Genomic DNA, 666,169 nt, shown 5'->3' with positions numbered 1-666,169 from the left:
ACCCTGAACGCCCTGCTCGTAATAGCCAAGCGCCTTGTGGCGATCGAGGCCGAGAGCCTCGCCCTGTCGGTAAAGGTCACCGAGCCTAGCCGCCGCAGCTGGCCTGCCCTTTTCAAGCGCTTTCGTAAAGAGATCGATCGCTTTGGCGATATCCTTCGGAACAAGCTTGCCGTCACGATAGATGTTGGCGAGGCCGATCATTGCGCCGGCATCGCCAGCCTCAACGCCCTGCCGGTAATAGCCGACGGCCTTCGCGGGATCGAGGCCGACCTCGTCTCCCCTGAGATAGAGCGCCGCCAGCGCCGACACCGCCCAAGTGCCGCCGGCGGCGATGATCTCCTCATAGAGCGCAACAGCCTTCGGAATATCGCGACCGACCAGCACGCCTTCGGCATAGAGCGCGGCCATGCCTGCCTTGGCCCCGGCATCGCCACCCTGAACGCCCTGCTCGTAATAGCCAAGCGCCTTGTGGCGATCGAGGCCGAGAGCCTCGCCCTGTCGGTAAAGGTCACCGAGCCTAGCCGCCGCAGCTGGCCTGCCCTTTTCAAGCGCTTTCGTATAGAGATCGATCGCTTTGGCGATATCCTTCGGAACAAGCTTGCCGTCACGATAAAGATCACCCGCCGCCACTGACGCGACCGGATCGCCTTCTCGAGCCATGGCCTCGATGCCGGCAACCGCGGATGTGAGGTCATCCCCCGCCTTTGCCGCCTTTATCGTCGCCAGGAACGCCTTCAAAGACCGCTGCTCCGGCGTGTTTGCCGCATTTTGCTCCTTGCTGTCTTGGTCTTGTTGCGAAAAGGATGGAGCGGCGCCAAAAATTGCCAATCCAAGCGCGCAGCCTGCAAGAATGGATTTGTGATCCAGTATCATGGTAAAACCCCGCCGGTTCAATGAGAGCAAATATAACTTTGACGCGCAACTAGTATTCTTGAAGTATATTTATAATCTGAAAATACAACGGGAAACCGTTATGTGAATTCTGTTTATATTTCTTTTAAACCACCAACTTTGCCAATAGACAATATGCAACTTATGATTTATTATCATGCGTCGCTTCGCTGACCGCGAGTGTCCGCTTTCTGCGTCACGCCCTGACTATTTCATCTCGCACGTGCGAAATAGCCCCTATGAAATCGTGTTTAATTATGTGAAAACACTTACAGGGACGCAAGCCAATACGGGCCACTAAAGGCGTTCAGAAATAAATTTTAGTTTATCGCAGGTTGTTAAAAATACCCAAAAATGGGTCTGCGAATGAATACCGACTGGTGTATCGTCGGGGCCGTTTAGGCCAAAGCATCTGAAGCAAGCCGTTGTTTTAAACGGTGAATCTTATTTTTTTATTACAGTCGAATGCTCTCTGCCTTCGACTGAAAATTTTTAAAACTTCAAAGGAATATTGCATGAAAATAGCAATCTTCGGCCTCGGTTACGTGGGCTTCACCGCCATGTGCTGCATTGCAAAAGAAGGCCACCACGTCGTCGGTTTCGATGTCAGTGAAAAAAAAGTGAACCAAATCAATCAAGGTATCGCGCCAATCACCGAACCGGGCGTCGATATCCTGCTGCGCGAAGGCCTGGAAGCCGGCAGGATTTCCGCCCATACCGAAATCAGGCGCCATCTCAACGAATGTGACATGGCCATCGTCTGCGTCGGGACCCCCAGTGCCCCGGATGGCTCGCACAACATGACCTATATCGCCGAGGTCACGCGCCAGATCGCCGCCGCCGTCGGCCAGAACAGAACGTCGCCGCTGACCGTCGTCTATCGCTCGACCATCCGTCCGGGAACGGTCGAAGGGCTGATCGCGCCGATCTTCGCCGCCGAACTGGGCGAGGCTTTCGACCGCTGCATCGAGCTTGTCTACAATCCGGAATTCCTGCGGGAATCCTCGGCCGTCCAGGACTATTTCGATCCGCCCAAGATCGTCATCGGCACGGTCGACGGCAAGCCGAATGCGCGGATGGATGAGCTCAACCGGAATATCAAGGCGCCGACCTTCTACGTGCGCCTCGGCGAATCCGAGATCACCAAATTCGTCGACAACACCTGGCATGCCGTCAAGGTCGCGTATGCCAACGAGATCGGCCGCATCTGCCTGCAGCTCGGCCTCAGTGCGGCCAAGGTGCACGAGATCTTCGTCTCCGACACCAAACTCAACATTTCGCCTTACTATACCCGGCCCGGCGGCGCCTTCGGCGGCTCCTGCCTGCCCAAGGATGTGCGCGCGATGCAATATATCGCCGCCGATTGCGGCGCCCATACGCATCTGGTCGATGCGCTCCTGCGCTCCAACGAGGCGCACAAATACCGGCTGTTCCAGCATGTGACGCGTGACCTGGCGCCGGGCTCCAGGGTTCTGCTCGTCGGCCTCGCCTTCAAGGCGGAGACCGACGACCTGCGCGAAAGCCCCAATATCGACCTTGCCCGCGGATTGCTGCGCGAGGGCTACAAGCTGTCGATCTTCGATCCGGCGATCGACGCGACCAAGCTCGTCGGCGCCAATCTGGGCTACGCCTATACGCAGATTCCGACTTTGTCGCAGTTGCTGGTAACGAAGGAAACCGCCGAGGCGACGACCTACGACCGCGTCATCACGACCAATCTCACCTACAGGAAGATCAACCTCGAGAAGAATGGCGATATCGTCAATCTGAACTCTCTTTCCTGAGGAGGCGGCGATGGACACGGCCCCTCTGAACAGCAACACAGCCACCCACGCCCGCACCGAGGCCGTCTCCGGCGCTCTTTCCGGCAGAAAGGTGCTGATCATCGTCGAAAACCTGCCCGTGCCCTTCGACCGGCGGGTGTGGCAGGAGGCAAGGACCTTGCGTGCCGCCGGCGCCGAAGTCGCCATCATCTGCCCGACCGGCAAGGGCTATACGGCGCGCTACGAACATCTCGACGGTATCCACATCTACCGCCACCCCCTGCCCCTCGATGCCGGCGGGGCACTTGGCTATTTCCTCGAATACGGCGCGGCGCTGACCTGGGAAACGTTCCTCGCCTGGAAGATCCTGTTCCGCCACGGCTTCGATACGCTGCACGGGTGCAACCCGCCGGACCTGATCTTCCTCGTCGCCTGGCAGTTCAAGCTCATCGGCAAGCGCTATATTTTCGATCATCACGACATCAATCCGGAACTCTACGAGGCCAAGTTCAACAAACGCGGCTTCTTCTGGCGGCTGATGTGCCTGTTCGAATGGCTGACCTTCAAGACGGCGGACACCGTCATCTCGACAAACGAGAGCTACAAGAAGATTGCGATCGAGCGCGGCGGCAAGCTGGCGAAGGACATCTTCGTCGTGCGCAGCGGCCCGGACCTTTCCCGCGTCAAAGCGGTGGCGCCGAACCCGGCGCTGAAGAACGGGCGCGAATTCCTGGTCGGCTATGTCGGCGTCATGGGCGATCAGGAAGGTATCGACCTCTTGCTCGAGGCCGCGCGTCATATCGTCTATGGTCTCGGGCGCAAGGATATCCAGTTCGCGCTCGTCGGCGGCGGCCCGAGCCTTGTCGCGCTGCAGGCCATGTCGGAAAAGATGGGCCTTGCCGACTATGTGACCTTTACCGGCCGCGCGCCGGATCAGACGCTGTTCGAGGTGCTGTCGACCTCCGACGTCTGCGTCAATCCGGATCGCGTCAACCCGATGAACGACAAGTCGACGATGAACAAGATCCTTGAATACATGGCCGTCGGCAAGCCGATCGTCCAGTTCGACGTCACTGAAGACCGCTTCAGCGCCCAGGAAGCCTCGCTCTACGCCAAGGCGAACGATCCCGTGGATTTCGCCGAAAAGATCACCGACCTGCTCGCCGACCCGAATCGCCGCACAAGAATGGGCGCTTTCGGCCGCAACCGTGTGGAGACACAGATGGCCTGGACGTACGAGGTGCCGAAGCTGATCGCGGCTTATAAGAATGCGGTCAAAAGGCGGGACTGAAATGTCGATGGCACAGATATCAGCGTCCCCGGAACAAGCCATTGGCAGGCCGGCCAACTACGCCAGCAACTTGGTTGCCTTGGCGACCCTCCTACAATTGCTCCAAATCTTTCTGTTCTTCATCATCGGTCCGGAAATGCGATATGCCCTCGCAGGTTCAGCCACCTGCCTGGTCGCCTTCGCCTGCCTGATATCTCGGCCAAATACCAACTCGACTACCCATGCTTGGTTTTTCATTCTGTCGATGATTTTCTGCTGGGTGCTCGCGGTTGGCAGCGGAGGTGACTTTTCGCCAGCCAGCGCAGCGCAGCAACTTGCCATTCCCCTGTGGTTGATCGCGGGCCTCTCGGTCGACGTGCGGCAATGGCAAAAACACATTTCTGTTGGTCTCGGTCTAGTCGCTTTCTATGCGTTTTATCTGGCAATGACGGGACCGACTTACTCCGTGGGCTACATCGAGAGACCTGCAAATCTAGTCGATTTCGAGGGACCGCATCTTAGCGCCTACATTGTTGGCGGCATATTCTTGTATTATCTCCAAGACCTGAATAAGAGCCCGATCTTTAGTGTCAAAGGCCTGCTGAGGACGCTTGTTATTCTACTCTGCGCGTATCTGATCGTCGAATATCAGGTACGGACAGTCCAGGTTCTAGTTGCAGTTTATCTGGCGTCATCTCCGTTTATAAAATTAAAGATATCTAATCTAGTTAAGATTTCTGCAATAGTGATTGCCCTTCAGTTAGCATTTCTGGCGCTTCTCGTCGCCAGCTACTATCTGGACTTCACCCAATTCTCATCAGGCCGCACCAGCGTTTATGCCGAACGTATAGACATCATCTCGGCGCGACCGCTCGCCACGCTTTTCTTCGGCACAGGAGCTGGGACAGATCTGGTGGTCAGCTCCGCGTGGTGGTGGGATGCTAAGAACTCGCACAATGATTTTCTAAGTGTATTGTACGAACGCGGACTGCTTGGTTTTCTGTCTCTTATAGCACTATTTTCGTCTATCATCTTTACTAGAAGCAAAATTTCACCGCTCGCCTTAAGCATATTCTCCGCATCTGTTCTTAGTAACGGTCTCCTTGCTAGACCTCTTGCGTTTTTTATCTACGCTCTGATCGTTTCACTTAGCCTGCGAGACATCACGGACGGTTCTATAAATACACATGCTCAGAGCACTTCCTTATGAAAACCTTTCTGACAGATAGCGTTGTCGTTCTTTTCTTAAGAATGGCAGGCATTCTTGTAAACTTGGCGATATTCGTCGCCATTGCAAACAAGCTTTCCACAACTGACGTCGGCGCTTTTTCGCTGATATCGACCGTGGCCGTCATCGCGCGATATTTGGGCCCGCTCGGCTTCGATCAAGTGGCGATCAAGATCATTCCCCGATACATCTTGGATAATGACACTGCTTCCATTCAGAACCTTCATGCCAGCTCTCTTGCGTTTATAATTTTCAGCTCGGCAATTGTTTCTGCCCTATCCGTTTTCTTGTACAGCCATGCAACCGAACAATTTTTTCATTTGGGTCTGTACTTCATATTCATTGGGGTCGTTACTTCGTGTGCAATATCAGGTTTGTGCGCAGGAATTCTCCGCGGACACGGCAGAGTCTTCTCAGCATTTCTTCCAGATTCGTTTTTGTCCTATCTCATAACAGCCATCTGCTGTGTTTATCTGGTCTATACAGAGGAACTGACTCTCGAGCGTTCGCTTGTGAGCGCCGCCCTCGGGTATGCCTGCGCGGCATTGCTGCAGTTGGCTTCGCTCGCCAAGATTTCCCTCAAACTCCCGTTTCCGCGGGAATATCGGGCACCCTTTCGCGACGCATTTTCGATGTGGACAGTGCAAGCAGCCAATCTTCTGCAATCCCGCTCAGCCGTTTATTTTGCCTACGTGCTAGGCACGGCAACGACGGCAGCGTTGATGGATACAGCCGCAAGGGTTGCGCTCCTGCCAACGCTCGTCACGTGGGCCATCGGATCGATAGCCGCCCCGCAACTGGTAAAATATTCCGCTCAGAACAAGCGCGGTGAAGTCCAGAAGTTGATCTTAGTGAGCACTTGGGCCTCGTTCATCCCATCGGTTCTCACACTTGTCGTCTATTTTGCCTTCGGAAGATTGGCGCTAAGCACTTTTTTTCCGCAGGAATACCTTCTTTCCTACTGGCCGACCTTGATTTGCCTTGGCGCCATGACCATCAATGCCTCCACGTCAATATGTTCGACATATCTGATATACTCGGGGAAGCAGGCAGTTGTTTTTGCATTCACCGTAATCTCCGCGGCAACATTCTTTATATCTGGTTTTATCATAAGCATATATGACGTATTAATCGGGATATCACTATCAACATTACTTTCAGTCGCCGTTAGAGACTTTGGTATAATGCTGTATCTCGCCCAAACGGAGAAATTATACAGCGGCGTTTGGGATCCGCGAGGGATTTCCCTGTTGGCGACGCTACTGAAAGAGAGGAGTCAACAATGGCTGCCATAAACGAGTTCTACTGTGCCGCACGGCGATCGCAAAAACTCGGTATCCCGCTCATTCCTCGTCTGCTGGAGTATTCCATTCGAATCTTATTCCAAGCCGCTATTCCCGCACGCGCGCAGATTGCGAAATCCGTGTACTTTCATCACAGCGGTCTGGGCGTCGTCATCAATGGCCGTTCAGTCATTGAGGAGGACTGCGAAATCGGGGTGCACGTCGTCTTGGGCGGAAAAGCTCCAGTAGTGGGGGCGCCCTACCTTGAAAGGGGCGTCATCGTGCACGCCGGCGCAAAAATCATAGGGCCGGTACGAATTGGCGCAGGAAGCGTCGTCGCAGCCAACGCAGTCGTCACGACCGACATGCCTGCGAACTGCCTCATTGCAGGGGTTCCCGCAGTCGTCAAACGCTCGGGGGTTGATAACAGCATTTATCGGCATGACGCGCCACCTGTCGCGTCACCAACCGTCAGTGCCGTGAATTCATGACAACGACGAGTTTTTCTGCATGACCAACCGCCCTCTAGATGTCTTGATTGCCACCCCCCTCGGCAAAGGCGGGATGGGGGGCATTGACCGGATTATGGATGAAGTTCGGGCCGTAGCGCGGCGGAAACCGGACGCGCGGGTCCGTGTGAGGTTTAGCACGACACGCGGCCAGGGCAGTATTCTTCTTGCTCCGCTCCATCTGGCTCTGTTCCTGTTACGCATGACGCTGCTGAAAGTCAGCGGGCGAATAGACATCCTTCACATCAACCTTTCCAGCCACGGAAGCGTGCGGCGCAAAACGGTCGCGGCCCGGTGGGCCCGGCTGCTTGGCATACCTTACATCATCCACCTTCACGGCTCCCGTTTCAGGCAGTTCTGGGACGAAAGTCCTGCAAGGCGAGCTGGTGGGATAGCGGCGATGTTTGCATCCGCATCCCGCATCATCGTTCTTGGGAACGTCTGGAAGAGGTTCATTTCCGAAAAGGTTCCGGGAGTCGCGAAGCGTATCGTCATCGTGCCCAACGCCGCGCCCAAACCGGTCCTTGCGCCCGTAAAGGACGAAACCGGCAGCCTGCGCATCCTGTTTCTGGGCAAAATAGGGACGCGCAAGGGTGTGCCTCAACTCGTCGAGGCGCTGTCGATGCTCCCGAAAGATGGTACCTGGCGCGCGATTATCGCTGGTGATGGGGACGTGGAGGAGACGCGTCAGGAAATCGAGCGGCTGGCGCTGTCGGACTATGTCGTTCTGCCCGGATGGGTCGGACCAAGGCAGGTTGCCGATCTGCTGTCTAGGTCCGACGTGCTTATATTGCCTTCCTTCGACGAAAACCTGCCGATGTCGGTCATTGAAGGAATGGCCGCTGGACTTGCTGTGGTCGCAACACCAGTCGGCGCCGTGGAGGATATCATCACACACGGCAAAACCGGTCTGCTCGTGCCGCCCGGAGACGCCAAGGCGATAGCGGCCTCGATCTCGCTGCTCCTGCAGCAACCCCAGATGCGGAACGACTTGGGAGAAAATGCAGAGCGTCTGCACGCGGCCAAACTCGAGATCGGCATGTATTTTGAACGGCTTATCGAGGTGTGGACGGAAACTCTTACGGACAATTCTTAATCAAGTCGCGAAGCGGCCCATCACCCTGATTTCTGATTCTGACCTATTGAATTTGTGATCGCTGGAGAGACCAATGCCTGTTTTACAATCCCGTCCCTCACTCTGGCGATCAAGTCATGCCATCCATATCTTGGTGACAGCAATTGCATGTCTTTTCCTTGGCCATCAGCCTGGCCGTGCGGCAGATGATTGCGACATCTACGAAACACGCATCGTGACGACACCCGCCCCACCGCAATGGGTGCCGACATATCAGCGCTTCGATGTGATGATGGCGCGATTCCCAGCAAAGGCCGAGGTCGTCCTTTTTGGCGACTCCCTGGCCGAAGGGTGGCCCGAGGAATCGGTCAGATCAATTTTTCCGGGCAGCAAAGCCGGCAACCTCGGTGTTGGCGGCGATCTCATTCAAAACGCCCTCTGGGGTCTGGAACAGATGCCTGTTTCCAAGATTTCCCCCAAAGCGATCGTGATGATCCTTGGCACCAACAATCTCAAGGCACGCTCCAAGCCCTGCGCCATCATGGCAGGCCTGGCGAAAACAGTCGAAAAGCTGCATGAAATTTGGCCGCAGGCCATCATCTACATGTTTACAATTCCACCGCGTGGCCAAATCTTCAACGACTTTGAGACTGACCGCCAGGAGGTCAACGCCTTTATCGAAACGATACCATCTCACAGCAACTATGTTCGCGCCGTGAGCGGTTTCGACGATATGATCACATGTGAAATGAGGGGAACCAATCAGTTGCAAGAATGGTTTCCAACCTATTTTCCCGACGTATGCGCGAACTTCAGCAAGGACAACCTGCATTTGAGCCGATCTGGCTATGATGTGCTGGCGAGCATCCTGAAACAAGGAAGCAACTAGCCGTGTCCTTCTCCTGGTACATAAACCGGCTTCGCGCCATGAGCCCGGCTGAGATCGTTCACCGGGTTGGGGAAAAGGCGAAGAAGACACGGGCGCGCGGGCGGCTCGAAGGGTCGAAGCGGTATGTTCTGCCGGGTCCGATGCCGGTGCTGCCGGGCCTTGCGAAAATCCTTGCCGGGGCATCGGAGCCGCTCAGGAAGGAGATTGGCGATGCCGCCCGGTTCATCCTGTCGGGTCATTTCGAGGCGCTCGGCGTCGCCTGGCCGCGGCGCGACCTGTCAAACCAGTTTCCGCCGGAGGTGTGGCGGCTCGATCCCGTTACCGGCGGGCTCTGGCCGGGAGCGGACAAATATTGCTTCGACATTCCCTATCGCCACGAGCGCAAGCTCGGCGACATCAAATATGCCTGGGAATTCAACCGCCTGCAGTTCCTGCAGCCGGTGGCGGCGCATGCATGCCTGACCGGAGACCGCGAAGCGCTGGCGTTCATCGAGAGCGCGATTGCAAGCTGGTATCATGCCAATCCGCCGTTTCGCGGCCTCGGCTGGAATTCAGGCATCGAGCTTTCCTTGCGCGCCATCAGCCTGCTCATCGTTGCGAGCTTCTGCGGATCGTCGCTTTCGCCTGCATGCACCGCGCAGATCCGCGCGATCCTGCATGCGCATCAGGTGTGGATGTCGCGTTATCCGTCGCGCTTTTCGTCGGCCAACAACCATCTCGTCGCGGAAGTCGCCGGCGAGTTCCTCATCGCCCGCGCCATGCCGGAACTGCCGCAGGCCAAGAAGCTCGAGGACAAGATGCGCCGCCTGCTCGCCCGGGAAGTGTCGAAGCAGATCCTCGCCGACGGCGTCGGCGCCGAACAGTCACCGACCTATGGCGCCTTCACGGTAGAATTCGTCCTGCTCTGCAGCCTGGTCGCGAGGCAAAGCGGTCAGCCGCTCGGCCCGAAGGTTGATGCGCGGCTGATGCAGTTTGCCGAATATATCGCCTGGCTTTCCAATGCTGACGGCCGCATTCCCAGCATCTGCGACGACGACGAGGGCCGCGTCATTACGCTGGCGCGACATGAACCCGCCTATGCTGCCTCGGTCGCAGCAGCGGTTACCGGCCATCTGGGCAAGCCACCGGTGGGGCCGCGACCGCCGGAATACGATCTGCGTGACGCGCTTTTCGGCTCCGCTACGACCGGCGGCGCTTTGCCGTCAGGATTGCGCACGTTTGCCGATGGCGGCTATACGATCATCCGCGAAGGCAAGGCCCGCCGTGAACTTAGCATCGTGTTCGATCATGCGCCGCTCGGCTATCTCTCGATCGCCGCCCATGGCCATGCCGATGCGCTGTCGATAATCGTCAGCATCGATGGCGCGCCGCTGTTCGTCGATCCTGGCACCTACCTCTACCACGCCGGCGGCGAGTGGCGGGACTGGTTCCGTGGCACCCGTGCCCACAACACGCTCAACATCGGCGGCGCCGACCAGAGCACGATGTCTGGCTCCTTCAACTGGTCGCACAAAGCCGCCACCACATTGGAAAGCGCGACCGGCGGAGAAAACTGGTCGGTCGTTGCAAGCCACGATGGCTATCGGAAAAGGTTTGGTGCCGAGCATCGCCGCACCCTGTCTTCGACGCCGGCGGGCTTCGCGATCCGTGACGAGCTGACCGGCACCGTTGGCCTGGAGGCGGAGATCGTCTTCCAACTGGCGCCCGAATGGCACGCGCAGCTGAAGGACGGCGCCGTCCTGATTTCGAAAGGCGGGGAAACGATTGCGATCCTGTCCTTCAAGGCGCCCGGGGACATTGCCATTAAGGCGGGTGGCGACATCGGCGAAGGCGGCTGGCATTCCCCGGCTTTCGGGATAAAGGTGGAAGCGGTGCGGATAAGCTGGCGCGGCCTCGTTCCACCGGATGGAGTCACCACCACGCTATCGCTTGTACCGGCGCGATAAAGCGCTGCCCGGCTGCTGCCCCTACGCGCCGCGCGTCGAACCTGTCGCGCAAAGGGGCGCTCGGCATGCTGCATAATTTCCATCCGAATTATGCAGGCAGCAGCCGCGGGCGCCTCAACCCGTCATTTGCGTTTCATGGCCTCAGCCAGCGCAGCGCCGAAAGCGCCCTGCGACGGGGCCTGCGGCTTCGGCTGCGGCGCACGGGCCTGGTGCTGGCGGCCCTGGTGATCTGCCTTTGCGTCGCCTCTCGCCTCGCGGCCGCCTTGCTCTGCGGCGCCGTCCTTGCGCATGGTTAGTCCGATGCGCTTGCGGGGGACATCGACCTCGGTAACGCGCACCTTGACGACATCGCCGGCCTTGACCACCTCATGCGGATCCTTGACGAAGCGGTCGGCGAGCTGGGAAACGTGGACCAGCCCGTCCTGGTGAACGCCGATATCGACGAAGGCGCCAAAGGCTGCGACATTGGTGACGGTGCCTTCCAGCAGCATGCCGGGCTTCAGGTCCTTGATGTCGTCGATGCCATCGGCAAAGGTCGCGGTCTTGAAGCTTGGGCGCGGGTCGCGGCCGGGCTTTTCAAGTTCGGCGAGAATATCCTTGACCGTCGGCAGGCCGAAGCGCTCGTCGACGAAGGCGCGCGGGTCGAGGCTTTTCAGGATGGCGCTGTCGCCCATGATGGCGCGCACATCGCGACCGCAGGCGGCGACGATCTTCTTCGCCACGCCATAGGCTTCCGGATGCACGGAGGATGCATCCAGCGGCTCCTTGCCATTGGGGATGCGCAGGAAACCGGCGCATTGCTCAAAGGTGCGGGCGCCGAGCCGCGGCACCTTCATCAGTTCCCTGCGGCTCTCGAAGGGGCCGGTCGCATCGCGGTGGGCAACGATCGCCTCGGCAGACGATTTGCCGAGACCGGAGACACGGGCAAGCAGCGGCGCCGAAGCGGTATTCAGATCGACGCCGACTGCGTTCACCGCATCTTCGACGACGGCGTCGAGCGAGCGGCTCAGACGGCTCTGGTCGACATCGTGCTGATATTGGCCGACGCCGATCGATTTCGGCTCGATCTTCACCAGTTCGGCCAGCGGATCCTGCAGGCGGCGGGCAATCGAGACGGCCCCGCGCAGGGACACATCGAGGCCCGGGAATTCGTCAGCGGCCGCTTGCGAGGCAGAATAGACCGAAGCGCCGGCCTCCGAGACGATGACCTTGGTGGGCTTCGGTCCCGCCGGCAGCTGGCCGAGCATGTCGGCGACGAGGCGTTCCGTCTCGCGGCTGCCCGTGCCGTTGCCGATGGCGATCAGTTCGATCGCATGTTTGCGCACGAGGCTCGCGAGCTCTGCCTGGGCGCCGCGAATGTCGTTCTTCGGCGGGAACGGATAGACGGTCGTCGTCTCTAGCAGCTTGCCGGTGCCGTCGACGACTGCGACCTTGACGCCTGTGCGGATACCGGGATCGAGGCCCATCGTCGCGCGCGAACCGGCGGGAGCAGCAAGCAGCAGATCCTTCAGATTGCGGGCGAAGACATGGATCGCCTCCTCTTCCGCCCGTTCACGCATTTCGCGCATCAGATCGAGCGACAGCGACATCGACAGCTTGACGCGCCAGGTCCAGCCGATCACTTCCATCAGCCACTTGTCGCCCGGCAGCGTGCCGCCGACGTTGTAGGCGGTGGCGATGATACGCTCGACCGGCTTGACCGGCGAGGTGTCGTCCTGATCGACAACAATATCGACGGAGAGGAACTCCTCGTTCCAGCCGCGCAACATGGCAAGCGCCCGGTGGCCGGCAACGGTTGCCCAGCGTTCGGAGTGATCGAAATAGTCGGAGAATTTGGCGCCCGCCTCCTGCTTGCCGTCGACCACCTTGGCGCGCAAAAACGCGACCTGCCGCATATGGGCGCGCAGGCGGCCGAGCAGGTCGGCATTTTCGGTGATCCCCTCGGCAATGATGTCGCGGGCACCATCGAGTGCCGTCTTGACGTCCGGCACTTCCGCCGTGATGAAGGCCGATGCGCGGTCTGGCGGCGCGACGGAGCGGTCGGCCAGAATAGCCTGCGCCAGCGGCCCCAGTCCGCGCTCGCGGGCGATTTCCGCCTTGGTTCGCCGCTTCGGCTTGTAGGGCAGGTAGATATCTTCCAGTTCCGCCTTCGTCGTGACGGCGGCGATCTTGGCTTCCAGCTCTTCCGTCAGCTTGTCCTGACTGCGGATCGAATCGAGGATCGAGATGCGGCGGGCTTCCAGTTCGCGCAGATAGACGAGACGTTCGGCCAGATCACGCAATTGCGTGTCGTCCAGGCCGCCGGTCACCTCCTTGCGATAACGGGCGATGAACGGAACGGTGGCGCCCTCGTCAAGCAACTCGATGGCTGCAATCACCTGCGCAGGCGCGGCCTTGATTTCCTGGGCGATGAGAACGGCAATGGGCTTTGATGGCAGGGGCATGGCATTCCGTGATCTGATGAGGTGGCAGGGACCATAGAGGCACATGCGATCAAGGCCAAGTGAAGGCGGTCACCAGCCAGCAGGCGTCCACAGAAGGATGAGGCCGTCCCCTGCCCCGCAGGCGGCTCAGAACTCGACCGGCTCCAGCGGCGGACGCGTCTTTTCGAACTCGCGCAGCGCCGCCTCGCGCTCGCCGATATAGTTGCGGGTATAAGGCACTGCGTCCTGCTCGCGCGAAAGCTGGAGCTGGAAGATCAGCAGCTTGTCGTAGATGAAGGCCGTTTCGGACGCCGCCAGATAGAACTCCCACATGCGGAAGAAGCGCTCGTCATAGAGCCGGATCGCCTCCTCCTTGCGCGCCGTGAAGCGGTCGCGCCAGGCCCGCAGCGTCCGGGCATAATGCATCGGCAGGATCTCGATATCCTTGATCATCAGCCGCGCCTTCTCGACTGCCGGCACGACCTCCGACAGGGCCGGCATATAGCCGCCGGGAAAGATGTATTTCTCGATCCAGGGGTTGGTCGCCCAAGGTTTTTCCGCCTGGCCGATCGAATGCAGGAGCATCACCCCCTTTGGCGCAAGGAGCTCTGCCATCTTGCTGAAGAAATTGCCGTAATTGGCCATGCCGACATGCTCGAACATGCCAACGGAGACGATGCGGTCGAACTTTTGGTTCGCCATGGTCCGATAGTCCTGCAATTCGAAGCGAACGCGGCCGGCGAGCCCGCGCTTTGCCGCCCGCCCGCGGGAAACCTTCAATTGCTCCTCACTGAGCGTGATGCCGGTGACCTCGACGCCCGAAGATTCGGCAAGATACATCGCCATGCCGCCCCAGCCGGAGCCGACATCCAGCACGCTTTGGCCCGGTTCCAGCAGCAGCTTTGCGGCGATGTGGCGCTTCTTCGCCGTCTGCGCCTCATCGAGGCTGATGTCGGGCGGATCGAAATAAGCGCAGGAGTATTGCCAATCCTGATCGAGAAACAGATCGAACAGCTTGCCATCGAGATCGTAGTGATGGGCGACATTGTGCCTGTTGCGATTGACCGGAAGGCGGCTTTTGACCTGCTGCTCGGCGACATGCAGAAGGGCGGTGACCGTGTTGCTGACGGTTGCTGCCCGTTCGAGCCCATTGGCCTTCATCATCGAAATGACGTCGAAAATGTTGCCTTCATCGATGACGACGCGCCCGTCGACATACATCTCGCCGAATTTCAGGCCCGGATCGCGCAGGATCGCCTTTTCGGCCTCTTCATCGATCATCCGCAGTGCAACAGGCTCGCCGGAGCCATCACCCAGGACAGCCTGCTCTCCAGAAGAAAGGGCAATGCGCAGATTGCCTTTTTGAACCAGCCGGCGAAGCAGCTTCAGAAATGTCGTGCTCATTCCAGACCTCGACCACAGCCCATCGGATCGTTCCGCTGGATATTCACGGGGTGTCGGTCTCGCGTGTCGCCGGAAAATCCGGGGACGGGAAACCGGAGCTGGAACGCCATTGGCGCCGCCGGAAACAAGCCGGGCTGGAAGCTGTCGTGACACCGCCAGTCGGCATGCCAAGCAGATCGTCTGGGCGCTCCCGATCGCGAACCTTATCCATCAGAACGGGTATAAACTAGCGCGGTTTCGCCTTTTCGCAATGGCCGCGGCAAGTCCATGGGCAATTTATTTTCTTAGTAAGCAAAGGAAATCAAAGGGTAACCACACCGCGACCGTCGAGACGAGCCCTGTCGTGCGGCCGATCGAGATCAAGCAAGGGGCCGAGCGGCACGATCTTCGTCGGATTGATATGAACGAGAGAATAATAGCCCCGCTTGATGTGATCGATCCGCACCGTGTCGCGGATGCCCGGCCACTGGTAAATCTCCCGCAAATAGTTCGACAGGTTCGGATAATCCTCCAGCCGCCGCAGATTGCATTTGAAAGCGCCGTGATAGGCGCAATCGAAGCGGATCAGTGTCACGAACAGGCGGATATCGGCCTCGGTGAAGTGGACGCCGGCAATGTAGCGGCTCTGCGAGAGGTGCGCTTCGATCGTATCGAGCATGTCAAAGAGGCTCGTCACGGCCTCCTCATAGGCAGATTGCGTCTTGGCGAAACCGGCCCGGTAGACGCCGTTGTTGACTTTCTCATAGATCGGCGCGTTCCAGCGGTCGATTTCCCGGCGCAGCGTCTCCGGGTAGAAATCGAGCCTGTTGCCCGTCAGATGATTGAAGGCCGTGTTGAGGATACGAATGATATCGGCGGATTCGTTGTTGACGATGCGGCCTTCCTTCCGGTCCCAAAGTACCGGGACGGAGACCTTGCCGGTATAATGCGGGTCGGATGCCGTGTAGAGCTCGTGCTGATAGCGAATCTTCGGGACGTGCGGGCCGGCGTCCTGCGGCTCGGCATAGGTCCAGCCGTTTTCGCCGAGCTCCGGCTCGGCGATGGACACGGACACAACCTCCTGCAGGCCTTTCAGGTTGCGCATCATCAGCGTGCGCGACGCCCAGGGGCAGATGAAGGCGACGAACAACTGGTAGCGCCCAGCTTCGGCGGAAAGCGCCGGCTGGCCATCGGGTCCCGGCGTGGCGTCGGCCGTGATCCAGTTGTGGAAGCGGGTGGGTTCGCGATGAAAGGCGCCGTCCTTCATCTCGCTGGCAGCGACATCGCCCGTTTCCCATTTTCCATCGACCAGTTGCGGCATCGTGGCTGTCCTCTTTGATCCGAAACGCCGGGCGCTTCATTTTGTTCTGCATACCCATGCGCGGGCAGGCGCGACAAGGCGGTGTTTGCTCGACAGACTGTTCGACGATCGACACAGAGCGCCGGACTGGCGGCTCCGTCTTGACGCGGAGTGCATATGTCGGTATTTCTCGACATATGGACAATAAAAACGCCGTCAATGCTTTTGCAGCTCTCGCCCAGGGCACTCGCCTGGATGCCTTCCGGCTGCTCGTCTCCCGCGAACCCGGTGGCCTGCCCGCTGGGGAAATCGCCCGGCTGCTTGGCATTCCGCACAACACCATGTCGACGCATCTGGCGACCCTTCAGCGGGCGGGCCTCATCACGGCGGAGCGGCAAAGCCGGTCCATCGTCTACCGCGCCAGCCTCGACAGCCTGCGCGCTGTCGTGACGTTTCTTCTCAAGGATTGCTGCGCCGGCCATCCGGATCTCTGCGCGCCGCTGATTGCGGACCTCGTCCCCTGCTGTAGTCCAAAGGAAAAAGCCAATGCCTGACCGAATATACAACGTGCTCTTCCTGTGCACCGGAAACTCAGCCCGTTCCATTCTCGCCGAGGCTATTCTGAATGCCGAAGGTAAAGGCCGCTTCAAGGCCTATTCGGCCGGCAGCTATCCGAAGGGGACCGTTCATCCGCTCGCCCTGAGAGAACTGCGCGCGCTTGGCTATCCGTCCACCGGCCTCAGTTCCAAGAGCTGGGACGTCTTTGCCGCCGACGGAGCGCCGCAGATGGATTTTATCTTTACGGTTTGCGACAGCGCGGCCGGTGAAGCCTGCCCTGTCTGGCTCGGACACCCGATGACGGCGCATTGGGGCGTCGAGGATCCTGCAGCCGTGGAAGGCAGCGAGTTCGAGAAGGAGCGCGCCTTCTCGCAGGCCGCACGGTTCCTGAAAAACCGCATCATGGCGTTTCTCGCCCTGCCACACAGCTCGATCGACAAGCTGGCAATGGAAACGCACCTACGCCAGATCGGCGCCATGGAAGGGGCAACGATCAGCCCGGCGAAGGCAGGGTGATGTCCGCATTCAACTTGCAACGCCGCGTCTTTGCCGAAGCGCTCGGAACCTGCCTGCTGGTCGCGACCGTGGTCGGATCGGGCATCATGGCCGATACGTTGACGGATGATGTCGCGCTGTCCCTGCTCGGCAACACGCTCGCGACCGGCGCCATCCTGGTGGCGCTGATCACCATCTTCGGGCCGATCTCCGGTGCGCATTTCAACCCGGCCGTCTCACTGGTTTTCGCGCTGAAACGCCAATTGCCCCGGCGTGAGCTGGCATTGTACGTCGTCGCACAATGCCTGGGCGGCATCGCCGGCACGGTCGCGGCGCATCTGATGTTCGATCTGGCGCCGGTCGAGGCCTCGCTGAAGGTGCGAACCGGAGGCGCACAATGGTTTTCGGAAGGCGTGGCCACGTTCGGCCTTGTCGCCGTGATCCTCGGCGGCATCCGGTCCGATCCGAAAACCGTGCCGTGGCTGGTCGGGCTCTACATCACCGCCGCCTACTGGTTCACGGCGTCCACCTCCTTTGCCAATCCCGCCGTGGCGATGGCGCGATCACTGACCAACACATTTTCGGGCATTCGCCCGCTCGATCTCCCGGGCTTCGTCCTCGCGGAAATTCTGGGGGCTCTTTGCGCCCTTGCCCTGATGAACTGGCTGCTGCGGCAGCCCTCCGCCAACGCGTAGCCACCCACATCCGAGGCCATCATGACCGTTACCATCTATCACAATCCCGATTGCGGCACCTCCCGCAACACGCTCGCAATGATCCGCAATGCGGGCATCGAACCCACAGTGATCGAATATCTAAGCACCCCGCCAAGCCGCGACGCATTGAAAGCGATGATCGCCGATGCCGGGCTCAGTGTGCGCGAGGCCATCCGCGAAAAGGGAACGCCGTTCGACGAGCTCGGCCTTGCCGATCCCGCACTTGACGATGACGCGCTTCTGGACGCGATGCTGGTGCATCCGATCCTGATCAATCGGCCCTTCGTCATCACGCCGATCGGCACACGGCTTTGCCGGCCGTCCGAAGTCGTTCTCGATATCCTGCCGGAGACACACAAGGGGCCCTTCGCCAAGGAGGATGGCGAACAGGTGCTCGATACCGAGGGCAAGCGCCTTGTCTGATCTGCCGGCAGCGCACGAGCAGCACCTGCGCCTGCCTGACCGCGAGGCGCTGCGCCGGCCGTTCTCGACGCATCCGCCGCGCATTCTCATCCTTTATGGCTCGCTTCGAACCGTATCCTACAGCCGCCTGCTGGCCGAGGAAGCCGGGCGCCTGCTTACGCATTTCGGCGCGGAGGTCCGCTTCTTCAATCCGGAGGGCCTGCCCCTGCCCGATGCAGCTCCAGCCGGCCATCCGAAGGTGCAGGAACTCAGGGACCTCTCGCAATGGTCGGAGGGCCAGGTCTGGGTGAGCCCGGAGCGGCACGGTGCCATGAGCGGCATCATGAAGGCCCAGATCGACTGGATTCCGCTTTCGGTCGGCTCGATCCGCCCGACGCAGGGGCGCACGCTTGCGGTCATGCAGGTCTCGGGCGGTTCGCAAAGCTTCAACGCCGTCAACCAGATGCGCATTCTCGGACGCTGGATGCGGATGATCACCATTCCCAACCAGTCCTCCGTTGCCAAGGCCTTTCAGGAATTCGATGCGAATGGCCGGATGAAACCGTCCTCCTATTACGATCGCGTGGTCGACGTGACGGAGGAACTGGTGAAATTCACACTGCTGACGCGCGACATCTCCGGCTACCTCACCGACCGCTACAGCGAGCGCAAGGAAGATGCGGAGAAACTCGAGCGGCGCGTCGGCTTGAAGGCCATATGAGACAGGAAAAAGGCGCCGTTGCCAGCGCCTCTTTTTACTTCGGGAACTCCAGTCCCATTTCGCGGAAGCGCTCGGGGTCGTCGCCCCAGTTTTCGCGAACCTTGACGAACAGGAACAGGTGGACCGGCTGTTCGAGGATTTCGGAGAGTTCCTTGCGCGAGGCCATGGAGATCGCCTTGATCGCCTCGCCATTCTTGCCGAGCGCGATCTTCTTCTGGCTGTCACGCTCGACATAGATCACCTGCTCGATGCGCACCGAGCCGTCCTTGCGCTCTTCCCATTTCTCCGTCTCGACATGCGAGGAATAGGGGAGTTCCTGGTGCAGCCTCAGGAAGAGCTTCTCGCGGGTGATTTCCGCAGCGAGCTGGCGCATCGGCAGATCGGAAATCTGATCCTCCGGATAGTACCAGGGACCTTCAGGCAGCTTCATCGCGAGATAGTCGAGCACATCGTCGCAACCGGAGCCGTTCAGCGCCGAAATCATGAACGTGCGTTCGAATTCGACATATTCGTTGGCGGCGGCTGCGAGCTTCAGCAGGTCTTCGCGCGAAACCTGGTCGATCTTGTTGAGGACCAGCATCTTCGGCTGTTCGACTTCCTTCAAGCCTTCAAGGATCGTCTCGGCGTCGCCTTTCAGCCCGCGCTCGCTGTCGATCAGCATCATGATGGCGTCGGCATCCTTGGCGCCGCCCCAGGCGGTTGTCACCATCGCGCGGTCGAGACGGCGGCGGGGCTTGAAGATGCCTGGCGTGTCCATGAAGACGATCTGCGCCTGTTTGTGGATGGCAATGCCACGCACGATGGCGCGCGTCGTCTGTACCTTGTGGCTGACGATCGACACCTTGGCGCCAACCAGGCGGTTGACCAGCGTGGACTTGCCGGCATTCGTGGCGCCGATCAGCGCCACGAATCCGGAACGGGTGGCAGCGCCTTCGGCTGCGGCGGTCTCTACAGTATCTTCGCTCATCGTATCCGTAATTTCCGATTGTGCGCCGGGCGCCGCAACGGCGCGCAGGATCGCATGCTATCAAAGGATTGCCTGATCTTCAGGAGGATTTTCCTCTACAGATCAGGCGCCGTCACTGACTTCCAGACGCCTTCCCGCTCAAGGATCTTCGTGGCCGCCACCTGTTCGGCGGCACGCTTGGAGCGGTCGATGCCGGTTGCCGGCGCAATGCCTGGTATCTCCACCGTCACCGTGAAACGCGGATCGTGATCCGGTCCGGACCGGTCGTCGATACGGTAGCTCGGCGTCACGCCGAACTTGGCATGTGCCCATTCCTGCAGTTCGGTCTTGGCATCGCGGCGTGCACCATCGACCCGGCTTGCCCGCGCCGACCAGTGGCGCTGGACGAACCCCCGCGCCGCTTCCAGGCCGCCATCGAGATAGATCGCCGCGATCAGCGACTCTACCACATCGGCCCGCACATTCAGCATGTGTTTTCCGGTGAGTTTCTTGACGTCGGCACCGGTGCGGATGAAGAGATGCAGCGACAGCGCATCGGCAATGAGCGCGCAACTTTCGGCGCTGACCAACTGGTTCAGACGAACGGAAAGCTCGCCTTCGCTCGCCTCCTTGAACGTGTCGAACAACAACTCGGCGACACAGAGCCCGAGGACCCGGTCGCCGAGGAATTCCAGCCGTTCGTAGTTGGAGCCCTTGGCATTGCGGGCGCTGGCATGGGTCAGCGCCCGGTCGAGCCGTTCCTTCTGAACGAAGCTGTAGCCGATCGCAGCTTCAAGGCGCTCCCGGTCCTGCGTGTTCAGCGGACGGCCCTTACTCATTCGACGGCCTTGAAAAGGCGGTCGTAGCGAAGGTTCGTCGGCCACTTCCACACTTCGCGGAACGAGGTGTCGTGGCCGAGCGAGAAGAAGATCATGCTGGCGCGGCCGACCAGGTTCTGGGCGGGCACGAAACCGACATCGAAACGGCTGTCGGCCGAGTTGTCGCGGTTGTCGCCCATCATGAAATAGTGGCCTTCCGGAACGATGAACTCGCGGGTGTTGTCGCCGCGCGTATCCGGGAACTGGTCCAGCGTGTCAAAGCTCACGCCGTTGTCCAGCGTCTCGCGATAGACCGGAACCTCAGCGCCCGTGTCGTATTGGTCGTCGGCGCGGAAGGCACCGTCCGGCACACGCGGAACGGGCTTGTCGTTGACGTAGAGAATGCTGTCGCGAACCTGGATCCTGTCGCCCGGCAGACCGATCAGGCGCTTGATGTAGTCGATGTCCGGGTTCGGCGGGAAACGGAAGACTACGACATCACCGCGCTTGGGCTCGCTGGCGAAAATCCGGCCGCTGAACAGGTCCGGCGCGAACGGCAGGGAATATTTGGAATAGCCGTAGGCGAACTTGTTGACGAAGATGTAGTCGCCGACAAGCAGCGTCGGCATCATCGAACCGGAGGGAATGGTGAACGGCTGGAAGAAGACGGTGCGGATCACCACAGCCAAGAGAAGCGCCTGGATAATGACCTTGACGTTTTCCCAAAGGCCACTCTGCTTCTTTTCTATTTTCTCTGCCACGCCGTCGTTCCTTGATCTGATCATTGCTCGCACCATGTCCGTGTCGAACGAAGATATTGCCTGTGGTCTGTGTGCGAACGTAATTTCACGCAGGTTGCTCGACAGATATTTGCGCACGCCCATTTTCGGTCCGCTTCATGTGGACATGCTCTAAACGCTTCCTTTATCCGGGGCAACGGGCAGAGCTTCGATTATCACGAAGGCCTGCGCCAGAGGGAAGTCATCGGTGATGGTGAGGTGGATGACGCCGCGATGGCCGGCCGGCAGCATTGCCGCAAGCCTTTCGGCAGCACCGCCGGTCAGTTGCATCGTTGGCTTGCCGCCCGGAAGATTGACGACACCCATGTCCTTCCAGAACACGCCCTGCGCCATGCCCGTTCCGAGCGCCTTGGCACAGGCCTCCTTCGCCGCAAACCGCTTGGCATAGGATTCGGCGCGGTTTTTCCGGCCCTCGGATTTGCGGATTTCAATTCCGGTAAAACAGCGCTGGCTGAACCGCTCGCCGAAACGCTCGAGCGAGTTTTCAATCCGCCTGATATCGATCAGGTCACTGCCGATGCCGATAATCATTGAAACGAAAATACCTTATCTGGAGTGGAGGCGAGCCTCGCTGGACAAGAGCAAACGGACAGCCGCCTGCCAAGTTAAAAATTCGTGAGAATCAAGGCCCGTTTGCCGATCCCGCCGGATGCTGTGCCTTGCCGGACCGCCGGACCTGGCGGCGGGACTGGAAGAGTTTGGCGGCGTAGAAGGTCAGAACATAGAAAGCCGCAGCACTTGCGGCTGCAATGGGCACCGAGCCGATCAGCATCGGCCTGAGCAAAGGCTCCCACAAATGCGCCAGCTCGAGATGGCTCAGCCTATGGACAATCTCTTCCCCGGTCAGCGCACCACTGCCGCCGGCACCAAGCATCACCACGCCCACCTCGTAGGTCGCGACGAGAATGACCGGAATGGTCAGCGGGTTGGCAAGCGTGGTCGCTATACCGGCCGCGATCAGATTGCCCGACAAGAGATAGGCAACAGCAAGAGCGATGAGGATGTGAAAGCCGATAAACGGCGTTGCCGAAGACGCAGCCCCGGCAGCAACGCCGACGGCGATGGAATGCGGAGAGGACGATAGCCGCAACACGCGCATCGACAAGTACCGCACGCCGCGGGAAAAGCCCTTTCGCGGCCACAGAAACTCACGGAGCCTTCCCGACAAGGTTGCGGGCTTCTTGCGTCTGAACAACATGCTGTCCTGATAGACGATGCGGATGTGACTGTTCAATGGCGGCGACGGGAAAATCGGCATTCCGGGCGCGGCCAAGCGCGATTTGCCGCAGAGGCGATCACGCCCGGCGTGCGCGGCGCCTGCACCTCATGCGCAGGAGCCCAGTCTGACATGCGTTTGTCGCATACGTCCCGGCGGCCTGCAGCCGCAGGCAGCCGGACGGCAGCATGACTTAGAAGGAGTTACGGAACAGGCCGCGGTCAACCTGACGCTGACGGTATTCCAGATCGATCCGGTCGAGCGAACCATTGAGATAGTTCATTTCGCGCTCTTCGACGGACGGTACGCGCAGGGCGCCAGTGATTTTCTTCAGTTGCTTAAACATGGTAAACCTCTTTTCGTTTACCTCCCGATGCTGAAGATAGATGAGGCAGAGCTTATTCACCAGAGCTACAAAGAGGCGGCAGCCATGCAACAGGCGCATGACGCGCGCCCTTCCGCACCGAAATTGCATATTTTGAGGGCAATTGCCGTCCGACTATGCTGACCTGCCGCCGATCACGGTCGAATGTAGACGTAGCCTTCGGTCTGAAGCTTCGCGATACGAACGACGCCGCCCTCGTCGGCGCGGACAAAGCCGGGCAGCAGATCGGCGACCTGCAGGTTCTGCGCCGTCATCGTATTGCCGCAGGCGGCCATGCGAACCCCGTCCCCGCTTATCCTGGCCACCTGCGCGGCGGTTTTGGGATTGGCCTTGATCTTGCGAAAAAGAGTCAGTGCCGGGCCGTGCACCACCAGCACGATATCCACCGCCTGGGGGCCGCCCATGCCATCTATATGGTTGCGGATATTGCCAAGCACAAACATCACCTTCTCGGTATCGGCAAGGTGATAGACCACCTTCTGCCTCCCGGGGCCAGGCGATGCCGTCGCAGCGGACGCGACGCGTCCGGCAAAGAGCGCGGCAAGCGGCGCAGTCAGAGCGCGCGTGAAGACAGTCCGGCGTTTGATCGACATGACGCCCCCCTCAATGCGCCGCGAGGAGAGCGGCTTTGGTTTGCTCGTCGATAGCAAGCGGCAGGCAGGTGGAAAGTGCCGTGCGGTCAAGGCGGAAAATCTTGTCGTCCGATCCGAACTTGGCGCCCTCGGGAAGGTCGCTCAATTCCTCCTCGCTCTGATCGTCGCTGACCCGCGCGCCATCGGGAATATCGAGAAGAATGGAATTCCTGTCCTTGATGCGAACACCGATGGTACCGCCATCGCAATCGATGCCGCAGTGCAGGGCCTGCTTCCCGTCCGTGCCGGCAGCGCAGCCGCCATAGGCGCTGTAGGGCCGCTTCAACTGGCGGAAATTCACCGACATGCCCAGAATATACTGGCGGCCGGCACCACTTTCATCCTCGTAGCTATCCACGAAAACCATCATGTCGCGGACATTCTGATCAGGATGACTGGCGAGATGCGCCTTGGTATAGGTCCGGGCATAGCAGGCATAGGCCTTCTCCTTGCCGATATCGCGCCCAAACAATTGAAGATTGGCATCTGCCGCAGTCGAAAAATCCGCGGGCAAACACAGGACAACACCGAAAGCCAGTGCTCGCCGCAATACACGCATTGCACCCTCCGTCCGCGAAGGATGGCATGTTCCCACGAAGCAGCGCTTTGCACAACCGATCATTCAGGAGCGGAAGAGACGAGGTTTTTCCTGTTCGGCAGCGCCGTAAAAGCGCGTCATTCGAAGACGCGCTTGACGGTGGAAACGCTGGGCAATTCACGGATTTGCGTGATCAGGTGGTTGAGTTGGCGCAGATCCCATACTTCGAGATCAAGCTGGAACTCGCTGAAATCCGCAGCCACCCGGCCCATCGACAGGGTGCGGATGTTGATGTCGCTGGTGGCAATCGACTGGGCGATCTCGGCAAGCGTGCCCGGTTCGTTCAACGCGTTGATCTGTATGCGCGCCATGAAGCGGGTGTTGTTCGCTTCGTCGAGGTCCCAGCGCACATCGATCCAGCGCTCCGGCTCGTCATCGAACTTCTGCAGGCTGGGCGACTGGATCGGGTAGATCGTGATACCCTTGTCCCTTTCCATGATGCCGACGATGCGGTCCCCCGGCACGGCACCCGAGGCGCTGAAATGAACTTCGGCATTGCCCGAGAGCCCGCGAATCGGCAGCGCTTCGGGCCCCTCGCCCTCGAGCATGTCGAACATGTCCTTCGGCCGGTTCGGCAGCTTGAACACCATGCCGGCGGCGCTGCGCATGTTGAACCAGCCCTCGTCCTGCGGCTTTATCGTAACGCGCTCGTCCTGATGATCTGGGAACACGGCGCGCAGCACGTCGAGCGAGGAAAGCTCGCCGCGACCGACGGATGCGATCGCGTCCTCGATATCCTTGTGGCCGAGACGATGCAGGACCGGCTTCATCGCCTCGCGGGTAAACGACTTGCCCGCCCGCTCGAAGGTGCGTTCGAGAATGCGGTAGCCTAGCCCTGAATATTGCTTGCGCACCGCAGCACGCGTAGCGCGGCGGATGGCGGCCCGCGCCTTGCCGGTGACGACGATTTCCTCCCAGGCCGGCGGCGGAACCTGGATGCCGGAGCGGACGATCTCGACTTCGTCACCGTTGGTCAGCCGCGTAACCAAAGGCATGATGCGGCCGTTGATCTTGGCGCCGACGCAGGTGTCGCCGATATTGGTATGCACCGCATAGGCGAAGTCGATCGGTGTTGCGCCGCGCGGCAGCGCGATCAGCTGCCCTTTCGGGGTGAAACAGAAGACCTGGTCCTGGAAGAGTTCAAGCTTGGTATGCTCGAGAAACTCTTCCGGATTGTCGCCTTCCGCCAGCGACTCGATCGTCCGGCGCAGCCAGGAATAGGCGTTCGACTTCGGCGAAAGCTTCGTGTCGCCGGCCGGCTCGACGCTGTCCTTGTAAAGCGTATGAGCGGCAATGCCGTATTCGGCGACCTCATGCATGTGCCGCGTGCGGATCTGCAGTTCGATGCGCTGGCGGGATGGCCCGACGATCGTCGTATGAATCGACTGATAGTCGTTCTGCTTCGGCGTCGAGATATAGTCCTTGAACCGTCCCGGCACGACGCGCCAGCGCGTATGGACGATGCCGAGTGCGCGGTAGCAGTCGGGTATGTCCGCAACGATGATGCGGAAGCCCCAGACGTCGGACAGTTGCTCGAAGGAGAGCGACTTCGACTGCATCTTCTTGAAGACGGAATACGGTTTCTTCTGCCGTCCCTTGACGACAGCGCCCACCAGACCGCGTGCGAGAATGAGCTCGCCAAGTTCGTCCTCGATCTTCTTGATCAACCCTTCATTCCGCGCCGACAATTCGCCAAGGCGGCGCGTAACCGTCTCGAATGCTTCGGGATTGATATGGCGGAAGGAGAGGTTCTCGAGTTCCTCACGCATGTCCTGCATACCCATGCGCCCGGCCAGCGGCGCGTAGATATCCATCGTCTCTTCGGAGATCCGGGCGCGCTTTTCCGCCGACATGTGGTCAAGCGTGCGCATATTGTGCAGCCGGTCGGCGAGCTTGACCAGCAGCACGCGTACGTCGTCGGAAATCGCCAGAAGCAGCTTGCGCAGGTTTTCCGCCTGCTTGGCTTTTTTGGTGACCAGATCGAGCTTCTTGATCTTGGTCAGCCCCTCGACAAGCGCGCCGATATCCTCGCCGAACAGGTCGTCGATCTCGGCGCGTGTCGCCGTCGTATCCTCGATCGTGTCGTGCAGCAACGCAACCGCGATTGTCGATTCATCGAGATGCATCTCGGTGAGGATCGCAGCGACTTCGAGCGGATGGGAAATATAGGGGTCGCCGCTCGCCCGCTTCTGCTGGCCATGCTTCTGCATGGCGTAAACATAGGCCTTGTTCAGCAGCGCTTCGTTTACATCGGGCTTGTATTTCTGAACGCGCTCAACGAGCTCGTATTGGCGCATCATCCGCTAGCGGCTCCAGGAGATATCCGGAAAAGAAAAAGTGCGCCAATCATAGGAGTGGCGCACTGCTTTGCAAATACCGGCACGCGATTTCTGAACGAAAACGCGGCATTGCGTCAGAGCGTCGCATCCGGCGAAGGCCGGATGGCGTACAGGCTCAATAGTCGTCGCTTTTTTCCGGCGGAACCAGGCCCTCGATGCCGGCCAGTAGCTCTTCTTCCGACATGCGGTCGAAGGTGATCGGCTCCGGCTGATCATCGTCCTCAGCCGTTTCGGCAAAGGCCGCAGCGGCGTCGCCGCCGAGCATCGAGGCCGGATCGGGCTCGGGCTCGTCCACTTCGACATGTTTCTGCAGCGAGTGGATCAGGTCTTCCTTCAGGTCGCCGGGAGACAGCGTCTCCTCAGCAATCTCGCGCAAAGCCACGACCGGGTTCTTGTCGTTGTCGCGATCGACGGTGATCGCCGCACCCTGCGAGATCAGGCGGGCGCGATGGCTTGCCAGCAGGACGAGTTCGAAACGGTTATCGACTTTGTCGATGCAATCTTCAACAGTGACGCGGGCCATGGCCTGTCCTTTGGGTCTCAAGAGCGCAGCTTCAATCGAGGATACCCTGAAATGATCCGTCGCTTGCGCTGATTAACAAGATCGGAACCCGGCCAGCCGTCGGCCAGACGGTATGCGTGGCTCCGATTTCAGGAATTAAACTGCCCGATACAGTCAAAAGCACCAAAATTCAAGCTTTTCCTGCATTTCAAAAAAAGATATCCGCGCATATTCGGCGGCGACCATATTGCCGTGCCGAAAGGGGCGCCGCGCAGCTGCGTGCTCAGCCGATAGGCGTTGGGCATCCTCATAAATGATGATTGAATCCCACTAAAGCTCGTTGTCGGTCCGGTAGGGGGATATGGCCTACACAGCATGTAGGATAGGCAACCCGGCAAAAAGAATCCCAAATAAAGCCACAAATTTCCCATTTTTAAAAAAAAAGTGCGAAAATTAGCTATTCCACCCAGAATTTTCTTAGACTAAAGCAAATTCCTGGTTGAATGACAGAGCATGGACGAACTCTTTTAGATGGCTAGCATATGCTCGATTCTTAATGTAAGCGGGATATTCCGCCACTGGTGCCCATTCGCGCGTGGCCAGGTTGAAAATCAAAAAACATTGAGACAACAAAAAGGATAAAACGATGTTCGACCCCCGCGAAAAAATCGCCTTGTTCATCGACGGCGCAAACCTCTACGCGGCCTCGAAAAGCCTTGGTTTCGACATTGACTATCGCAAGCTGCTCAAGGCTTTCCAGAAGCGCGGCTATCTTCTTCGCGCCTATTATTACACGGCACTGATCGATGACCAGGAATACTCGTCCATCCGCCCGCTGATCGACTGGTTAGACTATAACGGTTACAAGGTGGTGACGAAGCCTGCGAAGGAATTCACCGATTCGCTCGGTCGGCGCAAGATCAAGGGGAATATGGACATCGAACTGGCCATCGACGCGATGGAACAGTCCGAAACGGTTGATCATCTTGTAATCTTCTCCGGCGACGGAGACTTCACGACGCTGGTCGAAGCGCTACAGCGCAAGGGGCGCAAAGTCTCGGTGGTCTCGACCATGTCGACACAGCCGCCGATGATCGCCGACGACCTGCGCCGCCAGGCCGATCATTTCATCGAACTGGTCAGCCTCAAGGCGGAAGTCGGCCGCGATCCCTCCGAGCGAGCGCCCCGTGTCGTCGAACCGGTTGCAGTCAGCGATGACGCCACCGAATGAACGGCAGAGGAGCGGTTTTGGGCCGCTCCTTTTTCTTTGAAACCATCGCAGATAATCAGTGATCCTTCAGAAGCCTGCTCTTCTGCCGGTTCCAGTCGCGCTCTTTCTCGCTCTCACGCTTGTCGTGCAGCTTCTTGCCCTTGCCGAGCGCCAGTTCGAGCTTCGCCCTGCCCTGATCGTTGAAATAGATCTTCAGCGGAATGAGCGTCATGCCCTCGCGGTTGATCGCGCTCTGAAGCCGGCTGGCCTCCCGTTTCGACAAAAGCAGCTTGCGGCGGCGGCGCGGCTCATGATTGAAGCGGTTCGCCTGCAGATATTCCGGCAGATAGGAATTGATCAGCCACATCTCGCCGCCCTCATCCGTGGCGTAGGATTCGGCGATATTGGCTTTGCCCTCGCGCAACGACTTGACCTCGGTGCCAGTCAGAACCAGACCGGCCTCGTAGGTGTCGATGATCTCGTAATTGAAGCGGGCCTTGCGGTTCTCCGCGACAATTCTCTTGACCACACGTTGGCTGCCCTTGGGTGCCATCAGTTCATAAGCCCCGCATGGCGAAGTGCTGCATCGATGGCGGTTTCGGTCGAAGGCTCGAGCGTCGGCAGCAGCGGCGAACGGACGGTGCGGCTCATCCGGCGCAGCCGGTTCAGCGCATATTTGGCGCCGCAAAGACCGGGCTCCATGAAGATGGCTTTGTGCAGCGGCATCAGCTTGTCCTGATATTCCAGTGCCTTGGCATAATCGCCTGCAAGCGTCGCCTCCTGGAATTCGGCACAAAGTCGCGGCGCGACATTGGCCGTAACAGAGATACAGCCGACGCCGCCATGAGCGTTGAAACCCAGCGCCGTCGCGTCCTCGCCCGAAAGCTGGACGAAGCCGGACCCGCAGGCCATGCGCTGCTCGGAAACACGCTCGATCTTGCCGGTCGCATCCTTGACACCCATGATAGACGGGTAGGCCTTGTGAAGGGCCGCCATCGTCTCGACGCTCATGTCCACCACCGAACGACCCGGAATATTGTAGATGACGATGGGCAGCTTCACACTCTCGGCGATCGCCGCATAATGCGCGAAAAGGCCCTTCTGGGTCGGCTTGTTATAGTAGGGGGTGACCACCAGAATAGCATCGGCACCGGCCTTTTCGGCGTGCTGCGCCAGTTCGACGGCCTCCGTCGTGTTGTTGGAGCCCGCACCTGCGATTACCGGCACGCGTTTTGCCGCGGTCTCGATGCACAGTTCAACCACGCGTTTGTGCTCGGCATGCGACAGGGTCGGCGATTCACCGGTGGTGCCGACCGGCACAAGGCCGTGACTGCCTTCGCTGATCTGCCATTCGACATGCGCGGCAAAACTATCCGTATCGACTGCTCCGGAAGCGGTGAACGGGGTGACGAGAGCGGGAATGGACCCCTTGAACATGCACGACTCCTGACGGCGCCCGGGAAGCTTGAAACCAACCCACGCTTTGGCCGCATTTCATGGTTAGAAAACTGGCGCACCATAATCATGTGAGGTGCCTGCGGCAAGCACTCTATCGCGCCATTCATCGCCGGTTCCCTTCAATTTCCCCGGCATCAGCGGCGTTTTTATGCATTTCAGGGCGCAACCGCCTGCTGGCGTGGACGTGCCGATATTTATGGGATCGAATGGCAGCGGGTAACCTTTCGTTAGCAATTGCATCGCCAAATGAGACACGAACACGGGGTAGCGTGGGGTTCCTGATGCCTGGACTGTTGTCTCGCCGGACGATTGCGATGCTTGGCGCATCTGCGTTCGCGTTCCTCGCCGCCGGCGCATCCGCGCAGGAAAACCAAGCCCCGCTACCGCGCTTCAAGCCTCAGATTCTCGCGAAAACCAACCGACCACCTGCTCACGACGTCACCGGCTCGATCGCTTCGGCGAGCGCTGCGGTGCCGATCGACACAAACCTCAAGACGGGGCTCGATGCCCTTTCCAGCAGGGATGCGAAAAGTGCCATAGCGGCCCGCGACGCCATGGCCAAGGGCACGCTCGACCGCCACATCCTTACCTGGGCGATCGCCGTTTCCGGCCAGAAAGGTGTTCCCTCCTATGAAATCGCGCAGGCTCAGCGCGAGTTGAAGGGCTGGCCGGGACTGGGCGCGCTGCGGGCCAATTCCGAACGCGCCCTTTACCGCGAGAATCCGCCGGCCTCCGACGTGCTCTCGGCCTTTGGCACGACGCGACCGGAAACCGCCGAAGGCACCATTATCCTTGCCCGTTCACTGCAGGCGAAGGGAGACACGGACGCGGCTGCGAAAATGCTGCGCGTCCTTTGGTCGAAAGACGCTCTCGACAAGGACACCGAAACCAGGATTCTTGCAGAATTTCCGAGCCTGCTCACCACCGCCGATCACAAGCGTCGAATGGAAATGCTGCTCTATCGCGGTCGTCTGGATCAGGCTGGCCGCTTCAGTGATCTCGGCAAGGCCCAGTCGCTCTATCGCGCCTTCGTGGCCGTTGCGAAAAAAGCCAAGAATGCCGCAGCGCTCATCGCCGCCGTCGATCCTTCATGGGCAAAGGAACCGGCCTACCTGTTCATTCGCGTCGAATATCTGCGCAGCCAGGAAAAATACGAGGAAGCGGCGAAGCTGCTCGCCGACCTTCCTAAAGACAAGACTGCCCTCGTCAATCCCGCAGAGTGGTGGGTCGAGCAGCGGATCATCAGCCGGGGACTGCTCGACCAGGGCAAGTTCAAGGCCGCCTACCGGATCGCGGCGAACCACGTTGCAGCCGATCCGGCGGACATCGTCGACGCAGAATTTCATGCCGGCTGGTATGCGCTGCGCGGGCTGGAGGATGCCCCAACCGCCGCCCGGCATTTCCAGCGCATCCTGCAGACGTCCAACAGGCCGATCTCGGTTTCGCGTGCCTGGTACTGGCTCGGCCGCGCCGCGGAAGCCGGCGCACCCGGCAATGCCGATGACTTTTATGCCAAGGCAGCCACCCTGCCCGGCACCTTTTATGGCCAGCTTGCGGCTGCCCGTCTCGGCCGGAAGTCACTGAATGTCACCTATCCGTCGCCGAGCGCCGAGGATCGTTTGCGATTCGAGAGCCGCGAGGCGGTTCGCGCCATCGCGCGCCTTGAAGCCGCCGGCCACGGCTGGCGCGCCGACAGTCTTTATCGGGCGCTTGCGGAAGAGCTGACGAGCCCGGGAGAACTGGCAATCCTTGCCGCGCGGGCGGAAAAGTCCGGGGGGCATCAGCTGTCGCTGCAGATCGGCAAACTCGCCTTCGGCCGCGGCATCGATGTCGCAGCCCTCGCCTTCCCGATCGGCGTCATTCCGGCAACCGCGAACATCAGCGGCTCCGGAAAGGCGCTTGCCTATGCAATCGCACGGCAGGAAAGCGCCTTCAATCCCGCAGCCATTTCCCCCGCCAACGCGCGCGGACTGCTGCAGATTCTTCCCGGCACGGCGAAAGGCGTCGCCGGGCGCCATGGACTTGCCTATTCCAAGGAGCGGTTGACGACCGATGCAGCGTACAATGCGACGCTCGGCTCACACTATCTCGGCGAACAGATTGATGATTTCGGCGGCTCGTATATTCTCACCTTCATAGCCTACAACGCCGGCCCCCGCCGCGTTCCCGAGTGGATCAACCGCTATGGCGACCCGCGCGGCAAGTCGATCGACGATGTCGTCGATTGGATTGAACGAATTCCCTTCGCCGAAACCCGCAACTATGTGCAGCGGGTGATGGAAAACTACCAGGTCTACAAGTCTCGACTGGGGCAGACGGCCGATATCGTCAGTGATCTGCGCATTGGGCGTTAATGGACATTTTCCATAAGCCCATGAAGTTGATCTGCGGCCTGATCAGCTGAAAACCAGACGCAGTCCCTCTTTCCGCCGCGTCGCTATCCGTTATGGTTCACCCATCTGAAATGAAGGGAGACCCCGTGACACATTCGACCAAGGCCGGTTTTACGGAACGTTTTTTCTCGGCAAGCGACGGCTTGCAGCTCTATGCCCGTGACTACGGGCACGACAACCCGCAGGCGAAGGCGGCTCTACCGATCGTTTGCCTGGCCGGCCTCAGCCGCAACAGCCGCGACTTCCACCTGCTGGCGGAGCAACTCTCTGCCCATCCGCAAAAGCCGCACCGCGTCGTTGCGCTCGACTATCGCGGTCGGGGCTTTTCCGCCTGGGACCCGGAAAAGAGCCACTATCAGCTTGCGGTCGAGGCCGAGGACGTGCTCACGGCGTGCGCGGTGCTCGATGTTGAGCAGGCAATATTCATCGGAACGTCCCGCGGCGGCCTGATCCTCCACCTGCTTGCCGCGATGCGCCCAACCTTGCTGCGGGGCGTCATTCTCAACGACATCGGCCCGGTCATCGAAACTGCCGGCCTGCTCCTGATCCGCCAGTATCTGGAGGCGCAGCCGGTTTTGCATTCCTGGCAAGAGGCGGGCGAAAGTCTGAAGCGTGTGCACGGCGCTTCGTTCCCGGCCCTTGATGAGGCGGACTGGAATGACATGGCAAAGGCGATCTTCAGGGAAAAGCACGGCATGATCGTCGCGGATTTCGATCCTGCCCTGATCGAGCCGCTGAGAGGCATCAGCGAGAACAGCCCGATGGCGGACCTCTGGCCGCTCTACGAAGCACTGAAACCGGTGCCCTTGATGACGATCCGGGGAGAAAACTCGTCAATCCTGTCGCCGGCGACATTCGCCGAAATGGCTAAACGGCATCCGTGCATGCGATCGGTTACCTCTGTCGGCCAGGGTCACGCTCCGCTCCTCCACCGCCCGGATCTGCTCATCGAAATCCGGGACTTCATCAACGGGATTTTATAGGAGCATCGCCGCCGCCACGACTTGAGGCCGAGAGGCGTCAGAACGGAAAAAGCCCGGCCGAAAGGCCGGGCTTTCCATCACTGACCGAGGTCAGATCAGATTAGAAGTCGCGCTGCAGACGGAGGAAACCGGTCCAACGGTTGTCTTCCGAACCAGTCAGGACGTTGTCTTCCTCGTCAGCTTCGGTGTAGTTGACGGTCGCAAGCGTACGCAGACCTTCCGTGATCTGGTAACCAGCGGTTACACCAACGCGCCATGCATCAACACCGCCGTCGAAGTCGCCCGAGTTATTACCAATGGCGTCAAGCGTCTGGACGTCGCCGAAGTACTGAGCAGCCGGGGTGATGAAGAACTTGTCGGTTGCCTGGATCTTGTATTCGGCAGCAACAGTCCACTCAGCCGTGTCGTAGAAGTAGTTCGGATCCGTCGAGTAGACACCTGCGATGCCGAACGTGCCCGGGCCGAGTTCAGCGGTCAACAGGGCGCGGAAGGCAGCTTCTTCAACGTTGAAGTCGTAGGAGCCGATGATCTGAGCCGTGACACCACCGAGCGTGAAGCCGAGAAGACCGCTTACGCCGACGTCATCGTTGGTGGCCTGTCCATCGTCGGAATAACCGAGCGTCGAACCACGAAGTTCGTCAACAGCAACACCAACCTGGAACGTGCCACCGTCGTAGGTGTAACGGATAGCGTTGGTCAGGGTGTTAGCAGAACCGATCGAGTCGGTTTCGCCCGAAAGACCATCGTCCCACCAGTTGTAGAAGTAACCAACGTCGAAGCCAGCGATGTTGATCCAAGCGCCGTCGAGGTGGGTGTCACCGTTGTCGTTGGTTTCCAGGTTGATGTAACCGGACAGAGCGCCGTATTCGGTGTCGCTCTTAGCTGCGAAGGTCAGGTAGCCGCGGGTCAGCGGGTTCCAGTCAGCGGTGCCGTTGTAGTCTTCGTCATAAGCGATCTGCGTACGGACGTAGCCGCCGATCTTGAGGCAGGTTTCGGTGCCCGGGATGTAGAAGTAGCCGGTGCCGAAAGCGTCGCAAACGCGAACGTATTCCAGGGGCTCCGGCTCAGCAGCTACGATAGCGTCAGCTGCCTGGGCGCCGGATACTACTGCGAGAGCCGCAGCGGAGCCGAGAAGAAGGCTCTTGATGTTCATTTCTGACCTCCAGTCAAAAGTTTCAAACGGGTCTGGGTATTTTGCTGAAGGACAGCGTTCCCTGCCCCATCCCCAACATTTAAGAAGTCGGACGATCAACCGCCCTTGCTTCCGGAGTTGAAAATACAAGACCGGACCGTCTGCGCAATCACCAACTTGCGAGTTCATGCAGTTTGATACGCCCTTCCCCCTGCGCTGTTGCTGAAACGACACAAAATCGCCTCAAGCACCCGGAAGTTGTTAACAAGGGGTTAAGAAAATCCTTTGTTCACCGCAGCTTAGCAGGCCGGCTCGACGCTCGCTGCGTGTCATAACGAGGCAGAAATGGGGCAAAACCGGCGCAAGAAGGAAGATTCGCAACTCATCTTAAGCCGGGAGACGGCGCCTTGCGAACACGATCAAAGGGCATGGGAGGGTGGAATCAGATGCACATGCGAACATGAAGCGAAGAGATTCGCAGAATCACCTGACCAGGCGGAGGAGGGCGCTGAGTTGACCTACTCGATTGGTGGAAGACGCGGCACGACCGCGCAAGAACTGATCGCTTCAGGCGTGGGTGAGCTGAGGTTAACAAACTTAATAGTCAGCGGTGGTTTTTAGGGAGAGTATGTGACCCGGCCCGATCGCTTGAGCCTGATCGGCGCAGGAGGAAAATCTGGTGGCCTCATCCCCATCCCGGGAGAGGCCATCTTTTTTAGCAAGTATCTATGGAGAGTAGTGTGGCCCCATTCCCGCCTTACAACGCCTTTGAGATTCGGCTGATGCGGGACGCCTTGGCCACTTGGTGTGGCAGGCACTATGTCCGCAGCGAGAGTGAAGTCGGACAAGATGTTGCGATGCATATCCTGCGCCTGATGGCGTCGAGAAGATGCACGAAGAGGCAGATTTTGGAGCATCTCGAAACTCTCGAACTGCTCAACTGATGCGTTCCCCGCAATTCCGCTGGCGGTGCCTTTTCGTTTGGCGCACTGGCTGCAGCGCGTTCCCCTGCGTTGCTTCACCAATGCCTGGAACAGGCGGTCGCCAATGTCCATGAATGCGACGGCCCTCCTCGGTGGACCAACCGGCCCGCACCGCGCCCTCCAGCAACTGTAGCATGCTGCCCTCTAAGGCTTCCTGGCAAGCCTCATGAGAGTATGCGAGGCGCGAAGGCATCACAACGAATGAGTGGCGGCATGAATTCTGCCGTCTCGCCTGGTCACGGCCAGATTTCGTCTTTCAGGGACTATGATTCGATCGACCGGAACCAAAGCGTATTTTTGACGTTGGTCATGTATGGGTCCGCTGGGGATTTCATGACGTAAACTTTAGGGCCCGCTGTCTGCAGACAGCGGGCCCATGCCACCACCCGCCCTCTTTGGTGGCGGCATCAAGTTCGGCATCACTGATCCAAGACACCGTCCTCTTATGCCTTAGGAGACCAGTTGCTCACCACGAGCGGCGATCCGCCCGTAGATGTCGTGGACCGGCTCACGCAACTGAAAAGCGCGGCGGACCCCACGGGGCAGAAGCGCCTTCAGGTGCTCGCGACCCGAATCCATCCCCACAATGGGTGCGTACGGCGCCATCGCACGGTGTTGATCGCCGGGATAAAGGCGCGCGTATTCACCGAAGTTCGCGAAGCCTTCGATGTTGTTGGCCGTGAGAAGGAACGTCTCGGCCGGGACGCCCTCGGCCAAGATCACATCATGGCTGTCGAGCACGATCTGGTAATACTCGATCGTCTCGCGGTGCGGAGCGGGTGCAATCGAAGTCCCGTTGACCAGGTCCCTCACCCTTATCAGTACGCCATCCATCAACAGCGCGTGGCCGGGAGAGAGATAGAGATCCCGACGAGGCGTGCTGTGGCCAAGGGCGTGCCGGCAGATGCGGATCGGCACGACGGTATCGTTCCAGGATGAACCGTTCCGCTGGTAGGCGTGGCGACCGATAAATTTGACCGCCCGGGCTTTGCCTCCCACCGTTGCGACGCGTTCGCCGATGTGAAGATCCTCGATGAAGACCTCGCCTGTCGGGGTCATGATGGAGGTGCCTCGCAGAAAGCACATCGGGCTGCCGCCGGACTGGCCGTGCCCTCCCGACTGGCCATGCCCCCCGGAGGGCCCATGGCCCTGGCCAGGGGAACCGCCGCCGGTTTTCCACCACGCCTTTCCCTTGGCGTGTGCAGTCGAAGGCGACAAAGCCGCTGCTACGAGAGCGATCTTTGCTGTCGCCGCAGTCGCCAATCCGAGGAAGTGGCGCCGCGCGCGATTAGGCTGCACATTCGGTTCTTTGCCTGACATGACCAGCCCTTTCGGAGTTGCCCGGTTTAAGGATGCACGTGCGAATTTTGCGCTCGATCGTCTTGTCTGGATATCTCCCTATTCGTCCATTCGGACAACCAAAAGGAGTATTTGAAACGGGACCTTGGTCCCATAAATCAGGCAGACTTTCGTCTGATAGATTGGAGAAAAGGTCCGATCCTGTTGCAAGCTGGAACCAAATCTCTTCTTCGCGGTTCACGAACTGCCGCGCCAATACCGGGGCGGCATGCAAAGCCCCTTCTTCTGGCCCGCTGTGGAAAAGCAGCGGGCCATTTTCGCAGCAGCACAAGGCTTCTTCGTCCTGTGAACGCTTCCGCTCCTGGCTGCGACGGGGTTAGGCGCATCCGTGGCTACCACAATTGTATCGTTGTTTTTCCGCGTGGTTCTACTCGTCGATCCGATAAATCGTCGCGACGTCGTGGATTTCGTGCAGGCCTTTGAAGGACGGATGGCGCAGCTTACCGTCCGGCGTCCAGGCCGGATACTCAACCTCGGCCGCGAGCAGCGGCGCGGTGAAGACTGCAGCCTTCCGCCTGATTTTCACTGTCGGTGCCGTTGTTACAATCTCCTTGAGCAACTCGCGCAGCTTCACCGACGTGCCGTGCGTAAAGCCGGTGCCGACGCCGCCGACAAAGACGAGGCCGTCACCCTAGCGCGCCGCCAGTAGGAGCCGGCCTATCGTACCCGGCCCGCTGCAGGAGCCCGGAGTCGGACCGTCCCCGCTCGTCGAGCACCACGGCTTCGCCGTCAAGGATCGCTGCCTTCAACGGCAGGCGTCGCGCCTGCTCGACGATCGATGAAAGCGATCGGCCCAATCATGGCCCCAGCGTGTCAACATCCGCACGCCAGTCGGCTCGATGTGGAGAGTCGCGCGATAACCGTCGCATTTGACGTCGAAGGCCCACTGTCGGCCGATCGGCGGCTTCGAGGCTAGAAGCGCCAAGCATGGTTCAATGCGAATCGGCATCGGGTCTGAGGGCGTCGACGACTTCGAAACGCTTCGTGCCACGGCAATACTCAGGCATCCCCGGTGCGCAGTAGCTGGGTGATGCGCTCCTCGGTCATACCCCTGCGGAATGCATCCAGGATTAAAAGAGCCAGTTCCTCGCCTTGTGGGCTGTCAAGCTTGATCGAGCGACGAGCGCATTCAGCATTGAGAACGCGTCTCATCATGGCGATCGCGCCTTCATCAATGATTTCGTCGGGAAGCATTGTGGCTCTCCCTAAAAGGCGAAAGCACAATCATCTTCCAAGCGCCGGATGCCTATTGATCGGCCGGCGACGAGACATTGTACGCCTTGATAGGGGAAAGTGATAATGAATTAGAAGGCCGCCGTAGCGGGCTTTAAGAACCCGTTGAGAGTTTGCCCCTAGCAACTGAAAACGTTGAAGGAGGTTTTTGACAGGGTCCTGCAAAAACGGGTTTTTGCAATTCTCGCTGTCAAAATTGCAAAACCGCGCGTCACGCTACAGGGACAAATGGATGACTGGCGGAGAAGAAGGGATTCGAACCCTCGATACCCTTTCGGGTATACTCCCTTAGCAGGGGAGCGCCTTCGACCACTCGGCCACCTCTCCGTTAGCGCCTGACTAGAGTCAGGAGCCCTTCATTGCAAGGGATTTTTGCGTTTGACCGCTACAAAGTTGAATTTTCGGCACTGAACGACGGCACAGATGCAGTCTCCGGCAAGAGCCGGCCAAGCCCGTCTGCGGCCAGTCTCGTCGCCTTGCCGTGCCCTTGTTCGGCAAAGGTCCAATTGCCTGCGCCCCCTTTGCCGATTGCCCGCCGCCGACGTTTTGCGGTAGTGCTTGCCTTTGGAGTCCGCCCTCGCCCGAGGCTCGGGCCGTGAAGAACACCTTGGGAGCATAATGTGAACAGCGACAGCAAACCGGAGACGCACGTGACGATCGAAAAACGCCGCAATGGGCGATGGGCTTTCGTCCTCAGGCGCGGCGCCGTGGTCTATCCCGCCACCGGCCAGTTCACCAGCCAGTTGCAGGCGCATGCCGCCGGCCAGGCGGCGCTCAAAGCCCTGGAAAACAAGCGCTAACCCACGGCACCTCGCCGTCGGATCGCACCAAGGCCGGGGCTGATTGCTCATCCCCGGCTTTGGTTTTCGATCTATCTGATATCGCTCAGCTCTTTTTCGCCAACCGATCCATCGCATTCTGGGTGGCTGCGCCAAAGTCGCCGTCGAGCGGGCCGCTGTAATAGCCGCGCTCCCGGAGCAGCGCCTGGATCTCCTTGCGGAACGCCGGCGTGAAGTTGTTCGGAGAAGTCTTCATCTCCTGCAGCTTTGCCGGATCGCCGCCTTCGACGCTGGCCGCTGCCCAGCGGGCCGCTTCCTTGGGGTCGGCCTTCGTGCCGAGGCCGAAATCATAGAGACGGCTGAGATTGCCCATGGCATAGGCGCTGCCGGCATTTGCAGCCATTTCATACCAGTTACGGGCCTGCACATAGTCCTGCGGCACGCCGTTGCCGACGTCGTAGAACCAGCCGAGCAGCGCCATCGAATAGGAATCGCCGACATTGGCGGCCTTCTCGTACCACTTCTTGGCTTCGGTATAGTCTTGCGTCGTGCCCAGCCCGTTCTGGTAGGCCCAGCCGAGCGAGGACATGGCATTCGCATCGCCGGCGTCGGCCGCTTTCTGATACCAGAAGAGCGATTGATTGAAGTCCTTCGCGACGCCGTTTCCTTCGCGGTAGAACCAGCCGATCGTCGCCATGGCATTGGCATAGCCCTGGTTGGCCGATGCCTGATACCACTTCAGCGCCTCGGCATAATCTTGGCGAACGCCGCCGTAACCTTCGCGATAGAGCCAGCCGAGCGATGCCTGGGCATAGGAATTGCCGGCATTGGCGGCCTGCTCGAACATCTGCTTGCCCCTTTCGATATCGACAGGGCCATCCGTGCCGTAGATCGAGAACCAGGCGAGGTTCGTCAGCCCGTACATATTGCCGCCGTCGGCGGCCTTCTGGTAGTTGCGCCGCGCTTCGACATAATTGCGACCGGCGTCATGGGCGCGGCCGAGCATATTGACGAGCATCATGTCATCAGGATTTTCGTTGACCGCCTGGGCGCAGGCGGTGAGCGCGCGGGCCGAATCGATCTTCAGGAAATTGACGCCGAGGAAGCCCGGCATGGATTGCGGCTCGCCCGCCAGCAGATAGCAGTCGCGCGATGCCTGCGTATCCTTGCCGGTCTGGGAGATATTGAGCCCCTTCTTCGGCTCGAGCGCGGCGATCTGCGTTTCAGCCTCGGCCTTGTGCCTGCTTTCGGGATAGCGCTCGATGAAGCGGGTGAGCGCCGCAGCGTCCGTCGATTGCTTCAGCGCTTCCCAGGCGATCTCGTCCGGCGTCGCGGTCGAGGTCTGCTCCGCTTCGGTCAAAAGCTTCAGCTTCTTTTCAGCCAGCATCTTGTAGACCGGGTCCGATCCATGCTTGGCGAGGAAGACCTCGATCAGGTCCTTGTCGGCGAGATCGCGGATGTTCTGCCAGTCGGCGGCAGCCGCCGATTGCCCGTTCGGCGAGACTTCCTCCCGCGTGTTGCCATTGTTGGTGACGTTGACGTTGACCTCCCTGATGTTGAGGAAGATCTGGGCGCCGCCGAGCGAGCCATAGACAAAGGGTTCCTGACCGCGATTGGTGACGGATACCACCTCGTCGCGGACCTTGCCGAGCGCTATGCGCACATCGACGCCGGGCTCCGTCAGGTATTTGGACAGTGCCGTTGCAAAGGGACTGTTCTTGCCCTCGCCGTCCATGGCGACAGTGCCGGCCTTCGAGGCGAAGGCAACGAGCAGATCGGCCGACTCAGGCTCGACGCGGGCGAGACCGCGACTGACGGCGCGGGTCGAGATCGACCGCGTCATCGACTGCTCGAACGGGTTGTTGCGGCAGGCGTCGAGAATGACCAGCTTCAGCCGCGTCGCGCCCTCCAGCGAGCGCTGGACACGATCGAGCGGAACGGCCTCGTCTTCCACATCCTTGTCGCTCTTCAAGGCAACATCGACCGGCAGAAGAAAATTCTGGCCGTTCATCTCCATGCCATGACCGGAGTAGTAGATGATTGCGACTTCGGCACCGGTGGCCGCATCTTCGAAATCGCGCAGGGCCCGAACCATGGAGGCGCGGTCGACGTCGTGAACCGTCTTGACCTCGTCGAAGCCGGCCTCCTCGAAGGAGGCCTTCATCAATTCGACATCGTTGGCGGGATTGTTCAGCTGCGATGTCGCCTCATATTTTTCGTTGCCGATCAGAAGCGCGACCCGCTTTGCAGCCTCGGCGGCGCCGGCGTGAAACACGAAAACAGAAAGTGACAGAACAAGGATCGGCACCCAGCGCCGAAAATAAGCTTCGAACATGTTTTTCCCTCCGCTTGCGCAGCAGGCCCGGACGTTTCGCGCCCCCGCAAACCGCACAAACATATTTCCCAGATTTTCGCGCGGTCGCCGCCGCGCTTTCACGAAACTATTACGTATGGCCCACCCTGTTTCAATGTCCGCTTTTGCGCTTTTTTAAGCAAGCCAGAAGACAAGACCGTGAAAGCCGCAAGGTCAGGACAAGGCTGGTCGCAGAAACTGCTACCATAACAATATGGAGCGGCTCAAACGCGAAGCGCGCCCCCAGCATAAATTGCAGAAACCATGAGAAGCGGCAAACGCCGTCATCTTTTCCGGAGTTTCCGATGTCGATGGTGATGCATCTCGCCGAGGCAAAGCCGGGCCAAAAGAGCACAAGCCACAAGCACTATTATATCGAGCGCCCATGCCGCATCCTCGTCATCGGGCAGCACCTGAAGACCAAGACCAAATACCAGTGCCTGCTGCGCCATATATCCATCGGCGGCGCCATGCTGGATTTCAACGCCAACATTCTCTTGCCGAAGCATTTCTTCCTGGAGATCGACGGATTCCGGGAAGAAATCGGCTGTTCGCAGGTTCACCGCTACAATTTCGAACTCGGCGTGCGCTTCAACATGCAACTGGCGCCCGAATTCATCAGCCGGCTGATCCGAATGAACTTTACCAGTGGCCTGCTCTGACCCGGAGCCCGCCCCTGCGGCCATCATCGTGTGCCCAATCAGCGCTGAGAATCAGCCAAGCCGAAGCGACATTGTCCGGCAAATTAAGCCCTCATTAAATTTTTAGCGAATGCTTTCAAAGGATTGCAATATCCGTAAAGGATTCTGCGTGCACCGCCGTTGCAGTCAGGAGGAGGCAAGGGTGGAGAAATGCGACGGCGGGCAGCTCTGATCTATGATCCGCAGCCCATCGCTACCGAGGAGTGGTGATGCAGAATTCGACGATGTACTCCGTGGTTGGCTCCAAGCTTTACGAGGAGCGCTTCGAGCGATTCTCCATCGGGCAGGCCGGCACGCTGATGGCCGTGAGGCCGGCGCTGGGCGGCGTGTCGACCCGCACCTGCAAGATGCTGGAAATTTCACGCGGCGGCGCCGCCCTCATGGTCAACACCACGATCGGCTTGCCCCAGCACTATTATCTTACCATCGTCGGCACCAAGAGACGCATCGGCTGCGCCGAAATCTTCCGCAGCGACCATCGCATCCAGGTGCATTTCATCAAGCCGATCGACGAGGAATTCCTGCATGAAATCGTCCGCTACGAGTTCTTCACCGGGAACAATCTGAAAAAACACTGACAGCTCACCGACGAAGAGGGACGCGGGGCGGCATTTCGAACATGGATTCGGTTTCCAGAGCGATCAAACGTCGCTAGTGTCCCCTGCGGTTTCATCCATCGTCAGGCTCGATCACAGCATGTCCGCATTTTCCCGCTTTACGCCACTCGTTTCCTCTCTGCCCTCCACCATTCCCTTTGTCGGACCCGAAGCGATCGAGCGACAGCGCGGCCGTTCGGTCAAGGCGCGGATCGGCGCCAACGAAAACGGTTTCGGTCCGGCTCCTTCGGTTCTCAAAGCCATGAGCGAGGCGGCAACCGGCGTCTGGAAATACAACGACCCGGAAAATTTCGATCTTAAACAGGCGCTCGCCCGCCATCTCGGCACTGCGCCGGAGAACTTGGCTATCGGCGAAGGCATCGACGGACTTCTCGGGCAGATCGTCCGGATGGTGATCGAGCCTGGCCTGCCGGTCGTCACCTCGCTCGGCGGCTACCCCACCTTCAACTTCCACGTCGCCGGTCACGGCGGTCGGCTGGTGACGGTGCCCTATGTCGATGACCGCGAGGATCTCGACGGTCTGCTGGCGGCGGTCAGACAAGAAGACGCGCCGCTCGTCTACTTCGCCAATCCGGACAATCCGATGGGCAGCTGGTGGGATGCCGACAGCGTCGTCGCCTTTGCCAAGGCGCTGCCCGAGACATGCCTGCTGGTGCTCGACGAAGCCTATGGAGAGACCGCACCGGCGGGCACCATTCCCTCGATCGCATCGCTGATCGACATGCCGAACGTAGTCCGCACCCGTACCTTCTCCAAGGCCTATGGCCTGGCGGGTGCGCGCGTCGGCTATGTCATCAGCACTCCGGGAACGGCGCAGGCCTTCGACAAGATCCGCAACCATTTCGGCATGAACAGGATCGGCACCGCAGCAGCGCTCGCGGCGCTGGCGGATCGTGATTATCTGACGGAAGTGCTGGAGAACATCGCTGCGTCGCGCGACAGGATTGCCGGCATCGCCCTCAAGAACGGGCTGCAGCCCCTGCCCTCGGCGACGAATTTCGTGGCCATCGATTGCGGGCGGGATGCGGTGTTTGCGCGCGCGATCGTCGATCGGCTGATGGAGGATCACGGCGTCTTCATCCGCATGCCGGGCGTGGCGCCGCTCAACCGCTGCATCCGCATCAGCACCGGGCCGGAGGCGGATATGGCGCTTCTGGAGGAAGCGCTGCCGAAGGTGATCGAGGCAATAGGCAATAGGCAATAGGCAAGTCGCTACCGCCTACTGCCTGCCTCATCTCAATGCATGGTCATCCAGTCGCGGGCGGCGCGCAGGGCCGCGGCAAGATCGGTCTTGCTCATGGTCATCGCCAGATCCGCGCGCAGCGCCGCTGCGCGGTCGGAGCCCTTGATAGCCGCGATGTTGAGCCACTTGTGTGCGGCGACGAGATCGATGTCGCAACCACGCCCGGTTGCATACATCAAGCCCATTTCGCAAAGGACGTCAGCGCGGTTTTCGCCGCCCATCGCGGCATCCGAAGCATTCTGAATGTCAAAGCGTGCCATTTTCTATGTCCCTGTTTGCCTTGTTGGTTGCTCAGCGCAGTCCCTGTTTTTTGCCTTTTCAGGCGCCTTGGGGCCGAGCCGTCTTCTGCAGCTTTCGGTTCCCAAGGGTTTTCGGCGGGGTGTTCTCCCCTGCTCGTCTTATGGGTTTGAGTATGCCGCAGTCGTTTCAATACACGCTTAAAATGCATGATTAATTTGAGGCAAACAAAGTTCAAACGATTGGTAAAATTGGGTTGTCGTTAAACATCGGACCCCTTTGAAACGTTGGCTTTTGTCTCAATCTTTACGGAAAATTCAAATTCCGATTTCAACCAATCGCTAACCACGCAAATCGGTCGGCTGCCGCAAACCAAAAAACGCCCGGGCGCGGGAGAGGCGAGGTTCTGCGGAACTTCAGGCGGGAAACAGGTTCTTCCCTTATTTACGTTTACGTTCGCGTAAGCTATTTTTCCCGGCGTTGAGCGGTAAGGAGACCGGCTCAGGCAACATTTCGCCCAGGCCATGCGGGAAACGGATGGTCATCCGGCGAGCTTTATGGGAGGAACTACATGATCCGCATATTCATTCTGGCTGCAGCCATGACGCTGGGCGCGACCACCGCGGGCTTTGCCGCCGAACCGATCGTCGGCAACTGGAAGACGGCGAGCGGCGAGACGGCCGCCATCGCGTCCTGCGGCGGTGCTTACTGCATCACGTTGACGACAGGAAAGCACGCCGGCAAGCGCATCGGCAGCATGAACGGCAGTGGTGACAGCTATACGGGCGAGATCACCGATCCTGCCAACGACAAGACCTATAGCGGTTCGGCGTCGATCCAGGGCACTTCGCTGAAAATGCAGGGCTGTGTCTTGAAGGTGCTCTGCAAGTCGCAAACCTGGACGCGGATGTAATCAAACAGGACATCCGGCAGGAAGCGGCCGGCCGGATGTCGCTTCATTTTCAGCGGGCCTTCTGACGGAACAGAATTTTCCGGCCTTGCCTGTCCTACGACCGGTGTTTCTGCCGCTCCCGCACTTTCCTGTCGAGACATCGAGCCCCTCTGGACGCCCGAGCCGGGCGCGAACTGCTCGCCCTTCCCGATACGTGTATTTGCCTCGTGGGCCCAATTCATCGCGGACGACGGTATCTTCCAGCCGTTCCGGGGCTGGCCAGCAAAAGAGTGCGATCGGGCAGCCATCCGCCGCACGGCGCGAAGATGAACGGGAGATGAACCGGGGTATCAGCAACAGTTCAGTTTGCCTGTGCGAAAAGGCCATCATCGCGTTGAACCCCGACCGACAAACCCCACAAACGGACAAAGCCATGGACATTCTCGCACGCCGCCTCACCATCATCAGCATGCTCATGGTCGTCTTCGCGATCACGCTTGCGGCCGCCGTCAGCGCCGACACACAGCGCCGCCGCCACAACTTTGCAGGCTCGATCGCCGACTGCACCGTGCATACAGCGCAGTTCTGCGAACAGGCCAAGCTCTAAAGGCCAGAAACGATGTCTTCCCTCGCCCGTACCGCAACCATCGCCCTGCGCATGCTGACGCTTGCAGCCCTGCTGATGGCGCCAGTGGGTGCAATCGCCTACAGCAAGGCCTCCGGGCTTGGCATCGGCAAGCAGGGAGCCGGCCTCGTTCTTTTTGTTACACTTCAGCGCCAGTCCATGACCTGATTCTGGCGGCGCAGATGATTCACTTGCGCGCTTAAATCTTCTGCCTTCCTATATCGCGCCCAGGAAGGACCACCATGCCCATCGCAGCATTCGCCATCTATGCCCTTGCCGCCCTTGCGGAAATCGCCGGCTGCTTCGCCTTCTGGGCGTGGCTGAAGCTCGACAAGCCCATGTGGTGGCTCTTGCCTGGCATGGCAAGCCTTGCGCTCTTCGCCTGGCTACTCTCGTTGATCGATACGACGGCTGCCGGACGCGCCTACGCCGCCTATGGCGGGATCTATATCGCCGCCTCGCTGGCCTGGCTATGGACCGTCGAGGGTGTGCGGCCGGATCGCTGGGACGTGAGCGGCGTGACGCTTGCCATTGCCGGCACCGCCATCATCCTTGCCGGCCCGCGTTGAGCGGCTTTTGCCGAACGGCGCCTGTGCATTCAAATCTTGTCGTTTGCTTGTAAAAGACGCCATCCTATAATGCCGCATGAACAAACGAATCTCTTCCCTCTCCGCCCTTTCCGTCGCCACCCCGGATGCCTTCGAGCCGCAGACGTTCGATGACCCTGCCGCCGCCGTCGGCGCCTTGTCGGCGCTCTACGAGCGCAACACCAAATTCCTCGTCGATGCCTTTACCGAACTCGGACGCACCGGGACGCCGATCTCGCGCTATCGCGCCTGCTATCCGCAGGTCAGCATCGAGACCAGCAGCTTCAGCCATGTCGATTCGCGCCTGTCCTACGGCTATGTCAGCGCGCCGGGCGTCTATACGACGACGGTCACGCGGCCGGAACTGTTCCGGCACTATCTCAAGGAACAGCTCGGCCTGTTGATCCGCAGCCACGGTATCGGCGTGACCGTCTCCGAATCGGCGACGCCGATACCGCTGCATTTCGCTTTCAAGGAAGGGGCCTATGTCGAAGCCGCGATGGCTGAAAACATCGACGTGCCGCTGCGCGACCTGTTCGACACGCCGGACCTGACGACCACGGACGACGAAATCGCCAACGGCTCCTACGAGCCGGGCCCGGGCGAGCCCTCGCCGCTGGCGCCGTTCACCGCCCAGCGCATCGACTATTCGCTGGCTCGCCTCAGCCACTATACGGCAACCAGCGCGAAACATTTCCAGAATTTCGTGCTGTTCACCAACTACCAGTTCTACGTCGATGAATTCTGCGCCTGGGCGCGCCAGCAGATGGCGGAAGGCGGCAATGGCTACACCTTCTTCGTCGAGCCGGGCAACATCATCACGCCTGCCGGATCAGACAAGCCCGAATCGGACCTGACGCTCGCCCGCCTGCCGCAGATGCCGGCCTACCATCTGAAGAAGAAGGGGCACGGCGGCATCACCCTCGTCAACATCGGCGTCGGACCTTCCAATGCCAAGACGATAACCGACCACATCGCGGTGCTCAGACCCCATGCCTGGCTGATGCTCGGCCATTGCGCGGGCCTTCGCAACAGCCAGACGCTCGGCGACTACGTGCTGGCACACGCCTATGTGCGCGAGGACCACGTGCTCGACGACGACCTGCCCGTCTGGGTGCCGATCCCGGCACTCGCCGAGGTTCAGGTGGCGATGCAGGACGCTGTGGCGGAAATCACTGGCTATGAAGGCTACGATCTGAAGCGGATCATGCGGACGGGAACGGTCGCGACGATCGACAACCGCAACTGGGAACTGCGCGACCAGCGCGGTCCGGTGAAGCGGCTGTCGCAATCGCGCGCCATCGCGCTCGACATGGAATCGGCCACTGTTGCGGCCAACGGATTCCGTTTCCGCGTGCCGTATGGAACGCTGCTCTGCGTCTCCGACAAGCCGCTGCATGGCGAATTGAAGCTGCCGGGCATGGCGACGGCTTTTTACAAGACTCAGGTCAGCCAGCATCTTCAGATCGGTATCCTGGCCTTGCAGAAGCTCGCGGCCATGCCGAAGGAAAAGCTGCATTCGCGCAAACTACGCAGCTTCTTCGAGACGGCGTTCCAGTGACGCCTCAGCGTCGCGGCGACAGCGCAATCGACAGCAGCGTGCCGACAACCGCCGACACGATGATCAACAGATGTGCGTTGACACTGGCGCCCGCGAGCAGATCAAAAGCGGCCCCCTTCGCGGAAGCGCCGAACGAGATCGCCCCCGCGGTGATGCCGGCCGGATAGGTGCCGACACCAGCCGGCGCGTGAACCGGCAGCACCGACGACAACTCGCCGCCCAGAGCGCCACCGAAACAGGCCCCGAGCGGCGCAACGCCCATGGTGAACAGCACCCAGGCAAGCACCGCGACCTTGGTCGACCAGTTGAGAACCGTCATCAGCCATGCCCGCACGAAGACAACAGCATTCGCCGGCAGGCCGGCCTCTATTTCTTCGAGCAACTTGCCGAGCTTTTCCGGCAGCCGGCGCTCGACGAACCCGAGGGTGCTGCCCTTCAGGAAAAACAGAAGCAGCGGCAACACCAGGAACATTCCCCACAGAGGCCAGCCGAGACGCTGATCATCGTGTTCCAGCACAAGGCCGACCCCGGCTGCGGCAAACAGGGCATGCAGGTCGAGCATGCGCATGAGCAGCAGTGCCGAGGTGCTGCGCGCCAGCGGGACGGCGAATTCAGAGCGCATGAGCAAGGGAAAGCTGGTTTCCCCCGCGCGGAAGGGCAGCATGATGTTCAGAAGATTGTGGACCTGCGTCACGCGCAGAAGCTGGAGGAAGCGGCCGCGGGTCTCCTTGGGAAAATAATCGTAGATTCGGTAGCAGCGGATGAAGTAGGTGCCGACCAGCAGTGCCAGCGCCGAAAGCACCTGGACAATGCCGATCTCCGCCCACTGCCGCAAAAGCGTCGGCCAGCCCCAGATCCACTGGACGAAGACGGCATAAACAGCGACGGCCAGCAGAGAGACCAAGGTCATCCGGTTGCGGACAAGCCACGCGCCCCGGCTGGCATCCCCTTCTGCATTCATATATTTGCTACTTTCCTGTCCGGTGCTATGGGATCATCGGTGGTTATCACGAGAACCCGGGCAAGAGAACCTGCTGCGTTATTAGAGGCTTTGGATATTGGACCCCATCTTGCAAGCAAACAGGGCGGAAACCGTCGTGACTGACGCGATCGAATTGTCGGTGGTCGTGCCGATCTATAACGAGGAGGAAAGCGTCGGTCCGCTGGTCGTGCGCATCCGCGAGGCCATGGCCAAATTCGGACGCAGCTGGGAGCTGATTCTCGTCGACGACGGAAGTACCGACGCGACGCTGGCGAATGCGCGCAAGGAACTCGCCGATTCCAGCGTGCGCCTGCGGATCGTCGAATTGCAGCGCAATTTCGGACAGACCGCAGCGATGCAGGCCGGCATCGATACCGCCACCGGGCGGTTGATCGCGACGCTGGACGGCGACTTGCAGAACGATCCGCGCGATATCCCGGCCATGGTCGAAGCGATCGAGGCACGCGAGCTCGACCTCCTGGTCGGTTGGCGCAAGAACCGGCAGGACGGGCTTTTCCTGCGCAAGATCCCCTCGTGGTGCGCCAACTACCTGATCGGCAAGATCACCGGCGTCAAGCTGCACGACTACGGCTGCAGCCTGAAGATCTACCAGGCATCGATCATCAAGCAGGTCAAACTGATGGGCGAAATGCACCGGTTCATCCCAGCCTGGGTTGCCGGCGTCGTGCCGAGCAGCCGGATCGGCGAAATGCCGGTCAGCCATCATGCCCGCCAGCACGGCACATCGAAATACGGGATTTCGCGGACCTTCCGCGTCATCCTCGATCTGCTCTCCGTGCTGTTCTTCATGCGCTACAAGGCGCGGCCGGGACATTTCTTCGGCTCGATCGGCCTTGCGGCGGGCGCGCTCAGCACGATCATCCTGCTCTACCTCTTCGCCGACAAGTTTCTGCTCGGCAACGATATCGGCGCAAGGCCGATGCTGATCGTCGGGGTCATGCTGTTCCTCTCCTCCGTCCAGCTCATCACCACCGGCATTCTCGCGGAAATGATGGCGCGCATCTATTCGGGTGAAAACGACACCCCGCCCTATATCGTGCGCAAGGTCTTCGGCGGGGATGCTCCGAACACCTGAACGCCCTGCCGCCTGAAGGCGGCAGGCTATGGTCCGACGAGTACCTTCAATTCGCCCGGATGGATACGCAGGGCGACGTCGCGGCCGACCGGCAGCAATTCGCCATCGATGACGCAGTTGGTCTTGTACCGCGCAATGGGAAAATGCAGGTCGACGGCGGTTACGCTCATTTCGGTGATCAGCGGGCTTTCACGAAACCTTCCGCGCAGGATGTCAAAGACCAGCTTGGCGACCCCAGCCGGCTTCAGGGGCGGCGCCGTATAGAAGCCGAGATGCCCACTGGTCAGGTCATCGGCAAACATCAAAGCGTTCGGGCCGAAATGATTGTTGGAGATGGAGATGGCCGAGACCTCGCGCCGTTCATGAATACCATCGACATCGAACTCGATCTCGAACTCCGGGGGATTGAAGATCACGCCGACTGCAGCGCGCGCGCTGGCGCGGATTTTGCCGAGCCGCGAGGCAAAGCTGTAGGATTCCCGATAGCGTATCATGCGGGCATGCAAACCCATGGAAAACTGATGCACGAAGGCACGGCCGTCGGCGCTGCCGATATCGGCTTCGGTGATCCTGCCGTCAGCCAGCACCTCCACCACCTTCCAGATGTCGAGCGGCAGTTTCAGCGATCGGGCAAACAGGTTCATCGTACCGGCCGGAACGACGCCCAGTGGCATGCCGTTCTTCCAGGCAACGCCCGCCGCCGCGGAGATCGTGCCATCCCCGCCGCCGGCGATCATGGCATCGAGGTCATCGCGTCTGGCCGCCTTTTCGAGGGTTTCGCCCATCTCGCTACCGGAGACGACGACGATTTCGATGTCGTGGCCCCTTGCGCGAAAAACCTCTTCGGCCTTCCGGCTGTAGGCTTCCATATCCGTTGCCCGGAAGGTTCCTCCGTCTCGATTGAAAATGGCCTTGATCTTCATCCGTTGTCCTTATCGCCATGCCGGCAAACACCATATGGGGGTTCGCGCCGCAAATTTCAGCGCTTGAACAGCAAGCGACCGCGGCTGAAGCGTAATTGAAGGCCGATCGCAGGCATGGAAGCGTGGCGGCTGTTGTCACGACGACCCCGTGTGGTAGAACCCCGCGCGGTCCCTGCGCAAAGGTCATCCAGCATGAATTCGCTTGTCGAAAAACTCGAAACGCGACCCAGCACGTTCATCCTGCTGATCGGCGGCTATTTCCTGCTCAATCTCATCGTTCGCATCTGTCTGCCGAATTCCCTGGAAATGGACGAGGCCGGGCAAATCCTGATGAGCCAGTGGTATGCTCTCGGATATGACACGCAGCCGCCGTTCTTCAACTGGGTGCAGCACGCGGTCATCGACGGCATCGGGCAGTCCCTTTTTGCCCTGAGCCTGGTCAAGAACCTATTCCTGTTCCTGAGTTATGTCTTCTACTACCGCGCCGCCCGGGAGGTGCTCGCGAACAAGTCCCTGGCCGTCGCCGCTGCCCTTGGCCTGCTGACTATTCCGGAAATCGGCTGGTTGGCGCAACGCGATCTCACCCATTCGAACGCCTCGCTTTTCGCAGCCTGTCTGTTTGTCTACGGGCTGTTCCGGACGCTCGAGCGGCCGACGCTCGCCACCTATCTGGTGACCGGCATCGCCATCGGCGTCGGGCTGATATCGAAATATAATTTCTCCATTCTGTGCTTCTGCGCCTTTATCGCCGTGCTTGTCAGCCCAGCCTATCGTTCGCGGCTGTTCGATGCGCGCATCCTCTTCACCGCCGCGGTGGCGCTGGCGATCGTTCTGCCGCATGCGTTCTGGCTGTTCCAGAATTTCGAGATCGCCTCGCATGACACGGTCGGAAAGCTGGCGGCAGATGCCGAGGGCGGCACGCTGGCGCAGATCGCCCGCGGTCTCGGGGAACTTCCGGTGACACTGCTGAGCTTCTGTGCGCTGACCGTCGTGGTATTTGCTTCGACCTTTCACGCCGGCTTCTGGCCGTCGATGCGGGCGGGGAACGCCAAGACGCGGCTGATCGAGACGATGTTTCTGGTCCTGCTCGTCTTCCTGCTTTTCATGGTGCTTTTCATGGGCACCGCGCAGATGAAGGTCCGCTGGGTGTCGCCCGTGCTGTTCCTGCTGCCGATGTACCTGTGCATGAAGATCGACGCCTCGGGCACACCGATTGGCGATTTCCTGCGGCGTTTCATGCCGGTCATTCTCATGCTGATGATCCTCATTCCAGCGTCGCTGTTCCTGCGAATAACGGCCGCGGGCGTGATGAACTCGCATCCGAAACTGACCGTGCCATATCAGGCATTCATCGAGGAAACCGTCAAGAAACCGGCCGTCGCCCCAGCCCTGGTGATCGCGCAGGACGCTTTCATGGCCGGCAATATCCGCATGCAACTGCCGCACACGCCGGTGGATACGGAAACCTACCGGCTCTACAGCCCGCCTTTCTCGTGGTCGAAGGACAGCCCGATTCTTCTGGTCTGGCGTCACGACGGAAACGATGAGGCCCGGGTCCCCGCGCGGCTCGAGGCCCGCCTCAAGCAGCGCATCGGCGTGCTTCCTCCGCTGCAACCGCAGACGATCGCCCTGCCCTTCATCTATGGGAGCGGCCGCGATCTATTCCATTTCGGCTATGCCTGGGTTCGAAAACCCTGATCGGCTGGTGCAAACCGGATTTCGGGCGCACCCGGAACGAGGCTTTGCGCAGTTCCCGCAGGAACCCCGGATCTTCTCTGGCGCGAATAAACAGGAGACAGCGCGGCACACCGGGGAGCCTCCCGAACCGGTGACGCTGCGTTGCCCCGGAGACCGGTCGAAAGCCCGCGACAGCGACCGGTTCCGGGGCGTTTTTCACCTGTCACCGGAGAGAAAAATGCCTTTCACTATTGATTCCATTGTCGGATCCCGCCCGTTCGGCTATCTGGCGCGCGCTATCCTGACCTACATGTTCTGGGCAAGCGGCCTTGCCAAGCTCGTCGATTTCAACGCCGGCGTCGCCGAGATGTCGCATTTCGGGCTCGAACCCGCGACGCTCTTCAACACAGCCGTCATCGTCACCGAGCTCGGCGGATCGGCGCTGATCATCGCCAACCGCTGGACCTGGCTCGGCGCCGGCGCGCTTGCGGTCTTTACCCTTCTTACGATCCCAATCGCCCATACCTTCTGGACCATGCAGGAGCCGATCAAGACGCTCGAATTCTACGTGGTCATGGAGCACATCACGGTGATCGGCGGCCTGATGGTGGTTGCCTGGAAATCGGCACCGCAGCGCGAGCGCGCGGCTGTTTCGCGGTCGGATTTCGCTGAACTCAACGCCTAACGCTGCTGAACTCGGGCCGATTACAATCACCTGCCGGAGATTCTCCGGCAGGTGATGTCGTTATTGCGGCTCCGGCAGCTTTAGCGTTCCGCCGGTCTTGATCGTGCGGATGGCGAAATTGGAGCGGATGTCGGCAACACCCGGCAGCGCAAGCAGGGTTTCCGTCAGCAAGGTTTCATAGGCTGCAAGGTCGGCGACCACCACTTCGGCCAGAAAATCGGCGCTGCCGGAAATCAGGAAACAGGAGACAACCTCCGGGATGGCGAGCAGCGCCTCCTGCTGCAAGCGTGCATTTTCCTGGCTGTGGCGCCCGACCTTGATTTCGACGAAGACGGTGAGCCCAAGGCCAACCTGCTTGCGGTCGATGTCAGCCCGGTAACCGCGCAGCACGCCGGATTTTTCCAGATTGCGGATGCGCCTCAGACAGGGCGATGGAGACAGGTTCACCCGCTCGGCGATTTCCACATTCGTCGCGCGCGCGTCCTCCTGCAGGATGCGCAGGATGGCAATATCGAATTTATCCAGATTTGGCATACTTATCAACCCAACTTGGAATTATTAGCAGATAATTGCTTACAGCATAATTTCAAAAGCATAAATCGCAAGGACATGCCTGCCCCTCCGGCGCTAGATTTTCTTTCAGACGAACAGATTTTCGATCACGAAACAGAAGGTTGGCCCGATGAACACGCTCGCCGTTGCCCGCATGTATTCACCCTCGACCACGACCGGCTACATCGGCGGAAGCGTCACCGTCCTCATTTGGGCGAGCTGGATCCTGGCGACCCGTCACAGCGCCACGACGCCGCTCGGGACGATCGATATCGGCCTCATTCGCTATGGTGTCCCCGCCGGGGTCCTCGCGCCGGTTTGGTGGCGCCTCGGGCTTCTGCCGAAAGGCGTTCCGCTCTCCCTTCTCGCCCTGATGGTCGCGGGCTCCGGCGCCCTGTTCTTCCAGTTAACCACCTTTGCGATCCACGCCACGCCGGCCGCCTCCGCCGGTATCCTGCTTGGGGGATCGATGCCGCTCGCGGCCGCGCTGATCGGCGTTTTCGTATTCCGCGAACGGCCCGATGCCCGCCGCTGGCTCGGCCTTGCCGCCATCGTCGCGGGCGTCGGCATTCTTCTGTCCAGCAGCCTGTCGAGCGCCGGCATTCCCTGGACGAGTTTCATCCTGCTGCCTGGCTCTGCCCTCCTCTGGGCAAGCTATACCCACGCGTTCAAGCGCTCGGGGCTCACCGCCGTCGAAGCAGGTGCCGTCATCGCCATCTGGTCGTTTCTGATCCATCTTGGCCTGGCGCTCATCCATGGAACGTCCCTCGCGGTCACCCCGGCCAATGAAATCGCACTGCAGGTGATGAGCCAAGGCGTCCTGTCGGGACTGACGGCCATGGTCGCCTATGGAATGGCCGTGCGGGCACTGGGCGGGACGCAGGCCGCAGCCTTCACCGCGATCACGCCGGTCCTTGCCACGTTGGGCGGTGGAGTGTTGCTGGGAGAGGAGATCGGCCTGTTCGAGATCAGTGCAGCCGTCATTACCGGCATGGGCGTGGCCCTGTCGACGGGGCTTTTCTCCCCGAAGCGCTGAACGGTTCCGGCTGTCTGCGGTGCCGCGTCTTCCGCCTCTGCATTAGTCTGGTCGCTAAGGAAGAAAACGCCGCCAGTTCTTCTTTGGCGGCGTTTGCCGGTATTGATCGTCAGCCGTGGATGATTTCGCGGTGGCGCTGCAGCCGTTTTCCGTAAGCCTGGCTTACCCGGTCGAAGATGATCGCGATACCGACGATCGCCAAACCGTTGAAGATACCGAGCGTGAAATACTGGTTGGCAATAGCCTTGAGAACCGGCTGGCCGAGACCCTGCACCCCAATCATCGAGGCGATGACCACCATGGCGAGCGCCATCATGATCGTCTGGTTGATACCGGCCATGATGGTGGGCAGCGCAAGAGGCATCTGCACGTTCTTCAGCTTCTGCCAGTTGGAGGAACCGAAGGCATCGGCAGCCTCGAGCACATCCTTGTCGACAAGGCGAATGCCGAGATTGGTCAGCCGGATCATCGGCGGGATCGCATAGATGACGACGGCGATAAGACCGGGCACCTTGCCGATGCCGAGAAGCATGACGACGGGGATCAGATAGACGAAGCTGGGCATAGTCTGCATCACGTCGAGCACGGGATTGACCGCGTTCTGCAGCCGGTCGGAGCGCGACATGGCAATGCCGATCGGAATGCCGATGGCGATCGAGAGCACGGTACAGACGAAAATCATCGACACCGTCTTCATCGTATCGTCCCACATGTCGAAATAGCCGATTACCACGAGGGTCGCGATGCAGGCAGCAACGATCTTCCAGTTCCGGCTCGCAAACCACGCAACCAAGGCGATCAAGATCAGGATGATCGGCCATGGCGTGCGCGTCATGAAGCGTTCGGAGTGGATCAGAAAGAACTGCAGCGGCTCGAAGATCGCCTCGATCCCATCGCCATAGGCGCGGGTGAAGGCGCGAAAGCCTTCGTCGATGGCTTTCTTCAGATTGCGCAGCGAATCGTCATTCATGTGCGGAAATTTGGTGAGCCAATCCATGCCGGTCCCCTTTTTCGTTATGCAACGACGCCGGCCCTTTCCTGAGGCCGGACACCGCAAAAACAGAAGGTCCGGCGCACCACAAAGGCGCGCCGGACCTTCATCATCGGATCAGAGTGCAGCCTTGATCTTCTCGGCAGCTTCCTTCGAGACCCATGGGGTCCACAGCGCTTCGTTTTCCTCGAGGAAATGCTTGGCGCCGTCTTCACCGCTTGCCTGGTTCTCGGTCATCCAGGCCATCAGGCCGTTGACCGTATCATTCGTCCAGGAGCGCTTGTTGAGATAGGCCGTGACATCCTCGCCGGCACGCTCAGCAAAGGCCTTGGTAACCAGGGTCTGAACCCTGTCCTTCGGCCAGTCGTTCTTCTTCGGATCCGGGCATTCAGCAACGGTGTTGCAACGTTTCCATTCGGCCGGGTCCGCCGGAACGCCGTGATCGAGTTTGACCATCTTATATTTACCGAGAAGGGCCGTCGGCGCCCAGTAGTAGCCGACCCAGCCTTCCTTGCCTTCGTAGGCCTTGGCGATCGAACCATCAAGGCCGGCGGCAGAACCCGTGTCGACCAGGGTGAAGTTGGCCGCTTCGGCGCCATAGGCCTTGTAGAGCTGCGAGGTGACGACCGTGCCGCCCCAGCCCTGCGGACCGTTGTGTATCGCGCCCTTGCTCTTGTCTTCCGGGTCCGGGAAGAGTTCGGGATGCTTCAATACGTCATCAATCGTCTTGATGTCGGGGTGGGCGTCGGCGATGTATTTCGGAATCCACCAGCCCTGCACGCCGCCGTCGGACAACGACATCGCGGCGCCAACCAGCTTTCCTTCGTCAAAACCGCGCTTGACGACGTCGGGGAGCAGGTCGATCCAACCTTCCGGCGCGACGTCCGGCTCGCCCTTTTCGATCATCGAGGTGATCGTCGGCACCGTATCACCGACGATGATGTCCGCGTTACAGCCGTAGCCCTCGCTCAAAATGAACTTGTCGAGGTTCGCCAATACTTCGGCGCTCTGCCAGTTCATGCTGGCGATCGTCACGTCGCCGCATTCGGCGGCAAAAGCCGCGTTGCCGAGCGCCAGCAGGCCGATGGCGAGACTGGTCGTTGCAAGAAGATGTTTCATGTCGGTTCCCTCTTTATAGGCGGTGTATGTGACGCCCACGAGATCCGGCAGCACCGCCGCAGCCGGCTTCATGATCCGGACAGGCGGGATCACGTCCCTCCTGCCTCCACTATCAACTTTTGCAGCTATACAGGGGAATGCCGCTCACCTTGCGCCTGCCCCTGCTCCAACTGCGCCATTCCAATCAGATTATCGCGGGGGGATGCAAAAACAATGGCGTACGGGCGCCGATCGGCACCGGTCACGGTTTGAAACGAGCAAATTTTGGCGCCGATCAGGCCTGCAGCACGATCACACGACCGCCGACCTCGGCGCGTTCATAGAGATCGATAACATCATGATTGAGCATGCGGATGCAGCCGCTCGACACAGCGTGACCGATGGTTTGCGGCTGATTGGTGCCGTGGATGCGGAACATGGTGTCGTGGCCGTTGCGGTAGAGATAGACGGCACGCGCACCAAGCGGATTGTGCAGCCCGCCCGGCACGCCGCCAGCATATCGCAGGTTCCGTTCCGGTTCGCGGCGGATCATGTTTGCCGTCGGCGTCCAGCTCGGCCATTCCGCCTTACGGCCGATATAGGCCGAACCAGCGAGCGCATAGCCCTCACGCCCGACGCCGATACCGTAGCGCATCGCCCGACCGCCACCGAGAACGTAGTAGAGCCGGCGCGCCGGCGTATCAATGACGATGGTGCCGGCCTCATATGGGGTTTCGTAAGCCACCTCCCGGCGCCGCAGTTCAGGCTTGATTCTTTCCAGTGGCATGGCTGGCAAGGGAAACTGCTCGCCTGGCCGGGCTGCGTAGTTGGCGGCATGGTTCGGGCCACTGGCGGCGCAGCCAGCCAGAAGACCAGATAAGCTCAAAAGCAGGCCGCGGCGGGTGAGCGACATCGAACGGTCCTTAAGATCAGGTTGGCGCGCCCGACGTTAAGGAAAACATGGTTAATGCATGGTTAAAATCTGCAAAGATTGGACGCAGAGCTCGGGCGTGCGACGGTCACATGTTCGGATAGACCGGCCCTTCGCCGCCTTGCGGCGGCACCCAGTTGATGTTCTGGTTGGGGTCCTTGATATCGCAGGTCTTGCAGTGCACGCAGTTCTGGGCGTTGATGACGAAGACGTCCTCTCCGTCCTTCTCCACCCATTCATAGACGCCGGCCGGACAGTAGCGCGTCGACGGGCCGGCATAGATGTCGTGCTCGGAGCGCTTCTGCAGGTCCATGTCCTTCACCTTGAGGTGGACCGGCTGGTCTTCCTCGTGGTTGGTGTTCGACAGGAACACCGAGGAGAGACGGTCGAAGGTCAAGACGCCGTCCGGCTTCGGATAGGCGATCGGCTTGTGCTGCGCGGCCGGCTCCAGCGATTGGGCGTCGGTCTTGCCGTGCTTCAGTGTGCCGAAGAAGGAGAAGCCGAACAACGTGTTCGTCCACATGTCGAGACCGCCGAGCGCGACGCCGACCGCCGTGCCGAACTTCGACCACAGCGGCTTGACGTTGCGCACCTTCTTCAGGTCCTGGCCGATGGCGCTGTCGCGCCAGCCGTTCTCGATCTCGATGATCTCGTCATTGGCCCGGCCGCTCGCAATTGCTGTCGCGAGCTTTTCGGCCGCAAGAATGCCGGACAGCACCGCATTGTGGCTGCCCTTGATGCGCGGCACGTTGACGAAACCGGCCGAACAGCCGATCAGCGCGCCGCCCGGGAAGGAAAGCTTCGGCACCGACTGGTAGCCGCCCTCCGTGATCGCACGCGCGCCGTAGGACAGCCGCTTGCCGCCCGCAAACGTGCCGCGGATCGCGGGGTGCGTCTTGAAGCGCTGGAATTCCTCGAAGGGGTAGAGATAGGGATTCTTGTAGTTGAGGTGGACGACGAAGCCGACGGCGACGAGATTGTCTTCCAGATGGTAGAGGAACGAACCGCCGCCGGTCTTCATCCCGAGCGGCCAGCCGAAGGAATGCTGCACCAGGCCCTGTTTGTGGTTTTCCGGCTTGACCTGCCAGAGCTCCTTGATACCAATGCCAAATTTCTGCGGCTCGCGGTTCCTGGAAAGATCGTATTTGGCGATCAGCTCTTTGGCGAGCGAGCCGCGCACGCCCTCGCCGATCAGCGTGTACTTGCCGAGAAGCTCCATGCCGCGGGCAAAGTTCGGGCCGGGCTCGCCGTTCTTCGCGATACCCATGTCGCCGGTGGCAACGCCAATCACCGCGCCCTGATCATTGTAGAGCACTTCGGTGGCGGCAAAACCCGGATAGATCTCGACGCCGAGCGCTTCCGCCTTTTCGGCGAGCCACCGACAGACGAGGCCGAGCGAGACAATGTAGTTGCCGTGGTTGTTCATCAATGGCGGCATCAGAAAGTTCGGCAGGCGGATGGAGCCGGCAGGGCCGAGCAGCAGGAACTGGTCGTCCTTGACCTCGGTCTTGAAGGGATGCCCCTCCTCCTCGCGCCAGCCCGGCAACAGCCGGTCGATGCCGATCGGATCGACGACCGCGCCCGAGAGAATATGCGCGCCGACTTCCGAGCCCTTTTCCAGGACGACGACGGACAGTTCCGGATTGACCTGCTTCAGCCGGATAGCCGCTGCAAGACCTGCAGGCCCCGCTCCGACGATCACTACGTCGAATTCCATGCTCTCGCGTTCGGGCAGCTCTTGCTCGGTCATCAGAAAGTCTCCAGTCCTGTACCCGGAATTCTTGCCCGGTTTTGTTCCCAATTGTGCCTTCCGTCATGGCAAATACGGCCCGACTTGTCGAGCCGGTCTGCGACAGCGGTCGCGCGCATTTGCGCAGGAGGTCATGCAGCAGCGCTAGGAATATTTTACGTGCACGTAAACGTCAAGAATGGCACTGCTTGCCGTCCGGCCGAAAACGGTATTTCTTCCTCGCTGCAGATATCCTTTGGCCTGCGCATGAGGCGACGATGTGTCGCTGACGACAATGATTGCGATTTGAACTTGCTCGTGAGGAGTTCACCTGGCCACGTCCCTTCATCCGTATGGCTCAAGCGCCGTATAAGTTGAAAATTGAGAGAGAGAGAGAGAGAGAGAGAGAGAGAGAGAGAGAGAGAGAGAGCAGGCTGCTGCCATTGCGGCTTTGAGCAATACCTGATGCAGCTCCGCGAGGGTTTTCGTCACGCCCGCCTTGCTTTGGACTACAGCCCATGCGAAGAGGCGCCCTCCAAATAGACCAGCCCTGCGCCATCAAGCCATCCCGGCTGCCGACCAGGGCATTCGGGCCTGACGCGTGCTGGCTGCCAGAAAGTTCGCCGCCCTGCCGGCGGGAACGATCACGGAGACACTCATGGCCAAGGCCCTCGGCTTCGATTTCGGCACGACAAATTCGGTGCTCGCCGCCTCGCATGGCGACACGACGCGATCGCTGAGTTTTGCCAGCACGGCCGGAACCAATGATTCCATGCGCACGGCCCTGTCCTTCATGAAGCACGCGCAGCTGGGTGCTGCGGCGGTGAAGATCGAGGCTGGACAGGCGGCGATCCAGCAGTTCATCGACAATCCGGGCGAAGTGCGCTTCCTGCAGTCGATCAAGACCTTTGCTGCAAGCCCGCTCTTCCAGGGCACGCTGATCTTTGCCCGGCGCCATGGCTTCGAGGATCTGATGCGCTCCTTCCTTTCGCGGATCGCCGACTATGCCGGCGATGGCTGGAAGCAGGAGTACCGCCGAATCGTCGTCGGCCGGCCGGTCCGCTTTGCCGGCAGCAACCCGGATGACTCGCTGGCGCTCGAACGTTACGCCCGGGCTCTGTCGTCGTTCGATTTTCCGGAGGTTCACTATGTCTATGAACCGGTGGCGGCGGCCTTCTATTTTGCCCGGAACCTGAAGAAGGATGCGACGGTGCTGGTCGCCGATTTCGGCGGCGGCACGACGGACTATTCGATCATCCGCTTCGAAAGCCATGCGGGCGCGCTGACAGCCGTTCCGGTCGGCCATTCCGGCGTTGGCGTTGCCGGCGATCATTTCGATTTCCGCATCATCGACAATGTCGTTTCGCCGCTGATCGGCAAAGGCAGCCAGTTCAAGAGCTTCGACAAGCTGCTCGACGTGCCCTCGAGCTACTATGCCAATTTCGGCCGCTGGAACCAGCTGTCGATCTTCAAGACGCTGAAGGATTTTGCCGACCTGAAGCAGCTGGTGCGCTCGGCGGTCGAGCCGGAAAAGCTCGAAACCTTCATCGATCTCGTCGAGCACGACGAGGGCTATCCGCTGTACCAGGCGGTTTCGGCCACCAAGATGCGGCTGTCGCGCGATGAGGAAACCGAGTTCTACTTCGCCCCGCTCGGCGAAAAGAGCCGGCAAACCGTGCGCCGCAGCGATTTCGAAAGCTGGATCGCGCCCGATCTCACCCGGATCGAGGAGGCGCTGGACGAGGTGCTGGCTACGACGAACACGCCCGCCGGCAGTATCGACAAGGTGTTCCTGACCGGTGGCACGTCCTTCGTGCCCGCCATCCGCCGGCTCTTCGAGAACCGATTCGCCGGCGACCGCATCGAAAGCGGCGGGGAACTACTGTCGATCGCCCACGGACTGGCGCTGATCGGCGAGCGCGACGATATCGAGCGCTGGACGGCCATGGCCGCCTGAATTGGCAGAGGATGCGGGACTTTTCCGCTTTCCCGGCGATCGGCACTTCTATAGAAGGTAGAGCATGATCTCCACAGACAGGATGAGCCCGGCCGAACTTGCCGCCCTTCTGCATTTCCATGCGGAAGCGGGCGTCGAATGGCTGCTGGAACAGGATCCGGTCGATCGTTTCGCGGAGTTCGCGCAGGCAAGGGTGGCGCGTGGCAACGCCGGCTCGCAAGCCGTGCAAAAATTGCAAACCTCCGGACAGAATGACACGCCACGCCCGGTGACAAATCGGGACACTCCCGGTTCATCCGGCAATCGCGTCACCGCGCCACCGGCCGGCGCGCCGCACATGGCAATACCGGACGAGCAGGCTATCGCCGAAGCCCGTTTCGCGGCCGAAGCGGCCCGCTCGCTTGCCGAACTGAAGAGCGCCATGGAGGCCTTTTCCGGCTGCAATCTCAAAAACAGCGCCCGCAACATGGTATTTGCCGACGGCGACCCGTCGTCCGGCATCATGGTGATCGGCCCGATGCCGAACGGCGACGATGATCGGGAAGGCGTTCCCTTTTCCGGAAAGCAGGGACAGATGCTGGACCGCATGCTGGCAGCGATCGGGCTGGACCGGAGGGCGGTGCTCGTCACCAACGTCATTCCCTGGCGACCGCCGGGGAATCGCGTGCCCTCGCCGCGCGAAACCGACATCTGCCGGCCGTTTATCGTGCGCCAGATCCTGCTGGCGGAGCCCCGGCATCTGCTCATTCTTGGTAATTTCGCCGGCCGCTTCTTCTTCGGCGGCAGCGACACGATCCACCACATGCGCGGCGAATGGCGCGACATTTCAGTCGGCGGGCCGGCCGGCGGACTGACCATTCCGGCGCTTGCGACGCTCCATCCGCAGGACCTGATGTCAGCCCCGGCGAGCAAGCGGTTGGCCTGGCAGGACCTGCTGGCGTTTCGCGCGCGGATTCGCGGTTAAGGGTGTCTGAACGGCAGTCTGCCTGATTTGTGAACAAACAATGAATTGAGCCATGCGGTCGGCGCATATCAGCAACGCGAAATAATGCATTGCGGAATCGATGCTGCATCGCAATATACAATCACGGGAGGACTGGAATAAGGAACTGAACCATGACCGCCCGTTTTCGTCCTCTGCACAGCGGCTTTGAGACGCTCCGCCACGCCGGCTCGGCGCTTCGTACGCCGCTCGCCAGCTTCGGCTCGGCTGCGAACGAACAGATGACTGCCGCAGGCTACGGCCGCAGCACGCGCCCGGCGCAGATCTTTTCCGAATTCATCCAGCGTTGATTTACTGCCGCGCTTGCGCGCGGTTTAGCTGCCAAGATTTCGAAAGCCCGTCCATGTCCGCTTCCATCCGCGCCCTGATCGACACCGTCGCAGACATCGGCACTGCCGTGCGCGCCTCGCGCGAATATAGCCGCCTGAGCTTGGATGCACGGGCAAGGCACGTAGACCGGCTCGCCAACAGCGCGTTCCTGCCGAAATAAGTCGGTCACCACGCATAAGTCCCCATCGCCTGTTCTGCGCCACGCCCTGTCGCAATCGACAGGGCAGGAGAAATTGGTTAGAGCCACACTCGTCCTTCGAATCCAGGGGCGGCCCGCGGTGCAATGCCAAACGCCTGACCACGCAATCCGCTCCAACCTGTTTTCAGCGCCTGCCTGACCGCTTGACAAAGATCAAGCAGCCGGCGAATGCGCCCCGGGAGCGTCCATGCTGGCCAGCCTCAGATCCGTGTTCAGCCTGATCCTTTCGACGCTGCTGATGATGATCGGCTTTGGTTTGGCGAGCTACGTCCTGCCGGTGCGCTCGGTAATCGAGGGTTGGTCGACGCTGATCATCTCGCTGATCGCCACCGGCTATACGCTCGGCTTCACCCTCTCCTGCATCGTCACCCCGAAGTTCGTGGCGCGCGTCGGTCATGTCCGGGTCTTTGCCGCGCTAATCACCCTGCTCAGCATCGCCATCCTGATGTGCGGCCTGGTGGTCGACTGGCGCGCCTGGATCTTCTTTCGCGCCATCTCCGGCTTTGCCATTGCGGGAAGCTATCTGGTCATCGAGAGCTGGCTGAACGAACGGGTGACCAATGAAAACCGCGGCATGCTGTTTTCCGTTTATCTGATCACCACCATGGTCGGAACCATCGGCGGGCAGTATCTCGTGCCGTTGGGCGACCCAACGAATTCCTCGCTCTTCATCCTCTGCGGCGTCCTGTTTTCGCTGGCACTTTTGCCGACGGCGCTATCCTCGTCCGCCATGCCGGCGCCGCCGGCACAGGCCAATTTCGACGTGCCGGGCCTTTTCCGTCGCTCGCCGGTCGCGGTCGTCGGCGCCTTCCTCGCCGGTGCCATGGCCGGTGCCTGGCTCAATCTCGGCGGCGTCTTCACCCAGAAAATCGGGCTTTCGACCGCCGAAGGCGCGACCTTGCTGGCAGCCCTTCTCACCGGCAGCGCGATCTCGCAGATCCCGATCGGCCGGGCGTCCGACAGAATGGACCGCCGCATCGTCATGGTCGCCTGCGGTATCGTCGGGGTCGTGTCCTGCCTCGCCATGGTCGCTTTCGTCGACGCAAGCCCGATGGTGCTCTACGTGATCGCCGCCCTCGTCGGCTCGGTGGTGTTTCCGATCTATGCGCTCAATGTCGCCCATGCCAACGATCTTGCCCGGCCCAACGAATATGTCGAGGTCTCCTCGGGCATGATGATCACCTATGGCATCGGCACGATTTCAGGCCCGTTGATGGTCGGCCCCGTGATGGACCGGTTCGGCCCCCCTGCGCTTTTCGTGGTGCTTGCGCTCTATTTCGCGCTCTACGCCGCCTATGCGACATTGCGCATCGCCCGGCGCAGCCAAAAGGATGGCCTAGTCGCGAAGACCGACTTCCAGGCAAACACCGTGCCGACGCCGGGCACGGAAGCGGTGAACGCGATGAACCAGGCGATACGGCCGGCCGGCCTCGTCGAAGACGATACGGCCCCGGTTACGTCATCCTGACCCTGCCATACTGGCTTTATCCCTGTGGCGTGACGTGCTTGCGCACGCCCCTGCGTTCGAGACCGAGCTGGTGCTCCCGGAAAATGATGAAAATGCCCGCGCCCACCACGATCGCCGTGCCGATCAGCATGACACCGGTCGGCACGTCGTCGAAAAGGAAATAGCCGATGATCAGGCCGAGGATGATCGAGGTGTATTCGAAGGGTGCGATGGTCGACATGTCGGCATAGCGGTAGCTCTGCGTCAGGAGGATCTGCGCCACGCCGCCGCAGAAACCTGCCGCCATCAAAAGCAGGAAGGAGTTCCACGGCAGCGGCTCCCAGCCGAAGGGTAGCGTCAGCAGCGAGAAGCAGGAGGCCGACAGCGAGAAATAGAGCACGATCGTGTGCGTGCGCTCCTTGGCGACCAGTTTTCTCACCAGCACCATGGCGACCGCCCCGAGCGTTGCCGATAAAAGCACCGAAATTGCGCCAAGCGCCTCGCCCGCTCCGATATCGCCGTCGCGCAGCAATGTCAGGCGCGGCCAGGTGATGATCACGACGCCGACAAGGCCGATCAGGACCGCCGACCAACGATAGACCCGCACGGTCTCTTTGAGAAAGACCGCCGCAAAGACGACAGCGAGCAGCGGCATCGCATAGCCGATGGCGATCGCTTCCGGCAGCGGCAGATGCACCAGGCCATAAAAGCCGCAGCCCATGGAGAGGATGCCGATGAAGCCGCGCGCCAGATGGCCGAAAATGTCCCTGGTGTAAAAGGCTGTGCGCAGATGGCCCTTGAAAGCCAGGTAACCGAGGATCGGCACCATGGCGAAGGCCGAGCGGTAGAAGGTAATCTGGCCCGTGGCGATCCCCGTACCGGACGCCTTGATCAGCGTCGACATGCAGACGAAAACCAGCACGGACAGGACCTTGAGGGAAATGCCCTTCATCGGGTGAGAAAAATCGGCATCCATAGGCGGCACGCTCAGCGGACAAGACGGCAGCGAGCCGAAAGCAAAAGCACGACGGGCTGCGAGGGAGGATGCGAGCGGAGAATCCGTCGCTCAGGCGGGGTTAGTCTAGCGCGCGATGAACGGGATGGGCGATCAATTTTCTTGATGTGAGGCGGAAATATTTGATGCCTCCGCATCAATGGCCTAGGCTGGAACCGGCAGCAGAAGTGCCGTGATCCGTCTGTGGGTCGACGAACACGAGCCGGCAAGCAAATTTGCGCGATCTGTGCCAAAAAGAACCGCCCGATTTAAATATTGTTAGGGCGAATTTCGTAAGTCTCTGATGCAAGACCTGGGAGCGGGACAGATCGGACAGGCCGGAACACAGCATCGGCCACCGAGAAAAACCAATCCCACCACCCGAAGCTCCGCAGGATGCGCAGCCTCTTCACGACGACCAAGCCTCCTCCCGAGCATATAGCGGGAGATGCCAGCGGGACAAACGATGCGGACAGATACGGGCGAAATCATTCATCTGGAAGACTACCGGCCAACGGATTTCGTCCTCGAGAGAGTGGATCTCACCTTTGAACTTGACCCCAGGGAAACCAAGGTCGAAGCGCGGCTGATCTTCCACCGGCGCGAGGGCGTCAGCCCGGATGCGCCACTGATCCTCGATGGCGACGAATTGAAGATGACGGGCCTGTTGTTCGATCAGGAAGAAATCCTGGCGGCAAATTACGACGTGGCCGACGACAGCCTGACCATCCGCAACCTCCCGGCAACTGCCCCGTTCGAGATCACCATCACGACGGAAGTCAATCCGGAAGCCAATACGAAGCTGATGGGGCTCTATCGTACCAGCAATGTCTATTGTACCCAGTGCGAAGCCGAGGGCTTCCGGCGCATCACCTATTTCCCCGACCGCCCCGACGTGCTCGCGGTCTATACCGTCAACATCATTGCGGACAAGCAGACCGCGCCGCTGCTCCTGGCGAACGGCAATTATCTCGGCGGTGCCAGTATGGGCGACGGCCGGCATTTTGCGGCCTGGTTCGATCCGCACCCGAAGCCGAGCTACCTCTTCGCGCTGGTCGCCGGTGATCTCGGCGTCGTCGAAGACACCTTCACAACCATGTCCGGCCGCGAAGTAGCCTTGAGAATCTACGTCGAGCACGGCAAGGAGCCGCGCGCGGCCTACGCCATGGACGCGCTGAAGCGCTCGATGAAGTGGGACGAGGAAGTCTTCGGGCGCGAATACGATCTCGACATCTTCATGATCGTCGCCGTCTCCGACTTCAACATGGGCGCCATGGAGAACAAGGGGCTGAACGTCTTCAACGACAAATACGTCCTTGCCGATCCGCAGACCGCGACCGATGCCGATTACGCCAATATCGAGGCGATCATCGCGCATGAATATTTCCACAACTGGACCGGCAACCGCATCACGTGTCGTGATTGGTTCCAGTTGTGCCTCAAGGAAGGCCTGACCGTCTATCGCGACCACGAATTCTCCGCCGACCAGCGCTCGCGCACGGTCAAGCGGGTTGCCGAGGTTCGCCACCTGAAGGCCGAACAGTTCCCGGAGGACGCAGGGCCCCTGGCGCATCCGGTTCGTCCGACAAAATACCGGGAAATCAACAACTTCTACACGACGACGGTTTACGAAAAGGGCAGCGAAGTCACGCGCATGCTCGCGACGGTGCTCGGCCCGGACCTCTTCAAGAAAGGCATGGACCTGTATTTCGACCGCCACGACGGCCAGGCGGTGACGATCGAGGATTTTGTCGCCTGCTTTGCCGAAGTCAGCAAGCGCGACATGACTCAGTTCTCGCTGTGGTATCATCAGGCCGGCACGCCGCTGGTGACCGCTTCGACCGCCTATGACGCGGCCAAACAGGTCTTCACGCTATCGCTCGAGCAGATGGTGCCGCCGACGCCCGGGCAGAGCACCAAGGAGCCGATGCACATTCCTCTCAGGGTCGGACTGTTGCTGGAGGACGGCTCAGAAGCCGCCCTTTCTTCCGCCACCGGCGCAGAAGTCACCGGCGACGTCATCCACCTCGTTGAGCGCAAGCAGACCGTTACCTTCACCGGCATCGTCTCGCGTCCGGTACTGTCGCTCAACCGCGGCTTCTCCGCGCCGATCAACCTGCATTTCGAGCAGACGCCGGCCGATCGCGCCCATATTGCCCGGCATGAAAGCGACCTCTTCGCCCGCTGGCAGGCCCTGAACGACCTCGCCCTGCCGAATCTGGTGGCAGCGACGGCCATTGCCAGAGAAGGCGCAAAAGCTGAATGCGACCGGGCGCTGATTGATGCGCTGCTCGCGGCGGCGGCCGATGCAAGGCTCGAGCCCGCCTTCCGGGCTCAGGCACTGGCTTTGCCAAGCGAAGCCGACGTTGCGCGTGAGATCGGCAGCAACAACAACCCGGATGCCATCCACGCCGGACGTCAGGACATCATGACGGCAATCGCGAAAGCGGGCCGGGATATCTTTTCGACGCTCGCGGACGAAATGGTGGTCGATGGCCCCTTCAGCCCGGATGCTGCAAGTGCCGGACGCCGGGCACTGCGCAATACGGCCCTCTCCTATCTTGTCTATGCCGAAAACCAGCCCGACCGCGCGCTGGACGCATTCAAGTCGGCCAACAACATGACCGATCTCAGCCAGGCACTAACCATCCTCGCCCACCGTTTCCCTGACGACAGGAAGACGGTCGAAGCGCTGTCCGCCTTCAAGGCGCGCTTTGGCGACAATGCCCTGGTCATCGACAAGTGGTTCACCATCCAGGCGACGATCCCCGGGGCGGATGCGCTCGGCCGCGTCAGGACGTTGATGGCCGATCCGCTGTTCAACAGCACCAATCCGAACCGGGTCAGGGCATTGGTCGGCACCTTCGCCTTCTCCAACCCGACCGGCTTCAACCGGGCCGACGGCGAAGGCTACCGCTTCCTCGCGCGCCAGATCCTCGACATCGACCCGCGCAATCCGCAGCTGGCAGCACGCATCCTGACCTCGATGCGCTCGTGGCGGTCGCTGGAGGACGTACGCGCCGAGCATGCGCTCAACGCATTGCGCGAGATCGCCGCAGCGCCGAAGCTCTCCGTCGATGTCAGCGACATCGTCGAGCGAATGCTCAAAGGGTAGGAATTATCAGCGGATGCCGCGTCAAACCCCGCCATCGCGGGGTTCTTTCGTCTCTGTCGACGAGAGTATCATTTTCCAATGACGATAAATGGTTAATAAAGTTTTACATTTTCCACTGGACAAGCCGAATCACAATTGATTCATTGGGTCAGGTTCGAGCGAGCGGCGCATCGAATCACATGAGGACCTACAGAATTGACGAAGATGGCGGAAGCGCAGCGGGGACGCGCGGCCGGTGAGCGGTTGCGGCCAAAATTTCCGGGTTTCCTGAACCTGGACAAGGACGTCATCCAGCACGCACGGATTTTCAGGGAGCCGGCAGCGCTGCGTCTTGCGCGCGCAGAGCCGCTGCTGAAGCGTTCCATCCCGATCCTGATCACCGCCTTTCTGCTCGTCGTCGCAATTTCCCGCGTCAACGGCATCATGGTCGAACATGCTCGCATGGAGGCAAGTTCGCGCCAGGCGACGGTTCTCGCCGCCGCGACGGCGAGCGCGGCGCTGCAGGAAGACGCCGTTGCCCTGTTCGACAAGGCGCAACGATGGGATGTGGAGCGGCGGCTCGGCACCTTCCTGCCACCGGATGTGCTCGAGCCCGGCGCCTTTGTTTTGACCATCCGCAATGACGGGCGAATTTTCGCAAGTTCCCCAGAGGGCGCCGCCTATACCGGCCGCACGCTTGCGGCCATCGCCCCGGAAATCGCCGCCTTTCAGTATTTCGGCGAGCGCTCGACGGTGATGAAGACCTTCATCGGCGACGTCGAGCATGTCGTCGCGCTGATGCAGGTGCCGGGTGATGCCGGGACATTGCTCGTTGCGACGCCGCTGTCGCGGCTCGAAAAGCTGTGGCGCGACGAAGTTTCGTTGAACGTCACGTTGTTTGCGGGCATCTCGGCCATCCTGCTCGTCGTGCTCTATGCCTATTACATCCAGGCCAAGCGCGCGCGCGATGCGGACCAGATTTTTGCCGAAAGCAACCTGCGCGTCGAAACGGCGCTGTCGCGCGGCCGCTGCGGCCTTTGGGATTTCGACATGCCGAACCGGCGCCTGTTCTGGTCGCGGTCGATGTACGAGATGCTCGGCATGGCGCCGCAGAGCAGCGTGCTCTCCTTCGGCGACGCCGCCCGGCTGATGCATCCGGATGACGGCAGCATCTACAAGGTAGCGCGTACCATCGCCAAGGGCGACGCCCGACAGATCGACCAGGTCTTCCGGATGCGCCATGCCGAAGGCCACTATGTTTGGATGCGCGCCCGCGCGCAGGTGATCCGCACGGCGTCAGGCCGCGTGCATCTGATCGGGATCGCCATGGACGTCACCGAGCAGCATCGGCTGGCCCAGCGCTACGCGGAAGCCGATCAGCGGCTGGCCGACGCCATCGAATGCACCTCCGAGGCCTTCGTGCTGTGGGACAAGAACGATCGCCTCGTGATGTGCAACACCCACTATCAGCAGGCCTACAACCTGCCTGACCACGTTCTCGTGCCAGGCACCGAACGTTCCGTCGTCAACGCGGCCGCAGCCCGCCCGATAATCGAGCGGCGGATCGCCGATCCCGACCGGTCCAACCACTCGCAGACATCCGAAGTCCAGCTCGCCGACCAGCGCTGGCTGCAGATCAACGATCGTCGCACGCGCGACGGCGGTTTGGTCTCCGTCGGCACGGATATTACGCTGCTGAAGCGCCATCAGGTTCGCCTGCGCGAATCCGAGCGGCGTCTCATGGCGACCATCGGCGACCTCTCGACCTCGCGCATCACGCTTGAGCGCCAGAAGGCCGAACTCTCGATTGCGAATGCCAATTATCAGGCCGAGAAGGAACGGGCCGAAGCGGCAAACCGGGCCAAGTCCGAATTCCTTGCCAACATGTCGCATGAACTGCGCACGCCGCTGAACGCCATTCTCGGCTTCTCCGAAATCCTGCAGAACAAGATGTTCGGCCCACTCGGCTCCGAGAAATACGACGAATATTCCCACGACATTCATGACAGTGGCAAACATCTGCTGAACGTCATCAACGACATCCTCGACATGTCGAAGATCGAGGCGGGGCAGATGAAGATCAACCGCGAGACAATCGATCTTGCACCGCTGATCGAGGAGACACTGCGCTTCACCACCATTCCGGCGAAGCAGAAGAGCATCTGCGTCGACCAGCAGGTTTCCTCCGGCCTGACGCTTGTCGCGGATCGGCGGGCGATGAAGCAGATCCTGCTCAATCTCCTGTCGAATGCCGTGAAGTTCACCAATGAAGGCGGCAAGATTTCGCTCAGGGCCCGCAAGGTGGCGGGCGCGGTCACACTCACCATCGCCGACACCGGCATCGGCATCCCACGGGCGGCGCTCCAGAAAATCGGCCAGCCCTTCGAACAGGTGCAGAGCCAGTATGCCAAGAGCAAGGGCGGCTCCGGACTGGGCCTTGCGATTTCGCGGTCGCTGACGAGCCTGCATGGCGGGGCGATGCGGATTCATTCGGTGGAAAACATCGGCACGATCATCTCGCTGCGCATCCCCGATACGGATCCGAGCGCCGGAGGTGGCTGCGCTACCGCATAATTCCTCAAATCGGCATCGATTTGAGGAATTTATCCAGCAGTTTCAAAGTGCCGCAGCGTCCCTTGCGGTCATGTCTGGCGCGCGGCGCTGCAGGGCTTGACGACCGCCTGAAATATCCGGCGCACGGCCTTGGAGAGGCGACGGATATCCGCCTCCAGCACCTTGACGTCCGGCATGTCGGTCGCACGGCAGAGCAGATCGATCAGGCCCGCCGGAGCGTCCTTCATCTCGAAGTCACCGTCCAGGCACAGCCTGACGATCTGCGAGAGGCTGGTAAACAGCGCCAGCGCCTCCTGGATGGTCTCCAGATCGGCAGGCGCGATCAACGCCGGCCCAAGCGCCTGCAGCACATCGGCCGTCGACGTCCCGCTCGGCGGCACGTCGCCGCCCCGAGCCGGTGCGACCAGCATGAGATATTGGGCGATGAATTCGATGTCGACCAACCCGCCCGGAATGAGCTTGAAATCCCAGACATCACTCGGTGGCTTTTCCTTGTCGATCAGCTCGCGCATCTCCGCGACATCCGCCGCGATTTTTCCGATATCACGCGTCTGGCCGAGCACTTCGCGAAAAATCGTGTTCGCCTCCGCGATCAGACTATCGTCGCCGCAGAGTGCCCGCGCGCGGGTCAGCGCCATGTGCTCCCAGGTCCACGCTTCTTCCCGCTGGTATTTTGCGAAGGCATTGATGCGCGTCGCAACCGGCCCCTTGTTCCCCGACGGGCGCAGCCGCATATCGACTTCATAGAGTACGCCTTCGGCGGTGGGGGCCGAGAGGGCCGAGATCAGCCTCTGCGTGATGCGCGTGAAATAGCGGACGGAATCGAGCGGCTTTGGACCATTCGATTCAAAGGCCGTCTCGTCATGGTCGTAGAGCAGGATGATATCGACATCCGAGCCGGCGGTCAGTTCGTGGCTGCCGAGCTTGCCCATGCCGACGACGGCGACGCGCCCTCCGGGGAACTTTCCGTGCGCAGCTTCCACCTCAAGCAGCACGGCCTCAAGTGTTGCCGCGATGATCAGGTCGGCAAGGTCGGTGAGCGCATACCCCGCCCGCACGCCGGTGATCACACCTGTCAGGAGCCGGATCCCGATCAGGAATCGCTGCTCGGACGCGGTGATACGCAATCGGTCGAGAATGTCCTCGTAGTGGCGGGCGCCGGAAAGGAAGCCGTTGATGCGCTCGGCCAGATAATCCCGCGTCGGCAATTCGACGAGCAGGCGCGGATCCAGCATGCCGTCGAAGACGTGCGGCTTGCTGGCGATGATATCGGCAAGCCGCGGCGCCGAAGACATGATGTTGACGATCAGCGACAGCAGCCCCGGATTGTTGCCGAGCAGCGAGAAAAGCTGGATGCCGGCCGGCAGGCCCGCGATGAAATGGTCGAAACGCAGCAGCGCCTCGTCGGCCCGCTTGTTTTCCCCGAAGACGCGTAGAAGCTGCGGTGTGAGTTCCGTCAGCCGTTCGCGCGCCTCCACCGATTGGGTCGCGCGGTATCGGCCATAGTGCCAGGTGCGGATGGTCCGGGAAATGTCCTGCGGCCGCTCGAACCCGAGTTTCCTCAGGGTTTCCAAGGTATCCGGATCGTCCCTCTGGCCGGTGAAGACGAGGTTGCCCGTCTCCGCCGAAAGCCTCGCCTCCTGCTCGAAAAGCTGGGCATAGCGGCGCTCCACCGTCTTCAACACCCGCGACAGCTCTGCCGAAAACGATGCGACGTCGGCGAAGCCCATCATGTAGGCGATACGCTTGAGTTCCGCCTCCGTCGTCGGCAGCACATGCGTCTGCTCGTCGCGGACCATCTGGACGCGGTGCTCGACATCGCGCAGGAACCAGTAGGCGGAAATCAGTTCCTCGGCGGTTTTCCCATCGATCCAGTTTGCCCGCGCCAATCCTTCGAGCATCGGCTCGGTCGCGCGCCGCCTGAGTTCCGCCATTCGCCCGCCGGCAATCAGCTGCTGCGTCTGGACGAAGAACTCGATCTCGCGGATGCCGCCGCGCCCGAGCTTGATGTTGTGACCCTTGACGGCAATCTCGCCATGCCCCTTGTGGGCGTGGATCTGCCGTTTGATCGAATGGATGTCGGCGATCGCGGCATAGTCGAGATATTTGCGAAACACGAAAGGCGTCAGTTCGCGCAGGAACGCCTCGCCGGCCTTGAGATCGCCAGCAACAGGCCGCGCCTTGATGAATGCCGCGCGCTCCCAGTTCTGCCCCCTGCTCTCATAGTAAAGCATGGCGGCATCCACCGGAATGGCGAGCGGTGTCGCGCCGGGGTCGGGCCGCAGCCGCAGGTCCGTGCGGAAGACATAACCGTCACCGGTCCGCTCCTGCAATATGCGGATCATCCGGCGCAGCAACCGGCCGAAGGTCTCCGGCGCGTCCTGGGGATCGATGATCAGCGGCGCCTGCGGCTCGTAGAAGACGACGAGATCGATATCGGAAGAATAGTTCAGCTCGAATGCGCCGAGCTTGCCCATGCCGAGAACCACGACACCAGAGCCTTCGCTCGGTTGCTGTATATCGATCACGTTGAGCTTGCCGGCGTCATGCGCGCTGAGCAGCAGGTGATTGATCGTCGCCGAGACGGCAGCACTTGCGAAGGCGCTCAGCCAGCGTGTCGTTTCGCGCACATCGAACAGGCGTGAAAGATCGGCGAGTGCCATGGCGAATGCGATGTCGCGCTTGGCATTTCTCAGCCGCGCCATGATCTCGGCGTCCGACAGGGCCTTGCCGCCCTCGCCCCCCTTCCAGGCGTTGCGTGCCGTTTCGATACAGTCGCCGAGATGGTCTGTGATCGGGCCGGCAAGAGCCCGCACGAGCACTTGCGGATGAGCGAGCGCGGTATCACGCAGATAGGGAGACAGCGAGAAGGCCGCGACGATGAAGTCCTTCAGCGGCGTTTGCGAGGCCAGCAGGCTGGCAATTTCGGGATGCAGTTTGCCGATATCCTTGAGGCTGGAAAGGACGGACTTCGCATCCGCCTGACTCATCGGCCGCAGGGTGCATGTGGCGATATTCGCCAAACGCCGCATATCCGTCTGCATCGTCGCCCTCCCAAGCAGGTTTCGAAAACCTCAGCCGCTCCCTACTCCCATGCCTATCAGCCGGAAGGCGCCGCGAAAACCATGCTGGCGGTCAAACCGCGATTGTTTTCACCGTCCGCCTCCGTATCGCTCAATTCGAGGCGCCCTTGATGCATCTCCATCACCGCTTCGACGAGCGACAGGCCAAGACCGGTTCCGGGCTTGCTGCGGCTTTCGTCGAGCCGTACGAAGCGCCCGACGACATCGCCGCGTTTGTCCGCCGGAATGCCGGGCCCATGATCCGCCACCGACACCGTGATCGTCCCGTCCCGTTTCGCAAGGCTGACCTTGATCAGCGGATTGTCGCTGCCCTCGGAATATTTGATGGCGTTGTCGATGAGGTTGCCGAGCGCCTGCCCGATCAGTTCACGATTGCCGGACACGTGGATGTCGGGCGGTACATCGGCTTCCAGTTTCAGCGCCCTTTCGTCGGCCACCGGCTCGTAAAGCTCGACGCAATCGGCAACGCTCTGCGAAAGGTCGACATCGCTCATTTCCGCAGCCGCCGAACCCGCCTCGACGCGCGAAATCATCAAGAGCGCGTTGAACGTACGGATCAGTTGGTCGGATTCGCCGATGATCTCTTCCAGTGAAGCCCGGTAACCTGCAGTCGTCGCCTTGTGCGCCAGTGCGGCTTCGGCCTTGTTGCGCAGACGCGTGAGAGGCGTCTTCAGGTCGTGGGCGATGTTGTCGGACACCTGCCGCAAGCCTTCGTTCAGCTTTTCGATCCGGCCCAGCATGGCGTTGAGAGATTCCGAAAGCCGGTCGAACTCATCTCCGGAACCGCTCGTTGGCAGCCGCTGCGACAGGTCGCCCGCCATGATCCGCGTGCTGGCGTCCGACATGCGGTCGATCCGCTTCAGTGCGTTGCGACCGATGGCAAACCAGATGATCAGCGCGCCGATCCCCATGATGCCGAGAGCAACGACGAGCGCCTGGCGCACAAGCACGCGGAACTTCTCCGGTTCCTGCAGGTCGCGGCCGACCAGGATGCGCAGCCCATTGTTCAGCACCAGAACATGCGCAAGCGCCACATGGGTTTCCTTGCGGCTTTCGTCAGTGTAGCGCTGATAGCGGAAGGCTTCGCCCGTCCAGCCCTCCTGGTCGAGAAACCCGGGCTGCAGCGAAGCAACGTTGCCGGCAAGGATTTCGCCGGTCGGCCCGGCAATGACATAGAGATTGGCGCCAGGCTGCCGCGCCCGGCGCTCCAGCGTCCGCAGCAAGCCATTGACGCCCGCCCTGCTGTATATCTCCTCGATCTGGGAAACTTCCGCCGTCACGGCATCCCTCGTCTGGTGTTCCAGCAGCCGCTGCGACATCGCCGTGACGTAGAAGACGAGAAAGGCCGCGCAAAGCGCAAACAACAGGAGATAGAGAGCCGATAGGCGAACGGCAGTCGTGCGAAAAAGGACGCGCAGTCTGCTCATGCGTCCGTGTGTCCGTCTTCCTTGATCATGTAGCCGGCACCGCGAACAGTGCGCAGCAGCGGCTGGTCAAAGTCCTTCTCGATCTTCGAGCGCAACCGCGACACGTGTACGTCAATGACGTTGGTCTGCGGATCGAAATGATAGTCCCAGACATTCTCCAGCAGCATCGTGCGTGTTACGACCTGACCGGCATTCTTCATCAGATATTCGAGCAACCGGAATTCGCGGGGTTGCAGGAGAAGTTCCCGCCCCTGACGGCGCACCGTATGCGAGAGCCGGTCGAGTTCCAGATCGCCGACGCGATACACCATGTCCTGCTCCGGCGTACCCTTGCGGCGGCCAAGCACCTCGACGCGCGCGAGAAGCTCGTTGAAGGCATAGGGTTTAGGCAGGTAGTCGTCACCGCCGGCGCGCAGGCCGGTCACCCGGTCGTCGACCTGGCCAAGGGCCGACAGGATCAGCACCGGCGTATGAATGCCCTTGCGTCGCAATTCGGAAATGACGGAAAGCCCGTCGCGGCGCGGCAGCATTCGGTCGATGACCAGCACGTCGTAACTATTCTCGGTGGCCATGAACAGGCCGCTTTCGCCATCGCTCGCATGATCCGAGACGATCCCCGCCTCGCGAAACGCCTTCGCAAGATAGGCGGCGGCCTCAAGGTCATCTTCGATAATCAGAATCTTCATGCGGGTGACCATAGTCCCGGACCCCTGTCTTTCACAACCGGTTTGCCTTGGCGAGCTCATGTCCGCCTGCGCGTCGTGCAGCAGTAAAGGCATGGCCTGAAACGCGGGCGCCGCGAAACCTTCGGAGGGTCCGCGGCGCCGGGTTGCTCGATGGGCCGTGTCAGCCCTGGCTGATCGGCAGCGCCACGAAGCGGCTGGCGTTATCGGCCTCGATCTGGAACAACGCCTTGGTGCGGCCGTCCTTCTTGGCTTCCTCGATCACCTTGAGGATGTCGTCGGCCGACTTTACCTCCTGATTGTTGACGGAGACGATCTTCTCGCCTTCCTTCAGCCCGCGGTCGCTGGCGTCGGAGTCCGGATCTACCGAGGAGATGGTCACGCCCTCGCCGTCTTCCGAGGGCGTCACGGTGACGCCGAGGTCAGCCAGCGCCTTCTCGCTCGAAGGCAGCTGTTCTTCCTGCTGCTGCTGGTCGCTACCGGCTGAGGCGTCCTTGTTGTCGGCCGGCAGTGCGCCGATTTCCAGCTTGACGCTCTCGGCCTTGCCGTCGCGCCACAGGGCAACATCGACGCTCGTGCCTGGGCGCATCATGGCGATCTTGCGCGCCAGTTCACGCGGTCCCTTGATCATGTCGCCATTGACGGCAGTGATCACGTCGCCCTTCTTGATACCGGCCTTTTCACCCGGAGAACCGGCCTGCGGTTCTACGACCAGTGCGCCGCTGGCTTCCGCAAGACCGAGCGATTCAGCAACATCCTTGTCGACCGGCTGGATCTGCACGCCGAGCCAACCGCGGGAAACTTCGCCGTCCTTTATCAGATCGGCCACCACATCCTTGGCAACGGATGCCGGGATGGCAAAGGCGATACCGACGTTGCCACCCGAGGGCGAAAAGATCGCGGTGTTGATGCCGACGACTTCGCCGTTGAGGTTGAAGGTCGGACCACCCGAGTTGCCGCGGTTCACAGCTGCATCGACCTGCAGGTAATCGTCATATGGGCCGGAGCCGATATCACGGCCACGCGCCGAAATGATGCCGGAGGTGACGGTACCGCCCAGTCCGAATGGGTTGCCGACGGCCACGACCCAATCACCGACACGCACCTTGCTGTCGTCAGCCCAGGTGACAAAAGTGAATTTGCGCTTGTCGTCGACCTTGAGGACGGCGAGATCGGTGCGGCTGTCCTTGCCGACCAGTTTCGCATTGAGTTCTGAGCCGTCGTTCAGGATAACGGTGAATGCCGAACCGTCGGAAACGACGTGGTTGTTGGTGACGAGGTAGCCGTCCTCGGAGATGAAGAAGCCGGATCCCTGCGATGTCGGGCGCAGACGGCCGGGCTTGCCTTCGCGCGGGCCATGGCCTCGCTCGGCGCGCCTGTCGTTATCGCCGTTCGGGCCGCCGAATTCCTTGAAGAAGCGCTTCAGCGGGTGGTCATCCGGCAGTTCGTCCAGGCCGCGGCCGCCGAAATCGAAGCTGAAGCCGCCGCCCGCCTCGTCGGAAACAGGGTTGGCGCGGGACTGGACGCGTACGGAAACGACGGCCGGCGAAACGGCGTCAACCACATTGGCAAAGCTTGGAACCTGAGGCGCTTCGACCTTCACCGCCGCGGCAAAGGAGTGGGTGACGGCGGCGGGGATGCCGGTCGAAAGCATGACGGCCGCGAGACCAGCGACGGTCGAGGTCTTCAGAACGGTCTTGAGGGAGGGACGCAGTGCGTTTGTCGTAAACATCCGATTTGCCTTTTCTCTTCATGTATCTGGCTGACTGGAGGAACAGCCGTTGAGAAAAGGGATAGCCGAACGCACCTTACCGACTTGTGTCCGCAAAATGAACTTTTGGTAATGTTGGCTCAGTAGTGGGTAGTGGAAGAAAGACGCGCCTCATCGCCAGTCGCAACGGCTCACGACCCACTACTCACTGTTCCTCAGCACGGCATCCAGCCTGGCCTGCTCTTCTGGCGAGAGCGGCGTTCCGGTCGCCCTGCCGCTGCGTCGCCGGGCGGAAACGATCATCACCGCCACGCCCGCCGCGAGCAGAACGATCGGCGCGCCCCACAAAAGCAGCGTCTTCGTCTCGAGGCGGGGCTTGAGCAGCACGAATTCGCCGTAGCGCGACACGACATAGTCGATGACAGCTTCATCCGAGTCACCGGCGGCGATCCGCTCGCGCACAAGCACCCGCAGGTCCTTGGCCAGTTCCGCATTCGAATCGTCGATCGACTGGTTCTGGCAGACCATGCAGCGCAGTTGCGCCGAAAGCGCCCGTGCGCGCGCCTCGAGCGCCGGGTCAGCCAGAACCTCGTCCGGGTTGACGGCGAAGACCGGCGACGCGGACAGCAACAGCAAGATAACGTAGACCAGCCGCCGGATCATTGCGCAGGCTCCAGAACCGGTCTCTTCTGTTTCCTCGCCCGCGACGGCGCACCGATCCGCAGCCGCCGGTCGCTCAGCGAGACCGCGCCGCCCATCATCATCACGAGTGCTCCACCCCAGATGCAGAGGATCATCGGCTTCCACCAGATCCGCACGACAACGCCGCCATCCGCCATGCCATCACCAAGCGACACATAGAGCTGGCTCAGGCCGAACGTCTTGATGCCGGCCTCGGTCGTCGGCATCCGCCGCGCCGTGTAAAGACGTTTCGACGACCACATCTCGGTCACGACCACGCCCGCCCGCATGACGCTGAAATGCCCGGACTGCTCGGTGTAATTGGGACCCTTGCCGTCCCGCAATCCATCGAAGCGCAGCGTATATCCGCCCGCGTCGGCCGTCATCCCCGGCTTCATTTCGACGATATGCTCCGTCTCGAAGGCGGTGACCGCAACGATGCCGATCAGCGTGACGCCCAGACCGATATGGGCCAGCGCCGTTCCGAAAACCGAACGCGGCAATCCGGCAAGGCGCCGAATCGCCGCGGATCCCGCCACCCTGCCGATACCCGAGCGCAGGAACAGTTCGGTCAGCGAGCCGGCGATCATGTAGGCGCCCAGCACCAGCCCCGCCAGCGCCATGATCGGCCCGCCATGCTGCGCATAGTAGATCGCGCAGCCCGCAACCAGACCGATCGCCACCGCCGCGAACAGCCGCTGTCCAGCCCCGAGCAGGTCGCCGCGTTTCCAGGCCAGCAACGGCCCGAAAGGCACCGCCAGAAGCAGCGGCAGCATCAGCAGCCCGAAAGTCATGTTGAAGAAAGGCGCGCCGACAGAGATTTTCGAACCCGTCAGCGCCTCGAGCACCAGTGGATAGAGCGTGCCGGTCAACACGGTTGCTGCGGCGGTCGTCAGGATCAGGTTGTTGAGAACCAGCGCCCCCTCGCGTGAAATCGGCGAAAACAGCCCACCCGCCTTGAGATGCGCTGCGCGGAACGCAAACAGCGAGAAGGCGCCGCCAATGAAGAGAATCAGGATCACCAGAATGAAGACGCCGCGCGTCGGATCGGTCGCAAAGGCGTGAACCGAGGTGAGCACGCCGGAGCGGACGAGGAACGTGCCGAGCAGCGACATCGAGAAGGTGAGGATCGCAAGCAGCACTGTCCAGATCTTCAGGGCTTCGCGCTTCTCCATCACCAGCGCCGAATGAAGCAGCGCGGTCCCGGCAAGCCAGGGAATGAAGGAGGCGTTCTCGACCGGATCCCAGAACCACCAGCCGCCCCAGCCAAGCTCGTAATAGGCCCAGTAGGACCCCATCGCGATCCCCGCCGTCAGAGAGGTCCAGGCGGCGAGCGTCCAGGGTCGCACCCAGCGCGCCCAGGCCGCATCGATGCGGCCCTCGATCAGGGCGGCGACAGCAAAGGAAAAACAGACGGAAAATCCGACATAGCCGAGGTAAAGCAACGGCGGATGGATGGCCAGCCCGATATCCTGCAGCACCGGGTTGAGGTCGCGTCCCTCGCCCGGCACGTCGACGAGCCGGTTGAACGGGTTCGACGTCAAGAGAATGAACAGCGAAAAGGCGCTCGCGATCCAGGCCTGGACGGCAAGCACATTGGCCTTCAACGTGTCGGGCAGGTTGTGCCCGAACACCGCGACCAGGGCCGAAAAGAACGTCAGGATCAGCATCCACAGCAGCATGGAACCTTCGTGATTGCCCCAGACGCCGGAGAACTTGTAGATCAGCGGTATCTGCGAATGCGAATTTTCCCAGACGTTCTGCACGGAAAAATCCGAGGTCACATGCGCATAGGTGAGAACGCCGAAGGAAAGCGCGACGAGCAGGAAGGTCGCCTTCGCCGCGACCGTGCCGATCTCCATCAGCGCCCGGTCGCCACGCGCTGCGCCGAAGACGGGCATGATCGCCTGCAGGACCGACACGCCAAGCGCCAATACCAGCGCGTAATGACCGAGCTCGATGATCATTGGATGTTTTCCTTGCCCCCGAGCGATACGCCCTGCGCCTTCAGCCGGTCTGCGACATCCTTCGGCATATAGGTCTCGTCATGCTTGGCGAGCACCGTATCGGCGACGAAGACGGGGCTGCCGGCAACGAAAGCTCCTTCGGCGACGACGCCCTGCCCCTCGCGAAAGAGATCCGGAAGAATGCCCGTGTATGTCACCGGCACGCGATCGAGCGTATCGGTCACGCTGAAGCTCACCGTCATGCCGTCGCCGCGCTTGACCGATCCCGCCTCGACCAGCCCGCCCAGCCGGATGCGGGTGCCCGGCGCCAGATGCGCCTTGGCAAGGTCGCCGGGAACATAGAAATAGGCAACGGCCTGGCTGAAGGCGAACATCACCAGAAGTACGGCAGCGATGATGAAGCTAACGCCGCCGCCGATGATTGCCAGACGCTTCTGCTTGCGGGTCACTTCACGCCTCCATCGGCCGTCAGGCCGAGTTCACCTGCCAAAGCCAGCAATTGTTTGCCCTGTTCGCCCTCGGCCGGAAAGACGCTCAGCCCCTGTTTCAAGGCCTCGGCAGCCTTGTCCTTTTGGCCAAGCACGGAATAGGAACGGATGATCCGCATCCATCCATCGAAGTTTTTCGGATCGTTCTTCAGTTTTTCGGCAAGGCTCGCGACCATGCCCTCGATCATGGCCGTCCGGTCGCCTGCATTCATGGTCTGCGCTGCCGCGACGTCGTCTGCCGTCGGGTTGCCCAATGCGGTACCCGGCTGTTCAGCGGAGGCGGCAGCGCCGCCGGCCTTGAGACTGGCGATATGCTCATTGACGAGCGGCAGCCACGGCGCGTCCGCCGGCGATGCCTTGATGATTTCCTGGAACGCCGCAAGCGCTTCCGGCGCCTTGCCTTCCTGCTTCAGGGCCAGCGCCAGATAGAATTGCGCGCGCGGATCGTTCGGCTCGATCGCCAGTGATTTCTGCAGCGCCTCCTGCGCCTCGTTGGTGATCAAGCCGCCGGAAAGCGCAATCAGGCTTTCGGCATAGCCGCCGAGCCGCGCGGGCGTCGGTCCGAGAATACGAAGTGCGTTGCGGAAAGCGGCGGCGGCATCCTCGATCCGGCCGCTGCGATAGTAGATCGGCGCCAGAACATCCCATCCCGCCCCGTCTTCCGGATTGGCGACAAGCTGCTGCTCGGCGCGCGCGATCAGGATATTCATGTCGTCGCCCGGGTTCGCCAACCGCGCCGCCAGCGGGGCGTCCGGCAGGTCCGGATTTCCCGTCCGCAGGTAAAGACAGAGGCCGATGGCGGGCAGAGCGAGAACGACGGCGATCTGCGCCATCCGGTTGCTCCGCCGCGCTGGCTCAGCGGGTCCAGCTGCCTTTACCGCTTCGGTCGCAGCGAGCAGTCGGCGCGCCACTTCGGCGCGGGCGAATTGCGCATCCTCGCCGGAAATCAGGCCATTCTTCTCGTCGCGCTTCAGCTCCTCGAGCTGGTCGCGATAGACCTCGACGTCATGGGATTGCGGAACCTCTGCGCCGGCGGCGGCACGCAGCAGCGGAAGGAGCAGGACGGCGGCAACAGCCGCTGTCAGGATGGCAACGAGGATCCAGAACAGCATGTGCGCTCAATTACTATGCGCGACACACCATTCCAATCGGAAAACGCTAAATGACGGAGATTTGAGGCGTTTCGCCGCAATAGGCACACGCCATGTCAAGTCAGCGGCGTCCAGGTGCCGTTCGCATTGCGGCAGGCGGCACCGCGCGCGACGCTTTCCTGGCCTTTGATCGTCACCGTATGGCTGTATTGACGGCAGTTCTGCGAGCCGACCTGATAGGGGGCCGCGGCAACGACCGTGCCACTGATGCCCGACCCCTCCCAGACGACCGGCTGTCCGCCACGCGCCACCTCCAGGGCGCGGTATTCTGCTTCCAGCGCCCGCTGGCGATCGGCCTTGCTGATCGAAAGACCGGCCGTGCGCCCGATCACGCCGCCGCCCAGTGCCGCGATATAGGACGCCGAGGTTTCCGGCGTCATGGTAGCAGCGGTCTTGCCGGCATCACGCGACGCGGTGCCGCAACCGCTGAGCAGCAGCGACACTGCAATCAGGCACGCGGCTGCGGGAGCGGATAAGAGCGTGGTGAAACGGGCCAGGTTCTTCATCGTGCGGGCTAGCTCTCGCGATTTCCGTTGCATCGGCAGGCCGCGGCCGGCGAAACACCGATTCCATGGCTGACCATCTTTTTACATTCCGCGCCCGGGCAAGCAACAAAGGGCAAGCTCAAAGCTGAACCGTTTGAAGATTTTGCCCGTAACTCTGTCAAAAAAGTCACGCCACGCGTTAGCGGCCGTTCCATCATGAAACAGCCGGCAGCAGGAGGCGGGCATTGAGCCCGCCACGCTCGCCACGCGACAACTCGAGCGTCCCTTGATACTCGCCGGCAATCTCGCTGACGATCGACAGTCCGAGCCCCGTGCCCGGCTTGCTTTCGTCCAGCCGCCTGCCGCGTTTGACTGCAACGGCGATCTGCTCCGGCTCGAGACCCGGCCCGTCGTCGTCCACGTCGATCGAAATCCAGTTTCGCCGCCCCGGGTCCTTGCCTTGCAAGCCCTCCGGTGCGCTCTGCACGGTGACGCGAACCTGCTCTGTGGCGTAGCGAGCGGCATTGTCGAGAAGGTTGCCGACCGTTTCCTCAACGTCCTGCTGCTCCATGGCGAGGATCAGTCCGGGTGGAGAGACCGTCAGCAGGAAGGTCTTCTCCGGATGCAGCCGACGCATGACCCGAACCAGCCGCTCCAAGACCGGCTCGACCTCGGTGCGCGCCAGCACCGACTCGCGCTGGGCGGCGATCCGCGCTCGGTTGAGATAGGACTGAACCTGCAGTTGCATGGATTCGGCCTGCATCCTGATGAGGTCGCCGTGTGGCGCCTCGAGCACCCGCGCCTCGTTCATGAGAACCGCAATCGGCGTCTTCAGCGAATGGGCGAGATTGCCGACCTGCATGCGGGCTCGCTCGATGATGCGGCGGTTGCTATCGATAAGCGCGTTGACTTCACTCGCCAGTGGCTGGATTTCGCGCGGAAACTCCCCGTCCAGCCGCTCGCTCTCGCCGGCGCGGATCTTTTCGAGCGAGCGGCGCGCCTGATCGAGCGGTCTGAGGCCGAAGAGGATCGCCAGCGCATTCATGCCGAGGCCGCCGAAGCCGAAGATCGACAGCGCCAGATAGAGATTGCGGTTGAAATCGTTGATGTCGGCTTCCAGCACGTCACGATTGCCCGCAACCCGGAAGCGGGCGGTATGGCCCTGGATATCAAGGACCACTTCCGTCTCGGCCACTTCGACTTCGTTGTTGAAGGAATCGACCGTCGTATAGAAGCGCTCGTAGCGAATATCGAAGGGAACCTCGTCGAGGCTTGCGATCGGCAGCTTGCCCGAACCGAGCGACGTGGACAGCAAGGGCGGTGTATTGAATTCGCCGATCGGCTCGACGATCCAGTACCAGCCTGTCTGCGGCTGCGAAAACCGCAGGTCGCCCAGCTGCGGGCTGCCGGCCAGCTCCGATTTGTCGTTGACGACGATCGAATTGATGACGTTGTAGAGCTGCGCGCGCAGCAGATCCTGAAAACCGCGCTCGGAGCCCTGCCGGTAGAGCGCCGAGATCACAACGCCGATGACCACCAGCGCCGCGACCGCCCAGACTGTCGAGACGAGCAGCACGCGCGCGGTGAGTGATTGCGGGCGCAGCCTCATGGGCAGGATCGATCCTGCGGAGGGAAAGACGGTTCGCGCGCCTGGCCAGCGCATCGGCGAGCGTCATGCCCAGGCGTAGCAATTGTAGAGAACCCGGTGGTTTCGGTCATGTCGATCCCGCTCAGGATTTGGCTTCCTTGCTGGCCATGCCCGGCGGCTGCATGCGATAGCCGAGGCCGCGCACGGTCTCGATCAGGTCGTTGCCGATCTTCTTGCGCAGCCTGCCGACGAAGACCTCGATGGTGTTGGAATCGCGGTCGAAATCCTGGTCGTACATATGCTCGACCAGTTCCGTGCGCGAAACCACCTGTCCCATATGGTGCATCAGGTAGGAGAGCAGCCGGAATTCGTGCGACGTCAGCTTCAGCGCCACGCCATCGACCGTCGCCTTGGACCCCTTGGTGTCCAGCCGCACAGGTCCGCAGACGATCTCCGATGTTGCATGCCCGGCAGCCCGCCGGATCAGCGCACGAATGCGCGCCAGGACCTCTTCGACGTGGAACGGTTTCGTCACATAATCGTCGGCACCCGCGTCGATGCCGGCGACCTTGTCGCTCCAGCGATCACGCGCCGTGAGGATCAGGACAGGCATTGCCTTGCCGGCGCTGCGCCATTTTTCAAGCACGGTGACACCGTCCATCTCGGGCAGGCCGATATCGAGAATGACCGCATCATAGGGCTCGCCATCACCGAGATAATGGCCTTCTTCGCCATCAAAGGCCTGATCGACGACATAGCCCGCTTCCTTCAACGTATCCGTCAGCTGACGGTTGAGGTTGACGTCGTCTTCGACCACCAGAATGCGCATGAACTGACCTTTTCCCTTCAGCGAGCGCTCATCCGCCGGATTGAGCTGCGCGCTGCCACACGAGACTCGAATGAATATCCTATTCGGTCCGGTTGGAGAACAGTTTCGATGTCGGTGCCTGCGGCTCCTACATCGGCACCCGCATCGTGACCTTCTTCGGGCGGCCGCCATTCCCGGGAATGAGCACGGTCACGACGCATTGACCGTCACCGGTCGGCTGCGCGGACAAGAGTTCGCCGCCGGTCTTGGCCACGACCTCGGCCGCAGCCTCCCCGCAATCGCCATCCACCTCGACAACCGCCGATGGCACGACAATCGCTGGCGGCGCGAATCCGGAAAGGCCCGCTGCTAGCGTTGCTATGATCAAGGGTGAGGACATGGACGCACTTTCAACTTGGGAAGCATCATTGCAAATTAAATAAACGATGCAGTCTGAATGGCAAATGAATGTCGGCCTAACGCCGTGGTTTCCCAAGGCGTTGCGGCAATTCTCTAGCGCAATCGCTTTCTCGCCGAAATACGGCCCCAGATCGCCACCAGCCCGCCCGCCGCCGCAGCAAGCGCGGTCAGGCTGTCCACCAACCCGCCCTGCTCGTCCGCGGCTATCTCCACACCGAGAAGATGGCTGCACGACGCAAGGATCGCAACCACGCCGCCCCACACAGTCTTCGACATATACCAGTTCTTCAGTTCACCCATCGCATCTTGCCTTTCCAGTTTGCTGTTTGCTTCCGTCACAGGTTCAGCACCGCCTGCGCCGCTACCCCGAGGGCAACCTTCTGCCCCTTCTGTCGCACGCGGACCGACAAAGCCGTCTGCGTCGCACCGAAATCGGCGATTTGCGAACCAGGCAGATAGTCAAAGACCGGTTCGGAGACATCCACCGCCCGCCTCACTGTCCCGCCGTCGAGAATTTCGAGACGATAGCGCTCCGCCGGTTCGTCGAGCGCGATGTCGCCGTCCAGCCAGTGATCGGCATCGCGGCGGGCGCAGCGGGTCCAGGTGATCCGGATGCCGCCGCTCACTAAGCGCCGTGCCCGCAAGTGCACCGGCGCAAGCGGCGTTTCGGCCCTCAAGCCACCGGCGAAGGCGAACGGCCCGACCGGGCCTGTCGTCTGTCCTCCCGCCTCCACGATCCAGTTGATCATCCGCCCGGCCTCGTCGACACTCAGTCCGAGCGGTTTGAGAGCCCCATTCAGCACGACCAGCGGCGCGCCCGCGGCCGCGCCCGCCTTCATCGCATCCGTGGTACCGTTGAGCCCGCGCAGAAGCTCGAAAAGCCGCCAGCGCCCGGAGGCGATTTCCTCGGCAACACGGAAACCGATGATTTCCCAGACACCGTTGGCCGCCAGGACCGCCAGGCGGTTCTGCCCGTTCAGGACGGCAAGACGATCTACCGAAGACAGGCCGCCGAAATGCAGGTCGAGCGTGATCGTCCGGGCCGCATCGAACCGGCCCAGCACCCCTGCGGCCAGGGCTTCTACGAGAACGCCCGTCTGCGACGGCTGGTCCAGCCTCGCGCGCGCCTGATACCCTTCGGTCGTCGCCGACGACGACAGCAGAGCGGTGCGCCAGGGCCGCGCAAAAACCGCGCCCCGGGCAAAGCTGGCCGCCTCGCCGGCCTCGTATTGCGGCAGATCCATCAGATGCACGATCGGCGAAAACCCGTCCGAGGGCGTGCGTGGCGGATCGACGGAGCGCTGCTGCGGGCTCGGCCCGCCACCGCTCGACGGCACGAAGGCCCGTGCCTCGATGGAGCGCACCGCCCCATCCTCGATCCGGCCGACGATGAAGTTTCCTGCCGGCCCGTCGCCAGGCGCCCCTTCGTTGGACGCCCCGCCTTCGAATGCAATGACATCGCCCGGCTCGATGTCGATCGCCGCCGGCGAAAGCGAAAAGCGGATGCTGCGGCGCGACACCTGATGATCCCGAAGCGCATCCTCCACGGCCGATGCGGCGGCACCGTCATGCATCACGCCCGGCACGGAGAGCCGCAGGACCCGGTCATTCGCAGGCGTCACGCGCCGCAACCTGGTCGTTGCCCGCTCATAGGCATTCACCGGATCCAGATGATCGAGAATGGCCTCACCGCCGAAATCGCTGTCATGGCCGCGCATCTCCTCGAACAGCGGCTGCCTGTCGATGTCCGCCAGAACCGAAATCGGCCGCGCCGCTGACGCCTGCTTCATGCGCGACCGAAACCGCAGGGTCGCGCCGTCTTCCACCGCGTCGATCTGCAGTGCCGCCATCAGCGGCTCCAGCACGTCCCTGGCCGAGGCCTGCTCCGATTGCACATAGCCGCCGAGATCACCGCTGACGAGCCGCGTGTCGCCGGCGTTAAAACCATGATCGGCAAGGATGGCGGCAATCACGTCCGCTGCCGTCGACGCCCCCAGCCGTCCATTCAGCCAGTGCCCGGTCTGCCAGTTGCCGCCATCGGCCCAGAGTTCCGTATTCTCCGGAAAGGCAGGCGCCGGCCGCGCGTCCCAGGTCCAGACGAACATGTGATCCGGATCGACGCTTTCAGGCGCATCCGGCCCCTGCCAGAAGGCATGCTGCGCTTCGAGAAACCGCCGTTGCATGGCGTCGCAGCGGGCGCCGTTCGAGAAATACGGAACCGCCGTCTCCGACGATTTCGGATCGGTGAAGACGTTCGGCTGATTAGCCCCCTTGTCGACCGCCGGGCAGCCAAGCTCGGTGAACCAGACGGGCTTGGAGGCTGGAACCCATGCGCTTGGCATTGGCTCCTCTGCACCGCCCACCCGGCTGCGATGCGCCTGCCTCCACCAATTGGCAATGTCCTTGTAGCGATAGACCCACGGCTTGCCCGCCAGCCCGTCCCTGATCGGCGTGCGGAAGCGGGCGCGGCGATCCGCATCATCTGCATAGTACCAGTCATAGCCCTCGCCGGACGCGACCATCGCCCGCATCGCGTCGGCGTCTTCGGCAAGCGCAAACCCATCCGGGTTGCCCGCGGAAAGATCGCCATCACGCCAATCGGACAGCGGCATGTAGTTGTCGATACCGACGGCGTCGATATCGGCCGATGCCCAGAGCGGATCGAGATTGTAGTGGACATCGCCGGAACCATCGGCCGGGTGATAGCCGAAATACTCGCTCCAGTCGGCGCCGTAGGTCAGCTTGGTCCCCGCGCCGAGAATGGCCCGGACATCGCCCGCCAGCCCGATCAGCTGCTCGACGAAAGGAAACGCGCCCGCCCCGTCGCGCAACTGTGTCAGCCCGCGCAGTTCCGAACCGATGATGAAGCCCTCGACGCCGCCCGCCGCATCCGCCAGCACCGCATAGTGTAGAATGAGGCGCCGATACCCCTCGTCGGCAGCCGCCGACGTCACCGAGGACCCGGATACCGAAAAATCCCCGGCGTCCGCTGCCCCGCAGAACGCTTCGACCTGCGCTCGCGCTGCCGCGGTCCGGTCAGCGCTCCCCGGTAGTCCCGGCGCCGGATAGGACGTGATTCGCCCGCGCCACGGATAAGCCGGCTGGCCCGTCCCGCCATAGGGGTTCGGCAGCGTGTTGCCGTCCGGAATATCCATCATCACAAAGGGATAGAGATAGACCTTGAGCCCGCGCGCCTTCAGGTCGGCGATGGCCGCCACGACGCTTGCATCGCTCGGGGTGCCGCCATAGGCCGGACCGCCGTCGTTCCGGCTGACCACCATCGCGCTGCCGCGCGCTATACCCGAGACCGACCAGGGCCGGCTTTCGTCGGCGCGCGCCGCCGTCTCGACACCCGGAAGGATCCGGCAATGGCCCGCCCTGAGATCCGTGCCGAACCAGGAAACCACGAGGGCGACGCGCTCAAGGTTCGGGCACAGAGCCTGCAACTCGTCGATCGACGCCCGCCAGTCCGAGCTCGCGTGAAAGACATTGCGGTTGATCAGCCGGCTCGCGCCGGCGCCCGTCTTCTCCGTGACTACGGACGGATCGTAGCCATGCTCGCTCGAGCCCGGAATGATCGTCACCGCCCGGATCGCGCTCTCCAGCCTGCCAACCGGCCGCAGCACCTCGAACTGGATCACCGGAATGCGGTTGCCGTAGCCATCAAGCGGAAAGCGCTCGAACACCGCATAGGCAAGACCCCGATAGGCCGGCGCCTTGCCCGCTCCCTGCTTGGCCTCGATCAGGGGATCGGGGAGCTGGTCCTGCGTTCCAGGATGGAGCCGCATCTCGACCCCGGTCAGGTCGATCTCGCGCCCGTCCGCCCAGACCCGCCGCACGCAGGCGATCTCGCCCTCGCAAATGCCGAGCGCGAAATTGGCATAATATCGAAAGGCTTCGACACGGGGCCCGCTCGCCTTGCCGCCCTGCCGCTCGACGCGCACCTCCTCTTCGAACCGCGTCGCCCAGATCAGCGTGCCGCCGATCCGTACGGTTCCATAGGCGCGCGTGATCGCCGTCCCTTCCTCCGCCCCCGGTATGCGTGCATCGCCGAGGCGCGCGCCGGATATCGTCGTCATCCCGTTGATGATCGAGCGGTCGACGATAGACCCGGCAAGCGCGCCGGCAGCGCGGCCCAGCACCGCGCCGACCGGACCGAATACGCTGCCGAGTGCAGCGCCGGCCGCCTGCAGAAGAATGGTTGCCATGAATGTCAGACCTTTTCGGGAAAACGAAACACCCCGGCGATCCGTCGCCGCCAGGAAGGCACGAGCGCCGATTCGATCACCGCCGCCTGCTCGTAGGCATGGATAAACCGGTCGCCAGCGCTTAAGATTCCGGCATGCTTGGCCGGCAGGTCCGGCCGCCAGCAGAACAGCAGCAGGTCACCCGGCCGCATCTCCGCCACCGAAAGCTCGGCCCCGAAATGCCGCCGTGCCGCGTCCCGCAGCCGATCCTCGCCGCTGCGTTCCGCCCAATCCGGCTGATAGGCCGGCGGCGTTTCCGGCTCGGCGCCATGAATCTCCCGCCAGACGCCCCGAACCAGCCCCAGGCAATCGCATCCGACCCCCTTGAGGCTCGCCTGATGCCGATAGGGCGTCCCGATCCAGCCGCACGCAATCTCAACAATCCGATCCGCAAATGCCGACGATACATCCTCCGCCTGAAGGCGTTCTCCCTCTTCTCCCCGCCGGGGAGAAGGTGGCGCGAAGCGCCGGATGAGGGGGGCGGCGCAAGACGCCGGAGCATCGTGATCCGCCGAACTCGCTTCACTCATAGAGCGGCCGCCCGTCATGCACCGTATCCCCATCCGCATAGCCGAACGCGAAATCCGTCCCGGGCATGTGCGGAAATCCTTGAAAGTTCACCGAATTGGAAAATTTCCGGCGACAGGTGGCAAAACTCTTGTCGCAGCCCGCCGTCACCGTAAACGTATCCCCGACGGCAAGCGGCAGTGGCGGCGGCAGCCAGAGCGACAGCGTCACCGCGCCGCCTTCTTTCCGGTGGTCCTCGATATCGCAAACATGCCCCGCATTCGCTCCCCTCAGGAAGCGAAACACGCCGTACCGATAAAATCCCGCTTTCGCCGCATTGAGCCCCGTCACCCGCAGCCGCGTCTCGTCAAGAACGGCCACAACCGCCCCCTCGCCGCGATAAGCCGGATCGCCCAGATTGATCTTGCAGCGTCCGTCGCCAAGCGTGGCATCGCAGGGTCGCCCGTAAATCCGTCCCTGCACCTGATCCAGCCGATGCGTCAGCCGCCGCAGCTCCGCGCGAAACGCGCCACCCGCCCGCGTCACATCGCCGATTTCCTGCACCCTGAGCAGCACATGCTGCCCCGGCGCTTGCCAGTTCACCTGGAACACCTCGACTTGGGCACCGTCATAGCGGCCGGCGAGCACATCCGCCTCGCTGATCGCCGCACTCGAAAATCCGCCCGTAACCTCGCCAGCCTCGACCGAAAGCCCGTTCGCCGCCTCGCTGTCGGCCGCCTGGAAGCCGCTGGCGGCCAGAAAATTCGTCCCGGCGAAAGCAAGGTCATGATCATGCTCGGTAAATCCAAGCACGACGCCATCGCGCCGCGTCACCCGCCAGCAATGGCACATCGTCGTCACGTCACCCGAAAGATGCGCGGCAAGTGCCGCAGGAAGCGTTTTCATGGCTTGATCTCCACCAGGGGAATCGATGGGATACGCCCGGCCTGGAATTGCGCCAGATCGATATCGATCCGGTCGGTATCGAAGCGCACCGGCACATCGAACTCGTAGCCGGCCCGAACGGCCGCGCCGCTCGCCGGAATTTTTGCGGGGATGAACGTCACGCGCCCCGTCATTGCATCGAGCGCAAAGTCGCCCGGCGCCGCCCGAACGCCGCCCACCGAAACGGCGACGCTCCCAGCCACCGGCTTTGCGATCTCGCGAATGCTCACGCCGCCTGTATCGCCATAGGTCTTGATCAGCTGGAACGTGGCAGTCACGCCGTCCCCCGTCCCGATCCCCTGGTCGTTCGCGTTCACCGTGCCGCCGGGCGCACAGGACTTGAAATCGACCGGATCGCGAAACCGGAAGCCATGAAGCTGTCCCGCCCGCGCCTCGAAAAATTCAAGCACGGCATAAAGGTCGGCGATCGACCTGATCCCCGAACCCGCATCATAGTGCCGGCGTGCATCGAGCCAGCGCCGGTTGCGGTTTTCCCGCCCGTTCGAAAGACTGACGATATCCGTCCGCCTGACCGGCCCGCCGCTCGTCCCGAGCGCCAGGCGCAAGGGAAACCGGACCTCGTGAAATCCTGTTGGCATGATGTTTTCCGTTGTGGGTGGAATCGGTTGGCTGAAAATCTTCACAGATCGCTGGATAGAACGGCAGCGGAATGCCCCTTATCAGGCACGTTCTCTTTGGCTGCGAAAAGACGGGACAAGGCAGACGACGGGAGAGACTTAGGTCCGGTCGCCAACTGCAATGTGGAATTGAACGCCAGCTTGGAACCGAAACCACTGGTGTTTGTCGGATTCGATTGCGGCGAAAGTCCTATCTTGCGATATTGCGAAAATCAGAGGCCCCCTTCAATCGGGAGTTCGCGACAATATCATCTGGAAAAGCGAGCTGCGGTCATGTTGAGGCAAGGCACTACAAAATTTACATTTCAACAGGTTGATGTTTTCGCCTCGCGGCCCCTGCGAGGCAACCCGCTGGCCGTCGTAGCTGGCGCTGACGCATTGACCGACGCGGAGATGGCCGCTTTCGCCAATTGGACGAACCTCAGCGAGACGACTTTTCTGCTGCAACCGAAAGCGGCTCATGCGGATTATCGCGTCCGGATTTTTACGCCCGTGCGTGAGCTGCCTTTCGCAGGCCACCCTACCTTGGGAAGTTGCCACGTATGGTTGGCTTCCGGCGGGAAGTCTAGCGGGAGCGAGATTATCCAGGAGTGCGAAGCGGGCCTTATCAGAATACGCCGTGACAAAGATCGGCTTTCCTTCGCGGCGCCGGAGTTGCGTCGTTCCGGGCCTCTGGAGCCCGAAATTTTTACGCAGGTTATCAAGGGGTTGCATCTTGCTGCCGACGTGATCATCGATGCGAACTGGGTGGATAATGGCCCCGGTTGGCTGGTAGTGCTGTTACGCTCCAAGGACGACGTTCTGGCGTTACGTCCGGATTTTTCAGTTCTGTCCGGCCTACGGGTCGGTGTCGTTGCCCCCTGGGATCCGGGGAAAGACGGGCGGGACGCCGATTTCGAGGTGCGCGCTTTTTCAGCTGCCGGTTTTGAAGACCCAGTGACCGGCAGCCTGAATGCGGGCATCGCCCAATGGCTGATCGGCAGCGGCATCGCGCCTTCAGCCTATGTCGCGAGCCAAGGTACTGTTCTGGGGAGGGCGGGGCGCGTCCATGTGGAACAAGTCGATGACGAAATTTGGATAGGCGGCAATGTTGCGACATGCATCGAGGGCAGTGTAACCCTCTAAAATTCAGCGACTGCCAGTTGCGACAGACAATCCATCAGCGTTCCACATTTTAGTTGGGGGCTGGGGTCAGAGGCAGGGACATTCTGAAGACGGGCGAGAGAGCGCTGCCTCACACCCCCCGCCGCCCGCGCCCGACCGTGCGCGTCAGCATCGCGGCGATCTGCCCCTCCGACTTGCGAAAGCTCTGCGCGTCGGATGCCGTGACGTTGAAGACGACATTCATCGGCGCCGCACCGCCCGAAGCGGCCACGCCAAGAGCGCCATCGGATCCGCGTTTCAGCGGCAGGATCGCCTCCGATCCCGCCTCGCCCATCAGCCCCATCTCCCCGGCCATCGGAAAATAGGTGGGCGTGGAAACGACGCCGCCGGCGGCAAACGGCGTCACCCGCCCGGGCACCCCGCCATCGGCAAAGGCTGTCGTCCCACCAAGGCTCCCCGTGAGCCCCGACAGGGCGGAACCAAGCAGCCCCTCCAGCGGCTTCAGGCCCGCCGAAAGCGCGATCTCCGTCAGCCTCAGCCCAGCGCTGCGCAAGACCTCTTCCAGCCCCTTGCCGCCGCGTGTCGCCGAAGTGAGCGCCCCCGTCAGCGCCGAGCCGAACGAGCGGGATCGCCCCTCCAGATCGTCGAGCACGTCCCTCAACGCCTCCGCATCGCCCGTGGCTGCGGAAAAATCCGTTTCGATGGTCATTGTTTCTCCTTCTAGTGAATAGTGAATAGTGAATAGTGAATGAAACCACTTTGCTATTCCTTGGCGGCAATATTAATTATTCATTATTTTCTACTCACTAACTCACTACTCACTACTCACTATTCGCTATTCGCTATCCGGAAACGCCCCCATCAGCGCCTCCAGCCCGGCCCGCTCCGGCACCGCGGCGCGCGGCCGCAACCCGCCCAAAGCCGCCTGCAACTCGCGCGGCGTCATCGCCCAGAAGTCCTTCGCTGGCAGCCGCAGCAGGCAAAGGCCGGCATGCATCGCCGCGTCCCATGGAAAGGGTTGAGGCCCCCCCTCGCCCGCTGCGGCCCTCAAGGGTTTGGCGCATCCTCCGCCCCGCCGAAGGTTGCCGTCAGCAATTCGGCCGTCAGCCGCGCCAGCCCGGCAATGCCGCCCTTAACGCTCATCACCGCCACGTCCTCGTCGGAGACCAGATTGCCGCCGCCGCGCAAGCCGGCGCCAAGGATGCGGATCATATCGTCCGCCTTCAGCCGCCCGGAGGAAAAACGCGCCGCCAGCGCCATCAGATTGTCGGCCGCAAAGGCCGTTTCCAGCTCGGCAAGGCTCCCGAGCGTCAGGCAGAGAATCCGCCGCTCGCCGTCGATCACCGCCTCCACCTCGCCGCGATGCCAGTTGGCGCGGCCTGTAGCCACATTGTGCCGCGCCATCAGAGCGCCGTAAAGGTCAAGGCGCCGGCGGATTCGAGCGCGATCTCGAACAGGATCTCGCCATCGTACTGGCCGGAATATTCAAGCGCCGTCACCTGGAACGCACCGGTCAGCGTACCGAAATCGGGGATGACGATCTGCCAGGCAAGGATCGATCCGTTGAAGAAGGCAGCACGCACCAGCGCATCCGAACTCTGGTCCTTGAAAATACCGGCGCCGGAGACCGACGCCCGCTGCACGCCCGCCCCGCCCAGCAGTTCCCGCCACCGCCCCGCCGATTCCGCGTCCGTCGCATCGACGGTCTCGGCATTGAACGCCAGCCGTTTGGAGCGAAGTCCCGCCACCGTCACGTAGCTGCCGCCATTGTCGATCTTCAACAGAAGATCCTTTCCCTTCTGCGCCACCATGCCCTGATCCTTCCTGAAACGATAAAGGCGCCCGCGAAGGCGCCGACAACATGCTCCTCAGCGAAACGTCACTCCGTCACCGCCCGAAACACCATTTCCGCGACATGCCCCTTCGCCTTGGCGTCCCTGCCGGTCCGGGTGCGCCGGTGAAGCAGGCTGACGAGCGAGAAGCCGGCAAGGTCGAGCGCGGCGTCATCCAGCAAGGCGCGCACGCGCGCCGCAATTTCCTGCGCCGCCCGGTTGCCGCCTTCGCCAGTGCGGACCTTAAGCGTCACAAAGTGTTCTTCGCCCACCTCGCTCGCCGTCGAGGCGTCGCGGCTCTCCAGGCCGGCAATCAAGATGCCGGGCCGGTGCGACCCCGTCTGCAGATGATCCCCTACGCCGCCATCCCCGAGCAGCACGATCAACTCGGCGTCGCCCGCAAGCCTCTGGTAGATCGCCTTTTGCAAGGCCGCAGCAGCGCTCATCGTCCCTCCTCCGTGCAGTCACACACCAGGTAGCGCCCTGTCTCGTCCGGGTCGCGAAAGGCCCGCACAGCGAAGATCCGCAGGCCCTTGCGAAACCGCATGCCCGCCTCGAGGTCATCGCGGAACCGGATCCAGATGCGATGCGTCACGGTAAAGACCTGCTCGTCAGCGCGCTCTTCGTGCCCGGAGGAAACCGGCTCGATCCGCGCCCAAAGCGAGGTGACGACGGAAAAACCCGTGACGACGCCGCCCTGCCCGTCGCTCACGTCATCGCGTCTCTCCAGTTCCAGGCGCGCCGACATCTGCCCCGGATCGAGGGTGATCGCCCGCATGGTCAAAGCCCCCGCCGGCGAAACGGCGCGATCAGCCGGTCGTATCCGGCCGGCACCGCCGCCGGCTGGTCGTCCGCGACAACCGCGCCACGGAACTCGCAGAGCAGCGCCACGTGCAGCAGCATCGCCCGCTTCAGCGTGTCCGGCACGTCGGCGCCGGTTGCGCCGAAACCGGCGGAAAAGTCGATTTCGATGCCATGCATCGCCCGTCCCGGCGAGGGCTGCTTGGGCAGGACGAGCCGCGCCGGCCGCGCCTGCCCGTCAAGCACGAAGCCGGAAACCTCGATCTCTCCCGGCATGCCCGCCGCATCGTAAACCGTAACTGCATCAATCGTTTGCACCGGCCCTCTGACAATCTGAATCACCCGCGACGGCGGCCAGTCGTCGAGATAAAGCCGGAAGCTGCGCGTCAACAGCGCCAGCCCGGTCTCCCGCTCCAGATGCTCGCGCACCGTGCGGATCAGGGATGAAATCAGCGGGTCCTCGGCCACAGTGTCGAGGCGCAGATGCGCCTTCGTCTCGGCAAGCGTCAGCGGCTCGCCGATGGGCGGCGTCAGTTCACGAATGGTCATGGAGATCTCCGTCGAGAGCAATTCCAGCGAGCCTTTTCGGCGGCTCGGAGAACACGGAAATGCTCGAAAGGCACGAAAAGATGGACGGACGCGGTGGGAGGGGTGCCGCGTCCGTCCCTGCGCCAGCGGCAGGGAAAACCGCCGGCGCGAAGGCTTGCGCCCCTTCGAGAAAGGGCCGCCTTACGTTTTTTCAAGATGCCGCGAATTTGACGAGCTTGATAGCCTCGAAATTTTGCACTCCGCCGCCGACGCGCTTGGTCGTGTAGAACAGCACGTAAGGCTTGGCGGAATAGGGATCGCGCAGCACCCGCACGCCAGTGCGGTCGACGACGAGATAGCCGGCGGCGAAATTGCCGAAGGCGATCGAGGTGCTGCCCGCCGCGATGTCCGGCATGTCCTCGGCCTCGGCGATCGGGAAGCCCATCAGGGAGGCCTGCTGGCCGGCCGTCGCCGGCGGCCGCCACAGGTAGTTGCCGTCGGCGTCCTTGAATTTGCGGATCTCGGCCTGCGTCTTGCGGTTCATCACGAACGAAGCATTCTGCCGGTGCCCCGCCTTCAGCGCATAGATCGTGTCGATCAGCGTATCGGACGGGCCGCTCGCCTTGAAGGCGCCGCTCGCACCCGTGGCGATATAGCCGATATTGCCCCAGCTCCAGCCGCTCTCCGCGACATTGGTGTAGCTCAGGAAACCCTTCGGCTTGTTGGTGCCGTCGCCGTTGACGAAGGCCGTGCCTTCCTGCTCGCCGAAGGCAATGTCCACCTCCGAGGCGATCCAGTTCTCGATATCGACCGCCGCATCGTCGAGCAGCGCTGCCGTTGCCGCCGGCATGGCGTAGAGTTCCATCGTCGGAAAGGACAGCTCGGCCAGTTGCGGCGTCGTCGTCTGCGGCCGCGCCGCGGTTTCCGCCACCCAGCCGGTCGCCATGCCGGCAAGCGCAAACGGCTTCTTCAGCACCGCACCCGAAACCTGCCGGACCGTCGCCATCGCCCGGATCGGCGAGACCACTGAAAGGCGGCGGCCGATCTCGGTGTCGGTCTCGTTCGGCACCAGATAGCCGCCGTCGCTCGCCGAGCCGATCGACAGCGCCTTGGCCTCCAGCTCGCGCAGAGCCTGCTCGTCGCCGCGGCGGATGTAGCTTTCGAAGGCCGCCTTGTGCTCCGACGCCTCCAGGCTTGCCTCACCGCTGCGGCCGAGCGCGGGCCGCGCCTTCTTCAGCGCCATCTGGTCGATCAGCCGCTTCTGCTCGTCCATGGCGCGGCTGATGCGGTCCATCTTGTCACGGGTGACGACATCGGCAGTCAGCTTGCCTTCCAGTTCGCAAAGCCGCCGGTCATTGGTTTCCTTGAACGCCTCGAAGGCACCCATGAAATCCTCGAAGGCGGCGGTCATCGTCTCCGGGCCCATCTTGATCTCAGGGGCACCCTTGATCTTGATCTCCGCTGCCACACTGCTCGTCCTGCTCATTGGCATTTCCTTCTTGTCAGAGCTTCATCATCCGGGCCGCCCGCCGCATGGTGCGCACGAGCTCCGTTTCCTTGTCGCGGAAGAACCGCGCGTTCTTGACGTTCGACACCCGCGCCGAAGGCAGCATCGGAAAGGTGACGATCGAGATTTCCCACAGGTCGGCCTCGAGGATGCGGCGCACGCCGCCCCTGTCGGTCTTCGCCTTGACGGTCTGGAAGCCGATCGACAGCCCGTCGAGGGCGCCAGCCTTCATCAGCTGGTGCACTTCCTGGGCGCGGGCGACGCCGGGCGAAAGCAGCCCCTCGACATAGAGCCCGCGCGCGTCCTCGCGAATCGTCTTCCAGGCGCCGAGCGGCTCGCCCGGATCGTGCTGGAACAGCATGCGCACGCCACCGGCGCCACGCCGGGCAAGCGATTGCGAAAACGCCCCCGGCTCGATCGCGTCCTTGCCGAGATCGACCTCGCCGAAGATGCTGGCATAGCCGGAAAAGCGCCCCTCGCCGGTCACACCAGAAAGCGTCAGATTGGCAAACTTCTTCGTTCGCCAGACAGGCAAGCTGTCGGTCGTCATGGGTATTCTCCAATGTTTGATTGTTTGCGTGGGCTGGCGAAGAGCGAGTAGCGAGTAGCGAGTAGCGAGTAGTGAGTAGCGAGTAGTGAGTAGTGAGTAGTGAGTAGTGAGTAGTGAGTGTGCGGCAAGCAGCCAACGACAGCCGCTGCAACGCCCGTGAACCCCTATTCGCTATTCGCTATTCGCTATTCGCTACTCACTACTCGCTACTCACTCACTCCCTCTTCCCAAACCTCTCCGCCACCCGCACCGCAGCCCCCAGCGCCCACCAGGCGAGAAGACTTGCCGCGGCCGATCCGGTCAGCATCACCTCGGTGCCGGACAGGCTGCCGTCGATGCCGAGCCTGGAGACGATCCAGAGCCCCGCCGGTCCGCCGAAGATCAGTCCGCAGGCCATGCCGGTGAAGAAGCGGGAACCCGCCTCGCGCTTCCCCTTGGGCAGCATGTAGACAAGCGACACGGCAGCACCGGCCGCCGAGCCGATACCCTTGGCGGCCCAAAGGCCAGGGTCATTGCCAAAATCAGCCATTTGTTAAGCCCTTGATGCTACTGTTGGATTTGGTCATGGCTCAGGTTGGGCGATCTTCCTGTCGAAGGTCCGCCGCCGCCTGACCTCGCGTCCGCTGGGGCGGTTTTTGCGAATCTTTTGAATCGCTTGAGCTGGAATGCCTTAGAAAAGGATTCAATCGCTTCACTCATTGAATCAATGCCGAGCAGTCGGCGTGAGGTCGCGCACGCAAGCCATTGATAAACCAGGAACTCGGTTAGGGCTCAGCGCACGCCGCTACGCCTCGAAATCGTCCGGCAGCTCATCGTTTTGATCCGGGACGCGCGGATTCTGCCGTCCGTGCCGAATGGCAAGGATCACAATCGCGCCGCCAGTCTCGACATAGTCCAGGATATAAGGCGCCGACACATAACGCCGCACACCCGGTATCATCGGCATCGCCTCTCCAGCATGGGGATAGTCACCGATAATCTCTGCGGCCTTCCTGATCTGCCGTGCCGTCGCCCTCGCCGCCCTTTTGTCAAAACGCCCGAGATAGGTTTGCTCCGACCTGAGATAAGCCAGAGCTCGATCGGAAAAGCGGACCTTCATCAGGCGGCGTCGTCTTCAGCAAGGCGATCGAGTTCGTTCAGAACAACGTCCTCGTCATGGACCTTGCCCTCTTTCACATCTTGGAGACCTTGTGCGATCTCCAGAATGTCTGCACCTTCGTTGAGAAGATAGTAACGCAGGGCCCGAACCATCACCCAGCTACGGGATCGTTCGGCCGTTGCGGCGATTGTCTCGATATCGGCGAGGATATCGACCGGCAGACGCAGCGCGATCGGATCGGACAGAACAGGCTTTGTCATCATCGCCTCCATTTGTTATACGCCGTATAACAAAATATCAGTGATCATCCCGGCCCTCAATACCCCACCGCCTGCCGCTTCTCCTCGTCGGTCAGGAAATCCGCGTCCTTCACCCTGGCCCAGACGTCGCTGCGCTCCCCCGTCAACCCCGTCACCTGGTCGAGATCCGGCACCAGTTTCAGCGTCTCGCCGAACCGCGCCGACAGCCAGCCGGAGAGCGCCGAGGCGGTGCGGCCGATCAACGGCAGCACCGTCAGCCGGTAAAAGGCCCGGTTGGCCTCCTGGTAGTTGGCATAGGTGTTGTCCCCGGGAATGCCGATCAGCATCGGCGGCACGCCGAAGGCGAGCGCGATATCGCGTGCCGCGCCGTTCTTCGCCTCGACGAAATCCATGTCCTTCGGCGAAAGCCCCATCGCCTTCCAGTCGAGCCCGCCTTCGAGCAAGAGCGGCCGCCCAGCCCTGATCGGCCCGGAATAGCCCTCGTCGAGCTCCGTCTTCAGCCGGTCATACTGGTCGGCGGACAGATTGCCGCCCTCCTTCGGCTGATAGACGAGCGCTCCCGAAGGCCTGGCCGAATTGTCGAGCAGCGACTTGTTCCAGGTCGCCGCCGCATTGGAGAGATCGAGCGCCATCTGCGCTGCCGCAAGCGGCGGAAATCCGAGATGATCGTCGAGCGGGTGAAAGAGCCTGAGGTGCAGGAGCCCGCCCTCACCCGCCGCGATCCGCCTGAGATGGTTGCCGACCCGGTAGTCATAGGCCTCCGGCCAGCCGTCCCGTCCTTCGCGGATGCTTACCCGGTCCGGCCGTAAGAGATGCAGTTCGCGCAGTTCTTCGCCGATGATGACCGCATCGACATAGGCATTGCCGGAGAGCAGCAGGTGGCCGTAGAGCGTCTCCAGGAAATCGACCCCGGCCATGCGGCCGTTGGGCCGCGCCAGGAGCGAAAGCAATGGGTGCTCGCTTCGCTCCCCGGTTCCTTCGTAAAGCAGCAGCGGCACCGCTGCCGCCGCTTCCGAAATCAGCCTTACCGCCCGGTGCGCCACCGGGTTCCTCATGAAGCCCTCGCGCGCCAGTGCCGCATAGGACCGCCCGGTCCAGTGCGCCCGCCCCTCATGCGCAATCGCGATGAAGCCGGACACGGCCTTGGTTTCGGCCACGCGCTCGCTCTCTGCCGCGCGCCGCCACGGCAGACGAAATGGATGTTTCATTGTCTCGATCCTCGAATATACCGATGGGTTGACAAGGAAGCGCTTCCCGCTTGCCCCTCACCCCTGCCCCTCTCCCCGCAGGCGGGGAGAGGGAAACGCGGAGTTTGCCGCTTGTCCCTTCTACCCGTTTTGACGGGGAGAAGGTGGCCGGCAGGCCGGATGAGGGGCAGCACGGTGGCATCATTCGACGCACAGTGCCTTAAACAGCAGACCGGCCGACCGCCGGCGGCACGCCCGATGCGAGCCGGAGCGCTGCGAGATACCGCCGGCCGTAGCTCGCCACCAGCTCCGCCTTGTCGCGGCCGTTGATGATCCGCCGCGCGCCCGTCCAGCAGTCTCGCGAAAGAGAGAAATAGTCGGAAAGCCTCTTGCCGGTAAAGGCCCCGCTCTGCATGCCGGCAAACAGGATATCGACGGCGACCGTGAGCTCCATCGCCCGCTCCGGATGGGTGAGCAGGTCGATCCCTGTCGCCTGCGCCATCGTCGCGTAGTTGACCCTGTGCGTCAGTTGCACCAGCCCGCGCCCGAGCCAGCTCTTGCCCTCGCCGTCGCGCCGCCAATAGGGCGTCGACACCGAAGGCAGTCCGCCCTTGCGAAACTGCGCCTCCAGAATGGCGATCGCCCGCTCGTCGCTCGTGGCGAAGGTTTCGCGCACAGGCTGCATCGTCCGGCCCGTCTCGTGATGTGCCGTGGCCAGCATATAGGCGAGCCAGCGCCTGTCGGCCGGCTCCGGCATCCGCGCCCAGCGATCGAGAATCGCCGCCAGTCCATCCACCTGGCCCCGCTTCAAGGCACCGTCGAAGAGTGATGCACGTACTGCTTTGAAAAACACCGTCCGATCCACCGCTGGTCTTCCTCCGACGCCATGATCATGTTGAAAAAAGTCGTGACGCTAAATCGATTGAACTAATTTAAATCGTTTAATCCGTTTAATCTGCTGATTTACTTTGCCTTCGCGATGTGGAATTTGAAGATGGCAAGATGATATTGCCCTTTCATCGAGGAGGTTCGCATGAACGCAGAGACCAAGATCCCGGCCGACGCCACCCGCGCGACCGTTCCACAGCATATCCTTGACCGCTTCGAAAACGTCTGGCAGCAGATGCGCATCAACGCCTCCTCCACGCAAAAGCTGCCCACCGGCACCGACGACAAGCGCTGATCCTTCCATCCCTGTTTTTTGACCGCCAGCGGCGCTGAGCACGGAACCTTTCGGCGCCGCCACCGTTACCGGACGTTGCAAATATCAAGGAGAGGATGCCCATGCCGGCCCAGCCAATTTCCCAGGCCCAGTTCGAACGCCTCGAAAGCGAATGGCGCCAGATGCGCGAAAGCGCCGCGGCCAGCCCCAAACCGTCCACCGTCACGCCGCGCAAATAATCGCGCGTCCACCTCCCCTTGGGGGAGGGTCGGAGCGAAGCTCCGGGGTGGGGTGACCTTCCGCGACACGCAATGGATCATCCCCCGCAGCTCGTTGCGACATCCCCTCAAGGATAGAGCTATTGCGGCTTGCTCCCTCTTCTCCCCAGAAGGTGGCGCGAAGCGCCGGATGAGGGGGCCGGCTGGCGCTGAAATTGCCGCCCCTCATCGCCTCGCATACGCTCGGCACTTCTCCCCGCTGGGGAGAAGAGGGAGACGGTCGCAACCGCCTTCGCTCCATATGTGGCGCCCCTCTCAAGGAGAGATATCGCGACGTGACAGGGATAATTCGCAAGCGCTCTTGTCAGTTCACTTTGCTAGCACCGTCAAATCCCCCTGACTCGCGGTTCGCCGCCGCCTTCCAGCATCAGCGCCGTCAGCGCCCAGACCAGCGCATCGAGCCGGTCCGGCGAGCGTCCCGATGACAGCCCGTCCGGCCCGAAATCGCACATCTGGTCCTCGAGCGCCGGAAACGAGCCGGCATGCACCACCCGCCCCTGCTCGTAGAGCGCTGCAACCGGTTCGGCTCGCAGCCATTTTCCGCGCGAGGCCCTCACCGCCGTCACCGGCAGCCCGGCGTCGATGCCCTTCAGCACCGCCTGCACCATGTCGCCGCCCTGGTTGACCTCGGCCACGATCCGGTCGGCATCGAAGCGGCGATAGGCCTTGACCACGGCACCCGCCCATCCGGCCGGGCTCGCGCCCTCGACCGAGCAGTCCGCCAGGACGACGCCGCGCCCGGTCCGGTCGAGCCCTGCCACAATGATACCGCAACAGGAGTCCCGGCCGACGCCTGAGGGCGGATCGACCGCGACGACGATGCGGCCGAGCGGCCCGGCGTCGCGCAGTTTCAATGCCTCGATCGCCGAGCGCGACCAGAGCGCGTCGTCGCGATCCTCGATCATCTCCCCGTCGAGTTCCTGTCGCCCCAGTCGCGTGCCGCCATAACGCCCGGCCATGGCGTCGAGAAATCCCGGCGCCAGGTTTGCGGCATTGTCGCTGGTGCGGATCCTGCAGGTCGCCGTGCCGGGATCGGCGATCAGCGCCTTCAGCACCGGCACCGGCCGCGGCGTCGTCGTCACCAGCGCCCGCGGATCGCTGCCCAGCCTCAAGGCAAACTGCAGCATGTCCCATGTTTCCTGCCCGTGTTTCCATTTGCCGAGTTCGTCGCACCAGGCATAGTCGAACTGCGGCCCGCGCAGGCTTTCCGGGTCCTCGGAGGAAAAGATCTGCGCCACCGTGCCGTTCGGCCAGACGAGCCTGCGCCGCGATGCCTCGAATTCCGGCCGGTTCTTCCAGGCGATCCGGCAGATGCCGGAAACGCCGTCGATCATCACCTCGCGTGCGTCGCCCAGCGTCTCTGCCACCAGCGCGATCCGCAAACCCGGCCGCGCGCCCGCCAGTTGCTGCACCCATTCGGCGCCCGCCCGCGTCTTGCCCGAGCCGCGCCCGCCCATCAGGAGCCAGACCCGCCACTCGCCCGGCGGCGGCCTTTGCTCGGCGCGGCACAAACGCCGCCAGTCCCGGCGGTAGCGAAGGAGGAACGCCCGTTCGGCGGTGCGGATAGCGGAGGACGGCGGCCTCACGAGACGCCCCGGCGCGGGACTTCCGCCCGAGTCCGCCCCGTCTTGCGCCATCGCCGGCAGTGAAGTCTGAACGCTTGCGGCCGGGCCATCCGGTTCCTCGCGCCCGGTCGCATCGGGCACGGGCCCATTTTCGTACGGAGATCGATGGCGTTCTTGCGCGCCCCCGCCGCCGCTTCGTGGCATCTCCGCCTCGAAGAGTAAGTCAGGGAGCGAGCGGCCGGCCTCGTGCCGATCTCCCCCCTTGAGCGGGAGATGCCCGGCAGGGCAGTGAGGGGTCGAAACGTTCGAAATGTCATCTCCGGAGCACACCGCATTGGTTTCCGTCTGCAGCGTTCGCGCACCTGCCCGGTCGAGTATCCCCTGCAGCGTCCCGGTTGCGCGGCGGAAATCGGCGTCGATCCCCTGCGCGCCGTAGATGAACTCCGCCGTGATCTTCCCGATCTTAAGGCACCCTTTCTTCGTCCGAAGCCGGTCCTTGCGCAGTTCCGGGCGGGCTGTCGCCGGCGGTGCCGAGGCTGCGTCGGGCGCCCCCGCCGTCATCATCGGCGCTCTTGTTCGGTCCGGCACGGCTGGAGAGGCGGGCATCGACGCGCGCTTCGATGCCAAGCTCGATTTCGGCAACGAAGGTTTCATACGCTTCCTCGTCGAAGGCGGCTTCTGCCTGGACCTGCCTGTCATGCGTAATCGTCCTCTGCAGGCTGTCGATCTTTTCCAGCGTCCGCACGATCAGCGACATCGCCTCGATGCTCGCCTTGGCGTCGGCCTGAATCAGCTTGCGGTCGATGTCGCCCTCGGCCCCGGTCTCCCGCTCGCGCGCCGCCTCGCGCAGCCGCTGGAACTGCTGCATCTGTTCGCGCAGTTCCTTGGTCATGCCGTTCAGCATGTCCTGCAGGTCGTCGAGCGAGGTGCTCTCGGCCTTCCTGTCGAGAATGACGTGCCGCGCCAGCGCCTCAAGTTCCGCCTCGCCGCCCGGCCGCAAGCCATCATAGACCGGCGCCTTCGACCAGAAACCGAAGAGCTCCGGATCGAAATCCAGATCAGACGTCATGGCAATGTCCTTGAAAACAGCGTCGTTACGCTGATGGCGGTGTCGCCACCCTCCCCCTTGAGGATAGGGTGGGAGCCAAGCTCCGGGGGTGGGGTGACGCTTACGAAGAGAGCGAAGCCGCCATCCCACCCGCACTTCTCCGACTGTACCGTAACCCTATCAAACCACCGTGACGCCGTCAAGGATTATTTTCCTATTCCTGACAATTTTTCGTAATTTTGCACATTGAACGAGGCGTGATACTCTTTCCGGCATGAGAGCCGAGGACTTGGAAAAGCGGGCTCTGAGCCTGCCAGGCGCGGTCGAAAGCGCCCATTTCGGCAAACGCGACTTCCGCGTTGGCAAGCGTATCTTCATGTCCCTGCCGGAAGCCGGTCGGGCCGTTTTCAAGTTCACCCCCGATCAGCAGAAGATGCTTCTCGAAACCGAGCCCGGCGTCTGTGCCGCCGTCCCGGGCGGCTGGGGCGAGAAGGGCTGGACCTCCGTCTGGTTCGCCGATGCCGACGAAGACATCATCGACCACGTGATGGAAACCGCCTGGCGCAACGTCGCCCCGAAGACCCTGCAGAAGATCGAGGAAACCCTGCAGCAATCCGAGCAGCTTGCCGAATAGCCTACCGTTTTGCCTCGGCCTCCACCGTCAGCGGCCAGTCGACCAGATAGTCCTCGAAATCCTCGACATCGACGTCATCCTCCGACACGGTGCGGCCGCGCGCCGAAATGCCGGCCTGGTGCACCGTCTCCGGGTCTCCGGACACCAGCGGGTGCCACCAGTAGAGATCGTGCCCGTCGCGCACCAGCCGGTAGGCGCAGGTCGGCGGCAGCCAGCTCAGCGTGTCGACCTCCTCCGGCGTCAGCTGGATGCAGTCGGGCACGGTCGCCTGCCGGTTCGGATAGTCCTTGCAGCGACAGCTCTCGCCGTCGAGCAGCGTGCAGCCGATATTGGTCCAGGCGACCTCGCCCGTGTCCCAGTCCTCCAGCTTGTTGAGGCAACAGAGCCCGCAGCCGTCGCAGAGGCTTTCCCACTCCGCATTCGTCATTTCGGCCAGGCTTTTCATCTTCCAGAAGGGCTCGGCGCCCATGATCCTGATACTTTCCTGCGTTTGATCTAGAGCATGATGCCGAAAAGTGTTTGCGGTTTTCGGACGACATCATGCTCTATACCTTTGATTCTAGAGCGGATTCAGATTTCAAATCGATGCGACCTGAAATCACCCGGCTCTCGTGACATTTTACAAAAGATTGCCGGTTTTTTAAGGCTCATTATCGATATCGCCGTAGAATAGAAACCCGCCCCATGCAAATATCGCCCCGGGGGCACTCATGCAAATATCGCCCCGGGGGCACTACAGTAGCTGCGAGACCGCCGTGCACAATCCACGCGAAGACGACAACCGGATGGAGGAGGACCGCGTCCCGCAGCAGGACCGCCCGAGGAAGCGTCATATCCTGCTGCGCATCGACAGCTGGATCGATTCCACCGTCTGGAATGCCGGCTTCCGCCTCGGCGTCTGGTGGGAGGACATCACCATCTTCTTCCGGCGCTTTACCGTGCGCGGCTGGAAGAAGGCGCTGTTCGAGGTGCTCGGCGAATGCATGACCTGGGGCACCGCCGGCTCCGTGCTGATGCTGGCGCTGGCGCTGCCGGCCTTCGAGGAGACCAAGGGCAACTGGCGCGCGCAGAGCGATTTTGCCGTCACCTTCCTTGACCGCTACGGCAACGAGATCGGCCATCGCGGCATCATCCACGAAGATTCCGTGCCGATCGACGAATTGCCCGATACGCTGATCAAGGCGGTGCTGGCGACCGAGGACCGCCGCTTCTTCGATCATTACGGCATCGACTTCCTCGGCCTTTCGCGCGCCATTTCCGAGAACGCCCGCGCCGGCGGCGTCGTCCAGGGCGGCTCGACGCTCACTCAGCAGCTCGCCAAGAACCTGTTCCTGTCGAACGAGCGCACCATCGAGCGCAAGATCAAGGAAGCCTTCCTCGCCGTCTGGCTGGAATGCAACCTTTCGAAGAAGGAGATCCTCCGGCTCTATCTCGACCGCGCCTATATGGGTGGCGGCACGTTTGGCGCAGCCGCCGCCTCGCAGTTCTATTTCGGCAAGAACATCACCGATATCAATCTGGCCGAAAGCGCCATGCTTGCCGGCCTGTTCAAGGCGCCGGCGCGCTATGCGCCGCATGTCAACCTGCCGGCCGCCCGTGCCCGCGCCAACGAGGTCCTGACCAACCTCGTTCAGGGCGGCCTGATGACCGAGGGCCAGGTGATCGCCGCCCGCCTCAATCCGGCGACCGTCATCGACCGCGCCCAGGTCCAGGCCCCCGACTTCTTCCTCGACTGGGCCTTCGACGAGGTGCAGCGCATCGCCGCGCCCTTTGCCCAGCATTCGCTCATCGTGCGTACGACGATCGACATGGGACTGCAGCAGGCAGCCGAGGAATCCGTCGAATCCAGTCTTCGGCAATATGGCGAAAGCTACAAGGTCAAGCAGGGCGCCATGGTGATGATCGAAAACGGCGGCGCCGTGCGCGCCATGGTCGGCGGCAGGGACTATGGCGAAAGCCAGTTCAACCGCGCCACCAAGGCGCTGCGCCAGCCGGGCTCGTCGTTCAAGGTCTACACCTACACAGCCGCGATGGAAAAAGGCTTCAAGCCGGACTCGGTGATCAGCGACGCGCCGGTCACCTGGCGGGGCTGGTCGCCGCAGAACTACGCCCGCAGCTATTCCGGCCGCGTCACGCTGCTGACCGCCATCGCCAAGTCGATCAACACCGTGCCCGTCCGCCTCGCCAAGGACGAGCTCGGCACCGAGATCATCGCCGCCACCGCCAGAAAGATGGGCGTCGAAACCCCGATCCGCACCGACAAGACCATGCCGCTCGGCACCTCGGAAGTCACGGTCCTCGATCAGGCGACCGCCTACGCCGTCTTCCCCGCCGGCGGCCTTGAGGCCCGCCGCCACGGCATCAGCCAGATCCTCAATTACGACGGCGACATCCTCTACGACTTCAGCCGCGACGCGCCACCGGCCAGGCGGGTCGTGAGCGAAGAAGCCAATGCCAACATGAACTTCATGCTGACCCAGATCCCGATCATCGGCACCGCCCGCAAGGCGGCCCTCGACAACGGCATCGTCGTCGGCGGCAAGACCGGCACGACGCAGGCCTATCGCGACGCCTGGTTCGTCGGCTTCACCGGCGATTACACGACCGCCGTCTGGTTCGGCAATGACGACTACACGTCGACCAACAACATGACCGGCGGCTCGTTGCCGGCCATGACCTTCAAGCGGCTGATGGATTATGCCGAGCAGGGCATCGAGCATCGCGCCATCCCCGGCATCGAAAACCCGCTGCCGGGCCCCGATACCAGGAAGAAGGAGGCGCAGGTCGCCGCCAACAAGCCCGAGGACGAAAACGCGCTGCCGCCGCTCGTGCGCCCACGCTCGCTGTCGTCCGACGTCACCCGACTGTTGAAATCGATCGCCGAGAAATTCAACACCACGCCTCCCCTGAAGGCGGCGCCCACCGACCTGCCCGGCAAGGTCGCGGTAATCGACCCGCAACGCACCGGCGAGATCGTCAAGGGAGGGCGCAATGCGGGGCGCTGACGTTTTCTCTTCCGTTGCAGCCGGAATGACAGGTCTCTCCTCAGGTCACCCCCCTCTGTCACTGCGTGTTCGGCGCGGGAGCGTTCACGTGATGTATGCTTGGTGTAATCCGCTCTGTGGGCAACTCGGCAATTCGCCGCTCACCCCCCTCTGTCACTGCGTGACATCTCCCCCTCAAGGGGGGAGATCGGAGGCGGCGGTCCTTTTGCCAGAACGGCGGCGACAGAGCTTGCGGCAAGCGCTATGGCTTCGTGTGCAACCGGCAAGGTGCAGCTTGCTCCGGCCAATCTCCCCCCTTGAGGGGGAGATGTCACGCAGTGACAGAGGGGGGTATCGTTCCGCATTTTCGAAACCGTCGCGTTCCCCGCAAATCCCCCAGATTCCCCGGTAGCCTCTCTTGTTCCGCATCCCCCTCCTTGTTGCCCTTGCCCTGTGCGTCGCCTTCGGCGTCGGCATCGTCTCGACCGTCTCCGCCCTGAAGGCGACCGTCGGTTTCGGGGCGATCGCGCTTGGACCCTGGGTCGCCTTTCCGGATGCGCAGACGGCAAATGCCGATCCTTATGCCAAGGCGCACCGGGCGCGGGCGGGAAAGCTGCTCTATGGCGGTGCCGAAGGCCTGCAGTTCACCGCATCCATCGACAGCGACGGTCAGAAGCTTTCCTCCGGCTGCACCTACGATATCACCGGCGTCACGCCGCCCGCCCGTTTCTGGACGCTCTATGCGACCACTGCCAACGACCAGCCGATGAAGACCGATCCGGCGCTTCCGGGCGCGATCAATGCCTGGACCGTTCTCAGACGGCCGGACAGTTCCTTCATCATCCACGTCTCCCCGGTCGCGCAGCCCGATAACTGGCTGGCGGTCCGCCGCATGGGCGCCTTCAAGCTGGTATTGACGCTGCTCGACACGCCAACCGCCGGTTCCTCGGGCCTCATCGATCTCGCCATGCCGAAGATCGTCAAGACGGGGTGCGCGGATGCGTAGCGTTCTCTTCGCCATCCTCGTCGGCCTCGTCGGCGCAGCACTGCTGCACATCGTCATCGTGCTTGCACTGCCGCAATTCACCGGCAAGGATGCCTATAGCCGGGTGCTCGGTCTCTACGAGATGGACAGTTTCTTCGCGCTCGGCAATGAGCCGGGAACGACCGGCCTTGCCAATGAGGATCCGTTCCTGCGCGTTGCCGTCTGCGGCTTTTCGGTGAGTTCCGGCCCCGCCCGGTTCCTCGCCAAGGGTTCGGTCCCCTTCTGGTCGCTATCGATCTACGACGCGAATTCCAACGAGATTTTCAGCATGAACGACCACACCGCCGTCAACGGCAATCTCGATCTGGTCCTAGCGACGCCGATCCAGCTGGTCGACCTCAGAAAAACGCCGTCAGAAAGCCTCGCCCAGTCGATCATGGTCGAAATGCCGGAGGAGGAAGGTTACGCCGTGTTGCGGGCACTCGCCCCGACCGACAGTTTCCAGGAGCCCGCGCGCAATTTTCTCGCCGAATCGAGCTGCGAGCCGTTCCGCCGCTGAGGCACGAAATCGTTGGCCTGGCCTATGCCGACAGCCGGCGGCCAGCCTCGTCCTTGATGCGCTTGATCATCGAGCGCAGGCCGTTGGCGCGCTGGGCGGTCAGATACTCGATCAGGCCCATGCGGCCGAACAGGTCGAGCGCGTCGATCTTGAGGATGTCCGAGGCAGGCTTGCCGGAAAAGATCGACAGCACGATGGCGACGAGGCCGCGCACGATATGGGCGTCCGATTCCCCTTCGAAGGTGAGGATCGGATCGCTTGCGCTGTCGGCATGGGTGACGAGCCAGACCTGGCTGGCGCAGCCCTGCACCTTGGCCTCGGCCGTGCGCTTCTCCTCAGGCATCTCCGGCAGCTTGCGGCCGAGCTCGATGACATAGCTCATGCGGTCCTGCCAATCGTCCAGATAGGAGCAATTGTCGATGATTTCGGCAAGCGGCGTGATCCGCGATGTGTTCACCTGGTCCATGCCCTTCATATAGGCGCGATGCCGAGGAGTGTGAAGCGCTTTTAGAAAACACCTCGTTCCGCAATCGATCCATGGTTTGGCCGGCACAGGCGACGGTCGAAAGAAAGGCCGTGAGGGATGGGCGTTGCTCACGACGGCGTTTAAACGCCGTTCAGGCAGTCATGAAGGCCGAACCGGCGCGGTTTATTTCGCCGGTACCATTTTCGGTTCGAGGCGCTTCTCCGGCACGGGTATCCTGTTGAAGACGGGCTCTGCTTGCGCGCCGGCCGGTTCTTCAGCCGTGACAGCCGCCGCCGGGTCGGCCGCGGTGATGGTGCCGGTCGTCACCGTGTCGCTGGGTTCGGCGAATTGCTGGTCGAGGAAGAGATAGGCGATCTTTGCGCCTTCGCGGGCGCGGTGGCCGAGTGCCACGAAGGTTTGCGCGCCCTTTTCGCAGACATCCGGCTTCTCGACGCAGAGCGCGCTGATATAGCCGAAGGCCTCCGTGGCAGCCGACATCGTGTCGCCGACATCGACCTTCGGCCCCTTGTCAAGCGTCGCGCTGCTCGACGGGTCGAGGAACGGCAGAAGCACCAGCACCAGCGAAAACCAGAATGTTCCCTTGATCAGAAACCACATTGTTTTGCCCAATCCTTTGGTCCGGCCATTGGTCCGGCGCCGGACGTCCGGTCTTTGCCGGATTCGCTTCCTGGCGCCTTGTCATCACACCTTAGGAGGGGATTTAGAACATGCCTTTGCCAAAACCGTTCGCATTTGCACCGTCTTTTCGTAAAATTGTCGATATCGGCATTTGAACCGCATTTTATGTGCATTTTACGGTTTGCCATTAAGGATCGTGGCGGAGCCGCAGGTTTCAGTCCAGCAAACGCAGGCTTCGCGGAAGACGAGCGCTGCCCCAAAGGTTAACATGGCGGAAAAAATCGCCTGAAATCCGCTGCTTACGCCCCATTAACCACAAAAGACGAAGCCGTCTGGATTTGTCCCGGAATGGGATTTTCCGGCGATTCCGCGGGTTTTGTGGCGATTTGATTTATCCTTTCATTAAGCCGCGGGTGCGAAATTCGGACGTGGGAAGTCATCGTCCGCCAAGGCCATTTTCAGGCCCGAGATGACGGCCTCGCATAAGGCGGAACCATGATGGATTCCGGCAAAAGAACGAGCGTACAGGGTTAAACGTGAGCGTATTGCGTAACATTGCTGGAAGGATGGCATCCCGCGTGGATGACGCCGCGCGCGCCTGGCTGCCGCGCCAGGTCGCCGGCGAGCCGGAGAGACGCCGCGAACTTGCCGTTGTCCGCGCCGTCGCCGCCAGCGCGCTTGTTGCCTTCCCTTCCGTGCCGCTGGCGCTGTCGGCTGTCCTGCCGGTTTCGCTGGCCTTGCCGGTCGGCGCCGCGTTGGTCGCCGCCGCCGGGCTGGTTTCGGCTGCGGGCGGCATCGCCTATGCGCGCAGCCTTCCGCCGCTGATGCCGCAGGCCGGGCCGCACCCAGCCCCTGCCGACACCGGCGCGCGGCATTATGATTGCTTCGCCGGCCTCGTCACGATCCATGATGTCAGGGGCTCGGTCACTGGAATTCACGGCCGCGACGCGGAATCCTATCTGGCCTGGATGCGCAATCCGATGGGTCGCGGCTTCATCGAGCAGGTCCACGTTTCCGACCGGATTCACTTCCTGCAGGCGATCGACGAATTGCGCCAGGGCAACCGCCAGGCGACGATCGATATCCGCTTCGAGCGGCCGAATGCCTTTGCCGGGGGCGAGCAGTTCGTCCACATGCGCTGCGAGATGACCGCACTCGGCCGCGGCGAGGAGCCGCTTGCGGCCATCCTCGTCCAGTCGCGCGACGTGTCCGAGGAGGCGCGGCTGCGGGCCGAGGCCGTGCAGAAGACCCGGCTCGCCGAAACCGCCAATGACGCCAAGACCCGCTTCCTGGCAGCGGTCAGCCACGAACTGCGCACGCCGCTCAACGCCATTCTCGGTTTTTCCGACATCCTTGCGGGCGAATATTTCGGCAAGCTCGAAAACGACCGCCAGCGGGAATATGTGGCGCTGATCAACCAGTCGGGCGCCCATCTCCTGTCGGTCGTCAACACCATGCTCGACATGAGCAAGATCGAGGCGGGCCGCTACGAGCTGATGCCCGAGCCGTTCCGCGTCGCCGATGTCGTCAATGCCTGCGAAGCGATGCTCGGGCTGCAGGCGCGCGAAAAGGGCGTGCAGCTGACCAGCCGCATCATGCGCTCGGTGGGCGAGGTCAATGCCGACCAGCGTGCCCTCCAGCAGATCCTGATCAATCTCGTCGGCAATGCGATCAAGTTCACCGACCGCGGCGGCCTCGTCACCATCGATGGCGAGGCCTCCGGCGGCAACCTGAAGCTCACCGTCAGCGATACGGGCATCGGCATCGCCGAAAGCAAGCTCGCGACGCTCGGCCAGCCCTTCGTGCAGATCCAGAACGATTATACCCGCAGGTATGAGGGAACCGGCCTCGGCCTGTCGCTGGTCAAGGGCCTGGTGTCGCTGCATGGCGGCCAGTTCGAGTTGCGCAGCCGTTCCGGCGAGGGAACGGTGATCACCGTCACAATTCCGCTCGATGGCTCCGGCATCCGTCTCGCTGACGAGCAGGAAGTTGTGGAACAGACAATGGTAGAGTTTCCGCCGCGCCTGAAGGAGCGCACAAGAGAGGTAACGAACGGGGACACGACGAACGGCCGGGGCCTTGCGGACACCGACCGGGTGCCGGGTGACGTGAAGATTGGAGGCGCCGGTCGTGACGGCTCGCAAGCGAAAACCGCCTGAGCGGAAAAAGAAGGCGCAGCGCGGCCCGGCCCTTGTGGTGCTCGGCCTTGCGACGCGCGGTCTCGTCTTCGCCGGTCGGCTGGCCTCGCGCAATCCGGGCCGTTTCGGCGGCTCTGCCGCTTTCGTGGTGGCGTTCAGTTTCGTCGCGGCAAATGCGATGTGGTACCAGCCGGGCGCCCATCCTTCGCCGCTCCTGCGCACCCGCCTGCCGTTCACCCATCCGCAGACCGCCGGTCTCGACGAGGAACCGGCCGGCGCTTCGCCGCGTAAGGTGACGACCTTCGTCATCCAGCGGGAGGATGAAACCGCCGCGGCGAAGATCGACGAGCCGAAGCCGGAGCCCGCAACGGAGGCGGCGCAGGTCCAGCCGGTAGCAGCGCCGGTCGCGGGCTCGGCACTGGTCATGAGCATCCAGAAGGAATTGGCCCGCCGCGGCCTTTATGACGGTCCGGCCGATGGCAAGACCGGCCCGAAGACCGCAGCCGCGATCCTGCGTTACGAAAAGCAGGCCGGCCGCCCGGAAACCGGCGCTGCCAGCGAAACGCTGCTCGCAGCGCTGCAAAACGAGCCGGCGACGCAAAAGACGCGGACCGCCGCCGCCCGCCCGGCCGAACGGCCCTACGGGAACGTCAAGGACGGCAAGGGCGAACTCGACCCGGTCGCCGCCGCGATCCGCAACGCCGAGGTCGATCCCCAGTTCATTCCCAAGGTCGATATCCCCGCCTCGAGCGAACTGGTGATGAACATCCAGAAGGGCCTGAGCAACCTCGCCTATACCGACGTCTCGATCGACGGCGTCGCCGGCGAGCAGACCCGCTCGGCCATCCGACATTTCGAAAAGCACTACCGTCTGCCCGAAACCGGCCAGCCGAGCGACAAGGTGCTGAAGAAGATGAAGGAAATCGGCGCGCTCTGAGGTGTTGCGCCAGCGGGGACTACCGAAACTCCTCACCCTCACCCTGCAATTTCCTCCTTAGATCGATTCCGATTTAAGGAATCATGCAGTAATCCTGCCCCGGCAAGCGGCAGTGCTGTCCCATATGGAGTGTGGGCGTTTGCGGCTTGCTGCCTCTTCTCCCCGCCGGGGAGAAGTGCCGAGCGCATGCGAGGCGATGAGGGGTTTCTCGGCGATCTCGGTGCCAGCCGTCCCCCTCGCCGGATGCCAGCAATCGCCACCCCATTTGCGCCGCAGCCCGCCCCGGTGTATCTGCCTGCCATGCGTCTGAAATCCGAACTCTTCGTCTCCGCTCTGCTGCGCCGGGTCTTCAACCTCGGCGGCTATGCGGCCGTGCTGCGCAAGGGCGCCGAAGAGGCCGGGGCGATTTTCATCCGGCAGCGGTCGCGGCTTGGCACGGAAACGCTCTATGCCCCGGCGCCGCAGAGTTTTTTCGATGGTCCGGTGCCGGGCCGCCTGTTCGAGATCCGGCTGCAGGAGGCGGACGGCGAGACGGTCGAACAGGCGATTGCCCGCGAGATCCGCTTCGATCCGGATTGCTGGGTTGTGGAAATCGAGGTCGAGAGCCGCGGCGACCTGTTCGATGTCGCCGCCGAAAAGGACGGCTGACGTTCAACGCCTGCGGCCGAAAGCCTGCTGCTGCGGCAACGTGCTGCCGCGTGGGGTGGTTTCCCTGGCGGCCGGCAACCGGCGCGGATCGGCGCCGCGCTCGGGCGCAAGATAGGGCAGGTGTTCGGCCCCCGCCTGTTCCTCGTCGGTGCGCAGCCAGGCCTGCAGGCGGACGTGGCTCGCTTCTGGGGTGAGCGACGACAGGAGGGCTTCGCTACGCGTGGTGCCGCCCAAGCGTTCTGCCAGATCCGGATAAAGCGAGCCGAGCACGAAGAGGCTGTCTTCGCGCCTCATGCCGAGCGCCGTCAGCGCGATGGCAAGATGCTGGCCGGAGACATCGAGCAGGATGCGCTCGCCGAGCTCCGGGCTGGTCGACAGGGCGGCCGCAAGGCTGGCGGCGAAAAGATTGGCCTCGCCGGAGCGGGCGAAGCGGACAAGAAGCGCCTCGTGGAGCGGGCTCAGCGGTTCAAGGGCGGGACCGGCCGGCGGCTCCTGTCTGGTTGCGCGGGCCAGCGCCTTGATGTCGCCGCGCAGTTTTTCTTCACGACGCAGCTTCGCCGTGGTCATGTCCGACGCGACGGCCTCCGACAGGCGCCTGTCCGCCGCGGCCGGCACGTCGAGTGGTCTGACGGGGCCACTGGCCATCTGACGGCGCTCGACCAGCGCATCGACGACATTGACCGACAGGTTTTCGCGCCGGGCAATCGCGGTGGCGTGGGCCGGACCCTGGGCACGGATGATCTGCAAGAGGGTTGCGTCGTCGACCGAGGTCGAGCGGGTGAGGAAAATCGCGGCAATGGAAATCGGCGCGTTGCCGATGACGAGCGCCACCGATTGCGGCACGTGCGGGCATTGCGAGAGAGCGGCGGCGGCCTGGCGACGGGCTTCGTCGCTGGAGGCGGCAAACAGCGGTTCGAACAGTTCGGCAAATTGCTTGAGGTCGGACCTGCGCGGATGGCGCAATCCCTCGAAACCGGTCACGGTCGCCATCAGGACAACGTCCTTCAGTCGTCCTGCCTGCGGCCTTTCCAACTCACGAAACCGGTCCGCCACGGATACCACCCACTCGTACGCACACCACTGTCCCGATTTCGGACAAACGGTCTTTCCGCTCATCCGCAGGGATATCGAACTCTCAGGCAAAATCGCAGGGCGCCAATTCGAAACCCGTGGCCGCCGCCAGTGTCAATCACGCCAAAGCGCTGAAAACACTGGCATTGACACTGTTCAAGCCGACCCTGCCGATCATGGCTGAATGATTGAGGAAGAGTACAGCGACGTGGTTAACATTTCGTTTACCGATCGCCAAGCACGCCCTCAGGGCATGTTTACGCGCAGTGCTGCAGGATATCGCCTGGGCCACGGGGTGCATCAGATCGCAGAATGGGCGGCCCGCAAGCCGCCCGTCGCAATGCTTGTGAGAAACCGGTCAGTTGCAGTTGTCGTCGGCCGGCCGGCAACGTCGACGCGGGCGATCCCCGTCACGCGAGCGCGCGCCGCGCAATTCCCGCATTTCCTCACGGCGCTGGCGCTCGGCGGCGCTACGATCCCCGTCACGCGAGCGCGTGGCGCGCAATTCCCGCATTTCCTCGCGGCGCTGGCGCTGGCGCTCGGCGCGGCTACGATCCCCGTCACGCGAGCGCGTGCCGCGCAATTCCCGCATTTCCTCGCGGCGCTGGCGCTCGGCGCGGAGACGATCGCGGTCCCGGCGCGGACGTTCGATATTGCCATCGTCGTCGCGTGAGCGGCGCTCGCGTATGGCGCGCTCGCGAGCCGCTTCCCGGAATTCCCGAACTTCCTCGCGGCGCTGGCGCTCGGCGCGGACGCGATCACCGTCGCGTTCCCGGCGCTCGATGCGCTCACGGCGGGATTGTTCGATGGAACTCCCGTCGTCATCGCTGCGGCGCGCGCGATCGAAACGTTCATAGTCGCGGCGGATGCGGCGATCGCGCTGATCGCGGTCCCCGTCCGTATCGCGGCGGTAGTAATCGCGGTTGCGGTAACGGTCGCGATAATAATCCCGATCCCTGTAGAAGTCGCGGTCGCGGTAGTAACGATCCCAATAGCTTCCAATTTCGAAGGTCACGAACGGAATGCCGAGCGTATCGTAATAATAGGGCTCCAGATAAACGAGGCTTTCCCCGTACTCGACCTGGACATAGCGGGAGGCGACCCAGCCGCGGCCTTCATAAAAGGATACGTCGCACCAGGGGACTTCGGAGAGGCAGCCGTGAATCTCCACCGACGTGCCGAGCGGAATGACGGTGACCGCCGGATAGGCCGTGCTCGGTCCCGAGCGCATATTGACATTGGCGGTAGCAAAGCCTGGTGTCGCCTGTGCGGCGGCCGGCAGGAGCAAGGCTGCGAGCGCCAGCACGGCGGCCTTCATCGTCTGTTGTATCGTCATTCGGTTTCCATCCTGTCTGGCGTCAGCCAACGCCGCCGTCGAATCCATCCTGTTTGCGCAAAGACCGTTGTTTTCATGTCTTTTTTGAGATGGCATCGTTCAACACCGCATGTGCTTTCCAAAGAAACGCGAAAGCACGCCCTTCGTTCCCGAAACCGGGCGGGGAACGCCCTGCCCCCGGATCGGTGATGCGCGAAAAACCGCCGGAACCAAAGACAGGCTGGCGCGTTGTCACGGCGTTGGAAAAAGGAGCCATGAGATGGTCGAAAAGAAATTCGCATCGGTACCGAACCAGGCCGAAGTCGAAGCGAGTGCCGCAAAGGTCGATCTCGACACGCAGATCTCCGACTTGCGCGCCGAGATTACCCGGCTGACGGAATCCGTTTCAGCCATCCGCTCGGGGGCGAAGGCCGTGGTGACCTCGGAGGCCGAGGTGCTCACCGAACGGTTGAAGGAGCGTGTCCGCGAAGAACCCGTATCAACGCTGCTGGCAGTCGCAGGCGTCGCTTTCGTCGTCGGTTTGCTGGCAAGGCGCTGACTGCCCGCATGAACTGTTCCTTTGGTAACGGCGGCGCGCCGTCTACGCGTCTATTTTCATGTTCGAAGGCGCAAGGCTTTGTCCGGTGGTAACTCCGGGCAAATTGCCAAGAAAACAGGGATTCTATCCCTAGGATTGGGGCTTTGACGGTTAAGGAGCTATTAACTATCGTATGGCTCAATCGGCCAGCTTGAGATCACCTCGTCAAAGGCGACCCGCTTTCACGAATGGCATGAAGAAGGAGCAATCGAGAAAGGCGCAGATGTCCGGGCGAAAGCTTGAGGAACGCGCCGGCCCCCAGAACGGGCAGGGTGAAATACGGTAGTTCATCCGTCTCAACCAGTTTTTGGAGACGAGCATGGCAGAAGTTATTCGCATAGAGGACCGCCTGACGCGAGCACCGCCGAAACCGGCCATGGGTCCGGTTGCGCCGGGCAACGGCGTGATCCTGTTGTTCACCGGCATCCGCTATGAGCGGCTCGATGGCTACAGGGGTGCAACGCCGAAGCCGGCTCCCGGACAGCCAAAGAAGCATTGAGACTTCTTAGCCGCTGCGTCGCCCCCACGCACGTCTCAGGACAGCGGCCCCCCTACAACACCCGCGCGACAGGCTCCCTCTTCCCCCGCGGGGAGAAGTGCCGAGCGTATGCGAGGCGATGAGGGGGTTTCTCCCAATCTCGGCGCCAGCCGTCCCCCTCATCCGGCGCTTCGCGCCACCTTCTCCCCGCGGGAGAGAAGAGGGGAGCAAGCCGCAACATGCCGCCGTGTGTCATCCATCCTTGATACCTGTCACCAGGCCACTGGCATCCGGACGATAACCCTCCGCGCCCCAGGCATGGCTTTGCCTGCCGGCCGGTCGCGGCGGCGCATAGTGGCGGGCAAGCGTCATCAGGGCGGCGCGCAACATCAGCTTGGCGGAACGCGCCGGCCATTGCCGCTCCCGCTCGACGAGTTCCAGCCCCTTCTGGAAGCAGCAGACATCGAGCGCGACGCCGCAAAGTTCCGGGCCGATCGCCTCCATCGCCCTGCCGACCCGCATGCGGGCGGCAAGCGCGGTATCGCAGAGGTCGGCCGTGCCGGCCCCTCCCCTTGTCTTGGTGGTCAGCCGCGGTTCGTAGGCCATGGTCAGGCGCGGCTGCAACTGCGCCCGGGTGAAATCGACATGCAGCCGCTCTCCCGCGGCAATCGCTTCGGGGGGCAGGAAGGCCTGGCCCGACTTCTCCTTCAGCCGGGCAATGGCTCCGAGCGGTGATTCCAGCGCGTTGACCCGTGCAGTCTGGCGGACGCCATCGACGGAAACGGTCCGGTTTTCAATTTCGCGATGCTGCTCCTGAAATGCGTCGTCCGGCGCAAGCAGGGCGCGGCGCAGAAAGGCCTGGGCCTCGGCCGTGGCGCGAACGCGGTTAGCCTCGCAGAGGATGAGCCCCGACGCGCAGGCCCGGTCCAGCGCGCCGTGCGGGAAATGCCGCGGCGGCCGGTCCTTGCCGGCGCTCAGCGTCACGCCTCCCTGCCCGGGCTCGACGACGACAACCGGATGGCTTGCCGCGTATCGGACGAGGCGGACGATCGTCTTGGCATCAACGGCCTCACTCATGCTCGCGGCCTCCCGGCGCACCGAAAACCGAGATGACGACGCGCTCGACAGAGGCGATGAAATCGTCGAAGGCGGGATCGTCGCGGCGGTCCTCGACGACATGGCAGGCATGGCTGACCGTCGTGCGATCGCGCCGGAACGCATAGCCGATATCGGTGAGCGAAATCTGCAGCACGACATGGCAGACATACATGGAGATCTGCCGGACATGGCAGCTGGTGCGGCGGCGGTCGCGCCTCAGCGGAACCCTCTCGCCCACCAGCATCACCATCTCGGCCGTCAACTGGCGCACGATCCGGCAACGCAGATGAACGGCAACGGGCAAGACCGGCCCCCAGGGCTCGACAATGCTGAGCCCATCGCCCGATGGCGAAGCCGACTTGATTTCCAGATGCCGGCGCCGTGTCATCACGGCGCGGGTGCGGTTCGGCGGCGTCAAACGGGGGGTGAAAAGAGGGGCAGCTTTGCTGGGGGGCATGATTTACTCCTTAGAATAGGAATTAATTCATACACCCTAGTGCGAATGCGGGGATAAAGGAAACGGCCTTTCAGCAACCAACCGTTGTTTTTTCGAGGTTTTTAATCATTTCCCTGAAGAAAATAGGTATATTTTCCTCGCTCCGCAAATCTGATGTCGCTCTGTAGCAACACGCGGACGGCAAGAACCGGCCAGGTCTCGCCTCGCCGGTTTGTCTTTCACAAGGGCCGAAAGCGCCCGGCCCTTATTTGCCGCGGCGCTTGCGGCGCTGGCCGAGACCCATCTCCTTGGCGAGGCGCGAACGCGCTTCGGCATAGGCCGGAGCCACCATCGGATAGTCTGCCGGCAGATCCCATTTCTCGCGGTACTCTTCCGGCGACAGGCTGTGGTGGGTCATCAGGTGGCGTTTCAGCGACTTGAAGGTGCCACCGCATTCCAGGCAGGTGATCTGGTCATCCTGAACCGACTTGCGCACGGACACGGCCGGCTTCGGCTTTTCAACGGCAACAACGACCGGAGCCGGGCTGTTGGTGTTGTTCAGGGCGGCGTGCACATCGCCGATCAGCGTCGAGAGTTCGGCGACCGGTACGACATGATTGCTGACATAGGCTGCAACGATCTCAGCGGTGAGTTCAACCAGAAGATCGTGGCCCGAGCCAAGCGTTAGATCCGTCATTCTTTCTTTCTCCTATCGGATTTCTTCCATATGTTCGCGACGGGTATCGCGAACACAACCAAAACATGCGAAGAAAATGTCCGAAAACCGCTATAATCGGCTTTCACCCGAAGGATTACCCTCGACTGAAACCGTAAAACCGCGGCAAGCTCTCATATTACTCCTAATTCCGGAGTTTGAATACATCGCCAAAGCGCCGGAAAATAACGGCACCTCAAAGCAACGATCACTATTCACAACCCATGCTGGAATTTCGATACGAATTAATATGGTATTGGACACTTTGCCATTACTCGCTTAACACCGTTCGAAGAAAAGTCCAATAATAATTTATGCGAGATCTAGCCTATTGATCTTGACGCGCGACGCAAAGCATATCCGGCACGGAAAAATTACGTTACATTCCTAAAAACGACACACCGCTGTGTTGCGGCGAGAGTGATTCTCTACGTCCTATGTGCTGTAATGGTTGCTGAATTCAGAGCCTGTCGGACTTCTGCTTTGCCAGGGGTAATTGGTCGGTAACGGACAGATTGGTCAGCCTGTAGCCCGCCTGATGCGCGGCCTTGGCAAGAAGATGGGCTGAAACCGGCGCCGTCAGGACGAAGAAGGCGAAACCGGCAAGCGCCCTGAGCAGGATGGCGATATCGAGGGCGTGCAGGCCGGCGGCCAGCAGCAAAAGGCCGGAGCCGATTGTGCCGGCCTTCGACGCCGCATGCATGCGCGTATAGAGATCCGGAAAGCGCAAAAGTCCAAGCGCTGCGAGCAGGCTGAAGATCGAGCCAGCCACCAGAAGCGCGCTGACGGCGCTCGCCACAAGCATATCCGGACCGGCGCTCATCGGCGGCCTCCCTTTTTCTGGCGCCGCGGCGGTGCCAGGGCCTTGCCCCGCTTCGGCACTGCCGCTGCACGGCTGTCGGCCCCGGCGGATTCCGGCGACAGGCCGCGCGCCAGAATGAAGCGGGCAAAGGCCACGGTCGCGAGAAAGCCGACGAGGCTCAGCGCAATGGCGATGTCGATATAGAGATTGAAGCCGCTGCGGATGGCGATGACGGCGATGAAGCCGATGGCGTTGGCGACCAGCATGTCGAGCCCGAGCACCCGGTCGGGCAGGGTCGGGCCGCGCACGATGCGCGCCACAGTCAGCAACAGGCCGAGCGACAGCGCGACGAGCGCGAAGGTGGTCGAGAATGAAAGAATAGCGGACGCGCTCATACCGGAAACGCCTCCCGGATGCGGCGTTCGAAGCCGGAAGAGATCGCCCGCCTCTCGGCCGCCGGATCGTGACAGGAGAGCGCGTGCACATAGAGCATCGTGCGGTCGTCCGAGACATCGACCGACAAGGTGCCGGGCGTGAGCGTGATCAGATTGGCGAGAAGGGTGATCTCGAAATCGCGCGTGATTGTCAGCGGATAGGCAAAGATGCCCGGCCGCAGCCGCATGTTCGGCCTGAGCACCACGACCGCGACCTTGATCGCCGACAGCATCAGTTCCTTGAAGAACAGCCCTGCCAGCAGCAGCAGCTTTATCGGGCGGACGCGATGGAGGCTGGCCGGCAACTGCTCGCGCACCAAAAGCAGCGACATCGCACCAATGGCAAAGCCGAGTGCCAGGTTGTGCAGGGTGAAGCTGCCGGTGACGAACGCCCAGACCAGGGTCAGCAGCAGATTGACGACGATGAATCTCATGGCGCTAAATCTCATGGCGCGCTCCCGGCTGGAAAGACGGAATGGAGATAGGCGGACGGTTCGTCGAGCGTCAAGGCGGCCTCATGGACGAGGCCGAGCAATGTTTGCGGAAACAGGCCGATCAGGACGCTGACCGCCGTCAGGGCGATGAGCGGCAGGAGCGCCGTCGCCGGCACTGCGTCCTGTGCCGACGGTGCGGCCGCGGCCGCCGGGCGCCAGTAGGCGAGCAGGAACAGGCGCCCCGTGGCAATCATCGTCAGGAAGCCGGTGAAAAGCAGCGCCGCCGCCAGCCAACCGGCGCCGCCGTCGAGCGCCGCCTTGACCAGCATCACCTTCGGCCAGAAGCCGGAAAACGGCGGCAGGCCGGAGACCGCGAAGAACAGCATCAGCGACAACGCGGAAAACAGCGCATGGCGCGCATAGAGACCGCTGAGCGACGCCATCGAAAAGCCGCCGCCGAGACGGGCGGCAAGGCCAGCCGCCAGATAGAGCGCCGTCATTACCACCATCGAATGCAGCGCGTAGAAGACCGCGCCGCCGATGCCGCCCGGGCCGCCGAGGGCAATACCGGCAAGCATGGAGCCGATACCGGAAATGACGAGATAGCCGAGCAGCCGGCGCGTGTCGGTCTGCGCCAGCGCCCCGAGTGCGCCGGTGATCATCGTGAGCGCGCCGACGGCTGCGATGACGAGGCTGAGGTCGTCCCGCTCGAGCGGAAACAGCATGACGGAAACGCGGATCAGCGCATAGATGCCGACCTTGGTCAGCAGCCCGGCAAACAGTGCCGACACGACGATACGCGGCGTATGATAGGAGGCGGGCAGCCAGAAGTTCACCGGAAAGGCTGCCGCCTTCATGGCAAAGGCAAAGACAAAGAGCGCAATCAGCGTCGTCAGCGGTGCCGTCTCTCGCAACGGTCCGGCCTTGGCCGCGATGTCGGCCATGTTGAGCGTGCCGAAGATGCCGTAGAGATAGCCGGTGGCGATCAGGAACAGCGTCGTGCCTACGAGGTTGAGAAAGCCGTATTTCACTGCCCCGTCGATCTGCTCGCGCTCCGCGCCGAGCACCAGGAGACCGAAGGACGAGATCAGCAAGACCTCGAACCAGACGTAGAGGTTGAAGATGTCGCCGGTCAGGAAGGCGCCGCTGACGCCGGCCATCAGAAGCATCAGAAAGGGATAGAAGCCGTAGCGACGGCCGCCGTCGTTGATGTCGGTGACGGCGGCAACGGCGCCGGCGAGCGCCACCACGGCCGCAATGAGTGCAAACAGCGCGCCCGTCAGATCGACCGTGAACGCGATGCCGAAAGGCGGCAGCCAGCGCCCCATGACCATGGTCACCGGACCGTTTTGCGCGACATGCCACAGGAGGGTGGCATCGAGCCCGGCAAGAATGCCAAGCGCGGCAACGGCGATTGGCGGGTGGAGAAAGGTCCGGTGCCGCACCATCATCAGCACGGCGCCGATGCCGATGCACCAGGCAACCGGCAGGATCACCAGCCAGTCGACCGCTGCCACCGGCTTAAGAACCAGCGCTGCGGACAGATCGACGGGAGGCGAGGAAACGGCCATGGCTGCGTCAGTATCCCAGCGGCGGCAGCGGGGTGCCGTCCGGCTCGGCCACCCGCATCTCGTCGGTGTTGTCGGTGCCAAGCGTGCTGTAGGCACGCCAGGAGAGCACCAGCAGGAAGGCGAAGAACGAGAAGGAAATCACGATCGCCGTCAGGATCAGGGCCTGCGGCAGCGGGTTGGCCACCGGCCCGGCCGGCACGTCGAGACCCGGCCCGATCACCGGCGGCACTTCACGCATGATCCGGCCGCTGGTGAAGATCAGCAGGTTGACGGCATTGCCGAGAATGACGACGCCCATCAGCATGCGGATGATGAACTTCGACATCATGAGATAGATGGCGATCGTCAGGAAGATGCCGGTGAGAAGCGAAAAAACGGGTTCCATCAATCCTCTCCCCGTTCCTCGAGCGACAAGGCGACGGAGGTCACCGCGCCGACGACGACCAGGTAGACGCCGATATCAAAGGTCATGACGCTCGACAGCGGCACCTCTTCGCCGAGGATGACCGGATAGATCCAAAGCCCCGTCATGAACGGCACATGGAACACCATCGACACGAGGCCGGACAGTGTCGAAAGCATGAGCCCTGCCCCGGCGATGGCCAGCGGATGAAAGACGATCGCCCGGCGCACGGTTTCGACGCCGAAGGCGATGCCGTAGATCGACAGGGCGGCAACCGCGATCAGCCCGCCGATGAAGCCGCCACCCGGCTCGTTGTGGCCGCGCAAAAGCACGAAAATCGAAAACAGCACCATCAGCCCGACGATAAGCGGCGCGACGGTGCGCAAGATCAGCGATCTCATCGGCTCGCCTCCTCCGCATCGGGATCATTGTCGGCGATGCGCCGCAGCGAGCCGGCCCGCAGCCTGACGAGCGACAGGATCGCCAGCGCGGCGATCATCACCACGGCGATCTCGCCGAGCGTGTCGGTGCCGCGGAAATCGACGATGATGACGTTCACCACATTGGCGCCGTGGGCGATCGTCTTCGAATACTGATTGAAGAAATCGCTGAGCCCCGTGTCGAACGGCGCTTGCGTCACCTTGAGCAGAAAGAGCGTCGCGCCGAGCCCGCAGGCAAGCGCGATCGCCGCATCCGGCAGGCTCTCGCGCAGCGGGCGGTGGTCGGAGGGCGAGAGCCTCAGCCGCGTCATCACCAACGCGAGGATGACGACGGCGAGCGTTTCGATCATGAACTGGGTGAAGGCAAGATCCGGCGCGCCGTAGAGGAGGAAGATCACCGCCACCGAAAAGCCCTGGATACCGAGCGAGACGATCGCCGTCAGCCGGTCCTGCGCCAGAATTACCGCGACAAGCCCGATCACGGCGATTGCCATGATGGCGAGCTCGTGCAGCGGGATATCCTGCGGGAAGACCGGCGCGCGCGCCAGTTCGCCGTAGAGGAAGGGCGGTACGATGAGCACGACCGCCAGCAGGGTGAAGGTGGCGGTCATATAGATGTCGAGCCGGCCAGTCTGCAGCCGCCGGGTGACGGCGCAAGACAGCCGGACGAGGCCGCGCATCGCCTGGTCGAAGCCGCGATCCGGCCCCCAGCCGATGGCGGCGAGAGCGGCGGCGATGGCCGCGCGAAGCCGTGCAAGCCTGAGATAGAAACCGATGCCGAGCAGAACGGTAAGGGTCGAGAGTGCCGCCGGAACGCCGAAATGCGGCGCCAGCGAGATGGTCACCACCCGCGCCTCGCCGGCAATGGCGGATGCCATCGGCGACGTGATCAGTTGATGCACAGTGCCGGAAAGGAGTGCGACCGCCAGCCCCATCAGCGCCAGAACGGCAGGGCCGAGCCAGAGCAACAGGGGAGCCTCGTGTGCGGCCTGCGGCGTTTCGACCCGTTTGCCGATGAACGGCTTCAGCGCCACGGCGAAGGCGGCGGCAAACATCAGCGCATTGCCGACAACGGCCAGCGCCGCAAAAATGATCGCGCGACCGTCGAAGGCGTACAGCGCGGCATAGACCTCTTCCTTGGCCAGGAAGCCGAAGAACGGCGGCAACCCGCCCATCGAAGCGGCCGACGCGAGCGCTGCGGCGAAGGTCAGCGGCATGGCGGACCGCAGGCCGCCCAGCCGCGTCACGTCGCGCATGCCCGTTTCGTGGTCGATAGAGCCCGCCACCATGAACAGCGCCCCCTTGAACAGGCAATGCGCCACCAGATAGAGCGCTGCCGCCTCGATCGCGTAGGGCGCGCCGAAGCCGGTCAGGAGAACCAGAAGGCCGAGCGACGACACCGTCGTATAGGCGAGCATCAGCTTCAGATCGGTCTGACGCACCGCCAGGAGCGCGCCGATGATGAGGGTCGCGGCGCCGAACACCGGCAGGATGATCTGCCAGGCCGGCGTGCCGCCGAGCACCGGGTAAAGCCGCATCAACAGATAGACCCCGGCTTTCACCATGGTCGCCGAATGCAGATAGGCCGACACCGGGGTTGGCGCCTCCATGGCGTTCGGCAGCCAGAAATGGAAGGGGAACTGCGCCGATTTGGTGAAGGCGCCGCCGAGCACGAGGATCAGCGCCGCCAGATAGAGCGGGCTTGCCTTGACCTGCGGGGCAAACGCGGTGAGCAGCGAAAACTGGCTGATGCCGGTCATGTTCCACAGGATGATCAGCCCGGCGAGCAGGAACAGCCCCCCGCCGCCCGTCACCACCAGCGCCTGCAGGGCTGCGCGGCGGGCGGCCTCGCGCTGATGGTCGAAACCGATCAGCAGGAAGGAGGTGATCGAGGTCAGCTCCCAGAAGATGAACAGCATCAGGAAACTGTCGGAGGCCACCAGACCCAGCATAGAGCCCATGAACATCAGGAGGAACGAGAAGAACCGGCCCTGATGCGGATGCCCCTTCAGGTAGCCGCCGGAGTAAAGCACGATCAGAGCGCCGATGCCGGAAATCAACAGCATGAAGGTCAGCGACAGCCCGTCGATCAGCCAGGAGAAGCGCACCTGGAACGAAGGCACCCAGGCATAGCCGCCGGTCACCACCTCGCCGCGAGCAATCTCAGCCGAGAAGCCGGTAAGATGCAGGAAGATCGCCACGGGCACGAGCGCCAGCGCCCAGGCGGCGTTGTGACCGAGGATGCGGGTGACCAGCGGCGCGACGATCGCGCCCAGGAACGGCAAAAGGAGAGCCAGAAATGTCAGATCGGCGACACTCATGGGTCCGATTGGTCCTTTCAAGGGTTGCGGGCTGCGGGGTGGCAGGAGACGGCAAGGAAGCTCGGCGAACGAACTACTGATGCGAATACTCTTGGGGATAAGCCAAGAGAGCAACGAACTCAAGCTTGTGGCCGGAAAAACGGCCCCTCTCCTCCGATTGCCGCAGCCGAACAATCGGACGCTGCAGCGGGGCGATTGCCGGAGCGCCGCAAGCTTCCTATATCTGCAGCAAATCAGGGGAGAGACCGATGAACGACACCAGCACCTTGAAGATCTTCAAGACCGATGAGGAATGGCGGGCGCAGCTGACGCCGGAACAGTACCGGATCACCCGCCAGCACGGCACCGAGCGCGCTTTCTCGAGCCCGGATTTCGACTTGAGCAAGAAGGGTGTCTATCACTGCGTCTGCTGCAACCGGCCGCTCTATCGCTCGCAGGCGAAGTTCAATTCCGGCACCGGCTGGCCGAGCTTCTACGAACCGATCTCGGTGGACGCCGTGACGACACATCACGACACGTCCTATGGCATGAGCCGGACGGAAATCCGCTGCGCCGATTGCGACGCCCATCTCGGTCACGTCTTCCCCGACGGCCCGCCGCCCACCGGCCTGCGCTACTGCATGAACGGGGTTGCCCTGACCTTTGAGGAGGAGTGAGCCGCCGACCGGGCGGCACAGTCCGTCAGGATGGCAGCCTGGTGGCGCCGATGCTCATCTCTGGCGCTTGCGGCATGCCGAACAGATGCGCAAACAGCGCATAAAGACAGAGCACCAATACGGCCAGCGCCATCAAGGGAACGAACACGAAGACGAGGATGATCGACCAATTGCGCCCCGGTGTCGGCTCTGCGTCCGCCTCGCTCCAGAGGGGAACGCCCGTGTCGTCGACGTGATGCTTGGAAGGTTCGCCTGAAACCCTGCGGCTTGCCGCATTCCCTGGTTCTGTCACTGCCCCTCCTTTTGGCGATTGTCCGCCGCTTTGACACGATACACATGTTTCCTCCGGCAAGTCTTCGATATGACTATATCGTAAACCGACCGGCGATTTCAGGGTTGCCACTTGCCCCTCCATGATTTTAGGGGGAAGCAGTCTTTTTTCAACCCACAGTGTACTGCTTAGTTTTACTACACATAAATTTCCACTGCTCCCGGGTCTCTAGGAAGACCGAATGGCGGATGCGACAATTGAAGACCGGATGGCCGATGCGACAAATTAAGGAGCCGACCTTGAGACATGCGCTGTTGCTGACGGCAACCCTTTGCACGATTTCGCCCGCACTCGCCGCGGACGATTGGACGAGCTATTCCAATTCGCGCTTCGGATATAGTGCAGCCGTGCCGCCCGGCTTCACGCTGGGCAAGGAGGCCGACAACGGCGACGGGGCGACCTTTCGCTCGGATGACGGGCGTTCCGAGCTTTCGCTCTACGGCACCATGCTCGAAACCGGCGAATTTGCCGGGGAGGCCCGAAAGCGCCTCGACGCGGACCGGGCGGCCGGATGGACGATCACCTATGACAAGGTGACGAACGGCTGGGCGAGCTATTCCGGCGCGCGATCGGCCGATATTCTCTATGTCCGCGGCATCGCTCTTTGCGACGGCAACGCCGCCTATTTTCACCTTCGCTACCCGCGCGACCGGTTGAAGACGTTCAACAGCGTCATCGGCCGGTTGGTGAAATCGTTGCGGCCGGCCGCGGGATGCGAACAGGCGCCGCAACAGGCTCCGGGTGCCGCGCAGCACTGACAGCCACCGTTAGATTTCCGAGGTCAGGCCGAAGCGCTGCTGATGCAGGTGAGCACGGCGGAATAGTGCACGGCAGACGCGATGACCACGAAGCCGTGCCAGATGGCGTTCTGGAAACGCAGCTTTTCCCAGACATGGAAGATGACGCCGCAGGAGTAGAGGATCCCGCCGATCACGATGAGGATCAGCGTCGTCTCCGTCAGTTGCGACAGGAGCGGACCGGCGGCGAACACGCCGCTCCAGCCCATGGCGAGATACATGAGGATCGCCACCTTGTCGAAGCGACCCGGAAAGACGCATTTGATCAGCACCCCGACAAAGGCGATCGTCCAGATGCCGATCAGCAGGCCGAACAGACAGGGATCGTCCCAGCCGCGCTGCAAAAAAGGCGTATAGGTGGCGGCGATCAGCACGAAGATCGACGAATGGTCGACGCGCCGCAGGACCAGTTTGGTGCGCGATATCGGATAGAGATTGTAGAGGAAGGAGATCGAGAGCGTCACCACCAGCCCGGCGCCGTAGATCCACGCGGCAGCCAACTGGCCGGACGTACTCCAGACCGTGGCGTAGAAGATCATCGCCGTGACGCCGATCAGGGCAAAGGCGAGACCGACCCCGTGGACCACGCCGTCGGCAATCAGTTCAGAACGATCGTAGTTCCATTTGATGCCCTTGATTTCCACCAGAGCCCCTCGACACTTCGTCCGGCTTCACGATGTTGCCGGCACATCACCCACCATGATGACCGATATCGCGCCGCCACACTGCGTGGCAGTCCTGCCAATGTGCCATAGACAGCAGCGTCGAAACAGAGCCGGAGGATCAAACTTTGCGACAGATCGACATTTCACCGGAGGGTGTGCTGAAGATCAGAGCTTGCCGGCTGCGGCGATAATCTCGGCCGCGGTCGGGAAAACGCCGATGCTGTTTGGCCCGTCCTGCGCCTCGATTTGCGCCCAGCCGACAATGCCCTGCGCATTCACCAGGAAGTGGCCGACCAGTTGCGTGCCGTGGTTTGCGAAAATCTTCTTGTCGGCTTCGTCGAGCTCGAATCCGTCCTTCGCATTGAGGACGGTGTTGGCTTCCATCGGCGGCACCGGCTCTGGCATTTCGCCGCCGGGATTGATGCGGGCGCCCGCGAAATCCGCCATTGTCGTCCGCAATGGCCATTCCGACCGCTCGCTGCTGCCATCGGGCAAGAACTCGACGCGTGGCACGCCGAAGGCCCGGTGCGTGCGGCAGTCCGGGTCGCACAGAAGCGTCACCGGCGTCGGCTGGTAGCGGAAATAGAGGCGCGCGCGCTCGAGCGGCGTATTGATGACGGCCAGCGTCTCGACGCCCATGGCCTGCAGCGCGGGCTGCAGGCTGGAAAGCTGTCCGACCTGACGCCGGCAGAAGGGGCAGTGCAGGCCGCGATAGAAGCCGATGAGGAACGGCCGGCCCAGCAGGCTGGCGAGAGAGGCCAAACCCTCGCGATTGGCGGCGGGAAGCACGAATGCGGGCGCGGCCTCTCCCGGCTGCAGCGGGCGGATTCGGTCTGTCATGAAAACATTCCTTCGCTCTGACGCTCCGATTGGCGACGGCGCTGAACGCCGGCAGCGCCTCGATCCCCACTGTACCGGAGATCGCGCTTTCACACTATCGGATCATGTGCCCGAGGTGCCGAACGGCCAATTCACCCGGGCGCAGTAAGCCGCGCCCGGCAATCCCGGTTCAGCGATCGATCAGCACGGCGCATTTGCAGTGGCTGGCGACGCGGCTTGCGGTCGAGCCAATGAAGTAGTCGATCAGGCCCGGCCGGTGCGAGGCGATGATGACCAGGTCAGCCTCCATCTCCTCCGCAAAGGCGTTGATGACACCGGCTGCGCCGCCGACGCGGATTTCGACGCGGCCCTTGACGCCGTGCTTCTGCTTGAGCTCCATCAGCGTGTTCATCGCATGCTTGCGGGATGCCTCGACCATTTCCAGCGGAAAGTCGACAATCATGTAGCCCTGCGCATAGGCATTCAGATCCTCGACGACATTCAGGAGAATGATTTCGCCGCCCTCGTCCAGCAGCGACTTGGCGCGCTCCAGCACCGTTTCGCCATGCTCCAGCTGGTCCATGGCGATCGGGACGATGATTCTCGAATACATGACTGTCCTCCCTCGGGTTCGCCGCGCCGGTGGAGAGGCAGGATATCCCGCCTCCCGGGCCATTGTTTTCACCGACCCTCGCTGCCTGGCGCGAATAATTAGAATATAGGTGTGTCTGGGAAAAAGTCACAACCGGGCATGCGGTCGCAGGCGATTGTCAACAGGGCGAGAACGGTACTTCCTCAATACGCCACCTTTCGTGGACGCCGCAGGCGCGCCATATAATCTCCCAGGAGTTTCAGAGGGGAACGCGCCATGGCCGGCTTCGACAGACGCACCTTCATCAAGCTGTCGGCGACAGCGCTGGCAACGGGAACCGCCGCAGCCCCAACCAGGGCAGAAAGCACGACAATGACAGAGCACGCCGCAACACACGCCGTCCGCATGCCGGCCTATATCGATCACTCGCATCTGGTGGTTCGCGACCTGCCGATGGTATCGTCATGGTATCAGCAAATCATGGGCCTGACGCCGATGGACAAGACGGCGAGCGGCGAGACGCTCGGCGTTGCCGGGCGACCGCTTCTGACGCTGACGACGCAGGGTAATGCCACCGTTGCGCCGCGTAATGCGCCGGGCCTGTTCCACACGGCCTTCCTGGTTCCTGATCGCGCCGAACTTGGCCGCTGGCTCGCCCATATCGCCCACAACAACGTGCCGCTGCAGGGCGCATCCGACCATCTGGTGAGCGAGGCGATCTATCTCGGGGACCCCGAGGGCAACGGCATCGAAGTCTATCGCGACCGGCCGCGGCAGGAATGGAACTATATCGAGGACGGCATGGTGAAGATGGCGACGCTGCCGCTTGACCTGCAGGCGCTCTACGACGAGGCGCCGAAGGACACATGGGGCGGCATGGCGGACGGCACGGCGATCGGCCATATCCACCTGCAGGTCTCCGACATTCCGCAGGCCAATGCCTTCTTCCGCGACGTGCTTGGGCTCGACCTGATGGCGACCTACCCCGGCGCCAGCTTCTTCGCCTCGGGCAAGTATCACCACCATGTCGCCGCCAATATCTGGAATTCGCGCGGCGCGCCGAAACGGCAGGGCACCATGACCGGCCTTGCGGATTACACCGTGCATTTCAACGACCCGGCCAAGCTCGAGACGGCGATCACCAGGCTCGACGCGCTGGAAATCCCAGTGACACGCACCGGCGCCGCCGCCTCGCTCGTCGACCCTTGGGGCATCGGGCTGAAGCTGGTGGCCTGACGGCCAAATCTCAGTGCGTCGCGCCGGAGCCGCCGACGGCGACGATCGCAAAGGGCTGGCCCTTCACCGGAATTGTCGCCGTTTGCTGAAGGCTGTCGGTCGCGATCATCCGCACCAGGCCATGGCGGGGTCGGTGATGGCGATGCGATCGCCGGCAACCGCGAGCCGCGGACGCGGGTCACGCCAATGTCCATCCTTGCTGTAGGGTTCGGTGACGGTTGCCGAACGGGTGATCTTGCCGCTGACGACATCCAGCAGATGGAGCTTGCCGTCCTCGGTCAGGATATAGGCGCTTCGGGCATCGGCCGGGTCCAGAATGAAGTCGACGCGCCGGGTCGCAAGTTCAACGAGGCGGTAGGGTCTGTCGCTATCGGGGTCGATCAGCACGACCTTGTCCTCGCCGTAGTTGCCGAGAAAGAATTGCATCGACTTGCCGCCGAGCAAGGTGGAAACCTTGCCTTCCGGCAGGTCGTCGCCATAGGCCAGCATCGCAAGCTTCGGCCCGTCGATCCCGGCCGGGCGGGCGACGAGAACTCCCTCCTCGCAGCCGAAGGCGACGAGACGCGCCGAGGTTGCTTCGCCATGCAGGCCCATGCAGGCGGCAACATCGCCACGCTGCTTGCCTGACCGGTCGAGGATGCGCAGGCCAAGCCGTGGCGGCAGTTCGTCCGGCTTGGCCTCGGCGCTCATGTCGGGGACGGAAACGAGGACGTTGCCGCCCATCGGCACGGCCACGCCATGGTGCGGCGCGGTGGTGTCCAGGCTTGCAATCTCGGCCTTGCCTTCGATCAGCGCGCTCTCGCGCATCAGGTCCGTCTTGCCGCCCCGATCGTAGAAAATCGCCACGTCGTCTCCGTGGGTCACCACATGGCCCGGCTTCTTTCCGTTGATCGCGCCCGCCAGCAACTTCGGCTCGGTGACGTCGATATCGCGGTGCTCGCCATGGTCCGAGAGGGCGATGCCGGTCGATATCACGTTGACAATGTCCTTATCCCCCTGAACGGCGAAGACCGTTTTGCCGCTGTCGCTGGCGGATAGCGCGGCAAAGCCGCTGATATCGAACCGTGCAAGTTCGCGGCCGCTTTCGGCATCGAGCGCCCGCACGACCGGTTGCGTGTGATCGGCAACGAAGAGCCGCCATGTCTCCTTGCTGTCGTCGGCGAATGTCGGAAGGGGGGAAAGCGCCGTTACCGCCGCGACCGCCGCAGCCTGCATCGGCTTGCCAAGCTGGATCCGCATCAAAATCTCCTGCGCGAGTTAATGTAATAACGTTACACTTCTCCTGTTATAAAGTTACACATGCATTGTCCAGCCACAAAATTCCGGCCGGCGATCCGATGTCGCCGCGTGCCCCAATCGCGAGCGACGAGGCTCAGGACGGCATTGATAAACGTGCTGGCGCGCTTCGCGCATCCGTCCTCGGAAGGCGCATAGCACGCACGTGCAGCGGCGATACGCCAAAGGGCCGGATAATTTCAGGTCGAATCACGGTACCCGACTGCATCGGGAGTACCCCTCTGCCCTGCTGGGCATCTCCCCCTCAAGGCAGGGCAATCACCCACGGAGTGAATGCGATTGCGGCGAGCCCCCTCTTCTCCCCCGCGGGGAGAAGTGCCGAGCGCATGCGAGGCGATGAGGGGTCTTCGGCGATCTCGGCGCCAGCCGCCCCCTCATCCGGCGCTTCGCGCCACCTTCTCCCCGGCGGGGAGAAGAGGGAGCGAGACCCAAATTCCTGCCCGGCAGGCAGAGGGGATGAGACTACCGTATCGTGTGCCGTAAGGTCGAATGCCGCTCACCCTTTTCGGCACCTAACGGCCGCAGGCCGCCGCCCGTCCGAGCAGGAAGGTTCTTTCGCGCTCGTTGCGCGTGAGCGCGGCAGCGCGCTCGAACTCTGCCCCGGCCTCCACCAGAAGGCCAGCGCGGAACAGGAAATCGCCTTTCGCCGCCGGCAGCAGCGCGTAGTCGCGCAAGGCACCCGCCTGCTCGATCTCGCTCAGGAGGGCAAGGCCGGCCTCGGGCCCGAAGGCCATGCTGTGGGCAACCGCCCGGTTGAGGTCGACCACCGGCGAGGGCATGACAGCTCGCAGCTTATCGTAGAGCGCGGCGATCCTCTGCCAATCCGTCTCCTCTGCCTTTTTCGCTCTTGCATGGCAGGCGGCGAGTGCGGCCTGCAGGGTATAGCGACCGCCCGCGCCGCCGAGCGCTTCGGCGCGCTCCAGCGCGGCAAGCCCCAGGCGGATCAACAGCTGGTCCCAGCGGGCGCGGTTCTGTTCGGTCAACGGAACCGGCGAGCCGTCCGGCGCAATTCGGGCGTTGAGGCGCGAGGCCTGGATTTCCATCAAGGCGAGAAGGCCGAAGACCTCTGGCTCGCCCGGCGCCAGACCGGCGAGGATGCGGCCAAGGCGCTGGGCCTCGGCGCAGAGCGCCGGACGGATCAGGTCTTCGCCGGAGGTCGCCGCATAGCCCTCGTTAAAGATCAGGTAGATGACCTCGAGCACCGAGGCGAGACGTTCTTCCCGCTCCGGCCCGCGCGGGACTTCGTAGGTCAGGCCGGCCTTGCCGAGCGTCTTCTTGGCCCGAACGATGCGCTGGGCGATGGTCGCTTCACTGGTGAGGAAGGCACGGGCGATCTCGTCGGTCGTCAGCCCGCCGATCAGGCGCAGCGTCAGCGCCGCGCGCGCCTCGGGCGAGAGCACCGGGTGGCAGGCGGTGAAGATCAGGCCGAGCAGCTCATCGCCAAGGTCGTCATCCATGGCCGCCTCGATGTCCGCGACGGGGTCGGCACCTTCGTCTTCCAGATCGCGGCCGATCTCGGCGTGCTTGCGCGCCAGCATCTTGCTGCGGCGGAAGCCGTCGATGGCCCGGCGCTTGGCAGCGGCCATCAGCCAGGCGCCCGGGTTTTTCGGCACCCCGGTTTTCGGCCATTCGGACAGGGCTGCCACCAGGGCGTCCTGGGCCAGGTCTTCGGCGAGGTTCACGTCCCGCACCATTCGCACGAGGCCCGCGATGAGCCTTGCCTGTTCGATCCGGAACACGGTCTCGATGGTCTGGTGGATTTCCGTCGCCGCCATGCTTCCCGCTTACGGGAGGTGTAAGGGCCACGTCAAGCGGCAGGGCGACAGGTCGATTCGATCTCGCACGACGCGACAGCGGCCGTCTCACCCCCCTCTGCCCTAGGGCTATGGCTATGGAGCGAAGACGATTTCGCCAAACTCCCTCTTCTTCCCCGCGGGGAGAAGTGCCGAGCGTATGCGAGGCGATGAGGGGGTTTTCTCGGCGCCAGCCGCCCCCTCATCCGGCCCTTCGGGCCACCTTCTCCCCGCCGGGGAGAAGAGGGAGCAAGCCGCCGGCTCTAGTGGCCGGCCAGCTTCTGGCGCTGACGCTCCTCCTGCTCGGCGAGTTCCGGCGTCAGGGCATCGCCGAAGTCGGCGGCCTCGAATACCTGGCGGATCTCGAGTTCGCTCGGGCCCGGCATCGGATTGGGGCAGCGCTTGGCCCACTCCACCGCTTCGGCCATGTCCTTCACTTCCCAGATCCAGAAGCCGGCGACCAGTTCACGGGTCTCGGCGAAGGGGCCGTCGATCACGGTGCGGCTGGGACCGTCGAATGCGATACGCTTGCCTTTCGACGAGGGATGCAGCCCCTCGCCCGCCAGCATGACGCCGGCATTGATCAGTTCCTCGTTGAACTTGACCATCGCCTCCATAAGCTCGGTCGAGGGCATGATCCCCGCTTCGCTCTCCTTCGTCGCCTTTACCATGACTATGACACGCATCGTCTTTCTCCTCTCGTTGACGGAGGCCACATCGACCTTCCTCTTCCTACGACGAACGAGTGCCGGCACAATCGACATGCCGGCGAGATTTTTCGTGAAAAAGTTTCAGGTCGTCGTCCCCGGGGCGTCGGGCTGAGACTGGCGGTCTTAAACCCCCGCGTCAGCCCAGTCGCATTGGAAGGCCAGCACGGGCTTCGCAAATCCTTTCAGCCGCCGGCGGGTCGCGTGACCGAAGAAATCGGCGGTGCCGTACTCTCGAAAAATGTTCTCCGACACCAGAATCTGGTCGCTGGAGGCCGCAGCGCACAATCGAGCGGCAAGCTGCACGGTGGAGCCGAACAGGTCGCGGCTGTCCTCGATCGGCTCGCCGCAATCCAGTCCGATGCGAACATGAATGGGCTCAGAGTTGCCGAGGTTGTAGCGTTTGAATTCCTGCTGAATGGCCACAGCGCAATCGACAGCCGCGGATGTCGCGGCGAACGTCGCCATGATGCCGTCGCCGGTGTGCTTCACCTCGCGGCCCGAGGAATGGCCAAGACATCTGCGCACGATGGCATCATGCGCCCTGACCAGTTCGGTCGCCATGCGGTCGCCGAGCCGCGACGTCATTGCGGTCGAGCCGACGATGTCGGTGAACAGGATTGCCCGATGGCCGCAATCCATTTCGCCCGAGGATTGCCCCGGGGCCCGCTCAGGGTCCTGTATCCGGCCGAGAAACGCCTCGACTGCCGACAACGCGACCTCGACAATCTCGCCGGCGATGTAGCCATGCGCCTCGCGGTGCACGCATTGGGCCGTTTCCGCGTCGGGCGCATCCACGAGGCAAAACACGGTTCCACGTTGCTGGTCGAACCAGTAGGTCAGGAACTTGACCCCATACCGATCCTGTATCTCGATATCCCTGCGGTGCGCCTCGGCGGCGTCGGCCGCGGTGATTGCCGAAAAGTCGTGCCTGTCCATGAATATAGCCATATGCGCCTCCTGCTCTGAAGCCTCAGCCCACAAGGAAGGTTTCATTCTACGACCTGGACGCAGCCCGGTCCACCTTTCGGGCGGTTTGTGAGGCCGGCGCCTTCCCAGCGCGGCAACACAAATGCATGAGGGGAGGACGTTGCCATCCTCCCCTCACCCTTGCCGTTTGCCTGCTCGCCGCCGCTCAGGCCGCGTAACGGGTGCGTTGCTGCGGTTGTGAATGCGATACGCGGCTCTGCTCCTCCAGATTGAAGCGGGCTAGCAGGGTCTGGAGCTGACGGCTTTCTTCGGCGAGCGTCTCGCTGGCAGCCGTCGTCTCCTCGACCATGGCGGCGTTCTTCTGCGTCATCTGGTCCATGTGGTTGACGGAGGTGTTGATTTCGGCAAGCGCGGTCGACTGTTCGCGCGCCGCCGTGGCGATGCTTTCGACGTGGTCGTTGACGCGCAGGACGAGCTGCTCGATTTCCAGAAGCGCATCGCCTGTCGCCCGGACGAGCGAGACGCCGCCTTCCACTTCCGAGGCAGACGCGCTGATCAGCGTCTTGATCTCCTTGGCGGCATTGGCCGAGCGCTGCGCCAGTTCGCGCACTTCCTGGGCTACGACGGCGAAGCCGCGGCCAGCCTCGCCTGCGCGGGCCGCCTCGACACCGGCGTTGAGGGCAAGCAGGTTGGTCTGGAAGGCGATCTCGTCGATGACGCCGATGATCTGGCTGATCCGGCTCGACGAGCCCTCGATGCGGCTCATGGCGCTGACGGCATCGCGGACGATCGCGCCCGACTTGCCGGCGCTCTCCTTCGTCTCCCGCACCATGTCGCGGGCTTCGTTGGCGCGCAAGGAGGAGGCGCGGACGGTGGCGGTGATCTCGTCCAATGCGGCGGCGGTTTCCTCGAGCGCGGCGGCCTGCTGCTCGGTGCGCTTGGAGAGGTCGTTGGCGGCGGAGCTCAGTTCGGCGGAGCTTTCCTTGATGGTGCCGGCAGCACCGCGCACATTCTGCATGGTCGAGCGCAGCGTCACCATCGTGGAATTGACGTTCTGCTGCAGCTCGGCGAAGGCGCCCTGGAACTGGCCCTCCATGCTCTGCGACAGATCGGCGTCGGCAAGGGCGGCAATGACGCGGCGCACTTCCGCGACGGCGCTGTCGATGCTGTCGACCAGTTCGTTGACGCTGCCGGCGAAGCGGTTGAGATCGTCGTTCTGGTAATCCTTGCCGATGCGGCCGGTGAAATCGCCGGCGACGGCGGCCGCGACGACGGCGCTGATGCTCGATTGCAGATCGCTGCTCAGCGCATGGAGGGCCGCTTCCTGCGCCTTCATGTCGCGCATCGCCAGCGCATTGCGGCGGAACACTTCGACGGCACGGGCCATTTCGCCGATCTCGTCCCTGCGTTCGGCGTCCGTGCCGGTGCTGTCGAGGTTGCCCTCGGCAAGGCGGCTCATGGCGGCCGTCAGAGCGCGAACCGGTGCAGCAATCCCCCGGCGCGCGACGAGAAGGCTCGCCACTGCGCCGAGCACGATGCAGGCTGCGGCCGATGCGATGGCGATAACCAATGCCAGCGACGAGGACTGAAGGGCGTCGGCGCGGGCAGTCGCAAGCGCCCCGCCCGAATAGGTGCTGTATTCCTTGACGGCGCTGGTGACGGTCTTCTGCGCGGCGAGCGCCTTGTCGAGGCCGGCCTTGATCGCGGCTGCGTCCTTGCCGTTCTTCTCGGCGACATCGACCATGGCGCGGATTTCGCCAAAATAGGTCTCGAGCGTCGCGCGGATCGTCTGCAGTTGCTTGAGTTCCGTTGCATCGGCTGCCGCTTCGATCTTCGGCAGGCGCTCGAGCATTTCCTTGGCGCGCTTTTCGGTTTCCGCGCGGAAATCGGCCGCCTTTTCCGGCTGGGCGGCAAGCTGGTAGGTCATGCGGCTGATGGCGATGATGTCGACGCGCAGGTCCATCGCCTCGCGAGCGACTTCCTCCTTGTAGCCAACCGATACGATCGCCGATTCGAGCGCCGAAATCCCCCGCGCTCCGACAAAGGCGATGACCAGCGAAGAGAGCCCCATGACGAACACGACAAGGCCGATCTTCTGGAGAATGGAGAGATTGCGAAACGTCATGACGAAACTCCGGCGGGAGCGATTTCCCGCAAGCTGAACGAAAATGGGGGGTCAAGGCATGATGCCTCTGGCAGGGCGCAGAAAGGGAACATCGCGCGCTGCGGTGCAATCTGAAGGAATTGCGCTAACGTACGGTTAAAGCTCTTCTATGTGAGCCGCTGGCCGGCCGACCGGAACGGTCACAATATACGACAATCTTGGGAATACCCCCTCTGTCACTTCGTGACATCTCCCCCCTCAAGGGGGGAGATCGGGCGCAAGAGGCCAGCCCACGCCAATCTCCCCCCTTGAGGGGGAGATGCCGGCAGGGCAGAGGGGGGTGAAAAGGCCACATGCGTGATAAACACGACCTCCCGCAACGGGCGACGCGCGACTTTGTTCGGGCTGTCTGCGCTATCGCGCGAGCTTTTTCCTTGAACCTTGGGCACCCGGCCTCTATCTCCGGTCTACACCCCTCGCATTTTTCCCGGAGTCATCCTTGTCCATATTCAACCACCTGCCCGCTGCTCCCGTCGCTCCGAAAAAGCCGGTGACCGATACCCGCCATGGCATCACCCGGACGGACGACTATGCCTGGCTGCGTGCCGACAACTGGCAGGCGATGTTCAAGGATCCATCGATCCTCGATCCGGAAATCCGCAAGCACCTGGAAGCCGAGAACGCCTACATGAAGGCGGCGATGGCCGATACCGAGGCGCTGCAGAAGCAGTTGTTTGCCGAGATGAAGGGCCGCATCAAGGAAGATGACAGTTCCGTGCCGGTGAAGGACGGGCCTTTCGCCTACGGCACCTTCTTCGTCACCGGCGGCGAACAGCCGCGTTATTTCCGCATCCCCCGCGATGGCGGCGCACGCACCGTTCTGCTCGACGGCGACAAGGAAGGCGCCGGCAAGGCCTATTTCCGGCTTGCCGGCATCGACCACACGAGCGACCACAGCCGCGGCCTCTGGGGCTATGACGACAAGGGTTCGGAATATTACACGCTGCGCGTCCGTGATCTCTCAACCGGCGAGGACCTTGAAGACATCATCGAAAACACCGGCGGCGGCGGCGCCTGGGCGCCGGACGGCAAGAGCTTCTTCTACACCGTGCTCGACGACAACCACCGGCCTTCAAAAATCTTCCACCACATCGTCGGCACGCCGCAGAGCGACGACCGGCTGGTCTACGAGGAGGAGGATCCGGGTTTCTTCATGGGCGTTGGCGGTTCGATGCTCGACGACTTCATTTACATCGACATCCACGACCACGAGACCAGCGAATATCTGCTGATCCCGACGAGCGACCTCAACGCGACGCCGCAAATGGTCTCGGCGCGCGAAACGGGGCTCGAATATTCCATGACCGAGGGCGGCGATGTCTTCTACATCCTGACCAATGCCGACGGCGCCAAGGATTTCAAGATCATGCAGACGCCGGTTGACAAACCGGGCCGCGAAAACTGGACCGACGTCGTGCCGCACACGCCGGGCCGGCTGATCATCAGCCACATGGCCTTTGCCCGCCATCTCGTCTGGCTGGAGCGGGAAAACGGCCTGCCGCAGATCAAGATCCGCGACCGCAGGAGCGGCGAGGAACACGCGATCGCCTTTGCCGAGGAAGCCTACTCGCTTGGCCTCTCCGGTGCCGGCGAATACGACACCGACGTCATCCGCTTCTCCTATTCGTCGATGACGACGCCGAGCCAGCTCTACGACTACGACATGGCGACGCGCGAGCGCACGCTCCTGAAGACGCAGGAAGTGCCCTCCGGCCACAATATCGACGACTACGTCACCCGCCGCGTCATGGCGCCATCCTGGGATGGTGCGGAGGTGCCCGTGACCCTGCTCTATCGCAAGGATACGCCGCTCGACGGCTCGGCCCCCTGCCTGCTCTACGGCTACGGCGCCTATGGCATCAGCATTCCGGCCGGTTTCAACACCAACTGCCTGTCGCTCGCCGACCGCGGCTTCGTCTATGCCATCGCCCATATCCGCGGCGGCAAGGACAAGGGCTTCCAGTGGTACGAAGACGGCAAGATGGAGAAGAAGACCAATACTTTCAATGACTTCATCGCGGCGGCCGACTATTTGAATCAACAGAAGTTCACCTCTTACCCAAACATCGTCGCCGAGGGCGGTTCGGCCGGCGGCATGCTGATGGGCGCGATCGCCAACATGGCGCCGGAGAAGTTCAAGGGCATCATCGCCGCCGTCCCCTTCGTCGATGTCTTGAACACCATGCTCGACGACACGCTGCCGCTCACCCCGCCGGAATGGCCGGAATGGGGCAACCCGATCGAGAGCAGGGCAGCCTACGAGCGCATGGCAGCCTACAGCCCCTATGACAACGTTGCGGAAAAGCCCTACCCGGCCATCCTGGCGCTCGGCGGCCTCACCGACCCGCGCGTCACCTATTGGGAACCAGCCAAATGGGTGGCCAAGCTGCGCGAGAAGACCACCGGCTCCGAGCCGATCCTGATGAAGACCAATATGGACGCCGGCCACGGCGGCGCCTCGGGGCGCTTCCAGCGGCTGGAGGAGATCGCCTTCGAATATGCGTTCGCGATCAAGGTGGCGGGGAAGATGTGAGGGGGCGAAGGGCGGCCGCCGCGCACGACCCGACACCCCTGCACACCCAACTCCGGGAGGAACCATGCCCGTCCATATCGCTCTTCTGCGCGCCATCAATGTCGGCGGAACCGGCAAGCTTGCCATGGCCGACCTCAAGGCGGTCTGTGAGAAGGCCGGCTTCTCGGACGTGAAAACCTATATCCAGAGCGGCAATGTGCTGTTCCGCTCGGACCTCGCCGCCGCTAATGCCGCGAAAGTTCTGGATATGGCACTCGCCGAGATGATGGGCAAGGCGCCGGGTGTGATGGTGCGCAGCCGCAGCCAACTGGAAAAGATCGCCAAGAACAATCCCTTCCCTGACGCCAAGCCGAACTACCTGATGGTCAACTTCCTGCCGGAGAAAGCGCCTGCCGATGCGCTCGACAATCTCGTCGCGCCCGACGGCGAGGAGGTGCATGTCGCCGGCCACGAGATCTACGTGCATTATCCGAACGGCTCGGGCCGCTCGAAACTGAAGCTGCCAGCGCTGATGCCTGCGACATCGCGCAATCTCAATACCGTGCGCAAATTGGCAGAGCTTGCCGCGGAGATGGAGGCCGGCTGAGCCTTCACGCGTGCTGGCCACGCGAATTGGCGCCGGCATCAACGATGACGGCCGCTTCGCCCCACCGCCTGCGGATTATTTTCGACACACCTAATGAATTAAGCCGAGCGCTCGTGCTATAGTCTGGCTTTAGAACCAGATGGGAAGCACGGGTACGTGGGTGAGCCCCAGGTGGAACGCAGGTTGGCGGCTATTATGGCTGCCGACGTCATGGGCTTCAGCCGGCTGATGGGAGCCGATGAAGCCGGGACGGCGCGTGCGCTGCGCGTCCACCGGGAGGCTATGTCGCCGATCATCACGGAACACGGCGGTCGGATCGTAAAGACCATCGGCGACGGCGTGTTATTGGAGTTTCCGTCAGTCGTCGCCGCGGTCTCGTGCGCAGCCGCCATCCAGAGGTTGATGGCCGAGCGAAATGCCGTGGCGCCCGCCGATCAGCGGATGCTGTTTCGTGTCGGCATCAATCTCGGCGACGTCCTGATCGAGGGCGACGACATCCTGGGCGACGGTGTCAATGTGGCGGCCCGGCTGGAGGAGATTTCCGAAGCCGGCGGCATCTGTATCTCGGAAGACGTGCACCGACAGATCGACGGCAAGGTCGATCTCAACTTTGTCGATATGGGGGTGCAGCACCTCAAGAATATCGCGCGCCCGCTGCGAACCTACCGGGCGTATCTCGATCAGATCATGCCGTCGCGAGCGCCCGTGCTCGCGCTGCCGGACCGGCCATCGATCGCCGTACTGCCGTTTGGCAACATGAGCAGCGATCCGGCACAGGACTATTTCGGCGACGGCATCGTCGAAGAGATCATCATCGGCCTGTCGCGCATTCGTTGGCTCTTCGTCATCGCGCGCAATTCCAGCTTCACCTACAAGGGGCGTGCCGTCGACGTGAAGCACGTCGGGCGCGAATTGGGCGTGCGCTATGTGCTCGAGGGCAGCGTGCGCAGGGCGGCCAACCGGGTGCGCATCTCTGCCGAACTTGTCGAGGCCGCCACGGGCATGCACATTTGGGCGGATCGCTTCGAGGGGGGGATTGAAGACATTTTCGAGCTTCAGGACCATGTAACCGCAAACGTGGTCGGCGCCATCGGCCCGAAACTCGAGCAGGCTGAAATCGAGCGGGCCAAGCGCAAGCCCACCGAGAATCTCGACGCCTATGATTACTTCCTGCGCGGCATGGCAGCCCTGCATCGCTGGAGCCGCGAGGCCAACAACGAGGCTCTGCGGCTGTTTTACCGCGCCATCGAGCTCGACCCGGAATTTGCCGCAGCCTACGGCATGGCGGCCCGCTGCTATTCGCAGCGCAAGGCAAGTGGCTGGATGGTCGACCGCGCGCACGAGACTGCCGAGACCGAGCGGCTGGCCCGCCGGGCCGCGGCTTTGGGCAAGGATGACGCAGTGGCGCTCTCCACCGCCGGCATCGCCTTTACCTATGTTCTCGGCGCACTCGACCATGGCGCTGACTTGTTGCAGCGTGCTCTTGCACTCAATCCCAATTGGGCCCCAACATGGCTGTTCAGCGGTTGGGCCGGGATTTGGCGTGGCGAACCGGAGGTGGCACTCGATCATCTCGCGCGGGCCATGCGCCTGAACCCGCAGGACCCCCAGATGTTCAATGCGCAAGCCGCAATGGCCGCCGCCTACTTCTTTGCCGGCCGATATGACGACGCGTCGGCGTGGGCACGCGCGGCCATTCGCGAGCAGCCGGTCCACTTCATCGCAACCTGCGTCGCTGCAGCAAGCCATGCGCTGGCCGGACAAGCTGAGGAGGCAGCGGAGGCGATGACGCGATTGCGTCAGCTCGATCCCGACTTCCGCCTGTCGAGTCTCAGCGATCTCTTCCCGATCCGGCGACCGGAGGATAGAGCGCGGTGGGCCGATGGCCTGCGAAATGCAGGCCTGCCACCGTGACGGCTCACGTCACACGAGCCCTCTCACGCGTGCTGGCCCGGCTGGAACAGCAATTTCACGAAGCTGCGGAACACGAGAATCTGGCCCGGTAGGCTTTGCGGCTCCTTCAGTGCCTTCGACAGCACGATGCCGCCTTCGATCACCGTCGAGACCATGTCGGCGAGCTGGTCCACGTCGAACTGCTCGCGCGGCGTGTAGACGGCGAAAATCTCATCGAACATGCCGCGGAAGCGGCGCCTCCAGGTCAACGCCGCCTGGCGGTTGATCTCCTGAATTTCCCTGTCGAAGAGCCGCTCGTAATAGCAGATGGTCGCAACCAGGCAGCCCGGATGGCCGTTAGGCAGGTCGGACAACAATTCCGACAAAAGCTTCAGCCCGAGGAGAAAGGATTGCAGCGGATCGTCCATCAGGTCGCGCGCGCGGCTAAAGATTTCGTCGTAGATCCGCTCGTCGTTTTCGATGTAGCGGTTCAGCAGCGCCTTGGCGAGCTCGTTCTTGTCGCGGAAATGGTAGAAGAAACCGCTCTTGGTGATGCCGGTCTCGGCGATCAGTTCCTCGATCGACGTGCCGCCGAAGCCCTTCTGCAAAACCGCGGCCTCAGCCACATCAAGGATGCGGGTACGCGTCTCCTCGCCCTTGCGCATGTGCTCTCCTGTACCGCCGGTACGGTTTTGCCTGGGCGACGATGGAAACGATTTTTCGCCCCGCCGCCCACCCTGCCCAAAAACATTTGATATTGCTGAATTTTTTATAATCTCTCGCCAGTATACCGCAAGTCCTCTATTTTAGCAGGAGATAAAACGGCAAGAATCCTCGCACCTGGCGACGCCTTTCGACGCTGCCGCCAACGACAAGGGAGGATGAAGACCGTGAGCAAATACAGACACGACCTGCCGCACCTGAAGGGTGGCATATTCCTGGCCGACGGCGGCATGGAAACAACGCTTATCTTCCACGAGGGCGCCGACCTGCCGCATTTCGCGGCTTTCGTCCTTCTGGCCGACCAAGCCGGGCGGAAGCAACTGAAGGACTATTACACCCGCTACCTCGATATTGCCGCAAGCGGAAAAAGCGGTTTCGTACTGGATACCGCAACATGGAGAGCCAATCCGGATTGGGGTGACAAGCTCGGCTACAGCGCTGAAGCACTTAAGGCAGCCAACGAGGATGCCGTCGAGCTCCTCAGCGAACTTCGCGCCGAGTACGAACGGCCGGGTATGGCGATCATCATCAACGGCGCGATCGGCCCGCGCGGAGACGGCTACAAGGCTGGCAAGATGGATGCCGACGAGGCGGAGGCCTATCACGCAACCCAGATCGACACCTTTGCCGGCACCGATGCAGACATGATCACAGCGCTTACGCTGACCAGCATCGACGAGGCGGTCGGCATCGCCCGCGCTGCCAGGCGGATGGAGATGCCGTGCGCGATTTCCTTTACGGTCGAAACGGACGGCAATCTTGTCACCGGCAGGACGCTGAGGCAGGCGATCGAGGCGGTGGATGCCGCGACCGCCGCCTATCCGCTCTACTACATGATCAATTGCGCCCATCCGAGCCATTTCGACGATGTCGTCGCAGGCGACGGGGCGTGGCTGAAACGGATCGGCGGTATCCGCGCCAATGCCTCGAAGATGAGCCATCAGGAACTCGACGAAAGCGAGACGCTGGATGCCGGCGATCCCGCCGACCTCGGCCGGCGCTACCGGCAACTCACGCGCCACATGCCGCAACTCAGGGTCCTCGGGGGCTGCTGCGGCACCGATCACCGGCATGTGGCTGCCATCTGCGAAGCCTGCTTTTCAGACAATCGATTGAGCGCCTGACGTTGAATTTCCCCTTCGATCCGGTGGATCGAAGGGCGAAAACTGGTCAGGAGCGATATGCATCCCGTGGCGGCGGCCAGCATTGCCCCGGCGTCACGAGCGCAATCTCAGGTTGCTTTGCTTAATCATGACCACTATCCTCATGATTGTGAATCCAGACAATCCTAACGAATTGCTTAATTCTTTACACATTAGCGATGCGTAATGTTTTTCTTCATTGCCAGTCCAAATAGAGGGGGTAGCTATGCGGTGGCCATTGAAGACATGCATCGATCATTTCCTCGATGACGAATCCGGTAATTTCGCCACTCTTACCGCCATCGCATTCGTTCCGGTCATCGGAACCGCCGCGATGGTGATCGACCTTGGAGCCGCCTACGTCGAAGCAACGAAACTGCAGGCGGCGCTCGACAGCACGGCCCTTTCGGCAGTCCGATCCTTCGGGGAAGGGTCCAGCGAAGAAGAAGCGACCAAGCAAGCAAGCGCGGTGTTCTTCGGCAATTTTACCGTTCCGCAAAATTCCGAGCCGCTGCCCGAGGAAGACGAGCTGTCGAGTTTCAGCCTGTCACTCGCGCATGGCGCGCTCGAGGACACGGCAACGGCGGCCTACGGGTTTAGCTACAAACCCATGTTTCTGGAGCGGCTTCCCTTCGAAATCAGCAAGCGCGCCATTGCCGCCCGGGTGCCGGGAACAGAGGCGTGCATTCTTGCCCTTCACTCGACAAAATACCGGGCCTTCGAAGTCAGCGGCAGCGCCAATATCGATATGAGCGGCTGTACCATCACCGCCAACTCCACCGATGGGCAGGCGATTTATGTCGGCGGCTCGGGCAGCCTGAAGGCCGAATGCCTGTATTCTGCGGGAGGCATATCGATCGACCCCGCTGCCGTGCAACTGGCCTGTCCGGCTCCGCACGAGAAATCGTCTCGGGTTCCGGATCCGTTCAAGTACAAAAAACTCCCGGCCGCGGGCGAGTGGGTAGACCTTTCCGGTTGCGGTCAAAACTTCGTCAACGGCGGCGGCGGCAACGGAGATTGCAATGGCACCGGCAAGACTCCGAAAAACAACGCCGATTACGTCGTCACCTTGAAGCCCGGGACCTACGGGAGCCTCGAGCTCAAGGGCGCAATCAAGCTGGAGCCCGGCAACTATCTCATAGATGGCGGCTCCCTGCAGTTGACCAGCCAATCGGTGGTGACCGGTTCCGGCGTCACGTTTTTCCTGCTCGACGATGCCAAGCTCGTCATTCACGGCGGTGCAACGTTCCACATCACGCCATCGCTCTCAGGAACCTGGGCCGGGTTTTCCATCGTCTCGGAGCATGGCAACACGGAACCAGCCGTGATCAACGGCAACAGCGCATCCTCGCTGACCGGGATCGTCTACATGCCGGACACGCAGGAGATCCAGTATTCCGGAAACGGTGCCACGGGCGGAGAATGCATTCGCCTGATCGCGCAGGAAATCACCCTTACCGGAAACAGCTATTTCAAGATGAACTGCGATCCGGAACTGGCAAACATGAAAATCAACAATCCCGGAGCGATCCGTCTCGTGCAATGACGTGGACGCCGCCATGCCGGCCCCTCGACAGCGCACAGCAATCTGCCCATGGATCGAAAGGGTTGCGACAATCTCCTCTTCTCCCCCCAGCGGGGAGAAGTGCCGAGCGTATGCGAGGCGATGAGGGGGTTTTTCGACCAGCTCTACGTCAGCCGCCCTCCAACGGCCTTCGGGCCACCTTCTCCCCGCCGGGGACAAGAGGCGAAAAGCCGACGCACGATATCGCCAGGGATCCATCGGCCAGCGGCGAGGGCCTTGCAATGCGGGCCCGCACGCACGATATCCGGCTGACCTTCAGCTTGCGAATGCGCTATCATCCGCAAGCCGATGACGGACACGGCTTCCGATGGAGATCAGGCGGCATGGACCATACCCAACCGAAATCGGAAACAACGACTGCGATTGCACCGATCCCGTTCGACAACAGCTATGCGCGGCTGCCGGCGCATTTTCTCGCGCGTGTCCATCCGACGCCGGTGGCGGAACCGTGGCTGATCAAGTTCAACCGGCCGCTGGCTGAAGAGCTCGGCCTCGATGCAGATACGCTGGAACGCGATGGCGCCCAGGTCTTTTCCGGCAACAGCGTTCCGCAAGGCGCCGAGCCGCTCGGCATGGCCTATGCCGGGCACCAGTTCGGCCAGTTCGTGCCGCTGCTCGGCGACGGGCGGGCGATCCTGCTTGGCGAAGTGATCGACAGGAACGGCGTGCGCCGTGACATCCAGCTGAAAGGCGCCGGCAAGACCCCCTACTCCCGCCGCGGTGACGGACGCGCCGCGCTCGGGCCGGTGCTGCGGGAATATATCGTCAGCGAGGCGATGCATGCGCTCGGCATTCCCTCAACCCGGGCATTGGCGGCCGTCGTCACCGGCGAGCCGGTCTACCGTGAACGCGTACTGCCCGGTGCCGTCTTCACCCGCGTCGCAGCCAGCCATATCCGCGTCGGCACCTTCCAGTTTCTTGCCGCGCGCGGCGATACCGAAGGTGTCAAGACGCTGGCGGACTACGTGATCGACAGGCACTACCCGCAGATCAAGGGACAGGAGCGCCCCTATCTGGCGCTGCTTGAGACGGTCGGGGGCGCCCAAGCGGCGCTGATTGCGCGCTGGCTTGGCGTCGGCTTCATCCATGGCGTGATGAACACCGACAATTGCGCCATCTCCGGCGAGACGATCGACTTCGGCCCTTGCGCCTTTCTGGACGCCTATGATCCGGCCAAGGTGTTCTCCTCGATCGACCAGGGCGGGCGCTATGCCTATGCCAGCCAGCCGGCGATCGGCCAGTGGAACCTGGCGCGGCTGGCCGAAACGCTGCTGCCGCTCCTCGACCCGGAGCCATCCGAAGCGGTCAATCTCGCCAACGACGTGATCGCCGGTTACGGTCCGCGCTTCCAGGCCCATTGGCTCGCCGGCATGAAAGCCAAGATCGGCCTGATCGGCGAAGAAGACGGCGACCTTGATCTTGTCCAGGGACTGCTGAGGCTGATGAAGGAAGGACAGGCGGATTTCACCCTGACCTTCCGGCGGTTAGCCGACGCGGCCGAGAGCGACACGGCAGAGCACGCCTTTGCTGCCGCCTTCTCCGACCCGGCGGCTGTCGCCCCCTGGCTTGCCGAATGGCGCGCCCGGCTGTCGCGCGAGGCACAAGCGCCGCACGACCGGGCACAGGCGATGCGGCTGGTCAACCCGGCCTACATTCCGCGCAACCACCGCATCGAACAGGCCATCCGCGCAGCCGAGGACGAGGGCGACTTCTCGCTGTTCGAGGCGCTGCTTTCCGTGCTTGCGAAACCTTATGAGGAGCAGCCCGGCTTTTCGGCCTACGCCGCGCCGCCGGCCCCCGCCGAGGAAGTGTTCCGCACGTTCTGCGGCACGTGATGACGAGCAGCCGGCGGGTGCCGGCGGCTCGCCTCAAAGCGCCTATTCCCAGGCCGTGCCTCCGGTTGCCGCGCAGCCATAAGGCGGCAGCTGAGCGCTGAAATTCGCCTTCAGCCGGGCGCAGCCCCATTTGCGCAGCGGCTCCGGCATGCGGCTGTTGAGCTCAATGCCCACCTCGTCCAGCGGATCGCTGGTATTGGTGACATAGATCCACCAGCGCCCACCGATGACGCAGAGGCCGGCAACAACCGCAACCAGGAGAGCAAACAGCAGTCTCTTCATATCAGCCTCGTTGTGAATCACGACGCAGATGATCTACTGCATAGCCTTGAAAAGCGGAATCGATTTGAGACGTTATGCAGGCCTTTGAAAGTGCTACAGCGCCCTTTGCGCGTTCGGCGCCGGGCTATTTCGGATCTCGGCCAAAGTCCTTTCGCAATTCGCCCTTTGCCTCCTCGAGAACCTTCCTTTGCTTGCGGGGCAGGTTCCTGCCGGCGCGGTTGATGTAGAAATTCAGCATCGACATGGCAGATCGAAACGGGTTGGATTTGCGCCGGTCGCTCGCCTCGGCCGAATGTTTGAGGGATCGCGCGATTTCCTCCGGGTCATGGGAGCGGAACACATCCTTTTCCAGATCCATGGCATTGCTGGTCTCGGTCACATGCCGCGACCATTTCCGGTGCTTCTTTTTCGGCATTGTCGGCTCCATCGATCGTTTCGAAGAAAAACCCGCAAGCGCGCTGCCTGGTTCCGTCCATACCCGTCAGGCCATCCCGGCGATCAACTTGCCGACCTCGGCAAAGACAGGCTCGAGTTCCTTCACCGGCTTTGGCGCTTCGGCGATATAGACGGAAGCCAGGATCGTCTGGCCCTTGGGCGGACGCATGAAGCCGACATCGCCCGCTTCCCCATGGCCGCTGGTGCCGGTCTTCTCGCCGATCGTCCAGTTGGCGGGAAGCCCTGCCCTCAGCCGCCGGTCGCCCGTCCGGTTGGCGACGAGCCAGGCGGCGAACTGGTCGCGGGAGGACGGCGACAGCACGTCTTCGAGCAGCAGTTTTCCAAGAGTGCGCATCATCGCCGCCGGTGTCGTCGTATCGCGCGGATCGCCGGGCTTTGCCTCGTTGAGGGCGGGCTCGGTGCGGTCGAGCCGCGTCGTCTCGTCGCCGATCGAGCGCAGCCAGGCCGTCAGACCGTCCGGTCCGCCAAAACTTGCCAGAATGAGGTTGGCGGCGGCATTGTCGCTGTAGGTGACGGCGGCATCGCAGAGTTCACCGACCGTCATCGTGCCGCCGACGTGTTTTTCGGCGACCGGCGAATGGGCGTGAAGATCCGCCTTCGAGACGACAATGCGCCGGCCGAGCTTTTCCTCACCCTTGTCGACACGCGCCAGCACGAAGGCAGCGGCAAGCGCCTTGAAGGTCGAGCACATGGCGAACCGTTCGTCCTGCCGGCGACCGAAGGAGACGTTGCTCCTGGTATCGAGGACGCAAACGCCGAGGCGGCCGCCGGTGCGCTTTTCGAGCGCGGCAAGCTGTTTCTCGATGTCTTTCCCGGCGGAAAAGGCCGGACCGGCACCGAGGCTGGCGATGGGCAGAAGCAGGCTGGAGCCGAGGATGAAGGAGCGGCGTTTGAACGTGATCGACATGCGGCGGGTTCTCCCATGATGAATCCGGAAACGACAGCAAACCTTTGATAAGAAAAACGAATATTAGCCGTTCATCCATAGCATGGCGCTGTCGCTGCAATTACCGGTATGCAGCGAATGTGGCTGCTCTTTGCTGGAAAGATGGCGTCCCGCAATCTTGTTTCGACCACAAGAATTAACGGTGGCACGATTTCCGGTTGACAAAATTCCCGAAAAGGCGAAATTGCCCGCCATGATCAGAACCGCAAACATCGCCCGCTGGTATTTTACGCTGCTCCCATAGGTGCGGCTGACTGATCTCGTTCAACAAGCCGCCATCAGGCGGCTTTTGTTTTGGACGGCACCTGATGGCGGCAAGCCATTCAGGAGCCTCGACATGCTGCAGACCGCAATCCCGACACTTCATGCCCATCCGGCCACCCGCGCGCCGATGGTGACGATCCGCGCCGCCAAGAGCCGCGATCTCGCCGAACTTCGCGAAATGATTGCCGAGCTTGCCGCCCATCACGGCGACACCGCTGCCGTCACCCCGGAGCACCTGGAACGCGACCTGTTCGGCCGCACGCCGTGGATCACCGCACTGGTTGCCGAAGCCGGCGGCGAACTGATCGGCTACACCATTCTCGTGCCGCTCTACCGCGCCCAGCAGGGCGCCCGCGGCATGGAGTTGCACCAGCTCTACGTCCGCCCGGCTCATCGCGGCACCGGCATCGGCCGCCACCTCGTCGGAAAGGCCCGCGAACAGGCCCGCATGGCCGGCGCGACCTACCTCTCCGTCAGCGCTGCTACGGGCAATTTCCAGGCACACCGGTTCTACGAATCGGAAAACTTCACGCCCGGCCCGGTGACCGGCATGCGCTATCTGCAGGCGCTGGCGTGAAGCGGCGCGCACCGGCATGCGATTTCCGGCGCAGTTGCTCGCTCCCAGGAATAACAGCGTTGATTTATACACATTGATGTGTATAAATCAACGCATGCCTGAGCTCCGATGTCATCACCGCGCTGAGAAAAGACGGCTGGTTCGAGGTGGCGAGAAAAGGCAGTCATATCCAGTTCAAGCATGCGGACAAGCCGGGTCGCGTTACGGTCCCTCATCCCAAGCGCGACATTCCCATCGGAACGCTCAAAAGCATCGAAAAGCAAGCCGGCCTGAAACTGAGGTAGCTCCATGCGCCATTATATCGGACTGATCCATAAGGACACTGACAGCGACTACGGCGTGTCTTTCCCCGATTTCCCAGGTGTGATTTCTGCGGGGGCCGATCTTGACGAAGCACGGCGCATGGCGGAGGAGGCTCTGGCATTACATCTCGAAGGCCTCATCGAGGACGGACTACCGATTGTGGAACCTTCCAGCCTCGAAGCCGTGATGGCTGACCCGGACAATAGAAGGGGTGTCGCTATCCTCGTCGCGTTCAAGCCAGACGCGAAGAAGGCGGTGCGCGTGAACGTGACGTTACCGGAAGAAGTGCTACGACAGATCGACCGTTTCGCCGAAGCGAACGGGCTGACACGATCCGGCTTTATCGCGCGCGCCGCGCTTCATGAGATCAACCGCAGCGACGCAGCCTGAGGGGAAACGGGCATTTCCCCGGCTGTAAAGCCGTTCCGAAATTTTCAGCCATTCCCTATGCGGCGCAGGAATTCTCTGGCGGCTCGAAAACTTTCTACTTCTGCGCCGAGAGAGAACCTCACGCGCGACCCCGTTGGCTTCAACCACGGTACAGCCGGCAGCGATGAGCAGACCTTCTATATCCGCCCACTCCACGGTGCCTGAAACAGGATCCCTGAAAACCGCAGCGAGGGTCTTCCTGTGTCTGCTGTTCATCGCGGCATCAAAGTTATGCTAGCAAAAAAATGCAAGCGTTGCGCTACTCCCGCGTCGGTACCGCCTTCAGATAGGCGGCGATCGCCTCGCGGTCGCCTGCCGGCAGTCTGGCGAGGTTCTTCTGCACCTCGACCATCGAGCCACCGACCGAATCGAAATCGGGCGTGAAGCCGGTCTCGAGATAGGTGACGATATCGCTCTCGCTCCATGCGCCGATGCTCTTCGAGCCCGGGGTGATGTTGGGAATGCGGCCTTCGCCTTCCGGGTTTGGCGCACCGGCCAGCCATCGGTCGGCCTCGAAGCCGCCGAGGGTGTTGCGCGGGGTGTGGCATTCGCCGCAGTGACCGGGGCCTTCGACCAGATATTGGCCGCGGGCGAGCTTCGGATTGCCGGTGTCGACCGTCACGCGCGGCTTGTCGGTGAAGAACAGGAGCTTCCAGGCGCCGAGAACCAGGCGGAGGTCGTAGGGAAACGGCAGATCATGCGGCGGCGCAACATTGGTGCTTTTCGGCAGGGTCTTCAGGAAGCCCCAGAGGTCATTGACGTCCTTGGACGTCAGCCGGGCATAGGAGCCATAGGGAAAGGAGGGGTAGAGATGTTCACCGTTCCGGCCGACGCCGCGCGTCATCGCATCGCCGAATTCAGCGAGCGTCCAGCTGCCGATACCGGCCGATTCATCCGGCGAAATATTGGGAACATGGAAGGTGCCGAACGGGCTCTTCAGCGGCAGCCCGCCGGTCAGCACCAGCCTGGCGTCGCCTTCCGATTTCGACGTCGCGTGACAACTGGTGCAGCCGCCCGCCCAGAAGACCTGCTCGCCGTTGGCGAGATCCGGTTCGCCGAGCCCCTCCCAATGGGAGACCGGCCACGGCTCGGGCTTGGTCAGGAACCAGGCGACGCCACCGGCCATCGCGCCGAACAGCACCACCGCCGACACCAGCTTGCGAACCCGTGCGCCCATCCGCGCCATCCTCCCGCCTTCTTGCAAAACATGACAGCGCCGCTTTCTCCCTCTTCTCCCCCGCGGGGAGAAGTGCCGAGCGCATGCAAGGCGATGAGGGGGCGTCCGGCACAAGACTGGCGCTTCGCGCACCCCCTCATCTGCCCTTCGGGCATCTTCTCCCCGCCGGGGAGAAGAGGGAGACTGCCGCCTCCTTCGTTCACAGATCCAAATGCGATAGCCCAGCCGTTGCGGGAAATGTCACAATCAAGACTCTCGTGCACCGGCACGGCACGGCATCGAACCATTTCTAGCTGGAAACGACCCGCCGCCTCATTTCTTGAGGCGGTAGGTCTCGTGACAGCCGCCGCAATTCTTGCCGATCACGCCGAGCGCTGCACCGACACCGGCCTGGTCGGCGGGAAGCTGGGCGAGTGTCGCGTCGACATCAGCGCCAAGCTTGGCTGCCTTGGCCTTGAAGTCGTCCATGTTCTCCCAGATCTTCGGGCTGGCTTCCGATTCCATTCCGGTTTCCGAACCGGGCGGGAACTGATCGGGGAAGGCTTTGGTGTTTTTGCTGATCGTTTCCAGCGACGCCTTGACGACGGCGCTGTCATAGGGTTTTTCGCCCTTGGCGATGGCCACGAGTGCGCCCGTCGATTGGCCGACCCCCTTCATCAGCGCCTGGCGGACCACTTGCGGTTCGTCTGCTGCCGTAACGGCGCCAGCGACGCCGGCAATGCAGGCGATGGCGGTTGCGAAAAGCACGGCTCTCAATTTCATGAAATTCTCCCTGTCCGACATGGCCGTCACAGTGACCGGTGCGACCATTCCTCTCGATGCGCCGGCATGATTGCATTTTGCGTTCACGAGGGAAGTAACTTTTTTTTGAGATCGAGTTTATGAGCAACCGCCGCAACAGACTGAATTAACGGGAGTTTGTAACTCCAGTTTCCGTGGTGCAGCCTTCACGCAACGGACGTCCAGCCCTGCCAGGCGGTCAATGCGGCGACGACGATCAGCACCACGCCTGCCGCCTTGCCGACCAGCGCCGTCGCCCGCGGGCTGGCGATGAGCACGTCGCGGCTGCGCCCGGCGGCAAGCGCAAGGCTGCCATAGACAGTGAGTTGGGTGACCGAGATCATGATCGCCATGATCAGCGCCTGCGACCAAAGGGGGCCAAACTGCGGCTTCAGAAATTGCGGATAGACGGCCAGCATGAACAGGTAGGCTTTGGGATTGAGGATGCTGGTCAAGGCGCCACGGCGAAAGCTCGTCCAGAGCGACAGCCGGGCGCCCGGCTCGACCGAGGCGATGGCGATGCTGCTTCTCACAAGGGAAAGGCCGATCCAGGCGATATAGGCGGCCCCAAGCAGCAGCAGCAGGTTGAAGAGTTGCGGCACCATGTGCAAAAGCAGGCCGACGCCAAGCGCCGCATAGAGCGTATGGAACACGCCGCCCGCCATGATGCCCGCCGTCGCCGTCAAGCCGGACGCCCGGCCGCCCGTCAAAGCATTGGCCATGACGAAGACCATGTCCATGCCCGGCACAATGATGATGCCGAAGAGAAGGGTGAAGAAGAGCCAGAGATTTTCCGCGTAGGTCATGTCAGTTGTCCGTCTATCCAGAGATGTGCGCAGTGAACGCAGCGTTTGTTTTTCAAACACTTGAGGACGTGGTATAGCGTCGCCCAACTGACAGGGTTCTGTCAGGAGCGTTTCGCGCAACGAGGAAAACCATGCGCAAGGCATCGCGACTGTTCGAGATCATCCAGATCCTGCGGCTGGCGACAAAACCGGTGACGGCAGCGCAGATCGCCGAAAGCCTCGAAGTCACCGTCCGTTCGATCTACCGCGACATTGCAGCGCTGCAGGCGATGCGGGTGCCGATCGAGGGCGGGCGCGGCATCGGCTACATTCTCCGACCCGGCTTCGACCTGCCGCCGCTGATGTTTTCGATCGAGGAGACGGAGGCGATCGTGCTGGCCCTCGCGCTCCTCGAGCGCACCGGCGACGAGGAACTGAAGGACGCCGCCAAGCGCGTCAGCCAGAAGATCGCCGGCGCCCTGCCCGCACCGCTCAGGCCGCCCATGCGCTCCAAGGCTCTGCATGCCTGGGGGACGATCGCGCCGCCGCCCTCAGGGCTCGACCTCGCCCTGGCGCGCCGGGCGATCCGTGACGAGCAGAAACTGCTGATCGACTATCGCGACGAGCGCGAGAGGCCAAGCCAGCGCACGATCCGGCCGCTGGCGCTGATCTATTATTCGGCGACCGCGGTCGTGGTTGCCTGGTGCGAACTGCGCACCGCCATCCGCAACTTCCGCGCCGACCGGGTGGAGCGTTGCGAGGCGACCGACAGCCATTTTCGCGGCGAAGGCGACGGCTTGCGGGATCTGTGGATCAGGGGATGGCAGGTGAACGGGATGGCGCCAACAGGGTTGGATGCTGCAGAATCACGGATCGGATAGGCCATCCGTCGATGGATCCTCGGGTCAAGCCCGAGGATGACGGAGGGGAGGAATCCGGCGTGGAAAATCGGATATCTCCGAGGTCGGGGTGGCTGCTTTTGGTGGATCCCCCCGAAAGGTCGTCATCCTCGGGCTTGACCCGAGGATCCACTCCCAGGGCGGCGCGCACGCCGGCGCCGAACCGGTAGTTCTGGTTCGATTGCCCCGTCAGTGCATCATCGCCAGCGCGGCGGTGAAGAAATCCTCGCCGCCGAAGTTTCCTGACTTCAGCGCCAGCAGCATGTCGCCTTGAGCATTTCCGACCGTGCGCAGAACAGGCACGCCGGGGGCGATTTCCGGGCCGATCAGGAAGGCTGGAATGGCGAGCCTGTCGACCGCAGCACCGGAGGTTTCGCCGCCGGCGACGACCAGGCGCCGCACGCCCCGTGCCACCAGTTCGGCGGCGATGATCGAGGTTGCGGTTTCGATCGCGTGGCCGGAGGCGTCGCGTCCGTATTGCGCTTGCAGCCGGGACACGGTTTCAGGTGCCGCACTCGCGGCGACGACAACGGGGCCGGCGGAAATGCGGTCTCCCGCCCAGGAAATCGCCCTGGCAATCTCGTCGGGACCGGCAAGCAGTTTTTCCGGGTCGAGCCGCAGGACGGGCATCGACCGTTCGGCGACCTCAAGCTGTTGTAACGTTGCCCTGGAGCAGCTGCCGGCAACGATGGCCGAAAGCCCGCCGACGGGGCGAATGGCGTCCGCCGTCGTCGCCACCGCGGACGATACCCGGCCGGAGCGGACGAGTGCACGGGCAAGGCCAAGCCCGAGACCCGATGCGCCGGTGGACACCGGCGTTTCGAGCGCGATCGCGCCGAGTGTCTCCAGATCGCGTTCGAAGACCGCATCGGCTATCGCGGACCTGACACCCGCCGCGCGCAGGGCCTCGAGCCGGGCTCTGACCGCATCGGCTCCCGCCCCGATCGACGCCAGATCGACAAGCCCGACTTCGCCACGCGACTGTCTCGCCATCACCCGAACGAGATTGGCGTCGTGCATCGGATTGAGCGGGTGATCCTTGAGCGGGCTTTCGTTCAGCGGCTGCCCGCCGACGAAGAGGTGGCCGAGATACACGGTGCGGCCCGTTTCCGGAAAGGCTGGCGTCACCAGCACAAGCCCGCCGCCCGCGGCCTCGCTCAATGCCTCGGTGACCGGACCGATATTGCCGGCATCGGTGGAATCGAAGGTCGAACAGATCTTGTACAGCACATGCGCCGCGCCGCGCCCACGCAGCCACCGTTCGGCCTTGGTCGCCGCCGCCACGGCGTCGGCGGCCGCGACCGAGCGGATCTTCAGGGAAACGACAACCGCGTCGACGTCCGGCAGCGAGAGCGACGGATCGGGGATTCCGACCGTCTGCACCGTGCGCAGGCCGTTCTTCGTCAGCGTGTTAGCGAGATCGGACGCGCCCGTATAATCGTCAGCGATTGATCCGAGCAATATAGCCATCGTCTAGCTCCGTGCAAAAGGTCTGAACCAGCCAAGGCCGTCCAGCGTGTGGCCGCGCGGGATGTATTCGCAGCCGATGAAACCGTCATAACCAAGGCGGTCGATTTCCTTAAACAGGTAGGGATAGTTGAGCTCCTCCCCATCCGGCTCGTTGCGTGACGGCACGCTGGCGATCTGTATATGACCGGTGATCGGCATGAGGCGGCGCAAGGCCATCGTCACGTCACCATGAATGATCTGGCGGTGATAGATGTCGAACTGCAGCTTAAGGTTCGGCAGGCCGAGGTCTGCGATCAGTTTTTCGGCCGCACCGAAATCATTGAGGAAATATCCCGGCATGTTTCGCCCGTTGATCGGCTCAAGCAGGAGGTCGATGCCCTTTTCCGCAAGCCGACCGGCAGCGTGGGCGACGGAGCGGCGGTAGGATGAGGCCGCATCCTCGTCATGGGGATCGGCAAGACCGGCCATGAGATGCAACCGCCTGACGCCGGTCGCTGCCGCATAATCCAGCGCCCGCTCGACATCCGACGTCAATGCGTCGAACCGTCCGGGAAGCGCCGCGATGCCCCGCTCGCCTCCTGCCCAGTCGCCCGGCGGCAGGTTGAACAAGGCCTGCTGCAGATTGTTGCGGGCAAGCCGCTCGGCGATTGCCTCCGGCGGGGCTTCATAGGGAAAGAGATATTCGACGGCGGCAAAGCCGGCATCGGCCGCGGCGTCGAAGCGGTCGAGGAACGGCCATTCGTTGAACATCATCGTCAGGTTGGCAGCGAAAACCGGCATGGTGGCGTTCCTTTACTGCTTCTCCGGCTCTTTGGCCGCACCGGGCAACTGGGCGCCCGAGAGTTGGGCGTAGAGGCGCGCCAGCGAGGAATCGTCGTCACGACCCATGCCGGCACCCGACGCGGCGAGATACATCTGCAGGGCAGCGGCCGCCAGCGGCACCGGATAGCGCTCCGAACGGGCCATGTCCTGGACGATGCCAAGATCCTTGACGAAAATCTCGATGCTGCTCAAGGGAGTATAGTCTCCGGCCAGCACATGCGGCACGCGGTTTTCGAACATCCATGAATTGCCGGCAGAGGCGGTGATCACCTCATAGACCTTGTCGAGGTCGAGGCCTTGCCTGGCGGCAAACGTGATCGCCTCGCAGGCAGCCGCGATGTGCACGCCAGCCAGAAGCTGGTTGATCATCTTGAAGGCGGCGCCGGTTCCGGCCGCGTCGCCGAGCTCGTAGACCTTGCCGGCCATGGCGTCGAGACCTGGGCGGGCGGTGTCGAACGCCTGCTTGGAGCCGGATGCCATGATCGTCAGTGCGCCGCTCGCCGCCTTGGCGGCGCCACCCGAAATCGGTGCGTCGAGATAATGCAGGCCGAGAGCCTCCGTCCGTTGGGACAGGTCGCGGGCGACAGCCGGATCCATGGTTGCCGAGGAGATGAAGACGGCTCCGGGCTTCATCGTGGCCGCGACGCCCTCGGGGCCGAACAGCACTGCCTCGGTCTGCGCGCCGTTGACGACGACGGAGACGACAATGTCGGCGTCCCTTGCCGCGGCGGCGGGTGTGGCTGCGCCGCGTCCGCCGTCGGCGATGAAGCGATCCACCGCCGCGGGCGTGATGTCATATCCGACGACGTTAAGACCGGCGCGCTTCATCGACCGGGCCATTCCAAGGCCCATGGAACCAAGACCGATGACGGCCGCGACGACGGCGGGGCCGGAGTTTTCAGCAAGCGGTGACATGGCGATTTTCTCCAGTCTTGTCAGGGAAGAGCCGCCCCTCCGGATGTGGCCACCCGGAGGGGTCGATGTCTAGAGCATGATGCCGAAAAGTGTAAGCGGTTTTCGGACGACATCATGCTCTACTTCTTTGATTCTAGAGCGGATTCAGATTTTAGGTCAATTCGACCTAAAATCATCCGGCTCTAGCGATTGACGGTTTTTGCCGGCACCGTCAACACGGCCAGCGAGCCGATCACCAGCGCTGCGGCCAGCAGATACATGCCGGCGCTATTGGTGCCGGTGAAGTCCTTCAGATAGCCGACGAGGAACGGCCCGAGGAAGCCGGCAAGATTTCCGACCGAATTGATCCAGGCGATCCCGGCCGCGGCGCCCGTACCGGCGAGAAAGGCGGTCGGAAGCGACCAGAACAGCGGCGCGCAACTGATGGCGCCCGCAGCGGCCAGCGAGAGGCAGACGATCGAAACCGTCGTGCTCGTTGCCATGGTCGCCGCGACAAAGCCACCGGCGGCGATGAGCGCCGGGATGACGAGGTGCCACCGCCGTTCGCGCAGCCGGTCGGCGGAGCGTCCGAGCCCCAGCATGGCGACGAAGGTGCAGATGTAGGGGATCGCGGAAATCAGGCCGATGTTCAGGTTTCCGGTGACGCCGGAGGCCTTGACGATCGACGGCATCCAGAAATTCAGGCCGTATTGTCCAAGCACGAAGCAGAAATAGATCAGGCACATCAGCCAGACCCGGCGGTCCGTCAGGGTTGCGGCAATGCTGTGGGGGCTCGAGACCTTGGCCCGGTTTTCGGCTTCGATATTGGCCGTCAGAACGGCCTTTTCGTCTTCGTCCAGCCATTTCGCGGCCCGGATGTTATCGTTGAGGTAGAAGAAGGTGGCGACGCCGAAAAGGATGGCCGGGATGGCCTCGATCAGGAACATCCACTGCCAGCCGGAAAGACCGTGCGTGCCGTGGAAACTATCCATCAGGAGGCCAGAAAGCGGATTGCCGAAAATGGCGGATATCGGGATGGCCGACATGAACGTGGTGATGATCCGCGCGCGGCGATGGGCCGGATACCAGGCGGTCAGGTACAAGATGATGCCGGGGAAAAATCCGGCCTCGGCAACGCCCAGCAGGAAACGAAGGACATAAAAGACGGTTTCCGACGAGGTGAACATGAAGGCGGCGGAAATGATGCCCCAGGTGATCATGATGCGGGCGATCCACACACGCGCACCGACCTTGTTCATGATGACGTTGCTCGGCACTTCAAACAGAAAATAGCCGATGAAGAAAATGCCTGCGCCGATGCCGTAGGCGGCTTCCGAGAGGCCGAGCTCGCTCGACATCTGCAGCTTGGCGAAGCCGACATTGACGCGATCGAGATAGGCAACCACGTAGCACAGCATCAAAAAGGGAACGATTCTCCAGAATACCTTGCCATAGGCACGGTCTTCCACCGCCTGGACGGCGTACGCGCCATCGACGGGCGCCTGCGTTTGCAGCGTCATGATTTTCTCCTCCAAAGAGTTGCCGCGGTCTCTGTCGGTTCCTCCCGCGGCACGCCAAGCCATCATTTGGCAGCGCTGCCATTTTCTTTACTGCATTTTGGCAGCGCTGCCAACACGAAATTGGTAGCGCTGCCAAAAAAATCTTGCTTCTTGGCGGCAGTGGTGAAAAATGGTGGCTGCGCGGAGATCTTCGGGTGGACATGCCGCTACCCGAGGCGGCCGCCGACAGCCTGGATCGAAGTTGTGACGATGGAATTGAAACATCAGGCGACGGTAACGCTTGCCGAGGTTGCAGATGCAGCAGGCGTCGGCGAGAGCACGGTTTCGCGCGTGCTGCGCAACCACGGTTCGTTTTCCGGCAAGACGCGGGACCGGGTGATGGCCGCCGTCGAGCGGCTCGGCTATGTGCCGAACCGGATTGCAGGAACGCTCGCCTCCACGGCTTCGCGCCTTGTCGCCTTCGTCATTCCCTCGCTGTCAAACATCGTCTTTCCCGATGTGCTGCGCGGCGCCAGCGCCGTTCTGGAGGAAAACCGGTACCAGGCGGTTTTCTCCGTCACCGACTATGATCCGACAAAGGAGGAAGCGCTCGCCGCCGCGATGCTCGCCTGGCGGCCGGCGGCGGTGATGCTGGCGGGATACGAGCACACCGAGGGTACGGTGAAGATGCTGCGAGCGAGCGGTTGCCGGATCGTGGAAATGCTCGACGTCGACGGCGATGCGCTTGATCTGGCGGTCGGCTTCTCGAACGGCGCGGCCGGACGCGAAAGCGCAGCGTTCCTGCTCAAGCGGGGCTATCGCCGGATGGGCTATGTCGGCCACGACCTCACCCGCGACACCCGCGCCGGCAAGCGCTTTGCCGGCTTTTGCGAAACACTCGCAACGGGCGGCGCGCCCCTCGCCGACCGCGAAATTCTTGCCGGGGCATCATCGGTGGAGAACGGCAGGCTGGGGCTGGAGCGGTTGCTTGCCCGCACCCCCGACCTCGATGCGGTTTATTTCTCCAACGACGACATGGCGCTCGGCGGTTATTTCCACTGTCTGGCGCGGGGCATCCCGATCCCCGGACAGCTTGCCATCTTCGGCTATAACGGGCTGGATATCGGTCGTGCGACGCCGCAGCCGCTGTCGACCATCCGCACGCCGCGCGTGGCGACCGGTCAGGTGGCCGCACAGCTTGTCGTCACCAATGCGCCACCCCAGGTGGTCGATCTCGGCTTCGAACTGATCGAAGGGGCCACCGCCTGACACCGGAGTTGTGTAAAAACAAGAAGATGGAGAGGTTCAGGGATTCTAGCGGCACAGGACACGACAAGACCGCGAATGAGGCCGTTCTGCCCCTCACCCTAACCCTCTCCCCGCAGGCGGGGAGAGGGGACGTCCCCGGCTTAACTGCTGGAGAATGGCGATGCGGGTGCGGCAAGCTTCCTTCTCCCCGTGCACGGGGAGAAGGTGCCCGGCAGGGCGGATGAGGGGCCATGACGACAGCCGGCCACTGTCGTGTACTGTGAACTGAACCGCGCTCATACTGGAGGAAAAATCATGTCCGACGCGCGCCTGCGTGAGGAAATCTGCCGCTACGGCCGCTCGCTGTTCGAGCGCGGGCTGACGCCCGGTTCGTCGGGCAACATATCGCTGCGGCTGGAGGACGGCGGCTGGCTGGTCACGCCGACCAACGCCTCGCTCGGCTTCCTCGACCCGGCCCGCATCTCACGGCTGGATGCCGAAGGCCGGCTCCTTGCCGGCGACAAGCCGACCAAGGAAATTCCGCTTCATACCGCGCTTTACGACACACGCGGCAGCGCCCGCGCCATCGTCCATCTGCACTCCACCCACGCGGTGGCGCTGACCATGCTGCCGGAGATCGATCCGCGCGCCGCCCTGCCCCCGATGACGCCCTATTATCTCATGCGTGCCGGCGAAACCGCACTGGTGCCCTATTACCGTCCCGGCGATCCGGCAGTGGCTGACGCGATCCGCGGGCTGGCGGGGAAATATTCGTCGGTGCTCCTGGCCAATCACGGGCCGGTCGTCGCCGGCGACAGCCTGGAGGCGGCGGTTTTCGCGACCGAGGAACTGGAGGAGACGGCGAAGCTCTATCTCTTGCTGCGCAATCTCAACCCCCGTTATCTCAGCCCGGCGCAGGTGAGCGATCTCGTCAAGACCTTCGGCCTCGACCTGCCCTCGCATCACGACCACGACCACGATTGAACCAGCTGCTGCGTAATTCCTCAAAGCAGAATCCTTTTGAGACAGGGTTATCGCCCACGGAGCCAAGGCGGTGACGGCAAGCTCCCTCTTCTCCCCCGCGGGGAGAAGTGCCGAGCGCATGCGAGGCGATGAGGGGGTTTCTCGGCAATCTCGGCACAAGCCGCCCCCTCATCCGGCGCTTCGCGCCACCTTCTCCCCGCCGGGGAGAAGAGGGAGAAAGCCGCAAAAGGCGGACAGTCATTCCTTCACCGCGCCGGTCATGGACGACACGTAATAATCGACGAAGAAGGAATAGAGGATCACCACCGGCAGCGAGCCGAACAGCGCGCCCGCCATCAGCGCGCCCCATTCGAACACGTCGCCGCGCACCAACTCGGTCAGCACGCCCACGGGCACGGTCTTGTTTTCGGAGGACTGGATGAAGGTCAGCGCATAGATGAACTCGTTCCAGGACAGCGTGAAGGCGAAGATGCCGGCCGAAATCAGCCCGGGGACGGCAAGCGGCAGGATGATCTTGGTCAGGATCTGCCAGCGCGTCGCGCCGTCCACCAGCGCGCTTTCCTCGAGTTCGAACGGGATCGACCGGAAATAGCCCATCAACAGCCAGGTGCAGAAGGGAATGAGGAAGGTCGGATAGGTAAAGATCAGCGCCAGCCTGGAATCGTAGATACCGAACTTGAAGACGATGAAAGCCAACGGAATGAACAGGATCGACGGCGGCACGAGATAGGCGAGAAAGATCAGCAGTCCCACCGGCCGCGAGCCCGAGAACCGCACCCGCTCGATCGCGTAGGCCGCAAAGACGGATGCCGCCAGCGACAGGAATGTCGAGCAGGTCGCCACCAGCATCGTGTTCCACAGCCAGCCCGGATAGGAAGTCTCGAACAGCAGGTACTTGATATGATCGAGCGTCGGGCCGACCACCCAGAAGGGGCTGTAATTGGTATAGTCGGTCAGCTGCGAATTCGGCTTGATCGCGGTGATCGCCATCCAGTAGAACGGAAAGAGCAGGACGAAGACGAACACCGCCATCGGCAGATAAACCATCACGATCCTGCGCGGCAGGCGGTTGAGATAGGTCATGCCCTGTACATCGTCGGTCAGAACGGCCTCTTCGGATTTCACGGTCATCGTCATTCTCCCCAATCAATCCTGGCCGCCCTGCTGCCATTTGCGGCGTTGCAGGCCGAAGAAGCTGAACATGATGGCAGCAAGCAGGAAGGGGATCATCGCAACCGCGATCGCGGCCCCCTCGCCCAACTGTCCGCCGGGAATGCCGCGCTGGAAGGAGAGCGTCGCCATCAGATGCGTCGCATTCACCGGCCCGCCCTTGGTAAGCACGTAGATGAGCTGGAAGTCGGTAAACGTGAACAGCACCGAAAAGGTCATGACCACGGCAATGATCGGCGTCAGCATCGGCAGCGTGACGTAGCGAAAGCGTTGCCAGCTCGTCGCGCCGTCCAGCGACGCTGCCTCCTGCAGCGAGACCGGGATGGTCTGCAAGCCGGCGAGCAGCGAGATGGCGACGAAGGGAATGCCGCGCCAGACATTGGCAGCGATCACCGAGGCACGGGCATTTTCCGGGTCGCCCAGGAAGTTTATCGGGCTGTCGATCACGCCGAGCTGCATCAGCGACCAGGAGAGGATCGAGAACTGCGAATCGTAGATCCACCAGAAGGCCAGCGCCGAGAGCACGGTCGGAACGACCCAGGGCAAGAGCACGATCGCCCGGAAGAAGGATTTGAACGGCAGGTTCTCGTTCAACAGCAGCGCCAGCCAGAGCCCGAAGACGAACTTCAGCACCGAAGCGACGATCGTGTAGAGAAGCGTGTTGAAGACCGAGAGCCAGAAGACCGAGTCCTCGGCCAGGAAGACATAGTTCTCGAGCCCGATGAACACCCCGTCACGGCCGATGCGCGTATCGGTGAAGCCGAGCCAGACGCCCAGACCAAGCGGATAGGTCAGGAAGCACACAAGGAAAACCGCGGCCGGCAGCATGAACAGGAAACCGATCATGTTCCTGTTCTGCATGAGCGAAGCCATCGCCGAAGGCGGCTTCCTGGACGACACGCTGGACATCGGACATCTCCCTTAGAACGAATTGCGCAATGCGTAGCGGCGGGCCATCGCCGCCGATACTCTGTCTTGGCGTTTCTGCGGTTCCACTGCCTACGACGGTGGCCGCCTTACCCCCTCTGCTGCCGGGCATCTCCCCCTCAAGGGGAGAGATTGGCGTGGGGCTGGCCTCTCGCTCCCGATCTCCCCCCTTGAGGGGGAGATGTCACGAAGTGACAGAGGGGGTATTCCGGTGCTGTCACGTACTGCGCCCTGAAAGCTCCTAGACCCTGTAGTAGCGGTTGGCCCGGCGCTCGGCCTCGACAACCGCCTCTTCCGGTGTCATCTGCCCCGTGACCGCGGAGGCAAACATGTCGACCAGCACATAGTCGGCCATCACGCCGGCGGACGCATAGCCGAGCGGGCCGGCATAGCCGTTGGGACGCAGCGTTTCGGAGGCGCGCGCATAGGGCGCGTGGATCGGGTCGGACGTCCAGACCGGATTGTCGGCGAAAGCCTTGAGGGGCTGGCAGCAATAGGCACTGGAGCCCGTGATCCAGGCATTCATCTGGTCGGCCTCCATCATGAACTTGATATAGGCCTTGGCCGCTTCCGGATATTTCGTGTGGTTGAACAAGAGCAGCGAGCTCGTCTGATGCAGTTCGACGCTCTGGCCGACCGGTCCGATCGGGAAGTTGGTGGTGCGGATGTCGGCCGCGAGTTCCGCAGTCGCCGGATCCTTCTTCGACGCATAGTAAAGCGAGACGCCGTTTGCCGTCAGCGACACCTGGCCGGCCAGAAAGGCGCGGTTGTTGTTGATGTCGAGCCAGCTCTCGGTGCCCGGAATGAAGGTCTCGTACAACGCCTTGGCGTAGTTGATCGCCTTCAGCGTCTCGGGGCTGTTGATGACGACCTTGCCGCCCTCGTCGACCATCTTGCCGCCATGGCTCCAGAGCAGCCAGTGGGCATAGTTGTTGCCGTCGCCGACGGCCTTGCCGTGCGGGAAACCGGCCGGTGTTCCCTTGGCCTTCATGGCCTTGCAGAGCTCGAGGAACCCGTCCGTGTCCTTCGGAAACTCGCTGAACCCGGCCGCCTTCATGTGGCTGTCACGGTAGCAGACAGCGTTGCCGATGGCGGTCAGCGGCATGGCGATGAACTTGTCTCCGCGCGTCGCATAACCCTTCACGCCATCGTACCAGCCGCCGTATTTTCCGCCGAGATAATTGGCGAGCTCGGTCAGATCGACGAGCTTGTCGGGATATTGGTGGGCGTCGTCAAACCAGCACATCACCAGATCGGGGCCCGAACCGACATTGGCGGCAACGGCTGCCTTCGGGCGAATGTCTTCCCAGCTTTCCTTGTCGATGCGGACCTCGACCCCAGTCGCTTCCGTGAATTTCGCGGTGTTGGCAAGCCATGCATCCTCGTCGCCCTTGACGAAGGGTGTCCAGCGCAACAGCCTGAGGCTCGCGCCTTCCTCCGGCTTGTAGACCGGCTCCGCACCTTGCGCGAAAGACGGGCGGATGCCGAAAGGCGAAAGCCCGGCGATACCCGCCAGCGCGGCGGATGCGGTGAGAAAATCGCGTCTCTTGAAAGTCATAATGCTCCTCCTGGTGACAACGGGACATCATCCTTTCCGGCACCCGCCGTCCCGTATGGCGAATGCTGCAACGAGGTGTTCCGGCTGGCCGGAACCTCGACCCGAGACCGGTTGCGCCGGGGCTCCTCTTGCCCGACGCAGCGGCAACGGGGCGGTATCAGTCGATCAGCCGTACTCCGGTTTCGGCGTCGAACAGGTGGACATGATCGGCATCGATCGACAAATGTATTGCCTCCCCGGGCCGGGCGGTCACGCGCTCGCGGAAAACGCAGGTGACGTCAGTCCCGCCGAAGCGAACGATCAGCTGTGTCTCGTAGCCGGTGGGCTCGATGACCGCGACAGTGACGGCAAACCCGTTCGGGTCGAGCGCCATATATTCCGGCCGCAGACCGTAGATGAGGTCACGCCCCCTTGCCGCCGATGGCGGCCGCGCGACCGGCAATGCCATGCCGTCGGCTGCGATGAAGCTGTTCGGATTTTGCGGATCCAACCTGCCCTTGATCATGTTCATCGCCGGCGAGCCGATGAAACCGGCGACGAAAAGATTGGCGGGGCTGTCGTAGAGATCGAGCGGCGCGCCGATCTGCTCGACGATGCCGTCATGCATGACGACGATCTTGTCGGCCATGGTCATCGCCTCGATCTGGTCGTGCGTGACATAGACGGTTGTCGTCTTCAGCCGCTGGTGCAGTTCCTTGATCTCGGCGCGCATGGCCACCCGCAGTTTCGCGTCAAGGTTGGAGAGCGGCTCGTCGAACAGAAACACCTGCGGATCGCGCACGATCGCCCTGCCCATGGCGACGCGCTGGCGCTGGCCGCCGGAGAGCTGGCGCGGGTAGCGGTCGAGCAGTTTCGTAAGCCCCAGAATTCCGGCCGCGATGCCGACACGCTTGTCGATCTCAGCCTTTGACGAGCCGTTCAGCATCAGCGAGAACGCCATGTTGTCGGCGACGGTCATGTGCGGATAAAGCGCATAGTTCTGGAACACCATGGCGATGTCCCGATCCTTGGGCGGCAGGGCGTTGACCACCTTGTCGCCGATGCGGATCTCGCCGGCCGATATGTTTTCGAGACCCGCCAGCATTCGCAGAAGCGTCGACTTCCCGCAGCCGGACGGACCGACAAGGATGACGAATTCGCCGTCCTCGATTTCGATGTTCACTCCCTTGATGACGGGAAAGGCTCCGAATGATTTTCTGACATCGACGAAATCAACGCCTGCCATGTGCTTTCCTCCCATATGAATTTCATCTGAAACAGGCGATTGTCCGGCGGCCTCTCCTCATGCCGTTCTCGGACGCCCTCCGGTTCCTCGACTTAGCCCCGCCCGACCAGCGGCATCTTCGTCGCCATCACCGTCATCGTCAGCACGTTGGCCTCCAGCGGCAGGCTCGCCATGTAGACGACGGCGTCAGCGATATGGTTGACCGGGATCGTCGGCTCACTGGCGGTCTCGCCATTTGCCTGCAGCACCCCGGAACTCATTTTCGACGTCATGTCGGTCGCCGCATTGCCGATGTCGATCTGGCCGCAGGCAATGTCATATTGCCGCCCATCGAGGGCGGTCGACTTTGTCAGCCCGGTGATCGCATGCTTCGTCGCGGTATAGGGCGCGGAATTCGGCCGCGGCGCCTGGGCCGAGATCGAGCCGTTGTTGATGATCCTGCCGCCGCGCGGCGCTTGCGCCTTCATCAGCCGGAATGCCTGTTGCGTACACAGAAAGGCTCCCGTCAGGTTCGCGGCGAGAATGCCGCTCCACTGCTCGAAGGTCACCTCTTCCACCGGCACGGGCGGGACGTTGGAGCCGGCATTGTTGACCAGGAGGTCGAGCCGGCCGAACTCGGTGCGGATCGCTTCGAAAAGGCGGGCGACCGCATTGGGATCGCCGATATCGGCCCTCACCGCACGCACGGTGCCGCCCGTTTGCGACGCCATGTCGCCGGCGGCTTTCTCGAGCACCTCGGCGCGCCGGCCGGTGATGACCACGGTAAAACCCTCGGCGCTCAGGGCTTCGGCAATGCCGCGGCCGACACCGGTGCCGCCGCCTGTCACCAATGCAATCTTGCCGTCGCCGGACTTCGAACCACGCGCCATGTCAGATCTGTCCTCCGAGTTCGTCTTCGATATGGATCCTGATGATCTCGTCGAAGTTGGTTTCGGCCTTGAACCCGAGTTCGGCCGCGCGCCGCGCCTCGAAATCGGTCGGCCAGCCGGCGACAATGGAGCGGATGACCGGGTCCGGCTTGCGACGGATCAGCTTGACCGCCTTATCACCGGCGACGCGCCGCAGCGCTTCAATCTCCTCGCCGACGAGGGCAGACAGGCCGGGCATGGTCAGATTCCGCCTCGGTCCGATCGCCGACGTCTCCATCCGTGCGGCATGGACGAAGAAACCGACCGCCGAACGCGGGCTTGCAAACCAGTGGCGCACGTCCTCGTCGACCGGCAACACCGCCTCCTGGCCGGCGAGCGGCTCGCGCAGGATATTGGAAAAGAAACCGGATGCCGCCTTGTTGGGTTTGCCGGGGCGGATGCAGATTGTAGGCAGGCGGATGCCGACGCCATCGAAGATGCCGCGCCGCGAATAGTCGGCCAGCAGCAGTTCGCAGATCGCCTTTTGCGTGCCGTAGCTCGTCAGCGGCGTGGTGAAGAACTCGTCGCCGATCTTGTCGGGGAACGGCTGGCCGAAGACGGCGATCGACGAGGCAAAGATGACGCGTGGAATGTAGGGCTCCCGCAGCCCCTCATGGCGGATCGCCTCGAAGAGCGCCCGCGTTCCGTCAAGGTTGACCTGGTAGCCCTTGTCGAAATCGGCCTCCGCCTCGCCGGAAACGATCGCCGCGAGATGGAAGATCACGCCGGGCCGCAAGGCGACGAGTTTCTCGGCGGCGCCGTCCTTGGAAAGGTCAAGCGCAAGCGGCGTCGCTATTGCCGACAGCGATGGCGGCACCGGAGGCTCGATGACGTCCACCAGCGTCAGCTTGCCGATGTCGTAGCCCAGTGCACCTGCCTCAAGGGCAAACTTTTCCACCAGCTTGCGGCCGATCATTCCAGCCGCGCCAATTACCATGACATGCATTCTCGGCAATCTCCCTGTCACCCGCCCGCCAGCGCCGCGCGTCAAAAGTGACGCGCTAAGGACGCTGCCTTTTGAAATCACTGCACAACCGGATCAGCCGGCCGTCCCGCTGTTGTTCCTTTCCACCTCCATTGCTCCCTCAGGTCAGCAGTTCCTTCGTCGTGTCGTAGATCCGGGTGAGGTGTTGGCGAAATGCGGCAACCACAGCCTCCCGGTCACGCCGGGCGAGCGCCTCGACGATCTCGATGTGGTCTTGGTAACTCGCGCCTATTGCGCCCGGCCGCGACATGGCGCTGCGCCGGTAGTTCATCATGTAGGTGTAGAGATCGGTGACGAAATCGGAGAGCAGCGGATTGCCGCAGGCCCGGTAGATCGCCGCATGGAATTCGCGGTCGCAGATCAGGAAGCGCATGGCGTCGTCGCCGCAGAGCTTCTGCGCGTCGAGCAAGCTTCTGAGCTTGCTCATCGTGTCGTCGCCTACCCTCTCGGCCGCATCGCCGACGACCTTCAGCTCGATATGCAGCCGGGCCGCGTGAACGTCCTCGAGATCGTAGCTGTCGATGGCGCTGGGTGAGGCAATGGTAACGGTGAGATGGCTGAGGTCGACGTTGCAGACGCGCGTGCGGCTGCCCTGGGACACCTCGACGATGCCGCGCGCGGCAAGCGTCTGAATGGCGCCGCGCACCGTCTCCCTGCTGACATGAAGCACATTGGCGAGTTCGCGCTCGCCCGGCAGCACGTCGCCGGGGCGCAGCATGTTGGTGGCGATCAGCACCATCAGCTTCTCGACGATGACGTCGCGCGTCGTGCGTCGATCCAGGCTCTGCCCGACCTTCGGCATCTGCGTGAGTATCGGGCTGCCTTCCATCGGCGTCTCCAACTGACCCACTGGTTGGTCCAGCAGATCAGTTGCGATGGAACTGCCAAAAGACTGCCGCGTCAAGCAACTTCGTCGCTGCACCGCATCAAATCTTTGCACGTCTTACGTGTATATGCCACCTAGCCGCAATGCAAGCCTTTGCTGCGCTTGGGCCGCAACGGTCCTGAAGGGCGCGCCTGTCGTGCCGGGCACTACCCGCGCTGAAATGCGCGGCTCCTCAAAGCCTTCGCAGCAAGGCACGGCCGATCGCTTTAGGCGGTTCGCTGCGCAGGACAAGCGACGTCGTCACCGCTCCGTATCGGGCGATCGTGTCGACGATCGTCTCCAGTTCCCCCGGTGTCGGAACCAGCACCTTCAGGAGAAAGCAATCCTCGCCGGTGAGGCGCAGAACCTCCATGACGTGCGGCATTTCGGAAAACAGCTTGAGGCAGGCGCGAATATGCTCATGCGTCGTGCGCAGCCGAACGACCGCCATCATCCCGAGCCCGAGCGCCGCAGCGTCGATGCGCGCCGTGTAGCCGCAGATGATGCCCTTCTCCTCCAGCCGCTTGACCCGCTCCGATGTCGCGGGCTGGGAGAGCCCGACACGGCGCCCCAGTTCCGAAATCGCGATGCGCCCGTTTTCCTGCATCACTTCGATGATGGCGATATCGGTCGGATCGAGCGCGGACCGGTCCGTTTCGGCAGTTTCCATGTTTCACCTTCAATCCATCGGCAATCGGCAGCGTTTTCCGATGAGTTCTCATTCAAAACCGGCCGCGTGTCCATCATCCTCGCAAAATCGCCGACATTTCACGGAGAGACCATGACGGACATCATCATTCTGCCGGGAATCGGCGGATCGGGCGAAGGCCATTGGCAGACGCATTGGCAAAAGACACATCCGCGGATGCGGCGCTTCCGGCCATCGGACTGGGACCGGCCGGACCGCAACGACTGGATCGCTGCGCTGGAGCGCGAGGTCAAGCTGTCGCCGGCCCCGCCCTTGCTGGTGGCGCACAGTCTCGCCTGCCTGCTCGTCGCGCACTGGCAGCAGGCATCGGCTCTGCCCGTCGCCGGAGCGTTTCTGGTCGCGGTTCCCGATCCGCGCACGCAAGCCTTCCCGCAGGAAGCATGCGACTTCATCGATCCGCCCGCCGGTCCGTTGCGCATGCCGTCGTTGATCGTTGCCAGCAGCAACGATCCATTTGGTACGCCGCGCTATGCGAGGGAACGGGCCGAGGCGTGGGGGAGCGGCCTCGTCGACATCGGCGCGGCCGGCCACGTCAACGGTCAAAGCGGCCTCGGCGACTGGCCGCATGGCATGAACCTGCTGACGGCGTTTGCGACCGGGCTTGCGGCGGCGCGCCGCTGAGGCAGATGGCACAAAAAACCCGGCATCGCTGCCGGGTTTCGTGTCGTCGTAACGGGGAAACTTATGCGGCGGCTTCGTAGAGCTCGAGCACGTAATCCCAGTTGATCAGGCTGTCGACGAAGGCTTCGAGGTACTTCGGACGGGCGTTGCGGTAATCGATATAGTAGGAATGTTCCCAGACATCGACGCCGAGGATCGGCGACGCCCCATGGACCAGCGGGTTTTCGCCGTTCGGGGTCTTGGAGATTTCAAGCTTGCCGTTCTTGACCGAGAGCCAGGCCCAGCCCGAGCCGAACTGGCCGGTGCCGGCTGCGATGAAATCGGCACGGAACTTGTCATAGCCGCCGAGATCGGACTTGATGGCCGCGTCGAGCTTGGCCGGAAGCGCGGTGCCGCCGCCGCCCTTCTTCATCCATTTCCAGAAGTGCACGTGGTTGTAGTGCTGGCCGGCATTGTTGAACAGCGGCTGGTTGGTGCCGTAGGACTTCTTGACGATTTCTTCCAGCGACAGACCGGAGAGACCGGCTTCCTCGGCAAGCTTGTTGCCGTTGGTCACGTAAGCGAGGTGGTGCTTGTCGTGGTGATACTCGAGCGTTTCGCGCGACATGTACGGCGCAAGCGCGTCGTAGTCGTAAGGCAGGTTCGGCAATTCGAAAGCCATGATGGTATCTCCTCTTCGTGGCGGGGTCCATGAAAGCCGGGTTGGAATTCATGTAAGAAATCGGTGAGGCGGAACATAGGGACCACCGCTGAAACAGGCAACCGCCGCCATGCCAAATTTCGCTACAGCCATGGAAAATACTTCTCGCGCCTGATTGTTCCATGCCGCGCCATCGCACCGGAACACAACCGGTCAACCTCAGCAACTTCGACCCGCCGCGACGTCCCTGCCGCATTCGCCGGCCAACCTGCATGGGTGGAGGCAAAGCTCGACACAGCCGGCGCACGACCAATTTGCGCGGGTAGTGCCTTAATTTCGATTGCGCAAACGCCTGGGCCATATAAGTTCTATGCGGCCCGGCCGGCATCGCTTCGATGCGCGACATCCCGGCGCCAGGCGTTCAGGTCTGCATATTTCATTCGGCGTTCGAAAATCATTCAATCGCGCAAGAGGAATTTTCCATGGCCAATCCCTTGTCCACGCTCGGCATCATCCATACCGTGATCAGCGTCGCGCCCGTTGTCGCCGGCCTCTATGGCTTTTCCAGATACGGGGCGATCCGCCCGACAACCGATTCCGGGCGGATCTATGTCATCACGCTGGTGCTTTCCGCCCTCACCTCCTTCGGGCTGTCGAGCACAGGCGGCTTCAATGCCGGGCATGCGATCGGCATCCTTGCGATCCTCTCCGTCGTCTTCTCGCTAATCATCGCAAGGCTCGGCTGGTTCGGCCGCCTCAACCGCTATCTGCAGGCGCTGTCGATGTCGTTCACCTTCTTCCTGCTCATCGTGCCGGCGATCAACGAGACGCTGTCGCGCCTGCCGCCCGCAAACCCGATCGGCAACGGACCGGAATCGGCCCCGGTGCAGACCGTGACGGCCGTCTGGGCGGTGATTTTCCTGATCGGAATCTGTCTGCAGGCCTGGACGATGCACCGCCGGCCGGGCAGCACGGCTCTGCCGGCCTGATCGCCAGCCAGCGGGCGCAGGGGACGCGGCCCCAGCCTTGATTTCGCCGGTATTTTAAGGGTTTGTTAAGGCAAACCAGCCGGAGAAACCCCATGGCGCTCGGCGCATCTCATCGCTTGCAGGACGGCATCGATGCCGTCGAAACCATGACGCGCTTTGCGCTCGCCGTTCTGGCGCTCGCATCCGGCGTCTACACCTATCTCGGGGTCCGCTCCATCCTCGATGGTTCGGCGACTGCGGTCTTCTTTGCGGCGCTGATCTATTCCAGCGCCGTCTCCGTCGCCATCTACGCCTTCTGGACCTATATGGCGCGGTTCTATCCGCATGTGACCGGAACTGCCGGCCGCGGCGCGATGCTCGGAGTCATGGCGCTCGGCTGCGCAATGATCATCGCCATGTCGAGCTGGCTGAACGCAGCCGCCCTTGCCGGTTCGGCCGCGCTGGAACAACATCTGGCGGAAACGCTGGAGGACTATACGACAGATCTCGACCAGGCCCACCAGAATGCGCTTGCCGCGCAAAGCCTGCTCCCCGACATCCAGCGCACGCAGGAGCGCTTCCAGCGGCTGGCCGCACAGGAGCGCGACACCGGCGCGCTGACGGGCACGACCGGAGCCGGCAGCGTGGTGCAGCTTCTCACTCAGATGGCAGCGCAACTTACCGAACTCGAAAACAACATCGCCGCCTCGCGCGAGCGCGTCAGCACGCTTTTCGACGAGGGACGCAAGCACTTGGAAACGATGCGGTCGCTTGTCTCGGCGCCAGGCGTGATCGACCCCCGCGCCGATCAGTTCTCCGCAGAGGTCGTGCTTCTGTCCGGTGTCATCACCTCGCTGGAGCAGACCTCCATCGCGCCCTCGGTCAAGCGCGCTGCTGACGACCTCTCGCTCGGCTTCATCGCTCCCGTGGCCGACGGCCAGGCGGCCGACCTTGTGACGCGGCAGGATCAGGTGATGGAAACGATCCGCTCTTCTGTTGCAGCCCAAAGCAAGGTGCTGTCACAGGCGGCCGACGAAATCCTTGCCCGCAAACCCGTGGCCGAACGGCGCTTCGTTCCGCTTTCCTCGGCCGAGGCGGTGTTGCGCTATGCGGCCGATTTCATTCCAAGCTGGGCGGGCGCGATATCGATCGACCTTTTGCCGGCCGTCCTCGTTTTCATGCTGTCGATCGTGCATTCCGCACTCCGCCGCCAGGAGCAGCGGCTGCCCTTTGCCGAACGCATCACCGCCGCCGAGCTTCTGGAGGCGCTGGACGTACAAAGGGCGTTGCAGTCAAGCGGCGTGGATATCGATGCCGCGCTTGCCGGCGCCGAGGCGAAGGAGCAGTCGAACATCGCCAGCTTCGATATCTCCGGCAAGGGGCCGCGCAAATGAAGGAATCGCGCCAATGATCGACCGCGCGCGGCTCGAAGGGTTTGGGCAGCGGCTGAAGACCTATCTCCTGTCTGCCGATGACGGGACGCTGATGCGCCATGCCTTCCAGGCGCTGCTCGCCACCGCCGTGGTCTTCATCATCATCGACTGGAACGAGCTCAGCGCCGCCAACCGGGACCTGCCGGGGTTCGACCCGATGCGGCCGGAAACAGTGCCCGTGCTGCCGCCGGCACTGACCGACGGCGAGCCGCAGAATGCGCCATCCGACGTCACCGCCGATCCGCAGACGCTCAAGCAGCCGATCCGCTTCGAGCTTCAGCCCGGCGGCATCCTCTCGGCGCAGGGTTCGATCGACCCGGGCGCTGCCGGTCGCTTCGCCCAGGAGATCGAGGCGCGCGGCGAATATGTGAAAACAGTGCTGCTCAACTCGCCCGGCGGCGCCGTCGGCGATGCGCTCGCCATCTCGAAGCTGATCCGCGAGAAGAAGCTCGGCACCAAGGTCGCAAGCGGCGCGCTCTGCGCCTCCTCCTGCCCGATCATCATGGCCGGCGGCGTGACGCGCGAGGCCGACAAGGCCGCCGTCGTCGGCGTCCACCAGATCTTCAACGGCTCGACGGAAAAGCTCTCGGCCGAGCGCGCCATGTCGGACGCGCAAAAGACGACCGCTGACGTCAACCGCCATCTGGAGGAGATGGGCGTCAAGTCCGGTGTCTGGCTGCACGCACTCGAGACGCCGCCGGACCGGCTCTACTATCTGACGCCGCAGGAGATGAAGCAGTTTGCGCTGACAACGGATGGGGCGGCGCCGGTGGCGGAGGCGAAGTAGCCGCGGGGCTTGCCGGCACTCCTTATTCGGCTGCCGCCGCGCCAGCGGAACCAGCCTCAACAGCCTCCTTTACCGCCAGTTCGGCCATGGCGAGAGCAGCCTCGCGGGTCCGGGCGGCGGCAACGAAGCGGCCGTTGTGGCAGAAGCTCGCCCCCTTCACCCCGCACACCGCCTCCAGATCACCATTGGTCAACCCGGCCCAGGCGGCCGGCAGATCGGCCCGCACCTCGAAGCCTTCGTCGGCGCGGCGGATGGTGGTCAGGCACCAATCCCTGTCGCGCGGATGGACGACGAACAGCAGGTGGTCGGCGCCCGCCTTGACGATGGCGGGACGGAACGGCATCCCCATCGGCAGCTCGAGGACACGCGCTTCGCCCGCCGCCACGATCGCCTGGTGCACCAGCGCCTCGGCCCGCAGCTTGGCGGCACTCTGGGCGATCCTTGCCTCGACGAGACTGCGGGCAACGGCCAATGCCACGTGGAAAGCGCGATCGTCGGCTTCAGGATCGGTCTCGTCGAAGACGGGCTTCAAGGTTTCCAACAGCGCAGGCAAGGTGAGCCCCGCCAGCTTTCCGGCAACGGCGGGGCTGAGCGCTCCATTGTCGACCAGGTCGACCGGCAGCACGAAGCTCGTATCGAAAGAGCCATGGATCGTCTCGACATGCGCTTGCGGAACACCGCAGGCGGCGAGATAGTCGCGGCCATAGTGCTTCCAGACCAATCCGAACGAACTGTAGGGCTGGCCGTCGTCGCGCAGCGGCGCACCGCGCTGATGATGATCGAAGATGCGCGCATCGGGATCATAGGCGCCGCCGACATCGTAGATGATGCGGTCTTGACGGGCTGCGAGCCATTCCGGCGCCCGGCTGCGGACGATGCGCGCCTCAGGGAAAAGCCGGGTGAGGACGACGCTGGACAACAGCTCGTCGGCATGGAAGCCACCGGAATGGGTGACGAGGAATTCTGGGATCATGCCGGGATACGCCTTGTGCCTGCGGAGGTTTTCTTGAGACGCACCAGATAGCCATTGCGGGATGCGAGCTCAACCCGTCATTTGCGTAGTGGGGGTGCGGAGTGGAGACTTTCCCGCGGATCCGGAGGGAGGCTTGGTGGGTCGGAAGCGGTCATTGAGCACGTGATCGCACGGACGGATGGGCTGTGAATCGATTGCTCGATCTCGCCTACCGTCGAAATGAAGTGAGATTTTCGAGTGCCCCGAAAGCAGATGAAGCTTCATACTTCTTTCTTTGATCGTTAAGCCACCCCATATTCTTAAACTTTATCTCAATCGCTTGTTTTGATACCTCAAAATGCGATGATAACCGCGACAGCAACTCATTGTATGCCTGATAGTTCCAAGGCTGATCATCAACGAAGATATACCCATGTCCTCTGTCCCTGATGTCGAGGTCACGTCTATATTCAGCAGTCTTAATGGAGAATGGCCGATCAGGCAGGATCAGTTCCGAGGAGAATGCATTTGCCTGGAACTCAAGGCGTTCATAATTAAGACTTTTCTTACTCTGACTGTGGATAAGCAAATCGCTCTCAATTACGTTTTCCGATCGCAAATACCCATCGTGTTTCAAACAAAAATGACCAATTTCATGTCCGATAGTAAATCGTTCGCGATTTCCGTCTTCGTGGGCATTTATTTGAATTAATCTGCGGGTGAAGTTTGCCGATCCTAATATCAAGTTGCCATCTGCATCCTTGACCAAATGATTTGTGAACTGCAGGTCTATGGACAGTTCATCGCATATTTGTTGAAGATCGACCCGACCACCTTGGTAACCGATTTGCTCCAGAATAGCTCGAGCAGATTTCTTTATATCGTAGACGGGAACGTATCGAACGGCAGTCGGGGCGGTGTGATTAGCGCTTCCACTACCAACAGACAGCTCTGGATCAAGACTTCGCAAGAATTGCGCGATGGAACCAAAAAAGCATCCATCATGATAGCCAGAGAATTTTAAGGACTTGCCGGGGTGCTCGTTCCGGAAGATTTGCGACTCTACAAAGTTATTTTCGAGACTTAACCCTCCTCGGCGCTCGGCAATGATATCCAGGCCGTTCTCGTCGTATTTCACGATACCCATTTTGCTGCTTCTGGCGACCTTGTCCGCTCCAGATTGCAGTTGTGAGGACACGACAATGATACCTTTGTGTGCGTGTTTGAATATACGACCGATCTTCGCTGAGAAGTCGTTCACAGCCGTTTCGGGAACATTGCCGCTGTAATTCTTACACTCGAAAACGACGGATAGATGGGGCTCCAAGCCGCCTTGGCGATAGACTTCAACAACAACGTCGAACTCAACGTCGTCGTCCCTCTCTTTGCAGAAATACTTTTTCTTTTTAAAAATTTTGCAGTTCGTTGGCGGATACGTTTCAAAAACAAGCTCTCCCCGACTTTGTTGGTCGAGCAGAAATCGATGGAAGTCGTCTTCGAGCCTATTACCCTTACTTGTGGAATTCACGACTTGTCCCCGAATTTGGCGCAACCGCAGGACGATCATTCCATCTTTTATGCCAAATTGCTATCATCAACAGGCTTTAGGAGCGACTTGGTTCAAGGCGTGCCAGAACCGCCGAACAATGTGGCTCGCGCTATTCGATTCAATCGCATAGATGTCACCTTCGGAGCCAGAAATGGCCATCGGCACGAGCACGCCTATGGGACTGTAAACTCGATTTTTCGGGCTCCGATATAGAAGCCACCGGCGCGACCGCTGGCCCGGCAGCCCAAGTTCAAGGAGGGGTCGGCAAGCGCCGGCCACAGTCCATGCACAACATCGAAACAGGCTTGTTCCTGGGGCGGTTGCCCTATGCAAAAGTCGGCACCGATCGCGATCCAATCCTCGTGATTAGTGGCGGACAGGGTTTCATGATGAAGCCTGACAGCGCGCGCCTTGCCAAGGATGCGAGACGTATTGCCCGCATCCTGCCCGACAACCGCAGCTTTGTCCTCATTGGCTACGATCCGGCGCCGGCCAACCTCTCGGTTGCAGGGCTTGCGCGTGATATCAACGCCGTCATCCTGCAGCACTTCGGCCGCCAATCGACGCTGTTGGGCATCTCCTACGGAGCGGTCGTTGCTGCGCATGTCGCCACTCGCTTCCCTGACAGCGTCGGCAAGCTGGTGCTGATGGCCGGCGCCCATGAATTCTCCACCGATGGCCGGCTAAGGCTCATCCGGCAAGCCGAACTGGCGCGCAAGGGCCTCTTGAAACCGCTGATACAGGAATTTACCTCCGTCTTCCGCAGACCGTGGCTCAACCTGTTGCTTTGGTTTCGCATCGGCCTGGGAGGCAACCGCCTCGTCAGCAAGCTTGGCCGGCGTGAGGTTATCGTCCGGTATCTGGAGGCAATGCTGAAAAGCGAGCTGCCCGCATCGGACCTCAAGAGTGTGACCGCAGACACGCTGATCATCGGAGGAAGCCGGGACCAGTTTTTCGCCGGAACGATGCCAATGGCAGCTCAAGCCATTCCCGCGGCCAAGCTGGTGATGTTTGACGGCGAAACACATATGGTCCCCGTCGAACGGGCTGGAAAGGTCAAAGCACAACTGGCGGCATTCTTTCGTCGGGACTAAAGCGCATCGCGATCTTTCAGATACGCTTGTCGCGCTTCAGGTCTGTGTTTTTACGCATGTCGTTTGCGCAAAACCGCTGCACACTTTTGCGCGACATGCTTTAGAGGCTAATTAGGGGCAAGGCGCTGCAGTCTGGTAGAGTCCGCAACGGGGGCCAGAGCCAGTCCCTTGCCCCCCTGTCGCCAAGAAGCCATCCGCTTGCCGCGCAGGTGGCTGACCTGCAGCGTCCTCACAAATCCTGCCGGCCCGTCGAGTGCGCCCAGTCCATGTACAAATCCTTCGCCTTGGCGGCGATCGGGCCTGATTGCAGGTCGCGGTCGTCGAGGCGGGTGACGGGGACGACCTTGGAATAGTTGCCGGTGGTGAAGATTTCGTCGGCGGTTTCGAAATCGGAGAGCGTCAGGGTGGTCTCCACCACGTCGAAGCCGGCGTCGCGCAGCAGCGTCATGACGCGCAAGCGGGTGATGCCGGCGAGGAAGGTCTTGTTGGCGGCCGGCGTGAAGACCACGCCGTCCTTGACCATGAAGACGTTTGACACGGGCTTGAGACCGAGCGCCAGCGCCGAGCGGTTTGATGCGCTGGCAATGAAGGTCGAGATCCGGCGCGATGCCGTCGAACCAGCGGGCGCAGCCGCTCCGCCGACGATCACATCGTAATCCATCATCTCAAGGCTTTCCCGCGATCGGCTCACCAATCAGATTGCGCCCACTTTGATTTTCGAACCGTCGACGAGTCGCGACAGGCGGAAGGGTGTGGGATCGATGCAGGGCGTATCGTTCGTAACCAGGTCGGCCGCCAATCTGCCGATGCCGGGTCCAAGTCCGAAGCCATGACCAGAGCATCCCGCGGCCAAATATAGGCCTTTTACGCCATCGGCCTGCGAGATGACCGGCACCGCATCGGGAGTGAAATCCACATAGGCTCCCCAGCTGTCGGCGATTTCCACTCCAGCCAAAGCTGGAAACTGCTCCTTCACCCGCTTCAAGATGGCGGCGGCCGTCCGACGGTTCGGAGACGGGTCAAGTATGCGCGTCTTCTCGAAGGGCGATATCCCACTCCCGCTCCAGCTTCCGAACGCCTCCGGACCCTTGAAAAAGGATTCGCCGATCCCGAACTGGACCGCCTTCAGACGCTTCACGAACATAGGCATGAACCAGCGCGCATAGCGAAGGCCTTGTGGCGTGATGTCGAGCATCGCTCGGCCGCTGATCGCAAGCGTGTAGCTGCCGTCCAACCTGCGGGTGAGCGCAACTTCCGGCGTATAGATCGCCTCACCAAGATTGGCCATGGGCCGGGTACGAAGAGCGGTCTGACGCACGCTTGCTTGCGGAAAGAGCACGCCGTGTTGGCGGCAAAACATCGACGTCCATGCACCGCCCGCGCAGAGGACCGCCTCTGTTCGGATCAGGCCTTTTTCGGTGATCACACCGGACACCGCCCCGTTCGCCAGGTCAAGGCCTCGCGCAGCACATTCCTGGTGGATCGTCGCGCCGAATTTCCGAGCACCCTCGGCGATCGTCGGCGCTGCTATCGAAGGCTCGCCCTTGCCATCGTCGACGGAATGGACCCCACCGAGCCATCGGCGGCCGTTGGCCGGGATCGCCGCAGCGGCCTCTTCGGCGCTCAGCATCCTGGTATTGACGTTGAAGCGCCGGGCCAAGTCACGCCAGCTTTCCCATTCGGCCAGCTGCTTCGGGTTATCTGTCGCGTAGAGCAAACCGCATCGGCGAAATCCGACATCCTCGCCGATCTTGGACTGAAACTCACTCCACAGCTGCAAGGCGACGCCTGATAGCGGCAGCTCCCGCTCATCGCGATTCTGCTGGCGACACCAACCCCAATTGCGGCTCGACTGTTCGCAGCCGACGCGACCCTTTTCGACCAAGGCAACCGACAGGCCCCGCTCTGCGAGCAAAAATGCCGCCGTTGCACCGATAATGCCGCCACCGATGACGACGACATCCGCCTTGGCGGGAAGCTCTTGATCGCTGTGTATTCGTTTGAGAAGAGGAGACATGGAGGCTGTCCTGAAGTGATTGGGCCGAGACATTCGGCAGTCTTTGCTGCCTTTCGGCAGGGAACGGTGGACGAAGTGCTGCTCTAAAGACCTTTATCCTTGGTCACCTGGACCAGAGTTTTCTATCATCGTGCGACCTCGGCATGAGCCCAAAAGCTATCTGAGGTCGGTGCGCAGAATGCATCGAGTGGGGATGCGCAGGCAGCGGAAAATTCCGTTTCGGTGGTGGCAACAGTCAAAACTGCCGCGCTGGGCACGATAGGCTAAGGAACATTGTCGGCAGCGTATCTTGAGCCATTACGGGCTAAGGACAGGTTCAATCGGTCTCATTCATTCCCGCCTGCATCAGTCTAAAATGAAGAGCGGCACGAACAGAAGCAGAGTCTAAACGCCATGACGACTGACAATGAGCTCCCCAAGCTCGCGATGATCCATACGGTCCCCGGCATCATTCCCGTGTTCAATGACCTCGTAGGTCTGCATCTGCGGGACTGGCGCTCGTTCAACATGGTGGATGAGAGTTTGTTGGCGAACACGATCCGCGAAGGCGCGCTATCCCATCAGACGATGCGGCGGCTTTTGACTCAGATTTGGTCTGCGGTGGATGCAGGGGCCTCGGCAGTGCTCGTCACGTGTTCCTCACTCGGCCCTGCTGTCGACGCCGCGCTGCCCCTGTGCCCCGTACCGCTCTTCCGCGTTGATGATGGGATGGCAATCGAGGCGCTACGGCGTGGCAGCCGAATTGGCGTCCTGGCGACCCTGGCGTCCACGCTGCGCCCGACGACCGGCTTGATAGAACGCCACGCCGAGACGATGGGTCTCAATGTCTCGCTGACCAGCCGTCTTTGTGAGGGGGCGTTTGATAAATTGCGAAGCGGGGACAGGGCGGCACATGATGCAATGATCCGCCAAGGTCTTGCCTCTCTCGTTGACAGCGTCGATGTGGTTGTTCTTGCCCAGGCATCGATGGCAAATGCCCTGAATGAGATGTCCGAGACCAGCGTGCCGATACTGACCAGTCCCGAACTCGGTGTACTGCACATCGCTTCCGCCCTGAATGCCCACCCCCACGTCAAGGAAAACGTTAACGGTTAAGGTGCGGCTGACCTGCAGGCGGCCACCCAAACATGCGTTGAAACCAGGATACCTGGCGGAGCGAACGTAGCAGGCTCCTGGCTCGGCGCCGTGATACGGTCGGCGTCTCATTTTGGCGCGAAGCGGTCATTTGCACCGAGATCGGCAACCGGCAGCTTCGGGCCAGAGCCTGCCCTGCCGCCAGGAAGAAGCCATCCGCTTGCCGCGCGGATGGCGGCATCCTCACAAATCCTGCCGGCCCGTCGAGTGCGCCCAGTCCATGTACAAATCCTTCGCCTTGGCGGCGATCGGGCCTGATTGCAGGTCGCGGTCGTCGAGGCGGGTGACGGGGACGACCTTGGAATAGTTGCCGGTGGTGAAGATTTCGTCGGCGGTTTCGAAATCGGAAAGGGTCAGGGTGGTCTCGACCACGTCGAAGCCGGCGTCGCGCAGCAGTGTCATGACGCGCAAGCGGGTGATGCCGGCGAGGAAGGTCCTGTTGGCGGCCGGCGTGAAGACGACGCCGTCCTTGACCATGAAGACGTTTGACGAGCCGGTCTCGGCGATATTGCCGAGCATGTCGCGCACCAGCGCATTGTCGAAGCCGCGCGTGCGGGCCTCGGCCAGGATGCGGCCGTTGTTGGGGTAGAGGCAGCCGGCCTTGGCATCGGTCGGCATGCATTCGATCGTCGGCCGGCGGAAGGGGGAAACGGTGACCGACATGCCGCCGTGGCCGCCGCCCATCGGCGCCTCGAACAGGCAGAGCGCGAAACGGGTCGATTCCGGATCGACCGTGACGACGCTTCCTGCCGAGCCATGCTCGCCCCAGTACATCGGCTTGATGTAGACGGCGGTCTTGCCGTCGAATTTCTTGCAGCCCTCCCAGGCAAGAGCCTCGATATCCTCGGCCGTCACCACGGGCTTGAGGCCGAGCGCTAAGGCCGAGCGGTTGACGCGCTGGCAATGCAGGTCGAGATCGGGCGCGATGCCGTCGAACCAGCGGGCGCCGTCGAACACCGTCGAGCCGAGCCACATGGCATGCGAGGTCGGGCCGATCAGCGGCGGATTGCCGGAAAGCCACTCGCCGTCGACATAGGTCCAGGTGGTACTGCGCGGGGATGTATCGACGGCCATGACGGTCTCCTGTTTTTCATCTTTCTGATATCCGCAATAGCCGGAAAATCGAGAAACGGGGTAAATAGGTACATCAAAAAAAGTCATGCCGTCCAATCTGGATCGGATGACACCGCTCGCATAGTCTGCCGCGCGAAAGAAAAGGACCCGCTCGATGAAAGCCATGTATTACGACGCCTTCGGCAAGATGCCCGATATCCGCATGCTGCCGGACCCGACCCCGAGCAAGGACGGCGTCGTCATCAAGGTCGAGGCGACCGGGCTCTGCCGCAGCGACTGGCATGGCTGGATGGGCCATGATCCCGATATCACCCTGCCGCACGTGCCGGGGCATGAACTGGCCGGCACCGTCTCCGCCAAGGGCAAGGGCGTCATGCGCTACAAGGTCGGCGACCGGGTGACCGTTCCCTTCGTCTCCGGCTGCGGCCGCTGCGGCGAGTGTCATTCCGGCAATGCCCAGGTCTGCCCGAACCAGTTCCAGCCGGGCTTCACCCATTGGGGCTCGTTTGCCGAATATGTCGCCATCGACTATGCCGACCAGAACCTCGTGCATCTGCCCGACACCCTCGACTACGCCACCGCCGCCAGCCTCGGCTGCCGCTTTGCCACCTCGTTCCGCGCCATCGTCGACCAGGGCCGCGTGCGCGGCGGCGAATGGGTGGCGGTGCATGGCTGCGGCGGCGTCGGGCTGTCGGCGATCATGATCGCGTCGGCGCTCGGCGCCAATGTCATCGGCATCGACATTGCCGAGACGAAGCTTTCCTTCGCCCGCGAGGTCGGCGCCGTCGCCACCATCGACGGCAGCGTCACCGGCGATATCGCAGAAGCCGTGCGCGAGATCACCAAGGGCGGCGCCCATGTCTCGATCGATGCGCTCGGCTCGCCCGTCACCTGCTTCAACTCGATCAAGAATCTCCGCCGCCGCGGCCGTCATGTGCAGGTCGGCCTGATGCTCGGCGAACATGCGGCACCGCAGATCCCGATGGCCCAGGTGATCGGCCACGAGCTCGAAATCTACGGCAGCCACGGCATGCAGGCCTGGCGCTACGAGGCGATGATGGCGATGCTCGAAACCGGCAAGCTCAACCCGAAAAAGTTGATCGGCCGGCACATCAGCCTCGACGAGGCCGTGCCGGCGCTGATGACGATGGACACGGCGCAGGATCTGGGAATCAGCGTGATCACGCAGTTTTAGTTTTCAGGCCAAGGCCCGGCCGATACGCGCAAAACCGCGGCGACCATTCCGGCCCCTCACAACTTCCATTCTGAGTGACGCGCCCTATTTCAACCATGGTCGCGGCGACGCGTCGTTGTGTGGTGGAGTGATAAATGGCATCATCCATGCTGATCGGTATTCTGATCACGTTTCTCGTCATTGTGCTTGTTCTCTACCTTGTTGGGAGGCTGCCGATCGACGGCCGTACCAAGCAGGTCGTGCAGATCATCGTGATCATCATCGGCATTGTTTCGCTGCTGAAATATCTCGCGGTCTTTTGACGGCGACGGGGAGAGCAATCATGGCGCCCCTAGCCGGAGCGTCAGGACCTGGCCAGCCGGCGGGCGAGGATACCGCGCCGGATGGTCAGGGCAAGCTTGCCTGCGATGATGCCGGCCACGGCCCCCACGGCCTTGACCAGGGCGTCGTCTGGTCGCGCATGCCGGGTCGGGGAAAGTTCCTGCAGCGTTTCGATCGCGAATGACGAGAAGACGAGAAAGAGCGCCAGCGACATCCATCTCCTCGGATAGGCGACGGCGAAAACAGCACCCGCCAGGAAAAACGCGGCGGCGCGGTCCAATCCCACCGACGTCAATGTATGGGGGCGAAGTCCAATGGGCGAGACGGTCACGAATACGAGCGCGGCCAGCACGACCCATGCCAGCCATTTGAAAAACTTCTTTGTCATCATGGCGTCACAATAGCGGACGGCATTTATATTGCAACGCACAATGGCTATTGCGGCGCGCATCCGCCTGGTGGTGGCGGCCCGGGCCTCCACCACCCTTGCGCGATGATCCGGCTTTTTTCACTTTCCCCTTCCCGGCAGCGCCGCTATTTTCATATCGGCAATGGAATCAATGAGGAGACCATGGCACTTGCAGTTGAAAGGCGGACGGCTGAAAAGCAGGCGGACGCGCTTTATGCGCCCTTGCTCGACGGCAATCCTTCCCACCCGAACGGCTGGCCGATCCGGGTGATCGTCGCCTCGCAGACCGAGGCGCGACACAATCGGGCGCTCTGGGCACCGAGCCACCTGATCTCAATCCGGGCGCCGGGAACCAAGCTTCTGTCGATGATCGATCTGCCGGCGGAGCGGCATCTGGAGCTTCTGTTCGGCGACGCCACCGATCCCGACGAGCCTGAAGCGGCGCGGGCCGACGCGATCGAACGGGCCTTCGCCTTTATCGACAGCCTGCCGGAGGACGCGCATCTGCTCGTCCATTGTTTGAGGGGCATCGGCCGCTCGACGGCGCTGACGCTCGGCATTCTCGCCCGCTACATGGAACCGGACGAAGCGGCGGCAGCACTGCATGGGCTGAGGCCGGAGGCCAAACCCAACCGGCATGTGACCGGTCTTTGCGACACGGCGCTCGGGCTCAAGGGACGGCTGGCCAAACAGGCGCTCAGGTTTCCGGCCAAGGTCTGGAAACCGGCAAAAAGTTGAGCCGCTTTCTCTTGAAGAATGATTGTGCAACGCACAATTTTTTGACATGATCCCGGCAAAGAAACCGTATTGAAGCGGCGATAAGGCGGCCGGCTCCCTTTGGCATTTGAAAAGGGCCGGCGCGAAGGAAATGACGGGAGGTTTTTTGATGTCTCATGCGGCCTATGTCTTCGATGCCTATGGCACCCTGTTTGACGTTCACGCGGCCGTGCGCAAACATGCGGGCGAGATGGGGCCGGACGGCCAGGCCTTTTCCGACCTCTGGCGCGCCAAGCAGCTCGAATATTCCTGGATCCGGACGCTGATGGGGGCGCATGCGGATTTCTGGACGCTGACCGAGCAGGCGCTGGACCATGCCTTTGCGCGGTTTCCGTCCGCCGACCCGAAGCTCAAGGCCTCGCTGCTCGACGCCTATTGGCATCTGGACTGCTATCCGGAAGTGCCGAGCGTGTTGAAAAGCCTCAAGAGCCGCGGTGCGCGTATCGCCATCCTGTCGAACGGCACGCCGCAGATGCTGCAATCGGCGGTCAAGAAGGCCGGTCTCGACCTGATCATCGACGACATCTTCTCCGTCGAGACGGTGCGCGCCTTCAAGACCGCGCCCGCGGTCTATGACATGGTGACGACGACCTACCGGCTCTATCCGAACGCCGTCTCGTTCCAGTCGTCCAACCGCTGGGACGTTGCCGGCGCCACCAAATTCGGCTTCCGCACCGTTTGGATCAATCGCAACAATATGCCGGACGAGTATTCCGAGTTCGGCCCGTCTCTGATCCTCCCCACGCTGGAAAGCCTGTAGCGCGCACGGTTAATTTTTGTTTCGCGCGTCTCGTTACCGCAAAACCGCCGCAGACTTTTGGGTAACATGTGACGCTGCACAACTCCTTGAACTGCAATCGATCCAAGGGAAAATTATTTAGCAGATCAAAGGGTTACAGCGTCCTTTGCGCGTCTGGGGACGCGGCAGTGCTGTGCGCCGAAGGAGAAAGCCGATGGCCTGGTCCGCCGAGCAATACATGAAATTCGAGGACGAGCGCACCTGGCCGGCGCGTGATCTTTTGGCACATGTGCCGAACCTGCCCGAGGGCGCCCTCTACGATCTCGGCTGCGGCCCCGGCAATTCGACGGAACTCGTCCAGGACCGCTTCCCGGCCTATCTTCTGACGGGTGTCGACAGCGACGAGAACATGCTCTCGGCAGCGCGCAAGCGGCTGGCGCATACCCGCTTCGAAAAAGGCGACCTGGCGCGCTGGGCACCACGCGAACCGGCGGCGCTCTTTTTCGCCAACGCGGTGTTCCAATGGGTGCCGGACCACCTCGATGTCTTCGACCGGCTGATGGACGACCTTATCCCCGGCGGCACCCTTGCCGTACAGATGCCGGACAATCTCGACGAACCGACGCACGCCATCATGCGCGAGCTGGCGGAAGATCCCCGCTTCAGCGAATTCTACGTCAACCATGGCCGCCGCAGCGCCCTTGCCGCCCCGTCCGTCTATCTCGACCGGCTGGCACCGAAATCGATCAAGATCGATGTCTGGCATACGATCTATTATCATCGGCTGGCCAATGCCGAAGCGATCGTCGAGTGGGTGCAGGGCACAGGCCTTCGCCCCTATCTCGACGCCCTGCCGCCGGCTGCGCGCGAGGCCTATCTCGCCGCCTATCTCCGGCGGATCCGGGAGGCCTATCCGCCGCTCGCCGACGGGCATGTGCTGTTGAAATTCCCGCGGCTGTTTCTGGTGGCGGTCAGGCTCTAGCATCGCGCTTTAGCCAATAAGAACAATTGCCCCTCTGGCGCGGCGGGCCGGTTCAGGGCATCCTGTGCGAGCCGAGAATTGTGCTTATGGCAGGGGAGGACCGCTCATGCGCTGCTTTACTGTACTTGGACCCTCGCAAACCGGAAAATCGACAGTCGTGGAAAAGCTCGGCTCGCTGGAGGGCGCACCGAGAAAATCCAATTCCCCCTACGGGTTGAACCTGACGGAATTCACCTTCGGAAGCGAACCGTGGTGCGCGCTCGATGCGCCCGGGGGCAACGAAGCGCTGGTGCATGCGCAGCACGCGCTTCTTGCCAGCGATGCCTGCATCCTGTGTGTTTCGCCCGCCCCCGAGGAGGCCGTGCTGGCCGCCCCCTATCTGCGGGTGATCGAGGCTTCGGGAACGCCGTGCATCCTCTTCGTCAACCGCATGGACGAGCCGAGGGGGCGGCTCAGGGACGTGATCGCAGCCCTTCAGGACTATGCCGGCCACACGCTTCTGCTGCGTCAGATTCCGATCCGCGAGGGTGACAGGATCGTCGGCAGTTGCGACCTGATTTCGGAACGGGCGTGGCGCTACCGCGAAGGCCAGACGTCAGCGCTGATCGCGATCCCCGAAAGCGCAACTGAGCGCGAGCATGAGGCGCGCACCGAGCTTTTGGAACATCTGTCGGAATTCGACGACTGGCTTCTCGAGGAGCTGATAGAAGACCGCGAGCCGCCCAGCGATGCGCTCTATGCCATTTCCGCGCGCGTCCTGAAGGAAAACAAGATCATCCCGGTGCTGATCGGTGCCGCCAGCCATGGCAACGGCATGATGCGGCTGATGAAGGCGCTGCGCCATGAGGCGCCGCCTGTCGAGGCGCTTCGCGAGCGCCTTGCCCGCGCAGCCAATATCGACAACGGCAAGCTGGCGGCCGTGAGCTTCCATGCCTATCATCGTCAGAATGTCGGCAAGACCGTGCTCGTGCGCGCGCTGGGCGAGGGCCTGAAGCAAGGCGCGTCGCTCGGCAGTGCCACGCTCGGGGCCGTGCAGGATCCCGCCAACGGCCGGTCCAACGCGCCGTTCGTCCCGGCGGCGGGAGACGTTTTCGCGACGGTCAAGTCCGACCACCTGCCCGTTCCCTCGCTTTTGACAACCGATGCGACGATGTCCCCGCCGGAGTGGACGGAAGCAGCAACGCCGATGCTCGAGCGGATCCTCGTGCCGGGCAGCGAGCGGGATGAGAACAAGCTCTCCGAAACGCTGGCCAAACTTTCCGAGACGGACCGCGGCCTGAAGGTCCGCCAAGAGGAAGGGACCGGCGCCCAGCTCGTCTGCACCCAAGGGCCGGTGCACCTGCGCGATCTCTGCCGAACCCTGTCCGACGTCTTTCACATCGCCGTCACCGACCGACCACCCAGCCCGATCTACCGCGAGACGATATCGAAGCCGTCGGAGGTCCACTACCGCCATCGCAAGCAGACTGGCGGTGCCGGGCAATTCGCCGACGTGAAACTGAGCATCCACCCCAACGAGCGCGGGCAGGGATTTACCTTTGCGGAAACCGTCAAGGGCGGCGTCGTTCCACGCAACTACATCCCCGCCGTCGAAGCGGGCGCGCGCGAGGCGATGGAGAAGGGTCCGCTCGGCTTTGAGGTCATCGACGTCGGCGTGACGCTGACCGACGGCCAGCACCACACCGTCGACAGCTCGGAATACGCGTTTCGGACGGCGGCGAAAATGGGTGTGCGGCAGGCGCTGGCCGAAGGATCGGCCGTGCTGATGCAGCCGGTCTTCCGCAGCGAAATTCACATTCCGTCGGTCTATTCGGGCAGCCTCGTGCAGATCGTCTCGGCGCTCAAGGGTCAGGTTCTCGGCTTCGACCGGGATGAGACCGCCAAGGGTTGGGACATCTTCCGGGCCCTCGTTCCCGGCGGTGCGCTCGACGAACTGGCGCGAGCGCTGCGCTCGGCAACGCAAGGCATCGGCTATTTCTCCAAGACCTTCGATCATTTCGAGGAACTGTACGGCAAGGAAGCCGACGCCATCGTCAGGGCGCATGGGACGCAACGCGCCGAACACTGAAGCGCCGCAACACGTCGAATGCATCCGCGTTTCCGCTTCGCGGTTACGATAGCGAGGCGATGGCCGGCCCGTGGATCGACCTGATCTCCTCTGCCACAAGCTGCTGCAGCCGCCACAGGTTGCGGTCGCGGATGCCGAAATCCTCGAGGTGAGAAACGGTATTGTAGAGATATTCCGCGCAGGATCCGAAATGACCGCAGGCGCGCGCCAGGATGCCCGCGACCTCATCCAGCGGCCGGCGGGAGAGAATGCGCTCGCCCTTCGCGCCGACCCAGAAACCCAAGGCTCGGCATGGGCCGCTCTCGGATTTTACCGGCAGCCACCGGACGGCGTCGATATTTTCGAAGGAACTGACTTCCCGCCGCAGCATGCGCTCGATCTGCCCGACGCGATCGCCGTCCGGCAGGCGATAGATCACACCGTCGCATCGCCCGCCGCGCTCCAGTGCCATCATCAAGCCCGGCTGCTCATGCGAGCCGCGCCAGCGATTGATATGCAGACAGAAGGACCGGTGCCAGCCGAACGCGGTCGCCCGCTGCCTGTCGATCGCCTCGAACTCCGGCTTCCAGATCAGCGAGCCGTAGGCAAACACCCACAGCGGCTGCCCGTGGCTCTCCCGCTCGAGCCGTTCGGCGAGGTCCCTGTAGCCTTCGTCGGTAATGGCGGTCCAGCGCCCGTCGGGACCTGGATCGACAATGTCGCGGTGACAGAGCGCCACGAGATCAGGCGTCAGGGACATTTTTCGCAGTCTGGGCATCGGGAATTAGGACTAGCACGGCAAGAGAAGGATGGGGAGGATCATGCCGCACCACATTTGCCAGAGCCATCCTGCCAGTCAAGCCATAAGAGAGATGCGGGGTAACCCGACAATGCCCTCATACCCGCTCGGCCAGAAAGTCGATGAACGCCCGGATGCGGGCCGCGAGATGCTCATGGCCCGCAAAGACCGCATAGAACTGTTCCGGCTCGATCGGATTGTACTCCTTCAGCACCTCGACCAGAGCGCCGCTTTCGAGATCCCGCTCGACGTGGAATTTGCCGATGCGGGCAATACCCAGCCCCTGCAGGCAGAGATGCCGGGCGATCGAGCCACTCGCCGCCTGCACATTGCCTAAAGCCGGGCTCAGATAGACTGAGGCACCGCCGGGATCGCGAAACGGCCATTCGCCAGGCGTCTTGCCGAAGGTGAAGGCGATGCAATTGTGCGCTGCCAGGTCTGCGGGTGTCTTCGGCTGGCCGCGGCGGTCGATATACCCCGGCGTGGCCACCGTGATGCGATGGCTGTCGAGCAGCTTCCTCGCCTTCAGGGACGAATCACGCATCGGGCCGACGCGGATCGCCACGTCGGTTCGCTCCTCGATCAGGTCGATGAGGCTGTCCGATAGCGACAGTTCGAGCCGGACCTCCGGATAGAGCGCCAGGAATTCACCGGCAAGCGGCAGGATGTAGCATTCGCCGAAGCCGACCGAGGCATTGACACGCAGCAGGCCGCGCGGCGTTGCCCGGCCACCCTCGGCGACAAGCCGCTCGGTCTCGGCGATGTCTGCGAGGATGCGCTGCGCCCGGGCGAGATAGATTTCCCCTTCCACCGTTAGAAGCAGCGAGCGGGTCGTGCGTACCAGAAGGCGCGTACCCAAGCGATCCTCGATGCGGGTGACGAGCTTGCTGACGGCGGAGGGCGACAGCTTCAGCCGCCGCCCGGCTGCGGAAAAACTCTGCAATTCCGCCGCCGCGACGAACACCTCCATCTCCCCTGCCCTATTGTCCATCCACCCTCACCCTATGAATTCATTTCACAGGTATTTATCCATTCATCTCGATTATCGCGCAAGTCCCTTTGATCCATAGTCCGCCCAACGAAACCAGCGGCGGCCCGGAGATCCTGTGTGCCGCCGCCAAACCCAAGCCCGGCTCCCACGGGCGACCAAAGGTGCTCCCATGCCACTTGCCCTCTATGCACTGACGATCGCGGCCTATGCGATCGGAACCACGGAATTCGTCATTGTCGGCCTGTTGCCGACGGTTGCCACCGATCTCGCCATCACCTTGCCGCTCGCCGGGCTGATCGTGTCGATCTATGCGCTCGGCGTTACCTTCGGCGCGCCGATCCTCACCGCCCTGACCGGCCGGATCGAGCGCAAGCCGCTGCTTCTCGGCCTGATGATGCTGTTCATTGCCGGCAACACGCTGTCGGCACTCAGCCCCTCCTATGAAATGCTGCTCGTCGGCCGCATCCTCTCCGCCTTCTCGCACGGCGTGTTCTTCTCCGTCGGCGCGACCATTGCCGCCGAGCTCGTGCCGGCCAACCGCCGCGCCTCGGCCATCGCGCTGATGTTCATGGGCCTGACGGTCGCCATCGTCACCGGCGTTCCCCTCGGCACCGTCATTGGCCAGACCTTAGGCTGGCGCGCCACCTTCTGGGCCGTCGCAGGGCTTGGCGCCATCGCGCTGACCGCAATCGCCGCGCTTTTGCCGTCAACGCTGTCCAAGGCGGCCCCCGCCAGCATTCTCGACCAGGTCCGCGTGCTCGGCTCGGGCCGCCTGCTCCTCGTCTTCGGCATGACGGCGCTCGGCTATGGCGGCACCTTCGTTACCTTCACCTTCCTTGCGCCGATGCTTGAAGAGGTCAGCGGCTTTGCCGCCTCCTCCGTCAGCCTGGTGCTCGTGCTCTATGGCCTTGCGATTGCTGCAGGAAACATCGTCGGCGGCCGCATCGCCGACCGCAGTCCGGTAAAGGCGCTGACCTTTCTGTTTGCGGCCCAGGCTGCGGTTCTGGCGCTGTTCACCTTCACCTCGGTCTCGACGATCCCTGCCCTGATCACCCTTGCGGCCCTCGGCTTCCTGTCCTTTGCCAACGTGCCCGGCCTGCAGCTCTATGTCGTGCAACTGGCCAAGCAGCACCGCCCCGGCGCAGTCGATGTCGCCTCGGCACTCAATATCGCCGCCTTCAATCTCGGCATTGCCGCCGGCGCCTGGATCGGCGGCCTGGTGGTCGCCTCGCCGCTCGGTCTGCAGGCGACACCATGGGTGGGGGCAATTCTTGTTGCCGGCGCGCTGGTTCTCACCCTGGTCAGCAGCATGCTGGATCGCAGGCTCGAGCCCGTTGCCCAGACCGCCTGACGGAAAAGCGGCCAACCCCGGCCGGCTTGACCCGATCCCCGCCTGCCACATCTATAGGCCTGTTTCATCCAAAACGCCCGGCACTACAGGCCGGGCGGCCTCGAAAAGGGAAAACTTCATGCAACCGATCGTCAACGCCAACGGCGCCGCCATTCCCGCCCTCGGCTTCGGCACCTTCCGCATGCCCGGCCCGGACGTGCTGCGCATCGTGCCGGAAGCCCTGAAGATTGGCTTTCGCCATGTCGATACCGCGCAGATCTACGGCAACGAAGCGGAAGTCGGCACCGCCATACAGCAGTCGGGCGTGCCGCGCGCCGATATCTTCCTCACGACCAAGGTCTGGGTCGACAATTACAGGCAAGGCGCTTTTTCGGCTTCCGTCGACGAAAGCCTGCAGAAGCTGAAAACCGACTATGTCGATCTCCTGCTGCTGCACTGGCCGGGAAGCCCGGTGCCGCTTGCCGAGCAGATCGAGCGCCTGAACGCCGTCCATGAGACCGGCAAGGTCCGCCACATCGGCGTCAGCAACTTCAACACCCACCAGATGGACGAGGCCGCACGGCTGAGCGCGGCACCACTGGTCACCAACCAGGTCGAATATCACCCTTACCTCGACCAGTTGAAGGTGCTGGAGGACGCCGACCGTCTCGGCATGTCGATCACCGCCTACTACGCCATGGCCGACGGCCGCGTGCCGAGGGATCCGGTGCTTAACGACATCGGCAGCCATCATGGCAAGACCGCCGCGCAGGTGGTGCTGCGCTGGCTGATACAGCAGCACGGCGTCGTCGCCCTGACGAAAACCGCAACGCAGTCGCGGCTCGCGGAGAATTTCGGCATTTTCGATTTCGTGCTGTCGACCGACGAGATGAAGGCGATCCACCTGCTCGCCGAGCCGGATGGCCGCATCGTCAACCCACAGGGCCTCGCCCCCGTCTGGGACAAGGCCGCCTGAAAGACGCTCGCCTCTGCCCGCCCCTGTGGCGGGTGGAGAGCGGTAAATTGTCTTGCCCTCACATCGCAGAACCGCAAGAGGGATTTCTCACGCCGCCGGCGCGACGACCGCGACGTTTATCGGCGAGCGGATCTTGAAGCCGATTGTCTGATAAAGCGCGATGGCGGCCGTGTTCGTCACATAGGCGTGGAGATAGGGCTGATCGCCCTTCGCGAAGATCTGTCCCGCGACGAACCGCGACAGCAACCGCGCGAGCCCTTTGCCGCGGACGTCGGGATGGGTGCAGACGCCGCTCAGTTCCGTGTATCCCGGCTGCTTCATCCGCTCTCCCGCCATGGCGACAAGCCGGCCATCGATCTTGACGCCCCAGAAATTGCCGAACGCCTGTGCCCGGATGGAAAAAGGTCCCGGCTTCGTCAGGGTGGCCAGCGCCAGCATCTCCGCGGCATCGGCTTCGCCCAGCTGCTCGATGCGCGGGTCGGATAGCAGGGGTAGGTGCTGTTGCGCCGTCATCTGGACAAGATCGGCGGTGGAGAGGATCTGCAGGCCTCGTGGTAGAACGATTTCGTTTGCCTCTGCCAGCAGAAGCATTTCGTCGCCGGCCACAAGCCGGCCGAGCGCTTCGAGGCTCTCTTGCCGGTCATCGCGAGCAGCAGCAAAGGCGCTGACGGATGGCTGATAGCGTCTTGCCAGGGAACTGCCTTCGGCAAGGGCCGCATGGCGGGTCGCGAGGGCACTCCAGATCGGCCGGTCGAGGATATGGCTCATCTCAACACCCGTTTGTTTCAAGGTTTCGGTTCACGCCGGTTGAGCGGCAGAGCGGTAAGCCCGTCTTCGATCGCTGCCAGTTGATCGAGCAGCGGACCATCGAGCTTGCCGCAGAGGTCGGCGACAGCCGCTTCGATGCGCGGCCAGATCGCTTCTTTTGCTTCATCCACCAGCCGCTGCCCCTGCGCCGTAAGGCTGACGAACTTGCGGCGCTGATCATCCGGCGCCGGTTCCGCGCGCAGCACCCCGAGATCGACGAGTTGCGCGATGCTGCGGGTCACGCCGGGCTGGCTCACACCCAGCGCATCGGCCAAATCGCCGACCGCCAGCGGACCAAGCCGCTCGACCGCAGCGAGGAGCGGATACTGGCTTGCAGCGATTTCGACGCCCATCTCATCGATGATCTTCTGGGTGTCCGCTTGCAGGCGTTCGCCGATCCGCTTCATGCGGGTACCGAGGCTCAGGAAGCCGAAAGCACGAACGACATCTTCAGCCATGTGGTCACTCCGATTTATATAACGCGTTATATAACGTCGCATATATAATGTCAAGAATGCCGTCCGACGAAGACATCGCCCTGTCGGCGATGGCAAAATCCTGTTGAAGACGAAATATCGGCGTTGCTGATTTCAGATGGACGATCGGCCGGCCATTCCGATGCTGACCTCGCCCCGCGCGATTCTCATCGAGTTCGCGTTTCCGGGCTTGCGAGCTTCCCGCTCTCCACCTTGCCCCGCTCGGGGAAGATTCAAGGGCCGCTTGCTGATCGCCGGAAGTGCTGCCTTTGCGCCTGCCTATGCAGTGGGTGCGACGGGCACCGTCATGGATCTTTCGGCCCGTCCACCGCACGATCCGGGGCGGGCTGGTGCTGCCTGTATTCACGGCCGCTTGCACGCCTGGAAGCGGCCGTGAACGATCTCGAAACCGCCTTGATCAGACGAACTGGCTGAGGCCCGGCACCGAAGCGACGACTTCGTCGACGACGTCTGCACCGGCCTTTTCCTTGGCATAGCCGATGGTTTCCTTGGCAAGGGCGGTGATCTCGCCCATGCCGAGGCCCTGCGACATCAGTTGCTGGCCGAGCGCCATGACACCGCCGCCGGCGCCGACTGCGCTCAGGAGACCGCCGAGCAGGCCACCGCCATTGCCCGAGCCTTCGCCATTGAACTTGGCGACCATTTCGGAAGCCCCGGGAATGGCTTCGATCATCTTGGCGACCGGGCCGTCGGCGGCTTCGCGCTGCAGGAAGCCGAGCATCATGCCGATGGCCTTTTCAGCCGTTGCCGGGTCGATACCGACATTGTCCGCAACGCGGGTGATCAGTTCGTTCATTGGGGATTCTCCTCGTGTTTTTTGACGTTGACGTCAACGTAAATTATCTCGGCTTGAAACTCAAGCGCCGTTCGAACCGCTGTCCACAGCGCGAGCCCGGCCATCGTTTCATGCCTCGGCGGCGAATACAATGCGGCCATGGGGCGCGCTCGGCCCCCGCCCCGCTACAATCCTTCTGTTGCCGGTGGCAAGCACTGCTCCTATAACATCCCTTGGAAAACAATGTGATGAAACCCGCGCCGTTCGGCGAGCCCGCGGCTTTCATGGTAAAATGGAGACAGAACCCTATGCTCGAGGACGGGAAGCTCTACATCGGCACCAGCCGGAAGCCGGACGACACGATCAACAAGCCCGAATATCTCGATTTCAAGTTCGGCAACCGCCATGGCCTGATCACCGGGGCAACCGGCACCGGCAAGACGGTGACGCTGCAGATCCTGGCGGAAAGCTTTTCCAATGCCGGCGTGCCGGTGTTCTGCGCCGACGTGAAGGGCGACCTCTCGGGCATCGGCGCGATCGGCGAGGAGAAGGACTGGGTGAGGAAGCGGGTCGAGCAAATCGGCTTTAGCGATTTCAGCTTCCAGGAATTTCCGGTGATCTTCTGGGATCTCTATGGCGAAAAAGGCCACCGCGTGCGCGCCACCGTCTCCGAGATGGGGCCGCTGCTTCTCTCCCGCCTGATGAATGCCAGCGACGCGCAGGAGGGCGTGATCAACATCGCCTTCAAGATCGCCGACGAAGGCGGCCTGCCGCTGCTCGACCTCAAGGATTTCCAGGCGCTGCTCACCTATATGGGCGAGAATGCCACCGAGCTTTCCAGCAAATACGGCTTCATCTCGAAATCCTCGACCGGCTCGATCCAGCGCGAACTTCTGATCCTCGAGCAGCAGGGCGCCGAGCACTTTTTCGGCGAGCCGGCGCTCAAGGTTTCTGACATCATGCGCACGACCCGCGACGGCCGCGGCGCGATCTCGGTGCTGTCCGCCGACAAGCTGATGATGAACCCCCGCCTCTACGGCACCTTCCTGCTCTGGCTGATGTCGGAACTGTTCGAGGAACTGCCGGAGGTCGGCGATCCGGACAAGCCCAAGCTGGTGTTCTTCTTCGACGAGGCGCACCTCCTGTTCAACGATGCGCCGAAGGTGCTGCTCGAGCGCATCGAGCAGGTGGTGCGGCTGATCCGCTCCAAGGGCGTCGGCGTCTATTTCGTCACCCAGAACCCGCTCGACGTCCCGGACACGGTGCTGGCGCAGCTCGGCAACCGCGTCCAGCATGCGCTGCGCGCCTATACGCCGCGCGAGCAGAAGGCGGTGAAGACGGCGGCCGACACCTTCCGCCCGAACCCGGACTTCGACTGTGCAACGGTCATTACCAATCTCGGCACCGGCGAGGCACTGGTCTCCACCCTCGAAGGCAAGGGCTCGCCGTCGATGGTCGAGCGCACGCTGATCCGCCCGCCCTCGAGCCGCGTCGGGCCGCTGACGGAGGCCGAGCGCGCCGACATCATGAAGATCAGCCCGGTGGCCGGCCTCTACGACGAGGATTTCGACCGGGAATCGGCCTACGAACTCTTGGCCAAGCGCGCCGCCAAGGCGGCGGAACAGGCGCAAGCCGCACGCGAAGCCGAAGAAGCGCCGCCCGCCTCCGGCGGCAGCCGCTGGACCCTGCCCGGCTTCGGCGACGACGAGCCGGCTTCGACTGAGGCAAGGCCGCGCGCCCGCTCCGGCTACCAGCGCGAAACCATCGCCGAAGCCGCGATGAAATCCGTCGCCCGCACGGTGGCATCCTCGCTCGGCCGAGCCCTGGTGCGCGGGATTTTGGGGAGCTTGAAGCGGTAGCGAGCCGTCGGGTTCTGGAAATGAAAACGGCGGCTCCGGATGGGCCGCCGTCTTGATTCTGCCCGGTGATCAGGAAGATGCTTTCCAACTACAAAAAAAGCCCGGTGGATCGCTCCCCGGGCTTTGTCATTCAAGATCGTTTGTCGCTCAGGCGAGCGTCGCCGGGATTTCCGTCGCGGTGCGCAGCGCGTGGCTGTAGGGGCAGACGATGTGGGCGGCGGCGACCAGCTTTTCGCCGGTTTCGCGGTCGATGCCCGGCAGGTTCACGGAAATCGAGGGATTGATGTAGAAGCCGGTGCCGTCCTCGCGCGGGCCGATGCCGACGGTTGCGGTCACGCTGGCGTCATCCGGGATCTTCACTTTTTCCTTGCCGGCGACGAACTTCAGCGCGCCGAGGAAGCAGGCGGAATAGCCGGCCGCAAAGAGCTGTTCCGGATTGGTGCCGGTGGCGCCGTCGCCCCCGAGTTCCTTCGGAACGGTCAGCGTAACATCGAGAACGCCGTTTTCGCTGACGGCACGGCCGGCACGGCCACCGGTTGCGGATGCCTTGGTGGTGTAGAGGATGGGCATGGTCAGTCTCCTTGTTTCCAGGCGGTTGTTTGCGGGGCAGTTGGTTTGTCCGAACTTTCAATAGCGCATAATTAAATTTGACGCAATATAATTTTGCAAATTGCAAACCATCGGCAAAACTGCGAGGATACTCGGTATGACCGACGATAGTGACACGCGTAAGGACGATCTCAAGGACGGCGAGGCCCTGGCGCTCGGCCAGCAGCTCTGTTTTGCCGTCTATTCCGTGGCGCATGCGTTCAACCGCACCTACAAGCCGCTGCTCGACCGCTTCGGCCTTACCTACCCGCAATATCTCGTGCTTCTGGCGCTCTGGCAGCACGACAACATGACCGTCAAAGGCATTGGCGAGGAGCTGGGGCTGGATTCCGGCACATTGTCGCCGCTGCTCAAGCGGCTGGAAACGGCCGGCTTCGTCAGCCGCACGCGCGACAAGGGCGACGAGCGGCAGGTGATCATCGCGCTGACTGAAAAAGGCGTGGCGCTGAAGACCGAGGCCTTCGGAATCCTGATGGAAATCGGCAAGGCGACCGGATGCAGCATGAAGGAAGCCGCCGCCCTGCGCTCGGCGCTGCACGACCTCAACCGGCATCTCGACGAGCACAACGGGGTTTAGCGCCTGCTGCGTGGCCACGGCAGTTGCGATGTTCTACGGCGCCGCTGGCGCAGCTCCGCACGACACGACAGGAAATCCCCCTCCGGTACTTGGTGATATCTCCCACAAGGGCAGGCCAATCGCATGCTTCCTCTTCTCCCCCGCGGGGAGAAGGTGGCGCGAAGCGCCGGATGAGGGGGGCGGCTGGCGCCGAAATTGCCGAGAAACCCCCTCATCGCCTCGCATAAGCTCGGCACTTCTCCCCGCCGGGGAGAAGAGGGAGTTTGGCGCAATCGCCTTCGCTCCTATGCGATTGTCCTACCCCCAAAAAAAGGGAGATCTGAGCAAGAGGCCGCCCCCGCGCCAATCTCCCAATCGAGGGGGAGATGCCCGGCAGGGCAAAAGGGGTGAGGCGGCCACTGTCGCGGACTGTGACGGCAGCCTGCGCACCCACCCGGGCGAAAAGTTTCAGATCACCAGGATCGGCGCGCCAGTGCGGACGCGGTCGTAGAGATCGATAACGTCCTGGTTGATGAGCCGCACGCAACCCGAGGAAACGGCCTTGCCGATCGATTGCCATTCCGGCGACCCGTGCAGGCGGTAGAGCGTGTCCTCGCCGTTCTGGAAGATATACATCGCCCGCGCGCCCAGCGGATTGTCGATGCCCGGGGGCATGCCGCCATTGGCGATCGAATATTGTGCCAGTTGCGGCTGGCGGGCCACCATCTCGTTCGGCGGCTTCCAGCGCGGCCATTTCTGTTTCCACTGGATCACCCCCCTGCCCGACCAGGCAAACCCCTCGCGGCCGATGCCGACGCCGTAGCGCATGGCGGAACCGTCGGACTGGATCAGATAGAGGAAGCGCTCGCCGGTATCGACGATGATCGTGCCCGGCTTCTCGCCGAAGGTGTTGGGCACCTCCTGGCGATAGTAGCGCGCATCGATCTGCTGATAGGGGACCGCCGGGATATTGAAACCTTCGTCGACCTTTGGCCCGTACATCTCGGCATAATAGGCCGATTGCGCCGGCAGGCCGCTCGGCTCACCGCCATAGACCGGCCCCTCCAGTTCCGCCCCGTAGCGCGGATCGCTGAAACGGCCCTCCAGCGCCGGATTGCGGAAATAGGGCGCGGTTTCGGCACGAAACCGGTCGGTGTTCATCGAGGAGGTGCATCCGGCAAGGCCGGCCGAGGCCACGGCAAGCCCGGAGATGTTGAGAAATTGCCGGCGGGAGAGCGATTTGGACAGTGTCATTGAACTCTATATATGGCGTTGACGCGGATTGGCGAAGGCGTAGCCGAAAACGCCACGCAAAAATCATTGCTCCGGCAGTATCCACCGGTCCCCGCCACAAGTATGGCAATTGCGGCTGGATCGGGGCTTGCGCCGATCAAGGCTCTTCACAACTGTGAGAGCGTTGTCGACCGTGTCCAGACCGCAACAGTCCGGCGGCGCGTTGGCGGGCGAAATGTCCTTTGACATTCATATCATTGGGTTCTTATGGCGCCCCGATATTTATTTATCATGAATTATAGAGGTTGAGTCATTCGATCTGCTGCAATGTGTGCGGGAACGCCCACCGTACTGGAGAAAATCATGGCGCCGCATTGTCAAAGGCCAGCGAGCAGGGTGACGAATTCAGTCGGGGCCACCGGCCGACTGACGAAATAGCCCTGCACGTCGTCACAGCCGCTGGCCTGCAGGAAATCGACCTGCGCCTGGGTTTCCACTCCTTCGGCAATCACCTCGATCTGCAGCTTTTGCGCAAGCGAGATAATTGCGCCGGTAATCGCCATGTCGTCGGCATCGCCCGGAACATGCTGAACGAAGGATTGGTCGATCTTCAGCCGCCGGACGGGAAAGCTCTTCAGTGCGCTGAGGCTCGAATAGCCGGTGCCGAAATCGTCGATGGCCAGATGGACGCCGAGCGCTTCAAGCTCGTGCATGGTGGCGATCGCCGCGCCGACATCCTGCATGATCAGGCTTTCGGTGAGCTCCAATTCGAGGTACCGGGCCTCCAGCCCGCTTTCCTCAAGCGCTTGCGCAACCCGCGACACCCAGTTGCGTTCGCGGAACTGGCGGGCGGAAACGTTGACGCTGACGACGATGGGCGGCAGGCCTTCGTCTTGCCAGGCCCTGTTCTGCCGGCAGGCCTCGTTCAGAACCCAGTCGCCGATCGGCACGATCAGCCCTGTCTCCTCGGCCAGCGGGATGATGTCCGCCGGCGCGACAAGGCCCCGCTCGGGGTGCTGCCAGCGCAGGAGCGATTCGGCGGCGAAAATCCTGCCGGTCTTCAGGTTCATCTCTGGTTGATAGTGCAGCACGAATTCGCCGCGGGCGACGGCATCACGCAGTTCCTCGTGCCGCCGCAGCTTTGCGCGCACCTTCGCCGCCATTTCGGCGTCAAACAGTTGCAGGTTGTTGCGGCCGACTTCCTTGGCCCTGTACATGGCCGAGTCGGCGTTGGCCAGCAGCTCGGTCGCCGTCTGGCCATGGTCGGGATAACAGACGACGCCCATGCTGCAGCTGACCTGCAGGCTGCGCCCCGAAAGAACGAGCGGAGCGCCGATTGCTGCGCGAATGGTCTCGAGCCTTGAGGTTACGACGCCGCTATCCGGCGGCAGGCCGGTCAGCAGAATGATGAATTCATCGCCGCCGACACGCACGATCATGTCCGACTTGCGCACGCAGGCCAGCATGCGGCCGGCGGCGATACGCAGGAGTTCATCACCGGCGTGATGACCCATCGTATCGTTGATCAGCTTGAAATTGTCCAGATCGAGAAAGGCGAGCGCCACCCACTGGCCGGTGATGCGCGCCTGCTGCAGGGCGGTGGCGACGCAGCTGTCGAACAACACCCGGTTCGGCAATCCGGTCAGCGCGTCGTGATGCGCCATGAACTGGATGCGCTCTTCCGATTGCTGGCGCTCGATGGCGATGCCGGCCAGATGCGCCGCCATCGAAATCAGTTCGTTCTGTTCGGCCGACGGCAGGCCGACCGCGTGAGAATAGAGTGCGAAGGTTCCAAGCACCTTGCCTTGATAGGACAGGATTGGCGTCGACCAGCAGGAGCGATAGCCGAATGGCCGCACGAAATCGGCATGGCCTTCCCACAGCGGGTCGGACAGAATGTCGGCGACGAAGACGGGCTCGCCGCGCCAGGCGGCAGTGCCGCACGATCCGACCCTCGGGCCGATTTCAATGCCGTTGACGGCCTCGCAATAGGCCTCGTCGAGACCGGGTGCCGCGCCGGTCACAAGTTGGCGGCCGTCCTCCGAGAGAAGCAGGATGGAGCCGATGACGCCGGGCAGCTGCGCCTCGATCAGCAGGATCAGTTCGTTGAAGAATTTGTCCAGCGGCGTGCCCGTAGCGATCATCTCCAGCAGCCGGGCCTGGCCGAGCATGAGCCGCTCCGCTCTCTTGCGGTCGCTGATGTCGCGCGAGACGCCGACGGTGCCGATGGTTACACCCTGCTTGTTGCGCAGCGGCACCTTGGAAGTCATCAACCAGCGCTCGTAGCCCTTGTCGATGAACGCCCGCTCCTCCATTCCGAAGATCGGGCTGCCCGTCTCGATGACCTGCCGTTCAGCCTGGACCGTTTTGGCGACCATGTCGTGCGGATGCAGGTCGTAGTCGGTCTTGCCGACGAGTTCCTCCATTTTCGTGAAGCCATTGTCGATGACGGTTGCGCGGTTGGCGATCAGGAACCGGCCTTCGAGATCCTTGGCGTAGATGTAATCGGGAACGTGATTGACCATCGTCTCGAGCCAATAATGACGGTCGGCGATGTCTGTCTGGGAGGTAAACAAGCGTGAGACTTCCGCCGCCAGACGCTGGCCTGCGGCCATCAGGCGTTGCGTGTCGTCATTGCTGGCGACCTTGGCACCGCTGTCCCTGCGAGAGTAGTCCAAGTTTTTCGTCAAGCAAGCCTCCGCACACAGGTTCACCGTCCAAGCTGTCTTCCTGATTTCTCGCCCCGATTTCTACCAGCCAGAAGTTATCCTTTACTAAAGAAGTATTTTCCAATGGACGAATACTGCTGCTGTCTTGCTGAATTCCAATGCTTCGTCCAGTCTGTCTGCACAATTCCGTAGCATCTCGGGACAGGCCGACATTGGCATGTTTCATGCACTGTCCACGCAAAGGATTTGCCATGCTCAATCGTCGCCTGCTTCTGTCTTCGATCGCCTCCACGCTCTTCTGCACGGCGGCAGGCCCTTGCCTGGCTGCAAAACTGAAACCGGCGCAGGATGGCCTGCGGGGTACGATCGATATTTCCGGCTACGGTGTCGGTCCCGATGCCTCTGCTGATCAAAGCGAGGCGTTCAACCGTCTCCTGCAGGAGGCGGCGGCCCGTGGCATGCCTGTCTTTCTCCCGGCCGGCGACTATGTGCTGTCCGACATCACGCTGCCCGACGATCTCTGGCTGGGCGGCGTGCCCGGCCGCACCCGGCTGGTCCATGCCGGCAGCGGCGGCTTTCTGAGCGGCGAAGGGCTGAGGCGGCTGACGCTGTCTGGTCTGGTCTTCGAGGGCGGCGGCAAGGCTCTTGGAGAAAAAACCCAAGGGTTGATCAACCTGAGTGGCGTCGCCAATCTGGCGATCGAAAACTGCGCCATCATCGGCTCATCGAAACACGGCATCAATGCCGAGCATTGCGGCGGCCGAATCGACGGCAACGGCATCTCGCAGGCTGCAGGCAGCGGCATCTATGCGGTCGAAAGCGAAAAACTCTCGATCACCGCCAACACCGTTGTCGACTGCGGCAATGGCGGCATCCTCGTGCATCGCTGGAAGGCTTCGCAAGACGGTACGATGGTCCGCGGCAATCGCGTGGCGCGCATAGGTGCCCGGGATGGCGGAACGGGCGAGAACGGTAACGGCATCAATGTCTTCCGCGCGGCAAACGTGATGGTAACGGACAACCACATCTCCGATTGCGCCTTTTCCGCCATTCGCGCCAACGCCGCCACCGATATCCAAATCGTCGGCAACCAGTGTCTGCATTCCGGCGAAACGGCCATCTATTCCGAATTCGGCTTCCGGGGCGCGATTGTCACCGGCAACCTGATCGACGGTGCCGCCAATGGCATCCTGATCGTCAATTTCAACGAAGGCGGCAGGCTGGCGGTCGTCAGCGACAACATCATCCGCAACCTGCATGTCGATGGCCCCTATGTTCACGACGGCGCCGGTTTCGGCCTTGGCATCGCGGTGGAGGCGGACACGACCGTGACCGGCAACGTCATCGAGAACGCGCCGAAATGGGGGCTGATGTTCGGCTGGGGGCCCTATCTGCGCGATGTCGTTGCGACCGGTAATTTCGTGCGAAATGCCGGCGGCGGCTGCGCCGTCACGGTGGTCGAAGGGTCGGGCACCGCGCTGATCGCCAACAACCTGTTTCAGGATGTCAGGGAGGGAGGCATCCTCGGCTATCGCTGGAACGAGAAGGTCACGGGCGATCTTCTCAGGAGCGAAAGCGAGAGCTTCGCGCATCTCACCCTCTCCGGCAACCGGCTCCGCTGAAAACATCAAAAGATTTCATGGCTGACATCAGCGCCGACGGCTTCAAGCGCGGACAAGCCTGCCGTACCCTGCCGTGAATTTCAGCCAAAGGGGAATAGCCATGCTGACGATCTACGGCGTCTACTGCTCGCGCGCCTCGCGTAACTATTGGATGGCGGAAGAGCTGGGCATTCCGTTCAAATCGGTGCCGGTCATCCAGGCGCGGCTCGTCGCCGATCCGCTGGCGCCCGATGCCCGGCTCAACACGAAATCTGCGTCGTTTCTGGCCGTCAACCCGATGGGCAAGATCCCGGCCATGGAGGATGACGGTCTCGTACTGACGGAATCGCTGGCCAGCAATCTCTACCTCGCGCGCAAGCATGGCGGGCCGCTCGCGCCCGCCGATCTGCGCGAGGAAGGCGAGGTGCTGGCCTGGACGCTCTGGGCGGCAAGCGAGGTCGAGCCCCATACGGTCGAGATTGTGCTGACCTACGATAATGCCCGTGAGGACACGCCGGAGGGCATGGCTATCATCGAAACGTCGGTCAAGGCGCTGGAGCGGCCCCTGGCGCGGCTGGAAGCGCATCTGCAAACGCAGGACTACGTCGTCGGCGGTCGCTTCACCGTCGCCGATCTCAATCTTGCGGAAGTGATGCGCTACGCCATGACCGAGACCTATCTCCTTGACCGGCATCCAAAGATCAAGGCTTGGCTCGCCCGCTGCCACGCCCGGCCGGCCTTCGAGAAGATGATGGCCGGCCGGCGCAAGGAGGCGGAGGCCGCCTGACACTCCGCGCATTGCAGCCATGACAACCGGCGCGTCGTGCTTTACGTCAGGTCGTCAGTCATGGCGAACACGGCTTCGGCCCACGCGTATAAACCTGATCGCCACGCTCGCATTCGCGCTGCCGGCAGGCGACGCGAGATCCATTTTCAACGTACCGCGCAACCACTCGCCTTCATGCATCTGCCGTCTGCAGACGACCGCGGGTGGGCAAGTCACGACCGCGGTCGATCGCACGCCGGAAAACGCCGTGCCTTGCCTGTCATTGCTGCCACGGAGCCTGGACTTGCGACCTGCGGCGTCCGGTCATGACGGCCTGTTGCGAAAACGCTATTCTCACTAATATACAGCCATCGAATCACCCTATCTCTGCCGACGCAACACACTCCGACTTCTGCATCGAGACATGATGAGTTACGTAAAGCAGTCAAACCTCAGCATGGCGAACGCAGAAGCGGACGAGTTGACGGAACGCTATGCAGGGTGGAAAATGCCGGCCATCGTCGAGCCTCTTCGCCCGGGTGATCGTATTTCAATCGATTGCATGTGTCGCTCCGTTCGGACGAAGCCGCATGATGCGGTACGCTACACCGCCTGGCAAAGCCATTGCCGATCCGGCATGAAACTCATCTCAAACGCCCCGCCGGATCAGGTCGTCCTGTTCCTCCAATCTTCCGGTGCGCTGGAACTGGATGATGGGCGGGAGCGGCATTTTCTGACCTCGGCTACCGGCTTCGTCGCCCCCATGCCGCGGATCGAGTCTCTCGTCTTCCATGAGAACCGGAGCCATTTGGCCATTGCGTGGCAAAAATCGATGCTCGTCGGCGTCCTGAGCGAATTGATCGACGCACCCGTCACCGGTGAGCTTGAAATAACTGGCAAGCTTGATCTGACAACGCCCCACGGCTCCTGTATTGCGAGGCTTAGCAGTCTTATCTGGGACTATCTTGACACGAATGCGGGCCACAGTTTTTCATCGGCCGCCCCCGATCTGTTGGTTCGGGCTTTGATGCTGCTTGTCCTGCAAAACGTGCCGCACAGCTACCACGAGCGGTTGACGGGACCGATCTCTCCGGCGATACCGCGAAAACTGAAGCGGGCTATCGAGTATATGCACGCCAACGCAGCGTCGCCAATGACGGTTTCGGAAATCGCGCGCGAGGCGGGAACGACGGTACGGTCGCTGCAGACGGCTTTTCAGCAGTTCAAGGACATGACGCCGTCAGACTATCTGCGCGCCATTCGCCTGGAGGGCGTGCGCAAAGCACTGCTGAGTGGGGGGGATGTGCTATCGATCGCCGACATAGCAAGGAATTGGGGCTTCCTTCACATGGGGCGCTTTGCGGCGAGCTATCATCAGTCGTTCGGCGAGATGCCCTCGGAGACCGTGCGACGGCAGGGGAGGAGCAACTAGCTCTCGAAGCGGACGCCACTTGCCCGACAGGCGGCGCCGGGAGCCCGCTCACGCAAAGCCGAGACGCTGCATGCTCTCGGCGATCTCGTCGCGCACCCACTGCTTGAAGGCCAATACCGTCTTCGTTTCGCGGCGCGACGGCGGGGTGACGAAATAATGCGCAAACCCCGTCTTCACTCGGACTGAGTACGGGACGACCAACCGCCCCTCGACGATTGAATAACCGGCCAGCGTCTGCCAGGCGAGCATGACGCCCTGGCCGGCAATTGCGGCGTCGAGGCAGAGCGATGCGTCGTTGAACACATGCCGCGCGACCATCTTCTCGCCGGACAAGCCGACTTCGCACAGCCAGGTTTCCCAGCTGAACATCGAGCGGCCGTCGATCACAGCCGGAACGTCCAGAACATCCCTCGGTTCCTTTAGTTTTTCTGCAATCGCCGGACAGCAGACCGGGAAGATCTCCTGCTCCAGCAGCAATTCGGCCTTGACCCCCGGCCAGTTGCCCGACCCGACCCGAATGCCGACATCGACGCCGGCGCTTTCCAGATTGACCAGAGCCGTCGTCGCATCGATGCGCAGGCGGATATCCGGATGTTTCTCGGTAAAATGATCCAGCCGATGAACCAGCCAGCGTGCCGCGAAAACCGGGGCGACCGAGATCGTCAGGATCGTCTCGTCACGCCTGCGGGCCGAGGCAACCGCGTGATCCAGCATTTCGAATCCGCCGGTCAGCCGCGGCAGGAAGCTCTCGCCGAAAAGGGTCGGCACGAGGCCGCGCGGGCTGCGTTCGAAAAGGATGCGGCCGAGCTGCTTTTCTGCCTTGATGATCTGCTGGCTGACCGCGCCGATGGTGACGCCCAGTTCTTCAGCCGCCGCCTGCAGCGAGCCGAGACGGCCCGCCGCTTCGACGGCGCGCAAACCATTAAGGTGAACGGCGTTCAAATCCTTCATATAGTTTTTCTATAGTACGGTCGCGGCAAACTCAATTGAAATTGTCTTTCGGAGGAGGATTATGGCGTCACCGAACAAGGATGGTGATGCCATGTTGAAGCTTTTCTCCATACTCGACAAGCTGCGCTCCATACCGGCATATGAAGACACGAAGGCCGCCTGGGTTTCCGACCCGTTGCGTCATCCCGATATTGAGCGCATGGACGCGCGGCAACTCGGCGACCTGCCCTTTCCCGGCCCTGGGATCCGCGCGGTACCGCGCCATTGCGCAGATGTCTGCCGCGCCTGAGCTTGCGTGGATCGCCCCGGCATCAGAAACTGCGCTCAATCGTGAGGGACCCATGAGCGGCGGTCAGGAGACGGATTTCGAGCGCGTAACGAGGCTGGCCCGGGCGGCCGGCCTTCCGGAAGTGACGCTCGGCACCAGCTACGGCACACCGGCGCTCGAGGTCCGTGGCAAGAGTTTCGTGCGCATCAGGCATGCGGGCATCCTCGTCGTCATGTGTGCGCTCGAGGAGAAGGAAATGCTGATGGAGGCGGAGCCTGATCTCTATTTCGAGACCGATCACTACAAGGGCTGGCCGGCCATGCTGGTCCGTCTCGCGGCGATCAGCGACGCGGACCTGACGCAACGACTTCTTGCCGCCTGGCGGCAAAAGGCGCCGAAGCGGCTTGCCGCCAGCTTCGGCCATGGCGCGTAGAGCGCCGCGCGTCGAACATGACGTCATAGTACAGACAGTCGCCGTCTCACCCCCCTCTGCCCTGCCGGACATCTCCCCCTCAAGGGGGAGATTGGCATGGCGCCGGCCTCTTACTCCCGATCTCCCCCCTTGAGGGGGAGATGTCATGAAGTGACAGAGGGGGTATCTTCGATGCCGGAACTACGCAGCAGATTTTCAGCCCTCCAAAGCAGCGAGGACCTCTTTGACGGCCGGGCGCTCGGCCATGCGCCGGCGATGATCAAGGACCTTCGGGAAGCGTGCGGGATCGACACCGTCGCCTTCCAGCCAGCCGGCAAGCGTGAACAGGTAGGGATCGGCGATCGAATAGTTTTCGCCCATCACCCAGGGGCCGGCGAACATGCCGGTTTCGATCAGCTCGAAGCAGTCGCTCATGTTGCTCGCAACCTTCAGCGTCATCGCCTCGATCGCCGCCGGATCATCGGCCCAGCGGGCGCCGCGGCGCTTGTGCGCATGGGCCACATGCACGGTCGAGCAGAGATAGGAATTGAAGGACTGTATGCGGGCGAACGCGAACGGATCGGAGGGCACGCCGATCGGCGACCCTGGAAAGCTCTGGCCGATATAGGCGAGGATCGCCGGCGTTTCGGTGAGCACACCGTGATCCGTCACCAGCGCCGGCACGCGGCCTTTCGGATTGACGCGCAGGAACTCGGGCGAACGCTGCTCCTGCCGTGAGAAATCAACGCGTTGCACTTCATAGCGTGCGCCGGATTCCTCAAGCGCGATATGCGAGGCGAGCGAGCAGGTGCCCGGCGTGAAAAAAAGCTTCAGCATCTCATTCTCCATCCTTTGCCGGCGACGGCCGGCCGTTCCAGGCGCAAGTGATAACAATCGCGCCGGTTGTTTGCCAGCCGGCTCGACGCCGATCACGCCATTGTGGTCAGAGCGCAGCCCGGCCTCCGGACAGCATTCTCCGCCCCTTGATTCCCGCGCGCTCCCAATGTCTACAGCCTGGATTTCGCGGGGCAGCCTTCGGCTGTGCCGATCGATCAGATCCTTTTAACGGAAGGCAGCTATCAGCCGAAAGCCTCGGTGACGCGGACATCGCCGACATGGATGCCGTTCCAGTTCCTCATCGAATGGTTGGCCAGGGCCATCAGGCTGGCATGCAGTTCGGGCTCGTCGCGGAAAAACCGGGCGAGTGTTGCAGCCACCATGGCCTCGGCGGCACGGGTCGTGCCGTCCTCGCATTTGAGCGCAATCCCGACGCCTTGTTCCGGGATGGCAGCGCAGAACACGCCTTCGGCCCCGGTCTTGGCGAAGATGCGGCCGGGTGCCGCCTGCATCAGGCGGGTGCAGGCGCGCTTCGTGCCGGCGACATAGAAGGGTTCGGCCATGCAGGCCTCGATCAATCGCTTCGACGCCTTCGCGCGCACCGGCTGCAGCCCGTGACCCGTGACCATCCTGGCAAAACCATGCGCAAGACCCTTGAGCGGCACGGCATAAGTGGGGATCGAGCAGCCGTCGATACCGCAATTGTCATGCGCGAGCGCGGCCCCCGTCAGGCCCTCCATCACGCCGCGAATTTCACGCTGCAGCGGATGGTCATAGGTGACATAGCCGGCCGTCTCCTCGCCGCCATGGCAGCAGGCGCAGATGAAGCCGGCATGCTTGCCCGAGCAATTGTTGTGGAGTTGCGTCGGATATTTGAGCGACCGCGCCTGGGCAATGATCGTATCCTGATTGAACGACCAGTGCTCGCCGCATTCGAGCGCCGAGACATCCCGGCCCGCTGCCGCCAGCATCGCTGCGGCCAGCGCCACATGCTCCGGCTCACCGCTGTGCGAGGCGCAGGCGAGCGCCAGTTCCTTGTTGCCGAATCCGTAGGCGTCGGCGGCACCCGTCTCCATCAACGGCAGGGCCTGCATCGCCTTGCAGGCCGAGCGCGGAAAGACGGCTGCATCGCTCTCACCCAGCGAAAAGACGGTTTCACCTGAACCGTCGACCACAACCACCATGCCGCGATGATGGCTCTCGACCAGATTGCCGCGGGTGACTTCGACAAGGACCGGGTTCGACATGCTCATGCCCTCAAAAATCCAATTTCTGCCTGTGTCTTTAGACCAAGATCGCGCAACACAACAACCGGACCCGCGCATGAAATTTCTTCGCAGGCTGCTTCTCGCCTTCCTGTTCCTCTATCTCCTGCCGGCACTCGCTTCAGCCGGCTGGTGGTACGTCAAGGAACGGCCAGGAAGCTGGCGGGAGGCTGACTGGTCGTCGGCCAACATCCTGCCGAAACCGGGCGACGACAAGGCGGCGGCGATCTACGTCTTCTCCGCCACCACCGGCGGCATGAAGGGCGCCGTCGCCAGCCATTCCTGGATCGTCACCAAGGGAGAGGGCGACACGACCTATAACCGCTATGACAAGGTCGGCTGGGGGTCGCCCATCCGCCGCAACGGCTACGCCGCCGACGCCAAATGGTATTCCAACAGGCCGCACCTGGTCGTCAGCGTAAAGGGCGAGGAAGCGACGCGGCTGATCCCGAACATCGAGAAGGCCATCCAGTCCTACCCCTATTCCAAACCCGGCGCCTACCGCATCTGGCCGGGACCGAACTCCAATACCTTCGTCGCCCACGTGCTGCGTTGCGTGCCGCAACTGGGCGCCGTATTGCCGCCGGACCCCGTCGGACGCGACTATCTGCCGGAAGGCAAGCTGTTTGCCATCGACGCCGATGGGCTCGACATGCATGCCACGCTTTACGGACTGCTGGGGATTTCTGCCGGCATCCGCAGCGGACTGGAGGTGCATGTCATGGGCCTGGTCGCCGGCCTCGACATCATGCGCCCGGCGGTCAAGATACCGGCGCTGGGACGGTTCGGGGTGTGAGGGCGAGAACAGACAATTCCATTCGAACAATTCGAATGCATGCCTCGAAAGTGATCATAGTGTATGCTATGAGAACAAAAACGGATTTGGGAGCAAGCAAGTGACTATTTCCATTCGCCTTTCTGAAGATGTCGAGAAGCAGTTGGAACGGCTCGCCCGTGAAACCGGACAAACCAAGGAATTTTATGTTCATCAGTTTATAGCGCAAGGGCTCCAGGACAGAGAAGATTACAATCTTGCCGCAGATATCGCCGCGCGCGTTCGCAGCGGAGAAGAAGCTGTTTACTCTCTTGCCGAGGTAAGGAAAGACCTTGGTCTGGACGATTGAGATCACGGCAAGAGCGCGCAAAAGCATCAACAATCTGGACAAACAAACCGCGATCCGCATCCTTTCCTTTCTTTCGGATAGACTTGCAGCGAATGAAAATCCTCGCCAACTTGGTAAACAACTAACCGGCCCGCTCAAGCACTATTGGAGCTACCGTGTCGGCGACTATCGCCTTTTGTGCGAGATCATTGACACGCAATTGATTGTGCTGGTTCTCGAAGTTGGCAATCGCCGAGAAATCTACCGCTGAAATCAAAAGACAACCGGGCTGCGGCTATCGTCCGCAGGACAAACAAAAAGGGCCGCCCAGGGCGGCCCTCCATGAGTTTTGGCCAGGTAACGGGCCCGGACCGCACAAGGTGCGACCCGCAGGAAGGCTGGGTTCAGAACGAGGGCTGCCTCGTTTCCGCCACCACAATTCCCATGTCCGTTACGAGGTTCGAAAGCTCATTAGACACTGGATCACCTTCCTTTCTTTACGTTGAAGATGACTTCAAGGTAGTCCGATTCGCTCCGATTGCAAGGGCGGCGATCTTAGACTTTCGCTACAACATCATGACGATCTTGCCAATGTGATCGCCGGCCTCGATCAGCCGGTGCGCCTCGACAACGTTCGAGAACGGCACTACAGCGTGCATGACCGGCGCGACATCGCCCTCATCCAGCAGCGGCCAGACATTGTCGAGAAGATCGTCGCGGATCGCCTCCTTCTCGACCGCCGTGCGCGGGCGCATGGCCGAGCCCATGACATGCAGACGCTTGCTGAGGATCGGGGCGATATTGGCTTTTTCCACCGAGGCACCGCCGAGGAAGGCGATGATCGACAGGCGGCCGTCCTTGGCCAGCGAACCAATGTTGCGATCGAAATAGGGCGCTCCGACCATATCGAGGATGACATCGACGCCGCGGCCGCCGGTTTCCTCAAGGACAACCGCCTTGAAATCCTCTTCGCGATAGTTGATTGCGCGCCGCGCGCCGAGCGAAACGCAGGCGTCGCACTTGGCCCTGGCTCCGGCGGTGACGAAAACCTCGGCGCCAAAGGCGCGAGCGAGCTGGATGGCCGTGGTGCCGATGCCGCTCGAGCCGCCATGGATGAGGATCTTCTCGCCCTCCACCAGATCGGCCATCTGGAAGACATTGGCCCAGACGGTGAAGAATGTTTCTGGCAGGGCCGCGGCGCGGGCGGCGTCATAGCCCCTCGGCCAAGGCAAGGCCTGTGTCGCCGGCAGGGCGCAGAATTCGGCATAGCCGCCGCCATTGGCAAGACCACAGACCTTGTCTCCGATCGTAAAACCCTCGGCGCCCTCGCCCAGCGCCACCACTTCACCGGCAACCTCGAGCCCGAGGATCGGGCTTGCACCCGGCGGCGGCGGATAATGGCCCTGCCGCTGCAGCACGTCCGGGCGATTGACGCCGGCAGCCTCGACCCGGATCAGCATGTCGCCGGGCCTGATTTCAGGCAGCGGACCGCGCGCCAGCACCATCTTTTCCGGCCCGCCAGGAGACGGTAGATCGACATAGGTCATTTCGGTCGGCAGGGTCACGGCCTTGTCCTCGCATTCTTCGTGGCGATTTATCTAGCGCGGGAACGTAGAACGGCAAAGCCGTGTTTTGGCCGCCGGCATCGCCTGCGGCACGATGAGATAATGCGGCAAAACCATAGCGGCCCGTTTTCTTTTTCAGCCGTCGCGGACGGCGATCAGGACGCCGCCACCGAACGTATCGAAGACTAGACCTGTTTCGCTTTCCTTTGCCCTGCTCTTGATTTCGGCGATGTGGGTGCTGACGGCCTGGGCATCGGAAAAGACAAAACCTTCCGGCAGGATCAGCACCGCGATCGAGCAGCGCATCAAGGGGAAGATCGTCGGTTCGCCACTGCGGCCATGGCCGGTCATGTAGCCTGCCTGCTGATGTTGCTGGGAATAGAGCTGGCGAACGTCGCTGCGGAACTCGGACAGAAGCCGCGTCAGCACAGCGCCCACCTCCTCCTGCGTTGAGCCACGGACGCCGATGAAGAAATCATCGCCGCCGACATGGCCCAGAAATTTTTCCTCGCCGATGAAATGCCGACGCATCAGGGCGGCGAACAGCGAGATGGCGAGGTCGCCTTTCTGGAAGCCGTAGTGATCGTTGAAGGGCTTGAAGCTGTCGAAGTCGCAATAGCAGAGATAGCGGGCTTCATCGCCGTCGAGCACTGCGTCCTGCACGTGGTCGCGGATGGCGCGGTTACCGGGCAGGCCGGTCAGCGGGTTCTGTTCCTGGGCATTCTTCAATTGCTTTTCGCTGATGATCTTCAGAAGCGACGCGGCCGACAGCACGCCGGCATAGCGCATATTCTCCGTCAGGATGACGCAATCGCTGCCGTCCATGCCGGCAAAGATCTTCAGCATCTCGTCGGCCGGCGTTTCCAGATCAGCTATCGGCGCCGGACTGACGAAATGCGAGATGTGGCGCTGGTACATATGGTTCTTCAAAAGGTCGCGGCCGAAGGGATGATAGATCATCTCCTTGACGTGATACTCGTGCAGCACGCCGCGCGGCTCGCCATTGGCGTTGAGCACCGGAAAGAAACTGCGCTGCGGCGAGCGCCGGAACAGTTCGAACACCGAGTCCAGATCGTCGTTCTCGCGCAGCGCCGGAACCTGCTCGATCTGCTTGCGGATAAGGATGCTGTCGAGCGAGGTCGAGTGGCGGCGGGCGCCGGCCCCCTGTTCCAGATGCGGATAGGCGGGCTGCAGATCGGCGAAATGCACCGTCGGGCGGGCGACGAAATAACCCTGGACGAGATCGCAGCCAAGATCGCGGCAGGTGGCGAATTCCGCCGCCGTCTCGACGCCCTCGGCAATGACGCGGGTGCCAAGCACATGGGCGGTATTGACCGTATGGCGCACGAGATGGCGCTTGCGCGGGCTGGCCTCGATACCGCAGATGAAATGCCGGTCGATCTTCACGTAGTCCACCGGCTGGTCGCAAAGCAGCTTCAACCCGTTGAAGCCGACGCCGAAATCGTCGATCGCCAGCTTGAATCCGGCAAGCCGCAGGCGCTTCATCAGCCCGGAAAAATCCGGCATCTTGCCGCTGTCGAAGCGCTCGGAAAGTTCAAAACAGATCGACGACGGCGGGATGTTGGCGCGCTTCAGGTGAATGCCGAGCCGCTCGACGAGATCGCCCTCCAGCCCGATCAGGCGGCTGTCGAAATTGACGAACAGGGTGCGTGAAGCGAAATCCGGCAGGCTGGCGAAACCGGCGAAGGCGCGGGTGTTGATCATGTGTTCCAGCGCCAGGAGTTGCCCCGCCGCCTCCGCCTTGTCGAGCAGTTCGAGCGGCGACTTGAAGCCCAGCCGTTCGAAGCCACGCATCAGGGTCTCGTAACCGAAAACAGCGCCGGTGGCGATCTCGGCAATCGGCTGGAAGGCGGTCTCGATCGCGAGCTTCGCCAGATTGACGATCTGATCGTCGCCGAAGCGGCGCAGGGAAAGCATTTCGGCGGCGGACATGCGCAGACTCCGGATCGGAAACAAGATTGCGCAAAGATCGCTTCCGGGCTTAAATTTTCCGTTTCCCCTGCGTGACAGTTTTGTGAAAGTTCAATGACCGCCGCAAGTTAGCCGCCAGGCACTATCACTTTTTCAAGCGACCAAAACCACTGTTCAGCCCTTGGCGAGAACCCCGAAGGCAATCAGGGCAAGGCCCTGCATCACCAGGTCGATGGCGAGGAACAGGCCGAGGATCCACAGGCTGTTGACCGGCCAGCCGGCGGCGATGACGAGGCCTGCCAGCGCCGTTATCACGCCGCCGAGCGCAATCCATCCCCAGCCTTTGAGCGGCCGCAGATTGAGGGCGGACCAGATGCGCAACCCGCCGGCAACCATCAGCGCCACCGCCATCAGCAAGGTAAGAACCGCAGACGCCAGGAGCGGATTGAGAAAGGCGAAAACACCGGCGACGGTGTAACAGCCGCCGCTGAGGATCCAGTACACCACCCGCTCCCATCCCCTGACGCGGAAGGCCTGGGCAAGATGCAGCAGGCCGCCTGCCAGCATGACGATGCCCACGGTGTAGACGGAGGCGACGGTGGCGGCGAGCACATTGCCGAAGGCGATCCCGCCGCCCATGATCATCAGCACGCCGAGCGCCACGAACCATCCCCATTTTTCGCGGGCAGCCTGTTTTCCGGTGGGGTCGAATGCCTGAGCCATAATGCAACCTCCAATTATCCATGGGCGATCGCTTAACTAGAGCGGCATTCTACGACTAAATCAAAGGGAAAGATTTGGATTATTTTTATTGATTGACGGATCAATCAAAAATACACTGCTCTTGTAAAGAGGGGTCGAGAATGCCGAAAATCGGGATGGAACCGGTGCGCCGCAAGGCTCTGGTGGACGCAGCGCTTCGCGTGATCGGCGATCAGGGCACGCTGGCGGTTACCATGTCGGATATTGCCCGCAACGCCGGCGTTTCGGCGGCGCTTGCGCACCATTATTTCGGCAGCAAGGAACAACTGCTCACCGAGACGATCCGCTCGCTTCTGAAGCAGCTGCGCGCCGATGCCGTGACGGCGCTCGCGGCAGCGAAAACCGCGCGCGAACGGCTTTCGGCCATCGTCCGCGTCAGCTTCCACGCCGACCAGTTCGCGCCGGAAACGATTGCCGCCTGGCTGGCCTTTTACTCGCAAGCCCAGTGTTCGGACGAGACCCGGCGTTTCCTCGTCATCTATGCCCGCCGGCTAAGGTCGAATCTGGTGGCCAATTTGAAGGCGCTGTGTGGCGCGGATGATGCGGTGCGCGTCGCCGAGGGTACCGCTGCGATGATCGACGGGCTCTATATTCGCCGGGCGCTCGGTTCCTCGCCGGTGACGGCGGAAGCCTCCATCGCCCTGACCGACGACTATATCACGCTCAGCCTGAATGCACTTGAAAGGCAAGGATACGCTGCATGACTGCTCGCCGGCCTAACATACTGATCATCATGGTCGATCAGCTGAACGGAAAGTTCTTTCCGGACGGCCCGGCGGAGTTCCTGCATGCGCCGCACATGAAGGCGCTCGCCAAACGCTCAGCGCGTTTCCGCAACAACTACACGTCCTCGCCGCTCTGTGCCCCTGCCCGCGCCTCCTTCATGGCCGGGCAATTGCCGAGCCGCACGCAGGTCTATGACAACGCGGCCGAATACGTCTCCTCGATCCCGACCTATGCGCATCACCTGCGCCGCGCCGGCTATTACACGGCGCTGTCCGGCAAGATGCACTTCGTCGGCCCGGACCAGTTGCACGGCTTCGAGGAACGGCTGACGACGGACATCTATCCGGCCGATTTCGGCTGGACGCCGGACTATCGCAAGCCGGGCGAGCGGATCGACTGGTGGTATCACAATCTCGGCTCCGTCACCGGCGCCGGTATCGCCGAAATCACCAACCAGATGGAATATGACGACGAGGTGGCCTTCCTCGCCAACCAGAAGCTCTATCAGCTTTCGCGCGAGCAGGACGATGCGAACCGGCGCCCCTGGGCGGTGACCGTTTCGTTCACCCATCCGCACGACCCCTATGTGGCGCGCCGCAAATTCTGGGATCTCTACGAGGGCTGCGCGCATCTTGCGCCAGAGCTTGGCGCGATTTCCTTTGCCGAACAGGACCCGCATTCCCAACGCCTGATGCTCGCCTGCGACTACGAGAGCTTCGCCGTGACGAAGGAAAACATCCGCCGGTCGCGCCAGGCCTATTTCGCCAATATCTCCTATCTCGACGAGAAGGTGGGCGAACTGCTCGACACGCTGACCCGGACGCGGATGCTGGACGACACGCTGATCCTGTTCTGCTCGGACCATGGCGACATGCTTGGCGAGCGCGGCCTCTGGTTCAAGATGAGCTTCTTCGAGGGCTCTGCCCGCGTGCCGTTGATGATCGCCGGCCCCGGCGTTACACCCGGCCTGCATCTGGCGCCCGTCTCCAATCTCGACGTGACGCCGACGCTGTGCGATCTCGCCGGCATCTCGATGGACGAGATCATGCCCTGGACCGACGGCGAGAGCCTCGTGCCGGTGATCAACGGCGCAGAGCGCGTGACGCCGGTCTTGATGGAATACGCCGCCGAAGGCTCCTATGCACCGCTCGTCTCGATTCGCGAGGGCAAGTGGAAATATGTCCATTGCGCGCTCGATCCTGACCAGCTTTTCGATCTTCATGCGGATCCGCTGGAACGCACCAATCTTGCCAGGGATCCCACCGATCCGGTGATCAAGGCGACGCTCGACGCCTTCCGGCAGATGCGCGAGGCGCGCTGGGACATGGATGCCTTCGACGCTGCAGTCCGGCAGAGCCAGGCGCGGCGCTGGGTGGTCTATGAGGCCTTGCGCAACGGCGCCTATTATCCCTGGGACCACCAGCCGCTGCAGAAGGCGTCCGAGCGCTACATGCGCAACCACATGAATCTCGACGATCTCGAAGAATCCAAACGCTTTCCGCGAGGGGAATAAGATGAAAGCCCAACCGCCAGCCTCCCACTTCATCGACGGCGAATACGTCGAGGACACCGCGGGCACGCCATTCGACAGCATCTATCCGGCGACCGGCGAAGTGATCGCACGGCTGCATGCCGCCACGCCCGCCATCGTCGAAAAGGCGATCGCCGCCGCCAAGCGCGCGCAGGGCGAATGGGCAGCATTAAGCCCGATGGCGCGCGGCCGTATCCTCAAGCGCGCGGCAGAAATCATGCGCGAGCGCAACCGCGAGCTCTCGGAACTCGAGACTCTCGACACCGGCAAGCCGATCCAGGAAACCATTGTCGCCGATCCGACCTCCGGCGCGGACGCCTTCGAATTCTTCGGCGGCGTCGCGGCTGCAGCGCTGAACGGCGACTATATTCCGCTGGGCGGCGATTTTGCCTTCACCAAGCGCGTGCCGCTCGGCGTCTGCGTCGGCATCGGCGCCTGGAACTATCCGCAGCAGATCGCCTGCTGGAAGGGTGCGCCGGCGCTCGTCGCCGGCAATGCGATGGTGTTCAAGCCCTCCGAAAACACGCCGCTCGGCGCGCTGAAGATCGCCGAGATCCTGATTGAAGCGGGCCTGCCGAAGGGCCTCTACAACGTCATCCAGGGCGACCGGACGACGGGGCCGCTGCTCGTCAACCACAAGGATGTCGCCAAGGTGTCGCTCACCGGCTCCGTCGAGACCGGCAAGAAAGTCGCGGGCGCTGCGGCATCGAGCCTCAAGCACGTGACGATGGAGCTCGGCGGCAAGTCGCCGCTGATCGTCTTCGACGATGCCGATCTCGAAAGCGCCATCGGTGGCGCCATGCTCGGCAACTTCTACTCGACCGGCCAGGTCTGCTCGAACGGCACGCGCGTCTTCGTGCAGAAGGGTATCAGGGACAGGTTCCTGTCGCGCCTCAAGGAGCGCACCGAAAAGATCGTCATCGGCGACCCGATGGATGAGGCGACCCAGCTTGGCCCGATGGTGTCTCGCGCCCAGCTCGACAAGGTCTTTTCCTATATCGAAAGGGGCAAGGCCGAAGGAGCGACGCTTTTGACCGGCGGCGGCATTCCGAACAATGTGTCCGCAGAAGGCACCTACATCCAGCCAACCGTCTTTGCCGATGTGACCGACGAGATGACGATCTGCCGCGAAGAGATCTTCGGGCCGGTAATGTGTGTGCTCGACTTCGACAACGAGGAGGAGGTGATCGCCCGCGCGAACGGCACCGAGTTCGGGCTTTCGGCCGGCGTCTTCACCTCGGACCTTACCCGCGCGCACCGCGTCGTCGACCAGTTGGAAGCCGGGACGCTGTGGATCAACACCTACAATCTGGCGCCTGTGGAAGTGCCGTTCGGCGGCTCGAAGCAGTCCGGTTTCGGGCGGGAAAATTCGCTGGCGGCGCTCAATCACTACACGGAGCTGAAGAGCGTCTATGTGGCGATGGGGAAGGTCGAGGCGCCGTATTGAGGGAAAGCCCCTCATCCGGCCTCCTTTTCTAAGAGGAAGGGCGGCCACCTTCTCACCGTGAACGGGGAGAAGGGACAAGCGGCAAGCTCCGTTATCCTCCTCTCCCCACTCGCGGGGGAGAGGGCCAGGGTGAGGAGCAATCATTTCGTACTTGGGAACAGCGCAATGCAACAGGCAGACTTCATCATTATTGGTTCGGGCTCCGCCGGCTCCGCCCTCGCCTACCGCCTCTCGGAGGACGGCAAGAACACCGTCATGGTGCTGGAATATGGCGGCAGCGATTTCGGGCCGTTCATCCAGATGCCGGCGGCGCTGGCCTGGCCGATGAGCATGAAGCGCTACAACTGGGGCTATCTCTCCGAGCCCGAGCCGAACCTCAACAATCGGCGCATCACCGCACCCCGCGGCAAGGTGATCGGCGGCTCGTCGTCGATCAACGGGCTCGTCTATGTGCGCGGCCATGCCGAGGACTTCAACCGCTGGGAGGAGCTTGGCGCGCAGGGGTGGGCCTATGCCGACGTCCTGCCCTATTTCAAGCGCCAGGAAACCTCGCAGGGTGGCGAGGCAGGCTGGCGCGGCACGGACGGTCCGCTGCACGTCAAGCGCGGACCACTGAAGAACCCGCTGTTTCACGCCTTCGTCGAGGCCGGCAAGCAGGCCGGCTTCGAGTTGACGGACGACTATAACGGCTCCAAGCAGGAAGGCTTCGGCCACATGGAGCAGACGGTCTGGCAGGGGCGCCGTTGGTCGACTGCCAATGCCTATCTGAAGCCGGCGATGAAGCGGCCGAACGTCGAACTCGTCCGCTGCTTCGCCCGCAAGCTGGTGATCGAAAATGGCCGCGCCGTCGGCGTCGAGATCGATCGCGGCGGCAAGATCGAGGTGGTGAGGGCCAATCGTGAGGTGATCGTCTCGGCCTCTTCCTTCAACTCGCCCAAACTGCTGATGCTCTCCGGCATCGGTCCGGCCCAACACCTGCAGGACATGGGCATCGAGGTGAAGGTCGACCGGCCGGGCGTCGGCGCCAACCTGCAGGACCACATGGAATTCTATTTCCAGCAGATCTCGACCAAGCCGGTCTCGCTCTATTCCTGGCTGCCGTGGTTCTGGCAGGGTGTTGCCGGCGCGCAGTGGCTGTTCCTCAAGCGGGGTCTCGGCATTTCCAACCAGTTCGAGGCCTGCGCCTTTGTCCGTTCGGCGCCCGGCGTCAAGCAGCCGGACATCCAGTATCACTTCCTGCCCGTTGCCATCAGCTATGACGGCAAGGCGGCGGCCAACACGCATGGCTTCCAGGCCCATGTCGGCTACAACCTGTCGAAATCGCGCGGCAACGTCACACTGCGCTCCGCCGATCCGATGGCCGATCCGGTCATCCGCTTCAATTATATGAGCCATCCCGAGGACTGGGAGAAGTTCCGCCACTGCGTCCGCCTGACGCGCGAAATCTTCGGCCAGAAGGCTTTCGATCCCTATCGCGGGCCGGAGATCCAGCCAGGTGAAGCGGTCCAGAGCGACGAGCAGATCGACGCGTTCCTGCGCGAGCATCTGGAAAGCGCCTATCATCCCTGCGGCACCTGCAAGATGGGCTCGCGCAACGATCCGATGGCCGTCGTCGACCCGGAAACCCGCGTCATCGGCGTCGATGGCCTGCGCGTTGCCGACAGCTCGATCTTCCCGCACGTGACTTACGGCAACCTCAACGCCCCCTCGATCATGACCGGCGAGAAGGCGGCCGACCATATTCTCGGCAAGGGCATGCTGGCGCGCAGCAACCAGGAGCCCTGGATCAACCCGCGCTGGGCGGTGAGCGACCGGTAGGAGGGCTCAGTGGTAGTCGTCCTCGCGCTGATGGCGCACCGCGAGGACGGTGACGGTATCGCTGTCTTCTATTTCGAAGAGAGCGACGTGCCCTGACGATCCGAACGGAATCAGCAGTTCGCGCAGAAATGCGTCGTCGCCGGCGGCCCGCCGGCAACTAAATGGAAATTGCGCGAGCGTAGCCATCGCCTTTTCGATCGCATAGTAAGCTCGCGTTGCCGCTTCCTCGTCACGCTCCAGCAAGTAGGCGTAAAGACGTTTCAAATCGTCTCGTGCCTTTGGAGCCAGCTTGACCGAATAGGTCATTTTGCGCTTTTTTCGGCAAGCTTGGCGTCAAGCATCCCTTTGAGTTCAGCCAAGACCTCTTCGGCGCCATAGTAAACGCCTGTGCGCTTTGCCTCTTCCCGCGCCTTCAGCCCCCGCGCAATGAACTCGGCCTGTGTCTTCCGATAGTAAATCTGCGACCGCAGCGAGTTTTCGACAAAGGCCGAGAGAGTCTCGCCCTCTTTCAGCACGCTTTCGGCGGCGGCGCGCAATTCAGGATCGACGCGCAGCGAGGGAATGGTAGCGGTCTTCATGAGGGAATGCTCCGTGCGTTGCAATTGCGATGCATGATATAGTCCACGACGGAAAGACATTCAACTGAATCAGAAGGCCGGACGACAAGCGCCCGGCCCTGAACATTGTTCTACGCTTGACGATCAGACGAAGAAGAAGTCGTTGCGGTGCAGGTCGGCAAGCTCGACACCCTTCAGAACGATCGAGCCGTCGCCGTAGTCGATCGTCACGCCGAGCGAGCTTTCCGTCGCGTTCGCCGTCACATTGGCGAAGGACGACAGAAGGGTCTTTTCAAGGACGAGAACGTCGGAGACCGCGGTACCCGCGGAGAAATCCGTGATGACAGTGCGCCCGATCGAGGTTCCGAACAGGAAGGTGTCGCTGCCGGCGCCGCCGGTCAGCGTGTCATTGCCGAGGCTCGCCGTCAGGCGGTCATTGCCGGCGCCGCCGTTCAGTCCGTCGTTGCCCGCTTCGCCGTAAAGCTTGTCGTTACCGGCCTCGCCATAAAGCTTGTCGTTGCCGAGACCACCCTTGATAGTGTCGTTGCCGGTGCCGCCCTTGACGATGTCGTTGCCGTCCTGGCCGAAGAGCGTATCGGCTCCGCCGCCGCCAACGAGGGTGTCATTGCCGCCGGCGCCCTTGAGCCTGTCATTGTGGTCGTAGCCGCGGAAAACGTCGTTGCCGGAGCTTCCCTCGAAAACCAGCGAGTCGGTCTTGAGGTAGTCGAGCAGCAGCGTGGTCGTCGAGCCGGTGAGTTCGCTGCGGATGCCTTCCGCCAGGCTGCTGTCGGCGATATCGAGGCCGGTGATCGCGACCTCGGTCGTCTGGGTGAAGGTGCGTGTCGTCGTGTCGAGCGTGACAGCAGAACCGAAGGTGACGGCGTCGAGGCTGCCCGTGACGGTATGCGTCGTCATGTTGTAGCTCCACGCCGTGTCGTCGGCTCCGAACACGACGCCGTAGCCGGAGGAGTCGGTGGCGGCATACTCCTCACCGGAAATGCCGTTCGCGCCGCTGAACTGGCCGCGCCCGGACGCAACGAAATCGTTGGCGAACTCAGTGAGATAGGTGAGAAGATTGATGCCTGTGCCGTCGGCATTCACGTCGGTTGCTGTGATGGTGATCGTCATTGGAAGTACCCCAGAAATATGAACGACCGAGGCCTATTTTAAGATGACTTATTTTGTCAAGTTAATACGATGTAAACTGGACATTTTTTATCATATTTTGGCTTCCACTCCATTCCGCTCGGTATCGATTACAAAAAACCGATCCAGCGGCCGGCAAGCAGCGCCCCGAGCCACAGGAAGAAGGACAGGAAAGCACACAGCCGGACGAGACCACCCGCAGGCGCGCCGGTTGCGACGGCGCCCCACGCGCCGCTCATATGCAGGTAGCCGAGATTGACGATGGCGGCAGCGATCAGCGCAAGCTTGATGAGAAAGGCCGGGTTGGCGAGATAATGGGCCGGGCGCACCGTAAAAAGCCAGAACCCGGACAGAACCGCAAGCACGACGCCGCAGGCCGCGGCGCGCGACAGGAAAGGCCCGATCGCTGGGACTGGCGGCGCGCGCAACAGGCCCATGAGCCGCAGATCGAGCGGCAGGATGGCACCAACGATCAGCCCGATGCCAAGGATATGCGCGGCATTCACGAACAGATAGGCGATACTGAAGCGACGCAGCAATGCTGCGCCGGGCCATCCGGCAAGCCATTGCAGCAGGTCCGGCCAGCTCATCAATTCGTTTGGATCCGATCCGGATAGATGTCGTAAACCTTGCCCGACACGGTGATCCGCACAGCTTTCATTCTCTTTTCGTCGGGATCGAGCGACCGATTGCCGAGAACGACGATCGGGTCGCCTATCTTGGCCGCGCCCTCGACGAAACCCGACCGTTCCGTCAACCGCGGATTACCGAGCTCGACCAGCCAGACGCCATCCTTTTCCGTGGCGACGTTCAGCGTCGGATGCGGCGGTGCCATCGAAATTTCACGAATGGTACCCGTAAGCTCAATCTGATCGGCCTCTGCCCAGGACCAGCCGTGATGGCCATAGGCGCTGGCGGCAAACAGCATGGCGACAAGGCTGCCGGCAACAACACGGGTTGGAAATAATCCAGCCATCTCACGTCCCTCCTTGCGACAGGCGATGCGGCAAAATTGGCGCCGGTGATGAAAAGGGAAAGGGAGATCACCGATTTTTGAATGGAAGAAGCCGCCACTGCGCTGGCTTTCACGCGCGGTCTTCGACGCATCATCTCCAGCCGGCTGCCAGGTGAGAATAATCTATCAATTTACTAGGTTTTCTTAGAATTTTCCCCTTCGGAGAGATATTTGCTCTGATCCGCCGCGTTTAGAAATCCGTTTTTCTGTCTTTTGTCGCATCGGGCTGCGATATTCCGGGACAACAGTATCAGGATTTCCCCCCATGACATCCGCATCACTCAAAAATCGCGCCTCGGCGCTGAACAAGCAGCTCGAAAGCCTCGACCTTGCCGGCCGGCTGGCTCTGGTCGCGGGTCTTGGGGGCAAGGCGGTCTTTACCACCAGCCTCGGCATCGAGGATCAGGTGATCACCGCCGCGATCGGTTCGCACAAGCTCGGCATAGAGGTCTCGACGCTCGAGACCGGCCGCCTCTTCAACGAGACCGTCGCCCTGATCGACGAGACCGAAGAAACCTACGGCATCCTGATCAAGCGCTTTTACCCCGAGCAGGACGACATCGACGCCTTTGCCGCCAAGTACGGCATGAACGGTTTCTACGACAGCGTCGAGGCCAGACATGCCTGTTGTGGCGCGCGCAAGGTGAAGCCTCTTGCGCGCGCACTCGAAGGGGCATCCTTCTGGATCACCGGCCTGCGCCGTGGCCAGTCGGGCAATCGCGCCGATACGCCGTTTGCCGAAGCCGACCTCGACCGTGGCCTGATCAAGATCAATCCGCTGGCCGACTGGGATATCGAGACGATCCGCGCCCATGTGGCCGCCGAGGAGATCCCGGTCAATCCGCTGCACGCCCGCGGTTATCCCTCGATCGGCTGCGAGCCCTGCACCCGGGCCATCAAGCCGGGCGAGCCCGAGCGGGCCGGCCGCTGGTGGTGGGAAAACGACGAGAAGCGCGAATGCGGCCTTCACGTGCCGGATGCCGCCGCTTCCGCCATCCCGCAATCGACACCTCTTGCAAGCAGTCTTGTGCGATAACCCGCGCGGCTTGCCACACAGACACTCCCGGAGACTTGAAATGCCTCTTACCCTTCCGGAAACGGAACTGCATAATCCACAAACGGCCAAGACGCCGCTCGATCCGCATCTGAAGGCGCTCGAGAACGAAGCGATCCACATCTTCCGCGAAGTGGCCGCCGAGTTCGACAAGCCGGTGATGCTCTATTCGGTCGGCAAGGATTCGTCCGTGCTGCTGCATCTGGCGCGCAAGGCCTTCTATCCGGGACGCGTGCCCTTCCCGCTCTTGCACGTCAACACCGGCTGGAAATTCGCCGAGATGATCTCCTTCCGCGACGAGATCGTGGAAAAATACGATCTCGACCTGGTGGAGCACATCAACCCGCGCGGCGCTGCCGAAAACGTCACCCCCTTCTCCCATGGTTCGGCGCTCTATACCGACATCATGAAGACCGAGGCTCTGCGCCAGGCGCTGGACGCCGGCGGCTATGACGCGGCCTTCGGCGGCGCCCGCCGCGACGAGGAAGCCTCCCGCGCCAAGGAACGCATCTATTCCTTCCGGACGCCGGATCACCGCTGGGACCCGCGCAACCAGCGCCCGGAACTCTGGAACATCTACAACGGCATGATCCGCAAGGGCGAAAGCGTGCGCGCCTTCCCGCTGTCGAACTGGACCGAAGTCGATATCTGGCGCTACATCCAGGCCGAAGACATTCCGATCGTGCCGCTCTACTTCGCCAAGAAGCGCCCCATCGTCGAGCGCGACGGCATGATGATCCTGGCCGAGGATCCGCGGCTGGAACTGCTGCCCGGCGAAGTCAAGCGCGAGGAAGTCATCCGCTTCCGCACGCTCGGCTGCTTCCCGCTGACCGGCGCCATCCGCTCGCAAGCTTTGACCCTCGACGATATCATCTCAGAACTCGAAACCGCGACCGTTTCCGAACGCCAGGGCCGCGCCATCGACCGTGACCAGTCCGGCTCGATGGAGAAGAAAAAACGCGAAGGATACTTCTGATGACCGCTCAAGCCGTAGCACAGTCCGCAGCCGCCGAGGCAAAGAGCGGAACCGTCACAGCCTTTCCGGCCGTTGAGCCCGCCAAAGCGGTGCGCGACACGCGCCCGCTGCGCCTCATCACCTGCGGCAGCGTCGACGACGGAAAGTCCACCCTGATAGGCCGCCTGCTCTGGGATACCAAGGCCGTCAAGGAAGACCAGGCCGCGACGCTGCGCCGTGACAGTGGCAAGCAGAACGATCTCGGCCTGCCCGATTTCGCACTTCTGCTCGACGGTCTTCAGGCCGAGCGCGAACAGGGCATCACCATCGATGTCGCCTATCGCTACTTCGCCACCGACAAGCGCTCCTTCATCGTCGCCGACACGCCCGGTCATGAGCAATATACCCGCAACATGGCCACCGGCGCCTCGACGGCCGATCTCGCCGTGCTGCTGGTCGACGCCCGCGTCGGCCTGCTCGAGCAGACCCGCCGGCACGCCACGATCGCAACGCTGATGGGCATCAAGCAGTTCGTGCTTGCCGTCAACAAGATCGACCTGACGGGTTACGACCGCGCCCGCTTCGAGGCGATCAGCCACGAGTTCAAGGAACTGGCGCTGTCGCTCGGCGTGCGCCAGATCAACGCTATCCCGGTCTCGGCGCTGAAGGGCGAAAACGTCGTTTACGACGGCAAGGCCTCGATGCCCTGGTACGAAGGCCCGACTCTGGTCGAGGTGCTGGAACTGGCGACGGTGCGCTCCGCCCAGACCGTCGGCTTCCGCCTGCCGGTGCAGCGCGTCTCCCGCCCCGGCGAAAGCTTCCGCGGCTATCAGGGCACGGTTGCCGGCGGCTCGGTAAAGCCCGGCGATTCGGTCGTCATCCTGCCGTCCGGCATGGTCGCCAACGTCACCAAGATCGTCACCTTCGACCTGGTGCGCAACGCTGCCGTCGCCGGGGACGCGATCACGCTCGTCCTCGACCGTCAGGTGGACGTGTCGCGCGGCGACATGATCGTTTCGCTCGAAAGCCAGCCGCAGACCGGCGTCGCCTTCGATGCACAGCTCGTTGCGCTGCAGCCGGATGGCATCCAGCCCGGCAAACGCTACTGGCTGAAGAGCGGTTCGCGCCGCCAGCGCGTCACGGTGCAGCCGTCCAGCCTGCTTGACCTGAAAAGCGGCAAGTGGAACCACCACACCGATGCGCTCGCCATGAACGCCATCGGCAAGGTGCACCTCTCCTTCGACGAGCAGGCCGTATTCGACAGTTACGAGCAGAACCGCACCACCGGCGCCTTCATCCTGATCGACCCCGACACCAACAACACGGTGGCCGGCGGCATGATCACCGCCAAGCGGGCCTCGCTCTCCGGCATCCACACCGAAGAGGGCCGCGTCATCCTCTCGCTGCCTGCCGATCTCGCCGACCAGCTGATGGCAACCGAACTGTTCGCCAACCGCCGCGAGGAAGCCGAAATCCGCCGCGTGAGCGCTGGCAAGGCGAGCGAGATCTTCGACGACATCGACGGTTGATTGCCATCGCTTTCCAGACAGGAGGAAGGGGCCACGCGGCCCCTTTTCTTTTTTTACAGGGGTCTGAGCCCAAGATGGCCGGGACCCGTGGCTGGAATTGATCGCATCGAAACAGGTTGACGACGCGGGTGTGGTCCCTCACTCCAGCACCCAAGTCGCCCTCCCCGCTTGTGGGGAGGGCGACTTGGGTGGGCGGCAAGGCGAGTGTGTCATGGAAGGGCCGAGACCGCGGTGCGATTTCGGCCGACCGCTATCAGACAACGAAAAAATCGTCGGCGCCCAGCAATGTACCGCGGGCAATACAAACAAATTTCACTGCGGCATCGCCGCCCTTGCCGTCCGCGTCGAACAGCAGGGCACCGGAGGTCTCGTTGTAGATGATGCGGTCGTCAGTGTCGGCGGCGGTCTTGCCGATCACGAAGGAACCGGCATCCAGCACGCCTTCCGCAACGCCGGCAAAGACGGCGCTGTCCAGCCGGAACACATCGTCGGCGGAACTGAAGTCGACAATCCGATCGCTGTTTTTCGGGGCAAGCAGGGCGCCGAAAACGAAGGCATCGCTGCCTGCGCCGCCGGTCAGCCTGTCGCGCCCCGCGCCGCCGCTAAGGACGTCGTCACCGGCATCGCCGAAAATATGATCACAGCCACTTCCGCCGGCAATTTCATCATTGCCCGCGCCGCCGCGCAGGCGATCGCTTCCCTCGCCGCCGTCGAGCGTATCGTTGAACAGGCTGCCGGCGATCCGGTCGTCGCCACCGTTGGCGCTGACGAGCACGGCGTGATCGTAAGCGGCGTAGCTGATCGTCTCCGCGGCGTCGGTCAAGACGACGTATTCAGGCGGCGGGGCAATCGTGATGGTGATGGTCGCCAGGTTGCTGTTGCCCTGGCCGTCGGTGGCGTAAACGGTGAAACTGTCGGTGCCAGTGAAACCGGCTTCGGGCACGTAGTCGAAATAGTTGCCGCTCAGATAATCCTGGTGGTAGTGCAGGCTACCGGCATATTCCCCCTGAGGAAACGGGTAATAGCCGCTGTCATAGCGCGTCTCCTGCTCGAGCGTTCCATGAGCCGGTCCTTCGACGACGACGAATTTCAACAGATCGAAATCCACGTCCGCCGCGTCGAACTTGATATCGTCGAGCGATTGGCCTGGCGAAAGCGTGAAGCTGAGATCGGTGACGATCGGAGCATGATTGACGAAGGTGTCGGGGAGAAGCACGCCGTCGTCCAGTATGAGCTGGTGCTCGCCGTACTGGGTGTTTTCGCCGCCGAAATACTCGTTCGCGCCCCGCCAGGTAACAACAATGTCGTCTGCGCTCCCGGCCGCAACGGAGACGACGTCCGTCGAAAGATAGGCCGCCTGCTTGGACAAGGTTCGGATGTAATTGCCTTCGTTGTCGAAAACATGCGTCTCCAGCGTCGTGAAGACATGGGTCCGGCCGTCATTGGTAAAGGTGGTGACGGTAAAGAAGCCGTCGAAAACATCCACGGAAGCCAAATCGACCCAGCCGAAGAAATAATCCTCGCGCGCTCCAACCGGACCGGTCACATCGCCGTCCGGCTCTGTTATCGTAAAGAGAATTGCACTCTGGCTCTCGTTATTACTGTCTTCCCATACAGTCAGCTCACTTCCGTTGCTCAAGACGGGCATAGGCTTCTTCCTTTGTTACGTGGAGGACAGGGGCGCGAACAGCCTTTCCGCGGCCGGTGAAACCAGCATTGCGGACAGGCACCGGAACCTATCCGCAATCGCAACGGCCTGGCAACCCGAGTTCGCGCCGGGATGGAGGACGCTCACCGAGATGAAAACAGGCTATCGAAGAAGAAGCGCCGTGCCGTACATGCCCGCCGCAAAAACCGTGTGGGCGGCGAGGTTCAGGAGGCGCACCCGATTGGCGTTCGGCAGCTTCGAGGCCGCCCAGCCGAGACCGAGCCCCGGCTGCAACAGGAACCAGCCCGCCCCGACAGTGACAATGCCGACGGCCCAGGCGGGAAGGAATGTCGGCGCTTCGAGCCAGGCGGCGCCCGCCAGGGCGACAAGCAGGAGGCCATAGAGGATGCCGACGGCATAGTGGCCGATCCATCCGAGGGCCAGTTCATGCTCATAGGGCGTGGCCTTGCCGATATCGTCGTGGAAGACTTTTCCGCAGCGAAGATGCCAGAACCACCGCCGACCGGCGCCCAGTTCGGCCATCGCTGGCCGGGCAGGAAGGACAAGAGAATGGCCCAAAGATCCATGAGAATCGTGCCGCCGACGCCGACAGCCACGCTACGCCAAAGGATATCGAACATGGGCAACCCGGCTCCTGATAATGCGCCGGACAGGCGAGCCACCTGTCTGAAGGCGCTGCGTGAGCCGGGAGGGAATTGATGGCGCGCATCTGCGGGCAGGCCTGAACTGCAGTTGCAAAGCCGTTGTAGTTCATCTCTGGTTTTTCGGTCAAGAAAGACGACGTCGACAGGTGACGGCACAGGCCATGGGATCGAGGAGTTGCGGCTGCACAATGATCCAACGTTCCGGCAGAACGCCGCCAACGCCTGCTGAAGCCGCAAGGTCATAGCATGAGGAAAAGCCCGCCCACCAAGGGTTTTCGAAATCACCTAAGGATTTCCGTGGGTTCAAGCTGGTCGGAGTGAGAGGATTCGAACCTCCGACCCCGTCGTCCCGAACGACGTGCGCTACCAGGCTGCGCTACACTCCGTGACCAGCGGCGCCTCTATAGAACAGCATTTTCCTTTCGACAAGCAGCAAAATCGAAAAATCGCAAAGTCGGATAAAAACAATGCGGTAAGCCGGCCTTGGCTGTGAACAACTGCAGCCAACGGCCAGCGCCGCCGCTTCGCCCTCACCGTAACCCCCTCCCGCTTGGGGGGAGAGGAGACCGAGGATGCCGCCCGGTCCTTCTCCCCGTCGAAACGGGAGACGGTGCCCGGCAGGGCGGCGATGGCGCACATCGCCGTCTGCAGATGCCGAAACGCCTGCTCGCTGGGGCGTTTCGGCAACGCTTGCGAATTTATGCGCGGGACTGCGCATAGAAGTCGTTCTGGCGATTTTCTTTCGACGGCTTTGGCGTTACAGGCAGGGTCGAAAGCCTTGGCCGCCCGCGTGTTGCGCCGCCTTGGCCGCGCCACTTTCAGAACGAACGCCAAAGGGACTTGAGACATGAATTTCCGCTTGATGACCGTCGCCGGCCTTGCGCTGGCGCTTGCCGGCTGCACGACCACGGGACCGGCTCGAAATGCCGTCGAATCGCGCTGGAACGGCCAGCCGGCCGGCACTTTCTTCGCCCAGTTCGGCCCGCCGCAATCCGACGTCGAGAGCGGCGACATGACGGTCTATTCCTGGAAGGGCGGCTACAAGAAGCGCACGGTCCCGGCGCAGTATGCCGAAGGCAAGGACGGCAAGAAGGGCAAGAAGATCGCCTCTGCCCGTACCGAGTTCCTCAGCTGTTCCGTCCAGCTGACGGTCTCCTCCGACTATGTCATCCGTTCGGTGCATGTGCTCGGCGACCGCAAGACCTCGACCGGCCCGAGCTGGTGCGACGAGTTCCTGGCCGGCGACAAGGCGAAGTAGCGCCAGCGCGTCCAAGCCACATCGTGCGCCCGCCGGTCCCGCCGGCGGGTTTATTTTTTGCCCGGCTTCCATCGCTCTCTATGGCCTTGACCGGCCGGACGTCTGCCCCACCTCTCTCGGTAGAAACGCGCCGCATTCGAGGGAGGAAACAATGAGGAAGGTCGTTGCCGCAACATTCTTGAGCCTGGACGGCGTCATGCAGGCCCCCGGCGGACCGGACGAGGATCCGACCGGCGGTTTCACCCTTGGCGGCTGGACCGTCAACTACTGGGATGAGGTGACGCGCGAGGCGATCGCCGAGACATTCTCCGAGCCGTTCGACCTTCTGCTCGGCCGCAAGACCTACGAAATCTTCGCCGCCTACTGGCCGTATGTCGACAAAGACGACGCGATCGGCTCATTGTTCAACCCGGCGACCAAATATGTGGCCAGCCGATCGGCGCAGCCGCTTGCCTGGCAGAATTCCGTGGCGATCAACGGCGATGTCACCGCCGCGGTGAAGCAGCTCAAGCACGGCGACGGCCCGGTGCTTCTGTTGCAGGGATCCGGCGACCTCATCCAGACCCTACTTGCCGCCGACCTTATCGACGAATTCCGACTGCTGATCTTCCCGCTCCTGCTCGGCCGCGGCAAGCGCCTGTTCGGCAAGGGCACTATCCCGGCGGCGCTGAAGCTGACGAAATCGAAGGTCTCGACGACAGGTGTGACGATCAACACCTACGTGCGCGAGGGCGAGATCCAGACCGGCTCGTTTGCGGCGCAGGAACCCTCGGCGGCGGAAATCGAGCGGCGGGCGCGGATGGCGCGCGAGGGGTGATGTTGGCGGGCTTTGATCAAATCAGGGCGCCGCGCCATGGGCCGTTCGGAGTATTTGCGGCCTTGCTGGTCCACCGATAGTATAGATTTAACTAATGTAAGGCTCCGACTACACTTTGGCGCAGACCTTTGGGGAAAGGATCATGCGTCAGCGCCAGTTCCATCGAAAGCAGCAGCACGGCTCCCTGCTTGCTTCCGTAGCAGCCGCCCCCGGGGTGGTGCTGGGCCTCATTGCGGTCAGTGCCGCCGGCATCATGAGCGCCGACGACCTGCTTTTGTCGCTCAGCGGCACAGCGCAAGCCTGCAACATCAAGGGCAATATCACCATCGAGACCGGGGAACGGATTTTCCATGTTCCCGGACAGGAATATTACAGCGCGACGAAGATCAGCCCGCAATATGGCGAGCGGTGGTTTTGCTCCGAGGCCGAGGCCTGGGCGGCGGGATGGCGCAAGGCGCGGAATTGAGGATGGGTTGGCTGGGGCGCCAGGATTCGAACCTGGGAATGCCGGTACCAAAAACCGGTGCCTTACCGCTTGGCGACGCCCCAACGTCTGGCGCAAAGCGGATCGCCCGGCCAAATCGTGCGCCGGTTTAGCAAGGTTGAAAGCAGGCGACAACGGCTAAGTTGGGCTTTGGGCGGAATTTTCCCATCCTGGCATCAGGTGAGAGCCCCTCATCCGGCCTTCTGGCCACCTTCTCCCCGTGAACGGGGAGAAGGTGACAAGCGGCAACCTCTATCGTCCCCTCTCCCTGCTTGCGGGGAGAGGGCCAGGGTGAGGGGCCGTTCTCGACCCCATCGAGGGTCGTTCATGGAGATAGGACAACGCGTTGATAAGACGCCAGACGCTCCGCGAAATCCATTCCTGTCATACGCTTTATGCGCTAGGGTCCGGCGACAAACCGGAGACCGTCATGAGCATTTTTCGCGCCCGACCGCCCGCCAAGCAGACGCTGCTACTCGATGACGATGTGGTGCGGATCACCCGATGGGATTTCGAGCCGGGGGCCGATACCGGGCATCATGTGCATGGCATGGGCTATGTCGTCGTGCCGATGACCGACTGCCGCTTCCTGCTCGAGGAGCCTGGCGGCGAGCGGCGCGTGGACATCGCCAAGGGGGCGGCCTACCGGCGCGAGCCGGGCGTCGAGCACAATGTGATCAATGCCGGCAAGGAATTCATGTCGTTCATCGAAATCGAATACAAGTGAAGAGACGGCGTATGGAAGGCCCTGACTTCGACCTCGACTTCCAGCCGGCCCATGGCGAGGCCGTGACGGTGGCGGACGGCGTCCAGCGCATCACCGTCAACAATCCCGGCCCCTTCACCTTCCATGGTACCAACAGCTATATCGTCGGAAACAAGTCCGTCGCGGTGATCGACCCCGGGCCGGAGGACGAGGCGCATTTCCAGGCGCTGATGACGGCGCTGAAGGGGCGCGAGGTCACCCATATCGCCGTCAGCCATACGCATCGCGACCACTCGCCGCTCGCCGGCCGCCTCAAGGCCGAGACCGGCGCGCTGATCGTCGCCGAAGGCCCGCACCGGGCGGCAAGGCTGCTGCACGAGGGCGAGGTCAACCCCTTTGCCGAAAGCTCCGATATCGAGTTTGCGCCGGACATCCGGCTGATGGACGGTGACACCGTGGAGGGTGACGGCTGGTCGCTGACGGCGCTGCTGACACCCGGCCACACCGCCAACCACGCGGCCTTCGTGCTCGGCGACACCGCGCCGGGGGATACAGGCATCGTCTTTTCCGCCGATCACGTCATGGCCTGGGCGACTTCGATCGTGGCACCGCCGGACGGATCGATGACCGACTATATGGCATCGCTGGAAAAGCTGCTTGGCCGCGACGACCGGCTCTACCTGCCCGGCCATGGCGGTCCGGTGACGGACCCCGCCGCCTTCCTGCGGGGCCTGAGGGCGCACCGGCGGATGCGTGAGCGCGCCGTGCTGGAGCGGGTGCGCGCCGGCGACAGCCTGATTACGGAGATGGTCAAGGTGATCTACGCGACCACCGATCCGCGGCTGCATGGAGCGGCGGCGCTTTCGGTTTTTGCCCATATCGAAGACCTGGTCGAGCGCGGTCAGGTCGAGACGAACGGTCCGCCATCGCTCGCCGGCACCTATCGCCTGGCGGCGGGAGGCGCGACCTGATGCCTTCGCGTCCGGCCTACAGCTACCGCAGCGATCCGGCGGTGCCCGCCTTTGCCGACGATCAGCCGATCATCGTCTTCGACGGCGAATGCATCTTCTGCTCCGGCTGGGTGAACTTCGTGCTGCGGCATGACAGGCAAGGCCGCTACCGCTTCCTCACGGCCCAATCGCCGCTCGGCGAGGCGCTCTACCGGCATTACGGGCTCGACGGCCGCAACTACGAAACCAACATGCTGATCGAAAATGGTCTTGCCTTCCTGAAATCGGAGGGATCGCTGCGGATGGCAGCAGGTCTGGGCTTCCCCTTCAACCTCGTTTCCGTGCTGCGTCTCATCCCCCGGCCACTGCGCGACACGCTCTACGAACTGGTGGCGCGCCACCGCTACCGCATCGCCGGCAGGCGCAATGCCTGTTTCGTGCCAGCACCGGAGCATCGAGGCCGGTTCATCGCGTGAACGCAGAGCGCTTGCGCGTCCTCGTCCTCGGCGGCTACGGCACCTTCGGCGGCAGGCTGGCACGGCTGCTTTGCGACGAGCCGCGGCTGACGCTGCTGATTGCCGGGCGGTCGCCCGGCAAGGCAATGGCCTTCGCCGCCGCGCTTCGAGCCCGGGCAGCGGCTGAACCTGTCAGGATGGGCCGCTGCGGCGACGCCCCGATCGGCGCTGTAGCGGCTGGCTAGCTGATCAATCGCCGGCGATGCCCAGCAGTTCAGCGTCGAGCGCATGCAGGAACTGGTTGGCAAAAGCGGCGCTGAGGCCGAGATCGTGCGGGCCGTAGCGGGAGGCCACGCGCATGTCGACGAAGGTCGTCTCGGCCTCTTCGCGCAAGCGGATGAGCACATCGAAACGGAAGCCGACGATCAGCGTGCGCCATTCGCCCTGCAGCAATATATCGGAGGAGCGCGGCCCGGCGGTCATCTCGCCCGGCATCGTCTGCGGCCGCGACAGCGGGATCGGCACGTCGCCGGGTTCGCTGTCGGCCGGCGCCGTAGCGTCCGGCTTGACCGCCATGTCCTCCAGGTCCGGCCTGGCGTTTTCGACACCCTCTTCGGCAACGATGCTGATGCCGGTTTTTTCCGCGACGATCTTCACGCCCTGGAAGACGCGGTCAAGGGCGCCGTCATAGCGGCGGCCGGTCAGCCCGGGATAGGCCGCGATCTGGGCTTCCCGGTCTTCCGGCGTCACCACGGCGGGACGTTCGAGCCAGCCCTGCACGGCATCCGGCGGCTTGATCCAGAGTGGCGGCGTCACGGTATCTGTGCTGACATCGTAGATCGCCGGCTTGGAAAAATATTCGTTGAGCGCCAAGCCTGCAACACCGAGCGGCGCGGCTGCATACAAGACCGCCACGAAGGAGGCGACGCCGCCGACTGCCGCGACCTGCCAGAGCCGGACGAAGCCGATGGCGGCAAGCATGACGGCAACGGCCGCCAATGCCGCCGAAAACACCATGAGCGCCACGAAATGCGGTGTGATCAGCGGGCCGAAACGATGCGCCAGCAGCGCGGCAGCGAAGAGACCGAAGGCAATGCGGGCGATCCTGCGCGCCCAGCGGGCGGCATGAGACGTGGGGCGCTCATACTTGATCATCATCTGGCAGAATCAATCCCTGGGCCGGACGTGGCAGCTTCTTCTTCTGTTTAGAGCAAGATGGCGAGAGGTGTGAAGCGGTTTTCGGCAAGATCATCGACGACCGGCGAATGAGACAGGCAAGTGCATGCAAGTATTGGCACCTCGGCTCGCGCCGTAAATTCGCCATTCTCGTTAATCATGTGTTGAGAACGGGGATCAGGCGTGTTTCCCGGTTCTCAACTCGCTGGACCGGTTTGCACAGACATCAAATTTTCCGGGCACCGGGGAAGCGGCCGCTTTCCGGAACCTGAAAGGAGAGAGAGCATGCTGTCATCCGAAACCAAGCAGGAAGCAACCGCGACCCAGGCTGCCGTGCCGCCATCGGATGCGAGCCTGACGATGGAACTCCTGGAACTCGAGCTTTCGCTGGACGGCTTCACTACCGGCGCCGAGGGTTTTGCGGCCCATGTCCGCGCTGCCGCCGCAGCAATCGACGGCGCCTTGCTGTTTGAACTGCCCGCGTCAGGGCTGATTGCCGATTGCGACAGAATCGCGGTCCTGCGCATTCCGCAGGACGGCAGCATGGCGATGACCACCGTCTTTGCCTGCCTGGAGAGCGACGGAACGACGATCCGCATCGAAAAGCCGAACGAGGAAACGGCGGACCTGAAGAATTTTGCCGAAGCTTTTGTGGATGTGCTGCAACGCATCTGATAGTTGATCGGATCTCCAGGACATCACGGGGACCGATCATGCATGCTCGAAATATCCTGTTGCTGGCGGCACTTGGCGCGATCCTTTCCGGCTGTGTGTCGATGACGCCGGAAGAGCGCCGCGCCGCCGACGAAAAGACCTGTCTGTCCTACGGCTTCCGCCGCAACACCGACGCCCTTGCAACCTGCCTGCAGCGCATCGAACTCGACCGCCGAGCGGAATCGCGGGCTTTCCGTTACGGCAACGATGCCATGCTGTGGGGTTGGGACAGACCGGTCATCGTCTACCGCTAATGGCGGCAAAGCTCCCCTTGTGGCAAGAAATTTCCCGTTTTACGCGAATGGGCGCGCGCTTTTGCTTTGGCAAACGCGATTCGTGCCTATGATGGCTGCGGACATCGACCGGGAGAATTTCATGACAGTCGTGCTGAAGATATTGTGCGCCTTCCTCATCCTTTCTGCAGCACCCGCCCTTGCGGCAGAACGCTGGCAGGAACTGCCCGACCCGGCCCCGCTGCCGCAAGCGGCAAAGACGGGGAAGGCTCCCGTCAACGGCGTCGAACTGCACTACGCCGTGTATGGCTCCGGCCCGCCGGTGCTCCTGATCCATGGCGGTCTTGGATACAGCGAGATTTGGGGCGCGCAGGTGGCCGATCTTTCGAAGGATCATACGGTCATCATCGCCGACAGCCGCGGCCATGGCCGCTCGACCCGCAATGCCGAACCCTACAGCTATGACCTGATGGCATCAGACTATCTTGCCCTGCTCGACTATCTGAAGATCGAAAAGGTGGCGCTGGTCGGCTGGAGCGACGGCGGCATCATCGGCATCGACATCGCCGTTCATCATCCCGAGCGTCTGACGAAGCTCTTCGCGCAAGCTGCCAATTCCAAGGTGGATGGCGTCATTCCGACCGTGATGGAGGACAAGACCTTTGCCCACTATGTCGAGAAGGCCGGCGAAGTCTACAGGAAGATCTCGCCCACACCGACGGAATACGACGCCTTCGTCACCCAGATCGGCAACATGTGGGCGAGCCAGCCGAACTGGACCGACGACGACCTGAAGACGATCACCACGCCGACCGCGATCGTGCTGGGTGATCACGACGAGGCGATCAGCCGCGAGCATACGGACTATCTGGCAAAGACCATTCCCGGCGCCAAACTGGTTATCCTCGAAAACGCCAGCCATTTCGCCATGCTGCAGGACCCGGAAGGGTACAACAGGGCGGTGCGGGCGTTTATTGATCAGTAACTCCAGGCCGGATCGGCGGCGATTAACGCGCCGGAGGCCATCCGCGCGCTCGCCCGGACATGAAGCTCTGCACATTCGACCGGGCCGAGTGTGAGGCCTGCGGGGATGAGGGGCTGCCCGCCAGTCAGGCGTAACCGTGGAGACGCAAGCCTCCTTACCCCTTGCCGTTGATTGCCGCCTGCGCGGCCGCGAGCCGTGCGATCGGCACGCGGAAGGGCGAGCAGGAGACGTAGTCGAGGCCGGTTTCCTCGCAGAAGCGGATGGATTCCGGATCGCCGCCGTGTTCGCCGCAGATGCCGAGCTTCAGGCCGTTCTTGGAGCGGCGGCCACGTTCGGCGGCGATCTGGATCAGTTCGCCAACGCCATCGAAGTCGAGCGAGACGAACGGGTCCTTCTCGACGATGCCCTTCTGGATGTAGGTGTTGAGGAACTGTGCGGCGTCGTCGCGGGAGATGCCGAAGGTGGTCTGCGTCAGGTCGTTGGTGCCGAAGGAAAAGAAATCGGCGGATTCGGCGATCACATGGGCGCGCAAGGCCGCGCGCGGCAACTCGATCATGGTGCCGACGAGATATTCGATGTCGATCCCCGACTCGCCGATCACCTCCCTGGCCACGGCGTCGATGCACGCCTTGACGTAATCGAGTTCGGATTTCAGGCCGACCAGAGGCACCATGATTTCCGGCACGACCGCAGCGCCGGTCTCGCGGGCAGCCTGCACGGCCGCCTCGAAGATGGCGCGGGCCTGCATTTCGGCGATCTCGGGGTAGGAGATCGCCAACCGGCAGCCGCGATGGCCGAGCATCGGGTTGAACTCATGCAATTCCTCGACCCGCTCGCGCAGTTCGGAAGGCTTGAGGTCGAGCACGGCCGAGACATCGGCGATCTCCTCCTCGGTCTTCGGCAGGAACTCATGCAGCGGCGGATCGAGCAGACGGATCGTCACCGGCAGGCCGTGCATGATCTCGAAGAGTTCCGTGAAGTCCGAGCGCTGCATCGGCAGCAGCTTGGCAAGCGACGCGCGCCGTCCGGCCTCGTCGCTGGCCAGGATCATTTCGCGCATGACATTAATGCGGTCGCCTTCGAAGAACATGTGCTCGGTGCGGCAGAGACCGATCCCTTCGGCGCCGAAGGAGCGGGCGGCGCGGGCATCGGCCGGGGTTTCGGCATTGGTGCGTACGGTCATCCGGCGGCTGGCGTCGGCCCAGGCCATGATCTTGCCGAAATCGCCGGAAAGCTCCGGCTGCAGCATCGGGATTTCACCTTTCAGCACCTGGCCCGAGGAACCGTCGATGGTGATGACGTCGCCCTTCTTCAAAGTGATGGCGGGAGCAAGGAGCAGTTCGTTGCGCGCATCGACGCGCAGATTGCCGGCGCCGGAGACACAAGGGATTCCCATGCCGCGCGCCACGACGGCCGCATGGCTGGTCATGCCGCCCCGCGAGGTCAGGATGCCTTGGGCCGCGTGCATGCCATGAATGTCCTCGGGGCTCGTCTCGACGCGCACCAGGATGACCTTGCGGCCTTCCTTCTGCGCCATCACGGCCTCTTCCGAGGTAAAGACGATCTCCCCCGTTGCGGCTCCCGGCGAGGCGGGCAGACCGGAACCGATGATGTCGCGCCGGGCATGCGGATCGATGGTCGGGTGTAGCAGTTGGTCGAGCGAAGCCGCATCGATGCGGGCGACCGCCTGCTCCTTGGTGATCATCTTGGCTTCGGCCATGTCGACGGCAATCTTCAGCGCCGCCTTGGCTGTGCGCTTGCCAGAGCGGGTCTGCAACATCCAGAGCTTGCCGCGCTCGATGGTGAATTCCAGATCCTGCATGTCGCGGTAGTGCGCTTCCAGCTTGTTGCAGATCGCCTTGAACTCCTCGAAGGCTTCCGGCATCAGCTTTTCCAGCGACGGCTTGTCGGAGCCGGAGGCGATGCGGGCCGCCTCGGTGATGTTCTGCGGCGTGCGGATGCCGGCGACGACATCCTCGCCCTGCGCATTGACGAGGAACTCGCCGTAAAGCTCGTTCTCGCCTGTCGAAGGGTTGCGGGTAAAGGCAACGCCGGTCGCCGACGTATTGCCGAGATTGCCGAAGACCATCGCCTGCACGTTGACGGCTGTGCCCCACCCGGCCGGAATATTGTGCAGATGACGATAGGTGATGGCCCGCGGGTTCATCCAGCTGGCAAAGACGGCGCCGATCGCGCCCCAGAGCTGCACTTCCGGATCCTGCGGAAAAGCCTCGCCGAGTTCCTCCTCGATTACCCGCTTGTAGAGCGAGATGACGTGCTGCCATTCGACGGCGGAAAGCTCGGTATCGTTTTCATGGCCAAGACGGCCCTTCTCGTCCTCGAGGATTTCCTCGAAAACCTCGTGATCGAGCCCCATCACCACATCGGCATACATCTGGATGAAGCGGCGATAGCTGTCCCAGGCGAACCGCGCGTCGCCCGCATCATGGCCGAGCGCCTCCACGGTGTGATCGTTGAGACCGAGATTGAGGACTGTATCCATCATGCCGGGCATCGAGGCGCGCGCGCCGGAGCGCACGGACAGGAGCAGCGGGTGTTGCGTATCGCCGAAGCGCCGGCCGGTAATCGCCTCCATCTTCTCGATGCCGGCTTTAACCTGGCTCCTCAATTCCTCGGAAATGGCGCGGCCGTCATCATAGTAGCGCGCGCAGGCATCGGTGATGATCGTCAGTCCCGGAGGCACCGGCAGGCCGAGATTGCACATCTCCGCCAGATTGGCACCCTTGCCACCGAGGTGATCGCGATCACCCGCACTTCCTTCGGCTTCTCCCCCGCCGAAGGTATAAACCCATTTCGTCATGCCCATTCTCCACCCATACGGCTCCCACCTGACGCTACATTATCCTCTTCAGGTTTAAAATGCATCGGTGGCAGAATTTTGCTGCATTGCAGCAAATCTTGAGAAAAAAGTGTGATGGGCGAACAAACTAAGGCGTCAGGCCGCGGCTCGGCAGCGGCTCAACCGTGCTTTTTCCGGTGCTGGCCATTTCACACGCGGCCGGGTTCGCTAAGCGGGATGGTACCGGCCGCATCCACGTAGAGCGGGGCGCAAGCCCTGAGCAGCAAAAGGTATCAGCTCGTGAAATCCGTCAAGCTTCAAGTCCTCGACAGTCGATACCCGCCTATCCGAAAGGCGTAACCGGTACCCTAAGTCCCAGACATGAAAAATCTTCTTATCAACTGAAGAAATATCTAGGATAAACAGCCGCACGCATCTCGCCTGGATTTGACAGGCGATCGATCGCTGCTTCGAACAATGCTTTTGTCACTATGCAAGAAACGATGAATTTTTCGCGGCCGCCAGGCGTTTCCTGATGGATGGGAGAGCGTTTCAAAATGCAGGAGATCGCAAAACGGCTGTCGGTGGTACTGGCGATTGTCTTGTTTGCGGGTGTTTGGGCATCTCATTCGGCAGACGGCCGGCGGCTTGCTCTTGTTATCGGCAGTTCGGCCTATGAGGCGGCCGGCAATCTGCCAAATGCCACAAGCGACGCAAGGAAGTTCGGCGCATTCCTCTCCAGCCAGGGATTCGACACGGAAATCATCACGGACGCAGACCGCCGGGAGTTGGCCGAGGCCGTGTCGCGCTTCGCCCGCAAGATAGACAACGACGACGTCGCTCTCTTCTATTTCGCCGGCCATGGCATGCAGTTGCGCGGCGAAAACTATCTCGTCGGCACTGACGCACGGCTTGCGAACGAATTCGACGTCGCTGCCGAGACGCTGGCGCTCACGGATGTCATCGGGGCAATCGAAAAGAAGGCGAAGATCGCCCTCTTCTTCCTCGATGCATGCCGCAACAACCCGCTTGCCAACCGTCTCAACGAACAAGTGGAGGGCGCCACCCGAAGTATGGCGACACGTGGACTGGCGCCCGTCGAAACCGAAAGCGCGGGCACGATGGTCGCGTTCGCGGCAGCCCCCGGACAGGTCGCGTTGGACGGGCGCGGCAAGAACTCCCCCTTTACCACGGCGCTGATCGGTCATCTCGCCGGCCCCGGTCTCGAAATCGGCACCGCGTTCAAGAGGGTGATCCGCGACGTTCGAAAGGCAACAGACGGCAAGCAGTCGCCGCAGATACTGTCATCGCTTTCTTTGGAGTTCTATTTCAACACCGTGCTGCCGGAGGACGAGCAAGCGCCGGTTGCCACCCCGGCTATCGACCCCGAAGCGGTGGAGGCCGAGGCTGATTTCCAAAAGGCATTACGGATCAATACGCCGCGCATCTGGAAGTTCTTTCTCGCCACGCATCGCAGCGGGGAAAAGGCCAATCTCGCCCGGCAAATACTGTCGGTCATGGAGCCAACGGCCCTTCCGCCCCTGTTCCCGACACCTGAGCAAGCCGAGAACGAACTCGCCCTTAACAGGACTGATAGAAGCAAGATTCAGCTGGCTCTTGCCGCAAAAGGCTTCGGTGCGGGAACCGCGGACGGCGTGTTTGGCGCGCAGACTCGCAAGGCCATCACCGGCTATCAGAAATCCGTCGGCATTACCGGTAGTGGCTATCTCAATGAAAAGACGGCGGAGGCGCTCGGGATCAACGTGACCAGGGCCGAGGACGGCCTTTACTCCTCGCCCATGGCGCGGCTCTACATGCCGAAGGATTTCACAGGGTTGGAGACGGATCAGCGCGTCTGGAAGGCAATCGACTGCGACCCGTGGCAGGAAAAAGTCTACGGCTCGTTCGAAGGACATATGTACGTGGTTATACATGCACGGTGGACGACGTGGAAATCGGCGGATATGGGAGCCAAACGCTGCGGCGGGCATTTGGCAACGATTGGCTCAAAGGAGGAAAACGAATTTGTCGTCTCGCTCTTCAGCAAGGACGACCGCTTGTTCGATTCCAACTATGAAGCGTCATGGAACGGCACTTACAAGAACGGACCGTGGATCGGCCTGATCCAGGACGAAAAGGGCGCTGAACCCAAGGGGGGCTGGCGCTGGGTAACCGGCGAGGCGATGACCTTCACGAAGTGGCTGCAAGGCATGCCCAATGAACACAAGCCGGGCGACGATTTCGGCATGTATTACAACCACGCTTCCGGCAAACGCGATCCGAAGGATTTGCCGGTCGAGACCTGGGACGACATGGGGCCACCGAACTCGACCAACAGTTACGTCATCGAATTCGAATGATCACACCGCTTCGCGCAGCTGCTCTGCCGTCTGCAGATCGACCGAGACGAGCTGGGAGACGCCCTGCTCGGCCATGGTGACGCCGAACAGGCGGTTCATGCGGGCCATGGTAATCGGATTGTGGGTGATGATGACGAAGCGGGTCTCCGTCGAGGCGGCCATCTCGTCCATCAGGTTGCAGTAGCGCTCGACATTGTGGTCGTCGAGCGGCGCGTCCACTTCGTCGAGCACGCAGATCGGCGCCGGGTTGGTGAGGAACACCGCAAAGATCAGCGCCATCGCCGTCAGCGCCTGTTCGCCGCCGGACAACAGCGTCATCGTCTGCGGCTTCTTGCCGGGGGGCCGGGCAAGGATTTCGAGGCCGGCATCGAGAGGATCGTCGCTCTCGATCAGTTGCAATTCGGCCGTGCCGCCACCGAACAGGTGGGTAAACAGCCTCTGGAACTGGGCATTGACGACATCGAAAGCGGCGAGAAGGCGTTCGCGGCCCTCGCGATTGAGATTCTGGATTGCCGAGCGCAGCTTGCGGATCGCGTCGATCACGTCCTCGCGCTCCCGCAGCATGGCATCGAGCTTGTCGGAGAGTTCCTTCTGCTCTTCCTCGGCCCTGAGATTGACCGCGCCGAGGCGCTCGCGCTCGATCTTCAACCGTTCCAGATCACGCTCAATCTGGCGCATGTCCGGCAGATCGCCGTCGACCAAAAGGCCGGTCAGGCGCATCACTTCATGCGGCGCGCAATTCACCGCTTCGCGAATGCGGGCTTCGACCTCAACCCGCTTTTCGCGGGCCGAAACGAGGCGCTCCTCCGCACGGCCGCGTTTTTCACGCGTTTCGGCGAGCTGCGATAGCGCCGTCGCTGCCAGCCGGTCGGCATCGCGCTGGCGGGTTTCGGCGCCGGCGAGAAGGTCCGCTGCCTGCCGGCGCGCCTCTTCCGCCTTCGACAACTCGTTCATCAATGCCCGACGCTTCTCGTCGAATTCGTCCGGCGCTTCGAGGAGTTCCTCCGCCTCCTCGCGGGCTTCGCTTTCGCGCTCGCGCAGAGTTGCGATATGCTCCTCAGCACTCGCTGCCCGGGCGTTCCAGGTCTGCCGCTCGGCGGCGATTGCCCGGATGCGGCGTTCCCGCGCCTCGTTTTCCCGGGCAAGGCCATCGTTGACCGCGCGCGCTTCGGCAACCCGCGCCCGATCGGTCGCAACGGTTGTCATCTGGCCGTTCAGCATGCGTTCGAGTTCACCGAGATCCGGCGCATCTTCCAACGCCTCGCGGGCGCCTTCCATCTGCTCGCCGATTTCCTCGGCCTGCAGGGCAAGGTGGCTCGTCGTTTCCGAGAGAACCGCGCGGCGGCGGATGAGATCGCCGGACGCCCGCTCGGCAGCCGCCAGCGCATCGCGCGCCTCGGCGAGCTTGCGCACGACCATGCGCTGCTCATCCCGTGACAACCGCAGCCGTTCGTCTTCGGCGCGGATGCGTGCGGCGGCGGCGGCAAGGTCCGTCTCGCGCAATTCCAGCTGATGGCGGGCATCGACAAGTTCGCCTTCGAGTTCGGCCAGCCGGTTCCTCTGCTCGAGCCGCAACGCCGCCGCACTCGGCGCATCGGCGCCGGTCACATGGCCGTCCCAGCGCCACACGGCACCCTGTCGTGTCACCAGACGCTGGCCGGCCTTGAGCTGAGGCAGCAGCGCCTCGGCCGTCGCGTCGCTGTCGACAATGCCGATCTGGCGCAGGCCGCGCTGGAGCGCCTGCGGTGCGCGTACGTGCGCGGTCAACGACACCGCGCCTTCCGGCAATTCCGGATCGTCCGGCCCCTCGCCCGCCATGCGCCAGTGAGCCGGCGCGTTCAGGTCGAGGGGCGATTCCAGATCGTCGCCAAGCGCGGCGCCGAGGGCGGTCTCGAAACCGCGATCGACCTGCATGTCATCGACGACCGGAGGGGCGGAACCCTGTATCGCCGTGGCTTCCAGCATGCGGCGGATCGTGCGCGCTTCCGTCTCGATGCCGTTCAGCCGGGCGCGGGCCGCCTCGACCGGTGGGCGGGCCGCAACTTCGTCCATACGCGCGGCGTTCAATGCGTCTTCTATCTCGGCGATGGCGTTTTCAGCCTGCTCCAGCGCCGCCTCGGCCGCCTCGACCTCCTCGCGCTTTTCCTGCGGATCGGGAAGTGTCGAAATCTGCCGGTCGAGGTCGTCGAGATCGCGGTTCTGGTCGGACAACTGCCGGGCAAGCCGGGCCTGCCGCTCGGAGAGATCGCGGATGGTCTTTTCGAGCTGGTTGCGCGCCGCCTGTGCCTCGGCCTTTTCGGCGGTCAGAAGCCCCAGGTGACGCTCGCTTTCGCCCAGCGCTTCGGTCGCCTCGGCTAGCCGCTCGCGCGCGTCCTCCGCCCGCTCGCCGGCTTCGGCCAGGAGGTCGGCAAGCTCGCTTTCCTCTTCGTCCAGCCGGGCGAGAATACCGGCATTGTCGGCCACGAGACGCTCCTCGCGGATGATGTCCTCGGCAAGCTGCGACAGGCGGCGCTGCAACTCGTCGCGGCGGCGCAGGATGCGGCCGGCGTCTTCCTCGAGCTGCGACTTGGCGATCTGCAGCCGCTGCAGGGCGGCCGCCGCGCGCGCCTCGCCTTCGCGCAGTTCCGGCAGCTTCAGGCTGGCGATGCCTTGTGCCTTGGCCGCCTCCATCTGCGCCTGCGCCTTTTCGGCAACGAGCGACGTCGCCTGGTTGAGGTGGCTGTCCGCCTCCGCTTCGGCGTCTTTCGCCTGCACCCAGCGGATATGCAAGAGCATCGCCTCATGACGGCGGATATCGGCCGACAGCATCTTGAAACGATTGGCCTGGCGTGACTGGCGCTTCAGGCTTTCGATCTGGCTTTCGAGCTGGGAGGTGACGTCCTCCAGCCGCTCCAGATTGGTTTCGGCTCCCCTCAGGCGCAGCTCGGCCTCGTGCCGTCGCGAATGCAGGCCCGAAATGCCGGCGGCCTCTTCCAGCAGTTGGCGGCGGGCTTGCGGCTTGGCGGCGATCAGTTCGCCAATCCGTCCCTGCCCGACCATCGACGGCGAGCGTGCGCCGGTCGAGGCGTCGGCGAACAGGAGCTGCACATCCTTGGCGCGGGCTTCCTTGCCATTGATACGATAGATCGAGCCGTTCTCGCGCTCGATGCGCCGCGTCACCTGGATCTCGTCGCTGTCGTTGAAGGCGGCGGGCGCCGTGCGGTCGGAATTGTCGAGATAAAGGCCCACTTCGGCAGTGTTGCGGGCCGGGCGCTTGCCGGAACCGGAAAAAATCACGTCGTCCATGCCCGACGCGCGCATGTTCTTGTAGGAGTTTTCCCCCATCACCCAGCGCAGCGCTTCGACGAGATTGGACTTGCCGCAGCCATTCGGCCCCACGACGCCGGTCAGCCCCCGCTCGATGACGAATTCGGAGGGTTCAACGAAGGACTTGAAACCGAGAAGACGAAGTTTTGTGAACTTCATGGTGCCGCTGCTTTCGAGTTCGGGGCAGCATACCCCCCTCTGTCACTACGTGACATCTCCCCCTCAAGGGGGGAGATCAGATGCGACAACAACTTCGCCAGGCCAGATGAAATGGGGCGTGGAGCAAATGCGACAGCTCCTTGGGGAACTGGGGCAGATCGGCGTCCTCCAATCTCCCCCCAGATGTCCCGAAGGGACAGGGGGGGGTGACCCGCCACGGATGCGAAAAATGAAAAAACGGGCGCACTGAGGCGCCCGTCGGTCATTTCGTCGAAACGCGAAGGTTCAGAGGTTCTTGTCGATAAGGGCCGACATGGTTTCAACCGACATGTCTCCGGAATACTGCTTGCCGTTGATGAAGAAGGTCGGGGTCGACTGGACGTTGAAGTCCTTGGCGCCCTTCTGCATTGTCGCGTTCACATCATCGAGAAGTTTCTGGTTCGTCAAGCAGGCCTCGAAGCTCTCCTGTGTAAAACCGGCGAGTTTCGACATCTGCAGCAGTGCGTCGCGGCCATTCGGGGCCGCAGCCCAGGTCTCCTGCTGCTTGAACAGCATCGAGACCATCGGGAAATACTGGCCTTCCGGTGCGCAGCGCGCCAGCATGAAGGCAGCCGCTGCGCGCGGATCGAACGGGAACTCGCGCACGACGAAACGAACCTTGCCGCTGTCGACATACTTCGTCTTGATCGCGTCGAAGGTTTTGTTGTGGAAGGCTGCGCAGTGCGGGCAGGTCATCGACATATATTCGACGATGGTGACCGGCGCATCCGCCTTGCCGATCGACATTTCCGGCAGCGGGCCCGGCTCCATCAGCTTGGCGACATCGACTTCGCCCTGGACCTCGGGCAGCTCGGCCTTGGCCGGTGCTGCGGCCTGCGCCATCTGCGTCTGGTTGGCGTCAGCGGTGGCGGGCTTCATGGCCGACGACATGGTCGAGGAAGTCGTCGTGCCGTCGGCGGGCTTAACTTCGGTCTTCGTCGCGGCCATCATCGAGCCGTCTGCCGGCTTGACCTCGGTCTTTGCGGCCGTTTCGGTCGTTTCCTTTGCCGGAGCGCTTGAAGCCGCGTCCTTCTTCTCATCGCTGCAGGCGGCGAGCGTCACGGCAATGGCGGCCACGGCAACGGCGCTCAGGAGACGCTTGGAAGGGCTCATTTCAGAAAAGGACATTGGTTTCACCTGTATGAGGGGATGAATGAAAACGGTCGAAAATTCGATAACTTGCCTTGCCGGAGGCGACAAGGCCCTGCCGCTCACCAAAGTTCAAACAATTGTGACCGGCTGATGATCCCCGCGTCATTTTTTGCGAGACGACAGCACGGCAGTGCCAAGCCGCTTCAAGGCCGCCTTCAGCGCATCGCTCTCGATGCCATCGACCATCTCCTCCAGATGCCGTGCCCGCTCGCCGGTCAGGGGCTTGGGTTTGCGATTGCGCTTCGGCGGCGGGGCGACCGGCTTTTGCACGATCCGCATCTGGTTGATCGCCGGAAAACCGAAGAAGCCGTTGATCCGCTGGATCAGTTCGCCCTGCGCATGAGTGAGGAACAGGGCGCGCGCGCCTTCGCAGGCAACCGTCAGCACACCGGGCTGATAGCCGCCCTCGCCCGCCGTTTCCGAGGCGCGCCGCGGCCAGGCGATCTTTTCCGGCCGGGTGCAATCGGCAAACTCCTCGCCGGCGATCTCGTCCCAGGAGCCGAGCAGCAGCGTATTGATACCCGCGCGCTTGGCGAGTACCGGGTCGATCAGGCCGTTGGCGATTTCGCTGATCTGGACGACGCCCTTGCGGGTATAAGGTTGTTTCAACAGAACGGCTTTCGATTCTCGATTTCGCCTTGAAGGATGGCGAACACTTCTCCAAGTATAGGCCCCGACCAATCTTCCGGCAAATGATGCAGCAGACATTCAAAGCGGCCGATGCGGCCAACCGGCTTCTTGCCTGGTACGACCGGCACCACCGCGACCTGCCCTGGCGGGTCTCGCCGCCGATGGCAAGGGACGGCGTGGTCGCCGATCCCTATCACGTCTGGCTGTCGGAAGTGATGCTGCAGCAGACCACGGTGCAGGCGGTCAAACCGTATTTCCACAGGTTCCTGTCTCTCTGGCCCAAGGTTACGGACCTGGCGGCGGCGGACACGGAAGAGGTGATGAAGGCCTGGGCGGGGCTTGGCTACTACGCCCGGGCGCGCAACCTGAAGAAATGCGCCGAGGCCGTCGCCGGCAATCACCAGGGCGTTTTTCCGGATACCGAGGAGGGTCTGAAGGCGCTGCCGGGGATCGGCGACTATACGGCGGCGGCCGTTGCGGCCATTGCCTTCAACCGCCAGAGCGCCGTGCTCGACGGCAATGTCGAGCGGGTGATTTCGCGGCTGCATGCGATCGAAACGCCGCTGCCGATTGCCAAGCCGCAAATGCGGGCGCTGGTGGCCAAGATGACACCGGCGGACAGGCCGGGCGATTTCGCTCAAGGCATGATGGACCTCGGCGCGACGATCTGCACGCCGAAACGGCCGGCCTGCGCTCTCTGTCCCTTCAACGATATCTGTACGGCGCTGAAGACCGCCGATCCGGAGACATATCCGCGCAAGGCCGCCAGGAAGGACAAGCCGCTGCGTGTCGGTGCTGCCTTCGTCGCCAGTTGCCCGGAAGGCGCGATCTATCTGCGCAAACGCGTCGAAACCGGCCTGCTGGGCGGCATGACCGAGGTACCGGGCACAGCCTGGACAGCGCGACTCGACGGCGAAACCTCGGTCGAGGCGCAGCCTTTTGCCGCCGGGTGGGAACCCTGCGGCACGATCACGCATGTTTTTACGCATTTTGAATTGCGCTTGTCGGTCTATCGCGCGAATGTCGCCAACCGGAACAAAAGCGGAAACGGCTGGTGGGAGCCGCTTGCCTCGCTGGAGGAGCAGGCGCTGCCGACCGTCATGAAAAAAGCAATCGCCCAGGCTATACCGAATGCCTTCCGCGGCAAGCGTGCCCAAGCCCGGGAACCGAGGAACACGTGATGCGCAGCGTCGAGATCCGCCACATCGTCTTCGATATCGGCAAGGTGCTGATCCATTACGATCCCGATATTCCGTTCAGCCGGATCATTCCCGACGAGGCGGAGCGCAAATGGTTCTTCGCCAATGTCTGCACCCATGACTGGAACATCGAGCAGGACCGCGGCCGCGACTGGCGCGAGGCGGAAGACCAGCTGATCGCCGAGCATCCGGCGCATGAGGAAAGCATTCGCGCCTTCCGCAAGCACTGGCACGAGATGGTGCCGCATGCCTATGTCGAATGCGTTTCGATCATGGAATGCCTGATCGCCAACGGCTACGACGTGACGCTTCTGACCAATTTCGCTTCCGACACCTTCAAGGAGGCGCAGAAGCTCTATCCGTTTTTGACCCTGCCGCGCGGCGTCACGGTTTCAGCGGAGGCGGGGCTGATCAAGCCGGACGTGGCGATCTACCAGACGCATGCCGAGGCCTTCGGCCTTGATCCTTCCGCAACGCTGTTCATCGACGACAACATGGTCAATGTCGAAGGCGCGCGGGCGGCGGGGTGGCATGCCGTGCTTTTCACCGACCCGCAGACGTTGAAGGCCGACCTTCTGGCCTACGGGGTCAATGTGTGAAATGGATGCCACGCCTGCGCTCGATACCGTCGCGCTGGTGAGGCGGTTTCATGCCGCCATCAGCATGCTCGATTTCGCCGCGATAGAGGCTTTCTTCACGGAGGATGCGACCTATTCCTCCGGCAAGATCGGCGGCCTCAAGGGACGCGCCGACATCATGGCGGCGTTTCGGCGCTATTTCGCCGAATATTCCGACCAGGTCGCCGAAGACAGCCTGATCGAACCGCTGTCTGCCGTTTCGGCCCGCTCGATCTGGCACCTGACAGCCACCAGCACGCTGACTGGAAAACAACTGCAGCGAGAGGGCGTTGAGGTCGTGATCTTCAACCGGGACGGCAGGATCGTCAGCGTCGAGGTCACCGACCGCTGACACGAAAAGCCCTTTTTCATATCATCAAATCGCCGCAATTGGTTCAGTTCTCATTCACCTTCATGGTCACATGATCTGCTTCAGAATTCAGCGGTTTAACAGGAAGGCATAGCATCATGGCAACGACGATATACGGCACCGACGGCGACGATATTATCCAGCAGAACAGCAAGGTCGATCTTACCGTCTACGGTCGTGGCGGCGACGACGATATCTATCTCAATCGCACCGATGACCTGGGCGGCTTCAACTATGTGGACGCGGGAACCGGCCATGACTACGTGCTGAACTACTTCGAAGGCGGCAACGAGATCCTTCTCGGCGACGGCAACGACCTCTACGTCGCCGACATCCGCGCAGGCGACGCGAGCGAGCACGACATTGTCGAAGGCGGCGCCGGCAACGACAAGTTCGTCGTCGATAGCGAGGAGAGCGACTATTACGGAGAATCCGGCAACGACACCTTCAAGTCGGTCGGCTTCGACAACTATTTCAACGGCGGCAGCGGCACAGATACGATCAGCTACCAGTTGCAGGACGAATATAGCTCCCAGCGCGGCAAGGGCGTGACGATCGACCTCGGCGCACAGGAGGCGACGACCGGCGGCGACCATGTCGAAGACCTGATCAGCATCGAGAACGCTATCGGCACGAACTATGGCGAAGACGACATCACCGGCAGTTCCGGTCGCAATGTCCTCAAGGGCCTTGCTGACGACGACATTCTCGAAGGCCTCGGCGGAAACGACGACCTCTATGGGGGCTCCGGCGACGACGACCTCGAGGGCGACTCCGGCGATGACCTCCTGGTCGGCGGCACGGGCTTCGACTTCCTGACCGGCGGCACCGGCGAGGATACGTTCGACTTCAATTCGATCCGCGAATCGGTCGTCGGCTCGAGGCGCGATGTCATCACCGACTTCCACCGCTCCGAACTGGATGTCGTCGATCTTTCGACGATCGACGCCAATGAACTGATCGGCGGCAACCAGAGTTTCACCTTCATCGGCGGGTTGAGGTTCCACGGCGAGGCCGGCGAATTGCGGTTCATCAGCGGCGCCATCTCCGGCGATACCGACGGCGACAGCGTTGCCGACTTCCAGATCAAGGTAAGCAACATCACCAAGATGTTTGCCGACGACTTTTTCGTCTAAGCCGGCGGCAATTTCTCGACGTGTCGAAGGGCTCCGCCATTGGCGGGGCCTTTTGTTTTGTACCGTGACGAAAGCCAGCAACACAGCAGCAACAGCTTCGAGAATACCCCCCTCTGTCACTTCGTGACATCTCCCCCTCAAGGGGGGAGATCGGGAATACCAGTGCCAGCCCACGCCAATCTCCCCCCTTGAGGGGGAGATGCCCGGCAGGGCAGAGGGGGTAAGGCGGCCACTGCCGTACTGTGACCCGAAAACAGAAACGCCCAGGAGCCTTGCGGATCCTGGGCGTGTAAGTCTCCCTCCGGGACTGAAGGTACGAAACCGGACGAAAACTATCTCTAGAACAGGGCAGCCTGGGCACCGTCCTGCCGGCCAATTTGCGGGTTTCCCCGCGCGTCTCGCGTGGTTGATCACGCGGCCGTCTTGGCTGCGCTCAAAGTATCCGCGGGATGGTTAAATTGTTCTAAAGGCCATGCAATCAGAGAGAGTTTCGGCTACGAATTGTCCCGCCGGACGTCGATGTAGACGCTGACGCCGCGCCTCCCTGCGGATAGCGCGGCGTCAGGAATGCTTTCAATTGTCCTGCAGTCTGCTCAGTTGAGCTTGGCCATGTCGCTGCGGATGACGGCGCGCAGGTCGTCGATGGGCCTGAGCGACGTGCCGTCTTCATAGTGCCAGAAGGTCCAGCCGTTGCAGGCGTCGAGACCTTGCACCCTGGCGCCGAGGCGATGGATCGAGCCCGCCTCGCCGCCGCTTGCCACAGTGCCGTCGGCACGGACGATGGCGCTATAGCGGCGCTTCGCATCGGTCAGCACGGTGCCCGGCTTGATCATGCCGCTCTCGATCAGCGTGTTGAAGGCGACGCGCGGTTCGGCCTTCTTGCCGGTCATGACCGACAGCGTGGCCTTGCCGAGCGGCTCGACGGCGGCGATGCGCTCGGCGGCGGCATCGATATAGCTCTGCTCGCGCTCGATACCGACGAAGTGGCGGCCGAGGCGCTTGGCGACGGCACCGGTCGTGCCGGACCCGAAGAAGGGATCGAGCACCACGTCACCCGGCTTGGTCGAGGCCATCAGGATACGGGCAAGCAGCGCTTCCGGCTTCTGGGTCGGGTGCACCTTTTTGCCCTCGTCATCCTTCAGCCGCTCGCCGCCCGAGCAGATCGGAAACAGCCAGTCGGAACGCATCTGCACGTCGTCGTTCGACGCCTTCAGGGCATCGTAATTGAAGGTGTAGCCCTTGCCCTTGGCATTCGGGCTTGCCCAGATCAGCGTCTCATGGGCGTTCTGGAACCGGCGGCCCTTGAAGTTCGGCATCGGGTTGGTCTTGCGCCAGATGATGTCGTTGAGGATCCAGAAGTTCAGGTCCTGCAACGTCGCGCCGACGCGGAAAATGTTGTGGTATGAACCGATGACCCAGAGCGTGCCGGTCGGCTTCAACACGCGGCGGCAGGCGAGCAGCCAGGCACGGGTGAAGGCGTCATAGGCCTCGAAGGAAGCGAACTGGTCCCACTCGTCATCGACCGCGTCGACCAGCGACTGGTCAGGCCGGGTGAGCGCCCCGCCGAGTTGGAGATTGTATGGCGGGTCGGCAAAGACGACATCGACGGAATTATCGGGAAGCGCTTCGAGCGCCGCGACGCAATCGCCCTTGATGATGGAATCGAGCCAGCTTGCAGGGCGGGCGCCGCGGGAGATTTCGGCCAACGAAACGACTGATGACATGGACAACTCGCTATCACGCTTACTCGGAACTGATTTCACCGCTTATGGTTACCGAACTTGGTTACCAAATGCTGAAGGCGGGCGCGGAATTTGCAGCGTCCCCTCGCCCCGCCATTCGTTCGCCAGACTTACGGCTGCGCTCCCTGCTGTTTCCTTCTCTCCTCATGATATGCCTGGCTGTCTTCCGGTGCCTCGTCTCGCTCCGTCATTCCGTAGTCACGGATGACGCTCGCGATGCGCAGTCGGTAGTCGGAAAAAGTGCTAGTGCGGCCCGCATGCTGGGCTGCCCGATGCTCGGGGCCGTTGCGCCAGGTGGCGATCGCCTCCTCGTCGCGCCAGAAGGACAGGGACAGGATCTTGCCCGGCATCTTCAGGCTCTCGAACCGCTCGATCGACAGGAAGCCGTCGATCTTTTCGAGACGCGCATGCAGCTGCGCGGCAAGCTCGAGATAGGCGCTGCGCCGGTCATCGGCAGGCGTGACCTCGAAGATGACGGCGATCACGGCGAAATCCCCTTGGCATGCGGCAGCGAAACGTTCTTCAGGAAAATCCGGTCCTCCTTGAGGATGAACCGCTCGCTTTTGGCGAACTGGTAGTTCTCCGCACCGAGTGGATCGGCGGCAAGCCTGGCGCGATAGGCTTCGTAGGCGGCAAGGCTCTCGATATTATAGACGCCATAGGCGGTGGTGGCCGAACCCTCGTGCGGCCCGAAATAGCCGATCAGGTCGGCGCCGTTGCGCGGGATCGCCTGGCCCCAGTTGCGGGCATAGGCGGCGAACTCCTCGCGCTTGAGCGGATCGATTTCGTAGCGGATGAAGCAGGTGATCATCGGGGTCTCCTCGGTTTCGATGATCCTCTTTTGCCAGCTTGAATGCGCCAAATGCTTCGGTTAGCATCGAAGTATGAAAGAAGGACCAGATATAGCCCAGATCGGAGCGCTGATCGGCGACCCGGCGCGCGCCAACATGCTGACCGCACTGATGGGCGGCAACGCGTTGACGGCGACCGAGCTTGCCGGAACGGCGGGGATCACGCTGCAGACGGCGAGTTCGCACCTGTCGAAACTGGAGGCCGGCGGCCTGATCTGCCAGCGCAAGCAGGGCCGTCACCGCTATTTCGCGCTTGCCGACGACGATGTCGGCCTTTTGCTCGAAAGCCTGATGGGGTTTGCCGCCCATCGTGGCTTCACCCGCCACCGCACCGGCCCCAGGGACCCTGCGCTGCGCAAGGCCCGCGTCTGCTACAATCATCTCGCCGGCGATTACGGCGTGCGCATGCTCGACAGCCTTGTCGCCGAGGAAGTGATCGCCGGTGCTGGCGACGACCTGACGCTGACGCAAAGCGGCGCGGAGAAAATGACGGCGCTCGGCATCGACCTTTCGGCGCTGACCAGATCCCGGCGCCCGGTCTGCCGCACCTGCCTCGACTGGAGCGAACGCCGTTCGCATCTGTCGGGCTCGCTCGGCCAGGCGCTGCTGACGCTGTTTCTCGACAAGGGCTGGGCAAGGCGCGAGACCGACAGCCGCGCCGTGCGCTTCACCGGAACCGGCGAGAAGGAATTCGCAAAGCTCTTTCCACTGTCGGCGTGATCAGCAACCGGACGAGACGACCAGCGCGCCCTCGAAGCCCGAAGCGGCGATGCCGGTACAGAGCGGCGACCATTCGCAACGCTGGCATCCCTCGCGGATGGAGTCCGCACTGAAAGCCTCGCGCATTCGCGCCAGAAAATCCTTGTCCGGAATGATCGACCGGCCCGCTCGGGCGGGCACGCCGAGCAGGTCTTCGACCGCCACGCTGGCGCTGCGATCGCGCTCCGTCACGCTGTCGCAAAAACAGTGGTGGTCGGTCTCGCCGAGCATCGGCGCGCAGATATCGTCCGGACCCTCGACGACAAGGATATCCTCGCCGGCTGAGAGGCGCTTTGCGATCAGACGATAGTTTTCCGTGAACGCAGCCGTATACCCCTTGCCGACGAAGGTGAGCATGCAGAGCAGATGATGCGGGCGCAGGCGAACGGTCATGGCGGCCTTTATGCCGGAGGAAAAGGGGTGCCGAAGCGTGTTTTACCTAGCGCGCATATATGCCGGACGCAACGCCCGCGGTTCCACCGTCTCGCCACGGGACACGACGGCACCGGGATCCCCCTGTCACTTCGTGACATCTCCCCCTCAAGCGGGGAGATCGGGAGCATGTGGCCCGTCCCGCGCCAATCTCCCCCCTTGAGGGGGAGATGCCCGGCAGGGCCGAGGGGGTGGCCGCCCCGACAGATGCGGAGCCCGCCCTTCCTGCATGGCAGCTTCCCGCCGCACGTGGTTGAGCTTTTGAGGCGCTTCGTGTACATCGCCCCCTTCGTTCCAAGGATCTGGCTTTCCCCCAAGGATTTCCCCGACATGAACAGCATTGATCTCATCATCTTCGACTGCGACGGCGTTCTGGTCGATTCGGAAATCATCGCCAGCGAGGTCGAGGCGGAACTCCTGACCGAGGCGGGTTATCCGATCAGCACCGAGGAAATGGCCGAGCGTTTTGCCGGCATGACCTGGCACAACACGCTTCTTGCCATCGAGAAGGAAGCCGACATTCCGCTTTCGGCAAACCTCATCACCAAGAACGAAGCCATCCTCGACAAGCGGCTGGCAAGCGACGTCAAGATCATCGACGGCGTCAAGCCGGTGCTGGCGCAGCTCAAACTGCCGCATTGCATCTGCTCCAACTCGACATCGAAGCGTCTCGCGATGATGCTTTCCAAGGTCGGCATCAAGGATCATTTCGGCAAGCATATCTATTCGGCCCGCGACCTCGGCGAGGACAAGGTGAAGCCGAAGCCGGACATCTTCCTGCACGGCGCCAGGCAGTTCGGCATCGATCCTTCCCGCGTGCTGGTGATCGAGGATTCCGTCCACGGCATCCATGGCGCCACGACTGCGGGCATGCGCGTCGTCGGCTTCACCGGCGCCTCGCACACTTATCCGTCCCATGCCGACAAGCTGACCGAAGCGGGTGCCGAAACCGTGATCTCGCGCATGAGCGCCCTGCCCGGCGTCATCGCCGCCTTGTCGGAATGGTCGGAGTCGCTGACGGCATAGGGCTGTTTGGTGAGTGCGTTAGCCTGAAAGGCGGCCCCGCCCACCTGCATCATCCTCGGGCATGACCCGAGGATCCATTCTCGAGTTGCTTCAAATCGGTCGTCGCGGGGGGCCTGGATCCTCGGGTCAAGCCCGAGGATGACGGCGTATGGGGCTCCGCCTATTTCTTCTTCTTGACCGGCCCCTCGTCGAAGCCGACATAGACTTTGGCGAAATCGCCGGCGCCGCCGGGCAGCGCGACGTTGGTCTTGGTGAAGATGAACTGGGTGGCGCCGACACCGGCCGGAACCTCGACCGGATATTGCGTCAGTTCGGAATAGAGCGTCTTCTTGCCATCGGTCGCGGCCACGCGGATCGGCAGGTTGACGCTGCCGGCGCCACCGGCCGGGCCTGAAACGACGCGGCCCTGGACGACGACGGTCATCACCAGCTGGCTTTCGTTCTGGACGCACTGGCGTGTCGTGTCGGCCAGCGAGGCCTGGTAGACGATCTTGGTGGGATCGTCCTTGGCGCCCTTGGCATAGGTGCGGTAGTTCGCCGTTCCGTCGAGCAGATAGACCTGCGGGCAGGTACCTTGGATGACGGCGGGGGTTGACGCGGCCGCACTGCCGCCGGCATCGATCGCTCCGCCGGTATCCGTTTTGTTGCAGCCCGCTATGACGACGAGAAGTGAGATTCCGAGAAGACGGCTGGAGATTTTACCAAACACCTGAGTTGACCCTCTGCCTTGCACCATTGATGTCGCGGGACGGACTGACCGGAAAATAAGGATTTTTTCGGTTTGATCCCCCTGCAACTGGGCCTTTCAAGACCCTTGGCGATGGTCTATAGCAGCGACGCATCGAAAAATCGATTGGAGTCTCAAGGCGCAAGGTCAATTTTTCGGTCCCCGTCAAAACGCGGCGGAAGGCGGCTGGAAAGACCAACGACAGAGCTGCAAGACGATATTTGCGTCCGCCTGGCCAAGGGCCGACGCAAAATTAGAGTGCCGATCAATTCTCGCCGCAACCTCCGCGGCAGCCAGACGACGAAGGATGGTCACGGTGAAGTATGTCTCGACGCGGGGCGAAGCCCCTTCGCTCAATTTTTGCGATGCGCTTCTGGCGGGTCTTGCCCGCGACGGCGGTCTCTACGTGCCGAAGGAATGGCCGCGGTTTTCCAAGAAGGAAATCCGGGCGTTGCGCGGCAGATCCTATCAGGAGATCGCCTTCACCGTCCTTTCGCCCTTCGTTGACGGCGAAATCCCCGAAGATGCCTTCCGGGCGATGATCAACGAGGCCTACGCAACCTTCCGCCATCCGGCGATCGCGCCGCTCGTCCAGACCGGGCCGAACGCCTTCGTCATGGAACTGTTCCACGGTTCGACGCTTGCCTTCAAGGACGTGGCCATGCAGTTGCTCGGGCGGCTGATGGACCATGTGCTTGCCCAGCGCAACCAGCGCGCAACGATCGTCGGAGCTACCTCCGGCGACACTGGGGGGGCCGCGATCGACGCCTTTGCCGGCCGCGACCGGACCGACATCTTCATCCTCTTCCCGCATGGCAAGGTCTCGCCGGTGCAGCAGCGGCAGATGACCACCTCCAAGGCGGCCAACGTCCATGCACTGGCGGTCGAGGGCAATTTCGACGACTGCCAGAACCTGGTCAAAGCCATGTTCAACGACGTCGCCTTCCGCGACCGCGTGGCGCTTTCCGGCGTCAATTCGATCAACTGGGCGCGCATCATGGCCCAGATCGTCTACTACTTCACCACCGCGCTTACCCTCGGCGGGCCGGACCGGAAAATCTCCTTCACGGTCCCGACCGGCAATTTCGGCGATATTTTTGCCGGCTACGTTGCGATGCAGATGGGGTTGCCGATCGACAAGCTGATTGTCGCCACCAATGAGAACGATATTCTCGCCCGCACCCTGAAGACCGGCCGCTACGAGATGCGCGACGTCAAGGCGACAACCTCGCCATCGATGGACATCCAGATCTCCTCGAATTTCGAGCGGCTGCTGTTCGAGGCCTATGATCGCGACGCCTCCAAGGTGCGCGGCGCCATGGCCAGCCTGCAGCAATCCGGCGCCTTCGAGATCGAGGAAAACGCGCTGAAGTTCATCCGCAAGGTGTTCCGCGCGGGCCGTGCGACCGAAAAGGAGGTCGCCAAGACCATCCGCTCGACGCTGGAGGCGACCGGTTATCTGCTCGACCCGCATACGGCGATCGGCGTTTTCGTCGCCGGCAAGCATGAAAAGCCGAACACGCCGATGGTGACGCTTTCCACCGCCCATCCGGCGAAATTCCCGGCCGCAGTAAAATCGGCCAGTGGTATTGACCCGGCGCTTCCAACGTGGCTTGCTGATCTGATGGTCAGGGAGGAGCGTTTCGATATTCTGGAGCCGGAGCTGAAGACCGTTGAAAACTTTATCAGCGAGCACGCCCGCATCCTGAGCTAAAGGACGCAGAAAGACGTATGATGAAAGTTGAGTGCACCCGGCTCCAGTCCGGGTTGACCGTCGTCACCGAGAACATGCCGCATCTTGAAAGCGTCGCCCTCGGTGTCTGGATCAAATCCGGTTCACGCGATGAAACCACGGACGAGCACGGAATTGCCCATCTGCTGGAACATATGGCGTTCAAGGGCACAGCGCGGCGAACCGCCCGCGACATTGCCGAGCAGATCGAAAATGTCGGGGGCGAAGTCAACGCCGCCACCTCAACCGAAACAACGTCCTATTACGCCCGCATCCTTCAGGACGACGTTCCGCTCGCCGTCGACATTCTCGCCGACATCCTGACGGAATCCTCCTTCGATGAAGACGAACTGCAGCGGGAAAAACACGTCATCCTGCAGGAGATCGGCGCCGCCAACGACACGCCCGACGATGTCGTCTTCGACAAGTTCGCCGAAACCGCCTTTGCCAACCAGACGGTCGGACGGCCGATCCTCGGCACGCCGGACACGGTTCTTTCCTTCACGCCCGAGCAGATCCGCGCCTATCTCGGCCGCAACTACACCACCGACCGCATGTTCGTGGTCGGTGCCGGCGCCCTTGATCATGATAGCTTCGTGCGACAGGTTGAAGACCGCTTTGCCAGCCTTCCGCAAAAGCCGGCCACCGCGCCGCTTGCTGACGCCGCCCGCTATACCGGCGGCGATGTGCGGGAGGACCGTGACCTGATGGACGCACAGGTCCTGCTCGGTTTCGAGGGCAAGGCCTATCATGCCCGCGATTTCTACTGTTCGCAGATTCTCGCCAATATTCTCGGCGGCGGCATGTCATCGCGCCTCTTCCAGGAAGTGCGCGAACATCGCGGTCTCTGTTATTCGGTCTATGCCTTCCACTGGGGCTTTTCCGATACCGGCATCTTCGGCGTTCATGCGGCGACCGGCGGCGAGAACCTGCCGGAACTGATGCCCGTCATCATCGATGAATTGCGCAAGTCGTCGATGACCATAGAGCAGCAGGAAATCGACCGCGCCCGCGCCCAGATCCGCGCGCAGTTGCTGATGGGCCAGGAAAGCCCCGCCGCCCGCGCCGGCCAGATCGCCCGCCAGATGATGCTCTACGGCCGACCGATCCCGAACGAGGAACTGGTGGAGCGCCTGTCCGGCATTACCATGGAGCGCCTGACGGACCTGGCCGGGCGCTTGTTCTTCGACACGACCCCGACACTTTCGGCAATCGGACCGCTCGAGAAGCTGGCGCCGATGAACGATATCCTCGGTGCATTGTCCAACAAGGCGGTTCAAGCTCGCGCCGCCAACGGTTAATACTTATTTTGAAGGGCGACCTGCGGGCGTTCTTCGAGCGCCTCGCATCACGGCAACACCCCACGCGCCGCGGAGGCATATATGACACGATCGGTCTTTCGGTTTCTGTCACGGCAGCCGAATCCGGTCGAGATTGCCAATGCTACGTATTTGCTGCGCCTGCCCAAGGCATCCGATTATCGGCAATGGTATCAACTGCGTAGCGAAAGCCGCGCGTTCCTTGAGCCCTGGGAGCCAACCTGGCGCGCCGACGAAATGACCGAGAGTGCCTTTCGCAGCCGCGTCATCCGCAACGAGCAGGAATTTTCCTCCGGCCAGGCCGTGCCACTGTTCATTTTCCTGCGCGCGCAGGACCAGCTGGTCGGTGGCCTGACCATCGGCTACATCCGCCGTGGAGCCGCCCAATGCTGCATGATCGGCTACTGGATGGGCGAGCGGCACGCCGGCAAGGGCCATATGGCTGAGGCCGTCAAGCTTGCCATTCCCTACATCTTTTCCAGCCTTCAGTTGCACCGCATCGAAGCAGCCTGTATTCCCGAGAACCAGAGAAGTATCCGGCTCCTTGAAAAGGCCGGGTTTCAGCGTGAAGGCTACTTGCGGGAATATCTGAAAATCAACGGGCAATGGCGGGATCACCTCATGTTCTCCCTTCTCTCGCAGGACAGCGTGCAACCCAAGAATTTGAGTGATTGATGTCTTTGAATTGCCTGCCTCTCTATGCCTCAGCACGACGGTTTCTGGCGCTTCTCACCGCCATGATGACCATGGTCTGCCTGCTGGGTAGCGGCGCAGCATTTGCCACGGAACCTGTCAAGATTTCGCGTGAGGACACCGCACTCGACCTGACGGCGACGACGGAAATCTATACCGGCCGCGGCGAAGCCTTCCAGGTCTCGACTGCCCCGGGCACCGACGGCATCGTCCGGCGCATCGAAGTGCGGTCGAGCGCTGATAACCACCAGGGCGACTGGGCCGTTTTTGCGCTCGCCAATGTTTCGGAAGAGCAGCTGGAGCGCGTCATCGTCGCCCCGCATTTCCGCCTGGTGAATTCCAAGCTGTTCTGGCCGGACCTCGGCTCGCAGCGCATTCTCTCGATCACGCCCAGCGAAGGCTTTGCGCTCGACCGGCAGCCGAGCGACGAAGCCGACGTGTTTCGCATCACGCTGAACCCCGGCTCGGTCATTACCTTCGTGGCCGAACTGGCGGGGCCGGACCTGCCGCAGATCTACCTCTGGCAGCCCGATGCCTACAAGGACACGGTCAACGCCTTCACTCTCTATCGCGGCATCGTGCTCGGCATTGCCGGCCTGCTTGCGGTGTTCCTGACGATTCTCTTCGTCGTCAAGGGCACCTCGATGCTGCCGGCGACGGCTGCGCTCGCCTGGGCGGTGCTTGCCTATATCTGCGTCGATTTCGGCTTCCTGTCGAAGCTGATCAGCATTACCGCAGGTGACGAACGCATATGGCGCGCCGGAACCGAAGTGTTCCTGGCCGCTGGCCTTGTGATCTTCCTGTTCACCTATCTCAACCTCAACCGTTGGCACCAGCATCTGAGCTATGCGACGCTTGCCTGGATCCTCGGCCTCGGTCTCTTGTTCGGCGTCGCCATCTACGACCCGGCGATCGCATCGGGTATCGCCCGGCTCTCCTTCGCGCTGACCGGCACCTGCGGCATATTTCTGATCGCCTATCTCGGCTTCAATCGTTACGACCGGGCCATCCTTTTGGTGCCCGCCTGGTTGTTGATCCTCGTCTGGCTGTTCGGCGCATGGCTGACGGTCACCGGCCAGCTTGCCAATGACATCGTCCAGCCCGCGCTCGGCGGCGGTCTCGTCCTGATCGTGCTTTTGATCGGCTTTACGGTCATGCAGCACGCGTTTGCCGGCGGTGCCTACAGCCAGGGCCTGTTCTCCGACCTCGAGCGTCAGTCGCTGGCCCTGACGGGCTCCGGCGATACCGTCTGGGACTGGGACGTGGCACGCGATCGCGTCGTCACAATTCCCGACATCTCGGCGCAACTCGGCCTTTCGCCCGGGACCATGCATGGGCCCGCGCGCAACTGGCTGCCGCGCCTGCATCCGGACGACCGCGACCGGTTTCGCGCCACGCTCGACGTGCTGCTGGAACATCGCAAAGGGCGGCTGAACCACGAATTCCGCGTGCGCGCCGAGGACGGTCACTACCACTGGCTCTCGATCCGAGCGCGGCCGGTGCTTGGCGCCAATGGCGAAATCATCCGCTGCGTCGGCACCATCGTCGACATCACCGAACAGAAGACCTCTCTCGACCGCCTGCTGCACAACGCGCTTCACGACAATCTGACGGGTTTGCCGAACCGGCAGATCTTCCTTGACCGGCTGCAGTCCATCCTGTCGCTGACGCCGGGCTCAAATGCCGTGCGGCCGACCGTGCTGACGATCGATATCGATCGCTTCAAGCAGGTCAACGAGGCGCTCGGCATTGCCGCCGGCGACAACATCCTGATTGCGCTGACCCGCCGCCTGCGCCGGCTCCTGAAGCCGCAGGACACGCTGGCCCGCCTGGTCGGAGACGAGTTCGGCCTGATCCTGATGTCGGAGCGCGACCCCGCCAAGGTCGCCGACTTTGCCGACGCCGTTTCCAAGGCGATCATGGTGCCGCTCAATTTCGGCAACCGCGAAATCAATCTCACCGCCTCGATCGGCCTGGTCTCCTGGGTCGATCAGCAGGAAAATGCCGCTGGGCTGCTCGATGACGCCGAGCTCGCAATGTACCGCGCCAAGAAGGCGGGCGGTAACCGTGTCGAGCCCTTCCGCCCGGCCTTCCGCACCTCCGGCACCGACCGCCTGCAACTGGAAAACGACCTGCGTCGCGCCATCGAGCGCAAGGAATTGACCCTTGTCTATCAGCCGATCGTGCGCCTGGTGGACGCCGAGATCGCCGGTTTCGAAGCCCTCATGCGCTGGGAGCATCCGAAACGCGGCAGCATCTCACCGTCAGAGTTCATCCCGATCGCGGAAGGCACCGATCTCATCAACCAGCTTGGCATGTTCGCTTTCGAGAAGGCGACCAGCGACCTGACGGACTGGCAGCTCCAGACCGGCGACCTGCCGATCTTCGTCTCCATCAACCTGTCGAGCGCCCAGTTGCTCAACAATGACCTGCATGACGATGTCCGGGCGATTCTGAACAAGAACCACTGCGATCCGCAGAAGGTGAAGGTGGAGCTCACCGAATCACTGGTCATGGAAAACCCGGAACAGGCGCGTCTGGTGCTGGAAAAGCTAAAGGATGCCGGCCTGAAGCTGGCGCTCGACGACTTCGGCACCGGCCATTCCTCGCTTGCCTACCTCACCCGCTTCCCCTTCGATACGATCAAGATCGACAAGGCACTGGTCAAGGATCCGAGCGACAAGCGGACGATCCTGCTCCGCTCGGTCATCACCATGGCGCGCGAACTCGACATGCAAGTCGTCGCCGAAGGCATCGAATCCGAGGAGGATGCCGTCCAGCTGGCCCAGCTGGGTTGCGATTTCGGCCAGAGCTTCCTCTTCGGTCCGCCGATCGGCTCGGAATCGATCCTGCGGCTGTTGAAGGAACGCTTTCCGCTGATGAAGCGGGCGTAGCTGGTGGCTAGTAGGCAGCAGGCAGCAGGCAGTAGGCAGTAGAAATAGTCTCTGCCTTGGCGACAGCTATCGCCTATTGCCTATTGCCTATAGCCTGCTCCCGCCCGCCGTATCAGGCGGTTGATAAAGTCCAGCTTCTGCACGACTGGCGGCGAAAGCACGAACGGATAGCTGTCTGGCTGACCCATGCTGCGCTGGATGCTGTTCAGCGCCACGCTCAAGGGGATCCAGGCGTCGACCAGAGTCTGCGCATCCTTCGCCCGATAGGGGTCGAAATCGACTTCCGCCGCCATGCCTTCGTGGCGGCGCGGATCGGTGGACAGGCCGAAGGACCGGGCTGTTTCCAGCGTGTCGACGATATGGAAAGAGTGTGCCCAGCATTCGGCGAAGTCCTCTGCCGGATGCGTGCTGGCATAGGTGCTGATGAACCGTGTCTGCCAGTCGGCGGGAGGTCCCTGCTCGTAATTGCGGCGAAGCGCCTCGGCATAATCCGCCCGTTCGTCGCCGAACAGCGATCGCGCCTCGTTCAGGGTCTGGTCGTCGCGGACAAGCTGGCTCCAGTAGAAGTGACCGATCTCGTGGCGGAAATGGCCGAGCAGCGTGCGGTAGGGTTCGTTCATCTGCACGCGCACGCTTTCGCGCGTGGCGTCATCGGCTTCAGCCGCACGCAGACTGATCAGGCCGTCTTCATGACCGGTCATGGCGGGCACGAGGTTGCCGTAGCTATCGACCTCATCGGCGAGAAAATCGAAGACAAGCCCGCCCTGCGGATCGACGTCACGCCCGGGCCGCGGCAGATTCCAGCGCAACAGCGAATAGAACAGATGCCGCTGCGCCTGGCCGATCTTCTGCCAGCGGGCCAGCCCCTCCGGGTTGTCGGTGACCGGGACGATACGGTTATAGCGGCAGGCCTGGCAGTAGGCATGATCGTCGTTCGCCGCGATCAGCCAGTTGCAGATGTCATGCGCGGCATTGGCGCAGAAGCGGACATCTGCCGTCTGTTGCGCTGCTCCCTGCCACAGGTCACCGCCGGCCGTGATCAACGCCTGCATGGCCATGGCATCCGGCAGGAAGCCCAGCCGGGAGCCGCAATTTACGCAGACGCGATTATCGAAATGGACCGGATTTCCACAATTGCCGCATTCGTAAAGTCTCATGAAAAATCGTCCATCGAGGTCCGCAGGGCCCAACGAGCCCCCTGGGATAATCATCATTGCACTCGAGCAAAGGAATGCCCGCCGGCGAGAAGCACAGCGGGCACCGGCGCTAGAAATCTTCCATCCAGTTGAACCCGTCAGGACAGTCGATCCGCGCACCTTGGAGCTGTCCACCCATAAACGCAGGGGGCAGCAATTCTCACATTACATCCGGTCAATGGTGCCCTTTACGGCACTCTTGGCCTTACCAGTTGCTGATTGGACCTTGCCCTTGACTTCCTGACCCTTTCCCTCCGCCTGCAGTTTCCTGCTGCCGGTTGCCTTGCCGGCCGCCTGTTTGGCGTTGCCTGCGGCCTGATTGGCTGCGCCGGAAATCTTGTCGGAAGTGCTGCCCATGTTCAGTCTCCTTGAAACGTTGAGGACAGGACCAAGCGCCCGTGTCCTTGCGTTCGGAAAACGGAAGGCAGGTGAAATTGTTCCGGCAAAAAGCCGTAATGGCGGAAAAATCCGCCGGTCAGGCGTGACCGGCATCCATGGACAACGTCGCCGGGGAAACGCCCATCAGCGCCAGCGCGCGGTCATATTTGTCGTCGAGATCGCGGTCGAAGATCAGTTCCTCGCTCGCCGGGCAATTCAGCCAGCCATTGCTGGCGATCTCGCTTTCCAGCTGTCCGGCACCCCAGCCGGCATAGCCCAGCATCATCATCGCCTTGGACGGCCCCTCGCCACGCGAGATGGCCCGCACGATATCGAGCGTCGCCGTCAGGCAGATGTCATCGCTGACCGGAATGCTGGATTCGCTCAGGTAATCGTCGGAATGCAGGACGAAACCGCGGCCGGTTTCAACAGGCCCGCCGGTCTGGATCTGGAAATTGCGGGTGAGCGGCGGTAAACGGATGGCTTCTGCCTGATCGATGATCTGCAGGTGCAGAAGCACATCCGGAAAGGTCAGTTGCTGCGGACGGTTGAGCACGAAACCCATGGCGCCGTCACTCGAATGGGCGCAGACGAAGATGACCGTGCGGGCAAAATTGCTGTCGAACATGCCGGGCATGGCGATCAGGAACTGACCGTCTAGCAAACCGCGCTCGCGCTTCTTCTGAAATGTCGCCATCATGGTTTCAGCCTTCTGGGTCAATGAAAAGCGTCTCCACCCTCGTCCTTTGGTTTTGAGGCATTTCTCTGGTTTCCTCGGCTCGCCTCCATCAAGGAAAAATGATCCGGAGGTGAAAGCGGGCATCTTTCAACCATGCCCCAAAACCGATAAGCCTCATCCTCATGAAACATCATCGTCTCCTAGAGAATGCGACTCATTTGGCGGCGCTGGCAAGCCTTGCCGCATATTTTTTTATTATCCCCACTGTGCAGGCCGCGCAGAGCGAGTGGGCGCATTCCGAGGGCGGCGCGATCCGCATTGTCGCCGACAGGCTGCAGCCAGACGGGACGATCCCGGCCATCCTCGACATCCGCCTGCAACCCGGCTGGAAGACCTATTGGCTGGAGCCCGGAGCAAGCGGTATACCGCCACAGGTGAGCATCGATCCGAAGGATCGTGTCTCCGTTCTGGGAATGCGCTTTCCGCCACCGAAGAGCTTTGGCGAAGGTGTGGATCACTACACCGGTTACGACAAGTCCGTGGCTTTTCCGCTTCTGTTGGAGAGCGAGAGGAAGAGCGGCGATCTGTCTCTCAATATCTCGGTCTTCCTCGGCATCTGCAAGGACATCTGCATCCCTGTCCAGGCCGACCTCAGCCTTTCCTTGCCCGAAGGCACGGCAGAAAATCCACTCGACAGGGCGCGGATCGACGATGCCGTTGCCGCCTTGCCGGAGCAGCCGTCCGAGACGTTCAAGGTCAAGGCCGCGTCCTTCGATGCGTCGGGCAAGCGCCTTCGCCTATCGCTGGTGACGCCCGATGCATCAGCCGAAAAACCGCCCGAGCTTTTCCTCGCCGGTCCGCGTGGCTTCAGCTTCGGCAAGCCGGAAATCATCAGCGTCGCGAATGGAGCATTTGACGCAGAAGTGCCGGTGCGGGTTCCCGCAAAAGACGGCGCGCTGAAAAGCGGATCGGTCCTGCTCGTCGTGCGATCCGGCAAGCGCAGCATGGAAACCCCGCTTGCCTTTGACTGAGGCAATTCTATATTCATTCGCGACCCATCGCAGCGCCCGCTCCAACGGCGCGACTGCGCTTTTTGCCTTTCCGAAAAGCCTCGAGGAGTAAGACCGTGACCATTTCTGTCGGAGACAAGCTGCCTGCCGCCACGTTCAAGGAAAAGACCGCCGACGGCCCGGTCGAAATCACCACCGATCAGCTGTTTTCCGGCAAGACGGTCGTGCTGTTTGCGGTTCCCGGCGCCTTCACGCCGACCTGCTCGCTCAATCACCTGCCCGGCTATCTGGAAAACCGCGACGCGATCCTGGCACGCGGCGTCGACGACATCGCCGTCGTCGCCGTCAACGACCTGCATGTCATGGGCGCCTGGGCAACCGCGTCGGGCGGCATGGGCAAGATCCACTTCCTCTCGGACTGGAACGCCGCCTTCACCAAGGCGCTGGGCATGGACATCGACCTCTCGGCGGGTACGCTCGGCGTGCGTTCGAAGCGTTATTCGATGCTGGTGGAGAATGGCGTGGTCAAGACCCTGAACGTCGAGGAAAATCCAGGCCAGGCAACCGTTTCGGCTGCGGCGGCCATGCTGGAACAGATTTGAGGCAATACGGCCGGCTCTGTTGTCGGAGCCGGCCGTTTTCAGGTCATACCTGCGTCATGCCGCCATCGACGCTCAGTTCGATACCGTTGACATAGCTGGCGTCCGCCGAAGCGAGAAAAGTCACCGTGGTCGCGATCTCGTGCGGCTTTGCGACGTAGCCAAGCGGTACTGCCTGTTCGGCATGGCTGTGCAGGGCGGCGATCTGCTGCTCGTCCATCTTAAGACCGTTTTCCAGGATTGGCGTGCGTGTCAGGCCGGGGCTGACGGCATTGACGCGGATTTTTCGTTCCTTGAGATCATTGGCAAGCGTTCGGGCGAAAGAGCGCACAGCCGCCTTCGACGCATTGTAGAGACTGAGATCCGCCAGCCCCTTGTTGGCAACGATCGAGGCATTGAGCACGATCGCACCGCCGTCGGGAACGAGCGGCAGAAGCGTCTGCACGGTGAAAAACAGGCCTTTGACGTTGATATCGAAGGTCTTGTCGAATTCGGCTTCGGTCGTTGCGCCGAAGCTGTTCTTTTCCGCAATGCCGGCATTGGCGAAAAGCACATCGACACTGTCGCCGCGCTCCTCGATTTCCGCCTTGAGCTTCTCAATATCGCCGATCCTCGAGACATCCGAGACCACCGCAACGGCACGCTCGCCGAGCACCTCGACCGCTGCATCTAGGCTCTTGCGCGTGCGCCCGGTAACATAGACGCGCCTAGCCCCTTCCTTAAGGAAGGCGCCCGCCGTCGCCAGACCGATACCGGTCGAGCCCCCTGTTACAACCGCCACACGATCATCAAATCTCTTCGTCATGTACAATTTCCTTGTTTCCGTAATACGGTATTTCGAAAATACCGTAATATTGAAGTCTGTCAATCAGTGTGTTATCTGCGGTCCATGAGCCAGTTCTTTCATCCATCACGAGACCACATAACCCTGACCGGCGTCATGACCGCGCTCGGCGACCCGACGCGGCTGGCGATCGTAAAGACGCTCTACTGTTCAGCGGACGGCAGGAATTGCGGCGAAGCGGCCGCGCCCTTTCCGGACATGGCACGATCGACCCTTTCGGGCCACTTCCGGGTGCTGCGCGAGTCAGGTGTCATCCTGACGACCAAGAAGGGTGTCGAGAACATCAACGTGGTCCGTCTCGATGATCTGGAAGCGCGCTTTCCGGGGCTTTTGGAAAAGATCATGTCCTATTGACGGTGTGGCCTGAGCTGCGCCGGACGTAACCGAGCGCCCCCTTCTCGACGCTATCTTTCACCCGGCGGTTCCTTCGACCAATTTGGCAAGTTGCTCCACGACCGTGCCCCATCCGTCGTAGAAGCCCATTTCCGCGTGCATGTTCCGATCCGCCTTGTTCTTATGCATGACATAGGCGGTATAATCGGTGCCGTCCGGATGGTCATTCAATGTAATGATCGCGGTCATGAAGGGTTGCTCGGCTGGCCGCCATCCGGCGACCAGAGCGTTTGTGAAGACGATCCGCTCGCCTTCGGCGATATCCAGGAAACAGGCGCTCAGGTGGGGTTGGAAATCGCCGCCGTCCTCGCTGATGTGGGTGACGAACGCGCCGCCGGGACGCAGTTCCATGTCCACGACCTTGCACCTGGCCGGTGCCGGTATCCACCATTGTTCGAAACTGGCGGGATCGGTCCAGGCGCGCCAGACGAGCGAGCGTGGCGCCCGGATAATGCGGGAAATCGTCAGGTCGAAGTCCGGGTTTGCAGATCGGATCATGGTGTTTCTCCCTTCCTTTGAGCGGCTGCGACAAACCGCTCGAGCCGGTCCGTGCGACCTTCCCAGAGGGCGCGCTGTTCCGACAGCCACGTTTCGACGGCAGCGAACTGCTTCTTTTCGATGAGGCAGGTCCGGACGCGACCTTGCTTGCGTGTCCGGATCAAGCCGCTGCCTTCTAGAAAACGGATGTGCTTCATGAACGAGGGCAAGGCCATCTCGAAGGGCTTTGCCAGTTCGCTGATGCTGGCCGGACCTGCGCCCAGCCGCGCCAGAACGGCCCGGCGGGTGGGATCGGCCAGCGCTTGAAAAATGCCGTCCAGTTGCCCCGAATACTGTTCCATAAGGCTAAGTATCACGTCGCGACACTTAGCGCAATGGCTAAGTAACTTTCGTGCGACATCGTTGAAACGATGGTCGCGCGAACCGCATCAGCGGCCGGGAAAGATCAGGCGTCCTGTCTAATATTTCGCTTTGCCTAGTTTATCAAAAGGAGCAAACTGCGCCGGTTGGTGCTTTTGGTAAGCATCTCCTCAAGGCTATGGGGGATATCATGACACTTGCAATCAATGATCTTGCGCCGGATTTCACGGCAACCACCACCGAAGGCGACATCCGGTTCCACGACTGGATCGGCGACTCCTGGGCAGTACTCTTCTCCCATCCGAAGGATTTTACGCCGGTGTGCACGACCGAACTGGGATACATGGCCCGGATCAAGCCCGAATTCGACAGGCGCGGTGTCAAGATCATCGGCCTCTCGGTCGATCCACTGGATCGCCATTCCGGCTGGGTGAAGGACATCGAGGAAACGCAAGGGGCTGCACCGAACTTCCCGATGATCGCCGACACAGATTACACCGTGTCGAAGCTCTACGGCATGCTGCCGGCCGCGGTATCGGGCGACCCGACCCAGCGTACGCCGGCCGACAATCAGACCGTGCGCAACGTCTTCGTCATCGGACCGGACAAGAAGATCAAGCTGATCCTCGTCTATCCGATGACCACCGGGCGCAATTTCGACGAGGTGCTGCGCGTCATCGATTCGCTTCAGCTCACCGCCAAGCACAAGGTGGCCACGCCGGTAAACTGGAAGCAGGGCGACGACGTGATCATCGCCGGCTCGGTGACGGACGACGACGCGAGGAAGCAATATCCGCAAGGCTGGCGCGCACCAAAACCCTATATCCGGATCGTGCCGCAGCCGCAGGGATAGCATCGATGTCCAGCGCCGGCCGTAGAGACGCGCAACGGAGCCAACGATGATCTTCCGTCAGCTATTCGACAGCGTTTCCGGCACCTACACCTACCTCATCGCCAGCCGGCATGGGGGAGAGGCGCTGATCATCGACCCGGTGCTGGAAAAGGTCGACCGCTACTTGCAGCTCGTGCGCGAGCTCGATCTCAAGCTGGTCAAGGCCGTCGATACGCATCTGCACGCCGATCACATCACCGGGCTCGGCGCCCTACGTGACCGGACGCACTGCATCACGGTGATGGGCGAGCAGACGCTGGCCGATGTGGTCTCGATGCGCGTAGCAGAAGGCGACCGCGTTGCGATCGAGGGCCTCAGCCTCGACGTGCTCTACACGCCCGGCCATACGGATGATTCCTATTCCTTCCTCATGGGCGGGCGTGTGTTCACCGGCGACACGCTGCTCATTCGCGGCACCGGGCGCACCGACTTCCAGAACGGTGACCCGCGCCAGCAATATGATTCGATCTTCAACAAGTTGCTCAAACTGCCGGACGAGACGCTGGTCTTTCCGGCCCACGACTACAAGGGCGATACCGTATCGACCATCGGCGAGGAGAAACGCTTCAACCCGCGGCTCAGGGTCCGATCGGTCGATGAATATGTCGACATCATGAACAATCTCAACCTGCCCAACCCGAAGATGATGGATGTGGCCGTACCGGCCAATATTCATGTCGGCCTTCACCAGGAGGAGATCGCGCGCAAGGGCTGGGCCGTTTCGGCTGCCGAAGCAATGGCACTTAGCGGCCGCTCCGATATCGCGATCGTCGATCTGCGCGAGAAGGCAGAGCGCGAAAAGCACGGAACCATTCCGGGCGCGCTGCACGCGCCCTATCCGGAGTTGCAGGAGCACATCGGTCCTGGTGGCATCCTGCATGAGCTGGCGGCGGCAACCGGCAAGCGGATCGTCTTCTATTGCGCCTTTGGCGAGCGTTCGGCCATGGCGGTCGAGGCAGCACAGGACGCCGGCCTCACGAGCGCCTGCCACATCGAGGGCGGCATCGATGCCTGGAAGAAAGCTAACGGCCCGGTGGCCAGATGAACCGTCCCAAAGGCTGCCCGCCGCAACGATCGACTCACGCCAGGGCGTTCGCGCCCCCGGCCTTCTCGAACGTGCTGAACTGGAAGTTCTGCACTGAACCCCATGGCGTGACGTGCTGATAACGCCGCGTTGCGGCAAGCCTGAACCGGACACCGAGAACGGCCTGCAGGCCTTCCGCGTCGTATCGAGCCACGGGCAAGCCGCTGCATGTCTCAGGGCCATCCGGTGCAAAGGTGCCAATCACGGCCTTTCCGCCCTCCTTGAGGGCATGCACCAGCACGCGAACATAGGCCTGCTGCTCCTCCGCCGTCGTCAGGAAGTGAAAGGCGGCGCGGTCATGCCAAAGGTCATACTGTCTGTCGGGCGTCCACGTGGTCACATCCGATACCACCCACCGCACGCGATCGGCATTTGCCAGTCGAGCCTTCGCCGTCTCAAGGGCGGCGGCAGACAGATCGAGAACGGTAACATGGGCCTGGTCAAAGGCCTCCAAGGCATCCACCAATCGTGACGTGCCGCCGCCGATGTCGACGACGGACATGGCTGGTGCCAACCCGGCTTCTTGCAGCAGCGCCAGTGACAGCCCGGGGGTGTCCTCATACCAGCTGACTTCGCTCTCCGCCTTGGTGGTATAGACACCTTCCCAATGCGTTTGCCGGTCGATGGCGGTCATGAAATCATCTCTTCCCACAAAGCCTCCGCAGCGGCGATCGCGAAACTTCGGGCCTATGTTAACCTGCTTCAGACGGAACGACTACCGGGCGTGATGCGCAGGTGCCCGCGTGTGACGGACGCCTCGCCGTCGCGACTGAATGGCCAAGTGGATTGCCGCAATGAAACCGCTATGGGCGCTTCTTGTTTCCTTCTGTCTTCTGGGGGGAACGACGTCTGCCGAGCAATATACGGTAGATCTGGAACTGGTCATTGCCGTTGACGTCTCCTATTCGATGGAAATCGATGAGCAGCATTTGCAACGTCAGGGCTACGTTGACGCGTTCCTAAGGCCCGAGATCGCCAAAGCCTTGCAGCGCGGACCGCTCGGCAGAATTGCGGTGACCTACATCGAGTGGGGCGGTTCGGCTGTCCAGATCGTGCCCTGGACGCTGATTGACGGCCGGACGGCCGCGGCGCAGTTTTCCGACCTACTGCGCCGACAGCCGATCAGGCGCATCTCCTTCACATCGATCTCCAACGCGCTTGCGTTTGCACGAAAGCTCTTCCAAACCAGCCCCTTTCGAGGGAGCCGGCGCGTGATCGATGTATCCGGCGACGGCCCCAACAATGCCGGCGTCCCGGCTCCGGTCGGCAGGAACACGACTGTCGCTCAGCGCATCGTCATTGACGGTCTTCCCATTATGTTGAAGACCACGCCGGATTCGGCATCGATTCCGGATCTCGATGTCTATTATCGGGAATGCGTCATCGGCGGAGACGGGGCATTTCTGCTGAAGGTCACGAATGTGTCCCAGTTCGCCGAAACGATCCTACGCAAGCTCGTCATCGAGATTTCAGGTCTGGAGGTCAGCGGCACTCCGCAGCGCCAAACGGGCCCGGTGCGGGTTCAATACCCCAGGCCCTATAATTGTTTTATCGGCGAAGAAATGCAGGAGCGCTCCATTGGGAAATAGCGCCGTCTCGTCCCCTGGCGAGACGGCGAAATCCCACCTTGCCTTACCGCTTCTTCTTGAACGGCTCCATGCCCTTGCGGGCGAGTTCGTCGGCCCGTTCGTTTTCCACGTGGCCGGCGTGCCCTTTCACCCAATGCCAGGTCACCTTGTGGCGCTGGTTGGCGGCGTCGAGCGCCTGCCAGAGCTCGCCGTTTTTCACCGGCTTCTTTTCGCCCGTCTTCCAGCCGTTGCGCTTCCAGCCATGGATCCATTTGCTGATGCCGTCCATTACATATTTGCTGTCGGTGTAAAGATCGACCTCACAGGGCTGCTTCAGCGTGTTGAGCGCACTGATCGCAGCCAGAAGCTCCATCCGGTTGTTGGTGGTCTCGGGCTCGCCGCCGCACAGGTCCTTTTCCACGTCGCCGTAGCGTAGCACCGCGCCCCATCCACCCGGTCCGGGGTTACCGGAGCAGGCGCCATCGGTGAAGATATCGACATGTTTCATGCGGGCTTTGTCTCGTGGGTCAGGCCATATTCAACGGCAGTTGCGACGGAGCGATGAAACTGCAGCTTCTTCAGATATTCGAGCGGGTCCTTCTTGACCACCAGCGCCCCCGGCGGCGTCGTCAGCCAGTCGTAGAGACGCGTGAGGAAAAAGCGCAGCGCCGAGCCGCGCGCCAGAAGCGGCAGCGCCTCGATCTCGGCTTCGGTCAGCGGCCGCATGCTCTGGTAACCGGACAAGAGCGCCATGCCCTTGGTCATGTTGAAGGCGCCGTCCTTTTCGAAGCACCAGGCGTTCAGGCAGACCGAGACGTCATAGGCAAGGAAGTCGTTGCAGGCAAAATAGAAGTCGATCAGGCCGGAAAGTCCGTCGCCGAGGAAGAAGACGTTGTCGGGAAAAAGATCGGCGTGGATGACGCCTTCCGGCAGGTCCTTCGGCCAATTGACTTCGAGGAAATCGAGTTCAGCGGCGATCTCGGCCTTGAGGCCCGCCTGCACCTCGTCGGCACGGTCACGGGAATTGTTCCAGAGCGGGCGCCAGCTGTCGACTGACAACGCGTTGCGACGGCGGATCCCGAAGCCCTCGCCCGCCACGTGCATTGCCGCCAGCGCCTTGCCGACCTCGCGGCAATGATTGGCATTGGGCTTGCGCAGCCACATGCCTTCGAGGAACGAGATGACGGCGGCCGGCCGGCCGGAAAGCTCGCCGAGCAATTTTCCGTCCGCACGCGGCAGCGGCAGCGGGCAGGAAAGGCCCTTGTCGGCCAGATGATGCATCAGTCCGAGGAAGAACGGCAGGTCGTTCTGGTCCACCCGCTTTTCATAAAGCGTCAGGATGTAGGAGCCCTTGGTGGTGTGCAGCAGGAAATTGGTATTTTCCACACCCTCGGCAATGCCCTTGTAGGACGTCAGCGTGCCGACGTCATAGGCGGTCAGAAAATTGGCGAGATCGTCTTCCGTGATGTCGGTATAAACTGCCAAGGTCTGTTCTCGCGGTTGTAAGTGTTGAATTTGTCTTGCCGGGGATGGATCCTGCGGTCATCCCTCGGTATTGAGCCGAGAACGAGGATGACGGAGCGAGGGAGCAAGCGCAACGGTGACGACTGGCTTGAGGAGGCAGGAAACCCAAGGTCGTCATCCTCGGGTCTGGCCCGAGGATTCATGCCACCTGCCCTCATCGCCTAATCTCCATTCACGAACGCCATGTCCTGAGCGGTCAGCGGCACGTGGCGAAGCTCACGGTTGACAAGGAAATTCTCGGTCTCCTCGACCGTGTCGGCAAGCTCCACCGACGCGTCGTAACGCTCGCGAAAGGCCTCGATAATCTCGTTGACGATGACTTCCGGTGCCGAGGCGCCGGCCGACAACCCTACGGTGGCGATATCGCCGATATCATCCCAGTCGATTTCCGACGCGCGCTGGACAAGCACCGATTTCCTTGCACCGGCGCGAAGCGCAACCTCGACCAACCGCTTGGAATTGGACGAATTCGGAGCACCGACGACGAGGAAGAGATCGCAGCCAGGTGCCGCCTGCTTCACGGCCTCCTGGCGGTTGGTCGTGGCATAGCAGATCGAATCGGCGGCCGGTGCGGTCAGGTTCGGAAAGCGTTCATGCAGCCGCTTGATGACGCCGGCCGTGTCATCGACCGACAGCGTCGTCTGGGTGACGAAGCCGAGATTGTCGGGATCCGGCGGCACGTAATTGTCCGCGTCCTCGACGGTCTCGATCAGCGATACGGCACCTTCCGGCAATTGCCCCATGGTGCCGATGACTTCCGGATGGCCGGCATGGCCGATCAGCACGACATGGCGGCCGAGGCGCTGGTGGCGCATGGCCTGCTTGTGGACCTTGGAAACCAGCGGGCAGGTCGCATCGAGATAAAACAGATTGCGGGTCTCTGCATCGGCGGGAACCGACTTCGGCACGCCATGGGCGGAGAAGACCACCGGCTGCTTGCGATGTTCCTCGGGAATCTCGTCGAGTTCCTCTACGAAGATCGCGCCCTTGGCCTCAAGCCCCTCGACGACATATCGGTTGTGAACGATCTCGTGACGGACATAGACCGGGGCGCCATATTCCTTCAGTGCCAGAACGACGATCTGGATCGCCCGGTCGACGCCGGCGCAAAAGCCGCGCGGGCCGCAGAGGCGGATGGTGATCGGTTTCCTTGCCGAGAAAGATGCCATGGATCAGGGTGCCAAAACAGTGAACAGAAGTGCCAGGATCGCCGGGCCGCCCTGCACCAGAAAGATGCGCGGCTTGACCGACCATGCGCCATATATAGCGGCAACGATCACGCACACAAGGAAGAACAGCTTCAACTGAAAGGCAAATTCCGGCGGCGAGGCGATCAGCGACCAGACAAGGCCGGCGGCGAGAAAGCCGTTGTAGAGCCCCTGATTGGCCGCCAGCACCTTTGTCGCTTGCGCGCGCTCTTGCGACATGCGGAACACCTTTCTCGCCAGCGGTGCTGTCCAGAAGAACATTTCAAGCACGAGAAAGCCGACATGCAGCAAGGCTGTTACGGCAATCAGTATGTTGGCGATGATGGTCATAGGTCCCCCGGCAGTCGTTCCATGTTCTGCAGCAGCGCGCCCGATTATCTCTTTCGCCGAAGGATGAACACGCCGCAGACGGCAACCAGCGCCGCGGCCAGGCCATACCATGTCACGGCGTATTGCAGGTGGTTGTTCGGCAGGTCGAACTGCGTAACTCCGCCGATCGGCATGCCGCCCGGAATGGGCGTTGTGTCCGCATCGACGAAGAACGGCACGACCTGCGCAGCATCCAGCCCGGCGCTCGACGCCATGACGTCCAGGTCCTTCCAGTAGAAGATGTTCTTGGCGACATCATTGTCGGGGACGGCCCAGGACGGCTTTTGCGTGAGTTTGACGCGCGCAAGGCCGGTGACGGTCTGCGCTCCGCTGAGCTGCCCCTGCCTGCGCGTCGCGGCTTCCTTGCGCTCGAAGGGGACGAAGCCGCGGTTGACGAGAAGGAAACGGCCGTCGGCTAGCTGCAGCGGCGTGTAGACGTAATAGCCTGTCCGGCCCTCATAGGTGGCGAAGAAGTGCCGTTCCTTGTCGTTGAGATAGGTGCCGGTGACGCGCACCGTGCGGTAGTCGATATCCTCGCCGGCCTGGGCCATCGCCTCGATCGCGGCCAGATCGACCGGCGGTGCTGCGCGGCGCTCGGTCATTGCTGCGAGCAGACCCTCTTTCCAATGGAGCCGCTGCACCTGCCATGTGCCGAGCGACAAGAGAATGGCGAGCGCGATGAGGACAAGGACAATGCCGGCCGCGCGGCCGAACGACACGCCGCTTTTCTTCCCGCTGGCAGCTTCAACCACGATCGATCTCGCCCTGCCGCGCATTGTTTCGGTACTGCAGGTTGACCAGGATGCCCTTCAGCATACGCATCAGGACAAGGCTGAAGATACTGGCAAGCGGAATCCAGAGCAGGAAGTGCAGCCACAGCGGAGGGTTTATGTTTATCTCCGTCCATAGCGCCGCGCCAACAACGATGAAGCCGACGATCAGGATGACGAACACCACGGGACCGTCGCCGGAATCGGCGAACTTGTAGTCGAGGCCACAGCTCGTGCAGGCCGGTTTCACCTTCAGGAACCCGTCGAACAGCTTGCCCTGGCCGCAGCGCGGGCAAAGTCCCTTGACCCCGGCCTTGACCGGATCGACTGGGGGGAAATGCGCACTGTCTTCGTTCATGGTTTCATGTCCTGTTTGCCGTCCAATTTCCATAACGCATTCGTCGCGCAAGCGATATATCGGCCACCGCGACCTTTGGGCTCATTCGAGGGGCGCGTGCCAGACAAATCCGCCCCGCGCGGCAGCATTGCCGAAAATGAAAAAGGCGGGCGCCTCGGCACCCGCCTTTTTTGAATTTCTCAAATAAGGACCCGATCAGCCGTGGGCGAGCGGTGCGCCCCATCCGCCCCAGACGTAGATCGAGAAGAACAGGAACAGCCAGACCACGTCGACGAAGTGCCAGTACCAGGCGGCGGCTTCGAAGCCGAAATGCTGCTTGGGGGTGAAATCGCCCTTGACCGCGCGCAGCAGGCAGACGAGCAGGAAGATCGTGCCCACCAGAACGTGGAAACCGTGGAAGCCCGTCGCCATGAAGAAGGTCGCGCCGTAGATCGAATCCTTGAAGGCGAACGGTGCGTGGGCATATTCGTAGGCCTGGACGCTCGAGAACAGGATGCCGAGCAGTACCGTCAGCGTCAGACCACTGACGAGGCCCTTGCGGTCGCCGTGCAGCAGCGCATGGTGCGCCCAGGTCACGCAGGTGCCCGAGAGAAGCAGGATGACGGTGTTGTAGAGCGGCAGGTGCCAGGGATCGAGAACCTCGATGCCCTTGGGCGGCCAGACGCCGCCGGTAAAGGCTGTGCGCGTCGCCTGGATGGCTTCGCCCGAAAAGAGGCTGGCGTCGAAGAACGCCCAGAACCAGGCGACGAAGAACATCACTTCCGAGGCGATGAACATGATCATGCCGTAGCGCAGGTGCAGCGACACGACGCGGGTGTGATGGCCCTCATGCGCTTCCTTGATCGTGTCCGACCACCAGCCGAACATCGTGTAGAGCACGACGACGAGGCCGATGAAGAACACCCACGGATTGGCAAGTTCGAGACCGAACATCTTGAACGAACCGCCGGCCAGGTAGCGCATGTAGGCAACGCCACCGAAGGCCATGATGAAGGCGCCGATCGATGCCAGGAGCGGCCAGGGGCTCGGGTCGATGATGTGGTAGTCGTGGTTTTTCTGATGCGCACCGGCCATATGAATAATCCCCGATAAGTCTGTCTCGTATCGCCTCCGGCTTAGCCGAAAACGGTGATCTGTCAAAGCTTGTTGTCAGTCTTTCCCGGCTTCACCGTCGGGCCGGCAATCGGCTTCGACGGTTCGCGGGCGTAGAAGGTGTAGGAAAGCGTCAGCGTGTTGATACCCTTGGTCTCGACCGTATTGACGATTTCCGGATCGACGAAGAACACCACCGGCATCTCCATCTTTTCGCCGGGTTGCAGCGTCGTCTCGGTGAAGCAGAAGCATTGCACCTTGTTGAAATAGGCACCGGCCGCCATTGGCGTCACGTTGAACACAGCCTGCCCCGTGGTCGGCTTCCTCGACATGTTCGTCGCTTCGAACGCGACCTGCACCGTCTCGCCGATCTTCAGTTCGATGTCGCGCTGAACCGGCTTGAAATCCCATGGCAGGCCCGGTGCGGTATTGGCGTCAAAGGTCACCTTGATGGTCTTGTCGAGGACGACGTCGGAGGCCTGCTCGACGCGCTTCGTCGTGCCGTTGTAGCCGGTGACCTTGCAGAACATGTCGTAGAGCGGAACGGCGGCATAGGCCATGCCGACCATGCCGAACACGAAGGCGACGCAGGACGCGACGATGACGCCGTTTGCGCGCTCCTTCTTACGATCTGCATTGTTCGCCGTTGACATCCGCCGTTGATCCTACTGCATCATGCCGCTGCTGAACTTGATCAGCGTCACGACATAGAAGACGGCAACCAGCCCGAAGAGCACGACGCCGAGCGCGATGTTGCGGCCGCGGCGCGACTTCCTCTGGGCGTCCGAAAGCGACACGAGTTCCATCAGGCAACCTTTCCGACAGTGAGCCACAGGGTGGCAATCAGATGATCGACCATCAGCGCGGAGAAGATCGCGAAGAGATAGAGGATCGAGAAGGCAAAGAGTTTTTTGGCCGGGATCATCTTCTCGTCACCTTCCGGCATGCGGTGAACGCCGATCGAGTACCAGATGAAGCCGAGACCAAGACAGAGTGCAATTGCGCCGTAGGCGGTGCTGGCGAATCCAAGGGCCGTCGGCACGACGCCGATCATGGCGGTCAGCACGGCATAGATGACGATCTGGTTCTTGGTTGTCGCCTCGCCGCAGACATTCGGCATCATCGGCACGCCGACTGCGCCATAGTCGCGCATCTTGAACAGCGCGAGCGCCCAGAAATGGGCGGGCGTCCACAGAAAGGTGATCAGGAAAAGCACGATGCTTTCGATCGAAATTGCATTCGTCACGCAGGCCCAGCCGATCATCGGCGGGAAAGCGCCGGCGGCACCGCCGATGACGATGTTCTGGGGCGTCGAGCGCTTAAGCCACATCGTATAGATGACGACATAGAAGAAGATCGTGAAGGCGAGCAGCCCGGCCGACAGCCAGTTGACGACGATGCCCAGAATGCAGACCGAGAAGGCCGAGAGCGTCAGGCCGAAGGCGAGCGCTTCCTTCGGCAGGATCTTTCCCGCCGGGATCGGCCGCCTCGCCGTGCGGGTCATCACCGCATCGATATCGGCGTCGTACCACATGTTGAGCGCACCGGAGGCTCCGGCGCCAACGGCGATACAGAGGATGGCGATGAAGCCGATGAAGGGATGGATGTGGCCCGGCGCCAGCACCATGCCGGCAAGTGCTGTGAACACCACCAGCGACATGACGCGCGGCTTCAGCAGCTCGAAGAAATCGCGCGCAGAGGCTTCCGAGAGACGAGCGCCGCCTTCCGGACCCATTGCTTCGTGATTTTCGATGACCGTCATATCTCGTCCTTGGATCGTTTCGGCACTTATCCCGCGCCGTCCTGCCGGTTAGCCCGACGTGGAGCGAAGCCGCCGTTTCCGGCGGCTTCGGAGTGAAAGCGGCGCTTACTTGATGCGCGGCAGCTGTTCCCACTGGTGGAACGGCGGCGGCGACGTCAGCTGCCATTCCAGCGTGTTGGCACCCTCGCCCCACGGATTGTCGCCGGCAACGCGCTTCTTGGCGAAGGCTTCGAAGACGCAGAAGAGGAAGATCAGGACGCCGACGGCCGAGATGTAGGAGCCGTAGGACGATACCATGTTCCAGCCGGCATAGGCATCCGGATAGTCGATGTAGCGGCGCGGCATGCCGGCAAGGCCGAGGAAGTGCTGCGGGAAGAACACCAGGTTGACGCCGACGAACATCACCCAGAAGTGCAGCTTGCCGAGGAATTCCGAATACATGTAGCCGGTCATCTTCGGGAACCAGTAGTACCATGCGGCGAAGATCGCGAAGACGGCGCCGAGCGACAGAACGTAGTGGAAGTGGGCAACCACGTAGTAAGTGTCGTGCAGCGAACGGTCGAGGCCGGCATTGGCGAGCTGGACGCCCGTGACGCCGCCGACCGTGAACAGGAAGATGAAGCCGATCGCCCAGACCATCGGCGTGGTGAAGCGGATCGAGCCGCCCCACATCGTCGCGATCCACGAGAAGATCTTCACGCCGGTCGGAACCGCGATGACCATCGTCGCGAAGACGAAGTAGCGCTGCGTGTCGAGCGACATGCCGACCGTGTACATGTGGTGCGCCCAGACGATGAAGCCGACGGCGCCGATGGCGACCATGGCGTAGGCCATGCCGAGGTAACCGAAGATCGGCTTCCTGGAGAAGGTCGAGACGATGTGGCTGATGATGCCGAAGCCGGGCAGGATCAGGATGTACACTTCCGGGTGACCGAAGAACCAGAACAGGTGCTGGAACAGGATCGGGTCGCCGCCGCCTTCGGGCGCGAAGAAGGCCGTACCGAAGTTGCGGTCTGTGAGCAGCATCGTAATGCCGCCTGCCAGGACCGGCAGCGAGAGCAAGAGCAGGAAGGCGGTGATCAGCACCGACCAGGCAAACAGCGGCATCTTGTGCAGCGTCATGCCCGGAGCGCGCATGTTGAGGATGGTGGTGATGAAGTTGATCGCACCGAGGATCGACGAGGCGCCGGCGATGTGCAGGCCGAGGATCACCAGGTCCATGGAGGGACCGGGCTGCCCGGATGTCGAATAGGGCGGATAGACCGTCCAGCCGCCGCCCGACCCATACGCGCCCGCCGGGCCTTCGACGAACATCGACAGGAGCACGAGCAGGAAGGCTGGGATGATCAGCCAGAAGGAGATGTTGTTCATGCGCGGGAAGGCCATGTCGGGCGCACCGATCATGATCGGCACCATCCAGTTGGCGAAACCGCCGATCAGTGCCGGCATGACCATGAAGAAGATCATGATCAGCGCGTGCGCGGTCGTGAACACGTTGAACATGTGCTTGCCGCCGTCGATGGCTGCATCGCCCTCGAAGCCGTAGACCATCGAAGCCAGGCCGTGGAAGATCTGGATGCCCGGCTCTTGCAACTCGGCGCGCATGAAGACCGACAGGGTGCCGCCGACGATGCCGGCGAAGATCGCGAAGATCAGGTAGAGCGTGCCGATATCCTTGTGGTTGGTCGACAGAAACCAACGCTGGAAGAAGGTCAGCGGCTTGTGGGCGTGGTCATGGTCGTGCCCATGATCATGGGCGTGATCATGACGGTGATCGTGTTGCGCGGTTGTTCCGGCCATGGGTCGAGTTCCCCTTCGAATTACTGTGCGGCGTTTGCAGCGACGTCGACGGTCTTTTCCGCGCCGTCGATGGAAGCCATGAGGGCCTTGTTCGCATCACCGATATTGGTGGCGGCGGCAGCAAGCCAAGTGTTGTACTTGTCTTCGCTGACCACGCGGATGGCGATCGGCATGTAGGCATGGTCCTTGCCGCAAAGCTCGGAACACTGGCCGTAGTAAAGACCCTCACGGTCGGCCTTGAACCAGGTTTCGTTGAGGCGGCCTGGAACGGCATCAATCTTCACACCGAACGCCGGCATGGCGAAAGCGTGAATGACGTCTGCGGCGGTCACGAGAACGCGGACGGTCTTGCCGACGGGCACGACGACCTCGTTGTCGACGGCGAGAAGACGCGGATATTCCGCCTTGTCTTCCTTGCCGAGCGCAGCGCGATCTTCTTCCTTCATCATCAGGCTGTCGAAGGTCAGCGGGCTTTCGCCGACTTCATATTCATAGGACCAGTACCACTGGTTGCCGGTCGCCTTCACCGTCAGGTCAGGATTTGCAGGCGGCGTGAGCTGCGCGGTCAGGAGCTGGAAGGACGGAATGGCCAGGAAGAGCAGAACGAGGACCGGGCCGACCGTCCAGATGATCTCGATCATCGTGTTGTGGCTGGTCTTGGAGGGAACCGGATTGGCCTTTTCGCGGAACCGGACCACGATCCAGACCAACAGAGCCAGGACGAACAGCGTGATCGGGATGATGAACCACAGCGTATAGTGCTCGAACCATGTGATTTCTTCCATGATTCCGGTTGCTGCCGGCTGAAAATTGGTCTGCCAAGCGACCGGCTTGTCGGCAAAGGCGTTCGTAGCAAAAAGCAGACAGGCAATCGATGCCAGAACTGCATAAGCCTTGTTTTTCACAATATGTCTCCCTGGGCGCTTGATCAGGATCAAACCGAAACGCAGAATCCCTGCGATACTGAAGCGCTTCAAACCACAGTTTGATCAGCGCCGCAACATCTGTCCCTACAAGCCCATGCGGCATTTTTGCGCAAACCGTGCTTTTCGCACAGGCTCTCGAGCGATGCGGTCTTCCGTAGGCGCGCGGCGAAAGAAGACCGCACCGGCACCATCCGGCATGTCATGTCGATGCCGCAGGCTATACCATACTTGGGACTGCCAACACCACGGCGATACCTGCTCCTTTGCGATTTACGGCTTGCCTTGCCGCCTGCGCCTGCTGCGGGAGCCCCATTTCCGCCACACCGGGCTGGAATGTACCGCCGCGGGGCTTTTCATTTGCGTGCACGCACTTCAAGAATAGCCGGACTGATTCTTAAGTTTGAGGTTTACATGGGCCTGCCCCTCCTTTCCCGGCTGCCGATCGCGGCGCTCGGGCTTGCCGCCACTCTTCTTTCCTATACGGCAGCGGCCCAGCAGCCCGGAGCGCAACAGCCAGGCACACCGGGTACGGTGAAGTCGAACCACGGGGCCTGGTCGATCGTTTGCGACCAGCCGGCGGGCGCAAGTGCCGAGCAATGCGCCCTGATGCAGAACGTCATTGCCGAAGATCGCCCGGAAGTCGGATTGTCGGTGGTGGTCCTGAAGACGGCCGATCGCAAGGCGAAGATCCTGCGCGTCCTTGCACCGCTCGGCGTTCTGCTGCCCAACGGCCTCGGCCTCAATGTCGATGGCAAGGATATCGGACGCGCCTATTTCGTCCGCTGCTTCTCGGATGGCTGCTACGCCGAGGTGGTTCTGGAAGAGGAACTGTTGAAAACCTTCCGCAGCGGAGCGACTGCCACGTTCATCGTCTTCCAGTCGCCGGAAGAAGGCATCGGTATCCCAGTCGACCTCAAGGGCTTCGGCGACGGATATGACGCGCTGCCCTGAACGCCGACATCTCCGCTTGCCCCCCTCCGAACCTGTCCCTACATAGTGCACCATATCCTCAGCATATGGAGCTTCGCCGATGGACACCGATCTCATCAAACTGTTCGACAGCGACGAGGCGGTCGTGCGCGAGGTGCTGGCCAGGACGCTGTCGGGCGCCGATGACGGCGAGTTGTTCATCGAGCACAGCCAGTCGGAAACCTTGTCCTTCGACAATGGCCGCCTGAAGGGCGGCAGCTTCAACACGGACCAGGGGTTTGGCCTGCGCGCCGTTGCCGGGGAAGCGGTCGGCTATGCGCATGCCGGCGATCTCTCGCTCTCTGCCTTGAAGCGGGCCGCCGATGCGGTCGGCGCGGTGACCCGCGGCTATTCCGGCAGCTATGCGGCGGCACCGCAGCGCACCAACAGACGCCTCTACGGCGACGAGAACCCGATCGGCGAACCGAGCTTCGAGGCCAAGGTGTCGCTGCTTGCCGAGATCGACGCCTATCTGCGGGCCAAGGATCCGAAGGTAAGGCAGGTCACCGCCTCGATTGCCGCCAGTTGGCAGGTGATCGACATCCTGCGCGCCGACGGCGAGCGCATGCACGACGTCCGGCCGATGACGCGGCTCAACATTTCCGTGGTCGTAGGCGAAGGCGACCGGCAGGAATCCGGGACGTATGGTGTCGGCGGCCGGCGCGGATTCGGCGATTTCGTTACCGCCGACAACTGGCAGCGCGGGGCCGACGAGGCGTTGCGGCAGGCACTGGTCAATCTGACGGCGATCGACGCGCCGGCCGGGACCATGGATGTCGTGCTTTCCTCCGGCTGGCCGGGGGTGATGCTGCATGAAGCCGTCGGCCACGGGCTCGAGGGCGATTTCAATCGCAAGAAGACGTCGGCTTTCGCCGGGCTGATGGGCCAGACGGTCGCTGCCAAGGGCGTCACCGTGGTCGACGACGGCACCATCGAGTCGCGCCGCGGGTCGCTGACCATCGACGACGAGGGCACTCCGTCCGGTTACAACGTGCTGATCGACGACGGCAAGCTCGTCGGTTACATGCAGGACCGCCAGAACGCCCGGTTGATGGGCATGAAGCCGACCGGCAACGGGCGGCGCGAATCCTACGCGCATGTGCCGATGCCGCGCATGACCAACACCTATATGCTTTCCGGCGACAAGACACCCGAAGAGATCGTCGCGTCTGTGAAGAAGGGCATCTATGCCGTCTCCTTCGGCGGCGGCCAGGTCGATATCACCTCGGGCAAATTCGTCTTCGGCTGCACCGAGGCCTATCTGATCGACAACGGCAAGATCGGCGCGCCGGTGAAGGGCGCAATGCTGATCGGCAACGGCCCGGACGCGATGCAGCGCATCACCATGATCGGCAACGACATGAAGCTGGACACCGGCATGGGCAATTGCGGCAAGGGCGGCCAGTGGGTGCCCGTCGGGGTCGGCCAGCCGCATCTGAGGATGAACGAGATGACCGTCGGCGGGACGCAAGCCTGAGCACAGCCGTCGCGACGGTATTGAACGGCCGATTCAACAGGTGTTAACGCCACCGCCATTAAGGTCGGGCCCTCGAAACCTCAGCCCGAAGGGTGGCAACAGCCGTGAAAGCCATGCTGCGAAAGGCCGCCAGGCGCGCCGCCATCACCGGCGGCCTCAACGTCGCGCGTGTCATCAGTTCGACCGGCCTGCTGCGCCGCGCACGCGGGCGCGGTGCGATCTTCACGCTCCATCACGTCCGGCCAAAAGCGGCGCGCGCCTTCGATCCCAATGCGCATCTGGAGATTACGCCGGAGTTTCTCGATACCGCGATCACCCGGCTGAAGCGTGACGGGTACCGGTTCATTGCGCTCGACGCCCTGCCCGCTCACCTTGCCTCGAGCGATCCACAGCCCGTTGCTGCGTTCACGCTCGATGACGGCTACCGCAACAATCTCGAATACGCAGCGCCAGTCTTTTCCCATCATCGCGTGCCCTTCACCGTCTTCGTTGCCGGTGGGTTCGTCGATCGGACCGCAATCCTCTGGTGGGAAGTCCTTGCCGACCTGCTGGAGCGACAGACGAGCCTCAGGTTCCAATTCGACAAGGACATGGAGACACTGCCGGCCGCGACGCTGCTGCAAAAGCAGGCGGCCTTTGATCGTGTCGCCGCCTTCATCCATGCGATCGACGAAACGGTAGCGGTGGACCGGCTGAAGGCCATGGCCGATCTTCAGGGCGTCGATGCACTGAAGCTGACCGCCGACCTCACCCTGGACGAAGCCGGCCTGCGGAAACTCATTGAAAATCCACTGGCCAGCCTTGGCGCCCACACGATCACGCATCGGGCGCTGGCGCGCCTGACGGACGACGTCGCACGAACCGAGATGGACCGCTCGGCCATGCGCGTCGAGCGGATCACCGGCCGCAGGCCCGCCTTGTTTGCCTATCCCTATGGCTATAGCGGCACCGTTTCGCCGCGCGATCACGCGATCGCGAGCCACCTCGGCTTCACGACAGCCGTTACCACGCAGCCGGGCACTCTGGCCAATGGCCTGGCAAAGACCGCTCTTCCCCGCATTTCGCTGAACGGCCATTTTCAGAAAGCGGGCTATGTCAGCGCGCTCGCATCGGGGATTCCCTTCAGGCTGATGGCCGGAAACTAGCCCACGGAACCGGCACCGCTCAGGGATACATCCTCACCTTGCTCCAGTTGCCATCTGGCGTCTCGCGACGGAATTCGATGCGGTCGTGCAGGCGGAAGGCGCCGTCCTTCCAGAATTCGATCGACGTCGGCTTGATCCGGAAGCCGGACCAATAGGCCGGGCGCGGGATTTCACCAATGACATAGCGCGCCGTATATTCAGCCACGGCCTTTTCAAGCGCGAAGCGGCTCTCGAGCGGCCGCGACTGTTTCGACGCCCAGGCGCCGATGCGGCTGCCGCGGGCGCGACTCTTGAAATATTCGTCGGCCTCTTCGTTGCTGACGATCTCGACGGGGCCGCGCACTCGCACCTGGCGGCGCAGGGTCTTCCAGTGGAAACACATCGCGGCCTTCATGTTGCCGAGGATTTCCTGGCCCTTGCGGCTCTCAAAGTTGGTGTAGAAGACGAAGCCGCGCTGATCGAAATCCTTCAGGAGCACCATGCGCACATCCGGCAGCCCGTCCGCATCGACCGTTGCCAGCGCCACGGCAGTGGGATCGTTGATCTCCGACGCCTCGGCCTCTTTCAGCCATGTGCCGAAAAGGGAAAAGGGTTCGTTCTCTTCCGTGAAGTCACCAGTTGTTAACCCAGTCTCGCTCATATTGTCGTCCAATGCCGTGATGTGGGCGCGGACAGAGCCCGAAGGTCCCGCCCGCCAAGAAAAATGTCAGAGCCTGCCGATGTGTCCGTGGACCTCGAAGCTGCTCTTTGGAGTCTGACAGGTATGCCGTGCAAGACATAGCAAAGTGGATCAAGGACACAAAGGTTTTCTCCCGATTGACGGGAATGGCCGCCCTGTGTCTCGCCGCCGGCGCCTTGTCGGGATGCATGGGTTCCGGTCTTGGTCTTGCCGGCTCCTCCGATGTCGACAGGACCGTTGCTACCGGTTCCGTGCCTCAGCCGAGCAACGAGGAGGACAACGCCGATGCCATTACCGTGCGCAATGCCGTCTCCTCAGCCGATGTGACGAAGATGACCGGAAACCCGATCCCCTGGGCGAATTCGCGCTCCGGCAGCGCCGGCGTCATCAGCAATATTGCCGAGGAAGAGGTGAACGGCACCATCTGCCGCAATTTCACCACGACCCGTCACTCCTACCAGGGCATCGCCAATTTCAACGGCCAGACCTGCATGCTCGGAACCGGCGAATGGTACCTCACCAGTTTCGGCCCGCGCAGCTAGGACGTCGCACTTTACGACGACGCGCTGAGCCAAAACCACGATTTTCCGCTACCTGCCATTAACCACGCTTCGACAAAGCCGTTCGACCGGGCATGCGTATCGTCATTCCGACCGGCTGGCTAACTGATATTTAAGCAGCGGCTTCTCATCATCGCAACCATCGGGAGCGCGCCCGGAGCGACGCGGTTCCTCGTTGTTTCAACAGGCTGAAAACGAACCGCTGGATGCGGTGCCTCGGCCCTCAAGAACGGTGACATGCATGCGTGATCCCTATTCAGTGCTCGGCGTGAGACGCAATGCCGGACCGGACGAGATCAAGGCCGCATGGCGGGCGGTGGCGAAGGCCGTGCATCCCGACCAGAACAAGGACGATCCGCTGGCCACCCAGCGCTTTGCCGAAGCCGGCCGCGCCTACGAGGTGTTGAGGGATCCCAAACTGCGCAATCGTTACGACTATGCGCGCCGCGAGGCGGAACTGCGCCGCATGGAAGAGATGAAGCGCAAGAGCCGCGGCGCCACCGAGGACGAAACCGTCGATCCGGAAACGGCCGAGGACATGATTTCGCGCATCTTCGGTGCTGACAATCGCGTCAAGCCGCAGGAGACCGCCAAGCCGCAGGAACCGAGATCCCAGGACCGGAAGCCGGCCGCGGCCGCACCGCAATCCAAGGCCGGGCCGAACACGGAAGGGAAAGCGAAAGCGGAGCCAAAAGTCGAGGCTGCATCGGAACTAGGCACCGGTCCGGAAGCGAAAGAAGAAACGCCGGAAAAACCGGCAGGGTTCGGCGGTTTTCCCCGCGCTGCGGCGCCTGCCGCCGAACTGGTCTCGGCCATCGTCCGGCGCATTCGCGGCGTGGCCAACAAGACCGCCGACAAAGTGCCGGAAATCTTTTGCGACGTCACCGTCTCGGTCGAGGATATTTTTCGCCGCGAAAAGGCGACGGCAACGCTGCCCGACGGCCAGACCCTGAAGGTCACACTGCCGGTCGGCACCACCGATGGCAGCGTCATTCGCCTCAAGGAACAGGGCTACCGCCTGAACGGCATGCTGCGCGGCGACGTCGTCGTGACCGTCCGCATTGCCCAGGACACCGTTTTCCGCCCGGATGGCATCGACCTGCGCACAACGCTGCCGGTAAACATCCAGGACGCCGTGCTCGGCTGCGAGACCACGGTGGAAACGCTGACGGGGCCGGTCAAGGTGACCGTTCCGGCCTGGTCCGGCTCCGACCACGTCATCCGCCTCGAAGGCCATGGACTTCCGTCTGCAGATGGAAAACGCGGCGATTTGCTGGTCGAGCTGCGACTTATGTTGTGGGAAAAGCCAGACGAAAAAGTTACCGATCTCATGCGCAGCCTGCGCAACGGACTGTATTTGTAACGCTTTTACGACAATCCCGGTGGACGCTGACCCATTATTACCGGGACTAACAGTTCCTGATCCGCACCACGCTTGAACCACAATGGCGGCTATGCCATAGCCAATGCTCGAAAAATTCAGGACCGGCGCGATCACGAAGCGGCGCGCGGTTCCGGCAGGTTTAACGATGCGGAATTTCCAAACCAGCAACGGCTGGCGGAAACAGAGGCTATATTGGGGACATTAACATCATGTCGCAAGCATCCGGTCTGATGAAGGGTAAACGCGGCCTTATCATGGGGGTCGCAAACAACCGGTCGATCGCATGGGGCATCGCAAGGGCAATCCACGCCCAGGGTGGCGAGATCGCGTTCACCTATCAGGGCGAAGCGCTGAAGAAGCGGGTGGAGCCGCTTGTCGCCGAAGTTGGCGGTATCCTGGCGGGCCATTGCGACGTGAGCGACGAAGCCACCATAGACGCAGTCTTCGACGAACTCGAAAAGACCTGGGGCAAGATCGACTTTCTCGTTCACGCGATCGGCTTTTCCGACAAGGACGAACTGACGGGCCGCTACGTCGACACGTCGGCTGAAAACTTCGCCAAGACGATGCAGATCTCCGTCTATTCCTTCACCTCGGTCGCACGCCGCGCCGAAAAGCTGATGACGGATGGCGGCTCGATGCTGACGCTGACCTATTACGGCGCCGAGAAGGTCATGCCGAACTACAACGTCATGGGCGTTGCCAAGGCAGCGCTCGAGGCCAGCGTCAAGTACCTAGCCGTCGACCTCGGCCCGAAGAACATTCGCGTCAACGCGATTTCCGCAGGCCCGATCAAGACGCTGGCCGCTTCGGGCATTGGCGACTTCCGCTACATCCTCAAGTGGAACGAATACAACGCACCGCTGCGGCGTACCGTCACCATCGAGGAAGTGGGCGACGTCGGTCTCTACATGCTTTCCGATCTTTCCCGTTCGGTGACCGGCGAAGTGCATCACGCCGACAGCGGCTATCACGTCGTGGGCATGAAGGCCGTCGATGCGCCTGACATCTCCGTCATCAAAGACTGACGCGACGCGAAATAACTCCGGGGCTCTGCATGAACATCGAGCCCCGGCTACCCAGTAAGGTTGCATACCCCTGCCCCGGAGCTGATCCGTGCTCATCTACATGATCCGTCACGGACAAACCGACTGGAATGCGCAGATCCGCCTCCAGGGCCAGAAGGACATTCCCCTCAACGACACCGGCAGGCGGCAGGCGAGCGGCAATGGCCGTGCGCTTCTGGCACTTCTGGGCAAGGACGCCGGCAATTTCGATTTCGTCGCAAGCCCGCTCCATCGCACCCGCGAGACCATGGAACTGGCGCGGGAAGCCATGGGCCTTCCCCGTTCCGGCTACCGCACGGACGACAGGCTGAAAGAAGTCTCCTTCGGCGACTGGGAAGGCTATACGCTGGCGGAGCTGGAACTGGAAATGCCAGAGCGCGTCGCCGAGCGCGAACTGTCGAAATGGGATTTCATTCCACCAGGGCCGGACGCCGAGAGCTACGAGATCCTCTCCTGGCGCGTCGGCGCCTGGTTTTCCAGTGTTTCGGCCCCGACGATCTGCGTCAGCCATGGCGGCGTCATCCGCACACTGTTCAAGCTGTGTGGTGCCATGGACGCCGAGGAAGCTGCCCTTGGCGCCATTCCCCAGGACAGAATTTTGAAGATCGAGAACGGTTCGATCGGCTGGCTGTGAGGAGACCTCAGCTCTCGCGGCGAAGGCGTCCGATCACGGCGGCAGCAACCGACACTACTGAATAATTTCCAGATCGTTGATGACGCGCTTGCCATCCACCTCGGTGTAGAACACCAGAACCTTGACGCCTTCTTTCAGACCATCGAAATTGAATTCCTCAGGCGCCTGGTAGCTCTTGCCGTCATCCAGGGAAAGGCTCAGCTTGTCGGTATCGACGCTGGTGATCACAGCTTCGACATCCGCACTTTCGGCAAATGCGGCGAGCGGCGAAAGGAAACTGGCTGCGGCCATCAATGTAGCAACGATGAAACGCATCGGTCTTGCCCTCTTCAGTGATTCATTCAATTCGTATTCCCCCTTGTCTGATCCCTGATTGTGGCGAAAATCGCCCGCTGCCGTGACTTTGAAAAGTTTACCCGGTCTCGATCGACCAGGCCTGATCAACGTACCCCACTTATCCGCCAATGGGCGATTTGATAGCAGGATCAGCAGCTAAAGCCAATCTTAAGACTCCATGGCTACCGTGTGCCCCGGGGAATATGGGGTTCTTGAACGTTGGCTAATAGCGCTACAATCCGTCACCGCGCCTGGACGCTTGCGAGGCTGGCGAGGCCGTCGCTTTTTCCCGCGGTCATCGCTGCTGCCGTCGTCTTCACGGGCGGCTATTTCTTCAAAGAGCAGAATCGTCAAAACTTCCAAAGCGAACTGAAGAGCAACGTCGAGAGCGAGCTCAACCTGATCGCCACCCGGCTACAGAGCGAGATCAACAACAACATCACCGCCCTTCGCGGCTTTGCCAATAACATCTCCGTCGCCCCTGACATGCCGCAACCGGTTTTCGACCAGTTGGCGACCAAGTTGCTCCTGCAGAATCCCCAGATCGTGCGCGTCAGCGCCGCGCCCGACGCCGTCATCCGCATGACATTCCCGCTCATCGGAAACGAGCGGATGATCGGTACGGATTTCAAGAAATTCCGATCCTCGAGGGTCGCCGTCGATCGCGCTCAATCGAAGGCGAAGCCGGTCATTGCCGGCCCGGTGAGGCTGCCGAACGGTCGCACTGGCTTCAACCTCTTCTCTCCCGTCTTCACGAAGAGCAATGAAACGGTGGCCTTCTGGGGTTTCATGGAAGCCGTCATCGACGAGAAGGAGATCTATCGCAACGCGCGGCTCTTTCATGATGGCAACCCCGAAGATGAAGCCAGCCGCGGGCACCGGCATACGGATATCCAGCTCGCCATCCGCGACGTCTCGGTGAAAAACAATATTCAGGATGCCTTTTTCGGCGACACTGACATCTTCGAGAAGGAGCCGGTCATCCGACAGCTCGACCTTCCCGGCGGCACCTGGGAACTTGCGGCCATCCCGGCCAGTGGCTGGACGCAGGAGCCGGGCAACAGCAGTTGGCTGGACATCGCCGTTCTCATCGCTGCCGCTATCGCCATCGTTCCGATCCTGCTGACCGGCAGCCTTGTCAATGAGCGCCAGCGCAACATTGCCAAGTTGCGATCGCGCGAACGGGAACTTCTCACCGTGTCGCACCGGCTCAATCTGGCGCTCGAATCCTCCAATATCGGCATCTGGGAGATCGATCTCGACACGCAGCAGCGTTCCTGGGACAAGCGGATGTATCACCTGCACGGCATGCCGCCACGCGATGGCGGACCAAGCTTCACCGATTGGCGGCAGACGGTTCATCCCGACGACATCACCGCAGCCTCGCTGACCCTGTTCAAGGCGCTGGACGAGGATCTGGAATATCGCTCGCAGTATCGCGTCGTGATGCCTGACGGCGGCGTCCGCCATGTGCGCAATGTCGGCTCCACCCATACCGGCGCCGACGGCAAGGCCAAGATTACCGGCATCAGCTGGGACGTCACGGACGACGTGTTGATGACGGAACAGCTGCGCTCGGCCAAGGCATTGGCGGAAGCCAAAAACGGCGAGCTTGCGGAGGCCAAGGACCGCATCGAGCACAACGCACTGCATGATCCACTCACCGGTCTCGGCAACCGCCGCATGCTCGACAAGGCGCTGGAAACGCTGTCGGGAGCACGCAAGGACGGCTTGCGGAACATCGCCATCCTGCATATCGATCTTGATCGTTTCAAGCAGATCAACGACACGCTCGGCCATGCGGCAGGCGATGCGATGCTGGTGCATGCCTCGGAAATCCTGCGCGCCAACGTTCGGCCCGGCGACATGGTCGCCCGCATCGGTGGCGACGAGTTCGTCGTGCTGGTCACGGACCCGCCAGGCAAGAGCTCCCTCACCCATCTTTCGGAGCGCATCATCGCGGAAATGCGCCAGCCGGTCGATTACAACGGCTTCCCCTGCCGCTTCGGCGTCTCGATCGGCATTGCGGTGGCCGGCGACCTGGCGATCGACGAGCGCCAGCTTCTGGTCAACGCCGATATCGCGCTCTACCGGGCCAAGGAAAACGGCCGCAACCGCTGCGAATTCTTCACCGAAGCCCTTCAGGCGGAAATCATCACCACCAAGCGCATCGCCGACGAGATCCTCGAAGGCATCGAGAAGAACCAGTTCGTCACCTGGTACCAGCCCCAATTCGAGGCCGGCACTCTGAGGCTTTCCGGTGTGGAGGCGCTGATCCGCTGGAATCATCCGCGTGACGGCGTGCTTACCCCCGACAAGTTCCTTGGCATTGCCGAGGAGCTCAACGTCGTCGCCACGCTCGACCGGATCGTCCTTGACCGGGCGCTGATCGACGGCATGCGCTGGGCGGCGGCGGGCATCAGCGTCCCGAAGATCTCCGTCAACGTCTCGGCCAAGCGGTTGAGCGACGACACGCTGTTGAATTCGCTCAAGGGGCTTTCCTTCTCGCCCGGCCAGCTCTCCTTTGAACTGGTGGAATCGATTTTCCTCGACGAAAGCGACGACACCGTTACGGCCAACATCGAGGGCATCAAGAAACTCGGCATCGACATCGAGATCGACGATTTCGGCACCGGCCACACCTCGATCGTCAGCCTTTTGAAGATCAAGCCGAAGCGGCTGAAGATCGACCGGCAGCTCGTTGCCCCGATCCTGACGGCACGCAAGGAGCAGGCGCTGATCCGGTCGATCATCGAGATCGGTCGCTCGCTCGGCATCGAGACGGTGGCGGAAGGCGTCGAAACCATGGCGCATGCGGAGATGCTGGGCCTGCTCGGCTGCGATCTCTTGCAGGGCTATGCCTTCTCCAAGCCGCTGACTTTCGACAAATTCGTCGCCTTTGCCGCCAACGAGGCCCTGCAACTGGCCTCCTGACCAGCTATTCAATGGCACGACGCACTGTTCACCCCGCCAATTGCCATATTCTGCCAGAAAGGTTTTCCCTTTCGGGCATTTTCCCACTAATAGTCACGGCCGAATGAAATGTCGCTGCGGAAGCGCCGGCGGCTCACACATCGGTTCTGCACATGTCGCACAATACTTTTGGTCACCTTTTCCGCGTCACCACCTGGGGCGAGAGCCATGGGCCGGCGCTCGGCTGCGTCGTAGACGGCTGCCCTCCCGGGATCCGCTTCACGCTCTCCGAACTGCAGGCCTGGCTCGACAAGCGCAAGCCCGGCCAGTCGCGCTTCGTCACCCAACGCCGCGAGGACGATCTCGTCAAGGTGCTCTCCGGCGTGATGCTGGATGCCGACGGCGAGACGATGATCACCACCGGCACGCCGGTTTCGATGATGATCGAGAATACCGACCAGCGCTCCAAGGATTATTCCGAGATCGCCAAGAGCTACCGGCCGGGACACGCCGACTACACCTACGACGTCAAATACGGCATCCGCGACTATCGCGGCGGCGGCCGCTCCTCGGCCCGCGAGACGGCGGCGCGCGTCGCAGCCGGGGGGCTCGCACGCAAGGTGGTGCCCGGGCTTCTGGTGCGCGGCGCATTGGTGCAGATCGGCAAGCACAAGATCAACCGCGACAACTGGGACTGGAACGAGGTCGGCAACAACCCCTTCTTCGCACCCGACCCGGCTATCGTACCCGTCTGGGAGGAATACCTCGACGGCATCCGCAAGGCCGGCTCTTCGGTCGGCGCCGTCGTCGAAGTGATCGCCGAGGGCGTCCCGGCCGGCATCGGCGCGCCGATCTATGCCAAGCTCGACCAGGACATCGCCGCCAACCTCATGTCGATCAACGCCGTCAAGGGTGTCGAGATCGGCAACGGTTTCGGTGCCGCAGAAATCACCGGCGAGGAAAATGCCGATGAAATGCGCATGGGCAATGACGGCACGCCGATCTTTCTTTCGAACCATGCGGGCGGCATCCTCGGCGGCATTTCGACCGGCCAGCCGGTCATCGCCCGCTTCGCGATCAAGCCGACCTCGTCGATTCTCACCCAGCGCCAGTCGATCGATGCGGACGGCAACAATGTCGATGTCCGCACCAAGGGCCGTCACGACCCCTGTGTCGGCATCCGTGCCGTTCCGATCGGCGAGGCCATGCTTGCCTGCACGATCGCCGATCACTACCTGCGCGACCGCGGCCAGACCGGCCGGCTGAAATGACCGGGCGCCTCAAGCAACCATCCAAGGAAGACTGCCATGCCTTTTGACCAGAAGCGCGTTGCCGATGCCATCCGGGCCTTCGAGGCCGGCGAGATCGTCGTCGTCACCGACGATGACGGCCGCGAGAACGAAGGTGACCTGATCGTCGCTGCCGTCCATTGCACGTCGGAAAAGATGGCCTTCATCGTCCGCCACACCTCCGGCATCGTCTGCGCGCCGATGCCGCGGGAAGAGGCCAAGCGCCTCAATCTCAACGCCATGGTGGCCGAGAACGATTCGGCCCATACGACGGCCTTTACCGTGACCGTCGATTTCAAGCATGGCACGACCACCGGCATCTCCGCCGACGACCGGACGCTGACGGTGCGCAATCTCGCCAATCCGAATGTCGGCCCGGCCGATTTCGTTCGCCCCGGCCATATTTTCCCGCTGGTTGCCCGTCAGGGCGGCGTGCTGATGCGCTCGGGCCATACGGAAGCCGCCGTCGATCTCTGCAGGCTGGCCAGCCTGCCGCCGGTCGGCGTGATCTGCGAGCTGGTCAATGACGACGGCACCGTGATGCGCGGCCCGCAGGTGGCGAGTTTCGCCGAGCAGCACGGCCTGAAGCAGGTTTCCGTCGCCGACCTGATCGCCTACCGCCAGCGCAAGGAAACATTGATCCAGCTCGAGGCGAGCTTCGAAGTCGATACGCCCTATGGCAAGGCCAAGGCCCATGCCTATTCGCTGCCCTGGGATCCGATGCAGCATCTTGCCGTGGTTTTCGGCGACATCCGCGACGGCGTCGACATTCCGGTGCGACTGCATCTGGAGAACGTGGCAGCGGATGTCTTCGGCAGGGATTGCCAGCTCGACGCGATCATGAAACGCATGGCCGAACAGGGCCGCGGCGTCATCGTCTACCTGCGCGAGGGCTCCGTCGGCGTCGGCGTTTCGCACACCGCGCGCAAGGGCAACCATGACCGCGAGGGCCATGACGAGGCGCAGGCGCGCGAAAGCGAATGGCTGGAAATCGGCCTTGGCGCACAGATCCTCAAAGATCTCGGCATCACCTCGATCAAACTGATCTCGTCGCGCGAACGCCACTATGTCGGCCTCGAGGGTTTTGGAATCCAGATCGCCGCGACGGAAATCTTGTAGGCCGGCCAGCGATCAGGAATCGTAGACAATGACAGCCATCGGTCGTTGCGCGGTCGGTGGCTTTCGTCGTGCTGACACAGGCCATGCAGGCTGCACGGCGCGCGCTGAAAGCCAGATCGCCGTCCCAAGAGCTGAGATGACGCCTTCCATGTCATTGACTGCATTCGCTCCATGCGACTACCTTTGATTGAATTCAACAGAACGACTCATTGCCATAGCGGAAGCCTGAGTGGCCACCGCAGGATTGCCAGACGAGTGATAATTTAAGCCGAGGGGAATGTGTTGATGAAATGCTTTTTCAATGGTTTTTTGACACGCATTCTTAGCCTCCTGCTGATTTGCAGCATGGTGTCCGTTTCGTTCGGTTCGGCGGCCAGTGCGCGGTTTATTCAGCCAGATACTTGGGACCCGACCGTCGACGGTGTTGGCACCAACCGCTATGCCTATTCCGGCAACGACCCGATCAATAAGAGTGATCCGAACGGCCATCAGATGGGTCATAATGGCGGCCCGCCGCTCGATCCTGCAGACCTGGACGGGGACAATATCCCTGACTTTATGGACTCACACCCCAGTATAAATGATCAAGACATACAAATTCATGAGGTCAGTCCGAACTTAGGCGACCCCGGCATTAGAGGGTTGGCAGCTACCGCGGCGGGAGCGGCTATTATTGGCCATCCTCTGGCTCCCGTTCGCGAATATCTAAATGACTTGGAGCAAAAAAGTGGCATTGCGATCGGTTACGAGCAGCGGCAATATCTTGCCGACGACATCCGAACAAACAAAACGCCTGCGGGAAGTGTAACTGGACAAAGGTTAGACACAGCAAGAAAAGATTGGATAAATCGCCGCGCTTCGCTGCAGGCAGAATGGGAAAAACACACAGGTAAATCGTGGCCTAGATATACGAAGGAAGATATCGAAAATGGTCTCGGCCGCAAAGGCACCGCAGTCGGGGGCTTCTATGATGCTCACCACATTCGCCAGCTTAACGATGGCGGCAAAAATACTTGGTGGAATATGACACCGGTTGGAGCTGGAAACCATCAAGGCGGCGTCCATAAACCAGGGGGCGCGCTTAGTTCACTACGGGATTTCCTTGGTAGTCTCTTCGGCGGGAAATAAAAGGTGATTCAGATGGAAAACGACTTCGACGCAAATGTCCTGAATTGGTATAGACAATATGCACATGAGAAATCAGAGAATGATGATCATACTTCTCCAAACTTTCTCACTCGAATAGATGAGAATGATATCAGTAAATTTGAATCGGAATTCGGAAATATAATACCTGATTTATATATAAAGTTTCTAATTTTTGCAGGAGATGGACGCATAAGAAGAGACATACATGGAAATTTTAACGAATTTAATGATAACTCGTTCTTAAATACTACAGAAATATCTGAAATTCTTCGGAAGAATTCAGCAGAATGGGACGTATATCCTGATTTCATCGCGGATAATGAAATTCCATTTTTCTATATTAGTGCGAATGCAGTTTTGGTTTTCCGAAAAAATGAGGGTAGCAAGGTCTACCATCCACATTTGGACGTTATATATGCGGAAAATTTCGGAGAATTCCTGCGAAAACTGATGAACAATATCAACTTTTACACTGAGCTATAATTCTTTATGCGGAGCCGGTATTCACTTCGAAGTCGATACGCCCCATGGCAAGGCCAAGGCGCATGCCTATTCGCTCCGGTGGGACCCGATGCAGCATCTCGCAGTGGTCTTCGGCCACATCCGCGACGGCGTCAGCGAGGGCTCCGTCGGCGTCGGCGCGTCTCAGACCGCCCGCAAGGGAAAACACGACCGCGAAGGCCATGACGAGGCGCAGGCGCGTGAAAGCGAATGGCTGGAAATCGGGCTGGGCGCGCAGATCCTCAAGGATCTAGGGATCACCTCGATCAAGCTGATCTCGTCGCGCGAACGCCACTATGTCGGTCTCGAGGGCTTTGGAATCCAGATCGCCGCGACGGAGATCCTCTAGGCGCGCGGCAAAGGGGCACCGGTTGTTCGTGCCGGTGTCTTTTAACCGTGACGGCGCGCTTCTGTGCGGCCTTCTAACGAGTAGCGTCGGTGCTCGGACTTCTGCCGGTCCCAGGGCAGCCGCGAACTCACCTGCACCGCGTGCTGCATTATCCTGCGAGATCGAATTGCCGAGCAACCAAACTCAGGATTCGACGAGGATCACGAGGGACTCCGGCACCACGCCATCATAAGCCATCGCTTCAGCGGCTGCCGGGCTCTCCAGGGCTTTCTTGACGACGTCCATGTCCGGGACATCCATCAGAACGGCAACCCGTGTCGGGTCCTGTACGTCAACGAATGTTCGAATGTTGGTGACGCCCAGTGGACCAAATAACTCTTTGCGCTTTGGCGATTTGAGCCAATGTTCGGCGCCTTTTGTGATGTTGTGGTAGGCAAGAATTGTCGGCATTGCATCCTCCCTCCTGCGACGTGAACGTCCGACATCCACCAGGCGTGCCGAAATCCGCCACGTCGCTTCACGGAACGCCCTATGACTTGGACTGTCAAGCAGCGTCACGCGCGTAGCGGTTTGGAAACGATAGCCCCGCGCCGCGCAGCATCGACCTCCTGCACCCCTACCGTCCATCCGTGAACTGCACGAGATCCCAGAGATTTCCGTAGAGGTCCTCGAATACGGCGACAATGCCGTAGGGGGCGTGCTTCGGCTCGCGCGCAAATCGGATGCCGGCTTGGCGCATGGCCGCGTAGTCCCTGCTGAAATCGTCGGTCTGCAAGAACAAGAATACCCGGCCGCCGGCCTGGTTGCCGATGAACGTTTCCTGATGAGCCGAGGAAGCCCGTGCAAGAAGCAACGAGGTGCTGCCCTCGCCCGCGGGCCTGACGACAACCCAGCGCTTGTCCTGCTCCGGCTGATAGGTGTCCTCGACCAGCGTGAACCCCAATTTGTTGACGTAAAAGTCGATCGCCTCGTCATAGTCGCGAACGACAATCGCAATTAGTGCAATGGCTTGGTTCATGGCGCCCCGTCAGACTAATGGATTTGGCTGCAGTTTCCGGAGTGAAGCGGAGCGCACGGGCCGGAACGGCCGTTCCGTGCGCTCAGCGGGCCTCGCCGTCCCACCCATCGAGATGCACAACGCGCTCCACGCCTGCGAACTTCGCCACCCGTGCCAGTTCAGCCTCCAGCCGCTCAATCCGGCCCGAGGACGTCCGCACGCCCCTCTCCCACCAGACACGCTTGACGTCGAGCGTGCCTGCCTTGCGGTCGGCCTTCATGTCGATGCGGCCGACGAGACGATCGCCTTCGAGCAGCGGGAAGACATAGTAGCCGTATTCACGCTTGGGTTCGGGAACGAAAACTTCGATGCGATAGTAAAAGCCGAAGAGGCGTTCGGTTCGGTTGCGGTCGCGGATCAGCGGATCGAAGGGACTAAGCACCCGCAGGCGTGCCGGTGGTTCCGGCGGAGCGCACAGCGCCTCGAGCCCATCGGCAAGGGCGAAGGACGCGCGCGGCTTGCCGTCGGCCGTTTCGATCGCAACCTCCTCCAGTTCATCGCGATGGCTTTCCACCCATTGCCTGGCTTCCTGCGGCGTCACCAGGTCGAAAAAGGCGGCGATCTCGCCGGAGGTGGCAAAGCCGAGCCGCTTCAGCGCCTGGCGGCAGGCCCAGTCGACGAAGGTGTCATGATCGACCTCGGCCTCGTAATGCTCCTTCGGAATCACCCGCTCGGTCAGGTCATAGATCTTCTGGAAATTGTTGCGGGCTGCTATCGAGAGTTTGCCGGTATGCCAGAGGAATTCGAGCGCCGTCTTCGACGGATGCCAGTTCCACCAGCCGCCCGACTTGTGATCCTCGGCCTTCACCTCGCGCGCCATGACCGGGCCGTTCGCCCTGATCCGCTCATAGGTTTCCTCGAAGACCTGATCAAAGCCCTCTCCCTGCCATTTGCGCCAGTTCTCGCGAATCTTGGCCTCGCGCCGCACGAAGCGATGCTTCCAATAGGGAAAAAAGGCCGAAGGAATGATCGAGGCATCATGCGTCCAGTGCTCGAACAGCGCCCGATCCTTCTCGATCAATGCCGCCAGGTGTTCGGGCCGGTAGGTCTGGTTGCGCGAGAAGAGTATCTGGTGATGAGCGCGCTCGACGGTCGAGATGCTGTCCACCTGCACGAAGCCGATATCGTGAATGAGATCGAGCAGGCCATGTTTGCCGAGCGCCCGGTGCGGCGCCGCCGCCAGGCCTTGCTTGTTCAGGAAAATGCGCCGCGCATCGCGGTTTGAAACGGGAATCGCCATGCGGACAATGTAGGCAAATGTTCACACTTTGTTCAAGTCCTGGCGGAACACCTCTTTTCAACGGACAGGATTTCGTCTTATAGAGCCTGGCCTATCGACAAGCGGGGGACGCGGATTGGACATACGCTTTTCCGGCGCATCCGTCAGCTTTGGCGAGCGCACGGTTCTCCAGCCTCTGACCCTGACGCTCACCGAGCGGCGCATCGGCATCATCGGCCTCAACGGATCCGGAAAAACCACGTTTGCGCGCCTGATCAACGGCCTCGTCAAGCCGACGACCGGCAGCGTTTCCGTCAATGGGCTCGACACGGTGCGCGATGAGGGTGCGGTCCTGGCGGCCGCCGGCTTCATCTTCCAGAACCCGCAGCACCAGATCATCATGCCGATCGTGCAGGAGGACATCGCTTTCGGCCTGAAGAATCGCGGCCTGAAGACCGACGAGATCGAGCGCCGTGTGGCCGCCGTGCTCGCCCGGTTCGGCATTGCGCATCTGGCCAAGCGGCGGGTCCACGAACTCTCGGGCGGCGAGACGCAGCTCGTCGCCATCTCCAGCGTCGTCGTCACCGGCCCCGGCATCCTCATCCTCGACGAACCGACCAACCAGCTGGATCTCAGGAATCGCCGGCTGATCGAAAACACCATCGCCGGTCTCGACGAGCACGCCATCGTCATCAGCCACGACCTGCCGCTGATCGAGCGTTTCGAGCGCGTGATTTGGTTCCACGACGGCAAGCTCGTCGGCGACGGCCCGGCGCCGGAGACGATCCGTGCCTATCGCGAGGCGGCCGAATGCTGAACGGGCTGAATGTCGAGGGCAGCACGCCGCTGCACCGGATGTCGGTGCGCACGAAGCTCGCCATCCTGCTCGTTCTCGGCGTCGCACTCTATTTCGTTTCGTCCCTTTTCGTGCTTGTCCCTGCCTTCCTGCTCGCAGCCGGCATCTATTTCACCACCGGGTTGCCGGCCCGCGACGGCCTCAGACGCCTGAAACCGGTCCTTTTCACCATCGTGATCCTGCTCATCGCGACCGCTTACCTCGCCTCGATCCGCGAGGCGACGGAGGCCTTCTTCCGGCTGATGGCGCTTGTGCTGTTTGCAGGCGCCGTGACCGCGACGACCGCAACCGGCGACTTCATCGACGAGATCACCCGGCTGCTGCTGCCGCTCGACCGGCTCGGTCTGGTGCGCGCCGCGGATGTCGGCCTCGCCTTCGGCCTCGTGCTGCGTTTCGTGCCCGATATCTTCAACCACTACCAGGCAATCCGCGATGCGCATCGGGCCCGCGGCCTGAAGGTGCGGCCGTTGACGATCCTTGCACCGCTGATCATCCTGACGCTCAAGGATGCCGATACGATCGCCATGGCGATCGACGCGCGCGGCTTTCGCCGGCCCCGGAGCGACCGGAACAATTGATTTGCGTGCTTTTGTAGCGCTACCGGCTTCCCTTGGGGGAAAAGCCGCTTTAAATCCAAGGTTCTAATGGACAAAGGACCCGTCATGAACACCAGAGACCTTGTGCTTGTTGCCCTTTTCACTGCGATCACCGTGGTTCTCGGGTTAATCCCACCCATCACGCTCGGCTTCATTCCCGTGCCGATCACGGCCCAATCTATGGGCGTGATGCTGGCCGGCTGCATCATCGGGGCCAAGCGTGGCGCGCTCGCCTATGTCCTCTTCGTGCTGCTCGTGGCCGCCGGCCTGCCCGTCCTTTCCGGCGGCAGGGGTGGCCTTGCCATCATCCAGGGGCCGACCGGCGGCTTCATCCTCGGCTGGATCGTCGCCACCTACGTCACCGGGCTCATCGCCGAACGGCTGGTGAAGGACGGGCAGAACGATATCGGTCAGTTCGCTGCCTTTTTCATCGCCTCCGTCGTCGGCGGTATCGTGGTGCTCTACGCCATCGGCATGCCATGGGTGAGCATGACGACCGGCGCGCCGCTCACCGACGTTGCGACAGGCTCGCTTGCCTTCATTCCCGGCGACCTTCTGAAGGCCGGCATCGCGGCGCTTGCCGCCCGCGCGGTCCTCGTCGGCTATCCCCTGCTGCCACACCGCACCTGACCCGCCTGCGGCAGTCCCTCCAGCGGGCAGCGAGGCATTTGCCGGGCCCCCGCTGTTGAAAACGCGGCAACCGCCCTACCTATGCCATGGACCTTGCCCCTACGAAGCCATAGGTTTGCGCCATGACTACCATCCTGTTCGAAAACCCGATCTTTCTGGAACATCAGGTTCCGGAAGGTCACCCGGAACGGCCCGACCGGCTGAAGGCGCTCAATCTGGCGCTGGAGCACGAGCGGTTTTCGTCGCTCTCGCGGCTTGAGGCGCCGCAGGGCAATGAAGATCTGGTGCTGCTTGCCCATCCGGAAGAGCATCTGCGCGCGGTGATGTCCGCCATGCCCGAGGAAGGCATCAATGCCATCGAGGCCGATACCTATGCCAGCCCTGCGAGCCTGCAGGCGGCACTGACCGGCATTGGCGGCGCGGTTGCCGCAGTCGATGCGGTGTTTTCCGGCAAGGCCGACAATGCCTTTGTCGCCGCCCGCCCGCCCGGCCACCATGCCGAGAAAAACCAGGCGATGGGCTTTTGCTTCTTCAACACCATCGCCATCGCCGCCCGTCATGCGCAGCGACGGCATGGTGCCGAACGGGTCGCCATCGTCGACTGGGACGTGCATCACGGCAACGGCACGCAGGACATCTTCTGGGACGATCCGTCGGTGCTGTTCTGCTCGACCCATCAGATGCCCCTTTATCCCGGTACCGGCGCCAAGTCCGAGACGGGGGCAGGCAACATCGTCAATGCGCCGCTGTCGCCCGACACTGGAAGCGACCATTTCCGCGAGGCCTTCAAGTCGCGCGTGCTTCCCGCACTTGAAGAATTCCGCCCGGATTTCATCCTGATCTCCGCCGGCTTCGATGCCCATCACCGCGACCCGCTGGCGCAGATCAATCTGGTCGCCGACGATTTCGACTGGGCGACCGGGCGGCTGCTCGACGCCGCCGGCAAGACCGCCAACAATCGCATCGTCAGCCTGCTCGAAGGCGGCTACGATCTCCAGGGCCTGGCCGAATCGGCCGGCACCCACATCTATCGCCTGATGAGAGGATGACCATGACCACCGCCCCGCAAACCGCTGCGATCGACGTTTCCTCCCTCTCCTTCGAAAAGGCCGTCGAGGAACTGGAAGCGATCGTCTCCGCGCTCGAGCGCGGCGACGTCGCCCTCGACAGGTCGATCGAAATCTACGAGCGCGGCGAGGCGCTGAAGAAACATTGCGAAGCGCTGCTCAGCGCCGCCGAAAACCGCATCGAGAAGATCAGGCTCGACCGGGCCGGCAAGCCGCTAGGGGTTGAGCCGCTCGACGGGGAGTAAGGTGGCCGCTGCTTGTCTTCTCTGCAGCGAAAAACTGTTCCTCCTGGCAATCTATTCAAATGCCATGGCAAGGGCTACCTTGGGTGAAAGTTCGAGCCACAGGATGAATTGCCATGTCCTTCTTTCCCGGACCAGACCCCCTCGCCGGTGATGCGCCGGCGTGCGATGCGATCGAGCATCTGATCATTCCGCGCACCAGCGACATCGGCAATCTTGAGGTGCGCCGTGCCCTGCCGACGACAAAGCGCCGGCTGGTCGGGCCGTTCATCTTCTTCGACCGCATGGGCCCGGCGCTGCTCAGGGCCGGCGAGGCGCTCGACGTGCGACCGCATCCGCATATCGGGCTCTCCACCGTAACCTATCTCTTCGACGGCGAGATCAAGCATCGCGACAGCCTCGGCACGGAAATGGTCATCGAGCCGGGCGACCTCAACCTGATGACGGCCGGGCGCGGGATCGTCCATTCGGAACGCTCGCCGGAAAACCTGCGCGGCAAACCTCAGTCGATCTCCGGGCTGCAGACATGGCTGGCGCTGCCCGATCAATACGAGGAGATAGATCCGATTTTCACGCATACCGAAAAGCGCGACCTGCCGTCCTTCAACCATGACGGCATGGAAGGCCGCGTCGTCATCGGCACGTTCGAGGGCATGCGGTCACCGGTCTCGGTGTTTTCCGACACGATCTATGTCGACCTGAAAATCGAGCCGGGCAAGAGCGCGCCGTTCGGGGCAGACTGGGAGGAGCGCGCGCTCTATATCCTCGAAGGCGAGGCGATCATTGCCGGCGATCATTTCTCAGACAACCAGCTTCTGGTGTTCCGCGCCGGCGACCCGATTACCGTCACGGCCGGCCCGATGGGCTGTCACGTCATGCTGTTCGGCGGCGCGGCGCTGGGCTCGGCCCGACATATCTGGTGGAACTTCGTTTCCTCCTCGAAGGAGCGGATCGAACAGGCCAAGGAAGAATGGCGCACCGGCCGCTTCGACATCGTGCCCGGGGACAGCCAGGAGTTTATCCCTTTGCCGGAACGGTAATATTCGTTAAACTCCTTGTTTGCGCCGCAAGAAAACCCGTTTTTGCAATCCATAACGATTCCGTTTAAAGACGTGGGTTCCTGCGGACACCCACATTTGATATCGCGGCACTTCGACGAGCCGCGGGAACGAAGGCCTTTCAGCGTGACACAACTGCCAGTCAACCCCATGCCGGCGACCCCTCTTCTCGATCAGGTGACCTATCCCGATGATCTGAAGAAGATCGACGACAAGGACCTACCGCAACTGGCAAGCGAATTGCGCGCCGAAATGGTCGACGCGGTATCGCGCACCGGCGGGCATCTGGGCGCAGGCCTCGGCGTGGTCGAACTGACGATCGCCATCCACAAGGTCTTCGACACGCCGCACGACCGGCTGATCTTCGATGTCGGCCACCAGTGTTATCCGCACAAGATCCTGACCGGCCGCCGCGACCGCATCCGCACGCTGCGCCAGGAAAACGGCCTTTCCGGCTTCACCCGCCGGGCCGAGAGCGAATACGATCCCTTCGGCGCCGCCCATTCCTCGACCTCGATCTCCGCCGGCCTCGGCATGGCGGTCGCAGCCGATCTTTCCGGCGAACCGCGCAACGTCATTGCCGTGATCGGCGACGGCGCCATGTCCGCCGGCATGGCCTATGAGGCGCTGAACAATGCCGGCGCGCTCGATGCGCGCCTCATCGTCATCCTCAACGACAACGACATGTCGATCGCCCCACCGACAGGCGCGATGAGTGCCTATCTGGCGCGCCTCGCCTCCGGCCGCACCTATATGGGCTTCCGCGAACTCGGCAAGAAACTGACGGCCTATCTCGGCAAGTCGGTGGACCGGGCGATTACCCGCGCCGTCGAGCACGCGCGCGGTTACGTGACCGGCGGCACACTGTTCGAGGAGATGGGCTTCTATCACATCGGTCCGATCGACGGTCATTCCTTCGACCATCTGCTGCCGGTGCTGCGCAACGTCCGCGACAACTCCAAGGGGCCGGTGCTGATCCATGTGGTGACGCAGAAGGGCAAGGGTTATCCGCCGGCGGAGGCTGCCGCCGACAAGTACCACGGCGTCAACACCTTCGACGTCATCACCGGCGCGCAGGCCAAGGCCAAGCCGAATGCCCCTTCCTATACCTCGGTCTTCGCCGAGGCGCTGACGCAGGAAGCAGGCTATGACGACAAGATCGTCGCCATCACCGCCGCAATGCCCTCCGGCACCGGCCTGGACAAATTCGCGCTGGCGCATCCCTCCCGCTGTTTCGATGTCGGCATAGCGGAACAGCATGCAGTGACCTTTGCGGCCGGTCTTGCCTCAGAAGGCTACAAACCGTTTGCCGCGCTCTATTCGACCTTCCTGCAGCGGGGCTACGACCAGGTCGTGCACGACGTGGCTATTCAGGGATTGCCGGTTCGCTTTCCGATCGACCGCGCCGGCTTCGTCGGCGCCGACGGGCCGACGCATGCGGGCTCGTTCGACACCACCTATCTCGCTGCCCTGCCCGGCTTCGTCGTCATGGCGGCCGCCGACGAGGCGGAGTTGAAGCATATGGTGCGCACCGCGGCCGCCTATGATCAGGGGCCGATCTCGTTCCGCTATCCGCGCGGCGAAGGCATCGGTGTCGAGATGCCCGAGCGTGGCCGGATTCTCGAAATCGGCAAGGGCCGGGTGATGAAGCAGGGCTCCAAGGTCGCGCTGCTTTCCTTCGGCACTCGCCTTGCCGACTGTCTCATCGCCGCCGAAGACCTCGACGCGGCAGGACTGTCCACGACAGTTGTCGATGCCCGGTTTGCCAAGCCGCTCGACCATGACCTGATTCGCCAGCTGGCGCGGCATCACGAGGTACTGATCACCATCGAGGAAGGCGCCGTCGGCGGCTTCGGCAGTCACGTGCTGCAATTCCTCGCGCATGAGGGCCTGCTCGACAATGGCCTGAAGATCCGGCCGATGGTTTTGCCGGATATCTGGATGGAACAGGCCAAGCCCGAGGCCATGTATGCCAAGGCCGGCCTCGACCGGGCCGGGATCGTCTCGACGGTGTTCCGCGCTCTCGGCCAGAAGGAAATCGGCGTCGGGGCGGCGGGCTAATTCGCCGAGCCTGCCGGCTTGCGTTGGCCGAAGGCCTTTGGTGATGCAGGTTTTTCAACCGCTCACGCGGCCCGGCGCTTGTCGCCGGCCAGCGTGTTTGCTGAACTGCCGGTATCCAGCACGAATTGGGAGATCATGTCGCGCAAGCGACCTGCCTCGTTGGCGAGCGTCGCGCTCGCCGCGTTCGTCTCTTCCACCATCGCGGCGTTCTGCTGGGTCACCTGATCCATCTGGTTGACCGCGGTGTTGACTTCAGCCAGGCCGGCCGACTGTTCGCGCGCCGAGGTGGCGATGGCGTCCATATGCTGGTTGATCGTCACGATATAGGTTTCGATGGTCTTCAGCGCATCGCCGGTTTCGCGCACCAGCTTGACGCCGCCCTCGACTTCGATACTCGAATTGCGGATCAGTTCCTTGATTTCTTTCGCCGCCCTGGCGGAACGCTGGGCCAGTTCGCGCACTTCCTGCGCCACCACGGCGAAGCCCTTGCCCGCCTCCCCGGCCCGCGCGGCTTCCACCCCGGCATTGAGTGCCAGAAGATTGGTCTGGAAGGCGATTTCATCGATGACACCGATGATGTTGGAGATCTGGCTGGAGGATTCCTCGATACGGCGCATGGCATCGACGGCATTGGCGACGACAGCACCCGACTGGGCGGCACTGGCATTCGCCTGAATCGCGACGGTGCGTGCTTCGTCGGCGCGTTTGGAGGAATTGGCGACGTTGACGGTGATCTGGTCGAGTGCTGCAGCGGTCTCCTCGAGCGAAGCTGCCTGCTGCTCGGTGCGACGCGACAGGTCGTCCGAACTGGAGCTGATCTCACGGGTGCCGTTGTCGATAGCACCCGCCGATTGGGTAACGGCGGAAAGCGTGTTGCCCAATTGATTGACCGCGGCGTTGAGATCGTGACGCAACGGTTCGAAATCGGGAGCGAAAGCTTCGGTGAGCTGGAAAGCGAGATCACCGCTGGCGAGCCGACGCAGGCCGGCCGCAAGACCTGAGGTGGCTTGCTGCAGGCGCGCCTGCGCTGCATCTTCGGCCTCTTTACGCAAGCGGATGCCATCGGCTTCGGACCGTGCACGGGCGGCTGCTGCCTCCTCTTCGAGACGGCGGTTGGCGATCGCTGCTTGCCGGAAAACCTCGACGGCGCCGGCCATTTCTCCGATCTCATCCTTGCGCCCCACATAGGGAATCCCGGATGTCACATCGCCATCGGCAAGCCCGGTCATGGACCGCGTCGTCGCGACGATCGGTTTGGAGATCGAGCGGCCGACCAGATAGACCGTCAGCGCCAGAACCAGGATCGCCGCGAGCACCGCGGCAGCGGCAAGCGTCCCGGTGCGCGCAGCCATCTCTGCGTTTTCCACCTCGGCTGCCTTGCCGATGGCGTCGAGTTGCACCGTAAGCGGACTTCAATTCGCCGTTTGTACGTGCATCGCACAGCATTGGAACGGCCACCGGCTGGCATCGGCACAACTCGATTTCCACCTTTCGCCAACGCAAGGCCCATCCTCGACGCTGTATTATTTAATCTGGAGTTCTCCATAAGCCTTGCCAGACCGGCCTTGACGCGCCATGAGGAGGCCATGTCAAACGAACCGAAAACCACCGTCCGCCTTGACCAGCTGCTCTTGAACCTGGGGCTTGTCGCCAGCCGTTCGCGGGCCCGCGATGCGATCCAGCGCGGCACCGTCACCGTCAACGGCCGCACGGTCACAAAACCGAGCTCCACGTTCCCCGAGGACGTGACGATCGCCATCGACGATCCCGTCCAGCCCTATGTTTCGCGCGCCGCCCTGAAGCTGAAGGCCGGCCTCGAGCATTTCAAGCTGTCGCCGGAAGGGCTGGACTGTCTCGACATAGGCGCCTCGACCGGCGGCTTCACGGAAGTCCTGCTCCACAACGGCGCGGCGCATGTGATCTCGATCGACGTCGGCCACGGCCAATTTCATCCGCGGCTGGAGGCCGATCCGCGCGTCACTAACATCGAGGGGCTGAATGCCCGGGTGCTGGACGAGGACCATCTCGAGGGCCATGCCATTTCCTTCGTCGTCTCCGACGTTTCCTTCATCTCGCTGAAGCTTGCCCTGCCGCCGGCGCTCGACCTTGCCGAGCCCGGCGCCCATTGCATCCTTCTCGTCAAGCCGCAGTTCGAGGCCGGCCGCGAGGCCGTCAGCAAGGCGGGCCTGCTCAAGGATCCGGACAGCGCGCCCGCCGTTGCCGCCGAGCTGGAGCGCTGGCTCATCGAGGAGATGGGCTGGGACAGCCTCGGCCTCATCCCCTCTCCGATCTCCGGCGGCGACGGCAACGAGGAATATCTTCTGGCCGGCCGCAAGCCCATCGACGCAGACGCCCGCCTGGATAAAGTCGAATGAGCACCGAGACACTGACCATCGAGAAGCTCGGCATGTCCGGCGACGGCGTGACCCGCGGCCCCTTCGGCCCCGTCTACGTGTCCTTCACGCTGCCGGGCGAAACGGTCGCGCTCGCGATCAACAGGGACAGGGGCACGGTGATGTCGATGTCCGATCTCTCGCCGGATCGCGTCGAACCGAAGTGTCGGCATTTCGGCCCGGACGGCGAAAACGGCGCCTGCGGCGGCTGCAGCCTGCAGCACGCCAGCGACAGCCTCTACCAGTACTTCAAGCGGCAGTTGGTCGTCGACGCGCTGAAATCCAAGGCGCTGCAGGCCGAGGTTGCACCGCTGGTGCTTGCCCATCCCGGTGAACGGCGGCGGACCGTGTTCACGGCGCGGCAGACCGAAAAGGAACTGCTGCTCGGCTACAACCAGGCAGAAAGCCATCACATCGTCTCGATTTCCGAATGTCCCATCGCAAGCCCCGGCATCGTGTCGCGGCTCGCAACCATCCGGACGATCGCCGCTGCCATGGCTGTCAACGCCGAGCCGTTCCGCATCACGGTGCTGGAAACACTCTCCGGCCTCGACCTTGCTTTCGACGGCATCAAGAAAATGGACGACCGGCAGCGGCGCATGGCGGTCGAAACTGTTCTGAGCCAAAGGGGCGTGGCCCGTCTCAGCCTTAACGGCGAAATCCTGGTCGAGCCGGTCAAGCCCGTCATCGATTTCGGCGGCGTTTCCGTCGCGCCGCCGCCCGGAAGCTTCACCCAGGCGACAAAGCCGGCTGAGGATGCGATGGCGGAACTGGTGATGGCGCATCTCGGCAAGGCCAAACGTGTCGCCGACCTTTTTGCCGGTTCCGGCACCTTCTCGCTGCGGATTGCCAGGAAAGCCCGCGTCCACGCCGTCGAAGGCGAGGACAAGGCGCTGAAGGCGCTCGATCTTGCCGCCCGCAACACACAAGGCCTGAAGCCGGTCACGGTCGAGAAACGCGATCTCTACCGCCGCCCGATGATGGCCTCGGAGCTGAAGGCCTACGACGCCATCGTCTTCGACCCGCCGCGAGCCGGCGCCGAAGCCCAGGCGAAGGAAATCGCCCGCTGCGGCGCAAGGAAAATTATCGCCGTCTCCTGCAATCCGGTGACGCTGGTGCGCGACCTGCGCATTCTTGTCGATGCCGGTTACCGGATCACCTCGGTCACGCCGATCGACCAGTTTCTCTGGTCATCACATGTCGAGGTGGTGGCGACGCTGGAGAAGTGACGTTCGCGATAGGTGTCTTGCGCTTCGCTCCATGGAAAAGGCCCGGTGTTTGCCGGGCCCTCAGATTGATTACAAAGTCCTCTTCCGTCATGCTCGGGCTTGCCCCGAGCATCTAAACCCGTAAGTGATCTTGAAATAAGCTATCATACTCAATAACTTAAGAGGCGCACGGCAGATCCTCGACACAAGGCCGAGGATGACGTCGCGGATGCCTTGAGGTTGTCAGCGATCTGGACGCCCGGTGCTTGCCAAACCTTCCCTGACTTCCCTCGCATCGCCGCCGCTCAAGCGGCGCGACGACCGTAGGCGGGCTGCCTTGCCGTTATCGATGGCTGGCTGTCCCCCAGGTTGAACTGCGAGAGCAACTCGTTCAGCGCCGCCGCTTCGGAAGCGAGGCCATGGCTGGCTGCCGTCTGTTCCTCGACCATCGCGGCGTTCTGCTGGGTGCCCTGGTCCATGGTGTTGACGGCCGTGTTGATCTCCTGCAGGCCGGTCGACTGCTCGCGAGTGGCCGTCACGATCGCGCCGATATGGGCATTGATCTCCTGGACTTCCGCGACGATCTTCTGCAACGACTGGCCGGTTTCGCCGACCAGCGCCACGCCGGCGCGTACCTGCTGGCCCGACGTTGTGATCAGCGCCTTGATCTCCTTGGCCGCATTGGCGGAGCGCTGGGCGAGTTCGCGCACTTCCTGGGCAACGACGGCAAAACCCTTGCCAGCGTCACCGGCGCGTGCTGCCTCGACGCCCGCATTCAGCGCCAGAAGGTTGGTCTGGAAGGCGATGTCGTCGATGACGCCGATAATATTGCTGATCTCACCGGACGACTTCTCGATGCCCTGCATGGCGTTGACGGCGTCGCGGACGACTTCGCCAGACTTTTCCGCCCCGGCGCGGGTGCGGGCGACCAGCTGGCCCACTTCCTCGGCGCGACGGGCCGAATCCTTGACCGTCGTGGTAATTTCCTCGAGTGCCGCGGCGGTCTCCTCGACAGAGGCGGCCTGCTGTTCCGTGCGGCGGGCGAGGTCGTCGGCGGCATGGCGGATTTCGCTGGCGCCGGCATCGATGGCCCGGGCATTGGTTCCGACCGCCTGAAGCGCGTCGTGGAGCTTGGTGACGGAGTTGTTGAAGTCGGCGCGCAGGCGGTCAAGATGCGAAACGAAGGGAATGGAGATGCGGTAACCGAGGTCTCCGTCGGCAAGACGGCCGAGACCGGTCGCCAGCGCTTCGACCGCCTGCTGGATGTCGGCGGTTTCCTTCGTCTTCAGCGCTTCGCGCTCGCGGCGCTCCTGCTCCGACAGCGAACGGCCGGCGTCGGCCTCACCTTCGAGGCGCACGCGCTCGATGGCGTTGGTGCGGAAGACGGCAACGGCGGCGGCCATCGAACCGATCTGGTCGCGGCGTTCCTGGCCGGGAATTTCAGCCTTCAGGTCGCCCGCGGCAAGCCGCTCCATCGCATGCGTCATATCGGTGACCGGGCGGATGACGAGGCGGCTGAGCAATGTCGCGAGGAAGGCGATCATCACGCCGACGGCGAGCAGCGTGGCAATGGTTGCAGCGATGCGGAACTGGCCGGCGACGGAATAGGCGAGATCGGCATCGACTGCGAAGCCGACATACCATTCGACCGACGGCAGGTCGGCGACCGGCACGAAGCTGACGAGCATCGGCTTGCCATCAAGCTCGGTTGGCATGATCGCGGAGCCGATCGACGGCGTGGCCGCCGGGAAGGCATCGCCAAGCGTCTTGGTGACAAGCTTGGCGTCCGGATGAACGAGGATCTGGCCCGACTTGTTGACGAGGAAGGCAAAACCTGCGCCGCCGCCGACATCGACGGACTTGATCATGTCGACGAGGGTCTTCAGCGAGAAATCGCTGCCTGCAATGCCGAACAGCTTGCCATCGCGCTTCACCGGAACGGCCGCGCTGATGATCAGGTCGCCGCTCGATGCGTCGATATAGGGATCGGTGAGCACGCTGGCATCGGCCTTGGCGGCCTGCTGATACCACGGGCGCTTGCGCGGGTCATAATCCGCCGGCAGGGGCAGATCCGGCCAGCTGGTGAATTTCCCGGTCTCGTCGCCGACATAGGTGCTGAGGAATTCCTTCTCCAGGACGCCGTTTCTGAGCGCGCCGGCGAGGCCCGCGTGATCGGCGGCGCTGCCGGCCGCGTTTGCGGCCATTGCCGTCAAGGTGACGCGGCCGTTCAGCCAGTTGGCAACGCTCCGGGCGGCCTGCTTGCCGGAGGAGGCAATGTTCTCCTCAACCGCGCGCGTCGTCACGGCATGCTGGAGGCTGTCGATATATACGGAAAAGCCGGCAAAGGCGGCGATGACGACAAGCGACGCGGCGATGAGGATGCGCGTCATCAGGTTCGATCTTTTGGACAAGGCAGGCTTCCTTATTGCGGTGCAGCTTTTGCGCAACCAAATCGCCGATGGACGCGACGGCGCGCGGGGCAGACCCTGAGTTCGCGAGATGAAGACATGCCCGGAGGCGAAAACGGCGCGCGTCATGCGGCCTGGAGGGGCTGAGATGCCGGTGATGGCCGGACCATAGCCCGCCGTACTTAAGGCAGCGTTAAAAAATTCATGGGCTGAAATGCGGAGATTTTATCGGACTTCCCCGCCTATTCGGCGGCCTGTCTCAAAGCCGAAAGCAGGGCCGGTTTTTTCAGTCCCCAGGCGGTCGCGAGATGCATCGAGGAGGAAATACCGGCATCGAGCATGAAGGGACCCGGCGTATCGGCCCGCACCCGCGAGGCAGGTCTTGGCTTCAACGGTGTTCCATGCGCCATCCCCTCGATCAGGTACAACTCGACGGCCACCTCGCCGGACGCATGCTTCCAGACGCGGCGGATATGACCGTCGACCACATTCTGCGTGAAGGCGTCGCGCTCGAGCCCATGGACGTTAAGCCATTGCTGGAGCAGCGCCTCGGCATTGGAGAGCGAGACCGTGTGGTCCCGCGTCCCGTGCCATATGGAAACCATGGGGAAATCCCGCTTCACCGGGGATGCGGCACGCACAAGGTCGCCCCATTCCCGCGGCGTCCGCTGCGGCGCGTTCTTCATGGCAGCGAGAGCGCGCTGCACGTCGCGGGCAGCGCCATAGGGCAGACCGGCGATGATGCCGCCGGCACGAAACACGTCTGGATAGGCAGCGAGCATGGCCGCGGTCATTGCACCTCCAGCTGAAAGGCCGGTGATGAACACCCGCTTGCGGTCGATACCGTGCGTCGCCGCCATTTTGGCCACCATCTGGCGGATCGACATCACCTCGCCGCGGTCGCGCGTGACATTGCTCGGGCGGAACCAGTTGAAACAGAGATTGGCGTTGTTCGAGCGTTTCTGCTCGGCATAGACGACGGCAAAGCCGCGCTCGCGCGCCAGCGTCGACCAGCCACTTCCCTGGTCGTAGGCTTCCGCCGTCTGATGGCAACCATGCAGGACGACGACGAGCGGCGATTTCTTCGGCAGTCCCCGGGGCACATAACGCAGCATGCGCAGATGGCCGGGATTGCTGCCGAATGCCTTGACCTCTTCCAGCCTGCCGACGGCTTTCGGCTTTGCGGTCGCCGGCACCGGTGCCGGGGCAGAAGTGGCAGAAACGACAGCCTTGCGGGTGATCTTGACGGCCTTGGCGAGAGTCCTTTCCCAACGCCGGTGCTGTCTCAGCATGTCGGAGAGGGAAAGCTTGAAACGAGACCGCATGGACGAATCCTTGATTTTGCCGGCATGCCCCCAATGCCGAAATTCCTCCACGCAACAGACTGCAATATGGGTCTCATCCCACCATCCGGCAAGGCATTATACGTACAAAGTCCTGCGATCGACCGCCCCCGACAGTCAGCGGCGCAGGAAAGCCTCGAAGGCAGCGCGCGCTTCCGCACTCTTCAGTTGTGCGGCAAAGTGTTCGGCCTCCTCCTGGATGCGCGCGAGGACGTCGGACCGGTCGCCACGGATCAACCGGCGGGCGATGCGCAGGGCTTCCGGCGGCTTCCTGGCGAGGTTCGCGGCGAGCGCCAGCACCTCCTCCTCGATCGTGTCGGTGCCGGCGATCCTCCAGATCAACCCGGCTTCCTGCGCCTCCTCCGCCGTGAAGGGCTCGCCCGCGGCGAGCAGCGCAAAGGCACGCTGGTGGCCGGCGATGCGCGGTACGATCAGGCTGGAGGCGGCTTCCGGCACCAGCGCCAGATCGACGAAGGGCGTCTTGAAGACCGAGCGTGCCGAGGCGATCGTCAGGTCGCAGTGGAGGTGGATCGTCGTACCGATGCCGATCGCCAGGCCGTCGACGCCGGAAACGACGGGCTTGGCAGCACCGGCGAGCGCGCGCAGGAAGTCGAGCACCTCCTGCCCCATGGTTCCGCCCATGGCAAAGGCCATGAAATCGGCCATGTCGTTGCCGGCCGAAAAACAGCCTTCGGTTCCGAGAAAGGCGGTGACGCGGACGGCGTCATCGGTGCCGGCGACGGCAAGCGCATTGGCCATCTTGGCGTACATCGCCCTGGTAATGGCATTCTTCTTGGCCGGTCGGTTGAACCGTATGACCTGAACGCCAGGATAGTCTTGTGGCCGCTCGATCAGAACGTCGTCCGTCATGGCAGTCTCCTTTAGAAATCAAGGGTCAGGCGCAGTTGTTCAGACAAGTGCGATGCGGGCGGCGGCAAGGCTTGCCGCGCCGTTGATGATGCTGTTCTTGAGCGTCGCCGTTTCGGACAACAGGTTCTCGGCGGCAAAACGGCAGAGCGCGATGCGGGCGACGCGGCCACCATCGCCCGCCTCCGTCAGTCCGCCCTTGGCGAGGTAGACGCCGGTCAGCGTCAGACCGAAGAGGCGCTGGTAGGCGGTCGCGCCAGCAAGCGCGTCGGCGGATTTGCCCTCCGCCAGACGGGCGAGCAGCCACTCGGTCGCCGCTTCAAGATCGGCGATCGCATCCGCGAGGCGGTTGCCCGTTTCGCCGAAATCGGCGAGGTTCGATGCGCCCACGTCTTCGGCAATGGCCTTCAATTCGGCGATGAACCCGCGGACATGGCCGCCATCTGACAATGGCAGCTTGCGGGTGACGAGATCGATCGCCTGAATGCCGTTAGTGCCCTCGTAAATCGGCGCGATGCGGGCGTCGCGGAGATAGCGCGCGGCACCCGTCTCCTCGATGAAACCCATGCCGCCATGGACCTGGATACCCATCGAGGCTACATCGACGCCGACATCGGTGCCGAAGGACTTGGCGATCGGCGTCAAAAGGCTCGAGCGTTCCAGCCAGTAGCGTGCCGTCTCGCCCTGCGAGACATGCGCCCGGTCAACGGCGCGGGCGCAGGCAAAGGCGATGGCACGCGCCCCCTTCGTCAGCGCCTTCATGGTCAGCAGCGTGCGGGCGATGTCCGGATGCTCGACGATCGGGCTCATGCCGGTCCCCTGCCAGCCCGGCGCCTTGCCCTGCTTGCGTTCGCGCGCATAATTCAGGGCGTGTTGCGTTGCGGCGTCGGCCATCGCCACCCCTTGTGTGCCTACGGCAAGGCGGGCGTTGTTCATCATCGTGAACATGCAGTTGAGGCCCTTGTTCTCCTCGCCGACGAGGTAGCCGACGGCGCCTTTCTCGTCGCCGAACTTGCCGTCGCCATAGACCATGGTGCAGGTCGGCGAGGCATGGATGCCGAGCTTGTGTTCGAGCGAGTGGCAGAACAGATCGTTGCGGGCGCCAAGCGAGCCGTCTTCGTTGACGAGGTATTTCGGCACGAGGAACAGCGAGATGCCACGGGTGCCTTCCGGCGCTCCGGCAAGACGGGCAAGCACCAGATGAACGATGTTGTCGGTCATCTCGTGTTCGCCCCAGGTGATGAAGATCTTCTGGCCGAAAATGCGGTAGGTGCCGTCGTCGCGTCGCTCTGCACGGGTCTTCAAGACGCCGAGGTCGGAGCCGGCGTGCGGCTCGGTCAGATTCATCGTTCCCGTCCATTCGCCGGAAATCATCCTGGCGAGGAACACCGATTTCAGCTTGTCGGAGCCGTGCTTTTCCAGCGCATCGACCGCGCCCATGGTCAGCATCGGTGCAAGGGCGAACGCCATGGAGCCGGCATTCCAGAATTCCATCGCCGCGATGTGCAGCATATGCGGCAGGCCCTGGCCGCCGAATTCCTCCGGTGCGGTCAGGCTGTTCCAGCCGCCTGCGGCCCAGTTGCGATAGAGATCGCGCCAGCCGTCCGGCGTCCTGACCTTGCCATCGACCAGCTTGGAGCCCTGCCTGTCGCCGATGTCGGCAAGCGGCGCCACTTCTTCATTGGCGAAGCGGCCGGCTTCTCCGAGGATGGCGTCGACGAGATCCTCGTCCAGATCGCCAAAAACGCCTTCGGCCAGATCCTCGGCGAGGCCAGCCACGTGCTTGAGCGTGAACAGAACCTCGTCCACCGGTGCCTTGTACATATCGTCTCCTCCGCAGTCACATGACAACATTGCCGTCCAGCAGTCCAGCAAGGGCATGTTCGTCGGATCGAGAAATTATTGATTTTTACGTAAACGTCAACAATTGATCGTACAGTGCCATGCATGCCGATGATGGATGCCTGTAACAAAACTGTCATGAAACGCGACTAAAGCGAAGTCTGGCCTCCTCCCGGGATCACGCCTGAATGAATCTCATCTCCTCGGAAATCCCAGGCCTCGTCTGGGCCTACCGCTTTTTGCCAGGCGAAAGCCGCTGCCTGCGAATTGCCACGGATTCCTCCATCGACGCTCTGATGGAAGGCGACGGATGGGTGTGGCTGCATCTGGCGCTCAGCGACGCCCGTACCCCTGCCCTGATCGAACGCATTACCAGCCTGCCGCCGAGCGCGCTTTCGACGCTGACCAGCCATGACACGCAGGCGGCCGTCACGGTCGCAGACGACATGATCTATGGCACGCTGGTCGATTTCGAGCGCACCTTCGACGCCGAGACGAAGACCATCGGATGGCTGCATTTCGCCGTAACCGACAAGATCATCATCACCACGCGCCTGCATCCGCTGCGCAGCATCGACCGGGTCAAGGTCGCTGTCGAGAAGAACGCTCGCTGCGCCCGACCCATCGACCTGTTCGAAATGATGGTGGTCGAGTTCCAGCGCACGCTTATCAGCCTCGTGCTGGAGTTGACCGAAGACCTCAATGTCATCGAGGACGATGTCTATGGCGAGGCAGGCCACAACCATCAGCCGCGCCTCGCTCCGCTGCGGCGAACGGCCGTGCGCCTGCACCGGCATCTGCGCACGCTGTTGGCCTTGTTGCGGCGCGCGGGAACCTCGGAGGAGGATGAAGTGCCGCCGGGCTTCATCGACGTGGCGGAGCGCCTTTCAGATCGATTGGAATCGGTCGATCGCGATGTCTTTGCCCTGCAGGAACGCGCCCGTCTGCTGCATGAGGAAATCGACAGCAAGCTGTCCTCGGAAACCAACCGCCATCTCTATATCCTGTCGCTGATGACGGCGTTCCTGCTGCCGCCGACGCTGGTCACCGGTTTCTTCGGGATGAACACCAGCGGCCTGCCCTTTGCCGATGGCGGGCACGGCACGCTTCTCGCCGGATTGTTCATCCTCTTCTCGATGGGCCTTGCCTGGACGATTCTCAGGCGGATCGGAATACTTTGAAAGGCACAAAAAAGCCGGAGACAACATCTCCGGCCATTTGGGTGCGCGTAAAGCAAACCATCAATACGGCGACACGCACTGCCGGCGAGGACCGCTATACGGCTGGTAGGTGTTGTCGTAGGCGCGGTAGCTGCGATAGCGGTTTGCGCACCATTCGACATGGCTGCCGCCATAGCCCACGGGCGGCCGTGCGATGGCTCCGCCGATGAGCGCGCCGGTGGCAAATGCCGCGAGCGGGAACCAGTACCCGTTATATTCGCGATAGCCCGGGCGGTAGTAGCGATAGCCACGATGACCGCGGTAATAGGAGTAATCGTCACGGCGATAATCCCGGCGATACTCGCGGCGATATCCGTCACGATCCCGCCAGCGCTCGTCGTAGTCGCGCCGTCGATAATACTGGACCGTCTCGACGTCGCCTGCTTGCTCCACCTTTACCGGTGTGGGAATCTGGGGGAAAGCCAGTGATGGCGTGAAAGACGTTGCCAGCATCACTGCCGAGAGGCCCAGAGACGCCATTTTTAAACTCCAAACACTCATGGGTTTCTCCGTTCTATTATCATCCACAAGATCGTCTTGGCCTGAGAACGGTTCGCGGTTCCTTTTGTTCCGTCAACCACCGGAGATAGGCACGTCTGCAGCATTCGCGACGAACGTGTTTAGGGCCGGTGCCTTCACTCATCTCGGCCCCACCCCAGGGATTGTGGCCGCGCCGGCGAACTGCGAAGGGCGTAACCGAAGGGAACCGAGGCGAAAATCGCCTGCAAGGCTCAAGCTGTTAACTCTCGGTTAACCCTGTTTCAGCACCCTCTTGTGATGGAAAAGCGCCGGTCTATCAGCTTGGGCATGTTTTTCCGCCTCGCCGCTATCCTCGGCGTCGCGCTGTGGCCGGGCGGCGTTAACGCACGCGACATCACGCCCTGGAAATCCAAGGACAATGCCCTCGTCATCGACGCCTACGAGATGAACATCATAGACTGGGAGGAGATGCTGAAGGACAAGCGGATCGCCGGCTTCATCTCCAAGGCGTCGGACGGGCTGCCGGAAAGTTTCGCCTGCACGGGAGATCATGGCGGCGATACGGTTGCCCACTGCAAGACGATGTGGCGGAAATACGCGGTCAGCCGCGAGCTCTACCAGACACGGCGCCTCATTGCCCGCGCGAATGGCCTGCTCTGGGGCGCCTACCACCTCGCCCGTCCCGGCAATCCGGTCGACCAGGCCAATCATTTCCTGGACTATGCGGAGCCCCGCGACGACGAACTGATGGTGCTCGACATCGAAGGCCTCGATCCGGAAAAATACATGTCCCTGGAGGATGCCGCTGTTTTTGCCGGCCACATCAAGACCCGCACGGGTCGCTACCCGATGCTCTATACCAATCACGTGACGGCCAAATACATCGCCACCAACCGGGATCGCTTCCCGATCCTGTCTCGCCTGCCGCTCTGGTATGCCCGCTACAAGCCTGGCATTCGCAACGTCTTTCCGATGGGAAACTGGGACAGCTATGCGCTGTGGCAGTTCTCCTCGGCGACGAATTGCGGAAGGCGCCGCTGCCCCTACCGCGTCGCAGGAACGCTGCCCGACATCGACGTCAATGTGGCCGCGATGAACGCAAAGGCCCTCAGGGCCGTTTGGGCGAAAGGCGATCTGCTGCCGGCAAAGCCGCTCGACAAGCCACTGCTGATCGCCACCGGCAAGGCAAGCGTCTCCGTCGGCGCGAGTATCGGCGTCGACCTCACGGTAACGGGATCAATCGGCAGGGTTTCCAGCGCACTGGCTTTGAGGTAACAACAGTGCCGAGCGACAACGCTTGGTAGCAATGCATTTGCCGTCGTCGTGTTTTCACGCGTGAACCTCGTTACCCTTTGGCCGCATAAATCAACACCGGCGACGGCAAGGACATAGTGACCGATTTTGCCGCAACCGGCACGGCTCGCGAATCGAAGAGCCGGGCGGCGGCCGTTTCCACCGCCCGGACATGTGACGCTACACGACAGCCGAGGCGCTGCGCTGAACTGGACGGCCATGGGGTAGCGGTGCTGCCATGACCGCCGGCAGACCGGCCTCGAGGCAGGCGGCGATGAAGGCCTCGCGCGCCACCGCCGCCGGCGTCATCCGGTTCAGGGCCCGCCGGCAGGAGGAGACGGCACGCTCATAGCGCGCGCCTCGCTTCAGCGGCCACTCGTGCTCCAGGAAATCAAGGGCTTCGTAGACGCTGCCGAAGGTGCGTTCCAGACCGGAGCGCAGCGTCACTTTCAGGGGATGGGTCCACGGAACATCGCGAATAGTCATCTCTTTTTTCCTCCTTTTTCTGACTACCTCTTCGCGGGTATCGGAGGATAATATTGGCCGCGAATTCGCGCGTTCAAGAGGCGCTTCGGCCACTGTCGCCGCGCTACGATCAAAGGCCCCCTCCAAGGTCGGAAGGGGCCAAAGGCATACGTTCTAAAATCGGCGCAAGATGCTAATCTCTTGCGTATTTGATTGTACTAAATTAGCCGCATCCAACAAGTAACGTTTTCCGACAAAGGGTCGTCCGTGCGTTACCGCACCGTCCGGAGAAGAGAGGGGAAAGATTGCTCGCCAGACAATCGCAATGCCGACTGGCTTGCCTGAAAGGGCCCGGAATTCTTGAATATTGTCAATGATGCAAATCGAATCGCCGGGTATATGAGCCTTCAACCGCAAGGCGATCCGACTTGCTATTGACGATGATTTGAGAGAGAATCGCGCCATACCCTCGGGAGCGCGGGCAAGCTGGCAGATTGGAGAAAATAATGCGTGCTAAGTCTCTGATAGCGGTCGCCGCGGTCGCACTACTGGCCCTTTCGGGATGTGCAAGTACCGGCGCGGGCAATACGACCTACAGCCAATGGCAGGGCGCCTATCCTCAGCCCGATTTCAGCGCTTCCAACCCCGGCGGCGTGCGCATGTCCTACTAGCGCCAGCCCCGGCTGCCTCCGGATGAAGGCCGCCCCTCACCTGCTGGCAAGTGAAGGGCGGCAGAGCCTGGGCGCTCACGCCTCGATCTGCACATCCCCAAGCGGACGAGAACAACAGGCGAGAATGTAGCCCTCATCGATTTCGTCGTCGAGGATGCCGCCATTGTGCTGCATATCCACCTCGCCTGAGACCTTCATGACGCGGCAGGTACCACAAAGGCCGCCTTCGCAGGCAGCGCCGATGCGTACGCCGGCAGCGCGCGCGGTCTGCAGGATGGTCTGTCCCGGCAGGCATCTGGCTTCCTTGCCAGCCATGGTGAAGGTGATGGTCGAGACCGCGTCACCATCGACCCCGGCACCGATCGGCAATGCCTCCGCAGCAGGCGGCGCCGCCGGCTGGAAGCTTTCCTCATGATAGCGGTTCATGTCGAAGCCGACGCTTTCGAGCATCGACTTGACGCCGCGCATGAACGGCTCCGGCCCGCAACAGAAGACGGTCCGCTCACGGAAATCCGGCGCCAGCAGAGCGAGTTTCGAGGTCTCGATACGGCCGCGCAGGCCGTGCCAGCCATGGCGCGGCGCGTGGGTTTCGACGATGAAGCCGAGATTGAGGTTCGGCATGTTGCGCGAGATGTTCTCGAGTTCGTCGCGGAACAGCAGGTCGTCCGGCTGGCGGGCGCAGGAGAGGAAGGTGACATCCGTCTGCGGCGCGCAATCGGCCATCCAGCGGGTCATCGACATCATCGGCGTGATGCCGGAACCAGCGGAGATGAACAGGTATTTTGCGCCCGGGTGGCGAACGAAGGAGAAATCGCCAAGCGGGCCGAACGCCTTCAGCTTCATGCCGGGCTTCAGGTTCTCGAACATCCAGCGCGTGCCGATGCTCGATGCCTGCGCCTTGACGGTCACGGCCACCGAGAAGGGCCGCGAGGGCGTCGAGGACAGCGTATAGGTGCGCATCACCGGATCGTCCGTCTTGACCGGCAGCTCGAGCGTGACGAACTGGCCCGGCAGGTAGCGGAACCAGCTGTCCCTGTCGGCCTTGAAGGCGAAGGTCATCACATCCGGGGCTTCCGTCGTGACTGAGATGCATTCCAGAAGATGCTGCCGGTCGTTGAACGGCTGCAATTCGTCGAAGTGCCGGAAGGATGAGGCAATCGTCATGTCAGGCGACCCGGACCAGAGGGGTGGAGGCTCCATGCAGGCGATCCTGCATGAAGTTGACGTACCATTCGACGAATTGCATCACGCCACCTTCATGCTCCGGCGAATAGGGGCCGGGCTGATAGGCTGGCGAGCGGATGCCGAAGGCGTTTTCCTCGACGATCTGGCGATCCTGGTCGTTGGTCTCGGTCCAGACATGCGTCAGTTCTTCGAGGGTATAGTCGACACCTTCGACGGCATCCTTATGCACCAGCCATTTCGTCGTCACCTGCGTCAGCTCAGGCCCGAGCGGCAGAACGCGGAAGGTGATGGCGTGGTCACCCAGGATGTGGTTCCAGGTGCTCGGGTAATGGAACATCAGCAGCGTGCCGATGTGGCTCTGGCTGACATCGTCAGACAGCTGACGCTTGACGGCACGCTTGCCCGACATGGTGTAGCTCTCGGCATCCTGGATCAGCGGCATGCGGGCGATGCGGAACTGGCCGGTCGGCGACATCCTGAACTCGCTCGGCAAGCCTTCGGCTTCGCATTTCGCCCAGTGGGCCGCGATGATCGGATCGTCCTTGGCGCCCTGCACGCCGGTCGCGGTCGGCGCTTCCGGATAGGTGCGGCAGAGTTCGGGATGGTTGGCGGCGCAGTGGTAGCACTCGCGGTTGTTTTCCCAGACGAGCTTCCAGTTGCCCTTCTCGATGATCGTGCTCTCGTAGGCGACCTTCGTGTCTTGCAGATTGTGCGGTGTGACATAGGACGACACCATGTCGCGCATCGGCTGGAAATCCATCGGCTCGTCGGCGAGGCAGATGAAGATATAGCCGCCGATGGTTTCGCAATGGATGGGCTTCAGGCTGTGCTGCGCCTTGTCGAAATCCTCGCCCATCTGGCGGGCGAAGAGCAGCTTGCCATCAAGTTCGTAGGTCCACTGATGGTAGGGACAGACCAACTTGGCCGAGGAACCTTTCTGCCCGGCGCAGACGCGCGAGCCGCGGTGGCGGCAGGAATTGTGGAGCGCCCGGACGGTGCCCTGGCGATCACGGACGATGACGACCGGATAATCGCCGACCTGGACGGTGAAATAGTTGCCTGCCTTCGGAATCTCGCAGTCATGGCCGATGAACAGCCAGTCCTTGTACCAGATCTGCTCCATGTCGAGCTTGTAGAGATCGGGATCGGTATAGAAGGCCTGCTCCAGGCTGTGCCCGTCACGGCGGGTCTTGAGTTTGCGGAGGACTTCGCTGCGGAGATCCATGTTCGTTTCCTTGTGCTCGCCACTTTTCGATTGAGCGGACAGGAAAGGAACCGCCACCGCGCTGGGAGTGCGCGTGGATACACTGGTTCGCCTTCCGGCTGCCCGCCGCAACCCAGACATCAATTTCGCTTCAAGGCTGGTTTCCGGGCTCAGGAGCTGTCCTTTCGGACCATCGCGGCGCCTTCCCGGATCTCTCCAGTGGCCTTTTGCCGAGGTTTCGCTCCACCACCGTTGCGGGGGCAGCGCCGGATTTCGACCGGCTTCCCAATTCTCCGCCCTCCCTATAAAGGCGGCACCTTGAGTGTCTTCATCTAATCAAGCGACACGGCCGGACAGCCGCCGATTAGCGACATCCGGTTCCAGAATGACGACACCGCACAGTTAGATTTCCAGACGATCTTGGGCGGCTATTTTATCAGCAGAAACAACGGTCTTTACTGTTTTTTCGGCAGATGACGCCTTTTCCGCCACACGCCGCCAGATTTTGTGCAGGGACTGTCTCTTTGCGACATTAAGCGGCGCGATGACCCGATCGACGCGCAAGCTTCGCACCATGGCAGGTGGGTAAGGCTTGGAAAGGCTGCATTAACCGTCGCAATGTAGCTTCTCCTCATAGGCGTTTCCGACCCGGCGCATCCTGGCACGCCGGCGCAATCCTGGTGCAGGCCGATGGCAAACCTGAGATATTTCGACGCTGCCGCCGTCAACAAGCCGGCTCCATCGCCGAAGGCTGCGGTTCATAGCGAGTTCCTGCGCACCGGGCGTATCAACCGGCAGCAATGGAGCGCCGAGGAAAAACGCTATCTGACGCATCAGGAAGTGGCGGCCCGCACCGGCCGCAAACTTGAGGCCGCCGGAGCAAAGACGCATGAACGGATCAATGGCTTCCACGCCTCCATCCGCTTCCCGAAACTGATTTTCCACCGTACCCTTTCGGGCCGGCCGCATCTCGGCTATTGCCACGTGACCACGGCGCGGACGAAGCTCGCCAAGTTCGATGATGTCCGATGGTCGTTCTATATCGCCAACTTCGTCTCCGACATCGGCGACGACGAGCATTTCTTCGAGAAGATCAGGCTGGGTTATGCGCGAATGTATTTTGCGGTTGCGACCGCCCCGGATACCGAAGAAGGCAAGCTGACGCTCAACCGCACGGTCCGTGAAAACGGCCTCTTGTTTCGCACCGTCGATCCCAAAGAAGCCTTTAAGAATGTGCTGCTGCTCGGCGCCCGCAACGAACAGCTCCGCCAAATCATCACCAGCCTCTGATCGGCGCGGGGCAGCCTACCGCTTGTAGATCAGCCAATCCCGCCCCGCCGGCTGCTCGTCCTCCGCGCCGTGAACGACGGTATAGTCGCCACCCTTGGCCAGCGCCTTGGCCAGCGCCTTTTCTGCCGTCCCGACAAGATCGAAAGCATTGCCGGCACTGTGCGACATCGATACGCCGACCGAGAGCGTGACACTGCCGAGGCTGCGGCCGGTTTTCGGATGCTTGAAATGGACGCTGCGCAGCGCCGATCGCAAGAGCGCCATCAGGCGCACGACCTCTCGCTCCTCGCCCGCATTGATCAGGAAGCCGAAGCGGACGCCGTCGAACCGGGCGGCAAGCTCGCTTGGTGGAAAGGCCTGTTGAACGACGCCGCCGATATGGCGGGCGAGATGATCGGCTATCGCTGCGACCTGTTCAGCAGAAAGCCGCTGGCTGGTGTCCGGCTCGGCGATCGCAACGCCACAGGCAAGCGGCAGATCGGGATCGGCATAGACCCTGGCCAGCGCCTTGTTGAACGCGCGGCGGTTGGCGAGGCCCGTCACGGCATCCGAGAATTTCGTCGCCTCGAAATCGGCGAGCTCCTTCTGAACGCCGGCAATGACCTTGGACTGCTCGGTGACGCTTTGCTCCAACTCGGCATTGTGCGAGACCTGCCGCTCGGTTGCCCGCTTCAAGGCCTGGATCGAGTTCTTCAACGCCGCCTGGCTTGCCTCATCCGAAACGACGAGCGCCTTCGACGCCTCGCCGATCAACCGGCCATAATCGTCCAGCGAGTTCCTTTCGCGCGAGAGCAAATTCATGAAGTTGCTCATTTCATCGCGCACGATCGTCGTCGAACGCGCTAGGACGCCCGCTTCATGGTGATGCGGCAGATATTTGCGGCCGAGTTCGTCGAGTGCGGCCTGCGACTTGTACTTGCCAAGCGCGATGAAGTCCCGCACCAGTTCGGGATTGGCGCCGGCATAGGCCTCGTAGACCAGCTCGTAGTTTCTCGGAACAGCGTCGATGCCCATCTGCTGCATGGCAGTGGCGATGCGCAGGGCAAGGTCGTTCGGCATGGATTTCTTATTGGCCATTTGCGCTCCGGCAGGATGTAGAAAACAATGGCTAACATGTCCAACTTTCGGCTCCGCTAATGGAAGCTGTCGCATTTTAAGAAATCTTGAACCGGGGCTGCACCGATCGGGCACAGTCAGAGCGGCCCACCGAATGCACTTGGCCCGAATGCACTTGGCAATGTCGCGCCCAGCCCTGTAATAGAGACCGCAAGGCCTGCCCCTTCGGACGGCTCCCGATCTCTTGGAAGCAGCATGACCCTCATCATCGACACAAGGACCGAACCGGAACGTGCATTGGCGGCTGCTTGCGAAACGCTGGCCCAGGGCCTCCCGGTCGCGATCCCGACGGAGACGGTCTATGGCCTGGCGGCCGACGCGACGAACGCGGATGCCATCAGCCGCATCTACGAAATGAAGGGTCGCCCGCGCTTCAACCCGCTGATCTGCCATGTCGCGGATTTCGAAATGGCCCGACATTATGTCGATTTCGATCCCATCTCGCTCAAGCTGGCGCAAGCCTTCTGGCCGGGACCGTTGACGCTGGTCCTGCCGATGAGGCCGCAGAGCGACATTCATCCACTTGCCTGTGCCGGTCTCGACACACTCGGCATCCGCATGCCGGAAGGTTTTTCGCGGTCGGTGATCGAACGCTATGGCAAACCGCTGGCGGCACCGAGCGCCAACACTTCCGGCAAGATCAGCCCCACCAGCGCCGAACACGTCGCCGCCGATCTCGGCGACAAGCTGGCGTTGATTCTTGATGCCGGACCAGCCGAAATCGGCCTTGAATCGACGATCGTCAAGGTCGACCGCGACGAAATCCGGCTGCTGCGGCCGGGTGGACTTGATGTCGCCGATATCGAGAAGCTGACCGGAAGGCCCGTGCTGCGGCCGCAAACCGCAGGTGCCGCGATCGAGGCGCCGGGCATGCTCGCTTCCCACTATGCACCCGCGGCCGCAGTGCGGCTGAACGCTGCGGATGTCAGGCCGGGCGAAGTACTGATCCGGTTCGGCGGCAAAACACTGCCGGGCGAGGAAAATGCCGCTTTGGTTCTCGATCTCAGTCCCTCGTCCAACCTGCGAGAAGCAGCCGCCAATCTGTTCGCCTATATGAAGAAGGCCGACGCTTTCGGCGCCGCGACGATCGCCTTCGGCCCCATTCCGAATGAGGGACTGGGTGAAGCGATCATCGACCGGATCGCACGCGCAGCGGCGCCACGGGAGGGTGAGCAAGCATGAATCCTCGCCGGAATACACCCCTCTGCCCTGCCGGGCAGAGGGGTGACGCGGCTACCAGCAAGGTATCGACCTTATGACGAATACCATTCCCTCCCCCGAGCTCATAGCTCGCTTTGCCGCCATCGTCGGCGATCGCAACGCGCTGACCGATCAGGCGGAGATCGCCCCCTATCTCGTTGAATCCCGCGGCCTCTACACGGGCAACACGCCGCTGGTGCTGAAGCCCGGCAGCGTCGACGACGTATCGCAGATCCTCAAGCTCGCGAGCGAAACCGGTGCGGCGATCGTCCCGCAAGGAGGCAATACCGGCCATGTCGCGGGTCAGATCCCGCGCACCGGCGCTGCCGATATCGTTCTGTCACTGGAACGACTGAACCGCATCAGAGACATCGACCCGGTCGGCAATGTGATCGTCGCCGACGCTGGCTGCATCCTCGCCGATATCCGGACTGCGGCAGAGGCGCATGACCGCCTGTTCCCGCTATCGCTCGGCTCGGAAGGCTCATGCCGGATTGGCGGCAATCTCTCCACCAATGCCGGCGGTACCGCCGTTCTCGCCTATGGCAACATGCGGCAATTGTGCCTCGGGCTCGAAGTCGTGTTGCCGACCGGTGAGATCTGGGACGGGCTGCGGCGGCTGAAGAAGGACAATACCGGGTATGACCTGCGCGACCTGTTCATCGGCGCCGAGGGCACGCTCGGCGTCATCACCGGCGCGGTGCTGAAGCTCTTTCCCAAGCCGCTCGGCCATCAGGTCGCCTTCGCCGGGCTGAAAAGCGTTGCCGATGCGCTTGCCCTCTTCGACAAGGCGTCGAGCCTTTGCGGTCCCGCCCTGACCGGCTTCGAACTGATGCCGCGGCTCGGCGTCGAGTTCACCGCGAAGCACATTGCGGGCGTTCGCGACCCGCTGGACACCGCGCATGCCTGGTATGCGCTGATCGACATTTCCACTTGCGATTCGGCAGAGACCGCCGAACGCATGATGAGCGAACTGCTGGAGACGGAGATTTCAGGCGGACTCGTCGAAAATGCCGTAGTGGCTGCCAACGACGCCCAGCGCAAGAGCCTCTGGCATATGCGCGAAAGCATGTCGCCGGCGCAGCGGCCGGAGGGCGGCTCGATCAAGCATGATGTCTCGGTACCGGTATCGAGCATTCCGGCCTTCATGGCGCAGGCGGATGCTGCGGTGATGGCGGCCATTCCCGGCGCCCGGATCTGCGCCTTCGGTCACATGGGCGACGGCAATATCCATTACAACATCTCCCAGCCTATCGGTGCCGACAGGCAAGCCTTCCTCTCCCGCTGGCGTGAAATGAACGCGATCGTGCATGGCATCGTGATGAACTACAACGGCTCGATCTCGGCCGAGCACGGCATCGGCCAGCTGAAGCGCGACGAACTGGCCGAGGTGCGCTCACCAATAGAAGTCGATTTGATGCAGCGTATCAAGCACGCTTTTGACCCGGCCGGGATCATGAACCCGGACAAGGTACTGAAAGCCTGAGGGCATCAAGCGCCGCCGGTGCGCAGTTGCGTGAGGCTGAGGAGCGTATCGGCGCTGATGCCGTTGCGGCCCCTTCCCGACATGATCAATTCGGCGGCCGAGACATCGGTGTTGTTCTCCACATCATAAAGCGCAGTGAAGCGCACGAGCAACCTGTCCAGTTTTTCCGGATCGTGCAGGTCCTCGATATCGAGGACGCGGTTGATGTAGTCGTGCTGCACGTCCACATCGGCGCTCGACATTTCTTTTGGAATGCTGAAGGTCGTCTGGATGACCTGCAGCAGCGCGCTGTCGGCCAAGAGATCGTAGGCCGTATTGACGCCGGAGGCCATGCGCCGGAAGTAGAGCGCAAGGCGCACGCCGGCATTTTCCTCGCCCTCCTGTTCTTCCAGCGTCTGGTTGAGGTAGAGATCCTCTGTCTCCAGCAGGCCACGCCTGGTCTGTATGCCCTCCATTGGTTTTGCCAGATTGCCGTCGCTGTCGAAATTGTAGGAGGTGACAATCTGCTTGAAGATCGTCGTGTCCGGCTCGGTGTTGATGAAGCTCTTGGGATCGTCGAGATCGGATTTGAACATCTGCCGGACATAGTCCGTGGTGTACTCCTCGGGATCGAGACCGGCTGCGACCAGAATGAAATCAACCAGGCGCCGGTTCGCAAGCAGACCGTCCAGGGATTCGATCTTTTCGATCTCGGCGCTGTAGTATTTTGATTCCTCCGTTGCCTTGGTCTTGTCTTCCTCCGTGCCGAAACGGCTCTTCTCGACAACATAGGACTTGGCGGTGTTGAGGATTTCGGATTCCGACTGCGCCAGCATCGGCACGCCAAGCGACCCGTCCGTGTCGATATTGAACGCCTTGGCCAGCTCGACGTAACGTTCGTCCTTCAACGTATAGACATAGCTTTTCGGATCGGTGAGGTCGCTGGTCAGCACCTTCTTCAGCTTGCGCGTCGTATCGCCTTCATTCTGAAGCCCGACGGCTGTCAGCGCCAGCTTCATGATCTTGGTGTCGGCAAGCAGGTCATCGACATCCGTCACGACACCCATCAGGGTTTTGAAGGAGGCGATCAGGCTCTCGTCAGCGGCTTCGTCGGCGTCGTTGTAGCGTGTCATCCAGTAAGCGGACGTTTTTGTAATCTGCGCCGTCGTTTGCGCCGTGTCTCCTGATGCGAGCGTCCCGTCCGTCTGGAAGTTGAACGCTGCGGCGAGTTCCTTGTAGGCGGCGTTGTTTTCACCACCCTGCATGTTGGCATAGCTCGACGGATCGCTGAGATCGCTCGTCAGGATGTTCTCCATCGTCGACGTCAGCAGGCTCGACGGCAGGCCGTAGGCTATGCGGATAAAGGCGAACAACCGGCTATCGCTCAGAATGTCGTCGACCGAGGTGATGCTCCCGATCGTCGATTCATAATATTCCTTGTTGAGCTTCGCAGCGGCGGAGGAAAGCCGCGGCTGCGCGAAGGCATAGGCTTCGCTGACCGATGCCTTCTGGGTGGCGGTCATCGGCAGATCGCCCGTAGCCAGCGTTCCGTCGTTCTGGAAATTGAATGCGGCGGCAAGCGGCGTATAGTCCGGGGCATTATTGATCGCCGACTGGTATTGCGCGATCAGCTTGCTTGCCGCACTGGTGCTGTCGGCCAGATCCGCGGCGGACGCGCTGGCTTTGACGGCGTCGATCTTGTCCTGATATCCCTGTTTGTAGGCCGCCGCTTCCGTGTTCACATAGCTGCCGGGGTCGCTGACGTCGCTCGTCACCACCCCTTTGAAATGCGCATAGGACATATAGTCCGGGTCGAAGCCGAGCGCGGTCAGGACGTAATTCTTAAGCTTCTCGTTTTGCCAGAGCTGATCAACTGTCATGACCGTGTCAATGGCTGCGTTAAAATAGTTCGTGTCGTCCGTGACTGCGTCATCGAGGTTGGCGATGCTCTGGCTGTAGAGGCCGATAAGCGCATCCTCCTGTGCATCACTTTGGACCACCTCCGTGGATTGCGAAAAGCTGAAGGCCAACGCAAAATTGCGATAGCGTTCGTCCGTCAGCATGTTGGCGTAACTGCTGTCGTCGGTGAGATCGCTTTCCAGAACCTTGCGCATGAAGGCTTTGGCATAGGTCATGTCTTCGAGACCGTGCGCCTTCATGGCATAGGAATAGAGCCGGAAATCGTCGAGGAACTCGTCGATCGACGTGACCTTGCCGATATTTTCCTTGTAGTACTCGGTTTCGCGGGCAACCAGCGTCTGCTCGGCGGTGCGACGAAGGCTCGTCTTCATATCGCGGGTGATGAGATTGTAGTCGATATAGGTGGAAACCATTGCCGTTCTGCCGATCGCCTGAATTGCCTGACGGAATGCTGTCCGGACGGACGCAATGCCGCGAGGTGCGGCCATAATCTGCGGCACCATCGCCTTTCAGCCTTGCGCGTGGCTTTTCCAGGCGCCTGCCCACTCCGCCGGCGGATCGGCAAAATGCTGCCGATTTTCTTCAGATTTGGGAAACCCTGCCGCGTTGGTCTTTGCTAACCATCAGGAAATGCAAAGTTTTTTAACTGCGATTTTTAAGCGGTCTCAAACGGCCGCCGCCTATGCTCCAGCCATAGAGGACGAAAAGTCCCGACGAGAAGACCGGAAACCGGCTCTCAAGGAAAACAAGGGCGATTGAAATGCTGAAGACACTTTCCCAACCGGCTTGGGTTGAAACCACGCTGCGACTGGACCCGAAACGCTTCCCTCAGCAGGCAAGCTACAGCTTGCATGGACAGTCGAGCAATGTCACCATCAGTCTGGATGAGCGCGGAGCGGTGTTGCGCAAGGTCCTGCCCTCGAGCGGACTGCCACTTTCGATCGCGCTGCCGGCACGCGCCTTCAAGGGCGTGGCCGCCCGCGCGATAGACCATGGAGACGGAGAAGTAACCGTGACGCTGGAACTGCATCATGACGACCCGGATCTCTGCATTCCGCTTCTCGTCGCCCATGACCTCTCCGACATCGCCGCCGATTGGCGTGCGTGGTCGGAAGCCTACCGCACCCCGATGCTGATGGTGGAGGCCGATGGCGTTGCCCGGCCGCTGGAAGAGCATCTCGGCGAAGTTCGCACGAGAGAGATCAAGCCGCGCCGTCGCCATTCGCTTTTCAACGATCGCCGCCCACGCTTCCTGATGCGCCGCTCAAGCCGCAGCCTCGGGGTCAACATGAAGATCGACGGCCGGGAAATCATCGCCCGCAACTGATTTTCGACACAATATCGACGCGTTCCTCCAGCGCGAAAGACCGGCTGTCCCTGCGGCCGGTTTTTTGCATTTGTTCTCAGCCCGTTAGAGGCTATTCTAATACGCGGCGGATGCCTTCTTGAAGCCATATGCAGCCTGCACATTGCCCCACGAGAAGGAGACAATCCCATGCGCATATTCATACCGCTGCATGATTCCTTGAATCGGAATCGATTTAAGGGAAAAATCATGCAGCAAATCCAAAGTGCTGCAGCGCCCTTTGCGCGTCTTTTGACGCGCGGCGCTGCAGGGGCCATCGCCGCCCTTTCCGCCCGCCCGGCCAAGAAGAAGAACAGCCGCGACACGGAACCAAGCTGGGCCTGAAAGCTGCGGTGGACCCTTGCCTTCCGGTGATCCGGAGGGCCTTTTTATAGCAGCCGCACCAAAAGCGCCGCCAACAATCCGCCAAAGACGATCAGCCCGACGACACTGTTGAACTTGAACAGGGCAAGGCACTGTGCCGCGTCGTGAATGTCGAGCACCAGGATCTGGTAGAACAGCATGACGGTGGCAACCAGAAGGCCGACAAAGGCCGGGAGACCGACGCCGGCGGTTGCGAACGAGACACACAAAAGCAGGACCGTCAGGCCGTAAAGACCGAACAGCCAGGGGCGCGGGTGCTCGCCGAAGCGCCGTGCCGTTGAACGCACACCGATCAGTTCGTCGTCTTCCTTGTCCTGATAGGCATAGATGGTGTCGTAACCAACCGTCCAGGCGATCGCGCCCAGATAGAGGACGATCGCGGCCATCCCTACCCCGCCGAATTCCGCCGACCACCCCATCAGCGCGCCCCAGGAAAAGGCAAGGCCGAGGAAAAATTGCGGCCAGTCGGTAAAGCGCTTGGCAAAGGGATAAACCGCAACGACGACGAGCGAGAAGACGCCGAGAAAGATTGAAAAGCCGTTGAACTGCAGGAGCACGAAAAGACCGGCAAGCGCCTGCAGGACCATGAAGATCTTCGCCTGCAGCCGCGTGACGCGGCCCGAGGGCAATGGCCGCGACCGGGTGCGCGCCACTTCCGTGTCGATGTCGTGGTCGACGATGTCATTATAGGTGCAGCCGGCCCCGCGCATGGCGACGGCGCCGATGAAGAACAGCAACAGGTGAAAGGCGAACCGGCCGAGGGAGAACGTCCCGACCGAGGCCGCCGCGTTTGCAGCCAGTCCCGCCGACCAGAAACACGGCCACATCAGCAATTGCCAGCCGATCGGCCGGTCCCAGCGGGCAAGCTGCGCATAGGGCCAAAGCGTCCGCGGCAGGACGCGGTAGACCCAATTGTTGGACGGGGCGTCGTAGACACGCCCGGAATCGGCTGGACTGGTGCTCATGCCATGTGTTTGCCGCGCAAGGCGCCTGCGGTCAAGCGATCCGGAACCGCCTTCAAAGAATGGGTTCACTGCAGTGTGAAATCGAAGCGATAGAGTGCGGAGAGACCGACCAGGAACTGGTTGCGGCTGCCGCCTTCCTTGACGATGCTCGAATCCGCGGCGGGGCCCAGCAGCCGCTTGTATTCCGCAAAGGCGCTGGTCTCGAGCTTCTCGGTCGCCTGCCAGGTGATCGCCGCGCCGGCGCCGACCGAATTCAGGCCACCGGACGGGGTATATTTCGAGTAGCCGGACTTTGCGGCTTCCGACGAGCTCACACCGTAATAGGCATCGAAATAGTCGCTCGTCGCCGCCGACAGCCGGGGGCCGGCGGAGACACGCACATTGTCGCTGACGTCGACGAAGCCATCGGCGGCAACATCGGCGATCAGGCCGTGATGGCTGCGAATGCCCTGGCGCAGTTCGGCGCGGATGCGCAGCCAGTCGGTCGGATATACTTCGGCGAAACCGCCGAGCTCGCCGCCGAAGCGTACGGGGTCGAGGCCCTCGAGCTTGGATGACGTATCCTCATCGCGCTCCAAAATGAGCTTGCCGACGACGCCGGCGCGGAAGGCCCCCTTATCGACGAAGGCAAAGGCCGGGTTGTCGTTGCGCGAGGAGAACCGCACCGTGCTGCCGGCGCGCCCGAGCGAGATCAGCGGCGCTGCCTGGAACAGACGGTCGGAGCCGCCATCATATTTCGGACCGAGGAAGCCTGTCGCGCCGACCTTCAGATACCAGTCACCCGACCAGAAATACTGGCCGTCCTCAGCCTGCCCGGCAGAAGCAAGGCCAAGAACGACACCAACGGAAAGGGCAAGGGCAGATCGGCGGGACAAGAAGGAACTCCGGATACAAGACCCCGTGCGGACCGGGCGGCGGCGAACGGGGCAAACTGAAACGGTTCGTTTCGGCGCGGTTATAGGCCTTAGCTCACTACCATTGCGTTAACCAGACACCTTCAGGCTTTCTTTTCCATATTAGCGTGGCGCCATACGGAAAATACCTTTTCTTACAATAGCATAGAATATCGCTCCCTTCGGGATTCCGCTGTGGAGCGGCAGAATTGCAGCGTCAGGCAGCGCGCAATTTCAAATAGGTGGAGGGCGAACTGCCGAGCATGCGGCGAAACATCGTGGTGAAGGCCGCGATGCTTTCGTAGCCGGCATCGAGCGCCACATTCGTCACGGGCTCACCGGCGGCCAACCGCGGCAGCGAGGCGAAGATGCAGGCCTGCTGCCGCCAGGTGACGAAGCTGACGCCGGTCTCGGCGCGAAACAGCCGGGTAAAGGAGCGGCGGCTCATGCCCAGTTCCCGCGCCCAGTCATCGATGCCGGCATTGGCGGCCGGCGATTTCAGGAAATGGTGGCAGAGGCGGCTCAGCCGCGCATCACCCGGGAAGGGCAAACCGAGCGGCCGCTCCGGCAATTGGCCGATCTCATCGAGCAGCAGTTCCATGATCAGCCGCTTGCGCCGCGGCGACAGCGGCTTTTCGTCCGAAAGCACCAGTTCCCCGATCAGACTGCCGGCAAGCGCGGTCACCTCCAGCACCCGCGGATCACGCGCGCCGATGACCGACGGATCGACATAGATGGAATGCATGTGCACTTCGCTGATCATCTCGCTGAAATGTTCGAGACCTGCTGGGATGAGCAGCCCGTGACCGGGTGGTATCATCCAGCGACCACGGGCGGTGCTGACCAGTACCACGCCACGTCTGGCGCACCAGAGTTGTGTCTTCGTATGACTGTGGGGCAGCCCCCGGAAGCCCGCGGGATAGACGCGGCCGAGCGCTGGGAGGGGCTCCTCGGTGTTTTCGATCCAGGAGAGGCTCGCAAAATGCTCGTTGTGGTCCTGGCTTTCCTGTCCGGTGTGATCGATTGTCCGCATTTGGCCCATTCTCGAAAGGATACGACCAGAACACAAAAGCAGGCCAAGCGCAAGCAATGTAGAAACGATAAACACCAGCAGGACGCGATCCGGACGGCAAGGACGACAGCATGACGACGATATCATCGGCCAGCGGCATCGGCGCGGAAAAGACGGCCGTTTCCGTCATCGTAGCCGTCAGTTTCTGCCATATGCTGAACGATATCATGCAGTCGCTGCTGACTTCGCTTTACCCTCTTCTGAAAGAGAATTACGCCCTCGATTTCGTGCAGATCGGGCTTCTCACCTTCGCGTTTCAGGTCACCGCTTCGCTGTTGCAGCCGGCTGTCGGCGTCGTCACCGATCGCTGGCCGATGCCTTTCTCGCTGCCGGTGGCGATGCTCTCCACCTGCACGGGGCTGATCACGCTCGCCAACGCCAATCATTTTTACGTCCTCGTCGCCGGCGCCTGTCTGATCGGCATCGGCTCGGCCATCTTCCATCCCGAGGCATCGCGCGTCGCGCGGCTTGCTTCCGGCGGCCGGCATGGCCTTGCCCAGTCGCTGTTTCAGGTGGGCGGCAATACCGGTACGGCGATCGGGCCGCTGCTCGCAGCCTTCATCGTCATCCCGCGTGGTCAGGAGAGCCTCAGCTGGTTCTCCATCATCGCGCTCACCGGATTCATGGTGCTGTCCGGTGTCAGCGTCTGGTACACGCGCCACCGTCGCAGTTCCGCCGGCCGCAAGGCCGCCAGCCGCACCCTGCCCCTGCCGCGCAATCAGGTGATCTGGACGCTGATCGTCCTCGTCATCCTGACCGCGACCAAGAACGCCTACCTCGCAAGCCTTTCGAGCTATTTCACCTTCTTCACCATCGAGAAGTTCGACCTCGGCGTTCAGGATGCGCAGATGCTCCTGTTCCTGTTCCTTGGCGCGTCGGCGACCGGCGTGATCTTCGGCGGACCGATCGGCGACCGTTTTGGCGCGCGTTTCGTGATCTGGTTCTCGATTCTCGGCGTCATTCCGTTCGCTCTGATCCTGCCCTATGCCAACCTGTTCTGGACCGCAGCCCTCGTCATCCTGATCGGCTTCATCTTCTCCTCCGCCTTTTCTGCCATCGTGGTCTTCGCGCAGGAACTGGTGCCGGGCCGCGTCGGCCTGATCGCCGGCATGTTCTTCGGCTTTGCCTTCGGCTTCGGCGGCATCGGCGCCGCCGTGCTCGGCGTCATTGCCGATCACCGCGGCATATCGTTCGTTTACACGATCTGCTCCTACCTGCCGCTGCTCGGCCTGCTCACGATCTTCCTGCCGAAGCTCCCCCGCCACAGGTAGGCGAATAGCGTCACCCCTGCGACATTTCATGCTTCCGCCAGTCCAACCCATCCCCTTGTAAGTATTCATCAAGCATTGCGGGCTAAGGTTCTCTCCGGGGACTGTCGGGGTAACTTCAATGCGCAACACGTTTATTGCCGTTTCCGTCGCGCTTGGCGCGCCGTTCGCCGCCACGCCCGGGCAGGCGGAAACGCTCAACCTGTTGATCTGGGAATCCTATATCGACCAGAAGATCCTCGACCGCTGGACGCAGAATTCCGGCGTCGCAGTCCACCAGATCTACTATGACAGCGGCGATGCACGCGACGAAGTGCTGTCCGATCCCAACAGCAACATTGATCTTGTCGTCGTTGGTGAGAACGGTGCTGATCTCTTCGGAAAACGCGGCATCCTGGAGCCGCTGACGGAAAAGAACGTGCCTTCTCTGAAGGACTATAAACCGGAGTGGACCTCGCGCTGCGCCGGCTATGCCATACCCTATCTGTGGGGAACGATGGGCATCGCCTACCGCTCCGATAAGATCAGCACGGCGCCCACCTCCTGGAACGACCTGATGTCGCCTGCGCCGGAGCTTAAAAAACACATCGCCATGTATGACGACCACAACGAAGCGTTCATCGCGCCGCTGGTGCTGCTTGGCAAGTCGATCAACGCCAACGACAACGAGACGCTGAAGCAAGCCTTCGAGTTGATGAAGAAACAGGCGCCCTTCGTGCTGACCTATGACTATGTCATCACCTCGATCCAGAATCCCGATATCGGTAAGGACATCTACATGGCGATCGCCTATAGCGGCGATCAGCATGTGCTCAACGACAAGGCGGGAACACCCGGCGTCTGGCGTTACGCGGTACCGAGGGAAGGTACGTTCTCATGGCTCGACTGCATAGCCGTGACGACAGCCTCGCCCCGCAAGCAACTCGCCCTGCAGTTGCTCGACTTCATCGGCTCGCCGGAAAGCGCCGCAGCCAACGCCGAGGCGCTGACCATGCCGACGGCAAGTGAAGCGGCACTGAACCTCATTCCGGCCGAGATGCGGTCGAATACGGAAATCTATCCGCCCGCCGAAATTCTGGCCAAGAGCCAGTATCAGAAGGAACTGTCCGTCCAGTCGATCCAGACCCGTCGACGCATCATCAGCTCGATGGCAAATTTCCAGTGACACTCGGCAAACGCGCGTTTTTCCTGATTTTTCCGGTTGTCCTGACGGGGTACCTGCTCGCAGCGCTGTCTGTCTACATCGCGCAGAGCCATTCGATGCTCTCGCTTGAGCGCGCGCGACTGTCGCAACAACTCGACCATATCGCGGCGCTGTTCCGCCACGATGTCAATCAGAGCCGGAGTTTTCTCTATTCACTTCTCGAAGGCAATGCGGTGCGGCTGTTCGTCTCCGAAACCGATGAGGATTACCGCAACAACGCGCTTGGGCTCAGGCTGCAGCAGAGCATCCGCTCGCTCTCCGATGATCCGAAGAAATTCATTTCCTTCGCCATCCTCAATCCGGATCTGACGCCGGGCTACTATTTCGAAAACAGCGACGATCCCTTTGCCGAAATCGGCGAAGCACAGTTTGCGCTGGGACGCCGGCTCACCGGTGGCAGCCAGCTCAGGGACTGGGCCTACCTTCATGAGGGGCAGACACGCCCGCTGATCGTCTATTCGGAATTTATCGACCCCGTCACCTTCGGCCGGCCGCTGCCCAGCGCCAAGAAAAGCGCGCTTCTTGTCCAGGTGGCCCTCGAGCCGACCCAGTTTCTCTCCATGCTACGCCAGTTGCAGGACGAGTATCAAACCGTCATCGACTTCGACAGCGTGCCGCGGCCATCCCTGCCAAACGAACTTTCCGCATCGGTAAGACTGGCGCCGTCACTCTTTGCCTCGCTGGCAGTTCCGCCGTCTCACGATGCAGGCAACGTGGAGCGGCTGAAGCTGCTCCTCGGCCTCGGCGCGCTGGCCATGAGTCTCGTGTCCGTCGGTCTGATGATTGTCCTTATCCGCCGCTTCATCACCAATCCGATCGCCGCGCTCGACCGGCAGGTCACTGCGGTGATGACCGGCAAGAACGACGGCATTACGCAAATCGACGCCGCCGGGGAAATCGGTCGACTGACCGGAAACATCAAGCAATTGCACGATCAGTCCCAACGCGCATTGCACCTCGTTCAGCATACGTCGTGGACGGATACGCTGACAGGCATCAGCAACCGCGGCCATTTCAACACGCTGGCTGCAAAGGTCGTCCACAAGGTCACGACGCAGGGCGGTCACTGCAGCCTGCTCTTCATCGACATCGACAACTTCAAGTTCGTCAATGACAAATACGGCCACGAGGTCGGCGACGAACTTCTGAAGGTGCTGGCGCTCAGGATCGAACGTGTCGTCGGCGAAATCATCGCACGACGATCCCTGCCGCCGGTGGTCTTTGCGCGTCTTTCGGGCGACGAATTCGCGGTTCTCGTGCAGTCGGCATCCGGGGACGGCACGATCCGCGAAATGTGTGCCTGCATCCTGGGCCTGTTTTCGGACGGCTTCGAAGTGCACGGCAAACATTACCCGGTCACCGCCAGCATCGGCGTTGCCATCTGTCCGACGGACGCAACGAACCTGGCCGAGCTGATCTCCAATGCGGATGCGGCCATGTACCAGGCCAAGACAAACGGCAAGAACCGTTCCTCGCGCTTCTCCCGTGCGCTGCAGGACAAACGCGACCGGATCCGCCATATTCAGGAAGAGCTGCGGCTGGTCGATCCGGACGAGCAGTTCCACCTCGTCTACATGCCCATCATCGACGCGCGCGGCAAGGTGACCGGTTGCGAGGCATTGCTGCGCTGGATTTCCCCGACCCTCGGCAACATCACGCCGGACGAATTCGTGCCGATCGCCGAAAGCACCGGCCAGTTCACCAAGATCGACTGGTGGGTGATCAACCGGGCGATGTCGGAGCATCAGCATCTGAAGGCGTTGTTCGGGCCGGAGACGGTGCTTGCCATCAACATCTCGTCGGCGGAACTGCACTCGAAATCGATCGGCGAGTATTTCAGCGATTGCCTCGACCGGCACGGGCTCGACGCGCGCACCATCGAGATCGAGCTGACGGAAACCTACGCCGTCAAGCTCGGCGATCAGTTGCACCGGAACATCGAAAACCTGCGGGAGAAGGGCTTCCGCATCTCCATCGACGATTTCGGGGCCGGCTATACCTCGGTGCAGCAGATCATCGAATATACCGCCGACACGATCAAGCTCGATAGGGCGCTGGTGCAAAACCTTGCCAATCAGCAAACGCTGCCGGCCCTGAAGGCAATGGTCGCGCTCTGCCACGCGCGCAAGATGGCGGTGGTTGCCGAAGGCATCGACACCCACGAGAAGCTTGCGCTTTTGATCGCTGCCGGTTGCGACCATTTCCAGGGCTATCTCATCAGCAAGCCGCTGGCTTTGCCGGACCTGTCTAACTGGGCACTGAAGCAGGCAGCGGAAATCACCGGTCGCGATGTCAGCGGGGGCAGGCGCCGCGCGGGGTCCTCCAGCCTGCTGTGAACCGCCAGTGAAAAGCGCCTGTAGCACCGTGGCTCCCGATTTTGCCTTGACCTTCAGCTCCCCTCGCCTTAACCGCACCTCAACACTTCAGGCTGCGGAGTAGGCGATGAGAGTTCTGTTGATCGGGTCAGGTGGGCGCGAGCATGCGCTGGCATGGAAACTGGCGCAATCACCGTTGCTGACGGCCCTCTACGCCGCGCCCGGCAATCCCGGCATCGGCGAGGAAGCAACACTCGTCGATTTCGATATCGCCGACGACAGCGCCGTGCTCGCTTTCTGCCGCAGGGAATCGATCGACTTCGTCGTCGTCGGTCCGGAAGCGCCTTTGGTGGCGGGACTTGCCGATACGCTGCGCACGAGCGGCATCGCCGTCTTCGGACCCTCGGCGGCCGCAGCCCAGCTCGAGGGCTCCAAGGGTTTCACCAAGGACATCTGCGCCAAATACGGCATTCCGACCGGCGCTTATCAGCGCTTCACGTCTGCCGAGCCCGCCAGGGCCTATGTGCGCGTGCAGGGCGCACCGATCGTCATCAAGGCCGACGGGCTTGCCGCCGGCAAGGGTGTGACCGTGGCGATGACGCTGGACGAGGCGCTGGAGGCCGTCGACAGCTGCTTTGCCGGCACCTTCGGTGCCGCCGGTGCCGAGGTCGTGGTCGAGGCCTATCTCGATGGCGAGGAAGCGAGCTTCTTCTGCCTCTGCGACGGCAAGACCGCGCTGCCGCTTGCATCGGCGCAGGACCACAAGCGCGTCGGCGACGGCGACACCGGACCGAACACGGGCGGCATGGGTGCCTATTCGCCGGCGCCGGTGATGACGGCTCAGATGGTCGAGCGGACGATGCGCGAGATCATCGAGCCGACGATTGCCGGCATGGCCGACAGCGGCCAGCCCTTCACCGGCGTGCTGTTCGCCGGACTGATGATCACCGCCAAAGGCCCCGAACTGATCGAATACAATGTCCGCTTCGGTGATCCGGAATGCCAGGTGCTGATGATGCGGCTGAAGAGCGATCTTCTGCCGCTGCTCTATGCCGCCGCCACCGGGTCGCTGGCCAATGTCAGCGCGGACTGGCGCAACGAGGTGGCGCTGACGGTGGTGATGGCGTCGAAGGGCTATCCGGGCTCCTACGAGAAGAACACGCCGATTGGCAAGCTGCCGCCCGAAGACGCCGCGACCAAGGTCTTCCATGCCGGAACGGCGCTGAAGGACGGGCAGCTGGTGGCGACCGGTGGCCGCGTGCTGAACGTCACGGCCATGGGACCCAACGTCAGCGCAGCGCAATCGGCGGCCTACGCCGCTCTCGACCGGGTCGAATGGGAAAACGGCTTCTGCCGCCGCGACATCGGCTGGCGGGCGGTCAAGCGCGAAAAGGCCTGACAGCAGCGATCCCGCCCCGAAAATTCAAAAGACTCATTCAATTTTTACCAATTCTCCTGACGGGAACGTAACGGAGAATGAATAGTCTCCTCGCTACGGATTATCGAGGAGAATGCCGATGCGCACCCTGTTGTTCACAGTCGTCAGCCTGTTTGCCGCCGGTTCTGCCGCCGCGTCGTCGATCGAAGCGGTAACGACCGGACAGGATGCCAACACCAGCATCTCGCAAATATCCTGCGCGCATTGCCCGCCGCCGGTGATCGAGAAGAAGACCGGCTATGTCGTTCCCGACGTCGCCCCCGGCACGGAGCGGGTTGAAGTAAAGCAAATCAATGGCGAGATGAAGCTGGTGCGCACCGAGGCGTGGCTGGGCGGCTCGCCGGTGGTCTTCATCACCAAGGCTTCTGAGGAAGCCGTCAAGGCGGCGCAGGCCGAAATGCAGCCGACCGAGCATCTGGCGGACGCTGCAACGGCCAATCCGCTGCCGGCAGAGGAAACGGCCGCTCTAACCGTCATCGACGGCACCGTAAAGACCAGTGCGGTCTCCGCCGCGTCGATGGCCGGTATGGCCGCGGTAACGCCGCAAGACGGCCGTTCACAAGAAGTTGATCTGGAAAACTTCCAACTTCGGCTAAAATAATCCGGGAGTTCCCTGTCCCTGCCCTCGCCAGCCACGCTGAAAAGGCTGATCGGGCATTTCGCCTTCCAAGGCGAGAAATTGCGCCCCTGAGAGAAGCAGGGGCGTAATTTTTTGCGCCGCAAGAAGGTGGCATTGGTGCGGCCGCATAGGGTTTTCTTAAGCAAGTTCAGACTAATTTAGTCCTGGAAATGAATTTCCGGTGGCCGCGGATCGCGGCCTGCCCTTGCCCCTGCCCGTTTAAAATAGAGCCGGCAATCCCTTGTCTGCCGGTGTCTGGATCGTGTGAAACACCATGAAGAATCTCAGGATTTCGCGGCAACTGCTGTTGCTGGTCACCGGACTGTTCGTTGCTTTCGCGGCCGCCGTCTATTTTCAGATATCCGCATCGAGCGAAGCGCTTTACAACGCCCGCTACGACACGCTGCGCACCCAGGTGCAGTCGGCCGTCTCCGTACTCAAGGCTTTCCATGAACGGGAAGCAGCCGGCGAACTGACCCGTGACGAGGCACAGGCACAGGCGTTCAAAACCTTGACAGCGATGAAATTCGATCCGGACGGATATTTCTTCGGCTACGACTACGACGTCGTCATGAAATTCCATCCTGACGCTCGAAAGGTTGGCAAGAGCGCCAAGGGCGTTGCCGATCCGAAGGGCTACAAGTTCCGCGACGAACTGGTTCGGCTTGGGCGCGCCGGCGGCGGGCAGACAAACTTCTATGCCAGCAAGCCCGGCGAGCCAGACGATGCCTTCTTCCGCAAGAGCGGCTATGCCCTGGCCTTCGAGCCCTGGCAGGTGGTCGTCGTCACGGGCCTTTACATCGATGACCTCGACGCGCAGGTTAGCGCCACCATCTGGAAGGCCCTGTCGATCGGCCTGCTTGTTTTCGGGTTCGGCATTGCCGCTGCCTGGTCCGTCATCCGCGGCATCACCAGGCCGTTGCAGGCGATCCACACGGCGCTCCAGGCGGTTGCCGACGAGAATGTCACGATCGATATCCCGCACACGAGCCTACGCAACGAAGTCGGCCTGATGGCAACGGCGACGCAATCGCTGCAGCTGAAGGTGCGCGAACGGCATGAGATGGCCCGCCGCCAGGCCGAGCAGCAGGCCGAAATCAACGCCGAGCGCCAGCACAATCTCGACCTTCAGCGTGAAGAGGCGGAACTGCAGGCGCATGTGGTGGCAACGATCGGCGAGGCGATGGAGGTTCTGGCGACCGGCGACCTGACCATCCGCTGCGGCGATCTCGGCCCCGGCTATTCGACGCTGCGCGAACACTTCAACAATGCGCTGGCGCGGCTCGAGGCGGCCATGTCCAAGGTCAACGGCAAGGGTGCCGACATCGGTGGCAGCAAGGAGGAAATCCGCAACGCTTCTCTGGAACTCGCCCGCCGCACCGAGCAGCAGGCTGCCAATTTGGAAGAAACCGTCGCCGCCGTCGACGAGCTGTCCGCCTCGGTGCGCCACACGGCCGAAGGGGCAAGCGAAGCAAGCAAGCGGGTGCAGGCCGTCAGCGTCGACGCGTCGCGCAGCGACGCCATCGTCTCGCAGGCGATCGAAGCCATGAGCGGCATCGAAAAATCCTCCGACGAGATTTCCAAGATCATCGGCGTGATCGACGAGATCGCCTTCCAGACCAACCTGCTTGCGCTGAACGCCGGTGTCGAGGCGGCGCGCGCCGGGGAGTCCGGCAAGGGCTTCGCCGTCGTGGCGCAGGAGGTGCGCGAACTGGCGCAACGCTCCGCCGCAGCCGCCAAGGAGATCAAGGAACAGATTTCCCGCTCCTCCGATCAAGTGGTCAACGGGGTCAAGCTGGTCGGCGAGGCAGGGGAAGCGCTGAAGCGGATTTCCAGCCAGATTGCGGCGGCCAACGAGATCGTCGCCAAGATCGCCTATAGCGCCAGGGAACAGGACTCAACGCTGCGCAGCATCAACGGCTCGATGAACCAGCTCGACGTCGCCACGCAGCAGAACGCCGCCATGGCGGAAGAGACGACGGCGTCGGCCCAGGTGCTGGCCGACGACACGGAAGAGCTCCTGAACCTCATCCGGGGATTCCGCATCTCCGACCGGGGCGCACCCACCGAGACCAACCGGCAGCCCCAATGGCGCAAGGCGGGCTGATCCGAACCGCTGACCAATACCGGAAGGCAGCACCCTCGGGCGCTGCCTTTTTCTTTCGTGCAGTTCGCAAGCGATCAGACGGTAGAGCCCAAGACTTCGACGAGGGCGTCGATATCGCGGCCGGAAAACACCTGGATGCCGTGCGCCTTGAGAAGCGCTGCCGTGACGCCCTCGCCCGGCCGGCGGCGGCCGGAAAAGCTGCCGTCATAGATGAACCCCGAGCCGCAGGATGGGCTGCCGTCGATCAGGAGCGCATAGGCGCAGCCGGTCTCGAGTGCCACGGCCAGAGCATTTTCGGCCGCCTGCCGGAACTCAGCCGTGACGTCGTCGCCATTGCTCTCCAGCACGCGAGCGCCTCCGGAGAGCACCTCGGCCGCGGATTTTCCGGTTCGATTTCCGCAGGCAGCCGCGGTACCGGCATGCCCGCCGACATTTCCGGACAGATAGTCACCAGCCGCCCTTCCGCGCGCCAGCGATCGAGTGCCGGATGCGTGAGTGGCCCGCCCGTCATAGCGGACGGCATGACCCATGAGACAGGCACTGACGAGGATTCTTGCCCCCATCGGCCATTTCCTTAGCCGCTGATCTTCGAGAAGTCGGCCACCGTGCCGGTCGCCGAGCGGATCAGGCCGAGCAGGGCCAGGCGGTTCGCCCGGATGGCTGGGTCTTCGTCGTTGACGAGAACGTCGTTGAAGAACCGATCGACCGGGCCGCGCAACTTCGACAGGGCTTCCATGGCCGAGCGGAAATCTTCGCCCGCGATGGCGGCAGCGGCCTCCTGCGATGCCTGAGTGACGGCGGCGTAAAGCGCCCTTTCCTGATCGAGCCTGAAGAGCGAGGGATCGACACTCGCTGCAACCGCGGTGCCCTTCTTTTCCTCGGCCGCCAGCAGCTGCGTGGCGCGCTTGGTGCCGGCAAGCAGGTTCTGGCCGTCTTCGGAGGTGATGAAGGCCGTCAGCGCCTCGACGCGGCGGGCGACCATCAGCAGGTCGTCGGCGTCGGGCGTCAGCACCGCATCGATCAGGTCGTAGCGGGCGCCCAGATCGCGCAGGTAGACTTTCAGGCGGTCGTGGAAGAAGGAGAGGAGGTCGATTTGAAGAGCATGAATGTCGGGTCCACTCATCCCAGCGGGATTTCCAAGCACCAGGATCGTTGCCTGCCTGAATGACTTCGCCAGCGGCAACCGCACCTTCCGCTCCAGCATGATGCGGATCACGCCCAGCGCGGCACGGCGTAACGCATAGGGATCCTTCGAGCCCGTTGGCTTTTCATCAATGGCCCAGAAGCCGACCAGCGTATCGAGCTTGTCGGCAAGCGCCACGGTGATGGCGACCTTGTCGTCCGGCGCGCGGTCGGAAGGCCCCTGCGGCTTGTAGTGATCCTCGATCGCTGCGGCGACGGAGGCATCGTCGCCCTGCAGTAGCGCGTATTTGCGACCCATGATGCCCTGAAGTTCGGGGAACTCGCCGACGGCCTCGGTGCGCAGGTCGGCCTTGGAGAGAACAACGGCACGGTCAACCAGTGCGGGATCGGCGCCGGTCACCTTCGCAAGTTCGGCGGCGAGCGATCGGATGCGCGCAACACGATCGCCTTGCGTGCCAAGCTTGGCATGGAACGTTACATTCAGCGCATCGAGCTTGGCCATGCGCTGGTCGAGCGGCTTTTTCAGGTCGAGCCCGAACTTTTCGGCCGAGACTTCCAGCGTTTGGAGGTCCGGGAGGTCGCCCTGGTCGCGGGTCCAGAAATGCCTGGCGTCCGACAGGCGGGCGCGCACGACCTTGCCGTTGCCGTGGACGATTTCCTTGCCGCCGTCCTTCGCCTCGATATTGGACACGAGGATGAACTTGTTCGACAGGGTTTCTCCACCAAGCACGCGGGTGACGAAGCATTTCTGGTTCGTCTTGATCGTCAGCCGGATGATTTCCGCGGGGATCGCCAGGTAGTCCTCCTCGAAGGCGCCCATCAGCACCCGCGGCCATTCGACGAGGCCGGAGACTTCTTCCAGCAGCCCTTCGTCCTCGACCAGCTCGAGGCCGTTCGCGAAGGCAATATCGCGGGCGTCGTGGAGGATGATATCCTTGCGCCGGTCGCCGTCGAGCACGACATAGGCCTTTTCCAGCTTCTCGATGTAATCGGCGAAGCGGCGGACGGTAATCGCTTCCGGCGCATGGAAGCGGTGGCCGTAGGTGATGTTGGAGGCGACGATGCCGTCAACCGCGAACGGGATGACGTGGGTTTCCTCGTGTTCCGGGCCGAACAGGCAGACGATGGATTGCAGCGGCCGTACCCAGCGCAGGGAGCCCGGCTTCGCCGAAGCGACGCCGGAGCGCATCGGATTACCCCAGGGAAAGTTGCGGATGATGCCGGGCATCACCTCGGCGATTATCTCTTCGGCGGGGCGGCCGGGCTTGACGATATGGGCGACGTAGAAGTCGCCCTTCTTCGGATCGCTGTGGACATGCGCCTGATCGATCGATGTCAGCCCCGCGCCGCGCAAAAAGCCTTCGATCGCCTTTTCGTTGGCATCGGTGCGCGGGCCCTTGCGCTCCTCGCGCACATCGGCCGAGCGGGTGTTCAAGCCGCGGATATCGAGCGTCAGCCGCCGCGGCGTCCAATATTCCCGCGCACCCTCATAGGTCAGACCCGCCTCGACCAGAGCATCGGTCAGAAGCTTCTTCAGGTCGCCGGCAGCCTTGCGCTGCATGCGAGCCGGGATTTCCTCGGAGCGGAGTTCAAGCAGAAGATCGGGCATGAGATGGATGCTTTTCTGAGGGATCGATGGACTGCGGGGGACTTAGCAAGCCCGGCAGCAAAAGTCATCCATTCAATGGCGGAAAAGTCAGCTGTCACGCGGCGGCGGCGTCTTGACATTGGCAGCCTACCACCCGCCTCCTCCGCCGCCACCTCCACCACCGCCGGAGAAGCCGCCGCCGCTGGAAAACCCCGAGGAGGAGCTCTTGGGTGGCGGTGGGAGCGATGAGGTCATTGTGTCAGCCATCGAGCCGGCGAAGCCGCCCATGCGGTCGCCGAAGGAACCGGCGCTGAAACTGTCACCGTGGTACCAGGCGGGCTGGTACCCGGCTGCGGCAGCGCCGGCTGCGGCGGTAAGCAGCCAGCGATCGAAGGTCTCCGACCAGGGTTTTTCGACGCCGAGGGCAACGGCGTAGGGTAGCAGTGTTTCGAAATGCTGCGGCGACATCTCCGGCGCGCCGGCCATATTCATCCGCTCCTTCTCTGCAAGCGTCAGATATTGGCGCAGGCCATCGATGCCGTCCATCATCCGGGCACCGAGCGGCGTCGGCGCGCCCATGAGAAGAAAGAACAGGAGATTGACGAGAACGATGCCGCCAACGGAAACCAGCAGCGGCAGTTGATGCGACGACACCGCCTCGAAGACGAGGAAAGCGAAGATGCCGGAAAACACCGAAACGGCGACGAAACCGATGAAGCCGAGCACAACAATCGAGACGATGCGCGCGGCAAGGCTCGCCTGCCTGCGGAAGGATTTGCCGAAACCGACGGCAAAGACCGAAACGAAGAAGGCGGCGGCAATCGGTACGATCACGAGGCCAATGTTTTCCTCATCAAGTTCGCCGAAAAGGAAGATAGCGAGAAGGAACAGGACCGACAGCACGACGCCGCCGACCACGTAGGCAGTATTGGCCTTGTAGTATTTGCCGCGATGCTCTCGCTCCATGGCGCTGCGGAAATCGGCACCGACCTTCTGCACGATCTTGCCGTTGGCCTTGTCGATCACCAGCTTGCCGCCCTGATCTTCAACGGCCTTCAGAAGCGCTGCCTCACCGGTCGGCAAGCGACCGGGCCTCGCCTTGCCGCTCCTGGTGATGACCAGCGAATTCTTCAGGTCCTCCAGGACGACATGGCCGCCGACGGCGAGGTTGAGTGCTGCGGCCGATAGCGCCGTCCAGCCCTCGCCGGAAAAGCCCCTGTTGTCGATGTAGTTGACCAGCGCCGGCGAGATGCCGTCCGGCGCGTCCCAGCGCGGCACCATCACCCCGCGGGCCGGATCGCGGCCGACCTTCAACCAGGCGTGGGAGTAATAGAGGACGACGATCACGAGCCCGGCGATGGCGATGATGGCGGCAAGATTGTCGCGGAACCACCAGAGCCTTTCCGTGGATGCCGATGGCCGCTCGATGCTGTCCTTCGGCATCTTGATGGCAATGGTCAGCCCCTCGCCCGGCTGCAGACGGCGCGTCGTGGTGAACATCAGTTCGTCGCCTTCCTCGACCGCGCGCGCATTCTTGTCGGCTGCGCCGTATCGGCCGGTGAAAACGTCGAGCGCCTGCGCCTTCACGCCGGACGGCAAGGTGACCCTTGCCGAGGCCTCTTCGATCGGAAAGGCCCAATCCGTGCCGGTGACGTTCCAGTAGAGTTCGTCGTGATCGTCGAAAAAGCGGATCTGGCGGGCCGTTTCGTAGGTGAACCGGAAGGTGTGTTCGCCGCGCGACAGTAAGACGTCGGCGTCACCGCTATAGATGCGGATGCCGCCCTTGATGCTTTCGGTGCGATAGGGCTCCGCATTGCCGTCGCGCTCGACCGAGATGAGCTTGAAATCGACCCTGGCGGTGCGGCCGCGGGCGTCGGTGAAGGTGAGCGGGAGATCACGATAGACGCCGCGCTTGATCCGGTCGCCCTCGACGACTGCGCTGATCGTCTCTGTGACCGTCAGCGTGCCATCCTGCGCCAGCCCGATATCCGAATGATAGGAGGTGAACATTTCCTCCGCCCGCACGGCACCGGCCAGGGCCAGAAACAGCCAGACGAGACCGAGCGCCGCGAGGAGACGTTTCATTCCTACCTCCGGCGGATGGCGATACGCCCGCTCACGGCCTGTCGCCTTCGAAATCGACGCCGAGCGAGGCGAGCTCATCCCAATAGCGCGGATAGGTTTTTGCCACACAGCCGGGATCGAGGATGGTGATGCCGTTGATCTTCAGCCCCGCCAGCGCAAAGCTCATGGCAATGCGGTGGTCGGCGAAGGTATCGATGTCGGCGGGCAGCGTCTGGCCGGCGAGCTTGGGGTCGGAAGCGACCAGCAGGTCATCGCCCTCCTCGATGCCGAGCCCCGGGCGGATGTTCGACAGGCCGGTGGACAGCGCCCGCACCCGGTCGCATTCCTTGACGCGCAAATTGGCAAGTCCGGTGAAGCGCACCGGTGTCTCGTTGAAGGCGGCAAGCACGGCGAGCGTCGGCACTGCGTCCTGCATCTGCGATCCGTCGATGATGGCCGGCATATGCGGGAAGCGGGCGATCACCTCGTAGGATTTTGCGTCGGGCTGCGAGAACGAGGCGGCAGCGACGCCGAGATCGATGCTGCCGCCGGTGAGCACTTCCGCCGCCCAGAGATAGGTGGCGGCAGAGGCGTCCGGCTCGATAATGTAGTCGGTGGCGCGATAGCCGGTCGGGGCGACCTGCCAGATGGACGGGCTGACTTGGCGGACCTCGGCGCCGAAGGCGTGCATGGCGGCAACGGTGAGGTCGATGTAACCGCGCGCGCCGATCTCTTCGCCGGCAAGTTCGATGTTGACCGGGCGCGTGCCGCCCGCGGCCGCCATCAACAAGGCAGAAACATACTGGCTGGACAGGCCGGCATCGATGGTGACGCGATCGGCGCCGAAATCGCCGCTGCCGGAAACCGTGACCGGCGGGCAGCCCGTTTCGGCCTCGACCGCCACACCGAGCGCGCGCAGCGCCGTGACCAGCGGCGCGATCGGCCGCTTGCGCATGTGCTGGTCGCCATCCACCACCACCGTGCCATCGACGAGCGCTGCCGCAGCCGTTAGGAAGCGGGTCGCAGTGCCGGCATTGCCGAGGAAAAGCGGCTTTTGAGCCGGCAACAGCCTGCCGGTACCGGTGACGACGAAGGTCGTGTCGTCCGGTTCGGAAATCGTGACGCCCATGGCGCGGAGCGCGTCTGCCATATAGCGGGTGTCATCGCTCTTCAGCGCACCGGTCAGCCGGCTCGTGCCCTTGGCAAGGCCAGCGAGCAGCAGGGCCCGGTTGGTGATCGACTTCGACCCGGGCGGGCTGACGCGGCCTTCAAGCGGATGGCCCGGCGGGAGGATGGTCAATTTCTGCTCAGCGTTGCTCATGCTCATGTCTCTTGATACCTGCGGCGCCGGGCCTTCCAGGCTTGCGCTCTATCGATTGCCGACTGCCGTCTACGACGGAATGGCGCTTGGCGATAGATCAAGACTTCACGACCGGCACGGCTCGGTCGGCTTCGTTGGCGATCTCGAAATACGCCGCCTTGGCGAAGCCGAAGGGGCCGGCGATGAAATTGGAGGGGAAGCTCTCGACCTTGACATTCAGGTCGCGGGCCGCGCCATTGTAATAGCGGCGGGCCATCTGCACTTCGCTTTCTATCTCCTCCAGCGACTGCTGCAGTTCGGCGAAATTCTGGTTGGCCTTGAGGTCGGGATAAGCTTCCGCCAGCGCGAAGAGCTTGCCGAGCGCCTGGCCGAGCATGCCTTCCGCGGCAGCCCGCCCGGCGACGTCGCCGGCGGGCACGGCCTGCGCCTTGCTGCGAAGCTCGACAACCTCCTGCAGCGTGCCCTTCTCATGGGCGGCATAGCCCTTGACCGTCTCGATCAGGTTCGGAATGAGATCGGCGCGACGCTTCAACTGCACGTCGATGCCGGACCACGCCTCTTCCTTTACCTGACGCGCCTTCACCAGGCCGTTGTAGATAAAGATCACGTACAGGATCACGACCGCAGCAATAGCAAGACCGATCATCGAGGTTTCCTTCCGCCGGACAGTTTTTCTGCAACTTAAGCATCGTGCGCCGCCGTTGGAAGACAATTTTCCACCGCCGCCTCTTCCGTCTTCTTTTCGCATTGCCATCGCGCCTGGCCTGTTCCGCCGGGAACCGCGCGACGGCGCCGTTTGGCCGATAGTTCCTCCATCAGATCAACGCCAGCCCGAAAAGAACGGCACCATGAAAACGCTCGCAACCTTCATCAACGTCATCGCCTTCTCGGCCTTGTTCGTCGCCTATGCGAGCGGCACTTCCGTGGAAAAGCCGACCGGCGTCCGCCGCGCCCTGCAGACCTATGCCGGCCAGCTTCCGACCGGCGCCTATCCGACCCTGAAGCCGGTCTGGAAGATCGGCGTCGATGCCAGCGACACGGTCTGAACTCTTTCCTACATCCGACCGAACGCGCCACATGTCCCCGTTGCGCGAGGCGACCATCGCGCGCTGACGATCGAAGTTGCCGTCTGGCGACTGCCCACCTTCACCGCGAAAGTTGAGTGTGGGATAGGGGGCCACCCCCGCAGGCAAGCCGGCGAAGGATCTAGCTATAACTGGTGATTGCGACCGGCCGGATAAAGCGTATCCTTATCGCATAATTTTCTAATACTCGGCCGACTTGGGCTGCCGCATGGGCCCAGGATGGCCGCCTCGAAACCTTACGGCGCAACGCCGGCAAAAGCGTCGCCAAACTGTTAATGAAGTGCGACTTGAACCATGACCATTCTCTTGATGATCACCCTCTCGGCACTGGTTCTCATCGGCGTGAGCCACATGGCGGCCAGTCGGGCAGAGATACTGGACCAGCGGCAGAAGAGCCTCGTGCCGGTGCGCATCCACACGGACAGGCGCTAAAGCATGTCGCGCAAAAGTGTGCAGCGGTTTTGCGCAAACGACATGCATTAAAACAAAGACCTAAAGCGCGACAAGCGAATCTGAAAGATTACTACGCGCTTTAGGCGCCGCCTCGGTCGAACCTAGGTGAGTTGTCTTAGGCCGCCCGGTCCGCCAGATTGACACCGCCCGCATCCGTCAGCAGAAACGCCTCGCCGCAGGCCTTGGCGAGCGTGCGCACGCGAAGGATATAGCTCTGGCGCTCGGTCACCGAGATCACGCCGCGCGCATCGAGCAGGTTGAAGACGTGGCTGGCCTTGATGCACTGGTCGTAGGCCGGAAAGACGCATTTGTGCAGCATCGCGTTGGCGCCGCTGTCGGGCGCACCGGCGGCGAGCAGGGCCAGGCACTCCTTTTCGGCGTCGACGAAATGCTGCTGCAGCATCGCGGTGTTGGCATATTCGAAATTGTGGCGTGAATATTCTTGCTCGGCCTGCAGGAACACGTCGCCGTAGCTGATCTTCTCGTCGCCTTCACGGCCGTTGAAGTTCAAGTCGTAGACGTTGTCGACGCCCTGGACATACATCGCAAGGCGTTCGAGGCCGTAGGTAAGCTCGCCCGAAACCGGCGAGCATTCGATGCCGCAGACCTGCTGGAAATAGGTGAACTGCGACACTTCCATGCCATCGCACCAGCATTCCCAGCCGAGCCCCCACGCGCCGAGCGTCGGGCTTTCCCAGTCATCTTCGACGAAGCGGATATCGTGCAGCAACGGATCCAGACCGATCGCCGCGAGCGAGCCGAGATAGAGTTCCTGCAGGTTTGATGGGTTTGGCTTCAGGATGACCTGGTACTGGTAATAATGCTGCAGGCGGTTGGGGTTTTCACCGTAGCGCCCATCGGTCGGGCGGCGCGACGGCTGGACGTAGGCCGCCCGCCAGGGCTTCGGCCCAAGGGCGCGCAACGTCGTTGCCGGGTGAAAGGTACCGGCGCCGACTTCCATGTCATAGGGCTGCAGGACCGCGCATCCCTTGTCCGCCCAGTAGTTGTGCAGCGTGAGGATCAGCGCCTGAAAGGAGCGCTTCGGGTTCATATGGTCCGGCAGGGCGGCGGTCGTCATGGCGTCAGTCCAGGTTGAAACGTGCTGGCCGTCTGGTGCCATGACGGGCGAAAGGGGTCAAGGGGCGGAGGAAGCGCAGGACGCAAAGGATAATCGTCGATGATCCTATATTCCCGCCTTCAAGAAAGGATTGATGACAGTGAGGCGCCCGTCAACGAGCAATCCATGCTGCATGTCTTCCGAAAAACACTGCGTCGATCCCGCTTGAAGCGCAACTGCAATCATCAGTGCATCGAAGATCGAAAAGTTGAACCGTGCGGCAAGATCAAGAGCCAATAAAATTGCATTCTCTGTCGAGAGGCATGATCGCCGTCGCGAGCGTGCTTATGTCGCCGATCGCACCTTGGATTTCCGTCCAATTCATGCCCAGTTTGCGCCGGGCAACATTGGCAAATTCATTCAATGCCTGAACGCTCAGAATAAAGGGCTCTGACAAAAGCTGCCATGCCCGGGCGGCACGCGGATCGTCGGTAAAAGCGTAGATCAGGACATTGGTGTCAAGCAGCGGCACGTTCACGCGCGTTTGCCTCGTCGCGATCAAATCTCCAGTCAGCGGGCAGGCGCTTGGCGAAGCCTTTATGCGCTCAAGCGCCCTTTCCCGGCTTTGATCGCGCCCGATCTCAAAATCACGTTCGCCGGCGATACGGACAGCAACCTCATCGCCTTCCTTCAGCTGAAGCGCTTCGACCACCGACGAGAGTAAATCATGGCGAATGGCGGCACCTCAAGGACGGCGAAATTACTCCGGCTTCTTCAGCCGGTATTCTCCCGTCACCGGGTCCTTGACCAGCGTGCCCTGGGTACCGGTTTCCTGCTGGCGGCGGACGTCCTGCTGGCGCCGGGCGAGTTTTTCGGCGTCGGCCACGAACTTGCGGTAGCCGATCCAGACGATGGCTGCAAACAGCAGCAGAAGAATTAGTTGCGGCATCGCTCCTCCCCCGTTTCCTTCAAGACGATCAAAGGCCGAAGCGGGCCCATAATGCTCTTTCTTCGGCCACCTCCGCAAGACCGGAAACGGCCGAAGCCGCGACGCGTTCGGCCATTCCGCCTGCCAAGGACGCACCGGGCTGGCGCCTGCCGAACAGCCCGCGCGACGCGGAAACGAGCTGCAACTCGGTTTTCTCGCCGAATCGCTTCTTCAATTCGCCGCGCATGTCGCCGAGACTGTCGACAAGACCGAGTTCCTGGCCGCGCTTGCCGGTCCAGAATAGGCCGGAGAAGATATCCGGCGTGTCGGCAAGCAGATGGCCGCGCCGCGCCTTGACCATGCCGATGAAAATATCGTGGATCTCGAGCTGCAGGCTCTTCAGATACTCGATTTCGTTTTCCTTTTCCGGCTGGAAGGGGTCGAGCATCGCCTTGTTGTTGCCGGCCGTATAGACGCGCCGCTCGACACCGATCTTCTTTAGAAGTTCCGGAAAGCCGAAGCCGCCGGAAACGACGCCGATGGACCCGACGATCGAAGTCGGGTCGGCAATGATCTCGTCGCCAGCCAGCGCGATCATGTAGCCGCCGGACGCTGCGACATCCTCGACGAAAATGATGACGCGCTTCCTCTTCTCTTCAGCGAGGTCGCGGATACGCTGGTAGATCAGCCGCGATTGCACTGGCGAGCCTCCAGGCGAATTGACCGAGATGGCGACGGCCGGTGCATCTTTCATCGAAAAGGCCCTGTCGAGCACCGGAGCAACCGAGGCAAGGTTGAGCGGCGGGCGAAACTGGCTGCCGCCGGCCATGATCGCACCGTGCAGCCTGACGACCGGTATCGTCCGCCCCTCCTTGCGAAAACGCCTCGGCAAAAGCCTTCTGAAAAATCGGGCCATCTCAACTCCCTGCATTCACTTTTCTGTTTTTCGTGATGGCATGTATGCATTGACAGGCCAAACGCAATGGCGCTGCCGCGAAAATCATCGCCGGCGGCGATAGGCGGCGCGACCGTTGTTCAGGTCATCGACGAAGGCGGAGAATTTGTGCGTGTCGTGCTCGTGCATGATCAGCGGCGCGCGCAGCGCCAGCCGGGCACGGCTCTGCTTGATGGCGGTGACGAGGATTCGCACCGCGTTTTCGCCCGTTCGCGGATGCAGGGCAGTGATCTCGATGCCGCCGAACCGGCGGCCGCAGGCGCAGATGATCTCGGCGATCGATTCCGGCCTGGCGATCAGCGACAGTTGCCCGCCGGGCTTCATGATGGCGCCCGCGGTGCGGATCCAGATGTCGAACAGGCCCTCGGTCATCGCATGCGCCTCGGCCTTCAGGGCATCGGGGGTCTTGCGGTCGGACGCATGATTGAATGGCGGATTCATGATGACGTGGTCGAACGTATCGTCGGCAAGACCGGCGGCGACACGCAACCGGCCGGTGAGCGCGACATCGGCCTCGAGTACGGAGACGCGGGAACTGAAGCGTTGATTTTCCGAAAGGGCGAGGCTCCTGCGGGCGAAGTCGGCCATCAGCGGCGAACGCTCGACCAGCAGCACCTCTGCATCCGCAAGACGCGAGGCAACTGCCATGCCTGCCGCTCCAGCACCTGCGCCGAGGTCGGCAATCCGGCACGGCTTGTCCGAAGCCACCAGCGAGGCAAGCAGCATCGCGTCCATGCCGGACCGGTGCCCTTGCCTCAGCGGCTGGATTACGTGGAATTGGCCGCGGTGGAAGCTGTCGACGGTTTCGGACTTGGCGGTCGTCATTGGTCGCGCAATTCCGCCCCCAGCCCGGCATCGATCAGGATCTGTCGCGCTTCATCCGCATCGTCGTCATCGACGAGAAAACGGCGGGGCAAGAGGCCGAGCGAGCCTTCGAGAATGCTCATGCCCTGATCGGCGATAAACCAGCCGATGCCTGCCTCCTTCATCAGGCTTTCGGCGAAAGAAAGGACGACGGCGTCGTTGGTGCGGATCAATTCCTTCATTCGTGATCGTTTTCCTGCCTTATTTGAGGAAGCGGGACAATTCGCCTCTTGCCGCCACAAGCCCCCCTTTCTATTGTCCGAACTGGAATTTGAACAGGAGTCCCTTGTGTTGGGCGTAGTGATACCGCTGGAAGACAGCAAAAACAAACAGGCATCCGTGAAGCCGCTCGTCGACCTGACGAAGGCGGACATGGAGCGCGTCAACCAGTTGATCCTGTCCAAGGCCGGCTCCGACGTCCAGATGATCCCGGAAGTGGCGAACCATCTGATTTCCTCGGGCGGCAAACGCCTGCGGCCGATGCTGACGCTCGCTTCCGCGTCGATGTTCGGCTTTACCGGCGATGCGCATGTGAAGCTCGCGACCTCGGTCGAATTCATGCACACGGCCACGCTTTTGCATGACGACGTGGTCGATGAAAGCGATCTGCGCCGGGGAAAATCGACGGCGCGGATGATCTGGGGCAACCAGGCGAGCGTTCTCGTCGGCGACTTCCTGCTCGGCCAGGCTTTCCGCATGATGGTCGATGTCGGCTCTCTGGAGGCGCTCGACGTGCTTTCGACGGCAGCTTCGGTGATCGCCGAGGGCGAGGTGCTGCAGCTTTCCGTCGCCAAGAACATGGAAACAACCGAGGACGACTATCTTTCGGTCATCCGCGCCAAGACGGCTGCACTGTTTGCCGCTGCCGCCGAAGTTGGCCCGATCGTCGCCAAGACCGACAAGGCGAGCCGCAATGCGCTGAAATCCTACGGCATGAATCTCGGCCTCGCCTTCCAGCTGGTGGATGACGTACTCGATTACGGCGGCAAGGCCGCCGATCTCGGCAAGAATGTCGGCGACGATTTCCGCGAAGGCAAGATCACCCTTCCGGTGATCCTCTCCTATCGGCGCGGTACGGCCGACGAGCGCAGCTTCTGGCGCGAGGCGATCGAGGGCGGCAAGAGCGACGACCATAACCTCGAAAAGGCCCTTGGCCTCATCACCCGCTATGGTGGCCTGAGCGATACGATCGCCAGGGCGCAGCACTATGGGACGATCGCCCGCGACGCGCTTGCGCCCTTGCCGCAGTCTCCGTGGAAGGCGGCGCTTCTCGAGGTGATCGATTTCTGCATCGAGCGGGTAAGCTGATCCGGGGATCCCGCCCGGAAACCTTCGAGGAAATTCTTGCCGCACCGCGCCAAAAAAGCCATGCTGTGCGTTCATGATAACATCGTTGCCACGTCACCGGCGCAACCGAAGGCGGTAGATCTTGACGGCAACCTGTCGAATTGCGTCTTGCCCAGCGCTCAAACCGATTCCGGTTTGCCGGGTTATACGCTAATGATTTGGGACTGATTCCGCGGGAATCCGGCGTCGGCGCCAAGGGGTGCCGACCGTAACGAAAGGCTTGTCATGCGGCAAAAACACTTTCTTCGCCTGCTCAGCGGCGCAGCGTTGCTGGCCCTGGCGTCGATTTCCGGCGCTTCCCAGAGCTTTGCCGAGGAAAAGGCCGCTGTGGAGGAAAGCAAGCCTTTCGACGTGGATTCGGTCAACAGCTTCTCGGGCGCGTTCCTCGCCGCCCGCACCGCCGATGTCGACCACGACCTCGATGTGGCGACGAGGCTCTACCGCACGGCGCTTGAATTCGAGCCGGACAATGTCGAGGTCAAGCAGCGCCTGATGATCACGCTTCTGATGAACGGCGAATTCGATGAAGGCGTGAAGCTTGCCGAAGAGCTGAAGTCCGACAGCTCCGTCGAGCGCATCACCACGATCGCCCGGGCCGTCGAGGCGATCCGCAAGCGCGAATACCGCCATGCCCAGAAAATCCTGAACTATGATGGACCGAACGATCTCGACCGGTTGATGAACGGCCTGCTGCTCGGCTGGGCGAAGGCCGGGGAAGGCAAACCGAAGGAGGCGATCGCGGGTATCAACGCCATGGAAGGGCCGGAATGGTTCAAGATCTTCAAATCCTACAACCAGGGTGCCATCGCGCTTGCTGCGGGCGATAAATCCACGGCCCGTTCGAAGCTGAACGACGCCGTGCTGGATCGCGAAGGCGGCGCCGCCGCGCCGGATACCTTCATGCGCGCCGTCGTTGCGCTGGCAAAGCTGGAAGCCCGCGACGGCAACAAGCGCAAGGCCCTCGACGCCGTGGCCGTGGGCGAAGGCTTCATCAACAACTATGCCCCGCTGAAGGCGCTGCGCAAGAGCATCGAAGACGGCAAGCCACAGCAACAACAGGTGCGCAGCGCCGCCCAGGGTGCCGCTGCCGTGCTCTTCTCTATCGGTGCCGCCCTCAACCGTGATGGCGCGGAAGACATCGTTTCGCTCTATCTGCAGACGGCCCGGGCGCTCGATCCGGAAAGCGCCGATATTCTCGTCATGCTCGGCGGCATTGCCGAAAATCTGAAGAAACCGGAACGGGCAATCGCGTTCTACAAGAGCGTTCCGGAAAATTCACCGATGCGCCGGCTTTCCGAAATGCAGCTCGGCTTGAGCCTCGCCTCGATCGGCAAGGTGGAGGAAGCCAAGAAGCACCTGAAGGCCTTGATCGATCTCGATCCGAAAGATGTGCGCAGCTACATCGCCTATGGCAGCGTCTTGTCCGATGCCAAGGATTACAAGGAGATGGGGCTGGTTTACGACCGCGCGGTGGAGGCGATCGGGCCGGTGCCGCAGCGCGGCGACTGGACGATCTTCTTCCAGCGCGGCATCGCCTATGAGCGCCAGAAAATCTGGGCCAAGGCCGAGCCGAGCTTCAAGAAGGCTCTTGAGCTCAATCCCGAACAGCCGCAGGTTCTCAACTATCTCGGCTATTCCTGGGTCGACATGAACATCAACCTCGAGGAAGGCCTCGGCATGATCCGCAAGGCGGTCGAGCTGAAGCCAGATGATGGCTACATCGTCGATTCCCTCGGCTGGGCGTACTACCGCATGAACCGCTTCGACGACGCCGTGACCGAACTCGAACGCGCCGCCGAGCTCATGGCGGGCGATGCAACGATCAACGATCATCTCGGCGACGCCTACTGGCGCGTCGGACGCAAGCTCGAAGCCGTGTTCCAGTGGAACCAGGCGCTCGCTCTGAAGCCGGAAGAGGCAGAGATTCCGAAGATCAAGGCAAAAATCGAAAAGGGCCTGCCGCCACTTGAGACCAAGGTCCCGGCGGCGGCGGAAACCCTGCCCGAGAAGGCCGCTCCGGACGTGGCAGCTGGCAAGAAGTCCTGATCCCGCCCTCTGATGACGACTGAAGACGGCATTCCCGTTTTTGCGCTGACGCGGCTGGCGCCGGCGAAGATCAACCTTGCCCTGCATGTCGTCGGCCAGAGGCCGGACGGCTATCATCTGCTCGAAAGCCTCGTGACGTTCGCCGATGCGGGAGACCGAATCGGCTTCTCCCGTTCGGCGGAAGACCGCTTCACCGTCTCTGGCCGGTTTTCCGCCGACCTGCCGCTGACGGGTGAAGGCGCGTCCGGCAATCTGGTGCTACGGGCGCGTGATCTCCTGCGGGCGCATCTGGTTGAGAGAGGCATGGCGGCAGGGCCGGTTCACCTACATGTCGAAAAGAACCTGCCTGTTGCTTCAGGCATAGGCGGCGGCTCGGCGGATGCGGCAGCAGCACTTGTCGGATTGCTGGAGCTGTGGGAAGCTCGTCTCGATCGCGGTCACCTGCAGGACATTGCGCTGAAGCTGGGCGCGGATGTGCCGATGTGCCTCGAAGGACGGCCGCTGATTGCCCGCGGCATCGGCGAACAGCTTGAGTGGCTGCCACTTCCGTCCTTTCCCGTCCTTCTCGTCAATCCGCTCAGTGCCGTATCGACGCCGGTGATTTTCCGGACGTTGACGAACAAGACCAATCCGCCGCTTGTTATCCCCCGTGGGGCGCTTTCTGGCAGCGACTGGATCGAGGCGCTGAAACACATGCGCAACGATCTTGAGCCTCCGGCGCGGCTCCTGGAACCAACCATCGGCGCCGTCTCGGACACGCTTCACGAGGCCGGCGCTGCTTTCGTGCGCATGTCTGGCTCCGGCGCCACCTGCTTCGGGCTGTTTGAAACGGCTGACGAAAGAGACGCGGCCGCTGCCGTTCTTTCAACGGATCACCCGAACTGGTACGTTCTTGCCTGCAACAGCGTCAATGGAGAGGAAGACCATTATGGCCGGCATTGACGAGACGAAACCCTTCGTTCCCCTCGGCATCGCGGTCCTGACCGTCTCCGATACCCGCACGCTCGCCGACGACCGCTCCGGCGACACGCTTGCCGCGCGTATCGCCGACGCCGGGCACCGGCTCGCGGCCCGCGCCATCGTCCCCGATGACAAGGAGAAGATTGCAGCCCAGGTCAAGGCCTGGACGCTCGCAGACGCGATCGATGTCGTCATCACCACGGGCGGCACGGGCTTTACCGGGCGCGACGTTACGCCGGAGGCGGTGGAACCGCTGTTCGAGAAGCGCATGGATGGGTTTTCCGCCGTCTTCCACCGCATCTCCTATGAGAAGATCGGCACCTCCACCATACAGTCTCGCGCAACCGGCGGCGTTGCCAATAGCACCTTCATCTTCGTGCTGCCGGGCTCGCCTGGCGCCTGCCGCGATGCCTGGGACGGCATCCTGAAGCAGCAGCTCGACTACCGGCACATGCCCTGCAATTTCGTCGAGATCATGCCGAGGCTCGACGAGCATCTGAAGCGCGGCTGAAGCCTCCGCCGCGACCTCTCTCATTCCTGTTCCATCCGGAACAGCGCCTGCGCGCGCGCCTCTATAAAACTCTCCTCATCGGCAACACGAATACTGTGGGAAGTATACGACGGCGCGGCCAAGGCCGCTCGGCAAGACCTTTTCAGCCTTTCATTTTCATCACGCGCGAGCAGGCCTGAAAGGGCCTGCTCTTTTTGCTGTATGAGGTTAAATGAGGACCTTATCGCCTAGCAATGGTCCGCGCCGGGACGATTGTCAATTGCGACCCAGGCCGGCACGAGTTCGCTGCCCAGGCGGCGCACCGCGCGGCCGGTTGCAAAATCGCTGAGCCGCATGCCGGATTTTGCGATCGCCGTCGCCTGTTGCCGCGATAGTAGGAAGCCCAGCTCCAGCGGCGCCGCGCGGGTGACGACGCGCTTCAGGAACGGCCGACGATGCAGCCGCGAAGGCGAAAAACGCGCTGGTGTCTTACTAAGAGACATATATTCGGCCACGTCATCGATCCAGCGGCCCGCTGGTCTCGCGCCCGCCTCCAAGAGCAACAGCCAGTCGCCCCGCGCGGAGCGCACGATGTCCTTCATGTCCCAGCTTGTGCAGAAGCGCGCGCCGGCGGCATCGGCGACACGGCTGGAACCGTCGCGCGAGCCGTGATCGAGGACGATCACGTCGCTTACCAGGCCTTCCACGGCACCTGCGACCAGCGCCGACAGCGTCTGCACCAGTTCAGCTTCGTTGTTGCGGGTTTCGATGATGATCGTCAGCATCGCCGTCCATAACCCATCGCACCGGCAATTTCCATAAACCCTTCGTTTTCCGGTGATTAACTTTTCATTCATGATGAATCCGCACCCAAACGAAGACAGACCTGGCCACACCGGGCGGGCTTCCCAGCACGCTTCGTCATTTTGTTCTTGTATTGTTCCGTTTTCTGGGTTAGGAAAATAATCAGAGCATAACGGATCGTCTGCAAGGACCATTCCCGGAGAGACCCATGAACGAGCTGTCTGAGATCAGGCAGGGCGCCCTTGCGCCCGGCAACACGGCTGATATGGCCGAGGCGATGATCGCCGGTTCCGGAATACGGATCGAGATCGATCGCCGGCGTGGCCGTGGCGCCGCCCTCAATACGTCGGGACGTTTCGAGCCTGTCTCCCGCGCTCTGGAAGATGACGGCTGGGAATCGCTGGGCGACCTGCCGGCCCTCCAGACCGAGGTTCAGGTCGAAAGGCCGCGCGCGATCATCAGCCGCAACGAATCCCCCGACCTTCCCTTCGATCGCTCAGTCAACCCGTACCGCGGATGCGAGCATGGCTGCATCTACTGCTTTGCCCGTCCGACCCACGCCTATATGGGCCTGTCGCCGGGGCTCGATTTCGAGACCAAGCTCTACGCCAAACCGGATGCGGCAAAGCTGCTTGAACGTGAACTGGCAAAACCCGGCTACCAGGTGCGCCCGATCGCCATCGGCACCAACACCGATCCCTACCAGCCGATCGAGAAGGAATGGCGGATCATGCGCCAGGTCCTCGAAGTGCTGAAGGCCTGCGAGCATCCGGTGATGATCGTCACAAAGTCGGCGATGGTCATGCGCGACATGGATCTTCTCGCACCGATGGCAGAGAAGGGACTGGCGAAGGTCGGCCTCTCGGTAACGACCCTTGACCGCAAGCTCGCTCGTCTGATGGAGCCACGCGCCTCGACGCCATCCAAGCGCCTGGAAGCTATCAAGGCGCTCTCGGAGGCGGGCATTCCATCAACGGTGATGATGGCGCCGGTCGTTCCGGCCCTGAACGACCACGAGATCGAGCGGGTGCTGGAATCAGGCAAAACCGCCGGTGCCAGCCATGCGAGCTACGTGCTTCTGCGCCTGCCGCTAGAGGTGAGCCCGTTGTTTCGCGACTGGCTGCTCAGGAACTATCCGGATCGCTACCGCCACGTCATGTCACTGGTGCGCTCGATGCGCGGCGGCAAGGACTACGATGCCGAATTCGGCAAGCGCATGAAGGGCGCCGGTCCTTATGCCTGGCAGATCGGCCGCCGTTTCGAACTGGCGGCCAAGCGGCTCGGACTGAACGTGGCAAAGCGCCCGCTGAACTGCGACCTGTTCGTTCCGCCGCTCGGCACCGGCGTCCAGCTGTCGCTGCTCTGACGTCTTCGTTCGGCGCACAACGAATGCCGGTCCTGCTTCTTGCCCCGGGGCTCGATCGGTCCATCCTCCGGCAGCCGCCTCTCTGCCGGAGGACTTGCAGGGAATCGGGCTTGTGTGCGAGTTTCGCCGCATGTCACGAAGCACACCGCCCGATTCCCCCTTTCTCTTCGAAACCATCGAAGGCCCCGATTTCAGCCTTGAGATGGGCGCGCGGCGCGATGGCCTGTGGCCGGTGGCCGGAACGGATGAGGCAGGGCGTGGACCGCTCGCCGGTCCCGTGGTTGCTGCGGCTGTGATCCTTGATCCGGCCAATATCCCCGAAGGGCTGAACGACAGCAAACAGCTTTCGATCACCCGTCGAGAGGAGCTGTTCGACATCATCCTTTCCTCATCCATCGTCTCGATCGCCTCTTCGGCTGCCGGCAGGATCGACGAAACGGATATACGCAAGGCAAGCCTCGATGCCATGCGCCGGGCCGTCCTCGGGCTCTCGTCGCGCCCTGCCCTGGTGCTCGCCGATGGTCGCGACGTGCCACCCGGGCTTCCTTGCCAAGGCAAGGCGGTCGTCAAGGGCGATGCGCGGTCGCTGTCGATCGCCGCCGCCTCGATCGTTGCCAAAGTGGCGCGCGACCGGATGATGATCCGGGCCGGTCTCGTCTTTCCCGCCTATGGTTTTGCCCTGCATGCTGGCTATGCCACCGTTCGTCACCGCAAGGCCCTCGACACCCATGGCCCCTGCCCGCTGCATCGCATGAGTTTTCGCCCGCTGCGGCAGGATGGAGAAGAGGCGCCTGACGACGACTTTGCCGCCTTCCCGTAGCCAATTGCCCTGCGAGGACGGACGTCGTGCGCCTGTTGCGGATTTTAGACACCCCTCATAAATCGCCGCGGAAAACTCTCAGCGAAGCGTTTCGGCTGTAACAAACCGGTGCTCGGCTGCGTTATAGAGTCCGTGCCTCTGGCTTGCGAATCACTTGGAGGGATCGGGATCTTGATCTTTGGCCTAATTATGCTGGCACTCACGGCCACGACGGATGCGTCGCTCACTGCGCCGCCGACTGCAGACGCGCTCCAGGCCGACCTGCAGACGGCCTATCCTTGCAAGGAAATCGACGGCCGCAAGGTCTGGAAGGGTGGCCTCGCCTATTATATCCAGTCCTATGTCTATGACGGCCAAACGGCTGGCGACGCAACCGACGTTGCCACGGACGCCGTCCTGCCGACTGACAATTCGCCGGAAACCATGCAAGAATTTGAAGAGGCCTGCCTGACGCTCGCGCCAATGGCAATCAAGGGCGAATAAAGCGCCGTTCTGCTTTTTGCCCTGCGGTTTTGCGAGTTGGTGTATGCCATCGATCTATGGAACGTCCCGGTACACCAGATGCGCAAAGTCGGCATTTTTGGCCGCAATCAGATCGCGCAGGGGTCTCGGCTTCAAATCCAGTTCATGCAGCGTGGTCGCGGTCGGCAGCGCCCAGCGAAACTCCAAATCGGAATTTCCGTCCCGAACGCGATGAATGATCTCGCTCTCATGGAATGGAAGGGGCCGTGACAGTTCCGCATCAAAGTAGAAACCGAGCTCATGGGCCTTCCGGCCATCCAATTCGAAAAAATTCTCGATGACGAAGCGCAGCCGTCCGACCGTTGCGGTGCACCCGAGTTCCTCATCGATCTCACGGGCCAAGGCTTCCTCGCTCGACTCGTCAAGTTCGACGCGGCCGCCGGGCAAGGACCAATATGGGTCGCCGACGGCGCGATGGACGAGAATGTGGTCTGTGGCCCAGATCAATGCGCCGGCTCTAAGCTGGAAGCGGGAGACGCCCGCGTCCATGACGATCATCTTTCGCGCTGTGTCATCCATGCGCCACGGCCTCCAGCTAAACTCTACGCCGACCAGGAACTCGCTTCTGAACGATACCACGAACACTGGGAGACGTTTTCGCATCGGCATCGCAGGGGCACGAACGCGCCGCTCTCCCCGCTCAACAAAAAAGGCCGGCGCGAGCCGACCTTCTTTCATTCTTCACTTAAGCAGCCGCTCAGTTGAGACGGGACTTCACGTCGCTGACAGCCTTGGCGAACAGGGTCGCCTGCGTTGAAGCATCGGACTTTGCGGTGATGACGCTTTCTGCAGCGGCAATGGCGATATCGACTGCGGTGGCGCGAACCGAATTGATCGCGTCGATTTCGGCCTGCTTGATCTTCTGCTCCGACAGAGCCGTGCGGCGAGCGACGAATTCGTCGGTCCTCTGCTTGGCTTCGGCCGTCAGCATTTCGGCTTCGCGCTGGGCGGCGGCAACGATGTTGGCCGCTTCCGCCTCGGCTTCCTTGCGCTTGCCCTGGTATTCGGCCAGCAGCGACTGGGCTTCGGCGCGCAGGCGCTTGGCTTCGCCGAGTTCATGGGTGATGCGCGCAGCGCGGTCGTCGAGCGACTTGGCGAGCTTGCCCGGCACCTTGAGGTAGACGACGAGTGCGAGGAAAAGCACAAGGCCGACGAAGGCCCAGAATGTGGCCAGTGAGGTCAAATCCATGATGCGCTCCTTACTTCGCCGATGCCTTGACCGCGGATGCGATCTCGGCCTTCGATACCTTGCCGCCGATCAGCTGCTCGATGACGGCGCTTGCCGTTTCCTCGGCGATCGAGCCGACATCGGCCAGCGCCTTCGCCTTGATATCGGCGATGCGGGCCTCAGCGGCGGAAATCTTGTCGTTCAGGCTGGTCTCGACCGCGGTGCGATCGGCGGCAGCCTTTGCCTTTGCGGCTTCGCGGGCGGTGGCGGCAATCACGTTGCCCTTGGCCCGGGCCGTTGCCAGTTCCTGCTCGTAGGCGGCCACGGCAGCGTCTGCCTCGGCCTTCGAGCGAGCGGCGTCGTCGAGATCGCGGGCGATCGTATCGTGGCGCGTTTCGAGAATGCTGCCGATGCGCGGCATGACGACCCTCGACATCAGAAGGTAGAAAAGACCGAAGCTGATCGCCAGCCAGAGAAGCTGCGATGCGAATGTCGAAGAATCGAAGGGCGGGAACACTCCCGAGCCATGTCCGCCTTCATGGGCTACACCAGTCTCGGTGTGAACCTCGCCGGCAGCGGCGTCGTGGGTCTCTGCGCCTTCGGTGGTGGTTGACTGGGCATAGGCCGCGGTCACAAACATGCTCACCTCCAGGTGCATTCAGAAAAGATGCGGGCCGCGGCCTAACCGCGACCCTGCCTTCAAGCCAATCTTAGACGGCGAAAAGGAGCAGCAGTGCTACGAGCAGCGAGAAGATGCCCAGAGCTTCCGTAACGGCGAAGCCGAATACGAGGCGGCCGAACTGGCTGTCGGCGGCAGACGGGTTGCGCAGAGCGCCGGACAGGTAGCTGCCAAAGATGTTGCCGAGGCCGAGAGCCGTGCCGGCCATGCCGAGGCAAGCGAGGCCTGCACCGATGAACTTTGCTGCTTCCGCTTCCATGATTTTCTCCTTCGAAATGGTTGTTGCGGCTGTGTTTGGCACCTTCACCGATGAAACTCGGGAAAGCCCACGACTTTATTCCTTAGTGGCCACCCGGATGCACTGCGTCGTTGAGGTACATGCATGTCAGCACCGCAAAGACATAGGCCTGGAGGAAGGCGACGAGGAATTCGAGGCCCGTAAGGGCAACGGTCATGATGAGCGGCAGAACCGCACCGCCAATACCCAGCGCGCCGAGCGTTCCGAGCGAGGCAACGAAGCCTGCGAACACCTTCAGCGTGATGTGGCCGGCCAGCATGTTCGCAAAGAGACGAACGGAGAGGCTGATCGGGCGGGAAAGGAAGGAGATGATTTCAATGGAGATCACGAGCGGCAGAAGAATGCCGGGTACGCCAGAGGGCACGAACACGTTGAGGAAGCCAAGGCCGTGCTTATAAAAACCGTAAACCAGAACCGTGCCGATAACGAAGATCGCAAGCGCAAAGGTCACGATGATCTGGCTGGTAATGGTGAAAAAGTAGGGAACCATGCCGAGCATGTTTGCCGTCAGAATGAACATGAACAGCGAAAACACCATCGGGAAGAATTTCATGCCGTGGGAGCCGGCGCCTTCGCGCAGCATCGAGGCGATGAATTCATAGGAAAGTTCGGAGACGGACTGCAGGCGCCCGGGAACCAGGCTGCGCGTCGACGTCGTGAAGTAAAGGAATCCGGCGGCAACAGCCAGGGTTGCGACCATGAAGAGCGACGCATTGGTAAAGGAGAAATCAATACCGCCAATTTCGATCGGAACGATCTTGTTGACCACAAACTGGTGTACCGGATCTACCTTATCGCCTGCCACAGCCGTTCTCTCTCGTTCTGGACCGCCGGATTGGCGGACATTTCTACCTTTGCGACGGCCGCTTACGCGCCATCACTCTTGTTCTCGCCGCTCTTGCCCACTCGGTCAGCGGGATGGGGCGCTGCCACCATGCCCGCCGAACGCAGGACGTTCAGCACACCGGCGCAGAAACCAAGGAGGAGAAGGATGATCATCCCCCACGGCCCTGTACCCGTAAAATGGTCCAAAAGATAGCCCAGAAGTGCACCGACGACGATGGCCGCCACAAATTCGCTCGAAAGCTTCACGGCGACCTGATAGCCCTTGCGGTTCTCCGCCGCTCGCGCCTCGTCCGCAGCATACTTCGGATCTTCCTTGCGCTTCTCCGACAGTTCCGAACCGAGGCGTTTCAGCCGATCTTCCAGACCCTCTTTCCGGTTGTCCGTCATGTGGCACCCTCCCTTTGCTTCCATTCGCGGCGATTAACCACGCGCTTGGTCACACAAGGGCCGGATTTGAAAGCCACGTTTCGGCCCGTTTTGAAGTCGGCCGCAACATAGTTTTAGGTGCCTCCATAGTCAAGGCACCAAAGACCCTTGTTAGGCCACAATATTATCACATAAAAACAATATCTTATACAATTTCCGAGAAGCTGTTGCGGGAATTCTGCGGGAATCGCTGCGCGCTTCTGCAGAGCGAGGAAGGCCGGCGCTTAGCCGGCCATTGCCAATCAAGCACGCTTTCAGCTCCATCCGCCGCCATACGTGCGGTAGAAGATATGCTTGCCGATCTTCGAGACCCGTTTCATCGTCGGCCCCCAGTCGGGCTTCACATAGGTCGCGTGGTAATGTGTGGCGGAGCCGACTTCGGGAAGCCAGATCTTGCCCGCAGTCACTGCCAGCGCGACCTCCTTGGCCGTCTGCCAGTGGGAGCGCGACCAGACGATATCGGGAATGCGGTCGCAAGCGAAGGAGAACTGACAGCGGTTGTACCAGCCCCTGTTCTGGTAGACGACGGCACAGATCGTATTCGGATAGGCCGGGTTGCGGACGCGATTGAGAATGACCTGGGCCACGGCCGCCTGGCCCTTGACCGTTTCGCCGCGGGATTCGAAATAGATGCCCGCGGTCAGGCATTTCTGCTCGGCTTCGGAAAACACCCAGGCCGGCAGCGGATTGGCCGCCCAGGCATGGTCTTCCCGCGAGATCTCGGGAATGAACCGGCCGCCGGTCTTGTCCTTTCGCAGGATGGAATCGAATGGCGATTGGCGCGCATAGTCCGGTTCCGGCGGCGCGTAGGCGGTCGCCAGCACGTCCGCCGCCTGATTGGTCACCAGGCTTGCCAGCATCGGCGACATGCCCGGTTCCTGCTTCGGTGCCTTCTTCTTGTAGAAGGCGGTGGCAATCTGGATCTCCTTGCCCTTGATGCTGGGCTTGGAGAACACCATGCGCTCCTCGCCATCGAACAGCGGCTCCGTCAGCAAACTGGTGCGCTGCAGGATCGAGCCTGCGGTAAAGTCCTTCGGTGGCGTCACCGGCGCCACGGCGACGATGCGACCCTTCTTGTCCTTGCGGTTCACCCGCTCCTCGTCCGTGCGCGGATCCGCCTGCTTCTCGGCCGCCGTCAGCGACACCTGGCCACCGCCCGGCATGGCGATCCCTGCCCCATCGGCGATTGCCCCCGTGGTGATCGGGTCGTTGAAAACCATCTCCACCTGGTGCAATGAGCCTGCGGGGGAGCGGGTCATGTACATCCGCCAGCGCTCGCCGCCGCGATTGATGCCGGAGAGAAAGGTTGCGAGATCGGAATGGCCAGAGACCGACGGGAAGCCGGCGAAAAGACTGATGCCGAGCATCAAGGGAGCGGTCCAGCGTGCGGGTGAAAACCGGGACTTCAGACTGTTACGCACCAACCGTACTCCACGCACCGGCAGACGCAGGGCTCCATCCGGCAAACCGATCCGGAACGCATTTCCCCACGCATGTGAATCGGACAAGCGGTGCCTTCGCGCGCAACGGCGCGTCTACCGCTTCAACATGCCTCGACAATGAAGCATTAACCTTGATGCTTGGTTAATGACGGCGGCGGAGAATTGGGAAATGAAGGCAAAACGCCTCCCGCGGTTGCCCGGCGGCGGAAGGCGTCTTGAGGCGATGCAGTCGGCTAGATGATAACGTGCGAGCCGAGTTCCACCACGCGGTTGGTCGGCAGGCGGAAATAATCGGACGGGTCGATTGCGGCGTTGGCGAGCGCTATGAACAGCCTGTCCTGCCAATGCGGCATGCCCGACTGCGCATCCGGCACCAGCTTGCGGCGGCCGAGATAGAAGGAGGTCGACATGATGTCGAACTTCAGGCCGGTCTTGCGGAAAAGGCCAAGCGCCTGCGAGACGTTCTGGGTTTCCATGAAGCCGAAATGCATTTCGAGCAGGCTGAAGCGCTCGGAAATGCTGCTGGCCGTCACGCGCTGGTCCTTCGGCACGATCGGCACGCTCGCCGTACGGATCGTCAGGATAAAGTTCTGTGCATGCAGGACGTGATTGTGCTTGATGTTGTGCAGGAGCGCCGCCGGTGTCGATTCCGGGTCGCTGGTCAGGAAGACGGCAGTGCCTGGCACGGAGACCGGCGCATGCTCGCTCTTGCGCTCGATGGATTTCACGAAGGACAGAAGCGGAATGTCGGTATGGCGCGTCTTGTCATGCAGGAGCTTCGTGCCCCGCTTCCACGTCCACATGACCAGGATGATGGCGGCGGCGATCGTCACCGGCACATAGCCGCCATCATGGACTTTCAGCATGTTGGCGCCAAAGAAGACCAATTCCAGGAATAAAAGCGGCAGAACGACAACCAGCGTCAGCGAAAGCGGCCAGTTCCAGCGGACACGCACGAACTCATAGGCAAGCAGGGTATCGACGACCATCGCCCCCGTCACGGAGATGCCGTAGGCCGTTGCCAGCGATTCGGACGATCCGAACATGAAGACAAGCAGCATGACGCCGAACATCAGTATCACGTTGACGTTGGGAAGATAGATCTGCCCGGTCTGGGTCTCCGAGGTATGAAAGATCGCCATGCGCGGCAAGAAGCCGAGATGGATCGCCTGCCGCGTCAGGGAGAATGCGCCGGTTATGACGGCCTGGGCCGCAATGATCGTCGCACAGGTGGCGAGAATAACGACCGGCAGCAGGGCCCATTCCGGGAACATCAGGTAAAAGGGATCCGACATTGCTTCCGGATGCTTCAGTACAAGAGCCCCCTGCCCCAGATAGTTTAGGGCGAGCGACGGGAAAACGAGCCCGATCCAGGCCCATTGTATCGGCTTGCGGCCAAAATGGCCGAGGTCCGCATAGAGCGCCTCGGCGCCGGTCACCGTCAGAAACACCGCTCCGAGCACGACAATACCGACGTAGCCGGCATGGACCAGGAAAAAGACGGCATAGTAGGGATTGAAGGCCGCAAGAATACCGAAGTCGTCACGAATGTGGCTGATCCCGGCAATGGCCAGAACCAGGAACCAAAGCGCCATGATCGGGCCGAAGAATTTCGAAACGGCGGCCGTTCCATGGGACTGGACCGCGAAAAGCCCAAGCAGGATAACGACGGAGATTGGAACGACATAGGGCGAAAATGTCGGCGTGACCAGTTTCAGCCCCTCGACCGCCGAAAGCACGGACAGGGCCGGCGCAATGATCGCATCGCCGATGAAAAGGGCGGCACCTGCAATGCCGAGAAAAAACAGGCGGTTCCCATGACTGCCGACATATTTCATCAGGAGCGCCAGCAGCGACAGCGTCCCGCCTTCGCCATTATTGTCAGCGCGCAGCAGGAACAGGACGTATTTCAGTGTGACGATGATCGTCAACGTCCAGATGACCAGCGAGATCAGGCCGATGATTTCAATGCGGGCCACCCCATCTGCGGCTACCGGACGCAGGGCTTCGCGGAAGGCATAAAGCGGGCTGGTGCCGATGTCACCGTAGACAACGCCGACCGAACCAAGCGCAAGAGCCAGAAGCTTCCGCAAATTCTTGTCGGCTGTTCCGTGGGTAGCTACAGAATGGGACATATGAGCTTTTCCGGCTTTTACAGCCAGCCTTTCCAGCGAAAGAAGTAGTACGGGACAATTGCGGAAATCACCATGGCGACGACAGCCATGGGATAACCGAAGGTCCATTTCAGTTCCGGCATGACATCGAAGTTCATGCCGTACAGCGAGGCAACCAGGGTCGGCGGCAGGAAGACCACCGCCGCAATCGAGAAAATCTTGATGATCGCGTTCTGCTCGACGTTGATGAGGCCGAGAGAGGCGTCGAGCAGGAAGGTAATGTTTCCCGAAATGAAGGAGGCGTGTTCCGACAGGGACTGGATATCGCGCGAAATGGCGCGGCAGAGTTCCGTGGCCTCCCTGTTTTCCTGCACGGATGGAACCGTATAGAGAAATGTCAGAACGCGCGAGAGTGAGGCAAGGCTGTCACGCGTCTTTGCCACCAGGCGATGGTGTGAGGCGACGTCCATCAGCTTGGCTTCGAGGTACTGCGGCGGGCGGCGCTGTCCGACGGGACGCTCGCCAAAGACCTGCAGTGACAAGGCATCGATTTTCGCAACCGCATTCTCGAGGATTTCCGCCGTGCGGTCGGTGATGGTTTCGAAGAGACGCGTCGCGAGAATTGTTCCCGTCGCGCAGCCGCCGGGGATGCGGTGCATCGCGGCCGTGAACAGGCCGAACGCCTTCGGCTCCTCGTAGCGGACCGTGACAAGCATTCCTCGCGTCAGGATGAAGGCGACGTCGGTCAATTCCGGACGGCTGGTGTCGGCCTTGTAGACAAGCGACGCGGTCATGAACACCGCATCCTCTGCCGTGTAGAGACGGCTGGAGGGTTCGATGTCCTTCATGTCCTCGCGGGTCGGCACCTCGATGCCGAGAAAGCTTTCGACCAGGAAATCCTCCGCCTTGTCCGGACGCAGCATGTCGATCCAGACGATATCGGCTGGCAGGGAAGCGGGAGGCTTCACCGCGCTGATCACGATGGCTTCCCCATTGTCGCGATAGGCAGTGATCATTCCGGCGCCCTTGCATGCGCGCCAGTAAAGCCGGCGCAACCGATGACCGCTCCGCCATGCGAACGGGCGGAAGCTACGGCCGTGTTGTGGCGAGCCGGACAATCCCCGCCGTATGACATCAAAGCTGCGCGCGGCATCTGGAAACTCTCGTCGTTTAGGCTCAATCGGTCATCACGGTCACGCGGAGCCCGACGGAGGGCAGCACCGCTGATGTTCATCCTTGCGGATGCGGGGAGGCATATGGAGCAAGGCAAATTCAAAATCAATGGAGAAAGTGGCAAAGTGCCACAATGTCGCCCAAAGACTTAACGACGCTATCCGATCGATTGTCACTTGTCACCGCGGAAGCGACGCATTTCCGAAATGCGCTGCGTGCATAACCGCGACGGGAGGGACGCGAACCGCTATTCGAAAACGATGCTCGGCATGGCCCGCGACGTATCGGCCTTCTGAGCGGAGATCTGATCCCATACTTTCCGGGCGATCTCGCGGTAAGCCCTGGTAATCTCGCTGTCCGGCTCGGAGACGACCACCGGCGTGCCGGCGTCGGAGGTTTCACGGATGCCGATCGTCAGCGGCACCTCGCCCAGGAACGGCACGCCGATGCGCTCGGCCTCCTTGCGGGCGCCGCCATGGCCGAAGATGTCGTAGCGGGCGCCGGTATCGGGCGCGATGAAATAGCTCATGTTCTCGACGATGCCGAACACCGGCACCTCGACCTTGCGGAACATCGCAAGCCCCTTGCGGGCATCGATCAGCGCCAGGTCCTGCGGTGTCGAGACGATGACGGCGCCGGCGAGCGGAACCTGCTGGGCCATGGTCAGTTGCGCGTCGCCGGTGCCTGGCGGCATGTCGACGACGAGCACGTCAAGATCGCCCCAGGCCACTTCGCGCAACATCTGCAGCAGTGCCGACTGGATCATCGGCCCGCGCCAGATCATTGCGACCTCCTCGTCGACGAGGAAGCCCATCGACATTACCTTCAGGCCGTAATTTTCCATCGGCCGGATCATCCGGCCTTCGATCTGCTGCGGACGGCCGGAAATCTTCAGGAGGCGCGGCATGGAGGGGCCGTAGATATCGGCATCGAGAATGCCGACGCGCAGGCCATTGGCCTTCAGCGCCAGCGCAAGGTTGACCGACGTCGTCGATTTGCCGACACCGCCCTTGCCGGATGCCACAGCGATGATCGCGCCGACGCCCGGGATGCCGGCCTTTGCCGGACCTGCAGGGCGCTGGCCGGGAGCCGCGGCGTGCGTATGCCCCGCATGGGAATGCCCGGCGTGGGACGGTGCTGAGGCGGGCCTCTGGACCGGCGCCGAGGATGGCGTCGCCTTCCTGTCGGCGGTCAACGCCACCATGGCGCCCTTGACGCCTGGAATTTCCTTGACCACCCGCTCGGCTGCGGCGCGCAGCGGATCGAGTTCGCGGGCGCGTTCGGCCGGTACGGTAATTGAGAAATAGACCTTGGAATCGGAGATGAAGACATCGGAGACAAGACCCATATCGACGATATTGCCGTCCATATCCGGACCGCGCACGCCCTTCAGCTTTTCGAGGACCTGTTCCTTGGTGACGTCTGCCATGTCATTCACTCCTGCCGCCGGCGCGGCTGGTTTGCCTGCTGCCTGTTTCAAAACGATGCGTGACATTTAGATAGTCGAGCGGGCGTGTTTCGCCAATGCGCCCGCACAGAAAAACAGGCTGCATAAGAAAGGCCGCTTCCGGCCTGTGGTGTCCGTACATCCGGGATCACCTTGGGCTGAAAGCGGCCTTGTCTCTCGCGACCTTCATGGGCGCAGTCTTATTATTGCAGTCCCCTCTGGACCTGCATCTTAGAAAGCAGGAACCGTGCCAGTTTCGGAAAGTCTTGAAATGCAACGGTTCCATTCGAATGTTGCTGCTTTGCAGCATCGGGGTCGCATAGTTATTGGGCAAATGCGCCGCGCTGCTGCCGGATTGCCGATTTTTAGGACAACCGCACTGCGGTTGCCGATATCCTGATCGAATTCGTGCCAGGCGTCGTGGCGCCCGGCGGCGCGGCAATCCCGCGAAGTCAGCTAATATAGCCTTTCTTCATCGCCTTGACGACGGCCTGGGTACGGTTGACGGCGTCCAGCTTCTTGCTGACATGGTTGAGGTAGTGATTGACTGTGTGCTCGGACAATCCGAGGATTCCAGCGATCTCGGAGCTGGTCTTACCCGCCGCCGTCCAGCTGAGGCATTGGATCTCTCGCTCCGACAGCGCGACGTTGGTATCCTTCCAGAACGAGCCGATCTCCGTCAGGCGGTTATAGACGTGAATGGCAATCATCTGCAGTTCCATCATCGCCGTCATCGGCAGATCGACGCGTTTTCCCATCCAGATGACGGTGGCACGGCTGCCATCGGCGTCATGCACCGGAAAGTAATTGGCCTGGAAGATGCCGTGCTCCCGCAGCAGGGCGATATATTCGTTCGTCTGCGCGGGTCGGCCGGCTTCCTTCTCCCACTCCTCAACCGTCAACTGGAACGGCGTCGTGGTCTCGCGCAAGCGACGGATACCCGTGGAGTGCTTGAGAACGGAGATACTGTCGTACTTGCCCATCAACTCAGCCGGCATGTTCGACAGGATGGCGGCGCTGGCAAGCTTTTCGGCATCGAAGGAGGGCACCATGCAGATGAGAAACGTCTTGAAGCCGAAAGCCTGAGTCGTTTTCTTCATGTAGCGGATTGCGTCGAACTGCGTTTCCAGCGCTGCAATCTCGGATGCGAAATCACCGCCGCGCGGCTGCTCTTTTTCCACCGATTCCGCCATCAGAGTGTCGCGCATTCGCAGTCTCCACCGCACCGTGGCGCGTCGTGTGCGCCGACCGGGCTTCCGCTTGCCCCGGGGAGCGACCCACTCACCATGCCGGTTTTCCTGCTGCTATCCATATGCAATTTCTCAGTTGATCAGTCCGGCGCGTATCGCCTTCGCCACAGTCTGTACACGGTTGACGGAATCCAGCTTGCGCGTTGCACGGCTCAAGTAATGATTGACGGTATATTCGGAAAGATCCAGGATTTTTGCCATTTCGGTGGTGGTCTTGCCCGCCGCCGCCCAGTGCAGGCATTCGATCTCGCGGCGCGACAAGCCAGCGGGCCTCCGGCTGCGGATTTCCCTTATCTCACTCAGGCGACCGAACAAATGAGACGCAATGAAGGTCAGTTCCTTCAATTCGCCGGCGTTTACCACCTCGCGATCGCCGCCGAAGCCCACGGCGCCGCATGTGCCGTGGACGTCGTGAACCGGGATGTAGACGCCACGCCCCAGATGGACGCGTTCGAACAGGTTAAGCACGGGATTGTCCTTGCCGTGGCAGCGCCTGTGCGACTCCAGCGCCGTGTCATAGGTGAAGGGGATCGTGCTGCGCCGCAACCGCTCGATCACGGGGCTGCTGGTCATCATGCTGGCAGCGTCATAGCTGCTCAGGAGATCCTTGGGCCAGTTGGTCATGACAATCGATTCAGCCAGCCTTCGACAGGACCGGGACGGGACAACCATGACAATGAAGCCATGAAATCCGTATACATCCGAGACCTGCACCAGCGCCTGACGGATATCGGCTTCCCGTGTCAAAGGCTCCGTAATCCGCGGAACGGCGGAACGCACGAGGGAGGACAGATGTCGGCTGAAATCGACCATTTTCACCTCCAGACGCACAGCCAATAGGTTCGACGTTCGCAAAGAAACCGTTCCGCTGCGCTGAGACCTTTTCGTTTCCCGGCAAGCCGCCGAAGCCATTTCGAGGCAGCGAATCGAATGTCAGCAGGCACCGAATCTGATAGTTGAACCTACAACTCCGCTTTCCCTGCGTCCAGCGGGTGTGCCTAATTTAACCGGAAAGGCAAATACAACCCTAACGCCCCGGCCCCAGACGAACTTCCACATCTTCGCTGATGGCCATCGCCGCCCGGCGAACGGCGTGGGCCCAGATCTCCAGTTGTTCCATTGTCACACGGTAAGCCGGCCCCGTTACAGAAATGCCGCCGACGAGATCGAAACGGGTATCGTGGATTGCAGCTGCAACACAGCGAATTTCCGTTTCATGTTCTTCACGGTCAAAGGCATAACCACGCAGTCGCGCCTCGTCCAGATCGCGTTTCAATGCGGCAACGGAAAGATGTGTATTGGCGGTAAAGCGATGAAAGGTGAGTTTGCCCAGCGTCTCGGCGAGACGGTCTTGCGGCAGCACGGACAGGGCCGCCTTGCCAAGACCGGTGCAATAGACGGGTGATGCATTACCGATCTGAGATCCCATCCGAACCGTCTGGCGGCTTTCGACCTTGTCGACATAGATGATTTCCGTGCCGCGCAGCACGCCCAGATGCACCGTCTCGCCGGTTTCCTCGTGCAGCTTGCTCAGATGCGGCGCGGCCACCGCCCTGAACTGGTTTTTCGACCACGACCGATAGGCGAATTTCAAGAGCCGCAGGCCCGGTTCGTAGCAGAGGTCCCGCCCCTGAATGAGAAGCCCCTCCTCGACCAGATGCGCCAGGTGGCGATGCAGCGTGCCGCGCGGCTGGTCCGACAAGGCGAGGATCTCGATGAAGCGAAGCGGCCTGTCCGAACTCACCACGATCTCGAGCACTGACAGAGCCTTGCCCAGCGTGCCCGTGCCGCTATTCTCAGTCCCTAGAGAGGAGTGCATTTCGCCAGTCATGATCCGTTTCGTTGCACCGGTTCACCGCCGACGCGATCTTGACAAGCGCTCGGCCGTGGCGCGATAATTCCAAATAGTAAGAGTCAGTTCCACATAATGGAACCGACTGGATGCAATTGCAAGCCGATTTTCGGGAAGCGTGCATCAGGGAGAGCAACATACAATGGCCTTGCCCGCCGCACAGTTTCCCGACCTTGAGGGTCGTGGCGTCCTCATCACCGGCGGCGGCTCGGGGATCGGCGCCGCCCTCGTCGAGGGCTTTGCCCGGCAAGGCGCGCGGGTGGCTTTCATCGACATTGCCGAAACGGCAAGCGACGCGCTCGTTGACCAACTCGCCCCGGTTGTCGCACATGCTCCGATATTCATCCGGGCCGATCTTCGGGATACACAGTCTCTCGCCTCTATTGTCGACAGCGCCGCTGAAGCGGTCGGTTCTCTCAGCGTCCTTATCAACAATGCCGCGCGCGATGATCGGCAATTGCTGGAGGAAGTGACAGAGGCAAGCTGGGATGAAAGCCTGGCCGTCAACCTGCGGCACGTTTTCTTCATGAGCCAGGCCGCAGTGCCGCACATGCGCCGGGCCGGCGGTGGATCGATCATCAATTTCTCCTCGATCGCCTTCATGCTCAACATGGGGGACATCCCGGCCTATGCGGCCGCCAAGGCCGGCATCATCGGTCTGACCAAGTCGCTTGCCGGCAAGCTCGGACCAGAGGACATCCGCGTCAACGCGGTGCTGCCTGGCATGGTGGTGACCGAGCGACAGAAGAAGCTGTGGCTGGACGACGCCGCGATTGCCGGCATGCTGGAAAAACAATGCCTGAAGCACACGCTCGTTGCGGAGGATATGGTGGGGCCCTGCCTCTATCTCGCCTCAGATTGTTCGGCGCGAATGACGGCACAGACGATGATCATTGACGGAGGCGTATTTTGATGACGGCAGCATCCTATGCCGCGGTGGACTGGGGGACATCGAGCTTCCGCCTGTGGATCGTCAGCGAGAGCGGCGAAGTCCTGGCCGAACGCCGCAGCGGCGAAGGCATGACAACGGCGGCAAAGACCGGCTTCTCTTCGATCCTCGAAACGCATCTCGCCGCCGTTTCGGCCCCGCCGCATCTGCCGGTGGTCATCTGCGGCATGGCCGGGGCACGCCAGGGCTGGGTCGAGGCGGGCTATCTCGATACCCCTGCGCCCTTGACCGGCATCGTCAAGGCGGCGGTCACGGTGACCGACGCCAATCGCGATATCCGCATTCTGCCCGGCCTGGCCCAGCGCAGCGAAGCGGCGCCCGACGTGATGCGCGGCGAGGAAACGCAATTGCTCGGCGCCCGGCTGGGAAGCGGCAGCCATCTCGTCTGCATGCCGGGCACGCACAGCAAGTGGGTGCGCATCACCGGCGGCATCGTCGACGGGTTCTCGACCTTCATGACGGGCGAGCTGTTCGACGTCATCTCCAAACATTCGATCCTCAGCCACGCGGTCGCGGATGGCGGCTCCTTTGATGTTGACGATCCCGTGTTTCTCGGCGCCGTCGCCAAAGCCGCGAAAAGCCCCGCCCTCGCCACTAATCTGGTGTTTGCCGTGCGCAGCGGCCAGTTGCTGCATGAACTGAGCGCGCAGGCTGCCAAGGCGCGGCTCTCCGGCACACTGATCGGCCTCGAAATCGCCGGCGCGCTCTCGACTGCCAAACCCGGCAGCGGCGTCTGCCTCGTCGCATCCGGTGCGCTTGCAGGCCTTTATCAATCCGCCCTGTCGGCCCTCGACCTCAAACCCGTGATCATCGATGCCGATGAAGCCGTTCGCCATGGCCTTGCCGCCGCGGCCAACGCCATCTGGCCCGCCTGAAGAAAGAGACATCATGCACCGCATCCCGTTCCCGCCGATGAAATATCCGCTGATCGCCATCCTGCGCGGTCTGAAGCCTGAGGAAACCGAAGGGGTGGTCGGCGCCCTGATCGAAGCGGGGTTCACCGCCATCGAGATTCCGCTCAACTCGCCCGAGCCGTTCCGGTCGATCGAGATCGCCGTGAAGATGGCGCCGGCGGGCTGCCTGATCGGCGCCGGCACGGTGCTGACGACCGAGCAGGTCGAGCGGCTCGACGGCGTCGGTGGCAGGCTGATGGTGAGCCCCAATGTTGAAACGGACGTGATCGCGCTGGCCGCCGCCCGCGGCATGGTCACCATGCCCGGCGTCTTCACCCCGACCGAAGCGCTTGCCGCCGCCCATGCCGGCGCAACCGGCCTCAAGTTCTTCCCTGCCAGCGTACTCGGTCCGTCGGGCATTTCGGCGATCCGCGCGGTGTTGCCACCGGAGCTTGAAATCGCCGCCGTCGGCGGTGTTTCGGAGGCCAATTTCGCCGACTATGCCAAGATCGGCGTGAAGAGCTTCGGCCTCGGCTCCAGCCTCTACAAGGCCGGCATGGACGCCGCCGAGGTCGGCAAGCGTGCGCGGGCGACGATCGCGGCCTATGATGCGGTCTACGGAGCGTGACCATGACCGAGACAATCCCGTTCGCCGGCAGCGTCCTCTGCGACGAGGCCTTGATGCTCGGAGAGGGCCCAACCTACGACCCTGCGACCGACACCGCCTGGTGGTTCGACATCAAGGGCCAGGCGCTCCACGAACTGCAGCTGGAAACCGGCCGCAAGGCGGTCCATGCGCTGCCGTTCCTCGGCAGCGCGCTCGCCGTCATCGATCCCGCGCGCCAGCTCATCGCATCCGACCAGGGCCTTTTCATCCGCGAGACGGCGAGTGGACGGCTCTCGCTTTTCACCACGCTGGAAGCGATCCCGACGAACCGCTCCAACGACGGTCGCGTGCATCCCTCCGGCTGCCTGTGGATCAGCACGATGGCCCGCGACGAATCCCCCGGCGCCGGCGCCTTCTACCATGTCGGCGGAACCACGGTGACGAGGCTCTATTCCGGCATCAGCATTCCCAACAGTATCTGCTTCTCCCCGGACGGAACGACCGCCTATTTCACCGATACTGCGGTCAATCACCTGATGCGGGTGAGCGTCGATCCGGCGACCGGCCTGCCGACAGGCGATCCCGTCGTAATCAGCGACGAGAACACGACGTCGGGCTGGGTGGACGGATCCGTCTGCGACGCGGACGGCCTGATCTGGAACGCCCGTTACGGCTCGGGCGCGGTGGACGTCTACAAGCCGGACGGAACCAAGGTGGCCCGTTATACGGTGCCGGCGACCCAGACCACCTGCCCGGCTTTCATCGGTCGTGCTGCCGACCGGCTGCTCGTCACCTCGGCTTTCCAGAACATGAGCGACGCGGCGCGCACCGCCGATGCGGATGCGGGCAAGACCTTCGAACTCGGCGTCCCGGTCAGGGGCCGTTTCGAGCCTGCTTTCCGGCTCTGACACGGCTGCCCCGAAGCTGTTTACACCCCGGGCGGCGGCGTTCGAGCCGTCCGGTCGTGAATGTCAGGATATTCCGGCAAGCTAGGCGGCAACCAGCCAAAGGACCGTTGCTTGCACCTGTCAAAACTCGCGCAAAAGTTCCATCAAGCGTTGCATATTTTTTAAGGAACCACTGAACGCCTTGAGCGTTTCTTTGATATCACCGGTGCGGCGGAAACGCTTTGGACCCCCGCGCCCTGATCGACAAAGAACGAAAAGGTAGGTTTGACATGACCAAGAAACTCGTAGCTTCCGTCGCCGCAGGCGCACTTTTTGCAGGCGTAACCGCTTTTGCGCCGCTCGGCTTCGCCCAGGACACCACCAAGCCGGCAACTGAACCGCAGGCAATGGAAACTCCGGCAACCGGCGAACAGCCGGCTGACGCGATGAAGAAGCCGCTGGACCAGGCAGCGCAGGCGCCCGCTGCCGGCTATCTGACCGAACAGGCTGAAGGCCAGATTTCGGCCAGTACCTATATCGGCCAGACGGTTTATAACGCTGCCGATGAGAGCATCGGCGAGATCAACGACGTGATCTTTACCCCGGACGGCTCGGTTGAGGCCGCTGTGATTGGCGTCGGCGGCTTCCTTGGCATAGGCGAAAAGAACGTCGCCGTGCCGCTCGAGACCATCGCGATCGCCGAAGTCCCGAATTCGGATGACCTGAAGCTGACCACGCAGGAAACTGCCGAAACGCTGAAGGCCGCACCGGAATTCAAGACCAGGGCGCAGAAGCTGGCCGAGCAGAATGCCAATGCGCCGGTCGACACGACCACCACGTCGTCCACGGCACCGGCAACGGACATGAAGCCGGCTGAAAAGCCTGCAACCAACAACTAACCGCTCTACGGCGGAAGGAAGAAACGGCGGCGCGAGAGCGCCGCCGTTTCTGCATTCAGAACAACATGCCGTAGCGCAGCCCGTCATAGATGCCGGCATGGATGTTGCGGCTGGCCACGGCATCGCCGACGCGCAGCAGATCGAATTGCCCTTCCCGGTTGCGTATCCGGATCGGGTTTTCCTGACGGATCAGCGCCTTGTAATCCACAGCGCCGAGATTGCGCGACATTGGCTTGAGCTCCAGATAGAGATCGGCCATCGGCAAAGTACCGTGCTCGACCACCACTTGGCCAACGCGTCGCTCGGCGAACGCTGCTTCGGAGAAATCCGAGCCAAGCACCGCAACCAGATGATTGCCTTCGCGGCGAACCGATTTCAGCCGCGTGTTGATCGTCACGCGGACATTCTTCTCGGCAAAGGCCTTGGCATAAGGCACATGGTTCATGCCGCCGATTTCCGGCGCAAACATGCGCTCCGGCGAGACGATTTCCAGTTCGGTGCCGGTCGCCGCGATCATCTCGGCCGCCGTCATCCCGGTGTGAGCGCCATTATCGTCATAGAGCAGCACCGGCCCCTCGGGCCTGATCGCACCGGCGATGATATCCCAACTGGAGACCACGAGGTCGTCACCGGCTTCGAGAACCGGATTCTGCGCAATGCCACCGGTCGCGACAACGACCAGGTCGGCGTTGCGTTCGAGGATATCGCTCGCCTCGGCAAAGACGTTGTAATGAATCGGAACGCCGAGCCGCTCGAGTTCGGACAGGCGCCAATCGACGATGCCTATCATTTCCCTGCGGCGAGGATTGCGTGCTGCAAGCAGAATTTGCCCGCCGGCCTCCCCGGTCGCCTCCAGAACTTCGACGGAATGCCCGCGTTCGGCAAGCACCCGCGCCGCTTCCAGCCCGGCCGGTCCCGCACCCACGACGACCGCCTTGCGGATGGGTCCGGTCGTCTTCGAGATCACGTGCGGAATGGTCGCCTCGCGGCCCGTCGCCGCATTGTGAATGCAGAGCGCCCCGCCGCCTTCATAGATCCGGTCGAGACAGTAGGTCGCGCCGACGCAGGGACGGATCTGGCCTTCGCGGCCTTCGATGATCTTCCTGACGATATGCGGATCGGCGATATGGGCGCGGGTCATGCCAACCATGTCGAGCTTGCCCTCGGCGATCGCATGCCGGGCCGTGGCGACGTCAGCGATGCGGGCGGCGTGAAAGACCGGGAATTTCGTCGCCGCGCGGACCTCGCCGGCGAAATCCAGATGCGGCGATGACGGCATGCCCTGGATAGGGATGACATTGGTCAGATGCGCGTCGTGATCGATATGGCCACGGATGATGTTGAGGAAATCGACCTTGCCGGATGCGACGAACCGTCTGGCGATCTCGATGCCTTCCTCCTTCGAGAGGCCGATATCCCACTGCTCGTCGCACACCATCCGGGTGCCGACGATGAAATCCGGGCCGACGGCCTTGCGCACCGCATCCAGCACCATGTTGGAAAAGCGCATCCGGTTTTCCAGCGAGCCGCCATATTCGTCGTCGCGGTGGTTGGTTGCGGGAGACCAGAAGCTGTCCAGCAGGTGGCCGTAAGCCTCAATTTCGATGCCATCGAGCCCCGCCGCCTGCATGCGCTGCGCGGCACTCGCATAGTCGCCGACGATGCGCTCGATGTCCCATTCCTCGATTTCCTTGGGAAAAGAGCGGTGCGCTGCTTCTCGAACGGCAGAGGCGCTGAGAACCGGCAGCCAGTCCCCCTTATTCCAGCCGGTGCGGCGACCGAGATGGGTGAGCTGGATCATCACGGCGGCGCCGTGCTCGTGACAGTCGTCGGCGATTTTCTTCAGCCAGGGGACGATCTCGTCGGAATAGGCGTAGAGATTGCCGAAGGCGGGCGGTGAGTCCTCCGAGACGATGGCCGAGCCCGCCGTCATCGTCAGCGCAATGCCGCCCTTGGCCTTTTCGACGTGATAAAGCCGGTAGCGGTCCTTCGGCATGCCGTCTTCGGAATAGGCCGGCTCATGCGCGGTCGACATGATCCGGTTTTTCAGCGTCAGATGCTTCAACTGGTACGGCTGGAGCAGCGGGTCTTTCGAAAGGGTCATGCTGTTTCCCTGGGAGGATCGATGCCGGCCTAATACCAGGCATCCGCCATGCTGTTCTTGCGTCGCTCGATATAGTCCGTCAGCGCCTCGTCTATTGCTACATCCAGAGGCGGCAGTTCGTATTCGGCCAGCGTCTTTTTCCACCGCTTGTTGGCGCGTGTCGCCATGTCGGTCGAACCGCCCTCCTCGCTCCATTTTTCGAACGGCTCGTTGTCCGAAAGGGCCGAATCCCAGAAGGCCGTCTGGTAGTTGCGCATCGTATGATCGCAGCCGAGGAAGTGGCTGCCGGGCCCGACCTGCAAAAAGGCATCCATGGCAAGCGTATTGTCGTCGACAACGACACCGGCGAGATAGGAATGCAGCGCGCCGCAGAAATCGGTGTCCATCATGAACTTCTCGTACGACATGGCCAGCAGCCCATCGAGAAAGCCGGCCGAATGCAGAATGAAATTGGCGCCGCAATGCACCGCCGACAGCATCGACATCACACCTTCCTGCATCGCTTGCGCATCCGGCCGCTTGGAGTTCGAGAAGTTGCCGGCGCAGCGCAACGGCAGCTTCAGCCGGCGCGCCAATTGCCCGATGACCATCGAGCCGATGGCGGGTTCCGGCGTGCCGAAGGTGGGCGAGCCCGAGCGCAACGACATGGAAGAAAGGAAATTGCCGAAAATGACCGGTGCACCCTTGCGCTCCAATTGCGTCAGCGCACAACCGGCCAGCGTCTCGGCATAGGATTGGGCGATCGCACCGGCATTGGTGACCGGCCCCATGGCACCGCCGAGAATGAATGGCACGATGACGGCGGCCTGGTTGGCGCGGGCATAGGCACGCAGGGACTTCGTCATCGTGCCGTCCCAGACGAGCGGCGAGTTGACGTTGACGTTGCCGAGAATCACGCAGTTCCTGTCGACGAAATCGCGGCCGAACACGAGGCGCGCCATGTCGATCGAATCCTCCGCCCGCTCTTCCGCCGTGATCGACCCCATGAAGGCCCGGTCGGAATATTTGATATGGCTGTAGACCATGTCGAGATGGCGCTTGTTGACCGGAATGTCGACCGGTTCGCAGATCGTGCCACCGGAATGATGCAGCCAGGGGCTCGACTGGGCGAGCTTGATGAAGTTGCGAAAATCCTCCAGCGTGCCGTAGCGGCGTCCCTTGTCCAGATCCATGACGAAGGGTGAGCCGTAGGCCGGGGAAAAGACGACGTTGCTGCCGCCGATCTCGACATTGTGCGCGGGGTTGCGCGCATGCTGGGTGAATTGCGCAGGCGCGGTCGAAACGATTTCGTTCAGCATGCCCGGCTCGAACCGGACGAGCACACCCTCGACCCTGGCCCCAGCTCGTTTCCAGTGATCGAGCGAGGCCGGATCGTCGCGAAACTCGATCCCGACCTCGGACAGGATCCGATCGGCGACGCGCTCGATCTTGGCGAGATTTTCCTCGCCCAGGATATCGTAGGTCGGGATGTTGCGGACGATGTAGGGAACGCCCGCGATCTTTGCGGTATTGTCACGCCGCGCGGGGCGCGCCGCGCGTGTGCGTCTTGCCGGTTCTGCGTCTGCCACAAGCGGTTCCATCCAATGCCTCCCATTGTCCCAGTCGAGGCTACTGGTGAAAAAGGCCATTGTAACGCTGGAAAAATTCAACACATGATATAAGCTGAATTTATGGAAACCTTGCGACGCCTGCTCCCCTCCGCGTCCAGCCTGATCGTCTTCGAGGCGGCTGGTCGCCACCAGAATTTCACCCGCGCCGCCCATGAGCTGGCGATGACGCAGGCTGCAGTCTCCTATGCCATCCGGGGGTTGGAGGAGCAGCTGGGCGTGCCGTTGTTCCACCGGGTCCACCGTGCCGTCCAACTGACGGAGGCGGGCGAGAAATTCCACGCCGACGTGTCGCTCGGGCTGTCACGGATTCAGAAGTCCGCCGAAGATATCCGTGCGAAGCGGCGCGAGAGCAATGTCACGCTGGCGGCGTCCACCGCCTTTGCCTCGATGTGGATGCTGCCGCGGCTGACCAAGCTGCGCGAAGACCTGCCGGAAATAGACCTGCGGATCCAGACCAGCGTGCGCGATCTCGATCTCGAGGAGGAGCCGATCCCCCTCGGCGTGCGCGGCGGCGGCGATCCCGCCAACTGGCCGCGCTATCACACGGCCCTGCTTGCCCCGGAAGTGATCAGCGCCGTAGCGTCGCCCGCGTTCGTCGAGGCTCACGGCATGCCGCAGCATCCCGCCGATCTATTGAAACACCCGTTGATCCATCTGGAGGAGCCGGTCCGGCGCGCCTATAGCTGGCAGGAATGGTTTGCCAGCGCGGGAGTGTCTTATCCTCCCCAGTCGCGGCGGCTGACACTCAACGACTATGTGCTTGTCATCCAGGCGGTGCTTGCCGGCGAAGGCATTGCGCTCGGCTGGAACCATCTGATCGAGCGGCAGGTCAGGTCCGGTGCGCTTGTTCCGGTCGGCAACCATGTGCTGAAGACGGATCTTTCGTTCTATGTGGTTTGGCCGCGTTCGCGCGAACTCAACCATCAGGCCCGGCGGGTGCGCGACTGGCTGCTTGCGGAAGGTCACCTTGAAATGCTGGCCGGCGAAGGCGACGGGCCTCAGATTGCGCGGGACAGCGCCGGCACTGCTTCCTGATATTTTTCCGCAAGATAACGGAGCGTTGTGACGGCGTCGGCGGGCTTTCCATAGAAATAGCCCTGCCCCATGCCGCAGCCCAGACCCTGCAGTTTCGACGCTTCGGATGCATTCTCGATGCCCTCGGCAACGACTTCGAGCTCCAGCCCGTCGCACATGGCGATGATCGCCTTGACGATGTGTTCCGACGCGCGATCTGCGACAATGCGCGACACAAAGGCGCGGTCGACCTTGACCTTGTCGAAAGCGAAATCGCGCAGCCGGCCGAGGCTGGATTGGCCGGTTCCGAAATCATCGAGCGATATGCGAACGCCGGCGGCCCTGAGTTCGGTCACGATCTTCTGCGCCACGTCGGCATCGGTCATGACGGCGGTTTCGGTGATTTCCAGTTCCAGGCGACGAGGATCGAGGCCGACGCGATTGATGATCGCCAGCACGTTGGCACTTGTCGACGGGTCCATCAGCTGCGCCGACGAGAGGTTGAACGAGAGGAAGAGCTCCTTCGGCCACTGCAGCGCCGTCTCGGCTGCCTTGCGCAGCAGCGTTTCGGAGAGGGCATCGATGAAGCCACGTTCCTCAGCGAGCGGCACGAAGACGGCCGGTGAAACATAGCCGAGATCCGGGTCGCACCAGCGCGCCAAAGCTTCGAAGCCGGCGACCATTTCCGTCTTCAGATTGACGATCGGCTGGAAATGCACATCGACCTCGTCGGCGATGATGGCGTTGCGCAGCGCCTGTTCGAGCTGCGTAGCGCGCTTCATCTCCTGGGCGATTTCCTGGGAATAGACGGTGATCTGCCCGCGGCCGCGGCGCTTCGAGCGGTAGAGTGCCGTATCGGCGCTTTTCAGCAGGTCCTCGAACTCCTCGCCGGCGAAGGGATAGACGGCGAAACCGAAGGAGGCGGACAGGCGGACGTTGCGTTCACCGAGATCGAAGGGAGCCGACAGCACCTCCTTCAGCATGTTGCCGACCTTCTCCGCGGCCTTGCGCTCGAACACCAGCGGCAGCACGAAGGCGAACTCGTCGCCGCCGGCACGAATGACCGTCGCGCCATCGGGAACGCAGGCAAGCAGCCTATTGGCGACCTGGCAGAGGATTTCGTCGCCGGCATGCGGCCCGAAGAGATCGTTGATCGGCTTGAACCCATCGAGGTTGGCAAGGCCAATGGTAAAGGGCGCCGGGTCGCTCGCGCGGTCGGCGGCGATTTGTCGTACCTTGTCGCGCAGCCGATAAGCATTGCCAAGACCGGTCAGCGGATCGGTATAGGCCATGGCATGCAGATCATTCTGGCTTATGTGCTGAGACGAAGTTTCAGCCGAATTCATAACGCATTCCCGGATTGGCTCTAAGGCATTGTCAGGAATAGACGATGAACAGCGAGGGTTAAGATTTCGAAAGCATCGCCTGACCAGTTTCCGCAGTGCCTCCCCGATTTCTTGGGAATTGACACGGGTTATTCGGTAAATCTGCCGTGGGCGCTCCTTCACCCGGTCATTTCCGGGCTACTCTACCGGACTTCAGCCTGCCATACGTTCGGGTCTGGGGACGACGAACTTGCGATAGACGGCCTCTATCATGTCGGGGCTGATCGGCTTGGTGATGTGATCGTCCATGCCTGCCGCCTTGCTCTCGTCGATATCGATGTCGAGGGCCTGGGCCGTCACGGCGATGATCGGCGTCTGGAAGGCAGCCGATTTTTCCGCCGCGCGTATCGCGCGCGCCGCATCGAAGCCGTTCATAACCGGCATGGAAACGTCCATGAGGACCAGGTTCGGCCGGTATTGCTGCCAAAGCCGCACGGCTTCCTCGCCATTGGCGGCGATGCGGTAGGAGATGCCCAGCCCCTCAAGGATCTGGGCAAAGACGAACTGGTTGATTTCGTTGTCCTCGGCGACCACGACTTCGACGTCGGGCGCAGGCCGGCCCGCAGGCAGGATATCCGGCACGATGATATCCCAATCCGCCGGGGCACTGGCCGCACCAGCAATGTCGCCGCCCGAGCCCTTACAGCAAAGTGCAAGCACCCTTGCGCGCAGGTCGGATGCTGTCCAATTCCTTGCCAGTAGCAAGGACGGCAATGCCGTCCAGTTGCTAACGACGTCTTGCGCCTCAGGCATCGCGCCGTCGACAATGAGTGCCGCGATCTCGATACCGCGGGCCGCGCAAACTTCCTCGAACGCTGTCAGTTCCGCTCTGGTTCGGACCGCACATGCGTCGAGGCCCCAGCGACGCAGCAGCGGCACAAGGCTCTGCTCGAGAACCGCCGACGGCGTCACCAGCAGCACCCGGTGCCTGATCGCGGACACCGGCGCGATGATCGCACCGGCTTCGACGAGGTGCTGCATATCGATCGAACGGAAGGGGTCATAGCAATTCTGGGCCGGGACGAAGGCGTTGTAATCCTTGACCTCCAGGGGCATCCGGCCGCTCGTGACGCCGTCACGGCCGGCGTAGCCGACGACGAGATCGGTCACGTCGTTCATGCAAGTGACCAGCAGATATTTTCCTGGGCCGCCAACGCGGAACTTGCGGGTGACAACCCAGAGATCTTCGCCATCCGCCTGGACGATCTGCTCAGGCTGGCAATGGACTGCTCCGGTTTCCAGCGTCGCGCGGTCGGACCGTTCGAATTTTTCGGCGAGTTCCGGCTCCAGAAGGTCCCACACGGAACGCCCGAGGATGGCCTCCGGCGTCATGCCGTGGATCGCGCAGAATGCCTTGTTGACGGCGACATAGTTCAGGTTGCGATCTTTCACGCAGATCGGATTGGGCATGCAATCAAGGATGCCCTCGGTCAATTCGACCCGTTCAAGATCGAGCTGTATCTGCTCTTCGCGCTTTTTCTGCTCGGAAACGTCGGTGATGGAGACGATGCCAAGACCGTTGGAGAGCCGCCGCTTGCGCAGGCTGATCCAACGGTGGCGACCGATGCGCTCCACCACTTCGAAGCGCTCGCGCCAATGGTGGGAAAGATGCTCGGAAATCCATTCGTCGCGATTGGAATGCCTGCGGCTCGTTTCCGGAGCGGTGCCGTTGCGGACGCCGGAATCGAAGACGGCGGCAAGAAAGTCCCTGAGCCGCGTTCCAGTTTCCAGGAATTGCGCCGGGATGGGGTAAAACTGGAGAATAGGCCGGGCTGCAAAAATGATCTCATCATTCTTGTCGCAGACAAGAATAGCCAGTCCGAGCGCATCAGACATCGCCTCGAGCACCGATTTCTGGATGTTCGCGCCGAAAGACGCTACATCGATCATTGCATAGCCCTCATATAACCTTGGCGGCTTCTTTTTCCGGGACATGCTGACGGACGTGCCGCTTTGGCCGTATTTGGAATGAAAGCCTCGGGCGGCCAGCTGCGCCACAAGCACCAAATGACAGAACCCGTGCTCATCCAGGTTCTCGGCGAAAGTCGCAGCTTTGTATTAAGGCCTTATTAAACGCACATGACTTTATCGGGCATGCCGCTTTCGACACATCCGGGGATAGAATGCGCGACGCACTTTTCATACTGGGGCGAATCCCGGACAATAGGCCATGCCCATCAAACAACTTTCCGAGACCCTCATCAACCAGATCGCCGCCGGCGAGGTCATCGAACGGCCGGCGAGCGCGGCCAAGGAACTGATCGAGAATGCGCTCGATGCGGGCGCAACGCGCATCGAGGTCGCCACCGCGGGCGGCGGCAAGACGCTGCTTCGGGTCGTCGACAACGGCTGCGGCATGGGCCCGGACGATCTCGAACTCGCGGTTCGCCGTCATTGCACCTCCAAGCTCGATGACAATCTTCTCGACATCCGCACGCTCGGTTTCCGCGGCGAGGCGCTGCCCTCGATCGGCTCCGTCGCGCGGCTGACGATAGCCAGCCGCCCGGGGGGCGCAAGCCATGGCGCCGAGATCGCGGTGATCGGCGGCAAGCTGCAGCCGGTAAGGCCCGCCGCCGTCAACCAGGGAACCGTGGTCGAGGTTCGCGACCTGTTCTTCGCCACACCGGCGCGGTTGAACTTCATGAAGACGGAACGGGCCGAAGCCTCGGCGATCGCCGACGTCGTGCGGCGCATGGCAATCGCCTTTCCCGGCGTTCGCTTCGTGCTGTCCGGCTCGGACCGGACGACACTGGAATTTCCATCCACCGGCGACGACCGGCTTGCACGCATCGCCCAGGTCCTTGGCCGTGATTTCCGCGACAACGCCATCGAAATCGATGCGGAACGCGAAGGCGCGCGGCTGACCGGCTTTGCCGGCGTACCGACCTTCAACCGCGGCAACTCACTGCAGCAATACGCCTTCGTCAACGGCCGCCCGGTGCAGGACAAGCTGATCTGGTCGGCGCTGCGCGCCGCCTATGCCGAGACCATACCGCAAGGCCGCTATCCGGTGGCGGTGCTGTCGCTGACGGTCGATCCGGATGTGGTGGACGTCAATGTGCATCCGGCAAAATCCGATGTCCGCTTTCGCGACCCGGGCCTCATTCGCGGCCTGATCATCGGCGCGATCCGGCAGGCCCTGGCCCAGGATGGCGACCGGGCCTCGACGACCGGCGCCAGCGGCTTGATGCGGGCTTTCCGGCCGGAACCGCAGCGGCCGCATGGCGGTTGGAGCGCTGCCGCCTCGCCCTACCGGCCGATGGAATTCGACGCGCCGCCGCGCGGATTTGGAGAGGCACCGCAGGCTGCCTTTGCCGAGATGGCAACACCATCGGCCCGCGCGCCAACGTTTGAACCCGAAGCGATGACCGTACCGCAACCCGAGAGGTCCCATCCACTCGGTGCGGCGCGGGCGCAACTGCACGAGAACTATATCGTCGCCCAGACCGAGGATGGCCTCGTCATCGTCGATCAGCATGCGGCGCATGAGCGGCTGGTCTTCGAAGAATTGCGCAAGGGATTGAATTCCAGGCCGATCCCGGCACAGGCACTGCTCATTCCGGAAATCGTCGATCTGCCGGAAGACGATTGCGACCGGCTCGTGAGCCATGCCGCCGAATTTTCACGGCTGGGATTGGGGATCGAGCGTTTCGGCCCCGGCGCAGTTGCCATACGCGAAACACCGTCGATGCTCGGCGAAATCGATGCCGTCGGACTGGTGCGGCAACTGGCCGACGAGCTTGCCGAATGGGACACGGCAAATGGGCTCGCCGGCCGGCTCGACTATCTCGCGGCGACCATGGCCTGCCACGGCTCCGTGCGCTCCGGCCGGCGGCTCAGGCCAGAGGAAATGAATGCGCTGCTCCGGCAGATGGAGGCAACACCCGGCTCTGGCCAGTGCAACCACGGCAGGCCGACCTATATCGAGCTGAAGCTTTCCGACATCGAGCGGCTGTTCGGACGCAGTTGACGATACGACCTGGCAATTGCTCTGGAACTTTGGCGTTTTGCGCGCTAGAGCATGAATACAACAGATGATGCTTGGATACACAGTTGCCCAGGGCCGTGGATGCATCCGGAAGGATGCCGGCCGGAATGCATTGTGACAGCGGACGACGAAGATGCGAGGTCGAAGGACAATGAACCGGTTTGAGGGCAATGGGCACAGGGAAGCCAAGATTCGCTATCTCGACGGCGACTTCCAGATCGTGTTGCCCGGATCATATGTTACCTGCGCGGTAACGGGCGCCGCTATTCCCGTTGATGAACTGCGCTACTGGAGCGTCGCACGGCAGGAGCCCTATGCCGATGCCGAGGCGTCGTACCAGGCCGACAAGCGCGCCGGAATCCTGCCGAACCAGAAATCCTAAGGGGCCGGCCGCTATTTCCTGTTCTTGCTCAGCCTGCGTGCCCGCGCGGCCGTCAACGCCGCATCGATGATCTTGCGCGGAGAACCAGGGTCGTCGAAGCGGACTTCGACATCGATCACCCGGCTCTTTTCCATCAGTTCCGCGGCCCGGCCAAAGCCTCGCTCCAGCCGCACCATGTCTTTGGCCGTCGTCACGAGCTGGTAGCCCTTGGCGGCAGCGTGATCGAGCAGATCGGCGATTTCGTCCTCGGAAAAATGGTGGTGATCGGGAAAGCTGCGGCTTTCGGCGAGGACAGCCCCCGTCTCGCGCACCGTGCGGAAGAATTTTTCCGGATCGGCGATACCCACCCAGGCGAGAACCGGCATCTCTCTCAGGCCGCCATCGTCGAGATGCGTGACATTGGCTTCGTAAATCTGCTTGCCGGCGCGGGCTGCACGGCGGATCAGCGCGTCAGCGCGCTCACCGTTGCCGATCTTCAGGAGCGCCGAGGCGTGGCGGATCTGGTGGCTGAGAGGCGCGCGCACGGGTCCGGCGGGGATCAGGAAACCATTGCCGATCCCTCGTCGGCTGTCGATCACCAGCAGCGAAAAATCGAATGTCAGCCGGGCGCTCTGAAACCCATCGTCCATGATGATGAGATCAGCTCCTTCGGCCACCAATCGGCGTGCGCCCTCGACGCGCCTGCGGCAGACCACGGCAAGGCCCTCGCGGGCCAGAAGCAACGGCTCGTCGCCGACATCGCGGGCGCGGTGGTGCGCGAGATCGACCACAGTCGTCACGTCGAGCGAACCGCCATAGCCGCGGCTTAGAAATCCCGGCTTCAGCCCACGCTGGCGGGCCGCCCGGGCAAGCGCGATCGCAGTCGGCGTTTTGCCTGCCCCGCCAACTGTGAAATTGCCGACGCAGATGACGGGAACCGGAACGGAGACACGCCGCGCATGGTCCATGCGCCAGCCGGAAACGCGGCCATAAATCCAGGAGAAGGGCCAGAGGCCACGGGCGCGCCAATCCGCTTTGGTCCACCAGAACGGCGGTGCTTCAGAAACCATCAGTCCTACCAGCCTCCCCACGCTTTGGCTGGCGACACAAAACGGCAGATTGCCGGGAATTGCAAGCCATCGCCATATATCCGCCCACGGCAAATGAACCGGCCTCAGGGCACGTCGAAACGCACTCAACACCAGCGAAAGCCAGGGGCGCGCCCCTCCGCCGAAGGCCATCCGGTCGCAGGTCCAACTTGCCGTCCAGGGCTCGACATCGCCACGACGGCCACTCGCTGCCGATCCAGTTGTTCCAGTCGGCAAGCAGGTCAGCCGGGCGTCAGATCAGAACGCTCTCGAGTTCGGTGATATCGTTGAGGCAATGATCGGACGCCTCAGCAAGCGATTGCTGTGAGCCGGTGCCGGTCAGCACTGCCACGGTGAGGCCGACGCCGGCGCTCCGGCCCATATGCAGATCATGGTTGTTGTCGCCGACAACGGCGACCTGATGCGGCTCAAGCCCGGTCGCGGCGCAGAAGCCGTGGACCATGCCGGGCTGCGGCTTGGTGCCGAAGCCGCTGTCGTAGCCCGCGACGTAATGCAGATAGCCATCGAAGCCGAAGCGCTTTGCGGTTTCGCGGATCGAACGTTCATTGTCGCTGGAGGCAACGCCGAGCCGATAGCCCTTGGCATGCAGGCCGGCAAAGAAGGCGGCGAGATCGGTCACCGGGACGGCAAAGGCGGCCGAGTTGGAAAAGAGCCCGTCGAGCTTCGCCGTCAGTTCCTCCACCGTGTAGGGCGCGCCGGCGGCGACCATGCCGGTGGCGATCTCGACCGTATTGCCCGCAGCCAGCAGACTGTCCGGCGTGACATAGCCGGTATCGGGATCCATGCCGCCCGCTACCAGCAGGCGCCGGGCAAGCTCCTGGTCACCATCGGCGGCGATGCTGGCCACCTCGTAATTCACCGGAACCCAACTCTTGACATAGTCGAGCAGCGTCCCATCCTTGTCAAAGAGGATGCCGGATATCGCCTTCTCACTCGTCATCGGACAGTCCCCCGGAAAGTCAGCCCTCACTGCGCGGCTGCAGCCGCGCCTTCACCGTCAGCGGATTGATATAGGGCTCAAGCCCTCTGATCGTGGCCGACAGCGCTCCGCGCATTTCATGCACGGTTTCAAGTCCGGCATCGATCATCTTGCGACGCACCTCGTCGTTGACGAGCAGATAGTTGACCCCCTTGGCCAGCATCTCGACATCGCGGATGATCTTGGCGCTGCCGTTCTTGGCCAGCATCTGATAGGTATCGCGGAAATTCTGCACGCTCCCCCCCGACAGGATGGCGCAGCCGAGCATCGCCGGCTCCAGCGGGTTCTGCCCGCCTTCGGCAAACAGCGACCGGCCGACAAAGGCGACTTCCGTCAAGCGGAGATAAAGTCCCATTTCGCCGATCGTGTCACCGAGGAAGATATCCGTCTCAGGCGTGATCGGGTCGTTGCGCGTGCGCCGCGCGACGGTCAGCCCCTTGGCGTTCAGCATCGCCTCGATCGCGTCGCAGCGCTCGGGATGGCGCGGCACGATGATCGTCAGCAATCCGGTGCGCTCCTTCAAGGCCCGATGGACAATGCCCGCGGCATTCTCCTCGCCTTCGAAGGTCGAGATCGCAGCCCAGGTCTTACGGTCGCGGATCTGCTGGGCGTAGTGCTTCAGCACTTGCCCGTCATGTGGCGGCGCGTCAGTATCGACCTTCAGATTGCCCGATACCATGACCGGCAGCGCGCCGAGCGTGCGAAAACGGTCGGCATCGAGATCCGACTGGGCAATGACAAGCGCCAGGTTTTCAAACAGTGCATCGGCGAGCCAGAGACGCTTCTTCCAGCGGCCGAACGTGCGATCCGACAGGCGGCCGTTGACAAGCACCTGGGGAATATGGCGTTGCCCAAGCTCGACGATGGTCATCGGCCAGATTTCCGATTCCGCGATGATCGCCAGATCCGGCTCCCAGTAGTCGAGGAAGCGGGCGACGGCCGGCTTAAAATCGAGCGGCACATATTGATGGATGACGCCGGGTCCGAGCCGGTCGGCGGCCAGTCGAGCCGATGTCGTCGTTCCCGTCGTCAAGACAACGGCAATGCCGCGGCGCGATACTTCCTTGATAAGTGGAATGACCGCCGTGGTCTCACCGACGCTTGCGGCATGGAACCAGACCAGCGGTCCCTGCGGGCGCGGCGCACTGGCATGACCATAGCGCTCCTGGCGGCGGGCGGAATCCTCCTTGCCCTTGGCCGCACGGGCGGCAAGATAGGACCAGACGAGAGGATAGATCGCCGTGCCGATCCAGCGGTAGCTGGACAGCGCCAGGCGGGCAAGCACGCGGCTCATGACAAGCGGTCCCCGCTTTCTCGCTGCGGGCTGGAAACGGCGATTGCGGCGGGAGCCTTTGAGGGCACAGCCGTCGTCTGCGCGGGCCGGATCGGCATCAAGCCTGTTCCGGATCGAGCAGACGGTGCATGTGCACGATGAAATAGCGCATATGGGCGTTGTCGACCGTCAGCTGCGCCTTGGATTTCCAGGCGGCCAGTGCGCTGTCATAATCGGGGAAGATGCCGACGACGTCGAGCTTGTCCAGGTCGCGGAACTCAACGTCGGTCAGCGTCGTGAGCTCGCCGCCGAAAACGAGATGGAGCCGCTGTTTCTTTTCCGAATTCTGAGCCATTTGACCTTCCAATTTTCCTGACGTTTTTCTGTGGTTTGCGGCATCCAGGCGGAAAGGTCAATGGCCATCCAGCCCTTGCGAGGCGGCAATCAACGCCGGCAGAACGGACATTGCTGCGGCGCACAGAACGGTATGGCGAACATTGGGGCGATTATAGGAAAGCGGCTGTCCGTCGAGGCCGAAAAGCGCACCACCGGCTCGCTCGAGGATCAGATCGGCAGCGGCAAGATCCCAATCGTGCGAATTTTTCTTAACGATCGTGCCGTCGATGCGGCCGTCGGCGACCATGGCGATCCTGTAGGCAAGCGAAGGCACATGGGCGATGCGCGAAACGCCGGCGCGATAGCCATGTTCGAGCAATCGAACCGTCTCTTCCGCAAGGGCAATCCGCAGCACTGTGTCCTTCTCAGTCCTCACGGTAACCGGCATACCGTTCTTCAAGGCATCGCCCGTGAGCGTCGCCTGGAACAGTTCATCAAGGGCCGGGGCAAACAGCACGCCGGCCACCGGGCGACCGTGATGCACGACGGCGACGCTGACGCACCAGACCTCCTTGCCGGCGATGAAGGCGCGGGTACCGTCGATCGGATCGACGACGAACACTGTATCGCAGCCGAGCCGGGCCTCGTCGTCATCGGTCTCCTCCGACAGCCAGCCATAGTTGGGCCGCGCCGTCAGCAGCTTTTCCTTCAGGATGTCATTGGCTGCGTAATCCGCCTCACTGACTGGCGAGCGCCCTTCGTTCTTCCATTGGACATCCGGATTCTTGCGAAAGAAGGACAGTGCCCTTTCGCCCGCGGCCTTCGCCGCCATGGTGATGAGTTCCAGATCGCTGATCCACTGATCCGGCGATGTGCGAACGGCGTTCATTCAGTCTTTCCATTTCCCGGCCGCCGGCCGCGTTGAAGGTCTGCGGTGGTATCTACTTGCCCGCGAGCGTCATGCCCTCGATGGCAAGCGTCGGTGCCGCGACACCGAACTTGCGATCGATGTCGTCGGCCAGCGTTACGGCAAAGAACATCTGCTTGAGGTTCGAGGCAATCGTGACTTCCGATACGGGGAAGGTCAACTCGCCGTTCTCGATCCAGAAACCCGAGGCGCCGCGGCTGTACTCGCCCGTCAGCATGTTGACGCCCTGGCCGATCAGTTCGGTGACATAAAAACCGGTCCCGACATTGCGGATCAGCTCCTCGCGGGAGATATTTCCGGGCTCGAGCGCGAAGTTCGTCGACGATGGCGACACCGCTGGGCCGCTGCGCACGCCGCGTCCGTTGGTCTCCAGCCCGAGTTCCCTGCCCGTCGACGTGGACAGGAACCAGTGCTTCAGCACGCCATCCTCGATCATCGACAGCTTTTGGCCGGTCACGCCTTCCCCGTCGAAAGGACGCGAAGAGGCACCACGCACCACCAGCGGATCGTCGGTGACATGGATGCCCGCCTTCATGACCGGCTTTCCCATCATGTCACGCAGGAAACTCGTTTTGCGGGCAACCGATGCGCCGTTGATCGCGCCGGCGATGTGGCCGGCAAAGCCGCGCGCCATGCGCGGGTCGAAAACGACGGTGATGTTCTTCCGGGTCGGCACCTGGCGCGGGCCGATGCGGGCGACCGCCCGCTCGCCAGCCGTGCGGCCGATTTCGGCGGCCGGTTTCAGGTCGGCGAAATAGAGGCGGCTGTCGAAATCATAGTCTCGTTCCATCTTCGTGCCATTGCCGGCAATGGCGCTGACCGAGCGGCCGAAGCGCGTGCCCATATAGGCCCCGGAAAACCCATGCGAGGTGACGAGCACCATCCCGCCCATGCCGGCGGACGCACCGGCGCCACTGGAGTTGGTGACGCCGTTCACGGCAAGGGCTGCTTCTTCCGCTTCCAGCGCCGCGGCCGTCAGGGCGTCGGTCGAGACCTCGGTCGGATCGAAGAGCTCGAGATCGGGATAGGATTTCGCCAGACGCTCGGCATCGGCGAGGCTCGCGAAAGGATCCTCCGGCGAGGCCTTGGCCATGGCCACCGCGCGCTCGGCCAGGACCTTCAGGTCGAAGCCCGGATTGGCCGAAACGCTGGCGACACGGCGGCCGACGAACACGCGGAGCGAAAAATCGTCACTTTCCGAGGCCTCCGTTCCCTCGACCTTTCCGAGCCGCACCGAGACGGAGCGGGACCGGGAGCGAAGCGCCACGGCGTCCGCCTGGTCGGCGCCGGCCTTGAGCGCCAGGTCGACAAGCTCGGCTGCGCGCTTCTGGAGAACGTCGGAATCGATGATATCGGACATGATTTAGCCTTTCATTCCTGCCCCATTTATTGTGCACTGGGACGGGCATCAAGGGCATACCCTGATTCTTGGTCGCGGCCCCGACGAAATACCCGATCCCGGGGCAATCTCTTGCCCAAGCGAAAATATGAGAACCCGTGCCAACCCTCACGGGCAGGAAAGAACAGACATGTCGACCACGCCCGTCCTCACTTCACAGGCCCTGGTGCTGCTCGGCGGCGCCGTCGTGGCGGCCCCGATCTTCAAGAAGCTCGGGCTCGGCACGGTTCTGGGCTATCTCGCCGCCGGCATCATCATCGGTCCGTTGCTTAACCAGATCACCGACGGCGAGCAGATCCTCGGTTTTGGCGAACTGGGTGTCGTCTTCCTGCTGTTCGTCATCGGCCTAGAGCTGAAGCCCTCGCGCCTTTGGCAGATGCGGCGTGACATCTTCGGGCTCGGTACCGCGCAGGTATTGCTGACCGGCGCGGTCGTGTCGGCCATTCTCTTCGAACTCGGCATGCTCGACTGGAGCGGCAGCGTCATCACCGGCTTCGGGCTAGCGCTGTCATCGACGGCCTTCGCATTGCAGATCCTCGACGAAAAGGGTGACACGAACTCGCGCTACGGCCAGCGGGCGTTTTCGGTACTCTTGCTGCAGGACCTGGCGATCGTGCCGCTGCTGGCGTTGATCCCGCTCGTCGCCCTGCAGGCGCCCGAAGATACCAGCCCGCCGCTGCAGGACTTCGCGGTCGCCGTCGGCGCGATCCTGATCATGGTGATTGCTGGCCGCTACCTTCTCAATCCCCTGTTCCAGATCCTTGCCCGCACGGGTGCTCGGGAAGTCATGATCGCCGCCGCACTCCTGATCGTGCTCGGTGCCGCAACGATGATGCAGCTTGCCGGTCTCTCGATGGCGATGGGTTCGTTCCTCGCCGGCGTTCTGCTCGCCGAATCCTCCTATCGGCATGAGCTGGAAGCCGATATCGAACCGTTCCGCGGGTTGCTGCTCGCATTGTTCTTCATGGCCGTCGGCCTGTCGCTGGAGATCAACGTCATCCTCAGGGACTATCCCCTGATCCTGATTGCCGTACCGCTGCTGATGCTGCTCAAGGCGGTGATCCTCTACACACTCTGCCGGGCGACGGGTTCGCCGCACAATGACGCGGTTCGCATCGGGCTGCTCTTGCCGCAGGGCGGGGAATTCGGCTTCGTGCTGTTCACCGCCGCAGCCGCTGCCGGCGTGTTTTCGGACAGCTGGGCATCTCTCTTGATCGTCGTCGTCACGCTGTCGATGGCGCTGACGCCTGCCGCCGCCGCGCTCGCCGGATTGCTCATGAACGAGCATGACGAGATGACTGAAGAGCTGGAGGAAGACTTCGATGGCGCCGGCGCCGACGTGCTGATGATCGGGTTCTCCCGCTTCGGCCAGATCGCCTCGCAGATCCTGCTTGCCGGCGGTCGCGAGGTCACCATCATCGATCATTCCGCCGCCCGCGTTCGGCAGGCCGCGACCTTCGGGTTCCGCATCTATTTCGGCGACGGAACGCGGCTCGACGTGCTGCGCGCCGCCGGCATCGAGCGCGCCAAGATCGTCGCGGTGTGCACCCAGAAGATGGAAATCACCGACCGGATCGTCGATATGGTGCAGGCGGAATATCCGAATGCCCGTATCTATGCGCGCTCCTATGACCGTGTGCACACCCTGTCGCTTCGGGCACGCGGCGTCGACTATGAGCTGCGCGAAACCTTCGAGTCCGGTCTCGTGTTCGGTCGCAAGGCGCTGGAGGGGCTGGGTGTCGACGACAATGCAGCGCAGGAAATCATGGACGATATCCGCCGGCGCGACGAGGCGCGGCTGGCGGTGCAGGAAGCCGAGGGCATCAGCGCCGGGCGCGACATGCTGCATTCCAAACCCGTCAGGCCGGAACCGCTGATAAAGCCGAAGCGCGAGAAGGCGCCGTCGCTGGAGCCGGGGCACGATATTCTTTCGGCCACGGCAAACATCAAGGCCAGCCCGGAAAAGGACGCCCTGGCCGACGCTGACTGATCCTTTTCAAGGCCGGCTTTTCGCCTCGAGGGCTGCATCAAGCGCGGTCTTGAGCTGTTCCTTAACGGGCGCCGTCGCAGCCAGCACCTCCTGCGCCTTGAGGAAATCCATGACGCGGAAGCGATTGACCTCCGGCCGCAGGAGAATGTCCGGCGGGTGCGCCTTCATCTTCATGGCGATGATCGACTGCATCAACAACTGGCTGGCGCCGAACAGACTGTCGCGCCAGCTCGGCATGGTCTCGCCATCGCCATCCGGTCCGCCGACGACATCAACGGCGATGACGATATCGGCCAGGCCGGTCAGGTGATCGAAGGGCACCGGATTGTAGATGCCGCCGTCGATCATCACCCGGCCATCTATTCGCACGGGCATGAACAGGATCGGCAGCGCCGCCGATGCGGCAAGCGCCTGATGCAGGTCGCCGGACTGGCAGACGCGCTCGGTCTGGCCGTAATAATCGGTGGTCATCACCTTCAGGGGCAACTCGAGATCGGCGAAATCCTTCGGCACGCTGTCAGGCAGGAAGGCGGGAAGAATACGCTCGATATTGAACTGCCCCACGCGCAAGCCGTTCGTGACCGCTTGCTTCAGGCTTGAAGGACGCAGACTCCACAGGCGGTTGACGATTTCCTTGCGGCGGCCGACGGTCGCCATCGTATGATCTGCAATTTCCGCACCGCTCAAGCCAGCGGCCATGCCCGCCCCCATAATCGCCCCGATAGAGGAACCGGCGACGGCGACAGGGCGGATGCCGAGCTCATCCAACGCCTCGATGACATGGATGTGGGCGAGACCACGTGCACCGCCGCCGCCGAATGCGACGGCAACAGTTGGACCTCCTGATTTTTTCACTGTTTCGAGGCCTTGCGTCATGCTCAGCGTCTTTCGGTATCACGCGGCGCGATATCGGTAGAAATGCATCTTCGTGTCGCCGAAGAGCCGGTCGTCGATCAACTCGAACCCATCCTGCGGCACCGGTTGAACATCGGCCCGCTCTTCGAGAATGACAAGAGCGCCCGGCACCAGCCAGCCGCCTTTGGCGGCAGAGGCAAGCGCTTTTTCGCCAAGCCCCCTGCCATAGGGCGGATCGGCAAAGACCAAATGGAATGGCTCGACGGTGCCGGCCGGCCCAAGATCGGTCGCGTCGCGCCGGAAAATGCGCGCCCGGCCGGTCAGGCCGAAAGCCTCGATATTGGTGCGCAACAGGCCCCTGCCCTCGGCGCTCTGCTCGACGAACAACGCCTGACGGCAACCGCGCGACAGGGCTTCGAGGCCAACCGCGCCGGTGCCGGCAAATAGATCGAGAATGCGGGTCCCGTCGAGGGCCTGCGCATAACCATGGCTCAGGATGTTGAACAGGCTTTCGCGCGTCCGGTCCGTCGTAGGCCGGATGTCGTTGGACCTGGGCGTTGCAAGCCCGCGCCCGCGAAACTCACCGCCGACGATCCGCACCTTCGCTTAGTTCCCGCGTCCGCGCGGCTTGCCGCCACCCGCCGGGCGTCCGCCCGCAGGCTTGCCGCCGCGCGGGCCGCCGGCCTTCGCGCCGAACGGTTTTGCCCCGCCCGGCTTACCCAAGGACTTGCCACGTGGTTTGTCACCGGCCGGGCGGTCGCCGCGTGGTGGGCGGTCGCCGAAATCCCGCGGCTTGCGGTCGCCGTCCGTGCGCGAGAAGGATTTTTCGCCGAACGGCTTGCGCGGACGGTCTGACTGCGGACGATCACTTTGGGGTCGGTCGCCGCGTGGTCGATCGGAGAAAGAGCGGGCACCTTCGGCACGGGGCTTGCGATCACCAAACGGCTTGTCACCGTCGCGGCGCGGCGGACGATCGCCACCTTCACGCCGAGCCGGGCGATCACCGAAGCCACGCGCAACGCGGTCACCGCCGCGCTTGCGGTCGCCGCGGCCTTCATCTCTACCGGTCTCTTCGCTGGCCCTGATCCAGTCGCCGTCGTCATCGGCCCGATTGACCACGACGCGCGGTCCGCGGTCGGGGCGATCGTAGACGGTCGCCTTCTTGCGATCCGGATCGAATTTCTTGTTGGACTTCATCGCCAGGCCATCCTTGGTCCGGCCGTAGCGCTTGGTTGCAGGTGCACCCTCCGGACGCTCACGGCGAACCGGCTTGTCGGCCACATCCGCTGCCTGCGCGTCCTTCGGCTTCTTTTCGGCGATCGGCCGGGCACCGGGCGCCATCCAGACATTGGCCTTGCGGGGCCTAAGGCCGGGTTCGCGCTTCGGACGGTCGTCGAATTTCGCCTCCGCGCCGCCACGGTCCTTGCGGTCACCACGTCCGCCGCCTCTATCGTCACGCTTGGTGTCGAGGCGGGAAAGCGCCCGCTCGCGCTTGTCGCCAGGCTTTTCACGGAAAGCGCCGCGTTCCTTGGCTTCCGGCTTGCCAGCCGACCATTCATTTTTCTGCGGCTTTTCTTCCTCAGCGGCGTCGAAGATCGGCGCGTCGAAATTGGCCTTGGCGTCCTCGATCAGACGCGGGCCGAGCTGGTCGCGCAAGGTGCGGCCGCGAATTTCCTGGGCATGGCCCTCCGGCAGCTCGCCGAGCTGGAAGGGGCCATAGGAGATGCGGATCAGCCGGTTCACGTCGAGGCCGAGCGCGCCCATGACGTTCTTGATTTCTCGGTTCTTGCCTTCACGCAGGCCCATGGTGATCCAGACGTTCGAGCCCTGGACCTTGTCCAGCGTCGCCTCGATCGAACCGTAGAGCACGCCATCGACGGCGATGCCGTCCTTGAGCTTGTCGAGCGCTGCCTGATCGATCGTGCCATGGGCGCGCACGCGGTAGCGGCGCAGCCAGCCGGTCGACGGCAGTTCGAGTACGCGGGCCAGACCACCGTCATTGGTGAGCAGGAGCAGGCCTTCGGTGTTGATGTCGAGACGGCCGATCGACAGGACGCGCGGCAGATCGTCCGGCAGGTTGTCGAAAACGGTCGGACGCCCTTCCGGATCGGAATTGGTTGTCACCAGGCCGGAAGGCTTGTGATAGAGCCAGAGCCTGGTACGCTCGATGCCTCGGATCGGCTGACCATCGACCTCGATCTTGTCGGCAAGCGTCGCATTGACGACCGGCGTCTCCAGCACGGTGCCATTGAGGCTAACGCGGCCTTCCATAATCATGCGCTCGATGTCACGGCGCGAGGCGACGCCGGCACGCGCCAGAATCTTGGAAATGCGCTGCGGCACGTCCGCATCGACGGTCTCCACTGCAGCCACTCTCGGCTTGCGCGGCTTTCCCGCTTCCGTCTTTTCAGCGCCCGAATGTGCGGCTGCGGCCTTGCGCGCGCCGGTATAGGGCTTCTTGTCGCGGCCGGCCGGCTTGCCGCCGGGCCGCTGGGGCTTGTCTTTGAATGTCATTTGTGTTGCCTGCCTTTTGGGGCTGTCCTATCAGGTCCAGGCCCAAGGGTTAAGAGAAATTATCGCGGGTTCCAACGATGGCCGAAACGAGCCGCTTCATGGATTTGGCGCTGGCAGAAGCCCGGATGGCAGGGGCGCGCGGCGAAGTGCCGGTCGGGGCCGTGCTCGTCCTCAATGGCGAGGTCATCGCCAGAGCCGGAAATCGGACCCGCGAACGCAACGACGTCACTGCCCATGCCGAGATCGAGGCGATCCGCGAAGGCTGCCGCGTCATCGGCGACGAGCGGCTCCCGGGCGCCGACCTCTATGTCACGCTCGAACCTTGCACCATGTGCGCGGCGGCCATCTCGTTTGCAAGGCTGCGGCGGCTCTACTACGGCGCCGAGGATCCGAAAGGCGGCGGCGTCGACAATGGCGTGCGTTTCTTCACCCAACCGACCTGCCACCACGCGCCGGACGTCTATTCGGGTTTTTCAGCGCAGGCAGCGGCGGATATCCTCAGGCAGTTTTTTGCAGAGAAGCGTTGAAGTAGCGGCAATTACCCGGCGGCAAAGCTTTCGAGCGCCGCTCCGGTCAGGCGATAGCGCGTCCATTCGCTGAGCGGCTCGGCACCGATGGCCTCGTAGGCCTTGATCGCTGGTTCGTTCCAGTCCAGCACGCTCCATTCGAAGCGGCCGCATCCCTTTTCCACGGCGATCCGTGCCAGATAGCGCAGCATCAGGCGCCCGGCCCCGGTTCCGCGCTGCTCGGGCATGACGTAGAGGTCTTCAAGATAAAGGCCGTTGCGGGCCTGCCAGGTGGAATAGCTGAAGAACCACACGGCAAAACCAACGGGAACGCCATCGCGCTCGCAGATTGCCGCGTGTGAGACGGAATTCGGCCCGAACAAGGATTCGGTGATCGTTTCGACCGTCGCCTCGACCTCGTGTCCGGCCTTTTCGTAAATTGCCAGCTCGGTAATGAAACGCAGGATGGTTCCTGCATCGGCTGACGTCGCCTTGCGAATATCAAACATTGGCGATCAGAAAATATCCCACCACTTCTTGCCGCTGCCGGCAATCGCGGCTTCCTTCTTGCGGCGGCGCTCCTTGACCTGCTCCGGCTCGCCGAGGTCCGCCATGGCCTCTTCCGGCATCTTGCGGTATTCGAGCGGCGGGTCGCTCAGGAAACGGCGCTTGTCGGCATAGGCGCCCATCTGGATCTTGCGGGCTTCCCGATACGCCTCCTGCTGCTCCTTGGCCGTCAGGCGACGGCCATTGGCATTCGACTTGGCCAGCGGCGAAACATAGGTCGAGCTGTCGGCATTGGCATCGGCTTCGTCACGCAGGCGCTGGCGCGTTTCTTCCGGCGATTCCAGCCACTGCGGATTGTCCTTGGTGGCAAGGTTCTGCTGCGGCTGCACCAGCGAAGCCGTTTCCGTTTGAGGCGGCAATACCAGGCCGGGCCGCGGCTGGTACTTGAGGTTCTTGGGCTTGGTCTCCCCCAGGCTGACGGTGCTGCCGAGGTCGTCCAGCAGGTGTTCGCCGGCGGTCTTGTCTGTGCCGTAGGTCGGGCCGCCGAGGCAGCCGGTCAGGACCAGGCTGCCGGCCACAACGCCGAAAATACCGGCATACACTCGAAACTCTCGCGTCATTCCCATGAAAACCCTTCCAGCAGCGCCGGCACGATCGATCTCTCAAGGCGGCATTGTGCGCCCATGGCGGATAAATCCGCCGATTTTCAGGCAGGTTCTACCGGATGAGCCGCAAAAGAGCAATTCACCCCGCACACAATCCTTAAGAAGCGAAGCCGAGTTCGCGCAGCGCCGCCGCGTCGCGGGCGGATACATCCGGGAAGGCCGGATCGGAACCGACATCGGCGGTGATCCGCCAGGACCGGGCGCATTTGACGCCATCTGCAAGTTTGGGCTCGACACTGACCGTCGACAGGTCGTCCAGGCGGAAGGCTCCTTCCGGCCCCTTGCCATCGACGATGGTGATGCCTGACGTGATGCAGATTTCCGCGAAATCCTGGCCTTCCAGTGCCCGCAGCAGGGCGGCATCGGCGATGTGTACGACCGGTGCGGCTTCCAGTGAGGAGCCGATACGCTTATCACGTCGCTCGATTTCAAGCGCACCGGTGACGGCGCGGCGCACGTCGCGAACCTTCTTCCATTTTTCCGCCAGCGCCTCGTCGCGCCATTCGGCCGGCACGATCGGGAACTGTTCCAGATGGACAGAGACGGCCGACGGATCGCGCGACAGCCAGGCCTCTTCCGCCGTGAAGGGCAGAACCGGCGCAAGCCAGGTGACGAGGCACTCGAACAGCTTGCGGATGACCGCGAGCGAGGCGCGGCGGCGCAGGCTCGACGGCGCATCACAATAGAGCGCGTCCTTGCGGATATCGAAATAGAAGGCCGACAGCTCGACATTCGAGAAATCGATCAGTGCGCGGGCGATGCGCTTGAAGTCGAAGGCATCGTAACCGTCTCGGACGAGGTGGTCGAGCTCGGCCAGGCGGTGCAGCATCAGCCGCTCGAGCTCGGGCATGTCGTTGAAGGCGATGTCGTCGCCCTTGTCATGCGCCAGCGTGCCGAGCATCCAGCGGATGGTGTTCCTGAGCTTGCGATAGGCATCGATGTTGGTCTGGATGATCGCCTTGCCGAGACGCTGGTCTTCCCAGTAATCGGTGGTCGCGACCCAGAGGCGCAGGATATCGGCGCCCGATTCCTTCATCACGTCCTGCGGGGCAACGACATTGCCCTTGGACTTCGACATCTTCTCGCCCTTCTCATCCATGGTGAAGCCATGGGTGATGACGGCATTATATGGCGCGCGGCCACGGGTCGCCGCACTTTCGAGCAGCGACGAATGAAACCAGCCGCGATGCTGGTCGGAGCCTTCGAGATAGACATCGGCCGGCCATTTCAGGTCGGGACGGTCTTCCAAGGTGAAGGTGTGGGTCGAGCCTGAATCGAACCAGACGTCGAGGATATCCATTACCTGCGTCCAGCGGCCATGATCATGATCGGGCCCAAGGAACCGCTCCTTGGCACCTTCGGCGAACCAGGCATCAGCACCCTCCTTCTCGAAGGCTTCGAGGATGCGGGCGTTGACGGCGTCGTCGACCAGCACTTCGCCCTTTTCGTCTGCAAAGACGGCGATCGGCACACCCCAGGCGCGCTGACGGGAAAGCACCCAGTCCGGCCGGTTCTCGATCATGGCGCGCAGGCGGTTCTGGCCGGCGGCGGGCACGAAGCGGGTTTCGTCGATGGCACTGAGCGCACGCGAACGCAGCGTCGTTCCGTCGGCAAGCTCCTTGTCCATATAGACGAACCATTGCGGCGTGTTGCGGAAGATGACCGGCTTCTTCGACCGCCAGGAATGCGGATAGGTGTGCTTCAGGCGGCCGCGGGCAAACAGCGCGTGGCGAGCGATCAGCGCCTTGATGACGCGATCATTGGCATCGCCCTTCTTGCCCGCGTCGTCGATGACGCGAGCCGCGCCGTTCTCCGCGTCCGGACCGAAGCCGGGCGCATCGACTGTATAAAAACCGGCGTCGTCCACCGGGAACGGGATCGCCGAGGAGATGCCGCGGGCTTCGAGCGCCCGGGCATTGTCCATCCACGCGTCAAAGTCCTCGCGGCCGTGGCTGGGGGCCGTGTGGACAAATCCGGTGCCGGCATCGTCGGTAACGTGGTCGCCATCGAGCAACGGCACCTGGAAATGATAGCCGCCGCCCAGACCGTGCAGCGGATGGGCGCAGGTGATCGCCGCCAGTTCGTCGGCGCCGATTTCGCGAAGGAAATTGAACGTGACCTTAGCCTTGGCTGCTGCTTCATCGGCAAGGCGCCTTGCAAAGATCAGCTTTTCGCCCGGCTGCGGGCCGAATTCGTTTTCGGCGCTTGCGACCTCAAAGAGGCCATAGGGATAGCGCGAGGAGTAAGCGATCGCGCGGTTGCCGGGGATCGTCCAGGGCGTGGTCGTCCAGATGACGACGAAGGCAGACAACAGGTCAGCAAAATCAGCCTCGACATCAGCGGGCTCAGAGGCCTCGCCCTGCTCCTTGAGTATCTTGGCGATCTCAACAACCTGATCAGCGTATCCCTGCCGCCTGATGGCGACCACCGGGAACTTCACCCAGATCATGTCGCTCTCGACATCCTGGTACTCGACCTCGGCTTCGGCCAGCGCCGTACGCTCGACAACCGACCACATGATCGGTTTCGAACCGCGATAGAGCTGGCCGGACTTGGCGATCTTCAGGAGTTCGCCGGCGATGCGGGCTTCGGCATGGAAGGCCATCGTCGTATACGGATTGTCGAAATCGCCCTCGATGCCGAGGCGCTTGAATTCTTCCGACTGGATCTTGATCCAGCCAGCCGCGAAATCGCGGCACTCCTTACGGAACTCGTTGACGGGAACCTCATCCTTGTTCTTGCCCTTGGAGCGATAAGCCTCTTCGATCTTCCATTCGATCGGCAAGCCATGGCAATCCCAGCCCGGGACATAGTTGGCATCATAGCCGCGCATCTGGAACGAGCGGGTGATGATGTCCTTGAGGATCTTGTTCAGCGCATGGCCGATATGGATGTTGCCGTTGGCATACGGCGGGCCGTCGTGAAGCACGAATTTCTCGCGGCCGGCGGCCGACGCGCGCAGCTTCTTGTAGAGCTCCATCTTCTGCCAGCGGGCAACCGTCTCCGGCTCCTTCTGCGGCAGGCCGGCGCGCATCGGAAATTCAGTTTCCGGCAAATACAGGGTTTTCGAATAATCGAGCTTTTCTGAGGTCACGGTCATGGTTTTTGCAATCGTCTCTGAGCGCGTTTCGCCGCGCATGCGAACGGGATATCTTCAAGGAATAGCGGAGGCGCCTGTCTCAAACGCCGAAAACCCGGACCTTCCGGCGGCTATCAGAGCGCTGGGAAGGCCGGGCCAATAATTCGCTGATCACGTATCAATCGACGATATCGGGTCATGGTGGCCGGTTGTTTAGGACGTTTTCGGGCGAAAAGGAAGAGGCTTGCGACGGGCGCTGCAGGATTGCGCAAACCCGTTGCCGGCGTGCTTCGTGCCCGCCCGGGCTCGACGCGGTCTACGCGGCAGGCTTTGTCTGCATCACCGCCCGCAACGCGTCGTTGATGCGGTCCTGCCAGCCCGGCCCGTCCTTTTGAAAATATTCAAGCACAGCGCTATCGATCTTAATCGACACAAGCTCCTTCGTCTCCGGCAAGGCTCACCGTTCGATTGCAGTCGCCACCGGCTTTTTGGCCGGCTTGAACAATGCTTCAGAGGCATCCATCGGATTTACGGGCCGGCGCGGCGTATGGGCCATCGATCTATCTCATTCCTGTGGGGTTGTGTGACTTGGGTCGCGCAATACGCGACCAATTTGGCCCAAGCGTGAACCGGGGCGCGGCTTAAAACGCAATCTGCAGGTCGATCTCGCTGAGCGGCCGCACACCGGCGAGCAGCGCCCGCGCCTCCGCCTCATCCTGCTTCATCTGCACTACCAGCGGATCGAGACCGTCGAACTTCAATTCGTCGCGCAGATGGCCGAAGAAGGAGACGGAACAGATCTGGCCGTACAGATCGCCCGAAAAGTCGAAGACGAAGGTTTCGAGCAGGGCCGTGCCATCGCGGTCAACCGTCGGGCGCTTGCCGAAACTGGCAACCCCGTCATGGAGACTGCCATCGGCGCGGCGGAAGCGCACGGCGTAGATGCCGTTCTTGAGTTCGACTTCAGGGGGCAATTGCATGTTGGCTGTGGGATAGCCGAGCGTGCGGCCGAGCTTCTTGCCGCCGATCACTTCCGATTCCACCGTATAGCGATACCCAAGCATGCCGGCCGCCTGTGCGACGTCACCCTCGCCGAGCAGCCCGCGAATATGGCTGGAGGAGATCACCGAGGCGTTCTCGTCGCGAAAGGCATCGACCAGCGTGACGCCAAAGCCGTTTTCGCCGCCGGCCGCCATCAGGAAGGCGGGACCACCTTCCCGGCCCTTGCCGAAATGGAAGTCGAAGCCGGTCACGACGTGGCCGGCATGCAGCCAGTCCATCAGCACGGAGCGGATGAAATCGGAGGCGGAAAGCTCCGAAAACGTGCGGTCGAACGGATATTCGATCACGGCGGAAAAGCCCATGCCTTCCAGGATGCGGGCCTTGAGCGGCGCCGGCGTCAGGCGGAAGACCGGATGGTCCGGGCGAAAGACTGTGCGCGGATGCGGCTCGAAGGTCAGCACCAGGGCCGGAACGCGGCGCGCCCGCGCTTCCTCCAGCGCCCGGGTCAACACCGACTGGTGACCGCGATGCACGCCGTCGAAATTGCCGATGGCGATGACGCCGCCCCTCAAGGCTTGCGGCAATGGTTCGCGGGTCTCGTTGCGATGGAAAACCGTCATGTCCGTCACACCAGTCTCATCTCTACAGCACCGCGCCTTTTCAGGCGCGCAAAGGTCGCTACAATGCTTTGAAATTCTGCTAATTTTATCCTTAGTTCGAACCCGATTTAAGGAATTATTGCCAGCCTTTTTTCAAGCCAACCTGGGCATCCACCATTTCGGCGTGGCACCCTCGTTTTTCAGGAACGCCGCGAGTTTTGTCTCGTCCGTCTTTTCAGCATGCATGTATTCGAGCGCATGGATGCCCGCGCTGATATAGAGGACATCGAGGCCGAAATCCTGCGCGCCCTTGACGTCGGTCGGCATTCCATCACCGACGGCGACCACCCGTGACAGATCAATGCCGCCGCGAACGGCCTTTGCTTCCGACAAGGAGGCGCGGTAGATCGGCACGTAGGGCTTTCCGGAAATCCGCGTTTCGCCGCCCAGTTCCGCATAGACCTTGGCGATGGCGCCTGCGCAGGGAATGAGCCGATGACCGCGCTCGACGACGAGGTCGGGGTTGGCGCAGATAAAGGGCAGCTTGCGTTTGGCCATGCCAGACAGCGTTGCGCGATAATCTTCGGCGGTTTCTGTCTCGTCGTCGAAGAATCCGGCGCAAACGATGATTTCGGCATCCTCGGAAGAAACCAATTCGACACCGAGACCGTCGAGCAGCGGAAGATCGCGTTCGGCGCCGATGAAATAGATTTTCTTCGGCCCGGCGGAGATCAGCGCGCGGGTCACGTCGCCGGAGGTGACGATGCGATCATAGGCGCTATCAGGAACGCCGAGGCCTCGGATCTGGACGATGACGCCGGGATGCGGACGGGGCGAATTGGTGATGAGGACAACGGTAAGCCCCCTGGCGCGGGCCTCCGTCAGAGCTACGCAGGCTTCCCTGAAGGCGGCGACACCGTTGTGCAGGACACCCCAGACATCGCACAGAATAACATCATAGCGGTTTGCGATGTCGCGAAAACTGTTGATCCGAACGGCCATGCTGGCTTCCCGCAGAAAAAATATCCGGGGTGACATCGCAGGCAGGCGCCGAAAACACAAGACTCCTTGCGGAAATTGGCGACCGAATCCCAAGGAATCGGCCGCCAGAAGCCAACGGGCCTTCTAAAAGCTGCCGATCAGCCAGCCCGCGACAGCACAGACCACAAGCGTGGTCACGATCCCGCGCTTCAGCTTGAAGAGCAGCAGGACCGCCAGAAGCGTCAGCAGGAAGGCAGCAGGCTGAAACGTATGCCAGGCGGGAAGCGGCATCGAAAGCGGACCGCTCGCATACCGTCCCGTCTCCGAAAAAAGGACGTGCAGACCGAACCAGAGCGCCAGATTGAGGATGACGCCGGTGACCGCCGCCGAGATCGCCGCCAGCGCGCCTGAGAGCGCCCGGTTGTTGCGCAAGGTCTCGACATAGGGCGCGCCGAGGAAAATCCACAGGAAGCAGGGAATGAAGGTGACCCAGGTGGAAAGCGTCGCCCCCAGCAGGCCGGCCAAGAGCGGGTCGAGCCCGAGCGGTGCGCGAAACGCGGCCATGAAGCCGACGAAGGAAAGCACCAGCACCAACGGCCCCGGCGTCGTTTCGGCCAGTGCCAGTCCATCCAGCATCTCACCGGGCCGCAGCCAGTGATAGGTCTCGACGGCCTGCTGGGCGACGTAGGCAAGCACGGCATAGGCGCCGCCGAAGGTGACAACCGCCATCTTGGAAAAGAACAGTCCGATGGCCGTATAGACGTTGTCAAAACCGAGGATTGCGCCGACGACGACGAACGGCGCGATCCAGAGCGTCAGCCAGACGCCGAGAACGCCGATCGCCCTGCTCCAGGACGAGACGACGTCCGGGAAATTGCTGTCGATGACCGAGGGCCGGTCGGCCAAGGCCTGCTTTGCCGCCGCCATGGTCCTGCCTTCCGCCGATTGCGCATGGGAAGCGATGAAGCCGGCGACGCCGGCCGCCAGAACGACCAGCGGAAACGGCAGATCGAAGAAGAAAAGTGCAGCGAAGGCCAGAGCCGCGACGATCACCGCAAAGCGGGTCCTCAAAGCCCGGCGGCCAACCCGAATGACCGCTTCCACGACGATCGCCAACACCGCCGCCTTCAACCCGAAGAACAGAGCGGCGAGCCAATCCGTTTCGTGGAACAGTGCGTAGGCCGAAGAAAGGCAAAGGATAACGAAGAAACCCGGCAACACAAAAAGCGTGCCGGCGACGATGCCGCCGCGCGTCCCGTGCAACAGCCAGCCGACATAGGTGGCAAGCTGCTGCGCCTCGGGGCCCGGCAGGAGCATGCAGAAATTCAGCGCATGCAGAAACCGGCTCTCGGAAATCCAGCGGCGCTCCTCCACCAGTTCCCGGTGCATCAGGGCGATCTGGCCCGCCGGGCCTCCGAAGCTCAATACCCCGATCTTCGCCCAGAGCCTCGTGGCCTCGGCGAAGGTCGGATGCGCCGGGGGAGCCTCAATCTGCACGGCTTCATTCATGGTTCTTTGCCTTCTTCGCGACGTGCGACACCCATTCGTGTTTTTCCTGCGTGGCGTCACGTGCCCAGCGATAGAACGCGTCGTAGAATGTCATGCCCGCTTCCAGTTGCTCCAGATCGTCGGCAAACATCCGCGAGAGGCCGAGCGATGCCGCGAGCAGACCGGCGGCTTCGGGAACGAGATCGAGCCGGTCGGTATCGGCGGCTCGGACAATCAGGGAGAGATGCTGAAGTGCCGGAAATGTGAGACCGAATTCCTTGACCATCGTGTCGAAGGTGCAGTCCTCGTCCCTGTGGCTCCAAAAGACATTTTCGACGTCGAACGGCATGGCGTCGAACCGAGCTGCGACGCCTTCGACTTCCGTGGCCGCGACGAAGAGAAACGTCGCCGACGGATCGACGAAGCGGCGGATCAGCCAGGGGCAGGCTATGCGATCGATCTTCGGGCGAGCGCGCGTCACCCAGACCGTACCGCCATTGGCGTTTTCACCCGGCAGCGCCGCGACCGGAACGAGCGGCAGACCTGCCGCCCGCCATGCTTCGAACCCGCCTTCCAGCGCCTCCGCCTCGGCGCCGGCATTGCGCAGCCAGGCGGCGACGCCTTCGCTGAGCTTCTTGCCTTTCTGGCAAACGACAACGACCCAGCGGCCGCGATAATCCGCGCCCCACTGCCCCACGCTCTCGTAAGGGCGCCGGAAAGACGCCGGCAGAAGAAGCGGCTGCGCGGCGAAATCCTCCTCGTCGCGCACATCGATAACGACCGGGCCCTTGGGGGTGCCGATCAGACGGAGAAGCTTTTCGGTGGAAATAGCATTAAACGAGGCCATGATTTACGTCCTTTTCGGGGATTGGACGCGAAGTGATGGCATGACGCCTCGTGGGGCAATTCGCAAACCCCATGCGGCAATTAGACAAAAAAGCAGAAACCGAGTCAATCGAATTCCCGCCGCAAAGATTCTTGCCGGCCCATTCTTGACTCAATCAGCCGCCATCCTTATCTCGGGAGCGCTAGCACTCACACAACAGGAGTGCTAACATCCATCCATCGGGTCGGTTCACGATCCGTGAAGTCATTTGATCGAGGGATTAGACAATGACAACCACCAATTTCCGTCCTCTGCATGACCGCGTCGTCGTACGCCGCGTCGAGTCTGAAGCCAAGACCAAGGGCGGCATCATCATTCCGGACACCGCCAAGGAAAAGCCGCAGGAAGGCGAAATCGTCGCCGTCGGCACCGGCACCCGTGACGACAAGGGCGCGCTCATCGCTCTCGACGTCAAGGCTGGCGACCGTGTCCTGTTCGGCAAGTGGTCGGGCACCGAAGTCAAGCTCAACGGCGAAGACCTTCTGATCATGAAGGAAGCCGACATCATGGGCGTCATCGGCTGATCCTGGCCGGTTCTCTTCCTTTCAATCCATAAAACCAATTGGGCATCAGCCCGGGAGTTTTTAAAATGGCAGCCAAAGAAATCAAGTTCGGCCGCACCGCGCGCGAAAAGATGCTGCGCGGCGTCGACATCCTCGCTGACGCAGTGAAGGTAACGCTCGGTCCGAAGGGCCGCAACGTCATCATCGACAAGTCGTTCGGCGCACCGCGCATCACCAAGGACGGCGTCTCCGTCGCCAAGGAAATCGAACTCGAAGACAAGTTCGAAAACATGGGCGCACAGATGGTCCGCGAAGTTGCTTCGAAGACCAACGACATCGCCGGCGACGGCACCACGACTGCGACGGTTCTCGCTCAGGCCATCGTTCGCGAAGGCGCCAAGGGCGTTGCCGCCGGCATGAACCCGATGGACCTGAAGCGCGGTATCGACCTCGCCGTTGCCGCCATCGTCAAGGATATCGTTGCCAAGGCCAAGAAGATCAACACTTCGGAAGAAGTGGCCCAGGTCGGCACGATCTCCGCCAACGGCGAAAAGGAAATCGGCCAGTACATCGCTGACGCGATGCAGAAGGTCGGCAATGAAGGCGTCATCACGGTTGAAGAAGCCAAGACCGCCGACACCGAACTCGAAGTCGTCGAAGGCATGCAGTTCGACCGCGGCTACCTGTCGCCCTACTTCGTGACCAACCCGGAAAAGATGGTTGCCGAACTGGAAGACGCCTACATCCTTCTCCATGAGAAGAAGCTCTCCAACCTGCAGGCCATGCTTCCGGTTCTCGAAGCCGTCGTTCAGACCGGCAAGCCGCTCCTCATCATCTCGGAAGACGTTGAAGGCGAAGCGCTTGCGACCCTCGTCGTCAACAAGCTGCGTGGCGGCCTGAAGATCGCTGCCGTCAAGGCTCCGGGCTTCGGCGATCGCCGCAAGGCCATGCTGGAAGACATCGCGATCCTGACCGGTGGCCAGGTCATCTCCGAAGACATCGGCATCAAGCTCGAAAACGTCACGCTCGACATGCTCGGCCGTGCGAAGAAGGTTTCGATCTCGAAGGAAAACACCACGATCGTAGACGGCCACGGCCAGAAGTCCGAGATCGAAGGCCGCGTTGCCCAGATCAAGGGCCAGATCGAGGAAACCACCTCCGACTACGACCGCGAAAAGCTGCAGGAACGCCTTGCCAAGCTCGCTGGCGGCGTTGCGGTCATCCGCGTCGGCGGTGCAACCGAAATCGAAGTCAAGGAAAAGAAGGACCGTATCGACGACGCGCTCAACGCGACGCGCGCTGCCGTTCAGGAAGGTATCGTTCCGGGCGGTGGTACGGCTCTGCTGCGCGCTTCGACCCTGCTCAACATCAAGGGCGGCAACGAGGACCAGACGGCCGGCATCAATATCGTCCGCAAGGCACTGCAGTCGCTGGTTCGCCAGATCGCCGAGAATGCCGGTGACGAAGGTTCGATCGTCGTTGGCAAGATCCTCGAAAGCGGCACCGACAACTTCGGTTACAACGCCCAGACCGGCGAATATGGCGACATGATCGCCATGGGCATCGTCGATCCGGTCAAGGTCGTTCGCACGGCCCTGCAGAACGCTGCTTCGGTTTCCGGTCTGCTCGTCACGACCGAAGCCATGATCGCCGAACTTCCGAAGAAGGAAGCTGCCGGCGGCGGCATGCCCGACATGGGCGGCATGGGCGGCATGGGCGGCATGATGTGATAGGGCGTCTGCCTTATCACGAGTGACGACCATACAGCTTCGCCCATGATCCAAAGTGCTTCAGCGCGTCAAGCGCGCTGAAGTGGCGGCATGGGCGGCATGATGTGATAAGGCGTCTGCCTTATCACGAGTGACAACCTCTAAGGTTTTCCGGGTTTTCCGGACGAGAGAGGGCGGGCCGCAAGGTCCGCCCTTTTTTCGATCGGGACGCCAAAGTTGATCGAAGCCCCCAAGAAAGGTCAGCATCTACGGCATTTTACCATTGCCTAAAGGTGTGCGAATCATGTTCTGATTGCATTCACGAAAATGTCTTGCAATCGGAAATATCCACTCCCGGCGGCAAAATATTTATCGGAAGACGATTGACCGAAAGTAAAAGCAATTATAAACGCGGAAAAAGTGAAACTCAGACTCTTAAAATGTAATACTTATTGATATCGAAGACATGCATGTACATTTTTCCATATTTTCCATGCGAGCGCACAATTGCATCTTCAATTATAATACAAATTGATTTCGAATTGCCCCAAGATTTATTTTTTCCTGTCCGAACACCGGTCAGGGACTTGAAATTTGATCTGTGAATAAGCTATATATTGCAGGATCGGCAAACATATTTGCCGCGCCCTGATACTTGCTTGCAAATAGAAATTGTTTCTTTCGAACCCTTGATGGGAATAGGCGAATGAATTTCAGACTTTGCGCATATTTCGGGGTCGCCCTTGTTTAAGATCGCAAGAAGGGCTCCTTCGCCGTTTCCCGACGCAGTTTCCTTTACCATTGGCGAAAGCGGGCAGGAATTGCTGAACCAGTTCTGCTTCTCCGAGGGATGGATCGGCAATCTCTCGAACGGCTTGTTACAGCTGGGAGAAAACGCTGCGGCGATGCACGGCTTGCGTCGGCCGGAATGTGGCCTGCTTAATCTCGTGCGCTGTTATGACGGTGCCGACCGCGATCACGTTATACGGCTTTTCGAACAGGCGGCCGCAACGTCCTCATCCTTCTGCTTCTCGACCACCATCGTTCTGGCATCCGGCCAGCGGCGACCCGTGTTCTGCGTCGGCGAATCGAACGGGCTGGAACAGCGCTGTTCTGGATCCCTGCTCGGCGTCTTCTGCTTTCCTCGCTTCCAGCTGGAAAGCGGGAGCCGGATTTGCAGCCATTATCAATAGCGGCCGCGGTTCACGCCACCAGCGTTTTCAGATCGGCTTCGGGATTTTCGAGAACGGCGCGGTCGGGCGTCAGCCCGTGCTCAAGAAGCTTCTTGCCCGTCACATAGGCCTTCGCATCATTGAGCGCATCAACGGCAATCAGCTTGCCCTGCATGAAGTACCACACAGAGACGCTGCCCTCACGCTGGCCTTTGCGCACGATCGTTTCGTCGTGACCGAGGCCGAAGCCGGCGATCTGCAGCTTGACGTCATACTGGTCGGACCAGAACCAGGGGTTCGGATGATAAGGAGCCTCGCCGCCGGCAAGCAGCGCCGCCACCGCCTCAGCCTGATCGACCGCGTTCTGGACCGATTCAAGCCGGATACGCATATCCTTCCACGGCAGAACCGCACAGTCACCCATGGCGTAAATGGCTGGATCGGACGTACGCGAGAATTGATCGACGACAATGCCATTGGCGACCTCGAGGCCCGCGTCATGGGCGAGCGCGTCATTGGCGGTCACGCCGATACCGACGATCACCAGATCCACAGGGATCGTCGAGCCATCGGTCAATTCTGCAGCCGTCACATGTCCATCCGCGCCGGTCAACCGGACGAGCCCGGTGCCCTCGCGAATATCGACGCCGTGCGTCTTGTGGATCTCGCGCACGAGATTGGCGGTTGCTGCCGAGGCAACACGTTGCAGGATGCGGTCGGCCATCTCGATGACGGTGACGTCAAGCCCGCTCGATCGCGCCACGGCGGCCGCCTCCAGGCCGATATAACCGCCGCCGATGATCAGGGCATGCCTGCCGGGCTTCAACTCCTCGGCCAGGCGGTCGGCATCGGTGAAATCGCGCACGACGAAGACCCCGTCGAGATCGCCGCCGACGCCGGCCGGCAGTCTCCGCGGGGTCGAGCCCGTGGCAAGCGCCAGCACGTCATAGTCGACCTTCGAGCCGTCGCTCAGCGTCACGGTTTTGGCGGCGCGGTCGATGGCTGTGACGGTCGTTGAAAGCCGGACATCGACATTATGCTCGCCGTACCAACTCTCGGGCCGGTACAGCAGCCGATCGAGGGTCATTTCGCCCAGCAGATATTTCTTTGACAAAGGCGGCCGCTGGTAAGGGTAGCTTGCTTCCGCCGCAACAATCGTCACCGGACGCTCATCCTTCAGGGCCCGAAGCTTCGCCACCAGAGCAAAGGCGGCTTGACCGCCGCCTGCAATAACAAGTCTACCTGCCACGTTTGTTTCACCCGTCGAGAAAGCGTGTTTTGCCGAGACGTAGCCCGTCCGCCCAAGCCGCGTCAACCGCGCTGGTCGTCTCGGCCTTGCAGGCAGGGCGGACGGGAGGGAAAGATGCGGTCAATCGCGCCTGGGGATTTCCATGCCCCTCTGTGTCGCCGGGCGGCCGAGGCCGCGATCAACCCAGGCCATGACATTCGGGAAGCGCGCATATTCGAGGACATCGGCACCGCCGTAGAACTTGCGGGCACCCTCTATCCAGGGATAGGTGGCGATATCGGCGATGGTATAGTCATCGCCCATCAGCCACTGGCGGCCCTCCAGGCGACTTTCCAGAACATCGAGAAGCCGCTTGGCTTCATCCCGGTAGCGCTCCATCGGATAGGAATTGTTGGCGACCTTATCGGCAGCGAATTTGAAGAAATGGCCGAACTGGCCAAACATCGGCCCGACACCGCCCATCTGGAACATCACCCAGCAAAGCGTCTCGTAGCGAGCGGCAGCACCGGTCGGGATCAATTTGCCGGTCTTCTCGGCAAGATAGACGAGAATGGCGCCGGACTCGAACAGGCCGATCGGCTTGCCGTCCGGGCCATCGGGATCGATGATCGCAGGGATGCGGCCGTTCGGATTGAGGGAAAGGAATTCCGGCGACTTCTGGTCGTTGTTGCCGAAATCGATCCTGTGCGCCTCGTAGGCGAGACCGAGCTCTTCCAGGGCGATGGAGACCTTCACTCCATTCGGCGTCGGCAGCGAATAAAGCTGGATGATATCGGGATTTTTGGCGGGCCAGCGGCTGGTGATCGGGAAAGCGGTTAGATCGGACATACGGGACTCCGTGAAGTGGGAGCCCCTATGTAGGATGGCCGTGTTCAAAATGTCAGGCGGGCGTGCTTATTTTTGGGTGCGTTTTTTCAATCGGCGCGTGGATGCTGGCTTGTACGCGTGCGATGAGCTTCGACAGGTGCGCGAGCCCCTATGCGAGGGCACCGTTCACCGCTTCGATAATCCTCGCCACCAGCGTATCGCCCTCATGCTCTGCCTTGCGCGCTCGCACGAGGCAGGCCTCGGATTTTAAGATGATGCCGTCTGACAGGATTTTCAGGTGGTTGGCTTTGAGGGTAGACCCCGTCGAAGTGATGTCGACGATGATATCGGCCGAGCCCGAGGCGGGCGCACCTTCGGTGGCGCCCAGGCTTTCGACGATGCGGTAAAGCTGGATGCCGTGCTTGGCGGAGAAGAACTGCTGGGTGAGCCGCCAGTATTTCGTGGCGATCGCCAGCCGGCGCCCGTGACGCGCGCGGAAATCGGCGGCGACGTCGCCGAGATCGGCCATGGTATCGACATCGAGCCAGATTTCCGGGACGGCGACGACGACATCGGCATGGCCGAAACCGAGCCGGGCGCAGAATTCGACGCGGGCGTCAGCCTCCGCAAGCCCCTCACGGATCAGGTCCTCGCCGGTGACGCCGAAATCGATCGTGCCGTTGCCGATCTCGCGGGAAATTTCGGAAGCCGAGAGGAAGGCGATCTCGACGTCGTCCAGACCTTCGACGCGGCCGCGGTAGGACCGCTCGTTGCCGACGGCGACGATCTTCATGCCGGCTTTCTCGAAGATGGCGGAGGCGTCGTCCTTCATCCGGCCCTTGGAGGGCAGAGCGATGGTGATGGTCATCGGGCGGCCTCCCCGTCTCGCGCCAGCGCCTGTTCGATCCGGTCGAGCCAGAGCGCGAAACCGACGGCCGGAATACGCTCCCTGGCGCCGAGCAGCGTCATCAGCCGGTCGAAGCGGCCGCCACCGGCGAGAACCGCCGAGGAGCCGTCGATGACGATTTCGAAGACCAGGCCGGTATAATAATCGAGCGGCCGGCCAAAGGCGGCGCGGTAGGTGAGAAGCCCCGGATCGACGCCGGCATTGCCGAGGGCCGCCACGCGCGCATCGAAGCGCGACAGGGCGCCGTCCAGCGCCAGGCCGGATTTTGCCGCAAAAGCAAACAGCGCCGCTGGTGCTTCGGCAAGCGGTATGCTGAGCGACAGGAATTCCCGCAGGAGGCCAAGTGTGCGCCCATCGAGCGCGGTCTTTTCCAGCGCCCGCTTCTCCTTCAGCCTTGCGGCAATCTCCTTCGGGCTCCGGCTGGCATTGGTGGAATAGCCGGTCGCTTCCATGGTCTCGTCGAGATGGGCGATCAGCGTCGCGTCATCGCCCGACGCAAGCAGCGCCTCGATCTGCGGACTGAGGCCCGCCACCGGCTGCGGGCTTGAAAGCCGCGTCAGCAAGGAATCGATCTGTGCGGAATTGCCAAAGGCATGGATCAGCCGCTTCTGCCATCCGGCCGGCAGGCCGCAGGCGGCGACCACCGCTTCGAAGACCGATTGGTCGCCGAGCGTCACCTTGAGGTGCCTGCCCGGCAGCCGTGCCGCGAGGATCTCGATGGCATCGCTGATCGCACGGGCATCGGCGCCGGCCACATCCGTCTCGCCCAGATCCTCGATGCCGGCCTGATAGAATTCGTTGGCGCCTTCCCGCCGCTGGCGGAAAATCTCGCCGAGATAGGAATAACGCCGCGGCGTGCCGGTCGCCGTCTCGATGTGGCGCAGGCAGACGGGAATGGTGAATTCCGGGCGCAGGCAGAGACTCTTTCCCGTCTCGCTCTCGGTCATGAAGATGCGGCGGCGCAGGTCTTCGCCCGCCATGTCAAGGAACGGTTCGGCCGGCTGGATCACCGGCGTATCGACGCGCAACGTTCCCAGCCGCTCGAAATCGGCCAGCAGATCGGCAGCAAAGGCTGGGAGGTTGATCAGGGGCATGGGCCGACAGTTTTCCTTAAAGGCACCAATGGTTGGATCAGTTCGATGCGGTTGCCGAACGGATCATAGACATAGACCCGCTCATATTCCTCCAGCGGCTCATCTTCAACAACCCGGCAGCCCGCTGCCTTCAGCTTTTTCGCCAGGGACGCGACATCGTCAACCAGGAAAGCCGGGTGAGCCTTGAGCGCAGGTCGAAAATCCACTTCGACGCCCAGATGAACCTTCAGTGCGCCCGCCTCGAACCAGCAACCGCCACGTCCCGCCAAGTTGGCTGGCTTCGGCCGCTCGGGAATACCGAGCAGACCGGAATAGAATGCGCAGGCCCGATGTTCTCCACCCGCCGGCATGGCAAGCTGAACATGATCAATGGCAAGGAGCCTTACCATCGGCGTTCTGCCCCGGGGGAAGGTTCGCGATATCCTCCTCTGTCACTGCGTGACATATCCCCCTCAAGGCCGGAGATAGGGCATTTCGCGCGAAGGAGGCCCCTCATCCGCCCTGCCGGGCACCTTCTCCCCGTTTTGACGGGTAGAAGGGACGAGCGGCAACCTCCGTAGTCCCCTCTCCCCGCCTGCGGGGAGAGGGCTAGGGTGAGGGTCAATTTCGACACATCAAAGGAGACCGCCATCGGCATGCTTAATCCCGTCCTGCCCGCGCCCGGTCCTCGGCCTGCACCGCCAGCATCTCGCGCACCTTGGCGACGAGGTCGCCCTCAGGCACGGAGACCTGCGCCACGCGGGCCTCGCGCCATGCGACGTTGTCCTCGATCTCGCCTGACAGGCGCTTGCCCTCGATCAGGTCCTTGATCTGTACCACGCCCTGCGCGCGTTCGTCGCCACCCTGGATGATGGCGAGCGGCGAGCCGCGGCGGTCGGCATATTTCAGCTGGTCGCCGAAATTCTTCTTGTTGCCCTGGTACATTTCGGCGCGGATGCCGGCGTGGCGCAGCTGTTGCGTGAACTGCTGGTACTTGCCGAGGCTATCCGTGTCGCGGTCCATGACGCAGACCACGACCGGTGCGATCACCTCTTCCATGCCGAGCTTGCCGAGATTCTTCAGCGCCGTCATCAGGCGCGAGACGCCGATGGAAAAGCCGGTCGCCGGAACCGGCTGGCCCATGAAGCGCGAAACGAGGCCATCATAACGCCCACCGCCGCCGACCGAACCGAAGACGACCTTTTCGCCCTTCTCGTTGGTGACGGCGAACTGGAGTTCGGCTTCGAAGACCGGACCGGTGTAATATTCGAGGCCGCGAATAACGGACGGATCGATTTTAATTCGATCCGAGTAATAGCCCGCGCTTGATACCAGTGCATGTATCAGTTCAAGCTCGGCGAGGCCCTCGCGGCCCGCAGTAGATCCCTCAACGATTATTCGAAGCTCATCGAGTGTCTGCGTCAACAAATAATCGTCTTTTCTAAAAGGGGCACGATCTTCACGGAAATCGCGGCCTGAATTCAACTTTTTAGCCGTCTCAATAAAGTTATGGATTTTGGAAATTTGATCCGTCTGCAACCCGGCGCCTTTCGTGAAGTCGCCTGACTCATCCTTGCGGCCCTCACCCAGGAGTTTGGCCACATCCACCCAATCAAACTTATCAAGCTTGTCCAGTGAACGAAGAACGATCACCCTCCGCCCGGCATTCTCCTCCCCGCCGAGCCCGATCGCCTCAAGTACGCCGTCGAGCACCTTGCGGTTGTTGACCCGGATCACATAGTCCCCGCGCTTGATGCCGAGCGCTTCCATCGTGTCGGCCATCATCATGCACATTTCGGCATCGGCCTGGACGCCGGCGGCGCCGACCGTGTCGGCGTCGAACTGCATGAACTGGCGGAAGCGGCCCGGACCCGGCTTCTCGTTGCGGAAGACGTAGCCGGCGCGGTAGGTGCGGTAAGGGAGCTGGATCTCGTTGAAGTTTTCCGCGACGTGACGGGCAAGCGGCGCGGTCAGGTCGTAGCGCGCGCTCATCCACTGCTCGTCGTCATCCTGCAGCGAGAAGACGCCTTCGTTCGGGCGGTCGGCGTCGGGCAGGAATTTGCCGAGCGCATCGGTATATTCGAACAGCGGCGTCTCGACCGGGTCGAAGCCGTAGCGCTCGTAGACTTCGCGGATCTTGCCGGTCATCTCATCGACGGCGCGGATATCGGCGGCGGAGCGATCGACGAAGCCGCGCGGCAGGCGGGCTTTCAGCTTCTGGGGCTTCTTCTTTTTATCATTCATGGAGGTCCGCACTTTCAGCGTCGATCGGTCACAAGAAATTGGCGCTTTCCCTATCCGATCAGGGCCAAGGCGGCAAGTCTCTGCGCGGTTTCAAGCAGCCTAAAGCGGCCGCGACAGCGTATCCCAGTTATGGACCACCGCGCCCTCGGCCATCGGCGCCTGGGCCTGCGGGATGAGGATCGAATGGGTGTCGCCGCGGATGACGCCCTTCAACTCCGACTGGAAGCTGATCCGCTTGAACTGCACGAAGCCGTCCGGAATGGTCGTCATCGACATCGAGGCCCCGCCGTAGAAGTCGATGCTGGCAAGTTCGCCGGCCTTGAGGCTGGAAACGATGGCGCGATCCTCGATGAAGTCATGGTAGAGTCCGGTCATGTAGCGGCGGATGCTCTTGCCGACCATCGCCCGCATCTGCGGCGTTTCGGCAAATTCCTGCCGCGAGCCGGCGAGATAGCGGATATCCTCCCCTTCCCAGAGGTTGCGGCTGTCACGCGCATTGACGATCGAGCGCAACAACACGTTACCGGCATAAACATCGGCGCGGCGCAGGAAATCGATGATCGCACCGGTGGCGCGCAGGTCTGGCGTCGAAATGCCGCGCTCCCAGCGCGAAACCGTCGGCAGGGAAAAGCCAAGCTTCCAGGCGATATCGCTCTGGCTCAGGCCCGCCTTCAGCCGGTAGTCCCGAAGCTGCCTGACCAACTCGCCCTGAATCAAAAATGTCGACATTCGGTGTTTTCCGAAATCCTGGATTGCGTGACGCGCTCAATCAAAACCAAGAGGTTAGCAAATGATCAATCCTTGGCATTTAAGTTGCGGTTTTTGTGCATTATTTTCAATTTCGTGGGGAGCGTTTCGCGCAGGCTGCCACGGAGCGATGAGACAAGAACAATTCTTTTTTCCCGGCGGGTAAAGCCCTATTTCGCGGCGCGACCAGCTTAATGGCAAAAACTGTCTCGTTTTCGCAAAAGCCGTCCGTGCGGCGGGAGAGCAAGGAGCGGAAGACGGCATGCTGCAGTTGATGAAACCAGGATTCGCCACGATCCTGCCCGAAGACAGCCGCGCCCACGAAGAATGGGCCCAGACACTGGTAGGACGGAACTATCTTGTCGAAAGATGGCATTGCGACCTTTCGACCGGCATCTTTGCCATCGGCGAGATTACGAAGACCCGACACGGCCTCGGCGACACGCTCTGCGGATTGTTCGACATCATCCGCAACTACCATGAGGATCATCACAAGACAGTACTCAACATCCTCGAAGAGGCCACTGCTGCAGCATCCTCCTTCTGCTTCTGCACGACGCTGCAGGAAGAGAGTGGCGCCACGACGCGGGTCTTTTGCGTCGGCACCTCGACCTTGGGCGCTCCACCGTCCGACGGGCGCATGCAGGGCATCTTCGCCTTCGCACCGGCGGAGGGCTAAATAGTCCTTTCAGGGAAGCGCGCGGCCGGCCTTTTCTTCGGTCGGCCGCATCCCTATGTTGGCGGCATGCGCGCCTTCGTTCTCATCGCTGCCCTTTTCTGTGCCCTGATCAGCGGCTGGACGGCTTCGCTCGCCCGGGTCCAGGATCTGGGCGGCATGGTGACGATGGATCATACCCGCGCATCCAAGGACCACGGCGCCGCTGCAACCTCTGGCCTGGATCACTGCGCGCCCAAAGCGAAAAACTGCGATCATCATCCACCGAGCGTGCATCCGCTGCTCTGCGCGGCCTGTTTCGCCGTCGTCCTCGACACGCCTGATCTCGGCAGGGTCGAGCCTGCCGGCTCGGCGATCCGCCCGCGGCCGCCGAAGCCGCTGCGGGCAACCGCCCTCGAACCGCGATTCCCACCTCCCAAGACATTACTCACGGCTTCCTGAACGCGGAACAACTCCGCATTTACGATTTTTCAGAAACGAAAGAGAGCACCAGATGTCTCTGAAATACCTCATGGCCGCCGCTGCGCTGGCCCTAACCTTCACCGCCTCCGTCGCCGCGCAGGAGATGGATCACAGCAAGATGGATCACGGCTCCATGCAGATGAGCGAGCCGAAGGGCGATGCGGGTCCGTCGAGCAAGGCCTTTGCTGCGGCCAATGCGAAGATGCATGAAGGGATGGACATCACCTTTACCGGCAATACCGATGCCGACTTCGTGCGCGGCATGATCGCCCATCACCAGGGGGCGATCGACATGGCGAAGATCGAGCTTGAATACGGCAAGGATGCCCGTTTGCGCAAACTTGCCGAAGACATCATTTCCGCCCAGGAAGCGGAGATCAGGATGATGAAGGAATGGCTCGCCAGGAACGGCGGCTGATCCTCCATTCATAAAGAGCGGCGCCGGAGCTTGTCTCCGGCGTCTGCGCAACACCTCTTTTCGCCCCACGTTGACCGGAGACAATGACAGGCACATAATTCCATCAGGGTGTGGGAGGACATCATGAAGGTCTTCAAGAATATTGCCGGCATCTTCGTCATATTGCTCGGCGGTCTCTGGATGTTGCAAGGTTCCAATATCATTACTGGCAGTCCGATGTCGGACAACAAGGAATGGCTGGTGATCGGCGCGCTTCTGGTGATCTTCGGCGCCGGCCTTCTCTACCAGAACAACCGGCCCACCTCCCCCACCTACTGAAACGCGGCGCGACCACGTCTCATGGGCGCGCAAATGACGCCCGCATCTCCTCGACCCTTTCCCGGCAATAACACCCCTCGATGTGATCGTTGACCAGCCCCATCGCCTGCATGAAGGCATAGACCGTGGTCGGGCCGACGAAGGTCCAGCCGCGTTTTTTCAGATCCTTGGATATCATGACGGAGGTCGGGGTCTTTGGATTGGCCGCTATCGCCTCATAGGTGACGGCCTTCGGCCGCTCGTTGGCGCCCGGCTCATGGCTCCAGAAATAGCGCGCGAGCGTGCCGAACTCGGCTCTCAATTCCTGCGCCCGCTTCGCATTGTTGATCGTCGAGACGATCTTGCCGCGATGCCGGACAATGCCGGTGTCCGCGAGACAGCGTTCGATATCGGCGTTACCGAAGGTGGCGACCACATCGAAGTCGAACCCCGCGAAGGCGGCGCGGAAGGCTTCACGCTTCCTGAGGATGGTCAGCCAGGACAGGCCTGACTGGAACCCTTCGAGGCAGATCTTCTCGAACAGCCGGATATCGTCGGCCATTGGCCGGCCCCATTCTTCGTCATGATAACGCTGGTAATCCTCCAGATTGGCATGCCAGGCGCAGCGGTCGCGACCGTCCTCGCCGGTGATGATACCCCTTGCCGTCACGCGTTTCTCCCTGCTTTTCGGCGCTTTACCATTTGCCAACCATAGCCCTAAAGCGGGTGATAACCCTACCCAAAGCTTTATCGTTTGGAATGCCTTTTAATGAATGGCCATTTACCATTCGCTCGCTCACCGGTGCCACCATCGCCGCATTCCGCCAAACCTATTGGCGTTCCTATCCCCGCCCGCCCTGCGCCAGCCCGGCGGACGGCGGAGCTATGAGACAGTCCCGGCGAAAGGTAGTGAGTCCGCCCGATGATGAAGAAAACCCTGATCCTTGCCACATCCCTGTTCGTTGCATTTTCCAGTCTTGCGGAAGCGCAGGACCGCTATCAGAACCGCCCGCCGGTCATCATCAGCCCAGATCTGACAGCTCCCTGGGTCACCCAGCTCGGCGGCAGCGTCCAGCCGGTCGTCTACCGTCAGCAGCGCCCTATAGACGCTCAGAGCGAGCGTGCCACCCGAAAACAATATCTTCTCCAGCGCCGTGCCAAACGCTCCGGCGTTTCCGTCGCGCAGCCGGTCGCCATGGCCCGCGCCCAGAAGCCGGCGCAGCGCCCGCTCGATCCGCAATTCCTGCCCCAAACGGTTGCCTATGAAACGCAGGAAAAGCCCGGCACGATCGTCATCGATACCAACAGCCGCTTCCTCTATCTCGTCACCGGCAAGGGGCAAGCGCGGCGCTATGGCGTCGGCGTCGGCAAGCCGGGCTTCGAATGGGCCGGCGTCCACAAGGTGACCCGCAAATCCGAATGGCCGGCCTGGACGCCGCCGTCCGAAATGATCGCCCGCGAAGCGGCCAAGGGACATTATCTGCCAGCCAGCATGGAGGGCGGCCCGGCCAATCCGCTCGGCGCCCGCGCCATGTATCTCGGCTCGACGCTCTACCGCATCCACGGCACCAATGCTCCCTGGTCGATCGGATTTGCCGTCTCGTCCGGCTGCATCCGCATGCGCAATGAGGACGTGGTCGACCTCTACGAGCGGGTCAAAATCGGTACCAAAGTCGTCGTGATCTAAGCCGTCTCTTAACCGCCGAGAAGCCAATACGTGGCCTTTCGGCAACAGCAGCTCCCGACGTAACAGGTATAACGACCCGATTTCCCCTATCCAAGACGCGTTAGACTTGCGTAATACGCGTTATTGAATAGCGTCTCACAGCTTGACAGGATGAGGGAAATCTATCGATGAACTATGCCTTGCAGACATTGGCCGCAATCGGGTTTGCGGCCGCTGTTACTTTCGGCGCGTCGAGCGCTTCGGCTTTCATGCCGGGTCAGTCCGCAGCCACGCAGTCCACGCCGGACGTGACGCTGGTAGCGATGGAAAAGAAGCCGGCGAAGAAATTCTGGCGCACCAAGGTGCGGCTTACGACCGATGAGGCGCCAGGCACCATCATCGTCGATACCAACAATAAATACCTGTATTACATCGAGGGTCCAAACAGAGCCACCCGCTACGGCATCGGCGTCGGTCGCGAAGGCTTCGGCTGGTCGGGCGTCGTCAAGGTGCAGCGCAAGGCGGAATGGCCGGGGTGGACGCCGCCGCCGGAAATGATCATCCGCGAACGCAAGAAGGGCCGCATCCTTCCGGCCTACCAGGAAGGTGGCATCGCCAATCCGCTCGGTGCCCGGGCGCTCTACCTCTACAAGGGCAAGAGCGATTCCGGATTCCGCATCCATGGCACCAACCAGCCCTGGACGATCGGCCAGAGCATGTCTTCGGGCTGCATCCGCATGATGAACAAGGACGTCGAACACCTCTACGAGCGTGCCGACATCGGCACCAAGGTGATCGTCATCGGCCCCGGCAACAAGCAGGGCGATGTTTCCTATGACGATCGCGGCGTCGACATCCTTCGCACCATCTTCGGCGGCTGAGGGTCCAAGCTCCTCTTCTCCCCGCCGGGGAGAAGTGCCGAGCGCATGCGAGGCAATGAGGGGGGTTCTCGGCGATCTCGGTGCCGGCCGTCCCCCTCATCCGGCCCTTCGGGCCACCTTCTCCCCGCTGGGGAGAAGAGGGAAAATGCCGCAAATCCAGATGCCTTAGCTCTCCCCTCAAGGGGCGGGTGAAAGAGCGACCGGTTTTTCACCGCCATAGGCCCAGTCGAGCAGTTCCACCGTGTGCAGGATCGGCATCCTGGTGGCGGTGGCGATCTGGGTGATGCAGCCGATGTTGCCGGTGGCGATGATATCGGCCTTCGTCGCCTCGATGTTTTTCACCTTGCGCGCCTTCAGCATCGCGGAAATCTCCGGCTGCAGGATGTTGTAAGTTCCGGCCGAACCACAACAGAGATGCCCCTCCGCGGGATCGCGGACGGTAAAGCCGGCGTTCTTCAACAGCAGCTTCGGTGCAACAGTGATCTTCTGGCCGTGCTGCATCGAGCAGGCCGAGTGATAGGCGACCGTCACATTCTTCGCCTCCTGCCGCGGCAGATCGAGGCTTGTCAGATATTCCGTGATGTCCTTTGCCAGCGCCGACACCCGTGCGGCCTTTTCCGCATAGGCCGGATCAAGGCGCAGCATGTGGCCGTAGTCCTTGATCGTCGTGCCGCAGCCGGAGGCGGTGATGACGATCGCATCCAGCCCCCCTTCGTCTGCCGCCTTGATCCAGGCATCGACATTGCGGCGGGCAGCGGCGAGCGCCTGTTCTTCGCGGCCCATGTGATGGACGAGCGCTCCGCAACAGCCCTCGCCGTCCGGCACCACGAGCTCGACACCGAGCCGCGTCAGGAGCCGGATCGCGGCCTCGTTGATTTCCGGCTTCAGAACGGGTTGCGCGCAGCCCGTGAGAATGGCGACGCGGCCCCGCTTTTCAGCGCCTGCCGGCCGTATTCCCGGCTGCGCTGCGTTGGACAGTGGCGCTATGCGGCGCGGCGCCAGATCGAGCATGACGCCAAAGGCCTTAAGCGGCGGCACCCGCCTGAGCAACGCGGCAAAGGGCCGGCCGAGGCGGGCAGCCCTGAGCGCCAGGCGGAAGCGTGAGGGATAGGGCAGGATCGCCGCCAGCGCGGCCCGCACCAGCCGATCCTTCAGCGGCCTTTTGTAGGTGTTTTCGATATGGACGCGGGCGTGATCGACCAGATGCATATAGTTCACGCCGGACGGACAGGTGGTCATGCAGGCAAGACAGGAAAGGCACCGGTCGATATGGGTCACCACTTCCTCGTCCGCCGGGCGGCCGTTTTCCAGCATGTCCTTGATCAGGTAGATGCGCCCGCGCGGGCTGTCGAGCTCGTTGCCGAGCGTCACATAGGTCGGGCAGGTGGCCGTGCAGAAGCCGCAATGCACGCATTTGCGCAGGATCGCCTCGGATTCTGCGACATGCGGATCGGCGAGCTGGGCGGCGGTGAAGTTGGTTTGCATCAGCAACAAGCCCCGGCATTGGAGGAGAGATACCGCTCCCGGTCACTTGGTGACATCTCCCCCTCAAGGGGGACGATCGGGCACTTGCGGCAACTCAAGCTCTCCAACCAGAGTGACGGATTTCGCTGCACTTTCAAAAGGACAGTCAGGGCAACCTCCCGCACCGCACCTGATCTCCCCCCTTGTGGGGGAGATGTCACGAAGTGACAGAGGGGGGTATTCGGGATGCGTGTCATACTCAAAAACCCATCCTCCCCGGATTGAAAATCCCCTTTGGATCGAACTTATGTTTCAATCGTGCCGACAGCGCGGCAACTGCCGGAACTTCGGGTTCGAATGCAGGCGTCTTCGCGCGAATGGCATCGGAAGCCCGCACGAGCGTCGCGTGTCCGCCACCGAGACCCTTGATGTAACGGCGCAGCAGATCTGCCTCGGCATCTGCTTCCATGCGCAGCCAGACGAGGCCGCCCTGCCAGTCGTAGAAGGCATCGACGCCGGCTTCCAGCCGAAGGGCTGCGACCAGTTGCTGGCCGGCGGAGGGGGCGACAGAAACACGCCAGAGCGGCTTTTGCGTGGCATCCGAATAGGGTTTGACGTCGCGGACTTGCCGCCAGAGGGATGTTGTCGCGTCGTGATCGAGAACCGCAACAGGCGCGACCGATGCGAAGGCGGCAACGAGCTTTTCGCGGCGGAGTTCAACGGAAGCGGCCAACCCCTCGAGCCTGAGCACAGTTGCCGGCCCGTCCGGAAGACCGCCACCGAGAAAACGCGATCGGACGCTTTCCGGCAGGTGTGCCGCACCCGAAACCTCGACCGGCAAAGCCATTGCCCGCGCCATGGCGGCTGCGGCTTGAGCATCATCCAGCCCCGACACAACGATCGTCGCGGAGGCCGGCGGCAGCGGCAGAACCTTGAATGTCACCTCCGTCAGAAGCCCCAATGTGCCGTGCGAACCACAGAGCAATTTGACGAGATCGAGCCCGGTGACGTTCTTCATCACCCTGCCACCGGATTTGATGACCTCCCCTGCGCCATTGGCGAACCGGATGCCGAGCAGGTGGTCCCGTGCAGCACCCGCCACCAGGCGGCGGGGGCCGGAGGCGTTGGTGGCGAAGACACCGCCGATCGTCGGTTCGCCCGCAGTCGCCATGACGCCGCGATGGTCGAGCGGCTCGAAGGCCAGCATCTGGCGGTTTTCAGCAATCACGGCCTCGATCTCGACAACCGGCGTTCCGGCCCTTGCCGTCATGGTCATTTCGGCTGGATTGTACGCAACCACCCCCGACAGTTTTCGCGTCGAGAGGAGCCGGTCGGCGGCCACGGGATTGCCGAGACCAGAGCGCGTTCCGCCGCCCTCTATCTTCAGCGTCAGGTCATTGCGGGCGATGGTGGCGACGATACCGGCCGCTTCCGTTTCGGTTTCCGGCTCGAATATGGGGATCATGCGATAGGACGTCCTTCGAGCGGAAAGACCTTGGACGGGTTCATGATCCATTGCGGGTCGAAGGCGGCGCGGGCCGCCATTTGCTGGTCGAGGTCGGCCGTGCTGAACTGATGCAGCATCAGGTCGCGTTTTTCGATGCCGACGCCATGTTCGCCGGTAAGGCAGCCGCCCGCCTCGACGCAGAGCTTGAGAATATCATTGCCCGCAGCTTCCGCGCGCGCGGCATCTTCCGGATCGTTGATGTTGTAGAGAATGAGCGGATGCATGTTGCCATCGCCGGCGTGAAAGACGTTGGCAACGCGCAGGCCGTATCCGTCGATGATCTCGCTGGTCTTCTTCAGGACATAGGAGAGCTGGCCGAGCGGCACCGTGCCGTCCATGCAGATATAGTCGGCGATGCGGCCGGTGGCGCCGAAGGCCGACTTGCGGCCCTTCCAGATCAGCGCCGCCTCTGTCGCCGACTGGCTCTCCTTGATCGTCGAGACGCCATGGCGGCGGGCGATCTCGATGATGTTCGAAAGCATCGCCTCCATCTCCGCTTCCGAGCCCTCGACCTCGACGATCAGCAACGCTTCGACGTCCATCGGATAGCCGGCATGCGCGAAGGCCTCGCAGATGCTTATCGCCGGCTTGTCCATGAATTCGATGGCGACCGGGATGATACCGGAACCGATGACTTCGGCGACGCAGGAACCGGCTTCTTCCGATGAAGCGAAGCCGAAGAGCACCGGGCGCGCGCCCTCCGGCTTGGCAATCAGCCGTACTGTCGCCTCGGTCACGATGCCAAGCTGGCCTTCGGACCCGCAGACGAGGCCGAGCAGGTCATAGCCCGGCGCATCCAGCGCCTTGCCGCCGAGTTCGATCACCGTTCCGTCGAACAGCACCATCTTTACGCCGAGCAGGTTGTTGGTCGTCACACCGTATTTCAGGCAGTGGGCGCCGCCGGAATTCATGCCGATATTGCCGCCGATGGTGCAGGCAAGCTGCGAACTCGGGTCCGGCGCGTAGAAGAATCCGTCGGCCGAAACGGCTTCGGAAATATTGAGGTTGGTCACACCGGCCTGAACCGTGGCGGTTCGGTTGGCGAAATCGATATCGAGAATGCGCGACATCTTCGACAGACCGATCACCACGGCATCCGCCTGCGGGATCGCGCCGCCGGACAGCGATGTGCCGGCACCGCGCGGCACGACGGGAATGCCGTAGCGGCTGCAATATCTCAGCACCGCTGCCACCTGCGCCGTCGTTTCCGGCAGGACAACGGCAAGCGGCACCTGGCGATAGGCGATGAAGGCATCCGTTTCGAAGGGTACCAGGCCGCGCCGCTCACTGATCAGGCAATCGGGGGGCAGAAGGTCCGCGAGGTCTTCGATGATCGCCGCGCGGCGGGAAAGGACGCTTTGCTTCGGCTCCAGAAAGGCGATCGTCTCCGGCATTTCGGCCTCCTGGTTCGTCCTGATGCGAGATTGGTATTTTTTCTTTACCACTACCATGAAGACGCAGCAAATGTTAATCAGTTTTTCCGTTTTCGAAACAATGGTCAAGATTGATGACAAACCTGGGCGATCTCGAGGTCTTCACCCGCGTCGTAGCGACCGGCAGCATGTCGGCCGCCGGCCGCGCGCTCGGTTTTTCGCCTGCCGTCATCTCCAAGCGCATCAAGCGGCTGGAAGACCGGCTCGGCACGCGGCTACTGCAGCGCACGACGCGGCAGATTTCGCTCACCGAAGCGGGACAAGGCTTCTACGATCGCGTGCTCGGCGTTCTCGCCGGCGTCGAGGATGCCGAGGCCTTCGCCTCCGGCCGCTCAGGCCAGCCGCAAGGAACGCTTCGTGTCACCGCGCCGACCTCTTTCGGCCGCATGCATGTCGCGCCGCATCTGGCCCACTTCCTCGAGATGCATACCGAACTTGTCGTGAATATCGTTTTGTCAGACGAGTTCACCGACATCGTCGCGGAAGGTTTCGATCTGGCCATCCGCATCGGCGAACTAGACGATTCCAGCCTCGTGGCACGAAAACTGGTGCCGGTCCGCCGCATCCTGTGCGCCTCGCCCGCCTATATCGAGCGCTTCGGCATACCGGAAACCGTCGATGATCTCGGCGTGCATGTCTGCCTGCGCCAGCACAACCACGACACCTGGAAGCTGGAAAGTCGGCAGGGGTCGCTGAGCTACAAGCCGCAGGGCCGGCTGATCACCAATTCGTCGGAAGTCGTGCGCGAAGCCGTCCTCTCCGGCGCCGGCATTGCACTGCGCTCGACCTGGGATATCGGTGGTGACCTGAAGTCCGGCAGGCTGCTGCAGGTCTTGCCTGCCTGGGAGGGCTCCAGCAATCTCTTCGTCTCCGCCCTCTACCCCAGCCGCCAGTTCCTGCCGGCCAAGGTGAGGCTGTTCATCGATTATCTGGCGGGGCTCTACGGGCCGCAGCCCTATTGGGAGCGGTAAGGCATTGCTTTTGGTACCATAGTTTGGTACTTAATCTCTATGAAAAGGCGGCACCTGACGACGCTCAGGCGGATTTTCGAGCGTCCCATCAGCGGCTCCATCCGGTGGTCTGACATCGAGGCTCTGTTCATCGCTCTCGGTGCCGAGATCAGCGAACAGGAAGGCTCGCGCGTCGGGGTGTTTCTCTTTGGTGAGGTTCGCGTGTTTCATCGACCGCATCCGTCTCCCGACACAGACAAGGGCGCGGTGGCGAGCATCCGCAAATGGCTTGAAAGTAAAGGCATCACCCATGAACAACATCATTGAAATCGACGGCCACAAGGCCGTGGTATCCCTGGACCCCGACATCGGCATGCTGCGCGGCGAATTTCTCGGGCTGAACGGCGGCGCGGATTTTTACGCGGAAAGTATTTCCGCTCTGCGTGAAGAAGGTGCAATTTCGCTGAAGGTCTTTTTAGAAATGTGCCGCGAGAAAGGTATATCGCCGTATCGCCAGTTTTCCGGCCGGTTCAACGTCCGCCTAGCGCCCGAGACCCATGAAGCGGCGGTGCTCGCAGCAAAGGCAGCGCAAAAGAGCCTCAACGAATGGGTTTCGGACGTGATCGAGGACGCAGCTACCAACCGATAGGAAGCTACGCCTTATCCTCCTCTGCATGATGTTTGCGGATCGAGCGGACGACGAGCCACATGGAGATGACGGCGACGGGTACGAAGAGACCTGTGAGAACGCTGGATTTCACCGGCAGCCCCTCGCTTTCCAAAGCTTTTGCCAGATAGCCGAACAGGCCGACGACATAATAGGAAATGGCGGCGACCGACAGGCCCTCGACGGTCTGCTGCAAGCGCAGCTGCAGCTTGGCACGGCGGTCCATCGAATTGAGAAGCGCACTGTTCTGACGCTCCAGTTCGACATCGACCCAGCTTCTGAGCAGAGCGGTCGCACGCGTCAGCTTGCGCGACAGGTTGGCCTGGCGTTCTTCGACCGACTGACAGGTGCGCATGGCCGGAGCCAGCCGCCGTTCGAGAAAGGTGCCGAGGGTTTCGTAACCCGGCACACCGGTTTCCGTCAGGGAGCGGATACGCTCCTGGACGATGCCGTAATAGGCGCGGCTGGCGCCGAACCGGTAGAGGCTGAGGGCAGCGCCCGCCTCCAGCTCTGCCGCGAGCAGCGTGATCTCGGCAAGCATCTCATCGGCCTTTTCGCGGACGCTGCCGCGCATCTTCTGGGTGACACCGGTCAGCCCGTCTTCGATACGGCGGATATCCGGCGACAGCGATTGCGCCAGAGGCAGCCCGAGCATGGCGAGCGTCCGGTAAGTCTCGATGTCGAGCAGTCGCTGTACCAGAGCACCCGTTCCCGCCTCCGTCATGCCCCGGTCGATGACGAGGATCTGCGTGAGGCCGTCCCCGTTCTGGCGGAAATCGGTGAGCACCACGGCCTGGCCGTTCTTGACGTCGCTGTAACAGAGACTGGTCGGGTCAAACGCGCTCATGGCTGCGCGGGTTTCTTCCGTGTCCGGCCGGATCTCGAGGCGGATGCCGGAAATCAGGTTTCCGGGTGGGGAAAAACCATCGCCAAACGGGTGGGTGATCACCTCGCCGCCGAAACGGTCGGGAATGACGCCGTCCCAGAAATAGGTCGAGAATTCGGTATGCCGCTCCCAGCGCAGTGTACCCTGGCCCCAGGACATGGCGTGATGGTTGGCTTCGCGGCTCGGGGGCGAGACGCCGCGGGCGCGCGACAGTTCGGACAGGACGGCGTGATCGACGGCCGAGCCGCCGTCCGTCATGAAGGCGAGTTGGAAGATGACGCGCGGCGATGTCACCAGCGCATAGGGACGCGAATGGATCTCGCCCAGCGCCTGCGCGCGGGCCGGTGCCGACGGAAATGCAAAACTGCCCTTGCCCATGAGGCGTTTTCCCCTCTCACGCGTCAATCAGAACCGTCTTATCAACAGGTGGAGCAAAAAGGAAAGGACGCTTTGACGCAGCTGCAACTTTGTTCCCGAGAACATTTTCACAAAGTGGCTAGAGAAATTGACCACTTTGGCGCAGGTGACTAGATTGGCGCCAAGGAGAGCCGCCGTGACCGACGATACCATTGATGCCTACGCCCGCATCCCTCACAGCCGGACATCCGCCGAAATCATCCAGCAGATCGAGCTCCTTATACTCGAAGGCGTGTTGCGCGACAACGAGCGGCTGCCAAGCGAAAGGGAGTTGTCGCGCCGGTTCGACGTGTCCCGGCCCATTTTACGCGAGGCGCTGAAGGAATTGGAGGCACGCGGACTGCTTATCAGCCATCACGGCGGCGGCACCTTCGTGGCGGATGTCATCGGCCAGATCTTTTCCAAGCCGGTGATCGAACTGATTGGCCGGCACCAAAAGGCGACGCAGGATTATCTCGAATATCGCCGCGAACTGGAGGGCATGACGGCCGCGTTTGCGGCTCGGCGTGCCACCCGCTTCGACAAGGAAATGTTAACACGCATCATGGAAGAGATGCGCGCCGCCCATCGCGCAGCTTCGGCCGAAGGCGGGCTCAAGACCGATGTCGAACTGCACAGCGCCATCGGCGAAGCGGCCCACAACATCATCCTGCTGCATACGCTGAGGGCCTGCTACCGGCTCTTGAGCGGCGGCATCTTCTTCAGCCGCGAGATGCTGTTCGCGGCGCCCGGCGCAGGTGACAAACTGCTCGCCCAGCACGAAGCCATCTACGAGGCCATCATGGCGGGTGATGCCCAGGCAGCGCGGGAGGCGGCACAGGCCCATATCGATTTCATCATCACGGCAACCCGCGAGGCGGAACGGACGGGGGAATGGGCGCGCATTTCGCAGCTGCGGCTGCAACAGCGGGGCGGCCAGACCGGCGCTTCTCCGGCCAGGCCACCTGCAGTTCACCTTCCTGATAACAGCGACCGCTAAATAATTTCCGTGGGCATCTCGCCAATGCCGCAAACATGCCCTAAAAGGACGCGAACGGCACATTTTGGTCGCGCAATCTCACTAAGTTGCGCGTCTTGCGCGCCTCCGCCCCGCTCCATAAGGGGCGGCGCGAATACGATATGTGTTTCATAAAATCTGCTCGTTTACAGGCCGCATAAAGCGAGCATAATCAAGCGATATTGCAGATTGATTGATTCTTTTTTGAAGGGATGCCCCGACGTTGAACATTCTGAATCGCATAGCCGCAGATGTACGCCTGATGTTCCGCCGTCCGGTGAGAATGCAATGTGCAGCGCTATGTTATCGGTTCAAGAAGAAGAGCGCGGCGCCGGAAATGCTGCTCATTACCAGCCGTGACACGGGTCGCTGGGTCATCCCCAAGGGTTGGCCCATGGAAGGCAAGATGTGTCATGAAGCCGCCGCACGCGAGGCCTATGAAGAAGCTGGAGTGAAAGGCGACGCCGATCCAGTGCGGATCGGTTTTTATGTATACGACAAAGCCATGGATTCCGGCCTGAAGGTTGAATGCATGGTGCAGGTCTACCCGCTGGTTGTCCTCAGCATGCAGAAGAATTTCCCCGAAAAGGGGGCCCGGAAGATGGAATGGGTAAGCTTTTCAGAAGCCGCCAATCGCGTCGCCGAGCCGATGCTCAAGGATATCATTCTGGGCTTTGAAAAGCGTCTGCTTGCCACCATGAACCCGCTCCCGCAGGCGGTGCCCCAATAAGCTCCAGACATCACATGGATAGCCTGACGCGAGCTAAGTCTGATCCCGCTGCGCCTTCCAGCGCCTCTGCGGCATGAACCGGAGAACAGACGGTGGCAAAGCCGCGCCCGCGCCTCGAAAAACCGACGCTCGACGAGTATCTGGACAAGGTAACGCTGGCTGAACAGGCCACGCAGCATGTCCTCAAGCCTTGGGCGGGCGTTGGCCTTGGCCTTCTCTTCCTGATCGTCAGCATGATTTTTGCCGCTGCCTATGTGTCCGAGCAGCCGGGCTACCTGATCATCATTGCCGCAGCCGCGATCGCCGGCTACATGGCGATGAATATCGGCGCCAACGACGTCACCAACAATGTCGGCGCAGCGGTCGGGTCGCGGGCGATGACCATGACGGCAGCGCTTGTGATCGCCGCCATCTTCGAAGTGACCGGAGCCGTGTTTGCCGGCGGCCGCGTTGTGTCCACCATCGAGGCCGGCATTGTCGACGCTGCCCAGATGCCGGCGGGCCCTCCCTTCGTCTGGGTGATGATGGCGGCACTGATGTCGGCTGCCGTGTGGATCAACATCGCCACTTGGTCCGGAGCACCGATTTCCACCACCCACTCGATCGTCGGCAGTATTCTCGGCGCGGGTGTCGCCGCGGCTGGCTTTTCCGCCGTGCACTGGGCATCGCTTGCGGGCATAACGGCGAGCTGGATGGTCTCTCCCATCCTCGGCGGCGGCATCGCGGCGCTGCTCCTTGCCTTCATCAAGACCTTCATCATCTACCGGGAAGACAAGATCGATGCGGCGATCTTCTGGACCCCCGTCCTGATTGCCACGATGACCGGTGCATTTGCCGCTTATCTTGCGGTAATCGGGCTGGAAAAAGTCGTCGACGTCTCCCTGGTCAACGGCATCCTGATCGGCTTGGCGGTATTCATTCTCACCATAGCGGCGGCCAGGCCATGGATCGTCCGTCAGGCTCAAGGGCTTGACAACCGCAACCAGTCGCTGCGCAAGCTGTTCCGCATGCCGCTGATCCTTTCGGCAGCCCTTTTGTCCTTCGCTCATGGCGCCAACGACGTTTCCAATGCAGTCGGCCCGCTTTCGGCGATCGTGGCAACCGTCAACGGCGCATCCCTCTACAAAACGGCTGAGGTTCCGCTCTGGGTCATGCTGATCGGCGCATTCGGTATTTCCTGCGGCCTGCTTCTGTTCGGGCCGAAACTGATCCGCGTCGTCGGCGAGGAGATCACCAAGCTCAATCCGATGCGCGCCTATTGCGTTGCCCTCGCGACGGCGATCACCGTCATTCTAGCAACCTCGCTCGGCTTGCCGGTGTCGACCACCCATACGGCGGTCGGGGCTGTGTTCGGGATCGGTTTCTTCCGCGAATGGTTTACCCGCAACTCCAAGCGGCGCCTTGAATATGTCCGCCAGAAGACCGGGCACATGGACTTCGAACGGCGTGTTGCGCACAGCCCCGAGGAGTTGCACCGGCGCCGGCTGGTGCGACGATCGCATTTCATGACGATCGTTGCAGCATGGATCATCACTGTCCCGTTTTCGGCACTGCTTTCAGCAGTCGTCTACTCTATCCTCGCGGCGCTGTTCATCTAAAGGATCTGACAATGCGTGCCAATTTCCGCATGCAGCGGCTTTTCGTCAACGCGCCACTCTCCATGGGCGCCGTTTACGAAGCCAGCAAGGAACAGTTCAACTACCTCGTCAACGTATTGCGCTTTGAAGCAGGCGATGCCGTTCTCGTCTTCAACGGCCGCGACGGCGAATGGCGGGCGGAGCTTTCCTTGCCAAGCAAGAAGCGCCTGCTCTTGACCGCAACCGAACAGACGCGGCCGCAGCCGGCTCCCTGTGACCTTCATTACCTGTTCGCGCCGCTAAAGGTCGGCAGGCTCGATTATCTCGTCCAGAAGGCCGTCGAAATGGGCGCCGGGTTGCTGCAGCCGGTGATGACGCAGCACGTCCAGGGCAAGATCACCAGCATGGACCGGGTCCGGGCCAATGTCATCGAAGCGGCCGAGCAATGCGGCGTGCTCGGCATTCCGCAGGTGCTTGAGCCGCGCAAGCTGGAAGATGTCCTGGAGGCCTGGCCAAAGGAACGGCGCATCATCTTCTGCGACGAGGGAGATGCCGGACAAGACCCGCTGCCGATCCTTGCGTCCGTAAAGGAGACGAGGCTGGCTCTGCTGATCGGCCCGGAAGGCGGCTTTTCGGATGCGGAGCGCACCTTGCTGCGCAGCCTCGACTTCGTCACCGCGATCCCGCTCGGGCCGCGGATCCTTCGAGCCGATACGGCGGCGGTCGCGGCCATGGCCGTTATCCAGGCCTCTATTGGTGACTGGCGGTAGCGACTGTGTCTTTTTGGTGCCGGCAAGGTGTTGAAAATTTGAACCAGCCTTGAAACAATTTTGCTTGCACCACACCTCAATCCGGTTCAATCACCCTCCTGATATCTGCCGTCCGGCAGGTTCCGCCTGTTCAAAAGAAGACGCCCATGGCCAGAGATACCACCGACCAGACGCCGGTCAGTTCCATCGCAGACCTGACCGAATATCTCGCCCAGGGCAACAAGCCGAAGGACAGGTTCCGCATCGGAACCGAGCATGAGAAGTTCGCATTCTTCAAGGCCGACAACAGCCCTGTGCCCTATTTCGGCGAGGCCAGCATCTCGGCGCTTCTGAACGGAATGGCGAAAAAGAGCGGCTGGGAGCCGATCATCGACGCCGGCAACATCATCGGGCTTGCCGAACAGTCCGGCCAGGGCGCGATCTCGCTGGAGCCTGGCGGCCAGTTCGAGCTTTCGGGCGCGCCGCTCGAAAACCTGCACCAGACCTGCAAGGAATCCAACCAGCATTTGGCCGTGCTGCGCGAGATCGCCGAGCCGCTCGGTATCCGTTTCCTCGGCATCGGCGGTTCCCCGAAATGGACGTTCGCGGAAACGCCGCGCATGCCAAAATCCCGCTACGACATCATGAGCCGCTACATGCCGAAAGTCGGCACCCAGGGGCTGGACATGATGTACCGCACCTGCACGATCCAGGTGAATCTCGACTTCTCCTCCGAAGAGGACATGCGCCGCAAGATGCAGGTGTCACTGAAGCTGCAGCCGCTGTCGACGGCGCTGTTTGCCAGTTCGCCTTTCACCGACGGCAAGCCGAACGGACTGCTCTCCTGGCGCGGCAGTATCTGGCGCGACACCGACAACCAGCGCGCCGGCGTATTGCCTGCCGCATTCAACGCCGATTTCGGGTTCGAGGATTATGTCAAATGGGCGCTCGACGTGCCGATGTATTTCGTCGTGCGCGACGGCCGCTACCACGACTGTACGCACGTCACCTTCCGCCAGTTCATGAACGGCGCCTTGAAGGGTGAACTCGCCGACTGGCAGCCCAATATGGGCGACTGGACCAATCATCTCTCGACGCTTTTCCCCGACGTGCGGCTGAAGCGCTTCCTCGAGATGCGCGGCGCCGACGGCGGGCCGTGGCGGCGCATCTGCGCGCTGCCGGCCTTCTGGGTCGGCCTGCTTTACGACGATGCAGCGCTCGATGCAGCCGAGGACCTGACGCGCTCTTGGACCTATGAAGATACGATCGCCATGCGCGAGGCGGTGCCGGCGAAGGCGCTGGCTGCGACGCACAGGGGCTCGCCGCTGTTCGACATCGCCCGCGAGGTGCTGTCGATTTCCCGCCTCGGCCTGAAGAACCGCAACCGGCTGAATGGCGACGAGGTCGATGAAAGCATTTTCCTTGCGCCGCTGGATGAGGTGTTGGCGAAGAAGGCTACGCTCGCCGAGGATTTGCTTTCGCTTTACAATGGCCGCTGGAACCGCTCGGTCGACCCGGTTTTCACCGAGTACCAGTATTGAGCCGCTAGAAGCGTTTCTTCAGGAAGTACCGGGGAATGGCATTCGGCCCGCCTTCGAGCTCGCCGAATACCTGATAACCAAGCTTTTCGTAGAAGGGCCTGGCCTGGAACTCGAACGTATCCAGCCAGACGCCGATATACCCCCGCGCGCGAGCGAGAGTCTCGGCTTCCTGGATCAGGCGCGAGCCAAGCCCCTGGCCGCGATACTCATCCGGTATCGCCAGATATTTAACAAAGGCCCAGCCATAGCCGGGGCGGGATTTTCCGCTATGATCTCGATGATGGGCGGCTTCATGTGTTTGTCCGATCTTCAAAATGGCGACTACCAATAGCACCAACTGCTCGCTTTGGGAGTGTCGACTGCCTCGCCCCGGCGTGCTGCATTGGCCCTGCGTCTGTCCCGACTAATAAAAAACGTTCCCACACCGCTTTTTCCCATTATAGTGCAACGACATGCGTCGTTTCGCCCGCAGGAGAGGACTGGAGATGATTCCGCTTTTTGACATGATGATGCAGGCGCAGAACGGCAATGCCATTGACGTGATGGCCAGGCAATTTGGGCTTGCTCAGGAACAGATGGCCAAGGCGACCGCCGCGCTGATGCCGGCCTTCTCGACCGCGTTCAAGCGCAATACCGCCAATCCCTATGACTTCGGTGCCTTGCTGGCCGCCATGTCGAGCGGCAACTATGCGCCGTATTTCGAGGACATGAGCAAGGCCTTCACGCCGCAGGGCATGGCCGACGGCAACGGCATTCTCGATCAGCTTTTCGGCTCCAAGGACATGTCCCGTGCGATCGCCGCGCAGGCGGCCCAAATGACCGGCATCGGACAGGAAATCTACAAGCAGATGTTGCCGGTGATGGCGAGCGCGATCATGGGCGGACTGTTCAAGCAAGCCTCCGGGCAGATGAGCGGCGCGCAGAACCCCTTCGCCAGCACGCCGATGGAAGCGATGATGAAACCGTGGCTGGAGGCATCCGGCTTTACCAAGAAGCCGGAACCGGCACCCAATCCCTTCGACAATCCCTTCACGCAAGCCATGCAGAATTTCTTCGGCATGGCCAAGCCCGAACAAAAGCAGCAGCCTGCGCCCGACATGTTCGCCGCGAACCCCTTCATCAAGGCGTTCCAGGACATGATGGGCGGTGGTGCGGCGGCGAAGGAGCCGGAAAAGAAACCGGCCGACAAGGATCCGACGGCGCCCTTTACCGAGATGTTCAATACGATGTTCGACAGCGGCATCGAGGCGCAGAAGGAATATCAGAAGAGCATCGACAGTCTGTTCGACCAATATCGGAAAAACACCTCCGCCTGATCGAGCGGTGTTGGCCGTCAGAACCTCAAACAAAAAAGCCCGGTGCCGGCCTTGGGGACCGCACACCGGGCAAGCAGCAGGGCAATTGGCTCTAACCCTGCGGGGAACGGTAACGCACAGAGGCGGCTGCGCGTTCCTGTCGCGCGGACCGTCGTTCAACGTCTGAGGCGCGCAACAAAACTTTCAACTGCCGAGGAAGCCCTGACCTGTCACTCAGGAATTCCGCCGCGAATGCATCCGTCAATCGAGACGCGCGTTCCTGTAAAACGTGTTCGTCCGATTGCGCGACGCCTGCGTCAGGTAACGGCCGGGCTCGTCGAAAAACGACGAGGTCAGCGCCTCGTGCACTTCTTCCCGGCAGAGCCCCATATCGAGCAACTGATGATCATCGAGGTCGCTCAGGCTGCCGATCGCTTTTCGGTTTCGCAGAAGGCGCCATACCGATTTCAACACGCCCGTCAGCCCCGTCTGGCGGGACGTCGCGGACAGCTTCCCGGTGAGGGTTAGGTCGAGAGTGTGATCGGTCGTGCGCATGATAATGCTCCTTTTTTCAGGCACGAAGCGACCCGTCCCGCCGCAGGGAGGTCGGCGCGGGGGAGGGTCGAAACTTGATGATGGTTCAGCGCCGCCACATGCGCGCCGAAGCGGTGATTGATGTCGTTTGCAGGGTCAGATTCGCAAATCCTTATTGATCAGTCCAACGAATGTTTCTAATGATATTCATCAAACAATTTTATGAGTAACTTTTGGGAGCGTGGACATGTCCGCACCACTCGATATCGACCAGCTTCAGACTTTTGTTGCCATTGCGGATACCGGCAGCTTCACCAAGGCGGCCGACCGGGTCTTCAAGACCCAGTCTGCCGTCTCGATGCAGATGCGCCGGCTGGAGGAACGCATTGGTAAGCAGCTCTTTGCGAAGGACGGCCGCGGCAACCGGCTGACGACGGAGGGCGATCGCCTCCTGAACTTCGCGCGGCGGATGATTCGTCTCAACAACGAGGCGATCGCCTCGTTCGACGATAACCGGCTGGAAGGGACTCTGCGGATCGGCACGCCCGACGACTACGCCGACCGCTACATGCCGGAGATCATCGTCCGCTTCGCCAAGACCCATCCGAACGTCGAACTCTTCATCGTCTGCGAGCCCTCGGTGGACCTAGCCGAGAAGATGGCCAAGGGGGATCTCGATATCGCGCTCGTCACGCACAACCCGCGCGCCCGCGCCTCGGATGTGGTGCGCACCGAGCCGCTCTGCTGGGTAAGCTCCATCAACCACCCGCTGCCGGAAAACGCGCCGGTGCCGCTCGCCGTGGGCAAACGCGATTGCCTGTGGCGGCAGGCCGCCTGCTCGGCGCTTGATGCGACCGGCAAGGAATACAACATCCTGTTCACCAGTTGGTCGTCGACCGTCGTCGCGGCGGCGGTGCTCGCCGGCATGGCGGTATCGGTACTGCCGGAATCGGCGCTGCGCACCGGCATGAAAGTGCTGACCCAGGCCGACGGCTTCCCGGCGCTGGCGCCGGTACAGATCGGCATCATGAAGCGGCCCGGCCTGTCACCGTCGCTGTCGAATGCGATCACCAATCACATCACCGCCTGTCTCGACAACATCACACCGACGACAGCAACCGATGATCTGGATGGCGACATGAAGAACTTCCCGCGCTACCCGCGGCTGCGCCAGAGCCATATGCTCCCGGGCTGGTAAGCAACGCTACAACCAAAAGCGCCGCGCTTCTTTCGAAGCGCGGCCGCTTTGTATTCCCCAATATTGATATCCGGCCCTAAACAGCGGCCGTAAAATGCCTGATGCAATATAGGTTGGTCATTTAGCCACGCCACCAAGGGTTGACGTGGATCATATACTCCAATCCGAAGCGTCACCAAAGATGGCGCCGCTGACCATTTTTGGGCAAATCATTCCATCCCGGCAGTGGCCTTAACCGCCCTGCTTGATTGGGCCTTCCACCAAGCTGAGCAACAGCCTTTCAAAACCCGGATTCGACTACAAGAGCGCCGGGGGGAGGCCTGCAACCCGTCAGGCCAGCTTCGCCTTCAAAAACTCGACCGTCCGGCCCCAGGCGAGATCGGCAGCTTTCTTGTCATAGCGGGCAGCCGAGGTGTCGTTGTTGAAGGCATGATTGACGCCGTCGTAGATGTGGATCGTGAAATCCTTGCCGCTGTCGGTCAGGGTCTTCTTGTAGGCTTCGATGCCCGCATTGGTGCGCTCGTCCAGCCCGGCATAGTGCAAGAGCAGCGCGGCCTTGATCTTCGGCACGTCCTCGGCCGGCGGCTGGGCACCGTAATAGGCGACACCGGCCTTCAGATCGGGCGACGCAACGGCCAGCTTGTTGACAATGCCGCCGCCCCAGCAGAAGCCGATCGCCCCCACCTTTCCGGTCGTTGTGTCATTGCCCTGCAGGAAGGCCACGCTTGCCACGGCATTGTCGACCGTCTGCTTGCCGTCCAGCGCGCTGATCATTTCGCGCGCCTTGTCCTCGTCCGAAGGCGTGCCGCCGGCGGGCGAGAGGAAATCCGGTGCGAGAGCAACGAAACCCTCCAGCGCCACGCGGCGGGCGACATCGCGGATATGCCGATTGAGCCCACGGTTCTCATGGATGACGATGACGGCGGGGAGCTTGCCTGACGCATCGGCCGGCTGCACGAGATAGCCCTTCATGTCGCCGCCGGTGCCCGGATAGGTAATATCCTCGCCCTTCACACGAGGATCCGCCTCGGGAACGATTTCCGCCTGTGCGCTGTTGGCGGCCAACAAGGGCGCGATCGCGGCCGCACTCGCCGCCGATCCTGTCAGCACCGTCAGCTTCTGCATGAACGATCGTCTGTCGAGGGTGAGATGCGTGTATTCGTCATAGGCGTTGATCATCGCCTGGGTGATGACGGGCGTTTCCATGATGTCCTCCTCATGGTTGAACCGATGACAAGAAAACTGTGTCATCTGTTCAGGGGTCAAGGTCATGGGGAGTGGATTGACGCGAAAGTGATTGACCGCGGCAAGAGACTAGCTCAGATTTAGGACGATACGCCCGTCGATCGCGCCCTTTTCCATGTGTTCGAAGATAGCGTCTATATTTTCGAGCTTATCCCAGCTGAAATGAGCCGCAATCTTTCCTTCAGAACCGCGACAAACCGGAAGCGTGGCAGGGCCCGCGCTTCCGGCCCGCTGGTCTTACTGCATGTACCAGCCGTGGCTGACGACGAGCGACTGGCCGGTCAGCGCATTGGTCTCGAAACCGGCAAACAGAAGCGCGACTTCTGCCACGTCATCGACCGTGGTGAATTGCGTATCGACGGTGCCGCCGAGCATCATCTTCTTGACGACCTCCTCCTCGGACATCCCGAGCCTCTGGGCCTGTTCCGGGATCTGCTTCTCGACGAGGGGCGTCTTGACGAAGCCGGGGCAGATGACATTGGCGCGCACGCCGTCCGGTCCGCCTTCCTTGGCGACCACGCGGGCAAGACCGAGCAGGCCGTGCTTGGCCGTGACATATGCCGACTTCAGCGGCGAAGCCTCGTGCGAATGCACCGAGCCCATATAGATGATCGCGCCGCCCTTCTGCGCCTTCATGTGCGGAATGCAGGCCTTGGTGGTGAGGAAGGCGCCGTCGAGATGGATGGCAAGCATCTTCTTCCAGTCGGAAAATGCATAGTCCTCGATCTTGTTGACGATCTGGATGCCGGCATTGGAAACCAGCACATCCACCCTGCCCCATCTTTCGACGACCGCAGCGACGCCGGAATTGACGGCTTCCTCGCTGGTCACGTCCATCGCAAGGCCGATCGCCTCGCCCGGTCCTGCCGCCGTCAGATCTTTCGCCGTCGCCTCGGCCGCCTCGAGCTTCAGATCGGCGATGACGACCTTGGCGCCTTCCGACACGTATTTTTTGGCGATCGCCAGGCCGATGCCGCTGGCAGAGCCGGTGACGATGCAGACCTTGTCTTTGAGCTTCATGGACTTAACTCCCTATTTTGCAAGATAATCATGGACCACTTCGCCGAGTCCCAGCGTCAGGTCCGAAAGAATATGGACGGCGGATCTGACTTCAAGCACCGGCAGATCGGCAACCGGCGCCAGCGCATGCGGAAACAGCGCCAGCGCGCCCGGCCCTTCCCATGCGCCCTTCACTGTCACGTCTTCGAGATAGTATCGAACCAGCTCGCAGATGCGCGGCGTGCAATCGACATGCGGCATGATCTTCAGCATGAAATTCGGCTGCTTCAGCGTCTCCAGAACCTTCGCCGCGTCGAGCGTGCGGTGCTTGAAGCCCATCGTCGCCGTGGCCACCCGCTGGCCGCCATAGTCGAGCGTGCCGACCAGTGCATCCTTGACCGATGCCAGCGAGGGTTCGGCGAGTTTCTTCGGAAAACCCCAGATCTCGCGGCCGCCGGCGATCGGCGCGTCGTCGTTGAGGTACATGGAGTGGACATAGCCGCCATGCACACCCTGATACGTGACCGGGATGACCTGGCCGGACTCGGTGTAGTCGCCGAATCCGGTCGAATCGGGCATGCGGATGAACTCGTATTTCACCAGCGGCTCATCGAATTGCAGCGGCTCCGGCACTACGCGGCGCAGAGCCTGCGGATCGGTGCGGTAGGTAATGATCATGTATTCGCGATTGACGAAGCGGTAGGGCCCCGGCGGATAGGACGGGCTGGTCAGCGGCATCGCGAAGGCATTGCGGACCACATCTTCGATCTTCATGGTTTGCTCCTGCGCTGCCGTTGTTCGGCAAGGTCAAAGACACGGATTCCATTTCTTGGGCGAGTGCGTTTCTGCCAATCCGGGTGGTTCAGCGTCTCGACCACATCGTCATGCCCGGCCTTCCAGTGCTCCTCCACCGACAGGCGGGAAAACTCGTAGTCCTTGGACTGGCTTTCATAGGCGGCGTGGCGATAAATCAGGTGCACCAACGTGACGGCGCAATCATTGCCGATCCTTTCCAGGAACTGCGCATCGGGATCGTCCTTCAGTTCGTCCGGCAGCTTTTCCATCAGCCGCTTGGCAGCCATGCGGATGCCTTGCAGCTTGCGGAACTGGTCGGTGTTCAAGCGCGTGCGGCTAGAATAGCGGATTTCCTTCTCGCGCGCCTGAACGTCGAACAGATCCTTCGGCAACTGGCCCCTGGCGCTGAACAGGTCGACCTGGAAGATGCAGAGATCGCTTTCCAGCTCAGGGCCTGAAAGAATCCGCTGCAACGGCGTGTTGGAAACGATGCCGCCGTCCCAATAATACCGGCCGTCGATTTCGACCGGCGCGAACCCCGGAGGCAAGGCGCCGGAGGCTGCTATGTGCTTCGCCGAAAAGGCGCAGTGATTATTGTCGAAATAGTTGAAGTTGCCGCTCACGACATCGACGGCACCGAGGCTGAGACGGATGGCGCCGGAATTGATCAGGTCGAAATCGACGAGTTCGGCAAGCGTTTCCGCAAGCGGTGCCGTGTCGTAGAGGCTGATGGCCGCCAGCGGATCGCCCGGAATATTCCAGGGCGTGAAAGCGCGCGGCTTGAAGAAACCGGGAACGCCGGTCAGCGAGCCCAAAAAGGCGGAGGATTCGTTGAACCACTTGCGCATCACATCGCCGTTTCCGAGAAAATGGCCGGAAAGACCGGAGGAAACGCGATGCCAGAAGGTGCGCAGATTGTCGACACGGCGGTTGACCGGGCTTCCGGCAATGATCGCCGAATTGATTGAACCGATCGAGATGCCGGCAAGCCAATCGGGCCGGATACCGGCCTCGTGCAGCGCCTCGTACGCGCCGGCCTGATAGGCGCCGAGAGCGCCGCCGCCCTGAAATACCAGCACGGTTTTTTCTGTCGGAATGGTGCTCACCGGATACTTACCTCTGGAATGCTGCGATTGCGAACAGGCAACGCCCGGGCGGGATGTCTCGTTCCGTTTCACAGATTAAGTTTTCGTAATGCGGAAAAGCGCTGAGAGGGAAAATGCTCAATTCAATTCAAAGACTTGTGGTTTTGGTTGCGCGCTGTTCGTGGCGGATGATAGTGCAGCTTCCGGGTGCACGCAATGCAACAGAATTTGACAGGCCAAGGATCAAACGCCGGCGATATGCGCCGCGAACAATACCCAGAGCACGGCATTCAAGACGAAGCCGGTGACGAAGAAACGCTGGCGCAGCTTTAGCCGGTTCGACGTCACATGCACATAGGCGTGGGCAAAGCGGCTGAGGACAAAGAGCCAGGCAAGGGCAAGAACTGCATGGTTCACGCCGGCGGTCAGATAAAGCAGGATGCAGACAAGGAAGAACAGCACCGGCAGTTCGAACTGGTTGATCAGGCTGCGCGCGGCCGTGGCGCTCGGGGCTGGTTCGATCGCCGGCACCCAGTAATCCTGCGCCCGGGCCAGGCCGGCGCGGACGGCCCGCATCCGGCGCTTCAGCATCAGGAAATAGACGGCATGGATGAGCGCGACCTGTGCGATGACCGGCCAGAAGATCGCAGTCGATGTGGGCATGGGCACTCCGTCGAATTGAGCCATCGATATGTACAGCTAGCCAGCCGGAAGTCCATATGAGGACGGATCGCCGCCGTCTCAAGCGCCTTGCTTGACACTTCTTTTGCGAATGACGAAGGTTCGAAACCCCGGCCTGCCGAGGCCATAGCAGAAAGCATCGCATGTCCGAACAGCACACGCCGACCAGCCCCCTGCCCACCCATCACCTGTCCTCGATGAGCGGGCGCGATCCGCACGAGCATCATCGGGTCGCAACGCCGCTGGAGCTTCTGTTCGACCTCACCTTCGTCATCGCCTTTGGGCTGGCCGCATCGCAACTTGCCCACCTGCTTGCCGAGGGACACTACGCTGCCGGGCTTCTGGGCTTCAGCTTCGCGATGTTCGCCACCTGCTGGGCCTGGGTGAATTTTTCCTGGTTCGCCTCGGCGTTCGACACGGACGACTGGATCTATCGCGTAACGACCATGGTGCAGATGGTCGGCGTGCTCATCCTTGCCCTCAGCCTGCCGCGCTTGTTCGCGTCGCTCGACCACGGAGCATATGTCGATAACGGCATCATGGTGCTTGGCTATGTCGTCATGCGCGTGGCGATGATCTTCCAATGGCTGCGCGCCGCCCGGCAATATCCGGAGGGGCGGGCAGCCTGCTTCGCCTATGCATCGACGATTTTCGTGGCGCAGATCGGCTGGATCGCCCTGATCTTCATCAACATGCCGCTGCTTCCGACAATGATGTGCTCCGGCGCGCTCATTCTGGTCGAGTTGACGGGTCCGGTGCTCGCCGAGCGCAAGGCCGGCGGCACGCCATGGCATGCGCATCATATAGCCGAGCGCCATGGCCTGCTGGCGATGATCGCGCTTGGCGAAGGCGTCGTCGGCACGGTCGCTTTGATCTCTGCCATTGTCGAGGCGCAGGGCTGGAGCATCGACGCGATCCTCATCTGCGTTGCCGGCACAGGCCTTACCTTCGGCATGTGGTGGCTATACTTTCTGCTGCCGTCCGGACAGGTGCTTCATCACCACCGGCAAAGGTCTCTCGTCTGGGGTTATGGCCACATCCTGGTCTTCGCGGCCATCGCCGCGACCGGAGCGGGGCTACATGTCGCCGCCTATTATATCGAACACAAGGCGCATATCGGTGCCGTTGCTACGGTGCTCACGGTTGCCGTTCCCGTCTTTGCCTATGTCGCGCTGATCTTCGCTCTCTATGTATATCTGCTGCGCAGCATGGAGAGCTTCTATCTCCTGCTAATGGCCGGAACGGCCGCGATTGTCGTCCTTGCCGTCATCGGTGCGGCCGTTGGCATCGGCATGGCCTTCTGCCTCATCATTCTGATGCTTGCCCCGATGGTTCCCGTGGCCGGCTACGAAATCAAGGGACATCACTATGGTACCAAGGCTCTCCGGCAAGTGCTCGAATCCTGATAGTCTAAAGAAAAAGCGGCGAAGACATCTCCGCCGCTTTCCAAGTCTTGTAGCGCCTCAGGCTATTCTCAAGCCGCGCCCGGATAGTTCGGGCTTTCGCGCGTGATCGTCACGTCATGGGCATGGCTTTCGCGCAGCCCTGCACCGGAGATGCGCACGAAGGTGGCTCGCTCCTGGAAGTCCTTGATCGTCTTGCCGCCGACATAGCCCATCGAGGCCTTGAGGCCGCCGGCAAGCTGGTGCAGCACGCCGGAGACCGGGCCCTTGTAGGGCACCTGACCTTCGATGCCTTCCGGCACGAGCTTCAGCGTGTCGCGCACTTCCGCCTGGAAATAACGGTCCGCCGAGCCGCGCGCCATGGCGCCGACCGACCCCATGCCGCGATAGGCCTTGAACGAGCGGCCCTGATAGAGGAACACCTCGCCCGGGCTTTCGTCGGTACCGGCGAGCAGCGAGCCGATCATGCAGGCGGATGCGCCGGCGGCGATGGCCTTGGCCAGATCGCCGGAGAACTTGATGCCGCCATCGGCAATGACCGGAATACCCGACGCCTGCGCCGCTTCGACCGCTGCCATGATGGCCGCGAGTTGCGGTACGCCGACACCGGCGACGATGCGCGTGGTGCAGATCGAGCCAGGGCCGATACCGACCTTGACCGCATCAGCGCCGGCATCGATGAGCGCCTTGGTACCATCGGCGGTGGCGACGTTGCCGGCCATGATGCGCACCGAATTCGACATCGTCTTGACCTTGGTCACCGCATCGAGAACCCGCTGGGAATGGCCGTGCGCCGTGTCGACAACGATCAGGTCGACACCGGCTTCGATCAGCCGCTCGGCCCGTTCGACACCATCGTCTCCGACGCTGATGGCGGCTGCGGCACGCAGGCGGCCCTGCGCGTCCTTTGAAGCATTCGGATTGAGTTGCGACTTCTCGATGTCCTTGACGGTGATCAGGCCGACGCAACGCCCGCCGCCGTCGACGACGAGCAGCTTTTCGATGCGATGCGCATGCAGAAGGCGCTTGGCCTCCTGCTGGTCGACGTTTTCCTTGACCGTGATGAGATTTTCCCGGGTCATCAGTTCATAGATCTTCTGCGCCGGATCCGACGCGAAGCGGACGTCGCGGTTGGTGAGGATGCCAACGAGACGACCGGGCTTGCCGCCGCTTGCATTCTCAACGACCGGGATGCCGGAGATCGAGTACGTCTTCATCAGGGCGAGCGCATCGGCAAGCGTGGCATCGGGGCCGATGGTGACCGGGTTGACGACCATGCCGCTTTCGAACTTCTTGACCTGACGAACCTGTTCGGCCTGCTCGACCGGCGTCAGATTGCGGTGGATGACGCCGATGCCGCCCGCCTGCGCCATGGCGATCGCCAGACGGCCTTCGGTGACGGTATCCATGGCAGACGACAGGATCGGAAGGTTGAGGTCGATGTCCTGGGCGATGCGAGTGGCGATGTTCGTCTGCCCCGGCATCACCTCGGAATGTCCAGGTTGAAGGAGCACGTCGTCGAAGGTCAGTGCCTCCAGACCGGTTGCCGTTTCAATGATGCGAGCCATGGCCAATCCCTTCAATAGATGAAACGCTCCGCGGACGGTCTTGGGAAACGGTCCGGAAAGACTTGCAAGAGTTTCTTGGAAGTTGGCGAGGGCTCGTAACACGGATATGACGGGATGGAAAGTCCAAAGGCCCGGCGAAAACGCCGGGCCTGCCAAGATTTTCGTGCAATGCGTGATCGCAGGCGCATCTGATTTCGAACTGGTAGGTCTCCGGCACGAAGCGATAGCCCTGGCCGATTCTTTCGATGAAACCGACCGCCAGTGATGTCATTCCCTCTGCTTTCGGTTCGCTCTGCCCAAAGGCGGCCCTGTTTCTCACAAAAGGCGTGCCAATGCACCTGCTGCTGCGGCGCCAAACAGCGTGCGGCGGCTCAAGGAAATCGATGTGGTCATGAATGGTCTCCCTCAGTTACCGGAACTGGGGCGCCGCAGCCTCCATTCGGCAAGGCAACATCTAGGGTCTTGACAGAGGAAGTGGGACGGCCTCACACGGATGTGATCGCAAGTTGAGCGCGGCAACGGGATTTTTGCGCGAAAGCGACTATGTTCCGACCGCTCAGCCGTACCCATCCAAGGCCGCTTGCATGAATCGCATCGTTCCGATGATCCTCGCCGTCGCTCTGTTCATGGAGCAGATGGACTCCACCGTCATTGCGACCTCGCTGCCCGCGATCGCCCATGACCTCGGCGTCGGTCCGATCACGCTGAAGCTCGCGCTGACCTCCTACATGGTGTCGCTGGCGATCTTCATTCCCTTGAGCGGCTGGATGGCCGACCGGTTCGGCGCAAAGCGGGTGTTTCGCGCGGCCATCCTCGTCTTCATCCTCGGTTCGATCTTCTGTGCCTTCGCCGGCAGCCTCCTTGCCTTCGTTCTCGCACGCTTCCTGCAGGGCATGGGCGGGGCGATGATGACGCCGGTCGCGCGCCTCGTCCTGGTTCGCAGCACCCGGCGCAGCGAACTGGTCGGCGCCATGGCGCTGCTGACAATCCCGGCCCTGGTCGGCCCGCTGGCGGGACCGCCGCTCGGCGGTTTCATCACCACCTATTTTTCCTGGCACTGGATCTTTCTCATCAACGTACCGGTCGGCGTCGCAGGCTACATCCTGTCGGGCATCTACCTGCCGGCAATCAACAGCGCCGCACCGCCGCCGATCGACATCAAGGGCTTCTTTCTCAGTGCGATTGCCGCCGCCGGCACCATGTTCGGCCTTTCCGTGATGAGCCTGTCGGCGCTGCCGCCGCAGATCGGTGCCGCGGCCGCTGTCGTCGGCCTTGCTTGCGGCTTTCTCTATGTCCGCCACGCGCGGCGGCATCCGGCGCCGCTGCTCGACCTCAACCTGTTCAAGGACAGCGCCTTCCGCGCCGCGGCGATCGGCGGGACACTGTTTCGCATCTCGGTCGGCGCGGTGCCTTTCCTGATGCCGCTGATGCTGCAGGTCGGCTTCGGCCTGACACCGTTCCAATCCGGCATGATCACCTTCGTCGGCGCCATCGGCGCGCTGACGACGAAATTTTTTGCCAGGCGCGTGCTGATCTTCGCCGGTTTTCGGACAACGCTGATCGTCGCCTGCGTCACCGGCACGGTGCTGACCTTCATCAACGGGCTCTTTACCCCGGCGATGCCCTACCCCGTGATGGCGTTCATCCTGCTCATGGGCGGCTTTGCGCGCTCGTTCTTCTTCACCAGCGTCAACGCGCTTTCCTTTGCCGACATTCCAGATTCCGATGCCAGCAAAGCGACCGCGATGAGCGCGGTCTTGCAGCAGATGAGCCTTGCCTTCGGCGTCGCCGTCGCCGGAGCCATCCTCGAAATCGAGACGACGCTGACCGGATCGACCCTGGAACTGAGGGATTTCCAGATCGCCTTCATGCTGATCTCGGCCATTACGCTTTCGGCAGTCATCCCGCTGATCGGCATGTCGAAGACGGCCGGCGCCTCCGTCTCCGGCCACCGGAGGCACCAGGAGCCGGAAACGGAAACGATTGCCGTCAAATAGCGGTGAATGCCTATTCCGGTCGTTCACAGACCGCCGAGAGCTTGTTGCCATCGGGATCGCGGACATAGGCCGCGTAGAAATTCTCATGGAAAGGTCTGAGGCCTGGCGCGCCCTCATCGGTGCCGCCATGAGCCAGTGCCGCCTTATAGAATGCGTCGACATCCGCCCGGCTCTCAGCGTCGAGCGCCACCATCGAACCATTGCCGATCGTTGCGGCATTGCGGTCATGGGGTGTTACGACCCACAGCCGGCAGCGGGTATCGTTTTCGGCGCCATAGCCGATCTCGACATCGTCCTGCTTGCGGCGTTTCAGCCCGAGCGGAGCCAAGGCCGCATCGTAGAAAACCTGTGCACGCTCAAGATTGTTGGAGCCGATAGTCACGTAAAGAAGCATGGCACTACTCCGCGGGCGCCTCGTCGAGATCTTCCGAGACGTCTTGAACTCTCGCTCCGCCGTCCGCATTGCGTCCCTTGAAACCCTTGGCGAGCAGGAACATTTCCACCGATTCCGCCCGCGATGAGGCAGGCTTCACATGGACCACCTGCTTGAAATTCTGCTTCAGGAGATTGAGGAGCTCGCGCTCGGTTCCGCCCTGGAAGGTCTTCGCCAGGAAATGGCCGCCCGGCGCCAGAACGTCGATGGCAAAATACGCTGCGACCTCGCAGAGATGCATGGTGCGGATATGGTCGGTCTGGCGGTGGCCCGTCGTCGGCGCGGCCATGTCGGAGAGAACGAGGTCCGGCGCGCCGCCCAGGGCCTCCATGATCTTGTCCGGTGCTGTCGGGTCGAGAAAATCGAGCTGGAAGATATGCACACCCGGCAGCGGATCCATCGCCAGAAAATCGATGGCGACGACCTTCGGCTCCGCGTCGGTCGACCGTGTCACGTTGGCGGCGATCTGAGACCAGCTGCCGGGAGCGGCGCCGAGATCGATGATGCGCCGCGCGCCGGAGAGAATCTTGTGCTTCTCGTCGATTTCGAGCAGCTTGAACGCGGCGCGGGCGCGATAGCCTTCGAGTTGGGCACGCTGGACGTAGGGATCGTTGATATGCCGCTCGATCCAACGCCGCGACGACGCCTTCAGCTTGCCCTTCTTGACCTTCTGGCCAAGCTTGCGCCCGGTGCGGTTTCCGCCGATCGGGGGTTTTGTCATTGAGTCTTTCCTTCATGGGAAGCGTACGGAGCGGGGCCGCGCGCGGGCCGGCGGGCGCGGCCGCGCCGCCAGACGCCGTCATCCGCCATCATGTCGGTGAGCAAGCCTTCGCGCAGGCCCCTGTCAGCAACGCGCATCCGTTCCGACGGCCAGCGGCGGCGAATGGCTTCGAGGATGGCACAACCGGCCAGCACCAGGTCGGCGCGATCCGGGCCGATGCAGGGGTTGGCGGCTCGCGCCGTGAAATCCCAGGAGAGAAGCCGAGCCTGCATGGCCGAAACCTCGTCGTCCGACAGCCACAACCCATCGACTTTACGGCGGTCATATCGCGGCAGGTCGAGATGGACCCCGGCGAGCGTCGTTACCGTGCCGGATGTGCCGATCAGGTGGAAGCCGTTCTCGTCGCCGGGATTGTCGAGCGTGTGGATTTCCGGGCAGTCGAATTTGTCGAGCATGCCCTGAACCTCTACGACCATCGCCTCGAAACTCTCCGGCGTGACATGCTGGCCGCCATGGCGTTCGGACAGCGTTACCACGCCGACCGGCAGCGATGTCCAGTGGGTGATGTGGTTGGCAAGGCGGCTCGAGCGATTCTCGCCGATCTTGATGACGGCGATCTCCGAGGAGCCGCCACCGATATCGAACAGCACCACGGATTTCGTCTCGCGCCCGACCAGCGACGAGCAGCCCGACACGGCAAGCCGCGCCTCGGTCTCACGGGTGATGATCTCGAGTTCCAGACCGGTTTCGGCAAGCACCCGCTCAAGAAAAGCCTCGCCGTTTTCGGCAGCGCGGGTCGCCTCGGTGGCGATCAACCGCGTCTTGCGGATGTCGCGCGTCTTCAGCTTGGCGGCGCAGACCTTCAGCGCCTCGATCGAGCGGTCCATGGCATCCTGCGACAGTCGGCCGGAGGCGCCGAGCCCCTCGCCGAGCCGAACGATGCGCGAAAAGGCATCGACGACGCGGAACTGGCCCGGTCGCGTCGGCTGCGCGATCAACAGGCGGCAATTGTTGGTACCAAGATCGAGCGCCGCATAGAGCGGCGAGGCCGAATCAAAACCGAGGGGCGCAGCCTGGCCGCTACTGCGGCGCTCCTCGCGCGCAATCTGGGAAGATGCCGTTCGCTCCTCCGCCCGCACAGTCGCAGCAGGGTTCGCCTGCGGCGCGCGAGGGGATGCTTCTGCGCCCGGCCGCTTGTCTGCAGTCGCAAGCGGCCTCCCCTGCAGGCTGCGGCGCTGCCGGTGTTTCTTGTTGCGCTTGCGGCCGTAATGCTGTTCGGCGCCGGGAATTGCCGCCGGCTTCGTTGTGGAAGCATCGGCGGCGTGAAGTGCAGTGGCCACCTGCTGGCCCTGCACCGATTTGGCGCGGCGCCTGCGCTTGCGTTTGCGGACCGGTTCCCCGGTCGCATCTTTCACTTCGGGACGCCCTGTTGCTCCGGCATGGCCGGAGGAACTGGCATTCGCAGAGGCCATGCGCGACGGTTTTCCCCGTCTGCGCTTGCCTTTGCCGGAACGGGACGGTGTCTGCCCCTCGTTGCGGCCTGCTGCCGACGCCCCGGAAACGGACGGCTTCTCGCCGCTGTCGGGGTCTCTCACGTGTCTGTCCATTGCGCCGCGCGGAACGATCGCCGCTCGAGGCGCTCTCTTGATTTTCGTTGGCCGGACTTTACCAGCGCCGCCGGCTTTCGCCAAATTCTTTTTGTGCAGCGCCCGGATGCCTAAATTCGGGCGTCATCGTATGGATCGCACGCCCGGGGAATTTGCGTGGGCAAAGTTACATTTTTTCCCAAAATCTATTGCATCCGCCGATCTTTTGTTTATAAGCCCGCTTCACCGGCTGGGCGGCACGCTCGCTCACGCAGCATTGGGGAATAGGTTAACGGTAGACCCACGGACTCTGACTCCGTTAGTCCTGGTTCGAATCCAGGTTCCCCAGCCACTTTCCTCCTTATAAATCAATTAGTTACGCCCTCTCGCCAGTGTGCGGAATCACCCCACATTGCACCCCCACAAAGGGCATCGGCGATGTCGGACTACCTGCGGCGGGAAGCCGACTCTTTTGTGTTCCGAAGGCGTGTTCCTGCGGCGCTTCAGAAGCGCATCGGCCTCAAAGAAATATACCGATCCTTAAAAACGACCGTGCGAAGAACAGCCAAGGCGCGAGCAGCGCATCTGTTCATTGCAACCGAAAGGCTTTTTCGCATGGTCGAGGAACACGAGGAGGATATCTTGTCCGACGAGGACATACGGGCAGCCGTGAAGTATTGGCTGACATCCTCAACCAGTTGGCAAATCCGACTGCGCGACAAGCTTGAGGGACTTTCGCCCGGCATTTTGCGAGAGCATCATCAGCAACTTCCGGATATGCTGCTAGACATGGGCAGAGCGGAAACTGTCTCCCCCGAGAATAACGTCATTGAAGAGGCTTGGTCAGCCTTAGAGTATTCGGACTATACCGGTATGGGCCGTGGCGAAAACCTCAAGAAAACAATCGCCATTCTTCGCGAGACCCTAAAGGAATACGTCGACAAGAGGATGTTAGCCGTCTTCGAACCCGAGACTCTGGTGGCAATGCCGCCCGTAAGCCAAGCACCGATTCTTCCAGGCAATCCTGCAAAACTCTCAACGTTCATTGAAGCGTGGCAGAACGATATCGCCAAGGGTTACAACGGCGGGGCAGCGCTCAACGACGAAACAACTGATCAGTACCTCAAGAGCGTTCAACTTTTCATCGGGCTGATGGGAGACCTTGCAATTGGCAAGATAGCGTTCGATCACGCCGCCCAGTTTCGCGAGAAGGTCCTCGATCTTCCCGCAACCCACGGCAAGGGACGTACAGGCTCTTTAAAAAAGGAGCTGGCGCGCGCAAAATCGAACATAGGTGCTCCAAAGGTTACGATGAAAACGGCGAAACGCCATTTCTCCGGAATGAACTCAATCTGGAAATGGCTCGTGTACAAAAAGCATGCGTCGTCGACCTTCAACCCATTCTCGGGACATTCCTTCCCGGGAACAAAGTCGAAAAAATCCGCCCGAGACGCCTGGTCACAGGAAGACCTGCAGTTGCTCTTCACGTCTGCCGCATACCGGACCGCCCCGAACGACAGCCCATTTCATTGGCTGCCCCTCATCGCGATGTATTCCGGAATGCGGCTTGAGGAAATCTGCCGCATACGGCCTGCACACGATCTCGTCACCAGAGACGGCGTTTATTGTTTTGAAATCAAAGCAAGACCCGGGTGGGACCCAAAGACAGAAGCGGGGCTCCGTCTTGTTCCTGTACACACATGGTTGCTGAATCACGGTTTCCGCGACTACGCCGAAAGGCAACGCGCGGCTGGCTCCGAACACCTTTTTCCGCAACTCGGCCTGCACCAGGGAAAACTTAGTTCTGGATTCAGCAGGGAGTTTTCCAGAATAAAGACCGATTTAGGTGTGGGAGCCAAAACAACCTTCCATAGCTTCAGACACTCCTTCCGCACTGTCTTGGAATCGACCGATCTGAAAGCATCGCACATTGACGCACTGATGGGTCACGAGGGTGTCGGAAGCGAAGGAAAGACTTATACCAAGGGCGTCACCACGGCAAAGCTGCGACAGGTGGTCGAGAGTTTCTCCCCTGTCATTGATTTGTCCTTCCTGCATACTGCCAGCAACGACGGTCCGTCGCCGATGGTCACGCGGGCGCAAAAACCGACGATCAAGAAGCGAAAACTGATCCCTCCGAAATTCGACGAAAACGGGAAACTCGTCAAGCCGCAACGAAACGGACCATAGACGGGTATTGGATCGAGTTTCCTGTGCACTACTCACGTCATGGAAGCCCAACCCTGTGGCCGTCAGTGACGGCATAATAGATTCCGGCTAAATGACGGTCATTCTGTCTGATCCGTCGAACCAGGCGAGATCGAGAGCTATTGACGAGGAAGCAACATGGCTGAAGATACTGACCAAGAAGCAGAAGCTGTTCCAGCCGACCCGATGGATGAAATCGAACGCCAGGAGGAAGCAGAGCGCGAGACTGACGACACAAACGAGTCTCCGCCCCGCGATATCGTCGCCTACAATGAACTCCGATCAGGAGCCGACTTGCTCCGGATGTATCAGGACGGTGATCTGATCATTCAGCCGGATTTTCAGAGAGATGTGGTGTGGAATTCGACAGATCAGACAAGGTTTATCGATTCACTCATCAAACAGCTTCCCATACCCAGCATGTGCTTCGCCTACGACGCCAACCGGAATGAATGGCTGGTAATAGATGGCTTGCAGAGAATTTCCACGATAGTCCGTTTTCTGAATGGCGAAGACTGGAGACTTTCGAAGCTTCCAGACATCGATGAGATTCTTCGCAACAAATCGCCGGCGACATTTAAGACGGCGAAACCAGGGAGCGATCTCCGAAAGATTTTCTCGAAGGTCCAAAACCAAACGATTCCGATAAATGTCTTGAGGTGTGATTTTTCGAAACGCAGTCACAACGAGTACCTGTTTACGATTTTTCATCGCCTAAATTCGGGCGGACTGAAGCTTAACAACCAAGAGATCAGAAACTGTATCTATTCTGGCAGCTTCAACAAAGCTCTGAAGGAATGGGACAACGATCCCAACTGGCGGGCCATTAACAACATGCAGCCTGGGGAGAAATACCGTTTCGCAAAACAGGAAGCGATACTCAGATTCTTCGCCTTCTATTACAATAGAGACAAGTACAAAGGATCAGTCGCAAAGTTCTTGAACGATTATATGTCGGATCGCCGGAACGCGGACGATAAAGTCATCAAAGAACATAACGACCTGTTTGTCCGAGTTGTTAAAGTCCTCGCCGAGAAGGTCATGACCGATCGGCCGGCTCCACGCATTCCAGGTACCGTCCTTGAAGCGGTGATGATTGGGGTTGCGACAAACCTAGACCATCTTGAGGCGTCTACCGTCCCCCATGCTCAACAGTTGCTCGCGAAGTTCCGTGCCGACCACAGCATCTCGGACTCCGAACTCGCAGAGGGACTCTCGAAGAAGGACAAGGTCGACGCCCGGCTCACCGCAGCGGTGAACATTTTCGCTGAATGACATGGTGGTAAAAAAACACATCGAAGAAAATCTCACGCATCTGGATCAGGCTTACCGGAGAGAGCCTGATGTCAAGAAGGCCACCTATTTTTCCAAACTGGCGATACTTGAATTATGCGGTTGGATTGAGCTCTCCATGGACGGCATCATTCTCGGGCATTGCGCGAGGAAGGTCAGGTTACCTGCCAACACCAGGCTAATTGAAGACCACGTAAAGCGCACTTACGGATTCGATTACGAAAGGCATTTCAGAAAAATGCTTATCAATCTCGTTGGGGTCGTCGCTTGCGAGAATGTCGAGGCGTCCGTCAATGCCGCGGCCAAAGCAAGACTCGAAGCTCAGTTGAGAACGTTGAAAACAGTGCGTGACGGGCTGGCGCACACCTATCTCCAGGGACCTGCACCGATAGTTGCGCTTGACGCTCCTTCGGCGACCAAGGCTCGATTGGGGGATATATACTATGGCCTGAAAGAGTTTCAGAGAGCTCTACGGCAGCTCTAGCGCCAACTATTCCCAGGCGGCCGCAACCTCTGGGAATGAATGCGATTTCGGCGTCAGTCGGTCCCGCTTCTTCGCGCAGAAGCACCTCGGCCAAATAGGGTCGAGAGTGCTTATCGCAAGCGGGCAGAACAGAATGCCCGCTTCAAGCAACAGGACGGCCACCGGAGGCCTCAAGCCTAAAAGGCCCGAGCCTCCATCACAGGCGACGTCACCGAGGGCGTGGTTGCTTCGCCGTTCTGGCGACGACATGGCCCTGCCAGGTCTCCATGAAATGGCCGATGCTTAGAACGCAGTGATAAGCTATATTCGGTCCATATAATACACTTTTCCGTTGTCCTCATCTTCGCCGGTAGGCACGATTCTCTTGGCACTAGACACCAGGAGGAAACAATGCCGGCACTCATCTTTACAGACATTGAAATCGATAGGGCTATCACGGCGATCGGTGCCACCATCACGGCGATCGACGCGAACCGCTACGATTTCGCCTTCAATAATCGGTCTTTGCCCGAAGAGTTTGAGGACGACAACAACACGTTGGCGGCGGACAGAGATGTCGCGATCAATGAGGCCCGCAAGATTCTGAACCTGCTAGGTGCGGAGCGGGAAAGACGGCGGCTCGGAGAACTCCGCCGCGCGATCGAATGGGTGTTGCCGGGAGTGCCGACCGAGTAACCTGCAATGGCTTACCAGTTCGCCCGCATCGAAATTTTCGCCCGCTCCGACAAAGCGGGACGAACCACGGATTTCATTTTCAACGAGGTCACACGGGTCCCCTCGGCATCGGTGCATGTCCAATCCCCGAAGCCCCCGGAAATCGTGTACGGCCTCGACGTGGACGCGCTGCGCACGCTGCATGACGAACGCGCGGCGGCAGCCAAGACGCCGAGAACGGACAAGAACGGCAAGACGACATTCAAGGCGATCCGCAAGAGTCAGAACACCCTGGCTGCCGTCGTCTTCAGCCACCCCGCGACGATGGAGGAATACCGCGCCAGCGCCGACGTCCGCGGCGACGTTCAGAAATGGGAGCGGGCCTCGATCGATTGGCTTCGGGAACAGTACGGGGATCGGCTGGTGTCGGTCGTCCGGCACGTAGACGAAAGCCACCCGCATATACACGCCTACCTGCTTCCCGACGATGCTGAAATGCGGGCGGGCCGGCTGCATCCCGGATACGTAGAGAAGAACGCCGTCGTTGCCGCCGGGATGCTTCCAGGTGAGGACAAGAAGGCCTTGGATAAGCGGGCGAACCGCGCCTACGTCGGGGGCGTGCGGGCGTGGTTGGACGATTACCACCAGCGGGTTGCCGTTCCTGCTGGCTTGACTCGCATCGGCGCGGGGAAGCGCCGCCTGACACGGGCGCAATGGCATCAGGAGAAGGCCCAGGCGGCGGCACTCAAGCAGGCCGTGGAGCGGGCTGCCGTCGTAGAAGCGCAGGGCCGCGCCTACGTCGAGCGCACGAAACGGAAGGCTGCGGCGATCAAGGCGGACGCCGAGAAGGTGAAGGTATCGGCGAACCGCCTGAAAGGCGTCGGTGGGACCGTTCGTGCTGTCCTCGACGGTGCGCGCGAGTCCTCTCTGCGTGAGAGTGTTCGACAGGAATATGCCGCCGAGATCGCCGCGGCGAAGGCTACGGTAGAGAAAGCCAGAGCCGAAGCCGGTAGAGAACGCAACTCACGCCGTGAGTTCGAAAAAAAGGCTTCCGATGCGAACTATGCGTTCCGCCAGCAGCGGCAACGGCTCATCGCGGCACAGCAGGAAATCCGAAATTTGTCCAAGGCGCTCGCCGCCGCGCTGGACGAACCGGCTCCGACACCAACACCAGAAGGGATGACGCCATGAAAGACGTCGGCGAAGAGATTTTTTGGCAGAATGCCCGTGCAGCCCTGCGCGATATCGGAATGTCTCACCTCGATCCGGCACACGGGGCGGCAGTGGACGTCGTGCGGTGGTGCCTGCTGGTTCGCGGGCGACCGACACACCATCGGCAGGCATTCCTCGAAGAGGAGTGTCCGGCGCTTCTGGCATACCTCGAAAAGCTGGCGTCCAGCGGCGATGCGGCGGGCTGGCGCACGCTGGAAGAACGCATCCGATACCGTGCTGAACTCCTGCGGGACGGCGACATGCAGCCGTGTCCCCGTCCCTGGCTGGCCGCGATCTGGCACACGCTCCCCGAACTCGCGGGGATCGGGCAAACGATCCTTGACGGCGCGGATGAACTCAAGAGCGTGGCAGACTTCGAAGCCGCACCCGCGCCGACCGATACCGATGCGAAGGCGGGCGACGATGGCGGCGACAAGGGAAGTGCGGGCAAGGCCGGATCGGCGGGGACGGCGGCTAAGCCGAAACCCTCGCCGCGGCTGGCCTTACCTGTCGTCGCTGTGGTGCTGACCGAAGCCGAGATGAAGGCGCTTGATCTCGGCGACGACGCCAACGCGGAGAACGATGCCACGCCTGAGGTTCCAGACGGGCCAGGAGGTCCCAAACCAGGAGGCTCGAAATGATCGACTACATAGCAAGTTTGTTTCAGGAACCTCCTGACTCAAATCTGGCGTGGCAGCTTGTCAAGGCGGTCTTGCCGACGGACACGACGTCATCATGGGGGCAGACGTTGCAGGTATTCACGTCGGCGCTCTTCGGGTTCGCCACCGTGATTCTCGGCTACGGTGTCATTTCCGGTATAGTGCAGTCGGCCTACACGGGGAAAACGCTAGGGGATCGCTGGCATCAGATATGGACGCCGCTGCGCGTCATCGTTGGTTTGGGACTTCTGATTCCGACACCATCGACGGGGTTTTCGCCAGCACATTACCTGCTACGAGACGTCGTTGCCCGCGGTGGCATCAACCTCGCCGATGCATCGTGGGGCGTTTTCGTGAAGACGGTGGCGTCGGGCGGGACGACAATCCTCCCGGTTTCATCCTCGGGATCGACGGTCGCCATGGCGATCCTGCAACACGAAATATGCACGGCCGTCTACAATCGATCGGGTTCCCTGTGGGGATGGCAAGCTCCATTACCGGAACCAGCCGGGGACGTCGCTGGCCTTGGTATCCCCGGGTACGGTGAAAAGGTCGTTTGGAGCTATGGACCGACATGCGGGCATTTCTCGTATACGATCCCTGACAATCGGGAGGGCTTTTCGAGCGCACGGCGTGAGGCGGTTAAGGAAATCATTTCTGCGTATCGGATCGAGGCGCAACGGTACGCGAAGCTCGCTGCCGAGACGTCGGGCTTGTCTTCCGCGGACGCCGCGACAAAGGCGATCTCCGGCAAGGTTTTGTCTTCGACGATTGTGCAGGATATACGCGCCCGTGGGGCAGCCTTCGACGCAAAGATTTCCGAAGCGGCCAAGACGGAGGCGATGACGGTCGAAAAGGAATCGCGATCAAAGCTGGTCAAGAACGCGGAACAGGAAGGTTTTCTGTCGGCTGGCTCGTATTTCAGGGCACTTGGGCAGATCAGCGAGTTGACCACGGCTCTCACAAACGAGATGCCCGAAGATGTCGCCCCGAGAACTGACGGAGACTTCGGGCAGGCGCTTGATCGCGCCTTCGACGCCTTGCGTCTCCAAGTATCCGGAGAGGCGGACAGGGCGAATCTCTCCGCCAATGACTTCGCCGGCGCGGGGGACGAGGGATCGACCTTCCTGGTGAAGTTGCTCGCGCCGATCTCGCGGGGGCTGGCCGAATGGGGGGCCTCGCGGTCTGCCGCATCGGGTGACGCGATGTCGAATCTGATTTCCTCGGGGCATGCGATGTTGTCGATTGCCTGGACGGCCATTGCCGCGGGAGCCACCTTGATGGTGGCGTCCTCGAACTGGTTTTCGTCCGCGGTCGGCGCGGGTGGGGCAGCCGACTTCCTGCTCGGCTGGGGCAATTGGGTTATCGGCGGCCTCATATTCATCGGCGGACTACGCGCCTTCGTGATCCCGATCCTTCCGTTCCTGTTCGTTCTTGCCGCCGGCATCGCACTTGTCGCAGCTTTGCTTGAGGCGATGATCGCGCTGCCGCTGTGGTGCCTCAAATGGATGAAAATGGAAGGTGGTGAAGACTTCGCGGGCGAGGGTGTCCGCATTGGCTTGATGCTGACCGTCAACGTCTTCCTGCGTCCGTCCCTTGCAATCCTGGCTTATTGCGGCTCCTACCCGGTTTTCGACGTCGTCCTTCGGACGATGGATGCGATGTGGGCGACCGCCTTCCTCGCTCAGACTGGCGGCGCGGTCGTCGGCCTCGTCGGTTTCCTCGTGATGTCTATCATCCAGCTTTACCTGACCTGGTACGTCAGCCTGAAGTTGTTCGGACAATCGTGGGCGTTGCCGGATCGAGTTCTCGGCTGGCTCGGCCTTCCGGGAACGGCGGGGGAATCGAGCATTGCCTCCGGCGCTATCGGCGGAATTCTCGGACTTGCCGCACGCGGGTTATTGCCGAAAACTGGTGTGGCAATGCTGACAAAGGGAGGGAAGCCGAAATGAAGAAATTGATCCTGTGGACGGCTGGCGGCCTTGGTCTGGCCACGGCCTGCGGTCTGGTGGGGTTGTCTCACCTGTCTGCCACGATGGTCACGCTAACAGTGTTCTGCGCCTTACACGTTCTCGCTGTTTGGTCCTTTGGCGTCGTGTGGTCTCTGCCTGATCGCATCGCGGCATGGGCGCAGCCATCAGCGAATGTCGTAGTCGGCCGAAAAAGAAAGGGCGTGGAATGAAATTCGTCACGTTCAGCGCCGTCATCCTATCCGCAATCTCGACGGGGAGCGTCAGCGCTGAAACCTTTCGATTTCCCGCCGATCGGGTCAATCGGGGCGTCCCTCAAGTCGACATAGCCATGGCCATCATCATGCACCCCGATTGTGCGGGGCGTTGGTCAATAGATTACCCAGCGGGCTTTACCTTCACTCGCGGCGGTCCGAACGGCGGAAACCTGCGCGGCAATCCCGGCCGCGGGTCTTACGACATAGCCCTGAAGACGCAAGCATGCTCCTCCCACGGCTCTGATTACGTCGATCCGCCACGAACGACTTGGCACAAAGTCGTCGTTTATTGATACTGAGAGGCCCCATGAAAACAATCCTGACCACCCTTTTCCTCGCCATTGCCGTCCCCCTGCCGGCGAACGCCGGATCGCTCTTGCAGCCACCAGCCGACGCGGTGCGTGTCGAGTTCACTAGCCCCGACTCGTCGCCGACAGATCGTCTCAAGGCGGGCCAGCCCCTGACGGTGGGCGTCGTGGTTTCGCGGTCGACGGGGGCTGTGGAGATCGTGCCGACGAAAGCGCCGGTCTGGATGACCTACGACCCGAAAACACGGGAGTTTACGGGGGTTCCCGTAGCCGGTGATCATGAGCTTGCCGTGAGAGTGACGGACGCCGGAACCGGTCAGTCCGCTACCGGAGTCCTGACCTTCAACATCGAAGCGAGGTGATGCATGAGCGAGTTGGAAAGATTGGACGAGGAAGTACGCCGCCAAGCACCGATGATCAGGCGGCTCCTGTAAGTCGGTCTTTCATGTTCGAGATTTTGTCGGCAACTTGCTCGGGATCGTAACCTTGTTGCGCTAGTATCTGACGAGCACGAGTATCTACGTGTGAAAGGCCACGTATCACGAGACTAGGCTGGAATTCCGACATGAATACATGGAAGGCCTCAAAATAGGCCGACTCGACAATCCGCGCGTCAGGGCGGCGGATAGCTTTTGCCTTCTTCCGGTGCTTGGCGGCATAGGCTGCTTGACGAGCCTTCCGGGTTTCTTCCTGCTGCATGCCGTCCTCTTCCAAATCCTCAGCGACCGGAATCGATTTCGGCGGTGCCAGCGTCAATGCCCAAAGCGTTGCAGACGTTGATATACGCCATATCTCTAATCTCTTCGGCAGTCCGGTTTTCATCGACGGGGAAATCGAACATGAGGTCGTGCCGATCATGAAGACGAGCGACAGAATAAGTCCTGACGCCTGGACGATAGTTGGCAGGGCGGATCAGCTTTTCGTCGGCAACCGTACGAAAACGGGGAGCGAAAGCGTAAAGCTTGCCCGCAACCTTGAATTCAACCATTGGAACATCTGCATACTCGCCGAGGAACATCGTCACTCTCCCTTGTTATAACCAAAATCTCACGGCGTGAGATCGGCGGCAAATAAAAATCACGCCGTGAGATATTTTTCAGGCAGCGCGGATGAACGCGCGGCGGCCGGCGGTCTCGGCAGCGCGACGGGCCTCGGCGGCGCTCTTGGCCTCGCCGGACGCGATGGGCTCGCACCCGTCAACGATCTCCCATGGGAAAATCTCCTCGCCGTGGGTCACCACAAGGTCGAGGACGCGGTCACCGAATGCCATGCCGGCGGATTCTCCATAGACGTCGGCGTCGGGCTTCCAGCTCATGAATTGCAGTTTCATTTTCAAGTCTCCAGTTATGATGACGAGGAGGATACAGAATAATGGGAAATCTCCAATGGGGAGTGAAGCTAACGTATTGAAATAATTTATTAAAGAACTCGTTTTTCTAAAAGTGGATCGAGTTCTTTAATTTCGGTGAAATCGAAGACGCCGCCGCTCTCTGAGGTCTTCAAATAGCTCGACGCGGACGGAACGGCGGCTCCGAACTGGTGAAGTCTTGGAAAAATATTTCACTTCCAAATGCGTCTCGCGCCCGTTGCGATGAGTACCGCAGGCAGCAAGAGCCAAAGGATGATATTCGTCATCTCGACGGCTTCGGGGGCCGTGGTCGCGACGACATAGAGGACGGCGAAGGCTGCCATTGCGATTGGGAAGCCAAGGATGCGAAGTGCGAGCATTGTGTGTCCTCTCGTGTTTCAGGCGGTGGCTTGTGCGAGGCGTCGGAATGCTTGGATGCCGTCACGTTGAAATTCGCGCTTCATGTCGGCGGCAGCACCTGGGATGCGGGAGCGCCGGACTAGGTGACGAGCGGACGTCTTGGGGTCGAGGCGGTAGAGCGAGGCGAGATAGCAGATGAGCCCGCCCAAGTGATCGCGGTGGTTAACCTCCTCGATCTGGACCGCGAACGTCAAACCCGGAATGGTTGTCGTCTTAACCTCCATGACCTCCCCTCTAATCGCCGGTTTCCATTGAATTATTTGTATCATGCCGTGAGCGTTGAGCCCAGGGCTTTACGCGGCTTGGTTGCGTTGTGCCGGAGGGGTGATTAACGGGATCGGTAGGATTTTATGGGTTCTCGACCTACGGCCTGTTCCCTGTTCGATCCCCCGGAGGGATCGGACCCGCTCCGAAGGGGCGGCCTTGATGCGTTCCCCGTCCCGATGCCTCCAATCCGACCGGCACGCACAGCGGCAGTCACCCGAAGGGCCGCAGCAACGCGGAGGACGCCCGCGGGCGTTGACATAGCGAGCATGACGGTAGGCTTGGCGGTGAGGGTGGGGAAGTGGACTTAAAGGTAGTCAGACACGTTTGAACGTATATTAGCGCTGTACAAGGCTCCATGCGTGGCCGTACAGCACGTTTAGCTTCAAAATGGACCCGTGGGCCATTCCGGCGCGGGAACCGCGTCTGTGTCGAGAAGAGCGCATCGGAGCGCCCAACATAGTGGTCCTCGATATCGAGGAGGACGCGGGAATTCGCGCATGCCGAGACCGGTTAACCGGGCAGCCGCAGGAGGTTCAGCGTAGCGCCGCCGTAACCGGCGGGAACCGGGACCGACTGCCCCCGGATCGGCATTCCGTTCAAGCAACTGCCTTGTAGAGCTCGACCGGTTCGAGCGGACGGGCCTCAGGGAACACGGCCGCGGCTTCCGCGATCACGCGGGCAATACGATCCCGAGAACCGTGACGATCGGCGAGACGCCGGAGACGGTCGATCGCAAAAGCCTTGGCGAAGGCGGTATCCCTGTCGGCGCGATCCGCCTCGCGCCGCTCGACCTGACGGGCGAAAGAACGTTCGGCCCGGAGCCGTTGGTATTCGGCTTCGAGCGGTGCGGCGTCCTGCTCGGTTGCGTCCACGGCAGCGTCGAAGCCTTCCTCGCCCCCGAACTCGACGCGTGACAAGAAGGTGGCCGCAAGACCGTGGCGCATCCAAACGCGCCACATGGGCGCTTCGACACGGCCCACAACTTCGTCGGCATCGTGCAAGGCCTGCTCGCCGCCTTCCGCGTCGTCGGCCAACGGCGGAATATCGAGCTTTTTGGCGAGCGCGGCGGATACGACGCAAGAGCGTGTTCCGGGCATGGTTTCCATGTACTCCCGCCACCGGCCAAACATGCCGGTATCGCCGTCCGCCGCGGCGATGGCGATATCCCACGGCGTCAGCGACGTCTTGGCTTTGGTCTCAGCCTTGTGGCCGCCGGCGACCTCCCAGGCCATCGAACCCTTGGCGGTGTAGTCGCTTGCGTCGGCGGCATCGCGCGCCACCCGGACATGCCAGCCGTGCCGGTCCGAAACCTTTCCACCGCGGGCGCGAACTTGCTCGGCGTAGGCCCTGGCGATCCAAGCGCCCGCTGCTTCGGCGCGCTCGTAGGCGTCGGGAAACTCGTAGAACTCGGCGTTCTCGCCGTCCAGGCCGTCGACCATGACGGAAAGGTGCTGGTGATAGTGCCAGCCGTTCGTGACGCTATATGTCACCTCCTGACCGACGACGACGCCAAGGATGCCGTAGTCCTGGACCGCTTTAGTCCAGGCTCGGCCCTTCCGGGCGGCACTCGAAGCGCCCTGCACAAGGCCCTTGATCTCGGCGAGTGACATGTCGAGTGAATGTGAGGCCGTGAGGACGACGAGCGCGGCTCGTCCGCCGCGCTGGAACGTGGCATTGGCGGCAGCCTGAACGCGCTCGGCTCGGTCATGAGCTTTTCTCGTGGCGCAGACGGGGCAGAGCCATGGCGATCCGCAGCGGTAGATGCCGGAGACGCCGGCGCGGATTTCGCCGGTCTCGGCGGCGGTGCGGAGGTGGATATTGACGCTGGCGGCGTCGTGTCCGGGCATGCCGCAACCGACGACGGCGGGGCCGCGCGTGCCTTCCTCGGTAGGTCGGCAGAGCCGTTGGATTCGGGATAAGAGACTCCAGCGCTTTACCGTCGATGATCCAGAAGGGGGTGATACTTGGTTGTCCCGGTGGGGGAGTGGAGTTTCTCCGTTCCCGCGGTGCGGAACCGTAGCTCCTCCACTCCCGAGGGCGGCGGCTTCGCCTGCCGCCTTGGGAGCCGTCGCATCGACGGCAGCGCGGACGCGCGCCTCGGCATCCTCGTAGGGATCGAACACAAAGCCCTTGTCAGCAAAGAGCTTGTCAACAAATTTGAGTCTGAGGGTTGGGGGTGACGTCGACTTGGCTGGGGTATGTCCCAGCCCGGCGGTCACTCAGCCGTCAACGGCGGCTTTACAGCAATTTCAAGATCGTTCATCATAATTGAACATTCCCAAGAAAAACCGCCGGAGGGTTGCGAGCCCGGTGATGGCGGTTTTTCTATGCTCGGTTGATAGCGGGCATCGGTCAAGCGCCGATGAAGGCGTATCTTGGAAACTCCCTGCCCGTCAGTCGATATGATCCCGCGCCCGGAGGAGGGCAACATCATCCGCGGTGGTTGCGTGATACGAGACGAACTCCTCAGATGTCACTGGACCAAGCCCGAACCTCTCGATCAGATCGCGATCTTTCGATCCCCAGAGAATCGCGATCTGCTTGGGTCCGAGAATATCGCGAGCGCCCCCATTCTTCCGAAGTCGCTTCATATAATCGTGCTGCTGCCCAATCGCTTGCACCTGGCTGCGCGAAATTGGCTGCCCTTGTATTCGCTCAAATAGCGCGGCCAGCCGCCACTTGCCTGTTCCGGCGTCCATGATCGCCTTCCGTTCGGCGAGAGGCAGCACTTCCCAGAAGTTCTTTGGATAGCGCTGCCTTCTGAGTATCCACCAGATGTGGACGTATTGCGCCGCCGCGATCTGTCCCTTCTTGTCCTGGTTGTTGCTGGTACGGAGATATTCCGGCCGGCAGACGATGAGGCCGACGTCGCACAGGGCGGTCCGCTCGTCCGCTTTCATGAGGATTGCAGGGCGTCCGATGCTTTCCCGCGGGATCATCCAGTCCCGCTTTGTCGTCATCTTGATGTCAACCTCTGTGCCATTCACAGAAAGGTCCAGCACCGCGCCCTTGGGCATGCCGAGGAAGTTCCGCAGCAGGATTTCGACCTTTGTCCCTATATAGGTCTTTTCGGTTTTCTCGATCTCCGCAAGGGTGAACCTGTTTGTCCGGGGCGCATCGATGACTTCGTCGAAAGCCTGACGGAACAGACCAGTCACCATTTCCGTGAACGCATTGAGCCCTCCCCCAGCGGCGAGGATCGCCGCCTCAATGGCAGAGAGGGTCAAATAATCCTGATGTGATGAATCGAGCGGCGCATGTGACATGCGCCCGATGTTCGCCGCACATGGTTAGCGGGAGGTTAAGAAATTAACCTGCGAGTGCCGAAACGGGACGGCTCGCCCTCGTCTCCATCGCCTCTCGGAGCTTCGAGGCTACCGCCTTCGCGACGGGCGGCGGGAATGCATTGCCAACCTGACGGTAGGCGGCTGTCTTCCGTCCATGGAATTCCCACGCATCGTCGAAGCCCTGGATGCGGGCGGCCATGCGGACAGTCAGGCGCGGCATGCCAACGAAGTCGCGAGCTGGTGCCTGGTCGGCGACGCCCATACCATCTACGCCGAGCGTTGCCCACGCCCGCTTCGCGCGCGTCGGACCGAGGTCCGGGCCGCCATGTTTCTTGCTTCCTCCAACTAGGGTGGGCGCAACGTCGTTCGCGCGCTTGGCCCAAGCCTTTGCCCCTTTCCAGCCGTTCGCTCCCATCAGGTCAACCAGAGTCTCGCCGACGGTTGGCGCATCGGCCGGCGACGGAGTCGGCCACTCAAAGCGATCTTTGATGTCGTCGCGAAGCGCGACGATTATCACGCGGGGGCGAAGCTGCGGCACGCCGTAATCGCTGGCGTTGAATAGACGCCAATGCGCCTCGTAGCCGAGTTTCTTCAGTTCGCCCCGAATGAATCCCCGATAGCCCTCAAAGACCGCTCCAAGAAATCCACGGACGTTCTCGATCATGATCGCCTTGGGGCGTGTCTCATTCACCAACCGAATGGCAGCAGGGAACAGGTTACGCTCGTCTTTGTCCCCCAATTGCTTTCCAGCAATGGAAAACGGCGGGCACGGTAAGCCGCCCGCGAGGAGGTCAATGCCCTTGTAGCCGCGGCCGTCGAACAGAGTCAGGTCTTCCTCGTGTACGGTCCACTCCTTGCGGTTCAGCCTAAGGGTGGCACAGCAGTCGCGATCAATCTCGACGACGCCGGCATGGTCGAATCCTGCTAGCTCAAGGCCTCGTGCCTGACCGCCAGCCCCAGCGCACATTTCAAGTGAGGTGAAAGACATCGGGCCTCCATACAGGAACATACATGAACAAAACAAGAACGTAGCCGGGATAGCACGCCGCTCGACTCGGCGCAACGGCTTCATCCGTCAAGATATTGTTACAAGGTTTCGCCAGGCTTAACCGGGTGAACGGAGCAGGAACCCACAGGTTTACTTCATGCCTGGAGGAAGTCAGTGATACGTCGCTCGACCTCCTCAATGTCACGAAGTTCGCACTCCCAGATCACGAGAACTTGCCATCCCATGTCCTGAAGCTTCGAAAGGTTCTCGGCATCCCTGGCGACATTGCGGTCCATTTTGGGACCCCAGTAACTCGTATTGGACTTTGCCGCCGAACGGGCTTCCCAGCATGTGGGATCATACCGTAAATGCGCGTGCCAGTAGCAGCCTCGGACTTCAATTATCTTCCGGCGTGGCCCGAGGACGATATCCGGCTTTCCCGGCAGGTCCTTTCTATGGAGTCGATACCGATACCCGAGGGAATGGACGAGCCGGCGCACCGCCATTTCGGGGCCAGTGTCCTTGCTCCGAATGCGCGACATATTTTGACTGCGTTGTTCGGTCGTTTCGGGCATTTTCGTTGGGCTGATTTTCCGTGACAGCATCTGAGCCTTAACGAAGGCTCACGTATATGTACATGACGATTTCCATGTCCCCCACCCGCCCAAGGGCGGTGCTGCGGCCCTCCCCCGGGGAAGGGCCTCACGCCCCTCGCGGGGCGTTTGGGATACCATCACGAGTGCGCCAGCGCGCTCGTGATGCCGGAGAAGGTCGCCCCTACAAAGAAGTGTTGACAACCCCACACACCACCCCCACATTGCCGCCTGCGAGATGTCGTAACTCGTTGTAAGTCAACATTTTTTGGAAACGGCTGTCGAAATCCAGGTTCCCCAGCCAAACCTTTCCAAAGCAAAATCAAAAGATGCGACTGACGAACAAGCGTATGCGGCTCTTTTCATGTCGCGTCATGTTGCAATCCAGTTCCCTTGATTTCCAACGGTTTCCGGCTGTCCTCGGCTAATCCACGCGACATGGAATGCAACATGGAAACGACGCACGCCGGCGCGGCGTGCTTGGACATGGGTCTATGGTGGGGCAACCTTTGTATAATTTCGCAAGGGGTGGTTGTCAGATAGGTTCTCGTTTGCCTCATGAGTCCTCCCCGGACGAGGCGGGCAGCCCCGGTGTCTCGCGACTCCTCACCGGGTACGCGGATATCACATCCGCGAGGACCGCCTCGTCTCAAGCTCGAGGCGGTCCTTTTCGGTACGTCACCTATCGCCGGGACGCAAAAAGCCGCCCATCAGTTCCGCGGCGGTAAAGTCGCAGTCGCTACTCTCGCCACCGACGAAGACGTCGCAGGTCATGGTGGACGCCCTTGAGCGTCGTGGGGCGATAGGAGCACAGGGCATCACTTGTCCTGGCCAGCCCGGTGCCGATCGCCTCGGCCTCTTTCGAGTAGTTCTCCCATATCTCACCTGGGCTCTCGTCAAATCATCGTGGCCGCGCGGTCAGGGCCCGCACGGGCTCAGATGACTTCGAATCAGAGCGTCACCGCCTCGAACAGGCCTCGAAGTTTAGAAGCGCTTCGTTGAAGCGCAGCGCGCTCATGTGTATCAAGGTCAGGAAGCAATTCGGTGGAAATGCCTTCGCGGCCCACAACGCGGGGAACTGATAAAGCTACATCGCGCACACCTTCGATCAACGCTGTGACGCTCGAGACTGAGAGCACCGCCTGTTCATCCTGCCTTATCGCGCCGACGATCCGGGCAAGACCTGCTCCAATTCCGTAGTAGGTAGAGCCTTTGCCCTTGATGATGGTGTAGGCCGCGTTGCGGGTCTTGCTGTCGATCTCTGCTCGGACAGCGTCGGTAACGGGAGCGCCAATCTGTGCACCGAAGAGAGCAACAGGAACTGTGCCCGCCCTGGCACCGGACCAGGCCAGGACTTGGCTGTCGCCGTGTTCGCCTAGCACATAGGCATGAATGGATCGCGGCGACACACGAAGATGAGCCCCCAGCAGGCTACGAAACCGCGCGGTATCGAGAATTGTCCCCGAGCCGATCACGCGATGGTTTGGCAGCCCGGAATAGGCTGTGGCGATCTGGGTCATGATGTCGACCGGATTGGACGCAACCAGCAGAATCGCGTCAGGACAGACGCGCGTGATTTCGCCGACAACTGTTCGGAAGACCGCGGCGTTGCGGCTCAGCAGATCGGTTCGCGTCTCCCCGGATCGTTGCGCGACCCCTGCGGCTATTACGACGACACCGGCATCCCGAAGATGATCGTAGTCTCCATGAGAAATCGAGGTTCCTGAGGCAAACGGCATCGCATGTGCGATATCGAGCGCGTGTGCTTCGGCCAGAGCCGGATCGAGATCGACCAGCACGACCTCGCTCGCGATGCCGCGTAAACCCAAGGCGTACGCAGTCGCGCTGCCAACCATGCCGGCCCCAACAATGCCGACTTTCATCGCGCTTCCCTCCCTGTCGGAGTTGCCCTAAGATTGGCCGCGCAGATCGGACAATGCAAGGCCCTGATGTGGACTCTTTAGGAAGTATCTGATGGACTGACGGGATGAGAAGCCGCCAAGGTCCAGGCCTCTCCTCAGCAATGAAGACGCGCCAGTTCGAACCGAGCCGCGCAAGCGTTCGGGGCAGCTTGCGACCTTGGTCTAGCTAACCTGAACGTCCGCATTCTCGGTATGGACGCTGAAAGCGGTCAATCTGCTTTCGCCCCCCAGATCGGTCACCGTTCCGCGGGCAGCGCGTGTCTGCTTTGGGGCGGATAATGTTGAAGAAGTCGACGTTGAAGCGGGTTGTTCAGCTCGCCTGGCGTTCGCGATCGAGGTTGACGCGGCCCTCCTGTCCCTAGTGCCGCGAGTACTTCAGCACTGGTTCAAGCCGGACTTTTTCAACACAATCCACGAAAGCGGACGCTCATTTGGCGGTTGAAAACCACGCGCGCGCTGAACCTATTATTCGCGTGTAAAACCGCCATCGCAGAGTATATTGATGCCCGTTAAATGATCTCGACCGAGTTCAGACGCACGACACAGCCCGTCCCAGGTACGGCGAAGCAGTGATGTCGCTCAATGCTTAAGGAGGTAAGTCGTGCGGGTCCGATTTTGATTTCGGAAGTTTGGTAGCAAGGCGTAATATGCTCCTTTGATGCTCGACAGAGCGCGTTCCGGGAGGACCAGCCGATGGCCATCGATCATGAAGAACTGCTGCATCTGCTCAACCGCCGTCTGTTTCTCGTCGGCAGCGCAGCTTTGGCTTCGGTATCAACCATGCCGTGGAAGGCGCTGGCGCTTTCCACGGAGCCCCTGAAGTTCGTGCAGGGCGAATTCGAGGTTACAGTGTTTAGCGATGGTTCACTTAGGCTGCCGCTCAACATCATTGCTGCCGATGCGTCACCGGCACAGCTTAAGGAAATAGCCAAGCGACTCGGCTGGACGTCTGACAATGCCGAACTAGGTACGAACATACCGTTGATCAAGAAAGGCCAGGATCTCGTCCTTATCGACAATGGGTCGGCTAACAAGTTCCAGCCGACGGCAGGCAAGCTTGCCGAAAATCTAAAGGCCGCGGGCATCGATCCGAGCGCGGTGACCAAGGTGGTGTTCACGCACGCGCATCCTGACCACATCTGGGGAACGCTTGTTGACGGTGACAAACTGTTCCTGCCGAATGCCGCCTACTATGTTGGCAGTGCCGAATGGAATTTCTGGACAGACCCGGAGCTCCTGTCCAAGATGCCGGCCGAAATGGGAGACTTCGTTAAGGGCGCCCAGCGCAGTCTTGCCGCCGTCAAGGACCGCGTGACGATGGTGAAGGGCGGCGATGAGATCGTGCCGGGCCTATCAGTGCTCGACACCCCCGGCCACACGCCAGGCCATATCTCGCTCGAATTGTCGGGTGGCGAAGGGCTGATTATCACGGCCGACGCGATGACTAACGAAATCGTCTCGTTCGAGCACCCGGAGTGGAAGTTCGGCTTCGACGCCAACCCGGACCTTGCGATCGAAAACCGCAAGAAGCTCGTCGATCGCGCCGCCACCGACAAGATCAAGATGCTCGGCTTCCACTGGACCTATCCGGGGCTGGGCATTGCTGAGAGGAAGGGCGCCGCCTACGTCTTTGCCAAGGCGAGCTAGACCAGTGCCCGTCTGGTCCTCGCAAACCCGATAACCTTTAGGGACGCAGGTTCCCATCACGTCAGAATCCAAGGACCAAGGTGGCCTGGTTACATCCACTTTATGGCCGTCACAGTACACCGCAAAAAGTGACGTCTGCAATTTCGCGTCAGATTGGGGCCCGCAATTTGGTCCCAAAGGGACATAGAAGCTTGAGCATGCAGCGTCAGCTTTGCGACCCCATAGCAGTCATCGAGCCGCCGGCGCCGTTGCTGCAAAACGGACAGGGCGCAGTGACTACGCGGGTCGCAGTTGCGCCAAGCCGCCATTCCGCCCATGCGGTGATTAGATCACGAATTCCTCCTCGTAAGTCTGTGGCTCGGGAACGACCGTAACGTCCACCGGAACGATCCAATTGGCCGCGTAGCTCTCGCAGTCGGAATGCTGGAGGTTGGGCTGCACGCGCCCCGCCCCATCGATCGCGCGACATCGCAGTTTATATCGCCCCACTTCTTCAGGGGTCCACATGTACTCCCACAAGCGCCACGCAAAGGGACGTTCTGTTTCGATGAGCCTTCCCTCGCGCCAGCCCCGGTCATCTCCGGTGCAGACCTGCACCTGCCGGATAACATCCTCTCCGCTCCAGGCGGCTCCGAAAATCCGATACGGTTGGCCGGCGATGAGACGCGCCCCCTGCACGGGACGCGCGATCTGCGCTTTGACCTCCATCTCCGCAAGAGGGACCAGCCTGGGTTCCCCTAGGCTGCGGTCCCAACGGAAATAGTCGCGCGCCTGCCAGTAGCCAAGGAACGGTTGTTCCACAACCGTGATATCCGTGATCCACTTGACCCAAGCCATGCCGAACCAGCCACCCACGACCGCGCGTAGGGGGTAGCCGTGATCGCGCGTCAACGGCTCCTCGTTCATCGAATAGGCAAGGATCGTGCTGTCAGCGATGGCCTTCTCAAGCGGTAAACTGCGCGCAAAAGCGATCGGGCCGGGAGAAGCCGTTTTCTTATTCGTGTCGACGACGCCGCTGTCGGCGCCTGCGAGCAGAACCTCACGTGCGGTTCGCTTGACGCCCGCCATTTCCAAAATCTCGCGCAGAAGAACACCTGTCCACGCGGCATTGCCGACGGCTCCGTTCTGCCACTGCAACCCCTCTTTCGGTGGCACATAGTAGACGCGGCCGTTCCCTGCGCACTCGACGACGGCGGTGAAAGTCGTGCTACGCATCGCCTTGATGCTCTCGAGGTCAAGTTCGATCGGCCGCTCCACCGCTCCGCCAACGCGCAATCTCCAGTCTCGCGCATCCAGGTCCGGCGACGGGAAATGGTTTCGCACGAAGAACAGTTCGGTCGGGATCAGCCAATCCGAGAGCGACGCAAACGGAAACTCGATGTTCGGTGGGGATTTCTGTCGAACTATTAGACCGGGTTGCTCTGGTGTCGGCATCGTCCTCGTCTCCCTTTCAAGAGCGCAATGTCGGCTCTCGGACGCGGAGTCCGGTACACACCGCCCTTCGCAGTGCGTCTGTCGCATTCCGCCTTGGGGCCCGCATTCTAGCACATACCGCACGTTCCTCGGATCGACCTCGAACGGCAGCAAATGGGCCGCGGCCTTGGCCGCTTTGCGCCCCATATCAGTCATGGAGGCAAATCATCGGCCTGCCTGCAAGCAGACATCGGCCTGGCCGCGGCGTCACATCGCCTGTGCGCCAAAGCGGAAATCAACTCGCCGGTGGCGGATGTCCGTTCCGGGCCGCTAGGGCAAGCGGTCGTCAATAGGTCGACGACCAGTGAGCCTGACCGTCATAACGGAGCGGCGTCTGACAGCCGGAACGCTAGGACGCCATCCGCGCGCGCAGGCGGGGGCCGACCCAGTCAAGGAAGCATCTCACCTTCAGCGACAGCGGTTCGGCTGGTCCGTGAACGACATTTACTGGCAGCGGCTCCGGTGCGAACTCCGCCAACAATTCCTGCAGAGCGCCAGAGCGCAAATGTTCGTTGATCTGGTAAGAAAGTACGCGAATAATGCCGATACCGGCCAGCGCAGCCTGAATGGCAGCCTCTGTCGTGTTGACCGCGAGCTTGAGGCGCGGCTCGACGGCGAAGGCCGCCCCGTCCCGGCGGTATCGCCATTCCGGAGCGGTCGCGAAGCCCTGGAAGCTTATGCCATCATGCGGGGCGAGGTCTTCCGGCTGACGCGGTACTCCTCGGCGGGCGAGATAGTCGGGGCTCGCGCAGATCACCCGGCGGACGGCACCAACCCGTGTTGCGATAATCGCGCTGTCCGGCAGGTGCCCAATCCTTAGGGCTACATCGACCTGCTCATCCGTCAGACTTAGCTGCCGATCACTCAGGGTCAGCCGCAGGCTGATATCGGGTTGCTCCTTCAGGAATTCGAGCGCAATTGGCAGCAGATGGCGCTCGCCGAAGGCAATCGGCGCGGTCACGTGCAGCCCACCACGCAGCGCTCCATAATCGCCGCTGGCTTGCCGCTCCGCTGCGTCCAGTTCCTCGAGAATTCGACGTGACGCGGCGACGAAGGCGCGCCCCTCCTCCGTCAGGGCGGCGCCGCGACGGGTGCGCACGACCAAGCGAACGCCAAGATGCTTTTCAAGATCGGCCACTTTGCGGCTGACCGTGGCCAGCGGCGCATTCAACCGCCGTGCCCCGGCAGAAAGACTGCCGGCGTCGACCACCGCCAACAGCACCGCCATCGCGTCAAAACGATCCATCGAAGCCTTCCATAAAATGAGAAGAACGTTTCCACATTGCCACCATACCGCGTTGTTTTTGGATGTCATAGCATTCGCGTCGTCAAGGGGCTCGACGTAGCTCCCGTCGTACTACTGATCCGGAGAAAGATGTCATGCCTCAACTTTCGCGTCGCGCCTTTGCCAGCGCCCTGCCTCTCGGCCTCATCGGGGGAAGCCTCCTTGGTGGAGGCCTGCTCGGCGACTCCGCCGCCCATGCGGCGACACAGGAAGCTGCCAAGGCGCCTGTTGCGGTGAACCCGCTCGCACAGATCCGCATCGGTCGGTTCACCGTGACGGCACTGACGGACGGGTATGCCGATATGCCCTATGACTACTTTCCGGGGCGCTCAGCGCCCGAGGTCGAGAGGGCGGCAAGGGCACAGTTTACCGCCCGGCCGAGTGGGGTTCGGTTCCTCTTCAACCAGTATCTCGTCGAGGATGGCGAGCGCCGCATCCTGATCGATGCCGGTGCGGCAGGGTCGATCGGGCAGACCGGACAGTTACCACAGGCACTCACAGCGCTCGGTCTGCAGCCCGACAAGATCGACGCGGTCATCGTGACGCATATGCACCAAGACCACATGGGTGGGCTGGTTCTGGGAGGCAAGAACAACTACCCCGGAGCCGAGCTTTATATCGATCGTCGCGACATCACTCACTGGACCGATCCGGCCAAGCGCAACGGCGCGCCTGATTACCTGCAGACGAGCTTCAGGATGGCGGAGGAAGTCGTGCGGCTATATCCGAGGCTCCAAGCGATCGACGGAGAGCGCGAGATAATGCGGGGCGTTTCGATCGTCGACCTGACCGGCCATACACCCGGCCATATCGGCGTGCGGGTCGAAGATGGCGGGAAGAGCATGATCATGGTTTCGGATATGATTTTTCCGGTCGTGCATCCGGCCGCGACCGATGTGTTCTTCCTGTTTGAGCAGGACCGTGCCGCAGCGAAAGCCATGCGCGATCGCTTCTTTCCCCGTGCCGCGTCGGAGGGCGCACTCATCGCAGCCACGCATATGCCGTTCCCTGGGCTCGGCCGTGTCGTTGCTGATCACGGGGAGATGCGTTGGCAGGTCGCAGACTGGGCCTTGCAGGACTGATGTCTGCTCTCGGTGATCTTAAGGGTAAAATGCCAAATCACTGAGTTCGGCGATCCAAAGATAGATCCGGGCTCGCATCGTAAGACAACGATGCGAGCCTGCGTGGGCAAGGAGAATAGGCATGCCATATCATTTTCTTGAGGTTGCCGTAACGCCGAGCGTCAGGGCAGCTCAGGCGGAGATGGGGGTGGACCAGATATGGCTGGGCGCTGGCGACCGCCCTTCAGACACCCTCACCGAAGACGAAATCGCCTTCATCGCCTCACGTGACAGCTTCTATATGGCATCGGTCTCCGAAACGGGTTGGCCATACGTTCAGCACCGTGGAGGAAAAGCCGGCTTCCTCAAAGTCGTCGATCAGCGCACGATGGCCTTCGCGGACTACCGGGGTAATCGCCAGTACATCAGCGCGGGCAATTTTGCCGCTAACGATCGGGCCTGCCTGTTCTTGATGGACTATGTGCGACGGGCACGGCTCAAAATTTACGCGTATGTGGAGCGACTGGCGCTTGATGCTGACCAGCAACTCACGGATCTGGTGTCCGACCCGACCTACAAAGGAAGGGCGGAACGGATCTTCAAGCTTCGGCTTGAGGCGTTCGATTGGAATTGCCCACAGCACATCATCCCGCGCTACACCGAACAGCAGGTTGAACAAGCTGTCGCTCCTCTTCGTGAACAACTGCAGCGATTGGAAACCGAGAACGCGACTTTGCGCGTACGGTTGGAGAACCTTAAAAGATGACCGAAGCTCAACGACCACCCCTTCCACCTTTTACGTTTGAAAGCGCAGTCGAGAAAGCTCGTCTTGCTGAAGACGGCTGGAACAGCCGCGACCCCGCGAGGGTCGCTCTGGCATATACGGTAGACAGCCAGTGGCGCAATCGTGCCGAGTTTGTCACCGGGAGGGAAGCGATCGTCGCGTTCCTTTCGAGAAAATGGCGGCGGGAGCTCGACTACCGTTTGATCAAGGAGCTCTGGGCTTTCGGTGGCAACCGAATTGCCGTCAGGTTTGCCTATGAGTGGCACGACGACAGTGGGAACTGGTTCAGATCGTTCGGGAACGAGAATTGGGAGTTTGACAATAGCGGCCTGATGCGTAAGCGCTATGCCTGCATCAACGACCTGCCTATCCGCGCCGACGACCGCTGCTTTCATTGGCCGCTTGGCCGCAGGCCAGATGATCATCCAGGACTGAGCGAACTCGGTTTTTAGTCGAAACTAGCCTGTCGCTGTTCATCTGGCACTCAAAGGCGGCGGCTCAGGAGCCTCACCGCCGATCAGCTCGCCGGCGCCTTGCCCGTCGATGCTCGCTCAACCAAATGGCAGGCGAGTTCCACCCGTCGCGGCGGCATGGGTAGACCGGAAAGCTTGTCGCGCAGGAGATCAAGGGCGACCGAGCCGATCTCCCGCATCGGAATGTGCATCGTCGTCAGTGGCGGATTGAGGAAAACCGCCTGAGGCAAGTCGTCCATCCCGATCACCGACACATCGCCAGGTACTGAAAAGCCTTTTTGTTGAATGCCGATCATGGCCCCTACAGCGAGGCTGTCGCCTGCAGCCAAGACGGCGGTGAAATCCAGCCCGCGGGCCGAAATCCGCTCGGCAATGGCCTGCGTCGCAAGCTCCGGCAGCCAGTCGTCGACTGGCACGACGAGATCATCAATTGCCGGCAGTCCTTTCGCCAGCAAAGCATCGCGCCAGCCTTCAAAGCGGCGCTCGATCGTTCTTCGGCCGGGCCGCATGAGAAAGAGGATGCGACTATGACCGAGATTGATGAGGTGGTCGGTCGCCAGGCGTGCACTCGAGCGGTTGCACGGGGTGACGCTTGATAGCCGCATGAACGGATCATCGCTGTTGAGCAGCACAACCGGCTTGTCGAAGTCGCGGGTTGCGGCAAGCATGCCCTCGTCGTCGACGGTGAGGAACAACAGGCCGGCCACCTGATCGTCTTCTTGGGCCTCCTTCAGCACCGCCAGTTCCTCGCTGCGATCGGCGATCGGCCGGGTGACGATTTCGAGGCCGAGCGTCTGCGCGCGATCCTTCAGCCCCTCCAGCACGTAGAGGGTGAACTGGTTGCGCACATAGTCGATCATCGCAGCACTCGATGCGGCGAGAATGACCTTCTGACCGGCAACGGCCGTCGGGATGACATAGTTCGCGTTCTTTGCCGCTTCGAGGACCTGCTGGCGGATTTCCGGGCGAACACCCTTTTCGCCGGCCAGGGCGCGTGACGCTGTGCTGAGAGAAACGCCGCATGCCTCGGCGATATCCTCGAGACGGACACGCTTGCTTTTCTTGCCGCGCTTGCCGGACGGCGGTTTTGCGATCATTTCGCTCCTCCTTTTCGCAATCATGAGAAAAATTTTCAGATTGCGCAAGAAGAAACGTCGTGGCTTTATTTTCTCCGAGGAGCCGCGCGAGCGGTATACATGGGAGGAACGTCATGGGCCCGAATGCCCGCGATATTCGCGTTGGTCTCGATCGTCTTGTCGCCGGCATGACCGGCCTCAAGCACGAGGGTCGTTTCCACGAGCCGAACCTCGATGGGACCGCGGGTGACTACATCAGCTTCGACAGTTGGGAATGGCCGCAGGGCGTCGGGCTCTACGGCCTGATCAGGCTCTGGCTGTTCACCGGCCGCGACGATCTGCGCCAGCTCGTCGAAAACTGGTATGAAGCAAGGCTTGCAGCCGGCTTGCCCGAGCTCAACGTCAACACGACGGCGCCAATGCTCGGCCTCTCCGTGCTTTGGGCAAAGACCGGAAATCCGCGGTGGCAACCGGTGCTCGACGACTGGGCGGACCGCGTGATCGCGGACATGGGGCGCACGCCGGAAGGCGGCTTCGAGCATCATGTCTCCGATAAGGTCAACGACAACGAACTGTGGGACGACACGCTCTATATGGTGGCGCTTTTCCTCGCCTCCTACGGCCAGGCGAGCGGCCGGCGCGCGCTCGTCGACGAAGCTTCGCGACAATTCCTCGTCCATGCCCGCTATCTATCCGACCCTCAAACCGGTCTCTGGTTCCATGGCTGGACATTCGATGGCCGGCACAATTTTGCGCGGGCACGCTGGGCGCGCGGCAATGCCTGGATCACCGCCGGAATTCTCGATTTCTTCGACCTCGCCGAAATCGCAGCTCCGGTCAGGACCTTCCTCGAGGGAGTCCTTACCAGCCAGGTCGACGCTCTCCTGCCGCTGCAGACCGCATCTGGAGCTTGGCGCACCCTTCTCGACGACGAAAGCTCCTATGAGGAAATTTCGGCCACTGCCGGAATTGGTTATGGCCTGCTCAAGGGCCACCGCCTCGGCCTCGGCACGCCCGCCTGGCAGGCCGCCGGCCTGAAGGCGCTGGAGGCGGTCATGAGCAATATCGACATGAACGGCACCGTGCTCAACGTCTCCTATGGAACGCGCATGGGTCATGATCTCCAGTTCTACAAGGACATCCCGATCCAGCCGACCGGCTACGGACAGGCACTGGCGATCCTGTGCCTGTCCGAAGCCCTGCAGCATGTCGGCGCAGAAGGACAGGCGGCATGAAGATGAAAGTTTTGTATGGCGCCGGCCCACAGGACATCAAGGGTTACGACACGGAACGCCTGCGCGGCGAATTCCTGATCACCGACCTCTTTGCCCCGGATGCGGTGAAATTCACCTACACCCATGTCGATCGTCTGCTGATCGGCGGCGCCGTGCCGGTCGCGAAAAGTCTGACCTTCGGATCCGGTGCCGAAATCGGTACCCCCCATTTGCTGTCGGCGCGCGAGATGGGCATCGCCAACCTCGGCGGCAGCGGCACAGTCATCGTCGACGGGCAAGGATTTACGCTTCAGAACCGCGACGTTCTCTATGTCGGACGGGGTGCAAGGGAAATCACCGTCGCGAGCCAGTCCGCCGATGCGCCGGCGCGCTACTACATGAACTCCGTTCCCGCGGGCGCCGATCTGCCCCACCGGCTGATCCCGAGGCAGGAAGCCAAGCCGCTCGATCTGGGTGATGCCAGACGATCGAACAGGCGCCGTCTGGCGATGTATATTCATCCGGAAGTTGCTCCCTCCTGCCTTCTCCTGATGGGCATCACCGATCTTGCCGAAGGCAGCATCTGGAACACGATGCCACCGCATCTGCACGAGCGCCGCATGGAAGCCTACTGCTATTTCGACATGGCGGCGGAAGACCGGGTCATCCATCTCATGGGCCGCCCCGAGGAGACGCGCCACCTCGTCGTCGCCGACGGTGAGGCGGTTTTGTCGCCCGCCTGGTCGATCCACATGGGCGCCGGTACCGGACCGTATGCCTTCGTCTGGGGCATGACCGGAGAGAACCAGGAATACAACGACGTGACCCCCGTTGCCGTGGCGGAGCTGAAATGACTGATACCACATTCCACCTGAAGAAGAGACTGGCCGCGCGCGAACCCATCCGCTACTGGCAGCTTGGCGCGATAGCGGAAGAACGTTTTGACGTCCCGGACCAGCCGATGGAGGGCGAAATGGACCCCTTCTTCTTCCTGACCAAGCACAAGAACTTCATTCCGCATGAGTATCCTTGCCGGACGATCTTTGCCGAGCGCTACCGCGGCAAGCGGCCGGACGTGCGCGGTGCCTTCGAAGGCATGCGCTGGTGGCTGCCTTTCGGATCGCCGCGTCTCGATCTTTCCGGCTTCTGGTTCCGCCCGACGCGGCTTTCGACTTGGGCTCGGACCTATATCGAGGCGGAGGAGGCGGGTACGGCGAAGGTCCGCCTCGGCACCTGCGGCGGCGCGGTGCTGTGGGTAAACGGCGCCGAAGCGGGCTTTATGGCCCCCTATAGCCGCAACCTCGAGGCAAGGGCCGAGTACGACCTCCCATTGAAGGCCGGGCTCAACCAGATCGAGATCTTCTTCGACGACCTAGCCGAGCGCGACGCGCGCTACTTTTTCCAGCTCGACTACCTCTCCGGTCCCGGGGCCAGCGTGGCGCTGCCCGTTCCCTGCGAGAGCGAGGCGGCGGCCAAGATCGAGCACGTTCTCGACGGCATGCACTTCGATCGCCCCGCCTACCTCGAGGGCGACATTGCTCTACTCTTCACCACGCCGCTGCCGGTCGACGTGAGGGCCAATGTCACCGTCGAAGGTGACTTCATGTCGAGCGAGCGCTTCGACCACGATTTCGTCCTGAAGGCCGGCGACCGGCGGCTCGTCATCGGTCCTTCCGAAAGAGCGCCAGCCGACTTCCGCCATTTCCGGGTCACGCTCGATGCCGGCGGCTTCGTCGCCACGCGCTCGCTGGGCGTCGAGATCTGCCACGCCGGCCGCCAGGGCGAAGCTCCATCATCGCTTGGGGATCGTATCGCCGAAGCGCTCGACGAGATCTCCGAATTCTCCGAACGCGACACCGTGCGCGCCTTCGCGCGGCTGGCGAGTGGGCGCTCGGGCGCGGACACCGATGTGATGATCGAGGAGATCCTGCCGTCGATCGAAGATTGCCACGATTGCGCCGATTTCTCACTCGTTCCGCTGATCTGGTCCCGCACCGTGTGGGGAGAGGATATCGGCGACAGGACCCGCGCCCGCATCGATGATGCCATCCTCAATTTTCGCTATTGGATGGACGAGCCGGGCAATGATGTGCAGTGGTACTTCTCCGAAAACCACGCCTTGCTGTTCCATACCTCGGCCTATCTCGCCGGCCACCTTCTGCCGGATGCCACCTTCCGCCGCTCCGGCCGCAAAGGCAGGGACCAAAGCGCTGTCGGGGCGGCCCGAGTACGGGCCTGGCTCGACCATTTCGAGGCGTGGGAAATGGCGGAATTCAATTCCGCGCCCTATTTCCCGATCGACCTCAAGGGGCTGACGGCGCTCGCAGCGCTTTCACCGGACGCGGACATCGCCGAGCGCGCCAGGAATGGCATTGTCCGGCTTTGCGAAATTATCGCCCGCTCTGCCCACCACGGCATGATCACCGCCGCTCAAGGGCGCTCCTATGAGCATACGCTCTGTGCCGGCCGCTCGCTCGAGCTTTCGGGCGTAGCGCGCCTGCTCTGGGGCAAGGGCTGGTATGGCCGGCGCGTCCATGCGCTGCCGCAGCTTGCCGTCTTACTGCGAGATCATGGCCTCGTGGTGCCGGACGGCCTGGCCGCGGTCGCCTGCCACGAAACCGACGACCACCAGGAATGGCGCTTCGCCCAGGGCGAAAACCGGTTCGCAGCGCTCTACCACTACAAGGGACGCAATTTCGCGATGGGCTCCGCCGTCCACTACCGCTGGCACGAATGGGGCTACCAGGAGACTGTCCTGCACTTAAGGATCGGTGAGCGTCCGGAGGCCGCGGTCTGGATCAATCACCCCGGCGAGACAATTCAGTTCGGGTACGGCCGACCCTCCTTTTGGGGTGGTTGCGGCGCCCTCCCTCGCGCGCACCAGTACAGAGGGTTGGCCGTACTCGACTTTTCGACCTTCGAGGAGCAGCCGGATTTCACCCACGCCTGGTTCCCCGTCGCCGAGTTCGACGAGAGCTTGGTAAGGGGAAACCTTGCGCTTGCGCTCAGCGGACGGGGAGCGGTTATACTCATGGGCAGCAGCGACCTGGAACTGGTGCAGGAAGGCCCGTCTGCGAAGGCGGAATTGCGCCAGTACGGCCGCAAGACACGCTGGATCGCCAGGGTGTGCGACGCATCCACGCTCGAATCCGTGAAAGCCAGATTTGCCGCGCTCTCGGTGGAGGAGGCTGAAGACGGCACGCTTGCCATCGACGACCCCGACTACGGCCGCGTGCTGTTCCGCAAGGACGGATCGGCGCAGGCCGAGGGGCGAACGATCGCACCCCAGGATTTCCCGGTGGCCGGTGAGATCGCCATGCTGGCCGCGAAATGACGATCCGGGCGCCGGCCAGGAGAAGCCGGCGCCCGTCCAAACGCCGAGCCGGAGGAGGCTCGTGCATGAAGAGGAGGAAAAGGCAATGACCAAGACCAGGACGATGCTTGCGGCTTTCGCCGTCGGACTTCTGACGTCCACGGCTGCGATGGCCGGCGACGTGCGTATCATGTGGTATTCTGACGGGGTCGAGGGCGAAGTCCTCAAGGATCTCCTCAACCGCTTCATGAAGGAGAACCCGGGGATCAACGTGATCCTCGACAACGTCTCCTACAGCGTCGTTCGCGAACAGCTGCCGGTGCAGCTTGAGGCAGGGGACGGCCCGGACATTGCGCGCGTCACCAATCTAAAGGCCCAGAGCCAGCACTGGCTCGATCTTCGCCCGCTCGTGGCGGACGCGGCCTATTGGGACACCAATTTCGGCGACCAGGCCGACTGGATGCGCCCCGACGGCTCGAACCAGATTTCCGGTTTCATGACGCAGATCACCATCGCCGGAGGCTTCGCCAACAAGACGCTGTTCGACCAGGCCGGTGTCGCCATCCCGGGCAAGGATGCAACCTGGGACGACTGGGCGAAGGCCGCAAGGCAGGTGGCGGAGAGCCAGCAGGTGCCTTTCCCGATGGCGCTCGACCGCTCGGGCCATCGGCTGAGCGGACCCAACCTCTCCTACGGTGCCAACTACATCGGTGCCGACGGCAAGCCGGCGCCGCTTGACGAAGGCTCGAAGGCTTTCCTCGAAAAGTTCGTCGGCTGGATCGCCGATGGCACCATGAGCAAGGACGTCTGGGTGTCCGCCGCCGGCTCCACCTATCGCGCCGCCGCCGACGACTTCATTAACGGCCAGCTCGTCTACTATTATTCCGGCTCTTGGCAGGTCCCGAACTTTTCCACGAAGATCGGCTCGAACTTCGACTGGGTGGCGACGGGCAGCCCGTGCGGACCGGCGAGCTGCACCGGCATGACCGGCGGCGCCGGGCTGGTTGCGATCAAGTACACGAAAAACCCCGAGGACGTCGCCAAGGTGATGGACTATCTCGCCCGAGAGGACATCGTGAAGGAATTCTCCGAGCGCACCTTGTTCCTGCCGGCGCATAAGGGCGTGCTGGCAAAGGGGCTCGACTTCAAGACCGACGACGCCCAGGCACAGGCGGCGCTCAACGAGTTCGTCGCGGCGGCCGGTTCGCTTTCCGACCTCGCGCGCAAACTGCCCGGCTGGCACTGGGCCGATACGGTCTACGGCGCGCTCGTGACGCGCGTGAGCCAGGCGGCGGCCGGCGAGATGCCGCTTGACGAGGCGGTGACCCGCATCGATGCCGACATCCAGGCCAAGGTCAAGGATTCGGGGCTCTAACCATCCCCGAGACCGGGTCGACGGCACCAGACCTCCGGCGCCGTCGCCCCCCGGGGCCGCCGGTCGGCAATCGGCCGCGGCCGTTACCCGCGCTGCACAGCGCGTTGAAGCGCAAGATGCCGGGCCGGCCGTGCCTACGGTCACTCGCTATCTCACGTCGTCAGGAAGGCAAACGATGAAAGCGGAAACACCAAGACCGGCCGGCTCTGGTTTCGGCGAAGCGATCATGGTCCCGGTCCGTCTCGCGATGGGCCTGGTAGACGCCCCCTTGCGCTGGGTGCAGCGCAAGCTCGGCCTTGGCGGCATGGCAGCCTTTTTCCTGCTGCCGAACATGTTGATTTTCGGCATCTTCGTGCTGCTGCCCTTCTTCATCAACTTCGCCTATTCGATGACCGGAGGGACGGCACTCTTCCTCGACGACCGAACCTTCGTCGGCACGGATCAGTACGCGCGGCTTTTCGACTGCTCGAACTACATCGATCCGAATAGCTGCACCGAAGACACCTTCTGGACCGCCGTCGGCAATACCGCCTGGTTTGTCGTGCTCCAGGTGACGCTGATGATCCTCTTCTCGCTCGTCACCGCGCTGATCCTCAACCGCGAGCTGATGGCGCGCAGTTTCTGGCGGGCGGTCTTCTTCTTTCCCGTCCTGTTGTCCCCGGTCGTCGTCGGCCTGATCTGGAAATGGATCCTGCAGCGGCAGGGCCTGTTGAATTTCGCACTCTATGGCTTCGGGTTCGAGCCTTACACGTGGCTCAACGACCGGAACTGGGCTTTTGCCGCAGCGGTCGGCGTCTCGATCTGGGCGCATATGGGGTTCTACACGCTGATCCTGCTTGCCGGATTGCAGGCGATCCCGAAGGATCTCTACGAGGCGGCCGAGATGGACGGCACCCGACCGGCGCGCGCCTTCTGGCGCATCACCTTGCCGCTGCTCATGCCCAACCTGCTCGTCGTCATCGTGCTCGTTCTCATCCGAGCCGTGCAGATTTTCGACGAGGTCTACGTCCTGACCGGCGGCGGTCCGGGCACCAGTACGCTCTATCTCACCCAATACATCTACGAGACCGGCTTTGCGACGCAGTTGCGCAACCCCGGTCTTGCCGCGGCCGCCTCCATCCTCATGGGCATGGTGCTGGTCGTGCTGACATTGATCCAACTCGGCCTTGGCCGCTCCAGCGAGAAGAAAGGGAGCCGCAAATGAGCCGGATTGCCGCGTTCATCTTCCGCCGCAAGGGCCGCAACGGCTGGCACTGGACGGACATCGTCACCTGGATCTGGTTGGTTGGCGGCCTTCTCATCATGTTCGGCCCCGCCGTCTGGCTCGTCGGCTCCTCCTTCAAGTCGCCGGCGGCGCTCGCCGAGTTCCCGCCGACGATCCTTCCCTATGTCACCCAGAAGGCGACCGTCGAAGGCTACGACAAGCCGCTCGATCTCTATGACGCGACGTTGCCGGACGGCAGCAAGGCTGTTCTGGCCGAAGTCCGCCGCATCGGGGTCATCAGCCAGATGGTCGATCCGGAAAAACCCGGCGAGATCATCAAGGTCAACATTTCGCAGCGCACGCCGGTCAGAACCATGGCCTTCGCGACGACCAATTACACCGAGCCGTTCACTCATTTCGACTTCGTGCGTTACCTCTGGAACTCGGTTTTCGTGACGGTGACGGCAACGCTGATCACGCTCGTCGTCAACTCGATGGCGGCCTTCGCGCTCAGCAAATACGAATTCCGCGGCAGGACCTTCGCGATGCTCCTGATCCTCGCGACGCTGATGGTGCCGCTTTCCGTCATCATGGTGCCGCTCTATTCGATCGTCTCGGCGCTCGGCCTCTTCAACAATCTCTGGGGCGTAATCCTGCCGACGGTGGCCACGCCGACCGGCGTGTTCATCCTGCGCCAGTACATGCTGACCATTCCCGACGAATTGATCGATGCCGCGCGCATGGACAAGGCCTCGGAGTGGCAGATCTACTGGCGCATCGTCCTGCCGCTGACCGCGCCCGCTCTTGCGGTTCTCGCGATCTTCTCCGTCGTCTGGCGCTGGAACGACTTCCTCTGGCCACTGATCGTCTTGTCGCGCAAGGAACTCTACACATTGCAGGTGGGCTTGAGCATCTATTCCGGCGAACTCAACGTGCAGTGGCACTTCATCCTCGCCATGACCGTCGTGACCATGATCCCCGTCGTTCTGGTCTTCATCTTCCTGCAGCGCTTCATCACCACCGGCATCGCCGGAACCGGATTGAAATAAGGGGGGCATCATGGGCCACATCAAGCTGACCAATGTGATCAAGTCATTCGGCGCCATCGACGTGCTTCATGGCATCAACCTGGAGATCAATGACGGAGAGTTCGTCGTTTTCGTCGGACCATCCGGTTGCGGCAAGTCGACGCTGCTGCGCACGATTGCGGGCCTCGAGAAGCCGACGGGCGGAGACCTTGCCATCGACGGCAAGATTGTCAACGACGTGCCGGCGGCAGATCGCGGACTTGCAATGGTCTTCCAGTCCTATGCGCTCTATCCGCACATGAGCGTGCGCCAGAACCTCGCCTTCGGTCTCGAAAACACCAGGATGCCGCAGGCCGAGATCGCCGAGCGCATCGCCGAGGCGGCGCGCATGCTCGAAATCGAGCCATATCTCGATCGACGACCCGGCCAGCTCTCCGGCGGTCAGCGGCAGCGCGTCGCGATCGGCCGAGCGATCGTGCGCCGGCCGGTCGCCTTCCTGCTCGACGAGCCGCTGTCGAACCTCGACGCCGAGCTCCGCGGATCGACGCGCGCCGAACTTGCCGCGCTCCACGCGCGCCTCTCGGCGACGATGATCTACGTCACCCACGACCAGATCGAGGCAATGACGCTCGCCGACCGGATCGTCGTGCTTCGCGCCGGACGCATCGAGCAGATCGGAACGCCGCTCGAGCTTTACAACCGGCCTGCCAACCGCTTCGTGGCGGGTTTCATCGGGTCGCCGCACATGAATTTCCTCGAAGGCGCGGTCGAAGCCGTGCACCCGGAGAAGGCGGTCGCGACGCTGGTCGGGGGCCATCGGCTGGAATTCCCGGTCGCCGGCGCCACGATCGAAACGGGATCGCGCATCACGCTCGGTGTCAGGCCACAGCACATATGCCTGGGGTCCGGCGAAAACAGCATTCCGGCGAAGATCAGGCTCGTCGAGGCGCTCGGCTCCGAGACGGTCCTGCATGCCGACGTCGCCGGGCAGAAGATACTGGTGGTCGCCCCCGGGCAGCACGACCTTTCACCGGGTCTGGACATCGCGCTGTCTCTATCCACCGCCCCCATCCACCTCTTCAACGAAAGAGGGCTTCGGCTTTGAAAGCGCTGTTTGATCTCACCGGCAAGACGGCGCTGGTGACCGGCGCCCGGACAGGCCTGTGCTCTCGCATCGGCTCAACCGGGAGACGACGGCATCGGTGAGTCCTGCGACCATGTCACTGGACTCACCGGGTCGGCGCACGGCTAGCGATCATCTTGCTTGCCGGCTATGACAGCCCGGGCGCTGAAAGTTCGAATTAGCGTCCAGCGTAGGTAAGGCCTATAGTTATAGCCGATGCCTCGACAACAGTATGCTCGGAGACGTTGATGAGCCGCGACCCTTACGACATTTTGGGCGTGAAGCGGGATGCCACGCAAAAGGATATCCAGCGCGCATTCCGCAAGCTCGCGAAGAAACACCATCCCGATCTCAACCCCGGCGACAGACCTTCGGAGGACCGTTTCAAGGAAATCTCCACTGCCTATGAGCTTCTGAGCGACGAGCAGAAACGGGCTCGATTTGATCGCGGCGAGATCGATATGTCGGGTGCCGAGCAGGCCCCGCGCCACTATTATCGCGAGTATGCGTCGGCGAGCAGACCCGGTGGCCCTTACCACAACAGCGCCAGCTTTGCCGACTTCGGCGAGGCCGAAGATCCCCTTTCCGCCTTCTTTTCCCATCGCGTGCACGACGATCACTTCCGTTTGGCGGGGGAGGACCGTTACTTCTCCATGACGGTTGATTTTCTCGACGCCGTCAACGGTGCGAAAACCCAGGTCAGACTGCCAAACGGCACCCCGCTTGACGTTCAGATTCCCGCCGGCACACAGGATGGCCAGACATTGCGTCTTCCGGGCAAGGGGGGACCGGGAATGGGTGGCGGACCTGCAGGCGATGTCTTCATCGATGTTCATGTGAAACCGCATCGCTTTTTCCAGCGTGACGGCGACGATATTCGCCTGGACCTGCCGATTTCGCTGAATGAGGCGGTCCTTGGCGCTAAAATTCGCGTACCGACCCCGACCGGTGCCGTGACGCTGACCGTGCCCTCCCATTCCAACAGCGGCAAGATTCTGCGCCTGAAAGGCAAGGGCGTGCCCAGGCGTGGCGGCGGCCGGGGCGATCTTTTGGTGACCCTGAAGATCGTCTTGCCCGACAAGGCCGATCCGCGCCTGACGGCTTTCATGAAGGAGTGGGCCGAGACAAACAAGCAGGATCCGCGAAAGGGCATGGGGCTGCCATGAACGAGCTTGAATTTTGCCTGAAGCTCAGGATCGAAGCCTCCGTGCTGGCTGTGTGGATCGAGCAGGGCTGGCTTGTCCCCGACACGACGGGCTTCGAACAGCAATTTCGCGAGGCGGATGTCGCGCGCGGCCAACTGATCCTCGAGATGACCCGCGACATGGGGGTCAACGAGGCGGGTGTCGATCTTGTCATGGAACTGGTGGATCAGCTTCACAGCCTGCGAGGCACGATGCATGACCTGATGGCGGCAATCGGCCAGCAGGACGAGGAGACGCGATTGAAGATTCTACAGTCGCTCGATCGTCACGGATGATCTGCGGCGTTAATGACGCACGCCACAGAGCGGCCGGCAGATCCCGCGCGGGCGACCTTGCGGGCTGGCTCACGGATTATCTCGATAGGGCGAAAATTCCATTCACGCCGTCGCCGGCGAAGGCTATAGCCGTTCGTCATGGATAAAAGATGGAGTTGAGCCCATGACGGATACTGTTGTCGATCGCTTCCTGCGCTATGTCGTCATCGACACCCAGTCAGACCCCAGCTCAGCCGCGCAGCCCTCGACCGAAAAGCAGAAGAATCTCGGCCGTGTATTGGTCGCGGAGTTGCAGGCAATTGGCCTGTCAGACGCGCATATGGACGCGCATGGCTACGTCTACGCAACCATTCCGTCCAATGTCGACAAACCCGTACCGGTGATCTGCTTCTGCTCGCACATGGACACGGCTCCCGACTTCACCGGAACAAACGTCAAGCCGCAAATAGTCCAGAACTACCAAGGCGGGGATATCCGGCTTTCGGGCGATCCGCAGCAGATCATTCGCGTCAGCGACAATCCGGCGCTGCATGACCAGATCGGCAACGATATCATCACCACCGAGGGCACCACGCTGCTCGGCGCCGACGACAAGGCCGGGCTTGCCGAGATCATGACCGCCGCGCAGATCCTCGTCGACAATCCGGACATCCGGCACGGCACGATCAAAATCCTCTTCACACCGGACGAAGAAATCGGCCGTGGCGTCGACAAGGTCGACCTCGAAAAGCTGGGGGCCGAGTTCGCCTATACGGTAGACGGCGAAACCGCCGGGCATATCGAAGATGAAACCTTCTCGGCCGATGGAGTCGAGATCACCGTTCATGGCGTTGCGATCCACCCCGGCTTCGCCAAAGGCAAGATGGTGAACGCAACCAAGATCGCCGGTGCGATCCTCAGCCGGCTGCCGAAGGATGCGGCGCCGGAGACGACCGCCGGCAAAGACGGCTTCGTTCACCCGACCGGAGTGACCGGCTCGATGGAAAAGGCCGTCCTGAATTTCATTGTCCGGGATTTCAACGACGAAGGCCTTGTTACCAAGGAAGCCATGCTCGAGGCGCTCGTCAAGGACGTGATGGCGGAGTATCCCGGCGCGTCCTACACCTTCGCGGTCAAGCAGCAATACCGCAACATGAAGACGATCTTGGACCGTTATCCGCAACTCGTCGAAAACGCCGTCGAGGCGATCCGTCGCGCCGGCATGACGCCTGTGCGCGGCAGCATCCGCGGCGGCACCGATGGTTCGCGGCTCTCCTTCATGGGCCTGCCCTGTCCCAATATTTTTGCCGGCGGTCACGCCTTTCACTCCCCGCTCGAATGGGTGAGCCGGCAGGACATGGAAAGAGCCGTCAAGACGCTCGTCGAACTGGCGAAAATCTGGGAAGAGCGCGCATAGAGCAATTCCAGGCAAAGGGTGTGCAGCGGTTTTGCGTCCGGAAATGCGTAAAAAGCGTAGAGACAGAACATTGAAGGCGATTCCGTTCTCGTCGGAAATGCGCTCGCCAAACCACGACCTTTCGGCCGATAGGCAAGACGACTTTCAGGTCTTGCGGGCAAGATGACGCACGAGACCGCGCCGACCGCGCTCCATGACGATGTTATGGTTCCAGCGGAAGATCGGCTTAAGGATCAAGGAAAAGATTACCATCCAGGGCTTGGTGACGTTGACGATCCAATCGTAGCGCACGTGGCATTTGGAGCCTTCGGGGCGTAGGGTCCACCGGCCGATGCCCTCGAGCTGGCCGGTGGCTTGGCCTTCGATCGTGGAAAACGGTTCCACCCTGACCGTCTGCATCTCGAAAGTCAGCTCGTACGGCAGCGCGGTGGACCACCTCAGCCGGAGGACGGAACCGATGCCTGCCTCATCGCCCTCGCGCAAAACGTCGACCTGTTTCACGCACGGCCACCAGTCAGGCCAGGCCTCGGGCGCATTCAGCACCCGCCAGACATCCTCAACCGATGAATCGAGGATCCACTCCGTCACAAGATGAAACCCGGTCGACGACATCGCACATCCGACTTCAAGCTGGTCTAATAAACCCGGGGCAAGCACACAGAGGCGCTTGCGACATTATGCACGAGCGGCGCATGAAAATATCAGCTGGGTGCCAGCCGCTCAACTGCGCAAGCCGGGTGCCTCCCGGCCCGTGCGGGCAACATATTCCGTGTAGCCGCCGCCATATTGGTGGATGCCTTCGGGCGTCAGTTCCAGCACCCGATTGGAGAGTGCGGCCAGGAAATGCCGGTCGTGCGAAACGAACAGCATGGTACCCTCGTACTCCGACAGTGCCTTTATCAGCATTTCCTTGGTGTCGAGGTCGAGGTGGTTGGTGGGCTCGTCGAGCACCAGCAGGTTCGGCGGGTCAAACAGCATGATCGCCATGACAAGACGCGCCTTCTCGCCGCCGGACAGCACCCGGCACCGCTTCTCCACATCGTCGCCGGAAAAGCCGAAACAGCCCGCCAGAGCGCGCAATGGTCCCTGCCCCGCCTTTGGGAACGCGTCTTCCAGCGACTGGAAGACGGTGCGCTCGCCGTCCAGAATATCCATCGCGTGCTGCGCGAAATAGCCCATTTTGACGCTTGCCCCCAGGGCGACGCTGCCCTGATCCGGCTCGGTCGAGCCTGCCACCAGCTTCAGGAGCGTGGACTTGCCCGCGCCGTTGATGCCCATGATGCACCAGCGCTCGCGGCGGCGCACCATGAAGTCCAGCCCTTCATAGATGCTGCGGCTGCCGTAGCTCTTGTGCACGTTCTTCAGGTTGATGACGTCCTCGCCCGAGCGCGGCGCCGGCTGGAATTCGAAAGCGACAGCCTGGCGGCGCCTGGGCGGCTCCACCCGCTCGATCTTGTCCAGCTTCTTCACACGGCTCTGCACCTGGGCAGCGTGCGAGGCGCGCGCCTTGAACCGCTCGATGAACTTGATTTCCTTGGCGAGCATCGCCTGCTGGCGTTCGAACTGGGCCTGCTGGTGTTTTTCGTTCTGCGCCCGCTGCTGCTCGTAGAAGGCATAATCACCCGAATAGGTCGTCAGGGAGCCGCCGTCGATCTCGATGATCTTGGTGACGATGCGGTTCATGAACTCGCGATCGTGCGAGGTCATCAGCAGCGCGCCCTCGTAGCCCTTCAGGAATTCCTCCAGCCAGATGAGGCTTTCGAGATCCAGGTGGTTGCTCGGCTCGTCGAGCAGCATGGCATCGGGCCGCATCAGCAGAATGCGGGCGAGCGCCACGCGCATCTTCCAGCCGCCCGACAGCTTGCCGACGTCGCCGTCCATCATCTCCTGGCTGAAACTCAGACCTGCCAGAACTTCGCGCGCACGGCCTTCCAGCGCATAGCCGTCCAGTTCCTCGTAGCGCGCCTGAACCTCGCCATAGCGTTCGATGATCGCGTCCATCTCGTCAGCTCGGTCGGGGTCCGACATCGCCGCCTCGAGCTCGTGCAGTTCAGCGGCAACGTCGCTCACCGGGCCGGCGCCGTTCATGACTTCGGAGACGGCGCTGTGCCCCGCCATCTCACCCACATCCTGGTTGAAATAGCCGATGGTCATGCCCTTATCGACGGACACCTGCCCCTCATCGGGTTGCTCCTCACCTGTGATCATCCGGAAAAGTGTGGTCTTGCCGGCGCCGTTCGGGCCGACGAGGCCGATCTTCTCACCCCTGTTGAGCGCCGCCGAGGCCTCGATGAAGAGCAGACGATGGCTGTTCTGCTTGCTGATATTGTCGATACGGATCATGTGTGTGCGAGGTCCAAACGTTGCAGTGCCCTTGGGACATGTGCCGCGCGGCGTATCGCAAATCTTCGGCATCGTAAATGGCAGTATCGCCGCGGACCGCCCTTTGCGCGTTATGTTTGACGCGCTGTAAGGTCAGGGCTAACAGGGCCAAAATGACCAGGGATTGTGGAAATCGTTTACCGCGCCTCTTTTTCGTAGAAATAGGCATGGATTGAGGCAAGGGCCATCAGAACAACGAGCGCCGCCAGGCCGACAATCCGGGCGAATGCCATGCCAGGCGCCCTTGCCGGTGGTCGCCGGCCGGGACCTGCGGACTGGCGGGCCGGTTTGGTCACATTCGCATCTGCCGTGATCCTGATCGCATTCGCTCGCAAATACTCCGTCAGCTTGCGATTTTTCTCCGCCTCCGTCGCGTCGGCATCGGCATTCGGATCTGGCCCGTTCTTTCGCGCTGGTGTCTCAGTCATGGCGAGCCTCGGTGCGGTCAATCCGTTTTCTCTGGCTGCACGATTGCGTAACCCATCATTGTGTAACGGCCACGGGCTCGACCTTCACAACGTCTCCCGGCAGCACCAGGGTACCTTCGTCCGCCGATATCTTGGTCGACTTTCCATCCTTCTGCCGAACGATGGAATAGGCGATGCTGGCAGCCGTCCCTGCCTGCGGTGTCTGGGCCGCATCAGCCGACTGCAGAAGGGCTTCGGTCATGAGATCGCGGCTGGTCACGAGTTTCAGGTCCAGCGTATCCAGTTCCGATTCGGTGTTCTGCAGTTCCTGGGCGAGCTGGGCATCCCAATCGTTTCGCAGATTGGTTTCGTCCTGGCTTGCCTTGCTGACGTCCTGCTTGGCCTTCAACGATGCCGTGTCGATGTCGAGCAGGGCCGCCTGCAGTTCCGCGGCCCTTTGTTCAACCGTGAGCTTGCGCTGGCTCAGCGCCAGCCCCTTTTCCGCCAGTGTATCGACCTTGTCCTTGTCCTCCATGACCAGCTCCAGCTGCCGGGTCTGGGTGGCGGACTTCTTGCCGAGTGATTCGATTTCCTTCTGCAGCAGGGACTTCAGCTCCGCAAGCTGCGTCAGTTGGAGCTTCAGGCGTTTGTCGCGCGATATCATCAGGGCCTTTTCGCTCTCGATGAGACCTGCAGCATCGGCAACACCTTTCAGTTCCGGCGGGACGACGATGTCGGCCTTTTCGGCGATTTCCGCCTGTAGCCGCGCGCGCCGGATGAGAAGCCTGTTTCGTTCGGCGATCTGCACGGACGATTCGCCCCGGGCCGTTATGAAATCACGCGCAAAACGCTGGCCGTTTTCGGCCCTGCGCAGTCCGCCGCCAAGGCTCACCGCCTTCAGCACCGTCATTTCGGGCGCATAGGGATATTCCCCCGGTGTCTGCACCTCGCCGGCCAGATAGATCGGCCGGTACTGGGCCAGTTCCACTGAGGCCGACGGACGGTCCGGCAACCCGAACAGCTTTTGAAGCTTGAGCCCGACCTCTTCGGCAATTTCGGACGTCGTTTTTCCGGACGCAGGCAGGGTGCCGAGGAACGGCAGGGAAATGCCGCCCGACGCGCCAACGGTATATTCGCCGCTGATGGCCGACCAATCCCTGACGGTTCCTTCGGCGGTCTGCCATTCCGCCACGCGGATCCTCAACTTATCCATGGCGCCGAGCGCATAATCGTCTGCAAGGGCGAGCTGGATGCCCGAAACGCTGATTGCCAGCGCGAGCGCGGAAAGGCGCGCCGCATCGGCGGCCCGCTTGCCAAGGGCAGGAAGTCCTACCAGACTTCTTTTCATAAAAATCCCTCACTTAATTGCCAAAGCCGATCCCGGCGTGACGGCGGAAGCGGCCTATTCACATGCTGAAGACTGAGATCAGTAGCTGCCCCGGGACAGGCAGACAGCAGGAATTGTCTTTGCGACGATCACGACATCTCTGATCAGCGACCAGTTGGTGACATAGTGGGTATCGAAGGCGATCCGCGCAGCATAGGAAACATCGTTTCTGCCGCTGACCTGCCACAGTCCGGTCAGGCCGGGGCGTGACTTCAGATAGTAGACTGCGGACGATTCATAGAGCTCCAGTTCGTCTTCCACGACGGGACGCGGGCCGACGACACTCATGTCGCCGCGGATGATGTTGAGGAGCTGCGGAAGCTCGTCGAGGCTCAGTTTGCGCAGAACGCTGCCCACGACCGTGACGCGCGGATCATCCTGCAGTTTGCGAGTCGCCTGCCATTCCTCATAGGCCTTGGGATTTTTGCGCAGATGATCCTGCAGGATCCTGTCTGCATCCGGCGCCATAGTGCGAAACTTGAGGCACTTGAAGTAGCGGCCATTGTGACCAACGCGGCGGTGTCCATAGAAGATGCTACCGCCATCTGAAAACTTCACCAGAGCCATCAGAAGCAGAAAAATCGGACTAAAGACGATCAGCGCCAGAGACGCAGCAACGATGTCGAACCCCCTCTTTGATATTCCCCCTATCGGCCGGTGTCCCCCGGCTTCGATGGTCGTAAAATACGGCGAACTTGCCGATCGAGTCGCAGACTTCATGGGAGTTAACTCCATTTGCGTTTGGCGATTGGTCGGGTCCCCTTGGGGCGCATGGCATCAATTACGTAAGAGAGTGTAGAGGCAGATTTTGTTTTTTAAAGGCAGATTTCATGCCGCATTTGCCGCCGAAGCAGGTCGTGGCCGAAGCTTAAATGTGAAAAACCTATTATTACTACGCATAGTCGCCCAGCGAACTTTATATTAAAAAGTAAATAATAATAATATATAAATATACAAGGAAAATCGTTAGAGAATTCTTTGGGTTTTAGTCTTTATTAAAGCGATTTAAACGGTTTCATCTATATTTACAGGATCTTGATTAATGCAAATAATACACAATTTATTCATTTTTTTTAACAATTTTTTTGCATCGCAGCATTATCTTGCACTGCACAGATTTTTATTAAAAACTGCTAATTTTGTAACAAAAGTTGACCGATAAAGCTGGTTTTGTACAATTCTAAGATATATGGAAAAACCAAAATCAATCTGCGCGAGTGAGGAGGTGGAGGAGCCGGGCGGAAATATGGCAAAATCCTGTTTCCTGCCCAGATTTGCAGATCGGCCTGTCGAGTCGCTAAAGTTAGCCAGTCGAACGGCATCTCTTCCTGTTGACGCCACCAAAAATGTTTGCGGTTATCGCGCAATCGACAGATGAATTTAAATGCGGGCTAAGATTTGATGCGGTAAATGGTGCTGCTCAAGATGTTCCTGGTGTCCCGGCACCGGTTGAATCTGCAGGCCACGTTCGATATGTTAATAATTGCCTAAGAGGAAAAGGTGGTTTTTTCCATGATGTGCGCAAATCAAGACGTAGCCTTGAGGGTGTCCTGATGTTTGCACCACGTGTTTTTGTCAGCATGCTGGGAGCCTTGGTCGTTTTTGCCATTGGGACTTTCTTGCTGACTGGCTCGCTCTGGACTACCGCCTGGCAAACAATGGCCTGCGCAGTGCTGTTGCAGGCCGGATATTTCGTTACTGTCCTGGCACTTGTGATAAAAGAAGGCAAAAATCGCCGGAAGATGATGCAAGGACAATCTGCAGCTTCCGCAGTGGCCGGCGAGGACAAAGAACCCAAAGCCCTTCGCGTTCCGCACAATCCGCGTCACTTCAACTCCTGAAGCCCATAAAACGCCCAATTTCCTGCTTCCTGTTGCTTCCCGCAGTGCGGCGAAGGCAACAAGGTGTTCGCAAGCGCAACATCGTGCCTTGTCGCCTGTCTACAGCCGGCCTAGTTTCGGTGTGACAGCGATAGAGGAAGAATTTCATGAAACCGAATGCCGATGTCTGCGTCATCATTGCCGCGAAGAATGCGGCCGAGACGATCGGGCGGGCTATCACGTCAGCGCTGGCGGAACCTGAAGCCGCAGAGGTTATGGTCGTCGATGACGGTTCGAGCGACGGCACGGCGGATGTTTCGCGGCAAGCCGATGACGGCACCGGCCGCTTGACCGTCACAAGCTTCGACGTGAACAGAGGCCCGGCAGCAGCCCGCAATCACGCCATCTCACTTTCGAAGGCGCCGGTGCTGGCAATCCTCGATGCCGATGATTTTTTCTTTGCCGGTCGGCTGAAAAACCTTCTGTCCCAGACGGACTGGGACTTCGTCGCCGACAACATTGCCTTTGTAGACGAGGAAAAGGCGTCGAGTGCGCATCTTGCTCTTGAAGCCTTTCCGGCCGCACCCCGTGACCTTGACCTCAGCGAATTCATCGAGGGCAATATTTCGAAACGTGGTGTGCGACGCGGCGAGATCGGATTTCTGAAACCCCTGATGCGGCGCGATTTTCTGGATGCGCACCAGCTTCGTTATCAGGAAAACCTGCGGCTGGGCGAGGACTACGACCTCTATGCCCGCGCACTGACGAAGGGTGCGCGCTACAAGATCATTCACACCTGCGGCTACGGCGCGGTCGTTCGCGGCGATTCACTGAGCAGCAGCCACCGCACGATCGATTTGAAACGGCTCTACGAAGCCGACAGGGCCATCCTGTCGCAAACCGGTCTCTCCGACCAGGCGAGAGCACTGATCGGCCGGCACGAGCGCCATATTCGCGGGCGATACGAGCTTCGGGAGTTCCTCGATATCAAGCGCCAGTCCGGCCCGAACGCCGCCCTGCTCTACGCACTGGGCAAGCCATCCGCCATTCCGGCGATCGCTGGCGGCATCCTTGCCGACAAGACCGAGCGTTTTCGCCGCCAGCCTCAAGCCGCGCCGGTGGCGCTCGGCGGCTCCGGGGCGCTCCGCTATCTCCTGCAGCCGCCATCAACGGCCGTATGATGCCGCAATGATGGCGGCGGAACCCGTGCCGGGGTGCGCCTCATAAATAGGCGCGGCGCACGCTCTCGATGACGTCCAGAAAGCGCTCCTTGCGCTCAGCCAGAACATGATCGCTACTCAGTTGCGGCGTGGCGCGCGCCGCCTGCCACAGCGACAGCGCCGAAGGTGCGGCGAGCAACTGCTTTGCGGCAACCCGCAAGGAGGTCTGTTTCGGATCGCGCACGGCAACCATCGCGCTGTCGTCGATCTGCCGCTTGTTCGGATCCTCCAGCGCCGGCTGCCGCGCGTCGAAGCCGATACCCCAGAAACGCGCGCCCTTGGCAATCGCCTCGGCCCGGGTCGACACGGGAACATGACGCGGGCGATAGGTAACGCCGACAGTCTGAGCCCAGTCGTTCCATTTGAAGCTGTTGATGCTGTTCGAGGTCGTGACAGCGACCCACGGCACGCGGAACGCGTCGGCGAGAATGGCGCCGTGCATTGATTCGGCGATGATCAATTCCGACTGGGCGATCTCGCGGATGACCTCCTTGGCGTCGCCGCGCGGATCGATGTAATGCAGGCCGACGGTTCCGCAGATAATAGGCCATATGCCGGCAGCAGCCGATTCCCAATGGGGAACGAAGCTCTTCCTGTTCTTCTTCGGCAGATTCTTGAATTCCGGCATTTCGGCGACCATGACAGCCGGGTCGATGATGCCTAGTTTTGGATCGACGCCGACCTTCTGCGCCGTAAGGGGGCCGCGCACGCAGCGGATGTCCCATTCGCGGCTGTCGCTCATGTCCGGCAGGGTACCGTAGCCGAAGCCACTTCCCAGTACCAGCTTGTGCCGGCCCTCCGGCAGAAGCACGCGGTTGAGGACCGTGCCGACGCCGACGAGAAGGGTTTCATGATGAACGTCGCGAAAGCCCGGGATCAAAAAGTCCCAAAGCCACAGATTGAGGTCGTCGCCGAAATTTCCGTGCTCCGATTCCCAGTAGTAAGGGTCCATGACTTCTCCTGTGTGCATTGCCAAGGGACTTGAAAGTACGCGATCCGCCTCGTGCAGTCGCGGATATTGATGTGCACTGCAAAAAAATGCTGCAGGTGCGAAGGTTAACGTGATAATTTGCCGGCGGCAAGCTGGAGCGCGCTTTGCAATATTCTCGGATCTCGCCAGACCCAACGCGCAAGGAGGTTGAACTGCGGCATCCTTCGCCGCTTGACCAGACGCGCCTGGCTCCAGAGAGCCTGTTTCCGTGCTGTGTGCTTGTAGGTGTGGATGGAAGCGGCTTCCTCTGTTTTGCGCGCAAAGCGCCCTTCCAACGTATCGAGCGCAACCCAGGTGTTGAATTGCTGCGAAAGAAACTCCGGAGAATCACTGTCGATGCTGTGGAAGATATTGACGCCCTCTCCCCGCACCGCCCCCGGGTCGTTGCAGAGGATCACGCGCTCGGCGGCGATCGCGCAGTCGCAAAAGAACAGCACGTCTTCCGCCGCCAAGCGAAGCTTCGCTTCGAAGCGCAGAGCCTCGAACAGTTTTCGCCCGATCACCATGCAGGACAGGTGCAGGAAACTCCAATCCCGGAGCATGACCTTGGGAAATTCGGGAACCTCAAGAACCAGCGGGCTCTCCGAAAGCCGGACTACGGGCTCGCTCTTCTGCAGCTCCGCTACGCCGAAATGATAGTAGAAAGCGTCACCGCCGGTGATCGAAGCCCAGTAGCAATCCGATCCGAAGCGGGTCATGGCGTCGTAGGCGTTCTTGAGGTGATCCTTAATCCAGAGGTCGTCGGAATCGAGAAAGGCGACAAAATCCGTTTGCGCGGACACGTTGTCGAGGCCCGTGTTGCGCGCGCCGCCCGGCCCGGCGTTCGGTTGCTTGATCACCTTGATGCGCAGGCGCTGCTCGTGCGGCAGCTTGTCAAGTTCCATTTCGATCGGGAACGGAGACTGATCATCGACGATGATGATATCGAAATCCTGGTAGCTCTGCGCGAATACCGACTCCAGCGCCCGCTGCAGAATTCCAGCCTGTTTCTGATAGTAGGGAATGATAACCGTAAATTTCGCCATCTTTTCGTCCTTGCGGTTTGTCTAGAAGATGTTGCTGGTTTCCTCCCTCAGGCTGCGCCACCTCGGCGCCTCTTCTCTGCCTTGGCCCTCCATCGACACATAGGATTTACGCCATGCCCCCCACAGTCAACGTCAAATCCGTCACAAGCAATGTGGGTTGGAGCATCTTATCCAAGACAAGCACATTCGGGCTTAAGTTTGTCACTGTGCCGATTCTTGCCCGTATCCTCACGCCGCAGGAGTTCGGTGCCGTTGCCGTGGCGCTTACCGTTGTCCAGTTTCTGGCGATGATCGGCGGCGCGGGGCTGACCTCGGCTTTGGTCATCCAGCGGGAAGAGGAAATGGAAACGGTTCATTCGGTCTTCTGGGCGAACCTGGCGATTTCCTGCCTCATGGCGCTCGGACTTTATGTCTACGCGGATTCCTTTGCCACCCTGCTCGGCGCGCCCGACGCCGCTTATCTCTTGAGAATCATGAGTTTTCTCATCCCGCTGCAACTCGGCGGGGATGTTGCCTACTCGCTGCTAGCCCGGCGCATGAACTTCAGCAAGGATGCCTTCTGGAGCATGGTTTCCGAATCACTTGGCGCCGTCGTGGCGGTTGCGCTGGCGCTTCTCGGCTGGGGCGTCTTTGCCCTGATCGCGCAGCTTTTCGTGTCCGCCTTCGTGCGCCTTTGCGGCCTTTATGCTGTCTCGCACTATATGCCGCGCTTCGTATTCCACTCCCACCGGGTCGTCGGATTGAGCCGTTTCAGCCTCGGCATGATGGGCTCGGAAATCGCCAACTTCATCACCTTCCAGTCGCCGATGGTGATCATTTCGCGGTACCTGGGCCTTGCCGATGCCGGCGCCTACTCCGCCGCGAACCGCTTTGCCAGCATTCCGAACCAGGTCGTGCTTTCGGCCGTCATGGGCGTTCTTTTCCCTGCCTTCAGCGGCATGATGGATGACAAGCAGCGCCGGTCGCAGGCGCTGATGTTCAGCACCCAGGTAACCGCCGTATTGCTCGCCCCGATGATGTTCGGCCTATGGGCGCTTGCGGAACCTTCGATGCGCGTCCTCTTCGGCCAGCAGTGGGCTTATGCCTGGCCGGTGCTGGGACTGCTTGCGCTTTCCAAAGGCATTTTGACACCCTGCAGCACCTTCATTCCCTACTTGAAGGGCGTCGGGCACGGCCGCGCGCTCTTCTGGTCTGCCGTCATCCGCGCGATCGTGACATGCGCGGCTGTCGTCTATGGCGCAAGCACCGGCACGCTGATCGACGCGATGATCTGGCTTTGCATCGTCAATGCCGTAACGCTGGTGGCCTATTCCTGGGCGGTCTTTCGTGCGGACGGCACACCCTTTATCAAAGGACTGTACGTCAGCAGCCGCCCGATGTTGATGGCGCTGGTTATGGCACTCCTCGTTCGCTACCTGCTCGATACTTTCGGGCCTCTCATGCCAAATCCAGTGCTGCAGATCGTTGTTGGCGCAGCGATCGGGGGCGGTATCTACGCCATCTTGGTGGTTCTCTCAGAGCGCCCGCTACTCGCAAAGATCTATCAACTGGTCAAGAACAGGCGTCACAGAAGCGAGGGGGAAAATACCCGCGCGTGAACCTTGAAGATCAGCCTCCTTCTGGTTGTATTAACGCCTTATTTCGAGACACAGCCGGACCGAGCAAAGCGATTTCATAAACCTTGACGTGCAGAAACGCGTATTTTTGAATAAAATTTTCCCCACAAAAAAAGCGGCCCAGCGAACCTATATTGGAATATTCGCACGTTCTTCAAACCGCTGTGGCTAGGTCATTTTTAAAAACGCGGAGGCGCTGGACAGGCCTCAAGCGGCCATCCTATTTCGCCGCTCACCCGCGTGCAGTGCAGCATCGTTGGCCTTTTTTCTGCTGCGACGCCATATTTTTTCGCGGGCACTGCCCTATCCTTCATGATGCAGGTTCAAGTCTGCTCTGGTTGAAACAGTCGCTTTGGGGGGAGCGGCCCAACAGGGATGTCTTCTTGGTTATCGACGCGAACATTTCATCGCGGATCAATCTGATGCGCATCTTGCTCATCTCGGGGATCGTCTTCGTACACGTCCCTTATGATCCGCAGACAAGCCCGTTTCTCGGTGCCAATGGCTTCGCCGATTGGATCCGTGTTTTTTTCGGGGACAGCATTTTCCGGGTCGGCGTTCCGTGCCTGAGCGCGATTTCCGGTTATCTCCTGTTCCGTCGCGGGCTTGATGGCTTCGACTATGGCAAGACGATCCGCTCCAAGGCGCGGACGGTTCTCTTGCCGTTCCTGATCTGGAACCTCGCCTTTCTGGCATTCGTCTATATTGCACAGGGACAGGGCATCGGTTTCGGCTATCTGCCGGACGCGGTCAATACGACGCCCCGCGAGTTGGCGACCCTTGCCTTTGCCAGTGAAGCGCCGCCGATCAACGTGCCACTCTATTTTCTGCGCGACCTGCTTCTGTGCATCCTGCTTGCGCCGGTTCTCGGGCTGTTGATCATGCGATACCCGCTGGCGACCCTGACATTTTTTTTCATCTATGCCGTCTTCCCGCTCCCCAACGGCATTTTCCTGAAGAAATCGATCCTATTCGGCTTCAGCTGCGGCATCTATGCAAGCCTCCACAAGATCGATGTCCGGATGCTCGACCCGTATGCGGAGAAAATAACCGTGGTGTTTCTGACGGCTACCGTGCTGCTGGCGACCGCGCTCTATTGGACCGGCCCGGATTTCCCCGCCCTGATCGACATCCTGCGTAACCTGACGGCGATTTGCGGCATTGTTGGCTCCTGGGCAATTTCGGCCATCCTGGTGCGTTCACATCTCGGAATGCGGCTTTCCCGGACGGAAGGCCTCAGTTTCTGGATCTTCTGCGCTCACTACCCGCTGCTGGTCGCCGCCTGGATGTTCTGGAACAGGGCGGCGGAGCCGGAGCGTTACCCGCTCTTCTATTTTTCGACACCGATTCTTGCCCTTCTCATTCTCATCGCATCGCACAAAGCGGCCAAGCACATGACGCCACGGCTGCACGCCGTTTTGACCGGCAGCCGCACGAGCCGGCGCGGCTCGGCACCGAAGAGCGCAACGCCAAGCGGCGCGAACCAGAAGAGCTGGTCCAAAACCCATTCCGCAGAGGAAACACGATGACAAAACCGATCCGGAAAACACTGGCCACCCTTGCCGTTCTTCTCGCCGGCCTTCCCGTGGCCACCCTTGCGCAAGAGGCGAATATCGGGACGTCCTTTGTCGAGAATTTCGACAAGATCAATCGAAAGATCTGGTACATTTCCGACGGCTGGGACAACGGGGCCCACCAGAACTGCACCTGGTCGAAGAAACAGGTGGCGGTTCAAAACGGCGTGCTCGAACTCACCTTCGAACAGCGCAAGGCCGGCAAGCGGGATTATGCCTGCGGCGAGATCCAGACCCTGAAGCGTTTCGGCTACGGCACCTACGAGGCACGTATCAAGACGGCTGAAGGTTCCGGCCTGAACTCCGCCTTCTTCACCTATATCGGGCCGACCGACAAGAAGCCACATGACGAAATCGACTTCGAAGTCCTCGGCAAGGATACCGGCAAGGTGCAGGTCAACCAGTATATTTCAGCCAAGGGCGGCAACGAGAAACTGGTCGATGTCGAGGGTGGCGCGAATGCTGCGTTCAACGACTACGCCTTTGTCTGGGAAAGGGACCGCCTACGCTATTACGTCAACGGGGCGCTGGTGCAGGATGTTACCGACCCCGCGAAAATCCCCGTCAACGCCCAGAAGATCTTCTTCAGCCTCTGGGGCACCGACACCTTGAGCGACTGGATGGGCAAGTTCGACTACCACGGACCGGCGACGATGCAGATCGACCGCTTCGCCTTCACCGCGCCTGGTGACAAATGCCAGTTTCCGGAATCCATCACCTGCAAGCTTTGATTGAGGCTTGTTAGCGTTTGCAACATGCATGTTGCGACGCACAAAAAACTGAACTAGACTCGGCACAGGCTGAGCGGAAAACAGGAAGTTTTCATGCTGGACGTATTGTACCTGGCACATGATGTGGCGGATCCCGCGATCAGGCGCAGGACGCTGACGCTTGAAGCTGGTGGCGCCAGGGTGACAGTGGCGGGGTTCCGGCGCGGCGCGGACACGCCTTCTGCCGCCGGCGTCATCGAGCTTGGCATTACCAAGGACGGCAAGTTTGCCCAGCGCATCGCCGCAGTGGCCAAAGCCGTGATGGTCCTTGGCGGCGAGCTCCGCGGGATGGGCAGGCCCGGCATCATTATCGCCCGCAATCTCGAAATGCTTGCGCTTGCGAACAGGGCGAATGCGATTTTCGGCGGCAACATTCCGATCGTCTACGAATGCCTGGACATTCACCGCCTCCTGCTGCGCAAGGACTTCGCGGGGCGCACGCTACGCGCGGCCGAACAGTATCTCGGGCGTAATGTCAGCCTGCTGGTAACCAGTTCGCCGGCCTTCATCGAGAATTACTTCCGGCCGATTTCGCAACTGAAAGCCCCGACGCTGCTTCTGGAAAACAAGGTCATCGATCTGGGTGACGGCGCGGCAGAAAGACCTCCCCTGCCCCGGCCGCCGGAGCCCGGCGCTCCCTGGAAAATCGGCTGGTTCGGCGCCTTGCGCTGTCAGAAATCGCTCAAGCTTCTCGCGGAATTCTCCCGCGCCATGAACGGAAAGTTCGAGATCGTGCTCCGCGGCCGGCCGGCCTATTCCGAGTTCGACGATTTCGATGGCTTCGTGAAAAACGAACCCTTCATGACGTTTCACGGCTCCTATAAAAACCCCGAGGATCTCGCCGACATCTACCATGAGGTCCATTTCTCCTGGGGTATCGACTTCTTCGAAGAAGGTCTGAATTCCAGCTGGCTTTTGCCGAACCGGCTCTATGAGGGATGCCGGCATGGTGCCGTCCCGATCGCCATGCGCGGCACCGAGACGGCCCGTTTCCTCTCGGCAAAACACATCGGCCTGCTGCTGGATCGTGCCGAAAACGCCGCGCTTGCCCACCTCCTGGCAGACATGGGCCCAGCGCGGTACCTCATGGAATTTGACCGCGTTGCCAGCGCCGGCTCCGAGAGCTGGGTTTTCAACAAGGCTGACTGCCAGCGGCTCGTCAGCCGGCTCTCTGCCCTGCGCGCCAACGACGCCCATCCCGCATTGATGCAAGAGCCTTCCCAAACGCAAAGCAATAAGGGTGGACTGCTATGAATGCCCACAATTTGAACCATGGCCGTAGCCTGATCGTTATCCCCTGCCTCAACGAGGCCAAGTACATCGAAGCTCTGATCGCCAAGCTCGCAGGCGCCATGCAGGACCTCGGCGCCGATCTTGTCGTGGTCGATGGTGGCAGCACCGACGGCACCCGCGACATCGTCCAGCGGATCGCGGACGTCAACCCGAAGGTCATGCTGCTCGACAACCCGAAGAAAATCCAAAGCGCCGCCGTCAACCTCGCGGTCGCGACGCTGGGTGCGAATTACGACTACATGATCCGCATCGATGCGCACGGCGAGTATCCGGCGGATTATTGCCAGCGCCTGATGGACGAGGCGATCACGACCGGCGCCGATTCCGTGGTGGTCGCCATGAAGACGGTGGGCATCAGCACGTTCCAGAAAGCCACCGCCTTTGCGCAGAACTCCAAGCTCGGCAATGGCGGCTCGAAACACCGCACCGGCGCGGCCGGTCACTGGGCGGATCACGGGCATCATGCGCTGATGCGAATTTCAGCCTTTCAGGCGGTCGGTGGGTATGACGAAATGTTCAGCCATAATGAGGACGCGGAATTCGACTACCGCCTGCACAAGGCTGGATATCGAATCTGGATGACCGACAAGACGAGCATGATCTACTATCCGCGCAGCACGGCCGGGACGCTGTTCCGCCAGTATTTCGGTTACGGCCGCGGCCGAGCCAAGAACTTTCTCAAGCATCGCGCCATGCCGAGCATCCGTCAGATGCTGCCGCTTGCCGTCGTGCCGGTCGCCGCCGGCGCCCTGCTTGCCGTGATCAATTGGGCCGCTGCCATTCCCTTCGCTCTGTGGGCCGTCGCTTGCCTTGGCTATGGCGCCTGGATGGCGCTGGGTCAGAAAAATCCCTATGGGCCGCTCGCTGCCGTTTCCGCCATGGTGATGCATTTCGCCTGGTCGGCCGGCTTCTGGCGTGAGCTTCTCGACATCCGCAACAGACGGATCGCCTCATGACATTACAGATGGACCGGAAAGGGCCCCCTACCCGCATCGATATCGGTGTATGCACCTATCGGCGGGAGGAGCTTGAGCAGACCCTGCGGTCGCTGGCTGCGATCGCAGTGCCCGAGGGTGCGGAAATTCGCATCATCGTGGCTGACAATGACGATGTCCCAAGCGCGCAAGGGCGGGTGAACGCCCTGCGCGCCGTGGTTCCGCACGAGATCGTCTATGTGCACTGCCCATCCTCTAACATCTCGATTGCCCGCAATGCCTGCCTCGACAATGCCGCTGGCGATTTCCTCGCCTTCATCGACGACGATGAGACGGCCAGCGAAGACTGGATCATCCGGCTGATGGAAACGGCGGAAGCAACCCAGGCGGATGTGGTCCTCGGACCCGTGCAGGCCATTTACGGAGAGGACGCGCCGCGCTGGATGCGCCGGGGCGATTTCCATTCGACCTTTCCGGTCTGGGTCGGCGACCGGATCATCACCGGTTACACCTGTAACGCACTCCTGCGTCTCGCAGCGCCATCACTCGCAGGACGCCGCTTCAGCCTCGCTCTCGGCCGCAGCGGCGGCGAGGACACGGAGTTCTTCACGCAGATGCACCGGATGGGCGGCAAGATCGCCTACGCGCCGGCGGCCTGGGTTCAGGAGCCGGTGCCGGCCAAGCGGGCGGCCTTTTCGTGGCTCGCCAAGCGGAAATTCCGCTTCGGCCAGACGCATGGCCGCCTGATCGAGGCGGGATCCGGACTGGCGGGCAAGTTGCGCCAATTAGCCCTTGCCGCAGCCAAGAGCGGTTACTGTGGGCTCACCGGCGCGTTCTTCCTCTTCTCTCCGGTTCGCCGGAACCAATATATCCTGCGCGCCTCGCTGCATGCCGGCGTTGTCACCGGGCTCCTCGGCGTGCGGGAAATCGAGCAATACGGCGTCGCGGAGGTCAGTTCGTCCTGATGGAACATCATCCGCAAGCGTCATTCATTCTGGCTGCGTTCAAGTCGCGCGATACGATCGAACGTGCCATCGACAGCGCGCTGGCCCAAACCGGCGTCAGCGTCGAAGTCATCGTCATCGATGATTGCTCGCCGGACGACACGGCCGAGATCGTCGATGCCTACACCGATCCGCGCGTGCGGCTGATCCGGCTCGAGCAGAACCGCGGGCCTGGCGGCGCGCGCAATGCCGGGCTTGAGGCCGCACGCGGAGACTGGATCGTGATCCTCGATTCCGACGATGCAATTTCCCCCGGCCGCACGGCGCGGATGATCGCGCGGGCAAAGCGTGCCGACGCGCAGATCGTCGTCGACAATCTCGATGTCATTACGCTCGACGGGGAAACGAAGAGGATGTTTGAGGAGGCCGAGCTTTCCAAACTAGGGACGCTGACGCTTCCGGCCTTCATCGGATCGAACGTGCTGTTTCAGTCCGAGCACAATTATGGCTACATGAAGCCGATCTTCGAGCGCCGCTTCCTGGAACAGCACGCCTTGCGCTTCGACGAGACCTTGCCGATCGGCGAGGACTATCTGCTCCTGGCGTCAGCGCTTGCCAAGGGCGGCCGCTGCGCCGTCGAGCCGAGCGCCGGCTATACCTATTACATCAGAACCGGCTCCATCTCCCGGGTGCTGAAACTGCACCAGGTGGACGCGATGCTGGCTGCCGATGCCGCGTTTCTGAAAACCCATCGGCTGGACGAGGCATCGATGGCCGCCCAGACGCGGCGTCACCGCAGCATCGAAGACGCACGGTCGTTCATCATCCTGGTCGATCAGATCAAGGCCCGGTCCCTTTCCGGCGCGGTGAGAACCGCGTGGCGGAATCCGGCAGCCATTCGCCATCTGCGAATGCCGATCGCCGTCAGATTGCGGCGCCTGATGGCGCCGCTCAATGCAATTCGCCGCTTGGGCATTTCGCCGAAGACGATGAATAGAACCACCCCGGGCAACACCCCGCACAAAAGCAAAGGATAGTTCCATGGCTCCTGTCAAATCCGTTCGCAAAGCCGTTATTCCCGTCGCCGGGAACGGCACGCGGTTTCTGCCTGCAACCAAGGCGATGCCGAAGGAAATGCTGACCATCGTCGACCGGCCCGTTGTGCAATATGCGGTCGAAGAAGCGATGCAGGCAGGCATCGAGCACATTGTTTTCGTGACGGGCCGAAACAAGCAGGCGATCGAGGATCACTTTGACGATGTGCCCGAGCTGATTTCATCGCTGACCCGATCGGGCAAGGATGCGCAGATTTCCGAACTCGCGCGCATGCTGCCTACCGCAGGCTCGGTCAGCTTCACACGCCAGCAGGCACCGCTTGGTCTTGGCCATGCTGTGTGGTGCGCCCGCGACCTGATCGGCGACGAACCTTTCGCTCTGCTTTTGCCCGACATGATCTCCTATGGCGCACGCGGCTGTATGGCCGGCCTTATGGATCTCTACAACGAGGTCGGCGGCAATGTCGTCGCCGTCGAGGAATGCGCGCCCGAGGAAACCTCGAAATACGGCATTGTCGGCATGGGCGCAAAGACCCGGCATGGGTTCGAAGTCACGCAGATGGTCGAAAAGCCGCGTGTGTCGGAGGCGCCGTCGACCTACTACCTGAACGGCCGTTACATCCTTCAGCCGGAAATCTTCTCCATCCTCGCGCACCAGCAGCGCGGCGCCGGCAACGAGATCCAGTTGACGGACGGCATGCTGCGTCTTTCGGTCACCCAGCCCTTCCACGCCCATCCTTACGAAGGCCGGACTTTCGATTGCGGCTCCAAGCAGGGCTTCATCGAGGCCAACGTCGCCTTTGCGCTGGCGCGTGCCGACATCGGCAATCTCGTGTTTGAATCCGTTCGCGAGATGGTGCTTTCGCACCAACAGGCGATTCAGGCGGCATAAAAAAGCGTCTATTTTCCGGCGCTTAGCGCCGATGGAGAATCTGGTCTCACCCCTGACGTGATTTAGGGGTGAGATATGAAGAAAAGCATCCGGAGACAAAGCGGCTCATGAACCAAAGACCCCTACCGTTGAACACTGTTCCATCGCTGCGAAGCGATGATGCCGATGCGTTCATCGATTTGAACCGGCTGACCGCGATTGCGGCACGGCGGTCAAGGGTCGTGGCCGTTTGCGTTATCGTGTGCTTTCTGCTCGGGGCGCTCTACCTCCTGACGGCGACACCGGTCTACACGTCGCAGACGCAGATCCTGCTCGACGACAACCTGTCCAAATATGCGGAAGAAGCGCCTTCGCCGCAGAGCACGCAGCAGGCCGACACGCAGATCTCCAGCGCCGTCGAAATTCTGAAATCGGGCGAACTTGCCCTGCGCGTAGCCGATGCGGAGAAGCTTTGGGAAAACGAAACCATTCTCAACCCGCCGCAATCGCTGATATCGATGCTGAAATCGACAATCAGATCCATGATCGGTATCTTCGACGGCACACCCGAGATTTCCGAAGCCGCGGTGCGCAACAGCAAACGCGAGACCGCCGCCGCCTATATCCAGCAGGCGATAACGGTCGAGCGGGTGGCTCGAAGCTCGGTCGTCGCGCTCTCCTTTAGATCGACCGACCCGCAGCTCGCCGCAAGAATCACCAGGGCTTATGCGAACGCTTACCTGACCGATCAGCTGAACGCCAACTTCGATGCCACCGAACGCGCCTCGGTCTGGCTGCAGGAGCGCCTCACCGACCTTCGCCAGCGCGCCCAGGCAGCCTCGCTGGAAGCGGAAAAATTCAAGACCGAACATGGCCTGACCTCGGCACGGGGTGAATTGATGTCGGAACAGCAGCTTTCCGACCTCAACAGCCAGCTGATCGTTGCGCAGGCAGACACCGCAAGCGCGTCTGCCCGCTACAATCAGTTCAAGTCGATTGTCGATCAGGGTCCCGACAATGCCGTCAACAATGCAACGATTTCTTCCAAGGAGACCGACAACACGGTCATCCAGGATTTGCGGACCCGCTATCTGGCCGTCACCAAGCGCGAGCAGGCCGTTACCCAGAACTTCGGCGCCGATCATCCTCAGGCTGTAAGCCTCCGGACCGAAAAGGCGGGGCTTGCCGGCCAGATCTTCCGGGAACTGGAGCAGATTACCGCAAGCTACCGTAACGAATTCGAAGTGGCGAAGTCCCGCGAGGCGTCGCTGCGCCAAAGCATCGAAGGTGTCGTCGGCAACAACTCGGAAGCCAACAGGTCGCTGGTCAACCTTCGCGAACTGGAACAGCGGGCGACGGCACTCAAGACGCTTTATGAATCCTATCTCGGCCGCTACGAGGAAGCCGCGCAGCAGCGTTCCTTCCCCATCGCCAAAGCCCGCGTCATCTCGGAAGCCGGCGTTCCCACGGCGCCGTCCAGCCCGAAGAAGACGATGGTTCTTGCGCTTTCCATCGTCCTCGGCTTCATGATCGGTGCCGCAATTGCAGGCGTCCAGGAATTCCGCGAGCGTTTTTTCCGCCTGGAGGAAGAAGTCCGCTCAATCCTCGGACACAAGTCTCTCGGTTATCTGCCGCTGATCGGGAAGAAGACCGCCAGCCTTTGGGACAAGACGCGCAGCCGCCTTGCGAAGGAGGACATCTCCAAACCCGAGCCGGAAACCGAAATTCCCCTGACGCGCATGACCCGGATTGCCATCGAATCCCCACGCTCGGCCTTTGCCGAAACGCTGCGTAATGCCAAACTTGCCAGCGATGTCATGCTGCAGGGCCGGCCGAACCGCGTAATCGGCATTGTCTCGGCCTTGCCGGGCGAAGGAAAATCGACGATTGCCGCGAACTTTGCCGGGCTGCTTGCAGCCAGCGGCAAACGAACGCTGTTGATCGACGCGGACCTCAGGAACCCGGCAATCAGCCGGATGATTTCCCCGGCGCCGAAGACAGGCCTGCTGGAAGCCGTGCTTGGCGAGAGCGAGTGGACGGCAGGTCTGCGGGTCGATCCGCAGACGCGGCTGGCGATCCTGCCGGTTGCCCCGCGCGAACAACTTTATCACACCAACGAACTGCTGGCCTCACCGGGCATGGAGTCGCTTATCGCCAATGCACGCAAGGCCTTCGACTATATCATCGTCGATCTCGCGCCCCTGGCACCGGTCATCGACGCCAAGGCCTTTTCGCCCTTTGCCGACGGCTTTCTGATGGTCATTGAATGGGGCAAGACCCCGTCCCGGCTGGTCAGGGACGTGCTGCAATCCGATCCGCCGTTCAACGCCAAGATCCTCGGCGTGATGCTGAACAAGACCGACATGGATGAGCTCGGCAAATACAGCGATTTCGGTGCGGCCGAGAAATATCGCAAGAACTACGAGAAATATTACATCGAACAGCCGTTGAAGCCGGCCCGGTGATCTCTGCGGTCACGTCGGTTACTACAACGTGTCTCCTTCAGGCTGGCTCGAGCCTGAAGATGGCTACCAGTGGGCGAGCGGTTTGGGCCGCGGGGAATAACCGCACAGCAGCCTGTCAAGACAGGCGCCGCGGCGGTCTTCGAGTTGGCTGGGACTACGCCAGATCGTCAAGTGTGTAGGCGCGAATGTAGTCGATCTTCATCTGAGAACCATCGGCGAAATCCTCGTCAGGCGTGCCGGCTGTGCCGCCGACGGCCAGGTTGACGAGCATGTACATCGGCTCGTGCATGTCTGATGGCGTATCGGCGCGCGCAACGGCGACGTCATCGAAGTACCAGACAATCTCGTCTTCCTGCCACAACACGCCGTAGGTGTGAAACCCTTCGGTGCTGGCGACGCTGACAGGGCTCGTGACGGAGGTCTGTTTCCCCGTCTCGTTCGAATGCACGGTGACATGCACCGTGTTCGGATCCTGTCCGCGCATTTCCACGACATCGAGCTCCGGCGGCCAGGACCCGTCTTCGGGGAGCAGCCAGAAGGCCGGCCAAGCGCCCTGGTCGTCGGGCATGTCGGCACGCATTTCGAAGTAGCCGTAGGTCTGGGCAAAGGACGCGTGCGTCGTCAGCATGCCGGAAGTGTAGTCATAGCCATTGACCTCGGCACTGATCGAGTCCGGCGTCTTTTTGGCCGTAATCGTCAGAACGCCGTTGTTGATGGAAAAGGGGTTGGCGCTAGCGGTCGGGGCGTAGGATGGATTGATGTACCACTGAAGTTCGCCATTTCCAGGCAACGTAGCGCCTTTTTCCGGCGCCCACCAGTATTTCGCTTCCCAGACCCCGGTCGTGCCATCGTAGAGTTGGAGCGTGTTGAAATCGTCGCCAAAGCTCTGGGTGAGAGCGGAGCGATCAAGGCTCAGTTCGAATTGGCCGGCATGGAGATCGCCGATTGACTTGTTGGCGAAGACCAGGCTTTCCCCGCCCCCGAGATCGAGCCTGAGATTGGCGCCTTCCTGCGTTATGCTGTCGAGAAGCTGGTCGAAGGACGTGAGCGAGTAGTTCTTCAGCCGGACGATGTCGTCCGTGCCGAGATCGGTGATCAGGTCGCTGCCATTGCCCTTGGTAAAGATGAAGGTGTCGGCACCGGTCCCACCGGTCAGCACATCATTGCCACCGAGGCCGTCCAGCGTCTGCCGCCCGGATGCGCCCTTGATGATGTTGTCGGCCGAATTGCCGAACGCATAGCGCAGATTGCCGGTGACCGTCAGGTTTTCGAAGTTCTCCGGCAAGGTGTAGCTCATCCAGGTACTGATCGTGTCTATGCCCTGGTTGGCAGCCTCCTGGGCACGGTTGATCGACGAATAAAGGTAGTAGATGTCGTCGCCCGTGCCGCCGATCATGGTCACGTTGACGGAGCTGTCGCCCCACATGGAATCATGCCCGGCAGTTCCATAGAGGATCGGGCCGGAGCCAGTCGCTGAAAAAAACGCGGTGGAGCTATCGCTGTAGAACAGGGGTTGCCCGAGGGCATTCAGAACGCTTTTGCGCATCGGCTGTCTCCATGAAAGTTGCCCGGGTCCACCAGCCAAGCCTGGTGCACGCGAGCAAGGCTAACATCGCCGCGGCGCAGGAACTATTGCGACGCAGCACATTGAGGCCCAAATGACGCCTTTCGGCGGGAAACCACGCATGGGCGTTAACAGCTCGGTAATCAATCCCGTTTTGGATCAGGCGCTTGTTCATGAGACAACTGTGCCTATTTGGTATGCATCCAAATGCCGCATCAGGTCTCCTCCGCCGGAACTTGATGGGGCCACGACTTGGGCTTCGGAGACTTGAAGAGCTTGGCAAGCGGGCGTTCGAGCAAGAGGTAGGCGCATGAGCCCGAGGCGGTGCCACCCACAACCGCAACAACAAATGTGATCACGGGATCGAGGCCCACGGATCCGCCAAGCTTTGCGATCAGCGAGATCGCGAACGTATGCCAGATATATATCGAGTAGGAGGCGTCGCCGAAAAAGGTGAACACCCGCCAGCGGCCGACCCAACCGGCGGCCTCGAGGAAGAGGGCTCCCGCGACGAGCGCCACCGCAAGCGGGCCGCAGTTGAACTCGTTGAAGGAAAGTCCGAAGACCTGGAGTGCGAGAAAGCCTCCAATTGCCATGACCATAAGAAACATTCCGGCATGCGGCCCAAGCACCCTTCCCTTCAACCACGCCTGCCCGATGAACATGCCGGCGATGAATTCCAGCATGATCGGCCGCGTATAGGTGACGAATATCGGGTTCTGCACACGCACGACCAGGCCCGAGAGCACAAGCGCCGCGAAGACAGCGGCAACGACCGTGAGGCGCCACCTGCGTTCGAGAAAGAGCGAGAGCGCAAAGATCACGTAGAAGAACATTTCGAAGTTCAGGGTCCAGCCTTGCACCAGCACCGGCCAGATTTCGCCTGTGCTGGGCGAGCGCACGGGAACGAAGAGCAGGGATGCGGCGATATGCTGCGTAGTCAGCACGAGATTGGGAAAAAGGCCGAGAATGCCGCCTGCGACCATCACCATTGTCGCCAGCCAGTAAATCGGAGCAATGCGGCGGACGCGCTCGTAGAGAAAGCCGGCCGGCGTCAATGCCCGCCGATCGCTGATCACCCACATGATGAAACCGCTGATGACGAAGAAGACATCAACCCCGGCGGCACCGATCGCAAAATGATGGCCGGTTTTCTCGGCGGCATGGAAGAGAACGACGGCAAGCGCGGCAAAGGCGCGAAGATACTGGATCCCATAAATCGTCTTCATCGCACCTCTCCTGCGCCTGTCTGTGTCCATGGTTTGCCGGAACAAGCCTCCGGCCACGAAGCTGTGCACCTTCAACGAACATGCGCCTGCAGATAAGGCTGCGAGAACGACGAACGGGGAGCGCTCACCGTGAGCCGCCCGGCTGAAAAATAAAGCAGGAAGGACCCGACGTGATAGGGGTTCAGGATATCCACCTCGACGAACGCACGCATGAGAAGCAGGACGGCGACGCCGAAAAGCACTGACGATTCCGTTGCCAGCGCTTGCGAAAGCAACCGCTTCAGGTGACCGCAGAGCGTGATCAAAAGCACGGAGCATAACAAAAACAGGCCGACGGCGCCCGTCTCCACAATCGTTTCGATGAAGGTATTGTGAAAGTGGAAGCCGCTGCGGGATCCGATATAGAACTCCTCCCAGAGGCGTTCGGCTTCCGAGAAGCCCTGCACCCAATAGGCCTGATAGCCTACCCCGATCAACGGAGATGCTGCGGCTGCCTCGATGCCCTGCTGCCAGAGATAGGTCCGGCCAGTCAGCGTCGAATCCTTGCCGAATATGCCAAGCACGCTGTCCACCGCGCCGCCATAAACGGCACCAACCACGGCGATCACACCAAGGACGATCACGGCGAGGAAAAACGTCTTGCGCGTCTGCGGTGAAAGCGCCGCCAGCATCTGCAAACCGAGGCAAATGCCGATCACGGCGACCGTCGTCAGTGCGGACGTTGCCGATTGGGAGGCATAAAGCGAATAGCAGGCGATGAGGCCGACCCCGACAGCCGGCGCCAGCCAAAATCCCCGTTCACGAAGCATGAGAAACGAGGCAAAGGCGAAATAAACGCCGAGGGAGGCATAGAAGCCAAGCTGGTTCTTGGAGGCGAAGGCACCGACGAAGCTGAAGGTGCCATCCAATGGATCGAAATGATAGACCCCGAACAGGAGCGAAAACATCAGAACAATGCCGATACCGGTGATCATGCCGAGCGTAAGCGTCCTGATGTCGACGACCCGCATGGCGATCAGGGCACAGATGACGTGCGAGAGATATTGCAGCCCCGCTCTCGCCGTCACCGCCGGCGCGGCCGACCAGAAAACGGAGAGACAGGCAAACACCGCGAAGGCGCAGATCCATCCGTATCGGCCAGTACCGGCAAGGACGCGCCGGTAGTCGACCAGCACCAGTGGCAGCCACAAAGCATAATAGAGAAGGATCGAAACCTGGCCGAAAATCGAGGAGTAGGCGAACACGAAAAGGGACAACGCCACCGCTGCGATGGCATAGGCCCCGTTCTCACCCGGGCTGACAAGGCTGGCTTTGGCAATTCTCACGATCGATCCTCGAAACCGCGTCTTACGACGGCATTTCGGAACAGGCGTAAGGACCGCCTTGTTCCCGTTTCCTGTGGGCCAGTAAGACCCGCTCCCGGGGGCCAGGTCTTCGACCCATCTGGTCACACAGCCGTAAGAGACTGCCGCCTGGTCAGATTTCAGAGTGCTCGCCGTATCAGGTTGGCACTGCCGTAGCATAGGGCAGCATCTTGTGCGTCGCAACAATTCATATGCAAACGCATTTCGTCCGCATGCCGGTTGATTCCAATTCGGTCTACTCCGGTGGCTTTTTTTCGGGGTGTGCGACATTGGACAACGCGGCGATTTGAAGGACACCCCTGCCGCCTATATCCGTCATGATTGTGTTGTCGACGCGATTTAAATGCGCGAAATCAGGGGTTTGGGCTCCTGCTACAGCCAAGCCTTGCGGCCGCCCACGGCACCGTAGTTTCCAAAGACCGCGATCCGGCTTGCATCAAAGTCATTTGGACCTATATTGCAGCGCACTCGTCTCTCGCTCCGCCAGGCCGAGTATCCCAATGGCTGTAAGCCACCTTCACGCGCTGAGCTCAGCTTACCGCGAACAACCGAAGGAGTCACTTTATGACCATCTCAACCAACAATGCTGCCGCTTCTGGCAACTCTGGTATGCCGCCCGTCGAAATCGGGGAAGCCGTCAAGCGTTTTCGCGAAGCTTCCGGGTACAGCATCGAAGATCTCGCCGTGACCTGCGGGCTGACGGACGTCGAAATTTCCAGGATCGAGACCGGTGAAGACGTCGATCCCGGCAGGGTGAAGCGCATTGCCGCTGCACTGCAAATGCCTGCATCAGTCCTCGATTCTCTCTAGAAGACCGTGGTGTCGCGCCGAAATCGGGCGCGACGCCTGCTTTGATCCCACTGGTGGCCGCCGCCGAAGAAAAGCTGTAATTTAAGCACCTTTTCCGCGCCGGAGCATCTTTTCGGAACATTCGCCTCGCTGCGACGTTTACGGGGCAGTTGCCTTCAACGTTTGCTGGCACAGGCTCCATTTCTCGAAAGGATATGAACGCCATGAATCAACGTTTTGACCCCAGTGAAAATCGCAACGTCAATCCGGCGGCATGGCCTGCTGACAAGGCAAACCAACCCGCAACGGATCCGTTGGCAACCCAGCGTCGACCCGAAGATGTTGAACCCCGTTCCAGGCGTTCCACCTGGCCGATCCTTATCATCATTCTGGCTGGTCTAGTTCTGGCACTGCTCGTCTGGCTGCCAGCCGAGTTCTCCAGCGATCAGACGAATGATGCGGCAACCCAACCGTCGACCACAGAACAAACGACCACACCGCCGGCCGACAACAGCGCGACACCGGGAACAGCAACCCCGGATACGAACGCAACGCCAAACACCACGACGACGCCAAACGCTACGCCGGCAACCCCGGATACACAGACACCGGCAACCGGCACCGATACGCAGACGCCTGCGACCGGAACCGCCCCGCAGAACTGATCGCATGTAAATGACAGCATGGCGGAGCCTCATCAGAGGCTCCGCCATTTTCCTGTCTGCTGATGCCCGCTGCGGGGGCTCAAGCCCCGCTGGAATGAACTAAAGGCGTCGCAATCCGTTTTGTCCTTGTGATACCAATCCAACGCGGAGGGAGCGATGAAACGCAAGACGACAAAAACGACCGGGCGCGAGGAAGACTATCGCGACTATGAGGAGCACGACCTCGATCAAGGCTGGCCCTATGCCGATGCCCCACTCGGATCGGACGCGGAAATCGGAAACAGCTCCTATGGCCAGGCCGGCACAAACTTCGATGAAGTGGGCAATCCCGGCTTTGAACGCAGCAGCGACACCGTGATCGAAAGCACCGACGGCCCGGATCTTTTGAACGACGACGTCGAGGCGGACGTTGAGAGCGATGCGCTGGAGGAAGCCATCGGCAACGCACTGGCCGATAGCCACATAGACACCTCGGGCATGGACCTGAAGGTCAGGCGCGGCATCGCCATTCTGACCGGCGAGGTCGACACCGTGCAAGACCGGCGCCATATCGAGCGGTTCATCTGCGATATACCCGGTATTTCGAACGTGCGTAACGAACTGACGTTGCGCGGCGCCGACAGCAATATTCCCAGCGACTGGGACGACTGACGCAGCGAAACCGTCAGAAGGGCTCCTCAACAACAGGGATGGCTGACGCCACCTCCCAGCCGAACCGGCTCCGGGATCGCCTAAACGGGGGGTTATCAAGGGTCCAAACGCCGTATCTCGCCGCGATGAAGCGAACCCGTTCTCCATCGGGACCATTGCGTCCTCAGGTTCGCCGCTGAATGGACTGAGGAGCTTATATCATGCCAGAAAGCGGTGGGGCCTGTAGGGCTTGATATCGATCACTGTCTTCTCCCCGGTCATTGCTTCCGCAAGCGCGCGGCCGGTGACGGGGCCGAGGGTCATGCCATGATGGGCGTGACCGAAGGCGAACCACAGGCCTTCATGGCGCGGCGCCCTGCCGATGATCGGCATCATGTCGGGCGTGCAGGGGCGGGCGCCCATCCATGGCTCCTCGTCACGGCGTTCGGCGAGCGGGAAGAATTCCCGCGCGACGCGCTCGGCGCGGGTCAACTGTACCGGCGTCTTCGGCGCATCGCGGTGGGCGAATTCGGCACCGGTCGTGAGGCGGATGCCGCGCAACATTGGCGCGAGGAAATAGCCCTTTTCGGCATCGAGTACCCAGTTGTTGAGCTGCGCGCCCTCCTCCGTGCCGTAATGCATGTGATAGCCGCGCTTAACGGCCAGCGGGAAATGGTAGCCGAGCTTCCTCGTCACCGTGTCGGCCCAGGGGCCGAGCGCCACAACGACTTCCCGCGCTTCCAACGGTCCTTCCGGCGTGGCGACGCGCCACCCGGCGCCTTCGAGAACATGCTCGAGCGTCGCCGCATCGCCGGGAACCAGGCGCCCGCCGAGTGACTGGAAATAGATGAGGTAGGCTTTGTTGAGGCTGTGCGGATCACGGATCGACCAGGGATCCGTCCAGCGCAGACCGCCGGCAAGATCGACCCTGATCGACGGCTCCAGCGTCTTCAGCTCGCTGCTCGACAGCTTGTGATGGTTGACGCCGAAGGCGGAGGAAAGCTTTTCGGCATCCTTGAAGGCGGCGTCACGGGCGGCTTCGGTGCGGAACACCTTCATCCAGCCGTCTTTGCGGATGAGATCACCGGCGCCAGAGGCATTGATCAGATCTTCGTGCTCGGCGATCGAATTCTCGATCAGCGGCGCATACATGGAGGCGATGTTCTCATGCTGGGTGAAGCCAGAATTCCACCAGTAGCGAATGAGGAACGGGACGAGGCCCGGCAACGCGCGAAAATGATAATGCGCGTCGATTGTATTGTTCAGGGCATAACGGAACAACGCACCGAAGTCGTGCGGGAAACCATAGGGGAACACGCCTTCGCGCTGGATCAGGCCGGCGTTACCGTAGGAGGTTTCTTCGCCCGCGCCGCGGCGATCGACAAGCACCACGGACTTGCCCCGCCGTGCAAGATGGATCGCGGTCGACAGCCCGACGATGCCAGCGCCCAGAACTACGACGTCTGTTTTCATGCCCAGTTCCCCATTTTGATTAGATCTTCAGCCCATGATCTTTCGACAAGCCCGCCAGCGACCTTCATGCTGCCCGCGGCTCCGGATTGTGCGCTTGCGAATGGTTCGATCATGAATAGCCAAGCCAATTGCCTTCGGCAAGCAGGTGGCGGTTCGCAGTACGGCTGAGAAAGACAAGCAAAAGGGAGCGATGCTTGCGCACCACTCCCTTTTTCAGTCGCTCAACCTGATGAAATCAGGTTCGGCGCATGAAGCCAGCCACCAGCGAGATGATCAGGAAAGCCAGGAACAGGAAGAACAGAACCTGTGCGATGCCAGCAGAAGCGCCCGCGATACCACCAAATCCTAGAACACCCGCGATAATAGCAACGACGAGGAAGACAAGAGCGTAGTACAGCATCGAAACTCTCCTTGATTAATCTGTCCGCAGCTAAACGCAGAACCGATGCCTTTGTTCCAGGTACGGGCATACCCGGGCTTCTCGTCGAGATTGAAACTACCGGTTAACCATGCTTCGGAATTGCTCCAAATTGACACGGATTGGCCATTCGCGTCGCGGAACCTTGCCTGCGTAGGGAACGTTGTGAAGGCAGGCAGTCCATGCGAGACAATAAAATGACCGTATCCACCTCCCACATCTGGAAATCAGCGGCAGCGACGACCCGTCAGCCGGGCCAAGCGCGTGACAAGAACCTGCACATCGGCAGGACTCTGCGCGATCTGTATATCGCCGAACAGATGCCGAAGACGGATAAGACTTTTGCCGACCTCCTGAACGCACTTCATAGGGCAGAGGAAGCCGCAATGCGGCACCGCCGCAGGTGAGACGAAAACAGCGGCTGCCGAGCGCCATTGTTGACGTCACGCAGCCCAAATAACGGCGCCGTTCCAGGCGCCGTTTTTGTCAACTGCTTCAATTTGCAGGCGTACTGAGAACGACACCCTGTGGATTGGCCTTGTAAGCCGCCTCGTCATAGGCAACCTGGTTTTCCAGCTGTGCCTTGGTGAAGGGGGAATAGATCGTCATGGCGCCGTTCGCATCGGCCATCACCTGGACGCTCGCCGCGCTCATGGCGACCGGCTTCTCGCCGACACCGAGGAAGCCGCCGACATCGATCACGTAAGCTTCGACCTTGCCGTCGTGACCGAGGATGACGTCGCCGATCTCGCCGACCTTGGTATCGTCGGCAACCTTCACATCGGTGCCGATCAGTTTGTCGGTGCTGATCAGCGCCGGATCGACGAGTTTCAGTTCCGCAGGATGGGAGGCCGTGGTACCGGGATCGATCTGCGGATTGTCCGGATCGGTCATCTGCGGCGTGGTACCGGTCGCCGGCTGTGTGGACTGGACGGTCTCATTCTCGGTCATCGGCGGCGCGGACGACGCCGTGGTGTCCCTGTTCTCGGGAGCCGTCGCCACGACGCCGTCCATGATCGCCGTGCGATCGAATTGCTGTGCGGCCTGCAGTTCCTCCTTGGTCACGGAAACGACGATGATGCGCTGGCCGTCGCGATCGGACCATGAGACGCGGTCGAAATTGACCGCCACGTCCTTTTCGCCGATACCAAGGAAGCCGCCAACACCGATCACAAGTGCCTCCGCGCCGCCATCGCCGTTGATGACGACGTCGTTGACATCGCCGATCGCTTCGCCCTGTTCGTCGGCACCGGTGTAAACGGTTTTCCCGAGCACCGAACTCGCCAGAACCTGCTCCGGAGCGGGCGAGAAATACGCGGGGGCGCCCTGGCGGACGGCCTTGGCGGGATCAGCGTTCGTCGCAGCATCCTGTGCCAACGTGCCAGAAGACAGGAACGCGGCGACCGTGGTCATGGCCAAGAGGGTGCGGATCATTGTTATACTCCTTCACGAAAATGGTCTTTGGCGGCAGGATGCTGGTGATCCTGCCGGTGATGGAAGCTGTTCGGGAAACGGAGGGCCGCAAGATCTTGTTGCGCATTCCTCTCGGCCGCGTACACACCGGCACCCCGCTGGGTGCGGGGCTACCTTTCGTGTATCGGGATACCGCTCAGCCAGAGCAGAATGCCCGCATTGGAAGACTCCCAAGCTCGCGGTGAGATCACGTTGCGCTGATCGGCGTTCATCCAAACAGCTGCCGCCCTTTTGCAGGAAACGGCACCCGAACCATGCCGGGTGCCGTTCCGCGCAAAAAGCGCGTTCAATGACGTGAAGCCCACTCGTCGATCTGGCGTTCGGCTTCCTCTTTTGCGATGCCGTAACGAACCTGGATGCGACCGGCCAGTTCCTTGCGATGACCAGCGATCATGTCGAGATCGTCGTTGGTCAGCTTGCCCCACTGGGCCTGCGCCTTGCCGCGATACTCGTTCCACTTGCCTTCGATCATGTCCCAATTCATGACATTTCTCCTTGATTGGGGTAAAGGGAAACGTTTCGTCATTTCGAAAGGTTCCAGCCTGACGACGGTCACTTGCGAAGGACCGTGCTGCGTCCGGCCTTTTCCGTGACCATGACCGGGCTTGCCGGATCATCGAAGGTCACCTGAACGTCCAGTTGGCCCGAAGGAGCAATTTTCCAGACGATTGTTGCATCTTCCATGAACAGCGCAGGATCAACTTCCGCGCATTTGCCATGGACGACCTCGTTGACGCCCTTGGCCTCGCTGATTGCAGGCTGCAACAGGTCCCGACATTCATCGACCGTCTCGAAGCCAATTGCCGGAGCCGGTAATTCCCGGCACTCGACGTTGCCCTGAGTGCAACTGACAAGCATCATGATCGCTGCGATATGTTCCACCACCGTGCTCCTCTGCACACTGTCAAGCGTGCGAGACAAACGGGCTCCTGCCGTGAGAAGTTCCGACAATATCGCGGGAACCTTTTTGACCGGATCGCGTTTGCAAAATGCGTCAAAGGAATGTCTGACGTGACCTGGCGAGCCCCGGAGATCCGCGATCTACCCCAGACAGCCAAACCCTCAGAACATTGTGGACGCACCTAAAGGAACGTCGGCAATGTTGCGCCCCCCTTCTCCTCATTGGCTTTCCCAGGATCCGGGCATGAAAACCGTGCTCATCCACGGAATGGTGATGGCGCCGACCTTCTGGAGTTGTTTCGCTCCAAGCATCGTGCGGGAAGGGTGCGCCGCGGCCTATCCCTTGCCAGGCCACAGCCCCTGGACATTGGACGGTCTGTCCGGCGCGCTGGAAACCACCGACATCATCAATGCCTACGCGCAGGCAATCGAACGCGATTTCGGCGGCGAGCCGGTCACATTGATCGGCCATTCGACCGGCGGGTTCGTCTCGCTGCTGCTCGCTCGCCACCGCCCGGATCTGGTCAGCAATGTCATTCTCATGGGTGCCTTTGCCTGCGGCCGGTTTGTCGGTCAGGAGCGGCTGGCCGCGCGTATTCTCAGGCTGCCGCTGCTGGGCCGCCTGCTTTTCATTCGGCTTTTCACCCGCTGGATCGCCACACGCGACACCTTTCGCTGGGGATCACTCGAATGCGTTTTCGACAAGACCGTAGGTTGGGAAACCGATGAAACCATCGCAGCCATGGAACAGGTCCGCGAGCACCTCATGAAGTCACAGGCGGACGACATCGTCGCTTTCGTTTCCTGGATGTCGCAGACGTCGATCATCGACGAACTCGCGCTGATCGACGTGCCAGTCCTCAACATCATCGGCGCGCGGGACGCTATCGTTTCGCCATCGCACCAGATACATCTCTCCGGCCGCCTGCCGCGTGTACAAACCGTCATTCTCGACAGGGTCGGCCACCTGCCCATGGCCGAGGCTCGCGAAAAGGTCGATCAGTTGATCGGTACCTTCCTGCTCTTCGGTCCGCTGACGTCAAGCCGTAAGAGCGATCTTACCACGCCGGCAACTCCGGAACCTTTCCGGCTGCCCCTTCCACTCGGATCCTAGTTTACAATCGCGCGTGGAACAAAATTGCGTGACAAACGTTTCCGCAAGCAGGTCCCTTTGGCCCAAAGGCCTGAAACGGAAGAGGAAATAATATGCTCGGTACAATACTCCTGATCATCCTCATTCTTTTGCTGATCGGCGCGCTACCGAACTGGGGCTACAGCCGCGGGTGGGGCTACGGCCCTTCTGGAGGCCTCGGGCTGGTCATCGTCATCATCCTCATTCTCGTGCTGATGGGCCGTATCTGACCGGCGGCCTTGTTTCCGGCGCGATTGTCAACGACCCTTGAAAAGGAGCCCATTATGAAAAACATCCTTCTCGCAGTTGCTCTCATCCTTCCCCTTGCGGCCTGTACGCCGACGGAAAGAGGCGCAGGGATAGGCGCGGCGTCGGGCGCCGTTATCGGTGGGGTCGCTACCAACGATGTGCGCGGCGCAGCAGTCGGAGCCGCCGTTGGCGGTGTCGCCGGCGCCTTGATCGGCAACGCCAGTGAGCCTGGTCAATGCTACTATCGCGACCGCTACGGCCGTCGTTACATTGCAGCCTGCTAGTCAGCGCAGTAGAGCCTGAATGGTGGAGAACGGGCTTCGGCCCGTTTTTCATGGGAGGGTCTTGTGCTCAGCGAGGCGATTTGCCCATTCGCTCGGCCTGATCCAGCTTTTCGAGAAGGTCGAGAAACATGTCGGGAATGGGTTCCTGCTCGACCGCGCTGTAGAGCGCGCGCAGTTTGGAAGCAATCTGGTTGTTAGGGTCCATCATGCCATTAACCCTGCGTCCGGCCCGCCGGCGATTTTCCGGGATGTCACTCATAAAATGTCTCACTCCTGACACCGCAGTGGCAATTGCCCGACGGTGATGCATCCACGCAATATTCTGGTATGCTCAAAACCTTGATATATTCCGAACTTTCAGGGGTTCCGCTTCGCCCGGCGAAAAAATCGTCCCGTTTCAAAACTTCCCATAAATCAGAAAACATGTTCAAACCAATGCCATGTTGCGACTCGCGCGAGGTCGGACACCGGAAATGTCGGAGCCATCATACTGAAGGAAGTCCTAAATGTCACTTTCTACACGGATTGCAGCCCATCTTCCGTATCTGCGCCGCTTCTCCCGCGCGGTGACCGGCTCGCAGGCTTCGGGCGACGCCTATGTTGCGGCGGTCCTGGAAGCACTGATCGCCGACATTACGCTGTTTCCGCAGGGGCCCAAGGATCGGGTCAACCTGTTCAAGCTGTTCTGCTCGCTGTTCGAGACCGTTAGCATCGACTTGCCGGATGCCGCTTCACCCTTCAGCTGGGAAAAGCGCGCAGCCGCAAACCTTTCAACGATGCCGCCCGCTGCCCGCAAGGCATTCCTGCTTGTCTCGGTCGAAGGGTTCACACCAGACGAGGCAGCCGAAATCCTTGGCACTACCCTCGACGAAATCGCCGCCCTGTTGCGCGAAGCCTCGGAAGACATCTCCAGACAGGTCGCGACCGAAATCCTCATCATCGAAGATGAGCCGCTGATCGCGATGGATATCGAGGATATGGTAACGAGCCTCGGTCACAAGGTTGCCGGCGTGGCAAGAACTTATGGCGAAGCCATCGAGCTTTACGAAAAGACCGCGCCGAAGATGATCCTCGCCGATATCCAGCTTGCCGATGGCAGCTCCGGCATCGACGCGGTCAACGACATCCTGAAGAGCACTGCGGTTCCCGTGATCTTCATTACCGCCTTCCCGGAACGATTGCTGACCGGCACGAAGCCGGAGCCAACCTTTCTTGTTACCAAGCCGTTCAATCCTGAGATGGTCAAGGCGCTCATCAGCCAGGCGCTGTTTTTCGACGAGAACGCTCGTTCGGGCAAACGCTGACGCATCATTCGTGCCCGGCGCCTTACCTTTGCGTCGCAGGCGATCGACTGACTTATCCTGGAAGCTGCCGTTCCGGCGGGCTGGTCCTGACCTCGTTGAAGATCGTCATGGCAATCAGACAGAGTGGCAGCGCCAGCATGGCGCCGACCGCGCCCCACATCCACGTCCAGAATATGATTGCCACAAAGACCAGAAACGGGTTGATTTCCAGCCTGCGCCCCAGGATCGCCGGCGTCACCAGATTTTCCATAACCAGATGTAGCATGAAAAAGGCGGCGGCCGGCGCAAGCGCCAGCAACAGCGCGTCGTGGGTCATCAGCCCGGCGCAAAGAAGCGCAATCGTCATTGCCGTCACGCCAAGATAGGGAATGAAGCTGGAGACGAAGGCGAACAGTCCCCAGAGCGGCGCGACCGTCAAACCACCGGCAAAGGCAATCACGGCGGTGATCGTGCCAAGCGCGACGTAAATCAGGCTGGCGGTCGAAAAATAAAATCCGATCGCATTTTCCGTGGCATTCATGATCCGGATCGCTGCAAGGCGACGATCGCGCGTGGCAAAGGCAAGGATGATGGTCTTGCGCAGGTGCGCGCGTCCAACCAGGAAGAGCCCGAGCGCCGCCAGGAAGATAAGGGTCTGGATGAAAGCCGGCGTCACGCCCGCCGCGACGAAGCCGAGCATGGCACCGGCGTTCTGGATGGCAACATCGGTGACCGCCTTTTCGTTGGCGCCATCAATTGCCACTCTCGCCCATTCGAACCGCTGAAGGTAGGGAAGGACACGCTCGATGGTTCGCTCGATAATTCCTGGGGCCTGTCCCGCCAGCGACGTCAGCGGCTCGATCAGTGCATTGATGAGAAAGAAAAGCCCCACGACGAAGACTATCCCCAGCAGGAGCCCGCCCATAACGGGCGGTATCCCGTATCGAGCCAGCCGGTCTGCAGCAAGCCCGAGAACCATGCCGATGACGATGGCTAGCGTGATGGGCATCAGGATCGCTTCCATCATGTAGATGACGGCCGAAGATGCAATGATAAAGGTTCCGACGATGCTCCAGGCAACGACCAGATCGAGCCCGGTTTTTTCTGCCGTTTCCGGGATATCGGCCTCGGCCGCCTGCGCTTCGATTTCGGCTTGCCGCAAATATCGTTGTCGCTTGAAAAGCCCACTTCCCGGCAAGGCGGCGTTCATTTTGCATCTCTCCAAACCAGTGCCGACAATCGCCATCATGTGCGGGAAACGCCGAAGCGGTGCCGGCGCCCACGGCGCTGTAACTCCGGCATCTCCTAACGCCTTGTCGAGCCAAAGGTTCCAGCACCCCCTGATAGACCGAGCGAAGAGGCGTGGCGAAGTCATTCGAGTGCCGATGCCGTTTCAGCCAGGTTCTCAGCCGTGGCGCTGGGGATGTTCCCCTGCCGCTTCTCCGCGATGGCGAGCTGCCTGCACTGCTCGGTTTAAAGCAACACTCAGTTGGTCGAAAAAATCGGAGGAGACATTCTTGGTCACGCAGTCGAAGGCACCGCGCTTCAGCGCTTCAACCACGATGCTCTTCTCGCCCGATCCGGTGACGTAGACGACAGGCGGATGATTGGCCTGTTGCACGATCTGCGGGAGAATATCGAGGCCGGTCTCACCCGGCAGATAGTGATCAAGTATGACCACATCGATCCTGCCGGATGCGAGCAGTGCCAGGCCAGACGGGCCGTCAAACGCACTGAGAACTGTGAAACCCCGCCGCCCGAGATTTCGGCGCAGCAAGACGCCGAGCGCTTCGTCGTCGTCTATGTAGAGGACCGTCGTCCCACCGGCCGTCTTGTACCCCTGCTCGAGCATTACGATACCTCCGGCACGGTGACCACGGAGAGAAACATGCCAAGCTGCTGTATGGCATCGACAAATTTGTCGTATTGCATCGGCTTGGCGACATAGGCATTCGCACCCAGATCGTAGCATCGGCGGATTTCAGCCGGATCGTCCGTTGTCGTCAGAACGATGACCATCACGTGGCGGAGATGCTCGCTTTCCCGCAGCCTCGCAAGAATGTCGATGCCGATCATGTCCGGCAGGTTGAGATCGAGGAGGATGAGCAGGTGTTTTCCCGCGTGCACCTTGCCGCTGGCATCCGGACCGAGAAGATAGGACAGCGCTTTAAGACCGGTCGTAAAGGGCACCATCGCGTTGGTGACGCCCGCACGGCGGATATTCTTCTCGATCAGGCGGGCATGGCCCTCGTCGTCCTCGATCATGACAATGACGATTGGCTCCAGTCCGTTGCTCATCCCTCCCCCCTGTCTTTGGCAAATCGCAGATTGGCGGCGAAGGAGACGGTGAAGGTCGTGCCCTGGCCCAAAACAGATTGTGCGGCCACATCTCCTCCCAAACGGCGGGCCAACGCGCGAACATGTGCGAGCCCTATGCCTTCGCCCTGCCTGTCCTGCGGACCTGAACGCCGGAAGAGTTCGAAAATCCGCTCCAGATCCCGCTCTGCAATTCCTCGGCCGTTATCGCTGACGTCGATTGTCGCGTGACCTCTGGCGATCTTCCCCGACACGCGGATAATCGCGCTGCGCGCCGGATCGGCATATTTTACCGCATTGTCCAGAAGGTTGCCAAAGATCTGCTGCAAAGCCAGCCGGTCCGATACCACAAACGGCAAGCCCTCGGCGATAACAATGCTTGCGCCGATTTCGTCGAGCCGGTGCTGGAGATTGACGGCCGTCTCGGAAACCAGATCGGCAAGGTTGATGGGCTCGGCCTTCAACTGTCTGGTTCCGGCGCGCGCCAGTTTCAGTATCTCGTTGATCAAGTCGTCCATGCGCTTCATTGAGGAACGGATGAAACCCAATGCTTCCGGGATATCCACGTCAACGGCCTCGCGGGCCGCTCTCTCGGAAGGTTCATCGCGGGCTTCAAACGGCTTGTCCATGTAAGCCGCAAGGACGGCAGCCGCTCGCTCCAGCTCGGCGGTGAACCCCATGATGTTGATCAGGGGTGCCCTGAGGTCGTGACCGACGATGTAGGAATAGCTTTGCAGTTCGCGATTGGCCCGCTCCAGGAATTGCGTGCGCTCGTGAATCCTCACTTCCAGCATCTCGTTCTGTTCGGCAAGGGCGCGGCGGGCAGCGTCCAGTTGCCCCGCGTGGAGAGCAACAAGACGCATCGCGCCACCGACGAGAACGAGCAACAACGCGGCGCCGCCCGCGATCGAGATCATCAGCCATCTGGTCGCATCGGCAAGTGCTGCGGCCCGCTGGAAGCCGATATCACCCGTTATGGCCTCAATTCGCGTCATGATCTGGCGAATTTCATCCATCGCACGCTGACCGGCATCGGTCTGAATGACGGCTATGGCATCCCCGTCCCTGCCTGCCGCTTTCATGGCGATGGTACTCTGCATTTCCGCCAATTTGTCATCGATCAGATGCTTCAGCCGCTCGACGGTGATCGCGCTGATTCCAATCTTCGCCATGTCTCCTGTGATGCTCTGGAATTGCACGTGAATGAGGGATTCGGCTCGCTTGAAAGGCGCCAGATATTTATCTTCACCCGTCAACAGGTATCCGCGCTGGCTGGTCTCCGCATCCTGCACCAGCGTGAGAAGCAAAAGCGCGCGATTGTTCAGCCGGGCTGCCTCGAGGGTCTCTCGAGAGTTCCTCTCAGTCTGCGAGGCAAAGCGTAGCGAGACCAGAACCAGGCCGAGCAGCAAAAAGGCGCCGGCAAAAAGCAGGACCGGCACCGCCCGCGAAACCGCCGAGCGCCCGGTCACCATCCGCTGCCCCACTGAATGATGGTCACGCTCTCCCTCGTGCATGCCGTTCGTCCCCGGAAAAGCGAGAACGAAATCAAGGCTCAATCTTGCTCAATGCGCGCTGCGCGCGTACGGCGCTCGCCGAAAAGAGATCCGCCCCCGGTCAATACCGTTCCGGCGGAAAAACATGAAGCGTTAGCGAGAACAGGCCAAGGCCCAGCGCCACCACGATCAGGGTATTGGCAATATCTTCAGACGTTGCGGGCAGCAGACCCAACCCCAGAACCGCACCGACGAACAGGCAGAGGCATACTCTTGGCAACCAGTAAAGCATGACACATTCCCTGTGCTCGAACCAGATCCGTAAGGATGCGCAACTTAACGCAGCAGGACCCCAGTTTGTTCCGCCCCACAGAGGCAACGCGTAGACATGGGTTGGGAAGCAGGATTCCAAAAATAAAAGACCGGCGCCCCTGGAGGCGCCGGCATGAATTCCCCAGCGGACCGTCGAGCCGGCCCTATTGTGTACGCGCCTTAGAGAGCCGCGATAACGATGACCTCGACAAGGTATTCCGGGCTTGCAAGCTTGGCTTCGCCGGTCGCACGCGCCGGTGTGTTGCCCGGCGATGCCCAGGCGTCCCAGACTGCGTTCATCTTCGGGAAATCGACCATGTCGGCCAGCCAGACCGTTGCCGACAGGATGCGGCTCTTGTCGGTGCCTGCGAGCGCCAGCAGACGATCGACCTCGGCGAGCGCCTGCTTGGTCTGGGTCGCAACGTCGTCGCCGGCATTGCCGACCTGACCGGCGAGATAAACCGTGCCGTTGTGCACGACGGCCTGGCTCATGCGCGGGCCGGTTTCGAAGCGTTTGATGTCCATCTTCATAGTCCTCGTGGTTTGCGGCGGGCCGCATCTGTGAATGTTGAGACGCTGGCGATTTATCGCAGATTTCTCACAAGCGAAACCGTCATTGCGAAAAAGCTCGCGTCGTTCCACCTGGTTGGAATCAGGCAGCCTTCCGGGCAAGGCGCGCCTTGATGCTGTCCACATCGGCGCGCGGGGTCGCAGCGAAAAGCGTCTTTGTGTAGCTGTGCTTCGGATCGCTGAAGACCTCGTCGCGGCTGCCATATTCGACGGCTTCGCCGTAATACATCACCATCACGTCGTCGGCGATATAGCGCACCACCGACAGGTCGTGACTGATGAAGACATAGGTCAGCTGGAATTCGTCCTGCAGATCGGCGAGCAGATTGAGCACCTGGGCCTGCACCGAAAGGTCGAGCGCCGAAACCGGTTCGTCCAGCACCAGAAGCCGCGGGTTGAGCATCAGCGCGCGAGCGATGGCGACGCGCTGGCGCTGGCCGCCGGAGAACATGTGCGGATAGCGGCCGTAGTGCTTCTCCTCAAGCCCGACCTTCTTCAGCATGGCCATGGCCATGTCGCGCCGCTCATCCGCCTTCATGCTGGTGTTGATGATCAGCGGTTCGCTGAGAATGTCGCCGATCTTCTTGCGGGGGTTGAGCGTGCCGTAGGGATTCTGAAAAACGATTTGCACTTTGCGGCGCATTTCCGGGGTAAGGCCATCACTGGCGATATCGACCCTTTCTCCATCAATGAGCATTTCACCCGACGTGGCCGGATCGATCATCGTGACGATCCGTGCCAAGGTCGACTTGCCGCAACCGCTCTCGCCGACGATGGCAAGTGTCTTGCCCTGATCGACCGCGAAACTGACGCCCTTGACGGCATGAACGATCCTGGCCCTTTTGAGCAGGCTGCCCGGGACATGATAGTCGCGGACGATATCTCTGGCTTCGAGAACAGGGGTCATCGGACAGCTCCTGCAAAGATCTGGTCGTCGGTGAGAAACTCGGCAATCGTCGGTAGCCGGTCGCCGGTAGCATTGTCCGGCAGGGCCGAAAGGAGCGCGCGCGTATAGGCGCTTCTGGGGGATTCAAACAGCGACAACACGTCCGCCTCCTCGATCTTGCGGCCCTTGTACTGGACGATGACGCGGTCAGCGGTTTCGGCCACCACGCCCATGTTGTGGGTGATGATGATCATCCCCATGCCATGCTCCGCCTGCAGCCGCATCAGGAGATCCAGAATTTGCTTCTGGATCGTCACGTCGAGGGCCGTCGTCGGCTCGTCGGCGATCAACAGTTTCGGATTGCAGGAAAGCGCAATCGCGATCATGACGCGCTGGCACTGGCCGCCGGACATCTGGTGCGGGAAATGGCTCAGCCGTTCGGCCGGATTAGGAATGCCCACCAGTTCGAAAAGCTCGATGGCACGCGCCCTGCGGGCCGCCTTGTCGAGACCAAGATGGAGGCGCAGCACCTCTTCGATCTGGAAGCCGACCGTGAAACAGGGGTTGAGGCTGGCGATGGGTTCCTGGAAGATCATGGCAATGTCCTTGCCGACGATCCTGCGGCGCTCCGACGACGACATGCCGAGCAGGTCGATGCCGTTGAACTGCAGCTTGTCGGCGGTCACCTTCGCGGTCCAGGGTAAAAGGCCCATTGCCGCGAGCATGGACACCGACTTGCCCGAACCGGACTCGCCAACGATCGCCAGCACCTCGCCCTCGTTCACCTTGAGCGATACGCCGTTAACGGCGCGGAAAGGCCCGGACGCCGTCTGGAATTCGACAACCAGATTTTCGACTTCGAGAAGGGACATCACGACCTCTTCAACTTGGGATCAAGCGCATCGCGCAGGCCGTCTCCCATCAGGTTGATGGCAAGAACGGTAATGAGAATGGCAAGCCCGGGGAACGTCACGACCCACCAAGCGCGCTGGATGAATTCGCGCGCTTCGGCCAGCATCGTGCCCCATTCCGGCGTCGGCGGCTGGGCACCCATGCCGAGGAAGCCCAGAGCTGCCGCATCGAGAATGGCAGCCGAAAAGGCAAGCGTTGCCTGAACGATCAGCGGCGCGAGGCAGTTCGGCAGGATGGTCAGGAACATCAGCCGCAGCGTCCCGGCCCCCGCCACCTTCGAGGCGATGACGTAGTCCTTGGTGCGCTCGGTCATCACCGCCGCACGGGTCAGGCGGACGAAATGCGGCAGGTTGACGAGCGAGATCGCAATCATCGCGTTGAGCAGCCCCGGCCCGAGAACGGCGACCAGCACGAGAGCCAGAAGCAGCGACGGAAACGCCAGGATGATGTCCATTACGCGCATGATGATCGTATCGGTGCGGCCGCGGAAATAGCCTGCGATCAGACCGACAAGCACGCCGGAAACAACCGAAAGACTGACAACGACAACGCCGATAAACAGCGAGAAGCGCGCGCCATAGATCAGGCGGGACAGGATATCGCGGCCGACGGCGTCGGTTCCGAGGAAATAGGTGAACCTGCCGCCTTCGGCCCAGGCCGGCGGCAGCAACAGCACCTCGCGGTTTTGAATGCTGGGGCTATGTGGTGCCACGAACGCAGCGAAAATGGCCAGGAACAGAATGATCAGGAATACCGCAAGACCGATCACCGCGCCCTTGCTGCGGGAAAAATAGAACCAGAACTCGGCGAGACCGGTCGGCGGTGTGGTGGTTTTGAGTTCGACAACAGTCATCGGACCCCTCCTAGTGCCGGATACGCGGATTGATGAAGCCGTAGAGCACATCGACGATGAGGTTGACGACCATGATCACGGCGGCGATCAGCATCAGGCCGCCCTGCACCACCTGATAGTCGCGCTTGAACACCGAATCGACCATCCACTTGCCGATACCCGGCCAGGAGAAGATGGTTTCGGTCAGGATCGCGCCGGCGAGCAGAACCCCTACCTGAAGTCCGATGGTGGTGACGACCGGGATCAGGGCGTTGCGCAGCGCGTGGATACCGATCACCCGGAATGGCGAGAGGCCTTTCGAGCGGGCGGTCCGCACATAGTCCTCGCCGAGCACTTCCAGCATGGCGGAGCGCGTCTGGCGGGCGATGACAGCCAGCGGGATCGTTGCAAGCACGATGGTCGGCAGGATCAGATAGGTGACCGCCGATTTGAAGGCGCCCGCCTGCCCCGAGATGAGGCTGTCGATCAGCATGAAACCTGTGACCTGCGGGAAGAAGTACATCAGCGAGATACGGCCCGAGACGGGCGTCCAACCGAGATATCCCGAGAAGAAGATGACGAGCAGCAGCCCCCACCAGAAGATCGGCATGGAATAACCGACCAGCGCAGTCCCCATCAGCGTCTGATCGAGCCAGGTACCGCGCTTGACCGCGGCCAGCACGCCTGCCGGAACGCCGAGGCAAACGGCCAGAACGATGGCGCAGAGAGACAGCTCAATGGTTGCGGGGAACAACTGAAGGAAATCGGTCAGCACGGCACGTTTGGTGACGATCGAGCTGCCGAAATCGCCCTGCAACAGGTCCAGGAGATAGTCGAAATACTGGATGTAGATCGGCCGGTCGAGGCCGAGGTCGGCCATCAGCTGGGCATGGCGTTCGGGAGACATCACGCGCTCGCCCGACATCAGCATTACCGGATCACCGGGAAGCAGGCGGATGAAGGAGAAAGCGATAATGGATACCCCGATAAACGTGGGGATCAGGACGGCAAGCCGTCCGAAAATAAAGCGCAACATGGGCGTTAGTCCGGTTGTGAAACCGGCGGCCCGAGGAAATCGAGCCGCCGGTAACTGCCACCACACCTGCGGTGGCATAGATAGAATGAAAGATTACTCTGCGATATCAACGCCGTTGAAGCGGTGAATACCGAGCGGATCCATGACGAAGCCGGAGACCTTCTTGCTCAGCGGAACGAAGACGAGCGAGTGGTCGAGCGTGTTCCAGGGGGCTTCCCTCTTGAAGATCACCTGGGCTTCTTCGTAGTATTTCGTGCGCTCTGCGACGTCGGAGGTGGCCTTGGCCTTGGTCATCAGGTCGTCGAACTCCTTGTTGCACCATTGGGCGCGGTTGTTGCCGCCGACAGCGTCGCAACCGAGCAGTGTATCGAGGAAGTTGTCCGGATCACCGTTGTCACCGGTCCAGCCGAGGATGGCCGCACCGTCGCGGTCCTTGGCGGAGGACAGCTTCAGATACTCAGCCCACTCATAGGAGACGATTTCGACCGTCACACCGATCGCGGCCAGATCAGCCTGCATCAGTTCCGCTGCCCGGCGTGCGTTCAGCATGTACGGACGGGCGACCGGCATGGCCCAGATCTTCATCTTGAGATCCTTGACGCCAGCCTCTTCAAGCATCTTCTTGGCCGCTTCGGGATCATACTTGTCGTCCTCGATGGCGTCGTTGTAGGACCACATCGTCGGCGGGATCGGATTCTTGGCGACTTTTGCGGCCCCCTGGAACACGGCATCGACGATAGCCTGCTTGTTGACGGCCATGTTGAGCGCCTTGCGCACCTCAACCTTGTCAAAAGGCGGAACGAGCGTGTTGTAGGCGAGGTAGGCAACGTTCAGGCCTTCCTGCTCCAAAACCGTCAGGTTCTCGTCCTTCTTCAGCTCGGCAACGTCGGCTGCGTTCGGATACGGCATGATGTGGCATTCGCCGGCCTTCAGCTTCTGCGCACGGATTGCGGCGTCAGTGGTGATGGCGAATACGAGATCGTCGATCTTTTCCTTGCCTGCCCAGTAGTCCGGATTGGCCTTGTAGCGGATCGCAGCATCCGTCTGGTAGGCTACGAACGTGAACGGGCCGGTGCCAAGCGGCTGCTGGTTCATCAACTCCATCTTGCCGTCAGCGGCGAGCTTGTCTGCATACTCCTTCGACAGGATAGAGGCGAAATCCATGCCGAGGTTTGCGAGGAACGGCGCTTCGGCCCGCTTCAGCTTGAACTTGACCGTCAGGTCATCGACCTTGGTGATCGACTCGATCAGGTCCGGGAAACCCATGCCCGAGAAATATTCCCAGGAAGCGCCAGCAACGTACTTGTTCCAGGGGTTGTCAGCCTTGTACTGGCGCTCGAACGAGAAGATGACGTCGTCGGCATTGAGTTCGCGGGTCGGCGTGAAGAATTCGGTGGTCTGGAACTTGACGCCAGGGCGCAGCTTGAAAGTGTATTCGGTGCCGTCGGCGGAGACCTCATAGCTTTCAGCCAGGCCGGGTTCGAGCTCCGTCGAGCCATGCTTGAACTCCACCAGACGGTTATAGACCGTGCGCGATGACGCATCGAAAGTCTGGCCGCCCGTGTAGAGGCCCGGATCGAAGCCTTCCGGCGATGCTTCGGAGCAATAGACCAATGTCTTCGACCATGCAGAACCTGCCATCAAAGTGACGATTGCGGTTGCTGCAAGGAGAGTAGAGAGCTTTTTCATGAGCTTGTTTCCCAGTTTTGTTCTTGTTCTCATATTTTTCTGACGCAGAACGCCATTGCTTCCGGTCAAGGCCGGATGGAACGACATTTGATCGCGCAATGCAATAACCGCCCAAAAAAATTTGTCCAATTGGAAAATTCTTCCGAACAAGACAAATGGGGCGGCCATACACGATTTTTTTCACTCGAGAGAGCAGCTGATCGAATCGAATTCGCTTTACCGCCGCTGTCAATCCCAAATTGCGCGGATAGCGATCAAGCCGCCCTCATGGCATAGGGCTTCTGCGGGGCTGGGAGGACTGCCACGCCGAAGTCTGCCAGGCGGGGATAGACCGAGCGACCATATGCAGTTCTCCCTCTTCTCGCGAATCCACCGTCACAACCTTCAAAACCGTCGACAATTGGCTTTTTCGCTGAACTAGCAGTTGCCTAAAGTGATCCGCGCGCTACACTCATATCGCGTGGCACCTGGGGACGGCGGCGTCGTGGCAACTCTTTTGAACAACCACCGGCGATACCATTTCGACAACGATTTGGAGAAAGCTCTCAATCGGGTCGATTTCTTTCGAATTTTCCATACGATGTCGCTGCGTTTTGGTTTCGACCATTTCGCCATCCTGCAACTCGGCAACGAAGGTGGCGCCTGCATGCTGTCGAATCGGCTTGCACTGCATGACCTGCCGGCAGGCCTTGCGGAAGAGTATGACAAACGTCACCGCTTCGGCGACTCCGTTGCCTATAAGAGCCTTCACAAGTCAATCATTCCTTCTATATGGAAAGCCGACGACCCGCCTCACGGCCAAGGTGGCAACCTCGTGGAGCAGCTCGGTTTCGAAATGCTGATCTGCGTGCCGGTGACGGGACTGAACGGCGCTCGCTACGCGGTGCTGTTTCTTGGCGATTGCGAGGACATAGACCAGCAGGCGCATTTCGAGCTCTGTTATGATGCGGTCTGCGCCTTCGATTATTTCTATCGGCTGGTCCTCTCCAACAAGGCGGGCCTGGGCCTGACGCCAAGGGAAACCGAGATACTGCGCTGGATATCTCATGGCAAAACGGCGAGCGAGATCGCCCTGATCGTCTCCGTCTCCGAACACACGGTCAACTCGCACACGGCGACGATCCTGAAGAAACTCGACGTGGTCAATCGAACCCAGATGGTAGCCAAGGCGATACGGGAGCAGATCATCCAGTGATACCCACACCGCAAATCGGAAAGGAGCATACCGCGCCGGTCTTCTTCATCAGCCATTCCACTGAAAAGAACAGCAGATCATCATGACAGAACCAATTCACATCCTGCTCGTCGATGATGATCCGGCCGAAAATCTGATCATGCGCGGCCTGATGAAAAGGGTTTCGAGCGCAGAAATCCATCTGCATTATTGCGAAACGATCGAAGCCGCCCTCGACTTCATCACATCGGGGAAGCGCGTGTCGATGGTGTTGATGGACAACCGGCTGCAGCCGCAGGCAGATTTTCGCGAAACCGTGCCAGCGATGCGCAAACAGGGCTTTATCGGGCCGATCGGGGTGATCTCCTCATCCCTCGCCGACCCCTACTTCGAGAAGTTCGAGGAATACGGCGCCGATTTCCGTATCGATAAGGCGGAACTCGATCCCACTGCGATCGAATTCATCCTCAGGGAATATCTGACAAGGACATAGAACCCACAAAAAAGCCCGGACAAACGTCTCACCCAATTTAAAGGATGAGGCTCACGCTGCTGTCTTCGGGTGGGTCAGTTGGTCGAGACCGAGCAGGAAGTTGATCTGCGGCCGGGCCTTTACCAGATCGTCGATGGAATACTGCTGCAGGACTTCGAAGAAAGCGTTCAGCGCCTTGCGCAGCGCCGCGTTCAGGCCGCAGCTATCGACGAGCGGGCAATCGATCTCCCCCGCCTCGAAACATTCCGCCATGGCAAAGCTGTCCTCAGTCACTTTGACGACGTCGAAGAGACTGATCTCCGCCGCAGGCCTCGGCAGGCGCACACCACCGTTGCGGCCGCGGACCGTCTCAACAAGGCCAGCCTTGTTGAGCGGCTGCAAAATCTTGAACAGAAAGAGTTCGGATACGCCATATGCCCTGGCGATCTCAGGAATGCGGCTCAGATGCCCGTCATTGGCGGCGCAATACATCAGCATGCGGATTGCATAGTTCGTTTGCTTCGTCAGGCGCATTATTTACTCCCGCTCCAGATTTTTGCACCCCTCGGTCCGTGAACCGTTGAGCCTCCCGGCCTGTCGAAATCACAACGCGGAGCAGCGACTCTGCCGGTGATTTCATGACTGTCATCCTCATATAGAACGGATGACAGTTTGGAACAATTCCAAAAAGCAGAAAATCACCTCGGTGTGATCATCGCCAGTCATCCGACGTCGATCTTCCGATCCAGAAAATGCCTAGTCCGGTGTCTGCCGTCCCAACGACGCCGTGAGATCGAGGATCGCCTTCTTGCGCTCCGGGGTGCCTGGATGTGTCGACAGGATACTCGTGCCGGACGTATCTCCGAGTTTCTTCTCAAGGATATCGAAGAAACGAGCAATGGCGGCGGGATCGTATCCGGCCTTTTCCATCAATGCGACCGAATGGCGGTCGGCCGCGGTTTCTGCCGCTCGCGAATAGGACAGCGCGACCAGACCGCCGCCCTGGACAAGCAGGTCCTCGACGCTCTCTCCCACGTCCCCGGCGATCAACATGATCAGGCCGGCCATGCCCGCCGCGCGGTAGATCTGCCGCAGGCTGTGTTCCAGTTCGACATGACCGATCTCGTGTGCCAACACGCCCACAAGCATTTCCGTGTCATTGCCGGCGAGTTCAACGAGTTCGTCGGTGATGATCAGCGTTCCGTCCGGCAGTGCGAAGGCGTTCGGACCGATCGCTCCACCCTCCCGGAAATTCAACGTGTAGGCAGAAGCGCCACGGGCCGATTGCGCCGCGATGCGGGCGAAGCCTTCGGAAATCGCGCGTTTCTTCGCCTCGTCCAGTCTGGTTTCGTCGAGCACGGTTCGATCAAGCGTTTCCAGCGTGCTGACCGACATCAGCCGCGGCACGACCGGTGGCGTGACGGCAACGGCAATCTCGACCAGAACCGGCAGAGCGTAACGGTAGACCAGGCCGGACAGAATGAAAACGGCCGCAACGAAGAGCAGCAAGCGGGGGTGAAACCGCTCGAGGCCATGGACGAGGCCTGCACGCCTGTGCCCTCTGGCAAGCAGCAGACGGTCGATCGCATCGTTGTCAGCGGTTTCGAACAGGGAACCACCTGGAAATCCGACTCTTCGAGGGATCGACCCCACACGCGCCGAAATCTCCAGGAGCGGAAAGGCCGCGGAAGCGAGCGCTGCTTCTTCGCCCTCTTCCGCAACAGCAGCGATCTGCTCGTCCTTTAGCACCAGCCGAGCCGGCACCGACCGGCTGGAATTGCGCGGATGCCAATCCCCGCGGCAAAGCGGCTCATCAGAAGCCAAAATCAAAACCCTCGAACTCCATGAATTCGGCGCCGACGGCGGTACCTTCCTGTTCGACAGCGGCCAAGATTTCGCCGACGTCGCCGTCGAACCGGATTGCCGTATGTTCATTGACATAGCGTGCCGAGCGCACCGCCGCCCAGGGCCGCATCAGGCCGAAAGTGAGAACGGTGACGATCACGTTCGACACTGCGATCCATACATAGCGAGACCGCGACAGATCGCTCTTGAGCATATGCCTGCCGTCGAAAACAGTCGAGGACCAGGCGATGTTGCGCACGCCGGCACGATAGAACAGGGCTGCGATGCCGAACGAGAGAAGCGCTGCCAGATAGCTGACGACGCCCAAAAGAAAGAGCGAGGCGTTCATCTCGGGTGAGACGACATCCGGATTATCAATCAGCGCAACGATGACGGAGACATTGGCAAGAACCGCGACGCCGACGATCAGCATTCCGAGAACGATGATCAGCGCCGAGAAGAGCCAGGTCTGGTAGATCGGCGCCAATCGCGGATCGGTGGCGAATGCGCGGCTGCCATACCGCAGATTGTTGCCCATGTAGCGATACATCCAACGGCTGGCGAGCGGCGCCAGAATGCCGAGCGACAGAAAGGCCAGGACCGGGCCGGCCATGAAGGCGACGAAGGCGCCGCCCATCTTGCCGGTGAAATCGAAACGGACGTTGCGATAGCTGGTCACCCGGGCGCCGAAGCGCAGGCCGCGCATGATCAGCCAGGGGAAGAAGAAGAGAACGACAACGGCCAGCGCAATGCCGGCGATCGGGAACGCTGTCAGCAGAATATTGTAGACGATGAGGTAAGCGAAGACGATCAACCGGCCGATGAAGATCTGCTTGCCCTTGGCGTGATATTCGAAGGCGCGGCCGAGCAGCACCGTGTTGCCGTAGAAATAACGGTTTCGCCGCACCTTCGCCCAGGCGGAATAGATGCCCAGCGTGACGATCGTGAGAAGGATATTGACGATCCAGATGCCGAAATATTCCGAAGCGGTTCCAGTAAAAGACAGCCTTTGAAAGTTCTGTGATTCCCTCGGCAAAGGTGCCGTTTCAATCGCGCTCATGATCGCCCCTCTTCATCATCATTGCGTGTAGATCAGGAAACGGCCGACTATCCCCCGATATTCGACCACCGGAGCAACTCTTAGACGGCTACCACCACAGGTCAACCATCTCGTGCAATCACAACGAAAAAGGGCCTCCGACGAGGAGGCCCAAGTTGTGGGAGGATGTGGATGAAGCTTACTTCATCGTCGGCATGACGAACTCGGCACCGTCCTTGATGCCCGACGGCCAGCGGCTCGTGACCGTCTTGGTGCGGGTCCAGAACTTGATCGAGTCCGTGCCGTGCTGGTTGAGGTCGCCGAAGGAGGAGGACTTCCAGCCACCGAAGGAGTGATAGGCGAGCGGAACCGGGATCGGAACGTTGACGCCGACCATGCCGATATTGATACGGCTTGCGAAATCGCGGGCCGCATCGCCGTCGCGGGTATAGATCGCGACGCCGTTGCCGTATTCATGCTTCATCGGCAGATCGAGGGCTTCCTCGTAATTCTTGGCGCGAACGACGGAGAGAACCGGTCCGAAGATTTCGGTCTTGTAGATGTCCATGTCAGGAGTCACGTTGTCGAACAGGCAGCCGCCGATGAAGTTGCCGTTTTCATAGCCCTGCAGCGAGAAATCACGACCGTCGACGACGAGCTTGGCGCCCTGTTCCAGCCCCTTGTTGATCAGGCCGAGGATACGATCCTTGGCTTCCTTGGTGACGACCGGGCCCATGTCGGCCTTTTCGTCGGTATAGGGCCCAATGCGCAGGCTTTCGACCATAGGGGTCAGCTTGGCGATCAGGCGATCGGCTGTTTCCTTGCCGACGGGAACGGCAACCGAGATCGCCATGCAGCGCTCGCCGGCCGAACCGTAGCCTGCACCTATCAGGGCGTTGGCGGCCTGGTCGAGATCGGCATCCGGCATGATGATCATGTGGTTCTTGGCGCCGCCGAAGCACTGGGCGCGCTTGCCGTTCATCGCGGCCGTACCGTAGACGTAGCGGGCGATCGGCGTCGAACCGACGAAGGACACGGCGGAGATGTCGGGATGCGTCAGGATCGCGTCGACTGCGCCCTTGTCGCCATTGACGACATTGAGGATGCCGGCCGGCAGACCCGCTTCGATCATCAGTTCGGCAAGGCGGATCGGCACGGACGGATCGCGCTCGGACGGCTTCAGGATGAAGGCGTTTCCGCAGGCGATCGCCGGCGCGAACATCCACATCGGGATCATGGCGGGGAAGTTGAAGGGCGTGATGCCGGCGCCGATGCCGACGGCCTGGCGGATCGAATACATGTCGATGTTCGGGCCGGCGCCCTCGGTGAACTCGCTCTTGGCAAGATGTGGAATGCCGATGACGAACTCGCAGACTTCCAGGCCACGGACCACGTCGCCCTTGGCGTCTTCGATGGTCTTGCCATGCTCGCGCGACAGCATTTCGGCCAGTTCGTTCATATTGTCGTTCAGAAGCTGAACGAACTTCATGAAAACGCGGGCGCGGCGTTGCGGGTTCGTCGCGGCCCACTTCGGCTGTGCCGCCTTGGCGTTCTGCACGGCTGCATCCAGCTCCGCATCGCTTGCCAGCGCCACGGTGGCCTGAACCTCGCCGGTTGCCGGATTGTAGACGTTGCTCGTGCGCCCGCTGGTCCCGGCAACGCGCTTGCCGCCGATGAAATGACCAATCTCGTACATGGTGATCCTCCTGATCTTGATTATGGTCGAAGTGTCGCACTACAATATGCACAAATCAACGCGCGATATTCAGGAACCGTTGTGCAAGATTTAATGTCAGCCCGTGATCATGAGGCCCGGATGAATACAGCCGTTGAGAAGATTGTGAGAATAGCGGAACTCGAAATCGATCCAGCCCAGATCGGGGCCTACACTGCCCTCTTGGAGGAGGAGGTCGAAGCCTCCGTTGCAAAGGAATCGGGCGTCCTCATGCTGCATGCCGTCTCGGTCAAGGGCAATCCCGAGAGAATTCGCATCCTTGAAGTTTATGCCAGCCAGCAGGATTACGAAGCCCATCTTCAGACACCGCATTTCCTCAAATACAAGACGCTGACCGGGGACATGGTGAAGTCGCTCAACCTTGTCAATGTGGACCCGATCGTCATGCGAGCCAAATGAGGAATGCTGCATGAACTGGGATGACGTCCGCATGTTCCTCGCTGTTGCCCGCACCGGCCAGATCCTGTCAGCCTCAAAGCGGCTCGGCGTCAATCACGCCACACTGAGCCGGCGGGTGACGGCATTGGAGGAATCCCTGAAGACGCGGCTACTGATCCGCCGCACGAATGGCTGCGACCTCACGGCCGAAGGCGAGATCTTCGTGCACGCGGCCGAGCGGATGGAAACCGAGATGCTGGCCGCGCAGGCGCAGATCGGCCGCATCGACACGGCGATCGCCGGCACGGTGCGTGTCGGCGCACCGGACGGTTTCGGCGTCTCCTTCCTGGCGCCGCGCCTTGGCCGGCTGACGGCGCGCTTTCCGGAACTGCGTATCCAACTGGTGCCCGTCCCCCGCTCGTTCTCCCTGTCGCAGCGCGAAGCTGACATCGCCATTACGCTGGAGCGGCCGGAACAGGGCCGGTTGATCTCCTTTAAGCTGACCGACTACACGCTCGGACTGTACGCCTCGCAAGAATATCTCGCCGCCAACGGAACACTTGAGACCATCGAGGATCTGAAGAGCCATCGTCGCATTGGCTATGTCGAGGACCTGATCTTCACGGCGTCGCTCAATTTTACCGGCGAGGTCATGCGCAGCTGGGATGCATCCTTCGAAATCTCCAGCGCCACGGGCCAGACCGAGGCGGTGCGTTCCAGCGCCGGGGTCGGCATCCTGCACAACTACATCGCCCGGCAATATCCAGAGCTGATCCGCATCCTGCCGGAGACGACGATCCGCCGGGCCTACTGGACGACCTATCACGAAAGCGCCCGCGATCTCGTGCGCGTCCGCACCGTCGCTGATTTCCTTCAGGAACTGGTGACGGCGGAGCATCGCATTTTTGTTTGAATGGTATTCTTGCGGCAAGAGCCGACAGGAAGGTGATGTACAATCTTGAAGAGATGAAGGGAAAAAATGGTACGGTTGGGTGGTCTCGAACCACCGACCTCAGGTGCCACAAACCTGCGCTCTAACCAACTGAGCTACAACCGCACACAAGACAGACACGCGAACCATCGTCCGGCGCCGCTTTCCGGGTCAAATACGGACAGTCCGCATTTTTTGCAAGACATAACTTGCCGTTTGATGTGAAAAAACCGGGTGACGGATCACCCGGTTCTCTTGATGAGGCCATACCGGTGAACCGGCGCTGGCGAAATCAGCTCTTCTTGAAGCCGGAGATGACCTTTTCGGCAGCGTCCTTGCCGGGCTTCGCGACGTTTTCGGCAACCTTGCGGGTGGCTTCCTGCATCGCCTTGGCCTGCTCGACGGCAAGCTCGGCCTGCTTGCGGATGAAGGCAGTCTGCAGCTCGAAGAATTCGGAAACCGACTTGACGCCGAGCAGCGCTTCCAGATGCGAGAGCGAGTTCTCGGCATTGGTGCGCAGGGCGTCGATCGCCTTGAGGCCGAGTTCGACCGTGCCGGACTGGGCGCTTTCGAGCGTTGCTTCAACGGTCTTCGTCGCGTCTTCGGCGGCGGTCTTCACCTTTGCATAGGCTTCCTTCGACTGTGCGGCGCCCTTTTCGGCGAAATCGCGGAAGGTCTCGGTGACCTTGGTCGGGTCGAATGCAGCCAGCGAAAAGGCATCATCTGTTTTCTTGGTAGCCATGATCTGCGCTCCTTGGTTTGGGCCCTCTCCTGAGGCACCCGCGTTGAGATGATGTCTATATAGGCGATTTCATTGTGCATTGCAATATATTTGTGCATTGCACAACAAACAAAACGGCCGGCATTAACCTTTCGCGGCGAAAGACCGGTGGCGCATGGCCCGCAAGCTGGACCCCCGCCGCCCCGACGGCTATTAATACACTGTTAACATACTCGTCCGTGTGACGGCTTTAAACAGGTCAGCCGATGCCCGCAAAATCGTATCCCTTCATCGACATCGCCGTTCACGAACGGGTGCGGGAGCATTTTGCGCGAGGCGATGCGGCCGTGTTGTTTTCGCCGGACATGAAACAGGTGCTGTGGTCGAATGGCGAAGGTGCCTTCCTGTTCGGCCTCGCGTCGATCTATGACTTCATCGACACCGGCGCCAACCGCAGCGACGCTGCCTATCGCCAGTTGGAAACGGCGGCGCGGCAGCTCGAACGCAGCGGCGACAAACGGTCGTTCCTGATGCGCGTTGCCTCGGGCTTCCAGCGCGTTTCCGTCGGCGCTTCGGTGGAGATGATCACGGTGCGGCCCGGTGAGACCGCAATCCTTTTCGCAGCTCCCCGCACCGGCAGGCCGCTCTCAACAGAACAACGTGCCGCCCGGATGATTTCCGGCTTCGACGACCCCGATACCCATATGGCGGTCCTTGACAGCGAAGGCTCGCTTCTTGCCGCCTCCGCCGGATTCGACGCTCTTTTGATAACGCCACAGACCTGCCGGGCGCTGGTCACCGCGGTTGGCCGCGACAGCGACTGGCTGCTCAAGCGCCCGGTCCCGACCGGCAAGGGCAATCTGCCGGCAGCGATCGGCAAACTTTCCGAAAATCCTGCCCTGCACCTGCTTTTCGCCGTCGAGACCATCCTCGGCAATCTCGACGCAGGTGCAGATTTCCGCGAGACCGAGGAAAACGACGCCGGTATCGTAAAAGAATCGCCGCCGTTGTCGACGGCAATCGCCCCGCTTCTTTCGGCAGCAGGCTTGCCGCACGATGTTATCGACGAGCTCGAAACGATCGAGGAAATCCCCGCCGATGGCGACAGCTTTACGGAATTGCTGGAAGCGCCTGAGGCCGAGAATGTCTTGCCGACCGGCACGCTGACGGACGCGCCTGCCGATGATCGTTCCGGGCAGGACACAAAAGACGAGCCCGTCCTTACGGACACGCTGGTTTCTGCCGAAGAGCCCCAACAGCCTTCCATCGATCCTCTCGCCATTGCACCGGAAGCAGCAGGCCCCGATGCTGACGAGCCGCAGCCGGACTTCTCGTCCGCTGAGGCTACGGAACAAGACCGCCAGGAGGTCGAGGAAGCCATCACCGCCGAGGCCGAACAAACGGACCGTGCAGTCGCGGAGGAAGCGCTCGATGAGGCGCAGCAGGACGCCGACGTTCCGGCTGCGCCTTCCAGTGAGCCGAACGGGCTGGAGGGGACGCCGGAAGAACCGCCTCTGGACGAGGATGTTGCAGCAACGCAGGTCGAAACCACCTCGGAAGAGGGCCTTCAGGATGAGGCCCTCACCGGCGGCGCCTCGCGCTTCCGCTTCACACCGAACAGCCGGGCCGTGCGTTTCGTCTGGAAGATCGATGCCGACGGGCGGTTCAGCGAGATTTCCGAGGAATTTGCAACGGCAGTCGGGCCGAAATCCGCCGATGTCGCCGGCCAGCGTTTCACCGAGCTGGCGGCGCGATACCATCTCGACCCTGGCAACACGATTGGCGAATTGCTGACGCGGCGCGATACCTGGTCCGGCAAGACCATTTATTGGCCGGTCGAAGGGACAAGCCTGCAGGTCCCTGTCGACCTGGCGGCCCTTCCGACCTATTCGCGCAACCGCGAATTTGACGGCTTCCGCGGCTTTGGCATCGTTCGCGTGGCCGATGCGGTCGAGGACGAACAGGCCATGGGCCTGACATTCGGCGAGTCGCCGCTCGTCAACGAGAACGCGCCATCAGAAATTGATGGCGCTACCGGTGGTACCGCAAACGCAGATAATGCTCGCGACGACCAGGAACGCACAGTGGACGACTCGATCCTGGACGAGACCATCGTGGATGACGGGATAGCAGGCGACGGCACCGATGACGGCATGGAAACCGTGCCAGCGGAGCCTGCCGCCGAGGCCGAGCCGGAAGGGTCCAGCGAGGAAGACCTGTCGGTCGAACCGGAACAGCCTGCAGCGGCGGAGCTTCCGCCGGACGATCCTTTCCGGGGTGAGCGCCCGGCATTGAAGCTGGTCGAGACGCCGAGGCGCCGCGCGTCCGACAAAGTGGTCGAGCTCGACCGCCACCGCCCGCTCGGCGCCGAGACTTTGAGCCGCAGCGAACAGGCCGCGTTTCTTGAGATCGCACGTCAGTTGGGTGGAACCTTCGGCAAGCGGGCAAATGAAGACGTGCCCGCGACCGACAGGTCCGTCGCCGATGAGCGAGTGCTCACCGAACCCGTCGAGGAGACGGCTTCGATGAAAGCCGGCGACACCGGCAAGAGCGCTTCTGCCGATACCGACACCGCAGCGACCGCCGCCAGCGAAACCACCCTGCCGGAAACCCTTGCAGCGGTCGTCCCGCCGCGCACCAGCAGCAACAGCAGCCTGACGCCGGAACTCCTCGACAATCTGCCGATTGCCCTTCTGGTTCACAGCGGCGACGAGCTGTTCCATGTCAATTCGGAGTTCCTCAAGCTCACCGGCTATTCCAGCCTCGACGAATTGCGGGAAGAAGGCGGGATCGATGCCCTTTTCGCCGATGACGATGACCGTCTCCTCGACATGCCGAACGGCGCCATGATGGTCATCAGAAGCGACGGCACTCTGATCCCGGTGACGGCGCGGCTGCAATCGATCCGCTGGGAAGACAAGAGTGCGCTGATGATGGCGCTATCGGCCCTGCATGCGCCGGCAGCACCGGTCGCAGCCGAGGCCCCGCCAGAAGACATCGCACCAGAGGCCGAGGAGAATGCGGAAATCCAGGCCTTGCGCATGGAAACCGAAGAACTGCACTCGATCCTCGAAACCGCGACGGACGGCGTTGTCGTTGTCGGCGCAGAGGGAGAAATACGCTCGCTAAATCGCTCCGCAAGCGCGCTGTTCAACTATGACGACGGCGAGGTCCGCGGCAAGCCGTTTGCCATGCTGTTTGCCCATGAGAGCCAGAAGGCCGTGCTCGACTATCTCTCCGGCCTTTCCGGTCATGGCGTTGCCAGCGTGCTGAATGACGGCCGGGAAGTGATCGGTCGCGAGGCATCCGGTGGCTTCATCCCGCTGTTCATGACGATGGGCCGCCTCTCTTCCTCGAACGGATTCTGCGCCGTCATCCGCGACATCACCCAATGGAAGCGGACGGAAGAGGAACTGCGCAACGCCAAACGTGCGGCCGAGACGGCGAATGCCCACAAGAGCGATTTTCTCGCCCGTGTCAGCCATGAGATTCGCACGCCCTTGAACGCGATCATCGGCTTTTCCGACATGATGGCCAGCGAGCATTTCGGCCCGATCGGCAATCCCCGCTACGTCGAATACGCAAATGACATCGGCCGCTCCGGCCGCCACGTGCTCGACATCGTCAACGACCTGCTCGACATCTCCAAGATCGAAGCCGGGGAGATGGATCTGGAATTCACCGCCGTCGAGATCAATGACGCGGTGTCCGAAGCCGTGTCGCTGGTGCAGCCGCAGGCCAACAGCCAGCGCGTGATCATCCGGACCTCGCTATCTGGTTCGGTGCCGAACGTGGTCGCCGACAACCGCTCGATCAAGCAGATCGCTCTCAACATCCTGTCGAACGCCATCCGCTTCACGCCGTCGGGCGGCCAGATCGTCGTCTCGACGGCCTACGAGGCCAATGGAAGCGTCGTCCTGCGCATCCGCGATACCGGCGTCGGCATGACCCGCACCGAGCTTGAGCAGGCGATGAAGCCTTTCCGGCAGGTGACCACGGGCGTGCGCAAGCGCGGCGACGGCACCGGCCTCGGCCTGCCGCTGACGAAGGCCATGGCGGAAGCGAACCGGGCGCAGTTCTCGATCAGTTCGACGCCGAACGAAGGCACCCTGGTGGAGATTTCCTTTCCATCGCAGCGCGTGCTGGCAAACTAGCGGCACACCCTGAAAGTTGGAAATGAAAGTAAAAAAAGAGGCAGCCAAGAAGCTGCCTCGATAAGTTGAATGCTAAACAGGTGCACGAGAAGCAGTGACGTCAGGTCCGTGCCGGCTTTGCTGCCGAGAACCAGCCCTCACGTCGGGTAACCTCAAGTTGAAGGCACCATGCGCTGCCATTTGTAAACAAAACCTTTCCGCATCATCCGCAAATTTTAAGCATTCGGGGCAAAGACCGAAGCTTTGGTTAATTCGGCAGGCCGGAAAGTCTTAACGGCTCAGTTCTGCAATTCGGGGAGGTTCGCGTAAAGGTCGAGCGCTTCGGGATTGGCAAGTGCCTCCTTGTTCTTGACCGGCCGGCCATGGACCACCTCGCGCACCGCGAGCTCGACGATCTTGCCCGACTTCGTGCGCGGGATGTCGGCGACCGCGATGATCTTTGCCGGCACATGGCGCGGCGAGGCACCAGTGCGGATCTTGGTCTTGATCGCTTTGACGAGATCCTCGGTCAGTTCCCTGCCCTTTGCCAAGCGCACGAACAGGACGACGCGAACATCGTCATCCCAGTCCTGGCCGATGCAGATCGCCTCGGCGATCTCGTCCATCTGCTCGACCTGATTGTAGATTTCCGCCGTGCCGATGCGCACGCCGCCCGGATTGAGCGTCGCGTCCGAACGGCCGTGAATGATGATGCCGCCATGCTCGGTCCATTCGGCGAAATCGCCGTGGCACCAGATATTGTCGAAGCGTTCGAAATAGGCCGCCTTGTATTTGGCGCCCGCCGGATCGTTCCAGAACATCACCGGCATCGAGGGAAACGCCTTGGTGCAGACGAGTTCCCCCTTCTCCCGGCGGACCGGCTGGCCGTCGTCGTTCCAGACATCGATGGCAAGGCCGAGACCCGGCCCCTGGATTTCGCCGCGCCAGACGGGTTTAAGCGGATTGCCGAGCACGAAACAGGACACGATATCCGTACCGCCGGAAATCGAGGCCAGCTGAATATCGGCCTTGATGCCTTCATAGACAAAGGAGAAACCCTCCGGCGACAATGGCGAGCCGGTTGATGTCATCAGCCGCAGCGACGAGAGATCGTGCGTTGATGCCGGCGTAAAGCCGCCCTTGCGCACCGCATCGATATATTTCGCCGAGGTGCCGAAGACGGCGAACTTCTCGTTGCTGGCATAGTCGAACAGCACGTTGCCGTCCGGATGGAAAGGCGAGCCGTCGAAGAGGCAGAGCGTGGCGCCCAGCGCCAGACCGGACACCAGCCAGTTCCACATCATCCAGCCGCAGGTGGTGAAGTAGAAAAGCCTCTCGCCCTCTCTCAGCCCGCAATGGAAGCGGTGCTCCTTCAGATGCTGCAGCAGCGTCCCGCCGGCCGAATGCACAATGCACTTCGGAACGCCGGTCGTGCCCGAGGAGAAGAGGATATAAAGCGGATGCGAGAAAGGCAGCGCCACGAATTCGAGCGGCTTTTCGGCGAAGGGCTCAATGAAAGCAGAGAGGGTCTTGCCGTTCCCGAGGGATGCTGCGACCCCGTCCGCATCGCCGGCATATGGAACGATCAGCACCGGCACGCCGAGTTTCTTCGAAACGGCCTGAACCTTGGCGGAGACATCCTGCAGCTTGCCGGCATACCAGTAGCCGTCGCAGGCGATGAACAGCTTGGGTTCGATCTGGCCGAAGCGATCGAGCACGCCCTGTTCGCCGAAATCGGGGGAACAGGACGACCAGATCGCGCCAATGGAGGCGGCAGCCAGCATCAGCGCGACGGTCTCGGGCATGTTGGGCATCATCGCTGCAACGCGATCACCCTTGCCGATGCCCGCGGTCTTCAAGGCCTGCTGCAGCCGCGACACGAGCGCCCGCAATTCATCAAAGGACATGCGCGATCGCGCCTTGTCTTCGCCCCGGAAGATCAGCGCGTCTCCGCTTCCCGTGTTCCGCAACAGGTTTTCGGCGAAATTGAGCGTCGCGTCGGGAAAGAACCGGGCTTCAAGCATGCGATCGCCGTGGATCAGCGCCCGCGAGCCCTTTTCGCCGATGACGCCGCAATGCTCCCAGACGGCCGTCCAGAAATCGCCGCGCTGGCTGATCGACCAGGCATGGAACGCGTCATAGTCGGCAAAGCTCTTCGAAAAGCGCTGTTCGCACCAAGCGATGAACGCCTTCATCGGCGTCTGGTCGATGAATTCGCGGGACGGTGTCCAAAGGGGACGTTCTGCTTGCATGCTTTCCTCCGCTACCCAGACCAGCCTCTATATCATGCTGCGACGCAAGATAAACTGGTCACGTACTTGATGACTTTGGTGGTTGCGACATTTTCCCGTTTTCAATCGTTTGATTTCTCCGCAGCGAAAGCCTATCGATCCGCTTCCAGACCATATGAAGGTGCGCCGCACGGCAATGAAGCAACACGTCGATCTCGCCAGCAGCAAAGCAGGGCTCCGCAGGCTGCTTCCATCGCGGGCGCTTGCCCGGTTGCTTGTCGGCGCGCTCGTGTTCGTCCTGCTGTTCAAGGTAGCCTTGCCGCTTTTCATTTCAACGGCCAGCGTCAAGCTCAACATGGAGCGGGCGCTTTCCTCCTGGACAGGGGCGCGCGCCGCCATTGCCGGGAATCCCGAAATCAGCTTCTGGCCGCACCCCGTCTTGACGCTGCACAGGGTCACCTTCGAAGGCGGCGATACAGCCTCTCCGGAACTGTTGGCGAAAGCCGACTCCATTGCCGCCGGGTTCGACCTCCTCGCCGCCCTGCGCGGCACGCCGGTCTTCTATGACTTCCGCCTGCTCAACCCCGTGCTCAAAATCGAGCGCCGGACGGACGGGAGCCTCAATTGGCGACGGGCCGGCTGGATGGCCGACGCCATCGCCCAAGCCTCGTCAACGGCGCTTTCTTCGGCCCGCAACATCCCGATCGGCGACATCGACATCGAAAACGGCACGCTCGAACTGATCGACCGTATGGCGGCCACTACCCATCGGGTGACCAATGTTTCCGGCTCGATCCAATGGCCGGCGCCGGCTGCGCGGATCAGTGCAGGTCTGTCGGCTCTGATGAATGGCGAGCGGGTCGAATGGTCCTTCGTCTGCGATGAGCCGATGATGCTCTTTTCAGGACGAGACAGTGCAATCCAGACCTCGTTCACAGCCGCGCCGCTGAGCTTCAGCTTCGACGGAACCGGCAACGCCTTCACGCATCCCTTCGCCTCCGGGCAACTGCAGTTGACGGCGGCTTCCCTCCCCACATTGATGAATTGGTCTCGCGGGGCGACACCGCTGCCGTCATCGACGGGAACCACCTCCATCGACACCAGCATGACAGTGTCCGCCGAGACGTTGAAGATGGACAATCTCTCCCTCGCGCTGAACGGATCCAGTGCGACGGGTGTTCTGGATGTGGCGTGGCGCAAGCAGCACAGCCCGCGGATCGATGGCACGCTTGCCTTCGAGCGGCTCGACCTGACGTCGCTTCCCGCCTTGCTCCTGCCGATGCAGCCGGCATCCGCCCCTTCCGGGGCGCCGGACATGTCGTTTCTCAGTCTTATCAATCTCGATCTGCGGCTTTCGGCCCAGGAGGCAAGCTACGGCACGGTCACACTTACCGATATCGCCGCCGGCGTGATAATCAACAACGACCGGGCGTCCCTCGATATCGGCGACGCCACCTATTCCGACGGCTCGCTCAGCGGCCGCATCGATCTTGCGAAAGACGGCGCCACTGGCGGCCGGCTGCAGTTTTCTCTGAAGAATGCCAATCTCGCCCCTGTCGTTGCGAGCCTCGGCCTGCAAGGATCGCTGCCGCTGGGGCGGGGCGCGGTGAGCGTCGACCTTGCAACCACCGAACCGCTGTCGACGAGAACAATGAACAGCGTTTCCGGCGAAATCCGCTATTCCGCAATCGACGGCGTGTTGACGAACTTCAACGGACCTGAATTCGAACGGCTTGCGGCGGAGGACAGTTTCTTCAACATCAGCCAGGCCGGCGGCGGTTCCTTTGCCTTTGCTACCGTAGACATAATTGCAAAGCTGCACGGAGGCGTTGCCGAACTGACGAAGGCGGATATTCGCGGCGAAGGCCGAACCCTGTCGCTTGCGGGGTTCATTCCCTACCGCAGCGGCAGTCTGGGACTGGCCGGCGCCGTTCGACCCGATGATACCGCGACACCGCCGGTTCGCTTCTTTGTCGGCGGTTCCTGGCCAAATGCAATCATCTCACCGCTCACGACGATCCCTGCCCTTCAACGGTCCATCACATCGACATTGCCACAGGGTCTTCGAAAATAAGCGCCGAATCAGCCAACTGGAGATGTCCGTGCTGCGTTTTCCTGCCGCCACGCGAGAGAGAGCGCGACTGAGGGCTCGCGGACATCACAGGGCAAAGGCGGTCTGCTCGTCCTTGACCCGCTGGATTTCACGACGCCGCGAGACGACGGAAGCGATGAGCACGCCCATGGCGACAATGCCGATCAAGATGGTGCAAACCGCGTTGATCTCCGGTGTCACACCCAATCGCACCTGGCTATATATCTTCATCGGCAGCGTGGTGGCTCCCGGGCCGGAGGTGAAGTTCGAGATCACCAGATCATCCAGCGACAGCGTGAAAGCGAGAACCCAGCCGGAAAAGACGGCCGGCGCGATGACCGGCAGGGTCACCTGCAGGAAGGTCGCGACCGGGGTCGCGCCGAGATCCATCGCGGCTTCCTCGATCGACCGGTCGAAGCTCAGCAGGCGGGACTGCACGACGACGGCGACGAAGCACATGGTGAAGGTGATGTGCGCCAGCGTCAGCGTCCAGAAACCGCGATCGAGGCCAATGGCGACGAACAAGAGCAGCATTGACAGGCCCGTGATGACCTCCGGCATGACGAGCGGCGCGTAGATCATGCCGGAGAACAGCATGCGGCCACGAAACCGCGTGTAGCGCGTCATGGCAAGGGCGGCGAGCGTGCCGAGCACCGTTGCGACGGTCGCCGAAATCAGGCCGACCCGCACCGTCACCCAGGCTGCATCGAGCAGTGCCTGATTATGAAGGAGCTGCGCATACCACTTGGTCGAGAACCCCGCCCAGACGGTCACCAGTTTCGATTCGTTGAACGAGAAGATGACGAGGAGCACAATCGGCAAATAAAGGAAGGCGAAGCCGAAAACGATCGAGGCGATGTTGAAGCGTGACCACTTGACCATGATTACTTGCCCTCGCCGTCTGCCTTGGCCTGCGCGTGCTGGAAGAACATGATCGGTACCACGAGGATGAGAAGCAGGATCGTTGCCACCGCTGCGGAAACCGGCCAGTCACGATTGGCGTTGAACTCGTTCCAGAGCGTCTTGCCAATCATCAGCGTCTCCGACCCGCCAAGCAGGTCCGGGATGACGAACTCACCGACCGCCGGGATGAAGACCAGCATGCAGCCGGCGATCACGCCGGGCAAGGAAAGCGGGAACGTCACGCGCCAAAAGGCGCGGATCGGCGTGCAGCCGAGGTCCAGTGCCGCTTCCGTCAGGCTGTGATCCATCTTTTCCAACGATGAATAGATCGGCAGCACCATGAAAGGGAGGTACGAATAGACGATGCCGATATAGATCGCCCAGTTGGTATTGAGGATAATCAGTGGCTCGTCGATAACGCCGAGGGTCAACAGCAGCTGATTCAGCAGGCCTTCCGGCTTCAAAATCGCAATCCAGGCATAAACGCGGATCAGGAAGCTCGTCCAGAACGGCAGGATTACCAGCATCAGCAGCGTCGGGCGAACCGTGGTCGGCGCCTTTGCCATGCCGTAGGCGATGGGATAGGCGATCAGCAATGTCGCAATGGTCGAGACGACGGCAATTTTCAGGCTGGAAACATAGGCATTGGTGTAGAGCGCATCGCCAGCAAGAAACACATAGTTGGCGACCGACAGCTCGCCGAGCTTGTCGGCGATGCCCGAGATGCCATCCGCCAGATTGAAGACGGGCAGATAAGGCGGCATCGCGATGGCGGTTTCCGACAGCGATATTCTGAGAACGATGAAGAAGGGCGCAAGGAAGAAGATCGTCAGCCAGGCATACGGGATGATGATCACCAGCCGGTTGAAGATTGCCGATCCGAATTTTGACATGGCCTCAATCCTTCAGCAAGACGCCGGCGTTCTCGTCGAAGGAAACCCAGACCTGCTGGTCATAGCCCAGCGGATCCTCGACAGCGCGCACCGCGTTCATCGACGACGCCTTGATCACCTTGCCGTCCTTCAGGCGCACATGAAAAATCGTCATGTCGCCCAGGTAGCCGATGTCCCAGATCTCGCCCTCGGCCGCATTCAAGGGTGCGCAGGCCGGCTTATCGCGGCCGACGCGGATCTTCTCGGGCCGAATGGCCAGTCCTGCCTTTGTGCCAGCAGCCGGCGGTTCCGACGAAGCCACGCGCACTGAAAACCCTGCTTCCGTCGCGATATCGACCGTCCCGTTTCCGGCAGACGTGACGGTGCCGTCGAAAATGTTCACGTCACCGATAAAGTCGGCGACAAAACGGGAGTTCGGTGCCTCGTAGATTTCCGGAGGCGTCGCCACCTGGATGACCTTGCCATGCGCCATGACAGCGATGCGGTCGGCCATGGTCATTGCCTCTTCCTGGTCGTGGGTGACGACGACGAAGGTCAGGCCGAGTTGCTGCTGCAGGTCCATGAGTTCGAACTGGGTCTCCTCGCGCAGCTTCTTGTCGAGCGCGCCCAGCGGCTCGTCGAGCAGCAGCACCTTCGGCCGTTTGGCGAGCGACCGGGCCAGCGCCACACGCTGGCGCTGGCCGCCCGACAACTGATGCGGTTTGCGCTTGGCGAACTTGTCGAGCTTGACGAGCCTCAGCATCTGGTCGACGCGCTCGGCGATCTGCGGCTTCGGCATGCCGTCCTGCTTCAGGCCAAAGGCGATGTTGTTCTCGACCGTCATATGCGGAAACAGGGCATAGGACTGGAACATCATGTTCACCGGTCGCCGATAGGGCGGGATACCGGCCAGGCTCTGTCCGTCGAGCACGATTTCGCCGGATGTCGGCTGCTCGAAGCCCGCGAGCATGCGAAGCAGCGTGGACTTGCCGCAACCGGAGGCACCAAGCAGCGCGAAGAATTCACGGGGGTAGATATTGAGCGACAGATTGTCGACGGCGACGAAATCGCCGAATTTCTTGGTGACGTTCTTCACAGCAATGAATGGCACGGCGGTGGCATCGGCCCAAGGGGCGAAGGAGCGCCGGATACTGCCAAGTGACTTCATCATCTATCCCCGAATGATGTGCAAACAGCGCGGCCATGTTTGGTCCGTGCCCCATACGGAAATTGCCCGGATTTGATGTCCGGGCAATTCTCTTCGACTTACTGGCCGGTGACCACTTTGGTCCACATGCGCGTCAACACGCGCTGCGATTTGGCGTCGAAGGGTGTGGTTGTGAAAAGCTTCTTCATCACATCTGCCGGCGGATAGATCGCGGTGTCCTCAATCACTTCCTTGCTGATGAACTGCTGCGATGCCTTGTTGCCGTTGGCGTAGAAGACGAAATCGCTCGCCTTGGCGATGACTTCCGGCCTCATGATGTAGTTCAGGAATTCATGCGCTTCGGCCACATGCGGCGCATCAGCGGGAATGGCCATCACGTCAAACCACATCTGCGCGCCCGTTGGCGGGATCGAGTAATCCACGGTGACGCCAGCCTTGGCCTCGGCGGCACGGTCGCGCGCCTGGAAAATGTCGCCAGAATAGCCGAGCGCAAGGCAGATATCGCCGTTCGCCAGCGCATTGATATATTCGGAGGAATGGAACTTGCGGATAAAGGGACGAACCTTCAGCAAAAGCTCTTCCGCCTTGGCCAGATCGTCCGCTTCGTGGCTGTCGGGGTTGAGGCCGAGATAGGCAAGCACGCTCGGCACCACATCGGTCGGAGAATCGAGGAGATGGATGCCGCAATCCTTGAACTTGGCGGCGATCTCGGGATTGAACAGGACATCCCAGGTCGGTTTCTCGTCCGTGCCGAGGATCTGCTTCACCTTTTCGACATTGTAACCGATGCCGGTCGTGCCCCACATGTAGTCGATGGCATATTCGTTGCCTGGATCGTAGGTGGCGACGCGCGTAGTGATCTCATCCCACATATTGGACAGGTTGGGCAGCTTCGACTTGTCGAGCTTCTGGAACACGCCGGCTGCGATCTGGCGCTGCAGGAAGGTTGCCGTCGGCACGACGACATCATAGCCGGTGCCGCCGGCGAGCAGCTTGGTCTCGAGGATCTCGTTGGAATCGAAGACGTCGTAGACGACCTTGATGCCGGTTTCCTTGGTGAAATCTTCCAGAATGCTGGCGTCGATATAATCGGACCAGTTGTAGACGTTGACGACGCGCTCCTGCGCGGTCGCAACCGACGCGGATCCGACAAGGATCAGCGCAGCAAAGGCAGTGGTAATCTTGCGCGACATGGAATTCCCCTTTTTTATCGAGCTTCCGTCAGCCGCGCCATCGCCGCGCGTCAAACGACCGAGCCCGTATGCGTCTGGAAGTTAGGCATGTTTTCGGGCAACCACAAGCGCTTTTACGTGATCGCGAACACCGGAGTCCCGCTCCTACCAATTTTAGCAGTGGCTACAAAAATCTGAATCTTTTCAATGCCAGTAAAGGCCGCCCCATCATCCTGCCAGCGACTGAGCAGAGGCGGCTATTGAAAGTCGAAGGCGCTGAAGCCGGTCACCATCTCATCAAGCCCGAGCGGTCGCGTGACCGGCGGCTCGGCCCGCGCAAGACAGCCCTGCCGCTCGCAAAGCCTGCAGGCGGTGCCGCCGGCAACGGTGGCGATCGGCACCTCGCCGTAGACGGTTTCCGGGGCATGAGCGGCATCGCAGCCGATCAGGATTGCCGTGCGCCGAATGCGCTCCTGAAAGTTTGCAACGGGACCGTCGATCGTCCGGGCAAGCACCAGGAACTCTCCGCCTCCAAAAATTTCCACGCGGTCCGCCAAAATCTGGCCGGCCTGATTAAACGTCGCGTGAATGTTGAGCTTCGGACAGTTGCCACCGAACCGCGCCTGCGGAAAACCTTGAGCACCGGCCTTGCGCAGGCGATGTCCGGCATGGTCGATCTCCATCAGGAAGAACGGTACGGCCGAAAGGCCTGGGCGCTGAAGCGTCACCAGCCGGTTCGCTGCCTGCTCGAACGAGACACGAAAACGGGCGCTCAAGACATCGAGATCGTATTTGGCCCTGAGCGCCGCCGAGTAAAACGCGCCATAGGGCATCATGATGGCGTGCGCGGCATAACGCGCGAGTTCGAAACGGCCGATACGCCGCGCCTCACTCGTCGAAAATGCCAGTTGATCGAGATCGGCTGCAATCGCTTCCGGAAAGGCGATCTGCGCCGCTTCCATCGCGATCTCCCGCAACTGGTCCTGCAGGGACAATCGTTCCGACAGGAACAACCGCATCGAGTGCCGATCGAAACGGCGACGCAGATCGGGCATGACATGCACCGGCAAGGCGCGGACGCTCAGGCCATGTTCCCTGCGCAGCCAGTCCTTCAGAGCTCCGGCAGAATCTTCGGTGGCCGTTAGCTGCGCATGCAATGCCTCGGCGGCCTCGTCGATCCTCGCGAAATAATGCGGACGATTTTCGAAGACCTCGCGCACCTCGTCCATTGGCAGGCGCGCGTCGGACAGGGCGGCCATGTGCCCCTGGCCCGACAGGAGACCGCTCAGATCCTTCAACCGCGAGGATTGCTCACGATAGGCACGATAGAGCTTGAGGATGCCGGTGGCTGCATTGGGCGCCGCTTCGGCCACCTCGATCAGTTCCTGATCCCCCGGCAACTCGCCGGCGAGCAGCGGGTCGGCGAACATCTCGCGCAATTGCGCCACGCTGCCGGACGCCTCCCCCTGCAGCTCGTCCAGATCGACCTTGTAGACGGAAGCAAGTTTCAGGAGCAGTTGCACCGTGAGCGGCCGCTGATTGCGTTCGATCAGATTGAGATAGGACGGCGAGATTCCGAGCGCCTCGGCCATCGCCGTCTGGGTCAGGGAGAGGCCATTGCGAATGCGCCGCACGCGGGCGCCGGCGAAAATCTTGTTCTCAGCCATTTGTCATGCCTTTTACAACGTCTCGCCAAAATTCGAGATTTACATATTTTACAAAGTTACAGAAGCCGCCTGTAAAACACAAGACATGATAACCCTTTTCACAGACGCATAAATCGCTTTGTTATGGCGACTTTGTGCAGCGCACTGTAAATCTACTTACATCAAATTCGCACACAAAGCGGGCATTGGACCAAAGTCGAACACCGCTCGAAAAATCGCAGGAGGACCAATATGACTGATTTTTACAATCTCGTTCCCGGTGCACCTCAGGGCCGTTTCGACGGTATCGATCGCCCCTACACCGCCGAGGACGTCAAGCGTCTGCGCGGCTCCGTTCAGATCAAGCATACGCTGGCTGAAATGGGCGCGAACCGTTTGTGGCAGCTCATCCATGAGGAAGATTTCGTCAATGCGCTGGGTGCGCTCTCCGGCAATCAAGCCATGCAGATGGTTCGCGCCGGCCTGAAGGCGATCTATCTCTCCGGCTGGCAGGTTGCGGCCGACGCCAATACGGCGTCCGCCATGTACCCCGACCAGTCGCTCTATCCGGCCAACGCTGCTCCCGAGCTTGCCAAGCGCATCAACCGGACACTCCAGCGTGCCGACCAGATCGAAACCTCGGAAGGCAAGGGCCTTTCCGTCGATACCTGGTTTGCGCCGATCGTTGCCGATGCGGAAGCCGGCTTCGGCGGTCCGCTCAATGCCTTCGAGATCATGAAGGCCTTCATCGAGGCGGGTGCCGCCGGTGTCCACTACGAGGATCAGTTGGCCTCGGAAAAGAAGTGCGGCCATCTCGGCGGCAAGGTCCTGATCCCGACGGCCGCCCACATCCGCAACCTCAACGCCGCGCGGCTCGCCGCCGACGTCATGGGGACGCCGACGCTGGTCATCGCCCGCACGGACGCGGAAGCGGCCAAGCTTCTGACCTCCGACATCGACGAGCGCGACCAGCCCTTCGTCGATTATGACGCAGGCCGCACCGTCGAGGGCTTCTATCACGTCAGGAACGGCATCGAGCCCTGCATCGCCCGCGCCATCGCCTACGCGCCGAACTGCGACCTGATCTGGTGCGAGACCTCGAAGCCGGATCTCGAGCAGGCCCGCAAATTCGCCGAGGGTGTGCACAAGGCGCATCCGGGAAAGCTGCTTGCCTATAACTGCTCGCCGTCGTTCAACTGGAAGAAGAACCTCGACGATGCGACTATCGCCAAGTTCCAGCGCGAACTGGGTGCGATGGGTTACAAGTTCCAGTTCATCACGCTCGCCGGCTTCCATCAGTTGAACTTCGGCATGTTCGAGCTCGCCCGGGGCTACAAGGATCGCCAGATGGCCGCCTATTCGGAGCTGCAGGAGGCGGAATTCGCCGCCGAGGTCAACGGCTACACGGCGACCAAGCACCAGCGCGAAGTCGGCACCGGTTATTTCGACGCCGTGTCGATGGCCATCACCGGCGGCAAGTCTTCGACCACCGCCATGCATGAATCAACCGAACACGACCAGTTCCGCCCAGCGGCCGAGTAACACCAATTCCCCTTCCCCAGGCTTGGTTTGGGGAGGGGCTACAAGGCAGCCATCAAGAACCCCATCAGAGGAGAAATGCCATGACAGTCCAGACACGCGTCAAAGAACGGGCCGAAGAGCAGTCGTCGGCCATGACACCGGAACAACAGGCGATGATCCGCATGGTCGCCAACGACCTGCACCGCCTCAACCAGGCCGTCATGAAGGCGGTGGACGCCGGCGTCTCCGTCGAGCTCGTCCGCTCGGCCCGGCATCACGGCGGCGAGGGCAACTGGGGCGACCTGTTGATCCCGGTGATTGTCACGCAGGGTCGCGGCTGAGCGATGGCCATCAGCACGAAAAACCCCGGCGGGAGCGATCCTGCCGGGGTTTTGCTCTTGATGGTCCGGCCCGTATCCCAAACGAGCTAGAAACTCCGGCTCGGCCTTTTTCCGGCGAAGAGATCGGCATGGCTTTTCACCAACCGATATAGGCGTTCTGACACCGTGCGGATCTCGCGGCGATGGCGGTCCTCGCTGTTGGTGACGATCCATTGTCCGTGGCGAAGCTGCTTCAATTCCTCGCCGGCCCTCTCGAGACCGGGATCGAGGTCGCCGACGAAACAGGGCAGGACAGCCTGCCCGGCGCCAGCTCGCGCCAGGTCGAGCAAGGAGCGCGGCCGGCTGACGATCACCGCTATCGATGCCGCCGCGTGTTCATGTGGCCAGCGCAGATAGGGCGAGACCGCATCGTCCTCCGACACGGCAAGCCAGGCCGAGGCCAGTCCATCGAGCGCATTGCGCTGGCGGTAGGCGGCATAAGCGACCTCGCCGATGTGACGGCTCGTGAGGTTCGGCTCTTGCGGCATGACCGCTCTGACGCCGACGTCGCTTTCCCGGTGCGCAAGCGTCGCGCGCCGTTCGGAGACGGACATGTCGAGACGGAAACCGTCCCGTTCGCTCCAGATGGCCTGGATGTTCTCGCAGACCAGCCAGGTCACCCAGGTTCCGGCCATCAGCCGCACGACCGCCGAGCCATGCGCCTCCTGCCGCCAGTTTTCCACCCTTCGCACGACGGCATCCATGGCCTGCAGCTGCTCGAACAGCGCCTGCCCATCTGCCGTCAATCGATAACCCGTCTGGCTGCGCAGGAAGAGTTGCCGGCCGATCGTCTGCTCGAGATCGAGCACGCGGCGGCCGACCGTCGCAGGGCTGACGCCGCTCGCCTGCGCGGCGCCGGTCAACCCGCCATGGCGAGCGACGGCCAAAAATGTCTGATAGGCGTCCCAGCTGATGTCTTTCATAATTGAAAGACATACATGATATTCTGGCGTTTATAAAACAATTTTCGAAGCCTAGATTGAACCCGTAACCAAGTGGCCAAGGGCCGCACGGGTCCCAATCGAAGGAACGCTGCACGCTGGACGAGGTCCTGCGGCGGCTTCCTGTTGTCTCAAGGAAACGTCCAATGCCTGAAATGATAGGAATAGTTCTGCTGACCGAGATGTTGTCAAAAGACGGACGCAGGCGACATGAGTTTGAGGAATTGCGCAACCAGAGCCGACTGCGAGGTCGGTTCGCGGCCGCAGTCCACAGATTTCGCCGGCGCTGGTCGCAGTGATGCGGCAAAGGCCCGGTCGGTGCCTCTTCGGGGTCGGCGGGGTCTTTTTCCGTCTCTTTAGGGCAGAGCCGCTCAGGCGGCGCGATTGGCCTGGCGCTGGACGTTCTCCCGTTCCAGGCTGAACTGCTCCACCAGCGTCATGAGCATATCTGCCTCGTCTGCCAGTTCCCGGCTGGCATTGGTCGTGTCGGCGACCATCGAGGCATTCTGCTGGGTCATCTGGTCCATCTGGTTGACCGACCCGTTGACTTCCTGCAGGGCAGATGACTGGTCCGTGCTGGCCGTGGCGATCATTTCGACATGCTGGCTGATGGCGACGATCTGCTTGCTGATCGAGGCGAGCACGGCGCCCGTCTCCTGCACCAGCCCAGAGCCGGTGCTGACTTCGCTGGTCGACTTGTCGATCAGCATCTTGATCTCCTTGGCGGCATCGGCAGAGCGCTGCGCCAGTTCGCGCACTTCCTGCGCAACAACAGCAAAGCCCTTGCCAGCATCGCCTGCCCGTGCCGCCTCGATGCCGGCGTTCAGCGCCAAGAGGTTGGTCTGGAAGGCGATGTCATCGATGACCTCGATAATCTGTTCGATCTGGTGCGAGGCATCCTCGATCCGGCCCATCGCGGCGATAGCGTTGGCGACGACGCCGGCCGAACTGTCGGCACTCTTCTTTGTTTCGGCGACGGCGCGGTTGGTCTCCTGCGCCCGTCCGGACGAGGACTTGACGGTGACCGTGATTTCCTCGACGGCGGCTGCCGTTTCCTCCAGAGACACCGCCTGCGCTTCGGTGCGCTTGGAAAGCGCGTCAGCAGACGACAGCATTTGGCTGCCGTTGCGCTGGATCGCCCGGGCATGGTCGCGGATATGGGAAAGCGTTTCCCGCAGTCGGGTGACCGAGCCGTTGAAGTCGGTGCGCACCTGTTCGAGACGGCCGGTGAAGGGTGTATCGATCTGCTGCGTGAGGTCTCCCTGCGCCAAACGGCCGAGGCCGGCTGCGATAGCGTTCACCGCAAAATCGATCTCGCGGTCCATCTCGCGCTTTTCAAGGTCACGGCGCGAACGCTCCTCGTCCGTTTCAAGGCGGCGATTTTCGCTTTCGATTTCCATGCTTAGCTTCGACAGCGCATTTTCGCGGAAGACGGCGAGTGCGCGGGCAATGCCGCCAAACTCGTTCTTCTTGTCGAGATAAGGAACGGAAACATCCAGGTTACCCGAAGAAATGGCCTCGACCGAACCTGTCAATATGCCAAGCGGCCGGATCGATGCACGGATCGCCGCGTAGGCAAGCATCCCGACGACGATCATCACGCCGCTGCCAATCGCGAGGATCAGGTACTGGAGATAGTTGATCTTGCTGAAATAGACTTCCGTCGGAATACCGATGAACAACATGCCGACATTGGCGCCGGCAACGTTTTTCACCGGGAAATATCCGGTGATATAGTCGCGTCCGAACAGCACCGCCGGCCCGTAATAGGCCTCGCCCTTGGCCAGGGACGCCTGTGCTGGATGGTCGGCGGCAAGCTTCGTTCCGACGGCGCGATCGCCGTTTTCCTTCTTTACGTTCGTCGAAATGCGGACGTAATCGCTGCCCTGCTTCTCGAAGATCGTAGCCACCCCGCCGATCGTCTGGGCGGTGCGGTCAACGAGATCGTGATCGGGAAGCGCAGCCATCTTGTTTTCTGTCACGCTGATAAGGATTCCATCCTTCACCCCGATCGCCGCGTCCGGCACCTTCATGCCGTAGAGCACAGCCATCGCGCGACTTGCGTCGCGGGCGTCCATGGTTGCGTCCGCCATCACGTAGCTGCGCAAATTGTAGTGCATCACTCCGGCAATCGTCGCGGTGCTGAGGAAGATCAGCCCCAGCGTGATGGCGACCAGCTGGGATACGACTGAGGACTTGAAAAACCGGAGCATCGCATGGCCTTCAGAGTTGAGAAATTTCTAATACTCTTAAATTGAAAGCCTTAAAAAATGGTGAGAAATCCCGCAAATCCGGGCTTTCCCAGGAATATGACGAGCATTTCCGAAACTAAAATGCCCGACCGCGAGGCCGGGCACCGGAATATCGTTCGGCTCCGCTCAGGCGGCGCGGCCGACCTGCCGAGTGGTAATTGCCGGCTCCAGGCGGAACTGTTCGACGAGCATCATCAGCGTGTCGGCCTGGTTGGCGAGTTGTCGGCTGGCACCGGTTGCCTGCTCGACCATGTTGGCGTTCTGCTGGGTCATCTGGTCCATCTGGTTGACCGAGCCGTTCACCTCGTGGAGCGCCGCCGCCTGGTCGCGGCTTGCGGTCGCGATCATCTCGACATGGCTGCTGACCGAGACGATCTGCTGGCTGATCGAGGCCAGCACCGCACCGGTCTCCTGGACAAGTTGCGACCCGGAATTCACTTCGGCGGTCGACTTGTTGATCAGATCCTTGATCTCGCGGGCGGCTCCCGCCGAGCGTTGGGCGAGTTCGCGAACCTCCTGGGCAACCACTGCGAAGCCCTTGCCGGCATCGCCGGCGCGCGCGGCCTCGATGCCGGCATTCAGCGCCAGCAGGTTGGTCTGGAAGGCAATTTCATCGATGACTTCGATGATCTGCTCGATCTGGCGCGAGGCGTCCTCGATGCGCCCCATGGCAGCAATCGCGTTGCTGACGACGACCGCCGAGCTGTCGGCGCTCTTCTTCGTGTGCGTCACGGCGACATTGGCCTCATGCGCCCGTTCAGCCGACGAGCGGACCGTAACGGTGATCTGGTCGACGGCGGCCGCCGTTTCCTCCAGCGAGGCCGCCTGCGCTTCGGTGCGCTTCGATAGCGAGTCGGCAGAGGCATGCATGTCGTTGCCACTGCGCTGGATCAGTATCGCGTTGTCGCGGATCTGCACGAGCGTGTCCTGCAGGCGGATCAGCGAGCCGTTGAAATCCATGCGCAGCTGCTCGAGCCGGCCGGTGAACGGCGTGTCGATCTGCTGGGAGAGATCGCCCTGCGCCAGGCGGCCGAGACCGGCCGCAAGCTGGCTGACGGCGAAATCGATCTGGCTGTCGAGCGCCTGTTTTTCTGCATCGTTGCGCCGGCGCTCGGCTTCCGCATGGGCGCGCTGCTCTTCGCTCTCGGCCTCGATGCGGACTTTCGACAGCGCGTTTTCCTTGAAGACGCCAAGCGCGCGCGCCATGTCGCCAATCTCGTCGCGGCGGGCACCGCCGTCGATCGACGTGTCGAGCGCGCCATCGGCAAGCCGGCGCATGGCCGCGGTGATCTGGCCGATCGGCCCCTTCAACGTCAGGACCAGCGCCCCGCCGGCCAGAAGCGCAATCAGGATACCGACGACAGTTGCGAAAACGGAAACCTGGTTTGCCTTGTCGCGTTCAACCGATGCCGTTGTCTTCTGGCCTTCGGCAAAGGCAGTGAGCTGGCTCCAGATATCATCGATCTCGGCGGCGGCGGCGGCGAACTCCGCCTGGCGGGCGGCGCTGCTGTCGACGAGGGCGGCGCTGTCTGCTTCCATCTTTTCCGTCACCGGCTTCACAGCCTTCACGAGATTGTTGAAGAAGGGCAGGTCGCCAGCCGACTGGGCCAGACTCTGGATTTCCTGGTTCATGAGACGGAATTCGCGCATCAGCCGCTCGCGACCTTCGGGTTGGGTCTTTTCGAGAAAGCTGGCTGCCGCGATACGGATCGTATAGACGGAGTTGACTATTGCCCGGGTGCCTGAGAGCACGGAGTTCGCCTTCACAAGCGCCGCATCGAGCTTGCCGAAGGTCGCTGTCGCTTCACGCATCTTCACGCCTGCGGCGGTATGAAGCTGGATGCTCGTCTGGCGGAAGCGCGCCATCAGCTTGCCGATCGCGGCCGCCGTTTCGTCGCTCTTGTCACCGCCGTCCACCAGCGCCTTGATCTCACCGATCGTCTTCTTGAACGTTTCTGCAACCGCCTTCTGGTTTTGCGGCAGGCCGGAGCTGATCTTGCGCAGGACCTTGGTCATGGCGCCGTAAGAATCGGCTGCCACCTTGATCTTGTCCTCGGCGTTGGCCGCCTTTCCGAAATTCGAGTTAAAAGCGACCAGTGTATCGCTGGATGAGGTCAGGCGCTCGGCCTCACGCAATAGCGACTTGGCGGCCTCCTCGTCTTGGCGAACGTTCTGCTCCATGGTCGTCGCCTCGTCGAGGATCTTCATCTGAGCGGCGAGCAGGAGCCGAAGGCTTCCATTGATGGACTGGCGCAGCGCCACTTCCTGTTCGTAGAGCTTCCACAAGCCGTCGACTCGCTCGCCGATCGTCGCACTACCGTTCAACGCCTGCTGGAGCTGGCTACACCCTTCTTCGTCGTCGACCTGCCTTAGTGTCTCTTCGAGAACCGCGCGCTGGGCTGTGATTTTCTCGAACACCGCCTGGCGGGAATCCTCGGTCGTGTTCTGAAGGAAGGCATTCATGCCGGCATAGACATCCTTGAAGCCGCTCAGCGACTGCAGGACGCTGTTGGAGATTTCCATCCGCCCCTGCAGCAACCCTGACGCATAGAGGCCGGTGATACCGACAGCGCAGATGCTGACGACGAAGGGCAGGATGAACAGGAGCACCTTGGTCTGGATTTTGAAGCGGGCAAGAATCTTGTCGATGAACATGGACGCACCTTGGCTCGCAGCCTGCAACCGCCCTCCACAAGCTCGACGAGCTTTCCCGGTGCGCCAAACAAGCTGATGATTTGACTTGAAAAGCATACGGCGTGACGCCGCCAGCCTGCCAGGCATTCATTGCATGACCCGCGCATCCTCATAGGCGAGATCACGGCAGACTCCGTTGTGTCGCATTCTTCAACGGCAAGAATTAATATTTGAATAAATACGATTTATTTCGTTTCATTGGCGCCAAAGCGACACGTCCGCTTAGGTCCGGCGGCACCGGGGAGGTCTGGGCGTAGACCATCGCGTCCGGGGCGGGCTACTCGTAACTGCGCTCTTAAAACCTGGTTTCAGAAGGACCAGAATGAGGGAAGCGCCGAGAGTGCAGTGAGAGCACCGAGTGCAATGACGGCCACGCGGATCAGCATGGCCTTTCGCGTCTTGCCTTCCTCGGCTTTCGCAATAGCAATTGCGCGAGCTGCGGAACGGCTGCGATACTGGTTCATGGCATTGTGTCCTTTCGAAACCAAAGCAACGATAGACTCGGATGATCCGAACCGCCAGCCCGCTTCTTGTTGCAACGGGACACGAAAGAGAAAAAATGTCACTTTTCGGACCCATTCTCCGAAACGCCATCGCTTTCAGTCCGCGGGCCGTCGTGCCAGCTCGCGAAACAGGTTCCGCCAGATATCTTAACAATGGCTGAAGTGAGCGAGGCCTTTTTGCGGTTGGTTACGCAACCTGCCCCGCGGAAAAACCCGACGCCCACGCCCACTGGAAGTTATAGCCGCCAAGCCAACCCGTGACGTCGACACATTCGCCGACGAAATAAAGGCCAGGCACCTCGCGCGCCTGCATCGTGCGGGAATCGAGCGCCTTCGTGTCTACCCCGCCCAGCGTTACTTCCGCGGTGCGATAGCCTTCCGAGCCGGCCGGCGTGATGGTCCAATCCTTGATGCCCGCACAGAAACTGTCGATCACCTTGTCGGAGAGGTCGGCAAGCGACCGGTTGATCAGGCCGGCGGTCTCGGCAAAGAACTGCGCCAGGCGCTTTGGCAGATGTTCGCCAAGCGCCGTCTGCAGGGCCTGCCGGCCATTGTCGCGGCGCGCAGCCTTGAGCAGCGCTGCGATATCGACACGCGGCAACAGGCCGAGCCGGATGTCGCCGCCCTCGCGCCAATAGGAGGAAATCTGCAGGACGGCCGGGCCGCTCAGGCCGCGGTGGGTGATCAGAACAGCCTCCTCGAACACCGTCTTGCCGGAACGCGCCTCAGCGTCAACGGCAACGCCCGCAAGCGCACTCAGGCTTTCCAGTTGCGCCGGATCCAGCGTCAGCGGCACCAGCGCCGGGCGGGTTTCGACGAGAGGCAGGCTGAACTGCTCGGCAATCCTGTAGGCGAAGCCCGTCGCTCCCATTTTCGGGATCGATTTGCCACCACTGGCAATGACCAGCGCAGAGCCATCGATCATGCCGTCCGCTGTCGCCACGCGGAAACCGGAAGGCGTCTTGTCAACGGACTGAACCTGCACCCCCAACCGCAAGACGGCTCGGGCTTCCTTCATTTCCGACAGCAGCATCCGGATGATGTCCTTTGCGCTGTCGTCGCAGAAGAGCTGGCCAAGCGTCTTTTCGTGCCAGGCGATTCCGTGGCGTTCGACCAGCGTGATGAAGTCCTGCGGCGTGTAGCGTGCCAGCGCCGACTTGCAGAAATGCGGATTGGCCGAGAGAAAGCTCTTCGGGCCCGCGTGAATATTGGTGAAGTTGCAGCGCCCGCCGCCCGAGATGCGGATCTTTTCACCCGGCGCCCTGGCGTGGTCGATCACCAGCACCCGGCGGCCGCGCTTGCCCGCTTCGATCGCCGCCATCATGCCGGCAGCACCCGCGCCGATTATCACCACGTCATATTGTTCAGCCAAGGCATCCGGTCCTGTTTCGCCTTCCTTTTCCGGGCGGCGGCTTGAAAGTCAATCGCTGGGTTCCATGGCGTTCACAAATACAGCTTGTGCGTGACGGCAAGTCCCGGTTTTCACCCTAGCCAATTACCAAACTCCGGCTATGATGGCCCACCCGAACCCAAAACCGGTGATTTATGCCTGCCAGAAGAAGCATTGCCCAACACGCATCAAAGACCAGCAAGACTTCAAAAATTCCCCCCGCATTGCAGTCCGCCCGAGGTGTCAAGACCTGGAAGGAAGCCGCAGACTGGCTAAAAATCCGCGGTATCGAGGATATCGAGTGCATCACGCCCGACATTGCCGGTGTTCCGCGCGGCAAGATGATGCCGTCTTCGAAATTCACCTCCAACACGTCGCTCGCCCTGCCCTCGGCGATCTATCGTCATACGATTTCCGGCGAGTACCCCGAGGAGACCGGCAACTTCCGTTATGATTCCCGTGACAGCGACATCAAGCTGGTGCCGGACCTTTCGACCTTGTCAGTCGTTCCATGGGAAACGGATCCGACGGCACAGGTCATCTGCGACATTGCCGGGTCGAAGGGCGAGAATGTGCCCTATACGCCGCGCAATGTTCTAAAGCACGTGCTCGACCTCTACCAGCAGAAAGGCTGGAAGCCGGTCGTCGCACCGGAGATCGAATTCTACCTGGTGGCCAAGAACGAGGACCCCGATTATCCGCTGCATCCGCCGAAAGGCCGCTCCGGACGCGCCATTCAAGGCGGTCAAGGCTATTCCATTGCCGGTGTCAACGAATTCGACGAACTGATCGACGACATCTATCATTTCTCGGAAAAGCAGGGGCTGGAGATCGACACGCTGATTCATGAGGAAGGCCCGGCGCAGCTCGAAATCAACCTGCGCCATGGCGATCCGATCGAACTTGCCGACCAGGTCTTCATGTTCAAGCGGACGATCCGCGAGGCTGCTCTGAAGCACGGCATCTATGCGACCTTCATGGCCAAGCCCATGCAGGCGCAGGCGGGTTCCGCCATGCACATCCATCAATCGGTCATCGAGGTAAATACGGGACGCAACCTGTTTTCCAATGCCGACGGCTCGGCATCGAAGGAATTCTTCTCCTTCATCGGCGGCATGCAGAAATATGTCCCGAAGGCGCTATCGATGATGGCGCCTTATGTGAACTCCTATCGTCGCTTGACGCCCGACATGTCGGCCCCGGTCAACAATGCCTGGGGATACGACAACCGCACCACGGCCTTCCGCGTCCCGGTTTCTGAGCCGGTTGCACGGCGCGTCGAAAACCGGCTGCCTAGTTCGGACGCCAATCCCTATCTGGCGCTGGCCGCCTCGCTCGGTTGCGGCTATCTCGGCATTTTGGAGGCGCTGGAGCCGTCTGCTCCATCCGACGACACGGTCAATGACGGCACCATCGACTTGCCGCGCGGCCTGCTCGAGGCCGTATCCCTGCTCGAATCGGAACCGGCCTTCGCCCAAGTCTTCAGCCCCGAATTCATTGCCATCTATGCCGGTGTGAAGCGTGGCGAATTCGAAACCTTCATGCAGGTGATCAGTCCCTGGGAACGCGAATTCCTGCTTCTCAATGTCTGACCGGAAAGGTTAAGCCATGCCTTGGCAAAGCCCGATCTCGCCGGGGATCTCCTGGTATGAAGACAACGTGCCGGAGAGGCCGGAATATCCAGCACTGCCCGGTTCGGTCCAGACCGACGTGGCGATTGTCGGCGGCGGTTTCACCGGCCTGCAGGCCGCCCATAATCTCGCCCTGAAGGGGGTTCGCGTCACGCTTGTCGACGCCTGCCGCTTCGGCGACGGGGCCTCCGGCCGCAATGGCGGGCAGCTCGGCACCGGCCAACGCTGGTCGCCGGAGGAACTCGAGCATTCGCTTGGTTTCGACCGTTCGAAGGCTTTGTTCGACCTCGCCGAGGAGGCCAAGAAATACCTTCTCGCCTTTGCATCCTCGCATGGCATCGACATCGAATATGTTCCGGGCCAACTCAACGTCTCTCACAAGAAAAGCCTCGAGAAGGATTACCGCGACAGCGTCGAGATCGTCGCCTCCCGCTACGGTTACCCACATCAAAGCTTCATGGATCGCGACGAAACCGTCGCCCGGCTGGGCTCGACGCGTTACCTCTTCGGCATCCGCGACACCGGCACCGGTCATATCCAGCCGATGAAGCTTCTTGTCGGCCTGGCGAGGCAGGCAGCACTGGCCGGCGCCTCGCTGCACGAGAAGACCAGAGCGCTGAAAATCAACCAGAGCAACGGCCGGATCGTCATCGAAACCGAGAGGGGCAATATTCGCGCGGAAAGAGCTTTGATCGCCTGCAATGGCTATATTGGCAATCTTGAGGCGGTGACGGCGCGGCATGTGATGCCGATCCGCTCCTTCATCGGCGCGACACAAGTCCTCAGCGATTTCCCGGACGTGCTGCCCGGCGGGGAGGCCGTTGCCGATTCGCGCTTCGTCGTGCGCTATTTCCGCAAATCCAGGGACGGTCGGCTGCTGTTTGGCGGGCGCGAAGCCTATACGGCCGACAATCCGCGCGATATCACCGACCATATCCGCCGCCAGGTCGCGGAGATCTACCCGTCGCTGGCCAACATCGACATAACCCATGCCTGGGGCGGCTCGGTCGGCATCACCCTGCCGCGACAGCCCTTCGTGCGCGAAGTCATGCCCGGCGTCACCTCGATCGGCGGCTATTCCGGCCATGGCGTCATGCTGTCAAACTATTGTGGCAGGCTCTACGCCGACCTCGTAACCGGCAATCGGTCGGACCTCGAACTTCTCCGGGATCTGAACATTCCTGCCTTTCCGGGCGGCACGCGGTTTCGATCCGTGCTTTTGTTCCTCGCGCTCAGCTGGTATGCCTTGCGCGACAAATTCTGAAAGCCGTGCCTGTCATTTTATTGCATCGCACCCTAGCGCTTTTAAATCGATTAGATTATAAGCTCCCCAGACCAGAACGAGATCGAGATTTCTCATGAGTAGCCAGATCATTCCTGTGGAACCCTTTGACTATGTGGTTTTCGGAGGCACCGGCGACCTTGCCGAGCGCAAGCTGCTTCCGGCCCTCTATCATCGTCAGCTGGACGGCCAATTGAGCGATCCGACCCGCATCATCGGCGCATCGCGCAGCGTGCTCAGCCACGAGGAATACCGGAAATTCGCCCGGGACGCCCTCAAGGAGCATCTCAAGCAGGGCGAATATGACGAGGCACAGGTCAAGATTTTCACCGACCGCCTCTTCTACATTCCAGTCGACGCCAAGTCGGACAATGGCTGGGACCACTTGAAGCACTTGCTGGATGAAGGCAAGGACCGGGTCCGCGCCTTTTATCTCGCCGTCGCACCAGCCATCTTCGGCGACATCTCGGAAAGGATTCGCGACCACAAGCTGATCACCAAGACGACGCGCATCGTCGTCGAAAAGCCGATCGGTCGCGACCTCGCTTCCGCCCTCGAACTCAACGACACGATCGGCAAGGTCTTCAAGGAAGAGCAGATCTTCCGTATCGACCACTATCTGGGCAAGGAAACCGTGCAGAACCTCATGGCGCTGCGCTTCGCCAACACGCTTTATGAACCGCTGTGGAATTCCTCCTATATCGATCACGTGCAGATCACAGTGGCGGAGTCCGTCGGGCTTGAGAGCCGCGCGGGTTATTACGACAAGGCCGGTGCGCTCCGCGACATGGTGCAGAACCATATCCTGCAGCTTCTCTGCCTTGTCGCCATGGAGGTGCCGCCATCGATGAATGCGGAAGCCGTGCGCGATGAAAAGCTGAAGGTGCTGCGCGCGCTGAAACCGATCAACCCCAGCAACGTCGAAAGACTGACGGTGCGCGGCCAGTACAAGGCGGGCGCCTCCGCCGGCGGTGCTGTGAAAGGCTACCTCGAAGAACTTGAGGGTGGCGTTTCCAACACGGAAACCTTCGTGGCCATCAAGGCCGAGATCAGCAACTGGCGCTGGGCGGGCGTTCCCTTCTATATCCGCACCGGCAAGCGTATGGCGGGCCGCATGTCGGAAATCGTCGTCAGCTTCAAACCGATCCCGCACTCAATCTTCGACGAGGCGGCCGGTCGCATCGCCGCCAACCAGTTGATCATCCGCTTGCAGCCGGACGAAGGCGTCAAGCAGTCACTGATGATCAAGGACCCCGGTCCGGGCGGCATGCGCCTGCGCAACGTTTCCCTCGACATGACCTTCGCTGAAGCCTTCAACGCCCGCAGCGCCGATGCCTATGAGCGCCTGCTGCTCGATGTCGTGCGCAACAACCAGACCCTGTTCATGCGCCGCGACGAAGTCGAGGCTGCCTGGAAGTGGGTCGATCCGATCCTGAAATCCTGGGAAGCCGTTGGCCAGCCGGTCCAGGCCTATACGGCCGGCACCTGGGGTCCGAGCCAGGCGATCGCGCTGATCGAGCGAGACGGCCGTACCTGGCATGAAGTGATCTGAGGGCAACGGCATGACGGCCACGATGCATGTTTTCGATAGCAGTGCCGCCCTTGCAGAAGGGCTGGCCGGCGCCGTTGCCTCGGCGCTCTCCGCGGCCATCGCCACTCGCGGGCAAGCCTGCATCGCCGTCTCCGGCGGTTCGACACCGAAGGCCTTCTTCAAGGCGCTCTCCCGCAAGCCGATCGAATGGTCCAAAGTGGTCGTAACGCTGGTGGATGAGCGTTTCGTTGCTCCCGACAGCGACCGCTCCAACGAGAAACTCGTTCGCGACAATCTGCTGGTCGATGCCGCCGCCGCCGCCAAGCTTGAGCCGCTCTACTATCCGGCGCCGACCGCGGAAGCTGCGGCTGCAGTTGCAGCCAGGCAGACGGCCTCTATCGGCCGTCCCTTCGATGTCGCGGTCCTCGGCATGGGCAGCGACGGCCATACCGCTTCCTTCTTTCCCGGCGGTTCGCGCCTTGCAGAGGCGCTCGACCCCGCCACGCCGCGCGGCGTGATGACGATGGAAGCCGAAGGCGCTGGCGAGCCGCGCCTGACATTTACTTTCTCCAGCCTTGAGGACGCGCGGCTTCTCGTGCTCCATATCGAAGGCAACGGCAAGAAAGAGGTTCTTGCCAAGGCAGAAGCGCCCGGCGACGAGGCGGAGATGCCGATCCGGGCGATGTTGCGCCGGGCCTCGTCTCCGCTTCAGGTTTACTGGGCACCATAAAGCCAGGATCCGGGGACCCAAGACCCGGATGACTGCAACCATGCTGACTAGAGGAGTCACGAGGACTCCGGAACAGGATATATCATGTCCGCTGATTCCCGCATTGCCGCCATCACCGCCCGCATTGTCGAGCGTTCGAAACCCCACCGCGAGCCCTACCTCGATCGCGTGCGCAACGCCGCAGCGAAAGGTGTGCATCGCTCAGTTCTCGGCTGCGGCAACCTCGCCCACGGCTTCGCCGTCTGTTCCCCCTCGGAAAAGGTTGCCCTTTCGGGCGACACGGTGCCCAATCTCGGCATCATCACCTCCTACAACGACATGCTGTCGGCGCATCAGCCATTCGAGACCTACCCTGCCCTCATCCGCCAGGCGGCGCATGAAGCAGGCGGCATCGCGCAGGTGGCGGGCGGGGTGCCGGCCATGTGCGACGGCGTGACCCAGGGCCAGCCCGGCATGGAGCTTTCGCTGTTTTCACGCGACCTGATCGCCATGGCGGCGGGTATCGGCCTGTCGCACAACATGTTCGATTCTACCGTCTATCTCGGCGTCTGCGACAAGATCGTGCCCGGCCTGATGATAGCCGCCATGACGTTCGGCCACCTGCCGGCCGTTTTCATTCCGGCGGGGCCAATGACCTCCGGTCTGCCGAACGACGAGAAGTCGCGAGTGCGGCAACTGTTCGCCGAAGGCAAGGTCGGCCGCGACGAACTGCTCGAAGCCGAGTCGAAGTCGTATCATGGCCCCGGCACCTGCACTTTCTACGGCACGGCAAACTCCAACCAGATGCTGATGGAGATCATGGGCTTCCACCTGCCCGGCGCTTCCTTCATCAATCCGGGTACGCCGCTGCGCGACGCGCTAACCAGGGAAGCGACGAAACGGGCTTTGGCAATCACCGCGCTTGGCAACGAATTCACCCCGGCCGGCGAGATGATCGACGAACGCTCGATCGTCAACGGCGTCGTCGGCCTGCATGCGACCGGCGGCTCGACCAACCATACGATGCACCTCGTCGCCATGGCGCGCGCGGCTGGCATCGTGCTGACATGGCAGGATATTTCGGAACTTTCCGACATTATTCCTCTGCTTGCCCGCGTCTATCCGAACGGTCTTGCGGACGTGAATCATTTCCACGCCGCCGGCGGCATGGGCTACCTGATCGCCCAGCTCCTGAAAAAGGGGCTGCTGCACGACGATGTTCGCACCGTCTTCGGCCAGGGGCTCGACGCCTATGCGATCGACGTGAAGCTCGGTGCCAACGGCGCCGTTCACCGCGAACCGGCACCGACACAGAGCCACGATCCGAAGGTGTTGGCGACCGTCGACCATCCGTTCCAGCCAACGGGCGGCCTGAAAATGCTGACGGGCAACCTTGGCAAGGCAGTCATCAAAATTTCCGCCGTCAAGCCGGAGCGCCATGTGATCGAGGCCCCCGCCAAGATCTTCCACGACCAATCGGAGCTGCAGGCGGCCTTCAAGGAAGGCAGGCTTGAGGGCGATTTCGTCGCCGTGGTCCGCTTCCAGGGTCCCAAGGCCAACGGCATGCCGGAACTGCACAAGCTGACGACCGTGCTCGGCATCCTGCAGGATCGCGGCCAGACCGTAGCACTGGTTACCGACGGTCGCATGTCCGGCGCTTCCGGAAAGGTTCCTTCAGCGATCCACGTGACGCCGGAAGCCAAGGAAGGCGGGCCGATCGCCCGGATCCGCGAAGGCGACATCATCCGGCTCGACGCCATCCACGGTACGATCGACGTGCTCGTCGACGCGTGCGAACTGGCGAGCCGTGCGCCGGCCGAAGCCGATCTCTCGCACAATGAATTCGGGATGGGCCGTGAGATGTTCGCACCGTTCCGGGCCGCAGTCGGCGCCGCGGAACACGGTGCCAGCGTCATCTTCCACTGATGAGCAGGAGCGCCCTCGGCATCAACCGGGGGCTTCCTTTCCAGCTCCTGATTACGGCAGCGGCCCCGGATGCATGTCGCTGCGGCCGTCGTAACGCTCGATCTGCAAGTCGAAAATGTCGATGCCTTCGATGCAGCGCGCATTGACCGACACGCGCTCGCCGGGGTAGCCGGTGCGCATCAGGGCAACGCCGCATGTCGGGCAGAAATGATGGCCTTCGGTGACGCAGCGCCAGACATAGGTGGACAGGCGTCGCCGTTCGCTGAGCAGCGTTATCTTGTTGGCGGGAACCTTCCAGTGGAGAAAGCCGGAGCGCCGGCAGGTCGAACAATTGCATTCGATCAGCTCGGAAATCTCCTCGTCGACTTCAAGGAAGATATCGCCGCAATGACAGGATAGGCGATAGGGTCGTTCCATCGGTGATCATCTCGCTTTGCCGTGTCCGATGCCTATCAATCCGCCTCTCGCGAGCAGAGTCAAGCGTGTCGTCACCGACGCTCAAACGGGATCACAACCATCAGCTATAGATGTCGAGAACCCGGTTCCGGTGGTTGGGATGGGTGCTGTAGACAAAGATGCGGTTGAGGTCGCGTTCCGACATCAGGCGCAGGAATCGCGCTTCCACGAGATTGTTGGCGTGGATGCGCTTGACGATGCAGCCGATCATGCCGATGCGCGCGCTCGGAATATCGAGATAGAAGTTCTGGGGCAGCTTGAACTGCGTGGCGATGCCGATGACCGCGCTGCTTTTTGAGATCTGCAGCAATTCGCAGCGCCGCGAGGACAGGTTGAGCATACCGTTTTCGGTATATTCGATACGTGCCTCGTTGCGCGTTTCCTCCATCGGGAAGTTGGCCTCCCGATCGTACATGAAGGATTCTTCGCGGCTGAGATATGTCGGTCTGTCGGATGCCTGACCCCGCATCGCTGCTCTCCCCTGCTGTGTTTTCAAACACGTTAGCAGCGGAAATTTTAACAGAGTGTGGAACCGGGGCTGAAATCCGTGATGGTTGCAACAAAATCCGGCCGGAGCGGAGATCCGGACGGATCCGTCGAGCAACCTAAGCGCGATAGCTTTTGCCGCTTGCGTCGAACAGGTGCAGCTTGGCCTTGTCGGCGGTGAACCTAACCTTGTCACCACGCTTTATATCAAGAATGCCGGGTATCTTGGCGATGATCGGTTCGTTTGCGACCAGTCCCTCGATATAGAGAAGAGTGACCTCACCCAGCGCTTCGATGATCGCAACCGTGCCTTCGAACAGGAAGCTGTCGCCGGTCGAAACCCGCAGGTCTTCCGGGCGGACGCCGAAACTTGCCGTCTTGCCGTTTTCGGAGGCCGCGGTCGCGATGTCGAGAACATCCCGCTTGCCGCCCGTCAATTCGACCGTCGTTTCCGCGCCGGTCGCCACGATCTTCGCGGGAATGATGTTCATCGCCGGAGAACCGATGAAGCGGGCGACGAAAAGATTCGCGGGGCGCTCATAGAGTTCGAGCGGCGGGCCGACCTGCTCGATATGACCGGCAGACAGAACCACGATACGATCAGCCAACGTCATCGCCTCGACCTGGTCGTGGGTAACGTAGATCATCGTCGTGTCGGCCATCGCCTCATTCAGCTTGGCAATCTCGATGCGGGTGGCGACGCGAAGCGCCGCATCCAGGTTCGATAGGGGCTCGTCGAACAGGAACACCTTCGGATTGCGGCAAATGGCGCGGCCGATGGCAACCCGCTGGCGCTGACCACCGGACAGCGCCTTCGGCAGGCGGTCGAGGTATTTGGTGAGTTGCAGGATATCGGCGGCCGAGCGGACGCGCCGGTCAATCTCCTCCTTCGATTCCTTGGCGATGCGCATGCCGAAGGCCATGTTGTCGTAAACCGTCATGTGCGGATAGAGCGCATAGGACTGGAAGACCATGGCTATGCCGCGCTGCGACGGCGGCACGTCGTTGACCAGGCGATCGGCGATATACATTTCGCCGCCGGAGATTTCCTCAAGCCCGGCGATCATCCGCAAGAGCGTGGACTTGCCGCAGCCGGAAGGTCCGACGAACACCACGAACTCGCCCTGCTTGATCTCCAGGTCGATGCCGTGGATGACATCCACCGCGCCGTAGGATTTACGGATATCCTTCAGTTGCAAACCCGACATGTCATCCTCCCCTTCCATCTCTCATTTTTATCGGCACCCGCGGATGCCGGCTTGGTCCGATTAATCGACACGGGCGAAAAAGCCGCTCCAGGCCGGCAGCGTGATCTTGTCGTCGCCCAGATGCGTTTCGAAACCGTGCCCTTCGAGCACTTCGAGCTTTTCGACCGGGCGGGCCACGGCTGTCGCCTCGCCGCTCATATTGAACAGGCACAGGATCGTCTCATTACCGAACCTGCGCTCGAAACCGAGCACCGGCGCCTCATAGGGGCGGAACTCGATCTCTCCCTTTGCGAAGGCCGGATATTGTTTGCGAAACGCCAGGAACCGCCGATAGTGATTGAGCACCGAGCGCTGATCCGTCTGCTGCACCGAGACGGCGCGGGCGAGATGCTCCTGCGGCACCGGCAGCCAAGGTTTGCCGTCGCCAAAACCGCCATGGACGGCGCAGGCGTCCCAGACCATCGGCGTACGGCAGCCGTCACGTCCCTTGAAATCCGGCCAGAACTGGATGCCGTAGGGATCCTGCAGGTCCTCGAAGGCAAGATCTGCCTCGGTCAGACCGAGTTCCTCACCCTGGTAGATGCAAACGGAGCCGCGCAAGGTCATCAACAGGCTGGCGAGAAACTTCGCGTGCGCTTCGTGATCGCTGATGCCGAGGCTCCAGCGGCTGACATGACGGACAACATCATGGTTTGAAAACGCCCAGCAGGCCCAACCTTCCGGCGCCGCCTTGGCAAAATCATGCAGCACCTGCGCAACGCCTGCCGGCGTGAGCGGATCGGGGGCCAGGAATTCGAAGGCGTAGCACATATGCATCTTGTCGCCGCCGGACGTGTACTGGCCGGCGATCTCGAGGCCGATCTGGCTGTCACCGACTTCGCCGACGGCGGCGATCGCCGGGTACTCGTCCATGACTGCGCGGAAGCGCTTCAGGAACTCCAGGTTCTCCGGCCGGTTCTTGTCGTAGAGATGTTCCTGATAGTTATACGGGTTGACCGCCGGCGCCGTGTTGGCATTGCGGCGCTCAGGTGCGAGCGCCGGATTGTCGCGCAACTGCTTGTCGTGGAAATAGAAGTTGATCGTATCCAGCCGGAAACCGTCGACGCCGCGCTCCAGCCAGAAGCGCTCGACGGCAAGCAAAGCATCCTGAACGTCCGGATTGTGCAGGTTGAGGTCCGGCTGCGACGTCAGGAAGTTGTGCATATAGTATTGCAGCCGCGTCGGGTCCCACTGCCAGGCGGAGCCACCGAAGATGGACAACCAGTTATTCGGCGGCGTGCCGTCGGGTTTGGAATCCGACCAGACATACCAGTCCGCCTTCGGATTGAAACGGCTGGAGCGGCTTTCGACGAACCAGGGATGCTGGTCGGACGTATGCGACAGCACGAGATCGATCATCACTCGGATGCCGAGGCGGTGCGCCTCAGCGATCAGGTCGTCGAAATCGGAAAGCAGGCCGAAGATCGGATCGACACCGTTGTAGTTCGACACGTCATAGCCGAAATCCTTCATCGGCGAGGTGAAGAACGGCGAGATCCAGATCGCGTCAACGCCGAGCGAGGCGACATGCGGCAGGCGGGCGGTGATGCCCTTCAAGTCACCGATGCCGTCGCCATTGGAGTCCTGGTAGGAACGCGGGTAGATCTGATAGATCACCGCGCCGCGCCACCAGTCGCGGTCGGCCGTCAGGGTGGAACTAGCCGCCGGGGTCGTGCTCATGTTCATTTCAATCCAATTCCCATTCTCAGAATTTCAGCCGCCCTTGACCGAGCCCGCCAGCAGGCCGCGTACGAGATAGCGCTGCAGGCTGAAGAAGACGATCAAGGGAACGATGATGGTGATGAAGGCAGAAGCCGTCAGGATTTCCCAATTGCCGCCGCGCGAGCCGAGCAGGTTGACCAGGCGCCCGGTCAGCACGAGCGAATCGTTGCCCGTGCCGAGGAAGACCATGGCGACCAGCAGGTCGTTCCAGGTCCAGAGGAACTGGAAGATGGCAAAGGACGCGAGTGCGGGGAAGGAGAGCGGCAGGATAATCTTGACGAAGATATCGAAGTCGCTGGCGCCATCCACACGAGCGGACTCCATGATTTCACGCGGCAGCCCCGCCATGTAGTTGCGCAAGAGATAAATGGCGAGCGGCAGGCCGAAGCCCATATGCGCAAGCCATATGCCGACATAGGTCTTGGCCGGGACACCAAGCAAGGCTCCGACGCCGTTGTACAATTTCAGAAGCGGAATCAGCGACATCTGCAGCGGCACGACCAGCAGGCCGACGACAACGGCGATCAGGATCGCGCGGCCGGGGAACTTCATCCACGCCAGGGCATAGGCGGCAAAAGCGGCGACCAGGATCGGAATGATCGTCGAGGGTATAGCCACCGTCAGCGAGTTGATGAAGGAAGCGCCGATACCTTCCGCCCGCATGACTTCAATATAGTTGTCGAGGGTGAAGCGTGGCGGAACGGCTGCCGTATAGAAGATCCGCTGGCCGCGCGTGCCTTCCATCGCCTTGTCGGAGACAATTTCAAACGTCCCGTCAGCCTGTACGGTGAGCTTCTCGCCATCGCCGAGATCGGCGGTCTGCCCCGGCTGGAATGCCGCCGGTTCGCGGCTGTTGAAGCCGAAAGCGGAGACTTGGCCCGTCGACTGGCCCTCCAGCAAATTGCCGGAAATGACGAACTTGCCGTCCTTCTCCACCTGTTTGTCTGCGCCGGGCGCACGGTAGACGAGGCTCTGCGTCGAGGTGGAGAGAGCGGTCCACCAGCCGGAAACGGCGAGCTGGTCCTTGTCGCGGAGCGACGAGATCAACAGACCGGCGGTCGGCAGCGTCCAGAGCAGGACGAGGAGGACGACGGAGAGATGGACGAGCCAGACAAGCGGCGAACGAGCAGAAGCAATCATCTCAGCGGCCCTCCATTTCCTTGGCAGCATTGCGGATGTTCCAGATCATGATCGGGATCACCAGCACCATGATGACGACGGCAATCGCCGCGCCACGGCCGAAGTCGCCGCCACCGCGGAACATCCAGTCGAACATCAGGTTGGCGAGGACCTGGCTCTGCCACTGCCCGTTGGTCATGGCGAGAACGATATCGAAGACCTTGAGCACCAGGATGGTGATCGTCGTCCAGACGACGGCGATCGTGCCCCAGATCTGCGGGATCATGATCTTGAAGAAGATCTGCAGGCCATTGGCACCATCGATGACGGCAGCCTCGATCGTCTCTTCCGGAATCCCGCGCAATGCCGCCGACAGGATGACCATGGCAAAGCCGGTCTGGATCCAGATCAGGATCACCATCAGGAAGAAATTGTTCCAGAAGGGCAGTGTCACCCAGGCTTCCGGCGACCCGCCGAAGGCAACCACCAGCGCGTTCAGAAGACCTATCTGCTCGGAACCTTCCGGGCGGAAATCGTAGATGAACTTCCAGATGACCGAGGCGCCGACAAAGGAGATCGCCATCGGCATGAAGATCAGAGTCTTGGCGATGTTGCCCCACCAGATGCGATCCGTCAGCGCGGCAATGATCAGCCCGAAGAAGGTCGCTGCGGCCGGAACGACGAGCAACCAGAGGAAATTGTTGTAGATCGATTGGCGGAATTCGCCGTCATTGACCATCCATTTGAAATTGTTGAGGCCAACAAAGGTCTGTCCGGATTTGTCGTGGAAGCTCAGCCAAACGGATTCGATCACGGGGTAGATCAAGTAGATGGTCAGCGACACCATCGCCGGCCCGAGAAAGAGCCATGGACGGATCGTGTTGGTGATGCGCAGGTTGCGCGACGCAACCTTGCCGGTCAGACCTTTCGACGGGAAAATCCGGTCGAGAATCCAGTTCGTCCCGTAAAAATAGGCGACGCAGGCGAGAACCCCCGCGGCCATCGTTGTGACGGCAAAAAGCAACTGCTGCATGGCAACTTCCTCCCCTGCGATACATGACCATCAGCGCGGCCTATCCGCCCGTGCCGCTTGATCCCAGCACCGTCTGGATCCTGCGACAGGCAGAACGGCTGGCTGCCGGCGATGATTGGTCGCACGCCCGGCGTCACTGTCCCGTTCAGAGACGCCTTTCAACCCTCTCATCCGCTCATCCCGCTACAGGACAGCAGAGTTTCGGGTCTCCAGTCATTTTTGATTTTGGTGCCGGAACAGATCCCGGCACCGTTTCATTGGTTCAGAAGGCTGGCGGGTCGCCCTGCCGATCTTCGACGTTACTTGATCGCGTCCCAGGCCTTCTGGACGTCGGCTGCGACATCAGCGGACGACTTGCCGCCGACATAGTCGACCATACCGGTCCAGAACGCGCCAGCGCCGATCTTGCCCGGCATCAGATCGGAACCATCGAAACGGAAGGTCGTGGCGTTGAGCAGGATTTCGCCCTGCTTCTTCATCGGACCGTTGGCATAAGTGTCCTTGTTGGCGCTCTTGAGCGGCGTAAGGAAGCTCGACTGCGCCATCCAGACTTCATGCGCGATCGGCGTCTTCAGGAACTCGATGAACGCGCGCGATGCCGGCGTGTCCTTGGTGATCATGGCGAGCGTGCCAGCGCCGAGAACCGGGTTGCCGAGGTCGGCCTTGCTTGCGTAAGGCGGCATGTAGAAGAAGTCCGCATCCTCGCCGACAACCGTGCCTTCCGGGAAGAAAGACGGGATGAACGACGCCTGATGGTGCAGGTAGCACTTCGGCGGAGAGGAGAAGAGTCCCTTGGGGCTGTCGCGGAAGTCGGTGGACGCCACGGCTGCGGCACCGCCATCGACGTTCTTGTCGTTCTTCGCGAACCAGCCGAATTCATCGATCGCACCGACGACAGCCGGATCGGTGAACGGAATGGCGTTGGTGGTCCACTTGTCGTAGACGTCTGCCGGTTGCGTACGCAGCATCATGTCTTCGACCCAGTCGGTCGCCGGCCAACCGGTGGCACCGCCGGAACCGAGGCCGATGCACCACGGCGTGCCGCCATCGGCAACGATCTTCTCGGTGAGCGCCTTAAGCTCTTCCATGGTCTTCGGAACTTCATAGCCCGAGTCCTCGAAGTTTTCCGGCACGTACCAGACCAGCGACTTCACGTCGATCTTGTAGGGGAATGCGTAGAGCTCCTTCTTGCCGTCCTTGCCCGCATAGGTCGACAGATCGACCCAAGACTGACCGGCAGCGTAGTTGTCGAGAAGCCACTTCTGGGTCTCCTCGCCAAGCGGCGTCAGATAGCCTTTCGAAGCAAGATCGGCGATCAGGCCCGGCTGCGGCAGGACGGCGACGTCCGGCGGGCTGCCGGCCTGCGTATCGATGACGATCTGCTGCTCGTAGTTTTCGGAGGACGAGTATTTCACGTCCACGCCGGTCGCATCGCGGAAATAATCCAGTACCGACTCGACCAGCGCCTGGTCTTCCCCGCGCCACGGGCCGAAGATCGTCAGCGTCTGACCCTTGAGATCATGACCCTTCTTGAATTCCTCGTAGCTTCCCCAGTTGAATTTCGAATCCTCGCCCGGCTTGAATTTCAGCTCGGCGGCATTGGCGGCGCCCGCCACAAGCGCGATGGCTGCCACTCCCATCAAGAATGTTCTCTTCACGTCATTTCCTCCCAAGAAAGACCCCGCCAATTCGGCGCCGGGCGAACATCATTGCGCCTCGAAATTCAAAGCGCTTTGAGTTTGCTAACAAATCATTTCGACCGGCACGAAGTCAAGGACTTTCCCGTAAACGGCGAAAAATCAGCTAAATCCTGCAACGCAGCGAATGTTTGCGATGCAATAAAGTGGATTTTTCTGGTTGACTGCTACCACCGGTGATACAAAATCCGCCGCGCGCTGTGGATGGAAAGCAAAAATCAAATGCGAATCAAAGCGCTTTGGGAGGACGCGCGGACCATGAATGTGAACTTGAAACAGCTCGCAGAAATGTTGGGCCTGTCGCAAACGACGGTCAGCCGGGCGCTCAACGGATATCCGGAAGTCAACGCCGAAACACGCCAGCGGGTTTTAAGCGCCGTGCGAGAAACAGGGTACCGGCCGAACCGCGCCGCCCAGAGACTGGCAACCGGCCGGGCAGGCTCCATCGGTCTCGTGATGCCGATCGCCCGGGGGATCGATTCGGACGTCCATTTCGGCGAATTCCTGGCCGGACTCGGCGAGGAGTCCGTCAGGCACGATTTTCATTTCGTCATCAATCCGAGCGCGCCCGACGACGAAGAAGCAACGTTCAAGCGGCTGGCCGCCAGCGGCAATGTCGATGCGCTGTTCCTCGCCTATGTGCGCGCCAACGATCCGCGCATCGCCATGCTGAAATCGCTGTCGATCCCCTTCGTCGTCCACGGACGGGCAATCGGACAGCCGGCCGACTACCCCTTCCTCGACATCGACAACACCGCGGCCTTCTATGACGCGGCGCGGCTTCTCATTCAGCTCGGACACCGGCGGATAGCCCTGATCAACGGCCCGGCCAATCTGACTTTTTCGATCCGCCGCAAAAAGGGCATGCAGCGCGCGCTGGAGGAAAGCGGCCTGCCTTTCGACGAGAGCCTGTCGCAGCATTCGCTGATGACGGATGAATATGGCCATCGCGCGATGCAGCAGTTTCTCGAGCGCGACGAGCCGCCGACCGCCGTTCTGTGTTCCAGTACGGTGATGGCCCTCGGCGCGGTCAGAGCAATCAACAAGGTCGGCTTGCAACTCGGCACGGATATCTCGCTGATCGCCCATGACGACGTGTTGCCGATGCTGAAGCCGGAAAATTTCAGCGTCCCGCTGACGACCACGCGCTCGTCGCTCAGGGCCGCCGGCTCGCGTATCGCCGCCCGATTGATTTCCCGCATCATGAAGACCGGAGACTATCCGGATCAAGAACTCTGGCGGGCGGAACTGATCGTCAGGGCCTCGACCGGTCCTGCACCGAAGTCATAGGGCGGGCAGCCACGGATGCGTCAGAATTTCGGCGCCTTCTTGCCGGCCTTGCGGTAGGCGGCAATGACGGTATTGGCCATCAGCATGGCGATGGTCATCGGGCCAACGCCACCTGGAACCGGCGTTATGACCTCGGCAACTTCTGCGCATTCCGCGAAAGCGACATCACCGACGAGGCGGAACTTGCCCTCTCCCTTTTCGGGCGCGGCAATGCGATTGATGCCGACATCGATGACAGTCGCGCCGGGCTTCACCCAGTCGGCCTTGACCATTTGCGGACGGCCAACGGCAGCAACGAGGATATCGGCGCCGCGGCAGACGGAGGGCAAATCCTTGGTGCGCGAATGGGCGATGGTCACGGTCGCGTTGGCCGCGAGCAGCAATTGCGCCATCGGCTTGCCAAACAGGTTGGAGCGGCCAATGACGACGGCGTTCAGACCGGAGAGATCTTCTCCATGCGTGCGCCTGACGAACACCATGGCGCCGGCCGGCGTGCAGGATACAAGACCGCCGTCGAGATCGCCGGTCGCGACCTTGCCGGCATTGACGACATGCAGGCCGTCAACATCCTTTTCCGGCAGGATGGACTGGATGATCGGCTCGGACTTAAGATGCTTTGGCAGGGGAAGCTGCACGAGGATGCCGTGCAGGCTTTCATCCTCGTTCAAGGTCTGAACCAGAGCCGCGAGTTCCTCCTGCGTCGTTTCCTCGGGCAGCGTGTGCTGGACGGAGGTGAAACCGCATTCCTTCGCCATCCTGCTCTTGGCGGAAACATAGGCATGGCTTGCAGGGTCGTTACCGACGATGACGACGGCCAGACCGGTCTTGATGCCCGTCTCGTCCTGCAGCGTCTGCGACGCGGCTTTCACGGCGTCGATCACCGAAGCTGCAACTTGCTTGCCATCAATCACGGTCGTCACGGTGTTCTCCCAGATTTTCGCTTGTTCCGTTTCACTCTAGTTTCAGAAACAAATATGAATGGCCTCAATGCGTCCTATGCTGTCCAGATCGAATAAATTCAAGTCCGATCGGGCGGTCGCGCTGCGGAAACACGACCGGTCCGCGATTTTCTATCATTGTTGCAGAATGAAGCTGACGGGCCGCTCGCCGCGCACAAACCAGCAAAATCGATTAACGCTGTTCGCCGAGGCGCGATCTCGCATAGCGCTCGACACGGGCGCGCAGCGCGCGCAAATCCGCCTGAACCTGCGCCATGTTGCCGCTATCCTGTTCCTGCTTCCGCAGGTGGTCGCTGAGGAGAGACGGGGCTGCGTCCCGGCGTGCGGGAAGAACTGAGAGGGCAGCCGCCGAGGCAGCCGCATGATGCACCGACGGCACCCGCATGCGGTGCTCCGCCAGGACGGGCAATGGGTCGGCGACGTTTTCCGAGCCCGCCCGCCCGGCCGGATGAAAATGATCCTGCCCGGGCAGGTCGCGCTGAGGAACTGCACTCACCGGTTGGTTCGACCGTTGGAACAAGTCTCTCAGGCTTCTGTAGGCGCCGAGCGCGATGCCCAGCCCGACGCCTGCCGCGAACCCTGCAATCAGACCGCCGATCGCGATCAGCTTGCGTGAGGGACCTCTGGCCTGCAGCGGCGGCTGCGCGGACGAGATGACGCGGATATTCTTCGAGGTGAGCTTTTCCTCCTCGCCGGTTTCGCTGGCCCGCTTCAGGAAGGACTCGTAGATGGTTCTGGTCGCATTCGCCTTGCGCTGCAGTTCGCGCAATTCGATGAAGTCGGCGGAGGAATTGACCTGCTGCGCCTTGCGAACCGCCAATTGCTGGACGAGATCTTGCTCGGTGCGGACAGCGCGCTGCAACTCGGTCTGCGCCGTTGCCTCGATGCGGCGAAGCTCGTTACCGATTTCGGAACGCGCAACCTCGAGCGACTGGACGGCGGCAAGTCTCTGGGGATGGCGCGGTCCCAGGCTCGCGTCGAGCGCACTCAATTGCGCGCGCGCCGTCGAATACTGCTTGCGCAACTCCTGCAGGCTAACCGAGCTCAATTCCTCAGGAAACGCGCCGCTGAGGACGTCATTCAACCGGGTCTTCGTGGCCACGTCCGCCTTGGCTCTCGCCTCGGCAATGCGGCTGCGCACGGCGGCAACCTGATCGTTGAGGGAAAGAAGCTGCTTGTCGGAAATCAGTTTACCGTCCGCATCGACGATGTCGTGGTCGGCCTTGTATTTTTCGACCGCGTTTTCAGCAGTATCCAACTCCTTGCGCAGATCAGCCAACCGCCTGTCCAGCGAGGCCGTGGTTTTCTGGAAGAAGCCGGACTGAGCCGCCTGCTCCTCTGCGAGGAATGTCGAAACAAGACGGTTGGCGATCAGCGCGGATTTTGCCGGATCGCGGGTCTGCACCTCGACGGTGACGATGAAGGTCTTCGGATCGCGCGATACGCTGACGGCTTCGCTCAATGTTTCGAGCGTCCGCGGATTGACGCCCGATGCCGGCGCCGGCTTTCCCTTGGCGGGAGAAACAATCTCGCGGATGACGCCGATCCCGGCGTTCAGGCCGCCCTTGCTCGCGGAACTTCCGCCGAATTCCGCGTCACGGTCGAGACCCAGATCAATCGCTACTTTCTCGAGAACCGTGCGCGATCGCAGCACTTCGAGCTGACTGTCGACCAGCGCCAGAATGGCCTCTGTCGCCAGGCTTTCCTTGGACAGGTCCGAATCCGTCAGCCGCACCTCGCGCGGATCGATATAGAGCTTGCTCTCGGAAACGTAGACGCTGGGGGTCGAGATGGCGAGCAGCACGCCGCCCACCGCACCGGCAACCGTCAATGCCACGACAACCTTGCGAAGCTGCCAGACTGATCTGAGGATCGTGGCAAGGTCGATCAACGGCCGATCCTGTCCCGGGGGCACTTCGAAGGAGGAAGGCGCCGCCAGCGAAGAATAACCGGCAACAGCATTCTGCGTCTCGGTTGCTTGTGCCGGCCCCACCTTGTCGATGCCACGCGTGAACCAGCCGGCAAGGATACCATCGGTTTTGTTCGGCTCGTGTACGGTCTCCTGGCGTGCGCGACGCCGGTCCTTGCGCACCTGTCCCGCGTGCGGCTCGACCACCGGGCTGCCCAGCCGGCTCAGCAGCGCGGCAGCGCCATGCACTGGTGTGCGGCGCGCTGCTGAGGCTGAGGATGGTGACGGATGGCGCGACGGTTCCGCCCCGCTTGACGAAACTTCAAGAAGGGATCGCCGAACCACAGTCCGTTTGTTGTCATCCGGATCAAACATCGAGGCCTGCAAGCGCCCGCGATCGGGCAAAGGACGAATTATGAACGAAGCTTAGATTTTTATGGGAAACAAACCGTTAACATCCGGCCGCCAGCGCCCGGCAATAGCTAATCCTGCGCTTCAAACTGGTCATTAAGCTTTATCAACTAGAAACGGGACAGCACATCTGGACGCAAAGCACGTGATCGCCTTCGCCAAGACCCTCTATGCGCGCCACAGCGGCGTGATCCACGCCTATCTTTCCATGACGGGCGGGTCGGCAGGCAGGCTCGTACTGTCCCTTGTCTATTTCATCTGTATCGCCAACGGCCTTTCGGTCGCGGAGTTCGGCCTGTTCGCGACGGCGTCCGCCGCCGGCATCATGATTTCGCGGGTGCTCGCCTTCGGCTTCATGTCGCCGCTCTACCGCGTTGCCACGGTCAAACCCTTGCTGCTCGGCACCTATAGTGCCGGGTTTGCAGCCGGTGCCCTCCTCTCTTTGCCGTTCATCGTCATTTTATCCCTTGCCGTTTACTACGCCGTCTTCGAACGCGACATGGCGCTTGGCGTCTTCCTCACTTTCATGGCTGCCGAAATCATCTGCTGGCGCGGGCTGGAAGTTGTCGTCATCGTGCTCAACGGCCTCGGACGCTTCGGTCGCGCCGCGCTGATGGTGGTGATCGGCACGGGCATGCGCACGGCGGCGGCGCTTGCCTTTTCGCTGTCGCACTGGACGTCACTCGCGGATTGGTCGCTGCTTTACCTTGCAGCCAACGGGATCGCGCTGTTGATCGCCATCATCTGGTTTTTTCCCAAGGTGCGGCTGCGCTGGCGGCCGGAACTCTACATTCGCCGCTGGGTGGATTCCGTCTCGGTCGCAGGTTCCGAAGTGCTGTTCTACGTCCAATCGGAATTCGACAAGATCGCCGTGCTTGCCATCGGCGGCCCTGAGGTTTCTGGCATCTATGCGATCATCATGCGGCTGGCGGACCTGACGGCGCTTCCGGTGCGTTCGTTCAACATGCTGCTGGTGCAGAAGATCATGCGCACGCCTGGCACGATCTCATCCTGGCGCACCCGCCTGTCAATCGAAGCGCTTGTCGCGGCCGTATCGTTGCTGGCGATCGCAGCGATGGCTTTCTATCTCTGGATTTTGCCGCGCGGGCTGGGAAACAACGTCGCGGAGGCGGCGCCCTACCTGATGGCGGTGCTTCTGGTGCCCTCGTTCCGCAATCTGGTCGAATATCAAGCCGAACTGCTCTATGCGACGGGTCGCACCGTGCGCCGGATGTTCAACCTGGTGGTCGCAGGCGTGGTGAAGCTCGCCCTGCTCGCCACCGTCTTCACGGCCAGCACCGATGTCTCCTCTTGGGCGCCCCTGCTCAATGGCGTGTATCTGGCGCTCTATGGTGTGTCTTTCGCGCTCACCTATAGCGCGCTGCGCCGCGAAACTGGCCGGGCGATCTGAGGTCGATCAAGCGGCGCGTTCGAGAACGATGTTGCGGATGTCGGCGAGATCGTGCCCGACGAAGGATTGCACGCCGATGCCGATGTGATGCGGCGACATATCACGAAGAAAATGCCTGAGGCCGCCGATATCGCGCGCATAGCTGTCGTCGAACCAGAGGACGTGGCAGAGCCCGTCGGGAGATGCCGCGTGGCCCTCGCCTTTCAATACCTCATCGACGAAACGGCCGTAGATCATGCATTCCGAAAACTGCCGCGATCGGATGACCGCGCGGACCCAGTCGCGACCATGCAGAGCCTCGACGTGATCGAGCAGTGCCCGACAGCTATCGGTGCGCCAGGCTATCAGTGTGTTGATGTAATCGTTGGCGGGCAAGGCAAAGGGGCCGATGCGTAGCAGCCTGTCGGAATGGGCAAGCCATTCGAGATGATTGGAGCGCATCCGCTCGCCGATTGCCCCGTCCTTGCGATAGAGCGTCAACCGGTCACCCTGCCAGAGATCGGCAGGATCGAAGTCGCGCAGGAAAACCACATCGGAATCGGCCGCGAACATCGTCTCTTCCTTGATGTGACGGCACAGTGCCAGCCGGCGCAATTGCTGCACATGCCAGCCACGCAAGGGAAGGCTGTAGGGACTGATCCAGAGTTTGCGGCGCCCCCCCGACATCGGATCCGGCACGGCACGCAGCCACCAGGGCAAAAGATCGCTCTCGCTAATGACCTGACGGCGTGAGCCTTCCAATTGGCGAAACAGGGCAGCGTCGAACGGGGCGACCAGCAGGTAATGAACCCAATCGCCCTTCAGCCGCATATCCATGCTTTCGCACAGCAGGCGGCATCGCTCGAAATCATTGGCATAGGAAGCCGTCACGACAGCGGTGCGCATCATGGTATCCGTCAGAACGATCGAGATTCGGCGGGCTGGCCGCCGACGGGCGATGCCTTCGCGCGCCCTGCCAGCTTGTGGCGGACAATGTAGTACATGAACAGCGGATTTCCCAGGAGATAGCGACGCCACAGGCGCTTCGGCTCGTGAACCAGCCGGTGCAGCCACTCCAGCCGCAAACGCCGGACGGTCGCTGATGCACGCGGCACCTCCTCCGCCATGAAGTCGAAGAGCGCACCGACGCTGATCACCAGCCGCCCATGGCCGGGACCAACATGGCGGTCGATCCATTTCTCCTGCTTCGGGCTACCCATCGCGATCAGCAGGATGTCCGGCTCGAGTTCGCGAACCCTCGCCATCACCTCGTCCGATTGGGCCACCTCGAAAAAGCCGTCGGAGACCGGAATGAACTCGTGCCACGGCGAATGCTTTTGGAAATTCTCGGCCGCCCGCTTCAAGATCTCCGCACGCGCGCCGATCATCGCGACACGCCTCGGCGTCGTCATATAGGTCATCAGTGCCGGCACGAAATCGGTACCGTTGAGATTGGCCGGGAAGATCTTCCCGTGGAACAGCCACGAGGCGATGTCGACACCGTGCCCGTCGGGCAGGACGATATGGCGCTTGAGCGCGGCCCGATATTCCGGATCGCGCATCATCAGATTGGCATTGTTGGCATTGAGGAACGAAATGACCGTCTGCCCGATCGGCAGCGCCACGATCTCGTCGGTAAAGGCGAATGCATCCGCCCAGCCGAAGTCGCAGACCGGTATGTCAAGAATCATCCGCTGCGATGCAGTGATTGATGGGTTAGGGGAGACATTCATGGTGATTTTCCTCCCTCGAGCACGGCAAAGCCATGGGATGCAGTGCGGGCTTTCTTTTCCATCGCGAATGGCGTCTCTGCGGAGAAGCGCTGAGCAGGCGTCGAAGTGGGTTTTGCCAAACCGGCAAGACCCCGCTCGAGTGTTCCGAGCAACCTGGCTTTTTGCGCCCGATGGAAGGCCGCGCCCGCAATGCGCTGGCGATCACCGGCCCGCACCCGCGCCACCTTGTCGGTCAGCAGCCGCGCGAATTCGGCCGGATCGTCGGCGACAGAACAATTGGCCGGGATCTCGCCAATGCCGCGCAAGGAGGCGCGCGTGGCCACGCTCGGCATGCCGAGTTCGAAGGTCTCGATGGTTTTCAGCTGGACGCCGGTGCCGCCGCGGCTGACCAGCGGGATGACGGCGCCGGCCTCGACGAAGGCGCGGGCATCCGGAACCCTGCCGAAGAAACGCAGGCCGGGATGGGAAACTGCGGGCGCATCCGGCATCTGCCCGGCAATGCCGATCGACATATCGGCTGGCAGAAGCGGCATAACCTTGGAAAGGAACCAATCGAGCCCGATCCGGTTCGGCTTCCAGCTCCAGGTGCCGATCAACGCCAGATCATATTCCGGCAGTCTTGCGACACCGTTTTCCGGCAGTTCCCAACGCGTTACCAATGGCAGGACGGCGGCGCGATCCGAGACCGCGGAACCGAAGCCGAAACGATCGGCTTCGGCGAACGTCCAGACCGCGGCAGCACCCCGCGTGAGTTGCCGCTCGACCCGTTCAAGGAGACTGGCCTCACGTTTGAACAGAAATCGCTCCAGCAATCCGGACGCCGACGCCGCATTCTCGAGCGCAGAATCGGCCTCGACGTTATGGGCGACATAGATCGTCGGATGCTTCTGGAACACGGCGGAGAAAGCGCCCGGCAATTGTACGGAATTGAGGATGATCGCGTCGAACGGCCGGAGGCCCTGCAGCAGCATCTCGATATGCTCGGGGCCTTTCTTCAGCATCTTTGCCGAAGACAGGGTCGTTCGATTGAGAATGGCGGTTGCCAGCCAGCGAAGTTTCGTTGCAACGCCAACCTTGGCGTTGGCGACTTCGAGCTCGCCCAAGAGACATGTCTCGCTCTGCGCAGCCGCAGCCTGCCCCGGCTGGAGATAGCCGACGACGCTTACCCGGTGGCCGAGCGCGCAAAGGCCGTCCAGAAGGATACGATTGGCAATGTCGAATCCCGATGAAGGGTGCTCCACCGGTACCAGAGAGGAAACCAAAACGAGATGCATGCTGCCACGCGAGACCTGAGAACAACTGCGCGGACTGTAGCAACGCGGCGTGAAATCCCCTTTAAATCATTAATTCAAAAGCGAATTTGGAAATTTAGTATCTGTTTAGGAAGATTTGCTTTAGTGTTTGCCAATGCGATGCCTTCAACAGGTTCCCACCATGACCCCGCCTGCCCCGGATGTGACCGTGTTCTACCAGACGACGGTGGATGCGGCAGAGAGCGTCGAACTCGTCGTCACCCTGCCGACATTCCGGCGGCCCGAACATCTGATCAAGACCCTGAAAACCGTGATTTCACAGGAGCCTGGGAGCCCCTTTGCGATCGTGGTGATGGAAAATGACGCAGACGGTCTTGAAGGAGCCGAGGCGGCAAGAACGTTTTTTGCCGGCCATCGGATCAACGCGGTTGTGTTGATCGCGCATCGGCGCGGCAATTGCCACGCCTATAATGCCGGCTGGTCGATGGCGCTTACCCTCTACCCCAATCTTAAATCCATCGCCGTTATCGACGACGACGAGATTGCCGCGCCCGACTGGCTAGACCGTCTCATATCGGTACATAGACAGACGAGAGCGGATCTGGTGGGTGGACCGCAACTGCCCGATTTCGAGGATCAGAGGCGCAATGACCAGAAGCGTCACCCCGTCTTCATGCCTCACTACGAGACAACCGGCTTGGTGCCCATCCTCTATTCCTCCGGAAACGTGCTGATAACGCGGCCCGTCCTCGACGCCATGCCGCAGCCGTTCCTCGATCCGGTGTTCAATTTCATCGGTGGGGGTGACAGCGACTTCTACCGCCGCTGCAAGGAGAACGGTTTCACATTCGCCTGGGCGGCCGAGGCCTGGGTTGCCGAGACGATCCCAGCGCGACGGACGGAAGTGTCCTGGATCAGGGCGCGAAGCCTGAGGAATGGCGCGATTTCGGCACTGCTCGAGCATCGCGCGGCACCGGGACTTGCCGGCCGCATGAAGACAATTGCCAGATCGCTGGCCTTGCTTGCCGCCTCGCCCATTCGCGGCTTTTCCCTGTGGCGATCAACCCGGCTTCCCGCCGCGGGGCTTTACCATTTTTACGTGGCTTGGGGCCGGTTGATGGTGGAACTCGGCCTCGTCAACGAGCAGTACCGCAACCCGGAAAAGAACTGAGAAACGCCATACGATCTTACTTCGCGGCGGCTGCGGCGCGCCTTTCGGCCTCAGGGATCTCGTCGTGGGCGGTTTCTCCGTTCTTGTCGACGATCGCAACAGGCTGCTGCTGCGGCTGGCTCGCACCCTTGGCAATTCGGGCGACATCCGCCTTCGACAGATATTCCAGCTGTTCGACAAGCACGTCGAAGATCACTTCGTCGCGCATGTCCTTGTTCAACCCGTCTTTCACCGTCGTCTTGAATTGGGCTAGGTCGAAACTGGTGTTGTCGGCGACGTTGATCAACTTCTTGCCGACAAGAATGTCAAACAGCGCGTTCGTCACCGTCTCCTTGAGCGGCACGTCCAGGTGCTTGATCTTGTTCTTGTCGACGGCAAAGGACAGTTTCGTCAGGAAATAGCCCTGCACCGCCCCGTCAGTGATCACCGGTACCGTAATAATTTCGCCTGGAACATATTGCTGCAATGCGCGGCGATCTGCCTCCGCATCCGATTCCACCGGCGCCGAGGCATGCTGGATCGAGAAATAGACGGAACCCAGCGTGACCGCGCAGACCCAGACACCGGTGAAAACGAGCTTCAACATTACAAGTACCGGAACTGCTGTTCGGAGTAGATGCCATCCGCCTCCGCATTCTGTACGGCGGCCTTGAGAATTTCCACCACCGACCGGCAGGCTTCCATATGAGCGTTCACCTTCTGCGAATTCGCCAGAAGCTTCGACTTGATATGCCGTGTCTGCGAAACGAAGGCCGGCGAAATCTCGCTTGGCGCGGTGTTGCGATGCAACATCGTCAACTCATACAGGCAACGACTCTTGCGGGCATTGGATGCCTTCAGATCGAAGCTCGGATCGACGCCGATCCGGTTATTCTCGTTGTCGAGGATCATTTCGAGGCGGCCCAGAACGTTCTGGATACGCACGTCACCCGATGCTGCAACTTCCATCTTATTTCGCTCCCGTTGGCGCCGGCATCATGCGGATCCTGTGCTTGTCAGATGCGCGGCGCGTTATGTGTCAGTTCGGAGAATCCGCGGGATTGCCTCAGGCCTGTTCGTTCTCGTTGCCAGTGTCCATGAAATTGGCGATCGCCTTGCGCTCGTATTCCTGCACCATGCTAAGCGCGACATTGTTATCGTTGCCGTTGAGCGATGCATTCACGCGATCCGGGCCGTCCGATCCGACGATCCGGTCGGTGATCATGCTTTCGGCGATCCCAACGCCGTCGCCCTGCGCCATGACGTTGCCGATCTGCTCAGCCATCATGCTTTTCCACATGTCGCCGGAAGTGCCCTTGCCGTAAACCTCTTCGCTCTCGGTGGGCAGCATCGATTTCACGAAGTTCTGCAAAACCATGGCCTCGAACTTGCGGTAGCTTTCCGGGATCTTCTTGGCCTCGGCGCGATTGCTGATATCGCCAAGGCTGTTGGTTGGGCTGTCGTGATTGAGGACCGCAACCGTATTGGCAAAGCCGGTCCCGTTTTCAGCAAGGCTCGTTGCCTGGAAGGCAGCTCGATTAGCTTTCAGCCGCGCCTGCGCCTCCTGCACTTCGGCCGGATCGGCGGCCCGCACGACGTCCAACACCAGATCGCTTGGAGGAGAAATGGCCATGTGGTTTCCTCTCGTCACGGAACACGCGGGCGGTACGGTCAGCACCGGCGAGAGCTCCAAAAATTCAGCAGTTTAATCAAGCAGATCGAACGCAGAAACGGCCGATGCTGCAGCCGCACTATGACCGTTCAAGCTTACCGGAAGCTGGTGACTTGCCCATCACATGCTGATCGACGAGATCGTAAATGGCATTGTCGTCGGCGGTGCGGTCCTCCAGCACGCGCGCATCCTTCATGTTCTCCTCCAGTCTGTCGCCCTTTGCCCGCTCCTTGAGCACGCGGGTTTCGTGGACCTGCTGGATACCGAGAAGCATCTGGTCCTTCTGTGCAAGGCGGCCCAGCTGCGAGGCATAGTGCCCCGAAAACATGGCATGCAGCGGACTTGCCGATCCCATGGCGTCAACGACGACATCGATGGTTTCGGCAAGATCGCGCCGCTGTCTGGCGGTTTCGGCCAGCTCGCCTTCCGCCATTTGCTCGAGGTGGCGCTGTACGGCAACAAGACGCTTCAATTTTTCCGACCGGCTTTTCATCGTCCAGCTAGCCTCCTTGCATGATCGGGGCGAAGCCGTCGGCGAACAGGCGCAGCATCGCGGCGATGCCGAGATAGAGAAGGAACATCCCGCCCATGATCAGATAGGGAAGCGAGATGAAGTAGAGCGGCATCTGCGGCGCCAGCTTGTTGACCATACCGATGGCGACGTTGAACAGGAGACCGTAGATGAGGAAAGGACTGGCCAGCCGCAGCATGATGTAGAACGTCGTTTCAAGGGCATTGGTCAGCGTGATCAGCACGCCCTGCGGGTCAAAGCCGACGCCGAGCGGCATCACCTTGTAGGAATCGACGATGCTCGACAGGATCACGTGGTGGAAATCCAGCATGAACAGGACCATGAGGCCAGCAAAGCTGATCAGGTTGGTGAGCTGGTTCTCGGCGGTGTCTTCCAGCACGTCGGCGGTCGGTGGCGCGTTGAAGCCGATCATCATGGTGATGACCGTTCCGGTGAACTGCAGGCCCAGCACATAGTAGCGCGCGATCAGACCGATGACGCCGCCAACCACCGTTTCGGTGGCGATAATATAGATGTAGGTGTGCCCCTTGCCGGAGATCTGCGGATAAATATCGTTCCACATGATCGGCAGCACCGCCATCGAGATCGCCACCGCGACGAAGAGACGTATCTGCACGGGGACGCGAGCGGTCGAAAATCCCGGCATGACCATGATGCAGGCGCCGATACGGCAGAATGCTGCAAAGAGCGCAAGCACCGTGCCTTCCGGATCGGAAATCATGAGATCGAGCCAATGATCTTGATCTCGAGACCCTTGGCAAGTTCGACGTGGCTAAGGACAGGCAATGTGGCGAACAGGCGCTCGATGATCATGCGCACATAAGAACGGGATTCGGGCGAACTTACCAGTACGAACGGCATGCCTCGATCGAGATGTTCACGGATAACCCTGGTCGCCTGCTCGCTGAACTCCTCCAGATGACGCGGATCAATGTCGAACTCGACGATTTCGCCCTTGGCGTCGCGCTTCAGCGCCTGGTGGAACACCATGTCCCATTTGTTGCCGAGGCGCAGAACGCGCAGCGTGCCATTGTCGGCGAGATCGCCGCAAAGCTGCTGCGACATCCGCACGCGCACATGCTCGACGATCTGCTCGGTCTTGCGCACATGCGGGGCGAGTTCGGCGACGGCTTCCAGGATCAGGTGCAGGTTGCGGATCGAGACGCGCTCGGCAAGCAGCAGCTTCAGCACTGCCTGCAGACCGGAGTAGGACATATGCGAGGAGCAGATTTCATCCGCCAGCTTGCGGTATTCCGGATCGAGCCGCTCGATCAGGATTTTCACGTCCTTGTAGGACAAAAGCTGCGGCAGGTTGTTACGGATCACTTCGGAGAGATGCGTCAGCACCACCGAGACGTTGTCGATCGGGTGGAAGCCTTCGCGCTTGAGGTCCTCGGTGAAGGTTTCGAGGATCGATACCGCCGGCATGCCGAATGCGGGTTCGCGGATATCGTCCCCGGGAATGCTCGGTTTGCGCCCGCCGCCTGTCACGACGATGACTTCGCCGACGCGAACCGTGTTTGAGGCGATCGTCGTGCCATGGATACGCACATGGTAGGCCTTGTCGGGAATGCTGATGTCGTCCGACACCTTGATTTCCGGCACGATCAGCCCGTACTGCCCGGCGAACTTGCGGCGCATCTTGCCGACGCGGAAGGCCAGTTCCTGATGGGCGCCGAGAAGACGGGTGGAGACCTGCTTGCCGAGCAGAAGCTCGATTTCGGCGGTCTTGAGAACCGACTTGACCGAGTCTTTCTCGCTATCCGTCTTCTGCTGGGCCGTCTGCTGCTCCTGCGCGCGCTTGAGCTTGCTGGCCGCTTCGAGCTGGCGCGGGATCATCCAGCCGAGGAAAGCCATTCCGCCGCCCAGGACGGCGAAGGGGATGAAGGGAAGACCCGGCATCATGGCGAGCAGCAGGATCAGGCCGGCCGCGACCATGAGCGCGCGCGGATAGCCACCCAACTGGTTGACGACCGCCTGGTCCGTCGATCCGGCCGTGCCGCCGCGCGAGACGAGCAGACCTGCGGCCAGCGACACGATCAATGCCGGAATCTGCGACACCAGGCCATCGCCAACCGAGAGCTTGACGAACACATCGGCGGCTTCGCCAATCGACATGCCATGTCTGGCATAGCCGATGATGATACCGCCGAAGACATTGATGGCGGTGATCAGCAAGCCGGCGATCGCGTCACCGCGCACGAATTTCGAAGCACCGTCCATCGAACCGAAGAAGGAGCTTTCCTCTTCCAGTTCACGCCGGCGGTGTTGGGCTTGCTTCTCGTCGATCAAACCTGCCGACAGGTCCGCGTCGATCGACATCTGCTTGCCGGGGATGGCGTCCAGGGTGAAGCGGGCGCCGACTTCCGCAATACGCGTCGCGCCCTTGGTGATGACGATGAAGTTCACGGTAATCAGGATCAGGAAGACGATCAGACCGATGACGAAGTCGCCGCCCATGACAAGCTGCGCAAAACCGGCAATGACGCCACCGGCTGCGTCGTGGCCTTCATGCCCATGCGAAAGGATGACGCGCGTCGTCGCGATGTTGAGCGACAGGCGGGTCATGGTGGAGATCAGCAGAATGACCGGAAAGGACGAGAAATCCAGCGGTCGCTGAATCCACAGCGCCACCATCAGGATCAGGACCGAAAATGCGATGGAGAACGCCAGACCGATGTCAATCAGAAAGGGAGGAATCGGCAGAAAGAGGATCGACAGGATCATCACGATGCCGAGCGCAAAGCCGATATCACGGCCCTTCGGTGCGACCTTCGGGATGACTAGAGCGGGAGGTGTCGCCATCGGAATTCCGTCTCTTCATGAGAGGCAGGCAGCATTCATAGCTGCCCATACTGGAAACAGGCGTAACGCGCCAAACTTGCGCGAAGATGTCATCGATAAATGAAAGTGCGCAACTGCACGATTCCGTAATTCGGAATCGATTTCAGTTTCAAAGAGCAGCCTTCGCGTCACGTTTGAGGCGCGGGGCTGCAGGTTCGTTGCCGGTCTTGCCGCAAGCGCGTCAGAAGCCGCTTTGGATGCGTGAGAACACTATATCGGTAAAGAGGGAAATCTGCGAACCGACAAAGGAAGCCGAAAGCGCAACCGTCACCAGAACGGCAAGGATTTTCGGCACGAAGGTCAAGGTCATTTCCTGCACCTGGGTCAGCGCTTGAATGAAAGCGATGACGACGCCGACCACCATGGCGGCGAGAACGGCGGGCCCGGAAGCGACGACGACCGTCCAGATCGCCGCCTGTACTATATCGAGGGCGTCCGCCTCATTCATCAGCTATCACTTAACGGTAACACCCGGCCCGACGGTAAGCTCCTTACCGGTATCGAGCACGGCGATGATTCCATCCGAATATAGCTTCACTTCCTTGACGACGCCAGTCGTCTTGCCGTCTGCGCTCGTCACCGTCTTGCCGATGACCGCGTTGGCTTCGCTGAGCGAGGTGCGCTGCAGCAGGCTTTCCAGGTTGGTATTGGTCTTGATCGTCTGCTCGACCTGCGAGAATGTGGCGAGCTGTGCGATCTGCTCGGACGAATCCATCGGCTCCGTCGGATCCTGGTTCTTCATCTGCGCGACGAGCAGCTTCAGGAAGCTGTCGTAGTTCAGGCTGGCCGAAGCCGCGTCCGCTGTCGAATTCGTCGTTGTGGACGAAGTGGTGGTTGTGGTCGACGTTACCCCGCTTACCGCCATGGTGCGATCTCCTTGCGAATCTGCTCGATCGTCGCAGGGGCGATTTCGTGGCTGTTGAGAATCCGGTCCTCGATGGCGTAGAGGCCGCGGATCGCCTTCAGAGCGTCGAAGGCGCGACCCTGCGTAACCATGCCGTCGATACGCTTGAGCTCGGACACCACGTCTTCGTTTTTGAAGCAATTCAGCAGCATGACGACCGACTTGCGGAACATGTTGGTCGATTGTTCGGCACCTTCGGGATTGATGAGGATCATCTGGGCGATGAAATAAAGCTGCTTCAGCGGTGTGGTGGCATCTTCCGGCTGCAGAACGTGGTTTTCGAGCAGGAATGTCACGTCATTGAGAAATTCGACAGCGACCTTACGGTCGACACGCAACACCGCCCCATTGACAAAGATCCGTTCGCCCGACTTCAGTGAGATACGCAGTGTGCTTTTCATTTGAGTCCATCCCTGATGATGGTTGTGATGTCTATGATGCCTTGGAAGTTGGAAGATTCGCGTTTGCGAATCTTTTCCGTTTCGCCCAGAATCCAGATGGCTATGGAAATAAGGTTGGCGCGCAATTCGTCGTTCAGTTGATTGTCCGACGCACGAAGATCCTCGATGAACCGGATCCAGACCCGCCGCGTGTAGTAAATCGCCTCGATGGCCTCCCTCGAATACCCTTTCTGCTGTTTTGCCGCTGCAAGCAGCGCAATAGAGCGGTCGAGCACCTGCCTTTCGCGATCCTTGGAGTCGGCGACGCCGTCCTCCATGATCTCGGCGTATGAAAACTGATACATTCAGACATCCTTCATGTTTGTCCTTGGTCCTCGCCGCGTCAGAGGAAATTGATCAAACTCAACTGCTGAAGCCGCGAGGTAAGCGTGTACGAGGTCTCAATCTGGGTCAGCAGCGTGTTCATGCGCGTCGACGCCTCGTAAGTATCAATCCCTTCGATATCCGTGATGTGGGTGTTGACCAGCTTGAGTTGGGACTCCAAGGAGGTATTCGCCTTCTTTAGGCGAGCCTCCGAAATACCGAGCGTGCTGCTCGTCTCGATGAGACCGGTTATGCTTTGCTGCACATAGTTCTGCGCGGCGGAGTTTATGGTGCTACGGACGTCCGACGATACGTCCGCGCCCAGCAGCTCGATGGTCATGACCGCGGCGAGAGCAAATTTGCGGACCCCGTCGGTGTTGACGTTCGTCGTGCTTTGAACCACCTCGTTGGCGCTGATGCGGCTCATGACGTTCTGGCTTGAAGCGTCCGACCAGTCCGTATCCCACTGAGCCCCGGTATACATCGGCTCCAGCGTGTTCTCGATGAAGTCGGTCATCTGCGCCGACGTAAAATCGCTCATCGTGGCGATGCCGTTGGTCGACATATAGGTCGATAGCGCCGCATCGAACGAAACCTTGGCCGGAGACGTGTCCGTATATTCGGTGAGCGGCTTGACGTCGGTATTGATCCCGGACATCAGGAATTCACCGTTGAACTGGACGTTGGCCGCGGCGGAGAACGAACTGAGCGCGCCGTTGATGTCCGTCTTGGCGATCGAGAGCCTCGTTGCGTCATCGTTGCCCAGGGTGGCGATCAGCGTCGTATTGATCTGCTCGGCCGCCGAGCGCATCGTCTGGAGCGACATCTGCGAAGCGGAGAGACGTTGCGTCACCACGGCGTTGGTGTCTTTAAGATTTTCCAGGCGCTCAAGCTCGTTCTTGAGGCTCACCGCGCGCGACATGCTCGATCCGAGCTCGACACCGCTGTCGGCGTACTTGCCGGTGGTGACTTCCTGCTGGAGCTTGAGCACTTCCAACTGGCCCTGCTGGATGGTCATCCGCATGGCGTTTTGAACTGCCAGGTTGGAAACGAAGGACGTTTTCATATCTATCTCACGCTATCCAGAAGTGTTGTCAGCATTTCATCGACCGTGCTGAGCAGCTTCGCCGATGCTTTGTAGGACTGCTCGAGGTCGAGCATCAGCGCGAGTTCCTCGTCAAGGCTGACGCCGGTCGCGTTGCTGAGCGCCTGTTGCGTCTGCGCCAACATGACAGATTTGTTTTCGTCCGCCGTCGTCGCGCTCTTGCGCAACTGCTCGAGCCAACCAATCGACGACGATGCGTAGGTCATGATCGTGGCGGTGCCACCGAGATCCGCGGCCGTGTCGAAGGACATCGGGGTATCCATTGCGACGATATAGCTGTCGAGCAGCTCGGTATAGCCCGAGCTTCCCGTCGGGTTGGAGCTTGCGCCACCATTGACGATACCATCCCTCAACGTGGTGGGATCGGCTTCGGCAGTTGGATTGACGGCCAGGCTGGAGGCTATTCCAGCGGTAATCGTACCGGCAGCCGGCACCGTGATGCCGGACCATACAAAAAGACCGGGGGCGCCATTTTCCTGGAACATCGTGACAAGACCACGCGCCATTTCGTCGAGTTGCGACTGAATCTTGGGCGCCAGATCGTCGCGCAATTGCAGGAGGCTCGCAAGCGTCCCTTCGGCGCTGGTGTTGCCCCCGCTTCCTGCCTTGATAGCAATGCCGTCGACGAGAATCGGATTTCCGGTCACAGTCGCATCATAGTTCGACGTCGGCGTGAACGTGACCTTGCGCGGGATCGTTTCGAACAGCACCGTTCCGTCAGCGGAATAGATGACGGTATCCATGTTGCTGCGGGTCACCGTCGAGATGCCGATTATCTCGGCCATCGACTTCAGAAGCTTGTCACGCTGGTCCAGCGCGTCGCTCGCATCCGCACCTGTCGCCAGCGCACCAACGATCTGGTTGTTGATCGTTTCGAACTTGGACAGAAGTTCATTGAGAGTCCCGACCTGCTCGAGAATCTCACTGTCGGCATCCGCACGGACTTCCTGTACGGCCGTAGCGCCCGTGCTGATGGAGTTTGCAAGGTCCTTCGCATCCGCAACCGTCGACGACGCAATGGTAATGTTGCCTGGCGAGGCAGCATAGGTCTGCAAGCTGCTTCGGAACGTTGCCAGATAACTGGACGGTGACGAGGGATACTCGTCGCCGCCAAAGACAGTCTGGATCGTCTGCAGCCCTTCGAGAAGACGGGACTGCGCCGATGACTGGGAAATGCTCGAGATGGTCTGCTTGAAAAGCGCGTCGTCCTGCGCCCGCTGGATGTTGACGTAGTACTGCCCTCCCGAATCCACGCCCATCATCGCCAGCCGGCGAACGTAGTCCCCGTTGCTGGAGTTGGCGATATTCTTCGACACGACGGCGGTTTGCTGCCCCGTGTTGGTGAATATCGTTTGGGCCGTGTTAATTGCGGAAGCGAGCGACATTGCGCAGTCCGTCCTTTATATGATCAACGCTTCAGGTTCACGAGGACGTCCAGCAGATCGGCGCCAGTCTGGAAGACTTTCGAGTTTGCCGTGTAGCTGCGCTGGGATTCGATCATCGACGTGAGTTCTTCGGCGATATCGACGTTCGAGCTTTCAAGCGCGCCCGAAATGATGTTGCCGAAATCGCCGGAACCGGCAAAGCCCGTGACGACGACGCCGGAATCGACGCCCTGAGAGTAGACGTTGCCCGATTGCGGCACGAGATTGTCAGGGCTCTGCACGTTCGCTAGTGCGATGCGATAGCGAGGCTCGAGCGTGTTGTTCTCGTATTGGACGTAAACGATGCCGTCATCGTCGATCTGAAATCCCGCAACCTTGCTCGGTGCGTTTCCATCGATCGTGCCGCCATCGGGATTGAACTTGTAGCCGAGCTGCGTTGTTTCGCTGAAGTCGATCGTCAGCGCGCCGAGATCGGCGCCCGTGCCTGGCAGGCCGGTAATGGCCGCCGTCGTCACCGTCGCCGGCGCCGTGGTCAGGGCGCCGGCTGCGTCGAAGGCCAAGGCCTGCGTGGCCAGCGAGGTGCCGCTGGTGCGATCGATGATTTCGAGCGACCATGCATTCGAACCGGTCTTTTCGTAGTTGAAATCGAGAATGCGGGTGTTGCCCTGGCTGTCGTAGACGACCAGCGATGTCGTCGAGATGTCGCCGACGGCATCGCCAGAATTGAGGTTGGCGCCCATCGATCCCGTCGTCGAGCCTGTCGCCACGAGGCCATCGGAGGCAAGATTGACCTTTGTCAAGCCATCGAAACCGTTGACCACCACGGTCGGGTCAGCGCCGTTGCCGTATTCGTAGCCCATCAGGGTATAACCCGCGGCATTGACGAGATTACCGTCGCCGTCCTGCGTGAACGCACCGGCACGGGTAAGGAACTCCTGACCATTGGCGCTTTGAACAATGAAGAAGCCGCCGCCGTCGATCGCCAGGTCGGAGCCCGAGGTCGTGTAGGTCTTCGAGCCTTCCGACGAGATATTATAGCGGACCTTGGTCTCGACGCCGCCGGAATTGTAGGAGCCGTTGGACGTCGGCAGGATCATCGACGAGAACTCGGTCGAAGCCCGCTTGTAGCCGGTGGTATTGGCATTGGCGATGTTCTCGGCGACCGTGCCCAGGCGGTTTGCCTGAGCATTCATTCCGGAACCGCCGGTTCTCATCATTCCGTAAAGACTCATGTCCGATCCTCGTTTTCGTCGTTATGGCAACTCTAGGAAGCGGGCCTTGCGTGAACCTGTCTTGGTAGGCCGGATCGGACGCTGCCGCATCCGAAACCGCCGGCACGAGATCGTCAGTTCCAGTCGATGCAGTATCCGAGGAAACGCTTGGAATCGATCGGATCGAAACCGAGCTTCTTGCGCAGCTTCTTGCGCAGCTTGCTGATGTGGCTTTCCACGACGTTCTCTTCGACATCCTCATCGAAGATGCCGTAGATCGCGTTGAAGATCTGGGTCTTGGACACGCGCCGGCCGCGGTTTGAGACCAGATATTCGAGAATGCGGCGCTCGCGGCGCGGCAGGGGGAACACGTCGCCATGCACTTCCGGGTCCCGGCCATCGGAGAAGACCCGGATCGGGCCGATGTCGGTGTAATTCGCCAAGGCCTTCAGGCGGCGGCGGATGGCCGCTGCGCGGGCAAGGATTTCCCGGGGGTGAACCGGCTTTCGCACCACGTCGTCGACGCCGCAGTCGAAGAACGCCAGCGTTGTCTCCAGCGAGGGAGAATCGCTGATGGCGATCACCGGAGCCGAAGACCGGTCCCGGATGGCGCGGGGCAGGCTCATCGCCTTCTCGCCCTGGCCGATCAGAAACGCCTCGACGGCATCGATATCGGTGTCTGCCGCTGTTGAAACCCAGTCGCCAAAGTCGCTTGGATGGAACCCGGTGGAGGGCACGCCCTCCCGGCCAAACAAGGAAGTATATCCGTCTTTCACGAGCTCACGCTCATCAACCACTACGATCATTCGTCCGCCTCCGAATCAGTATGGTGCCTCGATGGCACAAGAGATACGAATCGGCGGATTCATGAACAACTATGGGAACTTACTGGCGGAAATTAACAGTAGATTAAGATTTCTGTACCGATTTGATCTATATGTAGTACGTGCATCAAAATGAGCCACTAAAATTCATGTGGAAACGTTAACGCTTCGTTAAGAAAGTGTTTGCAGTCATTTTTCCACCGCAATGTTGACGCAATCGCACAGGGCGGAAAAAGATGCCGATAAATATCGTTAAAGTTGCGTTATCGGCAAAAGTTCGACGCGTTTGCGGTCCACTTTCCATAGCCCGTCGCCACCAGATTGGCGATCACGCGGCAGACATATTTCTTCTGCGCAGGGTCGTTGTTGGGGCCGGCATGATACCGGGCAACGGCCATTGTCCAGGTCTCGTGCCTGGCATGCAGATTGGCCAGGAAGCCGGCGGCGTATTCGACGTTCTTCCTCGGGTCCAGCATCTCGCTCGGCGAGGCAAAATTCTCGCCGTGGAAATGGTAGTTGATCTGCATGCAGCCGAGGTCGATCAGCTTGGCTCCCTGCCCACGAGCCTCGGCAAATCGCTGAAGCACCTCCTGGGCGCTGTTGGCGAAGTAAGCCTTGCCCTCGATGTTCATGGCATAAGGCTGGAGCGATCCCTTACGGCCGGTTTCCGTGAGACCGACGGAATAGAGGATGCCCGCCGGAATCTGATACTTCGCCGCCGCCGCCGTGATCTCGCTCTCGCAAACGCCTGTATCGGCATAAGCGCTACATATAGACGTCACCAGTCCGGCCAGGCTCAGCACCAGAAGACGCATCGCTCGTGCCTTCATTCCTCGTCCACCTTCCGCGGTCCTGCGGCTCGCTGCCGTTTTCATTGTTCTGGCGCCGCCCCTCGGCCGGGCCGTCGCCCGCCGTTTCGCGGCCCTGCTGACTCGTCTGATTTTGTGCTTGCTGCTGTGTATCGTTGGCGCCGGACCTGTCCGGGCTATTGAAGACAACGCTGACCTGATCCACCGCGAACCCCAGCGCGCGCAGGGCTTTTACCATCGCATCCTGATCGTCGCTGAGCTGCCGGAAGGCGTCGCCGGTTTCCACCTTCAACTCGACCTGCAATTCCTCATCCTTGAGCCGCAACGTGGCCGTCACGGTGCCCAGATCGATCGGATGCATCTGAATCTTCAGCGTGTTGAGAACCTTGCCGGTAGAACCCTCGGTCAGCGGCTCCGAAGCCTCCGTGCTCGATTGCAAGGAGTTCACCCATTCTGGATTGCTGGCGATCTGGCTTGTGATCGTCGATGCATTGCTGGTGGGCGCAAGTCCGAGATAGCGGCGCGCTTCAAGCACAGTCACGGCTTCGACCTTGGTGGCTGTCGTCGATGCGCCGCCACCTGCCTTGTCCTCATCCGACGCCACGTTCATCGAGACAGCCTGACCCTTGCCGTCCGCCCGGGTGAACCGGAATATCCGATCGGACCCTGCCTCGGTAGCACTCTGAACGGCGTTGGCGTCAGCCTCCGGGCGGATCGACCCTTTCGCCCCAGCGGTATACTCCCAAGTCTTCGCCTTACCGGCGCTGTCGGCCAGCGCCTGGAACTCGGACAGCACCGGGGGCGTGACTGCTTGCGCCATCGTGCCGACGTCTGCGGACGCCTGGGTGGCGCCGAGGAGCGCCAGCAGATGGCTGACATCGGCGGGCGCCGTTGCCGCACCGGCGGTATCGGGCGACGGCAATGCTTCGTCCGATGTCGTCGCGTTGGCATCGCTGTGTTTCGAGAGGTGCGCCTTCGGATCCTTCAAGAGCACGTTCAACTTTTCGCCTGCCTGCTCATCGAGAATCTGGCCGGCACCGGCGGTCGCCTCCGTGCCGAGATCGGCAAGCTCGATCGGCGCCCGGAGGCCGCCTTTGCCATCGGAAGGCGTCAAATTGGACTTCTGGCGGTGAGCCTCCTGTTCGACGGTGGCCTCTTCCCCGATCTGCGGCATCAGCATCGGCTTCGCTGCTGCGCGCAAGGCGGCATTGGTGCTTCTGTCATCCGCTGCACCAGGCAGGGATAGCGGACTGTCCTGATCCGTCACGGCGGCGTCGCCGCTGGCTACGATGTCGGTCGCAGCATCAGTGGTCCTTGGGTTCCGCAACGCCACGAAGGTCGCCTGCGTGCCGCCGTCCGTTGCCGCCTTCCCGCTGATCGAAATCGTCGGCTGTTTCTTCTTGCCCGCATCGGCGAACGCATTTTCGAAGGCCGAACGCTGGCTGGCAGCGTCCGCTTCCTTTTGCTTGCCGGTGGAATTGGCTGAACGTATCGGGCCCGCGCCCAGAAGGCTGTCGTCCACAAATGTCATTTCTCGTCTTCCCCCTTCAGGAGAGAATCGATCTCGTCGAGTTTCGAACGACCGGTGCTCAGAAAAGCATCGAGAACCGGATCAGGCGGGCTCGTTTCTGACGCCGCCACCTGTTGCTGCGTCCTATTCGATTGCGTCTCGCGCACCGCGGCGGCGGGCGCCGTTGCAAACGGGCTTTCGCCGCTGCCCGTCTCCGGTTCGCCCTGCCCTTCAGTGGTTGCGGGGGAGATATTAGCAACGGACGCTTGCGTCAGGCTGTCTGGGTCGGGCGCGCGCAACACTTCGCTGGCAACGACCGTCGCTGCCTGGCGCAGCGCGCGATCACGCGGAGAGAGCTCTGCGTCGGGAATGGCACTGATGCCCTTCACTGCTTCGAGAATATCCTGGGACGGAACGCCGACGAGCCCGGAATAGAGATTGGCCAGCGTCTTTGGCCCCGCATCGGCGACATCCGAAAGCGATTGGGCACGTTCGGAGGCAAGTCTCGCCAGTTCCTGCATGCCGGCGATCGCCGCGCGCCGGGCAATGCGCAGATAGACCTCACGCTGCCGGGGCTTGTCCATGAAACCGAGAATTTCCTGGATCTTGCCCTCGGTCTGCGCACCGTAGTTGGCGACAGCCAGTTCGACGAAGAGATCTGCGAACTGGCTCGCATAGGGAGACGTCAAGAAGCGCCGCGCATAGGACAGCGAATAGGCAAAGCCCTTGTCCGGCATGTGGCCGCGGGTCGAAAGCGCGATCGACCGGCGCAAGGCGGCTTCCTCGATATTCGTGCCGGGTGCCGTCAATCTTGCCCAATCATAGTATTTCAGCGAGGCGGCAGGATCCTGCTGCGCGCTGCCATTACCGAGAACCAGATAGAGGTAGGGACCGATGCGCGCATTTCGGTATTCCGCAATGGCCTTCTCGAGATTCTCGACCATCAGCTCGCCCTTGCCGGCCAGGTAATGGCTCAACGCATCGACAATGCGGTTGTCGAAATTTCCTTCGACGTCGCGGTCAGCGAGGTAGGACAGGGTTTCCGGATTGCCGCCGCTCATGGCATAGATGAAAGCAGCGTCTACGTTTCTAGGATTATCGAAAACGGAAGGCGCCGCAGATCGCAGACGCTTGTCGATCGCCCCGAGCATGAAACGCTGCATCTCGGCTGCCGAATGATCACCGAGAACGATCGAGTCCTGGATATATTGCAGCGACCGCAGCATCTTGTAGGGCGCCAGATCCTCCAAATCGCCGGCATGCGCGGCGAGGCCCGGAAGGACCCCGACGGAGCAGGCGCCGAAAAAGAGGGCGCGGATCGCCTTCAGCATCGCGATCAGCCCCGATCTGTCTGCAGGAGGATTTCGATGCGCCGGTTGGCCGGCGCCAGCGGATCCTTCGGAACCTGGAGGCGCTTGTCCGCGAAGCCGCTGATCTGGCTGACACGGCTTTCGGCCAGACCACCGCGAACGAGCATGTAATAGGCGCTCTGGGCACGATCGGACGAAAGCCGCCAATTGTCGTAGACGCCTTTCTTGAAAGGACGCCCGTCGGTATGGCCGCGGATGGCGATCGCGCCGGTGCGCGCGGACAGGAGCTTGCCGATCTTCTCCATGGCAATCACCATGTCTTTCTCGGGGACGGCCGAGCCAACACCGAACATCGGGGCATCGGCCTGTTCGCTGATCGTGACCAGCAGGCCTCCCTCGGTTGGCGTCACCAGCAGGCCTTCGGCAAGCTTGCCGGCTGCCCCGCCGATTTCCTTCTCGATCTCGGCCTTCAGGGCCTTGGCAGCATTGTCATCGGCCTTGGCCGCCGTAACCTGATCAGGCTGAGTGGCCTGATCCTTCGTCGCTGCGCCCGCCTGGCCTTCTCCGGCCGCGGCGGTCTCCTTCGACGCATCGGCCGACCCATCTCCGGCCTTGGCTTCCAGGCTGTCGCCACCTTTTTGCGCATTCTGCAATTCGACCTGCTTCGTCCAGAAATCCGGGTCGAACGGGTCACGATAGGCTTCGCCGCCTTGGGCTCCGGTAGCCGGGCCGGAGGTTGACGCGCCGCCATCTCCTTTGGCGCTGATATTGGCATTGCGGCCGGTTTCGTTGACGATTTCGGACATCACCGAATAGGGGTTCTCGAAGAAATCGGCATCGGAATATTGTGTTTCCTCGCCGGAAGTCGCCGTTAGGTCATCGCCGCTTTTCGCCGACCCACCGGTCTTGGTCTCCGTGCCGTTGACCTTTGACTTCATCTGGTCTTCTTCGCCCTTGGCGTCCTTGGCCGGCTGCTTGACGCCCTTTTCGGACGGCTTGGCATCGGTCAGCTGCACAGGGTTGAAATAGGAGGCAAGTGCTGCCTTGGTCTGCGGGTTGGCCGCATTGATAAGCCACATTACGAGAAAGAACGCCATCATCGCCGTCATGAAGTCTGCATAAGCGATTTTCCACGCGCCGCCATGATGGCCGTCGGGATTGCCGCCATGGCGCTTGACGACGATGATTTCGTTCTTGCCGTGGTGATGGCTTTCAGTCTCGCTCATGCCAGCACCTTCCTGACGGTATCCGCCCAGGCGGCCATTCGCGTCACCAGAATAGAATCGCCGAACTCGACCGAAAGGTCGATGTCAGCGGTTTCCTGGTGACGGAAGACCAGTGTTTCGTCATTGAGACGTTGCTTCAGCGCCTCGAACTGAGCCAGCGGCCCTTTCACTGTTATCTTCGCACCTTCACCGGCACCAACGGCATGGGCGATCATGCGCGCCAGGTCATCGACGGATTTGCGCAGCAGCACCTCCTCCATCACTGGCGCCAACACACGCGCCGTCTGGTCGGAAAGCATGGTCGCGAGTTGGGACGCCATGTCGGAGAAGCGATCGTAGATCATCGCCGCGATTTCATTGTCGCAGCGCACACGCAACGCCTCGAGCTCCGCCGCGTGGCGCTCGTTCAGGGCGGCGATTTCCGTTGCATGCAAGGAACGCTGCTCGGCTTCGGCTTCACGGCGCCCTTGCGCGAAGGCGTCGCGACGCTCTGCCTCGAGATCGACCTGCGGTGCGGCCTGCGGCTTCATTGCAAAAGCACCATCGGCGGGAAAGTCTTCGTCGAGGTCCGGGAAATATCGCGGCGGAACCATCTTGAGATCGACTTTTGGAGCACTGAAATCCTTGAGGTAACGGGAAATGGAAGCGCTCATCGGGTGCCTCCCGTGACACCGGTCGTCGTTTCGGCCACGGTCTGGCCAGCCCCCCGACTGGTTGCACGCGGCATTTGGCTAACGGGCTCGAAAGCAACAGACTGTGACACTTCCCGAATGTCTCCTTCAGGACCCCGCGGAACGGCAAAGCCGCGTGGCCCGAACATTTTCAATCCGTACCGGCTCGCCGCCCGAAGAATCGGGTGGCGCGGGCCGCATACAACGGCTGCACAATATTCATATTGCCTGGCAACCGAGATGAGGATGGTTGCGGTTGGAGACTACCCAGCCAAACTTGTGCGAAAATGTGGTCATGTAACCGGAGGTCCCGGCGATCGGTTTCAGTCAACGCGACTGGGAGATAGGGTGTTGGACCGCGCTTGGGCAATTAGCGCGGTCCAACCGTTTCCGCCCATGCCGATGACCGGCGGCACGGGGGAAATATATCGCCGCCGCTTCGCGAGACGGAAGCGGCGACAAACCCGGAAAACGAGGCCGCGCCTATGCCCACCGGCCCTGCGGCATCGCTTACTGCTGGAAGAGACGCAGGATGTTTTCGGAATTGGTATTGGCGATCGACAGGGCCTGGATGCCCAGTTGCTGCTGCGTCTGCAGAGCCTTGAGGCGGGTCGATTCCTCGTTCATGTCGGCATCGACGAGACGGCCGACACCCTTGTCGATCACGTCCATCAGGTTGGCAACGAAGTTTTCCTGCATGTCGATGCGGCTGGTAATGGCGCCGAGGGTCGATGCGGCATCGGTGAGGTTGCTGAGCATCTTGTCAACAGCGCTGATCATGCCTTCGATGTCGTCGTCCGGAGTCGCGGATGTCAGATCGATCAGCACCGAACCGGTCGGCGCGGTACCGCCGGCAGCCAGGACAAGGTGATAGGTCGCGTTGGCCGTACCGGTGCCGACAGCAGCGCCCTGCTCGACGGCAACGCCCTTGGTGAGCTGGCCGAGCGAGGAGTCCTGGGTGTCGATCAGGATCGATTCCGCCGTGTCGTAATCCAGTGTCGTGACGGAAACCGAACCGTTCGTCGAACGGTTGAAGGACGCCACAATCGACTTGATCCCCGCCGGTGTCGTCGTGTCATTGTAAAGCCAGTTTTCGCCAGAGAAAGATGCCGATTCGGCAGCGGATGCGAGCTGGTTCTTGAGTTCGTTAAGTTCCTTGTTGATCTTGGTCTTGTCGACGCCCGGTTCGCGCGCCGCAACGAGCTTTGCCTTGATCTCGGAGACGACTTCGATGGCCGAGCTCATGCCGGCATACGAGGTATCGACCTTGGCGGCGCCCAGCCCGAGCGCGTCCTGAACGGTCGACAGGGCAGCATTGTCCGAACGCATGGTGGTGGCGATCGACCAGTAGGCGGCGTTGTCCGCGGCGGTCTCGACGCGATAGCCGGAGGAAATGCGGCTCTGCACGTCTTCCATGTTCGTATTGATCGAACGCAACGTCTGGAGGGCGGCCATAGCCGCGGAATTGGTAAGGATGCTGGTCATTGGTCATTGCCCCAGTTCAAAAATTAAACGGAACATTCCGGATTGATGACCGGCAGCGACGGGACCAGCGTCATGCAAACTGCCCCATGTTTAGCCCAAGGACAGCCTGTCGCTCTTAACGAACACTTAACGGTCACATGGTTAACAAACACTTAACGTCGTTAGCAAGTAGGTAATCAAAATGAACGAAAATAAATCTGAATTGCCGAATGGTTAAGAATACGCCTGTCGCCGCGACGGAAAACGGAAAAACCGCGCCCCTTGCGAGACGCGGTCTGTGGGACTGGCGGCGGACATCCTGAGACGTCCGCCGGCATTGTCGTTTCCCTGTTCTGATTAACGGAAGAGCGAGAGGATGTTTTCCGAGTTGGAGTTGGCGATCGAGAGAGACTGGATGCCAAGCTGCTGCTGCGTCTGGAGCGCTTTAAGGCGCGTCGACTCTTCGTTCATGTCGGCATCGACGAGGCGGCCGACGCCCTTGTCGATCACATCCATCAGGTCGGCCATGAAGTCGTCCTGCATCGAGATACGGGTGTTGGTGGCGCCGAGGGTAGCGGCGGCATCGGTCAGGCTGGTCAGCATGGCGTCAACGGCGCTGATCATGCCTTCGACGTCATCGTCCGGGGTCGCTGCCGCCAGTGCGATCAGCACCGAACCGGTCGGAGCCGTACCGCCGGAGGCGAGAACGAGGTGGTAGGTGGCGTTGGCGGTACCGGTACCGACGGCAGCGCCTTGCTCGACGGTAACTGCCTTGGTGAGCTGACCGTTGGCAGAGTCCACGGTATCGATCAGAACCGAGGTCGAAGCGTCGAACTCGAGAACGCCGACCGCAACCGCGCCGTTGGCGCCGCGGGTGAACGAGCCGACCATTTCCTTGATGCCGAGGGCGGCGGCAGTTCCGGCGTCGCGGTAGAGCCAGTTTTCGCCGGAGAAGGAAGCCGACTGAGCGGTCGACACCAGCTGGTTCTTGAGCTCGGTGATTTCCTTGTTGATCTTCAGCTTGTCAACGCCCGGTTCGCGGGCAGCGACCAGCTTGGCCTTGATTTCGGAAACGACGTCGATGGCGTTGTCGAGGCCGGTATAGGCCGTGTCCGTCTTGGCAGCGCCGAGACCGAGAGCGTCCTGAACCGTGGAGAGCGCCTTGTTGTCCGACTTCATGGTCGTTGCGATCGACCAGTAGGCGGCGTTGTCGGCTGCGGTCTCGACGCGCAGGCCGGAGGAAACGCGACCCTGGGTCGTTTCCATGCCGTCGTTGATCGAACGCAGGGTGGAGAGTGCTGCCATTGCAGCCGAATTGGTGAGAATGCTCGTCATGGTAAACTGCCCCTTTTGAACAGGTGAAATGGAAGGGACATTCCGGTCGTTTTCCGGGAAACAGCAGCCAGCTTCATGCCTGCTAACGCGTTAAATTCCTTGGTTAACCCGCTGTTTCGATGGCCATAGGAAACACCAACATGGTTAAAGAAAACCTAAAGGCAGAAATTAATTTGGGCGGACACGAAAAAACCGCACCTCTTGCGAGATGCGGTTTTCGGTAGGTCGCGAAGCGGCCGTTTGGGGGGGATGGCCGCCGCGCGCCGTTTTTCGATTAACGGAACAGCGAGAGGATGTTCTGCGAGTCCGAGTTGGCGATAGACAGTGCCTGGATGCCGAGCTGCTGCTGCGTCTGGAGCGCTTTAAGGCGCGTCGACTCTTCGTTCATGTCGGCGTCGACGAGGCGACCGACGCCCTTGTCGATCACATCCATCAGGTCGGCCATGAATTCGTCCTGCATCGAGATGCGGGTGTTGGTGGCGCCGAGGGTAGCGGCGGCATCGGTCAGGCTGGTCAGCATCGCGTCAACGGCGCTGATCATGCCTTCGACGTCGGCGTCCGGGGTCGCTGCCGCCAGTGCGATCAGCACCGAACCGGTCGGAGCCGTACCGCCCGACGCGAGGACGAGGTGATAGGTGGCGTTGGCGGTACCGGTGCCGACAGCAGCGCCCTGCTCGACCGAAATTGCCTTGGTCAGCTGACCGTTGGCAGAGTCCACGGTATCGATCAGAACCGAGGTCGAAGCGTCGAATTCCAGAACGCCGACGGCAACCGCGCCGTTGGCGCCGCGGGTGAACGAGCCGACCATTTCCTTGGTGCCGAGGGCGGCAGCAGATCCGGCGTCGCGGTAGAGCCAGTTTTCACCCGAGAAGGAAGCCGAAGTTGCCGTCGAAACCAGCTGGTTCTTGAGCTCGGTGATTTCCTTATTGATCTTCAACTTGTCAACGCCCGGTTCGCGGGCAGCGACCAGCTTGGCCTTGATTTCAGAGACGACGTCGATGGCGGCGTTCAGGCCGGTATAGGCGGTATCCGTCTTGGCAGCGCCGAGACCGAGAGCGTCCTGAACCGTGGAAAGAGCCTTGTTGTCCGAACGCATGGTCGTTGCGATCGACCAGTAGGCAGCGTTGTCCGAAGCGTCGCCCACGCGCAGGCCGGAAGAAATACGGCCCTGGGTCGATTCCATGTCGGCGCTGATGGAGCGCAGCGTCGAGAGAGCTGCCATTGCAGAAGAGTTCGTCAGGATGCTTGTCATTGGGGTTGTCCCTCTAGATACAAAATACAGATTGGGGACATACCGGACTGTAAATACTTACCGGTGATGACGGCTCGGCATCATGCCACTCGGCCCCTGTTCGTCAGGCGGTCCAAATCCGTCATGTAAGGATAATGTCGCAGGGAAACATTGCGATTTGTTTAAACGCAGCCCTGAACTCAGCCCGCTCGGGGCTACAGACAGGTCAATTCAAATTGCAATTAACGCTTAAGATTCAAATATTTATCTTATCTCACCCAAGCGCACGCCTGGCGGAAAATTGACCGTCCGTTAACCACGCCAACGAGATCAGGTGAAGGACCGGACGAGGCTGCCGACAAGCAGGTTCCAGCCGTCGATCAGGACGAAGAAGAGGATCTTGAACGGCAGCGAGATCGACGTGGGCGGCAGCATCATCATGCCCATCGCCATGGTGATGGTCGCGACGATCAGGTCAATCACCAGGAACGGCAGCATGATCAGGAAGCCGATCTCGAACCCGCGCCTGATCTCCGAAATCATGAAGGCCGGTACGACAGCGCGAAGATCGACCTTGTTGTCGGCGACGACATTCTGGCCCTTTTCCCGGGCGATATCGATGAAGAGCTGCAGGTCCTTGTCACGCGTATTGGCGAGCATGAAGTCCCGGAAGGGTTCCGAGATGCGCGTCATCGCCTCGGTTTCATTGATCTGGTTCTGCAACAGCGGATTGATGCCGCTCTGCCAGGCGCGATCGAATGTCGGCGCCATGACGTAGAAAGTCATGAACAGCGCAAGGCTCACCATGATCATGTTCGAGGGTGTGGTGGCGAGACCCATGCCGGAACGCAGGATAGCGAACGCGATGACGAAGCGCGGAAAGCTCGTCACCATGATCAGGATGCCCGGCGCGACCGACAGGACAGTCAGAAGCCCGAACGTGCGGATGATCCAGGACGCGACAGAGCCGTCGACGGGTGTCCTCAGTATGTCGGCGGGAAAGCCTTGCGCGCCCGCGATGCCCGACATCGCCATCATGGCGGCTATGAATGCGATAGTGCGAATCATTGAATGACGAATGTCCTGAAGATGACATTGGTTACGCGCCCTTCGGAGCGAAGGTCAACCCGTTCTTCTATGTCATCCTTCAGATACTGAAATCCGCGCGGCCCCTGAATCTGCTGCAGCGAAACCGTCTTCATGTATGCGGCGATATCCTGATGGATCTGCTCGGCCATGGCGACGTCCGGCGTGCCTTTGAAAAGCAGCGCAACTTCGAGCCGGATCCAGTTTTCGGTGGGATAAGCGAGATTGGTGGTGATCGCGTCAAGCTGGACGACACCATTGGCCTCGGTCGCTATTCGCGGCAAGCCCTCGTCCGTCTTGCTGGTCTCTTCGCCCCCCTCGCCTACCTTGGCCTTCTTGTGGGCAACGGCGGCTTTTGCCTCCTCGACTATCTTGGCCTCTTCCACGCTTAGCGGCTTTGGGGCGAGAAAGCCGCCGACCAGCCAGCCGCCACCGCCTGCCAGCAGCGTCAGAACGACCAGGGCAACGAGGGTCATCATCTTCGATGACCGTTTGGCCGCGGCCGAAGCCGTGTCGAGATCTTCCATGTTCAAATCCATCTCGTTTCGTGCCGCGCGGACGCGGAGGGGACCCGTCAGATCGGCGAGACGATGTCCATGACCTGCTGGCCCCATGGCGGCTGCTGTACTTCGCTCAAACGGCCGCGGCCGCCATAGGAAATGCGTGCCTCGGCGATCTTGTCGTAGGAGATCATGTTGTTCGCATCGACGTCGTACGGCCGGACGATACCGGCGACGTTGAGGATGCGGATTTCGTGGTTGACGCGCACTTCCTGCGAACCGCTGATCAGAAGGTTACCGTTTTCAAGCACACCGGTGACGACGGCGGCAACGAGCAGAACCAGCTTTTCGGACCGTTCCGTCGTACCCTCGCCCTTCGTGCTGGTGTTCGAGCCGTAGTCGAGGCCGCCCTTCCAGCCGAAATCACTCGATTCGGACTGACCGTTGGCTCCGATGTTGAAGCCGCTGTCATTGGTGCGGCTGCGATCGGTCTTGTTGTCGAACGAAGCCTTGTCGTCGATACGGATATCGACCGTCAGGATGTCGCCGACCTTGAGAGCGCGGGCATCCTTGAACAGCGCCGCCTGATTGTCGCTCCAAAGCGAAAAACCGTTGGCAACGTGGCGCGGCTCCTTGGGATACATCGCCATCTGCGGCGTCTGCGCATATTGCAGGCCGCTGCCGATCGGGCTCATCGAAGGTGCCCTGCCGATTTCGTTGATGGTCTGGTTCTGGCATCCCGACAGCAGGCTGGCAGCGAGAAGGACCGAAAGCGGATATCTCATGACGGTTCCTTAGACGTTGTTGAATCGCTGGCGCTGGAGATGATGTTGGTGAGAACGGCCGCCTTGTCGCTGCTCATCTCACTGAGGATGAGGCTCGACTGGCGCGGCGGCAGCTTCATGACGATCGCCGCGGCAATGGCGGGATTGACCAGCTCGAGCTGTCCAGCCGCCGCATCCGCCTTCATGGTCTTGTAGATATCGACGAGACCAAGCTCGGCCTGCTTCAGGAAATCGTTACGGCGTTTCAGCCAGTCCTCGTATTCGGCCCGGCGCTCCTCGAGTTTGGCGATGCGCGCATCCACCTCGGCCTGGAGTTTTTCCAGGTCCTTCTTCTGCAAGAGGTAGCGCTGATCGCGTGCAGCGTCGGCAATATTGGTGCAGAACTGCTGGATTTCGTCGCCATTCGCGGGAAGGACTGTGGCCGGTGCTGCGACTTCCTGCGCGAAGGCGCCGGGCATGGCGAGCATCGTGCAGCCGGCCGCCAGCAGCATCAGGCGGCGGCGCAGGCTGTTTCGCTGAGCAGGGAGACTATGTGCCGTCATTGCAATACGAGCTCCGCCTGGAGGGCACCGGCCGTCTTGATGCCCTGGAGAATGGAAATGATGCCGTCCGGTTTCACGCCAATGCTGTTGAGCCCGGCAACGAGTGAACGCAGGTTCGAACCGTCGAGGATGGCAACGGTGCCGCCGTCCTGCGCCGCGTCGATGGTCGTATTCGGCTCGATCGCCGTTTCGCCGCGTGAAAAGTACTCCGGCTGCACGACGGTCGGCGTCTCGCTAACCTGAACCGTCAGCGTGCCGTAGCTGACGGCAACCTTGTTGATCCGCACATCCTGTCCGATCACGATCGTCCCGGTACGCTCGTTGATGACGACGCGCGCGGGCACGTCGGTCTCGATGACGAGGTTTTCGATATCGGCCATCAGGCGGGAGAGATCCGCCATCTTCGGCTTGTCGATGATGACAGTCTGGGAATCCTGCGCCTGAGCGATGTTGCCGCCGAACTGGCTCTTGCTGTAGCGGTTGATTGCTGCAGCCATGCCGACGGCGGTGGAGAAATCAGGGTTTCTCAGCTGAAGGACGAGGTTGAACGCGTCCTTGAACTTCGCCGGCAGTTCCCGCTCGATGATGGCGCCGTTCGGGACGCGGCCTGACGTGGTGACACCTTGCGTCACGGAGGCGGCATCGCCCTGTGCATTGAACCCCGTGACGACGACCGACCCTTGCGCTACCGCATAGATTTGGCCGTCAGCTCCGGAAAGCGAGGTCATCACCAGCGTACCGCCGCGAAGCGAGGTGGAATCGCCGAGCGAGCCGACGGTCACATCGATGCGGCTGCCGGCGCTCGCGAACGGCGGCAGATTGGCAGTCACCAGAACCGCGGCGATGTTCTTCGCGCGGGATTCATCGTCCTCTGTCGAAATACCGAGGTTCTGCAGCATGGCGCGCAGCGATTGCGCCGTGAACGGCGAGGACCGCAGGCTGTCGCCGGTTCCCTGAAGGCCGACGACGAGGCCGTAGCCGATCAACTGGTTGTCGCGCCCCGACTGCACCGAGGCGACGTCCTTGATCCGCGAGGCAGCCTCAACCGGTGTGATCGCCGTTGCGATGACCGCGATAAACGCCAGGCACCATTTGCCGAAACGAAAGATCATTTTGCCACCACATGAATTGTTCCGTCTTTCATCACCGTTCCGGAAACGATGACGCCGGAATCCGTGTTGCGAACCCGAATCAGATCGCCGACTGCGGCATTCTCCAACGGGGAGCCACCAGCCGTTATCGTCAGGGGTCCATTGGTAAAGACGATCCGTACCGCCTTGCCGCGCTCGACCGTATAGGGATCGCGCAGGCCCGACATGAGAATGACCCGTCCCGCGAGCAGCGTCCGGCTGGTTACCTTGCCCGTCACCTGCTCGGTCGACGTCGCATAGTCGCCCGTGAGCGCAGGGTTGGTCACCTCGACCTCTTCGAGACGGCTGGCTTCGATGATTTCGCCGGGATAGATCGTCTGGGTGGGAATGACCGCCATGCGCTCTTCGGCATGCGCCAGACCCGGAGACATTGTCCAGACGCAAACAGAGCCTGTCACGGCCAGCGCCCGCAGAAGAAATCCTCCGCGGGTGGCATGAGCTGTCACAATAGATGTCTTGGCAGTCCGGCGAAACATCATGTTTGCCATTCCCTCTGTTATCTCAGGTTCTTGCTGACCGTCGCAGCCATTTCGTCGGCGGCCTGGATGATCTTCGAATTCATTTCGTAGGCGCGCTGGGCGGAGATCAGGTCGGTGATTTCCTTGACCGGGTCGACGTTCGACGCTTCGAGGTACTTCTGTTTGATCTGCGCGTAGCCCGGGTCGGCCGGCGTGCCGATCACCGGCTCGCCGGAAGCCGGCGTCTGCTTGAAGAGATTGTCGCCCTGCGGCTCAAGACCCGCCTCGTTGACGAAGTTTGCGATCGTCAGCTGGCCGATTTCCTGCGGCACGGTGTCGTTGCCGATGCGGACCGTCACCTGGCCGGACGAACTGACCGTGATCTCGCTCGCATTCTGCGGCACGGTGATTTCCGGAATCACCGTGTAGCCGTCGATAGTGACGAGTTGGCCGTCGGCATTCGTGTTGAAGGCGCCGGCTCGGGTGTAGGCCGTCTCGCCGTCCGGTGTTTCGATCTGGAACCAGCCGCGGCCGATCAACGCCAGGTCGAGGTCGTTGCCGGTGCTAACCAAACTGCCCTGCAAATGCAGGTTTCGCACGGCAGACGTCTGGACGCCGAGACCGATGTTGGCGCCTTCGGGCACGATCGCCTGGTTGGCGCGGTTCGGTACGCCCTGGGCGCGCTCGGTCTGGTAGAGAAGGTCGGAGAACTCCGCCCGCGCGCGCTTGTAACCGGTGGTGTTGATGTTCGCGATATTGTTTGCGATCACTTCCAGGTTCAGCTGCTGGGCGTTCATGCCGGTCGCGGCGATCGAGAGAGCCTTCATTATCTTAATCCTTTAAATCGGCATGCGTGCGATTTCGAGATAGGCGCTGACCACCTTGTCGCGGATGGCGATGGCGGTCTGCAGCGACTGCTCGGCGCTCATGACGGAATCGATGACTTCGCGCGTGTTGGCTTCGCCCCGAAGGCCCTGGATGGAAGCCACTTCGGACTGCTTGAGGCTGTTGGTCATCTCGGCCGCCATGCTGCCCATGACATCTGCAAAGCTCTGCGAGCTGCCGGCCGCGGCCACGCCGCCGAGGGCGTTTTGCGCCGATGAGGCGCTCGATGTGCTGGTGATATCCTTGACGGTCGAAATTGCCGCGCTGATGGTCTCAATTGCATTGATCATTATTGCGAAGCCCTCAGGAGGTCGATTGTTGCGGAGATCAGGTCGCGCGCCTGCTTCGTGGTCTGGAGGTTGGCTTCATAGGCGCGGTTCGCTTCCCGCATGTCGGCCATTTCGATCAGCACGTTGACGTTCGGCAGCTTGACCATGCCCTTGTCGTCGGCAGCCGGATTGCCCGGATCGAACTCGATGGTGAAATCGGAATCGTCCGTTCCAAGGCGCTGGACCTCGACGGTGGAGGCGCCGCTGGCGCGATCGATTTCCGCTGCAAAACTGACGGTCTTGCGCCGATAGGGATCGGTTCCCGGCGCGTCCCCGGTCGAGCGGGCATTGGCGATATTTTCCGAAACGATGCGCAGTCGCGTCGATTCCGCCGTCAGACCCGAGGCTGAAACTTTGAGAGCTGAAACCAGAGGATCCATCGCGCTTATTTCCGTACCGTCATGAGCATCATCCGGTGAAACGCCTTTACGAGCCCGGTGTTGAGCTCGTAGTCGCGCTTGACCTCACCGGTCTTCATCAGTTCCTGTTCCAGCTGCACGCTGTTGCCCGACTGCTGGACTTCCGCATCGCTGATCAAGCTGGTCTCCGTCACCTGGGCGGCGGTGCTTCCATCGGTGAAGTGGGCGGGATTGGTGGCTGCCATCTGAAAACCGGTTTCCTGCAGCACGCTTTCGAACGGTTTGACGTCCTTGGCGGCGTAGTGCGGCGTATTGGCGTTGGCGATGTTGCCGGCGACGACGTTCTGGCGGACCGCCAGCCATTGCGCCTGTCGCGACGCGAGATCAAAAAGCTGTATAGGTTGCATCATGCGACTCCATGCTTGTTGATGGAGAACCTATGCAAGCAATCTTGCGTGGGACTGAATTGAGAGGCGATGCGCTGCAATGCTCGCCGCCTTGCGACAGCTTCGTCGCGCATGCGCATCGCGCCGGTCGAAACGGCTGGAACGAGGTTGGTCGGCGCGTTGCAACGCCTTTGTACCGGCAGCCCGCTACCCGGTAGCGATGACATGCAGGCAGACGGCGGCACGACGTCGATGCGCGATCATTCAGCCTGCTGGATTTCGCCCTTGGAGGTGATCATCACCCAGCGCCCGTTGCGCTGCTCCAGTGTGGCAAGGCGGCTGTTGTCCGGCAGGATCGAGCCGATCCGGACAATATACATGCCGCTGTCGTCCTCGATCAGCGCACGGCCATTGGCGACATGGACGAGCTTGAAACCCACCGCTGCCGGAAACGGCTGTTCCAGGCCATCTTCCACGCTCAGCTTCCTGCTCTCTCGTTCCGGAACCGTCGCTGTGGTCAGTTGATCAATCGCCGCCTGCGTGGCGGCATCACGGTCCGTCATGGCCAAGGGCGAGGAGACACCGCCGGAGCCGGCGCGACCCGGCAGGTCACGCGTGCTGCCCTGCCACAGCGACGGCATCGAGAACTCGTCCTGATGCAGGAAAGCATACCAGGGAAAGAATGTCGCAAGGGCTGCAAGGGCGATGCCGGTCGCACCCAGCGCCTTGTCGATCAGCGGGGTGCGGCCGCCGCGCTTGCGCTGCGGCACGACTTCGTCGGCATCGTTATCTTTCACCGCTTACCCCTTTCGCATGTTCTGCGCCTGGCCGCCGCCGGTCGCCGCCGCCTTTAGCGCATTGGCAAGGTCGGTGAACGCATCGAAGGCCGGCCGCTCGCCCGGCGTCTGTTTCAGGATGTCGTAGATGACCGGAACCTGCTTGATCGCCATGTCGAGATCCGGGTCGCTGCCCGCCCGATACCCACCGATCAGCCTGAGGTCGCGCGTTTCCTCAAAGCGGTGGATCAGCGATTTCAACCGCGCCACCAGCTTTTCCTGATCCGGCGTCCAGGCCTTGCGTGCGAGACGCGAGACCGAAGCAAGCGGGTTGACTGGCGGATAGCGGCCTTCTTCGGCCAGGCTGCGATCCATGACGATATGGCCGTCGAGAATGCCGCGGGTAGAGTCGGCGATCGGGTCGTTGTGGTTGTCGCCGTCGACGAGAATGGAAATGATCGCAGTGATCGTGCCGGCCCCCTCGGCTCCCGGCCCGGCGCGCTCGAGCAATCGCGGCAGTTCGGTGAAAACCGAGGCCGGATAGCCGCGCGCGATCGGCGGTTCGCCGGAGGCTGTCGCGACCTCGCGGATGGCATGAGCAAAACGGGTGACGCTGTCGATGATCAACAGAACGTTGTTGCCCTGGTCGCGGTAATGCTCGGCGATCGTGACGGCCGTCAGCGGCGCCATCTTGCGTAGCATCGGGCTTTCATCGCTGGTCGCCACCACAGCGACCGACTTGGCAAGGTTATCGCCCAGCGTATCCTCGATGAATTCGCGCACTTCACGGCCACGTTCACCGACCAGCGCGATGACGACCTTGTCGAAAGCATCGGCGCGGGCGAGCATCGACAGAAGCGTCGACTTGCCGACACCGGAGCCGGCGAAGACGCCGAGACGCTGCCCGAGGCAGAGCGGCGAAAAGATGTCGATTGCCCGGACACCGGTGCGGAAGCCGTGCTCGACGCGCTTGCGGGTCATCGACGGCGGTGCCGTGTTGGAAATCGACCGGCGAACATTACCCTGCAACAGCGGTCCCCGGCCATCGATCGGCTCGCCCAGCGAATTGATCGTGCGACCGCACCAGGATTCCGTCGGCGCAATGCGGAAGGCGCCCTTGCGGATCACCGTGTCATGAATACCGATTGGATCGCCAGGCTCGATCGGGCAGACGACGACGGTCTCCTGCTCGACCTTGACGACTTCGCCGAGATGAATGCCGGTCGCGCTCTTGTGGGCGACAAATTCGCCGAGGCGCACATGCCGGGAAAGCCCGGTGACGGTATAGTAACCGGCGGAAATCGTCTGGACGTGACCGCCGGGGGCGACCGAAAACTCCGGATTGGAATAACGGCCGACAAGGCCTGCGAGCGCCGCGAGCGACGTCGAGGAATTGCGGATCTGGAGTTTCTCGTTCTGCATTCCGGTTCCTGCCGTCTAGCTTCCTGCACTTCCGAGCATCTTCGGGCCCGGCTTCCGCCGTTTGAAAAATCAGGCCTACTTGCTGCCGCCCAGCGTCTTGATCGCCTCGTCGAGCGAACCTTCACTGTCGCGCATCAGCGAAGTGATGTTTTCGAAGGCACGCGACACCATGATCAGCTGCGACATTTCCTGGACCGGATTGACGTTCGATTCCTCGACATAACCCTGCAGGACGCCGACATCGAAACGGTCGACGACGGGCTCGGCGGCCGAGTTCGGGATCACCGCGCTGTTGTCGTGTCGGAAAAAGCCGTTGGCGAAATTGGCTTCATAGAGCCCGAGGGCAGCAACCTGCGTTCCGTTCTGCTGGATGGCGCCGTCTGCGCCCACCTTGATTTCACCCGCCTGAGAATTGAGCCGGATCGGTGCACCGCCGGCGTCGAGGACCGGATATCCGCGCAGGGTCACCAGATCGCCTGTTTCCGTCAGCGTGAAGCGGCCGTCGCGGGTCAACGCGGCACCTGATGGCGTGTCGATCTGGAACCAGGCATCGCCCTTGATGGCGAAATCCAGCTGGTTGCCGGTCCGGTCGAGGCCCCCATTGTTGGTATTGAGGAATTCCTGGCCTTCGGACACGAAAGACACCTTGGTCGGCCGCGTATCGCCAAGCAGCTGGTTGAACTTCACCTCCGTCGAACGGAATCCGACGGTGGTTGAATTGGCGACGTTGTCGGCCAGCGTGTTCATGCGTTTTTCAAGCGCTATCTGGGAGGAGACAGCAACATAGAGACCGGTCTGCATATCAGCGCCCCCCGAGTTTCAGCGTATTGATGGAAAGCAGGAGATCGGAGGAGATGCCGTAGCCGCTGGAGGAACCGAAGACGGCGAGCGGATCATAGGGGTCCGAGGAATTGTTGACTTCCCAAAGTGTCGTGAACCGATCAAGCATCTTCGACAGTTTGGTCGGGTCCTGGAAATCCTTGATGTCGATGGCACTTTCGATCGCAGCCGCCTGCTTGTCGATGTCGGAAGCGGCAAACTCGTCCGGCATCTGCATCAGCGTACGTGTCACCTGCGCCAGTGCTTCATCGGCGAGCAGCCCATAAGCAGTGGTTATCGAGGGGGCCATGCGCGCGAAGTAGAGCGCCAGGCGAACGCCGGAATTTTCCTCGCCGGCATTCTGCTCCAGGGTCTGACGCGCATACTTGTCGACGACGCCCTTCTGCGCCCTGTCGAAGGACGTGGCGCCCGTGCCGTTGCGGGCGAAGTTCAGAGATTCGACAAGATCGGTGTAGCGGCTGTCGGTCAGTTGCTTGGCAAAGGCGTCATCGCTGTCGATGCCCTCGGTCAGCACCTTGCGCATGAAGGCCTTGGCATAGCCCATGTCTTCGAGACCGTGCGCCTTGATCGCATAGTTATAAAGCCGTGTGTCGGCGAAGAAATCATCGATCGTTTTGACGTTGCCGATATTGGCCAGGTAGTATTCGGTCTCCCGAGCAACATCGGGCTGCTCGGATACGCGTTCCAACGATTTGGTGAGGTTGCCTGCTATCAACTGGTAGCTGGTATAAGTCGTCGTCACGACATTTCCCCGTTCATCCATGAGACATGGCGCAATTCGCGCCGACTGGCCGTAAAACTGCCGGAGCTTGCTTGTGCGAACCTGTTTGCGCGCAAGCCCTGCGGGAGGCAGGCCAACAGCCAGCCTCACGCAAGGCTGAAGGCATAACGATACGGTCGAAAATCCACCTTTGCGGCAGGTATCGAAATGAACATCATCATCGGGCTCGTCTTGACGATTGGCTGTATCCTTGGCGGCTTCATTGCCATGGGTGGCCACATTGAGATCCTGAACCAACCCTTCGAGCTTGTCATTATCGGCGGCGCCGGTCTCGGCGGCTACGTGATGGCCAATTCGATGAAGGTGTTGAAGGATACCGGCAAGGCGCTCGGCGAAGCCTTGGCACACAGGGTGCCGAAGGAGCGCAACTATCTTGATACTCTGGGCGTTCTCTACAGCCTGATGCGCGACCTGCGCACGAAATCGCGCAACGAGATCGAAAGCCACATCGACAACCCCGACGATTCCTCGATCTTCCAGTCCGCCCCAACGGTCTTGAAAAACAAGGAACTGACGGCCTTCATTTGCGATTACGTACGCCTGATCATCATCGGCAATGCCCGCTCGCACGAGATCGAGGCGCTGATGGACGAGGAGATCAATACCATCACACACGACAAGATGAAGGTTTATCACGCGCTGACCACGATGAGCGACGCCTTCCCGGCGATCGGCATCGTCGCGGCCGTCCTCGGCGTCATCAAGGCGATGGGCGCAATCAGCGAGGCGCCGGAGGTCCTCGGCGCCAAGATCGCCGCAGCCCTCGTCGGCACGATGCTCGGCATCTTCCTGTCCTATTGCATCGCCAGCCCGGTGATCGCCAACATCAAGGCCGTCCGCGACAAGCAGAACCGTCTCTACATCATCGTCAAGCAGACCCTGCTTGCCTACATGAACGGTTCGGTGCCCCAGGTCGCGCTCGAATACGGCCGCAAGACCATCTCCGCCTACGAGCGCCCGTCGATCGACGCCGTTGAGCAGGAAATGATGAACCCCGGTGGCGGCGGCGAAAGCAAGGCGGCTTGATCCCATGACGGCAGCATCGAAAGACAACGTCTACGCCTTCGACAGCAAGCTGCTCGCCCGCATGACCGGCGCGCTCGGCGATACCAGGACCATTGGCAAGCTGTGCAGTGAAATCGGCCATGTCTTTGCGGAGTTCCTGCCGGACATCTTCCAGAACGAGACCGGCCTCGATATCGAAATCGGCTATGCCGGCTTCGACACGGGGCTGAAGTCGGAGCTGATCGCCAGGCTCGGCGACGGCGTGGCGCTGTGCGACGTGTCCCTGCGCAACTGGTGCCCGGACATCGTTCTCAGTTGCGACAGCCCGGTGATCATCACGCTGATGGAAATACTGCTCGGCGCGCCGCCGAACGCCATTGAAGAACCGAAGCCGCGAACGCTCTCCAATATCGAGCTCGACGTTGCCTCCATGGTGTTCGAAAAGATCGCCGATGTGCTCAAATCGGCCGTCAGCGCTGCCGGCGGCTTCGAGCCGTCCGTCGCACGGCCCCACAATGCCACCGAGCGGCCGGCTGCCGACCCGGATGTCAAGGATGTCTTTGCCGCCTGCGTCAACGTAACGATGGGCCTTGGTCCGGTACTCTCGACGTTCTCGATCATCGTGCCGCAGCAGGTCCTGCTGAAGACCACCGTTGTCTTCCCAAAAGGCATCGGGCAGGCCCGCAAGGCCAAGAGCGCGTGGAGCGAACAGCTGGAGCAGCAGGTCCGCCGCTCGGCCGTCGACCTCGAAGCCCGCATCAGGCTTGAGGACCTGACCCTCGATAAGATCAGCCGCCTGCAGCCGGGCGATGTCATTCCCTTCCAGGACGCCAAGGACGTGCGTGTCGAAATCAGCGCCAACGGCCGCGACCTCTATGTCTGCGAGCTCGGCCGGTCCGGCGCAAGATATACGGTTCGGATCAAGGATACCCACGGTTCGGAGAGCGACATTCTCCACCATCTCATGAGTTAAAAACCCCCCTGCCTTACCCGGCAGCATGGTTGGGGCAAGTTTCAACTGGAATAGTTCGCACATGGCACCGAAGAAAGCACGAATTGAAGACAAGACGATCCTGAGCGCCGGGGATGCCGAGCTCGATCAGGCCATCGACGATCTGCGTGGCGTCCTGCAAAGCAACGCTGCAGGCACTGCTCCGGCGACCGATTTCGGCATGGATTTCGCGGCCACGTCGGTGGGCGAAACATCGGATTTCGGCAGCACGTTCGGGACCGAGACCGATCTCAGCAGTTTCGGCGGCGATTTCGGCGACAGCAGCAGCTTCGGCGACCTGGACCAGGGCGCAGCCGGCTCATCGTTTGACGCCGGATCGTTCGGCGGCAGCGATTTCGGCGGTTCGAGCAGCTTCGAGGAAACGTCCTCCACCGAGCCGGGCAGCGGCATGACGGCCAATCTCGACCTGATCATGGACATCCCTATCGATGTTCAGATCGTTCTGGGCACCAGCCGGATGCAGGTCTCCGGCCTGATGAACCTGACGGAGGGCGCAACCATCGCGCTCGACCGCAAGATCGGCGAGCCGGTCGAAATCGTCGTCAACGGCCGTGTGATCGGCCGCGGCGAGATTACCGTGCTCGACGAGGACGAGACACGTTTCGGTGTTAAACTCATCGAGATCAAGGGTACCGGTAAAGTTTGAACCCGATCACGGGTTATGAGGATCAATCCATGATGGATTTCGACAATTTTGAAGCTTCCGCGCCGACGAAGCCCCTCAGTCAAATGGACAAGGCCGCAGCCGTTCTGCTTGCGATGGGCAAGCCGGTCGCCGGAAAATTGTTAAAGTTCTTCACCCAAAGCGAACTGCAGGGCATCATCGCCTCGGCCCAGTCGCTTCGGTCGATACCGCCCCACGAACTGGAAATCCTGGTCAATGAGTTCGAGGACCTGTTCACTGAAGGCGCCGGCCTGATGGACAATGCCAAGGCCATCGAAGGCATTCTCGAAGAGGGCCTGACACCCGACGAAGTGGACGGGCTGCTGGGCCGCCGCGCAACTTTCGCAGCATATGAAGCCAATATCTGGGATCGCCTGCAGGACTCCGATCCGGTCTACGTAGCCCAGCATCTCGGCAAGGAACACCCGCAGACGATCGCCTATGTGTTGTCGATGATGCCGTCGACCTTCGGCGCCAAGGTTCTGCTGCAGCTGCCGGAAAGCAGCCGCGCCGATATCATCAACCGCGCCGTCAACATGAAGAATGTCAGCCCAAAGGCCGCTCAAATCATCGAGACGCGTGTCGTGGAGCTGATGCGCGAGCTGGACGCAGACCGCAACTCGGCTGGATCCAACAAGATTGCAGAAGTGATGAACGAGCTGGAGAAGACCCAGGTCGATACGCTTCTTGCATCGCTCGCATCGATCAACACCGAAGCGGTCAAGAAGGTCCGTCCGAAGATCTTTCTCTTCGACGACGTCCTCACGATGCCGCAGCGCAGCCGCGTTCAGCTTTTCAACGACGTGTCGAGCGAAATCATCACCATGGCGCTGCGCGGATCGAGCATGGAGCTGCGCGAAGCGGTGCTCGCTGCCATCGGCGCCCGCCAGCGCCGCATGATCGAATCGGATCTCGCGGCCGGCGATGCCGGCATCAACCCGCGCGATATCGCGATTGCCCGGCGTTCGATCACCCAGGAAGCCATTCGTCTCGCGTCCAGCGGCCAAATCGAGCTCAAGGATCGGGATGCAGCCGCAGCCTGACCCTGTGCGGCGCCTCGCTGCGCTGCCTGCCTGACTGCAAAACGCAAAGCCCTTGCACGCCGGTTCAGGGGCTTTTTGCTGGCTGCATCTCGGTTTCTGTGAAGCGCCGCGATTCTGCGTATAACTTTCTTGCATCCTCCGCGACCTCGGCCCACAACCGCTTGACGGCAGCGGCCGCCCTCAGGAGCAAGAGACCTTCATCGGATGTCGGACGATCAGGACAAAGACAGCAAAACAGAATCGCCGTCTGAAAAGAAAATGAACGACGCCATTGAAAAGGGCAACACTCCCTTTTCGCGCGAGGTGACGATGTTCGCCTCGGTCGTCGCCACCTATATTTTCATCGTCTTCTTTCTCCCCCAGGGTTTTTCGACCGTCGCCGAATCGCTCAAGGACATCTTCGAGCAACCGGAGGCGTGGCGCATCGACACCGCCACGGATGTGGTGGCGCTAGTCTCGCATCTTCTCTGGAAGGCGAGCGCGCTGATGATCCCGTTCTTCACGCTGCTCATCGTGTTCGGTATCGGCTCGTCCATCCTGCAGAATCTTCCGACGCCGGTGTTCGACCGGATCGCGCCGAAGCTGAACCGCATTTCGCCGATGGCCGGCTGGAAGCGGATTTACGGCATACAGGGCCTCGTCGAATTCGCCAAGGCGCTGTTCAAGATCCTGATCGTCTCGATCATCATCGTCCTGACGCTCTGGAACGACTACTACGCCACGCTCGATTCGATGTTTTCCGATCCGCTGACAATCCTCGCGACGATGTCGGGCGATCTCAACCAGATCATGATCGTCATCCTGATCTCGACCTGCATCATCGCCGCCGTGGATTTTTTCTGGACACGGTACCACTGGTACACCGAACTCAGAATGACCAAGCAGGAGGTCAAGGAAGAGCTGAAGCAGTCGCAGGGCGATCCGATCGTCCGCGCCCGGCTGCGTTCGATCGCTCGCGACCGCGCCCGCCGGCGCATGATCACCTCTGTTCCGCGTGCCACGCTGGTCATCGCCAACCCGACCCACTATGCCGTCGCGCTCCGCTACGTGCGCGAGGAAGGCGATGCGCCGGTCGTCGTAGCCAAGGGACAGGACCTTGTCGCGCTGAAAATCCGCGAGATTGCAGAGGAGAACGGCATCCCCGTTTTTGAGGACCCGCCTCTCGCACGCTCAATGTTTGCGCAAGTCTCGGTCGATAGTGTGATTCCACCGGTGTTTTATAAGGCCGTCGCCGAACTCATCCACCGGATCTATGCCACGCAGCCGAAACGGGTGACGTAAAAGACATGAAAAAATGCGAATATTCCGAACAGCGCGAAAAAATTGTAGCCGATGCTATTCGTCCTGTTGCGACTGAATTGCGTCTGATCGATGCAGCCGACTATATCGCGCTGCTTCGCTTTGAATCACACGGTAGCCTCGCCGACCTGGTTTCCTCCGCGGCGGAGCTCTATTTTCTTCCCGGTACCGTAAATTTCGGTATCGGCGGCAACTACACGTTGGACTGGGGTACCGAACCGGAAATCTCGCTCGATCTCGAGTTGAAGCCGGACGGCGTCACGGTCTATGCCCGACTGGCGCTCGGCAAGGATACAGCCGGCCTCGAGATCAACCATATCGCATTCAAGAGCCCGTCCAGCGATCCGGACGAAAATACAGCGTTCCTGGAAAACAGCCTCAACGCTGCGAAATTCGTAAAATCCTATCCGACCGCCCTTGCGAGTTGAGCGGCGATAACCGGCCATGACGGCCAAAAATCCAATCAGCTGATATAACCGAGACGAATGGCCTTGGCGATCGCCTGGATTCTGTTGACCGAATCCAGCTTGGTCGTCGCTGCGCCAAGGTAGGCATTGACCGTATGCACCGACAGCCCCATCTTCTCGGCGATCTCTTCGCTGATATAGCCATCGCCGGCCATCTGCAGGCAGCCGATCTCGCGGTCGCTCAGCGCTTCGGCCGGCAGCATGCGCCGCTCGTCGGCGGCAAGCAGGTCGGTCATGACCTGGCAGGCGCGGCCGTGCAGATCGATGATGACCTCGCTTGTCAGGTCGATGTAGCTGCCGGTGAACACGACATAGCCATTGCCCTGTGCGCCGAGCCTGACCGGCAGGGCAATGCCGCAATAGGGCAAGAGGCGCGCTTCCAGCCGACGGGTGAATCGACCGAAATCCGGCGCCTCCGCAGTCTGGTGGTCGCCCATGCCGTTCCACAGAAGCGGCAGCAGCGAGACATCCAGATGCTGAAGCATTTCGCCGCCATAGACCGCCACCAGTTCGCGCGTCATGGCTTCGGCCGCGGCACCCCAGTTATCAAGCACGCAGGTCAGCTTGCATGACGCAGGCAGGCCGTTTCCGTTCAACCGCAGCACCGAGAAGTTCTTGGCGTTGATCTGCTTCTGCATGCCTTGCAGCCGGGTAACGAGCGTTGCCGCCCGCGACGCCCTGGCTTGCAGCCGTCCTCCCTTATGGTCATCTGCGGCGCGGTTATTCGAGAGGAAAAAGGTCATGGCCGCATTCCTAGACGAGGTTGTTTCGAACAGCGTAGGCGATCGCCTCGGAACGGGTCTTCGTCGCGGTCTTGCGCATCACGCTGGTGATGTAGTTGTTGATGGTGTTGCGGGAGATGCCGAGGATGACGGCAATCTCATCGCTGGTCTTGCCCTCGGCAATCCAGAAGAGGCATTCGAGCTCGCGTTCCGTCAGTTCGAATTCTCGATCGACGCGGGTGCCGTGCTCCTTGGTAAAGCTCGCAAAATATCCGGCCAGCAGACCGATATCCCTCAAGCTCTCTTGCGAGAGAATGACATCCTGGGGGAAGAGAAGCATCAGGGACAGGCGGGCGCGTCCGACGTTAAAGGTGACTGCACAATACTCACGGCTGATGCCGCGGCTGACGTCGATGTCATCCGGCAGGCCCATGAAGACCGGCTGCATGACGGAAAGACATTTCTGCATCTCGTTGGTTTTGGAATGGAGCTGCGACAGCACCTTGCCGAGCCGCTTGACCACGTCGAACGGCCAATCCGAGCACACGACGAAATCCAGACCGTCGTCTTGCGACAGGTCATAGCGAGCCAGAAGATAGTGGGTGGCGCCGACATACTCCGTCAATGCGGCAAGCCCCTTGCTGAGGTTGCCACGTTCCGCAAACTCGCCGAGCCTGCGGATCAGTTGTTCTTTCGAAAATCCTCGTCCGGCACCGCGCACCGAAACGACCGGCACCGGCCAGATTGCGATCTCTGTCTGTAGAGAATCCATGACATTACCCCCGTGATGGATTCGTCCGTGCTCATTCAAGCGCTGTTTGCCGCCGCCGACACCCGGATCAAGGCATTCCGCTTTCCTTAACCCGACGCAAATTAGTACGCGAATCACTACACAAAATGTACATCGCTCCCCGCGAAAAACTACTACCCTCCTTCTCGTGATTTACTTTTGGCGGGTTTCATGGAGCGATTCGAATCCGACACGTCCGTACACCGATCGAAAATGACAGCCTAAGACAGGATGCTTCATAATTACCTGATATTAAACGATATTTATTTGTAGATTAGCTCTTATCGGCATTTTCCAGCAAACTGGCGGGCGCAACATTGGTACCGTTCCGCAAAAAAACGCTCTTTAAACCAGTGTCAGCCCGCCAAATCGAAATTGCCGATTCTTCTCTTTCCTTATTTGTTTTCCGGCGCTGTTGCCGAATTGCATCAGAGCCTTTGATGTCTATTTTTCCGCTTGGCCGTGGGAACCGAAGTATAAATCTAAATAGTATTTCTGTAATATTTCTGTAATTTTGCAGTCATCCGGATTTTTTGAATCAATACATGGCACGCGGCGGACAAAATCTCAGACCAAAGCCTGCCCCTTCGGGCGGAAATTAACCATTGGTTAAATATAACGAATCTCGGCGCGTGGCGTTACGTTGACCTGTCGCCTCGCGATTCTTGCAGAGCCGCCAAAGGCTTCCGGCAATACAGGAAATGGGCAGGCGTCTATTTCCAGCAGACCGAGCGGCGCTTCAAGACGAAAAACCCGCCTGAACGGCGGGTTTTTATTTACGGGCCCATGTTCGGACGAAGGCTAAGCCGCCTTTTCTGCAACCCACTTGCGAAGGATCTTGGCGGCGCGCTCCTCGCTGATCTCGACCATGCGGGCAAGCCTGCGTTCGGGGCCTTCCTTGACCCGGCGATTGAAACCGCCTTCGCTGTCGTCGCCGAGGCTGAGCAAGTCGTCGGTGCTGTCGAAGCCGAAGTCGGAACCGAAGCCTTCCATCAGCGCCCCGCCCGCGGCACCCGTCGTGGCAGGCGAGAAATCCGGCAGCTCGAGGCCAACGGCTTCGTTTTCGGCAAGAGCCGTGGCACCCGTGCCGATTCCCATCGAGCGGGCCAGCGGACGCATGCCCATCCAGACGACCACGACTGCGACTGCGACGAAGGCAAGCGCGTTGATGATGCCACCGAGATTCCGGGTCAGCGTCTCCATGATGCCGGGACCTGAGACCGGCTCGTCGAGCAGCTGCGCGTTGACGAAGTCCATGGCGGTCAGCGTGATCACGTCGCCGCGGGCCGGATCGAGGCCCACGGCCGACGCGACGATCTTCTGCATGTCCTTTATATAGGCATCGATCTTCGCCTGGTCGGCGCCTTCGCCGACCATGGCGGCAACGCGGCCGCGGTTGACCACCACGGCGACGGAGAGTTTCTCGACCGTATAGCTGCTTTTGACCGTCGCTACAGTCTTTGAGTTGATCTCGTAGTTGGTCTGCTCTTCCTTTTTTTCGGTCTGGTCGTTCGACTGAGGTCCAGTCGTGTTGCCCTGCGGTGCAGCCTGTGGAACGTTCTGCTGTACGGTCGCCGCGTTGTCCGCCTGCTGCTGGCTGGATTTCTGTTCTTCCTTGATGATACGGGTCGAGCGCTCGACGCGGGATTCCGGATCGAAGACCGTTTCCTGGATCTGCTGGGTATCGGTGTTCAGCTGGGCGGTGACGCTGGCGCGGAAGTTGTCCATACCAAGGAAAGGTGCGAGCGCCTTGTCGATATTGCTCTCGATTTCCTGCTGAACATTCTGGACGATGCCCAGCGACTGATTCATGGCGCTGTTGGCAGGATCATCGCCGGAGGCCAGAAGCTGGCCGGCGGAATCGAGGATGGTGACGTCATCGATGCTCAGGCCCGGAACGGACGAAGCCACCAGATGGCGGATGGATGCTGCAGCGTTGCGGCCGATGTTGGCGCTCGCCCGGATCATCACCGAGGCCGTCGGTTTCTGTTCCGTCTTGCGGAAGCTGCCCCGGTCGGCCATGACGATGTGGACGCGGGCGGCGGCAATCCCGGAAATCTGCTGGATGGTGCGGGCGATTTCGCCCTCGAGCGCACGGACGCGGGTGACTTCCTGCATAAAGGAGGTAAGGCCCAGCGAGCCGACATTGTCGAAGAGTTCGTATCCGGCGTTGGCGCTATTGGGCAGGCCGCGCTCGGCCAGATAGAGGCGAGCCTTGCCGGTCATGCCGACGGGCACCTGCACGCTCGACCCATCAGCGCCCACGGCAAAGTCGATATTCGCTTCGGCGAGCGCGACGCTGACCTGATTGAGGTCGCTGCTTTCGAGCCCAACATAAAGCGTCTCATAGGATGGCTTGTTGACGTAAAGGCCGGCAGCGAGAACGATCCCGACTGCGACGACGCCGGCTGCAATCAGCGCGATCAGCTTGCCCTGGCCGAGACTTGCCAGGTTTTTCGTGACCGTCGATAGTTGATCCAACAGATTCATTCTGTTTCCGCACCCAGTGGCGCATGTTCCCTACCGGCAACATCGCCCGGGACATGCACAGATCCAAACATTCGGGATTGTCGGATCGATTCGGTCCGTGGCCTTCGTCAAATCACACCAAATCTACCAACCCCGATTGGCACACTAGGAAACGAAACTTGCGCGAACTTGTCTTGAAGACCTGCTTTTGACGGCAGTGCAACAACGATTTCGGGAATGACGGCACAAAACGCGACCGCCGCGTCGGTACCAAGGCGGCGTTTAGCGAATCGAGCGAAAAGTAGCTGCGCCTAGAAGGCTTCGAAATCGCCGGCGGCTTCTGTCAGTGGCTGTGAATGACCGTGCCGAAGCAAGCCGTTGCCGAGCGATTTCTGCATGTCTGCCAGCTTGACCAGGTTGAGGGCGGTTGTCACGTCAACCAGCCAGTGCTGCGGAATAGCCGCCGTCACAGTGTCGATGAATTCGGCCAGACCGCGCGTCTTCTGAACGGCGAGATCGATCCCCTGCAGAACCTTGATGCGGTCGGCTGAATCCAGAACGGCTTCACCATGGATATCGCTCAACATCGGTTCGATCCGCTCGATCAGATAAGCCACGTCATAGAGCTCGGAGACGATGCGCATCATCACATCCGGGAGCGCCTCGTCGACGTGAGGCATATGGCTCTTCAATTCAGTCCGCATTACTCGCCCTCACGCTGGCAACAATTGCCGTCCCGGATTTCCCTGACGGCCTACGCTATACAATTTGCCAAAGCCACGTCCGGGACGGAGATCCTCGGCCGCCGGCCCAAGCGCTAGAAAAACTCGATCGTGTTGTCGGCCGGCTTCGGTGCAGGCCGGGGGCGCTGCTCCTGGGCCACGGCCCTTTGGGCTTCCACGCCCGTCAAAGCATATTGGCGGGCGCGGCCACTGAGGGGCCAATATTCGAGCTTGCGGCCATGATCGCCGCCAGTGCTCTCACCGACCACCTGGATGCCTTCGTCCATCAGGAACTGCCGGGCAAACAATGCATTCTGCTCGCCGACGTTGGAGAAGCGCGCGATCGTCTTCGCACCACCGAAGATCTTCGCTTCCAGCCGTTCTCGACGCGCACCCTTCTTGAGGAGCCCGTTGATCAGCAGTTCCATCAGATGCACGCCATAGCGTGTTGCATCACCGCCCGAGGACATCGCCTCGGCCGAGCCGGGCAGCAGGAAGTGGTTCATGCCACCAACTCCCGCGACCGGATCACGCATGCACGCGGCCACGCAGGAGCCGAGGATGGTCGAAAGCACGACATCCGGATCGCTGACCACCTTCCATTCGCCCTGAATGACATGCACACGTTTGGTCGCGGTATCCATGATCATTTCAATGCCCCGAAAACAGCCTCGATCGCAGCCTTCATCTTTTCGATGGTGAAGGGCTTTGCCAGCACGTTGTTGGCGCCGAGCGCGGCTGCCTTGGTCACCAGTGCGCGGTCACCCTGCGCCGTCAGGATAATGAAGGCCGCCTTCTTCGTCGCCGGATTGGCACGCACCGCCTGCAGGAGGCCAAGGCCGTCCATCTTCGGCATGTTGAAGTCCGAAATCACCAGGTGGTGGGGCTGCTGGGCCATGATCTTCATGCCCTGTTCGCCATCGCCGGCGGCCGTGATCTGCTTGAAGCCGAGCTGCTGCAGCGCGTCACCGAGCAGCAGCCGACTTGTGACCTGATCATCGACGATCAGAACTTTGATTTTTTCCGCGAGTGACATCTTATTCGCTTCCTTCTCTTCGGGCGGCGGTGCTTTTCAATACTTCTTCCCCGATTGAGCTGAGGGGTAGTTGGGTTTCGACGGCGCCCAGTTCATAGGCAACCCTCGGCATTCCATACACGACACAGGTTTTTTCATTCTGACCGAATGTGCGGGCACCTGCGTGGCGCATTTTCAAGAGACCAGATGCGCCATCTCGGCCCATTCCGGTCAGGATCACACCGACTGCATTGCGGCCCGCCAGTTCCGCAACCGAATCGAACAGCACATCGACGGATGGACGATGGCCATTCACCGGTTCGCGGTCCAGCAGACGGCAGCACGGTGAAGATGGATTGACGACCTGTAGATGGCGTTCGCCACCCGGTGCCAGATAAATCTTTCCGATCTCGAGCCTTGCGCCATCCGTCGCTTCCTGCACGGTTGGAGCACAGAGACGGTTCAAGCGCTCGGAAAAGCTCTTGGTGAAGGTGTGCGGCATGTGCTGCGTGATCACCGTCGGCGGGCAATTGGCCGGAAACTTCTGCAGAACCGCAATCAGCGCCTCGACGCCGCCGGTAGACGAGCCGATGGCGATGATCTTCCTGCCGGCCCTGTAATCCGAGCTCGCATTGGCGTTCGCGGCGCTTGGCACGGCCACCTTGTTGCCGGTGATGATATACTTGCGCTGCGACCGGGCCGCGGCCTTCACCTTGTCGGCAAGATCGCTGAACGGACGGGGATCGCCCGGCAGCGGCTTTCCGACGCAATCGAAGGCACCGATTTCCAATGCAGCAATAGTCGCTTCCGCACCCTTGTGCGTCAGCGTGGAAACCATAATCACCGGCATTGGCCGCAGCCGCATGATTTTATCCAGGAATTCGAGCCCGTTCATATTGGGCATCTCGATGTCGAGCGTAATGACGTCCGGGTCTAGCTCCTTGATCGCCTGACGCGCCTGCATCGCGTCGGCCGCCTGGCCGATAACCTCGACCTCGGGATCGCTGCTGAGGATACGCGTGATCAATCCCCGCATCGTGGCGGAGTCATCGACAACAAGAACGCGTGCTGCACTCATGAGCGTCCTCCGTGTGCCCTGCCCGTATAGCGGTAGGTTGTTATGCCGATATTGTCGAAGACCGACTTTGCGTCCCCGGAAACACGCTCGGAATGACCGATATAAAGATGTCCCTGGGACGCGAGCATGCCGGCAAAGCGCGACCAGATCTTCATCTGGGTGGGCTCGTCGAAATAGATAACGACGTTGCGGCAGAAGATGACGTCGAACGGCCCCTTGAACGGCCACTGGGCCATCAGGTTCAGTTCGTTGAAGGTGATGAGCCGCTTGACGCGATCATCTACCTGCCACTTCTGGCGGCCGTTGACTGCGGTTTCAGAGAACCACTGCTTGCGCATCGCCGGACTGACGGTCTCGAGCGCCGTCGCATCATAGGCGCCGGCACGGGCGAGTGCCAGGATCTTCGGATCGATGTCGGTCGCGAGAATACGGAAATCGTAGTCCGCCGCATTCGGCATCATCGACAGAACGGTGAGGGCTATCGAATAGGGCTCCTGCCCGTCGGAGCAGGCAGCAGACCAGATGCGCACCCGGCCGCCATTCTTGGCGCGGTTCAGCAGCTCCGGCAGAACATCCGTCTTCAGGTGGTCGAAATGATGGTTTTCGCGGAAGAAGCGGGTGAAGTTGGTGGTCAGGTGCGAGAGCATGTCGCGCCGCTCGGCGGCACCGGCCGGCGAGGAGACGAGCTGGCAATACTCGCGAAACCCCTTGAGGCCGAGATTGCGGATATGCTTCGACAGCCGCGAGTAGACGAGCGAAGCCTTGGATTCGTTCAGGTAGATGCCGGCGTCGGCGTAGATCATCGCAGCGATCTCGGCGAGGTCGCGGCGGGTCAGCGGATATTCGCCACTCGCCAGGCACTCGTCCTGAGATAATCTGGTGTCAAAGGCCGGCATGCTCATGCTGCTTCACTTTCTGTCTGGGGGAAGACTGCTTCCAATTCGATCAGGCAGATCATCCGCTTATCGATCGCAAGCACCCCGCGGGCGAAGGTCCGCTCGAACTCGGACGACATGTCCGGTGTCGGCTGTATGTCCTCGTCCCTGATCGTCAGAATATCCGAGACCGCCTCGACCAGGAGACCCACTATCTTGTTCTTGACCTGCGTGACGATGATGACATGGCGCACGGTCGGTTCGGCAGGCTTCATTCCAAGCCGCGCCGACAGATCGATGATCGGCAGCACCGCACCGCGCAGGTTGATGACGCCGAGCACATAGGACGGCGCATGCGGCATCGGCGTCGCTGGTGTCCAGCCGCGGATTTCCCGCACAGACATGATGTTGACGCAGAATTCCTGATCGCCGATGCGGAACGCGATCAGCTCGCGTGCTCCGCTCGTCAGATTTTTTGCGAGATAGCTCATGGTCCTTACCCGGCAGCAGCAAGCGACGTTTCGAGGTGGAGGGGTTGGCCGCGCGATGCCGCGACAACGGCATCGACGTCCAGAATGAGAGCGACGCGGCCGTCACCGAGAATGGTGGCAGCAGCAATGCCCGGTACATGCGTGTAGTTGGCTTCCAGGCTCTTGATGACGACCTGGCGCTGGCCCTGGATGGCATCGACCATCAGAGCGCGCTGCCCGCCGCCTTCGGATTCCACCAGAAGGGCCACGCCTTCAACCGGATTGGCCTGGGTCGCACGGAAATTGAGGATCCGACCGACGTCAACCAGCGGGCAGAACGAGTTGCGGATCGAGATCAGACGCTGCGTGGCGCCGAAGGAGTGGATTGCCGCAGCGTCGGGCTGCAGCGTCTCGACGATCGCCGTCAACGGCACGACCAGCGTCTGGCCGGCAACCGTGACGACCATGCCGTCGAGCACGGCCAGCGTCAGCGGCAGGCTCATGGTGAAGACGGAGCCCTGCCCCGGCTTCGACGAGATGTTGATGCGACCGCCAAGCGCCTGGATCGACCGCTTGACCACGTCCATGCCGACGCCGCGGCCTGAAAGGTCAGACACCTTGTCGGCGGTCGAGAAGCCAGCGTGGAAGATCAGGTTGTCGATTTCTTCGTCGGACAGGTTGGCGTCGGCCGCAATCAGGTCGTTGTCGATCGCCTTCTGGCGGACCTTTTCGCGGTTGATGCCGGCACCGTCGTCGGACAGTTCGATGACGATGCGGCCCGAGCGATGCTTGGCGGTAAGCTTCACCGTACCTTCGACGCTCTTGCCCGCCGCAAGGCGCTTTTCCGGCATTTCGAGACCGTGGTCGACGGCGTTGCGGATCATGTGCGTCAGCGGCTCGGCCAGCTTGTCGATAACAGTCTTGTCGACTTCGGTATTCTCGCCTTCGGTGACGAGGCGAACCGACTTGCCGGTAATATCGGCGATTTCGCGGACCGTGCGGGCCATGCGCTGGAAGACCGGCTTAACGGGCTGCGCGCGGATCGCCATGACCGAGTCCTGGATTTCCCGCGTCAACTGCTGGAGTTCTTCGAGGCCCATGTTGATCGAGGAGACGCCGTTTGAGTCATTCTCGATGACGCTCTGCGACAGCATCGCCTGGTTGATGACGAGTTCGCCGACGAGGTTGATGAGGCGATCGACACGATCGAGATCGACGCGGATCGTCTGACCGGCGGCGGATGCCTGCTGGGCATTGTTCTGGGCAGCGGCAGCGGCGGCGGCCCCCTTGTCAGCAGCAGCGGCTCGCGACGCATTGGCAGCCATCTGGACGACATTGGAAGCGGTTTGGGCAGCCGTGACCGCTTGAGCGGCGGCGATCTGTTCTTCTTCCTCGACAACGCCCAGCGGCGCGTGAGGTTCTTCATCGAGCGCCGAGAGATCGAACGGAACAGGCTGCATCGGCAGTTCTTCGGTCTCGCCGTCGGCGCCTTCGCCGGCGTCGGCGGCAATCAGTTCAAGTTCGCAATCCCATTCGGCGAATTCGAAAACGGAGCGGATCGCATCTTCGCCCCTATCGGTCTTGATGGAGACCTTCCAGGAGAAGTAAGCGGCTTCCGGGTCCATCTGGTCAAGCGGCGGCAAGCTATCCATGTTGCAGTGGATGCTCATCTCGCCGAGGCGGGAGAGATCGCGCAGGAGCAACGTCGCTTCGTTGCCCTTGGTGTAGAGTTCGGATTTCGGCTTGAAGATCACCTCATAGGCCGGGTGTTCGATCGCGGCTTCCTCTTCGCCGCCGAAATCATCAAAGGAGAAAGCAACGGGGACAAAGCCTTCGTCATTGGGTGCTGCTGCCGCTGCGACAGGAGCAGGCTTTGGTGCCGATGCCGCCTTGGGAGTAGCGGCCTTTGGTGCGGGAGCCTCGGCGGCCGGCGGCGCTTCGCCCTTGGCAAGCGCCTCGAGCTCGCGGATCAGCTGTGCCGAACGCGCCTGGTCGACGCTGCCGCCGTCGCGGGCAACATTGGTCAGATCGGCCAGAACGTCGGCCGATTTCAGCATGACCTTCAGGACGTCCTGTGTCGGTTCCAGCTTGTTGGAGCGAACGCAATCAAGTGTGGTCTCGAACACATGCGCGAAGGAGACCAGATCATCCAGCGCGAAAGCGCCGGCGCCCCCCTTGATGGAGTGCACCGCGCGGAAGACCGCATTCACCGTTTCCGGATCACGGTCGCCGTCGTTGAGCCGCAGGAGACCGGATTCCAGTTCGGCGAGTTGCTCCTCGCACTCCTGGAAGAAAATCTCTTTGATTTCGTTCATATCCATGGGTGGATTCCTGGCGTTAGGCTGTTACGCGCTCGATGGCATCGATCAGTTTGGTCGGATCGAACGGCTTCACGATCCAGCCAGTCGCGCCTGCCTGGCGGGCGCGGTTCTTCTTTTCCGCGTCGCTTTCCGTTGTCAGGACGAGGATCGGGATTGCCCGGTACTTCTCATTCTTGCGCACGCCTTCGATGAAGCCGAAGCCGTCCAAGCGTGGCATGTTGATGTCGGTGACGATGACATCGGGATTGGCATCCTCGAGAACCTCGAGGCCCTCGACGCCGTCTTCCGCCTGGATGGTCTCGAAACCTGCATTGTTCAGCGTGACCAGAAGCATGTTCCGGATGGTTCTGGAATCGTCGACCGTGAGAACTTTCTTTTTCATGTCTCAAATCTCCTTTGCCATCAGGTGATCGATGTTCACCCCGATGAGCTGCGTCGTTTTCGTGAATGCGTCCGACACCTTGGAGAAGGCGAAGGAATGCTTGTCCTCTTCCCAGCTTTTCGCGCCGGCCATCAGGACCTGAACGCAGAGCGCCCCGACACGCTCCACTGCCGAGGCATCGATGACGAGGTCGTTGCCGCGCAAAGCCATCAGCTTGCCGTGCAGCGTGTTCGCCTCGTTCAAATCGAGAACGGGCGCGAGGCTCAAACTTTTCTGAGCGGCCTTCCTGCTTGCCATCTCCACTTTCCTTGCCTGACTGGGAGTAATTTACATTGACGGTTCAACTGGTTTTCCGACCGGCCCGGCACGTGCCGGAATTCGAAGATCGCCGCTACCGGCTGGCTGTGTTTCTGGCGGCTCGTCATCAGCGCCCCCATCCGGCAAGGCGACCCTGGAGACCGTAACCGTCATCGAAACCGTCATCTGCCTCGCTGGCCTGTGCCTGCCGCGCAATAGGAAGAGGAACGGCACGCCGTGGCGGCACCGCGTTCGGCGCCTGCCGCTGGACGTGGAACTGGCGGATCGTCTGGCCGAGTTCGAGGATCACCGTGTGAAGATCGTCGCACGTGCCTTTCGCGGCCGCCACCTGCCCCGCATTGACGCCGATTTCAGCGCCGATGCGGCCGAGTTCGGATGTCGCCGCCTGCAAGCCGGTGACCTGTTCTGCAGTTTCATCTGCAATACCTGCGATGGCGTCGTTGATGCCGCGAACCTGCTCGACGATGCTGCTGATCGCGTCCTGTGTGCGGCCGACCCGCTCGACACCCGCTTCGACCTGAGATTTCGTGTTCGAGACGAGCTGCTTGATTTCGCGAGCCGCGTCGCCGGAGCGCTGCGCCAAAGCGCGAACTTCCTGGGCCACCACCGCAAAACCACGGCCGCTCTCGCCGGCGCGCGCTGCCTCGATACCGGCATTGAGGGCCAGAAGGTTGGTTTGGAAGGCGATCTCGTCGATAACGCCGATGATCTGGCCGATCTTCTCGGCGGAAGCCTCGATGTCAGCCATCGCGGATATGGCCTGACCGGCGATCTCGCCGCTGTGCTCAGCCGACTGCCGGGTCGCCGCAGCGCTTTTCTCGGCGGCGCGCGTCTGAGCGGCATTGTGCTTGACCCGATCGACGATGGCGGCAAGCGAGGCCACGGTGTCGCCGAGCGCTGCGGATTGCTCCTGCGCCTTTGCGGCGAAGTGGCCGGTTTGACCGGCAAGCGCCTGCGACGCGGTTTCCATCGTGGCCGCATGATCCGACAGTCCGATGACCTGCCGCTGCAGGACGTCGAGCGCGCCGTTCAATTCCTGAGCGAGCGGCTGGTAGGCCGCGGAAACTTCAATCGGCGTGCGAACGGAAAGATCGCCGCGGCCGAGCGCCTGGGTTACATCGCCAAACAGGGCGAGCGCTTCGGCCTCGCCGGCCTTGCGCTGCTCGGCAAGCTGGCGCTGATGGCTGTGACGTTGCTCGTTGAAGCGAAGGGAAACGGCGATCTCGGTGTCGACGAAGACAGTGCGCACCAGCGCAGCGACAAGGTCGTTCAGTTCCTGCTTGCGCGACTTGCCGAGCGGCAGCACGGATTTCGGCCACAGATCCTCGATCATCGAGCAGATCAGGCGCTCGAGAACGATCGCGTGACCGGCGATTTGCCAGCGCGGATCAAGCCCCATCTTGCTCTCCGCGTCGGACAAGACCTTGACGCGCTCGGCATAGAGGCTGTCGAAGCGGGCGTCGGTCAGCACGCTCCAGTGGGAGGATTGCAGATCATGCAGCCGGTCGATCTGGCGATCGCTGGTAAAATGGCGGGCAGCCTCGGGGAACGTCTGGAGGCGCTGGAAGAGATCGCGCAACGCCAGTTCGACCTGGGCCCCCAACGACTGCCGGTTCTTGCGCAGGACATCGGTCTGGGCATCGTCGAGCCCGGCAAACCGCAGGCGCTCGAGCAGACTGCCTGCCTGAGCCTTCCTGGTCTGATCTGGCGACGTATCCTGCCTCACGCTGTTCCCCGGTCCGGTGCGCACCTCTGGAAACCGGCGCGGCTTCAGAGGGTATTTCCTGAATTCGAACTATGCAGCGCCTCGCACATGCCTGTCGGCGTGCGGTGCCTGTCGTGCCAACGGATAGACTGAAGGGGCGATGCCCAAGCGCACCGACTTGCAAGATACGCGTGGCGACGGCGGCGACGCCGTCCGGCCACGGCATTCGGCCGCTTCGTTCCCAAGAGATATCCGGTAAGTGCATACCGGATCGGAACCGGCTCGTCGGTACGGCATCATGCCCTGTCGGGAAGTAGAGTTTCCCACTCCGACGTGTACGATCATGTTTATGGTTAATTCCTTGCTTGAAGGTTAACGGTAGATATTCCCTTTCGGCTTTCACTAAAATTAGCGTCGTGTCGCCGCAAACAGCCCAACCGCATGCCGCTCGGGGGTTTGCGCGCACCTAAGAAACAACAGGTTCTGAATGGTAAAACTTGAGAGTTGATCTTGCGGCCGCGGCTCGGTAACTACGGCCTATTCTGACCGGCGCAAGCCATGCACAAGCATAGCCGGTCACGGTGAAGCGGCATCATGACGATGACGTAGAAGGAACGAGCAATGATTGTTCTGGGACTGAGTGCTACGCTGATTGCCACGCTGACGCTGGCAGCGATTTCCATGCTCCTCAATATCGAGGAAGATCGCAATTCCATGAATTCGCGGGTCTTTTAAGAACCTCTACGAAATTCCCGACAAGCTGTAGTTTTTCCGCCTGACGTTGCTTCACGTCCAGCTGTCTGTACTCACGCTTCTTCAGACCGTTCGCTTTCAGCCCGCCATTTTTGGGCATAAGCCCTGTAGGTCTCTGGCACATTAACGCCAAACTCCGCCGTATGAACCTGCGCGCGACTGCCATCGGCAAGGCACGCAGCTCCAAGGCTCGTTCCCGTCGCGCTCTGGCTACCGGTCAGCACCGGTCTTCCCGTCGCCGCTCTCAGCATGCGCAGGTATGTCGAGTTCGCCGCAAACGGCCCCTCGACGACAACCTCCCCCCGGGCGCCGATCAGATCGAGGCATGTCGCACTCATCATCGCCAGATAGAACGACACGACGACGAAGCGTTCCGCGCCCGTCAGCGCATCCTCGTTGCACGTCCAGCGAGCCCTTGCCCGCGGAAAAGGGCCCGAGCCTTCCGGCACGGCCGGCAGCAGCATGCATTGGCGAGCCGCCATTGCAGCCTCGACGTCCTCGGAAACGGTGAAAGCCAAGTCAGGAATCAAGGTCGCAAAGGCACGGCCTCCCATGAACCGCGCCGACGGAACGGGATCGCCGAGCGCATTGACGTTGATCAGCGTGTCACGAGCCTCGTCAAGAACCACCTTGTCCGCGCCCATCGCCATGATCACAACCCAGGTTCCCGTGGACACGACGGCGAACGGCGCTGGCCGCGTCAGGACATGGGGCAGCAGCGAGGCGTTGGAGTCGTGGATCCCGCAGAAGACCGGCAAGCCTGCCGTCAGCCCGCTTTCCTTTGCGGCCTGCGCGGTCAAACCACCCAGAAGGTCGCTCGCCCGGCGCACCGGCGCAAACAGCGGCCGCCAGCCGCGGGCGTCGACCATCGTCGAGAAATCGCCGGCATACGGGTTCCACAGATCGGTATGGCAGCCGAGCGAGGTCAATTCCGTAGAGGCTACGCCGCTTAGCCTATAAGACCAGTATTGCGCATAGGTCAGGATCGTTGCGACATTGGCAAACAGTTCCGGGAACGTCTGTTCCTGCCAGTAGATCTGTGCCCCGATATTCAGTCCCATCGGCAGCCGTGCGGCGCCAGTCTCGACAAAGGATGGCCGAACCTTGTCGTAATCCGCTGCCAGAGCGTCGGGTCCGGTAAATTCATAATCGAGCAGTGGCAGCGCAAGATCCCCGCTTTTGTCGAGCAGCACAGCCGCCGCGCCATGGGTCGTCACGGAGATCGCATCGATCGGCGTTTCTGCATTGAGCCCCGCGAGGCTTTCGACGATGAAGCGCCACAGCCGCTCCACGTCGAAATGCGGGTAGAGCCCACTCACCGTCACGCCATTGGCCGTCTTGCGCACGGCGATTTCGTCGAACCGATCGAGATCGACAAGCGCGACCTTGGCATTCGTCTTGCCGATGTCGATGACGGCTATGGTTTTCATGGCATTACTTCATGTGAAAGACGGTGACGAGCGGGACGGCGACAGGCTCGTTGTCGGCCTTCGTCTCCATGATGTCGGCCATATAGGCCCACCATTTACGCATCACCGGATGCTTGGGCAGGTCGGCCATCGTATGGTCATCGCGCCGCCACAGGACGCCGAACAGGAGGTTGGTCTCCTCATCGAGATGGATGGAGTAATCCGACACGCCGGCCGACGTCAGAAGTTCCGACAGTTCCGGCCAGATGGCGTCGTGGCGGGCCTTGTATTCCGCGGCCATGCCCGGATTGAGCCGCATGCGAAAGGCGTATTTTTCCATGGCTCGTCCTCAATGCGCGACGCGGCGGCGGGCGCGGGCCCACAGGATCGGCAGGGCGATGACCGAAATCAACAGCACGCCGATGAAGATCGACATGACGATGCCGGGCACGTTCAGGAGGCCGAAGCCGAAGGTGACCATGCCCATGATGAAGGCGGCGAGCACGACGCCCGGAATGGTGCCGGAACCGCCGAGAATGCTGACGCCGCCGAGAACCACCATCGTGACGACTTCGAGTTCCACGCCAAGCGCGATCGACGGTCGGGTTGAGCCGAGGCGCGAGGTCAAGCAGATCGAGGCGATGCCAGCCATCAGGCCCGTCAGCAGGAACAGGATGAACTTGACGCGGCCGACCCGCACGCCGGAGAACAATGCGGCCGTCTGGTTGTTGCCGATGGCATAGACCGCGCGCCCGAAGTTAGTCTTGTGCAGCAGCACGCTGTAGATCGCCGCGAAGACGGCGAAGAGAACGAATTCGAAGGAGAACACCCACCAGACATAGCCTTGGCCGAAATAGGCGAAACTGGCGGGATAGCCGGTAAAGGCCTTGTCGCCGAGAATGATGAAGGACAGGCCGCGGAACAGGCTCATCGTACCGATGGTGACGACGATCGACGGCAGGCCGAGGCCGGTGATCAGCAGGCCGTTGATCATGCCGCAGACGAGGCCGGTGCTAAGGCCGACGCCGATCAGGACCGGCGTGTCGAATCCGAAACTGACCGCAAGCCCCATGGCCGTTGAGGACAGCGCAATGACCGAGGCGACCGACAGGTCGATCTCGCCGGCGATGATCACCAGCGCCATGGCAAAGGCGATCATCGCCTTTTCGGTGAAATTGAAGGTCGCGTCGGACAGGTTCCACGGGTCCAGGAAATACGGCGAGGCGAAGGAGTTGATCGTGAAGATCAGCACGGCCACGACCAGAAGCAGGCTTTCCCAGCTTTTCAACAGCCGATTGCCGCGGCTCTGCAGCCGGTCGGGAATGACCCGCGGTGAAAGTTTCAGCTCCGCCATCAGACCGCCTCCGCTTTCTTCAGAATGACACGACCCCTGCGCTTTTCTGCCCGGGCGTTGACGGCAACGGCGATGATGATGACCGTTCCGGAAATTGCGAGCTGCGCGAAGGGCGAGATGTTGACGACCGGCAATGCGTTCTTGATCACGCCGAGGAACAGGCTGCCGAGCACGGCACCGGGCACAGAACCGATGCCACCGGCGATCGAGATGCCGCCAATGACGCACGCCGCAATGATATCGAGTTCGAAACCCGCGGCGATATCGACATAGGCGACGGCATAGCGCGAAACCCACAGATAGCCGGATAGACCTGCCAGCGCGCCGGACAGGCAATAGGCAATGAAGCGCGTACGACCGACATCGATGCCGGTATAAACAGCCGCATGCGGATTGCCGCCGACGGCATAGAAGGCGCGGCCGACCGGCGTGCGCGTCATCAGCAGATAGACGGCGGCAATCGCCAGAACCGAAAGCCACGAGAGCACCGGCAAGCCGGCGAGCGGTGCGCGCGGCAGTGCCTTGAAGGCGTCGCTCATCTGATGGGCATTGATCCAGGCGCCATTGCTCAAGAGAAAGATGGTGCCACGATAGATGGTCAGCGTGCCGAGCGTCACGACGATCGGCGGAATGTCCAGCTTCCAGACAAGCAGGCCGTTGACCGAGCCGAGCAGCGCCCCGAGGACAACCGCCGCGAGAATGACAAACGGAATCGGCACGCCGGGAAAGGCGGCATTGATCATCGCCGCGACCATGCCGCAGAGCGCCAGGTTCGCAGCCATGGACAGATCGATGCAGCGCGTCAGGATGACGGCCATCTGGCCGAGCGCCAGGATGATCAGGATCGAGGTGTCATTATAGACCCGGGCCAGATTGGCTGGCGCGACGAAGCCTGGGAAGCGCAGGGTGATCGCCATCAGAAGCGCGGCAATGGCGACAACGAGAAGGATTTCGCGGTTCTTCAAAATTTTGGCCATTACGCCGCCTCCGCTATGCCGGCGGCGGCCCGCACAAGCTTTTCCGCCGACAGCTCGGAGCGTCCGAAACGCCCGACGATACGGCCTTCGCGCATGACGATGACACGGTCGGCCATGCCCATGATTTCGGGAATTTCGGAGGAGACCATGATGACGCTCAAGCCCTGCCCTGCCAGTTCGCTCATGAACGCGTGCACGGCGGCCTTCGAGCCGATGTCGATGCCCTTGGTCGGCTCGTCGAGGATTATCACCTTGGGTCGCGTCGCCAGCCATTTGGCGATCACTACCTTCTGCTGGTTGCCACCCGACAAGGTGCCGACGTCCTGGTCAAGCGAGGCGGCGCGCAGATCGAGCCGCTGGGTATATTCACGCGCGAGGGCGAACTCATTGGCCAGCTTCAAAAAGCCGGAACGCGACGTCCGGTGCAGCGAGGGCAGCGTAACGTTCTGGAAGATCGGCAGACCGATGATCGCGCCCTGGCGACCACGCTCTTCCGGCACATAGACGATGCCGGCTTCGATCGCCTCGGCCGGCGAACGAATGACGAGCACCTCACCATCCAATTTCACGGCACCAGCGGAAGGCCGGGTGATGCCGATCAGCGACTGCATGAACTCGGAACGGCCGGCACCGATCAGACCGTAGAAACCGAGGATTTCGCCGCGGCGCAGTTCGAAGTTGATATCCTCGAACTCGGTCGGATGCCGGTAGCCGGAGACGGTCAGGACCGGTTCACCGATCGCCACGTCGACCTTCGGGAAGACCTGGCCGACATCGCGGCCGACCATCATCTTGACCAGTTGATCCTGCGTCACGTCGGCGATCAGCCCCTCGCCGACCATGCCGCCATCACGAAACACGGTGTAGCGATCGGCAATGCGGAAGATCTCGTCGAACTTGTGGCTGATGAACAGGATCGCCTTGCCGTCTGCCTTCAGCCGATCAATCAGTTCGTAGAGTTCGTGAATTTCCTTGTGCGACAGAGCCGCGGTCGGCTCGTCCATGATCACGACGCTGGCGTCAATCGAGAGAGCACGGGCGATTGCCACCATATGCTTGTTGGCAATGCCGAGATCCCGCAGACGGATTGTTGGATCGATTTCCGCTCCGACCCGGCGCAGCAGTTCGCGCGCATCGCCGTTCAGCTTCTTCCAGTCGATCAGGCCGAAACGATTGCGCGGCGCGTGACCGAGAAAGATGTTCTCCGCAACGGAAAGCTCGTCGAACAGCACGGTTTCCTGATGGATGGCGGTGACGCCGGCGTAAGCGGCGGACTGGGTCGTCGGGAAATGCGTTTCCTCGCCATTGACGCGGATCACGCCGCCGTCCGGCTGGTAGATGCCGGTCAAAATCTTGACGAGCGTCGACTTTCCGGCGCCGTTCTCGCCGATCAATGCGGTGACGGAACCAGGATAGAGTGAGAGCGAAACCTCAAAGAGCGCACGCACGCCCGGAAAGGACTTGGAGATGCCCTCCAGGGCGATTGCGGGCTTCAGCCGCGATGTGGTCGTTTCCTGCAGCAAGAGCAATCCCACCGGTGCAATTTGGGTTTGAGATACGTGTGCGGATGCGGTAGCGGCGGACACGATCTACCCCTCCCCCTTGTGGGGAGGGTTGGGGAGGGGATTTCCTTTTCAAGAAGAAAAAGAACCCTCCCCTCCGCTTCGCTCCGAACCTCCCCACAAGGGGGAGGGTTAGTCCGAGCAAGCCTCGCCTCAGAAGATCTTGGCGAATTCCTCGACGTTCGAAGCATCATACACGAACGGGTCGGCCATCGCGCCCTCGTTGTTTTCGTCGAGCTTGACCGTGCCCATGCGACCCATCTTCAGTTCGGCGCCCGGCTTGGCTTCCGCGCCGCCGATCAGGTCGTAGGCGATCATCGTTGCGGAATAGCCGAGGTCGATCGGGTTCCAGATCGCGAAGGACTTGGAAGAACCGGCCTTCACGTGACCAGCCATTTCCGAGGGAAGGCCAAGACCGGTGACGTTGATCTGGCCGACCTTGCCGGCGTCTTCGACGGCTTGGGCTGCGGCAACGATGCCGACCGATGTGGGTGCGATTATCGCCTTCAGGTTCGGGTAGGATTGGATGAGGCCCTGCGTTTCGCGATAGGACTTGTCCGCAAGGTCATCGCCGTAGACGGTCGCTACGACGTTGATACCCTTGTAGTTACCCTGCACCTTCTTCATTTCCTCGATCCAGGTATTCTGGTTCGTAGCGGTGGCCGAAGCCGACAGCACGGCGACATCGCCGCCCTCTGGCAGATGATCGGCCGCGAGCTTGATGATCATGTTGCCGATCAGCGCGTTGGACGACGGGTTGAGATGCATCAGGCGACCTTCAGGTGCAACGCCGCTGTCCCAGGAGATGACCTTGATACCGCGATCCATCGCCTTTTTCAGCGCCGGAACCAGCGCGTCCTTGTCGTTGGCCGAGATGGCAATGGCATCGACCTTCTGCGCCACCAGCGAATTGATCACTTCGATCTGGCCTTCGGCCGTCGTCGAGGTCGGACCGGTGTAGATCACCTCGACATCGCCGAGTTCCTTGGCTGCTTCCTGCGCGCCCTTGTTGGCGGCCTCGAAGAAGCCGATGCCGAGCGCCTTGACGACGAGGGCGATCTTCTTGTTTTCCGCATGCGCGGCATTTGCCATCAGCGCCAGCGAAACCGCTGCTGTGACCATGAGTGTCTTCAAGATCTTCATTGACATTCTCCTCCCTGAAGCCGCGTGGTCACGATGACCGCGTTCATCCGGCTTTGTGCCTTCAGTTTCTGCCGGACCGTCTTGCAGCCGGCGTTTTCCACTCCCCTCTTCCCGTAAGCGTCATGCCGACGAGGAAGCATTCTCCTCAAGAGTGCCGGACCTCGTGTCGGCAACGACCAAATGGACGCCGGCATCTTCGAGCATTCGGACATGTCTGTCCTCGATGCCCGAATCCGTGATCACCGTGGTGATGCGCTTCAGCCCGCAGAGAATGAGGCTGGAGCGCTTGTGAAATTTCGACGAGTCGATCAGCACGACGAGCTCGTCAGCCTGGTCGATCAGTTTCTGCTCCGCCTGAATGAGCAGCGGATCCCCCTCCATCAGGCCGAGCGGCCCCAGCCCCTGCGCACCCATGAACATGCGGCGCGCGTAGAAATTGCGCGTCACGTCATTGTCGAACGGGCTGAGGATGATGTTCTGCTCCCGGTAGATCGTGCCACCCGACAGCATCACCGTATTCTTCGAATGCTTGAGCAGGTGTTCGGCGATCGGAAACGAATTGGTGAACACCTGCATGCGGCGGTTCGCCAGGAAATGCACCATCTGGAAGGTCGTCGTGCCGCCATTGATGATGATCGGCTCCCCGTCCTGGCAGAGTGCCACCGCCTCCTTGGCGATCGCCTGCTTCTGGCGGGCATGGAGGCCTTCGTTAACTCTGAAGGGGCGGCCGGCAAGCCCGACGAACTGCGGCGGATTGATCGCTTCTGCGCCACCGCGCACGCGGCGAAGGCGTTTCTGCACATGCAGAGCGGCAATATCCCGGCGGATCGTCGCTTCGGAACTATCCGTCAGTTCGACCAGTTCCGGCACGGTCACGACCGGCTTGTCCTGAACCGCCGACAGAATGATCCTGTGTCGCTCTTTTTCGTGCATTTCATCCTCCAACGATGCCCATGCTTCCATCACGACCGTGCATTGTCAATCACTTTCAATCATATTTTTTCATTGTGCAGCGCAATATGACTGGATTTGATCGTTTATGATTGACATGAGGCCGGTCTTTGTGTGATCTGACCACAATGAATGCGCCCTTGCCCACCGGCCGGCGCGAAATTGACCGGGAGGAACGATCAATGCTCGACAAGCAACAAGGCGCGCGCCTTGCCAATCTCTGGGATGACGGCAAGGCAGCCGGGATGAGCGAGCCGGAACGGCTGCTCTATCGCTCCAACCTGCTCGGTTCCGACAAGCGCATCACCAATTACGGCGGCGGCAACACCTCGGCCAAGGTCATCGAAAAGGACCCGCTCGGCGGCGGCGAGGTCGAGGTTCTCTGGGTCAAGGGTTCCGGCGGCGATGTCGGCACCATCAGGATGGATGGCTTTTCCACCCTCTACATGGACAAGCTGAATGCGCTGAAGGGTCTTTATCGCGGCGTCGAATTCGAAGATGAGATGGTCGGCTACCTGCCGCATTGCACCTTCAACCTCAATCCGCGCGCTGCATCGATTGATACGCCGCTGCATGCCTATGTGCCGAAAAAACACGTCGACCACATGCATCCGGACGCGATCATCGCCATCGCGGCATCGACGAACAGCCGCGAGCTGACGCAGAAGATTTTCGGCGACGATATCGGCTGGCTGCCGTGGAAACGCCCCGGCTTCGAACTCGGCCTGTGGCTTTCGAAATTCTGCGCTCAAAATCCGAATGCACGCGGGCTGATCCTTGAAAGCCACGGTCTTTTCACCTGGGGCGATACAGCAAAGGAAGCCTACGAGACCACGATCGAGATCATCAACAAGGCGATTGCCTGGTTCGAGAGGGAAAACACCGCTCCGGCCTTCGGCGGTGCGGTGAAGCCGGTGCTGCCTGCCGCCGAGCGCCGTGCCGTCGCGCAAAAGCTGATGCCAGTCATTCGCGGCATGATCAGTGCAGACGAGCGCAAGCTCGGGCATTTTGATGACAGCCAGGCCGTGCTCGACTTCGTCACGTCGAAGAACCTCGAACCGCTGGCGGCGCTCGGCACCTCCTGCCCCGACCATTTCCTGCGCACCAAGATTTGCCCGCTGGTGGTCGATTTCGACCCGGCCAATCCGGATATAAACAAGACGCTGGCCGGCCTTGAAACGGCAATCGCGAAATATCGTGTCGGTTATGCCGCCTATTACGAGCGCTGCAAGCACCCCGACAGCCCGGCGATGCGCGATCCGAATGCGGTCGTCTATCTCGTGCCCGGCGTCGGCATGATCACCTTCGCCAAGGACAAGGCGACGGCCCGCATTTCCGGCGAGTTCTACGTCAACGCCATCAATGTCATGCGCGGCGCCTCCGGCGTTTCGACCTATGTCGGCCTGCCGGAACAGGAGGCCTTCGACATCGAATATTGGCTGCTCGAGGAAGCGAAACTGCAGCGCATGCCGAAACCGAAGATGCTGGCCGGCAGGATTGCACTCGTCACCGGCGGGGCCGGCGGCATCGGCAAGGCGACGGCGAACCGCCTGATGCAGGAAGGCGCCTGCGTCGTTCTCGCCGATATCGATGAGACGGCTTTGGCAGCGGCGCATGCCGAACTGGGCGGGCGCTACGGCAAGGATTTCGTCCGCGCCGTGAACATGAACGTCACCGACGAAGCGGCGGTCGAGAAGAGCTTTGCCGATGCACTGCTCGAATTCGGCGGCCTCGACATTCTCGTCTCCAATGCCGGCCTTGCCTCCTCCGCCGCTATCGAGGACACGACGCTGACGCTCTGGAACAAGAACATCGATATCCTGGCGACGGGCTATTTCCTGGTCTCGCGCGAGGCCTTCCGGATCTTCCGGAGCCAAAAGGCCGGCGGCAACGTCGTCTTCGTCGCCTCCAAGAACGGCCTTGCCGCCTCCCCCGGCGCATCCGCCTACTGCACGGCGAAGGCGGCTGAAATCCACCTTGCCCGTTGCCTCGCGCTCGAAGGGGCATCGGCGCAGATCCGCGTCAATGTCGTCAATCCGGACGCCGTTCTGCGCGGCTCGAAGATCTGGACGGGCGAGTGGAAGGAACAGCGCGCGGCGGCCTACAAGATGGACGTCGACGAACTGGAAGCCCACTATCGCGATCGCTCCATGCTGAAGCTCAGCGTCTATCCGGAAGACATTGCGGAAGCGATTTATTTCCTCGCCTCCGACATGTCGGCCAAGTCTACCGGCAACATCATCAATGTCGACGCGGGCAATGCCCAGTCATTCACGCGCTAGACCGGAGGTTGACATGACACTGATGATCAAAAACGACGTCATCGATGCCGACAACGCGGTCCGCCTTGCCGATCTCAAAGCCGACTACGATTATCTCGCAGCGCAACTGTCGCGCCGCGGAATCGACATCGGCGCGATCAAAGAGAAAGTATCCGCTTACGGAGTTGCCATTCCTTCCTGGGGTGTCGGCACCGGCGGGACACGCTTTGCCCGCTTTCCCGGCACCGGCGAGCCACGCAACATTTTCGACAAGATCGAAGATTGCTCGGTCATCCAGCAACTGACGCGGGCGACGCCGACCGTTTCCCTGCACATTCCGTGGGACAAGGTCGACGACCTCAGCGAACTGAAGGAAAAGGGCAGCGCGCTGGGCCTCGGTTTCGACGCGATGAACTCCAACACCTTCTCCGACGCACCGGACCAGGCCCATTCCTATAAGTTCGGCTCGCTGTCGCATGCCGATGCCGCCACCCGCCGGCAGGCCGTCGATCACAATCTCGAATGCATCGAGATCGGCAAGGTGCTCGGCTCCAGGGCGCTGACCGTCTGGGTCGGCGACGGCTCGAACTTCCCCGGCCAGAGCAATTTCACCCGCAGTTTCGAGCGTTACCTCGAGTCGATGAAAGCGATCTACCGGGGCCTGCCGGATGACTGGCGCCTCTTCACCGAACACAAGATGTTCGAGCCGGCCTTCTACTCGACCGTCGTGCAGGACTGGGGCACCAATTACCTGATCGCCCAGGAACTCGGCCCCAAGGCCTATTGCCTTGTCGATCTCGGCCACCATGCGCCGAACGTCAACATCGAGATGATCGTCGCGCGGCTCATCCAGTTCAAGAAACTCGGCGGTTTCCACTTCAACGATTCGAAGTATGGCGACGACGATCTCGATACGGGTTCGATCGATCCCTACCGCCTGTTCCTCGTCTTCAACGAACTGGTGGACGCGGAAACGCGCAACGCCGAAGGGTTTGCGCCGGCCCACATGCTGGACCAGAGCCACAATGTTACCGACCCGATCGAAAGTCTGATGAACTCGGCGATGGAAGTCAGCCGCGCCTACGCCCAGGCGCTGCTCGTCGACCGCAAGGCGCTGGAGGGCTACCAGGAAAGCAATGACGCACTGATGGCGACGGAAACCCTGAAGTCAGCCTTCCGCACCCATGTCGAACCCATCCTCGCCATGGCCCGGTTCGAGGCCGGCGGCGCGATAGCACCGGTTGCGGCCTATCGGGCAAGCGGCTACCGCGCCAAGGTCGCGAGCGAGCGCCCGGCTTCGAAGAGCGGTGGCGGCGGGATCGTCTGAGTCGCGACTGATTCGCGCAACGGCCCGCGGGCGCCGGGCCGTTTTATTCAACCAGCGCGCGGATTTTGGCCCCTCCCGATCGAAAATCCCGTTTCCACGCCGTCTTTCAAGCTATTGAAAGCAAAAAACTTCGAAGATTCGCTTTCCCCTCTGACGTCGTTGTTTTTTCGCTCTATCTTGCATCTGCGGATACAACGGAAAGGAACCATCCATGGGTATCGAAAGCATCGTCGTTTTTCTGATCGTCGGCGCCATTGCCGGCTGGCTTGCAGGTTTGATCGTCTCGGGTTTCGGCTTCGGCCTGATCGGCAACATCGTTGTCGGCATCGTCGGCGCCTTCATTGCCGGGGCGCTCTTCCCCTATCTCGGCATCAGCATCGGCAGCGGCATCCTTGCCGCCATCATTCATTCGACGATCGGCGCCATCATCCTTCTGATGTTGATCCGCATCGTCAAGAGCGCTTGACGAACCGAAAATGGGGTACCGGTTTTCCGGAAGGAAAGCCGGTGCACCCCGCCAATTGCAGTTGGGAGTTACCATGTCCGACCTCTATGATCCCCGGATCGAACAAGCACTTCAATCCTTCATTTCCGATCATCCGGGAATGGATACCCGCAACCAGGCCATCGCCGCCATCCTGGTCAACTGGTTCACCAGCCACGGTTACCTGCCGCACGATCAGGAAGGTATTCGTCCGGAGAATCTTGACGCATCGAACGACGACTGAAAGTATCGCCGGACAGTTCACGTGACGGTTGAGCGCCCGGAGCATTTGCCGTCACTCCTCCACATATCCGGATCGGCCGCGTGTGCGGCGTGGATCCGAGCAAACTTGCTGCAGCACCATGAGCCTTGCCTCCGTCAAGTCGTTCTTCGCCGAAAAAGCCCCCGACATCGACGTCATCGAGCTCCCGCAGAGCACGGCGACGGTCGCCCTGGCGGCCGAGGGGCATGGCGTCGAGCCCGCGCAGATCGCCAAGACACTGGCGCTTCGGGTCGCCGACGAGGTTATCCTGATCGTGACGCGCGGCGATGCCCGCCTCGACAACAAGAAATACAAGGCCCTCTTCGCTACAAAGGCCCGCATGCTCGGCTTTGACGAGGTCGAGGAAGAAACCGGTCATCCGGTCGGTGGCGTCTGCCCCTTTGGCCTGGTGAAACCTCACAAGGTCTATTGTGACATCTCGCTGAAGGCGTTCGATGAAGTCGTGCCGGCTGCCGGTGCACCCCACGCGGCCGTGAAGATCAATCCCCACCGTATGGCAGCCCTCTCCTCGGCGGAGTGGATAGACGTATCGGATCTTTAACGCGTCGCTCCTGCGGGTTTTGCGGGTTTCCCTTTCTGGCTCGACAGGATCGGCGACCTTGTTCCCCATGATGAATGGGAGGCGTACTGTCTCTATCCCTCAGCCGAGCGGTCGCGGGCTTAAAGGACGATGAACAGAACCATGAAGGCGGCGAGCGACAGCGCGGCCATGATGTTCAAAAGCGTCTTCATGATGTGATCAGCCATGCCGAACATCCTTTCCCTCGGCAGGACCAACGCGGCCCTTTTGGTTCCGCCCTGCGGCGATCTTCGCCCGCCCGGCATGCCTGCCGAAACGCTGACCTCCTCTCGAATAACGGACCGGCCGCGGTTTTGATCCGGTCGAAAGGCGATTCTGCCTTAATTTGCGCCTAACCTGTTAAAATAGCGTCACATTCGCTCGAGCGGTTGCATTTGTTAACCATATGCTGCGCGACTGACCGCGGAAAGCTCTCCGAGAGTCGAAGGATCAGGCTTTCAGGTGTGTTGAGGGGGGCGTTCTCAATCAGCCAATCGTATCACGCGGATTATCATCAACGCGCAAACGCGGTGCTCTGCTGAAGCGGCATGGTCGAGAAAGGCTGAACGGGCTTCCGTCCTGATCAGGACTTCGGCGCCTGCTCTTCGCGAAGCGCTTCTTCGTGGTACCAGTTGCTGTAATCGACCACCGGAAGCTGCTTGGCGCGAAAATCAGTGACCGTGCCCGCCTGATCGAAGCGGCGTCCCCCCAATTTCCGGCCACCAGCGGGGAATTCGAAGATCGTGGCGGTCTCGCCTGCAGAAATCATTGCCATGAATCGACTTTCTTTGTTTCGGAGCCTGTCCGGGGGTCGAATTTCATGACCATAGCAGAGTTGCGCGGGTTTTGCGCGGATTGATTAAAAAAAATACACAAAGCCTAAAAAATAGGCCATTTTTTAGGCATGGACGGTCTTGCGAGATTTTCGTCACAAATTTTAAGCGTTTGCACGCCAGTCAAATTGCCGCAGATCCTGCGTAAATTTTGCGCAAAGCCGGCGGTTTTCGTTGAGCCGAAGCCACAAAATCAGGAAAAATCGCCTTCCATCGGCGGAAAAAGCCCAATTTTGCCAGTGATTTCACGTTTCCGGGCGATCCCGGGCCTCCCTTAACCCAATCGGCGCCGGAGTTTCCCGTTTCAGCCTCCAGATCAGGCATTGCCCGCAAACTGGCACGCGCCGTGCATGTGTGTCGCCAGCCGTTGGCGGCGCAGCGCGGTACAGGCTTCCCTGGTGCTGTGCATCATCAACCCATGAGAGGTTCGAAATGACGAAATACAAGCTCGAGTACATCTGGCTCGATGGTTATACACCGGTACCGAATCTTCGCGGTAAGACGCAGATCAAGGAATTCGAAACGTTCCCCACGCTCGAACAGCTTCCGCTGTGGGGCTTCGACGGTTCGTCGACCCAGCAGGCCGAAGGCCGCAGCTCGGATTGCGTATTGAAGCCGGTAGCGATCTACCCGGATCCGGCCCGCACCAACGGTGCGCTCGTCATGTGCGAAGTCATGATGCCGGATGGCGTCACGCCGCACCCGTCCAACAGCCGCGCAACGATCCTCGACGACGAAGACGCCTGGTTCGGCTTCGAGCAGGAATACTTCTTCTACGAAAACGGCCGGCCGCTCGGCTTCCCGGAAAGTGGCTATCCGGCTCCTCAGGGCCCGTACTACACCGGCGTCGGTTACTCCAACGTTGGCAGTGTCGCGCGCGAGATCGTCGAAGAGCATCTCGACCTCTGCCTGGCAGCCGGCATCAACCACGAAGGCATCAATGCCGAAGTGGCCAAGGGCCAGTGGGAATTCCAGATCTTCGGCAAGGGCTCCAAGAAGGCCGCCGACCAGATCTGGATGGCACGCTACCTGCTTCTTCGCCTCTGCGAAAAATACGGCATCGACATCGAATTCCATTGCAAGCCGCTCGGCGACACCGACTGGAACGGTTCGGGCATGCATGCCAACTTCTCGACCAAGCATATGCGCGAAGTCGGCGGCAAGGAGTACTTCGAAGCCCTTATGGCGCAGTTCGAAAAGAACCTGCAGGCGCATATCGACGTCTACGGCCCGGACAACCACCTGCGTCTGACCGGCAAGCACGAGACGGCTCCGTGGAACAAGTTCAGCTACGGCGTTGCTGACCGCGGTGCCTCGATCCGCGTGCCGCACTCCTTCATCAACAACGGCTACAAGGGTTACCTGGAAGACCGCCGCCCGAATTCGCAGGGCTGCCCCTACCAGATCGCCTCCCAGATCCTGAAGACGATCTCGGAAGTTCCGATCGAAGGTAACGTTTCGGCTGCTGCCTAAGCGATTTCTCGTGGCGCCGATTCACCAATCGGCGCCACGATTCTGTTGATCGATGGGCTCGCCTCGTCCGGCCAATCCTCTCTGAGCCGTTTGACGATCGGCAACGCGGCGCAGCTTCAGACACTTAAGGCACATCCCACACTGGTATTCCGATCTCGGCGTGATTAAGTTTGCAATCCTGAGCGCCAACGATCATGACGGGGTGTCGTTATGCAAATTCCATCCAGTGCGACTTCCGGACTGCGTCCTGGCAGCGCAGACTTGCTGGCGGGCGACAGCAGCGGCATCATCGATTGGCTGATGACCGAGACGCGCGATGAGCGCTTCATCGACAATATCTTCGTGGAGATGTGCGACAAGCTCATCGAGGCCGGAGTGCCGGTATCGCGCGGCACGCTGCATTTCCGCATACTTCACCCGCAATGGCTCGGCGCCCGGATCCTGTGGCTGAAAGGCATGAAGGAAGCCGATATCCGCACCTTCGGCTATGGCGTCGAGGACACCGCCCAATATCGCAACAGCCCGATCAACGAGCTCAACAGCGGTGCGACCGTCGTGCGCCAGCGCCTCGAGCCAGCATTCGGCGACGCTCTACCCTACCCGCTATACGACGAACTCCGCGCCGAGGGGCATACCGACTATGTTGCCTGGCACCTGAAGCACACGCTGGGCAAACAGCACATCATCACCTTCGCCAGCGACAGGCCCGGTGGCTTCAGCGATGCCGAGATTGGATTCCTGGCCGATCTGCTGCCCGCTTTCGCGCTTGTCAGCGAAATCCGCCTGAAAAACCGCCTGGCGCGCACGCTTCTGGAAACCTATGTCGGCCCGCATGCCAGCGAACAGATCCTTGCTGGGGCAACCACCCGCGGCAGCGGCGTCACTGTGAGCGCGGCAATCCTCATCTGTGATCTGCGCGACTTTACCGCCATCTCCGACATGTGGCCGCGCGACGACGTCATAGAACTCCTGAACGGCTATTTCGATGCCATGTCGGAGCCGATCCAACGGCACGGCGGCGAAATCCTGAAATTCATGGGCGACGGCCTGCTCGCGATCTTCCCGCTCAGCAGTGCCAGTGCATGCCATGACCTGCTCAAGGCCATCCGTGAAGGCCAGGCCGCGATGATGGCGCTGAACGAGGAGAACCTGAAGAAGGGCCATGCACCCCTCGGCTACGGTATCGGCGTCCATGTGGGCGATGTCATGTACGGCAATATCGGTTCGCGCAGCCGCCTCGACTTCACCGTTATTGGCCCGGCCGTCAACATCGCTTCGCGCCTGGAAGCCCTGACCAAGGAGCTCAAGCGCCCCGTCCTTCTCTCACGCGCCTTCGTCGAGGCGGCTGGATGCCAGGCGGAGCTTGAGAATCTGGGCTTGCATGCGTTGCGTGGACTTGGCGAGCCGATCGACGTGTTTGCATTTTAAGCGCACGCCCCTCTTCAACCTCGACATCCAATTGGGAGATCAACGCGAAGGCAAGCCGGACGCGCGCAGACCAGCCGAAGCGCGAGGAGTTCCATCGGCGCGCCTGTTTGGCTCTTCGCGGCAAATCCCATTCGATGCTAATATTAGCGTGGTAGCAATGGGGGAATCCAGAATGCCACGCGTCGCTCAGCTTTATTTCAGAACAGCCATCACCTTCCTGATCATCGGGATTTCGATGGGCCTACACATGGCCATCGCAGGCGATCATAGTGCGATCGGTGCCCATGCTCATGCGAACCTGCTCGGATGGGTCACCATGGCGATCTTCGGCGGATATCATGCCCTCAATCCCGCCAAGGCAGAACGCCGGCTGGCCATGATCCAATATGCCGTCTACACGGCGGGTGTCGCTTTGCTGGTGCCGGCGCTCTACTTCATGCTCACCGGAAACCCCTCGCTGGAGCCCCTTGTCGCGGTTGCGTCGCTCATCGTCTTTGCCGGTGTTTTGCTGTTCGCAGTCATCATTTTCAGCAGCGAGACGACCGTTGCGCGTCCGACGCCCGTCGGCGGCTAGCCGGCATAAGCTGCCTGCTGCTTCACTGGTGGCATCGTCACGCGCCATTTTCTCAAGCGGCTATGCTGGAAAGCGGGTGGTCTCGAATCCGAAAGCTCAACGAAACTCTCGCCCGTTTCTCTGTCAGCGTGCCAGTCGAAAGGCGGTCATGAGCACCCGTGTCGATAGGTCGCGGCGAGCTGGAACCACACCGAACGAAAACCGTTGCCCCTATGGAGGAGCGCGTCATGGTCCGCAACGGCAAACATGCAGTTATCGCCATCATTGCATTTTCCGCCTTGGCGGTCGTCCTCGTCTACCTTGCCAGCTTGCGTGTCACTGAGCCGGACGGCACGATCGATCCGAAAGAGAGTGTGGTTGACCCCTCGTAACACTGCTCTCTTGCGGCCCCACACGGCAGCACAGGAACTTTCCGCAAGCTCTATCCGTTATCGGTTCGAAGGGAGGTGCGACATGGACTACGCTACCTGGATGTTCGCCCTGCTCGTCGGCGCTACCATCATCGGTTCTGCGCTCGCTTACGGAATGTTCAGCAACCGGCGATGCAATTCCGAACTGAAACTAACCCAGCAAGATAGAATGGATGAAAGATCCTGGCGAAAGGAACTGCTCCGTGACTAGGCCGCACTCTTGCAAGTTTCTATCGTGCGCCGGTGACCGGTAATGACCGCGCGCGAGGTCCTGCTGGTCTTGACCGCAGCGTTCTTCGCCCTGGCGCTGCTGTTGATCTACAACGCCTACTACAATCCCGTTTCGACGAGCGGGGTCGTCCCGCCGGCGACGGTAGAACCGCAATGAAAATACACAAGCGGATCGGGACCAACGGTGCCAGTTTTGAGTCCAAGCTCTCTGGTACGCCAGGGTCAATCACAATCAACGGGAAAATTTTAAATGGTGCCCGGAGGCGGATTTGAACCACCGACACGCGGATTTTCAATCCGCTGCTCTACCAACTGAGCTATCCGGGCATCCCTGCTTTTTCAGCAGTGGTTCCGCTTGAAGAACCGTGGGGCGGTTGGCTGCGCCCCGGAAGCGAGCGGGGTTATAACATCTTGTTCGGCGGTGTCCAGCACCAAATGACGTTTTTTCGACAGGAAAATGTCATTTGGTGCAAACACCTGAAAAATAACGTCTATCCGTAAAAATTCACGGAACTGCCCTACTCCTCGTCTGCGGCTTTTGATTCATCGTCGGCGACCGGAATCGCATAGGATCCTGTGAGCCAGCGGTTGAGATCGACATTGCGGCAGCGGTCGGAGCAGAACGGGTAGTGTTCCCGGTGCGATGGGCGCCGGCATTCCGGACATGGCACCGTCTTGCGCAGCGGCGCAACATTCGATGCGCTCTTGTTTCCTTCCGAACTCATGGCGTCAGCCCTTCATCCAGCTTTCATGCACGTCATAACCTTCGCCCATCAGCAGGCTCACGGTCTCATACAGCGGCAATCCGACAACATTGGTATACGAGCCCACCAGCTTGACGACGAAGCTGCCGGCGATGCCCTGGATGCCATAGGCGCCAGCCTTGCCGCGCCACTGGCCCGACGCGAGGTAGCTGTCGATATCGTGGCTGGAGAGCCGCTTGAACCGCACCTTGGTGTCGATGACCTTCTGGCGCACGGTCTTGTCGGGCGTGATCAGACAGACACCAGTATAGACGCGATGGCTGCGGCCTGACAGGAGGTGCAGCGCGCTCGAGGCCTCGCTCACCAGTTCCGGCTTGCCGAGGATGCGACGGCCGACGGAAACGACGGTATCGGCAGCAAGGATGTAGCTTCCCTCCCAGCCGGGCTCGCCCTTGATGGCTGCAAGCGCTGCGCGCGCCTTTTCGGACGACAGCCGCCAGGCCAGCGAACGCGGATGTTCGGTGCGTTTCGGCGTCTCGTCGAGATCCATCGGCATCAGGCGCGCCGGCTCGATGCCAGCCTGGGCGAGCAGCTCGACACGCCGCGGCGAACCGGAGGCCAGAATCAGCTTGTGTGTCAATGCCATCGCAACAGGGCCATCGATCTCGAGTTTTTGCGGCAAACAAACCGCGCCGCGCTTACTTGAAGCGATAGGTGATACGGCCCTTGCTCAGGTCGTACGGGGTCATTTCGACCAGCACCTTGTCGCCCGCGAGAACACGGATACGGTTTTTGCGCATGCGACCGGCCGTATGGGCGATGATCTCATGTTCATTTTCAAGCTTGACACGGAACGTCGCATTGGGAAGCAATTCGGTGACCACGCCCGGGAATTCAAGGACTTCTTCTTTCGCCATGTAGGGTATTTCTTTCTGTCTTTCCTGCGGACGCGACCGGCGTCCTTCAAAATTTGGCGGAAACTACACAATCGCCGCGGTTTTGTGAACAGCAACGACCCGTCTTTTCCGGTTTTACCAAGGCCTATGCCATCTTGTCCGGCATTTGTCCAAGCAAACGATGCGTGAGCAGCGTGGCGAGGTGATTTCGGACGTCACGATAGGCCGCAACGATCTGTTCGCGGGTTCCGGTCGCAACCGTCGGGTCGGGCGTCGGCCAATAGACTACATCGATGGCCATCGACCGCGTCAACTCCAGCGCCGCATGGTGCGCCTCGGGCGCAAGCGTGACGATCAGGTCGAAATAATCATCCTCGAGTTCATCCAGCGTATGCGGCTGATGCCGCCCCACCGTCAACCCGATTTCCGCCAGCACCACATCGACGAAGGGGTCGCGCTCGCCCGACCTGACGCCGGCCGAGGCGATATAGGTTCCCGCCGGCAGCATCGCCTTCGCCAGCACTTCGGCCATCGGCGAGCGAATGGCGTTCATGCCGCACATGAACAGCACGGACCGTGGCGCTTTCCCGGTCTGCTGCGTCAAAGTGGAGGTGGCAGCGACCGACACGACTACCCCCGCCAGTACAGCACGCAGACAAGGGTGAACAGGCGCCGTGCCGTGTCGAAATCCAGCTTGATCTTGCCCGACAGCCTGTCCATCAGCGTTTGCGAGCCTTCATTGTGAATGCCGCGCCGACCCATGTCGATCGCCTCGATCTGGCTCGGCGTCGAGGAGCGGATCGCCTCGTAATAGCTTTCGCAGATCATGAAATAGTCCTTCACGATCCGGCGGAAGGGCGTCAACGACAGGATATGGGTCGCCACGCTGCCCCCTTCCTCGGTGGTGATCGCAAAGACGAGCTTCGAATCGATCAGCGACAGGTTGAGCCGGTAGGGACCGCCGGCGTGGCCTGCCGGCTCGAAAAAGTTCTCCTCGATCAGGTCGAAGATCGCAACCGCCCGCTCGTGCTCCACGTCTGGCGTTGAGCGGCCGATGGTATGGTCGAGCACGACATCGCAGAGGCGGTGGCTGCCTGTCATCCTTCCTCCCCAAGATTGAGGCGAATGGCAACCGATCGCGCGTGGGCTTCCAGGCCCTCGGCACGGGCAAGCGCGATTGCTGCCGGCCCAAGGTCACGCAACTGGTCGGAGCCGAGGCGCAGGATGGATGTGCGCTTCATATAGTCGAGCACGCCGAGGCCGGACGAGAACCGGGCCGAACGGGCCGTCGGCAGCACATGGTTGGAGCCGCCGACATAGTCGCCGATCACTTCCGGCGTATGGCGGCCGACGAAGATGGCGCCGGCATTGCGGATCTTCGGGATCATCGCGTCGGCATCGGCCAGGGCGAGCTCCAGATGTTCGGCCGCGATGCGATTGGCGAGCGGCACCGCCACCTCGAGATCGGGCACGAGGATGACCGCACCGAAATCGCGCCAGCTGGCGCTTGCGGTTTCTGCGCGCGGCAGTGTACGCAACTGGCGCTCGACCGCCGCCTCGACCGCCGCGGCAAAGGGCGCGTCGTCGGTGATCAGGATCGACTGGGCGCCGACATCGTGCTCGGCCTGGGCCAGAAGATCGGCAGCGATCCAGTCCGGATCGTTGTTACGGTCGGCAATGACGAGCACTTCCGATGGGCCGGCTATCATGTCGATACCGACGGTACCGAACACCTGGCGTTTTGCGGCTGCGACATAGGCATTGCCCGGTCCCATGATCTTGGCGACCGGGGCAATCGTCGCGGTGCCATAAGCCAAAGCGGCGATCGCCTGGGCGCCGCCGATGCGGTAGATTTCCTCGACGCCCGCCATGCGCGCAGCCGCGAGCACCGCCGGATTGATGGCTCCGCCATTGGCAGGCACAA

General features: G+C 61.4%; 645 protein-coding genes, 6 tRNA genes, 9 pseudogenes and 1 riboswitch (1 of these 661 cut by a window edge). Of the genes and pseudogenes, 272 read left to right on the top strand and 388 right to left on the bottom strand.

Translation table 11 applies throughout. The features are described from left to right. On the bottom strand, positions 1-873 hold an 873-nt coding region (locus tag JNB71_RS13190; protein ID WP_220372199.1), incomplete at its 3' end, for a tetratricopeptide repeat protein. Between the two features lie 533 nt (positions 874-1,406). Between JNB71_RS13190 and JNB71_RS13185 the strand changes: the two genes are divergently transcribed. The 8 genes from JNB71_RS13185 (at position 1,407) to JNB71_RS13150 (ending at position 10,854) form a co-directional block, all read left to right on the top strand. Continuing rightward, a complete protein-coding gene (locus JNB71_RS13185) occupies positions 1,407-2,675 on the top strand; it encodes a nucleotide sugar dehydrogenase (protein ID WP_220372198.1) in 1,269 nt (422 codons plus the stop codon). A gap of 10 nt (positions 2,676-2,685) precedes the next feature. Continuing rightward, positions 2,686-3,945, top strand: a complete 1,260-nt coding sequence (locus JNB71_RS13180; RefSeq protein ID WP_220372197.1) for a glycosyltransferase family 4 protein — start codon at positions 2,686-2,688, stop codon at positions 3,943-3,945. A 7-nt stretch (positions 3,946-3,952) separates the two neighbouring features. Further along, the gene (locus tag JNB71_RS13175; protein ID WP_220372196.1) at positions 3,953-5,134 is read left to right on the top strand and encodes a hypothetical protein; all 1,182 of its coding nucleotides are present in this window, start codon (positions 3,953-3,955) and stop codon (positions 5,132-5,134) included. Further along, on the top strand, positions 5,131-6,447 hold the full coding sequence (locus tag JNB71_RS13170; RefSeq protein ID WP_220372195.1) for a lipopolysaccharide biosynthesis protein: 1,317 nt from the start codon (positions 5,131-5,133) through the stop codon (positions 6,445-6,447). Before JNB71_RS13175 ends, JNB71_RS13170 begins: the two co-directional genes overlap by 4 nt. Then, the gene (locus tag JNB71_RS13165; protein ID WP_220372194.1) at positions 6,435-6,926 is read left to right on the top strand and encodes a serine O-acetyltransferase; all 492 of its coding nucleotides are present in this window, start codon (positions 6,435-6,437) and stop codon (positions 6,924-6,926) included. The genes JNB71_RS13170 and JNB71_RS13165 overlap by 13 nt, the downstream gene beginning before the upstream one ends. A gap of 19 nt (positions 6,927-6,945) precedes the next feature. Continuing rightward, a complete protein-coding gene (locus JNB71_RS13160) occupies positions 6,946-8,040 on the top strand; it encodes a glycosyltransferase family 4 protein (RefSeq protein ID WP_220372193.1) in 1,095 nt (364 codons plus the stop codon). A 73-nt stretch (positions 8,041-8,113) separates the two neighbouring features. After that, on the top strand, positions 8,114-8,908 hold the full coding sequence (locus tag JNB71_RS13155) for a GDSL-type esterase/lipase family protein (protein WP_220372192.1): 795 nt from the start codon (positions 8,114-8,116) through the stop codon (positions 8,906-8,908). Positions 8,909-8,946: 38 nt separating this feature from the next. Then, positions 8,947-10,854 (top strand): heparinase II/III family protein, encoded by a 1,908-nt coding sequence (locus JNB71_RS13150; RefSeq protein WP_222857253.1) that lies wholly within the window; start codon positions 8,947-8,949, stop codon positions 10,852-10,854. Positions 10,855-10,976: 122 nt separating this feature from the next. Here the strand turns inward: JNB71_RS13150 and JNB71_RS13145 are convergent, their stop codons facing one another. From JNB71_RS13145 to JNB71_RS13135, 3 genes are all read right to left on the bottom strand, one after another. Next, positions 10,977-13,298 carry a Tex family protein gene (locus JNB71_RS13145; protein WP_220372190.1) on the bottom strand — a complete coding sequence of 774 codons (2,322 nt, stop codon included), beginning with the start codon at positions 13,296-13,298 and terminating at the stop codon, positions 10,977-10,979. Positions 13,299-13,424: 126 nt separating this feature from the next. Continuing rightward, on the bottom strand, positions 13,425-14,681 hold the full coding sequence (locus JNB71_RS13140; RefSeq protein ID WP_220372189.1) for an SAM-dependent methyltransferase: 1,257 nt from the start codon (positions 14,679-14,681) through the stop codon (positions 13,425-13,427). 301 nt (positions 14,682-14,982) lie between these two features. Further along, on the bottom strand, positions 14,983-15,981 hold the full coding sequence (locus tag JNB71_RS13135; RefSeq protein ID WP_220372188.1) for a glutathione S-transferase family protein: 999 nt from the start codon (positions 15,979-15,981) through the stop codon (positions 14,983-14,985). A gap of 176 nt (positions 15,982-16,157) precedes the next feature. Between JNB71_RS13135 and JNB71_RS13130 the strand changes: the two genes are divergently transcribed. From JNB71_RS13130 to arsH, 5 genes are read left to right on the top strand one after another with little or no spacing between them, the layout of a single operon-like run. Then, entirely contained in the window at positions 16,158-16,514 is a 357-nt protein-coding gene (locus JNB71_RS13130; RefSeq protein WP_220372187.1) for an ArsR/SmtB family transcription factor, read from the top strand. After that, a complete protein-coding gene (locus JNB71_RS13125; protein ID WP_220372186.1) occupies positions 16,507-17,034 on the top strand; it encodes an arsenate reductase ArsC in 528 nt (175 codons plus the stop codon). Before JNB71_RS13130 ends, JNB71_RS13125 begins: the two co-directional genes overlap by 8 nt. Beyond that, complete coding sequence (locus JNB71_RS13120) at positions 17,034-17,708, top strand: MIP/aquaporin family protein (RefSeq protein WP_220372185.1); 675 nt, start codon at positions 17,034-17,036, stop codon at positions 17,706-17,708. Before JNB71_RS13125 ends, JNB71_RS13120 begins: the two co-directional genes overlap by 1 nt. A 21-nt stretch (positions 17,709-17,729) precedes the next feature. Further along, entirely contained in the window at positions 17,730-18,152 is a 423-nt protein-coding gene (arsC, locus tag JNB71_RS13115; RefSeq protein WP_220372184.1) for an arsenate reductase (glutaredoxin), read from the top strand. After that, positions 18,127-18,852 (top strand): arsenical resistance protein ArsH, encoded by a 726-nt coding sequence (gene arsH, locus JNB71_RS13110; RefSeq protein ID WP_346657264.1) that lies wholly within the window; start codon positions 18,127-18,129, stop codon positions 18,850-18,852. Before arsC ends, arsH begins: the two co-directional genes overlap by 26 nt. A 34-nt stretch (positions 18,853-18,886) precedes the next feature. Here the strand turns inward: arsH and era are convergent, their stop codons facing one another. The 10 genes from era to rpoZ all read right to left on the bottom strand — a co-directional run bounded on the left by era (position 18,887) and on the right by rpoZ (position 27,109). Beyond that, positions 18,887-19,819 carry a GTPase Era gene (gene era / locus JNB71_RS13105; protein WP_220372182.1) on the bottom strand — a complete coding sequence of 311 codons (933 nt, stop codon included), beginning with the start codon at positions 19,817-19,819 and terminating at the stop codon, positions 18,887-18,889. Between the two features lie 95 nt (positions 19,820-19,914). Next, on the bottom strand, positions 19,915-20,637 hold the full coding sequence (rnc, locus tag JNB71_RS13100) for a ribonuclease III (RefSeq protein WP_220372181.1): 723 nt from the start codon (positions 20,635-20,637) through the stop codon (positions 19,915-19,917). Continuing rightward, positions 20,634-21,377: a signal peptidase I gene (gene lepB / locus JNB71_RS13095; RefSeq protein ID WP_026204027.1), complete on the bottom strand. Its 744-nt coding sequence runs from the start codon at positions 21,375-21,377 to the stop codon at positions 20,634-20,636. The genes rnc and lepB overlap by 4 nt, the downstream gene beginning before the upstream one ends. Before the next feature lie 150 nt (positions 21,378-21,527). Further along, entirely contained in the window at positions 21,528-21,947 is a 420-nt protein-coding gene (gene acpS / locus JNB71_RS13090) for a holo-ACP synthase (RefSeq protein WP_220372180.1), read from the bottom strand. A gap of 91 nt (positions 21,948-22,038) precedes the next feature. Continuing rightward, positions 22,039-22,674 carry a DUF2062 domain-containing protein gene (locus tag JNB71_RS13085; protein WP_220372179.1) on the bottom strand — a complete coding sequence of 212 codons (636 nt, stop codon included), beginning with the start codon at positions 22,672-22,674 and terminating at the stop codon, positions 22,039-22,041. A 151-nt stretch (positions 22,675-22,825) separates the two neighbouring features. After that, positions 22,826-22,978 (bottom strand): DUF3563 domain-containing protein, encoded by a 153-nt coding sequence (locus JNB71_RS13080; protein WP_083926077.1) that lies wholly within the window; start codon positions 22,976-22,978, stop codon positions 22,826-22,828. A 173-nt stretch (positions 22,979-23,151) separates the two neighbouring features. Further along, entirely contained in the window at positions 23,152-23,610 is a 459-nt protein-coding gene (locus JNB71_RS13075) for a DsrE family protein (protein ID WP_220372178.1), read from the bottom strand. A gap of 10 nt (positions 23,611-23,620) precedes the next feature. Continuing rightward, positions 23,621-24,208 (bottom strand): hypothetical protein, encoded by a 588-nt coding sequence (locus JNB71_RS13070; RefSeq protein WP_220372177.1) that lies wholly within the window; start codon positions 24,206-24,208, stop codon positions 23,621-23,623. A 116-nt stretch (positions 24,209-24,324) separates the two neighbouring features. Continuing rightward, positions 24,325-26,547, bottom strand: coding sequence for a RelA/SpoT family protein (locus tag JNB71_RS13065; protein WP_220372176.1), 2,223 nt, complete (start codon positions 26,545-26,547; stop codon positions 24,325-24,327). A gap of 154 nt (positions 26,548-26,701) precedes the next feature. Continuing rightward, positions 26,702-27,109, bottom strand: coding sequence for a DNA-directed RNA polymerase subunit omega (gene rpoZ / locus JNB71_RS13060; RefSeq protein ID WP_220372175.1), 408 nt, complete (start codon positions 27,107-27,109; stop codon positions 26,702-26,704). A gap of 625 nt (positions 27,110-27,734) precedes the next feature. Between rpoZ and JNB71_RS13055 the strand changes: the two genes are divergently transcribed. Next, entirely contained in the window at positions 27,735-28,319 is a 585-nt protein-coding gene (locus JNB71_RS13055; protein WP_220372174.1) for an NYN domain-containing protein, read from the top strand. A 55-nt stretch (positions 28,320-28,374) separates the two neighbouring features. On the opposite strand, the gene smpB is transcribed toward JNB71_RS13055, so the two are convergent. Then, positions 28,375-28,851 (bottom strand): SsrA-binding protein SmpB, encoded by a 477-nt coding sequence (smpB, locus tag JNB71_RS13050; protein ID WP_018329634.1) that lies wholly within the window; start codon positions 28,849-28,851, stop codon positions 28,375-28,377. Beyond that, positions 28,851-29,735: a 4-hydroxy-tetrahydrodipicolinate synthase gene (dapA, locus tag JNB71_RS13045; RefSeq protein ID WP_220372173.1), complete on the bottom strand. Its 885-nt coding sequence runs from the start codon at positions 29,733-29,735 to the stop codon at positions 28,851-28,853. The genes smpB and dapA overlap by 1 nt, the downstream gene beginning before the upstream one ends. Before the next feature lie 302 nt (positions 29,736-30,037). Between dapA and JNB71_RS13040 the strand changes: the two genes are divergently transcribed. After that, the gene (locus JNB71_RS13040; protein ID WP_223215823.1) at positions 30,038-32,110 is read left to right on the top strand and encodes a lytic transglycosylase domain-containing protein; all 2,073 of its coding nucleotides are present in this window, start codon (positions 30,038-30,040) and stop codon (positions 32,108-32,110) included. A gap of 125 nt (positions 32,111-32,235) precedes the next feature. Continuing rightward, complete coding sequence (locus tag JNB71_RS13035; RefSeq protein ID WP_431028782.1) at positions 32,236-33,132, top strand: alpha/beta fold hydrolase; 897 nt, start codon at positions 32,236-32,238, stop codon at positions 33,130-33,132. Between the two features lie 100 nt (positions 33,133-33,232). Here JNB71_RS13035 and JNB71_RS13030 read toward each other — a convergent pair whose 3' ends face one another. The 5 genes and pseudogenes from JNB71_RS13030 to JNB71_RS13010 all read right to left on the bottom strand — a co-directional run bounded on the left by JNB71_RS13030 (position 33,233) and on the right by JNB71_RS13010 (position 38,166). Next, a complete protein-coding gene (locus JNB71_RS13030) occupies positions 33,233-34,285 on the bottom strand; it encodes a porin (protein ID WP_220372171.1) in 1,053 nt (350 codons plus the stop codon). A gap of 1,412 nt (positions 34,286-35,697) precedes the next feature. After that, positions 35,698-36,333 (bottom strand): Hint domain-containing protein, encoded by a 636-nt coding sequence (locus JNB71_RS13025; protein WP_220372275.1) that lies wholly within the window; start codon positions 36,331-36,333, stop codon positions 35,698-35,700. Positions 36,334-36,973: 640 nt separating this feature from the next. Continuing rightward, positions 36,974-37,555 (bottom strand): annotated as a pseudogene (locus JNB71_RS24800) (DNA ligase). 50 nt (positions 37,556-37,605) lie between these two features. Continuing rightward, entirely contained in the window at positions 37,606-37,800 is a 195-nt protein-coding gene (locus JNB71_RS13015; RefSeq protein ID WP_220372170.1) for a hypothetical protein, read from the bottom strand. Between the two features lie 276 nt (positions 37,801-38,076). Further along, a tRNA-Ser gene (locus JNB71_RS13010) sits at positions 38,077-38,166 on the bottom strand. Between the two features lie 293 nt (positions 38,167-38,459). On the opposite strand from JNB71_RS13010, the gene JNB71_RS13005 reads away from it, so the two are divergent. Continuing rightward, positions 38,460-38,639, top strand: a complete 180-nt coding sequence (locus JNB71_RS13005; RefSeq protein ID WP_220372169.1) for a hypothetical protein — start codon at positions 38,460-38,462, stop codon at positions 38,637-38,639. A gap of 85 nt (positions 38,640-38,724) precedes the next feature. On the opposite strand, the gene JNB71_RS13000 is transcribed toward JNB71_RS13005, so the two are convergent. Further along, positions 38,725-40,953 carry a caspase family protein gene (locus JNB71_RS13000; protein ID WP_220372168.1) on the bottom strand — a complete coding sequence of 743 codons (2,229 nt, stop codon included), beginning with the start codon at positions 40,951-40,953 and terminating at the stop codon, positions 38,725-38,727. 323 nt (positions 40,954-41,276) lie between these two features. On the opposite strand from JNB71_RS13000, the gene JNB71_RS12995 reads away from it, so the two are divergent. The 3 genes from JNB71_RS12995 (at position 41,277) to JNB71_RS12985 (ending at position 43,493) form a co-directional block, all read left to right on the top strand. Further along, complete coding sequence (locus tag JNB71_RS12995) at positions 41,277-41,633, top strand: hypothetical protein (RefSeq protein ID WP_220372167.1); 357 nt, start codon at positions 41,277-41,279, stop codon at positions 41,631-41,633. A 248-nt stretch (positions 41,634-41,881) separates the two neighbouring features. Beyond that, on the top strand, positions 41,882-42,250 hold the full coding sequence (locus JNB71_RS12990; RefSeq protein WP_220372166.1) for a PilZ domain-containing protein: 369 nt from the start codon (positions 41,882-41,884) through the stop codon (positions 42,248-42,250). 118 nt (positions 42,251-42,368) lie between these two features. Continuing rightward, the gene (locus JNB71_RS12985; protein ID WP_220372165.1) at positions 42,369-43,493 is read left to right on the top strand and encodes a pyridoxal phosphate-dependent aminotransferase; all 1,125 of its coding nucleotides are present in this window, start codon (positions 42,369-42,371) and stop codon (positions 43,491-43,493) included. Between the two features lie 32 nt (positions 43,494-43,525). Here the strand turns inward: JNB71_RS12985 and JNB71_RS12980 are convergent, their stop codons facing one another. Further along, the gene (locus JNB71_RS12980; protein ID WP_220372164.1) at positions 43,526-43,792 is read right to left on the bottom strand and encodes a sel1 repeat family protein; all 267 of its coding nucleotides are present in this window, start codon (positions 43,790-43,792) and stop codon (positions 43,526-43,528) included. A 548-nt stretch (positions 43,793-44,340) separates the two neighbouring features. Here JNB71_RS12980 and JNB71_RS12975 point away from each other — a divergent pair. The 5 genes from JNB71_RS12975 (at position 44,341) to JNB71_RS12955 (ending at position 47,434) form a co-directional block, all read left to right on the top strand. Continuing rightward, positions 44,341-44,682 carry a DUF2147 domain-containing protein gene (locus JNB71_RS12975; RefSeq protein ID WP_220372163.1) on the top strand — a complete coding sequence of 114 codons (342 nt, stop codon included), beginning with the start codon at positions 44,341-44,343 and terminating at the stop codon, positions 44,680-44,682. 412 nt (positions 44,683-45,094) lie between these two features. Beyond that, positions 45,095-45,268: a hypothetical protein gene (locus JNB71_RS12970; protein WP_220372162.1), complete on the top strand. Its 174-nt coding sequence runs from the start codon at positions 45,095-45,097 to the stop codon at positions 45,266-45,268. A gap of 12 nt (positions 45,269-45,280) precedes the next feature. Further along, positions 45,281-45,454 carry a hypothetical protein gene (locus JNB71_RS12965; protein ID WP_220372161.1) on the top strand — a complete coding sequence of 58 codons (174 nt, stop codon included), beginning with the start codon at positions 45,281-45,283 and terminating at the stop codon, positions 45,452-45,454. 80 nt (positions 45,455-45,534) lie between these two features. Then, positions 45,535-45,855, top strand: a complete 321-nt coding sequence (locus tag JNB71_RS12960; RefSeq protein WP_220372274.1) for a YnfA family protein — start codon at positions 45,535-45,537, stop codon at positions 45,853-45,855. Positions 45,856-45,931: 76 nt separating this feature from the next. Further along, positions 45,932-47,434, top strand: a complete 1,503-nt coding sequence (locus JNB71_RS12955) for an AMP nucleosidase (protein ID WP_220372160.1) — start codon at positions 45,932-45,934, stop codon at positions 47,432-47,434. A 4-nt stretch (positions 47,435-47,438) separates the two neighbouring features. On the opposite strand, the gene JNB71_RS12950 is transcribed toward JNB71_RS12955, so the two are convergent. After that, positions 47,439-48,395 carry a lysylphosphatidylglycerol synthase domain-containing protein gene (locus JNB71_RS12950; protein ID WP_220372159.1) on the bottom strand — a complete coding sequence of 319 codons (957 nt, stop codon included), beginning with the start codon at positions 48,393-48,395 and terminating at the stop codon, positions 47,439-47,441. Between the two features lie 109 nt (positions 48,396-48,504). Here JNB71_RS12950 and JNB71_RS12945 point away from each other — a divergent pair, with 109 nt between their 5' ends. Beyond that, a complete protein-coding gene (locus JNB71_RS12945; protein ID WP_220372158.1) occupies positions 48,505-49,512 on the top strand; it encodes a glycosyltransferase family 2 protein in 1,008 nt (335 codons plus the stop codon). 26 nt (positions 49,513-49,538) lie between these two features. On the opposite strand, the gene JNB71_RS12940 is transcribed toward JNB71_RS12945, so the two are convergent. Then, positions 49,539-50,435 carry a diacylglycerol/lipid kinase family protein gene (locus JNB71_RS12940; RefSeq protein WP_220372157.1) on the bottom strand — a complete coding sequence of 299 codons (897 nt, stop codon included), beginning with the start codon at positions 50,433-50,435 and terminating at the stop codon, positions 49,539-49,541. Positions 50,436-50,627: 192 nt separating this feature from the next. Here JNB71_RS12940 and JNB71_RS12935 point away from each other — a divergent pair, with 192 nt between their 5' ends. Then, entirely contained in the window at positions 50,628-52,133 is a 1,506-nt protein-coding gene (locus tag JNB71_RS12935) for a glycosyltransferase family 39 protein (protein WP_220372156.1), read from the top strand. 217 nt (positions 52,134-52,350) lie between these two features. Further along, the gene (locus tag JNB71_RS12930; protein ID WP_220372155.1) at positions 52,351-52,797 is read left to right on the top strand and encodes a DoxX family protein; all 447 of its coding nucleotides are present in this window, start codon (positions 52,351-52,353) and stop codon (positions 52,795-52,797) included. 60 nt (positions 52,798-52,857) lie between these two features. Here the strand turns inward: JNB71_RS12930 and JNB71_RS12925 are convergent, their stop codons facing one another. After that, positions 52,858-53,331, bottom strand: coding sequence for an Lrp/AsnC family transcriptional regulator (locus JNB71_RS12925; protein ID WP_220372154.1), 474 nt, complete (start codon positions 53,329-53,331; stop codon positions 52,858-52,860). Positions 53,332-53,479: 148 nt separating this feature from the next. On the opposite strand from JNB71_RS12925, the gene JNB71_RS12920 reads away from it, so the two are divergent. Next, entirely contained in the window at positions 53,480-54,385 is a 906-nt protein-coding gene (locus tag JNB71_RS12920; RefSeq protein WP_220372153.1) for a DMT family transporter, read from the top strand. Positions 54,386-54,494: 109 nt separating this feature from the next. Here JNB71_RS12920 and JNB71_RS12915 read toward each other — a convergent pair whose 3' ends face one another. From JNB71_RS12915 to JNB71_RS12900, 4 genes are all read right to left on the bottom strand, one after another. Next, complete coding sequence (locus JNB71_RS12915; RefSeq protein WP_220372152.1) at positions 54,495-55,382, bottom strand: ABC transporter permease; 888 nt, start codon at positions 55,380-55,382, stop codon at positions 54,495-54,497. Positions 55,383-55,493: 111 nt separating this feature from the next. Continuing rightward, positions 55,494-56,495, bottom strand: a complete 1,002-nt coding sequence (locus JNB71_RS12910; protein ID WP_220372273.1) for an ABC transporter substrate-binding protein — start codon at positions 56,493-56,495, stop codon at positions 55,494-55,496. Between the two features lie 274 nt (positions 56,496-56,769). Further along, positions 56,770-57,387, bottom strand: a complete 618-nt coding sequence (locus JNB71_RS12905; protein ID WP_220372151.1) for a L,D-transpeptidase — start codon at positions 57,385-57,387, stop codon at positions 56,770-56,772. Positions 57,388-57,493: 106 nt separating this feature from the next. After that, positions 57,494-59,155 carry an electron transfer flavoprotein-ubiquinone oxidoreductase gene (locus tag JNB71_RS12900; protein ID WP_220372150.1) on the bottom strand — a complete coding sequence of 554 codons (1,662 nt, stop codon included), beginning with the start codon at positions 59,153-59,155 and terminating at the stop codon, positions 57,494-57,496. A 637-nt stretch (positions 59,156-59,792) separates the two neighbouring features. On the opposite strand from JNB71_RS12900, the gene JNB71_RS12895 reads away from it, so the two are divergent. The 5 genes from JNB71_RS12895 to JNB71_RS12875 all read left to right on the top strand — a co-directional run bounded on the left by JNB71_RS12895 (position 59,793) and on the right by JNB71_RS12875 (position 64,091). Further along, positions 59,793-61,091, top strand: coding sequence for an Hsp70 family protein (locus JNB71_RS12895; RefSeq protein ID WP_220372149.1), 1,299 nt, complete (start codon positions 59,793-59,795; stop codon positions 61,089-61,091). A gap of 64 nt (positions 61,092-61,155) precedes the next feature. Continuing rightward, the gene (locus JNB71_RS12890; protein WP_220372148.1) at positions 61,156-62,055 is read left to right on the top strand and encodes a uracil-DNA glycosylase; all 900 of its coding nucleotides are present in this window, start codon (positions 61,156-61,158) and stop codon (positions 62,053-62,055) included. Positions 62,056-62,207: 152 nt separating this feature from the next. Beyond that, complete coding sequence (locus tag JNB71_RS12885) at positions 62,208-62,384, top strand: hypothetical protein (protein WP_220372147.1); 177 nt, start codon at positions 62,208-62,210, stop codon at positions 62,382-62,384. Between the two features lie 53 nt (positions 62,385-62,437). Continuing rightward, on the top strand, positions 62,438-62,584 hold the full coding sequence (locus JNB71_RS12880) for a hypothetical protein (protein WP_220372146.1): 147 nt from the start codon (positions 62,438-62,440) through the stop codon (positions 62,582-62,584). A 226-nt stretch (positions 62,585-62,810) separates the two neighbouring features. Continuing rightward, positions 62,811-64,091 carry an MFS transporter gene (locus JNB71_RS12875; RefSeq protein WP_220372145.1) on the top strand — a complete coding sequence of 427 codons (1,281 nt, stop codon included), beginning with the start codon at positions 62,811-62,813 and terminating at the stop codon, positions 64,089-64,091. Positions 64,092-64,107: 16 nt separating this feature from the next. Here JNB71_RS12875 and JNB71_RS12870 read toward each other — a convergent pair whose 3' ends face one another. Beyond that, positions 64,108-65,046: a DMT family transporter gene (locus JNB71_RS12870; protein WP_220372144.1), complete on the bottom strand. Its 939-nt coding sequence runs from the start codon at positions 65,044-65,046 to the stop codon at positions 64,108-64,110. 484 nt (positions 65,047-65,530) lie between these two features. On the opposite strand from JNB71_RS12870, the gene pepN reads away from it, so the two are divergent. Together pepN and JNB71_RS12860 are read left to right on the top strand one after the other, a co-directional pair. Beyond that, positions 65,531-68,179: an aminopeptidase N gene (pepN, locus tag JNB71_RS12865; protein ID WP_220372143.1), complete on the top strand. Its 2,649-nt coding sequence runs from the start codon at positions 65,531-65,533 to the stop codon at positions 68,177-68,179. Between the two features lie 204 nt (positions 68,180-68,383). Then, positions 68,384-70,732 carry a PAS domain-containing sensor histidine kinase gene (locus JNB71_RS12860; RefSeq protein ID WP_431028825.1) on the top strand — a complete coding sequence of 783 codons (2,349 nt, stop codon included), beginning with the start codon at positions 68,384-68,386 and terminating at the stop codon, positions 70,730-70,732. Between the two features lie 68 nt (positions 70,733-70,800). Here the strand turns inward: JNB71_RS12860 and JNB71_RS12855 are convergent, their stop codons facing one another. The 17 genes from JNB71_RS12855 to JNB71_RS12775 form a co-directional block, all read right to left on the bottom strand. Next, entirely contained in the window at positions 70,801-73,776 is a 2,976-nt protein-coding gene (locus tag JNB71_RS12855) for a bifunctional [glutamine synthetase] adenylyltransferase/[glutamine synthetase]-adenylyl-L-tyrosine phosphorylase (RefSeq protein ID WP_220372141.1), read from the bottom strand. Between the two features lie 56 nt (positions 73,777-73,832). Then, entirely contained in the window at positions 73,833-75,242 is a 1,410-nt protein-coding gene (locus JNB71_RS12850) for a sensor histidine kinase (RefSeq protein WP_220372140.1), read from the bottom strand. Next, complete coding sequence (locus JNB71_RS12845; RefSeq protein ID WP_276572475.1) at positions 75,239-75,940, bottom strand: response regulator transcription factor; 702 nt, start codon at positions 75,938-75,940, stop codon at positions 75,239-75,241. Before JNB71_RS12845 ends, JNB71_RS12850 begins: the two co-directional genes overlap by 4 nt. A gap of 148 nt (positions 75,941-76,088) precedes the next feature. Then, entirely contained in the window at positions 76,089-77,657 is a 1,569-nt protein-coding gene (locus JNB71_RS12840; protein ID WP_220372138.1) for a Do family serine endopeptidase, read from the bottom strand. Positions 77,658-77,837: 180 nt separating this feature from the next. After that, positions 77,838-78,299 carry a cytochrome c-type biogenesis protein gene (locus JNB71_RS12835; protein ID WP_220372137.1) on the bottom strand — a complete coding sequence of 154 codons (462 nt, stop codon included), beginning with the start codon at positions 78,297-78,299 and terminating at the stop codon, positions 77,838-77,840. Next, positions 78,296-80,284, bottom strand: coding sequence for a heme lyase CcmF/NrfE family subunit (locus tag JNB71_RS12830; RefSeq protein WP_220372136.1), 1,989 nt, complete (start codon positions 80,282-80,284; stop codon positions 78,296-78,298). Before JNB71_RS12830 ends, JNB71_RS12835 begins: the two co-directional genes overlap by 4 nt. Beyond that, positions 80,281-80,733 (bottom strand): cytochrome c maturation protein CcmE, encoded by a 453-nt coding sequence (gene ccmE, locus JNB71_RS12825; protein ID WP_018329591.1) that lies wholly within the window; start codon positions 80,731-80,733, stop codon positions 80,281-80,283. The genes JNB71_RS12830 and ccmE overlap by 4 nt, the downstream gene beginning before the upstream one ends. Next, positions 80,730-81,884, bottom strand: coding sequence for a c-type cytochrome biogenesis protein CcmI (gene ccmI, locus JNB71_RS12820; RefSeq protein WP_220372135.1), 1,155 nt, complete (start codon positions 81,882-81,884; stop codon positions 80,730-80,732). The genes ccmE and ccmI overlap by 4 nt, the downstream gene beginning before the upstream one ends. 95 nt (positions 81,885-81,979) lie before the next feature. Continuing rightward, on the bottom strand, positions 81,980-82,429 hold the full coding sequence (locus JNB71_RS12815) for a hypothetical protein (RefSeq protein ID WP_220372134.1): 450 nt from the start codon (positions 82,427-82,429) through the stop codon (positions 81,980-81,982). A 193-nt stretch (positions 82,430-82,622) separates the two neighbouring features. Beyond that, complete coding sequence (locus JNB71_RS12810) at positions 82,623-84,011, bottom strand: ATP-binding protein (RefSeq protein ID WP_220372272.1); 1,389 nt, start codon at positions 84,009-84,011, stop codon at positions 82,623-82,625. A 127-nt stretch (positions 84,012-84,138) separates the two neighbouring features. Next, positions 84,139-84,825, bottom strand: coding sequence for a response regulator transcription factor (locus JNB71_RS12805; RefSeq protein ID WP_220372133.1), 687 nt, complete (start codon positions 84,823-84,825; stop codon positions 84,139-84,141). A gap of 127 nt (positions 84,826-84,952) precedes the next feature. Continuing rightward, a complete protein-coding gene (locus JNB71_RS12800; protein WP_018329586.1) occupies positions 84,953-85,204 on the bottom strand; it encodes a hypothetical protein in 252 nt (83 codons plus the stop codon). A 113-nt stretch (positions 85,205-85,317) separates the two neighbouring features. After that, positions 85,318-85,524: a hypothetical protein gene (locus JNB71_RS12795; protein WP_220372132.1), complete on the bottom strand. Its 207-nt coding sequence runs from the start codon at positions 85,522-85,524 to the stop codon at positions 85,318-85,320. A 35-nt stretch (positions 85,525-85,559) separates the two neighbouring features. Further along, positions 85,560-89,432, bottom strand: a complete 3,873-nt coding sequence (locus JNB71_RS12790) for a baseplate multidomain protein megatron (protein ID WP_220372131.1) — start codon at positions 89,430-89,432, stop codon at positions 85,560-85,562. 5 nt (positions 89,433-89,437) lie between these two features. Then, positions 89,438-89,854, bottom strand: a complete 417-nt coding sequence (locus JNB71_RS12785; RefSeq protein WP_220372271.1) for an NlpC/P60 family protein — start codon at positions 89,852-89,854, stop codon at positions 89,438-89,440. A gap of 139 nt (positions 89,855-89,993) precedes the next feature. Continuing rightward, positions 89,994-90,884 (bottom strand): DUF2163 domain-containing protein, encoded by an 891-nt coding sequence (locus tag JNB71_RS12780; protein ID WP_220372130.1) that lies wholly within the window; start codon positions 90,882-90,884, stop codon positions 89,994-89,996. Further along, positions 90,881-91,522 carry a TIGR02217 family protein gene (locus JNB71_RS12775; protein ID WP_220372129.1) on the bottom strand — a complete coding sequence of 214 codons (642 nt, stop codon included), beginning with the start codon at positions 91,520-91,522 and terminating at the stop codon, positions 90,881-90,883. Before JNB71_RS12775 ends, JNB71_RS12780 begins: the two co-directional genes overlap by 4 nt. Before the next feature lie 312 nt (positions 91,523-91,834). Here JNB71_RS12775 and JNB71_RS12770 point away from each other — a divergent pair, with 312 nt between their 5' ends. Next, a complete protein-coding gene (locus tag JNB71_RS12770; RefSeq protein ID WP_220372270.1) occupies positions 91,835-92,686 on the top strand; it encodes a PhzF family phenazine biosynthesis protein in 852 nt (283 codons plus the stop codon). Between the two features lie 109 nt (positions 92,687-92,795). Here JNB71_RS12770 and JNB71_RS12765 read toward each other — a convergent pair whose 3' ends face one another. From JNB71_RS12765 to JNB71_RS12700, 14 genes are all read right to left on the bottom strand, one after another. Further along, a complete protein-coding gene (locus JNB71_RS12765) occupies positions 92,796-93,374 on the bottom strand; it encodes a phage tail tape measure protein (protein ID WP_220372128.1) in 579 nt (192 codons plus the stop codon). A 126-nt stretch (positions 93,375-93,500) separates the two neighbouring features. Beyond that, complete coding sequence (locus tag JNB71_RS12760) at positions 93,501-93,716, bottom strand: rcc01693 family protein (protein WP_220372127.1); 216 nt, start codon at positions 93,714-93,716, stop codon at positions 93,501-93,503. Then, positions 93,713-94,069 carry a gene transfer agent family protein gene (locus JNB71_RS12755; RefSeq protein ID WP_220372126.1) on the bottom strand — a complete coding sequence of 119 codons (357 nt, stop codon included), beginning with the start codon at positions 94,067-94,069 and terminating at the stop codon, positions 93,713-93,715. Before JNB71_RS12755 ends, JNB71_RS12760 begins: the two co-directional genes overlap by 4 nt. Beyond that, a complete protein-coding gene (locus JNB71_RS12750) occupies positions 94,069-94,476 on the bottom strand; it encodes a phage major tail protein, TP901-1 family (RefSeq protein WP_220372125.1) in 408 nt (135 codons plus the stop codon). Before JNB71_RS12750 ends, JNB71_RS12755 begins: the two co-directional genes overlap by 1 nt. Positions 94,477-94,544: 68 nt before the next feature. Beyond that, positions 94,545-94,943 carry a DUF3168 domain-containing protein gene (locus JNB71_RS12745; RefSeq protein WP_220372124.1) on the bottom strand — a complete coding sequence of 133 codons (399 nt, stop codon included), beginning with the start codon at positions 94,941-94,943 and terminating at the stop codon, positions 94,545-94,547. After that, positions 94,940-95,275 carry a phage head closure protein gene (locus JNB71_RS12740; protein WP_220372123.1) on the bottom strand — a complete coding sequence of 112 codons (336 nt, stop codon included), beginning with the start codon at positions 95,273-95,275 and terminating at the stop codon, positions 94,940-94,942. Before JNB71_RS12740 ends, JNB71_RS12745 begins: the two co-directional genes overlap by 4 nt. Before the next feature lie 2 nt (positions 95,276-95,277). Further along, positions 95,278-95,847, bottom strand: coding sequence for a head-tail connector protein (locus tag JNB71_RS12735; protein WP_220372122.1), 570 nt, complete (start codon positions 95,845-95,847; stop codon positions 95,278-95,280). Positions 95,848-96,037: 190 nt separating this feature from the next. Further along, the gene (locus JNB71_RS12730) at positions 96,038-97,312 is read right to left on the bottom strand and encodes a phage major capsid protein (protein WP_220372121.1); all 1,275 of its coding nucleotides are present in this window, start codon (positions 97,310-97,312) and stop codon (positions 96,038-96,040) included. Positions 97,313-97,328: 16 nt separating this feature from the next. Continuing rightward, positions 97,329-97,883, bottom strand: coding sequence for an HK97 family phage prohead protease (locus JNB71_RS12725; RefSeq protein WP_220372120.1), 555 nt, complete (start codon positions 97,881-97,883; stop codon positions 97,329-97,331). Between the two features lie 214 nt (positions 97,884-98,097). Further along, positions 98,098-98,412 (bottom strand): DUF6107 family protein, encoded by a 315-nt coding sequence (locus tag JNB71_RS12720; RefSeq protein ID WP_220372119.1) that lies wholly within the window; start codon positions 98,410-98,412, stop codon positions 98,098-98,100. 255 nt (positions 98,413-98,667) lie between these two features. Then, a complete protein-coding gene (locus JNB71_RS12715) occupies positions 98,668-98,982 on the bottom strand; it encodes a type II toxin-antitoxin system RelE/ParE family toxin (RefSeq protein ID WP_220372118.1) in 315 nt (104 codons plus the stop codon). Continuing rightward, on the bottom strand, positions 98,982-99,242 hold the full coding sequence (locus tag JNB71_RS12710; RefSeq protein ID WP_220372117.1) for a CopG family ribbon-helix-helix protein: 261 nt from the start codon (positions 99,240-99,242) through the stop codon (positions 98,982-98,984). Before JNB71_RS12710 ends, JNB71_RS12715 begins: the two co-directional genes overlap by 1 nt. Positions 99,243-99,298: 56 nt before the next feature. Beyond that, a complete protein-coding gene (locus JNB71_RS12705) occupies positions 99,299-100,450 on the bottom strand; it encodes a phage portal protein (RefSeq protein WP_220372116.1) in 1,152 nt (383 codons plus the stop codon). A gap of 199 nt (positions 100,451-100,649) precedes the next feature. Beyond that, positions 100,650-101,282, bottom strand: coding sequence for a hypothetical protein (locus JNB71_RS12700; RefSeq protein WP_346657258.1), 633 nt, complete (start codon positions 101,280-101,282; stop codon positions 100,650-100,652). 180 nt (positions 101,283-101,462) lie between these two features. On the opposite strand from JNB71_RS12700, the gene JNB71_RS12695 reads away from it, so the two are divergent. Next, on the top strand, positions 101,463-101,612 hold the full coding sequence (locus JNB71_RS12695) for a hypothetical protein (protein WP_220372114.1): 150 nt from the start codon (positions 101,463-101,465) through the stop codon (positions 101,610-101,612). Positions 101,613-102,195: 583 nt separating this feature from the next. Here the strand turns inward: JNB71_RS12695 and JNB71_RS12690 are convergent. Together JNB71_RS12690 and JNB71_RS12685 are read right to left on the bottom strand one after the other, a co-directional pair. Beyond that, on the bottom strand, positions 102,196-103,506 hold the full coding sequence (locus tag JNB71_RS12690; RefSeq protein ID WP_223215844.1) for a DNA-packaging protein: 1,311 nt from the start codon (positions 103,504-103,506) through the stop codon (positions 102,196-102,198). A gap of 391 nt (positions 103,507-103,897) precedes the next feature. Next, positions 103,898-104,503, bottom strand: coding sequence for a hypothetical protein (locus JNB71_RS12685; RefSeq protein ID WP_220372113.1), 606 nt, complete (start codon positions 104,501-104,503; stop codon positions 103,898-103,900). A gap of 253 nt (positions 104,504-104,756) precedes the next feature. On the opposite strand from JNB71_RS12685, the gene JNB71_RS12680 reads away from it, so the two are divergent. Next, on the top strand, positions 104,757-105,116 hold the full coding sequence (locus JNB71_RS12680; protein WP_220372112.1) for an MmcQ/YjbR family DNA-binding protein: 360 nt from the start codon (positions 104,757-104,759) through the stop codon (positions 105,114-105,116). Between the two features lies 1 nt (position 105,117). Here the strand turns inward: JNB71_RS12680 and JNB71_RS12675 are convergent, their stop codons facing one another. Then, a complete protein-coding gene (locus tag JNB71_RS12675; protein ID WP_220372111.1) occupies positions 105,118-105,585 on the bottom strand; it encodes a YcgN family cysteine cluster protein in 468 nt (155 codons plus the stop codon). Between the two features lie 316 nt (positions 105,586-105,901). Between JNB71_RS12675 and JNB71_RS12670 the strand changes: the two genes are divergently transcribed. The 3 genes from JNB71_RS12670 to JNB71_RS12660 all read left to right on the top strand — a co-directional run bounded on the left by JNB71_RS12670 (position 105,902) and on the right by JNB71_RS12660 (position 109,644). Then, positions 105,902-108,121: a transglycosylase domain-containing protein gene (locus JNB71_RS12670; protein ID WP_220372268.1), complete on the top strand. Its 2,220-nt coding sequence runs from the start codon at positions 105,902-105,904 to the stop codon at positions 108,119-108,121. Between the two features lie 397 nt (positions 108,122-108,518). After that, a complete protein-coding gene (locus JNB71_RS12665; RefSeq protein WP_220372110.1) occupies positions 108,519-109,106 on the top strand; it encodes a DUF1214 domain-containing protein in 588 nt (195 codons plus the stop codon). Beyond that, positions 109,099-109,644 carry a DUF1254 domain-containing protein gene (locus JNB71_RS12660; RefSeq protein WP_220372109.1) on the top strand — a complete coding sequence of 182 codons (546 nt, stop codon included), beginning with the start codon at positions 109,099-109,101 and terminating at the stop codon, positions 109,642-109,644. Before JNB71_RS12665 ends, JNB71_RS12660 begins: the two co-directional genes overlap by 8 nt. A gap of 22 nt (positions 109,645-109,666) precedes the next feature. Here the strand turns inward: JNB71_RS12660 and JNB71_RS12655 are convergent, their stop codons facing one another. Then, complete coding sequence (locus tag JNB71_RS12655; protein WP_220372267.1) at positions 109,667-110,086, bottom strand: SufE family protein; 420 nt, start codon at positions 110,084-110,086, stop codon at positions 109,667-109,669. 207 nt (positions 110,087-110,293) lie between these two features. Further along, positions 110,294-110,728, bottom strand: coding sequence for a DUF5330 domain-containing protein (locus JNB71_RS12650; protein WP_220372108.1), 435 nt, complete (start codon positions 110,726-110,728; stop codon positions 110,294-110,296). Between the two features lie 587 nt (positions 110,729-111,315). On the opposite strand from JNB71_RS12650, the gene JNB71_RS12645 reads away from it, so the two are divergent. The 3 genes from JNB71_RS12645 (at position 111,316) to JNB71_RS12635 (ending at position 114,472) form a co-directional block, all read left to right on the top strand. Further along, positions 111,316-112,908 (top strand): sensor histidine kinase, encoded by a 1,593-nt coding sequence (locus tag JNB71_RS12645; RefSeq protein WP_220372266.1) that lies wholly within the window; start codon positions 111,316-111,318, stop codon positions 112,906-112,908. Beyond that, a complete protein-coding gene (locus tag JNB71_RS12640; RefSeq protein ID WP_220372107.1) occupies positions 112,880-113,824 on the top strand; it encodes a peptidoglycan-binding domain-containing protein in 945 nt (314 codons plus the stop codon). Before JNB71_RS12645 ends, JNB71_RS12640 begins: the two co-directional genes overlap by 29 nt. A 300-nt stretch (positions 113,825-114,124) precedes the next feature. Next, positions 114,125-114,472 (top strand): DUF1491 family protein, encoded by a 348-nt coding sequence (locus JNB71_RS12635; protein WP_220372265.1) that lies wholly within the window; start codon positions 114,125-114,127, stop codon positions 114,470-114,472. Positions 114,473-114,475: 3 nt separating this feature from the next. Here the strand turns inward: JNB71_RS12635 and JNB71_RS12630 are convergent, their stop codons facing one another. Continuing rightward, positions 114,476-115,462: a DUF2336 domain-containing protein gene (locus JNB71_RS12630; RefSeq protein WP_431028756.1), complete on the bottom strand. Its 987-nt coding sequence runs from the start codon at positions 115,460-115,462 to the stop codon at positions 114,476-114,478. 823 nt (positions 115,463-116,285) lie between these two features. Next, positions 116,286-116,861 (bottom strand): annotated as a pseudogene (locus tag JNB71_RS24730) (SH3 domain-containing protein); the annotation flags it as partial. 277 nt (positions 116,862-117,138) lie between these two features. On the opposite strand from JNB71_RS24730, the gene JNB71_RS12620 reads away from it, so the two are divergent. Both JNB71_RS12620 and JNB71_RS12615 read left to right on the top strand, forming a co-directional pair. Next, on the top strand, positions 117,139-117,417 hold the full coding sequence (locus tag JNB71_RS12620) for a hypothetical protein (RefSeq protein WP_220372106.1): 279 nt from the start codon (positions 117,139-117,141) through the stop codon (positions 117,415-117,417). A gap of 358 nt (positions 117,418-117,775) precedes the next feature. Next, positions 117,776-117,955: a hypothetical protein gene (locus JNB71_RS12615; protein WP_220372105.1), complete on the top strand. Its 180-nt coding sequence runs from the start codon at positions 117,776-117,778 to the stop codon at positions 117,953-117,955. 231 nt (positions 117,956-118,186) lie between these two features. Here the strand turns inward: JNB71_RS12615 and JNB71_RS12610 are convergent, their stop codons facing one another. The 10 genes from JNB71_RS12610 to JNB71_RS12565 form a co-directional block, all read right to left on the bottom strand. Then, a complete protein-coding gene (locus JNB71_RS12610; RefSeq protein ID WP_220372104.1) occupies positions 118,187-119,011 on the bottom strand; it encodes a DUF6456 domain-containing protein in 825 nt (274 codons plus the stop codon). Continuing rightward, a complete protein-coding gene (locus JNB71_RS24725) occupies positions 119,004-119,489 on the bottom strand; it encodes a helix-turn-helix domain-containing protein (protein WP_346657255.1) in 486 nt (161 codons plus the stop codon). Before JNB71_RS24725 ends, JNB71_RS12610 begins: the two co-directional genes overlap by 8 nt. A 244-nt stretch (positions 119,490-119,733) precedes the next feature. Next, on the bottom strand, positions 119,734-120,165 hold the full coding sequence (locus tag JNB71_RS12600) for a MucR family transcriptional regulator (protein ID WP_220372103.1): 432 nt from the start codon (positions 120,163-120,165) through the stop codon (positions 119,734-119,736). Between the two features lie 478 nt (positions 120,166-120,643). After that, positions 120,644-120,988 carry a monovalent cation/H(+) antiporter subunit G gene (gene mnhG, locus JNB71_RS12595; RefSeq protein WP_431028818.1) on the bottom strand — a complete coding sequence of 115 codons (345 nt, stop codon included), beginning with the start codon at positions 120,986-120,988 and terminating at the stop codon, positions 120,644-120,646. A gap of 14 nt (positions 120,989-121,002) precedes the next feature. Next, positions 121,003-121,380, bottom strand: coding sequence for a cation:proton antiporter (locus JNB71_RS12590; protein WP_220372101.1), 378 nt, complete (start codon positions 121,378-121,380; stop codon positions 121,003-121,005). After that, entirely contained in the window at positions 121,377-121,853 is a 477-nt protein-coding gene (locus tag JNB71_RS12585; RefSeq protein ID WP_220372100.1) for a Na+/H+ antiporter subunit E, read from the bottom strand. The genes JNB71_RS12590 and JNB71_RS12585 overlap by 4 nt, the downstream gene beginning before the upstream one ends. An 11-nt stretch (positions 121,854-121,864) precedes the next feature. Then, positions 121,865-123,424 carry a Na+/H+ antiporter subunit D gene (locus JNB71_RS12580; RefSeq protein WP_220372099.1) on the bottom strand — a complete coding sequence of 520 codons (1,560 nt, stop codon included), beginning with the start codon at positions 123,422-123,424 and terminating at the stop codon, positions 121,865-121,867. A gap of 7 nt (positions 123,425-123,431) precedes the next feature. Next, positions 123,432-123,809: a Na+/H+ antiporter subunit C gene (locus JNB71_RS12575; protein ID WP_220372098.1), complete on the bottom strand. Its 378-nt coding sequence runs from the start codon at positions 123,807-123,809 to the stop codon at positions 123,432-123,434. Further along, on the bottom strand, positions 123,809-124,228 hold the full coding sequence (locus JNB71_RS12570) for a Na(+)/H(+) antiporter subunit B (protein WP_018329538.1): 420 nt from the start codon (positions 124,226-124,228) through the stop codon (positions 123,809-123,811). The genes JNB71_RS12575 and JNB71_RS12570 overlap by 1 nt, the downstream gene beginning before the upstream one ends. Continuing rightward, entirely contained in the window at positions 124,225-126,588 is a 2,364-nt protein-coding gene (locus tag JNB71_RS12565; RefSeq protein ID WP_220372097.1) for a putative monovalent cation/H+ antiporter subunit A, read from the bottom strand. The genes JNB71_RS12570 and JNB71_RS12565 overlap by 4 nt, the downstream gene beginning before the upstream one ends. A 248-nt stretch (positions 126,589-126,836) precedes the next feature. Between JNB71_RS12565 and msrB the strand changes: the two genes are divergently transcribed. Then, complete coding sequence (msrB, locus tag JNB71_RS12560; RefSeq protein ID WP_220372096.1) at positions 126,837-127,244, top strand: peptide-methionine (R)-S-oxide reductase MsrB; 408 nt, start codon at positions 126,837-126,839, stop codon at positions 127,242-127,244. Positions 127,245-127,269: 25 nt separating this feature from the next. Here msrB and JNB71_RS12555 read toward each other — a convergent pair whose 3' ends face one another. Next, complete coding sequence (locus JNB71_RS12555) at positions 127,270-127,536, bottom strand: hypothetical protein (RefSeq protein WP_220372095.1); 267 nt, start codon at positions 127,534-127,536, stop codon at positions 127,270-127,272. Between the two features lie 278 nt (positions 127,537-127,814). Here JNB71_RS12555 and JNB71_RS12550 point away from each other — a divergent pair, with 278 nt between their 5' ends. Beyond that, positions 127,815-128,333: a hypothetical protein gene (locus tag JNB71_RS12550; RefSeq protein WP_220372094.1), complete on the top strand. Its 519-nt coding sequence runs from the start codon at positions 127,815-127,817 to the stop codon at positions 128,331-128,333. A 23-nt stretch (positions 128,334-128,356) separates the two neighbouring features. Here the strand turns inward: JNB71_RS12550 and trhA are convergent, their stop codons facing one another. The 3 genes from trhA to JNB71_RS12535 form a co-directional block, all read right to left on the bottom strand. Further along, complete coding sequence (trhA, locus tag JNB71_RS12545) at positions 128,357-129,019, bottom strand: PAQR family membrane homeostasis protein TrhA (RefSeq protein WP_222857286.1); 663 nt, start codon at positions 129,017-129,019, stop codon at positions 128,357-128,359. A gap of 183 nt (positions 129,020-129,202) precedes the next feature. Next, positions 129,203-129,877 (bottom strand): redoxin domain-containing protein, encoded by a 675-nt coding sequence (locus JNB71_RS12540; RefSeq protein WP_220372092.1) that lies wholly within the window; start codon positions 129,875-129,877, stop codon positions 129,203-129,205. Positions 129,878-130,046: 169 nt separating this feature from the next. Continuing rightward, on the bottom strand, positions 130,047-130,469 hold the full coding sequence (locus JNB71_RS12535) for a universal stress protein (RefSeq protein ID WP_220372091.1): 423 nt from the start codon (positions 130,467-130,469) through the stop codon (positions 130,047-130,049). A gap of 351 nt (positions 130,470-130,820) precedes the next feature. Between JNB71_RS12535 and JNB71_RS12530 the strand changes: the two genes are divergently transcribed. After that, a complete protein-coding gene (locus JNB71_RS12530; RefSeq protein ID WP_220372261.1) occupies positions 130,821-131,684 on the top strand; it encodes a VOC family protein in 864 nt (287 codons plus the stop codon). 10 nt (positions 131,685-131,694) lie between these two features. On the opposite strand, the pseudogene aztD reads toward JNB71_RS12530, so the two are convergent. The 5 genes and pseudogenes from aztD to JNB71_RS12505 form a co-directional block, all read right to left on the bottom strand. Beyond that, positions 131,695-132,923: pseudogene (gene aztD, locus JNB71_RS12525) on the bottom strand (zinc metallochaperone AztD). A 569-nt stretch (positions 132,924-133,492) separates the two neighbouring features. Beyond that, complete coding sequence (locus JNB71_RS12520; RefSeq protein WP_220372090.1) at positions 133,493-134,755, bottom strand: RNA polymerase sigma factor; 1,263 nt, start codon at positions 134,753-134,755, stop codon at positions 133,493-133,495. 281 nt (positions 134,756-135,036) lie between these two features. Next, entirely contained in the window at positions 135,037-135,459 is a 423-nt protein-coding gene (locus tag JNB71_RS12515) for a YciI family protein (protein WP_220372089.1), read from the bottom strand. A gap of 147 nt (positions 135,460-135,606) precedes the next feature. Beyond that, entirely contained in the window at positions 135,607-136,431 is an 825-nt protein-coding gene (locus JNB71_RS12510) for a nickel-binding protein (RefSeq protein ID WP_220372088.1), read from the bottom strand. A gap of 184 nt (positions 136,432-136,615) precedes the next feature. Further along, positions 136,616-138,535 carry a HAMP domain-containing methyl-accepting chemotaxis protein gene (locus JNB71_RS12505; RefSeq protein ID WP_220372087.1) on the bottom strand — a complete coding sequence of 640 codons (1,920 nt, stop codon included), beginning with the start codon at positions 138,533-138,535 and terminating at the stop codon, positions 136,616-136,618. 478 nt (positions 138,536-139,013) lie between these two features. On the opposite strand from JNB71_RS12505, the gene JNB71_RS12500 reads away from it, so the two are divergent. The 3 genes from JNB71_RS12500 to JNB71_RS12490 all read left to right on the top strand — a co-directional run bounded on the left by JNB71_RS12500 (position 139,014) and on the right by JNB71_RS12490 (position 143,607). After that, entirely contained in the window at positions 139,014-141,107 is a 2,094-nt protein-coding gene (locus tag JNB71_RS12500; RefSeq protein ID WP_220372086.1) for a S9 family peptidase, read from the top strand. Positions 141,108-141,171: 64 nt separating this feature from the next. Beyond that, positions 141,172-141,693 carry a DUF1697 domain-containing protein gene (locus JNB71_RS12495; protein ID WP_220372085.1) on the top strand — a complete coding sequence of 174 codons (522 nt, stop codon included), beginning with the start codon at positions 141,172-141,174 and terminating at the stop codon, positions 141,691-141,693. Positions 141,694-141,888: 195 nt separating this feature from the next. Further along, a complete protein-coding gene (locus tag JNB71_RS12490; protein ID WP_220372084.1) occupies positions 141,889-143,607 on the top strand; it encodes an adenylate/guanylate cyclase domain-containing protein in 1,719 nt (572 codons plus the stop codon). 23 nt (positions 143,608-143,630) lie between these two features. Here the strand turns inward: JNB71_RS12490 and JNB71_RS12485 are convergent, their stop codons facing one another. After that, entirely contained in the window at positions 143,631-144,251 is a 621-nt protein-coding gene (locus JNB71_RS12485; protein ID WP_220372083.1) for a TetR/AcrR family transcriptional regulator, read from the bottom strand. Positions 144,252-144,476: 225 nt separating this feature from the next. On the opposite strand from JNB71_RS12485, the gene JNB71_RS12480 reads away from it, so the two are divergent. The 3 genes from JNB71_RS12480 to JNB71_RS12470 all read left to right on the top strand — a co-directional run bounded on the left by JNB71_RS12480 (position 144,477) and on the right by JNB71_RS12470 (position 148,871). Further along, complete coding sequence (locus tag JNB71_RS12480) at positions 144,477-145,433, top strand: homocysteine S-methyltransferase family protein (protein WP_220372082.1); 957 nt, start codon at positions 144,477-144,479, stop codon at positions 145,431-145,433. 244 nt (positions 145,434-145,677) lie between these two features. Beyond that, positions 145,678-146,997, top strand: a complete 1,320-nt coding sequence (locus JNB71_RS12475; RefSeq protein WP_220372081.1) for a TadE/TadG family type IV pilus assembly protein — start codon at positions 145,678-145,680, stop codon at positions 146,995-146,997. A gap of 362 nt (positions 146,998-147,359) precedes the next feature. Beyond that, a complete protein-coding gene (locus JNB71_RS12470; RefSeq protein ID WP_220372080.1) occupies positions 147,360-148,871 on the top strand; it encodes a protein adenylyltransferase SelO in 1,512 nt (503 codons plus the stop codon). A 42-nt stretch (positions 148,872-148,913) separates the two neighbouring features. Here the strand turns inward: JNB71_RS12470 and JNB71_RS12465 are convergent, their stop codons facing one another. From JNB71_RS12465 to bla, 3 genes are all read right to left on the bottom strand, one after another. Then, positions 148,914-149,153, bottom strand: a complete 240-nt coding sequence (locus JNB71_RS12465; protein ID WP_220372079.1) for a hypothetical protein — start codon at positions 149,151-149,153, stop codon at positions 148,914-148,916. Between the two features lie 124 nt (positions 149,154-149,277). Continuing rightward, entirely contained in the window at positions 149,278-149,568 is a 291-nt protein-coding gene (locus JNB71_RS12460) for a DUF3175 domain-containing protein (RefSeq protein ID WP_220372078.1), read from the bottom strand. A gap of 66 nt (positions 149,569-149,634) precedes the next feature. Next, positions 149,635-150,516: a class A beta-lactamase gene (bla, locus tag JNB71_RS12455; RefSeq protein WP_220372077.1), complete on the bottom strand. Its 882-nt coding sequence runs from the start codon at positions 150,514-150,516 to the stop codon at positions 149,635-149,637. A 376-nt stretch (positions 150,517-150,892) separates the two neighbouring features. Between bla and JNB71_RS12450 the strand changes: the two genes are divergently transcribed. The 3 genes from JNB71_RS12450 to JNB71_RS12440 all read left to right on the top strand — a co-directional run bounded on the left by JNB71_RS12450 (position 150,893) and on the right by JNB71_RS12440 (position 152,089). Continuing rightward, the gene (locus JNB71_RS12450) at positions 150,893-151,396 is read left to right on the top strand and encodes a GNAT family N-acetyltransferase (RefSeq protein WP_220372076.1); all 504 of its coding nucleotides are present in this window, start codon (positions 150,893-150,895) and stop codon (positions 151,394-151,396) included. 98 nt (positions 151,397-151,494) lie between these two features. Next, the gene (locus tag JNB71_RS12445; RefSeq protein WP_220372260.1) at positions 151,495-151,680 is read left to right on the top strand and encodes a type II toxin-antitoxin system HicA family toxin; all 186 of its coding nucleotides are present in this window, start codon (positions 151,495-151,497) and stop codon (positions 151,678-151,680) included. Positions 151,681-151,684: 4 nt separating this feature from the next. After that, a complete protein-coding gene (locus JNB71_RS12440; protein WP_220372075.1) occupies positions 151,685-152,089 on the top strand; it encodes a type II toxin-antitoxin system HicB family antitoxin in 405 nt (134 codons plus the stop codon). A gap of 298 nt (positions 152,090-152,387) precedes the next feature. Here JNB71_RS12440 and JNB71_RS12435 read toward each other — a convergent pair whose 3' ends face one another. The 3 genes from JNB71_RS12435 to JNB71_RS12425 form a co-directional block, all read right to left on the bottom strand. Next, complete coding sequence (locus JNB71_RS12435; protein WP_431028815.1) at positions 152,388-153,254, bottom strand: c-type cytochrome; 867 nt, start codon at positions 153,252-153,254, stop codon at positions 152,388-152,390. A gap of 363 nt (positions 153,255-153,617) precedes the next feature. Next, on the bottom strand, positions 153,618-154,067 hold the full coding sequence (locus JNB71_RS12430; RefSeq protein WP_220372073.1) for a c-type cytochrome: 450 nt from the start codon (positions 154,065-154,067) through the stop codon (positions 153,618-153,620). 185 nt (positions 154,068-154,252) lie between these two features. Next, a complete protein-coding gene (locus JNB71_RS12425; RefSeq protein WP_220372072.1) occupies positions 154,253-154,891 on the bottom strand; it encodes a LysE family translocator in 639 nt (212 codons plus the stop codon). Positions 154,892-155,022: 131 nt separating this feature from the next. Here JNB71_RS12425 and JNB71_RS12420 point away from each other — a divergent pair, with 131 nt between their 5' ends. Then, entirely contained in the window at positions 155,023-155,751 is a 729-nt protein-coding gene (locus JNB71_RS12420) for a helix-turn-helix transcriptional regulator (RefSeq protein ID WP_220372071.1), read from the top strand. A gap of 207 nt (positions 155,752-155,958) precedes the next feature. Here JNB71_RS12420 and otnK read toward each other — a convergent pair whose 3' ends face one another. The 4 genes from otnK to JNB71_RS12400 form a co-directional block, all read right to left on the bottom strand. Continuing rightward, complete coding sequence (gene otnK, locus JNB71_RS12415; protein WP_220372070.1) at positions 155,959-157,239, bottom strand: 3-oxo-tetronate kinase; 1,281 nt, start codon at positions 157,237-157,239, stop codon at positions 155,959-155,961. A 3-nt stretch (positions 157,240-157,242) separates the two neighbouring features. Continuing rightward, positions 157,243-158,019 carry a 2-oxo-tetronate isomerase gene (gene otnI / locus JNB71_RS12410; protein ID WP_220372069.1) on the bottom strand — a complete coding sequence of 259 codons (777 nt, stop codon included), beginning with the start codon at positions 158,017-158,019 and terminating at the stop codon, positions 157,243-157,245. 12 nt (positions 158,020-158,031) lie between these two features. Beyond that, the gene (gene ltnD / locus JNB71_RS12405) at positions 158,032-158,976 is read right to left on the bottom strand and encodes an L-threonate dehydrogenase (RefSeq protein WP_220372068.1); all 945 of its coding nucleotides are present in this window, start codon (positions 158,974-158,976) and stop codon (positions 158,032-158,034) included. Positions 158,977-159,158: 182 nt separating this feature from the next. Then, positions 159,159-160,475: an MFS transporter gene (locus JNB71_RS12400; protein ID WP_220372067.1), complete on the bottom strand. Its 1,317-nt coding sequence runs from the start codon at positions 160,473-160,475 to the stop codon at positions 159,159-159,161. 249 nt (positions 160,476-160,724) lie between these two features. Here JNB71_RS12400 and JNB71_RS12395 point away from each other — a divergent pair, with 249 nt between their 5' ends. Continuing rightward, positions 160,725-161,723 carry a LacI family DNA-binding transcriptional regulator gene (locus tag JNB71_RS12395; protein WP_220372066.1) on the top strand — a complete coding sequence of 333 codons (999 nt, stop codon included), beginning with the start codon at positions 160,725-160,727 and terminating at the stop codon, positions 161,721-161,723. A 294-nt stretch (positions 161,724-162,017) separates the two neighbouring features. Beyond that, positions 162,018-162,686, top strand: coding sequence for an aldolase (locus JNB71_RS12390; RefSeq protein WP_220372065.1), 669 nt, complete (start codon positions 162,018-162,020; stop codon positions 162,684-162,686). A gap of 237 nt (positions 162,687-162,923) precedes the next feature. On the opposite strand, the gene JNB71_RS12385 is transcribed toward JNB71_RS12390, so the two are convergent. The 8 genes from JNB71_RS12385 to JNB71_RS12350 form a co-directional block, all read right to left on the bottom strand. Beyond that, entirely contained in the window at positions 162,924-163,823 is a 900-nt protein-coding gene (locus JNB71_RS12385; RefSeq protein WP_220372064.1) for a carbohydrate ABC transporter permease, read from the bottom strand. 9 nt (positions 163,824-163,832) lie between these two features. Further along, on the bottom strand, positions 163,833-164,765 hold the full coding sequence (locus JNB71_RS12380; protein WP_220372063.1) for a carbohydrate ABC transporter permease: 933 nt from the start codon (positions 164,763-164,765) through the stop codon (positions 163,833-163,835). Positions 164,766-165,024: 259 nt separating this feature from the next. Then, complete coding sequence (locus tag JNB71_RS12375) at positions 165,025-166,341, bottom strand: ABC transporter substrate-binding protein (RefSeq protein ID WP_220372062.1); 1,317 nt, start codon at positions 166,339-166,341, stop codon at positions 165,025-165,027. A gap of 157 nt (positions 166,342-166,498) precedes the next feature. Continuing rightward, complete coding sequence (locus JNB71_RS12370; RefSeq protein ID WP_220372061.1) at positions 166,499-167,566, bottom strand: ABC transporter ATP-binding protein; 1,068 nt, start codon at positions 167,564-167,566, stop codon at positions 166,499-166,501. Positions 167,567-167,658: 92 nt separating this feature from the next. Beyond that, a complete protein-coding gene (locus JNB71_RS12365) occupies positions 167,659-168,435 on the bottom strand; it encodes an SDR family oxidoreductase (RefSeq protein ID WP_220372060.1) in 777 nt (258 codons plus the stop codon). A 1-nt stretch (position 168,436) separates the two neighbouring features. Then, positions 168,437-169,420: a D-erythronate dehydrogenase gene (gene denD, locus JNB71_RS12360; RefSeq protein ID WP_220372059.1), complete on the bottom strand. Its 984-nt coding sequence runs from the start codon at positions 169,418-169,420 to the stop codon at positions 168,437-168,439. Between the two features lie 139 nt (positions 169,421-169,559). Next, entirely contained in the window at positions 169,560-170,288 is a 729-nt protein-coding gene (locus JNB71_RS12355; protein ID WP_220372058.1) for a FadR/GntR family transcriptional regulator, read from the bottom strand. Between the two features lie 229 nt (positions 170,289-170,517). Further along, positions 170,518-170,994, bottom strand: a complete 477-nt coding sequence (locus JNB71_RS12350; protein ID WP_220372057.1) for an Lrp/AsnC family transcriptional regulator — start codon at positions 170,992-170,994, stop codon at positions 170,518-170,520. 111 nt (positions 170,995-171,105) lie between these two features. On the opposite strand from JNB71_RS12350, the gene JNB71_RS12345 reads away from it, so the two are divergent. Continuing rightward, positions 171,106-171,654, top strand: coding sequence for an RBBP9/YdeN family alpha/beta hydrolase (locus JNB71_RS12345; RefSeq protein WP_220372056.1), 549 nt, complete (start codon positions 171,106-171,108; stop codon positions 171,652-171,654). A 61-nt stretch (positions 171,655-171,715) separates the two neighbouring features. On the opposite strand, the gene JNB71_RS12340 is transcribed toward JNB71_RS12345, so the two are convergent. Further along, complete coding sequence (locus JNB71_RS12340; RefSeq protein WP_018329490.1) at positions 171,716-172,315, bottom strand: superoxide dismutase; 600 nt, start codon at positions 172,313-172,315, stop codon at positions 171,716-171,718. A 461-nt stretch (positions 172,316-172,776) separates the two neighbouring features. Here JNB71_RS12340 and JNB71_RS12335 point away from each other — a divergent pair, with 461 nt between their 5' ends. The 3 genes from JNB71_RS12335 (at position 172,777) to JNB71_RS12325 (ending at position 175,482) form a co-directional block, all read left to right on the top strand. Next, positions 172,777-173,283, top strand: coding sequence for a hypothetical protein (locus JNB71_RS12335; protein WP_220372055.1), 507 nt, complete (start codon positions 172,777-172,779; stop codon positions 173,281-173,283). Positions 173,284-173,375: 92 nt separating this feature from the next. Next, positions 173,376-174,656 carry a hypothetical protein gene (locus tag JNB71_RS12330; protein WP_220372054.1) on the top strand — a complete coding sequence of 427 codons (1,281 nt, stop codon included), beginning with the start codon at positions 173,376-173,378 and terminating at the stop codon, positions 174,654-174,656. 13 nt (positions 174,657-174,669) lie between these two features. Next, complete coding sequence (locus JNB71_RS12325) at positions 174,670-175,482, top strand: ATP-dependent Clp protease proteolytic subunit (RefSeq protein ID WP_220372053.1); 813 nt, start codon at positions 174,670-174,672, stop codon at positions 175,480-175,482. Positions 175,483-175,504: 22 nt separating this feature from the next. Here JNB71_RS12325 and JNB71_RS12320 read toward each other — a convergent pair whose 3' ends face one another. Then, positions 175,505-176,455, bottom strand: coding sequence for an MYG1 family protein (locus JNB71_RS12320; protein ID WP_220372052.1), 951 nt, complete (start codon positions 176,453-176,455; stop codon positions 175,505-175,507). Positions 176,456-176,663: 208 nt separating this feature from the next. Then, positions 176,664-177,962, bottom strand: a complete 1,299-nt coding sequence (locus tag JNB71_RS12315; protein ID WP_220372259.1) for an ImmA/IrrE family metallo-endopeptidase — start codon at positions 177,960-177,962, stop codon at positions 176,664-176,666. Positions 177,963-178,267: 305 nt separating this feature from the next. On the opposite strand from JNB71_RS12315, the gene JNB71_RS12310 reads away from it, so the two are divergent. Further along, positions 178,268-179,077: an alpha/beta fold hydrolase gene (locus JNB71_RS12310; RefSeq protein WP_220372051.1), complete on the top strand. Its 810-nt coding sequence runs from the start codon at positions 178,268-178,270 to the stop codon at positions 179,075-179,077. A 229-nt stretch (positions 179,078-179,306) separates the two neighbouring features. Here JNB71_RS12310 and JNB71_RS12305 read toward each other — a convergent pair. Both JNB71_RS12305 and JNB71_RS12300 read right to left on the bottom strand, forming a co-directional pair. After that, positions 179,307-179,612, bottom strand: a pseudogene (locus JNB71_RS12305) (aminotransferase class IV); the annotation flags it as partial. 159 nt (positions 179,613-179,771) lie between these two features. Continuing rightward, the gene (locus JNB71_RS12300) at positions 179,772-181,094 is read right to left on the bottom strand and encodes an NAD(P)/FAD-dependent oxidoreductase (protein WP_220372050.1); all 1,323 of its coding nucleotides are present in this window, start codon (positions 181,092-181,094) and stop codon (positions 179,772-179,774) included. Between the two features lie 393 nt (positions 181,095-181,487). Here JNB71_RS12300 and JNB71_RS12295 point away from each other — a divergent pair, with 393 nt between their 5' ends. Then, positions 181,488-182,189 carry an aspartate/glutamate racemase family protein gene (locus tag JNB71_RS12295; protein WP_220372049.1) on the top strand — a complete coding sequence of 234 codons (702 nt, stop codon included), beginning with the start codon at positions 181,488-181,490 and terminating at the stop codon, positions 182,187-182,189. A 222-nt stretch (positions 182,190-182,411) separates the two neighbouring features. On the opposite strand, the gene JNB71_RS12290 is transcribed toward JNB71_RS12295, so the two are convergent. Beyond that, the gene (locus tag JNB71_RS12290; protein ID WP_220372048.1) at positions 182,412-183,302 is read right to left on the bottom strand and encodes a branched-chain amino acid aminotransferase; all 891 of its coding nucleotides are present in this window, start codon (positions 183,300-183,302) and stop codon (positions 182,412-182,414) included. A gap of 154 nt (positions 183,303-183,456) precedes the next feature. On the opposite strand from JNB71_RS12290, the gene JNB71_RS12285 reads away from it, so the two are divergent. Both JNB71_RS12285 and JNB71_RS12280 read left to right on the top strand, forming a co-directional pair. Continuing rightward, entirely contained in the window at positions 183,457-184,497 is a 1,041-nt protein-coding gene (locus tag JNB71_RS12285; RefSeq protein ID WP_220372047.1) for a zinc-dependent alcohol dehydrogenase family protein, read from the top strand. A gap of 134 nt (positions 184,498-184,631) precedes the next feature. Next, positions 184,632-184,799, top strand: coding sequence for a Thivi_2564 family membrane protein (locus JNB71_RS12280; RefSeq protein ID WP_220372046.1), 168 nt, complete (start codon positions 184,632-184,634; stop codon positions 184,797-184,799). Between the two features lie 41 nt (positions 184,800-184,840). Here the strand turns inward: JNB71_RS12280 and JNB71_RS12275 are convergent, their stop codons facing one another. After that, entirely contained in the window at positions 184,841-185,209 is a 369-nt protein-coding gene (locus JNB71_RS12275; protein WP_220372045.1) for a VanZ family protein, read from the bottom strand. 180 nt (positions 185,210-185,389) lie between these two features. Between JNB71_RS12275 and JNB71_RS12270 the strand changes: the two genes are divergently transcribed. The 4 genes from JNB71_RS12270 to JNB71_RS12255 all read left to right on the top strand — a co-directional run bounded on the left by JNB71_RS12270 (position 185,390) and on the right by JNB71_RS12255 (position 189,793). Then, positions 185,390-185,965: a phosphatase gene (locus tag JNB71_RS12270; RefSeq protein ID WP_220372044.1), complete on the top strand. Its 576-nt coding sequence runs from the start codon at positions 185,390-185,392 to the stop codon at positions 185,963-185,965. A 148-nt stretch (positions 185,966-186,113) separates the two neighbouring features. After that, positions 186,114-186,764, top strand: coding sequence for a haloacid dehalogenase type II (locus JNB71_RS12265; RefSeq protein WP_220372043.1), 651 nt, complete (start codon positions 186,114-186,116; stop codon positions 186,762-186,764). A 193-nt stretch (positions 186,765-186,957) separates the two neighbouring features. Further along, complete coding sequence (tam, locus tag JNB71_RS12260; RefSeq protein WP_220372042.1) at positions 186,958-187,725, top strand: trans-aconitate 2-methyltransferase; 768 nt, start codon at positions 186,958-186,960, stop codon at positions 187,723-187,725. Positions 187,726-187,831: 106 nt separating this feature from the next. Continuing rightward, positions 187,832-189,793 carry an elongation factor G gene (locus JNB71_RS12255; protein ID WP_220372041.1) on the top strand — a complete coding sequence of 654 codons (1,962 nt, stop codon included), beginning with the start codon at positions 187,832-187,834 and terminating at the stop codon, positions 189,791-189,793. Positions 189,794-189,836: 43 nt separating this feature from the next. Here JNB71_RS12255 and JNB71_RS12250 read toward each other — a convergent pair whose 3' ends face one another. Beyond that, on the bottom strand, positions 189,837-190,532 hold the full coding sequence (locus tag JNB71_RS12250) for a gamma-glutamylcyclotransferase (RefSeq protein WP_220372040.1): 696 nt from the start codon (positions 190,530-190,532) through the stop codon (positions 189,837-189,839). 136 nt (positions 190,533-190,668) lie between these two features. Further along, on the bottom strand, positions 190,669-191,562 hold the full coding sequence (locus JNB71_RS12245) for a LysR family transcriptional regulator (protein WP_220372039.1): 894 nt from the start codon (positions 191,560-191,562) through the stop codon (positions 190,669-190,671). A gap of 169 nt (positions 191,563-191,731) precedes the next feature. Between JNB71_RS12245 and JNB71_RS12240 the strand changes: the two genes are divergently transcribed. Together JNB71_RS12240 and JNB71_RS12235 are read left to right on the top strand one after the other, a co-directional pair. Then, complete coding sequence (locus JNB71_RS12240; RefSeq protein WP_220372038.1) at positions 191,732-192,913, top strand: MFS transporter; 1,182 nt, start codon at positions 191,732-191,734, stop codon at positions 192,911-192,913. A 118-nt stretch (positions 192,914-193,031) separates the two neighbouring features. Continuing rightward, complete coding sequence (locus JNB71_RS12235; protein WP_220372037.1) at positions 193,032-193,868, top strand: aldo/keto reductase; 837 nt, start codon at positions 193,032-193,034, stop codon at positions 193,866-193,868. 87 nt (positions 193,869-193,955) lie between these two features. On the opposite strand, the gene JNB71_RS12230 is transcribed toward JNB71_RS12235, so the two are convergent. The 3 genes from JNB71_RS12230 to JNB71_RS12220 form a co-directional block, all read right to left on the bottom strand. Beyond that, a complete protein-coding gene (locus JNB71_RS12230) occupies positions 193,956-194,636 on the bottom strand; it encodes a GNAT family N-acetyltransferase (protein ID WP_220372036.1) in 681 nt (226 codons plus the stop codon). 17 nt (positions 194,637-194,653) lie between these two features. Further along, positions 194,654-195,133, bottom strand: a complete 480-nt coding sequence (locus tag JNB71_RS12225; protein ID WP_220372035.1) for a MarR family winged helix-turn-helix transcriptional regulator — start codon at positions 195,131-195,133, stop codon at positions 194,654-194,656. A 436-nt stretch (positions 195,134-195,569) separates the two neighbouring features. Further along, entirely contained in the window at positions 195,570-195,968 is a 399-nt protein-coding gene (locus JNB71_RS12220; protein ID WP_220372034.1) for a hypothetical protein, read from the bottom strand. Positions 195,969-196,255: 287 nt separating this feature from the next. Here JNB71_RS12220 and JNB71_RS12215 point away from each other — a divergent pair, with 287 nt between their 5' ends. Further along, positions 196,256-197,806 (top strand): helicase HerA-like C-terminal domain-containing protein, encoded by a 1,551-nt coding sequence (locus JNB71_RS12215; RefSeq protein ID WP_220372033.1) that lies wholly within the window; start codon positions 196,256-196,258, stop codon positions 197,804-197,806. 147 nt (positions 197,807-197,953) lie between these two features. On the opposite strand, the gene JNB71_RS12210 is transcribed toward JNB71_RS12215, so the two are convergent. Next, on the bottom strand, positions 197,954-198,376 hold the full coding sequence (locus tag JNB71_RS12210) for an organic hydroperoxide resistance protein (protein WP_220372032.1): 423 nt from the start codon (positions 198,374-198,376) through the stop codon (positions 197,954-197,956). A gap of 136 nt (positions 198,377-198,512) precedes the next feature. On the opposite strand from JNB71_RS12210, the gene JNB71_RS12205 reads away from it, so the two are divergent. Beyond that, complete coding sequence (locus tag JNB71_RS12205) at positions 198,513-198,992, top strand: MarR family winged helix-turn-helix transcriptional regulator (RefSeq protein WP_220372031.1); 480 nt, start codon at positions 198,513-198,515, stop codon at positions 198,990-198,992. A 447-nt stretch (positions 198,993-199,439) separates the two neighbouring features. Here JNB71_RS12205 and JNB71_RS12200 read toward each other — a convergent pair whose 3' ends face one another. Together JNB71_RS12200 and JNB71_RS12195 are read right to left on the bottom strand one after the other, a co-directional pair. Continuing rightward, positions 199,440-200,225, bottom strand: a complete 786-nt coding sequence (locus JNB71_RS12200; RefSeq protein WP_220372030.1) for a L,D-transpeptidase family protein — start codon at positions 200,223-200,225, stop codon at positions 199,440-199,442. A gap of 356 nt (positions 200,226-200,581) precedes the next feature. Further along, on the bottom strand, positions 200,582-202,894 hold the full coding sequence (locus tag JNB71_RS12195) for an EAL domain-containing protein (protein ID WP_220372029.1): 2,313 nt from the start codon (positions 202,892-202,894) through the stop codon (positions 200,582-200,584). A 230-nt stretch (positions 202,895-203,124) separates the two neighbouring features. On the opposite strand from JNB71_RS12195, the gene JNB71_RS12190 reads away from it, so the two are divergent. From JNB71_RS12190 to JNB71_RS12180, 3 genes are all read left to right on the top strand, one after another. Continuing rightward, positions 203,125-204,495 (top strand): TIGR03808 family TAT-translocated repetitive protein, encoded by a 1,371-nt coding sequence (locus tag JNB71_RS12190; RefSeq protein ID WP_220372028.1) that lies wholly within the window; start codon positions 203,125-203,127, stop codon positions 204,493-204,495. A gap of 100 nt (positions 204,496-204,595) precedes the next feature. After that, positions 204,596-205,261: a glutathione S-transferase family protein gene (locus JNB71_RS12185; protein WP_220372027.1), complete on the top strand. Its 666-nt coding sequence runs from the start codon at positions 204,596-204,598 to the stop codon at positions 205,259-205,261. 436 nt (positions 205,262-205,697) lie between these two features. Next, positions 205,698-206,672: an AraC family transcriptional regulator gene (locus JNB71_RS12180; protein WP_220372026.1), complete on the top strand. Its 975-nt coding sequence runs from the start codon at positions 205,698-205,700 to the stop codon at positions 206,670-206,672. Positions 206,673-206,720: 48 nt separating this feature from the next. Here JNB71_RS12180 and JNB71_RS12175 read toward each other — a convergent pair whose 3' ends face one another. Beyond that, complete coding sequence (locus JNB71_RS12175) at positions 206,721-207,623, bottom strand: LysR substrate-binding domain-containing protein (RefSeq protein WP_220372025.1); 903 nt, start codon at positions 207,621-207,623, stop codon at positions 206,721-206,723. A 61-nt stretch (positions 207,624-207,684) separates the two neighbouring features. On the opposite strand from JNB71_RS12175, the gene JNB71_RS12170 reads away from it, so the two are divergent. Together JNB71_RS12170 and JNB71_RS12165 are read left to right on the top strand one after the other, a co-directional pair. Continuing rightward, positions 207,685-207,912, top strand: coding sequence for a hypothetical protein (locus tag JNB71_RS12170; RefSeq protein ID WP_223215819.1), 228 nt, complete (start codon positions 207,685-207,687; stop codon positions 207,910-207,912). A 52-nt stretch (positions 207,913-207,964) separates the two neighbouring features. Further along, the gene (locus JNB71_RS12165; protein WP_220372024.1) at positions 207,965-208,324 is read left to right on the top strand and encodes an MmcQ/YjbR family DNA-binding protein; all 360 of its coding nucleotides are present in this window, start codon (positions 207,965-207,967) and stop codon (positions 208,322-208,324) included. A 195-nt stretch (positions 208,325-208,519) separates the two neighbouring features. Here JNB71_RS12165 and JNB71_RS12160 read toward each other — a convergent pair whose 3' ends face one another. Next, entirely contained in the window at positions 208,520-209,140 is a 621-nt protein-coding gene (locus JNB71_RS12160) for a glutathione S-transferase family protein (RefSeq protein ID WP_220372023.1), read from the bottom strand. A gap of 242 nt (positions 209,141-209,382) precedes the next feature. Further along, positions 209,383-210,387 (bottom strand): asparaginase, encoded by a 1,005-nt coding sequence (locus JNB71_RS12155; RefSeq protein WP_220372257.1) that lies wholly within the window; start codon positions 210,385-210,387, stop codon positions 209,383-209,385. Positions 210,388-210,463: 76 nt separating this feature from the next. Between JNB71_RS12155 and JNB71_RS12150 the strand changes: the two genes are divergently transcribed. The 3 genes from JNB71_RS12150 to JNB71_RS12140 all read left to right on the top strand — a co-directional run bounded on the left by JNB71_RS12150 (position 210,464) and on the right by JNB71_RS12140 (position 211,779). Beyond that, a complete protein-coding gene (locus tag JNB71_RS12150) occupies positions 210,464-211,201 on the top strand; it encodes a DUF3750 domain-containing protein (protein WP_220372022.1) in 738 nt (245 codons plus the stop codon). Between the two features lie 100 nt (positions 211,202-211,301). Next, positions 211,302-211,529, top strand: coding sequence for a type II toxin-antitoxin system RelB family antitoxin (relB, locus tag JNB71_RS24435; RefSeq protein ID WP_346657254.1), 228 nt, complete (start codon positions 211,302-211,304; stop codon positions 211,527-211,529). Then, positions 211,513-211,779: a type II toxin-antitoxin system RelE family toxin gene (locus JNB71_RS12140; protein WP_220372020.1), complete on the top strand. Its 267-nt coding sequence runs from the start codon at positions 211,513-211,515 to the stop codon at positions 211,777-211,779. Before relB ends, JNB71_RS12140 begins: the two co-directional genes overlap by 17 nt. 295 nt (positions 211,780-212,074) lie before the next feature. Here the strand turns inward: JNB71_RS12140 and JNB71_RS12135 are convergent, their stop codons facing one another. From JNB71_RS12135 to JNB71_RS12125, 3 genes are all read right to left on the bottom strand, one after another. Continuing rightward, positions 212,075-213,073, bottom strand: coding sequence for an NAD(P)H-quinone oxidoreductase (locus JNB71_RS12135; RefSeq protein WP_220372019.1), 999 nt, complete (start codon positions 213,071-213,073; stop codon positions 212,075-212,077). 135 nt (positions 213,074-213,208) lie between these two features. Further along, complete coding sequence (locus JNB71_RS12130; RefSeq protein ID WP_220372018.1) at positions 213,209-215,026, bottom strand: bifunctional diguanylate cyclase/phosphodiesterase; 1,818 nt, start codon at positions 215,024-215,026, stop codon at positions 213,209-213,211. 153 nt (positions 215,027-215,179) lie between these two features. Then, positions 215,180-215,728, bottom strand: a complete 549-nt coding sequence (locus JNB71_RS12125) for an HdeD family acid-resistance protein (RefSeq protein WP_220372017.1) — start codon at positions 215,726-215,728, stop codon at positions 215,180-215,182. Positions 215,729-215,868: 140 nt separating this feature from the next. Between JNB71_RS12125 and betI the strand changes: the two genes are divergently transcribed. From betI to betA, 4 genes are all read left to right on the top strand, one after another. Continuing rightward, on the top strand, positions 215,869-216,471 hold the full coding sequence (gene betI, locus JNB71_RS12120) for a transcriptional regulator BetI (protein ID WP_220372016.1): 603 nt from the start codon (positions 215,869-215,871) through the stop codon (positions 216,469-216,471). Further along, on the top strand, positions 216,468-218,006 hold the full coding sequence (gene betC / locus JNB71_RS12115) for a choline-sulfatase (protein ID WP_220372015.1): 1,539 nt from the start codon (positions 216,468-216,470) through the stop codon (positions 218,004-218,006). The genes betI and betC overlap by 4 nt, the downstream gene beginning before the upstream one ends. A 1-nt stretch (position 218,007) precedes the next feature. Then, the gene (betB, locus tag JNB71_RS12110; protein WP_220372014.1) at positions 218,008-219,471 is read left to right on the top strand and encodes a betaine-aldehyde dehydrogenase; all 1,464 of its coding nucleotides are present in this window, start codon (positions 218,008-218,010) and stop codon (positions 219,469-219,471) included. Between the two features lie 165 nt (positions 219,472-219,636). Continuing rightward, complete coding sequence (gene betA / locus JNB71_RS12105; protein WP_220372013.1) at positions 219,637-221,289, top strand: choline dehydrogenase; 1,653 nt, start codon at positions 219,637-219,639, stop codon at positions 221,287-221,289. Positions 221,290-221,295: 6 nt separating this feature from the next. Here betA and JNB71_RS12100 read toward each other — a convergent pair whose 3' ends face one another. The 5 genes from JNB71_RS12100 to JNB71_RS12080 form a co-directional block, all read right to left on the bottom strand. Continuing rightward, positions 221,296-221,595 carry a type II toxin-antitoxin system RelE/ParE family toxin gene (locus JNB71_RS12100; RefSeq protein ID WP_220372012.1) on the bottom strand — a complete coding sequence of 100 codons (300 nt, stop codon included), beginning with the start codon at positions 221,593-221,595 and terminating at the stop codon, positions 221,296-221,298. After that, the gene (locus JNB71_RS12095; RefSeq protein ID WP_220372011.1) at positions 221,592-221,867 is read right to left on the bottom strand and encodes a YlcI/YnfO family protein; all 276 of its coding nucleotides are present in this window, start codon (positions 221,865-221,867) and stop codon (positions 221,592-221,594) included. Before JNB71_RS12095 ends, JNB71_RS12100 begins: the two co-directional genes overlap by 4 nt. Positions 221,868-221,990: 123 nt before the next feature. Next, positions 221,991-222,974, bottom strand: a complete 984-nt coding sequence (locus JNB71_RS24685) for a calcium-binding protein (RefSeq protein ID WP_220372010.1) — start codon at positions 222,972-222,974, stop codon at positions 221,991-221,993. Positions 222,975-223,102: 128 nt separating this feature from the next. Beyond that, on the bottom strand, positions 223,103-223,582 hold the full coding sequence (locus tag JNB71_RS12085) for a DUF2214 domain-containing protein (RefSeq protein ID WP_220372009.1): 480 nt from the start codon (positions 223,580-223,582) through the stop codon (positions 223,103-223,105). Further along, positions 223,582-223,968 (bottom strand): DUF6152 family protein, encoded by a 387-nt coding sequence (locus tag JNB71_RS12080; RefSeq protein ID WP_220372008.1) that lies wholly within the window; start codon positions 223,966-223,968, stop codon positions 223,582-223,584. The genes JNB71_RS12085 and JNB71_RS12080 overlap by 1 nt, the downstream gene beginning before the upstream one ends. A gap of 304 nt (positions 223,969-224,272) precedes the next feature. Between JNB71_RS12080 and JNB71_RS12075 the strand changes: the two genes are divergently transcribed. The 3 genes from JNB71_RS12075 to cysN are packed head-to-tail and all read left to right on the top strand — an operon-like array spanning position 224,273 to position 227,545. Continuing rightward, on the top strand, positions 224,273-225,043 hold the full coding sequence (locus JNB71_RS12075; protein WP_220372007.1) for a phosphoadenylyl-sulfate reductase: 771 nt from the start codon (positions 224,273-224,275) through the stop codon (positions 225,041-225,043). Positions 225,044-225,083: 40 nt separating this feature from the next. Then, a complete protein-coding gene (cysD, locus tag JNB71_RS12070; RefSeq protein WP_220372006.1) occupies positions 225,084-226,037 on the top strand; it encodes a sulfate adenylyltransferase subunit CysD in 954 nt (317 codons plus the stop codon). Continuing rightward, positions 226,037-227,545 (top strand): sulfate adenylyltransferase subunit CysN, encoded by a 1,509-nt coding sequence (cysN, locus tag JNB71_RS12065; RefSeq protein ID WP_220372005.1) that lies wholly within the window; start codon positions 226,037-226,039, stop codon positions 227,543-227,545. The genes cysD and cysN overlap by 1 nt, the downstream gene beginning before the upstream one ends. A 253-nt stretch (positions 227,546-227,798) precedes the next feature. Here cysN and JNB71_RS12060 read toward each other — a convergent pair whose 3' ends face one another. The 3 genes and pseudogenes from JNB71_RS12060 to JNB71_RS12050 all read right to left on the bottom strand — a co-directional run bounded on the left by JNB71_RS12060 (position 227,799) and on the right by JNB71_RS12050 (position 230,244). Continuing rightward, entirely contained in the window at positions 227,799-229,193 is a 1,395-nt protein-coding gene (locus JNB71_RS12060; protein WP_220372004.1) for a calcium-binding protein, read from the bottom strand. Between the two features lie 162 nt (positions 229,194-229,355). Further along, a pseudogene (locus tag JNB71_RS12055) lies at positions 229,356-229,834 on the bottom strand (DUF2938 domain-containing protein). 333 nt (positions 229,835-230,167) lie between these two features. Then, a tRNA-Pro gene (locus JNB71_RS12050) sits at positions 230,168-230,244 on the bottom strand. Between the two features lie 461 nt (positions 230,245-230,705). Here JNB71_RS12050 and JNB71_RS12045 point away from each other — a divergent pair. From JNB71_RS12045 to JNB71_RS12035, 3 genes are all read left to right on the top strand, one after another. Beyond that, positions 230,706-231,116 (top strand): hypothetical protein, encoded by a 411-nt coding sequence (locus tag JNB71_RS12045; protein WP_112852792.1) that lies wholly within the window; start codon positions 230,706-230,708, stop codon positions 231,114-231,116. A 151-nt stretch (positions 231,117-231,267) separates the two neighbouring features. Next, the gene (locus JNB71_RS12040) at positions 231,268-231,933 is read left to right on the top strand and encodes a dihydrofolate reductase family protein (protein WP_220372003.1); all 666 of its coding nucleotides are present in this window, start codon (positions 231,268-231,270) and stop codon (positions 231,931-231,933) included. A gap of 142 nt (positions 231,934-232,075) precedes the next feature. Continuing rightward, complete coding sequence (locus tag JNB71_RS12035; protein ID WP_220372002.1) at positions 232,076-232,399, top strand: succinoglycan biosynthesis protein exoi; 324 nt, start codon at positions 232,076-232,078, stop codon at positions 232,397-232,399. A gap of 8 nt (positions 232,400-232,407) precedes the next feature. Here the strand turns inward: JNB71_RS12035 and JNB71_RS12030 are convergent. Next, positions 232,408-232,482, bottom strand: a tRNA-Gln gene (locus JNB71_RS12030). Positions 232,483-232,847: 365 nt separating this feature from the next. Here JNB71_RS12030 and JNB71_RS12025 point away from each other — a divergent pair. From JNB71_RS12025 to JNB71_RS12010, 4 genes are read left to right on the top strand one after another with little or no spacing between them, the layout of a single operon-like run. Then, positions 232,848-233,144, top strand: a complete 297-nt coding sequence (locus JNB71_RS12025) for a cupin domain-containing protein (RefSeq protein ID WP_220372001.1) — start codon at positions 232,848-232,850, stop codon at positions 233,142-233,144. An 11-nt stretch (positions 233,145-233,155) separates the two neighbouring features. Further along, positions 233,156-234,094 carry an MBL fold metallo-hydrolase gene (locus tag JNB71_RS12020; RefSeq protein ID WP_220372000.1) on the top strand — a complete coding sequence of 313 codons (939 nt, stop codon included), beginning with the start codon at positions 233,156-233,158 and terminating at the stop codon, positions 234,092-234,094. Continuing rightward, entirely contained in the window at positions 234,094-234,549 is a 456-nt protein-coding gene (locus JNB71_RS12015; RefSeq protein ID WP_220371999.1) for a thiol-disulfide oxidoreductase DCC family protein, read from the top strand. Before JNB71_RS12020 ends, JNB71_RS12015 begins: the two co-directional genes overlap by 1 nt. Beyond that, the gene (locus JNB71_RS12010; protein WP_220372278.1) at positions 234,546-234,773 is read left to right on the top strand and encodes a hypothetical protein; all 228 of its coding nucleotides are present in this window, start codon (positions 234,546-234,548) and stop codon (positions 234,771-234,773) included. Before JNB71_RS12015 ends, JNB71_RS12010 begins: the two co-directional genes overlap by 4 nt. 4 nt (positions 234,774-234,777) lie before the next feature. Here JNB71_RS12010 and JNB71_RS12005 read toward each other — a convergent pair whose 3' ends face one another. Further along, positions 234,778-235,686, bottom strand: coding sequence for a DUF1499 domain-containing protein (locus tag JNB71_RS12005; RefSeq protein ID WP_220371998.1), 909 nt, complete (start codon positions 235,684-235,686; stop codon positions 234,778-234,780). 303 nt (positions 235,687-235,989) lie between these two features. Between JNB71_RS12005 and JNB71_RS12000 the strand changes: the two genes are divergently transcribed. The 3 genes from JNB71_RS12000 to JNB71_RS11990 all read left to right on the top strand — a co-directional run bounded on the left by JNB71_RS12000 (position 235,990) and on the right by JNB71_RS11990 (position 237,636). Continuing rightward, positions 235,990-236,379 carry a hypothetical protein gene (locus JNB71_RS12000; protein ID WP_112852799.1) on the top strand — a complete coding sequence of 130 codons (390 nt, stop codon included), beginning with the start codon at positions 235,990-235,992 and terminating at the stop codon, positions 236,377-236,379. 38 nt (positions 236,380-236,417) lie between these two features. Further along, positions 236,418-236,672: a hypothetical protein gene (locus tag JNB71_RS11995; protein ID WP_220371997.1), complete on the top strand. Its 255-nt coding sequence runs from the start codon at positions 236,418-236,420 to the stop codon at positions 236,670-236,672. Between the two features lie 121 nt (positions 236,673-236,793). Then, positions 236,794-237,636 carry an alpha/beta fold hydrolase gene (locus tag JNB71_RS11990; protein ID WP_220371996.1) on the top strand — a complete coding sequence of 281 codons (843 nt, stop codon included), beginning with the start codon at positions 236,794-236,796 and terminating at the stop codon, positions 237,634-237,636. Positions 237,637-237,790: 154 nt separating this feature from the next. On the opposite strand, the gene ppdK is transcribed toward JNB71_RS11990, so the two are convergent. Then, positions 237,791-240,457: a pyruvate, phosphate dikinase gene (gene ppdK / locus JNB71_RS11985; protein WP_220371995.1), complete on the bottom strand. Its 2,667-nt coding sequence runs from the start codon at positions 240,455-240,457 to the stop codon at positions 237,791-237,793. A gap of 536 nt (positions 240,458-240,993) precedes the next feature. On the opposite strand from ppdK, the gene JNB71_RS11980 reads away from it, so the two are divergent. After that, complete coding sequence (locus JNB71_RS11980; protein ID WP_220371994.1) at positions 240,994-242,796, top strand: caspase family protein; 1,803 nt, start codon at positions 240,994-240,996, stop codon at positions 242,794-242,796. On the opposite strand, the gene JNB71_RS11975 is transcribed toward JNB71_RS11980, so the two are convergent. The 3 genes from JNB71_RS11975 to JNB71_RS11965 all read right to left on the bottom strand — a co-directional run bounded on the left by JNB71_RS11975 (position 242,797) and on the right by JNB71_RS11965 (position 248,160). Further along, positions 242,797-246,261: a chromosome segregation SMC family protein gene (locus tag JNB71_RS11975; RefSeq protein WP_220371993.1), complete on the bottom strand. Its 3,465-nt coding sequence runs from the start codon at positions 246,259-246,261 to the stop codon at positions 242,797-242,799. It lies immediately after the preceding gene. A gap of 285 nt (positions 246,262-246,546) precedes the next feature. Next, positions 246,547-247,428, bottom strand: coding sequence for a DsbA family protein (locus JNB71_RS11970; RefSeq protein ID WP_220371992.1), 882 nt, complete (start codon positions 247,426-247,428; stop codon positions 246,547-246,549). Between the two features lie 126 nt (positions 247,429-247,554). Then, positions 247,555-248,160, bottom strand: coding sequence for a DUF721 domain-containing protein (locus JNB71_RS11965; RefSeq protein WP_431028713.1), 606 nt, complete (start codon positions 248,158-248,160; stop codon positions 247,555-247,557). Here JNB71_RS11965 and mutY point away from each other — a divergent pair. The 4 genes from mutY to JNB71_RS11945 all read left to right on the top strand — a co-directional run bounded on the left by mutY (position 248,145) and on the right by JNB71_RS11945 (position 251,404). Beyond that, on the top strand, positions 248,145-249,263 hold the full coding sequence (gene mutY, locus JNB71_RS11960) for an A/G-specific adenine glycosylase (RefSeq protein ID WP_220371990.1): 1,119 nt from the start codon (positions 248,145-248,147) through the stop codon (positions 249,261-249,263). The genes JNB71_RS11965 and mutY overlap by 16 nt on opposite strands. Then, complete coding sequence (locus tag JNB71_RS11955) at positions 249,263-249,880, top strand: HAD family hydrolase (RefSeq protein ID WP_220371989.1); 618 nt, start codon at positions 249,263-249,265, stop codon at positions 249,878-249,880. The genes mutY and JNB71_RS11955 overlap by 1 nt, the downstream gene beginning before the upstream one ends. A gap of 1 nt (position 249,881) precedes the next feature. Continuing rightward, positions 249,882-250,250: a nuclear transport factor 2 family protein gene (locus tag JNB71_RS11950; protein WP_220371988.1), complete on the top strand. Its 369-nt coding sequence runs from the start codon at positions 249,882-249,884 to the stop codon at positions 250,248-250,250. 116 nt (positions 250,251-250,366) lie between these two features. After that, positions 250,367-251,404, top strand: a complete 1,038-nt coding sequence (locus JNB71_RS11945; protein WP_220371987.1) for a calcium-binding protein — start codon at positions 250,367-250,369, stop codon at positions 251,402-251,404. Positions 251,405-251,997: 593 nt separating this feature from the next. Here JNB71_RS11945 and JNB71_RS11940 read toward each other — a convergent pair. From JNB71_RS11940 to JNB71_RS11930, 3 genes are all read right to left on the bottom strand, one after another. Beyond that, positions 251,998-253,128: a site-specific DNA-methyltransferase gene (locus JNB71_RS11940; RefSeq protein ID WP_220371986.1), complete on the bottom strand. Its 1,131-nt coding sequence runs from the start codon at positions 253,126-253,128 to the stop codon at positions 251,998-252,000. A gap of 128 nt (positions 253,129-253,256) precedes the next feature. After that, positions 253,257-253,631, bottom strand: a complete 375-nt coding sequence (locus JNB71_RS11935) for an antibiotic biosynthesis monooxygenase family protein (protein WP_220371985.1) — start codon at positions 253,629-253,631, stop codon at positions 253,257-253,259. Then, positions 253,628-253,957, bottom strand: coding sequence for an NIPSNAP family protein (locus tag JNB71_RS11930; RefSeq protein WP_220371984.1), 330 nt, complete (start codon positions 253,955-253,957; stop codon positions 253,628-253,630). Before JNB71_RS11930 ends, JNB71_RS11935 begins: the two co-directional genes overlap by 4 nt. 73 nt (positions 253,958-254,030) lie before the next feature. On the opposite strand from JNB71_RS11930, the gene JNB71_RS11925 reads away from it, so the two are divergent. Beyond that, a complete protein-coding gene (locus tag JNB71_RS11925; protein WP_220371983.1) occupies positions 254,031-254,717 on the top strand; it encodes an ArsR/SmtB family transcription factor in 687 nt (228 codons plus the stop codon). Here the strand turns inward: JNB71_RS11925 and JNB71_RS11920 are convergent, their stop codons facing one another. Continuing rightward, positions 254,718-255,149, bottom strand: coding sequence for a DUF1284 domain-containing protein (locus JNB71_RS11920; RefSeq protein ID WP_220371982.1), 432 nt, complete (start codon positions 255,147-255,149; stop codon positions 254,718-254,720). A gap of 369 nt (positions 255,150-255,518) precedes the next feature. On the opposite strand from JNB71_RS11920, the gene JNB71_RS11915 reads away from it, so the two are divergent. Further along, positions 255,519-256,214 carry an HAD family hydrolase gene (locus JNB71_RS11915; protein WP_220371981.1) on the top strand — a complete coding sequence of 232 codons (696 nt, stop codon included), beginning with the start codon at positions 255,519-255,521 and terminating at the stop codon, positions 256,212-256,214. A gap of 160 nt (positions 256,215-256,374) precedes the next feature. Here JNB71_RS11915 and JNB71_RS11910 read toward each other — a convergent pair whose 3' ends face one another. Continuing rightward, complete coding sequence (locus JNB71_RS11910) at positions 256,375-256,923, bottom strand: hypothetical protein (RefSeq protein ID WP_220371980.1); 549 nt, start codon at positions 256,921-256,923, stop codon at positions 256,375-256,377. 325 nt (positions 256,924-257,248) lie between these two features. On the opposite strand from JNB71_RS11910, the gene thrC reads away from it, so the two are divergent. The 4 genes from thrC (at position 257,249) to JNB71_RS11890 (ending at position 263,579) form a co-directional block, all read left to right on the top strand. Next, positions 257,249-258,655 (top strand): threonine synthase, encoded by a 1,407-nt coding sequence (thrC, locus tag JNB71_RS11905; RefSeq protein ID WP_220371979.1) that lies wholly within the window; start codon positions 257,249-257,251, stop codon positions 258,653-258,655. Positions 258,656-258,672: 17 nt separating this feature from the next. Next, positions 258,673-259,974 carry a M16 family metallopeptidase gene (locus tag JNB71_RS11900; protein ID WP_220371978.1) on the top strand — a complete coding sequence of 434 codons (1,302 nt, stop codon included), beginning with the start codon at positions 258,673-258,675 and terminating at the stop codon, positions 259,972-259,974. A gap of 81 nt (positions 259,975-260,055) precedes the next feature. Then, positions 260,056-260,667, top strand: coding sequence for a GNAT family N-acetyltransferase (locus tag JNB71_RS11895; protein WP_220371977.1), 612 nt, complete (start codon positions 260,056-260,058; stop codon positions 260,665-260,667). Beyond that, positions 260,667-263,579 (top strand): EAL domain-containing protein, encoded by a 2,913-nt coding sequence (locus JNB71_RS11890; protein WP_220371976.1) that lies wholly within the window; start codon positions 260,667-260,669, stop codon positions 263,577-263,579. The genes JNB71_RS11895 and JNB71_RS11890 overlap by 1 nt, the downstream gene beginning before the upstream one ends. Positions 263,580-263,659: 80 nt before the next feature. On the opposite strand, the gene JNB71_RS11885 is transcribed toward JNB71_RS11890, so the two are convergent. The 3 genes from JNB71_RS11885 to JNB71_RS11875 form a co-directional block, all read right to left on the bottom strand. Next, the gene (locus JNB71_RS11885; protein WP_220371975.1) at positions 263,660-264,736 is read right to left on the bottom strand and encodes a zinc-binding metallopeptidase family protein; all 1,077 of its coding nucleotides are present in this window, start codon (positions 264,734-264,736) and stop codon (positions 263,660-263,662) included. 204 nt (positions 264,737-264,940) lie between these two features. Further along, positions 264,941-265,132 carry a CsbD family protein gene (locus JNB71_RS11880; RefSeq protein ID WP_220371974.1) on the bottom strand — a complete coding sequence of 64 codons (192 nt, stop codon included), beginning with the start codon at positions 265,130-265,132 and terminating at the stop codon, positions 264,941-264,943. Between the two features lie 118 nt (positions 265,133-265,250). Further along, positions 265,251-265,853 carry a YqgE/AlgH family protein gene (locus JNB71_RS11875; RefSeq protein WP_431028705.1) on the bottom strand — a complete coding sequence of 201 codons (603 nt, stop codon included), beginning with the start codon at positions 265,851-265,853 and terminating at the stop codon, positions 265,251-265,253. Positions 265,854-266,050: 197 nt separating this feature from the next. On the opposite strand from JNB71_RS11875, the gene JNB71_RS11870 reads away from it, so the two are divergent. After that, positions 266,051-266,863, top strand: a complete 813-nt coding sequence (locus tag JNB71_RS11870) for a protein-disulfide reductase DsbD domain-containing protein (protein ID WP_223215818.1) — start codon at positions 266,051-266,053, stop codon at positions 266,861-266,863. Positions 266,864-266,958: 95 nt separating this feature from the next. After that, a complete protein-coding gene (locus tag JNB71_RS11865) occupies positions 266,959-267,444 on the top strand; it encodes a peroxiredoxin (RefSeq protein WP_220371972.1) in 486 nt (161 codons plus the stop codon). Between the two features lie 43 nt (positions 267,445-267,487). Here JNB71_RS11865 and JNB71_RS11860 read toward each other — a convergent pair whose 3' ends face one another. After that, entirely contained in the window at positions 267,488-268,246 is a 759-nt protein-coding gene (locus JNB71_RS11860) for an SDR family oxidoreductase (protein WP_220371971.1), read from the bottom strand. An 84-nt stretch (positions 268,247-268,330) separates the two neighbouring features. Here JNB71_RS11860 and JNB71_RS11855 point away from each other — a divergent pair, with 84 nt between their 5' ends. Continuing rightward, on the top strand, positions 268,331-268,639 hold the full coding sequence (locus JNB71_RS11855) for an ArsR/SmtB family transcription factor (protein ID WP_220371970.1): 309 nt from the start codon (positions 268,331-268,333) through the stop codon (positions 268,637-268,639). Between the two features lie 57 nt (positions 268,640-268,696). Here JNB71_RS11855 and JNB71_RS11850 read toward each other — a convergent pair whose 3' ends face one another. Together JNB71_RS11850 and JNB71_RS11845 are read right to left on the bottom strand one after the other, a co-directional pair. Then, entirely contained in the window at positions 268,697-269,176 is a 480-nt protein-coding gene (locus tag JNB71_RS11850; protein WP_220371969.1) for an SRPBCC family protein, read from the bottom strand. Beyond that, positions 269,173-269,517: an ArsR/SmtB family transcription factor gene (locus tag JNB71_RS11845; protein ID WP_220372255.1), complete on the bottom strand. Its 345-nt coding sequence runs from the start codon at positions 269,515-269,517 to the stop codon at positions 269,173-269,175. The genes JNB71_RS11850 and JNB71_RS11845 overlap by 4 nt, the downstream gene beginning before the upstream one ends. Before the next feature lie 209 nt (positions 269,518-269,726). Between JNB71_RS11845 and JNB71_RS11840 the strand changes: the two genes are divergently transcribed. Together JNB71_RS11840 and JNB71_RS11835 are read left to right on the top strand one after the other, a co-directional pair. Then, positions 269,727-270,389 (top strand): peroxiredoxin, encoded by a 663-nt coding sequence (locus tag JNB71_RS11840; RefSeq protein ID WP_220371968.1) that lies wholly within the window; start codon positions 269,727-269,729, stop codon positions 270,387-270,389. A gap of 46 nt (positions 270,390-270,435) precedes the next feature. Beyond that, positions 270,436-271,473, top strand: a complete 1,038-nt coding sequence (locus JNB71_RS11835) for an MBL fold metallo-hydrolase (RefSeq protein WP_220371967.1) — start codon at positions 270,436-270,438, stop codon at positions 271,471-271,473. A 34-nt stretch (positions 271,474-271,507) separates the two neighbouring features. Here the strand turns inward: JNB71_RS11835 and JNB71_RS11830 are convergent, their stop codons facing one another. Beyond that, entirely contained in the window at positions 271,508-272,146 is a 639-nt protein-coding gene (locus JNB71_RS11830; RefSeq protein WP_220371966.1) for a class I SAM-dependent methyltransferase, read from the bottom strand. A 139-nt stretch (positions 272,147-272,285) separates the two neighbouring features. Here JNB71_RS11830 and JNB71_RS11825 point away from each other — a divergent pair, with 139 nt between their 5' ends. Next, positions 272,286-273,101, top strand: a complete 816-nt coding sequence (locus JNB71_RS11825; protein WP_346657253.1) for a DUF1194 domain-containing protein — start codon at positions 272,286-272,288, stop codon at positions 273,099-273,101. Positions 273,102-273,144: 43 nt separating this feature from the next. Here the strand turns inward: JNB71_RS11825 and rnhA are convergent, their stop codons facing one another. The 12 genes from rnhA to coxB form a co-directional block, all read right to left on the bottom strand. Then, positions 273,145-273,588: a ribonuclease HI gene (rnhA, locus tag JNB71_RS11820; protein ID WP_018330149.1), complete on the bottom strand. Its 444-nt coding sequence runs from the start codon at positions 273,586-273,588 to the stop codon at positions 273,145-273,147. Further along, positions 273,585-274,565 carry a homoserine kinase gene (locus tag JNB71_RS11815; protein WP_220371964.1) on the bottom strand — a complete coding sequence of 327 codons (981 nt, stop codon included), beginning with the start codon at positions 274,563-274,565 and terminating at the stop codon, positions 273,585-273,587. The genes rnhA and JNB71_RS11815 overlap by 4 nt, the downstream gene beginning before the upstream one ends. A gap of 200 nt (positions 274,566-274,765) precedes the next feature. Continuing rightward, positions 274,766-275,773 carry a 4-hydroxy-3-methylbut-2-enyl diphosphate reductase gene (gene ispH, locus JNB71_RS11810; protein WP_220371963.1) on the bottom strand — a complete coding sequence of 336 codons (1,008 nt, stop codon included), beginning with the start codon at positions 275,771-275,773 and terminating at the stop codon, positions 274,766-274,768. 3 nt (positions 275,774-275,776) lie between these two features. Then, entirely contained in the window at positions 275,777-276,142 is a 366-nt protein-coding gene (locus tag JNB71_RS11805) for a DUF1304 domain-containing protein (RefSeq protein WP_220371962.1), read from the bottom strand. 44 nt (positions 276,143-276,186) lie between these two features. After that, on the bottom strand, positions 276,187-276,957 hold the full coding sequence (locus JNB71_RS11800) for an SURF1 family protein (protein WP_220371961.1): 771 nt from the start codon (positions 276,955-276,957) through the stop codon (positions 276,187-276,189). Continuing rightward, positions 276,926-277,309 (bottom strand): DUF983 domain-containing protein, encoded by a 384-nt coding sequence (locus JNB71_RS11795; RefSeq protein ID WP_220371960.1) that lies wholly within the window; start codon positions 277,307-277,309, stop codon positions 276,926-276,928. Before JNB71_RS11795 ends, JNB71_RS11800 begins: the two co-directional genes overlap by 32 nt. Before the next feature lie 195 nt (positions 277,310-277,504). Next, positions 277,505-278,383, bottom strand: coding sequence for a cytochrome c oxidase subunit 3 (locus tag JNB71_RS11790; RefSeq protein ID WP_220371959.1), 879 nt, complete (start codon positions 278,381-278,383; stop codon positions 277,505-277,507). Positions 278,384-278,445: 62 nt separating this feature from the next. Next, positions 278,446-279,054, bottom strand: a complete 609-nt coding sequence (locus JNB71_RS11785; RefSeq protein ID WP_220371958.1) for a cytochrome c oxidase assembly protein — start codon at positions 279,052-279,054, stop codon at positions 278,446-278,448. 12 nt (positions 279,055-279,066) lie between these two features. Further along, positions 279,067-279,207, bottom strand: coding sequence for a hypothetical protein (locus JNB71_RS11780; protein WP_220371957.1), 141 nt, complete (start codon positions 279,205-279,207; stop codon positions 279,067-279,069). Then, the gene (locus JNB71_RS11775; protein WP_220371956.1) at positions 279,207-280,163 is read right to left on the bottom strand and encodes a heme o synthase; all 957 of its coding nucleotides are present in this window, start codon (positions 280,161-280,163) and stop codon (positions 279,207-279,209) included. Before JNB71_RS11775 ends, JNB71_RS11780 begins: the two co-directional genes overlap by 1 nt. A gap of 105 nt (positions 280,164-280,268) precedes the next feature. Next, the gene (gene ctaD, locus JNB71_RS11770) at positions 280,269-281,963 is read right to left on the bottom strand and encodes a cytochrome c oxidase subunit I (protein WP_220371955.1); all 1,695 of its coding nucleotides are present in this window, start codon (positions 281,961-281,963) and stop codon (positions 280,269-280,271) included. Positions 281,964-281,983: 20 nt separating this feature from the next. Continuing rightward, complete coding sequence (gene coxB, locus JNB71_RS11765) at positions 281,984-282,868, bottom strand: cytochrome c oxidase subunit II (protein ID WP_220371954.1); 885 nt, start codon at positions 282,866-282,868, stop codon at positions 281,984-281,986. Positions 282,869-283,300: 432 nt separating this feature from the next. Between coxB and JNB71_RS11760 the strand changes: the two genes are divergently transcribed. The 3 genes from JNB71_RS11760 to JNB71_RS11750 all read left to right on the top strand — a co-directional run bounded on the left by JNB71_RS11760 (position 283,301) and on the right by JNB71_RS11750 (position 286,480). Then, positions 283,301-283,840: an invasion associated locus B family protein gene (locus tag JNB71_RS11760; RefSeq protein WP_018330137.1), complete on the top strand. Its 540-nt coding sequence runs from the start codon at positions 283,301-283,303 to the stop codon at positions 283,838-283,840. 79 nt (positions 283,841-283,919) lie between these two features. Next, complete coding sequence (tldD, locus tag JNB71_RS11755; RefSeq protein WP_220371953.1) at positions 283,920-285,335, top strand: metalloprotease TldD; 1,416 nt, start codon at positions 283,920-283,922, stop codon at positions 285,333-285,335. A gap of 113 nt (positions 285,336-285,448) precedes the next feature. Then, a complete protein-coding gene (locus JNB71_RS11750; RefSeq protein ID WP_220372254.1) occupies positions 285,449-286,480 on the top strand; it encodes a polysaccharide deacetylase family protein in 1,032 nt (343 codons plus the stop codon). A gap of 19 nt (positions 286,481-286,499) precedes the next feature. On the opposite strand, the gene pdxH is transcribed toward JNB71_RS11750, so the two are convergent. After that, positions 286,500-287,132: a pyridoxamine 5'-phosphate oxidase gene (gene pdxH / locus JNB71_RS11745; RefSeq protein WP_262927100.1), complete on the bottom strand. Its 633-nt coding sequence runs from the start codon at positions 287,130-287,132 to the stop codon at positions 286,500-286,502. Between the two features lie 116 nt (positions 287,133-287,248). Here pdxH and JNB71_RS11740 point away from each other — a divergent pair, with 116 nt between their 5' ends. The 4 genes from JNB71_RS11740 (at position 287,249) to JNB71_RS11725 (ending at position 290,804) form a co-directional block, all read left to right on the top strand. After that, positions 287,249-287,701, top strand: coding sequence for an RT0821/Lpp0805 family surface protein (locus JNB71_RS11740; RefSeq protein ID WP_220371951.1), 453 nt, complete (start codon positions 287,249-287,251; stop codon positions 287,699-287,701). 259 nt (positions 287,702-287,960) lie between these two features. Further along, the gene (locus tag JNB71_RS11735; RefSeq protein ID WP_220371950.1) at positions 287,961-289,082 is read left to right on the top strand and encodes a DnaJ C-terminal domain-containing protein; all 1,122 of its coding nucleotides are present in this window, start codon (positions 287,961-287,963) and stop codon (positions 289,080-289,082) included. 230 nt (positions 289,083-289,312) lie between these two features. Continuing rightward, positions 289,313-290,131 carry an enoyl-ACP reductase FabI gene (gene fabI, locus JNB71_RS11730; RefSeq protein WP_018330131.1) on the top strand — a complete coding sequence of 273 codons (819 nt, stop codon included), beginning with the start codon at positions 289,313-289,315 and terminating at the stop codon, positions 290,129-290,131. Positions 290,132-290,219: 88 nt separating this feature from the next. Continuing rightward, a complete protein-coding gene (locus tag JNB71_RS11725; RefSeq protein ID WP_220371949.1) occupies positions 290,220-290,804 on the top strand; it encodes a histidine phosphatase family protein in 585 nt (194 codons plus the stop codon). 54 nt (positions 290,805-290,858) lie between these two features. Here the strand turns inward: JNB71_RS11725 and JNB71_RS11720 are convergent, their stop codons facing one another. Beyond that, positions 290,859-291,119: a DUF1344 domain-containing protein gene (locus JNB71_RS11720; RefSeq protein ID WP_220371948.1), complete on the bottom strand. Its 261-nt coding sequence runs from the start codon at positions 291,117-291,119 to the stop codon at positions 290,859-290,861. A 240-nt stretch (positions 291,120-291,359) separates the two neighbouring features. Here JNB71_RS11720 and JNB71_RS11715 point away from each other — a divergent pair, with 240 nt between their 5' ends. The 6 genes and pseudogenes from JNB71_RS11715 to JNB71_RS11690 form a co-directional block, all read left to right on the top strand. Beyond that, positions 291,360-294,074 (top strand): bifunctional diguanylate cyclase/phosphodiesterase, encoded by a 2,715-nt coding sequence (locus JNB71_RS11715; protein WP_220371947.1) that lies wholly within the window; start codon positions 291,360-291,362, stop codon positions 294,072-294,074. Positions 294,075-294,226: 152 nt separating this feature from the next. After that, positions 294,227-295,324: a chorismate synthase gene (aroC, locus tag JNB71_RS11710; RefSeq protein WP_220371946.1), complete on the top strand. Its 1,098-nt coding sequence runs from the start codon at positions 294,227-294,229 to the stop codon at positions 295,322-295,324. A 36-nt stretch (positions 295,325-295,360) separates the two neighbouring features. Beyond that, positions 295,361-296,461: a 3,4-dihydroxy-2-butanone-4-phosphate synthase gene (ribB, locus tag JNB71_RS11705; RefSeq protein WP_220371945.1), complete on the top strand. Its 1,101-nt coding sequence runs from the start codon at positions 295,361-295,363 to the stop codon at positions 296,459-296,461. Positions 296,462-296,746: 285 nt separating this feature from the next. Next, positions 296,747-297,589, top strand: a complete 843-nt coding sequence (locus JNB71_RS11700) for a hypothetical protein (protein WP_220371944.1) — start codon at positions 296,747-296,749, stop codon at positions 297,587-297,589. Positions 297,590-297,601: 12 nt separating this feature from the next. Next, positions 297,602-298,093, top strand: coding sequence for an SMI1/KNR4 family protein (locus tag JNB71_RS11695; protein ID WP_220371943.1), 492 nt, complete (start codon positions 297,602-297,604; stop codon positions 298,091-298,093). A 1-nt stretch (position 298,094) separates the two neighbouring features. Then, positions 298,095-298,460, top strand: a pseudogene (locus JNB71_RS11690) (3,4-dihydroxy-2-butanone-4-phosphate synthase); the annotation flags it as partial. A gap of 183 nt (positions 298,461-298,643) precedes the next feature. Here the strand turns inward: JNB71_RS11690 and JNB71_RS11685 are convergent. The 3 genes from JNB71_RS11685 to JNB71_RS11675 form a co-directional block, all read right to left on the bottom strand. Beyond that, on the bottom strand, positions 298,644-298,910 hold the full coding sequence (locus JNB71_RS11685; protein WP_220371942.1) for a hypothetical protein: 267 nt from the start codon (positions 298,908-298,910) through the stop codon (positions 298,644-298,646). Positions 298,911-299,076: 166 nt separating this feature from the next. Further along, complete coding sequence (locus JNB71_RS11680) at positions 299,077-299,478, bottom strand: VOC family protein (protein ID WP_220371941.1); 402 nt, start codon at positions 299,476-299,478, stop codon at positions 299,077-299,079. A gap of 82 nt (positions 299,479-299,560) precedes the next feature. Further along, the gene (locus tag JNB71_RS11675; RefSeq protein ID WP_220371940.1) at positions 299,561-300,757 is read right to left on the bottom strand and encodes a winged helix-turn-helix domain-containing protein; all 1,197 of its coding nucleotides are present in this window, start codon (positions 300,755-300,757) and stop codon (positions 299,561-299,563) included. A gap of 115 nt (positions 300,758-300,872) precedes the next feature. Between JNB71_RS11675 and JNB71_RS11670 the strand changes: the two genes are divergently transcribed. The 7 genes from JNB71_RS11670 (at position 300,873) to dxs (ending at position 307,246) form a co-directional block, all read left to right on the top strand. Next, positions 300,873-301,553: an energy-coupling factor ABC transporter ATP-binding protein gene (locus JNB71_RS11670; RefSeq protein ID WP_220371939.1), complete on the top strand. Its 681-nt coding sequence runs from the start codon at positions 300,873-300,875 to the stop codon at positions 301,551-301,553. Continuing rightward, on the top strand, positions 301,547-302,170 hold the full coding sequence (locus JNB71_RS11665; protein ID WP_220371938.1) for an energy-coupling factor transporter transmembrane component T family protein: 624 nt from the start codon (positions 301,547-301,549) through the stop codon (positions 302,168-302,170). The genes JNB71_RS11670 and JNB71_RS11665 overlap by 7 nt, the downstream gene beginning before the upstream one ends. An 84-nt stretch (positions 302,171-302,254) precedes the next feature. Further along, on the top strand, positions 302,255-302,818 hold the full coding sequence (locus JNB71_RS11660; RefSeq protein ID WP_220371937.1) for a biotin transporter BioY: 564 nt from the start codon (positions 302,255-302,257) through the stop codon (positions 302,816-302,818). A 122-nt stretch (positions 302,819-302,940) separates the two neighbouring features. After that, positions 302,941-303,867 (top strand): histone deacetylase family protein, encoded by a 927-nt coding sequence (locus JNB71_RS11655; protein WP_220371936.1) that lies wholly within the window; start codon positions 302,941-302,943, stop codon positions 303,865-303,867. A gap of 2 nt (positions 303,868-303,869) precedes the next feature. Then, positions 303,870-304,130, top strand: a complete 261-nt coding sequence (locus JNB71_RS11650) for an exodeoxyribonuclease VII small subunit (protein WP_220371935.1) — start codon at positions 303,870-303,872, stop codon at positions 304,128-304,130. 113 nt (positions 304,131-304,243) lie between these two features. Then, positions 304,244-305,167 carry a pirin family protein gene (locus tag JNB71_RS11645; RefSeq protein ID WP_220371934.1) on the top strand — a complete coding sequence of 308 codons (924 nt, stop codon included), beginning with the start codon at positions 304,244-304,246 and terminating at the stop codon, positions 305,165-305,167. 168 nt (positions 305,168-305,335) lie between these two features. Further along, on the top strand, positions 305,336-307,246 hold the full coding sequence (gene dxs, locus JNB71_RS11640) for a 1-deoxy-D-xylulose-5-phosphate synthase (RefSeq protein ID WP_220372253.1): 1,911 nt from the start codon (positions 305,336-305,338) through the stop codon (positions 307,244-307,246). A 62-nt stretch (positions 307,247-307,308) separates the two neighbouring features. Here the strand turns inward: dxs and JNB71_RS11635 are convergent. Continuing rightward, positions 307,309-308,646, bottom strand: a pseudogene (locus JNB71_RS11635) (methyl-accepting chemotaxis protein); the annotation flags it as partial. 186 nt (positions 308,647-308,832) lie between these two features. On the opposite strand from JNB71_RS11635, the gene JNB71_RS11630 reads away from it, so the two are divergent. Together JNB71_RS11630 and JNB71_RS11625 are read left to right on the top strand one after the other, a co-directional pair. After that, positions 308,833-309,621, top strand: a complete 789-nt coding sequence (locus tag JNB71_RS11630) for a TlyA family RNA methyltransferase (RefSeq protein WP_220371933.1) — start codon at positions 308,833-308,835, stop codon at positions 309,619-309,621. Beyond that, positions 309,618-310,868: a class I SAM-dependent RNA methyltransferase gene (locus JNB71_RS11625; protein WP_220371932.1), complete on the top strand. Its 1,251-nt coding sequence runs from the start codon at positions 309,618-309,620 to the stop codon at positions 310,866-310,868. Before JNB71_RS11630 ends, JNB71_RS11625 begins: the two co-directional genes overlap by 4 nt. A 284-nt stretch (positions 310,869-311,152) precedes the next feature. Here JNB71_RS11625 and JNB71_RS11620 read toward each other — a convergent pair whose 3' ends face one another. The 4 genes from JNB71_RS11620 to JNB71_RS11605 form a co-directional block, all read right to left on the bottom strand. Beyond that, positions 311,153-313,237 (bottom strand): methyl-accepting chemotaxis protein, encoded by a 2,085-nt coding sequence (locus tag JNB71_RS11620; RefSeq protein ID WP_220372251.1) that lies wholly within the window; start codon positions 313,235-313,237, stop codon positions 311,153-311,155. A gap of 260 nt (positions 313,238-313,497) precedes the next feature. After that, positions 313,498-314,580: an extracellular catalytic domain type 1 short-chain-length polyhydroxyalkanoate depolymerase gene (locus tag JNB71_RS11615; protein ID WP_220371931.1), complete on the bottom strand. Its 1,083-nt coding sequence runs from the start codon at positions 314,578-314,580 to the stop codon at positions 313,498-313,500. A 135-nt stretch (positions 314,581-314,715) separates the two neighbouring features. Beyond that, positions 314,716-315,468 (bottom strand): crotonase/enoyl-CoA hydratase family protein, encoded by a 753-nt coding sequence (locus JNB71_RS11610; protein ID WP_220371930.1) that lies wholly within the window; start codon positions 315,466-315,468, stop codon positions 314,716-314,718. 39 nt (positions 315,469-315,507) lie between these two features. Further along, positions 315,508-317,289 carry an acyl-CoA dehydrogenase gene (locus JNB71_RS11605; protein ID WP_220371929.1) on the bottom strand — a complete coding sequence of 594 codons (1,782 nt, stop codon included), beginning with the start codon at positions 317,287-317,289 and terminating at the stop codon, positions 315,508-315,510. Between the two features lie 206 nt (positions 317,290-317,495). Here JNB71_RS11605 and JNB71_RS11600 point away from each other — a divergent pair, with 206 nt between their 5' ends. Then, positions 317,496-318,488: a transporter gene (locus JNB71_RS11600; RefSeq protein ID WP_220371928.1), complete on the top strand. Its 993-nt coding sequence runs from the start codon at positions 317,496-317,498 to the stop codon at positions 318,486-318,488. A 60-nt stretch (positions 318,489-318,548) separates the two neighbouring features. Here JNB71_RS11600 and JNB71_RS11595 read toward each other — a convergent pair whose 3' ends face one another. Continuing rightward, positions 318,549-319,007 (bottom strand): BA14K family protein, encoded by a 459-nt coding sequence (locus JNB71_RS11595; protein ID WP_431028685.1) that lies wholly within the window; start codon positions 319,005-319,007, stop codon positions 318,549-318,551. Between the two features lie 297 nt (positions 319,008-319,304). Between JNB71_RS11595 and JNB71_RS11590 the strand changes: the two genes are divergently transcribed. Continuing rightward, the gene (locus JNB71_RS11590) at positions 319,305-320,282 is read left to right on the top strand and encodes a glycoside hydrolase family 25 protein (RefSeq protein WP_220371926.1); all 978 of its coding nucleotides are present in this window, start codon (positions 319,305-319,307) and stop codon (positions 320,280-320,282) included. 198 nt (positions 320,283-320,480) lie between these two features. On the opposite strand, the gene JNB71_RS11585 is transcribed toward JNB71_RS11590, so the two are convergent. After that, complete coding sequence (locus JNB71_RS11585; protein ID WP_220371925.1) at positions 320,481-320,786, bottom strand: DUF982 domain-containing protein; 306 nt, start codon at positions 320,784-320,786, stop codon at positions 320,481-320,483. A gap of 485 nt (positions 320,787-321,271) precedes the next feature. Here JNB71_RS11585 and JNB71_RS11580 point away from each other — a divergent pair, with 485 nt between their 5' ends. Next, positions 321,272-321,436: a hypothetical protein gene (locus JNB71_RS11580; RefSeq protein ID WP_018330104.1), complete on the top strand. Its 165-nt coding sequence runs from the start codon at positions 321,272-321,274 to the stop codon at positions 321,434-321,436. 75 nt (positions 321,437-321,511) lie between these two features. On the opposite strand, the gene JNB71_RS11575 is transcribed toward JNB71_RS11580, so the two are convergent. Both JNB71_RS11575 and JNB71_RS11570 read right to left on the bottom strand, forming a co-directional pair. Further along, positions 321,512-322,600: a hybrid-cluster NAD(P)-dependent oxidoreductase gene (locus JNB71_RS11575; protein ID WP_220371924.1), complete on the bottom strand. Its 1,089-nt coding sequence runs from the start codon at positions 322,598-322,600 to the stop codon at positions 321,512-321,514. 1 nt (position 322,601) lies between these two features. Then, a complete protein-coding gene (locus JNB71_RS11570) occupies positions 322,602-323,846 on the bottom strand; it encodes an aromatic ring-hydroxylating oxygenase subunit alpha (RefSeq protein WP_220371923.1) in 1,245 nt (414 codons plus the stop codon). Between the two features lie 117 nt (positions 323,847-323,963). Then, positions 323,964-324,161, bottom strand: a riboswitch (cobalamin riboswitch). A 354-nt stretch (positions 324,162-324,515) separates the two neighbouring features. Between JNB71_RS11570 and JNB71_RS11565 the strand changes: the two genes are divergently transcribed. Then, a complete protein-coding gene (locus tag JNB71_RS11565) occupies positions 324,516-325,115 on the top strand; it encodes a DUF6656 family protein (protein ID WP_220371922.1) in 600 nt (199 codons plus the stop codon). 15 nt (positions 325,116-325,130) lie between these two features. On the opposite strand, the gene JNB71_RS11560 is transcribed toward JNB71_RS11565, so the two are convergent. Next, entirely contained in the window at positions 325,131-326,192 is a 1,062-nt protein-coding gene (locus tag JNB71_RS11560) for a diguanylate cyclase domain-containing protein (protein WP_220371921.1), read from the bottom strand. 234 nt (positions 326,193-326,426) lie between these two features. Here JNB71_RS11560 and JNB71_RS11555 point away from each other — a divergent pair, with 234 nt between their 5' ends. Both JNB71_RS11555 and JNB71_RS11550 read left to right on the top strand, forming a co-directional pair. Continuing rightward, positions 326,427-327,413, top strand: coding sequence for an L-threonylcarbamoyladenylate synthase (locus tag JNB71_RS11555; RefSeq protein WP_220371920.1), 987 nt, complete (start codon positions 326,427-326,429; stop codon positions 327,411-327,413). A 73-nt stretch (positions 327,414-327,486) separates the two neighbouring features. Beyond that, positions 327,487-328,917: an FAD-binding oxidoreductase gene (locus JNB71_RS11550; protein WP_220371919.1), complete on the top strand. Its 1,431-nt coding sequence runs from the start codon at positions 327,487-327,489 to the stop codon at positions 328,915-328,917. Positions 328,918-328,922: 5 nt separating this feature from the next. On the opposite strand, the gene JNB71_RS11545 is transcribed toward JNB71_RS11550, so the two are convergent. Beyond that, positions 328,923-331,229 (bottom strand): DUF1217 domain-containing protein, encoded by a 2,307-nt coding sequence (locus JNB71_RS11545; protein ID WP_220371918.1) that lies wholly within the window; start codon positions 331,227-331,229, stop codon positions 328,923-328,925. A gap of 347 nt (positions 331,230-331,576) precedes the next feature. On the opposite strand from JNB71_RS11545, the gene JNB71_RS11540 reads away from it, so the two are divergent. Together JNB71_RS11540 and JNB71_RS24615 are read left to right on the top strand one after the other, a co-directional pair. Further along, positions 331,577-332,143 (top strand): DUF6101 family protein, encoded by a 567-nt coding sequence (locus JNB71_RS11540; RefSeq protein WP_018330096.1) that lies wholly within the window; start codon positions 331,577-331,579, stop codon positions 332,141-332,143. Positions 332,144-332,371: 228 nt separating this feature from the next. Next, positions 332,372-332,506 carry a hypothetical protein gene (locus tag JNB71_RS24615; protein WP_262927099.1) on the top strand — a complete coding sequence of 45 codons (135 nt, stop codon included), beginning with the start codon at positions 332,372-332,374 and terminating at the stop codon, positions 332,504-332,506. A 44-nt stretch (positions 332,507-332,550) separates the two neighbouring features. Here the strand turns inward: JNB71_RS24615 and ubiA are convergent, their stop codons facing one another. The 3 genes from ubiA to JNB71_RS11525 form a co-directional block, all read right to left on the bottom strand. Next, on the bottom strand, positions 332,551-333,510 hold the full coding sequence (ubiA, locus tag JNB71_RS11535) for a 4-hydroxybenzoate octaprenyltransferase (protein WP_220371917.1): 960 nt from the start codon (positions 333,508-333,510) through the stop codon (positions 332,551-332,553). Between the two features lie 65 nt (positions 333,511-333,575). Next, positions 333,576-334,385 carry a MipA/OmpV family protein gene (locus JNB71_RS11530; protein ID WP_220371916.1) on the bottom strand — a complete coding sequence of 270 codons (810 nt, stop codon included), beginning with the start codon at positions 334,383-334,385 and terminating at the stop codon, positions 333,576-333,578. A 235-nt stretch (positions 334,386-334,620) separates the two neighbouring features. Further along, the gene (locus JNB71_RS11525; RefSeq protein WP_220371915.1) at positions 334,621-335,436 is read right to left on the bottom strand and encodes an AraC family transcriptional regulator; all 816 of its coding nucleotides are present in this window, start codon (positions 335,434-335,436) and stop codon (positions 334,621-334,623) included. Positions 335,437-335,546: 110 nt separating this feature from the next. Between JNB71_RS11525 and JNB71_RS11520 the strand changes: the two genes are divergently transcribed. From JNB71_RS11520 to JNB71_RS11495, 6 genes are all read left to right on the top strand, one after another. Next, positions 335,547-336,746, top strand: coding sequence for an MFS transporter (locus JNB71_RS11520; RefSeq protein WP_220371914.1), 1,200 nt, complete (start codon positions 335,547-335,549; stop codon positions 336,744-336,746). 118 nt (positions 336,747-336,864) lie between these two features. After that, on the top strand, positions 336,865-337,908 hold the full coding sequence (locus JNB71_RS11515; protein ID WP_220371913.1) for a polyamine ABC transporter substrate-binding protein: 1,044 nt from the start codon (positions 336,865-336,867) through the stop codon (positions 337,906-337,908). Continuing rightward, positions 337,905-340,283: a putative bifunctional diguanylate cyclase/phosphodiesterase gene (locus JNB71_RS11510; RefSeq protein ID WP_220371912.1), complete on the top strand. Its 2,379-nt coding sequence runs from the start codon at positions 337,905-337,907 to the stop codon at positions 340,281-340,283. Before JNB71_RS11515 ends, JNB71_RS11510 begins: the two co-directional genes overlap by 4 nt. A 106-nt stretch (positions 340,284-340,389) precedes the next feature. Next, positions 340,390-341,661 carry a phosphoribosylamine--glycine ligase gene (purD, locus tag JNB71_RS11505; RefSeq protein ID WP_220371911.1) on the top strand — a complete coding sequence of 424 codons (1,272 nt, stop codon included), beginning with the start codon at positions 340,390-340,392 and terminating at the stop codon, positions 341,659-341,661. 118 nt (positions 341,662-341,779) lie between these two features. Then, a complete protein-coding gene (locus JNB71_RS11500) occupies positions 341,780-342,301 on the top strand; it encodes a plant virulence effector HPE1-like domain-containing protein (protein ID WP_220371910.1) in 522 nt (173 codons plus the stop codon). A gap of 292 nt (positions 342,302-342,593) precedes the next feature. Then, on the top strand, positions 342,594-344,426 hold the full coding sequence (locus JNB71_RS11495) for a methyl-accepting chemotaxis protein (protein WP_220371909.1): 1,833 nt from the start codon (positions 342,594-342,596) through the stop codon (positions 344,424-344,426). 74 nt (positions 344,427-344,500) lie between these two features. Here the strand turns inward: JNB71_RS11495 and JNB71_RS11490 are convergent, their stop codons facing one another. From JNB71_RS11490 to JNB71_RS11470, 5 genes are all read right to left on the bottom strand, one after another. After that, a complete protein-coding gene (locus JNB71_RS11490; protein WP_220371908.1) occupies positions 344,501-344,989 on the bottom strand; it encodes a DUF523 domain-containing protein in 489 nt (162 codons plus the stop codon). Positions 344,990-345,000: 11 nt separating this feature from the next. Next, positions 345,001-347,178, bottom strand: coding sequence for a glycine--tRNA ligase subunit beta (glyS, locus tag JNB71_RS11485; RefSeq protein ID WP_220371907.1), 2,178 nt, complete (start codon positions 347,176-347,178; stop codon positions 345,001-345,003). A gap of 126 nt (positions 347,179-347,304) precedes the next feature. After that, a complete protein-coding gene (locus JNB71_RS11480) occupies positions 347,305-349,242 on the bottom strand; it encodes a DUF2207 domain-containing protein (RefSeq protein ID WP_220371906.1) in 1,938 nt (645 codons plus the stop codon). Between the two features lie 31 nt (positions 349,243-349,273). Next, on the bottom strand, positions 349,274-350,548 hold the full coding sequence (locus tag JNB71_RS11475; RefSeq protein ID WP_220371905.1) for a 3-phosphoshikimate 1-carboxyvinyltransferase: 1,275 nt from the start codon (positions 350,546-350,548) through the stop codon (positions 349,274-349,276). A gap of 91 nt (positions 350,549-350,639) precedes the next feature. Continuing rightward, positions 350,640-351,188, bottom strand: a complete 549-nt coding sequence (locus tag JNB71_RS11470; RefSeq protein WP_220371904.1) for a LemA family protein — start codon at positions 351,186-351,188, stop codon at positions 350,640-350,642. 202 nt (positions 351,189-351,390) lie between these two features. Between JNB71_RS11470 and JNB71_RS11465 the strand changes: the two genes are divergently transcribed. Together JNB71_RS11465 and JNB71_RS11460 are read left to right on the top strand one after the other, a co-directional pair. Next, a complete protein-coding gene (locus tag JNB71_RS11465) occupies positions 351,391-351,588 on the top strand; it encodes a hypothetical protein (protein ID WP_220371903.1) in 198 nt (65 codons plus the stop codon). A gap of 333 nt (positions 351,589-351,921) precedes the next feature. Next, positions 351,922-352,059 (top strand): hypothetical protein, encoded by a 138-nt coding sequence (locus JNB71_RS11460; protein WP_220371902.1) that lies wholly within the window; start codon positions 351,922-351,924, stop codon positions 352,057-352,059. 136 nt (positions 352,060-352,195) lie between these two features. Here the strand turns inward: JNB71_RS11460 and JNB71_RS11455 are convergent, their stop codons facing one another. From JNB71_RS11455 to JNB71_RS11425, 6 genes are all read right to left on the bottom strand, one after another. Continuing rightward, positions 352,196-353,158 (bottom strand): glycine--tRNA ligase subunit alpha, encoded by a 963-nt coding sequence (locus tag JNB71_RS11455; protein ID WP_220371901.1) that lies wholly within the window; start codon positions 353,156-353,158, stop codon positions 352,196-352,198. 265 nt (positions 353,159-353,423) lie between these two features. After that, entirely contained in the window at positions 353,424-353,849 is a 426-nt protein-coding gene (locus JNB71_RS24720; protein WP_222857244.1) for a PIN domain-containing protein, read from the bottom strand. Between the two features lie 48 nt (positions 353,850-353,897). Then, positions 353,898-354,086 carry a hypothetical protein gene (locus JNB71_RS11440; RefSeq protein WP_220371899.1) on the bottom strand — a complete coding sequence of 63 codons (189 nt, stop codon included), beginning with the start codon at positions 354,084-354,086 and terminating at the stop codon, positions 353,898-353,900. A gap of 28 nt (positions 354,087-354,114) precedes the next feature. Continuing rightward, positions 354,115-354,981, bottom strand: a complete 867-nt coding sequence (locus tag JNB71_RS11435) for a S49 family peptidase (RefSeq protein ID WP_220371898.1) — start codon at positions 354,979-354,981, stop codon at positions 354,115-354,117. Between the two features lie 84 nt (positions 354,982-355,065). After that, positions 355,066-355,845 carry a tRNA1(Val) (adenine(37)-N6)-methyltransferase gene (locus JNB71_RS11430; protein WP_220371897.1) on the bottom strand — a complete coding sequence of 260 codons (780 nt, stop codon included), beginning with the start codon at positions 355,843-355,845 and terminating at the stop codon, positions 355,066-355,068. After that, positions 355,842-356,066 (bottom strand): DUF2007 domain-containing protein, encoded by a 225-nt coding sequence (locus tag JNB71_RS11425; RefSeq protein WP_220371896.1) that lies wholly within the window; start codon positions 356,064-356,066, stop codon positions 355,842-355,844. Before JNB71_RS11425 ends, JNB71_RS11430 begins: the two co-directional genes overlap by 4 nt. A 109-nt stretch (positions 356,067-356,175) precedes the next feature. Between JNB71_RS11425 and JNB71_RS11420 the strand changes: the two genes are divergently transcribed. The 4 genes from JNB71_RS11420 (at position 356,176) to moaB (ending at position 360,748) form a co-directional block, all read left to right on the top strand. Then, positions 356,176-357,192, top strand: a complete 1,017-nt coding sequence (locus tag JNB71_RS11420; protein WP_220372250.1) for a polyprenyl synthetase family protein — start codon at positions 356,176-356,178, stop codon at positions 357,190-357,192. Between the two features lie 264 nt (positions 357,193-357,456). Then, a complete protein-coding gene (locus tag JNB71_RS11415) occupies positions 357,457-359,277 on the top strand; it encodes a tetratricopeptide repeat protein (protein WP_220371895.1) in 1,821 nt (606 codons plus the stop codon). Positions 359,278-359,289: 12 nt separating this feature from the next. Then, positions 359,290-360,219, top strand: coding sequence for a 4-(cytidine 5'-diphospho)-2-C-methyl-D-erythritol kinase (locus tag JNB71_RS11410; RefSeq protein ID WP_220371894.1), 930 nt, complete (start codon positions 359,290-359,292; stop codon positions 360,217-360,219). Next, the gene (moaB, locus tag JNB71_RS11405) at positions 360,206-360,748 is read left to right on the top strand and encodes a molybdenum cofactor biosynthesis protein B (protein WP_220371893.1); all 543 of its coding nucleotides are present in this window, start codon (positions 360,206-360,208) and stop codon (positions 360,746-360,748) included. The genes JNB71_RS11410 and moaB overlap by 14 nt, the downstream gene beginning before the upstream one ends. A gap of 227 nt (positions 360,749-360,975) precedes the next feature. Here the strand turns inward: moaB and JNB71_RS11400 are convergent, their stop codons facing one another. Next, positions 360,976-361,512: a glycosyl transferase gene (locus tag JNB71_RS11400; RefSeq protein ID WP_220372249.1), complete on the bottom strand. Its 537-nt coding sequence runs from the start codon at positions 361,510-361,512 to the stop codon at positions 360,976-360,978. Between the two features lie 227 nt (positions 361,513-361,739). Between JNB71_RS11400 and JNB71_RS11395 the strand changes: the two genes are divergently transcribed. The 3 genes from JNB71_RS11395 (at position 361,740) to JNB71_RS11385 (ending at position 364,200) form a co-directional block, all read left to right on the top strand. Beyond that, complete coding sequence (locus tag JNB71_RS11395) at positions 361,740-362,897, top strand: PA0069 family radical SAM protein (protein WP_220371892.1); 1,158 nt, start codon at positions 361,740-361,742, stop codon at positions 362,895-362,897. 130 nt (positions 362,898-363,027) lie between these two features. After that, positions 363,028-363,717 carry a ribonuclease HII gene (locus JNB71_RS11390; protein WP_220371891.1) on the top strand — a complete coding sequence of 230 codons (690 nt, stop codon included), beginning with the start codon at positions 363,028-363,030 and terminating at the stop codon, positions 363,715-363,717. Between the two features lie 189 nt (positions 363,718-363,906). Then, a complete protein-coding gene (locus JNB71_RS11385; protein WP_222857243.1) occupies positions 363,907-364,200 on the top strand; it encodes a hypothetical protein in 294 nt (97 codons plus the stop codon). A gap of 54 nt (positions 364,201-364,254) precedes the next feature. Here the strand turns inward: JNB71_RS11385 and JNB71_RS11380 are convergent, their stop codons facing one another. The 13 genes from JNB71_RS11380 to JNB71_RS11320 all read right to left on the bottom strand — a co-directional run bounded on the left by JNB71_RS11380 (position 364,255) and on the right by JNB71_RS11320 (position 376,913). Beyond that, positions 364,255-364,917: an NUDIX hydrolase gene (locus JNB71_RS11380; RefSeq protein ID WP_346657252.1), complete on the bottom strand. Its 663-nt coding sequence runs from the start codon at positions 364,915-364,917 to the stop codon at positions 364,255-364,257. 19 nt (positions 364,918-364,936) lie between these two features. Then, entirely contained in the window at positions 364,937-365,428 is a 492-nt protein-coding gene (locus JNB71_RS11375; protein WP_431028666.1) for a F0F1 ATP synthase subunit B, read from the bottom strand. 10 nt (positions 365,429-365,438) lie between these two features. Next, positions 365,439-366,047, bottom strand: coding sequence for a F0F1 ATP synthase subunit B (locus JNB71_RS11370; RefSeq protein WP_220371890.1), 609 nt, complete (start codon positions 366,045-366,047; stop codon positions 365,439-365,441). A gap of 70 nt (positions 366,048-366,117) precedes the next feature. After that, positions 366,118-366,345, bottom strand: a complete 228-nt coding sequence (locus JNB71_RS11365) for a F0F1 ATP synthase subunit C (RefSeq protein WP_018330055.1) — start codon at positions 366,343-366,345, stop codon at positions 366,118-366,120. An 82-nt stretch (positions 366,346-366,427) separates the two neighbouring features. Beyond that, entirely contained in the window at positions 366,428-367,189 is a 762-nt protein-coding gene (locus JNB71_RS11360) for a F0F1 ATP synthase subunit A (protein ID WP_040669631.1), read from the bottom strand. 62 nt (positions 367,190-367,251) lie between these two features. Further along, a complete protein-coding gene (locus tag JNB71_RS11355) occupies positions 367,252-367,617 on the bottom strand; it encodes an AtpZ/AtpI family protein (protein ID WP_018330053.1) in 366 nt (121 codons plus the stop codon). Positions 367,618-367,910: 293 nt separating this feature from the next. Further along, positions 367,911-369,023 (bottom strand): cell wall hydrolase, encoded by a 1,113-nt coding sequence (locus tag JNB71_RS11350; RefSeq protein ID WP_223215836.1) that lies wholly within the window; start codon positions 369,021-369,023, stop codon positions 367,911-367,913. Positions 369,024-369,331: 308 nt separating this feature from the next. After that, complete coding sequence (locus JNB71_RS11345) at positions 369,332-371,233, bottom strand: potassium transporter Kup (protein ID WP_220371888.1); 1,902 nt, start codon at positions 371,231-371,233, stop codon at positions 369,332-369,334. Positions 371,234-371,250: 17 nt separating this feature from the next. Beyond that, positions 371,251-372,228, bottom strand: coding sequence for a magnesium transporter CorA family protein (locus JNB71_RS11340; RefSeq protein WP_220371887.1), 978 nt, complete (start codon positions 372,226-372,228; stop codon positions 371,251-371,253). Positions 372,229-372,632: 404 nt separating this feature from the next. Then, positions 372,633-373,814 carry an iron-sulfur cluster carrier protein ApbC gene (gene apbC, locus JNB71_RS11335; RefSeq protein WP_220371886.1) on the bottom strand — a complete coding sequence of 394 codons (1,182 nt, stop codon included), beginning with the start codon at positions 373,812-373,814 and terminating at the stop codon, positions 372,633-372,635. Between the two features lie 470 nt (positions 373,815-374,284). Continuing rightward, positions 374,285-375,040 (bottom strand): LuxR family transcriptional regulator, encoded by a 756-nt coding sequence (locus tag JNB71_RS11330; protein ID WP_220371885.1) that lies wholly within the window; start codon positions 375,038-375,040, stop codon positions 374,285-374,287. Positions 375,041-375,154: 114 nt separating this feature from the next. Next, positions 375,155-375,895, bottom strand: coding sequence for a helix-turn-helix transcriptional regulator (locus tag JNB71_RS11325; RefSeq protein WP_220372245.1), 741 nt, complete (start codon positions 375,893-375,895; stop codon positions 375,155-375,157). 214 nt (positions 375,896-376,109) lie between these two features. Beyond that, positions 376,110-376,913 carry an IclR family transcriptional regulator gene (locus tag JNB71_RS11320; RefSeq protein WP_223215815.1) on the bottom strand — a complete coding sequence of 268 codons (804 nt, stop codon included), beginning with the start codon at positions 376,911-376,913 and terminating at the stop codon, positions 376,110-376,112. A gap of 163 nt (positions 376,914-377,076) precedes the next feature. On the opposite strand from JNB71_RS11320, the gene JNB71_RS11315 reads away from it, so the two are divergent. The 5 genes from JNB71_RS11315 (at position 377,077) to JNB71_RS11295 (ending at position 381,169) form a co-directional block, all read left to right on the top strand. After that, entirely contained in the window at positions 377,077-377,847 is a 771-nt protein-coding gene (locus tag JNB71_RS11315; protein WP_220371884.1) for an SDR family NAD(P)-dependent oxidoreductase, read from the top strand. Continuing rightward, on the top strand, positions 377,847-378,758 hold the full coding sequence (locus JNB71_RS11310; RefSeq protein ID WP_220371883.1) for a 2-dehydro-3-deoxygalactonokinase: 912 nt from the start codon (positions 377,847-377,849) through the stop codon (positions 378,756-378,758). Before JNB71_RS11315 ends, JNB71_RS11310 begins: the two co-directional genes overlap by 1 nt. A gap of 13 nt (positions 378,759-378,771) precedes the next feature. After that, entirely contained in the window at positions 378,772-379,404 is a 633-nt protein-coding gene (locus JNB71_RS11305; RefSeq protein WP_112851014.1) for a 2-dehydro-3-deoxy-6-phosphogalactonate aldolase, read from the top strand. Between the two features lie 2 nt (positions 379,405-379,406). Further along, on the top strand, positions 379,407-380,291 hold the full coding sequence (locus tag JNB71_RS11300; RefSeq protein ID WP_220371882.1) for an SMP-30/gluconolactonase/LRE family protein: 885 nt from the start codon (positions 379,407-379,409) through the stop codon (positions 380,289-380,291). A 269-nt stretch (positions 380,292-380,560) separates the two neighbouring features. Further along, positions 380,561-381,169, top strand: a complete 609-nt coding sequence (locus tag JNB71_RS11295; protein WP_220371881.1) for a PRC-barrel domain-containing protein — start codon at positions 380,561-380,563, stop codon at positions 381,167-381,169. A 55-nt stretch (positions 381,170-381,224) separates the two neighbouring features. On the opposite strand, the gene JNB71_RS11290 is transcribed toward JNB71_RS11295, so the two are convergent. Next, positions 381,225-383,273 carry an NADH:flavin oxidoreductase gene (locus JNB71_RS11290; RefSeq protein ID WP_220371880.1) on the bottom strand — a complete coding sequence of 683 codons (2,049 nt, stop codon included), beginning with the start codon at positions 383,271-383,273 and terminating at the stop codon, positions 381,225-381,227. A 29-nt stretch (positions 383,274-383,302) separates the two neighbouring features. Beyond that, complete coding sequence (locus JNB71_RS11285; RefSeq protein ID WP_220371879.1) at positions 383,303-384,853, bottom strand: trimethylamine methyltransferase family protein; 1,551 nt, start codon at positions 384,851-384,853, stop codon at positions 383,303-383,305. Positions 384,854-384,943: 90 nt separating this feature from the next. Between JNB71_RS11285 and JNB71_RS11280 the strand changes: the two genes are divergently transcribed. Beyond that, a complete protein-coding gene (locus JNB71_RS11280) occupies positions 384,944-385,918 on the top strand; it encodes a LysR substrate-binding domain-containing protein (RefSeq protein WP_220371878.1) in 975 nt (324 codons plus the stop codon). On the opposite strand, the gene JNB71_RS11275 is transcribed toward JNB71_RS11280, so the two are convergent. Together JNB71_RS11275 and JNB71_RS11270 are read right to left on the bottom strand one after the other, a co-directional pair. Beyond that, the gene (locus tag JNB71_RS11275; protein ID WP_220371877.1) at positions 385,882-387,243 is read right to left on the bottom strand and encodes a putative bifunctional diguanylate cyclase/phosphodiesterase; all 1,362 of its coding nucleotides are present in this window, start codon (positions 387,241-387,243) and stop codon (positions 385,882-385,884) included. The two genes, JNB71_RS11280 and JNB71_RS11275, sit on opposite strands and share 37 nt — an antisense overlap. A 192-nt stretch (positions 387,244-387,435) precedes the next feature. After that, positions 387,436-389,172, bottom strand: coding sequence for a response regulator (locus JNB71_RS11270; protein ID WP_220371876.1), 1,737 nt, complete (start codon positions 389,170-389,172; stop codon positions 387,436-387,438). Positions 389,173-389,452: 280 nt separating this feature from the next. Between JNB71_RS11270 and mutL the strand changes: the two genes are divergently transcribed. Both mutL and JNB71_RS11260 read left to right on the top strand, forming a co-directional pair. Beyond that, positions 389,453-391,252 (top strand): DNA mismatch repair endonuclease MutL, encoded by a 1,800-nt coding sequence (gene mutL / locus JNB71_RS11265; RefSeq protein ID WP_220371875.1) that lies wholly within the window; start codon positions 389,453-389,455, stop codon positions 391,250-391,252. A gap of 169 nt (positions 391,253-391,421) precedes the next feature. Then, positions 391,422-391,652, top strand: a complete 231-nt coding sequence (locus tag JNB71_RS11260; protein WP_018330032.1) for a DUF2093 domain-containing protein — start codon at positions 391,422-391,424, stop codon at positions 391,650-391,652. 11 nt (positions 391,653-391,663) lie between these two features. Here JNB71_RS11260 and lpxK read toward each other — a convergent pair whose 3' ends face one another. From lpxK to JNB71_RS11230, 6 genes are all read right to left on the bottom strand, one after another. Then, positions 391,664-392,701, bottom strand: a complete 1,038-nt coding sequence (lpxK, locus tag JNB71_RS11255) for a tetraacyldisaccharide 4'-kinase (RefSeq protein WP_220371874.1) — start codon at positions 392,699-392,701, stop codon at positions 391,664-391,666. Between the two features lie 271 nt (positions 392,702-392,972). After that, positions 392,973-393,680 carry an HAD family hydrolase gene (locus tag JNB71_RS11250; protein WP_220371873.1) on the bottom strand — a complete coding sequence of 236 codons (708 nt, stop codon included), beginning with the start codon at positions 393,678-393,680 and terminating at the stop codon, positions 392,973-392,975. 19 nt (positions 393,681-393,699) lie between these two features. Continuing rightward, complete coding sequence (waaA, locus tag JNB71_RS11245) at positions 393,700-395,013, bottom strand: lipid IV(A) 3-deoxy-D-manno-octulosonic acid transferase (protein ID WP_220371872.1); 1,314 nt, start codon at positions 395,011-395,013, stop codon at positions 393,700-393,702. A gap of 97 nt (positions 395,014-395,110) precedes the next feature. Then, positions 395,111-395,347 (bottom strand): DUF4170 domain-containing protein, encoded by a 237-nt coding sequence (locus JNB71_RS11240; RefSeq protein WP_220371871.1) that lies wholly within the window; start codon positions 395,345-395,347, stop codon positions 395,111-395,113. Positions 395,348-395,404: 57 nt separating this feature from the next. Then, a complete protein-coding gene (locus tag JNB71_RS11235; RefSeq protein ID WP_220371870.1) occupies positions 395,405-396,217 on the bottom strand; it encodes a 3'(2'),5'-bisphosphate nucleotidase CysQ in 813 nt (270 codons plus the stop codon). A gap of 52 nt (positions 396,218-396,269) precedes the next feature. Continuing rightward, complete coding sequence (locus JNB71_RS11230) at positions 396,270-397,616, bottom strand: TldD/PmbA family protein (RefSeq protein WP_220371869.1); 1,347 nt, start codon at positions 397,614-397,616, stop codon at positions 396,270-396,272. Between the two features lie 169 nt (positions 397,617-397,785). Here JNB71_RS11230 and JNB71_RS11225 point away from each other — a divergent pair, with 169 nt between their 5' ends. Next, entirely contained in the window at positions 397,786-399,645 is a 1,860-nt protein-coding gene (locus JNB71_RS11225) for a monovalent cation:proton antiporter-2 (CPA2) family protein (RefSeq protein ID WP_220371868.1), read from the top strand. Between the two features lie 6 nt (positions 399,646-399,651). Here JNB71_RS11225 and JNB71_RS11220 read toward each other — a convergent pair whose 3' ends face one another. The 3 genes from JNB71_RS11220 to JNB71_RS11210 are packed head-to-tail and all read right to left on the bottom strand — an operon-like array spanning position 399,652 to position 403,014. Then, on the bottom strand, positions 399,652-400,521 hold the full coding sequence (locus tag JNB71_RS11220; protein WP_220371867.1) for a patatin-like phospholipase family protein: 870 nt from the start codon (positions 400,519-400,521) through the stop codon (positions 399,652-399,654). 18 nt (positions 400,522-400,539) lie between these two features. Next, a complete protein-coding gene (gene rsmD, locus JNB71_RS11215; protein ID WP_220371866.1) occupies positions 400,540-401,100 on the bottom strand; it encodes a 16S rRNA (guanine(966)-N(2))-methyltransferase RsmD in 561 nt (186 codons plus the stop codon). A gap of 6 nt (positions 401,101-401,106) precedes the next feature. Beyond that, positions 401,107-403,014, bottom strand: a complete 1,908-nt coding sequence (locus JNB71_RS11210) for a pseudouridine synthase (RefSeq protein WP_220371865.1) — start codon at positions 403,012-403,014, stop codon at positions 401,107-401,109. A 77-nt stretch (positions 403,015-403,091) separates the two neighbouring features. On the opposite strand from JNB71_RS11210, the gene JNB71_RS11205 reads away from it, so the two are divergent. Beyond that, positions 403,092-403,541 carry a nucleoside deaminase gene (locus tag JNB71_RS11205; protein WP_220371864.1) on the top strand — a complete coding sequence of 150 codons (450 nt, stop codon included), beginning with the start codon at positions 403,092-403,094 and terminating at the stop codon, positions 403,539-403,541. 11 nt (positions 403,542-403,552) lie between these two features. On the opposite strand, the gene JNB71_RS11200 is transcribed toward JNB71_RS11205, so the two are convergent. The 8 genes and pseudogenes from JNB71_RS11200 to JNB71_RS11165 form a co-directional block, all read right to left on the bottom strand. Next, positions 403,553-404,029: a GNAT family N-acetyltransferase gene (locus JNB71_RS11200; RefSeq protein WP_220371863.1), complete on the bottom strand. Its 477-nt coding sequence runs from the start codon at positions 404,027-404,029 to the stop codon at positions 403,553-403,555. 6 nt (positions 404,030-404,035) lie between these two features. After that, complete coding sequence (locus JNB71_RS11195; protein WP_220371862.1) at positions 404,036-404,653, bottom strand: hypothetical protein; 618 nt, start codon at positions 404,651-404,653, stop codon at positions 404,036-404,038. 136 nt (positions 404,654-404,789) lie between these two features. After that, positions 404,790-407,792: an isoleucine--tRNA ligase gene (ileS, locus tag JNB71_RS11190; protein ID WP_220371861.1), complete on the bottom strand. Its 3,003-nt coding sequence runs from the start codon at positions 407,790-407,792 to the stop codon at positions 404,790-404,792. A gap of 295 nt (positions 407,793-408,087) precedes the next feature. Further along, positions 408,088-408,327 (bottom strand): annotated as a pseudogene (locus JNB71_RS11185) (BrnA antitoxin family protein). Between the two features lie 85 nt (positions 408,328-408,412). After that, positions 408,413-409,393, bottom strand: a complete 981-nt coding sequence (locus JNB71_RS11180; RefSeq protein ID WP_220371860.1) for a bifunctional riboflavin kinase/FAD synthetase — start codon at positions 409,391-409,393, stop codon at positions 408,413-408,415. Between the two features lie 132 nt (positions 409,394-409,525). Beyond that, positions 409,526-410,374, bottom strand: a complete 849-nt coding sequence (locus JNB71_RS11175) for a TIGR01459 family HAD-type hydrolase (RefSeq protein ID WP_220371859.1) — start codon at positions 410,372-410,374, stop codon at positions 409,526-409,528. Positions 410,375-410,497: 123 nt separating this feature from the next. After that, a complete protein-coding gene (gene chrA, locus JNB71_RS11170; protein ID WP_220371858.1) occupies positions 410,498-411,862 on the bottom strand; it encodes a chromate efflux transporter in 1,365 nt (454 codons plus the stop codon). Then, complete coding sequence (locus JNB71_RS11165) at positions 411,855-412,688, bottom strand: chromate resistance protein ChrB domain-containing protein (RefSeq protein ID WP_220371857.1); 834 nt, start codon at positions 412,686-412,688, stop codon at positions 411,855-411,857. Before JNB71_RS11165 ends, chrA begins: the two co-directional genes overlap by 8 nt. A gap of 266 nt (positions 412,689-412,954) precedes the next feature. Here JNB71_RS11165 and groES point away from each other — a divergent pair, with 266 nt between their 5' ends. From groES to JNB71_RS11150, 3 genes are all read left to right on the top strand, one after another. Then, positions 412,955-413,251 (top strand): co-chaperone GroES, encoded by a 297-nt coding sequence (groES, locus tag JNB71_RS11160; protein WP_018330012.1) that lies wholly within the window; start codon positions 412,955-412,957, stop codon positions 413,249-413,251. A 65-nt stretch (positions 413,252-413,316) separates the two neighbouring features. Beyond that, positions 413,317-414,960, top strand: coding sequence for a chaperonin GroEL (gene groL, locus JNB71_RS11155; RefSeq protein WP_220371856.1), 1,644 nt, complete (start codon positions 413,317-413,319; stop codon positions 414,958-414,960). Between the two features lie 722 nt (positions 414,961-415,682). Beyond that, positions 415,683-416,132, top strand: coding sequence for a hypothetical protein (locus JNB71_RS11150; RefSeq protein WP_220371855.1), 450 nt, complete (start codon positions 415,683-415,685; stop codon positions 416,130-416,132). A 10-nt stretch (positions 416,133-416,142) separates the two neighbouring features. On the opposite strand, the gene JNB71_RS11145 is transcribed toward JNB71_RS11150, so the two are convergent. From JNB71_RS11145 to JNB71_RS11115, 7 genes are all read right to left on the bottom strand, one after another. Continuing rightward, on the bottom strand, positions 416,143-417,360 hold the full coding sequence (locus JNB71_RS11145; RefSeq protein ID WP_220371854.1) for an NAD(P)/FAD-dependent oxidoreductase: 1,218 nt from the start codon (positions 417,358-417,360) through the stop codon (positions 416,143-416,145). A 120-nt stretch (positions 417,361-417,480) separates the two neighbouring features. After that, on the bottom strand, positions 417,481-418,188 hold the full coding sequence (locus JNB71_RS11140; RefSeq protein ID WP_220371853.1) for a glutathione S-transferase C-terminal domain-containing protein: 708 nt from the start codon (positions 418,186-418,188) through the stop codon (positions 417,481-417,483). A 148-nt stretch (positions 418,189-418,336) separates the two neighbouring features. Beyond that, positions 418,337-419,035 (bottom strand): ATP phosphoribosyltransferase, encoded by a 699-nt coding sequence (gene hisG / locus JNB71_RS11135; protein WP_220371852.1) that lies wholly within the window; start codon positions 419,033-419,035, stop codon positions 418,337-418,339. Next, positions 419,032-420,168, bottom strand: a complete 1,137-nt coding sequence (locus JNB71_RS11130) for an ATP phosphoribosyltransferase regulatory subunit (RefSeq protein ID WP_220371851.1) — start codon at positions 420,166-420,168, stop codon at positions 419,032-419,034. The genes hisG and JNB71_RS11130 overlap by 4 nt, the downstream gene beginning before the upstream one ends. After that, positions 420,159-420,557 (bottom strand): VOC family protein, encoded by a 399-nt coding sequence (locus tag JNB71_RS11125; RefSeq protein ID WP_220371850.1) that lies wholly within the window; start codon positions 420,555-420,557, stop codon positions 420,159-420,161. The genes JNB71_RS11130 and JNB71_RS11125 overlap by 10 nt, the downstream gene beginning before the upstream one ends. A 250-nt stretch (positions 420,558-420,807) precedes the next feature. Continuing rightward, positions 420,808-422,391, bottom strand: coding sequence for a histidine--tRNA ligase (gene hisS / locus JNB71_RS11120; RefSeq protein WP_220371849.1), 1,584 nt, complete (start codon positions 422,389-422,391; stop codon positions 420,808-420,810). A 99-nt stretch (positions 422,392-422,490) separates the two neighbouring features. Further along, complete coding sequence (locus JNB71_RS11115) at positions 422,491-423,120, bottom strand: helix-turn-helix domain-containing protein (RefSeq protein ID WP_220371848.1); 630 nt, start codon at positions 423,118-423,120, stop codon at positions 422,491-422,493. A gap of 280 nt (positions 423,121-423,400) precedes the next feature. On the opposite strand from JNB71_RS11115, the gene JNB71_RS11110 reads away from it, so the two are divergent. From JNB71_RS11110 to JNB71_RS11095, 4 genes are all read left to right on the top strand, one after another. Continuing rightward, entirely contained in the window at positions 423,401-423,817 is a 417-nt protein-coding gene (locus JNB71_RS11110) for a hypothetical protein (protein WP_220371847.1), read from the top strand. Between the two features lie 66 nt (positions 423,818-423,883). Then, positions 423,884-424,255 (top strand): hypothetical protein, encoded by a 372-nt coding sequence (locus tag JNB71_RS11105; RefSeq protein WP_220371846.1) that lies wholly within the window; start codon positions 423,884-423,886, stop codon positions 424,253-424,255. A 52-nt stretch (positions 424,256-424,307) separates the two neighbouring features. Further along, positions 424,308-424,694 (top strand): CopM family metallochaperone, encoded by a 387-nt coding sequence (gene copM / locus JNB71_RS11100; protein ID WP_220371845.1) that lies wholly within the window; start codon positions 424,308-424,310, stop codon positions 424,692-424,694. Between the two features lie 123 nt (positions 424,695-424,817). Continuing rightward, the gene (locus JNB71_RS11095) at positions 424,818-425,012 is read left to right on the top strand and encodes a hypothetical protein (RefSeq protein WP_220371844.1); all 195 of its coding nucleotides are present in this window, start codon (positions 424,818-424,820) and stop codon (positions 425,010-425,012) included. A 19-nt stretch (positions 425,013-425,031) separates the two neighbouring features. Here JNB71_RS11095 and JNB71_RS11090 read toward each other — a convergent pair whose 3' ends face one another. Continuing rightward, positions 425,032-425,661: a DNA-3-methyladenine glycosylase I gene (locus JNB71_RS11090; RefSeq protein ID WP_220371843.1), complete on the bottom strand. Its 630-nt coding sequence runs from the start codon at positions 425,659-425,661 to the stop codon at positions 425,032-425,034. 252 nt (positions 425,662-425,913) lie between these two features. Here JNB71_RS11090 and JNB71_RS11085 point away from each other — a divergent pair, with 252 nt between their 5' ends. Together JNB71_RS11085 and JNB71_RS11080 are read left to right on the top strand one after the other, a co-directional pair. After that, positions 425,914-426,678, top strand: coding sequence for a L,D-transpeptidase (locus JNB71_RS11085; RefSeq protein WP_220371842.1), 765 nt, complete (start codon positions 425,914-425,916; stop codon positions 426,676-426,678). Between the two features lie 167 nt (positions 426,679-426,845). Next, positions 426,846-427,538, top strand: a complete 693-nt coding sequence (locus JNB71_RS11080; protein ID WP_220371841.1) for a L,D-transpeptidase — start codon at positions 426,846-426,848, stop codon at positions 427,536-427,538. Between the two features lie 177 nt (positions 427,539-427,715). On the opposite strand, the gene glcF is transcribed toward JNB71_RS11080, so the two are convergent. From glcF to JNB71_RS11065, 3 genes are all read right to left on the bottom strand, one after another. Next, positions 427,716-429,023, bottom strand: a complete 1,308-nt coding sequence (gene glcF, locus JNB71_RS11075; protein ID WP_220371840.1) for a glycolate oxidase subunit GlcF — start codon at positions 429,021-429,023, stop codon at positions 427,716-427,718. Between the two features lie 238 nt (positions 429,024-429,261). Next, a complete protein-coding gene (glcE, locus tag JNB71_RS11070; protein WP_220371839.1) occupies positions 429,262-430,467 on the bottom strand; it encodes a glycolate oxidase subunit GlcE in 1,206 nt (401 codons plus the stop codon). Next, on the bottom strand, positions 430,464-431,903 hold the full coding sequence (locus JNB71_RS11065; protein ID WP_220371838.1) for an FAD-linked oxidase C-terminal domain-containing protein: 1,440 nt from the start codon (positions 431,901-431,903) through the stop codon (positions 430,464-430,466). The genes glcE and JNB71_RS11065 overlap by 4 nt, the downstream gene beginning before the upstream one ends. A 113-nt stretch (positions 431,904-432,016) precedes the next feature. On the opposite strand from JNB71_RS11065, the gene JNB71_RS11060 reads away from it, so the two are divergent. Genes JNB71_RS11060 through JNB71_RS11050 form a run of 3 tightly spaced genes read left to right on the top strand, consistent with a single transcriptional unit; the run spans position 432,017 to position 433,541 of the window. Next, positions 432,017-432,913 (top strand): LysR family transcriptional regulator, encoded by an 897-nt coding sequence (locus JNB71_RS11060; RefSeq protein ID WP_220371837.1) that lies wholly within the window; start codon positions 432,017-432,019, stop codon positions 432,911-432,913. A 39-nt stretch (positions 432,914-432,952) separates the two neighbouring features. After that, entirely contained in the window at positions 432,953-433,219 is a 267-nt protein-coding gene (locus JNB71_RS11055) for a type II toxin-antitoxin system HicA family toxin (RefSeq protein ID WP_220371836.1), read from the top strand. Beyond that, a complete protein-coding gene (locus JNB71_RS11050) occupies positions 433,203-433,541 on the top strand; it encodes a type II toxin-antitoxin system HicB family antitoxin (RefSeq protein ID WP_220371835.1) in 339 nt (112 codons plus the stop codon). Before JNB71_RS11055 ends, JNB71_RS11050 begins: the two co-directional genes overlap by 17 nt. 4 nt (positions 433,542-433,545) lie before the next feature. Here the strand turns inward: JNB71_RS11050 and JNB71_RS11045 are convergent, their stop codons facing one another. Continuing rightward, positions 433,546-434,823 carry a DUF3422 family protein gene (locus JNB71_RS11045; protein ID WP_220371834.1) on the bottom strand — a complete coding sequence of 426 codons (1,278 nt, stop codon included), beginning with the start codon at positions 434,821-434,823 and terminating at the stop codon, positions 433,546-433,548. A 175-nt stretch (positions 434,824-434,998) separates the two neighbouring features. On the opposite strand from JNB71_RS11045, the gene JNB71_RS11040 reads away from it, so the two are divergent. From JNB71_RS11040 to JNB71_RS11020, 5 genes are all read left to right on the top strand, one after another. Beyond that, on the top strand, positions 434,999-435,841 hold the full coding sequence (locus JNB71_RS11040; protein ID WP_220371833.1) for an FCD domain-containing protein: 843 nt from the start codon (positions 434,999-435,001) through the stop codon (positions 435,839-435,841). Positions 435,842-436,082: 241 nt separating this feature from the next. Continuing rightward, positions 436,083-436,589: an NUDIX hydrolase gene (locus JNB71_RS11035; RefSeq protein ID WP_220371832.1), complete on the top strand. Its 507-nt coding sequence runs from the start codon at positions 436,083-436,085 to the stop codon at positions 436,587-436,589. 92 nt (positions 436,590-436,681) lie between these two features. Continuing rightward, the gene (locus tag JNB71_RS11030; protein WP_220371831.1) at positions 436,682-438,187 is read left to right on the top strand and encodes an inorganic phosphate transporter; all 1,506 of its coding nucleotides are present in this window, start codon (positions 436,682-436,684) and stop codon (positions 438,185-438,187) included. Positions 438,188-438,198: 11 nt separating this feature from the next. Then, positions 438,199-438,936 carry a 16S rRNA (uracil(1498)-N(3))-methyltransferase gene (locus JNB71_RS11025; protein ID WP_220371830.1) on the top strand — a complete coding sequence of 246 codons (738 nt, stop codon included), beginning with the start codon at positions 438,199-438,201 and terminating at the stop codon, positions 438,934-438,936. Positions 438,937-439,082: 146 nt separating this feature from the next. Next, complete coding sequence (locus JNB71_RS11020) at positions 439,083-440,456, top strand: glutamate--cysteine ligase (RefSeq protein WP_220371829.1); 1,374 nt, start codon at positions 439,083-439,085, stop codon at positions 440,454-440,456. A 4-nt stretch (positions 440,457-440,460) separates the two neighbouring features. On the opposite strand, the gene JNB71_RS11015 is transcribed toward JNB71_RS11020, so the two are convergent. Further along, positions 440,461-440,790, bottom strand: a complete 330-nt coding sequence (locus tag JNB71_RS11015) for a GNAT family N-acetyltransferase (protein ID WP_346657251.1) — start codon at positions 440,788-440,790, stop codon at positions 440,461-440,463. Between the two features lie 151 nt (positions 440,791-440,941). Here JNB71_RS11015 and JNB71_RS11010 point away from each other — a divergent pair, with 151 nt between their 5' ends. After that, positions 440,942-441,772: a DUF937 domain-containing protein gene (locus tag JNB71_RS11010; protein ID WP_220371828.1), complete on the top strand. Its 831-nt coding sequence runs from the start codon at positions 440,942-440,944 to the stop codon at positions 441,770-441,772. Between the two features lie 240 nt (positions 441,773-442,012). On the opposite strand, the gene JNB71_RS11005 is transcribed toward JNB71_RS11010, so the two are convergent. Further along, positions 442,013-442,306 carry a DUF1127 domain-containing protein gene (locus JNB71_RS11005; RefSeq protein WP_220371827.1) on the bottom strand — a complete coding sequence of 98 codons (294 nt, stop codon included), beginning with the start codon at positions 442,304-442,306 and terminating at the stop codon, positions 442,013-442,015. Positions 442,307-442,532: 226 nt separating this feature from the next. Here JNB71_RS11005 and JNB71_RS11000 point away from each other — a divergent pair, with 226 nt between their 5' ends. Further along, complete coding sequence (locus JNB71_RS11000; RefSeq protein ID WP_037133086.1) at positions 442,533-443,483, top strand: LysR substrate-binding domain-containing protein; 951 nt, start codon at positions 442,533-442,535, stop codon at positions 443,481-443,483. Between the two features lie 330 nt (positions 443,484-443,813). Here JNB71_RS11000 and JNB71_RS10995 read toward each other — a convergent pair whose 3' ends face one another. The 6 genes and pseudogenes from JNB71_RS10995 to JNB71_RS10975 all read right to left on the bottom strand — a co-directional run bounded on the left by JNB71_RS10995 (position 443,814) and on the right by JNB71_RS10975 (position 448,270). Next, positions 443,814-444,689, bottom strand: coding sequence for a dienelactone hydrolase family protein (locus tag JNB71_RS10995; protein WP_220371826.1), 876 nt, complete (start codon positions 444,687-444,689; stop codon positions 443,814-443,816). A 108-nt stretch (positions 444,690-444,797) separates the two neighbouring features. Then, positions 444,798-444,911: pseudogene (locus JNB71_RS24425) on the bottom strand (zinc-dependent alcohol dehydrogenase); the annotation flags it as partial. Positions 444,912-444,965: 54 nt separating this feature from the next. Continuing rightward, positions 444,966-445,748, bottom strand: coding sequence for a 3-hydroxybutyrate dehydrogenase (locus JNB71_RS10990; protein WP_220371825.1), 783 nt, complete (start codon positions 445,746-445,748; stop codon positions 444,966-444,968). Between the two features lie 12 nt (positions 445,749-445,760). Beyond that, positions 445,761-446,501, bottom strand: coding sequence for an acetoacetate decarboxylase (locus tag JNB71_RS10985; RefSeq protein ID WP_220371824.1), 741 nt, complete (start codon positions 446,499-446,501; stop codon positions 445,761-445,763). Then, positions 446,498-447,628 carry a DUF3734 domain-containing protein gene (locus tag JNB71_RS10980; RefSeq protein WP_220371823.1) on the bottom strand — a complete coding sequence of 377 codons (1,131 nt, stop codon included), beginning with the start codon at positions 447,626-447,628 and terminating at the stop codon, positions 446,498-446,500. Before JNB71_RS10980 ends, JNB71_RS10985 begins: the two co-directional genes overlap by 4 nt. Positions 447,629-447,850: 222 nt before the next feature. After that, a complete protein-coding gene (locus JNB71_RS10975) occupies positions 447,851-448,270 on the bottom strand; it encodes an MAPEG family protein (RefSeq protein WP_220371822.1) in 420 nt (139 codons plus the stop codon). A 161-nt stretch (positions 448,271-448,431) separates the two neighbouring features. Here JNB71_RS10975 and JNB71_RS10970 point away from each other — a divergent pair, with 161 nt between their 5' ends. Further along, the gene (locus JNB71_RS10970) at positions 448,432-449,694 is read left to right on the top strand and encodes a low temperature requirement protein A (protein WP_223215814.1); all 1,263 of its coding nucleotides are present in this window, start codon (positions 448,432-448,434) and stop codon (positions 449,692-449,694) included. A 68-nt stretch (positions 449,695-449,762) separates the two neighbouring features. Here JNB71_RS10970 and guaB read toward each other — a convergent pair whose 3' ends face one another. After that, positions 449,763-451,259, bottom strand: a complete 1,497-nt coding sequence (guaB, locus tag JNB71_RS10965; protein WP_220371821.1) for an IMP dehydrogenase — start codon at positions 451,257-451,259, stop codon at positions 449,763-449,765. Between the two features lie 584 nt (positions 451,260-451,843). Between guaB and JNB71_RS10960 the strand changes: the two genes are divergently transcribed. Then, on the top strand, positions 451,844-453,256 hold the full coding sequence (locus JNB71_RS10960; RefSeq protein ID WP_220371820.1) for a DHA2 family efflux MFS transporter permease subunit: 1,413 nt from the start codon (positions 451,844-451,846) through the stop codon (positions 453,254-453,256). Positions 453,257-453,266: 10 nt separating this feature from the next. On the opposite strand, the gene JNB71_RS10955 is transcribed toward JNB71_RS10960, so the two are convergent. Genes JNB71_RS10955 through JNB71_RS10945 form a run of 3 tightly spaced genes read right to left on the bottom strand, consistent with a single transcriptional unit; the run spans position 453,267 to position 455,882 of the window. After that, positions 453,267-453,650, bottom strand: a complete 384-nt coding sequence (locus JNB71_RS10955) for a VOC family protein (RefSeq protein ID WP_220371819.1) — start codon at positions 453,648-453,650, stop codon at positions 453,267-453,269. 4 nt (positions 453,651-453,654) lie between these two features. Beyond that, the gene (locus JNB71_RS10950; protein ID WP_220371818.1) at positions 453,655-454,410 is read right to left on the bottom strand and encodes an RlmE family RNA methyltransferase; all 756 of its coding nucleotides are present in this window, start codon (positions 454,408-454,410) and stop codon (positions 453,655-453,657) included. Further along, positions 454,407-455,882: a Ppx/GppA phosphatase family protein gene (locus tag JNB71_RS10945; RefSeq protein WP_431028630.1), complete on the bottom strand. Its 1,476-nt coding sequence runs from the start codon at positions 455,880-455,882 to the stop codon at positions 454,407-454,409. The genes JNB71_RS10950 and JNB71_RS10945 overlap by 4 nt, the downstream gene beginning before the upstream one ends. A gap of 392 nt (positions 455,883-456,274) precedes the next feature. Between JNB71_RS10945 and JNB71_RS10940 the strand changes: the two genes are divergently transcribed. From JNB71_RS10940 to JNB71_RS10890, 11 genes are all read left to right on the top strand, one after another. Continuing rightward, positions 456,275-456,348 (top strand) — tRNA-Gln (locus JNB71_RS10940). An 86-nt stretch (positions 456,349-456,434) separates the two neighbouring features. Next, complete coding sequence (locus JNB71_RS10935) at positions 456,435-458,186, top strand: site-specific integrase (protein WP_220371816.1); 1,752 nt, start codon at positions 456,435-456,437, stop codon at positions 458,184-458,186. A 156-nt stretch (positions 458,187-458,342) separates the two neighbouring features. Then, positions 458,343-459,479 (top strand): GmrSD restriction endonuclease domain-containing protein, encoded by a 1,137-nt coding sequence (locus JNB71_RS10930; RefSeq protein WP_220371815.1) that lies wholly within the window; start codon positions 458,343-458,345, stop codon positions 459,477-459,479. 1 nt (position 459,480) lies between these two features. After that, on the top strand, positions 459,481-459,981 hold the full coding sequence (locus JNB71_RS10925) for a hypothetical protein (RefSeq protein WP_220371814.1): 501 nt from the start codon (positions 459,481-459,483) through the stop codon (positions 459,979-459,981). Positions 459,982-460,371: 390 nt separating this feature from the next. After that, positions 460,372-460,656 carry a hypothetical protein gene (locus tag JNB71_RS10920; RefSeq protein ID WP_220371813.1) on the top strand — a complete coding sequence of 95 codons (285 nt, stop codon included), beginning with the start codon at positions 460,372-460,374 and terminating at the stop codon, positions 460,654-460,656. A 6-nt stretch (positions 460,657-460,662) separates the two neighbouring features. Then, entirely contained in the window at positions 460,663-461,826 is a 1,164-nt protein-coding gene (locus JNB71_RS10915; protein ID WP_220371812.1) for a plasmid recombination protein, read from the top strand. Continuing rightward, entirely contained in the window at positions 461,823-462,488 is a 666-nt protein-coding gene (locus tag JNB71_RS10910; RefSeq protein ID WP_220371811.1) for a hypothetical protein, read from the top strand. The genes JNB71_RS10915 and JNB71_RS10910 overlap by 4 nt, the downstream gene beginning before the upstream one ends. Beyond that, entirely contained in the window at positions 462,485-464,458 is a 1,974-nt protein-coding gene (locus JNB71_RS10905) for a DotA/TraY family protein (protein WP_223215813.1), read from the top strand. Before JNB71_RS10910 ends, JNB71_RS10905 begins: the two co-directional genes overlap by 4 nt. Beyond that, complete coding sequence (locus JNB71_RS10900; RefSeq protein WP_220371809.1) at positions 464,455-464,688, top strand: hypothetical protein; 234 nt, start codon at positions 464,455-464,457, stop codon at positions 464,686-464,688. Before JNB71_RS10905 ends, JNB71_RS10900 begins: the two co-directional genes overlap by 4 nt. Continuing rightward, the gene (locus JNB71_RS10895; RefSeq protein ID WP_220371808.1) at positions 464,685-465,026 is read left to right on the top strand and encodes a hypothetical protein; all 342 of its coding nucleotides are present in this window, start codon (positions 464,685-464,687) and stop codon (positions 465,024-465,026) included. Before JNB71_RS10900 ends, JNB71_RS10895 begins: the two co-directional genes overlap by 4 nt. 14 nt (positions 465,027-465,040) lie before the next feature. Continuing rightward, complete coding sequence (locus JNB71_RS10890) at positions 465,041-465,403, top strand: hypothetical protein (RefSeq protein ID WP_220371807.1); 363 nt, start codon at positions 465,041-465,043, stop codon at positions 465,401-465,403. Between the two features lie 55 nt (positions 465,404-465,458). Here JNB71_RS10890 and JNB71_RS10885 read toward each other — a convergent pair whose 3' ends face one another. From JNB71_RS10885 to JNB71_RS10840, 10 genes are all read right to left on the bottom strand, one after another. Next, on the bottom strand, positions 465,459-465,740 hold the full coding sequence (locus JNB71_RS10885) for a hypothetical protein (RefSeq protein ID WP_220371806.1): 282 nt from the start codon (positions 465,738-465,740) through the stop codon (positions 465,459-465,461). 19 nt (positions 465,741-465,759) lie between these two features. Beyond that, the gene (locus JNB71_RS10880; RefSeq protein WP_220371805.1) at positions 465,760-466,059 is read right to left on the bottom strand and encodes a hypothetical protein; all 300 of its coding nucleotides are present in this window, start codon (positions 466,057-466,059) and stop codon (positions 465,760-465,762) included. 78 nt (positions 466,060-466,137) lie between these two features. Beyond that, the gene (locus tag JNB71_RS10875) at positions 466,138-466,371 is read right to left on the bottom strand and encodes a hypothetical protein (protein WP_220371804.1); all 234 of its coding nucleotides are present in this window, start codon (positions 466,369-466,371) and stop codon (positions 466,138-466,140) included. 230 nt (positions 466,372-466,601) lie between these two features. Next, complete coding sequence (locus JNB71_RS10870) at positions 466,602-466,769, bottom strand: hypothetical protein (protein ID WP_220371803.1); 168 nt, start codon at positions 466,767-466,769, stop codon at positions 466,602-466,604. Positions 466,770-466,787: 18 nt separating this feature from the next. Further along, a complete protein-coding gene (locus JNB71_RS10865; RefSeq protein WP_220371802.1) occupies positions 466,788-467,033 on the bottom strand; it encodes a hypothetical protein in 246 nt (81 codons plus the stop codon). A gap of 639 nt (positions 467,034-467,672) precedes the next feature. After that, entirely contained in the window at positions 467,673-468,923 is a 1,251-nt protein-coding gene (locus tag JNB71_RS10860) for a hypothetical protein (RefSeq protein ID WP_220371801.1), read from the bottom strand. 546 nt (positions 468,924-469,469) lie between these two features. Then, on the bottom strand, positions 469,470-470,342 hold the full coding sequence (locus tag JNB71_RS10855) for a NaeI family type II restriction endonuclease (RefSeq protein WP_220371800.1): 873 nt from the start codon (positions 470,340-470,342) through the stop codon (positions 469,470-469,472). Between the two features lie 43 nt (positions 470,343-470,385). Next, on the bottom strand, positions 470,386-471,351 hold the full coding sequence (locus tag JNB71_RS10850) for a DNA cytosine methyltransferase (RefSeq protein WP_220371799.1): 966 nt from the start codon (positions 471,349-471,351) through the stop codon (positions 470,386-470,388). A 155-nt stretch (positions 471,352-471,506) separates the two neighbouring features. Further along, on the bottom strand, positions 471,507-471,926 hold the full coding sequence (locus tag JNB71_RS10845) for a very short patch repair endonuclease (RefSeq protein WP_220371798.1): 420 nt from the start codon (positions 471,924-471,926) through the stop codon (positions 471,507-471,509). Positions 471,927-472,894: 968 nt separating this feature from the next. Next, positions 472,895-473,827, bottom strand: coding sequence for an L-lactate dehydrogenase (locus JNB71_RS10840; RefSeq protein WP_220371797.1), 933 nt, complete (start codon positions 473,825-473,827; stop codon positions 472,895-472,897). Between the two features lie 732 nt (positions 473,828-474,559). Between JNB71_RS10840 and JNB71_RS10835 the strand changes: the two genes are divergently transcribed. Then, complete coding sequence (locus JNB71_RS10835; protein ID WP_220371796.1) at positions 474,560-475,513, top strand: MBL fold metallo-hydrolase; 954 nt, start codon at positions 474,560-474,562, stop codon at positions 475,511-475,513. A gap of 324 nt (positions 475,514-475,837) precedes the next feature. On the opposite strand, the gene JNB71_RS10830 is transcribed toward JNB71_RS10835, so the two are convergent. Continuing rightward, entirely contained in the window at positions 475,838-476,947 is a 1,110-nt protein-coding gene (locus JNB71_RS10830) for a sulfite oxidase (RefSeq protein ID WP_220371795.1), read from the bottom strand. 388 nt (positions 476,948-477,335) lie between these two features. Continuing rightward, positions 477,336-478,232: a LysR family transcriptional regulator gene (locus JNB71_RS10825; protein WP_220372242.1), complete on the bottom strand. Its 897-nt coding sequence runs from the start codon at positions 478,230-478,232 to the stop codon at positions 477,336-477,338. A gap of 134 nt (positions 478,233-478,366) precedes the next feature. Here JNB71_RS10825 and JNB71_RS10820 point away from each other — a divergent pair, with 134 nt between their 5' ends. The 3 genes from JNB71_RS10820 (at position 478,367) to JNB71_RS10810 (ending at position 480,568) form a co-directional block, all read left to right on the top strand. After that, positions 478,367-479,353 (top strand): MBL fold metallo-hydrolase, encoded by a 987-nt coding sequence (locus tag JNB71_RS10820; RefSeq protein WP_220371794.1) that lies wholly within the window; start codon positions 478,367-478,369, stop codon positions 479,351-479,353. A gap of 121 nt (positions 479,354-479,474) precedes the next feature. Next, positions 479,475-480,098: a pyridoxamine 5'-phosphate oxidase family protein gene (locus tag JNB71_RS10815; RefSeq protein WP_220371793.1), complete on the top strand. Its 624-nt coding sequence runs from the start codon at positions 479,475-479,477 to the stop codon at positions 480,096-480,098. After that, on the top strand, positions 480,095-480,568 hold the full coding sequence (locus JNB71_RS10810) for a DUF1348 family protein (protein WP_220371792.1): 474 nt from the start codon (positions 480,095-480,097) through the stop codon (positions 480,566-480,568). Before JNB71_RS10815 ends, JNB71_RS10810 begins: the two co-directional genes overlap by 4 nt. A gap of 65 nt (positions 480,569-480,633) precedes the next feature. Here JNB71_RS10810 and JNB71_RS10805 read toward each other — a convergent pair whose 3' ends face one another. Beyond that, positions 480,634-481,686 (bottom strand): LacI family DNA-binding transcriptional regulator, encoded by a 1,053-nt coding sequence (locus JNB71_RS10805; protein ID WP_220371791.1) that lies wholly within the window; start codon positions 481,684-481,686, stop codon positions 480,634-480,636. 113 nt (positions 481,687-481,799) lie between these two features. Here JNB71_RS10805 and JNB71_RS10800 point away from each other — a divergent pair, with 113 nt between their 5' ends. The 10 genes from JNB71_RS10800 (at position 481,800) to pepT (ending at position 493,798) form a co-directional block, all read left to right on the top strand. Further along, positions 481,800-482,900, top strand: a complete 1,101-nt coding sequence (locus tag JNB71_RS10800) for a glycoside hydrolase family 88/105 protein (protein WP_220371790.1) — start codon at positions 481,800-481,802, stop codon at positions 482,898-482,900. After that, positions 482,897-483,733 (top strand): 5-dehydro-4-deoxy-D-glucuronate isomerase, encoded by an 837-nt coding sequence (kduI, locus tag JNB71_RS10795; protein ID WP_220371789.1) that lies wholly within the window; start codon positions 482,897-482,899, stop codon positions 483,731-483,733. The genes JNB71_RS10800 and kduI overlap by 4 nt, the downstream gene beginning before the upstream one ends. Continuing rightward, positions 483,730-486,213: a hypothetical protein gene (locus JNB71_RS10790; protein WP_220371788.1), complete on the top strand. Its 2,484-nt coding sequence runs from the start codon at positions 483,730-483,732 to the stop codon at positions 486,211-486,213. Before kduI ends, JNB71_RS10790 begins: the two co-directional genes overlap by 4 nt. Positions 486,214-486,298: 85 nt before the next feature. After that, on the top strand, positions 486,299-487,567 hold the full coding sequence (locus JNB71_RS10785; RefSeq protein ID WP_220371787.1) for an ABC transporter substrate-binding protein: 1,269 nt from the start codon (positions 486,299-486,301) through the stop codon (positions 487,565-487,567). Positions 487,568-487,742: 175 nt separating this feature from the next. After that, the gene (locus tag JNB71_RS10780) at positions 487,743-488,771 is read left to right on the top strand and encodes a carbohydrate ABC transporter permease (RefSeq protein ID WP_220371786.1); all 1,029 of its coding nucleotides are present in this window, start codon (positions 487,743-487,745) and stop codon (positions 488,769-488,771) included. Beyond that, complete coding sequence (locus JNB71_RS10775; protein WP_112856660.1) at positions 488,768-489,820, top strand: carbohydrate ABC transporter permease; 1,053 nt, start codon at positions 488,768-488,770, stop codon at positions 489,818-489,820. Before JNB71_RS10780 ends, JNB71_RS10775 begins: the two co-directional genes overlap by 4 nt. Before the next feature lie 10 nt (positions 489,821-489,830). Then, positions 489,831-490,904, top strand: coding sequence for an ABC transporter ATP-binding protein (locus tag JNB71_RS10770; RefSeq protein WP_220371785.1), 1,074 nt, complete (start codon positions 489,831-489,833; stop codon positions 490,902-490,904). A gap of 266 nt (positions 490,905-491,170) precedes the next feature. Continuing rightward, positions 491,171-492,088 (top strand): DnaJ C-terminal domain-containing protein, encoded by a 918-nt coding sequence (locus tag JNB71_RS10765; protein ID WP_220371784.1) that lies wholly within the window; start codon positions 491,171-491,173, stop codon positions 492,086-492,088. Next, positions 492,085-492,402 carry a chaperone modulator CbpM gene (locus JNB71_RS10760; protein WP_220371783.1) on the top strand — a complete coding sequence of 106 codons (318 nt, stop codon included), beginning with the start codon at positions 492,085-492,087 and terminating at the stop codon, positions 492,400-492,402. The genes JNB71_RS10765 and JNB71_RS10760 overlap by 4 nt, the downstream gene beginning before the upstream one ends. A gap of 163 nt (positions 492,403-492,565) precedes the next feature. After that, positions 492,566-493,798 (top strand): peptidase T, encoded by a 1,233-nt coding sequence (pepT, locus tag JNB71_RS10755; RefSeq protein WP_220371782.1) that lies wholly within the window; start codon positions 492,566-492,568, stop codon positions 493,796-493,798. A 144-nt stretch (positions 493,799-493,942) separates the two neighbouring features. Here pepT and JNB71_RS10750 read toward each other — a convergent pair whose 3' ends face one another. The 5 genes from JNB71_RS10750 to JNB71_RS10730 all read right to left on the bottom strand — a co-directional run bounded on the left by JNB71_RS10750 (position 493,943) and on the right by JNB71_RS10730 (position 498,694). Then, on the bottom strand, positions 493,943-494,410 hold the full coding sequence (locus JNB71_RS10750) for an SRPBCC family protein (protein WP_220371781.1): 468 nt from the start codon (positions 494,408-494,410) through the stop codon (positions 493,943-493,945). A 108-nt stretch (positions 494,411-494,518) separates the two neighbouring features. After that, the gene (locus JNB71_RS10745) at positions 494,519-496,141 is read right to left on the bottom strand and encodes an ABC-F family ATP-binding cassette domain-containing protein (RefSeq protein ID WP_220371780.1); all 1,623 of its coding nucleotides are present in this window, start codon (positions 496,139-496,141) and stop codon (positions 494,519-494,521) included. A 176-nt stretch (positions 496,142-496,317) separates the two neighbouring features. Then, the gene (locus tag JNB71_RS10740) at positions 496,318-496,608 is read right to left on the bottom strand and encodes a hypothetical protein (RefSeq protein ID WP_220371779.1); all 291 of its coding nucleotides are present in this window, start codon (positions 496,606-496,608) and stop codon (positions 496,318-496,320) included. A 55-nt stretch (positions 496,609-496,663) separates the two neighbouring features. After that, positions 496,664-497,935: a polysaccharide biosynthesis/export family protein gene (locus JNB71_RS10735; RefSeq protein ID WP_220371778.1), complete on the bottom strand. Its 1,272-nt coding sequence runs from the start codon at positions 497,933-497,935 to the stop codon at positions 496,664-496,666. A gap of 78 nt (positions 497,936-498,013) precedes the next feature. Continuing rightward, positions 498,014-498,694 carry a sugar transferase gene (locus tag JNB71_RS10730; protein WP_220371777.1) on the bottom strand — a complete coding sequence of 227 codons (681 nt, stop codon included), beginning with the start codon at positions 498,692-498,694 and terminating at the stop codon, positions 498,014-498,016. 626 nt (positions 498,695-499,320) lie between these two features. On the opposite strand from JNB71_RS10730, the gene JNB71_RS24795 reads away from it, so the two are divergent. Together JNB71_RS24795 and JNB71_RS10720 are read left to right on the top strand one after the other, a co-directional pair. Beyond that, positions 499,321-499,815 (top strand): exopolysaccharide production repressor protein, encoded by a 495-nt coding sequence (locus tag JNB71_RS24795; protein WP_431028612.1) that lies wholly within the window; start codon positions 499,321-499,323, stop codon positions 499,813-499,815. Between the two features lie 146 nt (positions 499,816-499,961). Beyond that, entirely contained in the window at positions 499,962-500,975 is a 1,014-nt protein-coding gene (locus JNB71_RS10720) for a glycosyltransferase family 2 protein (protein WP_220371776.1), read from the top strand. Positions 500,976-501,015: 40 nt separating this feature from the next. Here the strand turns inward: JNB71_RS10720 and JNB71_RS10715 are convergent, their stop codons facing one another. After that, positions 501,016-501,966, bottom strand: coding sequence for a polysaccharide pyruvyl transferase family protein (locus tag JNB71_RS10715; RefSeq protein WP_220371775.1), 951 nt, complete (start codon positions 501,964-501,966; stop codon positions 501,016-501,018). Positions 501,967-502,070: 104 nt separating this feature from the next. Beyond that, the gene (locus JNB71_RS10710; RefSeq protein WP_220371774.1) at positions 502,071-503,030 is read right to left on the bottom strand and encodes a glycosyltransferase family 2 protein; all 960 of its coding nucleotides are present in this window, start codon (positions 503,028-503,030) and stop codon (positions 502,071-502,073) included. Between the two features lie 113 nt (positions 503,031-503,143). Between JNB71_RS10710 and JNB71_RS10705 the strand changes: the two genes are divergently transcribed. The 9 genes from JNB71_RS10705 to JNB71_RS10665 all read left to right on the top strand — a co-directional run bounded on the left by JNB71_RS10705 (position 503,144) and on the right by JNB71_RS10665 (position 514,553). Then, entirely contained in the window at positions 503,144-504,628 is a 1,485-nt protein-coding gene (locus JNB71_RS10705; protein ID WP_220371773.1) for a lipopolysaccharide biosynthesis protein, read from the top strand. Positions 504,629-505,068: 440 nt separating this feature from the next. Further along, positions 505,069-506,175, top strand: coding sequence for an acyltransferase family protein (locus JNB71_RS10700; protein ID WP_220371772.1), 1,107 nt, complete (start codon positions 505,069-505,071; stop codon positions 506,173-506,175). Next, entirely contained in the window at positions 506,172-506,951 is a 780-nt protein-coding gene (locus JNB71_RS10695; protein WP_220371771.1) for a glycoside hydrolase family 16 protein, read from the top strand. Before JNB71_RS10700 ends, JNB71_RS10695 begins: the two co-directional genes overlap by 4 nt. Positions 506,952-507,044: 93 nt before the next feature. Beyond that, on the top strand, positions 507,045-508,244 hold the full coding sequence (locus tag JNB71_RS10690) for a glycosyl transferase family 1 (RefSeq protein WP_220371770.1): 1,200 nt from the start codon (positions 507,045-507,047) through the stop codon (positions 508,242-508,244). After that, positions 508,241-509,239 carry a glycosyltransferase family 2 protein gene (locus JNB71_RS10685; protein ID WP_220371769.1) on the top strand — a complete coding sequence of 333 codons (999 nt, stop codon included), beginning with the start codon at positions 508,241-508,243 and terminating at the stop codon, positions 509,237-509,239. Before JNB71_RS10690 ends, JNB71_RS10685 begins: the two co-directional genes overlap by 4 nt. Then, positions 509,236-510,183, top strand: a complete 948-nt coding sequence (locus JNB71_RS10680; protein ID WP_220371768.1) for a glycosyltransferase — start codon at positions 509,236-509,238, stop codon at positions 510,181-510,183. Before JNB71_RS10685 ends, JNB71_RS10680 begins: the two co-directional genes overlap by 4 nt. After that, entirely contained in the window at positions 510,183-511,199 is a 1,017-nt protein-coding gene (locus JNB71_RS10675) for a glycosyltransferase family 2 protein (RefSeq protein ID WP_220371767.1), read from the top strand. The genes JNB71_RS10680 and JNB71_RS10675 overlap by 1 nt, the downstream gene beginning before the upstream one ends. 4 nt (positions 511,200-511,203) lie before the next feature. Further along, positions 511,204-512,109, top strand: coding sequence for a UTP--glucose-1-phosphate uridylyltransferase (locus tag JNB71_RS10670; RefSeq protein WP_220371766.1), 906 nt, complete (start codon positions 511,204-511,206; stop codon positions 512,107-512,109). 107 nt (positions 512,110-512,216) lie between these two features. Beyond that, positions 512,217-514,553: a polysaccharide biosynthesis tyrosine autokinase gene (locus tag JNB71_RS10665; RefSeq protein ID WP_220371765.1), complete on the top strand. Its 2,337-nt coding sequence runs from the start codon at positions 512,217-512,219 to the stop codon at positions 514,551-514,553. A 154-nt stretch (positions 514,554-514,707) separates the two neighbouring features. Here JNB71_RS10665 and JNB71_RS10660 read toward each other — a convergent pair whose 3' ends face one another. The 3 genes from JNB71_RS10660 to JNB71_RS10650 form a co-directional block, all read right to left on the bottom strand. After that, on the bottom strand, positions 514,708-516,099 hold the full coding sequence (locus tag JNB71_RS10660; RefSeq protein ID WP_220371764.1) for a family 16 glycosylhydrolase: 1,392 nt from the start codon (positions 516,097-516,099) through the stop codon (positions 514,708-514,710). A gap of 233 nt (positions 516,100-516,332) precedes the next feature. Further along, positions 516,333-517,346: an acyltransferase family protein gene (locus JNB71_RS10655; RefSeq protein ID WP_220371763.1), complete on the bottom strand. Its 1,014-nt coding sequence runs from the start codon at positions 517,344-517,346 to the stop codon at positions 516,333-516,335. 71 nt (positions 517,347-517,417) lie between these two features. Further along, positions 517,418-518,671 carry an O-antigen ligase family protein gene (locus JNB71_RS10650; protein ID WP_220371762.1) on the bottom strand — a complete coding sequence of 418 codons (1,254 nt, stop codon included), beginning with the start codon at positions 518,669-518,671 and terminating at the stop codon, positions 517,418-517,420. 603 nt (positions 518,672-519,274) lie between these two features. Here JNB71_RS10650 and JNB71_RS10645 point away from each other — a divergent pair. From JNB71_RS10645 to JNB71_RS10635, 3 genes are all read left to right on the top strand, one after another. Further along, the gene (locus JNB71_RS10645; protein WP_220371761.1) at positions 519,275-519,520 is read left to right on the top strand and encodes a helix-turn-helix domain-containing protein; all 246 of its coding nucleotides are present in this window, start codon (positions 519,275-519,277) and stop codon (positions 519,518-519,520) included. A gap of 203 nt (positions 519,521-519,723) precedes the next feature. Beyond that, entirely contained in the window at positions 519,724-520,164 is a 441-nt protein-coding gene (locus JNB71_RS10640) for a hypothetical protein (RefSeq protein ID WP_220371760.1), read from the top strand. Between the two features lie 156 nt (positions 520,165-520,320). Continuing rightward, on the top strand, positions 520,321-520,815 hold the full coding sequence (locus tag JNB71_RS10635; protein WP_220371759.1) for a BON domain-containing protein: 495 nt from the start codon (positions 520,321-520,323) through the stop codon (positions 520,813-520,815). 198 nt (positions 520,816-521,013) lie between these two features. On the opposite strand, the gene JNB71_RS10630 is transcribed toward JNB71_RS10635, so the two are convergent. Both JNB71_RS10630 and JNB71_RS10625 read right to left on the bottom strand, forming a co-directional pair. Further along, the gene (locus tag JNB71_RS10630) at positions 521,014-522,267 is read right to left on the bottom strand and encodes an NAD(P)/FAD-dependent oxidoreductase (RefSeq protein WP_220371758.1); all 1,254 of its coding nucleotides are present in this window, start codon (positions 522,265-522,267) and stop codon (positions 521,014-521,016) included. A 235-nt stretch (positions 522,268-522,502) separates the two neighbouring features. Continuing rightward, positions 522,503-522,667 (bottom strand): DUF1328 domain-containing protein, encoded by a 165-nt coding sequence (locus JNB71_RS10625; RefSeq protein ID WP_112856684.1) that lies wholly within the window; start codon positions 522,665-522,667, stop codon positions 522,503-522,505. Positions 522,668-522,882: 215 nt separating this feature from the next. Here JNB71_RS10625 and JNB71_RS10620 point away from each other — a divergent pair, with 215 nt between their 5' ends. Beyond that, positions 522,883-523,092 carry a hypothetical protein gene (locus JNB71_RS10620; RefSeq protein WP_220371757.1) on the top strand — a complete coding sequence of 70 codons (210 nt, stop codon included), beginning with the start codon at positions 522,883-522,885 and terminating at the stop codon, positions 523,090-523,092. A gap of 88 nt (positions 523,093-523,180) precedes the next feature. Here the strand turns inward: JNB71_RS10620 and JNB71_RS10615 are convergent, their stop codons facing one another. The 3 genes from JNB71_RS10615 to JNB71_RS10605 form a co-directional block, all read right to left on the bottom strand. Further along, complete coding sequence (locus tag JNB71_RS10615) at positions 523,181-524,119, bottom strand: PRC-barrel domain-containing protein (RefSeq protein WP_220371756.1); 939 nt, start codon at positions 524,117-524,119, stop codon at positions 523,181-523,183. 325 nt (positions 524,120-524,444) lie between these two features. After that, positions 524,445-524,642, bottom strand: a complete 198-nt coding sequence (locus tag JNB71_RS10610) for a CsbD family protein (RefSeq protein WP_220371755.1) — start codon at positions 524,640-524,642, stop codon at positions 524,445-524,447. Between the two features lie 68 nt (positions 524,643-524,710). Next, positions 524,711-525,040: a hypothetical protein gene (locus tag JNB71_RS10605; protein ID WP_220371754.1), complete on the bottom strand. Its 330-nt coding sequence runs from the start codon at positions 525,038-525,040 to the stop codon at positions 524,711-524,713. 262 nt (positions 525,041-525,302) lie between these two features. On the opposite strand from JNB71_RS10605, the gene JNB71_RS10600 reads away from it, so the two are divergent. From JNB71_RS10600 to JNB71_RS10590, 3 genes are all read left to right on the top strand, one after another. Then, positions 525,303-526,172: an alpha/beta fold hydrolase gene (locus JNB71_RS10600; protein WP_220371753.1), complete on the top strand. Its 870-nt coding sequence runs from the start codon at positions 525,303-525,305 to the stop codon at positions 526,170-526,172. 92 nt (positions 526,173-526,264) lie between these two features. After that, positions 526,265-526,420, top strand: a complete 156-nt coding sequence (locus JNB71_RS10595) for a DUF3309 family protein (RefSeq protein WP_220371752.1) — start codon at positions 526,265-526,267, stop codon at positions 526,418-526,420. Between the two features lie 54 nt (positions 526,421-526,474). Further along, the gene (locus tag JNB71_RS10590; protein WP_220371751.1) at positions 526,475-526,723 is read left to right on the top strand and encodes a YMGG-like glycine zipper-containing protein; all 249 of its coding nucleotides are present in this window, start codon (positions 526,475-526,477) and stop codon (positions 526,721-526,723) included. 67 nt (positions 526,724-526,790) lie between these two features. Here the strand turns inward: JNB71_RS10590 and JNB71_RS10585 are convergent, their stop codons facing one another. Beyond that, a complete protein-coding gene (locus JNB71_RS10585) occupies positions 526,791-526,982 on the bottom strand; it encodes a NepR family anti-sigma factor (protein WP_276572474.1) in 192 nt (63 codons plus the stop codon). A gap of 247 nt (positions 526,983-527,229) precedes the next feature. Here JNB71_RS10585 and JNB71_RS10580 point away from each other — a divergent pair, with 247 nt between their 5' ends. Then, entirely contained in the window at positions 527,230-528,027 is a 798-nt protein-coding gene (locus JNB71_RS10580; protein WP_220371750.1) for a response regulator, read from the top strand. A 52-nt stretch (positions 528,028-528,079) separates the two neighbouring features. Here the strand turns inward: JNB71_RS10580 and JNB71_RS10575 are convergent, their stop codons facing one another. The 11 genes from JNB71_RS10575 to JNB71_RS10525 all read right to left on the bottom strand — a co-directional run bounded on the left by JNB71_RS10575 (position 528,080) and on the right by JNB71_RS10525 (position 538,052). Beyond that, on the bottom strand, positions 528,080-529,216 hold the full coding sequence (locus JNB71_RS10575) for an AI-2E family transporter (protein WP_220371749.1): 1,137 nt from the start codon (positions 529,214-529,216) through the stop codon (positions 528,080-528,082). A 195-nt stretch (positions 529,217-529,411) separates the two neighbouring features. After that, positions 529,412-529,858: a response regulator gene (locus JNB71_RS10570; protein WP_220371748.1), complete on the bottom strand. Its 447-nt coding sequence runs from the start codon at positions 529,856-529,858 to the stop codon at positions 529,412-529,414. Further along, positions 529,858-530,304: a response regulator gene (locus JNB71_RS10565; protein ID WP_220371747.1), complete on the bottom strand. Its 447-nt coding sequence runs from the start codon at positions 530,302-530,304 to the stop codon at positions 529,858-529,860. The genes JNB71_RS10570 and JNB71_RS10565 overlap by 1 nt, the downstream gene beginning before the upstream one ends. Beyond that, complete coding sequence (locus JNB71_RS10560; protein ID WP_220371746.1) at positions 530,301-531,836, bottom strand: sensor histidine kinase; 1,536 nt, start codon at positions 531,834-531,836, stop codon at positions 530,301-530,303. The genes JNB71_RS10565 and JNB71_RS10560 overlap by 4 nt, the downstream gene beginning before the upstream one ends. 100 nt (positions 531,837-531,936) lie before the next feature. Further along, positions 531,937-532,107, bottom strand: a complete 171-nt coding sequence (locus tag JNB71_RS10555; RefSeq protein WP_220371745.1) for a hypothetical protein — start codon at positions 532,105-532,107, stop codon at positions 531,937-531,939. Positions 532,108-532,307: 200 nt separating this feature from the next. Continuing rightward, the gene (locus JNB71_RS10550) at positions 532,308-532,652 is read right to left on the bottom strand and encodes a RidA family protein (protein WP_026203060.1); all 345 of its coding nucleotides are present in this window, start codon (positions 532,650-532,652) and stop codon (positions 532,308-532,310) included. Between the two features lie 127 nt (positions 532,653-532,779). Beyond that, on the bottom strand, positions 532,780-533,604 hold the full coding sequence (locus JNB71_RS10545; RefSeq protein ID WP_220371744.1) for a dipeptide ABC transporter ATP-binding protein: 825 nt from the start codon (positions 533,602-533,604) through the stop codon (positions 532,780-532,782). Continuing rightward, positions 533,601-534,455: an ABC transporter ATP-binding protein gene (locus tag JNB71_RS10540; RefSeq protein ID WP_220371743.1), complete on the bottom strand. Its 855-nt coding sequence runs from the start codon at positions 534,453-534,455 to the stop codon at positions 533,601-533,603. The genes JNB71_RS10545 and JNB71_RS10540 overlap by 4 nt, the downstream gene beginning before the upstream one ends. Next, positions 534,455-535,348 carry an ABC transporter permease subunit gene (locus tag JNB71_RS10535; protein WP_220371742.1) on the bottom strand — a complete coding sequence of 298 codons (894 nt, stop codon included), beginning with the start codon at positions 535,346-535,348 and terminating at the stop codon, positions 534,455-534,457. Before JNB71_RS10535 ends, JNB71_RS10540 begins: the two co-directional genes overlap by 1 nt. A gap of 10 nt (positions 535,349-535,358) precedes the next feature. After that, complete coding sequence (locus JNB71_RS10530) at positions 535,359-536,363, bottom strand: ABC transporter permease subunit (protein WP_220371741.1); 1,005 nt, start codon at positions 536,361-536,363, stop codon at positions 535,359-535,361. 93 nt (positions 536,364-536,456) lie between these two features. After that, a complete protein-coding gene (locus JNB71_RS10525) occupies positions 536,457-538,052 on the bottom strand; it encodes an ABC transporter substrate-binding protein (protein ID WP_220371740.1) in 1,596 nt (531 codons plus the stop codon). Between the two features lie 484 nt (positions 538,053-538,536). On the opposite strand from JNB71_RS10525, the gene JNB71_RS10520 reads away from it, so the two are divergent. Both JNB71_RS10520 and JNB71_RS10515 read left to right on the top strand, forming a co-directional pair. Next, positions 538,537-539,247 carry a helix-turn-helix domain-containing protein gene (locus JNB71_RS10520; RefSeq protein WP_220371739.1) on the top strand — a complete coding sequence of 237 codons (711 nt, stop codon included), beginning with the start codon at positions 538,537-538,539 and terminating at the stop codon, positions 539,245-539,247. A gap of 82 nt (positions 539,248-539,329) precedes the next feature. Then, entirely contained in the window at positions 539,330-539,719 is a 390-nt protein-coding gene (locus JNB71_RS10515) for a response regulator (protein WP_220371738.1), read from the top strand. A 51-nt stretch (positions 539,720-539,770) separates the two neighbouring features. On the opposite strand, the gene rirA is transcribed toward JNB71_RS10515, so the two are convergent. The 4 genes from rirA to JNB71_RS10495 form a co-directional block, all read right to left on the bottom strand. Beyond that, entirely contained in the window at positions 539,771-540,232 is a 462-nt protein-coding gene (rirA, locus tag JNB71_RS10510) for an iron-responsive transcriptional regulator RirA (RefSeq protein WP_018324244.1), read from the bottom strand. Positions 540,233-540,454: 222 nt separating this feature from the next. After that, positions 540,455-541,522: a M48 family metallopeptidase gene (locus JNB71_RS10505; protein WP_220371737.1), complete on the bottom strand. Its 1,068-nt coding sequence runs from the start codon at positions 541,520-541,522 to the stop codon at positions 540,455-540,457. Beyond that, complete coding sequence (locus JNB71_RS10500; protein ID WP_220371736.1) at positions 541,512-542,603, bottom strand: YjgN family protein; 1,092 nt, start codon at positions 542,601-542,603, stop codon at positions 541,512-541,514. Before JNB71_RS10500 ends, JNB71_RS10505 begins: the two co-directional genes overlap by 11 nt. Before the next feature lie 178 nt (positions 542,604-542,781). Then, positions 542,782-544,278 carry a CoA-acylating methylmalonate-semialdehyde dehydrogenase gene (locus tag JNB71_RS10495; protein WP_220371735.1) on the bottom strand — a complete coding sequence of 499 codons (1,497 nt, stop codon included), beginning with the start codon at positions 544,276-544,278 and terminating at the stop codon, positions 542,782-542,784. A 120-nt stretch (positions 544,279-544,398) separates the two neighbouring features. Between JNB71_RS10495 and JNB71_RS10490 the strand changes: the two genes are divergently transcribed. Both JNB71_RS10490 and JNB71_RS10485 read left to right on the top strand, forming a co-directional pair. Further along, complete coding sequence (locus JNB71_RS10490) at positions 544,399-544,716, top strand: putative quinol monooxygenase (protein ID WP_220371734.1); 318 nt, start codon at positions 544,399-544,401, stop codon at positions 544,714-544,716. Between the two features lie 10 nt (positions 544,717-544,726). Further along, entirely contained in the window at positions 544,727-545,608 is an 882-nt protein-coding gene (locus tag JNB71_RS10485; RefSeq protein ID WP_220371733.1) for a LysR family transcriptional regulator, read from the top strand. Between the two features lie 67 nt (positions 545,609-545,675). Here the strand turns inward: JNB71_RS10485 and JNB71_RS10480 are convergent. After that, positions 545,676-545,752: transfer RNA gene (locus JNB71_RS10480), tRNA-His, on the bottom strand. Between the two features lie 166 nt (positions 545,753-545,918). Next, a complete protein-coding gene (locus JNB71_RS10475; RefSeq protein WP_018324238.1) occupies positions 545,919-546,368 on the bottom strand; it encodes a phasin in 450 nt (149 codons plus the stop codon). A 245-nt stretch (positions 546,369-546,613) separates the two neighbouring features. Between JNB71_RS10475 and JNB71_RS10470 the strand changes: the two genes are divergently transcribed. Further along, complete coding sequence (locus JNB71_RS10470) at positions 546,614-550,501, top strand: PAS domain S-box protein (protein WP_220371732.1); 3,888 nt, start codon at positions 546,614-546,616, stop codon at positions 550,499-550,501. A gap of 278 nt (positions 550,502-550,779) precedes the next feature. On the opposite strand, the gene JNB71_RS10465 is transcribed toward JNB71_RS10470, so the two are convergent. Then, positions 550,780-552,732 (bottom strand): acetoacetate--CoA ligase, encoded by a 1,953-nt coding sequence (locus JNB71_RS10465; RefSeq protein ID WP_220371731.1) that lies wholly within the window; start codon positions 552,730-552,732, stop codon positions 550,780-550,782. 175 nt (positions 552,733-552,907) lie between these two features. Here JNB71_RS10465 and JNB71_RS10460 point away from each other — a divergent pair, with 175 nt between their 5' ends. After that, positions 552,908-554,785 carry an AsmA family protein gene (locus tag JNB71_RS10460; RefSeq protein ID WP_220371730.1) on the top strand — a complete coding sequence of 626 codons (1,878 nt, stop codon included), beginning with the start codon at positions 552,908-552,910 and terminating at the stop codon, positions 554,783-554,785. A gap of 84 nt (positions 554,786-554,869) precedes the next feature. Here JNB71_RS10460 and JNB71_RS10455 read toward each other — a convergent pair whose 3' ends face one another. From JNB71_RS10455 to JNB71_RS10435, 5 genes are all read right to left on the bottom strand, one after another. Continuing rightward, positions 554,870-555,688, bottom strand: coding sequence for an ABC transporter permease (locus JNB71_RS10455; RefSeq protein WP_220372240.1), 819 nt, complete (start codon positions 555,686-555,688; stop codon positions 554,870-554,872). Next, a complete protein-coding gene (locus tag JNB71_RS10450; protein ID WP_220371729.1) occupies positions 555,688-556,599 on the bottom strand; it encodes an ABC transporter permease subunit in 912 nt (303 codons plus the stop codon). The genes JNB71_RS10455 and JNB71_RS10450 overlap by 1 nt, the downstream gene beginning before the upstream one ends. Positions 556,600-556,603: 4 nt before the next feature. Further along, on the bottom strand, positions 556,604-557,746 hold the full coding sequence (locus JNB71_RS10445; protein ID WP_220371728.1) for an ABC transporter ATP-binding protein: 1,143 nt from the start codon (positions 557,744-557,746) through the stop codon (positions 556,604-556,606). Positions 557,747-557,844: 98 nt separating this feature from the next. After that, positions 557,845-558,939 carry a polyamine ABC transporter substrate-binding protein gene (locus JNB71_RS10440; protein ID WP_220371727.1) on the bottom strand — a complete coding sequence of 365 codons (1,095 nt, stop codon included), beginning with the start codon at positions 558,937-558,939 and terminating at the stop codon, positions 557,845-557,847. 236 nt (positions 558,940-559,175) lie between these two features. Beyond that, complete coding sequence (locus JNB71_RS10435) at positions 559,176-560,585, bottom strand: helix-turn-helix domain-containing protein (RefSeq protein WP_220371726.1); 1,410 nt, start codon at positions 560,583-560,585, stop codon at positions 559,176-559,178. A 231-nt stretch (positions 560,586-560,816) separates the two neighbouring features. Here JNB71_RS10435 and aceA point away from each other — a divergent pair, with 231 nt between their 5' ends. Both aceA and JNB71_RS10425 read left to right on the top strand, forming a co-directional pair. Beyond that, positions 560,817-562,106, top strand: a complete 1,290-nt coding sequence (aceA, locus tag JNB71_RS10430; RefSeq protein ID WP_220371725.1) for an isocitrate lyase — start codon at positions 560,817-560,819, stop codon at positions 562,104-562,106. Positions 562,107-562,186: 80 nt separating this feature from the next. After that, positions 562,187-562,426 (top strand): SMc00767 family acetate metabolism repressor, encoded by a 240-nt coding sequence (locus JNB71_RS10425; protein WP_037119629.1) that lies wholly within the window; start codon positions 562,187-562,189, stop codon positions 562,424-562,426. A gap of 86 nt (positions 562,427-562,512) precedes the next feature. Here JNB71_RS10425 and JNB71_RS10420 read toward each other — a convergent pair whose 3' ends face one another. The 5 genes from JNB71_RS10420 to JNB71_RS10400 all read right to left on the bottom strand — a co-directional run bounded on the left by JNB71_RS10420 (position 562,513) and on the right by JNB71_RS10400 (position 570,227). Beyond that, positions 562,513-563,388 carry a LysR family transcriptional regulator gene (locus tag JNB71_RS10420; protein ID WP_220371724.1) on the bottom strand — a complete coding sequence of 292 codons (876 nt, stop codon included), beginning with the start codon at positions 563,386-563,388 and terminating at the stop codon, positions 562,513-562,515. 389 nt (positions 563,389-563,777) lie between these two features. Next, positions 563,778-565,619, bottom strand: coding sequence for a methyl-accepting chemotaxis protein (locus JNB71_RS10415; RefSeq protein ID WP_220371723.1), 1,842 nt, complete (start codon positions 565,617-565,619; stop codon positions 563,778-563,780). A 165-nt stretch (positions 565,620-565,784) separates the two neighbouring features. Continuing rightward, positions 565,785-568,313 carry a methyl-accepting chemotaxis protein gene (locus JNB71_RS10410; protein WP_220371722.1) on the bottom strand — a complete coding sequence of 843 codons (2,529 nt, stop codon included), beginning with the start codon at positions 568,311-568,313 and terminating at the stop codon, positions 565,785-565,787. Between the two features lie 347 nt (positions 568,314-568,660). Beyond that, a complete protein-coding gene (locus JNB71_RS10405) occupies positions 568,661-568,918 on the bottom strand; it encodes a hypothetical protein (RefSeq protein WP_220371721.1) in 258 nt (85 codons plus the stop codon). 124 nt (positions 568,919-569,042) lie between these two features. Then, the gene (locus JNB71_RS10400) at positions 569,043-570,227 is read right to left on the bottom strand and encodes an NAD(P)/FAD-dependent oxidoreductase (protein WP_220371720.1); all 1,185 of its coding nucleotides are present in this window, start codon (positions 570,225-570,227) and stop codon (positions 569,043-569,045) included. A 173-nt stretch (positions 570,228-570,400) separates the two neighbouring features. On the opposite strand from JNB71_RS10400, the gene JNB71_RS10395 reads away from it, so the two are divergent. The 5 genes from JNB71_RS10395 to edd all read left to right on the top strand — a co-directional run bounded on the left by JNB71_RS10395 (position 570,401) and on the right by edd (position 577,324). Then, positions 570,401-571,837, top strand: coding sequence for a glutamine synthetase family protein (locus JNB71_RS10395; protein ID WP_220371719.1), 1,437 nt, complete (start codon positions 570,401-570,403; stop codon positions 571,835-571,837). 16 nt (positions 571,838-571,853) lie between these two features. Then, the gene (locus JNB71_RS10390; protein WP_220371718.1) at positions 571,854-573,140 is read left to right on the top strand and encodes an NAD(P)/FAD-dependent oxidoreductase; all 1,287 of its coding nucleotides are present in this window, start codon (positions 571,854-571,856) and stop codon (positions 573,138-573,140) included. A 94-nt stretch (positions 573,141-573,234) separates the two neighbouring features. Next, the gene (zwf, locus tag JNB71_RS10385) at positions 573,235-574,710 is read left to right on the top strand and encodes a glucose-6-phosphate dehydrogenase (protein WP_220371717.1); all 1,476 of its coding nucleotides are present in this window, start codon (positions 573,235-573,237) and stop codon (positions 574,708-574,710) included. A gap of 10 nt (positions 574,711-574,720) precedes the next feature. Further along, positions 574,721-575,419: a 6-phosphogluconolactonase gene (gene pgl / locus JNB71_RS10380; protein ID WP_220371716.1), complete on the top strand. Its 699-nt coding sequence runs from the start codon at positions 574,721-574,723 to the stop codon at positions 575,417-575,419. A gap of 84 nt (positions 575,420-575,503) precedes the next feature. Continuing rightward, positions 575,504-577,324, top strand: a complete 1,821-nt coding sequence (gene edd / locus JNB71_RS10375; RefSeq protein ID WP_220371715.1) for a phosphogluconate dehydratase — start codon at positions 575,504-575,506, stop codon at positions 577,322-577,324. A gap of 51 nt (positions 577,325-577,375) precedes the next feature. Here edd and JNB71_RS10370 read toward each other — a convergent pair whose 3' ends face one another. The 7 genes from JNB71_RS10370 to JNB71_RS10340 all read right to left on the bottom strand — a co-directional run bounded on the left by JNB71_RS10370 (position 577,376) and on the right by JNB71_RS10340 (position 585,045). Continuing rightward, a complete protein-coding gene (locus JNB71_RS10370; protein WP_018324216.1) occupies positions 577,376-577,741 on the bottom strand; it encodes a GFA family protein in 366 nt (121 codons plus the stop codon). Positions 577,742-577,841: 100 nt separating this feature from the next. Then, entirely contained in the window at positions 577,842-578,249 is a 408-nt protein-coding gene (locus JNB71_RS10365; RefSeq protein WP_220371714.1) for a hypothetical protein, read from the bottom strand. Between the two features lie 136 nt (positions 578,250-578,385). Then, positions 578,386-579,474: an ABC transporter ATP-binding protein gene (locus JNB71_RS10360; protein ID WP_220371713.1), complete on the bottom strand. Its 1,089-nt coding sequence runs from the start codon at positions 579,472-579,474 to the stop codon at positions 578,386-578,388. A 60-nt stretch (positions 579,475-579,534) separates the two neighbouring features. Then, positions 579,535-581,199 carry an alpha-glucosidase family protein gene (locus JNB71_RS10355; protein WP_220371712.1) on the bottom strand — a complete coding sequence of 555 codons (1,665 nt, stop codon included), beginning with the start codon at positions 581,197-581,199 and terminating at the stop codon, positions 579,535-579,537. Positions 581,200-581,226: 27 nt separating this feature from the next. Beyond that, entirely contained in the window at positions 581,227-582,375 is a 1,149-nt protein-coding gene (locus JNB71_RS10350) for a carbohydrate ABC transporter permease (RefSeq protein WP_220371711.1), read from the bottom strand. 1 nt (position 582,376) lies between these two features. Then, positions 582,377-583,387, bottom strand: a complete 1,011-nt coding sequence (locus tag JNB71_RS10345) for a carbohydrate ABC transporter permease (RefSeq protein ID WP_220371710.1) — start codon at positions 583,385-583,387, stop codon at positions 582,377-582,379. A 299-nt stretch (positions 583,388-583,686) separates the two neighbouring features. Then, the gene (locus tag JNB71_RS10340; protein WP_026203054.1) at positions 583,687-585,045 is read right to left on the bottom strand and encodes an ABC transporter substrate-binding protein; all 1,359 of its coding nucleotides are present in this window, start codon (positions 585,043-585,045) and stop codon (positions 583,687-583,689) included. A 297-nt stretch (positions 585,046-585,342) separates the two neighbouring features. Here JNB71_RS10340 and JNB71_RS10335 point away from each other — a divergent pair, with 297 nt between their 5' ends. Continuing rightward, positions 585,343-586,374 (top strand): substrate-binding domain-containing protein, encoded by a 1,032-nt coding sequence (locus JNB71_RS10335; RefSeq protein ID WP_220371709.1) that lies wholly within the window; start codon positions 585,343-585,345, stop codon positions 586,372-586,374. Positions 586,375-586,394: 20 nt separating this feature from the next. Here JNB71_RS10335 and folD read toward each other — a convergent pair whose 3' ends face one another. Together folD and JNB71_RS10325 are read right to left on the bottom strand one after the other, a co-directional pair. After that, complete coding sequence (gene folD / locus JNB71_RS10330) at positions 586,395-587,294, bottom strand: bifunctional methylenetetrahydrofolate dehydrogenase/methenyltetrahydrofolate cyclohydrolase FolD (protein ID WP_220371708.1); 900 nt, start codon at positions 587,292-587,294, stop codon at positions 586,395-586,397. A gap of 211 nt (positions 587,295-587,505) precedes the next feature. Continuing rightward, positions 587,506-589,491: a GumC family protein gene (locus JNB71_RS10325; RefSeq protein WP_220371707.1), complete on the bottom strand. Its 1,986-nt coding sequence runs from the start codon at positions 589,489-589,491 to the stop codon at positions 587,506-587,508. Between the two features lie 307 nt (positions 589,492-589,798). Between JNB71_RS10325 and JNB71_RS10320 the strand changes: the two genes are divergently transcribed. After that, complete coding sequence (locus JNB71_RS10320) at positions 589,799-591,064, top strand: lipopolysaccharide biosynthesis protein (RefSeq protein WP_220371706.1); 1,266 nt, start codon at positions 589,799-589,801, stop codon at positions 591,062-591,064. Between the two features lie 6 nt (positions 591,065-591,070). Here the strand turns inward: JNB71_RS10320 and JNB71_RS10315 are convergent, their stop codons facing one another. Genes JNB71_RS10315 through JNB71_RS10305 form a run of 3 tightly spaced genes read right to left on the bottom strand, consistent with a single transcriptional unit; the run spans position 591,071 to position 594,050 of the window. Next, entirely contained in the window at positions 591,071-591,949 is an 879-nt protein-coding gene (locus JNB71_RS10315) for a DUF6492 family protein (protein ID WP_262927098.1), read from the bottom strand. Positions 591,950-591,960: 11 nt separating this feature from the next. Then, the gene (locus tag JNB71_RS10310) at positions 591,961-592,776 is read right to left on the bottom strand and encodes a WecB/TagA/CpsF family glycosyltransferase (protein WP_220371704.1); all 816 of its coding nucleotides are present in this window, start codon (positions 592,774-592,776) and stop codon (positions 591,961-591,963) included. Then, entirely contained in the window at positions 592,773-594,050 is a 1,278-nt protein-coding gene (locus JNB71_RS10305) for a glycosyltransferase (protein ID WP_220371703.1), read from the bottom strand. The genes JNB71_RS10310 and JNB71_RS10305 overlap by 4 nt, the downstream gene beginning before the upstream one ends. 160 nt (positions 594,051-594,210) lie before the next feature. Between JNB71_RS10305 and JNB71_RS10300 the strand changes: the two genes are divergently transcribed. After that, positions 594,211-595,200 (top strand): glycosyltransferase family 2 protein, encoded by a 990-nt coding sequence (locus tag JNB71_RS10300; RefSeq protein WP_220371702.1) that lies wholly within the window; start codon positions 594,211-594,213, stop codon positions 595,198-595,200. Positions 595,201-595,216: 16 nt separating this feature from the next. Here JNB71_RS10300 and JNB71_RS10295 read toward each other — a convergent pair whose 3' ends face one another. The 36 genes from JNB71_RS10295 to JNB71_RS10120 all read right to left on the bottom strand — a co-directional run bounded on the left by JNB71_RS10295 (position 595,217) and on the right by JNB71_RS10120 (position 626,237). After that, a complete protein-coding gene (locus tag JNB71_RS10295; RefSeq protein ID WP_220371701.1) occupies positions 595,217-595,786 on the bottom strand; it encodes a hypothetical protein in 570 nt (189 codons plus the stop codon). Beyond that, positions 595,786-596,148 (bottom strand): hypothetical protein, encoded by a 363-nt coding sequence (locus JNB71_RS10290; RefSeq protein WP_112859478.1) that lies wholly within the window; start codon positions 596,146-596,148, stop codon positions 595,786-595,788. The genes JNB71_RS10295 and JNB71_RS10290 overlap by 1 nt, the downstream gene beginning before the upstream one ends. A gap of 97 nt (positions 596,149-596,245) precedes the next feature. Beyond that, complete coding sequence (locus JNB71_RS10285; protein ID WP_220371700.1) at positions 596,246-596,812, bottom strand: rod-binding protein; 567 nt, start codon at positions 596,810-596,812, stop codon at positions 596,246-596,248. A 118-nt stretch (positions 596,813-596,930) separates the two neighbouring features. Beyond that, positions 596,931-597,344 carry a hypothetical protein gene (locus JNB71_RS10280; protein ID WP_220371699.1) on the bottom strand — a complete coding sequence of 138 codons (414 nt, stop codon included), beginning with the start codon at positions 597,342-597,344 and terminating at the stop codon, positions 596,931-596,933. A 7-nt stretch (positions 597,345-597,351) separates the two neighbouring features. Continuing rightward, positions 597,352-598,104: a flagellar biosynthetic protein FliR gene (gene fliR, locus JNB71_RS10275; protein WP_220371698.1), complete on the bottom strand. Its 753-nt coding sequence runs from the start codon at positions 598,102-598,104 to the stop codon at positions 597,352-597,354. Continuing rightward, the gene (flhA, locus tag JNB71_RS10270) at positions 598,101-600,188 is read right to left on the bottom strand and encodes a flagellar biosynthesis protein FlhA (RefSeq protein ID WP_220371697.1); all 2,088 of its coding nucleotides are present in this window, start codon (positions 600,186-600,188) and stop codon (positions 598,101-598,103) included. Before flhA ends, fliR begins: the two co-directional genes overlap by 4 nt. Before the next feature lie 220 nt (positions 600,189-600,408). Then, positions 600,409-600,675 (bottom strand): flagellar biosynthesis protein FliQ, encoded by a 267-nt coding sequence (fliQ, locus tag JNB71_RS10265; RefSeq protein ID WP_018324196.1) that lies wholly within the window; start codon positions 600,673-600,675, stop codon positions 600,409-600,411. A gap of 6 nt (positions 600,676-600,681) precedes the next feature. After that, positions 600,682-601,092 (bottom strand): flagellar hook assembly protein FlgD, encoded by a 411-nt coding sequence (flgD, locus tag JNB71_RS10260; protein WP_220371696.1) that lies wholly within the window; start codon positions 601,090-601,092, stop codon positions 600,682-600,684. Continuing rightward, complete coding sequence (gene flbT / locus JNB71_RS10255) at positions 601,083-601,532, bottom strand: flagellar biosynthesis repressor FlbT (protein WP_018324194.1); 450 nt, start codon at positions 601,530-601,532, stop codon at positions 601,083-601,085. Before flbT ends, flgD begins: the two co-directional genes overlap by 10 nt. Then, the gene (gene flaF / locus JNB71_RS10250; protein ID WP_018324193.1) at positions 601,529-601,876 is read right to left on the bottom strand and encodes a flagellar biosynthesis regulator FlaF; all 348 of its coding nucleotides are present in this window, start codon (positions 601,874-601,876) and stop codon (positions 601,529-601,531) included. The genes flbT and flaF overlap by 4 nt, the downstream gene beginning before the upstream one ends. A gap of 38 nt (positions 601,877-601,914) precedes the next feature. Next, positions 601,915-602,961, bottom strand: a complete 1,047-nt coding sequence (locus JNB71_RS10245) for a flagellar hook-associated family protein (protein WP_220371695.1) — start codon at positions 602,959-602,961, stop codon at positions 601,915-601,917. Positions 602,962-602,963: 2 nt separating this feature from the next. Continuing rightward, a complete protein-coding gene (flgK, locus tag JNB71_RS10240) occupies positions 602,964-604,385 on the bottom strand; it encodes a flagellar hook-associated protein FlgK (protein ID WP_220371694.1) in 1,422 nt (473 codons plus the stop codon). Between the two features lie 23 nt (positions 604,386-604,408). Beyond that, on the bottom strand, positions 604,409-605,617 hold the full coding sequence (locus JNB71_RS10235) for a flagellar hook protein FlgE (RefSeq protein WP_220371693.1): 1,209 nt from the start codon (positions 605,615-605,617) through the stop codon (positions 604,409-604,411). Positions 605,618-605,730: 113 nt separating this feature from the next. Further along, positions 605,731-606,402, bottom strand: coding sequence for a transcriptional activator Rem (rem, locus tag JNB71_RS10230; protein WP_018324189.1), 672 nt, complete (start codon positions 606,400-606,402; stop codon positions 605,731-605,733). 281 nt (positions 606,403-606,683) lie between these two features. Further along, the gene (locus tag JNB71_RS10225) at positions 606,684-607,235 is read right to left on the bottom strand and encodes a transglycosylase SLT domain-containing protein (RefSeq protein WP_220372238.1); all 552 of its coding nucleotides are present in this window, start codon (positions 607,233-607,235) and stop codon (positions 606,684-606,686) included. Next, a complete protein-coding gene (locus tag JNB71_RS10220; protein ID WP_223215811.1) occupies positions 607,186-608,760 on the bottom strand; it encodes a flagellar hook-length control protein FliK in 1,575 nt (524 codons plus the stop codon). The genes JNB71_RS10225 and JNB71_RS10220 overlap by 50 nt, the downstream gene beginning before the upstream one ends. Continuing rightward, the gene (gene motC / locus JNB71_RS10215) at positions 608,757-610,070 is read right to left on the bottom strand and encodes a chemotaxis protein MotC (RefSeq protein ID WP_220371692.1); all 1,314 of its coding nucleotides are present in this window, start codon (positions 610,068-610,070) and stop codon (positions 608,757-608,759) included. Before motC ends, JNB71_RS10220 begins: the two co-directional genes overlap by 4 nt. A gap of 5 nt (positions 610,071-610,075) precedes the next feature. Further along, positions 610,076-611,275: a MotB family protein gene (locus tag JNB71_RS10210; protein WP_220371691.1), complete on the bottom strand. Its 1,200-nt coding sequence runs from the start codon at positions 611,273-611,275 to the stop codon at positions 610,076-610,078. Continuing rightward, positions 611,272-611,928, bottom strand: coding sequence for a hypothetical protein (locus JNB71_RS10205; RefSeq protein ID WP_220371690.1), 657 nt, complete (start codon positions 611,926-611,928; stop codon positions 611,272-611,274). Before JNB71_RS10205 ends, JNB71_RS10210 begins: the two co-directional genes overlap by 4 nt. A gap of 528 nt (positions 611,929-612,456) precedes the next feature. Continuing rightward, positions 612,457-613,431, bottom strand: coding sequence for a flagellin (locus JNB71_RS10200; protein ID WP_220371689.1), 975 nt, complete (start codon positions 613,429-613,431; stop codon positions 612,457-612,459). A 336-nt stretch (positions 613,432-613,767) separates the two neighbouring features. Continuing rightward, positions 613,768-614,745: a flagellin gene (locus JNB71_RS10195; RefSeq protein WP_220371688.1), complete on the bottom strand. Its 978-nt coding sequence runs from the start codon at positions 614,743-614,745 to the stop codon at positions 613,768-613,770. A gap of 274 nt (positions 614,746-615,019) precedes the next feature. Beyond that, on the bottom strand, positions 615,020-615,997 hold the full coding sequence (locus tag JNB71_RS10190) for a flagellin (protein ID WP_220371687.1): 978 nt from the start codon (positions 615,995-615,997) through the stop codon (positions 615,020-615,022). Positions 615,998-616,306: 309 nt separating this feature from the next. Next, entirely contained in the window at positions 616,307-617,044 is a 738-nt protein-coding gene (gene fliP / locus JNB71_RS10185; protein ID WP_220371686.1) for a flagellar type III secretion system pore protein FliP, read from the bottom strand. Then, entirely contained in the window at positions 617,041-617,589 is a 549-nt protein-coding gene (locus JNB71_RS10180) for a flagellar basal body-associated FliL family protein (protein WP_220371685.1), read from the bottom strand. Before JNB71_RS10180 ends, fliP begins: the two co-directional genes overlap by 4 nt. Before the next feature lie 47 nt (positions 617,590-617,636). After that, positions 617,637-618,347: a flagellar basal body L-ring protein FlgH gene (gene flgH / locus JNB71_RS10175; protein WP_112851432.1), complete on the bottom strand. Its 711-nt coding sequence runs from the start codon at positions 618,345-618,347 to the stop codon at positions 617,637-617,639. After that, positions 618,344-618,838 carry a MotE family protein gene (locus JNB71_RS10170; protein ID WP_223215831.1) on the bottom strand — a complete coding sequence of 165 codons (495 nt, stop codon included), beginning with the start codon at positions 618,836-618,838 and terminating at the stop codon, positions 618,344-618,346. Before JNB71_RS10170 ends, flgH begins: the two co-directional genes overlap by 4 nt. Positions 618,839-618,885: 47 nt before the next feature. Next, positions 618,886-620,001 carry a flagellar basal body P-ring protein FlgI gene (locus tag JNB71_RS10165; RefSeq protein ID WP_220371683.1) on the bottom strand — a complete coding sequence of 372 codons (1,116 nt, stop codon included), beginning with the start codon at positions 619,999-620,001 and terminating at the stop codon, positions 618,886-618,888. Next, positions 619,998-620,519, bottom strand: a complete 522-nt coding sequence (flgA, locus tag JNB71_RS10160; protein WP_220371682.1) for a flagellar basal body P-ring formation chaperone FlgA — start codon at positions 620,517-620,519, stop codon at positions 619,998-620,000. Before flgA ends, JNB71_RS10165 begins: the two co-directional genes overlap by 4 nt. A 17-nt stretch (positions 620,520-620,536) precedes the next feature. Continuing rightward, positions 620,537-621,325 (bottom strand): flagellar basal-body rod protein FlgG, encoded by a 789-nt coding sequence (flgG, locus tag JNB71_RS10155; RefSeq protein WP_018324173.1) that lies wholly within the window; start codon positions 621,323-621,325, stop codon positions 620,537-620,539. 12 nt (positions 621,326-621,337) lie between these two features. Continuing rightward, positions 621,338-621,673, bottom strand: a complete 336-nt coding sequence (locus JNB71_RS10150) for a flagellar hook-basal body complex protein FliE (protein ID WP_220371681.1) — start codon at positions 621,671-621,673, stop codon at positions 621,338-621,340. Next, positions 621,673-622,092: a flagellar basal body rod protein FlgC gene (flgC, locus tag JNB71_RS10145; RefSeq protein ID WP_220371680.1), complete on the bottom strand. Its 420-nt coding sequence runs from the start codon at positions 622,090-622,092 to the stop codon at positions 621,673-621,675. The genes JNB71_RS10150 and flgC overlap by 1 nt, the downstream gene beginning before the upstream one ends. A 5-nt stretch (positions 622,093-622,097) precedes the next feature. Beyond that, positions 622,098-622,478, bottom strand: a complete 381-nt coding sequence (gene flgB, locus JNB71_RS10140; RefSeq protein ID WP_037120351.1) for a flagellar basal body rod protein FlgB — start codon at positions 622,476-622,478, stop codon at positions 622,098-622,100. Positions 622,479-622,717: 239 nt separating this feature from the next. Further along, positions 622,718-623,254 carry a flagellar protein gene (locus JNB71_RS10135; RefSeq protein WP_220371679.1) on the bottom strand — a complete coding sequence of 179 codons (537 nt, stop codon included), beginning with the start codon at positions 623,252-623,254 and terminating at the stop codon, positions 622,718-622,720. Between the two features lie 3 nt (positions 623,255-623,257). Next, positions 623,258-624,655, bottom strand: coding sequence for a flagellar protein export ATPase FliI (fliI, locus tag JNB71_RS10130; RefSeq protein WP_220371678.1), 1,398 nt, complete (start codon positions 624,653-624,655; stop codon positions 623,258-623,260). 75 nt (positions 624,656-624,730) lie between these two features. Next, positions 624,731-625,456, bottom strand: a complete 726-nt coding sequence (gene flgF, locus JNB71_RS10125; protein WP_220371677.1) for a flagellar basal-body rod protein FlgF — start codon at positions 625,454-625,456, stop codon at positions 624,731-624,733. Between the two features lies 1 nt (position 625,457). Then, entirely contained in the window at positions 625,458-626,237 is a 780-nt protein-coding gene (locus JNB71_RS10120) for a DUF1217 domain-containing protein (RefSeq protein ID WP_220371676.1), read from the bottom strand. A gap of 186 nt (positions 626,238-626,423) precedes the next feature. Between JNB71_RS10120 and motA the strand changes: the two genes are divergently transcribed. From motA to JNB71_RS10090, 6 genes are all read left to right on the top strand, one after another. Beyond that, the gene (gene motA, locus JNB71_RS10115; RefSeq protein WP_220371675.1) at positions 626,424-627,302 is read left to right on the top strand and encodes a flagellar motor stator protein MotA; all 879 of its coding nucleotides are present in this window, start codon (positions 626,424-626,426) and stop codon (positions 627,300-627,302) included. A 4-nt stretch (positions 627,303-627,306) separates the two neighbouring features. After that, positions 627,307-628,254 (top strand): FliM/FliN family flagellar motor switch protein, encoded by a 948-nt coding sequence (locus JNB71_RS10110; RefSeq protein WP_220371674.1) that lies wholly within the window; start codon positions 627,307-627,309, stop codon positions 628,252-628,254. Positions 628,255-628,315: 61 nt separating this feature from the next. Next, positions 628,316-628,939, top strand: coding sequence for a flagellar motor switch protein FliN (gene fliN, locus JNB71_RS10105; protein ID WP_220371673.1), 624 nt, complete (start codon positions 628,316-628,318; stop codon positions 628,937-628,939). Positions 628,940-628,968: 29 nt separating this feature from the next. Continuing rightward, positions 628,969-630,000: a flagellar motor switch protein FliG gene (fliG, locus tag JNB71_RS10100; protein WP_220371672.1), complete on the top strand. Its 1,032-nt coding sequence runs from the start codon at positions 628,969-628,971 to the stop codon at positions 629,998-630,000. 204 nt (positions 630,001-630,204) lie between these two features. Further along, a complete protein-coding gene (flhB, locus tag JNB71_RS10095; RefSeq protein ID WP_220371671.1) occupies positions 630,205-631,281 on the top strand; it encodes a flagellar biosynthesis protein FlhB in 1,077 nt (358 codons plus the stop codon). Between the two features lie 5 nt (positions 631,282-631,286). Further along, positions 631,287-631,727, top strand: coding sequence for a hypothetical protein (locus JNB71_RS10090; protein ID WP_220371670.1), 441 nt, complete (start codon positions 631,287-631,289; stop codon positions 631,725-631,727). A 35-nt stretch (positions 631,728-631,762) separates the two neighbouring features. On the opposite strand, the gene visR is transcribed toward JNB71_RS10090, so the two are convergent. The 20 genes from visR to JNB71_RS09990 form a co-directional block, all read right to left on the bottom strand. Next, on the bottom strand, positions 631,763-632,509 hold the full coding sequence (gene visR, locus JNB71_RS10085) for a transcriptional regulator VisR (RefSeq protein ID WP_220371669.1): 747 nt from the start codon (positions 632,507-632,509) through the stop codon (positions 631,763-631,765). 10 nt (positions 632,510-632,519) lie between these two features. After that, entirely contained in the window at positions 632,520-633,260 is a 741-nt protein-coding gene (gene visN / locus JNB71_RS10080; protein ID WP_220371668.1) for a transcriptional regulator VisN, read from the bottom strand. Positions 633,261-634,079: 819 nt separating this feature from the next. Further along, positions 634,080-635,768, bottom strand: coding sequence for a flagellar basal-body MS-ring/collar protein FliF (gene fliF, locus JNB71_RS10075; protein ID WP_220371667.1), 1,689 nt, complete (start codon positions 635,766-635,768; stop codon positions 634,080-634,082). Positions 635,769-636,058: 290 nt separating this feature from the next. Beyond that, the gene (gene cheT / locus JNB71_RS10070) at positions 636,059-636,451 is read right to left on the bottom strand and encodes a chemotaxis protein CheT (RefSeq protein ID WP_026203043.1); all 393 of its coding nucleotides are present in this window, start codon (positions 636,449-636,451) and stop codon (positions 636,059-636,061) included. Between the two features lie 113 nt (positions 636,452-636,564). Continuing rightward, entirely contained in the window at positions 636,565-637,119 is a 555-nt protein-coding gene (cheD, locus tag JNB71_RS10065; RefSeq protein WP_220371666.1) for a chemoreceptor glutamine deamidase CheD, read from the bottom strand. Further along, positions 637,116-637,505: a response regulator gene (locus JNB71_RS10060; protein WP_018324154.1), complete on the bottom strand. Its 390-nt coding sequence runs from the start codon at positions 637,503-637,505 to the stop codon at positions 637,116-637,118. The genes cheD and JNB71_RS10060 overlap by 4 nt, the downstream gene beginning before the upstream one ends. A 1-nt stretch (position 637,506) precedes the next feature. After that, positions 637,507-638,562: a protein-glutamate O-methylesterase CheB gene (cheB, locus tag JNB71_RS10055; RefSeq protein ID WP_220371665.1), complete on the bottom strand. Its 1,056-nt coding sequence runs from the start codon at positions 638,560-638,562 to the stop codon at positions 637,507-637,509. Then, a complete protein-coding gene (cheR, locus tag JNB71_RS10050; protein ID WP_220371664.1) occupies positions 638,559-639,464 on the bottom strand; it encodes a protein-glutamate O-methyltransferase CheR in 906 nt (301 codons plus the stop codon). Before cheR ends, cheB begins: the two co-directional genes overlap by 4 nt. After that, positions 639,461-639,928 carry a chemotaxis protein CheW gene (locus JNB71_RS10045; RefSeq protein WP_220371663.1) on the bottom strand — a complete coding sequence of 156 codons (468 nt, stop codon included), beginning with the start codon at positions 639,926-639,928 and terminating at the stop codon, positions 639,461-639,463. Before JNB71_RS10045 ends, cheR begins: the two co-directional genes overlap by 4 nt. A gap of 5 nt (positions 639,929-639,933) precedes the next feature. Further along, positions 639,934-642,228 (bottom strand): chemotaxis protein CheA, encoded by a 2,295-nt coding sequence (locus JNB71_RS10040; RefSeq protein ID WP_220371662.1) that lies wholly within the window; start codon positions 642,226-642,228, stop codon positions 639,934-639,936. Positions 642,229-642,244: 16 nt separating this feature from the next. Further along, on the bottom strand, positions 642,245-642,610 hold the full coding sequence (gene cheY1 / locus JNB71_RS10035; RefSeq protein ID WP_018324149.1) for a chemotaxis response regulator CheY1: 366 nt from the start codon (positions 642,608-642,610) through the stop codon (positions 642,245-642,247). Positions 642,611-642,613: 3 nt separating this feature from the next. Next, on the bottom strand, positions 642,614-642,907 hold the full coding sequence (locus JNB71_RS10030) for an STAS domain-containing protein (RefSeq protein ID WP_220371661.1): 294 nt from the start codon (positions 642,905-642,907) through the stop codon (positions 642,614-642,616). A 127-nt stretch (positions 642,908-643,034) separates the two neighbouring features. Then, positions 643,035-644,654: a globin-coupled sensor protein gene (locus JNB71_RS10025; RefSeq protein ID WP_346657250.1), complete on the bottom strand. Its 1,620-nt coding sequence runs from the start codon at positions 644,652-644,654 to the stop codon at positions 643,035-643,037. Positions 644,655-645,439: 785 nt separating this feature from the next. Continuing rightward, entirely contained in the window at positions 645,440-646,816 is a 1,377-nt protein-coding gene (locus tag JNB71_RS10020; protein ID WP_220371660.1) for an FGGY-family carbohydrate kinase, read from the bottom strand. Between the two features lie 4 nt (positions 646,817-646,820). After that, entirely contained in the window at positions 646,821-647,135 is a 315-nt protein-coding gene (rhaM, locus tag JNB71_RS10015; protein ID WP_220371659.1) for an L-rhamnose mutarotase, read from the bottom strand. A 9-nt stretch (positions 647,136-647,144) separates the two neighbouring features. After that, on the bottom strand, positions 647,145-648,149 hold the full coding sequence (locus JNB71_RS10010) for an ABC transporter permease (protein WP_220371658.1): 1,005 nt from the start codon (positions 648,147-648,149) through the stop codon (positions 647,145-647,147). Continuing rightward, the gene (locus JNB71_RS10005; RefSeq protein WP_220371657.1) at positions 648,149-649,126 is read right to left on the bottom strand and encodes an ABC transporter permease; all 978 of its coding nucleotides are present in this window, start codon (positions 649,124-649,126) and stop codon (positions 648,149-648,151) included. Before JNB71_RS10005 ends, JNB71_RS10010 begins: the two co-directional genes overlap by 1 nt. Continuing rightward, complete coding sequence (locus JNB71_RS10000) at positions 649,126-650,622, bottom strand: sugar ABC transporter ATP-binding protein (protein ID WP_220372236.1); 1,497 nt, start codon at positions 650,620-650,622, stop codon at positions 649,126-649,128. Before JNB71_RS10000 ends, JNB71_RS10005 begins: the two co-directional genes overlap by 1 nt. A gap of 219 nt (positions 650,623-650,841) precedes the next feature. Then, entirely contained in the window at positions 650,842-651,831 is a 990-nt protein-coding gene (gene rhaS / locus JNB71_RS09995) for a rhamnose ABC transporter substrate-binding protein (RefSeq protein ID WP_220371656.1), read from the bottom strand. 120 nt (positions 651,832-651,951) lie between these two features. After that, positions 651,952-652,764 carry a DeoR/GlpR family DNA-binding transcription regulator gene (locus JNB71_RS09990; RefSeq protein ID WP_220371655.1) on the bottom strand — a complete coding sequence of 271 codons (813 nt, stop codon included), beginning with the start codon at positions 652,762-652,764 and terminating at the stop codon, positions 651,952-651,954. A 200-nt stretch (positions 652,765-652,964) separates the two neighbouring features. Between JNB71_RS09990 and JNB71_RS09985 the strand changes: the two genes are divergently transcribed. The 5 genes from JNB71_RS09985 to JNB71_RS09965 all read left to right on the top strand — a co-directional run bounded on the left by JNB71_RS09985 (position 652,965) and on the right by JNB71_RS09965 (position 657,678). After that, complete coding sequence (locus JNB71_RS09985) at positions 652,965-655,064, top strand: bifunctional rhamnulose-1-phosphate aldolase/short-chain dehydrogenase (RefSeq protein ID WP_220371654.1); 2,100 nt, start codon at positions 652,965-652,967, stop codon at positions 655,062-655,064. A 13-nt stretch (positions 655,065-655,077) separates the two neighbouring features. Further along, positions 655,078-656,370: an L-rhamnose catabolism isomerase gene (gene rhaI, locus JNB71_RS09980; protein ID WP_220371653.1), complete on the top strand. Its 1,293-nt coding sequence runs from the start codon at positions 655,078-655,080 to the stop codon at positions 656,368-656,370. A 211-nt stretch (positions 656,371-656,581) separates the two neighbouring features. Continuing rightward, a complete protein-coding gene (locus JNB71_RS09975; RefSeq protein WP_112855444.1) occupies positions 656,582-656,836 on the top strand; it encodes a GlsB/YeaQ/YmgE family stress response membrane protein in 255 nt (84 codons plus the stop codon). 73 nt (positions 656,837-656,909) lie between these two features. Continuing rightward, positions 656,910-657,098: a hypothetical protein gene (locus tag JNB71_RS09970; protein WP_018324135.1), complete on the top strand. Its 189-nt coding sequence runs from the start codon at positions 656,910-656,912 to the stop codon at positions 657,096-657,098. 118 nt (positions 657,099-657,216) lie between these two features. Beyond that, positions 657,217-657,678, top strand: coding sequence for a YbaK/EbsC family protein (locus tag JNB71_RS09965; protein ID WP_220371652.1), 462 nt, complete (start codon positions 657,217-657,219; stop codon positions 657,676-657,678). Positions 657,679-658,279: 601 nt separating this feature from the next. Here the strand turns inward: JNB71_RS09965 and JNB71_RS09960 are convergent. After that, positions 658,280-658,471, bottom strand: a complete 192-nt coding sequence (locus JNB71_RS09960) for a DUF2735 domain-containing protein (RefSeq protein WP_220371651.1) — start codon at positions 658,469-658,471, stop codon at positions 658,280-658,282. Positions 658,472-658,961: 490 nt separating this feature from the next. Here JNB71_RS09960 and JNB71_RS09955 point away from each other — a divergent pair, with 490 nt between their 5' ends. The 5 genes from JNB71_RS09955 (at position 658,962) to JNB71_RS24610 (ending at position 662,802) form a co-directional block, all read left to right on the top strand. Then, a complete protein-coding gene (locus JNB71_RS09955; RefSeq protein ID WP_220371650.1) occupies positions 658,962-660,002 on the top strand; it encodes a glutamine synthetase beta-grasp domain-containing protein in 1,041 nt (346 codons plus the stop codon). A gap of 210 nt (positions 660,003-660,212) precedes the next feature. Then, entirely contained in the window at positions 660,213-661,430 is a 1,218-nt protein-coding gene (locus tag JNB71_RS09950) for an adenylate/guanylate cyclase domain-containing protein (RefSeq protein WP_220371649.1), read from the top strand. 172 nt (positions 661,431-661,602) lie between these two features. Further along, entirely contained in the window at positions 661,603-662,004 is a 402-nt protein-coding gene (locus JNB71_RS09945) for a hypothetical protein (RefSeq protein ID WP_220371648.1), read from the top strand. 227 nt (positions 662,005-662,231) lie between these two features. After that, positions 662,232-662,375 (top strand): hypothetical protein, encoded by a 144-nt coding sequence (locus JNB71_RS09940; RefSeq protein ID WP_018324126.1) that lies wholly within the window; start codon positions 662,232-662,234, stop codon positions 662,373-662,375. A 292-nt stretch (positions 662,376-662,667) separates the two neighbouring features. Continuing rightward, positions 662,668-662,802: a hypothetical protein gene (locus tag JNB71_RS24610; RefSeq protein WP_262927097.1), complete on the top strand. Its 135-nt coding sequence runs from the start codon at positions 662,668-662,670 to the stop codon at positions 662,800-662,802. A 94-nt stretch (positions 662,803-662,896) separates the two neighbouring features. On the opposite strand, the gene JNB71_RS09935 is transcribed toward JNB71_RS24610, so the two are convergent. The 7 genes from JNB71_RS09935 to hisD all read right to left on the bottom strand — a co-directional run. After that, positions 662,897-662,972 (bottom strand) — tRNA-Phe (locus tag JNB71_RS09935). 191 nt (positions 662,973-663,163) lie between these two features. Continuing rightward, on the bottom strand, positions 663,164-663,370 hold the full coding sequence (gene yacG, locus JNB71_RS09930; RefSeq protein WP_112855360.1) for a DNA gyrase inhibitor YacG: 207 nt from the start codon (positions 663,368-663,370) through the stop codon (positions 663,164-663,166). Between the two features lie 4 nt (positions 663,371-663,374). After that, positions 663,375-663,995: a Maf-like protein gene (locus JNB71_RS09925; protein WP_112851556.1), complete on the bottom strand. Its 621-nt coding sequence runs from the start codon at positions 663,993-663,995 to the stop codon at positions 663,375-663,377. A 52-nt stretch (positions 663,996-664,047) separates the two neighbouring features. Next, the gene (gene infA / locus JNB71_RS09920; RefSeq protein WP_037119817.1) at positions 664,048-664,266 is read right to left on the bottom strand and encodes a translation initiation factor IF-1; all 219 of its coding nucleotides are present in this window, start codon (positions 664,264-664,266) and stop codon (positions 664,048-664,050) included. A 124-nt stretch (positions 664,267-664,390) separates the two neighbouring features. Continuing rightward, positions 664,391-664,807 carry a low molecular weight phosphatase family protein gene (locus JNB71_RS09915; RefSeq protein ID WP_220372235.1) on the bottom strand — a complete coding sequence of 139 codons (417 nt, stop codon included), beginning with the start codon at positions 664,805-664,807 and terminating at the stop codon, positions 664,391-664,393. Between the two features lie 68 nt (positions 664,808-664,875). Then, on the bottom strand, positions 664,876-665,346 hold the full coding sequence (locus JNB71_RS09910) for a UPF0262 family protein (RefSeq protein ID WP_018324120.1): 471 nt from the start codon (positions 665,344-665,346) through the stop codon (positions 664,876-664,878). Then, positions 665,343-666,169, bottom strand: the 3' portion of a protein-coding gene (gene hisD / locus JNB71_RS09905) for a histidinol dehydrogenase (protein WP_220371647.1). 478 nt of this gene lie beyond the right edge of the window; only the last 827 of its 1,305 coding nucleotides appear in the window; its start codon lies beyond the right edge, outside the window — the gene reads right to left on this strand; it ends in the stop codon at positions 665,343-665,345. Before hisD ends, JNB71_RS09910 begins: the two co-directional genes overlap by 4 nt.

It is taken from the genome of Rhizobium herbae, assembly GCF_019511375.1.
Classification (GTDB): Bacteria; Pseudomonadota; Alphaproteobacteria; order Rhizobiales; family Rhizobiaceae; genus Pararhizobium; species Pararhizobium herbae_A.
The sequence above is the reverse complement of the archived record's forward strand: the minus strand, read 5'-3'. Positions and strand labels throughout refer to the sequence as shown.

Bases quoted from the DNA above. Each gene is read 5' to 3' on its own strand.
- JNB71_RS13185 (WP_220372198.1), top strand. From the start codon at position 1,407: ATGAAAATAGCAATCTTCGGCCTCGGTTACGTGGGCTTCACCGCCATG.
- JNB71_RS13180 (WP_220372197.1), top strand. From the start codon at position 2,686: ATGGACACGGCCCCTCTGAACAGCAACACAGCCACCCACGCCCGCACC.
- JNB71_RS13175 (WP_220372196.1), top strand. From the start codon at position 3,953: ATGGCACAGATATCAGCGTCCCCGGAACAAGCCATTGGCAGGCCGGCC.
- JNB71_RS13170 (WP_220372195.1), top strand. From the start codon at position 5,131: ATGAAAACCTTTCTGACAGATAGCGTTGTCGTTCTTTTCTTAAGAATG.
- JNB71_RS13165 (WP_220372194.1), top strand. From the start codon at position 6,435: ATGGCTGCCATAAACGAGTTCTACTGTGCCGCACGGCGATCGCAAAAA.
- JNB71_RS13160 (WP_220372193.1), top strand. From the start codon at position 6,946: ATGACCAACCGCCCTCTAGATGTCTTGATTGCCACCCCCCTCGGCAAA.
- JNB71_RS13155 (WP_220372192.1), top strand. From the start codon at position 8,114: ATGCCTGTTTTACAATCCCGTCCCTCACTCTGGCGATCAAGTCATGCC.
- JNB71_RS13150 (WP_222857253.1), top strand. From the start codon at position 8,947: ATGAGCCCGGCTGAGATCGTTCACCGGGTTGGGGAAAAGGCGAAGAAG.
- JNB71_RS13145 (WP_220372190.1), bottom strand. From the start codon at position 13,298: ATGCCCCTGCCATCAAAGCCCATTGCCGTTCTCATCGCCCAGGAAATC.
- JNB71_RS13140 (WP_220372189.1), bottom strand. From the start codon at position 14,681: ATGAGCACGACATTTCTGAAGCTGCTTCGCCGGCTGGTTCAAAAAGGC.
- JNB71_RS13135 (WP_220372188.1), bottom strand. From the start codon at position 15,981: ATGCCGCAACTGGTCGATGGAAAATGGGAAACGGGCGATGTCGCTGCC.
- JNB71_RS13130 (WP_220372187.1), top strand. From the start codon at position 16,158: ATGGACAATAAAAACGCCGTCAATGCTTTTGCAGCTCTCGCCCAGGGC.
- JNB71_RS13125 (WP_220372186.1), top strand. From the start codon at position 16,507: ATGCCTGACCGAATATACAACGTGCTCTTCCTGTGCACCGGAAACTCA.
- JNB71_RS13120 (WP_220372185.1), top strand. From the start codon at position 17,034: ATGTCCGCATTCAACTTGCAACGCCGCGTCTTTGCCGAAGCGCTCGGA.
- arsC (WP_220372184.1), top strand. From the start codon at position 17,730: ATGACCGTTACCATCTATCACAATCCCGATTGCGGCACCTCCCGCAAC.
- era (WP_220372182.1), bottom strand. From the start codon at position 19,819: ATGAGCGAAGATACTGTAGAGACCGCCGCAGCCGAAGGCGCTGCCACC.
- rnc (WP_220372181.1), bottom strand. From the start codon at position 20,637: ATGAGTAAGGGCCGTCCGCTGAACACGCAGGACCGGGAGCGCCTTGAA.
- acpS (WP_220372180.1), bottom strand. From the start codon at position 21,947: ATGATTATCGGCATCGGCAGTGACCTGATCGATATCAGGCGGATTGAA.
- JNB71_RS13085 (WP_220372179.1), bottom strand. From the start codon at position 22,674: ATGCCGATTTTCCCGTCGCCGCCATTGAACAGTCACATCCGCATCGTC.
- JNB71_RS13080 (WP_083926077.1), bottom strand. From the start codon at position 22,978: ATGTTTAAGCAACTGAAGAAAATCACTGGCGCCCTGCGCGTACCGTCC.
- JNB71_RS13075 (WP_220372178.1), bottom strand. From the start codon at position 23,610: ATGTCGATCAAACGCCGGACTGTCTTCACGCGCGCTCTGACTGCGCCG.
- JNB71_RS13070 (WP_220372177.1), bottom strand. From the start codon at position 24,208: ATGCGTGTATTGCGGCGAGCACTGGCTTTCGGTGTTGTCCTGTGTTTG.
- JNB71_RS13065 (WP_220372176.1), bottom strand. From the start codon at position 26,547: ATGATGCGCCAATACGAGCTCGTTGAGCGCGTTCAGAAATACAAGCCC.
- rpoZ (WP_220372175.1), bottom strand. From the start codon at position 27,109: ATGGCCCGCGTCACTGTTGAAGATTGCATCGACAAAGTCGATAACCGT.
- JNB71_RS13055 (WP_220372174.1), top strand. From the start codon at position 27,735: ATGTTCGACCCCCGCGAAAAAATCGCCTTGTTCATCGACGGCGCAAAC.
- smpB (WP_018329634.1), bottom strand. From the start codon at position 28,851: ATGGCACCCAAGGGCAGCCAACGTGTGGTCAAGAGAATTGTCGCGGAG.
- dapA (WP_220372173.1), bottom strand. From the start codon at position 29,735: ATGTTCAAGGGGTCCATTCCCGCTCTCGTCACCCCGTTCACCGCTTCC.
- JNB71_RS13040 (WP_223215823.1), top strand. From the start codon at position 30,038: ATGCCTGGACTGTTGTCTCGCCGGACGATTGCGATGCTTGGCGCATCT.
- JNB71_RS13030 (WP_220372171.1), bottom strand. From the start codon at position 34,285: ATGAACATCAAGAGCCTTCTTCTCGGCTCCGCTGCGGCTCTCGCAGTA.
- JNB71_RS13025 (WP_220372275.1), bottom strand. From the start codon at position 36,333: ATGTGCTTTCTGCGAGGCACCTCCATCATGACCCCGACAGGCGAGGTC.
- JNB71_RS13015 (WP_220372170.1), bottom strand. From the start codon at position 37,800: ATGCTTCCCGACGAAATCATTGATGAAGGCGCGATCGCCATGATGAGA.
- JNB71_RS13000 (WP_220372168.1), bottom strand. From the start codon at position 40,953: ATGTTCGAAGCTTATTTTCGGCGCTGGGTGCCGATCCTTGTTCTGTCA.
- JNB71_RS12995 (WP_220372167.1), top strand. From the start codon at position 41,277: ATGTCGATGGTGATGCATCTCGCCGAGGCAAAGCCGGGCCAAAAGAGC.
- JNB71_RS12990 (WP_220372166.1), top strand. From the start codon at position 41,882: ATGCAGAATTCGACGATGTACTCCGTGGTTGGCTCCAAGCTTTACGAG.
- JNB71_RS12985 (WP_220372165.1), top strand. From the start codon at position 42,369: ATGTCCGCATTTTCCCGCTTTACGCCACTCGTTTCCTCTCTGCCCTCC.
- JNB71_RS12980 (WP_220372164.1), bottom strand. From the start codon at position 43,792: ATGGCACGCTTTGACATTCAGAATGCTTCGGATGCCGCGATGGGCGGC.
- JNB71_RS12975 (WP_220372163.1), top strand. From the start codon at position 44,341: ATGATCCGCATATTCATTCTGGCTGCAGCCATGACGCTGGGCGCGACC.
- JNB71_RS12970 (WP_220372162.1), top strand. From the start codon at position 45,095: ATGGACATTCTCGCACGCCGCCTCACCATCATCAGCATGCTCATGGTC.
- JNB71_RS12965 (WP_220372161.1), top strand. From the start codon at position 45,281: ATGTCTTCCCTCGCCCGTACCGCAACCATCGCCCTGCGCATGCTGACG.
- JNB71_RS12955 (WP_220372160.1), top strand. From the start codon at position 45,932: ATGAACAAACGAATCTCTTCCCTCTCCGCCCTTTCCGTCGCCACCCCG.
- JNB71_RS12950 (WP_220372159.1), bottom strand. From the start codon at position 48,395: ATGAATGCAGAAGGGGATGCCAGCCGGGGCGCGTGGCTTGTCCGCAAC.
- JNB71_RS12940 (WP_220372157.1), bottom strand. From the start codon at position 50,435: ATGAAGATCAAGGCCATTTTCAATCGAGACGGAGGAACCTTCCGGGCA.
- JNB71_RS12935 (WP_220372156.1), top strand. From the start codon at position 50,628: ATGAATTCGCTTGTCGAAAAACTCGAAACGCGACCCAGCACGTTCATC.
- JNB71_RS12930 (WP_220372155.1), top strand. From the start codon at position 52,351: ATGCCTTTCACTATTGATTCCATTGTCGGATCCCGCCCGTTCGGCTAT.
- JNB71_RS12925 (WP_220372154.1), bottom strand. From the start codon at position 53,331: ATGCCAAATCTGGATAAATTCGATATTGCCATCCTGCGCATCCTGCAG.
- JNB71_RS12920 (WP_220372153.1), top strand. From the start codon at position 53,480: ATGAACACGCTCGCCGTTGCCCGCATGTATTCACCCTCGACCACGACC.
- JNB71_RS12915 (WP_220372152.1), bottom strand. From the start codon at position 55,382: ATGGATTGGCTCACCAAATTTCCGCACATGAATGACGATTCGCTGCGC.
- JNB71_RS12910 (WP_220372273.1), bottom strand. From the start codon at position 56,495: ATGAAACATCTTCTTGCAACGACCAGTCTCGCCATCGGCCTGCTGGCG.
- JNB71_RS12905 (WP_220372151.1), bottom strand. From the start codon at position 57,387: ATGTCGCTCACCCGCCGCGGCCTGCTTTTGAGCTTATCTGGTCTTCTG.
- JNB71_RS12900 (WP_220372150.1), bottom strand. From the start codon at position 59,155: ATGACCGAGCAAGAGCTGCCCGAACGCGAGAGCATGGAATTCGACGTA.
- JNB71_RS12895 (WP_220372149.1), top strand. From the start codon at position 59,793: ATGGCCAAGGCCCTCGGCTTCGATTTCGGCACGACAAATTCGGTGCTC.
- JNB71_RS12890 (WP_220372148.1), top strand. From the start codon at position 61,156: ATGATCTCCACAGACAGGATGAGCCCGGCCGAACTTGCCGCCCTTCTG.
- JNB71_RS12885 (WP_220372147.1), top strand. From the start codon at position 62,208: ATGACCGCCCGTTTTCGTCCTCTGCACAGCGGCTTTGAGACGCTCCGC.
- JNB71_RS12880 (WP_220372146.1), top strand. From the start codon at position 62,438: ATGTCCGCTTCCATCCGCGCCCTGATCGACACCGTCGCAGACATCGGC.
- JNB71_RS12875 (WP_220372145.1), top strand. From the start codon at position 62,811: ATGCTGGCCAGCCTCAGATCCGTGTTCAGCCTGATCCTTTCGACGCTG.
- JNB71_RS12870 (WP_220372144.1), bottom strand. From the start codon at position 65,046: ATGGATGCCGATTTTTCTCACCCGATGAAGGGCATTTCCCTCAAGGTC.
- pepN (WP_220372143.1), top strand. From the start codon at position 65,531: ATGCGGACAGATACGGGCGAAATCATTCATCTGGAAGACTACCGGCCA.
- JNB71_RS12860 (WP_431028825.1), top strand. From the start codon at position 68,384: ATGGCGGAAGCGCAGCGGGGACGCGCGGCCGGTGAGCGGTTGCGGCCA.
- JNB71_RS12855 (WP_220372141.1), bottom strand. From the start codon at position 73,776: ATGCAGACGGATATGCGGCGTTTGGCGAATATCGCCACATGCACCCTG.
- JNB71_RS12850 (WP_220372140.1), bottom strand. From the start codon at position 75,242: ATGAGCAGACTGCGCGTCCTTTTTCGCACGACTGCCGTTCGCCTATCG.
- JNB71_RS12845 (WP_276572475.1), bottom strand. From the start codon at position 75,940: ATGGTCACCCGCATGAAGATTCTGATTATCGAAGATGACCTTGAGGCC.
- JNB71_RS12840 (WP_220372138.1), bottom strand. From the start codon at position 77,657: ATGTTTACGACAAACGCACTGCGTCCCTCCCTCAAGACCGTTCTGAAG.
- JNB71_RS12835 (WP_220372137.1), bottom strand. From the start codon at position 78,299: ATGATCCGGCGGCTGGTCTACGTTATCTTGCTGTTGCTGTCCGCGTCG.
- JNB71_RS12830 (WP_220372136.1), bottom strand. From the start codon at position 80,284: ATGATCATCGAGCTCGGTCATTACGCGCTGGTATTGGCGCTTGGCGTG.
- ccmI (WP_220372135.1), bottom strand. From the start codon at position 81,884: ATGCTGTTCTGGATCCTCGTTGCCATCCTGACAGCGGCTGTTGCCGCC.
- JNB71_RS12815 (WP_220372134.1), bottom strand. From the start codon at position 82,429: ATGAAGAACCTGGCCCGTTTCACCACGCTCTTATCCGCTCCCGCAGCC.
- JNB71_RS12805 (WP_220372133.1), bottom strand. From the start codon at position 84,825: ATGCGCATTCTGGTGGTCGAAGACGACGTCAACCTCAACCGTCAGCTG.
- JNB71_RS12800 (WP_018329586.1), bottom strand. From the start codon at position 85,204: ATGTCCTCACCCTTGATCATAGCAACGCTAGCAGCGGGCCTTTCCGGA.
- JNB71_RS12795 (WP_220372132.1), bottom strand. From the start codon at position 85,524: ATGGGTGAACTGAAGAACTGGTATATGTCGAAGACTGTGTGGGGCGGC.
- JNB71_RS12790 (WP_220372131.1), bottom strand. From the start codon at position 89,432: ATGGCAACCATTCTTCTGCAGGCGGCCGGCGCTGCACTCGGCAGCGTA.
- JNB71_RS12780 (WP_220372130.1), bottom strand. From the start codon at position 90,884: ATGAAAACGCTTCCTGCGGCACTTGCCGCGCATCTTTCGGGTGACGTG.
- JNB71_RS12775 (WP_220372129.1), bottom strand. From the start codon at position 91,522: ATGCCAACAGGATTTCACGAGGTCCGGTTTCCCTTGCGCCTGGCGCTC.
- JNB71_RS12770 (WP_220372270.1), top strand. From the start codon at position 91,835: ATGTTGAGGCAAGGCACTACAAAATTTACATTTCAACAGGTTGATGTT.
- JNB71_RS12765 (WP_220372128.1), bottom strand. From the start codon at position 93,374: ATGACCATCGAAACGGATTTTTCCGCAGCCACGGGCGATGCGGAGGCG.
- JNB71_RS12755 (WP_220372126.1), bottom strand. From the start codon at position 94,069: ATGGCGCGGCACAATGTGGCTACAGGCCGCGCCAACTGGCATCGCGGC.
- JNB71_RS12750 (WP_220372125.1), bottom strand. From the start codon at position 94,476: ATGGTGGCGCAGAAGGGAAAGGATCTTCTGTTGAAGATCGACAATGGC.
- JNB71_RS12745 (WP_220372124.1), bottom strand. From the start codon at position 94,943: ATGAGCGCTGCTGCGGCCTTGCAAAAGGCGATCTACCAGAGGCTTGCG.
- JNB71_RS12740 (WP_220372123.1), bottom strand. From the start codon at position 95,275: ATGCGGGCGATCACCCTCGATCCGGGGCAGATGTCGGCGCGCCTGGAA.
- JNB71_RS12735 (WP_220372122.1), bottom strand. From the start codon at position 95,847: ATGACCATTCGTGAACTGACGCCGCCCATCGGCGAGCCGCTGACGCTT.
- JNB71_RS12730 (WP_220372121.1), bottom strand. From the start codon at position 97,312: ATGAGCAGGACGAGCAGTGTGGCAGCGGAGATCAAGATCAAGGGTGCC.
- JNB71_RS12725 (WP_220372120.1), bottom strand. From the start codon at position 97,883: ATGACGACCGACAGCTTGCCTGTCTGGCGAACGAAGAAGTTTGCCAAT.
- JNB71_RS12720 (WP_220372119.1), bottom strand. From the start codon at position 98,412: ATGGCTGATTTTGGCAATGACCCTGGCCTTTGGGCCGCCAAGGGTATC.
- JNB71_RS12715 (WP_220372118.1), bottom strand. From the start codon at position 98,982: ATGAAGGTCCGCTTTTCCGATCGAGCTCTGGCTTATCTCAGGTCGGAG.
- JNB71_RS12710 (WP_220372117.1), bottom strand. From the start codon at position 99,242: ATGACAAAGCCTGTTCTGTCCGATCCGATCGCGCTGCGTCTGCCGGTC.
- JNB71_RS12705 (WP_220372116.1), bottom strand. From the start codon at position 100,450: ATGAAACATCCATTTCGTCTGCCGTGGCGGCGCGCGGCAGAGAGCGAG.
- JNB71_RS12695 (WP_220372114.1), top strand. From the start codon at position 101,463: ATGAACGCAGAGACCAAGATCCCGGCCGACGCCACCCGCGCGACCGTT.
- JNB71_RS12690 (WP_223215844.1), bottom strand. From the start codon at position 103,506: ATGGCGCAAGACGGGGCGGACTCGGGCGGAAGTCCCGCGCCGGGGCGT.
- JNB71_RS12685 (WP_220372113.1), bottom strand. From the start codon at position 104,503: ATGACGTCTGATCTGGATTTCGATCCGGAGCTCTTCGGTTTCTGGTCG.
- JNB71_RS12680 (WP_220372112.1), top strand. From the start codon at position 104,757: ATGAGAGCCGAGGACTTGGAAAAGCGGGCTCTGAGCCTGCCAGGCGCG.
- JNB71_RS12675 (WP_220372111.1), bottom strand. From the start codon at position 105,585: ATGGGCGCCGAGCCCTTCTGGAAGATGAAAAGCCTGGCCGAAATGACG.
- JNB71_RS12670 (WP_220372268.1), top strand. From the start codon at position 105,902: ATGGAGGAGGACCGCGTCCCGCAGCAGGACCGCCCGAGGAAGCGTCAT.
- JNB71_RS12660 (WP_220372109.1), top strand. From the start codon at position 109,099: ATGCGTAGCGTTCTCTTCGCCATCCTCGTCGGCCTCGTCGGCGCAGCA.
- JNB71_RS12650 (WP_220372108.1), bottom strand. From the start codon at position 110,728: ATGTGGTTTCTGATCAAGGGAACATTCTGGTTTTCGCTGGTGCTGGTG.
- JNB71_RS12645 (WP_220372266.1), top strand. From the start codon at position 111,316: ATGGCATCCCGCGTGGATGACGCCGCGCGCGCCTGGCTGCCGCGCCAG.
- JNB71_RS12635 (WP_220372265.1), top strand. From the start codon at position 114,125: ATGCGTCTGAAATCCGAACTCTTCGTCTCCGCTCTGCTGCGCCGGGTC.
- JNB71_RS12630 (WP_431028756.1), bottom strand. From the start codon at position 115,462: ATGGCGACCGTGACCGGTTTCGAGGGATTGCGCCATCCGCGCAGGTCC.
- JNB71_RS12620 (WP_220372106.1), top strand. From the start codon at position 117,139: ATGGTCGAAAAGAAATTCGCATCGGTACCGAACCAGGCCGAAGTCGAA.
- JNB71_RS12615 (WP_220372105.1), top strand. From the start codon at position 117,776: ATGGCAGAAGTTATTCGCATAGAGGACCGCCTGACGCGAGCACCGCCG.
- JNB71_RS12610 (WP_220372104.1), bottom strand. From the start codon at position 119,011: ATGAGTGAGGCCGTTGATGCCAAGACGATCGTCCGCCTCGTCCGATAC.
- JNB71_RS24725 (WP_346657255.1), bottom strand. From the start codon at position 119,489: ATGCCCCCCAGCAAAGCTGCCCCTCTTTTCACCCCCCGTTTGACGCCG.
- JNB71_RS12600 (WP_220372103.1), bottom strand. From the start codon at position 120,165: ATGACGGATCTAACGCTTGGCTCGGGCCACGATCTTCTGGTTGAACTC.
- mnhG (WP_431028818.1), bottom strand. From the start codon at position 120,988: ATGCTTGTGGCGAGCGCCGTCAGCGCGCTTCTGGTGGCTGGCTCGATC.
- JNB71_RS12590 (WP_220372101.1), bottom strand. From the start codon at position 121,380: ATGAGCGCGTCCGCTATTCTTTCATTCTCGACCACCTTCGCGCTCGTC.
- JNB71_RS12585 (WP_220372100.1), bottom strand. From the start codon at position 121,853: ATGAGATTCATCGTCGTCAATCTGCTGCTGACCCTGGTCTGGGCGTTC.
- JNB71_RS12580 (WP_220372099.1), bottom strand. From the start codon at position 123,424: ATGGCCGTTTCCTCGCCTCCCGTCGATCTGTCCGCAGCGCTGGTTCTT.
- JNB71_RS12575 (WP_220372098.1), bottom strand. From the start codon at position 123,809: ATGGAACCCGTTTTTTCGCTTCTCACCGGCATCTTCCTGACGATCGCC.
- JNB71_RS12570 (WP_018329538.1), bottom strand. From the start codon at position 124,228: ATGAGATCGCTGATCTTGCGCACCGTCGCGCCGCTTATCGTCGGGCTG.
- JNB71_RS12565 (WP_220372097.1), bottom strand. From the start codon at position 126,588: ATGAGTGTCGCCGATCTGACATTTCTGGCTCTCCTTTTGCCGTTCCTG.
- msrB (WP_220372096.1), top strand. From the start codon at position 126,837: ATGAACGACACCAGCACCTTGAAGATCTTCAAGACCGATGAGGAATGG.
- JNB71_RS12540 (WP_220372092.1), bottom strand. From the start codon at position 129,877: ATGACAGACCGAATCCGCCCGCTGCAGCCGGGAGAGGCCGCGCCCGCA.
- JNB71_RS12535 (WP_220372091.1), bottom strand. From the start codon at position 130,469: ATGTATTCGAGAATCATCGTCCCGATCGCCATGGACCAGCTGGAGCAT.
- JNB71_RS12530 (WP_220372261.1), top strand. From the start codon at position 130,821: ATGACAGAGCACGCCGCAACACACGCCGTCCGCATGCCGGCCTATATC.
- JNB71_RS12520 (WP_220372090.1), bottom strand. From the start codon at position 134,755: ATGGCGGCGACGGAAATCCACCAGACCATCGAGACCGTGTTCCGGATC.
- JNB71_RS12515 (WP_220372089.1), bottom strand. From the start codon at position 135,459: ATGCGTGTCATAGTCATGGTAAAGGCGACGAAGGAGAGCGAAGCGGGG.
- JNB71_RS12510 (WP_220372088.1), bottom strand. From the start codon at position 136,431: ATGGCTATATTCATGGACAGGCACGACTTTTCGGCAATCACCGCGGCC.
- JNB71_RS12505 (WP_220372087.1), bottom strand. From the start codon at position 138,535: ATGACGTTTCGCAATCTCTCCATTCTCCAGAAGATCGGCCTTGTCGTG.
- JNB71_RS12495 (WP_220372085.1), top strand. From the start codon at position 141,172: ATGCCCGTCCATATCGCTCTTCTGCGCGCCATCAATGTCGGCGGAACC.
- JNB71_RS12490 (WP_220372084.1), top strand. From the start codon at position 141,889: ATGGCTGCCGACGTCATGGGCTTCAGCCGGCTGATGGGAGCCGATGAA.
- JNB71_RS12485 (WP_220372083.1), bottom strand. From the start codon at position 144,251: ATGCGCAAGGGCGAGGAGACGCGTACCCGCATCCTTGATGTGGCTGAG.
- JNB71_RS12475 (WP_220372081.1), top strand. From the start codon at position 145,678: ATGCGGTGGCCATTGAAGACATGCATCGATCATTTCCTCGATGACGAA.
- JNB71_RS12470 (WP_220372080.1), top strand. From the start codon at position 147,360: ATGGACCATACCCAACCGAAATCGGAAACAACGACTGCGATTGCACCG.
- JNB71_RS12465 (WP_220372079.1), bottom strand. From the start codon at position 149,153: ATGAAGAGACTGCTGTTTGCTCTCCTGGTTGCGGTTGTTGCCGGCCTC.
- JNB71_RS12460 (WP_220372078.1), bottom strand. From the start codon at position 149,568: ATGCCGAAAAAGAAGCACCGGAAATGGTCGCGGCATGTGACCGAGACC.
- bla (WP_220372077.1), bottom strand. From the start codon at position 150,516: ATGTCGATCACGTTCAAACGCCGCTCCTTCATCCTCGGCTCCAGCCTG.
- JNB71_RS12450 (WP_220372076.1), top strand. From the start codon at position 150,893: ATGCTGCAGACCGCAATCCCGACACTTCATGCCCATCCGGCCACCCGC.
- JNB71_RS12440 (WP_220372075.1), top strand. From the start codon at position 151,685: ATGCGCCATTATATCGGACTGATCCATAAGGACACTGACAGCGACTAC.
- JNB71_RS12435 (WP_431028815.1), bottom strand. From the start codon at position 153,254: ATGGCCGGTGGCGTCGCCTGGTTCCTGACCAAGCCCGAGCCGTGGCCG.
- JNB71_RS12430 (WP_220372073.1), bottom strand. From the start codon at position 154,067: ATGAAATTGAGAGCCGTGCTTTTCGCAACCGCCATCGCCTGCATTGCC.
- JNB71_RS12425 (WP_220372072.1), bottom strand. From the start codon at position 154,891: ATGACCTACGCGGAAAATCTCTGGCTCTTCTTCACCCTTCTCTTCGGC.
- JNB71_RS12420 (WP_220372071.1), top strand. From the start codon at position 155,023: ATGCGCAAGGCATCGCGACTGTTCGAGATCATCCAGATCCTGCGGCTG.
- otnK (WP_220372070.1), bottom strand. From the start codon at position 157,239: ATGGCTATATTGCTCGGATCAATCGCTGACGATTATACGGGCGCGTCC.
- otnI (WP_220372069.1), bottom strand. From the start codon at position 158,019: ATGCCGGTTTTCGCTGCCAACCTGACGATGATGTTCAACGAATGGCCG.
- ltnD (WP_220372068.1), bottom strand. From the start codon at position 158,976: ATGTCACCGCTTGCTGAAAACTCCGGCCCCGCCGTCGTCGCGGCCGTC.
- JNB71_RS12400 (WP_220372067.1), bottom strand. From the start codon at position 160,475: ATGACGCTGCAAACGCAGGCGCCCGTCGATGGCGCGTACGCCGTCCAG.
- JNB71_RS12395 (WP_220372066.1), top strand. From the start codon at position 160,725: ATGGAATTGAAACATCAGGCGACGGTAACGCTTGCCGAGGTTGCAGAT.
- JNB71_RS12390 (WP_220372065.1), top strand. From the start codon at position 162,018: ATGTCCGACGCGCGCCTGCGTGAGGAAATCTGCCGCTACGGCCGCTCG.
- JNB71_RS12385 (WP_220372064.1), bottom strand. From the start codon at position 163,823: ATGACGATGACCGTGAAATCCGAAGAGGCCGTTCTGACCGACGATGTA.
- JNB71_RS12380 (WP_220372063.1), bottom strand. From the start codon at position 164,765: ATGTCCAGCGTGTCGTCCAGGAAGCCGCCTTCGGCGATGGCTTCGCTC.
- JNB71_RS12375 (WP_220372062.1), bottom strand. From the start codon at position 166,341: ATGACTTTCAAGAGACGCGATTTTCTCACCGCATCCGCCGCGCTGGCG.
- JNB71_RS12370 (WP_220372061.1), bottom strand. From the start codon at position 167,566: ATGGCAGGCGTTGATTTCGTCGATGTCAGAAAATCATTCGGAGCCTTT.
- JNB71_RS12365 (WP_220372060.1), bottom strand. From the start codon at position 168,435: ATGGCGCGTGGTTCGAAGTCCGGCGACGGCAAGATTGCATTGGTGACA.
- denD (WP_220372059.1), bottom strand. From the start codon at position 169,420: ATGCATGTCATGGTAATTGGCGCGGCTGGAATGATCGGCCGCAAGCTG.
- JNB71_RS12355 (WP_220372058.1), bottom strand. From the start codon at position 170,288: ATGGAAGGCAGCCCGATACTCACGCAGATGCCGAAGGTCGGGCAGAGC.
- JNB71_RS12350 (WP_220372057.1), bottom strand. From the start codon at position 170,994: ATGGAAACTGCCGAAACGGACCGGTCCGCGCTCGATCCGACCGATATC.
- JNB71_RS12345 (WP_220372056.1), top strand. From the start codon at position 171,106: ATGACGGACATCATCATTCTGCCGGGAATCGGCGGATCGGGCGAAGGC.
- JNB71_RS12340 (WP_018329490.1), bottom strand. From the start codon at position 172,315: ATGGCTTTCGAATTGCCGAACCTGCCTTACGACTACGACGCGCTTGCG.
- JNB71_RS12335 (WP_220372055.1), top strand. From the start codon at position 172,777: ATGGCCAATCCCTTGTCCACGCTCGGCATCATCCATACCGTGATCAGC.
- JNB71_RS12330 (WP_220372054.1), top strand. From the start codon at position 173,376: ATGGCGCTCGGCGCATCTCATCGCTTGCAGGACGGCATCGATGCCGTC.
- JNB71_RS12325 (WP_220372053.1), top strand. From the start codon at position 174,670: ATGATCGACCGCGCGCGGCTCGAAGGGTTTGGGCAGCGGCTGAAGACC.
- JNB71_RS12320 (WP_220372052.1), bottom strand. From the start codon at position 176,455: ATGATCCCAGAATTCCTCGTCACCCATTCCGGTGGCTTCCATGCCGAC.
- JNB71_RS12310 (WP_220372051.1), top strand. From the start codon at position 178,268: ATGCACAACATCGAAACAGGCTTGTTCCTGGGGCGGTTGCCCTATGCA.
- JNB71_RS12300 (WP_220372050.1), bottom strand. From the start codon at position 181,094: ATGTCTCCTCTTCTCAAACGAATACACAGCGATCAAGAGCTTCCCGCC.
- JNB71_RS12295 (WP_220372049.1), top strand. From the start codon at position 181,488: ATGACGACTGACAATGAGCTCCCCAAGCTCGCGATGATCCATACGGTC.
- JNB71_RS12290 (WP_220372048.1), bottom strand. From the start codon at position 183,302: ATGGCCGTCGATACATCCCCGCGCAGTACCACCTGGACCTATGTCGAC.
- JNB71_RS12285 (WP_220372047.1), top strand. From the start codon at position 183,457: ATGAAAGCCATGTATTACGACGCCTTCGGCAAGATGCCCGATATCCGC.
- JNB71_RS12280 (WP_220372046.1), top strand. From the start codon at position 184,632: ATGGCATCATCCATGCTGATCGGTATTCTGATCACGTTTCTCGTCATT.
- JNB71_RS12275 (WP_220372045.1), bottom strand. From the start codon at position 185,209: ATGATGACAAAGAAGTTTTTCAAATGGCTGGCATGGGTCGTGCTGGCC.
- JNB71_RS12270 (WP_220372044.1), top strand. From the start codon at position 185,390: ATGGCACTTGCAGTTGAAAGGCGGACGGCTGAAAAGCAGGCGGACGCG.
- JNB71_RS12265 (WP_220372043.1), top strand. From the start codon at position 186,114: ATGTCTCATGCGGCCTATGTCTTCGATGCCTATGGCACCCTGTTTGAC.
- tam (WP_220372042.1), top strand. From the start codon at position 186,958: ATGGCCTGGTCCGCCGAGCAATACATGAAATTCGAGGACGAGCGCACC.
- JNB71_RS12255 (WP_220372041.1), top strand. From the start codon at position 187,832: ATGCGCTGCTTTACTGTACTTGGACCCTCGCAAACCGGAAAATCGACA.
- JNB71_RS12250 (WP_220372040.1), bottom strand. From the start codon at position 190,532: ATGTCCCTGACGCCTGATCTCGTGGCGCTCTGTCACCGCGACATTGTC.
- JNB71_RS12245 (WP_220372039.1), bottom strand. From the start codon at position 191,562: ATGGACAATAGGGCAGGGGAGATGGAGGTGTTCGTCGCGGCGGCGGAA.
- JNB71_RS12240 (WP_220372038.1), top strand. From the start codon at position 191,732: ATGCCACTTGCCCTCTATGCACTGACGATCGCGGCCTATGCGATCGGA.
- JNB71_RS12235 (WP_220372037.1), top strand. From the start codon at position 193,032: ATGCAACCGATCGTCAACGCCAACGGCGCCGCCATTCCCGCCCTCGGC.
- JNB71_RS12230 (WP_220372036.1), bottom strand. From the start codon at position 194,636: ATGAGCCATATCCTCGACCGGCCGATCTGGAGTGCCCTCGCGACCCGC.
- JNB71_RS12225 (WP_220372035.1), bottom strand. From the start codon at position 195,133: ATGGCTGAAGATGTCGTTCGTGCTTTCGGCTTCCTGAGCCTCGGTACC.
- JNB71_RS12220 (WP_220372034.1), bottom strand. From the start codon at position 195,968: ATGAACGAACTGATCACCCGCGTTGCGGACAATGTCGGTATCGACCCG.
- JNB71_RS12215 (WP_220372033.1), top strand. From the start codon at position 196,256: ATGCTCGAGGACGGGAAGCTCTACATCGGCACCAGCCGGAAGCCGGAC.
- JNB71_RS12210 (WP_220372032.1), bottom strand. From the start codon at position 198,376: ATGCCCATCCTCTACACCACCAAGGCATCCGCAACCGGTGGCCGTGCC.
- JNB71_RS12205 (WP_220372031.1), top strand. From the start codon at position 198,513: ATGACCGACGATAGTGACACGCGTAAGGACGATCTCAAGGACGGCGAG.
- JNB71_RS12200 (WP_220372030.1), bottom strand. From the start codon at position 200,225: ATGACACTGTCCAAATCGCTCTCCCGCCGGCAATTTCTCAACATCTCC.
- JNB71_RS12190 (WP_220372028.1), top strand. From the start codon at position 203,125: ATGCTCAATCGTCGCCTGCTTCTGTCTTCGATCGCCTCCACGCTCTTC.
- JNB71_RS12185 (WP_220372027.1), top strand. From the start codon at position 204,596: ATGCTGACGATCTACGGCGTCTACTGCTCGCGCGCCTCGCGTAACTAT.
- JNB71_RS12180 (WP_220372026.1), top strand. From the start codon at position 205,698: ATGGCGAACGCAGAAGCGGACGAGTTGACGGAACGCTATGCAGGGTGG.
- JNB71_RS12175 (WP_220372025.1), bottom strand. From the start codon at position 207,623: ATGAAGGATTTGAACGCCGTTCACCTTAATGGTTTGCGCGCCGTCGAA.
- JNB71_RS12170 (WP_223215819.1), top strand. From the start codon at position 207,685: ATGGCGTCACCGAACAAGGATGGTGATGCCATGTTGAAGCTTTTCTCC.
- JNB71_RS12165 (WP_220372024.1), top strand. From the start codon at position 207,965: ATGAGCGGCGGTCAGGAGACGGATTTCGAGCGCGTAACGAGGCTGGCC.
- JNB71_RS12160 (WP_220372023.1), bottom strand. From the start codon at position 209,140: ATGCTGAAGCTTTTTTTCACGCCGGGCACCTGCTCGCTCGCCTCGCAT.
- JNB71_RS12155 (WP_220372257.1), bottom strand. From the start codon at position 210,387: ATGTCGAACCCGGTCCTTGTCGAAGTCACCCGCGGCAATCTGGTCGAG.
- JNB71_RS12150 (WP_220372022.1), top strand. From the start codon at position 210,464: ATGAAATTTCTTCGCAGGCTGCTTCTCGCCTTCCTGTTCCTCTATCTC.
- JNB71_RS12130 (WP_220372018.1), bottom strand. From the start codon at position 215,026: ATGTCCGCCGCCGAAATGCTTTCCCTGCGCCGCTTCGGCGACGATCAG.
- JNB71_RS12125 (WP_220372017.1), bottom strand. From the start codon at position 215,728: ATGGCTCAGGCATTCGACCCCACCGGAAAACAGGCTGCCCGCGAAAAA.
- betI (WP_220372016.1), top strand. From the start codon at position 215,869: ATGCCGAAAATCGGGATGGAACCGGTGCGCCGCAAGGCTCTGGTGGAC.
- betC (WP_220372015.1), top strand. From the start codon at position 216,468: ATGACTGCTCGCCGGCCTAACATACTGATCATCATGGTCGATCAGCTG.
- betB (WP_220372014.1), top strand. From the start codon at position 218,008: ATGAAAGCCCAACCGCCAGCCTCCCACTTCATCGACGGCGAATACGTC.
- betA (WP_220372013.1), top strand. From the start codon at position 219,637: ATGCAACAGGCAGACTTCATCATTATTGGTTCGGGCTCCGCCGGCTCC.
- JNB71_RS12100 (WP_220372012.1), bottom strand. From the start codon at position 221,595: ATGACCTATTCGGTCAAGCTGGCTCCAAAGGCACGAGACGATTTGAAA.
- JNB71_RS12095 (WP_220372011.1), bottom strand. From the start codon at position 221,867: ATGAAGACCGCTACCATTCCCTCGCTGCGCGTCGATCCTGAATTGCGC.
- JNB71_RS24685 (WP_220372010.1), bottom strand. From the start codon at position 222,974: ATGACGATCACCATCACAGCAACCGACGTGAATGCCGACGGCACAGGC.
- JNB71_RS12085 (WP_220372009.1), bottom strand. From the start codon at position 223,582: ATGAGCTGGCCGGACCTGCTGCAATGGCTTGCCGGATGGCCCGGCGCA.
- JNB71_RS12080 (WP_220372008.1), bottom strand. From the start codon at position 223,968: ATGGCTGGATTATTTCCAACCCGTGTTGTTGCCGGCAGCCTTGTCGCC.
- JNB71_RS12075 (WP_220372007.1), top strand. From the start codon at position 224,273: ATGACATCCGCATCACTCAAAAATCGCGCCTCGGCGCTGAACAAGCAG.
- cysD (WP_220372006.1), top strand. From the start codon at position 225,084: ATGCCTCTTACCCTTCCGGAAACGGAACTGCATAATCCACAAACGGCC.
- cysN (WP_220372005.1), top strand. From the start codon at position 226,037: ATGACCGCTCAAGCCGTAGCACAGTCCGCAGCCGCCGAGGCAAAGAGC.
- JNB71_RS12060 (WP_220372004.1), bottom strand. From the start codon at position 229,193: ATGCCCGTCTTGAGCAACGGAAGTGAGCTGACTGTATGGGAAGACAGT.
- JNB71_RS12045 (WP_112852792.1), top strand. From the start codon at position 230,706: ATGAATTTCCGCTTGATGACCGTCGCCGGCCTTGCGCTGGCGCTTGCC.
- JNB71_RS12040 (WP_220372003.1), top strand. From the start codon at position 231,268: ATGAGGAAGGTCGTTGCCGCAACATTCTTGAGCCTGGACGGCGTCATG.
- JNB71_RS12035 (WP_220372002.1), top strand. From the start codon at position 232,076: ATGCGTCAGCGCCAGTTCCATCGAAAGCAGCAGCACGGCTCCCTGCTT.
- JNB71_RS12025 (WP_220372001.1), top strand. From the start codon at position 232,848: ATGAGCATTTTTCGCGCCCGACCGCCCGCCAAGCAGACGCTGCTACTC.
- JNB71_RS12020 (WP_220372000.1), top strand. From the start codon at position 233,156: ATGGAAGGCCCTGACTTCGACCTCGACTTCCAGCCGGCCCATGGCGAG.
- JNB71_RS12015 (WP_220371999.1), top strand. From the start codon at position 234,094: ATGCCTTCGCGTCCGGCCTACAGCTACCGCAGCGATCCGGCGGTGCCC.
- JNB71_RS12005 (WP_220371998.1), bottom strand. From the start codon at position 235,686: ATGATGATCAAGTATGAGCGCCCCACGTCTCATGCCGCCCGCTGGGCG.
- JNB71_RS12000 (WP_112852799.1), top strand. From the start codon at position 235,990: ATGCTGTCATCCGAAACCAAGCAGGAAGCAACCGCGACCCAGGCTGCC.
- JNB71_RS11995 (WP_220371997.1), top strand. From the start codon at position 236,418: ATGCATGCTCGAAATATCCTGTTGCTGGCGGCACTTGGCGCGATCCTT.
- JNB71_RS11990 (WP_220371996.1), top strand. From the start codon at position 236,794: ATGACAGTCGTGCTGAAGATATTGTGCGCCTTCCTCATCCTTTCTGCA.
- ppdK (WP_220371995.1), bottom strand. From the start codon at position 240,457: ATGACGAAATGGGTTTATACCTTCGGCGGGGGAGAAGCCGAAGGAAGT.
- JNB71_RS11980 (WP_220371994.1), top strand. From the start codon at position 240,994: ATGCAGGAGATCGCAAAACGGCTGTCGGTGGTACTGGCGATTGTCTTG.
- JNB71_RS11975 (WP_220371993.1), bottom strand. From the start codon at position 246,261: ATGAAGTTCACAAAACTTCGTCTTCTCGGTTTCAAGTCCTTCGTTGAA.
- JNB71_RS11970 (WP_220371992.1), bottom strand. From the start codon at position 247,428: ATGTCCTTTTCTGAAATGAGCCCTTCCAAGCGTCTCCTGAGCGCCGTT.
- mutY (WP_220371990.1), top strand. From the start codon at position 248,145: ATGATGCAGCAGACATTCAAAGCGGCCGATGCGGCCAACCGGCTTCTT.
- JNB71_RS11965 (WP_431028713.1), bottom strand. From the start codon at position 248,160: ATGTCTGCTGCATCATTTGCCGGAAGATTGGTCGGGGCCTATACTTGG.
- JNB71_RS11955 (WP_220371989.1), top strand. From the start codon at position 249,263: ATGCGCAGCGTCGAGATCCGCCACATCGTCTTCGATATCGGCAAGGTG.
- JNB71_RS11950 (WP_220371988.1), top strand. From the start codon at position 249,882: ATGGATGCCACGCCTGCGCTCGATACCGTCGCGCTGGTGAGGCGGTTT.
- JNB71_RS11945 (WP_220371987.1), top strand. From the start codon at position 250,367: ATGGCAACGACGATATACGGCACCGACGGCGACGATATTATCCAGCAG.
- JNB71_RS11940 (WP_220371986.1), bottom strand. From the start codon at position 253,128: ATGTCATCAGTCGTTTCGTTGGCCGAAATCTCCCGCGGCGCCCGCCCT.
- JNB71_RS11930 (WP_220371984.1), bottom strand. From the start codon at position 253,957: ATGATCACCTGCTTCATCCGCTACGAAATCGATCCGCTCAAGCGCGAG.
- JNB71_RS11925 (WP_220371983.1), top strand. From the start codon at position 254,031: ATGAAAGAAGGACCAGATATAGCCCAGATCGGAGCGCTGATCGGCGAC.
- JNB71_RS11920 (WP_220371982.1), bottom strand. From the start codon at position 255,149: ATGACCGTTCGCCTGCGCCCGCATCATCTGCTCTGCATGCTCACCTTC.
- JNB71_RS11915 (WP_220371981.1), top strand. From the start codon at position 255,519: ATGAACAGCATTGATCTCATCATCTTCGACTGCGACGGCGTTCTGGTC.
- thrC (WP_220371979.1), top strand. From the start codon at position 257,249: ATGGTCACGGTGAAGTATGTCTCGACGCGGGGCGAAGCCCCTTCGCTC.
- JNB71_RS11900 (WP_220371978.1), top strand. From the start codon at position 258,673: ATGATGAAAGTTGAGTGCACCCGGCTCCAGTCCGGGTTGACCGTCGTC.
- JNB71_RS11895 (WP_220371977.1), top strand. From the start codon at position 260,056: ATGACACGATCGGTCTTTCGGTTTCTGTCACGGCAGCCGAATCCGGTC.
- JNB71_RS11890 (WP_220371976.1), top strand. From the start codon at position 260,667: ATGTCTTTGAATTGCCTGCCTCTCTATGCCTCAGCACGACGGTTTCTG.
- JNB71_RS11885 (WP_220371975.1), bottom strand. From the start codon at position 264,736: ATGAGACTTTACGAATGCGGCAATTGTGGAAATCCGGTCCATTTCGAT.
- JNB71_RS11880 (WP_220371974.1), bottom strand. From the start codon at position 265,132: ATGGGCAGCACTTCCGACAAGATTTCCGGCGCAGCCAATCAGGCCGCA.
- JNB71_RS11875 (WP_431028705.1), bottom strand. From the start codon at position 265,853: ATGATGGCGACATTTCAGAAGAAGCGCGAGCGCGGTTTGCTAGACGGT.
- JNB71_RS11860 (WP_220371971.1), bottom strand. From the start codon at position 268,246: ATGACGAAGAGATTTGATGATCGTGTGGCGGTTGTAACAGGGGGCTCG.
- JNB71_RS11855 (WP_220371970.1), top strand. From the start codon at position 268,331: ATGAGCCAGTTCTTTCATCCATCACGAGACCACATAACCCTGACCGGC.
- JNB71_RS11850 (WP_220371969.1), bottom strand. From the start codon at position 269,176: ATGATCCGATCTGCAAACCCGGACTTCGACCTGACGATTTCCCGCATT.
- JNB71_RS11845 (WP_220372255.1), bottom strand. From the start codon at position 269,517: ATGGAACAGTATTCGGGGCAACTGGACGGCATTTTTCAAGCGCTGGCC.
- JNB71_RS11840 (WP_220371968.1), top strand. From the start codon at position 269,727: ATGACACTTGCAATCAATGATCTTGCGCCGGATTTCACGGCAACCACC.
- JNB71_RS11835 (WP_220371967.1), top strand. From the start codon at position 270,436: ATGATCTTCCGTCAGCTATTCGACAGCGTTTCCGGCACCTACACCTAC.
- JNB71_RS11830 (WP_220371966.1), bottom strand. From the start codon at position 272,146: ATGACCGCCATCGACCGGCAAACGCATTGGGAAGGTGTCTATACCACC.
- JNB71_RS11825 (WP_346657253.1), top strand. From the start codon at position 272,286: ATGGCCAAGTGGATTGCCGCAATGAAACCGCTATGGGCGCTTCTTGTT.
- rnhA (WP_018330149.1), bottom strand. From the start codon at position 273,588: ATGAAACATGTCGATATCTTCACCGATGGCGCCTGCTCCGGTAACCCC.
- ispH (WP_220371963.1), bottom strand. From the start codon at position 275,773: ATGGCATCTTTCTCGGCAAGGAAACCGATCACCATCCGCCTCTGCGGC.
- JNB71_RS11805 (WP_220371962.1), bottom strand. From the start codon at position 276,142: ATGACCATCATCGCCAACATACTGATTGCCGTAACAGCCTTGCTGCAT.
- JNB71_RS11800 (WP_220371961.1), bottom strand. From the start codon at position 276,957: ATGCGCGGCAGGGCGAGATCGATCGTGGTTGAAGCTGCCAGCGGGAAG.
- JNB71_RS11795 (WP_220371960.1), bottom strand. From the start codon at position 277,309: ATGAACGAAGACAGTGCGCATTTCCCCCCAGTCGATCCGGTCAAGGCC.
- JNB71_RS11790 (WP_220371959.1), bottom strand. From the start codon at position 278,383: ATGGCCGGTGCGCATCAGAAAAACCACGACTACCACATCATCGACCCG.
- JNB71_RS11785 (WP_220371958.1), bottom strand. From the start codon at position 279,054: ATGTCAACGGCGAACAATGCAGATCGTAAGAAGGAGCGCGCAAACGGC.
- JNB71_RS11780 (WP_220371957.1), bottom strand. From the start codon at position 279,207: ATGGAACTCGTGTCGCTTTCGGACGCCCAGAGGAAGTCGCGCCGCGGC.
- JNB71_RS11775 (WP_220371956.1), bottom strand. From the start codon at position 280,163: ATGACGGTCATCGAAAATCACGAAGCAATGGGTCCGGAAGGCGGCGCT.
- ctaD (WP_220371955.1), bottom strand. From the start codon at position 281,963: ATGGCCGGAACAACCGCGCAACACGATCACCGTCATGATCACGCCCAT.
- JNB71_RS11760 (WP_018330137.1), top strand. From the start codon at position 283,301: ATGGGCCTGCCCCTCCTTTCCCGGCTGCCGATCGCGGCGCTCGGGCTT.
- tldD (WP_220371953.1), top strand. From the start codon at position 283,920: ATGGACACCGATCTCATCAAACTGTTCGACAGCGACGAGGCGGTCGTG.
- JNB71_RS11750 (WP_220372254.1), top strand. From the start codon at position 285,449: ATGCTGCGAAAGGCCGCCAGGCGCGCCGCCATCACCGGCGGCCTCAAC.
- JNB71_RS11735 (WP_220371950.1), top strand. From the start codon at position 287,961: ATGCGTGATCCCTATTCAGTGCTCGGCGTGAGACGCAATGCCGGACCG.
- fabI (WP_018330131.1), top strand. From the start codon at position 289,313: ATGTCGCAAGCATCCGGTCTGATGAAGGGTAAACGCGGCCTTATCATG.
- JNB71_RS11720 (WP_220371948.1), bottom strand. From the start codon at position 291,119: ATGCGTTTCATCGTTGCTACATTGATGGCCGCAGCCAGTTTCCTTTCG.
- aroC (WP_220371946.1), top strand. From the start codon at position 294,227: ATGTCGCACAATACTTTTGGTCACCTTTTCCGCGTCACCACCTGGGGC.
- ribB (WP_220371945.1), top strand. From the start codon at position 295,361: ATGCCTTTTGACCAGAAGCGCGTTGCCGATGCCATCCGGGCCTTCGAG.
- JNB71_RS11700 (WP_220371944.1), top strand. From the start codon at position 296,747: ATGAAATGCTTTTTCAATGGTTTTTTGACACGCATTCTTAGCCTCCTG.
- JNB71_RS11695 (WP_220371943.1), top strand. From the start codon at position 297,602: ATGGAAAACGACTTCGACGCAAATGTCCTGAATTGGTATAGACAATAT.
- JNB71_RS11685 (WP_220371942.1), bottom strand. From the start codon at position 298,910: ATGCCGACAATTCTTGCCTACCACAACATCACAAAAGGCGCCGAACAT.
- JNB71_RS11680 (WP_220371941.1), bottom strand. From the start codon at position 299,478: ATGAACCAAGCCATTGCACTAATTGCGATTGTCGTTCGCGACTATGAC.
- JNB71_RS11675 (WP_220371940.1), bottom strand. From the start codon at position 300,757: ATGGCGATTCCCGTTTCAAACCGCGATGCGCGGCGCATTTTCCTGAAC.
- JNB71_RS11665 (WP_220371938.1), top strand. From the start codon at position 301,547: ATGCTGAACGGGCTGAATGTCGAGGGCAGCACGCCGCTGCACCGGATG.
- JNB71_RS11660 (WP_220371937.1), top strand. From the start codon at position 302,255: ATGAACACCAGAGACCTTGTGCTTGTTGCCCTTTTCACTGCGATCACC.
- JNB71_RS11655 (WP_220371936.1), top strand. From the start codon at position 302,941: ATGACTACCATCCTGTTCGAAAACCCGATCTTTCTGGAACATCAGGTT.
- JNB71_RS11650 (WP_220371935.1), top strand. From the start codon at position 303,870: ATGACCACCGCCCCGCAAACCGCTGCGATCGACGTTTCCTCCCTCTCC.
- JNB71_RS11645 (WP_220371934.1), top strand. From the start codon at position 304,244: ATGTCCTTCTTTCCCGGACCAGACCCCCTCGCCGGTGATGCGCCGGCG.
- dxs (WP_220372253.1), top strand. From the start codon at position 305,336: ATGCCGGCGACCCCTCTTCTCGATCAGGTGACCTATCCCGATGATCTG.
- JNB71_RS11630 (WP_220371933.1), top strand. From the start codon at position 308,833: ATGTCAAACGAACCGAAAACCACCGTCCGCCTTGACCAGCTGCTCTTG.
- JNB71_RS11625 (WP_220371932.1), top strand. From the start codon at position 309,618: ATGAGCACCGAGACACTGACCATCGAGAAGCTCGGCATGTCCGGCGAC.
- JNB71_RS11620 (WP_220372251.1), bottom strand. From the start codon at position 313,237: ATGACGCGCATCCTCATCGCCGCGTCGCTTGTCGTCATCGCCGCCTTT.
- JNB71_RS11615 (WP_220371931.1), bottom strand. From the start codon at position 314,580: ATGCGGTCTCGTTTCAAGCTTTCCCTCTCCGACATGCTGAGACAGCAC.
- JNB71_RS11610 (WP_220371930.1), bottom strand. From the start codon at position 315,468: ATGACGGACGACGTTCTGATCGAGCGGCCACAAGACTATCCTGGCGTT.
- JNB71_RS11605 (WP_220371929.1), bottom strand. From the start codon at position 317,289: ATGTACAAGGCACCGGTGGACGAGGTTCTGTTCACGCTCAAGCACGTG.
- JNB71_RS11600 (WP_220371928.1), top strand. From the start codon at position 317,496: ATGAATCTCATCTCCTCGGAAATCCCAGGCCTCGTCTGGGCCTACCGC.
- JNB71_RS11595 (WP_431028685.1), bottom strand. From the start codon at position 319,007: ATGGCGTCTCTGGGCCTCTCGGCAGTGATGCTGGCAACGTCTTTCACG.
- JNB71_RS11590 (WP_220371926.1), top strand. From the start codon at position 319,305: ATGGAAAAGCGCCGGTCTATCAGCTTGGGCATGTTTTTCCGCCTCGCC.
- JNB71_RS11585 (WP_220371925.1), bottom strand. From the start codon at position 320,786: ATGACTATTCGCGATGTTCCGTGGACCCATCCCCTGAAAGTGACGCTG.
- JNB71_RS11580 (WP_018330104.1), top strand. From the start codon at position 321,272: ATGCGTGCTAAGTCTCTGATAGCGGTCGCCGCGGTCGCACTACTGGCC.
- JNB71_RS11575 (WP_220371924.1), bottom strand. From the start codon at position 322,600: ATGACGATTGCCTCATCCTTCCGGCACTTCGACGAATTGCAGCCGTTC.
- JNB71_RS11570 (WP_220371923.1), bottom strand. From the start codon at position 323,846: ATGGATCTCCGCAGCGAAGTCCTCCGCAAACTCAAGACCCGCCGTGAC.
- JNB71_RS11565 (WP_220371922.1), top strand. From the start codon at position 324,516: ATGGCAAACCTGAGATATTTCGACGCTGCCGCCGTCAACAAGCCGGCT.
- JNB71_RS11560 (WP_220371921.1), bottom strand. From the start codon at position 326,192: ATGGCCAATAAGAAATCCATGCCGAACGACCTTGCCCTGCGCATCGCC.
- JNB71_RS11555 (WP_220371920.1), top strand. From the start codon at position 326,427: ATGACCCTCATCATCGACACAAGGACCGAACCGGAACGTGCATTGGCG.
- JNB71_RS11550 (WP_220371919.1), top strand. From the start codon at position 327,487: ATGACGAATACCATTCCCTCCCCCGAGCTCATAGCTCGCTTTGCCGCC.
- JNB71_RS11545 (WP_220371918.1), bottom strand. From the start codon at position 331,229: ATGGTTTCCACCTATATCGACTACAATCTCATCACCCGCGATATGAAG.
- JNB71_RS11540 (WP_018330096.1), top strand. From the start codon at position 331,577: ATGCTGAAGACACTTTCCCAACCGGCTTGGGTTGAAACCACGCTGCGA.
- JNB71_RS24615 (WP_262927099.1), top strand. From the start codon at position 332,372: ATGCAGCAAATCCAAAGTGCTGCAGCGCCCTTTGCGCGTCTTTTGACG.
- ubiA (WP_220371917.1), bottom strand. From the start codon at position 333,510: ATGAGCACCAGTCCAGCCGATTCCGGGCGTGTCTACGACGCCCCGTCC.
- JNB71_RS11525 (WP_220371915.1), bottom strand. From the start codon at position 335,436: ATGCGGACAATCGATCACACCGGACAGGAAAGCCAGGACCACAACGAG.
- JNB71_RS11520 (WP_220371914.1), top strand. From the start codon at position 335,547: ATGACGACGATATCATCGGCCAGCGGCATCGGCGCGGAAAAGACGGCC.
- JNB71_RS11515 (WP_220371913.1), top strand. From the start codon at position 336,865: ATGCGCAACACGTTTATTGCCGTTTCCGTCGCGCTTGGCGCGCCGTTC.
- purD (WP_220371911.1), top strand. From the start codon at position 340,390: ATGAGAGTTCTGTTGATCGGGTCAGGTGGGCGCGAGCATGCGCTGGCA.
- JNB71_RS11500 (WP_220371910.1), top strand. From the start codon at position 341,780: ATGCGCACCCTGTTGTTCACAGTCGTCAGCCTGTTTGCCGCCGGTTCT.
- JNB71_RS11495 (WP_220371909.1), top strand. From the start codon at position 342,594: ATGAAGAATCTCAGGATTTCGCGGCAACTGCTGTTGCTGGTCACCGGA.
- JNB71_RS11490 (WP_220371908.1), bottom strand. From the start codon at position 344,989: ATGGGGGCAAGAATCCTCGTCAGTGCCTGTCTCATGGGTCATGCCGTC.
- glyS (WP_220371907.1), bottom strand. From the start codon at position 347,178: ATGCCCGATCTTCTGCTTGAACTCCGCTCCGAGGAAATCCCGGCTCGC.
- JNB71_RS11480 (WP_220371906.1), bottom strand. From the start codon at position 349,242: ATGAAACGTCTCCTCGCGGCGCTCGGTCTCGTCTGGCTGTTTCTGGCC.
- JNB71_RS11475 (WP_220371905.1), bottom strand. From the start codon at position 350,548: ATGAGCATGAGCAACGCTGAGCAGAAATTGACCATCCTCCCGCCGGGC.
- JNB71_RS11470 (WP_220371904.1), bottom strand. From the start codon at position 351,188: ATGATCGGTCTTGCTATTGCTGCGGTCGTGATCCTGTACGTGATCTTT.
- JNB71_RS11465 (WP_220371903.1), top strand. From the start codon at position 351,391: ATGAAAACGCTCGCAACCTTCATCAACGTCATCGCCTTCTCGGCCTTG.
- JNB71_RS11460 (WP_220371902.1), top strand. From the start codon at position 351,922: ATGACCATTCTCTTGATGATCACCCTCTCGGCACTGGTTCTCATCGGC.
- JNB71_RS11455 (WP_220371901.1), bottom strand. From the start codon at position 353,158: ATGACGACCGCCGCCCTGCCGGACCATATGAACCCGAAGCGCTCCTTT.
- JNB71_RS11440 (WP_220371899.1), bottom strand. From the start codon at position 354,086: ATGCCGCAACTAATTCTTCTGCTGCTGTTTGCAGCCATCGTCTGGATC.
- JNB71_RS11435 (WP_220371898.1), bottom strand. From the start codon at position 354,981: ATGGCCCGATTTTTCAGAAGGCTTTTGCCGAGGCGTTTTCGCAAGGAG.
- JNB71_RS11430 (WP_220371897.1), bottom strand. From the start codon at position 355,845: ATGACGACCGCCAAGTCCGAAACCGTCGACAGCTTCCACCGCGGCCAA.
- JNB71_RS11425 (WP_220371896.1), bottom strand. From the start codon at position 356,066: ATGAAGGAATTGATCCGCACCAACGACGCCGTCGTCCTTTCTTTCGCC.
- JNB71_RS11415 (WP_220371895.1), top strand. From the start codon at position 357,457: ATGCGGCAAAAACACTTTCTTCGCCTGCTCAGCGGCGCAGCGTTGCTG.
- JNB71_RS11410 (WP_220371894.1), top strand. From the start codon at position 359,290: ATGACGACTGAAGACGGCATTCCCGTTTTTGCGCTGACGCGGCTGGCG.
- moaB (WP_220371893.1), top strand. From the start codon at position 360,206: ATGGCCGGCATTGACGAGACGAAACCCTTCGTTCCCCTCGGCATCGCG.
- JNB71_RS11400 (WP_220372249.1), bottom strand. From the start codon at position 361,512: ATGCTGACGATCATCATCGAAACCCGCAACAACGAAGCTGAACTGGTG.
- JNB71_RS11395 (WP_220371892.1), top strand. From the start codon at position 361,740: ATGAACGAGCTGTCTGAGATCAGGCAGGGCGCCCTTGCGCCCGGCAAC.
- JNB71_RS11390 (WP_220371891.1), top strand. From the start codon at position 363,028: ATGTCACGAAGCACACCGCCCGATTCCCCCTTTCTCTTCGAAACCATC.
- JNB71_RS11385 (WP_222857243.1), top strand. From the start codon at position 363,907: ATGCTGGCACTCACGGCCACGACGGATGCGTCGCTCACTGCGCCGCCG.
- JNB71_RS11380 (WP_346657252.1), bottom strand. From the start codon at position 364,917: ATGAAAGAAGGTCGGCTCGCGCCGGCCTTTTTTGTTGAGCGGGGAGAG.
- JNB71_RS11375 (WP_431028666.1), bottom strand. From the start codon at position 365,428: ATGGATTTGACCTCACTGGCCACATTCTGGGCCTTCGTCGGCCTTGTG.
- JNB71_RS11370 (WP_220371890.1), bottom strand. From the start codon at position 366,047: ATGTTTGTGACCGCGGCCTATGCCCAGTCAACCACCACCGAAGGCGCA.
- JNB71_RS11365 (WP_018330055.1), bottom strand. From the start codon at position 366,345: ATGGAAGCGGAAGCAGCAAAGTTCATCGGTGCAGGCCTCGCTTGCCTC.
- JNB71_RS11355 (WP_018330053.1), bottom strand. From the start codon at position 367,617: ATGACGGACAACCGGAAAGAGGGTCTGGAAGATCGGCTGAAACGCCTC.
- JNB71_RS11350 (WP_223215836.1), bottom strand. From the start codon at position 369,023: ATGCTCGGCATCAGTCTTTTCGCCGGCTTCCCGTCGGTCTCTGGCCAT.
- JNB71_RS11345 (WP_220371888.1), bottom strand. From the start codon at position 371,233: ATGTCCCATTCTGTAGCTACCCACGGAACAGCCGACAAGAATTTGCGG.
- JNB71_RS11340 (WP_220371887.1), bottom strand. From the start codon at position 372,228: ATGATCACTGCCTATCGCGACAATGGGGAAGCCATCGTGATCAGCGCG.
- apbC (WP_220371886.1), bottom strand. From the start codon at position 373,814: ATGGCAGACGTCACCAAGGAACAGGTCCTCGAAAAGCTGAAGGGCGTG.
- JNB71_RS11330 (WP_220371885.1), bottom strand. From the start codon at position 375,040: ATGCGCGACACTCTGATGGCGGAATCGGTGGAAAAAGAGCAGCCGCGC.
- JNB71_RS11325 (WP_220372245.1), bottom strand. From the start codon at position 375,895: ATGGTCGATTTCAGCCGACATCTGTCCTCCCTCGTGCGTTCCGCCGTT.
- JNB71_RS11320 (WP_223215815.1), bottom strand. From the start codon at position 376,913: ATGACTGGCGAAATGCACTCCTCTCTAGGGACTGAGAATAGCGGCACG.
- JNB71_RS11315 (WP_220371884.1), top strand. From the start codon at position 377,077: ATGGCCTTGCCCGCCGCACAGTTTCCCGACCTTGAGGGTCGTGGCGTC.
- JNB71_RS11310 (WP_220371883.1), top strand. From the start codon at position 377,847: ATGACGGCAGCATCCTATGCCGCGGTGGACTGGGGGACATCGAGCTTC.
- JNB71_RS11305 (WP_112851014.1), top strand. From the start codon at position 378,772: ATGCACCGCATCCCGTTCCCGCCGATGAAATATCCGCTGATCGCCATC.
- JNB71_RS11300 (WP_220371882.1), top strand. From the start codon at position 379,407: ATGACCGAGACAATCCCGTTCGCCGGCAGCGTCCTCTGCGACGAGGCC.
- JNB71_RS11295 (WP_220371881.1), top strand. From the start codon at position 380,561: ATGACCAAGAAACTCGTAGCTTCCGTCGCCGCAGGCGCACTTTTTGCA.
- JNB71_RS11290 (WP_220371880.1), bottom strand. From the start codon at position 383,273: ATGACCCTTTCGAAAGACCCGCTGCTCCAGCCGTACCAGTTGAAGCAT.
- JNB71_RS11285 (WP_220371879.1), bottom strand. From the start codon at position 384,853: ATGGAACCGCTTGTGGCAGACGCAGAACCGGCAAGACGCACACGCGCG.
- JNB71_RS11280 (WP_220371878.1), top strand. From the start codon at position 384,944: ATGGAAACCTTGCGACGCCTGCTCCCCTCCGCGTCCAGCCTGATCGTC.
- JNB71_RS11275 (WP_220371877.1), bottom strand. From the start codon at position 387,243: ATGAATTCGGCTGAAACTTCGTCTCAGCACATAAGCCAGAATGATCTG.
- JNB71_RS11270 (WP_220371876.1), bottom strand. From the start codon at position 389,172: ATGATCGATGTAGCGTCTTTCGGCGCGAACATCCAGAAATCGGTGCTC.
- mutL (WP_220371875.1), top strand. From the start codon at position 389,453: ATGCCCATCAAACAACTTTCCGAGACCCTCATCAACCAGATCGCCGCC.
- JNB71_RS11260 (WP_018330032.1), top strand. From the start codon at position 391,422: ATGAACCGGTTTGAGGGCAATGGGCACAGGGAAGCCAAGATTCGCTAT.
- lpxK (WP_220371874.1), bottom strand. From the start codon at position 392,701: ATGGTTTCTGAAGCACCGCCGTTCTGGTGGACCAAAGCGGATTGGCGC.
- JNB71_RS11250 (WP_220371873.1), bottom strand. From the start codon at position 393,680: ATGACGAGTGAGAAGGCGATATCCGGCATCCTCTTTGACAAGGATGGG.
- waaA (WP_220371872.1), bottom strand. From the start codon at position 395,013: ATGAGCCGCGTGCTTGCCCGCCTGGCGCTGTCCAGCTACCGCTGGATC.
- JNB71_RS11240 (WP_220371871.1), bottom strand. From the start codon at position 395,347: ATGGCTCAGAATTCGGAAAAGAAACAGCGGCTCCATCTCGTTTTCGGC.
- JNB71_RS11235 (WP_220371870.1), bottom strand. From the start codon at position 396,217: ATGAACGCCGTTCGCACATCGCCGGATCAGTGGATCAGCGATCTGGAA.
- JNB71_RS11230 (WP_220371869.1), bottom strand. From the start codon at position 397,616: ATGTCCGATATCATCGATTCCGACGTTCTCCAGAAGCGCGCAGCCGAG.
- JNB71_RS11225 (WP_220371868.1), top strand. From the start codon at position 397,786: ATGTCGACCACGCCCGTCCTCACTTCACAGGCCCTGGTGCTGCTCGGC.
- JNB71_RS11220 (WP_220371867.1), bottom strand. From the start codon at position 400,521: ATGACGCAAGGCCTCGAAACAGTGAAAAAATCAGGAGGTCCAACTGTT.
- JNB71_RS11210 (WP_220371865.1), bottom strand. From the start codon at position 403,014: ATGACATTCAAAGACAAGCCCCAGCGGCCCGGCGGCAAGCCGGCCGGC.
- JNB71_RS11205 (WP_220371864.1), top strand. From the start codon at position 403,092: ATGGCCGAAACGAGCCGCTTCATGGATTTGGCGCTGGCAGAAGCCCGG.
- JNB71_RS11200 (WP_220371863.1), bottom strand. From the start codon at position 404,029: ATGTTTGATATTCGCAAGGCGACGTCAGCCGATGCAGGAACCATCCTG.
- JNB71_RS11195 (WP_220371862.1), bottom strand. From the start codon at position 404,653: ATGGGAATGACGCGAGAGTTTCGAGTGTATGCCGGTATTTTCGGCGTT.
- ileS (WP_220371861.1), bottom strand. From the start codon at position 407,792: ATGACCGTGACCTCAGAAAAGCTCGATTATTCGAAAACCCTGTATTTG.
- JNB71_RS11180 (WP_220371860.1), bottom strand. From the start codon at position 409,393: ATGACGGTTTTCCATCGCAACGAGACCCGCGAACCATTGCCGCAAGCC.
- JNB71_RS11175 (WP_220371859.1), bottom strand. From the start codon at position 410,374: ATGGCCGTTCGGATCAACAGTTTTCGCGACATCGCAAACCGCTATGAT.
- chrA (WP_220371858.1), bottom strand. From the start codon at position 411,862: ATGAATGAAGCCGTGCAGATTGAGGCTCCCCCGGCGCATCCGACCTTC.
- JNB71_RS11165 (WP_220371857.1), bottom strand. From the start codon at position 412,688: ATGGCCTCGTTTAATGCTATTTCCACCGAAAAGCTTCTCCGTCTGATC.
- groES (WP_018330012.1), top strand. From the start codon at position 412,955: ATGACAACCACCAATTTCCGTCCTCTGCATGACCGCGTCGTCGTACGC.
- groL (WP_220371856.1), top strand. From the start codon at position 413,317: ATGGCAGCCAAAGAAATCAAGTTCGGCCGCACCGCGCGCGAAAAGATG.
- JNB71_RS11140 (WP_220371853.1), bottom strand. From the start codon at position 418,188: ATGTCCGATCTAACCGCTTTCCCGATCACCAGCCGCTGGCCCGCCAAA.
- hisG (WP_220371852.1), bottom strand. From the start codon at position 419,035: ATGACCATCACCATCGCTCTGCCCTCCAAGGGCCGGATGAAGGACGAC.
- JNB71_RS11130 (WP_220371851.1), bottom strand. From the start codon at position 420,168: ATGCCCCTGATCAACCTCCCAGCCTTTGCTGCCGATCTGCTGGCCGAT.
- JNB71_RS11125 (WP_220371850.1), bottom strand. From the start codon at position 420,557: ATGGTAAGGCTCCTTGCCATTGATCATGTTCAGCTTGCCATGCCGGCG.
- hisS (WP_220371849.1), bottom strand. From the start codon at position 422,391: ATGAATGATAAAAAGAAGAAGCCCCAGAAGCTGAAAGCCCGCCTGCCG.
- JNB71_RS11115 (WP_220371848.1), bottom strand. From the start codon at position 423,120: ATGTCGACATTTTTGATTCAGGGCGAGTTGGTCAGGCAGCTTCGGGAC.
- JNB71_RS11110 (WP_220371847.1), top strand. From the start codon at position 423,401: ATGCTGCAGTTGATGAAACCAGGATTCGCCACGATCCTGCCCGAAGAC.
- JNB71_RS11105 (WP_220371846.1), top strand. From the start codon at position 423,884: ATGCGCGCCTTCGTTCTCATCGCTGCCCTTTTCTGTGCCCTGATCAGC.
- copM (WP_220371845.1), top strand. From the start codon at position 424,308: ATGTCTCTGAAATACCTCATGGCCGCCGCTGCGCTGGCCCTAACCTTC.
- JNB71_RS11095 (WP_220371844.1), top strand. From the start codon at position 424,818: ATGAAGGTCTTCAAGAATATTGCCGGCATCTTCGTCATATTGCTCGGC.
- JNB71_RS11085 (WP_220371842.1), top strand. From the start codon at position 425,914: ATGATGAAGAAAACCCTGATCCTTGCCACATCCCTGTTCGTTGCATTT.
- JNB71_RS11080 (WP_220371841.1), top strand. From the start codon at position 426,846: ATGAACTATGCCTTGCAGACATTGGCCGCAATCGGGTTTGCGGCCGCT.
- glcF (WP_220371840.1), bottom strand. From the start codon at position 429,023: ATGCAAACCAACTTCACCGCCGCCCAGCTCGCCGATCCGCATGTCGCA.
- glcE (WP_220371839.1), bottom strand. From the start codon at position 430,467: ATGATCCCCATATTCGAGCCGGAAACCGAAACGGAAGCGGCCGGTATC.
- JNB71_RS11065 (WP_220371838.1), bottom strand. From the start codon at position 431,903: ATGCCGGAGACGATCGCCTTTCTGGAGCCGAAGCAAAGCGTCCTTTCC.
- JNB71_RS11060 (WP_220371837.1), top strand. From the start codon at position 432,017: ATGACAAACCTGGGCGATCTCGAGGTCTTCACCCGCGTCGTAGCGACC.
- JNB71_RS11055 (WP_220371836.1), top strand. From the start codon at position 432,953: ATGAAAAGGCGGCACCTGACGACGCTCAGGCGGATTTTCGAGCGTCCC.
- JNB71_RS11050 (WP_220371835.1), top strand. From the start codon at position 433,203: ATGAACAACATCATTGAAATCGACGGCCACAAGGCCGTGGTATCCCTG.
- JNB71_RS11045 (WP_220371834.1), bottom strand. From the start codon at position 434,823: ATGGGCAAGGGCAGTTTTGCATTTCCGTCGGCACCGGCCCGCGCGCAG.
- JNB71_RS11025 (WP_220371830.1), top strand. From the start codon at position 438,199: ATGCGTGCCAATTTCCGCATGCAGCGGCTTTTCGTCAACGCGCCACTC.
- JNB71_RS11020 (WP_220371829.1), top strand. From the start codon at position 439,083: ATGGCCAGAGATACCACCGACCAGACGCCGGTCAGTTCCATCGCAGAC.
- JNB71_RS11010 (WP_220371828.1), top strand. From the start codon at position 440,942: ATGATTCCGCTTTTTGACATGATGATGCAGGCGCAGAACGGCAATGCC.
- JNB71_RS11005 (WP_220371827.1), bottom strand. From the start codon at position 442,306: ATGCGCACGACCGATCACACTCTCGACCTAACCCTCACCGGGAAGCTG.
- JNB71_RS11000 (WP_037133086.1), top strand. From the start codon at position 442,533: ATGTCCGCACCACTCGATATCGACCAGCTTCAGACTTTTGTTGCCATT.
- JNB71_RS10995 (WP_220371826.1), bottom strand. From the start codon at position 444,689: ATGGAAACGCCCGTCATCACCCAGGCGATGATCAACGCCTATGACGAA.
- JNB71_RS10990 (WP_220371825.1), bottom strand. From the start codon at position 445,748: ATGAAGCTCAAAGACAAGGTCTGCATCGTCACCGGCTCTGCCAGCGGC.
- JNB71_RS10985 (WP_220371824.1), bottom strand. From the start codon at position 446,501: ATGAAGATCGAAGATGTGGTCCGCAATGCCTTCGCGATGCCGCTGACC.
- JNB71_RS10975 (WP_220371822.1), bottom strand. From the start codon at position 448,270: ATGCCCACATCGACTGCGATCTTCTGGCCGGTCATCGCACAGGTCGCG.
- JNB71_RS10970 (WP_223215814.1), top strand. From the start codon at position 448,432: ATGTCCGAACAGCACACGCCGACCAGCCCCCTGCCCACCCATCACCTG.
- guaB (WP_220371821.1), bottom strand. From the start codon at position 451,259: ATGGCTCGCATCATTGAAACGGCAACCGGTCTGGAGGCACTGACCTTC.
- JNB71_RS10960 (WP_220371820.1), top strand. From the start codon at position 451,844: ATGAATCGCATCGTTCCGATGATCCTCGCCGTCGCTCTGTTCATGGAG.
- JNB71_RS10955 (WP_220371819.1), bottom strand. From the start codon at position 453,650: ATGCTTCTTTACGTGACTATCGGCTCCAACAATCTTGAGCGTGCACAG.
- JNB71_RS10950 (WP_220371818.1), bottom strand. From the start codon at position 454,410: ATGACAAAACCCCCGATCGGCGGAAACCGCACCGGGCGCAAGCTTGGC.
- JNB71_RS10945 (WP_431028630.1), bottom strand. From the start codon at position 455,882: ATGGCCTCTGCGAATGCCAGTTCCTCCGGCCATGCCGGAGCAACAGGG.
- JNB71_RS10935 (WP_220371816.1), top strand. From the start codon at position 456,435: ATGTCGGACTACCTGCGGCGGGAAGCCGACTCTTTTGTGTTCCGAAGG.
- JNB71_RS10930 (WP_220371815.1), top strand. From the start codon at position 458,343: ATGGCTGAAGATACTGACCAAGAAGCAGAAGCTGTTCCAGCCGACCCG.
- JNB71_RS10925 (WP_220371814.1), top strand. From the start codon at position 459,481: ATGGTGGTAAAAAAACACATCGAAGAAAATCTCACGCATCTGGATCAG.
- JNB71_RS10920 (WP_220371813.1), top strand. From the start codon at position 460,372: ATGCCGGCACTCATCTTTACAGACATTGAAATCGATAGGGCTATCACG.
- JNB71_RS10915 (WP_220371812.1), top strand. From the start codon at position 460,663: ATGGCTTACCAGTTCGCCCGCATCGAAATTTTCGCCCGCTCCGACAAA.
- JNB71_RS10910 (WP_220371811.1), top strand. From the start codon at position 461,823: ATGAAAGACGTCGGCGAAGAGATTTTTTGGCAGAATGCCCGTGCAGCC.
- JNB71_RS10905 (WP_223215813.1), top strand. From the start codon at position 462,485: ATGATCGACTACATAGCAAGTTTGTTTCAGGAACCTCCTGACTCAAAT.
- JNB71_RS10900 (WP_220371809.1), top strand. From the start codon at position 464,455: ATGAAGAAATTGATCCTGTGGACGGCTGGCGGCCTTGGTCTGGCCACG.
- JNB71_RS10895 (WP_220371808.1), top strand. From the start codon at position 464,685: ATGAAATTCGTCACGTTCAGCGCCGTCATCCTATCCGCAATCTCGACG.
- JNB71_RS10890 (WP_220371807.1), top strand. From the start codon at position 465,041: ATGAAAACAATCCTGACCACCCTTTTCCTCGCCATTGCCGTCCCCCTG.
- JNB71_RS10885 (WP_220371806.1), bottom strand. From the start codon at position 465,740: ATGCAGCAGGAAGAAACCCGGAAGGCTCGTCAAGCAGCCTATGCCGCC.
- JNB71_RS10880 (WP_220371805.1), bottom strand. From the start codon at position 466,059: ATGTTCCTCGGCGAGTATGCAGATGTTCCAATGGTTGAATTCAAGGTT.
- JNB71_RS10875 (WP_220371804.1), bottom strand. From the start codon at position 466,371: ATGAAACTGCAATTCATGAGCTGGAAGCCCGACGCCGACGTCTATGGA.
- JNB71_RS10870 (WP_220371803.1), bottom strand. From the start codon at position 466,769: ATGCTCGCACTTCGCATCCTTGGCTTCCCAATCGCAATGGCAGCCTTC.
- JNB71_RS10865 (WP_220371802.1), bottom strand. From the start codon at position 467,033: ATGGAGGTTAAGACGACAACCATTCCGGGTTTGACGTTCGCGGTCCAG.
- JNB71_RS10860 (WP_220371801.1), bottom strand. From the start codon at position 468,923: ATGCCCGGACACGACGCCGCCAGCGTCAATATCCACCTCCGCACCGCC.
- JNB71_RS10855 (WP_220371800.1), bottom strand. From the start codon at position 470,342: ATGTCACATGCGCCGCTCGATTCATCACATCAGGATTATTTGACCCTC.
- JNB71_RS10850 (WP_220371799.1), bottom strand. From the start codon at position 471,351: ATGTCTTTCACCTCACTTGAAATGTGCGCTGGGGCTGGCGGTCAGGCA.
- JNB71_RS10845 (WP_220371798.1), bottom strand. From the start codon at position 471,926: ATGCCCGAAACGACCGAACAACGCAGTCAAAATATGTCGCGCATTCGG.
- JNB71_RS10840 (WP_220371797.1), bottom strand. From the start codon at position 473,827: ATGAAAGTCGGCATTGTTGGGGCCGGCATGGTTGGCAGCGCGACTGCG.
- JNB71_RS10835 (WP_220371796.1), top strand. From the start codon at position 474,560: ATGGCCATCGATCATGAAGAACTGCTGCATCTGCTCAACCGCCGTCTG.
- JNB71_RS10830 (WP_220371795.1), bottom strand. From the start codon at position 476,947: ATGCCGACACCAGAGCAACCCGGTCTAATAGTTCGACAGAAATCCCCA.
- JNB71_RS10825 (WP_220372242.1), bottom strand. From the start codon at position 478,232: ATGGATCGTTTTGACGCGATGGCGGTGCTGTTGGCGGTGGTCGACGCC.
- JNB71_RS10820 (WP_220371794.1), top strand. From the start codon at position 478,367: ATGCCTCAACTTTCGCGTCGCGCCTTTGCCAGCGCCCTGCCTCTCGGC.
- JNB71_RS10815 (WP_220371793.1), top strand. From the start codon at position 479,475: ATGCCATATCATTTTCTTGAGGTTGCCGTAACGCCGAGCGTCAGGGCA.
- JNB71_RS10810 (WP_220371792.1), top strand. From the start codon at position 480,095: ATGACCGAAGCTCAACGACCACCCCTTCCACCTTTTACGTTTGAAAGC.
- JNB71_RS10805 (WP_220371791.1), bottom strand. From the start codon at position 481,686: ATGATCGCAAAACCGCCGTCCGGCAAGCGCGGCAAGAAAAGCAAGCGT.
- JNB71_RS10800 (WP_220371790.1), top strand. From the start codon at position 481,800: ATGGGCCCGAATGCCCGCGATATTCGCGTTGGTCTCGATCGTCTTGTC.
- kduI (WP_220371789.1), top strand. From the start codon at position 482,897: ATGAAGATGAAAGTTTTGTATGGCGCCGGCCCACAGGACATCAAGGGT.
- JNB71_RS10790 (WP_220371788.1), top strand. From the start codon at position 483,730: ATGACTGATACCACATTCCACCTGAAGAAGAGACTGGCCGCGCGCGAA.
- JNB71_RS10785 (WP_220371787.1), top strand. From the start codon at position 486,299: ATGACCAAGACCAGGACGATGCTTGCGGCTTTCGCCGTCGGACTTCTG.
- JNB71_RS10780 (WP_220371786.1), top strand. From the start codon at position 487,743: ATGAAAGCGGAAACACCAAGACCGGCCGGCTCTGGTTTCGGCGAAGCG.
- JNB71_RS10775 (WP_112856660.1), top strand. From the start codon at position 488,768: ATGAGCCGGATTGCCGCGTTCATCTTCCGCCGCAAGGGCCGCAACGGC.
- JNB71_RS10770 (WP_220371785.1), top strand. From the start codon at position 489,831: ATGGGCCACATCAAGCTGACCAATGTGATCAAGTCATTCGGCGCCATC.
- JNB71_RS10765 (WP_220371784.1), top strand. From the start codon at position 491,171: ATGAGCCGCGACCCTTACGACATTTTGGGCGTGAAGCGGGATGCCACG.
- JNB71_RS10760 (WP_220371783.1), top strand. From the start codon at position 492,085: ATGAACGAGCTTGAATTTTGCCTGAAGCTCAGGATCGAAGCCTCCGTG.
- pepT (WP_220371782.1), top strand. From the start codon at position 492,566: ATGACGGATACTGTTGTCGATCGCTTCCTGCGCTATGTCGTCATCGAC.
- JNB71_RS10750 (WP_220371781.1), bottom strand. From the start codon at position 494,410: ATGTCGTCGACCGGGTTTCATCTTGTGACGGAGTGGATCCTCGATTCA.
- JNB71_RS10745 (WP_220371780.1), bottom strand. From the start codon at position 496,141: ATGATCCGTATCGACAATATCAGCAAGCAGAACAGCCATCGTCTGCTC.
- JNB71_RS10740 (WP_220371779.1), bottom strand. From the start codon at position 496,608: ATGACTGAGACACCAGCGCGAAAGAACGGGCCAGATCCGAATGCCGAT.
- JNB71_RS10735 (WP_220371778.1), bottom strand. From the start codon at position 497,935: ATGAAAAGAAGTCTGGTAGGACTTCCTGCCCTTGGCAAGCGGGCCGCC.
- JNB71_RS10730 (WP_220371777.1), bottom strand. From the start codon at position 498,694: ATGAAGTCTGCGACTCGATCGGCAAGTTCGCCGTATTTTACGACCATC.
- JNB71_RS24795 (WP_431028612.1), top strand. From the start codon at position 499,321: ATGTTTGCGGTTATCGCGCAATCGACAGATGAATTTAAATGCGGGCTA.
- JNB71_RS10720 (WP_220371776.1), top strand. From the start codon at position 499,962: ATGAAACCGAATGCCGATGTCTGCGTCATCATTGCCGCGAAGAATGCG.
- JNB71_RS10715 (WP_220371775.1), bottom strand. From the start codon at position 501,966: ATGGACCCTTACTACTGGGAATCGGAGCACGGAAATTTCGGCGACGAC.
- JNB71_RS10710 (WP_220371774.1), bottom strand. From the start codon at position 503,030: ATGGCGAAATTTACGGTTATCATTCCCTACTATCAGAAACAGGCTGGA.
- JNB71_RS10705 (WP_220371773.1), top strand. From the start codon at position 503,144: ATGCCCCCCACAGTCAACGTCAAATCCGTCACAAGCAATGTGGGTTGG.
- JNB71_RS10700 (WP_220371772.1), top strand. From the start codon at position 505,069: ATGCGCATCTTGCTCATCTCGGGGATCGTCTTCGTACACGTCCCTTAT.
- JNB71_RS10695 (WP_220371771.1), top strand. From the start codon at position 506,172: ATGACAAAACCGATCCGGAAAACACTGGCCACCCTTGCCGTTCTTCTC.
- JNB71_RS10690 (WP_220371770.1), top strand. From the start codon at position 507,045: ATGCTGGACGTATTGTACCTGGCACATGATGTGGCGGATCCCGCGATC.
- JNB71_RS10685 (WP_220371769.1), top strand. From the start codon at position 508,241: ATGAATGCCCACAATTTGAACCATGGCCGTAGCCTGATCGTTATCCCC.
- JNB71_RS10680 (WP_220371768.1), top strand. From the start codon at position 509,236: ATGACATTACAGATGGACCGGAAAGGGCCCCCTACCCGCATCGATATC.
- JNB71_RS10675 (WP_220371767.1), top strand. From the start codon at position 510,183: ATGGAACATCATCCGCAAGCGTCATTCATTCTGGCTGCGTTCAAGTCG.
- JNB71_RS10670 (WP_220371766.1), top strand. From the start codon at position 511,204: ATGGCTCCTGTCAAATCCGTTCGCAAAGCCGTTATTCCCGTCGCCGGG.
- JNB71_RS10665 (WP_220371765.1), top strand. From the start codon at position 512,217: ATGAACCAAAGACCCCTACCGTTGAACACTGTTCCATCGCTGCGAAGC.
- JNB71_RS10660 (WP_220371764.1), bottom strand. From the start codon at position 516,099: ATGCGCAAAAGCGTTCTGAATGCCCTCGGGCAACCCCTGTTCTACAGC.
- JNB71_RS10655 (WP_220371763.1), bottom strand. From the start codon at position 517,346: ATGAAGACGATTTATGGGATCCAGTATCTTCGCGCCTTTGCCGCGCTT.
- JNB71_RS10645 (WP_220371761.1), top strand. From the start codon at position 519,275: ATGACCATCTCAACCAACAATGCTGCCGCTTCTGGCAACTCTGGTATG.
- JNB71_RS10640 (WP_220371760.1), top strand. From the start codon at position 519,724: ATGAATCAACGTTTTGACCCCAGTGAAAATCGCAACGTCAATCCGGCG.
- JNB71_RS10635 (WP_220371759.1), top strand. From the start codon at position 520,321: ATGAAACGCAAGACGACAAAAACGACCGGGCGCGAGGAAGACTATCGC.
- JNB71_RS10630 (WP_220371758.1), bottom strand. From the start codon at position 522,267: ATGAAAACAGACGTCGTAGTTCTGGGCGCTGGCATCGTCGGGCTGTCG.
- JNB71_RS10625 (WP_112856684.1), bottom strand. From the start codon at position 522,667: ATGCTGTACTACGCTCTTGTCTTCCTCGTCGTTGCTATTATCGCGGGT.
- JNB71_RS10620 (WP_220371757.1), top strand. From the start codon at position 522,883: ATGACCGTATCCACCTCCCACATCTGGAAATCAGCGGCAGCGACGACC.
- JNB71_RS10615 (WP_220371756.1), bottom strand. From the start codon at position 524,119: ATGATCCGCACCCTCTTGGCCATGACCACGGTCGCCGCGTTCCTGTCT.
- JNB71_RS10610 (WP_220371755.1), bottom strand. From the start codon at position 524,642: ATGAATTGGGACATGATCGAAGGCAAGTGGAACGAGTATCGCGGCAAG.
- JNB71_RS10600 (WP_220371753.1), top strand. From the start codon at position 525,303: ATGAAAACCGTGCTCATCCACGGAATGGTGATGGCGCCGACCTTCTGG.
- JNB71_RS10595 (WP_220371752.1), top strand. From the start codon at position 526,265: ATGCTCGGTACAATACTCCTGATCATCCTCATTCTTTTGCTGATCGGC.
- JNB71_RS10590 (WP_220371751.1), top strand. From the start codon at position 526,475: ATGAAAAACATCCTTCTCGCAGTTGCTCTCATCCTTCCCCTTGCGGCC.
- JNB71_RS10585 (WP_276572474.1), bottom strand. From the start codon at position 526,982: ATGAGTGACATCCCGGAAAATCGCCGGCGGGCCGGACGCAGGGTTAAT.
- JNB71_RS10580 (WP_220371750.1), top strand. From the start codon at position 527,230: ATGTCACTTTCTACACGGATTGCAGCCCATCTTCCGTATCTGCGCCGC.
- JNB71_RS10575 (WP_220371749.1), bottom strand. From the start codon at position 529,216: ATGAACGCCGCCTTGCCGGGAAGTGGGCTTTTCAAGCGACAACGATAT.
- JNB71_RS10570 (WP_220371748.1), bottom strand. From the start codon at position 529,858: ATGCTCGAGCAGGGGTACAAGACGGCCGGTGGGACGACGGTCCTCTAC.
- JNB71_RS10565 (WP_220371747.1), bottom strand. From the start codon at position 530,304: ATGAGCAACGGACTGGAGCCAATCGTCATTGTCATGATCGAGGACGAC.
- JNB71_RS10560 (WP_220371746.1), bottom strand. From the start codon at position 531,836: ATGCACGAGGGAGAGCGTGACCATCATTCAGTGGGGCAGCGGATGGTG.
- JNB71_RS10555 (WP_220371745.1), bottom strand. From the start codon at position 532,107: ATGCTTTACTGGTTGCCAAGAGTATGCCTCTGCCTGTTCGTCGGTGCG.
- JNB71_RS10550 (WP_026203060.1), bottom strand. From the start codon at position 532,652: ATGGACATCAAACGCTTCGAAACCGGCCCGCGCATGAGCCAGGCCGTC.
- JNB71_RS10545 (WP_220371744.1), bottom strand. From the start codon at position 533,604: ATGACCCCTGTTCTCGAAGCCAGAGATATCGTCCGCGACTATCATGTC.
- JNB71_RS10540 (WP_220371743.1), bottom strand. From the start codon at position 534,455: ATGTCCCTTCTCGAAGTCGAAAATCTGGTTGTCGAATTCCAGACGGCG.
- JNB71_RS10535 (WP_220371742.1), bottom strand. From the start codon at position 535,348: ATGACTGTTGTCGAACTCAAAACCACCACACCGCCGACCGGTCTCGCC.
- JNB71_RS10530 (WP_220371741.1), bottom strand. From the start codon at position 536,363: ATGTTGCGCTTTATTTTCGGACGGCTTGCCGTCCTGATCCCCACGTTT.
- JNB71_RS10525 (WP_220371740.1), bottom strand. From the start codon at position 538,052: ATGAAAAAGCTCTCTACTCTCCTTGCAGCAACCGCAATCGTCACTTTG.
- JNB71_RS10515 (WP_220371738.1), top strand. From the start codon at position 539,330: ATGACAGAACCAATTCACATCCTGCTCGTCGATGATGATCCGGCCGAA.
- rirA (WP_018324244.1), bottom strand. From the start codon at position 540,232: ATGCGCCTGACGAAGCAAACGAACTATGCAATCCGCATGCTGATGTAT.
- JNB71_RS10500 (WP_220371736.1), bottom strand. From the start codon at position 542,603: ATGAGCGCGATTGAAACGGCACCTTTGCCGAGGGAATCACAGAACTTT.
- JNB71_RS10495 (WP_220371735.1), bottom strand. From the start codon at position 544,278: ATGTACGAGATTGGTCATTTCATCGGCGGCAAGCGCGTTGCCGGGACC.
- JNB71_RS10490 (WP_220371734.1), top strand. From the start codon at position 544,399: ATGAATACAGCCGTTGAGAAGATTGTGAGAATAGCGGAACTCGAAATC.
- JNB71_RS10485 (WP_220371733.1), top strand. From the start codon at position 544,727: ATGAACTGGGATGACGTCCGCATGTTCCTCGCTGTTGCCCGCACCGGC.
- JNB71_RS10475 (WP_018324238.1), bottom strand. From the start codon at position 546,368: ATGGCTACCAAGAAAACAGATGATGCCTTTTCGCTGGCTGCATTCGAC.
- JNB71_RS10470 (WP_220371732.1), top strand. From the start codon at position 546,614: ATGCCCGCAAAATCGTATCCCTTCATCGACATCGCCGTTCACGAACGG.
- JNB71_RS10465 (WP_220371731.1), bottom strand. From the start codon at position 552,732: ATGCAAGCAGAACGTCCCCTTTGGACACCGTCCCGCGAATTCATCGAC.
- JNB71_RS10460 (WP_220371730.1), top strand. From the start codon at position 552,908: ATGAAGCAACACGTCGATCTCGCCAGCAGCAAAGCAGGGCTCCGCAGG.
- JNB71_RS10450 (WP_220371729.1), bottom strand. From the start codon at position 556,599: ATGTCAAAATTCGGATCGGCAATCTTCAACCGGCTGGTGATCATCATC.
- JNB71_RS10445 (WP_220371728.1), bottom strand. From the start codon at position 557,746: ATGAAGTCACTTGGCAGTATCCGGCGCTCCTTCGCCCCTTGGGCCGAT.
- JNB71_RS10440 (WP_220371727.1), bottom strand. From the start codon at position 558,939: ATGTCGCGCAAGATTACCACTGCCTTTGCTGCGCTGATCCTTGTCGGA.
- JNB71_RS10435 (WP_220371726.1), bottom strand. From the start codon at position 560,585: ATGGCTGAGAACAAGATTTTCGCCGGCGCCCGCGTGCGGCGCATTCGC.
- aceA (WP_220371725.1), top strand. From the start codon at position 560,817: ATGACTGATTTTTACAATCTCGTTCCCGGTGCACCTCAGGGCCGTTTC.
- JNB71_RS10425 (WP_037119629.1), top strand. From the start codon at position 562,187: ATGACAGTCCAGACACGCGTCAAAGAACGGGCCGAAGAGCAGTCGTCG.
- JNB71_RS10420 (WP_220371724.1), bottom strand. From the start codon at position 563,388: ATGAAAGACATCAGCTGGGACGCCTATCAGACATTTTTGGCCGTCGCT.
- JNB71_RS10415 (WP_220371723.1), bottom strand. From the start codon at position 565,619: ATGCTCCGGTTTTTCAAGTCCTCAGTCGTATCCCAGCTGGTCGCCATC.
- JNB71_RS10410 (WP_220371722.1), bottom strand. From the start codon at position 568,313: ATGTTCATCGACAAGATTCTTGCCCGCTTCAAAATCCAGACCAAGGTG.
- JNB71_RS10395 (WP_220371719.1), top strand. From the start codon at position 570,401: ATGCCTGCCAGAAGAAGCATTGCCCAACACGCATCAAAGACCAGCAAG.
- JNB71_RS10390 (WP_220371718.1), top strand. From the start codon at position 571,854: ATGCCTTGGCAAAGCCCGATCTCGCCGGGGATCTCCTGGTATGAAGAC.
- zwf (WP_220371717.1), top strand. From the start codon at position 573,235: ATGAGTAGCCAGATCATTCCTGTGGAACCCTTTGACTATGTGGTTTTC.
- pgl (WP_220371716.1), top strand. From the start codon at position 574,721: ATGACGGCCACGATGCATGTTTTCGATAGCAGTGCCGCCCTTGCAGAA.
- edd (WP_220371715.1), top strand. From the start codon at position 575,504: ATGTCCGCTGATTCCCGCATTGCCGCCATCACCGCCCGCATTGTCGAG.
- JNB71_RS10370 (WP_018324216.1), bottom strand. From the start codon at position 577,741: ATGGAACGACCCTATCGCCTATCCTGTCATTGCGGCGATATCTTCCTT.
- JNB71_RS10365 (WP_220371714.1), bottom strand. From the start codon at position 578,249: ATGCGGGGTCAGGCATCCGACAGACCGACATATCTCAGCCGCGAAGAA.
- JNB71_RS10360 (WP_220371713.1), bottom strand. From the start codon at position 579,474: ATGTCGGGTTTGCAACTGAAGGATATCCGTAAATCCTACGGCGCGGTG.
- JNB71_RS10355 (WP_220371712.1), bottom strand. From the start codon at position 581,199: ATGAACATGAGCACGACCCCGGCGGCTAGTTCCACCCTGACGGCCGAC.
- JNB71_RS10350 (WP_220371711.1), bottom strand. From the start codon at position 582,375: ATGATTGCTTCTGCTCGTTCGCCGCTTGTCTGGCTCGTCCATCTCTCC.
- JNB71_RS10345 (WP_220371710.1), bottom strand. From the start codon at position 583,387: ATGCAGCAGTTGCTTTTTGCCGTCACAACGATGGCCGCGGGGGTTCTC.
- JNB71_RS10335 (WP_220371709.1), top strand. From the start codon at position 585,343: ATGAATGTGAACTTGAAACAGCTCGCAGAAATGTTGGGCCTGTCGCAA.
- JNB71_RS10315 (WP_262927098.1), bottom strand. From the start codon at position 591,949: ATGCGCACCGCTGTCGTGACGGCTTCCTATGCCAATGATTTCGAGCGA.
- JNB71_RS10310 (WP_220371704.1), bottom strand. From the start codon at position 592,776: ATGAATGTCTCCCCTAACCCATCAATCACTGCATCGCAGCGGATGATT.
- JNB71_RS10305 (WP_220371703.1), bottom strand. From the start codon at position 594,050: ATGCATCTCGTTTTGGTTTCCTCTCTGGTACCGGTGGAGCACCCTTCA.
- JNB71_RS10300 (WP_220371702.1), top strand. From the start codon at position 594,211: ATGACCCCGCCTGCCCCGGATGTGACCGTGTTCTACCAGACGACGGTG.
- JNB71_RS10295 (WP_220371701.1), bottom strand. From the start codon at position 595,786: ATGTTGAAGCTCGTTTTCACCGGTGTCTGGGTCTGCGCGGTCACGCTG.
- JNB71_RS10290 (WP_112859478.1), bottom strand. From the start codon at position 596,148: ATGGAAGTTGCAGCATCGGGTGACGTGCGTATCCAGAACGTTCTGGGC.
- JNB71_RS10285 (WP_220371700.1), bottom strand. From the start codon at position 596,812: ATGGCCATTTCTCCTCCAAGCGATCTGGTGTTGGACGTCGTGCGGGCC.
- JNB71_RS10280 (WP_220371699.1), bottom strand. From the start codon at position 597,344: ATGAAAAGCCGGTCGGAAAAATTGAAGCGTCTTGTTGCCGTACAGCGC.
- fliR (WP_220371698.1), bottom strand. From the start codon at position 598,104: ATGATTTCCGATCCGGAAGGCACGGTGCTTGCGCTCTTTGCAGCATTC.
- flhA (WP_220371697.1), bottom strand. From the start codon at position 600,188: ATGGCGACACCTCCCGCTCTAGTCATCCCGAAGGTCGCACCGAAGGGC.
- fliQ (WP_018324196.1), bottom strand. From the start codon at position 600,675: ATGAATGAGGCGGACGCCCTCGATATAGTACAGGCGGCGATCTGGACG.
- flgD (WP_220371696.1), bottom strand. From the start codon at position 601,092: ATGGCGGTAAGCGGGGTAACGTCGACCACAACCACCACTTCGTCCACA.
- flbT (WP_018324194.1), bottom strand. From the start codon at position 601,532: ATGAAAAGCACACTGCGTATCTCACTGAAGTCGGGCGAACGGATCTTT.
- flaF (WP_018324193.1), bottom strand. From the start codon at position 601,876: ATGTATCAGTTTTCATACGCCGAGATCATGGAGGACGGCGTCGCCGAC.
- JNB71_RS10245 (WP_220371695.1), bottom strand. From the start codon at position 602,961: ATGAAAACGTCCTTCGTTTCCAACCTGGCAGTTCAAAACGCCATGCGG.
- flgK (WP_220371694.1), bottom strand. From the start codon at position 604,385: ATGTCGCTCGCTTCCGCAATTAACACGGCCCAAACGATATTCACCAAC.
- JNB71_RS10235 (WP_220371693.1), bottom strand. From the start codon at position 605,617: ATGAGTCTTTACGGAATGATGAGAACCGGCGGTTCCGGAATGAATGCT.
- rem (WP_018324189.1), bottom strand. From the start codon at position 606,402: ATGATCGTAGTGGTTGATGAGCGTGAGCTCGTGAAAGACGGATATACT.
- JNB71_RS10225 (WP_220372238.1), bottom strand. From the start codon at position 607,235: ATGCGTCTTCTGGTGCTGAGCCTGGCCGGACTGGTGACGTCTATATGT.
- JNB71_RS10220 (WP_223215811.1), bottom strand. From the start codon at position 608,760: ATGACATTTGTGGACGACAGCCTTCTGGGCGCGGGCCCGATACGTTCA.
- motC (WP_220371692.1), bottom strand. From the start codon at position 610,070: ATGCTGAAGGCGATCCGCGCCCTCTTTTTCGGCGCCTGCTCCGTCGGG.
- JNB71_RS10210 (WP_220371691.1), bottom strand. From the start codon at position 611,275: ATGAGCGAGACTGAAAGCCATCACCACGGCAAGAACGAAATCATCGTC.
- JNB71_RS10205 (WP_220371690.1), bottom strand. From the start codon at position 611,928: ATGAGCGCTTCCATTTCCCGTTACCTCAAGGATTTCAGTGCTCCAAAA.
- JNB71_RS10200 (WP_220371689.1), bottom strand. From the start codon at position 613,431: ATGACCAGCATCCTTACCAATTCCGCGGCTATGGCCGCCCTCCAGACG.
- JNB71_RS10195 (WP_220371688.1), bottom strand. From the start codon at position 614,745: ATGACGAGCATTCTCACCAATTCGGCTGCAATGGCAGCACTCTCCACC.
- JNB71_RS10190 (WP_220371687.1), bottom strand. From the start codon at position 615,997: ATGACAAGCATCCTGACGAACTCTTCTGCAATGGCAGCTCTCTCGACG.
- fliP (WP_220371686.1), bottom strand. From the start codon at position 617,044: ATGATTCGCACTATCGCATTCATAGCCGCCATGATGGCGATGTCGGGC.
- JNB71_RS10180 (WP_220371685.1), bottom strand. From the start codon at position 617,589: ATGGAAGATCTCGACACGGCTTCGGCCGCGGCCAAACGGTCATCGAAG.
- flgH (WP_112851432.1), bottom strand. From the start codon at position 618,347: ATGAGATATCCGCTTTCGGTCCTTCTCGCTGCCAGCCTGCTGTCGGGA.
- JNB71_RS10170 (WP_223215831.1), bottom strand. From the start codon at position 618,838: ATGCTGCTGGCGGCCGGCTGCACGATGCTCGCCATGCCCGGCGCCTTC.
- JNB71_RS10165 (WP_220371683.1), bottom strand. From the start codon at position 620,001: ATGATCTTTCGTTTCGGCAAATGGTGCCTGGCGTTTATCGCGGTCATC.
- flgA (WP_220371682.1), bottom strand. From the start codon at position 620,519: ATGATGTTTCGCCGGACTGCCAAGACATCTATTGTGACAGCTCATGCC.
- flgG (WP_018324173.1), bottom strand. From the start codon at position 621,325: ATGAAGGCTCTCTCGATCGCCGCGACCGGCATGAACGCCCAGCAGCTG.
- JNB71_RS10150 (WP_220371681.1), bottom strand. From the start codon at position 621,673: ATGATCAATGCAATTGAGACCATCAGCGCGGCAATTTCGACCGTCAAG.
- flgC (WP_220371680.1), bottom strand. From the start codon at position 622,092: ATGGATCCTCTGGTTTCAGCTCTCAAAGTTTCAGCCTCGGGTCTGACG.
- flgB (WP_037120351.1), bottom strand. From the start codon at position 622,478: ATGCAACCTATACAGCTTTTTGATCTCGCGTCGCGACAGGCGCAATGG.
- fliI (WP_220371678.1), bottom strand. From the start codon at position 624,655: ATGCAGAACGAGAAACTCCAGATCCGCAATTCCTCGACGTCGCTCGCG.
- flgF (WP_220371677.1), bottom strand. From the start codon at position 625,456: ATGCAGACCGGTCTCTATGTTGCTGTCTCCTCCCAGATAGCGCTTGAA.
- motA (WP_220371675.1), top strand. From the start codon at position 626,424: ATGAACATCATCATCGGGCTCGTCTTGACGATTGGCTGTATCCTTGGC.
- JNB71_RS10110 (WP_220371674.1), top strand. From the start codon at position 627,307: ATGACGGCAGCATCGAAAGACAACGTCTACGCCTTCGACAGCAAGCTG.
- fliN (WP_220371673.1), top strand. From the start codon at position 628,316: ATGGCACCGAAGAAAGCACGAATTGAAGACAAGACGATCCTGAGCGCC.
- fliG (WP_220371672.1), top strand. From the start codon at position 628,969: ATGATGGATTTCGACAATTTTGAAGCTTCCGCGCCGACGAAGCCCCTC.
- flhB (WP_220371671.1), top strand. From the start codon at position 630,205: ATGTCGGACGATCAGGACAAAGACAGCAAAACAGAATCGCCGTCTGAA.
- JNB71_RS10090 (WP_220371670.1), top strand. From the start codon at position 631,287: ATGAAAAAATGCGAATATTCCGAACAGCGCGAAAAAATTGTAGCCGAT.
- visR (WP_220371669.1), bottom strand. From the start codon at position 632,509: ATGACCTTTTTCCTCTCGAATAACCGCGCCGCAGATGACCATAAGGGA.
- visN (WP_220371668.1), bottom strand. From the start codon at position 633,260: ATGGATTCTCTACAGACAGAGATCGCAATCTGGCCGGTGCCGGTCGTT.
- fliF (WP_220371667.1), bottom strand. From the start codon at position 635,768: ATGAATCTGTTGGATCAACTATCGACGGTCACGAAAAACCTGGCAAGT.
- cheT (WP_026203043.1), bottom strand. From the start codon at position 636,451: ATGCGGACTGAATTGAAGAGCCATATGCCTCACGTCGACGAGGCGCTC.
- cheD (WP_220371666.1), bottom strand. From the start codon at position 637,119: ATGATCATGGATACCGCGACCAAACGTGTGCATGTCATTCAGGGCGAA.
- JNB71_RS10060 (WP_018324154.1), bottom strand. From the start codon at position 637,505: ATGTCACTCGCGGAAAAAATCAAAGTTCTGATCGTCGATGATCAGGTC.
- cheB (WP_220371665.1), bottom strand. From the start codon at position 638,562: ATGAGTGCAGCACGCGTTCTTGTTGTCGATGACTCCGCCACGATGCGG.
- cheR (WP_220371664.1), bottom strand. From the start codon at position 639,464: ATGAGCATGCCGGCCTTTGACACCAGATTATCTCAGGACGAGTGCCTG.
- JNB71_RS10045 (WP_220371663.1), bottom strand. From the start codon at position 639,928: ATGAGCTATCTCGCAAAAAATCTGACGAGCGGAGCACGCGAGCTGATC.
- JNB71_RS10040 (WP_220371662.1), bottom strand. From the start codon at position 642,228: ATGGATATGAACGAAATCAAAGAGATTTTCTTCCAGGAGTGCGAGGAG.
- cheY1 (WP_018324149.1), bottom strand. From the start codon at position 642,610: ATGAAAAAGAAAGTTCTCACGGTCGACGATTCCAGAACCATCCGGAAC.
- JNB71_RS10030 (WP_220371661.1), bottom strand. From the start codon at position 642,907: ATGGCAAGCAGGAAGGCCGCTCAGAAAAGTTTGAGCCTCGCGCCCGTT.
- JNB71_RS10020 (WP_220371660.1), bottom strand. From the start codon at position 646,816: ATGAAAACCATAGCCGTCATCGACATCGGCAAGACGAATGCCAAGGTC.
- rhaM (WP_220371659.1), bottom strand. From the start codon at position 647,135: ATGGAAAAATACGCCTTTCGCATGCGGCTCAATCCGGGCATGGCCGCG.
- JNB71_RS10010 (WP_220371658.1), bottom strand. From the start codon at position 648,149: ATGGCGGAGCTGAAACTTTCACCGCGGGTCATTCCCGACCGGCTGCAG.
- JNB71_RS10005 (WP_220371657.1), bottom strand. From the start codon at position 649,126: ATGGCCAAAATTTTGAAGAACCGCGAAATCCTTCTCGTTGTCGCCATT.
- rhaS (WP_220371656.1), bottom strand. From the start codon at position 651,831: ATGAAGATCTTGAAGACACTCATGGTCACAGCAGCGGTTTCGCTGGCG.
- JNB71_RS09990 (WP_220371655.1), bottom strand. From the start codon at position 652,764: ATGCACGAAAAAGAGCGACACAGGATCATTCTGTCGGCGGTTCAGGAC.
- JNB71_RS09985 (WP_220371654.1), top strand. From the start codon at position 652,965: ATGCTCGACAAGCAACAAGGCGCGCGCCTTGCCAATCTCTGGGATGAC.
- rhaI (WP_220371653.1), top strand. From the start codon at position 655,078: ATGACACTGATGATCAAAAACGACGTCATCGATGCCGACAACGCGGTC.
- JNB71_RS09975 (WP_112855444.1), top strand. From the start codon at position 656,582: ATGGGTATCGAAAGCATCGTCGTTTTTCTGATCGTCGGCGCCATTGCC.
- JNB71_RS09970 (WP_018324135.1), top strand. From the start codon at position 656,910: ATGTCCGACCTCTATGATCCCCGGATCGAACAAGCACTTCAATCCTTC.
- JNB71_RS09965 (WP_220371652.1), top strand. From the start codon at position 657,217: ATGAGCCTTGCCTCCGTCAAGTCGTTCTTCGCCGAAAAAGCCCCCGAC.
- JNB71_RS09960 (WP_220371651.1), bottom strand. From the start codon at position 658,471: ATGGCAATGATTTCTGCAGGCGAGACCGCCACGATCTTCGAATTCCCC.
- JNB71_RS09955 (WP_220371650.1), top strand. From the start codon at position 658,962: ATGACGAAATACAAGCTCGAGTACATCTGGCTCGATGGTTATACACCG.
- JNB71_RS09950 (WP_220371649.1), top strand. From the start codon at position 660,213: ATGCAAATTCCATCCAGTGCGACTTCCGGACTGCGTCCTGGCAGCGCA.
- JNB71_RS09945 (WP_220371648.1), top strand. From the start codon at position 661,603: ATGCCACGCGTCGCTCAGCTTTATTTCAGAACAGCCATCACCTTCCTG.
- JNB71_RS09940 (WP_018324126.1), top strand. From the start codon at position 662,232: ATGGTCCGCAACGGCAAACATGCAGTTATCGCCATCATTGCATTTTCC.
- JNB71_RS24610 (WP_262927097.1), top strand. From the start codon at position 662,668: ATGACCGCGCGCGAGGTCCTGCTGGTCTTGACCGCAGCGTTCTTCGCC.
- yacG (WP_112855360.1), bottom strand. From the start codon at position 663,370: ATGAGTTCGGAAGGAAACAAGAGCGCATCGAATGTTGCGCCGCTGCGC.
- JNB71_RS09925 (WP_112851556.1), bottom strand. From the start codon at position 663,995: ATGGCATTGACACACAAGCTGATTCTGGCCTCCGGTTCGCCGCGGCGT.
- infA (WP_037119817.1), bottom strand. From the start codon at position 664,266: ATGGCGAAAGAAGAAGTCCTTGAATTCCCGGGCGTGGTCACCGAATTG.
- JNB71_RS09915 (WP_220372235.1), bottom strand. From the start codon at position 664,807: ATGTGCGGCATGAACGCCATTCGCTCGCCGATGGCCGAAGTGCTGGCG.
- JNB71_RS09910 (WP_018324120.1), bottom strand. From the start codon at position 665,346: ATGACAGGCAGCCACCGCCTCTGCGATGTCGTGCTCGACCATACCATC.